Origin of the sequence: Moraxella lacunata (genome assembly GCF_900453205.1) — a bacterium.
Classification (GTDB): domain Bacteria; phylum Pseudomonadota; class Gammaproteobacteria; order Pseudomonadales; family Moraxellaceae; genus Moraxella; species Moraxella lacunata_B.
Genome location: NZ_UGQU01000001.1, coordinates 338,017 through 1,161,649, shown reverse-complemented (window position 1 = coordinate 1,161,649; position 823,633 = coordinate 338,017). Strand labels below are relative to the sequence as shown.

Here is an 823,633-nt window from a genome sequence, read left to right as displayed (position 1 = left end):
TGTGGAAGCACAGCGATGTGTGTAGCTAACCAATACTAATTGCTCGTTTGGCTTGACCATACAACACCCAAGTGGTTTAAATCACTTTAAGTGTTGTATTGTAAAGTGTAATGATAACCTTAATCTTGATTTAGTAAAAACTTTAAAAAATGAAATTAAAATAAAACAGACTCATAACAGCGTTGTTAATCCTTTTACGCTGACGACAATAGCAAGATGGAACCACCTGATCCCTTCCCGAACTCAGAAGTGAAACGTCTTAGCGCCGATGGTAGTGTGGTTCGCCCATGTGAGAGTAGGTCATCGTCAGCACCTTATTTAGCCCCCTCTGTCGGATGATGGAGGGGGTTTTGGTTTTTAAAATCCTTGAATTTGTGTATAATAGCTTGACTTAACTTTACTTATAATTATTTATGTGAGTAACTTGCTTGTGCGTAGGGTGATATTAATGGGTGGGCAAAAGGCGTTTACGTTGATTGAGTTAATGGTGGTCGTGGTTGTGATTGGTGTGATTGGTATGATTGCTTATCCTAGTGTGATGCGGGTTTTGCGGGGGATGGAAGCAAATAATGTTACATCTGTCGTTATTGATGCATTAAAAGAAGCCTGTAGTCAAAGCCATATTACTAAGCAAAACATTGTTATGTGTCCTGCTGATGAGTCAAATCGTTGCCATAAGCAGTCGGGAGTAAAAATTATTGTGTTTAGGGATTTAGATGGTAATGCCCGTCTTGATGATGTGGGGTGTTAGGTTTGTCAAAGATGGCTTGGCAATCTTGGCGGTACATTCGGATTGCCCACACTCATCACCGCCGTGCCATAGGCAAGCACTTCCACACCGCCACCGTCTATCGCTGATGTCTCAATGCGTACGCCATAGATTTGGTTATAGCCGTATTCATGCGCCTGCTGTTTCATACGCACAATCGCTTCGCGCCTGCCACGCTCCAAAAGACTCTCATACACGGTCAAATTTTTGCCAAACAAACTTAAAAAATCAGCAAATACAAGCTTAAATCTGTCTTGGGCGATAGACACACTTCCCATCACAAGCGTGCCGTCCGTCTGCACCATTGGCACAAAAAAGCGTTCGTTTGAGATGATGATATACCCAAGCAAATGCTCGTCATTATCAAGGCTTTCCAAGTGCTTACGCTCATTCATCGTACCAAAATACCACCCCACAAAAAACAAAATAATGGCGATGACAATTTGCAAATTATCAAAAATCAGCTTGATAATGTTCATATCAATTACTCAAACGAAGTCGGATTAAACGCAGGGGGCTGTTGTGTGTTTTCAAACGGGGCATTTCGTACCGCTTTTACCGCCGTGCCATAAACAAAAATCTCAGACGCACCCACCGCTACATTGGACGTAGAAAAACGCACGCCGACCACAGCATCCGCTCCCATTGCACGGGCTTTGTCTATCATGCGCTCCAACGCTTCTTGGCGGGCTTCTTCTAACAGCTCAGTATAGGCGACAAGCTCCCCGCCCACGATGTTTTTGAGTCCCGCCAAAAAATCCTTACCAACGTGCTTGGTGCGGACGGTACTGCCATAGACTACGTCTAGGCGTTCGGTGATGGTGTGGTTGGGTAGGTGTTCTAGGTTGGATAGTTGCATGGGTTTTCCTTATTTAATTCAAAAGCAAAGTATAACAAAATCAAACCAATATGACAATTATTCTTGAAAATTTGACAAATTTAGGCTAAAATGGCGTTTTTTACTTCCCATCTAACTCCCACTTAAGTTGGCTAATAAATGACGGTGTGGTGTATCATGTCAAAGTTGGTTGATGATGATATGGCTACAATCGGCAAGCTTATGCTTGAAAATGCCTTTTTATTAGTGCTTAGGTTTATTGGATTTTTATCATGCGTAAAGACATTCATCCAGAATACCGTGAGGTATTGTTCCACGACACCAATGCGGACGTCTATTTCCTAACTCGCTCTACTGTGGCAACCAAGACCACTCGTGAATACGAAGGTGCCGAATATCCATACTTCCCACTTGATATTTCAAGTGCATCTCACCCATTCTACACAGGCGAGCAACGCCAAGCTGCCAACGAAGGTCGTGTGGCAAGCTTTAACAAGCGTTTCGGTGCATTTGCCAACCGTGGCAAAAAATGATAGATTTTACAAATCCATCTATGTCGTTAAAATACCCCAAATCTCTGGTTTGGGGTATTTTCTAAATGAAAATCGCGTTAAAAAGATAGGCGTGTCCTAATTTTTTTAAATAAACCTTTGATATGAGCTGGAGCGTGCAGCACTGGCACAATATGCCTGTTATCAACCTTGCAAATAATCGGGGGTTGATGTGGTAAATGGCTTAAATCAAGAAAAAAATTTGTTATGAACAGCAAGAATGCCAAGAAAAAGCCATTGGTAATATTATGGGTATTTTGATGATTTTTATAAAAGTAGCGACACATCCAGCACGTTATCTACGCATTACGCCATCGACAACTATCAGGTTTCCATTAATGAAGATAAAATATCGATGTCGTGATGGGAGCTGACACAGGCAAATTTTTACCTTTATTAAGGCATTAAGGCGATTTTTGAGCCGAGCCAAGCATTTTGGCGACAAGGAGCCTATCATCTTAACCCCTACCACGCCCATTCGTGAAGGTAGAAAAATCAATCTTGAAGACACCAAAGATTACTTTAAAGGTCTTTACAATGATGCTTATGGCAAGGAAATTGCGTCTGTGTCTATGAAATTGGCAATATTTCTGTCATTAATGATTTCATCAAACCTGAAAATTTGTCCGCTCTGGTCATGACACTCAGCTTGTTTGACAAAGGTGGTAATGTTTTCAATCGTCCCTTGGAGGCATTCACACGCCTAATTTGTTTTTTGTTTATCAGGATGTGCCAAAATCCTACCTAGAATGCTTCAAATGACTCAATCTGATTTTTGCATGGATAAACCACACTGTTTTGAAGGCAGGGCATTAGACTTTTTTCCAAACCTGGATTTTTGTGGATTTTTAAAAAAATTAACGCTAGTATTTATAAGGGTTTATGCTTAGTCTACAAGCAGATCTATTTAAAAAATATTTCGAAGGTTTTGATAATTTTTCTTGCGTTTTGGGTTCTTGCGTTTTGGGACGACTTTTCCAAAAAAGACAGCTTATACTGCCCAATGTGGCTTATATGCTAGACAGCTTATCTGCATGTTATTAAAGTTTGGTCAAAAAGATGGTGGCCTGTACTCAAAATATCATCGAAAATAAAGATATGCTGTTCAATGCCAAATCTATCAAAAAAATCAACAAAGATGTGGTGGTTTTGGTGGATGGCACCCTAGAAAATTGGGTTATGCCATCTCTGGTGACTCCCTAAGGGCTTCATGAAAATCGCGCAGGAGAGAGTATTGAGACCAATACAGAACAACATAACGCCAAAAAAGATGTAGCTGAAAGCGACAAAAACAGTTACCTGATATTGGTCATAAGGTTCTTGATAGCATAGCACCCCATATGGATGCTACATGAAGAGAATTGTCAGATTGCCTTTCCCAAAGAGCAGACCAATGCGATAAGCCGTATTTATTACATGATATTTAAAGCGGGTATTGATGAGCCAACACAAGTGCCGATTGACATTATTGATGACTGTATGTACAAAATCACTGACGCCACAAAGTAAGTAAAGATATGCTATTGAATGTTTTAAAGATGACTGGGTTTATATCGATGGTTGGGTGGCAAGCCTTGATGTTGGTTTGCAAAATCAAAAAGATAAAGTGCTGATTGTTTTTTTTAATAAAACTGGTGGGTGAGTTTGCCTCAAAAGTGCAAGCTGTTTTGGGATAAAAACACCCCAAAAGTTGTGTGTCACTTTTGGGGTACGCTTTAGCAGTTGATAATTTGGCTTATGCCCCTGATATGCTGGCATGAGCCAAGACGTCATCAACATTGGCGTTATTGATGATGATGTACAAATCAGCGGCTCTGATGTGAACATCGTTGCCAATATGATGGGTGGCTTGACTAAGCTCATTTATGTTGGCAAAAACATTGTCAAAGATGACCTTGTCATGGTCGCCAATATAGCTATTAAAGTCACGAATGATGTTCAAGCCAGCACTTTCTTGGTTAAATGCAAAAATGTCATCGCCGATACCACCAAACAGTATGTTGTTGCCTTTGCCACCATACAGATAGTCATTACCTTCACCGCCATACAGATGGTCGTTGCCATCATTGCCAAATAGGCGGTCGTCGCCTATTCCGCCGTGTAACAGACCATTGACGCCGTTTAGTGCGTACAGAACGTCATTGCCTTCTCTGGCAAAGATGATGTCGCCTGTCAAGACATCATCTGACTGGCTGCCTTCAAGATGGTCTTGATAGTCGATGTTTGTATTGCGACTTTTGATGAGATAGCGGTTGGAGACAAGACCTTCTGAGCTGATGTCATAAGGACGAATCTGGGTATAGGATTCGTTATTAAAGCCAATTTTTTCAACATTTTCAAGGTGTTTGATGCCTGTACCGTCTTTGGCGTGCATGAATACTGTGCCATCAGACAGTCGATAGGCATGCCAATCTTGGCTTTTGCCTTGTAAGATGACAGTATCAACACCTACACCGCCATCCACACGGTCTGCACCTTGTGCCAGTACGATGCGATCATTGCCATCTTTGGCATCGATATAGTCACCCTGATTACTGCTTTGTATAAGGTTGTTGTGGTTTGAGCCAATGATGAAACTACCAACTTTGTCCGCTTGATGGCTTTTGTCCTTGACCCACATGCTAAGACGTTCGACGGCATTTAGCTGATCGATGATGACACGGCTGTCTTTGTGAGTGAGTTCATAAAAAGATGAGTTGGTGATACGCTCCAAAGTATCTTGACCCAATGCACCTGTGTGTGCCGCCCAGCCTTGGGCAATATTGATAAGTGACATGACAAAGGGGTTATTGACATCCCATAATGCCGAAGCATACGCCCCTGTCACCAATACCACGTTGTCAATACTACTGTCAAAATCCTTGTCTATGTTGGACAATGCAGGACCGCCGCCAGCGATGGCATCGGCAACATTGATGTGAGAGCCTGTGATGCGATAGACGGCATCATTTTCATAGCCCATGTTCAAAATGACATCAGGATTGTCGTAGATAACAGGACTGGCATGACCGATGTATACCGCATCGTTAAAAAACCCATCAGCCAATGATTCACGGTGTTTTGCCATGATGTTGGTGTAGCCACCACCCAAGCTATAACCTGTGACCAATACATCTTCGCCCGATAAGTCGTGGGCGGTGGCATAGTCTTTGATGGCTTGCAAAAGTGGCTGCATGTTAGGGGCAATCTTACCTTCGTTGAGATGAAAATAATCCGCCACATCAAGCAAATCATTGGTGCCAGCCCAGCTGATGCCAAGACGAGTGGGCTTGCCAGCATCATCAAATTCACCAACCAACAGAACCTGCGGCCCTGAGCCATTAATCGGGCGGTTGCCGGTGATGGTGCTGGCAAAAGTGTAGTAGCCATAGATATCCACGGCACTGTTTGGCAGGTTGAGCTCGGCTGGGGTGAGTGAACGCCAGCCATCGGGCAGGGTTAGGGCGGCATTGATGTCTTTTAGTCCTTCAGGCACGAGTTTGGCGAAACTGGCGACATTGGCATGCTGAGCCAGCTTACTGGTGGTGTGCATGAGTTCGGTGGATTGGTCACTGTCAAAATGACGAAAGTCAAACATTCCCATGATAAATTCCCTGTTTGATTGGTGGATGAAAGTTAATCGCATTCTCAATATAACCAAAAAGATACAAAATAACAAGCGAAAAAAGACGTAATTTTGGATTTTGGCGATGAAAGTGTGTATCAGCGATTTATCATGGGTAAAATGCTGTCAATTTCACTCATAATGGGCTGTGGGTTGAGTGGGGATGGGCTGATGGGCTAGTTTTAACTTTTTAAAAATAAAATGCCTGTGATATAAATGAGTCATAAAAATACAGATTAATAAAAATCCCTTATCAAGCGATAGGGGATTTTTTTGGTTTAGCGTGGTTGGTTGGTGCTTTGCTTTTTGGCGGTTTGTCGATTGGCAGGTTTTTTGGTGGTTTGCTTTTTTGTGCCTTGTTTCTTGGCTGATTGTTTTTTGGTCGCTTGCTTTTTGGCGGACGGTTTCTGTTGGGTTTGTTCGGTTTTGGGTTTTTTGGGTGATTGAGCGGGCTGTGCCATGGCAGTCATGGTAAAAGCGGATAGGGTAAGGGCGGTTAGCAGTTGTTTGATGTTCATAAAATTTCCTCAAAAAATAAAAAGTAAAGTGATAAAGTTAAGCCATGTTCGTCTTAACTGAGCATATTAAACCATGAAATTATCAATCAATAATTGCAAAATAAACTATTTTTTAGATGATTGATGAGTGCAAGACATCCGTTCTGTATCAATCATTGCTAAAAGTTTGATAATATTGCTGATAAATAACCAAATCGCATGATTGTAAGATATGAGTAATAATGACTTTCATTACTCCTTTGGTACATCCACCCACACTTGCACACTGTCAGGGTTGTAGAGTTTGCTCGCCATGCGTTGTAGGTTGGCAAGCGTGATGTGCGTATCTAGGTGCTTGACTTGGTCAAGATACGCCAAATTATTGCCTTGTTTGTCGCTTAATGCCAGACGGTTTAGCCATGTATAAGGGTCGTTTTGGCGGGATTTTTCTTGGTTTGTAAAGGTGCTTTTGGCTTTATTGATGTCGTCTGTCGTGATGAGATTGGGCAGGTTTGCCAGTACCTGTTTAGCATGGGCTATCATCTCGTCCGCCTTGTCAGGACTGGTCGTGAATTTGAGATGACTTTCAATGAGGTGGGTGTTGGGGTTTAGTGTACTGTCAAAATTGGTATTGTTAATTGAGTATACTTTTCTAGAAAGCCGTTCGTGGTGAGCTTGTCGAACCATAACGGTTTTCCTAGACTTCGACAAGCTCAGTCCGAACGGAAAACCTTAAAATCTATCTTTATTTAACAATACCTCAAAATTTAGCTGATAAATGCCTAATTTTTCATCACGCAAGGTCAGTTTGAGTTTGTCGCTGGCGATGTTTTTTAGTAGGTTTACCGTCATGGCATCCACGCCTTGCCATGTGTGGGGTGTGGTCGTCCAGAGCTGTACGTCCGCTCGTGGCTCGCTGTGGTGGGCAAATTTGACCGTGTCCGATGTGGCAAGGGGTGTGGCGGTATGGCGAAATGCCGTCAAGGGCGGATTGGGGTTGGCAAGTAGGGCGATAAACTGCCCCATGTGGGCAGGCGTGGCGTTACTCACGATATAAAAAGTCGTGGGCGTGCGTGTCATTTGCTCCCATGTCTGATTGAGTGCATTTTCGTCTAGCTTGTGCAAGTCATCAAGGCTAGGCAAGTGGTTTGGCAGTTGTCTTAACCTGCCAAGCTCATCTAATCTGTGGCGTTCGGCTTGTTTAACCCCTGTGGGGGCAAGCTCGCTCATCAGGGCAGTTTTGGTGTCATCAAGTCCGCCCTTAATGGTGGTGTGGTGCAGTTGGGCGTGGTAGAGATTGATAAGTTCGTTTAAGTTGGCATTGTCGCTACTCATCTCAATGATAAGCTCGTGGGCGGTCTGTTTGGCGGACAGATTTAGGCGGTGCGTTTTTTTAAAATTATCCCAAGCGGTTTTGTCAAAATGATAAGGTGTACTTTGAAAAATCAGCCCTGTGGCAAGCTCTGACTGCCACGCACCCAGTCCATCCGCCTGGGTGCCTGCCGTATTCACCGCCCGAATGTAGGTTTTATCTTTGGCACTGGGGTGGGTAAGCCACAGCACTCGCTCACCTGTTGATAGGATGTATTCACGCACCGCTCCTTGTGAGTGCTGATGGGTTGTTATGTTGGTGATGTGGGCGGTGGTGATGACGTGGGGCAGGTCAATGGCGGCCGGACGTGGCTTTGGGGCAGGCGGGGCGAGCGTGGCGGTGTTTGCCCGATGTTTCATCTGCTCCACGTCAGCCACACTTATGGGGGCGACCCGTGCGGTGTGTGGGGCTTGGTATTGGATGATACGGTCAGGGGAGGATAGCCATGTATTTATGCGTGTTTGTATGTCGGCAATGGTCAGATTATCTACTATTGGTTGGCTGATTTTGGCAAGTTCTTTTTGGGGAAGATAGGGTTTATCTACCAATGCTGTGCCAACGAGTGCCTGCACCCACCCTGCAAAATCACGGTCTTCGCTGTGAGTGTGGGCTTTGTCGAGCTGAATTTGAAAGTCCTTTTTGTACTCATCAAGCTCATCTTGGGTGATGGGATAATCCTGCAAGCGTTTGATTTGATAAAAAATCTCCTGTAAGCCGTCCTTGTGCTTGTCCTTATCCACGCTACTAAACAGCCCAATGGCAACGGTGTGTTTGCCGATGTCGGATTTACGAGCGACCACGCTTTTTATGCCATTGGGCAAATAGTTCATCTCATTTTGCAGGCGTTTGGTGATAAAGGTCAAGGCAAAACGGTCTATCAGGCGGTTTTTGCGGGCAGTGTCGTTGTCGCCACGACTTCCCGATTCGTCCAGCCTTAGGACATACACCACTTGGCTTACCCCGCTTTTGTCATCGTGCAGTTCGGTAATCGTTAGGCGGTCGGATAAAGTCGGTTCATAATAACCGCCTGTGCGGTCGGGGAGGGGCTTGGCAGGGATTTGCCCAAAATACTCATGGATTTTGGCTTTGGTATGGTCAATATCCACATCGCCCACGATGAGCAAATTCATATTATTAGGAGCATACCATGTTTTGTAAAAGGCTTGCAACTCATGGGCGGGCATGGTCGTGATACTGTCCAGCGTGCCAATAACAGGGCTACGCACCGAGCGACTACCTGCTCTGATGACCGCTTTTCGTTGCTCGTCCATGCGTGCCGATACGCCTTGACCGCCACGCCATTCTTGGGTGATGATGTGGCGTTCTTTGTTCAAATCATCGGGCGTGATGTGAGCATAAAACATCATCTGCGACAGGGCGGACAGACTGCCGTCCAGTCCTACTTTGGGCGGTGGGGTCATCAGATAAGTGGTGCTATCAGACGTGGTTACGGCATTATAATGTCTGGCTCTAACAAAGCCCATATCGTGTAAATGACCCATCACACCATCAGGGTGTTTATCGCTTGCCCGAAACACCAAATGCTCGACCATATGAGCCACGCCTGCCTGCGTGTCGCTCTCATCTATGCCCCCTGCGTTCACTCGCAGGCGGATTTCTAGCCGTCCTTTGTCGTCATGCAAAGGCAAAATGGCATAATCCAAACCGTTATCCAGCCTGCCGATGACAGGCGAGTTAATCTCGGCAAAGGCGGTGTGGGCGATGACAAATAGGGCAAGGGCGATGAGTTTTTTCATGATTTATTCTTGTCGGGATTGTTAAATAAAAATATATTTTAAAATTTGGACGTGTAGGGGTAATTTATTTGCCCAAAAATCAACACTTTATCAAAGGGCAAATGTAATTTGCCCCTACAAATTTATCCAAAGGTATAGTTAATTAACAATACCTTCTTTTAAAATTAGAATGGAAAAGCACCCTGTTAGGTGCTTTTTTAAAAAAGAGTGTTTTACCAGTTATAAGTTGCACCAAGCCAGATGTTTCGCCCTTGTTCATAAGTGATGATTTGGCTGTTGTTTGGCTTGTTGGTGGCAGTTTTGCGGTCAAAGACGTTGTTGATGTCCATGGTAAGCTCCAGACTTTGGTGTTTGCCCAATGCCTTTTTGTAACTCATTCGCCAGTCGTAGCTGATGTGGTTGCCAAACTTGGTTTTTTCGTACAACGTGGCTCTGCCTGTGTAGTCGCCACAAATGGCGGTATCATGGCTTGGGCAATCCACAGTGGCGGTGCTATACCCTTCATAAGGGGCGGTAAAGCCCACACGATGACCCCAAACAAAACCAATGTCAGGGAAGGTCATGTCAATGTTGGCAAAGGCTTTCCAAGGACGGTTAAAGTTAAAGGCAGGCAAGTCGGCTTTGTAGATGAGTTTGTTATCCAAAATCGCACGGTCTTGGTCGGCTTCGGTGGTGTCGTCATAGGTGTTGGCGGTGTTTTGGCGGTTGTCCGACCAGCTGGCTCCCACCGACCAATCCAAGTCCAGTCCACTAAACTTAACGGCTGATGTCGGCTTGATTGCCAAAGTTACGGTATCGGCTTTTGACCAACCGCTGTTATCCATGACACGTTCACCTGCGTCATTGAGCGTTGGCGAGCGGGCAAAGCTCTTTTTGGCATGGCGATTGACCCATTTGGCTGTCCATAGCGTGTTGCCGACCCTTTGGGCGATACCTGCACTGATTTCATCGGAATAAGGCGTGTCTAGGCTTCCAACTTCATAGTTGTATTTGCTAGAACCTCGTTCACGAATGACCCCATTGTCCGTCCAGTCGGTGAGCGTGCCGTCTGCGTTGATTTGGCGGTTTTGTTGTAGGTTGCTACTAATGCCGTTTTTGAGTTTGTAGGCAAAAAGATTGTTGGCGTGATAACGGTTCCAACCACCAAAGAGCTTGGTATCGCCATTGTCAAAGACATCAGCAGTAAAGGCAAAGCGTGGCGAGATGTTGGTGTTTTTCATAAAATCATCATAACTGACACGCACCCCTGGGGTAAGCTCAAAACGACCGATTTTCATGGTGTTTTCGGCATACAGACTGTATTTGTTCATACTGGCAGACAGACTGCGAGCAGGGTAGAGCAGACGTACAGATGTAAACTGCTCGCCGTCAATACAGCCGTCTGCCCCGTTGCATATGGTCTTGGGATTCCATGTCATCATTCCGCCAAGCGAGGTATCGGCATAACGCTCATATTCGGCTTTTTCGTGGCGATATTCAAAACCTGCGTTGATGTTGTGATTGATGTTGCCCCAGTCAAAATCATAAAAATTATAATCTTGTTTGGCGGTCAAGGTCTTTTTGTCCGTGCCAAATTTGCCATAACCCCCTTGCAAGCCTGTCTGACTCCCTGCTTTGGTGAGTGAGCCTGTTGCCCAGTTGATGACGGATGAAGTGTTATTTTGGTATTTGTGCCACCACGGATAGTAGTGGTCGGATTCGTTGGTAACGGTGTTTTCGTCATGCTGATAGCCGATGACACTATTGACACGCCCCCAATTTGCCAGATGTTTCCAGTCGATGTTCAAGCGATAACCACCGCCTTGGTTTTCAAAACCACTGTCTTTGATATTACGGCGATAAAACAGCGATGAATGCGGGGCGTACATGGCAGTAGCACTTAGTGTATCGCCATTGTCTGCTTTATAAAGCCCTTTTAGTAGATACGTTTCGCTTTTACGTTCTTGGTCTCGCCATTCGCCCAAGACATTTTGGTAATAGGGGATTTTGGAGGTTTGGCGGTCATAAGAAAACAGTAGGCTAAACTTATCATTGATAGGCTGGTTGATACTGGCAGAGTAGAACTCTTTGGTAAAACGGGGCTGATAATACAGCTGGCTTGCCGACTCAAAGTCATCCTTGATGTCGCCATGCACATGAAAACTGGTCAAAGCGTCATCTGTCATGCGATAAGAGACATAGCCCGAGGCTCGGTCGGATTTGGGGTTTTTGATTTTGGCGTCCACCACACCGCCTGTAAAGTCGCCATATTTGGCAGAGACGTTACTGTCAAAGACTTCAACATGGTCAAGCAAACGGCTATTAATCCAAAGCGACTGCTCGCCCCCTGCCGGCAAATCCCAAGCGTTATAACCTGTCGGCAGGCTACCTGCAATGGCGTTGTTACTGGCGGGGTCGATGTTGTTGTTATTAGACAGTCCGTCAATCATGAAGTTGTTGTTATAAAATTTTTCGCCATGAAACGATACTTTGGCAGGTTCAAGCTCCCCACCCATAAGGCTTGAATTTGCTTGATTGTCAAACTGTACGCTTGGGTTGTTTTTTAAAAGCTCGGTGATGTTGCCGTTGCCCGTGGGTTGGTTTTTGATTTGGCTGGCGGTTAGGGTTTGGGTGCCCATTTGTTGGCTAAATGGGGTGATGATGATGGTCTCACTGGGCATGACCGCTTGGAATGTGGCGACCCCTGTCTCATCAGTGCTAACGGTGGTTGAAATGGCGGTGTTGTCATCGGCATGAGCAAGACCGACAAAGGCATGACCCACTGCAAGGGCGATTAAAGTTTTTTTCATAAAAAATGCTCTTTGATAAAATGTAATATTATTACAATAATAATTTGTTACTTTATAACAATAATTTTTACAAAACTACAACGCCATTAATATATTTTATTTTCAAATAAAAATCAATATCACTAAATAGTTATTTACATTTAACAATAAATCAAATCCGCTTTTACGATAAATTTTTGATTGTTATAAATTTTCATTATTAATAAAAACGCCAAAATCGTGCTAAAATACGCCCATTTTGTGTTTGATATTTATCCGTTGGGGTGTGTTGGGGAATATTATGGATTGGTCAAAAGAAATCATCGATTCGCTCATCTGGCTTGCCAAAAGCATGGCGATAACAAGTGTGTGTTTTTCGTTGTTTGTGTGGGGCTTGGTTAGATTTACCGCTTGGGGTCGGCAGTTTTGGGCGATGGCACAGGGCTATTTGACACCCAGACGCAGTATTAAGCCATTGGCATTTTTTGCGTTTATTGTGTTTTTGACCTTATTAGAAGTGCGGATTAGTTTGATTCATTCTAATTGGTATAACACCATGTATTCGTCCCTACAAGACCTCAATCAGTCGGTGTTTTGGACGCAGATGGTGGTGTTTTGCTTTATTGCGGCGGCGGCGGTCGCCAATGCCTTGCTGATGTACTATGCCGAACAGCGGTTTAGGATTAATTGGATAGAATGGCTTAACCGTAATTTGCTTGATAAATGGCTAGATAATCAAGCTTATTATAAAGTACAGCAGAGTGTGGAACTTGATAATAAACTAGACAACCCCGACCAGCGTATTCAGCAGGATGTACAGCACTATGTCAAGCACTCATTAACCCTAGCGACGGGCGTGATAGCATCTGTCAGCTCCATTGTGTCATTTACCATATTGCTGTGGGGGCTGGCAGGCTCGATGAATGTCATGGGCGTTGAGATTCCCAAGATGATGGTGTTTTTGGTGTTTATTTATGTGCTTATTGCGACCGTCATTGCGGTATGGTTAGGTAAGCCACTCATTAGGCTAAATTTTGATAATGAAAAATTTAACGCCGATTATCGTTATTCGCTCATCCGTGTCAAGGAATATGCCGAATCCATTGCGTTTTATGCAGGCGAGCGAGTAGAGCAAAATGTGCTGTATCGTCAGTTTAATAAAGTCATCGGCAATATGTGGGATATTGTTTATCGCACATTGAAATTTTCGGGTTTTAACTTGGTGGTGACACAAATCTCGGTGGTGTTTCCGCTATTGATTCAGGTGGGGAGGTACTTTGCTGGTAATATCAAGCTTGGCGACCTTATGCAGACCATGCAGGTATTTGGGCGACTTCATGGCAACCTGTCTTATTTTCGCAATGTCTATGACACCTTCGCCAGTTATAAGGCAACACTTGACCGTCTGACAGGTTTTGAGCGGGTGATTAATGCCAGTGCTGACATGAAGGGTATTGATGTGACATATCATGAGACGGACGTGATATTTGAGGATGTGACCGTCAAGACCCCAAGTGATAAAGTTTTGATTGATAAATTAAATCTATCCTTGCCACAGGGTTCACGCTTGCTGATTTAAGGCAAATCAGGGCTGGGTAAAACCACGCTACTGCGGACAGTGGCAGGGCTGTGGGTGTGGGCAGATGGGCGTATCACTCGCCCTGATGATGCTCTGTTTTTATCACAAAAACCCTACTTGCCACAGGGCAGACTTATTGACATGCTCTACTATCCGCATGCCGTGCCAGAGCAGGAGGATGAGAGAGTGATTCATGAACTGCTACATACGGTACAGCTAGGACATCTGGCGGATAAAATCCACCATGAGTATGATTGGACGCAAAAACTCTCACTTGGCGAACAGCAACGTCTTGCCATGGCTCGAGTAATGCTACACCGTCCCAAAGTAGTGTTTTTGGACGAGGCAACCGCCAGTATGGATGAGGGATTAGAAGATGCCATGTATCGCACCCTACAAGGCTTGACCGATACCACACTCATCAGTGTGGGACATCGCTCAACGCTACTTAAATACCATCACACCCGACTGGAAGTGTTGGGTGATGGGGCGTGGCAAGTGACCAAAATCTAAAATTCAATAAGGGGTTTGCTAACTTGCATGCCCTAGCCTTTGGCAAATCAAAAAATCACCCCCAAGCCCTTGACATTCGAGCAAAGAGCGGTTATTATGAGTGGCTGATTTATCCTTTCATATTTTTACCGCCCCGTCAGTCCTTGACTTTTTTCTTGGCGGAGTTCATTTTATTTTCATTTCTACACATCTTATCTAAATCATCTCATGAATTTGACCGAACTAAAACGCAAGCCTGTCAGTGAGTTGCTATACATTGCTGAGCAAATGGGGCTTGAAAACATGGCTCGTAGCCGTAAACAAGACATTATTTTTGCCGTTCTAAAAACCCACGCCAAAAACGGCGAGCCGATTTATGGCGATGGTGTATTAGAGATTTTGCCAGATGGTTTTGGCTTTTTGCGTTCATCAGAAGGCTCGTATTTGGCAGGGCCTGACGACATTTATGTCAGCCCAAGCCAAATCCGCCGTTTTAACCTGCAAACAGGTGACTCCATCGCAGGGCAAATCAGACCACCCAAAGATGGCGAGCGGTATTTTGCTTTATTAAAGGTCAGTGAGATTAACTTTGACACGCCTGACCGCTCACGCCATAAGCTCATCTTTGAGAATCTAACACCGCTTTTCCCGACCGAGCAGTTACGCCTAGAAGTGGGCAACGGCACGACCGAAGATTTGACAGGGCGGGTGATTGACCTCATTGCCCCCATTGGCAAGGGTCAGCGTTCCATCATCGTCGCCCCACCCAAGGCAGGTAAGACGGTACTACTACAAAACATCGCCCAAGCCATCTCAAAAAACCACCCCGAGTGCTATCTTATCGTTCTGCTCATTGACGAACGCCCCGAAGAAGTGACCGAAATGCAACGTACCGTGCGTGGCGAAGTGGTCGCATCGACCTTTGATGAGCCGCCTGCTCGCCATATCCAAGTGGCTGAGATGGTCATCGAAAAAGCCAAACGCCTTGTTGAGCATAAACAAGACGTGGTCATCCTGCTAGATAGTATCACACGCCTAGCCCGTGCCTACAATACGGTCATTCCATCAAGTGGCAAGGTGCTGACAGGGGGCGTGGACGCCAATGCGTTGGAGCGCCCAAAACGCTTTTTTGGGGCGGCTCGTAATGTCGAAGAAGGTGGGAGCTTGACCATCATCTCCACCGCCCTAACTGACACAGGCTCGAAGATGGATAGCGTGATTTTTGAAGAATTTAAAGGTACGGGCAACCAAGAGATTACCTTGGAGCGAGAGCTTGCCGAACGTCGCATTTTCCCTGCCATCAACATCAAAAAATCATCCACCCGCCGTGAAGAACGTCTCGTCGATGAAGAAATGCTTCGTAAAGTGTGGGTGCTTCGCAAACTGTTACAGCCGATGGATGATTATCAGGCGACTGAATTTTTACTTGACCGCCTAAAAGACGCCAAAACTAACGATGAATTTTTTAATAACATGACCAAATAAAGTCACAAATTATTAAAAAGACTGATAAATCAGTCAATATTGGCAAGCTGTCATCATTAAAAAATGACTAAAATATAATCATTTTTAGAGATATTTGCTCAGTATGTTTAAAAATAGGCGTTATTAAAAGTTTTGAAAAATAATCATTTTAAGAAAATTTTACGTCATTTTAATGACAAAAATCAAAAATAGCTTTCTGTAGAAATGTTTTGTTACAGATTGATTGCATTTATTACTAAAAATCATTTGTTATTGCCGAATGATGTTTATATAATAGTACAAGAAATATAGGGGTAAATATTCTGCGATGATAATCTTTGTTAAAAACAGAGATTAAACATGGCAGTTTTTTGCCTTAATTCTATATTCATCCTAACATTTGGAGAAAATCATGAAAAAGTTAATCCTAGCTACCCTAATCGGTTCATTGGCTCTTACCGCTTGCTCAAAGCCAGCTGAAGAAGCACCTAAAGCTGCTGAAGCAGCACAAGAAGCAGCGAACGAAGCACAAGCCGCTGCAAACGCTGCTCCTGCTGATGCTGCTGCACAACAAGCTGCTGACACTGCCCAAGCCGCCGCTGACACTGCTGCAACTGCCGCCGCTGATGCTCAATCTGCTGACAAGACTGTTGCTGAGCAAGCCGAAGCGACTGCTGAAAACGCACAAGACGCTGCCGAAGAAGCTGCCGATGCTGCCAAAGATGCAGCTGACGGTGCTGCCGCTGCCGCAGGTACTGAAACTGTAACCAACGAAAACCCTGCTGTTGCTACTGTTCCTGCAACCGAAACTAAGTAATTCATTAAGTTTTCTTATTGAGTTAAAAGAGCCATGTTTGTGGCTCTTTTTTTATTTGCCTATTGCTAGAGGTGGGCTTGCAAAAGCAAAAATTTACCTTATAAAGTAGTGAAAAATATCTCATTTTTACCATGAATCAAGCCTATTCCGACCATCTTACCCAGCTCCTAAAAAACCTGCCCAATCTCCCTGGTGTCTATAAAATGCTCGGCAAATCAGGCGAGATTTTGTACGTTGGAAAAGCCAAATCCCTAAAAAGCAGGGTGAACAACTATTTTGCCAAGACCATTGACCACCCAAAAACAGTCGCCTTAGTCGCTCGCATTTGTGATATTGAGATTATCATCACACGGAGCGAGAGCGAGGCTTTGCTCCTTGAGCAAAATCTCATCAAACAGCACCGTCCGCCTTATAATATTATCCTAAGGGACGATAAATCCTATTTGTATCTGTTCATCTCAAAGGACAAATTCCCACGCCTTGCGGTGGGGCGGGGCAAGGGCAATCATGCCGAAGGTCGCTATTTTGGGCCTTATCCGTCCGCCAATAGTGCCAAAGAAGCGGTGCTACTTTTGCAAAAGCTTTTTATGTTACGAAATTGCACCAATACGGTATTTGCCAATGCCAAACGCCCCTGCCTAGAACACCAAATCAAACGCTGTACCGCTCCGTGTGTGGGGCTGATTAGTCAGATAGATTATGATGACAACGTGGGACAAGCGTTAGATTTTTTGAATGGTAAAACAGGCGAACTACAAGCCATGCTCGCCCAAAAAATGCACGAATCTGCCGAGAATATGCACTTTGAGCAAGCCGTATTTTACCGAGACCGCCTTGCCATGCTCTCTGACATTACCGCTCGCCAAGCGGTGTATCGGGTGGGCGATGACAGCAGTGCCGATGTGTTTGCCATTGCCGACAAAAACGGGCTGACGGTCGTCCATGTGCTGACCGTGCGTGGCGGTAAGGTGCTGGGCGGTAAGAATTATTTTCCTGATGATGTCGGGGTGTTTGATACGCCTGCCGAGCGGCTCGAACGGTTTTTGTTGTCGTTTTATTTGGAGGTGAGCGATGATTTGCCCAAAGAGATTATCATCAATGAGATGATGGATGACAAAGATACGGTTGCCGAGCTACTCCATGATGAATTTGGTAAAAAATGCCTGATAAAAGACAAAGTACAAAAGCACCGCCGAGAGTGGCAGGAGCTGGCGATTTTGAATGCTCATAATGCCTTGACCGCCAAGTTGTCTGATTTTAATGAATTAAATGAGCGGTTTGTTGCCATGCAACAGGTATTGGGGGCGGTGTCGGATAGGGCGATTAACCGCATTGAGTGCTTTGACATTAGTCATACCATGGGCGAGCTGGCGGTGGGTTCGTGCGTGGTGTTTGACAGTCGGGGAGCGAGAAAGCGGGATTATCGCCAGTATGCCATTCATGACGTGGTCGGGGGTGATGATTATGGAGCGATGAGACAGGTGCTGACAAGGCGGTATGCCAAGCACCCCTTGCCTGATTTGCTATTGATAGACGGTGGCAAAGGGCAGTTAAATGTCGCCAAAGAAGTCTTAACCGAGCTTGGCAAATTGGACGACACGCTACTCATCAGCGTGGCAAAGGGCGAGGGGCGAAAGGCAGGGCTTGAAGTGCTACACTTTTTGGAGCATGAGCCGATAGATTTGCCAATGGATTCTAAGGCATTGCACCTTATCATGCACATACGAGACGAAGCTCACCGCTTTGCCATTACCGCTCACCGCAAAAAACGAGACAAGGCTCGTGGGGCAAGCGTGCTAGAAGTCATTCCCAATCTGGGGGCAAAACGCAGGCGAGACCTATTGGCTCATTTTGGTGGTATTCAACAGCTTCTTGGTGCGTCCGAAAGTGAGATTGCCAGCGTCAAGGGCATTGGCAAGGTGCTGGCGGGGACGATTTATAAAAGTTTGCATGGGTGAATGGCGTGTCTTTTGGGCGGTAAAAATAAAGACAAATCCAATTTGCCCTTATTTTTGGGTGTTGTTTGGTCAAGGGTTAATCAAGTTTTATTAAGATGCTTTACATCGTCATGTTGTAAATCTTAATTCATGATGCCTATCAATAATACCCAAGCACTTTCCACCAAATGAGCCCCACGCCAATCCATGTCACAAGATTGACCACACTCATGACCACCCCGACTTTCCACCATTGTCCAAGCGAGACATAGCCTGCCCCAAAGATGACAGGGGCTGTGCCTGTGGCGTAGTGTGTGAGCGTCATCATGAGACTGCTTGACGCCGCCAAAATCAAGGCGTAGAGCATGGGCGGAGCTCCAAGAGCCAGTCCCACGCCATAAAACGCCCCAAACATTGCCGTAATGTGAGCGGTCGTACTGGCAAAAAAGTAATGGGTATATAGATACACAAGTGTCAAAATCGCCACCGCACCGACCCAGCCCAGTCCCATGCCCCCAATGGCAGTCTCAATCTGCCCTGAAAACCATGCAATCAGCCCAAGTTTGTTCAGATAAGTCGCCATCATAATCAGCACGCCAAACCACACAAGCGTATCCCAAGCCGACTTTTCTTTTAAAATATCATCCCACGTCAGCACGCCTGTCAAAATGACGACCGACAAGCCCAAAAACGCCACCGCTGTCGCATCCACCGCCAACGCATCGCCAAACAGCATGGCAGGCACGTTCGCCCACAGTAGAAGCATACCACTAAATACGCCAAGCATGATTTTTTCATCACGGCTTAATTTACCAAGCTCGGCAAGTTTTTGACGAGTAAAGTCTTTGACATCAGGCGTTTGGGTAATCTCAGGCTTGGCAAGGACGTAGATGACAAGGGGCATAAGCAGAATACACGCAAGCCCCGGTAGGAGCATGGCGATTGCCCACGTTGTCCACGACAGATGAATCTCGTTGCCTGTGGCTTTGCCGACAAGCTCCACCACCAAAGGGTTTGGAGCGGTGGCGGTGATGAACATGGCGGACGTGATTGGGTTGGATTGATAATTTACTAGTGATAAATATTCACCCATTTTTTTGGTGGTGCCGTCATCGGGCTTTGAACCAAAACTCTCGGCAATAGAGCGGGTAATGGGGTAGATAATCGCCCCGCCCCGAGCGGTATTTGATGGGGTAATGGGGGCAAGCAAGGTCTCGGCAATTGCCAATGAGTAGCCAATACCGAGCGTTTTTTTGCCAAAAAAGCCGATGACATTATAAGCAATCCTCGCCCCTAGCCCTGTTTTGACAAGCCCTCGTGAGATGATGACCGCCACAGCGATGAGCCAGATGAGCGGACTTGAAAAGCTGGACAACGCATCTTTCATCGCATCTTTGGGCGTGTCGGCGGTTACGCCTGTCAAAGCAACAAGGGTAATGGCGATGATAGAAATCGCCCCAATGGGCAATGCCTTACCAATAATCGTAACAATCGTCCCAACAAACAACGCAAGCAGGTGCCATGCGTTCGGCTCAACGCCTTGTGGTACAGGAATACCAAACCAAATGATGAGAGTAACAAGCACGGCAATGACCGCAGGAATGGGCTTAAATGGCATATGTTCACCTTTTTATTATCATAAGATGTTAAAAATAAAACCTTGCCAATTTCCCTATTGGGTAAAATATCCTTATAAATTTTAAGGATTTAAAATGAAATAAAAAATCATCATCTAATTATTGATAAAATGCAACAAATATCAAACTTTTATCAGCATGATTTCTTGATTTGATTATAACAGAATTATTGGCATGAACCCATAAAATATGTGGGGTTATTTAAGGAATGTTTTGATAAATTTATTAGATAAAATGATAAAAATAACTCAAAAGTGGTAGAATTGCTCAATTTATGGTTAATTTTTCATAAATATATCAGTAAAATTTATTATTTGGGATATTTGATGGTAAAACAGAAAAGTTGTGGCATTAGAATGCTGTGTTGTGATAAATGTTTTTTCCAAATTTAAAAACATCTTTTCCAAAAATCATTATTCTTTTATCAATTTTAAAATTTTATAATAGGGCGTGCCTGCCTTTTGTATTTGCCATGAAAAATGCCTGTTTAAAACAGCAGGGGAATCGCCCGTTTTTCATGCAAAAACGATTGGTTTATTTCTATATTGTAAATAGTGCTATAGATGTGAGCAGCTTTATTTTGGGTATTGTTAAATAAAGATAGATTTTAAGGTTTTCCGTTCGGACTGAGCTTGTCGAAGTCTAGGAAAACCGTTATGGTTCGACAAGCTCACCACGAACGGCTTTCTAGAAAAGTATACTCAATTAACAATACCTATTTTGGTGGTGGGTGTTTTGCGTTATAACACCATGAATTTTGGGCATTTGCCACGCCCAGAACCAAAAGACAGTTTTGTGGACGGTTTGGTGTCTTTGACCACACTTAACATTCCGTTTGAAGGGGCTGGTTTATCGGTGGCTGGTGACCCGTTGATGTTGAACAAATTTTCGGTGTCTTTCCCCAACGGCTTTAAAGAAGGCATCAAATATTTAAAAGACAATAACGACAAATTTGTCGCCCCTGTAATGCTGATTAGCGGTAATAAAGATGTGTTTGTTGCCCCCAAAGATGCCCTTGATTTTTATAATGAGACCAACTCGGTGGATAAAAGTTTGATTTTGTATCCAAACTTTGGGCATTTGCTCATGCTGGAAAATGGCGGACAAAAAATTAATGACAATGTGGCACAATGGATTGGCGAGCGAGTGAAGTAAATTAGATAAAAGAAAACACCGTTTGCATGTTCACTCTGGGCGGTTTTGTTTTTTGGGCAGTCTCAAAATCTCTTTTCATGCCCACTCAGACTTATCCCAAACATTTGTTTGTATTCATGGCTAAACTGGATCAGGCTTTTGCAACTGATTGCTTGGAGATGCTTTTGTATGAGTCGTTCAGTGGCTTTTGAGCATGGTCTAAATGGTATATTTTTTGGGATTGCAGGGGGCTTTGGACTGAGGTTTGGCAAAATAGCATGCTAAGGGGCGGATTGTATTCCGTTGTGTTTTGAGTTAAGCAAAATACCGCTTTAACCCACCAAGCAATAATTCCTTTTCCACACTTAGGGCATCGTCAAACTGCACATTTATCATATCCGCCCCGCCCCCTGTGAGCGTAATCTCAAAATCAGGATAATCGGCACGCACCGCACGCACCGTCCCCACCACACCAAACAGCACGCCATGATTGACCGCATCAAAGGTTGTCCGCCCAAGCTCGGTGCTGTCAAACCGTCCAGCCTTGACCGCAATCTGCTGAGTGCCTGCATACAGGGCGTGGCGTTGCATATAGACGTTGGGCAGGATATATCCGCCCAAATGCGTGCCGTGTTCTATCAAATCAATCGTCAATGCCGTGCCACAGCCGACCACGCATTGTTTTTTGGTGCTGTCCACCACGCCAAGCATTTGTAGCCACCTATCCACGCCAAGCTGATTGGGGTCATAATGGCTTGTCAAAAGGGGGTGGTTGGCGTTTACTTTGGCAAATTCAAACGGCACGTTAAAGCCTTGCAAGGTCTTGTCAATGGCGGTGTTAATCTTATCGCCAAGCACGCTAGAAATCCCCACAAATTCAGGCTCAAAGCTCGCCAGCGTGCCAAGCAGTCCAAGCAATAATTCATTGGGGGCTTTTAGGTGTTCTTTTGCGTCATGGGCGATAATCGTGTCGTTATCCACTATCCAATATTTTAGGCGGGTATTGCCCAAATCTAGCCAAAGTTTTTTCATGATTTTCCTTAATAAAATGGGTTTTGGTATTTATATAAATTAACCATGCCAAATAAAATCTAATTCACGATTTTTGCCATACCTGCAAATATTGGCTTAATATCGCCATGATCATTTAATAATAATTCGCCTTGATTGCCAATGCCGATACATCTGCCTTTTGCATAAATATCCGTCATATTATTTTGCATAAAAATATGAATAAGTTTGTTGGTCAAAAGATGATTGGCGTTAAATTTATCAATAAAATTTTGTAGATACATAGGTTCTTTACAGTGATTGCAAATTTCCACTGCTTGAAATATCGCATTTGCCATGGGGATATATAAATCTTGGGCGGTTGTTTTTATGTCTGATAATTCTTTTAAACACGTTGCTTGATAAAGACCGTCTTTGATGATAGGCGAATTATTAACATTTAGCCCCACGCCAATTACCACGCCCACAAGTGTATTTTTATCCAATTTTTTAAAAACAGGTTCAATTAAAATGCCAGCGAGTTTTTTAAAAAATCCTACTTTGTCATCATAATAACCCACGTCATTTGCCCATTTTACGCCAATGGAGGGTAGGTTATTTTCGGTGCGAGTTTGGTTAATGGTTTGAATGATTTTTAAGTGGGCAAGTTGATAGCCTACCGCCAAAGACAATAAGCCTGATAATTGATGTAACTTAAATTCGCCTTGCCCAATGGGGACATATAAAGACAAAAAAACATTGTCCGCACCGCTTACCCACGTCCGCCCATGTTGTCCACGTCCTGCCGTTTGGTGGCTTGCTGTGTATAGGTGGGGGGCGGTGTGGGGGTGCGTGCCGTCTGTAATGGCGTGGATTAGCTGGGTGTTGGTGCTGTCTGTCGTGTCAAAATGGGTGTGGGGCGTGGCGGTCAAAAAATTTGGCATGGGGCGGTTTTTGGTCGTTTCAAATGAATAAAAATAAGCTATAATACCATAAATTTGGTAAATGTGAGAGTATGTAACATGATGTATCTATGGTTTGTGGTCGCAGGAGCGTTTGCGGGCGTGTGTGCAGGGCTGTTTGGCGTGGGCGGTGGTCTTATCATCGTGCCAGCACTTGTGTGGATTTTGGGGGCGTATGGCTTTCCGAGCGAGTTTATCCCCCACGTGTCGGTGGGAACGGCGTTGGCGACTATCATCATTACGTCTATCAGCTCTTTGACCGCCCACAACAAAAAAGGCGGCGTGCGTTGGGAAGTCTTTAAAAATCTGACTTATGGCTTGGTGATTGGCTCTTTGTTTGGGGCGTGGGTGGCAACGCTTATCAAGGGGGATTATTTGCAAGTATTGATTGGCGTGTTTGCCATTGCCATGTCCATACAGATGTTTATGAAAAAGGCGGACGAGAACATCAAACCCCTGCCCAAGCCGATGAGCCAAAGCGTGGCGGGCGGTGTGATTGGTATGGCTTCGGCGATTTTTGGGATTGGCGGTGGTAGCCTAAACGTGCCGTATCTGACCCACGCAGGGCTACCCATCAAGCAAGCCGTTGGGACGAGTGCGGCGTGCGGTCTGCCCATTGCCATTGCAGGGGCGTTAGGCTTTATGATATTTGGGCGAAGCCATGTGGCAAGCATGAGCGAGCCTGTGGCAGGACTGCTTGGCTTTGTGCATTTGCCTGCCTTTGTGGCGATTAGTGTGGCGAGCTTTATCACTGCCAAACTTGGGGCAAAAATCGCCCACAAACTGCCAGCAGGTACACTCAAAAAAGCCTTTGCCTGTTTGCTGATTGTGGTGGGTTGTCAGTTGGTGTGGAGTGGGGTGGTGGGGTAGAATGCGCCTGTCGAGCTTGATATTTGGCATAAGTATGTAGGGGCGTGCTGTGCACGCCTATAAAAAACGACAATATTAAAGGAAGTACTTAGCATGTCCTCATATATCATAATTTTATAACAGCTTTAAAGTTCTTTGGTTGTATTTTAGTAGGCAGGATCTGAGTAATAGGAGTCGTAATATTCATAATCGTCAGAATAGGGTCTTATATACTCATTTAACACAGACCAAGAAAATATACATGCACCAATAACGCATATAATTATAGTTAAATCTAATTCTGGATTTGGCTTGGATGGCAATCCATAATCATTTTTATTTTCATCGCCAGATTTAAAGATTAAGTATACTATGAATAAAAAATTAAGATAAGGAACTAGTACCCATAAAGTATGCCAGCCTGTTAGGTTGATATCGTGCAACCTTTTTCTTGTTTGCCATAATATTCTCCAGCATGGGTAGATGGCTGAAAGAATTAGATATCCACTTGCAGAATCATAAATGGAGCTTTCTGATAGTATGGCAATGATGATAAAAAAAGCTGTCAAAAGAAATATTAGCTGATTAGCCAATAGGCTTCTCAAATATCTTAGACGACCAATTCTATTGTCTGTATCAACATAATCTTCTTCGTGAGAAAGCTCATTAGATTGTGTTATTTTTATTTGCTGACTTAAAGCATTTTCTATACCCATAGGGTCTTTTGGTATGGTTTTTTCATTGTTATAAGAATATGGGTTGTAATCAAACTGAGGTAAAAATTTTAAATCATTCTTGTTTATGTTTTTCATATTTTAATCCTTAGGTTTTATTTTATATACCACTTGATCATTACTAATATTGATTTTATCTAGCTTTTCCATCTTGTGGAGTTCTTCTAAAAAAAATTCAACATAAAAGTTTGTTAAAAAATCAAAATTTGATTTTTTGATTTGATCTACAGATATAATAGATTTGCTTTTTATATAGAATAAAATATCATTTTTAACTGTGTTTATTATTTTTTTATTATTATATATTTCTTGGTGCATGTCTTCATAATATAATTCAAATTTTTTTTCTGTCCCTTACTATCTTTTTGTAGATAGTAGAATCATTCTCAACTTGTCTGTAATGTATTAATTCATCATAGTCATAAAAATTATATATGGGGATGCTGATGCCTAAGGTATTTAAGCAATAATTTTGAAAATATTGGCGTCTCTCATAAATAACTTCATTTTCTTTTATGAGAGATGTTATCTCGTTGATTTGATCTTCTGTAAGATTCATTCTCAATCTCCATGCTTGATGTCAGGACTGGTTATCGGAAAATTTAAAGGTTTATTTTTTAAAGATAGGTAATCGTCTCTAGTAATGTATTCTTGCCTTACCATTTTTTTGCTACTTATTTTTGTCATTCGGTCGGATTTTTCTTGTCTGTCTTTAAAGTAAAAATCCCACTCAATAACAACATCTTTTGTGTGATTATCAATATAAATAATAATCTCTCCACCAATGGGACTTAATTCTTTTTTGCTGATGGTGTCCATAATCTCTTTGTCTATATCAGGAGAGATATTGTCCAATATATATTCTATTGAAACAGGTTCTTTTTCCTTAAAAAATATCTCTTGAATAGCACCTAGTGCGATAGGTGTGGTCATAACCGCCATAACTTTCTTAAGCATTGTAACTCCTTAAAGATGTAATTGTAACTCTTTAGCGACTTCATCGGTAATATCCACTGTATTGCCAGACTTTAATCTATTTCGGATGTGTTCAGGAACTTCGCTGTCATTAATACGCTTTGTTTCGACTGTTTCACTCCATGATTGGGTTACTTGATCGTACGAGTAATATTTAAAAGTTTTAATAATAGCTCTGTCCACGGCTTTTGCTAAAGAAACAACACCTTGCAAATTCTGTTGTACTTCTACAGGAAGTCTTTGAAAACTTTCAATGAAAAAATTTCTAATTTCTTCCCAAAAAATAACCACAGCTGCACCAACAGCCGCACCTGCAGCCATCCAAAGTAGTAGGCTTACTGGATCAATCATGTGTTATCCTTGTTTTTAAGATGATTAAATGTTTTTTCGCCAAGTTGGGTTTTTACATATTCTTCACTAACTTGCTTTGTCGTTGTTTGTGAGAATTGGTTTGCCTCTTGACTTGTCTTAATCTCATCAATTGCTTTTGTAAAATAAGAAAGAGAGACAGAATTATCGCCACTTCGTGAAGCAGACAGAGCTGACTTTAACACGCAGTTGCTAATATCACTGCCAGACAGCCCGTCTGAATGTTCTGCCAGAATCTCAAAATTGACATCAGGGGCTAGGGGTAGGGCAGTGGGGATGTATTTTTGCCACAATTTTTGACGGTTGCCTAAGTCAGGTAATTCAAAAAGAATATGCGATAGGATTCTTCGCATAAAAGCAGGGTCATAATTTTCAATAAAATTGGTGGTAAAAATAATCAAGCCTTCATGGTCATTCATGAGTGTAAGCAGTACCGAGCGGGTTTGATTGACACTCACATCGGTGGCGTGTGACATATTGGTAACACGGCGACTTAAAATAGCGTCTGCTTCATCAAAAAAGATAATTGCATTTTGCTCTTTGGCGGTATTAAAAAGGGTTGTGATGTTTTTGGAAGTTTCGCCAACGTATTTTGATTCTATCTCGGCATAATTGACGGCGATGAGTGGTTTGCCAAGTTCATGAGCAATGGCGTGTGATGCCATGGTTTTACCTGTACCGGGTAAGCCGTATAGGTTAATGGCGATTTGGCGTTGGTGGGCGTGTGTCGTGGCAAGCCCCCATGTGTTAAAGATGTGTTCAGCGTGTTTTTGGTAGGATAAAAAATCGTGAATGCTATTTAAAGTGTTGTCTGGCAGGATTAAATCCTTGACAGTAAATTTAGGGCTTGTTAAGCTAAACTGCTGACTGCTGACTGCTGACTGCTGACTGCTGACTGCTGACTGCTGACTGCTGACTGCTGACTGCTGACTGCTGACTGCTTGGGCGAACTATGGGCATAAGATGACTCTGATACAATAGGTTTGGATATTATAACAAATATACACAAATTTTCCAGGGGATTTTTGATGATTTTTATTTTTTAAAACAAGCCAAATCAATAAATTAAGTTTTTCATATCTATAAATTTTTGCTAAAATACACCCCTTTACCACACCCAATCCCAATCATCATGCGTCTAAAATCCCTAAAACTATCAGGCTTTAAATCCTTTGCCAATCCCACGACTTTTACCTTTAAGCACGACATTACCGCCATTGTTGGGCCAAACGGCTGTGGCAAGTCCAACGTGATTGATGCCATACGCTGGGTGTTGGGCGAGACGAGTGCCAAACAGCTTCGGGGCGGGGCGATGAGCGATGTCATTTTTGCAGGGGTGGAGGGACGAGCAGGCAAGAGCTTGGCGAGCGTGGAGCTGACCTTTGAGCATACCCAAGATGAGAGTACAGGCATTCGCCATGCTCTAAACCTATACCATGAGCTGACCCTACGCCGTCAAGTGACCAAGGAGGGCAAGTCTGATTATTACATCAATGGGCAAAAGGTACGTCGCCGTGATGTGGTGGACGTGTTTTTGGGAACGGGGCTTGGGGCGAGAAGTTATGCGGTGATTGAGCAGGGCATGATAGGGCGGATTGTTGAGTCTAGCCCCATGCAACTGCGTGAGTTCATCGAAGAGGCGGCTGGTGTGTCACGCTATCAGGCACGCCGAGCCGAGACCGAAAAACAGTTAAATGAAACCAAGGATAATCTGGCACGACTTAATGACTTGCAAGGCGAGCTTAAAAAACAGCACAAAACACTCATCCGTCAAGCCGAGTCCGCCAAAAAATACCAAGCCCTAAATGATGAGTTGTTTGAGCTGAACAAAAACGACTTATTAAAACGCATTTTTGAGGCGTGGCAATACCTAGAAACCAAAAAACAAGACAAAGACAAATCCGCCCAAATCCTGCACGAGCTAGAACAAGCGGTGGGTAAAGCCAAAAAAGAGCTGGACGTCCACTCAGCCAAACTTGCCGAGGCAAACTGGCTCAAAGATGACGCACGGGACAACTACCATAACGCCCGCATGAAAGAGCAGACAGCAGAGCATAACTATTATAGCCTAAACCAAGAGATTGCCAGTTGTGAAGACAAAATCGCCCGCCTAACCGAGCTCAAAGCCCAGTCAGAGGCGAGCATTGTGGAGAACCAACAAAGCATTGATGAGATTGACAAGGAGCTTGGGCAAATCAGCCCTGATGTAACCGAGGGGGCGTTAAAACTGACCGCCTTACAAGATGAGCTGACCCAAGTCCAAGGGGCGTTTAACACCGCCAAACAGCAAGTGGGCGAGCTTACCCAAAAAAAGAGCGACCTAGAAAACACGCACAAACTGGCGACAGCACAAAAAAACCGCCTACTCATGAGTCACGAGCGAGTCACCAAAAAATACCAAGAACTCATCAATAAGCACGAGAACAAAGAGCAAAACCACGACAAAGAACAAGATGAAATAAAGTCGCTGACGAGCCACATCGCCACGCTAAATCTTGCCATAGATGAGCTGTCCGATGACGACGGCAGGCAGGTGTTTGATGAAAAAAGTCGGCAGGTCAAAGCATTACAAGATGAGCTGTCTGCACTAGAAAAACGCCATGCGTCCATGATGGGCGAGTATGACACCCTACACAAACTGGTGCATAAACCCAAACATGCCCCGTTCCCCCATGATGACCATGTAAATAATGATAATGCAGGCAACAGTGGGGTTGACACCAAAAGCCGTGTGGATGGTATCGCTCTGCCCCAACTGGACTCATTAAAAGACAGCATTAAGCTGACCCGTGATGGCGAAAAATATACCGATGTGCTGGATAAATTTTTGGGCTTTTGGCTAGATGCTCGGGTGCTAGATGGTGAGCGTGATTTTTCTTTGTTACCACTCATCAATCATCTGCCCACAGCCATGGACGGTGGTAAGCACAGCCATGATGATAAAAAGGATAAGAAAAAAGACGGCAAAAAAGCCAAGCACAAAGGCGAGACTTCGGGGCTGTCTGCTCATGAACGCTTGCCGAGCATGGTGCTTTATACCGCACCTAATTTTAGGCAAAGTAGTGATAAACTCATTCCGCTCACTGCCTTGATAAAATCGCCCACACTGGCACTGTGGCAGGGCGTGTATTTGCTAGATATGGATACTCAAACGCTTGATGAAAAGGGGTTTGATAAACTGGTCACGGCATGGGCGGATGAGCTTGCCCAAGGCATGCTGATTTTGACAAAGACAGGATGGGTTATTGGTTCTTTTGGGCTCGTGCATGTCTCTGCTTTGGGGCAGAGCGGACAGGGACAGGGCGTGCTTAGCGAGCGAGCCGAACACGCCAAACGCTTAGATGAGCTAGAAGAGAGACTGGGGCAGATAGAGAGTGAGTTAGATGACAAACAGCGGTCGTTAAAGGCGATGATGAGCGAGCTGGATGTCCTAAGAGTGGCACAAGAAGAACGCCATGCCAAGCACAGCGAGCTAACCCACAGCCTACACGAGAGCAAGGCAAAACTGGTCAAACTAGAACATCAAATAAGCCAAGATAAGCTGATATGGGAGAATTTTAACAGCCAAAAGATAAGCCTTAGCGATGAACTCTCCGAGCTAGATGGCGAGCTTAGACTCATGGATGATGAGATTGGGCGTAGCATGACGGCACTAGATGAGCATTTGCCCGTATTGCAAGTTGCCCAAAACACCCTAAGTGTGCTGTCGGTAAGCGTGGATGAGCTGTCAGGCAAGCTCAGGCAGATGACCCAAGACAGACAGGAGCTGACACTCAAACAGACCACACTCACCCAAAACAAAGTCCACGCCACAAGGCTGTTGGAGTTATCGCATGAGAACGTGGCAAAGGCGGACATCGAGACCAAGGAGCTTATCGCCCAGAGCATGGCGATGAGTGAGCGACTGCCTGTGTTAGAAGATGCCTTTAAGCAAGCAAAAGCCGAGACCGCCGAGCTAAAAGTACAAAGCGAAGAGCATGAAGCGGTGGCAAAAACGCTGGTCATCATGCAGGGCAGGCTACAAGAGAATCTGACCGATGCCCATGCTAAGTTCGCTGCTGCACAGGCGAGCATTGCCAATGCTCATGCCGATGTGGCGGTGGGGGAGAGCCGTTTGGCGGATTTGGGCGAGCAGATGCTTGGCATGAATGAGCAGTTTAACCTGCCGTCCACGTTGGCGGACTTTCGGGCGAGTACGCCTGTATTTGCCGATAACAGCTCTCGCATTGAGCAGATTAAGGTGGACATTGAGAAGCTAGGGGCGGTCAATCTGGCGGCGGCAGCAGAGCTTGCCGAGTTAGAAGAGCGAGTCTCGCCCCTAGATGAGCAGGTGGCAGACATCACAGACAGCATGAAAAAACTCCAAGACGCCATTCGTGCCATTGATGACAAGACCAAACAGCTGTTTTTGGGCATGTTAAAAGCGGTCAATGATGAGATGAATGCGTTATTTGCCAAAGTGTTTGGCGGTGGGCAGGCAAGTCTAACACTCATTGATGATGAGAGCTTGCCCAAGGCGGACAAATGGCGGGCAGGACTCGTGCTAATGGCACAGCCCAAAGGCAAGAAAAATTCACGCCTTGCCGTGCTGTCAGGGGGTGAGAAAACGCTGACCGCTCTAAGTCTGATTTTTGCGATTTTCAAACAGCACCCTGCTCCGTTTTGTGTGCTTGATGAAGTCGATGCCCCCTTGGATGATGCGAACGTGGGGCGGTTTACGAGTCTGATTCATGAGTTGTCAGACAGCGTGCAGTTTATTTTTATCAGTCATAACAAACTTGCCATGCAAGCGGCACATGAGTTAAAGGGCATTACCATGCCTACGGCGGGTATTTCTAGTTTGGTGACGGTCAATTTAGAAGAAGCGGAGAAGTATCTAGAACCCCGTGAATGATAAAAAAGGGTGTTTGGATAAGTGCGGAGGTGCTTGTTATTTCGGTGTGTATTTTGGGCACTTTTAAAATAAAAATCGTTGGCATTGCTTGTCCGTGTTTTTTTATTTTCAAGGTTAATTATTTATAGCCAAGAAACTTTAAAATTACTACAAATTCAATGATGTAGGGGCGTGCTGAGCACGCCTTGTAAAAATAATGCCCTATAAACGTATTCAAAGCCAGTCCCCACAAAACTTGTGGTAAATATCAGGTGTGTTAGGTGTACCATTAAAAATATCCGCCAAATTTACAACTTTTATACAACCGCTAAATGAGTTGCAAAATTAGTTTGATAAGCTAACCCATCTTTTTACCGCCCAAATCATGGAACTCATCATGCACACCAAACACCGCTCATCTGGACGTTTTTTATCCTTATCCACCCTTGCCCTATCTGTCATGGGTATATCGCTTGTGGCATGTGCCAATGCCAAAGATTATAGCCAAGACGGCAGTATCTATCAGTTCATGGAAGTCGAACGCCAAAAGTCCAATGCCAACGCCATGTATCAGTATGAGCAGAGCATGCAAGGCTCGCTGTTTGCCATGTACCCGACCTATTGGCGACTTAACAACGACATCACCTATCACGACCCCAGCACCATCAACAGCTTTGTTCAGCAGTACCCCAATCACGTCATCAGCGAAAAACTCGTGGCGGACTATGCCGAAGAAAAGGCACGTCAAGGCGACTATCACAGCGTGCGTGCGGTTATTCCTAACATTCGTAATGCCGATGCGTCCGAAGCATGTGCCATCGCCCTAGGTTATAACGGAGCAAATGACGCCCGTGCCTTAGAGCAAAAAGAGAATGTCTGGCTAAACACCCAAATCAGGCAGTCTTTGTGTGACAAGCTCGCCCTAGAAATGGGCAATAACCGCCACATCAGTCGCACCGACCGCCATGAACAACTGATTCGCATGATGAGAATCGACGCCCGTCAGCTGTCATCACGCAACCCACCCCTTGATAAGCGTGAGAACATCATCAGCCTTGCCCGTCAGCTTAACCTGGCCATCGACCATGGCACGCTTGCGACTATCCGCTCAAATCCCAACGGCTTTTTTAGTCGGTTTCACGCCATGCCGTTTAGCGAAACCAATCAATACCTATATGTCTATGCCATCAGTCAACTGGCTCATCGTTCATATTGGGAAGCCAGTACTCAGCTTAACTATGATATTAATCAAGACAACGCCCGACCCCAAAAACTGCTCTCGGATATGGCACGTCGCTATGCGTGGCGGAGCATTGCCGTCAAGCGTATGAACATGAACACCGATGACGGCTTTAATGTGGAGGCGGTGCATTGGTTTAGAAACAGCCTAGGCGAGCCGTTTAACTTTGAAGAAGCCGAAGACTACGCCCAAGCAGGTATCTACTTTGGGCAATGGACGGACGTGATTAACGCCATCGGTGCGATGAGTAAGACCAAGGCAGGCGAGAATGTTTGGCAGTATTGGCTGGCTCGTGCCTATGAGCAGACGGGCAAGGGCGGACAGGCTCGTCAGATTTACCAAAATCTTACCAAAAATCTAGACTACTATGGTCTGCTTGCCCGTGATAGGCTAAACATGCCCCTAACTGCCAATGACATCGGCGGTATCGGCATGCCAAACATCAGTGCCAGAGATACCGCTCGTATCATGCAAAACCCTGATTTTGCTCGTGCCTTTAAACTCATGGAGAGTGGGGCGAGTATGGAGCATATTCAGCGTGAGTGGAACTGGGCGGTGCGTACCACCACAAACGCAGGCGACCATCAGCTCGTGCTTGCCGCCGCCAAAAAAGCCCACGACATGGGGATTTATAGCCGTAGCATTCACGCCATGGAGAACTCGCCCCTAAGAGCATCAGCGATTAGCCACCCCATGCCTTATCAGCACAGCTTTATGACTCATGCAGGCAGTGCAGGCATTGACCCTGCGTGGGCGTATGGCATCACTCGCCAAGAGAGCCGTTTTGCCGCCAATGCTCGCTCGGGCGTGGGGGCAGGTGGGCTGATGCAAATCATGCCAAACACCGCCAAGATGATTGCTGGTAAAATCGGCGGTAGTGGCAATTCAAGCGACCCTGATACCAACATCCGCTATGGCACATGGTATCTGTCGGATAAGACCCGTGATTTTAACGGACAAATCGCCCCTGCCACCGCCGCTTATAACGCAGGCACAACGCCCGCCCGCAAATGGCTGCCCAAGCATGGCACCATCAGTGCTGACCAATATGTGGAAGCCATTCCCTATTCAGAGACTCGTGAATACGTCAAGCGCGTCATGGAAAACGCCACCATCTATGGCGTGATACTCGGCAGGTACACCCCAATCAGCCAACGTATGGGAACAGTATCGCCGTCTTGGTAAGCCTAGGGCGTGCCTGCCTTTTGTATTTGCAATGAAAAATGCCTGTTTAAAAAAGCAGGGGAATCGCCCGTTTTTCAAGGAAAAAGTGAACTTTGTGAGTCTTCTATCAAACAAGCTTTTGACTTCGAGCCACAATCCGACCACTTAACTGGGTAAATTTTAAGAGTTTTACACCTAACCAACTTGATATTTACCACGGGTTTGTAGGGGTGTGCTGAGCACACCCTTTTGATGACATTACCGTGCAAGGCGTGCACAGCACGCCCCTACATCCACAAATCATTGTGTTTGTAGTAATTTTAAAGTTTATTGGGTATAACTTAATTTTTTAAATTAAGTGGTCGGATAGCCATTTTTCATGCAAAAACATCATTCTTATACTGGTTTAGCAAAGCCTGTGAAAATGGTTATGACTTAGCCTACCAATACCGCTAGTCCACACAAGCCCGTCAATGTACGGGTTTTTTATGGTAAATTAACAAAAGCTAATTGGCGGTAATTTGCCCCAAAAAACCTTTGCCAATACCCCAAAAAATATGCTACACTAGGGCGATTTTGCAGTTTTTGAAATGGGTTTCAAAAGGCAAAATTGAGCAAAATTTTTCCATTTTCAAATTTTATTTTAAGGATAAGTCATGAGCAAACAGCCTGTTCGTGTTGCGGTAACTGGTGCCGCAGGTCAGATTGGTTATAGCCTATTGTTCCGTATTGCCAGCGGTGAGATGCTTGGCAAAGACCAGCCTGTGATTTTGCAACTTCTAGAAATCCCTAATGAAAAAGCCCAACAAGCCCTACAAGGCGTTATCATGGAACTTGATGACTGTGCTTTCCCACTACTGCATGACGTGATTGGCACGGACGACCCAAATGTGGCGTTTAAAGACGCAGATTATGCCCTGCTTGTCGGTGCTCGTCCCCGTGGACCGGGCATGGAGCGTGCCGACCTACTCCAAGAAAACGCCAAAATCTTTACCGTACAAGGCAAAGCCCTAAATGACGTGGCAAGCCGTGATGTCAAAGTTTTGGTAGTCGGCAACCCTGCCAACACCAACGCTTACATCGCCATGAAGTCTGCCCCAGACCTGCCCGCCAAGAACTTCACCGCCATGCTACGCCTTGACCACAACCGTGCCTTGACCCAAGTCGCCAAAAAGACTGGCAAAGCCGTCAAAGATATCAAAAAGCTCACCGTATGGGGCAACCACAGCCCAACCATGTACGCTGACTACCGTTTTGCGACCATTAACGGCGAGAGCGTCAAAGACATGATTAACGACCAAGAATGGAACGCCAACACCTTCCTGCCAACAGTCGGCAAACGTGGTGCGGCAATCATCGAAGCCCGTGGTTTGTCATCAGCGGCGTCCGCTGCCAACGCTGCCATTGACCACATGAGAGATTGGGCGTTGGGCTCAAATGGCGAATGGGTAACCATGGGCATTCCATCGGACGGCTCTTATGGTATTCCAGAAGGCGTGATGTTTGGTTTCCCTGTAACCTGCGAAAATGGCGAATACAAAATCGTTCAAGGCTTAGAGATTGATGAATTTAGCCAAGAGCGTATCAATATTACGCTAAACGAGCTAACCGAAGAGCGTGATGCGATTGCACATTTGCTATAATTAGCAGTTAGACAAATGCCCCTTATCGTGCGATAGGGGGTATTTTATTATTTGAAAAGGATTTGTGGGGGCTTTACAAGTCCTAGGCATGACGTGTCATTTTTACACTCACCCCATGCACCAATACCGCCAGTAACATCACGCCCGCCCCGACGTAGCCTATCATGGTCAGCCCTAGGGCTTGATGAGCGATGACCATACCGCCAAGCAACGCCCCTCCGCCGATACCGATGTTATAAATCCCCGAAAACAGACTCATGGCGACATCCGTGGCTTGTGGCGCGAGTTTTAGGGTGCGAAGTTGTAGCACCAGACTAATAGCCGTCATGCTCACGCCCCACAGCACCGCTAATGCCGTCCACAGCATGACATGACCTGCCAACATCATCATCAGCATGAGACTGACAAGCACACCAATCATCGCCAGCCACAAAAATCCCTGCTCAAAACGCTCATAATACCGCCCAAACAGCATGCTCGCCACAATCCCTGCCAAGCCAAAGATAAGCAGTACCGCCGTGGCATAGGTTGGGCTAAATGCATTGATGTGCAACACAAACGGCTCAATGTAACTATAAGCGGTAAAATGTGCCGTGACAGCTAGGGCTATCATGAGATAGACGGCGATAAGAGGTTTGTTTTTGGCGATAAGTGTCAAGCTTGATAAGTCGCCCACGTTGCGACTGGGCAGTTTTGGCAAAATGTACCACAGCACCATCATGGCGACAAAAGCAATCGCCCCAATCGCCCCAAAAGTCGTCCGCCAGCCCAGATACTGCCCCAATATTCGCCCAAGCGGTAATCCCAACACAGTCGCCAATGCCGAGCCTGTGGCGAGCATGCCTAGGGCGGTGGTTTGTTTGCCTTTGGGGGCGACACGGACAACAAGGCTTGCCGTGATAGACCAAAACACCGCATGAGCCAGTGCCACTCCTGCCCGAGCGATGAGCAGTACGGCAAAGCTACTGGCAAGCACGGTCATGATATGACTGATGATAAAGATGATGAATAAGCCCATGAGCAGTTTTTTGCGTTCTATCTTGGCGGTTAGGAGCATGGCAGGCAAGGATAAGCAAGCCACAATCCACGCATACACGGTCATCATCACGCCCACTTCATGAGCAGGCATGCCAAAACTTGCCCCGATGTCAGAGAGTAGGGCGACAGGGATGAACTCAGTGGTATTAAAGATAAAGGCGGATAGGGCTAGGGCGACGACACGCAGGGTGCGAATGCGGTTGGCGTGGGCAGAGAAGTCGTGTTGGGGGATGTGGGTCATGGATAAAAAGGCGTATTTTAACATAAAATGCTAAAATGTTGTATCAAAAATGGCTTGGGTGTAAAATAGGCGTTTGTATTATCATCAAGGAAAAATTATGACCGACTTTCACAAAACCCCGTCCGATGTCCGCCACGCCCGAGTGCTTGCTGTGCGTGCGATACTTGCCGAGCGTGGGCTGTCCGCCCTTATCATACCGTCTGCTGACCCGCACATGTCCGAGTATTTGCCTGTGTATTGGCAAGGTCGGGCGTGGTTGTCGGGCTTTACAGGGTCGGTTGGTACGTTGGTTATCACAGAGGATTTTGCAGGGGTGTGGACGGACAGCCGTTATTGGGTGCAAGCCCCCATTGAGCTTGACGGCACAGGCATTGAGCTACAAAAAATGGAGCATTCTCGTCCCACTTATGCCCAGTTTTTGGCGGACAACCTACCCCAAGGGGCAAAAGTGGCGATAGACGGGGCGGTGTTGTCTATGGCGGAGTTTGATGGTCTAAGCCAAGCCTTTGCCGAGCGTGGTATAGAGCTTGTCATTGATGCTGACATTTTGGGGCAGATTTGGCAAGGCCGCCCAAACCTGCCCAACGCTCCGATTGATGTGCATGATGAAGCGTTCGTGGACACCAGTGCCAAACAAAAACTTGCCCAAGTGCGTGAGGTTATGAACCAAAAAGGAGCGAGCCATCACCTCATCAGTAGCCTTGACGACATTGCGTGGCTCACCAACTTGCGTGGGGCGGACGTGAATTTTAACCCTGTGTTTTTGTCGCACCTACTTATCACGCCAGACACGGCGACTTTATTTGTCCATGATGACAAACTCACCGACACCGCCAAATCTGCCCTAAGCGTGGCAGGTATTGACGTGGCTCATTATGACAGCGTGGCGGAGCGTTTGGGTGATGTAGAGAGCCTACTGTTTGACCCTGCCAAAGTGGCGGTGGGTACGCTGACCCATTTACCAAAAACCGCCAAACTCATCAAAGCGGTCAATCCTACCACCGTGTTAAAGGCCATAAAATCTGACAATGACATCAATCATATCCGTGAAGCCATGCGTCAAGATGGTGTGGCGTTGTGCGAGTTTTTTGCCGAGCTAGAAGACAAACTTGCCCAAGGCGAGCGTGTGTCCGAGCTTGACATTGATGAGATGTTGGAGCGTGCCAGAAGTCGCCAGCCCAACCACGTTTCGGCAAGTTTTGATACGATTGCAGGATTTTGTGGCAATGGGGCGATTGTACATTATCGGGCGACAGACGAGCGATTTTCGTATTTGGACGGAGACGGTTTGCTACTCATTGACTCAGGGGCTCAGTACAAAAACGGCACGACTGACATCACTCGCATGGCAGGCGTGGGGCAAATTAGCGATGATGAAAAGCGTGATGTTACCTATGTGTTAAAGGCTCATATCGCCCTAGCGACCGCCCATTTTCCCAAAGACATACCGTCCATGCAATTAGATGTATTGGCTCGCAACCAACTGTGGCAACAGGGGCTAGACTATGGGCATGGGACAGGGCATGGCGTGGGTTATTTTTTAAACGTCCATGAGGGCCCGCAGGTCATCTCACGCACCGCCCCTGTTACGCCTGAACGTATCATGAGTGAAGGCATGATAACCAGTAACGAGCCGGGGCTATACCGTGAAGGCAAATGGGGCATACGCCTTGAAAATCTGGTCATGGCGGTCAAGGCACATCAAAGCGAGTTTGGTGAGTTTTTAAAATTTGAAGATTTGACCTTATGCCCATTTGACACCCGTCTGATATTGCCACATCTTTTGACAAAGCAAGAAAAACGTTGGCTCAACGACTATCACAAACTTGTTCATGATGAGCTTATCGGGCGTGTGGACGGGCAGGCAAAAGCGTGGCTTGTTGAGCGGACGCAGGCGGTGTGAGCTTTTTATCTATTAAATACCAATTTTAAACAACCCACAAGGAAAATCCTATGTTAAACCAAAACGCCCTAAATCACAACCTATCTGTCGTCCAAGACCTTGCCCCGAGCGAGCTGTGGCGGTGGTTTGCCCAGATTTGTAGTATTCCACACCCGTCTTATCACGAAGAAGCGATAGCAAGCCACATCGTCTCATGGGCAAGTTCTCACAGGCTTACCGTGTGGCGTGATGAGATTGGTAATGTCATCATCAAAAAACCTGCCACAGTCGGCATGGAAAACCGCACCCCCATTGCCCTGCAAGCCCATTTGGACATGGTACCCCAAGCCAACGCCAGTACGAGCCACGACTTTACCAAAGACCCCATCATCATGCGATTTAGCGATGATAAGGCATGGATAAAGGCGACTGACACCACGTTGGGGGCGGATAACGGCATTGGCATGGCGAGCTGTTTGGCGGTGCTAAGCGATGAGACGGTGGCTCACCCTGACATCGAAGTGCTACTGACCATGACCGAAGAGACGGGCATGGTGGGAGCGATAGGCTTGCAGGCGGGGACGCTGACCGCCCCAATCATGGTCAATACCGACACCGAAGAGATAGGCGAGATTTATGTGGGCTGTGCAGGGGGTGTGGATGCTGATTTGGCGTTGCCTGTGCGTTATGTGGAAAATGGCTATAACAGTGCGATAAGTTTGACTGTCAAGGGCTTAAAGGGTGGGCATTCGGGCGTGGACATTCACAAAAACCGAGCAAATGCCATTAAACTGTTGGGGCGAGTGTTGGCGACTTTATCGCAGACGTGCGACTTTAAAATCGCTGACATCAAAGGCGGTTCGCTAAGAAATGCCATTGCCCGAGAAAGTGTGGCAACCCTTGTGATGAATGGGGCGGGCAAAGAGCAGTTTTTGGCGACTTTATCTAATATCATCAAAGACATAGAGAGCGAAATCGGCACGGCAGAACCCAAACTGTCTATCACGATAGAAGACTCCGAGCGACCCGATACCGTCATAGAAAACAGCCAAACCGTGATAAATCTCATCAATGTACTGCCGTCTGGCGTGGTGCGATACAGCGACAACATCGCTGACGTGGTGGAGACTTCGCTATCGTTTGGGGTGCTTGGCGTGGCAAATGGCGAGCTGGTGGCGACCTTGCTTGTCCGCTCCTTGACCCAAGTTGGCAAACAAGGCGTGATAAGCACCTTGCAAAGCGTGGCGGATTTGGTGGGGGCAAAAGCGGTATTTGACGGCGACTATGTGGGGTGGAACTATGACCCAAACTCTGCCATTACGCCCATAACCGCCCGTTTGTATGCTGACATTTTGGGGCATGAACCGACCATCAAGGTCATTCATGCAGGGCTAGAATGCGGACTGATTAAGAAAAATTATCCCAACATGGACATCGTCTCTGTGGGGCCCACGATTATCAACGCCCATTCGCCTGATGAAGCGGTGGACGTGGCGAGCGTGGCGGTGTATTGGCAACTTTTGACGGATATTTTAAAAAATTCGCCTGTGAAAGCGTGAGAAGGCGGTTGAGTTAAAAAACCGTCCGCAGTGGAATGAACCGACCCCAAATCTTAGACATAAGATAAAAGGCTAAGTTGTATCAAGGCTAGATTAACCCTGATTGGACGAAGTTTCTGTATTTCACAGGACTTAGTCCTTTTAGTTTTCTCTTTATTCTATCATGATTGTAGTGGTGTACACCCTACAAAATGAAAAAGTGCTACGGTTTTTCGTTCGTGGTGAGCTAAGCCTGCCCATGACGGAAACCGACCCGCAGGCAAGCTTGTGACAAACGGTTTTCGTAGTAAAATTCAATTTTGTTAGCTGTATCTTTAAAGAATTTTTTATAAATAGCCTATTTTGCCGTTATCGTGTTTATCAAGATGACAGCCAAATTTTAACGTTGTATAAATTTAAAAATCATCAAACTTTTAATTGGCAATATACCAAAGATGTCCGCGATCGGCCTTTGCCAATATTGACAGGATTTGGTGGCGATTGGCAAATGATCGGCAATGAATTACGGTTAATGCGTGGGGGTAATCAAATCACGGCGATGATTGATGATAATGAGATTGTTTTTGGGGATATGGAGGATAATGAACTTATTAAAAATAAGTGGTTAAAATTAAAATAATGTATTTTTAGAATATCACAAAATTTAATACCCACCTATCACAATTATCAATTAGCAAAAATATCTATAACACCTTATAATATTTGCCATTTCAAACAATAATTAGGTATCCACAATGAACACCATCAAATCCCGTGCCGCAGTGGCATTTGCCCCCAACCAGCCCTTAAAAATCGTAGAAATTGATGTGCAGCGCCCCAAAAAAGGCGAAGTCTACCCACACAGGCGTGTGCCATACAGACGCTTTTACCCTATCAGGGGCTGACCCTGAAGGGCTATTCCCTGTGGTGCTGGGACACGAAGGGGCAGGCGTGGTGGTGGAAGTGGGCGAAGGCGTAACTTCTGTGAATGTGGGCGACCATGTCATTCCGCTTTACACCGCAGAATGTGGCGAGTGCGAATTTTGTCAATCTAACAAAAGCAATCTGTGCGTATCGGTGCGAGCGACACAAGGGCAAGGCGTGATGCCAGACGGCACGAGCCGTTTTTCTTATAATGGCGAGCCGATTTATCACTATATGGGCTGTTCCACTTTTAGCGAATACACGGTGGTGGCGGAGGTGTCGCTTGCCAAAATCAACCCCAAAGCCAATCCAGAGGAAGTTTGCTTGCTTGGCTGTGGCGTAACCACAGGCATTGGGGCGGTGCATAATACCGCCAAAGTGCAGGCAGGCGACTCGGTGGCGGTGTTTGGCTTGGGCGGTATTGGTTTGGCGGTGATTCAAGGGGCAAAACAGGCGAACGCTGGGCGGATTTTTGCCATTGATACCAACCCCGAAAAATTTGCCCTTGCCAAAGAGTTTGGGGCGACCGATTGCCTAAACCCCAAAGATTTTGACAAACCAATCCAGCAAGTGTTGATTGAAATGACCAAATGGGCATAGACCATACTTTTGAATGTATCGGCAATGTGGAAGTGATGCGACAGGCTCTCGAGTCGGCTCATCGTGGCTGGGGGCAGTCGGTGATTATTGGCGTGGCAGGGGCAGGTCAAGAGATTAGCACTCGCCCATTTCAGCTTGTAACAGGGCGTACTTGGAAAGGTACGGCATTTGGTGGTGTCAAAGGTCGCTCGCAATTACCGCAAATGGTGGAAGACGCAATGGCTGGCAAAATTCGCCTGTCGCCTTTTGTTACGCACACAATGCCCCTTGATGAGATTAACAAGGCATTTGATTTGATGCACGAGGGTAAGTCCATTCGTAGCGTGATTCATTATTGATTTTTAAAATAAAATACCGTCTGAATGGGAATTTGGGCGGTGTTTTTAATATTGAATTATGACCATTTGACCCAATAAATTGATTTGGTTTTAGCTACTATCTGTGGAGATATTGATGACAAAAAATATGGATAGAAAATTTGATGAATTTTTTAATCAAATCAATCAACAAATTGAACCGATAGACTACCTGATTGAACATTCAAAACAATATGGCAATGTAGATGGCTTAAAAGAGCATATCTTTTGTCCAGAATGTCAATTGGCAAAATTAACTTTTGTACATACAGGCAAAGGCTTTCATTTAAGAACCCATCTAAATACAAAACATTTAGAAGGGTGTTATTATGATTTTGAGCATATAGATACAAAATCAGCCACAGAATTTTTTAAAAGCCTCAATAAAGAACAAATTCAAAGTAAATTGGCATCTATGATGCGTTATTTACTTAGTAATAAAAATAATATATCTGTCAGTAACAAAGCAGATGCATTACAAAACAATCCGCTTTTGATTGAACAAAAAGAAAAGACTAACACACAGATAAAAATCAGAAAATCTCTAAGAAGGCAAAAACTTACTGGTTATATTGATGAGTCTATTGCGGGGGATTTGTATGTTTTTTATGGAGATGTCAAATTATCCGTGGAGGAATACAAAGCAAAAAATAATTTTCAATATTATAAACTGATTATTAAAACCAAAAATAAGCAAGGAGAATGGCGTTATAGAACTTCTCTTTATCGTGGAAAAACCAAAGATGATATTAATGTGAATGTCATATACAAAATAGTATTTATTGGTGTTGCTAATTTTAAGGAAAATAATGAGAAAACAGGAAAATATATGAATATTGAACTTATTGATTATGATTCTGTGCTTTTTAAAAGTGTAGATAGCATCGAGTGATATTTTCGTGCAGACCGAATTTACCGTTCCTGTCATTATTATCAGAGAATAATATTTATGAATTTAATTCAAACCCACCGCATTTTCAACGGCGAACAACAAATCTGGCAACATTTTTCAGATTGCCTAAATTGTGAAATGAAATTTGCCATTTATCTACCCGATACCGCCAAAAACCAAAAATTGCCTGTACTCTACTGGCTATCAGGCTTAACCTGCACCGAGCAAAATTTCATCACCAAATCAGGCTATCAACGCTATGCCGATGAGCATAATATCATTGTCGTCGCCCCTGATACTTCACCACGAGGCGAGAGCGTGGCGGACGATACGGCTTATGATTTGGGGCAAGGGGCAGGATTTTATCTGAACGCCACACAGGGCGAATGGGCAAGGCACTATCAAATGTATGACTATATTGCGACAGAATTGCCGACTTTGATTAACCAGCATTTTCCCACCAATGGTAAACAATCCATTTTTGGGCATTCAATGGGCGGACACGGTGCTTTGACCATTGCCTTTAAAAATTTGGAACATTATCAAAGCGTTTCGGCATTTTCGCCCATTGTTGCACCCAGTTCTGTGGCTTGGGGACAAAAGGCATTTACTGCTTATTTGGGTGATGACAAACAGGCGTGGGCGGATTATGACAGCGTGGCGTTATTAGAAAAGCATCATATTGAAATTAAACAAAAAAATCTACCCATTTTAATTGAGCAAGGCGATAAAGATGAGTTTTTGCACACGCAGTTAAGACCAGAAATTTTTTGCCAAATGGCGGATAAATTGGGCGTGAATTATCAATTTGATTTACAAGCAGAGTTTGACCATTCTTATTATTTTATTGCCAGTTTTATTGGTAAGCATATTGCCTTTCACGCCAAGTATTTGAAGTAATCATTGCCTAAAAACACCGCTTTATCATAAAACGGTGTTTTTATTTTTCAGGCAGCCTGAAATATCCATATGATTTTGTTGTATTTTACGCTAAAATAAACCCATTTATATTCTCGCTACACCTAAGCGTAAGTATTTTAAGGAAACTCCCCAATGAACAAACAACAACTCGCCGCCAAACTTTGGGCATCTGCCAACGACTTGCGTGGCAAAATGGACGCCAGCGAATACAAAAACTACATTTTGGGCTTTTTGTTTTACAAATTTTTGTCCGAATACGAAGTGGGCTACCTTGCCAAAGAATACGAGATGACCCTTGACGACTTGGACGATGACAACATTGACACCCTAAAATCAGACTTGGGCTACTACATCGCCAAAGGCGACTTGTACAACACTTGGATTGCCAATATCAAGGGCGGAAATTGGCGCATCAGCAATGTAACAGACGCACTTTCCCATTTTCGTCAAAACCTAGACCCACACCAAAAAGAAGATTTTGAAGGGATTTTTGACGATGTCAATTTGACTTCTGAAAAACTTGGCTCAAACGCCAGCGAAAAAGAATCTGCCGTGCGTAAACTCTTGGTTTTGCTTGATGATATTAACATTTCAAGCAACACCGATTACGACACTTTTGGCTTTATTTATGAATACTTGATTGCCCAATTTGCGATGAGTTCGGGCAAAAAAGCAGGCGAGTTCTACACCCCGCACCAAGTTTCACAAATTATGGCAAGCATTGTCGCCAATGAAATTCGTGGCAAAACCAATCCAATGGTTTACGACCCGACCGCAGGTTCAGGCTCTTTGCTTTTGACTTTGGGTTCGGCAATTTCGCCCAAACAACGCAACCAAATCAAATATTACGGTCAAGAAAACAACTCCACCACCTACAACATCGCACGCATGAACTTATTAATGCGTGGCGTAAGCCCTGCCAATATGGTTTTGCGTAATGCCGACACGCTCAAAGAAGACTGGCCAAACGGCATCATCAGTGGCAAAGACGACCCCTTATTTGTGGACGCAGTCGTTGCCAATCCGCCTTATTCTGCCAAATGGGAAGCGTCCGAAAACCAGCTCAAAGACCCACGCTACCGTGATTATGGCGTTGCCCCTGCCACCAAAGCCGATTATGCCTTTTTGCTCCATTCCTTGTATCACTTAAAACCTGACGGGGTAATGGCGATTGTTTTGCCACACGGCGTACTGTTTCGTGGCAACGAAGAAGAAAAAATCCGCACCAAATTGTTACAACGAGGACAAATTAATGCAGTCATCGGTTTGCCAGCAGGGATTTTTACCAACACAGGCATTCCGACCATTATTGTGATTTTGCGTAAACAAAGCAAACACAACAATGTGCTGTTTATTGACGCCTCAAATGGCTATCGCAAAGAGAAAAATACCAATGTTTTGCGTGAACAAGACATCAAAAAAATCCTAGACGCCTACATCGTACGGCAAAATGTGGACGGCTATGCCCACCTTGCCAATTTGGACGAAATTCGTGCCAATGGCTTTAATCTCAACATTCCACGCTATGTTACGCCCATTGGTAATGACGATAACCATTCCATTGAAGCCCATTTAAAAGGCGGTATTCCGCTTGAAGACATGGCACGCTTTGCCCCATTTTGGCAAAAATTCCCCAACATTTCGCCCAAATTATGGCAAGAAATTCGCCCCAATTTTGTCAAATTACGCATCAAAACAGACCAAATTTTTGACATCATCAATCAAGACCACGATTATGGGCGTTATATCAATGACTTGGGGCAACAAATCACCGCTTGGTGAAGACGACTTTACCCTAGCTTTTGAAAATGCCGAAAATCGTCTGTTTGAACTTTTCAGGCTGTCTGAATTTAGCGACCCTTATCACGCCTATCAATCGCTGATTGATGTGTGGCACAGCACGATTTTGCCTGATTTGCTCATTTTGTCGGACGAGACAGGGGCGGACGATGATGAAGAATTGGCAAATTTGATTGGCGAAAATGGCTTTTATAAAGCCAGACGGCTTGTCCCCAATATGGTCATCAAAGGCAAAAACGAAGTACAAGACGGTGTCAAAGGCGAACTGTTGTCCAAACAAACGATAGGTTATGCGTTTTTTGCCGATGAAATTGGCGAGATTGACCGCCTAAAACAAAGCCTTGATGAGATTGAAGAACGCCAAGCCGAACGCCTTGCCAACATTGCCGATACCGCATTGGCGGATTATCTGAATGACAAAGAAAAATTGGACGAAAAATCTTATAAAGCCATAGAAAAAGATTTAAAAACAATGCGTAATGACGATGAAAATTTTGAGTTGTTATCCGAAAGTTTGGCGGATTTTCAGGCTGCCAAAACCTTAAAAGCCCAGCTTAAAACCAAAGAGCCTGCCTTAAACAGCAGAATTGAAGCCAAATATCAAGATCTTGATTTAGCAGAGATTAAACGCTTGCTCATTCAAAAATGGTTTAGTGAATTGGCAAACAATTTAAGCGATGTTGGGCAAAGCTATGCCAAAACGGTTGTCAGTCAGCTTAAAGTGCTGGACGAACGCTATGTCGACACGCTAGAAGACATTCGCCGTCAAAGACAGCAGGCGGAAAATGCGTTTTGGGCAATGGCAAATCAGTTGGTTGGGGGTGTGTAATGAGCGAGCGTAAAGTGCCTAAATTGCGATTTGCTGGATTTACTGATGATTGGAAACAGCGAAAGTTGGGGGAAGTTGTTTTTCAAATTAAGTCTTATTCATTATCAAGAAATGTTGAGACAAATAAAGATACAGGATTTAAATATGTCCACTATGGCGATATTCATAGGAATATTGCAAAATTATTATCATCTGAAAATAATTTACCTAGCATTCAAAAAGGTAATTATGAATTTTTACAAAAGGGAGATTTGGTTATTGCCGATGCGTCAGAAGACTATGAAGGTATCGGAAATTCTTGTCTAATTGATTGTTTTTTATCAAGAAATATTGTATCGGGTTTGCATACAATCGCTTTAAGACCAACAGAAGTTAATTCGCTGTTTTTATATTATCTTTTGCATACAGATATTTTTTCACAATACGGAAAAGTTATCGCAACAGGTACAAAAGTTTTTGGAATTACCGCAAAAAACTTATTAAATTTTGAATTTAATTTACCAAGTGAAACCGAACAACAAGCCATTGGCGAATTTTTCAGGCAGCTAGACGACACCATCGCTTTTCATCAGCGTGAGTGGGAAAAGTACAAAAATTTAAAAAATTCGTACTTAGAAAAGATGTTTCCTCAAGAAAATGAGAATAAACCGCAATTACGCTTTCCCAATTTTACTGACGCTTGGAAACAGCGAAAGTTGGGGGAGGTTGTAGAATTTTTTTCAGGGCTAACCTATTCTCCTAAAAATATTACTGATAATAGTGGTGTATTGGTTCTACGCTCATCAAATATTCAAAATGATTTTTTATATTTAGATGATAATGTTTATGTCAAACAAGAATGTGCCAATTCTGAAAATGTTCAATTGGGAGATATTATTGTTGTTGTAAGAAATGGCTCAAAAAATTTGATAGGGAAACACGCTATCATTATGAAAAATATGGAAAAAACTGTTATAGGTGCATTTATGACTGGCATTCGTTACAAACATTACTGGTTTCTCAATGCCTTATTAAATACAGAAACATTTAAATATGAGATAGAGAAAAATTTAGGTGCGACAATAAATCAAATCACTATGGGAATGTTTAAAGAAATGAAGTTTTATTTCCCAAGCGAAACCGAACAACAAGCCATTGGCGAGTTTTTCAGGCAGCTAGATGACACCATCGCTTTTCATCAGCGTGAGTTAGAAAAGTATAAAAACCTTAAAAATGGCTATCTAAAACAGATGTTTGTATAAAAACTGTTAAGAAGCGGTATATTTTATTACATAGATTAACAATAATTAACTCATTGGCAAGAATTGCTTTTTGCCAATGAGTCATTGCATTTTTATATCAAAAATAACTTATTGATAATAAAGATATTTTTATTTTTGGTATAAATTGCACATTCCCATATTTACGCTTGGAAACAGCGAAAGTTAAGAGATGTAGTAGAAATTGTGGGTGGTGGTACGCCTGATACGAGCAATCCAGAATTTTGGAATGGCGAAATTGATTGGTACTCTCCAACCGAAATTGGGGAGAAAATTTATGCAAATGGTAGTAATAAAACAATTACTTATCTCGGATTAGAAAAAAGTTCTGCAAAATTACTACCTGCACAAAAAACCATTTTGTTTACATCAAGAGCAAGTATTGGTGATATGGCAATATTGATAAAGGCTGGTGCGACCAATCAGGGCTTTCAATCTTTTATTGTTAATGATGAAATGGATATTTATTTTTTATATTCAATGGGTTATAAAATCAAAGAATTTGCGTTAAAAAATGCGTCAGGTTCAACATTTTTGGAAATTTCCAAAAACGAATTGGGGAAAATGGATATTTTTATCCCGCCCACAAAAGCCGAACAACAAGCCATTGGCGAATTTTTCAGGCAGCTAGACGACACCATCGCTTTTCATCAGCGTGAGTTGGAAAAGTACCAACAATTAAAGCAAGTTTTACTTGACCAACTTTTTGTGTAAATTTATGTAAATTTTACCAAAATATGCTATGATAATAGGTGATTTGTAGGGGCAAATTATATTTGCCCTAAATACCATGAAAATGTACAAAATTGAAATTATGGTCTTTTTTGTGTGTAAATAGGGCGAATATCATTCGCCCCTACGCAAAAATTGAAATTGTAGGGGGTAAATCATATTTTGCCCTAAACACTATGCAAATGTACAAAATTGAAATTATGGTCTTTTTTTGTGTAAATAGGGCGAATATAATTCGCCCCTACACCAAAAATCTGAAATCGTAGGATAAATCATATTCCCCAAAAATATCATTAGGCACATCAATGAATCAATACAATCCAAATATTCATAAAAGGCGTTCTATGCGTCTTAAAAATTATGATTACGCTCAAGAAGGTTTGTATTTTATTACCATTTGTTGTAAGGATAAAATGCACTTTTTTGGTGAGATTGTTGATAACAAGATGATTTTAAATGACATTGGTCAGGTTGTGGAGCAATGCTGGCATAACATACCCAGCCATTTTCCCAATGTAGTTTTACATCATTTTGTGGTAATGCCCAATCATATTCATGGTGTCATTGAAATTATATTTAATGCAAATCATCACAGTTTTATGGCAAAAAATGACAATTTACCCCAACAGTCCAAACAAAAAATTCATGGTACATCAAAAACGATTGGTTCTATTGTGCGTGGATTTAAAACAGGTGTTACCCAATGGGCAAGGCAAAATACCGATATTTACGATATTTGGCAACGCAATTATCACGACCATATTATTCGCAATGAAACATCGTATTTAAAAATTTGTGAATATATTGAAAATAATCCATTAAAATGGCAAGATGATTGTTTTTATTCATAATATTGTTGAATAAATACATTTTGCGATAAATGGTAGGGGCGAATTACATTCACCCAATAAATACGATATTCACACAGGGCGAATATGATTCGCCCCTACATCCATCAATTTAAAATTGTGTAGGGGGTAAATTACATTTGCCCAATCATATTTGCCTAGAATACATCGCCCAAACGGAGCAAAAAAATGACCAAAAAAATCACCCAAACCGAAACCGAACTTGAATTAGAAATCATTGACCGCCTATCCAAATACGGCTGGACACCCCGTCCTGATTTGTATTACAAAACCGAAAGCGAACTTTTAGCCAACTGGCGAGCCATTTTAAACACCCAAAACAAAGACCGTTTGCAGGGCGTGGAATTAACCGACAACGAATTTAGACAACTGACCGAACAAATTTTTGCCGTCAAAATGCCCATAGAAGCAGGCAAAATGCTTGCCAATGGGCAATTACAAATCGTACGAGATGCCAAAGGTTTGGAAAATACCCCCTTATTTTTGGAATTTTTTTGGCGGCATGATGTCGGTGGCGGTCGCAATAGCTATGAAATCGTCCGCCAAATCGCCCGCCCTGCTAGCAAAGAACACCGCAAAGACCGCCGTTTTGACATTACCTTATTGATTTCTGGCATTCCTGTGATTCATTTGGAACTCAAAAAAGACGGCATTAAAACCGATGAAGCCTTTAATCAAATCAAACGATACAGCGAAGAATTGAGTTTTTCAGGATTTTATTCACTCATTCAAATTTTTGTGATATTAAATCCTGATGAATGTCGTTATTTTGCCAATTTTGGACATTATGATAAATTTAATTTTAAATTTGCCTTTAATTGGAAAGATTTTGACAATCAAAATGTATTTGGCACCAGTCAATTTATTGAAAAAGTTTTGTCCGTACCTATGGGGCATAAATTGGTATCGCTTTATACCATTTTTGATAATGAACGAAACGCCTTAAAAGTTTTGCGTTCATATCAAATTTATGCGGTGGAAGCCATATTAGAGCGATTAAATGGAGCGGAGTTTGGCATTAATCACGAATCCAAATTGGGCGGTTATGTTTGGCATACCACAGGTTCAGGCAAAACAATGACTTCTTTTAAAACCGCCGAATTGGTCAGCACATTGCCCAATGTAGATAAAGTGGTGTTTTTGGCAGACAGAAATGAGCTGGTGAAACAAACCATTGATGAATATCAATCTTTTGGTGAAGAAGACAGCATTACCGCCACTCGCAATTCTTATGCTTTATTAAAAGCCATCAATCACAAAACCAAAGACAAACTCATTGTTACCAGTATTCAAAAAGCCAATAAAGTCGCAGGTTTGGAGCAAGATAAAATCAAAGACAAAAACATTGTGTTTATTGTTGATGAAGCCCATCGCTCTACCGCAGGCGAAATGCTGATTCAAATTCGGCAAATGTTTGGGCGTTCTGTTTGGTTTGGCTTTACTGGCACACCGTTGTTTAATGAAAATAAACGAGATGTTACCACGCACGAATTATTTGGCGAAGCCTTGCATATTTATTCGGTGGCAGACGGTATTTTTGATAAAAATGTTTTGCCTTTTGATGTTCGGCAAAATTTCACTTATGATGCTTATGAATTACGCCAAAAAGTCGCAGAATTTAAAGACCCTTCCAAAGGCGAAGTTTATCAAAAATGGCTGTCTGAAAAAAGCGATTTGGAAATAGAAAAAGAATTGCCAGAAGACAATTATGGCGAAAATCATATTGATATGGTGGTTAAAGATATTTTAAGAAAATGGGATAATAATTCGTCCAATCGCTTATTTTCGGCAATGCTGACCGTAAAAGACATCAAAACCGCCAATCTGTATTTTGATAAATTAAAAAACAATGACAAAAATATCAGTGTGGCAGTGATTTATGATGACAGTGATAGAAATCAAGACAATGATTTGGAAAACAGTTTAAAATTAGAACAAGCCATTATTCATTATAATCAAAGATTTAATACCAATTTTGGCATTGATAATGTGCCAGCGTATAAAACCGATTTAATGGACAGATTGGCACGCCGTTATCAATATAGAGAAATTGATGACAGCACTCGCCTTGATTTGGTGATTGTGGTGCAGCAGCTTTTGACAGGCTTTGACGCTCCGTATTTAAATACTTTGTATGTGGATAAATTATTGGATTATGCAGGTTTAATTCAAGCCTTTTCACGCACCAATCGCATTACCAATGAACAAAAACAACAAGGCAATATTGAATATTATCGACGTCCTTTGCAGATGAAATTGCAAATTGATAAGGCATTTGAGTTATACGCCAATAAAGACAATGCCAATGTGATGTATGCACCAACATTGCAGGAAAATATATCAACAATTTGTGCGATTTATCAAGATATTACCACTTTATTTCCCAAAAATGCCAATGGACAGCCTGATTTTGGTGCATTGCCTGATGATGTACCAAGCCAAAAACAATTTGTGCGTTGGGTCAATGAATTGGAAAAAAACATGATTAAAATCCGTCAGCAGGGTTTTGATATGAACAATGCGGAAGATATGGCAAAATTGCCTTTTGATATTGAAGATTATGGGCGATTACAAGCCCGTTATTTAGATGTGCAAAATGAACATTCAGGCGAAACGGGTGGCGATGACTTGGGTATTTTGCTGATTGACAATACGCTAATTAGTGGCGAACGCATTAAAATTGACAATGATTATATCAGCCAATTATTAAAAAATATTACACAATCACAAAATAATGCGGATATTGCACGCTTTAATGAATTGTCCACCCAATACCGCAAAACCGACCAAGAATTATTACAACAAATTTTGGCGGATGCTTTGGCGGGCAAATTGCCTGATGACATTTCTTTAAATTTATTGCTGGACAAATACCGCCAAAGTCGTGAAAAAAGCAATATTTTTGAACTGGTTAATTTGTTTGATTTGGATAAAGCCTTATTTGAAAAATTATTGCACCATCATGTTTTTGGCAAAGAAGATTGGCACGAATTTAATCTATTAAAAGATTTGGCAAAAACAGCAGATATGGATAAAGTCGCCCATTTATACGAGCAAGAAATGGGCAAAGTTGGCAACAAAATGACATTGAAAAAATATGTGGAAGACAAAATCAAATTTCATATTGAAAAAATATTAAGTGAGCGATAAGACTGATAGAGCAAATGTGATTCGCCCCTACGCAAAAAATATTGTAGGGGCAAATTATATTTGCCCAAAATTACATTCGCCCCAACATATCCATTAACACAATGACGCCAAATGTCGCATAACAATATCGGTATCTTTGTTTTCAAGCTCCTGAATGATGTGCAAATAGGTCTGCTGAGTGGTGGTCATGCTCGAATGCCCAAGCCGTCTTGCCACACTGGCAATAGATACTCCTGCAAATAACAACAATGAGGCATGGGTATGGCGTAAACCGTGTACGCTAATCACAGAAATGCCCGCTTTTTTGCAATGGCGAGCAATGCGATAATTTACTGTGGAATTATAAACTTTATCGCCCGTTTTCATTAAGCCCACAAAAATGGGCGTTTCTGGGTCGCTGTTTAAGTTTTTGATTAAGCCTGAAAATTGCATCACCGTTTGCCAATCTAATTGAATTTTGCGAACTGATGAGCGGTTTTTAGTAGGTAAAAATCCGCCATTGTTTTTATAATCCCAAGTTTTGCTGACGCTTAAAGTCTGATGAGCAAAATCAAAATCGCCCGTGGTAATGGCAAGGGCTTCAGAAAAACGCATACCTGTTTTGGCAATCAATAAAATAAACCAATCCCAATTTAATTGTTGATTTAAATTGAGTTGGTTTAATAATAATTGCAATTCGTTTTGATGTAAAAATTTGATTTTTTTATTGGCAGGGGTTTTGCCTTTGATAATGGCTTTGCGAGTGGGGTCGTGGTCAATCAAGCCTTCATCTACCGCGTCCAAAATTGCCCCTTTGATTTGATGATGAAAATCCATTGTGGTTTGGCGTTCATGGGTTTGGGCATAATCGTTTAATAATTTTTGATAAGCAGAACGAGACAAGTCACCGACTTGCAAATCTGGGGCAAGTTTTTTGAGCCAATACAAACTGGATTGGTATTTTTTCATCGTAACAGGACGAACCGCCCCTTCTTTGTAGGTCTTGACCCATTGTTCAAAGTAATCGGAAAATAAAGTTTGTTTCATAAAATCATCACTCATAATTAAAAAAGAGTGTGTATTTTAGTTTTTTTCAATGATTTTATTCGGTAAAATTTTTTAGGCAGCCTGAAAACCCCCAACTATCATTTTAACTGATACCCATTTATCAAAATTCTTGATTTTCAATAATAAATCATCGGCATTATAATAGTTGCCATTTCAACCATTTAGGAACACAAAATGACCCACCCTGTCAAATCCTACGCCGCTTTTTCGGCAACCACCCCACTTGCCCCTTACGCCTTTGAACGCCGTGATTTGCGTGAAGACGATGTTTTGATTGATATTTTGTATTGTGGCGTATGCCATTCGGATTTGCACACCGCTCGTAACGACTGGGGCTTTACCCACACTTACCCCATTGTGGTCGGACACGAAATCATTGGACGAGTTACCCAAGTCGGCAAAAACGCCCATAAATTCAAAGTGGGCGACTTGGTTGGCGTGGGCTGTATGGTCGATTCATGCCGTACTTGCTCGCCTTGCTTACACGGCTTGGAGCAATATTGCGAACACGGCAACACAGGCACTTATGGCAGTTTTGACCGCATTGATGGCACGCTGACACAGGGCGGATACAGCACGGGCATTGTGGTGAGCGAGGATTTTGTATTAAAAGTCTCTGAAAAATTGGACACCAAAGCGGTTGCCCCGCTACTGTGTGCAGGCATTACCACATACTCGCCCCTGCGTCATTGGAAAGTGGGTAAGGGCAGTAAAGTTGCGGTGGTCGGGCTTGGGGGACTTGGGCATATGGCGGTCAAACTTGCCAAAGCGATGGGGGCGGAAGTAACGCTATTTACCCGTTCGGCAGGCAAATCCGATGATGCTTACCGTTTGGGGGCGAGCCGTGTGGTGCTTTCTACCGATGACAATCAGATTAAAGAAGTCGCCAATACCTTTGATTTGATTATTGATACCGTGCCATACACCCACGATTTAAAACCCTATATGCCAACTTTGGCATTGGACGGCACGCTGGTGCTGGTGGGACTGGTGGGCGAACTTAAAGAAACCATCAACACCGTACCGATGATTATCGGTCGCCGTAGTATTTCGGCATCTGTGATTGGTGGTATTGCCGAAACACAAGAAATGCTGGATTTTTGTGCCGAGCATAATATTGTGCCAGATGTGGAAATGATTAATATGCAAGACATCAATACCGCTTACGAACGAATGCAAAAATCCGATGTGAAATATCGCTTTGTGATTGATATGGGGAGTTTGAAGGGGTGATTTTTGGGATAGGGGGAACACCGTTTTCAGGGTTGGAAACGGTGTTTTTTATTTTTAGAACAATATTTTATAAAATGAGAAGCAGATGATAATCAAAAAAATTTAGCTTAAATTTCACTATCAATTTTTTCCCTAATTGTATCCATATATGCTTGTAAATCAATCGCAGGTACAGTTCCGATTGCTTGTTGCAAATAACGGGTTAATTGCATAAAGAAAGTAATTAATGAGTTTTCAGGCTGGCTAAATACCAATGATTGAAAAGTGCGATTCTGATAATAATCATGAATGCGTTTTTTTAAATCCGTTTTCTCATTAATATCTTCTTCGCCATCATACTGAACAAAGAAACTACCATAATCCACAATACAACCCAAATCAATCCCTTCTAAGTCAATTAAAGACTTAATATGCTTTTCAATAGTATCATTATTATTATGTGTAAAAGAGTTGGTAGTGGTTAAAATCCCACCAATGATTTTTGTTAGCGGACGAGCAGGTAGCTTTTGCCCAGAATTAATCATGGATGTTGATGTACGGTCTAATCTTCTGACACTGGCAATTTTTTGACCTGCATACTGAATGTAATTAATATCGCCAACATTACCCTGAATATCAGGTTTTACCTCAAAAACAGCATAAACGCCTTCGGCTGGAATATACTTAAAGCCATTTTGATTAAAAATAAATGGTGTAAACCAATTATCATAAATGACAATATCAATTTGGTCGCTGGCATTTCCGTGACAATCAATCACAATCGCCTTATCTACACTATAACGATTTGGTAAATAATTTTGCAACCATTCAATCCAAGCATTTTCCAAGGCATCGCCTTTTGAACCTGGATGATGAATAAATTCACGATTGGTGCTTAATTGACTTTGCATTTGCCCTTGCATACCACGAAACAAGGCTGATAAATCAACATTATTCATAAACAACTAACCTACTTTCATCAAACATAAAGAAATTAAAATCTAATAATTTATTACTAGAAATGCTCAAAATCAGCAGTATAGGATTGTGGATCTGAACAGTATTGCAAGAAGCAATATTATTCATTGCTTGTAAATCCGTTAAACTATACCATGCTGATGCATTGGGATGACTATGCCATTCACCTATATAATATAAACCAGTTTCCTGAAATATCTTTTCAAAATTATGAATTTGCACATTTAATTCACGCCTAAACTCCATAGGAGAGTTGGTATATTTATCAACCCATAAAAAATCTTTAATATACAATTTGGTAAAATCATCAGAATAACAACCTAAAAGAAATCCACCATATTCATTTGGATAATGATGAATTGCAGTTTTTGTCATTAGCTCAATGAGTGAGTATTCAATATGCAATTGAAGATTTTTGTATTTTTTAATCATCATTAAAATCTCTCAACCTTTAAATTAAGATTATCATCATATTGAATGACAAAATGTTGATAATTACTTTCCTGAATCATTAAGTTAATTGTTTTTAACGATAACTGAACCATAATGGCAATATCATTATAAGATGCTTTAAAAGTTGGATTCCAACAGCCAATAGGATTATATAAATCCAAAGTATTATTCTCTTTATCTAAAATTTTATCAATCTGATGTCTCACAAAACGGTAGTGATTAGGTGAAACACCACACACCAATGATTTTGCGTGGTTAGTGATGGATAAATTAAATATGGTACTGGTTAAATTTAATTTATCTGTAAGATACATTAAATCATCATCGGTAGAACAATCAAAAATATAATCAAATTTTGAAAATTGCTCTGATAAAAAATTAAGATATTCTGATGATATATCAAGTTTAATACACTCTGTTGCCAAATAACGAATAGAACTTAACTCAATAAAAGGCGAAATATTCAACAAAATACCTGCCAATTCATCTGCTTTATTTGCATAAGGTGGTACAAAATTATATTCTGAACGACAAATATTATCAGGCTCTTTTACATCATAGTCAGCTATAGTGATGTCTGTGCAACCACCACGGACAAGCGTCTTGGCAACTTGACTTCCAATTGCTCCCAGTCCAATAATAAGCACTTTTTTATTAGTCAAATTTGAATGAAATGCACCCCGCCCAAAGAAATAATGATAAGACGAATTTTTTGAAATAACCCAATTTATTTTCTTATCGCAAAGTTCATATATTCCCTGATTGTTTATGAAAAGTGGTTCTTTTAAATCAATCATCGTAACTTGCCAATGAATATTCTGATTTTTTGTATAATACCCAACAAAAATAGGAATAAACTCTTGTTGAATATTAAATGCAATTTTCCAAATTTCACTTAATATTTTTTGATTAAATATGTTATTAAGTTCTTGCCAATTTGAAAATGAAAATCTATCATAAATTGACGGTTTGTCTTCAATAAAGACATAAATTCCCGATAAGTCACTTTCCTTATCTAAGTAAAACGATGACCACTGGCAATTTTTCTGGGTAATATTATGTGTAAAAGATTGCACTAAATAATTGTGCATATCCTTATCTTGATATTTTGATTTTGTTAAGTAAGTATTGGTAACAATACCAATCTCATTTTTAGAAAATGACTTATCAATATCAGTAAATTGAAATGAAAAATATGCTCCATTGCAAGTATAATTTGCTGTAATTAGATGTTCATAATGTTCATCTTTTTCTTGATCGATGACATATTTTTCAATCCATCGTTTGATTGCTTGGAAGTCTTGTTGTAATTTTTTCTCAAAAATAACACAATGCTGATTGTGAAAACAAATAGCATTATCTGACATCACATGACTAAATTTTTTATACTCATCATTTTTTAGATAAAAACGAATGGATTCACTATCACTAATTTTTAATGGGTAGGCTTGATAGATAATAACATTAAAATCAATAGGTTTATCTAATTCTTCAAAATCAAAAGTAATATCAAAGCTTACCTGCTCTTGTAAAAATGAAAGAGCAGATAAATTTTGAATATATGGAATGGATTGAATGGTTTCTTCTAATTCAATTTGAGAAAATTTCATATTAACCAAATCGTTGTGAAACTGGTGGTGTTGAAACTAACGCCGAACTTTTCAGACCATAAGACTTGTTTTCTTCTTCATTATTTTCGGCAAATTTTTCATTTAATGGAAGATAAAATTCTATTTGTTTCTCATTTAATTCTATTTGTGCTAACATTGATTTTAATCTATAAACCAGCGTGCTTTTTTCTCCACTATCTAAGGATAATGCTAAATCATTATTACTGTTGCCAGGGTCTTTGAGTGTAAAATTTTCTCTTTCAATATTATCAATGATATAATTTAAAACGGTTTTAAATTGTTCCCATAAATTACCCTGCGGAAAAGATTTTTCATAAGCCTTAATCACCAATAACTCAATAAAAAAAGACTTGTATTTATATTGATGACAAGCTTTCCAAATTTTTAACAAGCGAATGACTTTTCTTTCATTTTCTTTAGCTTTAATGTGTTCAATTTGAGCGTGGATATTGGTTTTAAGATAACCATCACCTTGTGTTTTATGTAGATTTAAGTTTTTTGTTGCTGAAAAAGAATCTTGACTGGTTTCTCTTGCAGGAACAATATCAATATTAATTTCATCTTCTTCATTAAAAGTCAAACCAATAGAAACACCTTGTTTTTTAATAGGGGTTTCATTTTGATATTTTTCTTTTAATTTTTGGTATTGTTAAATAAAGATAGATTTTAAGGTTTTCCGTTCGGACTGAGCTTGTCGAAGTCTAGGAAAACCGTTATGGTTCGACAAGCTCACCACGAACGGCTTTCTAGAAAAGTATACTCAATTAACAATACCTAATTTTTCAAAGACATCTTCAAACATTGCTTCCAATGTTGAAAAAGCATTGTGTTTGAATGGAACAACCAAATCCAAATCAAATTTAGTATTAATAGCTGTGCATTTCTTATATGACCCTGAATTAAAGGGTTCATAAATTTTACTACCATACTGTTCGTTTAAAAATTGTTTAATCTCATCTCGTTTAGAACGATAGCTATTAACCAAATCATCAATGTGTTTCATTCTGTAACTTTCTAAAACAGAATTTAAGTAATCACTTTTATAGTTAGCCATAGTCAATCTCCATAAAACTTTCAAGGTATAATAGGCTATTTTGAATTGCAATGAACTCAAAACGGTTTATTTTCATTAAATGGGTCATACCTATGAAATTTCAATCCCCAACTAGCAGAACTATAATCTTGATTGAAACATAACCCCACCTTATACCCACCCATAAAAACCCTCAATTTTCCAAAATAACCCCAAATTTGCTATAATGACAAAATTGCAATCCCAACCAAAACCATTAGGACGCCCAAATCCTAATGGTTTAATTTATTTAATCCGCAATGAAACCTGTATTGAAAAAATTCCTAAAATTCACCCTAGCCACTTTGGGCATACTCGCCCTTATTGTGGCGATTTTGGGCGTGATGTTGTACCGCAATTTGGGCGATTTGCCCGATGAAAACCGTTTTACCCATTTGCCCTATTACAAAAACGGTCAATTTGTGAACCTTTATACCGATGATTTGCCCTATTATCCTGAAAAAGCCACTGGCAAAGGCGGTTTTGTGCGGTATGACGGTTACACACCAAACGGTCGTTTACCGATGCTTTTATTGGATAAAAGCAGTTTCAGGCAGCCTGAAAACTTCGCCTATTATTGGCTTGGGCACGCAAGCTCCATTTTGGAGCTAGACGGACAACGCTTTTTAACCGACCCTGTGTTTGACAACGCCAATCCTCTCAATTTACCCCTGATTGCCCCACGCTTTCAAGAAGCCCCAATCCGCCGTGAAAACCTGCCCGACATTGATGTGGTGCTGATTAGCCACGACCATTATGACCATTTGGAAGCGACCACCATTCGACATTTGGCGGACAAAGCAAAACGCTTTATCGCACCGCTTGGCGTGGGGGCAAGATTGCAGTCGTGGGGCGTGCCGTCTGAAAAGATTACCGAATTGGGTTGGGGCGACAGCACGATGGTTGGTAACATCAAATTGACCGCCGAACCAACGCAACATTATTCCTCTCGTTGGCTCAATGACCGCAATAAAACTTTGTGGGCATCGTTTGTGTTGGAAGGCAGCAAACGGCTGTATTGGAGTGGCGACACGGGGTACGCCCCGCATTTTAGCGACATCGGCAAAAAATATGGCGGATTTGACATCGCTTTTATGGAAATTGATGCCGCCAATCAAGGCTGGCCCAAAACGCATATGTTTGCCCATCAGTCGGTGCAGGCTGCTTTGGATTTGAACGCCAAAAAAATCGTGCCTATGCACTGGGGTGTGTTCAGTTTGGGGCGAAATCCGTGGTACGAGTCCATTGATAATGCGGTACAAAGTGCCAAAGAACAGGGTCTGCCCATTGATGTGCCGAAAATGGGCGAGAAATATGCGGACGGTTTTGTGGGGGAGAATTGGTGGGAAGACAAGGCGTTAAGAAGAGAGTGATTTTGGGGGTTTTGTGATAATTGAAGATATGGTAGTAGTCCAAAAACCATGCTGTACCCACCCATGGTTAATATAATGAGACACCCAGTTTGCGTCTTCAAACCGTAAAATATTAACTTTTGTTTAAGCTGTCTTTTTGGTTTTTGTTACAGTGTGCTTTTTGGATGAGTGCTTAATTTTTTGTTGTTAATATCACAACTTTTTTGTCGTTTACACCGCACGTTTGAAAGGTTATAATGCGCCATTGTATGATATTTGTCAATACATTTCAAATTTTAATGAGACATAGAGAGCCATCATGACCCACACCACGTTTTTGGATGAAGTTCGTCATATACTTGACGACAGCCAAATCAAAACCGACTCCGACAGCCTAGACAACTGGGGCAAGGACTGGACAAAGCATTTTGCTCCTGCCCCATCTGCTGTTGTTTTTCCCAAAACGACCGAGCAAGTCGCCCACATCGTCCGCCTTGCCAACACGCACAACATCTGCCTTGTACCAAGCGGTGGACGGACAGGCTTATCGGCAGGGGCGGTGGCAAGCAATGGTGAAGTGGTGGTAAGTTTTGACAAAATGAACGCCATTGGGACATTTTATGAAGCCGACCGCATGGTGGAGGTCGAAGCTGGCGTGGTCACCAAAGCCTTGCAAGAATTTGCCGAATCCAAAAATCTATACTATGCGGTGGATTTTGCGTCATCGGGGTCAAGCCAAATCGGTGGCAATATCGGCACGAACGCAGGTGGCATTAAGGTAATCCGCTATGGCATGACCCGTAACCAAATCCTAGGTTTGACGGTGGTAACGGGCAAGGGCGACATTTTGGAGCTAAATGGCGGTATGCTAAAAAACGCCACAGGGTACGATTTTCGTCATCTGTTTATCGGAGCAGAAGGCACGCTTGGCTTTGTAACTCGTGCATTGATAAAACTTGAAAAACAGCCTGTGAATTTAACGGCAATGGTTTTGGGTGTGCCTGATTTTGGCTCGGTGGTTAAATTGCTTGATAAGTTTGGTAAAGCATTAAACTTAACTGCTTTTGAATTTTTTGACAGCGTGGCAATCGATAAGGTATTGACCGCAGGACACGCCAAAGAGCCGTTTGAGAGCCGTACGCCTTTTTATGTTTTGCTAGAATTTGAAGCCGTGTCCGATAACGTGCTAGACACCGCCATGAGTGTATTTGAAAGTTGCACCGAAGACGGTCTTATTGAAGACGGTGTGATGAGCCAAAGCGTGGGGCAACTGCACGAGCTGTGGAAATTGCGTGAGAGCATCTCCGAGACGATTTCGGTATTTACGCCTTACAAAAATGACGTGTCGGTGCTGATTACGCATTTGGGCGATTTTATCAATGACATTGAACAAATCGTCAAGGACAATTATCCTGATTTTGAGATTTGCTGGTTTGGACATATCGGCGACGGCAATTTGCACCTAAACATCCTAAAACCTGACAATCTCACCAAAGACGACTTTTTTGCCAAGTGCCAAACAGTCAATAAATACGTCTTTGAAACGGTTAAAAAATACAAAGGCTCAATCTCTGCCGAGCATGGCGTGGGCATGACCAAAAAGCCGTATCTGGATTATACCCGCTCGCCTGCCGAGATTGAATACATGAAAGCGGTCAAGGCGGTGTTTGACCCCAATGGCATTATGAACCGTGGTAAGATTTTTGATATTTAAAGATTGTTCAATTTAAAAACCTATCTTAGGGTTATAAGATAGGTTTTATTTATAAATTATGAAAAAACTTCGCAAAACCTTATTTTCCGCCTTGACTTACCTTGTGATGTTTGTCGTCATCTATACGGCGGTCAATCTGTGGCGGTCGCCTGTCATGCCTGACAGTCCCAAACTTGTCTATCAAAACAGCACAGGGCAAGTGGTCGATGTCGTCTCGCAAAGTTATGATACGCCTGTGCTTATCTACTTTTGGGGGTCGTGGTGTGGGGTGTGTCGCACGACCAGTCCCAACGTTCAAGCCCTGCACGCTGATGGTCGTGATGTGCTAAGCGTGGCGGTGTCATCGGGCGATGATAATGAATTACTTGCTTATATGAACAAACACGGCTATGATTTTTATACCATCAATGACCAACATGGGACGGTGTTTGGCGAGTGGGGCGGACAGGTAACGCCGTCCTTTGTGATACTAGATGACGGCAAAGTCGCCCAAAGTTTTACAGGCATTGCACCACTTTGGCTGTTAAAATTACGGCTGTGGTGGGTAGGACTGTATTAGCGCTTGCTCCCAATTCTTTTAGTATGAATACCAAAAACTTACCATGCCCACTTTGTCCCATCGTGCATCAGTTCTAGGCAGTTCTATGTAGCTCTACATAATCCCGTCTTTATCCTTACCAAGTCCAAGCACCCAATTTAACAAAATCGCCATAAAGGTTGCCGTGCCGATACCACCCAAATCAAACGAGCCAATCATCAAACCAAAATTCCCCGTTCCCAAAATCACGGTAATCGCACCAACCATCAGGTTTTTGTTATCACTAAAATCCACCTTATTGTCAATCCAAATTTTTGCCCCTGCAATGGTAATCAGACCAAATACGACAATGGACGCACCTGTCAGCACAGGCGTGGGAATGGTTTGGATTAACGCCCCAAATTTTGGCGACAAGCCTAGACAAATGGCAAACACCCCTGCCACCACAAACACCAGCGTAGAGTACACACGAGTAATCGCCATAACCCCAATGTTCTCGCCATAAGTCGTCATGCCAGTACCGCCCACCCCTGCCGAGAGTGCTGTTGCCACACCGTCCGCCACGAACGCTTTGCCAAGCTGTGGGGTGAGATTCTCGCCTGTCATCGCCCCCACCGCCTTGATGTGCCCCAAGTTCTCCGCCACAAGGATAAACGCCACAGGAGCGATGATGAGCATGGCATTCATGTCAAATACAGGGGCGGAGAAGTTTGGCACGCCAAACCAGCTTGCCTGCCCAATCACACCAAAATCAATCGGCTTACCAAATCCCATGCCATTGGCGACAACGGCATAAATGATATAGGCAAGCACTAGCCCCAACAGAAGCAACAATCTTTTTACAAAGCCCTTGGCAAACACCGCAATACCACTCATACAAAGCACGGTAACCAGCGTCATGGCAAGCTCAAAGGGCTTACCTGCCACGCTTGACACCGTAACGGGGGCAAGGTTTAGCCCGATAATCATAACGACCGCACCCGTTACCACAGGGGGCATGAGCTTTTCAATCCAGCGAGTGCCTGTCCCCATGACGATAAAACCAATCAAGGCATAGACCACACCGCAAGCGATGATACCGCCCAAAGCCACGCCAAGATTGGGGTTCGCCCCACTGCCCGTAGCGTGAGCGGTCGCCGCCGCCACAACGCCAATAAAGGCAAAGGACGAGCCCAAATAGCTCGGCACTCGTCCGCCTGTCATGACAAAAAACAAAATTGTACAAATCCCACTCATCATAATGGCAAGATTGGCATCAAAGCCCATTAAAATGGGGGCAAGCACCGTTGCCCCAAACATGGCAAGGACGTGCTGAATGCCAAGCATGACCGTCTGAGCAGGGGGCAAGTATTCATAGGTGGCGACAGGGCTTGTGGCAATGTCGCCTTTGTAGGGGGTGAATTTGGGAAAGAATGACATATTTTTACCTTATCGTTTTAAATTTAGATTTTCATTGTTATAAAAAAGCGACAATTAAAAATCATTGCCTTAGAGTATGCTTGTCTTTTCTGTTTCTACAAATTTTAAAATGCAATTGTATTATAAAGGGCAGGCACGCCCTAACTATTGTGACTTTATCAGTTTATTTTGGCTTAGCAACTCGGTCTCAGACAGTCGCCAACGCCCTTTTTTCTTGCTTGCCGAGCGACCTTTTAGGGCGGTGTTGCCCAAAAGTTTGTGCATGGAATGACTAGAATGAGCATGACAAATCGCACACGCCAGCCCATCCGCCGCGTCCGCCTGTGGCACGACATCAAGGGCGAGCAGACGACACACCATTGCCGTTACTTGTTCTTTGTCCGCCGCCCCATAGCCACACACCGCCTGCTTGATTTGCCGAGCGGTGTATTCTGACACCGTCAAACCCTGTGCCGTCAAAGACGCAATCGCCGCCCCCCGAGCCTGCCCGAGCTTTAAGGCACTATCAGGGTTGGTCGCCATAAATACCTGTTCAATGGCAGAATGTATCGGCTCATCGTGGTATTTTTGATAATGCCCGACAATGCGTGCAATACCATCAAAAATCTGACTGATACGCACTGGCATATCCGCACTGTCGGTGCGTATCGTCCCTGCGTCTATAAAGGTCAAGCGATCTCCCACCGCACGCACAATGCCATAACCTGTCATGCGAGAGCCAGGGTCTATGCCGATGATGAGTGTCATATTAATGAAGTCTGCCTAAATAGCTGTTAAAAGATAAATATTAAAAGATAAATGTTAAAAATTGTTACCCTTGCCTTTAAAAAGTTGGCGTTAGCACAAACATTTGGTATTATAAACTATTTTGTGTTAAATTTCTAAACTAATAAGGAAAACGTATGGGCGTTGTTGTGGGTATTGCTTTGGTGTGGTTCATCATTGAAATGCTGATTTGGTATCTGTTGGCTCAATTCATGAGCGGTTGGCTTGTGTTTTTGTGGTTTGTTGTGGCGTTTTTTATTGGCTTGGCACTCATCAAAAAAGCTGCCAGCACTCTAAACCCCATGGCTCAGCAGATGAAAAATGGCGTTATTCCCAACCCCGCCAATCAGCCCCCAGAGTCCACCATTACCAAATCAGTAGCGATGGGCATTGCAGGGATTTTGTTTGTTCTACCGGGTATCTTGACCGACATCGGGGCGTTTTTGCTACTCCTGCCTGCCATTCAAAAGGTGCTGACCACTAAAGCCAAAAACTACGCCATGAACAACCAAGAAAAAATGATGGCAATGATGGCAAAACAAATGGGCGGACAAAGCCCCTTTGGTGGCATGGGCGGTGTGAACCCCAATAACCCTTTTGGGCAAGGCAATCCCTTTGGTAATGGCAGTTTTGGCGGTAATTATGGCAATTCTCGCACCACCATTGACGGACAAGCCAAAACGGTTAAAAAATCAGCAAATGATGATTAAATTAACCTTAAATTATTATTTAAATTAACATTAATATTAGCGTTAATAAAAAATCGCTTAATATCAAATTAGGCGATTTTTAAATTTAACAATTTTTATAAATATCAATCGGCACTTTATACGGCTTACCCGCCACTTCTTGCACCAGTTTCGGCACAAGATAGCCCGATAATTTTTCCAAAAGTTGCCAATAAATCTGTATCGCTCTGTCTATCGGCAAATCAAAATGAGCCGACCCTGCCACTTTATCCAAAATATGCAAATAATACGGCAACACCCCAATATCAAATAACGCATGGCTTAATTGGCACAATATCTCTACATTATCATTAACCCCTTTTAATAACACGCTTTGATTTAATAATACCACGCCATGTTTTTTTAGGGTTTGGCATTTTTGGGCAAGGGTGTTGTCTATTTCATTGGCGTGATTGATGTGTAGCACCATGACGATATTTTTTGGGCAATTTGCCAATATGTCAATGAACTCATCATCAATACGATTTGGCAATATCGCCGGCAGTCGGGTATGAATACGAATGGTCTTGATATTATCAATATCAGACAACGCCCCAATCCATTCATTAAAACGGCGATTGTTAATATTTAATGGGTCGCCCCCACTTAATAGCACTTCATTGATGTTTTTGTCATTGGCGATATAGTGGCAGATTTGGCGAATGTCTTGGGTGTTTGGCAGATTTGCCCCATAGTCAAAATGCTGACGAAAACAATAACGACAATGCACCGCACACGCCCCCGTTACCGTGATTAAGGCTCGGCTTTGGTATTTGTGCAATAACCCCTTGATAGGGTTATGGGTATTTTCGTCCAATGGGTCGGCAGTATAGCCCGCCACAGGTAAGCTCTCGGCAATGTCGGGTAAGATTTGACGTAATAAAGGGTCGCTTGGGTCGCCCTTTTTCATCTTTTGGATAAAGGCGTGTGGCACTCTTAGGGGAAATTTAGTGGGGGCGTGAAATTCACTCGGTAAGGGTAGCTCCAACAGCTCGTAAAGGCTTGCCACGTCGCTGACAGCATTTGACAGCTCTTTTTGCCAGTTGGACTGATTAAAAAAAATGTCGTTCATTTTTGACAAAACTTAGTAATTTTCAGTATAATAGACGGTTAAAGTGCGTCATTATAACGCATTTTACTTTTTATTTTTATTTTTTAAGGTAATTTTCATGGCAAGTTTTTCTACCAACGATTTTAAAGCAGGCTTAAAAGTCATGCTTGACGGCAACCCCTGCTCTATCCTAGAGAACGAATACGTCAAACCTGGTAAAGGTCAAGCCTTTAACCGTGTCAAACTGCGTAACCTAAAAACCGGTAAAGTCCTAGAACAAACCTTCAAATCAGGCGACAGCCTAGAAGGGGCGGACGTGGTGGATACCGAAATGGAATACTTGTACAATGATGGCGAGTTTTGGCACTTCATGCACCCTGAGACCTTTGAGCAAATGCAAGCCGACAAAAACGCCATGGGCGACTCGGCACAATGGCTAAAAGAAAACTCAAACGCTCGTTGCACCATTACCCTATTTAACGGCTCGCCACTGTCCGTTACTCCGCCAAACTTCGTGGAGCTTGAAATCATTGAGACCGACCCTGGTGTGCGTGGCGACACCTCAGGCGGTGGCGGTAAACCTGCCAAACTAGAAACAGGGGCGGTGGTGCGTGTACCACTATTTGTCCAGCAAAATGAAGTGGTTAAAGTAGATACTCGTACAGGCGAATATCTGTCTCGTGTGTAATGTTTGATATTTGACACGAAAAAAAACAGTCCAAATGGGCTGTTTTTATTTTGGTTAAAGACTCATCAAAAGCTAAATGCTAAACTGGCTGATATATTTCTCTCAGGCATACTCGCTCGTTCAATTTGGGCAGTATCCGTCATCGCCATGCCAGAAACGGTGGCATAATCGTGGTATTTTTTGTCAAATAAGTTGTTTATGCCAACATTTAGGCGAGTGTTTTTGTTGATGTTCCAATAGGTCGCCAAATCCATGACATGATAACCGCCAGCACGATAAAAATTCTCGCCATTGTCCGAGCGTCTGCCCGCCACAAAGCTCGATGTCAGCCCCATGCCGTATTTGTCATTTGGATCATCATAACCAAACCCAAGCGTGGCTTTGGCAGGTTGCACGCTGTCAATGGCAACACGCTCGCCTGTGGTGTTGGTGGCGGCGTAATTGCTCGCTCCCACACCCATGACCATACTAAACCCATCTGACTGCTTGATGAACCGCCCCAAATCCACTTTTACACCCAGTTCACCGCCCCAAATATCCACATCAGCAACATTATGCACTTGATAAGCCAAATTAAACCCAGTCGGCAACTCATCGCTTGTCAAAGCACGATAATCTATATAATCTTGATATTTGTTATAAAACCCTGACAGAGCCACAGATACACCGTCTGTGATTTGACCTTTTAGCCCAAGCTCAAAGGCATCACTGGTTTCGGCTTTGAGCTTGGGATTGCCAAGCACGGCATAACGCACATAGATGTTAGAGCCGTCATACACCCCCACTTTTTCGCTTGATATCGGCAGTCTGGCACTGCGATTGTATTTGGCATAGCCGAGCATTTGCGGTGTCAGCTGATATGACAACATCAGACCTGGGGACAGATAGTCATTGGTGGATGATTGCACCGTTTGGGCGACTTGGGCTTGGGAAATGCCTGTCATGGGCAGATAATCGGTCAAATCGGTAGGCTTGTGTTTTTGATAAACAAATCTTAACTGTGGGGCAACTGTCAGCTCACGACCTTTGACATCGGTGGTTATTTTATCGGAGATATGCAAGGCAAATTTGTCCGTCTGCATGCTAGGCATGCGGTTATTTTTGGTGGTGGTTACCACACCTGCACTACTGGTCTGCATCTGTGTCCATGGGCGTTTTTCATCTGTGGTACTCACGTCCATGCCATACTGTATGGCATGAGCCCATCTGCCTGTATCTGTCCATTTGTCCGCCAACCACTTTATCCCATAAGTGTCAGTATGTAGTGCCGTATCCCACTCACGCTGGGCGGTCGTGCCACGACTGACATAGTCGGCATGCGTATTAACACCGTTTTTGGCGGTTTGATAAAACGTTTGGGTTGTCAGCCTGTCAAAAATCCCAATATCACTGGGTGTATATACCCAGTCAAGCCCATACCGCATACGCTCCACGTTGCTGTTTTGCGTACCACCATTGGGATATAGGTTAGACGCTGACTGACCATCAAAGACAAGCTCGCCCGTCTTCTTATAATAATCCACCACCACTCCAAATTCATGAGTATCATTTGGAAGATATCGCAGTTTAGCAAGCACCGCATCCGATTGCCAGTCGGCAGGCTCCAAGCTCTCATGCGTATTGGTTTGGGTTTCTTTGCCGTCTCGTCTTGAATAAATGACAAGCGATTGCCATTTTTCATCGCCCATTGCCGCATGAATGGCGTGTGAACGTGATTTGTCCGCCCCATCATAGCCGACTTTGTAGCCATAAGCCACGCTTTTGCCATCACGCAGATAGTCGCTTGGCTGTTTGGTCAAAAATGACACACGTCCTGCCAGCCCATCTGTGCGTGCGTCCGTTGAGCCTGCTTGGATACGCACTTCACGAAACATCTCAGGGTCTATGTAATCTCGCCCTATGCCATAGTCATTATTTGCTAGGGCATCAGGCTTTGAGCTGACGTCGGGCAACTCCACACCATCCACATCAAGTCCCACACGGTTGCCGTCCATACCACGAATGTTATACCCTGTCGTGCCTGTGCTGTCCCACGCATTACCACTGCCTTTGGTCGCTTTGGGGGCGGATACCAGTGGTTGATATTTGACCACGCCTGCCATGTCAGTCGCTCCGATTTGTCGCATTTCATCAGCACTGATAGACGTTATCGACCCCGCTCCACTCTCAAGTGACCGCCCCACTCCCGACACCGAAATCGTTACAGGCTCTAACACCACATGGGGTGTTACATGGGGCAACTCATCGCCTTGCTCGTTTGCCTGTGCAGTCATCGTCGTAGTCATCATGATAGACATCATGCTAAGGCTTAGAATGCTTAGTTTTGGGGTTTTCATCATCATCTCCAATGTTATCAAAGGCTTTTTATTATATCATTCTCATTTTTAAAAATAAATAATATTTATTATTATTTGTTAATTTATAATAAATGGTATATTATATCAAAATAAAACCCAAAAGCATAACACTTTTGGGTTTTTGTATGATAAGCTGATTATTTTTTCAAATCATCTGTATCAAACGTTGATGATACTTCTGTTTTGGTGGTTTCATTGGTTGGTAAGATGATTTTGTTGTCGCTTTCGGCTTCTAGCTTGTCTTGCATACGAGCCAGATAACGAGCAGCAGCCTCACGACCACCAAGACCAAAGGCAAGGGCAAGCGCCACCGCCACAGAGCCGAGCGTTAGACCAAAGGCAAGGTTCACGATACTATCAGCGATGCCCATCGCTTTTAGACCCATGGCAAGCACAAGCCCGATGATCAGCGTACGCACGATGTTGGCTAGACATTTTGAGCCTTGCTGTGAACGTTCAATCACACCAGCAACAATGCCTGCTAGCCAAAAACCAATAACAAGAATAACCGCCCCTAGGATAATCTGACCGCCAAAATGGATAAAGCTTGTGACGATGTCACTGATTTGGACAAAGCCTAGCACATCAGCCGCCGCCACTGTGGCAAACAACATGGCAAAGAAAATAATGCCACCACGTACCAAGCCCGATACTTTTTGCTCGCCTAGGGCTTCTTGTACACCAAGCTTGGCAGGTAGTGCGTCCACTTGGGTGTTTTGAAGTAGTCCCTTGATGATGTCGGCAACCATACGCACCACAAAATAGGTAACCACCAAAATCGCCGCCGCCGTAAAGACGTTTGGCAGGGCAGACATGATTTTATTAAGCATGTTGGTTGCAGGACGGCTAATGGCTTCTACTTTTAGAGCGTCAAGAGCGGCAATGGTAAACGGCACAATGATAAATAAGAAAACGAGCGAACCTGCGATGTTTGGCAAGCTGTTTTTCTCACTGATACCCACACGAGTGGCTAGGGCTTGAATGTTTAGCGAACCGACCAGATTATAGACAATACCCTTAACAATCTTGGCAACGACAAAGCCGATAAAGAAAATCACGCCTGCGGTAAAGATATTTGGCACAAAGGCAAACATCTTATCAATCATGTTGGTCAGTGGTGTGAATAGTCCGTTTAGACCCAAACGACCCAGCACCATGGTGAGCACCACAAGCAAAATCAGCCAGTATACCATATCAGCAATCGTGCCACTCATGGGTTTAACTGATGCTTCTTGAGCTAATTTCTCATCTAGCGTAGTTTTGGATAGACCTGCCAATGTGGCGTTTTTGGCAACGATGGCAACCACCCAACCAATCACACCCACGGCAGCAGCGGCAAGCAGGTTTGGCACGAATAGCAGTACTTGATTGACCATGTTGGCAAACGGTGCTGAGATGGTGGCAAGATTAAGCTGATTGAGAGCTGCCGAGATGGCTATCACAAACACAAACCAAAAGACGATTTTGCTAAGTAGACTATGCAAGTCGTAGTTTTTGCCTGTTTGAGTGTTCATTTTTTGATTAAGATTGATTTTGGTTAAGGCTTTTTTGGTCAAAGAGCCAAAAATTAAGGCGGCAAAATAGCCCACCAAGAAAATCAAAATCGCCCCAACGACCGAGCCTATCGGACTGGTCATGTAATGGTTAAATACCATAAAAGAATTTGGATGCATATACGCTCCTTAAAATTAATACGCTAAATCATAGACAATCATTAATGCAATGACATATCAATCCTGCAAAAATTATGCCTCACTCTATCTATCATATCATTGTAGTTAATCTTAGTGACACAAATTTTACAAAAAGCCATATAAAGTAACAAAACCAAAAAATTTTTATAAAAAACCCAACCTTCAAAACGTGAAAGTTGGGTGGTGGAGAAAAGGACAATATTTAGGGTAGGACTGGTAAAAGATTAATAAGTGAAGTTCACACCAACACGGTATTCACGACCGACACCGGGGAATGTTGTAGGAGCTGCACGCTGTGAATGTGGATAGTAGAACTTATCCTCCAAGTTGTTTACAGAGAAGTTCACATTCATTTTGTCATTACCATAAGGCTTCCAGTTAGCAAAGACATCCGTTACACTGTAGCCTTTACGAGAACTGATATTTGCACCTGCTACCACCGCATCCTCAGAATCTTCAACTGTGCGATTTCTTACACCAAGCTCCAAGTTTGGCTCAGCAAAGCGGTATGCCAAAGATGACGTCCAAGTGCGTCCAACTGGAACAGCAAACTCTGGATTAACCTCCGAAGTTGTACTTAGGAAATACTCTGGGTTACTTTCAGCCACGCCAAGGCGAGCGGTCAAGCCATTATAGCGATAGGAAACACCCACTTCATAACCATGGTTTTTAGAATAACCATCATTGACAGCTTCTTTTTGGTTGTTAGCCCCATGTCTATCTTGTGGATTAACAATCACATCATCAACCTTTTGCCAAAAATATGTTGCATCAAGTCCAAAATTACCGTTATTATAGTTAAAGCCAACTTCAGTATTGCGAGCTTGTTCTGCCTTAATATTAGGACTTATTGAGGTTCTGCGAAGTCCCACCATCAAGGCATCGTATAGACGTGGGCTACGAGAAGCATAGTTATGGTTAGCACTGAAACTTAAGTTTGGAGTTGCTTGATAAATCACGCCAAAGCTTGGGTTTAGATTACTGCCTGTCGCATTCACACCATCATTGGCGGTAATATCAAAATGATCATAACGCACACCGCCTGTCACAGTGAAGTCACCTGCATAACCAATGGCTTCCACATACGCACCCATGTCTGTTTTCTCTGGCGTATGAGTCATAACAGCTGTATCAACTTTGCCTGGCTCGATTTCTTGATGGCGATAATTTAGACCATATTTTACCAAGGTGTTCTCACCTACACCAACATCCAAGTTTAGGTTGGCCCCTTTGGTCTCAATCTTGGTTGTGGTAGGAACAGGATTGGGAAATGCGGATGCATTACCATAACCGCAATAGCCACAACCGCGGTCATCGGCTGAGTAACGCTCGTTTTTCATCACATAAGCATTCGCGGTCATTTTTTCTACAAACCCAAGATTATCCGCCGTCCACTCAAGATTGGTATTGCTAAGTGAAGTTTCACGATAAGCGGGTGCTTGACGTATCATTGTCAGACGAGGATTATTATTAAGTGCAGAGAACTCTTCACGTACGGTACGCACCCCTGCCTGCTCATCTTTCATATGACTAAGCACAAAACGATGATTGTCTAGGGTGGCTCCCACTTTTGCCAAATAGCTGGTTGTCTCTAACGCACTATATGGTGCATAATCACCACCATCAATGTCATTTTTATAATCTTTGCCTGGTTTGAAGTTTGATTCATCTTTGACATTATAAGAAAGCAAGCCATCAAAGACACCTGAACGAGCGAATACCGTGGCACCATAATTATGGCTGTCGTTACTTGAATAGCCCAAGTTTAGCTTAAAGCCATAATCTTTATCGCTATTTGCAAGCAAATCTTTGGCATCTACTGTCTTAGCGACAATCGCACCATTGGTCGCACCGATACCAGCAGATGCCGACCCTGCGCCTTTTTGTACAGAGACGATTTTCACCAATGACGGGTCAAGAATGAAACGTCCTTGATGATATAGGATTTGGCTGTCAGAGTAAGCATTATCCACTTTAACATCCACAGAGTTCTGACCCATACCACGAATGGTTAAAAATTGAGAAGCACCTGTACCGCCACCAATATCAATGGCAGGCTCCTCTTTAAGCAGTTCACGCATGCTTGTAGCGGTACTCTCATCTTTTTCTTGTAGGGTTACCACGTTCGTCTTAACTTTGGTGCCTTGACGGTCAATGGTAATCACTTCATGCCCCAAATCAACCATCGGCTCGCTCTCGGCAGTATTTGCCATGGCAACGGTCGCTGTCATCGTGCCAATGACCGCAAAGGTCAGATGGCGTAGTGCAAAGGTCTTTTGTTTCATAAAATCACCTAAGTAGCAAAATATAAATATCAAAACAAGGGAACAAACCCTACATCATGTAAGGATTGGTAATAAACTGGCAACAATATTAACATTTTTATTTTTAAAAGTAAATAATATTTTTTATTATTTGTAAAATTAATGTCTTTTGGGAAAAATACCTTTTTAGGATAAGATGATAAATAAAAAAGGCTTACATGTAGTAAACCTTATTATTTGATTAATTATTTTAATAACAAATCAATGTTTAATTAAAACAATAAATTCATTTTAAAAGAATGTTTGGACAGTCCGCCCCGCCAACTCACGCCCCAAAAACGGCGTGTTTTTGCCTGCTGACAGCATGGTCTCTTTGCTTACCGTCCAAGATTGATTGGGGTCAATCAGCACCGCTCCGCCAATCGTTTCATAATCTGTAATCCCTGCGATGTTGGCAGGATTGGTGCAGATTTTCTCCACCAGTTGCTCATCGGTCAAAATACCGTCCGCCACGAGCTTGCACGCCAGCGACACAAAGGTATCAAAGTTACTAATCCCTGCGGTGCTCTCAGCAAAAGGGGCTTGTTTGCTACTGCTTGATAGTGGCTCATGGTGCGAGCAAATGGCATCAATTGTGCCGTCTTGTAGCCCCTTGATAAGGGCTTGTTGGTCGGTATTGGAGCGAAGCGGGGGCAACACAAAAGCATGAGCGTTATAACCTTCAATGTCATCATCAGTCAGGTGCAACTGATGCATGGCGACATCACAGGTAATCGGCAAGCCCTTTTGTTTTGCCCAGCGGATAAGCTCCACAGACGTACGGCAGGTGATTTGACTAAAATGAGCAGACAGCCCCGTCTCTTCTACCATTAGGATTTGCTTGGATAAGGCAATGGTCTCGGCAAGCCACGGAATGCCCTGCAAACCATGAAAAGACGCAATGTAGCCATCATGAGCCACGCCCCCTGCCGACAGGCTTGGTTCGTCAGGATAAAAAAACACTTTCAAATCAAAGGTGGACGCATATTCTAGCGTACGGAGCATGACTAGGTCATTTTCAAAGCCTTTGGTGGCATTGGTTACGCCAATCGCCCCGCCTTGTTTTAGTCCTGCAAGATTGGCAGGTTGTTTGCCGTCAAGCCCTGCGGTCAATGCCCCCAAAATATGCAGATGAATGCCCCCGTCCGCCCATGCTTTTTGTTTTAAGCCCTTTAATAGTGAGCCGTTTTCTAACACAGGGTTGGTGTCAGGCGGTAAGACAACGTGCAAAATGCCGTTCATGCGAGCGGTCTTGCCCTCGCTTGATAGCGTGCCATGCGACTGATGGCCTGGTTCACGCAAACGTCCGCACAAATCCACAATGGGCGGTATCAGCCATTTACCGTCTGCTTGGGCGTTATCTAGGTTTGGCATTTGCCAAGTGGGGGGAAGTAGGTTTTTCATAAATTATCCTGTTAATAACATATCAATTTCATTTTATACGATACCTAAAAGATTATCCGTTAAAACCAACAAAAATTGCAGGTTGCCAACGAACATCAAAATGCTTATTCTGTCCAGTTCCTTTCCAATAACCGTGCCAATGACCACGCCTAATATGTGGGCGAACCGTACGAGATTTATCTGAATTAAATATATTTATACTTTCTTCTTTCTCACGAATTTCTCCACCAAGCCTTGCTCCCAATTGATAAATAAATGGTTTATTCGGAACAATAAATGAACCTGTTTTTTTATTGACTTGGTATTTTGGTGATGATAATTCACTTTTTGAAATAGGTTCGCCTGTTATTTTGCTTATATCAGGCTTTTCAACACACAATAACAACAAGCAAGATAAAACTTTTGCTAGCATTTTATAATCTGTTGTTACCATTACTCCCAATTCTATTGGATTTGAGTTGCTAAAAATTGATTTAAAAGTATCCAAGATAGAAATACCTTCATTTAAAAATAATGTAATTGGATAAAAATGATTATATCCAATACTATCACTACTTTCAAAATTAAAGACAATATTTAATGCAATACACCATTTGTTATTTTGTTCCATATAATCATAAGTTGCCCAAAATCCATTTGCAAGATGTCTATCATCAAACAAAACTTGTTTTGGAAATTCTATATAAATAGACCATTCTGGCAATCTAAGAAATATATCTGTTGGAGTATCATCTGGTATCGGTGAATTTATTACATCATCAAAAATTTCCTTATCAATACAATAAACTCCCAAAGTATTACGCCAAGAACCAAATAAATGAGCACCAAAAAGAAATTCATATATTTCTAATTGCTTGCTATCCAATTCAATAAATCTAACAGATTGTTGTAATTCTCCCTGCATCGCTTTTAATAACAGAAAATCGCTGATACCAGTTATTTCAATCGTTGGAAAAAACACTTGATTTGGCAAATTTTTATTTTGCCTTAAATCAATTCTTTTTTGTTGCATACGCTTATAAGTTTCTATTACATTATGTTTTTTATGTCTTTCATTAAAGTCTAACATTCTTTTATAAGCATTCATAATTTAAGATTTCCAATAATATAAAGTTTTTTTTAACGGTGCAAAATACACACCTTACGCCCAATTTTAAAACCAACATCAATTAACCAAAATCCCTTGATAAATCTCATCAATATTTACAATCAAATCAATACTTTTAAAATAAATCTCGCCCGTTTCAAAAATTTCGGCTTGCCAATCATTTTCACGGCGATACAAGGTAATTTGTTTAAAAGATTGTTCAACGGTGGCGTATTCTTGCACGGTTGCTAATTGAGCATATTCCCAAAGTTTTTTGGTTTTGTCCAAAAAGGTGGTGGATTTGGATAAGATTTCAATAATCAAAATCGGCTTATCGGCAATATATTCATCATCGCCACAATCCACCACTACATCAGGATAAAAATAGTTATTTTGCGTTTTTACTTTCAAATTATTAGCATAAGCTTTGCAGGGCTTATCTTTTAATTTTACGGTCATTGTTGCCATTATATTAAAGTTTATACCACAATGACATTTGCTTTCACCTTTATTAAATTCATCGACAAGATAATTATGTTTATCAAAAGTGAAAATAACACCTTTTTCTTCCTGCCCTGTCAAAATCCAATCCAAACTCAGATTGAATTTATCAGCAACCAGAATTGCCCCTTGTTTTGATATGCCACGATTTATCCAATTATTAATTGTTTGTGGACTTTGATTAATAACCTTGGCAAGTTGTGTTGGGTTTTTATTTGTCGCACGAAAAATCCGCTCCATACTTGGGTGTACGGTATTTAAATCATCGAGCGTCAAATTCTTTGACATATCAAATAAGCCCCCGAGATGATTTTTGCCCTTCCATTGCCATTGCCATGACTGCCATACGCACCGCAATGCCGTTATTGACCTGCTTTAAAATCACTGATTGACTGCCGTCCGCCACGCCAGACTCTATCTCCACACCACGATTCATGGGGCCTGGGTGCATGACCAGAGCATTTGGTTTGGCAAGGGCGACACGAGCCTCGGTAATGCCATACATCTTAAAATATTCGGACGTGGACGGCAACAGGGGCGAGCCGATACGCTCATTTTGGATACGCAAACCAATAATCACGTCAGCGTCCGTCACGCCCTTATCAATGTTATCAAATACCGAGACGTTATACCGCTCAATGCCTTTTGGTAGCAGGGTCTTGGGGGCAATCACACGAATATCACGCACCCCCAAAGTCGTCAATGCTGAGATGTCCGAGCGAGCGACACGGCTGTGCTTGATGTCGCCAACAATCGCCACAGACAGCTCATCAAAGGGCTTGTCCGCCTCACGGTAAATCGTCAGCATATCCAGCATGGCTTGGGTGGGGTGGGCGTGCCAGCCGTCCCCTGCGTTGATAATTGCTACATTGGGGGTAACTTCGGTCGCCATAAAATGTGCCGCCCCGCTTGACGAATGACGCACCACAAACATATCGGCACTCATCGCCTCCAAATTCCAAAGCGTATCACGCAACGTCTCGCCCTTGTTGGTGCTTGACCTTGCAATATCAAGGTTTAGCACGTTCGCCCCAAGGCGTTTTTGAGCCGCCTCAAAGGTCGTGCGAGTGCGGGTGGAATTTTCAAAAAACAGATTCATCACCGTCTTGCCCGACAGCTCATCGGTGTTAATGAGCCGTCCATTGTCATCAAAATAACTCATCGCCTTATCAATAATCCCTTCAAGCTGTAGACGTGTCAGCCCCTCCACGCCAATAAAATGGCGAATGGCGGTGTCGTCATTGGGCGTAAGCTGTGGACGGGCAAGGGTTTGGTTTAGGCGGGCGGTGATATCAGTCATGGGGTCTCCTTAGGTGTGCGGTTGTATTGTGGCAAATTAAAAACAAATTAAGCCATTTTAGCAAAGTTTGGAGAATTTGGGAATGGTTCTTGATGGTATTTTCAGAGCAATCGCACTATATTTAATTTTTAGCAGATAAAATTATGTTTTAAGAAATTGGTAATTTTTAGACACAAAATTAGGGCGTGCCTGCCTTTTGTATTTGCAATCAAAAATGAGCGATTTTTCTCATTTTTGATTGCAAATATGCAGAAGCTAGACCTGCACTAAGGCAATAGAAAAAATCCGCCCATTTGGACGGATTTTCTTTATTAACAATTCACGCAAGTCAGCGATTTATAGATAACCGTACGCCACCAGTGCATTGGCAACTTGGGTAAAGCCTGCCACATTCGCACCTGTCATATAGTCAATCGCACCTTCGGTCGTGCCGTATTTTTGACCAGCTTCCAACGCACTTTCATGAATGTTTTTCATGATTTTTTGAAGTTCGATGTCCAAATCTTCAAACGACTTATATTTACGAACCGAGTTTTGGCTCATTTCCAAGCCCGATACCGCAACCCCGCCAGCGTTGGCAGCTTTACCGGGGGCGTAGGCAACACCATTTGCACGCACCACGTCAATGGCTTCGGCAGTCAAAGGCATATTTGCACCCTCAGCGACATATTTAACGCCATGCTTCACTAGGGCGTGAGCATCTGCCTCGCTCACTTCGTTTTGGGTGGCACATGGCAGAGCTACTTCGGCATCAAACTGCCAAGGACGCTGACCTGCCAGCCACTCACCGCCAAACTCTGACACATAGTCGGCAAGAGCCTTTCCGTTTACTTTGTGGTTTTTGACCCAGTCGATTTTCTCTTGAGTAAAGCCCGCTTTGTCCACCAAAGTACCTTTGGAGTCAGAGAAGGTGATGACTTTTCCACCTAAATGTAGGCATTTTTCGGCGGCGTATTGTGCCACGTTACCTGCCCCTGACACTAGGACAGTTTTACCTTCTAGACTGTCGTTGTTGACTTTTAGCATATTATCAAGGAAGTACACAAGACCATAGCCAGTCGCTTCGGTACGAATGAGCGAGCCACCGTGACCCACGCCTTTGCCAGTCAAAACGCCTTCAAATTCACGGGTTAAGTTTTTATACATCGCAAACATGTAGTTCACTTCACGACCACCCACACCGATGTCGCCTGCGGGTACGTCCATGTCTTTGCCGACATTTTTGTGAAGTTCACGCATGAACGCATAGCAGAAACGGCGGATTTCAGCCTCACTTTTGCCTTTGGGGTCAAAGTCAGAACCACCCTTAGCACCGCCCATGGGCAAACCAGTCAAGGCGTTTTTGAAAATCTGCTCAAAACCTAGGAACTTCAAAGTCCCTTCGGTCACCGTTGGGTGAAAGCGGATACCGCCTTTGTATGGACCGATGGCATTGCTAAACTGGACACGCCAGCCACGGTTTACTTGGATTTCTCCCTTGTCGTTTTCCCAATTGACACGAAAAGAGATGATACGATCAGGCTCGCATAGGCGTTCGAATACTTGTAGGGCTTCATATTTTGGGTTGTCGGCATAGACCTTCTCAATCGTCATGGCGACTTCTTTGACGGCTTGGATAAATTCTGGCTGATGAGCGTAGTTTTGCTCGACTTTGGCGATGGCGGACTGGATAGTCATGGCAATATTCCTTAGGTTGGTCAAGTATGGATTGAGTGAAAGGTACATTCATTGATTTAATTAATGGCTATCGCCACAATGATTTATATCATAAAAATTAATGAATATATCAGTGAAGTTAATAATACCTACTTTTTGCCAAAAAAACAAGGATTTTATGTCATTGATTGTTGGATAATTATCATAAAAAATGAATATTTAATTAATTTTTATTATAAATTAAAATCTCTTAGAAAATAGTCTCACAGACCATAGACAATCACACAAAATAATGGTAAGTTAAGACAATTTTACCCCATAAATAAGTCGTTAAAATGAAAAACTTAGCCGTCAAATTCTGCGGATTTACTCGCACGGACGATTTACAGACCGCCATTGCCCTTGGCGTGAATGCGGTGGGACTGGTCTTTTATCCGCCCAGCCCCCGTGCCGTCAGCACTGCTAGTGCCAAGACACTTGTGTCGGCCGTGCCTGCTTTTACCACGATTGTGGCGTTGGTGGTCAATATGGAGCAGGACGAACTTGTTAAATTGGCAAAAGAAGTACCCTTTGACATTGTGCAATTTCACGGTGATGAAACACCTGCCGAGTGCCAAGCCCTTGCCTGTGCGGTCAGCAAACGCTGGATAAAAGCCATTCGGGTCAAAAATGACGACACCAGCGACACACTGTTAAATCAAATCAACGCATTAAAAGCGTGCGGGGCAAGTGGCGTGATTTTGGATGCTTTTAGTGATACGGCGTATGGCGGAACGGGGCTTGTCTTTGATTGGGATAAAATCCCTGACAATTCGCCTTTGCCGATTTATTTGGCGGGGGGACTTACGCCTGATGCGATTGGCGAGATTGTGAACAATAAAGCGTTAATGGCAAAAATTAAAGGCGTTGATGTCAGTGGCGGTATTGAAAAGGAAAGGGGGGTGAAGTGTGCGGTTAAAATGGGTGGGTTTATAAAAAATATAGGAAAATAAAATGACACAAAATACCGACAACGAAATAGGTCAAATTTCATTGGGATTGTATTTGGCATTTTTTGGATTATTATTGGGGTGTGCGTATTTTGTTGTTCGTCCATTTTTTGAATGGAATGAAGGGTATTTTGCAGTTTTTGAGACTATTATTATTTGTTTATTTTTGATTGTATTTGCTATTGTGGGAATTATTAATACAATCTATATTTGTATAAAGACAAAAGGAGCAAGTAGCAGTCTTGATATTGGTTTTTTGATACTGATATTGGTAATGGTTGGCGGTTCTATTTTTATTGGTAGTTTTGCTATTAAGCCATTGTATTATACAATTTTCGAAACAAAAACAACCACAACAACCTATGAGTATTATTTAAAATCTTTTGAGAACCAAAAACGAGCAGGTGCTTATGAGTATTATCTTTATTTTGATGATGACACTCGGGTTAAAATCAACAAAACAACTTATCAAAAGTTAAGGTTAAATAATGAGTATTCTTTAAAACTTACTTATAAGCCCAAAGCTGAAATTTTATACGATTTACAAATTTCATTAAAATAGGAAAAACTTATGAACATTCTAATCACAGGCGTAACATCAGGTTTTGGCAAACAAATTGCCATTGATTGTATTAAAAACGGCTTTACCGTTATTGGTACAGGTCGCCGTCAAAATAAACTTGATGAATTAAAAAACGAGCTTGGCGATAATTTCATTCCGCTGTGCTTTGATATTGGCGACATATCCGCCACAAAAACCGCTTTGCAAACCTTGCCGAATGATATTTTGACAAATATTGATGTACTGGTTAATAATGCAGGGTTGGCATTGGGTTTGGAGTCTGCCGATAAAGCCAGTATCAATGATTGGCAAACAATGATAAATACCAATACGCTTGGGCTTGTTAATATTACGCACGAGATTTTGCCATTTATGGTTGCCAAAAATGACGGCTATGTCATCAATATCTCATCAACGGCAGGCAATTATCCCTATTTTGGGGCGAATGTCTATGGGGCGACTAAAGCATTTGTTACGCAGTTTAGTCTCAATTTGCGAGCCGATTTGCTTGGCAAAAAAGTGCGAGTTACCAACATTGAACCGGGGTTGTGCGGTGGCACGGAGTTTAGCAACGTACGTTTTCATGGCGATGATGACCGAGCGGGCAAGGTGTATGAAAATGTGGAATTTATCCGCCCCGAAGACATCAGTAATATGGTATTATGGCTTATCAATCAGCCCAAGCATATTAACATCAATCGCTTGGAAGTCATGCCAACCGCCCAGACCTTTGCAGGATTGACGGTCGTGAAGGATTTATAGGATTTTTATGAAAACTTTGACTTTAACCGCAGAAAATCATATTGTAGATAGTATTTTGGCTGTGATTGCCAATTTTCCCAAAAAAGAGATTATCTCGGTCAAAACAAATGTGCAAGATGAATTACAATCTTTGCCAGAGATTAACTCCATTGAAGATTTGGCAGGAATTTTGTCGCCTTATGCCAATGGTTATATTTCTGATGAAGAAATGGATAATGCCATTACAGACGCCATTTGTGAAAGAGCAATGATGTCATGACCGATATTTATATTATTGACACCAATGTTTTAATGCGGTATTTGTTAAAAGATGATGATGAGCAATTTTTAATTGCAAAATCATATTTGACAAGCCCAAGCATTCAGTTATATTTGCCAATTCAAGCCATTTGTGAAATGGTTTGGATTATGAAAAAGAAGTTGAAATTTCCAAGCAGTTATATTGTACAAATTTTGGAAGGTATTTTATCACAACCCAATATTGATTTTGATAAAGAAATCATTGATTTTGCAATGCCATTTTTAAAACAGAATGGGGATTTTGCGGACGGTGTGATTGCTTATTGTACTAGTCAAATTCATCAATCCACTTTATTAACTTTTGATAAAAAATTACACAAAATTTGTCAAAAATTTAATGTTTTGCACATTCCCTTAAAAAGCAAATAAAAAGGTACTTTATTATGACAGACTTTACCCAATACCCCAACGCCACAGGTCATTTTGGCATTCATGGCGGACGTTTTGTGTCCGAAACCTTGATGAGTGCGTTAGAAGAGCTAGAACGCATTTATTTATCGGTCAAAAATAATCCTGAGTTTTGGGCGGAATTTCACGATGATTTGGTCAATTATGTCGGTCGCCCCACGCCCCTATATTTTGCCAAACGCTTAACGGACGAGACAGGCGGAGCTAAAATCTACCTAAAACGAGAAGACCTAAACCACACAGGGGCTCATAAAGTCAATAACACCATTGGGCAGGCACTTTTGGCGAAACTTGTCGGCAAAAAGCGTATCATCGCCGAGACAGGGGCAGGTCAGCACGGCGTGGCAACGGCAACAATCGCCGCCCGTCTAGGTCTAGAATGCGTGGTCTATATGGGGGCGAACGATGTGGAACGCCAAAAGATGAATGTCTATCGTATGAGGCTACTTGGGGCGACTGTCGTGCCTGTTACAAGTGGTTCTCGCACGCTCAAAGATGCAATGAACGAGGCGATGCGAGACTGGGTAACTAATGTGGACAGCACCTATTATGTCATCGGCACGGCGGCAGGCCCGCACCCTTATCCTGTGCTGGTGCGTGATTTTCAGGCGATTATCGGGCGTGAAGCCAAAATGCAACACCTTGAAAAAGAAGGTAAAAATCCTGATGCTCTGGTTGCTTGCGTGGGCGGTGGCTCTAATGCCATGGGGCTGTTTTATGAGTTTTTAAATGACGATGACGTGGCGATTTATGGCGTGGAAGCAGGCGGACACGGCATAGACACAGGCGAGCATTCTGCCCCCCTAAATGCAGGGCGTGTGGGCGTGTTGCACGGCAATCGCACCTACCTTATGGCGGACGATGACGGTCAGATTTTGCACACGCACAGCATATCGGCAGGGCTTGACTACCCTGGGGTTGGGCCTGAACACAGTTTTTTAAAGGACGCTGGGCGTGTCAATTACCCTGTCATCAATGACGATGAAGCCTTAGAAGCCTTTCGCATTTTGACCAAAACCGAAGGCATTATCCCTGCCCTAGAAAGCTCGCACGCGGTCGCCTATGGGCTAAAACTTGCCAAAACGATGAGCCAAGAGCAGTCCATTATCATCAATTTATCAGGGCGTGGCGATAAAGATTTGCATACGGTGATGAGTATTGACGGGATTGAGATTTAGGGGGTGTTATGCAATCACAGCTTGTTGTAACGGCTGAAAATCATCTGATTGAAGAGTTAAAAACGGTCATAGAAGGCTTTATCGGGCAACATCAAGATAAAGCCAATGCCATTACCATTGAAACCAAACCACAAAAGCCCATGGTTTATGATGATATTCGCCAATTAAAAGGGATTCTAAATAAGCATTACCCAAAACCTTTGACTGATGAAGATATTGAAAATGGCATTCATCAAGGCATTATGCAAAGGGCAATGATGTCATGAACCAAACTTTTGTTGTGGATACCAATGTTTTATTGCGTTATTTTCATGATGATGATAAAAATCAAACCGAGCTTGTAACGCCTTATTTTGAAAATAAGGATTATCAGCTTGTTATCACATCAGAGACTTTGTGTGAGTTATATTGGGTATTAAAAAAGACAATGAAAGTGGATAATATGATAATTTTATCTATTATGCTTACTTTATTGAATTTGCCAAATGTTCAGATTGTTAATTTATCGGCTGTAAAATTTGCTTTAAGGTTTTTAGAAAAAAATGGCGATTTTGCGGACGGTATTATTGCGTATCAAACCACGCAATTTGATAACGCAAAATTATTAAGTTTTGACAAAAAAGCCAATAAAATTGCTAAGCAATGTGGAATTGTGGTAGAAAGTCCAAGTGATTAAAAATAGCACCAAACAAATCAGGCGATAAACCGCTTTAAACTTTAAAAACTCAAATATCACAACAATGACCGAAGAAAATAAACCCGTCCCAAAGATTTTGACCGTCTTGTTTTTTGCATTCTTTGGACTTGTGATGTATGCCATGCTTGGCAGTTCATATGTGGGTGTGCAAGAAGGCTATTGGGGTGTTTTATCCAGAATGTCAACCAGTCTGATAATGCTTATTCTATTGCCAGCTGGGGTTTATTTTTCATTGACACAGCTTAAAAAAGGCAATGAGACATTATGGGAAGATTTTAAGGATTTATTGGCGGTATTGGCTTGCCCTGTGGTATTTTTGATGTTGTTTGCTGATTTGACAGATGATATTTATTATCCACTTTTTGAAAATCATCAAATCGTGGTGAGCGATAGTTATAAATTTTACTATGACCTTTATCGTGGCGAAAAGATTTATTATTTGGTATTTGATGATAAAGATAACCCTGATTCTTGTAATCCTAAATACCAAAAATGCCGTTATACTTATAAATTAAGAATTAACGGCAAGACTTATGATGATTTACAACATTTAAATTCATCAAATAAAGACAATCCATTGCAATTAACCTTTAAACCAAAGGCAAGAATATTGATGAAATTAGAAGTTGCCAAACAACTTTAATTTGTGCAAAAAGAGAGAATCCAAATGACCCGAACCTCCCAAACTTTTGCGACTTTAAAACAGCAAAACAAAAAAGCCATAATCCCAATAACTGGCAAGGCTTAAATTTATTGGGATTTGCGTTAATGGTGGTGCGTGATAGATTGTTGGTAGAATAATAAAATGAGCGAAAATAACACTGATACAACCAATCACAAAAAATGGTCACAATATAATATTTTTATGGGTGTCTGTTGTTTGACGATTGGGTATCTTGAGATTGTACATTTTTTTAGTCTTTATGAAGGAAAGATTGCGATATTATGCGATATTATCACCGCTTTCTTTGGTTATGTTGTTATACTTGTGATATTTAGTTTATTTCTGGTGATTTCAGAGACTGATGAAAATACAAAGAATAAAAGAAAATCCATAAAGACACCAATCATAATTTTTTCCTTTATTGGCTATATAATCATTTTGTATTTTTCTGGACTTTATAAGAATGCTTATTATAGCGTATTTGAACCTAGTCAAACAATAATAACCAATGAATATAAAGTTACAACCTATTATAGTAAAGGTAGGTATTATCATATTACATTTTATGATGTTCAAAATCCTGATAAATGTATTGGAGAGTATGGTAACATTTGTAGATATGACTTAAAAATCAAGAGAAAAACTTATAATAGATTAAGAAAATTAGAACCAAAAAGCAATCCCATTCGTATCACTTTTAAAGACAAAGCCGAAGTGGTGATGAATATTGAATTGACTCAAAATGGGTTATAATCAATAACCCACAATTTACCAAAGTAACTTTAAATGGAAACAAACTTATGACCCGAATTCAAGAAACTTTTGCGACTTTAAAACAGCAAAACAAAAAAGCCCTAATCCCCTACATCATGGCAGGCGACCCGACCCCGAGCGTTACGGTGGACTTAATGCACCGCCTTGTCGCTCATGGGGCGGACGTGATTGAGATTGGCTTGCCGTTTTCCGACCCCATGGCGGACGGTCAAACCATTGCCCTAGCTGGCGAGCGAGCCTTAAACGCTGGGACGAGTACCACCCAAGCGGTGCAAATGGTGGGCGAGTTTCGTAAAACCAACAGCACCACGCCTGTACTTTTGATGGGCTATCTTAACCCTGTGGAGATTATCGGTTATGATAAGTTTCTGGCGTTGTGCGAGCAAAATGGCGTGGACGGTTTACTTTTGGTGGATTTACCGCCCAATGAGACTGATGAGAGTTTGTCCGCCAAACTCGCTGATAAAGCCATTAACCAAATTTTCCTACTTGCCCCAACCACCGAAAAAGACCGCCGTCAAGCAGTGTTAAAACACGGCTCTGGCTTTATCTATTATGTCTCAGTCAAGGGCGTAACAGGTTCAAAGGCTTTGGATACTGACGAAGTCGCTCGCCAAGTGCAAGCGATTAAGGCGGATACCGACTTGCCGATTTGTGTCGGTTTTGGTATTCGTGATGGCGAGAGTGCCAAAGCGGTGGCAAAATTTGCAGACGGTGTGATTGTTGGCAGTGAATTGGTGCGTCATTTTGCCGATGTGGGCGATGACAAGGACAAGTTGGAGCTTGCCATTGATAAGGTGCTTTCAAAAATGGACGAGTTACGCCAAGCCATTGATAGCCTTTAACAAAAACCATTTGCCAAATCATCAAAACAACTGTAAACTATGTTTATTTGAATATTGGATTAGGAATACCATGACTGACACCCAAGCCCAAACGCCAACCACATGGCTCAACCGCCCTGTACCGTCTATCAAGCAAGACCGTATCGTTCAGCCGTCTGCGGTGGAGACCGAGCCGTCCACCGAATGCCCAAATTGCCACACGCTGACGACCAACACCAGCTTGATTTTTAATCAATACGTCTGCCCCGACTGCGACCACCATTTGACGATGTCGGCTCGCAAGCGGTTGGAGTGGTTTTTTGACAGTATCACAGGCGAGCTTGGGCAAAACTACCAAGCGGGCGACCCGTTAAAATTTACAGACTCCAAGCCTTATCCCTTGCGTATGAGCGAAGCCCAAAAGACCACGGGCGAGAGCGAAGCCTTGATTGTCATGAATGGCAAAATCAAGAATTTGGAGCTGATTGCTTGTGCGTTTGATTTTAAATTCATGGGCGGTTCTATGGGTTCGGTGGTGGGCGATAGGTTTGTCATGGCGGGCGAAAAAGCCCTTGCCGAACGAAAGCCCTTAGTCTGTTTTGCCGCCAGTGGTGGGGCGAGAATGCAAGAAGGCTTGTTATCACTCATGCAAATGGCTCGCACGTCTGCGGTCATCGAACGCTTGCGTTTGGCGGGCGTGCCGTATATCGTGGTGCTAACCAACCCTGTCTATGGTGGGGTTACGGCAAGCCTTGCCATGCTGGGCGATGTGCATATTGCCGAGCCAAAAGCGATGATTGGTTTTGCAGGTAAGCGAGTGATTGAGCAGACCGTGCGTGAAGTGCTTGATGAGCCGTTCCAACGTGCCGAATTTTTGCTAGATAAAGGCACGGTGGACATGGTGGTACATCGGCATGAGCTTGTGGATACGGTGTATAGACTGCTTACCAAGCTGATGAAATTGCCGAATGTGGGTTGATAAATCGTGCTATAATACCAAAACTCTGTAAAGGGGTTTTGGTATTTTTATTGGACAACATAAGGGAAATTATATGCGTCTTTTTATCATCATAATGTTATTTTTATCATCAATGGCTTATGCCAATGTCTCTGTCAATATTTCTAATATTACACCGAGTGATGAATCGGTGGAGCGTTTAATCAAAGCCAAAATGACAAAAGAGCATTATATAAATGCATTTAGTGATGTCATTCCACAATCAGTCATCGTCATTCAAATCTTTCCATTTATTATATCGGAAAATGATGACAGGCAGGCATTAGAACAAAAGCTGGCAATGATGTTAGAACTTAATAAAAAATCCCAAGAGATGTTAAAAAAAGAAATCACGACCGACCCAAATTGGATTGAGCTTATTGACAAAATGTACATACAAACAGAGATTGATAAGACAAAAAGGCTGTACAACCAAGAACAAGTAAATGCATTAATTGAATTTTATGAATCGCCCATTGGTAAAAGCATTGCTTTGACCGAATCTTATGAAGTTGAGCATGAATTAGTGGACAACCCTGATATTAATAGCATTATTGAATATGTAGAAAATCATGGTAAAGATTTTCTAGAAAAGTACAATAAAACCAAAGAAGCACAACTTAGAGAAGAAGTGGAAAAACTTTATGAAAACTCACCCACCGTACGGTATATGTATTCAGAAATGTTTAAAATAGCAGAGAATCTTGGTTATGGTAGTGAGCCCAATCCAGAATTTTTAAAAAATATTGACAGCGAATAATTACCCATGAACACCCCCCAAACCGTCTCCGAGTGGCTCAATTATATGGGCAACATTCACGTCTCCGCCATTGATATGGGGCTTGACCGTGTGCTACCTGTCGCCCAAGCGTTGGGCGTATTAAAAGACGACTTGCCACACCGCCCCTATGTCCTTACAGTCGCAGGCACCAACGGTAAAGGCTCGACCACCGCTCTCATCAGTGAGATTTGCACCCAAGCTGGCTACAAAACCGCCCTATATCAATCCCCCCATTTGATAAGTTTTAACGAACGCATTAAAATAGGTGGGGTAGATGTTGATGATGAGTTATTGATAAAAGCCTTTAATGCCTGTGAAAAAGCCCGCACGGACTGCTGTGTTTCTTTATCGTTTTTTGAAATGACGACGTTATCGGCATTTTGGATTTTTAAAGAATTAAACTGCGATGTTTGGGTATTAGAGATTGGCTTGGGTGGACGGCTTGATGTGGTCAATCTCATCGATCCTGATGTGGGCGTGATTACCAATGTCGGCATTGACCATATCGATTGGCTGGGCGATGATAGAGAAAAAATCGGTTTTGAAAAAGCAGGGATTATCCGTAATGATATGCCCGTCATCTATGGCGAGCGTGATATGCCTAATAGCGTATCCCAAATGATTCATGACAAAAACGCCAAATACTATCAATATGGTAAGGACTTTATTTATCAAGTACATGATAAATATTGGATATATGCCAATGGGGCGATGACATTAGATTTGCCAAAGCCAAATATCGCCCTGATAAATGCCAGTAATGCCATCAGTGCGATATTGGCAAGTGAATTAACCATCAGCATAGACGATATTAAAAATGGCTTAAACAATGTCAAATTATCAGGGCGATTTGACAAAAGAATGATAAATGGTAAACAATGGATTTTTGATGTTGGGCATAATACGCACGGCATACAGTTTTTAATGGATTTATTTATCCCATTTTGGCAAACTATTAAAGCCAACCGCCCCACTGCCAAATTGCATTTTGTCTTTTCTATGCTTGCCGATAAAGACATTGATGACGTGTTGGCGTTTATTAATACCTTTGATTTGCCCATTTATGCATGGCATATTGGTAAGATTGACAATGTGCGAGCAGTGGCAGCGGACGAGCTACACACCAAAATCGCCACGCATTTGCCAAACAGTACCGTTTATGCCCATGACAGCATTGCCCAAGCGGTGGAAAGTGTAGAGACGCAGGCGACTCATGATGACGTGATTTTGTGTTTTGGCTCGTTTCATACGATAGGCGAGAGTTTGATTGCATTGGGGCTAGCGGACAACCCACGTTCTGTCTAAGAAAATTGTAAAATCAAGATAAATCCGATTGGCTTTATTGTCTTTTATGGTAAAATAAAAACATTGTTAACAGACGTGATAAGACGATGATTTCAAAACAGTTATTATTAGGATTAAGTTTGGTTTTGGGTGGTGGTGTGATTTTATATGCCGTCAATCAAGGACAAAGCGACACCGCCCAAAACGTACAAACTGCTAAGACCACCCCCCTAGCAGATAGCGTGGCGACCACTGCCGATGACGGCGTGGCTCGCCCGACCGTTGAGCCTTTGACCGTGGATATGGCGACCGAGAGCAAACTTTTGACCGCCAAACAAGAAGCCCGAGAAGCTCGCACGCTTGCCCAAGAAAAAGAAGCCATGGCACTCATCGAAGCCCAAGAAAAAGCCCAGCAACTGGCGCTTGATAAGGCAACCGCTGAGCAAAAAGCCCTAGCCACAGCCACGCCTGCCGACATGTTGACGGTGGAAACACGCCCCGAAGCCATTGCTGTTGCCAAGGCACAGGCGGAGCGTGAACGCTTGGAAAAACTTGCCAAAGAAAAAGAGCTAAAAGCCAAAAAAGAGCAAGAACAGCGTGAAAAAGACGACAAAGAAAAAGCCAAAAAAGAACAGGACGAGAAAGCCAAAGCCGATAAACGGGCGAGTGAACGTGCCGAAAAAGCCAAGGCGGATAAGCTAAAAGCCCAAAAAGAACAAGCTGAGAAAGAGAAAAAAGAACAAGCCAAAAAAGCCCGTGATGAAGCCCCACAAAATGCCAATAATGGTCAGCACAAAGTGGTGCGTGGTGACGGTTTGATTAAGCTGTCTCGTCAGTATGGCGTGCCTGTCTCCGCCCTTGCCGAAGCCAACAACATGGGGCGACACGATCCCCTACCGCTTGGCAAAACCATCAAAATCCCATCAAAAGCACAAGTAGCACGCTTAGAACGTGAAGCTAAAGAGCGAGAAGCCCAAAAAGCTGCCGCCGCCAGTGCCGACAAACGCCTAAAAGAAGCCCGTCAAAAGGACAGTGACGGCGACAGTAATGTCCGCTATGGCGTGCAGGTGTCGCTGGCCGACAATCAAGCCAAAGCCGATGAGCTTGCCAAAAAATATCGAGACGCTGGCTATAAGGTCAGTACCAGTCAGACCAGTCGTGGCGTACGAGTGCTGGTCGGGTCAGAGAAAAACCAAGACGCCGCCGCCGCTTTGCGTGACAAAATCAAAAACGACAGTCGTGTGGACGGCAGTGGTGCATGGGTAAAACGTGTGCAGTAGCTCTAAGAGGGTTTGGATAAATTGATTATTGTGATTGATTAACCGTGATAAAATATAGTCGCATGACCGATGAAGTTGTGCGATTTTTTTTGGTGAGATAAATGGGCTACAAAATTTTACAAAAATAAGTGATGGGCGATAAGGATTGATGGTTTTATCACAAAATAAGTTTGGTGGGATTGATTGGTATTTTTATCAATAAATCTGTGTAGGGCGTGTTAAACTTTGGTGTTTGCACTAAAAAATGAGGAAAATCACACGTTTGTCAAGGAAAAATCGCAGGCTGTGAGTTTTTATCAGACAAGTTTTTGACGCAGAAAAACAATCCGACCGCTTAATCTAAAGAAATTAAGTTAAAATCTTCAAAATTTACACGATTGAATGGTCGAATAGCCATTTTCGTGAGAAAATTGATTAAATCATCAAATTTTAATCAAATTTCAATAAAGTCTTATCAATGGTAGGCACGCCCTAATGATTTATGTCTGGAAATTGACGATTTCTTTATGAGGATAATTTACCTTGCTAAAAATTAAATATAAGTGCAATTGCCCTGATAAATTAATAATTTTTTGATGATAATTGTGCTGGTTGTGTTATAATGTTAGGTATATGCCCAAATTTTGAAATAAATCTGTAACACTTGTAACAACCTGTTGCGATGGCTGATGGAGGTCGTTTCATGATGGGTTTGGGTGTGATGATATGATCTGGGCGGACCTTAATAAGATGCCTTGTTGCTTGGTTTGGGTATTTTTATGATGTAATAAAAATATTAAAGGAATGTATAGCGCCACAATAAGGTTGTCAGTCACTTCTCGTTAGGAGTATTTATGTCTCAAAATGCCACACCAGCCACAGGGCGTTATCAGGGTTTGATTCTCTCGATGTCGCTTTTTATGGCATTGATTTTTGTCTTACTTGTATTTACCTTTTATGCATCAAACGTGCTAGAACGCAACTCTACCTTGGCGAACGCCACACACTGGGTTGCCAACGACACGCAATCACTCATTAAAGACATTTTTGACATGCAGTTAAGTTATGGTGAGGACATCACATCCCCCCACATGAAAACGGTATTGACTCGTCTAGATGCCACCAGTAAATCTATTGATACAACTTTGACTGCCATTGAAAATGCTGGTATCTACCATGACTCGCATGGTGATGCTCATCAACTGCCAAAGGTGACAGATGAAAGTGCAATCGCCCAGTTAAAGGTGGCACGAGAACAATGGAATGTTCTAAAACCTAGGGTAGATGCGTATCTGGCGGTGGCGAGCGATATTACTGCAGATTCTAGTACGCCACTGCGTTTGGCAGGCGAGCAAGCCAAAATTTCATCTTTGGTGATGAATGACGCTTTGCATGATCTAACTTCTGACATAACGGGCATTGCCGAAATTCAGGCTCGCAATATTCGTATTATTCAGCTTGTTGGGGTGGGTGCGATTTTGGCGTATTTTGCCGTGTTTATTCTCATCGTACTAAGACGTCTGCGTGAGTCGGATGCTAAGACCGAAGCGGCACGTCAAGAAACCGCTGAGATCATGCAGACGGTAAACACCGGTTTGTTCCTGCTTGACAGAGACCTAAACATCGGTCAGCAACACTCAAAAGCCCTGAGTGACATCATCGGTACTAATCGCTTAGGTGGTGAGAACTTGACCACTGTGCTTCGTAATCGTATCTCAGATAAAGACCTTGACACCACACAAAAATTCATCGACCAGCTATACAACCCACGTGTTAAAGAAAAATTGGTGGACAGCTTAAACCCTTTAAATAAGGTAATGATTCAGCGTGAGAGTGAAGATGGTACCAGTGAGAACCGCTATCTTGACTTTAAATTCTCTCGGGTATATGAAGGCAAAGACATTGCTCGTATTTTGGTGAACGTCAATGACATCTCTGATGCGGTACGCCTAGAACAACGTCTAGAACAAGAGCGTGCCCAAAACGACATGCAGATTGAGATGCTGACCACCATTTTAAATGTAAATCCTACGGTTGTTAGTGAGTTTATTGACAATGCGCACAAGCATATTGAGAAGATGAACAATACACTCAAAAATCCAGGCAGTTCACAATTTGAACTGCAAAACAAAACCAAATCGCTATATCGTGAGATGCATAGCCTAAAAGGTGAAGCGTCAGCCCTTAAGCTACACAGTTTTACCAAGATTGCTTCTGAAGCAGAAAATAAACTGCATGCATTACAAAACCAAGCAACACTCTCAGGTAATGATTTCTTACCATTAACGGTGCATCTAGATGAGTTGTTAAGTCTGTCTAATACCATTGCTGGTTTGGGCGAACGTATCAATGCAGCAGCACGTAATATGATGAGTCATGGTTATCAAGAGGTTAGTGCCAGAGTCCAAGAAGACTACCTAAGAAGTGAAATGACTCAGGTGGCAAAAGAAGAAGCTGTGGATGCCAAAGAAGAGCTAGGTGAGTATTTAGAGCAGTTTGCCCAAGACATTGCCGAACGTCAAGGTAAACTTGTACAGCTAGACACTCAAGGGTTAGAGGGTCAACAGATTCCTTCACGCCTAAAAACCGTCACCAAAGAACTGTGTGTTCAGCTACTTCGAAATGCCATTGTTCATGGTATTGGCTCGCCCACCGCTCGTGTCCAAAATGGCAAAAACGAGATGGGTACCGTAAAAGTAATGGCGCAGTCTTACGCAGGAGATAATAAGAGCGACTTTATTTTTAGTATGGAAGATGACGGCAGGGGCATTGACTATGAAGCGATTCGTCAGCGTATTATTGCCAAAGGCACTTATACTGAAGATGAGGTGTATGCCTTTGAAAAGAGTCGCTTATTAAACACCTTGTTCTCATCAGGATTTAGCACCAAAGACCAAACCGATGAAGATGCAGGTCGTGGCGTGGGACTAGACATTGTCAAAGATCGTGTGAAGGAATTTGGTGGTAAAATTAATGTTCAAAGTGAAGATGGTCAATTCTGTCGCTTTGTAATTAAACTACCCATGTGATTAATTTTAATAGGGTGTGCTTATCTTTGATATTTGTAATGAAAAAATCAATCAAAACTTTAAGTTTCTACCGAATTTGATAAAACATCATCAATGATAGGTGCGTCCTAGATGAAAGTGTTGAATTTTAATCATATTTCATAAAAATGTATCAAGGGTAGACACACCCTACAAAAACCTGCAAGTGCTGTATTATTTAGAAGGCTTACGGGTATTATAATGGAGTTTATATGTATAAATTAATGGTTGTTGATGATTCAAACATTATCAGAAATCGCATTCAACGTGCTTACAATAACGAAAAATTCATGTTGGTTGCCACAGCATCCAATGGGGCGGACGCAGTTGAAAAATTTCAACTGCACAAACCTGATGTTGTAACCATGGATTTGACCATGCCTCAGATGGATGGTTTGGAGTGCATTGAAAAGCTGGTTGCTTTAGATGAAGAGGTGCGTATTTTGGTGGTTTCAGCACTTTCTGACAAAGCCACAGGTATTCAAGCATTATCACTAGGTGCTAGCGGTTTTCTATGCAAGCCATTTTCTGACGAAGAGTTGGTTTTGGCACTTGATGAGCTGATGCATGATTAGTCTCATTCAATAAGTGATGATGTGTCATTTATTGATAATTTGTCAGTTTTAAAGAAATTTTAAGGGTAATCCTATTGCTTTATTTGAAAATTCATTTTAAGATAGGGCATAGTAAACAAAAAGAGAATTAGCATGAAAGCAGAAAAATTAAACGTATTTATCAGCTCGGTCATGGCGTTTTTTGACCAAGTTGGTGAAAAACTAACCGAGGTGGACACGCCTTATCTAAACAGTAATGCCACGCCATTGGCTTATGATTATAGTGGTATTATTACCATTACAGGTCCTTTGACGGGCTGTGTATATGTGAGTGCAGAAACCCCATTACTGCGTGACCTGCTCATCACTTTAGGTGAGCCTGAGAATTCTTTGGCATTACTAAAAGACCTCATCGGCGAGGTTGCAAATACAGTGTCAGGTAACGCACGCACAGAGTTTGGTTCAGATTTTATCATCTCGCCACCTAAGATTGTGGATGGGGCGCCAAGTGTGAATTTCTTGCCCAAAGACAAGCGTACCTATGTCATTCCTTTTCATTGGCGTGAGCATGATGGCGTGATTGGTATTTGTGTTGGTTATACCAACTAATAACGTTGATAAAATTGCCCATGCCAGTCATGGGTGATTTTTTATTTGCTTTGATGGTATAAAAGTGTTATAATAAGTGGCTTTTTTAAGCATTTTATTTAACGAACCCTAATGACACACACGAATTAAAGTCCGGATTATCTATGTAGGACTTGCTTTTGGCTTATCGGGGTGTTTGTCTTATTTAAGAGTCTTGATGGACTTTAATAAGATGAATTCGGTAAGACCCATTCGTGGAGGCATAACCCAAACTTTAAGGACACATCATGTCAAATCCTACTCAAATCGCCATGCGTGACTTGCTAGAAGCTGGTGCTCACTTCGGTCACCAAACTCGCTACTGGAACCCTAAGATGAATCAATACATCTTTGGTGCGCGTAATGGCATTCATATCATTAACCTTGAACACACTGTTAAGCAATTCAATGAAGCCTTAACTTTTGCTAACGGGCAAGCTGCTAACCGCAACAAAATCCTATTTGTCGGCACCAAGCGTGCTGCAGGTCAGGCCATCCGTGAGCAAGCACAACGTGCAGGCATGCCATATATCGACCATCGCTGGTTGGGTGGTACATTGACCAACTGGAAAACCATCCGTCAGTCTATCGCTCGCCTAAAAGAGTTAGAAAAGCAAGCTGAAGACGGCACCTTTGCCAAGCTAACCAAGCGTGAAGCCTTAGAGCGTACCCGTGACATGGAAAAGCTAGAGCGTGCCTTGGGTGGTATCAAAGACATGAATGGTCTGCCTGATGCGATTTTTGTGATTGACGTTGACCATGAAGCCATCGCCATTAAAGAAGCCAAAAACCTAGGTATTCCTGTGATTGGTGTGGTCGATACCAACTCAAATCCTGACAACGTAGATTATGTTATCGCCGCCAATGACGACGCCATCCGTGCTGTAACTCTATATGCCACTGCCATGGCTGATGCCATCATCGCTGGTAAAGAGTATGCCAAAACTCAAGGTAAGGGTGATGAGTTAGACCCTGAAAAACAAGCCAGTCGCAATAATGCTACTGCCGATGTTGAAGATAAAATCGATCAAGCGGGTCAAGTGGTAAATAACTATTGATTTGGCAATGGGCGTGTTGTGTTATGTTATTTATCAAGCATGTCAATAGTAAGGTGATACGCTCGTTATGACAAATGCTCGATACGCTCCATTAATGACTTGCTGTGTGCAAGTCATTGCGTTTTAAATTCAATCATTAGCACATAAAAGGTAAAATCCATGTCTCAAGTATCTGCAAAAACCGTAAAAGAACTCCGTGACCGTACTGGTCTTGGCATGATGGAATGTAAAAAAGCCCTAGAAGAAGCAAATGGCGACATCGAGCTTGCCATTGACAACCTACGTAAATCAGGTCAAGCCAAAGCCGCCAAAAAAGCAGGTAACATCGCCGCTGACGGTGCCATCATCATCGCCCAAACGGCTGGCAAAGCACTCCTATTAGAAGTAAACTGCCAAACTGACTTCGTTGCCAAAGACGAAAACTTCACCGCATTTGCCAACAAAGTGGCTGAGCTTGCCCTAGCAAACAACACCACAGACGTGACTGCTATCTCTGCACTGCCTTATGAAGATGGCGTGAGCGTAGAAGAAGCTCGTGTTGCCCTAGTACAAAAAATCGGTGAGAACGTACAAGTTCGCCGCGCCGAAGTCATCGAAGGTGCTAACCTAGCCGCTTACCGTCACGGTCTGCGTATCGGTGTTGTGGTGTCTTATGAAGGTGGTTCAGAAGAGCTTGGTAAAGTTGTCGCCATGCAAGTTGCTGCCTTTAACCCATTGGCGGTAAACGAAGAGAGCGTGCCTGCTGACATCCTAGCTCGTGAAAAAGACATCATCGAAGCCAAAGCCAAAGAGTCAGGCAAGCCAGAAGCGGTTATCGAGAAGATGATTACTGGTGGTGTTCAAAAGTACCTAAACGAAGTGACTTTGGTAAATCAGCCTTATGTCATTGACAACGACAAAAAAGTTGGCGATGTCCTAAAAGCCGAAAACGCCACTGTCATCAGCTTTAAACGCCTAGAAGTTGGCGAAGGCATTGAGAAAAAGCAAGAAGACTTCGCTGCCGAAGTTGCTGCCGCCCAAGCTGCCGCCCAAGGTTAATCATTCTTGAATGATAAAAACGCACTATCTCGGTGCGTTTTTTATTGTAAAAAATTTGGGAAATTTGTCAAAACAGAGTACAATAGAGATTATTTTATGATTTATTGTAATCATTTATTTTATCGGAGATTTTTATGTTTAACAAAAACGAATTTATTGGGCTACTACTTGATTATGGCGTTTTAAAATTTGGCGAATTTACCCTAAAATCAGGACGGGTGAGTCCCTATTTTTTTAATGCAGGGCTACTGTCAAGCGGTAAGGCGTTGGATATGCTTTCAAATGGTTATGCTGATATTTTGGCAAATGAGTTAGGCGATAACCCCACGATTTTTGGGGCGGCATATAAGGGCATTCCTTTTGTGGCGACCACGGCTCAGACCCTGTGGCGTTCGCATGGCATTGACACCGCTTGGGGTTATAACCGCAAAGAAGCCAAAACCCATGGCGAAGGGGGCAACCTTGTCGGAGCGGATTTGTCAGGCAAATCGGTGTGGGTGATTGACGATGTCATGACCGCAGGGACGGCTGTGCGTGAAGTGGTTGAGATTTTAAGGAATGCAGGGGCGAGCCTAGCTGGGATTGTCATTGCCCTTGACCGCAAAGAGCGTGGGCAGGACGAGCGTTCGGCAGTAGAGCAAATCAAAGATGATTTTGGCGTGCCTGTGTTTGCCTTGGTGGATATTGATGATATTATTGCCTTTTTGCAAGATAAAGGCGAGACTGAGCATTTGGCAAAAATGCAAGCCTACCGTGAGCAATATGGTGTATAGGGGGCGTTATGGCGGTGGTTGAGAGGACGTTTGTGATTGATGAGAATATTGCCAAGCAGTTGGACGAACTTGTGCTTTTTGATGAGCAATCAGAGTTTGTCAGCGAAGTGCTTGCCAAGCAGATTTATCAAATCAACAAGGAAAAACTGCTTAAAAAAATGCAAATGCTACGCCAGTCTGCCAATGCACTTGATGGCATTTCTACCACGGATATGATTTATCAATTGCGACAAGGCGGACAGGTGTGAAATCTCATTTTGCCGATAGCGTGGTGATTGATGCCAATGTTTTTGTCAAACTACTACACGCCGAACACGACAGTCCGCTAGCTTTTGACTTGCTAGATCATTGTATTGCTCACGATATTTTAATCATTGCTCCGACGCTTTTTGATTATGAAGTTATCTCGGTTTGTGTGCGATTGCACATTGAGTTAAATGAGATATTGACGTTGCTGGCGGATTATCGGGCGACCAATTTGGTGTTGCAAGTGCCTGATTTTGACGACTGGCAACTGGCGACCAAAATCTGCCAAGACGGCAATGCCAAAAGTGGCTATCCGTCCATGTATGACAGCATTTATCAGGCAATGGCAATCAATCGCAACATCACGTTTGTCAGTGCCGATACTCGCCACATCGCCAAAACCAAAAAGCATGGCAATGTCTGTGCGTTGGCGGATTGGCGTGGTATTTTTAAACATTTCTAACCATTTTTAACTGGAAAATCTGATGAAAAAACTCAACTTTCTTATCGTCATGGACGATATTGCCACCATTAACTACAAAAAAGACACCTCCCTTGCGATGATGTGGGCGATAGCCGAGCGTGGGCATGGTTTGGCGTATTGTGGCATTCATGATTTGTGGCTTGATAAGGGCGAGCTGTGCGTGGATAAACAGGACGTGGAAGTCTTTAAAAATCCTGATGATTTTTATAAATTGGGCGAAAAATCAACCGTCAAAGCTACCGAATTTGACGTGATTTTGATGCGTAAAGACCCGCCGTTTGACATGAATTTTTTGTACGCCTTGCACCTGTTAGAATACGCCAAGCGTGCAGGCGTGTTGGTGGCAAATGATCCAAGTTCGGTGCGTGCGTGTAACGAAAAGCTCTTTGCCACGCAGTTTAGCGAGCTGATGAGTCCGACCATTGTTACCGCCAAACAGTCGCACATTCGCTCATTTATCAATGAGCATAAAGACGTGATTGTCAAACCGCTTGACGGCATGGGCGGTATGGGGATTTTCCGTTTGACGGCAGACAGCCCAAATATCGGTTCAACTTTGGAGATGCTCACTCAACTAGAAACCTTGCCTATCATGGCTCAAAAATACCTGCCCGAGATTAAAGACGGTGATAAGCGAGTGCTAATCGTTGGTGGCAGGGTCGTGCCGTACTGCTTGGCTCGTATTCCACAAGGGGGCGAGACTCGGGGCAATTTGGCGGCGGGCGGGCGTGGTGTTGCCATGCCACTGACAGACGCTGAACGAGCCGTTGCCGAAAAAATCGCCCCTGTGTTGGCAGAAAAGGGTTTGTATTTTGTGGGGCTTGACCTTATCGGGGCAAAAATTACCGAGATTAACGTAACTTCGCCAACGTGCGTGCGTGAGATTGACGAGCAATGTGGCACAACCATTGCGGTGGATTTTATTGAGTTTATTGAAAATTTGGTAAAATAAGTTGTGGTTGATTTATTATGATTGTGGGGTAAATTGCAATTTACTCTAAGGAAATGCCATGTGGGGCGTGTTCATCACGCCCTTACCAACTGCGGTAATTTTCATCAAATCATCATCAATCATTCACAAAACCGTCATAAAAAGCCCGTATCCTATGCGTACTTTGATAACCTTTGGAGTACGCCATGCCATTGTACAGCAATACCGACCCAGACCACGATGACGAAATCATCGAAGACTCAAATCCGACCGACAACCCCGAATTTGCCAATATGCTTATCAAAAGACGCTCCATTTTAAAGGGTGGGGCAGGGCTTATGACCGCAAGTTTCTTTGGCTCATTGCCCCTTATGGGCTGTGTAACAGGAGCAGGGGCAAAAATAGCAACCAATGGGGCAGGCAAACTCCCGAAACGCCCAACCGCCCTAAAATTTACCGCCGTTCCCCATTACACAGGGGGTGACATGATTGTGGCAGATGGCTACCGTGCCGAGCTGATTTTACCCATGGGAACGCCCATTGTCAGCGGACTTGGCGAGTGGACGGACGACCGTATGGTGGTGGGCGAATCTTTTAAATACCGCATGGGCGACAACCATGACGGAATGTGGTTTTTTGGCTTAAAAAACGGCAGTTACGCCCCCGATGTGTCCGAACGGGGACTGCTTGCCATGAACCACGAATACACCAACTCAAACCTAAATCCCATTGAAAACTACTCCGACCAAGACGACACCGCTCCCAAGATTTTTCAAAAAAGACGACTTGCCAATGACGTTCGCCGTGAAATCCACGCTCATGGTGTGTCGGTGGTGGAAGTCAAACGCACGCCCACAGGTTATGAGCTCATCAAGGATTCGCCCTTTAACAAACGCTACACCAGTGGCACGCCAGCCCAATTGTCAGGCGTGGCAAAGGGCAGTGAATTTGTCAAAACACGCCTTGACCCACAAGGTTTGTCGAGCGTGGGTATTAACAACCAATGCGGAGCAGGGCTTTCGCCTTGGGGGACGTATTTGACGACCGAAGAGAATTTTTTGAATGTGTTCGCTCGTGGGGCGGATAAGGACATCATCGGCGACAAAAACGACAAACGCCTTGCCCGATATGGCTTAAAAGAAGATACGATAGGCGACCCTGCGTACAGTTGGCACACGCCAAAGGACGGACAGGCAGGCGAGTTTGATCATTGGGACATCACCGCCAAGGCAGGCAAAACCGCCACGGATGATTATCGCTATACCTTTAACACCTTTGGCTATATTACCGAGATTGACCCTTTTAATCCAAAAGAAAGGGCGGTCAAACGCACAAGTTTGGGGCGGTTTGCTCATGAAAACTGTGCCTTTGCCCCGCCAAACGAAGGCGAACCGCTTGTGTTTTATATGGGCGATGACGCTCGGGGTGAGTACATTTATAAATTTGTCTCCGATGCCAAATGGACAAATGCCGATGTGGGCGGTGGGCTTGCGGTGGGCGATAAATATCTGGATAAAGGCACGCTGTATGTGGCGGTGTTCCACGATGACGGCACGGGGCAGTGGCGTGAGCTGTCTAAGAAAAATCCCATGCTTGCCGACTTTGAGAGCAATGCCGAGATTGCCGTGTTTGCCCGTATGGCAGGCGATAAGGTGGGAGCGACCAAAATGGACAGACCTGAATGGGTGTCGGTAAGCCCTTTGACTCGTGAGATTTATGTAACTTTGACCAACAATTCTAAGCGTAAAGAAGAAGACGTGAACGGAGCTAACCCTAGAAGTTATGACGGCAAGGGCAATCAGCACGGGCATATTATTCGCTTTGCCGAGACGGCAGGGGGTGTGGGTGGTACGTTTGTTTGGGATATTTATCTGTTTGCATCTCCCCATGACAAGCACGAGCAAAACCTATCGGGCTTGACCGCCGAGAATGATTTATCGTCCCCTGATGGGCTGTTTTTTGACCCCCGTGGCGTGCTGTGGATTCAGACCGATGACGGGGCGTACACCAAAACGACCAACTGTATGCTACTGGCAAGTCTGCCAAACCACATCGGAGACGGGGCGAGCCTGACCACAAGCACAGGCAAAACCACCCACATGGGGGCAAAAGCCACGCCCGACACGCTAAAACGCTTTTTTGTTGGACCAAAAGGGTGTGAAGTAACAGGCATTACCATGACCCCTGATTGTAAGGCATTGTTTATCAACATTCAGCACCCTGAGGGTACATTTGGGGCGGTGGCAGGGGGCAAAACCCCACGCTCTGGCACGGTGGTGATTACCAAAAAAGACGGTGGCGTGATTTTGGCGGAGTCGTTGGAGGGGTAGGGGGTTCCTGCCTTTTAAACGGATATTTTCATTGTACACGCTATTTCAGCCTCAACTTTTGTATTTGCAATGAAAAATAATCCGACCACTGAATTGTACACCCAACCAACTTGAGATTTACCACGCCCCTGCGTCCACACATCATTGTATTTGTAGTAATTTTAAAGTTTCTTGGGTGTATAAGTTTTTAAATTAAGTGGTTGAATGACAGTTTTTCATGCAGAAACATCGCTTTGTTTCTAAAATATTTCTATAATGGAATTATCTCTTACAATTGAACCAGAGAGAATCATTATTTAAGAAGAGTGCTAAATCCTGCCCTTAATTTTTGTAACTTTGGTGGGATGGCAAAGTTACAATAACCTTGGGTGGGATTTTTGGCAAAAAAGTTCTGATGATAATCTTCTGCTGGATAAAAGGCTGGGGCTTTTTCCACGCGTGTGACCACGTTAATGCCGTCTGCTTTTAGCGTGGCGATTTTGTCATTGATGATGGGTAAATCCGCTTCATCGGTATAAAAAATCACAGATGCATACTGCGTGCCAATGTCATTGCCCTGACGGTTTGGGGTGGTGGGGTCGTGCGTGGCAAAGAAAATATCCAAAATGTTTGATAAATCAATGACCTGCTCATCATAAACAACCTTGATAACTTCTACGTGCCCCGTTTGTCCACTGCACACCGATTCATAATCCGCCGTCTCTGCTTGTCCGCCTGCATAACCACTAGTTACAGAAATAACGCCTTTGACCGCCAAAAATACCGACTCAGTACACCAAAAACAACCTCCCCCTAGGATAATCTCTTGCATAATTACACCTTTAATTTATGAAAAAACATATTAATAGTGGTAGAATAGCACATATTTTATAAAAATCCAACGACCTATGCCACACAGCGACCATACCCCCAGTCCGACCATTAACTCAGTCATTAATACTGGTGCGGACACACTGTTTACCACGCCCCTTGACAAACACGCCCGTTTTAGCTTTGATGAGCAGGTGGTGGCGTGCTTTCCTGACATGATACGCCGAAGTGTCCCTGGTTATGGGCAGGTGCTTGCCATGTTGCCGATTTTTGCCCGTCGTCATCTGGGACATCGCCAACACAAAAACGGCAAAAAAATCAGCCGTGTCTATGACTTAGGCACATCGCTTGGGGCGGTGCTGTTTACATTGGCAGGCGAGTTTGGGGCGGATGAGGTAGAGCTTATTGGCATTGACAACTCGCACCCCATGACCGAGCGTGCCACTGCCTTGTTGGGTGAGCATTATCCCAATCATGACATCAGTATCATCTGCGATGACGTCAATGAGATGGCACTTTTAGAGTGCGACATGATTGTGCTGAATTTGACTTTGCAATTTTTACCGCCTGCCAAACGGACGGAACTTTTGCAAAAATGCCATGACGCATTGGTGGATGGGGGGATTTTGATATTGACCGAAAAAGTGCATTTAATGGATGAGCAAAATGACGCATGGCAAGTTGAACGGTATTATGACTTTAAGCGTGCCAATGGGTACAGCGAGCTTGAAATCAGTGGTAAGCGAAATGCCTTAGAAAATGTACTTATCACGGACAGCGAATATCAGCACAGCGAGCGACTGACGGCGGTGGGTTTTACCAGACAGATGACGTGGTTTCGCTTTTTAAATTTTATCTCTATCATTGCGTTTAAATAAAGCCTGTATTTATTTTATCTTACAAATCATTGATGGTTTTAAAACCCATTTATAAGATAAATTGTAATCGCCCTTATTGCTAAAAACACACCTAAATTTTAACTTTTACATGAATAACCAATGACTACCATTGCCGATTTTGAAAAAGATTTGTATCTGTTTTTATTAAACATTGCCAAAAACAACCCAGTCGCTCATGAGTGGCTTGCTCATCTACCGACATGGCTTGGTGACGTCAAGGACAAATCCCGCTACGCCCACGCCCCTTATTATGCCTCCGCCATTAATAAACTGCCAGACGTTCATCCTGTGGCGACAGATTTGACCGATAAAGTCGCCATTACGCTGGGCGGTGATTGGCAAATGGACGAGTATAAAAAAACCATGGCACTGCTAAAAACACTCATGCCGTGGCGAAAAGGCCCTTTTTTTATCGGTTCGGATGACAGGCTTATTCACATAGACACCGAATGGCGGTCGGATTGGAAGTGGCAGAGAGTTGCTCCGCATTTGGATTTGGCAGGCAAGCGAGTGCTGGATGTTGGTGGTGGTTCGGGCTATCATGGCTTTCGCATGTTCGGGGCGGGGGCAACGTCGGTGGTAGTCATTGACCCGTCGTGTTTGTTTTATCATCAGTTCATGGCAGTCAAGCACTTTGTGGGGGCGTGCGACGTGCATTATGTGCCTGTGGGGCTAGAAGCGTTGCCATCTGGGGGGTGGTTTGACGTTGTGTTTAGCATGGGGGTGCTGTATCATCGCTCATCGCCCTTTGAGCATTTGGAGCGGTTAAAGGCTCAGCTACGTCACGGTGGCACGCTTGTTCTAGAAACGCTCGTCGTTGATGGCGATGAACACACCGCGTTGGTGCCGTTTGAGCGTTATGCGATGATGAATAACGTGTATTTTTTGCCGAGCGTGCCTGCGTTGACAAAATGGCTTGGCAAGGTGGGTTTTGTTGATGTGCGTTGTGTGGATATTGATGTGACCAGCACTGATGAACAGCGTGCAACCGAGTGGATGAATTATCAGTCATTGGCGGACTTTTTGGACAAAGACGATAAGACCAAAACCGCCGAAGGTTATCCTGCCCCCAAACGGGCGGTCATGATTGCCAAAAAGCCTTAATGTAATTCCAAAAATTGGTATTGTTAAATAAAGATAGATTTTAAGGTTTTCCGTTCGGACTGAGCTTGTCGAAGTCTAGGAAAACCGTTATGGTTCGACAAGCTCACCACGAACGGCTTTCTAGAAAAGTATACTCAATTAACAATACCCAAAAATTTAATAGACTTCTTTCCAACCCCCGATTTTTATAGATTTTTAAAAACTTCAGCCCCAGTGTTTATTTTTAGTTTGGAAAGAGGTTTAATGTTTTTATAAAGATACCCTTAATTTTGAAATGGATTACAATTATTGCGCCTAGAAGTTTAAAAAAATCGTTAGACTTCCAACCAATACGAGAAAATTTGTGATATCTACAAACAGTAGAAATTTAAAAGGTCGTTAGACTAAGTACGGCAAGGTATTAATACCCTTATATCTACAAACAGTAGAAATTTAAAAGGTCGTTAGACGAATACTTAAAGAGAGTTGCAACACAAATCTACAAACAGTAGAAATTTAAAAGGTCGTTAGACTTACACTCAAATGCAGAACTTTTTACACTATCTACAAACAGTAGAAATTTAAAAGGTCGTTAGACTTGATAGGGGTGGTGCATGGCTTGATATCTACAAACAGTAGAAATTTAAAAGGTCGTTAGACCCATTTTGGGGCATTTTTAATGATTTTTTGAGAAATTAGAAGTTTTTTGTACAAAAAATCATCATTTTTACCGCCAAAACATGATAAATCACACATTAAGACTTAGATTTGCAAAGCAAACATTTTTGGGTGTAATTCAAGATTTTTTTATTATAACAAAATTCATTATTTTTTCCAAGGCTTTTTATAAAATCAACAAATCCTCATTGCGATGTTTGGCATGACCAAACCTTAATACTTCACGTTCTGTAAATCGAAAGATAATGACACTGTCCGCCCCTGTAAATAAAGGCTCAAATTCTGCTTTTATTTTTTCGGTGATGATATTTAAAATACGTTCGCTGTTTTGGATTTCATAGACCGAATATTGCAATCTGTCGCCATATTGCATTAGAAATTTGGCAAATCGCCCACGCACTTTATTATCACTGATATCATAACTGACGATTATCATACATCTTCTCCATTTGCTTGCATGTCAAAGTTTGGCAACATCAAAGCCAATTCACCAAACATCATATCTTTATCAGCATATTTCATATATGCACGATAAAAATCCCTGATATAAACAAATATTGGCACTTTATGGGCGATGATTGCCTGCATTAAAATAACATTATACGTTCGCTGATGTTCAGGTTTTAATTGATATTGCATTTTTATTTGATTAAAATGCTCTGTTTTAAATTGCCCAAGATTAAATGATGTCAATACCTGCTTATCCACAATACAGCGAAATGGTTCAACCAAATCACACACCAGAGATTTTCTTTTATACCAAAGCTGATGAAGCATGCCTTTATAAACATCAAAACCAAATAATCTCAAATTGACCTCTATATAATTAAATAACAGCGTATAGCCTATATCCAGAACAACATCAACAGGGTCTATTTTTAGGCGTGGTTTCCTGCCTTGCCAAGAGGTATGTTTTAATTGCCCAAAATGATGTTTAAAATAGCTTTTGGCAATATTGCCCTCTATGCCCATTAATTCATCCAAACGTTTGGTTTGACCAATCTGCCTTTGATAATCAGCCAATATCTCTATCATTTGGCGTAATTCATCGTCTTTTTTACGAATGCCTTTTAATAAAGTGATAGAATTATTGGCTTTTTGCTCTATAAAATGTTTGGCAAAATTCAAGGCTTGATTATCGCCAATGGCATATTGCTTTTTCCTTAATAGATAATTTGCCTCGCCAAAAGAGCTGATAAATAAAATCGGTCTTAATCTTGAATTGGTATTGTTAAATAAAGATAGATTTTAAGGTTTTCCGTTCGGACTGAGCTTGTCGAAGTCTAGGAAAACCGTTATGGTTCGACAAGCTCACCACGAACGGCTTTCTAGAAAAGTATACTCAATTAACAATACCCTTGAATTTAATAAAATCAAGGCAATGCCATATTTTTGACAAAATTCAATCAACACATTAGTCAGCGTACAATACCCAATAATCATCAGAGCCATGGCTTTATGACGGGTGATTTTGGTTAATGTCTCATCGCTGTCTTTATTTTTAATGATGATATTGCCTTGCGAGATACAAAGATGATAGCCACCCTCCAAGTTATTTAATAATATCATCTGTTTTTCTTTGATGTCCGAAATGCTAAGCATAGATTTTCCTTATTTAGTCCGTCTTATCGCACAAAGGTTGATAAATACAATGAGTGCATTTATTGATATTGACATGAATGTCATCAGTCATGGGATTGTAATGACGTATCTTATATAAATGATTTTCAAACCAATCAATAATCTCATCATCAGGCAACGCCAAAGCGTGGCTTTTATTATCCGTCATCGAATAAAAACCCAAATAATCCACTTCAAACCCCATTTCTATCAAACAAAAATACTGGGCATAAAGCTGCAATTTATAACCGTCATAAATCGTTTTAATCGTGCGTTTGCGTTCGATGAGTTTTTTGCTATCGGCAAAATATTGGTCAATTTTACCTGTCAAGCCATATTTGTCCGAATGCACCGCCATGGCAGTGATAACGGTCTTTTTGGTGCTGTATGCGCCATTATCCACGCCCTCATGAGCGATTTTCCCTTTGACTTGTGGCGTATCATGATATGTATCATCGTCCAATGCCTGATAGACGTTATGTAGATAAATAGAATAGGGACAAAAAATAAAATCATTTAATTGACTGATATTTAACGTATGATATTCCATACTATCTCCCAAATAAAAAGCCCAGCCGAAACTGAGCTTTTAGCGATTAGCGGTTTTGAGCAAAGTTTCGCCATTCGTCATCTTTAATTTCGAGATCAACTTTATCCAAATCATCGCTGTTTTTGATTTGTTCTAGTACCCACAAACCCTTTAATGCGATATGATATGCCCCATTGGCGTCCGCATTTTGTGGCTGTGTATCATCCGCCAATGCCGAATTAAAAAACACACCCTCATCATTTGCCACAGGCGATAAAATAAAATCTTCATCGCTATTGGCGTTACTATATCGTAATGCAAGCAATGCCTTTAACAGATACATTAGCGATTTATGAAATTCTTTATCGTTATTTTGGCAAATATCCATGACCAGATTTGGCTGTTTGTCATTGATGTGATGACAAGCAAATAGCGATTTTAATTCATCATTAACATTAATACCCTTGGTCGCCCCTTTATTTTGGTTGGCGGTTTTGTTATACACATAGCGTTTATCGCCATGCGAGCAAATGACCCATGTTTGGCGAGAGTTTTTGGCTTCGTCAGTGAATTTGGCATAATCAATATGAAATTCAAAATAACCCTTATCTGTGTTATAACAAATCTTATCAAATTTACCAAAAAACGCTTGCGACTGAGTGATATTTTCATAACGTGGTTTTAACAAATCCACAAAGCCCGTTTCAGGGTCTATTTTACTGGTATTCCGTGCAGGCACATAGAATAAAAATCCCGTTTGTTTGCCAATGCTTTTTAGGTCAGTAAAATTATTGGTCAATTGCAGGGCATTTTTATATGAGCCAATCTCATCATCTGTCTTATCTTTTAATACCAAATGGTTTAGCTTTTTGATTAAGGCGTTTTCAAAGTTTTGATAAACCTGATTCTCCACTTTCAGGCGACCACGCTTAAATCCAAAATTCAAATCTTCCAACACCACAATGGCATTATATTTAAGCATAAGCTGGCTGATTTGATGTACCACATGGCTTAGATAGCCTGCTTTTAGCTCTTTAATGGTTTCAATCTCACCCCAATCCTTACGAGCCTGCAAACGCCCTTCTTTCTTTTTATTTAGGATTTTATGATAAGGCGTGGTCATTTGTGTGCCGTTTGCTGATGTGGTGATGATGTCATTGAGACTACGCTGTTCTAAGATTTCACCTTTGCTGTTAATCACGGTCAGATATAGCAGATGTCGCTCGCCACGGTCTATGCCAATCACATTCACATCATCATATTGTTGTATGCTTTGATTAACTTTTTTATTAAATCCTTCAATCGTCATGCCCTGCACACCAAAATTCATGGTAATAGGCACATGTAGCATAAACTTATCTTGGGTATAACGTTTGTCTTTGATGATGTCATAGACAAATTGACGCTGTTTGGGATTATCGGGATTTTTATTTTCTAATACCTCGCCTGCACGATGAATGGTGGTTTCATTCATATCCAAAGACGCCTTGCGATAAAATATCTGTGCCTCGCCATTTAACTTATAAATCGGATTGGCAAGATTATCTTCACTAAATAATGCCTTAAAATACAAAGTATGCAAATTGGGCTTACCGTGAGCCTTGGGCGAGAAATCTTTATTATAAATCTGGAATAAATACAACTGACCCTGCTCAACCAACTCATCAATATAATCGGCGTTTATATTACAAAAACTTATTTTATAACCACAGTTATCTACATCATCCAAAAATTCTTTATAGCTCTTATATTCAGAGCTTTCTTTAAACCTAAAATCAAAATACTCAAAATATCCCGATGCTAAAATTTTGTTATAATCAATATATTTAACCAAGTCTTGATGATTAAAATTTGGCGATAAAACCTTATAGCTCTCGGATTGATAAATTTTATAAATATCGTATGGTAAATATTTCTCACGTAAATCATCCAATCCTTTTGTTTTTCTAACTACCTTACCATTAATAATCAATAAACAAGCTAAGTCCCGTCGAGCATTTGCTATTTGCTTATAAACCATTTTTTGATAAACGCTTTTACCTGTATTTGGAGCATTATCAAATACTTTTTTATGAGCTTTATCCAATAACGCCAAATAATAACAGCCGTCTTTTTGTAAGATAACCCCAAAATTATCTTTTTCTTTATTCAAATCCCAACCGTTTAATAATGTCGGATTGCCAAAGTTTAATTTATATTTTTCGGTGCTAAATGGCTTTTGCGACAGATAATCACGCACTTTGTTATAAAGTGTGGTAATCTTGGCAAGCTCAACATATAAAGGTCTAAATTCGCCATAAAATTTATCACTTCGAGTGTCTAATACGGTTTCGGTCGACACCAGCTTAGCAAAATGCACCACGTTTAAGGCGTTGTCTAGTAGCTCTTTTAGTTGTCTTAATTGTGTCATTTCAGGACTTTTATCTGACTTAATTTTGGGCAATGCTCGCTCGCCTGCTGGACGTTCACGCTCCAAAAACCCCTTAATGGTACTGTGACTGTTGTGTATTTTTTGGATTGGATTATCCACGCCTGCCAGACGGTGTTTGAAATACTGCCCAAGTTTGTCTGCTTGTACAGACTCATCATCATACCCAGCGGTATAATACTCAATCACCTGTTCAAGACTTGCCAAGGAATGTACGCCTTTAACGAATTTGTCTTTTTCTCCTGCCAGTTTTTTTTGTTCGTCGCTATCAGGCTCGGTCTTGGCGAATTTCTCATTAAACTCTGGGTCAATCACATCTGCATAATACTCCTCTAAGAATCGTTTTAAAAACCCAAAATCACCAAATGCTCGCTTAGATAGCTCATTTAGATTTTTATGTTCAACATAAATGCCGTCCTTTTGATAGTCATCAAATCTATCAAATAAGCTTTGCACCTTAGCAAAAACATCAGCATAATGGCGGTAAAACTCATTGACCGCTTGACACATCTCGCTATCATCGGCAAATTTGCTTGGCAAAAACGACACGCCCATGCCGTCGCTTAGGATTTGTTTGTGCAGGGGGCGTAATTTGGCGATACGTTCGGATTTGTGGCAAATTTGATTATGCTTATTCGTATAACTATTCACTTCACCTATTATCCTATTATAAGCCGTGATACCCTCTTGGGTTAAAAGCTTGTGATAGCCGCCCAGATGACTTGCTAGCGACACATCCAAACCACTTGCAGTCAGTTCACTTGCAATCTGATCATACAATGCCGAATGCTTTTGTTTGATGGTTGCCAATATTTGTAGATTATCGATAAAACGTGGCAAATTTTCATGAATCAGACGATAGGCAATGGCGGTATGCTTATCATCACTGCTGTACATGTTTTTGCGGTTGTCATGAAAGCCAGTAAAGTAGGTGCTAAACTTCTCAAAATGGGCAATTTGGGGAAGCTTGGGTGATGACTCGCTCTCTTGGGCGATGACAAATTTCGCCAAATCACCAAGCTCTTTGCCGTCCTTAAAGAGCTTTGCCCCAAATAAGCGGTCATAACCCACCTTGTATTTTCCGCCATTACCGATGGGCTTCACAATCTCTTTTCTTAAAACTGCTTGCAAGTCCTTTAGCTGTTTTTGCAATCCATCGTCTTTGGGATTTTTTCTAAATTTTAAATACACATCACAAAATTCTGCCAGCTTAGTTAGCTTAACTTCGCCCATCATATCAGCGATAAAATCACGATGATAATCGTCCAGTATCGCCTTCACCTTTTGGTACATGTCCGCCATGGTCTTATCTTGGCTCAAAAAGTTTTTGGCATGGATATGCTCTAATGTCTTGCCAATGGGCTTTAATTCAAAACGCACGGTTTTTGATAGGGGATATAAATGAGTAAAGTCTTGAAATAACATAAAAAATCTCCGTTTGGTGGTGGCTGGGCACTGTTTTGGTACAGTTGTATTTTATGAAAGGCAAGTTGTCTTGTCAATATTTTTTTATGAGAATATGCTATATGATAAAGATATCATTTTATGACATGTTGTGTTATAATTTTAACCGTCTAACGACACCACTAATTTCTACTGTTTGTAGATTGAGAATATGCAAAATCATGAAATATCAATATCTTATCCCATTATCTATCCTTGCTTTATCCGCTTGTACCCCCACCCCACCAGCCAGTACTTACCAAAAGATAGACGGGCAGACGATGGGGACAAGCTATCACATCACCTTTGAGTTACCAAAAGGTGCGACTGCGGACGAGATACAGGCAAGCATAGACACCCGCCTTGATGAGATAAACGACAGCATGTCCACTTATCAAGCCGACAGTACGATTAGTAAATTCAACGCCCTAAATGCAGGGCAGACGATACAAATCGACCCTGATTTTATCAAAGTGTTATCCGACAGCAGGCTCATCTATGAAAAGTCGCACCACGGCTTTGACCCAACCGTTTATCCGCTTGTGGAGCTGTGGGGCTTTGGGGCAAAGATGAGTGTAGAACGCCTACAAAATCCACCCACCGAATCTGAAATCCTAGCCGTACGTGATACCATCGGACTTGACAAAATCGTGCTAAATGGCAATGAATTATCCAAAACGGCGGATGGCGTGGGGCTTGACTTTTCGGCAATTGCCAAGGGCTATGGCGTGGATACGATAGCAGACGTTCTAAAATCCAAATATAATATCACAAACTACATGGTAGAGATTGGCGGAGAAATCGCCACAGGCGGAGTCAATGATAAAGGACTGCCGTGGACGCTTGCCATTGACAAACCTATCATGGGTAGCACCACCGCCAACCGTGAAATCATGACCACCCTTGCCTTATCAGGTCAAAGCATGGCAACCAGTGGCAACTACCGCAACTCGCTTGACTATGACGGCAAAACATACAGCCACACCATAAACCCCCACACCGCAAGCCCTGTGGAAAATGGCGTGCCAAGCGTAACCGTCATCGCCGACACCACCGCACTGGCGGACGGCTGGGCAACTGCCTTGACCGCCATACCCCAAGATGATGCGATCAAACTTGCCGATGAACATGGCATTATCGCCTTATTTATTATCAAAGATGGCGACAACTGGCAAACTCACAAAAGCCAAGGCTTTATCACCTTTGAACAGCAGGGCAAAAATTAACCATCAACTCTTTGGTAGTATTACCTTTAAAAATCCGCCAATTTACATTACAATAGGGCGTGTTGAACATTGATAACATTATTAAAAATATGATGAGATTTAACGCTTTAAATCATTTTTGCATGAAAAATGGCTAAATCTTGTTTTTCATGGCAAATACCAACGTTCAGCACGCCCTAGCATAAAACCCCACAAGGATAATCATGACCGCATTCTCGCCCAGTCCCCAGTTTACCAAGCGTTGGCACGCCACCCCCACTGCCATCAAAAACGCCTTTCATCAAGAGCTTGATGACATCATTGACATGCTCCATGGTAGCACGCCTGCCCATGAATTTGAGTTTAACCATGCAGATTTTGGGCAGACCGTTGAAGATTTGTTCTTTATCCACCGAGATGACACGCCCATCCCTGCCCGTATCATTCACAACCTAGAAACACCCCAAGCCCTATTTACCGAGACATCCACCTCAACCCAACGGCTACACCCCAAAGATTTGGACGCCCTAGAAGCACGCATTACGGACAAGCTTAGCAAGCAAATTGACGACTTTTTGGGCGAACACATGGCACAGGTCTCTGACGATCTAAAAGGCTGGCTAAAAACCGCCCTAAAAAACGAACTTGCCAACCACCAATAACCCGCCCACACCATCATAAGGCTTATCATGAACACAGCACACAGCGACATCATCATCATCGGGGCAGGGCCTGCAGGTCTTGCGTTTGCTCGGCATTTTAAGGGCGTAGATTTGACCGTAACCATCATCGAAAAATCCCCCCTAGATACCATCGCAAACCCTGCTTATGACGGGCGTGAGATTGCCTTGACTCACCGCTCACGGGAGATTATGCTAAACCTAGGGGCATGGCAACGCATACCCGATGATGAGATTTATAAACTCGCTGACGCTAAGGTATATAATGGCGATTTTAATTATGCGTTGCATTTTAAAGTGCCAAAAGATTTGAACCTGCTCACCAGCATTGACCGCTTGGGCAATCTCATCTCAAACCACAACATCAGACAAGCCTTTTATGATGAAGTCAAAGACTTGCCCAATGTACAAATCCTAACCGAACAATCCGTCCAAGACATCAAAACCGATGATAAAGGGGTAAGCGTAACCCTAGCGGACGGCAACACCTTGACCGCCAACCTGCTCATCGGAGCGGACAGCCGTTTGTCCTTTGTGCGTAAAAAGCTCGGTATCGGAGCCGAGATGAACGACTTTGGGCGGACGGTCATCGTCTTTCGGGTATCACACCCCTTATCCAACGAAGCGACCGCCAGAGAGTGCTTTTTGTACGGCAGAACGCTCGCCCTGCTGCCCCTACACGACCATCTGACCAACTGTGTCATCACGCTAGATAATGCCCAAGCCGACAGCCTGCTTGCCATGAATGCCGATGAGCTTGCCTTAGAAGTTCAGCGGATGATGAGCGACCGCTTGGGCAAGCTAACCTTAGCGGGCACCGTACACCATTATCCACTCATGGGCGTACACGCCAAAACCTTTGTCTCCACCCGCTCGGCATTGGTGGGTGACAGTGCGGTGGGCATGCACCCTGTGACCGCTCACGGCTTTAACCTAGGGCTTATGGGGGCGAACACGCTAGCCACGCTCATCCTAGATGCTCACGCCAAAGGGCAAGACATCGCAAGCCCCGCCCTACTACAAAAATACAACGTTCGCCACCAAACCCACACCCGCCCCCTATATCACGGCACCAACCTGATGGTAAAAATGTTTACCGATGACAGCACGCCCATGCAAACGGTGCGGGATTTGACCCTGCGAGTGAGTAACCATCTACCGCCTGTCAAACGGTGGATAGCAGGGCAACTGACAGGTAAATAAGCCATACCGCCATCTTATCAAGTTATGTTATAATAGACTATTGTACTCACTCATCCACAGGTGTTCTTATGATTGTTGCCATTTCCGAAGGACTGATTGTCAAGATTGGACTGTATGGGCTACTGCCTGCGTTCATTGCTTTTTTGTTTTTTATCATGTGGGACATGGCAAAAAGCACCAATGCTGGCAAGGCAGGGACGTTTTGGATTTTTGTGGCATTGGGGGCGGGGTTTGTCGGCTTTTTATTAAAAATCGTGATTGAGTTTGTGTTAAAGACGTGGTTTATTTAGGCTTGAATTATCAAACCAACTGCAACACTTCATCAAAATAAACCTCATAAGGTGTTTTCCAGTTTAAACACTTTCTGGGTCTATGATTGAGCTCATTTACTTTACTGATAATACCGCAGTCAATTTCACATCGTCCAAGACTTTGCTTTGCCAAGTAAAAAAGCCTTATGGCAAGACAACAACCTTGAAACGGCACTTATCGATGCTACAGAAATCCCCATAGAACGACCCAAAAAAGCAAAGGCGACAGCACTCATGCAAATAGCCAACTGCCAAAGAAAAAGACAAAACTTAAACCTTTAACCAAAGCAGATAAAAAAAGCAAATCGCATGTTATCATCTAAGCGAGTAACCAATGAACACATCGTTGGAAAGCTCAAGCGTTTTAACATCTTATCATGTCGCTACCGCAATCGCAGGAAAAAATTTGGATTGAGAGTGAATCTAATTTCTGCGATTTATAATTTTGAGTTGGGGTAGTTTGGAGAGAGGTTTAGTGATTAATGCCAAATTTGAAGTGTGCGTGCGTTAATTTTCCAAGCCCATTCAAAGTTTTGAATGGGTTTTATTTTATATTAGCCATTATTGTTATTAGAAACCCACTTAATTACTAAGTGGATTTTTTTAACTACAACTCTTTTTTATCGCAATAAAACAGTGCTTAAAAATTTATAAAAATCCTACTCCAATCTCCTTAAAGCTTCTTGACAATCTTCTACCAACGCTTGATAATATTTTAACTTTTGTTGTATCTCGTCTTTTTTGTCTTTGTGTTTTTCTCGCCATTTATTAAGATAATAATCTTCATTAATAAACATTTTTAACCGCCCTGTTTCTTTCATTAATTCATAATAATTCTCTACAAATAATTTAACTTGGTCATATCCATAAGAATTGGGTTCTGTCCCCGTAAAAATTTCATAAGGAATGTCCGACCATTCTTTTACCCAATCCATACTTTCTTGCCCAATCGTAGAATACAAAATACACCTAATCATTTCTCGTTCTCTTTCAAAATCTTCATAATCGTATTTGGGTTTTAAATATTTACCCTGATATTGAATATGTTCTTTAATTTTCATATATTCTTGATAAGTAAAATTGGTTTGAAAAAGTTTTTCAATTTTTTTACTTAACTTTTTATTAAAATGTAATAGGTTATTTAATTCTTCAATTACCGTCATATTATTTACCTTCTATTAACTCAATTTATTTTCAAATATTAAGAATATATTAAGAACATAAAATCCCAATTTCCCTTAATACTCTTTTGCCCATTGTTGAACACGCCCACCGACCCAACCAATTTGCAGGTTGATACACACCCTGCATTTGACTATTGAGAATTTTACTGTCCTTCATCGCCCCTGTAAAATAAAATTTTCTGTTACGATATGGTTTAAAAAACTTAGGATTATTCATTAAAAAATGACATTCTGGGTAAAACAATCTTTGCCCAAGTTTTAACCTGCCTTTTTCTTTTGTCCCCAATAAATACCCTTTGGGATTTTCACCCCCCTTGAATGACAAAAATAAATTCTTGTCCATAATAATTTGCCAATTTTACCATCGTTTCAATAAAATCAGGTTTATTAAACCGATTGACCACCAAATAAGACCCCATAAAGAAATCATTGTTCAATTTTAAAAGTTTTTGATAATCTTTAATATAAGAACTGTCAAGTTCGGTAATGGGATAATCCAGTGCAAACAATGCCGAATACAATGCTCTGTTATTGTTCAAGATAGGTTGTTTGTATTTATAAAAATCATCACGCAATGCCGTGATAATGACCGCATCATGTTTTTGAAATTTATGGATAAAACATTCAATGTCTTGCTTAAAAAGAATTGGGGTGCTGTTTTTAATAGACACACGATTTGATTTATTCATAGAATAACTCCACAATAAAGGTTGATAAATTAAGCGGGTTATTAAGGTTGAATAAGTAATTGGATTAAAAAAAAGAAAAGAGAAGGGTATTAATGTTTGTCAAACAACAAACATCGCATAATAAATTTAATTAAAGAAAAGTTGGAGAAAATTTAATAAAGATTGAAGGAGTGGGGGAAATCGGGGTGTTTTTTTGATTACTTTTAGATATTACAATACAAACTTTTATTTGTCAATATATTTTTTAAATTTTTAATATTTATTTTATTAATCAAAAAAGAGTAAAATTGGCGGTTTGTAAGTCTTGACTTTTTGTATTGAGTTGGTTATACTCATTGCGTAACTTCTCTTTTTGGACGATTTTATCGTTATCTTACCCCCCATTCTCAATCGGCAATTCGCCAACCTGACATTTAATTTATCATCTTTGCGAGCAATTTATGAGAATTGAGCGTTATCACGTCTGTGCGTCATTTGTCAAAGAACTGCATAAAAATCAAGTAGATAAAGGTGGTAGTCCTTACTATCATCATTTGTATGAAGTGGCGAACAATGCCAAACGCATTTGCGAGCAATTAGCCATTAGCGATGAAAACTTTGTTTTTGATTGTATGGAAATTGGACTTTTGCACGACAGCGTGGAAGATTGTGGGTTATCTTATGAAATCATTCAGGCAAATTATGGCGAGACGGTCGCCAATGGCATACGCTTAATGACCAAACCGCACAGTGATAATGATACAGCATTTAATAAAAATTGTTTATTTAAACAAAATTATGTGGATTATTTGGTGCGGTTGTATCAGTATTATTTAGATGGGCAAGAAGTGGCATTTAAAGCAATGATTGTTAAATTGTCTGATTTAAAAAGCAATTTAAATTATCAAAGATTGGGCGTAAACAGCATTGATGAATTAAACCAAAAACAACTTAAAAACCTTTTAAAATATCATACTGCCTATCAATTATTGGCAAGTATTATTTTTGATAAAAAGTTGATTGGTATTGATGCGTTTAAAATGAAATTATTATCGGCAGAATTTTCTGATAATATTGATATAGATTGCCTTAAACAGTCCATTCATCAAATCATCAGTTAATCCTTTTAATGGAGTTTTATGAGCAAAGAAATCGTCATTGATAAATTTAGCATTCCTGGTTGTGGTTATTATCAGGTGTATTATACGGGCAAGCGGTTTTATTTTACTTTAATTCCTGACTTTAAAATTTTAAAGGAAAAATATGGCAAATCAGCATTATTTTATGTTGATGATGAAACAATGGACGATGTTAATTATAACAAACATCCTTTTCAAACCATTGAGCGGATTATCAAGGCGATTGTAAATTATGTCAATCACTCGTCCTATCAACAGGGTGTTGATGAAATTAAACATTTTAGTTTTACATCAAGCACCGAGCGAAAAGATAATATTTATGAACGCTATGCCAAGCGTATTGTTGAAAAATTAAATGGTGATTGGGGGTATAGCAGTTATGGAGGTGGGTTTTATTTTTTTAGAAAAGAATGATGCGATTTTCTGGTGTTTATACAGAATAATTAAGTAAATTTCCATATTAAATAACAAAAATACGGGTTATGTTTAAAAACCCCTTGAAATCCCCACAATTTTTAAGTAAAATAAGGGTCTATCTTTTTATTGGAGTAAGACCCATTAAACCGTCAAACCGCCTAAACATTAACGAAGAAATTCGTGCCAAAGAAGTCCGCCTAGTCAAAGAAGACGGCGAACAGCTTGGCGTTGTCAGCCTAAAAGAAGCCTTAGAAAAGGCACGCGATGCCAATTTGGATTTGGTTGAGATTGTCCCAGACGCCAAACCGCCTGTGGCGAAGATTATGGACTACAAACGCCATTTGTACGAACAAAAACAAAAGGCAAAAGAAGCCAAAAAGAACCAAAAACAAACCCAAGTCAAAGAAATCAAGCTTCGCCCTGGTACCGAAGAAGCGGATTATCAGGTCAAATTGCGCAAAATTGTTGAATTTCTAGAAGATAAAGACAAAGTCAAGGTTTCTATTCGTTTTCGTGGACGTGAGATGAGCCACCAAGAGATTGGACGAGCCCAACTTGAACGTATCATCAAAGATACCGAAGAGATAGCCAGTGTAGAGCAAGCCCCCAAGGTGGAAGGTCGCCAAATGGGTATGCTACTAGGGCCTGCTAAGAAGAAGTGAGCAAAATCCAAAAACCCCAATCAAAATGCCGATTGGGGTTTTGTTTTACCTCATGTCCGCCTTAAAGCCACGTTTTTTATCCATTTGCCAATCACGTTCTTTGAGTGTGGCTCGTTTGTCGTGGAGCTTTTTGCCTTTGGCTAGGGCGATTTCGCATTTGACCCGACTGCCTTTCCAGTAGCAGGACAAAGGGACGACCGCATAGCCTTTTTGATTGACCATGCCAAAGAGTTTATCAATCTGCTTGCGGTGCAAAAGCAGTTTACGGGTGCGGATATTGTCAGGATTGATGTGCGTGGAGCTGGTCAGTAAGGGCTGAATGTGAGCCCCGAACAAGAACGCTTCGCCATTTTTAAAAATCACATAAGCGTCCGTGATTGCCATTTTGCCTGCTCGTATCGATTTGACTTCCCAACCTTCAAGTGATAGACCTGCTTCAAAGGTCTCTTCGATAAAGTATTCGTGGCGGGCTTTTTTGTTGGCACAGATTTGGTTTGACGGTTTTTTTGTCATGTTTGTATCTCAATATTGTCTAGGGCGTACCTGCCTTTTGGTTGCAATGAAAAATGGAGAAAATCGCCCGTTTTTCAAGGAAAGTCTGCCGTTGATATTAGAATATCAACAAGGATTTTGACGTAGAAAAACCAGATTTAGCCATTTTTCATGCAAAAATGGATGAAAGCGTTAAATTTTCATCTTATTTTATAAGAGTGTTGTCAGGGGTAGGCACGCCCTACCTATTATAAGAGATTTGGTGGATAATTACAAACAAAGCCACGCCCCTGTTACATTTGTCCAATAAAACAGCATTTGCCTTTGGGGGTGATACTTGATAAGATAAGGCAAATTTATCATCATAGGATTTGCCATGCTTGACTCAAAACCAACCCTAGAAACCCTGCTAAATCACCGCTCTGTGCGTAAATACACCGGCGAGCCAATCTCTGATGAGATGCTAAATGCTATTTTGGAAGCAGGGCGTGCCGTCTCGACATCAAGCTACCTACAAGCGGTGAGCGTGGTGCGTGTGCGTGATAAGGCAAAGCGGACGGCATTTCGCCAAATCTCCAACAACCTAAGCAAAGACAAATATAACGACCTTCTCGCCCAAGGCAAGCGGTTGGGACATGGCTATGTCGAAGACTGTGCCGAATATTTGGTGTTTTGTATGGACGCTTATCGTCATCATGCCCTTGCCGATGTCAATACCGACTGGACAGAAGTCATGCTCATCGGGGCGATTGACTCGGCTCTCATGGCTCAAAACATGCTGGCAACTGCCGAGAGTCTAGGGCTGGGTGGGGTCTATATCGGCTCACTGCGTAACGACATTCAGCGAGCAGGCGAGCTATTGGCTTTGCCAAAACACGTCGTGCCACTGTTTGGGCTGTGTCTAGGACACCCTGACTGGGATTCCAAAATCAACCAATCGCAACGACCACGCCTACCGCTTGATGTCATCGTCTCAACTGACACTTATCAAACCCCTAGCGATGATGTGTTATCCGCTTATAACGATGAAGTTAAAGCCTACTATGGCGGTCGTGGCTTGGAGCTTGACTGGAGGGCTCAAATCGCCGACACCTTTGGCGGGGACGTGCGTCCGTTTATGCTAGACTATTTGCAATCGCAAGGTTTTGCCAAACGCTAAGAAAACCAAAAAGTCGGACAAAAGCTGGACAACAGTTCGGCTTTTTCTTTTTTTTATAAAAATTTAGGCATTGTTAAACTAAAATACATAATTCAAAGTTCCATTCCACTTAGCAAACAGTAAGTTCAAAGTGTTTTCTATCATTTTCTCGGATTTAGAATAACATTTTGATTTTCTTCTAAATCTTGCTGTGAAATGCCTAATGAGACTATTATAGCCCTCTATGGTAAAAGTTTGAGCTTTGCTTGTCATATGTTTTGATTTTGGAATGACTTCAAGGTAAGATTTCCAGTAGTCACTACAAAACAGTTGAATGTTATGGATATTCAATTGATTGTAAAGCTGTTTAAAGGTGTTGGTGTCTCGTCTGCCACAAACAAAACCTAAGATTTGTTTTGTTGTTCTGTCAATGGCAACCCAAGTCCAGCAAGCGTTTTTTTATGCTTGGTGTAGCTATGAATCTCATCAAGCTCAACGATATCTATCGCTTGATTGCTATCTTGTTTAATTTGATGTTGTTCACCAAGTTTTTTAACCCATTGATAGACTGTGCCATAACTAATACCTAATATGCGACCAATTGAGCGAAAGCCCAAACCTTCTAGATACATATTGATTGCCATTTGCTTGGTTTCTTCGCTTTTATGATGCGTTGGTTTATGTACCGAAAAGTAATGATTGCAACCTTTGCACTTATAGCGTTGTCTGCCATTGTTAAAACCTGCTTTGACAAAGTGTTTGTGCTTACATTTAGGACAACTATCAAATGTTTCGTTCATTGGTTTTTACTCTATATGGTAAAGTATTGAGCTATTTTAACTTATGTATTTGTTTTTAACAATACCAAAATTTAAAATAAAATCCCCAAAACCGCCAAAAGTTTGCTACCATAAGCACTTTTTAATATCACTTTTAGTAAATCATAAGAACCATGACCCCAAAAAAAGCCCTATACCCCGGCACCTTTGACCCCATTACCAACGGACACATTGACCTTGTCAATCGTGCCTTAAAAATCTTTGATGAAGTCATCATCTCGGTGGCGTTCGCTCATCACAAAAAGCCGTTATTTAGCTTTGATGAACGAGTGGCACTGGTACAGGAGATTTTTAAGGACAATGAACGGGTGTCGGTGGTTGGCTTTGAAGGGCTACTGGTGGATTTTGTCAAAGAGCAAAATGCGGTGGCGGTCATTCGTGGACTGCGTGCGGTGAGTGATTTTGAGTATGAATTTGGGCTTGCCAACATGAACCGTAGCTTAGATGAGAGCTTTGAAGCGGTATTTTTGACCCCTGCCCAAGAGTACTCGTTCGTCTCGTCCACGCTCGTGCGAGAAGTGGCAAAACTCGGTGGTGATGTCTCAAAGTTCGTGCCGTCTTGTGTGCTTGACGGCTTTGCCAAAAAGTTCGGTGGGTAAGACGTTATGTTTTTTGCGGTCATTAGTATCTTGCCCCAGATGTTCGGGGCGACCACAGAGTACGGCATTACAGGACGTGCGGTTGGGCGGGGGCAGGTGGTGATACACACCATTAACCCCAGAGATTTTACCACGGACAACTATCGGCGGATTGATGAGCGTCCCTTTGGTGGGGGGCCTGGCATGGTCATGCTTGCCGAGCCGTTGGAGCAGGCGATATTACACGCCAAAGCCTTAGTCGATGAGCATTTTGGGAGCATGGGTAAGGATAATCCTACCTGCCCTGTCATCTATCTGTCGCCACAGGGCAAGACCCTAGATGAGAAGACGGTGGTAGAATGTAGCCAGCTTGATGGCATGATACTGCTTTGTGGGCGTTATGAAGGCATTGATGAAAGGCTACTTAGTGCCTATGTCGATGGCGAGATTTCCATTGGCGACTATGTACTGACAGGGGGCGAGCTACCAGCGATGGTGCTGATGGATAGTGTCATTCGCCGTTTGCCAAGCGTGATGAATGATGACAAATCCGCCCTAGAAGACAGCTTTGTCGATGGGCTACTAGACTGTCCCCACTATACCAAGCCTTTGATTTTTAAGGATAAAAAAGTCCCTGATGTTCTGTTATCAGGTCATCATGCCAACATTGCCAAATGGCGGTTTTTGGAGCAAGTCAAACGCACCAAAGAGCGTCGCCCTGACTTATGGGAGCGGTTTGAACCCACCAAAGAGCAGGCGAAGTGGTTGGCGGATTTGGATGAATAGTTACGCCCTATCCGTCATCATCATCACCGCTTCACTAATGTCAGAGAGCTTCTCACGCACCATAAACAGGCGGTCAAGCCCCAACGCAATGCCACTACATGGCGGTAAGTCATCGCACGCACGGATTAGGTTCATGTCAATCGGCATGGTCGGCAAGCCTAGTTTTGCCCGCTCAATATTGTCCTGCGTAAATCGCTGATACAGCTCATCACCACTGGCAAGCTCATCATAAGCGTTGGCAATCTCTATGCCGTTGATATACAGCTCAAAGCGTTTGGCAACGGCATGCCCGTCCACGTCTGTCGCCACTTTTGCCAAAGACGCAGTCGCCACAGGATAATCGGTGATGAGTGTCGGCAAATCAAACCCCAAAGTCGGCTCTATCGCATGACTAAATAACAAATCCAGCCAACCCTGTTTATCATCGCCCATATCTAGGTTAATGCCCTGCTGTAATGCCGTTTGTCGTAGTGTCTCAATATCGGCAGAAAAAGGGTGAATGCTAAGTATATCCATAAAGGCTTGGGCGTAGCGATAGGTTTTAAAGGGTAGATTTTTATGCAATGCCACGCCGATGAGAGCATTTAATTCATTTGCCAAATCGTCCAAACTAAAATTGGGGCGATACCATTCTAACATGGTAAATTCTATATTATGCTTATGTCCTTTTTCATTATCACGAAACACTTGACAAATTTGATAAATTGGTATTTGATAATCCGCCAATACTCTTTTCATGGCAAATTCTGGCGATGTGTGTAGATAACCTGTTTTTAATTGACCAGCTTGTTTAAAATTGGCACTCACGCTTTCTATAAAAATATCGGTATTGCCATGATTGGATAATATGGGCGTGGTAATCTCCAACACACCCCGACTTTTAAAAAACTGACGAATGTCGCCAATCATCTCAGCTTTACTCATTGCCAAATCTAAGGTCATGCTTGGGCGGTAATCGGTATTAGTCATAAAGCCATTCTCTTTTTAAATTATAGTCTTTTCTTAATTTATCAAAATCCGCCCCGTGTACGTTATTGGTGCAAATGTGGCGTAACTCGTTATCATCTTTTAAAATGCCATAATAGCTTTTTAAAATATCGGTATTTCCGTTTAATAATTCATTTTTTAATGTTTGCCAATGGTAATGATTGGGCGGTAATAACTTATCCATATTTTTTAAAACAGGTAAATTAAAATGCTCACAAAACGCCTGATAAATCATGTCTGTCCCACGCAGTTTACCGTCCAAGGTATAGCCTGCAATGTGGGGTGTGGCAAGGGTAAGGTTATCAAGCAGTGTCTTATCAATCGTTGGCTCAAAAGGAAAAACGTCTAATATCACGTTTAAATTTTTATTCTCTATTGCCCATAATAAATCATCTTGGCGGATAATCTCGCCCCGAGCGGTATTGATTAAAATGGCATGGTTTTTTAATTGTTCAAAAACGGAATGATTAAATAATTGATAAGTAGGATAATCACCCGTTTTGGTTAATGGCGTATGAATGGAGATAATGTCGCTATTTGCTAATAATTCATTAAAATTTGCGTTATTAATGTCTGATGTTGGTAAATAAGGGTCATATCCCAAAATATCCCAATTTAAGTCTTTGGCATATTTGGCAAGCGTTGCTCCGATATTGCCCAAGCCAATAATGCCCAGCGTGATTTTTTTATGGATTAAATTGGGAAATTTGCTTAAAAGGGCGGTAATGACATATTGGGCAACTGAATGTTTGCTTGACCCTTTAGCATTGGCAAAATGGATATGGTGTTTTTGGATAAATTCATTATCCACATGGTCTGTACCAATCGTTGCCGAGCCGATAAATTTGATATTATTAGGATTGGTCATGGTGTCAGCATTGATAGGTGTTACCGAGCGAATAAGTAGGGCGATTGGATTATGCCTGTCAATGGCAGATTGGTTAATTTCACGCCCTTTTAATTTGATAAGCGTGGTATTATCATGGCAAAAATAATCGTCCAAATGGGCGATGTTTTCATCGGCTAAAATGGTTATCATGGGGTTATGCCTTTGGCGGGATGGGTATGTTAGATGGGTGAATACTATTCACTTTGGTAAATTAAGCCGAAGATAAGAATTGTACTTCTTTTAAAAATAATAAGGTGCAGTTAAGCACCCTACTAAAATGGCTTGAATTAATCACTAGCGATTGGTATTTACCTGCTGTAAAATCTGGCTAATCTCGGCATTAGCTTTGTTTTCGGTGGCTAGGTCGCCATTGGGGGTTAGGTCGTTCATCACCTGTGGCAGAAGCTCGGCAATGCCTTGGCAGACTTCTGTCTCGCTCGCCCCTGTTTGCTGACAGGCACGGTTAATCTCATCTTTGCCGAACAGGCTCATCACGTCTTGGGCGTCTAGTCCGTCATTATCGGTGTCAATGTTTACCCATGATTGGGCTTTATTGCCCAGCCCGTTGCCTTGGAATTTGGCAAGTACGCCTGATAGACCGCCATTTTTTTGGATATAGCCCAGTACGATGGGGATGAGTGCCAGTAGCAGGGTGTTTTTGTTGAATCCGCCTTTTTGTTGGGCGGACTGACTGCCAAGCACTTGACCCAAGACACTGCCTAGGTCACTGGCAGGCACGTTTTGGCGAGTTTGACCGCCACCTAACAGCGAGCCTAGTACACCGCCTAGTCCGCCTTGGGCTTGGGATTGACCACCGCCAAGCTGACTTGCCACCACTTGCCCAAGCATGCCGCCCAGACCACTGTTTTGTTGAGATTGACCGCCAAGTACACTACCTAGCATGCCACCAAGCCCGCTGTTTTGCTGTTGGGTTTGACCACCTGTTAGGGCGTTTTGGGCGACTTGGGTGATGATGTTTTGTAATAAACTCATGGAGTATCCTATTAAATAAAGTAAATATTGGCGAAATTGCCAAATCATGCATTATCTTATCAGAATTTTGGTGAACCTGCGTTATTTTTATTAAAGGTTTTTGTAAATGGATGAATTATTAAGCGACGTAGGTTTGTTTATAGTGGTGTCTGTTTTATTTTACATCATGCCAAAAATTGACATAAGAAACATAACGATTTGGCTTTTATAAAAAATAGTATGGACATTGATTTGTCCCGTGATTATCTTGTAAAGTCATGGATTTGCCCCCATGATGGGTTATTCTAAGCTGTTTTTAAGCCATTTTTTGAGCCCATTTTGAGCCATTGCCATGACCGATTTATCTGCTGTTTTTGACCTTATTTATGACATTGTGCCCGCCGATGTGGCAGATGATGTTAATATGACGGATGCTTTGCATTTTGCGTTGACTGAGCGTCTGATAACCGCCGATGATGTAGCGTGTGTCAGTCATTTTTTTGATGCACGCCGTCTGCCCTGCCCCATGCCTTTGTTAAAGGCAAAAGTAACCTTGCGAGATGTGGGGGCAGGGCGGGGGTTGTATCTGCTTGCCACCGATAAAAATTCACAAACTGACCTTGTGGCGTATTGCCAAAAAAACGGGCTAACGGTCAAGACATGGGCGTATGGGCAAACAGATGCAATCTTTCACTTTTTGATTAGGGCGTGTTGAACGTTGGTATTTGCAATGAAAAATACCTGTTTAAAAAAGCAAGGGGACTGCCCGTTTTTAAGGAAAAAATGAAGTTTGATAGCCGCTCTATCAAACAAAATTTTGACTTCGAGCTACAAGATTTGACCATTTTTCATGCAAAAATAATTTAAAATCATAAAATTTCACCAAATGTTAATAAATGTTATCAATGTTCACACGTCCTAACAAAAAGGTGTAAAAACTGCTAGCATTTGGGCGGATTTCGGCTTAAAATGGGGCGATATTTAAACTGATGATTTGTTGGTAGAAAGAAAACATGCCCAAAAATTATGATTATGATGGTTTTGATGACTTTGACGATTATGGCGGTGATTATGCCGATGAGCGTGATTTTAAGTCGTCTGATATGTTAGATGAAGATGAGCTAGATGATGGATTAGATGAGCTTGACGGTTTTTCTGATGAGCTACTGTCTGATGAGTTGTTATCTGATGAATTAGACGAATTGGACGGCTTTCATGAGATTGATGACGCTGATGAGCTGGCATTCGATGAGTCAGAGAGTGAATTAGAAACGGACGAGCAGTCCCATGATAGGGCGAGCCTTGCCCCTGTGCTTGCCAGTCATGCCCCGAATGCCGTACCACGCTATGACGTCGCCACCAAGGATTTGGTGCCTGCCATGCCCACCAATTTGACCGCCCCAGGGGTGAATTTGGGAGCGTACATCAATACCGTACATCAGATTCCTATCTTGACCCCCGATGAAGAGCGAGAGCTTGCCGAGCGGTACTATCAAGATGGCGATGTGGAAGCGGCACGGCTACTGGTCATGAGTCATTTGCGGTTTGTGATACACATCGCACGCAGTTATTCAGGTTATGGTCTGTCGCAGGCGGATTTGATTCAAGAAGGTAATTTGGGACTTATGAAAGCGGTCAAACGCTTTGACCCCACCAAGGGCGTACGCCTTGTGAGCTTTGCGGTGCATTGGATTAAGGCGGAGATTCATGAATTTGTCATCAAAAATTGGCGGATTGTCAAAGTTGCCACCACCAAAGCACATCGCAAGCTGTTTTTTAATTTGCGTAGCCTTAAAAAATCAAGCAATCAGCTCACCTTAGAAGAAGCCGAAGCCATCGCCAAAGACCTAAACGTCACGGTCAAACAAGTCCTAGAAATGGAATCACGCTTGACCAGTTATGATGCGTCCTTTGAGTTACAAGACTCTGACGATGAAGATGGGCGTTATGCTCCCCAGCTCTTTTTGGAGGATGGGGTCAATCCTGCCGAAATGGTCGAAGATGCTGACTGGGAAGAGAATACGACCACCGCCCTAAAAGAAGCGATGGACGGCTTGGATGAGCGTTCTCGAGACATCATCACTCAGCGTTGGCTTGCCGACCAAAAATCCACCTTGCATGACTTAGCGGCGGTTTATAACATCTCAGCCGAGCGGGTGCGTCAGATTGAGAAAAACGCCATGGATAAAATCCGTGAAGCAATGACCATTGATAACATGCTCTTTGATTAGAACGAACAGATGAACAAATGATAAACTGGATAAAAGTAGCAGGCGTGAATCTTGCGACAGCGGTGGCACTTGGGGCGTTTGGGGCTCACGGCTTAAAGAAAATCGCCACGCCTTATGAGCTTGATATTTGGCAGACTGCCACACTCTATCTGTTCGTGCATGGCTTAGGGATATTGGCGTTGGGCGTATTGGGGGCGGTATCTGCCTATCGCATTCATAGGGTTGCCATGACCTTGCAAATAGGCATTGCCATTTTTAGTGGCACGCTCTACTTGATGGCACTGGGGATGCCTAGATGGCTTGGGGCGATAACCCCGATGGGTGGAACGCTACTCATCATCGGCTGGCTGATGTTGGTTTTTGTCAAGAAGTCGGATGGCTGATGGGTTGATTGATGATTAATCATGATAAAAGAGCAAATTTTTGCTCTTTTGTTTTTATCCAAACATCGCCATGCCCCACAGCACCGCCACCAAAATAAGTGCGAGCGACTGGGCGGACGAGCCGACATCTTTGGCGATTTTGGCAAGGGGATGAATTTCCATCGAAGTGTGGTCTACGGCGGCTTCTAGGGCAGTGTTAAAAAATTCCACAATGAGCGATAAAAACGAGCCGATGATTAACGCCATCTTAACCGCCAAAGCAAAATCTAGCCACAACGCCAATCCCATTAAGGGTAAATGTAACATCATTAACTGAAAAATGGCAGGCTCTTTAACAGCCACCTTAAAGCCGTCTTTGGAATACGATAAGGTTTTGATGATGCGTTTTAGCCCTTTGGTTTTGTTAAATTCGGACATGGCGATTTGGTAGGTTGATAATGGGAAATTCCCGCCATTATACCCACCCGTTATCCATTTTTCAATCCGCCCAAAACCTGCTAAAATACTAGGGTATGCCTACCATTGATAATATTCTTATAAAATAAGATGAAAACTACCCCATTTTCAAATCTATACAAGTAATTGATTTATCAAGGGAAAATTGCAATTCGCCCCTACAATCCAAAAAATAATTATCAGATGATCAATAAGTTAGCGTCTTAAGCTAAGAGAGAAGTGAAAACTTAAAATTGCAATCAATTTTTGCATGAAAAATGGCTATCCAAACGCTTAAATTTAAAAAAATTAAGCTAAAATTCTTAAAATTTACCCAGTTGAATGGTTCGGATTGTGGCTCGAATTTAAAAGCTTGTTTGATAGAATAACCATCAAGCTTCACTTTTTCCTTGAAAAACGGGCGATTTTTCTCATTTTTCATTGCAAATACAGAAGGTGGGCCCGCTTTATTTTATGTGGATTTGTGGTATTTTTTTGGGATTCGGTGGATGTATTTTCCAAAATATCATGAGATTTTTGGGGATTAAGGATGTATTTGTAACAAACAAAAACGGCAAACCAAGTTGCCGTTTTTGTTATTTTTGAACAGGATTATATCTTTTGTGCTTATTAAATGAGCGGTCAAATAAGCGAAACAGTGCCAATATCAACCATGAGATAAGCAGATAGATGATACCTGCAGCAAAATAAATCTCTAAGGTCAGGTACGTCTTGGCGATGATGACTTTGGAGGCGTACATCAAGTCCATGACCGTGATGGTGCTTGCCAGTGCCGAGCCTTTTAACATAAAAATCACCTCGTTGCTGTATGCAGGTATCATAATCCCAAAGGCACGGGGCAGGGTAATGCGGGTAAATTTTTGTACAGGCGACATACCCAAAGCATCCGCCGCTTCAAGCTCGCCACGAGGAACTGCTTGTATCGCCCCACGCACAATCTCAGCGACATAAGCGGCGGTGTTTAGCGTAAAGGCGATGATGGCACACCAGTAGGCTTGACTAAGCACAGGCTTCCACAGTACGCTCTCTTGAATGGCTTTAAACTGCCCGAGACCATAATAAATCAGAAAAACCTGCACCAATAAGGGCGTGCCACGAAAAAAGAAAATATATAAAAAAGGAAAAACCTGCACCAAAGGATTTTTGGAGAGTCTAAGCAGTGCCAAAATCACCCCAAAAATCAGCCCGATGACACTGGATAATGCCACAAGCTCCAAGGTGGTGATGGATGCTTTTAGAAGCTCGGGAAAATGCGTGATAATCGCTTGCCAGTTCCAGCTCATGCGTTTGCCCCCGTATGTTTTTGTTTAAGTAATTTTTGGGCGTAACGTTTGGCGGGATTGGCTCGCCATTCGCCAAAGCTGATACAGGCAGTGACGACTGCTGTCAGACACAGATAAATAAGAGCCGCCACAAGATAAAAGGTAAAAGGTTCTTGGGTGGACTGGGCGGCACGAGATGAATAATAAATCAAATCTTTAAGCCCGATGAGCGAGACAAGAGCAGTGTCCTTTAATAGCACCAAAAACAAATTGCCCAAACCAGGTAAGGCAACCACCCACATCTGTGGCAGGATAATGCGAAAAAAGGTCTGAGTAGGTCGCATGCCCAGTGATTGGGCGGCTTCCCACTGTCCTTTGGGGATTTCTTGGATCGCCATGCGAAACACTTCGGTGGCATACGCCCCAAACATGACCGATAGGGCGACCACACCTGGCCAAAAACTGCCAATATCAATCCGCCCGCCATAACCAAAGACTTCTTTGGCAAAAAACGACACGATGATGTCACCGCCAAAATAGATGGCAAAGACTACCAAGAGTTCAGGAATGCCACGCACCACCGTTGTGTAGATGTTGGCAAGGCTTTTAAACAGCCAAATATTAGAGAGCTTGGCAGTTGCCCCCAATAGCCCGAAAATCAGGCCGAAAATCAGGCTTGTTACGCCTAATTTGATGGTCAAAATCGTGCCTTGCCAAAGTAAATCGGTGTATCCGTGGAGTTCTAACATGGTGTGGCGGTCTTTGTGGTTATTGTGTTGATGGCTGTTCAATAAAAATAGACAAGGCTTGCTTGTCTATTTTAAGTATTGCTTTGTTAAGGGGTAACCTTATCAAAGGGGTAAAATAGAATAAAACGCTTATTTTACCAAATTTTTGTAAATTTGTGTTAAGTTTTTAAAATAACTCAAAAAGAATAGTTATTTACTAACCATACTCTTGCCAAAATGCTCAATGACGATTTTATCATAAGTGCCGTCTGCCTTGATGTCGGCTAGGGCTTGGTTGAATTTGGCAAGCAGTTCATCATTACCCTTATCAACAGCGATGGCAAAGTTGTCATTAATGTCAATCTCATCGCCTTTTACCGCAAAATCCTTACCAAGCTCGCTCCCTAGCCATGTCATCGCAGGCAATTTATCACTGATAACCACGTCCGAGCGGTTATTGCCCAAATCCATAAAGGCATTATCTAGTGTGCTATGTAGGGTCGGCTTGACATCAGGGTAAGTTTGGGTAAGCCATTGGCTAGAAATGGTGGAGCCTTGGGCGGAGATTTTGGCGGATTTGATGTTGTCGGCATTGGCAGGGTCAAAGGAGCTGTCATTTTTGGCAACAAAAACCAAAGTATTGACAAAATATGGCTCGCTAAAACTCACCTGTTCGGAGCGTTCAGGGGTAACGCTCATGGCAGAGACGATGGCGTCAAATTTACCCGTTTTTAGAGCAGGAATGATACCGTCCCAATCTTGGGCGTTAATCTCACAAGTGACTGCCATTTTGGCACATAGAACATTGGCAATGTCCACATCAAATCCTGCTAGAGAGCCGTCATTGTTGGTGTAGTTAAAGGGTGCGTACGCCCCTTCGGTGGCAATGCGCAGGGTTTGGGTGGTGTTATTGGTGCTTGTTGTGGTGGTATTATCGGCGGGTTTATCGCCCCCACAGGCAGTCAGCAGTAGGGTGCTAATGAGTGCGACTAAGGCAGTACGTTTCATTAATTGTCCTTAATAAATGTCAGTCAAGTAAGTTGATTGATAAAACAAAAACGCACAGGGCTTGCCCTATGCGTTGTGTGTTGATTATTTCTTGGTAGACTCGGCAGTCTCGCTTGCGTTTGCGTCCGCAGGTTCGCTCACAGGCTCGGTATCGCCAGCAGGGGCAGGCGTGTCAGCAGGGGCAGGAGCGTTGTCAGGAATACTGGCAGACCCAGTGATTGCAAAGTATTTTGTCACAAGCTCGTCATATTTACCACTGGCTTTTAGATTTGCCAAAGCGGTGTTAAACTCGCCTTTTAGGGCATCATCTTTACGCACGGCAATACCTACTTTATCATTAATATCAATCGGCTCGCCCTTAATCTCAAAGTTTGCCCCTGCATCGGTTTTTAGCCAATCAGACGCTGGCACGAAGTCGGCAAGCATATAATCAATACGCCCTGCACTTAGGTCAAGATGGACGTTGTCCTGCTTATCATACGCCTTGACGGTGGCGTTAGGCTGATGTTTGGCAAGATATTCGCCCGAGACGGTGGCTTGCTGTACGCCCACGGTTTTGCCCGCTAGGTCGTTAATGGTGATGTTGTCGCCTTTTTTGCCGACTAGGATAAGCGTGTTATCAAAGTAGGCATCAGAGAAATCCACCACTTCTAAGCGTTCTGGCGTGATAGACATGCCTGCCATGATGGCGTCCGATTTATTGGCTTGTAGGCTTGGAATGAGACTGTCCCAGTCCTGTGCTACGATGTCGCAGTCGGCTTTCATCTCGGTGCATAGGGCATTGGCAAGGTCAATCTCAAAACCGACCAGATTGCCTGTATTGTCCAAATAGCTAAATGGCTTAAAGCTCGATTCGGTCGCAATCAGTACTTTTTTGCCGTCATTGGTGCCAGTGGTGGCGGTGTTTGCGGTGGTATCGGCAGGTTTGTCGCCTCCGCAGGCAGTTAGGGCAAGGGCGGTTAAGGCGATGGCTAAGTATTTGATTTTCATGATAAAACCTTTTGGTTGGTGGGTGGTTTTAAATTATTCGCTTTTTGCAGGCTCGGCAGTAGCAGACTCTTCTGCTTGGGCGGTGTCAGCAGGTTCGACAACCGCTGGCTCGGCAGTCTCGCTTGGTGTTAGCTTGGCAGTATCGCCAAAGTGCTGTTTTTCTAGCTCGGCAAGTCTGCCATTGGCTTTTAGGGTGGCGAGTGCTTTATCAAAGTCCGCTTTTAGAGCGTCGCCTTTACGCACGGCAATGCCTAGATTGTCGTTGTTGTCAATCTCATCTCCGACCAGTCCAAAGCCGTCATTGCCTTGTTTTAGCCAGTCCATTGCCGAGACTTTCTCTGCCATGACCGCATGATTTCGCCCTGCTTTTAGGTCAAGATAAGAGTTGGTGTAGGTGTCATAAAGCTGAACACGGTTGCCGTCTTTGCCATCATATTTTTGGGTGATGTAGTCTGCCCCTGTGGTAGAACGCTGACTGCCTAGTACCAGATTTTTGATGTTATTGGGGTCAAATGAGCCGTCCGTTTTGGAGAGCCATACGATGGTATTGCTAAAATACGGTTCAGAGAAATCAACCTGTGCTTGGCGTTCGGGCGTGATAGACATACCAGCGATGACCGCATCGTATTTGTTGGTCAAAAGACCGGGTAATAAGCCGTCCCAATCCTGTGCCACGATGTCGCAGTTTGCTTTAATCTCGGCACAGACGGCATTGATGACGTCCACATCAAAACCGATAATTTTACCATCGGCAGTCATGTTGTTAAAGGGCGGGTAGTTGGCTTCGGTGGCGATGACCAGACTTTTGCCTTCGCCTGCTTGTGGGGCGGTGGTGTCTGCCTTTGGTGTATCGGCAGGCTTGTCACCCCCACAGGCAACCAGGGTGCTGGCTGTGAGTAGGCTTAGAGAGAATTTGGTAAATGCGTTCATAACAATCCTTATGTTCGGGGTTGATAAAAAGTCGGTAAAAGGGTTGGGTGCTTACTTTATTGATGAGACGCCATAAATTCTTTGACACGCTCGGATTTGGGATTTTCAAACACTTCGGTTGGCGTACCCATCTCTTCGATTCGTCCTTGATGTAAAAAGACGACTTTGGTTGAGACTTCTTTGGCAAATCGCATCTCATGGGTAACGATAAGCATGGTACGCCCTTCACTGGCAAGCTCACGCATGACCGCCAGCACTTCGTTTACAAGCTCTGGGTCTAGGGCGGACGTGGGTTCATCAAACAGCAGAACTTTGGGTTTCATGGCAAGCGAGCGGGCGATTGCCACACGCTGACGCTGACCGCCTGATAGGTTGTCAGGGTAGGCGCCTTTTTTGTCCAGTAGTCCCACTTTGGCAAGCAGGCGTTCGCCTTCGGCAATGGCGTCTGCCTTGCTCACGCCCAGTACATGAATGGGGGCTTCGGTGATATTCTCCAAAATGGTCTTGTGTGGCCATAGGTTAAATGATTGAAACACAAAGCCAATCTCAGAGCGAAGTTTTTCAAGTTGCTTGGGGTTTTTGGCGGTAAGCTCGCCTTTTTTGGGGGTGAGTTGTAGCTCTTCATTACCCACAAAAATCTTGCCAGCACTGGGCTTTTCTAATAAATTGATACAGCGAAGTAGGGTAGATTTGCCCGAACCTGATGACCCTAAGATACTGATGACATCGCCGTCATAAGCGGTCAAAGAGACGCCTTTTAAGACTTCAAGCGAGCCATAATTTTTGTGAATGTCTTGTAAATCAAGGGCAATGGGGCGGTCAGTCATGAATTTCTCGGTTATTTTTTAAAATCAAAAGTTAATCGTATATTTTGAACAAATCTGATAAAAAAGGCAAATCATTTTTACCAAAATCGACAAAAATTTTTAATTTTTTTCAAAATAATTAGGCAAAAAGGGCAAAATGAGAAAAATTTGTTTTATAAATGAGCGAATTTGACAGATTTTTTACCAAGTCGGTCATTGTTGGTGGTTTATCAATTACTGACAATCGCCAAAAATATGCTATAATTAGCCATTTATTGTCCTATTCTCAATTTTAATCATTACCATTTTAATGCCATTGACATTGTTACGGTGAGCCATGCCAAACGCCCAAAAAGCCAATCTCCCAACCGCCAAAAATTCAGGATTTTTTAATCGTCTGTGGCAGGGTTTTTTGACGACCGTTGGCACGGAGCGATTTTTTAAGATTTTCTCGCCGTGGGTCAAGTGGCTTGCCCTGATTGCCTTTGTACTCATGAGTATTGGCACGGTATGGGGACTCATGTTCGCTCCGCCTGATTATTTGCAGGGTAACAGTTATCGTATTATTTTTATCCATGTGCCAACCGCCAGCCTTGCCATGAGCATTTATTTTGCCATGAGCGTGCTTGGAGTCATTTTTTTGGTGTGGAAAATCAAAACTGCCAATATTGTCGCTCAAGCGGTCGCCCCGATTGGCTTTATCTGCTGTGTGCTAAGTCTCGTGACAGGCTCGATTTGGGCGAAACCGACATGGGGGACATACTGGGTGTGGGACGCACGTTTGACATCAATGCTGATTTTGGCGTTTTTGTATGCAGGGGTCATGGCACTGTTTAGTGCTTTTGAGCATAGCCAAAATCGGGGCAAGGCGGCGGCGATTTTGTCCATTGTTGGGGCGGTCAATCTGCCGATTATCAAATACTCGGTAGAATGGTGGAATACACTACATCAAGGGGCGACGTTTACCGTAACCAACGCCCCAAAAATGTCCGCCAGTATGTGGGTGCCACTGCTTATCATGATGCTCGGTATGTATTTTATGGTGGCAGCTCTTGCCATTTATCGCACCAATTCCTTGATTTTACAACGTGAACACAACAAAGCATGGGTAGCCAACTACCTAAATGCCAAAAAATAGCCAGCTCAAAAGGGGCAAGCAATGACGCCGTATTTTCAAAATTTAGCAGATTTTATCCACATGAATGGTCATGGGGCTTATGTGTGGACGTGTTATGCCTTAGTGTTTGGGGCGATAGCACTTATGATTTGGTATGCCAAAAGCGAACGTACCAAGACCATTGCCAAGCTGTCCATGCAGACCAAAAAACTCACCAACAAACAACGCCAAGCACTGGCAAAGGGTTAAGTTATGAATAACGCACGCCAAAAAAAGCTTATGTGGGTCATCGCCATGCTGGTGGGCGTGGCGGTGGCGGTCGGACTGATTTTGTACGCCATTCGTCAGCAGACTGATTATTATTTTGACCCGACTGCCATTACTGCTGGTAAAGCCCCTGAGAATAAGCGTATCCGTGCAGGGGGCATGGTGGTGGCAGGGTCGGTCAAGCGAGACCCGAACGACCCGTTAAATATCCAGTTTGAAGTAACTGATTATAAGGCGGTTGTGCCTGTTACTTATCGTGGGGTATTGCCTGATTTGTTTGCCGAAAATTCAGGGGTGGTGGCAACAGGCGAGTTGCAGGGTGGGGCGTTTGTCGCCAGTGAAGTGCTTGCCAAGCATGATGAAAACTATATGCCCCCCGAAGTCGCCAAATCGCTAAAAGCCGAACACGCCGAACGGGGAACGGACGTCAATAACGGGCAATTTATCCCTGCCACGAGTATGGCGGAGATTGACCAAAGACAAGCCGAGCAAAGTCAAAATCAAGCCCAAGCCCAAAGCGACAGCCAAACTCAAAGCCCAACCCAAAATGAGAGCCATGCACCACAGTAGCGTGTAAAAGCCATTTTATTTCATAGAATAAAAAGAGTGTCTATCATGGACACTCTTTTTTGTTAAATGATGATTATTTTAAAATGTTATAATATTTCAATTGGCTCTAGGCTGTCATAACCACTGGGGCAACCTAGACTATACCTTATCCCTACGAGCCAATAACGTGCTTGATGAAAAAGTGTATATCCATAACTCATTTTTGCCCTTTGTACCACAAATGGGGCGTAATTTTAGCCTAAGTGCCACCGTTAAGTTCTAGTATGGCATAAAAAATCCCCATAATTGGGGATTTTTAGGTTTATTCAAATGTCTGCTGACCGAACTCGGCTTGCTCGCTGTCTTTTTGTTCATCAACAGTTGGATAGCGAGTGCTGGGTTCTTGAGAAAATGAGCTTTGTTTGTTCATCGCTTTGTCGGCAGTGGCGGTCATGGCGTTACAGCCAGTTAGGGCGAATGCCAATAGGGCAAGTAGGCTAAGATGTTTCATAAACATACCTTGTTAAAATGGAAAAATAAAAACCATCAATAATCATGCAAAACCATGCAAGAATCATGCCGATTTTTCATACCGCACAAACTCAAACCCAATTCCGCTCTTATCGTCTGTCTGCCTATCTGACCGCCACACTTCACAAAAATCGTCTGTAATGGTAGGATAATGCGTGTCACCTTGCACGTCCAAATCCACTTCGGTGATTTCCAAAATGTCCGCCATGCTTAGGCTTTGGCGGTAAATCTCGCCCCCACCAATGATAAAAATCCTATCTTTGCCCAGTCGCACCGCATCTGTCTTGGCGTTATTGATAGCCGTTAGCAAGTCATGAGCGACCGCCACGCCGTCCGCCGTCCATGCCGTATCTCGTGTAATGACATGGTGCGTGCGATTGGGCAGGGGGCGACCGAGCGACTGGAAGGTTTTTCGTCCCATGACAATCACGCCCCCTGTGGTAATTTCTTTAAAATGCTTTAAATCGGCAGGGATATGCCAAGCCAAATTATTCTCCTTGCCGATACAGTTTTGGCGGTCTTTGGCGACCACATGGACGATTTGAATATTTTTTTGAAGTAACTGATTTTTTAGATTGGATAGGCTCATCTTAGTCTCTCATCTTTTGAGTTATTCATAAACATCATTGCTATTTTTGATAAAACAAATGCTTAGTAACCAAAATAACACCTGTCCAAGCACAAAAATAAGTAAGTAATTATTTTGACAATGATAAATAGATGTATACAATAAATTGGTAAAACTGTTGCTTTCTGTCCACCAGCTTATGAGGGTGCTGACAAGCAGGTAAGTCATGGCAAAAATAACATAAATAATTTTATTTTTGCAAAAGCTAAATATCACAACAAATAACAGCCCAACAAGTGCTAATAAGGTGAATACTATGTCATCATCATTTCCAGAACTGTAAATTTCACTAATTTTCATTATATGTCCTGATGAAAAATAATCAAAACATAAATTCTCAGCAGTAACAAAAAACAAACTAACTGCTGAGATTAGTAGGGCAATGATGGCAACGGGGCGATATTTGATGCGTGGTATTTTTATCATACCGCCACATCTGCCTTAATCCGTTCGTGCGATTGATAATTCACAATCTTTATATCATCAAAGTTAAATTCAAATAAATCTTTAACATCAGGATTTAATGCTAATTGACATAAAGGCAAAGGCTCACGAGTTAATTGCAATTTTGCTTGCTCAAAATGATTATGATACAAATGCGTATCGCCCCCCGTCCATATAAATTCGCCCACTTCTAAATCACACACTTGGGCAATCATATGCGTTAAAAGGGTATAGCTTGCAATATTAAACGGCACACCCAAAAATACATCGGCACTTCTTTGATAAAGCTGGCAGGAGAGTTTATTATTCACCACAAAAAATTGAAATAAAGTATGGCAAGGCGGTAAGGCAACTTGTCCTGCTTCAATCGGATTCCAGCCAGAGACAATCAAACGGCGAGAATTGGGATTGGTTTTGATTTCGTTTACAAGCCACGCAAGCTGGTCAAAGCCGTCTGTATTATACTCGCCATTCTCATTTTTGCTTGCCCCAAAATTACGCCATTGATGACCATAGACCGCCCCCAAATCGCCCTCGACTCGTCCAAATCTGGCGGTTTGCTCTGCTGTTGCCCATTCGTCCCAAATGGTTACGCCATTGTCCTGCAAGTATTTGACATTGGTATCGCCTTTAATAAACCATAAAAGCTCGTGAATGATGGATTTTAAATGCACTTTTTTGGTGGTGAGTAGGGGAAAGCCGTCCGCCAAATTAAACCGCATTTGATAACCAAATACGCTACGAGTGCCTGTGCCTGTACGGTCGCCTTTATCATCGCCATTGTTTAGGATATGGGATAGGAGTTCTAGATATTGTTTCATGGGTTTTTCTCTTTTAATAAGTGTTCAAAAAATGCCACTGTGGTTTCGGTATCAAAATAATGCTCATCTAGGCGAATATAAGTGGCATTTACTTTGGCAAATTGTTGCCAATCGCCTGTTTCATCTTGATAAATAAACGCTAATGTATATATCAATTTGCCTGAACCATGATGCTTTACTTCATGGAAGTGTAGTTTACACGCTTCATAGGATAAATATCTGGGTTTGATAAGTCCGTGTTCTACAAAAGCGATTTTGTCAGGATATAATATCAGTTTTGGTTTTTGATATAAAAATGCCATGACAGCAAACAAGATAAACATGACAATGCCAAATATCGTACCAAACATATTTTTGCCAATAAGACCAGTAATTGCAAAAAATTGTAAAGAAATCAGTGGAAAAAATACAGTAAAAATAAGACCGATACGCCCAAAATAAACATAAACCCCAATTGGAAATTCAAAAGTTTTGCCATCAAAGGTAAATGTATTCATGTCATATTTCCCAATTTAATCTTATTAAAAAATGCTAAGGTTTTTTGTTGGTCAAAATGATGTTTTTGATTGCCAAAATACGCATTTTTTGGATTAAGATAAATAAGCAGTTTTTCCTTATCTTTATCATTGTTATCAAGGGTATAAAAATACAATAAAGACTGCTTGCCGTTTTGGTTTGTTATTGTCTGTTCCAAAAAATGCAAGTCCTGCCAAGCGATATGGCGTGGCGTGGGTTTTGTTATGACCACCTTGTCGGCATGTAATATCATGGCAGGCTTTTTTGCGGATAATAGTGCCGACGTTATCAATAGTGCAAATACGGCATATATCGCCAATGTCCATGCGTTTTGAGTAATTATGGCAAACCCCACCGCCACACCAAAGCCGATAAGGTTTATGAGTATGGCGGTTAGTACTAGGACTGTGTCCGAATAGGGCGTGGTATAGACGGCAATGGGAAATTCAAAAGTTTTGCCGTCAAAATTAAATGTATCCATTTGATTTTTTCACATTGTTGTAACCGTGCTTTATTTAGGCTTTTTGCCAGTCATAAATCGGTTTTTTATAGGCAAGAGCCATCAAAATCACCCCTGCGATAATCATCGGCAGGCTATACAGTTGCCCTTTGCTCATCCAACCAAAGATGAGTTCATAGCCCACATCAGGCTGGCGGAAAAACTCGGTGGTAAAACGACTGCACCCATAACCGAGCAAAAACAGAGCAGACACGGCATAGCGTGGGCGTGGCTTGCTACTAAACCACCATAAGAGGATAAATAGCAGTACGCCCTCTGTAAAGGCTTGATAAAGCTGACTTGGGTGGCGTGGCAGTAGGTAGTATTCGCCCATTTGCACGGCAATCTCATGTAAGCTCGGGTCGGCATGGATAAGCTCGTGGTCGGCATGAACCGCTTGGGGAAAGTACATGAGATGAGCATAATCACCATGTGACACCCGCCCCCACAGCTCGCCGTTAATAAAGTTACCAATCCGCCCAAACAGCAAGCCTAACGGCACGCAAGGGGCGATAAAATCCAGCACGGTGAAGGCGTGTTTTTTATATTTGCGTCCAAAAAACCACATCGCCACCAGCACACCCATAAAGCCACCATGAAAGCTCATGCCCCCTTCCCAGACTTTAAATAGGTAGGCGGGATTGGCTAAAAATTCACCAAAATTATACAAAATCACATAGCCAATGCGACCCCCCAAAATCACGCCCATCGCCCCAAAAAATATCAAATCTGAGACCATCTCGCCTGTAAAATCGCCCCGTTTTTTGCCCCAAAAAGTCGCGAGCAAATAAGCGGACAAAAAGGCAAGTAAGTACATAAGTCCATACCAATGCACTTGGAGAAAGCCCAAATCAAGGGCGACAGGGTCAAATTGGGGGTGTGTGATTGCCATAAAAAATCGTCAGCTAAATTGGTGATATGTAAAAACTTCGCCCGTTATTTACATTTTGTTTAAAATAAAACTCTAACCACCCACAAGAAGTAAAGGTCAAAGTTTTTCCTGTAATGTCATCTTTCTTGGCTAAAGATGAATGTGGCTTAATGGTGCTATAGAAATTGACAAAACGGTTTAGCTCTTGCTTGCGGTGTTCGCTGTCAGTAAATCCTGTTTTATCAGGCAGTATCGCAACAAACAGATATTCTTGTCTGTCTATAATGCTCTGTCCTTTGATCAGGGGTAAGGGAGCAACCCTGTGTTTTTGATGTTCATTTGCAGTATTTTGCCTATCCTGTAAATAACGGTGGTTTGTCTTGCAGTTTAGGTTATTATTGTAGCATATTTTGGTTGTGGTTGATATGATTTGATGACATCGAATAACCCCACTCTTAACTTAAAACCACCAAAGCAAGAGATTTATGGTACCTGTCTAATCGTGTGATTAGAAAACCCTTGGCTCACAGTCTTTGTGTGCAAATTAACAAACAGCTTAGCAATCCACCACTTAGGTTTGAGGTGATTTTAAATTGAGAGTAGGGTATATAATACCAAAATCCCTATTGTGCTGATGTTGCGATAACTCTTATTGGGTTATCTCTTGTCATTTCTGGAATGGGACTGGTGTCAGCTGCCTTGTGCTTTGCGATAGGCGAGAACTGCTATAAGTGCTATTAAAAGAGCCTATGTTTAGACTCTTTTTTATAATCAAGGCAGGTTGTCATCTTATCACATCAAAATCTGCCGTTTACCAGCATTATCCATCGGACTGACCAATCCTGCCTCTTCCATCATATCCACGATACGGGCGGCACGGTTGTAACCAATGCCCAGTTTACGCTGAATGCTGGATATGGAGACTTTACGGCTTTCCATGACAAAGGTCACCGCCTGATGATAATATTCATCATCACCGCCCTTACCCAGTCCATCCCCTGACCCTTCGCCTTCAAAAGTGTAACTATTTGACAGGTCAATATAATCAGGACTACCACGCTCACGCCACGCATCGCAGACACGGTTAACCTCATCATCATCCACATACGCCCCATGCACACGGCGTGGGGTGTTCTCGCCCGGCCCGATGAACATCATGTCACCGTTACCAAGCATACTCTCCGCCCCACCTTCTTCGATGATGGTACGACTGTCCACCTTTGAGTTCACTCGTAGGGCGACACGAGAGGGGATATTTGCCTTAATCAGACCTGTGACGACATTCACCGTTGGACGCTGAGTGGCAAGCACCAGATGAATGCCAGCGGCACGAGCCTTTTGGGCAAGGCGAACAATCGGCTCTTCGGCAGTTTTACCTAACTGCATAATCATATCCGCAAATTCATCCGCCACGATAACGATGAGTGGCAAAGGCTTGAGTTTGGGGGCGGTCTTGATGCTGACATTTTCGTCCGCTCGCCACAGTGGGTCAAATATCGGCTCGCCTGACGTCTCAGCTTGTAGCACTTTTTTGTTAAATTCTGAAATTTTACGCACACGCAGTAAGCTCATGAGCTGATAGCGTCGCTCCATCTCGTTCACGCACCATGTCAGAGCAGCGGTCGCCTCAGTCATGTCCGTAATCACAGGCGTGAGCAAGTGTGGTATGTCGCCATAGTTGGCAAGTTCTAGCTGTTTAGGGTCAATCAGCACCAGTTTGAGCTCATCAGGGGTGTACTTAAAGAGCATGGACAGTAAGATAGAGTTCACAAAAACTGACTTACCTGAGCCTGTCGTACCTGCCACCAGCATATGCGGGGCTTTGGCAAGGTCAGCGATGACCACCTTGCCGCCAATGTCTTTACCGATGGCGACACCGATTTGCTTATCAGGGTTTTTATAATCAGGCGTATCCAGCAGTTCGATGAGTCGCACCATCTCTCGCTTTTTGTTGGGTACTTCAATACCGATATAAGGCTTGCCTGGTATGACTTCGACCACACGCAGGCTCGCCATAGAAAGCGACCGTGCCAAATCCTGTGCCGCTCCCGTTACTCGGCTCGCCTTAATCCCTGCCGCCAGCTCCACCTCAAAGCGAGTCACCACAGGCCCGACCATGGCACTGACTACAGTTGCTTTGATGTTAAACTCTTTTAGCTTAATCTCTAACAGTTCAGATAACTTTTCTATCTCTCGCTCAGTGTAGCTCGGCTGTTTGTTGGCATCAGGCTTATCTAGGATAGAGAGCTCAGGAATAGGCGATAGGCTCATGCGATGGGTGAGTGTGTCCATGGCTCGTGACCGCTGTGGGTTTGGTACATCCGCCTCTATATCTTTAAAATGTGCTTGCTTGGGCGTATCTTCTACGGGCAAGGGTCTTTTTGGGATAAAATTATCGGGATGTAAAGGTGGCTGGGTCAGCTCTTCGTCCAATATCCCTGTCATTCCATCTGTTGTCACATCGTTTTTAACATCAGCTTTACCTGATGAATTTATTTGCATGTCCTCATTTAATCTCTCTTGTGTATCAATCTGCAAATCCTGTTCTTGTATTTCTTGATTTAGTAAATCCTTTGACAGTCTCACCCACTCATCGTCAAAGACATTATCACGACTGATGTTAGTGGTTTGATTGGTTCGGTTGTTTTGGTAGACAAAATCCACCTCGTCATCAACATTTATCTCAACCCCTATCTTTGTATCAACAGTTTGATTGTCATTGATATTTGCTTGCTCATCAATATCATTCGTACTGACAATTTTTACCTTAGTTTTGGGCGTCAACTCAACGATATCATCAGAATCATGATTTAAAACCTCAATCAGCTCATCATCATTCATGAACTCTAACGGCTTGTTCTCACTCTCATGATGAATCCCATCTGCCTGCCGAGCATGCAGCTGATTGGCGTCCAGTGTCAAATTATCTACTTTTAATACCACTTCATCAGCATGAATCTCCACACGACCCGCTTGTAACTCTCCGTCTTGTTTGCCCTGCTGAGTATTTGCCAGTATCTCATCACGCAGTCCTGATGTCTGCAAAAACTCTGATAGGTCTTCACTATTGTGATGAACAGATGACACGATTGGTGTGTCATCCTTGACCACTTCAAACAGCTTGGCGTCTTCTTGATTTGGCTTGACCGATTCGGCAGGTTTGGCTTTTTTATCGCCATCAAGCCAACCCATGAACCAGCCAAAAAATGCCACTGGACGCACTTCGAATGCCAACACCGTGACAACACCCGTTATAATCAGCAAAAATATCGCTGTCGCCACATTGCCAAACTGCTGCACCAATGCCTGATATAATCCAGCCCCCATGACACCACCAGTGATAAGTCCTGTGTCATGCTCGCCTGCTGTCCCCCATCCTGCCAACAGCCCACTAAGGCACACCAACAAAAAACCATACGCAAGCACCCGAAGCTGCCACATGACCTGCGACTGTCGCCACCATAAAAGTGCCACTTCATACATCATGACCAGCACTAGCCACCATGACCCATACCCAAAAAACACGTGCAAAATGTCAGCAACCCAAGCCCCAAGGCGACCGCCGACATTGGTAATCTCCTGTCTGCCACCAACATGCGACCATGCAGGGTCTAAGGTATTATAGGATAATAATGATAAAAACAAAAACCCAAGCATCACCGTGCCAAACACGCTAAAAAACAGACGTTTGATGATGGGCATTTGACTGATGAACTCGGCGATTTTTTGATTTTGTAGTATTTTTTTCATGAGTGAATTTTAGGGCTAGGATGGCTTGGATGTTAAGCGGTCTATTATATCGAATAATGGCAGAGTTTATCAAAATTTTTTGATGGCTTGTAGCAACGTGAATTTTGAAAACCTGATGTAATTTATAGAGAATTTTACACAACTGCCGTAAGATTGGCAAACTTAGCTAAAAGAAAAACTTACACCCACTCATTTTCCCCTTGTAATTTCCCCCATTTTGTTACAAAATAGGGGGTTAAATTTTAAATTAGAGAATAACGATGAATGTATTGATTATGGCGGCAGGTACAGGCGGACACGTTTTTCCTGCGTTGGCGGTGGCGGACGAGCTGACATCTCGTGGGGCGGTCGTGCATTGGCTTGGCACGCCAAACGGCATGGAAAACGAGCTTGTCGCCAAACACGGCTACACCATGCACCATATTGATATGCAGGGCTTGCGGGGTAAGGGATTGGCTCGGGCGATTAAATTGCCCTTTATGCTGTTTAAAGCGGTTATGGCAAGCAAAAATATCATCAAAAACAACAACATAGACGTGGTTATCGGCTTTGGTGGGTATGTGACTGTACCGGGGGGATTGGCAAGCAAATTATCAGGCAAACCGCTCATCATTCATGAGCAAAACGCCATTGCAGGAATGAGCAACAAGACCCTAGCCCCCCATTCGGCAAAAGTGCTACAAGCCTTTGACGGGGCATTTAGTGGCATGGGCGACAGACTTGTTACGGTGGGTAACCCTGTACGCACTGCGATTATCAACGCTACACCGCCAAGTGAGCGTTATGACGTGGCGGATACATCGCCCCCAAAGGTGCTGGTGGTGGGCGGTTCGCTTGGGGCAAAAGCCATCAATGAAGCGGTGGTAGAGCTGTTAAAGTTGTCCGACAAGCCCCTAACCGTGCGACACCAATGCGGTAAAGACAACCATAACGCCATGTTGGTCGCCTACTCACAAGCAGGGATTGATACAAGCCGTCATGTGTTTGAAGTCATGCCGTTTATTGATGATATGGCACAGGCGTACAGTTGGGCGGACGTGATTATTTGTCGGGCAGGGGCTTTGACGGTAACCGAGATTGCCAGCGTGGGCGTTGCTCCGATTTTTATTCCGCTACCGCACGCCGTGGACGACCACCAAACCGCCAATGCCAAGAGCCTAACCGAGCATGGGGCAGGGATTTTGTTGCCCCAAAACGAGCTGTCGGGTGAAAAACTTGCACAGATTTTGGGCAATCTTGACCGTCAGCAATGTCTAGATATGGCAACTAACGCCCGAGCCTTTGCCAAAACAGATACGACTACGCAAGTGGCGGATATTGTGGAGCGTGTGGTTAAGACATGAGTGATACCTCATTAACTCCTTATCAAGTTGTTAGTACGCCTGTGTTTGACCGTTGGTTAAGCAAATTACGCAACAGACGTGTAAAAATGCAAATTGCTGAACGCCTTTTTCGCATTGAAAATGAAGGATTTTTTGGTGACATCAATTCGGTCGGTGGCGGTATTTATGAATTAAGATTTCATGACGGGGCGGGCTATCGTGTTTATTATGTTATTCGTGGCAACGTGGTAGTTGTTTTGTTGTGTGGTGGCGACAAAGATAGCCAGCAAGATGACATTAAAAAAGCCAAATTGCTATCATCGGAGATTGATAATGAAAATGAGTGAATTAAAAAAATTTGACCCAGTTGATTATATGCAAAGCCATGAGGATATCGAATTATTTCTTGAAATGGCAATGACAAATGGCGGTGGCGTAGAGCATATCAAACAAGCCTTTTTGGTGGCTGAAAAAGCCCGTGCCAAACTGGATAAAGAAAATAATGAGATAAGTTTGAATGATTTAATCGCCAGTGCCATTGCCAAAGTAATGACCAATCAAAAAAGTATTCAGTTTGGCTAATTGGGTATTAAAATGTTTTATTATAAAATCAACGACACATTAAGCCTAACCTTGATGCATTCATCATTTGCCAGTCAAATAAATGACATTGTTAATACCCAAAAAGATTATTTGGGCAAATGGCTACCGTGGGCGAATGATTTTAGTGAAAATAGCTATCGTGAATTTGTCAAATTTGCTTTACACCAATATGCCGATGACAAAGCCATTCATACCCATCTTATTTATGATAATAAAATCATCGGGGCGGTGAGTTTAAATAACATTTATCATCATCTAAAAAAGGCAGAGATTGGCTATTGGCTACACCAAGAATATCAAGGGCGTGGTATCATGACCCTTGCCGTGCGTGCGATTATGGACATTGCCAAACATACCTATGGCATGGATGTGGTGGACATTAAGGCAGGCGAGCATAATGCCCCAAGCCGAAAAGTCGCCGAGCGATTGGGATTTGAGTTTTGTGGTATTATTGCCAATAATGAAAACGTCAATGGCGATATTATTAACCATGCGGTTTATATGTATCGGTTTTGATTTTAAAATAATAGGGTAAAATATTTACCTTAATGTACCAAATTAAATTGATTGATATATTAACATTTGTATTTTAAATCGAATTGGATAGTTTAAGTTAAAAGTTATCCAGATAAAAAATCATGGTAATTATTTACCAACCCCATTTAACACCTAATAAAGAGAAAAAGTTATGCCAAATTCAACCAACGTCAAAACCCTGCCCAAACAACTCATTGAAATTCCAGAAATGAGACGGATTAACACCGTGCATTTTGTCGGTATCGGTGGGGCGGGTATGTGCGGAATTGCCGAAGTGCTTGCCAATCAAGGCTATACGGTAACAGGCTCGGACATCAAAGAAAGCGTGGTTACCAAGCGTTTAGAGAGTCTGGGCATTACGGTGTTTATCGGGCATGATTCGTCCAATATCAAAAATGCTGACGTGCTGGTGGTGTCGTCCGCCATTGATAAAACCAACCCCGAGATTCAGACCGCCTTACAAGCCCGACTGCCTGTGGTTCGCCGTGCCGATATGCTCGGAGAGCTTATGCGATACCGCCACAGCATTGCAGTGGCAGGGGCTCACGGCAAGACCACAACCACAAGCCTACTTACGATGATGCTCACCGAAGCGGGACTTGACCCAACTTATGTGATTGGCGGTAAATTGAATGCCTCTGGCAAAAATGCGTCCTTGGGTAGTAGCCGATACCTTGTGGCGGAAGCGGACGAGTCCGATGCGTCATTTTTGAGTTTGCGTCCCATGGCGAGCATTGTTACCAACATTGACGAAGACCACATGGACACTTATGGCGGTAGTTTTGATAAGCTAAAACAAGCCTACATTCAGTTTTTGCACAATATGCCGTTTTATGGGTTGGCGGTGGTGTGTGGCGATGATGATGAGCTGTATGGCATGATTGACGACATTGCTCGCCCTGTGCTGACTTTTGGCTTTAAAGAGCATAATGACGTGCAAGCGGTGGACGTGGTGGTGGACGGCACTCGCACGCATTTTACCGTATTGCGTAAAGACCGTGAACCGCTTCGCTTGACCTTAAATATCCCCGGTGAGCATAACGTGCTAAATGCCTTGGGGGCGATTACGCTGGCGACCGATGAAGGCGTGGACGATGAAGCGATTGTGCGTGCGGTGGGTAAATTTGCAGGCGTGGGCAGACGCTTTGAACAGCAAGCGGACGTAAGCCATGACGGGGGCAATATCCTGCTCGTTGATGACTATGGTCATCACCCTGCCGAAGTGCAAGCGACCATTCGTGCTGCCCGCCAAAGCTACCCCGACCGCCGTTTGGTGATGATGTTTCAGCCACACCGTTACAGCCGTACACGAGATTGTTTTAGCGAGTTTGTCAATGTGTTGTCGCAGGTGGATAAGCTGATTTTACTTGATGTGTATAGTGCTGGCGAAGAGCCGATTAAGGGGGCGAGTAGCAACGATTTGGCTCGTTCACTGCGTGAGCGTGGGCAGGTTGAGCCGATTGTGCTAAGTGTCAATGACAAAGAACAAATCGCCCAAGTGCTAAAAGTTACCCTACACGCCAATGACCTGCTTATCACGCAAGGGGCGGGTAATGTGGGGCAGATTTGTTTGGAGCTGAGAGATAATAATTTGTATTTATAGGGGATTTTATGTCGTTAGTTCATAGCGAGCGATATCAAAAAGCGATTGAGCATCTGCAATATTTGCCACAAAAACAGCAAATGGTGGTATTTGATTTGATTGAAAACTTTTTTGAAATCATTGGCAAAAATCAAACCGAGTTTGATTTAAAAAATGAGCAATGGCAAAAATGGCAACAAGAAAATAAATCCTTTTTGGAAAATTTGGGATTGGATATTCGTGAGCCGTCCGAACAACAAAAAAGTTTTTTGATGTGGCGTGTGAATTATGAAAAAGCCCTTGCCAAAAATGATGATTGGACGGACGATGAGAGCGATAGCTATTGGGCAAGCCTAAGAGATAAAAATGATACTGGGCGAGAAGTGAGCTTTGAATGAATAAACTAATTTTGCCTGATAATAATGTCTTTTCAGAAGTCATTCGCTTAGAACCCAATAAAAAAGTCGTACAAAACTATTATCAAAATTTTCATCATTTTGGTATGGCGATAACGGTTTGGCATGAGCTTTTATATGGGTTGTATGGCATGAAAGACGGCGTGCGAAAACAAAATATCGCCAAATTTATCCACGATGATTTGGCTTTATTGCCCAAATATCACTACACCCAAGAATGTGCCGACATTCACGCCAAAATCCGTGCTGAATGCCGAGCAAAAGGCAAAACTTTATCTTTTGCCGACAGTCAAATTGCGTCCATTGCCTTAGTCAATAACGCCATTTTGGTAACTCGCAATGTGGACGATTTTAAGGCGATTGACGGTTTGATGATTGAAAATTGGTTTGATAATTAACCAAAAATTAACTTTGTGCAATTTGAGTAAGGTACGTATTACGCACCCTTAATGGCATATTTTTAAATAATGGTGTGTTGTACACACCTTACAGTTTGATTTAATTTGGAAAAACTTATGAACGATGTAACAAAATTTGGCAAAGTTGCCGTGGTTTGCGGTGGATTTAGTGCCGAACGTGAAGTATCTTTAAATAGCGGTAAAGCGGTATTAAACGCCTTATTATCAAAAGGCGTGGACGCTCATCATTTTGACCCGCAAGAGACCGACATTTCAAAATTGCGTGAGTATGACCGTGTGTTCAATGTGCTACATGGTACTTTTGGCGAAGACGGCAGTTTGCAAGGCGTGCTTGACGGCTTTAAGATTCCTTATACAGGTTGTGGCGTGCTCGCAAGTGCGATTGCCATGGATAAATTTCGTTGTCGTTTGGTGTGGCAGTCCTTAGGTTTGCCCAACGTGCCTTATGTGGTTTTGCACGATGACAGCGATTTTGAAGCCGTGGAGCGTGAATTTGGCTTACCACTCTTTGTCAAACCTGCTTCTGAGGGTTCTAGCGTGGGCGTGATGATGATAGAAGAAGAGGGCGGTTTGGCAAAGGCGTACCCAAAGCTAAAACAGTATCACGGCGAGATTTTGGCAGAAAAGGCGATTACAGGGGGCGAGTACGCTTGTTCGCTACTTGGCGATGATGTCTTGCCAAGCATTCGCATTATCCCCAAGGGCAAGTTTTATGACTATGAAGCCAAGTATCTGCGTGATGACACGGTGTATCAATGTCCGTCTGATTTAACTGCCGAACAAGAGCGTGAAATGGGCGAGCTTGCCAAACGTGCTTTTTCTGCCATGGGTGGGCGTGGCTGGTCTCGTGTGGACTTTTTAAAATCTGATGACGGCAAGCTGTATGTCCTAGAAATCAATACCGTGCCGGGTATGACCGACCACAGCCTTGTGCCGATGGCAGCCAAAGAAGCAGGGATTGAATTTGCGGATTTGTGTGTGAGGATTTTAGAGCAGACGTTATAAATAATGATGTGTTTGCCGTGATAAACGAAATGTTTAGCTGAATTAATGGGTGAGTCACAATTTGCTTATCGGCATATTTAAATCGGGCAAGTCTGACTTGCCTTTATGTTTCAAACTTAAAATACTTTTAAATAATGCTGATTATTTTGTGTATTTTGATATTGTGACTGTGACAAATTAATTCTAACAATTTCATTGATGAAATGTAACGCCATGTAAAATCAGTCATTTAGTGATGATTTTTTACTTTAAATAAAAACAAGAATAGGATAAAATATATAAATTTTAGCCTTGTTTAATAAAATATGTACGCAAGCGTTCATTTTTAAGCTTGTTTTAGCGATACATTTGTAATATTTGGCTATCTAACTGGGTGCAACCGTGGCAGAGATGACAGCAGACCATATTAACCATGAGCATGAGGGGCATGATGACAAGCATTTGTCAAAATCATGGCAATCGGCTTTGGTGACGCTTGGGCTGATGTTTGCCATTGGCTTTTTTGCCATGCAAACCATCGGCAAAAGCCCTGCCAAACCCATCCATGTGGAAGCATCAAATTTGACCACACCAGAGAGCCAGTCATTGATGCAGGCAATCGCCCCCTTTGGAGAAATATCTTTTTTTGGGGGTAATTTGCACCAAATCCATGACAGTGTGACAAGCTTATCGTGGGTGGAGCATGCGACCGTACGCCGTGACTGGTATCAGGGCATTACGGTTGAGGCGGTGCCACGCAAGCCCATTGCCAATTTCGGCAGTCAAGAGATGATTGATGCTAACGGTGTGGTGTTTAGACCTGCCGATAAAGGCGATGTCATGAACCCTGATTTGGTCACATTGCATGGCTCGGCGACACAGGCAGATGCCATCATGCGTCAAATGCAGTACGTCAATCAGCAGTTTGCTCCGCTTGGGCTGACGGTGGATGATTTGATATTGACACCACGTAACACGTGGGTTATACGTTTTCATAACGGGCTCAGGGTGGTTGTTGATGATGAGAATACCACACAAAAACTTCATCAGTTGGCACAGATTTTAAATGAGCGATTTGCTGAGCGTATTAATGACATGCAGTCGGTTGACTTGCGTTATAAAAACGGTTTTTCTATTGCGTGGCGAAATAAGAAATAAAGGCTATTTTAAAATTTGATTTATTTTATTTTTGATAGATTTTTAAAACAAGTGTTTTGACAATCTTGTTTTTGGGCAGGGGGATTTCCCCTAATTGTGGTCAATTATGATACCCGATTCTGACATTCATGCGGTGATTCATCTAAGTTCCACGGCGGTTTATACTGTTGTGGGCTATTTTGACGTTCATCATAAAAAAACCCAAATCATGGGGCTTGGACTTGCCAAAACGGACGCGTTTTTTGGTGGTCAAATCGTCAATCGTGAACATCTGCTCAGTGCCATTCATAAGTCATTGCGAGAAGCCATTGATATGGCAGGCGTGCAAGTCTCTTATGTCGGGCTGTCTTTTGCCAGTCCTGCGATGATGGGCGAAAACGGCATTCAAGATAAAATCATCACAGGACAAAATCCCACGGGCGACACTCTTGGACGTAAGATAAGCCATGATGATGTTCGGGATATTTTAAATGACGCCAAAGTAGGACTGGCACAAAAAGGACATAAAGACGTGCAGTTGTGCCAACAGCGTTTTTGGCTTGATGATGACCAAAGTGGCAAAGATGTTGTGGGTATGTTGGCTCATAAACTGACCGTTGGCTATCATCTTATCAGCGTGCCTAGCATGTTTTATGCCCAAATCAAGGATTTGATGGTCTCAAATAACCTAGAAGTTCATCCCATGTTTTTTGATGGGATAACCAGCAGTGAATACGCCCTAAGCAGTGATGAAAAACAGCGTGGTGTGTGCTTTATTGACATCGGTGCAGCACTCACCAAAGTGTGCCTGTACCAAGAAGGCATGTTGCTCTACACTCGCTGTCTGCCTGTGGGTGGGCAACTGGTGGACATGGACATCGCCAGTACGCTTGGACTGACTTTATTAGAAGCTGAATCTTTAAAAAAACATCACGGCTCAGCGAACGCCAGCAAACAAAGCAAAAGTGATTTTATCACGCTTAAAAAACGTCATCATGACAGCGAATTGACGGTTCATTTATATAAACTTGCCAGTATCATTGAAGCACGTTATCTGGCACTGCTACATGAGATTTTTGATGAATTGACCGCCAAAGGACTAGACCAGTTCATGGACATGGGCGTGGTGTTGGCAGGTGGCGGGGCGGACATGAGGGATTTGCCCAGCTTGATAGAAAGACAGTTTGGTGTCAGCGTACGTCAAATGGACATCAACCCAAAGGTAGTGGTGCATACTGAACTGCTTAGCGATGATGATATCGGGCTTTTAAAAACACATCTGTCCGACCCGAAATTACATAGTATCATCGGGGCACTCATGTATTATCAAAGTGAGCAGTATGCTCGCGATGAGCGTGGGCAGTTTGGCGATTTGGATAGAGTGGGCTTTTTTGGGCGTGTTGGGCAAAAATGCCAATCATGGCTTGATAAATTAAGACAGTTACTGTGATGATATTGCTTTTTAATGGTTGGGGTAAAAGATAATGGTATTGTTAATTGAGTATACTTTTCTAGAAAGCCGTTCGTGGTGAGCTTGTCGAACCATAACGGTTTTCCTAGACTTCGACAAGCTCAGTCCGAACGGAAAACCTTAAAATCTATCTTTATTTAACAATACCAAGATAATAAACGTCTATCTTGGCTACATTTGCCCATTAACAGCTTATTTCAAGCCAATCATTCACCCTGCTATTTAATATGGGGTGAATTGGTGTTATAATATCAAAATAGTTTCTATGTCAATATGATATATGTCAATATGATAAAAGAATTCGGAGAAATAAATGTCTAAATATGGTCTTGATACAGATGACGGTCAAGTAAACTACGGTAAAGCACGCTTTATCGTTTTTGGCGTGGGTGGCGGTGGCGGTAATGCGGTCGAGCATATGGTGCAAGAAGGTCTTAATGGGGTGACATTTGTCGCTGCCAATACTGACCGTACCGCTCTTGATAATCTGACCGTGCCACACAAGATTCAGCTTGGCTCGGAAGGTTTGGGTGCAGGTGGTAATCCTGAGGAAGGTCGCCGTTATGCCGAAGAAGACGAAGATGAAATTCGCTCGATGTTAGATGGCTATAATATGGTATTTATCACCGCAGGCATGGGTGGTGGTACAGGCACGGGTGCCGCTCCTGTGGTGGCTCGTGTTGCCAAAGAGATGGGTATTTTGACCGTTGCTGTGGTGACCACGCCATTTGACTTTGAAGGCAAAAAACGCATGAAGTCTGCCAAAGATGGCGTTAGCCAACTAACAGAGCTGGTTGATGCGATTATCACCATTCCTAACCAAAAATTGTTGAAGATTTATAAGCAAATCTCTTTTACAGATGCTCTTAAAAAAGCCGATGACGTACTTCTGCACGCGGTAAGTGGCTTGGTGCAAATCGTGGATACGGCGGATAATGTGGTGATTAACACCGATTTTAGGGACGTGCGTACTGCCATGACTGCCAAAGGCTATGCGATGATGGGTATCGGTCGTGCCAGTGGCGATGACCGTGCCAGACAAGCTGCCGAAAAAGCCATTCGCTCACCACTGCTTGATGACATTCGTCTTGAAAATGCCAAGGGGCTGTTGGTGAACATTACCGCAGCTGAGCTGATGATGAGTGAGCCCGAGGAGATTGCCGAAGCGTTGTCATCGATTGCTGACCTAGAAGAAGGTAATATCTTCTATGGCTATGTCCAAGATGAGAGCATGGGTGATGAGATTCATGTCACAGTCATTGCCACGGGTTTGACCTTGGATGACCGTCCAAAGGTCGCTGTGCAACAAGCTCCGATTCAGAACCTACAAACTGCCCCCGCAGGTCATGTCAGTGCCTTGGAGAGTAGGCAGCAAGCACAGCAGACCCAACCACAGGCACAGTCAGTGCAAGCACAGGCTCAGCCGCAGACCGCTCCGCAGGTCAAGACACGTATTGATGTGAATAGCTACCTAAAATCACAACAGCATAATAAGTGATATGCTCTTTGTGTAAACCCTGCCATTGGTGGGGTTTTGTTTTATTTGATGGTAAAATAAATAGGGCGTGCCTACCATTGATAACATTTTTATAAAATAAGATGAAAAATTGACAATTTTAATCAATTTTTGCATGAAAAATGGCTAAATCTTGTGGCTCGAAGGCGAAAACTTGTCTGATAGAAAACTCACAGCCTTTGTTTTTTCCTTGAAAAACGTGCGATTTTTCTCATTTTTCATTGCAAATACCAAAGTCAGGCACGCCCTAGTAAATGAGATAAATAATCTATGATAAAAGTGGACTTGCATAGCCACAGCACCCGCTCTGATGGCACATTCTCCCCTGCTTATGTGGTAAAGTTGGCTCATGAGATGGGCATTGAAGTTTTTGCCTTGACCGACCATGACACCACCGCTGGCATTGATGAAGCACGGCAAATGGCGAATGAGCTAGGCATGCGTTTGATTGATGGGGCAGAGATTAGTTGTCATCATCAGATGAATGGTGGCTATGGCAAAAATAAATCCACAACCAAGACCATTCATGTGGTTGCCCTTAATTTTAAGGATAAAGAGCGATTAAATCAAAAACTTAACCATTTACAAAATTCTCGGGAAACTCGTGGTCATGCCATTGTGGTAAAGATGGCGAAGATATTGGCAGACATGGCGGATTTTGCTCATATTGATGAGCAGGTATTATGGCAAGCGGTATTGGGTAAGGCAAACGGCAATGCCAAAGCCGTGGGACGGGCTCATATTGGACAAGTATTATTTGAACTGGGTGTGGTGCGGACGGTGCAAGATGCTTTTGATAAATATCTGGCGGATAATAAGCCAGCTTATGTTGCCATTGATAGCTTAACCATGGGTCAGACCATAGAGCTTATCCATGAATGTGGTGGGATTTCGGTACTGGCTCACCCCACTCGCTATGATTTGTCCGCCACTCGTGTGCGTAAGCTCATCGCTGACTTTGCCATGCTGGGTGGTCAGGCGGTTGAGTTGCCCAGTCCTAGCGAGCCCATGTCTACCCGAGCGATGATAGACAGATGTGTGGCAGAGCATGGACTCATGGTGTCGGTGGGGTCAGATTTTCACGGGGCAAACATGCCATGGCGAAAACTTGGACAAGTCGCCACACCTAAGGCGGAGCAGGTGGGAGTGTGGGAGCGGTTTTAACGGTTCTCGACCAAATTCTCACACAAAGCAAACAGCACGCTGGTGGCAAAACTGCCAGTGGGCAACTCAAAGTCTAGCGTTAGACTGTCATCATGCCATTGCCAATTTAGCCCATGAATCCTTAGACGTAAGGGGCGTTGAGCCAGTTTGACCCCGACTTTTAACAGTCCATTTTTGATAAGCTCAAATTCATCTTGTGCCAATACCGCCTGATAAATGAATAGGCTCTCATCGGTGTTTTTTGGCTCGCCCACTCCAAACAGTGGGGCGGTGGGGTGAATGTCCTGCTCTGATACTCGTCGAATTATCTCATCGTCAATGTCGGCACAAAAAATAGAACCCGTCCCGTCTAGGTTGAACACATCGCCTGTCACTGCCTTATCCCAACACCCAAGCCGTACTCGATCACTAAGCAAGGCATTAAACAGCATGCTTCTGGCGGATGACACATATAGGCTGTGCTTATCCATGTCTTTTTTAAAGGGCTTATAAGGCTTGGCAGATGAGAGTATTTTTTCAAAAAAGGCTTTGGCTTGATTGATGTTATCGCCATCACGCCCAAAGCGTTGCTCACCAAAATAGTTTGGTACGCCTGCTTGTTTGATGCGAGCAAGCTGTGCATTGATGGCGGACATCTCGCCTGCCACTTGTCTTAGCGTAATGGTAAAGGCATTGGCTTTGTGCGTGCCACGGTGGAGTTTTTTGTCGTGCCAGTGATGAGCGATGAGCGTTAGGCTTTCACCCTCTTTTAGATGGTTTTTGACAAACTCATCAAACTCTAATGCAGGCATACCACGCTTGGGCAATCTTAGGCTAAACCATTGATACGTCTGGGCATGGCGGTCTTTTAGTCCCGAGTAGCCGACATCACGCATGGCGATGTCCGCCCAGCCCGCCAAAAGTTTGGCAACAAAGGCGGTGTTCATGCCGACTTTGCAGACATGCACCCACAAATGCTCGCCTTGCCCACCAAAATCAACAGTCATCAGCTCTTTGACGATAAAGTCAGCAGGATAAGTCTTAAAATCAGCCGAGATGATGGCAGGGGCAAAAGGGCGGTGTAGGGCATGATGAGTCATGATGATGTTCTTTAACAATGATAAAATTAAAAACGCCCAAGCAAAGACTCGGGCGTTTGTATTGTAGCATGTTTGGCGAGTGTTGCCAATTATTCTACCACATAGACAGTACGGTCACCTTGTGGCTGTACAGGGCGGTTGTTGCCGTTGTAGAGCTTGGCGAGGGTGTTTAGCTGTTTGCTGTCAGCAGTGATTGGCTTGGCTTGTAGTAGCCATTGTACTTGCTCTGAGCAAGGCGGGGTGGTAAGTGAGCCGTTATAGGCATAAGTTTTGCTGTCTTTGGGCATGATGGTGGAGACATCAAAGGCGGATAGTGTGCCTTTATATTTGCCGTCTTTGGGTAGGTCGGTTAGGATTTTGCCAAGGTCAGCATTGGTCGCTCCTTTTTCTACCAAGACGCCAACCACCGCCAAACCGCCATTGGCATTTTGGTGAACAAAGTGAATCTCCAACGGATAAAACGCATTCATCACGGTGTGTTCACTAGGTACGTGGTAGTGAAATTGTAGCAATTTATAGTCCACGCCATTGACATTTAGGGTGTTTTTGTCATCTTTGGCATTAAAGACAATGGTGTGACCGTTGTTTTCAACTTCAAAATCGCTGGCGGTGTAGCTTGGGGTTAGGGTGAAGTTGCCTTGTGAGTCAGGGCGTGGCTTGACTACGGTGTCGATGTTAATGGGTGACTGCTCTACGCCCGTGCCACACAGTTTGTTCACTTCTAGGTCGCCCCATTTTTCTGGATGGGCATAGTCCCAGCCGTGGTCGTGGTTGTGATGATGGTCATGACCATGAACATGAGCGTGTTCAGGCTTGACGTTTTGGGTGGTGGTGCAAGCAGATAAGGTTAGGGCAAGTACGCTAATGGCGAGAGTAGGTTTTAACATAGCAGATCCTTATTAACAATGGGCTAAAAGGCACAAATGTACATGAGAAAAAACATTATAGTCCAAATTTTGCCTATATGTTACCCGTTTATCCCATAAAAAAGACATCTCGCAACTTAATAGTAATAAATAGAGGTAAAATGTTATTATATATCAAGTAATTATTCATTAATGATACATATCCCAACCTCCATTCCACTTATTTCAGTACCTTATTTTCAACTTGACATAAATGACTGATTTGTCAAGGGCGAATGTAATTCACCCCTACAATTCAAAAAATAATTATTAAATAATCAATAAGTTACTAGGGCATGTTGAACATTGATAACATTTTATAAAATAAGATGAGAATTTGACAATATCAATCAATTTTTGCATGAAAAATGGCTATCCGACCACTTAATCATGTAGATTTTTAAGATTTTTACAACTTAATCTCTTAAAATTAAGTGGTCGGATTGTTTTTCATAATAAAAACTTGTCTGATAGAAAACTCACAGCCTTTGTTTTTTCCTTGAAAAACGTGCGATTTTTCTTATTTTTCATTGCAAATACTAATGTTCAACACGCCCTATCTTAATTTGAGATTGGAGTAAAGAGAGTGAACCTAAATCCACTCTCTTGATGGATTAATCTGCCCAATCAGCCTTTAACAGTTTTACCTTTTAATTGCATAAAGGCTTGTTCTACACGTTCGCTGTGGTCACGGATTTTTTGTTCCACTTGGGCGAACTGTTCTTTTAGGTATTCATCAGCTTCATGCAAGCGGTTGGCAAATTCGGTGCGTTTTAGCTCCATGGATTTGGCTTTTAGGGCGTGCCATTCTTCCACAGTATTGGTAAAGGCATCGTATTCGGCACTGATTTTGTCTTTAAACAGCATGAGCTTATCATCTAAGGACAAATCCCCACCTGCAATGCGAGCTTCGGCACGTTTAAACTGCATGGTAACTTCGGCGTGCTTGATGGTTAGGTCATCGACCGTTTTTAGCTCTTTGGCAAGACCGATTTTGGATAAGCCTGCGATGAGCCATTTGGTTGGGTCGTATTGCCACCATTTAACCCCATTGCGATAGTCGTATTGGAAATAATGATGGTAGTTATGATAGCCTTCGCCCCAAGTAAAAATCGCCAAAATCGGGTTATCACGGGCGGTGTTTTCATCAGTATAAGGGCGTGTGCCGAACATGTGGCACAGCGAGTTGATAAAAAAGGTAAAATGATGGGTTAGTACCATACGCAGTAGCCCCACAATGATAAATGCCCCGAGCATGTCACCAATGATAAGCCCGACAGCACTTAGGATGATGACATTGGTCAGTAGCACCCACAGTCCATAATGCTCATGTTGGTGTACCAGTACCTTGTCTTTTTTCAGGTCAGGGATGTTTTTGTAGTCGTATTGACCGCTGGGGTATTTTTTTAACATCCACTGCATATGGCTAAACCAAAAACCACGACGTGCCGAGTAGGGGTCATCATATTCATCATCGACATGGCGGTGATGGACACGGTGCCCTGAACACCAGTCAAAGGCAGAGCTTTGTACCGCCAAGGTCGCCCCGATGAGCAAAAAATATTTGACAACGGGGTGAGTTTCATAGGATTTATGGGCAAATAAGCGATGATAGCCTGCGGTGATGGACAGTCCCGTCCACGCCATAAATAGCGAAAAGGCAATCCACAGAGCAGGACTGGTGTCATGCGTCCATAGATACCACGGCACCAAAATCAAGGCGAGCAAAGGCGTGCTGATGAGAAAAACAGCAGGCACCCAGTTGATGGGGGGATTTTCAAAATCTTGGGGGTTGTGTTTGGCAGTCATGGTGTTTTCCTGTGTTGCCTGTTTTGGTGTACTATTATACATGAATTTATCAAGGATGTGAACGCCCATGCACAAAAATTTATTAAAAATGAACATTTGTTAAGCAATAAGAAGTGATTGTTTTTTAATAATTTTTTTATCAAAATTTTGGGAATGAATGGTGTGTGGCAGGATGGATGGTTTTAAAATATTTCACAATGTTTAAAATTTTGTTATAATTGAGAAGATTTTACATTTTTGCCCACTCAGGGAATAAAGACATGAGCAGTCGTAAAGAACAGTTTGAGCACCGAGAACGGCAGATTTTGGCGACTGCTGAACAGTTGTTATTAGAATCAGGCGATTATGATTTGACCTTGGATAGTTTGGCACGCCATTTGGATTTGGCAAAGGGGACGTTGTACAAGCATTTTGTGAGTAAGGATGAGCTACTGTTGCGACTGCTCATAGAGTACGAAAAACGCTTGTATGAGATGAACGCCATTGATGATGGGGCAGGGGCGGGTGTGGCTCGTATGGTGTTACAACTGCTTTTGCGTCCACAGCGAGCGATGATGTTTCACCACCTAGAAGACAAGCTGTCATCGACCGCGTCAGGGCTAAACCGCCTGTTCGGTGAGCTGTATAAGATTCGCCGTGAACGCATGAAGCGTATTTATGAGATTGCCGAGCGGTATCTGTCTGAGCAGAACAGCACCATGGCAACCCGAGATTTTTTGGCAAGCATTTGGGCGTTGGGACAAGGCGGGGCAGGGCTGTTAAATTCTAGCTTTTATCAGCGTTATCTGGGTGACAGAGACACCTTAAAATATGCCTTTGTCGTGCAAATGCTAGACTTACCAAAACTCTACGCCCAAGACACTACCAAAGATTCTGTCAAAAATACCGGCAAAGACACTAACCAAGACATTGCGGTCAAGTCGTCGCCACAGACAGATGACGAGACGGACATCGCTCCCACCAACGATGAGCAAGCCCCTGCTATCACGCCCAAGCTGATTAAGCCATTAACACCACCTTTGGTGTGATGTTATTGGATTTATTGCCTTATTATTACATTGCATTTACCCCTGATTTTCGGTACAATCATTCATCACCAATAACCACACGACAATTAAGGATTAATGCATGCTCACCATTCTCACCGCCAACCAAAAAGGGGGCTGTGGCAAGACATCAATCAGTCTGACCCTAGCTGTCGCCTTGGCTCATGAAGGCTATAAAGTTGCCATCGCAGACGCCGACCCCCAAAAATCTGCCTTGCGTTTTTTAAAATACCGCCCCGATGACGTCACGCCCATCATGGGCATTGACTGGCGAGACAGCGACGACATTGGTGATTTGCCCAAAAATATGGACAAAGCCAAGCCCGATGTTCTCATCATCGATGCCCCAGGAGCGGTGGCAGGTGAGCGTGCCGAACGGCTTATTGGCGAGTGTGATTTGATGTTTGTGCCGGTGTTGCCGTCCTTTTTTGACATAGACAGCACCAAGCGATTTTTAAAGAACATTGCCGACATCAAGCGAATCAGAAAAGGCAAAGTGGACGTTCATCTCGTCGCTAACCGCATACGCCCACAGCTCATGGATGGGGGCGTGCCAAGCGACAAACTGTTGGCGATATTTGATGAGATAGGGCAACGTCCTTTGGCTTATATCAGTGAAAAAAGTGCCTACGCTCAGCTTGCCGATGACGCCCTAACCATCTTTGACAAGACACAAAAACCCTATCAAGATGCCAAAGGGCAATGGCAACCGATATTAGCACTCATCAAAAATAAGCTGTCAGGCAACGGTAAATGTTCGGGCATGAGTACGGACGGCAGTTGGTTTTAGATTTGCCCCAAACCTGCTCAAATCATGACTGCTAGATAATACTGATAAAATTATGACAACAAAAATCCCGCCATAAGACGGGATTTTTATAAAGCAGATGATTATACATCTTCTTCTTTGTATTGTGGTACAGGTTTTTTGAAGCCACCTGTCTTGATGCCAAGCCAGATAAAGCCCAAGAACGCCCAGAACAGACCCACACCAAAGGTTGTGCTGTCCACTTCTAGCCACATCAAGAAAATACTGATAAAGCCAATCACGGGCACAACAACATAGCTGATGATTTGTTTAGGCGTTTTAACCATCTTGTCACGCACCGCATAGCGGAAAATGACCGATAGGTTTACAAAGCTAAACGCCGTCAATGCACCAAAGCTGATTAGGTTTACCACCGTCTCCAAGCTAATAAAGCCTGCGGTCAAAGCCACACCGCCAGCAATCAGAATGTTATTGACAGGGGTCAAGAATTTGGGGCTTAGCTGACCAAAGATTTTGTTGCTAATCACACCATCACGACCCATCACATACATGAGGCGAGACACGCCAGCGTGAGCCGAGATGCCAGACGCCATCACCGTTACAATGGCAAAGCCCAACACAATCGCTTGGAACGCTGAACCACCCACCAATAGCAGGATTTCGGCTTGGGTTTCGTCCACCGCTTCAAAATACAACTCAGGGTTACTTGGCAAATAAGTCTGCATAAAATAAGCACTGACAATAAACACCGCACCTGCAATTAGGGTGGTTAAAATCATCGCTTTTGGCAAGGTGTTTTTGACGTCTTTGGTCTCTTCGGCAAGGCTAGAGATTGAGTCAAAGCCTGTGAACGAGAAACACAAAATGGTCGCACCCGTAATCAAAGCTCCTACCGAAGTCATCTCACTCCAAAACGGCTTTAAGCTCCACAGCTCATAGATGTCTTCTGGGTTGGTGTTGGCGGCGTACTGTGCCATTTGTAATTTGCTATAAATCAGGTAGGTAAAGACGGCAATCACAAGTAGCTGTACTGCCACAATCCAACTGTTAAAGTAGGCAACGGTTTTTGAGCCAAAGATATTGACCAGAGTCATCAGTCCCGTCAGACCAATCACCCACACCCAGTGGTTCACCGCAGGGAATAGGGCTTCAAGATACAGCACGGCAAGGATAATGTTTACCATGGGCGAGAGCAGATAATCCAGCCAGCTTGACCAGCCGACCATAAAGCCCATAGACGGGTTAATTGCTCTTTGTGTATAAGTGTAAGCTGAACCCGATGACGGATAGGCACGAATCATATGCCCATAGCTGATTGATGTGAGCAAAATGGCAAACAGTGCAAAAAGATAAGACATCGGCACGTGTCCACCACTATCACGGGAGACCATACCAAAAGTATCAAGCAAAGTCATCGGCTGAATGTAAGCCAAACCAATGATGATGACGTGCCATAGACCAAGATTTCGCCGCAATTTTGCAGCTTGGGTAGTAACAGGTGTGCTCAACGTAGAGTCCTCCAAAAAGCGTGCGTAAACGCAAAACTTCAGAAAAGGCGTTGGGGGTGCTAATACTGTTATCAAACGTACTTTTGGCAGATAAAATCTGTTAGCGGGCGTGTTTGAGATTTGATTAAGCTATCAACTCCGAGTTAAAAAATGATTGACCGAAATGGCAATCTCTTTACAAATTTTTACAGACGTAAAAAAACGGCTAATTTTACCCCAAAAATTGACCCATGCCAATGCGTTTTTAAAAATTTCATCTATATTTAACAAGATTTTTGTAACATTGATGGGTTTTTAATCAAAAAAAATCCACATAAAAAGTAAGTCTTTATTTCTAAAATATGTCTAAGTTGTAAATAGTGTTATCAAGCACGCCCTAGGTAAGCGGTTTTGGCATGATAAATTTTTCATGATTTGACAGAATATCGTAGGGGCAAATTGCAATTTTCCCTATCTGATTTTAAAACAACAATTTACCAAACGTTTTAAGCCTTTGTCAATACATAACCAATCTTTACAATCTACCATGCTCGGTAAGCAGTGCCATAAACTCATCTTCGCCCACCACACGCACGCCAAGCTCATTTGCCTTATCTAGTTTAGAGCCTGCCCTCTCGCCTGCCAGTAGTACGCTCGTTTTGGCGGATACTGACCCTGAGACTTTCGCCCCCAGCGCCTGCAAGTGGGCTTTGGCTTCGTCTCGCCCCATCGTCCCAAGCGTGCCTGTTACCACCCAAGTTTGTCCATCAAGGGGGGCATTTGCTGTATCCTTAACCACCGCTTGCCAATGCACGCCCAACGCTACCAAATCATTAACCACCGCCATGTTATGCTCGGCACGGAAAAACTCATGGATATTTTTGGCGGTAATCTCGCCAATGTCCACCACCTTTAACAGCTCGTCCACGCTTGCCGATTGTAATTTGTCAAGCTCGCCAAAATGCTCGGCTAAGTTTAGTGCCGTACTCTCGCCCACCCCACGAATGCCTAAGGCAAAGATAAAGCGTGGCAGGGTTGTGTTTTTGGATTTATCAATGGCGGATAACATATTGGCAACCGACTTTTCGCCCAAGCCTTCTAGGTTTTGTAAAATCTCCACCTTATCCGCCAAACGATAAATGTCCGCCACCGTTTTAATGAGTCCCATGTCAAAAAACTTAATGAGCCACTGCGAACCCAAACCGTCAATGTCCATGGCTTTTCGTGAAACAAAATGTATCAGAGCTTCTTGGGCTTGGGCGGTGCAAACAAGTCCGCCTGTACAACGCGCCAAAGCTTCGCCGTCTGGTAGCACCACGGGCGAATCACAGACAGGGCAAGCGGTCGGCAAATGTATCGCACGCACGTTGTCATCACGCAAATCACTCATCACGCCTGAGACTTTGGGAATCACGTCCCCCGCCCTGTGAATGCTCACAATGTCGCCTATCATGACCCCAAGACGTCCAATCTCGCCAAAGTTGTGCAAGGTAACGTTGCTCACGGTAACACCCCCAACATTGACAGGGTCAAGTTTGCCCACAGGGGTAAGCTGTCCTGTCCGTCCCACTTGCCATTCTACGTCCAAAAGGCGTGTTGTGGCGGTGGTGGCAGGGAATTTGTAAGCGGTTGCCCAGCGTGGTTCACGACTTAAAAAACCCAAATCATTTTGCAAGAGGAGTGAATTTACTTTGACCACCATGCCGTCAATCTCAAAGGGTAACTCATCTCGCCCTGCTATGGTCGCTTGATAAAAGTCATCAATATCTTGTAAATTTGCCACAACTTTAAAGGGCGATACATCAAACCCTTGCGACTGCAAAAAACGCATCGCCCCGCTTTGGGTCGTGATGTCATCGGGCAAGCCTTGATTGACCGAATAACCATAAAACGCCAATGGACGGGCTTTGGCAATGGCAGGATTTAGCTGACGCAATGACCCTGCGGAGGCATTTCTGGGGTTGGCGAATGTTTTCTCGCCACGCTTTTGGCTTTCATTGTTTAATTTTAAAAATCCTGCTTTTGGCATTAACACTTCGCCACGCACTTCTAACAGCTCAATATCCCTACAATCATCAAGCACAAGCGGTAAGTTACGAATGGTGCGGACGTTGTGCGTGATGTCTTCGCCCACCCGTCCGTTCCCACGAGTTACCGCTTGGCTAAATACACCATGAACATACTTTAAAGACACCGCCAAACCGTCCAGTTTAAGCTCCATTTCAAATTCGGGATTTTGGTTTTTGCCATCCAAACGGTCATTGACACGGCGGACAAAATTTGCCATGTCATCGGCATTAAATACATTCCCAAGCGACAACATGGGCAAATCGTGCGTGATTTGGGTAAAAAACGGCAAGGGCGTATCGCCCACATTATCAGTCGGGCTGTCAGGTTGTTTTAGTGTGGGAAAATCATTTTCTAGCTCAATCAACTTGGCACGCAAACTGTCATATTCGCCGTCTGTAATGGTTGGGTTGTCTAGCACATAATAGGCGTGGTTATGGCGTTTTAGGGCGGTGATAAGCTTACGCATTTGGGCGATAATCGCTGTATCGTCATTGGCAGGTGTATTGGCAGATAAGTTAGCAGAAGTAAATAAATCAGTCATGGTGTATTTAGGATTTTAATTGAATAATTTAAAAATAGGTAAATTTTAACGTTTAAAAAACCGCCCTATCAAAGACGGCTTTTCAATCATGGTTGATTAACGGTAATCAGCAACTTTGGCACGCAGTTTTGCCAAATACGCCCCGTCTAAGATATAGCCTTCATCATCATGCACATCGGCATTGATGTCTTTGGCTATCATCTGAGCGACCGACACCATGCTGTCAAAACCACGCAAGGCATGGGGGTGTGGCAAAGACAAGAACAACGATAATGCACTAAAATGACTGTCGGTCAAGATGTTCAAATCAAAGCCTTCCACCGAACCATCATAACCCACGCCCAGCATACTAAACCACAGCTTGCCCGTGCCGTCTTCACGCTCATAGCGGTGATACATGTTCATCACGCCATATTTTAGCCCATAGGCTCTAACGATATCAAGCACCGCCCTGCCTGAGAGTCCATTGTATTGGTCTTTGGGGGTGATGACGACCGTGACTGTCTCTTGGGCGTTGAGCAAGGGGTCGTTGTCTTGGTCAAAGGCTTGCTGTTCTTCGAGATGACGGTCAAGCACAGGCGAGTTTTGGACAAAGTCACTTGACGGCTCGGTAAACCGCTCTTTTTTAATGGGTTCATCGGCTAGTATGTCGGCATCATCATCTTGGGGAGTGTTATGAGCATTAGGGTCTTGGCTTGCGACCATGGCAAGGCTTGACAGGGCGTCCGCTTTGGTCTCATCAGCCAGCTCTCGCCCTGATTTGACAGGCTCGGCACTGACCGTCTCATCTTGGCTCTGTGTCCCCACCGATAATGCCGACTGCCCCCTCTCATCTCGGGGCAAAATCGGCAAGCCGTCCTTGTACGCCAATGTCTTGGTATCGCCTTCAAAATCCTTGGCAAGCATACTGCGGATAATCAGCCATAGCCCCAGCAAAATGACCAATACAACGACTATCGTCAAAAAAGTACTCATAGCACCAAATCCCAAAAAATCTTTTTCAAATAAATTTTGTTAGTTTATCACGCCTGCTTGATTTAGTCATCTACTTTGGCGGCAAAATTTTGGCATTTGGGCATAAAATTGGCATAGCAAAGCACACTCACAAATACCGCCCTACCATGTTCGCCATGAGCTTGATATGTAACTCATCGGTATTTAGGGCAGGGATATATTCATACGACTTACCGCCAGCATTTATAAAGTTATCACGGTTCTCTACCGCCAGCTCTTCTAAGGTCTCCAAGCAATCAGCAGAAAAAGCAGGGCTTAGCACTTGCACTGATACACCTTGATTACCCCATTCGGTCAGAAGCTCATCGGTGTAGGGTTTTAGCCATTCCTGAGCCCCAAAACGGGATTGGAAACTTATCGCCCATTCGTGTGTGCCAAGTCCTAGCTCGCTTGCGACTAGCACTGCTGTTTTGCGACATTCATCGGCATAAGGGTCGCCTTTGTCAGCATAAGGCTTAGGAATGCCGTGAAAACTCATGAGTAGCCTGTCAGCTCGCCCATGCTGTGCCCAAAACTTACGAATACTATCCGCCAACGCCTGTATATATAACGGGTGGTCGTGATAATCTCTGGTAAACTGCACGGCGGGCATATTACGCTTTTTCATGCAATACTCTGCCACTTTATCAAACACCGCCCCTGTGGTGGTGGCAGAGTACTGCGGATACAACGAAAAGACGATAAAGTCATCATAGCCTTTATCTTGTAAATCCGCCATGACCGCCTTGATGTTAGGATTGCCATAAGTAGTCGCAGGAAAAACAGGGATGTTTTTGCCCTGCTTGGCAAGGTGGTCTTCAAGCAGGCTTGCTTGCTGTTTTAAAATCGCTAGCAGGGGTGAGCCGTCTTTTGTCCATACGCTTTGATACGCATGAGCGACACGTTTGGGACGGGTGGTTAATACAAACAGATTAAGGATAATTTGCCAAATAAAGGGTGGAATCTCAATCACCCGAGTATCGGACAAAAACTCACGCAAATAACGGCGAACGCCCTGTGGGGTGGGTTCGTCAGGCGTGCCTAGATTGACAAGGATAATGGCGGTTTTCATGAATGTGTATCATTTAAAAATTTGGCTTAGTGTAACATTTTTTGGTAAAATTGCGAGAATTATTTGATAAATTTTATCATTGGGAAATTTAATGAAATTTTAATCATCTTTGGATAATCTCATAAACCCCCAATCATTCATTTTTATCAATCACATGACCCCATTTGGCATCATAATCCGCTTTTTGCAATTTATAAATTTCAAATACACACAGCTCATCACAGCCATTATCACAGCATTCATAATCTTCGGGCGGTTCGGGTGGGGGTGGAATGTCGTTTGGGATTTTAGGTGCTGATGAATGGTCGCTCATAAGGGTCTCTGCGGTTTTGGATGGATGATTTTTGGATAAATGATTTTTGATAATTATTTTGATAAATGGTATTATACCCCCTAATTAAGCCTTTTTAAACTTTTTAAACAAATAAAAGCCACATCATGAACACCCAAACCGCCCTAACCCATGCCCTAACCGCCCTGCACCCCACGCACCTGACCTTAGATAACGAAAGTTATATGCACGCAGGGTACTTTGACGGCAAAGAGAGTCATTTTAAACTCATCATCGTCAGTGATGAATTTGTCGGCAAACGTCTGGCGTCTCGTCATCAGCTTGTCTATGGTTTGGTCAATCCCTATCTGACCACACAAGGCGGTACGGTACATGCCCTTGCCATTCACGCCTACACGCCTGATGAATGGGCAAGCCTATCATCTGCCCCAAACAGTCCCAACTGTGCCGGACAAAATAAATAACCCAACCTTTACACTTTACACACCCCTTCTAAATAGGTATTTTTATGAAAAAAGCACTCATCTCATTGGCGGTTGTCGCTGTCGCTCTCACAGGCTGTGCCACCACCAACATCGCCCCCCAATACGTCAATCCTGCCAATTATCAAGGCTATGATTGCACCGTCCTACAAAGCGAAGTGGCTCGCATTAGCCAAACCGCCAAAGCAACCGAAAACCAAAACATCGGACTGTCCGCCACAGGTATCGGCATTGGTCTTGCTGGCGGTCGTGGCGGTATCTATCCGTCCATTAGCGTGGGGGCAGGGCTTGGCAGTGGGGCAAGACAAGCCAAAACCAACACCCTAGCCAAACTCTATGGCGAGCATGATGCGATGATTGTCGCCGCCCGCCAAAAGGGCTGTGCTTTTGCTCAAAATGTCAAGATTTATGGCGAGTAATCAGAGCGTACCTGCCTTTTATATTTGCAATAAAAAACAAGATTTGGTCATGTAGTTTATTTCTACAATATTTCTAAAATTTACATTATGTGATAAAGGCTCAACACGCTCTAGTTAAAAAGGACTTGCCATGCCCCACGCAAACGCCCCCAACACCCAAAACCTATTTTCCATGATAGGCCTGGTCATCGGCTGTGTGCTGTTTGGGCTTGGCAGTCTGATTGTCGCCCATGTGGATGGCGTGGGGGCGTATGCCATGGCGTTTTGGCGACTTAGCGTGTCGGCTGTGATATTTTTATCGCTTGCCCTGATATTTCGCCAGCCGTTTCCTAGTTCACGCCGTGCGATGGTTTTGGCACTCATCTCAGGCGGTGCATTGGGGCTTGATTTGGGGCTGTGGCATGAGAGTATCTATGCTGTAGGGCCGGGCATTTCTACTTTATTAAATAGTTTGCAGATTTTCTTTTTGGCGTTCATCGCCTTTCTTTGGTTTGGCGAAAAACAGACCAAATTACAACTGTTTAGCTTAGTGCTTGCGTCCATTGGCGTGGCACTCATCGCAAGCCCTGAGTTTGCCCACAACTCGTCCGCTTTGTGGGGTTTTGTGTCGGGTATTTTGTCGGGGGCGTTTTTGGCGGTGTCCATGTCCTTTGTCAGACGCACGCACGAAGTGGCGGAAGTGGCGATTTTTCCGATGATGACGCTCGTGGGGGTGGGTGGGGCGTTGGCATTATTGCCACTCATGTTGATGTTTAATCAAGGTCAAATCCTGCCCGCCACGCTTTCCGAATGGGGCTGGATTTTGGTCTATGGGGCGGTCATGCAATGTATGGCATGGGGGCTGATTGCGTATAGCATTCCCAAAATCGCTTTGTCGCTCACAGGGCTTTTGCTCCTAACCGAGCCTGTCGCCACGCTACTCATTGATTATTTTTGGTTGCATAAGCCGATTAACGCCATGCAATGGGGTGGGGCGTTTTTGGTGATGTTTGCCATTTATTTGGGGTCGCTTAGGGTCAAATCTCATTGATTTGGCGTGGCGAGGGCTTGCAAACGTCCTTGTCTGAGTTGTAAAACCCTGTCAGCACACCCAAAAAATCTGTCATCATGGCTGATGACGATGAGTGTTTTTCCCATGCGTTTCATGATGGGGATGAGCTGTTCATAAAATACAGTGCGATAATGGGGGTCTTGGTCGGCAGCCCATTCATCTAAGAGCAAAATGGGTTTGTCATCGGTGATGGCAAGGAGCAGTGCCACTCGCTTTTTTTGACCTGTGGACAGCTCGGTGTTGGTGATGATGTGGTTGTCAATGATGAGTTTGTGCTTCATTTGCAACAAATCAAGCCACGTATCAATCAACGCCTCATCACTGCTTAAAATTTTATCAAACAAATAAAAATCCCCAAAAATCCCCGCAAATTGAGCTTGATATTGTGTACGGTTGTCATCGGTGATGACGGTATCGTCAAGTTTGATGAAGCCTAAATTGGGCTGATACAGCCCTGTGATGAGCTTGGCGAGGGTGGATTTGCCAGAGCCGTTATCGCCCACCAAAAACACCACTTCACCTTGATGGAGTGTTAAGTTGATGTCATGTAGGGCAAAGGATTGGTTGTCGTATTGATAACTGACGTTGTGCAAAGTGAGCGTTTGCCACGCACGAGGACGGAGGGTTTTGTGTTTGTCGAATGTTTGCGTGGCAAGGTGAAGTTCGTGGATTTTTTTGAGGGCGACTTTGGCGGTTTGGTAGACAGGGTAAGCCCCCACTGCTTTGAGTAGGGGTGTTTGTATAAACAGTACGGTCAGGGCAAAGGTGGTTGCCACTGATTTATCCGCCAAATCACCAATGCCAGCGAGCACCAAAATCAACCCAACCCCTGCAAACATCATGATGTTTGACCAATTGACCGCTGACAAATGGTAGGTGTCAGCTTTGATGATGGTTTGGCGATAGTCGCTTGCGTGCGTGTCAAAGGTGTTAAAAAAATCGCAGGCACGTTCGTGGTTGAAATCAAGCTCCTTTTTGCCGTGAATGGCGGTTTGGTAATTTTGGTAGAGTTTGTCGCCGATTTGTCGTAATTTATCCAAAAAATGATAAACACGATTGACCAAGACCACACTCGCCCAAACCACCGCCACGCTCCACAGCCCAATCACCACAAAGAGTGGCAAGGACAAATACGCCAAATAAACGCCAGCACCGCCCACCAAGATGATGCCGTACACAAGCTCTGGCAGACGCACAAAAGCGATGTTGAGCGTCTGAATGTCCTCAGACAGACTGGCAAGCAGGCGACTGCTACCTGTTTTTTCCAAATCAGCAAAAGGCGTGGTTAAAATTCGCCCCACCAAATCTGTTCTTAGGCGATATACAAACTGATGACCCAGATAAGTCATGAAAAATTGTGCAGTAAAAGTCATGACGAGCAATATCCCAATCAACCCCAAAAACTGCACCAAACTTCCCCAATCAAGGTGTTGCTGACTCAGTAGGTGCGTGTTGATAAACATGAGTACGCTCACATTGACCAGCATGCTCATGAGAGTCAATAGCAGGGTCAGGGCGAGTAGTTTGGGGTTGTGGCGAAAAATCAGGGCAATTGGATTGGTTGTCATGGCAAACTTTGGACTTTAGGTGATTTGAAAGTTGATAAAAAAGGGCGAACAACTCGCCCTTTTGTGGTGTTTTGATTAAAATTTAAAACTCACAGAGGCTTTGACGGTGCGTGGGTCGCCTGCCACCAAATAGCCTTGTCCAGGATAACCGCCCACCGATGCCCAGTGTTTTTTGTCGGTAACATTATCCACGCCAACACGCAGTGTAACAGGGGTTGCTCCAACTGAGGTGGCGTATCTTGCTCCAAGATTGAGCAGGGCATAATCAGGCACTTTTAGGGAGTTGTCCGCTTTGGCGTAGCGTGAGCCTGTGTAAGACAAATCACCTGTGAGCGTCAAGCCTTCTAGGGCGTTTACGTCATATTCCATGCCGATGTTTGAGCGGATTTTAGCAGTACCGATGACTTGTTTGCCATCAAAAGCATCGCCAGTGTTTTTCTGTTTGGCATCTAGCAGTGCCACGCCTGTCATCAGACGTAGGTTGTCGGTAGGACGACCAAAGACAAAAACTTCCAAACCTTGATGAACGTTATCGCCTTTGGTGGTGGCACTGCCATTGGCGAGGGAGGCACGAGGCTCTTTGATTTGGAAGGCGGTGAGGCTTGCCCCAAGATTGCCATCGTCATACTTGACACCGATTTCGCTTTGTTTGGAAACGTAGGGTTTGAGCATGAGGTGGTTTTGGTTGATGCTGACTTGTTTGCCTGCGGTGAGTTTTTCGCTGTAATTACCAAATGCCGACCAGTTGCCAAAACGGTAGTTGATACCAGCGACAGGTGAGAGCGTTTTGTCTTTGTAAAAGGTGTTCCAAGTTACGTCTTGGCTGTCAATCTCTTGGTAACGACCGCCCAACGTGAGTTGGAGGTTGTCATCAAGCACGCCCAGTGTGTTTACCAAAGCGACACTGTTTAGGGTAGTTTTGGCGGTCAAAGCAGGGTTGTCCAAAGAGCCTGTGGGTGTTGCCCATTTTGAGGCTGACCAGCTTGGCATGTCAGCAAAGGTGGGGTTGTGTAGATTGCTGTTGTTTGCCCCTGCAAAGTTGTTCCACGAAGAGGGATAATCAGCGATGAAATGGTTTTTTTCTTTGGCTTGATAAGTGTTGGCGACCATGCCCCAGCGATGAGTGATGTTGCCTGTTTCAAAAAAGCCTTTTAAACCAACCTCGCCTGTATGAATGTCGTCTTGGCGTTTGTTTTTGGTGAGGGTGTAATAACCATCGCCTGTGTTGCCATCTGTCACGTAAAAGAACCCACCGCCTAATACGTTGCTTTCTTTGCCTTGACGGACGCCATATGCTCCATAAGCGGTCAGGTTGTCGGTAATGTCATATTCGCCACGCACCGTCCCAAACATATCTTTGGATTGGGTGTTTGCCCATGTCTGAGACCAGTTGGTTTTGCCGTTGGGGGCGGTAGGGGTGGCGGTAACAGCATTGACGTCCACACTGCTACGTTTGGCGGTGTCTGTCAAATCTTGATAACCGACATCGGCAGACAAACGGAATTTGTCGCCACGATAATCCGCTCCCACCGAGATGAGGCTGACTTCTTTTTCTTCGTTTTTAATCGCACCATCGCCTTTGGTGTACGATAGGTTGGTGCGTACGCCCAGTTTGTTGTCCAAAAAGCGTTGTCCTACGTCAGCAGATACTTTGGCTCTGCCATCACCTTCATAACCAACGCTCACTTCACGCAAAGGCTGGCTGGTGGCTCGTTTGGGCAATAGGGTAATTGTGCCACCAGTGTTTGCCCCACCTGGTGAAATACCATTTAGGGCGGTGCTTGCCCCACGCTGAATTTCCACACGTTCAAACAACTCGCTTGAAGTGTATTGGCGTGGCAAAATGCCATACAAGCCGTTGTACATGGTGTCGTCAGAATAAGTGACAAAGCCACGCATGACGTAGGCTTCTTGGAAGTTACCAAATCCACGAGCAACGGTTACGGTTGGGTCTTTTTTAAGGACATCGCCTACGCCATCGGCTTGGGTGTTTTTGATGAATTGTTGGGTGTAGGCGGTAGTAGAAAATGGCGTGTCCATGTAGTGTTTGTTGCCCAAAATGCCAACACGGCTACCTGATGCCACTTGCCCACCTGCATAACTGCGTGCCAAACCTGCTTGGCTGGCGTCAGCACTGACGTCAATCACCATCGCTTCGAGCTGGACGTGAGGGGTTTGGTCGTTGGCAAATGCAGTGATACTAAACGCACTCAAACCTGCCACAGACATACATATAAAAAGGGTGGAATAACGCATGTGAATCCTTAAAAAATGGGGTGGCTAATTCTACATATAATGTGATTAAAAAGCAATATAAAGCCACGATTGTTGCAAAATAAATTTCATCAAATCAATCAAATCCATAACCATAATGTATTTGTGATTAAGTATTTGATAATGTTTTAAAAATTTGATTTTTGGCATTTGGGTTGGTGATTTATTTTGTGGCGTTTTGAATGATGATGGATATATTGGTTTTGCTTATTTTTTACGTAATGTCAAATAAACAAAATACCCTGCCCCCACAATTGCCGACAATGTGCCTGCAGGTATTTCATAAGGGAAAATCACATAACGCCCCACATAATCTGCCACCACCAGTAACATCGCCCCTAGCAGTGCTGACAGGCGTAACTGGGCGGTCAAGGTGGTAGCCCCCATTGATATGGCAAGATGTGGCACAACCAACCCCACAAAGCTCAAAGGTCCCATCGCCAATGTCGCAATCGCTGACAGTATGGCAATGATAAAAAGTAACAATCCATAAAAAAATCTCACCGACACGCCACGCCCACGAGCAACCTCATCGCCCAAACTGATGAGCTGTACGGTTTTTGACAACATGAGTGTGATGATCACAGACATCATCAGACACACGCACAGCATCATCGCTGTGCCCAGATTGAGATGATAAGTACTGCCAGACAGCCACGTTAGGATGGTTTGTAAGCGAGGGTCGCCACTCAGGCGTAACAGCGTCATGACGCCTGTGGTGAGTGCAGAGATGGCAACTCCCACAAGTAGTAAGTGTCCATGAGATAGCCGAGATGACAGCCACAAAATCACCCCAAGCACCGCCAATGCCCCAAGCACACCTCCTGCGATGATGAAGGTGTTTGAATGTGCCAAACCAAGCCATGAGCCGATGACAAAAAAGGCAACCACTCCCAACGCAGACCCACCGCTGACACCGAGCACTTCTGGGCTTGCCATCGGATTTTGGGTGAGGCGTTGCAGTAGAGTGCCTGCGATGGCGAGCATGGCACCGACAGACAACGCACCCAAAGTGCGAGATAGGCGAAATTCACCAATGAGTGCCATGTCTGCATTAAACCCAAATCCCAAAGCGTGTGGTGTGATGATCAAAGCTATGATGGTGATGACGACCAAGAGGGCTAAGTACGCCAAAACGTTAATGGGTTTTCTTTTGGGAATACTGATGGGGGCGTCATCGTTGATGTGCTGATTTTTTTGTTTTAAAATCAAGTAAATAATGATGGGAGCACCCAAAATACCACTCATCGCACCTGCAGGAATGATGAGGCTGAATTTGGCTGACAACAAGGTTGAGACGTTGCTGGTAAGCCACAAAAGCAGTCCACCTGCCACAAAGCCTACTGCCAGTCTGCGTCCCACATGATGAATGGACAGTGCGTTGGCAAGCGTTGCTCCAGCCAGCCCTGCAAAGCTAAGCACGCCCAGCTGACTGACGACCGTTGCCACCATGATGGCAACCAACATCACGCTGATGAGGCGGATTTTTTGGACGGACACGCCCAGACTTTTGGCGGTGCTATCATCCAAACCCATGAGTGTCAAAGGTTTGATGAGTGGCATCAGAGCCAGTGATGAAGCAACGGCAATGATGCCAAGATGGTATGTCGTATCCAGACTGCTTTGGGTAAGAATGCCACCACTCCACATCATTACGCCCAGACTCATTTCTGAAAAAAAGATGAGCAGTAGATTGGCAATCGCATACAAAAGAATGTTAATCATTAAGCCACTGAGCATGAGCGTGATTGGATTGAAATTTGACCGCAACGACAGCAAAAATGTCGCCCCAATGCTGAGCAGTGCCCCCATCATCGCCACCCAAAAACTGCCATATAACCCCAAATTTGGCAAAAACAACGCCACAAGCATCATGGTCATGTTCGCTCCACTACCGACAGCAAGGGTGGTGTCGGAGGCTAGGGTGTTGCCGATGATTTGTTGTAAAAGCAAACTGGCAACGGACAAAATGCCTCCTGCCAACAGAGCAACCATCATGGTGGCGATGATTTCGTATTGTTTGGCAAGTTGTATCAAGGGGGTGTCATGGGCAAACAGTTCGTGTACAGGATATGCCCACTGCGTGCTGACGAGTGCCACACTGCTGATGACAACCAATGCCCCAAGCATGCCAAGCACTGCTGATTTATGAATCATGGCGTACCCCCATAACGGTGGCTTGTGATAGGGCATGACTAAGATTCACCAAACTTGGCACGCCTCCAGAAATCCACACAGGTGGCAAAACCATCATACAGCGATTTTGACCAAACCCCATGTTTTGCCACAGAATGTTTTTGTTAAGTTCGTGTTCGAGCATTTGGCTGAATGGGCGGATGATGACCAAACAGACATCGGGTGGTAGCTGTACCAAATCTCCCAAATTTTGGTTGGCAAAACCCCATGCGTTGCCCTGCGTGGGGGCGTGCAGTGTCAAACCCATCTCTTTGACCGCCACATAAAACAGGCTATTTTTGGTGTACAATCGGTAGTTTTGGGCGTTGGCAAACTGAACGATGGCAAGGGTGTGGATGGTTGGGTTTTTTTGGCGAAACAAAGCACCGTGATGAACGATGTCAGTTTTGCTGTGTTTTAGGTATTGTGCTGCTTGTGTTTGTTTGCCAATGAGTTTGCCAATTTGATGGGTGTAGCTTTCAAAATTTTCCCAGTTTGCTGTCTCATCCAGTGTGAGTGAGACTTCTTGGTGGGGGATATTTTTGTACAAAGGGCGTAGATGTTGATAAAAAGCATTATCAATAATCAAATCACCATCAAGCTGAGCAAACAGCTCGGCATTGGGCGAAAATCTGAGCCCCACATCGACCACGTTGCGAGGAATGGTAGGCGTGCTTGCCCAATCAGCGTAGCTGTTGATGTCGCCTGTGGCGATGGGCGGATGTTCTAAGGCGATGAGAGTTTGAGCAATGCTCCAGTCAGGCGTGATGACTTTTGGGCTGACGTTTTGGGTGTTTGGGGAGCTTTGGTTGGTAGGGCTTTGTGTGCAAGATGACAGCAGGAGTACGGACAACGCACCAAGCACCAATAATATAGGGTGGATTGTTTTCATACCACCGCCATATTTCGTGCGTGGATGGGGTGCTTGACCACGTGCAGTTTGATGCCAAAAATGTCTTCCAAAACATCCGTCTGCATGATGTCATTGACCGCACCTGTATGGCAGATTTTGCCATGTTTTAGAGCAATGAACTCATCACAAAACCCTGCCGCCAGATTTAAATCATGAATGATAATCACCACACCCAAATTCATGGTGTCAGCTAGCGTGCGAATCAGTTTTAGCACTTCCACTTGATACAAAACATCGAGTGCTGCCAACGGTTCATCAAGGAGCAGATATTGACTTTGCTGAGCAAGACACATGGCAAGCCACGCTCTGGCACGTTCTCCGCCAGAGAGGGTGGCAACGCTTTGGGATTTTTTGTGGGACAGATGCGTTTGGTTTAGGCAGTCAGCCACGATTTGAGCGTCAGATTGACTGGGTTTTTGCAAAAATCCTTGATAAGGGTATCTACCAAGCATGACCAGCTCTTCGACAGTAAATGTGGGAGCTAGGGGTAGTTTTTGGGGTAAATAAGCGATGTGGCGAGCGAGTGTTTTGGCACTCATTTGGTGCAGTGGTGTGTTGCTGAGCGTGATTGAGCCTGTGCTAGGTTTTTGTTCGCCTGCCAACAGTTTGATGAGGGTGGATTTGCCAGAACCGTTGTGCCCAATCAAGCCATAGACTTTGCCCGTTTGAAGGGTAAAATTGATGTCATGGAGTAGGGTTTTGTCGCCGATACGAACGCAGACATTGGTTGCATGAATTTGAAAAGTGTTTGTCATGGAGGGTTATCAAAAAATAAGCCACCCATTATATCACAAAATTGGTTAATTTAAAATGAGAATTATTAGAATTTTGGGTTTTGGTTTAAAAGTATGCTCAAAAGGAAAATCGTTTGTAGCGAGCTTGTCGAATCACTACTATTTTCCTACCCTTCGACAAGCTCAGGACGAACGGAAAATCTCATCAGCATACTTTTTGAGTGACTACTGATTATTTTACCGTTGCCTGTATCAGCTTTTCGGCACTGGCAAGGGTATTTGCCACATCAGACGGCTGTATTTGACTGCCTTTAATCAGCTCATTGGCAGGGGTGTAAATGACTTGCACTTGACCGTTGATTTCGGTAACGAGTACTTTTAGGGGTAGGCTTAGAGCAAAAGCGGGGTCTTTTTGCATGAGTGGCGTGCCTGCTTTGGGATTGCCGTAGATAAGGACGGTGGCAGGTTGCATATCCATGCCAACTTCTTGGGCAGATTTGGCGTGGTCAATGACGGCAAATACGGTCATGCCTTTGCTTTCAATGGTGGATTTGAGACGATGAACGGTGGTATCAAAATCATAAGAGCTGATTAGGGTGGCGTGAGTCATGGCGGTGGCTTTTGTGGGTTCGTGAACAGGATTGGTGGTGGCACATGCACTAAGCGATAAGGCTAGGGCGAGCAGGGGTAGGGCGAATATTTTCATGATAATTTCCTAAAAATAAAAATATCCTAACACTAAATGAGATGAAAAGAAAGCCAAAAATTTTAGTAAAATTTTAAAAAAATACTTGCAAATGCCAAAAATATGTATATAATAGCAGTCCTTAACACCCTTAGGCGACTGGCTCAATTGGTAGAGCAGCGGACTCCAAATCCGCAGGTTGGGGGTTCGAGTCCCTCGTCGCCTGCCATCTTTTTATTTCCCCTTTTTTTAATCATCACTTCCTTATTTTAAGGAAATCTTTTGCATGAGCGACAATAAGAATAATCCCCAAAACGACACCAAAAGCGATTTAGAAACTCGCTTGGCAGACGCCAAAGCCACTGCCGAGAGTCTGCTAAATAAACGCAAAGCCGTTGTCGTCTCCGAAGAAAATGTCGTTGATGTGGCAACCACTCGCTCTGGCGTGGATATCGTGCTGTGGCTCATCGCCATTGTCGCTTTGATTAGCTCTACACTCATTTCTACCTATTTGCCACGTTATTGGGCACCTGCCACTGAGTCAATCACTCAGCTACTTATCACAGCAGGACTGGTGCTGTTAGCGGTGATTTGCCTTGCTTTTACCCATCAAGGGCGAGCCTTTAAGGTGCTGTTAAAAGACGCCGGCATTGAGCTTCGCCGTGTGACATGGCCGACCAAAAACGAGACCTTTAAATACACATGGCAGGTCATTGTGGTGATGATTATCGTGGGTTTTATCGTATGGCTACTGGATAATTTATTTAATTATCTGCTTGGGTTTATTTTGCATTAATCTTATCTCTTAATCGGCTTATATCATTAGGAAAATCATCATGCGTTGGTATATCATTCAAGCATTTTCAGGTTATGAAAAACAAGTTCAACGTGCCTTAATTGAACGTATCAAAAGAAGTGAGCTGTCTGAGTATTTCGGTGATGTGCTTGTGCCGACCGAAGAAGTGATCGAGATGCGTGATGGCAAAAAACGCACTGTTGAGCATAAACTATTCCCGGGCTATGTACTCATTGAGATGGAAATGCGTGAAGATACATGGCACGTGGTCAAAGACTGCCCGAACATCTCAGGCTTTATCGGTGGTACCAAAGACCAACCAGCCCCCATCACCAAGGTCGAAGCCGACCGCATTCTAAACCGTATCAATAAAGGTGCAGACGCTCCAAGACCCAAGACCATGTTTGAGCCAGGTGAAGAAGTGCTTATCATTGACGGGCCTTTTGCCGACTTTAAAGGCATGGTCAAAAAAGTGGATTATGAAAAATCCAAACTGTCTTTGACGGTCAGCGTGTTTAGTCGTCCAACAGACGTTGAGATTGAATTTGCAAAAGTTGAAAAAACAGTTTAATTTTTTATAAAAACCTGTTATAATAGTCTTTTAGCTCTGGACAGATGTTCGGAGCTTTTGATTGACAGACAAATCAGCACCGAGCTGATTGTCATTTAGGTGAATTTGAAAGCATTTTCAGATTTGAACATCATGGGGAGCTATTTTAGCGTTATCACCCACCATTGGAGAGTATTCTCATGGCAAAGAAGATTGATGGCTACATCAAGCTACAAGTGCCTGCCGGCAAAGCAAACCCATCACCACCTATCGGTCCTGCTTTGGGTCAAAAAGGCGTGAACATCATGGCGTTCTGTAAAGAATTTAACGCCGCTTCTGCAAACATCGAACCAGGTCTGCCAATTCCTGTGGTCATCACCGTATTTAATGACAAGTCATTTACGTTTGTGATGAAGTCACCACCTGCAGCAGTATTGCTACGTAAAGCAGCTGGCATTGCCAAAGGTTCTGCTGTTCCTAACAAAACCAAAGTTGGTACAGTAACTCGTGCTCAACTAGAAGAAATCGCTAAAACCAAAGAAGCGGATTTGACCGGTGCTGACCTAGACGCAGCGGTACGTACCATCGCTGGTACTGCTCGCTCAATGGGTCTTAATGTGGAGGGTGTGTAATGGCTAAGCTAACCAAGCGTCAAAAGCTAATTGCTGAAAAAGTAGATAGCAACAAACTATACACCATCGAAGAAGCGGTTGAGGTTCTAAACAGCCTACCTGCCTCTAAATTCAAAGAGTCTATCGACATCGCCATCAACCTAGGTGTTGACCCACGTAAATCAGACCAAGTGGTTCGTGGTGCGACCAACCTACCTGCTGGTACTGGTAAAACCAAACGTGTTGCGGTATTTGCCCAAGGTGCTGCTGCTGATGCCGCTAAAGAGGCAGGTGCGGACGTTGTTGGCTTTGAAGACCTAGCAGAGAGTATTAAAGCGGGCAACCTTGACTTTGATGTGGTCATCGCTTCTCCTGATGCAATGCGTGTTGTTGGTCAGTTGGGTACTGTATTGGGTCCACGTGGCTTAATGCCAAACCCAAAAGTTGGTACAGTCACTGCCGATGTGGCAACTGCGGTTAAAAACACCAAAGCAGGTCAGGCTCAGTATCGTGTAGACAAAGCAGGTATTATCCATGCTTCTATCGGTCAAGTGGGCTTCACTGGTGAGCAAATCGAGCAAAACGCAACTGCTCTACTAAACGACCTAAAACGTGCTAAACCAGCAACTTCTAAGGGTATTTATATCAAGAAGATTACGCTATCTAGCACCATGGGTCCTGGTCTTGCCATTGACCCAGTACCACACCGTGCCAACAAATAATCCTTGATGGATTTGGGCGAAAAATCACAAATTGCTTGCTTTTTGAGATTTTTCGCTTATAATGGTGCAATTTTATGATAAGTTACCCGCATGACTTATCATAAAAACAGATTTTTAAAAATTAGCTCAGCACAACGGGTTGTGCTGTCTAAGACCGTAGGTGTTGGTGGTTATTCTTAAACATCAGCCTAATGAATGGGTAAAATCATTCGCCTACGCAGACGGTGAAAATCTCGCCGTATATTCGGTGCAAGTCTTTATTTATATTGGCTTGTAAAATTAATTATCACTTAGTGATAAATATGGAGACAACCCATGGCACTAAATCTTCAAGACAAACAAGCAATTGTTGCTGAAGTAAATGAAGCTGCCAAAGTTGCCCTATCTGCTGTTGTTGCCGATTCTCGTGGCGTGACAGTAGGTCAGATGACCGAACTTCGTAAACAAGCTCGTGCAGCTGGCGTTGAGATGCGTATCGTACGTAACACGCTACTACGTCGTGCCTTAGAAGGTACTGACTATGCTTGCATGAATGATGTTTTCGTAGGTCCCACCTTGATTGCATTTTCAAATGAACACCCAGGTGCTGCGGCACGTCTGTTCAAAGAATTTGCCAAAGGTAATGACAAGTTCGAAATCAAAGGTGCAGCTTTTGAAGGCGAATTTATTGATGCAAAATCTATTGATAAACTCGCAACTCTACCTACTTACGACGAAGCGATTGCACGTCTGATGGGTACCATGAAAGAAGCCGCAGCGGGCAAACTGGCTCGTACACTTGCTGCTCTTCGCGACAAAATGGAAGCCGAAGCCGCTTAATCTTAGACATCGGTTATCGCTTTTATTTAATCAAACTTTTGGTATTGTTAAATAAAGATAGATTTTAAGGTTTTCCGTTCGGACTGAGCTTGTCGAAGTCTAGGAAAACCGTTATGGTTCGACAAGCTCACCACGAACGGCTTTCTAGAAAAGTATACTCAATTAACAATACCCAAACTTTTTATTCAATCTTTATTTCATAGGAATAATTGCTATGTCACTAACTAACGAACAAATCTTAGATGCTATCGCAGCTAAATCAGTTATGGAAATCGTTGAGCTTATCTCTGCGATGGAAGAAAAATTCGGTGTATCTGCTGCTGCTCTAGCTGCTGCTCCTGCTGCTGGTGGCGATGCTGGCGGTGCTGCTGAAGAAAAAGATGACTTCAACGTTGTTATCACTTCTGGTGGCGACAAGAAAGTTGCTGTTATTAAAGTAGTGCGTGAAGTTACCGGTCTAGGTCTAAAAGAAGCCAAAGACCTAGTTGAAGGTGCACCACAAACTGTTAAAGAAGGTGCTTCTAAAGCTGAAGCTGAAGAGCTTAAGAAGAAACTTGAAGAAGCTGGTGCTTCTGTTGAACTCAAATAATCTAAGTTTAACCGCTTAACTCATTTTTCTTAGATTGATAATCATCAATTTAACACAAGAAATTTGATAAAAATCCCATTTTGTTATTGCAAGATGGGGTTTTTTGCTGTATAATTGGGTATTTGACCTTTTGTGTTAGCACGGTCTTTTAAGCTGGTGTCAGCACACTTCAAAAAGGACAAACGCTCCCTATGCACAAGCCACATTTTTAAAGTTTTTGATAAGCTAAATGCGATATCGTGTTTGGCGTGTTTTTGTGTCTTTGATATTTAAAAATGTAGGGCAAAAGAGCAGTGGTTAATTTTTGAAGATTGGTAGTTTTCTGGTGCTCAATTGGAGTGCTTTTCTTAGTTTAACGTAAGGATTCTTAATGGCATATTCTTATACTGAAAAAAAACGTATTCGTAAAAGTTTTTCTCGTCTGCCTGATGTGATGGACGTGCCGTACTTGCTCGCCATTCAGGTGGATTCTTACGAGCAGTTTTTGCAAGAACACAAAAAACCTGCTGCCCGTGCCAACATCGGTTTGCAAGCAGCGTTTTCATCAATTTTTCCCATAACCAGTCATTCTGGCAATGCCGAGCTACAATACGTCGAATATTATCTGGGTGAGCCTGAGTTTGATGAGCGTGAATGTATCATGCGTGGCTCAACCTTTGCTGCTCCCCTACGTGTTAAAATTCGCCTAGTGGTCAAAGACAAAGACGCCAAAGACAAAGAAAGCAAAGCAGCAATTAAAGACATTCGTGACCAAATCGTGTACATGGGTGAGATTCCGCTCATGACCGATAATGGTACGTTCATCATTAATGGTACTGAGCGTGTGATTGTTTCACAACTTCACCGTTCACCCGGTGTGTTCTTTGACCACGACAAAGGCAAATCACATTCTAGCGGTAAGGTACTTTATAACGCCCGTATTATTCCTTATCGTGGCTCGTGGCTTGACTTTGAATTTGATGTCAAAGACTTGGTATATGCCCGTATCGACCGTCGTCGTAAATTGCTTGCGACCATCATCTTGCGTGCCATTGGCATGAATACAGCAGATATTTTGTCTACATTCTTTGAGACTGTGGATGTCTTTAAAGGCGATAACGGTTTTGAAGTTGAGCTTGTGCCTGAGCGTCTACAAGGCGAGATGGCACAGTTTGACATTGTCTCGCCTGAGGGCAAGGTCATTGTTGAGCAAGGTAAGCGTATTAACGCCCGCCGTATTAAGGAAATCCAAGCGTCTGGCATGACTAAATTGGCGGTGCCTGATGAGTATCTGTATGAGCGTATCCTTGCCGAAGACGTGATTTATCATGATGAAGTGCTTGCCCGCGCCAACAGCTTGATTGACCATGAATTGCTGGTTAAGCTGGCTGATAAGAACATCAAAGGCTTTAAAATCCTGTTCACCAATGACATCGACCACGGGGCGTATATCGCTGACACACTGCGTGCTGACACGATTACCACGCGTGAAGAGGCACTCATTGAGATTTATAAGGTCATGCGTCCAGGCGAGCCACCAACCTTGGAAACTGCCGAAAAACTGTTCGAATCGATGTTTTTTAGCCATGAGCGTTATGACTTATCAAACGTGGGTCGCATGAAGTTTAACCGTCGTTTGGGCCGTGATTTTGTAGACAGTGACAGCATTGACGTGCAACGTGAGCAGGGTGTGTTGTCCAATCAAGACATCATTGATGTCCTAAAAGAGCTGATTGAGATTCGTAACGGTCGTGGTGAGGTTGATGACATTGACCATCTAGGTAACCGTCGTATTCGTTCGGTGGGCGAGATGACCGAGAACCAGTTCCGCATTGGTTTGGCTCGTGTGGAACGTGCGGTCAAAGAGCGTCTGACCGCTGCCGAATCTGACAACCTATCACCCCAAGACTTGATTAACTCTAAGCCTGTGGCGGCGTCTATCAAAGAGTTTTTTGGTTCATCACAGCTGTCTCAGTTCATGGACCAAAACAACCCACTGTCAGAGATTACGCACAAACGTCGTGTTTCTGCCCTAGGTCCGGGTGGTTTGACTCGTGAGCGTGCAGGCTTTGAGGTGCGTGACGTACATACCACGCATTATGGTCGTGTGTGTCCGATTGAAACGCCCGAAGGCCCAAACATTGGTTTGATTAATTCATTGGCGGTATTTGCCAAGACCAATAACTTCGGCTTTTTAGAAACGCCTTACCGTCGTGTGGTGGATGGCAAAGTAACCGATGACATCGAATACATGTCCGCCATCGAAGAAGTGGGTACGGTTGTTGCCCAAGCAGACTCGCCCATGAATGAACACGGCGAGCTGACTGAAGAGATGGTGATGGTGCGTTATCATGGCGAATCGGTGCGTATGAGTCCCGATAAAGTAACGCACATGGACGTCTCGCCACGTCAGGTGGTGTCGGTGGCGGCAAGTTTGATTCCGTTTTTGGAGCATGATGACGCTAACCGTGCCTTGATGGGTTCGAACATGCAACGTCAAGCCGTACCAACTTTGCGTGCTGACAAACCACTTGTGGGTACAGGCATGGAGCGTCACGTGGCTCGTGACAGTGGCGTGTGCGTGGTTGCCAAGCGTGGTGGTGTGATTGAAGATGTTGATGCCAGTCGTATTATTGTGCGTGTCAATGAATCTGAGATGACCGCAGGTGAGGCAGGTATTGATATTTATAACCTTATCAAATACACTCGCTCCAACCAAAACACCTGTATCAACCAACGTATTATTGTCAATGCCGGCGACGTGATTGCTCGTGGCGACATCTTAGCTGATGGTCCATCTACTGACCTAGGCGAGCTTGCTTTGGGTCAAAACATGCGTGTGGCGTTCATGCCATGGAATGGTTATAACTTTGAGGACTCTATTTTGCTCTCTGAGCGAGTGGTTCAAGAAGACCGTTTCACCACGATTCATATTCAAGAGCTGACCTGTGTGGCTCGTGATACTAAGCTTGGACCAGAAGAGATTACAGGCGATATTCCAAACGTAGGCGAGGCTGCCCTATCAAATCTTGATGAAGCAGGTATCGTCTATATCGGTGCCGAGGTAGATGCAGGCGACATTTTGGTGGGTAAAGTAACACCAAAAGGCGAAAGTCAGCTGACGCCCGAAGAAAAACTGCTACGTGCCATTTTTGGTGAGAAAGCGGCGGATGTTAAAGACACGTCTTTGCGTGTGCCATCATCAACCAAGGGTACGGTCATTGACGTGCAAGTCTTTACTCGTGATGGATTAGAAAAAGACAGCCGTGCCAAGGCTATTGAAAAAGCCATGCTTGATGACTATCGCAAAGATTTAAAAGAAGAGCTGGTGATTTTTGAGGCGGCAGCACGTGGTCGTATCATCACACTGTTAGATGGCAAAAAAGTCTCAGGCGGTGCAGGCTTTAAAGCAGGCACGGTGCTGACAGGTGCTGACATGGAGAGCTTGCCCTTAGAGACTTTGCTTGACATCCAACCTGCCGAAGAAGAGATTTCTGAGCGTCTAACTCAAATTGCTGAGTATCTGACTGATAAGCAAAAAGAGATTGATGAGAAATTTGCCAAGAAAAAAGCCAAGCTAACCGCAGGCGATGACCTAGCTCATGGTGTCCAAAAAATCGTCAAGGTCTATCTGGCGGTAAAACGTCGTATCCAGCCTGGCGATAAAATGGCAGGTCGTCATGGTAACAAGGGTGTTGTTTCTCGTATCATGCCCGTTGAAGACATGCCTTATGACGAAAATGGCAATCCTGTGGACATCGTGCTAAACCCACTGGGTGTACCATCTCGTATGAACATCGGTCAGGTGTTGGAGACGCATTTGGGGATGGCGGCACGTGGTCTAGGTGATAAGATTAATGCCATGTTACGCTCGCAAGTTGCTGTTGGCGAGTTGCGTGAATTCTTGGATAAGATTTATAACCAAGTTGGTGGCGAGCAGGTGGATTTGGATAGTTTGTCCGATGAAGACATCCTAGCCATGGCTGAGAATTTGCGTGCTGGTGTGCCAATGGGTACAGCGGTCTTTGATGGTGCCAAAGAAACACAAATCAAAGAGCTGTTGGAGCTTGCAGGGCTTGATAAATCAGGTCAGCAAACGCTATATGACGGACGCACTGGCAAGAAATTTGACCGTCCTGTCACGGTTGGCTACATGTACATGCTAAAACTTAACCACTTGGTTGATGATAAGATGCATGCCCGTTCAACTGGTTCTTACTCACTGGTTACTCAGCAACCACTTGGTGGTAAAGCCCAGTTCGGTGGTCAGCGTTTCGGTGAGATGGAAGTGTGGGCGTTGGAGGCATATGGTGCAACCTACACCTTGCAAGAGATGCTGACTGTGAAGTCGGATGATGTTGAGGGTCGTACTCGCATGTATAAGAACATTGTGGACGGTGAGCAGTACATGAATCCGGGCATGCCTGAGTCGTTTAACGTACTAACCAAAGAAATTCGCTCTTTGGGTATTAACATTGACCTAAAAGAGAAAAAGTAATTGCTGTTAAGTTAGGTGCTTGTCTTTGATAAGTACCAGCTTGCGATGACATAAAACTAAGCGGAGAAGTCATTTGAAAGATTTATTAGACATCATGAAAGGCCCTGCTGATGGCGGGGTAAAAGAGTTTGACAGCATTCAAATTTCTTTGGCAAGCCCTGACACCATCAAATCATGGTCGCATGGCGAAGTCAAAAAACCCGAAACCATTAACTACCGCACCTTTAAACCTGAGCGTGACGGTCTGTTTTGTGCCAAAATCTTTGGGCCTGTCAAGGATTTTGAGTGTTTGTGTGGCAAATACAAACGTCGCAAATTTCAAGGCATCATTTGTGAAAAATGTGGCGTAGAAGTGACTGCCGCCAAAGTTCGTCGTGACCGCATGGGTCATATCGAGCTTGCTTCGCCTGTTGCCCACATTTGGTTCTTAAAATCCTTGCCAAGCCGTATCGGTCTATTGCTTGATATTACCTTGCGTGATATCGAGCGTGTGCTGTATTTTGAAAGCTACATCGTCACCGACCCTGGCATGACAGGTCTTGAAAAATACCAACTGCTGGATGATGAGCAATATTTTAATGCCTTAGAACAATACGGTGATGAGTTTATTGCCAAGATGGGTGCAGAAGCCGTTCAAGACTTGCTAAAAGATATTGATGTCGATGGCGAGATTGATGAGCTGCGTGCGACCATTCCCCAGACAGGCTCTGAGACTAAACTTAAAAAGATGTCAAAACGCTTGCAACTGTTAGAGGCGTTCCGTGATTCGGGTAACAAGCCTGAATGGATGGTGATGACAGTTTTGCCTGTATTGCCACCTGATTTGCGTCCATTGGTACCACTTGAAGGCGGACGTTTTGCCACGTCTGATTTGAACGATTTATATCGCCGTGTCATTAACCGTAATAACCGCCTAAAACGCCTGTTGGAGCTAAATGCCCCCGACATCATCGTGCGTAACGAGAAGCGTATGCTTCAAGAAGCGGTCGATGCCTTGCTTGATAACGGTCGTCGTGGACGTGCCATCACAGGTTCAAACAAGCGTCCATTAAAATCGCTTGCAGACATGATTAAAGGTAAGCAAGGTCGTTTCCGTCAAAACCTTTTGGGTAAGCGTGTGGACTATTCAGGTCGTTCGGTGATTGTGGTAGGTCCAACCCTACGTCTGCACCAATGCGGTCTGCCTAAGAAAATGGCATTGGAGCTATTTAAGCCGTTTACTTACGCCAAATTATTGCAAAACAACATTGCCCAGACCATCAAAGCTGCCAAAAAAATGGTAGAGCGTGAAGAGCCTGTGGTGTGGGATATGCTCGCCAGCGTCATTCGTGAACATCCTGTGCTACTGAACCGTGCCCCAACACTTCACCGTCTAGGCTTGCAAGCCTTTGAGCCTGTGCTTATCGAGGGTAAAGCCATTCAGCTCCACCCACTCGTATGTGCGGCATTTAACGCCGACTTTGACGGTGACCAAATGGCGGTACACGTGCCACTGACCTTGGAAGCTCAGCTTGAAGCTCGTGCCTTGATGATGTCTACCAATAACATCCTATCGCCTGCCAACGGCGAGCCGATTATTGTGCCATCACAAGACGTGGTGCTCGGTTTGTACTATATCAGCCGTAGCCATGTCAATGCCAAAGGCGAAAATATGGCGTTTAGTACGGTCAATGAAGCCTTGCGTGCCATTGGTTCTGATGACTTATCTGTCAATGCCAAAATCAAAGTGCGTGTTACTGAGACGATTTTGGATGAAAGAACTGGCGAGAAAACCACTAAGACCGAAATCAAAGACACGGTTGCAGGGCGTTTGCTGATTTGGAACATCATGCCAGAGGGCATGGCATTTGAAGAATGCAACAAAGAGATGACCAAGAAAAACATCTCTAAGCTACTAAACTCATGCTATCGCAAACTGGGTGTTAAAGAATCTGTTTTGTTTGCTGACCATTTGATGTACTTAGGTTTTGCCCAAGCGACCCTATCAGGCATCTCAATCGGCATGGAAGACATGGTGATTCCGCCAAACAAAAAAGAGATTGTCGATGCTGCCGATGCTGAGGTGCGTGAGATTGAACAGCAGTTTGAGGGTGGTTTTGTTACCGCAGGTGAACGCTACAACAAAGTGGTTGATATCTGGTCTCGTACGTCTGACAAAATCGCCAATGCAATGATGGATAACTTATCGACTGATGAAGTGGTGAACAGTCAAGGCGAGATTGAGAAAGAAAAATCCTTTAACTCCATCTATATGATGGCAGACTCGGGGGCTCGTGGTAGTGCCACGCAGATTCGTCAGCTTGCTGGTATGCGTGGCTTGATGGCAAAACCAGACGGTTCCATCATTGAGACACCGATTAAAGCAAACTTTCGTGAAGGCTTGACGGTATTGCAGTACTTTATCTCAACGCACGGTGCCCGTAAAGGTCTTGCCGATACCGCTCTAAAAACTGCTAACTCGGGTTATCTGACTCGTCGTTTGGTAGACGTAGCACAGGACTTGGTGATTACGCATGATGACTGTGGCACCGACGCAGGACAGCTCATGACCCCCGTGATTGATGGTGGTGAGATCGTTGAGCGTTTGGGTGACCGTGTATTGGGTCGTGTGACCGCCAAAGATGTCATCAATCACGATGGCGAGGTAGTTATCCCCGCAGGTACGCTGATTGATGAACGTCTGGTTGAAGTGCTGGACAATAACGCCATTGACGAGGTGTATGTACGTTCAGTTATCACCTGTGAAGCAACGCAAGGCGTATGTGCTAAGTGTTATGGTCGTGATTTGGCTCGTGGCCATCTTGTCAATATCGGCGAGTCTGTCGGTGTTATGGCAGCCCAGTCTATCGGTGAACCAGGTACACAGCTGACCATGCGTACGTTCCACGTGGGTGGTGCAGCAAGTGCAGCATCAGTAGACAACAGCGTATCAGTGGGTAATAATGGTACGGTACGTTTCCATAACATGAAAACCGTAGAACACACTGATGGTCATTTGGTGGTCGTCTCTCGTTCGGCAGAGATTGGCGTGGCAGATGCCCAAGGTCGTGAGCGTGAGCGTTATAAAGTGCCTTATGGTTCTAACATCTTGGTGCGTGACGGTGCCGAAGTGGGTGCAGGCGATGTCATTGCCAAATGGGATCCGCATACCCACCCAATCATCACCGAGTTTGCTGGTACGGCACGATTTAGCGATATTGCCGATGGCATGACCGCAACCGTTAAGGTAGATGAAACCACAGGCATGAGCTCCTTTGAGATTTTGGCAAGCAAAGACCGTCCAAGTCTCTCCAAAGACTTACGTCCTGCCATTATCCTAGATACGACAGACGGGCGTGAAGTGGTGTACTTCCTACCTGCTGAGACTGTGATTCGTGTGTCAGAGGGCGAGACGGTAACCGCAGGTTCGGTGCTAGGTCGTGTGCCACAAGCCACATCAGGCACCAAAGACATTACCGGTGGTCTGCCACGAGTGGCTGATTTGTTCGAAGCTCGTAAACCAAAAGACCATGCCATCATGGCAGAGGTGAGTGGTACGGTGTCATTTGGTAAAGAAACCAAAGGTAAAAACCGTTTTGTCATCACCGATGAAGAGGGTAACGAACACGAAGAGCTCATTCCAAAATGGCGTCAAATCAACGTCTTTGAGGGCGAGCATGTCGAGCGTGGTGAGATTGTCTCTGATGGTCCACAAAATCCACATGACATCTTACGCTTAAAAGGCGAGACGGCATTGGCGAATTACGTGGTTAATGAGGTCCAAGAGGTTTATCGCTTACAAGGTGTGAAGATTAACGATAAGCACATCGAGGTTATCGTTCGTCAAATGCTCCGTAAAGTAGAAGTGATTGATGGCGGTGATTCTAGCTATTTCAAAGGCGACCAAGTGGAATATACCAAAGTGCGTGCCTTAAACGAAGAGCTTATCGCCAATGACAAATTCCCAATCGTCTATGAGCGTCAGCTACTGGGCATCACCAAAGCATCGCTTGCCACCGAGTCGTTTATCTCGGCAGCGTCATTCCAAGAGACCACACGTGTCTTGACGGCGGCGGCAACGATGGGTAAAGTGGACGATTTGTCTGGTCTCAAAGAGAACGTGGTGGTTGGTCGCTTGATTCCTGCTGGTACTGGTTTGGCGTATCATCAAAACCGTCAACGCCTTGCTGAGCGTGGTTTGGAGCCAGTCATTACCGTAACCGAAGACCCGTACACCAAGCCTGCTGACCCACTACTGGCTGGAACAGATGCCAAAGATGACTTTGCAGCGGCATTTGCCAGTGAATTTGGTCAAAGTGAATAATCTCTAACAATAAGAAAGCTCGCTTAGGCGGGCTTTTTTTATGCCTTCTAAAATTCAAAACCAAAACTGATACAGCTAACAAATTTGAATTTTACTACGGAAACCGTAGTGCTTTTTCATGTTGTAGAGCGTGCTTTTTATCAGGATAAATTGCCATTCGCCTTAGGGATTATGGGTGATCTGTGTGTTGATTTTAATATTTTTAAAAATTTATTTAACATAATATTTTAAAAATAGTCCGTTTTCATTTGTTTCTCAACCAATCATCAAATTATCATTTATACTAATGATATATCAATAAAAACTTATAAATAAATTCTTTTTTATCAAAATAAATCGTTTTTCATTTGAGTGAAAATTTGCCATACTATGCCCAACTTATAATTTTTCATTATCTACCAATAGGATAATCTTATGAAAATGATTAGCGTGGTGTTAAAACCATTTAAGTTAGACGCAGTGCGTGAGAGCCTATCAGAGCTTGGCGTTGCAGGTATGACGGTTAGTGAAGTCAAGGGCTTTGGTCGCCAAAAAGGACATACCGAGATGTATCGTGGGGCGGAGTATGTGGTGGATTTTTTGCCAAAAATTCGTCTAGACATCGCCGTCAGTGATGACATGGTACAAAGTGTGGTGGCATCTATCATGAGCGTGGCACAGACAGGTCATATCGGTGATGGTAAGATTTTTGTTATGCCGTTAGAGCAGGTGATACGCATTCGCACTGGCGAGATGAATGAGCAGGCTCTATGACTGAGTGAATTGATGGATTGGTAAATTTAATAAGGGGTGATTATGAAAATTTTAGCAAACAAATGGCAAATCGGCTGGCTACTGCTACTTGCCACAACCGTCCAAGCTGATGACGGCATCAACCACGGCAATAGTGCGTGGGTGCTGACCGCCACGGCGTTGGTGCTGATGATGACTTTACCAGGTTTGGCACTGTTTTATGCTGGCATGGTGCGTAAGAAAAATATCTTATCAACCATGATGCACAGCTTTGGGGCGGCAGCGGTGGTGTCGGTGCTGTGGGTGGCGATAGGTTATTCGTTGGCATTTAGTGATGGTGGTGCTTTGCAAGGGTTTATCGGTGGCACAGCACACGCCATGCTCTCTGGGGTAGGCATTGCCGAGAATAGTGGTGATATTCCTTTGGCGTTGTGGGTGATGTTTCAGATGACATTTGCGGTGATTGCGGTGGCGATTTTGGCGGGGTCATTGGCAGAGCGGATGAAATTTGGCTCATTTTTGTTGTTCTCAGGCTTGTGGGTATTGTTCGTCTATGTGCCAGTATGTCATTGGGTGTGGGGCGGTGGCTGGCTAACAGGTGATGCGTTAGATTTTGCTGGTGGGACGGTTGTTCATGTCAATGCCGGTGTGGGCGGTTTGGTGTTAGCACATCTGCTTGGCAAGCGTCAAGACTATGGGCGAGCCAACCTTGCACCGCACAACCTTGTCTACGCTCTAATCGGTGCAGGGCTATTATGGGTAGGGTGGTTCGGCTTTAACGGTGGTTCGGCTCTGGCAGCAGATGGCGTGGCAGCGATGGCAATCATCGTCTCGCAGGTGGCGGCAGCGATGGGGTTATTGACGTGGCTGTTGTGTGAATATGTGGTGCGTAAACGGGCATCGGCACTGGGCGGTGCATCAGGGGCGATAGCAGGTTTGGTGGGCATCACGCCAGCGGCAGGATTTGTGGGTGTGTCAGGGGCGATGGCGATAGGCGTGCTGACGGCATTGGGCTGTTTTGCGATGATACATTATGGCAAAAAACGCCTAGGCGTTGATGATACGCTGGATGCTTTTGGGCTGCATGGCGTGGGCGGTATCATTGGGGCGGTATTAACTGGTGTGTTTGTCAGCCAAGAGTTATATCCTGATGTGGGACATGAGAGCCTACTAAAACAGCTGTGGCTACAAACCGAAGGGGTGCTGGCAACCATGGCATATTCGGCGGTGGCAACTTTTATCATTGGCATGGCAATCAAAAAGACCATGGGACTGCGTGTTGATGATGAAGCTGAGTATCAAGGGCTTGATTTGGCCATTCATGGCGAGAAAATTGGTTAAATCGATAAGCAAGGGCAGGATTTGTCCTTGCTTTTTCCAAAGGGTTTATTTAACATAATCTTTTTATTTTGACAAAACAAAACCGCCAATGTTTTGACGGTTTTGCAATCAAGTAAGTATTAAAACCTTAAAACTCGCCCGTTACCGACCAGCCATTGACTAGCGGATAACGGCGTTCACGTCCAAAGGATTTTTTGGTAATCTTAGTGCCGATTGCCCCTTGACGGCGTTTGTGTTCGGCTCTGTCTACCATGGTTAGTACACGTTCAACGACCGCAGGGTCAAAACCTGCCGCACAGATGGCTTTGTAGCCCAAATCTTCATCAATGTACATCTTTAAGATGGCATCAAGTAGGGCATAATCAGGCAAGCTGTCTTGGTCTTTTTGGTCGGGACGTAGCTCAGCCGATGGCGGACGAGTGATGACACGCTCAGGAATGACAGGGTTGTCTTCTAGGCGATTGCGATAATCGGCTAGGCGGTACACGTCGGTCTTGTAGACGTCTTTTAGCACATCAAATCCGCCAACCATGTCGCCATATAGGGTAGAGTAGCCGACTGCATTTTCTGATTTGTTGCCAGTTGAGATGACCATGTGTCCAAATTTGTTGGATAGAGCCATGAGTATCACGCCCCTTGCCCGAGCTTGTAGGTTCTCTTCGGTCACGTCAGGGGCTGCCCCTGCAAAGAGTGGGGCGAGCGTGGATTTGAGACCTGCCACCGCATCATGGATGGGGCAGATGGTGTAAGAGACGTTGAGACGGGCGGCTTGGGCGGCGGCATCGTCCAGACTCATCTGCGATGTATATTCATAAGGCATCATCACCGCATAGACTTTATCAGCACCTAATGCGTCCACAGCGATGGCAAGGGTCAAGGCACTGTCAATGCCCCCCGAGAGTCCGACAATCACACCCTTAAAGCCTGAGCGATTGACATAATCACGCAAGCCAACCACCAAGGCTTGGTAGATTTGCGACTCTTCGGATAAGTCAAGTGGTGGTTTGACTTGGGCATCAAAGCGTCCGCTTGATACATCAAAGGTTGCCATAATTAGCTGATTTAAGAATCTTGCCCCTTCGTGAGCAATCTCGCCGTCCGCTTGGCTGACGATAGAGCCACCATCAAAGACGATGTCGTCTTGGGCACCGACGGTATTGACATAGATGATGGGTAGCTTGTGCGTTGATGATTGACGGGCGATGAGTGCTTTACGTTCGGCTTGCTTGCCGACTTCAAAGGGTGACGCATTTAGCACGACCACTATTTCTGCCCCTTCATCTTTGAGTGCTTTGATGGGTGCTTCGTGCCAGATGTCTTCACAAATGAGCAGTCCGATGGTCAGCCCTTTGTAGTCAAACAAGACTTGATTGCGACCTTTTTTAAAGTAGCGTTTTTCATCAAACACGCCATAGTTTGGCAGGCATTGTTTGTGATAAAAGCCTTTTTGACTACCGCCTTGTAATATCGCCGCCGAGTTAAACGTGCCGTGATTGTCCACGTGCGGATAGCCCAAAATGGTGACAATGCCGTCTATCTTGGCAAGTTCATTCATGGCAATCTTAACACGCTCAGCCAAGGTAGGACGCAGTAGCAAATCTTCTGGCGGATAGCCAATGAGTGCCAGCTCAGGAAAGATGACGATGTCTGCCCCACGAGCTTTGGCATCTAGGGCAAGGGCTTTCATCTTGCCCACGTTGCCCTTGATGTCGCCCACCCAAAAATTTGTCTGCATGATGGCAAAAGTAATCGTACCGTTTGGGGTGCTAATTTCGCTAAAATTTTCTTGTATTGACATTTGTAATTATCCAGTAAATGTATTGGTGGTTGTCGCCTGTCGTCAATCCGTGTTTATCGGCAGGCAATGATGAGTTTGATTTGTCAAATCAGCTTGATGTTTGCATAAAACTAATTAAAACCAATCTAGACAAATCAACTTAGTATAGCACACTATCGCCTATTTTTGTGATATAGTAGGCATTATTTTGTGACTTTGACATTTGCCATGTTTGCTTTTTTAATCAATCTTATCATCATCGCCATTGTGATGAAAATCTTCTTTAAATTCATGTATCCAAAACCGCCCAAGCATTTTTTTCCAAAAGCAGGCGATGATGTCAGTATCAGGCGATGTGATTATTGTGGGCATGAGCTTGCCACCTATCGGGGTATTTTACAGATGGATGTGGCGGGCGATAGGCGTGAGTATTTCTTTTGCAATGGCGACCATCAAAGTGCTTATTTTCGTGGTGATGTCTATCAAGCCGATGATGACTATGATGGTCTGCCCACCAAAAAGCCGTTGGATGACGATTAAAGATGTTTAGAGAATAAACAGTAATTTAAAAACAAAAAGACGTCCTCAAACGTCTTTTTGTCATTGATAATCAAGCAACTCATCAAGCCACATTTGCCAACTCTTCTTGAATGGCAGATTCCATCTCTTTGGTGCTGACTGTCGGGGCGAAACGCTGGGTTACTTTACCGTCTTTATTGACCAAAAATTTGGTAAAGTTCCATTTGATGTCATTGCCTGTGCGAGCCAAACCCATCTCGGAGATAATCTCTAACAAAATTTCGTATTTACTGTTGGCTATTTCTTCACCTTTTTGCTCTTTTAGATAAGCATAAAGTGGGTGAGTGTTCTCGCCATTGATGTTAATTTTGGCAAAGATGGGAAAGCTGATTTGATATTCTTCTTTTAAAAATTTGGTAATCTCTTCATTGTCTTCGACCGCTTGCCCAAATTCGTTACTGGGAAAGTCCAAAACCACCAAGCCTTTATCTTTATACTTTTGATACAGCTCCTCTAAATCATCATACTGGGGTGTCAGACTGCATTTGGTGGCAGTATTGACAATGAGTAAGGTCTTGCCTTTAAAATCACTTAACTGAACTTCTTTACCATGAATGTCTTTAACTGAAAAATCATGGATTGACATCGCTTAACGCATCCTTAAAAGTGTGCCAAAAATTATTGCAAAAACCATCATGCAATCTACCAACATGGGACAAAATCATACAAACCCATAAGACTATTATATATAATTTTTTGGAAAGTAAAAGTGATAAAAAACGATAGATTGATTAGAAAAAATTAATAATATGAGTATGATTCTAGTGATAGCCATCAAATTTTGTAAGTTAGATTTTTTAGAAAATCTAAAAAGCCAAAAATAAAGGACGATTTACGCCCTTTATTTGTCATCATTACATATTCGGATAATTGGGCCCGCCACCGCCCTCAGGCGTTACCCATGTGATGTTTTGGGCGGGGTCTTTGATGTCGCAGGTTTTGCAATGCACGCAGTTTTGGCTATTGATGACAAACCTTGCTCCATTGGGGTCATTCTCATCTGCCACCACTTCATACACCCCCGCAGGGCAGTACAAGCGAGCAGGTTCGCCATAGAGCGGTAGGTTTTTGGTGATTGGCACGGTCGGATCGGTCAATTTTAGATGGCAAGGTTGGTCTTCGGCGTGGTTGGTGTTTGAGATAAAGACGCTGGATAATTTATCAAAGGTCAGCTTGCCGTCAGGTTTTGGATAATCGGGTTTATAGGCGTGGTCGGCTTTGTCTAATTGGGCAAAATCATAACTGTTGTCATGAATGATAAGTGGCATTTTACCGCTTAATAAGTTTTGCTCCACAAAGATAAACGCACCGCCCATCCACGTTCCCATGCGGTGCATGGCAGGGGAGAAGTTTTGGGCGGATTTGGCATCGTCAAACAGCCACGAATTTTCAAAATTGGTCTGATACTCAGCCACTTCATCGTGTTGTCGCCCGTCTTGGATTGCCTTAAAAATCGCCTCACCAGCGAGCATTCCCGACTTCATGGACGTATGCGTGCCTTTGATTTTAGCAGGGTTCAAAAATCCTGCGTCATCGCCCACCAGCACACCCCCTGCAAAGGTCAGTTTGGGCAGGCTATTTAGACCGCCTTTGACCAACGCCCTTGCCCCATAGGATAGGCGTTTGCCCCCTTCTAGGATAGGACGGATAAGAGGGTGTAGTTTTAGGCGTTGTAATTCATCAAAGGGCGATAGGTGTGGATTGGAGTAAGACAAATCCACCACCAAACCGAAGCTCACTTGATTGTTTTCGGCAAAATACAGCCACCAACCGCCAGTTGCCCCTGTGTCATTTAAGGGATAGCCCGAGCCGTGCAAAATCACGCCCTCTTCGTGCTTATCAGCGTCAATCTCCCACAGCTCTTTTAGTCCAATGCCATAATGTTGGGGGTCTTTATCCTTGTCAAGATGAAAACGACTGATCAAGCGTTTGCCCAAATGCCCACGACAGCCTTCGGCAAAGACGGTATATTTGGCGACAAGCTCATAACCTGCCTCAAAAGACGGCTTAGGTTCGCCCTTGGCATTGACCCCCATGTCGCCCGTTTGGATACCACGCACCGAGCCGTCAGCGTTGTAGAGAATTTCACTGGCGGTAAAATTAGGAAACAGCATAATCTCCATGCTTTCGGCTTGTTCGGCAAGCCAGCGTACCACGTTGCCAAGCGAGACGATGTAGTTGCCTTCGTTGTGCATACTGGTAGGGACGACCGAGCTTGGTAATTTGACCGCCTTTTTAGCGTTGGGGAGCATATACACACGGTCTTCGGTTGCCTTTACCGTGATTGGGGCGTTCATGTTTTGCCAATCGGGGAACAACTCATCCAACGCACGGGTTTCCATGACCGCTCCCGATAGGATATGGGCTCCGAACTCCGAGCCTTTTTCCACGACACAGACCATAAATTCATCAAGTCCTGCGTCTATGGCAAGCTGTTTTAGGCGAATGGCACAGGACAGACCCGATACGCCACCGCCGACCACGACCACGTCAAATTCCATTGACTCACGTTGTATCTCTTGCATGGTGTTTCCTTTTTGGCTGTTTAAGGTGAAACCTTGTAATGGCTAAAAAACAAATGATTATCAAATACAATGTTTGATAAATCAAATAATTATAAATGGTATATTTTACCAATCTTGTCAAATTAGGCAAGTTAATTATGCCCTTATTTTTGATAAAATCATGACTGGTACGGTTGTAAAAAGTTGTTGGGGGAATATGATTATCCTTTATTAAGGGTAAAAATCTTGGTAAATGTGATTTGTTGTGCTTTTTAAATCCTTAAAATTTATTTGCTTTTTTATAAAAATTTAGGCAAAATTAAACACTCTTTTAAATGATAAGGCAAGGATAATGACGGATAATACAGATAAAAATTCCAATAAAAGCAACGACTTAAACAAAATCATCTCAGCCCTTGGCAATGAGCGTAAAATTCCACCACTGGATAAATGGACACCCGAGACGATAACGCCTTTTGACATTGTCATTGATGACAATGGCGAGTGGTATCATGACGGGGTCAAAATCGCTCGGCGGTCGCTTGTGGATTTGTTTGCCAGCGTGTTGTGGGCGGACGTGGACGATGAGCAAAAACGCCACTTTTTAAAAACGGTATTGTTAAATAAAGATAGATTTTAAGGTTTTCCGTTCGGACTGAGCTTGTCGAAGTCTAGGAAAACCGTTATGGTTCGACAAGCTCACCACGAACGGCTTTCTAGAAAAGTATACTCAATTAACAATACCTAAAAACGCCCACCGATAAATACGAAATCACCGTGATAGACACGCCACTGTTTATCAACACTGTGGATAAGGTCGTCAAAAATGGCGATGAATGGATAGTGTTTGGCACAACCAATGGCGATAGCATTGTGCTTGATGATGAGCCGTTGTATTTTAAAACCGTGGTGCGTGATGACGTGGCGGACGATAGGCTGTATATAGACACCCGTTTTAACCTAACCGCTCGCATTGGGCGTAATGTGTTTTATCATTTAATAGAGCTTGGCGAGTTGTCGGACGAGCAGGGGCAGACGGTTTTGACCTTGCAAAGTGGCGGTAAAACGCACCGTGTTATCGCCCCAAATTTTAATTAGAAAATCTAAACAATTATGATAAGCCATGATAAACCAGCACCCTGATTTTAAAGACGACCCTACCGCCCCGATTGGCGTATTTGATTCGGGCGTGGGGGGCTTGTCGGTGTATCTACACCTAAAAACACTCATGCCGAACGAACGCTTTATTTACTATGCCGACACCGCCAACGTGCCGTACGGGAGCAAATCGGGCGATGAGATTTTACTTTTGACCTTACAAGCGGTGGCACGGCTGTGTAAACGGGGCTGTAAACTCATCGTTATCGCTTGTAACAGTGCGTCCGCCCATGCCCTAAAAGCGTTGCGTGAGCGGTGTAGCGTGCCGATTGTGGGGCTTGTCCCTGCGGTCAAACCTGCGTGTAGCCTAACCAAAACCTGCCAAATTGCCGTGCTTGCCACTCGGGCGACTTTAAATGGCTATCTGCTAAATGACGTCATCAATGACGTTGCCACGCCACAAGGGGTCATGGTGCATAAGCATTTTGAGCCGACATTGGTGCCGTGGGTAGAAAGTGGTATGCCCATTGACAGTCAAGTGGCAAATCTACTGATTAGACAAACCAAACAATGGGCAGACATGGGTGTGGATGTCATTGTGCTTGGGTGTACGCATTATCCGTTTTTTAAGGGGTTTTTGCAGACCTTTATACAACAAGAAAATCTGGACGTGCAGTTGATTGACTCAGGATTGGCAATCGCCCAACGGGTCAAATCCTTGCTTGATTTTTTTAATATCGCAAGCCCCACGCCAAACACCACCCCCATGCAGTTGTATGCCACGCGCTTGGATGATGACCTGCTTGCCACCGCCGAGAAGTTAAGCGGTGAGCCATTTATTGAACTGATTAATTATGATGAATGACTCTGTAAGGCAAAAGCACGGTAAATGATGTGCTAATTTTAACCATTTATATGTTATTGTGTTACTTTTGCAAATTTTGGCATTTTTGTTCATCTTGGGTATTTTTATTTTGAGAAAAATTCTTTATAATAAGGGATTATTTTGATAAAAATCGCTTGTTTTGTTGTTTGTTTTTTTAAATTGTCATACTTTTATCACTGATTTTGGGCGGACGTTTCCCAACACCAATCCACTATTAACCTTGGGGTTTTTGTGTCAAATCATCGTTATCATGTTCATATCGCTTGTGTGGCTGATGACCCACTGTTGGTTACTGCCCAAGATGATGTGGCGATATTTTTTGAGAGTCGGGCTTTTTTAACCAAAGACTTGGTGATGGCTCGTGCCGAATCTGCCAGTTATAGTTGGCGATGTGTTAATTCTGCCGATGTGGTACTCATACTCATCGGTAACAGCTACGGCAAAGCCAATGCGTCAGGGGTGAGCCAGCTTCACGTCAGCTACGCCAATGCCAAAGCTAAGAATAAGCCCATGCTGATATTTGTACACTCGGATGTATTAAACAAGCCAACGGGCAATCGGCTGATTGATTTTGTGGGGTCGCTAGAATCCCAAGATGGCGATGTCGTTCATTATTTTGATGAGAATACCAATTTCCCCAAGCTCTTAGAGACGGCGTTTAATACGCTTGATTTTGATAAAACCAAAGGGTGGCAGACAGCAGGGGCGAGTATTCGTAGTATGCTCCTTGCCCCACCCCAAGAGAGTCAAACAGCCAATATAGACAAAACAGAGAAAACAGTGGGGGTAGATAAGGCAAAACCAGCCATAAATTTTGATGAATCGCACCACGCCAAAAACCCTGATTTACATTCTGCTTTAAAACCCGCCTTGGTGCTTGATAGTGAATTTTTGGTAAGTTGCACCGCTCATGCGTTTCGCGGTGGTACGCTCATTGAAGTATCCTTTGTTATCCCACTACGCTGGCGACACATCGTTGCCATGCTTGCCAATGTCGTCATGCCATTTTCCGAGCAAGGATTGGGGCGTGCCTTAAATGAAATCGTGGATAAGAGTCTAGCAAGCCAAATCGTCTCTCGCCAACACCCTGATGTCCATGCGGTCAGTCGCATACAAGTGGTAAAGGCGGACGCTTTATGGATATTAGATGAGTTGGAGCTGGCAGGATGGATTGAACCTGTGGGGCAAGGCTCACTATGGCAAGCGACAGAAAAAGCCTCAGGTGTGACTAAATAGGCTTGGCTAACAAAATGTCATGTTCTGTCATGATGTGTACATACTTAGCAATAATACAGCAATAAAGCCTTGTTATGATGACTTCATCGTTTTTGTTTTTAAGGAAAAATTATGTCAAACCAAGCAGACAATCCAAGCATTAATACTCAAGAGCTAGACAAGCTCACCAACACCATGCATGATGCAGAAAAATCACGCACCCTAGAAGAGCAGGTGGCGTATCTTAAATCACAGGGCATTGACCCATCAAAGACCTATGCCAAATGGGATGATGAGCCAGAAGAGTAGCCTTATCTCGACTTGATTCTAAGCACAGCCGATGACGACTGTGCTTTTTTTATGATTTTTTATAATGCAACCAAAATGGGAAAAATATCCCCAAATGCTGTTTCTGGGGGATTATTGTCGTGGACAAGTGTTAATAGTTTGCTATAATATAAAACTTTATGTTATTAACCCACATCTTAACTTGCACAAATTAAACAAATTTTGTTTGATACTAAGTGACTAAGCCTTGGAGGTGTGTTGTCAAGTTGTTAGATTCTACACAGCATGGATGGCATCGTCAAGCCAGTTTGTGCAAAGAGATATGTTATGATTACCCTGCAAAAATTTGAACGCCTAATTACTGCACCATTGGCACAAAAATCCATCGCGCTGACCTATTTTGACCAGACAGGTGCCAATCTTAGCACATGGGCAACCATGCTTTCTGCTAAATCTAAGCATGAGCAGTACACTGAGCTTAGGGTGGCGCTTAGCGAGGTGTTGGTCTGCGACATCCATGATGGTCAAAAATTGACACTCATGGATGAGCTGATGGTGGTTGTTGAGCGTGTGGTTGGGCAAATGCATGCTGACTATGTCTATGAACATCAAAGCTTATCCGATGAACAGCAGTCGTCAATTCATGAAGTGCGTAGTTTGTACTTTTTGATGATTTTGGTGTATCGCAATATTGCCGTACGCCATCAGAAAGCTGTTGTTTTGGCAAGTAGCGGGAGCAAAAAATGGCTTAGTAGAATTATGTCTGCCAAAAAAGCAGGCGTGCTTACCGCCGAGCGTGACATCTTTATTTATGCTGTACATCAATTTATGGTGCTGTATGTCAAGCTTTTGATGGAGTATGCGTTAACCTATCAAAGATCCCCTAAGGTTATTTGGCGAGAAGTAAATACCTGGTATCTGACCACGCTTAATCTGGGGGTTTGCCATCAAAATATTCAAGATTTTGATAAAAATTATCCCAAAACGTCCATTCATGACAGATACATGCAGGCGTGTGGGGCAAGTTTCGGCAACTTTTTTGCCTATCGTCGTCAAGATATTTTAAATGCTTTTAAAGTTTTGCCTTTGTGGGTTAAATATTTTAAAACAACCTTTGATGCCAACCCTGAGTTTCGTGTTTTTGTCAATCTACAAGGTGTCGAGCCACCTGAGGTTATCACGCCATACGCATCGGTCAATCCTTACAGTGATGAGCATCGCTGTTTGTTTTTTGATTTAGAGAGTTTTACACGGCACATAGAGCAGGTGTCATCAGGCGAATACATAGATGGCACGGCACAGTCGTTGTTTGAGATGCGTTTCGCTAAAATGGTGCTACTTGCCTTTGAACAGCGTGCATCACACGAAAGACAAGGCGGTGGTCACGAAAGAAAAGCTGAGCTACTGGTAGGGTTTGCATCCATTTTTAATGAAATCTCTGGCGGTCAAAATCTATCTAACGTCATAAGAGAACGGGGGTTGCCTGCTGATTTTCACGTCAAAATCAGTGCATCCGCCATCGGCATGGTCGCCCCCAAAGAGATTGTTAAGGTAAGTTATAAAAATGAGGCGGTGGCTCGTTTTCGCTTTGGCGAAGAGGGTGTGGATGAAAAAGAAGAGGTGCTACCATCTCGCCCACTCATTCATCTTTACGGGCTTTTTGCCTTAAAATCAGCAGTCTCAACCAACAAACATCCTTGGCGTCTGGGCATGGCACATTGGGTGGAAAAATCGGATAACTCAGTGGCGGTGGATGGGCGTTTTTTGGGACGAGTACTGATGGCAGTCGGCATTCGCTTGCGTAAACAAGACGGCAGAAGTCAAGAGTTTGTTCATGCTTTATTGGTCGATGGTGACGGACTCAACGAACAAAGTACCCTCATTATGCCTCGTTATCATTTTAAGGTGGGGGATTATGTTGTTTTGCGTATTGATACCAAGGAGATGGAGCTAAGATTGGAACGCAACCTTTTGACCACTGACGAGATTGAGCAATACCAAATCGTGCGTTTAAATGGCTAATCGATTAAATGTCTGTTATAATATGGCATCTTTTTTGATACACCCACCATCAGTCTTTATTGTGGTTTGTAATGTTTTGTAAAAATATTTCAAAATATTACAAATTGGTACAAATATTGCAAATATTTTGGGTAAATCAACGCCAGCCTGTCCGCATCGCTTTTTTAACATACTGTATGTCTATGAAAAAAAATATCTTAAACCTGTTGTTTATTGATGAAGAGCAACTTTATGCCGAGCATCTTATCAGCCACTTATCAGAATATTTTGATGAGGTTAATTTGGGCTTTTGGGATGAAAAGGCGGAGTTTGTCAAATCCTTACGCCAAGAATGGGATGTGCTTGTTTTCCATCGTGCCTATGACATGAATTTTGCAGATGTGGTGGGCATCTTGCAAGAAGAACAGGTTAATTTGCCAGTCATTCATTTGGTGCAAAGCAATGAACAGGCGAGCCTAAATGAGCATGGTAACCCCGAGGTGGTGCATGGCGACATGATAAAGTCATTGGCAAAAGGGGACGACAGACTCATTGTCTCTGCCATTTGTTTGCAGGCGGATTATGTGCGAGCCAAACGCCAAACCGCCCACCTAAAAGCCATCTTAAAAGAAGCAGAGCAACGTGCCAATATTTTGATTAAAAACTCAAAATCTGCCGTGGCATACATTGACCAAGGGGTGCATATCTTTGCCAATGACCCCTATTTGGAGATGTTTGGCTATCAGGCGATGGAAGAGATTATTGGTGTGCCAGTGGTAGATTTGATTGCTGGTGGGGACAATGTCAAAGGCTTTAAACAATTCTTACGCAAATTTGACAAGGGTGACCGCTCACAGGTGGAGTTTTCCTTCGAGAGCAAACGTACAGATGGCTCAACCTTTGCATCCAAATTGCAACTGGCGGCGGCGACCTTAGATGGCGAGCCTGTCACGCAGATGATTATTCAGCAAAATGAAAATAACAGTGCTGAGCTTGCCAAAAAACTTGCCGAAGCAGAGCGTCAAGATACCCTAACAGGACTCTCCAATCGTCTTGCCTTTACCGAATCATTACAGGGCACCCAACAAGAAGTTGCACGTGGTGATATTAAGTCAGCTGCTTTATTATATATTCGCATGGACGGCATGGGCAAGATTCATTCAAGCACAGGCTTAACGGGAATAGATACCGCAGTCAAACAAGTGGCTTGGGTGCTTGATGAGACCGCCAAAAAAGCACATGATGCCAGCGTGAGCAGATTTAGTGATACCAGTTTTGCGTTGGTGGTCGATGAGATAAACAAAGAGCAAGCGATGGCTTTGGCAGAGCAACTTGCTGAGCGTGTGGCAAATATGCTCATCGAGGTGGGTAGTCGCACTGTTACTACCACGCTGTCTATCGGTGTGGTAATGATGGATGTCAATGCTCCTGAGGCAGGCGTGGTATTAAGTCGTGCCATGGATACTGTTCAGGACATCAATCCTGATGACGAAGGCATGAAGGTCAAAGCTTTTGATATTAGTGCCATTGCAGGCGAGGATGATGCAGTGATGGCGGAGTACATCCAAACTGCCTTAACCCAGAATAAATTTGTGTTAAAATATCAGCCGATTTATGATATTGATACCGACAGTAGTAGCTTGTTTGAGGCGTTTATAACATTGCCTCAAGCTGATGGTACAGAAATGACCTATGATAAGCTAACCCCCATTGCCAAAAAACACAATCTACTTGAAAAAATTGACCGTTGGATGCTTATCAATGCCAGCAAACATTTGGCGAGCATTCGCCAAAGTGAGCCTACCGCACGCCTGTTAGTGGGGTTGTCATCGGCATCACTGGCGGATACTAATTTGGCAGGCATCATCACTCAGCTGACCCGAGCCATTGGCGGTGGTAGTGATGTATTAACATTGCAGTTTAGTGAACAAGATTTAGTGGATTATATGGCGGTCGCCAAACGTCAGTTTATCGCCCTAGCCAACATCGATTGTCCTGTGGGCATGAATGGCTTTGGGGTAACTGCCAAATCCGCCGAGGTGCTAGATTATCTGTCGCCCAACATGGTGCGTCTTGCCCGTAGCTATACCAAGGACTTAGACAGAGAGGCGAATTTAACGGCCTTGCAAGGGCTGGTCAATACAGCAACCGAAAAAGGGGCAAGCACGCTCATGCCATACATCGAAGAGGCATCCACCATGTCTATGGCGTGGTCGGTGGGGGCAAGATACCTACAAGGCGACTATCTGCAACCTGCCAATACCGAGATTACTTTCCCGCCCCCTGCCGAAGAGTAGTGGCTCTCGTGGAGAACACCCAACATGTGGTTGGGTGTTTTTTATGTAAAAAGTTTGCCACAATAACGCTTGTCATACAAAAAAATTTTAAAAAATTGATATAATTATTAGGGCGTGCCTGCCCTTTATGGCACTATTTACAATACAGAAATATTTTAGAAAAAACCAATCGTTTTTGCATGAAAAATGGCTATCTGACCACTTAATTTTTGGACTACTATCAATTTTTAAAATTAAGTTAAAATCTTAAGATTTATCAGATTAAGTAGTCGGATGTTTTTCATAATAAAAACTTGTCCGATAGAAAACTCACAGCCTTTGTTTTTTCCTTGAAAAACGTGCGATTCCCCTGCTTTTTTAAACAGGCATTTTTCATTGCAAATACAAAAGGCAGGCACGCCCTACTATTTATCAAAATATTTTTTATTCGAGCGTTTCATGTCACACATCCAACCCAAAATCCAAACCCTACTTGACAAGCTAAACCAAATCGTCCTTGATAAAGAAGAAGCTGTGACCCTTGCCGTGTCCTGCATTTTGGCGGATGGGCATTTGCTACTGCAAGACTTACCTGGTATGGGTAAGACCACGTTGGCACATAGTCTTGCCATCCTGTTGGGGCTAGATTTTAACCGTGTGCAGTTTACCAATGACATGCTTCCTGCCGATATTTTGGGGATGATGATATACAACCAAAGTGAGCAGAGTTTTGCTTTTAGAAAAGGGGCGGTGTTCACTCAGCTACTGCTTGCCGATGAGATTAACCGTTCAAGTCCCAAAACGCAGTCAGCACTGTTAGAAGCGATGGAAGAAAAGCAAGTGACCCAAGATGGGCAAACGTATGTTCTACCCAAGCCCTTTTTTGTCATCGCTACCCAAAACCCTGCCCAACAAGCAGGTGTGTATCCACTGCCTGAGTCACAGCTTGACCGCTTTTTGATGTGCGTCTCACTCGGCTATCCATCGCCCAAAGCTGAGCGTGAACTGCTAGAAGGGCGAGACCGTAGAGCGATGATGAGTGAGCTTACCCCGATTTTGACCAGTGAAGAAGTGATACAAGCTCAGCGAGAAGTCAAAGACATCTACATCGCCCCTGTGGTGCTAGACTACCTACAAAAACTGGTCGCCAAAACCCGTTCAAGCCAAGAATATCACGGCTTATCCCCCCGTGGCGTGCTAGCGTTAAAGCGTGCTTGCCAAGCCTATGCCTATGTATCAGGGCAGGACAATGTGGCGATAGATGATGTGCAGGCGGTGTTCTCGGCGGTGGCTGACCACAGACTAGGACAGCGTTTTGTGCCGTTTCATCATCTGGGTGGTCTGACTGAGATGACCATTGCCAGACGTATTTTGGACGAAGTGGCGATTGATTGATGGCGGATTTGCCGTTTATCATTAACCCAATCAATCTATCCGTATGCCCATGAAATCATCTGCTCATCGCCTAACCCGTCCACTGACCAATCCCATAAAGAACAAGCTCAACGAGTTCTTTGCCAGACGCTCGCCACGCAAAGATGCGGTGTCGCTCGGGCTACGTAATGTCTATATCTTTTTTAGCCGTCAAGGACTGTTGTTTGCTCTACTACTCATCGCCACTTTTGTGACGGGGGTCAATTATGGCAATAACTTGGTACTGGGGCTGTGCTTTTATCTGTTCGGCATTTGGCTTGTGACGGTGTTTTATACCTTTGTGCAGGTGGCGAGCATTGATGTGCGGTTTGTCGAGTCTAGCTTGTCTGAGGCAGGGTCGATAGGTTATGTGACTTTGGAGTTATCCACCAGAAGTGGCAAGGCATCACGGCAGATAGAAGCGGTGTTTGATGATAAGCATGAGATTGTCCAAAAAATGCTCAAAGGGCAGGCACGAGAAGACTTCATGAATGCTCACACCATCATCACGCCAACGCTGGGCAAATCGGTGCTGGTCAGATTGCCTGTCTATACCCCCACTCGGGGGGTGATGACCCTGCCCCGTCTGGTCATCAGCAGTCGCTATCCGCTCGGGGTCATGCGTGCGTGGGCGTATGTGTATTTGGCAAGTCCGATGTTTGTATACCCTAAGCCTGCCCCCTTTGACTGGCAAAACGACAAGCGAGCGGTGGCAAGCGAGAGTGATGAGCGAAGTGCCATCAGTGTGGCAGGGCAAAGCGACTTTGAGATGTTGGACGAATACCAAGAAGGCGAGAGTTTGGCACGGGTGTCATGGTCGCACGTGGCACGGGGGGCGGGCATGCTCACCAAGCACTTTGGCGACTCGCTCGGGCGTGAGTGGTGCTTGCATTATGATGACATGCCGTCAGGGGTGCATGAGACCCGCCTAAGTGAGCTGACCCATGCGGTGCAAGCCATTGCCAGCCAAGGCGCGCCCTTTATGCTTGTTTTTCCCAGTGGGGCAGGACAGATAGGCGTGGGCGATGAGTTTGTCCGTCAATGTTTGCTAAGACTTGCCAAAGAGCCTTGATGGGTTTTGGCAGTTGGCAAAATTGGCGGTTTATGTTATCCGTTTTAAAGTCCTTTTAAAGTCGTCTAAAATCATTTAAAAAAGCATTTTTGAGTTATTCTATTTATAAAAAAGATTTGGTTTGATAGTTAGGGCGTGCCTGCCCTTTATAACACAATTTAAAATATAGAAATGTTTTAGAAATAAAACAATGTTTTTGCATGAAAAATGGCTATCCGACCACTTAATTTTTAAAATTAAGTTAAAATCTTAAGATTTATCAGATTAAGTGGTCGGATGTTTTTCATAATAAAAGCTCGTTTGATAGAATAGCTATCAAACTTCGCTTTTTCCTTGAAAAACGTGCGATTTTCCTCATTTTTCATTGCAAATACAAAAGGTAGGCACGCCCTAATAAATTGATGATAAATAAAAAGGTTGGTATTTGCCTAATTTCACCAAATCATTTACCCTAATTTTACCAAATCATTTATCGGGCAAAACCACACGACACAGACACCATGAACAGCACTTTTCACGATTTTGGTCAAGGTAGAAAAACCCTAACCACACACCCCCAAAAATTTTGGCACAAAATCCTTGCTCTGCCTGCCTATCACTGGCTACTGCTTGCCATGGCATCGCTTGTGTTGCCCCATGCGATGGGCATTCCTGCATGGCTATTGGTCGTACTCATCATCAGCATCATCATGCAAAAACCCAGTATCAAGGCACGCCTATACAGCCTAAGTGGTGGGCGACTACGCCGTATCTATCAAGTGGTGCAGGTGCTACTGTTTTTAGGCGGTACGGTGGCGATTTGGGTGAGTTTTGGGCAGGCGTTTGGCGTGGATGTGGCGGTCAGCTTTTTGGTGCTGTGCTTTGTGGCAAAGGCGTGGGAGCTGTATGAGAAGCGGGACGCTTATGTGGCGTTAAACCTTGCGTTATTTACGCTGGCGTCGGCGTTTTTGATACGGCAGGATTTGAGCGTGGCGGTGGTGGGACTGCCGACACTCATGATGATATTAATAGGCTTTATCGCCATTAGTGATGATGATAATGCCGATGGCTCGGGGCGACTGCGTGCGTTGGCTATGATAACCCTGCCTGCCATTCCCCTGCTTGTGGTGCTGTTTTTGTTTTTCCCTCGTCTGCCCCCGATGTGGTCACTGCCGATGGCAGGCAAATCTGCGACAACGGGTGTTTCGGATAGCATGTCACCGGGGGATTTTTCTAATCTGAGTCAATCGACTGAACTGGCGTTTCGTGCTGAATTTGACGGGCAAATGCCAAGCCGTCATGAAATGTATTGGCGTGGGCTGGTGTTTAGCGATTTTGATGGGGTGACGTGGCGACAAAGTGAGTTTTCGCCCCATTTTTGGTCGTCACGAGATGGCGATAAGCCCCCAGCATGGGCGATGAGTGCGTATCAAGGCATGGAACATCATTATCGGGTCATCTTGGAGCCAACCGAGCAAAACTGGTTGTTTGCTCTTGATTATCCACGCCTGCACCCTGAGCGTGGCATGGGCATGACGGGCGATTTTACCCTGCGTCATTATTACCCGATTAGTACCCAAAAACGCTATCGTGCCAGTTATTTTAGCCAGCCCAAGGTGGATATTGAACTGACCGATGTCCAAAAACGCATTAATCTACGTCTACCCGAAGATGGTAATGAGCAGGCTCGTGCCTTTGCCAGTGAACTCTATGCCCAGACAGGCGACCCTGTTCGCTATGTACAAGCGGTGCAAAACTTCATCACCACGGGTGGGTTTAGCTATACGCTCTCACCCCCTGTATTGCGAGATGACCGCATTGATGAGTTTTTGTTTGGCACGAAGGCGGGGTTTTGTGAGCATTATGCGTCCAGTTTTACTTTTTTAATGCGGTCGGCAGGCATTCCTGCTCGAGTGGTGGCAGGCTATCAAGGCGGTGAGCTTGGGCGTGATGGGCAAAGCTGGGAAGTGCGTCAGATGGACGCTCATGCATGGACAGAAGTGTGGTTTGATGGGCAGGGCTGGGTACGTATTGACCCGACCGCCTTTGTCTCGCCTGACCGTGTGGAGCAGGGCATGAATGCGGTAACCGAAATGGGCGGTGCGTCCATGTTTGGCGATGGTGTGGCAGGACAATGGAGTTATCAGCAGTTTAAGATGCTACAAACATTGAGACGTTACTCTGACCAGATGGGCTATTATTGGCAAAAAAACGTGGTCGGCTATGACCAAGATGAGCAAAAAAACTCGCTTTTTAAATGGTTTAATATCACAAGTTTTGCTCAGCAGTTTTGGATATTGGTTGGGGGCGTGGGGGTGCTTGCTGTCTTATTTGTGGGTGTGATGATGTACCGACGCAGACGGCAGTATCATGGGCTAGATGTGCCACTTGTGAAGCTCTCGGCAGGGCTTGCCAAGCAGGATAAAGCATGGGGTAAGGGGGCGAGCGAGCCTTATTTGACTTGGCTTGACCGTCTAAAAACGCCAAATAATTCCGAAGATATTGATGAATTAAAGGGCTTGTATCGCAAACACCGCTATGGGCGAGATGGACGGGTGGATAAAGCGGTGGTTGGTCAGATGATGAGTATCGTCAAGCGATTGGTGGGGAGGGGCTGAGATTGATTTTATCAAAGAATTAATTTGGTAAAGAAAAATCATTTTTATGCTACAATAGACTATCTTTTAAAACATTAAATCAAGGTAAAACCCATGACCAGACATTTTGATTATATTACCATCGGTGGCGGTAGTGGCGGTATTGCCAGTGCCAACCGTGCTGCCATGTATGGCAAAAAAGTTGCCGTGATTGAAGCAAAGCACGTTGGTGGAACGTGCGTCAACGTAGGCTGTGTACCCAAAAAAGTGCTGTGGTATGGAGCGAACATGGCAACCGCCATTCACAACTATGCCCTTGATTATGGTTTTGAGCTTGATGTCAAAAACTTTGATTTTGCCAAACTTGTCGAAAATCGCACCGCCTACATCAATCGCATCCATCAATCTTACAAAAACACTTTTGAAAAAAACGGCGTAACGCTCATCAACGGTTTTGCCAAATTTTTGGATAAAAATTCGGTAGAAGTCAGCTATGAAAATGGCGAGACCGAGACCATTACCGCTGACCATATTTTGATTGCCACAGGCGGTCGCCCACACCGTCCCAACATACAGGGGGCAGAATACGGCATTGATTCGGACGGCTTTTTTGATTTGACCGAACTTCCAAAATCGGTGGCGATTGTGGGCGGTGGCTACATTGGCGTTGAGATTGCAGGCGTGATGAATGCCTTGGGTGTGGATACGCATTTGTGCGTGCGTGGCGGTATTTTAAAGAGTTTTGATAAAGATATTGTAGAAGTCTTGACTGATGTCATGGTTAAAGACGGCGTTACGTTCCACACGGGCGTAAACCCTGTTAAAATTGAAAAAAATGACGGCTTGACTGTGTATTTTGACAATGGCGAAACCCTAAATGTGGACTGCCTGATTTGGGCGACAGGGCGTGTGCCAGCCACTGATGTGATTGATTTACACAAAACAGGCGTGGCAACCAACGACAAAGGGCAAATCATCGTGGATAAATTCCAAAACACCACGGTGGACGGCATTTATGCGGTGGGCGACATCATCGAAAATGGCATTGAGCTAACCCCTGTGGCGGTGGCAAGCGGTCGCAGACTCTCCGAACGCCTGTTTAACAATAAGCCCGATGAACACCTAGATTATAGCAATGTCGCCACGGTGGTGTTTAGTCATCCGCCCATTGGTACGGTCGGCATGAGCGAAAAAGATGCCATTGATGAGTTCGGAGCGGAAGCAGTCAAGGTCTATAAATCGAACTTTACGCCCATGTACTCTGCCATTACCGCTCATCGTGAGCCGTGTCGCATGAAATTGGTGTGCGTGGGCGATGATGAAAAAGTGGTCGGCCTGCATGGCGTGGGGTTTGGCGTGGATGAGATGATTCAAGGCTTTGCTGTCGCCATAAAAATGGGAGCAACCAAGCGTGATTTTGATAATACCGTTGCCATTCATCCGACAGGGTCTGAAGAGTTTGTTACGATGAGATAAATGATTGTTTTGTAGACAAAAATGGTATTTTTAAAATTTGGATATGTAGGGGTAAATCACATTCGCCCTGATAAAGCACATTCAATGTAGGTTTTTAACCACAAAAAGACAAATTGCCTAGGCGGTTTGTCTTTTTGTTGTTGGAGTTAAAGTCGCCATTGAAAGGCATATACACCCAAGAAACTTTAAAATTACTACAAATATAATGATGTGTGGACGTAGGGGCGTGCTGAGCACGCCTTGTATGGTAATATCATCAAAGGGTGTGCAGAGCCAACCCCTACAAACCCGTGGTAAATATCAAGTTGGTTGGGTGTAAAAAGCCCATTTAAAAAACAATACTAAATGGGCTTTTGTCTAAATCAGCAGTTTATCTTAGATAAAATCACATCGCATCCAAATATTTCTCCGCATCCAACGCCGCCATACACCCCGTTCCTGCCGATGTAATGGCTTGGCGGTAGATGTGGTCTGCCACGTCCCCACAAGCAAATACGCCGTCAATGTTGGTGGCGGTGGCGTTGCCGTCCAGTCCGCTTTTTACCACGATATAGCCGTCTTTCATGGTAAGCTGACCGTCAAAAATGGCGGTGTTTGGCTTATGCCCGATAGCGACAAACATACCCATGGCATCGATTTGTTTGGTTGTGCCGTCTGTGTTTTGGATAATCACGCCTGTTACGCCCATGTCATCGCCCACGACTTCTTTGACACTGCTGTTCCATTCAATCGTGATGTTGCCGTTTTTGACTTTTTCAAACAGTTGGTCTTGCATGATTTTCTCGGCTCTAAGGTTATCACGGCGGTGGATTAGGGTAACATGGCTTGCGATGTTGGATAGATACAAGGCTTCTTCGACGGCGGTGTTACCCCCACCGATGACGACTACTTTTTGGTTTTTATAAAAAAAGCCGTCGCAGGTGGCACACGCTGACACCCCACGCCCCATAAATGCCGTCTCACTGTCAAGACCCAGATATTGGGCGGTTGCTCCTGTGGCGATGATAAGAGCATCACAGGTATAAGTGCCGTTGTCGCCTGTTAGGGTAAAGGGGCGGTTTTGTAGGTCGGCGGTGTGGATATGGTCGTAGATAAGTTCGGTGCCAAAACGTTCGGCGTGCTCTTTCATGTTATCCATGAGTTCACCCCCCGTTAAGCCTTCTTTTCCGCCTGTCCAGTTGTCAATCTCGGTGGTGGTGGTGAGCTGTCCGCCCACTTGCAGCCCTGTGATGATGACGGGGTTTAGGTTGGCTCGGGCGGCGTACACCCCTGCTGAGTAGCCTGCTGGTCCTGAACCTAGAATGATGAGTTTGTGATGAGTGGTCATGATATTTCCAAAGGTAAAAAGGTAAGATGATAAGATGAATGCTTTTAACTGTAAGCCATCAGTCACTTAAAGTTAAAGCCAAGGCAAAAAACCAAAGAATAAAGCCATAATATGCGTCTGCCTGCCCAAATTGCAAGCACCATGCACGCTAAAATTTAAAATCCGATGATTGATAAAAACGATGATGGCTTGCTTGGATGAATTTTAAACAAAATCAGGCACGCCACTATGAAAGCGTAACTCCCCATCAGGGCTGTCTATCAGCTCCGCTTCCACCGCCCGAAAAAACGCCACTCGCTCATCTATCGGCTCATCAGATACCGACTGGGCAAGGGCAAGATAGTCTTCATAATGACGGCTTTCGGATTTGAGTAAGTATTTATAATACTTTGATAACTTTTCATCATCGATGACGTCCGCCAGTGCCGAAAACCGCTCACACGAACGAGCCTCAATGAACGCCCCGATAATCAGCACGTCTATCATGCCCGCAGGCTCCCACGTGCGTTTGTGCTTTAATAACCCCTTGGCATATCGCCCCGCAGGCAGGTGCGACCATGCGATGCCACGCTCTTTCATGAGTTCTAGCACTTGCTCATAGTGGAGCATCTCTTCACGCACCAGCTGGGCAAGTTTTTCTTGCAAATCCCTGTGAAACTCATAACGAAAAATCAAATTCATCGCCGTCCCTGCTGCTTTTTTCTCGCAGTTGGCGTGGTCTTGCATGAGTAGAGGGAGATTATCTTTGGCGACAGCAAGCCATTTATCGCTGGTTTTTGCCCCCAAAAATGCATGAATATGACTGATGTCAGTTTTGGCTTTGGCACGGCTAGCGATGACGTGCAAGTCATCTTCGGGCAGTATGTCGGTCATGATGATTCCAATATCGGTTATGCTAAAATGATGGCGTATTTTAGCATGATTTTGATGTCTGGCATAAACTAAAATAAATCAAATTTCTCAAAGTACGTGTTTACAAACTGATGATTTTTCAAGCAAAAACATCACAAAATACCAATTGACATTTATAGGATTTTATAAAATTCATCCTAAGTTAAGTGCGTACGATGTCAAAGAGTATTATCTAATTAAAAAATATTCTCAATGTTTACAAATTTTTTGGAAATCAGTAACATTATAAATCATTGATAAATATATAATTTTTAAAATTTATCTAAAAAAATGTGAATTTTTGTGATAAAAGGTGTTGCAAAATATGTCAAAATTGGTATTCTATACATACGGTATGGGATTTATCCTGTTTTGTTCTATTTGTTACACTTGATGTATGATTTAATGATGTTTTATTAAAGATTGCAAAGATTGTCATGAATATGTCACGAAACTATGATGAAATACCCATATTGGAAATAACTTAAAAAAGCCGTGATAAGCTGTTAAGCGATTGATGGTTTATCACACTGGGTGCAAGCGTACAGCAGCCCCATCACTAAAAATGTCAGTGGAGAAACCCATGAAAAAACTACTTTTAGCGTCAGCCGTTGCTGCTCTATCTATCACAGCTGCTCAAGCTGCCCCACAAGTTTACGGTAAAGCGTTTTTAACTCTTGATGTGCAAGATGGCAATGATAATAGCCGTTCTAAAGATTCGCGTACCCAACTAAACTCTAATGCATCACGTATCGGTTTTAAAGGTTCAGAAGCTCTAACAGCGAACACTGACCTTGTTTATCAATTGGAATATCGTATTGAAATTGATGCTAATGATAACAATGGTAACAACCGTAATTTTGAGTCTCGTGACACCTATCTAGGTCTAGCCAACAAGCAGTACGGTACTTTGGTAGCTGGTCGTCTTACTGCTATCGATGGTCAAGTGGATTATGTTACTGTTGCTCAAGGTGGTGTGATTGGTGGTAACGGTGTTTTGACAGCGTTTGATGCTGAGCGTGCTAATAACGCATTTGCTTACTTCTCACCTGAACGCAATGGTTTACAATTCATGGGTATGTATGTACTTGATGAAGATAAAACGCAACTAAGTTCGGTATTAGTAGGTTCTGATAGTTCTGCTGTAAATAGAACTGCAAATGACTCTTTGGGTCGTGATGCTTTTGGTGTTGGTGCAAAGTATGAGCCAGAGAATGCTCCATATCGTGCAGGTGTTACTTACATTCAAGCTGGTGATTTGAAGTTTACCCGTGTAAGCGGTGCTTATGACTTGAATCCTGCCACTACAGTTGGTGCATTATATCAGCATAGTGACTTGGATACCAATGACAACGAAAATGCTTTTGCATTGAGTGCTGAACACAAATTGGTTCAAACTCCATGGACTGCCTATGGTCAGCTAGATTTTGTTGATAATGCAGGTGGTAACAAAGATGCAGAGATTTTCCGTACTGTGGTTGGTGGCAAGTATGCCTTTAACCAAGCAACTACTGGTCATCTATATGGGGCATACCAACGTTCTGAAGGTGTTAACCTAAGCAATGCTGCTACTGGCAACAAAGCAAATGCTTACGGTGTCGGTGCAGGTATTGAATACAAATTCTAATTTGTATCACACTTGCAAAAACCCGCCTGATGGTGGGTTTTTGCTGTTTTAGGTTTTTTATTTTTATCCACCTCTTAACGTCAAACTTCGTCCACCGTCCACCGCCAAAATCTGCCCTGTGATATAAGGAGCATTCGCCAAAAATAGCACCGCTTGGGCGACATCATTAGGCGTGCCGATTTTTTGTAAGGGGACGGAACTCACAAGTTCGTCTTTGGTGGTGTCATTCAATTCATTATTTTTGTTATCTTCTGGAAAAATGTTCACACCGGGGGAGACGCCATTGACCCGCACGCTCGGGGCAAGCTCCAATGCCAAGGACTGCACCATGCCCAGATGTGCCGATTTTGCCATGTTATAAATGGGATAACCAATAAAGGGTTTATCTCGTGCGTGAATGTCGAGCAGACTAATGATTGCCCCATGATTTGTGATAAGCTCATCTTTAAAAGCATGACTTAAAAATAATGGAGCTTTGGCATTGGTCAAAAACAAATCGTCCCAGTCCGTTTGCCATTTATCAAAATCATCATTGACATCACTTGGATAAAAACTTGACGCATTATGCACCAAAACATCAATCCGCCCAAATAAAGCTATGGCGTGATTTTTAAAATCTGTCAATTTATTTTTATCATTAACAATACTCAAATCCGCCTTGATGATTTTGGCACTATTATCACAAATGGCATTTAATTCATCTGCCAAATATTGAGCGTCTGTTTGGCTATGATGATAATGGATAATGACGTTAAAGCCATGACTGTGAAAGGCTTGGACGATTGCCTTGCCAATGCGTTTTGCTCCGCCTGTGATTAGGGCGACTTTTTTCATGGAAGTTCCTTTTTTAAAAATTCGCTTAATTTTAATAAACGTAACCGTGTCAGCTCATCGCCAATTTGTTTGCCTTTTAATGATTTATCAATATTGTTAATCGTTACCGATTGATAAAGGCTAATGGCGTGATGAAAAAATTCACGATTGATTGTTTTATTATTTACTATTTCTACCGCATCAATCAAATCAAATAATATCGTTTTGTCTTTTTGAGCTTTGGTATTTTCTATTAACATTAATAATTTATCGGCAGAAATGTCTTGATAATGAGTTAAGTCATTAAAATGCGTGATGAATAATTGGGCAAATTGTGTGATGGCTTTGGGCGTTAATAACCGCTCGCACAGTTTTGATAAATCCGCTTTATTATCCAAAAATCCATAGGTTAATATGGCAAATTTGATATGCAATGGCTTATCGTGGGCGGTTTTTAGTTTGTCAAAAGTGGTTTGGCGAATGGTGTTATTTTGCCAAATGGTGTTTAACTCGGGTAGAATCTCTTTTAAAATACCCAAGTCAAACAACAACTCAAAAAACGCAAACGCACACGTCTCATCAAAAGCCTTCACACATTCTGTCCAAATCCGCTCACGGCTAAGGTGCAAAAGCTCCCCCCGACTGGCGATGCTTTGCATAAGATAAGCGGTGTCAGGGGCGACCGTAAAGCCCAGCTCATAAAAGCGTGCATAAAAGCGAGCCACTCGCAACACACGAAGCGGGTCTTCGCTAAATGCAGGCGATACATGGCGTAAGAGCTTGTTTTTTAAGTCATTTTGTCCGCCATAAAAATCCACCACTTGCCCCGTGCGTGGTGTGTCGTCAAACAGTCCGATGACTTCTATGGCAAGGGCGTTTATCGTCAGGTCTCGGCGTGCCAAGTCGTCTTGTAAGCTAACCCCGTCCGTCTGTACAGCAAAGCCTTGATAGCCTTTGCCATTTTTGCGTTCGGTGCGGGCAAGGGCGTACTCATTATGGGTGTGCGGGTGCAAAAACACAGGAAAATCCGCCCCCACTTGGGTAAAGCCTTGGGCGAGCAGGTCGGCAGGGCTTGCTCCGACCACCATAAAATCTTTGTCTTTGATAGGACGACCCAAGAGCGTATCACGCACCGCCCCACCGACCAAATATACTTGCATGGTAAATTTTTTCCGATAAATTTGGGTCATTGTAGCGTAAATTCACCAATAAAAAAAGCACCCTAATGAGTGCTTTTTTGGGGTTTGGTGGGCTTATTTTGCCATGTCCTGAGCGTCTGATACCGATAGGGCGGTCATGTTGACGATACGGCGAGCGGTCGCAGAAGGTGTCAAGATATGCACCGGCTTGTCCGCACCGAGCAGGATAGGCCCTAGGGCAGCCGAGCCTGTGGCGGTTTTTAGCAGGTTAAAGGCGATGTTGGCACTGTCAAGTGTTGGCATGATAAGTAGGTTTGCCGAACCTGTTAGCGTGCTAAATGGATAGCTGTGCTGACGCATACGCTCATCTAGGGCGATGTCGCCATGCATTTCGCCATCAAACTCAAAGTCCACGTTCATCTCGGTCAAGATGTCATGCACTTGACGCATTTTGAGAGCGGAAGCACGGTCAGATGCCCCAAAGTTAGAATGTGACAGTAGGGCGACTTTTGGTGTGATGCCAAAACGACGTACTGCTGCCGCTGCCAAAATGGTCATCTCGGCAAGCTCTTCGGCGGTTGGGTCTTCGTTGATGTAGGTATCAGCGATGAACAGGTTGCGGTTTTGCATGAGTACAGCACTCATGGCGTAGAAGTTGGATACGCCATCTTTTTTGCCGATGACTTGATTTAGGTATTTTAAATGCAAGTGATAAAAACCAAACGTACCACAAATCAAGCCGTCCGCGTCGCCAAGTTCGACCATGAGTGAGCCGATGAGTGTGGTTTTACGGCGAACATCACGGCGAGCCAGCTCTAAGCTGACGCCATTACGCTGATTGGTCGTGTAGTGATGTTCGGCATATCTGTCGTAGTGGGGGTTGTTGTTGGGATTGATGATGGTGATGTTTTGACCATCGACCAAACGCAGACCGAGATTGTCGATTTCTTGGTTGATAATCTCGGGGCGACCGATAAGGATAGGCTGGGCGATTTTCTCGTCCACCACCACTTGCACCGCACGCAACACGTTGATGTCTTCACCTTCGGCATAGACAATGCGTTTGGGGTTGGCTTTTGCCTTGTTGAAGATGGGCTTCATGGCAAGGGCGGTGTTATAGACGAACTCGGACAGTTTTTGGCGATAAGCATCAAAATCGGTAATCGGCAAGGTTGCCACGCCTGTGTCCATCGCAGCCTTGGCAACAGCAGGGGCGATTTCTAGGATTAGGTTTGGCTCCAAAGGACCGGGGATAAGGTACTCACGCCCAAAGCTCTTGCCAGTTTCGTCCTTTTGACTATCTACTGATGGCGTGGCTTCGGTGTGAGCCATCGCTGCGATGGCGTGTACGCAGGCAAGTTTCATCTCTTCATTGACAACTGTTGCCCCAACGTCCAATGCCCCACGGAAAATATAAGGGAAGCATAGGGCGTTGTTGACTTGGTTGGGGTAGTCTGAGCGACCCGTTGCCATAATCACATCTGAACGCACCGCATGGGCAAGCTCGGGCATAATCTCAGGGGTTGGGTTGGCAAGAGCAAAGATAATCGGGTCTTTTGCCATGCTACGCACCATGTCTTGTGTAACCACACCTGGCCCTGATAGACCTAAGAATACGTCCGCCCCATTCATGACTTCGGCAAGGGTGGTCTTGTCGGTATCACGAGCAAAGCGGGCTTTGGATTCGTCTAGGTTTTCACGGCTTGTCGTGATAACGCCTTTTGAGTCAAGCACATAGATATTTTCTTTACGCACGCCCAATGCCACCGCTAGGTCAAGACAAGAGATGGCGGCAGCCCCTGCCCCTGAGCAGACAAGCGTAATCTCGCCGATGTTTTTGCCGTTAAGTTGCAAGGCGTTTAGCAGAGCGGCGGCTGAGATAATGGCGGTGCCGTGTTGGTCGTCATGGAACACAGGAATGTTCATGCGTTCACGCAACTCACGTTCGATTTTAAAGCACTCAGGTGCTTTGATGTCTTCTAGGTTAATGCCACCAAAGGTCGGCTCTAGGCTTGCCACTGTCTCGATGAATTTGTCGGGGTCGGTCTCATTAATCTCAATGTCAAACACATCAATACCAGCGAACTTCTTAAACAGTACGCCTTTACCTTCCATCACAGGCTTGGATGCTAACGCACCGATGTTACCAAGCCCAAGCACCGCCGTACCGTTGGTAATCACGCCAACAAGGTTGGAGCGGGCGGTGTATTTGGCGGCAAGTTTGGGGTCTTTTTCGATTTCAAGACAAGGCACCGCCACACCAGGAGAGTAGGCAAGGGCTAGGTCGCGTTGGTTGGCGATTTGTTTGGTGGGGGTGACAGAGATTTTACCAGGGCGAGGGTGTTCGTGGTAATGTAGGGCGTTTTGTTCAAATTGTAAACGCTGGGCGTCCGCTTCGGATAAAAAAGCGGTGTCGTCGGTTTTGTCCTGTGCAGGAACATCTTGATGAGCCATAATGCTTTTCCAAGTTGTTGAGAATAAAAACTATGAATAAAAATCGCTTTATTTTAACATGATTTTGGGGGTCATGCTAGGATTTGTTTATGGGTGTTTTTGCGTATTTTTTGGTTTGAAAAAACACCGCCCAAAGGCGATGTATGGATTAAGACAGCGCAGTTTGTTTTTTTGCCATTTTAACATTCAATAGTAGCATGGCAATGACCACCCCAAGACCAATAATGTCCGTCATGGTCTCAGGCACGATAAGGCAAAATGCCCCAACGGCAGTAACAACTCTTGCCCATATCGGTAGCGTGGTTTTAAAGTAGCCTTCGACGGACGCTGATAGAGCAAGCACGCCAATGATGGATGTGGTGGCAACAGTAGCAATAACGTGCCATGCTGGCATGGCAAACTCTTTGGCGGTAACTGCCATGTCGGTAACGTCAATCATCATCATGTTGGGGTTATAGACAAACATAAATGGCACGATAAAGCCAGCCAATGCCAGTTTGAGTGACTGCCAGCCTGTTTTCATGGGGTCACCCCCAGAAATACCCGCTCCTGCAAAGGCAGCCAATGCCACAGGTGGTGTGATGTTGGCAAAAATCCCAAAATAAAACACAAACATATGAGCCACCAAAATCGGCACATCAAACGTTGCCAAAGCAGGGGCTGCCATGGTTGCGGTGATGATATAAGCAGGAATGGACGGCAAGCCCATGCCAAGCACCATAGATGCAAGCATGGTAAGAAGTAATGTCAAGAACAGCGAGCCTGCCCCAAGCGTTACGATGGATGATGTCATGACCGTGCCAAAGCTCGTTAGGTTCACCACACCGATGACCACGCCCACGACCGCACACGCTGCCATGACCGACAGCGACTGTTTGGCACCGTCTTCAAACGCTCCCAAAATATCCTTAAAGCCCATGCGAGTCTCGGGGCGTAGCCAGCTAATCACGATGGTTGCCCCAATGGTATAGGCAGCAGCATAGCCAATCGGCACGTTTTTGGCAAGTAGCACCACCAAAAACACGATGGGCAACAGCATATGTCCACGAGCTTTTAGAACTTCTTTGGCACGGGGCAAATCCGCCTTGGGGATGCCACGCAAGTTAAGCTTACCTGCTCTAAAATGCACCTGTGCAATCACGCCCAAGTAGTACAGCAAGGCAGGCAGTACCGCCGATAGGGCGATGGTGCTGTATTTGACCCCTGTGGTTTCTGCCATGATAAAGGCGGCCGCTCCCATAATGGGTGGTAGGATTTGTCCACCGACAGACGCACTGGCTTCCACCGCTCCTGAGAACTCTTTGCTGTACCCCACACGCTTCATAAGCGGAATGGTAAACGCCCCTGTGCCAACCACGTTAGCAACAGCAGCTCCATTAATAGAACCCATAAAGCCACTAGAAATCACCGCTACCTTGGCAGGGCCGCCTTGTTTATGACCTGCCAACGCCAACGCCAAATCGTTGAACAATTGCCCCATACCAGAGCGAGCCAAAAACGAGCCAAATAAGATAAACAAGAAAATAAAGGTAACAGACGCACCGATGGCGGTCGAGTATAGCCCTTCGGTTTTTAGGTATAATTGCCCAAAAATATCGCCAAAATCATAAGGGCGTGTCAAAAGACGGTCGGGCATAAAATCCATGTGGCTGATAAATGGATACGCCAAAAAAACGGTATTGTTAAATAAAGATAGATTTTAAGGTTTTCCGTTCGGACTGAGCTTGTCGAAGTCTAGGAAAACCGTTATGGTTCGACAAGCTCACCACGAACGGCTTTCTAGAAAAGTATACTCAATTAACAATACCAAAAAAACTAAGGCAAAAATTGGTAAAATCCACCCTGTAATCCGCCTTGCCATTTCCATAACCACCACCACCGTGATGATGGCAAAAACGATGTCCATTTGGTTGGGGATACCACCCCGTACGGTAACGATGTCTTGGTATTGCCATATCAGATAGCCAGCACTAGACAAAGCAAGGGTTGCCCAAATCCAATCATACCAAACGACCTTTTGACGGCTTGATTTTTTGGCAGGGGGATAAATTAAAAAAATAAGAGCTGCCCCCACCGCCACATGGATAGAGCGTTGCACAATCTCAGGCAAGGGGTTAAAGGTAATGTATAAATGAAACACCGAGTACAAAATGGCAATGCCGGCAATTACATAACGCACCCAGCTGTCTTTGGGACTGCGAGTTACTGACTCTCGGTCAAATTTTTCCAAAATCTCTTGGGCTTTGCTGTCCGATACGCCTGTATCGTCAGGAATGGTTGTATTTGTCATGTTATTCTCTTTGTTATTTTAAACATGAAGGGGTGTGATAAAACTGCCAAAAACTCAGCCGTTTTGGACTGATGTGGATTTGGCTATATTCGGGGACGATTTTATAAAGCGATAATGTGTGAGCATCGCTCAAAATCTCGCCTTGCATGTTGGTTGAGACTATCCAGTTGATTTGAGGTGTGGACTGATTGATAAGTTGTCCCACATAGCCTTCGGGAGCGCTGATGGTCTTGCCTGTACTAGGCACGCCCGCTCCAAACGTCTGGGTATAAGTCTTAGTCAAAATCAGCACGTCTTTATCTAACTCATACACTTCTTGCCAATACTGCTTTTCTACCGAATGTCGCCATTTTAAAATAAAGCCATCAGGCAGACGACAACGGGCAAGCGCATGATGATGGGTATCGGTAGTTATGATAACCGTATGTTTGGCAGGGATAAATACCCCCATTAGACAAAGGACAACCATAGCCATGCTGATGATGACTATGGTTTTTGGGTGCTTGATGACGATGACTTACTTCTTCTCTTCGGTAGTCGCTTCGGTAGTTTCGGTAGTCGCTTCGCCCTCTGTGGCTTGGGCGGTGTCGCCAGAGGCAGGCTCGCTTGTTGCTGCCGTTGCACCTACTTCATCATAGTAGCGTTTTGCCCCTGCATGTAACGGTGCAACCAAGCCTGTTTGAGCCTTGGCAATGTCAATGTCTTTGGCGGCTTGGTGGGCGTTTTGTAGGGCAGGCAAGTTTTCAAAGAGTGATTTGGTTAAAAGATAAACGTCATTTTCGCTCAAATCGCTACGCACCACAAGGGCGTTCAAAATCGCTGCCGTTGGTACGTCTTCGGTGTTGCTGTATGTGCCTTTGGGGATACTCATAGGCACAAAGTAAGTTTTGGTTTTGGCAATCTCGGCAAGTTTGTCAGCAGGGACGGCAACCATTTGTAATTTAAAGCCTTGTTCTAGCTCCATAAGTGATGAGTTAGGCAGACCACTGGTCAAAAATGCCGCGTCTAACTTGCCTGATTTTAGACCGTCAGCCGCTTCGGCATAGCCTAAATAATCCACTTTGACATCGTTATAAGTGATACCAAAGCCTTCAAGCAAAGCACGAGTGGCGACTTCTACGCCTGAACCTTGGGCTCCGACTGCGATACGTTTGCCACGCAAATCTTCAATGCTTTTAATGCCCGAGGCTTGCGAGGCGACAATTTGCACATAGTTGGGGTATAGGCTGGCAATTTGTGAAACGCTGGTCAGTGGGGCTTTGAAATTGCCTGTACCGCTTACCGCTTCGTTCAGAGCGTCGCTCATGACAAATGCCATTTCTAGTTTTTTCTGGTCAAGTAGGTTTAGGTTCTCAACTGATGCCCCTGTGGTTTGGGTTTTGGCATTGGCACCAAACTGACTGGCATAGCCTTCGGCAAGTGAGGTACCGATGATGTTATAAGGGCCTGACGCACCGCCTGTGCCGATGGTTACAAATTTGGTTTCTAGTTTGTCGCTTGCGGTATTGCTGGTGGTTTGGCTGCTGTCAGTTTTTTGTTCGGCAGATTTGTCGCCACCACAAGCGGTGAGCAGGGTTGCTGCACCGATGATACAGGCTAGGGCAAGTTTGTTGAATGCTTTCATGAATGACTCCTAAAAATAATGGGGGCTTATTGTCAGTATTTAGATACAATTTAACAAGATAATACAGACAAAATAAGATGTCAATAAAAAAATTATGTTTTTTGAAATCATGGAGTATTTAATTTACCGGTATTGTTAAAAACAAATACATAAGTTAAAATAGCTCAATACTTTACCATATAGAGTAAAAACCAATGAACGAAACATTTGATAGTTGTCCTAAATGTAAGCACAAACACTTTGTCAAAGCAGGTTTTAACAATGGCAGACAACGCTATAAGTGCAAAGGTTGCAATCATTACTTTTCGGTACATAAACCAACGCATCATAAAAGCGAAGAAACCAAGCAAATGGCAATCAATATGTATCTAGAAGGTTTGGGCTTTCGCTCAATTGGTCGCATATTAGGTATTAGTTATGGCACAGTCTATCAATGGGTTAAAAAACTTGGTGAACAACATCAAATTAAACAAGATAGCAATCAAGCGATAGATATCGTTGAGCTTGATGAGATTCATAGCTACACCAAGCATAAAAAAACGCTTGCTGGACTTGGGTTGCCATTGACAGAACAACAAAACAAATCTTAGGTTTTGTTTGTGGCAGACGAGACACCAACACCTTTAAACAGCTTTACAATCAATTGAATATCCATAACAGGTATTGTTAAATAAAGATAGATTTTAAGGTTTTCCGTTCGGACTGAGCTTGTCGAAGTCTAGGAAAACCGTTATGGTTCGACAAGCTCACCACGAACGGCTTTCTAGAAAAGTATACTCAATTAACAATACCCCATAACATTCAACTGTTTTGTAGTGACTACTGGAAATCTTACCTTGAAGTCATTCCAAAATCAAAACATATGACAAGCAAAGCTCAAACTTTTACCATAGAGGGCTATAATAGTCTCATTAGGCATTTCACAGCAAGATTTAGAAGAAAATCAAAATGTTATTCTAAATCCGAGAAAATGATAGAAAACACTTTGAACTTACTGTTTGCTAAGTGGAATGGAACTTTGAATTATGTATTTTAGTTTAACAATGCCAATTTACCAAAAGCACAAAAACACCACCCAAAGGCGACATTTGATTTGGAGTGATTTGTTTGGGTTTTGTGGATGGTTTTATGTGTAAGCTGTGGTTTTAGGTGGTAATGGCATGATGACTTGATTTTATTAAAACACCGCATTCACCCACCCAAATTTGACCGCATTGTCATAAATGATTTTTAGGGCGATGACGGTCAAAATATAGGGTAGGGCGGTTTTTAGCCAAGTCATTGGGATTTTGTGGCGAAGTTTGACCCCAGCCCATGAGCCTAGCGAGGCAGAGATTGCCATCAGTACAATGACCTGCCAATATGCCAAAAATTGAAACCCCAATATGACATAAATAGCCAACTTAAATACATGAACAATTGTCATCATAAGCGAGCCTGTAGTTACAATGACATCGTTATCCTCATATTTTTTCATGAGTAGTGGCATATGAAGTGGACCAGGAGCTCCGACAAATAAGCCTATGCCTGTTTGTAAAAAACCAATTAAATAAAAGTTTTCAAAACTTTTTAATAAGCGATTAATGGTTTTTGACCATTGGGTGAGTAAAATATAAATCGCAATAAATAACGGAATAAGTTCTAAATGGATAAATCGCACCACCGTACCAAATACCACCACACCTATCACCGCCCCAACCGCAAAAGGACGGACATGGGTAAAATCCATTTGATGACGACCAAACCAAATGCGACTGACATTACTAGCAAGTTGTGCTGAGCCATGCACGGGAATGATGGCACTGGCAGTAAGAAACATCGGCATGAGCCCCAGTAAAATCGTGCCACCGCCGAGCCCCGTAATGCCAGCAAGAGCAGATGTAAAAAAGTTGATAATCCCTAAAATAAACTCATTGGACATGGCAATATCATCATCATAAACGTGGTATTAATGTAGCAATATTTTATATAAAATACAATCATGTATTTTATATATCGCACCATTTTTTTATAAAATATGTAATGATATACTTTATATGTATAACAAGTCATCAACTGTATATATAAAGTATATTATTACATATTATGAATTAATGATGGTTTGCTGATTAAAAAGCCATTATTTTTTTATAAAATTTATATATTTTTTTGTTGCAAAATGTTTTTTATTTTTATATGATAAGTGAAGTTTTGTGATAAGCCGTTTAGATTAATGATAAATTATCACAAAATGAATATTGGACTTATCCCAATAAAGCCACTAAGTTTAGGTATGAAGGGTGTGGTTTTATTGGGTTTTTATACCTTAAAATATCGGAGTGGTATATGAAAGCTTTTAAATACGGAGCGATTGCCCTATCTATCTTGGCACTGACTGCATGCGGTGGCGATAAACAACAGGCTCAATCAGGCACAACAGGCGGTGATACAAGCGTAGCAGGCGAAGCCCCAAAACGCCCTGAATGTATCGCCCCTGCCAAACCAGGTGGCGGTTTTGACCTAACTTGTAAACTTGCTCAGTCAGGCTTACAAGACTTAGGTCTGCTTGATAAGCCCATGCGTGTTACCTACATGCCCGGTGGTGTGGGTGCGGTGGCATACAACAAAATCGTTGCCAACGACCGTAAAAATGGCGATGCGATTGTGGCGTTCTCCACAGGCTCTATCCTAAACCTATCACAAGGCAAATTTGGTCAATTCACCGAAAAAGATGTGAAATGGCTTGCGGCGGTGGGTACAGATTATGGCATGGTGGCGGTAAATGCCAACTCACCTTATAAAACCTTGGGCGACCTAGTCGATGCCCTTAAAAAAGACCCCAAATCTGTCTCCTTTGGGGCAGGTGGTAGTGTGGGTGGTCAAGACTGGATGCAAACAGCTCTACTTGCCAAAGCGGCTGGCATTGACCCAAATACTATGGGCTATGTGGCGATGGAAGGTGGCGGTGAGGCAGTAACGGCGGTACTGGGTAACCACATTCAAGTGGTGTCAGCAGGTATTGCTGAGGTCATGCCTCATGTGAAAGCAGGCAAATTGCGTGTGCTTGCGGTGTTTTCTGCCGAGCGTTTGGAGGGCGAGGGCTTTAAAGACATTCCTACCGCCAAAGAGCAGGGTTTTGACATTGAGTGGCCTGTGATTCGTGGTTACTACATGGCACCAGAGGCCTCTGATGCGTCCTATAACTGGTGGAAAGGTCAATTTGACAAAATGCTAGCCGACCCCAAATTTGCTGAACTTCGTACCAACCGTGAACTTCTGCCATTTGCCATGACAGGCGATGAATTAACCAAGTATGTCTATGAGCAAACCGAGGAGTTGCGTGCCTTGTCAGCCGAATTTAACTTGGTTGAGGGTGGTGCAGCCGCTCCAAAAGCCGAAGCTCCTGCCGAAGCATCCAAACCAGCTGAGGCAACAACTGAGGCAACCGCCGAAGTAAAGCCCGAGGAGACAAAAGCTGAGGATAAGCCAGCAGAGGAAAAACCTGCTGATGCACCTGCCGAAGAGAAAAAATAATCATCACCTCATGATGACAAAACCAATCCTATTTTGGGATTGGTTTTTTAAAAAGGAAATTCTATGGTAGATCGTATATTTTCAGGGCTTATGCTTGTGGTGTCGCTCATTTTGCTTGTCATGGCATGGGGTTATACCGCACCCATTTCTTATGACCCCATCGGTCCTCGTCCTTATCCTGTCATGCTGTTGGTTTTGTTGGCAGTACTAAGTGCGGTGATTGCGTTTCGTCCTGCCAAACTTGCCGAAAAAATCGAGTTGGGTCTCAATAAGCCCATCATCAAAAACCTAGCGTTCTGTACCATTGCCATGACTTTGTATGCTGTGCTGTTTGAGGTGCTTGGCTACATCGTGGCGACCACGCTCATGGCATGGGCGGTGGGTGTGTTGTTTGATGGTAAATGGCACAAGGCACTCATCGCCTCGCTTGTGATGGCGGTAGGTACTTATTATTTGTTTAATGGTCCGCTAGAAGTGAGCCTGCCTGCGGGTATTTTGAAACCAATTTTGGGGTAAATCATGGATACTTTAAATTTTTTAATGCAAGGCTTTGCCGTTGCGACCACACCCCAAAACCTCATCATCGCTTTGGTTGGGGCGTTCATTGGTACGATTGTGGGTATGCTCCCTGGTCTTGGCCCGATTAACGGCGTGGCGATTTTGCTACCGATTGCTTATGCGATGGGTCTGCCACCTGAGAGTGCGTTGATTTTGCTTGCAGCTGTTTACTTAGGCTGTGAGTATGGCGGTCGTATCTCGGCGATTTTACTAAATGTGCCGGGGGACGCGGCGGCGATTATGTCTACGCTGGACGGTTATCCGCTTGCCAAACAAGGTAAGGCAGGGATTGCGTTGTCGCTTTCTGCCCTAAGTTCGTTCATCGGTTCGATGATTGCCATCACAGGGGTGGTGTTGTTTGCACCGCTTTTGGCAAACTGGGCGATTAGCTTTGGTCCTGCTGAGTATTTTGCCCTGATGGTCTTTGCCTTGACCTGCCTTAGTGGCTTGGTGGGCGATGCTCCCCTAAAAACAGGCATTGCGGCGGTCATTGGTTTGCTGCTTGCCACTGTTGGTGTTGATGCGGTAACGGGTGTGTACCGTTTTACCTTTGGTTCGGTCAATTTGTCTGATGGCATTGCCTTTACCACCATCGTCATCGGCTTTTTTAGCGTGAGTGAAATTCTCATCATGCTAGAAAAGACCAGCGTGGGTCAAAAAGCCCTAGAACAAGGCAAGCGTGGCATGGTAAACTTCAAAGAGTTCATGTCAGCAGTAGGTGCGATTGTGCGTAGTGGCTTGACGGGCTTTGTGGTGGGTGTGCTACCGGGGGCGGGTGCGACCATCGCCTCAGCGATGACCTACTCAAACGAGCGTAAGATTGCAGGCGAGAGTGGTAAGTTTGGCGATGGCGACCTACGAGGTATCGCAGCTCCTGAGGCTGCCAACAACGCCTCTGCTTGTGGTTCATTCATTCCCATGCTGACACTCGGTGTACCGGGTTCGGGCACGACTGCCGTGATGATGGGTGCTTTGACCTTGTACAACATCACGCCCGGCCCTCAGCTTTTTGCCGAGCAACCTGACATCGTGTGGGGTTTGATTGCGTCTTTGTTCATTGGCAACATCATTTTGCTGGCGTTAAACTTGCCACTCGTGAAATTCTTTGCCAAGCTACTAGACATTCCAAATTACATCCTCATCCCAGCCATTGCAGCGGTGAGCTTTGTGGGTGTGTACTCAATCCACAGCACCACTTTTGACCTCATGTTGATGATTGGGCTTGGTATTTTTGGGTATTTTTTGCGTAAGCTCAACTTCCCACTATCTGCCCTGATTTTGGGTTATGTGCTTGGACACTTGATGGAATCTAACCTACGCCGTGCGTTGTCGATTTCACAAGGCGATTTGGGTATCCTATGGCAAAGTGGCATTTCCATGACTTTGTGGGTGCTTGCGATTATCATGGTGATTTTGCCGATTTATCGTGTGATTAAAGGTAAAAAAGTGAAAAAGATTCACTAATTGCTTTATTGCCATAAAAATCCGTCCAATAGGGCGGATTTTTTTTGTTTATTCATAAAAGTGGTAACTAGATAGAGGCTTTGTATTGGCTAAATTTACCAATCCAACCATCATCGGTATATAATTCACCACATAAACCATCTGAAATTTCGGCAAGATTTTTATCATCGCTTAAAATTAAACAATTGTCAGAATTTTCAAATATAAAAAGCAGATTATGCAATGTCTTATCAACCAAATAAGTAGATAATTCTTTTAGTAACAAAATTTCATCTGGCGATAATTGTGAAATTCTTTGATGAAATAAAGTATCTTGTTCTGATTTTATTTGTCCATCAATGAGTTTTTCTAAGTCAGATAAAACAGGGTCTCTCACATTGCAAATGAGATTTTTGCCAAATTCCGATAATGTATTCATGATTTGTCCAAATAATATGGATAAAGTTTTGATTTTGTAAGCCAATGTCAAAATGGTGCATAATACGCACCTTACGATTTATCATGAACCCATATTCCAGTATCTCCAACAAAATAAGTATGATTTCTATCAACTTCAAGATTATAGACAAAATCCTCATAAGGGTTTGGTGCAGGCATATCAAAACTTATCATGGCTTCATGTAAGCTCATCTCTGTTAAACCTGTTGCATCTCCATAGGTTTCAATATTTTTTAATGCTTTTCTATATCGTTCTTCATTTCCGATACTATTTTCTTTTACAATTTTACCCTCAAATATCAATGGCTTATTCATTGCTTCAATGAATTTTTGAGCAGTATGCGTATTTGCGTTTATATCCTGACCCAGCCTTACATTTAGGGTTTTGTATAGTTCTTTATCCACTAGAAAATTGGCTTTGGGCGTCAACCGTAACTTCGCATCTAAAGTTTTGCGATTTAAGGTTTTAATTTCTTCATCAAAGGCTTCTTCATTATCGGCTAAACTGATAAATTGGTAACCATTTGAATCAAATTTTACAAACTCAATAAGTCCACCACCATTTTCCCAAAAATCTGGGTCTTCAACAAACTGCACATATGCACAGCCTTCAGGATAATTTGGTAATGTACGGACGGGCATAAATGGCACATTATCTAGCCCAAAAGTTTCACCTGATAAATTAACTAAGAATGTCCCAGACAAGTCCTCTGCGGCTTCCCACTTTCCTGTTTTTCCACTAGGATCATAGGCAGACCAAAATGGGTGAAGTGCGTTACAGAAAATATATTCCATGCCATCATTAGTTGGATATTCGACCTTATAAATTCTTTCTTTCTGCTGAGATTTAAAGGTACTTAATACTGGTTTATATTGTAAATCACCTTGTGGATTAAACTCATCTCGTGATAACACCATATCTCCGACTTTAATGTCTTGAATAGGCACTAAACCTTTATCCGTATGAACAAGTGTACCCGCTACAAAACCAGCATTGTGTTTCGTTTCTGCTTTGGTCATATTGCAATTCCCCTAATATTCATCATCTTGATAAGGATTGCCAACCCCAAGCCCTTTTAAAATCTCAATCTCAAAGCTCTCCATTTCATCTTGCTCGGCTTGCCCGATTTCATGGTCAAAGCCCAGTAGGTGCAAAATGCCATGTACAAGGAGATGCGTTAAGTGATTTTCCACCGTTTTGCCTTGCTCGTCTGCCTCACGCACCACGACATCATGGCAAATCACAAGCTCGCCTAGTGGTATATTATTCATCATCACACAGACATCGCTCGGTATGTCGCTTGGGTAGGATAAAATATTGGTGGCGTAGTCTTTGCCCCGAGCGTCAAGGTTCAGCTCACGCCCCTCAGCCGTGCCACAGACATAAATATCCAGCGACTTAGGCAGGGCTATCCAGTCCTCGCCTGTGAAATTTTCCTCAAAGATAAAATACGGCAAAAACAGCCCGCCTTTGATTTTATCATTCATGATGGCAAGGGCGTGATTGAGCGTGGCGGTCAGTTTGTCCTCTTGGTAAATGGGCAGGCTTTCAAGCTCTGCCACCTCATCAGCAAAGCTGATGGTCACTTCATTCATTGTCATTCTCCTTACTGTCCTTGATGTTGTTTAAAAAGGCAAGGGCGTTTAGAGTGCGGTCAAGCTCTTTTTGTTCTCGTTGTTTTTTACGGATTTCGGCTCGCTCACTCTCGATTTTGCTTTCCACCGCATCATAAGCATCATAAGCATCAATGATTTTTTGCACCAGATGATGACGCACCACATCTTTACTGTTAAAGCGAGTGATGTGAATGTCCTCAATATTTGCCAAAATCTGCAACGCCACCGCAAGTCCTGACTTATGACCACGAGGCAAATCCACCTGCGAGGTATCGCCTGTGATGACCGCACGACTTCCAAAGCCCAAGCGTGTCAAAAACATTTTCATCTGCTCAGGCGTGGTGTTTTGGGCTTCGTCCAGTATCACAAATGAGTTATTGAGTGTACGCCCACGCATATAGGCAAGCGGAGCAATTTCAATGACTTGGCGTTCGATGAGTTTACCCACCTTTTCAAAGCCGAGCATTTCATAAAGGGCATCATATAGGGGGCGTAAATAGGGGTCAATTTTTTGGGTCAAATCCCCCGGCAAAAACCCAAGTTTCTCGCCAGCCTCCACCGCAGGACGCACCAAGAGTATCCGCTCTATCTCGCCCCGCTCTAACATATCGACCGCCACCGCCACCGCCAGATAAGTTTTGCCCGTCCCCGCAGGCCCTACACCAAATGAGATGTCGGACAACAAAATGTTGCGAATGTATTCGGCTTGGTTGTGTCCTTTGGGGCTGATTTTGCCTTTGCGAGTGGATAGGGTGATGGGGGTGTGGGTACTGTTCGGTTCACGCTTGGCACGGCTTGATTGGATAAGCAGGTGTAGCTCTTCGCCCGTGATGTTGTCTTTTTCTTTGGCAAGTTCAGCGAGGGTGGTTAGGACAAGCTCGCCTCGCTCAACCATCTCCAAATCGCCTGTTAAAATAAAATCATTACCACGAGCGATGATGGCAATATCAAGGCGTTCTTGGAGATATTTTAAATGGGTGTTGTACTCGCCCAAAAGGGTGCGAAGCTCAAAGGTGGTCAGGTCAAAATGTAGGGTGCGTGTGATGCTCAAATGGGTTTCCTTATTAAGTTTGGGATAAATGTGATGGGTGGATACCAATGTATTTATTAAATGACCTCATCAAAAGCCATCTTGGATTTTTTGAGATTATATGCTTGCTAATTATCAAAAATCAACCACAAAAATAAAAAGCCTTTTCAACTAAGAAAAGGCTTTTTAAATATGGCTCCCCAACCTGGGCTCGAACCAGGGACACACGGATTAACAGTCCGATGCTCTACCGACTGAGCTATTGGGGAATGGTGGGTCGTGCAGGATTCGAACCTGCGACCAATTGATTAAAAGTCAACTGCTCTACCAACTGAGCTAACGACCCGCTAAGCACACGGCTTATTCGGTCATCTAGGATAATGGTGGGTCGTGCAGGATTCGAACCTGCGACCAATTGATTAAAAGTCAACTGCTCTACCAACTGAGCTAACGACCCTTATCACTAAACGTGGTGCGTATTATACAGGGAAATTTTGATACGTCAAGCGTTTTTTATGAAATTTTTAAAAATTTAGCAAAATAAAAGGCTTTTGGGGCTTTGGCATTGCTTTTTTGGGGGCAGTTGCTTAAAATTAGCCAATCATTGATGAAATTGATTTATTTAAAAGGCAATCTTATGCAATCCGTCCAAGTCAAACTTCTAAACCCAAAAATCGGCTCTGACCCTGCCTTTCCCCTACCCACTCGTGCCACAGACGGCTCGGCAGGCATAGACCTAAGGGCGTGCATTGATGAACCCGTGGTTATCAAAGCTGGCGAGACCAAACTCATCGGTACAGGGCTTGCGATATATATCAAAGACCCCAATTTTGCAGGGATTATCTTACCACGCTCAGGGCTAGGACATAAGCATGGCATTGTGCTTGGTAATCTAGTGGGTTTGATTGACGCTGATTATCAAGGCGAGCTTATGGTATCGGTGTGGAACCGAAGTGATACCGACTTTACCCTAAATCCTGCTGAACGCATGGCTCAATATATGGTGGTGCCTGTGGTGCGTCCAAGCTTTGAGATTGTGAGTGAGTTTAGCGATGACAGCGAGCGTGGGGCAGGTGGGTTTGGTAGCTCTGGGGTGAAATAAGCAATGACGCAGCTGACGTTTAAGAAGCCAAGCATCGCCGATCAAGCAAGCATCTTAAGCTTTCGCCAAGCATTCAATGCCAAATGCCCTGCCATGCACGGCTCAAATGAGCTAAACGCCTTTATTGACGGCGGCTTTGTCGGTTGGCTAAATTATATCAACGCTCCATCTGGCACCAATTGGTTTGACTATGAAAAAGTGGCGGACAGCACTTATATTGCATTACAAGACGATGCCGTAGTGGGCATCATGCATTTGCGCCACCATCTAAACAACATTCTGGTGCAGCGTGGCGGACACATCGGATATAGCGTACACCCAGATTTTCAAGGACAAGGTATCGCCACAAAGATGCTGGCGTTTGCCATTGATGTCTTACGCCAGCTTGATGTCGCTGACATCTTGGTTACCTGTGAAACTGGTAACATCGCCTCAAAAAAGGTGATTTTAAAACAAGGCGGCGTCTTAGAGAATGTCTTAACCATACACACCCCCAACAGAACTTACGACATAGAGCGTTACTGGATCCGACCTTAAACAAGGAAAAAATATGCAACACAAATCCCTAACATTAGACGAAGCCAAACATACAAGCGAGGTCATCACCACCGCCTTGCCCTACATTCAGCGTTATAAAGACAAACTTATCGTGGTTAAATATGGCGGTAATGCCATGACTAACCCTGTGCTAGAAAGCTCCTTTGCCCGTGATATTGTCCTTTTAAAAACCGTTGGCATTCATCCTGTGGTGGTGCATGGAGGGGGTCCGCAGGTGGATAATCTCATGAATGAGCTTGGGCGTGAGTCCGACCGCATAGACGGCATGAGAGTTACTGATAAAGACACGATGAACGTGGTGGAAATGGTGCTGGGCGGTAGCGTGAACAAGTCTATCGTCAACCTTATCAACAAGCACGGCGGACAGGCGATTGGCTTGACAGGCAAAGATGCCAACCTAATACGTGCAACCAAACTTGCCATGACCGACAAAGACGGCAGCCCCATTGATTTGGGCTTTGTGGGCGAAGTGGCGAGCGTCAACACCGATGTCATCAATATGCTCATTCACAGCGATTTTATCCCCGTCATTGCTCCGCTTGGCGTGGACGAAATGGGCGAGACTTATAACATCAATGCCGACCTAGTGGCGAGCCGTGTGGCAGAGTTTTTAAATGCCGAACGCCTGCTGTTACTCACCAACATCAAAGGTGTGCTGGATAAAGAAGGCAATGTCCTAACCTCGCTTACCCCCACCGATGTCGATAATCTCATCGCTGACGGCACAATCAGCGGGGGCATGATACCCAAAATCGCAGGGGCATTGGATGCGGTCAAGGCAGGGCTTAGAAGTGCGACCATTGTGGACGGGCGAGTGCCACACGCTTGTTTGCTTGAAATCTTTACCGATGAGGGTGTGGGTACGCAGATTTTAAGGGAAGTTTGAGTTTAAATCAGGCAAATTTGCATTTGGCGTAGGGTGGGAAAAAACCTTCCATCTAAAATGTAAGTCATTCAATTTATTGGATTTTACAATTAAAATCCAACTTGTACAACAAACTTGCCAATGACAATCATAATACAAAAAGGTGGGCTTAGCCCACCCTACACCACTGTTATCTACCTAAGGAAATTCTTCGCTAGGATAAGGCATATAAATCTGATAACCGTATTTTGCTGTAATCAAACAGCCATTATCCAGCCATTCAACTTTTAAATTTTGATAATCTGAAAAGTTTTCATCAACCACCATCATCACACCTCTCGGCAAAACCTTACCATTAGCAAAAGGCGTTAAGAAAAACCGATGGTAATCATGGCTAGATAACCAAGCGTTATAGTTGGTGCCATTGGTCGCTACTGACAGCACCAAAGTATCAGATGGATTTTTCCATTGGTATAAGGTGTCAGATGAGCGGTTACTCAGGATGATAAAAACAATCCCTGCTAAAAACCCAGCCACAAAGACAAAACACTTCGTAAGATTTGTTTTCACTGTCAAGCCTTTCTAAATAACCATTAGAGTAAACCACATTCAATCAACAGGATTTAATTAAATTCCCCCGCCCACTCGCTCTCATCAAAACCAATCAGTGCCACGCCATCGCCCATTACCATCGGGCGTTTTAACACGCTTTGGTTGGCTTTGACAATCTCATACATGGCACTCGTGTCGCCACTGGTCAAGATGGCTTTGGTCTCATCGTCAAATTTGCGGTAGGTTGTGCCTTGTTTGTTGATGACTTTTTCGCCAAAGGTTGCCACAAATTTGGCGAAGTCATCTTGGCTTAATACCGACTTTTTATAATCAAAAAACTCGTGAGTTATGCCGTTTTGATTTAAAAAATCAAACGCTTTTTTCATGGTGTTACAGTTTTTTATGCTATAAATGGTCATCATGGAGGTGTCTCGCTTTACAAAATATTGGCAAATTATAACAAAAATCGGCTATAATAGCGTGTTAAATTTTTTATTTTTGAGTTAGCCCATCATGAGCCTAAACGATTACGATTTTAAAGCCATTGAACAAGCCCAGCAAGCCAAATGGCAAGCCGACAACCGCTACCACACGGACAACTTTGATAACGGCAAACCCACCCGCTATATGCTCTCCATGTTCCCCTATCCAAGCGGTAAGCTCCACATGGGACACGTTCGCAACTACGCCATTACGGACGTGTTGTCCCGCTACTACCGCCAAAAGGGTTATGATGTCATGCAACCTATGGGCTGGGACGCTTTTGGCTTGCCTGCTGAGAACGCCGCCATTGACAACGAAGTTGCCCCCCATGCGTGGACGATGTCCAATATCGAGCATATGCGTGGGCAACTAAAATCGCTAGGTCTTTCCATTGACTGGTCTCGTGAGTTCGCCACTTGCAATCCTGAGTACTATAAATGGGAGCAATGGCTATTTTTACAGCTTTACAAAAAAGGTTTGGTATATAAAAAGTTATCCACCGTAAACTGGGACCCTGTGGACAATACCGTCCTTGCCAACGAACAAGTCATAGATGGTCGTGGCTGGCGGTCGGGAGCGGTCGTTGAAAAACGTGATATTCCGATGTATTATTTTAAAATCACGGACTATGCGGACGAACTGCTTGATGATTTAAAACTCTTAGAAAACAAATGGCCAAAACAAGTCCTAACCATGCAACACAACTGGATTGGCAAAAGTCATGGCATGGAGCTGGATTTTACCTATGAGCTAGACGGTCAAGCAGACAAACTCACCGTCTTTACCACCCGTCCTGATACAATCATGGGCGTAAGCTATCTTGCGGTATCGGCAGAGCACCCGCTTGCCCAGTATGCGTCTCGCCAAAACGAAAAAATCGCCGAATTTTGCAGGTTGTGCAAACAAGGCTCGGTTGCCGAAAGTGAGCTTGCCAAAGCCGAAAAAGTGGGCATGGATACAGGGCTATTTGCCAAACACCCTGTAACGGGCGAAGATGTGGCGATTTGGGTTGCCAACTATGTCCTCATGAGCTACGGCTCGGGGGCGGTCATGGGTGTGCCTGCTCATGATGAGCGTGATTTTGAATTTGCCAAAAAGTATAATTTGCCAATCAAGCAAGTCATTGAATTTAAAGGCAAAGAATACAGTACAGACGCATGGCAAGACTGGTATGGCGACAAAAACGGCGTGTGCGTAAATTCAGGCGTACTTGACGGCATGGATAAAGACACCGCCAGTGCCAAAATTCTAGAAGTCGTGGGCGATAAGGCAAACGCCACCATTCAATACCGCCTGCGTGATTGGGGCGTGTCTCGCCAACGCTACTGGGGCTGTCCGATTCCGATGATTAACTGCGAATACTGCGGCACGGTGCCTGTGCCTGAGAGTGATTTGCCTGTGGTGCTACCTACCGATGTCGTGCCTGATGGTCGTGGCAATCCTTTAAAATCAATTCCAGAGTTTGTGAACTGCACCTGCCCAAAATGCGGACAACCTGCCGAGCGTGAGACCGATACCTTTGACACCTTTGTGGAGAGTAGTTGGTACGCCCAACGCTTTACCACGCCCCACGATGACACCCAAATGGTCGGCAGACAAGGTGCGGACAAATGGCTGTCGGTCAATCAATATGTGGGCGGTATTGAACACGCCATTTTGCACCTATTGTACGCTCGCTTTTTCCATAAAGTCATGCGTGATGAAGGCTTGGTTGGCGGTAGTGAGCCGTTTGAGTGCTTGCTCGCTCAGGGTATGGTGCTGGCAGGGACGTTTTATCGTGAAAAGGCGGACGGCTCAAAAACCTACTATTTCCCTTATGAAGTGGAAGTGCGTGGCAATGAAGCGGTGCTGATAGCGGACGGCGAGCCTGTTACCATTGGTAAAATTGAAAAAATGTCAAAGTCCAAAAACAACGGCGTGGACCCACAGACCATCATGGGCGAATACGGAGCGGACACAGTACGACTGTATACCATGTTTACCGCCCCTGCTGACCAAACGCTAGAATGGTCGGACTCCGCCCTAAAAGGTCCTTATAATTTTGTCAAAAAAGTATGGCGACTTGCCGATGAGCATTTGACTGCGATTGCAAACGTGGAGAAATCCGCCCTAGACGTGGCAAACCACAGCCTATCTAAATCCGCCAAAGCCCTACGCCGTAAGACCCATGAGACCATTGCCAAGATTGACACCGCCTTGGGCGAGCATTTGGCTCTGAACACGCCTGTATCGTCCCTTATGGAGCTTGCCAATGACATTGGGGCGTTTGATGTAGCAGACGGTGGCGATTTGGCGGTACGTCATGAAGCGATTATCACGCTTTTGACAATCCTATCGCTATACGCTCCGCACGTTGGCGAGCATTTGCTAGAAGTGTTTGGGTTTGACAGTCGTGAGCTTGCTTTCCCAACGCTTGACAAATCGGCACTGGTGAGCGACAGCATTGTCATGGCGGTGCAAGTAAATGGCAAAGTGCGTGGCGAAATCGAAGTGGCGACAGGCACGGACAACGACGCCATTAAACAAATGGCTCTATCACATGAGGGCGTTGCCAAGTTTATCACAGGCGAACCCAAAAAGGTTATCGTTGTACCCAACAAACTGGTAAGTATTGTGGTTTGATGTACCAACATAAATAGGGGGTGATAATGCTCCCTATTTTTGATGATATTTTTTGGCAGGTATTTTATGAAAAAGTTGCTTCTTACCCTAGTCTTTGCCCTATCCGCTCCCACTGCCTTTGCCTGTTCGGCAATATCGCCTGAGTTTGGGTTTGTTCATCAATTTGACAAAAACCAAGATGGTCAGTTAAGCCGTGCTGAATTCGTCAAAATAAAACAAGCTGATGATTATCAGCTGGATTTTAAACCAAACAAAAGAGCCTTCAACCGCCTTGATAAAAACAAAGACGGTCAGCTTTCACCCAATGAGTTGGCGGATAAAGTGGATTATGTGCGTCATCCTTGTGCCAACTGGGAAGAAATGATGGTAAAAATGCTAGAAGAAGAGCGAGCAAATCGCATTGAAGTGCATAAAAGCGATGGTTCTCGCCAATGTGCTGATTTTGCCATTGACCCTGAGACGATGGCAAAAGAGCTAGATGGCATTACCATTTATGACAGCCGAAAAGACCAGTTAGACCGCATGTATCCGTCTGTATGTGGTGGTGGAACGGGAAGCGTCAATGTCTTTACCATTGATAAAGCTGATTTGGAAAAGGCACAGCAGTTGGGCTTTGAGATTTTTGAAAAATAATGTGTATTTTGACAATGGACGGTAAGTTGGATACAATAAAGGCAATTTAACGTTATTTTTGTTTATTATGCCAAAAACCAAACTCTTTAGCTTATTGTCCAACATCGCCATTTTAGCCAATTTGGTCGTGGGATTTTTGCAAATTCATTGGGCGGTCATTGCCGTCTTTATCGTCATTCATGCCGTGTTGCGACTGGGCTATTTAAAGGCAGAAAGCGAAAGTGCCGTGCACGATGAAAACACCACTCAAACCAGCATTGCCCCGCCTGTCGTGCGTAATATCGCAAGCGTCATTACGGCGGTGATTTTGGCAGTGGCGATTTATTGGGTCGGTTTTGGTGTGGCGTATTTTGTGAAGTGATTTAAACAAGGACAACCATGCCAAAATTTTTAACCGCCCCAGTATTAGCCGTAGCCGTCTTATCCACCCTAACTCTATCAGGGTGCGGATTTGCCTTGCGTGGGACAGGCGAGAGCTTACAGATAGCCCCTGCTTATCAGACCGTGCAGTTAAGCCTTGACGACAGCCAAGAAAACTTGCACCTAAAACGAGCCATGACCAAGCATTTGGAGCTTATGCACCTAAACACAGGACTTAGCACCAATCAAATTCGTGTGGATAATTTACGCTTTCGCCGTTATGAATTGGTCGGCACCTTGACCGAGATTCGTCTGGTGTTAAGTGCGGACGTCAAAATCACCGTTGGCGGTAAAACCACCACCGCTCCCATGCAGGTTGAGCAAAGCTATCAATATAACGAAGCGAGCGTGGTAACACTTGACCAGCAGGGCGAAGAGAGTAGGGGCTGGCTCTATGACCAGTTGGGCGAACGCATTGCCGAGCGTTACCGAGCCATGGCACGCTAAGCGAGCAGACCGTGCAACAGCGATTTTTACCGCTTTTTCATCATCTCAAAAACGACAACACCACGCCCACACAGGGACTGTGGGTCATGCACAGTGATGAGCCACTCCTGCACCAATGGCTCATTGACGCCTGTCGCCCCCAATGGTCGGCAAACAACCAACTCATCAAACGCATGGAGCTGGCGTCTGCCAAATCGTGGCTGGACGTGGTCGCCGAGCTAAATGACTTATCGCTGTTTGGCGACAGTACTGCCTTGATAGTTACGGGTAATCATAAGCCCGATACTAAGGCAATCGCCCGCCTTGGTGCCTTTGCTGATGACGTGGCAGGCAGGCATAGTCATAATCATCTCATTTGGTGCCTGCCTAAGCAAGACAAAAAATCACTCGCCACCAAAGCCCTAAAACTCTTTGATAATCAAGGGCTTATCATTGACGGCAATGTCTATAATGAGTCAGTGCGTACTGACATTTTGACCGCCAAAGCCCAAGAGCTGGGGCTAATCCTAAGCCCTGATGCGTGGCAAATGCTCCTATCGCACACCGAACATCATCTGTTGTCGGCATATCAGACCCTGTGGCGGACGTCCTTTTTATACACGCATGGACAGATGATTGGCGTGGACGAGTTAGAACGGTCGCTTGTGGACGGGGCGGATTTTACCGTGTTTCATCTGTCGGATACCATACTTGCAGGAGATGCCCAAAAAAGCCTTGCTATTTTATATCACCTAAAACGCACCGACACCGCCCCAAGCATTGTGCTGTGGGCGATTGCCAAAGATGTAAGGCTGATTTTACAGATACAGGCAGGTAAAGCCCCAAGCGAGCTGGGCATTTGGCAGAGCAAGGCATACACCTATGAGCAGACGGCACGGCGACTGCACGGACAGGGCGGACAGTGGCTGTCCGATGTCTATGCCATTGATAAGGCAATCAAGGGCGTGAGTGATAAAGACGTGTGGCAACTGCTGACCGATTTGGTGCTGTCGGTGTGTGGGGTGGGGGCAAGGCAAGGGTAAATGGTGGGCGTGGATAATTACAAAACGTTACCAATTTACCATAAAAATTTATAAAAAATACTTAGGGTTTAATTGTTGTTTAAAACAAAAATTTTATAATGACTGTTGGGTTTTTAAAAATTGCATTGGTTGTATTTAGATTTTTAAGATGATTTTTAAGACAATTTTTAAGATAAATGTAAATTTGACAAAATTAGAAGTGAATGAATTGTTTAAAAATTAATCAAACATAGGGCAAATTGTTATTTATTCTGCAAGCCTATCATTAACCATGTCAAATTTAAAAACTTTATTTTTTTATCAATATTAATTAACCATTTACCCATTTTTAAAAATACTAATTTTTTTAAAATTAATCTCTATTCTGCTATTTTTTTTGGAAAAAACCATGTCCACCGCCAAAAAATCCAAATTCCCCCTAAAATGGCTTATCGTTGCCATTATTACCATTATACTTATTGCCCTTGCCTATTATTTTTTAAACCCAAAGAAACCCCACCGTCTTATCTGACTGCCGATGCGGTCATGGGCGATATTGAAAATACGGTCATGGCGTCAGGCAAAGTCAAGCCCATTTACAGCGTGGACGTGGGGGCTCAGGTGTCAGGGCGGATTGTCAAGCTGTATGTGGACGTGGGCGATGAAGTCAAAAAAGGCGACCTAATCGCCCAAATCAACCAAGTTGAACAAAAAAATACGGTATCGAACGCCAACGCCAATTTGCAACAAGCCGAAGCCAGCCTTGCCCAAGCCCAAGCAAACCTAGCGTCCAGTCAAGGCAATGTAGCAAGCTCAGAAGCGACCTTACAAGCACGTCTTGCTGAACTCAAAAAAGCCGAACAGTCCTTTGCTCGTTTGGAGAGCCTTTTAAAAATTGATGCAATCAGTCGCCAAGATTATGATGATGCCCAAAGTGCGGTCGAAGTCGCTCGTGCCAACGTGGACGTGGCAAGGGCAAATGTGCAAAACGCCAAAAATGACGTTGCCACCGCACAGGCAAATATCCAAAGCCAGCGAGCCAGCATTAACAAAGCCCAAAATGACCTATCCACCGCCACCGAAGATTTGAGCTATACCACCATTGTCGCTCCTATGGACGGTACGGTCGTTTCCGTTACCCAAAAAGAAGGCACAACGGTCAATGCCATGCAGTCCGCCCCGACCATTGTCACGCTTGCCGACCTTAGTCGTGTCCGCATTAACGCTCAAATCTCAGAAGCGGACGTGGTAAACGTCATGGCAGGTATGCCTGCTCGCTTCAACATCATTGGCAATACCCAGCAGCAGTTTGACACCACGCTGGCAGGGGTTGAGCCTGCTCCTGAGAACATCAGCACGACCAGTAGCACGGATTCGGCGGTGTATTATATCGGTTACTTGGACGTGGATAATGCCGAACGCAAGTTTCGCATTGACATGACCGCACAGGTCAATATCATCACCAATTCAGTCAAAAACGTACTCACCATACCGTCATCTGCCCTAAAAGGGGGTAAGGGCAAATACAGCGTGCAAGTAGTCGGAGCAGACGGCATTGCCAAGCCTGTGGACGTACAAGTGGGGCTAAACAACCGTGTCAATGCCGAAATCAAATCGGGGCTAAACGCTGGCGACAAAGTCGTGATTGGCGAAGCAAGCGGACAAGTGGGTCAAGGACAAGGTGGACAACGCCAAAACCGCCCACCGATGATGAGATGATTGGGAGAAAATCATGAAAATCCCACTCATACAAGTCAAAAATCTCGTGCGTGAGTTCCCTGCTGGCGACACCAATATTCGCATTTTGCACGGGCTTGATTTAACCCTATATCAAGGCGAAATGGTCGCTATCATCGGGCAATCAGGCTCAGGCAAATCCACGCTCATGAACATTTTGGGTTGTCTTGACAAAGCCACCAGCGGAAGCTACACCATTTTTGGTAAATCTGTGGACGACATGGATAGTGAAGAGCTTGCTAAGCTAAGACGTGAGCATTTTGGCTTTATTTTTCAGCGTTATCACTTGCTTGGCGACATCAACGCCCTTGACAATGTTACCGTCCCTGCCGTCTATGCAGGCATGAACACCACCAAAAGGCGTGAGCGAGCCACCGAGCTACTTACCCAATTAGGCTTGGGCGAAAAAACCACCAACCGCCCCAATCAGCTCTCAGGCGGACAACAGCAGCGTGTTTCTATTGCAAGGGCATTGATGAATGGGGGCGACATTATCCTAGCGGACGAGCCGACAGGGGCATTGGATAGCGGTTCTGGCAAGGAAGTGATGAACATCTTACACCGCCTAAAAGATGACGGACACACCATTATTATGGTAACGCACGACCCGAGTTTGGCAAGCCAAGCCGAGCGAGTGATTGAGCTAAAAGACGGGCATATTATTGCTGATTATTATACCGATAATACCAGAAATCAAGGGCGAGAAGAGCAAAACCTCACCCAAAACACCGCCACAAGCAAAAACACCTTCGGCTCAAAAAATGCCTTATTTGGTGTGATAGACCGCCTAAAAGAAGCCTTTAAAATGTCTATCTACGCCATGAAAGCCCACAAAATGCGAACGCTTTTAACCATGCTTGGCATCATCATTGGCATTGCCTCTGTGGTGTCCATCGTGGGGCTTGGGCAAGGCTCACAAGCCAAAATCCTAGCTGACATCAATGCCCTAGGCACCAACACCATTACCGTGATGAACGGCTATCCCTTTGGCGACCCCAGACGGCGATTTGGACGAGATAATTTGACTGTGGCGGACGCCCAAGCCGTTGCCGACCAGCCTTATGCCGTGTCGGTAAGTCCTATGGTAAACAAATCGGTCAATATCCGCTACCAAAACCAAGACACGACAGGCACAGTAACGGGCGTGGGTAAGGACTATTTGTCCGTTACGGGCGAAAAATTGGCTATGGGGCAGATGTTTGATGAAACCAGTGTCGCCACGTCCGCCCAAGATGTCATCATCGACCAAAACGCTTACAAGACCTATTTTAATAGCGAAGGCAATCCCATCGGGCAAACTTTGCTCATCGGCAACGTCCCTGCCCGTATCGTGGGCGTGTTGTCCGAAAAAACATCGTCCTTTGCCCGCACCAGTAACTCGCCCACCGTCTATCTGCCTTATACCACCGTCATGTATCGTATGCTTGGCAAAAACACCCTTGACCGCTTTGTTGTACTTATAGATGATGACACGCCGTCCGCCATTGCTGAGACTGCCATTTCTGAGCTTATCAAATCACGGCACGGCACCGACGATTTTAACATCATGAACACCGATAGCATCAAAGAAACGGTGCAATCCACCACCACCGCCATGACCATGCTCATCTCGTCCATTGCAATTATCTCGCTCATCGTGGGCGGTATTGGCGTAATGAACATCATGCTTGTGTCCGTGACCGAACGCACGAGCGAGATTGGCGTGCGTATGGCGGTTGGGGCAAGGCAGTCGGATATTTTGGGGCAGTTTTTGATAGAAGCGGTGTTGGTGTGTATCTTGGGCGGTGTCTTAGGGATTTTGCTTGCCTTTGGTGTGGGCAGTCTTGTCAATAAATTTGGGGGCGACAGCGTGGGTGTGATTTACTCGCCCCTATCTATCGTGGTCGCCTTTGTTTGCTCAACGCTCATCGGCATTGTGTTTGGCTTTTTGCCTGCTCGTAATGCGTCAAGGCTTAATCCTGTGGATGCGTTGGCTCATAACTAGCAAGACGGATAACAGAGATAAAAGAAAAGGGCGTGTGATACGCCCTTGGTAAGTCAATCACTGATACAAAGTTGAGAGTGCAGGGTGTGGGATTAAAATTATTTAACATAATCCAAATATCCTCATCATAAAATGCCACTTTAAACATCAAAAGTGGCATAAAATCACGCAATAAGCAGGATTAAATCTCGGCAAGCATTCGCCCAGCAGGTAAGGCAAAATAACTTAATACCCCATCACAGCCTGCCCGCCTAAATCCGATAAGACTCTCTAAAATGACCGCTTCGGTGAGCCAGCCATTTTGAATGGCCGCCATGTGCATGGCATACTCGCCCGAGACCTGATAGGCAAAGGTTGGTACGCCAAAGTTATCTTTGACTTCACGCACCACGTCCAGATAGGGCTGACCGGGTTTGACCATGACCATGTCCGCCCCCTCGGAGATGTCAAGGGCGACTTCATGTAAGGCTTCGGCTCGGTTGGCAGGGTTCATTTGGTATTGTTTTTTATGTCCTTTTAGGTTGCCTGATGAGCCGACCGCATCACGAAAAGGTCCATAGTAGGCGGAGGCGTATTTGGCGGAATATGCCATGATGGCAGTATTGACAAAACCCTCTGCTTCTAGGGCATCACGCATGGCACGAATGCGACCATCCATCATGTCCGATGGCGAGATGACGTCCGCCCCTGCCCGAGCGTGGGCAAGTGTTTGTTTGATGAGTGCTTCGGTAGTGATGTCGTTGACCACATAGCCTGACTCATCAATAATGCCGTCTTGACCGTGTGTGGTGTAGGGGTCTAGGGCGACATCAGTCATGACGATAAGCTCGGGGCAGGCGTCCTTGATGGCAGAGACGGCACGCACGGCAAGGGTATTGGGGTCGTAGGCATTATCGCCATTGGGGGATTTTAGGGCGGGGTCAATCACAGGAAAAATATCTACCATTCGCACGCCTGTTTCATACAGCTCTTTACAATGCTTGATAAGTAGGTCAATGGATAGCCGTTCGATATTTGGCATGCTTTTGATGGCTTGGCGTTGGTTTTGCCCTTCGATGACAAACACAGGGGCGATAAGATGGCAAGGTTGCAGATGAGTTTCGGCGACCATCTCACGAATGCCGTCCGAGACACGCAAACGACGCAAGCGAGTATGGGGAAAAGTGCGGTTAAAGGTGTAATTTGACATATTGTAGCCTTGATAAACTTGACAGAATTATTAAAAGATAGCAAGATAATTATACACCTTTTTTAGGATTATTAGGATAAATCATGAAACGTTTTAAATTTTCCCTATTGGCACTGTTATTGTCAAGTATTACAGTCCACGCCAACGACAGCACAGGCTATGTGGGCGTAGGCGGGGTGGAATACATCAAAAATCCCAATATCGCCATGAAAAGCGAGGATTTGTACATCAGTAAAGACATCATCAAAGTGGCGTATGAATTTAAAAACCTAACCAATAAAGACATTCGCCAAACGGTGCTGTTTCCCTTGCCAAAGATGAGTATTCAATATGATGGCGATTTTGCGGACACAGATGAGACACTTAACAGCTTTAAAGTGTGGGCGAATGGCAAAGCCATTACCCCAAAAATGCATGTGCGAGCCTTTTTGTATAAAGGACATGATGAGCAATCAGAGCTTGATGTAACGGATGCGTTTAGGCAATGCGGTTTTTCAGATAAAGAGATTTTGTCTGCGTATCATCATGTCAATTATGACGAAAGCTTGTCCAATATATACGCCAAAATCCGAGCGTGCAAGCACCCAACGCTATATCGTCTTATCACCGAACAAGACACGCATTGGAAGTCGCAGGCAATCTATGAATGGACGCAAACATTTAAAGCCAACGTCATTACTCGCATTGACCACAGTTATCGCCCCATGGTGGGTGGTGGGGTCTTTTTCCATGAAAGTTTAGATGGTAATTTTTGTTTGGATAAAACTACTCGGCAAAACTTGGATAAAAAATCAGGCACGCACGCTTTGTCTTATTCGGCATTGGGTTATGTGCTGACCACAGGGGCAAACTGGGCAAAACCGATTGAGCGGTTTAAACTCACTGTTGAGCGTGATAGTGATGAGATTGTGTCGTTTTGTTGGGCGGGCAAAGGCAAAGTGAAAAAGGTGGGACAGGGCAAATTTGAAGTGATTGAAACCAACTTTGTGCCAAAACAAGACATTGATGTGGCGTTTATTCGGGTTAAATAAACGGCAATCGGGTAAGTGCAGGCTTACCCGATTTTTATCAACTTGCTTTTATAAATGAATGCCAAGCAAAAACCCTTCTCTAATCGCTCGTTTGGCGTCTAGGCGCTTGGCATTTTTTGCTCCGCCAATGATGTGGTAGTGGGCTTTGGGGGTGTCGCCCAGTTTCGGCATGAGATGATTCACCGACTCTTGTCCCACGCACAGCACCACACTGTCCACACGGAGCAGTTGGGCTTGTCCGTTTACCGTTATCCATAAGCCTTCATCGGTGATTTTGTCGTACGTTGCCCCTGATATTTGGATAACGCCGGCTTGCTTGATGACTGCTTTATGTACCCAGCCGGTGGTTTTGTTAAGCCCCTTACCGAGCTTGCCTTCACTGCGTTGCAATAGATAAATCTGGCGGTGGCTTGGCGTGGGGGTAGGTTTGGCAAGTCCGCCTTTGCTGTCATAGTGTGGCTCGGGGTTTACGCCCCATTGAGCAAAAAACTCATCAGGGCTTTGGGCGGTGGGGCGATAAGTGGGGTCATGCACGTCTTTGGCAATCACGCCCCCATGTGCCAAAAATTCTGCCACGTCAAAACCGATACCGCCTGCCCCCAGTACCGCCACTCGCTCACCGGCGACCTTTTGCCCTGAGAGTAGTTCGGCATAGGTCATGACCTGTGGCAAGTCGGTGCCGTCAAATCGCACTTTGCGCGGTACAACCCCTGTGGCGATGACGATGTCGTCAAAGTTGCTATTTTTTAAAAATTCATCGCTAACATCATGATTTAATTGAACGTTTATGTTTAACTTTTCTATCATGTTGCGATAGTAGCGAATGGTCTCAAAAAATTCTTCTTTACCAGGGATAACTTTGGCAAAATTAAACTGACCGCCAAGCGTGCTGTTACGCTCAAAGATGGTTACGTCATGTCCACGCTCGCTTGCGGTAACGGCAACTGTCATGCCAGCGACACCGCCCCCGATGACAGCGATTTTTTTAGCTTTTTTGGTGGGGCGAATGTCGTATTCGCTCTCAAAACACGCTCGTGGATTGACCAAGCAAGTCGCCCTCTCGCCAGCAAAAGTGTGGTCAAGGCAGGCTTGATTACAACCGATACAGGTGTTAATCAGATGAGCATTGCCAGTTTGGGCTTTTTGCACCCACGCACTGTCCGCCAAAAAGGGGCGTGCCATTTGCACCAAATCCACTTGTCCATTTGCTAACATCGTCTCTGCTGTGTCGGGCATATTAATGCGGTTCGCCCCGATGACGGGGATATTAATGGCGTCTTTGACCGCTTGGCTAAACCGCACAAAAACCGCTCGTGGCACGCTCGTAACGATGGTCGGAATGCGGGCTTCATGCCAGCCGATACCGGTGTTAATGAGCGTTACCCCTGCCGACTCCAACCACGTGGCGAGATTAATGACGTCCGCCATGACCGCACCGTCTTCAACAAGCTCCAACATCGATAAGCGAAAACTGATGATAAAATCAGCACCAACCGCCCCACGAATCGCCTTGACGATGTCTAGGGCAAATCTGGCTCGGTTTTCTAAGCTACCGCCATAATCATCGGTGCGTTGGTTGGTGCGAGCAGATAAGAATTGGTTGATAAGATAGCCTTCGGAGCCCATGATTTCCACGCCGTCATAACCTGCTTTTTTGGCAAGTTTGGCGGTGTGGACGTAGTCGTCTATGGTTGCCTTGATGTTTTTGGCGGACATTTGGCGGGGCTTAAAGGGCGAAATGGGCGACTTGATGGGGCTTGGGGCGACCACAAAGGGCTGATAGCCATAACGTCCGCTGTGTAGGATTTGTAAGAGAATTTTGGTGTCGTGCTTATGTACCGCTCGGGTAACTCGGGCGTGATGAATGATGTCGGCGGTGCGGTTTAGCGTTCCGCCAAAGGGGGTAAGCCAGCCTTCACGGTTGGGCGAGATACCGCCTGTGATAATCAGGGCAACACCGCCCTTGGCACGCTCTTCAAAATAGCGGGCGAGCTTGCCATAATTAAAAAATCTGTCTTCAAGTCCTGTGTGCATAGACCCCATGACCATGCGGTTTTTTAGGGTGGTAAAGCCCAAATCCAGCGGACGAAAAATATGCGGATAAGGCGTGTCATCGGTGTGAGTGGCGGTGGGTTTGGCTTTAAAAAATTTGCCTTTAAAAAATGTGGTCATGGCTGTCCTTGTGCTATTGATACAAGCGATGGCTTGGTGTATTGTAGCACAAGGCGTTCTAAAGCGTGTGGTTTTGATGATAAAATGACTTAACGGTCATCTTAACATTTTGCCAATATTGAGTTATTTTACCGCTTTAAAGTATAACGCTTGACCTTGGCTGTTAGAGAGTATCAGATCGGTAGCACTGACTTTATAATGCGTGAGCGTGGGTAAGAGTTGCCCCAGTATCTGCTCTAATCTCATGTCAGGGCATGCCATGCGAGTGGACGCCACCGAGCTGATGTGTAGGGTGTCATCATGGATGTCGCTGATGCCAAACATTAGAGTGTTACACCCTGCATGACCACTGGCTTTGGCGGGGTCGGTCAAGTTAAGTGTGGCGACAGGTCTGCCTTGATAATCCACGCCTTGTACGGCGGTCAGTTGCCATTCTTGGTTAAGATGGGTTAGATGGTGTGCGGTGTCATCTGATGACCCATGAGCGACACCTGCCGTGGCTTGGGTGGTGGAATGGGTGGCTGTGCTATCAGGCAGGGCAGAGCAGGCACTTAGCAGGGTGGCGATGATAAATAGAGAAGTTAAGCGTTTCATAAAAATACCTTTGTTAGGGCGTGCCTACCATTGATAACATTTTTATAAAATAAGATGAAAACTTGACAATTTCAATCAATTTTTGCATGAAAAATGGCTATCCGACCACTTAACTGTGTGATTTTAAGATTTTTTACTTCATTTTTAAAATTAAGTGGTCGGATTGTTTTTCATCGTCAAAAACTTGTCTGATAGAATAACTATCAACCTGCGTTTTTTCCTTGAAAACGTGCGATTTTTCTCATTTTTCATTGCAAATACCAAAGGCAGGCACGCCCTAAATTTTATATTGCTAATTGATGATATTTTTGGATGGATTTGTGGGGAAAATTGCAATTTGCCCTATGTAATGTCTTGATTTTTGGGTGTTATGTTCACTCCCATACGCCCAGTTTTTAGAATTACTTGTGCGGTAATATCATTAAAGGGTGTGCTCAGCACACCCCTACAAACCCGTGGTAAATATCAAGTTGTTTGGATGTATTTTTCTTGAAAAATGCTTATTATAATCCTTTAAAAAACAAAAAACCCAAAGCAAACGTTTGGGTTTTGTAAATGATGAGCCAATCAGTGATGATGACCGCCCACACCGTGTGCATGACCGTGAGCAATCTCATCGGCAGTGGCTTCACGCACATCAATCACCTCAACGTCAAACGTCAAAGTCACGCCAGCTAGCGGATGGTTGCCGTCCACGACCACCACGTCATCATTCACGTCTTTAACAGTCACAAGCATGACATGACCGTCGTCGGTTTGTGATTGAAATTGCATGCCAACTTCGATGTTGTCAACACCTTGGAAATTTGCCCGTGGCACTTCTTGAACAGCTTCGGCAAGGTACTCACCATAAGCGTCTTCGGGGGCAACAGTGACGGTGAACTTATCGCCTGCACCTTTGCCTTCCATTTGGGCTTCAAGACCAGGGATGATGTTGTGGTGACCGTGCAAGTAGGCAAGCGGTTCGCCATTTGATTTATCAAGCACGTCGCCGTCGCTGTTGGTTAGGGTGTAGTTGAATCGTACAACGGTGTCATTTGCAATCATTGACATGAAATTTTCCTATAAAAGTGAAAAATGTTTATCAGTAAATGGGGTGTCATTACCGATAATCAAGGGCTATTATAGCAAAGTTTTGGCTAATGTTGGGCATTGGTTACAAAAATCTTTTAAAAGTCGATTAAAGCAGATTTAAATCAATTTTGTTATAATGGCGTCAGTTGATAATATGTTGTTTAACAATGTTTGTTATCTTGCATTTGCAATTTTAAAATATTTTTAAACAACAACACCAATTTTAATAACACCAATTTTGATGAGTTTAATAAGGTAAATACAATGACACACCTAAATACAACCCCTAATTTGCCAAAGACGAACAGCGAGCAGGATGTTGCCATTCATTATGTGCTTGACTTTACCCGATGTCATGAGCATTTGGTTGATGTCATCATGAGCTTTGATGTGGCGGACATTGAACGCTCTGGTGACGGGCTTAGTTTGTGGCTACCAACTTGGATAGCAGGCAGTTATTTGGTGCGTGAGTTTAGCAAGAACATCACCAAAGTCATCGCCTATGATGAGACAGGGCGGGCGTATCGGGCAAGCAAAAGTGCTAAGAACCGTTATGAATTTGCCAATATTGGGCAGGCGGGGCGGATAACGGTGCATTATGAAGTGTACTGCCATGATTTGTCGGTGCGGACGGCATTTGTCGATGACAGCCGACTGTTTGGTAATTTTACATCGCTTCTTTTGATGGTATCAAATAATGAACGGGCGTTTGCTTGTGTGCATTTGCATGTACCACAGAGCTTTTTGGTAAAAAATCAAGGCTCATCGCTCGCCTGCGGTCTGCCCCATGTCGTGCGTGAGCATGAACAGGGGGTGGGGTATTCGCTTGCCCCCAAAGAAGCCTTTGAATATTATGATTATCCCTTTGAATTTGGGGTGCAGTCGCTGTTTGACTTTACGGTGCAGGTGGCGGACAAAGGGGTGGCTCATCGCTTTTTTATCGCAGGGCGACACCGTGCTGATTTGACAAGGTTGTCGGCAGATGTACAAAAGATTTGCCAAAGCTATGCTGACCTATTGGGCGATGTGCCTTTTACTGACTATACCTTTATGACGATGGTAACGGGCAGTGATTATGGTGGGTTAGAACATATCAACTCAACCGCCCTTATCACGCCACGCACCGATTTGCCTGTGGGTGAGTCTGATGTGCCAAGCGAATCTTATCAGCGGTTTTTGGGGTTATGTAGCCATGAGTATTTTCATGCGTGGTGGGTCAAGTCGGTGCGTCCTGATGTGATGATGGACAGTGATTTACAAACAGAAGCCTACACGCCCTTGTTGTGGATATTTGAAGGTTTTACCAGTTATTTGGATGATTTGATGTTATTGGTCTCAGGCGTGATTGATAGGGCAAGTTATTTTAAGCTCATCACCGCCCAAATCAACCGCTATTACAAGACAGACGGTCGCAGACACCAAAGCGTGGCGGAGTCAAGCTTTGATACATGGATAAAGCTGTATCGCCCTGATGAGAACACCGCCAATCAGAGCGTGAGTTATTATAACAAAGGGGCGCTCGTGGCGTTGTGTTTGGATTTGAGTTTGTTAAAACATTCAGGGGGTAGATACCGCCTGTTTGATGTCGTCAAAGCCTTTTATGACAAATCCAAACAGAGCGATGATAAGCGGTTTGGCATGACCGATGATAATCTTGGTGATGTCATCGGCTCTATGATGGGGGTGGACGCATGGCAGGACTTTTATCATCGCTATGTCGTGGGCATAGATGAGTTACCCCTTGTGTCACTCACGAGTGAGTTCGGGGCGGTGCTAGACAGTCAGCAGACCCAGACGGCATGGGGCATGAGCGTGGATGAGAGTGGGGATGGTCTGAAAATCAAGCATCTACACCGTGGCAGTATCGCCAGTGGTGCAGGGCTGTCGGTGGGCGATGTCATCATCGCGATAGATGGCATTCGTGCCAGTAGCGTGGGCATAAAATCAGCACTGACCCATGCCGACAGCGTGGTGGTGCATGCCTTTCGCCGTGATGAGCTTCGTACCTTTACCGTGACCCGTGGCATACCAACACGGCATGAGAGTGTGTCGGTGCGTACGGCAGACTACCAAGAAAAAGGGTGGTTTGTTTTTGATAAATGGCTCAAATCATAGGGTGTTGGATAATAGGATTATCCAATCAGCCCCGCAGTATTCGTGTCAGCTCATCATGGCTGATATGAATACGTCTGCTTTGCCCGACAGCCAAGTCGCCAACGTGCCAGCCGAGCTTATCACTACCGATTTGTAAGCGGATGAGTCTTAGGCAAGGCAGACCGACATGGGCAGTCATGCGACGGATTTGGCGGTTTTTGCCTTCAAAGATGGTCATCACAAGCCATGCGGTGGGGATATTTTTACGCTCACGAATGGGCGGATGTCTGTCCCATACATCAATGGGTAGGTTGTCATCATCTAGGTGCAAGATATGGGCAGGCAGGGTTTTACCGTCTTTTAGGGTCACGCCTGTACGCAGGGCGTGAAGTTGGTTGTCGGTTGGGGTGTATTCTACTTGCACCAGATAAGTCTTGCCCCATGATTTGGCTTTGCCGTGCGTGGGTGGTGTGGTGATGAAATGGTTGAGCGTGCCGTTATCGGTGAGAACGAGCAGTCCTTCGCTGTCTTTGTCCAAGCGTCCTGCCACACGCAGACTTTTGTCATCAAAATAGTCGGCAAGGGTCATCATTTGGTCATGGTCTTTACGAAATTGACTGTGGACATTATAGGGTTTGTTAAACAGGACAACGGTAGGCATGAAACGGTAGGCATGATTTGGTATTCTTAAAATAAACATAAAAGCCCAGCATGACTGACATGTTGGGCTTTTATTGTACCACGGTTTTGTCAAAACCGATTATTTGTTCTTGGCAGGGGCGTCCGCTGACTCTGGTGCTGTGTCAGCAGTAGGCTCTGCTGTCTCGGCTGTCGTATCAGCAGGGGCTTCTTGTGCCTCTTGGATAGCAGTAGCAGGACTGGTCGGTGCATTACCAACAGCAGCGATTTGCTCGCCGTCTTGGATGAGTGTGAACTCAATACGACGGTTTTGGAAGCGACCTTGCTCGGTGGCGTTGGTTGCTACAGGGTGGTCAAAACTTGCTCCAAAGGTCTCCAAACGCTCATCAGGCACGCCCTTAGAAACTAGATAGTCATGAACGGCTTTGGCACGTTGCTCGGACAAAGTTTTGTTGTATTCATGTGAAGCATTGCTGTCGGTGTGACCGGTGATGGTTAGTCTGGCGTCAGGCAACTTAGCAAGTTTGGTGGCTGCTAGGCCAAGGATTTCTTTATTTTGCTCAGGAATCTCACTTGAATCATTGGCAAAGTTGATGATTTGTAGGTTCAATGCACGCACTAAGTCATCTGCGGTAGATGTGTCGGTCAGACCTGCGATGGCGTTTTTGGCGGTATTGATGCTGTCAGTCACAACGCTGTTGATGTCAAGCTGTGGCTCCGCTTCGACCACAAAGTCGGCAGGAACGAGTACTTTGGTGCCATCGATGAGTTTGGTGATGTCATCGGCGTTGGCTGCGTTAAAGCGGATGGTTTTGTCGCTGATGCTTACGCTGGCATTAGGTACGCCTTTCATGAGATTAAAGATGTCAATCAAATGCTCGCTGGCAGGGAACGTGTCTGACACACCAGAGCTGACACTCAGACGGCATGTGTCATCGGCGACACCGAACACGCCTGATAGGGCGGTGCGAATATTAGCAAAAACGCCTTCACTGCCTGCTTCGCCACGGCAAGAGTAGATGCCTTGACCTGTCTCATCGGTGGCAAAGTTAAGCGTGGCAGGAGCTAAACCTGCGACGGCACCACTGGCAGGGACGGTCTCGGCAGGGGGTGTGACAGGTGTCGCCACAGGGGCTGGCTTCTCTTGACAGCCACGCAATAAGAGCCATGCCAACCCTGCAAAAATCACCAGGCCGATGATGGGTAGTAGGGCTTTCATAAAGCTACCTTCTTCTTTTTTGATGGGCTGTACTTGACCATTTACATGGGCGGTAGCAGGGTCTGAGACTTTTTCGGTGGTTGGTGCAACTGGTGTCGTAGGTGTGCTTGTGGCATCGGCAGTAATGTCTGCCAACGACGTTGCACCCAAGGCACCAGTGCCTGTCAGTAGTCCTGCTGGCAGTAATTTTTCTGCCCAATTAGGCAAAAATCCAGCAAAATCATCTGCTTTTTCTTGCAAGAAAATGGCAAGAGAGTTTGAACCTGCTAAGGTGTTCAGTTCGTGTACGATGAGTGGTGCGGCAGCGCTGGTTAAGGCTTCTGTGGTGGTATGTGACAATCCATGCTCAGAAGCAAGCTCGTTATTTAAGGTACTCACTTGACTGGTGCCTTGCGTGTCTTGGACAACAGTATTTAGAACATGGTTGCCATCTTCGAGCTGTTCAGGAGTCAGTGCTTGCACTCGGGAGGCGATGTCGGGGTTGGCAAGATTCACGCCAAACAGCCCAAACAATTCTGTCAATGCATTTCTTTTGGCAGTGTCATCGCCACCATGCTCGCCAATCAAGGATAGGACTTTGGGGGTAACGATGGTTTGTAAATGGTCGATCAGGTTCATAAAAACTCCTTACTCATGTGTCAGTTAAAAATTGACGGATTAAATTAAAAAAGACTGATATTGATTTTAATCAAAATAATCAACATAAAAACATTCTACGTTAAAATCATCATAAATGCGATAGTGGCTTTACAAATCATTTAAAAAAGAACAATATTGCAACAATTTTATAAGAAAACCATACCATGAGTTTGTGTTAAAATTTTTAAAAATAATCTTGCTAAACGCCCAATTAAAATGAGAAATTATTAGGGTGTGCCTGTTTTTTGTATTTGCAATGGAAAATAAGATTTAGCCATTTTTCATGCAAAAATGGATTAAAGCGTTAAATTTCATCTTACTTTGTAAAAATGTTATCAATGGTGGGCACGCCCTAGTGTTATAAAGGGTAGGCACGCCCTAATTACTGGGTGTTTTTTGAGTGATAAAAGTGAATTTTTGTCTTATACGCATTAAAAATATACAGTTAAAAGATGTGCTCTACAAAATGAAAAAGTATCACGGTTTTTTGTGGTAAAATTCAATTTGGTTGACCGTAAGATGATGAAAGATAAAATTCCTTTTATAAAAACATAAAAAGTGCCACAAAAACCAAACCACCAAATCCAAGCCATAAATAAACCCAAATCACAAGATTTGGGTTTATTTTATAAAGCTGATTGAATTAGTAGCTTAGTTCGGCACGGCGGTTTTGAGCCCATGATGCTTCGTTTGAGCCTGTGGCGACAGGTTGCTCTTCACCAAAACTTAGAATCTCTACATTGGCAGTGTTCACGCCTTTGCTGGCAAGATAGCTACGAACGGCAGCGGCACGACGCTCGCCCAAGCTCATGTTGTATTCACGAGTGCCACGCTCATCGGTATGACCTGCGATTTGCACGCGTGCACCTTGATTGGCGTTCAAGAATTGGGCTTGTTGGTCTAGGATGGCAGCAGCATCGGCACGGATGGCGTCAGAGTCAAAGTCAAAATGCACCACGCCTTGCATGTTGCGAGCGGCGTTTTGGATGGCATCTGAGTTATTGACCAAAGCACCGCCAGTATAGCCACCATTAGCACCGTAACCACCTAGGGGGGCAACAATTACTTGTGATTTTGGCTTTTTGCTGGCACAGCCTGTCACCATAAGGGTGCTGGCAGTCAAAGCCAATACAAGGGCTTTTGAGATTTTAGAAGTAAGCATAAATGCTCCTTAATTGAAGAATTATAAAACTATTTTGACGATTGTACCATTTTACCACAGTTTGCTACTTAATGACAATTTGCAAAATCATGTGAGAAAATCATGCTCTATAATGACAAAATTTGATGGGCTTAGCAAGTCATTTTAGGGTTGTTTTTGGGGTATTTGGGCGGAAAAGTTGGCTGTTTTTGGGGTTTTTTGATAAGCGATGGCAAAATAAATGACCATATTGGTGATTTTGGGGGTGAGACGGTCTTTTTTTCATGGTAAAAATTTGATAGTATGGCGTGTTAATTTATCGATTTAAATTCAAACCTAAACTAGGAAAAACCATGACCAGTAGCAATAAAGAACCCCAAAAAATCCACCTAAAAGACTACACGCCACCGACTTATCGTGTGGATGATATTTGCCTAGACATTAAAGTATTTGATGACCACGCCACCGTATCTAGCGTGCTAAACATGAGCCGTGAGCATGACGGCAAACTTGTCCTGCTAGGGCGTGAGCTTGAACTTTTAAATATTAGTATCAATGACAAAGTGCTAACGGCTGATGATTATGCCTTAGATGATGAGAGCCTAACCATTCACAACGCCCCCGATGTCGCCAAAGTCGCCATTGACGTAAAAATCACCCCCCAAACCAACACCGCCCTAGAAGGCTTGTATCAGTCGGGTACGGGCGATGAGCTGATGTTTGTTACCCAATGCGAACCAGAGGGCTTTCGTAAAATCACCTTTTTCCCTGACCGCCCTGACGTTTTGACCGAATACACCACCCGAGTAGAAGCGGACAAGCGTTTTCCTGTACTGCTTGCCAATGGTAATTTGATAGAAAAAGGCGACGTGGGCGATGACAGACATTTTGCCGTCTGGCATGACCCCACCAAAAAGCCAAGCTATCTGTTTGCGTGCGTGGTGGCGGATTTGGCGGTGATAAGCGACCACTACACGACCAGTGAGGGGCGTGAAGTACTCCTAGAAATCTACGCCGTGCCTGCCGACATTGACAAATGCCACGTTGCCATGACCGCCCTAAAAGACGCCATGCACTGGGACGAAGAGCATTATGGGCGGGCGTATGACCTTGATCGTTATATGATTGTCGCCACAGGGCAATTTAACATGGGGGCAATGGAAAATAAGGGCTTAAATATCTTTAACACATCTTGCGTATTATCTAGCCCAAAAACCACGACCGATGAGCGGAGCTTTCATGTCAAAGCGGTCATCGCCCACGAATATTTTCATAACTGGACGGGCAACCGCATTACTTGCCGTGATTGGTTTCAGCTGTGCCTAAAAGAAGGCTTTACCGTATTTAGAGACCAAAGTTTTTCATCAAGTCATCGCTCGCCTGCGGTGCAACGCATTGATGACGTGGGCTTTTTAAAGGCTCATCAGTTCAAAGAAGACGCAGGCGTGCTGGCTCACCCTGTGCGTCCTGACAGTTTTGTGGAGATTAACAACTTCTACACCGTTACCGTCTATGAAAAAGGGGCGGAAATCGTGCGTATGATAGCAACCTTGCTTGGCAAAGACAAATTCCGTCAAGGCACGGACGAATATTTTACCCGCTATGACGGTCAAGCCGTTACCATTGAAGATTTTTTATCGGCGATGAGTGTGGGCGATGGTCGTGTACTTGACTTTTTGGCGTGGTATACCCAAGCAGGTACGCCTGTGCTGACGGGCGGATTTGACGTGGCAGATGATAGTGTCAAACTGACATTTAGCCAACAAACTCGCCATGTGGCAGGATTTGATGAGCCAAAAGCCCTACCCATACCGATAGACGTGGCGATTTTTCATGGGGAGAGTGGGGAGCTACTCGCCCAAGAGTTGTTACTTTTGACCAAAGACAGCGATACGTTTGGTTTTGACGGATTGGATTTGGGCGGGGTGCGTCCTGTGGTGTCGGTACTGCGTAATTTCTCCGCCCCTGTCAAGCTAGAATTTGACTATACCGATGAAGATTTGGTAAAAATCGTACAATTTGAAAACGAAGGCTTTAACCAATGGCAAGCGGTGCAGACGTTGGTGGGTAGACTGTTGTTTGGCAAATCGGACAATGTCGCCTTGCTGACCGACATCCTAAAACGTATCGTGCCAACGCTCATGCACAAAGACCCCATGCTGACCGCTCGCCTGTTTGATATGCCAAGCGAAAGCGAGCTTGCGGTGGCGTACGATAAGGACTACAACCCACAAGCGGTCAAGGCGACACGCACCGCCCTAAAAGAGCAAATCGCCCACGCCCTAGCCGACCATGTACAAGTGTGGTATGACGCCCTGCCTATCGTGCCGTATGAGGACACGCCTGACGCTCGTGGGGTGAGACTCCTTAGAAATGTGCTACTCAATCTAGCACTGACCGCCAAACTTGACATGACCGAACGCACCGAACGCCAGTACACCAACGCCACTTGCATGAGTGAACAGCTCGGGGCATTGGGGGCGATGATTGAGTTTGGCTTGCCAAATGCGGACGATTATACCGCTCAGTTTTATGAAGAATATCATGATAACGACCTTGTCATTGACTCATGGTTTAGCGTGCAAGCAGGGGCGGACAGCCGTGATGTGGCGTTTATCAAGGCTCTTATGGAACGGGCGGATTATGACTGGCAAACGCCAAACCGTGTGCGTACCACGCTTGGCGGATTGGCAAGCAAGCCCACTCAGTTATGGACAAAAGACGGCATTTCGCTGTATCTGTCGGCAGTGGCTCGCTTAGATGTGATAAATCCTGTGCTGGCTTCTCGCTCCTTGTCCGCTCTGGCTCGTTGGTACACGCTGTCGGGCGATGATAAAGAGATGGTCAAGGCGGAGCTTGTCGCCTTGCAACAAAAAGCAAGCTCCAAAAACGTGCTTGAATTTTTAAATAATATGCTCGGGGATAAAGCATGAGTGTCGCCCCATTTGTGTGGTTTGAATTTGATAAAGAAGTGCATGAGCTGTGGCAGGGCATGAGTGTGACGGGCAAACGCTTTGCCTATCATCAGCGACTGTCTACACTCATCGCTCAGCAGACGGCATTCAAGGCGGATTTGGACAGTCTTAAACTGCTAGACATCTTCTTATCAGCGGTCAAGTCGGACTTGGCAGGCAAGAGTGTGAGCGAAGCTCGTGTGCTATCTCATGATGACTTTGCTCGGCTCATCATCATCTTGGCGTATCATGTCGTGCAGGTGATAAAGCAAGAGCTTGCCCAGTCAGTGGTTAAGCCTACCGTGAATGTCTACACCGCCCAAGGGTTTAGCCGTGTCTATGCTCGCCTGTTCTCGCAGATGGGGGCAGACCCCCAAAGTCAGATGACAGCTGAACAGTTGCAGGGCTTTTATTATGGCATGGGCGTGTTGTGCCAAGGCGTGGGGCAGGCAGGGCAAGCGGTGGCGGATAGGTTTTTTATCCTGCCTGTCATCGGGGCAAGACTGTTTGGTACGATTGACCGCACCTTTGTGGCAGGTCTTGATGATAATGGGCAAGGCGTGGGCGTGGCAGAGGACAGCCTGTATTGGGCGGTGCATGATTTTATCAGTCGTTTTAAACAGTTGCAACACGACCCAACTGCCGATGACAGAGCTAAGCAGTTGTTTAGCGAGCAACCGCTATTTTTGGAGCAAGTAGATAAGTCAGTGCAAGCGGTTGATGTGCAAGTTGGGCAAGTTATTTTACAAAATGACTTGCAAAATGGCTCACAAGATGGTTTACAAGATAGTATAAAGAGCCATTTAAATAACGACGTGCAAAATCATTCAATAAACCCTTTGACAAACGATAGGCAAAATGATTTCACAAGTTTGCATAATCAAACCATGGTGGATGGACAACCAACCAACCATAGCCCAGCCCCAGTTGTGCAAGATATGCAAACCTTGCAACCTGCCAAGTCTGCCAGTCAAGCTCATGTTGCAAGCCCAAACACATCACATCAAACCAAAAGTCCGCACCAATCCAATGCCACAAACTTACCCCCGTCCGCCTATAAGCAAAGGGCGAGAGCGTCGCACACGCCCAAGCTCTTTGATGAAGCGTACCAAGATTTGCTCAACATCAATACCCCAAGCGATGCCGTGAGTGAGTACCAAAAGGCGACAGCAGTACTGACCAAATTTGATGCTTTTATCGATGCCAAAATCGCCGAAGGTAAGCAGATGGATGAGATTGTGTTCAATGACAAGCAGGTGCAGGCACGCAAACAGGCACTTGCCTTACTGGTGGGACTGGTCAAGCAGGGCAATCCATCTGCCATGCTTCGCCTAGCCCTGTACTATTTTGGTGGGCGCGGCATGGGCGTGGACATCAATAAAGCGGTCATGCTCACCAAACGTTCTGCCGAGATGGGCGATATCCGAGCCCAAAAACTGCTCAGCCGTCTGTATTATCAAGGCTTTGCCCCCAATGATGGCGGTATGGCGATGGACGTGAGCATGGGCGAGCATTGGCTTCGCAAATCAGCCGATGGCGGACATCCCGAAGCCAAAAAGGTCTGTGCTTACATGAATCAAGTGGAACTTCTAAAAAGCGACTACCGCACCGAGATGGTCTCGGACAAGCGTTATGGCATGCTGTTCATCGCTGTAGGCGTGGGGGCGGTATTGCTCTTTATCTTGCTAAGTATGATGTCCTAACATGCGTCCGCCCCTATATTATCGCCTTGCTATCACGCTTATCCGTCCTTTGTATCGGCTGTTTTTGGCACGCAAAAAAGCCAACTTACCCCATTATGAGCGTGAGATTGCCGAGCGGTTTGGGCAAGGTTATTTGCCTATTAGCCATGACAAGCCCATCATTTGGTGTCATGCCGTGTCGTTGGGCGAGCTAAACACCGCCTATCCGCTACTTCGGCGTATGCTATCTGATGGCTATCATCTGTGGATAACGAGTACCACGCAGACGGGCTTTAACCGTGCTGAGATTCTTTTTAAAGATGAACTTGGCAAATCGGTACAGCACAGCTTTGTCCCTGTCGATGATGTGGCGGTATTGGAGCGGTTTTTGGTACACGTTCGCCCTGTAATGGCGGTGTTTGTTGAGACCGAACTGTGGGCGAATACCCTATCAGTATTGGCAAGGCAGGGCATACCAAGCGTCATGGCAAATGCCCGACTTACCCAAAAATCCTTTGACAGCTATGCCAAATTTGCCCGTCTTAGCCAAAGTATGATGGCAAACTTATCACTCATCATCGCCCAAGATGAGCAAAGTTATCATAATTTCATCGCACTTGGAGCAAATCCAGATAAAGTCAAGCAGGCGTATTCTCTAAAATGGAGTGGTCAGATTGGCAAAGCGACAACCCTTGCCGATTTTACCAATTTTACCAAAAACCGTCCCATTTGGGTCATGGCAAGCACGCACGAGGGCGAGGAGCGGTTGGCACTAGATACGCACAAGCGACTGCTTGCTGTTTTCCCCAATCTACTGCTTATCCTAGTGCCACGCCACCCCGAACGCTTTGATGAGGTTGCAAGCCTTTGCACACAGTTTGTTTATCACAGACGTAGCCTAAGCGAGCCGATAGCCGATAGTACGCAGGTGTATCTGGCGGACAGCATGGGCGAGCTGATGATATGGTATGAATTGTCCGATGTGGCGGTGGTGGGCGGTTCGTTTGTGGATAAGGGCGGTCATAACCCCATTGAGCCTGTGAGCCTTGCTATGCCTGTCATCATGGGGCGGTATGTCAAAAACTGTGCCGAGATTGTGCGTGATTTTGCCGATGTGGGCGTACTCATACAAAGCGATAATGACGGACTGTATGATAATATCAAAGCATGGCTTGATAATCCTATTCTTGCCAAAGAAGCAGGCGAGAGCGGTCAAAGACTGGTACAAGAGCGGGCAGGGGCGGATAAGGTGCAGTTTGATATGATAAGGAAATTGTTATGAATGTCATTATCCTGCCCCCGTCCACCTTTGACGATACCACCGCCACGATTGACAATGCCGAACAGCTTAACCACATCAAAACGGTGTTAAAGGCAAGCGTTGGCGACACCCTAAAAATCGGCAAATTGGGCGACAAAATGGGCGGGGGGCAAATTGCTCATATAGATGACACGCATTGCCTTTTGGAAAATGTCCGCCTAGACACCGACCCACCGCCCAAACTCGGCGTAACCGTCATGCTTGCCTTGCCACGCCCTAAGGTGCTAAGACGGCTTATCATGGACATGACGGCGTTTGGGGTTCATCATATTATTCTTATCAATTCTGTTCGCACCGACAAAAGCTATTGGGGCTCGCCCCTGCTTGCTCGCCTTGATGAGTTTGTTTTAGAAGGCTTGCAACAAGGCGTGGATAGCGTGCCACCTGCCATCACCCTTGCCAAACGCTTTAAGCCCTTTGTGCAGGATACATTACCTAGCTTGATAAAACACAAATCCGCCCTTGTCTTTCACCCTTATGCTGATACCAGTTTTAAGGAGTTTATTCACAAAAACCCTTTGCCTGATATGATAATCATCGGAGCAGAAGGGGGGTTTGTGCCTTATGAGATTGAGCTTTTGGCAAGTGTGGGCGTGCGTGCGGTGTCGCTTGGCGAGCGGATTTTGCGAACTGAAAGTGCGGTCAATGCAACCCTTGGGCGGTGGGTGTAATGATGTAAAGCGTTGATTAACAAATGCTTAAATAGAAAAATCATCAGAGCCGACATTTTTTGCCTGTTCTCTGGCTTTATGTCCTTTTTGGGTGCGAAATTTGGGGGCGGTGGCGTTATAGCCTTGCCGTTTTTGCCAATCATTGGCGATACGATATTGCCAAAATATGCGAAAGGCAATGCCCAGCACGACACTGGTAATTATGCCACACACGAGCAGTCCCCACGCAAACGCCTTAAAGGAAAACACCGAGTGCATCTCAAAAGGATTGCCACCGTTGCCAGTTACCCATAGTGTCAAATCTGACACAATCAATCCCATGCCCCGAATACCAATGACAGGCTCGCCCAGTAGCATTGCCCCCACCGAATACGCCAACCAAAAAATCGGAATGGTCGTCAAAGGGTTGGTAATCCATGTCAAGGCGACACTCATCGGCACATTGGCACGAAAGATTAACGCCCCAATCAGGGCAAGGGGCATCTGACCAGGTAGGGGGAAAAAGGCACACAGCACGCCCACATACACCGCTCGGGTTAGGGCGTTGCGGTTTAACTGCCATAGACGTGGGTCAGCCAAAAACGGAGCGAACAGGCTTATTATGCGGTTTTCACGCAATTTTTCGGGAGTGGGGAGCCAGTTTTTGAGCTTTTGTTTTGGCATGAAGAGCGTTGATGAATAAACGGGAATGGCAAATTATAGCAAATTTATAAGAGACAATGTTGTTGTAATTTTGCAAATTTAAAAGGTGTTTTTAGTGAACAATGAATGGATAAAATAAAATCCCCAAGTGATGACTTGGGGATTTAAAATAGTGGCACTCCATAGGGGATTCGAACCCCTGTTACCGCCGTGAAAGGGCGGTGTCCTAGGCCTCTAGACGAATGGAGCACAAGGATGTAAAACTGATTACTTACTAATTTAGTGATAATCGCTTTACCAACTTTTGAACGCTTTCACCGTGTCTCTCAAAAGTGGGGCTATTATAGCAGATTATTTTTATCCGTCAAGCAAGATTTTTAAAAATTTTAATAAAGTTTATAACTTGATGAATTTTAATAAATTTTTAAAATTATCAATCTTTAAAATTATTAAATTGCAGTGGCACGCCAAACGATTTTTCTTTTAAAAACGCCATACACGCTTGCAAATTGTCCTTTTTCTTGTCGGACACACGGATTTTATCGCCTTGAATGCTTGCTGATACTTTCAAGTCACTCTCTTTGATTGCCTTGCTGATTTTTTTGGCGGTGTCTGAGTCTAGTCCGTCTTTTAGGTTGATGACTTGCTTGGTGTGTTTGCCTGACCCTGCTTTGTCCTGTGGGTCTAGGCTTTGCAAATCCACGCCACGCTTGATGAGCTGTTTTTCAAAAATGGCATAGACGTTGTCTGCTTGCAGTTCGTTGTCGCAAGTGATGGTTACGGTTTTGGCTTTGTCGTTAAGCTCTACCGTGATATCACTACCTTTAAAGTCAAAACGTGTGGCAATTTCTTTGTCGGTGTTGCCAATGGCGTTACGCACTTCTTGGACGTTTAGTTCTGAAACGATGTCAAATGACGGCATGGTTTTTCCTTATTTAAGTGGTGTTAAGTGGTTGGTTCTAATGACGGCAGATAGGGCGAGACGCTCAATGTTAAAATCTCAATCAACTCATCGTCCATATAGCCATAATCATCACTAATGTCAAGCACGATGACAGTTTTGGTGGACAGTAGGTTACCAAAGTATTGGGCTAGGTGTTTTTTGTGTTTATGTTCCATGACAAAAATCAAATCCGCCCACTCAATGTCGGCGTGATTGACACTGTGGCGAGCGTTTCGGCTAGTGCCTGCTGAACGGGTATGGATGCCAATGTGTGAACCAAAAATTCGTTCGGCAGTCGGACTACGCCATTGATTTTTTGAACAAATAAACAAAAAGTTCATCTTAAATTCACTCCCCCTTAACGTCAAGCATACCCATTTCATTAAAAATCTGACAAAACAGCTCGGCAGTCTTTTGGGTGTCGTACAAGGCAGAATGGGCGTGGGTGTTGTCAAATTCAATCCCTGCCATCAGGCAAGTTTTGGCAAGCACCGTATGCCCATAGGCTAGGGCGGACAGGCTTGCCGTGTCCAGCACGCTAAACGCATGAAAAGGCGACTGATTTTTTGAATTGGTGCGGGCGATGACGGCATTTAAAAAACCCAAATCAAAATGAGCATTATGCCCAACCAAAATACACTGGCGACAGCCGTGAGCGTTTTTGGTGTCTTTTAGGGATTTAAAAATTTGACGGATTGCCTTTTTTTCGTCTTGGGCGATGGCTTTGCGAAAGGGGCTATCGGGGTTAATGCCTGTAAATTCTAGGGCGGACGGCTCCAAATTCGCCCCGACAAACGGCTCAATATGGGCGTTTAACGGCTCGCCTTGATAGAGTTTGCCGTCATCATTCATCAAAATCGGAATGCAGGCGATTTCAAGCAAAGCGTCCGTTTGGGCGTTAAATCCTGCCGTCTCCACGTCCACGACCACTGGCATAAAGCCCCGAAAGCGTTTGGCAAGTGGGCTTTTGTCGTCTTTGGGTGGTTGGTTTGTTGTACTACTCATGACTGTACCGACCATGCTAGGGTTTGCCCTGCCAGTAGCGGAGTTAGGCTTTTGCCGTCAAGGTAGGGGTAATTGTCAGGAATGATTTGTTCTTTTTTGACCAAAGTAATGGTGCTTTGATTGACAGGCAAGCCGTAGAAGTTTGCCCCAAAGACACTGGCAAAATTTTCAAGTTTATCAAGAGCATTCACGCTTTCAAAGGCGGTGGCGTATAGGACTAAGGCGTGGGGGGCAGAATAGCACCCTGCACAACCGCAAGCGTTTTCTTTGGCGTGGGTGGCGTGGGGGGCGGAGTCTGTGCCTAAGAAAAATTTGGGATTGCCAGAGGTGGCGACTTCTAGCAGGCGGTGTTGGTGGTTGGCACGTTTTAGGATTGGTAAGCAATAAAAGTGCGGTTTGACTCCGCCCACAAGCATATGATTGCGGTTGAATAATAGGTGCTGTGGCGTGATGGTCGCCCCCACGTTGTCCGCTTGGGCAAGGCAAAAATCGGCAGCGTCTCTTGTAGTGATATGCTCCATGACGATGCGAAGTTCAGGGAAGTTTTTGATAATTACGGACAAAATCTCGTCCAAAAACCGCTTTTCACGGTCAAAAATATCCACGTCATGATGCGTAACTTCACCATGCACAAGAAGCGGAATGCCGTGTTTTTGCATACTCTCAAACACGTCCGCTCGCCCCAAAATGTCGGTAACGCCGTCTGACGAATTGGTCGTTGCCCCCGCAGGATAGAGCTTGACGGCTTGCACGATGCCTGAGGCTTTGGCACGGGCAATCTCATCGGCGGTGGTGTGGTCGGTTAAGTATAAGACCATGCGTGGGTCAAACTCAGCCTTACGCTGGCTTGGAACGTCCGACTTATCAAGGGCGGTCAAAATCCGCTCACGGTAGAGGGTCGCTTGTTCGGTCGTTTTGACAGGTGGCACAAGGTTTGGCATACAGATGACGCGGTTAAAGCTCTTGGCTGCGTGCGGTACGGTCGTGGCAAGAGCATCATTGTCTCTTAGATGAATGTGCCAGTCGTCTGGCTGGATAAGGGTGAGAGTTTGGGTGTTGGTCATGGCGGTTGGCTAGTTGTGGTAAAGCTACTATTTTAAGGGTTGGGGGGATTTTGTCAAGTTTTATGGGAAAAAGCTGAAAAATAAACCCAAAAAAGTGATAATGGGAAGGGGTGTTTTAAAGGGGTTGTAGAAAATTTGTATGAATAAGCATTTTTAAAAATGGCACAAAAAATAAGGGCAAACCTGAATTTGCCCTTATTGATAAATATTTTGATATAGTTTAATCAATTGAGCCCAACTGCACCACGAGTAAATCAGCGTCCACATCAGGTAAAATGCTGTCGGCGGTTGCCCCTGCCAACCATGCTGATAGCCCTGTACGCTTGTGGCGACCGATGACGACTAAGTCAATGGCGTGGGTGTTGCAGTAATCCACGATGCCTTTACGTCCTGAGATGGCGGTTTTGATTTTGGCGTTGTGGGCGTGTAGGTTGTTGCGTGCCAACACCTCGGCAAGACGAGTGCGAGCCACTTGGCAACGCTCATCATCTATCTCTTCGTGCAGGGCGGAGGCAGGGATTAGCTCATAACCGAAGCCGAGCATGGTCTCTTCGACCACGTGTAGCACAGACAGCTGAGCAGATGGCGATGAATCCAAAATCCATTTGGCTTTACTGGCGACAATGTCGGTGTCGTCATTTAAGTCGGTAACAAGTAACACGTGCTGATACATGGCAAACTCCTTAATAAAGGTGTGAAAAGGATACCGCTTAGTTGATAAATAACAGTATAGCAAAATCCCCCATGAATGCAAGGGATATTTTGGGAGAATTTTGGGAGAATTTTGCTAAAATGATGAAAAAATTTGATAAAATAGAAATAAGTCCTTTTTGATGTCTCTGTCATGAAAAATCCAACCAGTCGCACTGCCAACAGAGCGATAGATGTAATTTTTGTTCACCCCAAACACCGCAGTTATGTCATTTGGCATGATGGCGTGTTTTATCAGCTCACACGCATGAACCTGACCCAACAAGCGTGGGATAGGCGAGTGGTGTATGATGGCTTGTTGGATGAGATTTTTGTGGCAAAAGAGTCGTGCGAGCAGGGCGAGACGGATGAGTGTACATGGCAAGAGCTAGGCTTGAACGTGGTAAAACTGCCTGATGAGCTACACAGCATTACCGCCAGTAAGTTTTTGGCTTGGTGGACGGTCAATCGCTACGGCTTTTGGCATGTCAAAGATGCCAGAGATGTTAGCGACAAGGATATGCAAAATAAGCCTGAGCCAATAGTAGGGCAAAAGCCACGGCAAAAACCACAGCAGAAAATACAGCAAGAGGTGGGGGCGGAGCCACAGGGAAGTGCTAGCACCGCCCAACAATCTGCTATGGATAACAAGGCTAGTAAAAACAGCGACACGATGGACGATGCCGTGCAGACCAATCAAAGCAACCAAAATAATCAAGTCAGCCAAGCCAACCAAACATTGACAGAGCAGACACAAACGCAATCACTACCAAAATCCACTCATAAGCCCCATAAGCCATTAGAACAGCTGTCAGGCGATGATATTTTTGATGCCCTGCTTGATGACTTGGTGGATGAAGTCAGTCATTTAAGATAAGTAGTAAAAGACAGGTGCGACCAAAGAGCTTTTAAAGTTGTCATAAATTTAATAATATGTAGATGTAGGGACGTGCTGAGCTCGTCCTTTTTATTAGATGGGTATGGGCGAAAAACAAAAAGGCGAAACACAAAAAACCACCCAATAGGGTGGTTTTGAATATGGGGTGAGTAATGGGACTTGAACCCACGACAACCGGAATCACAATCCGGGGCTCTACCAACTGAGCTATACCCACCATAATGAGATGTGCCATTCATAATCAGGCAAATGGCGCGCCTGGCAGGATTCGAACCTGCGACCACCCGCTTAGAAGGCGGATGCTCTATCCAACTGAGCTACAGGCGCTCAACTTACGATACTAACAAAAAAAGCCCAAACAGGCCCTAAATGGTCGGGGCGGAGGGATTTGAACCCCCGACCCTCTGCTCCCAAAGCAGATGCGCTACCAAGCTGCGCTACGCCCCGATTTACCAACCAATTTGCGATGTGTCATCGCTGTTAGTGGTGCGTATTATAGCGTAATTTTGGGCGGTGTCAATCATTTATTTCAAAAAATTTTAAAATTTTTTTTAAGATATTGATTTTTAATATTTTTTAATAAATCAATTTTCAATGAGTGTCCAGCCTAATGCCTTGGCTCCACGAGTGCCACCTGTCAGATGGATATAGGTACGGCTCGGGTCAAGGCTCTCTAACAGCTCACACGCACGCCCTGCCTTGGTGCCACCGCCACACAACACATAAATGTCGCCTGTGGTCTGGGCGAGTGTCTCGGCATTGATATGCTCAATCGGCACATTGATGGCATGGGCGATATGCCCTGCCTGATAACTGTCAGTATCTCGCACGTCCCAAATGGTCAATTTTTCATCAGGAGTGAAATCAGCGATGGCTTGAGTTTTTATCATGATAATTTTCCAAATAAAATAAATGCAAGTTTAGCAAATTTAGGGTATGATAGCAACATCCCGTTTTTATTATCATCTCATAACACCGCTTAATTTTACTATTTGCCACAGCCATTTTATAAAAAATGTTAAGGACAAACCATGACCAAACTTTTTATGTTATATGCTTTTATGATTATTTTATTGGCGATATGGACGTGTTTGGCATTGTGGGTGCATATGCCTTTGGGTAAATTAACGTATATTATCATTGGCTTTATTTTATTATTATCTATCATTGCAATTTTACCTGATGGTTATATTGAAAAATTTGCCAATCCGCTGATTATTGATAAATTGAGTTATTATTCTATACGCATTTTTGGATTGGTTGTTGGTATTGTGTTTGCTTGGTTTTTTAGCATGAAGCCTAGCAATGACAGAATATGGCAAGATGAATTTCGTCATCAATTCACTTATACCCAAAATAATAACATCATTACCATAAATAACGTGCGTGATTTTGATTGGCATGGCGATACTTATACTGAGCGTTGGGATACTCGCACTTATAATCTCAATCACCTATCAAGCCTTGATATGATTAGCACGACATGGGGTAATGATAACATTGCTCACATCATGGTGTCGTTTGGCTTTGATGATGGGGCGGGTAATACTGATAGGCTTGTTTTTTCGGTGGAGACTCGTAAGGAGATTGGCGAGGAGTTTTCAACGATTGGCGGATTTTTTAGAATGTATGATTTGTCCATCATTGCAGGGGATGAGCGAGATTTGATTTATACTCGCACCAATATCAGAGATGAGCAGGTATCCGTTTATCCTATTTTATATGATAAAGAGAAAATAAAAAATCTGTTTTTGACTTATTTGGATCATGGTCATCGCTTAAATGACACGCCTAAATTTTATCACTCGTTATTTAGTAACTGTACCACGGTTATTTATAAAATGGCAAGTCAGATTGATGATGTGCCGATGGATTATCGCATTATCGTTTCGGGCAGACTGGCGGATTATTTGTATGATAAAGAGGTGATTGATAATAAGCATGATTTGACCGTTTGGAAAAAGAGTGCCTTTGCCAATCCCAAAGTGGCTCATCTGGGTAATCGTGGTAATATTTCATCGCAAGAATATTCGGCGTTGATTAGAAAAGAGTTGCCACATTAATTACAAAAAACGATTTGTCAAATCAAAAAGAAAATGGGCAAGTGTTTATCTTACCCATTTTTACAAAAACAGTCTTATAATTCAGGCTCGACTCGTTCGCCTTTTTTATTGATAAAATAAATCTCATCATCGGCAATGACCATGGCAGAGCCTTCGGTAAAACTGCTGGCATAATCGTATTTGATGGGTAGGGCGATTTTGCCTTTGGTGTCGATGTAGCCATATTGCCAAATGGGGTCGCCATCGCTGTCGGTTTTGCCCGTGTCTTTGGCAACCAGAGCTAATTGCTCGCTAAAATCTTCGACATAGTCATAGGTGGGGGCGATTTTGGTTTGACCGTTTTTGTCCATAAAGCCCCATTTGTCGTTGATTTTGACTGACACTAAGCCCTGCTCAAACCAGTTGCCTGTCTCATCAAAGCTGGGTTTGATGACGATGTTGCCTTTTTTGTCAATAAAGCCATATTTGCCGTTTTGGGTGATTTTGGCACGCCCTTCCCAAAAGCTCCATGCGTCTTCAAAGGCAGGACGGATGACGATGCTGCCTTTGGGATTGATGTAGCCGTATTTGCCTTGCTGTTTGACCAAGGCAAGCCCTTCATCAAAGTCGTGAGCGTCTTCAAAGGTGGGGCGAATGATGACCTTGCCATCTTTGTTGGCAAAGCCATACACCGTACCATCGGTGATGACGGTCATGTTTTCGTTATACTGACAGTCGCTGGTGTACTCTTTGTAGCTAAAACCTGTCGGCAGTTTGGTGTCATCTTCGCAGGCGTCGATGTCTTCTGATAAGTCGAAGAGAGCGTAATCGTCCGAATCGACGTTGTCTTCTGCGTTGACGGCTGTCGTGGCAAAAACGGATAGGGCAAGGCATAGGGCAAGCTTTGGGCGAGAGATGGACGGGATGAAAAAAGAAGTGTTCATGAATGATTCCAAATGAGAAAAACGGATTTATTGTACTTGACTTATTGTAAAATTTCAATCAAAGCCACTTTGAGCGACTCAATTTTATCATCATCAAGCAAACTGCCGTCTTTGTCAGACAGGTAAAAGATGTCTTCGGCACGCTCGCCTAGGGTGGTGATTCTCGCCCCATGTACTGCCACGCCAAGCTTTGAGAAGACTTGCCCGATTTTGGCAAGTAGAGCAGGGCGGTCTTTGGTGATGAGTGATAGGGCGTGATGACCTTGATGGGCAAAGGGGGTGGCACGTTCGATGTGCACCTGCGTGGGGACGTTAAAGTGTTTTAAGGTCAAGTTAAAACCAAAACTGGCACTGGCTATCTGACACTCGGGGGCGTTGCCTGTGAGTGCTTGGCTAAGCTCGCTCACAAGTTCGTCTCGTCTGTCACTGGGGGTTAGAAAATCACTCATGAGCGTGCCATGCTCATCTCGCTTGGCAAAGCGGTCAATGAGTACATAACTGTCTAGGGCAGACGGCACGCCGTCAATGGTGGCACTGACGATAGTCGCATCCAGCACCGACAAGCCAAAGCGGTCAAGCACGCACACGCTGATGGCGAACAAATCATCACGGTCGGGGGTGCAGATAAATAGCTGAATGGCGTCCAATGCCAAATCGGTGTGGGGGCGAATGGCGATGATGGGGCGAGCGTCTTGGATGGCGGATTTTTGTTCTAAGATGACACGGCTTTGCCATGCGATGTCGAGTTTTTTGTGTTTTAAAAAATACTCATCGCCCAGCTCATCCCATAGGGCATGTAAAGTGGTGGGGTCGATGTCGGTCAGTAGGGCTTGGGCTTTGCTCTTGCGACCGGTGATGTAGACGTCTTTGTCCACGATGCCCATGCCAAGGTTTAGCACTCGTCTGGTGCTGATATAAAGCTGTTTTAACAAACTGGCTCGCCATGAGTTCCACAGCTCGCTGTTGGTGGCGTTCATGTCGGCAACGGTCAGTACATACAGGTGGTTTAGCCTGCTGACACTGCCGACAAAATGGGCAAAGCGAGCGATGACATCGGGGTCGGAGATGTCCTGCTTTTGGGCGGTGAGCGACATGGTCAGATGTTCACGCACGAGCCATGACGCAAACTGGCTGTCGCTCTCAGTCATGCCATGCGATGTACAAAATTCATACACATCAACCGCCCCAAGCTCGCTGTGGTCGCCCCCACGCCCTTTGGCGATGTCATGAAACAAGGCGACGATGACCAGTATGTCTTTGCGGTGGATTTGTTTATAAATCTGACTGACTAGGTCAAATTTTTGTTGATAAATCTCGTTATCCACATCCGTCAAGCGGTGCAAAATGCGAATGAGTAGCAAAGTATGAGCGTCCACGGTGTAGCGGTGAAACAAATCATACTGCATAAGTCCCATGATTTGCCCAAAGGCAGGTAGGTATGAGCCTAGCACGCCAAAGCGTTTCATCAGGCGTAGGCGATGAAATAGATAGTTGGGTTCTTGTAAGTTTGCCAAAAACAGAGCCTGATGGGTAGGGTGCTGGCGGTAGTCATCATCGATGAGTGGCGTGGCAAGGTAGATGGCACGCAGGGTGTTGGCACTGATTTTTTTAATGCCTTGTTGTCCCATGACCAGAAAAATACGAAGCAGTAGGGCAGGATTCTTGTCAAAGGCGTGTGGGTCGTGTACGGCAATCTTGGGGTCGTGGCTTGGTAGTTTGCCTTGCTTGATGAGTACGTCCTTTGCCAATCCGTCTTGGTGTAGCGATGAGTCAATGGGGGTTGCCTGTTCGGTGATGGCATAAAAATGCTCATCAATGGGCGTGGTGACAAACTCGGGGTTTAGATAGTTTTCATTAAAATACGCACACAAAAGCTCGGAGAGACTGGCGGTGGTCATCGCATGGCGATAGTAGGTTCGCATGAGCCGCTCTAAGGCGTGCGTGATTTGGCGGTTGTCATCATCGGCATGTGCCAATCCCATGCTAACAGCGATGGCACGCTGACGGTCAAAGAGCAGGCGGTCGTCATGGCGTGCGACATGGGTGTGTAGATGATGACGCAGGCACCATAAAAAGCGTTTGGCAGACTCTAAGGTGGCGTATTTGTCAGGGCTTAAAAATCCCACTTCAACCAAATCATGAAAATCCCGCACCCCGTCAAAATAAAACTTACCAAGCCACAAAATAATGTGCAAATCTCTTAGTGTACCAGGGGCGGTCTTGATGTTCGGCTCTAAGTTGTATTCGGTGGCGTTATGGGCAAGATAGCGGGCTTTGGATTCGCTCATCTTGGCACCAAAAAAGGCTTTGGCAGTCCACGCCCCTTTGACGGCAAGGGTTGGCACGTCGGTCAGTGTGTCATTACCGACCAAGAAGCGGGCTTCTAAGAGGGCGGTCGCCACGGTATGCTCGGTGACGGCGGTCATCGTATCGCTCACTGTCCGCACCGAGATGGCAGGCTCTATGCCGATGTCCCACAGGCTTGCCACGAACGTTTCTATCTGGGTTTGATGGCTGTCCGTGTCGTCGCCTAGTATCAAAATATCCACATCTGACGCTGGGAACAGCTCGCCCCTCCCATAGCCACCAATGGCAAATAACCCAAGCTTGTTGTCTGTCCCAAATAACGCTTCAAACATACTCACAAGCATGTCATCCACCGCCTGCGTTCGCCTAGCGATGTGGCTGTCTATCGTCTGTGTGGCGTGTATGCCCTGCTCACAAATCTGCCTATCAATATCGGCATTTAGCTCATTTAGATAAGCCTTATAAGCGGTGGGGGTGTAGGGGGGTAGGGGCGGTAAAGGGGGTAAGTTGGTTTGGGTCATGGCAATCAGTGGCTAGATATTTGTCAAATTTGTCGTAAATTTATCTTTATTTTTTGTAAGCAATTTTGCCAAAACAAGCAAAAACCCCTTGAAATATAGGTATTTCAAGGGGTTTGGATATGGTAGGCGTAAACGGACTCGAACCATCGACCCCCACCATGTCAAGGTGGTGCTCTAACCAACTGAGCTATACGCCTAAAAGTGGTGCTATTATAACAGATAAATTTTAAATGGCAAGCACTTTTTACACTTTGTACATATTTAAATACCAACTCATGATGTCATTGCCCCATAATAGGGCGATGATACCTGCAATGGCGATATAAGGACCAAAGGCAAAGGCACGGCTTTCGCCACGCATTCTCATCAACACCACACCCACGATAGAGCCCAACACAGCAGATACAAGAATCAAAAAGGGTAACATGCTCACGCCAAGCCATGCTCCAATCGCCCCTAGCAGTTTAAAATCACCTGCCCCCATGCCGTCTTTTTTGGTGATGAGTGCATAGAGTTTGGCAACCAACCAAAAGGATAAAAAACCAAGTAGTCCGCCCCATACTGCAGAGCTGACCGAAGTAAAGATGTTTTGGGTATTTGCCATAAGACCCATCATGCCTAGCGGAAACACCAAACGGTCGGGCAGTAGCTGAGTATCAAAATCAATGCCAGTTAAAGCAATGAGTATCCACAGGTAGATAAGCCCCAATGCACCTGCGATATTTGCCCCAAGTGTATAAATCACCAAAACGGACAGTAAGGCGGTAATGAGTTCCACCAATGGATAACGCATACTAATGGGATTGCTACAACCTGAGCATTTGCCACGCAACAGAATGAGCCAACTCAATACAGGGATATTTTCGTAAGCACGGATTTGGTGGTTGCATTTGGGGCAACGAGATGGCGGAAAAGATAGGCTGATGGGAGTGTCGTTGGCGATGACGGTGTTTAGATGTTCTTTTGCTTTAGGGTGAATATCAGGTTCTTCACTTAAAAAACCCACGCACTCTTTACGCCATTCTTTTTTCATAATAAGGGGTGTGCGATGAATGACGACATTTAAAAAGCTACCAACACATAACCCCAGCAGTCCTGCTAGGGTTAGTGCCAACAAAAAATTTTCTTGGAGTAAATTAATAAATGATATATTAACCAACCACTTGACCCATTTGGAAGATTGGTAGATACATGGCAACGACCAAGCCACCGATAACAATACCCAAGAATGCCATAATCATTGGCTCCATAAGACTGGTTAAGCCATCGACAGCGTTATCTACTTCGTTTTCGTAGTAGGTGGCAACATTGTCAAGCATTTCTTCTAGACTACCCGCTTCTTCACCAATGCCAACCATTTGGATTACCATACTAGGAAATAGGTTGGTGGTACGAATGGCAAACTGTAACTGTTGACCGGTAGCAACGTCTTCTTTGATGCGCTGAGTGGCATTATAAAAAACCACGTTGTTGGTTGCCCCTGCAGTGGAGTCCAAAGCATCAATCAATGGCACACCAGCAGCAAAGGTCGTGGAAAGCGTACGACAAAAACGAGCAACAATGGCTTTATAGGCAATATCGCCAAAAATGGGTAATTTTAGGGTTAAGCGATCGAGAAAATCACGAAATTTTTTGCTGTGTGTTTTGGCTTGTGAAAATCCAATAATGATTGCACCCAATATCAAAAACATAGGAATGTAGTATGCTACTAAAAAGTCAGACATTTTAACTACGAGTTGAGTAAAGGCGGGTAATTCTGCACCAAAGCCTGCGAACAAGTCGGCAAAAACGGGCACGACCTTAATTAGCAAAATCGCTGTCACAATGATTGCCACCACAATAACCGCAATCGGATATTTCATTGCTTTTTTGATTTTTGCTTTTAACAGCTCGCTTTTTTCTTTGTAAGTGGCGACACGTTCAAGCATGGTCTCTAACGCACCCGACTGCTCACCAGATTCAACCAATGAACAAAACAGGTCATCAAAGTATTTGGGGTGCTTACGCAGAGCAGTGGCAAAGTTACTTCCCGCTTCGATGTCAGCCTTGATTTTTAGTACCAATTCTTTCATGCTAGGGTTTTCAAGCGAATCAGCCACAATCTCAAAGGACTGCGTCAGTGGTACACCGGCTTTCATCATGGTGGCAAGCTGACGCACAAAGATAGCAATGTCTAGTGCTTTAATGGCCTTTTTGCCGCTAAATAACGGCTTGGGCTTTTGGCGGATGTCTTGAACGATGATACCCTGTTTTCTAAGCTGAGCTCGAGCAAGCTCTATGCTCTTAGAGGTCATCTCACCCTTGACGTTTTGTCCACGTCGGTTGGTGCCCGAGTATTTAAAATCAATTAACTGTTCAGTTGCTACTTTTGCCATGTGTGTCTCTTCATGCTTTGCCAATGCTGGCAATGTTGCAAGTTATGTGCCGTATTGTATTTTTAAATGAACCCCAACATAGGGTAATGCTGATGACATTTTACACCAAAAGTCATCAAATTGTAAATAATGTATCACAAAACTTGCACAACATTCGTGGTTTTTGGTAGGGTATAAACCGCCGTTTATGCCATAAAAAAATAAACGGTTTATTTTTTTGGTTAAATGGTATAAATATTGTCTAGTGCATGGTCGTTTCTTTAAAAATCTGTCATCTCAAAAGATAAATTCTTGTCAATTTGTTTCATTACGCTTACAATGACTAAAAATAAACCCCATTCTTAACTTTACATAAGCGATTGATTTATAAAGGGCGATTTTTAATTCGCCCCTACAACCCAAGAAATAATTATGGGATAATCAATAAGTTATTATTTTAAGTTGAGATTGAAGTAAAAGTAATAACAAAAATAACCACAAATTATCCCATGACAACCCTTGCCCCCACCCAATATCCCATTACCGCCCTTGCAGGCGTGGGTCAGCCATCGGCAAAAAAACTTGCCGAGCTTGACATTCATCGCATTTTCGATTTGCTCATGCACCTGCCCCGCGATTATGAAGACCGTAGCCGTACCGTGCCGATGAATACGGTAGAAAATGGGCAAGTGTGCATGATTGCAGGGGTCATCACGGACGTGGCGAGCAATAAAGGACGGCTGTCGGTGTGCCTAGAAGACAGCACTGGCATGGTTGTGTTGCAGTTTTTTAAAACCTATCCGACTCTGTTACAAACCATGACCGTGGGGGCGAACATCACCGCATTTGGCGAGATAAAGGTCAGTCGCTATGGCATGCAAATGGCTCACCCAGAGTACCACATCACAGGGACAAAGACCTTTGAAAGTGGGCTTTTGCCCATTTATCCGACCGTCAAAGGACTTCACCAAAACAAACTGCGTCAGCTTGTCCGCATGGCTCTGAACGCTGTCCGTGAGACGCCCTTAACTTGCCTGTCTGATGATGATTTTAACAGCGTAGGCGTGCGTGTGCAGGGCGATTTGTTGTCCGCCTTGACCGCCATACACCTGCCCGACCCACAGGCGGATATTTTTAGCCAAACGGCACTTTTGACAGGGTTAAAAGACCGCACCCACCCTGCCTGCCAAAGGCTCATCATAGAAGAGCTGACCGCTCATCAGCTTGTGTTTTTGTACCGCAAACAAAACCTACACGCCCACAAAGCCCCTTTTTGCGAGCGTGTCAGTCCGCTTGCCGATAGACTTGTGGCGAGCCTGCCCTTTCGCCCGACCAACGCCCAACAGCGTGTTGTGAGCGAGATAGTTGCCGACCTTGCCACCAGTACGCCCATGCTACGCCTTGTACAAGGGGATGTGGGGGCGGGCAAAACGCTTGTGGCGGGCTTGTCAGCGTGTCATGCCATTGACAGCGGTTGGCAAGTGGCAATCATGGCACCGACCGAGATTTTGGCAGAACAGCACCTGATTAACTTTAAAAAATGGTTTGAGCCTATGGGTGTCGGTGTGGGCTGGCTTGCTGGCAAACAAACCGCCAAAGAACGCAATGCCAGTTTAGGTGCCATTATCAATAATGACGTACAAATCGTGGTTGGTACGCACGCCCTGTTCCAAGACGGCGTGGCATTTGCCAAATTGGGGCTGGTTATCATTGACGAACAGCACCGTTTTGGCGTGGAGCAACGATTAAAACTCGTCAGTAAAGGCGTGGCAAACAGCACCCCACATCAGCTTGCCATGACCGCCACCCCCATTCCACGCACGCTGGCGATGAGTATGTATGGCGACATGGACGTGTCGGTGATAGATGAGCTACCGCCCAACCGCACGCCCATTACCACCGTTACCATTAACCGAGACCGCCGTGATGAAGTGATTGAGCGGATACGCATCAACTGCAAAAACGGCAAACAAGCCTACTGGGTGTGTCCGCTCGTGGAAGAGTCCACCGCCCTAGACGCACAGTCGGCAGAGCTGTTGTATCAAGATTTGTGCGAGCGGTTGGACATACGGATAGGGCTGGTACATGGCAAAATGAAAGCCAGCGACAAGCAAGCGGTGATGAATGACTTTAAACAGGGCGACATTGACCTACTGGTCGCCACCACCGTCATCGAAGTGGGCGTGGACGTGCCAAATGCGTCTCTTATGGTAATAGAAAATGCCGAACGGCTCGGCTTATCTCAGCTTCACCAACTGCGTGGGCGTGTGGGGCGTGGCTCGGAAAAGTCCTTTTGCGTGCTACTCTACCAAATGCCCCTATCGCCCACAGGCATAGAACGGCTTAATATCCTAAGAGACAGCACGGACGGCTTTATCATCGCCCAAAAAGACCTAGAGCTACGAGGGGCAGGCGAGCTACTGGGCAAACGCCAAACGGGGGACATGGGCTACTATCTGGCGGACATCGTGCGAGATGAGAGCCTGCTCCACATCGCCCAAAACCTTGCCAATCATCTTATCAAATCGCCCAACAAAACCGCACTCGCCCAAGCGATGATAGGGCTGTGGCTTAAAGATAGTGGGGAGTTTGTGGGGGCTTAGGTTTTTGCTATCTCGAAAAAATATTGTGATAAAATAACGAATATTTAACCATTTAGGATACAGATATGCAAGCACCTAATTTATTTCAATTTGCTCCGAGCGAATTAAGCCAAGACGCTTTCTTTTTGTGGTTACTAACTTTTGCAGATAGTAAATTTATTTCTACAAAATTTGATACGCTAAATCAAGTCGCGCGGGAAATGTTGTTGGCAATGGTTCGTAAACATCGCCCAAATTTTGACATGGAATTTAAAGATATTCAGTTAAAAAAGCAATATAAATTTCAAGAAAATTACGAGGAAAAGAAAAAATCAAGATTGATTGATATTTTAATTACCGTCAATGAACAATCAAAACTTGAAAATAACACCGATGAATGTTTAAAAATAATTATTGAGAGTAAAACTAATAGTAAAGAACATGGCAATCAGCTCAATAGCTATGCCAAACACGCAATAGAGCAAGGTTGGAATTTTATTGGCATTTACTTAAAAACAGGCAATGAAGCAAAATTTTACCTAAACCAAATCAGTGATAAGACATCAGATTTGGGCATTAAATTTGAAGTGTTTAACCGCCAAGATATTCTAAATATTTTAAAGAAATACTCAAATATAAAAAATGACATCTATCAATCTTATTTGCAATATTTGCAAGAAATAGAGAATAAATCCAAAACTTATCTAAATCTACCCATTAAAGATTGGCAGGGATATTCTTGGCAGGGATTTTTCGCTGATTTAGAAAAAGAGTTTAATGATTTTGAGTGGAAATATGTAGATAATCCTAATGGAGGGTTTTGGGCGGGAGATTTAATTGTGAGACAATGGCAAGAACATCAAGTGGTTTTTGCCATACATCAGCATAAATTAGTTTTTGGTATTTTTATTGATGATGAAGATATGCGTTCTCAAAAGCGTAATGAATTTAGTAAATACCTATTAGAAAAATCTGAAACGAGTAGCATAAACCTTCAAACGCCTAAAAGATTTGGTCATGGAAAGTTTATGAAAGTTGCAGAAGTTGAACAGCAACATTGGTTGGGTAATAATGATGAAACTGTGGATATGGAGAAAGTCATTGAAAATATAGAAGTATATAAAGAATTTTTTGAAAAAATTACCGATAATTGTAAATCAAGCTGATGTGTTTAAAATCTTAGGGTGTATGCCCTAAGATTTTTTATAAACATTAAAAATACACCCAAGAAACTTTAAAATTACTACAAATACAATGATGTGTGGACGTAGGGGCGTGCTGAGCACGCCTTGTATAGTAATATCATCAAAGGGTGTGCAGAGCCAACCCTTACAAACCCGTGGTAAATATCAAGTTGGTTGGGTGTACATCTTCAATATCTAGCAGTGTAATAATATCTAAAACTCATCAAAAGTCAATTATCCCAAAAACTGGATAATCTTAAACTTATCATTGATGAGATTAAAGCAAGTCAAAGCTATCAAGCGGTCAGTAGCATTGATGATTGGCAGGAGTATTTTGATAATCAAAAAAATGGAGCTGATAAGGCAGAGAGATAGGCTAAGGGAGCTGATAAAAACACGGACGTGAAGTAGCACAAATACCCTTGACAATCCCCCCGACCTTGCTACAATGCTGTTTTTATCACTCATAAAACCACCATGAACAAGCCAACTTTTAACCCTAAAAATCCCTTATTGTGGGCGATGTGTGCCATTGTCCTTGTGGTGTTTGGTGTGCTAATAGGGCGATTGACCGCCAAGCCATCAGAGACCGCACGCCCCACATCTGCCACATCCATTGACGCGCCCGATAACACCAAAATCGCCATGACCGTACAGGCGACCACGCCAAGCCCCATGCTTGTATCAGACAGCCTGTTCGCCAGTGGCGTGATGAGTGCCAAAGAGACTGCCGAAGTTAGTGCCAAAATCACAGGGGCGACCATTGAGCAGGTACTCGTTGAAGTGGGCGACCATGTCAAGGCAGGGCAGGTGCTTGCCGTGCTAGATAAAGACACCATGAGTGAGAATGTGGTGCAGGCACAGGCGGATTATGAGCAGGCAAGGGCGAGCCGTGAGCAGGCACAGGCGGATTTGGCACGCGTTGAGCCACTGCTTGCCATTGATGCGGTCAGCCGTCAGCAAGTGGACAGTTATCGCACCGCCCTAAAACAAGCCCAAGCGACCGAAAAGGCAAGTTTGGCACGCCTTAGCACTGCCAAAAGCAACCTAAATAACACCCAAATCACTGCCCCTGTGGCAGGGATTATCAGTGCCAAAAACGCACAGGTCGGTGTATTGGTTAGTGGCACACCGCTATTTAGTATCATCAAAGGCGGACGGCTAGAATGGCAAGCGACACTCTCGCCTGCCGATGCCGAGCGTATCCATGTCGGACAGCAGGCACAGGTCGTGGTGGGCGATGAGAGCGTGGCAGGGACGGTTACTCATCTGTCGCCAACCGCCAATGCGGGGCGTGAGATAGTCGTGCATGTCGCCATGCCAGCCCACTCTGCCCTAAGAGCAGGGACGTATCAGCGTGGACAATTCGTGCTAGGCAGTCAAAGTCATCACGCCATACCCAGTTCGGCGGTCATGAGTACGGACGGCTATGACTATGTGTGGCAACTTGCCAAAACCGACCAGACAGATATTTACCAAACCCAACGCCAAAAAATCACCGTCTTGGCTCGTGAGCAGGATAAAGTGGCGACCGATTTGCCGTCTGATACACTCATTGTGGCAAATGGGGTGAGTTTTTTAAATGAAAATGACTTGGTAAATATCGTCATGATACAAGACATGGCAAGGGATAAGGCAGGGCAACCATGAATTTTTCAGCCTATTCTATTAAAAACCCCTTAGTGGCGATTTTGTTATTTACCTTATTTACGCTTGGTGGATTGCTTGCTTTTAATAACATGAAAATTCAGCAGTTTCCCGACATTGATGTGCCTGCCGTCATCGTTACGGTGGCGTATTCGGGGGCAAGCCCAGCCCAGCTAGAAACAGACGTCGCCAAAAAAATAGAAAACAAAATCACGTCCATATCAGGGGTCAAGCACATTCGCTCGACCTTGCAAACAGGCGTGGCGACGGTACACACCGAATTTGTCTTAGAAAAAGACCTATCAGAGGCGGTTGATGATGTGCGTTCGGCACTAGATGAGATTAGCAGTGATTTGCCGGCTGCTGCCGAAGAGCCGATTATCACCAAAGTTTCTACTGCAGGCTTTCCTGTGGCAGGCTATTCGGTGGCGTCTGATAACATGAGCGAGGCGGAGCTGTCGTGGTTTGTTGATGATACATTAAACAAACGCCTATCTAATGTCGCAGGCGTAGGGACGATGAGCCGTGTGGGCGGTATTGAACGTCAAATCATCGTCGCCCCTGATGTGGCAAAGCTAAATGGTTGGGGGCTACCCATTGGTAATTTGTCCAACCAAATCACCGCTTCACAGACAGATGCCACAGGTGGCACCGCCAAAATCGGTGGCGGTATGCAGACCATTCGAGTGCTAGGGGCGGCACGCAGTGTCGAGGAGCTGGCTCATATCCAAGTCGTTACCCCAGCAGGGGGCGTGCCATTAGGTCAGCTTGCCAGTATCCATGATGCTCATGCCGACCGAAGTAGCGTGGCAAAGTTGGACGGACAGACGGTGGTCGCGGTTAATTTTACTCGCTCACGTGGGGCAAGTGAAGTGGATATGGTAAAGGGCATTGATGATGAGCTTGCCAAACTCGCCCAAGAGATACCGCATATCCGTGTCCAAAAAATCTATGACAATGCCCAGCCGGCGTTTGAAGATTATAATGCCAGCATGAAAATGCTCATCGAGGGCTGTATCTTGGCGGTGGTCGTGGTGTGGCTGTTTTTGCGAAACTGGCGAGCAACTTTGGTGGCGGCAGCGGCATTGCCTTTGTCTATCATACCGACCTTTTTGGCGATGTATGTGTTTGATTTTAGTTTAAATATCATCTCACTACTTGCCTTGTCGCTCGTCATCGGTGTCTTGGTTGATGATGCCATTGTCGAGGTGGAAAACATCATGAGACACCTGCACATGGGTAAGACCCCGTATGAGGCGGCGATGGAGGCGGCAGATGAGATTGGGCTTGCGGTGGTGGCAACGACGTTTACGCTTATTGCGGTGTTTTTGCCGACTGCCTTTATGAGTGGGGTGGTGGGGCAGTTTTTTAAGCAGTTTGGGTGGACGGCGGCGATTTCGGTGTTTATCTCGTTATTGGTGGCACGTCTGGTTACACCCATGATGGCGGCATATATCCTAAAACCTGAACAGCCCAAAACCGAAACGACAAGCAAAACCATGACCGCCTATCTCAAACTGGTGTCATGGACATTAAAGCACCGTTTTATCACGCTTGGGGCGACCATTGTACTGTTCATTGGTTCGTTGGCGATGGCAGGGCTACTCTCGGGTGAGTTCGTGCCAGCCGATGACAGCGACCAGACCCAGCTTACCTTAGAGCTAACCCCTGATGCGGTGCTAAACGACACGACCATCATCGCAGACATGACCGCCGAGCGTATCCGCCACATCGATGGCGTGCAGTCAGTGTTCGTGTCGGTGGGGACGGCAGGCGGTGGGGCGGACAGTCGCAATGCGTCCGCAGGGGCGGAAAATAACGCCACACTCAATGTCGTGCTTGCCCCACGTGGAGAACGCCCCCCCAAGACAGAGATAGAACACGCCATATCGGATGTCATCAAGGGCGTGCCGTCTGCTCGCTTTACAGTGGGTATGTCAGCAGGGGGCGATACGGGCTATGGCTTCTCGCTACGTTCGGATAACCCCAGACTGTTAGAAGAGACGGTGGATAAGGTCATGGCGGAGATTCGTGGACTGCCAAGCGTCTCATCGGTGAGCAGTAACAAACCATTGCCCAAGCCCGAGCTTGCCGTTATCCCTGACCCCATGCGTATGGCGGATAAGGGCGTTACCACGCAGTCGCTTGCCGATACTTTGCGTATCGCCACACAGGGCGACTATGAGCAGGCACTCTCCAAGCTAAGCCTTGACACACGCCAAATCCCCATTGTCGTGCGACTGCCTGACAGCGTGCGTGCCGACCCTGTGGCGTTATCTAGCCTGTATGTGCCAAGCAGTACGGGCGATGCGGTCAAGCTCTCAGAGGTGGCGGATATCAACTTTACCACAGGCGAGGCGGAGATTCGCCGTCTCAACCGTGAACGCAGTATCAAAATCACGGTACAGTCCGAACAGGAACTAGGCGAGGTGGTCAGTGCCGTTAAGGGCTTACCGAGTCTAACCAATCTGCCTGATGGTGTCAGTGCGATGGACGAGGGGCAGGCCGATAGTATGGCGGAGCTGTTTACGGGCTTTATGATTGCGATGGGTGTGGGGATATTTTGTATCTTTGGTGTGCTGGTGCTACTGTTTCACAAGGTGTTACAACCCTTTACTATCTTGATGGCGTTGCCGTTGTCTATCGGTGGGGCGTTGATTGGCTTGGTGGTAACAGGGTCTAGCCTGTCCATTTCGTCCATGATTGGCTTTATTATGCTGATGGGTATCGCCACTAAGAACTCTATCTTGCTCGTGGATTATGCTATCATTGCCGAGCAACAGGGCAAATCTCGCCTAGATGCGATACTGGACGCGTGCCACAAACGGGCTCGCCCTATCATCATGACGACCATTGCGATGGGGGCAGGTGTGTTGCCATTGGTGTTTGGTTGGGGTGGGGTGGATTCGACCTTTCGCCGTCCGATGGCAGTGGCGGTGCTAGGCGGTCTTATCACGTCCACGTTTTTGAGCCTTGTGGTGATACCGGTGGTCTATACACTGATGGACGATGTGGGGCGGTGGTTTAAAAAGTCTAAGACGGCTTAATCTAAGACGGCTTAATTGGTCAAAACCACGTCAAGGGGCGTGCTTTCCACGCCCGTGATGATATAACGATTTTATCGGACGTGCTCAGCACGTCCCTACACCCATGTATCAAAATTATAGTAATTTAGGGTTCTATGGCTGTAATGGGGCTAAATAAAATGATAGATTGACCCACTTAACTTTATATAAGAAATTGATTTATCAAGGAAAAATTGCAATTTGCCCCATTGCAAAAAGTGCCTTAATTGAACAGTAAGTGAACACACCTAATCCTCTACCATCATGCCCTTATCCAACAATATCCGTCCCTTTGGGGTGCGTTGGATATAACCCTGCTGAATAAGATATGGCTCTATCACGTCCTCCAGTGTCCCTCTATCCTCCGCCATCGCCGCCGCAATCGCTTCCACGCCCGCAGGTCGCCCATCAAAACGCTCTTTTAGCATGGACAAATAACGCCTGTCTAAATGGTCAAGCCCCTGCTTATCCACCGAGAGCATATCTAGGGCAAGGCTTGCCATTTGCCCTGTAACCACGCCATCGCCCTTGACCTCGGCATAATCACGCACACGGCGTAATAGACGGTTGGCGATACGAGGTGTGCCACGAGAGCGTCTGGCGACTTCTACCGCTCCTGGCTCCTCCATGTCAATGCCCAACAGGCGTGCCGAACGTCTCACAATAGTAGTCAAGTCCGCTACATCATAAAATTCAAGGCGTTGGACGATACCAAATCTATCACGCAAGGGCGATGTCAAAAGCCCCGCCCGAGTGGTCGCCGCCACGAGCGTAAAAGGGGGTAGGTCAAGCTTGATGGAACGGGCGGCAGGGCCCTCACCTATCATGATGTCAAGCTGAAAATCCTCCATTGCAGGGTAGAGTATCTCCTCAATGACAGGTGATAGGCGATGAATCTCATCAATAAACAGCACGTCCCCTTCTTCTAGGTTGGTGAGCATGGCAGCCAAATCGCCTGCTCGCTCCAACACAGGGCCACTGGTGGAGCGTAAATTTCCGCCCATCTCACGAGCGATGATGTTAGCAAGAGTGGTTTTACCCAGACCAGGCGGGCCAAAAATCAGCGTATGGTCTAACGCCTCGCCTCGTTGTCTGGCGGCGGTGATAAACACTTCCATCTGCTCACGCACTTTGGGTTGTCCGATGTAGTCAGATAGGGTGGTGGGGCGAATGGCACGGTCAAGATTGTCGTCTTTTTTGGTATTGGGGTCAATTAGGCGGTTGTGATTCATGATGATGTTGTTAAAATTAAAAGGGCTATTATAAAGAAAAATGCAGACAATGTGATGATTTTATGAATTAATTTTTCAAAAAGTGCAGATAAAAACCTACGTCAGACCCCGCCATTTACAAGTAAAACACAACTGTTGCTGTATCGTTGCTAAACTTAATTTTAAAACACAATTATTCTACATTTTTGGTTAAATTTGAGATATTGTTTTAAAGATTTATGGGTATGATAGTGCCGTTAATTTAGTCAATAAGTCGGTTATCGCCCATGCTTATGTCAGTATCTCTCAAAAGTCTTGCCAAGTCTGCTGTTGCCACTGTCCGCCGTGAGCTGATGGTGCGTTGCCATGGCGTTGATGTGGCAGATGTCGCTAAATTATTAAAAACTTTTATCATTATTTTGGTAACTTGTGTTACCGCAAGCCTACCCATGCAGACCCATGCCAAAAGCACCAAAACCGCCAAAGCCTACACCATCAGTGCCAATGACGTGGCAGACATTCGAGTGACCAAATACGAGTTGGCATTGGTGCAAGTCATGGCAGAGATATGCCCACAGATGTTAAGCGGACGACAAAAGAGCCAGTTTTATGAAGCCTATAATAATCAGCTTCGAGCATTCATTCCCAGTGCTGACGACCCCGAAGAGATATTGGATTATTTGTCCACACAGCGAGATTACCGAGCGGTACTCCAAAGCGTGCGTTCATGGATAAAAAGTTTCCCCCAAAACGAAAACCGAGAACTATGCACCGATTTTGCCAATGTGAGCCGAGCATTTTAAAGCAGTTTGGACTGGATGACCAAAAGGAATTTTGTCAAAACGACAAAAACAATTTTATATTTTTAGTAAAGTTTGGTATAGTTAGCAATTTTTATGCATAAATTTGAGTGAATTTGCGGTATGATGACTTTTTTTAAGAAAACTTCCCTAGCCTTGGCGTTTTTGACAGTCTCTGTCACCGCCCTTGCCAATAACGGCATTAATCCCCCCAAGCAAGACAATGCTGCCTATGTACTTATGGATTATGACACAGGCACAATACTTGCCCAAAATAACGCCAACGAACCACTGCCCCCAGCGTCATTGACCAAGATGATGACCAGTTATATCTTGGAGCAAAAACTGCTCTCAGGCGAGCTGTCTGAGACCACGCCCATCAAGGTCAGCGAGAAGGCATGGTGTCGTGGGTCAAGCAGTCAGTCATGCATGTATGTGCCACTGGGCGAGAGTGCTACCGCCATTGACATGCTACGGGGTATCATCATACAGTCGGGTAATGATGCGTCAATTGCCGTGGCGGAGCATATCTCAGGGTCAGAATCTGCCTTTGCGGTGATTATGAATGATGAAGCTGCCAAGCTGGGCATGACCAATACTCACTTTGCCAATGCCACAGGCATGCCTGCCGAAGGACATCGCTCATCGGCTCAGGATTTGGCAGTATTGGCACGCACGGTCATCAAGAACTCGGCACAGTACTACCCCATTTATAGCGAAAAAGAATTTACCTATAACAACATCAAACAAGGCAACCGTAACGCCTTATTGTTCACGGACGCCACCGTCGATGGTCTAAAAACAGGACACACCGCCGAGTCGGGTTATTCATTGGCGGCGTCAAGTCACAAAGATAACATGCGTCTGATTGCCATCGTGCTTGGGGCAAAGAGCATGCAAGCCCGTGCCGACCAAGCTCGTGAACTGCTGGACTTCGGCTTTGGGCATTTTACCAATGTGATGGTTGCCCCCCAAGGCACAGACGCAGGGGCGATACCTGTGAAGTTTGGCAAGGCAGATACGGTAACTGCCAGCACGCTAAGCGACCTAAAAGTACTCACCACCAAAAACCAAACGGGCAATTTTACCACCGCCATCAAGCTCAATGACAGCATTACCGCCCCCATCAAAAAAGGGCAAGAGCTTGGTCAGATGATGGCAGTCATGGATGGCAAGACCGTTGCCAGTACACCCATTATCGCAGGTGATGACGTGGAGCAAGCGGGCTTTGTCAGTCGTCTGTGGGAGAGTTTGGTTGATTGGATAAAAGGGTTGTTTTAAAATTTTAAAACTGTTTTAAAAGGTTTGCAAAAATCATCTTAAAACATCATTTAAAAAACCATTCGTTATTATAAATCGGGGCATATCCCCGATTTTTTTGGACTTAAATTGTCAAGGTGATGGTGTTTTAAATCATTTATTAAAAATAACAGCATCAATAAATTTGACCGCCGATAAATATCTGTCGTGATAGTCTTTATCGTTAATAATATGTGGGGTAATTTGATGTTTGTCAAATAATCTCATGAGCGTCTTTGAAAAAGCACTGCGTTCATCATCCGAGCCTAATGACCGCATTCCGTCTGCAACCCATTTGACGTTATTATCGAGCATAATGGTATAATCCATTTTGACATTTTCACAAAATGCCGTTAATACAGGATGAGTGCGATTTTCATACGTTTCACAAAAGGCTTGGGTGGTAATAAAATCGGTATCAATAATGGTAATCGGGCTAATGGCATTTTTTAGGGCGTTTTGAATTGCCAAATAATGCTGATTGGCGATAACAGGATAATCGCTGTATTGCAATCCAATCTCCGTACCACCCAAATCGCTGTGGGTATAAAGTCGCCCCATTTCTAGGACAAAATTTGCCCCATAATGATTGGCAAGTTTATGCACAAGTGTGGTTTTGCCCGAGCTTTCACCGCCCACGATACAGACGGTTTTGGTGCAGTTTTGTTTGGCGGACGGGGCAATAGCGTGAAAATGAGCAATGGGATTTTGATAAATGGCGGCGTTATTATAATGATTATCGGGTAATAGGGCGGTTTGATAGGTTTGGTTATTTAAAAGATTATTTTTGGCAAATGATTTGATAAATAGGGTGGGCGTGTCATTGATTTGTAGGGCGTTAATAATTACATCAATCAGCGATGTATCAGAGTTTGGCTCATCATAAGCCCAAGTTTGCCCATTTACATCAGTTAAATTTAAACTATCAGCCGTATGTACTTTAATAAACCCAAAAAATTCACACGCCACTTGCACGGCTCGGGCTTTGTCTTGCAAAGTTGGCTTAAAGGGACTGTTACCATCTTTGGGCAATACCACGATGTGCAAGGTATCCACTTGCCCTGAGGCGTGATTGATGTCCGCCAAATGCCCTAAATGTAGGGGTTCAAAATGTCCGATGAGAATGCCTGTGTTCATTATGTCACCTTTTTGTAATGTTAAGTGAAAATCGTAAGATTGAGTAAAATTGCTTGAAAATCATGGTGTTGGCTGTTATCGTAAACATTCTTTTCAACCAAGTTTATTTATATTATACGCAAATTTGTGAAGGTAATAGTAAATAAAAGTAACAAATAAGGTTTTATCATGGCACAAGCAAAATTATATAAATTACATCGTTCACGTCATCATCGCATGATAGCAGGCGTGATGGGCGGTATCGCAGAATATCTGGGTTGGTCGCCCACGATGGTGCGACTTCTGTTTGTCATCATCTCGGTCGCCAGTGCTGCCGTGCCAGGGGTGCTTATCTACTTTATCCTGTGGATAGTCATGCCAAAGGCGACGGCAAATTCGTATGTGCCAAATGCAGAATATCGACAGGTGCGCTAAGCAGTTTTATGTGATACAAAGAGGCTACTGGTGCTTTGTTGTATGAAGGTAATATGATTTGTGGTATGATGTGTTATGTTTTAAAAAACCATCAGGTGCATCATACCTATCTACCTACGATGATTTCCTTGCATCTATGTAATTTGGGGAAAACCCATTTATAACAAGCCTATTTACAGAGAGGTTGCATGAAAAAATATCTTTTGGGCGCATGTTTGCTATTTTCAACTCAGGTGTTTGCTTATACAGGGGCGACCGCTGATTTTACCAAACTTGTATTTAATGGGGCAATGGCAGAATCTGTGGTGGAAAGCTTTAATGGCGTGGATGTCAAAAAACAGCAATGCGTGAGCGACATACTCAAACCCATTTTGGATGAGTTGGCAGTCAAGCACATTGATGGGTTTTTGACCGAAAACGAACGACAACTCATGGACAATTTTTTCGACACACCGCTCGGTCAAGAGATGTTTAAAGAGTTGCGTGCAGGCAATGGCGATTTTATCCGTTTTATAAACCTTGATGAGTATGATAAGGCAGACTACGCACAGTACATGACTGTATTTGCCAAATATAACGATGGCGGTGATATTGGCAAAACTTTGTTTGCTAACGATGAACTGCTAAGAGCAATGTTTGAGTCCGTGCCAAAATGCAACTTGCTCAATTTGAGAGAGCAAGCAAGCGAAAGAGCAGAAAAAGAAGACATGCCAAGAAAAGTCCAATAATTTCACCCTTGAAAAATTCGCCCCTATCCCTATTTTTATCCTGTTAATTTTCATTAGCAGGATATTTTTATGACTGTAAAAAACCCATACCTTTGAAACCGAAGTTAATCAGCTTCTGCACCTTGTAACGCATTCGCTCTACTCAAACCCTGACATTTTTATCCGTGAGCTGGTGTCTAATGCGTCTGACGCTTGCGACAAATTACGCTTTTTGGCAACCAGTGATGACAGCCTTTACGAAAATGACGGCGAACTTGCCATTCGTATTGAAATCGACAAAGATGCCAAGACCTTGACCATTAGTGATAATGGCATTGGCATGAACGAAGCGGACGTGATTGACAACTTAGGCACGATCGCCAAATCAGGCACCAAAGCCTTTTTGGATAAACTCTCAGATGCTGACAAAAAAGACGGCAACCTTATCGGACAGTTTGGCGTGGGCTTTTACTCGGGCTTTATCGTGGCGGACAAAATCACGGTAGAAACTCGCAAAGCTGGCGAGTCAAGCAGTGAGGGTGTACGCTGGGTATCGGACGGCACAGGCTCATTCACGACCGAAACCATTGACAAACCTGCCCGTGGCACAAGCATTACCTTACACCTAAAAGATGAGTTTGTGGAGCGTGAAGACGGCGAATACAGCTACCTTGACCGCTACAAAATCAAGTCGCTCGTAAGCAAATATTCTGACCACATTAGTCTGCCCATTCAAATGCGTAAAGAAGTGTGGCAAGAAGATGCCGAGCAGGACGAAAACGCCCCTGTGCCAAATGGCGAGATGATTTTGACGGACGAGTGGGAAACCATTAACAAAGCGTCCGCCCTATGGACACGCACGCCAAGCGAGATTGGTGATGATGAGTACAGCGAGTTTTATAAAACCGTAAGCTATGATTTTGATGAGCCACTGACTTGGACGCACAACCGAGTCGAAGGGCGTGTGCAGTACACTCAGCTCCTATATATCCCCAAAAAAGCCCCATTTGACCTGTACGCCCGTGAACAGCAACGTGGGCTAAAACTCTATGTCAAGCGTGTGTTTATCATGGACGATGCCGAACAGCTTCTCCCCATGTACCTGCGTTTTGTCAAGGGTGTGATTGACAGTGCGGACTTGCCACTTAACGTCAGCCGTGAGATTTTGCAAGAGTCTCGTGATGTCAAGTCCATTCGTGAAGGCAACGCCCGCCGTGTGCTGACCCTATTGGCAAGCCTAGCCAATAGCGAAGATGAAGCCAAACAAGCCAAATTTGCCGACTTTTACAAAGAGTTTGGCGATGTCATCAAAGAAGGCTTGGGTGAAGATAGAGCCAACCAAGAGCGTATCGCCAAACTGCTCCGCTATGCCACCAGCACAAATGACAGTGTTGAGACCAGTTTTGCCGACTACAAGGCACGTATGAAAGACGGTCAAAAGGCGATTTATTACCTAACTGCCGAAAACCTAGTCTCTGCCAAAAACAGCCCACAGCTTGAGCTATTTAACAAAAAAGGCATTGAAGTTATCCTGATGACGTCAAAAGTGGACGAATGGGCGATGAACTTTTTGACCGAATTTGACGGCACGCCCTTACAAAATGTTGCCAAAGGGGCGGTGGATTTGGGCGATTTGACCGATGACGCTGAAAAAGAAGAAGTCAAAAAACAAGAAGAAGCCTTCAAGCCTGTGGTAGAACGCCTAAAAGGCGTGCTTGGCGGACGAGCCAAAGACGTGCGAGTAACGAGCCGTCTGGTGGACTCTCCTGCCTGTCTTGTCGTGGGCGATGGCGAGCTAACCCCACAAATGGCTCAAATGCTAAAAGCAATGGGACAGCCTGTGCCTGATGTCAAGCCCACGCTTGAAATTAACCCCACGCATCCGCTGATTGCACGGCTTGAAAACAGTGGCGATTTTGACGACCTAGCCGAAGTTATCTTTGACCAAGCCCTAATCGCAGATGGCGGACAGCCTGATGACCCTGCGGGGTATTTAAAGCGGATTAACAAACTGCTGTTGAAATAATCGCTTTAATGGTTGTTTGTAAAATAAAATACCCTGTTTTTTGACGGGGTATTTTTGTAGGTACAAAGTAAATACCTTTATATGGCAAAACTATGATATAATGACTGTTCATTTTTCTAAGCAAATCATTGCTTGAATATAAATAACATTGTGAAATGTTAAACTCCCCACACAGGAATACATCATGAATGCCCTCCACACCACCGAATTACCCGTAGACACCCATACAGATACCGCCAAACCCCAAGGCGAAAAACTGCAAAAACTCCTAGCACGCATGGGCTTGGGTTCACGTCGCCAGTTAGAAGAAATCATCAAAACAGGACGAATCTCCATCAATGGCAAAACTGCAACGCTGGGCGACAGAGCCAGAGTGAGTGATGAGATTCGTATCGACGGGCGACTGGTACGTCTTAAAGCCGAACGTGAGAAACGTCGCCGTGTCATCGCCTACTATAAGCCCGAAGGCGAGATTTGCTCCATGTCCGACCCCGAGGGTCGCCCCACGGTGTTTGACCGTCTGCCCAAGCTGACAGGCGACAGATGGGTGATGGTCGGCAGGCTGGATATTAACTCATCAGGTCTGCTACTATTTACCAATGATGGCGAGCTGGCTCATCGTCTCATGCACCCATCTAGCGAAGTGGTGCGTGAATACGCCGTGCGTGTGCTTGGCGAAGTTACCCCAGAGATTGCCCAAAATCTGACCCGTGGCGTTGAGTTGGAAGACGGCATAGCACGCTTTGATGACATCAAAGAAGGCGGTGGCATGGGCGTGAATAAATGGTATCACGTCACCATCAAAGAAGGTCGCAAGCGTGAAGTTCGCCGTATGTTTGAGTCCCAAGAGCTTAAAGTCTCACGCCTGATTCGCACCCGTTATAGCACCATGATATTGCCTAAAGAGCTAAAAACAGGGCGGTTTATTGAGCTTGATGCCAAAGCCATTGATGCCCTTGTCTCATCGGTAGGTCTGCGTTCTCGCCAAGGTACGGGACTAAACACATCTGCCAAAGAAAAACAAGCCCGCATCCATAAAAAACCCTTGCCTGCTCGTGAAGTTCGCCAAAAACGCACCCAAAAAGGCAAAAGCGAGCGAAAAAGAGCCGATGACAGACAAGGCAGAAGCGAACGTAAAGGAGGGCAAGCCCCTGCGTTTGGCAAGGCGAAGTTTTATAAGGTATAAATCAGAGAAGAGTGAATTATACTCATGTTGCCAAAAACGCCCGAATACTGTTTATGGTATTCGGGCGGTTTTTATGAGCGATAATTTGCAAGGCTATCATCTGCAAGTCGCCAAAATCACGCTTGCTCCACCCAGCGTTTTTGGCTTTCTTTAATCACTTCTTTGGCAGTGGCGACATCAAAAAAGCCTTCTACTTTGGTGGTGCCAGCTTTTTTCAAATCCTTGTAGTGGTTGAAGTGAAATTCTAGCTGTTTGAGAAGCTGTGGTGGCAAATCATCAAGGCTGTTGTAGGCGTTACCGTTATTGCGGTCATCGGCAGGCACCACGATGACTTTGTCGTCCACTTCGCCATCATCAACAAACTTCATCACGCCAATCACTTTGGCTTTTAGGAAAATACCCGTGGTCAATGGCTGTTCGGTTAGGATAAGTGCGTCTAGCTCATCGCCGTCTTCGTCTAGGGTCTGGGGGATAAAGCCATAGTTGCAAGGCTTGGCAAAGGTGGTAGGCTCAACACGGTCAAGCTCAAAACACGCCAATTTGCGGTTCCATTCGATTTTGTGGTTTGAGCCAGTAGGGATTTCCACGACCACGTTAATCTCGCCTGCGTCCACGTCGCCTGCGTCTAGGATTTTGTTAAAATCTACCATAAAATTCTCCGATGGGGATTAAAAAGGGTGTGCCATTGTAATATTAAATCCGCCCAAGTGCAATCATCAATTTATGATGTTTTTGCATATTGCTTGTGGATAATGGCATATTATCAAGGCTTATCTGATGTATCAGGCAGGCAAATGGGGGTGCTGATACAGCTTGGAGTGTCCATTTTTGTTTTGTCTAAGGCGGTCATGAGTTGTAAGGTTGCCCGCTCCCAATCTTCAATTTGACTTGGGTCATCAAGGTGGCGTTTGTCAAGATTGGCAGGATTTATGGGGTATTTATCGTCTCGCTCATCTGTTGGTGTGGCGATAAATGCCAGAAAGGCTTGGGCTTTTTTGCCAAGTTCGCTGTCATGTTTGGCAAGTTTGACAAAGCTTGCTTTGTCTGTAAATATCTCATCATTTTCATTGATGTAGGTGATAAATTTGGTTTTATCATCGTTTAGCCAACGTGTATTGTCTGAACCAAAAAATAACAAATATTCATAAAATAACGACAACCGTTTGGCATCATCAATAAATACACTCTGCGGATACATCTTTTGATAATCTTGCCAAAATAACGCCCGCTCGATAAGCTCATCTAATGAAATGCTAAGACCTGCATCGCACCATAGTGGCTCTTGGTTGTCGCTGGCAAGTCGCTCAATCATGACTGCTTGGTCTTTTGGCAAATGGGGCGTAAACAGCTTGGCAAATGTTTGATAATCATTGACAAAGTCAAATTCCCCTTCGCAGTAGTCTGCTATTTTTAGCTTATTTTGTTTGACTTGCTTGATGAAATATTGGGCTTTTGGGTGTAGTGTGGCGATGTCGGATTCGTTGTACTTTTTGTTATAATGAATGTCGTACATGACCTGATTTAACTGGTCAAATTCTGTATCATCAAGCAAAAATGTATCGCCTTGCCAAAAGGATAAAAAACGCTGATAAGCAAGCTGATACTGTGTTGCCCACTTGATTTGGGTGGTGTTGTCGGCAGTCGGTAGGCAGTGATTTAATAGTTTATCTGCCTGATCAAAGTCATCTATTTGACTATTGATGTCAATGGCATTTAGTGTGTTGGTAATGGCTTGGCAATCAATCGCTTGGGGGTTGGTGCTTTGGGCGACTGGCGTGGGTGATGTAGGGGTAGCGTCCACAAAGGTCTGTTCGGCTTGGTGTGGCTTGGTGTTTGGAGCAGGTGGGCTGTTGGGTTTGTTGTCGCAAGCAGTCAAGGACAATAGAGTGATTGCGATAATTGTTAATGGGTATTTCATATTTATTTGCTTGGTATTGGCTCATTTATGGGTCTTAGGGCGATTTGTCCGCTGTGTCTTTTTTGGATATTACTGATAAATTTATGAATAAATTCGTGTGTTTGGCTCTCATCAAATTTGCCAAATTGCGATAATTTCACCATTGCCATGCCTGCATAGCCACAAGGGTTAATGGCGTTAAAGGCAGTCAAATCATTGACAAGGTTAATGGCAATGCCGTGATAACTATGCCCGTGTTTGATTTTAAAGCCTAGACTTGCGATTTTGCCAAGCATATCGCCATTTGTGTTATAAATATACACCCCAGGGGCATCACGGCGAGCCTTAGCGGTCAAATCGGGCGGTAGGTACTCGCCAACAACGTCTTCTATGGCTTGCTCGGCGTGGCTGACTAGGTCTCGCACGCCCATGCCAAGTCGGTGCAAATCCCACAGCCAGTACACCACAAGCTGTCCCACGCCATGCCACGTTACCTGTCCGCCACGGTCGGTTTTGATGATTGGGGTGTCGGTTTTATATAAAATATGCTCTTCTTTGCCCGCTTGTCCTAGCGTATAGACGTCTTGATGTTCCACAATCCACAGCTCATCAGGGCAGGCTTTGTCAGCCTTTTTGTCGTCAATGCGAGACAAAATGCGAGCAAGCATATCATCATGCGTGGCGTTATATTCGGCATGGGGGTGGGTGGTGGTGTATAAGTCGTCCCATTGTAAGGGGGTAAGGTCTAGGTGGGGTAGGTTTAGGGTCATCGCTTTTAAATGGTCAAATAAAGGGCTATTTTACGCCATTTTGTTAAAAATAAAAACCATTTTAACCACTTTTGACCGCTTGCACGCCCTTTACCCTTTTGTTATAATCTTGCTTATCAATCGGGGTGCTATTTATGGCTGAGATGATACCCGTGAACCTGATACAGTTAAAACTGGCGTAGGAAATTGATAAAAATTGACGAGCAACACACTTTTTTGGTGTGGGTTTTGACTGTGCTTTTTACTTAAAAAAGGAAAAACCCATGACCAAAGTTACCAAAAATCCACTCTCCCCAGACCAAATTCCCCTAGACTTAATCGACGAAGTCCGTAAGCAAAATCCCCTAATTCACAACATTACAAATCTGGTCTCCGCCAATTTTACCGCCAATGGATTGCTTGCCATTGGTGCGTCCCCCATGATGGCAGAGTCGCCTTTGGAGATGGCGGAGCTTGCCAAGATAAGCAGTGCCGTTGTGCTAAATATCGGTACGCCGTCCGACCCCAAAACGTCCGCCATGATGATTGCAGGGCAAACCGCCAACGCCCACGGCGTTCCTGTGGTGCTAGACCCTGTGGCGGTGTCGGCAAGCACTTTACGCCAATCTACCATTTATCAGATTAGCCAAGTCGTGCAATTTGATGCCATTCGTGGCAATGCAGGCGAGCTTGCGTTTTTGGCAGGGGCGAACTGGCAAGCCAAAGGCGTGGATGCTGGGCGTGGCGATGCGGATTTGGCGAGTATTTGCCAAGCGGTTGCGAGCAAATATCGCACCATTGCCATTTTGACAGGCGAGATTGACTACATCTCGGACGGCACGCAGGTGGTCGCCCTTGCCAATGGTACACCCCTTTTGCCCAAAGTTACTGCCACAGGGTGCTTGCTAAGTGCCGTGGTTGGGGCGTTTTTGGCGGTGGTAGGGCGTGAGCGGTATTTGGTGGGGGCGGTCAATGCCTGTGCCACGTTTGCCATTGCAGGTGAGCTTGCCTGTGAAGGCTTATTGTCAAGCCAAAGCGGTACGTTTATGTATCAATTTTTGGACAAATTGGGCGGTATTAGCCCCGATGAAATTGCAAATCGTATCAAATTTGTGGGAGAAAAGGCATGAGATATGTCCACACCCACCCACGCACCAATCGCCCCGCCCAAGCTCTTAGTATTGCAGGGTCGGACTCTGGCGGTGGGGCAGGCATTCAGGCGGATTTAAAGACCTTTACCATAAGGCGTGTATTTGGTACAAGTGTACTGACCGCCACAACTGCCCAAAACACCCAAGGCGTATGGGACATTTATCATCTGCCGACCGACCACATTAGAGTCCAGCTTGTCGCCATTCGGGACGATTTTGAGATTGGGGCGTGCAAAATCGGTATGCTTGGCACGTCCGACATCATTGATACGGTGGGGCAGTTTCTACAAAACCGTCCGTTTGGGCAAGTGGTGCTTGACCCTGTGATGATTGCCAAAGGCGGACAAGCCTTGCTTGATGACAACGCAACGGACAGCCTAAGACAGCTTATTCCCTTAACCGACATCATCACGCCCAACCTACCAGAAGCCGAAGTGCTAACAGGCATGACGATAGCGTGTGATGATGATATAAGGCAAGCCCTGTACGCCTTACAAGGCATGGGAGCAAAGACAGTCATCATCAAAGGCGGGCAGCCAAAATTCCCAAAGTGCCATGTGCATAGATTATGTGCTTGATGAGACGGGCGATATTTGGCAAGTACAAAGCGTGCGCACCAACAGCAAAAACACGCACGGTACAGGGTGTACGTTTTCGGCGTGTATCACGGCAGAGCTTGCCAAGGGGGCGAGCGTGGCAGATGCGATTCATACCGCCAAACGCTTGACTAGCCAAGCCATTGCCACCGCCCCCAACATCGGACACGGACATGGGGCGGTCAATCATTGGGCGTTTTGGGAAGGTGAGGTGTAGATAAAATGATTGGTAAATTTTAAAATCGCAAGGTGCGCACCATGCACCGATAATCATTTATTTCAATTTAAAATGATAACTTATTGATTATCTGATAATTATTTTTGGGTTGTAGGGGCGTGCTCAGCACGCCCTTGACGATACAAAGATTTTACAGGGCGTACTCAGCACACCCCTACGCCGATACATCATTGAATTTATGGTAATTTCAGTATAAAAAAGTGCATATGATGCACTTACAATCATCGCATTAACCCCCCCAAAAAAAGAACCTCCATGTTTGATAAATCAATCCTATCCGTCTATTTTGTCGCAGGCACACAAGACTGCACGCACCGAGACGAACCCACACCCCAACAGCGATTGCTTGCGGTGCTAAAATCCGCTCTTGATGCAGGAATTACTTGCTATCAATTTCGTGAAAAAGGCGACAACGCCCTAACTTGCCCTGATGAGATTAAACAGCTTGCACAAGATTGCCAAGCGTTATGCCGTCAATATGGCGTGCCGTTTGTGATTAACAATGACGTTCATCTGTGCCTTGACATTGGGGCAGACGGCGTTCATGTGGGGCAGACGGACATGGATATTTTTGACGTGGCAAGGCTCTGCCGTGGACGTGCGTTTGTGGGTTTGTCGCACAGCTCGCTTGATGAGATAAGGGTCAGCGTGGGGCATGATTTGGCGGATTATTTGGCGATTGGGGCGGTGTTTGACACACGCTCAAAGGCGGACGCTGGGCGTGCGGTGGGCGTGGATATGGTGGGGCAGGTGCGAGCGATGATTGGCAATCGTCCGCTTGTTGCCATTGGTGGAATTGACACCACAAACGCAAGCCTTGTGCGTGCCAATGGGGCGGACGGTGTGGCGTGCGTGTCGGTGATTGCCCGTGCGGACGACATGGGGGCAGTGGTGGGGGCGTTAAAGGGAACATGATAAATCGTATGGCGTTTGTCATTGCAAATTGGGGCGTATTGCTTTACAATAAAATAAATAACCACAAGGGGGCTATATGACCACAACCAATTTAAATATCCGCATTGATGACGAACTCAAAGTTCAAGCCACAAAAGTGCTGGCAAGCTATGGCTTGTCACCCACACAAGCGATTAAACTGTTTTTTCATCAGGTGGTTAGTACCAATCAAGTGCCTGTGTCTTTTGATTATCAAGCCAGAACGCCCAACGCCAAAACCTTGCAAGCGATTGCCGAGCTAGAAAATGGCGGTGGTACGCTTTATGATGATTTGGACAGTTTGCTTGCAGGGCTAGATAATGTTAAGCGTTAAGACCAGTAAGGATTTTGATAGGGATTTAAGAAAACAAAAACTCACCGCCGAGCTTTTGGAAGTATTAAGTTGTCTATATCGTGGCGAGCCATTGCCTACCAAATACAAAGACCATGCGTTACATGGCGACAAAAAGGGCTGGCGTGATTGCCATGTACAAAATGATTTGGTACTGATTTACAAAATTGAAGATGATATTTTGTATTTGGCAAGGTTAAATACCCATAGCGAAGTTTTTGGTTAATCAGGGCGTGCCTGCCCTTTATAACACTGTTTACAATATAGAAATATTTTAGAAAAAACTAATCGTTTTTGCATGAAAAAATGGCTAAATCTTGTTTTTCATCGTCAAAATCCTTGTTGATATTTTAATATCAACTGCGGACTTTTCCTTGAAAAACTTGCGATTTTTCTCATTTTTCATTGCAAATACAAAAGACAGGCACGCCCTAAATAAATATCCCCCATTCCCCCAAAAATTTGCTATCATACCCCAAACTTCTTTTTGGAAAACTCATGACCCATACGCCAATCATCACGTCATTACTGGATAATGACTTATACAAATTTACCATGCTCCAAGCAATGCTCCACCAATTCCCTCAAACGCATGGCGTGTACCGCTTTCGCTGTCGCAACAACGACAAATTGGCGTTTCCTTTGGGCGAGATTAAGGACGACTTGGAGCATCAGCTTGACCTACTTTGCACCTTAAAATTTAAGCAAGATGAGCTAGATTATCTGCGAAATTTGCGGTTTATTAAGCCTGATTTTGTGGATTATTTAGAATTATTTGCCTTAAAACGCCGATTTATCAAGGTTTGGACGGACGATGAAAACCGCCTAAACATTGAGATTGAAGGGGCGATGATTCAGGCGATGTTTTTTGAAATTTTTGTGTTATCCATTGTCAATCAGCTCTATTACGAACGCCTAAATGACCCCAACGCCTTAACAGACGGGCAAAAACGCCTTGATGAAAAGGTGCAAATTTTAAAACATTATGAAATGCTAGAACATTCAGACGTGCACAATCCTGCCTTTGCCGTGGCAGATTTTGGTACACGTCGTCGTTATAGCCGAGACTGGCATTATCATGTGGTGCGGACGCTTGCCAAGGCATCGCCCAGTATTTTTCGGGGGACGAGCAACGTCTATCTTGCCAAAGAGCTGGGTTTGACACCGATTGGCACCATGGCTCATGAGTTTATGCAAGCCTTTCAAGCCCTCGACGTGCGTTTGCGTGATAGCCAAAAGGCGGCGTTGGAGGCGTGGGTGCGTGAATATCGGGGTGATTTGGGCATTGCCTTGACGGACGTTGTGGGTATGGACGCATTTTTAAGAGATTTTGATTTGTATTTTGCCAAGCTCTTTGACGGGCTTCGCCACGACTCAGGCGACCCGTACGAGTGGGGCGATAAGGCGATTGCTCATTATGAGAAGCTACGCATTGACCCCAAAACCAAAAGCCTGACGTTTAGCGACGGCTTGACGCTCCAAAAGGCGTGGGATTTGCATGAATATTTTAAAACCCGTATCAAAACAGGCTTTGGTATTGGCACCAATCTCACCAACGACATGGGACTCACCCAACTGAATATCGTGCTAAAACTTGTGGAATGTAACGGGCAACCTGTCGCCAAACTCTCCGACAGCCCCGGCAAGACGATGATTGATGATGATACGTATTTGGCATATTTAAAGCAGGTGTTTGAGGTAAAAGAGTGATAAAAAGGGGTGTTATACCCCTTTTGTTTATCATTTTTCTAAATGGCATTAAATAAAGAGAAATCATATATGAATATATTTTATGATGATTTATTCTGTAAAGAAAATACAGAAGACATTGTCTTTTTACAAGAAAAAGGATATGCCATTCGGCATAATAATAAAATAAAAAGAATGAGTTTAAATGAAATTTACGCTAATTTATTTTCATATTTAGATGATTATAAAAATGCAGGATTTAAGTTTATTAATTTTCCAGATGAATTAATTTCTATATCAAATGATTATCATAAATTTCAATGTTTTGGTAAAAGTAATTCTGGATATTTTGTGATTAATGAAAAAGAAGAAGTTTATTTAATCGTATGTAAATATTATAGCAGTGGTATGAGCATTGAAGATTATTTTGATAAAAATAATCATATTCTGTTAAACAAATATATAAATCTTGCCGAAAATGGTATATTTATTATCTATGTGAATAAAAATTTATTGGATTTTTTGAATAGTTATAGCTATTTTTTATCAGCTATTTATGAAGTTAAAGGAAATTTTAAATCTTATAACGAATCCTTATCTAATATTTCTGAATTGATAGCAAATGATTTACAGAAAAAATTATTTAACATTGATAATCATATCATTCTTGAACATTCCTATTGGTCTGGTGTTATTTATGAGATAAGAAGTGTAAATATAATGCTAAATTTTCAATTAGCACCTTATCAATTAACGGGCAGGATTTAGCTTTTGCAGTATATGCCACATTCCTTGTCTCATAAAATTATCAAGAGCGGTTTTTATAGGATTATGCTATACTAACGCACTATCATAAATGGGCGTACGGCACGCCAATCATTTTAGCATTAAAATTAATAGGAAAATCATGACCACCTTAGACCCCAACTGGCAATCCGATGCCCTAGACCCGACTTTGGGATTTTTTGAAGAGACTTTGGCAATCCGTGGCGGTTATCATCGCACGGACGAGGGCGAGCATGGCGAGGCGATTTTTACGACCAGTAGCTATGTTTACAAATCTGCCAAAGACGCCGCCGACCATTTTGACGGTACAAAAAAAGGCAATGTCTATTCACGCCACACCAACCCCACCGTCCGAGCCTTTGAAAGACGGCTTGCCCTGCTAGAAGGGGGCGAACGCTGTGTCGCTACCGCAAGTGGTATGGGGGCGATTTTGACCATGTGTTTGGCGTATCTAAAAGCAGGCGACCACTTGCTTTGTGCTAAGCAGTTGTTCGGCTCATCAGTTGCACTGTTTGATACTTACTTCCGCTCATTTGGTGTGGAGGTGAGCTATGTGGACTGTTTTGATAATGACGCATGGCAAAACGCCATTCAGGACAACACCAAAATTCTGTACTGCGAAAGTCCGTCCAATCCGCTGGCTCAAATTGCTGATTTGCGATTTTTGGCAAAATTGGCTCATGATAATGGGGCGATGCTCATCGTGGACAACTGCTTTGCCACCCCTGCCATTCAAAAGCCGTTGGAGCTTGGGGCGGACGTGGTGATTCATTCGGCGTCCAAGTACATTGACGGGCAAGGGCGTGTGCTTGGCGGGGCGCTCGTTGGCTCAAACGAGCTTATGGAAAAAGCCTTTACCGTCATTCGCACAGGGGGTATTAGTCTGTCGCCCTTTAATGCGTGGGTGCTGTTAAAGGGGCTTGAAACCCTATCAATCCGCATGAAAGCCCATTGCGAAAACGCCAATCAGGTTGCCGAATTTTTACAAAATCACCCAAAAGTCAAAAAGGTGCATTTTTCAGGATTGCCCACGCACCCAAGCCACACGCTTGCCAAATCGCAACACACGCACTTAGACGTACAAGGCGGAGCATTCGGGGCGATTATTGGCTTTGAAGTGGCGGACAAAGACAAGGCGTGGCACGTCATTGACAGCACACGGGTCATCAGCATTACCAACAACTTAGGCGATGCCAAATCCACCATTACCCACCCTGCCAGCACCACCCATTTTAGAATGACGCCAGAACAAAGGGTGGAGGCAGGTGTCAATGATGGGCTGATTCGTCTGTCGGTGGGTTTGGAGAATGTCAATGACATCATCAATGATTTAAAGCGTGGGCTTGATGAGTTATAAAAAACATGGGTCAGCCACGCCTTTTACCAAAATTGCAACAAAATATTACAAAATAGCCATGTTTGCTTAGGGCAAAGCTGTTATCTTATGCTAAATTTATTTTATCAAACCCATTTACTATGAAAAAGACTTTAAAAACCGTTGCTTTGACTGGATTGGCGATGACATTGTGGTACAAAAAAGGGCGGGGCAGGACAAATGACAAGACTGCGAACATCAAGTCGTCCGCTGCCAAGCGTCACAAGTTTTTCCTTGTCACGAGTTCTATGCTATTGGCAGGTGCGGTCATGACTGCCCCTGCATACGCCATGAGCGAATCGGCAGTACAAAGTTTTGCCAATAGTCTAAATACCGCCGCCAATGTCCAAAATATCGGCATGGTCTCACGGCTTATCGATGATAATGCCGTCATCAGCTTGACACGCAAAGGCAATACCACTACCCTTGATAAAAATGGATATTTACAACTACTTCAACAGTCATGGGCAGGGGCGAGCGACTATCGTTACACCATCAACGTGACAGATGTGGTCGTCACAGGCAATCAAGCCCGAGCCAATGTCATCACCACAGAGAGCTGGACAAAAGATGGTCGTCGCACGACATTTAGAACGCATTCTAAGGCAACTTTGTCCTATATCGGCGGTAATGCCATGCTACTACGAGCGGTATCGCAAGTTACTGTGGAATAGATTTTGCAGTGGATTACACGGTTTTAAAAATTAAAAAGAAAATAGGTATGGCAATGCCATGCCTTTTTCATTAACATATTTGGGTTTGATTGATGGGGCTTGATATATTATAATACAGGCATATTTCACATCATTAATAGGATTTTATCATGGCGTTTTTTAACATAGGCTCTAAAGCAGGCATGGCAGGTCTTAAACCCTTGACCATCGCTGTCTCATCGACATTATTGTTTGCTTGTGCCAGTACCAATAACACCAACGTAAACACAGGTAATGCACCCATTGTCAGCACGCCAAGCACGCCAGATGCCCCTGCCGATGTCTATGCAGGTGTGCTTGACCAAGCAACCTTAGATGAGTTAGAAGACCTGCTCCAAGCCACGGACATGACCATGGTAGAAGGCGATGCCTTGACCGTACAGCGTTATGGCGATCTGTGGGACAGAGTGCGTCGTGGTTATCGCATGAGCGAGATAAATAATGGACGTATCGAAGCCCAAAAGTCATGGTTTTATAGCCGTCAAGATTACATCAATCGCCTAACTGCCCGTACATCCCGTTATCTACATCACACCGTAACCGAAGCGGAGCGTCGTGGCATTCCAACCGAACTTGCCCTACTGCCCATCATTGAAAGCTCCTACGACCCATCAGCAACATCCAATGCGGCGGCGGCAGGTTTGTGGCAGTTTATCCCCAGTACTGGGCGTATTTATGGTCTCAACCAAAGCGCCACTTATGATGGTCGTCGTGACATCATCGAATCGACCCGAGCGGCGTATGACTTTTTAACCAGTTTGTATAACCAGTTCGGTTCGTGGGAGCTTGCCTTGGCGGCTTATAATGCAGGACCAGGGCGTATTCAAAGAGCCATTGATGCTAACCGCAATGCAGGTCTGCCAACCGATTATTGGTCGCTACGCCTACCCACTGAGACGATGAACTACGTGCCACGCTTTATGGCGGTTGCTCAAATTGTCAAAAACCCCCAAAGCTATGGCGTGTACCTGCCTGCCATCGCCAACCACAGCCATTTTAGAGCTGTGCCTGCCAACTTCGGTGTCAGCCTGTATGATGTGTCAAATGTGACAGGCGTGCCAGTGGATGAGTTAAGACTGCTTAACCCATCACTCATTAATTATAGCGTGGATGCCAGCGGACCGGGGCGTGTGATTATCCCCAATAGCGTGCCAAGCAGTGCTGATACAAAGCTAAAAGCCTTGCAAGGTATGGGTTATGGTGCTTCCACCTATGTGGCAAGTAGCTACGTACAGCCGAATATGGGTGTGCAGAATCCTAGCTCACGTCAAGAGTTGGCTTCTGCCAATGCCCTACCAGCCACGGGTGCAGGCGTGACTGTGAATAACAGCATCATCCAAGAACCGCCACTTACCCAAGAAGAGCGTGACTTTATTGCCGCTCAGATTCAAGCCAATAGCGCAGAGAACATTCAGCCAATTGCCCTTGATGGTAACATCGAACTAAATGCCATCCAAACCCAGCAATCTGTATTAGAAGCTCGTGGCGAGACAAAAAGCCTAAGCTATAACGCCCCAGCAGGTGCAGGCACACCTGCGATAGCACCACCAAATAACACATATACCCCACCTGTCTCAGCAGCTCCCACCACAACCGCCAAGGCAGAGCGTTATAAAGTCGTGGCGGGTGATACATTGACAGGCATTGCGGCAGCTCACGGGCTAAGTGTCAGCCAGTTGGCAAGCTATAATGGCATTCCTGCGAACACGCAAGTGAAGACAGGACAACGCCTATGGCTTATCCCTGGTAAAGTCAGCACGGTTGCCAAAGATACTGCCAAGCCGACAGTGAAAACCAGTACGCACACCGTCCAGTCAGGTGAGAGCCTTACTTCTGTGGCAAGAAAATACAACATGAGCGTGCAGGACTTAGCAGCACTCAATGGCTTATCAGTCACCGATGGGATTTTGATTAACCAAAAGCTAAAAGTATCAGGTACGCCAGTCAAATCAAGCAGTAATACAGGCTCATCAAGTGGCAACACCAGTTCGGCAAACAGTGCTAATACCAGCACCTATAAAGTCCAGTCGGGCGATACGCTGACTGCCATTGCCAAAAAACTGGGCGTGAGCAATGCTGACATCGCTGCGTTAAACAGCTTTAATGCCAACTCGCCACTTATCGCAGGGCAGACGATAAAAGTACCTGCCACCAATGCCCAAGTGGAACGCAAACTAAACAACCAATCGGTAAAATACACTGTCCAATCAGGTGACAGTCTAACATCGGTGGCAAATAAATACGGCATTAGCGTAGATGAGCTTGCCACTGCCAATAACTTATCAAGAACAGCAGGACTCATTCGTGGCAGAACCATTACCATCCCTGCGGCAGGCACAGTAAAGGTTGCTCGTCAGACAACTAACAGTGATGATAAAGCCAGTCGCAATGACAACTCCGACAACACCGCTCGTGGCAACATCATTAAATCTACCGAAAATTATACGGTAAAAGCAGGCGAGAGTTTAAATGCCCTTGCCAGTAGATATGGCATATCAGCACGAGATTTGGCAGCGACCAATAAACTGCCTGCCAATGCCCAGCTACAACGAGGGCAGACCATTAAAGTGCCAAAATTGACTGATACTTATAAAGTCAAGTCAGGCGACAGTCTTAACTCTGTGGCGAAAAAATTTGGCATCAGTGTGGCAGAGCTTGCCAAGATGAATAATCTCAGCACTGACGCACAGCTAAAAATCAATCAAACCTTGACAGTGCCAAATAAATAATCAGTCCAAACAAAACCCCATCTTAAAATTAAGATGGGGTTTTATGTTGTCAAAGGAGTTTAAAAATAAAACCGCCATTAACTTCAATGGCGGTTTTGCAGTTATTTGGCTTTTGCCAATGCCTGATTTAAATCTGCCTTGATGTCATCAATATGCTCAATACCGATAGATAGGCGAATCATGTCTTCGCTCACACCTGCTTTGGCAAGCTCTTCTTCATTGAGCTGGCGGTGTGTGGTTGTGGCGGGGTGGCAGGCGAGCGACTTGGCATCGCCAATATTGACAAGGCGAGTAATAAGCTCTAAGGCATCGATGAATTTCGCCCCTGCTTCTCGTCCGCCTTTCACCCCAAAGGTTAAAATCGCTGACGGCTTACCCTTGTAGTACTTTTGTGCCAAATCATGCTCGGGGTGCGTGTCTAGCCCTGCATATTTAACCCAAGCGACTTGTTCATGACTTTCCAAGAATTTAGCAACCGCCAACGCATTATCGCAATGTCGCTCCATGCGTAGAGCAAGCGTTTCAAGCCCGAGCATGATTTGCCATGCGTTCATGGGCGACAGGCATGCCCCCGTGTTGCGAAGTGGGGCGACACGGGCTCGGGCGATAAACGCCATATTGCCCATGGCTTCGGCAAAGTTTACGCCATGATAGCTGACATCGGGGGTGTTTAGTAGGGGGAAATGCTCTTTTTGACTTGCCCAGTCAAAGCGACCGCCGTCAATGATGATACCGCCCACACTCGTGCCAGAACCGCTGGCGTATTTGGTCAAAGAATGCACCACGATGTCCGCCCCATGCTCAAAGGGCTTACATAAGATTGGCGTGGCGACCGTGTTGTCAATGACCACAGGCACGCCCTTACTATGAGCAAGCTCGCTGATTTTGGCAATGTCTAGGATATTGCCTAGGGGGTTGCCAATGCTCTCACCAAAGACTAGCTTGGTCTTATCATCAATCAAATCAAGCAAGCTTTCAGGGTTATTATAATCAAAAAAACGCACCTCAATGCCTTGACGAGGCAAGGTATGGGCGAACAGATTGTAAGTGCCACCATACAAGGTAGAGACCGACACGATGTTATCGCCCGCTTCACAGAGTGCCTGAATGGTGTAGGTAATGGCGGACATACCAGACGCCACGCACAGCCCTGCCACACCGCCTTCTAAGGCACTCATGCGAGCTTCTAGCACGGCATTGGTCGGGTTCATGATACGGGTGTAGATGTTGCCCGCCACTTTTAAATCAAACAAATCCGCCCCGTGTTGGGTGTTGTCAAAGGCATAAGAGCTGGTCTGATAAATCGGCACAGCAACGGCTTTGGTTGTGGGGTCAATCTCATAACCTGCATGAATGGCAAGGGTTTCGGGGTGATGAGTGTGGGTCATGGCGTTTTCCTTTTTGCAATAAAATAGCAGTTAGATTGTAACAAATTGGGCTGATGATGGCAATCAAGATTTGGCTTTTTTAAGGATAGGTTTGGGGTCAGTCAAACCCAACGCACCACCTGCAATCGCCCACAGATACAGACTTGCCACCGAGTTGTACGGGGCAAATCGTCTTTGGTACTTGGCAAACAGTTTTGGTGTGATTTCACGATGACGATACAGCATTCTAAGCCCACGTACAATCGCCAAATCATGCTGACTTAACACGTCCATACGATTTAGACTAAAAATCATTAGCATTTGTGCCGTCCATTCGCCCACACCTTTAAAGGCAACAAGCACCTGTTTTATCTCATCATCGCTCATCGTGTGCAGGCTATCCAAATCCAAATGATTGTCCAAAATATCGCACGCAATGCCCTGAATATAACCCACCTTACGATACGATATACCAATGCCTTGCAAGTCATCAGCGGATAAGTTGGCAATGGCGGTCGGTGTGATGTTGGTCAAATTTGTTAAGCGTTGCCACACGGTGTGGGCAGCGGAGCTAGAAATCTGCTGACCGATGATAGCCCGTATCAGCTCGCTAAAAATATCGGGATTGACAGGGCGGTTAATGTGTCCAATTTTGTCAATCGCCATTGCCATTTTGGGGCAACGACTGGCTAAATAATCGGTATGGGAATTGTCGTATTGGAAAGTTTGCATGGAGTTTCTTTTTAAATCATTTAAAAGTCATATTGGCACAAATCTTTATTTATCAGACATTTATCAATGGCAAGTTCAACCGTCTCTTTGGTAAAGGCTTGAATGGTTGGTACAACCGAGCCACGAGAACCACCAAAATTTAGCGTTTTGATGTCATATTTTTTAATAAAATCAATGAGATAATCAGACGCCACGTCCACCGAAAACGCCTTCATATCAATGAGTAAATATGGTTTATGCTGGCTGATACACGTTTTTAGGGTTAATTCTGTGCCACTTTTTGGGGTGATTTGGGCGTGGTAAATCATCACAGTCGCATCGCTGTCTATCACGTTTTGGCGAGTGCGTTTGCGATAGCCCGCACCCATTAGGGGAGTGAGTGGATATTTATCATCAATGATACCGTCTTCGGCTCGCCTGTCTTCGGGGCAATGTCCACCGCACGGCATACCACGAGATAACGCACCGTCCAACGCACCCCTATCCACGCCTGTTTGTCCGCCTGAGATGATTTTTGGAAAAGTCATGATGTTCCTTAAAAAATTAACCGCCATTATCTCTAACAGCGGTTAATTTTGATATTTTTATGGGTAAATTACAAATCTTGCAATTTATACACATTAAACGGCAATGTCGTTTCATAAGCCTCACACACCGCACGCCCTGCGTTCAGCGTGGTTGCGATAAGCACCTTGTTTTGCAAGGCTTCACGGCGGATTGGGAAAGAGTCTTCTAACGCCTGTTTACCTTCGGTGGTGTTAATGGCAAGATGAATCTGACCATTTTTCATCATATCCACGATGTGCGGACGACCTTCGCTGACCTTATTGACACGCTCGCACGCCACGCCAGCGTCCGCCAGCACGTCATGCGTACCGCCTGTGGCAACGATGTTAAAGCCAAAGCCTGCCAGACGTTTTGCCACGTCCACCACGCCTGCTTTATCGCTATCACGCACCGAGATAAAGACAGTTTTGGTCTCGCCGTCCTGTGGCAAGCCTGTCAATCTGTCGCCTGCCCCAAGCGTTGCCTTATAATACGCCTCGCCAAAGGTCTGACCCACGCCCATGACCTCGCCTGTGGATTTCATCTCAGGGCCCAAAATGGGGTCTACACCTTGGAATTTGGCAAAGGGGAACACCGCTTCTTTGACCGAGAAATGTTTTGGCACAATCTCACTGACAAAGTTCTGCTCTGCCAACGTCTGCCCTGCCATACAGCGAGCGGCAACTTTTGCCAAAGACGTGCCGATACATTTTGAGACAAATGGCACGGTACGGCTCGCTCTCGGGTTTACTTCTAAGATATAAATCTCATCGCCTTTTACAGCAAATTGTACGTTCATGAGCCCCACCACGCCAAGCTCTTTTGCCATGGCGATGGTTTGTCGTCTCATCTCGTCTTGAATGTCTTGCCCTAGCGAATAAGGCGGAATAGAACACGCCGAGTCGCCTGAGTGAACACCTGCTTGCTCAATGTGTTGCATGATACCGCCAATCACCACGTCTTTGCTGTCCGACACACAGTCCACGTCCACTTCAATGGCATCGTCCAAGAAACGGTCAAGCAGGACAGGGGCTTCATTAGACGCTTGCACCGCCTCACGCAGGTAGCGTTTTAGCTCGTCTTCATTATAGACAATCTCCATGGCACGACCGCCAAGCACATAGGACGGACGCACCACGAGCGGATAGCCGACTTTTATCGCCTCACGAATGCCTTCTTCTGATGATTTGACAATGCTGTTATTGGGCTGTCTTAGGTTTAGCTTGTTAATCATCTGCTGGAAACGCTCACGGTCTTCGGCACGGTCAATCGCATCAGGGCTTGTCCCGATGATAGGTACGCCTGCTTCTTCTAAGCTACGGGCTAGTTTCAAGGGCGTTTGACCGCCATATTGCACAATCACGCCCTTGGGGTTTTCGGTGCGGACGATTTCTAGCACGTCTTCTAGGGTAATCGGCTCAAAATACAAACGGTCTGACGTGTCGTAGTCGGTTGAGACGGTCTCGGGGTTACAGTTTACCATAATGGTTTCATAGCCATCTTCACGCATGGCAAGGGCGGCATGAACACAGCAGTAGTCAAACTCAATGCCTTGTCCGATACGGTTTGGGCCCCCGCCGATGACCATGATTTTGTCTTTGTCGGTTGGGCGTGCCTCGCACTCGTCATCATAGCTTGAATACATATAGGCGGTATTGGACGCAAATTCTCCAGCACAAGTGTCCACTCGTTTATAAATCGGATATACACCCAAATTCCAACGCTGTTTACGGAACTGCTTTTGGCTAATGCCCATAAGATTGGCAATGCGTAAATCACTCATGCCTTTACGCTTAAAGGTGCGGATATTCTCGGCGGTCAAATCGCCAAAGCCTAAGGTTTTGATTTCATTTTCGGTTTTGACAATGTCTTCAATTTGCACCAAGAACCAACGGTCAATCTTGGTTAATTCAAACACTTCATCAAGGCTAAATCCATGACGAAACGCTTCGGCAAGATAAAAAATGCGTTCAGGCGTGGGAATGCTTAGGCGGTTTTTGATTTCAGAGACAATGGCATTTGCCGATTTGTTTTCTAAATTCATCACTTCATCAAAGCCTGTCACCCCTGTTTCAAGCCCACGCAGTGCCTTTTGCATGGATTCTTGGAAATTACGACCGATTGCCATAACTTCACCGACCGACTTCATTTGTGTGGTCAGCACAGGCTCGGCTTGGGGGAATTTTTCAAAGTTAAAGCGTGGAATTTTGGTAACCACATAGTCAATGGACGGCTCAAAAGACGCAGGGGTAACACCGCCTGTAATGTCATTTTTTAGCTCGTCAAGCGTGTAGCCGACCGCCAATTTGGCAGCGATTTTGGCAATCGGAAAGCCTGTCGCCTTAGAAGCTAATGCTGACGAACGACTCACACGGGGGTTCATCTCAATGACGATCATGCGACCGTCTTTGGGATTGATACCAAACTGCACGTTTGAACCACCTGTCTCCACGCCAATCTCACGCAAAACCGCGATAGACGCGTTACGCATTAGCTGATATTCTTTATCGGTCAAGGTTTGAGCAGGGGCAACGGTGATTGAGTCGCCTGTATGCACGCCCATGGGGTCAAAGTTCTCAATAGAGCAGACGATGATACAGTTGTCGTTTTTGTCTCGCACGACTTCCATTTCATACTCTTTCCAGCCGATAAGGCTCTCATCAATCAGTAGCTGATGAGTGGGCGACAAGTCAAAACCACGCTGACAAATTTCCAAAAACTCTTCTTTATTATAGGCAATACCGCCCCCACTTCCGCCCATGGTAAAAGACGGACGGATAATGACAGGAAAGCCAAAACGAGATTGGATTTCTAGGGCCTCATCCATGGTCTCGGCAATGTCCGCTTTGGGGCATTCAAGACCGATTTTTTTCATCGCCTTGTCAAATAAGTTGCGGTCTTCGGCTTTTTCAATGGCTTCTTTGGTTGCTCCAATCAGCTCACAGCCGTACTGTTTTAGCACGCCGTTTGCGTCTAGTGCCAACGCACAGTTCAATGCCGTCTGTCCACCCATGGTAGGTAGCACCGCATCAGGGCGTTCTTTTTCAATGATTTTGGCAACCGTCTGCCAAGTAATCGGCTCAATGTAAGTAGCATCCGCCATAGATGGGTCGGTCATAATGGTCGCAGGGTTGGAATTGACCAAAATCACACGAAAGCCTTCTTCACGCAAGGCTTTGCACGCTTGGGCACCAGAATAGTCAAATTCACAGGCTTGTCCGATGACAATGGGGCCAGCCCCAATGATTAAAATGGATTGTATGTCGGTACGTTTTGGCATAGGGGTCTCTCTTTTTGCTTTGTTTGTGTTTATTGGTTAAAGGGCTTGATATTTGCCTTGTTTGATGTCTTGCCAAATGGGCTTGTGGCAGTTATCAATGAGTTGTTGCTGATAAATGGACATGGGATTGACAGGCGTGGACTTATCAGCAGGCTCATAAGGGTTATTGGCCAATGATAGCCCCATAAGCTCCGCAAGCGGTTCGGTATCGCCATCATCACTGATGAGCCTGTCAAAGTCTCGCTCCATAAAGGGATAAATGCTAGCTGACTCTTCGGCAGATTGTTCTAATATCGCCAGTGCTGATTTGATTTTATCGGTCTCTTCGCCTGTTTTAAAATACGCTTCTAATTCATCGGCGTGTTTACCCAATAACGCCATGTGTTTTTTGGTATAATGAAAATATTGCACGCGTTTGGGGTCGGTTAAATAAGCCAAATCACGCTCAAATTCATCAAGGCTGACTTGCTCAAAATAATGAGTTAAGCCTTTTTGTAGGGATTGATGATAACTTTTTTTATTTAATTCATTGATAATACATTGATTGACTTTTGGCGAAAAAATATCATAAACTTTGATTGCTTCTAAGGGCAGTTCGCTTAGGCTATCAACATCATGATAAGCATAGCCTTGCAATATATATAGAACATTCATTCGTGCAATGGCACTGGCAGGCAGGGTTGTTTCTATGGCTTGATATAATTGGGCTGTTTGCTCTTTATTGGGTGTCATGGCGTGGCTAGTCACACTAAGACATGACAATAAACATGATAATGATAAGATGAGTGATTTTTTAAGCATAACATTTCCTTTTTTTTATCATGATAAGCCATGAATAACTTCCACGATATTTTTACGAGCCAAAAAACGATTTTGTTCAAGGGTTGGGTTAAATTTATCTTGCATCATCAGCTATTTCATCTCTCTAATATCTATTATCAAGACTATCGATAATATTTAAATATTTGGTATTGTTAATTAATTATACCTTTGGATAAATTTGTAGGGGCAAATTACATTTGCCCTGTGATAAAGTGTTGATTTTTGGGCGAATGTGATTCGCCCCTACACGTCCAAATTTTAAAATATATTTTTATTTAACAATGCCAAATATTTTATAGACTATCATACATCATACCCAATCTTTCATATTGATCTTCTAAGCATTTGTCTATTTGTTTTACCATAGATTGAGTAAATGCAGAATTAAAAAACTTAATAAAATTTTGTGTATACTCATGGCTAAATATTATGCCATCGCCTATCAATGCCTGTTCTTGATTTTTGATACTTTTATAACTAACCATTTTTGCATCTGCTCGTTCATCACTTGCGTATAATTTAAAAATATCTTTATATAGCTCATTTACTTTTAAGAGAATTTCACTGTCCAATATCTTTTTGTCGTAAGCAATTGTTTGCTCGTCTGCTTGCGATAAATAATGAGTCACTGCTTGTGATAATGGTTTTTCATAAAATTTATTATCAATGGCATTTTGCATACAGATTGCATATTGTTTTTCCGTAACATCAATTTTAGGGTAATCTTGACCACTAGAATCCTGTATCATCGCATTTTGAAAATAAGCTACATTAAAACCAATTTGATTTAATAATGCTGGCATTGTATTTTCAATGCTATGATAAAATTTCTGATGTTGGGTAGGTTCTTGTGGTGCATTAGGGGTTGCACACGCCATCACTGGCAGACATAACAAAATTGCAATCAGTTTATTCATCTTTAAACCCCTGATTTAAACCCCCTGATTTGAACCTAAAATTCGGTGCGTTTATACGCAACAAACGCACCTTAATGGTTAGGCTTTCGCCTTTTCTATCTCCGCCACAAACCGATCAAAAAGCACTGAGCAATCATGCGGGCCGGGGCTGGCTTCTGGGTGTCCTTGAAAGCTAAATGCCACACGGTCGGTGCGTTCAATGCCCTGATTTGAGCCGTCAAACAAAGAACGATGTGTCGCACGCAAAGTGCTTGGTAAAGTCGCTTCATCTACCGCAAAGCCGTGATTTTGTGAAGTAATCATCACTGTGCCATCATCAAGATTTTGTACAGGGTGGTTGGCTCCGTGATGACCGTGATTCATTTTAATGGTTTTTGCCCCGCTTGCCAGAGCCAACAATTGATGACCCAAACAAATACCGAATACAGGAATTTTGGTGGTGTCGCAAATTTGTCTAATAGCTTCAATGGCATAATCACACACAGATGGGTCGCCCGGTCCGTTGGATAAGAAAATACCGTCAGGATTTAAGGCTAAAACTTGTTCGGCAGGGGTCTCGGCAGGCACAACAGTGAGTTTACACCCTCTATCAGCAAGCATTCTTAAAATATTGGTTTTTACGCCATAATCATAAGCGACAACATTGTATTTAAGTTCTGGTGTCTTAAAGCCTCTACCAAGCTCCCAAGAGCCTTCACTCCATTCAAAACCGTCTTTATCACAGCACACTTTTGCCAAATCAAGTCCGTTCATGTCAGGGGCGTTTTTGACAAGTTCCAATGCTCTTTCTAAGGCGCGCTCCACGTCATCGCCCACAACGATTGCCCCATTTTGAGCCCCTTTTTCACGCAAGATACGGGTGAGTTTACGAGTGTCAATATCGCCAATCGCCACGACATTGTACTTGATAAGGTACTCAGACAGCGACATCTGGCTTCTAAAATTACTATAAAGCAGTGGCAAATCACGGATAATCAGACCGCTCGCCCATACCTTATGAATGCGTCCAGACTCAGTGTCTTCTTCGTTACAGCCTGTATTGCCGATGTGCGGATAGGTCAGCGTAACCATTTGTTTGGCGTAGCTTGGGTCGGTGAGAATCTCTTGGTAGCCTGTCATGGCGGTGTTAAAGACGACTTCGCCGACCGTCTCACCGTCCGCCCCAATGCTAACACCATGAAAAATTGTACCGTCTTGTAGGGCTAAAATGGCTTTTTTGGTCATGACACGCTCCGATTGGAAAAAATAAGTTATAGAGTTATAAAAATGTAAAAATTTTTGTTTTTGGCAAATTTTAGACAAAATTTTTTGGCAAAATGCCGCAGTCTAAAATTTAGGGTGTGCCTGCCTTTTGTATTTGCAATGAAAAATGAGGAAAATCGCACGTTTTTCAAGGAAAAAGTGAAGTTTGATAGTCGTTCTATCAAACGAGCTTTTATTATGAAAAACCAGATTTAGCCATTCTTCATGCAAAAACATCATTTTATTTCTACGAAATTTGTAAATTTTAAATTGTGTTATAAAGGGCAGGCACGCCCTAGACACAAAAAAGCGAATGATTAAAAATAAACTCAACTTTGCTCAAATAAGGGGCAAAAGTAAAGTTGTATTTTCATAATCACTCGCTTGTCGTAGATTTTGGTTATTATATACAAAAAAACAACTTTTTTCTACTAATTTTTATAAAATTTTGCCATGCCAGATTTAACCATATTGATTTAACAACTCATCAAAATTTTGGCTTGTGATACGTCCTATCTCATCAGGGGTTTTGCCAAAAATATCCGCCAGAGCCTTTGCCACATATGGCACAAAAGACGGCTCATTATCCCGCCCACGTTTTGGCACAGGGGCAAGATAGGGGCTGTCGGTCTCTATTAAAATTCGGTCAAGGGGCAATTTTTTGGCAACGTCTTGGAGTTCCACCGACTTTTTAAAACTGACAATGCCAGAAAATGAGATATACAGCCCCATATCAAGGCAGGTTTTGGCAAAGGCATAATCTTCGGTAAAACAGTGGATAATGCCGTGTTCGCACTTTTCAGCCTTTAGTAGGTCAAGCGTGTCGTGATAGGCACTGCGGGTGTGGACGATGATTGGCTTTTTTAGGGTTTGGCTTGCGTGAATGTGCGTGGCAAAGCTATGTTTTTGTTCAGCTTTCTTGGTGTCGTCCCAATGATAATCCAGCCCTGTTTCGCCAAATGCCCACACCTTTTCGTTATTTAACTGCACAAAATCGTCCACGCTCACCGCCTTTAAAATCGCCTTGTCTTGGCAAGGATGCAAGCCGATACTCATGCCGATGTTGATGTCGTCATTGGATAAATCTACCCATTGTCTAATGCTATCAATCTCGCCAAATTCACAGCAAATTGCCATGATACGGCTTACGTTCATCTCTTTTAGATTGGCAAGTAGGGCAGGTTTGTTGTGTTGGTAAGTGTCTAAATAGGTTAAATGGGCGTGGGTGTCGGTGTACATATTGCTGTTCTTGTTTATTGATGACTGTTTGATTGCCTAAAATGGTGAGTGGTTAAAATTGGTTTGTGATAAAAGGGTCGGGTTTGTGCTAGGTGTATGACGAGCTGTTTGCTAAAATCGACCTTATTGTTGGGAGTGCAAATGTGGCATGGTAGGTCAAAAACCCAACGAGAAAAACCAATGGCTCAGTCGGGTCTTTGTTTTGATATTAAGTTGGGTATCTAGCTTTTCACCCAGCTCAAATCCTCATCAGGTCGCCCTGTGGTGATGATACAGCCGTTATCGGTAACGATGAGCGTATGCTCCCATTGGGCGGAGAGTTTCCTATCTTTGGTGATAGCCGTCCAGCCGTCTTTCATAATTTTGGTTTGCCATACGCCTTGGTTAATCATCGGCTCAATGGTCAGTGCCATGCCGGTTTTTAGCTCCACGCCTGTCCCTGCTTTGCCATAGTGTAGTACTTGGGGTTCGCAGTGAAATTCTGTGCCAATGCCATGACCACAAAACTCACGCACGATAGAAAACCGCTCGGGTAGGACAATCTTTTCAATCTCTGCCCCGATGTCGCCAAGCCTTGCTCCGTTTTTGACCACGCTGATACCAGCATACAGAGCGTCTTGGGCGACTTTACATAGGCGGTTTGCCATGACTGAGCCTTCACCGATAATCCACATGGCGGACGTGTCGCCATAATAGCCGTCTTTGATGACCGTTACGTCAATGTTGATGATGTCGCCGTCTTTTAAGATACGCTCGTGGTCGGGCATACCATGACACACCACATGGTTGATAGACGTGCATAGGGTGTAGGGGTAGCCGTGGTAGTTTAGGCAAGCAGGAATGGCGTTTTGGATTTCGGTGATGTGCTTATACGCCAAATCGTCCAAAAAGCCCGTGCTTACCCCTGCCTTGACGTGGGGATCTAGTATTTGTAGGACTTCACTGGCAAGTTGTCCTGCCACTTTCATCTTTTCAATGCCGTCTTTGTTTAATAGGGGGATAACTTTACTCATGGGATTCTCTTTTTTATTTATCAAAATTTATAAAGTCAATAATCATTGGAATCGGTGCTAACAGGCATATCCACAGACTCGCCTTGCGTTGGGGTGGAGTGGGGTGGGGTGGAGGATTTTTCGGGCAGATATAACGCCCCTTTTTGTCCGCATGCGGTTAGGGTAAGTGCCAATGCTAGGCTAAATAATAAGGTTTTCATCATAAAATTACAAAATAACAAAAGGCTATTTTAACATAATTTTGCCAAAATCGCTTGATTTGTACAAACTCAGCATGACAAACTTTTTGCTTTTTAAAGGATAATAATTTGTCATGATAAGTTGTTGTCTTTTCAAGTAAAATATTTCTCTTTTTATAACCTGCCCACACCATGACCACCGATTATTGTTTTAAAACCACCGCCAAATACGCCTTTACCCAGAGCTTGCCCATTTTGTCGGGCTTTTTGTTTTTGGGCATGGCGTATGGGGTGTATATGCACTCGCTCGGCTTTTCGCCATGGTATCCCATCATCATGGCGGTACTGATTTTTGCAGGGTCGGTGGAATTTATCGTGGCAGGGCTACTTATCATGGCGTTTAACCCGTCATCGGTGTTTTTGCTTGTGGCGATGATTAGTGCCAGACAGATTTTTTATGCCATATCCATGCTGGATAAATTTCGAAGTATCACAGGGTGGAAACGCTGGTATCTCATTGCAGGCATGGTGGACGAAAGTTTTGCCATTAACTACACCGCCGACACGGACAAGGCAGGTGTGGATAAGGCGTGGTTTATGGTGCTCGTTACGCTGTTTTTGCATATTTATTGGGTAACAGGGTCGGCGCTGGGGGCGGTCATGGGGGCGGTGTTGCCCTTTGATTTGAAGGGGGCGGAATTTGCGATGACGGCACTGTTTTTGGTGATTTTTGTGGAGCAATGGGGTAGGGAGGCCACGCACGAAAGCTCGCTTCTTGGCATTGGCATGACGGCGTTGGCGTTGGTGGTGTTTGGCAAGAGTAATTTTTTAATCCCTGCCATGCTTGGCATTTTGGTGTACTTGACCGTTAGACGCTCGGCACTACATGACAAATTGACCAACAAGGTGGCAAAATGACCCTAAACGAACAACTTTTGACCATTGCTACTGCCATTGTTGCTGTTCAGCTGTGCCGTTGGGTGGCGTTTTGGGCGTTTCCTGCTCACAAAAAAGTCCCTGATTTTGTGCAATATCTGGGCAAGGCGTTGCCGTCTGCGGTGTTTGGACTGCTTGTGGTGTATTGCTACAAAAATGTGGATATTTTGGGGCAATATCACGGCATGGCGGAGTTTATCGCAGGGGCGGTGGTCGTGGGGCTACACCTGTGGCGAAAAAATATGTTTATCTCCATTGGTGTGGGGACGATTTTGTATATGATATTGGTGCAAAGGGTGTTTGTGTGAAAAAGTATGTGAAAAACGTTTGTGAAAAAATTGTGATAATTGTATTTTTAAATGGCAAATGGCTGGGGTGTTTAGTTACCCTTAGCCAATAAACATTAACAAATATCGCTACCCATAAAACATCGGTCGTGACAAGATGGTATTAAGCACATTGAATGCCATCATATATCACAACATGGGCTTAGTCACTGCCAATACCAAAATCCCCACATAGGCGATACCTGCAATCACCATGCCTGCCTTTTTTTGGCTCAGTAGCGGAGCCCGCAGAGCCTTGATATTGGCAGAGACCGCCACAGCCAACAGCATAATCTTGACAACCACCCAATACTGAGCCCCCGCCACTTGCCACAACTGCCACATCAAATACAGCCCACTGCCAACCAGTAGCAGATAGATGACATGGCTTACTATCTTAAAGGTGCGTGACTGGGTCACCTGACCGCCTGCGAAAATCAGCCCTGTTTGATATAAAAACAGCCCAATGGTAATCACAACCATGAGTAAATGCAAGTGTTTCATAAGACGACCTTAGTAAGTTGTGTTGTTTGTGTTATCTGCGGCGACTGGCAAAGCTCATTATTCGTATAGAACTTCAACAATCTCATACTCTGCCAAACCACTTGGGGTCTGGATTTTGGCTTCATCGCCTTCTGACTTGCCAATCAAGCCTTTGGCGATGGGACTGCCGACCGAGATTTTGCCGACTTTGACATCCGCTTCATCTTCGCCCACGATTTTGTAGCGTTTTTGGTCGCCCGAATCCACGTCTTCGATGACCACGGTCACACCAAACACCACACGTCCGTCTTGGGGTAGGGTGGTTGGGTCAATGACCTGAGCCCCGCCAAGTTTTGCTTCGATGTCACGAATGCGTGCTTCGGACAGCCCTTGCTGTTCCCGAGCGGCATGGTATTCGGCATTTTCTTTTAGGTCGCCATGCTCACGAGCTTCGGCAATGGCAGCGGTAATGCGTGGACGCTCCACGGTTTTGAGCTGTTTTAATTCTGCTTCTAGGGCGGCGTGTCCTTGTGGGGTCATGGGATAGCGTTGCATGGTCTCTCCTGATAATTATCAATACATAGCTAAAAACACCACGCCGATTGGGGTGGTGTTCTGTCATCTGTGATTGGCTTTTTGCCAAATTGTTAGCTTGGCATTATACCAAAAACAGCCAGTGATTGCAACTGTTTTAACGCCAATATCTAAGTTTTGCCATCATAAATAACAGTCCCACAAACATGCCCAAATAATACGCCATCCGCACATCAAAGCTGTCATCTCGGTATTTGATGGGCATGCTGACAAGGGCGGTACAGCTTGGGATTAACACAAGGTATAGCACCCAATTTTCTAGGACATGGAGCATGCCTTGTATACTGTTGCCATTGCCGTAACGATAAGCGGACAGACTTGTGAGCATGATGACGATGATAAGGGTCAAAATCAAGCCTTTGGGAATGTCCTTTGGCACAAAACGGTCAGGTAAAATGTTGCTTATTTTAAAATTTGCCATCAGCTATACCGCCCCATAATCGTCAAAATCGCCACAACAGATGTAAGATACCCAAGCGTGATGGCGTTCTGGGTTTGGATATTTGCCCCTTTAAATTTATTTAAAATTTTTGCCCCACCAACAAACAACGCAGGCACAACTATCATAAAAAACGACACCACCACAGACGCATGACGCACCACCGCCCCCACATCATGCCCTGCCAACAGGCGAAAGCCATACCCTGCCAAGGCAAGTACAAGGGCAAAAAGAGCAAGCCCAATGGTTACACCAATGGGGACAAGGCTTGGGGGTTTGGGGGTGGGGTTAGTCTCTTGCATAATTATTTCATTAGGGTATTATTAAATAAAAATATATTTTAAAATTTGGACGTGTAGGGGCGAATTGCAATTCGCCCAAAAATCAACACGTTATCAAAGGGCAAATGTAATTTGCCCCTACAACTTTATCCAAAGGTACAGTTAATTACAATTACTTCATTGGTTTGGTTTATGGTATTAGGGCAAATGTGGCTCGCCCCTACATTCATATTTTCAAATAGAAAAACATTTATTTGGCAAAATCGGACTTGGCAAGCTCATCACGCATTTTGTCAATGACCGTCTGATAATCATCTTTACCAAAAATCGCCGACCCTGCCACGAACATGTCCACGCCAGCATCCGCTATCGCACGGATATTATCAGGATTGACACCGCCGTCAATCTCCAAGCGAATGTCAAGCCCACGCTCATCTATCATACGGCGAACCGCTCGCACTTTATCAAGCGTGCCGTCAATGAACTTTTGTCCGCCAAAGCCGGGGTTTACGCTCATAATCAAAATCTGGTCAAGTTTGTCAATGGTATAATCTAGGTAGTATAGGGGCGTGGCAGGGTTAAAGACAAGCCCACATTTAACACCACTGCCCTTGATAAGCTGTAAGCTACGGTCAATATGCTCAGATGCCTCTGGGTGGAACGTGATAATATCCGCCCCTGCCTTGATAAATTCCTCAATCATTCTATCGACAGGCTTTACCATAAGATGCACATCAATCGGAGCGGTAATGCCATAATCTTTTAAGGCACGGCAGACCATCGCTCCGAAGGTCAAATTTGGTACATAGTGGTTGTCCATGACATCAAAATGCACCACGTCCGCCCCTGCGTCTAACACGGCTTTTGTGTCATCGCCCAAACGGGCAAAATCGGCTGATAAAATGGACGGAGCGATGAGAAATTGTTTTTCGGGTAGGATTTTCATATTAGATAATAAAGTTAAAATTTGGCTTATGATAGCAGATTTTATGCCAAAATGCGATTTTTAGCATATATTTTGACATGAAAAATCACAAAAACCACTTGCTAGAAACAAGTGGTTTGTTAGTAATTTTAACACCAAAGGATTTAGCGCCATTTTTGTTCTATTTGGGCAAGTTCACCGCTTTTTTTGATATTAGCAAGTCCTTGATTGATTTTGTTTAATAGTTCACTATCTTCTCTGCGTACCATAAACACTAAGTTGGACTGCTCAGGCAAATCCGAATCGGGCACGATCATTTTTTCAAACTGGTATGCCTTAAACTCTTCTCGTTTACCAAAATAATCTAATGCCACGCAATCGCTTACTACCACGTCCGCTCTATCATGAATCAAGCTTTGTAAACTGCCAAATTCTAATTTGTCAATCACAAACTGCGACTCACTGATATTAAAGTTCTTAGCAAGCTCTGCACTCATGTCCGCCACATCAGGCGTGGCAATGATGCCTTTTTGCCAGTTCGCCAATTTTTCCTTATCCTTTGCCCAAATACAGTCAGCAGACTGCATGTAGCTGTTAGTGGCAACAATGGTGTCTTGGGAATAATCATCGCCCGCCAAACCATTGGCAATGATATCAACTTCATTGCTGTTTAACGCTTCTGGCATGATGTCCCATGGTACGCTGTGAGTGGTAATGACAAATCCTTGGTCTTTGGCAACCGCTTGCAAGATGTCTATGTCCAACCCACCAATCTGTCCTTTTTCATCGCTTACACCATAAGGGACATAGTCTGGCATTGTCCCAACACGATATACGGGCAAGTTGTTATCGGTGACTTGAACATGGGTTGTGGCAGGCTCATTGCTGGCGGCTGTATTTGTTGTCTCGCTGGGTTTGTCGCCACAGGCAACAAGCGGGATAGATAGCATAAGCGCAAAAAGTGATTTGAATGGACGCAAGGTGTATTCTCCCGAAGTTGGTAAGCTAATGTTGATAAATCTCATAATAATAAATTATGAAATAATCCCGATATCGTTAATTTGGTTATTATAATAAAAATTGATTGTTTATGCAAGTTAAAAGGCTTGTAAATGTAAACTAAAAAACGGTTTGAATACTCAAACCGTTTTTTGGGAATTTGGGGTTTTGGTTATTTTTGCTGATAGGCTAGCTTCACACCTGCGATAAAGCCATCATTATCATCAAATTCACCCACTTTTACACCATTAGGCAACTGAGCGGTAGCATCACCAAATTTCAGGTATTTGCCACCCACCGATACCGACCATTCTGGAGTAACGTTATATTTGGCTCCAAGTCCTAGGCTATAATAACCTTTGATGGGTCCAAGCGTACTAACAGGATTGCCTGCTCCACTGTCATAGCCGACACTGCCCGATACAGCCAGCTTGTCACTAACCTTTTTACCCAAACCAACTTCCGCCGACCATTGGTCTTTGTCATAACTGATGATTGGTAATCCACTTAACTGTGTATATCTCGTTGGGCGAATGTCAAAATCCGACCATGGTACATAACGCACTTTGGCAGTCAAGAGTGTGGTTGGGTTAACACCAGTTTGAAAGTCTAGATTCCAAGACTCAGGCAAAGTTACACTAAACGGCAAAGAACTATTGGCATTTTGCCCTAAAAGAGTCGCAGTTGGAAACACCTCAGCAATATTACTCTCATGTTCAGTCTCAGAGCGATAGGTAAGAGCTGCTTTTAGAGCAATTTCGGGCTTGTGGTAAGCAACCCCTGCCACCCAACCTGTCGTGGTATCGGTACTAATTTTAGCATCATATCCTGTAGCTCTTTGATAAGCATTGCCACGTAAATGAACCTCACCAGTTAGGCGTTGCAAAGCAGGACCACCGTAAACTTGAAAGTTTTTATTTCGACCTAATTTTGCCCCCATCAACAAGGTGGCATTTTGGGTGCGAATCTCTACATTGGTACCCTGATCTCGTTGACCTGCCAAAGCTGGGGACATTACCTGAGAGGCACCCACCAATTGACCTAAACTTGCAGCTTGTGCCTGTGCTTGCGTCAATTGCGTTTGTAAGGCGGTTGCATCTCCACCTGCTGCCTGCACATTAGCAATGGCTGTCTGCAGTTGCGTAATGCCTTGCTGAGCCTGAGCCAAACCCACTTGTGCCTCAGTAACAGACCCAACTCTACCTTCTGATAAAACAGCAACAATATCATCTACACCTTTGGAGACAAAATTGTTATCACCACCATACTGTACCGCTGCACCCCATGGCTCATCATAGAGAACGCCCACGCTAAACGTGTCATTAATGTCCGCTTTCACACCAAAGCGAGCAAAGTCATAGGTTTCGGCGATGTCAGAGATTGAGTTGCCAGATGTATCCTTACCCGAGATGTCCGCATCAATATAGGTGTAGACCACCTCACCATAAGTGCCATCTTGTAAAAATGCCGTGATGTCCTGCCCTGAACGGTCAAGACCTGCCGCGTTTGCCACGCCAACTGCACTGATGGATGCAATCGCTACTGCTAAATGTTTGTAGTTAAACATAGAACCACTCCAATGATTACCATAAAATTTCCGTATGTCGCACATACCGCCTAGAAATTTGGTTAAAACTTCATACAACTGTTTTTACAATCGTATAACAAACGTTTTAACAAATGTTTCATCGCTACATATTAAAACAAAATAAACACGAACGCAATAGCAAAAATCGCACAAAATCACTATTTTTTGCCGTTTTATCAGAAATTTTTGTAATTATGGATAAAATATTACAAATAAGAATAATTATTATAAATTAAATACCGTTTTTTATTTTACCTACTCAATAATGCGGTGGCCTGTCTGCGAGTAAATCAAACGGAGCAATGCCGTCATCATCACGACTTTCTAAGAATTTATAGATGAGCTTTAATTGGTCTTGTAAGTCCTTTAAGGTCTTATCTTGCTGGGCGATGACATTATTTAGGGTATCTACCGTATTTTCAAGATAGGCGATTTTGATTTGTAAATCGGTAATATCAGCGTAGGTGTCGGTCATTTTATTTCCCCCTTTAAGGTGTAAAATTTGCTATAATTGCCCCATTTTATCATTGAAAATAAATTATGGCACTCATTCATCTAAAAAATATCTCCCTTGCCTTTGGCGTTGCCCCCATTTTAGACCACGTTAATTTTAGCCTTGATGCAGGCGAGCGGGTGTGTCTCATCGGACGAAATGGCGAAGGCAAATCCACGCTCTTTAAGCTCATTGACGGCACGCAATCCCCTGATGACGGCGAGATTATCATCGCAGACGGTATTAAGATTGCCATGCTTGCCCAAGACGTACCAAGCGATGACGGCACCTTGCTTGACATTGTCATGAATGGCGATGAAAAAGTGGCAACCCTGCTTCGCCAATACCACGACCTATCGGACAAATGTGGGATGGGCGACATGACCGCCTGCGAGCGTATGACGGACGTGCAACATGAGATTGACGCTTTGCACGGTTGGGAGCTAGAACGCAACGCTCGCACCTTGCTTGACAACATGGGGCTAAATCCTACAGACCGCCTTGCCGACCTGTCAGGCGGACGAAAAAGACGGGTTTTGCTTGCTCGGGCGTTGGTGGTTAAGCCTGATGTGTTGCTACTTGATGAGCCGACCAACCATTTGGACGTGGAGAGCATTGATTGGCTAGAAAATTACCTGCTCGGGCAAAATTTGACCGTGCTATTTATCACGCACGACCGCAAATTTGTGGACAATCTTGCCACTCGCATTGTGGAATTGGATAGGGGAAAACTCTCCACTTATGACGTAACACAAGGGGTCAAGGGCTATGCTCGCTATCAAGAATTAAAGGAGTTGGAGCTTGCCAGTGAACAAAAATCCTTTGAAGAATTTGACAAAAAACTTGCCCAAGAAGAGATTTGGATTCGCCAAGGCATTAAGGCAAGGCGTACTCGTAATGAAGGGCGTGTGCGTGCACTAAAGGCACTTCGTGAAGAGCGAAAGCAACGCCGTGATGTGGTGGGGAACGTCTCACTCACCCAAAACGTATCCGAAAAATCAGGAAAAATCGTCTGTGAAGTCAAGGATTTAACCCTACAATATGACGGCAAAATACTGGTCAAAAATTTTAGCACCCTGCTCATGCGTGGCGATAAAGTCGGCATCATCGGCAATAATGGCGTGGGCAAAACGACCCTAATCCGCACCGTGCTTGGGCTTGATGACTCTGCCAAAGTAGGCGGTACGGTCAAGCTCGGTACGAACCTAAACATCGCCTTTTTTGACCAATTAAAAGACCAATTAGACTTTGATAAATCGGTTGCCGAAAACGTCTCCGAAGGCTCGGACTATGTGGACGTGGGCGGAAGACGCACGCACATTTTGGGGTATTTGCAGGACTTTTTGTTCACGCCAAACCGTGCCAGAACGCCCGTCAAAGCCCTGTCAGGGGGCGAAAAGGCACGGGTCTTGCTTGCCAAAAATCTATTAAAACCCGCCAATGTCTTGGTGCTGGACGAGCCGACCAACGACCTTGATATGGCGACTTTGGAACTTCTGGAAGAATATGTCGCAGGTTTTGATGGGACGATTTTGCTGATTAGCCACGACCGTGCCTTTATGGACAATGTCGTTACCCAAACTTGGGTTTTTGGTACGGACAAAGATGGCAATGGCACGATAACCGAATATGTGGGCGGTTATCAAGATTATTTGGTGCAAAAACAACGAGCCGAAAAAGATGCTCCCAAACCAAAAACCGAAAAAATAGAAAAAGCAAAAAGCGAAACCCCAAAAACGGATAATGCCGTCAATTCGTCAAACACCCAAAAACGCAAATTGTCCTATAAAGAACAGCGAGAACTTGAAAGTTTGCCTAATGAAATCGCCGAACTTGAAAAAGAACAAAGCGAATTGAATGAAAAGTTGGCGGATGGCTCATTATTTGTCTCTGATTTGGCACTTGCCACAAAGTATAGTGAGCGACTTGGGGAGATTGATGAGTTGTTATTGGAAAAATTGGAGCGATGGGACGAATTGGAGAGTTTGGGTTGAATTTTAAACAAAAATTGATTGTGGGGATATAATTTATCTCCACAATCAGCCAATGCATTCTCTTGGGTATAAATGTAACAATGTCCAACGATTTAACCAACCTTGCTTTTAAGCAATTTACCGATGAAATTTATCAATTTTTACACCATTTTGGATTTAAGAAAAATGGGTTAAATTTTTATCGTGAGCAAAATTACTTTCGTCAAATTATCACAATTAGAAAGTTAAACACCACCAATCACTCAATAACCTTTACCATTTATTTTGGTACGGATTATTGTAATGACAAAAGAGCAACATTCTGCCAATTAACTGATTTTCGCCACCAAGAACAGATTTCCAATAATGGACAAGAGCTTATTTATGAATTTAACAATGATGATTTAAAAAAACACACAAAAAATAATTCTTATTTTTTAAATCTAAAACAACAGGTATTAAATGACATGCAATCACTTATTCTACCTTTATTTAACTAATTTTAAAAATAAGGGAAATCCACAATGAACAGTAAAGAGATTTATCGTTTATTTAATAAACTCCATACATTTAGTCGGGTACAGAATATTTTTAATGATAAAAAATATACCGATACTCACACTCATAATGAATATGATTATCTGGGCGAAGGTGATTCATTTCAAAAAGACAATTTTGAAGAAATGCTGAGTGAATTTTTTGGTAATGTGCCTTTATATGTTGGCATCAATATTAACAAAAGTTATTTGGCAATGCCCACAGAATTAACACCCCTTATTTTACCTTATGTGGGCAAAAAAGACATACAAATAATGAACCAAGAAATGACTAAAATTGTCATTTTTAATAACCTTGGTTCGTTTACCAAAGGTCATCTTATTCATTACTCAAAAAGCCGAGAAAGAGAACAAGGTACGCCTTTGCAAGTTAAATTTTATGACAATATTTCTGAAAATAAATATAAGAAAGTAAGTTATGCCTTAAATGACATTTTACCAAAAATAGAACAAGTCTTAAACCAAGATTATGGCGGAACAATGGAGCATCTTTGGATAGATTTATTATTGGTAGAACATTATAAGCCCTTTAATTTTCGCTTTCAAAAAAGGGTGAATGATGGCGATTTTTATTATAATGTTGGGCATTATACAGCTGTGCCTGATTTTACAATATTAGACACCTTAAATGATGACAATGAAATTCGTCAGTATGCTTTGAGTGTTTTTTATCACTCCATGCAAATTTTGGAGAAAAAATACAAACAATTAGGCGGATTTAATGCCAAAAAATTTCGTCAAGATTTTAAAGATACTTGCCAAGAATTTGGGATTTATTTTGAATGATACTTATAAAATAATTGTTATTAAATTAAAAATTCATTGGCTTTTTGTTTTTAAAAGTTTATAATACATCAATATTATCAAAAGAAAATATTGTAAATATCACAAAACCGCGAATACAATGAACAAAAAATCCTGCTGTGGTGAGCAATGTAGCGACCACCCCAACCTTAACCCTAGCATTCGCCTAAACCAAATGCCCGATTTGACCGCCACGCACAAACAAACGAGCATGGCGGACAAAGCCTCTTTTCAATGGGAATTTTTATTGCCAAAATATTGGGGGATTTGGTTTGCCTTGATGATATTTTTACCGCTTATTTATTTACCCCTTCGTATCCAGTTTTGGCTTGGTAGAAAAATTGGCGAATTGGCATATATGTTAATAAAAAGACGGGTAAAAGATACGCTCACCAATCTAACTTTGGCATTCTCTGATAAAAGCGATGATGAAAAAGTGCTAATCGCCAAACAAGTTTTTGTCAATCAAGGCATTGGTATTTTTGAGACGCTAAATGCATGGTTTCGCCCCAATGTTTTTAAACGCACGTTTAGCATTTCAGGTTTACAGCATTTAATCACCGCCCAAAAAGAAAATAAAGCGGTGATATTATTGGGCGGGCATTTTACGACATTAGATTTGGGTGGTCGGCTATGTACGCAATTTTTCCCTGCTGATTGTATGTACCGCAAACAAAACAATCCGCTTTTGGAATGGTTTATTTATAATGGTCGCCGTCATATTTTTGATGAGCAGATTAATAGCCGTGATATGAAAAAACTCATCAGTCGGATTAAAGACGGTAAAGTCATTTGGTATAGCCCTGACCAAGATTTTGGCTTGGAGCATGGGGTTATGGCGACATTTTTTGGTGTGCCGTCTGCAACTATTACCGCCCAAAGACGATTTGCCAGCATGAATAAAAAAAATCCGCCTGTTTTTATCGCTTTTGATATGATAAGACAAACGCCTGACAATATCCCCAAAGGCAAACGCCCGCATTATCATATTAGCCTATCGCCTGTTATTGACAATTACCCAAGCGATGATGAAGTGGCGGACGCCCAGCGTATCAACGACATCATGGAACATAGTATCAAAAAGGATATTACCCAATGGATGTGGTTTCATCGGCGGTTTAAAACGCAGGCGGACGGGACGGATTATTATGGTTAAACTTATTTTTAAAGAAAATTATTAGAAAATTTGCTATAATTTACATTCATTTTGATAAGGATAAAACCATGCAACTTACCACAAGAGAATTGGTTGAAAAATTTGGCTCTCATCGCTTGATTGTGCTTGATGATGATGTTTTGGCAAATTTTGATGATGATACCGTGCTTTTATTATCCGCCCAAAAACCAACCAAAAAACCCATTTTGCCAGAAATTGCCAAATACGCCAATTTTTTAAAAAATGATGTTGCCGATGATAATGAAAATATTGACGAGCAAAGCAAACGCATCATGGCAATGCTAAATGCTGATGATAAACGCATTAAGGCGGGTTTATAAAAACCATTGTAAAACATATAATCTTTTTTACTTCAAAATATAAATATAGAATTGATGTGAATTGAGCTAATTTTTTATATTTTGGATTGAATTGAGTATAAAATTTAACACTAAACATTAAGAGAAAATCATGACCGAACCAACCACCAAACGCATTTTAACAGGCATTACCACCACAGGCATTCCCCATTTGGGCAACTATGTCGGGGCGATTCGTCCTGCCATTCAAGCGGTACAAAATTCCGATGATGACGCTTTTTTCTTTTTGGCGGATTATCACGGGATTATCAAATGTTTTGACCCCGATGAGATTCATCGCTCCACCAAAGCCATTGCCGCCACTTGGATTGCGTGCGGTCTTGACCCCGAGAAAGTTACCTTTTATCGCCAATCGGACATTCCTGAGATTCCTGAGCTTGCGTGGATTTTAAACTGCTCTTGTGCCAAGGGTCTGATGAACCGAGCCCACGCCTACAAAGCGAGCGTGGATATCAACCTTGCCAAAGAAGACACAGACGCTGATTTTGGTATCAGCATGGGGCTGTTTAGCTATCCTGTGCTGATGAGTGCGGATATTTTGATGTTTAACGCCACGCACGTCCCTGTTGGTAAAGACCAGATTCAGCACATTGAAATGGCACGAGACATTGCAGGGACGTTTAATTTCAAATACAAAGAGCTGTTCACGCTACCGACTGCCGTAACGGACGAAAACACGCCCCTACTGACAGGGCTTGACGGTCGCAAAATGAGCAAATCCTATGGCAACACCATTCCGCTCTTTGGGGACGGCAACCCCACCATTGACCCACAAAAGGCGTTAAAAAAAGCCATTGGGCAAATCGTAACCAACTCCCAAGCCCCCGAAGAACCCAAAAATCCTGATGAGTGTAATATTTTTGAGATTTATAAAGCCTTTGCCATGCCTGATGAGATAAATGCCCTTGCCGAGCATTATAGACGTGGTATCGGTTGGGGCGAAGCTAAGGAGATTTTGTTTAATAAGATTGACGGTGAGATTGCTCCCATGCGTGAAAAATACGCTCATCTTATGGCAAATCCTAAGGAGCTTGAAGAGATTTTGCAAATGGGGGCGGTTAAGGCTCGCCGTGTTGCCCAAAAACAACTGGATAAAACCAGACGAGCGATTGGGATTAAACCGCTTGCGAAGTTGAAATAAGGAAAAGCCATGCGAATTTCTTTTGAAGAATTTTTAAAATCTGATATTCAAAAACAGGAAATTGAGCCGATTATCCTTATGGATTTGGACAGTCAAAATCCTGCGGTGCATAGATTGATTAAAAATTCTGCCAGACGGGTTATTAAACAGCACCAAAAAGAAATAGAAGCATTAAAATACAAAGAATTAAATATTAATTGATTTGGTTTTATTGATTTAAAATAACTTCAAAAATGTGGACGTGTAGGGGCGAATTGCAATTCGCCCAATTCACATAATAACCATAGGGCAAATATGATTTACCCCTACAAATTTACCATTGTTAAATTAAAAACACCTCAATTTATGATTTAATTTTTCAATTTTAAATAAACCATTTTATTTAAAATAAATATACCATGATTATCCCAACGCCAACCCCATGACTGACACCCCTATCCGTATTTTTGATACGCCTGTTTCATCATTGCCCGATGATTTATATATTCCGCCCCAAGCATTTGCGATATGGCTTGAACAATTTGCAGGCCCGCTTGATTTTTTGTTGTATTTGGTCAAAAAGAATAATTTTGATTTGACCGAGACCGCCATTTTGCCGATTACCGAGCAGTATTTGACTTATATCAAAGAGCTTGATGATACTTATTTTGAGTTGGCGGGCGATTATTTGCTTATGGCAAGTACGCTCATCGCCATAAAAAGCGAACTTTTGCTCCCCCAGCCACAAATCACAGGCGAGGAGCTAAGCCCCAAAGCACGACTCATCAGACGGCTAGAAGAATATGCCCAAATCAAAGAAGCCAGTCGTCGATTAGATAGCCTAATCCGCCTAGAACGTGATGTGTTTTTGGCATTTACGAGCCTGCCTAGTAGCGAAGCCATGAAAGCCGAACTGCCAAGCTACTCGCCCCAGATACTCATCAACAGCTTGATTAATATGCAAATCAAGCCTGATTATCAAATGCACCACATCAAGACCGACCCTGTGCCACTACCTGAGCGTATCGCCAAGATTAGCCTGATGTTAAGCCAACAAGGTTCTGGCACGTTTGCTGAATTGCTCGATGAAACGCAGGGGCGTGTGGGCGTGGTCGTGAGTTTTGTGGCGGTGCTTGAACTTCTAAAACGGGGGCTGATTGGCTTTGCTGACGGTGATGACGCCCTACTCAAAAGCGAGATAAACGTGGACATCGCCCAAAGTTTTCAGCTTGAAGTCATGGACGCGCCCACGTCCAAAAAAGGCAAGCAAAAAGACCCTTTATTTAACATCAATAACACCGGCTTTGACTTGTCCGAGCAGACTTTATATTGGCTTCATTAATCATTAGGCAATCGTATGCAAAACAACCAACCTTTATCCACGCTTACACCCAACAGCGATAGCGACAATATCGCTGATGACATCAAAAACACCCACGCCACTGCCACAGCGTTAAGTCGCTATATTGAAGTACTACTGCACGCCAGCGAGTCGCCTTTGACGGCAGATGATTTAAAAAAGCATTTAATGATAAGCCAAGATGAATTTGACGTGGCACTGGCGGTGCTAGAAGAGCGTTTGTCGCACAGCGTGCTGACCCTTGCCAAGACCGCCAGTGGCTATCGCTTGCAAATCAAGGACTCGTACAGTCGCATTATTCATCAGGTGTTCCCCGAACGCCAAGAGACCCTAAGCCAAGCCCTGTTAGAGACCTTAAGTGTCATTGCCTATAAACAGCCTGTAACTCGCTCGGATATCGAGCATATTCGTGGCGTGAGCGTGTCTAGCCATATCTTACGCCAACTGTTTGATAAGGGTTGGATTATGGAAAAGGGACATAAAGACGTGTTGGGTCGCCCTGCCTTATTGCACACCACAAAAGCGTTTTTGGACGCATTTGGTTTGACTGATTTAAAAGAATTGCCCGAATTGCCTGATTTGGAAAATTTTAAAGTGGACGGGTAGGGCTCATATTAAAATGACTGATTTCATAATATTGAGTTGTCTATAAAGTATTATCTTAATTTCTTTTAAATCATTTGATTTTAATTTATTTTAATTTATTTTAATTTATTTTGATATTATTAAATTGGGATATGTAGGGGCGAATTATATTCGCCCAAATATTCATTAAAAAATACATTTTTAAAATTACAAGTATTTAATTAATCATATTTTAATGATCAATTTACAATTAATATTAAAATTTCCCCTATTAATTTTTAAACCCCACCCTATCTTTTTCTTTTGCGTTTTATTATCATGAATTTAATCATACGCTCGGAGCGGTGAAACCATTTTTCCATATGAATATAACTGATTGCTGACAGAAAAATAATGGTAATGGGCAGGAGCATTGACCAATAGCCATATTTGGCGTACAGCCACACCGCCACAAAGCCACCGCCAAAAAATCCCCACCATAACGCACTTTGTAGCACCACCTTGGCAAGGCTGACCTTTCGCCCCACAAGCCAATGCCCCACAGTTGCCCCTAAATCGGACGTTACCCCTGTCAGATGCGTGGTACGCACCACCGCCCCGTGATAGGTTGCCACCATGGAGTTTTGTAGTCCACACGCCATGGCGATGAGCATTTGCCCGTAGTCGTTGCCCGACAGATACAGCCACAGACTGCCACAGAGCAGGACAAATTCTAGGTACATGGCATAGCCATAATGACGTTTGATGTGGAGCTCACTGCCCCCGATAATCATGCCACTTAGCACCGAGCCAAGCCAAAACGAGCCCACCGACACGAGCAGTAGCCACAGGTTTTCCCAGTCATGATGAAAGGACGTTACCGCCAGCAGGCTGATGTTGCCCGTAACGTGTGATGCCGAAACGTGGGTAAACCCCATGAGTGCGGTTGTGTTCAAAATGCCAGCACTAAATGCCAGCACCACCGCCCCACACAGTACCCAAGTGGGAAGTTGGTTTTGCATGACCGATAAATGAGTGATAACAAACCAATTAGTTTACAAAACTTTGGACAAAAATAAAAGCACACAACACAAGACGTGCTTGATTGTGTGCTGTTAAAATGTTACAAAATTTTACAAACCTTGGGTGTGCCTTACTCGGTATCGTCCGCCACCAGCTCCATAAGCTCACTGCTTAGTCCGACAGTGTTAAACCCTGCGTCCACAAACAAAATCTCGCCTGTAATACCACTCGCCCAAGGCGATAGCAGGAATAAGGCGGCGTTACCCACTTCCATTTGATTGATGTTACGCCCAAGGGGTGTTACTTTTTCGGTAACGTCCAGCATTTTGCGAAACGACTTGATGCCACTAGCAGCAAGTGTGCGAATCGGGCCTGCACTAATGGCATTGACACGAATACCCTCTTTGCCAAGCGAGCTTGCCAAATAACGCACGGACGATTCTAGACTGGCTTTGGCAAGTCCCATGACGTTGTAATTTGGCAATACAGAAATACTGCCTTCATAAGTCAAAGTAAGTAGTGAACCTTGACGTTTGGCAAGCAGTTCACGACTGGCTTTGGCAAGTGCCACAAAGCTATAACTAGACACATCATGAGCAATGGCAAAGCCTTCACGGGTCGTGGCGTCCGTAAAATCACCGTCCAACTGCTCGGCAGGGGCAAAACCAATGGCGTGTACCACACCGTTCACCCCATCGCTCCAAATGCGAGCCACTTCATCAAAGCATTTGGCAATCTCATCGTCCGAGCTGACATCGCAAGGCAACACCGCCACCGCCCCAAAGGTCTCGGCCGCCATATCCACCCGTTTTTTGATTTTGTCATTGGGATAAGTCAAAATCAGCTCTGCCCCTTCACGGTGCAAGCATTCGGCAATCGCCCACGCAATCGACAGCTTACTGGCAATGCCCGTTACCACAAATCGTTGACCTTTTAATAACATCAGTCGCTCCACGCATTTAGTTAAAATTGTTAGCATTATACCACAGATTTTGGCAAATGGGGAAAATTTAGGAACGATTGTAAACTTTTTAATAAAATCGCCATTTGTTTTAATCTGGTTGTTTTATAAAGGGTAAATTTAAAAAGCAAAAATTATAACCCATTGACACCGCAAAGCACATAAACCATTTGGCAAATCTTGTCTTTTTCGCTATAATATCACGTTTATTTTTATTTGATAATACCATGTGCCAACATTGCAACAGCCACGCCACGCCCGCCTTTTCTTTTGATGTCGAAGCCACCGCCCAGAACTACGCCAATATCATCTCTGCCAGTGGCGAAAACCTAAGCCGTGAAGGACTGCTTGATACGCCCATGCGTGCCGCCAAAGCCTTTCGGGACTTGACGGCAGGCTATCATCAAGACCTGCATACGGTTGCCAATAATGCCATTTTTGCCAGTGATAATGCTGATTTGGTACTTGTGCAAAACATTGAATTTTATTCATTGTGCGAGCATCATATTTTGCCGTTTTTTGGTGTGGCACACATCGGCTACCTACCAAATGGTAAGGTGCTTGGCTTATCCAAACTGGCTCGCATTGTTGATATGTACGCCAAACGCCTACAAATCCAAGAAAACCTAACCAAACAAGTCGCCCAAGCCATCCATGAACTCACAGACTGTCGTGGTGTGGCGGTCGTCATGGACGCAAGCCATATGTGCATGATGATGCGTGGTGTGGGCAAACAGCAGTCCACCACCCGCACCACCTGTATGCTTGGGGTGTATGAGACGGACAATCAAGCCCGAAATGAATTTTTGAGCGCCATTCCTAAGCGTGTGCCTGCGTTTGGCTGATGTTGTTATTCCTTTTATAAACAGGCATGGCAAAAAGCCCTTAATCAAAGTTAAGGGCTTTTTATTTATTTGGGTCAAATGATGGGGTAAATGATTGGATTAACCCAAAAAGGCGTTATACATCCAAATTTCTTTTTCTTGGGCTTGGACGTAGCCTGTTACGATGTCGGACGTGCCTTGGTCAGATGCTCCTTCGGCAAGCTCAGCAACGGCTCGTTGCTCTTCGATAAGTGTTTGCAAGCCCTTAACCACGCCTTCTACGCAGCCACGACCATCAAACACGCCTTTGTTTTCTTTGATGCTAGAACGCTCAGCAAAATCGCTATATGCGTGTAATGGCGTGCCACCTAGGGTTAGAATGCGTTCAGCGATTTCGTCAATTTGTAGTTGTAGCTCGGTGTACAGCTCTTCAAATTTTGGGTGCAGGGTAAAAAAATGCTCGCCTTTGACATTCCAGTGATAGCCACGTACGTTGATATAAAACAGATGGTAGCTAGACAGTAGGGCGTTTAGGGCTTTGATGACGGGGGTAAGTTCTGCTTTTTCAAGACCGATTTGATTGGTACTCATAAATTTTCTCTCCTGGTGGGTTGTAAAAATGATAGCCTGTGCTAACAAATACCATAATAACAAAAAGGGCTTAAAATGTTAAGCAAATAATCATTATTTTTATAATTTGAATTTTAAATGAAAAATAAATTTTTTAAATAAAATTAATTATTAATTGTAATTGCATGATGTAAGTATTAAAGTATGACTGGTCATCTGCAATGATGGGATTTTGCAACCATGCTTGTTTGGCGGTGTGTTTTGAAGGTTGGAGCATTGTGTTAAAAAATTTGGGGAGTGCATTTGCATTCCCCAAATTTACCTTTATCGGATTAAATAATCTGATATTGGATTTGATTTTCATTAAGTCCCGCGCCAAGGTTGGCAAAGACAATGGCATTGACCACACCTGCACCGTCCGCATCATAGCTCAAATTGCCTGTCGTGCTGTCGTATTTGATAAAGTCGCCCACGCTGGTTTGTCCTGCCAATGCGGTGAAAATGGCATCATCAAGAACGATTTTGTCATTGACAATATCAAAGTCGGTGATGATATCCACCGAGCCATCAAGCAGGGTGCTAAATCTAAAATAATCCGCTCCATCACCACCCGTCAAGGTGTCACTGCCACGCCCACCATCTAGGGTATCATCGCCCGCTCCACCAATCAGCGTGTTGTTACCACTATTACCAATCAAGGTGTTATTTTCGCGATTACCTGTGGCATTAAGATTGGCATAGCCAAGCAAGGTGATATTTTCCAAATGCTCACCCAGCGTATAATCAATGTAACTATACACCGTATCCGTGCCTTCTCCTGCAAGCTCGGTAATGGTGTCGCCTGTGTTGTCAATGACATAGCTGTCATTGCCTTGACCGCCAATCAGCGTATCCGCCCCTTGACCGCCATCCAGATAATCATCGCCAAGTCCGCCATAAATGATATCATCGCCGTCATTACCAAAGATGTTGTTATTTGCATTGTTGCCTGTTAAGACATCGGCAAAGTTTGAGCCTTTTAAGTTTTCAATTTGTGTGCCATAGCCAATAAAGCCTTGTCCTTTGACATAGTCGGTGTGCGTGTACTTGCCTACGTTGCCTGACAAGGTATAGCCTGACAGGTCTTGGTTGGCAAAGTAGACGTTGTTGCCTTCTATGGTGGTTTTTTCTTTGATGACAAAGGTGTCTGATTTTTGGCTGGTGCGATAAATCCACGAACCTGGGGTTAGATTCACTGTTACGCCTTCTTGTTCATAAGAGGCATCAAAAGTATCCACACCGCTTGCATCCGCGATATAAATCGTACCGTCTTGGATAAGCGAAGCATAATTGCCAAAGCCATAAACATCATCGCCTACATTAACCGTCTTGGCGACACCAAAACGATAGTGCATATACATGACATCGTATAGGCTTAGGTCTTGAAATCCTAAGTTCCAATGATAATTTGGACTGTATGACATCACCGAAAATTCAGAGGTATAATCTTCAGGTGTGGCAAAACCATACTTGCTATAAACGCCATCGGTATGCTTGCCTGAAAAAGTGTGAAACAACTCGTGCATGGTCAAATAATGATGATAGTTGCCAGGATTTGGATTGTCGGAGAAGTTACCAGTATCAAAGACGACATTCCCTCCACCATAGGCAAACGCTCCGCTGGACGCAAATGCACCTATGGCATCGCCATAGATAAAGTTAATGCCAGCACCACCAACTTCTTGATAACTGCCAACTTCCACAAATTCAACGTTGGCAATGGCTGCATATTTGGCAAGGCTATTTTTGACAAAGGTTTTTAAGTTCTCTGAAAAATCTCGTGTAGAACCTTCTGCAACATAGCCACGCCCTTGATATTGCCAATCTGGGCTTGTGGTCTCTGCCTGTGTGGCAAAGTAGTATTTGATTTTAGCAGGTGTGCCATTTTCGCTAAATCCACCAAAAGGCGTGTGCGTATAACTTAAAAATCCGCCCCGAGTGTCAGATGCCACCGAGTCAATCATATAGGCAAAATTATAATCATCATCAGTATGCTTTATTTTGCGGTCAGCAGGGCTTGTGTGCGTATGTTTGCTGACAAAGTCGCCTGTGGATTGTATGGCGTTATTATAGATGACAACATCATTGACACGAATCGCTTTGCCTTCTAAGTCTTTGGTGGCAAGTGTGGCGGTAATGTTGCCTGTGTGTTTGGCAAGCGTTTCGCTGTCCACATTAACCACAAAGACATTGCCGTCTTGGACTTTGGTGGTGTAGTTTTGACCGCCAATGGTAACCGTAATGTCATCGCCTACTTGTGCCGAGCCTGATGCTATGCCTGTAATAGCGGTGGTTTTGGTAGGGGTGCTTAGGGTGGTTGTGCCATCTTGGGCTTTGGTATTGTCCTGCCATTCTACGCTGATTTTGCCAAGTTCGCTTTGGGCAACGCCGTCTCTTGCTCCGACTTGGCGAACGGTTTTGGCATTGCCTGCACCTGCCAAATAATACAATGTGCCAGAAGTAATAAATTCATAGCTGATGGCTTGACCGTTTAGGCTATCTGCTTCGCTTTTTGATAGGTCAATGTGGAATGACATGTCATCGCGGTTAAAGCCTGCGTTAAACGACTTATCGCCAATTTTTACCACAATCGCTTCTAGGCTGTCGCTGTTGTAGCCTTGGGCAAAAATGCTGTCATTTAGGGCAAGTTTGCCACTTAGGCGTACCGAGCCAAAGCCGTCCGCCACGCCATTATCGCTGGTATTATCGCCAATGTGGGTGATTTTAATGCTGGCCGACACATCATTTTGCACATCATAATTATGGGTATTGGATGCCAAAAATTCGCCATTATCAAGCACTTGGGCGGATAAAGTATAGCCTTGGTGTTTGGCAAGCAGTTGTCCATTGATTTGTGTTTTAAAAGTCAAATCCATGCCCACAGTAGTGGTAAAGGTTTGCTCGCCTACTTTAATTTGTACTGTTTGCCCTGCCTTAGCGTCCGCTCCCGTTACCTTGCCTGATACTTCAAGGAGGGTGGATTGTTCGCTGACATTAATCAGGTTGTCGCTGGTAATGGGGTCAAACTCTAGCTTAATGTCTTTGGCAGTAACATTATAAATTAGGCTGTCGTCATCAAAGCCTGTATTGCCAAGCTCATCTTGTGTGGTTAAAGTGGCGTTGATAGCTGTATTTGCCAAAATAACCGCTTTTGGCACGGCTTGGCTAAATTCACCATTTACCACATCAACATGATAAGTTTCGTTGCCAATGGTTAAGCTTACTTTATCGCTTGTCTGATATTCGCCTGTTACCGTGCCTGTAATGGTAAAGCTGTCGGCAATTTCATTAGGTGCAATGGCATTGTCGCCTGTGATGGCGTTTAGTTTGATTTCCACGCTTGGGGCATTGACATCTACTTTGTAAGTAGCAGGCGTGTTTGCTTGGGCTTGGTTATTGGTGTAGTCGGTGGCAAAAAGTTTGGCGGTTAGGTTGCCATTTGCGTCAATCAAAGCTTGGGTTGGCACATCAAGTGTCCAAGTACCGATGGTTTTTTGACCATTACCAGAGCTGGTTACCGTTTTTTGAGCAATAAAGGTTTGTTCACCAATGTCAATGGTTAACGGAGCATTGGCAAGGGCAACATCGCCATCAATCTCAAACAAGCCTGTCAAAGTGGTGGTTGGATTGGTATTTTGATAGGCAATGTTAATATTGTCAATTGGATTGACGGTCAAAACAGGTGTGCTAATGTCGGTGTCATTGATGCTGTATTTTAAAGTGGTGGTTTTTGTGCCTGCGTTATTGCCTGCGTTGTCATACAAATAGGCGGAAATATCAGCAACTTTATCGGTGTCGGCAAGTAGGTCAGCGGTTTTAATATTGATACTAAATGTGCCTGTTTGCCCTGTAACTGTAGTTGCATAAGCCTTGCCATTCACCGTTACGGTAATATCCATCGCATTTTCAATACCCTCTGCGGTCAGCGTATTTCTAATGGAATTAAAAGTACCTGTCATGGTTGTAAATTCTTGCCAAGTGTCGTTTTGGTCAATGACATTGTCATCAGAAACAAAAGTCGGCACAACATCGCCCCAGCGTGGCGAATAAGCGGCCGCTTTGTAGCTTTGGCTATCGCTGTACTCTTGCCCATTTGTCATCAAAATTGCCTTGACGGTATCATAAGAGCGGTGCAATTCTGCACCACTAATGCGATAAGTATAAATGCCATCAGCACCAAGGTTAGCATCGACCGTTTTGGCAAGCACGCCCGCCTTATAAAATTCCAATTTAACCGTAGAAGTTGCCACATCTGCCCGTTCAATCTTGCCTGTGATAGCAATGTTGGGATTGCTACTGCCATAATTAAACTCAGCTGCATTGACAATGTTGTCCCCTGCAATTGGATTTAGGGTAATGCTTGGGGCGGTAGGCAATGGCGGTATAACAGGTTGTTCAACCGTATAAGTTTGGGTATTGGTGTCTTGTCCTGTATTGCCTGCGGTATCAGTGCTTTTGATGGTGGCACTAATGCTATCGTATTTGGTCAGCTCATCGGTGGCAATATCAGCACTGAATGTGCCATCGTCATTGAGACGAGCTTCTACGGTTTTTTGGTTGTTGTTTGTGCAGGTGGAGCATAGGCAAATCAGCACAAACTTGTTGGTATCGGTTTTGACAAAATTGCCAATGCTACCTGTGATTGTGGTTGTGGGCTGATTTTGTTCGCTTAAATCAATGCGGTTGTCGCCTGTAATTGGATTGAGAGTGATTTTGGGTGTGGGGGCAACGGTATCCACTTCATAACTGTGGTCTTTTTCGCCTTTGGCGGTATTACCTGCGGTGTCAGTGGTAATGACGGTTGCCAAAATGCTGGTATGATTTTTTAGGGTAGAACCTGCCACCGTTAGGCTAAATTTGCCCCCTTGTACTGGCACATCTTGCGACACTCCGCCAATAATGACTTTGACAATATCGCCGTCTTTGGCATGTTCTACCGTGCCTGAAACCACTAGGTTTTCGTTACTTTCGGCAAGGTTGATGATGTTGTCATTGGTAAGATTGTCAAAGGTAATCACAGGTGTGTCAATTTGGGTATCGACATTATAACTGCCTGTGGCGTTGGTGCTGACGCTTGCCCCTGTGTGGTCTTTGGCGGTCAAAATGGCGGTCAAGGTCTGGCTACCTTCGGCAAAGGCTAAGGTTTCGCCCGAGACATCAAGCGTCCAAGTGTTGCCTGTCAAAGTCGCAGGGTGGTCTTGTCTGCCTATTTTGACAATGACTTGTTGCTCGCTGGTGGTCGGGTCAAAATTTACCGTCCCTGTCAAAGTAAAGCTCAACGCCTTATCGGCAATGTTAATCACCCCATCGTCAATGGCGTTGATGGTAATTGCAAGCGGAATGGTGGGCTCAGGCGTTGGCTCAGGCGTTGGCTCAGGCGTTGGCTCAGGCGTTGGCTCAGGCGTTGGCTCAGGCGTTGGCTCAGGCGTTGGCTCAGGCGTTGGCTCAGGCGTTGGCTCAGGCGTTGGCTCAGGCGTTGGCTCAGGCGTTGGCTCAGGCGTTGGCTCAGGCGTTGGCTCAGGCGTTGGCTCAGGCGTTGGCTCAGGCGTTGGCTCAGGCGTTGGCTCAGGCGTTGGCTCAGGCGTTGGCTCAGGCGTTGGCTCAGGCGTTGGAACGAAATGATTATCATTTATATTTTTAATAGGGTGGTCATTTGTGCTTTTGTCGTGGTGTAAAATGGTTGCTCCAAGTCCTGTGGCAAGAAGCCCAGCCAGCCAAGAAGAGTGCAAAACACCGCCTGCTGTCGTATTTGCTGTGGCAAGACTGGCATTTAAATCACTTAAGGCGGTGGGGTCAGTGATGGGCAAAGCATCTTGAAAATTTTCAAGATGCAAAGATGCATTAACATCCTCGGGCAAGTACACATAAATGTCATCGCCTACCACTTCCATCACAGGATTGTGTAAAACCTCTCCTTCTTCATTGATGATTTGATAAACAGTATTTTTCTTGGCTTTAAGTTTTAGGGGTTTTTTGCTATTTAAAGCATGAGTTTCGGTTGTTTGGTTTTGGATGACAATAAGCTGGTATTTGCTTGTTTTCATGGCGGTTGCTCTATTAATTTGAAATACTTTATTATAGCATGATTTTTAAATAATATAGATTAACCGTTTGCTGCAAACCTTCAAACCAATCGAACTGCGTTGGTTTGAAAATACGTAAATTTTGCTTAATTTATCGCCTAAACTTTGCTATAATAAAAGATTTAAATTTAACAGAGAGATAACTCATGGGCTTTAATTGTGGTATTGTTGGACTGCCAAATGTGGGCAAATCCACCCTTTTTAACGCACTGACCAAAGCAGGCATCGCTGCCGAAAACTTCCCCTTTTGTACCAAAGACCCCAACACAGGCATTGTGCCTGTGCCTGACCCACGCCTAAAACAACTTGCCGACATCGTAAAGCCTGAACGAGTGATTCCCACCAGTATGGAATTTGTGGACATTGCAGGGCTTGTGGCAGGGGCAAGCAAAGGCGAGGGTATGGGCAACCAATTTCTTGCCAATATCCGTGAGACGGACGCCATCGCCCATGTCGTGCGGTGCTTTGATGATGACAATGTCATTCATGTGGACGGTCGGGTCAATCCTTTGTCGGACATTGAAACAATTAACACCGAGCTTGCATTGGCGGACTTAGAAGCCGTCACCCGTGCCATCACCAATGTCGGCAAAAAAGCCAAAGGGGGCGACAAAGAAGCCAAAGCAATGCTAGATGTCTTTACCAAGATTGAGCCATTTTTGGCGGATGGCAAACCTGCTAGAATGGCAAATTTAGACGATGATGAGAAAAAACTCATCAAATCCTATGGACTTATCACCCTAAAACCTGTGATGTACATCGCCAATGTGAGTGAAGACGGCTTTGACAATAACCCCCATTTGGATGCGGTGCGTGAATTTGCCAAAAATGATAATGCCATTGTTGTGCCACTTTGCAACCAACTAGAATCGGAAATCGCCCAGCTTGACGAAGACGAAAAGGCAGAGTTTTTAGAAAGTTTGGGAATGGCAGAGGCAGGCTTGGATAGAGTTATCCGTGCAGGTTATGAGCTGTTAAAAATGCAAACCTACTTTACCGCAGGGGTCAAAGAAGTACGAGCGTGGACGGTGCCTGTTGGGGCGACCGCACCACAGGCGGCGGGCGTGATTCATACCGACTTTGAGCGTGGCTTTATCCGTGCCGAAGTGATTGCCTTTGATGATTTTATTGAATATCAAGGCGAAAAAGGGGCAAGCTCGGCAGGCAAATCTCGCCTAGAAGGCAAAACCTATGTGGTGCAGGACGGTGATGTGATGCATTTTAGGTTTAATGTATAAGTGTATAAGTGGGTTTAATGTCCAAATAGGTTAAAGTCATTAAAATGCCAAGCTTTGCCAACCTTGATGTCAGCTTAATTGTTTTGTTTATTTTGCTGGGCTTGGGCGTGTTTAGCCAAAATAATACGATTGTTTTGGCGACCGCTCTCTTAATCATCATCAAAGTCAGCCCTTTTGGTGCTGTACTTTTGCCCTATGTGGACAAATATGGGCTAAGTTTGGGCATTTTGATTTTGACCATTGGCGTGCTGACCCCGATTGCCAGTGGCAAATTGAGCAGTGAGACGATTTTGCAATCCTTTGTCAGTCCAAAATCGCTCATTGCCATTTTGGTGGGGCTGTTGGTTGCCTATCTGGGCGGTCGTGGCGTTAAGTTAATGACTGCTGAACCAAGCGTTATTGCAGGGCTACTCATTGGCACGGTACTGGGCGTGGCGTTTTTAAGAGGTGTGCCTGTCGGTCCGCTGATTGCGGCAGGGATTTTATCGCTGTTTTATTGGCAGAAATGAAGGTTTGTGTTTTTAATCAGGCGAGTTTATGAAAGCTCTCATTATTATTGCATTCTTTATGTTATTACCCAACACAAGTTTTGCCTATGAAAATCCCGACCAAAAAGCTACTTGTTATTTATTTAAAAACAATAAATTACAAAAGAAATCCGCCTGCCTTATGCAAACTGGTGGTGGTGCAGGTGGTATGTATGCTATTTTGACATTCAATAACAAAAAATATCATTTTGAAACCGAAACAATGACAGGAAATTATGAGATTACTTATTATCCCAATAATAATTTAAACAAGCCTACGTCAGTTGCACCTTACTACCGAGACCAAAAAACTCTCAAAATCTTAACTCAAAAAGAAAGCGAAAGTCGTGAAAATTTATTGGCTTGTCGTAAAACCAAAGATAGCACATTAGATTTTTGTTATCGTTCATATTAAAAGGGATTTTTATGAAAATTTTATTCCCCCTAATCGCCCTATTATTGCTTACTGCTTGCCCCAATAATCAAGGGCAGGCAAACTCTATTCAATCTGATAATACACAGCCCAAACAAGAAAGTACTGCCCCTTTAATAGAAGTTACACCCCAAGAAAATCAAACCAATCAAGAAACCAACCCATTAGAAGAAACAATCACAAGCGATATTTTTAATAATGGGTTTACGATTGATGATTATCCCTTATCCATTCAAAAAATATCCAAACAAGAATTTACCAAAGTATTGGACAAATCCCTAACAATAGAAAATTCAACCATTACCACAGGATTTGATGACATCAATCATGCCAAAGTAGCATTAAAAGGCGTGATAGAAGTTGATGAAAATGACTTAATTACTCAAATTAATGCAAAAAATGGCAATACTGTCAAACTTTTAGCGGATTTTGAATTTTACAATGCAGATGAAAATACTTTATCCATTATCATGGACGATGGTTATTCTGGTATTAGTCTAAATACAGGTAAATTTATTGGCACTTACAAGCTCAATTCTTTTACCTCCCCCAATAAACGATACCGTTTTTCTGGCACAGCGTATGAAGGTTGTGCCTATCCTTTTGTTGAAAAATATATTAACAATGAATGGACAGCCATTATTCGTTTAGATGATATTTTTAACCAAACCATTAGCAAACAGGATAATCAACTGGAGATTTGTGGTTATCAATTTGGGTTTTTTGAAAATAATCAAACCGCCTATATTAAAGTTACAAAAAATAAAGAAAACGATGACAGTGATTATTATAAAATTTATTTTAAATTTGATGAATTCACAAATTCATTCGATTTAACCACCATTCCCCAAAAGCCCTTACCCTTAGAAGTGGCGATTGACTTTGACAATTATGAACAATTCACTCATTTAAATAAAAACCAAGCCAAATTCTTTGCTGGACTTTATCCTACCGCCAAAGAGCTTGTGATTCTTGGTAAAGTGTCTTATAATCCCAACATCACAAGTTTAATAATGACATTTTCTAATACAGAAAATGAACACGAACTTATCACTCATCTTATCAATATTGATAAAAACGGCAATATCATTGATACACTTAATATTGCTTATGATGAAATTGCTGAAAGCTGGTCAAAAACTACTTCTGCATTACAAAAAGAACAAATCACAGTAACCGATTTTCACGATGGCGATCCCACCCAAGAAAATAGTTACAAAATAGATGATAAAGGTTATTTTTATTTGGTGGACAGTAAAGACTTTACCCAAACAAATCATGGTAATGATAATTAAACCAATTTCAATCATCAACCCAACCACTCAATAGGTGCTTTATGAAACTTCTATTCCCCTTAATCGCCCTATTATTGCTTACTGCTTGCCCCAATCATCAAGAGCCAGCAAATCCCATTCAATCTAACAATACACAACCCAAACAAAATACCGCCCCTTTAATAGAAGTTACACCCCAAGAAAATAAAGAAATCCAACAAGAAACCAATAAGCCAAAAGAAACAATGACAAGTGATATTTTTGATAATGGATTTACCATTGATGATTATCCTTTATTGATTGAAAAAATCAGCAAACAACAATACCAATCCGCCTTTGATAAACTTACCCAAAAACAAAAGCCAATACCCACCGCAATTAAAGATTTGGAACAAGCCAAAACTTTATTACAAGGCATTGTGGAATTTGACGAAAACACAGAAGCTGATGGCATTATAAAAAGCATTCATTTTAAAAATGGCGGCAGCATTCATCATCCCTACGCGTCTTTTATCGCCTATTACCCTGATGATAATATCTTGCTTGCCGAAGGCGGGCATTCTAGCGATATGAGTTTTAATCTTAATACGGGAAAAACAACAGAAGTCGTTGGCAATCCCAATTATGATGGATTATCATCGCCAAGTGGCAATTATAAAATGACCGCTTATTATGGTGGACAAGAATGCCACACCCATTTTATCCAAAAGAAAGTCAATGGCGAATGGATTAAAATCATAGAACTTAATGACATTTTTAATTATGTTTTAAAATTGGATTACCAAAATTCGTTATGTTTTTTGGACGATACATTTTTTGCTGACGATAATACCTTATATGCCATTCAATCTCAAGGTTATCCAACAAAAGTGATGGGTTATTATAAAATTACTTTAAAATCCGATACATCCTATCATCAAATGGACTTTTCTAATATTCCCAATCAATCCTTACCCTTAGAAGTGAATATCAGCTTTAATGATAACTTAAATAAAATAGATAGAAAAACTGCCAAATATTTTTCAGGCATCTACCCCAATGCAGAAGAAATTTATTTATTGGGTGTGGTAGATTATCAGCCTACCATAAAAAGTTTGATTATTGCCATTAAAGAAAATAGAGACATTCTCTCCACCAAACTCATCAATATAGACAACAAAGGTCATATCATTGATGTATTAGAAATTGCTTTAGATAGTGTGAGAGAGCATAATTGGACAGTAACTTCCCTATTAACAAAAGAACAAATCACAGTAACCGATTTTCACGATGGCGACCCCACCCAAGAAAATAGTTATAAAATAGATGATAAAGGCTATTTTTATTTGGTGGACAGTAAAGACTTTACCCAAACAAATCATAGCAATGACAATTAACCCAACCACTCAATAGGTGCTTTATGAAACTTTTATTTCCCTTCATCGCCCTTTTAACCTTAACCGCTTGTTCTATCAGCGTCATTCCCACCGATGTTAAAGTGGTTGGTATTTCTACCCCTGCCACCGAATTTTGTTTAAAACAAAAAGGTTTTGTCAATCCCACCACTGTAAATGGCAAACAAGTCAATATTTGTGAATTGCCAAACGGTCAAAAAGTGGAAGTGGGTGAGTTTTATAAAATAAGCGGTGGTTCAGAGCAATCGCACTACACCCCCTGACCAAACAACAACCAATCAAAATAAGACTTATTCTGCACACTCTTATTTTACGGCGTTTAACAGAAAGTTTGTTATTCTTAACCCCAATCAAGTTTAATGTAGTCAGGGTTAGTAATACTTTATGGTTTATTGGGGTATTTTAGTGTGTCAAAGGGTTTTGAAGGGGTCTTTTGATGGAATGACCATCAACCTTAAGTTTTTCCTTAAAAAACGTGTCATTTTTAGTGTAAACACCAAAGGCAGGCTCGTCCTAAGCCATACTTTCCATCTTTAACCCTTTTGGCGTAACCTCGCCCAAATGCTTAATAATGGTATCAATCGGTAAGTGATTGTTTTTTAAGCGTTTTGGGATAATTTGTGAGCCTTTTTGCCCTTGATGTTCAAACATGGCAAAAATAAACTCATCGGTCTCGTCCCATGAAGTTACCGCCGTCCAAGGGATAATCGCCTGTTGCATAGGCATGGCTTTCATGGTAAAGCCTTGTGCCGTATGTCCACGTTTTTTGCTTGCCGATTGGATTTGTTCTAGTTGCTCATTTGCCATTGGGACGCTCATCACCAAGCCTTGTGGTTGTACGCCCAATTTCATTTGGTTAAGCTCAGGCGGTAATTTAGTCTCATTGAGCTGTTTGTCAAATTCTCGTTTGGCATACCATTGCAATCCTTTTGTGCGGGCAATTAAATAGCCAATGCACAGTCCCAAAGTTAGCCAAAACAAAATCGTAGAATAGCCCGACACAAAAATAATGCCCAAAATGCTCGCCACCGCCAGCACGCCAAGCACAATCCATTCTTTGGTACGAATGGATTTTAGCCCAAAGGATTGACTGGATTTATTAAATAGGGCGAGCTGGGCGGATTTAAATTCGCTCTCTGTCATATTTAGAGCGACAGGCTGTATGGTGTAGGGATAAAGGGCTTTTTGCTTGCTCATTGTTTGTTCCTTGGAATAAAATGAGGTATTGTAGCACTATTATGGCAAATTTTCATTAAAAATCCTAATGGGAATTTGCCAAAAAATTTGTTATAATTGCTTTATTTTTAAAATCTCAAATTTTGGCAATTGGCGTATGCCTTTGCTCATGTTAGGACAAAAACAATGCTAGACCCAAAACTGCTCCGCTCTGACCTTGAAACCCTAAAAGCCCGTCTTGCCACTCGGGGTTATGAACTTGACATTGCTTTTTGGCAAGACCTTGAAAATAAAAGAAAATCTTTGCAGGTAGAAACCGAAAATCTGCAAGCCCAAAAAAATGACATTTCCAAGCAAATTGGTCAGATTGCAAGGGAATTAAAGAAGCTTAATGCCAATATAGATATTAAGCAGTTGATAGAATTTTTGGCGTACAAACATGGTGAACCACAAGCTAATGGCTACTTGATTAGTGATGACAAATGGATGAGTGATCGCATTCAGGAGACATTGGATGTGGGTGTGGAAGTTTGTGAGCTTATTCAGGAGAAAAAACTTAAAGAGCTTGCAAAAGAAGATTTGAATATTACAAATTTTTTGAGAAATAGAGAAGAAAAACTGCGTGAACTTCTTGCAATCATTGAAAGTGAGAGCCTAAAAATCCCCAACCTGCCAGACGACAGCGTCCCTGTGGGCGAAGACGAAAACGACAATGTGGAAATCCGCCGCTTTGGCGTGCCACGAGCGTTTGATTTTGAGATTAAAGACCATACCGATTTGGGCGAGGGTTTGGGACTCTTAGATTTTGAAATGGCAAGTAAACTCACAGGTTCACGGTTTAGTGTGTTAAAAGGACAGCTTGCCAAATTAAACCGTGCCTTGGTGCAATTTATGCTGGACACCCATACCAATAAAGGCTACACCGAAATGTATGTGCCTTATATGGTAAATGCCGAGAGCCTAAAAGGCACAGGACAACTCCCTAAATTTGAAGAAGATTTATTTCACGCTGACAATTATTATCTCATTCCAACATCAGAAGTTCCGCTAACCAACACCGTGCGTGATGTGATTGTTGAGCCAAGCGATTTGCCGATTAAATTGACCGCCCATACCCCGTGTTTTAGAAGCGAAGCGGGGAGTGCAGGGCGTGATACTCGGGGGCTTATTCGCCAACACCAATTTGAAAAAGTGGAAATGGTGCAAATTGTAAAAGCTGAAACTTCTATGCAAGCCTTAGAAGAAATGACCGCCCAAGCCGAAAGCATTTTACAAGCGTTAGAACTTCCCTACCGTGTGCTGACCCTTTGTACAGGCGATATGGGATTTAGTGCGACTAAGACTTATGACATTGAAGTCTGGCTACCGTCCCAAAATACTTATCGTGAGATTTCTAGCTGTTCTAACTGTGGCGACTTTCAAGCCCGCCGTATGCTTGCCCGCACCAAAGTGGACAAAAAGACCGAGCTTGTGCATACCCTAAACGGCTCTGGCTTGGCGGTGGGGCGGACTTTGCTTGCCATTATGGAAAATTACCAAAATGCCGATGGCACCATTACTGTACCAAAAGTGTTGGTGGGTTATATGGGTGGCTTGGAAGTGATTGGGTAGGATAAAATGTCAGATAGTGATGTTGATGATTTTGAACCTGAACCAGAACACTCATTGGCGTTTAGAATTTTTCGGGCGATTTTATTGGTGTTTTGCGTGCCTTTTGGATTTTTAATGGGCATTATGACTATTAAATATGTATTTTTTCAAACGCACGCCGTAGTAGCAAGCATATTTCTATTTTTGTGCGTGCTTAGTTGGTTTATCGCCAAAAAAGTTTATTAATAAGTATTATATAGCCGTAGGTGTGCAATATGCACCTACATTAATCTCTTAATACATAAGGAGATAATATGCAAACTTATCAAGCCATTTATCGTACGCCTGTTAATCAAATTGCCGTGCCAGAGCAATTTAGAATGGGCAATTTTGAAGTGGTATTTAAAGAAATTCCTGCGGATAATCCAGCAAAAAAAGCCAAAAATATGCCCAATCCTTTGTTAAAGGGAATTGGGATAAGGCACGATGATTTAATTGCTCCAACTACAGATAGCCAAGATTGGGAATTGGATTGAATGGTATTATTAGATACACATATTTGGTATCGTTGGCAATATGACGATTTACCAAAAAGAATATTAGACCCAATTCAAAATGCTGATAGGATTTTTGTGAGTGCAACTTCGTGTTGGGAAATTGCTCAACTTGTTAAACGAAAACGCTTAGAATTACCAATGTCTGCTGAGCAATGGGTATCTTTGGCAAGCGTTGGTATTGAGATTTTACCCATTAATAAAGAAATTGCAATGCTTACCGAAAGGCTGGGCAATCACCACAAAGACCCAGCCGACCGTTTTATTATTGCTACCAGCGTGTTTTATCAAATACCGATGATTAGCTTGGATATGATATTTCCAAAATATGATGAACTAAAATCCCTATTAATTCATTAAAGGATAATGATTTGCAAACAGATGAAAAAATCGCCAAAAAAATCAGTAAGTTTTTAAGCCTTATTTTACGGCATAAACCCGAGATTGTAAAAGTTACTTTGGATAAGCAAGGTTTTACCAACATTGATGTTTTATTAAATCACATTAACAAATTTGGCAATTTACCTTTTTTAATTACTCGTGAAGCCATTGATGAAGTGGTGGCAAATAACGATAAAAAACGCTTTGAATTCTCAGCTGATGGCACACAAATCAGAGCAGTGCAGGGGCATTCTACACCAATGGTGGATAGGGATTATCCCATCAAAACGCCACCAAACCCTTTATATCACGGTACGGCTCGGCAATTTTTGCCAAACATTGCCAAAGAGGGCTTGATTGGCAAAACTCGCCATTTGGTGCATTTGTCTGAAAGCCTAGAAACCGCCAAAAAAGTTGGTGCAAGGCACGGCAAAGTTCGCTTATTAAAGATTGATACTGAGAAAATGTTAAAAGATGGTTTTGTTTTTTATCAAGCCGAGAATGGCGTATGGCTGACCAAAACCGTGCCAAGTCAGTATTTAACCACTTTTGATGGACAAACGCTTGATGCTTTGCTTGATGATAAATTCAAAAACTGACTGTATTAACTTTTTATTTTATTTCAACCTTTTTATTCACTTTGAGACCTTTTTATGACCAGTTTACCCACCTTTAACCCACCATTAAATGAACGCTATACCGCCAATGCCATTCGTGTTTTGGCGATGGATGCTGTACAAAAAGCCAACTCTGGACACCCTGGTGCACCAAGCTGGCACTGACATTACAAATGAGTGCACGTACTGGCAAATCGGCACTAAATGCGATGACTTGTCCGACATTTCGCTGATGATACGCATTGCCGATGTACATTTGTGTTTGACCTTGTAGCACAATGGAGATGCCACAACCTTTAATGGAGCCGTCATATTCAACATAAGGGCGGTCGCTGTGAAATAAATACAGATTGTCAATGTGGGTAACACGCCGTTCGTTGGGGGTGATGATGGTTAAAAGATTGTCAATCAGCGAGCGTGGAAAATAAGCATTGGCATCAAGCATCACAAAATCAATTCAAGGTTATTAAGATAATCAAAGTTATTGGGGCAAGCAAAAAGGCTTTATCATAAAGAATTCTTATTTTTTTGCAAGATAAAGGAAGGCGGATTGACCCAAAAACTTAAAAGTTTGTAGAATTGGGCAATAAATTTGGATAATTGACAAGGGATATTTGTCCCAAAAAGTTATTTGTTTGTGTTATAATAAGATTTGTATTTTTTAAATTTGCCTGATTTGTTTTAGTTGTTAATAAAATAGGATTGTTTATGAAACACAAAGCCCTTGCCTTAGCGGTGGCGACCACCAGCGTGGTGTTACTGTCAGCGTGCCAAGCCCTTGCCAAAGACGCCAAAGATAGCCCAAAAACCATCCAACTGCCCAATGACCCAAACGCCTTGCCAGATGGGGCAAATTCTGACCCCATTAAACTTGGCATTATGCAGGGCTTCCCACCGCCAAATGATAAAATCGTTACCCTTGCCAACGCCCAATCCTTTCCTTACATTCGCTGGGCGTTTAGTAATGTGCGGTCTTTGACCACCACCAAAGTTGTGCCAGCATCACAAGGCGAGCGTTATCAGTTTGAGTATGACCTTGATAATGCCATCGCCAACATCAAATTTGTTCCCAAGTTTGTCCCCAAAAGTGAGCAAGTGCCGATGAGCGTTGAAGATGCCTTTGTGCGTAAAGTCTATGGCGATGGCATCATCGTGCTACACAAGGGCAAAATCGTCTTTGAAAAGTATTATAACAGTGCCTTAAAGCCAACAGGCACGCACCTTTTGATGTCAGTTACCAAAAGCTACACTGGCACGCTTGCCGCCCAGCTCATCTATGAAGGCGTGATTGACGACAAAAAACCAGTGACCGACTATGTGCCAGAGCTTAAAAATTCGGCGTGGGGCGATGCCACCGTCCGCCAAGTCCTAGATATGACCGCATCGCTACAATACAGCGAGGACTATGCCGACCCCAACGCACACATTGTCGCCTTTGGTAAGGCGGTAACGCCCAGTATGCAGGGCAAAGACTACACAGGTCCCAAAAATACCTATGAGTTTTTGCAAACCGTCAAAAAAGACAATCACCCCCACGACACCAAGCACGAATATAAAACCGTCAATACCGATGTGATGGCGTGGATTATCGCCCGTGCCACAGGCAAAGGTGTGGACGAGCTGTTTTCGGAGCGTTTTTTGGTGCCGATGGGTGCAAGCGTGGACGGCTATATGCAGACCGATGGGGCGGGCATTCCTTTTGCAGGGGGTGGTATGAGCCTAAACTTAAAAGATATGGCGATGTTTGGCGAGATGATGCGTAACAACGGACGCTTTAACGGCAAACAAATCATCGCCCCACAAGTGGTGGCAGATACGATGCGTGGGGGCGACCGTGAGAAGTTTGCCAAAAGTGGCGACTACCCCAACCTAGATGGGTGGAGCTATCGCAATATGTGGTGGGTGTCGCATAATGCCAATGGTGCGTATATGGCACGGGGCATTCACGGGCAGGCGATTTATATTGACCCTACCGCTCAGATGGTCATCGTTCGTTTTGCGTCCAACCCTGTGGCAAGTAATGCCCATAATGACCCGTGGTCGCTCCCTGCTTATCAAGCGGTGGCGGATTATTTGATGAAAAAATAATCAATGACATCTTTGGCGTGTTTGCTAAGTGATGTTTGAATTTTAAACCGCAAAGAGTTTGGTATTAAACAACTCTTTGCACCCTTTTTAAATTGGAGAAATGTGATGTCTATTGATGGCGTTATCGGTAAAACCAAAGAAGTTGCTGGCAAAGTCTTAGATGATAAAGAATTGCAAGCCGAAGGCATTGTACAGTAAGGCGTGGATAAGGTTAAACAAGAAACCAGCGAGATGGCAGATACTCTCAAAGACGGTGCCCAAAGTTTGCTTGGTGGTGCTATGGATAAAGCCAAAGGGTTTTATGAAGACGCCAAAGAAAAAGTCGCCGATGTGGTGATTGATGCCAAGCAAAAACTTGATGATAAGCACTAAGACTAAAATACTTTTTTTAAAGCTGAATTAAAGCCTAAACAAACTTAGATGGGTATTGTCAAAGTGTGTGTTTGATAATAGTGGCTTGATTATTTGAGGAGTTAATATGAGTTCTTGGATAGGGTGGCTCATTGCAGGCGTGATTTCACTGATTGGTGGGGTGTTTACCCTGTTTAATCCCATTTTTGCATCACAGCTTTTGATGATTGCCACCGGTGTGATGTTTGTGATAAGCGGTCTTTTGACTTTACTGTCCGCCCTAAAAAACCCCAAAGATGGTACTCAGCTAATGGGACTGATTGTCGGACTGGTGGTGGCGATTTTGGGTTTGTTTTTGATGTACAATCCTTTGGCAAGTGTGGTTTCGCTCGCTGTCATCATTGCGATATTGCTGATTGCCACAGGCATTGGGCGTATCGTGTGGGGCATTAAAAGTCAAGGGCAGACTCGCTTTGTACTCATCATCGCAGGCGTGCTGTCTTTGCTTTTAAGCGTGATGATTTTTGCAGATTTTCCTGTATCGGCAGTGTCGGTACTGGGGATTTTTGTGGGGGTGGAGTTTATTGTCAATGGGGTGAGTTTGATTGTCATTGCATTATTAAGCAAAAAAATTGGCAACGCTCTAAATCCAAGCAAAAGATAATCCATCGCTTATCATAAAAACAGGTCAGATGACCTGTTTTTTTATTTAAGGTTATTTGTCTTTAAGGGTTTAATATTAAAATGGGTAGGTTTGTTATGGGTGATATATCAAAAAAATTTAAAATGACTACAAATTTATTTTAGGTGGTAAGGGAGAATTGTAATTTTCCTTAAAATCCATAGTGTATTTTAATTTTATTGGGCATAAGATAGGATTGGATAGATATTTTGTTATTTATAAATTAAAAAAAATATCTGCTTATTGATACTCTAAATAGCCTTAAAATAAGTATAGATTTGTAGGGCTTATAATGATAATTTTGTCATAAGATTTTTAAAATTTATGTGAGTTTTTTAGTCAAAAAAGTATTTTATGATTATTTATCAAAAAATATAATGACGATTAAAAATGGCATTTTTATGATTTATCAGTGGGTGTTCAGTCAAAATGTTTATTTAATCGGTCGTAAGCTACCGCCAAAAGATAACTTGTGCCATAAACATTAGCCCGTATCACAGCTTTAAAATAAACCCACTTGTGTCATCATCAAATCGCCAATGGCTTTGATTGATACCGCCAAATATAAAATGATGTCAAGGCGTGCAGAGTGTGATAAAATAATGCTTTTTTAAATCGCTTGTTAGAGCCACGAGTAAGACTTATGACCACTTTACCCACCTTTAATCCCCCCCTAAATGAGCGACACAACGCCAACGCCATTCGTATCCTTGCCATGGATGCTGTCCAAAAAGCCAACTCAGGACACCCTGGGGCTCCCATGGGCATGGCAGACATTGCCGAAGTTGTGTGGCGTGAATTTTTAAATCACAACCCCAAAAACGCCAAATGGGCAAACCGAGACCGCTTTGTATTGTCAAACGGACATGGCTCTATGCTATTGTACGCCTTGCTACATTTGTCGGGTTATGATTTGACCATTGACGACATCAAAAATTTTCGCCAACTCCACGCCAAAACCGCAGGACACCCCGAACACGGCTATGCCGACGGCATTGAGACGACCACAGGACCTTTGGGGCAGGGCATTGCCAATGCGGTGGGCTTTGCCTTGGCCGAAAAAACCTTGGCAGGACAATTTAACAAGCCTGACAACGCCATCATCGACCACTATACCTACTGCTTTTTGGGGGACGGTTGTCTTATGGAAGGCGTGTCGCACGAAGCCTGTTCGCTCGCTGGCACGTTAGGACTGGGCAAGCTCATCGCCTATTATGATGACAACGGCATTTCTATTGATGGTGAGGTGGAGGGTTGGTTCTCTGACGACACCGCCAAACGCTTTGAAAGCTATAACTGGCAGGTACTGCGTGTGGACGGACACGATGCCGATGCTATTCGTGAAGCAACCCTGCAAGCCAAAGCCGAAACCAACAAACCCACGCTTATCATTTGCAAAACCATCATCGGTCTGGGTAGTCCCAACAAACAAGGCAAAGAAGACTGCCACGGAGCTCCATTGGGCAATGATGAAATCGCTTTGACTCGTGCCGAATTGGGTTGGGCAAATAGCAATCCATTTGAAATTGCCGATGACATTTATCAGGCGTGGAATGCGTGCGACAAGGGCGAGAAGTTAGAAAACGACTGGAATACCCAATTTGCCGAGTATCAAGCCAAATATCCAAGTGAGGCGAGCGAGCTACAACGCAGACTATCAGGTGAATTGCCAAGCAATTTTAATGCCAAAGCGGACGAGTTTATCAAAGCCTGCCAAGCCAAAGGCGACACCATCGCCACTCGCAAGGCAAGCCAAAATACCATCGGTGCGTTTGCCCCATTATTGCCCGAGATTTTGGGTGGTTCGGCAGACTTGGCAGGGTCAAACTTGACCTTGTGGAGCGGTGCCAAGGGAGTGCAAGACCACGCTGACGGCAACTATGTCCACTATGGCGTGCGTGAATTTGGCATGACCGCCATCGCCAACGGGGTGGCGTTACATGGCGGATTTATCCCTTATACTGCCACGTTTTTGATGTTTATGGAGTACGCTCGTAATGCGGTGCGTATGTCGGCACTCATGAAACAGCGTGTCATCAATGTCTATACCCATGACAGCATTGGGCTTGGCGAAGACGGCCCGACTCATCAGCCTGTGGAGCAGATTGCAAGCCTACGCCAAACGCCAAACCATTTCACTTGGAGACCGTGCGACACGGTGGAGGCGGCGGTTGCATGGAAAGTTGCCCTACAAACCGCCAATGCCCCAACGTCCCTTATCCTATCTCGCCAAAACCTTACTCATCAAGACCGCACGGACGAGCAGGTTGCCTTGATTGAAAAAGGGGCGTATGTCCTTGCCAAAGAACAAGGCGACTTACAAGCCATCATCATCGCCACAGGGTCGGAAGTGGACTTGGCAATGCAAGCTCATAAAGCATTAACCGAGCAGGGCGTGGGCGTGCGTGTGGTGTCTATGCCATGTGCCGAAATCTTTGTCAAGCAAGACCGTGAATACATCGAGAGCGTGCTACCTAGTGATATTCGCAGTCGTGTGGCGGTGGAAGCAGGCATTACCGATTATTGGTATAAATTTGTCGGGCTTGACGGCAAAGTCATCGGCATGACAACCTTTGGTGAATCCGCCCCTGCCAAAGATTTATTTAAACATTTTGGCATTACCACTGATAAAGTCGTGGAAGCGGTGAAATCGTTGATTTGATTTGACTGTTTGATGTTTTACGATAAAACCAATTGGCATTGTGCTGATTGGTTTTTAATTTTTTTGGCGGTGGTTTAACTGCCATGCTTTTTAGACTACCGCCAAAACATGATTAAAAGCAAACCGAAGTCCGCTTGTGATTATTTAAGGTATTTAACGATTCTGGGTGCTTTATCATAATATACACCCAATCCCACGCCTAATGGTCCATGATTGGCGAGAGAAACGGTGGAAACAGGTATGACAGGAATGTTGAATCTATAATTATTAGCCAATAATTCATGAAGCTCTTCGGTGAAAAATCCCATGGTTGTGTCTGCAATATAGATGAATGACTCTTTATTGTTTATATGACGAATGGCGGTTTCTGCAATGTAATTGATACTGCGTTCAATTTTGCGTATTTTTTCACGAGGGATAACACGCCCCGATTCATCTACCCACATGACAGGTTTGATGTCAAATAGATTGGCGATAAAGCCAGCAGGAGCGGAGAGTTTTTTGTTACGGATGATAAAGTTTAGGTCAGATAAGGTAAACATAAACAGGCTGTTTTTGCGTAATTCATCTAAGCGATTGACAATGTCAAGCATGGATTTGCCTTCTTGCATCATCAAGTCCGCCTCAAATGCCAATGCCCCCTCGTCAATATTTAGGGTTTTGGTGTCGTACACATAGATGTTCATTTTGCCAACAAATTTAGTTTTTAGTGTATTAAAAATTTCATGGCTTTTACTAATGGCGGATGAGATGGTGCAAACCAATACCTCTTCATAGCCTTCAGCGTACAATTCGTTAAATAAGGCATTAATCTCATCGGCGGTGGGTGGACTGGTTTTGACGGACAGATTGGGGTTGTCGTAGAGCATTTGACTTAGGCGTGCGGTGTCAATGTCTCTGATATCAAGATGGTCTGTGCCATCAATAATAACGTGAAAAGGCACTAAACGCACGGTATGAGGCGTGTTGATGTAGTTTAAGCTAGAAGAAGATGTGCTAAGAACAATGCGTTTCATGAAAACCTGCTAAATAAAAATCACACAGGGTGTGATGGCAAAATAAGATGAGCAAAGATTTTATATTAAATAGGTGGGCAAATTTATGATGTTTAAATGATTGGAGTAAAATTCGAACAAAGAACTAAAAAAGCAACGATGCTATTTAATATAAACAATTTGGGTCATTTTAAATAAAATCCATCCAAAAGTAAATGTTTTTATCAAGTGTTTTTTGGTAATAATTGTTTTGGTAAAGGTTAATTTATTTAATCTCTCAATGGGGGTATGCCTTGCTATTTTCTAATGAATGGGTAGGGTAAACACCCCTGCATAAACCTGCCCAACTTTGACGGATTTGTATAGATTGGCAGAAAAAGGGGTGAGGATGTCATCTAGGGCGGTATCACTCTCAATGTAGCACAACGTGTCAGCGTGGTAGAGTCCATGCTCTATAATACTACTGATGATGTCATGCCAAATATCAAGGGCATAAGGCGGGTCAATAAAGATGATATCAAAAGGCGTGCCGAGCGTGGGTAGGGCGGTTTGGGCGGTGCCATTGATGATGGATAACTGGCTGTGGGTGAGTTTTAGGATGTCGGCATTGTGTTTGATGGTGCGTGCTTGGGTGGGGTTTGGTTCTATCATGACGACATGAGATGCCCCCCGTGATAATGCTTCAAAGCCTAGCACGCCCGAGCCTGCACAGACGTCTAGCACTTTGGCGTCATGAATGTCTGCCATGAGCCAGTTAAAGAGTGTCTCACGCAAACGGTCAGGGGTGGGTCTTAATCCATCAGCGTCTACAAAGCTGATACTACGGCGTTTAAACTGTCCGCCGATGATACGAACTTGATTGGTGGTTTTGTAATGAGACTTGGTTGGTTTTTTCATGGCTGATGAGCTTGTCTGTTTTTTTCTGTCTTTTTGTGTTCTTCTTCGGCTTTTACTCTGGCTTTTTCGGCTTCCGCCTTGGCGATTTTGGCTTTGATGGCCTCACGCTTGGCGGCACGGATTTTTACCAGTTCTTCATCACTGGGCGGTGTGATGGGATTGGTCTCACGTTGGAGAATCCAGTAATCAAACAAGGCTCGCCCGATGGGGGCTGCCACTTTACCACCGCCACCACCGTTCTCGACGATGACTGCGATGGCGATTTGGGGGTCATCCACGGGGGCAAAACCTGAGAACCATGCATGGTCCCAGTGACGGGAGCTGATGGCGGCTTTGTTATAGCTTTTGCCTTGGGCGATGGATTTGACCTGTGCTGTACCTGTTTTGCCCGCCATGCGATAACGGGTGGTGTAGATGCTCTTTGCTGTACCCCGTTTGACAGTGTCTTCCATGGCGGCATGCATTCTGTCCCAGTCGGCTTCGGTGCCATTAAAGGGGATGACCCCGTCAGGTTTGTCAATGATGGTCACGGGAGCCTGCCCTTCGGAGCGTTTGAGCAGGTGGGGTGTGAGGTGTTTGCCCTTGATGGCGGTCATGGCGGTGGCATTGGCGACTTGTAGGGGGCTTGCCAAAAATGCTCCTTGTCCGATAGAGACAGAGATGGTCTCGCCTGGTAGCCATTCTTTGCCGTAGGTGTCCATTTTCCATTTGGGCGATGGCATGATGCCCCCTTTTTCGTTGGGTAGGTCAATGCCTGTTTTTTTGCCAAAACCAAAACTACTCATCCAATCATGAAGCTTGTCAATGCCCATGCGGTGAGCGTTTTTATAATAATAGGTATCCACGCTCATGATGATGGATTTGCTCATATTGACCGTGCCGTGCCCACCTTTTTTCCAGTCACGAAAACGGTGACTGTCCCCCGGTAAGCTAAAATAACCAGGGTCAAAAATGGTGTCATTCCAACCCATGATGCCATAATGCAAAAAACCCATGCTTTCAAAGGGTTTGATGGTGGAAGCAGGCGGGTAGAGTCCTTGTAAGGCACGGTTATATAAAGGCTGGTCAATGTCATCTCGAAGCATGCCATACTCTTTGCTGGATATGCCAGAGACAAAGGGGTTGGGGTCGTAGCTGGGGTTTGAGACAAAGGCAAGGACGTCGCCATTTTTGGGGTCAAGTGCCACAATCGCCCCACGTCGTCCTGCCAGTTGTTTTTGGGCAGCCATTTGCAGTCCATAATCTAGGCTTAGATACAAATCGTTGCCCGCCACAGGGGGTTTGGTGTCTAGCTGTCGTAGAATCTCGCCGTGAGCATTGGTCTCTACCGACTGAGAGCCTGGTTTGCCAAGCAGGACTTCTTCGTACTGGGCCTCGATGCCGATTTTGCCAATCAGGTCGGTGCCAGCGTACAGGGCTTTTTTGTGATCGTCTTCGGCGATTTTTTTGGCTTCTTTGTCGTTGATACGCCCGACATAACCGATGACATGGGCGAATAGCTCGTCATGAGGATAGACACGGGTGAGCTTGGTCTGAATGCTCACCCCTCGAAAAAAGGGCTTTCGCTCGCTAAACTGAGCAATCTGTTCTTCGGTCAAATCCATCTTGATGGTAATGGGGTTGTTTTTGGATTTGTCTATCCTTGCCAAGATGTCCGTAATCTCTTCATCGGTCAGACCAAAGATGGGGGTAAGTAGTTTTAGGGTGTAAGCAGGGTCTTCAATCTCATCGGGACTGATGACCGCAGAAAAAACCGGTACGTTATCGGCAAGCAACACACCGTTGCGGTCATAGATGTAGCCTCGTGATGGCGGGTCGGAGATGAGTTTGATGCGGTTGTTCTCAGCGTTGGTTTGGTATTTATCGTACTGATGAACCTGTAAAAATCCATAACGAGCAAACAGCCCAATCATGCCAATAAGCACAAATAACGACGCCACAATCACTCGGCGTACAAAGACACGAGTGCTGATGTCAGAATCGTTAGGACGTGATGAGGTCATGACTGTTATAAAAGAATAGCAAAAAACCCCTAATTATAACATATTTTCAAAGGTGTATTCAATTTTATGATTTATCATTAGGGTAATCGCACCATATTTAATTTTTTGGCAACTAAAATGATGGTTTAAACAAATTGGTAATTTTTAGATGCAAAATTATTTAAAAGCTCGCCAAGCCAATTAAAATTTGAATAATTTATTAAAAATATATTTAGATAAAATTAACTATAAATACTAAATTTGCTTGATTTTTAATCAATTTATGTAAAAATTTTTTTTAGTGTGATTGCTCTGCATGATGCTAGATAAGCCATTGCAATTTTTGATAAATTGGTTATAATATACCAATTTTATTGGGAGATACATGATGACTAGAAAATTACTTGTTGTCAGTCTTATTGCCACGCTTACTCTGACCGCTTGCCAAAAAGCCGAAGAAACCCCTGCCGAACCAAAAGCAGAAACCACTACCCAGCAAACCGCCACACATGACCATGCTCATGGTGAGCATGACCACGAACACAAAGATGGCGAACACGCTCACGACCACAGCCACGACCATGCTCATGGCGAGCATGGACATCATCACCATCACCATGCCGATGGCGACAAATACCAATGTGGCGACAAAACCGCCCACATCGCCGTCCACAACCACGAAGGTGAAATCGAAGCTCACCTAACCACCGATGACATCACTTATGACCTAGCCCAAGACGTGCAAACCAAAGGACGCTTTACTTCTGATGACAGTATTGTTGGCGACGACAAGGGCATGGCATTGACCATTGACGGCGATAAAGCCAAAATCACCACGCTAGATGATACCGTCATTGTCGAATGCACCAAGGCAAGCTAAAACCGTTAAGGTGTTTAAAACAAAAGACCTGAGTTACATCAGGTCTTTTTTGTGGCTATTTATCAGACATATAAATCAGACATCAATCCATGACAGACGAGAACAAACACGCTTAAACCTACAACTGATAATACCGCTCCAAGGCAGGGACGATTTGCTTTTTACGGCTGACCACGCCTGCCAAGGTAAAGACCTTATCATCACAGTTCACCCCGAATGCCTTGGAGATAATCACATTTTGGGCAGGGTCATGGGCGAGTGCATAGCCCATTTGCTCCTTGATGTCCACCACCGCAATCATCAGATAATCCACGCCTTTTTCTGCCTGAATGAGTTTGGCGGTGGCTGTTAGCTCATCGATTCTGGCAAATATCTGACTGGGGGCAACCGTCTCAATCCCTGCAATGCCCCACCTCGTCGCCCCAAACTCATAGCTTTTATAATCCATCAGCAAAATATCACGGGCGGACAGATGATTGACCTCACTTTTGGCAGAAAACATCTCATCTGCCAGCCCGCCCTTATCCGCCACGCTCATCTGACACAGCTCACAGAGCTTTTGCACCACGAGACGGTCATCATCGGTCGTCGTGGGACTGCTAAGATTTAGCGTATCCGAGATGATGGCACAGAGCATGAGCCACGCCATGCTTTCCGTGATGTCCACGCCCTTTTGGGTAAACATCTCATACAAAATGGTGCAAGTACAGCCCACAGGATGGATACGCACATAAGCAGGGGTGGGCGTGGTCAGTCCGAGCTTATGATGGTCGATGACGTAGCGGATATCAAACTCCGTCAAGCCCTTGATGGACTGGGCAGGTTCGTTATGGTCGGTCAATGCCACTTTATCGCCCTGTCCCACAATGTCGGTCGGGCGATTCGGGTCTAGATACGGCAGGAGCTTGGCGGGCAACTCATCATTAGGATAATGCTCAAACCAACGGGCAAGCACAAATGCCGTTTCAAGGTTCGGCTCGCCCAGACGGTATGCCTGTGCTGATACGCCTTGGGTATTTAGCCAATGGGCAAACGCAAATGCCGAGACAAAAGCGTCCGTGTCGGGGGATGTATGTCCAAAAACGTGGTGCATGGGGTTTCTTAATGGTGCTTGATAAAGATGTTTAAAAAGACGCTCAAAGAATACATCTAACAAATTTGATACTTATCACAGGTTTGTAGAGACTGGCTCTGCACGTCTTTTAATGCTATCAGTTTTATAAGCGTGTACAGCACGCCCCTACACCCAAACATCATTGCATTTGTAGCAGTTTTAAAGTTTCTTGGGTATATTAAAAACCAACAAAACCTTCTTTTTTTAATCATCTTATTTCTGTGGCGTTTTGGTAAACTTACTAAGCTCATAGCCGTTTTGCTTGGCAATGCCCAGATACCGCTCATAAGTGGCATCGTCCAGCGTGGGCGTGCGAGACAGTACCCACAGATATTTATGGTTGGGCGTACCGACTAGGGCGGATGTGTAGCGTCCGCTTGTGTCTTGGTCGCTTGCCAGCACCCAATAATTGGCTTTGCCGATGGGTAATTTTTTTAGAAAACTGGGCAAAAAGCTCACTCGCAGTTTGGCATTAGTCTCATCAGTGGCGTACGCTTCGCCATTGACCGATGTCATGCCGTCTTTGGTGGCACAGGCGTTTAGGACGTTGATTTTGCCGTTGTCTTTTAGGCTGTATGTGGCGGTGACGTTATGGGTGCATTTGTCCTGAAATGACATGGGCAAGCGTCCGATTTCATACCATTTACCCAGATAGTCATCAAGGCGAATTTGGCTGACGGTTGTCGGTGCCGTGCCGTTTGTGGACGTGGGCGTGGCAGTACAAGCACTCAGGGCGGACAAGGCGATGACACCAACAAGCAAGGATTTGGCAGGTTTGACGTAAGACATAATTTTTCCTTTAATGGTTTAGTAGATGATGTTTATCAAATTATTGTAGCACACTCCTGCTTTTTATTTGTTGTTTGTTTTGTTGTGATTTGTTCGCTACTTTTCACCCATCATCATTTTAACCCATCGTAAAGCCGTGAAACATCGCCAAGAACAAATCTCATTTAAAATCAAAACAATTGTTTTGCATCCAAAAACATCATCACAACCTTCTGATTTTTATTATATTTTTAAAAATTTCCTACCATCTCTCCATCTTTTCCCTACTTTTCCCCAAAATCTGTGGATAAGCCTGTGGATAACTTTAAAATTTAGGGCGTTACGCCATGATTAATCGGCAACGGCAGTTGATTGGATAAAATTTATACAGTTTTTTATCAAATTTTTTCTATTTAAAATCAATAACTTACATCATAAATTTTTGCCAAATCTTTCAATATGACAATCATGTTTCACGCTCATGACATGATGACCACCCTGTGGATAAAATAAGAACGGCAAACATGATATTTACCGTTTTTAAATATTTATCCAAGGCAACGGCTAGGCAAATATTTAAAGGATTGATTTTGGCAAAATAGACAAAACTGTGGTAGAATTAGCCGTTTTATTTTTATCCTTTTGTTTTTTTGTTAAATTTTGATTTTGTCAATTAGCCAATCGCCTAGCCCATTGCCAAACCCCCAACAAGTGATGATTTATGTTCAATTCCATCTGGCAAGCCCTAGCTGAACACCCCGAATTTATCGCCATGCTTACCATTCCGCCCGTTACGGCTTTTGTAACGTGGGCTCATGTGTGGATGGCGTTAGAGATGTTATTTCACCCCATTAAGTTTTGGGGTATTCGTGTGCGTGGTATGCCGTGGGGCTTGCAGGGTTTAGGCTGGCAAGGCATTGTCCCTGCCAAAGCAGGCAAAATCTCAGGGGTCATCGTTGACCAAACGTTATCCAAACTTGGTAACATCGATGAGTTTTTGCAGGCGATGGAGCCTGAGGAGATGGCACAGTTCATCACCGAGACGGTGGATAAGAATTTAGAGAGTCTCATTGATGAGATTATGCTCGAACGCTACTACGCTCTGTGGACGCACACGCCCTATGCCATCAGACGGCGGATTTATGCTCATGCTCACAGTGAGATGCCAGCGGTGATGAAGTCCTTAGTCATTGACCTGACCGCCAATGTCGAGGAGCTGGTGGACATGCGGGCGATGATTGTTAAACGCATGGAGAGCGACCGTAAACTCATGGTAGACATGTTTTTGCGAGTGGGTAAAAAAGAGATTAACTTCATCTGGAAAATCAGTGCCGTGATTGGCTTTGGTTTTGGGATTATTCAGATGGGGATTTTTTATTTTGTGCCACAGCATTGGACAGTGCCGTTTTTTGCGGCGATTTGGGGAGCATTAACCAACTGGATTGCCATTTGGATGGTATTTAACCCTGTCGAGCCCAAAAAAGTCCCCTTTATCCGTCTGTTCCGCTATGACAATGGTCGGGTTAAGCCCATGTTGCCCCATTTTCATGTTTATGACTGGCAGGGCGGTTTTATGAAACGCCAAGATGAAGTGTCCAGCGTGTTTGCTGAGATTGTCGTAAATGAGCTGGTTACCTTAGAGAACATCATGAGCGAGATGATGTACGGCACTCGCTCGGCAAAAACCCGTGAACTCATGAAATCGCACTTGTATGAGCTGTTAGAGTCGCCTGTGGTCAAATCGATTTTAAAAGTGGGTATGGACAACAAAGAGCTAAGTGCCTTTAAAGACACCATTATTGACAAATCCATTGATGCAACGATGATACCCATTAGAGACCCCAAACTTAACACATCTCGGGCAAGCAAAATCTTTGGGCTGTTTGAATCTCGCATTCGAGAACTCTCGCCCCATGAATTTCAAAACCTGCTAAGACCTGCCTTTAAAGAAGATGAGATGACACTTGTGATTTTGGGGGCGATAACGGGGCTGTTGGCAGGGTGGCTACATTTGATTGCGGTGTTTTTTTGAGTGGCTTGAATACTTATTTTAAATTTAAAATAAATTATTGCCACACTTGATGGTTATGGCATTAATGGTGCAGGTATTGTTAATTGAGTATACTTTTCTAGAAAGCCGTTCGTGGTGAGCTTGTCGAACCATAACGGTTTTCCTAGACTTCGACAAGCTCAGTCCGAACGGAAAACCTTAAAATCTATCTTTATTTAACAATACCATGGTGCATGGCATGCACTCTGCCAGTTATCTATTTATAAAATTCAAATGTTTGAATTTATTTTTTAAAAAATTATCTTATAAATTTTAAACATCATTAATATGATGATTTATTTTAAAATTCATTTTTAAACAAATTTTTATCAATTTTATTTTTAAAAATTAATAAAAACAAAACCCAAATAGCCGTCGCTAACTTGATGAGAATGTCTTTATGCTAATCACCGAACTGGGGTATTTTGCCTTACTGCTTGCGTTGGTGCTTGCGATACTACAAACCGTCCTGCCTGCACTGGGCGTGATAAAACGTCAGACCGCTTGGCAACGCCTTGCCCCAAGCCTTGCCGTGGCAGGGTTTTTGGCGATGCTGGTGTCCTTTGTGGCACTCATGGCAGGGTTTTTGTACAACGATTTTAGTTTGGTGTATGTGGCAGGTCATTCTAACAGCCTACTCCCGTGGTACTATAAGTTATCAGCGACATGGGGCGGACATGAAGGCTCGCTACTGCTGTGGCTGACGATACTATCAACGTGGTGTATGCTCGTGGCGGTGTGTAGCCGTGGGCTACCGCTGGACATGCGAGCCAGAGTGCTGTCGGTGCTTGGTGGGGTGCAAGTGATGATGCTTGCCATGCTGACCTTTACCTCAAATCCCTTTGTGCGGACACTGCCAAATCTACCTGTGGACGGGGCGGATTTGAACCCACTACTCCAAGACCCCGGACTTATTTTTCATCCGCCCATGCTATACATGGGTTATGTGGGGCTTGCCGTGCCGTTTGCCTTTTGTATGGCGAGCCTGTGGGCGGGTCGGCTTGATGCGGTGTGGACACGGTGGTCTCGTCCGTGGACGGTGGCGGCGTGGGTGTTTTTGACCTTAGGGATTGCCATTGGGTCGTGGTGGGCGTATTATGAGCTCGGTTGGGGTGGTTGGTGGTTTTGGGACCCTGTGGAGAATGCGTCCTTGATGCCGTGGCTTGCCAGTACTGCTCTCATACACTCGCTTGCCGTTACCGAAAAACGTGGCGTATTTAAGGCGTGGACGATTATGCTTGCCATTTTTGGTTTTGCTCTGTCGCTCTTGGGGACGTTTTTGGTGCGTTCGGGCGTGATTACGTCTGTGCATTCGTTCGCTGCTGACCCGACCCGTGGCATGGCGATTTTGGCGATTTTGGGGGTGGTCATTGGCGGGGGCTTATTGATGTTCGCTCTGCGTGGTTGGCGTTTGACCGTGGAGAGTTTTTATCAGTTAAAATCTCGTGAGACCATACTGGTTATTAATAACATCATTCTGCTAGTGGCGACACTGGTAGTACTGCTAGGCACGCTATATCCGATTATCGCTGATGCCTTTAAACTCGGTCAAGTCTCGGTGGGCCCGCCGTATTTTAATGCGTTGTTTGTACCATTATCATGGGTGTTACTTGCCTTTATGGGGGTGGGGGCGACCATGCGGTATAAATACGACAGCCGTCCGATGTTAAAAGTACTTATGATGACAGGAGTGTGTAGCTTGCTACTGAGTGTGGTGGGTTGGTATATGATAAACCTACTGGGTGAGAATACGCCCTTTGACCATACCATTTATATCACGGCAAGCCTGTCGGCGTGGGTGCTACTGTTTATCGGGCTTGATATTAAGGATAAGACTCGCCATGCTAAGGGGTTTACCAATGGACTGCGTAAACTTAGCCCAAGCTATTATGGCATGCAAATCGCCCATATCGGTGTGCTGGTTACGGCACTGGGCGTGGCAGGCGTGAGTGCGTTAAGCCTAGAAAAAGACGTGGCGATGACGGTGGGTGATAGCACGCATGTGCAGGGTTATGATTTTTATCTACAAGATTTTGACCTAGTGCAAGGCTCCAACTACGATGCCACACGGGCGACCATACAAGTCAAAGCAGACGGCAGGCTCATCACCACGCTCTATCCTGAAAAGCGAAACTATGTCGTCTCGATGATGCCGATGACCGAAGTGGGACTGCGAGCGAGCCTGTTTAATGAGCTGTATGTCGCCCTAGGCGAGCCGATTGTCAAAGACGGTAAGGTGGATAACAACACTTGGGCGGTGCGTGTGCACGTCAAGCCCATGGTGCGTTGGCTGTGGCTTGGCTCTATCATCATGGCGTTGGGTGGGTTTATTGCCATGCTTGATAAACGCTATCGCATGAAAAAAGTCAAGGCGGATTTGGCAAAGAGCAAGCCAAGCCCAACAACGGTTAATCAAGACAATGGCAAAAATAACAGCAAAGATAATGGCAAGGTTATCAAAAAGGTTATCAAAGATGGTGAAAAAGTTGTCAAAGATGATGAAAGCATTAGCAAAGATAACAACAAAGACAGCCAAACCACAAAAGCCAATGACAATGCAGGGGAGATAACACCATGAACCGCACTCAAAAACGCATGATGATTTTTTTGATTCCCTTTATCATCTTTGCCTTGCTCATGGTGATGTTTTTTAACCGTTTGGGTAAGCCAACAGACATCGTGGTTACTACAAGCATGAATAAGCCCTTGCCAGCGTTTAGCCTGCCCTTATTGTCAGACCCTAATCGGATAATGACCAATGACAATTTGCCAAAAACGCCATTTTTAATGAACGTGTGGGGGTCATGGTGTCCGACTTGTAAGGTGGAACACCCCTTTTTAATGGAGCTACACGCCCAAGGCGTGCCAATGGTGGGCATGAACTACAAAGATGAGCTTGCCGATGCGTTGGGGTATTTGAACCAATACAAAGACCCATTTTTGTACTCGGTGCAGGATTTGGACGGTAGATATGGGCTAAGTCTAGGACTGACAGGAGCCCCCGAGACGTTCGTGGTGGACGGCAATGGCGTGGTCTATAAGCACATCACAGGCGAGATACACGAAGGCAACTGGACGGCAAGTATCAAGCCATGTATGGACGCCCTAGCCAATCCCCAAGCGGATGAAACCCAAAGAACACAGGCGTGCCAATGATGAAATTTTGTTTAAAACACACCTTATCCGTATTGGCGTTGGTCGGAACTTTGATGATAAGTACGGCAAGTTTTGGGGCGATTGAGATTTATGAATTTAAAAGTGCCGAAGACGAAGCTCGTTATAAGGCACTCATCGAAGAGTTACGTTGCCCCAAATGCCAAAACCAAAACCTAGCAGGGTCGGACGCTCCGATTGCGGTGGATTTAAAAAACCAAACCTATCAGATGATACAGGACGGCAGGAGTGATGCCGAGATTCGTCAGTTTATGTTTGATAGCTATGGTGATTTTATCAGTTATAAACCGCCTGTACGTCCGTCCACGTGGATTTTGTGGTTTTTTCCGCCCATTTTGTTGGTGGTGTTTATCTTAGGCTGGGTTTATAAAGCCAAAAAAGGGCGGACGGTGGCGGTCGATGAAGTCAATGCCTTATCCAAAGCCGAAGAAGAGCGAGTTGCTCAGATTTTAGCCAAACATCAAAGCCCCAAATCAGAGCAAGCCCAACATTCTAATGCTCAAAATTCCCAAAATTCCCACACCCAAACCGATAAGGATGCGCCATGACCCCCACGCTGTTCTTGTTTTTTAGTTTAGCCGTACTGCTGTGCGTGGTATTGGCGTTGGTGGTGATTTATCCGTGGCTTAAAGGACACAAGGCGGTGGATAATCAGCTTATGGCGGTCAATGTGGCGGTGTTTGGCGAGCGGATTGCCGAGCTACAAGCGGACAAAGAAGCAGGGCGGATAGACGAAGCAACCTTTCAAGCAGGCGAGATTGAGCTCAAACGCCAACTGCTAGATGCCCAAACCCATGCCGAGACCTATGCTCCTGTGGGTATCAAAAGCCGTGCCATTGTCATGGTGTGGATACCTGTGCTGGCAGGGCTTGCTTATCTGACGACTGCCGACCGCACGTCTGTGTTTAAGCTGTGGCAAGCCCAAGACAGCGTGGGACAAGTGGCGGACGATTTGCTAACGGGCAAGATAGACACGCCCCCCGAGTGGGCGACCGCCGATAGCACCGCACTCATCAGTGCCATGCAGACCAACGTTCATCATCACGCCCATGACCCCAACCGCTGGATGCGACTGTCCGAGCTGTTCATGGCACTAGAAGCCACGCCCCAAGCCCTAGAAGCCTTGGCTCGTGCTTATCGTCTTGACCAGAGCAATGATGAGATTGCCATTACTTATGCTCAGACCAGCTTTTTTGCCAATAATGGCGTGCTAGATGCGACCGCTCGTGATGTCCTGCGTGGCATACTCTCAAACACCCCAGAGCATGAAGGGGCGATGATGATGATGGCGATGGGCGAGATGCGTGCCAATAACTTTACGATGGCAAAGGCATGGGTTGCCAAACTGCGTGAAAGCATCACCAGCAAGGGTGGTGCGGACAGGCAGTCGGCATTGGCAAGCCTAGATGAGCTGATGGCGACCATTCACGCCCAAGAAGCCAAAGCGATGGCAGGGGTCAATGTCCATGTGAGTGTGGCAAGCAGTCTGCTCCCCCAAATCGATGAGAATGCCGTGCTGTTCGTCTCTATCTCGGACGTGGCAGGCGGTGCTCCTTATGCGGTCAAACGCTTATCGGTGCGTGAGTTGGTGCAGGGGGTAACGGTGTCGCTTAGTGATTTGGACGCGATGATGCCCGAGCGTACCTTGACGGCAGGGCGTGAAGCAGGGGTTAGCCTTGCGGTCAATGCTCGTATCAGCCACAGTGGCGGGGCGGTCAGCGAATCAGGCGACTTGATGGCAAACCCTGTGATATTACAAAAAGGACAAAATACGGTCAATTTGGAAATCTCACAAGTCGTGCCGTAAGTTTGGCAAATGCCATTATTTTCATAATAAATAATGGTTAAATACCACTTGAACAATAGGGCAATGTGGTTTATAGTGTTATTTTATTTCGTGGTTCATTGGAGCGTACTCATGCGTATTATTTTATTAGGCCCCCCAGGGGCAGGCAAAGGCACACAAGCTCAGTTCATCTCAAAGGAATTTAACATTCCCCAAATCTCCACAGGCGACATGCTTCGCTCTGCCATTAAAAACGGCACAGAGCTTGGCAAACTTGCCAAAAGCGTGATGGATGCAGGTCAGTTGGTCTCTGATGAGCTTATCATTAATCTGGTCAAAGACCGCTTAGCCGAACCTGACTGTGCTAATGGCTGTATTTTTGACGGTTTTCCACGCACCATTCCCCAAGCCGAAGCGTTGGCAAATGCAGGCGTGGACATTGATTATGTGATTGAGATTAGCGTGCCTGATGATGAGATTGTCAGCCGTATGTCAGGTCGTAGAGCCCACTTGCCATCAGGTCGCACTTATCACATCGTTCACAATCCGCCAAAAGTGGACGGCAAAGATGATGTAACGGGCGAAGAGCTGGTACAGCGTGATGACGACAAAGAAGAAGTCGTCAGAGACCGCCTGTCAGTCTATCACACCCAAACTGCCACGCTCGTGGGTCATTATCAAGCGGTGGCTCAGTCGGGCGAGAATGCTCCGTCTTATCATCAGTTTGACGGCACCCAAGCCATTGATATGGTCAAAGAGCAGATTTTTGCGGTGTTAAAAGGTTAATGTGGCATTAGCCGATAAAGCACGTCCAATGGGGCGTGTTTTTTTATGGTTCATTTATTTAACATAATCCTAATATTGTTTTTAAAGGTAATTTTTATATCATCATTTAACATCAAAACACACCAAATGGCGGTAGGGTGCGTAATACGCACCATTTAATCAGCTAAATAGAATGTATTTTAAAGCCCCAAAAAATCCACCACAAATTCACTATTAGGACGGGCAAATAGCTCATCAGGCTTGCCCAGTTGCTCCACCACGCCATGATTCATGATGACAATGGTGTCCGACACGGCAACCGCCTCCTCTTGGTCGTGCGTTACCATGATGGACGTGATGCCGATGTCCTTTTGGATTTGGCGTAGGGACGTGCGTAACTCTTTACGAACTTTGGCGTCCAACGCCCCAAACGGCTCATCAAGGAGCAATAATTTGGGGTTTGTGGCAATCGCCCGAGCCAATGCCACACGCTGACGCTGACCGCCTGATAGCTCATGCGGATAGCGGTCTTTGGTGTGGGGAAGTTGAATCAAATCAAGCAGTTCTGTTACTCGCTTATCAATTTCATTCCCTGTTGGACGCTCACTTTTGGGGAGTAGCTCTAAGCCAAAAGCGATATTTTGGGCGACGGTTTTATGACGAAATAGGGCATAGTTTTGAAAGACAAAGCCAATACCTCGTTTTTGGACAGGGGTGTCAGTTACATCTGTGTCATCAAAAAATATCCGCCCTGTATCTGCCGTCTCCAATCCTGCAATAATCCTAAGTAGCGTGGTTTTGCCACAGCCTGATGGCCCAAGTAGCGTGGCAAGTTCGCCAGAATTGACCGAAAAACTCACGTCATTTAAGGCGGTAAATTCGCCAAAGCGTTTATGAATGTTTTTAATGTCTATGCTCATGGTGGTATCCGTGTTAATGATGAATTGATTTTGCAAGTTAAAAATGATTTGATAAATGGTAATTGGTTTACCTAAATTTTAATTAAAAATCCAATTTAACCAAATTAAAAAACTCAACTTCGCCCAACCTTTTTACGACTCATCACATTTTGCACCGCAAGGGTAACAAGGGCAAGCAGGGCAAGCAGACTTGACAGGGCAAAAGCGGTGGTAAAGGCATATTCGTTATAGGCAATCTCAATGAGCAGGGGCATGGTGTTGGTCTCGCCCCGAATATGCCCCGACACGACCGACACCGCCCCAAACTCGCCCATTGCCTGAGCGTTGGTTAGGATAATGCCGTAGAGCAACGCCCATTTGATATTGGGTAGGGTAACGTGCCAAAACATCTGCCAGCCGTTCGCCCCAAGCGTGAGACTCGCCTCTTCTTCGCTATCGCCAATGGACTGCATGAGCGGAATAATTTCTCGGGCGATAAAGGGAAAGGTTACAAACAGCGTGGCAAGCACAATGCCTGTGGTGGCAAAGATGATTTTTATGCCTAGGCTTTCAAAAAACGAGCCGATGAGCGTATTTGCCCCAAACAGTAGCACAAACATCAAGCCTGCCACGACAGGCGACACCGCAAAGGGCAAGTCTAGCAAGGTGGTGATGATAAATTTGCCCTGAAATTTGTGCCGAGTAATCAGGTATGCCAGCGCCACGCCAATCACGGTATTGATAGGCAGGACAATGGCGGTGGTGATTAAGGTGAGCTTAATGGCGTGCAGAGCGTCAGGGTCGGTAAGGGCGGACAGATAGGCACTCACGCCGTCTTTTAGGGCTTCATAAAACACGGCAATAAGTGGTACAACGAGCATGACCGCCATAAACGACACCGCCAAAGCGATGAGCGTGTATTTGACCCATGTAGGGTCTTTGGTGGCGGGGTGGTGTTGGTAGTCGTAGGTCGATTGGGTTGCCATGTTTTTTCCGTGTTGGGTTTGGGTTTAAATGGGTTTTAAAAATTGGGCAAATATAAAATGATAATTTACTTTTTGCAATTTTCAATTATGATTAAATAAATACATATTTTAAATTGGACGTGTAGGGGCGATTTATTCGCCCTTGTGAAATAATTGCAATTTTATCATTTTTAAATCTATTTTATAATCAATTAACTTCAAAATACACCAATGACAGTAAGGTGCATATTACGCACCAATCAGATTTTTCATTTAAAAGGTGCGTGGTACGCACCTTACCATGCGACAAATGAATTTTTTTTTAAAATTTAGTATTGGTGCAAATTGGGGTTAATCGACCATATATATCAAATTTATCATTAAAAATTTGCCCTTATTTTAAAAATAAATTTATTTTTCATTTGGCTTTTGTTTAATTCGTTTTTGCCCCAAGTCGTGATGATAATTTCCATTGAGCAAAGTTAATCAAAAATAACACGACAAGTGATACAAGGAGCATAAACAACACCACGCAAGACGCTCCCGCCACGTCAAATTGCTCCAATTTTGAGACGATGATAAGCGGTAGGATTTCTGACTGCATGGGAATGTTGCCTGCGATAAAAATCACCGACCCATACTCGCCTGTGGCACGGGCAAACATCATGCCTGAACCGATGAGCATGGCAGGGGCAATCTCGGGCAGGATGACCTTGATAAAAGTCGTCAAACGGCTCGCCCCCATGACGGCAGACGCTTCTTCAAACTCTACCGACAACTCCGCCAGCACAGGTTGCACCGCTCGCACGATAAAAGGAAACGACACCACCACCAAAGCCAGCCAAATACCAATGGGCGTAAAGGCAATGCGAATCGGCTCGCCTGTGGTAGCCATACCAAGTTTGGCGAACACTTGTCCGAACAACCCTGTGGGGGCGTAGAGCGTGGCAAGTGAAATGCCTGTAACCGCAGTCGGCAGGGCAAAGGGCAAATCCACAAGGGCGTTGATGAACGACTTGCCCCAAAAGTCATACCGCACCAGCACCCAAGCGATGAGCGTGCCAAAGACTAGGTTGGTCAAGGTCGCCAAAATCGCCATGGATAGGGATAATTTAATGGCATAAAAAACCTGTGGCTCTTTTATGGTGCTGACAATCTCGCCAAACCCCATGCCAAGCGTGGTCAAAATCATCATGACAAACGGCAAAACAACCAGTAGCGACAACGCAAACACGCTCACGCCCAGACTTAGCCCAAAAAACGGCATGATGCGTCTTTGCTTGTTGCGGACGGGGGTGACTTGTGTGGTCGGTGTGGTGTTGATTGTCATGGTATCTTGTGTGTAAAAATGGTAGGCTTATTTTAAAAGATTGGCAAAATTATGATACTGACAAAAAGGAATATGAATTTTCGGTTTTGGGATTTTGCATATTGATTGGTTGTTAAAAGCTGTTGCATGAGTTAAACTTTCTTGCTATAATTTACTAAATTTAATTTTTAATTTACTAAATTAAGGTAATGGTATGTCTAGTTCATCATTGATTCAATTGGCGTTAAAAGAGCTAAATTGCTCACAAAAAGACCTAGCAAGCAAACTGTCTGTATCTCCCACACAAATTTCCAAATGGAAAAAAGGCGAATACATGGCAATGGACATGGAACAAAAAATCTCTGATTTGCTCAATATCGGCAAAATGTCCGCCAGTTTTATTTTGCAAATCGGCACAGTCAAGCAAGCACAGGCATGGTATGCCTTTTTAACAGAATGGATACCTTATCTTGCCGAAGAAGAGACAGGTTATGTTAATTTTTCATTACGAGACGAATTAGATATTGTGATTTTTGGGTTATTTGATAATTTAAATAAAATTGGGTATATTCTACCAAAAGAAATACCCACAACTTTAACAGTTGATGAAGCTGATGACGAAGAATCTGAAGAGATATTTTACAATCCCTTTGTTGAATTTTTAACAGAAATCATTACAGCTTTTAATGATGTACATGGGTTTTATTGTGCTTATGTGGCATATTTGAGTGATTGTTTTGAATTTGATTATGATATGCAAGATATTTTATGCCAATTTGAATCTGAACTTTTATCATTAGCCATGGCAAAATTGGATATTTGTGATGAAATTGCCCCAAATTTTAAGAATTTTAGATATGAGATTATTGAGTTGTATAAAGAGTGGATAAATATCATTAAATTAAAAGCATTTCAAGCAAATATACCTTTAAAGGCGGAGCTTATGGATTTTATTTCTTGTACATCGGGTGAATTGAGTTATAAGGCAGAAGCGGAAAGTTTTGGAGCTAGCGAACATAACCTACACCCTGATATTTATATGAATGAATTATTGGTTGGTATGCGTATGATTCATCAAATATTGCCTGTTATTATGGAGAAATTGGGGATTGATGATTTTTATTTAGATGAAAGCAATTTGAGAAATTAACCCAAGTAAATATAAAAAGACCGGTTTGACATCAAACCAGTCTTTTTGTTAATTCGCCACCGTAAATCGCTTATGCAGATGGGCTTTTTGCTCAATATCATCGGCAATCGCCACCGCCAAATCCGCCACGCTAATGTCGGCAGGCGTGCCGTCCGCATTAAACAGCACATCATCGCCACCGATACGGTAAGTGCCTGTTTTTTCAAAAGAAACAGGGTTGATGGCAAACATCATCGCAGGCGACAAAAACGCCCAATTCACATCGGTGCGAGTGCGAAGTTCATTTAAAAGTTCACGCACCACATTTGCCGCAGGATAGACATCAGCAGGAAAATCAGGCGTGTCCACCAGTTGCAGGTTTGGGGCGACATTTAGACTACCTGCACCGCCCACCACCAGCATATAAGGTACATCGGCACGCTTGACGGCGGATAGGATATTGGCATGACCTGTTTGTAAGTCATTGACAATATTGGGATTTTCCCAACCTGCATTAAAGGCATTGACCACCGCATCAAAGCCTGTCAATTTATCAGCAAACTCAGGACTGTTCACGTCCACCGCCACCGCTTGCACGTTGTGGGCTTGATAGACTTTATCCACATTACGAGCGAACGCAGTAACATTATGCCCACGCTCGGCAAGCTCTTTGACCACCGCAGAACCCACCAAACCTGTGGCACCAATAACAGCAAATTTTTTCATAAAAACTCCAAAAAGTTAAACATTGATTTTTAAGTTGATGTGGTGTATTATACGTCTCTAATTTAAGATTGGAAGTACTTACAAAAAAGTAAGTATAAAACTAATTTTTAACTATTTGATTTTTAAGGTAAAAATAAAATGATGACCTTTGACAAAGGGCGAGTATTGTCCAAAGACTGCCCAAGCCGAGCGATTTTAAACCACCTAACGAGCCGTTGGGGGATTTTGGTACTGGTTGTGTTACAATCAGGCACTAAACGATTTAGCGAGATACGCCGTGAGATAGAAGGTGTATCCGAGCGTATGTTGTCCGAAACCCTAAAACAGCTAGAATTAGACGGTATGCTCATTCGCAAATCCTTTGATACCGTTCCGCCCCATGTGGAATATACCTTGACCGACTGGGGTAAACAAGCAAGCGACAAAGTGGCGGATTTGGTGGAGTGGCTTGAAGTGAATTTGAATGATATTTTGGCAAGTCAAATACCGCCAAAAACAGCATGACAAAAACCAAGATAAATAAAAAAGGGGGAGTATACCCCCCTTTTTTTATAATTGATACCAATTCATGCCAAATACTTTACTGCGCCACTTGCCCTGTCGCCCCGACCGCCAATGTGTCATAAACACTGCCTTCTTTGAAGTAGGTTTCCATGATGGATTTCCAGTCGCCAAACACATCATTTGGGAAGAAGGTTTGCATGGCTGGGAATTTGTCTTGGTATTTGGCTAGGATTTCAGGGTTGCTTGGACGTAAGAAATACTTGACTGCAAGCTCTTGCCCTTCATCGCTGTATAAGTGTTCTAGGTAGGCTTTTGCCACGTCTGTCGTGCCTTTTTTGGCAGTAACTGTGTCCACCACCGCCACAGGGTTTTCGGCACTCACGGTGTAGCTTGGGTAGATGATTTGGATATTACCAAATTTTTCTTTGATGACGTTGGCTTCATTTTCAAAAGTAATCAGCACGTCGCCAATCTGACGTTGGGCGAATGTCGTGGTCGCCGCCCGTCCGCCATTTTCAAAGACTTTAACGTTACCCAGTAAGCCCTTGACAAATTCATGCGTTTTGGCTTCGTCCTTATTAAAGGTGTGTAGCCCGTAGCCGTACGCCCCCAAAAATGCATAGCGACCGTTGCCCGATGTTTTTGGGTTGGCGATGATAATCTCTTTGCCGTCTGTTGCCAAATCCGCCCAGTCTTTTATACCTTTAGGGTTGCCGTCTCGCACGATAAAGACAATCGTGCTGGTAAAAGGAATGGCGTTATTAGGCAGATTTTGTCGCCATTTGCTGTCCACAAGCTGACCCTCGGCAAGTAGTTCCACGTCCGAGCCTTGGTTCATTGTAACCACGTCCGCTTCTAGTCCATTTTTGACCGATAGGGCTTGCTTGCTTGACCCGCCATGCGACTGCTTGATATTGACCTTAATATCAGGATTAACGCCTTGATAATGCTTGATAAAAATGGGATTATAATCCTTATAAAAATCCCGTGCCACGTCATAGGACACGTTTAACAGCTCCACTTGACCGCTTGCGTTGTTTGTTGTGGCTTTGTTGTCGGTTTGGGTGTTGGCATTATTGCTGGTTTGGTTGTTGCCACAAGCGGTTAAGACAAGAGCAGATAAGGTAAGGCTTAGGGGTAATAGGGCAGTTTTCATGAGATAGTCCAATGTTAGTCCAAGTTAAAAAGATGAGTTATTGTAAAATACAATGCTTAAAATGATTAGGGTAAAAATGGGAAATCGTTATTCAGTTTGGGAATTTATGGCGGGGAAAATGGGGGTTAAATTTTGGAAAATTGTCAATGTTAATTTTAGCAAAAAAGGGGCAAATAAATTGCCCCCTGCAGTTTAAAAATAAAAATCACACCCCTTGATAATACCGTTTTAACACCGCCAGTACCTCAGGTCGGCTAAATGTTTCAGGCACGTCATCGCCATTTGATAGGGCGGTTCTTAATGCCGTGCCTGAGATTTTGACGTGCTGAGACGAGTCGTGCGGACAGGTTTTGGTGCTTGCCATACCGCCACAGCCATGACAATAAAACGTCCAGTCAATTTTTAAGGGTTTGGTAATAAGTGCGTCTTTGTCAATGGTGTCAAAAATCTTTTGAGCATCAAACGCCCCATAATAATCGCCCACGCCTGCATGGTCTCGCCCTATGATGAGATGACTGCACCCATAATTTTGGCGAAATAGGGCATGAAGCAGGGCTTCTTTGGGGCCGGCATATCGCATATCTAGGGGGTAGCCTGCCTGAATGACGGTGTCTTTTTTAAAATAGTTGTCAATCAGTACGCCAATGGCTTCTTGGCGGACATCGGCAGGAATGTCGCCTGCTTTTAGCTTGCCTAAGAGCGAATGCACGAGTACGCCGTCGCAGATTTCTATGGCGATTTTGGCAAGGTATTCATGCGAGCGGTGCATGGGGTTGCGAGTTTGAAAGGCAGAGACGGTTTTCCAGCCTTTTTGCTTAAACATTGCCCGAGTCTGGGCAGGGGTTTTGTAAATCTCAGGATACTCGGTGGGAAATTCGCCTTGGCTAAATACCGCCACTTTGCCCCCTAAATACACATCGCCACTACCCAGCACCTGTGCCACGCCCACATGGTCTGGGTCGGTTGTGCCAAAGGTGGACTGGCATTCGGCAGTTTTGTTGGGGGTGTAAATGTCGCTGATGGTAAGCACGCCCATGAGTGCATTCGTGTCGTCCACAAGAGCCACGCTGTCGCCTACGCTTAGGGTGTTTGCGGTGGCGGTGTCGGTTGATAAGGTAATGGGAATGGGGAAAAATACGCCCCGATAAGTGCCGTCCACTCCGCCTTGGGCGAGCGTCATGCTCGCTATCACGCCTTCATAATCGGCTTGCCCCATAAAGCCGTCAAGGGGTGTAAATCCGCCAATACCCAGCATGATAAGGTCGCCACGCTCACGGCTAGATAGCGTGATTTTGGGTAAATTTTCGGCAGTTTGTAGGGCATTGGCAAGCTCATCGCCTGTCAATACAAGGGGTTTTAGGGTGGGACTGCCGTGCGGTGGCACAAGGTCGGTATAAATGTCGTCCGTGCTAAACGCTTGCTCGTTTTGGGCAGATAGGGTGGATAGGTCGGTCATGGCTAAGTTCCTGTTGGCTACGTTGATAAAAGTAGCCATATCTTATAGAATTTTGCCACAATTTAACTATGCCAAATGATGATAAAGATAGGCGGATTTTTCATGTGGCAAGTTTAGGGCGTGCCTGTATAAGAACATGTTGGCAAATGTCGCTCAATGTCTTTAATATCAGGTGTGGTGCATTGCCAATCAATGTAGCTGTCTTGATGAATGGTGGGCGTATAAATCAGCGTGCCTTTACTGATGGCATTGTCAATTTTAATGGTAACGACTGAGTGATTATCCAATGTAACCGACTTGATTTTACTGCTGGGTGTCCAGTTGGATGGCAAATTAAGCTCGGCAAGCGATGTGGGTAGTTGCCCCCTGTCTATTAGATGAACTTGCATTTCCATTTTTAAATGGCTGATGGCGGACTGGGCAAGCTGTATGCTCTCATTATCAAAGGCGATTTGTTTAAGCTGTGCCATTTTTTCATCATTTTTAATACTCAGCTCTTGTTCGATGTGGTTAATGGCTCGTTTTTCGGCTTGACCGCTAAACATATAAAATAATAAACCAATTAAAATCATTAAAAGCACAATGATAATGGCAAGCAATGTATTGGTTTTCATGTTTTTCCTTGTTTTTTGGGGTTTAAAAAATCCACCCAAAAGAGTGGATTGATAATAATCGGATTTGCAATATTCTGATGACCAGCACCTTAGTAGGCAGCAGCAGGTGCTTATGAAGTTAGAATAGCTACATAAGCGATAATCAAGATGGTATAAGCACCCATTGCCATGAAGTATTTTTTCATGGTGCCAATGTCGCTATCGTCCATCTCATCACGTTTGGTAAAGAAATAGATGATTTGTGGAATGGGCGAGAAAAAGATGCCCAACGCCAAAAATAGCGTATTATCTTTCATGATGATAAGGGATTTTACCCAGAACCAAAGAACTGCAATGGCAACAATTATCAGTAAGATTAACAAAATCATGGCCATAATAATCTCCTAAGATATACAAACTTTCTCATAATAGCAAAAATTTTATAACAAATCAATACAATTGAAAAATATTGTCAATACTTTATAGGAAGTCTTTAATTTTTTGACACTCGTCCAAAAAGTATGCTGTAACAAAAACTAAAAAGACAACTTGAACAAAAGTTGGTAATTTACGGTTATGAAGACACAAATTACCATTACTTGCCCAAGTTGCCTATCGGTTAGTATAAAGAAAAATGGCATAAAAAGCTATGGCAAGCAGAACTATTTTTGTAAACACTGCCACAGACAGTTTGTTCATCATTATATCAACTATGGGTGGGTGTAGCATACTTTTTGGGCCAGAGCCAAATAATAAACCAATTAAAATGGTTAATAACACAATGATAATGGCAAGTAGCGTGTTGGTTTTCATTAATACCTCTTAATTAAAAAACCTTAAAAATTATAAACTCAATTACCCCAAAACTCAATACAAAGCCGTCAAACTTTTGATTTTATCAATAAATTCAATTTTATCATTGTGATAGACAAGTTTATGGTTTTCTAATTCGGGCGGTAAGCCAATTTCAATCATTCTTTTTTGAATAATTTCTTCCATATTTTCATTGATTGTATTAAAAATCTCTTTTTCCCAATCGTCAATATCTATTGAAAACTTATCCAAATGCATATTGGCTTTCATTTTTTCAATATGGGAAAAATAATACTCACCACAGCCAAGATAACTGCTGACGGTTAAAATATCAAAGTAGGTATGTGATACTAGATTTTTTCTATATGGTTGCTTTTCATTATTGAATGTGTGAATAATATGAGCCATATAATCATCAAAGGTAAATCGTTCATTGATGTGTGTTAATACGAGTGTATTATCTGATAAATATTGATTGGCGGTGGTAATATCAGCACAATATTTGTAATCATTGGGTACATTGCTAACTTTAATAGAATATGTGCAATGTGCAAAAGTTAAACAATCAAAATTAGTAAAAAGATTATGAATAAAAAAAGTGGGACAATATTCTGTTTTATCCCTTGTTTTATCTATGCAAATACCTACAATCAAACAATCATATCGCTTTATCAAAAATTGTCCCCATTGTGTCAAAGTAGGATAATATTCTAGCCAAAGTTTGGCGGTTTGATTGATTTCTTTTTTGGTTGCCATTAAAAATTATCCTTATTTATTAACGCACTTATATTTAAAAAACACCGCCAATCTCAAAGACTGACGGTATTTTATTGCAAACTTATTTTAAACTACAAACAACCCAAAAGATTATTCATAATTATCAATACTAGGACAAGAACAAATCAAATTCTTATCGCCGTAGACATCGTCCACTCGTCCTACCGAAGGCCAGAACTTATGAGCCTTGACATAGGGTAGGGGGAACGCCCCCACTTCACGGTTATACGGTCTGTCCCACTCGCCCACGATGACGGCTTGGGTGTGTGGAGCATTAACCAGTGGGTTATTGTCCGCTGTCCAACCGTCCGCCCCTGCTTGCACCTTTAACGCTTCTTGCTTGATTTGTTTTAGGGCAGAGATAAAGCGGTCCAGCTCGTCTTTGCTCTCGCTTTCTGTTGGCTCAATCATCAGCGTACCAGCGACAGGGAAACTCATTGTCGGAGCGTGGAAACCATAGTCCATCAAGCGTTTGGCAATGTCGGTCTCGGTAATGCCCGTCTCGGCTTTTAGTGGGCGAATGTCAATGATACACTCGTGAGCCACCCGTCCGTTTTTGCCTGTATAAAGCACAGGATAGTCGTCTTTTAGCATTGTGGCGACATAGTTGGCGTTCAATAATGCTCGTTTGGTTGCCGACAACAAGCCATCACGCCCCATCATCGTGATGTACATCCACGAAATTGGCAAAATGCTTGCCGAGCCATACGGAGCAGCAGACACCGCCGTTTGACCGTCTTGGGCGTTAAACACAGGATTGACGCTATGGCTTGGGATAAACGGAGCAAGGTGCGATTTTAGACCAATTGGGCCCATACCCGGCCCGCCACCGCCGTGTGGAATACAGAAAGTCTTGTGCAGGTTCATATGCAGAACATCGGCACCGACTTCGGCAGGTTGCATAATGGCGACTTGGGCGTTCATATTCGCACCATCCATATACACTTGTCCACCGTGTTTGTGGATAAGCTCGCAAATGTCACGGATACCTTCTTCAAACACCCCGTGCGTAGAAGGATAAGTAATCATCAATGCCCCAAGATTGGCAGAATGCTCTTCACATTTGGCGGTCAAATCATTAAAGTCCACATTACCATTGTCATCGGTTGCCACAACCACCACTTGCATTCCCATCATTTGAGCGGTGGCAGGGTTGGTGCCGTGTGCTGAACGAGGGATTAGGCAGACCGTGCGGTCATTATCATTTCGGCTTTCGTGATAACGGCGAATGGCAAGAAGTCCTGCGTATTCACCGCTTGCCCCAGAGTTTGGTTGCATAGAGATTTCATCAAAGCCTGTGATTGCCTTTAACTGCTCTTGTAGGCTCTCAATCATCTGGATATAGCCTTTAGTGTCTTCACTTGGGGCGAAGGGGTGTACATTTGCAAACTCATTCCAAGTAATGGGGAGCATCTCACTGGTGGCGTTGAGCTTCATTGTGCAAGAACCGAGCGAAATCATTGAGCGGTTCATCGCCAAATCTTTGTCTTCTAGCGATTTTAGATAACGGAGCATTTGATGTTCGGTGTGGTAGCTGTTAAAGGTTGGGTGCGTCAAAATGTCGTCCGTACGGTTTAGCTCGCCCAAGACATTTTCCACTTTGTCAAGGTTGCCACTGACACCAAAAATTTCGCACAGCTCATTAAATTCTTTCTCATCGGTTAATTCGTGGAAGGATACGCCCACCAAATCGCCTTTGTGGAACAGATTATAACCTTTTGATTTTGCAAGTTTGACAAGTTCGCTTGCCTTGTCGGTTTTGACGGTTACGGTGTCAAAAAACACATCGGAAGCCGTAGTAAATTCGCCTTTAACGGCATTATAAAAAGCCACCGCCAAAGCGTGAATACGGCTGGCAATGCGTTTTAAGCCTGTCGCCCCGTGATAGACGGCATACATACCTGCTAGGTTGGCAAGTAGGACTTGGCTTGTGCAAATGTTGGAATTGGCTTTTTCACGGCGAATGTGCTGTTCACGGGTTTGCAATGCCATTCTAAGAGCCGTGCCACCTTGTGCGTCTTTGGATACGCCAATGATGCGTCCGGGGGCACTTCGTTTGTCTTTGTCTTTAAAGGCAAAATAAGCCGCGTGCGGACCCCCAAAGCCCATTGGAATGCCGAATCTTTGCGTGCTACCTAAGGCAATGTCCGCTCCCATTTCGGCAGGGGATTTTAATAGCACAAGGCTCATAATGTCGCTTGCGACAATGGCGTAAGTGTTTTTGGCTTTGACCGCACCAATGACATCGGTCAAATCCACGACATCACCGTCTTTGCCGACATATTGAAAATACGCCCCAAAAAACTCGCCATTTTTGGCGGTCTCAAAATCGCCCACCACCACCTCAAAGCCAAAATATTTGGCACGAGTGTTGATGACATCTAGGGTCTGCGGATAAGTACGGCTATCCACAAAAAAGGCGTTGGATTTGGATTTGCTACATCTTTGTGCCATTGCCATTGCCTCAGCCGCCGCCGTGCCTTCATCAAGTAGGCTTGCCCCTGCTAAGTCCATTCCTGTTAAGTCAATGCACACTTGTTGGAAGTTTAACAAAGCTTCCAAACGCCCTTGGGCAATCTCGGCTTGATAAGGCGTGTAGGCGGTGTACCAGCCGGGATTTTCTAGGACATTTCTTTGGATAACGGCAGGCAGACGAGCAGGCGAGTAGCCTTGACCGATATAGCTTTTGGCAACGGTGATTTTGTCCGCCATTGATTTGAGTTTGGCTAGGGCGTTATGCTCGCTCATTGCAAGGGGCAAATCAAGAGCTTTATTTAGACGCACCGACTGTGGCACGACAGAGTCCACAAACTCATCAAGGCTATTTGCCCCAACGGTTTTTAACATTTTGTCTTGGGCGGATTTGTCATTGCCCAAATGACGGTGTACGAAAGCATTTTCGTAAAATAGGTCGGAGAAGGTATTAAAACTCATATTTTATCCTTAATAGGTTGAGATTAAAAAAATTTAATTAAAAATAGTACAGTTAAAATACGATTTTGAATTAAATTTATTTTTGGGGTGTAGGGGCGAATTGTAATTCACCCTGTTAAAAATCAATCATTTTTAATTTTAAAAATTATCTTCAAATTCTTCTCTTTTTTCCAAAAACCATTCATCATTTGGATAAAGTTCTATGGCTTTATCTAGGATTTCTTTGTATTCTTGATGTAGAATAGTAAATGTGTGTTTGGCATTTTCGTACTTTTCTTTTTCTGTCGTCATCATCAAAGCGTTGGAAAATGCTGAATAACCGTGAACCAAATAATTTAACACAATAATTTTTTGAGCTAAAACTGCGGGAGTGTCAGGGTTATGTTTTAAAAGTTCGGTTAAAATACCATTCGCAACAAATAAACGACCATTATATCTAATGTCTAATTGTTGATTGTCTGGCAATTCGGACAACGTTTCGGCACATTGATACCAAAATATTCCCTTGTTATCTGTTTTTGCTGATTGAATGTATTCTTGGTAATCAATTTCTTGGTTGTCTGCTTTGACTAATTGGGATAATTTTTCCAAAAATTCATTTTCATCTTGGCTTAATTCATTCATTCTTTGATAACTCGTGGTATTGTTGGATTGATGATTGCTGGCTTGAACGGGTAATGCACCAAACAAACCAATCAACAAAAATATGGGTAAAATTTTTAATATTTTCATAGAATTTGTATCAAATAACCAAAACAAGCGTAAATTATTAAAACTTACGCTTGTTTTTATCAGATTACAGACTTTCTTCGTATTCGTCTGCACTCATTAGGCTGTCATAGTCAGCAGGATTAGCGGGCTTGACTTTAAAGAACCACGCTTTGCCATAAGGGTCTTCATTGGCAAGCTCTGGACTATCCACCAGCTCTTCGTTGATTTCAACGATTTCGCCTGCGATTGGGGCATAGACATCGCTTGCGGCTTTGACAGACTCAACCACGGCGATTTCTTGGTCGGCTTCTACAACAGCACCCACTTCTGGCAATTCCACAAATACCACATCGCCAAGCAAATCTTGGGCGTGGTCGGTAATGCCAACGGTGATGATACCGTCATCTTCTAGCTTTAGCCATTCGTGGCTAGCAACGTATTTTAAATCGCTTGGGATATTACTCATGGGTCTCTCCTAGTGAGTGGGTTAAAATTACTTTTCGCATTGTTTGGTGGTCTCATTATAAGAACCGCCATAGTCCAAACAGTGGTCTTTGGCATCACAGCCACTTAGGGCAAATACACATACGATGACAAATGATAAATAACGCATTTTTTCTCTCACGTAATAAGGTGTATCTACACCCTTTTGTTACTCAAACTGCTTTTTACCATTTCTCACAAATGGCAATTTTAGCACTCGTACTTCCACTTCTTTGCCACGCATAATCACTTTGGCTCGCTCGCCTGTAAAGTCCGCTGGTACACGAGCAATCGCGATGGATTGATTAAGGCTTGGGGAGAATACGCCACTGGTGGTAATGCCGTTACCATTTTCGGTAACGACTTCCATTCCTGCACGCATTACGCCTTTTTCTTCCAGTAAAAGACCGACTTGTTTGGCTTTGACTCCTGCGGATTTTAATGCCACCAGAGCTGATTTACCGATAAAATCACGGTTTTCGTCTTTTAAATCCACTGTCCAGCCCATACCTGCTTCTAGTGGACTGACATCGTCCGTCATATCGTTGCCGTAGAGGTTCATACCCGCTTCCATTCTTAGGGTGTCTCTTGCCCCAAGTCCGCAAGGCTTTACACCTGCTTTTGCCAAATCATTGAAAAATTCTACCGCTTCGCCTGCTGGCATTACCACTTCTACGCCATCTTCGCCTGTGTAGCCTGTACGAGCGACAAACCAATCATCGCCTAAATCCGCCCCAACAAAGGGTTTTAGGGCATTGACCTTATCCGCCCAGTCAGGTTTGACGGTCAGTATTTTTTCAATGGCTTTTGGACCTTGCACGGCAAGCATTGCAAGCTCATAACGGGGGGTTAAGGTTACGCCAAATTCTGCTCCGACTTTGGCAAAATGAGCCGTGTCTTTTTCACGGGTTGCTCCGTTTGATACGATACGATAAGCGGTTTCAGCTTCGTTCATACGATAGACGATAAGGTCATCAATCACACCGCCGTTGTCGTTTAGCATACCAGAATACAAGGCTTTGCCGACAAAACCAAGTTTGGCAACATCGTTGGCGAGCAGTTTTTGTAAAAAGGCTTTTGCATTATCGCCCACCACATCGGTAACGAGCATATGTGAGACATCAAACATACCTGCGTCCGTGCGGACGGCTTCGTGTTCGGCGATTTGTGAGCCATAATTGACGGGGAGCTGCCAGCCACCAAAATCCACAAGTTTGCCACCTGTGGCGGTGTGGGCATCAAATAGGGGGGTGCGTTGTAGGTCAGACATGGATTTTCCTTAAAAGTGCATAAAAATAAATCATACACAAAATCAAGCAACTGGCTTAATTTTGTTTGATGAAAAATGGTTTACCAACTCATTGGCAATTTTGGTATTGTTCAATAAAGATATATTTTAAAATTGAACGTGTAGGGGCGAATTATATTCGCCCAAAAATCAATACGTTATCACAGGGCAAATGTGATTTGCCCCTACAAATCCACCCAAAGGTATAGTTAATTAACAATACCGCAATTTTTAAGCACCCTATCTGTCCTGTTACCTGAGATTTTCAATGGCTAAGATATTGACATTTAACCATTTTCTTCCCTTCGGTAGGCATGACCTGCCTTCTCCAGATTTTGTGATAACTCTACAACCTTTTGAATTATCTAAATTTTTCAGTCCTTTTACCTGAGCGATTGTAGGGGTAATTTACGCCTTCGGTGTTTTCTCGCTTGCTATTTTGAATGTTTAATAGCGTGATTTGGCTATCCAAAACCAACCTTGCAAAAAAAATCTCTCCTGAAAATTTACGTCCCTTATTATGAAAAAAAATGCTACAATTTACAAGCAAAATTTGCAAATTTTATAAAATAATTTGTAAAATTGAGTTTTTTCAATAGACTTCTTGCGAAACCCTAAATTAAAGAAAACCGTTCGTGGTGAGCTAAGTCGAACCATAACGGTTTTCCGCCACCCGCAGGCATAGCTCAGGGATAACGGAAAACCTAGTATCGCAAGAAGTCTAATTGAGTTTTTCAATTAACTAGTAATGTTAAGGCACAAAAATGCACTGCGATGTTTATAAATTCCCCAAAAGTCCTGATTGGTATGTCTATATTGCCCGCCCGAATTATCCTGACGACACCGATGAGATTCGTGATTGGTTAGGTGTGCTACCGTCCGATGTGCGAGCCAAATTGGGACTTAGCCAATTTGTCATGCACTTGGATTTGGCAGAACGCACCAAACTTGCCCAAGCGGACATTGAGACCGTCAAAGCCCGCCTTGCCGAGCAGGGCTATTATGTACAAGCTCCGCCAGCAGACGTGCTAGCACAGCAAGCCCTAGCCCGTGCCAAAGCCTTGCAAGATAAAAAATATGACTGATGACGATAATGACGGCATTTGAGTGAAAATTTGTGAAGTTTGGCAAAAAATATGCTAAAATAGGGCGATTATTTTTGTGATTGATAAATTATGGATTGGCTAAAAAATCTTGTCAAAAGTCTGCCACTGGATACCATTAGCGAGTACATTGCCGAGCTTGTGATTTGGTGGTCACATCTCGTCAAGGACGTGCCAGATAATGATTTGCCGTTTTTGGCGTATGTCGGTGCGTCTATTTTAGTACTACTTTTGCTTATCTTTGTGGTGCGTATTATTCCACGCCCCATTGGTGGTATGTTGTGGGCATTGGCGGTGGCGGTGCTTTTGACGCCTGGGGATACGCTAACAGGTTCGGGGCAAATTGCCCCTGCAATTGCAGGCGTGGCTCATAGTGTCCTGATGGGCAATACAGCAGGGGCAATCAGTGCCTTTTTGCCAATTTTGGTGGTGTTTGTTGTTCTGCTCTTTGTGGGGGCGATTTGGCAGATTTTGCGTGGTGTGATAGAAGTGAACATCGCCAAAGCCAAAGAAAAAGCACGCATTCAAGAACAAAAGCGACTGCTTGAAGAAGCCGAGAAAAACGCCCAAAAATCTTAAATTTCCCTTTTATTTATAAAAAAGTTCGTGTATAATAGCGGACTTTGTTAAATGATTGGTTTATACCAATCAATTTTCAATCTCCTTGCTGTTATCTGTGATAATGGCTGTTTTAATCCGTAGGGAGTCCTTATGAGACATTATGAAGTGGTGCTACTGGTACACCCAGACCAAAGCAACCAAGTTGCCGACATGGTAACTAAATACCGTTCTATCGTCGAAGAAAATGGCGGTAACAACCACCGTCTAGAAGACTGGGGTCGTCGTCAATTGGCATACCCAATCAACAAAATTCACAAAGCTCATTATGTTCTTTTAAACATCGAATGTAACGATGAGACTTTGGCTCAACTAGAAGAATTGTTCCGTTACAATGACGCTATTTTGCGTAGCCTAGTTATTCGCCGTGATGAAGCGATTACCGAGCAATCGCCTTTGGTAAAAGAAGCCGAAGACAAGCGTACTCGCAAAGCCAACCGCCGTAATGATGTCCGCACTCAGGAGACTGAGAGCGAAGACAATGCAAGCGAATAATTAAGGAGATAACTCATGGCACGTTTCTATCGTCGTCGTAAATTCTGCCGTTTCACCGCAGAAGGCATTACCCACATCGATTATAAAGATGTAGAACTTCTAAAACAATACATCAGCGAAAATGGTAAAATCACCCCAAGCCGTATCACTGGTACTTCTACTAAGTATCAACGTCAGCTTGCTGTTGCCATCAAACAAGCTCGTTATTTGGCTCTATTGCCATATACCGACAACCACAAGTAATTAGGAGACCATCATGCAAGTTATTCTATTACAGCGTGTCGTTAATCTTGGTAAACTTGGCGAGACTGTTGATGTAAAAGCAGGTTACGGTCGTAACTTCTTAATCCCACAAGGCAAAGCACTACCTGCCAACGAAGCAAACATTGCTAAGTTTGAAGCACGCCGTGCCGAGCTAGAAGCACAAGAAGCCAAAGAACTACAAGAAGCCCAAAAACGTGCTGATGCTCTATCAGACGTGAATGTCATCATGCGTGCCAAAGCAGGCGATGAAGGCAAACTATTTGGTTCTATCGGTACTCGTGACATCGCTGACGCACTGACCGCTTCTGGCTTGCCAGTTGACCGTGCAGAAGTGAAGTTGCCAGAAGGTACACTACGTCAAGTGGGCGAATACAAAGTTACCATTCAGCTACACCATGACATCACTGCTGACATTTTGGTGACCATTTTGTCAGAAGACGGTGAAAACAAAACTGATGAAGATGATGAGTAATTAATCATTAATCATCATTTAGAAGATAACCCCCGAACTGCCTAGTTTGGGGGTTTTATTTTGACTTAATGAATTATCCGTCAAACAAATCAAGCTGTTCTACCATGTTATCAAGATGAGTTAGATTTGAGAACGTAACTCCGACCAAGCGAATGGGAAGCTCTCTGGGGATGTGGTGAAATAAGTCAATCAGATAAGGCTTGACGCTGTCGCTGTGCTTAAAAGGGGACTTGACAGAGACCGAGCGTGTAATTTGGCTAAAATCGCTGTATTTGATTTTTAGGTATTGTTAATTGAGTATACTTTTCTAGAAAGCCGTTCGTGGTGAGCTTGTCGAACCATAACGGTTTTCCTAGACTTCGACAAGCTCAGTCCGAACGGAAAACCTTAAAATCTATCTTTATTTAACAATACCGATTTTTAAGGTAACAGTATGGGCGGTCAATTCTCGCTTACCAAGGTCGGCAAAGGCACTCTCATTTTCTCCGAAAATCTGAGCTAGGATAAAATCATCATCATTAGAGTTATGCAAAAAGGTAATCTCTGTGCCGATGGATTTACGCACACGTTCGGGTTTGACCGCTCGCTCGTCCTTGCCGTGGGCGATGTCGTGATAAAACTGCCCTCGCTCGCTGCCAAACAGTTGAACCAGCTCATCAAGGGGGAGTTTACGAAGCTCGCCCCCTGTACTGACTCCCATCTCATGTAGGCGTTTAGCACTTGCTTTACCGATACCAAAAAACCGCTCAATGGGCAACTCTGACAAAAATTCATCCGCCATGTCAGGCGTGATGACGGCAATGCCATTGGGTTTGTTGATGTCGCTTGCGATTTTGGCAAGCATTTTGTTAAAAGACACCCCTGCCGAGGCTGTCAGCCCCGTTTCATCAAAAATCGCTTGGCGGAGCCAGTTTGCCATGAGTGTGGCTGACCCACCACAATGGGGCTGACCTGTAACGTCCAGATAGGCTTCATCGAGCGATAATGGCTCGACAAGGTCGGTTAGCCGTCCCATGATGTCTCGAATCTGAGTGCTGATATCACGATAGACATCAAAACGGGGACGGACAAAAATGGCGTGGGGACAGCGTTTTTTGGCTTCATAACAGCTCATCGCCGAATGTACGCCAAAGGAGCGAATCTCATAACTTGCCGCCGCGACCACACCACGTCCATTGGGGTCACCGCCCACCACAAGGGGCTTGCCACGATAGGTGGGGTTGTCCCTTTGCTCAACGCTGGCAAAAAAAGCGTCCATGTCTAGGTGGATGATTTTTCTGATCATGTCATGACGTCAATCGGTATTTGGTGAGAGCAGACAAATCAAAAAACCATGTTCTTGTTTTATTAAATCTAGTTCGTGCAATTCACGACGGACAAAAATGACAAAGCAGTCATGATTTTGATGAGTTTCATCGATGAGTTCATCAGGTAGATTTTTGCTTAATAGTTGCTAAAAATTAAGTGTATTAAGTTGGGCATATTTTAATAATAATTCTTTGATTTTGTTGTTAATTTTGTCTTTATTTTTAAGTAATAGCTGATATAGCCTGGTATCGATTAAGTGGTCATTATCGGACGATTTGGGATTGTTGTGTGTTATGGATTTTATTTGTGATTTATCACTTAAAGAAAAGTAATCGCCGTGATTGATTTTTTTATATATCACGCCATCAGCATTTAGCAAGAATTGTCCAAAAGTTTTAACACCAAAATCTTTTGGGTTATAGCCTTTATTTTTTAATTGACTGCCCAAATAACCAATATGTACCCACTCATCAGCTCTAAGGTTGTTTTCATTGATGATGACTAGTATATCATTGAGTAATTGTTGGTTATTTATTTTGTCAGAATTGCTGGTCTTGACTTTTGATTTCTTTGAACCGCTTGGCTTTTCACGGATAATTAGCGTGGTTTTATTGGCTTGTTTGGTTTCAAATAAACTTATTTTTTTAATCAGCGTACTCCATTTTTTAAAACCATAAGTGCTTGGCTTTAATTTTGGATAGTGATTGTTTAAATGTTGAATGACCGTGCCAAAATTTGACCAACCATTTTCTTGGTTTTTGGTAATACCGTCTTTAATGGCATTGATTAGAGTCAAATCTTTACCGAGTTTTTCACCAGACCATTGTGTATTGGTTGAGCTTGTAGAGTTTGTGGTGGATTTAATTCGGATATAAATGGTAGAATTTTCTTTTTTGACATCAAAGATATCTATGACGTCAATCAGCTCATAAAGTTTGCCATAACCATAACCATCAGAGTTAATGGTTGGATAATTTTTTTGAAAATAAGATGCAAATACAGCATAATTTACCCAGCCGTTATTATCCGTTTTGTTATTTATAATGCTATCTTTTAAGGCATTTAATAGCTTGGTATCACATTTTAATTGATTGGCAGGAATTTTTGTTGTCGGTGTGGCAGTATTTGAATTTTTTGGCAAGATATGAATGGGTGATGTATTTGGAATTTCAAAAAATTCTGAACATACTTGGCGAAATTCTTTAATGGTTTTGTTTTCTCCAAAACCAAATACCTGAATATTGTTTTGCCTTAGACGTAATGCCAAACCAATAAAATCACTGTCCGATGAGACGATACAAAAGCCATCATGTCTGCCTGTGTGCCATAAATCAATCGCATCAATGGCAAGAGCAAGGTCACTAGAATTTTTGCCTGCGCTATAACTGGTTTGATGTTTTTTCTCAATGGCGTATTTTAAAATGGCACTTTCCCAAGATGACAGATTTGGCTTGGTAAAATCACCGTAAATTCGTTTGACGGTAATTGTGCCAAGCGTACTGATTTTATCAAAAACCCAATCAATCTTTTGATGACTGACATTATCCGCATCAATAAGAATGGCGATATTTTTTAACATGTTTATTCTGCCTTTGTCATTAGGGCGTGTTGAATATTGGTATTTGCAATGAAAAAATGAGAAAAATCGCACGTTTTTGACGATAAAAAACAAGATTTAGCCATTTTTCATGCAAAAATTAATGAAAGCATTAAATTCTCATCATATTTTGTAAATAATGTTATCAATGTTCGACACGCCCCAAATTGCCACTACAAAAATAGTGGCAATTTTTAAATGCCTTCATTTACGCCAAAACCGCCCCCGCCACCATGCTATCAGGCAATAATACAACAGTTAATTGTCCGTCTTTTTCTGCCGATAAAATCATGCCTTCTGATACGCCAAATTTCATCTTACGGGGGGCAAGGTTGGTAACGCAAATCACTGTTTTGCCTTGTAACTCTTCTGGTTTGTAAAACTTAGCAATACCGCTAAATACGTTGCGAGTTTGCTTTTCGCCTTGTTCATCAGTATCGCCCACATCAAGGGTAAATTGCAATAATTTATCCGCTCCTTCAACGTGATTGCATTCAAGCACTTTGGCGACTTTCATTTCAACTTTGGCAAAATCATCAATGCCGATAAAGGCGTTTTGGTCGGCGGTTCCCATAGGCTTACTCTCTTTCTTGGTTTTTTGGGTTTTTTTGGTGTCGGTGGGTTGCAGGTTTTCTTTTGAGTCATCAACCATGGCTTGCACTTTTTCGGGGTCAATGCGTTGCAAAAGTGGCTTAAACTCATTGATAGAATGCGTTAGGACATGAAAGCGTTCATCAAAATTCATGCTATCCACATTCAAAAATTCTTTGGACTGTTCGGCAAGTGTTGGTAGTACAGGCGACAGATAAACCATGATTTTGTGAAATAGGTTTAGCCCCACAGAGCAGATGTCTTGCACATCCTTACTGTTCGGGTTTTCTTTGGCAACCGCCCACGGCTTTTTGTCGTCAATGTACTGATTGGCAAGGTCGGCAAGTGCCATAATTTCACGAATGGCGGTGTTAAATTCACGGCTTTCGTAGTGCTTGATGATACTGTCGCCAGCTTGGATAAATTTATTGACAAGTTCAGGCTCGGCACAAGTGGCGGAGAGTTTATTGTCAAATTGGGTATTGATAAATTTAGCACAGCGACTGGCTATGTTCACGACTTTACCGACAAGATCTGAGTTTACTTTGGCGATGAAATCATCAAGATTTAAATCACTGTCTTCTACTTTATCAGACAATTTGGAGGCAAAATAATAACGCAAATATTCAGGATTTAGGTGGTTCAGATACGTTTCGGCTTTGATGAATGTGCCACGAGATTTGCTCATTTTTTCGCCATTGACGGTCAAAAAGCCATTGACAAATAGGCTTGTGGGCGTGCGATAATTCGCCCCTGTGAGCATGGCAGGCCAAAACAGGGCGTGAAAATAGACAATGTCTTTGCCAATAAAATGATACACTTCGGCGGTGCTGTCGGGACTCCAATAATCATCAAATGACACATCAGGGCGGTGGGCGGTCAAGTAGTTTTCAAAACTTGCCATATAGCCAATCGGTGCGTCTACCCACACATAAAAATATTTGTCGTCCGTGTCAGGGATTTTAAAGCCAAAATACGGAGCGTCTCGGCTGATGTCCCAGTCGGCAAGACCTGCGTCAAACCATTCGTCTAGTTTGTTGGCGATAGAAACGGGCAGTCGTCCGTCATCTCGTGTCCATTTTTGCAAAAATTCGGTGAAGTTTGGCAATTTAAAAAAGTAATGGTCGGACGTTTTTTCCACAGGGGTTGCACCGCTTAGGGTGGAGCGTGGATTGATGAGTTCGGTGGCGTTGTAGGTTGTGCCACACACTTCGCATGAGTCGCCATATTGCTCGTCCGCTTTGCATTTTGGGCAGGTGCCTTTAATGAAGCGGTCGGATAGGAACATCTGTTTTTCGGAGTCAAATAGCTGAGTTACGGGTTTGACAGCGATGTTGCCTGCCTTGTGGTTAGCAAGGTAAATGGCTTTGCTGTGCTTGCGGTTCGTCTCGCTGTGCGTGCTGTCATAATGGTCAAAGGACACGCCAAAACGGTCAAAATCTCGTTTATGCTCAATCTGTACGCTTTGGATTAGCTCTTCGGGCGTGATACCGTTCGCTTCGGCACGGAGCATAATCGCCGTTCCATGAGCGTCATCGGCACAGACATAGATCACGTCATGCCCCATAGACCGCATGGCACGCACCCAAATATCGGCTTGGATATAGCCCAAAAGGTGTCCCATGTGAATAGAGCCGTTGGCGTAGGGCAGGGCGTTGGTAACAAGAATTTGGCGTTTGGCTGTCATGATGTACCTGTTTTAAAAATGATAAAATGGCGATTATTATAGCGTAAAAGCCGTGATAAAACCATGACAAAATGGGGTATAATAGGGCAAATTTCTGGGACAGTCCTATGCAAAAGATTATTTCACTAAAACAAGAATTACTGGATATTATCGATAGTATCACGCCAATCATGTTCTTTTGGTTAAATGCAGTGGTGTGGTCGCTACTGCTGATTTGTGGGTATTTGCTATTGGGTTTTTGGCAGATATTCATCATAATCATCATGGTGGTGTTGATTTTATCTTCGGTATATCATTACAGAAATCCGCCCATTAGAAATAATCAATTTATCTTTACCACGCCCATTTTTGCTTTGGCGTATGGTTTTGTTATTAATTCAGGCATATTATTCCAAGATGACTTTATCACGGATAAATCACAATTATCCAGCGTTACTGCCACCGTACCTGCCGAATATGAATATGTACGAATAGGTGGTGGTAAATACTCTCGCACGCATCATTATTTTGTCATTGGCGATGTTAAATTACACTGCTCTAATGATAATTATGATGAATGTGAAAAAGCGTATGCCTACAAAGACCAAACAGCAACGGTATTATATGCTGATGGGCTATTATATGATATGGAAGTGGACGGAAAAAAGATATATGAATTTAATGAACAACTTGCCAAATTCCAACATGACAGACAAAAGAAAATCTATGAATTTATCACGTCATTGGTATTATTTGGTATTCCGTCTTTGGTGTTTTTCTTTTTAAATAAACAGGTCATTCGAGATATTGAAATCATCGAAGATGATAAAAAAGAAAAAACCAAAAAACCTTTAAATATTAAATTTAAAAATGCCAATAATGTCGACAAATCAGCAGATGAAAAAAGACAACACGATTTGGGTCATAATAGATTTAATAAAAAGAATGCTGATTATAAACAGCGATTACATGACAAATTATCCGCTCAAAGATTAAAACAACAGCAAATCAAGGCACGTATTGGTGGGGGTGGTATTGCTTGGTCGATGTTATGTATTTTATTGGCGGTGGTAACATTTTTATTGGCTTTTGTGATGCTTGTTATGGACTCTTATGTGGGGATGGTTATCTATCTATTATTGATGGTGGGTTTTGCTTATTTAACAAAGTTACCCAGCAGGCACGCCAAAGCAGAAGTGGACGATTATTATGAGATGAGTGAATATGAAGAATTGGCAGATTTGGAAGAATATGATTTAACAGGTATTTATCATTATATTAGTGTGATTGGCTGGTTTGGGCTGTATATATTTTCTCCGATTGCGTTATTCTTGCTGGTTTTTGTTTTTGAATATATCAAGGACGGTAATATTAATGTGGCAATTGTTGTGGGAGTTTTTGTGTTATTATTGGTGGGTATGCTTTATGCGATTATCAAAAGGGCAAAAAATATGAGAGATTGGGCGCTCGAATAAATTAAAATAAATTAATTTAGAATAAAACAAGGGCGGTAATTATATCGCCCTTGTTTTTAAATTGCCTTTATTTGTTAAATGAATTTATACAAATTTTAAATGTCCGCCTTTTTTGGGTGGTTCGTCATCGCCGTCATCGTCAGTGTCGTCTATATCATCAGGGTCATCGGGTGAGGTGTAGCCGTCATATTCGCTAGGGTCAAAGAAAAAGCCTTCACTGGGGTCTTCTTTGGCATAAATGCCAACCACTGCCTGCATGGGTATCCAGATGTCTTTGGAGACACCGCCAAACCGCCCTTGAAATGATAAGCCATCATTGTCAATCAAGAGATTATTGGTGGCTTGGTAAGATATGGCAAGCACCAATTTGCCGTCTTGGGCGTATTCGGTGGGGGCGAGTAGCTGGGGGTGGGTGGCATCCGTCATGAGATATGGCGTAAAGCCGTTGTCTATTAGCCATTCATGCATGGCACGAACGAAGTAGGGGCGTTTTGGGGTAAGCATGGTTATGTCCTTGTTGTTGGTTAAAGTAAATTGATGAATGTTAAATTATTAAAAATCATCATCGCTATAAACAGCAGGAGTGATGAGTGTCTTTTGAAAACTTGACCTTGCTGATAGGCGTGCTTGATATGCCAGTAGTGGTTTACACGGTTTGGCAGGTAAATGAATGCCTAGCATTGGCAAACGGTGCAAAAGTGGCAATAATAACACATCACACAGCCCAAACTCATCTTGCATAAAATAGTCATGACGGGCAAATAGGGGCGAGAGCGTGATGAGCGAATCGGTCAAGGTTTTTTGGGCATGGGTTGCTTCTGCTGGGTTAAAGCTGTCGGGGTGGGTCATCAAAATCCGCCCAAGCGAGAGCCAGTCTTGACGCAGTCGCCAAGCCAACTGACGCACTTTTGCCCGCTCTTTGGGGGTGGGTGGCAGTAGCTTATTGGCACCGTGCCGTTCTTCTAGATATTCAAAAATCACCATCAGCTCATACAATGCCAAATCCCGTCCCACAAGTACAGGCAGGGTGTTGTAAGGGTTTAGCTCGGCGAGATATTCGGGTCGCTCATCAGGCAGGTAGGCGAATTGATGATTCACGCCTTTTTCTTCTAGCAAAAACCGCACCACATGACTGTCATAGCCATCGTCACCATAGAGTAGGAACTGGGTGGGTAAAAGATGAGAAAAATCTGCCATGATATGAATGAGTCTGTTTTTGGGTGTTAAGTGTAACAAAAATTTTGGTAAAAGTGTGTAAATTTTGTCAATAAAAAAAGACCGATGTGTATCGGTCTTTTGGGTTAGTGTTGGCTTATTTGACGTCTTTCCAGAATTCTTTGTTAAGTAGATATACTGGAATGAGTAGCACAAGTAAGAACAATAGTACGAATGCACCATAGACTTTACGTTCATGACGGACAGGCTCTGCCATCCATGCCATGAAGTTCACTAGGTCGCCCACACGAGCTTCATACTCTTCTTTACCAAGCTCTTTTTGCATGTTGTGTAGCACATGGGGCATGGCAGCATTGGCAAGCACTAGGTTGTTAGAACCCCAAGGACGGCTCGGGTCTTCGTAGAATGACAGTAGGTAAGTATATACCCAGTCATCACCACGCAGACGAGTTTCTAGCGATAAATCTGGCGGTGCAGCACCAAACCATAGAGCCTGAGTATCAAGGTCAATCTCAGCAGTAATATGGTCACCGATTTGGTCGGTGGTTACCATGAGATATTTTTCCATAAGCTCTGGTGGGATTTCCAAGTCCTTGGCAATGCGTGAATGACGCACATACTGGGCTGAGTGACAGCCCACACAGTAGTTCATGAACGTCTGAGCACCGCGTTGTAGCGAGCCTTTATTGGTTAGGTCAATGGGGGCTTTGCTACATTCTAGGGTAACTTTGGTGCCATCGGCTTCGGTGAACTCACCACAGCCGTGACCGCCTGCCGCTAGAGCAGAAGATGTTGCCATCATGCCACCTGCAAGCAGGAGACCAGCACCAAGCGATTTTAGAGTAAATGCTTTCATTAGTGACCTCCTCCTGTAACACGTTCTGGTGGTTGCTTGCACGTTTCCATGGACGTGTAGAACGGCATAAGAATGAAGTACAAGAAGTATAAAATAGTACAAATACGAGCAACTAGCGTACCTGTTGGTGTGGAAGAAACTCCGCCAAGATAACCTAAGATTAGGAAGCTAACCACAAAGACAGCTAGGGCAATCTTAGATAAAATGCCTTTATAGCGGATAGATTTCACAGGCGATTTGTCAAGCCATGGCATGACAAACAAGATGGCAATCGCACCAAACATCACAATTACACCTGGTAGAGCAGAGCCGAACATGGATGGCGTGGCACGAAGCATGGCATAAAATGGCATGTAGTACCAAACAGGAGCGATGTGAGCAGGTGTTTTTAGAGCGTTGGCAACTTCAAAGTTGGGTTTTTCTAGGAAATAACCACCACCTTCTGGGGCAAAGAATACCACGGCAAAGAAGCAGATGAAGAATACCACGATACCTACCATGTCATGTACAGTATAGTAAGGATGGAAAGGTACGCCATCTAGTGGTACGCCATTTTTATCTTTAAGCTTCTTAATTTCGATACCGTCTGGGTTATTAGAGCCGACATGGTGCAGAGCAACCAAGTGCATGAAAACTAGACCAACCAATACCAAAGGAATTGCCACAACATGCAGGGCAAAGAAACGGTTTAGAGTAATGCCTGAGATGATGTAGTCGCCTTTGACCCATTCAGCCAGACCATCACCGATAAAAGGAATGGCAGCAGGTAGGTTTAGAATAACCTGAGCACCCCAGAACGACATGTTGCCCCAAGGCAGTAGATAACCAAAGAAACCTTCTGCCATGAGACACAGATAAATCGCCATACCGATAATCCAAACAAGCTCACGGGGCTTCTTGTATGAACCATACATCAGACCACGGAACATGTGTAGATAGACAACCACGAAGAAAGCGGATGCCCCTGTGGAGTGCATGTAGCGAATGAGCCAACCGCCTTTGACATCACGCATGATGTATTCAAGTGAAGCAAATGCTCCTTCGGCACTGGGGTTGAACATCATGGTTAGCCAAATACCTGTCACCAATTGGTTAACAAGTACGACCATGGACAACACGCCAAAGAAATACCAAAAGTTAAAGTTCTTTGGTGCGTAGTATTTGGACATATGGTATTCATAAGTCTCTGTCGCAGGAAAGCGAGCATCGACCCAACCCATAAATTTCTTAGCAATACTCATGATTATGCCTCCCCAACGGTCAAGATGGTGTCTTCAATCTTGTAGATAGGTACAGGTAGGTTCAAAGGTGCAGGCATGCTACTATAAACACGACCGGCTAAGTCGTACATAGAACCATGACAGGGGCAGAAGAAACCACCCATCCAGTCAGCACCACCTAAGTCCGCCGCACCAACTTCGGGTCGGAACATGGGAGCACAACCTAAATGTGTACACACGCCCTCAACAACCAATATCTCAGGCTGAATGGAGCGTGTTTCGTTTTTGCAGTTGTCAGGTTGTACAGACCCGTTGGACTCAGGGTCGGCAAGCTTGGGAGCTACCTTGCTTAGGTTGGCAAGCATGTCTTCGGTACGTTTGACGACAAAGATAGGTTTGCCACGGTATTTTAACGTAATCATCTGCCCATTTTCGATGCTGGCGATGTCAGTGACAACGGCAGCACCAGCAGCTTCCGCTTTGGCACTTGGGTACCAAGAACGCACAAATGGGGTGGCTATTGCACCGACACCAACCGCACCAACGGCGGCAGTGGACGCAATCAGGACTCTACGGCGTTTAACATTCACGCCTTCGGCATGGCTCATTAAAACTTCCTCCAGAAAATGAATGGGGGTTATCCCATACTGGGTGTGTGGTTATGATAAAACAGTTTTATCAAAAAACCACATTTGCTGTGCCTATTTTTCTAAACATGACTATTTTAAGCTATTTTTGTAATAAAATAAATCGTTCTTTTACAAAGTTGTGAAAAAAATCCATAAAAATTGTCATGAATTTACAAAAAAGTTTAAAATTGTATAAAAATTAGACAAGACCCACTAAAATACTCAGCTTTATTTGCAACTTTATGTAAATTTTTGTTACTATTGATTAAAATAAAGAATCTCTATCATACATTAATAACAAGATTTTTTATCAACTGTGAATTTATCTAACAATGAAAAATCTATGTCAAGTTAAGTTATTTTAATCAAGAATAACGCATATAAAAAAACTCTCGAAGTTCGAGAGTTTTTTTGAAAACGCAAAAATTAACGTTTTGAGAATTGTGGGCGTTTACGAGCTTTGCGTAGACCCAATTTCTTACGTTCAACTTCACGAGCGTCACGAGTTACAAAGCCAGCTGCTTTTAGGGCAGGTTTTAGCGTTTCGTCTGACTCAATCAAAGCACGAGTAATGCCGTGACGGATAGCACCTGCTTGACCGCTTGCACCACCACCAGTAACGGTGATGTATAGGTCATATTTGTCAGCAGATTCTAGAAGTTCTAGGGGCTGACGTACGACCATGCGAGAAGTCTCACGACCAAAGTATTCGTCTAGGCTCTTGCCATTGATGACGATGTTACCAGTGCCTTTTGATAAGAAGACACGAGCGGTAGAAGTCTTACGACGACCTGTTCCGTAATTCTTTTCCATGTGTATCTCCTTAGATGTCTAGTACTTTTGGGGCTTGGGCGGTATGTGGGTGTTCACTCCCTGCATACAGTTTTAGCTTTTTAATCATCGCATAGCCCAAAGGACCTTTTGGTAGCATGCCTTTAACGGCTTTGTGTAGCACGTCTTCTGGCTTGTGAGCAAGAAGTTTGGTAAAGTTGGTCTCTTTGATACCGCCAGGATAGCCTGTGTGGCGATAGTATTTTTTGTCCTGAGCTTTTTTGCCAGTAACAGCGATTTTGTCAGCATTGATGACGATGATGTAATCACCAGTATCAACATGGGGGGTGTACGATGGCTTATGTTTGCCACGTAGACGAGAAGCAATCTCAGAGGCTAGGCGACCTAGTGTTTTGCCTTCTGCGTCCACGACATACCAGTCATGTACAACCTCAGCGGGTTTGGCGCTAATAGTAGTAGTCATATAAAACCTATTTAGTTACGTTTGAGAGTTGAACAAATAAAAAAGCCCAAAGGCTTGATTTTACTTGCTTTGTGAGTTGGGAAACGAAGGGCTCTCAAAAAACAGCGGTCATTATAACCAATCAAACACAAAAAAGCAATGAAAATTTGAGATGAATTTACAAAATAAACCAAAATAAACAATGATAAATACGCCACGATAAAAGCCATTTAAATTGGGGAAAAATGGCAGAATGGGACTTTAAAATTTTATCAAATTTTCATAAAATGATGATAAGATAGATGATGTTGTTTTATTATTTTAAAAAGTTAAAAGGAGATGCCATGACCGCACCACACGCCCCAAAGACCGCCAAGCAAATCAGCAAGCCCAACGCCATCACGCACCAAAATGCCGACACCGCTCCTAGTATTGAAAACCAAGCCATGCAAAGTGTACTCGGGCAGACCCCTGCACCGACCGATTTGCACTATATTGAACAAATTATCGATGAATCAGGCAATTTTACCCCTGACTGCTTTATCAATCGTGATTTGTCCACGCTACGTTTTCAGCTTCGAGTGCTGGCTCAGGCGACCAATCCACGCCATCCGCTGTTGGAGCGTATGTTCTTTTTGACTATTTTTTCATCAAATATGGATGAGTTTTTTGAAATTCGGGTGGCAGGGCTTATCCAAAAAATGAAAAATGGCGATAAGTCAAGCAGTCTGGACGGGCGAAAACCATCCGAGCTACTGGCGGAGATTAGTCAAGTGGCACACCGTGCGGTCGAAGAGCAGTACCGCATCTTAAATGAAGACATCTTGCCTGAGCTTGCCAAATCGGACATCCGCTATCTTAAACGTCATGAGCTGACCGATGCCCAAAAGGCGTGGATGCGGGAGTACTTTTTTAATCAAGTGTTGCCTGTCTTGACCCCTATTAGCATTGACCCTGCTCATCCATTTCCCCGAGTGGTCAATAAGTCCTTGAATTTTATCGTCAGTCTAGAAGGTAAAGATGCCTTTGGGCGGGATTTGTCGCTTGCCATCGTGCCTGCCCCACGTTCACTGCCTCGTGTGATACGTCTGCCCGATGAGCTGACAGGGGGCAAAGACCACCATATCATGCTCTCAGCGGTGATTCATGAGCATGTGGGTGAGCTGTTTTTGGGCATGAAAGTCACGGGTTGTCATCAATTTAGACTGACTCGTAATGCCGACCTTGATGTGTCCGATGATGTCGAAGACCTAGCCAAGGCGTTAGAAGGTGAGCTGGATAACCGCCGTTTTGGGCATAAGGTGCGTCTAGAAGTAAGTACTAACTGTCCCAAAGAGCTGTATGAGTTACTATTAAAAGAATTTGAGCTTGATGAAAGCCAGCTTTATCGGGTTAATGGTCCTGTGAACCTGACTCGCATGCTGACAAGTTTTGATAAGCCTGAGTTAAAATTTACCCCGTTTACGCACGCTATCCCCAAGCCATTTAAGGGCATGGAGACGGTCAAGGTCGCCAAAGACAACACGTCTATGTTTAATGTTATGAAAAACAAAGACGTGTTGGTACACCATCCCTTTGATGCGTTCACACCTGTGGTCAATCTCTTGTGGCAGGCGGCGAACGACCCTGATGTACTTGCCATCAAACAGACCATTTATCGTTCTGGCACCAACTCAGAGATTGTCCAAGCCCTAGCTGTCGCTGCTCGTAACGGCAAAGAAGTGACCGCCGTCATTGAGCTGCGTGCCAGATTTGATGAAGCCAGTAACATCGCTGTCGCCAATATGCTCACCGATGCCGGAGCCATTGTGGTGTATGGCGTGGTTGGTTACAAGACACACGCCAAGCTCATGCTCATCGTGCGTCGAGAAGACGGCAAAATCCGCCGTTATGCTCATCTAGGCACGGGCAACTATCACGCTGGCAACGCCAAAGCCTATACCGATTATGGGCTGTTTACCGCTCATGAAGAGATTTGTGCCGATGTGGCAGGCGTGTTCGGACAGCTGACAGGCATGGGCAGACCATTGCCGTCCCATCACATCATGCACGCACCTTTTACCCTGCATGATGGGCTAATACGCCTCATCGATGATGAGATTAATCACGTCAAAAACGGCAAAAAAGGGCGTATCATCCTAAAATGTAACGCCATCACCGAGCGTGGTATCATCAACAAGCTCTATGAAGCAAGTCGTGCAGGGGTAGAGATTGACCTGATTATTCGTTCCATCTGCTGTCTGCGTCCACAGGTCAAGGACTTGTCCGAGCATATCCGTGTACGCTCTATCGTGGGGCGGTTCTTGGAGCATACTCGTGTCTATTATTTTCATAATGATGGCGATGAAAAGCTCTACTGTTCGAGTGCTGACTTGATGGACAGAAACCTGCTACACCGTGTGGAAGTGGCGTTTCCGATTTTGGATGAGAGGCTCTTTAAACGTATTTATGAAGATGGACTGATAAACTACCTTGGCGATAACGTGCAGGCGTGGGAGCTTGATGGGCGTGGCGAGTGGAACCAAGTCCATCATGATAAAGACGGCACGGACATTCACGACGCTCAGCAGTGCCTATTAGAAAAAATCTGCGAGCGTGCCTGATGGGTTGTTATTGTGGCTCGGGCAACCCTTATGCAGTGTGCTGTCAGCCTTATCATGACGGCACACCCGCCCCCACCGCAGAATGTCTTATGCGGTCAAGGTTTGGCTCTTTTTATCTAAAAAACGTGGACTATATCATCGCCACCACCGCCCCAAGCCAGCAAGATGGGCTTGACAAATCCGCCTTACAAGCATGGGCGGACGGCATGAACTGGACACGCCTTGACGTGATAAGCCATAACAAAGTTGGCAAACGCCACGCCCAAGTGCATTTTAAAGCCTATTTTGACAACGGCGATGGCGAGCAGGTGCATGATGAATTGTCCGCTTTTGTCAAGATAGGCGAGCGGTGGTATTTTCTTGACCCAACCGTGCCTGTTATGCTGACCAACAAACAGCCGTGCCTGTGTGGGAGTGGCGAGAAGTTTAAGGCGTGTTGTGGGAAGTTTTTGCTTTAACTACCAAAATGGAGTGTGTAGGGGCAATTTATTCGCCCAAAAATCAAAGCTTTATCATAGGGCAAATTGCCATTTGCCCCTAAAAATTTTGCCAAGAGTATTGAACTTATTACATTGCATCAAAAATTATGAAAGATGAAATTTATGAAACCCATAAAGATTGGGACATAAGCCACCAAAACGCAATCACGCCAATCCCAAAATGAGCCATTTTTACAGGCAAAACAGGATTATGACAGCGACATTACCGCTTTACTTGATAATGATGTGTTGGAGCTTATCAAACAGCACGCCCACAATCAAAAAGACCGAGAACGTCTAAATGCCGTAATACGTTTATTGTTTGCATGATTTTTGGTGCGTTATGGAAAGTTTTTTAAACCAACAAAAAGGTGTATAATACGCCTTTTTCTTTTGCCTAATTTTTATGAAATATATTGTTAAACTCCACCCTGAAATCATGATGAAAAGCGACACCGTACGTAAACGCTTTGTTAAGATTTTGGCAGGAAATTTGCGTAATGTCCTAAAACCCCTTGATGAGACAGCGGTTGTGGTTCAGCATTGGGACTATATTGAAGTGCGTCATCGCAATGAGTCGGCACGTCCCATATTGCTTGACAAATTGCAATGCACCTCAGGCATTCATCATATCCTAGAAGTCGAAGAGTCGCCTTTTGCCGATTTGCATGACATTTTTGAGCAGACCTTGCCCAAAGTGAGAGAAAGCCTTGAAAACAAGAGCTTTTGCGTGCGAGTCAAAAGACGTGGCACGCACCCATTTACGTCCATGGACATCGCCAAATATGTGGGCGGTGGGCTAAATCAGGCGATAGCCAGTGCTAAGGTGCAACTTAAAAACCCTGATATTACCGTCAAAATTGAGATTGAACACGACAAAATGCTCTTTATTAAGGCACGCCATGACGGCATGGGCGGATTTCCCATGAGTACCCAAGAAGACGTGTTGTCGCTTATCTCGGGTGGGTTTGATTCGGGCGTGGCAAGCTATGAGTTTATCAGACGTGGCAGTCGGGTGCATTATTTGTTTTTTAATATGGGCGGTCGCACGCATGAGATTGGCACCAAACAAATGGCGTACGAGCTGTGGGAGCGGTACAGCTCATCGCATAAGGTACGCTTTACTACGGTGGATTTTGAGCCTGTGGTGGGCGAGATTTTGACTAAGATTGATGACGGTCAAATGGGCGTGGTCTTAAAGCGAATGATGATGCGTGTGGCAAGCGTGATTGCCCAAAAAAACCGCATTGAAGCGGTGGTAACGGGCGAAGCCTTGGGGCAAGTGGCAAGCCAAACGCTCACGAACCTTGCCATGATAGACAAGGCAAGCGACGTGCTGGTGTTACGCCCGCTCATCACCAAAGACAAAGCCGACATCATCGCCACGGCTGAAAAAATCGGCACGGCAGACATCGCCAAATCCATGCCTGAGTTTTGTGGAGTTATCTCAAAAAGCCCCACGGTCAAAGCAGTGGAGCATAAACTTATCGCTACCGAGAGTGAGTTTGATTTTGGCGTATTGCAAAATGCCATTGACACCGCCATGACCATTGACATTCGCACGATAAAAGACCAAGTAAGCGATATCCATGCCATTGATACGGCACACGCCATTGGCAAAAATGATATAGTGATTGACATTCGGGCGACAGACGAGACGGACGATGACCCACTTGGCATACCGCATATTTGCATTCCGTTTTATAAACTTGCCACAGAATTTGATAAATTGGATAAAACCAAAACTTATCTTTTGTACTGCAAAAAAGGCGTAATGAGCGGTTTGCAAGCGGTGTATTTAAAGGATAAGGGACATCAAAATGTTAAGGTGTTAAATTGTCAAACCAACCTCAATACTTTATCAAAATAAACCTCATGAGGTTTAAACACTTTTTGGGTCTATGATTAAGTTCATGCACTAAGATGGCTGATTGATGGGTTTGTGAGCATAACGGTTGTCCTGATTAATTGCATTTAATGGTTTGTTGTAGATTTGTCGATGGCTGTCGTACGATTGGTCTACAACGCCTTTTAAATCATACCAAAACGTTTTTATCTTGTGTATTTTTGTAAAAATGGGGTATAATCAGATTTTTGATTAACGATAGAAGGTGGCAAATGAACGCTGTACTATTGGCAGTCATTATGATGGTAGGGCTGTCGCTCGCTCGTGTCCATGTGGTGTTAAGTTTGATTGTGGGGGCGGTCGTGGGCGGTTTGCTTGCAGGACTGCCCTTGACGGACGTAGAAAATGGGGCGACAGGCGTACTGACGCATTTTCAAAACGGCATTAAAGGCGGGGCGGGCATTGCCTTATCCTATGCCATGCTTGGGGCGTTTGCCATGGCGATTGCTCATTCGGGTGTGCCAAAGGCTCTGTCTGATAAGGTCATCTTGGCGGTCAAAAATGCCAAAAATGGCGGTATCAAATGGGCGGTGTTTGGCGTGATTGTGCTGTTTGCCTGCCTAAGCCAAAACCTTATCCCCATTCATATTGCCTTTATTTTGCTACTCATTCCGCCACTTTTGACGGTGTTTAATGAATTAAAATTAGACAGACGACTCATTACTTGCTTGATTACTTTTGGGCTTGTCAATACTTATATGTTTATCCCATATGGTTTTGGCGATATATTTTTAAATGAAATTATCATGGCAAACCTTGCCAAATCAGGGCTTGATACGTCTGGCATTTCGGTCATGAAAGCGATGGCAATTCCTGCACTCGGTATGCTGACGGGCTTGCTTGTGGCGATTTTTGTAAGTTATCGTAAACACAGAGTATATGACAATGCCAAAACCCTAGCGGTAAAAGGCGATGATGTGCCTGTGGTCAATGATACCAAAATGGGCTTTAAAATCATCGTAACGCTCATCGCTATCATTGTGGCGTTTGTCATTCAGCTAAAAACCGATTCGCTTGTGCTTGGCTCGTTGTCAGGTTTTGCCATTTTTATGGCGACAGGCGTGGTCGGCTGGAACAAGGCGGACGATGTCTTTAATGACGGCATTAAGATGATGGCGATGATTGGGTTTATCATGATTACCGCCCAAGGCTTTGCTGAGGTGATGACCGCCACAGGGCATATCCAGCCACTCGTGCAATCGGCGGTGGACGTGTTTGGGGCGAATAAGGCTCTGGCAAGTCTTGCCATGCTCATTGTGGGACTTGTCGTTACCATGGGGATTGGTTCGTCATTTTCTACCGTGCCGATTATTGCGACCATTTATGTCCCGCTTTGTATGGCGATGGGGTTTAGTCCGATGGCGACTTTGGCACTCGTGGCAACCGCAGGCGTGCTTGGGGACGCAGGTTCGCCTGCTTCTGACTCAACGCTTGGCCCAACCATGGGGCTAAATGTGGACGGACAACACGACCACATCAAGGACAGCGTGATACCGACCTTTATCCATTATAATATTCCGCTTATTGTGTTTGGCTGGGTGGCTTCGCTTGTTTTATGATGGCTGTAAAAATAGACCGCTCCGTCATGAGGCGGTTTTTATCCAATCCCATTTACATCAATAATAAGCCGATGACCAAGCTCGGTCGGACGAAAACCAAATTTTTGATAATAATGTGCCAACGTGTCATTTTTGGCATCTATCACAGCAAAGGCAATGCCAGCATCTTGACTTAGGCGTTTGATTTTGGATAGGGCGTTGGCAAGCAGTAGTTTGGACAAACCTTGACCCTGATAGTGATTATCCACGCCAAGTCTGCCAATCATCATGGCAGGGATTTTGGCAGGATAGCCTTTTATGGCGACATCAAGCTCCACCGCCGATAACGTATAAAATCCCATGATAATATTAGGGTTATCCAAATTTGTCAAAACATGAGTTTTGGCGATGTTTTTCTTATTATGCTGATTTGCCATTGTCCGCAGGTAGCGGTTGATGTCGTCATTCCCACAGTCAAAGCCTTGTCGGTCGTGGTATGTGGCAAGTGGGCTGATGTCAAAGTTCATGATTACCCCAATGTCTTGTCGTGCATTGCCATGAGTGCTTTCATCTCGTCATTGGGCGTGGTGGGGGTGTCTAGTAGGGATTTGATGAGTGCGTTGTCCTTGTTGGTCAGCTCCCACAGCTCGGCATGACTCATCAAATCCAAAGCGTCCACAAGGTTGGGGTCGTGGGCAATGGCATTATTGACAAGGTATAATGACTTTTCGTACATGGTCGTGGCGATGTAATGGCTCATGCTTACGCCCATAAGACGGCTTGCCTTTTCAATCATGGCTTTCATGTGGGGCGTGGTTCTAAGGTTAATGCGTTCGGTGGCTTGCATGGCATTTCCTAAATGTAAGTATAATAGACGTACATTTATTATAGCATAATTAACATCTTATTACACCCCTATCCGTCATCACCATATCCACGTCCTTATCCCATTTATTAACCGTTAAATTTTCAACCACTTGAAAATGATAACACCAACCTACCTTAACCCCACGAAAATTGGCAAAGGTGCGGTCATAAAATCCGCCCCCCATGCCAAGTCGATTGCCCTGCCTATCCATCGCCACAAGCGGGCAAATAATCATGTCCATGTTATCTGCACTTATGCCATATCTGGCAAAGGGTTCTTGCATGCCAAGTTTGTGGCGTTTTAGGGGTGTTTTGGCTAATGGCAAAACAACAGGGGTAAAGCGTAAAGGCTTATTCTTAATGGTAATCGGTAAAAACGGCGTAAAACCATGCTTTTGACAAAATGCCAAAATCGGTGCGGTGGGCAATTCGCCAAAATCGTCCAGATACAGCCCAATTTTGGCATTTTTGGGTAAATGGGGCAAGAGTTTGGGTAGGTGCAGACTTGCCATAAATGCAAAATTGGCACGCTGTTTGGCGGTCAAGGCTTTACGCTCTTTACGGATACGAGTACGAAGTAGGGTGTTTGGCATGAGTTTTTCCAATAAGTATTATTAAAAATGATAATGATTGATGATTGAAAATTGTTTTTGATGGTGTTATAGTAATATCAACATTTTAGCAGTTTTTATCCACCAAACAAGGAAAATTTATGACCGACTTTCGTATTGAAAAAGACACCATGGGCGAAGTACAAGTCCCTGCCGATGCCTATTTTGGGGCTCAAACTCAGCGTAGCCGTGATAATTTTAAAATCGGGGGCGAGACGTTGCCACGCCCGCTCATTGTCGCCATGGCAACCGTCAAAAAAGCTGCTGCCATTACCAATGCCGAGCTTGGACGGATTGAAAATAGCCAAAAAGACTTAATTGTACAAGCCACCGATGAAGTGATTGCAGGCGGGCTTGCTGACCAGTTTCCGCTCGTGGTATGGCAGACAGGCTCTGGCACGCAGTCCAATATGAACATGAATGAAGTCATCGCCAACCGAGCCAACGAGATTGCAGGCAATCCAAAAGGCACTTATAAGCCCGTCCACCCCAACGACCATGTAAACCACGCCCAATCCACCAACGACAGCTTCCCAACCGCCATTCGTGTGGCGGCAGCGGTAGAGATTAACCGCTCGCTTATCCCTGCCGTCAAGGCGTTGCGTGATACGCTTGCCAAAAAATCTGCCGACTTTGCCGGCATCGTCAAAATCGGACGCACCCATTTACAAGATGCCACACCGCTCACCTTGGGGCAAGAATTTAGCGGTTATGTGGCACAGCTTGACTTGGCACTCGTGAGAATTGACAACGCCTTGCAGGGCTTGTATCAGTTGCCACTTGGTGGGACGGCCGTGGGGACAGGGCTAAATAGCCACCCCGATTATGCCGTCAAATCCGCCCAAAAAATTAGTGAATTGACAGGCTTGCCCTTTGTAACCGCTCCTAATAAATTTGAAGCCTTAGCAAGCCGTGATGCCGAAGTGTTTGCCTCAGGGGCATTAAAAACTTTGGCAGGTAGTCTAAACAAAATCGCCAATGACATTCGCTGGCTATCTAGTGGCCCTCGCTGTGGTCTGGGCGAGATTACCATTCCCGAGAACGAACCGGGGTCGTCTATCATGCCGGGCAAGGTAAACCCCACGCAGTCGGAGGCGATGACCATGGTGGTCGCTCAGGTCATGGGCAATGACACCACGATAAACATGGCAGGGGCGAGCGGTAATTTTGAATTGAACGTCTTTATGCCTGTCATCGGTTATAATCTTTTGCAATCCATTCGCCTGCTTGCGGACGCTTGTAATAGCTTTAATGACAACTGTGCGGTAGGCATTGAACCAAATCGTGAAAAGATTGATTACTTTTTGCACAATTCGCTCATGCTGGTAACTGCCCTAAACCGTAAAATCGGCTATGAAAATTCGGCAAAAGTCGCCAAAACCGCTTATAAAGAAAATAAAACCTTAAAACAAGTGGCGGTAGAGCTTGGGCTATTGACTGAGCAAGAATTTGATGAGTGGGTACGACCAGAAGAGATGGTTGCACCGAAGTAATCAAAGCAAAAGTCAAAGGCATGGTAAATAAGGGCAAGAGATTGCCCTTATTTTTTTATGCAAGGTTGTTGTTTGACAAGAATAAATTTGAACTTTAATATAATTGGCATTGTTCAATAAGATACTTTTTGCAAGACGGAGCGTGTCTGAGAAATACATTTACCTAGATATTTATAGTCAATCCGCTCAAAATACAACAAAGGTTTTTCATCCGTGGTGAGCTATACCTACCCATAACAAAAAACCGCTTTATCCACAGACATAGCTTAGGGCGAACGGTTTTTTGTGTAATTTTAGAGTAAGATGATGTAGTCAAGTCCTGCACGTATAAGTAAAAAACAGCAAAAACTTGGGGCTGGAGAGCCTTATAGGGTTGTCGTAGCAACGTGCAATAATACCTATTATCGAGTAAGTACCGCATAGCCAAACCCCAAAAACCATACAACCCTAAGGAGTTATCATGTCCAAAAATGATGAAAAGGTTAGTATCAAAACCGTCAATAAGATGTTTGAATATCAACTAACCATTCCTGATTACCAACGCCCCTATAAATGGCAAACCAAGCACATCAAACAGCTTATTGATGATATTTATTCTTATTTTATAAAGGACAAAACCCAAGAATGCCGTTTAGGTGTAATTGTCTTGCATAAAGATGAAGGTAAAGATGAATATAACATCGTAGACGGACAACAGCGACTGACCAGTTTGTTTTTATTGTTGTATGTATTAAATGGCAACAAAAATCCATTTGACGAACCTAATTTTCTTGGCAATGAATTCAACCACAGTCAAAGTGTTGAGCATATCAAGCAAAATTATGAATATCTAAAAAGCTATGTGGTGGATTTGGGGCTTGGTGATGATTTTAAGAACTTTATCCTTGACAAATGCACCTTTGCTACCGTTATTTTAACCGACATTGATGAAGCCTTTCAGTATTTTGATTCGCAAAACTCTCGTGGCAAAAGTTTGGAAGCCTATGATTTGTTAAAGGCGTATCATCTGCGAGAATTAAGGGGGCTTGCCAGTCCTGCCATTCATCGCTTGGTGGAGCGTTGGGAGTATCAAGCTAATGAGACAATTTCGGCACCCAGAGACAGGGTTTGGTTAAAGCTGATTATCAATGATGTCTTATATCGTCATCGGCGATGGCAATCTCATAAAGAAGCCGAGTTTTTTAACAAACAAAACGTGGATGTCTTTAAGGGCTTAAATCAACAAGAGCAGATAAAACACCCAAAATTACAAGCCAGATATGCTCATGACGTGCAGATGAATGGGGTGGTTCTAGATGGTGAATGGTTTTTTGATTATGTGGAGCATTACAAGAATATGTATGCCGATTTATTTGCTAAAGATGGCTTGTTGGATAATGGCATTTCAATTAATATACCAAATAAAGACATCAATTTATTTAACCACCTAAAAGAAAATGCCAAAGTAAATAAAGGCGATTATTTTTTATTTACCACCTTTACCATTATGGTAATGATGTATTATGATAAATTTGGTGATTATGAATTAAAAAATGCCGTGATTAAAATTGCCAGATGGGTTTATTTTTTAAGGTTTTATAACGAGCGTATTTACTTTTCATCACTTGAAAACTATCTTTTTAAATCAGGCAGTTTATACCTTGCTTTGGGGCAATCTGTTAAGCCAGAAGAGATATTAATGTTTGACATTGGCAGAACAAAGAAGCGGACTAATAGTAAGAAAGTTACTTATTTAAATGACCTGCTATCGGGTTTTTATGATGACACAACAGCCCAATAACAACTTAAGGAGAAAATCATGAATAGCAATGATAACATCAAAGAATTTACAATCCAAGAACTTTTTGCAGAAATGGATAATTATGTTATTCCTATCTATCAACGCAATTATGCTTGGTCGGATGATGAAGTTAGACAAATGATTAAGGACATACAAGAATATTGCAAAACAAATAATAATAAGAGATATTATCTTGGGGCTTTAACGGTTAAAAAACGTGCAGATAATGCTTTTGAGGTTATTGATGGGCAACAAAGATTGACCACGCTGTTTTTGATTTTATCAGTTCTTAATTATTCTTTTAAATTAAATTTGTCTTTTGAACATCGTCAAAATTCAAGTGATGAACTTAATATTATTAAGAAACAAGGCGAATTAAATGGCGACAGTCAAATTTCTGTTATATATAACTACTTGCAAAAACAGTCATTTTCCGATAATTTCTTATCTGTTTTATTGAATAACGTACAAATCATACGCACGGAGATTCCAGAAAATACCGATTTAAACCAATATTTTGAACGCATGAATAACCGTGGCGAGCAATTAGAACAGCACGAAGTCATCAAGGCAAAATTAATGAGTGAATTAAAAGATGATGATAGAGCGGTATTTTCTGCCATTTGGAATGCTTGTTCGGATATGAGTCGCTATGCGGTGTCGTCTTTTTCTGCTGATGAGCGTCATGAGCTTTTTCAAGATAACGGTGAGTATTTTTGGTTGTATGAAAATTTTGATAATTTAAAAGAAAATTTTCAAAAATCAAAAAAGAAGGCAAAAAAAGACAAAGTTCAAAATGAAAATTCATACCCAAGTGAATTGGGGAAAATTCTTAGCACGAACTTTGTATTGATAAAAAATGATAAATCAAACCAAGACAATCAATATGAGCGTTTTACTTCTATCATTGATTTCCCTAACTTTTTGGCACAGGTTTTGTATTTATTCTTAAAAGATAAAAATTGCATTAACGCTGATATACATCGCTTAGACGCAGGTAATTTAAATAAACAATTTGATGAAGCGGGCTTATATGGCAATAAAGATGAAATCAGAAAATTTACCGTACATTTGCTAAACATTCGTTTATTATTTGACCGTTATGTGATTAAGCATGATGGGCTTGATAATAAAGATGATTGGTATATCTATCAATTTAGAAAATCCGACAAACAAAATTCTAGTAATTACTATGCCAACGTCTTTAAAGCAGAGATAGAGGATAGAAAAATCAAGCTTTTGCAGACCATGTTTCATTATTCTTTCACGGCAAAGAATTATAAATATTGGCTATTTGCTTATCTAAAATGGCTTAATGACGAAAGTCATTTACAATTAAAAGATTGTCCAAAAACTGGTAAAGCAGTTATTTTATCGGCAGATGAAAATATTAAGTTTTTAGAAATTTTATGCGATAAATTTTATTTTAATCGTTTTTATCAGAATGGTATTTCAAAAGAATATTTTGATATTATTTATAATCAAAAAGTTTTGGATTTAAATTTAAGTCATGATGATAAAAGATGTGCTTTTTTAAATACAGGCACGGCGGTAGAGAATTTTATTTTTAACCGTTTGGATTATATTTTGTGGCATAAAGATACAACACAAGAGTTTAGGTTTACCGCTAGAAATTCGGTGGAGCATTATTATCCACAAAATCCACCAAATAACAATCCTAGACTTGATAGCATTGATAATTTTGGTAATTTATGCCTAATTAACCACAGCCAAAATTCATCTTTGAGTAATAAAATGCCGTCCGAGAAAAAGGCTGGATATGACGTTAAGCGATATCCTTTGCTTAGCCTTAAACAGCGAAAAATGTTTGAATGCGGAGAATGGCTAACCGATGAAATTATTCAAAAGCACGGCAAAGAAATGATTGAGCTATTAAATAAAATAATTTCAGAGTAATTTAACGTATAGCCCTATTAAAATAGCCCATTTTGGGCTATTGGGAGAGATTACGACTTACCAAATCCAGGCCCCAACTTGGCGTGGTAGTTAAGTCAAAATCGGACAGAACCACGCACAATGCTTCATCTTATTTAATTTTCATACATAAACCAAAGGGGTAATAGAGCAGATTTAATTTACTATTTAAAATCTATAATCATTAAAACTTCACAACTATTCCACCCGCTCCCCACAATACGGACAAAAGCATTTTTTATTTAAGGACTTTTCTTTTTCATCAAGCTCTTTTTCTTTTGCCAAAAGGCGTTTTTCTCGCAAAACTTGGGTGAGAATTTCTTGGCGGTTTTTGCGGTCTATTTTTAATTCATCGGATAGGCTATTTATTTTATCATTGTCATGCAATTCAGTTAATGATAACGCCATAAATTCATCATAAAGATGATATAGGCTTGCCTGTTTTTGGCTTTCTAATTCACGGGTGAGTCCCGTTGCCAAAATACCTGCTGGCAAGGCGGCAAGCCCCACGCCCAATATCGTGATAAACGCCCCCAAAAGTTTGCCCAAAGGCGTAACGGGCGTAATGTCGCCATAGCCCACCGTTGTCAGGGTTACTACCGCCCACCACATCGCATGGGGGATGGAAGTAAATTCATCGGGCTGGGTTTCGTATTCCACCAAATAAATGCCACTTGCTGATAATATAATAAGAAGCATTAAAATAAATATCACTGCCCCAAATGAGCCACGCTCTTTTTGTAATACGGTGAGCAGTATTCGCAAAGAATCAAAATAACGGGTAAGTTTAAATAATCTTAATAACCTAAATACCCGTAAAAAACGCAAATCAATCCCACTGATGCTTTGCAAAAATATTGGCACTATGGCAAGTAGGTCAATAATCGCCCCAAAGCTTAGCGTCCATTTAAAACGAGCATGCCAAATACGAGCGGTATTCTTTTCAGCAATTACCCAAAATCGTGCGATATATTCTATCCCAAATACAATCACAGAAAACCACTCAAACGCCCTAAAATAATCTTGATAAGGATAATAAATGTCATCCACCGATTCTAATATTACCGCTAGAGTATTTAATAAAATAAGCGTAATTAAAAATAAATCCAATATCTTGGCAGGCAAGGATAAAGGCGATGAATCATCGTGGTTTTCTAATAGGACATATAAGGTGTGGCGAATTGACATGAGATAAAGCAAAAATGAGCAAGTGGCGATATTGTAACACAAAGGACGATGTTAAGAGTTATCTTTACCTTGAAATTATCCCCAAATTTAGCGATAATGTAACGCTAAATTTTAACAATAATAACACCATGACCGAGCCAATCACCCCAACCGTATCGCCCACAGTACCGCCCCATATAGAGCAATCCACACCGCCAAAACCACCAAAATCCAAACGCAAAAAACCCAGACGCTCCCAAGAAGACATCATGGCAAATGTCTTTTTAAAGGCGACTTTTAAGCCAGTTAAAAAAGCCATGATGATGGCGTATTTGCTGGACATCGCCAGCGTGTTGGTGCTGGTGGGGCAGGCGTGTGTGCTGGTGTGGCTCTTTGATGGGTGGCTGACGAGCTTTGTGCAGGACGTACCGCTCCCTGATAGGGTAACAGGTAGTGGCTTGCTGTTTAATTTGGGACTGCTGTTTGGGTGTTTGGCGGTACGCATTGCCATCGGCTATGGGCGTGATGTTTTGCTGAGTCAAGCAGGGCTGACCGTTGCCAAATCGGTGAGACAACGCCTATTTGTCAAATTGGGTGAGCTTGGGCAGGCAAGGCGTGATTTTGGGGCGGACGGGGCATTGGCAAGTAAAATCATTGATGAGCCTGACCATTTGGTTGGTTATGCTCGCTTTCACGTCCAAAAGATGACTGCCGTTACCACGCCCTTGATTTTGGCGGGGTGTGTGGCGTTTTATAGTGCAACCTCAGCATTGGTATTACTACTTACCGCACCGCTTGTGCCGATTTTTATGGCATTTATCGGTATCGCTACCGCTCGTAAAAGCCGTGAGCAGATGGACGCCTTGGCACAGCTTGGGGGGCGATTTTTGGATTGGATTCGTGGGGTCAATACCTTATCACGGCTTGGGGCGGTGGACATTGCCGTATCAGACATCGCTAACAGCTCCGAGCATTATCGCAAACGCACGATGGACGTGTTAAAAATCGCCTTTTTAAACAGTGCGGTGTTGGAATTCTTATCCGCCTTATCCATTGCCTTAGTGGCGGTGTATCTGGGCTTTGGCTTGATGGGGATTTTGCCGTGGGGCAGGGGGCAGGTGCTGACAGGCTATGGCACAGCGTTATTTATCCTACTGCTTGTGCCAGAGTTTTATGCTCCGCTACGCCGACTGGGGGCAGAGTATCATGTCAAAGGGCAAGCGGTGGCGTGTGCCAAGGCAATCGCTCCCATGCTAAATTTTAAAGCCAAAACAGGGGGCGATGTGGCGGTCAATCTTACCAGTCCGCCTGCCTTTCATCTTAATAACATTACGGCATTTGGCGATGATGGGCGAGTGCGATTATCGCCCATCAGTCTAACCTTTGACGCAGGCAAACGCACCGCCTTGATGGGGGCAAGTGGTGTGGGTAAATCCACGATATTACAAATCCTGCTTGGTTTTGGCGACTTTGCTGGTGATGTGGTCATTCACGCTGATGGCAGGGCGGTACGGTATGATGAGCTTGATATGAATATACTTAGAACACAGCTTGGCTATCTGTCGCAGACCACGCCATTATTGCCAATCTCTATCGCGGATAATTTACGCCTTGCCAAACCGTCCGCCACCGATGATGAGCTGGTGCAGGTGCTAAACGATGTCGCCCTGTGGGACATCATCAGTCAGTTACCAGATGGCATAAATACCGTGCTTGCCGAGCGTGGCGGTGGACTGTCAGGCGGTCAAGGCAGGCGGCTTGCCATAGCCCAGTTATTATTGCAAAATGCCAAAGTGTGGCTACTTGATGAGCCGACCGAGCATTTAGACAGCGAGACGGCAGAGAAAATTAAGGCGTTATTATCTCGTGTGAGTGTCGGCAAGACCGTGATTTGGGTAACGCACGATGGGGCAGGGATAGACTTTGATGTCGTTCATGACTTGACGACACTACATGAGCAAAAACAACAAAAGGCGGTGCAACATGGCTAATCAACCAAGCAGACGCCCATTTCGCCTAAGAGAGTTATTACTTAGCCAAAAGCTTCTGTGGCTCATCGCATGGCTGTTAGGCATAGCGATGGTGTTGTCGGTACTGGGACTGGTCATGCTCTCAGGGTGGTTTATCACGATGGCAGGCGTGGCAGGGGTGCTGGCGGTGGGATCGCACGCCTTTAATTATCTTATGCCGTCTGCTATCATTCGTGGTTTTGCTATCGTGCGAACCTTTGCCCGTTATGGCGATTTGATGGTGTCGCACCATGCGGTGTTTGGGCTACTTCGTGATTTGCGAGTGAAGTTCTTTTCGCATTGGGCGAGACTGCCGTTATCGGTGCGACTGCAAAAGGGTGGTAGTAGCGAGACCATGCAAAGGCTTGTCAAAGACATTGACACGCTGGACGAATTTCCACTGCGAGTGGTGTCGCCCTTTGTGGTGGCGGTCGTGGCGGTGGCGGTGTTGTCGCTTATGGTGTCTGTGATGATGCCTACAGCGTGGATTGCTGTGCTACATATGGGGCTGGCACTCATCATTGCGGTCATGACCTTATATAAAGGTGTGCAACTGGCACGGCGTGAGAGTGAGCTTGTGGTGCTACGCAAAAGCAAACTCATCAACACCTTGCCCACCCTAACCGCTCTCATCACATGGGGTAGATGGCAGGACAGCGTGCGTGAGCTTAGTGAGTATGATGAGCGCCATCATCAGCTGACGATGGCGACCCTGCGAGCCAGACGTAACGCCCAAGCGCTTATTCAGCTTATCATTGCGTTGGCGGTGGTGCTACTGCTACTGACGGCAGGGCGGATTTTTGAGCAGGGTATTACCCCCTTTGTAGTGGCAACATTAAACAGCCATACCGCCCTAAATCCTGCCATCGTTCTTGCCTTGACGCTTGGGGTGTTTGGGCTGATGGAGATAATCTCGGCACTGGTGGGTGAGCCGCTTGCATACGGTAGAAGTGTCAATGCCAAAGCACGTATCAATGAGCTGATGAGTGCAGACAGCACGCCCCAAAAACAGCCGATAGATGACAATCCAACCCTTATCCTAAAAGACTTATCCATAAAAATGCCGTCTGCCATCATGAGCGTGGACGGTATCTGTGCCACACTCACCCCAACCACGCCTACGCTCATCATGGGAACGTCAGGGGCGGGCAAATCGACACTGCTTGCCACGCTGGCAGGGGAAGTGCCACGCATGAGTGGCGAGATGGTGGTGCGGACATCGGCTCTTTGTGATGTGGACATGGATAACGTGGATTTTGGTCGCTCGTTTGGCTTTTTGGGGCAAAACGTGGACATCTTTGACCAAAGTCTTGCCGATAATCTACGACTGGGTAAGCCGTCAGCGACTGATGATGAGCTGTGGGCGGTGCTTGATAAAGTGGGTCTGTCCGACTGGGCAAAGCACCAGCCCAAAGGGTTAGACACGCCACTTGGCGAATACGGCATGGCGATATCGGGCGGTCAAGGTCGGCGTGTGGCACTGGCTCGTCTGCTCCTATCGCCCAAAAAGGTGCTGTTATTAGATGAGCCATTTGCAGGGCTAGATAGCACCACTCGCCATCAGGCATGGCAGAGCTTGACGGGTATGCAACAAGCAGGCGAGATTGGTGTACTTGCCATTGCCACGCACCAAATATGGGACGAGATGGGCGATGTGAATGTGGTGCGTGTGGGGTGATTAAACAGGGTGGTTTTGAATGGGATTTAACCATCAAAAAAGGTAAGTCATCTTGCCCTTTTTGATTGTCTGATATACACCTAATCAACTTGATATTTACCACAGGCTTTGTAGGGACTGGCTCTGCACGTCCTTTGATAACATACCAATTTTTATAGGCATGCACAGCACGCCCCTACACCCAAACATCATTGTGTTTGTGGTAATTTTAAAGTTTTCTGGGTGTAATATTCAATTTCAAAATACACCAATTGGCAGTAAAGTGCGTATTACGTACTCCGCCATAATAAAAAACTCTACTTCATTCTTGACTTTTTATAAGTGATTGATTTACCAAGGGAAAATTGCAATTCGTCCCTGCAACTTAAAAAATAATCATTGAAAAATCAATAAGTTGTAACTTTAAGTTGAGATTGAGGTAAACCATTAAAAAATGAAAAATTGATGTGATTGCGGTTAATTCACGATACAAACATTTGCCCCTATTTTAGCAAAAAAATAAAACCCTTCCATTGACAGGGTTTTATTTTTTTGGTTACTTCTTGGTTTAGGGTTTATAGACAAACACGTCTTGTCTGCTGGCACTGTACTTACCATCTTCGGTGTAGACAGTGATGGTGACAGGCATGGTGCCACTGATTTTGGCAGGGTCGCCAAAGATACTCACGGGCAAATCATACGGCTCGTTGGCTTTGAGTGGTAACTCTTTAAAGCGAGATTTTAAGGTCAAGCCATCAACGGGTTCTAGTTTGACTTTATAGACTTGTCGCTCATCGGTCTTATTGACGATTTTTAGGACATAGCTGTTCTCAACCATGCCGTCACGTCCGACACTGCTGATTTGCTTACGGTTGTGGCGAATCTCAAGCTCCAAGGGGTCACGCCCTGTTGCTACCATTGTTGCCACCACCACCAGTACGCTAAGGATAAAGATGTAGGCAAAGATACGCAAGCTTACGATTTTGGTTTTTTCTTTGTGGACAAGCTGACGTTCGGTGGTGTAGCGAATCAGACCACGAGGGTAGCCCACCTTGTCCATGATGTCATTACACGCATCGATACACGCCGCACACTGGATACACTCTACTTGCAAGCCGTCACGAATGTCGATACCCGTAGGACATACCTGTACACACATGGTGCAGTCCACACAGTCGCCATAACCTTCGGGGTGGTCGCCTTTTTTGCGAGCCCCACGAGGTTCGCCACGGTCATAGTCATAGGAGACAAGTAAGGTGTCCTTGTCAAACATCACTGATTGGAAACGACCATAAGGGCAAAAATGCACACACATATGTTCACGCATGTAACCTGCATTCATATGTGTGACAAAGGTAATGATGCCAAAGAATACCCAAGTCAGATGGCTCCAACCCATAAAGAACGGTGTCGCCCCATTAAAGAATAGGTACTCCGTCCCGACCACAAGCGACATGAATGTCACAGCGGTAATCATACTCATCACACCCCATATCAGATGAATGAGTAGTTTTTTGCCAATCTTAGAAGCACTATTAGGTTCTTTGTCGAACTTGATGCGTTTATTACGCTCGCCCAGTACCCATTTTTCTACGTGCTGATACAAGTGTACATAGATGGTCTGTGGGCAGGCATAGCCACAGAACACACGCCCTGCATAGACCGTTACCATAAACAATGTAAAGGCAGCAATCATAAATATAAAGGCAAAGAAATAAAAATCCTGTGGCATAAAAGTCGCCCCAAAGATATAAAACTTTGGTTCAGCGACATCAAACTGTATCGCCTGACGACCGCCCCATTTTATCCATGGCAGTATCAAAAATCCCGCCAAAATGGTGTACATGCTCACTAGGCGGATGTTCTGATATTTGCCCGAGACAAAGCGTGGATGCACCCGTTTCTTGGTAGCGTCCATGTCCTTAGAATGTGGTATCATTTTCTCGGGCGGTGGCTTGGGCTTTTTGGTTTTTTTAGGTGGCGGGGTAGTGCTGGTATCAGGCTTGTGAGCGGGGAGTGGCTCAGCGGACGAGTTTTTTGCTGTATCGCTTGATTTAGGGTCAAAAACTTCGGGTTCGGCAGTTTCTGTGTTTTTTACAGAATTATCGGATGACTCTGACATGATATAACCTTAGCTGTTGTGGCGAGTATTCGCTCTTGGCTGGGCTCATTGATACTGATTTTATCAATTTGGAATAAATATATTCTACACCTTTTCCATAATTTTTTAAAGGATTAAATGGCGGTTTTGGCATTGATATAAAAGCATGGCGTGATGATGACGGACAAAAACCATGATAATAAAAGGGTTGGATTGTGAAAATACAGTCATGATTTTGGCATGATAATTGCACGCTTTTGTTAATCCAAGTGATGATTTATCGATTGTCAAATAGTCATTTTAAAAGGGTAGACATGCCCTAATTTTTATCATGTTTTATAACAATATTATCAATAACTAGCATGCCCTAATTAAGGGTGTGGGCTTTGTCGAGCATTGTTAGAACATGATATTTGTTATAAAGTTTCATGTATTTTTGATTGTGATTTATTTTTTATGATTTTTTAAAAATCTTGACATCAATTTGACAAGATATTGATAGACATTGACAAATATTGACAAAATATTAATTAGGACTGACATTTTTTTGGCAATACTCCCGAAATATTTGTATTGGTTTTGTTAATGTGTTAATATTTTTTGCTAAATTAGGACAAATCATCATCCATCACCTACTCATCATTTTAAGAGGGTAAATATGAACAACATCTATCGTGTGATTTATAACAAATCCACTAAAGCCTTCCAAGCGGTCTGTGAATACGCCCGCGCCCAAGGCAAAGGCAGCAATACCACCGTCGGCAGCACTGAGCAGGCAGACACAGGCAGTGTCTCAAAGCTGATCCGCTTCACCCTCGTCGCGTCAGGTATGATTCTGGCAGCCCAAGCACACGCTGCTACAGGTGCAGACTTACCAAATGCACAGCAGACACCGGATGGATCGAATGCTAGCTACTGCTTTGGTATTGTTAATTGAGTATACTTTTCTAGAAAGCCGTTCGTGGTGAGCTTGTCGAACCATAACGGTTTTCCTAGACTTCGACAAGCTCAGTCCGAACGGAAAACCTTAAAATCTATCTTTATTTAACAATACCACTGCTTTTATCATGTCGACAGTGACACCGTCATCTGTGGTGATGGTACAACCACCAACGGCACTGGTAATAATGCCGTGGTACTGGGTAAGACAGCCAAAATCACAGGCTCAAGTGCGGTTGCCATCGGTAATGGTACCTCGTCTGCCTTGAATGCTGTCAGTATCGGCCGTGATGCCCAAGCCACCAATACCCGTGACATCGCCATCGGTCAAGATGCAGGCAAAGGACTGAATGACAAAGGGGCGGACTATAAAGCGACCAATCTAGGCACTGGTGCGGTGTCTTATGTGGCGGGTTCGACCTTTACCAAAGGCAAGGCAGATGATGTCCCCAGTATCGCCACCAACACTAACATCTCAATCGGTCAGCAGGCAGGACAAAATGCCACAGGTGTACGCAATATCAATCTAGGTAAATCTGCCGGTACTCAGCACTTTGGTGAAGACTCGGTCACCATCGGTACCAATGCCAATAACTTTAGCTCAGCCAAAAATGTCGATGGTACTGCATTGGCGACGGGCGATACTTTCCGCGCCCGCAGTACCGTTGCCATCGGTAGTGCGGCGATGACTTATGGCGAGCAGTCAATCGCCATCGGTAACGGTGCCAGCACCAAGCAGGTGTCTTATAACAGTGGTGCCAACTACACCACTGCCGAAAACGCCATCGCATTGGGTAATAACTCTCGTGCTGCTGGTAACCATTCTATCGCCCAAGGCACCAACGCGACCGCCCAAGGTGTTAACGATATCGTAATTGGTGTGGGTGCTATAGCGGAGATTAACCCTACCAGCGGTGCCCGTAACAGCGGTATCGCTATCGGTAGTGGTGCTAAAATTGGTCCAGTAGCGAGCGGTAATACGATCGCCATCGGTACTGGTGCTAAAGTATTGGCCGGTAATAACTCAACGGCATTGGGTTCATCTTCCCAAACCATCGGTAATAACCTGAATGTCGCTTTGGGTAACAGTAACCGTACTTGGGGCGACCGTGCCAATGCCATCGGTAACTCATCGACCGCTGGTGGGTTTGATGCTGTCGCCGTCGGTGCACAGTCTCATGTCATGATGCAGTATAACTCTAATGCCAATCCTTCAAACAATGGATTGGCGGTAGGTGCAGCTTCTTTGGTTGGTAACTCCTATTCGGTAGCAGTAGGTAATGCGGTGGCGGTATTTGGTCAGAATTCCGGTGCATTCTCGGCATCAAGCCGTACTGCCAATGCGGATACTATTTTTACTCAAGGCAATACTGCCACAAACAATGTTGGCGGTCAGGCCAGCATCATCGGCGGTGATAATAACTTCGCCATCGGTAATGCCAATGTCATCGGCACCACCTCTCATAACAACATGGTGATGGGTAACCGTATCGCCGTCGGCGCGACCAATGCCACCATGAGCAATCCACTTACGCTGTATCGTCTGGCTATCCGCGATAACACTACAGGTCAACCTACTGTTACTGCTACCGCCTACATCAAAGATGGTAGCAGCTATTATGCGTACAACAAAGATGCAGCGGCTAATGGCTATAAAGGCGCACAGCTGGATCTGACTGGCAAGACTGTCACAGATGAAGTGACCTTTACGCATATTATTCCTACCTTTAATAACACCAAAGATATCGATCGTTCAGTAGCTATCGGCCAAGGTGCTTCAGTACAGGCTGATGATAGTATTGCTATCGGTACTGGAGCGACAGCTGGCGATGCAGCTAAGGCAACAACACGCCGCGTTGTCAATGGTGTATGGGTGGTGGAAGATCCAGCGGCAAATGCGATTGCGATTGGTAATGGTGCTAAGGCTCTGGCAAAAAACTCAATCTCTGTCGGTACGGGTAATCTTGTAACTGCGACGAATGCCGGTGCTATCGGTGACCCATCGATCGTTAGCGGTGCTGGTTCGTATACCCTAGGTAATGACAATGCCGTCGGCAGCACCTCAACCAATGTCGGTGCATTCGGTAACAACAACCAAATCGGTGCGACAGCGACTTATGACGCAGCAGGTAAATTGGTATTGGCAAATGGCTTGACGGATACGGCTGCTGTAGAAAATTCTCGTGCTGTCGGTAACAAAAACTATATCAACACCTCTAACACTTATGTATTAGGTAGTGGCGTCGGCACCACAGATAACGGTACTGTACTAGGCACAGTGAAAAACTCTGTTTACCTAGGTAATGACAGCACAATCGCTGCAGGTAGTGCGGTAGGCACAGCCAACCTTACTAAAGAAGGTGCTGAAGGTACAACAACAACCGCGGGTGATACTGGTACGGTGGATACAGCGACTGTGGCTGGCGTAACTTATGGTGGCTTTGCTGGTAAAACAGCAGCGGGTGCGGTATCTGTGGGTTCTGCAGACCTTGAGCGTCGTGTGATGAATGTGGCAGCAGGCGAAATCTCTGCGACTTCAACTGATGCGATTAATGGCTCGCAGTTATTTACAACGATAGAAAAAGGTCAGTGGGGTTTATTTGCCAACGGCACAGCAGATAGCAATAAAGTTGGTGATGTGAATTGGAGTGATAAAGTGAATTTTACCTCACAGGACGGCTCTGTAACCATCACGCCTACCCCAGAAACAACAGGTGGCGTAAGCACGCTTGACTTTAAAGTTAATGTGCCATCAGTGGAAACCACTACTCTAAGCCATACTGATGGTGCGGTGCAAGCTCCTGCTGATACGGATAAAAACAAATTCGTTACCGCTGAAAACATTGCCAACGCTATCAATAACTCAGGTTGGAACCTAGCAGCTGAAGGCACTGATGGTACTGAGCTGATCAACCCATCAGACACCGTAACCTTTGATGTGGGTAGCGAGAACCTAACGGTTACTCGTGATGGCTCAACCATCACTTATGATCTGGCTGATGACATCAATGTAAGCAGCGTACAGTTCAACGATGGTCCTAAGATCACGAGCGATGGCGACAACATCAAAGTTGAAGGTCCTAACGGCGAACCTACTAAGATTACCAATGTAGCAGAAGGTACTGATGACAACGATGCAGTAAATGTAAGTCAGTTGAAAAGCTCTCGCACAACAGTTGCCTCAAGTGATAACTCAATCAGCGTGATTGATACTAATAATGACATAGGAGATAATTTTGCTTATGACATTAAAATCAATAACCAATCTGTGGTAGAGAACGCCCAAATACCTGTGGTCTATACCAACAAAGATGGTGACAAAGTTTATAAGCAAGTCGATCCTGTGACAGGTGAAGTAACTTACAACACCAGTCCAGATGGCACAGGCACTAAAGTGCAACCAGCAGATGTCATTGCTTCGATGAATAATCCAGCAAACAGCACAACCGCCCCAACGACTTTAGCTAATGTCGCAAGCAACTTGCCAAATACCTACAACAACGATGTGTATAACACGACTAATCAGCCTGCAACCACTGCACAAGCGTTGCCAGCTGACCTAAATGTCAACAACGCAGCAACCGTAGGCGATGTGTTGAACGCAGGCTTTAACCTGCAAGGTAATGGCGAAGCGAAAGACTTTGTTAAGCCTTATGATACGGTGAACTTTGTGAATGGTGCAGGTACTACAGCTGTGGTAACAACTGCGGCTGATGGCAAGTCTAGTGAAGTTAAATACGATGTTAATGTAGATAATGCAAGTATTGTTATTGAAAATGGTGTGCTAAAAGCCACTGCTCAAGCCCCACAAACCACAACATTAACAGATGCCAATAATGATGGCAAGATTGATGCTCCAATAACAGCTGATGCAGATAAGTTTGTTAAAGCAGGCGATATCGTCAATGCCATCAATAACTCAGGCTTTACTCTAAAAACTTCTGCCAATGGCGGTACAAAAGCTTCGGGCAATGACGAAGTTATTAACCCAGGTGATGTTATTGATATGGCTGCAGGCAAAAACCTGACTGTCAAACAAGATGTCAATGGTAAGGTAACTTATGCCTTGGCAGATGACATTGCTGTGAATCAGATAACATCAAATAATGTTGCCATTAATCCAAAAGGCACTCTCACTGTGGGTGCGAATTCTACCGTGGACATGGGTGGCAATAAAATCACCAATGTCGCTGTGGGTACAGCACCGACCGACGCGGTAAACGTCAGTCAGCTAACACAAGCAGTCGCAGGGTCAAAAGAAAACGTGGTTTCTACAAATAAGACAGTATCTGTAAAACCGACTGTTGCTCAAGATGGCTCAACAACCTTTGACTTGGCGGTAAATGTCGGTAGTGGCTTGACGGTAAATAGTAATACAGGTGCGATTGACGTTAAAACCGACGGCACTACGATAAATACCACGCCGACAGGCGAGCTTAAAGTGAACACCACACCATTAACCAGTAATGCAAATGGCACGGTAAACACGCCAGCCAACCCGAATGCGATTGCAACGGCAGGCGATGTGGCGAATGCCATTAATAATTCTGGTTGGAACTTGCAAAACAATGGTGAGGAGCGTGATCTGATTAAACCAAGTGATAAAGTAGACTTTATTAATGGCACAGGTACTACAGCTGTGGTAACAACTGCGGCTGATGGTAAGTCCAGCACGGTGACTTATAATGTGAATGCGGACAACAAGACCACAAAAATCACCTATGTGGATGCCAGCGGCAACCCAGTCTATGCCATCACTGATGCACAGGGTAATGTCAGCTATAACACAGCACAAGACGGCTCTGGCACGGCTGTGGCACCAAGTGTGGTTACAAGCCAGATTTCTGCCATCATTCCGACCACGAACATCAATCACATCGTGGGCGGTACGGACATCAATGGCAATGTGGTGGACGGCAATGGCAATGCAGTAACGACTGTGATTGACCCAAAGAAAGATCCAAATGATCCAAGCAATCAACAACCCACAACTTTAACGGCAGATGAGGCATTAAGAACCTATGATGCTGCAGGTGTTGGCACGGTTGAAACCAATTCGGTATTGACTGCGATTAAAAACATCAACGAGCAAGGCACCAAGTACATTCACTTTAACGGCGGTGAGCGTAGCGTGGGCGGTGTGCGTGGTGATGATGATGATCAATCCCAAGCCAACGGTGCAAAATCCACAGCGATTGGCTTTAGAACCACCGCTGATGGTAATGCCTCTGTTGCCATTGGTAACGAAGCTCACGCTCTGGGAGCTCAGTCCATCGCCATTGGTGATAAAGCCCAAGCGTCGGGTGCGCAGTCCATCGCCATCGGTACAGGTAACGTGGTCACGGGCAGTCATTCAGGTGCCATTGGTGATCCGAATACTGTAAGTGGTAGTGCTTCTTATGCCTTGGGTAATAACAACAATGTCGCCACTAACAACACGTTTGTTGTGGGTAACAACGTGGTAGCAACCGCAGAGAACTCGGTCGCCTTGGGTAATAACACCGCCATCACTCAAGCGACTGGCAAAACCTTGAACACCGACGGCAGTCAAGGCGTATCAGCGACCACCGCAGGTGCGACAGGAACGGTGGAGACAGCGACAGTCGGTCATATGACTTATGGTGGCTTTGAGGGTGCGACAGCTAACGGGGCGGTATCAGTCGGTGCTTCAGGCTCAGAACGCCGTATCCAAAATGTTGCCGCAGGTGAGATCTCAAGAACATCAACCGATGCGATTAATGGCAGTCAGCTACACGCTGTGGCAGAAGGTCTTGGTAACCGCATCAATCATATTGATGCCCGCATTGATGATGTAGAAGACGATGCCAATGCAGGTGTCTCATCAGCGATGGCGATGGCCACCTTGCCACAAGCGTACCTACCAGGTAAATCCATGCTAACTGGTGGTATTGCCAGCTACAATGGTGAAGGTGCGGTAGCTGTTGGTTTCTCCAAGCTGTCCGATAACGGTCGTTGGGTATTGAAGATGAGCGGTTCGGCAGACACCCAAGGCAACGTCGGCGGTGCGGTGGGTGCAGGCTTCCACTTCTGATTTTACAAAAAAAATTGCACATCAATCGGTGTGCAATTTTTAACCTGTTTACTTTTACAATAGCTAGGAACATTATTATGAACAAATTAGCACTTTTATCCTTGTCTGTGTTGGCACTGACAGGTTGCATGGGTACCAAGCAGTTAAGCTCAAACATCACAGAGCATGGCACCATCGATAACAAAGATGACATCGTATTCCCACAGCTTGATAAGGCATGGCAAAAAGACGGTCAATTCCCCAACAGCGAAAATCTCTCCAAAATTCGTCCAGGGGTTGCCAAAGATGAGTTATATCAGCTTATCGGTCGTCCACATTTTAACGAAGCAAATCGTGCTCGTGAGTGGGACTATATCATGAAGTTTTACCAAGCGGACAACTCGGTTAAGATTTGTCAGTATAAAGTGATTTTTGATGATAAGTTTAAAGGTCAAGAATTTTACTGGATGCCTGCTGATTGTGCCAATTATGCCAAACCTGCCCCAAATACGACTGCTGTGGCAACGCCTGTCATCACCCAAGCACCGATTATCAAAGAAAAAATCACCCTTGAGGCTGACGCACTATTTAAGTTTGATAAGTGGAAATTAGAAGACATGCTCCCAGAAGGGCGTGCTAAGCTAGATGAACTTGCCACCAAGCTCATCGCATGGGAAGCACGTGGCGACAGCCGTGTAAACCTAACAGGTCATACCGACCGCTATGGCGATGACATGTATAACATGAACTTATCCATGCTTCGTGCCCAAACGGTTCGCCAATACTTGATTAGCAAAGGCGTGACATCAAGCACGCTGACTGCCTCAGGGGCGGGCAGAACTCAGCCATTACCGCATGTCATCTGTGATGTCAATGCCCCAAGAGCTGAGCAAATTAAATGCTTGCAACCAAACCGCCGTGTGGAAGCTGATGTTACTGTTTATGCATTTGCTAATGATGGTTCGCGTCATGAGATCCGCCAAGATGAGACGTATCAAAATTTCAATGATGGTCAGTAATCATCCCTAAAAACAAAACCCTGTCTGATGGCAGGGTTTTGTTTTGGAGTTTATAAAAAACTGATGGTTAAAAGCTTAAAACTCTGTCACACCTAAAATCTCTTTATAAAGTGCTTTTTGCTCGCTACTGGGCTTGGCAGATTGTAGTGCCATGACCGCTGACATGTCGCCATCAATGCGGATTTTACCCATCATAAAGGCTTCTAGGGCAACATTAACATCTTTGCCCGAGATGACTTGGGCGAGCGTGTCGCTGTCGATATTGATGGTACTAACGGCGTCACTGGTGTGGTGCTGACCAAGTTTACCTGCTTTTAGGTGTAGCTCTTTGGGGTCGTCACCTGTGATACTGACATTGACAATAAGGTTGGCAAGGCTGGGCGGTAGATGTAAATCGCCTGCTTTAGCATTGAGAGTTTGAACTTCGTCAAACCATGCTTGACTTAAAAATTTCGCCATAAAAACAACTCGATGATAAACAAGATGGCTCATTATAAAACAAAAATGATTTGAAAAGCAGGCTTTTTATAAAAATATCACAAAATTCATCAAATTTTCATCAATTTTACTTTTAAAAATCAAATTAATAAGTAAAAAATGATTAAATTTTTATTTTATAAAAACCAAATGATTTTGGTGAAAGTTTTTAAACTTAATAAAAAGCTGTCTTTTTTGATTAAAAAAATTGATTAAAATCGTCAAAAATTGGCAAAAGTTACAAAAAATTTTAAAAAAATGTGAAAATTTTCATTTATTTTTTACAAAACATACCCGAAAACTTACAATTGTGTTGTATAATACACGGTGAGAAACCCGCCACAATACCCTATTGTGAGTGTGGATTTAACGCAAGCCAAACTCATCGTGAGTAAGCCAGTCATGGGAAAGATTGTGGTCATTGTTTGATTGCTATTTTTTCCTTAATTTTTTTAAGGTTTTTTTTCCTAAAAGCGGATTTGGATGATGATATTTGGCAAATTTTGCGTTACAATAGATAAATATAGTTAAAAAACGTAAATTTGATGATTTAATCTCATCAAACAACGAAACAAATCGGGCTGCACAGGAAACCTATCCCATGAGTCTATCTAAAACAGCAGTAGCCCCATCAGTTGACCATGAATACGAAATTACGATTGTTCGTCTTTTTACCATCATGGCAGTATTTTGGGGTATCGTTGGTATGACGGTTGGTGTGTTCATCGCATCACAGCTTGCATGGCCAGCACTTAACTTTGATACATCTTGGCTGTCCTTTGGGCGTTTAAGACCGCTACACACTAATGCGGTGATTTTTGCGTTTGGGGGTTCGGCACTTTTTGCGACATCTTATTATATTGTTCAGCGTACTTGTAAGACAAGATTGTTTGCCCCTTATCTTGCGTGGTTTACCTTTTGGGGATGGCAAGCGGTCATTGTGGCAGCGGTGATTACCCTGCCATTAGGTTTGACATCCGCCAAAGAGTATGCAGAGCTTGAATGGCCGATTGATATTGCCATTGCTTTGGTATGGGTAGCTTATGCCATTGTATTCTTTGGTACGCTCATCAAGCGTCAAACATCGCATATCTATGTTGCCAACTGGTTCTTTGCGGCATTTATCATTACCATTGCTCTGCTACATATTGTCAATAACTTGGCAATCCCTGTGGGTCTGTGGAAGTCATATTCACTTTATGGCGGTGCAACAGATGCCATGGTGCAGTGGTGGTATGGGCATAATGCAGTAGGTTTCTACTTAACAGCAGCATTCTTGGGCATGATGTATTACTTCATTCCTGTGCAAGTTGGTCGTCCTGTGTATTCATATCGTTTATCCATTGTTCACTTTTGGGCTTTGATTGCGTCATATATGTGGGCGGGCGGACACCACCTGCATTACTCAGCACTGCCTGACTGGACTCAGTCTTTGGGTATGGTATTCTCGCTGATTTTATTCGCTCCTTCTTGGGGTGGTATGATTAACGGTGTGCTTACCTTGTCTGGTAGCTGGGATAAACTGCGTACTGACCCAATCATTCGCTTCCTTATCGTGGCATTGTCATTCTATGCGATGAGTACTTTTGAAGGTCCAATGCTGTCAATTAAATATGTTAATGCTCTGAGTCATAACACCGACTGGACGGTCGGACATGTACACTCTGGTGCGCTCGGTTGGGTGGGTATGGTAACCATTGGTTCTATCTATGTCCTACTACCACGTATCTATAACAAAGCAAAAATGTACTCAACCAACCTTATCACAGTGCATTTTTGGCTTGCGACCACAGGTACGGTTCTGTACATTGTTGCTCTATGGATTTCGGGCATTACCCAAGGCATGATGTGGCGTGCGACCAACGATGATGGTACATTGTCTTATGATTTTATCCAAACTGTCGTGGTTTCACATTGGCCTTATGTGGTGCGTGCATTGGGCGGTCTGCTTTATGTTGGCGGTATGCTTGTGATGGCTTATAACTGCTATAAGACCATTAAGATGCCTAGTATTCCTGAGCGTCTTGCCGAGCCTGATGAAGTCAATACAGGTCGTGATGAAGTCTTTGACAATGACACCGTCAAAGCATAAGGGGAGCAGCCATGTCTAACATTACACATGAAATTGTTGAGAAAAACACCGGCTTACTCGTTGTCTTTATTGTGATTGCGATTAGCTTTGCGACATTGGTTGAGATTTATCCATTGATTTTTGACCAAAATTCACCAGAGCAAGGCGGTGTGAATAAGCCACTTCCTAACATGCGTCCTTGGACAGCGTTAGAGTTAGAAGGTCGTGATATTTATATCCGTGAAGGTTGTCACGTCTGTCACACGCAGATGATTCGTCCACTTCGTGCTGAAGTTGAGCGTTATGGACCTTATAGCCGTGCCGCTGAATCTACATGGGATCATCCGTTCCTGTGGGGTTCTAAGCGTACTGGTCCTGACCTTGCCCGTGTCGGTGGTCGTTATTCTGACCAGTGGCACATTGACCATTTGATTGACCCACGTTCGGTGGTGCCAGAATCAGTCATGCCCGCCTATCCTTGGCTTGCCAAGAATGAGGTCGATGGCAGTAAGGTTCAAGCAAAAATGCGTATCTTTAAAGACCGTTTTGGCTTGCCTTATACCGAATCTGACATTGAAGCGGCGCCTGACCAAGTACAGGGGGCAACCGAGCTTGATGCATTGGTGGCTTACCTGCAACAGCTTGGTATTGCCATGCAAGGTCAACGCTAATGAATTGGGGCGTTTTACATAGTATCGCAACGGTGGTGGCATTTATTGCTTTCATCGGTGTGGCGTGGTGGGCATACTCACCAAAAAACAAAAAACGCTTTGAAGAAGATGCACAACTTGCGTTAGATGACAATCAATTAGAAAAATTGTCATCACAACGCACTAAGGATATACAATGAGCTTTTTTTGGAGTTCTTGGATTACCATCTTTTCGCTGGCTTGTTGGGTTTTTATTTTTGGGGTACTTGTTTGGACTCTAAAAACCAAGCCTGTGCTAGAAGAAGATGAGACAACAGGACATTCATACGACGGCATTCGTGAATATGACAAACCCCTGCCAAAATGGTGGCTTGTGGTGTTCTTTGGTACTTTGGTGTGGGGTTTAGGTTACTTCGTACTATACCCTTCAATCCAGCCAAATAGTTGGAAAGGCATCACAACCGTAGAAGTTGATGGTCAGCAGGTGCCTTGGACATCAGAGAACGAGCTAAATAGCCAACTGCAAGCCAACAATAAAGTTTTTACTGAAAACTTTGAACAAAACATCTTGGCGGCAGCTGGTGCAACTGATGCTGTACCTGTATTGGCAAAACTCTCTGAGCTACAAGCTGAGCAACGCAAAAATGCTGAGCCTGATTCAGACTTGCAAGCCAAAATCGATGAGCAGGTTAAATTGCTTGCTCCTTATGTAGATAAGCTGGCAGGTGACCCAGAAGCACAAAAAGTAGGTAACCGCCTATTTTTACAAAACTGTGCTTTGTGCCACGGCTCTAACGCTAAAGGTGCAACAGGCTATCCTGATTTGACTGATAATGATTGGTTGTATGGCGGTAATGCAGATGAGATTTTGCTTACCATTCATAACGGTCGTGTTGGTGCGATGGCAGCATGGCAAAAACAACTGGGCGAGTCTGGGGTTCGTGCCGCTGCTGAATATGTTCTATCTATTTCTAGTGGGCATGGTGCGGGCGTGGACAATGGCGAGCTTAATCAGTCGCTAGTAGCACAAGGTAAAGCCATCTTTGAGGCAAACTGTGTGCTATGCCATGGTGCTGACGCTAAAGGTCTAACTGCATTTGGTGCGCCTAACTTAACAGATGATATTTGGCTGTTTGGCGGTGACCGTGAAACTGTACAGACCACCATCCGTCATGGTCGTGCTGGTGTGATGCCTGAGTGGCAAACCAAGCTAGGTAATGAGCGTATCATGCTACTTGCTGCCTATGTTCGTTCACTATCACAAAACCCTGTTGAATGATGGATTGTCAATCGCATAAAAAAAGACCTTCATGTAAGGTCTTTTTTATGCAAACTAATAAAGTAAAAGTAATTTACACCTAAGAAACTTTAAAATTACCACAAACTTAATGATGTGTGGTAGGGGGCTTATCTCAAATAACGCCAATAAAGGGTGTGCACAGTCAGCTCCGATAGAGCCTGTGATAAGCATCAAATTTGTTAGGGGTGGATTAGATATCAAAATCATCTGTATAAAAAATTTTTAATCTCAATTTAACATGGTGGCTTATTGATTACTGGTTGGTTGTTTTCTGGTTGTAGGCGTGGGTTGTAATTCACCCTTGATAAATCAGGGACTTGTATGATTGAGAATAGCTCATAAAAAAAGCTGTCATTGCGACAGCTCTTTGTTTTTATTGCCAATCAAAACTTCATCTCAAAGCCTAGTACGGCTCCTTGATTGTCATAGTTCTTACGCCATTGACCTTGATAGCCAAGCGATAAGGTGGTGTTGGTTGTGGGCTTGTAGGTCATGCCAAGACCGACATTACCCGCCGTGCGTCCAAGCTCCTGACCGTTTAGGGTGAAGGCACTGTCATCGGCATTGACAAAACTTGCTGTAATGGGCGTACGTTCGCCACCATAAACCGACCCTGACAGCTCGCCCGTAATGGTCGTACGTGGGCTGATTGCTTGTTGTAAGCGAATACCGAAGTTTTGGCTGATTTCATTAAAACTTGCCTTTTGTACTGCCAGATTGTACACGCCTGCTCCTGTTTCGGTGTAGCCGTCTGATGAGACATGTGTGTATTTCATGCCAATAAATGGCGTGATGTGGCGTGTGTCTGTACCAAAGCGATGACGAATCTCAAAACCTGCTTGGGCGGTGTCTGCGGTGTAGTCGGCAGTGGCAGTGGTGGTATTACCTGCGGTGAGCGTACTGATGTGGCGTTTGCCATTAATGTCTGCTCGTCCCACGCCCACGGTGGCATGAACAGAAACCTTGTCATTGATGTCGTAGTCACCATAGCCTAGTACTTGAGCGGATTTGACAGTGGCATCATGACGGGCATTGCCACGGCTGTCCACATCACTATGAATGTAGGACAGTGCTAAGCCGATGTTACCACGACCTACCGCTGTGTCTGCCCCCACAATCGCCCCAATGTCTGTACTGTCATAACCCAAAAGCTCATTTTCTTGTAATTTGCCCTGCGTACCAATCGCTTTTGCCCAGACCGAACGTGAGCGGTCTAGGTGGCGGGCATGTATTGCTCCAAAAGCGTAGTCTTGGGCGTTGGCGATGACATGAGCGGTAGAGCCATGCATGAGCGGAGCAAGCTCAGATGCTCCTTGGGTGAGCTTGGCATTATCAAGACCGCTTGCACCCAGTGCCAATGCCAGTCCTAATGGTTTGGTATTGGCGTCTTTATGCGTGTCCAATACCTGTGCCAAATTTAATAAAGAATTTTTATTTTGGCTATTGACTGCATCTACAAAGGTGCTAGACTTTTGCGGTTGCGGTTGCGGTTGCGGTTGCGGTTGCGGTTGCGGTTGCGGTTGCGGTTGCGGTTGCGGTTGCGGTTGCGGTTGCGGTTGCGGTTGCGGTTGCGGTTGCGGTTGCGGTTGCGGTTGCGGTTGCGGTTGCGGTTGCGGTTGCGGTTGCGGTTGCGGTTGCGGTTGCGGTTGCGGTTGCGGTTGCGGTTGCGGTTGCGGTTGCGGTTGCGGTTGCGGTTGCGGTTGCGGTTGCGGTTGCGGTTGCGGTTGCGGTTGCGGTTGCGGTTGCGGTTGCGGTTGCGGTTGCGGTTGCGGTTGCGGTTGCGGTTGCGGTTGCGGTACTACGGGCGTGGTGTTTTCAGGTTGGATTTTTAGATGTACTTTATTGGCATCGGAATAATCCGCCCCCAGTCTAGTGTCAATCTTATCACCATTAACGTCAAGTATGTCCACGCCTTTAAATTCACCAGTCAGTGCCCCTGCTGTTACCACGTTTTTAAATTCAGCGGTAGGACTATTGCCTGTAATTAAGGGTTTGATAATGTCTTTGGCAAATACTTTTAGATGACCATTGGTAATGTCAGCAGTGCCTGATACAGACATTTTACCATAATCTGTTGCATTATTTAAACGAATGGCAAGTATCTCATCATCAGTCATGACATAGTCGCCGTTTAGTTGTAGTGTGCCTTGGTTGATGTGGGTTTCGCCTGTCCATTGTTTTGTTTGGACATCCATGTTTAGAGTGCCTAAACCGTCTTTGATAAAATGACCTGTGCCTGTGATACGGGCAGTGTCAGCAATAGTGGTGATATCTGTGGTGTTGAAAATGGCTTGATTATCAATTGCTATGGTGTCAGTAGCAGTAAAGTTTGCAAACAAAGGTTTGGTGGGTGTATTAACATTAATGGTTGCACGATTAAGATTGATGATGGCGGATTGATCTGTGTCAGCTTTATCAATATCATTGGTATTTAGCGCGCTGTCGGTAATGGTCAGCTTGCCCTTGCCTTTACCATGAAATGATACAGTAGGTGAGATTACTGTGCTATTACCACTTAGGGTTAATTCGCCAAGGGTGTCTGTGGTGCTTTCTTTGCTGGTAATGGCTAATTCTTTGACGGCATTCAGGGTACTGTTATGAACGATGGCATTGCCGATACCTTGAACCCCAACTGCAAAAATCTCACTATTAATCCTACTATTGTTAACAGTAGCCTTGCCATGAGTGTCAGTATCTGTTGCAATAAAGAAATTTTTGGCATTAATAGTACTGCCATTACTGGTAAAATTACCCGTACCGCCCGTTGCGTCTCCGATATGTAACTTTGATGAGCTGTTTAGGTTTAGAATGGCATTGTTTAGTGAAAGTTCGCCATCTCCCTTGCTACCGACAATAACCGTTTGAGCATTAAGGGTGCTATTCTCAACTTCTACATGACCGTTGGAGTTGGTATCCTGTGCGATGACTAGCCACGCTCCGATGGTGTTATCTCCTTGGGTGTCTTTGATAATTAACTTGCCATTGGTATCCCCTTCATCGGCAACAACGACATGATTTTTAGTATTTAGCTGACTACCCTCACCAAGAATTTGTACTGTTCCATGACTGCCTTTTTGATTTGCAATAAAGAGAATATCCGAAATGGTTGCTTTTGCACCATCTTTAATATTTAGCTCGCCTGTGCCTTCTTTTCCAATGATTGTTGTTTTGTTGGAAATAAATTCACTTCCAGTATCTTGAACGTTAACAACTCCCATGCCTGTACTATTAACACCAAAAAAATATATTCGTTGGTTGATTTTGCCCCATTTTTGATTGTTAATATACCCTTGCCTTTATCGGCAATGTGTGACAGCCGTGTGCTGTTAATGCTACTGCCGGCATCTGAGACAGTAATCTCCCCTGAGCCATTTTCAAAGTTGCCAAGTTGTAGGTAGGTGGTGTTAGCAGTTGCCTGATTGTTGATATTAAGGTTGCCGTGATATAGACCTGTTGCAGAGTCGTAATTTCCCCCACCAATTCGGATGACATTGGCAGTTACTTTGGTGTTAGGGTCTTTTAAGGTAATGGCAGACGAGTATCCAACGGTAGTTAATCCATTAGAATTAAGGTAGTTGGTGGTGGCGGTAGAACCACCTTGTAGGGTTAACTTACCATTACTTACACTCATGGAGTAATTATCTCCTACAATCAATGAAGAAGCATTGTCAAAAAGTGCCTCCCCATAGCCTCCATAATGTACCAAATTACCATTATTGACATTAAACATACTAGCCCCAACACCAAATCCATAGCGAGCCACATTAATGACCGCTCCATCGGCAATCAGTTTGCCAGTATGATCAATTTCGCCAACGTTTAAACCACCTGTTGTGGTTAAAGTGGCATTTTTTACGCCCAATGTTGCATCGTTAATGATTTGGGTGTCAAAAGCGTCATAAGTTGTGTCTTCTGTTAATGTGCCACTTTGAGTGATTTTGATGGTGGAATCATTTATACTTATATTGGGTGTGGTATTTGGAGGCATGGTAGGCTCTGCCAAAGCTTGCCCACCCATCACTAATCCAATCGCAAACACAAGGCTTTTAATGGATTTGGTCTTGCCTTTTGAACGAGCGAGTTCCGATACTGATTGCCACACGCCTGTGGCATGGTTAAAAACAACACGATAAATGTGATTCATAACTTCTCCATATCAAATAACAATGTACAAGACTTGGGCTAAAAATAGAAAACCAATCAAGGAATTTATGACCAAGCCATGCAATTTATAACACAAAAAATTAGTCAAATCGTTCAAATTTTCGACGGTTTGATGAGTGGTTATTTTTTGCAGATGATTCAACTTCTAAGCGAAAGTCTTTATTTGGGTTAAGTTGTGAAGTAAAGACATTATCATGATTGTTATTTGGTATTGTCAATTAACTATACCAAACAACATATTTCAATATCAACTGTGCGATTTTCCTTATTTTCATGGCAATACCAAAGGTGGATATGCCCTAATTTTATGATAGATTATTGATAAACGGTGTTGTTTATGTGATTGATGGGTGGTTTTTGGTGGGAATCGAGTTGTTTGGAAAAGCAGAATGCTAAAAGTGGATGATAAAAAAAGACGACCATTAAGCCGTCTTTTGTTATTAGTAAAACTCATTCAAAAATCTTGATATAAGCCCCAGCTTTTAGTTCATCCACCCAGTCTTCTTCGGCTTGGGGGGCTTGACGACTAAATAGTATCTCACGAGCTTTGTCTTTGCGTGCTTCATTACTCATGTCTCGTTGGCGGGTGTTTTCCACTTTTAGGATGTGCCAGCCAAACTGCGTGCGAAATGGAGTGGAAAAATCACCAGCGACGGTATTTTTCATCATGGCTTCGAACTCTGCCACCATCTGCCCGTCAGTAACCCAGCCCAAGCGACCGTTTTGGGTGGCAGAGCCTGTGTCATCAGAATAAGTGGCTGCCATCGCCCCAAAGTCCGCTCCTTTTTGTAGTTCGCTGTATAGGGCGTTGATTTTTTGTTGTGCCATGGCATCACTTTGAGTATCATCGACTTTGACCAAAATATGACTGGTCTGCCATTCAGGGATAAGCACTTGTTCGACAGGGATTTTTTGTCCTTCAGGCGAGTTTAAAAAAGCATTGACTTCCTGCTCACTGATGTTAATGCGTGGGCGGACTTGGGCTTGCCATAGTGCCACTAGGCTGGCATCTTCGATGATTTGACGGCGAAGTTCGGCATAACTGCCTGCCTGTTTGTCATCAAGCGAACGTTGAAAATCTGCTAGATTGTCAAAGCCTTCTTTGCTAGCGATGGCGAGCAGTTCACGATTGACCGCATTTTCATTGGGGCTAAACCCTGCACGATTCACCAGTCCAAGCTGTAATTTGCGTGTGATGAGTGCATCCATGGTAAGATTTTGGATTTCGGCGTTAGATAAGGCAATGCCTCTGTCACGATATTCACGAGCCATGGCTTGACTGGCGGTGATGAACTCGCTTTTTAGGATAATCTCGTCATTAACCTGTGCCAAAATACCATCGGCACTGCTTGTTACGCTAGGGGTATTGGCGGTGGCGGTCGTTGCCATGCCTAGGCTTAGACTGATTGCAAGTAGCGATTGGATGAGGGGGTGTTTCATTGTTGTTCCTATAAAATTGTTAATAAATAAACCAAATCAGTTTAGCATTTCATCATCATCTCGTCAAATGCTATGATTTAAATCAATCAATAATCCTGCTGCCATGCTCGATTGACAGTGTCATAACCCAAGACTTTATCCGACATCAGACGGTTTAGCTTACCGCCACTGGTGATGCCATTTAGGCGAATCTCTGCCATGATGGCGTTATCCGCTCCTGCTTCGGGATTTAGGTCGTTGCGATAACGACGAGCGTAGACCGACAGTCCATAACAGCAATCTTCATAATTGACCCCAACCAAGGCATCGAGCAAGCGGTCGTTTTTGTAGTCGTATTGGGCTTGGGTCATGACACGCCAGCGGTTGTTGATGGGAAAGACGGCAGATGCGGTATAAGCCGATAGGGCAAGCTGACCTGTGGCGGGGTTGTCTTTGCGTTCGATGACACCAAAGTTGTACAGCTGATTATCACTGGGTTGATAGCGTAGCTGAGCGACGATGGCACTTAGGTCATAGTTGGGGGTGAATGCTCCGCCAGCTTCCACCCAAAAGTTATTTGTCGGCTGAGCAGAAGCTCGCCACGCCATCCCTGATGTGCTGCCTGTAAAGGTTTGGCTGTCATCTAAGCCCACACGAATGTCATCTAAATAAATCTGCTCGGCAATGCCCCCATCAAAGCGTGTCAGACCCGACCCATCCACATAGCGATAATGCAGGGCGGGGGTGATGGCGTGTAAATCCTGAATACGGTCATAGCCCAAGAACCACGAATCAGACAGCAGACGGTCGTAGCTAATCTGCCCGATGGCAGTTTCAAAGTTGGGGATGTTGCTTTGGTCTTTGTAGGGGGTGTAGGTGTATTTTAGGCGTGGCATGATGACTTGATGACCGCCCAAGCTGTCGTCATACAGCCCAAAGGGTGAACCTGCCTTTTCAAAAAATAGCCCTGTATCTAGTCCAATCCTAGGGGCGAACACCGAATAAGTACCTTCGTCTTCGGTAAGATTCTGTCCGATAAGACTGTCTTCATCATAAGACGCATACAGATGTGTCAAGGCAAGCGATGGCGTGGCATAGCCCCATGAGCGAGTCATCGGATAACTTGCCAAGAGCTGGTTGTACATGCGAAAGCCTGATTTTTCCGTCTCGGAGTTGTCTTTGATGGATTTTTTAAAATAAGCAGAGTTGTGAATCCCTTCTACTTTTAGGCGGTTGAGCACGTCAAATTCATTGACAAGTTTTGGCAAGCGATAATGAACCGACAACTGGGGCAGGCGTGAGTAGGGCTTGTCTTTGTCTAAGATGGTCGTGCCGTCGTTATTTGTGCCATGCAATGTCTGAAATGTCTCAGCTCGCAAGTCGGCACTGATGTAGTCATTATAGTAGCTGGCTCCGATGTTGCGTGGTAGGTTAAGTGGATTACCTTCGATGCCGAGCGTGTCAAAGTCATTAAGATAACTGCTGTCCGAGACATAGCGATAATGAGCGTAGGCGGACAGATGGGGGTGGCGTTTGGACTGCCAGTAGTGGTCATAAAACAGGCTTTTGCGGTCTTCGCCATTATATTTGCGGTCATTGGGCAAATAAGAGCCACGCAACACGCCTGCCCCGACATGCTGTGTCAGGTAGCGAAATTCGCCCGTGAGTATGGGATTTTTGTTACTAAACACCGTGGGCGTGATGGTGGCGTCATAGTTAGGGGCAAGGTTTAAATAGTAGGGCGTGCTAATCTCAAAACTGTCCGAGCCAAACCCTGCCGTTGGCAACAAAAAGCCACTGGCACGTCTGTCATCAATGGGAAAGTTAAAATACGGCAAATAAAAGACAGGCACGTTACCGATTCTTAGTGTGCTGTTTTTTGCCACGCCACGCCCTGTGTCGTTATCAATGTCAATGCTACTGGCGTCCAAATGCCATTTGCGTTCGGTTGGCGGGCAGGTGGAGAACATGACGTCCTGCATGTGGTATTGGTTATCGCCGACTTTGTTTAGGGTGTGGGCATGTCCGTGGGCGTTCATGGTGGTACTGGCAAAAGCGACATCATGAGCGGTGGCGGTCCTGCCGTCATCGGCGTAGTATAAGTTATCGGCAACCCCGATAATCCCTGCACCGCTTACTTTGCTACCGCCAGTGCTGGGTGGTCTGTCATCACTAAACAGCACTTGCCCTGTGGCACGCATTTGCCCTGTGCTGGGCTGATAGATGAGCTTGTCAGCGACGATTTGCTGACCGTTTTGTTCAATGATGACATTACCAGCAAGCTCGGCGTAGTCTTTATTATCATAGTAGCCGTAGTCAGCTTGGGCGTAGAAAGTCTCGTTATCATCACCATGACCCCGATAGCCCAGAGTTTGGCTTAGGCTCTCTCGCTTGGGCTGTACCCACACCCCTTCACAGCGTGCCACGTGTCCGCCTGTGCTTGGCTTGGCGTGATAATATTGGGCAAGTTTGGCAAGACTTTGGCTTTTTTGTGTATTAGCATGATGGTCTTGGCTGATGTTCTCACTGCTGATAAACGTGGTGTTTTGCTTGCCCTGACCGCCTTGGCTATCATGAATGTCCGATGTGACAAATGATGTGGGGTTTGAGCTACGATTTGATGTGTTACCTTGTTTGTTACTACCTGTCAGTTTATCATTAAGATATGGATTATCATCAAGCTGTGGGTTGTCCTGCGTACGGTATTGGGGGCTTTGCGAAGTGATGGCATGATGGGACAGATGAGCAGGTTTGGGCTGAGTGATGGTGGGGACAGAATTGGCGGTTTGGGTGTCATTGTTGGTAATAAATCCCAAACTATCATCGGTCTTAGTTTCTACTTTTGCCCCTGCGACCGCTTGAACGGTGGCAGGCGTGGGCGTATGGCTCATCGTGCTGTTGGAACTTGGGCGTGTGATGTCATCAGATGTCACAAAACTTTGGGCGTGACTTAGGGTGGGCAATACGCCAAACAACGCCATGCCGACACAGATGGTCAATTCGTGCTTTTTACCAAAAAAATCCTGTTTTTGTCTGTCCTGTTTGTTCTGCGTTGCCTGTCCACGTGTCATGATGTTACCTGAATTGACTTAGGGTGATTTTTAAATGTGGTTAAAGTTGGTTATTTTACCCTATTTTTGATTGAAAATTAATAGGGCGTACCTACCCTTGATAACATTTTTTAAAAATATGATGAAAATTTAGGGATTTCAATCCATTTTCATATGAAAATTGGCTAAATCTTGTGGCTCGAAGTCAAAATCCTTGTTGATATTTCAATATCAACTGCGGACTTTTCCTTGAAAAACGGGCGATCCCCCTGTTTTTTAAATAGGTGTTTTTCATGGCAAATACCAAAGGCAGGCACGCCCTAGTTTTTGTCATGTCTTAAAAATTTGCCAGTAAAAAATAATACACCGAAAATGACTGGTGTAACGCTCAAAAATCCGCTAAACTATGGCACTTACTTAACCATTTAACCAAATCGTTTAACTAAGTTATTTAAATTAACGATTTTAACCATAAGGGCATACCATGACTCGCCATGATGAGATGATGAATTTTTTAAACAATCACCTAACCGCTGGTTTTACGGTAGAGAGCTTGGCAGGAGACGCCAGTTTTCGCCGTTATCATCGCATTCATTTTAAGGTGGCAAGCGAACACGATAAAGATGAAATGACGTATCTTTTGATGGATGCTCCACCTGACAAAGAGAGCGTGACCGAATTTGTGTCGGTGGCAGGTATCATGAGTGAAGCGGTGAATGTGCCTGACATCATTGCCCAAGACATTGCCAAGGGCTTTTTATTATTACAAGACTTTGGCACGACCGAATTTGCCCATTTAATCAAAGACGATAAATTAAATATGTCTCGCTATTATCAAAAAGCCTATGAGACATTAATCAAATTACAGGATTTGGACATTGATGTTGATTTGCCGGCATATAGCGATGAGAAATTAAATGATGAGATGGATTTATTTAGCCAGTGGTTCTTGCCATATATTAATGCAGTATTTACCGCTGATGATGAGCTATTATGGGAGCGACTAAAAAAACAAGTCATTACTGATGTCCAAAGTCAGCCCAAAGTTATTGTTCATCGCGATTATCACAGTCGCAATCTCATGCAAGATAAAGCGTCTGATGAGCTGGGCGTGATTGATTTTCAAGATGCGGTGATTGGGGCAGATACTTATGACTTGGTGAGTTTGGTGCGAGATGCATACATTGATGTGGATGAGACGTGGGTGAATGAGCAGATTGGGGTCTTTTATGAATTAAAAAACCCGAACATGACATTGCATGACTTTACCAAAAATGTCAATATCATGGGCGTACAGCGACATCTAAAAGTCTTGGGGATTTTTATTCGTCTGTATCAGCGAGATGGCAAAGAGCGTTATTTGCAAAACATCCCTAAGGTCATGAATGATTTGTGCCATGAGCTAAAATGGTTAAGTGAGCAGGGCGATGATGTTTATACCGCTTTTAATGAATTCATTCAGCAAAAAATCCTACCTGCTTATAATCAGGTATTTATATCGGCATAAATAAATGAAAATAGGATGATGATATGATAAATTGTCCTATTTTTATTTTGATGTTTGATGTGTTTAATTTTACAATTGATATGATTTATTTATTTTAAAAACACAATCATTTATAAAAACTTATTTATAAAAGGCAAACCATGATAACCCAAGCCATGATTTTATCAGCAGGTAAAGGCACCAGAATGCGTCCTTTGACCCTGACCACGCCCAAGCCCCTTGTGATGGTGGCACAAAAGCCCTTGATAGTGTGGCACATTGAACGTCTAAAACAGGCAGGCATTACCGACATTACCCTAAATGTCGGCTATTTGGGCGGTGTGATTATTGACTTTTTTAAAGGTCGTGATTTTGGCGTGAATATCCACATATCCGATGAGAGCGTCCTGCCCGAGCCTTTGGAGACGGCAGGGGGTATTCGCTATGCGCTGGCTCATGGGAAGCTAAGAGATGAGCCGTTTTTGCTCATTAATGGCGATGTATGGAGTGAGTTTGCGTTTGACGGACTGGCTCATCACAGCCTTGGCAATCATCTGGCACATCTGATGCTGACTGCCAATCCTGAGCATAACTCCACGGGCGATTTTGCTTTGGCACAGATGTCGGCAGGGGGGTCGGGTGTGGTCGGACTAAAAAGCGATGACGGCAACAACCACACCTTTGCTGGCATTAGTGTGATGTCGCCACAGATGGTGGCAGGCGTGGGCGTGGGCGAGATAGCACCACTGGCACCACTGCTACGTTCGGCGATGGCAGGGGGGCGTGTCAGTGGCGAGATACTGAGTGATAAATGGGTTGATGTCGGCACGATGGAGCGACTGCATGAAGTGGAGCAGTATGTTCGGGGCGTTTGGTAAAAACGGGTGGGAGAATTTTATAAAATAGTTTTTAAAAAATAATTTTATAAATTTCAATAGTTTATAAATTTTATGTAAAATTTCTCAAAAAACCATTTGACACCCACCAAAAAATCTATATAATACGCACCACAACGAACGACATACATAACAAATAAACATGGTTTAAATTGTTTATTAAAACAGTTAAGTAAGTTAAGTTCGGGCGGTTAGCTCAGTTGGTAGAGCGTCTGCCTTACAAGCAGAGGGTCAGCGGTTCGAATCCGTTACCGCCCACCATTTTAAATCTTTTATAGTAAAAAAGATTAGCGACCTTAGCAGCGGTAGTTCAGTTGGTTAGAATACCGGCCTGTCACGCCGGGGGTCGCGGGTTCGAGTCCCGTCCGCTGCGCCATTTTTAACTGGTTTTTCCAGTTTATCCCCTAAGTCTCCCCTGACTTAGGGATTTTTTTATGTCTTTATTTTATACACTAGGGTATACCTGCTTTCATATTTACCATAAAATGAGAAAAATTGCCCGTTTTCAAGGAGGTATCAAAGGCGGCGTACCCTAATTTCTAAAATTCTAAAATAATACAACAGCTTCAAAGGTTGTTTTATTGACGCAGTTTGGCGTCTTCTTCTGTCATGATTTGCCGTGCCACATGAATGATAAGCTGTCTTAGCCATTTATGAGCAGGGTGGTGTTGTAGTAGGGGCGACCACGCCATTTTAAGTTCAAATTCTGGAATGAAAAATGGCGGTTCTTTGACCACGATTTGTGGATTATTTTGGGCTTGTAGGTTTGCCACACGAGTGGGTAGCGTGGCAATCAAATCTTTGTTGGCGGTGAGCATGGCAGGCATTTGATAATGACGGGTAAACACGCTGATTTGGCGTTTTTGTCCCAGTCGCTGTAAGGCTTGGTCGATGGAACCCAGACCGCCTGATTTTTCAGGATTAACCCCAAAACCTACGCCCATGCCCGTTTTGGATACCCAGACGTGCTGAGCTTTTAAGTAATTTTTTAGGTTAAAACGGTGCAAGTAGGGCGACTCTGCCGACAGCAGGCAGCTAAACGTATCACGCCACACCAGCACCTGATGAAAACTCTGCGGTATCTCATTAAAGCGGTTAATCGCCAAATCCACTCGCCCCTGCTCCATGTCTCGATACGACACATCGGATGGGGTCAAAAAGTCCAAAATCACGTTCGGGGCTTCGCTTCTAAGGGCTTTGACAAGGCGTGGCACAAGCGTGGCTTCGGCATAGTCCGATGTCATAATCCGAAACACCCGAGACGTGCTATACGGACGAAACTCGGTGCGTGGCTCCAACAGCGTCCCCACGTCCGAGAGTATCTCACGAATACGTGGCTGTAACTCACAGGCTCGCTCGGTCGGGGTCATGCCCTCAGACGACCGCACGAGCAAGGGGTCATTAAACAGCGAACGCAACCTACGCAAAATATTACTCATCGCAGGCTGAGTAATGCCAAGCTGTTCGGCGGCACGGGTTACGTTTTTCTCACGCAGTAGCACGTCCAAATAAACAATCAGGTTTAAATCAACTTTTTGTAAATTCATAATTGCCCTTTTTATGTTTTGTATTTAATGTAATTGCACCATTTCATTTTTGGTGATTTGTAAAACACCATCAATCGCTTGATAAGATTGTATTTGTTTATCTAAATCAGTTGCCGTGATTTTTACCGCCACGGCATTTATGTTGTCATATAAATAAACAACCTCATCGTGATGATGATTGATGTGTGTTAATAAATTGTCTTTTTTATTTTTGTCAAAATAAATGATAAAAATATCCGACTGGGCGGTTTGTATGATTTGTGGTTTTTCATTATCGGATTTGTGGGGAATATTCACACAAGCAGTTAATAGGGTAATAGGAATTAGTAATAAATATTTCATAAGTTGCCTTTTTAAAAGATGAAAATATTTTTGATAAATAGGTTAAATGATTAAAACTTGTGTCCCCACATCTACCACATCATATAGCCACACCACGTCATCATTTCTCATACGGATACAGCCATGCGACATCGGCACGCCCACAGGCTCGGTATCGGGCGTGCCGTGAATGTAGATATATCGAGCGTGGGTATCGCACACTGCACCGTCTGGGGTTTTGCCAAGATTATAGCCGTTTTCCACACCTTTTAACCACAAAATCCGACTCAAAATCCAGTCCCTGTCAGGATTGGCTTGCCCCAACTTGTCATCATAAATCTCGCCTGTAAACACTCGCCCGACAAAGACGGCATTTTTGGGGTATTCGCCCCCGATTTTGTCATTGATGATATGTTTGCCAAGCGGGGTACACCCTGTATTTTCAAGCTGTCCCGTACCATTTTTGGCGGTGGAGACAGGCAGAGTTTTGATGAGCTTATCATCATCAAATACGGTCAAGGTTTGGGCGGCGGTGTCTATTTTTAGGGTTATCATAGGGTTGGGGCAGTCATGGCTTTATGATGACTGGGTTATCAATTTTAAAAATGTTCACTATTTTAAATTTTACTAGTTTAGCAAATTTTTAAAAATTTTTCGCCTATTTTTGTGAAAATTTGCCAAATTTTTAAAATTTTCACCCTAAGATTTGCCAAAAGTGTTATAATTTTTGGATTGCATTCTTTTATTTTATGAAAATTGGAGTTGGTATGAGTAGCACCATTTTAGAATCTTTGCCTGTGGGCGAAAAGGTAGGTATCGCATTTTCGGGCGGTTTGGATACGTCTGCCGCCATTTTGTGGATTAAACAAAAAGGGGCAATGCCTTATGCTTATACTGCCAATCTAGGGCAACCCGACGAGTCTGACTACGACTCAATCCCTGCCAAAGCCATGCAATACGGAGCAGAAAAGGCTCGCCTGATTGACTGCCGTACCCAGCTTGCCCGTGAAGGCATTTGTGCCATTCAGTGCGGGGCGTTTCATATCACGACAGGTGGTATGCCGTATTTTAATACCACACCGCTAGGACGTGCGGTAACGGGCACCATGCTTGTAACCGCCATGAGCGATGACGGCGTGGACATTTGGGGCGATGGTAGCACCTACAAGGGCAACGACATTGAGCGGTTTTATCGCTATGGACTACTCACCAATCCTAAGCTTAGAATTTATAAGCCTTGGCTGGACGAGACCTTTATTGATGAGCTTGGCGGACGAGCGGAGATGAGCCAGTTCTTGATTGATAACGGTTTTGACTACAAAATGAGCAAAGAAAAAGCGTATTCTACCGACTCAAATATGCTTGGGGCGACGCACGAAGCCAAAGATTTGGAATTTTTGAACGCCAGCCACAAAATCGTTGAGCCTATCATGGGTGTACGCTATTGGGACGAAAGCGTGGAGATTAAGCCTGAGACCGTTACGGTGGAATTTTTTGAAGGCAATCCTGTGGCGTTAAATGGCGAAAAATTTGATGACCCTGTGGCTCTTATGCTAAAAGCCAACGAAATCGGCGGGCGACACGGCTTGGGCATGACTGACCAGATTGAGAATCGTATCATCGAAGCCAAATCTCGTGGTATCTATGAAGCCCCTGGTATGGCTCTCTTGCACATCGCTTATGAACGTTTGGTTACGGGCATTCATAACGAAGACACCATTGAACAGTATCGCATTAACGGACTGCGTTTGGGTCGTCTACTCTATCAAGGTCGCTGGTTTGACAGTCAAGCCCTAATGCTCCGTGAGACCGCACAGCGTTGGGTTGCCAAAGCCATTACCGGCGAAGTGGTGCTAGAACTCCGCCGTGGCAACGACTACTCTATCCTAGACACCAAGTCGCCCAATCTCACCTACGAGCCTGAACGCCTGTCTATGGAAAAGGTAGAAGACGCAAGCTTTACCGCCACCGACCGTATCGGACAGCTGACCATGCGTAATCTTGACATCGCTGATACCCGTGCCAAACTCGGTATTTATAGTAATGCAGGGCTTTTGGGACTGTCGGGTGGTAATGCCGTGCCACAGCTTGACAGCAAGTAAGTTTATTGATAAAAAAGAGCGAGCTGAATGTTTCGCTCTTTTTTATTAGAGCGTGCCTACCATTGATAACATTCTTATAAATTAAGTTAAAACTCTTAAAATTTACCCAGTTAAGTGGTCGGATTGTGGCTCGAAGTCAAAAACTTGTCTGATAGAAGACTTACAGCCTCAAGTTTTTTCCTTGAAAAACGTGCGATTTTTCGTGATTTTCATTGCAAATACCAATATTCAACACGTCCTAAAAAATTTTTAAAAATAGTCATGGATTGATAAAATTTTTTACAAAAATTTGTTATACTAATCATACTTTTACTCATGTCATTAAACTGTCATTCTAACCCATTTATAAATAATTTTATCAATTAAGGATAACACGTGCGTGCTTTAAATGCCATTGACCATGTATTTTTGATGCTTGAAACTCGCAAGGAGCCGATGCACGTTTCAGGTTTGTGTATTTTTGAGGTGCCTGACGGGGCGGGCAATGATTTTTTGGCAAAGTTGGTGTCAGACATTGAAGTGACACGCACCAAGCCGAGCTTTCCTTTTAATCAAGTGCTAAGCAAGGGACTGTTTTGGGAGCCAGATGGGGATTTTGATGTTAATCATCATTTCCGCCATGTCGCCCTACCCAAACCCGGTGGTACACGAGAGCTGACGAACTATATCTCACGTGAGCATGGGCTGATGCTGGACAGAGCCAAGCCGTTGTGGGAATTTCATCTCATCGATGGGCTTGCCCCTGCTTACGATGGTGGTAACGCTCGCTTTGCCCTGTTTTTAAAGATTCATCACGCCATGGCAGATGGCATTGCTGGTATGCGACTGCTTCAAATGTCGCTCTCAGCGTCCAAAACAGACAAGATGACTGCCCCGTTTTGGTCGTTATCCACCAAATACCGCAGTCAAATCAACGCCATCTTACCCATTCACAAACCGCCTCTAAAAATCATCAAAGAACAACTTGCTACCATCTATCCTGTGGGGCGAGAGCTGGTTAATAGTGTCAAAAATCACTTTGGGGAAAAGAATCCGCATTTTACCAGTACCTTTGATGCCCCCAAGTCTATCTTAAATCAAAAAATCAGCAGTTCACGTCAGCTGTCGTTTGTCTCGTTTAAAAAGGGGCGGTTTGCAAAGATTGCCGAGCATTTTGGGGCGACGACCAATGATGTCCTGCTTGCCATCTGTGCAGGGGCGTTGCGTGAATATCTACTTGCCCAAGATGCCCTGCCTGCCAAGCCACTCATCGCCTTTGTGCCGATATCGCTTCGCCGTGATAAAAGTGCCATGGGCAATCAGCTCTCTTTCATTCTCACCAACCTTGCCACGCACAAATCCGACCCTGCCGAGCGTCTATTGACCATCAAGGCGAGTGTGGATGATGGCAAACAGCGATTTTCTCGCATGAATCAGGCACAAGTCATTAATTATAGCCTGCTTACTTATGGCATGGCATTTGCTAACCTAAGCACGGGCGTGATGCCGACCCGCCAAGCCTTTAATCTCATCATCTCAAATGTACCAGGGGATAATACACCATTGTACCTTAATGGGGCAAGACTGACGGGGATTTTCCCTGCGTCGGTGCTATTAGATGGGCAGGCTTTGAACATCACGCTAACCAATTATCAAGACAAGATAGATTTTGGCATTACCGCTTGCCAAAGTGCTTTGCCACACATTGAACAGCTGATTGAGTTTTTGGAGCAGGAATTGTTGGTGTTTGAAAGACTGTTGCCAAAAGAATAAGATGACAAAACCCTTATGCCACACATCGTCTGGGCGTTGCTTGCTTGATGGACGTGGTTAATTTGGATAGGGTTTGGACAATCATGTCGTTACTGATGGTGCGTGTCTTGTTGCCATGAATGACGGTCATGATGGCAGGGCGAGTGCAATGAGTGGCTTGATGATGAGCGGTTTGGCGGGTCATGGCTGTACCTGTCTTAATTAAAATTGATGGTGGGTTACAGGTTTAGTGTAGCCCAATTAAGAAGTGGGGACAACCATTTTTCGCCATTTTGCTTGATAAATTGTAAACAGATGTTTCGTTTATGACTGGTTAATGACAAGCCCGAATGATTATCGCAAACTCTTGGGTAGAGAAAAAGTAACATTCTCTTCAATGCCCGACAGCTCGGTCGGAGCATCCGCTCCCCAGTCTTGCAAGGTGTCTAGCACTTCTTTTATCAGCACTTCGGGGGCGGACGCACCTGCGGTAACTCCGACTTTGTCCACGCCATCAAACCACGCTTTATCCATCTGAGAAGCGTTATCAATGAGGTACGCCTTTGCCCCCAGTCGTTCGGCAAGCTCACGCAAGCGGTTGGAGTTGGAGGAATTGGGCGAACCGACCACCAGCACAATCTCACATTCTTTTGCCAAAGATTTTACCGCATCTTGACGGTTTTGGGTGGCATAACAAATGTCGTCTTTTCTTGGGGCGTTGATTTGGGGGAATTTGTCTTTTAGGGCGTCTATCACTTGGGCGGTGTCGTCCATGGATAGGGTGGTTTGAGTGACAAAAGCAAGCTCTTTATCCGCCCCAAAGTCTAAGTTTGCCACGTCATCCACATCTTCGACCAGATGAATGCGACCGCCAAAACTCGTGTCAAACCGTCCCATCGTCCCCTCCACCTCAGGATGTCCTGCATGCCCAATAAGAATGGCGTCCATACCGCCTTTGGCAAATTTACCCACTTCAATATGCACCTTGGTAACCAAAGGGCAGGTGGCATCAAATACGGTCAAATCACGGCGTGTCGCTTCGTCTTCGACTGCTTTGGATACACCATGAGCCGAGAAAATCACAATCGCCCCATCAGGCACTTCGTCCAGCTCTTCGACAAACACCGCCCCACGACGAGCCAAATCTTCGACCACAAATTTGTTGTGGACGACTTCATGGCGGACATAAATGGGCGGATTAAAACGGCGTAAGGCTTCATTGACAATGGCGATGGCACGGTCAACACCAGCACAAAAGCCACGGGGATTGGCAAGTAGAATTTGCATGAAAAATTTCCAAATAACTTCACATCAAATGGCTTACTTTACCATAATTTGTCGTTTTAGGATATGACAATTTGTGCTATAATTTGTCAATCATCATCATTTGGCGAAATCATCATGACAAACACAAACCCCACCCAAGGCACGCTTTTTATCATCACCGCCGCCTCAGGCACAGGCAAGACTTCACTGGTCAAGGAGCTACTCGCCACTACCAAAAATCTCGTGGTCAGTGTCTCGCACACCACCCGTGAACCCAGACGTGGTGAGATTGATGGCGAGCATTATTATTTTACTGATAGAGATGAGTTCATCCGCTTGGTGGGGGAGAGTGAGTTTTTGGAGCATGCCGAAGTGTTTGGCAATTATTATGGCACCAGTAAGACGGCGGTCAATGATTTGCTCAGTGCGGGTATGGACGTGATTTTGGAGGTTGATTGGCAGGGGGCGTTGCAAGTCAAAAAACTCATTCCCCAAGCGGTGATGATTTTTATCCTACCGCCAAGTCGTGATGCCCTACGTAGCCGTCTGATGAACCGCAACCAAGATGCCACAAAGGTCATCGAGACCAGACTGGCAGGGGCGGTGCGTGAGATGCAAGAGTATGTGAACTTTGACTATGTGGTGATTAATGATGATTTTGATGTGGCATTATCCGAGATAAAATCCATCATTACTGCTTATCGCCTTGCCATCGACAAGCAAACGGCACGCCATGAAAAATTAATCAGTCAGTTATTGGCGAGTTAGGGTGTGTCAAACCTTAATTTTCCACTTTTAAAATAGTAAAAATCTGTTATAATAATAAATTGTTATCAATGTAAAGAGTGTGATTTATGGCACGAGTGACGATTGAAGATTGTTTGGATACGGTGGATAACCGTTTTGATTTGATTTTGGTGGCGTCAAGACGAGCACGTCAGCTTGCCACAGGGCGTGCCGACCCATTGGTGACTCCCGAAGGCGACAAGCCAACCGTGCTTGCCCTGCGTGAGATTGCCGATGGTCATGTGACCCGTGCGATTTTAGATAAGCCCGAAGAAGTGTATGTGAAAAAAGAACCGCCACCGTTTGATCCAACGGCTAATGGTTTTTAAAATCATATACAGTCCTAAAAACCATGCTTTTGGCGTGGTTTTTTGTTTTGTTATTCATTAAACTTTCTGATTTTATCATAAAAATAACCCCATAAAAACGGATAATTTTTCCTTGACAATTTAACGAAAAACTGATTAATTATAAGGTTCGGATTGGGGATTTTTTAGATAAAATCATGCCCCATTTCAAGAGCTTTTTGTTGGGGCGTGCCTGCCTTTTGTATTTGCAATGAAAATCACGAAAAATCGCACGTTTTTCAAGGAAAAAACTTGAGGCTGTGAGTCTTCTATCAGACAAGTTTTTGACTTCGAGCCACAAGATTTAGCCATTTTTCATGCAAAAACGATTGATTTATTTTCACAATATTTCTATATTGTAAATAGTGTTATAAAGGGTAGGCACGCCCTAATTAAACAACCAACCAACACACTACCGAGCCAAACCAATCATGTTAGCCAACTACCACGCCGATAATATCCCCACACGTTTTAGTCATCCTTTGGTGGATGAAGCCAAAGACAGCCTGATGAATGCGGTCAGTTACTTAGATGCCAAAGAGCGGGCGGACGTGCTACGGGCGTGCCATTTTGGTGACATGGCACACATCAAGGACAAACGCAAATCGGGCGAGCCGTACATCACGCATCCCATTGCGGTGGCGGAGATTTTGGCGGGGTTCTCACTTGATAAAGATTCTATCATTGCTGCGATTTTGCATGACACGGTAGAAGACACCGAAGTCACCGATGAGCTCGTGGCAAGTGAGTTTGGCGAGACGGTGGCACGGCTGGTGGATGGCGTAACCAAGCTAAAATCGGGCAACATGAGTAAACAGCAGTCACAGGCAGCGACTTTTCATAAGATTTTAAATGCCACGCTCATAGACCCCCGTGTCCTTATCATCAAGCTGTCTGACCGCTTGCATAACATGAGTACCATGGATGCAGTGCGAGAAGAAAAACAAAAATCAACCGCTCGTGAGACGTTGGATTTTTATGTGCCGTTCGCGCGCATTATGGGGCTAAACGACATCGCTGACTACATCGAGCTTTTGTGTTATCGCAACCTTAACCCTGTCATGTACAACAAATTTAATGATAAGCTGTTACAACATGGTTTGGGGCGTAATTTTCAAAAGATTGAGATTAGCACTTATCTACAAAACTTGCTAGGACATCTAAACCTAAAAGGACATGTGCAGGTGCTGGACAACCGCACAAGTATGTATCGGCAGTTCTTTAAAAACCGTGGGCAAGCCAACCGCTTGATTCGCCAATATGATTTTGAAGTGGTGCTAGAAGACATCGGGGCGTGCGACAAACTGGCGTATCATCTCATTCAAAAGTTTGAAATCGCTGACCGTAACATTCAGGACAATATCCGTAAACCCTTAGCAGGGGGCAATCAGTCGCTGTCGCTGATTTATCAAAAAGATTATAACTTCATCAAAGTCACGCTCATGACCGCACGCATGAAAGAAGCGTCTCGCTTGGGCGTGCTTGGCAACAGCAAAAATGACATCAGTCAGTCGGTGATACAGGCAAGTTTGCGTAACATGAAGGATTTGGCGGCGGTCGAAGGCGAAGATGCTGAGACGTCGCTTAAAGTCATTAATGAGCTTATGAGCTATCTGCATGAGCGTAAAATCGTCTGTTATAGCCCCCAAGGGCGTGCCTATGAGCTACCCCGTGGGGCGACGGCACTCGATTTTGCCTATGCGGTCGGGCCTGCTGTGGGTAACATTGCCACAGGGGCGGACATCAATGGTGAGCATGGTAAGCTTGGGTTGGTATTGGCAGATGGTGACACCGTGAGCATTGATATTGATAAAAATGCCACGCCCAAGGCAGATTGGCTTGGCTTTGTGGCGACCAACAAAGCCCGCAATGAGATTTTAAAATTCCTAAAACATCTGCCCCATGACCAAAAAGAGCATTATGGCAAAGAAGCCTTGATGCGTGCCTTAAAGCCTTATGATAAAACACTAGATGACTTATCCGAGCGGGATTGGGCGGATATTTTGGCGTGGCGTGGCGTGTCAAGCCAAAGTGATATCTTCCTACAAATCGCCACAGGCACACTACTGCCACAGTTGGTCGTCTCTCGTCTGTTTAGCGAAGAAGTGGATGTGGCAGACGGGGCAGAGATTACCCAAACTAAGCATTTATTGGCAGGCATTAAGGGTGTGGAGATTACCTTTGCCAGATGTTGTAATCCCATGTATGGCGATAACATCGTCGGACATCTGTCAGCACGTCAAGGGCTGACCGTCCATCGTCATAAATGCTATTCACTAGAAAACATCCGTGCTGAGAATCCTTATCAGGTCATACAGCTCAACTGGAAGTCGGATATCAAGCTTGACCATGCCAACTCGATTGGACAGCTGCATTTTCCTGCCACACTCAAAATCCACGCCATGCTAAATGAAGAGCAGATGAGTCAGGCGATTTATGAGCTGCGTGATTTGAACATTGGTATTGAGCAGACATCTGTCAAGGCAGATGAGAAATCAGGCGGTGGGGTCGGGGCGACCTTTATACAGGTGGTGGTGCGTTCCCGAGCTCATTTAGAAGAAGGTATCATGAAGCTACGCCAAGTGCTGGGCTATCCTAGTATCATGCGACTGTATCAGATGCCGACCTAATGCTCTGTGCTTTTGCACAAAACAAGCCCTGCCAATGTGCAGGGTTTGTTTTCGACCATGCCATGATAATTTAGATTAATGTTTGATGGCACGCTCATAGATGGCACGGTTCTCAGGCAGGAGCTTTTCCATCGCTTGAATACGACTGTCGTTATTGGGGTGGGTAGAGAGAATGCTACCGACCTTGCTACCACCACCTTTTTTGGCGTTCATCTTTTTCCAAACGTTGATGGCATCAGCAGGGTTGTAGCCTGCCATCGCCATCAGTCGCATGCCTAGGGCATCCGCTTCGTATTCGTGATGGCGAGAGTAGGGTTTATCAAGTCCGTATTCGTGTAACACACTTGCCCCGAGATTGACCATGTCGGCATTATAGCCTGTATTGGCTTGGACAGCGGCGGCACCAAGTTGTACTGCCAAACCAGATAGCACGCCTGCCCCCATTTGTTTTTTGCCGTGTTCTAATAGGGCGTGAGCCATCTCATGTCCGACAATGGCGGCAATCTCGCTCTCGGTCAAGTTATAATTCTCAGCCAGTCCTGTGTAAAATGCCATCTTGCCCCCTGGCATCGCCCAAGCATTCTCGGTTTTATCCCTAACCACGGTCATTTGCCAGTCAAAACGTACGCCTGTGTTATTTAGGGAGTCGGCATGTGGTCTTAGGCGGTTAAAAGCACGTTGGACGGTCTTGGCGGTGTTTGAGGTGGTGTCAATCTTGGCTTTGCTAAGCATTTGCTGATAGTGGGAGCCTGCTTGGGCGTTTAGGGTTTTGGTGTCCATGCCTACCATGTCAGCAACGGTTGTGCAACCTGATAGGGTTAGGGTAGCACTAAGTAGGGCGATGCTTAATTTTTTCATAATAAAAAGTCCTAATCGAGTAAAAACCATAAAATTATCATAGCATTTTCAAAGTTTAAAAACAATATGGTGAACGGGTGCTTTAACAATAAAAAACACTTGAATATTCATGGTAATTTGTTTAATATAATCTTACCATTTTTTAGGGAGTAAGCCATGTGTTGTCAAATTGACCTAAATTCTAAATCTGACGTGGTGCATTTTTTGGGCAAAACCGAACCCAATCTTTTGCCAAAGACATCCGATAATGTCGCAGGTAACATCGTCTATACGGGCGAGCCTGCCATGAGTCTGTGGGATAAAATCGTGGCTCGTTGGCAAGCCAACAGGATGAGTAAGTAATAAGTGGTTAAATAGAAAATAAATGTTGTTAAAATAAATAGTATTTTAACAACATTTAAGCACAGAACTATCTTAGGAGTAACCATGTCAAAACAAATTATCCATACTGATAACGCTCCAAAAGCGGTGGGAACATACTCACAAGCCGTTAAAGTGGGCAATACCGTCTATGTCTCAGGTCAAATCGGACTTGACCCTGTAAGCATGACCTTGCGTGATGGGTTTACCGCCCAAGCTGAGCAAGTGTTTGATAACATTGAAGCCATTGCCAAGGCAGCGGGCGGTAGTTTGGCGGATGTGGTGAAGTTTAACGTATCATTAGATGATTTGAATGATTTTAATGAATTAAATCAAATCTTTGAAGCCCGTCTCACCGCTCCTTATCCTGCCCGTGCCGCCTTAGAAGTCTCTGCCTTACCAAAAGGGGCGTTGGTGGAGATTGAAGCGATTTTATATATTGAATAAAAATTTTAATAAATGTCAATGTAAGGGCGAATACCGCCCTTATTTTTATGTTAAAGACCGCACCATGCTAATCCAAGTCGCCTTACCCGTACCGCTTTATCGCCTGTTTGATTATCGTGTGGCGGACGTATTGCCACCAACAGGCGTGCGTGTCAAAGTGCCGTTCGGTCGCCAAGAGCTTATCGGTATCGTGGTGGGGCATGTCCACCCCGATGACAGCGATGTGTCACAGGATAAATTAAAATCACTCATTTGTGTGATTGATGATGAGCCGATTTTTGATGAATATTTTTTTAAACTTGCCCGATGGCTGTCGTCTTATTATCATTATCCGCTGGGCGATACGATGGCGGTCATGTTGCCCACGCTTATCAAGGCAGGAGCGGATGTCGGCGATGACGTGTGGCGATATCGGGCGGTCGCTCACGCTGATGATGAGTTTGTCAAAGGCGTGCTAAGCAAAACCGCCAAAAAACAGCACGCTGATTTTGCCGTTATCCGTGATAACCCGAACGCCACCAAACACACCTTGCGGATGCTTGGGGTAACAGAGCGAAATTTGACACTATTTGTCCAAAAAGAGCTGATAGAATGTCACACCGCCCCAAACACACCGCCCCTGCCTGCCCAAGTGGTGCAAAAGCCACTGATCCTAAATGACGAACAGCGCTTGGCACTGACGCAGATAAGCCAAAGCATACATGACGGGCGTTATCAAGGTATATTGCTCAATGGCGTGACAGGCTCGGGTAAGACCGAAGTGTATCTACAAGCGATGGAGCAGGTGCTGGCACAGGGTCGGCAGGTGCTGATTATGGTACCTGAGATAGGACTGACCCCACAGAGTCGGGAGCGGTTCTCGGCACGCTTTGGGGCGAATGTCGTGGTGTTGCACTCATCATTAAATGACAAAGAACGGCTGTCAGGGTGGCAGGCGTGTCGGCAGGGGCAAGCCCAGATTATCATCGCCACACGTTCGGCACTGTTTTATCCCTTTGCCAATTTGGGGTTGATTATCATCGATGAAGCTCATGACACAAGCTTTAAACAGCAAGACCATCTGCGATATCACGCCTGTGATGTGGCGTTATATGTGGGGGTGTTAAAACAAATTCCTGTGGTGCTAGGCACGGCAACGCCCAGCCTTGAACAGATCAAACTTGTCCGTGATGGCAAACTGTATGAATGCAAACTTACCAAACGGGCAGGGGGTGCGATACCGCCCACGTTTCGCCTTGTGGACATGCGAGTAGGCACGCTGTGGCAGACGGACATGACAGGCGAGAGCCGTGATACTGAACTGGCTCATCAGACGGTGCAGGCGGTGCGTGAGACCTTAGGGCGGGGCGAGCAGGTGCTAATGTTTTTAAATCGCCGTGGCTATGCCCCGATTCTCTTATGTGGGGCGTGTGGCTGGCAAGCGGACTGCGTGCGGTGTAGCAGTCATCTGACCTTGCACAAAAACCCCTTTAAAAAAGCACGTCATGCCAATGAGCAGTATCTGTATGATTATCTAAAATGCCATCATTGTGGCTATCAGGTGGTGACGCCCAAGGTTTGCCCGAGCTGTCATAGCCCAAATCTTGTACATTTGGGGCAGGGGACAGGGCAGTTGTACGAAAGGTTGCACGGCATTTTTGCCAATCCCCAAACCGTCCAGACCCCTTATCCCATCGTGCAGATAGACCGTGATACGGTGCGTGGCAAGGGGGCGTGGGATAGACTGTATGAACGTGTTAGTACGGGCGAGCCGATGATATTGGTAGGCACACAAATGCTGGCAAAAGGTCATCATTTTCCTAATGTCACGCTGGTGGTGATTGTCAATGCTGATAGCGGATTTTTGTCGCCTGATTTTCGTTCGCCTGAGCACACCGCCCAGATGATTATGCAGGTGGCAGGACGGGCAGGGCGTGCAGGACGAGCAGGGGAGGTGCTGATACAGACCCTAAACCCTGATAACCCATTACTGCTTGATTTGATACGCTACGGTTATGAGAAATTCGCCCATGACTTATTGGCAGAACGGTATGGGTTGGGACTACCTCCGTATAGTCATGCGGTACTGGTGCGGGCGGATGCTCATCGGCTTGATGTCGCCAAAAATGCCATCATCGGAGCAAAAAACCATCTGCCCCAAGCTCATCCCTTTGCCGTGCTTGCCCCCATTGATGCCCCGATGGTCAAGAAAAACAACCGCTTTCATGTGCAGATGCTCATCCTTGCCAAAGAACGCAAAGTGTTACATGACGTGTTGGCATGGTGGTGGCAGGACGTGCTTGCCCTGCCCAGCTCTCGGGGGGTCAAGATGGCGATAGACATTGACCCTGTGGGATGGTAGATGATCAAAGTGGTTTTTCTTGATAAAATCATCAAAGGTCATGGTATTTTTTTGGGTTAAATTGGGATTGTCTTTTTGGACAAAGACAAAAAAGACAAATTCGCCTTGATTGAGTTTTCATTCACATATCACGCCATTTTTAAATAATCTTAATTTTACCAATAATCATCATAAATACGCACCGTATATTTATTATCGCCTACCGTATAAAGAATAAAAGCAATTATTCGCCCAATAGTTACCATTTACCGAGATAAGCTCCAAATTTTTCGGCACATCAATCAATTCAAATTCAAATTCAAATTCATAATAAGACTTAGGATTTAAATTGGCGATGGGGTGGTTATTTGCACCAATTTATCATGGCTTTTGATATGTTCGGGTAAATGATGAATTTTGGTAAAAGTTTGGGCAACGGTAATATTAGAACATAAAACCGTTCCAATTAAAGCGAATAACATTAACTTTTTCATAACGATTTCTCTCTTTTGATATCAAGAATTGATTAATAAATACAAAGAATTTAAAATTGGCAATTCTTGATTGCATTGACGAATTTCCTTGATGTCGCCAAATTCATCATTCATTGTAATTTCTAAATATATATCTTCTTTACCATTAGCAAATTTGCGATGAGCAAAATAATAATGTACATTATCACCAAAAAATTCAGCATATTGTTCTTGAATATTGTCAAAATAATCTGTTTTGGCAGTAATGCTATTTTTTGTTATATCAAAATAAGTTTCGGCATTGTTATTTTTAAATTGATAACGAATTAAATCACCATTATCTTTTAGACTAATGTGGTTATTGTCTGTATCGGTGCATTCAAAATAAGTTTCTGCATTAACAATATTAGAAAACAAAGCCGTTCCAATTAAAGCGAATAACATTAACTTTTTCATCACGGTTTCCTTTTAAATCAATTAAGGTGTGGTTTTATTGCCATTTTCATCATAGCAAATTTTTTGATAGCCTGCATCGCCAATACTGCCAAATGCCCCACAAACAGCAAAGCCATTAGCATAATCATAACTGATAAAACCTGTATAATTATCCAATGGCAAAATCATTTTTCCGTCCAAATTCATCACACCCATTTGCTTATTTTGTTTGACAATAAAATAAAACTGCTCTTTATGACGAGTTGAAAAAGTTATATTATCATAATAAGCACTCATTTCGCCTTCTGGTTTGATAAGCGTGTATTGCCCCATAGCTTTTTTGGCGATGGCGTAATGGGTATTGGGGCAATAAGTTAAATGATGCCCTTTAATTTTTGGGAATTTATCACAGTCAGCAACGGCTTTTTCTCGCTCATTTTTAATTTCAGAGACGATGGACATACAGCCTGTTACACTGGTAAAAGCGATTAAGGCTAGGGCAGATAAAGTGAGTTTTTTCATTAAAATTTCTCTTAAATGAATCGGCACACACCATTTAAAGATTTATTTTAAATGGTGTGTTTGGCATTTATTAGGATTTTTTGCTTGTATGAATTTTACAGGCATTGGGGCTTTTATCTTCGGCTTGGCATAATTGCATCGCTTTTTGTTTGGCTTCATCGCAGCTTGCACCGCCGTGGCTATACATCACCTCACCAACTTTGGCGATGGCGATACAGCCATTTATCATGGAATAAGCCATTCTACAAGGGCTACGGCGACTGCTTTGCTCGCATTGACCAAGCGTAAGCTTGTCTTGTATTGTCCAATCATTTTCGGTGGGTGTATCAGACAGTGTAATCATGATGCTATTATCAAAAAATGGCTTGTTGTCTTTTGTCCAAGCAAGTCCAATATATTTATGTTGTACGCCACCATAACTGTAACCGCTAGAGCTCATATTACCATAACCGCCAGAATTGCCACAATTTGGATTATAACCATAAGAGCATAATGATTGTTGATTATGCAAATCGCCTGCGTTTGTATGGGAAATAGCCGATTGGCTAAATAAACTTGCCCCTCCTATAATTAGGGCGGTGGCAGAAAGTTTTAAAATTTTCATACATTTTTCCTTTTAAAGTTAAGATTAAATCCTAAGGTGTGTACAACGCACCATTTTTGTCTTAGGTTTTTAATGGTGCGTATTACGCACCTTACTTTTTTGGGCGAATAAAAATAAACACTTTCGCCCAATTTTTTTAATAAATTAGACTTAAAAAATTAAGACTTTCTGGTTTTGTAAATTTTACAAGCATTAGGATTGCTATCGTAGGCTTGGCATAATTGCATTGCTTTTTGTTTGGCTTCATCGCAGCTTGCACCGCCGTGGCTATACATCACCTCACCAACTTTGGCGATGGCGATACAGCCATTTATCCACGAGGTGGCAAATTTGCAAGGGCTACGGCGACTGCTTTGCTCGCATTGACCAAGCGTAAGCTTGTCTTGTATTGTCCAATCATTTTCGGTGGGTGTATCAGACAGTGTAATCATGATGCTATTATCAAAAAAGGGTTTGCCGTCTTTTGTCCAAGCAAGCCCAATGTATTTATGATGTGTACCACTATAACCACCAGAATTAACATTACCATAACCGCCAGAATTGCCATAACTACCATAATATGCGGCATTATCACGATTGCCCGTCCAGCCAACATTGCCACAACGCCCAGAACCACCGTCTTGACACGCCAATGCCGATTGGCTAAATAAACTTGCCCCTCCTATGATTAGGGCGGTGGCAGAAAGTTTTAAAAGTTTCATAAAAGTTGGTATTGTTAAATAAAGATAGATTTTAAGGTTTTCCGTTCGGACTGAGCTTGTCGAAGTCTAGGAAAACCGTTATGGTTCGACAAGCTCACCACGAACGGCTTTCTAGAAAAGTATACTCAATTAACAATACCTAAAAGTTTTCCTTTTAAAGTTAAGCCGTGAGGTGCGTACAACGCACCGTTTGGCGTTTAGTGTTTAATGGTGCATATTACGCACCTTACTTTTTGAGGAAATAAGGTTTAATAATCAACTTGGTGTGACATAATTTTCAATTTTATCTACTTTGATTTGTTTGGGATTACACAAAATGGTTTTTGAATTGGGTTTATCTTGATTGACAGTGACCCCTGCTTCTTTTCTAGGTGTGTCTAATTCTTCACGGTTTTCGTCCACATTAATCGTACTAGAAAATACGGTGTAGGTATTGCCTTTATAAGGCATTGTCCAATGATAACCGCTTGTTAACTTCCAATGATCTTCGGTATAATCAATCTTATGTTTGGCAATGGAAAATTTAAGCTCGGTCTTTTTGCCTTTGCCAAACTCATAAGTAAAAGTATCGCCATTGTCCACCAATTTGATTTGTTTGCCATTGGTGGTATTGCACAAAAACACCGTTTCAGCAAAGGCAGGGCTTGCAATTAGGGCAAGGATTAGCGGTAAAGCAAATTTTTTCATAAGATTTCCTTTTAAAGTTAAGGTTAATTGAATTGGAAAAAAGAATATCATTCCCCAATTCATTTTATTAAATCATTATTGATAGCGTTTGTCTATGGTTTCAATCGCCTGATTTAAGTCTTGATAAAATTGATAGGTTTGGCATATTTGCTGTTTTGATTCTAAGTCTGTTTCGGTGTCGCAAGACCCTTTTAAGAACTGCATTCTTTCGCTGTCTTTATATTCATCATAAATTGCCAACGATTCACAACCGTCTTTATTACCATTATTACACGCCCGTTTTGCCCAGCCATAAGCATCAATGGCGTTTTGTGTGTGTTTGGTTAATTGCTGGATTTTGTCATCATCTTGCACAATCCAAAAGAACAAACCAGAAAATCCCCCCAAATAGGCTTGGGCAGGGCTATATCCCATTTCGGCAGATTTTTTGATGTGATTAAAAAAGTCATTTTCATTTTGATAAAGTTTCTCGGAAATATCTTTGGGTAATATTTCGGCAACTTGCGATAATACAAAATACGCAGGAGCAAAACCATTTTCGCCAAGCTCTAATAATAAATCCACGCCTTTTTGAATATCGGCTTTATTTTCTTGATTGAGATAATAATATGCCAAATTCATTTTTGCGTGTGGTTGATTTAATTCACTGGCTTTTTTAAACCATATTAAGGCTTCATCAACTTTGGCATTATCCAATAACATCGTGGCATAATTATTCATCGCATTGGCATTGCCATTTTCGGCAGATTTTTTATACCATTCTATCGCTTTTTTCTCATCTTTTTGGGTATGAACGCCAAGTTCATACATTTTGGCAAGATGATATTGAGCGTCTTTGTCGCCTTTATTGGCTTTTTTCTGAACGGTTTTAAAATTCATTGCTTTTAAAGCCGTTTCATTGGCGGATAATAATTGCCCCTGTGCATCAAAATCACCATAAGTGGTGCGGATAATGTCAGGGGCTATCTTTGCTATGGCAGGGGCAGAAAATAGGGTGGTGGCAAGCAGGGCGGATAATAGAAGTTTTTTCATAAGTTTTCCTTTAAGATAAAAATTAAATAAAATAAATCATTAGTCATCTACTTTATTCATTGTTTCAACCAAGCGTTTATTTAATTCATAACTTTCGCAGGCAAGCTCATCGCCTTTGGTGCATTTGTCTTGATGGTCGCTCAAATCTTGGGTTTTATAAGGGGCGTATAATTGCTCCACTTGACAGGCACGCTCCACGCCATTGATACACGCTCGTTTTGACCATTTATACGCCAAGGCAATGGGCAAAATGCGGTCTTCTTTGTCAGGACTCATGACGCCCCATTGATAATAATTTGCCAATGCCATTTGAGCGGGGGCAAATCCCATTTCGGCAGATTGTTTAAGATAATTTAAGGCACTTGTTTCGTCTATATAGATGGTTTTGGCAATGTCATCAGGCAATTCTGTATCAATTTGCGATAGAATAAAATAGGCAGGGGCAAAGCCATTTTTGCCAAGTTCTAATAATATGTCCACGCTTTTTTGAATATCCATTTCTTTTTTAATATTCTCAATCGCCAAATTCATTTTGGCGTGCGGTAAATTTAATTCACTTGCCTTTTTAAGCCAAGATAGAGCAATATCGCTATTTGATTCATTGTTCATTAAATAATTGGCATAATTATTCATCGCAAAGGCATTGCCATTTTCGGCAGATTTTTTATACCATTCTATCGCTTTTTTCTCATCTTTTTGGGTATGAATGCCAAGCTCATACATTTTGGCAAGATGATATTGAGCGGTATTGTCGCCTTGATTAGCTTTCTTTTCTACTGTTTTAAAATCCATCGCTTGTAGGGCGGTTTCATTGGCGGATAATAATCGCCCTTGTGCGTCAAAGTCGCCATAAGTGGTGCGGATAATGTCAGGCTGTACCTTTGCTATGGCAGGGCTAGAAAATACAGCGGTGGCAAACATGGCGGATAGTAAAAGTTTTTTCATAAAACAATCCTAACATTTAGGGAAATTGGGCGAATAAAAATAAACATTTTCACCCAATTTTTTTAATGGGTTAAAATTTAAGGGTAAAATAAAAGTTTCATAAATTTCCGCTTTTAAAATTAGAAAATGCTAGCCTTTTATTTATTATAAGCACAAATTTTGACCTCGGCAAAAGGGTAGGCTTCATCGTCCAACTCAAAAGCAATGCGATATTTGCCTGTTTGCTTGATGTCGTAAATAACGCCCCATTCATCAGCATCATTATCTTTTAGGGTTTTGCCTTTTGGGTCTTTGACGATTTCTGTAATGGGTTTACTACTTTCAATACCAATGCGAATCCATTGATTTTTCTTTAAATTTAAAGTAAATTCACGATTTGCCAAACTGCCATCAAAATAACCGCATTCACTGCCTTTGGCAAAGGCAATAGGAGTAACGACAGGTTTTGCCAATGCAGGGCTTGCAATTAGAGCAAGGATTAGGGGGAGAATAAATTTTTTCATAAAAGTTTTCCTTTTAATTAAATTAAAACCAAATTAAAATATGATTACATCATCATTCATAGCATTTGTATATATTGTCTAGCTCGTTTTTGATGTCATTATTAAATTCATAGGCTCGGCAAAAGTCTTGTTTTAATTTTTGGTCTGTTTGGCTTTCGCATTCTTTTTTAAACTCGCTTAAATCCCGAGTTCTTAACTCATCATAATATTCTGCGGATTGACAGCCCGTCTCATTGCCATTATTACAGGCTCGTTTTGCCCACCCATAAGAATTGACGATATTTTGTTTTGATTTTGATAATATCGCATTTTCATCTTTGGCTTTTTCGCCACTTTCGTCAATATCCGCCCCAAAGAAAAATAACATACCAGAAAACTGTGCCAAATACACTTGGGCGTGGCTATATCCCATTTCGGCAGATTTGATGATATGATGGGTCAAATCTTTTTTATTGGGATAGAGTTTTTGATAAATGTCCGTAGGTAATTCGTCAGACAATTGCGATAATAAAAGGGTATTGTTAATTGAGTATACTTTTCTAGAAAGCCGTTCGTGGTGAGCTTGTCGAACCATAACGGTTTTCCTAGACTTCGACAAGCTCAGTCCGAACGGAAAACCTTAAAATCTATCTTTATTTAACAATACCAATAAAAGATAAGCAGGAGCAAAGCCATTTTCACCAAGCTCTAATAACAAATCCACGCCTTTTTGAATATCGCTTTTGCTGTTAATATAATACATTGCCAAAGCCATTGTGGCGTGTGGCTGGTTTAATTCACTTGCCTTTTTAAACCAAGATAGGGCAACTTCACTGTTTGGCTCGTCCTGCATTAAATAAATGGCATAATTATTCATCGCATTGACATTGCCATTTTCGGCAGATTTTTTATACCATTCTAGGGCTTTTGTTTTATCTTTTTGGGTGTGAATGCCAAGTTCATACATTTTGGCAAGATGATATTGAGCGTCTTTGTCGCCTTTATTAGCTTTCTTTTCTACTTTTTTAAAATTCATCGCTTGTAGGGCGGTTTCATTGGCGGATAATAATTGCCCCTGTGCATCAAAATCACCATAAGTGGTGCGGATAATGTCAGGGGCTACCTTTGCTATGGCAGGGCTAGAAAATACAGCGGCGGCAAAAATGGCGGATAGTAGAAGTTTTTTCATAACTACTCCTTAAAAATTATGGGTTTAAATTTTTTGATTTTTCAATCAAACTTACTGCATTTGGCTTGATTTGCTCCATTGATTATCATCAAATTGGTCAAAACTTTGATGAATGTATTTATCTTTAATCAAGCCTTTTAATTGTACTTTACTTATGTTTAATGCGGTAAAGCCCATCGCATAAGGGGTGATTTCATAAGGAATATAGACAAAAGTCATGCCTTTTGGCGAAAAGTAAAAATTATCCGTGATGACAAATTCCCAAAAGTCAAAATGGCTTTGCACTTCATCGTCCGTCAGCCCCATTTTGATTTTTAACTCTTTTGTGAATTCTTGCTTTAATAAATTTTCCAGTTCAGATTTTTTGACAGGATTTATAAGCACATCATCGAGTTTTAGACGTTTTTTATCTGCCAAATCCATCACATAAAATTGCACAGACGGCATACCGTGTGCCCCAAAGTCAAACAAATAATCTTCACGGACAATCTGCACGGTTTTGTCAGATACGCTGATTAATTCGGCATCGCTTAACAAATAATAAGATAGGGTGCTATCAGAATTTTCGCTAAAATATTCGCTCGTCCATTCACCAGAATCATCAAAAAGATGTTTGCAATATCCTTTTGTGGCATGAACTTTATTCTTTACGTGGCACGCTATCCACATCAATGGCGTCTTTCATGAGTTCATCGCTGATGGTTACGCCTTGATTTTGGGCGTGTTTGGGGCTGACGTAGAGCGTGAGTTTGTTCATAACTTCGGGGGCGATGTCGGTAGGCTTAGTGCCGTCTAGGGTCTGGGCGACCAGTTTGGCGGTGGTTACGCCAAAATCAAAATCATTGACCCCAAGCCCTGCACTCGCCCCACGTCTGACACTAAACTCATCAGATGCGATGACAGGGATTTTTAACTCATTGGCAACCCCAACCATCGCCTCCATTGCCGATGCCACGCCATTGTCAAGTGATGTATAAATCAAATCGGCACGTCCGTCCAAAGCACGAGTGGCGGCAGCGACATCGGCCGAGCGGTTGGCAGGCACGTCCACAAGGGTCATCCCACGCTTGGGAAGTTCGACAGCCAGCTGTTCTTTGATGGCTACAGAGTTTGCCTCACCGGGGCTATATACAAAGCCGATACGCTTGGCACCAGGCTTGATTTGGGTGAATAAATCAAGCTGTGGTTCAAGCGGTAGCTGGCTAGACAGTCCAGTGATGTTCGCTTGTAGGGCTTGGTTGTTATTGTCGATAAGTTTAGCCGCCACAGGGTCGGAGACAGCGGTGTAAATCAGGGGAATGCTCTGGGTTGCTGCCGCCAGACTCTGGGCGGTGGGGGTGGTGATGGCAACGATGGCATCAGGGGTGTCGGCGGCGAACTGCTTGGAGATTTGCCCCATGGTCGCCATGTTACCCTGTGCTGATTGGAAATTTACCGTCAGATTTTGTCCTTCTTGGTAGCCATGTTGTCCCAAGCCATAAATCACCCCTTTTCTGATGTCGTCAAGCGATGGGTGTTCCACAATGGCACTGATGGCAATGGTTTTGGGGGCTTTTTGGGCGGTGGTGTCTTGGGTGGTCTCTTCGGCAGGCGTGGCAGTAGGTTTGTCATTACCACAGCCAGTCAGTAGGGCGATGGCAAGCGTTAAGGCGGGTAAGGCGTACGTTTTCATAAAAATCCTTAATAGATAAGTATACTAAAAATTTGGATAATTTAACACATTTACCCCAAAAAAACAGCGGTTTTTGTAAAAATATTGTCATTTTGTCATCGCTAAATTTAATTATGCCCAAAAATATGCTATTATTAATCGCAGATTTAATAAGATGAGCAAGTAGACATGAGCGAGAATAAAAGCGGATTTTTTGCCCGTATGAAAGCAGGATTATCCAAATCCAGTAAGAATTTATCAGAAGGTCTGATGAATGTCCTAGTCGGTGGCAAAGAGATTGATGATGAGTTGTTAGAAGAAGTCGAAGATCAGCTTCTGGTGGCGGACATTGGCGTGGATGCGACCAATCGGATTATCACGAGCCTAACCGAGCAGACGGCACGGGGCGATTTGATTTATTCGCACTCGTTATATAAAGCCCTAAAAAAGGAGTTGGTGGACATTTTAGAACCCAAAGTTGCCCCACTGGTCATTGACTCGACCAAAAAGCCATTTGTAATTCTTATGGTTGGCGTTAATGGCGTGGGTAAGACCACGACCATTGGCAAACTTGCCAAACGCTTACAGGGCGAAGGCAAATCGGTCATGCTCGCAGCAGGCGACACGTTTCGGGCGGCAGCGACCGAACAGCTTCAAGTGTGGGGCGAGCGTAACGGTATTCCTGTGGTGGCACAGGGGCAGGGTTCGGACAGTGCGTCGGTGATTTTTGATGCCATGCAGTCAGCGAAAGCAAAGGGCATTGACGTGCTCATTGCCGATACCGCAGGGCGACTACAAAACAAAACGTATCTCATGAACGAGCTTGAAAAAGTCATTCGTGTCATGAAAAAAGCAGATGAGACCGCCCCACATGAGTGCATGATTGTACTAGATGCTGGTACGGGTCAAAATGCCATTAGTCAGGTCAATCTATTTAGCGAAGTCGCCCCATTATCAGGCGTTACCATTACCAAACTGGACGGCACGGCAAAAGGCGGTGTGGTCTTTAATGTCGCCCAGACGACCGATGTCCCCATTCGCTTTATCGGCGTGGGCGAGCAGATTGATGATTTACAGCCCTTTGACCCCAAAGAATTTGTGGACGCACTCATCAGCGAAGAAAAATGACAAAAAGGCGAATGTATTTCGCCTTTATTATTTAGGATAAATTAAAAGAAACTCATGATAACCACGCATTATTATCCGCCCATAGATTTGCCGATGATTACTTTAACGGTCAAAGACGGTAGGTTATTGGCGTTAGATTGGTATAACGACAAAACCGCCCAAATCTTTGATAAATTAAATCAGCATGCGGTTTTTATAAAACAGGCGGAGTTAAAAGATACTGATAAAAACCAATTGATTGCCTTACAGGTTATAAACCAATTAGATGAGTATTTTAAAGGCGAACGCACAGCATTTGAATTACCGCTTGATTTATCACATGGCACCGATTTTCAAATAAAAGTTTGGCAAACGCTTTGTAAAATCCCTTATGGACACACCATAAGTTATAAAGAATTGGCAAGTATGATAAATAAACCTACCGCACATCGGGCGTGTGCCAACGCCAATGGCAAAAACTTAATCTCGCTTATCGTGCCATGTCATCGTGTGATAGCCTCCGATGGTTCATTGGGTGGATATACAGGTGGGGTGGATATTAAAGAAAAATTATTGGCATTGGAGCAGGGTTATTTGACATAAAACACCAATGCCAAAAATCCGATGATGTTTAATGCAATCGTGATATAAAACACTACCCTAAAATCAGCTTTGGTGGCTTTGTGGTTTAATAATTTATGAGCAAAAGTCGCCCCAATCCAACCGCCCAAAACGTCAATGGTGTGTAAGGTGTTTTCGGGGATTCGCCACTGGCTATTTTGGGCTTTTGTCTTATCTTGATAATACATAAAAAAGCTGATAATGCCCATAATAAAATATACGCCTAATAATTTTAAAGATAATCTGCTCATTAATAAAATAATCGCTAAAATCAGCAAATACCCCACGCCAACACCACATAATAAATTTAATTGACCGTGTTTTTGTTCTTGGCGTTCTTGATAGGCTTTATAGGCTTGTTGTTTTTGTTTTCTTTGTTCTTTCTCTTGCTGTTTTTGGGCGACAAATTGGGCTTCTTGGATATTAATCGCCACAGGTCTGCCTTGTTTGTCTTGTCCGATATCAAATAAAACCTGCTCGCCAATATTGGGGTTTCTACCTGCTTTAAATCGGCTAATGTGAAAAAAGATTTGTCTGTTTTCGTTATCTGGTTGGATAAATCCAAATTTGCGTTCGGTGTCAAATTTGGCAATCTTACCACGATGTTTTTGCATATCAATCCTTGAAAGTTGTTAAAATACTTAAAACTTCTTAAATTAATGGGTTAACGACCGTCAAAAAAGAATTGCCATTTTTTATGTCATTACTTTGCCCAATCGTTATTTAAATGTCTATCGCATGCTTCATCATAGAGACTTTCACGACTTGGCATATTAAAATTACCCATATGAAACACGGGAAAATAAAAATCATCTTGATGATTAACCCTTTGTTCAAGTGTTTATTTGCCGAGAATGACATCGCTTGCCCATTGTTTTTATTCGGCATTGGCATTTTGCATAATATAAATTATTGTTTGTTTAATTGTCATTTTCTTTATCCTTATTGTCGATGTCAATAGGCAGTCGCTCTTTGGCGGTGTCATAAATGGTTTGGCGTTTCGCTACTGCGATGACGACAATAATTAAAATGTCATCTTTTACTTCATAAACCAAGCGATACCCTGCTGACCGTAATTTAATTTTATAGCAATTTGATAAATCACCATGTAATTTGGCGGATGGGATATGTGGGTTGGATTGCAAGGTTTTTAATTTTTTCTTAAATTGGGCTTGAATGGTTGCCCCTAATTTTTTGAATTCTTTTAATGAAGTTTCGGTAAAGTGGATTTTATAAAAAATAGGCTCGCTCATAGGGTGTCCAAATCCACTTCAAAACTAGGTTCTGGATTGGCGAGTCGTTGTTTGGTAAGTTCTATTAAATCGCTATCTTCATCAACCACCGCAAGTTTAATCGGCATTTTTTTGTGTTGAGCAATGTACTCAAAAAGCATTCGTACCGCATCGCTTTGATTGATGTTGAGACTGTCAAGCACCGCACAAGCATTGGCTTTTACTGTATCGTCAATTCGGATGTTTAAAGTTGCAGTTACCATTGATTTAACCTAAAAAATGATTTTTTATATTGTAACGCATATTTGCATTACAATCAATCTTTTTAAATCAGTTTTAGCTCAATCCACTTTTAAAAATGCCTTTAAAAATGATAAAAGTGGCATAACACCACTTTTATCACTTAGCCTAATTTGACAAATCAGTATTTATACTCATCTGCCTTAAAAGGACCTTCCACATTGACGCCAAGATAATCCGCTTGTTCTTGGGTAAGTTTGGTAATGACACCATTAAAGCCTGCGACCATGGCGGCGGCGACTTCTTCGTCCAGCTTTTTGGGTAGGACTTTGACATAAACCTTGCCTTGCTTTTCATCGTTTGGCAAGTCGGCAAATTTTTCTTGATACAGATGAATTTGGGCAAGCACTTGGTTGGCAAATGAGCCGTCCATGATACGAGACGGATGACCTGTGGCGTTGCCTAGGTTCACAAGGCGACCTTCGGACAGGATGATAAGATAATCCGACTCATCATTTGAGCGGTACACTTGATGAACCTGTGGCTTGACTTCCACCCATTTCCAATTTTTACGCATAAAGTCGGTGTCAATCTCGGTATCAAAATGCCCAATGTTACACACCACGGCGGTGGATTTTAGAGCCTTTAACATCTCGGCGTTGCACACATGATAGTTGCCTGTAGTGGTAACGACAAGGTCAGTGTCCGCCATAAGAGCGGTATTAACCCCTTGATTTTGCTCGCCACCCACAAATGGAGAAACAAGCTCATAGCCGTCCATACACGCTTGCATGGCACAAATGGGGTCAATCTCGCTCACACGTACAATCATGCCTTCTTGGCGTAGGCTCTGAGCCGACCCCTTGCCCACATCGCCATAACCAATCACCAACGCACGGCGACCAGAAAGGAGCATATCCGTACCACGCTTGATGGCGTCATTGAGAGAATGGCGACAGCCGTATTTATTGTCATTTTTGGATTTGGTAACAGCGTCATTGACGTTGATTGCGGGGACTTTCAGCTCGCCTTTGCCAAGCATTTCAATAAGTCGGTGTACGCCTGTTGTGGTTTCTTCGGAAATGCCGTGAATGGCGTCTAGCATTTGTGGGTATTTGTTGTGAATGAGTGCAGTCAAATCGCCACCGTCATCTAGGATAAGGTTGGCATCCCATAGTTTGCCGTCTTTGTGGATTTGTTGCTCCAAGCACCATTCGTACTCTTCTTCGGTCTCGCCTTTCCATGCAAAGACAGGAATGCCAGCAGCGGCAATGGCGGCGGCGGCATGGTCTTGGGTGCTAAAAATGTTGCATGAAGTCCAACGAACCTCTGCCCCGAGTGCCACCAGCGTTTCAATCAAGACAGCCGTTTGAATGGTCATGTGGATACAGCCCACAATCTTCGCCCCTGCTAGGGGCTTTTGGCTAGCATAACGCTTGCGAATGCCTATCAGAGCAGGCATTTCGGTTTCGGCAAGTTTAATCTCTTTGCGACCAAACTCGGCAAGGCTAATATCGGCGACTTTGTAGTCGGTAAAATTTGACACTGCGTTCATACAGTTTTCCTTAAAAAATAAATTGATGAATAAAAAACGCAGATGTCGTTGTTTTATAATGATTAAAATATTTTTAAAATATAGTTAAGAAGTTTAGGGCAAATTGCAATTTGCCCCTACAATCTTATACAAATATAACCAAAGGGCTTGAAAATTACCACAATTTATGATATGTGGATGTAGGGACGTGCTGAGCATGTCCTTTGACAATGCCAGTTTTATAGGCGTACACAGCACGCTCCTACAAGCTGTGGCAAATATCAAGTTCGTTAGTATATTATTTAATTTGCAATATTAAAATCATTAAACCAAGCCTGACTTAAAAAAGTTGCAACATCTCTTGGTATGCTTATTATACCAAAACAAGAATAAATTTCAAAATAACAAAATTTAGACCAAGCGGATAATATTACATGATAAAATAACCGATTTTAAAAATAAACTCATTATCAATTCAGTTCATAAAACCACATTTATTATGCCTACCGTGCCAACATCTGTGTTTCGTCCGATAGTTTTTATCAAATCCTTTATCAAGTCCTGCCTTGTCATCGTCCTAGCGGTGTTGTCCCTTGCCGTGCCTGTGGCAGGCTTTGCCAATACCGCCTTGACCGACACCACCCCAAAGAGCGAAACGCCCACACCCCAGGATAGTTTTGGACGAGACACGCCACGCAGTACCATGCAAAACTTTGTCAAAGCCTTGTCGGATAAGGATGTGGAGCTGACAGCAAAGTATTTGGATTCTGACTTTTTAAAAAAGCAAAAAACGCCTGATACAGTTATCCACGACCTAAAACTTGCCCTTGATAAAGGCGGACGATTGCAACCTGATTTGTCAATCAGCGACAAAAGCGAAGGCGATTTGGCGGACAGATTGCCAAGCAACCTAGAAAAAGTCGGGACGATTGATGTTGATGATGACAAAATAGATTTATTGCTTATCAGAAAAACCGACAAAGACAACGTGGTTTATTGGCAAATTTATAAGGAAACGCTGGATAACCTGCCCAAAGATTTGACCGAAAACCGCACCACGCTTGCCGATGCCTTTGGGCTGGATTTTTTTGGTGACAGACAGCTTTTGGGGCATAAAATCTCGGACGTGGTGTCGCTCATCATCTTGATTGCCATTGGCTTATCGCTCCTATGGGGTGGTCTGTGGGCAGGGTGGGGCGTGTTTGCCTTTTTGTACCCTAAGGTGCGTGGCAAGCCGTTTGGCATACCGTCCAAAGCCTTGTTGCCTTTGGCGGTGGTGATTTTGGCGTCCATGCTCTCTGAGATGATGGTGCAAATGGCGGTGCCTGTAACGCTTCGCTCGGCGGTAACTCGGGGTATTGAAGTGGTGGCGTGGCTCGCTACCGCTTGGCTTGCTTTGCGTGTCATTGATGCGGTGTTTATGCGTGCCGAAGACAACAGCCGAAAGCACAGACGGCTTGAACAGGTGTCTATTTTAAATCTGTTTCGGAAGGTTGCCAAAGCCTTTATGCTCATTTTGGCGGTTATCATCATTTTTGGCAATTTGGGCTTTGATTTGACGACAGGGATTGCCGCTTTGGGGGTGGGCGGTCTTGCCCTTGCGTTCGGGGCTCAAAAAACCATTGAAAATCTCATCGGCTCGGTCATGGTGGTGGCGGACAGACCTGTGCGTGTGGGCGATTATTGTCGATTTGGGACGATGGAAGGGACGGTGATTGATATTGGCATTCGTTCAAGCCGTATCCGTACGCTGTCTCGGACGATTGTAACCGTGCCAAATGGCGAGTTTAGTGCCATGCAGATTGAGAACTATGATGCTAGGGATATGTTTTATTTTTATCATTTTTTGTACCTAAAACGCACGGCAAATCCTGATGAAATTGGCAGACTTATCAATGACTTGCAGTTATTTTTGGAAAATCATGTTTATGTCAATAATGAGTGGACGCTGGTAAGGTTAAGCGAGCTACGCCAAGATGCCTTTGTCATTGAAATGCGGTGCTATCTTGATGCGTCTGATGTTACGGTATTTTGGAAAAAACAAAGCGAGCTTTTGATTGATGTGTTAAATGAAGTGGCACGATATGACGTAGAACACGCCTTGCCCAGTCAAGAGATTAAGATTAAAAAGGACAGTGAATTTGATGAGTTTGATGAATTGACTAACCCATGAAAATTTATTATCAATGGAGCAAAAAACGTTTGATTTTTAAAAATATTGTTACAATGCACATTTTTATAAAATGTATCAGTAAATCATGAATAAGAATACGCTTGTAGTCGGCTTTATGCTCTTTGCCTTTTTCTTTGGCTCGGGCAATTTGATTTTTCCACCCAAATTGGGCTTTGAAAGTGGGCAATTTTTTATCTCTGCCATTTTGGGTTTTATTTTGACGGGCGTGGGCTTGCCGTTGGTGGGCTTGATGATTGGCTCAAAATATGACGGCGGTTATCAGTCCGCCCTTGCCAAGATTCATCCTTGGTTTTCGATAGCGTTGCTGTCGGCGATTTATTTGACCATTGCTCCGTTTTTTGTCATTCCACGCACAGGGGCGGTGGCGTATGAGATGGCAGTTGTGCCATTTTTGGATACGCCAAATTGGGCAAGTTTGCTCATTTTTACCGTGATTTATTATGCCATATCGCTGTGGCTGTCTATCAATCCAAGTAAGCTTGTCGACCGTATCGGCTCGGTGCTAACGCCTGTTTTGCTTGTTACGGTACTATCTCTGATTGTCATGTCTTTTGCCAAACTGGGCGGTAATCCTGCTAGCATTGCCACAGACGGCTATCAGAGTAAGGCGTTTTTTGTAGGCTTTTTGGAGGGGTATAACACCATGGACATGATTGCGTCCGTGGCGTTTTCGGTGATTGTGATGAGTGCCATTAGTCAAAAACTTGGCGAGCGTGCCAATTTGTTTGTCGAGACCACCAAGGCAGGACTCATTGCCACGTCTGCATTGGCACTCATTTATCTGTCGCTTGGCTGGATTGGCAACCATTTGCCCCTATCGGCAGATGAGCTAACACAAGTGGCGGACAAAGGGCAAAACATCGGCACGTTTATTTTGAATAAATCGGCGGTGCTAGGCTTTGGCTCGGCAGGCGGGGTGGTGCTTGGGCTGATTGCGTCTTTGGCGTGCCTGACCACCACCGTGGGGCTGACCGTGTCGGCATCTGAATATTTTCATGAGACTTTCCCCAAAATTGGCGGAGTAAATTTATCCTATAAAGCCTACGTCATCATCTTTACGCTCATCGGCTTTGTGCTTGCCAATCAGGGACTTAGTGTGGTGATTAGTAAGTCGATTCCTGTGCTACTTGTGCTGTATCCGATTACCATGACGGCGATGATTTTGCTTGGGCTAAATATCATAAGACCCTTACCTGTCTTTGCCAAGCGAGTCAGCCTTGGTTTGGTAACGGTTGTGTCGGTGCTATCGGTGGCGGGCATGAACATTCCCTTAAAAGAATATTCGATGGAGTGGCTACCTTTTGCCATTATCGGGCTGATTGCAGGACTTATTTTTGATAAGGTGATGAAAAAATAAGTCAAAAAATCCCAAACCTGCCATGTGAACCGCACCCCAAAGCTCGCCACTCAAACACTAACCTTTGGGGTGCTTTTTATTAAAGGCATTTCTATTGCCAAGCATGTGCTTGCAAAGCTTTTCTCGCCCACATCCTTTTGCCAATGCGATGAATTATCAAGGTCATCAGTAGCCCCCAAAAATAACTCATCACAAGATACATCATGCCCCCATATCGCCATGCAATCGGCTCTACCTTATCATCAATGAGTTTATAATGATATTCTACGGGGTCGCCAAGACTGTCCGTCCATGTTGTTAATAAATAAGTTTGGTCGGGATTTTGATGAAGTTTAAGAGAATAACCATTTTGACTGCGGTAAGTGGTTGGGCTTTTACATAATTGGTAATCGTTGGGTGCTTGCTCATACTCTTTTAGGATAACAAGTGGTAAAAGCTTGTCGTCTTTTGTGGTTGTTGTGGCACAAATATTAAAATAGTCGCTTGGCTGTCTAAATGCAGGCTTATTAAAAAGCGAGATAAGCTGGCTTAATGTTATCCATATTAAGACAAATAAGAAAAAGCGGGCAATTTTGTATTGAAGTAATTTTTTCATAAAAGGTTAAACGTTTAATTTATCTAAACTTGGCAAATAAAATGGTGGGTGTGTGCCAATATCCACAAGAATAATGACATCGTCATAATAACAATAATGCAAAATATATTCACTGGTCAAATCGCCATTGGTTTGCTCTATATAATACGGTACGCCCAAATGATAATGCCAAAGACAATATTTTTGGGCGATTTTGGCATATTCTCGTTCTTTATTTGGTATGGGGATTTTGTGGTATTGATGATTTATTACGTCCTTTTAATCCTTGTATGCCGTGCGTATTAACATGGAACATAAAAGCAAAAATTGCTTGCTGAATGGATTTGTCAAAACTGGATAAATTTGCTTCTAGCCAATCAGATAATTGCACTTTCATACCGAAGTCCTTAACGCATCTCTTTCGGCTAACCATTTTTCAAAACTATCAAAATCCGCCAACGCCCATGTTGGCACAGGCACACTATTTTTTAACGCTTCTTCTTTATTTTCAAGTCCCTTTAACCGCTCTTTCATCACATCAATATTAAACAGCATTGTCGGTTCGCTTGCCAATCTATTTTGAATGGCTTGTACAATATAATCATGCACGCTTACGCCTTGTTCATTGGCATATGCTTGAACGCTATGCTGTATTTGTGGGGGTAGGTCTAGGGTAATAATGGGTTGTCCTTTTAAATGGATATGCCAAATTATAGCATTTTGTTGGGGCTAATGCACCCTATGCAAATTCCCCCTATCTATATGCCATTTTTGCATTACCCTTTTTGACGACTTTTTCTTACCATATCGCCATTAACAGCCAAACGGAATCAGCCATGTATCAATATTCCTATGCCGACCAAGCCCTTGTCAATGAACGTGTCGCCCAGTACCGCCGTCAGACCGAGCGGTATTTGGCAGGCGAGCTACCTGAAGATGAGTTTTTGCCCATTCGCCTACAAAACGGACTTTATATCCAACGCCATGCCCCCATGCTTCGTATCGCCATTCCCTACGGACTTTTGGCAAGCTACCAACTTCGCACCCTTGCCAAGATTGCCGATGAGTACGATAGGGGTTATGGGCATTTTACCACTCGCACCAACATTCAGTTTAACTGGGTCAAATTGCCCGAAGTCCCCGACATCTTACAGCTACTGGCGGACAGCCAAATGCACGCCATTCAGACATCGGGCAACTGCATTCGCAACACCACGACCGACCCTTATGCGGGCATTCATGGCGATGAGATTGCCGACCCACGCCCCTACTGCGAGATTATCCGCCAATGGAGTACCTTTCACCCTGAGTTTGCTTATTTGCCACGCAAATTTAAAATTGCCGTCATCGGCACAACTGCCGACCGTGCCGCCACGCAGGTACATGACATTGGGCTTCATGTGGTACAAAAAAATGGCGAGATTGGTTTTGAAGTTATCGTTGGGGGTGGACTTGGGCGGACACCGATGATTGGTAAAGTCATTAACGAATTTTTGCCACGCCGTCATTTATTAAGTTATTTGGACGCTATTTTAAGGGTGTATAATTTAGAAGGACGGCGTGATAATAAATACAAAGCCCGTATTAAGATATTGGTTGAGAGTATGGGTAAAGATGAATTTACCAAAAAAGTGGATACAGAATGGCAATATTCCAAAGACGGCGATTTGACATTGACCGATGAACATTTTAAAAAGGCAGAAAGTTATTTTAGCGAGCCTGATTATGAAACGATTGACCCATTAACGGCAAATGATATTTTACAAAAACAATTAAATGCCGATAAAGATTTTAAAAATTGGTATGAGCATAATACCGTCATTCATAAAATAAACGGCTATAAAGCGGTTGTGATTTCGCTAAAAGCAGGCGTGATAAATGACAAATATATTCCAGCAGGCGATTTGACAAGTTACCAGATGAATAAACTTGCCGATTTGGCGGATAACTATTCCTTAGGCGAGATTCGTGCCACGCATCAGCAAAATTTGGTATTGGGCGATGTTAAAATCACCGACCTATATGACTTATATCACGCTCTAAGAGAGCTTAATTTGGCACGAGCCAATATTGGCACGCTTACTGATATGATAGTTTGCCCAGGGTTTGATTATTGTTCGCTTGCCAATGCCACCACGCACAATATCGCTCATAACATTGAAAATGCCTTTCATGATTTGGATTATTTATATGATTTGGGGCAAATTCGCCTAAATATATCGGGCTGTATGAATGCCTGTGCTCATCATCATGTGGGCGATATTGGTATTTTGGGTGTGGATAAAAAAGGCGAGCATTGGTATCAAATTAGTCTGGGCGGAAGTTCTGGGGCGGACGCACGACTTGGGCAGATATTGGGGCGAGCAGTATCGGCTGATGATGTGGCGGATACGATTTTGACGATTGCCAATGTCTATAAAAACAATCGCCAAGAGACGGCGGACGATATAGAGACTTTTGCCGATTATGTGCAACGAGCAGGTATTGCCCCGTTTAAAGAAGCGGTATATGGTTAAAAAGGATAAAAAGATGAAATTGATTGTATTAAAAAATGACGTAACAAGCCAAGATTTATCAGATATAGTTTTATATACCCCCAATATGTCCGATGATGAAAAAATGGCATTATCACAAAGTATTGATTTGACAATAAGCGATACATTGGCAAATACAGAAAATGTTATAAATGCCATATTGCCAAAGGATTATCAAGACAGCCATTTGGATTATCATTTGTTTTTAACAGCCGATGATAATGACAATGAATTGGCACAAAGCTTGGATATTAACACGTTAAAAAATATCCTAATTTATGTCAAAGATTTTAAAGACGGACGAGTATTTAGTCTAATCCGCCAACTCCGAAAAATCAATGATCACACCATGATAATCGTGGGCGGTGCATTTGGGCTTGACCAGTCCAGTTATTTTGTCAAATCAGGGGCAAGTGGCTTTATCGTGAGTGATGATAAAGTAGATACACTGATACTAACCTTAAATGATTTAAAAACCGCCCAAAGCCGACAATCGGTCAATGCGTTGCCGATGTTTCGCTAGATTTTAAACTTAAAATAAATAGGGTGTATTTTTTACGCCCTATTTTTATTTTAAAAAAGTTAAATGGTAAGGTGCGTACCACGCACCAATACGGTTTTTTATGTAAAAGGTGCGTATTACGCACCCTACTTTTATAATTAAAATTATTTTTTAAAATAAATACAAAATTTAATATGCCAAAACCGATTAACGATAGTAATTTTTATAAGATTACAAATAAAAAATTTAGTTTTATGATATACCTGTTTCAATTAATCGGAGTCTATCATGTCAAAAACCCTTGTGAATGAACAAAACCTTGATGAATATAATTCATCACTCACTGGCAAAACACCCCAAGAGATTGTTAAATGGGCGTTATCCATTGCCAAAAATCCCATTATTACCACCAATTTTCGCCCTTATGAAGCGTCTATTTTGCATTTGGTGTCAAGCATTCGCCCTGATATTACCGTGCTATTTGTGGATGGTGGATATAATACCGTGCAAACTTATAAACACGCCCAAAAACTTATTAAAGAATTAAATCTAAATGTGGTTACTTATATCCCTGCCCAAACTCGTGCCTTTCGTGATGTGGCATTGGCGGACGTTACCATAAACGGTATTCCTGATGTGGATAGCGACTATCATGCCGAATTTACCGAACAGGTCAAATTAGAACCGTTTCGCCGTGCATTGGCGGAGTTAAATCCTGATGTATGGTTTAATGCCATTCGTAAAGACCAAACCGAATTTCGTACAGCATTGGACGTATTAAGCCTATCCAAAGACGGTGTATTAAAAGTTGCTCCACTATTTTATAAATCAGCTGATGAATTAAATCAATATCAAGCAGATAATGGACTACCGACCATTGATGAATATGGTGAAGATGATTATTTTGACCCAACAAAAGCGTTGGCACACCGTGAATGCGGATTACATACGCAATTATAAAAAAATGTGGTATTGTTCAATAAAAATATATTTTAAAATTCGGGTGTGTAGGGGCGAATCACATTCGCCCTGTTAATTAAAGTCAAATCAGCCAAAAAGCCACTATGAATACCTTGCCTTTATTTTTTAATCTAAATCAAAAAACCGTACTCATCATTGGGGGCGGAGATGTCGCCCAAAGAAAAGCCATGTTATTAACCAATGCAGGGGCAAGATTGGTTGTGCTTGCCAAAAATTTTGATAAAGAGTTTAAAGAATTTTTGATTCATCATAATCATATCATCATTCAAAAATCCTATGAAAAACAGGATTTAACCGATATAAAAAATGAGCATGAGATTATATTGGTCATTTGTGCGACCGATGATAATGGCTTAAATAAAATCCTTCATCAAAATGCCAAAGAAATTGGGCTGTTTATCAATGTCGTGGATACGCCAGAGTTATGCGATTTTATCTTTCCTGCGATTGTGGATAGAGATCCGATTACCATTGGCATTTCATCAAATGGTAAAGCCCCTGTGCTAGCTCGCCTTATCCGTGCCAAAATAGAAAGCAGTTTGCCAAGTAATATCGGCGACATTGCCAAAAGAGCAGGCGAATTTAGAAATGCAGTAAAATCATCATTAGACACAATTAATCAAAGACGGCATTTTTGGGAAAAGATTTTTACCAATGCCTTAAATGATAAACCCATAAAAAATTTGTCTGATGAATTAAATGATTTTATCAAAAATGACAATAAAACCACAGGCGAAGTGTATATCGTGGGAGCAGGGGCAGGCGACCCTGATTTATTGACCTTTAAGGCGTTGCGACTTATGCAACAGGCGGACGTGGTGCTGTATGATGCCCTTGTTTCGCCTGCCATTGTGGAGTTGTGTCGGCGCGATAGTGACAAGATTTTTGTTGGCAAAAAACGCAGTCATCACACCAAAACCCAAGATGAGATTAACACCCTTATCGTGCAGTACGCCAAGCAGGGCAAGCGTGTGCTACGCCTAAAAGGGGGCGACCCGTTCGTGTTTGGGCGTGGGGGCGAGGAGATGTTGGCGTGCCGTACTGCCGGCGTGCCGTATCAGGTTGTGGCAGGGATTACGGCAAGCCTTGCAGGGGCGAGCGGTGCGGGCATACCGCTCACGCACAGGGGGCTTGCGACCAGCGTGCGGTTTTTGACGGCGTGCTATCAGGACAGCGAGTTTGATGGTCTAAAAAGTGTGTATCACAAGGACGAGACGCTTGTGTTTTATATGGGTTTGCATGCCCTTGACAAAGTCGTGGCGAACCTTGCCAAAAGCGGACTTAGCACGGATACGCCCATTGCGATCATCTCAAATGCCAGTTTGCCAAATCAAGCGGTATTAACAGGATTGCTTTCAAACATTGTGCAAAAACAAGCAGTTGCCAACCTACCTGCCCCTGCGATTATTGTGGTGGGGAATGTGGTGGGGGTGTGTGAGGGTGGGAGTGAATCGTAATTTGCTTTTTATCAAAATCTGGCATTGTTAAATCAAAATACACACCTCAAACTACCACTCCACTTAACAAACAGTAAGCTCAGTGTATTTTCTATCATCTTTTGGCATTTAGAATAGCATTTGGTTTTACGTTTAAACCTTGCGGTAAAATGCCTAATCAGACTGTTATAGCCCTCTATGGTAAACGCTTGAGCTTTACTGGTTAGGTGTTTGTGTATGGGTATGATTTCTTGATAAGACTTCCAGTAGTCAGAGCAAAACAGTTTTATGTTGTTTGGGTTTAGGTTGTTGTACAGTCTTTCAAAGGTTTTACTATCTCGCTTACCACACACAAAGCCTAAGACTTGTTTGGTGTTTCTGTCAATGACAATCCACGTCCAACAGTAGTTTTTTTAAACTTGGTGTAACTGTGAATCTCATCAAGTTCGACAGTGTCTATCACTTGATCGGCATCTGCCTTGATTTCATGTTGTTCACCTAATTGCTTAACCCATTGATAGACTGTACCATAACTAATACTTAGCACTCTACCAATGGAGCGAAAGCCTAAGCCTTCAAGATACATATCTATTGCCATTTTTTTAATGTCATCGCTCTTATGTGAGGCATGTTTGTGTACAGAGAAATAATAACAGCAGTCTTTGCACTTATAGCGTTGCTTACCATTATTAAAACCTGCTTTAACGAAAGAGGGTGATTGACACTTAGGGCAATGGGTGAATATTTGACTCATTGGGTGTTTGCTTTGCTTATGATAGACTATGTGGGTATTTTAGCTTATGTATTGCTGTTTAACAATACCCAAAATTTTAATTTAAATTGATAATTGGGCGAATGTAATTTATCCCTACGTTTATGTTGTAAAAACTATCTTAATTAAAAATCTTACAATCAATCAATCCTAACTGACGTCATGAGCGGTCTTACCTTACAAGGCGTGATTTGGCGGATACTGTCATCAAGGCTTGGGCGAGCGGTCAGCCCTGCAAAATACAGCATCGCAAGTACAGTCAAATCAAGCCCACCATGCACCGTATAGCCAATGCCCCCTGACGGACGGGGGTTAATCTCAAGGACTTTATGATTGCCATGTTCATCGGCACGGGTCTGCACGCTCACAATACCGTCCGCCCCAAACGATTGAATGAGCGGGACGACCACGTCCATGATAGACTGCTCATAACTGACATATTGCACCGAGCCGACCTTGAGGCGAGTTACCGCCCCTAGCACCTCGCCATGCTCACACACCACATCGATGGAATACTCCACCCCTGACAGATAAGGCATGAGGAGCATGGGCGTGCTTTGGGCGAGGGGGCTATTTGCATAGGCGTGCAAAAATTCGTCGGTGTGGATTTTTTTGTGTTCGGTGCGATACAGATGATAAAAGGGGTCGGTTTGACCATGATGATTATCCAAAATCCAAAACCCTTCGGCAAAAATCCCCTGCGCGGGCTTTATGCACAGTCTTTGGTTGCCATGTTTGGCAATGAGTGCGGTCAGCTCATCAAAGCTGTCAAACCGCCACGCTGTTGCCACAGGTATGTTGTGGGCATAGCAGTGCTGGGTGAAGGTAAATTTATCATCAATGGTGTGTAAGGTATCAACGCAAGTCGCCCCTGTCAAAAGACGCACGCCATGACGGGCAAGCTGTGAGCGATACGGTTCATAATCCACACCATTTCGTCCTATCAGTAGCACCGACACACCTTTATTTATGGCACTGTCCACCACAAATGGCACACGGCTTTCATCATTAGGTTCGGTAATGGTTTCATCGGCAAGCGATAGGATTTCAGGGCGGTCATGGCGGTGGCTTGCGATGATATGTAAATCGTGCGTTTGCTTAATGCGTTGTAGGGATATCAGCATATCACGCTGGCTGGATTGGGCTTCGGCAAGCCAAAGGGCAGTTGTCATGGCGTTTTTGGTAAAAATAAATAAGCTATTTTGGCATAAGACGATGAGTTTAGGTGTGAAAATTTGATGATAAAAGACCTGCATTGACAAATGATACCCCACTCTCAACTTTCCCTTGAAATAAAAAAAGACATAGCCCAATCCAAGTTTCACCACAAAACAAAGGGAGTAAGTTATGTCTTATGATGATTTTATCATTAGTGTCTATCTTATGGTAGATGCTTTTTATAAAAATATTGTAACTAAGCCTATCAGAACCAAAGGCTATCCTCCTGCCTTATCCGATGCCGAAGTCATCACTATGGAACTTGTTGGTGAGTGTTTGGGTTTTGATACAGACAAAGGTATTTGGGCTTATTTTACCAATCATTACACTCACTACTTTCCCAAATTAGGCTCATACCCTAATTTTGCCAAACATTGTGCCAATTTGCTTTGGGTAAAAGATAAGATGATGAATGCAATCAGCATACACAGCCAGAATGAATACAACCCTTATCTGATTGACAGTTTTCCCTTGCCTGTGTGTCGTTATGGTAGAGCAAGACGAAACAAAAGCTTTAAATCCGTGGCAAGTTTTGGGTTTTGTGCAAGTCAACATGAGCATTATTTTGGCTTTAAAGGTCATCTACTGACCAGTGTACAAGGTCAAGTGATTGGCTTTGGTTTAACACCTGCCAACATTGATGATAGACAAATGGTATTTGAACTAACAGACATCCTACAAAACCAATCAAAGCAACACATCTGTCAGTTATTTGGCGACAAAGGGTATTTATCCAAAGATCTGCAAAGCGAACTTGCCAAAGCTGACATTGACTTACAAACACCGCTTAGGGACAATATGACCGATGACAGGGATAAAGGGTTTTTAAGCCATCTTAAAAAAAGCAGAAAAACCATAGAGACCGTCATCTCGCAACTGTCACAAAGATTTAACATTCAACAAACAAAAGCAAGAGATTTATGGCATCTGTCTAACCGACTTACTAGAAAGCTACTTGCCCACAGTTTTTGCATAGAGATTAACAAACAACTTGGCAACCCACCGCTTAAGTTTGAGATGATTTTTAGTTGAGAGTGGGGTAAATGATAATTGTGCTATAATACCCAAAAAAGGACATTTTCCCATGACTTTAACCTTACAAAAAATAGAAAACATCGCCCCCGACCAAGCCTCTCTCTCCTCCGCCAAAAAACTCCTCTCCCCAAGCAAATGGAGCGGACAAGGTTCTTGTGCGACCACGCACACCGTGTGGGGCGAGTGTCAAGGTTCAGGCTCAAAGCCCTATTATGTCGTGGTAGATGTGTCGGACATCGGCTACAAATGCACCTGCCCGTCTCGCAAATTCCCCTGCAAACACGCCCTAGCCCTGATGTGGCGATATGTGGACGACCCATCGCCCTTTGTCCCAAGCCCCACGCCCGACTGGGTGTCGGACTGGCTAGGCAGACGGCGTAAAACGACCAAAGCCGACACCGCAGACGACACAAAAAAAGACAGCACCTTTAAACCCAAAAAATCCATTGCCCTTGCCGACAACACGGACGAAGCCCCACCCATTGACCCCGAAAAGGCTCAAAAACAAGCCGAATCCGCCAAAAAACGAGCCGAAAAAGTCAAAGCCACCACTGATGCTCAAATTACAGCAGGGCTTAGTGAATTTGTCGGTTGGCTTGATGACCAAGTACGGCTTGGTATGGGGGCGTTTTTGGACAAGGCAAGCGAACGCAGTCGCCAAATTTCAGCCCGTCTTGTTGATGCCAAAGCAGGCGGGCTATCGTCTATGGTGGACGAATTGCCGTCTATACTGCACAATACCCCAAAGGCGGATAGGGTAAGCGTTGCCTTTGCCAATTTTGGGCGGTGGTATTTGTTGTGCCAAGCGTGGCAAAAAAATCCTGACGACCCCGATGTCCGCCGTATCATTACCAAAGCTGAGGACAAAGAAACCGTGCTTTTGGGCTTGCCCCTGTCAGTGATTGGGGCGTGGTTGGTGGTGGGCGAGAAGGTGGAGACACGCCGAGATGGGCTGATTAGCCATGCCACTTATTTGGTGCGACTTTCGGACGAAAATTTGGCGGACGAAAATAGCGACATTGCCACGCCAACCACTGCCGTGCTTTTAGATTTTCAGCACCCAAGCGGTGGGGTTAAACGCACCACAGGCAAGGTTGGCTCGGTGATGGCGGGACGGCTTGTTTATTATCCCAGTCGTGTGCCGTTTCGGGCGTTTTTTGAGACGGTGGAGACCAAATTTATCAACGCCAGCACTTCTTATTATGACCCTGCGGTCAAAGTGGCGGACAGCGATACGCCACCGCCCACCCCCATGCTTTGTTCACAAAAATTAGCCACCGCCTACGCCACCCAATTAACCCACCTTGCTTGGGTCAATGAGTTTTTGTATGCTGGGGGCAAGGGACGACTTGCCAAAGATGAGCGAGGGCGGTTTTGGTATATCAATGATGGCGAAACCATTTTGCTAAAAAACAATGAATTATCCGAGCTTGTGTTGTCATCAGACATTGAGTCTGCCTTTATTTTGTGGGACGGACGGGCAGGCGAGCTACTTAGTGTGCAGACAAAATGGGGGCTATTGGCGTGCTGAGTTTATGCCACCAATGACACCACAAAAGCCATTATAATTCAAAGCCAAAACGGTGCGTCATACGCACCTTACGCCCAATATTGGTTTTGTTGTATTTTTCATATTTTGGTGTTCAATAATGGATTATAATCCTATGATAAATAAAGAAAAAATAGACCAATTTTATGCCAAATTGATGATTGCCAATGACGGCATTAGCGAGCCTTTGCCCTTTGGGGATGAGTTGTCCACGCTTGGAAAAATCACGCTCATTAGCCAGTATGAGACGATGATGTACGACCACGCCCCAAGTGGCGAGCTGACGCGTGCCAAGCCTTTGCCAGAGCTTGATTTGCCTGTGTTGCCAAAACATCTTTGGCGACTTTTGGGGCAGGTGTTTGAACAATGTCGTGATAATTATCTTACGATGGTGCGACTTTTGATGTTTATTTACAAGCGAGGCTATGGCGTGCCACCGACCGTCTGGCTACCACCCAAACAGATGAAAACCAACTTTAACGACCCAGACGGTATGAATTTTGAGGGCGAATTACCAAGCCCTTATTTGGCGTGGCTGGCGTGGGTCAATGGCGAACAAACCACTACCCCTGATGAGTCATTGACGGCGGATAATTGGGACGAGTTTTATCCTGCTGAGCGTATTCAATTATTAAAAAACCTACGCCAAAGCGACCCCAAAACCGCCCTTGATTTGATTGCCAATTTTGCCCCAAGCGAAGTGGCAGAAAAACGACTGGATTTGGTGGAAGTATTGTCCATCAATTTATCGGACGATGACAAAGCATTTTTACAAAGTTTACATAAAGACCGCTCACAAAAAGTCAAAGAACTTGCCAAAACTTTATTGGCAAGATTGGGCGAATTTGATAATGAAGATAAACTTGCCGATGACTTATTTGATGAATTGGAAATGACGGGAGATGGCATTTCTTTTAAAGCCACCAAAAACAACAAAAAACGCCAAAATAATTTTGAAAATTTAAAAAAGGTCAATTTATTTGCCCTTGCCAAAAAATTTGAGTTGTCGTTTTTAGATTTTGTGCTGGCGTGGGATTTTAAACATGGCAACAATTACCATCATTATTATGATGTTAATGCTGTGCTGTTGGAGCGAGCCGTGCCATTATTGGGCGATGAGGAGGTGCAAAAAGTCGCCACCATGCTCATGCCTATCATGCTCAAAAACAGCTCTTTGTATTGGCAAAAGATGCGTGCCAGATTGCCTGTGTCATTTCGTCAAGAATTTGCCGACAAATTATTTACTAGGGGCGAGGGTTTTTTAGACTTATTGAGTGTGATGCCTAATCAATTACAAATTAGTGCCAAAGCATTGCAAATCAGTAGCAGTTATAAAAAAATGATTGCCAATATTCAAAAATGGCAAGAAAAAAATTCAGGCTATATTGATGATTATCATATTTGCCAAGAAGTCCGTGCCTTAGGATTACTTGTGGGTCAAGACACCGCCAAAGAATGCCTTGCTCATTTAGAAACATTAGGCATTATGAAAACCGACCCTGTTTTATCTGTATTGCATTTAAATGCGTTATTGGATAATAAAGATTAATGTTTGGTAGGGGCAAATTGCAATTTGCCCTTACAAAAAAATATCACTCATTTTATTTAAAGGAAATTCCTATGACTGAAATTTTAAGACAACCCGCCGAAGTCATTTACGCCCACGAACTCTCCGCCCTAAAAGCAGACGACACCAGTCCAAAGCCCACAGGTTGGGAACTCTCCCCCCAAGCCGTTGTCAAATATTTGATGGGTGGCACGACCTCAGATGGTACTGTCATTAGCGAAAAATATGTCGGCAACCGTAAGCTCATTGAGACGGCGGTGGCAACTTTGGCAACCGACCGAGCCTTACTTCTGCTTGGCGTTCCAGGGACGGCAAAATCATGGGTTTCTGAGCATTTGTCGGCAGGGATTTGTGGCGACAGTACAAGGGTTATCCAATGCACCGCAGGCACAGACGAAAACCAAGTCCGCTACGGCTGGAATTACGCCCAGCTCCTTGCCAAAGGTCCAAGCCGTGAGGCTCTTGTGCCAACGCCCCTATTTCGTGCGATGCAGGACGGCACGCTATGTCGTTTGGAGGAGCTGACCCGTATGGGTTCTGATGTGCAAGATACGCTCATTACCGTGCTTTCTGAAAAAATGATGCCAATCGCTGAACTAAACGATGCCGTCTATGCCAAACGAGGCTTTAATGTCATTGCCACCGCCAACAACCGAGATAAGGGCGTCAATGAGCTGTCCTCCGCCCTAAAACGCCGTTTTAATGTCGTGGTATTGCCCCTGCCTGATGATATGAATGAGGAGATTGCCATTGTTGCCAAGCGAGTGGCGGAAATGGGTCATAGCCTAGAATTGCCCGTCCCTGCCAACACCAGCGAGGAGATTGGCAAGGTCATCACGATGTTCCGTGAACTGCGTGGGGGCGAGACCTTAGATGGTAAAATCGCTCTAAAAACCCCCACAGGCAACCTCTCCACCGCCGAAGCCATTGCGGTGATGGTTAGCAGTCTGTCCCAGTCGCATTGGTTTGAAAATGGCAGATTGTCGCCCGAGATTGTCAGCCAAAATATGCTGGGGGCGATTATCAAAGACCCTGTGCAGGATAAGGCGGTTTTGGAGGAATATTTGGAGACCGTCCTTAAAAAACGCAAAGACTATGCTGAGCTTTATCATAGTATGAATGAACTGCTATAATCAAAACCCTTATGGGAAATTGTGATGGAAAAAGTTTCGCTCTTGTGGCTTTTGTGTACGCTTGTTACTTGTCCTGCTGACGATGTCAAAAAAGACAAGGGCAATGCGTCCGCTCCAAAGCCCACGCCCATACCCACTTTGCCTGTTCCGCCTTTGACATACACCCACCAAAAATGGGAGCAGGATAGGCAGTGGACTGGCGAGACAACTTTGTCTAAGGAAAAAGGGCAATCTTGGGCGAACTTGCCTTTTGACAAAAGCACGCTCCTTGAAGTGAGATTGGCAAAAGGCTTGCACAACCCTTGGGGTTATGGCAATCAAGGCGGACGCTTGCACGCTGTTTATACACACGACCACACCTTTCCTGTGGTATTGCCCCCACGCTACCTAGAAAACGGTTACGAATGGCGAGCCTATGAGTCATTTAATCTGGGTAGTAACTCGCTGTTTTGGGTGGGCGTGCCAAGCAACAAACACGCAGATTATGTTTATGAAGTGGCTGATGATGGCAAATATCACATCAAAATCAACATTTTTCCCAAATCTGACCCCCAACGCATGATGTATCAGCAAAGGCTGGTAATAGAGCCGATAAATACCAGTGCGGTAAGTGTCGCCCCAAACGACTATGGCGATGAATTAAATGGCGTTTTTGCCAATATGGCGGACGAAAAAGCGACCGAATGGGGCGGTGGCAGATACCATTTTAAATCGCCGTCATTATCAAGTTTGCACCCCCATATTCGCCCTGATGACTTGGTGCTGGGCGAGGGTTGTCAATGGCAAAAAACCGACAGACAAGACATTTACCAATGGGGTAAGGCTCGGATTAACTGGCAGGGGCGTGAACTCAAACACGCCAAAACCTTTTGTTCGGACAAACTCGTGGCGGTGGCGTATTTGTTGGAGCGAGATGAAGTTGGCAGTGATAAACAACTAAGAAGGGTCATTGATGAAAGATTGCTTGTCAATGTCTTTGACAAAGAAACGCTCACGCCCTTTGATGGTGGTTATCTTGAAACCTACATCGAGCATGACCTAAAAGATGGCTTGGTGGCAGGCACCATTGACATCAAAGAAATCAAAGTGGCAAAGAGTGATGATGAGTATCGGGTCATTGCCAAACTAAGTAACGGCAAAACGGTTCAATATCAATAAATAAGGATAATTTGGTTTCAACCAATAAAAAGAGACAACGATGAAAAACATTCATTATTTTGGCATTCGTCATCATGGGGTGGGTTCGGCAAAACGCCTATTGTCCGCCCTTGACCGCCTACAACCCAAAAAGGTCTTGATTGAGGGGGCGAGCGACTGCACCGACTTGCTCCCACTGCTCGCTCACGCTGACATGCGTCCGCCTGTGGCACTTCTTGCCTATGCTTCTGATATGCCCGAATGTCATTTTTATTATCCTTTTGCCAAGTTTTCGCCTGAGTACCAAGCGGTGCTATGGGCGGTCAAGCATGGGGCAGAGGTGGCGTTTATTGATTTGCCTGTGGCGGTCAATTTGGCAATTGAAATTGAAAAATTAGAACAATTAAAAGCACAAGCAAATGCTGATGAGTTGGCAGAGACCGATGATGGTGTGGTTGGCGATAAGGCGGACGAGCCAAACAAGCCAAGTGAAAAAAGCGATGAGCCAGATGATGAATTTCATAATCAGTCAAACAATGAAACAAGCGATGAGACATTGAGCCAATTACGCTTTGACCCTATTGGTGTGGTAGGCAGATTGGCAGGCTATCATGATGGCGAGAGTTTTTGGAATGATGTCATTGAGCAATCGGTTGATGACGATGTGGCGGTGTTTGGGGCGGTTCATCAGATGATGAGAGCCTTACGCCAAAAGGTGCTGGACGAAAAGGCATTGGACGAAAAGACAGGTGTGCCTAATGATGAACACGAAAACTGGCGTGAGGCGTTTATGCGTCAAGAAATCAGACGGCATAGCAAAGACTTGGGCGATGGCGACTGTGTGGCGGTAGTGTGTGGGGCGTGGCATGTGCCTGCACTTGATGATGAAGTTGGGCTTGTGGTGGACGGCAAAAAACAAGTTCACACCGCCAAATCCGACACCGCCCTTTTAAAAAATTTACCCAAAAAACTTGCCCCCTCAAAACTCAAAACCACTTGGATTCCCTACACCATGCCACGCCTTGCCAGTTTTGGTTATGGGGCAGGCGTAGATGCTCCGATGTGGTATCAGCATTTGTGGGAAAACAGTACAAATGTACACGAAAACTGGCTAACCCACATCGCCAATGCCCTGCGAGAGCGAGGGCAGGTCATCTCCACCGCCTCTGTGATAGAGGCGACACGGCTTGCGATGAGCCTTGCGGTGGTGCGTGGCAGGCGAGTGGTGGGTTTTGAGGAGCTGACCGAGTCGGTGGTGGCGTGTTTGTGCTTTGGCGAGCGACTGTTGTGGGAGCAGATTGCCAGCGAGGTACTGCTTGGCAAGGCGGTGGGGAGTGTGCCGAGTGAGTTGCCCTTAGCCCCACTTTTGGAGGACTTGGAGCGACTACAAAAACAAACCAAACTCAAACCTGAGGCAATCCCCAAAGAGATTGATGTGGATTTGCGAAGTGAGATTGGACTTAAAAAATCACACCTACTCCACCGCCTTGCCATTTTGGGCGTGAACTGGGGCGAGCAACGCCACACGGGGAGTAGTCGGGGAACTTTTCGGGAGCGGTGGGAGATTTGCTGGGAGCCTGAATTTGCGGTAACTTTGGTGGAAAATTTGGTCTATGGTAACACCATTTTTGAGGCAAGTGCCAACCGTTTGATGGAAAAAATCAGCCAAGCCACCGAATTGTCCGACTTGGTCAATCATATCCAAACCGCCCTAGAATCGGGACTTGATAAGTCGGCGATGACGGGCATTCAACACTTATCCGAGCAAGCAACCCATACCGACAATGTGCTAAGTTTGTTAAAAAGCCTGTCGCCACTTATCCACCTAGAACGCTACGGCACAGCCAGAAAAGTATCGCTGGATAAGGTGGGCGAGCTGGTTTATGAGCTGACGGTCAAGGCGAGTGTGGGTTTGCCCTATGCCATCAAAAACATCAACGATGACGAGGCGAGCGACTATCATCGCCATGTACTTGAAGTGCATACCGCCCTTAAACTGACCCAAAATGATGATTTGGGCGAGGTGTGGTGGCAATCGCTTGGCGAGGTGGTGTCAGGCATTCAAAATGGAAGCGTGGATAATGGACATTTTCAGGTGGTGGGGCTTGCCTGCCGTTTGCTTTATGAAAATGACGAATTGTCCGATGAAGTACTTGGGCTGATTTTACAAAAAACTTTGTCGCCTTCGCTGGGGGCAAACCAGTCCGCTCGTTTTTTTGAAGGGTTTTTTCTGGGGGCGACCGAGCAACTTTTGTACAACAAGCCTTTGCTAAATGCCCTAGAAAACTGGATTTTGTCCTTAGATGAGGAGGATTTTACTCAGTATTTGCCCCTGTTTCGCCGTGTGTTTAGTGGGCTTGACAGCACCGAGAAAAAACGCCTGCTTGATGTGATTTTTGGGGCAGGCGGGGCGGATGATGTCTTTGTTTATCACGATGAGATTGGTGGGCTTTGGGAGACGCAGTTGGCGAATTTGGTGGGGATTTTGGGGTGAATAAAAAATCTAAGTTTGTATAACTGGTGTATGGAAAGTTGTATTTGCTAATGATTAATACAATTCTATTTTATCTATCAAAAATTTAAAATATACTCCTTGTAAAGAAAAATATTTTGATATTTGATGGATTTGTTTTCTGCAATCTTTTAAAGTGAGGTTTTTATGGGTAGCAACAATACCAAAAAAATGTTAAATACTCTTAATAGACACAGAGAGTTCTACAACCAACAAGAAGGTGTGGTTTTAATTACAGACTTTATGCAATTTAGCCAGATTTTAGAACAATTAAGAGAAAAAGGTGATTTAAAATCCTTTAATGCTTTATTTGCTTTAATGGAAAAATCATTAAATGCTGATATTATGATTAAAGAGCGTGGAAAACGCATTCATAAATTGCAAAAAGGACAAACGCAACCAAAGGGTACGGGTCATAAAAATTTACATGGCTTAAAAAGGGAGTTGGAAATTAAAAATAAAGATAAGGACAAATAAACTTTATGGATAATATTATGCAACAACAAAAATCCCGCCGTTGGCATTTGATTTTGGGCGGTGATGATGGCTCGCTTAGTGAGAAAGACAGACGACTTTCGCAAGCCCTAACTGCTCTATATGGTGGGGCGGGCGATGATGACGCAGGCAAAAAAGCAGGGCTTGGGCGTTCTGCTCCCAAAGTCGCCAAGTGGCTGGGCGACATTCGTGAATTTTTCCCAAGCTCGGTGGTGCAGGTGGTGCAAAAGGACGCTTTTGAACGGCTGGGCTTAAAGCAAATGCTCCTTGAACCTGAATTTTTGTCAGCAATGGAAGCTGATGTGCATTTGGTGGCGGATTTGGTGAGTTTGCGGGGGGCAATGCCTGAAAAAACCATCGACACCGCCCGTCAAGTGATTAAAAAGGTGGTAGACGAACTTCTCAAAAAATTAGAAAGCAAAACCACCGAAGCCATTCGTGGGGCGGTCAATAAATCCAAACGCACGCACCGTCCCCGTTTTAATGACATTGATTGGGGGCGAACAATCCAAGCCAACCTGCGTCATTATCAAGCCGAACACCACACGGTGATTCCTGAAACTTTGGTGGGCTTTATGCGTCAAAACCGCAAAATGACCGACCTTGATGAAGTGATTTTGTGCGTGGACCAGTCGGGGTCTATGGCGACTTCGGTGGTGTATAGTGCCATTTTTGCGGCGGTGATGGCAAGTATTCCTGCGGTCAAAACTCGTCTTGCGTGCTTTGATACGGTGATTTTGGATTTGACGGACGACCTTGCCGACCCTGTGCAGGTGCTGTTTGGCGTGCAACTGGGTGGCGGTACGGACATCAATCAGGCGGTGGCGTATTGTGCCGACAAGATTGAACGCCCTGCCCAAACACACCTAATTCTCATCACTGACCTATACGAAGGGGGCAACGAAAAAGAGCTGATTTCACGGGTTGCTAACCTCAAACGACAAGGCGTCAATGTCATCACCTTGCTTGCTCTGTCGGACGATGGCAGACCGTCTTATGATGAAAACCTTGCCAAGATTTTTGCAAGTCTTGACTGTCCTGTCTTTGCCTGTACGCCTGATGCCTTTCCCGATATGATGGCAACCGCCCTAAAACGAGAAGATGTGCTGGCGTGGGCGGGCGATAATGGCATTAAGGCGGTGCGAGTGGAGCGTGAAATGGGGGTGTAAAGATGGCAAATGCGTATCATACCAATTTATCCAATCCATTGATATTTCCCTAAAAACAAAACCGCCCAAAATCAGTTGAGCGGTTTTTTGAGCAATCAATCTTGGGCGTTTTGGAGTTTGGGATCAGCAAAGACCACCACTTCTTCTTCAAACTCAGGTTTGACACGTACCACAAAATCTTCACGAGACAGTCCCATACGTAAAGGAATGGAGCTGGCAACATAGATAGATGAATACGTTCCTGCAATGGTGCCGATAAACTGAGCCAAAGCAAACCAAAATAACCCTTCGCCACCCAAAAACAGCAAGGCAATGATGACCACAAAGACTGTACCAGAAGTCATACAAGTACGGCGCAGGGTTTCGGTTAAGGATAGGTCAATGACTTGACGGGGTAGTAGTCCACGCACACGGCGAAAATTCTCACGGATACGGTCATAGACCACGATGGTGTCGTTTACCGAATAACCAATCAATGCCAATACAGAGGCAAGCACGGTCAAGTCAAACGGCCAACCAAAGATGGCAAAGAGTCCACACACCACAATCACGTCATGAAACAGAGCGAGCGTTGCCCCCACTGCCAATTTAAACTGAAAGCGAATGGAGATGTACACCATCATTAGGATAAGTGCCAACCCTAACGCCATGAGCGACTGTGTATAGACTTCTTTGCCCACTTGACTGCCGATGATATTGACGTTGTCCACTTTGGCAGGGTTGGCAGGCAGGTTTAGAGCATCACTAAGGGCGTTGCTTAGACCTTCGGGGTTTTTATTCTCTTGGGGTGGCAGGCGAATGAGTAGCTCTTGACGGGTGCCGAGATATTGTACGACCGCATCATTAAAGCCTTTATCAGCTAGGGCAGAAGCAACCTGTGCTTGCTCGACAGGCTGACTGTATGCCACATCGGCAGAGATACCGCCTGTGAAGTCTAGTCCTAGATTTAGTCCTTTGGTGGTGATGGCAACCAGACTGGCAATCACCAAGATGGCAGAGAGTACCACCATGGGGATTTCTAATTTCATAAACGGGATAATGCGTTTACTGCCCAGCAGTTTGACCCCGCCTTCTTTTTCGGCAAACTCATCGGCTGGGGCGATGATGGCTTGATTGTTAAGACTGGCATTGGCAGAGGCATTACTGCCCTTACCATCACGGCGTGGGGCACGACGACGGCGAGTCTCACTGGCGGTGTTAAGATTGTCGTTATTGTCTGTCATCTTTTACTCCTAGCCGATACTGATTTTGGTGAGATTTTTGCGATTGCCATACCATAACTGCATCAGGGCACGAGTGACGATGATGGCGGTAAATAGCGAGGTAATGATGCCAATCGCAAGCGTGATGGCAAAGCCCTTGACAGGACCTGTACCGATGGCAAACAAGATAAAGGCAACAAGCAATGTTGTGATGTTACCATCAAAGATAGAGCTAAATGCACGGTCAAAGCCTGCAACAATGGCGGATTTGGGTCTGGCTCCATTGGCAAGTTCTTCACGAATCCGCTCAAAAATCAGCACGTTGGCATCGACCGCCATACCCATGGTTAGCACGACCCCAGCGATACCAGGCAGGGTCAGTGATGAGCCGATGATGGACATTACCGCCGCTAGCATGATGATATTAAAGGCAAGGGCAATGTTGGCAATCACGCCACAAGCACGATAGAACACAATCATCCATAAGAACACAAGCAGATAGCCAATTTTAGATGCATTAAGACCTTTATCAATGTTATCTTGACCCAGTGATGGACCAATGGTACGCTCTTCGACAAAGTACATCGGTGCCGCTAACGCCCCAGAGCGAAGCAGTAGGGCAAGCTCGCCAGCTTCGGCAGGGCTATCTAGTCCTGTGATGACAAAGGATGAGCCTAATACTGCCTGAATGGTGGCTTGGTTGATGACCCGAGTCTCACTATATGGCTGACGCACTTCTTTGGTCTCGCCTGTGGTGGGGTCAGTCTCATAGCCGACACGTTGTTTATTTTCGATAAATAGCACCGCCATCTGTTTGCCCACACTGGTGCGAGTGGCGTTTTGCATGAGGCGACCACCTGCTGTGTCTAGGGTGATGGATACCTGTGGGCGACCATTTTCATCAACACCAGCTTGGGCGTTTTGGACTTTGTCGCCTGTCACGATGGCTTGGCGGTCAAGTAAGACGGGTGGACCATCAAGCGTGCCAAAAGGGAAGGCTTCGGTACCAGCAGGGGCGATACCACCTGTGAAGTTATGAGCGTCTCCACTGACCATGCGAAACTCTAAGTTTGCCGTACGACCCAGTACACGCTTGGCTTCGGCGGTGTCCTGCACACCAGGTAGTTCCACAACGATACGGTTGGTGCCTTGCGACTGCACCAGTGCTTCTGCCACACCAAGCTCATTGATACGGTTACGCAGGGTGGTCAAGTTCTGACCGACAGCGTACTCGTTGATTTGGTTTAGGGCTTGTTCGGTATAAGTGAGTTCTAGCACCGCCCCGTCATTACTGGCAAGGGGTCTTAGCGTGAAGTCCATCATGCTCCCTTGCAGGGCACTTTGGGCTTGGTTGCGTTCATTGTCGCTGTTAAAGGTCAGTACCATGCCATCTTTGGTGGTTCTTAGGCTTTTGACGGCGATTTTGGCGGTACGCAGATTGCGACGCACGTCTTGGCTGGCAACCGTTAGGCGTTGTTCTAACGCTTTATCCATGTCCACTTCTAGGACGAATCGCACGCCCCCACGTAAGTCCAGACCCAGCTTCATTGGTTTTGCTCCGATATTTTTTAGCCATTCGGGCGTAGTCTGGGCAAGGTTTAGTGCCACAACGTAGTTTTCACCTAGGTTTTGGCGGAGGGTCTCTTGGGCTTTGAGCTGGTCTTCGGCGGTATTTAGGCGAATCAAGGCACTGTTATTGGCAAAGCTACCATCATGATGTGCCAAACCTGCCTTATCGAGCAGAGTCTGTGACTGTACCAACACGTCAGATGTCAGTTCAGTACCAGCACTGGCACCTGTGATTTGTACCGCAGGTTCGTCAGGATAGAGATTGGGCAGGGCGTACAAGCCAGCAACGACCAGCACCACAGCGATGAGTATGTATTTCCAAGCAGGGTAATGCATAAGGACTTCTTTACAAAGGTTGATGATGTGGGTTTAATTTATTTTAAAAAATAATTATCATTAAACCCTTTAATAATTGACAATAATTTAAGTGTTAAATCATTGTTTGGTCTTGTTAAAATAGGGCTTATCCTTTTGCCTAATGCATTTATTTAAAATGCGTCTTTAACATTACCGAATTTAGATATTTTCAATCGTGCCTTTGGGCAATACGCTAATCACGGACGCACGTTGGATTTTGACATCAGTGTTGTTGTTTAGGGCGATGACCGCATAGTCGCCATCAACTTTTTTGACACGACCGACCAGACCGCCAGCAAAAACCACTTCATTATCCACCGCCAACGCATTGACCATGGCACGGTGTTCTTTGGCACGCTTGGACTGGGGGCGAATGATGAGAAAATAAAAAATGGCAAAAATGGCAATCATCGGTAATAATTGCAAAAAGGCATTGGGCTGAGCAGGGGCAGTGGTTGCCAAAATAGAAAGTAGCATGAGTGTTCCTAAATTTCCAAAACGAAAAATACGCATATCATACCATAAAACAAACACATTTTATAAAATTTTACATAAGTCTTTGAAAAATTTTATAAATTTCCCAAAAAATACCGTTCTACTCCCAACCCTAACCACGTTCATCATCATAAAATTGTCCACTTTATCCTAAAATACTTGCAGTTGTCATCATTTTGGCTTAATATTAGCGGTTAATTTAAGTCACTCACTCTTTATATGCCCCGACCGCGATTTTTCCTTATTGTTATCTCTTTATTAGCCATCACACCCATCACTGTCCTTGCTGCCGCAGGCGAGAGTGTGGGACAGGCGGGTAGTGTTAATGTTGCCTTGCTTATTTTTTATGTCTCTTTATCCTTGGTGGCGTCATTTATTTGCTCCATCTCTGAGGCGACTTTGCTTAGCATGACCCCAAGCTATATTGACAGCATCAAAGAACACGACCCAAAGACCGCTAACCTACTCGAAGATGTCAAGGTGCATAATGTTGAAAAATCCATTTCTTCAATTCTTACCCTAAATACCATTGCCCACACTTTGGGGTCTCTTGGGGCGGGGGCACAAGCAACCGTTGTGTTCGGTAGTGCATGGTTTGGTGTGTTTTCTGCGGTCATGACGGTATTGATTTTAATTGGTACAGAAATCATTCCTAAGACACTCGGCACAACCTATTGGCGACGTTTTGCTGTGCCTGTGGCGTATTATGTTAAGGGAATTAATATCATTCTATTTCCGATTGTTTGGCTTGCTGAGAAAATCTCTCGCCTACTTACTCGGGGCAACAACGAGAGCGGGTTTAACCGTCATGAATTCATCGCCCTTGCCAATCAAGGTGAGGTATCAGGACAGATGAGCGAGCTTGAGACACGCATCATCAAAAATTCGTTGGCTCTGAGCATGATTCATGTGGAGAGTATCGTTACGCCACGCTCGGTGATGATTGCCTTTGATGAGAATATGACGGTGGGCGATGTATTTGCTGTTCATGCCAAATTGCCATTTTCACGTTTTCCCATTTTTGATGAAGACCTAGATAATGCCACAGGTTTTGTGCTAAAAAGTGACCTGCTCATCGCCAAAGCCAACCAAGAGATTCACACACCCATCAAAGCCTTTAAGCGAGATATTACTTTTGTTTTTGCCAAGATGAAGTTGTTTGATGTGCTTGATTTGATGTTAAAAGAGCGACTGCACATCGCCCTTGTCGTGGGGGAGTTTGGCGAAGTTAAGGGTATTGTGAGCTTAGAAGATGTCCTTGAAACCTTGCTCGGGCTTGAGATTGTTGATGAGATTGACCGTGTTGATGACATGCAAGCCCTTGCCCGTCAGCTCATGGACAGACGCATGAGCAGGCTAGGCACGACCGTTGCTGATGATAAAAACGTGGATAATGTGTCAAATGGATGATAATTTGCAAATCAAAGACTAGGCGTGGCTGATGGCTGACGCCTTTTTCTTTTTTTGGATTAATTAACATAAAGATATATAAATTCTTCATCACTGCCTGTCAATTCAATAATTACACCATAATAGTTAAAATAAACAGAATAACCATACCATCCTTTTTCTATGGTTTCTTTCTTGGCGACTTTTGCGTGATAATCTTGAACCAACTTGTCAATGATGATCTCTGACATTTGTGGGTCATCAGTTGCCATGTTTAGGACATTAATGAGTTCATCTTTCTCATCTTTGGATAAGGTGGTAGATGTTGATTGGATAGAGGAAAACCTTGGATTGAAGTCATAATGGACTTTGGTGAAAACATTATCTTTCATGGTAAAATAATAGGGATGTATAACTCTACAACCAAAAACATCATCATCCATATAGCACTCGTACTTAAAGCCATATTTTTCCAATCTCTCTAAGACGACTTTTTTGGAGTCGATAAATAAGCGATGTATATTTCTGCTTCTGATACGGGCGGGGCAATGGTTAGTGCAAATGCAGGCAGAGAGCTAAGCAAAACAGCAGATAATACACAGCGGGTGAGCTTTTTCATAAAAGCTCCTTGGGGTGATGATGTGCATATATTACCCTAATTTTAAGTTAAAATGGTGGTTTATTGGTTATTGGATGGCTTGATTGTGGGGGCAAATTACAATCGTCCTTGGTGAATTAATGACTTGTATAGGGCGTGCCTGCCTTTGGTATTTGCAATGAAAATCACGAAAAATCGCACGTTTTTCAAGGAAAAAACTTGAGGCTGTGAGTCTTCTATACCCAACCAACTTGATATTTACCACACCCCTACGTCCACACATCATTGTATTTGTAGTAATTTTAAAGTTTCTTGGGTGTATCAACAGGGATTTTGACTTCGAGCCACAAGATTTGGCCATTTTTCATGCAAAAATTAATTTAAAATGTTAGGTTTTTAACTTATTGTATAAAAATGTTATCAATGGTAGGCACGCCCTAAAAGAGTAGAGTAATTTTTATTCTTTTAAATGTTATAAATTAAAAGCATAATCTTTGAGTTGTGTTTTTTGACATTGATAATTTATTTAACATAATCCAAAAGCAAATATTCCACCATAGCAATGACTAATAAATGCACAGGATAGAACCAATAAAACAGATAGCGACCGCCAAAGTCAGAGCCTTTTTGTCCATTAAAACCATGGATGATAAGGGCGGTCAATATCATGCCAAAATGCATATAGCCAAGCCCCACGGTGGTGTTAAAGCCATAGATGAGCATATAGATGATAGGCAAGGATAAGAGATAAGCGATGATAAGATGGTTGGGTTTATTTTTATAAAAATAATCAAACAATAACGTCATATAAATCATGGCAAAACCATAATCACACAGACTGATGATGGGATAGAGCAGGACGATAAGGATTGCCTTTTGCCAAAGGTGAAAAGATTTATGGTGTCGAATCATCAAAGCAATGAGCGATAATAAGAGCGAAAACAGCACGTTACCGCCTATGAAAGGGGTCAGTACCACCCAGTCATCAAAAGAAACCCCTTGCCAAAGCAGGGCAGTATGAGCAATGCCAATATTAAACAACCAAAAGGGCAATTGTGAGATAAGGGCAAACAGCCCCAACCGTTTGGCATAGCCCTTGATGTCATGCGTATGATAAAAGCCGACCACGAGCAAATAACACATGAGTGGAGCCACCGCCCGCCCCACAAAGTGTAACATCTCTGATGAATGCGTATCATAATCCAAAAACCGCCATGCCACATGGTCGGCGGTCATGAATAGCATGGCAAGCCATTTGACATGAAAAGCGGTCAATGGCTCATAGGTTTGACCGCTGATGTTTGTCATCTTGGTTTCTTATGGATTTTGCCAATGACTATTGGGCGGATGGTGGCACGGTATCGGGAGCGTGCTGTTGGTGACGTTTGTCTCGTTGGTCGGGCAGGACTTGACGCTCATCATCAAAGGCAGTCAAAGGCAAAAACGCCACGTTTTGGGCAGGCAGTTTTTGGCTGTGGGTCAGTCGCCATGAACCAGCTTCTATCTTGGCAGTACTGTGGTCATCATTGCTGATGTCAAGATAGTATTTGGCAGGCAGGGGGTCAAGGGTGAATTTGCCGGTATATAGATTGTCGCTTTGGTAGGTCAGCACAAAATCACGGTCTTTGGCTTTGTCGGTGGCGTGTGAGACTTTGACATTGAGCGTGGCAGGATAGCTCATGGCTTGGGCGGATTTTAATTCAAATCGCACGGCATAATCATCGGGCGTGCCGTCTAATCGCATAACCCCTGATAAGCCCAAATCATGGGCGAGCTTATCTTTGGAGGCATCTTGGTAGAGGCTTTTGCCGTCCATGTACCAATCATCACGCACCGGCGAGTCTTTGATTTTAAAGGCGTGAATGATAAAGAAAATACAGCCAATCACCACGATAAGCGGTAGTCCGATGACGAACACGATGACCATGTAGTTTTTGTACCAAACATTAGTTTGGGCGGACTTGGTGGGGGTGGGCGTTGTGGTCATAGTTTTAATGGGTTACAATTTAGGCTATTTTAGCATTTTTATGGCAAAAAAATCAAAGTTTTTGGGCAAGGGCTAGGTGGGGAAGTATCATTTGTCATGATGTCAATGCGAAATTTGCCAAAATGCCTAAATGTTAGGCATTATCAATGTCCCAAATTTTTCAAGAAAATTTTGCCAAAATGATGGCTAAATAAGGAAATTTAAGTGAAAATCTGTTAAAATAAGGGTTTATTTTTTTGCCCAATCCAACCAATCCAAATCAAAAATGGGGAATTATCACCATGATGACCATCGCTGGCAAGCCGTTTTTAACCCAGTTTCAAACAGACGCACTCATCAAAGAGCTAAATACCAAAGCTCGCTTGAATATCAGTGCCATCAAATCACAGCAGATTTATGTATTCCCAAGTTATTTGACGGCTGATGAACGCCAAAAAGCGTTGAGCTTATTAAATGACGGCTTAGAGTTTGAGGAAGATGTCGCCCAAGCAGGCGAGCGACAAGTGGTGGTATCGCCACGTTTTGGCACGATTAGTCCGTGGGCGTCTAAGGCAACGGATATTTTTAATAATTGTGGGATTGCCACTGGGCGTGTGGAGCGAGTGATATTATTTACCTTAGCGGGTAAGGATTTGCCATCTAAATTGCCAAGTGTTGCCGAGCAAGTATTACATGACCGCATGACCCAAAGCCTAAGCTATGATTTGTCGGCGGTGAAGGTGCTATTTCGTGATGAGACCCCAGCAAGCCTAAACCGCATTGATGTCATGGGTAAGGGGCGTTCGGCATTGGTGCAGGCAAATCGTGAATTTGGCTTTGCCCTGTCTGATGAGGACATGGATTATTTGGTCAAGCATTTTAACATCTTAGCTCGTAACCCCACTGATGTGGAGCTGATGATGTTCGCCCAAGCCAACAGTGAGCATTGCCGTCATAAGATTTTTAATGCCGAATGGACAATTGATGGTAAAAAACAAGACAAATCATTATTTAAAATGATTAAAAACACCCATGAATCATCGCCTGAGGGGATTTTGTCTGCTTATAAAGACAATGCGGCGGTCATGGAGGGTTTTACTGCTGAGCGGTTTTATGTCAATAAAAATAGCGATGGCGTGCATGAATACGGCTTTCATGAAGAGCCTGTTGATATCTTGATGAAAGTAGAAACGCACAATCACCCAACCGCCATTGCTCCCTATGCAGGGGCGGCGACAGGCTCGGGTGGTGAGATACGAGACGAAGGGGCGACAGGGCGTGGCGGTAAGCCAAAAGCAGGTTTGGCGGGATTTAGCGTGTCGCATTTGCACTTGCCAGAGATGCCCGAAAAATGGGAGACTCAGACCAAAGCATACGGCAAGCCAGAACGCATGGCATCTGCCCTAGAAATCATGACTCACGCTCCGCTAGGCAGTGCGGCGTTTAGTAATGAGTTTGGTCGCCCTAACTTGACGGGGTATTTTAGAAGTTTTCAGCTTGATACCAGTGCCATGCAGGACGGCAGTCAAATGCGTGGTTATCATAAGCCGATCATGATTGCCGGTGGTTATGGAAACATCAAACGTGATTTGGTGCAAAAAAATGCCATCAAGCAAGGTGATTTGCTCATTGTGCTTGGGGGCCCTGCCATGCAAATCGGTCTGGGCGGTGGGGCGGCAAGCTCAGTGGACAGTGGTAGCCTAGATGAAGGGCTAGACTTTGCCAGTGTACAGCGTGATAATGCCGAGATGGAACGCCGTTGCCAAGAGGTGATTGATACCTGCTGGGCGATGGGGGCGGAGCATAACCCCATTGTCTCCATTCATGATGTGGGGGCAGGCGGGTTGTCTAACGCCATGCCAGAGCTGGTGGATGACCATGAGCTTGGGGCGGTGTTAGAGCTTAGAAAAGTGCCATCGTTAGAGCGTGGCATGTCGCCTATGGCAATTTGGTCAAATGAAGCCCAAGAACGCTATGTGCTTGCCATTGACCCTAAGGACGAGGAGTTATTTACTCAAATTTGTGAGCGTGAGCGCTGTCCTTTTGCCATACTGGGCGTGGCAACCGATGTACGTCAGCTTAAAGTCAATGACGAGCTACTGCCAGAGCAACCCGTGGACATGCCCATGCAAGTGCTACTGGGTGGTACGCCCAAGATGAAGCGTTCGGTACGTCGCCAAAATGTTCAGCTAACAACCCTAAATGTCGATGAGCTAGACATTGCCAGTGCTGTTCGAGATGTGCTAAGACATCCGACCGTGGCAAGCAAATCATTTTTGATTAGTATCGGCGACCGTTCTATCACGGGCATGGTGGTGCGTGAGCAGTATGTGGGGCGTTATCAAGTGCCTGTGGCGGACTGTGCGGTGACGATGACAGGACTGCTTGCCGATACGGGCGAAGCGATGGCGATGGGCGAGCGTACGCCTGTGGCACTCATCAGCCCCAAAGCGTCAGCACGCCTAGCGGTGGGCGAGGCGGTTACCAACTTAGCCAGTGCCAATATCGCCAAGATATCAGACATTACACTATCTGCCAACTGGATGGCGGCGTGTGGTGAGGACAGAGAAGATGTGGCGTTGTATGATGCCGTTCATGCGGTGGGTGAAGAGTTATGTCCTGCCTTAGGCATTGCCATTCCTGTGGGTAAGGATAGCTTATCCATGCGTGCCGGTTGGCAAGATAATGGTGTGGACAAGGCGGTGGTGTCGCCCATGAGTCTCGTCATCACAGGCTTTGCCCCTGTTCAAGACGTCAATAAGACATTAACGCCTGAGCTTATCAATATTGATAGTCGTCTGTATCGCCTTGACTTGTCAAAAGGTAAATTCCGTCTAGGTGGCTCTATCCTTGCCCAAACACTGGGTCAGCTTGGCGATGATTGTCCTGATGTGGATAATGCTGATGATTTAAGACGCTTTTTTGATTTTATCCAAAGTGCCAATCATCAAGGGCTTATCAATGCTTATCATGATATCTCTGATGGTGGTTTGATTGCAACAGTGGCGGAGATGCAGTTTACCGCTCGTGTGGCAATTAACTTATCATTAGAAAGTGCTAATACCTTAGGTGAATTATTTGCCGAAGAATTGGGGGCGGTGGTACAAGTCTTGCCCGAACATACACTAGAATTTGAAGATTTAGCCGAAAAAATGGGCGTGGCAGATATGCTCACAGACATCGGTCAAGTCTTTGAAACCCCAGCAGGTGGTGCTGACCAAGATATTTTAAGTATCCAGATGCCAACAGATGACTTGGAATTCATGCGAAGTGAACTGCAGGCAACATGGACAAAAGTGAGTCATGCCATCGCTCGCTTGCGTGATAACCCTATTTGTGCTGACCAAGAGTTTGCACTTATCAATGACATTGACCATCAAGGCTTAATTGCACAGGCAAATTACGACCTAAATCAAGCCGTAGAAGCTCCGTATGTCAATGCTCGCACCAGCCAACCTAAAGTTGCCATCTTGCGTGAACAGGGCGTAAATGGGCATTTGGAGATGGCGGCAGGCTTTAAACTGGCAGGCTTTGACGCACTTGATGTGCACATGAGCGACCTTATGAGTGGACGTGTCAATCTGCGTGATGTTGATGGGCTAGTAGCCTGTGGCGGATTTAGTTATGGCGACGTGTTAGGGGCAGGCTCGGGTTGGGCAAATAGTGTGTTACACCACGAAGAGTTGTCCATGATGTTCGCCAGATTTTTCCATCGTCCTGAAACCTTTGCTTTGGGCGTGTGCAACGGCTGTCAGATGATGAGTCAGCTCAAAGGCTTGATGGTTGGGGCGGAGCATTTCCCACGATTTAGCACCAACGTATCAGCACGTTTTGAGGCTCGCACCGTCAATGTGCGTGTAGAGCGTACCAAATCAGTGCTGTTAAAGGGTATGCAAGACAGTATTTTGCCGATTGCAGTGGCACATGGCGAAGGCTTTGCCAACCTTGATGACAAGGCGATTTTTGAGTTAGAAAATAGCGGTCAGATTGCCTTACGCTATGTAGACAGTCAAGGGCGACCCACCGAGCATTATCCCCTAAACCCTAACGGCTCACCCCAAGGCATTACAGGCATTTGTAGTAATGATGGGCGAGTAACACTCATGATGCCACATCCAGAGCGGACACTACGTGCGGTCAATCACTCATGGAAACCGAACGAGTGGGACAAAGACGGGGCATGGATGCGACTGTTCCGTAATGCCCGTGCGTTTTTGCGATAACAACCCAAGCCAAAAAACATCGTCATGTTGGCGGTGTTTTTTGTGAAAATGCCAAATTTATCCAATGACTGACGTGGTTATTTTTTATTTAAATAATTTTACAAAATATGCTATAATTGTAAGGCTAATCTGTTAGGATTAGCGGATACTTTATTATAATCTACTTTCATAAAATCACATGGGGTGATTTATGCCAGCCGAATGGTCAGCCATTGTCTATCTACTTGCCAGTCTAGGGCTTGTCGTCTTTATGCTTGTCGTGCCACGTTTGCTTGGTGGGCACTCAAGCAGTTCTCAAAAACAAGAAAACTTTGAAGCAGGCGTGCTACCAGCAGGTTCTGCTCGCATTCGCTTGTCTGCCAAATTCTACCTTGTGGCGATTTTCTTTGTGATTTTTGACTTAGAAGCCTTGTATTTGTACGCCTATTCGGTGAGCGTGCGAGAAGTGGGTTGGGTGGGGTTTGCGACCGCCTTTGTCTTTATCGCCATTTTGTTTGTTGGGCTTGTCTATGAGATGAAACTTGGGGCGATGAACTGGTCGCCTGCCGACAAACGAGGCAAAAAACCCCGTATTCTGTCTCGTCCTGCCGATTTTGATTTGGCGAGTATTACCGCCTTTACTAGCATTGATGACCTGCATACCGACCCCACAGGCAAAGTGCCAGCTCAGTCGTCTGGGCGGATTTTTGCAGGGCGTAAAGACTTGCAAGCAGTACTTGAAAAGGACAAACAAGATATGGCAAATATTGACCATATCAATGACACAGGACGAGTTACCACGCAGAAGTTTGATTGATGTATCATCCATAAACTATGATAAAACTGATTGGTATTTTATTGGTGGTTTTTGGCATTGTTTTGGTTGTCATAATGTCCATTTTGGCACAACAATCCAACAATCCAACAGTTCATTGGTCTAAAAAGTTATTGTATCGCAGTCCAATTTTGCTTGTGGTTTTTGGTATGGCAACTTGTACGGTTGGGCATCAACAATTAAAAAATGAACAAATGGATAACCTTAAAATCAGTGTGGTATGTGGACAAGTATTGCATTATCACAATTATAATCCCAAAAATGTAACTCCAACAAGAGTTGGTGGTGGAGGCGAGGGGACAAATATTACGCTTGATATTGCAGGTGAGAAAAAGATATATGATTTTCCTAAAGGCATTCCACAAATTCAAGTAGGTGAGCGAGCGTGTTTTAAAATTCAAGACGGCTCAAAAACCAAAGGGGTTTACCAAAACAAAATCATTGCTTTGGCAAAAAATCAATGACTGAAAATAAATATGAGAAGTTTGATTAACCATTAAACTTCCTTCTTTTAAGGAAATTTAAAATGACAACCCATTCCTATTTTGGCGAATTGAATTTTGATGATTTGTGTGTTTGGGAAAATGCAATCAACATTCCCCAAATCAATGAAAATCCGATTGAAATTTTATTGTGGGTAGATGATGAAAATACCAAACCCACAGCAGAATTTTTGGACAAATCCGCCAAGCATTTTCAAAATATTGAAAAACTTCATCAAAAAGCCGTCATTGAACTTGTTAATTATTTAAATGGCGATGATTATTTTGTTAATTATCATATTGATGAGATTGATGAATATGATTTGCCAGCATTAACAGCATTGATTGACAATGATAATTTAACCAATGAAAATTTTGTTCAATTATTAAAATTACAATCTGTGAGCAGTTGGTATGGCGAACATTGTCAAATTGTAATGGATTATATGATTGACCCAGAACAATCCGACCAAATTTTAGCGGTTAAATTTTATTTGGACGGCAATTTTAATGAAGTAAGTTGGGAAAGTTAATTTAAAATTTGAATTTGTAAAATCCAATCCCCTAAACCGCCAGTTTAAAAAACCAGCAAATTAAGATTGATTATGAAATACACCCTAACCCGCCCAAACGACACGGCAAACCAATATCCCCACACCACTCGTCAAGTGGTGGACGACATCACCCAAGCCGAGATTGATAAAAACGTCTTTATGGGCAAATTGTCGGATTTGACGCACAACCTTGCCAACTGGGGGCGAAAAAATTCGCTGTGGCCGTTTAACTTCGGCACAAGCTGTTGCTATGTGGAATACGCCACGACCTTGACAGGCGTACATGATTTATCACGCTTTGGGGCGGAGGTTATCCGAGCTTCCCCCCGTCAAGCGGACGTGATGATTGTGGCGGGGACGTGTTTTGTCAAAATGGCACCTGTCATACTCAGACTGTACGAGCAAATGCTAGAACCCAAATGGGTCATCTCTATGGGGGCGTGTGCCAACTCGGGCGGTATGTATGATATTTATTCGGTGGTGCAGGGCGTGGACAAAATCCTGCCTGTGGACGTGTATATCCCTGGTTGTCCGCCACGCCCCGAGGCACTCATTCAGGCGTTAATGCTCCTACAAAACTCAATCCAAGAGGAACGCCGTCCGCTTGGCATTCATCTTGACCAAAACATTTATCAGCCGATTATGACCCCAGAACGGGATAGAAAAAATGCGGAAAGGATTGCGGTGAAAAATTTAAGAAGTCCTGATAATGTGGAGTGATTGGGTCTTGTATTTGTTTAAAATTAGTTTTGCGAATATTTGTGTTGTATATTTGAGAGATAGTCTATGCCCTTAACTCGCTATTATATATTGGAAAATGATACAACCACAGCAGGTGGTATCGTCCAAACAACCACCAATCCCATTGTCTTTGATGTAGATGGCAAAAAGCAAAGCTGTATCGGCGATGATGTCTGGTGTCCTGCTTGTCAATCAATGGGCAAAATTGTACCAACAGGTCCAAGATTATCTTTTTCTTTGGGTGGGGCAATGCCTGCCTTAAATGATGATTTGTGTCTATGCAAATGTAATCCACCACCAAAACTTGTGCATTCACAGACAAGTTTTAAAGAGATTATTGATGATAACAAGATAGTGGAATATGTTGAATATGTATCAAAATTAAAGAAACAAATAAGTACTCCAATTCAAAATGATTTTGTGCCAAAGGGTGCATATAGTGCAAGTGGTTTGCAAGAGGATTCGGATTGTTATTGTAATAAGGAGATTAGTTTGGATAACTTGAAAAAAATTTCTGTTATCCCAAGAAAACATTTGGAGCAATTTGTTCCTTTGCTTAATAAAGTTTTTCGGGACTACAATATTAATACTTGCTTAAGAAAATCGCACTTTTTGGCACAAATATTTTTGGAGAGTGGCGAATTGGCTCTGCTAGAGGAGCAGGGAATTTCTGACGAAAAAGAAAAAAGTAGTTACAGAGGTTATAAGGGTCGTGGTCTTATACAGATAACATTTCCAGAACCATATATGGAGTATGGAAAATACAAGGGATTAGATTTTACTAATGAAAACAGAAAAAAAATAGCAACCCCAATGTACGCAACGGATTCAGCGGGTTGGTTTTGGACTCAATTCAAGGCGTATGACTTAAATATGTTGGCTGATAAAAATGATTTAATTGCTATTACTGCTATAATTAATGGTGGGTTTAATCACTATAATAATGACAAGCATGGAGGTAATCAAAATAGACTTTCTTATCTAATGAGAGCGTTTGATTCATTGCGTGTAGATAATTGCAAAAACATTAATGATGAGATAAGAGATAAATTGAGAACATTTGATTTTGTAAATAGCGTGGTATATGATGATATGGTTGCCGAGTGTTTTGGTTGGGGGCTTTGGCATGACCCAAATCTAAATAAGTTGGGTTGTAAAAAATCTATTTCGGATATGAGAAGTGGTTATTCTAGGTTTTTGGAATTATCCAAAAATAAAAGTTTTAACAAAAAAAGATATGGATATACTTTTTCTCAGGCAGTTGCTTTTGCTAAAACAAGGGTTTAAAATGAAATTTATTAAATGTTTTGTTTTATGTTTAATATTGTTTAATCACTCTGTAGTTGCTAATGTGCAAGAGAATATTTTCTTTTGTTTCTCCAATAATGATGGTATTGATATAGCATTGGATTTAAATGCAAATAAAATGTATTACAGCCCATTTGGTCTAAATAACTATTATTTGATGGAAAATATGAAGTGGCAACAGATTGATGACTACTATCCGTTGTTTGAAATTGAGTATAGGGTTGGTGGGTTTTGGCATAGGAGAGAAAGGATAAAGTTTAAAAAGCAAGGAAATGATATTAGTGATTTTTTTTACTTAAAGAAACGAAAATGGCTTGAATTGATTGAGGCTAATTTTGATTTGAGAGATTTGAATGCGAAATGTATTCTTGAAATTAGATAGTATGACTTACATAAACAAATATTGTTGTTTAACATTACTATTTCTGACCATCAACGCTTTCGCTTGCAACCCAAACAGTGTTGTTTGGAATGATATTTTGGAATGTTATATGAATGATGAAAAAGAGCAAAAGACAAATTTAAACCAAGTGTATCAACAAACACTCAGAAAATTGCCTATTGCAAAGAAAATGGCTTTAAGAAAATCTCAAAGAGTATGGCTTCGCAAAATGGAAGCTGAGTGTGCAGAATTTCATAACCAAAGCCTTTATGGTAGAGAAGGGATTTTTGAGACTATTCAGTGTAGAATGGATGCAATGGAAGAAAGAACCATATTTTTAATCAATTATCATTAGAGGTTTTTCTTATTGGTGAGTTGTTATGAAATTTTTAGTAGCTTTTGGATTGTTTATATTGCCAGTATTTGCTTATGCAAGCAAAGATATTGAGTTGCATACAATAGAATATTCTAACAAAAAGTTATGTTCAGTAAAAAATCTGACAAAATTAAGTAATAATGGTGCAGAATTGTTAAATAATGGAGTTCTTATGACTGATAACCCAATTATAAGAGTGAACTTATTAAACGATAAGGGTACTGTTTGTTATTATTTTTATTATGAGCCTGTGGCGACATTTTATATTAATACCAAACTAAATAATGGCATGGTTAAGATAACAGAAATTCCTGGTTCAGCAATGAATACAAATTGGTATGAAGTTAATTATAAGTTAGATGTCAGAAACAAAAGATTGATTTATAAACAATCTTATGTAATAGATTTTTCTTTGGATAAACCTGGAAATTGGATAGAAAATAAAATAATTCAATCCAATAAATAATTGCAATATGTGTAATTATATATATTTTATATTTAAAAATTAACAGTTGTAGGTTGGGTGGAACGATAGTGAAACTCAACATTTAAGCCTTGATTTTGTTGGGTTTCGTAAACTCAACCCAACCTACAACTATAACTCAAAATTAAAAATAAATACGGTTTTTATTTTTAATTTAAAATTTATTAAATGAAAATTATATTTTAAACGGTGCGTAACAAGCACCTTAAATGTTAACCGAAGCTGAATTTATTGCGATGGCAACAGGGTAATAATTGAATTATTAAAAAGTATGTTGGGTTAAGTGATAACGCAAACCTAACATGCAAAATACACCCAAATGAGAATGCAACAGTTATGAAAACACATCATTATACAACGACAATCACTTGGCAAGGTAATCTTGGCATAGGTACAAAAGATTATAGCAGTTATGGGCGTGATTTTATTATTCAGGCGGATAATAAGACGGATATTTTGGCATCGTCTGATCCTACATTCCGTGGCGATAAAAATAAATGGAATCCAGAAGAATTATTGCTTGCCAGCATCTCATCATGTCATAAGCTTTGGTATTTACATTTGTGTGCGGTTAATCAAATTGTTGTGGAAGAATATCAAGATAATGCTACGGCAATCATGAATGAAGGTGATGATAGAACAGCAGGGCATTTTATTTCTGCAGCCTTAAATCCTGTGGTAAAAATTAGTCGTGGTGATAAACAATTAGCACTTAGTTTGCATGAAAAAGCTCATGAATTATGTTTTATTGCCAATTCTTTGAATTTTCCTGTGCAGTGTCAAGCGACAATTTTAGAATTGTAATAAATAAGATGATGAATGGCATGATAATGACGACTAGTCTTATCCTATGATAAAGTCAGTAAGGTTTTTAATAAAAGTACTTTGCCATTTTGTGAAAATAAACTTGCCGTGAAACTGGATTTCCGTTCACCCCTGAGTTTATCGAAGAGTAACGAAAATCATTGTGATTCGACAAGCTCACCACAAACGATTTTCTTTGTTTTGGTTTTATCGGAAGTTTAATAATGAAAATTTTTAAAAATGTATTTTTTTGTAAGAATAAATTTTTGAACATTTTATCACGCAATTATTACAAGACTGCAATCATCTGATAAGTTGGAAACTATGAGCATTAACCACATTCACGATTTTGAGATTTTAAACGAACTAAACGCCCAGTTTGCAGGGCTGACCGTCCAAGAAACGGCAGACGGCATTCCTACCGTTTGGGTGGACAAAGCCCAAGTGCTTGATGTTTTGCTGTATTTACGCAAATTGCCCAAGCCCTTTGTGATGCTTGTGGATTTATCCGCCATTGACGAGCGACTTCGCAAACACCGCTACGGACAACCTGCTAGCGACTTTACGGTGTTTTATCATCTGATGAGTATTGAGCGAAATTCAGACATTCGTATCAAAGTCGCCCTAGCCGAGGGCGAGCATATCCCAAGTGCCACCCAAATCTATCCCAATGCCAACTGGTACGAAAGAGAAGTGTGGGATATGTTTGGCGTGGTGTTTGACGGACATCCGCACTTGACACGGATTTTGCTCCCCAAATACTGGGAAGGGCACCCCCTGCGTAAAGAATATCACGCACGAGCGACCGAGTTTACGCCGTATTTTCTAAACTCTGCTAAGCAACAATTTGAACAAGAAAATTTGCGTTTTATCCCAGAAGAATGGGGAATGAAACGCTCTGGGCGAGATGAGGACTTTATGTTTTTGAACATTGGTCCAAACCACCCGTCTGCTCACGGGGCGTTTCGCTTGGTGTTACAGCTTGATGGCGAGGAGATTGTCGATTGTATCCCTGACATCGGCTATCATCACAGGGGGGCGGAGAAAATGGCGGAACGCCAAACTTGGCATTCGTACATTCCCTACACCGACCGTATTGACTATCTGGGTGGGGTGATGAATGAGCTTCCCTACATTATGGCGGTGGAGAAACTGGCTGGCATTACCGTGCCAGATAGGGCGAACACCATTCGCATTATGATGAGTGAGCTGTTTCGGATTACCAATAACCTTTTGTATTGGGGAACATTTATCCAAGATGCTGGCGGTATGACCCCTGTGTTTTATATGTTTGCCGACCGTCAAAAGGCGTATGACATCATCGAGGCGGTAACAGGCTATCGTATGCACCCTGCGTGGTTTCGGATTGGTGGAACGGCGATGGATTTGCCAAACGGCTGGGATAGGCTTGTGCGTGAGTTTTTGGACTGGATGCCAAAACGCATTGATGAGTACTTTAAGGCGACAATGACCAACTCGGTGTTAAAGGGGCGTACGCAAGCGGTTGCCCAGTATGACGCCAAGCACGCCCTAGCGTGGGGCGTAACGGGGGCTGGCTTGCGGGCGACTGGCGTGGAGTTTGATTTGCGTAAAGCTCGTCCGTATTTGGGCTATGAAAACTTTGACTTTGAAATCCCTGTCTTTTATAACGGCGATGCGTATGACAGATGTCTTGTCAAGATTGAAGAGATTCGCCAGTCTCTGCGGATTATTGAGCAGTGCTTAAATAATATGCCGTCAGGGGCATATAAAGCCGAGCATCCGCTAGCCGTGCCACCGCCAAAAGATAGAACCTTAAAGGATATTGAGACACTCATTAACCACTTTGTCTCGGTGTCGTGGGGGCCTGTAATGCCAGCGGGCGAGAGTGCCTGTATGGTAGAGGGGGTCAAAGGGCTAAACAGCTATTTCGTGGTGTCGGATAACTCTACAATGAGCTATCGCACGCGTATTCGTACGCCGACTTTTGCTCATTTACAGCAGATGCCAAGTGTGATTAACGGCTCTTTGGTGTCTGATGCGATTATTTATTTGGCGAGTATTGATATTGTAATGGCGGATTGTGATAGATGATTTTGAATTAAGTTGTTAATTGCTTTATTCAATCATATAAAGCTTGTTTTTGTTAATCAAAAGGAGTTCGTTATGAACAAATTTCTTTCAGTATTGGTAATGTCTTTTGCTCTATCTGCTTGCGGTAATAGCGGGGGGGTACGATGATTACAAGGGTTTTTGGAAGCAAGAAGGTAAAATAAAGCCTACTGTTTTTGAAATCAAACAAGATGGCGATACTTATTTGATGGTTGATGTATTTTCAGCCGAAAATAAAAGTATTGTATTGTCTCCAAAAGATGGTAAATTATATGCTGATGGACAAAAAGAAGTTGGTTTGTCGGAAGATAAAAAACTATGTATGGTGCTGGCCAGACATTTACCAAATTAGACGATAGTACATTTAAATACAAAGAATGTATGGAAGTTGTGAATGGGTATAGACAAGCAAGTCAAGGATTAAGTACTTGGAAAGATGGTGATAAGTTAAATGAATTGCGTGAGCAATATAAACCGCAATTTGAAGCATTGCCGAATTGCCGACACCCATTTTAAAGGTTTTTAAATTGATGGATAGCAAGTAGTAAGTAAGGTGCGTACTACGCACCTTACGGTTTAATGATGATGAAAATGAAAAGACTTAAATCAAATGATAGCCATAAAAAACCCTATCATTATAATCCCAATGCAACAATGAAAGAAGTTTTTAAAAATATTCAAATTCATTTGCCAAAGGATTATAGATTTGATAGAGAATTTGCCAATAGTCGCTAATTAAAAATTGGCAAGAAGTAAGGTGTGTATCACGCACCCTTAAAAACCCAAAGTTAAAAATCAATTTAATTTTATGGTATTGTTAACCAACCATACCTTTGGGTAGGTTTGTAGGGGCAAATCACATTTGCCCTGTGATAAAGTGTTGATTTTTGGGCGAATGTAATTCGCCCCTACACGTCCAAATTTTAAAATATATCTTTATTGAACAATACCAATTTTATTTTTAATTTAATATTTACCAAAAAATGGTGCATAATATGCACCTATGATTGGGTGTAAAATGACCGATATTAATCTAAATTGCCCAGAAGTATTTAATGCAGTTGGTAGTCATTTAATTGACCGCATTCGCAGTTATTGCCAAAGATATGGTAATAAAAAAGTTGTGGCGTGGCTATTTGTACACGGTATGGAAGAAGGTAATGCTTTTGAATTGGCTATTTTTCCCAAAATTGAAAATCCCAAAAAATTTATGCAAGAAGTGGCTGAATATAAATATAATTTTGGGCAATTTATTGATAAAAATGAACCTGATGATATAAATTTTTGTGGTAGTAATGAAATCAAAGGTATTTATGAATGGAATAGGCAATGGTATGATGCGTTGGATAAGAATGACGAAAAAGCCATTGAGCAATTGCCTAATTTGATTTATAAAGATTGGCAATTAGTGCCTTTAATAAATTGTGAAGTTGATACCATTGGTTTTGAAGCGGAAGAAGTAGAAAATGTTTTTGTACAGCGAATTTATACTGACATTTTAATGACAACCGCACAAACATACCAAAATGAAATTCAAGGTTTTATATTGGAAATGCACGATAGTGCTTTGCCAATACAATGGATTTCAATAAATTAGTAATTAACCCCTATCATTTAAAATCCCATTAACCAACTTAAAAGAAACCCACTATGACCGAACAAACTCAAATCCCATTTAGCGAAAGCGAATTAACCGAAGCCAAAGGCATAATGTACAATATGCTAACCAAAGTCGTTGAGATTGGGGCATCGGATTTATTTATCACGGCTGAATTTCCGCCCAGCGTCAAACATCAAGGTTTGATGAAACCGCTTGGCAAACAAACTTTGACCGCTGACAAAACCAAACTTTTTGCTTATGGGATTATGAACGATTACCAAAGAGAAGAGTTTGAACGAGAAATGGAATGTAACTTTGCCATCAATGTGCCAAATGTGAGTCGTTTTCGTGTGAATGTCTTTATCCAACAGCAACAGGTTGGTATGGTGATTCGTACCATTGCGGCTGAGATTCCAAACTTTGACAAATTAAGACTACCACCACAGCTTCGTGATGTCATCATGGAAAAACGGGGTCTCGTGCTGGTCGTGGGCGGTACGGGTTCTGGTAAGTCCACAAGTTTGGCGGCAATGATTGATTATCGTAACGAAAACTCAGCAGGGCATATCATCACGGTGGAAGACCCTGTGGAATATGTCCATAAACACAAAAAATCAATGATTACCCACCGTGAAGTCGGTGTGGATACCCACTCTTGGCACCACGCTTTAAAAAATACGCTTCGTCAAGCCCCTGATGTGATTTTGATTGGTGAAATTCGTGATACCGAGACGATGGAGCACGCCATTGCCTTTGCTGAGACGGGGCATTTGTGCCTTGGCACACTGCACGCCAACAATGCCAACCAAACGCTTGACCGTATTATTAACTTTTTCCCAGAAGAAAGACGAAATCAGCTGTTGATGGATTTGTCCAGCAATATGAAAGCGATTATTTCCCAACGCCTAATCCGTACCGAAGACGGCAAGGGGCGGCGGGCAGCGGTGGAGATCATGCTTAACACCCGCCTTGTGGCAGATTTGATTTTAAAGGGTGAAATGCACGAGTTAAAAGCGATTATGACCAAAAGCCGTGAAGTGGGTATGCAGACCTTTGACCAAGCGTTGTTTGACTTATATGATGAAGGGGCTATCTCGTATGATGAAGCGATTCGTAATGCCGACTCGCCCAACGAGCTACGCTTACAAATCAAACTCAAAGGTACTCGCCGTGATGGACAAAATGAAGTGGCAAGCTCGTTATCACTTCACGCTGATGTCGAAGAGGCTGATGATAAAAAAGAGTGATTAAGGAAGAAGCATGGATATCTTGCCCTATTTTGAAAATATAAACGAACTTAACGAATATCTTACGCTATTTCCTGATAGCGATAAACTATTTGTAGAACACCAATCTTGGCTAAAAGAGCATTTTTTACCACTTATCAGCATTGATTTGGGTATGCTAAATGATGATTGGCGTGGGCAAGTGGTGCATATGTTAAACCCATTTGAGCCTGATGACGGGTACATTGGCGAATGCACGCATGAATATCATAATGAATTTACAGGCGAAAATTGGTTTGCTTTTAAATTAACCAATGATAATCGTTATGAATTTTTGGGCGATGAAAAGTATTTTTTGAGAGCGCATGATTGCAAAAATCCTGACGGCAGTTATGATGACAATTTAGAGCAAATTGCCGATTATCAAAAACAAAAAGCATTATTTAAAGAACATGGCTTTATCGTCAATGCCAATTTTCCAAAACATCTTGATAAAGATTGGAACAAAGAGTCATTTTTAGATGAATTGGGTGGTGGTTTTTCTTATGGAAATTGGGCGAATTATGACACACCAAGTGCATTTCATAAAACACGGCTTAAACAAGTAGATGATGATACGCCCAATGACGGCATAAGCATTACTTATGAAGGCAATCCGTTTTATTTTATTGGTGGCGTGCCAAGTTATCATTATTGTACTGGATTTGGCGGTGCTTATATTATGATGATGTATGAACCTGTAAGCCGTATTGTATTGTTTACGTTTGATTATAGCTAAATGGGAGCTATTATGAATACCGTATTATCCCATTTTGAAAACATCAATGAACTAAATGGGTTTTTAACGCCATTTCCTGATAGTGATAAGTTATTTGTAGAAAATCAATCTTGGCTAAAAGAGCATTTTTTACCGCTTATTAGCATTGATTTGGGTATGCTCAACGATGATTGGCGTGGGCAAATCGTTCATATGTTAAACCCCTTTGAGCCTCTTGAAGGTTATATTGGTATGAATACCCATGAATATCATAATGAATTTACAGGCGAAAATTGGCTTGCTTTTAAATTAACCAATGATAATCGTTATGAGTTTTTGGGCAATGAAGGGTATTTTGAGAGAAGTGCCATTCATGACCATAAACAGATGTTTGGCGATTGGTGGTTTGATGAAGAGCGTAAACACGTCCAAGAGCGTAAAGATGATTATCAAAAAGCCCAAGAATTATTTGCCAAAACCAATAAACTTGCCAATATTCATTCATCAGATGATGAAGAAATAGTGCAAAATGATTGGCTTGATGAAATGGGTGGAGATTTATCAGAGCAAGGCGGTAATTGGGCAAGTCCTACTTATGCACCCAAAGCCATTGATTTAAAATGGCAACAAGATAAATTAAACATTACTTGTCAAGGCAAGCCACTTTATTTTATCGCAGGTGTCCCTGCTTATAATTATGGGTGCAGTGGGGCGGATTGGATAATATTGTTATATGAACCGATTAGTAAAATTGTATTGTTTACGTTTGATTGGTCATAAAACCAATTGATAAAAAGCAGGGTGCGTACCACGCACCAAAAATATTGCCGATGTAGTTATTAGGTGTTATGGGGTGTAAAAACACACCATAACTGCCAAAAATTTTAAATCAACCATTTGTTAAACTGATAAAATTAAGTTAGTTTTATCAATTTAATAAATAAAACCAAAACCGCAAGCTGACGCTAGCACAGGTAACTTTATGAAAATAGTAACCGACAAAACCCCCAAAGTGGACATTCATGCCATTTTAACGCCCCAAGAAATTGACGGCATTCATCATCATATTCATCACTACCCACAACCAAGGGCAGCGGTGCTTGATGCTCTAAAACTCGTCCAAAAACGTAACGGTTGGGTGGACGATGCCCAAGTCCACGCCATAGCCCATATGCTGTCTATGCCTGTGGCGGACGTGGAGGGCGTGGCGACATTTTTTAACCGCATTTATCGTATGCCAGTCGGTCGCCATGTGATTTTGATTTGTGATTCTATCGCTTGCTATCTGAACGGCTATGAGGCATTGGCGGACGCTTTTAAGCGTGAGCTTGGCATTGATTATGGGCAAACCACAAAAGACGGTCGCTTTACCCTACTTCCCATTTGCTGTCTTGGCAACTGCGACAAGGGGGCGAGCGTGCTGATTGATGAGGATACTTATGGGCCTGTGTTGCCGTCTGAGGTCGGTCTATTGTTGGAGCAATACGCATGAATAAACCAAATGTCGCCGAGCAAATCAACGCTCGTAAAAATGGGCTTGCCCCAAGCCAACTAAATCGCCAAAAAACCCCAATCTGGGGCGTGGGCTTGGCAGAAGGTGAAGCCCCCACTTCCTTAACACACCCTTTGACTTGGCGACTGTATCATCACGATGCGGTTTTGACTTTGTCCGAGTATGAAGCCCTAGACGGCTTTAAAGGTTTAAAAAACGCCTTAGCAAAAACCCCCAAAGAAGTCGGCGAGATGATAAAAACCGCCAACGTGCGTGGGCGTGGCGGTGCAGGCTTTAACGCAGGGCTAAAATGGACGTTTATGACTCCGCCTGACGGTGGCGTGCGGTATTTGATTTGTAATGCCGATGAGATGGAACCAGGGACGTTCAAAGATCGCTTGCTTATGGAGCGGATTCCGTTTCAGCTTATTGAGGGTATGCTCATTACCGCTTATGCCATTGGGGCGAGCGTGGGCTATATCTTTATCCGTGGCGAATATGTCCTAGCCGCCGAACGCTTACAAAACGCCATTAACGAATGTATCGCCAATAATTTGCTTGGCGAGGGTATTTTGGGGACGGAGTTTAACTTTGAATTGCACGTCCACACAGGGGCAGGGCGATATATCTGTGGGGAGGAGACGGCTCTCATCAACTGTTTGGAGGGTCGCCGTGCCAACCCACGCACCAAACCGCCATTTCCCCAAGTATCAGGGGCGTGGGGTCGTCCAACGGTGGTTAATAACGTTGAGACCTTAAACAATATGCCTGCCATTTTGTTAAATGGTGTGGATTGGTATTTATCCTTGCCAAACGCCAAAGGCAAATCACAAACCCCCGGCACTAAGATTATGGGGTGTAGCGGTCGTGTCAAGGACGCAGGGCTGTGGGAAGTGCCGTTTGGTTATACCGCTCGTGAACTGATTGAGCTTGCTGGCGGTATGCAGGACGGCTTGACCTTAAAGGCGTGGCTACCAGGGGGAGCGAGTACCGACTTTTTGACGGCAAGCGATGAACACCTTGACCTTGTCATGGATTTTGACCCGATTATGAAAGCAGGCTCACGCCTTGGGACGTGTCTGATGATGGTGGTGGACGAAACGCAAGACATGGTAAGCTTATCAAGAAACTTACAACAGTTTTTTCAAAGAGAATCGTGCGGTTGGTGTACCCCTTGCCGTGATGGCTTGCCGTGGGGCGTAAAAATCCTTGATGCGATGGAAAACGGACAAGGGCAAGCGGACGACATTGACAAACTGTCCGAGCTGACACGAGATTTGTGGCTTGGCAAGACCTTTTGTGCCCATGCCCCAGGGGCGATGGAGCCACTCATGAGTGCATTACGCTATTTCCGTCATGAATTTGAGGCAAAAGTGGGCAAATCAGAGCCACAAGACAACAAGGTGGAGGCATAACATGGCAATCCTTCATATAGACGGCAAAACCTATGACGTGGACGGCTCGGACAACCTATTGCAGGCGTGTCTGTCGCTTGGCATTGACGTGCCGTATTTTTGTTATCACCCTGCCTTGGGTTCGGTGGGGTCGTGCCGTCAATGTGCGGTCAAGCAGTACATGAGCGAGGAGGATTATCAGGCGGGACGTGGCAGGCTTGTCATGAGCTGTATGATTGCCCCCACGCCAAAAAGCGATACTTGGATTTCGGTGGACGATGCCGAGGCAAAGGCATTTCGCAAAAGCATTGTGGAATACTTGATGACCAATCATCCCCACGATTGCCCAACTTGTGAGGAGGGCGGACATTGTCATTTGCAAGACATGACGTATATGAGCGGACATAGAAAACGCCGTTACCGCTTTACCAAACGCACGCACCACAACCAAGACTTAGGGGCGTTTATCAATCATGAGATGAACCGCTGTATCGCTTGCTATCGCTGTGTACGCTTTTATAAGGATTATGCAGGTGGCACGGATTTTGGGGTGTATGCGTCAAATAACCGTGTCTATTTTGGGCGTGAAGAGAGCGGACAGTTACAGAGTGAATTTAGTGGTAACTTAACCGAAGTTTGCCCAACGGGTGTCTTTACCGACAAAACGCACTCAGACCGCTACAACCGTAAATGGGACATGCAGTACGCCCCAAGCATTTGCCACGGCTGTTCAAGCGGGTGTAACATCTCGGCAGGCGAGCGTTATGGCGAACTTAGACGTATTGAAAACCGCTATAATCATGACGTAAACGGCTATTTCTTGTGCGACCGTGGGCGTTTTGGCTATGGCTATGTCAATCGTGCCGACCGCCCAACCCAGCCCTTAGAAAATGTGAATGGACAATTTGTCAAAACCAGTGCAAGCCTTGCCGTCGATAGCGTGGCGGAGTTGTTAAAAGGCAAAAACGTCATCGGCATTGGTTCGGCTCGGGCAAGTTTGGAGAGTAATTTTGCCCTAAAAAAACTGGTCGGAAGCGATTATTACAGCACAGGCGAGCGAGCGGTTGTCAAAGACGTGGTGGACTTGGGCGTGGAGCTATTACGCCACAAAGACGTGCATAATGTGTCTTTGGCGGAGATTGAGACGGCGGATAGTGTGTTTGTTTTGGGTGAGGATTTGACTCAAACGGCAAGCCGTGTCGCCTTGTCGGTGCGTCAAGCGTCCAAAAACAAAGCCCGTCAAATGGCAACCGCCCTAAAAACCGAGCATTGGCTTGCCGAGCCTGTCAAGCGTATCGGGCAAGAGGCGTACAGTCCCATTTATGTGGCGAGCGTGGTGGATACCAAATTATCCGACATCGCCAAAGTGTCTGCCGTTGCCACGCCAAACGACATCGCCAAATTGGGCTTTATGGTGGGCGACATCATCAAGGGCTATGCTGATACGTTAGATGAGATTGGCAAAAGCGAGAACGCCATTTTTGCCAAAGAACAAGAGCCAAATCTTGTCATCGATGAGAACATGGCAATGGAGTTTTTGGCTCATCATATCGCTTATGATTTGATTATGGCGAACCGTCCGCTTGTCATCACAGGCACCAGCTTGTCATCAAAAGCGATTGTACAGGCAACAGGCTACATCGCCCAAACCTTGACCGCCAAACGTGCCAAAATCGCTCATGTGGAACGTGAATTTGTGGAAGTGCAAAACGCCAAAATCCGTGATGAAGTGGCTCGTCAATTCATTGACCCTGACCAAGATGCCAAAACGGACGGCACACACACCACAGAGCGAGACCCCAATGAGTTTGAAAAAGAACTCTCATCTCGCCTATTAAAAATAAATGCTCTATATGCCGACAAAACAGGCGTGTACGTTGCCATGCCAGAGGCGAACAGCGTGGGCGTAAACTTGCTTGGTGGGCAAGCGATAGAGGAGATTTTGGCAAAAGAATTTGAGGCGGTGGTGGTGCTAGAACATGACCTAGCCAACCTTGCCCCAAGCCAATTTGACAAATTGACCGAAAAAACGCTCATCGTGCTAGACCACCAGTCTTATGACTGGCACACCAAGGCCGACATGGTGCTATCTGGTGCGTCATTTGCAGAAAGCGACGGTACGCTGGTGTCTGCCGAAGGGCGTGCAGGGCGGTTTTTTGCCAGTTTTGACAAAAAATACTATGAGCTAAACAGCGAGCTAAAAGACAGTTGGCGTTGGCTACACGCTGTGAATAATGCCTTGACTGGCACCAATTTGACAAATGGCAATGATGAGCCAACGTGGTATCATCTTGATGATGTCATTGATGAGCTTATCATGGATTATCCACACCTTGCCCAAATCAAAGACGTTGCCCCCGAGTCGGACTATCGTATTACAGGGCTAAAAGTCGCCCGTGAGCCACGCCGTTATTCGGGGCGGACGGTGTTACGCTCGCCCATTTCTATCCACGAACCCATGCAACCTAAGGACTTAGATAGCGGTTTGACGTTCTCCATGGAAGGTTATGTGGGCGACAAAACCGCCCCAAGCCTTATCCCATTTGCGTGGAGTGCAGGCTGGAACTCGCCCCAAGCGTGGAATAAGCTCCAAGACAAAGTGGGCGGACGGCTAAAAGGCGGAGATGTCGGCATTCGTCTGTTTGATGAGTTGCCAAAAGTTGAGACGGTATTTGACAAAGCCGAGCTTGACAGCATGATAAGCACGAGCATTTTTGACGGTCGTGCGGTCGTTGTGCCTGTACACAATCTATTTGCAAGCTCACGCATGGCAAGCCGTAGCCCTGTGGTGGCAAGCCAAATCAAGCCTGCCACATGGACTATCAGCGATGATGATGCCAAGCGTTGGATTATCAAGGCAGGCGATAAGCTGACCCTTGCCCAGCATGGGGTGGAGATTACCTTGCCTGTGGACGTGGTGGACTATGTGGCGGACGGCTGTATCGGCTATCCTGACGGGCTTGTGCCGTTTATGGTGGGTGTGCCGACAACCGTCAAAAAGGCGGAAGCCGACACGCCTGTCTATGTGCCTGAATATCAAAAAAGTGTGGCAAATCTCGCTAATATCAAGCGTGAAAATATCTTTACGCCAAAAGCTGGGTTTAATAACGCACCGTTAGCAATGCAAGTGGGGGCATAAATGAGTATTCGTGTGATTCCTGATGTGCCGTCATGGCTTGGCGGTTTGTCGTTTGAGTGGTGGTCGCTCATCTTTATGACCGCTCAGACCTTGATTATCTTTTTGGGGCTTGTCATCACGGCAGCACTCATGATTGTCTATGAACGGCGTATGCTTGCCCTGTGGCAAGACCGCTATGGTCCAAATAGGGTCGGTTGGCAAGGGTCGCTACAACTGGTGGCGGATATGCTAAAAATCTTTTTTAAAGAAGACTGGACACCCAATTTTGCCGACAAACGCCTATTTACACTCGCCCCTGCCATTGCCATGTTTACCGCTTTGGCAAGTTTTGCCATTATTCCGCTATCGCCCACGCTTGGGGCAGCAGATTGGAACATTGGCATTTTGTTCTTTTTTGCCATGGCAGGGCTTGCAGTCTATGCCGTCATGTTTGGCGGTTGGGCAAGTGCCAATAAGTTCTCGCTGTTAGGTGGACTGCGTTCGGCGGCTCAAACGATTAGCTATGAAGTGTTTTTGGGCTTGTCGCTCATGGGCGTGGTGGCGATGGCAGGCTCGTTTAATTTGCGTGAGATTGTTGAAGCTCAAACAACCGTCTGGAATGTCATTCCGCAGTTTTTGGGCTTTTTGACCTTTGTGGTGGCAGGGGTTGCCGTTACGCACCGACACCCTTTTGACCAACCAGAGGCCGAGCAAGAGCTTGCCGAGGGTTATCATGTGGAGTACTCGGGCATGAAATTTGGGATGTTTTTTATTGGCGAATATGTCAATGTCGTGGTGATTAGTGCCTTGATGACCTGCTTGTTTTTTGGGGGTTGGCTTGCCCCGTTTAACCTAGACTTGCCCTTTGTTCCGCCTGTGTTTTGGTTTTTGATTAAGACCTTGTTTTTTATGACCTTATTTGTGTTGGCTCGTGGCTCGCTCATGCGTCCACGTTATGACCAAGTGATGAATTTTGGTTGGAAAGTGTGTTTGCCTGTAACCTTGCTAAACCTTTTGGCGACTGCTTTTGTGATTTTGATGGTGAATTAAATGTTTGCAACTTTAAAAAATACGGCGGTGGGCATTTTTACCATTGTACGCTCTATGTGGATGGTAAATTCTCATGCCTTGCGTCCACGAGACACGATTTTGTACCCCGAACAGCCTGTGCCTGTACCGCCCCGTTTTCGTGGGCGAATTGTACTGACAAGAGACCCTGACGGCGATGAACGCTGTGTGGCGTGCAACCTATGTGCGGTGGCGTGTCCTGTGGGCTGTATTAGCCTACAAAAGGCGGAGCGTGAAGACGGTCGTTGGTATCCTGAATTTTTTCGTATCAATTTTAGCCGTTGTGTGTTTTGTGGTATGTGCGAAGAAGCCTGTCCGACTACCGCCATTCAGCTAACCCCTGATTTTGAATTGGGCGAATACAATCGCCAAAATCTCGTCTATGAAAAAGAGCATTTGCTGATTAGTGGCGTGGGCAAATACCCAGAGTATAACTATTATCGAGTAACAGGCATGGCAACGGATAATAAGCCCAAAGGGTCGCACGAGCGTGAAGCAGAGCCTGTCAATGTACGGAGTTTGTTGCCATGATTGATGTGTTAAAGGCGTTTTTGGCAAATGGCGATGCGGTGGGCTTTTATGCCTTGTCGCTGGTGGCGATTTGGGCAAGCCTAAGGGTAGTTACGCACGCCAATCCCGTCCATGCCATTTTATCCATGATAGTGAGCCTACTTGCGGTGGCAGGGATTTTCTTTATCATTGGAGCTCCGTTTGCAGGCGTGCTTGAAATGATTGTCTATGCTGGGGCGATTTTGGTCTTATTTGTGTTTGTCATTATGATGTTAAATCTCGGTACAGACACGCGTGAGGAGAAGACGTGGCTGACTGCCAATGCGTGGGCGATGCCTGTGTGTCTTATGATGATTGTTGGGGCGGTGCTGATTGGCTTTATTAGCAGTCAATACGGCACGGACAAGCCCATGCAATTACAAAGCACCACCATTTCTGCCAAAGAAGTGGGCGTACGCTTGTTTACAGGATATGTGCTACTTGTGGAAGTGGCGGCATTTTTGCTTTTGGGGGCATTGGTTGCTGCCTATCATTTGGGTAAACGTGCCTTAGATGACGAAAATACAAGCCACAGTCAAGAACACCCCGATGAAGTGGTCGCCCCCAATGCGTGGGCAAATCAAGACGCAGGGCGACAGGAGACCACCGATGCAAAATTATAATGTAGATACCCTAACCACCCCCTTTGCTCATGAAGTCGTCAAAGTGGCATCCGATATGGGCGTGCCTGCTCATCATGGGCTGATATTGGCGGCGATTTTGTTTGTTATTGGCTTGGTTGGGGTCATGGCAAGACGAAATGTGCTGTTTATGCTTATGAGCTTAGAGATTATGATGAACGCCGCCGCCCTTGCCTTTGTGGTGGGGGGTAATATGTGGGGCAAGCCAGACGGGCAGATTATGTTTATTTTTGTCTTGACGCTGGCGGCAGCCGAAGCGGCGATAGGGCTTGCCATACTGTTGCAGTTTTATCATCGGTTTAGAAGCCTTGATGTCAATCATGCCAGTGAATTAAAGGGGTAGGGCGGTATGAATTTGTTAGCATTGACCTTTATTTTCCCCTTGATTGGCTTTTTGATATTAGCCACAGGGCGAGATAGAATTTCAGAAAAACTTGCCACGATGATTGGCGTGGGGGTAATGGGACTGTCAGCGATATGTGCCTTTGCCAGTATTTTTGGCTTTTTGGCACAGGGGCAACAGGCGGTGTCCGTGCCACTTTGGACATGGCTGTCGGTGGGCGACTTTGCCCCCAAGTTTGGGTTGTATCTTGACGGTTTGTCCGTTACCATGCTTGGCGTGATTACAGGTGTGGGCTTTTTGATTCATCTGTTTGCCAGTTGGTACATGAAAGGCGAGACAGGATTTGCCCGTTTTTTTAGTTATCTAAATCTATTTGTGGCAAGTATGTTACTGCTTGTACTTGCTGACAACCTATTGCTGATGTATCTGGGTTGGGAAGGCGTGGGTATCTGCTCATACCTGCTTATCGGTTTTTATTATCACAACCGAGCCAATGGACGGGCGGCTATCAAGGCATTTACCGTAACCCGTGTGGGCGATGTGTTTTTGGCGATTGGGCTGTTTTTGTTGTTTGTGGTGTTTGGTACGCTTGACATGACCGCCATCAATGCCAAAGCCGACACCATGTTCGCTGTCAATGACCCCATGCTTATGCTTATCGTGGCAATGCTTATCGGTGGGGCGTTTGGTAAATCGGCTCAAATCCCTTTGCATACTTGGCTTGCCGATGCCATGGCGGGTCCTACGCCTGTTTCGGCTCTGATTCATGCTGCCACCATGGTAACGGCAGGGGTGTATCTGATTGCCCGTATGCACCCGCTGTTTGTGCTGACCCCTGAAATGCTTTTGTATTGGGTGGGGGGTATCGGTGCGTTGTCCATGCTTGTGGCGAGCTTTTGTGCGTTGGCACAGACCGACATCAAGCGTGTGCTTGCTTACTCTACCATGAGCCAGCTTGGTTATATGTTCATTGCTTTGGGTGTTGGGGCGTGGCAAGTGGCGATTTTTCATTTGATGACGCACGCATTTTTTAAAGCGTTGTTATTCCTAGCCAGTGGGTCGGTGATTATCTCAACTCATCATGAGCAAAACATCTTTAAGATGGGCGGTCTGCGTAAAAAAATCCCCCTTGTGTTTTGGTCGTTTGTCGTTGGTGGTGGGGCGTTGGTTGCCTTGCCTTTTGTTACGGTCGGCTTTTATTCAAAAGAAGCGATTTTGTGGGAAACTTATGCCACAGGACACATGAGCCTGTTTTGGGCAGGCGTGTTTGGGGCGTTTTTGACGGCTGTTTATACTTTCCGTTTGATTTATCTTGTGTTCTTTGGGCAAGAAAAAACACATGGCGAGCCTTTAAAAGGAATAAGTTATGCCTTGCCTTTGGTGGTGCTACTGGTTCTATCCACAGGGCTTGGGGCGTTAATTCATCCACCTTTGGCAAATGTCCTGCCAGCGAGCGTGGGTAGCACCCTAACAGACGGCAAGCACACTGCCGAGATTATCGCTGTGGGTGTAACCGCACTCGGCTTGGCGGTGGCGTACTTTTTGTATGTGCTTGACAAGGGTAAGATTTTGACAAAATGGACAAATTCTGCCTTTGGTGGGGCGTGTACTTATTGGTGCTATCACGGGCTGGGCTTTGACGCTCTTTATGATATTGTGTTTGTCAAGCCGTTTTTGACAATTTGCAAATTCTTAAAGGGCGACCCTGTGGACAAACTTTGGAATATCTTGCCTTTTGGGGTCAAACTTGGCAACAAGCTGTTGGTAAAAACCCAAACAGGGCGATTGGGCTCTCATGCGGTGAGCTTTGGCGTGGGGCTTGCTGTGGTACTAATCTTGGCAATGATGATGGTGGTATAAGATGATAGAGCAAACATGGCTTTTGCCAAGTCTAATTGCAATCCCGTTGATTGCAGGATTTTTGTGTTGGTTATTTGAAAAAAAGGACGCAAGACTGCCCAGATGGGTGGCACTTATTGGCATGACATTGACTTTTGTGCTGTCGCTCGTGTTGTATGCCAAAGGCGACTTTGGGGTGTTAAATGCCAGCACCGACAGCAGTCTGCCTTGGGCGGCAACCTTTGAAGTGCCTTGGATACCTGCCTTTGGTATCAAATTTGCCTTGGCGATGGACGGCTTGTCTTTGCTTATGATTGTCTTGACGGCATTTTTGGGTATTATGGCGGTGGGCTGTTCGTGGGGCGAGATTAAGCACCGTGTGGGATTTTTTCATCTAAACCTGTTGTGGTCGTTGGGCGGTGTCATCGGTGTCTTTTTGGCGATTGATTTGTTTTTGTTTTTCTTTTTTTGGGAAATGATGCTTCTGCCTATCTACTTTTTGATTGCCCTATGGGGGCATGATGTGCGTGATAAAGATGGCAATATCAGCAAGCCAAAATCGGCTGCCGCCACGAAGTTTTTTATTTATACCCAAGCGTCTGGGCTTATCATGTTCATTGGTATCAGTATGCTTGTGCTTATCAATTTTGCCCAAAAAAGCGTGCTAAGTTTTCATTATGAAGACCTGCTTGGCACGTATCTTGGCAAATATGAATACCTGATTATGCTGTGCTTTTTTGTGGGCTTTGCGGTCAAATTGCCTGTTTTCCCATTACACGGCTGGCTACCTGATGCCCACGCCCAAGCCCCAACGGCAGGTTCGGTGGATTTGGCAGGGATTTTGATTAAGACGGCGGCGTTTGGTTTGCTTCGCTTTGTGATTCCGCTTTTTCCAAATGCGTCTGCCGAGTTTGCTCCCATTGCCATCACGCTTGGCATGATTGGGGTGTTTTATGGGGCGTTTTTGGCGTTTGCCCAGACCGACATCAAGCGACTGCTTGCCTATACGTCTGTGTCGCACATGGGCTTTGTCGTGCTTGCCATCTATGCTGGCACGCTGGTGTCGTTGCAGGGCTTGATGGTGCAAATGCTCGCTCACGGCTTGTCTAGTGCGGCACTGTTTATCATGGCAGGGCAAGTGTACGAACGTTTGCACACTCGTGATATGACGGTCATGGGCGGTATGTGGGGTCAGTTTCGCTATCTTGCTCCGTTTATGATGTTCTTTTGTGCTGCCCTTTTGGGCATCCCTGGTACGGGCAACTTCATTGGCGAGATTTTGATTTTGATGGGGTCGTTCAAGGCGTATCCTGTCATCAGCGTGCTATTGACCGTGAGTTTTGTGTGGGCGGGGCTTTATGCACTTATTTTGATTCATAAGGCGTTGTTTGGCGACAACACCACGCCCCATTTGCATGCCTTATATAAGGCAAAAGACGACACTGCCAAGCCTTTGTGTGATTTGGGTGGGCGAGAGTTGTCTTTGCTTGGTGTGTTGGCGGTGGGGCTTGTTTGGCTTGGGCTGTATCCACAACCTGTCCTAAACAAATCCGAGCAAGCGATGAGCTATATCAGCACCAAAATGCCTGATAGGTATTCAGATGTGGATACCGCCATTACAGGGCTAAAAGGCAATCAAAAGCCCATCTCGCCAGAAATCGTGCCACAAGTCATTGAAATTAACCAAGGGGGCAACTAATGAACGTGTCTATTGAGTTTTCGTCTTTGCTCCCGTTGCTTCCTGCCATGATATTGGGCGTGGCGGTGCTTGTGGTGATGCTTGCCATCGCCATCAAACGCTCGCACAGTCTGATTGTTGGCTTAACTGCCCTTGGGCTAAATGGGGCGTTGGCGGTGCTATTGTTACAGTTTTTTGAAAAATTGCCCACTCATGTCAATCGTGGCGATGTCATGGGACTGTTTTTGGTGGACGGCTTTGCCTTGTTCAATAGCCTTGTTGTTGTCGTGTCGGCGTTGGCGTGCGTTACGTTGGCGTATCGCTATTTTCAAAGTTTTAATAACAACAAAGAAGAGCTGTATCTGCTACTTTTGACAAGTACGCTTGGGGCGGTACTGATGACATCGGCTCATCATTTTGCTTCTTTCTTTGTGTCATTGGAGCTTTTGTCTGTGCCTATGTATGGCATGCTAAGCTTTGCTTATCTAAAACAAAAGTCCTTAGAATCAGGGCTAAAATACCTTATCCTATCGGCAACCGCTTCGGCAACGCTTTTGATGGGTATGGCGTTTATTTTTGGGGCGACAGGCGAGCTTGGCTTTGTCCGTCTTGGGCAGAGTCTCATGACAGGGTTTGGGCTGTCGCCTTTGTTTATGGTGGGGGCGGTGATGATGGTGGCAGCAGTTGCTTTTAAGCTGTCCTTGGCACCGTTTCATTCGTGGGCGGGCGATGTTTATCAAGGCTCTCCTGCTCCTGTTACGGCATTTTTGGCGAGCGTAGGCAAGGTGGCGGTTGTCGCCCTTGTCGTGCGTTTTTTGCTGACAAGTGCCACTCCTGCCATCTCGTCTGTTGATACGGTACTGGTTGCCCTTGTGGTGATGTCTATTGTGGCAGGGAACTTGCTTGCCCTAACCCAAACTAATCTAAAACGCCTGCTTGCGTTTTCGTCTGTGGCACACATGGGCTATGTGCTGATTCCGCTTATCGCCACAGGGACAACGGCAGACGCTGATAGCGTGATTAGTATGTATATGCTTATCTATGCCTTGTCGTCTGTCGGGGCGTTTGGGGTGATTGTGCTGATGACGGGGGCGTATGGCGAGACCGACCGCAACACGGCAACCCAAGAAGTAGAAGACGAAGCGGACAGCATGGCAGTCTATCAAGGACTGTTTTGGCGAAGACCTGTCTTGACGGCAGTTTTGACGGTGATGATTTTGTCCATGGCGGGCATTCCGTTTACCGCAGGATTTATTACCAAAATGCAGGTGTTGTTCGCTGCCACCCAAGGCGGACGCTTTGGGCTTGCCTTTATGGTGATTGTGGGCAGTGCCATTGGACTTTATTATTATCTAAAAGTCTTGCTTATTATGTTCAAACGCCCAATGACCATCGTGCCTTTTGATGTGCCAAGTAATTGGCGGGTCAAAGCAGGCGGGCTTGTGCTGATTCTTATCACGGTGTTTATTTTTGTGATGGGGATTTTGCCAAATACGCTGTTTAAGTGGGCGAGTATGGCAATTTTAAGTCTATGAGATAAAAAACAAGCACTCAATTTGGGTGCTTGTTTTTTGTCTATCAAGACCATTTCAAAAACACTAAAAAACCCATTTCAAGTGTCAAGTGCGTAATATGCATCATAAAAGAGTTTGACTTAAAATAGGTGTTTACAGTTTATGATAATTTTGGGATTTATGATAAATGCTGTTTTTGGAGTTGATGACAGACTTTAAGGTTAAGATTAATAAAAGTTTCCCAGTCTATTTTATCTTTAAAATAAATGCGATAATAATGCTCTACCTGACAAATCAAAGGTCTATCATCATAAATTTGACATAGATTGGTGCTGATGTCTAAAAATTGACAAACGCCATCGCCCCTGTCCAAAAAAGCGGTTTGCTCACTTTTATGGACATTGCGACAGCATAGACCGCAAGCGGTGCAGGGGAATGGGGTCATAGATTATCAATCTGCCCTTGATAGTTATTGTCAATGATTTGTTTAGCTTTAAAGATGCTGCTTTGAGCGTCGCCTAGCACATTACCACCTTTATCCAAAATGGCGATGTCAAGCATGGCTTTGATAAGTTGCATGATTTTGACATTTTTCATGACACATAATTTGGCTGTCTCACTATATTTGCTATAATCTGTGCCTTGACTGGCAATCACCCTCTCCAATTCGCCTAATGTTTTTTTGGTCTCTACGCGTACCTGATGAAATAAATCTTTAAGCTGTATGGCGAGCTTTGCGATGCCATCTACTGCCGTAATGGTGGTATCAATATCTGCTTTAAATGCCTTCGCTTGGGCAATATTAGATTTGGCATCATCTAGGTTTTTACTTGCTTTTGCTCCCATATACCAACCAGCAATGAGCATGGCAGGTCCTGCCGCCACCGCTCCTAGCACCATTGTGCCACCAGCGATACCGTAACCACCCGCCGCCAGCGATCCTCCACCAAGCCAAGCCAGTGTCGCATTGGTGGCTGCTGCCCCACTGAGTGTACTGATGGCTGTGCCTGTGCTAGCAGCTCCAAGTGCCATCACTCCATTATAAGCACCAAAAGCTGCTAAAGCACCGCCAGTTGCACCACCAGCCACGCCAAGCCCAGAACTGACCACAAATGCCACTTCTTGTCTTAGCATGGTAAAATCCGCCACATCAAAATCTGTCAATTCTAGATTGCCTAAGTTGCCATCATGTTCAAAATCAACATTTTTGATTTGCCTAAAAAGCTCTAAAAACTTTTTGACCGACATGTTTAATATGGTAACTTTGGCGGTGCCAAGCAGTTCAAGTGATGCTTGGGAGTGTTTTTTGGCTTGTTCAAGATTAAACTCAGCTTCCTCAACAATGCTTTGAGCAAGCTCATTTAGCTCTTTGGCTTCGTTGTTGTCCATGACGCCTTTTACGCCTTTGGCAACACCTGTAACGGCTGCGGCAGCAGCAAGACCACCTAAAATAATTGGGATTGGCATGATATTTCTCCATTTGTGAGGGTTGAGGATTAAATGATTAAGGGCTCATCAGATAACATAATGTCATCTAATTCTTTCAGATTTTTAATGGGTAAATCTTTGCCTAAAAATTTGGCAAATTCATTGATGTTTTGACAAAATTCATCGGCGGTCAAATCAGCATTGAAAGTGGCGAGCAGTTTTTTGGTCTGTGTATCAAGTTCAATGCTTTTTTGCTCAAAAGTCTCTTGTAAGACGGTACGGTATCGCTGTGCCAAAATTTTGGCGGTATTGCACTGCATCTCAATCAACATTCGGCGTTCACGAGCAATGTTTTTGTCTTTTAAAACATCAAAAAAACTTTGATAAAAGGTATTGGTAAGTGCATAGCCAACCATACCGCCAATCAGTCCGCCCAGCACGGGAATAGGAATGGCAATCTGTCCGATGGTAGTAAACATGGCTGATGAGAGCATGCCTGTAACACTAATACCCATCTCTTGCATGAGCGTGCCTTCATCAATTTCGCCTTTGGCATAACTGGCAATTGATTTGCTTGTGGCAAGACAAGCGGAGACTATCATGGCAGGTAGGGCGGTTTTTGAGAGATTTCGGACAACTTCGCTGGTAGATTGTGTCATATAGCTTTTGATGGCTGTACCAGTAAAGGCGGTGCTATAACCCATACCTGCTGATTTTAGCGTATCAGCTCCTGTATCTAAGACGGCTTGCCCCAGTTCTTTATTGCCACTTTTATAGGCGATGATGTTGGTAACAAGGGAGATACTACCCCCAATTGCCACTCCAAATTTTGCTCCTTGTACGCCTGCTTGATGACTGACTCTGCCAATGTCTTTGATGGTTTCCCATTCTGGATTTAGACGATAGGCGATAGCCTGCTCAGTTGTCATGCCAGAGTCACTGATTTTGCTTTCTAGGCGTTCGAAATTTTGGGCTTGTTGGCTTAATGTATCTGCTTTGGTAAAGTCACCTTGTTGCCTAGCTTTGTCGGCTTGTTGTTTTAGACTTTTAGCTTGTTCACGACAGTATGCTTTGGCTTGTTCTACTTGTTCGCTTGGCATTTCTAATCTATCTACATCTAGATAGCGAGACAAATCATTTTTGTCGCCACTATTGCGTTTGGCGATTTTTTTGAGTAAATTCTCATAATTACTCACAAATTTCATCTGTGAGGTGGAGACTTCTTGTCCGTCCATAAGCTCTACAATATCCACAATATTATGATTTTTGCCATAGCCAGCCATGTCCTCGCTACGCAAAAAACGACTATAATCGCCATTGATAATTGCTTGGGCATTTTTTTGACTGACACTGGCAATCTCGGCAGAAAATCCTGCCTGTTGTTTTAGGTTTTGTTCGTAGTAATTGGGATTTAGTTTGCCTTGTGCGACACTGCGTAAACTTCTGTCAAAAATCTGTCCAGTCTCATAATCTACCCCACGAAGTCCCTTTAAAAACTCAGCACCTGCTAACCCATGACGAGAAACCGTTTCGGACAATGCCCCTGCGATGGCGGTATCAGTTAAGTTGTTGCGGTTTTGTGGGTGTGATGTGGTGTTTTGGTTCATGATTGTTTCCTATTAGTATTTGTGTGTATTTTACCCCCCCCCTTTTTTTTCAATTTAGCAAGCTCAAATTTTACTTTTTTTTTAAATTCCTTTAAAATAATGCTAATTTCAAAACCCAATAAAAAACCATGTCCGACCAAAACGCCACCCCCTTAACCGTACTTACCAAAACCCCCATTACTCCCACGCTATTTAGTTTTACTACCACTCGCCCTGACGGCTTTCGCTTTCTTGCAGGGCAGTTTGTACGGCTCGGGGTCAATCCCAGCGAATTAAAAAACACTCAAAACGCCCCTGATGAACGCATTTTCCGTGCCTATTCGGTCGCATCTAGCCCTTATGATGAGCAGTTGGAGTTTTTCTCGGTGGTCGTGCCTGACGGGGCGTTTACCAGTCAATTACAGCATTTGACGGTGGGCGATACGCTCTATCTTAACCCCGAACCCTTTGGCTTTTTGACCCTTGCCCGCTATCAAGAACCTGCCCCAAAGGATTTGTGGTTACTTGCCACAGGCACAGGGCTTGCTCCGTTTTTGTCCATGCTTGGCGATTTGACGACTTGGCAAAATTATGATGACATCGTACTGGTGTACAGCTCTCGCACCCATGCCGAGCTGGCTTATGTGAATACAATCAAAGAGTTAAGCCAAACTTTTGGTGAGCTTGTAGAAAATCCTGCCAAACTACACTTTGTGCCGATTGTTACCCGTGAGACGGTGGACGGCTGTCTAAACAGACGCATTCCTGCCTTGATAGACACGGGCGAACTTGAAAACTTTGTCGGTTTAAACTTAAATCCTGCCACTTCCCATGTCATGCTCTGTGGCAATCCTGACATGGTGGACGACACCAAAAACGCCCTAAAAAACAAAGGCTTGACCATGAACCGCCGTGGCGTGGGCAATATTGCGGTGGAGAATTATTGGTAATATTTAACAGATAAAATAAAACAGGGCAGGTGGTATCCATGCCCTGTTTTTGGTTTGTCTAGAAAATTATCAATCCTTCCACGCTGTTCTGTCCGCTTCATTTTTGAGTTTGGGGAACAGGTCGGGGTCGAAACTGATGTCTTTTAGGGCAACACCTGCTTTGATTTGACGCTCATAGTCCTTTAGGACACGCAGTGCCACAGGCGACAGCCACACAATGGCGATAAGGTTGATGACCGCCATGATACCCATCGTCAAGTCAGCAAAGTTCCAAACCGCTTTTAGGTCAGCAATAGACCCCACAAAGACCATGACAAGTAGGGCAATGCGTAGCCCCATCATGGCAAGCTTGGCGTTTTTTTGGCCAGACAAAAACTCAATGTTGCTCTCGCCATAGCTATAATTGGCAATGATAGACGTAAACGAAAAAAAGAAAATCGCCACTGCCACAAACACCACACCAAATTGCCCCACATATTGCGACAGAGCAAGTTGGGTAAGCTGAATGCCTGTCTGCTCAGAGTTTGGGTCTACCACACCCGACAAAATCACAATGGCAGCCGTTGCCGTACAGATGACAATGGTGTCTATAAACACCCCAAGCATTTGCATAAAGCCTTGTACAGCAGGGTGATTGGGGTAAGATTGGGCAGTTGCGGCAGCGTTGGGAGCAGAACCCATGCCCGCTTCGTTTGAGAACAGACCACGCTTGATACCGTTAATCATCGCTGTCGCAACGGTGTAACCAAGCACCCCGCCTGCGGCTTGTTCAAGTCCAAAGGCGGACTTAAAGATAGTGGCAATGGCGGCAGGGAACTGCGTGATGTTGGTAAGGATAATAAACACTGCAAGCAAAATGTACAAAATCGCCATAATTGGCACAATCTTACCTGCCACTTTGGCAACCGAACGCATACCACCAAAAACCACAGGGGCAACCAAAATTACCAAAAACACCCCCGTTGCCCAAGGCGGAATGTTGAAGGCTTGTAGGCTTGCTTGGGCAATGGTATTGGCTTGCACGCCATTAAAGGCAAGCCCAAAGGCAATCAGTAGACACACCGAAAAGATAATGGCAAGCCAGCGTTGTCCAAGACCCGCTTGGATATAATACGCAGGGCCACCACGAAAGACGTTGTCAGTGTGGGGGACTTTGTAAGCTTGGGCAAGAGCGGACTCAATAAAGCTTGTCGCCATACCCAAAATTGCCGTAACCCACATCCAAAACACCGCTCCAGCACCGCCCAAATAAATGGCGATAGCAACCCCAGCAAGGTTGCCCGTGCCGACCCGTGCCGCCAGCGATGTCATCAAGGCTTCGTACGAGCTGATACCGCCCGAGCGACCGCCCTGCCCCGACACCCTAAGCAGTTTCCACAGGTGTCCAAAATAGCGAAGCTGAGCAAAGCGAGTGGCTATGGTAAAATAAATACCCCCACCCACCAACAAAAACACAATAAGACCATACCAAGGATTGCCCGCTATCAGCCAATCGCCATTGCCCCAAATCAGGCTTACGCCCCAATTGATGAGACTATTAAACCACTCAATCATAACCGCTCCATTTTAGTTCACAAAAAAAGCAAGGCTTGACCTTGCTTTGGTAAATGCGGTATTATAAAAAAATTTGTCCATTATTACAAGTTTTTATGATGGCATTTTAGTTTCTTCTTATCAAAGCATTCATGTTAAAAATTAGACTTGCTTTATGATGTAATGTGATGCAAACCATTAAACAAATTAAAGAATAAGGAGTGTTTATGAAAGCCCTATTGGTTGTGGACGTACAAAACGGTTTTGTCGGTGGCAATCTGGCGGTGGCAAACAGCCATACGATTATCCCCACGATTAACCGCTTGATTGCTCATTTTGATACCGTGATTTTGACCCAAGATTATCACCCTGCCGACCACATTTCATTTTACCAAAATCATGACGGCAAAGCCCCATTTGACACCATAGAGCTACCCTATGGCACACAGGTGCTTTGGAATGCTCACTGTGTACAAGGCACATCGGACGCTCTTTTTCATGCTGATTTGCAGGCGGATAAAGCCCAGCTTATCATTCGCAAAGGCTATCATCGCCACATAGACAGCTATTCGGCATTTATGGAAGCCGACAGGGCGACCAAAACAGGGCTGGCGGGCTATCTTCATGAGCGGGGCATAGACAGCGTGTATGTGGTGGGGATTGCGACCGATTTTTGTGTGGCGTGGACGGCGATAGATGCCGTAGCGTTTGGGTTTGATTGTACGGTCATCATGGACGCCACCGCCCCCATTGACATCGATGGCTCGCTGGATAAGGCGATGGCGGACATGACAGAAGTTGGGGTGAAATTTGTCAATTCAAAAGATATTTTAAATCAATGACTTATAAACTTTTTAAAATTCTTAGCAAAAAATACTTGCCAAATTTTAAAAGTCGTATATAATACGCCACATCAAGACAACTTGATACAAATCTGGGGTCGTGGCGAAATTGGTAGACGCACTGGATTTAGGTTCCAGCGGGGCGACCCGTGAGAGTTCGAGTCTCTCCGACCCCACCATATATAAAAACCTGCTGTTAAGGCGGGTTTTTTGCTATGTAAATTTTGATATTTAAAAAATAGGGTAAATGGCAATTTATCCCTATATGACAGATTTTATATTATATTTTATAAAGAATTTTAAAATTGCCACAAATTTATGATATGTAGGTGTAGGGACGTGCTGAGCACGTCCAATAAGTATCACATCATCAAGGGCGTGTTCAACACGCCCCTACAAGCCTGTGGTAAATATTAAGCCTATTAGGTGTATATGATAAAGGTAAAATCATTTACCCAAAATTCATCTCTGCCTAAAACCCATTCCCAATCAGCCAAGTTTATCCTTAGCCAAAATACCATGACTGTTCAAACCTTTAATCCCAAAAATCCAAATCCTAATCCTAGCGAAGTCGGTTATCATCATAAAGCCAACCATAACCAAAACCGCACCCTAGAAGAGTCGGCAAGCCTGATGCAAATTGCTGAACCCGGTGGCGGTTTATCTAGTGAAATCGTCAAAACACCCAAAGTGGGGTTTGTCTCACTGGGTTGCCCCAAAGCACTGGTGGATAGTGAACGCATTATCACCGAGCTGACAAAAGAAGGTTACCAAGTCGCCAAAGACTATGATGGGGCGGATCTGGTGGTGGTAAACACCTGTGGATTTATCGAGTCTGCCGTCCAAGAAAGCCTTGATGCCATCGGTGAAGCCATCACCAAAAATGGCAAAGTCATCGTTACAGGCTGTCTGGGTAAAGATGCCGAAAAGATTCGCACCATGCACCCTGCGGTACTGGCGGTAACAGGGGCTCATGCGTATGAGGAGGTGGTCAAGGCGGTAACGCACCATGTGCCAAAACCTGCCAAATCCAAGACTTACGACCCCAAAATCGACCTCATCAATGACGCAGGCATTAAGCTCACTCCTGCTCATTATGCCTATGTCAAAATCAGCGAGGGCTGCAATCACCGCTGTACTTTTTGTATCATTCCGTCCTTGCGTGGGGATTTGGTCTCTCGTACCATCGACAGCGTGATGAATGAAGCGGTCGCCCTTAGAAAAGCAGGGGTCAAAGAACTACTCATCATCAGCCAAGACACCTCTGCTTATGGCGTGGATTTAAGGTATAAAATGGCGTTTTGGCAGGGCGAGCCGATAAAGACGAAGTTTTTTGATATGTGTCAGGCACTGGCACGGCTTGGCATTTGGGTGCGACTGCATTATGTCTATCCTTATCCGCATGTGGACGATGTGGTGCAAATCATGGCGGACAGCATGAAAGATAGTGGCGGTAAGGGTGGGCTTTTGCCGTATCTTGACATTCCCTTTCAGCACGCAAGCCCCTCTGTCTTAAAGGCGATGAAACGCCCTGCCATGAGCGAAAACACGCTTGAACGCATTGCCAGATGGCGGGAAATTTGCCCCCAGATTGTCATTCGTTCTACTTTTGTGGTGGGCTTTCCAGGGGAGACCGAAGAAGATTTTGAATACTTGCTTGACTGGCTAAAACAAGCACGCCTTGACCGTGTGGGCTGTTTTACTTATTCAGAGATTGACGGGGCGGTGGCAAATGGTTTGCCAAACCCTGTGCCAGAGTCTGTGAAGCAAGAGCGTTACGAGCGGTTTATGGCGGTCGCCCAGCAAATCAGCGAAGAAAAACTGCAAGAAAAAGTCGGGCAAACGTTGGTGGTATTGGTAGATGAAATTGATACCGAAGAAAATATCGCCATTTGCCGTAGCTATGCCGATGCCCCTGAGATTGACGGTCATGTCTATGTGGATAATATTGATGAGACGGTCAAGGTTGGCGAATTTTTAACCGTTACCATTGATGAAGCCAGCGAATATGATTTATTTGCCAGTTTTGGGGCGGTTTGATAAAAGGAGGTTATTGATAAGCCGGTCATACATTAGTGAAAGCCTTGATTGCATTGGGTGATTGTTTGGTAAAACATTAATCACTTTGTTAAGCGAACTGTGATCTTTGTGAAGTTGAGTAATAAAGTGGACGTAAAGTGTAGCCTGCCCTTGCGAGCGGAGGATTTTATGATAAAATGGCGCCGATTTATGAGCTGATAAAAATCGGCTTTACCATTAATATTCACCCATAATATTTATTATCCCATTTGGAGGCAATCATGAAAAAAATATTAGCAACTGTATTGGCGTTATCTCTGCTAACCCCTGCTGTGGCTTTTGCAGATAATGACGACCACATTGAGCGTGAGATTCGCACAGATGTCAATTACCAAGCTAATGTCAAAAAAGCCACCCAGCTTTTGCAAAGCAAGGGTTATCAGGTAGTGGATATCGACCCTGATGCACATCGTGGTCAAAAGACCTTAGAGGTTGAAGCTTATAAAAATGGTCAAGAGTACGACATTCGCCTAAGCTATCCCAACCTAGAAATTTTAAGCGAACGCCTTGATGATTAATTAGGCAACTGATTGATAAACGATCCAAAAAGACTTGAACCTATCAAGTCTTTTTTTGTTTTGGGTGTAGGTTTTGACAAAAATTTTTGGGATTTTACCATTGCCCCCTATATTTTTTTGGCAATTTTTAGTAAAATTCTCTTTTACCAATAAGCGATGATTGACATGACTAAATTTATTTTTGTAACAGGTGGCGTGGTTTCCTCACTCGGTAAGGGCATTGCCGCCGCTTCTTTGGCTTCTGTGTTAGAAGCCCGTGGTCTTAAAGTTACCATGACCAAAATGGACCCTTATATCAATGTGGACCCTGGCACGATGAGTCCGTTTGAGCATGGCGAGGTGTTTGTTACCGAAGACGGGGCGGAGACCGACCTTGATTTGGGCTATTATGAGCGTTTTTTAAGACATTCTAAAATGTCTCGTGCAAATAACTTCACATCGGGGCGTATTTACCAAACGGTGCTTGCCAAAGAACGCCGTGGCGATTATCTTGGCAAAACCGTGCAAGTCGTTCCGCATATCACGGACGAGATTCAAAGCCGTATTCTAGCGTCAGGCGAGGGTTATGACGTTGCCATGATTGAGATTGGTGGGACGGTGGGCGACATTGAGAGTCTGCCCTTTATGGAGGCGGTCAGACAGCTCATGGTAAAACTTGGGCGTGAAAACACCATGCTCATGCACTTGACCCTACTGCCTTATATCTCGTCCGCCAGCGAACTCAAAACCAAGCCCACTCAGCATTCTGTCAAAGAACTATTGTCCATTGGCATTCAGCCTGATATTTTGGTGTGCCGTACCGAGCATGACGTGGACGATGACACCAAGCGTAAGATTGCGATGTTTACCAACGTCCCTGAGCGTGCGGTGGCGGTGTGTAAGGACGCTCGCAGTATTTATGAGATTCCACGCACTTTTTATGAGCAAAATTTGGACGATTTGGTCTGTGAGCGTTTTGGCTTTAATCAGCCCGAAGCTGATTTGTCCGATTGGGATAAAGTGATAGATGGTCTGTTTGGGGCGACAGGCGAGATTGTCGTGGCAATGGTGGGCAAATATGTAGAATTGCCCGATGCTTATAAATCAGTCAATGAAGCCTTGCTTCACGCAGGCATTCACAACAAAACCAAAGTTAAAATCCACTACATCGATGCCGAAAAACTAGAAACCCAAGATACCCTTATGGGCGAGCTAAAAGCCTGCCATGCAATTTTGGTACCAGGGGGATTTGGCGAGCGTGGCACCCAAGGCAAGATGAAAGCAATCCGCTATGCCCGTGAAAATGGTGTGCCGTTTTTGGGCATTTGCTTGGGTATGCAACTTGCGGTGATTGAATTTGCTCGCAATGTTTTGGGTTTGGAGGCCAATTCCACCGAATTTGACCGCAAAACCGCTAATCCAATTATCGGTCTCATTACCGAATGGTTTGATGAAAAGGGTGATTTGCAAGTGCGTTCACTGGATAGTGATTTGGGTGGGACAATGCGACTTGGCAAACAAGAGGCAAATCTGGTGGCAGGCTCTCGCATTGCCAAAATCTATGGGGCGAGCACCATTTTTGAACGCCACCGCCACCGCTATGAGATGAACTCTCGCTACATCGAGCCGTTGGAGACAAAAGGGCTAAAAATCTCAGGCTACTCTGCAAAACAAAATCTTGTGGAGACGGTGGAGCTTGACAACCATCCGTTCTTTGTGGCGGTGCAATATCACCCTGAGTTCACAAGCTCGCCCCGTGGCGGACACCCACTCTTTAATGCCTTTATTCATTCGGCAGTTGCATTGCAAAATGGCAAATAAAGCATTACAATAAAATAAATGGGGCGGTTTTCGCCCTGTTTATTCATTGGGAAGACAAAAGGGGATAAGATGATTGAAATTATGGTTACAGACATCGCCAAATATGACATGGTGCAAATTTTACAAAAGGCAGTGCAAGGCGAGCAGGTGATATTAAAGCATGATAATGTGGCGGTTAGTTTAACACCAAATAAGCCACAAGCTGATGAAAGGCAATTGGCATTTGATGAATTTTTTGCCAAAATGAAAGGCAAATTGCCAGCCAATTATGAGTTTAATAGAGATGAATTATATGACCGCCCATAATCGCTATTTTATGGATAGTAATATTTTATTATATTCTATTGGTAATGATGACAAACAGCCCATTGCAGAAAAATTATCACGCAATCCTAATGCCGTGATTAGCACCCAAGTATTAAATGAATTTTGCAATGTGGTTTTTCGTAAAAAACTCATGACAGATGATGAATTATTATCATCAATACGATTTTTTAAAAAGTATTTTATCATTATTGACTTAAATAGCGATTTTGTGGTTGATGCTTTGCACATCAAAAAGCGTTATCAATATTCTTATTGGGACAGTTTGATTATTGCAACTGCTCTATACGTAAACACACCCATTTTATATTCCGAAGATATGCACCACAATCATATCATTGAAAACAAACTTACCATTATCAATCCATTTTATAAGGAAAACCCATGACATTAACCGCCAAAACTACCATTGAATTATCATCACAATCAGGCGATATAAAGATTGCCAATGAGTTGCCATTTGTGTTATTCGGTGGCATGAATGTGTTAGAAAGCCGAGAACTCGCCTTTGAGATTGCTGAGAGCTATATTGAGATTTGCAAAAAGCTAGATATTGGCTATGTATTTAAGGCAAGTTTTGATAAAGCCAATCGGTCAAGCCTACATTCATTTCGGGGGCCTAGCCTAGATACGGGGCTAACGTGGCTAAACGACATCAAAGAAAAATACGGCGTGCCAATCATTACTGATGTGCATGAACCCTACCAAGCCTCCCCTGTGGCAAAGGTGGCGGACATTTTGCAAATTCCTGCATTTTTAAGCCGTCAGACCGACCTTGTGAGTGCCATTGCTCGCACGGGGGCGGTGATTAACATCAAAAAAGCCCAGTTTCTCGCTCCCCACGAGATGAAACATATCATCAATAAATGTTTGGAGGCTGGCAATGACAATGTGATTTTGTGTGAGCGTGGCACTTCCTTTGGTTATAATAATTTAGTGGTGGATATGCTCGGCTTTGACACCATGAAAGCGATGAATGTCCCTGTGTTCTTTGATGTAACGCACGCCTTGCAAACCCCCGGTGGACGAGCGGACAGTGCAGGTGGTCGCCGTCATCAGATTACCACCCTTGCCAAAGCAGGCATGGCGACAGGACTGGCAGGTCTGTTTTTGGAGGCTCACCCAGACCCTGATAAAGCCAAATGCGACGGTCCTTGTGCGTTAAGATTGTCGCAATTAGAACCGTTTTTACGCCAAATCAAAGAATTGGATAATTTGGTTAAGGGTTTTGAAGTGCTTGATACGCATTGATATTTTTTAACAGTAATTAAGGAAATTTTGTTATGAATTTAATCAAAAAGTCTGTTTTGATGAGTGTTTGTGCGTTTTTGGTGGCGTGCAATACAATGCCAACAACATATAAAATACAAGCCCCAACGCCCGAACCTACGCTACAAACTTTTGTGGTGGCGGTTGATGATGATTATCCGCCTTATGATTTTTTTGATGACAAAGGGCAGGCAACAGGTTTTGATGTGGATATTTTAAGAGCGATTGGGGCAAAACAAAATATCCCATTCACTTTTAAACCTGTCAAATGGGATAATATGGTGGAGGGTTTGGAAAATAAAAAATTCCAAGTCGCATTATCGGGTTTTGCTTATAGTGATGAGCGTGCTAAGCAATATCAGGTTTCTAATACCTATGCTTATGGGCAAGATATTATTGTTACTCTAAAAGCCAATGAACAAACCAATATTCCGCAAACGCGTGAAGAATTAAAAGGTAAAAAAGTCATTACCTTAGGCAACAGTCCTTATATTGAAGAATTGGAAAGTGTTTTGGGTAAAGGCAATCCCAATATTATTGGTGTGCCAAACAGTCTTTTGATGTTGCAAGGATTGGTAGATGGGACAGCAGATGTGGCATTAACCGATAAAATTGTCGCACAATATTATGCCCAATCTTTTCCCAATGCCAAATTTAATTTAACAGGCACGGGCGATTATTTTGAGCCTTATCCTTTGGTAATTGTTGCCAATAAAGATGAAGCGGAATTGATGAAAAAAATCAATGCAGGCTTGGTAGAAATTGTTAAAGATGGCACTTATAGCAAAATTTATCAAAATTGGTTTGGCGAAACACCAAAACAATTGCCAGAAGTAAAATAATTTTTTTATAAAGTTTTTAAAAAGGAGATTTAAAATGAAAGTCCCTTTTCATTCAATCGCAATCATATTAACAAGTGCCATATTAACAGCGTGTGCCACCACTTCCAATCCTTATGAGCATTTAAGTCCGCTTGACTATGATGTCAATACTTATCAACCGCCTTGTCAGACAGTTACGCAAACAAGGGGTGGGGCGATTGTGGGGCAATATACCCAGTGTCCGCAAGTGCAGTATTATTGTACTTTAAAAAGTACAGGTCAGCGTATTCAATGTCCAAAATTTAATATGGAAAAGTATAATCAGGCAATGAGTCAATTGGATTATATGCATTGGCAAGAGCTGTGCGACCACGCCTATCGTGCCAATCTTAATTGGCGAGAAGGCATGGTAAAAATCAAATCATCATTGGCGGGTCAAAAAAATCCTTTATGTGATGAATATGGCAATCCTAACCCAAGATAATTTGGTTAAGGGTTTGAAGTGCTTGATACGCATTAAATAAAAGTTACAAAGATAATCTTTGGGGATTAAAATATCGCTCTATGGTGTTTTTTTATTCATTTGGATAATTGTTTTGCCGTTATACCATATTTTAACACCCAAAGATTGTCGTGGATTATTAGATATTTATCGTATAATTAAAGAAAAACCGACTTTAAAAATGGTATCAGCTTTTATAGTTGGAATTATTGTATGTATTTGTTATATTTTAATGATATTTTTATTTTTTAAAAATTATCAAAATGCAATTATTGAAGGGTTTTGAGGATAAGCGTAATATGTAAGGTGCGTATAAATAACGCACCGTTTAAAATCCCAAATCTAAATGGTGCGTATTACGCACCTTACTTCCAAAGCCGATTTTGTGGTAATTTTGCAGTTCTTTGACTGTACACGCAATTAAAGTCTAGGGTTTTTAAAATGAAAAAATTTCTCTTATTTCCTTTAATGGCGATATTGGCAACCAATGCTTATGCCAATAACAAGATTGATACTGTCAAAAATATTGTCGCATTGGCAGAAAATGGCGATATTTTTAATTTAACCAAAACGGCTGAAAGTCTAAATCTTAAAGATGAGATTGATAGGGCAAAACATCAACCTGTGGCGTATGATAATCGCATTGAATATACTTATCCAATCCACACCCATCAAGCAATCCAGTCCATTTCTTATAGCGTGTCGTTTGGTGGGCGTGATTTAAGTGAAGTGCATAAAAATGTGAGTATTGCTTTTAAGTCAAAACATTGCCCAAGTATTGATGACTTACAGATAGCCTTTGGCGAAAAGTTAATGGTAAGCGAATGGGGGAGTCCGCCAAGTTTGCAAATAGGGCAAAATGGTTCTAGGCAGGGTGTGCGTTATGAAAGTTATTATATTAGCACATCAAATCAGCTGATTTTTGTGGAAAATAATGGCTGTGAATTTTCGGTGTTGGGGCGGACGGACGAGTTTAAATAACAGTTTATGCCAGCCAAAATTTGTGTTATAATCTAGCTAAATTTTTACCCAACTATTGAAGGATTTTGTTATGTACGCTGAAAACACCGATAATGCCACCCAAATCAAAGACATCGTGGCTCGTGAGATTCTCGATTCTCGTGGTAACCCAACCATTGAGGCAGACGTGATTTTGGCGAATGGCGTGTGTGGTCGTGCCGCCGCTCCGTCTGGTGCGTCCACAGGTTCTCGTGAGGCGTTGGAGCTAAGAGACGGCGACAAATCTCGCTATTTGGGTAAGGGTGTCAAAAAAGCGGTGGCAAATGTGAACAGCCAAATCCGCTCAGCTTTGCTTGACAAGGACGTAACCGCCCAAAGTGAACTTGATAAGATTTTGATTGACCTAGACGGCACAGAGAATAAAGCCAACCTAGGGGCAAACGCCACGCTTGCGGTGTCGCTTGCCATTGCCAAAGCAGGGGCAATTGCCAAAAATTTGCCACTTCATCAGTACATCGCCAATTTGCGTGGGCAAACCAGCTTAACCATGCCTGTGCCGATGATGAACATTCTAAACGGTGGGGCTCACGCCGATAATACCGTGGACATTCAAGAATTTATGATTGAGCCTGTGGGCTTTACGTCTTTTTCAGAGGGGCTTCGTGCAGGGACAGAGATTTTCCATAGCCTAAAATCCGTGCTAAAAGCCCAAGGGTTAAATACTGCCGTGGGCGATGAAGGTGGTTTTGCCCCGAACCTGCGTTCTAACGAAGAGGCGATTACTGTCATCATGAAAGCCATTGAACAAGCGGGCTACAAGGCAGGGCAAGATATTTTCCTAGCTCTTGACTGTGCGTCTAGCGAATTTTATAAAAACGGTCAATATGTGCTAGAAGGTGAGGGCAAATCTTACGACAGCCAAGGCTTTTCGGATTATCTGGCAGGGCTTGTGCGTCAATATCCGATTATCTCCATTGAAGATGGTCTTGATGAGAGCGACTGGGATGGCTGGGCGTATTTGACTCGTCAGCTTGGTGATAAAGTGCAACTGGTGGGCGATGACCTATTTGTAACCAATCCAAAAATCCTGCGTGAAGGCATTGATAAAAACATCGCCAACGCCATTTTGATTAAATTTAACCAAATCGGTACGCTCTCTGAGACGCTAGACGCCATTTATCTTGCCAAAGAAAACGGCTATGCGACCGTCATCAGTCATCGTTCAGGCGAGACCGAAGATAGCACCATCGCTGATTTGGCGGTGGGTACGGCAGCAGGACAAATCAAGACAGGCTCGCTATGTCGCTCCGACCGTGTTGCCAAATACAACCAACTGCTACGCATTGAGCAAATGGTAACAGCAAGCTATCGTGGGCGTGCTGAGTTTATCGGACTGCGTGGCTAATATGGCAACCCAAAAAACTGATGATGCTTTTTCATCAGACCATCAAACACCCAACCAAAAAGTAGGCGTTAGCTTTTCGCCTACTTTTTTGGGTTATCTGCTACTCATTATTTTCGGAGCGGTGGTGCTGGCAGGTCTACAACACCAATACTGGTATGGCGAGTTCGGTCATCATGCGTTTGATGAGTTAAATAATGAACTTGCCAAACAACAAAAAATCAATGCTACTCAGCAAGCGGTCAATGACACGTTACGAGCTGATGTCCGTGATTTAAAATCGGGGCTGGGTGCTATTGAAGAGCATGCCCGCCTTGATTTGGGTTTGATTAAGTCAGGCGAGACATTTGTGGAGTTGTCCGTTGCCCCCATGGTGAGTGATAGGGAGATTCCCTATGGCGTGGATGGGGTGAGTGCGACCGAGCCTGTTGATGGACTCATCGATGATGACATGGGTGAGAATGCCTTTACGGGCGTTAGCGGTGATACGGGCGAGTGATGAAGCAGACAAGTCCCAACCTACCCATTCACGCACTCATCGTCTCGGCAGGGCGTGGCAGTCGTTTTGGGGCGGATGTGCCAAAGCAGTATTTGACGGTGGCAGGGCGAACGGTGTTAGAGCATGGCGTGGCGTGTTTAAATGTCCCTGCCGTCACTGATTTGACGCTTGTGGTCGCCAAAGATGATACGCTGGTGCCGTCTTTGGATTTTGAGTTTAACCGCCCTATTTATCTGACCGAAGGTGGGGCAGAGCGTTTTTTGTCGGTCAAGGCAGGCGTGGATGACATCGCTCGGCGAGCGGTTGGTGATGTATGGGTGCTTATCCATGATGGTGCCAGACCATGCTTGCCTGCCGATGATTTGACCCGCCTGATTGGTGCGGTGCGTGAACTAGAACGGCTTGAACAGACGGATGGTAAGTATAACCCAGTAGGAGCGACACTTGCCACGCCTGTGGTTGATACCTTAAAACTTGCTCATGATACCAACAGCTCTGCCTTGATAGGTTGCCAATATATCAATGGTCAGATACATCGCACCATAGACCGTCATCAGCTTTGGCAAGCCCAAACCCCCCAAGTATTTAGACTGCACGCCTTGCAAGCCATGCTTGATAAGGTCATCGCTGATGGGCTGATGATTACCGATGAAGCCAGTGGGTTTGAGCAGTTCGGTCAGTCGGTGGCTTTGGTGCAAGGTTCACGCATGAACATGAAGCTGACTTATCCTGATGATTTGGCGATGATTGAGCTGATGTTGCGACATGGCATGGGTCAAGCCTAAGATGTGGGTGTGATGTTGATTTGGCTTGTGTTTATTGGCGTGGCGTTGATGGTGCTTGCCACGCTGGATGTCTTGCCCAGCCATGACATGACAGCCGTGAGCAGTCAGCTGTTTGGCATGGATGCGACTCATGGGGTGGGTTTTATGATGATGAGCATGCTCTTATTGGGGTGTGCTTTTTTATGTTTTAAATTTAATCAGTTTCATCCCAAATCCGCTTTTGCCCGAGTGGGGCAGGTTGCCGTGCAGGTGCTACTGGTCGGCTTTGTGGTGCTATTATTCATACTTCGCACCATCAGTACCGAACAGGCGTTTACAAATACTGCTCATGCCATCCCTGAGCATGGCTATACCATCACCGCCAAAGTGACGGTGCATGAGATTAGCGACAGCGTGTATGACACAGGGAGCTATTATCGCCAAAAAGCAGTGCTGTCTGATTTGACATTTGGCGGTGACCGCTTGTTGGATGGCTTTAATGATGTTGGTAAGAATAATAAAGATAGCAAAGATGAGGGCGAGCACACAAGGACAGAGACCCATAACCCATTTGCTGTTACCGCAGACACACCCGAATCCCATCCGCCCCTGCCCAGTCAGATGACGGTACTACTCCAAGTGGCAGATGTCAAGGATAATAAGGACGGCTCGAACCGCCATCAGCTCGCCAAGCTACACCCTGCCACGACCGCTTACATGACGCTACGTATCACACCCATCACTGCCGACCCTAGTGCGTCAGGCTTTGACAGTCAGCGGTGGCTTCGTACACGCCACATCCATGCCAATGCCCGAGTATTGGCGGTGCATGATGAGCCGATACCCCTGCTACAGGTCGGCTTGGTGGGGCATTTAGAGCGATTTCGCCATGCGTTACGCACGCATTTTTATAAAGATTGGCATGCTCTTAGTGATGATAAACAGCAAGCCCGAGCGGTCACGCTTGCCCTATTGACGGGCGATAGGGCATTAATCAGTCGTGCGACCAAAGACCTATACCAGTTTGGCGGTATCAGTCATCTGCTTGCCATCTCGGGCATGCATGTGGTGCTATTGGCGACGATGTTGAGCTTTGGGGTGTGTTATCTGACCGATAGATTTTTGCCATATTATCAGCGACTGCCCCGCCATTGCCTGCGACTGTTTGTCATGGTGGGGGCGAGCATGATTTATGCGTTGTTTACAGGCTTTGATGTGCCTGCGGTGCGGACGGTTTACATGCTGTTGGCGGTGGCGGTGGCAGGCTATTTGGCATTGCCTTTGTCGTCGTTGGCGGTGCTGATGTGGGTAGGGCTGGGCATGATATGGCTTGACCCTGTCATGGTGTGGCAAGCGGGGTTTTGGCTGTCCTTTGTGGCGGTGGCACTGCTCATGAGTTATGGCGAGCGAGAGTTTGATGTGCCGGTCATATCCATAAAAGACCGTCTGGTCGGTTTATTAAAATTACAAAGCTATCTCTTTATTGCCATGCTTCCTGTGTCGCTGTTGTTTTTGGCAAAGTCTCGCTGTGGGGGTTGTTTGTCAATCTGTTTGCGGTGGGACTGTTTGGGGCGGTCATCGTGCCGATAAATTTGGTGGCAGGGGTGATTTTTGTGGTGTTGCCGAGCCTTGCTGATGTGCTTTGGGGTGTCTCATCGCTGATATTGGCATGGCTTCATCAGCTCCTGACGTGGTTACAGAGCCTAAGTGATGTGTGGCTGTATCAGACCACGAGCGTGATAGGCATGGCACTGTTTGCCCTTGGGGTGGCGGTGTGGGTTGCCCCTGTGATAGAGCGGAAGTTTGCATTGGTGCCACTCATGGCGGTGGCGATGATGGTGTTATTTGTAGATAGACAAACGCCATTTAGCGTGATGGTGTTAGACGGTGATGATAAGGTTAGCCAAGTACTCATCCGTCAGCAAGGGGCGGATAATGGCGATGATGCGGTGTGGCTCGTGTTGTCGGATTTGCAAGATGATAAGGCGGTAGGACATGATAAAGTGGCGAGTGTTCTGCACGACAAACTGCGTCAGCACGGTGTCCACCATCTGACAGGGGTCATCGTGCAGACCCCAAGCCATCGCATGAGTGATGTGGTGGCAACGCTGGCACAGGATGTGCTTATCCATCGCTATTGGCAGGCGGGGCAACCTACAAACACCGTGCAGGGCTTGCCTATGCAGGCGTGTGGGGCAGGGCGGTCATGGTCGGGGCAGGGGCTTGCCGTATCGGCAATGACAGGCTGGCAGATGATAGATGATGAGCGGGTGTGGAGCTGTACCATCATCGTTGAGAGCGAGCTGATGCCTGCCATCATGGGTGGTATCCATCATGATTATGGCGATGATGATGGTCGTGATGACCAAAAAAGCAAGCAGACAGGGTCACGACTCATCATTAACGGAGCGACCCATGAGTATGCATGGCACATGTATGAGAGTATGTGCCATGATGAACAGGTGCATGCCGATGTGTGGTTTGGACACAGTCGCCATGCTGTAAGTGGGACGGTGTTGGCACAAACTTTGCCATCACGGTTTGTTTTTACTGACAAAGATACAGCGGACAACCGTGAGCGAGCCGAGCTGATGATGATAGAGCTTGGTGGTCAGTAGACACGCCCTTAACAAATTGATAAAATTTAAGGCGAGCATTTGGCGGTATTTGTGTTAAAATAACCCTTTTAAAATTTAAAATCATCTAAAACCGACCACACGGTTTTAATTTGGATTTTTAAAAGGGCGTGCCTGCCTTTTGTATTTGCAATGAAAAATGAGAAAAATCGCACGTTTTTCAAGGAAAAAACGCAGGTTGATAGTCGCTCTATCAAGCAAGTTTTTGACTTCGAGCCACAAGATTTAGCCATTTTTCATGCAAAAACAATTAGTTTTTTCTAAAATATTTCTATATTGTAAATAGTGTCATAAAGGTTCAACACGTCCAAGTTAAGTCAGGAAAATACATCATGGCATGGCCACCAAACCCCAATAAAGACAACTCAAACGAACGCCCAAACCCAGCGCCACAAACACCGCCCAACCAATACAGCGGTCAAGAGTGGCGACTGCTAGAGAAAACACTCATGGCAAGTCTTGATGAGCAAAGAAAAGCCCGCCGTTGGGGGATATTTTTTAAATTGCTCACGTTCGGCTATATCGTTTTTATCATCGCCGTCATGGGGCGTGGGTGTAGCACTGCCAGTAGCACCATGCCACTAGAAGCGAACTCGCCCCATTTGGCGGTGGTGGAAGTCAATGGCGTGATTGCCAGTGACAGCGACGCCAATGCTTATGACATCAGCTCAGCATTGACCGAAGCCTTTGAAAATCCTAATGCCAAAGCCGTTGCCCTTGCCATCAACTCCCCTGGGGGTTCGCCCGTGCAGTCGGACGAGATTTGGCAGACCGCCATGGAACTACGTAAAGACAACCCCGACAAAAAACTCTATGCTGTTATTGGCGACATTGGAGCAAGTGGGGCGTATTATATCGCCAGCTCTGCCGATGAGATTTGGGTGAATCCATCAAGTCTGGTCGGCTCTATCGGGGTCATCATGTCAAGCTATAACACCGAAGAGCTGATGAAAAAAATCGGTGTCCAAGACCGCACCATGACATCGGGGCAGTACAAAGACATCCTATCCATGTCTCGCCCCATGACCGAAGACGAGCGGGTACACGTCCAACAACTGCTTGACACCACACACCAAAACTTTATCGACGCGGTCAAAGAAGGGCGTGGCGATAAGCTCAAAAATGCCGAACAAAACAACGTGTTTAGCGGTCTGTTTTGGACGGGTAAAGAGTCGCTTGAACTGGGACTTGCTGACAAAGCAGGTGGTATTAGCAAGCTAGAAAAAGAGCTGGGCGTTGAGCATTCGGTGAATTACACTTATGTAGACCCTATGCGTAAGGTCTTTGACCGTCTTGGCGTGCAAATCGGTAAAGGTCTAGGACAGGGCGTGCAAATGAGCATTGCAGAAAACAGCCAAAGCAAATTGCAGTAATAAAGGCTAAAACTAAAAAAGGGCGTGATTGCCCTTTTTTATTGCCCTAAATTTAATCTTGCCAATCATACTCAAACGTCTGGTTTGCCATGCGGTCTAAATGGTCGCTAATGACAAAGCGTAGGCGAGTTTCATCATAAGGGCGTTCGGGGCTGTCGGTAGTTTCGTTACGAGTGTACTCAATGTACAGCTCATCATCGTGGGGTGTAAACACAACGTCCGCCCCTGCCATTTTGACCAAATAACCCGTGTCGGTCTCGGTAACTTCTACTTTATGGCGAAAGTGGTTGGTTAGGCGTTTGGCAAGTCTTGCCCCTTCGGTGGTGCGAACACGAACGTATGGCATATCATCTCCTGTGGTGATTTGGAAAAATAGAGATTATTAAATAAGACCTATTTTCATCAAATCAAGCCTTTTTATCAAATTTAACAAAATAAAATAACAATTTCAATTAAGCGGTGCAAATTGCCATAAAGTTTTGTACAATACGTCATCTTGGGTATCTTTGGGTCGGATAAAACCGTCATGATTTTAAAAGCATTTTTGATTATTTTTGGGTGTGTGTTTTTGGGCGAGATTTTTATCGCCCTGACAGGATTGCCCCTGCCCCCGAGCGTGATTGGGCTGATTATCCTATTTGGGGCGTTGCAGACAGGCGTGGTTAAGTTAGAGACGGTGCAGAGCCTTGCCAAGACCTTACTGGACTACTTGGTGCTAATGGTCGTGCCTGCCTGTATCTCCATCATGCAGTATCTGGACATCATTCGGGCGGATTTGGGGGTGCTTATCGGGGCGACTGCCATCAGTACATTGATGGTACTGATTGTGACGGGTAAATCCTATGAGTGGCTACGGCACGCCCAAAAAGCCAGACATCAAGGACGAACAAATCAAGGGGGTAGCTCATGAATACCGAGCTGTCAGAGCTATTAAACAGCCCCTTTTTTCTGCTATTTATGCTCATCGCTGTCTTTCACGGCTGTATGCACATCAAAGCCCGTTTCAAAAATCAGCTCATCAACCCCACACTCATCACAACCATCGTGGTTATCATCTTACTAAAAGCGCTAAATATAGAGTGGGTGAGCTTTGAGCAGGCGAGTCACCAACTGACCTTTTGGTTGCAGCCTGCGGTTGTGGCACTTGCCATTCCGCTTTATGTTCAGTGGCAAAAAATCCGCTCGCAGTGGTTTCCTATTATCATCTCACAACTGCTAGGCTCGCTCACGGGTATTATCTCAGGGGTGTGGCTTGTGCGTCTGATGGGGGGCAGTGAGCAAAGTGCCATCGCCATCGCCCCCAAATCTGTCACCATGCCGATTGCCATCGAGGTCACCGATAAATTGGATGGGGTGATGGGTATTACCGCCAGTACCGTACTCATCGCAGGTGTGGTGGGGCAGATGATGGGCATAGGCGTGCTGTTATTTGTCAAATCCACTCATCCTATGGCGTGGGGGTTATCCATGGGGACAGCGTCGCACGCCCTTGGTACGGTGCGTGTCATGCAGATGGGGTCAAGGTTTGTGGCGTATGCGACAGTGGGGCTGATTTTAAATGGTATTTTAACGGCATTTTTAGCCCCTGTGATTGTGCCGTGGTTGCTTTAATAAAAAATCCCCAATCAAGGGGATTTTTATGACATGATGACATGATGTTAATTGGCAGGTAGTTTTTGCAGTGCCGAGATACGCTCATCCAATGTCGGGTGTGTGCGGAACAGATTGGCAATGCTAAATCCTTGGGATTGACCGCTAGAAATGGCAAAGGCTTTCATGCTCTCTGGCATTTGATCGGGGCGAGCTTCGGCGGGACGTAGGGCGTTTAGGGCACTAATCATCTTGTCACGGCTGGCAAGTTTTGCCCCCATCTCGTCGGCACGGTATTCACGCAAGCGAGAGAACCACATGACGATGGCACTTGCCAAAAAGCCAAGCAAGATGTCCATAACCATACTGGTTACAAAGTAGCCGATACCAGGGGAGTCGCTTTCGTTTTTAAAGACCACTTGGTCAACAAATGAGCCGATGATACGGGCAAAGAACATGACAAAGGCGTTCACCACACCTTGAATTAAGGCAAGCGTTACCATGTCGCCATTGGCAACGTGTCCGATTTCGTGAGCCAATACCGCTTCGACTTCATCGGCGGTCATGGTGTGTAGCAGTCCTGATGAAACAGCGACTAGGGCAGAGTTTTTGTTCCACCCTGTGGCAAAGGCGTTGGGTTGGGCATTGTCAAAAATACCCACTTCGGGCATGCCAATACCGACAGCTTTGGCTTGTTTGGCGACGGTATCCACAAGCCACTGCTCGGTGGCGTTACTGGGACGTTCAATGATGACCGTACCTGTGGATTTTTTTGCCATCCATTTTGACAAAAATAAAGAAATCATTGAGCCAATCATGCCATAGCACAGGCATAATACGGCAAGCGAACCATATTGAAGTCCGCCCGGTCCATGCACACCGCCCAATCCAAAGACTCTACTTAGGATAAAAAAGGCGATACCTGCCACGACCATGACGGCGACGTTGGTGAGTAAAAATAAACCAATGCGTAACACGGTAAATTTTCCTTAAAATAAAAGTTGCAAAATAAAAATGCCCCCATTGGCATTACTGCTATTATGGGGCATGACGTTAAAAATTTAAATGGTAGTTGTGTAACTGATTGATTATTTTTACAAAAATTAGATATTTTTTTAAAATCAACCAGTTACAAGCACATTATTTATGGATGTAAATACGTCCTGAGCCACTACCAACACTGGGGTTTTGGGGAGTGGCGTAGTTATTATTTGGGGTGGTGTAAGTAATGCTGACATTTTGAACGCCTGACGAGCTGGGTACTTGCAAGGTGGTCGGGGCGGGCGTGGTAAAGTTTTGGTTCATTGCCAAGTGCGTGCCACCCCCGATAATACCCGTATCATGGCGATAGAGACTGGCATAACGGCTGTTTACCGAGCGGACGTAATTTTGGGTTTCCCGAAATGGAGGAATGCCACCATGTTTGCGGACATTGCCCAATCCTGCATTGTAGGCGGCGACGACGTGGTCACGGTTGCGAAATTGGCGTTGTAGCCATGCAAGATATTTTACCCCGCCTTCAATGTTTTGGACGGGGTCCCAAGCGTTACTTACGCCCATGTCTCGGGCAGTACCGGGCATGAGCTGCATAAGTCCCATTGCCCCCACAGGTGAGCGAGCATTTGGGTTGAAGGCAGATTCGGTGTGAATGATGGCTTTGACAAGGGCAGGGTCTACGCCATGACGAGCAGCGGCGGCACGGATTAAATGGTCGTAGGCGTTACGGTTGGCACTGCGACTGGGTGTGGCGGCGGTCGTTGGGTTGTAGGTGCTAGGGATGTTGCCGTTAGAGTGTAATTTGGTGTCAGGGTAATAGGTAACACTGATTTGGGTGAATTTTTTGGTGCCACTGGCGTTTTGTTGGACATTGGTCAAAAATTTTTGTCCGTTATCGCCATCTTCATAGACATAGATGGTATTGGCTGTGGCATGTGTGACAACAGCAGAGAATAGGGCGACGGGCAGTAGGCGACTTAAAAGAATGTTGGTCATGGTCTTTTGGTTGTTAAAATGGTAAATACCTTAATTATAACACAAAAATTTATTTTTAAAAAATAAAACCAAGATTTTTTATCTTGGTTTTATCTCTGTTTTCATGCCAACTTGTCTGTTTGATGATTAACCAAAGACTTTTAGGCGTTCTGCCACAGGGGCAAACGTTTTCTCGCCAGCAGGGGCGACAATACCGCCAAAGACCATTTGGGCGACCAGTTGCCAGTTGCTAGGCACGCCCCATTCGCTTGCCACGAAGTCATTAATGAGTGGGTTGTAGTGCTGTAAGTTGGCACCGACATTGGCGGAAGCTAGGGTTGTCCAGATGGCATACTGCACCATGGCATTGGCGTGACCTGCCCAGATGGGGAAGTTGTCGGCATAAGCAGGGAATTGTTTTTGCAAGCCTTTGACCACGTCAGTATCTTCAAAAAACAGCACCGTGCCTGCCCCTGCTTTAAATGCGTTTAATTTGTCTTGGGTGGGGGCAAAATTCTCGGCAGGTACGATAGCATGCAAAATTTCGGTGGTGGCGTCCCACAGTTTTTCGTGTTCAGCCCCGTGTAGCACCACAAGGCGAGTGGACTGTGAGTTAAAGGATGATGGTGTATGTAGTAGGGCGTGTTCGACGATTTGGTCGATTTGTACGCTGGTTAGGGGGCTATTCTTGTCTAGGGCATAGATAGAACGGCGAAGTTCAGCGGTGGCTTGTAGGGTTTGAACAGACATGGGCATTCCTTATGTTAAGAATGAGTAGAATGGGATTTATTATAAATTAAAATAATAAGAAAACAATAGCCATTTTGTTAAAGGTTTGTTTCTTATTAAGAAAAGGTTTATAATGGCAAAATGGTTTTGTTAAGCATACACAATAAACTTTAAAATTACTACAAACACAATGATGTTTGGATGTAGGGGCGTGCTGAGCACGCCTTGCATGGTAATGTCATCAAAGGGTGTACTCAACACACACCCCGCAAAACCTATGGCAAAATATCAAGCAATCAATAACAAAGAACCTCCAACATGGACACACTTACCAGCATCAAAGTCTTTCATCAAGTGGTTTTGACAGGCAGTTTTACCAAATCTGCCGACAGCTTAGATATGTCGGTGGCGATGACCAGTAAGCACGTCGCTCACTTAGAACGCACGCTTGGCACCAAGCTGTTACACAGAAACAGTCGCAATATTCATCTGACCGATGCAGGCGAGCAGTATTATCGTGAGTCGCTGTATGCCTTGGAACTGTTAGACAGTGCCAAAGAGACTGCCCAAGGGGCAACCGCTGGCGTGCGTGGCATGTTAAAAATCACCATGCCCAGATGGTTTGCCAATCCTAAGATGGCAGGCTATTTGAGTGAATTTCAGGCACGTTATCCTGACGTGATTTTGAATGTCTCGCTGTCCAACCAGTTCGTGGATTTGGTGGCGGATGGTTTTGATTTGGCACTGCGAATCACCCACGACCCCAAGCCATCTTTGATAGCTCGCCCTTTGACACGCATGGATTTTTATCTGGTGGCAAGCCCTGATTATCTGTCACGCCATGGCACGCCGACCACGCCCGATGAACTAAACGACCCTGCTTGTCATCGGGTGATATTGCCAACGTATGTCAAAATGGACAGTGTGTCCATTTATCATCACGCCACGCAATCGGAATTTGTACTAAACCCCAAGCCGTCCATGTACAGTAATGACACACCCATGATTAGTGAGCTGGTACGGGCAGGGGCAGGGATTGGCTATGCCCCAAGCTGGCTTGTTGAGCATGATTTGGCAGATGGGCGACTGGTGCGACTGCTTGCTGATTATGAGCTGTTGTCGGTCACGCTCTATGCGGTGTATGTGGATAGGGCGTTTTTGAGTGCCAGAGTACGGGCGTTTATTGATTTTATGGTGGAAAAGTTGGATGGTTAGGATTGAGCCATTTTTGATGTAAAAATAGAGTGAAATTTTTAAAATTTGTTTTCTTTTTATAAAAATGTTATCAATGGTAGGCACGCCCTAATTATATCCTGTCAGCCATCTGTAACATTTGGGCGGTTCTCCATGTTTTTTTCACTTGCCAAACGCCTGATTTTAACGTTATGATATGACACTTTTAATATTTTAACAATGATTATCATGCTAAATCATAAAAAAATCCCCAACCGCTCGCCAAAATCAGAGCAGGGGCTGATGCTTGTTGGGTTTTTGCTGTTGGCTATCATCATCGCAGGGCTGGTGTTTTTGGCGATGTATGCCTATAAGTTAAACAGCGAGATTGTCAGTAAATTTGAAAATCGCCGTTGGGACATTCCTGCCACGGTCTACTCTCGTCCGCTAGATTTGGAGCAGGGCGTGGCGGTCTCTGATGCCAATTTTAAGGCGTGGCTTGACATGCTAGGATATAGCCAAGGCGATGTCAATCAGACGGGGCGTTATGAGAAATCGGGCAATACCTACACGGTGCATATACGGGGGTTTGATTATGGCGATGGCGAGATAGACCCAGCACAGGTGCTAAAAATCACCTTTAACGCTGGCAAAGTCGCCAAAATCCAAAGCACCAATCCTAATACAGATGGGGTGGTGCGTTTAGAGCCGATTAACATTGGCGGTATCTATCCTGAGAATAACGAAGACCGCATTTTGCTGACCAAAGATACCATGCCGAGGCAGTTGGTGGATGCACTCATTGCGACCGAAGACCGTGGTTTTTATGAACATTATGGCATCTCACTGCGTGGCACGAGCCGAGCGTTGCTCTCCAACATCACAGGGGGCGAACGTCAAGGCGGTTCAACCATTACCCAACAGCTCATCAAAAACTTCTACCTAAACTCCGAACGCACCCTAAAACGCAAGGCAAATGAAGCCTTGATGGCTCTGCTGTTAGAGCGTCATTATAGCAAAGATGCGATTTTGCTGGCGTATTTAAATGAGATTAATCTGGGACAAAATGGCAATCGTTCGGTCAATGGCTTTGGCATTGCATCGCATTTTTATTTTGACAAGCCCATATCAGAGCTAAGTCTTGACCAATATGCCTTGCTTGTCGGGGTTGCCAAGGGGTCAAGCTATTATAATCCCAGAAAGCACCCCGAGCGGGCAACCGAACGCCGTAATACCGTGCTACATAACATGCTAATCATGGGTAAAATCAGCCAAGATGAGTATAATGAAGCAACCGAGCGACCACTGGGCGTGGTCAAAACCCCTGCCATCGCCAAGCCCAAATTCCCTGTTTTTTTTGATGCGGTCAGCCGTGAGCTAAGACAGTATTATAAAGACAGCGATTTGCGTGGGGCGGGGCTAAAAATCATCTCAACGCTAGACCCGATTGCCCAAATGTCGGCAGATAAAGCCATTAGTGAACATTTAAATAAAAAAGTTAATAAAAACAAGAAGCTACAAGGGGCATTGGTCAGTGCTGACCCTGCCACGGGCGAGCTCGTTGCCATCGTGGGCAGTGCCAGCGACTTTACGGGGTTTAACCGTGCCATTGATTCAAAACGACAGGTCGGCTCATTGTTAAAGCCTGTCATCTACATGACCGCCATCCAGTCGGGTAAATACCACTGGGCAACCCCTGTCAAAGATGAACCCATCGCCTATCCTGCTGGTGGCAAATCATGGACACCCAAAAACTATTCTGGCAGAAGCTATGGCGATGTCCCTATGCTCACCGCCCTTGCCAATTCTTATAACCAGTCAGCGGTCAATGTTGGCATGGATTTTGGGGTAGATGTGTTCGCCAAACAGCTACGTCAGTTGGGAGTGGTGAGTGAAGTCCCTCACTACCCATCGGTCATGCTTGGGGCGATTGATTTGTCGCCCATGGACATGCTCGGGGTCTATCAAGTCTTTGCCAGTGGCGGTTATCACACCCCCATTCATAGCATTCGTCGGGTCATCAGCGAGACGGGCAAAGTGATTCAGCGAACAGACGATAACATCAAATCGACGGCACGCATACCGCCTGAGGTCATGACGGTAACAAACTTCGGTCTACAACAAGTGGTCAAAGACGGCACCGCCAAAGGCATGGGTAACATTGGCAATACTTATAAACTCGCTGGCAAAACAGGCACGACCAATGATGCTCGTGATGCGTGGTTTGCAGGGTTTAGTGGTAACTACGTCTCGGTGGTGTGGGTTGGACGTGATGACAATAAGCCTATTGGGCTGACAGGGGGGTTGGGAGCGTTGCCAATTTGGGCGGATTATATGAGACGGCTTAACCTAGCCCCTGTGCGTCTTAATGAGAGTGATAAAGTGGCGTGGCTGTGGCTCGATGGCGAGACAGGACTGCTCTCCGATGAAGCCTGCGAGCATGCCATGTATGTGCCAGTATTGGCAGAACATGCCCCCAAACAAAGCACGTCTTGTCTGAGTGAAGAGTATTATCATGATGAACCAAGCGAGACAGCTGATGAAGTCATTGACGATGGCGAAGTGGTCTATGGCGAGGTGGCTGATGATGTCGTGGAAGAAGAGGTGGTCTATGGCGAAGTAGAAGAGAGCTTTTGATGTATAGCCATTAAAAACCATTTGCAAAATCAAATCAATACTGCTATCATTGATTTATGACAAAATAGTGACAAAACCGTAACAAAGCCATGACAAAACTGTAAAATAGGATTGTCGTGGTTTTTGTTCATGCCACATACCAATCATGAAGTGTCCATCATGAAACGCAAAAACTGCCTACACCATCTCATGCTTGTCGTCTTTGCCGTGGGGCTTGGCTTGTCCTTTTGGTACAGCTCAGCTTGGCTACATCTGTGCTATGGGCTTGCGTTGTTTTTGTTTGGTATGCAGTGCATAGAGGAGGGCTTACACAGCACGGCAGGCGGGACACTTGAAAAACTCATGACCAAAAGCACCGCCACACCTGCCAAGGGCTTTTTGTTTGGGGTGGGTTCGACCTTTATTTTGCAGTCCAGTACGCTTGTATCGCTTTTGACCATCGCCTTTTTGGGGACGGGCATGATTACGCTTGCTGGCGGTATTGCCATCATTTTTGGTACCAACCTTGGGGCAACCACAGGCATTTGGCTACTTGCCTTGGCAGGGCAAAGCGTGAGCTTATCGCCTGTTGCCATTCCTATGCTTGTCTTTGGGATTTTGCTTGGGTTTTTCGGCGGTCAGCCCAAGGCGGTAGGGCGGATATTGGTGGGGGTGGCACTTATTTTTATGGGCATTGATGCCATTAAATCAGGCTTTGGGGCGTTTGGCGGACAGCTTGATTTTGCGTCTTTGAATTTTAGCCCGACCTTAGAAGTGCTGACCTTTGCAGGGATTGGATTTTTATTGACTTGCGTGTTGCAGTCGTCCCATGCTACGCTGATTTTGACCTTGACCGCCCTTGCCAGTATGCAAATCACCATTCCCCAAGCCTTTGCTATTGCGGTCGGTTCAAACTTAGGCTCATCCGCCACGACCGCCATTATGGGCATGATAAGTAGCGAGCGAGCAGGGCAACGCCTTGCGTTGGCACACCTGATTTTTAATGGGGTAACAGCCATTTTGACTTTTGTGCTGTGGATGCCGATGACCACGATAGTGGATGCCATTGCCGAGCTTGCCAATTTTCCGCCTTTGATACAGCTTGCTCTATTTCATACGCTTTTTAATGTGTTTGGTATTGCGGTGTTTTGGCGGTGGCAGGGCAATCTTGCCAATGTTTTAACCAAAATCCTGCCCGACAAAACCAACACCAAACTTCTGCCCGACGGCTCACAGGCGGTCATGCCACGCCATCTTGACCCCAATGCTTTGATGTCGGCAGACATTGCCCTGCGAGCGGTGTCCCAAGAGATTCGCCATTTGGCAAGCCTTAGCATGGAAGTGATGTCGCACGCTGTCTTTGTGCCAAGCGATGACATTTATAAAAAAGACGAGTCGCCAACCGCTCCCACACCGCCTTTTGAGCCAAATGTACAGACTTTGTATGAATGGCAGATTAAGCCTTTGTATGGTGAGATTTTGGACTTTGTCAGCAAAATGGACGTGGATGAGACCGACACTCGCCAAGATGAGCTGACCGCCATTCATCTGGTGGCGTTTACCTTGCTGGGCATGGTAAAAGATGCCAAGCATTTGCAAAAGAACATGGCAAAGTTTTTGGCGATGGATGTAAAGAATGACAAAAAAGATGGCGGCATCAATGATATTGGCAAAGAATACCGCTATCTTAGAGAGCATTTGTTTGTCTCGCTACAAGCCCTTGCCAAAGCCGAAGAAATGAAGCTAGGTTCACAAAAGTGGGTCATGCACATAGATACGCTCATTCGCCATGCTGATGGGCTTGATGACATGCGGGGGCAGGTATTTACCCGCCTTAGAGATGGCGTGCTTGATGGCGAACAAGCATCGTCTTTGATGAATGATATTAGCTATGTCAAACGCATTGAGGAGGGCGTGCTTGAACTTCTGATGGGGGCAGGCGAGATGTTTTGCCATCAGGCACGCTAATGCTGTTAAAAAGCAAAACAATCATAACATTTTGATACATTTTCCCAAAACTTATGAAATGTGTTAAAATTGTCATATAATTGTCATATTTGACTTTTATAATGCAACAATTTTTGGATAAACTTATGTTATCCGTGATGATTAATACGAATTTGTAGTGGCGTTGCCCATTTAAGGAGTTAAAATGGGTGGGGCTTTTTTATTGTGATATTCTTTTAATTTAACCAACCCTTGGCGGATTTTATGGTAAATTCAGCGAAGCAGTCTACGCCCATGGCGGCGAATGTCTTTTTTGCCTTGTTGATGTTAGGTATCAGCGTTTATTTTGTGATATGGGGGCTTGACTACACCAATCATCAGCAAGTCGTGCTGTTCTTAGTAGCGTCATTTTTTGGGATTTTTATGGCGTTTAACATCGGTGGTAATGATGTCGCCAACTCCTTTGGTACGTCAGTCGGAGCGGGGACGCTCAGTGTCACCCAAGCTCTGGCAGTGGCGGCAATTTTTGAAGTCTCTGGGGCGGTGCTTGCTGGAGCTGCCGTTACCGATACAATCCGTAGTGGTATTGTGGATATCTCGGATTTGGGGGTGTCGCCTAACCAGTTTATTTATCTTATGCTCTCGGCACTTATCGCAGCAGCGTTTTGGCTACTGTTTGCCACAAAAAGGGGGTTGCCTGTATCAACCACGCACGCCATCATCGGTGGTATTGTGGGGTCAAGCATTGTGCTTGGCGTAAATTTGGGTGGGTCTGAGCTTGCCTTATCTACTGTCAAATGGTCAAAAATTGGCGAGATTGCCATCTCGTGGGTGCTGTCGCCTGTCCTTGGTGGGGCGTTGTCTTATGTGATTTATGGGCTTATCAAAAAGAACATTTTGGCATACAACGACCAAATGGAAGTTAAAGTCAAAGAATTAAAAGCTGAGAAAAAAGCCCTAAAAGCACGCCAAAAAGAGCATTTTGAAAAATTAAGCGAAAGCGAAAAACTGCCTTACACAACAGCCCTTTTGCGAGACCAAGAAGTTTATAAAGAAATTGACAATGCCGATGAGCTTGAAACGGGCTATTACAAAGAATTATACGCCCTAGAAAACAAGCGTGAAAATCTTGACACCTTAAAAGCATTAAAAACATGGGTGCCACTCATCGCTGCTTTGGGTGCGGTGGTGATGACAGCGATGGTGGTGTTTAAGGGGCTAAAAAACACAGGGCTAAACCTATCCACCTTGCATTCTGCCCTTGTCATGGGTATGATTGGGGCGATGGTGTGGCTTACTGCCTTTATCTATACCAAGACCATTCGTGGTAAGCACAAAGAGGACTTGGGCAAGGCGACCTTTATCATGTTTAGCTGGATGCAGGTATTTACCGCTTGTGCGTTTGCGTTTAGCCACGGCTCAAACGACATCGCCAACGCTGTCGGGCCTTTTGTGGCGATTATGGAAGTGATAAAAGAGAACGCCATTGCCGCCAAAGCCACCGTACCTGCTCCTGTGATGGTAACCTTTGGTGTGTCGCTTATCGTGGGGCTTTGGTTTATTGGTAAAGAAGTTATCCAAACTGTTGGCACAAATTTGACCGAAATGCACCCAGCATCGGGCTTTTCTGCCGAGCTTGCGGCGGCGGCTGTTGTTATGGGAGCGTCAAGCCTTGGCATTCCTGTGTCTAGTACGCATATTCTTGTCGGAGCGGTGCTGGGTATTGGACTTGTGAACAAAAGCACCAACTGGAAACTCATGAAACCCATCGGGCTTGCGTGGGTCATCACACTTCCTGCAGCGGCGGCGATTAGTGCCATGGCGTTTTTGGCATTGTCGGCGATATTTGGTTGATGATTAGAATTCTTGAGAAATTCAAAAATTTTAGCTTGCAAACCTTGATTTTATTGGATTTGGAATTTTGACAAGCTCAATAAAATTGTAATTTCGCAAGAGGTCAAAAACATAAAGAAGGGCGTGTTTATCGCTCTTTTTTGTGGGTAAAATTCAAAACCCATGACTATTGTCTTAGATGATTGTAAATACGGTCTAAAACTTTAAAAGTTGGTTCTAGTTAAAAAATTATGCTACAAAGAAAACTGTTCGTGATGAGCTATATCCACCCACGACGGTTTTCCGACTCGCAGACAAGCTTAGGGTGAACGGAAAAATTAGTTCAGCATACTTTTTAGGCCACTACCAAAACGTTAAGTTTTTATCTTATTTCATAAAACTATTACACCCAACCAACTTGATATTTACCACGGGTTTGTAGGGGTGTGCTGAGCACACCCTTTGATGATATTACTATACAAGGCGTGCTCAGCACGCCCCCATATCCACATATCATTGTATTTGTAGTAATTTTAAAGTTTCTTGGGTGTATCAGTGTTCAACATGCCCTACAAAACCAACAATTCCAACATGACTAACAGCCATGGTTGGAGATAATCTTTGATAAAGTGGGGGTTGTTAGGTTTGAATTTACCAACAAAAAAGGCGTACCTAACGATACGCCTTTTTATTTATAGGGTTTATTTCATAAATGGCAACATCAAGAAACCTTGTAGCACCACAAGATTCATCAAATCCACAAAGAACGCCCCCACCATTGGGATAATCAAAAACGCCTTGTGGGATGCACCATAACGGTCAGTAACCGCTTGCATGTTTGCCACGGCGGTCGGGGTTGCACCCATACCAAAACCACAATGACCTGCCGCCAGTACTGCCGAATCGTAGTTTTTGCCCATGACTCTAAACGTCACAAAGTAGGCAAACAAAATCATCACAATGGTCTGTACAACTAGGATGATAACCAAAGGACCTGCTAAGTCGGCAAGTTCCCACAGTTTTAATGACATGAGTGCCATTGCCAAAAATAGGCTCAAAGACGCATTGCCAAACACATCAATGGCACGGTCAAACATATCAAAATTAAAAAGACTGGTCAAAACGTTACGCAAAATCACGCCTGTAGCCAACGCCCACACAAAGGTCGGAACTTTAAGCTGAGCTAACCACTCGATGTCTTTGGCAACACCGCTCATATAGTCGGCAGCCACCAAACACACAGCAAACAAAGCCAAAGTTTCTACTGCAGACACGGCAGTAATCAAGCGAACGCTGTCGGCTTTTTCAAACACGGTGTTGTTGGCGTCATTGCTACCGTCTGTTTTGTCAAGGTTTGCGTTGTTTGGTGCGGTATTGACGGCTTGCATGCCCATGTTTTTGATAAGGCGTTTTGCCACAGGACCACCGATAAGACCGCCTGCCACCAAGCCATAAGTTGCTGCCGCAATGCCCATGGTAATAGCCCCTGTTACGCCATAGTCGTTTTCAAGGGTTGCCCCCCACGCACCTGCCGTGCCATGACCGCCAATCAAACTGATAGAGCCTGCCACAAGCCCCATGATAGGGTCAAGTCCAAGCATAGATGCCAGTGCCACGCCCACCCCGTTTTGTACAAGCAGGAAAAAACCGACCACGACCGTCAAAATAACCAGTGGTAGCCCACCTGCTTTTAGACGGCGAAAATCTGCCGACAAGCCGATGGATGAGAAAAACATCAGCATACAGGCGGTTTGTAATTCTTTATGAATGTTAAAGACGTAACCGTATTGGAAGTTTAAAAAATAAATGATGGCAGCTGCAAGTAAGCCACCTGCCACAGGCTCAGGGATGTTAAAATCTTCTAAAAATTTAATCTTTTTAACCAAAAATTGCCCCACAAGTAGGACAATGGTCGCCAAAATCAGCGTATAGTAGCCGTTTAGTGTGATTTCCACGTGACACTCCTTTATAAAATATAGACTCAAACCTAAAAGAGTTTAGGGCATGCCTACCATTGATAACATTTTTATAAAATAAGATAAAAATTTAATGTTTTAAATTGGTTTTTGCATGAAAAATGGCTATCCGACCACTTAATCGTGTAAATTTTCAAGATTTTAACTTAATTTTCAAAATTAAGTGGTCGGATTGTGGCTCGAAGTCAAAAACTCGTTTGATAGAACGACCATCAAACTTCACTTTTTCCTTGAAAAACATGTGACTTTTCTCATTTTTCATGGCAAATACCAAAAGCAAGCACGCCCTAGTTGGTTGTTAATTTTCTTAAAAGTTATGATTTTCAATGACTTACAAAAATCAGTTGAAAATGGTTTATTATAAACAAAAAGTTACAATAAAGCAAATCATGTGTTTTGGTTCGTGTTTGTTTTTTCACATTTGTAGAGAAAATTTGTTATAATACGCTTATTTTTAAATCCATTGCAAGGTAATCATCATGGAAATCGCCCCATATCAAGAACAAATCAAAGACCTACACGCTCGTGGCAAAGAGCTTTGGGGGTATCTTTGACGTCGAAAGCAAAAAAGAACGCCTAGAAGAAGTCAATCTAGAACTAGAAAACCCTGACATCTGGAACGACCCTGAGCTTGCCACCAAAATCAGCAAAGAAAAATCCGTCCTAAATGGTATCGTGGGTGTGGTGGACGGCTTGACCGCCAAGCTAGATGACGCTGCCGCCATGTTGGAGCTTGCCGTAGAAGCGGACGATGAGAGCCTACTGGCAGACGTGCAAGCCGAGCTTGATGAGGCTTTAAAGAGCGTGGAAGACTTAGAATTTAAACGGATGTTTAGCGGCGAGATGGACGCTAACAACTGCTACCTAGACATACAGGCAGGCTCTGGCGGGACAGAAGCCCAAGACTGGTCGGAGATGCTTTTGCGTATGTATCTGCGTTGGTGCGAGTCGCATGGCTTTAAGGCGGAAGTTTTAGAAGTGTCCGAAGGCGGTGTGGCAGGCATTAAGTCGGCAACCATTGCGGTCAAGGGTGATTATGCTTTTGGTTGGCTTCGCACCGAGATTGGCGTTCATCGTTTGGTGCGTAAATCGCCATTTGACAGCAACAACGGTCGCCATACGTCATTTTCGGCGGTGTTTGTCTCCCCTGAGATTGATGATAATGTACAGATTGACATCAACCCTGCCGATTTGCGAATTGATACTTATCGTTCAAGCGGGGCGGGCGGTCAGCACGTTAATACCACCGACTCTGCCGTGCGTATCACGCACGGGCCCACAGGCGTGGTCGTGGCGTGCCAAAACGAGCGTTCACAGCATGCCAACAAAGACACCGCCATGAAAATGCTCCGTGCCAAACTCTACGAGCTTGAAATGCAAAAACGCATGGAAAAACAGCAAGCCCTAGAAGACAGCAAATCTGACATCGGTTGGGGCAGTCAAATCCGCTCCTATGTGCTCGATGATTCACGCATTAAGGATTTACGTACGGGCGTTGAGACGTCCAACACGCAAGCGGTGTTAAATGGTGATTTGGATAAATTTATCGTGGCAAGTTTAAAGGCGGGATTGTGATTTTTAAAATCAATTATGATAAATGGTAATGATTGATTTTGCCTATCAAAAAATCCTGCTAAATATTGTAACAAACTATTTATTTTATTGTTTGCAGGTGTTAAAATCTTAACACCTGTTTAAAGGGTATTTTTAATTTCCATGATTTCAATAAGGAATGATTATGTCAATTGACCGTGTTCGCCACGCTGCTTTGCGTGAAAAAGTAATGAGTGCTGATGAAGCCGCCCAATTTATCCAAAATGGCATGATGCTTGCTGTTACAGGCTTTACAGGGGCAGGTTATCCAAAAGCGATGCCAACCGCCATCGCCAACAAAGCCAAAGACGCTCACGCCAAAGGCGAGAAATTTAGCGTAGGCATGGTAACAGGTGCGTCCACCGCCCCTGAGTGTGATGGCGTGCTTGCCGAAGCCAAAGCCTTGCATTTTCGCTCACCCTTTCAGTCTGACCCTACACTTCGTAACGGCATTAACGCAGGCGAGATTGCTTATCAAGACATGCACCTATCGCACGTTGAACAGCAAATGCGTCAAGGCTTTTATGGTAAATTTGACGTAGCTATCGTTGAAGCGACTGCCATTACTGAAAATGGCGAGCTGATTTTTGCGATGGGTATCGGTCATGGCGTAGAAGCGGTCAAAAATGCCGACAAAGTCATCGTTGAGATTAACGCCGCCCTAAGTGCAGGCTTAGAAGGTATGCACGACATTTATGGCGATGTGGGTCTGCCACCGCACCGTAAACCGATTCCTGTGGTAGGGGCGTTTGACCGTATCGGCACGGCAGGGTTAGCCATTGACCCTGACAAAATCGTAGCGATTGTATTTACCAACGCAGGCGACCGTAACTCTAAGTTTGCTGAGCCCGATGACATCTCTAAGCGTATCGCCGCCCAAGTCATTGATTTTCTTGACCATGAAGTCAAAGCAGGTCGCTTGCCTAAGAGCCTACTACCGCTCCAATCAGGCGTGGGTAACGTAGCGAATGCGGTTATGGCAGGATTGCTTGACGCTCCATTTGATGATTTGACAGGTTATACCGAAGTATTGCAAGACGGCATGCTTGATTTGATTCTTGCCAAAAAAATGAAAACAGCGTCCGCCACCGCCTTGTCATTTAGCCCAGATGCTCTGGCTCGCTTTAACGAAAACATTGAGTTCTTAAAAGACAAAATCATCCTTCGTCCTATGGAAATCAGCAACAACCCAGAAGTCATTCGCCGTTTGGGTGTGATTGGCATGAACTCCATGATTGAAGCGGATATTTATGGCAACGTAAACTCAACGCACGTCATGGGTACTCGCATGATGAACGGCATTGGCGGTTCTGGCGACTTTACTCGTAACGGCTTTTTTAGTATTTATGTCAGCCCGTCTACCGCAAAAGGCGGGGCAATCTCGGCAATCGTGCCAATGGTAAGCCACCACGACCACACCGAGCATGACGTGATGTTTATCGTAACAGAGCAAGGCATGGCAGATTTGCGTGGTAAGTCGCCAAAAGAGCGTGCCAAACTTATCATCGATAACTGCTCGCACCCTGATTACCGTGATATGCTCCGTGATTATTATGACCGTGCATTCGTGGCAAGCCAAAAATCAGGCGGTGTACACACCCCACACCTATTGCTAGAAGCCCTATCATGGCACCAACGTTTTGTTGAAACGGGCGATATGCGCATCAAGTAATCATCACTTTGGTAAAACACCCAAGTTGTCGCTTGGGTGTTTTTTTGGGCGGATTTATAACGGCAAATTGCATTTGCCCTTGATATGGTTTTTTTGTAAGGTGCGTACCACGCACCTTTTAGGTGAAATGATAAATTGGTGCGTATTACGCCAGTTGGTGTATTTTGATGATATTTTTTATTGAGCAACATCATATTTTAAAGGTTAAATTTAACCGAGCATACCCCCAATCATTTCACGATACTCATCATAAATGGGTAGATTATCATCAATAGCCAAGGTTCTGCGTAAGGTGGTTGTCTGCTCGCCTGTTTTGGGGTTAAAGCCGTCTTTTTGAACGTCTTGCCAATATATCCCCACGCCACGCTTTTGCCAATTTGGTACGTCATTAAAATTAATGCCGTTTTGAAATAGCAGTTCATGCTTTTCGCCTACTGATTTGTATAATAAAAAATCGGCACTTGCTTTTGGTGATTGTCCTTGTTTTCTAAGTAGCCAATAACAATGCGTGTTTAAGCCGTTTCTATGAGCGTCTTCTTGTCGCCAGCTAAAATAATCCTGCACGAGCTTTTGAGTTGGCAATTCACAAATGCGAGCGTCAAAACTCGCTGGGGCGTTCATGATAAGACTAAATACCCCACTTGCTTCGCCTGCCAATAGTGAGATGATTTTGCGAGTTTTGCGGTTAAAACTGTCGTCATTGATGTGCAACAGCAGAGAAATCTCATCGCTTTGGGTGTAGCCATAGACCACACGAAAGCCAGTATTCATCAGGTGTTCGGTGGTTTTGGTCATGGCGTGATGAAAAGTGTCATCAAAAGGGCGGTTGAGTTGCCAAACATCGTCTGCCTTTTTGGTAAAGCCCCGTCCGTCTAGTCGCACGACCATGTGAACATCTGGCAAGACAAAGCTGTCATGTAAGGTTTCGTATTGACGTAATCTTGTGTCTAATTCGTCAAATCGCATGCATACTCCTGTACTTCAAAGTCGCCACCAGTGTTTTTTACCACAAAAATCTTATCAAAGCCTTCATCAAAATCAGGTCGGCTAAGCACTTTGGCAACTGATTTTAGTCCTACTTCAGGGATTTTGGCTTTGCCGTGTCGTCTGTTATTATTGGCAAGTGCCACATCAAACGGCACATCAAAATAATAGGCGATGACCTTAAAATGATGAGCCTTTGCCAAACGGATATAATCCGCTCGGACATCTCTGGTCGGATTGGTTTTGTCTATCACGGTGGGGGTTTTGCTGTCTAGGCACGCCCCAAACAGCCGTTTTTCACGGTGAGCAGTTTTTAGCATATCGCCATTTAGCCGAATGTGCGTATCAACAAACCGCTCTTTATAAAACGTGGATTTGCCCGCCCCTTGCAAGCCGATAAAAATGATAAGCTCCATTAGGCTTCTTTGTCACCCGCCTTGTTAGGATTGTCTTTTTCGGTGATGATGGGGCTGTTTGGGTCGCCAAAGCTCAATATATCACCAAAGTTGGGCTGTACTTTTAAGATAAGCTGTTCTTTTTTGACCACGCCGTGATTGACCTGAGCTTTTTTTAGGTAATTTTTGATGTTCTCGGGGAGCCAACGTCCGATTTCTAAGTAGATGACGTTGCCTTTATACTCGATAAAGGGCTTGCCTTTGAGTTTGGGCGACAGCGACAACAAAAAGGGCAGGGGGTCTTTTCTAAGTAGGGTGCGATAGGCAGGCACGGCAAACTTGATGGCAGGGGTCTTCCACCATGATTTGCTGTGCAGGGTGATGATGTCGGTGTTGGAGATTTGTTCAAAGGCGAACCGCTGAACATGACGGTCAAGACGGGCTTCGGTGAGCTTAAAATTACACGCTACCGACAGGTGCATGTCTAGCACATCTGCTGTGCAGTAGAGCCTTAAAAAGTCATCAAAAAGTTCAAGGTGTAAATCTAGCACCATGCCGACATTTTGTACCACAAATTGATTTAGGGCGTCATTGATCTGCTCCTGACTGCCTGTTACATAAATCTCATCAACCAAATCGCTTGCGGTATTAGTGTAGCTGTGTTTGATGTTGGTTAGGATATTTTGAATACTGGTAGTGATGTTGTCAAATAAATTTTCGTTTTCAAAGGCGAATCCTGTTTGCTCAAATCCTGCTTGTTCGTCAGAAAAATCCGCCTGCGTGCGACTGTCGTAAATGTTATTCATAAATGCTAAAAAATAAAAGGGAAATAAAAAGCTGTACTATTGTAGCAAAAATTCGGTAAAAATGGGTAGATTTATGTGCAAATCGGGTAAATAACAATCCATCTGGTGCTGTAGGTTAATTTTTGATTAAATGTAATTTTTTATATGTCATTTTAAAAGGTTTATTCATTGAAAATACCTTTTATCATCACGCCTTTTTCATAAGACCCATTACCACGCCCAACGCCAACAGTTGCACGCCAAAGATGGTCAGCACGGCATAGAGCCACCCACCATGAGCATAGGCGATGGCACAGACCCATGCCCCGACACTGCCCCCGCCATAGTAGCCCATGTAGTACAGTCCTGACGCCAGAGAACGCCCTTCTTTGACATGGCTTGCGATGTAGCTGATGGTCGCCGACTGCGTGATGAATACCCCTGATGACATGATGGTCAAGCCGATGATGATGAGCGGTAGGGGAGTGGATAAAGTGATGAATAGCCCTGTAATGGAACAGATGACGGCAAAGATGATGGTGCCTGTCATGCCAAAGCGAGCGATGATTTTGGCGGACAAGGGGGTGATGACCATGCCGATAAGATACAGAGCAAAGATGTTCGCCAGATGAGACGCTGATAGCTGATAAGGGGCATCGGCTAGGTGTAAGTTGATAAAGGTAAAACAGCCCACCAAGCTAAACAGCACACAGCCACCGAGCAGGCAGGAACTCATGACATGGCGGTTTTTGGTGTGGGACAGGAGCAGGCGTAGGGCGTCTTGGAAGTTTTGGCTTTTTTTAAAGTGTTGCGATTTGGGTAGGCTTTTTAGTACCCACACCGCCCCCACCAAGGTCAGCACCGCCATGACCCCATAGCCCCACCGCCAGCCTATCCATTCGTGTAAATGCCCTGCAAAGAACCGTCCGCTAAAACCGCCCAGCACCGTGCCTGCCACATACAGACTCATCATGCCAGCGATGTTGTCACCGTACTCTTCGCCAATGTAGGCAATGAGTACCACCGTGATACCAGGGACGGCAAGCCCCTGCAAGAACCGCCAAAACGTCAGCCCATCCACCGACCCCGCCATACCGACCATAAAAGTGGGAATGGCAAGCATGAGTAGCGAGCCGATGATAAACCGCCGTCGCCCAAAGGCATCCGAGAGCATGCCCATAAAAGGCGACATCAGGGCAATCGCCATGACTGTTGCCCCGACCGCCAACCCCACTTGAACTTCGCTTGCCTGCAAGTCCTGCATGAGTACCGGCAAAATCGCCTGCACTGAATAGACCTGTAAAAAGGCAAAAAAGCCAATCATGGCAATGGTGAATTTCTGGGTAAAAGTGGGATTGTGGGCGGTCATGACATTATCAAAGATAGCAGGTAACATGGTATTGTATCACAATTTAGCAAAGCTAAGACAGATGTGAGATATTTATTAGAAAACCACTTAAAATTAATACTTTCATCATTTTGTCTTATTTATTTTTTAAAAAACATAACCAAAAGTAAATAAAGTTATTACCAATCCCCAAAAATTTGATATAATATTGCACTGACAACTTTGTCATAATACGATAATCATTTACGCAGGAGTGCGACATGAATACCACCAATTTATCCACGTTCATTACCGTCATGCAAACTGGCAGTATCTCAGGTGCTGCCGAGAAACTGTTCATTACCCAACCTGCCGTTTCCAAGCGGATTAAGAGCTTAGAAGATGAGTTTGGCACGGCACTGTTTGACACCATCGGGCGTGGCATTATCCCCACGGCATCGGCTCATGAGCTACTGCCCTACGCCAAAAAATGGCTTGAAGACTATGAGAGCTGTAAAGCCAGTCTGCTTTACTCAAAGGAAGTGGCGACTGGGCGACTGGTCATCGGCACCAGTCATCATATCGGACTGCACCACTTGCCCCCTGTCTTAAAGCAGTTTATCCAAACTTATCCGTCTGTTCAGCTAGAAGTACAGTTCATGGACAGCGAAACGGCACACAAGGCGGTGTTAGAAGGCGATGTGGCATTGGCATTTTTGACCTTACCCCCGACTTTTGACAGACGACTGGCGTATCATACGCTGTGGTCTGACCCACTGTATTTTGTCACGGGGGTACTAAGCCCATTGGCACAGCAGTCGTCTGTGAGTCTCTTGCAACTGGCACGTCATCCTGCGATTTTGCCTGCGGCGAATACTTTTACCAGTCAGATTACCTTGGCTGAGTTTAATAAGCACAACCTACGCCCCTTTGCCACCATGAGTACCAATCCGTTAGAATCTATTCGTATGCTTGTGTCTGTGGGACTGGGCTGGTCGGTGCTACCTGAGACACTCATTAATCAAGATTTGGTAAAGATTGACCTAAAAGAGCATGTGGAGTTGCAACGTCATCTCGGACTGGTTATCAATCCTAATCTAACCCGTTCATCAGGGACAGACGCCTTACTTGATATGTTGGGCATTAAAGATGTACAGAGTGAAGAGAATCGGGCGTAATAATAAAAACCTTGGTGAGAGCCAAGGTTTTTTATTGATTTGCTAAAAAGTGATGAGTTAGTTGCCCTTTAACAAATGATTTTCCAAATAATGAATGTTTTGGGCTTCTTCGGTAAAGGCTTCATCTTGCAATATCACATCACGGTGCAAGGCAGTGTTGGTCTTAATACCTTCGATGATGAGTTCATCTAGGGCGTGGAGCATTTTTTGTACGACCTGCTTGCGAGTTTGGGCGTGGCAGATAAGCTTGCCAATCATCGAGTCATAGTAGCTAGGAATGCTGTACCCTTGATACAAATGACTGTCAAACCGCACGCCAGAACCGCTTGGGGCGAATAGATTGTCAATGCGACCAGGGCAGGGCATAAAGGTCTTGGGGTCTTCGGCATTGATACGACATTCCATGGCATGACCGTGAATGGTAATCTCATCTTGATGATAGGACAGACCATAACCTGCGGCGATTTTAAGCTGTTCAACAATGATATCAATACCCGTAATCATCTCGGTCACAGGGTGCTCAACTTGCACACGAGTATTCATCTCGATAAAGAAAAACTGCTCATTTTCATACAAAAACTCAAACGTCCCCGCCCCACGATAGCCGATTTGTTCGCACGCACGCACGCACGCATCTAAAATCGGCTGTTTGATGTCGTCAGGGATACCAGGGGCAGGGGCTTCTTCTAGCACCTTTTGGTGGCGACGTTGGAGTGAGCAGTCACGGTCAAACAGATGTAGGGCGTTGCCATTGCCATCGCCTAGGACTTGAACTTCTACGTGGCGTGGGTTTTTCAAAAACCGCTCCATATAGACCGTATCATCACCAAAGGCGTTTTTGGCTTCGGTTTTGGCGGCTTGGACTTGATTGATAAGCTCTTCAAAACGTTCGACCACACGCATGCCACGACCGCCCCCGCCAGCTGCCGCTTTGACGATGAGCGGAAAGCCGATGGCACGAGCTTGCTCTTCGGCATTGTGTAGGGTGATGGCACCGACTGAGCCAGGGACAGTGGGTACGCCTGCTTGTTTCATGGCATTGATGGCAGAGACCTTGTTACCCATCAGGCGGATGTGGTCAGGGTGGGGGCCCACAAAAGTCAGCCCTGCTTCTTCGACCTGCTCGGCAAAGTCGGCATTCTCGGACAAAAAGCCATAACCAGGGTGAATGGCATCCGCCCCCGTTATCTCGGCAGCGGTCAAGATGGCAGGGATGGACAGATAGCTTTGGGTGGATGGGGCGTCGCCAATGCAGACCGCTTCATCACAAAACCGCAGGTGCATCAAATCCTTGTCCGCCGATGAATACACGCCCACCGTCTGTATGCCAAGCTGTTTGCACGCACGTACGATACGCAAGGCAATCTCGCCACGGTTGGCAATCAATAACTTCTTAATCATAACTCACCCGTTAGGCTTTGTAGCGAATGACAGGTTGCCCAAACTGCACCACGTCAGCGTTAGACACCAAAATCTCTTCAATGATACCGCTTTGGGTGGCTTCTAGGGGGTTCATGATTTTCATGGCTTCGATGATGCCAAGCTGGTCGCCTGCTTCTACTTTTTGCCCGACTTTGACAAAAGGTGGGTCGTTCGGACTAGGGGCGGAGTAAAATACCCCGACCATGGGCGATGTCTCAACCTTACCGCTTGGGGCTTTTGGCGTGGGGGCGGTTGGTGCGGTACTGGCAGGAGCGGACATTTGGGGCATGGCAACGGTTTGTACCGCCACGTTACGGGTCAGATGAACATAGCTGTCATCGTTGCCCAATTCTAGGCTTGCCAAATCCTTTTCTTCCATGAGTTCAATCAACTCACGAATCTGAGCGATGTCAATGGTGGCATTCGTTGCCGTTTGTGTTTTTGTGGATTGGGAAGTTGGTTTTTGGGTGTTTTTTAGAATGCCCATGCCGTCACCTTATAAAATGTAAAAGTTTATTGTAACAAATTTTTTCAAAATCGCCTAGTGGCAATCATCGGCGTTATTGTTAAAATCGGTAACGCAAAAATTTGTATTATCATCAGGTGCATAGTGTACATGCGTACGGATATTTTGCAAGTATTTTTTACGATTTTGGGCAAATTTTTTACAAAAATAGGGTAAATTGGGCAAAATAAAGATAAGATATGATTAATTTTTAATCATTTTTAATGGTTGGATTGTTAATGAATGCCCTTTAAAATTTTTCTTTATAAATTGGGATTGGGCTTGTAGGGGATGCTGGTTTTGTGTTCATACATCATTGAACATGCTTTTGGACAGGTTTTGTAGGGGCAAATTGCAATTTTCCCTATGTAACGTCTTGATTTTTGGGTAAATATGATTTGTTCTTACACGTTTAAATTTAGAATATACACCCAAGAAACTTTAAAATTACTACAAATACAATGATGTGTGGACGTAGGGGAGTGCTGAGCACGCCTTGTATGGTAATATCATCAAAGGGTGTGCAGAGCCAACCCCTACAAACCCGTGGTAAATATCAAGTTGGTTGGGTGTATCTTTAATTGTAAATAACAGTTTTAAATCAACAACCTACATTAAGTCGGTAACACACAACATCAAGAGACAATCTCATCAAGCCATGCTGGTCTGACCCATTTGGGGGCATCGATGAATTTAAAATTTGACATTTTATGCAGTAGCTCTTCGCTGTTGTCGGCGATGCACAAAAGCTGTAAATTCTCTTTGGGCATAAATCCGCTCTTAGCAGTCTTGGCGAGCATGTCAAGTAGCGGGTCAAAGAAATGAGCGACATTTAACAAACCGATGGGTTTGCGGATGAGATTAAGCTGAGTGATGGACAGCACTTCAAACAGCTCTTCATACGTCCCCAAACCGCCTGCCATGGCGATAAAGCCGTCCGCCAGTTCGATGAGCTTGGTTTTGCGAGTGACCATGTCGGGGGTTTCGATGAGTTCGGTCAGTCCTAGATGGGCGACTTCCTTTTGTTTTAAAAAAGTGGGAATCACGCCAATGACTTCCCCGCCATGCGATAACGTACTGTCGGCAAGCGTTCCCATGAGTCCGACATTGCCCCCGCCATAGATAAGGCGGATATTATGATGGGCAAGGCGTTCGCCTAGGATTTGGGCGTGATGATAATAATCGGGAATCTCACCAAAGTTAGAACCGCAATAGACGGTGATGTTATTTAGCTTGATGGCAGACATAAAAACTCGCTATATTTTTACTTATTTATCAAGGTAATTTGTGGGCGTTGTTACAAAAAATTCAAATGACATTTATAAAACATTTTGTCAAAACAATAAACACCCTAATTTAACAAAACTTTGATAAAAAATCAATGATGGCTTGGGTGGTATGGTTTATCTAGATGATTTGAACAAACGATTTTTTAGCACACCCACATAACGCCATGGCTGTATCGTACCAAGCCCCATGCCGATGAGTCCTAGCACCATGACACTGTTTAGGGGTTCGCCCAAGAGTGGCACGGCAAGTAAGGCTGAGAGAAACGGGGCAAGACTGGCAAGTCCGCCAGCGAAAAACGCCCCAAGTCGCTCCACCGCCAGTGAATACGTCATCGTGGCAAATATCATCACCATGACGCTATGAAACGCCCCTTGGATGATGGCATGCGACAAAGATACGCCACCAAAGCCCAAACCGCCCACGCCTAGATACAGTAGCACGCCATAGATGGGCAGGTAGAGTATCGCTGACCAGATGGCGGTGCTACACATGACTTGCCATGGGCTAAATCCCCATTCTTTTAGCATGATACCATAACCTGCCCAACAGCAGGCACAGATGACAAACAGTACATCGCCCACGCCAAAGGATAAGCCCTTGATGAGCATGAGAGCGGTCATGAGTGTGAGTGTGATGATGATAAGGATGAGTGCGATTTTGGTGTCGTGGTCGGGGCGTTTTTTGAGCAGTAGGAGCATGAGTAGGGCGGTGGCGACAGGTATCATGCCATTTAAAAACACCGCCCCATGCACCACAGGGGCAAGCAAAAAAGCACTGTACACAAGCGAGCTATAACCAACCCCGCCAAACAGTGCTAAGATGACGGCTTTGGGTTGCCACAAAAATGCCGTATTTTGCCGATAGATGAGTACGGGCAAAAGTAGCCCCGCCGACACGCCAAAACGCACGGCGATGATGTCCCACGCTGATATGCCCCAACTGGCGTTTAGGCGAGCAAGTAAGCTAAAACTGCCCCACACGAGCATGGTCAGTACGATACAAACGTAGCCTTGGGCGGTGGGCGATAGCTGACAAAACAGCTGGCGTAAATGGGTCATGAACATTACCAAGCGATGGACAGATGGGTGGAAAAACGGGCGATACAAAAACTGCCTATTTTACCACAGCCTTGACACGCCCGTCATGAAATTCGATGTCAATCTCGCCTTGTCTGATGGCGTTTGATGAGCCAATGACATGCCCGTCTTGATGGATGAGTGCGTAGCCTTTGGTTAGGGTGCGGGCAGGGTGTTGTACCAAAATCATGCTTTGTAAGTAGCGAGTTTCATCACGCAAGGCGGATAAGCGGGGCAGTAGTGCCTTGTGCTGAGATAGGGTGTGAGCGGCATCTTGGCGAGCGTGCTTGATGCGTTCGTGAGCGGTTTTGTGCTGACGGGCGAGCAGGTCGCTGATGGTCGATGAGAGTGTGTGGGTGCGGTATTTGGCATGACTGCTTAGCGTGCTTAACAAAAAGTCGCTGTCTTTTTTGGCAAGTTTTAGAGTTTGGCTTGCCCCATGATGGACGCTTTTCATGGCAAGATGGCTTTGCTCTTTGGCATGGTGCAGGCGAGTGCGACTGATGTCGCTGATGGTGGTCATGGCACCTTTGGCAAGGGCGACCATGGCGACCAGATGGTTTTCGATGGCTAAGATGACCTTAGATGGCGTGTCAAAGCGAGTGTGTGCCACTTCATCAAGTAGCACTTTATCACGCTCATGTCCGATACCGACCCACACAGGCATGGGCGATTCGGCAACCAGTGCCGACAACTCATAGTCATTAAGATACGCCAAATCGCCCACCGCTCCGCCCCCACGGATGATGACGAGCAGGTCGGCATGATGGGCATGGCTGGCATAAAACTCACCGATGGCGTGCGTGATGGCTGTTCTGATCTCGCTTGGGGCGTGATTGCCCTGAAACGTGGCGTGATGATAATAAAACTGGCACGCCCCCGTCTGTGCCAATCTGTCGGCTTCGGCACGAAAATCGCCCAGCCCTGCCGCCTGCTCGGGGGCGATGACGATGACGTGACGGATGTCAAAGGGGGTAGGCAGGGCTTTATTTAGGGTGGTCAGTCCTTCGTCATGTAAGCGTTTTAGCATGGCGTTATAAGCCTGAGCCAACGCCCCGAGGGTGTAGGTGGGGTCGATGTCGCTTATGTTAATGCTAAACCCATACTGCGGATGAAAACTTGCCGAACCTTTTATCAGCACCGCCAGTCCTGCCGAGAGCGGTTTGCCTGTCTCACGGGTAAATTTGCCGACAACCGCATTTGCCCGATATCGCCACAACGTCGCCCGAGCACTGGCGATGATGTTGCCGTTGTCGTCCTTTTCGGCAAGCTCAAAATAATAATGCCCGCCCTTGGTATTGACCGCTCGCAGTTCTGCTTGTATCCACACTTCATGGTCAAAGGTATCGCTGATGACCAATTTCACCGCTTCTAGGTAGCTACTGAGCGATAACTGCACCCCTGCCAATGTCGGCTCATTGGATACGCCATTCATCTCATCGGCGATGGCTTGGTGTAGGGCATTGATGTCGGTACTGTTTTGGGTCTGTGCTAGTCTGTCTAGGTTTTGGTCTAGGGTGGTCAAAATGGCTTTGTGGTTCATGGTGGTTGTTTTAAAGTAAAAAGGTAAAAAATAAAAAGGCATTTAAAAGGGCAAAATAACACTGGAGCGTGTTGAATGTTGGTATTTGCCATGAAAAATGAGAAAAATCGCCCATTTTTCAAGGAAAAAGTGAAGTTTGATGGTTATTCTATCAAACAAGCTTTTATTATGAAAAACATCCGACCACTTAATCTGATAAATCTTAAGATTTTAACTTAATTTTAAAAATTAAGTGGTCGGATAGCCATTTTTCATGCAAAAACATCATTTTATTACTGCAATATTTCTAAATGTTAAATTGTGTTATAAAGGTTCAACATGCCCTAATTAAAACGTTAAATTTATCGTATTTATAAAAATGCCATCAATGTTTGGCACGCCCTAAGATTGTAACAGATTTTTGATGATTTATGAATGCTGATGATGGTAAAGAGGCAGGTTTTAATTTAAAATTGCCAAAATGCCATAAATAACGTAACATAGCAAAAACTTTGAATGATTTTAAATGAGTAACGCACAAAGGCACACCATGAGCAAAAACGCCCCAATTACCCCCACCAACTTAGCAAAATTTTGCGATGAATACCTACAAGCAAGCGAATTTAACGACTATTGCCCCAACGGTCTGCAAGTCGATGCCGATACGCCCATTAGTAAAGTCATCACCGGCGTTACCGCTTGCCAAGCTTTGATAGATAAGGCGATAGAGCTAAACGCCCAAGCGATATTGGTACATCATGGCTATTTTTGGAAAGGCGAGCCTGCCCCACTGGTCGGCATGAAAGGCAAACGCATTCGCACTCTGCTCCAACACAACATCTCACTCATCGCCTATCATCTGCCCCTTGATGCTCACCCTGTCATCGGCAATAATGCAGTGCTTGCCGATGAGCTTGGCTTGACCATCACAGGGGCGTTATACCCCCATGAAAAACACCCTGTGGGCAATGTTGCCATTTGTCCGCCCACGACATCTGCCGATTTTGCCAAAAAAATTGAGCAAGTGTTGGGACGCATGCCCCTGCACATCAGCGATGACCCTAACCGCACCCTAACCAAAATCGCCCTATGCACAGGCGGTGCCCAAGACATGATAACCCAAGCTCATGCCATGGGCTGTCAGGCGTTTATCTCGGGGGAAGCGTCCGAGCGTACCACGCATTTGGCACGAGAGCTGGGCGTGGATTATTTTGGGGCGGGTCATCACGCAACCGAGCGGGGCGGTGTCAAGGCGTTGGGCGAGCATTTGGCGGACGTGCTTGGGCTTGATGTGGTTTTTGTGGATATTGATAATCCTGTTTAAATGGATATTTGCCAATAATGTTTTTTTAAAAAATGCCCCATTTGCAACACCATATAACAGATTGATTCATGGTATTGTTAATTAACTATACCTTTGGGTGGATTTGTAGGGGCAAATCACATTTGCCCTGTGATAACGTATTGATTTTTGGGCGAATATAATTCGCCCCTACACGTTCAATTTTAAAATATATCTTTATTGAACAATACCTGATTCATCAAGGGCAAATGGGATTTGTCCCTGCAACCCAAAAATGACATAATCATCAATCATCTGCCATTTTAAGTTGGAATTAAAGTAAAAACAACATTTGCAAAAGTATCTCATTTGGCTTGTCTTTTTTGGTATTATTTTTTAAAAAATAATGGTAAAATTAGCCGATTTTTGTTTGTATTGTAAAAATTTTTAAAATTTATTAGGGCGTGTTGAATATTGGTATTTGCCATGAAAAATGCCTGTTTAGAAAAGCAGGGGAATCGCCCGTTTTTCAAGGGAAAAACTTGAGGCTGTGAGTCTTCTATCAGACAAGTTTTTGACTTTGAGCCACAAGATTTAGCCATTTTTCATGCAAAAATTGATAAAAGCGTTAAATTTTCATCATTTTAATAAATAATGTTATCAATGTTCAACACGCCCTAAACAATATTTTAAATTATCCTTTATCTTATAAGGAAATCTATGTTAAACCTCACCGCCACTGACGTGCGTATGAATGCACAGGCTACCAATAAAGACGAAGCCTTATCCCTACTTGCCAAGATATTGAGCGAAGACGGACTGGCGACTGCCGATTATCTTGCAGGACTGCAAGCCCGTGAAGCACAGACCAGTACCTATCTGGGGCAGGGGATTGCCATTCCGCATGGCACGCCAGAATCACGTGCTTGTGTGCAACAAACAGGGGTGCGACTTGTGCATTTTGCCGATGGCGTGGTGTGGAATGATGACGGCGAACGGGCGTATTTGTTGGTGGGGATTTGTGCCAAATCCGATGAGCATTTGTCCATTTTAAGACAGCTAACCAAAGCCTTGGGCGATGACATCGAAGGGCGTATCAAGCATGCCACCAGTGCCGATGAGCTATTGGCTATCTTGGATGGCACGGGCAATCGCTCGCTTAGCATCCATGAAAATCTCATCAAAACCGACATCAACGCCAAAGATGCTGATGAGCTGTATGAGGTGGCGGTGTCGCTACTGAAACAGCAAGGTAAATTGGTGAGTGCCACAGGCATTCGCCCTAGTTTTACCAAGCTCTCAGAAGCCATCTACTGTGCGACCTTAGAGCATGATGAACTGGTTGCCGAACCTGCCTTTGCCTTAGCGGTTGCCAAAGGGGTGGTTAAGCTGGGTCATGATGACATGAGAGCATTGGCGGTCATCGCCAGTAACCAAACGGTAAATCAAGATAAGCTGTTGGCGTTGTATGATGTGCTGTTGTCGGCAGAGTTTGGCGGTAAATTACAACATGCCAGTCTGCCCGAGTTGGTGACATTTTTGGGGGCGGACAAGGCGGAGCATTGGCAATCGGCAAGTGTGGTACTGCCCAACGCTCATGGGTTGCACGCACGCCCTGCCACTGCCTTATCTGAGCTTGCCAAAGGAGCGACAGGCGAGCTAAAAGTGGCGGTGGATAATGGGGCGTATGTCTCCGCCAAGAGCCTAACCAAACTGCTCTCATTGGGGGCGACACGGGGGCAGAGCCTAACGTTCATCGCCGAGCCGAATACCGATGCGACTGAGTATCTACCCAAACTTATCCAAGCGGTGCAAGACGGACTGGGCGAAGAAGTAACACCGATAGGTAACAGTCAAGCAAACAGCCAAGAAAGTGGTAAAGCAAATCATGAACCTGCCGTGCTTGACTTGACCGATAACACCGCCATCATCAAAGGCGAACGCACACACGCCACGTCAGCGTCAGCGGGACTGGCTCATGGCGAAGCATTCGTGGTACGTCAAGTCCGGTTTGATTATCCTGTCCAAGGGGGTGATAAGGCGAGTGAGTGGGCGAGTTTGCAACAGGCGATTGGGTCGGTCAAAGATGAGCTAAAAGCCATTGTTCAGACTGCCAAGAAAGCGTCCATTGCTCAGATTTTTACTGCTCATGTGGCTCTGCTTGATGATGAAGAAGTCACACACGGGGCAAAAGACGGTATTGATGATGGGCTATCGGCAGCGGCGGCATGGCATGCTCATATTGAGCAGTTGGCAAAAGTGCAGGCGAGCGTTGCCAATCATCTGCTTGCTGAGCGAGCAGCGGATTTGCGAGATGTGGGGCAAAAAGTGCTTGCTAAGCTAACAGGTCAAGCGGTTGCAACCGAGCCTGCCGAGCCTTATGTACTTATCAAAGAAGACCTGCTACCGTCTGATGTGGCACGCCTAGACCCTGCACGAGTGGCAGGCATTCTCACGGCGGTGGGTGGTGCCAGTTCGCACAGTGCCATCGTCGCCCGAGCGTTGGGTATTCCTGCGATTGTGGGGGCAGGCAAGGGCGTGCTTGACGTTAACGATGGCGAGCGGGTGCTGATAGATGGCGGTCAAGGTTGGTTTGTGGTTGCACCGACCGATGAGATGGTGGCGGTTGCCAAAGCCGAGCAAGCCAGTTGGGCGGAGCGTAAACGCCTAGCCAGTGAAACCGCCCTAAACCCTGCCATCACCCAAGATGGTCATCAAGTGGAGATTGCGGTCAATCTAGGTAATGTCCACGATACCAAGATGGCGGTAGAGAGTGGGGCAGAAGCGGTGGGACTACTGCGTACCGAGCTTGTGTTTATGAGTCATCAGAGCGTGCCTGACATTGATACGCAGGTGATGGATTACACGCAGGTGTTTGATGCCTTAGATGGTCGTCCGCTCGTGGTGCGTACCTTAGATGTCGGTGGCGATAAACCTTTGCCATATCTACCCATGCCGTTTGAAGACAACCCATTTTTGGGGGTGCGTGGCATTCGCTTGACCCTCAGACAACCTGCTTTATTGGAAAATCAGCTCATCGCCTTGATTAAAGCGTCCAAGGGGCGTGATTTGCGTATCATGTTCCCCATGGTGGGTAGATTAGAAGAGTGGCATGATGCCAAAGCGATACTAGATAAAGTGCTGAGTGATTATCCCCATGATAAGCTCCAAGTGGGTATGATGATAGAAGTACCAAGTGCGGCGGTCATGGCGGATATTTTTGCCAGTGAAGTGGACTTTTTTAGCATTGGCACCAACGACTTGACTCAGTATGCCCTTGCCATTGACCGTGGCCATGCTACGCTCTCAAAGGATGCTGACGGTCTGCACCCAAGCGTACTTCGGCTTATCCAAAACACCGTTGCCAACGCCCATGCTCACGGCAAGTGGGTGGGCGTGTGTGGCGAGCTGGCAGGCGATGAGCGAGCCATACCGATATTGGTAGGGCTGGGTGTGGACGAGCTGTCCATGTCGGCAGGTAATATCGCCCTTGCCAAGGCGGTGGTACGTGAGCTTAACTTTGCCGATTGCGGGTACCTTGCCAAAAAAGCCCTGTCCTGTCGCACCGCTGGCGAAGTGCGTGCTTTGGTGATGGGGGTGTAATATGCAAGTGCTTTGTATTACCCTAAACCCTGCCATTGACATGACGGTCAGTCTTGATATGCTAACACTGGGGGCGGTGAATCGTGCCTTATCCAGTCAGATGGATGCTGCGGGCAAAGGTCTAAACGCTGCTCAAATTTTGGCGGATTTGGGCGTGAATGCCGTTGCCACAGGGTTTTTGGGTGGTGACAATGACGGTATTTTTAACCGACTCTTTGATGAGCGTGATGCTCTAAACCACAGCGAGAATCTAGGTTGGGTTACTGACAGCTTTGTGCGAGTGGCAGGCATTACTCGCACCAACATTAAACTTGCCGATGTGGTCGATGGTATCGGTCGTACCACAGATGTCAATGGTCAGGGCTTTGTGGTGACCGAGACGGACAAACTGCACTTTTTTGAGCAGGTGGCAGAGCTTGCCCCTGCCTGTGATGCGGTGCTGATTGCTGGCAGTTTGGCGACGGGTTTTGGTTTGCCTGACTTTGACCATTTGCTTGCTCTGCTGACAAATATCCACGGCAAAGTGGCGGTTGATGTCAGTGGCGAGGCTCTAAAAATCGCCATGCGGTATCCGTTATGGCTCATCAAGCCCAACACCGATGAGCTGACCGAAGTCTTTGGCGTGCCTGTTGAGAGTCTAGATGAGCAGGTGGCACTTTTTGATGAGATTCACAGTGATATTGAACATATTTTTGTGTCTATGGGCGAGCGGGGCGTACATTGGCTAAGACGTCATGGCGAGACTCGTGAGCTGTATCGTGCCGTTCCGCCAACCATGAAAATCAAAAGCACAGTCGGAGCAGGCGATACCTTTGTGGCAGGCATGATTTTTGGGTTATTAGCCAATGACGAGCCACAGACGGCGTTAGTGCGTGCCACTGCATTATCGGCTCATGCGGTCTCTATCATTGGCTTTAAAGTGCCAGAACAGGACGTGCTAAATGACCTAATTGGACAAGTGTCTGTGGAAAAATTGGCTTAATCTAAGTTGAAGGCAGTTTAAAAACGCATTTTAAAAAATTAGGTATAAGGCAGATTGATTTGCCTTGATAAAACTGTCTTAATCATACTCATGTTAAGCATTAAAATTTAAAAATTTAAAAATAAAAATAGGCAAACCCTATGACAAACAAAACTTATGCCATTAGCGTGGCGGATAATTCTGCTTATGGCTTGCTCATTGCCAAGCAGTTGGTTGCCAGTTTGCAAAAAAATGGCATTGACGCACAATTTACTACAGACAAAAACACCGCTCATGGTGTGAGCGTTGTCATCACTGATGATGAGCGAGCCAGTACCAAGCAGGTCATTTATCTAAATCAGCACGAGCTTGACTCAGCCAAATTTGGCAATGTGGATTATTTAAATGCACTGCTTACGCCTACCCAAACCGACCAAGCGGTTTTAAAGTCGGCAACTTCGTCGGTGCGTAACATCGTGGCGGTAACTGCTTGCCCGACAGGGGTGGCTCACACCTTTATGTCGGCAGAAGCCATTGAGAACTATGCCAAAGCACAGGGTTGGAACATCAAGGTGGAGACCCGTGGGCAGGTTGGCGTGGGTAATGCCATTACGGCAGACGAAGTGGCACAGGCGGATTTGGTGTTTGTGGCGGCGGATATTGACGTGGATTTGTCCAAATTTAGTGGCAAAAAAATGTACCGCACGTCCACAGGGTTGGCACTCAAAAAAACCGAGCAAGAATTTGCCAAAGCCTTTCATCAAGCAAGTGTCTATGGTGGCACCCAAAGTGCAAGTACGGCAGGCGAGAGCGATGAGAAAAAGGGGCTGTATAAGCACCTAATGACAGGCGTGTCGCATATGTTGCCACTCGTGGTGGCAGGTGGGTTGCTCATTGCCATGTCCTTTATGTTTGGCGTGGAAGCCTTTAAAGATGAGAGCATTGCCTTTGGCTTACCCAAAGCACTTATGGACATCGGTGGCGGTGGTGCGTTCGCCTTGATGATAGCGGTGTTTGCCGGCTATGTGGCTTACTCTATCGCTGACCGCCCCGGTTTGGCGGTGGGTCTGATTGGTGGTATGCTTGCCAATACCGCAGGGGCAGGGATTTTAGGCGGTATCATTGCTGGTTTTTTGACAGGTTATACGGTCAAGTTTTTAAATGATGTCATCAAACTACCTGCCAGTTTGACGTCCTTAAAGCCGATTTTGATATTGCCGTTATTGGGTTCGCTCATCGTTGGTCTGCTCATGGTCTATGCCATTAATCCGCCTGTGGCGGCACTCATGACCGCCCTAACCGAGTGGCTAAAAACCATGAATGACACCAATGCCATTATCTTAGGGCTGATTTTGGGGGCGATGATGTGTACCGACATGGGTGGCCCTGTGAATAAGGCAGCTTATACGTTCTCGGTGGGTATGATTGCCTCAGGGGTGTTTACACCGATTGCGGCGGCAATGGCAGGGGGCATGGTGCCACCCATTGGCATGGCGATAGCGACGTGGATTGCCAAAAATAAGTTCAATGACAATCAGCGTAACGCCGGCAAAGCGTCCTTTGTGTTGGGTCTGTGCTTTATCTCAGAAGGGGCATTGCCTTTTGTGGCGGCTGACCCTGCTCGTGTGATTATCGCGTCCGTGGTTGGTGGGGCATTGGCAGGGGCGATTTCTATGGGGCTTGGTATCGGGCTGCAAGCACCGCATGGCGGACTGTTTGTGATACCGTTCGTCTCACAACCACTCATGTATCTGGTGGCTATTACGGTCGGTAGTCTGGTAACTGGTATACTGTATGCCTTTATTCGCCAAAAAGAACCACAAAAAGCGGTGGCATAATGATAAAAACCCTGTCTGTTGGCAGGGTTTGTTATTGGGATTGTGAAAAATCGGACAATATTTTGTCCGATGTTTGATTTTATGGCTGTATTATATAAGTAATTGATTTATCAAGGGAAAATCATATTTGCCCAGACAGTTTAAAAAATGGTATTGCTCAATAAAGATATATGTTAAAATTTGGGCGTGTAGGGGCAATTTGTTCGCCTAAAAATCAAGACTTTATCACAGGGCAAATGTGATTTGCCCCTACAAATCCACAACCAATCACCCAATAATCAATATATGTTAAGTTAAGGTTGAAGTTAACGTAAAAAACGCATCTAATCATCACGCTCCTTATCCTTACCATAAAACGCCTCTTCTCGGCTGTCTTCAAACTCCACCCACACGGCACTGATAATCGCCAACAGCACAGCAAAGCCCAAGCCCAATATCCACGCAAAATACCACATGAGTTGTCTCCTAATATAGTGTATGTTCGTTCTCTTTGATGTAGGCTTTGGTAACTTTGCCTCGCATGATGGCGTACGCCCAGCTTGTGTAGCTGACCACCACAGGTAGGATAAAGACCACCACATAGACCATCACCATGAGCGTGAGCTGACTGGACGTGCTGTCCCATACGGTCAGGCTTGAACGGGGGTCGGACGATGACGGCATATAAAAGGGGAATAAGGCGACCCCTGCGGTCATAATTACCCCAAGCACGCCCACGCTAGACAACACAAAGGCAGTCAAGGTGCGTTCTGCTTTCATGACAAGCACCGCCACGATAGGCATGATGACGCCTAAGGCAGGAAATAACCACAACGCTCCATGAGCCTTAAAGTTGGCAAGCCACGCCCCCTGCTCGGTGATGACGGTCTTACTTGTGGGGTCAATCAAGGAGTTTTTGTCCACCGAACTGGTGATGACATAGCCGTCAAGATTTGCCACCCAAAAGCCTGCCAGTACAAATAACACCGACATGATGACGGCGGAGACGGTGGTTAATTTTTTGGTGCGAGTTTGGATGTCATCGACCGTGCGATGAGCCAGATACACCCCGCCTTGGGTTATCATCATAAAGGCGCTCACCAGACCGCAGAGCAGGGCAAAGGGCGACAATAAACCCCAAAACGAGCCGGTATAAGTAGAAACAAGCTGATTGTCAAAGCCAAATGGCACGCCCAAAAATAAGTTGCCAAACGCCACCCCAAAAATCAGAGCAGGGACGAACGAGCCGATAAACAGCCCCCAATCCCATGCCGTTCGCCAGCGTTCATCTTTGACCATGCTGCGGTATTTAAACCCCACAGGTCGAAAAAACAACGCCCACAATGCCGCCATTAACGCCCAATAAAAGCCACTAAATGCCGTGGCGTACAACAGGGGCAGGGCAGCAAAAATCGCCCCGCCTGCGGTAATAAACCACACCTGATTGCCTTCCCAATGAGCGCCAATGGTGTTGATGACCACACGCCGTTCTTTGTCCGTTTTACTGATAAAGGGCAATAGGCTACACACGCCCATGTCATGACCGTCCATGATGGCAAAGCCAATGAGCAGGACACCGATGATGAGCCACCAGATGAATTTTAGGGTTTCATAATCAAATAACATGGTTATACTCCTTTAAATTCATTGGGGTTGATGATGTTTTTGTCGCTTTTTTCGCCAAAATACCGCCCTGTGCCGAGACTGGCAGGGCCCAGACGGACGTATTTTTGCATGAGATAAATCTCAATGATAAACAAAATGGTATAAAACACCACAAAGCCAATCAGCGACCATATCACGTTACTAATGGCGATGTTAGATACCGACAAATGCGTGGGCAACACGCCATATACCGTCCACGGCTGACGACCATATTCGGCAACAAACCAACCTGCTTCGGCGGCTATCCATGGGGCAGGGAGCATGATGACGGCAAATTTTAACAGCCATTTTTTGTCCATAAAATTGCCCTTAATGGTGAAAAACAGCGATAAGGAAAATAATACGAGCATCAAAAAGCCCAAACCGACCATGATACGAAACGTCCAGAACATGGGCGTTACCCTAGGAATGGTGTCATTGGTGGCAGATTTGACCATGTTAGGGGTGGCTTGGGTAACATCATGGGTGTATTTTTTGAGTAGTAGCCCAAAGCCCAAATCGTTTTTGTGATGTTCAAACTGTGCCAGTGTCTCAGGATTGACCGCCTTACCGTCTGCCATGCTCGCACGCATCTCATCTAAGGCACTCACCGCAAAGATACCGCTGACGATTCGCTCTTCGTTAATCTCCTTAATGTCATGAATGCCTAGTATCTCCTTATCTAGCGAGCGTGTGCCAATGATGCCCATGGCATAGGGGATATGTATCGCCCAGTCGTTTTTCTCTTCTTTTTCGTTGATGAGTGCCACCAGATTAAAACTGGCAGGGGCAGGCTCGGTCTCCCACATCGCTTCCATGGTGGCAAGTTTGGTCTGCTGAGCCAGTCCGATAGAGTAACCCGACTCATCACCCAGCACAATGGTACTACAAATGGACGCAAAACCAAAGGCGGCTGCCACATGAAAACTGCGTTTGGCAAAGGCGACATCACGCCCTTTGAGCAGATACCAAGCCGACACCGACAGCACAAACATCGCTCCGACCACATAGCCTGCCGAGACGGTATGAACAAATTTATTTTGAGCATCAGGGTTTAGCAAAATCTCGGTAAAGCTTGTCATTTCCATACGCATGGTAAGGTAGTTGAACTCTGCTCCCACGGGGTTTTGCATCCAGCCATTGGCAATCAAAATCCACAGAGCCGACAGGTTGGTTCCCAGTGCCATGAGTATGGTGGTGATGAGATGTTGCACACGGCTCATTCGCTCCCAGCCAAAGAAAAACAGCCCCACCATCGTGGATTCTAAGAAAAACGCCATCAAGCCTTCAATGGCAAGGGGGGCTCCAAACACATCGCCGACATAGTGCGAATAATACGCCCAGTTCGTCCCAAACTGAAACTCCATCGTAATGCCTGTGGTAACGCCTAAGGCAAAGTTGATGCCAAAGAGCTTGCCCCAAAATCGGGTCATGTCCTTCCAAATCTCTTTGCCTGTGATGACATATACCGACTCCATGATGACAAGTAGCCATGTCATGCCAAGCGTTAGAGGGATAAACAAAAAGTGAAATAATGCTGTAACGGCAAATTGTAGCCGTGAGACATCCACCAAAGACTCGGTAATCATACCGCTCTCCTGCCATTTTGTGTGCGTTGCAAAAGCGTAATTTTGTGATTAAAACTCATTTTTGTCAAGGCGAAAACTGTTGATAAATGGTTAAATTCCATTCATTTTAAATGCATCAATTAAACCCTAAATAAAAACCCAAACAAAAAACAGACAAGCCAAACTTGTCTGTTTTAAGGTCAATAAAAAGGGCAAAATACGCCACACCAAACCTACGACCTCGGCAAATCAAACAACAAAAATTCTGCAAATTCATCACTTTGGGCGATGATTTGGTTCTCATCAATCATCGCTGCCGCATCGCCTGCTTGATACTGCTCGCCATTTATCACAACAGACCCTTTGGCGATTTGTAGCCAGTAGGCTCTGCCTTTATCAAGGCTTACGCTCTGCTCGCCGTCCAACTGATACCGCCACAGTTTTGTGTCTTGATACACCACAAACGACCCGCTCTCCCCTGTGGGCGATAGGATTAGCGTACCGCCCATGTACTCATCAAACCTTGCCTGCTCATAGCGTGGGGTTACGCCCATGCGGTTGGGCATTATCCAGATTTGGTACAAATGTAGCTCGTCCGTGTCGCTCGGGTTGAACTCCGAATGACGCACACCCGTCCCTGCCGACATAAGCTGAAACTCGCCTGCTGGCACGGTCTCGCTGTTACCCATGCTGTCCTTGTGGGCGACTGCCCCTGACAGTACATAGGTCAAAATCTCCATGTCCTTGTGTGGGTGCATACCAAAACCCATGCTCGGGGCTATCCAGTCTTCGTTAATGACTCTGAGGGCAGAAAAGCCCATAAAATTGGGGTCATAATAATCGGCAAACGAAAAGCTATGGCGACTTTTTAGCCAACCATGCTCGGCAAAACCACGCTCGTGCGACAGTCTAGGGATAATCATAAAAATACCTGATGTTTTTAAAATTTATCCTATTATAAATCTTTAAAAGTGGTAAATAAATAGCGGTTTGGTTGATGTATCTTTTCTTAATAGGAAAAGAAAAACATGCTTGTCAATGTCGCCCAAATTGATTATGATAACCCCATGCCTTTTAGGAGATTATCATGAATATCAAGCCCCTTATTGTTGCCCTATCCCTTTTGCCCTTATCTGCTTTAGCGTGCGAAAAACCGCAGGTAATGGGATATGATTTGGTTGATTGTTTAATAGATGATTTGGCGATTGTACAGAAAAACAAAAAATACGGTTTTGTTGATAAAACAGGCAAGATAGTCATTCCCGTTCAGTATGATTTGACTTGGGGTTTTGAAGAGGGCTTGGCGAGTGTTAAACAAAACGACAAATGGGGATTTATTGATAAAACAGGCGAAGTAATTATTCCCATTCAATACGATTTTGCTTGGAGCTTTTCAGACGGCCTGGCAAGTGTTGAACAAAATAATAAGTGGGGATATATTAACAAGACGGGCAAAGTGATTATCCCTACCCAATATGATTATATTGGCAAATTTTTAGGAAGTTTGGCAAAGGTTAAGCAAAATGAAAAATGGGGATTTATGGATAAAACGGGTAAGATAGTTATTCCTATTAAATATGATTATGCTGGTAATTTTGAAAATAATAAAGTCCCAGTAATGCTAAACGGCGAAGAATTTTATATAGACAAAACAGGCAAGCGTATTGACTAAAATAAAAGTACCCAAATAGACATTTTGTTTGGTATTATTGAATCAAGATGATTTAAAATTTGGACGTGTATGGGTAATTTATTTGCCCTTGATAAATCATCATTTTAATAACCACAATATTGCCATCGGCAACCATACCGCCGTTACCAAGCCATTAATGGCAAGCCCAAAGGCAGCGTATCGCCCTGCGGTGGGGCTGATTGTCCATGCTTCGACCGTACCAATGGCGTGAGCAACCAGACCCAGTGCCAAGCCTTTTGCTCGGTCGTCTGTGATGTTTTTGAACAAAATACGGCACACCCCCGCTCCCAAAATCCCCGACACGATAATGATAAGATTGGCGAGCACAAGCGGTGCGTCAATGATTTGGGCAACCGACAAGCCCACAGGCGTGGTAACTGACCGTGTGGCAAAGCCCAAAATCGTCTGTATATTTAGGCTAAACACATACGCCAAACTCATCGGCACAATCGCCCCAACAAGACTTGCCATGACAACAATGATAGACAGCTTTTTGACAGGCAAGCCCTTAAAATCCATGCCCGCTAAGGGGACAGCAAGCAGGACGGTGCTATACCCAAGCAAGCGGTCAAAGACAGGTTTGGCATGGGCGTAATACGTATTATAAGGCAGTTGAATTATGGCAATGATGATAAGCGTCAGCACAATGGCGATGATAATCATCGGTATGCCACGAAAGTATTTGTTGATATAGCGTAACACATATTTTGCCCCGATATGAGCGATGAGCGTAACGACAAAGGCGATAAAAATCGTGGTGCTGTCAAGGGTTGGCATGATTTTCTCCTTTATCGTCCGTGCCTTTTAGCCAGTTTTGGGACAATTTGGCAAACGCCCAAAGCGGTATCACGGTGCTGAGCACGATGACCGCCGACACGGCAAGTAAATCCGACCCAAGCCCAAACAGCAAAATCCCTGCCCCTGCCGACACAGGCAAAAACGCAAATCCACTATCTACAAGTAGCACGCTTGCCGATGACGATAGCCAATTTGGCAAACCGCCCTTAACGAGACGCACGCCCATAAGTATGGCAAAGAGTGACACCAAGCCGACAATGTTGGTGGCGGTCGGCATTCCCAAAGCGGTGCAAACAACTAAGGCAAGCTCACGCACACCGATGACGATACAGACGGTGGCGAGCATACCGAGCCAAAAAGTGGGGGATTTGGTGAGATAGGGGGATTTCATTGTTATTATGTCCTTATATTGGGGTGTTGCTTGATATACTTAGCTAGAATGATTATTTAATCATCATCATACGATTGGGTCAAGGCATGGAGCAGGTTTTATAAAAAATGTTCATTATTTTATAAAAAAATAGAGCCAAACACGACTGCATTTGACTCTATATCAAGATAAAAACTAACGCCCAATCGCACGCCAGCCAATATCACGGCGGTACTGTATACCGTCAAAGGCAATCGTACCACAGCTTGCCAACGCACGAGCTTGGGCATCCGCCACGCTTGCTCCAAGTGCGGTAACGCACAGCACTCGTCCACCATTGGTTAGGATTTGTCCGTTCTCTGCCTTTGTGCCTGCGTGGAATACTTTTAGGTCGTCCTGCACATCTGGCAAACCTGTAATCACATCGCCTGATGATGAACTCTCTGGATAGCCACGACTGGCAAGGACAATGCCTAACGCCACTTCGTCCGTCCATTCTGCACTGACGGGCAATTTGCCGTCTAGTCCTGCCAAAATCAGCTCAACCAAAGACGACTTTAATCGCATCATAATCGGCTGAGTCTCAGGGTCGCCAAATCGGCAATTAAACTCAATCACATAAGGGTCGCCTGCGTCATTTATCATTAAGCCTGCGTACAAAAAGCCTTTATAAGGCGTGCCATTTGCCCTCATCTCGTCCACGACAGGGCGGATCACACGCTCAATAACCTTATCATGTACGTCCGCTGTTACCACAGGGGCAGGGCTGTACGCTCCCATACCGCCTGTATTTGCCCCTTTATCGCCTTCAAAAATGCGTTTGTGGTCTTGACTGGTTGCCATCGGCAAGATGTTATCGCCATCAATCATGCAAATAAAGGACGCTTCTTCGCCTGCCAAAAACTCTTCGATGACAACACGGCTCCCTGCTTGACCAAATTTATTGCCTGATAGCATATCATCAATGGCACCAAAGGCTTCGCTCTCGTCCATTGCCACAATCACGCCCTTACCTGCCGCCAAGCCGTCTGCCTTGATGACAATGGGCGTACCCTTAGAGCGGACAAAGTCTTTTGCTGTCTCCACATCGGTAAAGACTTCATAAAAGGCGGTGGGAATGCCGACTTTTTTCATAAAATCTTTGGCAAACGCCTTGGAGCCTTCTAGCTGTGAGCAGTATTGTGAACAGCCCCACGCACGCACGCCAGCACGCTCTAAATCGTCCACAATGCCCGCCACAAGCGGAGCTTCCGCCCCCACAAGCACAAAGGTGATGTCATGAGTCTGACAAAACTCAATCACGGCAGGGTGGTCGGTAATGTCCAAATCCACGTTTTGGAGTTTGGGTTCGCTTGCCGTGCCTGCATTGCCACGAGCGACATAGACCGTCTGTACTCTGTCATCTTTGGCACATGCCCACGCTAAGGCGTGCTCACGTCCGCCTGTACCTGTAACTAAAATTTTCATAGCAGTCCTTATGGGTTGGGGTAAATGCCCCCTATTGTAGCAAATTTTACCCAAAAAATCTTGGGGGTTTTTGGCTGTTTTATGAATTTTCTTTTGACTTGCGATCAAGAAAACATGCCATAAGCTTTCAAATTACTACAAATTTATCATACATAAATACAGGGATGTATGCTTTATAAACTCTAAAATTGCCACAAGTGGAAAATATCCCATCTAAAATCTAACTCTTGTCTTGATGGGCAAGTTGACTAATCTCCACCGCTTGCAATAACCCCAACTCATCAAATTCTTGGCGTAATTGTTTTATCGCTTGGGTTTGGTCTTTGGTTTGGGCAATGATTTCACGATAGCGATTGACGTATTTGGTTTTATCTACCGCTTGCCAAAGTTTTTGATATTTGCGTTTTTGAAAAATATCATTCACAAAGCTAAGTAATAATAACCCAAGTAGAATATATTCTATTTTCATAAATCACCTAATATCTATCAAACCGTATTGCATCATTTGCCACGCTTTGCAATGGCGTTTTATTTGCCAAATGGGGGGCGGATAAGGGGCGTTTGATGATGATTTTGCCATTGTCTTTTAATTGAGCATGGGCACTATCCAAAAATCGTTTTTCATCATCATCGCTTGGCGGATTTGCCAAATCATGTAATACTTGCATGGTTTTGCCCACTTTGGCAGAATAACTGTCAGACGGAAACATGGGGTCAAGATAAATCATATCCGCCTTTGGTAAGGTCGCCATAAAATCAGTATTCAAAAAATTACCATGATAAATCGTAATTCGGCTTAATAATTTTTGCCAATTTGGATTGGCATTCATCATTTGATGTTCAAATAATAGTAGCATTGCCACGATAGGATGTTGTTCTATCATGATTACATTTGCCCCTGTGCTTGCCAATATCAATCCGTCCTGCCCAAAGCCTGCCGTACCGTCTATCACGCTCATGTCGGACGTTAATTTACTTGCTTGCAATATCAGCTCGGACTTTCGCCCTGCGGTTACGATACGTTTGGTTAGGGCTTGCCAATTTAATGATGATTTTATAATGGCATTGTTGTCAATTTTAATTAAGGTTGGGGTATTTTTTATAATAGCAATTAAAGGCGTATTGATATTATCATTGGCAAATGATGAGATAAATTTATCACTTAATTTTGATAAAGCATGAAAAGATAACTTTAAAGACAAATTGTGGGTTTTATTAATAACGTCCAATGTATCAAATAATGCTTTGTCTTGTTCGGTGCCAATGATGTTAATATTCAAAATGTTGCCTTTTAATTTGTCATTTAAATATAGGGCGAATTGCAATTCGCCCCTACAAAATCACCTAAATAATTACCCTTGAATTTGATAACCAAACACAAAATACGCCAATAACACAATCACGCCTGTGATAATCCGCAAATAGGCAAAAATCATAAAGTCTTTTTTGGATACCCATGCTACCAAAAGGCGAATACATAGCAGGGCAACAACAAAAGACACCGCTGTTCCCACGCCCAAAATCGCCCAATCTTCTCCTGTTTGTAGCACGTCTTTTTTCTCAATAAGCTCCAAAAGTCCTGCCCCGACAATGACAGGAATGCCCAAAAAGAACGAAAATTCGGTGGCGGATTTGCGAGATGCCCCAAACCACAACGCCCCGATAATGGTCGCCCCAGAGCGACTGGTACCAGGGATTAGGGCAAGGCATTGAGCCAGTCCGATTTTTAACGCCATTTTAAAGTCAATATGTTCGGCTTCTTGTGCCTTAATGGGGCGTGGGTGTTTTTCTACATAGATGATGAGGAGTGCCCCAATAATAAGCATGGTCGCCACGACAAGCGGATGAAAAAGCGTGCCTGTGATAAAGTCTTTTAGGGTAAAGCCGACAACCATGACAGGAATGGTGGCGATAATGAGCGAGATACCCAGTCCACGGGGGTTGGTCATGCCGTCCGCCTTGCCTGTCAGTAGCCCCATAAATGCCGTCCACAACCTGCCCCAATAGTCATAAATGACCGCCAAAATCGCCCCAAGCTGAACAAAAATAATGAACAAATCTCGCTTGTCTTTGTCCCAAAAATTCATGATGTCTGCCGACAAAATCATATAGCCTGTGCTAGAAATCGGCAAAAACTCGGTAATGCCTTCGACAATGCCCATGATAACGGCTTTGATAAATAATAAAATATCCAAAATATGACTCTTTATTTAAATTTACCAATATTTATTGGCGGTATGGATTGGGGGTTAAATAATTTTTTGGCATTAAATGATTGGGTGAATGTAATTTGCCCTTGCACATCCAAATTTTAAAATATACAGCCAACAAAATTTAATTTTACTACGGAAACCGTTCGCCACAAGCCTGCCTGAGGGTCGGTTTCCGTCATGGTTCGACAGGCTCGCCACGAACAGAAAACCGTGGTACTTTTTCATTTTGTAGAGTGTATCTTTATTGAACAATGCCATTTTAAAAATATAAAATTATTGGCATATAAATGATTGGGTGAATAAACTGCCCCATATTTCATTTTAAAATTGGTTAATTATTTTTTGCCTTGCTCTGCCAATGTTTTCCAAGCGTTATTTCTAAGATAAACGGGTAAGGCGTTTTCTGCCGTTACCGTCTCGCCCTTTAAAAATAGCGGATAGGCAAGCCGTGCGATGTGGCAGGCAGTTGGATTTAGGCGTAATTGTTTGGCATCTGTCGCCACCAAATCCACCCCGTCCCCCACGACAATGTCGGTCTCTACACGCTTGTCATAATCTAATAGACATTCGCTTTGGGCAATGGGCAGAGCGTTTTGCACCACAAAATCCCCTGCATAGACTTGGTTTTGGCGAGCGTCTATCACGGCGGTTATCGTTGTGCCGTTTGCCATGCTCTCTTGTTCACACGCCATAAACGCCAAGGCGTGCAGGCTAGATATGCCGATACACGGTGCGTCATTGGCGACAGATAGGGCTTGGACTAGGGCGGTGTTAATACGAATGCCACTAAACGCCCCCGGCCCACGGTTAAACGCCCATGCCTTGACGTCTTTTATATCCACGCCTGCCGTATGTAATGCCTTGTTAAGCATGGGCAATATAATCTCCGTTTGCCCACGCCCGCCCGCCACGGTCTCGGTGTAGATGATGGTGTCATTTTGCAAAATGGCGATAGAGCATTGCTCAAAAATGGTATCAAAAGCGATGAGAATGTCAGATGGGCTAGGCGATAAGGCGGTCATAGAATATGTGCAGGCAAAATAAAAAACGCTTATCATACCACAAAATACTTGTAAATTTTAGGGTTTTAAAAGCGGTTTGGGTTGTTGATAACATTATTTACAATGGAGTAATAATTAAGAAAATTTATTTTGTTGGATTAAGTGGTTTTTATGACAAATAAATTTAATAAAAACTTTTGGTAATTTTAATCAAATCAGCGTATAATGCTCAAAACCCATAAAAATTTTATGGTGTTCATTTTGACTTGTGTAGGGCGTGCCTGCCGTTGGTATTTGCAATGAAAAACAAGATTTAACCATTTTTCATGCAAAAATTGATTTAAAATGTTAAATTTTTACCTTAATTTTATAAAAATGTTATCAATGGTGGGTACGCCCTAGTATTTAGGAAATTATTATGAAATCTTATGTTCTGTATGATGACGGTCATCACAAATGTATCGCATTTAGCATGCCCGAAGAAGATGAAAGCGTACCATCTAACCAGTTTTTAATCATTGATGGTGAAGAAGCGGCAATCATTGACCCAGGTGGGGATTTGACCTTTACGCCACTGACCTTGCAAATCACCAAACACACCAGCATGGAGAGTATTAAGTATGTCATTGGTTCGCACCAAGACCCTGACATTTTGGCATCCATGCCCCGTTGGCTCATCCATTTGCAAAATACCAAACTGCTTATCCCGATGTTATGGGAGCGGTTTTTGCCCCATTATAATTCTGCCTTTACCAAAGGGCGATTGCACCACGGTCTGTCGGAGCGACTCGAAGGCATTCCTGATGCAGGTGGCGTGTATGCACTGGGCAATACTAAAATCATGGCAATCCCTGCTCACTTTTTGCATTCGGTGGGCAACATTCAGTTTTATGACCCTGTCAGTCAGATTCTGTTCTCGGGCGACATGGGGGCATCATTGGTGGGGCATTCTGGCATCAAGGTGGAGAATTTTCAAGCTCACATCAACAGCATGTCAGGTTTTCATAAACGCTATATGGCAAGTAATAAAGCCTGCCGTCTGTGGGCGGACAGCGTACGCCAGCTGCCCGTGGACATGATGGTGCCACAGCATGGCAAAAGACTAGAAGGGCGTACCATCTTTGATGAGTTCTTAGATTGGATTAGTGGGTTATCTTGCGGTGTTGATTTGATTGATGAGAGTACTTATGACATCAATGAGTTAATGGCGTTGGCTAAGGTTGTTCGGATATGATGAGTTAAAAAGGCGTGATGATACGCCTTTTTATTTTGGTTTTTTTGGCAGGCATTATAATTTACCCCATTTTTAACATCCACCCAAGATATTATTTATGGGTAACACCATCCACAGAGCCACGCTCTAACAGCCTTGACCCTATCCAGTGCCGACTAAACTGATATGCCACCCGTCCTGAGCGACCGCCTCGAGTGCTTGCCCATTTTAGGGCTTCGCTGCGCACTATCTCATCAAATGCCATGTCCGCCCGTGCCAAATAATACGCCACGATGTCCAAATACGTCTCTTGATTCATGGGCGAGAACGATATCCACAGCCCAAAGCGGTCTGAGAGCGAGACGGTCTCATCAATGGTCTCATAGGGATTGACTTCATCGGTTTGACCATTATAAATGCTGACGTTGTCCTTCATGAGCTGTGGCAACAGATGACGGCGGTTACTGGTGGCATAGATGAGCAGACGGTCTTGTTCGCTGTCTAACGCCCCATCCAGCACGCTTTTTAGGGTGCGGTAATTTTCATCATACCCATTAAATGCCAAATCATCACAGTAGATGATATAACGGCAGTAGCTGTCGCTTGCCTTGATGGCGTGGCGGATTTTATCAAGCATTTGCAAATCATCTCGGGCAACTTCTATCACTCGCAGACCGTCTTGATGATGGGCGTGAAGTAAGGCACGTACAAGGCTTGATTTGCCTGCCCCACGAGTACCAGTCATGAGAACGTGGTTGGCAGGCAAGTTTGCCAAAAATTGGCGGGTATTTTGAATGATTTTGTCTTTTTGGGTGTCAATGCCGTGCAAATCATCCAAAGTGATGCCAAGGTGGACATCAATAGGAGCGAGTGTGCCACGCTGACCGCCAACCCAGCGATAGGCGAGAATATCAGGGTCTAGATGGATGGATTGGGTGGTGCGTTCGCTTAAAAATTGATTGGCTTTTTGCAAAAAACTTGTGCCAAGGGTCAGTAGTTCATTAGGTAGATTCATGTCAGATGTGTGATAAAAGTCTTAATTTAACATAAAACACCCAAAAATAAAACCACCTTGCTTGGTGGTTTTGGTGATAATAATCTTATGTAAGCTACCCTGTGATTACAAACCGCCCACGCTCATCAAAAAACCGCCGAACCACCAGCACCGCCGACAGCGTACACGCCAGCGTACTGCCCGCACAGATAAAAAACATGGTAACAATCTGATAGCGTACCGCCTGTGTGGGGTCAGCCCCTGCCAGTATTTGCCCTGTCATCATGCCTGGTAGGCTCACCAGTCCGACCACGAGCATGGAGTTTACGGTTGGGGTTAGGCCATTTAGCACCGCCGATTTGACAAGCTCATGCACCGCTTCAAAGGGGGTAGCCGACAGCGATAGGCGAGATTTGATAAGGGCTTGCTTGTCGTGCATGGCGTTTACAAGTTCGTTGGTCGTCAAGGATATGGCGGTCAGAGAATTGCCCAAAATCAGCCCCAAAATCGGTATGATGTACTGGGGGCGATACCAAGGCGACACCTTTAAAATGAGCGTCATGGCAATCAGCGTAACCACACCCGTGGCAATCGACAGCGAGATGATACTATCAGACAGTAAGCCCTTGTAGGGGCGTTTGACCCGACCTTTTGCCGAGACACTGGCGATGAGTGTCATTATGGTTAAAATCGCAAGCACCTGCCATGCACTCTCACGAGCAAACACCCACGCCAAAATCAGCCCAATCATGGACAACTGCACGACCGTCCGCACCCCTGCCATGATGAGTGTGCTTGTCAAGCCAAGTCGCAGGTATGTCGACACGCCTATCGTGATAAGTAGTAAGGTGCTGGCTAAGGCGATGTCGGTTAGGGTGAGTGTGATTGCCATAATGAACAAGTTATTGATTTAAATTGATATTTTATGGTGTTTAGGTGTAGGGGTGAATTGCAATTCGCCCTATGTGGGTTTAAAAATCTTTTTATTGTTAATATCATATCGTCAAAACACCATTATCCATACGCCACAAATCCGCCTCCAACGCCTGTTGTTCGCTTGGCGTGTGCGTAACCCAAATCAAGGCTTTGGTATCATCATGCCAATCTAGCACGAGCCTCATGAGCAAATGTGCCGTTTCATCATCAAGGGCGGACGTGGTTTCATCAAATAGGGCAATCGTTGGGTTAAATTGCAACGTCCGCAAAAAACTCACGATTTGGCGTTCGCCCCCTGATAGCTCGTGGATTGATTGGTTGATAAAATTGTCATGTTTGCCAAGTGTGGCAAGTTTTTGTAAATGCCAACTTTTATCAATTTTTTTGTTTTGGTGGTATTTAAAACCAAAGGGGGCGGTTAGATTGTCAAGCACCGTGCCGTCCGATAGGCTAGGCGTTTGATGAAATAGGGCAACGGCAGAGCGGTAATAGAGTGGAGGGATTTGGCTAAGGGGTGTTAGTTTCCCATTTTTATTTAACATAATCCTATTAGTAATAGCACTATCCAAAGCCAACAAATCGGCTAGGGCTTGTAATAACACCGATTTACCAGAGCCAGAGCGACCGACCAGAGCGACTTTTTGCCCATGATGTAAGGCAAAAGACACGTTGTCAAGCAAGGTACGGTCTGGGGTGTGGTAGGATAGAGCGGTGGCGGTGAGTAGGGGCATGGTGCAGTGTGTTTGGGGTAGGATTTTATGATATTAGATTTGCCGATGGCATCACCCAAAAACCGCCTGCCCCTGATGGATGGATTGATAAGTCTGATAAGTGGGGCAGATGGCTTGGTGTGGAGCTTATTTTTTGGTGGGTCGCTTGCTTACATCCTTATGCTCGTCAGTCTCGTACAACGCCCCTGCACGCCCCACGATGAGCGGGTCAATGTTGCCAATCTGTGAGTCGTCCTTGTCGGCATAGTCCAGCTTGTTTAGGACATAACGCATGGCGTTGAGTCTGGCACGCTTTTTACAGTCGGATTTGATGACAATCCATGGCGATTCGCTCGTGTCGGTCTCAAAGAACATCGCTTCTTTGGCGATGGTGTAGTCGTCCCATTTGTCAAGGGACGCTTTGTCCACAGGCGAGAGTTTCCACTGTTTTAGCGGGTCATGCTCACGGCGAGAGAAACGCACTTTTTGCTCTTCACGGCTGACCGAGAACCAAAACTTGATGAGCGTAATGCCCGACTGGGTCAGGTGTTTTTCAAAGGCAGGCACTTGCTCCATAAAGGTGTGATATTCATCATCACTGCAAAAGCCCATGACACGCTCGACCACAGCACGGTTGTACCACGAACGGTCATACAGCACTATCTCGCCTGCGGTGGGTAGGGTCTGCACATAACGCTGAAAATACCATTGCCCACGTTCGGTCTCGGTCGGCTTTTCTAGGGCGACAACCCTAGCACCACGGGGGTTTAGGTGTTCCATAAAGCGTTTGATGGTACCGCCTTTACCAGCGGCGTCACGCCCTTCAAAAAGGATGACAATTTTTTGTCCTGTTTCTTTAACGTGGCGTTGTAGTTTTAGAAGTTCAATTTGTAATTTGTACTTTTGGGCTTCGTAGTTTTTACGGCTCATGCGGTGTTTATAAGGATAACCGCCTTCACGCCAGTTGGGCGCAAGCTCGGTGTCTTTGGATTTGCTGGTGGCAATCTCATTGCCAAGCTGATAGGCGACGTTGGTGGTAGGCAAGTACTCTGCCAAGCGAACCCCAATTTGGGTCAAATCATCAGCACTGGCGTGTTCAACCAACTCTTCTAGGCGAGAGAGAGTGTCAGAGAATTCGTCACGAAATTTGGTAGCGGACTGCTTTTTTGGGGCGGTTGCCATGCGGACTCCTTGATAAAAATGTGGATTTGTTTTATATTAACATAGCGGTAATATTTTGGCAATATAATACGCCCATTTGTTTTTGACTTTTTATGATGGGTTTATTTTAAAAATGGTGATTATCAATTAATCATAATTTTAAAATAGTTCGTTAAGACAAAGGATGAATTTCTTTGAATTAAAATTTTTATCAAAGAAATTTACCTTTACCGATTAATTTTTAAAATAATTAAAATCATTTATCAAATCATACCAAATCTAACTCACGCCCGAACCTAATAACCTGCTTTCGCCATTAGCGATTTTTTTGACGTGGATTTGGGTGGGAATGCGTTCTTTTAATGATTGGACGTGTGAGATAATGCCTATCATCTTGCCTGTGTCTTTTAATGATGATAATACCGATAACGCAATGTCCAATATCTCATCATCTAATGTGCCAAAGCCTTCATCCAAAAACAATGAGTTAATACTGACATTCTCACTGCTCATTTGTGATAAGCCCATTGCCAGTGCCAATGACACAATAAAGCTCTCGCCCCCCGAGAGGTTTTTGGTGCTACGAATCTCACTGCCTTGGGCGGTGTCGATGACATTTATCTCTAATAGGCTTTTGTTGATCTTATCATCGCCATGAGTTAGGACATAGCGACTGTCCATTTTGCTAAGGACATCATTGGCGTGATGGAGCATAAGCTCCAAGGTCAGCCCTTGGACGAAGTTGCGGTATTTAATGCCCTCTTTGGAACCAATGAGCTCATCGAGCTTTGCCCATACGACCAAATCCTGCTGTTTTTGACTGATTAAATTCATCAAAGAGCCGTGCTTTTCTCTGTTGTCCTTGGCATTTATAAATAGCTGTTTTTGCTCACCAAAGGCGGTCAGCTGTTCATAATGACGGCTTTGTAATTGCTCTTTATATTGTTTTAATCCATCCAATGTCATATTTTTCGATTTGTCATTTGTTGTATTGGATTCATGTTGTTTCTCCATGTCTTTTAAAATATCCGCCAAAACTTTATCATCAGGTTTGGCAGTCATGATGTCATCTAGCTTATGCTCCCAATAATTAAGATTATCACGGGCTTGTTTTAAGGCATAATGCAAGTTTTGCTCGGTTTTCTCTAATGCTAAGCGTTCATCATTATCCATGCATGCCGATAAAAATTCATCGGCATCTTTAAAACCTTTGTCTGTTAGCGACTCATTAAACTTATGCTGTAAGTCATCAATGTGCTTATCAAGCGTGGCAATGTGGCTTTGATGATGGCTGATTTTTTCATTTAGGCTTAATAAGGCTTGCTGGGACTTTTGATGGCTCTCTTGGCTGTCATGAAACGCCCGCTCGCTCTTATCTATCGCTTGGCGTAGCATGGCTTCTTTGTCATCGACATTATCTGTGCCAAACAGTGCTTCACGCTCTGATGTGTGGCTGTCGTGGTGCTGGGTTAGGGATATTTTTTCTTGCTCTAATTCATGCAGTTTTTCTTGATGGTCATTTAATTGTTTGGTTTGATTGGTCAGATGAATTTGAATGTGGCTTAGCTCGGATTCTAATTGCTGTTTTTGGGCGTGGTAATTGTCATGGTCTTGGCTGATTTGGGTTAGCTCGCCAATATGCTGATGAATATTTGCTAATAATGATGTGTGGCTGTCATTATTATCGGTTGAAATATCATTAATAACATTATCCATGTTTATATACATGCTTTTTTGATATCGCCCTAATTTGGCAGTGATGGCATGGATAAGCTCATGAATGCTTTGTTCATAATCAGCGATGGCGGATTTGGTGTCTTGTGTTTGTTCTGTGATGATTTCGATGTGATTTTTTAGGGCTTTACCGTCTTGGGTGATGACGTCAAGATTTTGGCGTAAGTTATTTAGCTCTTGGTTTTTTTGGGTAAAAGCGTGCTGTAATGTATGATAGTTATCATAACTGCCAGTTAAATGGGCTAATGCCTGCTGAATGACGTCATTTAATGTATTAATGACTTCTTTTATCTTGGGCGAATTGTCATCTAATGCCATGGGTAATTCATGGTGGACGTTTTTTATTATCTCTTGTGCGATGATGGTTTGATAATCACGGTTTATATTTGTGATGATTTCATTTTTTTGTGCCGTTAATGTTTGTCGTTGCTCGCCATAATACACTTTTGCACTGGTGATATTGGCAAGTGTTTCTTTGTGAGCTTGCAGATTTTCTTTATGTGTTTCTATTTTTTGGGTGGTGTGGGTGATGGCGGTTTTGGTGCCATCATCAATATCATGGATAAAGGGGTTGTTAAGGGCGTACGGGTGCGTTAATGAACCACACAGCGGACAGGGTTCATTATCGGTCAGTTTGGCGTGATGTTCTTTTAGGGCGATGAGCTGTTGTTGGGTGTCATAATGCTGTTGTAGGGCAGTTAGGGTGTTTTGCTCTTGGATGATTTGCTCGTTTAGGGCAGAAATGGCAGACAGGGCGGTTTGCTCTTGCTCGGCATTGTCATGCAGGCGAGTGCTTAGTTCATGAAGTTGTCCATTGAACTGTCTGTGGCTCTCTGCATGTTGGCTAAGGGCATAAGTCAAATGCGACAGCTCTTTGATGTGATGAATCTTATCTTGAAAATGCGTGCCATAATACGCCAATTTGTCATTATCAATATCAGATAACATGAGCGATGTTTGTAACAGCTCGCTGATTTGTCCGATAAGGGCTTGATGGTTATGTTCGATTTGGGCTAACCGCTCTTTTTGGGTTCGCAGTTCATCTCGTTTATCATTGATTTGTTGGGTTTTTTGGTTTAGCTCAGCGGTTTGGGCGTGCAGTTTTTGGGTGTGCTGACGAAGCTGTGCCAAAGCAGTGCTAAGCTCACGTTCATGACCCGACAGCATGCCCACATCTTGCTTGATGTCGGGATAATGTGCCATGTGCTCATGGCGGTCATTGATGGCGTGTAGTGCGGCTTGGTGCTCATCCTGCTGACTGTTTAGTTCTGATATCGCCTGCTTGGCATTAGCTATCATCGTCTGCTCGTTCGTGATGGCGTGGCTGATTTTGTCGATTGCCGATTTGTCCTGAGCGATGATGTTATCTAGCGTTCGCACTTGTTTGAACAGGGGCAGGGCTTGTTCATACTGGGCTTTGTGGGCGGTTAGGGCTCCATGATGGCTGTCCTTTTGTGCTTGTCGGGTTTGCTGTTCTTGTACCAGCTCGGGCAGGGCGTTTTGGAGTTCGGTAAGGGCGGTGTGGGTGTGAGTTAGCGTGTGGTACTCACGCGTGAGTTCTTGGTAGATGGGCGATAGCTCATGAGCCAGATTAGCAAGGCGTAAGCGAATCGCCGACTTGTCAAAGGCTTGGATGTCTGTCTGGGCGGTCACAATGTCCGCTTGGTGCTTGGCGATGTGGGCTTGGGCTTGGGTTTGGTCTTGGTGCCAGCCGATGATAGTATCTAGGTGTTGCAGGCTTGTTTGGGTGTCACGAAGACGGGCGTCATCATCGCTGATACGCCGCTCCAAGGCAGAAAAATGTTCATCATCCATGACATCGATGTCGCCTACTTTTTGCTCTAATTGGTGTAGATCTTCCTTTTTTTGCTTATGCACGTCAAAGGCTTTTTGGCTGATTTTGGCGTAGATGTGCGTGCCAGTGATTTGTTCTAGGATTTCGCCCTTTTCGTTGGCTTCGGCTTTTAAAAAGGCGGAAAAATTGCCTTGGGCAAGCATGACCGAACGGGTAAACTGCTCAAAGTTCATGTGCATGATTTCTATGGCTTTTTTGTCGCACACGCTCGGCTTGGTCTCGATGATAACTCCTTCATCAGATGGGTCGGTCAGTAGGCTGATTTGGCGTTTGATGGGTTGTAATTTGCCGTCGGGCTTTTTGTTTGCTCGCCGTTGTTCAAAGCTGAACCGATAGAGCTTATCGCCTGTACTCTCATTCATGAGTAGCACCACTTCGCTGTGGCAGTCGCCCCTATCCACGCTCATGAGTTCGTTTTGGGTGTTGCTGATGGTGCTAATCCTTGGCGTCTGTCCATAGATGGCAAGGCAGATGGCGTCTAGTATCGTAGTCTTGCCTGCCCCTGTCTGCCCTGTGATGGCAAACAGTCCGTCATTGACAAAGGCGTCATCGGTAAAATCAATGTACCAGTTGCCTTTTAAAGAGTTAAGATTGCTAAATGATAAAGAAAGTATTTTCATGATGTTTTGGATAAATAAATGGCAAAATAAATTGGTAAAATGGCTTTAAAATAAATTGAGTAAAAAATCAGTCGGATAAAAATAAGTAAGATAACAGCCAAGCCATACGCCGTCACTCCGCCTGCACGTCCTGCTCATGAATGGCTTGGATGATGTGCTGATAGGCGACTTTTAGCTCATCTTTTTCATCATCGCTCACCGCTCGCCTGTCCAAAAGTCGCTCAAACACGTCCATGGTTGTGAGCTGTTTTAGGTTCTCGCCATGATGGGTGCTTTGTAGGACGTGCCTGCGTTGGGTGTTGTTTTGGATGTTTAGGGGTAGGACTTTGGTGTCTGTCAAAAAGGCTTTGATGTCTTTGGCAAAATTTGGCTCTAACGCCTGCCCATCATAGATAATCTCAGCATAGATGGTTTGGTTTTCGGCGATTAGGGGGCGTAAGGCGTGCTTAATGCTGTCGGTGTCGCCTTGTAGTCTCACTAGTTTGGTAAAGACGGGTACGGTCAAGGCATGAATGTGGGGTGTGTTCGCTGTGATGGGGTCAAAATCAACAATCAAGACCTGTTTGTCCTTACCAATCTCGCCAAAGCCCATGGCAATGGGCGAACCACAATAGCGAATGCGGTCTTGTCCTGCGACCTTTTGCGGGGCGTGGATGTGTCCTAGGGCGACATAGTTGATGTCATCAGCAAAAATACTGGCAGGCAGTTGCCCGAGTGTGCCGACAAAGGTCTCTTTTCGCATGCCGTCATCATCCGATGACACGCTCGCCCCTGCACTAAACAGATGACCGGTGGCGATGATGGGAATGGGGGGCTGGTTTGGGTTTGCTTGGTATTCATCTTGCAGGGCGATGGCGTGGTCGGCAAGGCTTTGATAATGCTTGGCAATGCCTTGGGCGGTCTCGCTGTCTCGCTGTCCTGTCAGCTCAAAACTACCGCCTGTCCTGACATCTTTGTCACGCAGATAAGGCACGGCAAGGACGATGGCACGCACGATGTCTGAATTGATTTTTGAGTCGTCTTTTGGGTTGTCTTGTGATTTGTCTTTTAAGTCATCTTGTGGTTTGTCTTTTAATAATAGTATTTCATCATGGATGTCGGCGGTGGCTTGTCCGACGACTTGGACGTTCAGTGTTTTTAAAATGGCTTTGGGGGCGTCCAAAAAGGTGGGGCTGTCGTGGTTGCCTGCGGTGATGATGACGTGCTGGCAGGGGCTTTTGGCGACTTTGCCCAAAAATTCATAATAGAGCTCTTGGGCTTTGTTACTGGGGGTGGCGGTGTCAAAGATGTCGCCCGCCACGATGAGTGCGTCCACGTCATGGGTGCTGATGGCGTTGTGTAACCAGTTTAAAAAGGCTTCAAATTCATCATATCGAGTGTGGTTAAACAGGCGTTTGCCGATGTGCCAGTCGGATGTGTGTAAAATGCGTAGGGAGGTTGGGGACTTGAGGGGTATGGTGTGCATGGTGGTTATTTAAATAAGTAAGATAAATAAGTAAACAAGATAAATGGGCTGTGCTGTTTTAAAGTTTATAAAAAAAGACCAACTCTTGCAAGCGGTCTTTGGTAAACGTATGTAAAGCGTCAGACGGCGGTTTTGACCGTTTTGGCTTTGTCAAGAGCGGTGTATAGGCGATTAACTTCATCGGCAGATGTTAGGTGCAGATTGACCCGCAGGGCGTGAAATCGTCCTGTCTTGGATGGGCGGACGACCATGCTGGCGGTGTCAAAATCAGGGAAAATCTCTGCCAAAATAAGCGTGACTTCATGGCGTAGGCTGTCATGCTCGCCTTCATGTCCGATGATACTCATGGGGTAGTCCATGGGGAACTGCCACAGCTCGGGGTTCTGGATTTCGGTGCGTTTGGCGTTCACGGTGGGGGCGATGTTTAGACTCGTAAGTTTGGTGGTCATGATAATATTATGTAGATGAATTTAGGGATAAATGGGGGTGGCGGTCGCTTTTTCAAGCGTAAAAATAACCACACTGTGGTGGTTATTTTGGGTATTTTAAAAAATCAATCACTTTCCAAGAACGAACGCAAATGCTCAGAGCGAGATGGGTGGCGAAGTTTGCGTAGGGCTTTGGCTTCTATCTGACGGATACGCTCACGAGTAACATCGAACTGCTTGCCCACTTCTTCTAAGGTGTGGTCGGACGCCATGTCAATGCCAAACCGCATTTTTAACACTTTGGCTTCACGTTCGGTTAGGTTGTCCAGCACTTCTCGGGTGGCTTCACGCAAGCCTTCGGCAGTGGCACTCTCAACAGGACTTGAAATGGTGCTGTCTTCAATGAAGTCGCCTAGGTGGCTGTCTTCATCATCACCGATGGGGGTTTCCATGGAAATCGGCTCTTTGGCGATTTTTAGGACTTTACGCACTTTGGCTTCATCCATATCTAAGCGTTCGCCCAGCTCTTCTGGCGTCGGCTCTCGCCCCATTTCTTGGAGTAGCTGACGGCTGACACGGTTGATTTTATTAATCGTCTCAATCATGTGTACAGGGATGCGAATGGTGCGTGCTTGGTCAGCGATGGAGCGAGTGATGGCCTGACGAATCCACCATGTGGCATAGGTTGAGAACTTATAACCACGGCGGTATTCAAATTTGTCTACCGCTTTCATAAGACCGATGTTACCTTCTTGGATAAGGTCAAGGAACTGTAAACCACGGTTGGTGTATTTTTTGGCGATGGAGATAACCAGACGTAAGTTGGCCTCGACCATGTCTTTTTTGGCACGACGGGCTTTGGCTTCCCCGATTGCCATTTGGCGTGCCACGGCTTTCATGTCTTTGGTGTTCATTTGTAGGTTTTCTTCGTGTGCCAAGATTTTCTTTTGCAAGGCAACAACATCTGGCATGACCGCTTCTAAGGTGCCAGCAAAGGCAGGTTTGCCATCAATACGGTGAGCCAGCCAGTCGATGTTGGTCTCGTTACTGGGGAAGGTTTTTTTGAACTCATCAAGGGGCATTTTGCCTTTACGAATAACCAAACGCATGATTTGGCGTTCGGTGGTACGCACATCTTCATAGACTTCACGCATGAGTGCCATGATTTGGTCAGATAGGCGGTTGTTAAGTTTTAAGAGCATAAAGCGAGTGGCAAGCTCATCATAGGCGGCTTTGGCTTTTTCGCTGTTACGCCCATGTTTTTCAAGCATTTTTTTGGCATTGTCAAACAGGCTTTGAATTTCATCAAAACGGACTTTGACTTCTTCGGGGTCAAGACTGCTGTCATCGCTGTCAGCGTCCATGCTCATGCCGTTGTCATCATCGTCTTCGTCTTCGGTGTCGCTGTCATCATCGGCTTCACTGATTTTTAGGTCAATCTCTGTGTCGTTCTCTTGGATCTCAAAATCGCTGTCATCTAGGGATAAAAAGCCTGTGACCACATCAGAGATTTTTTTCTCGCCCGTTTGTACTTGTGCGTATTCATCAAGCACAAACTTGACCGTGCCAGGCCAGTATGCCATGATGTACTGCACTTCTCGGGTGCCTTCTTCGATGCGTTTGGCAATGCTAATCTCGCCATCCCGAGAGAGTAAATCCACTGTTCCCATCTCACGCATGTACATACGCACAGGGTCGGTGGTACGCCCCGGTTCGGTCTCAACGCTGGCTAATACCGCTGCCGCTTCATCGGCTGCCATGTCGTCATCACTGCCCGAGTTTGCCAAAATGATGTCGTCTTCATCAGGGGCGACTTCATAAATGGCAATGCCTACGTCTGTCAGCATGGCGATGATGTCTTCTACTTGGTCGCTTTCGGTGACGGATTCGGGCAGTTGGTCGTTAATCTCGGCATAGGTCAGATAGCTTTGCTCTTTGCCAAGCTGAATAAGGGCGGCTAATTGGGAAGTAGAATGTTCGCTCATGGGTTCTCGCTCATGCCTAAAAGTGATTGAAACGGTCAATTATAACACAGTTGGGTGCTAAATGGGGGTTGGGCTTGATTTTTTAAAGGGGGTGCAAAAGGCGTGTGATAAATTTTAAAAATCATGCTTCAATCCTAATTTTAAAATGCATCGTTTTATAAAAGCAGGCACGCCAAACCATCAAGATTTTAACCCCATCGCATAGGTAGCAACCATCGGTTTGATAAAGGGGATTTTGTCAAAGGTAATCAGTCCGACATTGCGAGCGACTTTCATGACAGGGTTGGTGCTGGTAAAACTGCCAACAATGGTGTCGCAGAATTTAATCACTCGCTTTTGGTCGGTTTGGCGGGACTGCTCATAACCCAGCAGGCGGGTCTGGTTGCCAAAGTCGGGGGTGGTCATGCCAAATTTACCGCTTTTGGCGTTTTGTAGATTCTCGCCCAAAAGTTTGGCAAGAGCGTAGGCGTCTCTTAGGCATAGATTAAAGCCTTGACCTGCCACAGGGTGTAGTGTGTGAGCGGCATTGCCCATGAGTACACAGCGACCGACGACCTGCCGATGAGCTAATACTTTGGTCAAAGGGTATGCCCCACGTCTGCCTGCTTGTACAAACTGCCCTGCATCTGTGCCAAAGACTTGTTGCAATGTCGCCAAAAAGTGAGCGTCATCATGCAAGTAGGCGTGTTCATCGCCTTTTGGGCAGATAAAGACGACTGAACGGCGATATTTGCCATCTGCACTGTCGGGTAGGGGTAGCACCGCCAACGGTCCAGCAGGGCTGAATTTTTCAATGGCGACATGCTTGTGTGGCGTGTCTGTCTCAACCACACCAACGATACCCACTTGCCCATAATCATGACTGTCCGCCCCTATGCCGAGCATGTGGCGAGCAGGCGAGTGCTGACCATCGCACGCCACAACCAGTGGGGCGGATAGCTGAATGTTGCCGTTGCCTGTTTTGTCATCTTGGCTGATGGCGGTAACATGAGCCATGTCGTCATCTTGGTTGATGGCGGTCACTTGGGTGTTATCATGCAGGCGGATATAGGGGCTTGCCTTGACCGCTTGGAGCAGTACCCGTCCTAGCCATGCGTTTTCCATGACAAAGCCAAAGCTCTCAACGTTCTCCGCTTGTTTATCAAGTGTCGCCCGCCCAAAGCTACCAAGCTCGCTAATCAGCACCTTGTCAATACGGCAGGCGTGGCTGTCCAACTCATCCCACAGCCCAATCTCATGATAAATCTGTACGCTACGCCTAGACAAAGCGGTGTTGCGACTGTCTAGGTAGGACTGGCGTTCATGGTCTTGGTCGGGGGCGATGGTCGGGTATTTGACCGTCTCCAACAGCGTGCTATAAATGCCTTGATGAGCCAAAAGCAGGGCAAAGGACAGTCCGACATGACCGCCACCGATGACGATGACGTGGTTATGCTCGGGTGGGGTATCGGGGTGTGGGGCTGTCATGACTGTCTCGCTAGATAAATGGATGGTGTATTATATAACAATTTCCCATTAAGTTAAAATTTTGTTATAATGGCTAACCATATTACCCACAATTATTATCCTTTGGAGTTTATGATGAACATTCAAGCACTCATGCAACAAGCCCAAGCCATGCAAAAGCAGGTTGAGCAAAACGTCGAATCCGCCAAAAAAACCCTTGCCCAAAAAGAAGTTCAAGGCGAGGCAGGCAACGGACTGGTAAAAGTGACCATGACAGGTCGCCATGTGGTCAAACGCCTATCTATCGACCCAAGTTTGATGGATGATGAGCCTGACATGATTGAAGATTTGGTGGCTGCCGCCATTAATGATGCGGTACGTCAAGCAGATGAGCTACATGAAGAGATTATGGCGGGGGCGACCACGGGCATGGGTCTGCCTAAGGGCATGCAGGGACTGTTCGGTTAATGCTCACCCCCAAATTTGACCAACTGGTCAAAGCCTTGCAAATCCTACCATCTGTCGGGCAAAAGTCTGCCCAACGCATGGCGATAGAATTACTGTCCAAAAAACGCTCCCAAGGCTTGGCACTTGCCTATGCCTTGGAGATTGCCATGAATGAGATTAAAGAATGTCAAATCTGCCATTCATTTAGCGATGATGACATCTGTCCCATCTGTGCCGATGTCCGCCGTGATGACAGTCAGCTGTGCGTGGTGGAGCGTGCATCCGATGTGGTGGCGATTGAACAAAGTGGGGCGTATCGTGGGCGGTATTTTGTGTTGGGCGGTCATCTGTCGCCCTTGGACGGTATCGGGGCGGATGATTTGCACATGGATGAGCTGGTGGCGTTGGTCAAAAAGTCTGCCATTAGCGAGCTGATTCTTGCCACGGGGGCGACGGTCGAAGGTCAGACCACCGCCTTTTTTATCCATGATGCTCTAAAAGCCCACGTGGATAACATCACTCGCTTAGCCCAAGGCATTCCCATGGGCGGGGAGTTGGGTTATGTCGATAGCCTAACCTTGCACCAAGCCTTACAGAATCGGGCGTTTTTATAGTTGATTTTTTACTATATTGCAAGCAAAACGGTTGGGATTGTCCAACCGTTTTTTAATGCGTGGGTTACTTGAAATAAAAAATATACCCAAAAAATTTAAAAATTACTACAAACGCAATGATGTTTGGATGTAGGGGCGTGCTGAGCGCGCCTTATATGCGATAGGTAAAACACCCAAAACCCTAAAACCGCTCTTGTGCATGCTCCATGATTTTATCATGTAGGGCATGGCTTAGATATGCCATGGCTTGGGGGGTGGTGTGTCTGATGTGGTTTAGGATTTGGGTGGTGGCAAGAGCGTGACTGTTGGGCAGGCGAGTGTAATTATCGCTGGGCGTAATGACAAATTCATCATCAGACAAGTCAATGCTCACCAGCTCCTTGGTGGTGTTTTTGTGCAGGACATTGACGTTGCCTGACAGTAGGATATTGCCAATCTCATCAGCGACTGCTTGGGTGAGGTCGCACTCATCGGTGGTCTGGCTGTCTTTGGCGGTGTTGGTAAATTGCAAATGCAGGGCAAGGGGAAACTCATCCCACACGATGACACTCGTGCCTGTGATTTTGATGTGGGTGGCAGGGCGTAGGCTGTCGGGACTGACCCCAAAAATCGCACACGCCTGTGCCGTGGTTACTTTGTCATTCATCTGCCCAAAAAAGTCGGTCAAAGGCTTTTGAATCTTTAGCTCATCGCTTAGGCGGTCATAATGAGCCAACAGCATGAGTGGCAAATCCTGCTCACAGATGAATTTGTCTATCTTGACATTATGTACCCGAAACGGCACATCATCGGTCAATACTTCTTGTAAAATAAAACGGTCAGTCATGTTAATACGATTGGTAAAAATGCATAATATAACACACTATCGGCATGGTTGCATGGATGTTATGTAACTCTTTGTTTTTTTAGATTGTTTTTAGATATGGGTACTAGGATTGTTTTGCTTTGCTTAACGCCACACACATATCAAGCAAGCGATTGGCATAGCCGACTTCGTTATCATACCATGCTAGGATTTTAAATTGGCAGCCCGCTTGCATAAGCTGAGAGCCGTCTATGATGAGCGAATGGGTGTCGCCGATAAAGTCAGATGAAACAAGTGGTTCATCGGTGTAATCCATAATCCCACGCAGACGGTTTTGGCTTGTGTGTTTTAAGAGTTCTCTGATGTCATCAAGGGTAGGGTCTTTTTCAAAGATGACCGTGATGTCAATACAGGCGACATTGACCGTTGGCACTCGGATAGAATGCCCGCTTAGCCTGCCTTGTAAAAATGGTAACACCCGCACACTGGCGTTAATGCTACTTGACGTGGTGGGAATGATGTTTTGCCCTGATGCTCTTGCTCGCCTTAGGTCTCGGTGGGCTTGGTCTAGCACCGTTTGGTCGGCGGTTACGGCATGAATCTCGGTCATCATCACGCTGTCTATGCCATAGACTTGCAAGGTGTGCAGTAGGGGGGCTAGGGCTTGGGTGGTGCAGGACACGCCTGAGATGATGGGCAAATCAGTATGCAGTATCTCATCATTGACCCCCATGACCACGCTGGCATCCACCGTATCAAAGGGGGCAGAGCCGATGATGACTTGTTTTGCCCCTGATAAGCGGTGCAGGCTTGCATCATCATAGGAGCGAAAATGCCCTGTGCATTCTAACACTACGTCAATGTCAAGCTCGCCCCATGCGATGTCAGTGGGGCTTTTTTGGCTAAGTAGTAAAATCTGACATAGGGTTTGCCCGTTTTTTTGTAGAATCAAATACTCATCTTGTAGATGTGCATCCACACCCAGTCTGCCGTGCGTGCTGTCAAATTTTAATAAATGCAGGAGCGTGTGAGCGTCTGCGATGTCATTGATGGCGATGATGTCAAGGCGGTCAAATCTTGTGATGTCGGACAAATACGCACGCAGTAGCATTCGCCCAATGCGTCCAAAACCGTTGATGGCAAGGCGAAGGGTCATGGCTTATCCTTGTTGGTGCTAGCTATTTTGCTGTCATCTGCCGTGTCTGTTGTGTCGGCTTTATCGGCTTTGGAGATGTCCAAAAATGCCAACGCCAGCCTTGCGATGTTGTAATAGCCATTGCCCCTACCACTCATCTCTACGATGGGTTTGAGTTTGATACCGCCTTCAAATTCGCCTTGGGCGTCGAGCTTATCATAGATGGCTTTGATGGCGTGTAGCTCATCATCACTGGGGGCAAAACGCAGGTAGTCGTCTTTGCCATCACGTTCGATAAGCTCGGTGATGTGGCTGATGATGGTAGATTTGGCAAGCTCACGTTTCTGTGCTATCTCATCAAGGCTAAGACCTTCTTTGATGAGTGCTAGGGTCTCATCTAGGGTTTTGCCGACTTGGGTGGGCGATTTGCCTTGGGTGTGGTTGGCGTTGATGTGCTGTTTGCGAGCTTGCTCATCTTTGACTTTTTGCAAAAGTTTTTCTTGGCGAGCGATGATGGCATCATCAGTAATGCCATCACAGGCGATGATGAACTGTTTGTGAATCTCGCTTAGGGTGTCATCATCTAAGGCGTAGAACTTTTCGGCTTGTTCGTCTGCAATCTCTAATAGACGGTTATTGACGTGAAACACCCATTCATCTAACAGTAGGCTGTTTTTGTTCATGCCAAGGAGCTTTAAGCCGTCCAGTGACCGCAGGCGAGAGAGAGCGACATAGCCCTGCCCCATCTCAAAGGTGCGAGATAAATCAATCTCGGCAGCATCTAGGGTCATGCCTTGGCTTTTGTGAATAGTGATTGCCCATGCTAAGGCAAGGGGGATTTGGCTGTAACTGGCTAATATCTCGCCTTGGTTGTCTTCTATCGTCCATTCATCAGGCTCGGCATAGACCATGCGACCATTGTTGAGTCGTACCATGGGGTATTTGATGGTGCTGGCGGACTCGTTACTACCATCAATGTTTGCCTGTGGTAGGGCGACAAAATCAACCACTTCGCCCATCGTGCCATTAGAGACGCTAAGGTTTTGGTTGTTTTTGACAAACATGACCCGAGCCCCGACTTTTAGGGTCAAAGATGGGGTGGCCTTGACGTTTTTGGCAAGCATTTCTATCAGGGCTTTATCGCCATAGGTGGTGCAGTCAAAGGTGTGAGCATCGCCATCTAGTAGGGTAAGTTGTTCTTGGTTGATACTGTCCACATTGCCATTATGAGTGTACAGACGTGTACAATTGTCGCTGATGTCGTTATGGCGAGTGCCAAGCAAGATGTCTTGGGCGAGAGCGTCCACGTCCTGATGGCGGATTTGGTTTAAGATGTCGTTTAGACTCATGCCAAACCGTTCACGCTCATCATGCCCTGCTTGACGGTGTTGTTCTGATAGGTAGCAGATTTGAAAATTGGCACTTTTCCATGCCTTTGCCATAAAGGCAAACTTTTCTTTGTTGCTCTCACCTTTGTTGCCAACAGGGGGTAGTTGGAAAAAATCGCCCGAGAAAATCACCTGCACTCCGCCAAAAGGGACGTCATTTTCACGAATGGTACGTAAAATCTCGTCCAGTAAATCCACTTGTTTGGCATGGAGCATGGAAATCTCATCGATGATGAGTACCTTAGCGTCTCTTAGGCGGTCGGTCACGGCTTGGCGATATCTTAGGCGTTTAAAATCTTCATCGGTAAAGCTGTCCTTAATGCCCATGCCAGACCATGCATGTATCGTCATGCCGTTCATGTGCGTGGCGGCAATGCCTGTACTGGCGGTGATGGCAGCTGAGATGCCACGCACTCGCAGATAGTGAATGTACTGGTTTAGGACGTAGGTTTTGCCTGCTCCTGCCTGCCCTGTCAAAAAGACGTTTTGTCCTGTTTTTAAAATATCAAGTGCAATACTTTGTTTCATGGTATTTACTTTGGTAGCTGTGGCGGTTTGTCGGGTTTGGGTAGTGGGTTTTTGGCATTGGTCTCGCTATTCATGTCAAGCCCCATCTCGCCTGCTTCGATAGGCTTATCATCTTGCTTGACTTTATTGAGCGTGCCTTGGCTTAGGTCGGTTTTGGCGACATTGACCGCATTTTGGATGTCTTTTAGGGGGTCGGCTTTTTTATTGCCCAGACGACGGACGACCGAACCGCTAGGAATGGCAGTTTCTTTGACATTGTCATCATAAATAATTCGCCCTTCGCTGTCAATGCGTGCGTATTTAACGCTTTCATTTCTAGGAATGAAAAAGTCTCGTGGGCGTGAGATGAAATGTTTGAACATCAACTCGCCCAAATCTTTCCATTGGCTAAAATGCACTTCTTTGGAACGTAGGGCAATCATGAGTGACAGTGAAAAACTAACAATCAGGTTCACCATGCCGATGAGCAATACCCCAACAAAGGCATACAGGGCAAGTTGCCATGTCAAATCATCAGGGGATAAGAAAAACAGCCCATGCACAAGGTTGGCAGAGGCAAAGGCGATGTGGCGAATGTCAAGTGGCAGTCCGAGCATGTAGCCGATGGTGGCGGTACTGCCCAAAAAACAGCCAAAGATAAAGTTCCCCATAATCGCCCCAAGGTTGGCTTCTACAAAACTACCAAGGCGGTTTTGCCAGCTTTGGGGCATGAGACGAGCAAGCAGGCGATGACGTTTGACCCGCTCGCCGATTTTGTTAAAGGCGGCAAGGTTGTCATAATACCCCGAGATAAGCCCCGATAGGAACAAAAACACCCCAGCGATGGCAGCGTGTGGCAAGGAGAGTGAACGCAAGGGGTCAAGCTCGTGGAGCAGGTAGGCGGCCTTTTCGGTGCTAATCATCGGCTCACCATAGAACTGCATCCAGCCAAAGGCGATGAGTAGGGCGATGGGCATGGCGATGGAGATGTTACCCATGATGGCGATAAACTGCGTTCGCATGATGTCCACGACCAACTCAGCAAGTTTGGTTAGCTGTTTTTTCTTACTAGATCCTTCTGAGATGGTGGAGGCGATGGCGGCGGCGGTCATGGCGGGCTGTTTGGTGGCGACCGTCCCCCCTGCGATGTGAATGCCGACAAAGCCAAGCCCATAAATCATGCTGTTCATGAATGCCTTGCCGATGGGGGCGAGCACCAGCGATGAACCTAGGATTTTTAAGGTTGCCATAAAGGCGATGAGAAAACCACCAATGGCCGCCTTTTTGTACATTTTTTTGTAGCCAAGCTTGTCGGTACTGATGTAATGCTCGCCCACTTGACCTGAGTTTTCGGTGATTTTACGAGACAGCAGGCGGGTGTTATTTTTGATGAGGTAGCCAAAGCTGTATCGGGTTTTGGCGGTGCGGACAATCTCTTGGGTTAGCTCCACGATGGCTTTGTCGCGGTTTTTGTTTTTGTCAGAGACGAGTTCAAGCAAGATGTGCATGCGGTGAATGCTTTGCTCTAAGCGAACGAGCATGTTGGTCATACGAATGGAAATGCCCGTTTTGTACACCCGTTTTCGAATATTATCAACAATGTCTTGGCACTGCTCTAGCATGACAAGCAAAGGAGCAGGGTCGATGTCCACATCAGGCATGATGTCGGTCATGGCGTCCAAGTTATGGGACTGGCGATACTGATTGACAAACAGGACGGTCTCTTGGTTTTGGGCGACAAAGGCGGCGGTGTAGTTTAATATTTGTGGATAGGTATCCATCATCTCAGTGTGTAGTCCGATGCCACTGATGCGATAGGATAAGATGACCAAAGCGTTTAGGATACTGTTTTTGGCACTGGCGACCAGCTCTAGGTTCTGCTCATCAACCTTGATAAGCTCCACCAGCTCATCCCAATGCTCAGGCGTGATGAGTGACAGCCATTTCTCATCGGTCGCCCCGTCAAACAGATAGTGAGCAAGCTCCACCACGGAGTCTTCTTTGGGCAGTAGGGGCAAAAAACGATGTCCTATCAAACGGTTAATGCTGTGTGAAAAACTGTCATCAGAGATGATGCCCGTATCTGCATAGAGCGTGATACGCTGATAGTTGTCTGTTAGACGCAGGATAAACGCTGCCAGTCCTGCACCGTATTCAGGATTTTCTTTTAAAATATCAATGAGTTCACGGATTTTGGCATTGACCGCTTCTTCGTCATCGCCCGTCACTCTTAGTGCGTCAATGAAACGTTTCAAAGACGAAGGCTCGGGCAACTCTTGGAGTAGGCTGATGTATTGTAAAATATGGCGTAAGTCGGAGCTGTGATCTAGCAATGGTTGTCCTTAATGTGTATTTAGATAAACCGACTATTTTAGCACAGTTTTTGGGGATATTAATAAGTTTTGCTGAGAATTTAATGGTTTTAGAGACTGATTTATCTATTAAAAATATATTTTGTCTGTTGTATTATTGTAAATAAATTTGCTGTTTTTATCGCATTATTACATATTGTCTACAAAAAATTACCGTTCATCAAAGCGTCGGGATTTTGAACGATCTTTCATGATTTTTTGTGTTATAAATATAGCAGTTGTATCTATATTTGGGTGGTATTGCCCGCACCTGTTAGGAGTTTCTATGAATCACATCTACCGTGTTGTATTTAACAAACAAACTGGCACATTCCAAGCCGTAAGCGAGACCGCCAAATCTCACACCAAACAATCCACCAAAGGCTCCACCAAAAATCTCATCCGCAAAATCGCCCAAGCCGTTGCCCTGGCACTAGGACTGTCGGGCGTAAGTACACTCGCCTTAGCCGCCCCCACAGGTGGTCAAGTGGTGGCAGGTCAAGCCAACATCGCCCAAGTTGGCAACATTACCGACATCAACCAAGCCAGCCAAAAAGCGGTCATCAACTGGCAAGATTTTGGCGTAAAATCCCACGAAACGGTCAATTTCAAACAGCCCAATGCCGAATCTCTGACCCTAAACCGTGTAATTGGTAATAACAAATCCGTGATTGACGGAGCGATTAACGCCAACGGTAAAGTCTTTATTCAAAATGAACAAGGCGTACTCATCGGCAAAAACGCCCAAATCAATGTCGGAGGACTCGTTGCCACCACCGCACAGATTAGCAATGACGACTTTATGAACAGTCGCTATCAGTTCGCCAATGCCAAAGGCGAGATAGAAAATCTCGGTAACATCACTGTCCCACAAGGCGGTGTGGTCGCCCTAGTCGCCCCAATTGTCAAAAATGGCGGAACCATCAAAGCTCACGAGGGCAATGTGCTACTGGCAAGTGCTGAGAGCTTTTCTATCACACTGCCTGATAATGCAGGCTTTGCCTACACCCTAGACAAAGGCACGCTACAAGGACTTATTGACAATGGCGGAGCAATCCTAGCAGACGCAGGGCGAGTGGTGCTGACTGCCAAAGGTGTGGACACCGTCAAAAATCCCTCATCAAACATAGCGGTAACATTGAGGCAAATACTGTACAAAATAAAAATGGCGTGATTGAGCTGTTGGGGGATTTGGATAATTCAGCTCTTAATGTGAGTGGTTCCCTTAAAGCAGAAGCCAAAGCAAGTGGTGATGGTGGGTTTATTGAGACGAGTGCAAGTAAAGTAACGATTGATAAAAATGCCACGATTACCACCAATGCACAAGACGGCAAAACAGGTACTTGGGTGCTAGATCCAACTGATTTTGTGGTGGCAAAAACTGGTGGCGATTTGACTGGCGATGAGGTGGGACAACGCCTAAACAGTACCAACATTCAGCTACACACCATCAACAGCAATGATGGTAAAAATACCAATGGTAAGGGCGACATTATCATCAATGATGAAATTTCTTGGGACAAAAACACCTTAACACTGAAAGCTCATCACGACATTCATATCAATGCCAATCTAAATGGTACAGGAACAGCAAAGCTTGCTTTGGAATATGGACAAGGGTCTAGTGATGGTAGGTATAAGGCAATGGTAGATGGCAAAGAGACCACGCTAGATAATGATTATTATCTAGATAAAAACACGCCATTAAAAGACCGCACTGTCAAGGTCAATCTACCAGAGGGTAAAAATTTCTCTGTCAAAAAGGGTAGCGATGGCGAAACGCTGGTGTTTGATGTCATTCATAAAATGCCTGATATTGTCAAAAATGCGGATGGCGACTGGGAGAGTAAATTTACTACTCACAATATCGCTTTTGGTAAAGATATGGATGTTGGGTTTACCAAAAATTATGATGGGTTTGCAGGGTGGCAGCTGCCAGAAGAGTACAATACAAAATCTGGCAATAATTATATTAGCGTATGGCAACCACCTGAGAGTTATGAATGGGGACGTGTGGCAGGACTTGGACATACTGTGAATAACTTAACCTTAAGGAGTAAAGGTGAGCAAACAAATACAGGGTTATTTCAACAATTGTATCTAGGTTATATTAGAGATATTGGTGCTACCAATATTAATGTTGTTGCCTACAACCTTAAAAGAGTTAATTATAAAATAGGTGGGTTGGTTGGAGAAGCGGATAACATATTAAATAGTTATGCTACAGGCAAAGTATTTAATGTGTGGAATAATTATGGTTTTACAGGTGGATTATCTGGGGTTGGATATAATATTTCAAATAGCTATGCTGCAGTTAGCGTGGATAGTACAGGGTATAGTAGCAGTGTGGGCGGTTTGTCTGGGTATGCAATCAATATCTCAAACAGCTATGCCACAGGTGATGTATCACATCAAGGAAATTTGACTCAGGCAGGCGGATTAATGGGGCGTGGACAGAGCATCTCAAACAGTTATGCCACAGGCGATGTGTCAAGTGCAGGAGAGGAAAATAGCACAGGCGGATTGGCAGGGAGTGGACAGAGCATCTCAAACAGTTATGCCACAGGCGATGTGTCAAGTGCAGGAGCTAATGCCAACACAGGGGGACTGGTGGGGAGTGGGTACAACATCTCAAACAGCTATGCCAATAACACCAGTATCAAGGCGACAGGCAAGGATAGTGCTATGGGTGGGCTGATTGGCAATTATCCTTATAATTCTGGTACAGGCTCAAACGACAGCTTTTTTAATCAAGACAAACACCCCACTCTACCTGCTATCGGCAAATATGCATATGGTGCAGATAAGTCTAAAATCGTAAATGTAACAGGCAAAACCGACTCCGAGCTTAAACAAAAATCCACCTTTACAGACGCAGGGTGGGACTTTGATAAAGTGTGGTATATGAACGATGGCAGTATGCCCAAACTGCGTGCCTTTGCTCAGACTTTGACGGTTAACCCTACCCCCACCCCACCCACCGCTCAAACAACGGCAGGTGTCAAAGCCCCTGACTTATCAAAAACTTATGATGGCAAGGCAATCACAAGCGTTGATGACCTTAAAAAGCTAGACGGCTGGAAAGATAATTTTGACGCTGATGGTTTGACGACTGGCGATAGCGTGGAGAGTATCTTTAAAGCTGGTACGCTGACCATTGACGAAACAAAAGGCGACTGGAAAGGTGCAAAAGATGTCAAAGAAGGTGGCTATGAACTCTATCCCACAGGCACACTCAAAGATGAATATCAACAAAAATATATCATTGAGTGGAATAAGGGGACTTTGACAATCAACCCTGCCAAACTCACCATCACCGCAATGAATAACATCAAACCAGAGGGTGATAGCAACCCTGATGTATCTCGTATTGGTGTTGTGGTTCAAGGACTAGTAGAGGGTGAAAGTATTAGTGATGTCAATCTGTCTTATTCCGATGATAAAAAATGGCAAGGCGATATTAGCATTATCCGAGTGGGAGAGCCTGTATTTTCAAATGGTAAGGCAAGCAATTATGAAATTACCAAAAATCACGGTAAGTTATTGACGGTGCAAAGAGAGTATGATTTAAAACATCTTGAAAATAAATCAGAAAAAGAAGTTGATGAAATTCGCAATCTGTTAAATTCGGTTGAGAATGAAATGTTGCTTGCTCACGCTGTTTATGGGAGCGATTCCGCCAAAAAAGGCGATGCTGACCGTTTTTATGAAGTGTGGGAAGTTAAGGACAATCAAACAGGTATTATTACAAAAGAATTACACAAACTTGGATTTGAAAATGAGCCGAAAGATGGTACAAAAACTTATACTAAAAAGTATGAGTTGCTAGGGCGTGGACTGGATTATTCTGATGGGGAAGTACGTAAGGGAGATGACGTATATAGAGATGGATTTTTTAGTGCAGAATACCCAAATGGTTTAGCAATGGGGGTTTATAAAGATACTCACCAAGACAAATACTTTATTGTTTTTAGGGGTACTGATACAGGCAAGGCACTTTCACCTCATGATTCTGATGGTGGCACTAATCTTACCCAAGGAGCAGGAAAGCTGCCATTACAGTACCAACGCGCTCGTGAAGTTGTACAAGAGCTGATAGAAAAATATCCAAACAGAGATTACACCATCATCGGTCATTCTTTGGGTGGTGGATTGGCTTCTTTTTCCTCCATACAACAAAATAAGCAAATACCAACAGTAGTATTCAATCAAGCTCAACTTCATGAAAACAATATACCCGGAGCTGTGGATTATATGAAGCCATACAAATTTACATTGCAATACGGTCATGAGCTATCTAGGTATGCAAGAGAGACTTTTGGACAAGTAAACTCATATATTTTTGATTATGATATCTTGCAATTTGGAGATGCCGCTAATAATGCTTATATTGGCAATGTTCATAAAACAGAGTGGCTACCACATATTGGGAATGTTGGGGAATCATTATTCGGAGACACCCGAACAAATGATCACCTTATGCCCCATGTTATTAAAACTCAACGTCTAGCCAATATTGTTGCTCAAAATAATGAAATCACAGCCAACTGTCAAAAAGATTGTGTTAAATTACAAGAACACCAATGGACGCCACCTGCTCAGCTCAAAGAGATTGATACAAACCGCCCTACCAAATATCAAAAAGAGCGAGACAATATTCAAAGAGATATTGCTGAGCGTGAGCGAAAAGGTAAAGATACCGAAAAACAACACAATAATTTAGCCAAAGTTACCCAAAAGCTAGAACAAGCCGAAGTTACTTCGGGCAAAATTACAGTTGTGAGAGGTAATGACAGTTGGGAAGTGGGTAAAAATGGCTTTTTGGATTTCAAATTTGGTGATGTCATTAGCACGGAAAATAAGAAGGCAACAATTTATTTTCCCGATGGTAGTTGGATTGAATTGGACAAAAATAGTTCTATTAGAATAGAAATAGATACAACATCCAAGAGACCAATGGCTGACCAAATTAGTCTAATCAAAGGAAAAATATTAAGAAAAGGCAATAAAAAGCCAGAGTAATTGGCAGTCCATAAACCACACACCATTACTAATCCAAACTTGGTAATGGTGTACTATCCATAATAGAAATCAATTTTTAGGAAAATTAACAAAATGCAAAAATCCCTACTTACCCTAAGCATTCTACTGGCAACCACCGCCAGTTATGCCCAAGACGCAGGCACCATTCTCCGAGAGGTTGCCACACAGCCGACCATCACCCCTGCGACCATCACCCCATTAACGACAGAAACAGGCGACATCAGCACCGACACCACGCCCATCAGCGTGAGTGATGTGGTGTTGGTGGGTAACACCCTATTATCCGCCCATAAAGTTGAGCCACACCTTGCCAGCATTCGTGGGACGAGTACGACTTTTGGTGGATTGCAGTCGCTTGCTCGTGCGATTAGTGATGAATACCACAAGGCAGGTTATCCGCTTGCCACCGTCATTATTCCACCCCAACGCTTAGAGGGTGGCGTGGTTCGCTTACAAGTGATTGAAGGTAGTATTGGCGATGTGGTGGTGAATAATACCTCTCGTGTCTCTGATAAGGCAGTCAAAGGCTATCTTGATAAGTCCATCAAAACAGGTCAGCCCCTACGCCAAACCGACAGCGAACGAGCATTGCTCCTTATCAAAGATTTGGCAGGGACGGACAATGTCAATTACCGTTTGCAAGGCGGTAATAACGGCACGGATTTGGCGGTAGAGCTGGATAAATCCCGTCTTGTAGATGGCTTTGTGCAGGTGGATAATTATGGCTCAAAATCCACAGGCGAAGTGCGTACCCGTGCAGGGGTGAATCTAAACAGTCCTTTTGGGCGAGGCGAAAGGTTCTCTATACAGGCGATGAGCAGTTTTAAGGGCGTGGATTATGCCCGTGCCTCGCTCGATGTACCAGTAGGGTATGATGGCTTGATGGTGTCAGCAGGGGTGGGACATACCACTTATGAGCTGGGCGGTGCGTTTAAGGATTTGCAGGCGACAGGTACGGCAGACACCATAGATGTTGGCATTAGAAAGCCATTGGTAAGAAGTAATCGCCACAATGTCTGGGCATCATCAAGTCTAGAGCATCGTGATTTGCAAGATAAGGTTAATAGCACAAGCACCGTCACAGACAAATCCATCAAGGCGGTGCGTTTTGGGTTTAATGGTTATCATCAAGACAGTCTATTGGCAGGTGGCTATACCCAATGGGGCGTAGATAGTACGATTGGTAAGTTGGACATTGACAGTGCTGATGCCAAAGCGATAGACAGCATATCCGCCAGAACCGATGGCAATTACCACAAACTCTCCGCCAATGTTGCCCGCACCCAATATCTAAGCCCAAAATTATCGCTCAATCTATCCGCCAACGGACAATGGGCAAATAAAAACCTAGATTCGGCAGAGCAGATGAGTTTGGGTGGGGCGGATGGTATTTCGGCTTATCATTCCAATGATGTATCAGCAGACATCGGTGTGATTGGACAAGCCGAAGTGCGTTATGCCCTATTGCCAAATCTGACTGTATCGGGCTTTTATGATGTGGGGCGTGCCAAACTGCGTGCCAAGCCATATACCACACAAGAAAACTTCATCAACTTGCATGGCGGTGGTGTGGGCTTATACACTCATTACAAAAACTTGTCATTACAAGGTAAAGTGGCGTGGCAGGGCGGTCATGAAACCTTTAATCCCAATAAAGACCCAAGGGTATGGGTAAGAGCTGGTTATAATTTTTAAGGACAAAAACACCACGATAAATTGTGGTGTTTTTAGTTTGGTGTGGTATTGTTAAGCCTTAGTTTTGATTTAAAAGGGCAACGGATTGATTGTTGGTAAGTTTTTGAAGTTGTCGGGGCGAATTGCAATTCGCCCTTTTGTAAATCAATCGCTTATACAATTTTGAAAATGGATATTGTCAAGACAAAAGGTTTTAAAATTTACCCAAAAAACCCTTCATCAAACGCCATGATGCTATCCGCCCCATTTTTTGCCATGACCGCATGGGCGTGCAGGCGTGGCAGGATACGAGCGGTAAAGTAGTCAGCGAGACGGACTTTATCAGCATAAAAATCCCCATCCTTATCCGCACACGCCTTGACGGTCAGCACATACATATAAGCATAGCACAGATAGCCCACCGTGTGTAGATAATCCACCGCCGAGCCGTTAATGGCGTTGGGGTCATCGCTTGCACTTGTGATAAGCTCGGCAGTCAAGTCCGCCACCGTATCGCACGCCCTTAGTGTATCAACCTTTAATGGGCTGTCGGACAGGGCATTGGCGGAATTTCTAATTTCATCAATAAACGCACTCATCGCCCGTCCGTTGTCCTTGACGACTTTTCGCCCGAGTAGGTCAAGGGCTTGAATGCCGTTGGTGCCTTCATAGATTTGACTGATACGGGTATCACGCACGATTTGTTCCATGCCCCATTCACGGATATAACCATGTCCGCCAAACACCTGCTGGCAGTCAATGCTTGCATTAAATGCCATGTCGGTCAAAAACGCCTTGGCAATCGGGGTCAGTAGGGCAACCTTGGCGGAGGCTAATTTTTTGGCATTGTCATCATCACTAAATTTAGCGGTATCAAGTTCACGAGCCACATACATGGCAAAGGTGCGAGAAGCCACGCTATTTGCCTTGGCGTTTAGAAGCATACGGCGTACGTCCGCATGATGAATGATGGAGTCGGCAGGTTTATCGGCATTTTTAACCCCGTCATCGGCTCGCCCTTGTAAGCGGTCGTGGGCATAATTGCAAGCATTTTGATAAGCTAGCACGCTCGCCCCAAGCCCTTGGAGTCCCATGGTAACTCGCTCATAGTTCATCATAACAAACATACTTGCCAAGCCTGTATTCTCCGCTCCCACCATATAGCCTGTGGCGTTGTCAAAGTTCATCACACACGTGGCGGACGCTTTTATGCCCATTTTATGCTCAATGGAGCCTGCCGATACGCCATTACGCTCGCCCAAACTGCCGTCTGCATTGACCAAAAATTTTGGCACGATAAACAGCGATATGCCTTTTGAGCCAGCTGGGGCGTTGGGCGTTTTGGCAAGCACCAGATGAACGATATTTTCCGTCAAATCATGCTCGCCTGCGGTAATAAAAATCTTGGTGCCTGTAATGGCATACGAGCCGTCAGCGTTGGGTGTGGCTTTTGTCTTGATAATCCCCAAATCCGTCCCTGCGTGCGGTTCGGTCAAGCACATCGTCCCCGACCACTCGCCACTGTATAGCTTGGGCAGGTACAGAGCCTTTTGTTCATCACTGCCGCTAGCAAGTAGGCACAATGTCGCCCCCACGGTCAGGTTGGGATATAGGGCGAATGATTGGTTGGTGGCAAACAGCATCTCTTCGGTGAGCATACTGACCATTTTTGGCATGCCCTGTCCGCCATACTCAGGGTCGCCCCCAAGCCCTATCCAGCCAGCATCGGCATAGGCTCTAAATGCGTCCTTAAAGCCCTTTGGCGTGGCGACTTGTCCGTTCCCAAGATAACTTGCCCCTTCTTCATCGCCCAATTGGTTTAGGGGTAGTAGGGTGGACGTGGCGAATTTTGCCATTTCATCCAAAATCATGTCCACCGTGTCGCTATCTACATGGGATAGGGCAGGCGTGTTTTGCCAAAAGGTTGGGGCGTCAAAAATGTCGTTTAACACAAAACGCATTTCATCAAGGGGGGCGGTATAAGATAGGGTCATGGCGATGTCCTTGTGTCCTTTAAAAATAGAAAGTGAAAAATCATGATAAAATTTAACCAAAAAACCGCCATTTGGCAAGGGCTGATTTGAACTGATGAGTCATTTATAAAGATGCTGATAAACACTTGAAAAAAATAACAATAATCAAAAATCATTATCATTTAATAAATATGAACAATTGTTTTATAATTTTTAATTAAAATTCTAAAAAGCAAAACATGAATTTTTTGACTGTTTTATGATATAATCTGATGAAAAGCATTGATTTTTATTGAAATTTTAAAAATGACTTATTAGTTTATACATTAGTATTGCAATTTTCATTTTTAAAAAATTATCAAGAAACGATTTTACAATAATGATGGTTTTTGTGAATATTTGCTACTTTATGCTATTTATCTATAAATTAATACCGTCTATCGTCAGTTTACAATGTAATGATTGAACATTTTTCCAAATCGCCTATATTAAAGCTAAGTTTTTATTCTAACCTTAATTTACTTTTTTGCTTACTCATAACCCATATGTCATTTATATCATTTATTGGCATGGTTGATGGTTAAGCCACTGCGAAGAAACTGCCAAATTTTAGTTAAACCGTTTGGTTGTTGCGTGATGATGTCCCCTGTGATGATTGGCTAAACTTGTCATTATGGGTAAATCCAAGCCACAGGCTTGATGGCGATATCATCATGATTTATCTGTCTTGTCTATTGATGTCAAGTAACCCTAAGCGTAATGGCTTAGAAGTGCTTGAAAACCCATCATGGATGGCACGGATATCTAACACGGCAATCGCACCACATATTTTTACATTGTGTTATTCATGGTGTAAATCGTGCGGTGTTTACGGTAAGATAGGAGAATATTATGCAAATCATTCGCACCAATAATCACCGATTTTATTATTCATTTTATGCCAATAACCCAGCAGTATTAGACAATAACACCAATCCAAATTTTAAAGCAACAACATTTAAGCCATTTATCATCCAAAAATCTGCCCTGTGCCTATCAGAACTTAATAAACAAACCCATCAAGGTCTTTTGGGTAAATTCGCCCAAAGGCTAAGCACCACCAATAAGACAGCAACCACACTTGCCAAATGGGCATTGTGTTTGGGGACGATGTCATTATTTGCTTTGCCTGTCAAGGGTTTTTTGACTCCGAGTGTACCCACCCCGTCACTGACTGCCTTGGAGAGCGTGATACAAAAAGGCGAGATTGTCGTGGCGACCACCAAAAGCGACAGCACTATTTTTAATCACGGTAACATCCAGCATGGCTTTGGCCATGACATCGCCCATCGCTATGCCGATAGACTTGGCGTTAGCCTAAATCTTAAAGTCTATGACACTGAGCAAGAAGCTCTAAACGCCTTTAAAGCAGGCGATGTCGATGGACTGCTTGGTGAGAATCACGAAGGCACGGCAAGCGTGCCATTGGCGTGTAATGATGACACAGCAAAAAAAGTCTCAGGGTATGGTCTTAATGCCAATATGTCGCTCATGTTTCATACCAAGGATAACAGCCTGGTACAGCATGCCAAAAACTTTTTATGCAGTCCTGATGAGCTGGCAATCACAGGTTCTACGGCACGTTTTTATGATCAAACGTTGTTGGCAAATGAGTACAGTGATAAGCATTTTAAAAGAGCGTTAAAACAGCGTTTACCGTTGTATGAAAACGCCTTTAAACGTGGGGCAAAAGCTCATAACCACGACTGGCAAGTTCTGGCGGTCATCAGCTATCAAGAATCGCACCTTGACCCTAATGCCATCTCACGCACGGGCGTTGAGGGGCTCATGATGCTAACCCAAGACACCGCCAAAGCAATGGGCGTGAAAAACCGTACCGATGCTGTCCAAAGTATCCAAGGCGGTGCCAAATACCTAGAAGTGCTAGAAAAGCTCTATACAGATGTACCAGATTCGGAGCGTTTGTGGTTCGTACTGGCGTCTTATAACATGGGGCCTAATGCCGTCAAACGCATTCAAAGCGAGCTAAACGCCAAAGGGCGAGATGGCAACAGTTGGGCGGAAGTTTATGGTTATTTGGCTCGCAATGCCAGTAAAAATGGGCGATATGTGCAGTGCATGCACTATGTATCAAACATTCGTGCGTATCTTGAAAGCATCAAAACCATGCAAGTTTGATTGATGGTAAAGATGCCATTTGGTGATATTAGGGTATCCCTACCATTTACGCCCTAATTATTAGAAAATTATTTTTTTAGATTGTAGGAGTGAATTGCAATTTGTCCTTGATAAATCAATCGCTTGTATAAGTTGAAAATAGGGTTAAAAAGCCTGATAAAAGTTGTTTTGAGTGTGTCTAACACGATCAGCATACGCCCTAGACAGTCCAAGTGGCTGTCATTTTTATGCCCATGTCCCAACCTACCCCCAAAGTAGCATTTGCCCCCTGTCTTATTCATCATTAGGATAAGCGAAAAGTTACCCGATTCCCCTTAAAATAATCCCAAATCTTAAAATTTCCCTAAGGGGGCAACATGAGTGCAAAAAATGAACTAAAAGGCGGGGGCGTGATTCACGACTGGCGACCCGAAGATGATGAGTTTTGGGAAAATGGCGGTAAGCAAACCGCCAATCGCAATTTGTGGATTTCTATTCCTGCATTATTGCTTGGCTTTGCGGTGTGGGTGATTTGGTCGGTGGTGGTCGTGCGTATGCCTGACGCTGGCTTTAATTTTACCAAAGACCAGCTGTTTTGGCTCACTGCCTTACCTGCCTTATCAGGAGCGACTTTGCGGATTTTTTATTCGTTCATGGTGCCTGTATTTGGTGGTCGGCGGTGGACGGCATTATCAACAGCAAGTCTGCTGATTCCCATGCTGTGGATGGGCTTTGCCCTACAAAACCCCAATACGCCATTTAGTGTCTTTGTCATCATTGCTCTGCTTTGCGGATTGGGTGGGGGTAACTTTTCGTCTAGTATGTCCAACATCTCGTTTTTTTATCCCAAATCCAAGCAAGGCACGGCTTTGGGGCTAAATGCAGGACTTGGTAACCTAGGCGTATCTACCGTGCAGTTTGTTGTGCCTGCGGTCATCGGCTTGTCAATCATCGGCACAGGCGTTACGCTTGACAACGGCAAGAGCCTATATCTGCACAACGCCGCCTTTGTGTGGGTGCCGTTTATCGCACTTATGGCGATACTGGCGTGGTTTTTTATGAATGATTTATCGTCCGCCAAAACCTCTTTTAAAGACCAGTCTATCATTTTCAAACGCTATCACAATTGGGTCATGTGTATCCTATATCTTGGCACGTTTGGCTCGTTCATCGGCTTTTCGGCGGCGTTCCCCATGCTTATCAAGCAGTCTTTTGCCGATGTTGACCCACTAAAAGTCGCTTTTCTTGGCCCTTTGGTGGGGGCGATATTTCGTCCTGTTGGTGGCTGGCTGGCTGATAAGATGGGCGGAGCAAGGGTTACCTTTTTTAACTTTATTATTATGACAGCAGCGACCGTTGGCGTGATTGTCTTTTTGCCAAAAGACGGGGTGGGCGGTAGTTTTGCTGGCTATTTTGCCTGCTTTATGGTGCTGTTTATTACCACAGGGATTGGCAATGGCTCAACCTTTCGTATGATTCCTGTTATTTTTCGCACCCTGCACGAACGCTTAAATTCAGCCGACCTTGTCAATGTTGCTCGTAAAGAATCGGCGGCGGTGGTTGGCTTTACAGGGGCGTTTGCCGCTTATGGGGGATTTTTTATTCCTAAGATGTTTGGCTGGTTTGGGGCAAATCATACGCTTTGGGCATTGATTGGTTTTTATGTGCTTTGCCTTGTAATTACTTGGTGGTATTATAGTCGTAAGGGGGCAGAATATCCGTGCTAAGGCTGACCAAAAAAACGCTACTTTTTTAAGTGGCGTTTTTTGTTATTTTTTGTTGTAATGGGTGGGGGTTTGATAATCTTGCTAACTTTGATAATAAAAGGTGCGTATTACGCACCTTACGTCCTTTCTTTCGGTATTGTTAAATAAAGATAGATTTTAAGGTTTTCCGTTCGGACTGAGCTTGTCGAAGTCTAGGAAAACCGTTATGGTTCGACAAGCTCACCACGAACGGCTTTCTAGAAAAGTATACTCAATTAACAATACCGTCCTTTCTAACAACAAACAGAACATAACAACCCCGCACCCGCCTAAAATTGACATTTATCATCAAAAAACCCAACCCCATCTCACACCTACCCCCTTAGTATTATCCCCCTAGCCGTCAAGTTAATACCTTAATTTGGCGGTTTTCTTTATAGTAAGCTCATCAATTTAGCCAAAAACTTTTTAAGTTTAGCCAACCCACAAGGGGGATTTATGAGCCATTTATTAGACCAATTCCGTTTTTTTAAGAAAAAAACGGGCGAATACGCTGACGGACACGGCGAGATTCGTGATGAAAATCGTGATTGGGAGAACAGCTACCGCAGTCGTTGGCAGTTTGACAAAATCGTCCGCTCAACTCATGGCGTGAACTGTACAGGCTCATGCTCATGGAAAATCTACGTCAAAAACGGACTGGTAACTTGGGAGACTCAGCAAACCGACTACCCACGCACACGCCCAGACTTGCCCAATCACGAACCCCGTGGCTGTCCCCGTGGTGCGTCTTATAGTTGGTATATGTATTCTGCCAACCGTGTCAAATACCCCAAAGTGCGTAAACCTCTTCTTAAACTTTGGCGTGAAGCCAAGGCAGCCCACAAAAACCCTGTGGACGCATGGGCAAGTATCGTAACTGACCCAGCCAAGACCGAGCAGTACAAATCCAAGCGTGGCATGGGGGGTTTTGTCCGCTCATCATGGAATGAAGTGGTAGAAATCATCGCCGCCGCCAACATCTACACCGCCAAGACCTTTGGCCCTGACCGTATCATTGGCTTCTCGCCCATTCCTGCGATGAGTATGATTAGCTATGCCGCTGGCTCTCGCTATTTGTCGCTTATCGGTGGGGTGTGTTTGTCGTTTTATGACTGGTATTGCGACTTACCGCCTGCGTCTCCGATGACGTGGGGTGAGCAGACAGACGTGCCAGAAGCTGCCGACTGGTACAACTCTGACTATATCATCGCATGGGGGTCAAACGTACCGCAGACCCGTACCCCTGACGCTCACTTTTTTACCGAAGTGCGTTATAAAGGCACAAAAACTGTCGCCATCACGCCTGACTATGCCGAGATTGCCAAGCTGTGCGACCTATGGCTAAACCCAAAACAAGGCACAGATGCAGCGTTGGCTCAGGCGTTTTGTCATGTGATTATCAAAGAATTTTATCTAAAAAACCCAAGTGCTTATTTCCTAGATTACGCCAAACGCTACACCGATTTGCCAATGCTTGTAATGATTGAAGGCGAAGGCGATAAGGCAAGGGCAGGGCGATTCCTTCGTGCGTCTGACTTGGTGGACAACCTAGGTCAAGACAACAACCCCGAATGGAAAACCATCGCCCTCAATAATAATGGCGAGCTGGTGTCGCCTTATGGGGCGATTGGCTACCGTTGGGGCGAGAGCGGTCGTTGGAACTTGGAGAGTAAAGAAGGTACAAACAACACAGATGTTGATTTGGCTTTGACCCTAAAAGGCTCAGGCGAGACGGCAACGGTTGGCATGGACTACTTTGGCGGTGATGAACACCCTTATTTTACCGCCGCCGAAGGGGACAATATCCAGTACAAAAATGTGCCTTGCAAAACGCTTACACTAGCCAATGGTGAAACGGTCAAAGTGGTAACGGTCTTTGATTTAATGCTTGCCAATCTTGGCGTGGACAATGGCGTGGGCGGTCAGCACGTAACCGATGATTATAATGATGAAACCGTGGCAGGCACGCCTGCTTGGCAAGAGAAAATCACAGGCGTAAGTCGTGAAAAAGTCATTCAAATCGCCCGTGAATTTGCCGATAATGCCGACAAGACTCATGGCAAATCGATGGTCATCATCGGGGCAGGCATGAACCACTGGTATCACATGGACATGAACTACCGTGGCGTTATCAATATGCTCATGCTGTGTGGCTGTATCGGTCAGACAGGCGGCGGCTGGGCTCATTATGTTGGTCAAGAAAAACTAAGACCGCAGACAGGTTGGGCGCCTGTTGCCTTTGCCTTAGACTGGCACAGACCGCCACGCCATATGAATGGCACGAGCTTCTTTTATAATCATTCAAGCCAATGGCGACACGAGAAAGTCTCGGCTCATGAGATTCTATCGCCACACGCTGATAAATCGCAGTTCCCTGAGCATATGCTCGACTATAATGTTCGTGCCGAGCGAGCAGGCTGGCTACCGTCCGCCCCACAGCTTAACATGAACCCCTTGGAGCTTGGTCGTCTTGCCAAGTCATCAGGGCAGGATATTGAAAGTTATGTTGTGGACAATCTGGCAAGTGGCAAAGTGCGTTTTGCTGCCGAAAGTCCAGATAATCCTGCCAACTTCCCCCGCAACCTATTCATCTGGCGGTCAAACCTGCTTGGCTCATCGGGCAAGGGGCATGAATATATGCTTCACTACCTACTAGGTACTAAGCACGGTATCCTAGGCGAGGAGACCATTCACGATGGCATTCGTCCTACCGAGATTGACTTTGAACCCAATGGAGCAACGGGCAAATTAGACCTTGTTACCACGCTTGATTTTAGAATGTCGTCCACTTGCTTGTATTCAGACATTGTGTTGCCAACAGCAACTTGGTACGAAAAAGATGATTTAAATACTTCTGATATGCACCCCTTTATCCACCCCTTAACGGCTGCTACCGACCCTGCGTGGGAGTCCAAGACGGATTGGGAAATTTATAAGCTCATTGCCAAAAAGTTCTCTGAGTTATCTGTTGGGCATTTGGGGGTTGAAACTGATATTGTAACCTTGCCAATGCAGCACGATTCAGAAGGTGAGCTTGCCCAGCCCTTTGGCGGTACAGACTGGAAAACCCAAGGCGTACGCCCAATCCCTGGCAAAAACTGCCCACATATCAAGGTGGTAGAGCGAGATTATCCATCCACTTATGCCAAATTTACTTCGCTTGGCGTGCTAATGGATAAACTTGGCAATGGCTCAAAGGGCATTACTTGGGATACTAAGGAAGAAGTTAAGCTACTTGGTGAGCTTAATTATACTGTTACCGAAGATAATGTTGCCTATGGTCGTCCACGCATTGATACAGCCATTGACGCTGCCGAAACGGTACTAATGCTTGCCCCTGAAACCAACGGACACGTGGCGGTCAAGGCGTGGGCGGATTTGTCAAGCAATACAGGGCGAGACCACACCCATTTGGCAAAATCATCTGAACACGAAAAAATCCGTTTTCGTGATATTGTTGCCCAGCCGAGAAAGATTATTTCATCGCCAACTTGGTCAGGGCTAGAATCCGAAAAGGTGAGCTACAATGCAGGCTATACCAATGTACACGAGCTGATTCCTTGGCGTACCATTACAGGTCGTCAGCAGTTTTACCAAGACCACCCTTGGATGCAGGCCTTTGGCGAGCAGTTGCAACAGTATCGTCCGCCAATTGACACAAGAACGACAGATGAGCTCAAACGCTACAAACCCAATGGCAATAAAGAAATAGTATTAAACTTCTTAACACCACACCAAAAATGGGGCATTCACAGCACTTATTCTGAAAACTTGCTAATGCTTACCTTGTCTCGTGGTGGCCCGATTGTGTGGATGAGTGAGATTGATGCCAAAAAAGCAGGCATTGTGGACAACGACTGGATTGAAGTCTTTAACCACAACGGCACAATCACCGCCCGTGCGGTCGTCTCTCAGCGTGTCAAAGAAGGCATGACGATGATGTACCACGCCCAAGAAAAGCTTGTGAACATTCCTGGTTCTGAAAACTCAGGCACTCGTGGCGGTATTCACAACTCAGTAACTCGGGCAATCCTAAAACCCACGCACATGATTGGCGGTTATGCTCAGCAAGCGTACGGCTTTAACTACTATGGTACGGTCGGCTGTAACCGTGATGAGTTTGTGGTGGTGCGTAAAATGGCAAACATTGACTGGCTAGAAGGTAAGCCTGATGACAGTCTGCCACGTCCATTGCCTACTACTTTGGACTGATAAACCGCCAAGTTTATCCCTTTTGGTAGGATAGTAAGTCTTTGACAAAAGGGATAAACTAAACCAAATTTTGACCTACCGATGTTCTTTTAAATTTACAAAATAAAAAGAACTAGGCATAAGGGGAATCCTATGAAAATTCGCTCACAAGTTGGCATGGTGCTAAACCTTGATAAATGTATCGGTTGCCACACCTGCTCTGTAACCTGCAAAAACGTCTGGACAAGCCGTGAAGGCATGGAATACGCATGGTTTAACAACGTAGAGTCTAAGCCTGGTATCGGCTACCCCAAAGAGTGGGAAAACCAAGAAAAATGGAAAGGGGGCTGGATTCGTAACGCCAATGGCTCCATCAACCCACGCATTGGCGGTAAATTCCGTGTACTTGCCAACATCTTTGCCAACCCTGATTTGCCAACGCTTGACGACTATTATGAGCCGTTTGACTTTGACTATCAGCACCTGCACACTGCCCCACTAGGCGACCATCAGCCGATTGCACGCCCCCGTTCGCTCATCACAGGTAAGCGTATGCAAAAAATCGAATGGGGGCCAAACTGGGAAGAAATCCTAGGCTCTGAATTTGCCAAACGCCGTGCCGATAAGAACTTTGACCAAGTCCAAGCCGACATCTATGGTGAGTACGAAAACACCTTTATGATGTACCTACCACGCTTGTGCGAGCATTGCTTAAACCCAACGTGTGTGGCGTCTTGCCCATCGGGAGCGATTTATAAGCGTGAAGAAGATGGCATTGTGCTTATCGACCAAGACAAATGCCGTGGCTGGCGTATGTGTATCTCGGGTTGTCCTTATAAGAAGATTTATTATAACTGGAAATCAGGCAAATCCGAAAAATGTATCTTCTGCTATCCACGCATTGAGTCAGGTCAGCCAACCATCTGTTCTGAGACCTGTGTGGGGCGTATTCGTTATCTAGGCGTGCTTTTGTATGATGCCGACAAAATCAAAGAAGCTGCCAGCACGCCAAACGAGAAAGATTTGTACAAAGCCCAGCTTGATGTGTTCTTAGACCCCAATGACCCTGCCGTCATTGAGCAAGCTCTAAAAGATGGCGTGCCGATGAGTGTCATCGAAGCTGCCCAAAAATCGCCTGTGTACAAACTGGCGATGGATTGGCAACTTGCCCTGCCTTTGCACCCAGAATATCGCACCTTGCCAATGGTGTGGTATGTGCCACCGCTATCGCCAATCCAAAACGCCGCCGAAGCAGGCAAAGTGGGCATGGACGGACTTATTCCTGATGTCGATAGCCTGCGTATCCCTGTCAAATACCTTGCCAATATGCTGACCGCTGGCGATGAAGCACCTGTCAAGTTGGCGCTCAAACGCCTGCTTGCCATGCGTTCTTATAAGCGTATGCAACTTGTCGATAAGGTTGAAAGCCAAGCGGTGCTTGATGACGTGGGCTTGACCAAACACCAAGTCGAAGAGATGTACCGCTATTTGGCAATCGCCAACTATGAAGACCGCTTTGTCATTCCGACCGCTCACCGTGAAGAAGCGTTGTCTGATGCCTTTGCCGACAAAAACGGCTGTGGCTTTACCTTTGGTAATGGCTGTACAGGCGGTAATGACGTCAGTATGTTCGGTCAGCGTAAGTCCAATCGCCGTGAGATGATTGAGACCGTGCAGACATGGGATAACTGATGGGGGCTAGCATGAATCATCTTGATTTTAAATTATTAAAAGTGATAAGCCTGCTCATGGATTATCCGTCTGATGAGCTGTTTGCTGATGATACGTTGGGTGCGTGCAAAGACATCGTAGCAACATCAAAGCTCATCAGCCCCGAGGTTCGCCAAGAGATTAACGCCTTTGTTGATGAGTTATCAAGCAAAGGCTCGATTGAAGCTCAATCGGTGTATGACAGTCTGTTTGAGCGTGGGCGTTCGTTGTCGCTTTGGCTGTTTGAACACGTGCATGGCGAGAGCCGAGACCGTGGGCAAGCGATGGTGGATTTGATGGGGCAATACGAAGAAGCAGGCTTTGCCATTGATGTCAAGGAATTGCCCGACTATTTGCCCATGTATCTTGAATTTTTGTCTTATAAGGCAGGCTTTGCAGACGATGTTGAGATTCGCATGGACATTGCTGATGTCAGCCACATCATCGCTCTACTGGGGGCGAGACTGGTGGATAAGGGCAGTAGTTATGCTGGGCTGTTTAAGGCGTTATTGCAAATTGCAGGTAAGCCTTTGACCGTCATTGATGATGAGCTTGCCAAGATGGGCAAAGACAAGGTAGATGATACAACCTTTGATGCCATTGACAAAGAATGGGAAGAAGAAGCCGTGGACTTTTTGGCGGCAAAGCAAGAAGAACGCTGTCCGTCAAGTCAAACCGACATTCGCATTGCCGAGACCTTGGCAAGACAAGCCCAAAAGACAAGCGAAATCCCTGTGCATTGGGTGGATTTTAAAACCAATAAAACTGTTAGCGAAGGAGTGTCGTCATGATAGCAACAGCAACAGCAATCACAGCAGTAACCCCCGAAAACTGGATACATATATTTTTGTACGGCATTTACCCTTACATCGCTTTGACAGTATGTATTTTGGGTTGTTGGGCGAGATTTGACCTATCGCAGTATACATGGCGTGCAGGGTCAAGCCAAATGCTAAACGATAAAGGCATGAGAATCGGCAGTAACCTATTTCACATCGGCATCATTGTGGTGCTGCTTGGGCATTTCTTTGGGATGCTAACCCCACACTTTGTCTATGAACGCTTTATCTCGGCGGCGGACAAACAGCTTGTAGCGGTCATTGTCGGTGGTATTGCAGGCGTGATGTGCCTTGTGGGGCTACTGATTCTGATATGGAGACGTTTTACCGACCCACGTGTGAGCCATACATCCACGTTTAGCGATAAGATGCTACTTGTCATCATCTTGGTGCAGCTCATCATGGGTCTTGCGACCATTTGGCACTATCCTGACCATAAAGACGGTGCGTTGATGCTGTCATTGGCAGGTTGGGCACAGGACTTGGCGATATTACGTCCGATGAGTGCTGCTGCCCGTGTGGTGGATGCAGGGCTGATTTATAAGCTACATATGTTCTTAGGAACCACGCTTATCCTGCTTGTGCCGTTTACTCGTCTGATTCACATCATCTCAGCACCGATTTGGTATTTGGGCAGACGTTATCAGATTGTCCGTCAAAAGACATCGCAATAAGAGACTGATTTAAAAAACCATTTTTTCGGTTTTTGCCACAAACATCGCCCTAGTGTTTGTGGTTTTTTTATTTTATAATTTATTGATTTTTATAATAATTTAAAAAATTAATTCTAAAACTGTGCGATATTCATAAGTCTAATATAGAGTGTTTAGACCGAATTTGGAGAGACTTAACGGTGAAATTAACATGAAATTTGATAAAATATATTGACAATAATTATTATTATTAATATAATAATAATTATCAATTATAGTACGAGGAGCTTTGTTTTATGTCTAACAAACAAAGAGATATTGAGCGATTATCAATACAAAATCTTATAAACGCCTACTGTATTGAAACCAGTCGCTTTAAAATTTTACAATCAAGCGAACAAAGCGACATTTGTCGAGGATGTTGTGAGGGGCACTCTGTCCTGTCTTTGTTTTTAGAACCCTTAAAAGTCCGTATAGTTGTTCCATTGCTATTTGTCAGTGTGCTAGGACATCATCAAATTTTTGATAAAATATATATTGAACAAGCTGATGATTTTGTAGAGACTAACTCTTTAATGCTGGCAAATTTATTGTTACAAGATATGCTATATTGGCATTCAGATAAAGAAAGTATAAACATCAACAGTGTGTTGTCAAGATGGATGGATAGTTCAGAAAAATTGCAGATAATTCTTGATAGTCGACAACAAAAAATTGACAGCATATTTAAAAGAAAAAAACTTAATTTTGTTGATACGGAGCAAGCTCTATTCTGTGGGCATGCCATGCACCCTGCTCCGAAAAACAGAATTGGTTTTGATGATGTGCAATGGAAAAATTTTTCACCAGAAACTAATGGTTGCTTTAAGTTGCATTATTGGTTGGTTGAATCAAGTATTTACGTTGAAGAGTCAGAGAGTGGTCTGATATTAGAAAGGATAAAAAGTGATATTTTAAATAAAATTAAAATTCAAAAAGAATATGAATCAAAAGATTATAATAACTTTAGGTTGATTATATTACATCCTTGGCAGGCGAAATATTTACAACAAAAAGATATTTATAAAAAATTATTAACAGAAGAAAAATTAATAGATTTAGGTCAAATGGGAGATGATTATTATGCCACCACATCAGTTCGTACGGTTGTAAACTTAAATAGGGAGTGGATGTTTAAATTATCTTTATCTGTTGCAATCACAAATTCAGTACGCATAAATTTACCGAAAGAAGGTCGTAGGGGTTTGTTGGCTAATAAAATTTGGCACAGTCAGTTTGGAGAAAATATAAAAAATTCATACCCAATGTTTGATGTTGTTAATGATCCTGCTTGGAATGGGGTAATTGTAGATGGAAAAATTATAAATGAAACCATTTGCATTATTAGAAATAATCCTTTTAATGAAGAAGGTAACATTACAAATTTGGCAACGTTATGTCAAGATCATCCATTCCAAAAGAAAAATCGCCTATATCACATTATCAAAAATATTAGAGGTAGTCAAAAAGAATTTGGTGTCTGTTTAAGAGAAATTAGTCAAAAATGGTTTGAAGAATTTTTGAAAATTTCACTAATTCCCATGATTGATATGTATCATAATTATGGCATGGTTTTTGAGGCTCATCAACAGAATTGTCTCATAGAAATAAGAGATAATTTCCCTTATAAATTTTGGGTAAGAGATAATCAAAGCTTTGGATATGTTACTGATTATGCAGATGAATTGATAGATGAGTATACAGATCTTATTGCCAGAGCAAAGTGTGTTGTTTCTATTGATTTTGCTAATAGTCGATTTATATATTATTTTATTGGAAATACGGTTTTTTCGCTAATTAGCAGTATTGCAAAAACTGGATTTTCAACAGAAGAAAATCTTCTCAATATACTACGGGAGTATATTGAGAATCTGTTGAAAAAGTATCCAAATAGTAAGCTACTAAATACTTTGTTGTTTAGTAATCAATTACCCTACAAAGGAAATTTGTTGACTCGCTTACACGATTTGGATGAACTGGTTGCACCAGTAGAGACCCAATCTATTTATGTAAAGATAAAGAATCCTATAAAGCACAAAGAGGTAAACCATGTTTGATATCATAGGTATTGGTATAGGGCCATTTAACTTAAGCTTGGCAAGTTTGCTAAACCATAAAGATTGTCATTTAAAAACAGTATTTTTCGATAAAAAAGAAAAATTCATATGGCATCAAGGAATGTTAATGCCTGATACCACACTACAAGTTCCGTTTTTAGCTGATTTGGTAACAATGGTAGACCCAACAAACAAGTACAGTTTTCTTAATTACTTGCAAGAAAAACAAAGGTTGTTTCAATTTTACTTTAAAGAGTCTTTTTTCCTACCAAGAATTGAGTATAATAGTTATTGCCAATGGGTATGCAGTCAATTAGAAAATTTAAATTTTGGCTGTTTAGTAAAACAGATTCTTCCTATTAATAAAGGATTTAATGTTATTGTTGAATGTGATGGGAAAATTAAAAATTATGAGTGTAAAAATTTAGTTATTGGCATAGGAACTTCTCCAAATATTCCCGATTGTACAAAAAATATTGTGAAAAATTTAGAAAATCAGTGCTTCCATTCATCGGATTTTATGAAAAATTTTGATGAACTTTTAAAGAAGAAAAAATCCGATATTATTTTGGTTGGTTCTGGACAATCAGCTGGCGAGATTTTTTATAAATTAATTCAAAATGATTTTAATAATATTCATTGGGTTACTGATGATGAGGGATTTTTTCCCATGGAGTATACGCCATTAGCTTTAGAGCATTTTAGCCCAGACTATATGGATTTTTTTTACAGCCTATCAGAAGAAGCAAGAAAAAATTTATTGAAAAAGCAAGATTTTTTATATAAAGGAATTAATTCAAACTTACTAAAAAATATTTACAGCATGCTTTATCAAAAAATAATTTTGAATAATGAAAAATCAATAAAATTAAATTCAAATTTAAAACTAATACAAACTTGTCAGAATCAAGGCAAGATTTGTTGTGATTTTGTACATAATTATACAAATACTTCGTCAAAAATAAGTGCTGATTATGTTATTTTGGCTACTGGATATCAGCAAGCGTCACTGGATTTTATGTCAGAATTAGATCCTTGTATCAAAAAACAACCTTGTGGTAGTTATGATATTGATCGAAATTATGAGGTAAATTACCAACACCCTAATGGTATGGGGAGAATTTTTGTGCAGAATATGGGACTTTGTACTCATGGAGTTGGGACGCCAGATTTAGGATTGAGCGCTCATCGCTCAGCAACCATAATCAATCGGATTTTGGATAAAGAGTTTTATAAGCTAAGTAGAAACAATATTTTATCAAATTTTTCATAGATGAGGTTTTGCAATGAATACATCCAATGCTTATCATTTAAATATAGAGTTGTCGCAATTAAAAAGCGCTGGCCAGTCTTTGATGAAGATTGCTATATCTGAGCTGCTTTACGAAGAAATTATTAGACCAACAAAAGTGGAATATTTGCCAGAAAACAAGCAAAGAATGTTATTTGTTTTTGATAAAATTAATTTGGAAGTAATTATCAAACCAAAGAAATTTGGTGGCTTTATCGTCTACTCTATTAATGACAAAAAAACAGGTGATTCTTTTTATAATCTAACTGATTTTTTTGTTGAGTTGTGTGAAAGTCTGAATATGGATAATGGCACAAAAGCTTATATGGTAAAGGAGATTAATCATACTTGGTTGGCGGAGGCTCATTTATACACAAAGCATAGCTTAACAAGTGAAGCGTTATCAAATCTTAGTGGGTCAGTTGTTGACTCGGCTTTACGTGGACATCCTTGGATTGTTATGGGGAAAGGTCGCCTCGGTTTTGGCTATGAAGATTATAAACAGTATGTTCCAGAGGTTGCTATTGCAAGAAAACTTCCTTGGTTTGCTGTTCACAAAAGTCTTGCGGTACTCTCATTAATTCAAGGGCTGACTTGTGATTGCATTTATAAAAAGACGTTGGGGGAAGGTCAGTATAAATCTTTTAAAAACATTTTGATGAATAAAGGATTGGACAGTCAAGAATATTTATTTTTACCAATACATCCTTGGCAATGGTCAAATTGGATTAGCTTAAATTATGCACTTGAAATCTCTGAACAAAAATTACTGTTTTTAGAAATGTCTACGCATGAGTATTTACCTTTACAGTCTATTCGAACTTTTTCAGATATGACTGATAAAACAGCATATCACATTAAACTACCACTTAGTATTTTAAATACAGCAGTATATCGTGGCTTGCCAAACAAGCGTAATTTTTTTGCTCCGCAAATCAGCGAATGGCTGTTGAGAATACTTAAAAACGACCAACAATTGCAAGAAACCGGTGTTGTTCTATTGGGAGAGTTAGCAACAGTTACTGTAAAACAGCCCGCCTTTGATAAATTAAGCTCTCCACCTTATCAATTTACAGAATTACTGGGTTGTTTGTGGCGAGATAGTGTTGAAAATTACATTACTGATAATCAAAAAGTTATCTCTCAAGCTGCACTTATTCATAAAGATAGACATGGTGATTTTTTGTTGCCACATTTAATCCATCGGTCGGGTCTTACGGTTGTTGAGTGGCTAAAAAAATTCTTTAAAGTTTGTGTAACACCATTATTGTATTGGTTGTATCGTTATGGAATTGTATTTTCGCCACATGGAGAAAATAGTCTATTGATACATGAGAATGGCATACCGATAAAAATGGTTTTAAAGGATTTTGTGGATGATATTAATTTAGTTGATGACACTTTTTTTGAACAAGAGCCTAAACCAAAAGAGGTGGGTATTTTATTAAAACACTCCCCAAAAGATTTGAGTCATTTTATTTTCACTGGGCTTTTTGTTGTGCATTATCGCTATATTTTTGATGTATTACATCAATATTATAATATATCTGAATTTGAATTTTGGAATGAGTTATCAAAGATTGTTGATGAATTTCACCATCAACATCCAGAGCTAAATGAGAGGATTGCTTTATTTGATTTAAAAAGACCAAAATTTGAAAAGGTGTGCCTAAATCGTGTTCGCTTTTTTACAAGAGGTTATCAAGATAACGCCAACCGTCCAGAACCCGTGGTTTGCGAACCAATTTGCAATCCAATTTCACCACAGTTTCTAAGGTGTGTTGAACATTGATAACATTATTTGTAAAAACGATGAAAATTTTAACGCTTTTATTAGTTTTTGCATGAAAAACGTGCGATTTTTCTCATTTTTCATTGCAAATACCAATATTCAACACACCCTAATGAGAGAATAGAAATGCTAGAAATCTATACCGATTCTTTTAATCAAGATCAATGCAGTAAAATCAATCGATTGCCAACTTTATCTCAGGGGCTGCCAAACAACTATATTTACAGAGAAAATGGGGTTGAATTTGGGTTGGTGCAAATACGCTACCCTGAACATATTGAGTTGTTACATCGTTGGATGAATATGCCCCATGTTATCCCTCAATGGCAACTCAATAAATCATTGTCTGAGCTGTCTGTTTATTTTGAAAAAATGTTGGCTGATGATCACCAGCGTTTGTATTTGGTTAGTATTAATGGCGAATGGGTTGGTTACGCCGAAGTTTATGAAGGGGCAAGGGATAGACTATCAGGGTATTATACGGCTGACAAAAATGATTTGGGTTGGCATTTGTTACTAGCAGAGGCACAGGCTGTTGGCAAAGGGTACTTGCGTGCCATCATGCGTCTACTAAGCTTTTTTATTTTTGAACATTCACCTGCTAAAAAAATTGTGGGTGAACCTGATGCAAGTGTAAAACCCTATGAGGTAGTCGCTCAAGAATTAAACTATATGCCCCAATATCAAATTGTAATGCCTGAAAAAACTGCAATGTTATATTTTTGTGACAAAGAAGGGTTTTATTGTAAGTTTGCCCATTATTTAAATGCCAGCATTAAAGAGTGATGTTATGCCTATTTTTCTAAATGCTATTCAGAACCCAAATAGCTCCTTACCTGTATTTTTACTCGATTTTTCAGGCGAGATTAGTCAAGATGCATTTGATGATTGGTTGATTGCTATGAGTGATTTGTTAGCCAGTGAGCAGAGTTTTGCCTTGATTTACCATAGTCGGACAGGGCTGACACTCCCTGATAACTACCGCCAGATTGAGGCGGTTTGGTACAAGACGCACAAAGAATCGTTCTTTAAATATTGCAAGGGATTAGTCAGAATTGTTGATGATGAGACTCAAAGACAAGCCTTAGACAGTCCTGCTTTTCATAAAGCATGGCGAGTGCCTTATGCGGTGGTGTTATCACTGACTGAAGCCAAAGCATGGATAAATACTAAAATAGGGGTGGTCTGATGATTGTTTCACAACAAAAAAATCGCCATCTTTTGACGATGGTGGCACTGTTATATGTTGCCCATGCCTTGCCTTTGTATTTTTTTAATGTGGCATTGCCTGCCATTTTAAGACATCAAGGCGTTGACATTAGGGTGATTGGCATGCTTTCACTTTTATATTTGCCGTGGGCGTTTAAATTTCTGTGGGCAAGTTATGTGGACAATTATTATTGTGCCAAAATCGGCAAACGCAAGACTTGGTTATTTTTTACTCAAATTATCGTGGTAGTCGGGCTGTTTGGGCTTGGCTTTTTACAGTTTTCTGAGACTGTATTATTTCTGAGCATAAGTTTTTTGGTGTCTTTGGCAGGTGCTACCCAAGATATCGCTATTGATGGCTATACAGTGGAACAATTTGATAAGTCATCCTTTGGACTGGCAAGTGCCATGCAAAGTTTTGGAGTGGCGTTTGGTAGTATGGTAGGCGGTGCTGGCACACTGTGGCTATATCAGAGATTTGATTGGCAAATGGCGACAATCAGTTTGGCAACAACTGTTGTGCTTATTTCGTGTTCACTATGGTTCTTAAAAGATCAAGACAATCCCAAACATGCTACCAATCTTTCCAGAGCAAGTCTTATTAGGCTTATCAAACGCCCGCAAACCAAATGGTTACTAGCTTTGATTGTGGTGTTTCGCTTTGTGGAAGCTCCGATGATGGCAATGCTAAATCCAATGCTTGTGGATTTTGGTTTTTCACTGTCTCAGATTGGGCTTTTGTTTTCGGTATTTGGAGCGATTGTTGGGATTGGTTCAGCACTTTTGGCAGGGGTATTAATCAAATATATCGACATTGTACGTTGTCTTATATTATTCGGATGGCTAAGAACGGCAGTTTATGCTTTGTTGTGTCTAGGATTGCTATATCCTTTATTGGGTGATTTTTTACCTGCGGTAGGTTTATTAAAAACAGGGTTTATGAGCTTGATGGCAATTAGTGTTTTGCTAATTTTATCTGTTCGCTATTTAACAATGACTGCCTTATATGCTCTGTTTATGAATGCTGCCAATCCCGACCAAGCTGGCACGGACTTTACTTTGTTTGTGTGCGTGGAGTTGCTTGTGTATTTTATCGGCGGGGCGATGAGTGGATTTTTAGTACATCAGTTTGGCTATGACAAGCTATTTTTATGGCTTGCGATTGGTTCTGGGGTGTCAATACTTATTTTGCCGACATTGATAAAAAAATTGTCCGTAACAGACTGTTAAAATTTTAGGTATTGTTCAATAAAGATATATTTTAAAATTGAACGTGTAGGGGCGAATTATATTCGCCCAAAAATCAATACGTTATCACAGGGCAAATGTGATTTGCCCCTACAAATCCACCCAAAGGTATAGTTAATTAACAATACCAAATTTTACTTTTCCATAAGGAGTAATTTATGCGTCATTCCCACTATGCTCAATGGTTATCTTTGCCTTTACTAAGTGTGGCAGCAACTCAGCAGTTGTACGCTCAACCCAATGAGTCATTACCAACGGTTGAATTAGAGCCTGTGGTTATTACCATTGATAAGAGTGGTATGGCACTTGCCAATCGTATCACACAAATGCCCCATACCACCAAAGTTATTTATGAAGAGCAAATTCAAGAGCAAGCAACAGGCTCTCGACAGCTTGCCGATGTGATGGCACAGCTCATTCCAAGTTTGGGGGTAAGTAGTGGCACCACTAGTAACTTTGGGCAAACCATGCACGGTCGTCAAGTGCAATTTTTGTTAAATGGCGTGCCTTTGACAGGTTCGCGAGACATCTCTCGACAGCTTAATAGTATCAACCCCAGTCAAGTGGCTAGAATTGAAGTTTTATCAGGAGCAACCAGTATTTATGGGTCTGGGGCAACAGGCGGTTTGATTAATATCGTTACTAAGTCGGATTTGGAAGAGGAGCAATTTGAGACCCGCATCGGTGTACATGGTAGTAAATTATCCAGTGAAGGTATCGGTTATCAGGTAGGTCAGAGTGTGGCAGGTGTCAGCGAAAATGGCAATGTCCTTGCACGGCTTGATGTCGACTATCGCACCACAGGAGGGGCATTTGATGCTAACGGTAAACGCATCGCTCCTGAGCCTGCCCAAACCGATAAACAAGACAGCAAAAGCCTAAGTGTCAATACAAATGTTGATTGGCAACTTGACGACAAGCAAAATATCAATCTGGCATTGACGCATTATAACGACAAACAAGATACCGATTATGCACCTGATTATGGTAATCGCCTTGCGGTGTTGTTTGGAGAAAAGCCTTCATTAAATGCCATCAAAGGCTTATCATTATCAGAACAGCCAAAAACCACCAAAAGCACCTTTAATATCAACTACCATCATGATGAATTATGGGGTAACACCATCAATGCTAATGCTTATTATCGTAAAGAAGAAGGGCGATTTTACCCCTTTGTTGCCCCGTTTTCGACCGCCAAAGCCCTGCCTATTTTACAAAGCATGAATTTGCCACCCGCCACTTTTGATGCTTATACCAAGGCTCTACAAGCTCGCGCCTATGGGGTATTACAATCCGAATCCAAGGCAGATGTATTGGGAGCAAGACTGGCTTTGCAAAGAAAATTTGACTTTGCTCAAAAACCTGTACTACTTAGTTATGGTATCGATTATGAACAAGAAAAAAACCGCCAAGGGGCGACAGGCTATGATTTGACTACCTTTATGCAAAGCAACGGCTTAGTATTTAAAGATGCTGGCAACCGTTACACTTATGGGCCTGACACCACCTTAAAAACCTATGGCATATTTACCAATGCCAATATTGCTTTGACAGATGATTTAAAAATATCAGCAGGTGTGCGACATCAACGTATAGACAGCAAAACAGACGATTTTGTGCCACCCAGTGAGTCGCTATTGGCTGATTTATTAATCCAAAACAAAGTGCCGTATCAAGCAGGGGTTGTCAATTCTGGCAAAGTAAAGCATCACAAAACTTTGTTTAATCTTGGGGCAAATTATCAATTAACGCCAAATCACAGTATTTTTGCCAACTTTGGGCAGGGATATAGTTTGCCTGACCTGCAAAGGGTGCTACGAGATGTTGGGGCAGGTTTTGTGGTTAATTCTGATAATGTCGAGCCAATCACGGTCAATAGTTATGATGCAGGGTGGGTAGGAGTATTTGGCGATAGCCGTGCCAAGTTGACAGGTTTTTATAATACATCAGACAAAGTAACCCAGTTTTTAAAAGATTATAGCGTGGTGGTTGCTGATACTGATGAGCGTATTTATGGGGCGGAGTTTGAATTAAATCACAAGATTAATGATAACTGGGCTGTCGGTGGTAGCATTGCCTATACACGAGGTCAATACAAAGATGCAAGTGGTCAGTACAGAGAGCTTGGGGCGTTTCGTATCAGTCCTACCAAAGCCACCACTTTTGCTCAATACACCACACCAAGTGAACATAAATTACGCTTACAACTGCTTGCTATTGGAGGTACAGACAATGCCTATCAAGACAGCTTGGTTGCTACAACCAATCAAAACGTCCGCAAAACCCCAGAGACTAGAATTTCAGGCTATGTTGTGGCGGATTTATTGGGTGAGATAAAACTGCCCAAGGGTCAGCTAAATTTTGGGGTTTATAATTTGATGGATACCGATTATAAGAGCGTATTTAGTCAAGCTGCCAAAGCAACTTATGGTGAATTATCCAGCTTGTCTGCACAGGGGAGAAGTTACGGGATAAGTTATACCTTAAATTATTGATTAGCATTATGTGCCACAATACCACAAACATCGCCCTAGTGTTTGTGGTTTTATAAAATTTAATTGATAAATAGGAACTCCTATGAAACGACATCCTGCCTTACAGCCCCTATCTCGTCAGCACCATTTGGGTTTGGTCATCGCCAACAAAGCCAAATCCGCCACCGATGATGACAAACTGACCCATCATCAAGCCTTAGTGGAGTATCTGACCACTGCCATTCCCACGCATTTTGAGATTGAACGAGCATATCTTGCTGATGTTATTTTGACAAAATTATCCGATGACAAAGCGGTTAAATTGGCAAAGCAAATGCTTGATGAGCATAAGCATATTAAGACCTTACTTGCCAATACCGACCCAAGCGTGAATGATGTCAAGGCACTGGCAAATGCTCTGTATGACCATATCCGCTTTGAAGAGCGAGAGCTTTTTCCCATTGCTGAGACGGTGCTAAGCGATGATGAGCTTTTTGCCATTTATGAGGCGAGCGATGAGGATGTAAAATGAACGAGTTAAAAGTTGGGCAATGGAATTAAAAAGCCAAACATCACGTTTGGCTTTTTGCTTAACTTTAAAATTGCTAAAAGTTACTTAAACCCGTCTTTTAATCCCACAATCTGATTAAACACAGGCTTATCGGTGCGATGCTCCACGCTGTCCGCCACAAAGTAGCTTTCACGCTCAAATTGGAATTTATCATCGCCCTTTGCTTGTGCCAATGACGGCTCAACAATGGCATTGACAACCTTGATAGAATTTGGATTGACATGAGTTAGCACCCACAACGTATCATCATCAGCATTTGGGTTGTCCGCTTTGATGTTGGCGATGTGTTCGTCCGAGATTTCATCATCTTCAAATAATAAATGCTCATACAGTCGCACGGTGGCAGGCACGCCATGACTTGCCGACACCCAATGAATCACGCCTTTAACTTTACGCCCCTCAGGGTTATTGCCCAGTGTTTTTGGGTCAATGGTAGCAATAAGCTCTACCACATCGCCATTAGCGTCCGTGATATGCTCTTCTACTTTTAGCACATAGCTGTTACGCAGACGAATCTCAGGGTTCTCTGGCGATAAGCGTTTGTAGCCGTCTGGGGGCGTGATTTCAAAGTCGGCTTTATCAATATAAATGGTTTTGGTAAAGGGAATCTCACGCTCGCCATTGTCCGCTTGTGGGTGCTTGGGCTGGGTGAGCCAAAGCACGCCATTATCCAAGCGAGCCTTGACCGTGTCTTTTTTTAGATTTTCAAAATCAGCAACCGCTTCATCAAAGTTGGCAATCGTAACTTTTAAGGGATTTAGCACCGCCATACCACGACTGGCGGTATTTTCTAGCACGTTTCTAATGCTAAATTCCAACTGGCGAAAATCTACCACGCCGTCTGCCTTGGATACGCCAATGCGTTCACAAAAATCCCGCAAGCCTTCGGCAGGGTAGCCACGTCTTCTCATGCCTGCAATGGTTGGCATGCGTGGGTCGTCCCAGCCCGATACCACGCCCATGTCCACAAGGCGTTTGAGTTTACGCTTGGACGTTAGCGTGTGGTCAATATTTAGACGGCTAAATTCGTATTGGCGGGGCGGCACCTCAAAGCCCACTTTTTCAACAACCCAATCATAAAAGGGGCGGTGATCTTCAAATTCGAGCGTACAAATCGAGTGCGTGATACCCTCATAAGCGTCCGACAAGGGGTGGGCGTAGTCGTACATCGGGTAAATACACCATGTGTCGCCCGTTTGGTGGTGGCTTGCGTGCATGACGCGGTAGATGACAGGGTCTCTCATGTTCATGTTGGCGTGGTTCATGTCAATCTTGGCACGCAGTACCGCCTCACCTTCTTTATATTTGCCGTTTTTCATGTCGTCAAAACGAGCCAAATTCTCATCAACAGTAGCGTTGCGTTGTGGTGACTCAACGGACGGCTTACCAAAACCGCCACGATGTTCACGAATCTCATCAGGCGTTTGAAAATCCACATAGGCATCGCCTTGTTTGATAAGCTGTACTGCCCACTCATAGAGTTTGTCAAAGTAGTGCGATGCATAACGCACGTCCCCTGCCCAGTCAAAACCAAGCCACTCCACGTCCGCCTTAATGCTATCCACATAATCCTGCTTTTCGGCGGTGGGGTTGGTGTCGTCAAAGCGTAGGTTGCACGCTCCACCGAACTCTTGTGCCACGCCAAAATTTAGGCAAATGGATTTGACGTGTCCGATGTGCAAATAGCCGTTTGGCTCGGGCGGAAAACGGGTCAAAATGCTGTCGTGCTTACCGCTTGCTAGGTCATCACGGATAATTTGTCGGATAAAGTCGTTTTTTTCGGGTAGGTCGGTCATGGGTTTTTCCATTATTTAAAGGCGTAAATTTTGTTATTTTAGCATAATTTTTACAGGGCGTGTTAAACTTTGATGTTTGCAACAGGGCAATCGTACTACAAAATTTTACATAAAATTGATTAAAAATAAAACAAATTTAGTGCTTATAATTAGGGCGTGCCTACCTTTGGTATTTACAATGAAAAATCCCTGTTTAAAAAAGCAGGGGAATTGCACGTTTTTCAAGCTTGAATTGTCAAACCAACTACAACATCTTTATAAGTAATGCCAAACATCTTTTTACTGGTTGTGGTTGGACTGTTTGTTTAAGATCAGATGAGTCCAATCACGCCAGCACCCGCCACACCACAAACCCCAACGCCAATACATGAAACACCACACCCACCCACCAAATCGGTACGGTCAGCCCAATGGCGATAAAGGTAAAAAATCCGCCCAACGCCATCCAGTCATGGCGTTTTTGGTTTAAAAAATCGGCTCGTAGGGCTTGGATTTCTCTTAGTTGTTTTTCCTGTCGTCCGCCAAGCGTGGCAAGTGATTGGATGCTTTGGGTGGTAAGTTTGGGCAGGTCAGTGGCGGACAGTAGATGTTCGGGCAATTTGTCATAAAAATCATTCAATAGACGTGTGGGGTCAAGCTGTGATTTTACCCAATCGGTCAAAATCGGCTTGGCAAGCGACCAAATATCAAGGTCAGGATATAGTTCACGCCCAAGCCCTTCCACATGGACGAGTGTTTTTAGCAGTAGCATAAGCTGTGGCGGTATACTCATCTGATGACGGCGTGCGATGTTTAAAATCTCAAACAATATCCCTGCAAAATCAAGCTCACTCATGGGCTTAGACACCATGGGGGACACCGTACGAGCCATGTCGGCGATGAGTGCGTGCTTGTCGGCGGACGGCGGTATCCACCCTGCGTGGCTGATGATGTCCACCAGCGTGGTGTAGTTGCCATTCATGACTGATAGGAGCATGCGAGCGACAACGAGCTGGTCATCGGGGGCAAGTTGTCCCATAATCGCACAATCTAGCCCCAAATAGCGTGGATTTGCCACCGCTTGACCGTTTGGCAGGGTTTCCACAAAGATGTTACCAGGGTGCATGTCGGCATGAAAAAAGTTATCCCGAAACACTTGGGTAAAAAATATCGTCAAGCCATTTTTGGCAAGGACAGCACGGTCATAGCCCAAGGCGTCAAATTTATCCGTCTGGCTAATCGGCACACCAAAAATCCGCTCCGAGACCATGACCGACTTGTTTGCCATATAGACTTCGGGGACGTAGATGAGTGGCGAGTTTGTGAAGTTGCCTCTCATGCGAGTGGCGTTGGCGGACTCCAAGGTCAAATCAAGCTCATTTAGCATGATTTGGCGGTAGTCTTCCACGATACTCACGATATGCACCGCCCGAGCCGACTCCATACGAGCTGATAGGTAGCCTGCCAACTCCCGAAGCAGTTCAAAATCCTTGATGATGACAGGGCGAATGTCAGGACGGACGACCTTAACGACCACTTCTCGTCCGTCAGGCAAGCAAGCGGTATGCACTTGGGCGATACTGGCGGCGGCGAGTGGCTTGTCATCAAATCGGCTAAACATCTCACCGATTGGCTTGCCCAGCCCTGTTTTGGGGTGTTCTATTTCACGTTTTAAAATCTCAACATCAAAGGGGGCGACTTTATCTTGTAGTAGCGATAATTGGGCGATGATGTCAGGGGGCAGTAGGTCAGAGCGGGTGGAGAGCAGTTGCCCGAGCTTTAAAAACAGCGTTCCCATCTCCTCTAAGGCGAGCTTGACCCCCAATGGGTTGTGCGATTTGCCGATACTGGCAGGGTGCATTTTGATGAGCCGTACCAAGGGGGTAAACTCTGGTACGTCCGCAAAATGCGTGTCAAGGCGGTATTTGGCACAAATGCGATATAGGTCAAACAGGCGGTTTTTATAAGAGATGAGCATGGTTTTGGTAAAAATGGGTTTGATAAAAGGGGTTTTAAAAAGACAAAAGGCAAATAGGTAAAATCTACCTTTCGTGGTGGGTATTTAAAATCTTTATTTTAAATGGATTGTAGGGGTAAATGACATTTACCCACAATTTTAAATGCTTTTGTAGGGGCGTGCTGAGCACGCCCAAGTATATTAAGAATAAATAGTCAACGAGCCTTAAAGCCACGATGTACCGCCACGATACCGCCTGTTAGGTTGTGATAATCACAATTGACAAACCCTGCTTGTTCCATCATGGCTTTTAGCGTGGCTTGGTCGGGGTGCATGCGGATACTCTCCGCCAGATATTGATAGCTTTCGCTGTCATTGGCAACAATCTTCCCCATGAGCGGCAGGGCGGTAAATGAATACAGGTCATACGCTTTTGATAACGGCTCAAACACGGGTTTGCTAAATTCTAACACGAGCAGTCGTCCGCCCGGTTTTAGCACACGCCACATGGCTTCTAGGGCTTTTTGTTTGTCGGTAACGTTACGCAGTCCAAAGCTAATGGTAACTAAGTCAAACGAGTTATCAGCGAAGGGTTCTAAGGTTTCGGCATTGGCAAGCACAAAATCCACGTTGTTGCACCCTGCATTGATAAGGCGTGTGCGACCCACTTCCAGCATGGCTTCATTGATGTCGGACAAGACCACACGACCTGAGCGACCGACTTCTTTACTAAATACTTTTGCCAAATCGCCCGTACCGCCTGCGATGTCAAGGACGCTTTGCCCTGCACGCACGCCACTCATCTTAATGGCAAAACGCTTCCAAAGCCTATGAATGCCAAAGCTCATCAAATCGTTCATGATGTCGTATTTGGTGGCGACCGATGTAAATACTTGTCCGACTTTTGCCTGTTTGTCGTGAGCATTGACGGTTTGGTAACCAAAATGGGTGGTTTCGCCAATGTTTTCAGAATAGCGGTTGTCAGTTTGGGTGTTGGTGTGGGCGGTTTCGCCATTGGCAGGGGTTTGCATGGCGGATTGTCCTTGGGGTTTGCCTGTGGGTAGGATGTTAGGATTGGTAAAGTCGTTGTCGGTCATGGCTATTTTTCCAAATTTAAAAACACGCCCTTATTATACGCTAATTTGAGCAAGAATGGGCGTGTTTTGGGAAAATTAAAAATTCATTCATGAATTTCGTGAATAACGACAAGCTCATTTGCCACAAACGGCACGGTAAAATCATCAATGCGTTTTAGCGGTTTCATGGCGACCAAGCCGTCCCCGATAAAGTCGTATAGGGGCTGATAACCGTTGTCGTATGCCATGCCTTTGGCAAGTTTAAAGGCGTTTTGTAGGATGAAAGAATTAAAATATTTATAAGACTGCTCGCACACGTCTTTGATGGTGTGGATTTGGGCGATGCGTTCGTCTTTGGCATTGACGTGCCGATACACGTCATGCATGAGCGTGTCATCAATGCCCCTATTGGCGTAACGCTCGCCAAAGTCAGCCAGTAAGGACGTTGCCAATGCCAAATCAAGACGGATGGCATGAACTGCCGACTGCACGCCAAGCACGCCTGCCCCTAAGGTGTTGGTGGGGATGAGCTTTTCAAGTTTGCCCGAGCCGTTTAGGGCGTTCGTCCCTGCGGTCAGAAGCTGGTCGGCAAGCACGTCAAAATCATCATCGCCATAAATCCGCTCAATGAGATAATTGGCAAGTGGGGCGGTTTTGTCATCAGTAAATAGGGCGTGATTGGTGCGTTTGATACGAGCCTTTTGCCATGCTTGCACGTCGCCAAGTGCCTGTTTTAGGGCAGGGTTGGTGTGGTGGGGTAGGGCTTGATAGGCTTTTAGCATATCGACTAGGGTTTGGATTTGGGACATGGTGTTAATTTTGTTGGTGGGTTAAAGTGGGGTTAAATGGGTTAAGGCTGAGTTAAAAGGTCGGGTTTGTGAGCTTGATGGTATTGTTTTTCACAAGGCGCGCAGAGCCAGTCCCTGCACGCCCATTTTATTTAAAATCATGGTGATTTAAATGGTTGTGTTACCATAAAACATACCAACTGGTCGGTTTGCATTAAACGCTCTCGCCACGCCACAAATCGTCCAAGCTCTCACGCTCACGCACAACCCGATGAGAACCATCATCACACATAATCTCGGCAGGTCTGGGGCGGGTGTTGTAGTTACTTGCCATGACAAAGCCATACGCCCCTGCTCCTGTGATGGCAAGGGTGTCGCCCATATTTAGGGCAAGGGTGCGATTTTTTGCCAAAAAGTCGGACGACTCACACACCGAGCCAACAATGTCCCACACTTGGGGGTCGGTCGCGGTGGTCAAATCAGTTGGGATAACCGCCATGATAGAGCCATATAGGGCAGGTCGCATGAGTTCGCACATGGATGCATCCACAATGGCAAAGTTTTTGTGTTCGGTGGGTTTTAGTACGTCCACATTTGTGAGCAGTACCCCTGCATTGGCAGAGATGTTTCGCCCTGGTTCTAGATGTAGCCCTAGACCGTATTTTTCTTGTAAATTAAGCAGTTTGGGCAGTAGGGCGTTGGCGTATTCGCTCACGCTGGCAGGGGTCTCATCGGTATAACGCACGCCCAAGCCCCCACCCAAATCCACATGACGTAAGCTAATGCCCTGTGCGAACAGCTCGTCAATGAGCTCAATGACTTTATCCAAAGCGTCCACAAAAGGCTGGGTGTCGGTCAGCTGTGAGCCGATATGGCAGTCTATGCCGATGATGTCAAGGTTTGGCAGGGAGCTAGCAAAACGATAAGCGTCTAGGGCGTTATCATGGCTGATGCCAAATTTGTTGTCTTTTAGCCCTGTGGAGATGTAGGGGTGAGTTTTTGCGTCCACGTCTGGGTTGATACGCAGGGCAATGGGGGCGGTTTTGCCAAGCTCGCTTGCCACTTGGCTGATGAGTTCAATCTCACTCACCGCTTCGACATTAAAGCACCCAACCCCTGCATTTAGGGCGGTGGCGATGTCGCTTTTGGTTTTGCCCACGCCCGAATAGACGACTTTGTCCGCCTGTCCGCCTGCTTTTAATACACGGGCAAGCTCGCCTGATGACACGATGTCAAAACCTGCCCCTGCATGGGCAAGTGTGGCAAGGACGGCAAGGTTTGAGTTGGATTTGACGGCATAGCAAATTTTTACGTCTGACAAGGGGGCGAAACTCTCCACATAGGCACGGTAATTGGCAAGTAGGGCGTTTTTGCTGTACACATAAAGCGGTGTGCCATAGGTCTGGGCTAGGGTTTTGGTGCTGACATTGTCAATAAACAGTGTGTCGTCTTGGTAATGGATAAAAGGCAAATCCGCTACGTGCGTGCGTGGGTCTATCGTGAGTGCTGGGTGTTCGGTGCTGTCTGCCATGGTTTTTCCGTTAAAAAGTATTTGGGGTTTATTTTAACAAAAAATTTTGATTTGTCATTTTTTATTTTAAAAATAATTGGGGTTTGGGTAGAATGTATAACGATTTTTTAAATATAAACCATTTTTCATTGTTATATAAAAAAGGCTTTATGATAAAATACCCCAAAAATTCACCATTTAACATCATGACCGCAACCACTTACACCTTTAAAGACAAATTCATCGCATGGTTACAACTCACCCGTTTTGATAAACCTGTGGGGACGGAGCTTTTGCTGTACCCGACCTTGTGGGCATTGTTTTTGGCAAATGTAGGCGTGGGGCGACTGCCGAGCGTGGCTCACATCGTCATTTTTACGCTGGGGGCGGTGCTGATGCGAGCGTCAGGCTGTGCCATCAATGACTTTGCTGACCGCAAGGTGGACGGGCAAGTCAAACGCACCAAAAACCGCCCACTGGCAGATGGGCGACTGTCCGCACGCACGGCTGTTTTTACCTTTGTGGGATTGTCGGGCTTGTCGGCGTGTTTGCTGTTTTTTTTGCCGATACAGGTGTTTTATTGGTCGCTGGTGGCGGTATTTCTTGCCTTTATTTATCCGTTTATGAAGCGTTACACGCATTTGCCACAGGTTGTTTTGGCAATGGCGTTTGGCTGGGCGGTGCCAATGGCGTATGTGGCGAGCATTGGCACGGTGGATAAATGGGGCTGGCTTGTCTTTGTTGCCTATATGTGCTGGACGGTGGCGTATGATACGATGTACGCCATGTGCGATAAGGACGATGATGTCAAAATCGGGGTCAAATCCACCGCCATTTTGTTTGGTAAATATGACGTAGCAATCATCATGGCACTGCAGGCGTGCTTTGTGGGTTTGATGGAGCTGATTTGGTGGCATTATTTTTATGAAAGCATGGGGCTTTGGGCACTGGTGGGCGTATTGCCTGTGGTGGCGATGGTGGTGTATCAGTATGGGCTGATTAAGGATAGGGAGCGACTTGCTTGCTTTAAGGCGTTTCGCCATAATGCGTGGGTAGGGCGATGGGTGTTTTTGTGGACGCTGATTTGTGTATGGGTTGCGGTGTAGTTTGATCGGGATAGTTGATTTAGATTGTGTTATTAAGCGGTTTGCAAAAAGCGTTCGGGATAGATTGAGGCTTTAAAGTTAAAAAGCCGATTTTAATCCCAACTGCTCACAAAATGGCAAAAAATCCCTATCCAAAAATAATAAAATTAAATACAAGATAAATATAACAACCTATAAATTATCAATCATTAAAAAGATGGCATAGCACCAAACCGATTTTCGCCTTTACTTCCCTTTCTAAACATTAACCCCAAAAATATCAATGAACCAATGATGGGAATAAAATTTAAGATAAACCAATAACTAGATAAGTTACTGTCGTGCAATCTGCGACTGCTGACCGATAATTTGGCTAAGGTTAAAAGTGTAAATACGGCAAGCAATATGACATTGTTTAACACAACATCTAATTTTAAGCTTTCTAAAATAAAAGCAAGAACAATTAAAAATAGCCAATAAAAAATAAAAAAACTAAAAAATTCCAATCGGCTTGCCCTGTCTTCATAATTGTAAAAATTATCAAATAAAGCAGATTTTAAGCCAAGCGTCATTTTTTGTGGAAGTGATGTCATTTTATTTTTCCTTAGCCCACTTTCGCATCACACCAATCAATCACTCCACCGCCCAAACACACATCACCGTCATAAAAGACCACAGATTGTCCTGCCGTTACCGCTCGTTGGGGATTGTCAAAAACCACCCGTACGGTGTCATTTTCAAGATAAACGGTGCATTCTTGGTCGGGCTGGCGGTAGCGGGTTTTGGCGGTGAGTTTTGTGCCGTTGGAAGGTGCATTGACGACCCAATCAAGTTTATAAGCAGTCAAGGTGGTGGACATGAGATAAGGGTGTTCGTGTCCTTGCCCGACAATCAAGCGGTTATTTGCCAAATCTTTATGCAAGACAAACCACGGCGCATCGGGACGATTTGCCACCCCACCAATGCCAATGCCACCCCGTTGCCCAATGGTATAATACATCAAGCCGTCATGTTTACCTAGCTTGACACCGTCATCGGTGTAGATGTCGCCTTGTTTGGCAGGTAGGTAGGTTTGTAAAAAGTCTTTAAACTTTCGCTCGCCAATAAAACAAATGCCTGTTGAGTCCTTTTTTTTGGCGGTGGCAAGCTCATACCGCTCCGCAATCGCTCGTACTTCTGACTTTTCTAGTTCGCCCACAGGAAATAGCGTTTTGGCGATTTTGTCGCCCCCCACAGCGTGCAAAAAATAACTTTGGTCTTTGTTGGTGTCTAGTCCACGCAGTAAGCACGCCTTGCCATCCACTTCAAAACTTCGGCGAGTATAATGCCCTGTGGCGATATAGTCCGCCCCAAGTGTTAGGGCATAATCCAAAAAGGCTTTGAATTTGACTTCTTTGTTGCACAAAATGTCAGGATTGGGCGTGCGACCTGCTTTGTATTCTTCTAAAAAATGCTCAAAGACATTGTCCCAATACTCTGCTGAAAAGTTGGCGGTGTGGAGCGGTATGCCGATTTTGTCCGCCACCGCCTGAGCGTCAGCTAGGTCGGTCATGGCGGTGCAGTATTCGGTGCCGTCATCTTCTTCCCAATTTTTCATGAACAAGCCTTCCACACAAAAGCCCGCTTCTTTTAACAAAACAGCCGACACCGAGCTGTCCACACCGCCAGACATACCAACGATGACTTTGATTTGATTGGGATTTTTGCCGTGAAATTGGGCGACATCGGATAGGCGGTAGGGGGTCATGATTGTCTCTTGTTATAAAATTGTGGTAAACTTGCCATTATATAAGGCTTGCTAATTATTTTACAAGCCTTGTCTGCTCTAAACTAAGATAAACTAAGACAAACCAAAAAAGGCTCAATCATGATAAAAATCGGTCAAGGTATAGATGTTCATGCTTTTACGACAGGCGATTTTGTAACGCTTGGCGGTGTTAAAATTCCCCACACGCACGGTATTAAGGCTCATTCAGACGGCGATGTGCTACTTCACGCTTTGGCGGACGCACTTTTGGGGGCGTTGGCACTTGGCGACATCGGACAGCATTTTCCTGATACCGACCCTGCATTTAAGGGGGCAGATAGCAAAGTGTTATTAAAGCACGTCTATAAGCTTGTCCAATCACACGGCTACACGCTTGGTAATGCTGACATGACGGTTATTTGTGAGTGTCCAAAAATCGCCCCGCATAACACCGCCATGCGTGAGACCATTGCAGGCGTGCTTGATGTGGGTGTGGACTGTGTGAGTATCAAAGCAACCACCAATGAGAAAATGGGCTGGATAGGGCGTGGCGAAGGCATTTGGGCGAGTGCGGTGGTATTATTGGTTAAAACGTGATTGATGATAGAGAAACATAAACGCAAATGGTTGATTGCGGTGCTAATGGCGATAACGGTCGTTTGGGCGGTCTTTGGTATTTATAAAAAATCAGTTACCGATAAAATCAACAATACCTTATTAGCAGGCAAAAGTTATTCTATCAAAGTATATTTTCCCAATACCAAAATCGCTTGTGTTACCGCCCCATATTTTACCAATACCCAAAATATTAAAGAAATTCGGGATAATTTATCACCCAAACAAGTCTTAAAATTAAATCGCAAAATCCATGCATTTGTTGAAGATGACCATTGGGATTTGATATTACTGGATAATCAAGGATATGGCTATGCCAATTATCAAGTGTATCATGTGCCATTAAAATCTGCCCCAAGTTTTAAAGATTATCAATGCGTATCGGTAGACAAAGACAGTATGGAAATTTATCCTGCTTATCATGATAAGTTGGTGTATTTTGAATTAAGGTGATATATGAGTCTAACGCAAAGTATTTTTAGGAATTTACCCAAAAACGCACAAGTGGGAATTATTGCGATAGTGGCGATTTTATGGGTTGGTATTTGGGTTGTTAATACTCATCAAGAAAATAGCATGCAAAAACAGGTCAATAGGGCGTTATTATCCAACCAATCTATTGATGTGAGCGGTTTATTGCCAAATGCCAAAATGATTTGTGTGGTGCCAAAAGACACGTATATTTATAATGACACCACAGGGATTTATGAATATTTATCCGTTCATCGTTTGCAATCATTAAATAAAATTATCAACGGCAAAAGTCAAATTATTTATGATGATTGGCACTTGGTGGGTGTGGATAATGGCAAATATGACATTTATCGTATGGGTGATAGGGTGGAGCCGAATTTTTATGGGGCAAGATGCCATAAAAAATCCGCCAATCAGCCATTACTATTGACCCCTGACAAGACAAGTCATGGCAAAAAATTTGATTTTTAAAGGTAAAACGCTTGTAAAAATCCCCATTTGCCCCCATAATAACTCAAATTTCCCAAATCGGAGTAAACCATGACCGACATCAATCCTGAAATCAAGACCTTGATTGAAAACCAAATCAAAGACCATGCTGTGCTACTATACATGAAAGGCACGCCACAATTTCCCCAATGCGGTTTTTCTGCCCGTGCGGTGGAAGTTTTGACGCAGATTGGTCGTCCGTTTGCCTTTGTTAATATTCTTGAAAATCCGGACATTCGTAGCACTTTGCCACTCATCGCCAACTGGCCAACCTTTCCGCAACTGTGGGTAAATGGCGAGCTGATTGGCGGTAGCGACATTATCCTACAAATGTACCAATCGGGCGAATTAAAGCCACTCATTGAAGAGCATAGCCCAGAAGTGTAAGGCTAATCAAAAGGGCGTACTGTGTTACGCCTTTTTCTTTTTTGTTTTAAGGATTGCTATGTCAAACATTTCTGAGCAGGTTATCAGCCTTTGCCAAAAACCAAATACTTCTTTGCAAGCCATTCATCTTTTGATTGCCAATAATGGGGCAAGTGAAACTGCCTTTCGTGCCATTTATGATAGGGTCATGGCGGATAATGATGTGGACGGAGCGTATTATTTGGCAAATTTTGCTCAAAAGGTAGATGATTTACCGTTTGACGGCACACCGCTTATTGATATGGTAATGAATAGCGATGATAAAAACATGAAATTGGCGTTGATTGAAAAATTACCAAAAGAAATCCAGTCGGAATATTTGGGTAAAATATAAGTTGATTTATTATTGTTTTAAAACTTCATTGTTTTTTTAGATGTTTTTATAAAAAACAGTAAAAAATTGTTATCTTATAAATATTGCAGGAAAAACTGATAACGTGTAAAATGATAAATATTATCAGTTTTTAATATCTTGTAATGGTGTATTTATAACCATTTATTGGCAAAAGGACATTCAATGAAAAAATCCGCTATTTTGCTTGGTGTTATCATAAGTTTAACCGCTTGCGATACGCCCACACCGAACCCACCGCAAAGTCAAGATACAGCCAATCAAACCGACCCCAATGCCGTTGCTAATCCTGATATTCCCATAAAGATAGACCTACCCATTGATTTATATGGGGCGGACAGTCTATTGCACCCCGTGGTGGTGTCTGCTATAGATGAATATGTGGACAAAAGCGGGTCATATTCAAAAACAGAAATATATAGCCATGTATCGGTATCCGATGATAAAATCAGCGGTCAAATGTTTAATCTTATTTTTGAAAATAAACAAACGGGAAAAACCATACCTTTATTTAAAAATAATACCCAAATCATTCATGAAGCCTATTATCCTGTTTAGGTATTGTTAAATAAAGATAGATTTTAAGGTTTTCCGTTCGGACTGAGCTTGTCGAAGTCTAGGAAAACCGTTATGGTTCGACAAGCTCACCACGAACGGCTTTCTAGAAAAGTATACTCAATTAACAATACCGAGCGATGATAAAGGGGGTAATCTGACAAAATTACACCCTGATGATGAATATTTTATCCAAGATAGCTGGGTGATGGATATGGAGCGATATTATTTTACCACCAAAAAAGACAGTAATAATGACGGTAAAATAGACTTATATGATGACAGTAAAAATTATTATATAGATTTTAAAGAAAGCAATCCTATGGTAAAGGCGTATGATTTTATGCCGAGATAGGTTTTAAAATATTTATAATAATGATGGGCTTGTGTGATTTTTAAGGGTAAATAATATTTGCCCTTTTTTATTTTTAATGTTGGACAATAAATTGACCTTATATACAAGTTTTAAAATTTATGGTATTGTTAATTGAGTATACTTTTCTAGAAAGCCGTTCGTGGTGAGCTTGTCGAACCATAACGGTTTTCCTAGACTTCGACAAGCTCAGTCCGAACGGAAAACCTTAAAATCTATCTTTATTTAACAATACCAAATTTATAATTAAACAACGATACCATAACATTCACATATCCCAAATTTTACCCACAAAACCCATACCCACACCCCCAAAATTATGCTAAAATAGCCAGTTTTTCATTTATCTATCTATAAAAATATGAGCTTTTTAACCAAAACATTTGATGTCATCGTCATCGGTGGCGGACACGCAGGCACAGAGGCCGCTCTTGCGTCCGCTCGCATGGGGGTTGATACCCTGCTTATCACGCACAACATTGAGACGCTAGGGCAGATGAGCTGCAACCCTGCCATTGGTGGCATTGGCAAATCGCATCTGGTGCGTGAAGTGGACGCACTGGGCGGGGCAATGGCACTGGCGACCGACAAGGCAGGCATTCAGTTTCGGGTGTTAAACAGCCGTAAAGGGGCAGCCGTGCGAGCGACCCGAGCCCAAGCTGACCGTATTTTATATAAGGCAGCCATTCGCCATACGCTTGAAAATCAGCCAAATTTGACGATTTTTCAGCAACCTGTGGACGACATTATTGTGGAGAATGGACGTGCGGTGGCGGTGGTTACAGCCACAGGCATTCGCCTAAATACCCGTGCCGTGGTGCTGACATCGGGGACATTTTTGGGTGGGGTGATTCATGTCGGGCTAGACCACCAAAGCGGTGGACGGGCAGGCGATATGCCTTCCATTCGTCTTGCCGACCGTTTGCGTGAATTAAAGCTCCCTGTTGGGCGATTAAAAACAGGTACGCCTGCTCGTATTGACGCTCGTACGGTGGATTTCTCCGTGATGACCCCACAACCAGGGGATATGCCCTTACCTGTGATGAGTTATATGGGCGATGTTGCCATGCACCCACGCCAAATCATGTGTTATATTACACACACCAACGAACGCACGCATGATATTATCCGTGCTAACCTTGACCGTTCACCCATGTTTAGCGGTAAGATTGAAGGGGTGGGGCCTCGTTATTGCCCAAGCATTGAAGATAAGATTCATCGCTTTGCCGACAAAACAAGCCATCAGATTTTTATTGAGCCTGAGGGTTTGACCACGCATGAGCTGTATCCTAATGGCATTTCAACTTCTTTGCCTTTTGATGTGCAAATTGAGTTTATTCATTCTATGCGTGGGCTTGAAAATGCTCACATCACACGTCCTGGCTATGCCATTGAATACGATTATTTTGACCCACAAAACCTAAAACCCACGCTAGAAACCAAATCCATTGACCGCCTATATTTTGCAGGGCAAATCAACGGCACGACAGGCTATGAAGAGGCGGCGGCACAGGGGCTACTGGCAGGACTAAATGCAGGACGCATGGCACTTGGTAAGTCATCATGGACACCACAAAGACACGAGGCGTATCTGGGTGTGTTGGTGGACGATTTGATAACGCATGGCACCAAAGAGCCGTACCGTATGTTTACAAGCCGTGCCGAACATCGCTTGCTACTGCGTGAAGACAATGCGGACGCTCGTTTGACGGCGATTGGGCGAGAGCTTGGTTTGGTGGATGACGCTCGTTGGGAGCGGTTTTGCCAAAAACAAGAGCAGATTGAGAGCGAAACCGCTCGCCTAAAAGACCTATGGGCAACGCCAAACAATGAGCTTGGTAAGGCGTTTATGGCAAATACGGGCGAAGTTTTGACCAAAGAAAACAGTCTGATTGACCTATTAAAACGCCCAAATGTAACTTTTGCTGACATTGCCAAAGTGGCGGATAGTCAGGTGAGTAGCGAAGCAGGCGAGCAGATTGAAATTAGTGTGAAATATCAAGGCTATATTGACCGCCAAAACGATGAAATCGAGCAAATGCGAAAGCTAGAAAACACGGCTTTACCGCTTGATTTTGATTATGCGAGCGTATCAGGCTTATCCAATGAAATCGTACAAAAACTTACCCAAGTCCGCCCTGCAACATTGGGGCAGGCAAGTCGGATTAGTGGCGTTACCCCTGCGGCGGTGAGTTTACTTGCGATGACGGTGAAAAAGATGAAGAAGGCGGAGACAATGGAGAAGTTGGAAAGTTGATTTTTTTTAAAAGGGTATTTTTAAAAATGCTCAATTTTCCTTGTAATTTTTCCCCAATTCGTAAGGTGCGTATCACGCATCAAAAATTAAATACTGCACCTAAAATGGTGCATATTACGCACCTTTACGCCCCATTCTGTATTTTTGATGACTGCAAACACACTCAAAATAAGGAAATCGCAATGAAAAAATATGCATTTTTAATGGCAATTTTAATGGTTGGCTGTGTGAATCCAATACAAAACACAACCAAACCAATGACCGCACAGAAACAAACAACTTTGGCAGATTTTGATGTTTGCGTTGATGTGTATGATGAGGCTCGTTTGGAAGATTTGTATTTTGAAAAAACCAAGCAAGCCTTGCAATTTTTTCCAAAATTACTGGACAAAGATAATGCTCCTGTACCAAAATACAATGACGCTAATTTTAATATGATGTGTGGCGGCACCGCTTTAACAGGTAATATCAGCACCAGCCCAAAACAAGGTAAAACTTGGGTGGAAATTCAAACTTGTGGCGATTTGACTTTGCAAAGCGAAAAAGACGCTTGTAGTGTTGATGAAGGATTTTATCACAATGGGTTAAAGGGTCAAAATGGCGAAACCATTATTTTGAAATATGGCTATATTTTCTACATTGGAAAAGATGGTGCGGTAAATGCCTATAAAATTTCATCATTTTAATAACGAGCAGATTTTTACTTTATTTTTGAGTAATTTTTGGTTATGATAAGTCATTTTATCATAATCAGAATTTACCATGAATCCCCAAGAAATCCTCCAAGCCATCAACTTCGCCTTTATGATTGTCTTTCCAAACCTAGCCTTAATGGGGCTAGGTTTTTATATGCAAAAAACAGGCAAAATCAACGGTAATTTTATTGATACTGCCTCCAAAATTGTTTTTAATTTTGGTTTGCCGTGCCTGCTGTTTTTTAGCGTGATAAAAAGCGAAGTGAACTATGCCGAGCAGTTGCCACTCATCATGGCAGGGTTTGTAACGACTTTTGTGCTGTTTTTTGGGGCGGAAATTTATGCCAAAATGCTCATCAAGGACGTGCGTGATAAGGGCGTGTTTGTGCAAGGGGTGTTTCGCTCCAATATGGCGATTATCTCGCTGTCGGTGGCAACCAACGCTTATGGGGCGGTGGGGACGAGTGTGGGGGCGGTGTATATGGGGATTTTGACGATTTTGTATAATATCTTGTCGGTCATCACGCTATCACGCACGAGCCAGAGTAAGGGTTTATCTGCCCAAAGCCGAGATATTGTGATTAAAATTTTTGGTATTGTTAAATAAAGATAGATTTTAAGGTTTTCCGTTCGGACTGAGCTTGTCGAAGTCTAGGAAAACCGTTATGGTTCGACAAGCTCACCACGAACGGCTTTCTAGAAAAGTATACTCAATTAACAATACCAAATTTTTCAAAATCCACTCATCATCGCCTTGGTGTCTGCTTTTATGTATAAGGGGGTGGGCTTGCCTTTACCGCCCACACCGATTGCCAAAACAGGCGAACTGCTTTCAAACATTGCCTTACCGCTTGCCTTGATATGTGCAGGGGCAACGCTTGACATCAAATCCATGCTGGGCTTGTCGGGCGTATCCATGCAGGCGAGCATTGGACGGATTATTGTCGCTCCACTGCTTGCGGTGGGTGTGGGCGTGGCGTTTGCCCTACCGCCTGTACAGTTTGGCGTGCTGTTTGTCATGGTGGCAACCCTGCCGCCGCCGCAAGCTATGTCATGGCAAAGGCAATGGGTGGTAATGATGTGCTGGCTGCCAATATTTTGGCGTTTACCACCGTGGTTAGTATGATTGGGCTTGCGGTGGGTATGGCGTGGCTAAGGGTACTAGGGTGGGTTTAGAAGCCTTTTTCTATCAGTATTGCCACGTCTGCCTTGGTGTGCTGACTGTCCCATGTGATGAGTGCTTGTAAGCGACGTTTATAAATCTCGGATAGGACGATGTTTTTGACGTTTTCGCCTTGTTTTTTTAATACATCTTGGAGACGTTGGCATAGAAGTTCGTTAAATAATAGTGCCATTTGTTCCAAATAATGATGTTGGTTCAGATAGAAAAACTCACGCCACAGCCTGCTAAGATGATGTTGTAGCTCCACATTGGGCAGGCTTGCCATGATAAGATGAGCCTTGCCGTCGATGGCGGGTGCCGATTTGTCATGTAGGTCAAACTGAGCGATAGCCCCTGTGTCCGCCATGCCCAAAATCATGTCAATGGCACCAACCAACTCTGCCAAATCAGTATCAATGTCCTGCCAGTCGGGCAGGGCAGGCACGGACAGTCCTTGGCGTTCTAAGTGAGTCAGATACGGCTTGTGGGCATCTGCCACGCCAGAGTTGGTCAGTAGGGTGGTTAGGGGGTTGTCTTTGATGATGTGGGGGGCGTAGAGTAGGCACAGATACAGCTGAGTGCTACTGTCCGTCTCTTGGTGGTAGTTGGCGGTATCCCGAGTGGTTGGTTTGTGGTTTTTACCACTGAGTCTTGCCCAAAAGTCGTTATTGAGCCACCAGCGAAAACTTGACCCTTTGGGCAGTTTGGCGGTCAGCTCTTTTAATTCAGCGACCGCTCGGGCTTTATTTTCGGGCAGGGATAAATCATAACGGTTTTGTAGCACGCCATGGATATAATCCGCCATGCTCTGAGCGTGCGTGATTTGGGCACGCATGGCATCTGCCCCATGAGCCTTGATGTAGGTGTCGGGGTCATGTCCATCAGGCAGGGTGAGAAATTTTAAGGTCTTACCATCGGGCAGTACTGGCATGGCAACTTCTAGGGTTCGCCATGCCGCTCGCTGTCCTGCGGTGTCGCCATCAAAGCACAGTGTTAGGGTGTCGTTATATTTTAACAGCCCTGCGATTTGCTTGTCATTGGCTGCCGTACCCATCGGAGCGACCGCCCCATAAATCCCTGCTTGGTGCAAGGCGATGACGTCCATGTAGCCTTCTACCATGAGATAGTTTACTGCTTTGGCTTGGCGGGCTTCGTACAGTCCATATAGGATGTGCTGTTTGCTAAATACGGGCGACTCCGATGAGTTGATGTATTTGGGCATCTCATCGCCCAGCGACCGCCCTGCAAAACCGACCACTCGCCCTTGTCTGTCCTTGATGGGGAAAATCACACGGTCTCGTAGCAGGTCAAAATCCCGCCCCTTTTGCGATGTTCTGACCAGTCCTAGAATACACAAGCCTTCGATGTCATGGGGAAAAGCCTGCTCCAAATGTTGCCAACCGCTCGGAGCATAGCCCAAGCCAAACGTGGCTATCGTCTCATCGCTTAGCCCCCGTGAGACAAAATATGCCTTTGCCGTGGGGTTTTGATGAAGCATGTTTTGATAAAACTGGGCGATGGCGGACAGCAGGGTGTACAAATCCCCTTCGCCATTTTGGGGGGATTGATATGGCGGATTGGTGCTATTAAAAGTGTTATCCGCTTGATAAGGGAGATTGTTGTAGCTGTCGTTATAACCGCCATTAAAACTGCTGTTAAAGTCGGTGTTAAAGTCGGCATCAAAATCATTGCCATAACTGCCATTAAAATTATCAGCAAAATCAGGATAATCATCATTGGCTGATGGAGCGGTATTGTTATGATGGGTTGGTTGGTTGGTTGTGTGGGTGTTTGAGTTGTCTGTATCGCCTTGATTTGTCTTTGTCGGTGTTTGGCTGTTGGGGTTTGGGGTTTTGTTTTTGGCGTAGCGGATTTTTTGGGCGAAGTTGTCGTCTTTGGGCAGTTCTATGCCCGTTTGTTCGGACAGATAATCGACCGCTTCTTTGAAAGTCATGCGTTCAAATTCACGCAAAAAGGTGATGGGATTGCCTTTAACGCCACAGCCAAAACAGTAGTATAGGTTGGTTTGGGGATTGACATAAAATGACGGGGTTTTTTCGCCATGAAACGGACAGCATCCCTTAAACTCACGCCCAGCAGGTTTTAAGGTGGTGTGTTTTTTGATGATGGCGACCAAATCGGCAGATGAGTTTAGTCGTTCGAGCGTGGTGTCAGGGATTCTCATGCGTGTATCAAATAAAGGGACGGGTATTTTCCAATTTCAATTTTCCAATTTCAATTTTCCAATTTCAATTTTCCAATTTCAATTTTCCAATTTCAATTTTCCAATTTCAATTTTCCAATTTCAATTTTCCAATTTCAATTTTCCAATTTCAATTTTCCAATTTCAATTTTCCAATTTCAATTTTCCAATTTCAATTTTCCAATTTCAATTTTCCAATTTCAATTTTCCAATTTCAATTTTCCAATTTCAATTTTCCAATTTCAATTTTCCAATTTCAATTTTCCAATTTCAATTTTCCAATTTCAATTTTCCAATTTCAATTTTCCAATTTCAATTTTCCAATTTCAATTTTCCAATTTCAATTTTCCAATTTCAATTTTCCAATTTCAATTTTCCAATTTCAATTTTCCAATTTCAATTTTCCAATTTCAATTTTCCAATTTCAATTTTCCAATTTCAATTTTCCAATTTCAATTTTCCAATTTCAATTTTCCAATTTCAATTTTCCAATTTCAATTTTCCAATTTCAATTTTCCAATTTCAATTTTCCAATTTCAATTTTCCAAGCGGTAAATAATTATCATTATTATAACCAACCTGCTTTTCTAAATTTATGATAGAGATATAGGCAGACCGTCAAGACTGTGCCGATGACCATAAAATAGCCGTATTTCCAATGAAGTTCGGGCATGAAATCAAAGTTCATGCCGTACACCCCTGCCACGGCAGTCGGCACGGCGGCGATACCTGCCCAAGCGGCGAGTTTTCGTACCACGTCGTTCTGTCCCATGGTGACCATTGCCATGTAGGTGTCCATGGCGACTGAGAGCATCTCGTTAAGACCGTTCACCGCATCAATGGAGCGGAGCAGGTGGTCGTTCACGTCGCGAAAATAGGGCTTGGCGGCGGCAGGAAAGGCGGAGACCAGCTCGTTTTTTTTGTGGTTGATAAAAAAGTTACACACGTCTTGGACGGGCAGAATCACCGCGCGCATGTGTACCAGTTGCGATTTTAGCTCGTACAGGCTTTTTAGGGTAGATTTGCTAAACTCATACGAGAAAATATTACGCTCTTGCTCACGCAAATAGTTGCCCAAACGGTCGGTAATCGGCAGGTAGTTATCGACAATGAAGTCCAAAATGGCGTGCAGAACAAAAATCGGGCCTAGGCGAAGTTTCTCGGGTCGTCTGTGGCAATGCTCACGCACGGGGGTGTAGGAGTTGGACGCCCCACGCCGTACGCTGATGATGAAGTTTTTGCCCATAAAAATGGCGGTCGTGCCATAGCGGATGTAGTTGTCTTCGAGCTTGGCGGTACGCACGACCACAAAAATGGTGTCGTTGCCATAGCTTTCGACTTTGGGGCGTTGGTGGTCGGCAAAGGCGTCTTCTAGGGCAAGTTCGTGCAAATCAAAGGCATCTTGGACTTCCTTGACTGTCTCAAAACTGGGGTCGTGTAGCCCAAGCCAGATGAATTGGCTGTTGTTAGTCAGTTGGCGACTGACTTCATCGATGGCGAGTGTGGCAACAGGCTCACCCGTCTTACGAGAGTAGGCGTAGCAGACGACAGTTTCGTTATCGCCTGAGTTCTCTTCTAGGTCTTCAAAACGGTCGGCATCGGGGTCATAGACCGTCATGGTCTCGATGGTGTCTTCATCGGTGGCGTCAGCGTCGCCGTAGATGTAGCTGTCTTCTTCGTCGTGGAGATTTAGGTCGTCATCAGGCTCGCTGGGCAAATCGGCAGGCTCAAACAGCTCTTCTTGTAGGGGTGTGGTAGATGTTTTTGTTGTAGGCGTGGTGTGTGGCATGCCGTCCCCTAAAAATCAAAATGAATAAGCAAATGCGATATTATAGCAAGATTTGCTTTATTGTGGCAAAAATTTGTTGGTCGGTATAAACAAAATTTCATGGTTTTTTGTGGCTAATGGGGGGCTAAAAGTGGTAAAATAAGCCAAATTTTAACCTTGATATGGCAATATGAAAATCTACCTAGCACGAAACAACGTCCAAGCAGGGCCTTACAGCTTAGATGAACTAAACCGCATGCTCCTATCGGGCGAAGTTGCCTTGACTGACCTCATGTGGCACACGGGCATGAGTGACTGGCAGACGGTCGGGCAAATGACAGGCGGGGTCTATACTTATCAGCCGCCTGTGCAAACACCGCCCAGCCCAACACCCCCCACTGCCAAGCCCGAACAGCGGGGCTTTGGTGATAATGTCGATTTTGTCAAAGACAAGCCCGAGCAAAAGCGGGTATCGGTTGCCGAACTCTATGGGCGTAAACCCATACAAGACCCCAACGCCAGTCAGAATAACGAGCCAAAACGAACTGAGTCAAACGCCCGTCCGAAAGAGCGTGTGGCAAGCGTGCCAAAAGATGATGGCACGATAGAGTATGCCAGTATTTTGGCTCGCTTTTCGGCATTTGCTATTAATGTGGCACTGTATATCTTGGCACTGTTGCCACTCATCATGGCGTTCATGCAGGTGGTGGATGTCAATGAGATAGCACGCCACGCCCAAGATTATCAAGCCTTGCAAGCGTATAGTCAAAGTTTGGTGGATAAAGTGTCAAAGACCACGGTCATGATAAGTAATCTTATGTTTTTGGCGTTGCTTGGCATTCAGCTACTGCTTGTCATCATGCGTGGGCAATCGTTTGGCAAACTGGTGATGGGTATTCGTGTCGTGGACGAAAAAACAGGCAAATTACCCAGTTTTGGCACGCTTGTATTTATGCGGACGTTGTTTTTGATTGTGGTGTATGCAATTGGGGCGAGTATTATGTCAGGACTACCTGCGATGATAATGCTTGGGGCGAATTATATCATGGCAAAAGGCAATGATAAAAAACAAGGCTGGCATGATAAAATGACCAAGACATTAACGGTAAAAGCCAAGCCTTCGCAATTGGATAAAACCAAAAAATAATTCTTGATATTTTATTAAAGTGTAGGGGCGAATCATATTCGCCTTTAATTAAAAATTTAATCAAACCAATACAGTTTTTTAAATTTTTATTTTCAAAAAATAAATGGTATTGTTAAAAACAAATACATAAGTTAAAATAGCTCAATACTTTACCATATAGAGTAAAAACCAATGAACGAAACATTTGATAGTTGTCCTAAATGTAAGCACAAACACTTTGTCAAAGCAGGTTTTAACAATGGCAGACAACGCTATAAGTGCAAAGGTTGCAATCATTACTTTTCGGTACATAAACCAACGCATCATAAAAGCGAAGAAACCAAGCAAATGGCAATCAATATGTATCTAGAAGGTTTGGGCTTTCGCTCAATTGGTCGCATATTAGGTATTAGTTATGGCACAGTCTATCAATGGGTTAAAAAACTTGGTGAACAACATCAAATTAAACAAGATAGCAATCAAGCGATAGATATCGTTGAGCTTGATGAGATTCATAGCTACACCAAGCATAAAAAAACGCTTGCTGGACTTGGGTTGCCATTGACAGAACAACAAAACAAATCTTAGGTTTTGTTTGTGGCAGACGAGACACCAACACCTTTAAACAGCTTTACAATCAATTGAATATCCATAACATTCAACTGTTTTGTAGTGACTACTGGAAATCTTACCTTGAAGTCATTCCAAAATCAAAACATATGACAAGCAAAGCTCAAACTTTTACCATAGAGGGCTATAATAGTCTCATTAGGCATTTCACAGCAAGATTTAGAAGAAAATCAAAATGTTATTCTAAATCCGAGAAAATGATAGAAAACACTTTGAACTTACTGTTTGCTAAGTGGAATGGAACTTTGAATTATGTATTTTAGTTTAACAATGCCAAATAAATTATCAATACCCATTTTAATTTATCAACATAAAAAACATGAATACCAATCTTACCCAAGACCAATTAACCGCCTTAAACAAAGTACAATTACCCGATGATTGGAAATTTGCCTTAGCGGACATATTATTATCGCCCGTTATGGATAATTTGCGTGCTTTTTTGCAAAACGAATACGCCCAAGGCAAAACCATTTATCCACCAAAATCACAAATTTTTAACGCCCTAAATACCACGCCCTTATCAGCCGTCAAAGTTGTGATACTCGGGCAAGACCCCTATCATGGGGCAGGGCAAGCCATGGGACTGTCGTTTAGTGTGCCAAAAATCATTCCCAAGCCACCAAGTTTGCAAAATATATTAAAAGAATTGAGTACCGATTTGGGTGTGCCTGTTTGTCCACATGGCGATTTGACGCATTGGGCGAGTCAAGGCGTGCTACTGCTGAATGCGACTTTGACCGTAGAAAATGGGCAGGCAGGCAGTCATCAAAATCGGGGTTGGGAGGAGTTTACTGACGCAGTGATTGATGTCATCAACAAACAAACCGACCAGACGGTTTTTATTTTGTGGGGCAGTTATGCCAAGAAAAAAGGGCGGTTCATTGATACCAGTCGCCATCTGATTTTGACTGCCAACCATCCATCGCCATTGTCGGCAAACCGTGGCGGATTTTTTGGTAGTCGTCCGTTTTCGCAGACGAATGCTTATTTGATGAAATTTGGCAAAACGCCGATTGATTGGGCATTGCCGATTTAATCATTTGGTATTGTTAAATAAAGATAGATTTTAAGGTTTTCCGTTCGGACTGAGCTTGTCGAAGTCTAGGAAAACCGTTATGGTTCGACAAGCTCACCACGAACGGCTTTCTAGAAAAGTATACTCAATTAACAATACCAATCATTTTAAAGAACTTAAAAATCAACATAAGGTTTATTTTTTGGCATTATGGTATTTTTGGTGGCGTGATATGGGAGGTTTTGTGGTAAAATGGGCGAAGTGATGGTTTTTGAATGGGTAAATCATGGATATTGGATATGATGCCAGAAAGTTGTTAAATGCTTTAAGTCAAACTGCTAACGCCCAAGCAATGCTACTGACTTTTTGTGTGCCAATAGATACTAATGATGTGAGTGAAATATTGTTAAGAAATTTACAGGCAGGGACTTTTCAGCATGAATTTATTTTACAAGATTTGGAAAATCAATTTCCCAATTATTCTAATATTGCAATAAATGGAGATTGTGCTGTATTTGTACCAATGGTGTCAAAATTGTGGAATGGCAAACAATCTTTGGAATATCAAGAAATTAGCAAAAACACTTTTAAAGAACATTTGATGGATTTGTTATGTGGTGGTCAAATTTATAAAATCAAAAGACCATTAGCACAATCAACCGCCAATAAAATCGTCAATGAATGGTTTGGCAGACTTAATGAACAAGAATGGCAAGTATTTTGGATAAAGCCTGATTTTTTATATACAACAAAGCAAGCCAAAGATTCTGGGCATATTTTTATGGGGTATTTTGAAAATTTTGGGCGTGATGTGTCAATAGCAATTAAAACAAAAGAAGCAATTTATTTGTTATTGGTTAATGGTTATTGCTGATTTTTAGTTATCGGCATATTAAAAGATGTTTAAATAATCTCTTATATTTCATTTAAATAACAAAGTATTAAAATAATGATGTCTAATTTACAAAAAAACAACTTCCTAAAATCCGCCAGTCAAATTTTATTAAAATCCGATGATGATTTTGATAATGACGACAAGCATTTTATGCAAATCGCCTTAGAGTTGGCAAAACAAGGGGCGGAACTTGGTGAAGTTCCTGTCGGAGCGGTCATTGTCTTTGACAATCAAATCATCGGGCAAGGCTTTAATTGCCCCATCAGCCAAAAAAACGCTACCGCCCACGCCGAAATGGTCGCCATTCGTCAGGCGTGTGAAAGTTTGGATAATTATCGTTTGATGGGGGCGACTTTGTATGTAACGCTTGAACCTTGTACCATGTGTTTGGGGGCGATTGTGCATTCACGCCTTAATCGTGTCGTATTTGGAGCAAATGAGCCAAAGTCTGGGGTTATTATCAGCCAAGAAAACTTTGCCGAAAAACGCTATTTTAACCATTATCTAACCATGGAAGGCGGATTATTTGCCGAGCAGTCCAAAGTGATATTGCAGGGGTTTTTTAAAGAAAGGCGACTGGTTAACAAAAATAAAGGCTAATTTACTATTTTTATTGCAATTTTAATAAATGATGACAAAACATAAAACACCGACACGCTATCAAGACTTATGGGATTGGCAAAAAGCAACCCATATCAGCGTTCTTTGCCCAAAATGCCAAAAAGAAGCGATGGTTAATTATGGTCGTTATTATTGGAGGTATGATGATGATTTAATAGAAGTGTGTTGTCATCATTGTGATTTTTGCAAACAATTAGAAGATATTACTTATTATCAAATAGAAGTTTCTTTAAATTGCCCAAATTGTGCCAATAAAATTTATCATTGCCAAGATGAATCAAGGCAAGTGCCAAACTTGGTCAAAATAAAATGCAAACAATGTCATCATTCCTTAAAAACCAAGCCAAAATATCAACGCTATTTAAAAAAATGGTATTGTTAAATAAAGATAGATTTTAAGGTTTTCCGTTCGGACTGAGCTTGTCGAAGTCTAGGAAAACCGTTATGGTTCGACAAGCTCACCACGAACGGCTTTCTAGAAAAGTATACTCAATTAACAATACCAAAAAAATTAAACAAAGCAAATGGATTGAAATGTGATTATGTTTTTGGTTTGCCATTATATTATCAAACCAATGTCAAAGGTCATTTATTTTGGGCATACAATCAAGCCCACGCCCAAGAAATGTTGGCGTTTGTCTCGGCAGAGTTGCGTGAACGGGCAGGGGGTGGTGTAAAAATGACCATGGCAGCAAAATTACCCACCTTTATCAAATCCGCCAAAAACAAAGAAATCATCATCAAAATTTTGCAACAATGGCTTAACGATAAGTCCAAAATTTCATCATAACACAAACCACTTTTATCCCCATTTTATGTTAAAATACGCCAAAATTGAACGAGTACACACATGACACACCCCATTATTACCATTGACGGGCCTTCGGGTGCAGGTAAAGGCACGGTGGCATATCGTCTTGCCGAGCATTTTGGTTTTGAGCTGTTAGATAGCGGTGCGTTGTATCGCATTGTTGGGCTAATGGCATTTAAAAACGGCTTGCTTAATGGTGCCGACATTGATGAGCAAAAAGTTGCCAAATTAACCCAATCTTTAAACCTATCTTTTCGTCCCAATACCGCCACAAAAACAGTGGAAATCCTAGTGGATAATACCCCCTTAACGGACGATATTCGCAATGAAATCGTGGGCGGATATGCGTCCCGTGTCGCTGTGTTGCCAAGCGTGCGGACGGCTTTGTTTGACCTGCAAAAAAACATGGCAAAAGACAGAGTGGGGCTTGTGGCGGACGGGCGAGACATGGGAACGGTGATTTTCCCTGACGCCCCTGTTAAGGTATTTTTGACCGCAAGTGCCAAGGCTCGTGCCGACAGACGGGTGCTACAACTACAAACGGCAGGCAAAGTGGCGGATTATGAAGCGATTTTGGCGGACATCATCGCCCGAGACGAGCGAGACGAGAACCGTGCCGTTGCCCCAAGTCGCCCTGCTGTGGATGCTCTTGTGATTGACAGTTCGGACAAATCGGCAGATGTGGTGTTTGATGAGATTTTGACGTTTGCACAGGGCAAATTATAAATCATCAAAAAAGATGTGCATTTATCCAAAAACTTTGCTATAATATTGCCGTTTTATTTTTTATTTGCCTATCATTTGCCAAAACCAGTATCGCAAACGACTGGCAATCATCTGAACCGTACTGACTGGACAGGCTACGGCTATTTTTAAGGTATACATAATGGTATCATTTGCTGAACTGTTTGAACAAAGCAATGCAAACGAAGTAAAAGTTGAAATTGGTGCAGTTATCCAAGGTCAAGTTGTTGCGATTGACGACGACTGGATTACCGTGGACACAGGTCTAAAATCAGAAGGCATCATCGAGCGTGGCGAGTTTCTAAACGAAGCGGGCGAGCTTGAAGTTGCTGTTGGCGACACTGTGGACGTGGTTATCGAAAAAGTTGATAACGGCATGGGTCAAACAGTGCTTTCTCGTGAAAAAGCAAAACGTGAAGAAAGCTGGCGTGCACTTGAACAACTTCATGAGAATGACGAAATTGTTACTGGTCTTATTTCATCTAAGGTCAAAGGTGGCTTTACGGTTGAGATTGGTTCTGTGCGTGCGTTCCTACCAGGTTCTTTGGTTGATGTACGTCCTATCCGTGAGACCACTCATCTTGAAGGCAAAGAACTAGAATTTAAAGTCATCAAGATTGACAAAGTTCGTAACAACATCGTGGTATCTCGCCGTGCCGTTATGGAAGCTGAAAATAGTGCTGAGCGTGACGAACTGCTTGCCAAACTAGAAGAAGGCATGGAAGTTCAAGGTATTGTTAAGAACCTAACTGATTATGGTGCGTTCGTTGACCTAGGTGGTATTGACGGTCTGCTACACATCACTGACATGGCGTGGAAGCGTATCAAGCACCCATCAGAAGCGGTAGAAGTGGGTCAAGAGCTTAAAGTTAAAGTATTGAAGTTTGACCGTGAGCGTAACCGTGTTAGCCTAGGTCTAAAACAGCTTGGGTCTGACCCATGGGGCGAAGTTGAACAAACTTACCCAGTTGGCACCATCACCAAAGCTCGTGTAACCAACCTAACTGATTATGGCTGTTTTGCTGAGATTGCCGAAGGTATTGAAGGTTTGGTACACGTTTCTGAAATGGACCACACCAACAAAAACATTCACCCATCAAAAGTTGTCCAAGTGGGCGATGAGGTGAATGTGATGGTTCTTGAAATCGATGGTGAGCGTCGTCGCATCAGCCTAGGTATCAAGCAAACCATGCCAAACCCATGGGAAGAGTTTGATAAGAAATACTCAAAAGGCGACAAAATCACTGGTACCATCAAATCAATCACTGACTTCGGTCTGTTCATTGGTTTGGAAGGTGGTATTGATGGTTTGGTTCACTTGTCTGACATTTCTTGGAATGAGTCTGGTGAAGAAGCCATCCGTAGCTACACCAAAGGCGACACCGTAGAAGCTCAAGTGCTACAAGTAGATGCCGAAGGTAACCGTATCAGCCTAGGTATCAAACAGCTTAACTCTGACACATTTAACGAATACCTATCTGCCAATGAGCGTGGTGCCATCGTTAAAGGTACAGTCAAAGAAGTAGATGCTAAAGGTGCAGTTATTACTCTAGCGGATGACGTAGAAGGCTACCTAGCCGCTGCCGACATCGCACGTGAGCGTACCGAAGATGCATCAAAAGTGCTAAACGTGGGCGATGAAGTGGAAGCTAAAATCGTTCGTGCCGACCGCAAAGCTCGCAACATCACTTTGTCTATTAAAGCCAAAGACGAAGCTGATGAGCGTCAAGCACTAAAAGAGCTGTCAAATGCAGCCACTGAAAATCAGCCAAAAACTTTGGGCGACATCTTTGCCGACCAACTAAAAGGTTAATCGCTGATTTATCAGAAGACCTTGAAGTAATTCAAGGTCTTTTTTTTGGATTAAATATTTGAAATTAACAAAAAATTGATTTTATTTTTGGCAAAATTGCGGTATGATGACACTTTAACTTGAACCTTACTCATTGGTAATTTTGTTGTGAATTTGAGTAAGGTGTGGTTCAAAAGGTGAAAAAATGCAAGAAATCAAGCAAGAGAACAAGTCTAGCCATAACAGCGAAGATGTGATGAAAAAGTCAGATTTGATTGCAAATGTGGCATCTAAATGTGATAACTTAGAAGAGATGGCAGTTGATGAAGCGGTGCGTGAGATTTTGGATATGATGACATATAGCATTGCCAAAGACGAGCGAGTAGAAGTTCGAGGTTTTGGCAGTTTTTGTTTACATCATCGCGATGCCCGCAGAGCTCGCAACCCCAGAACGGGCGAATATGTGGATGTCGAAGCCAAAGCTGTGCCACACTTCAAACCAGGCAAAGCGTTGCGTGAGCTTGTAGATATTCATAACAGATAAGGTATCTTATGTCTTTATTTATCATTATTTTATTGGTGTTGTTTTTTGGCTATGCCATTGCCTTGGTACTTGCCAATAACAGCGAGATTGCGGTCAATCTGCTGTTCTCACAGGTGCCAACCACGAATTTGGGGTTATTGCTTGTCCTAACCATTGCTTTGGGTGTATTCATTGGTATCTTGTTGTCGGTGCTACTATTTAGGGTGCTACAAAACAAATTAGAAATCCGCCGTTTGCGTAAAGAAAAGGCAGATTTGCAAGCCAAATTAGACGAAGCAAATGTCGTGATTGAGCATTCTCGTCAGTCGCATATCTTGGCGGACGAAACCAAAGTTACCGTCCCTGAGCAGACCGTCACAACCATAGAATCCGACACTCGCCCCTTGTCCGATACTCGTCCTTTATAATCCTTGCTTTTAAGACGAATAACCATGCAAATAAATACACATACCCCAATCACATCTCCCATCATCGTTGCGGTGGACAAGCATGATTTACCATCAGCTTTGGCACTTGCGGACAGCTTAGATCCGAGTCTATGTCGTTTAAAGGTGGGCAAAGAGCTGTTTACTGCTTGTGGTAGAGAGGTGGTGGATGCGTTTCATGAGCGTGGATTTCAAGTTTTTTTGGATTTAAAATTCCATGATATTCCCAATACCACAGCTCAGGCGGTCTTGGCGGCGGCTGACATGGGTGTGTGGATGGTGAATGTGCATGCATCCATCGGCTCCGATGCGATGGCACTGTGTAAGGCACGCCTAAATGACGGTGGTTATGATACCCTGCTCATCGCAGTGACGGTACTAACATCAATGACACAAGATGTACTCGGTGAGCTTGGGGTGCAAGGCACGCTAGATGAGCATGTCATGCGACTGGCGGGTTTGACTCATCGTGCGGGGCTTGATGGGGTGGTCTGCTCTGCCAAAGAAGCGTCGCTTTTAAAATCTACGTTCGGGCAGGCGTTCAAACTCATTACCCCCGGTATTCGCCTGCCTGATGATGATAAGGACGACCAAAAACGCATTTGCACGCCCAAAGAAGCCTTGGATAATGGTTCGGATTATTTGGTGATTGGGCGTTCTATTACCCAAGCTGATGAACCAAGACAGAAATTGGCTAAGATTTTACAGATGATTTAGGGCTGTTTATCAATATTTTAGCGTTGTTGGGACGTGCCTGCCTTTTGTATTTGCAATGAAAAATGAGAAAAATCGTTCGTCTTTCATGCAAAAATTGATTGAAACTCTCAAGTTTTCATCTTATTATTTTATAAGAATGTTATCAATGGTAAGCACGCCCCAATTAAAACAAACTATTTTCAATGCTCTGGTTTGTGTTAGATGTAATTCGTCGGGTCCCTCTCATCTTGTCTGCTAACATCATTAAAAAATTCCCCAAGCACATTATCTCTTGCGGTATTATAATGGGCAAATGCTTGACAAGTCGTAGATAAATCGCCTTGCCAGTTTGGAATGGTGCTTTTCATCTTGCCAAAGCGGTTTGGCACGTCAGGCATGGTTTTGGCAAACTCCACCGCACGCACAGCATCATCACGGCTATTGCAAACGAGTGCCATGTCGCACCCTGCGTCTATGGCGGATTTGACCCGAGCGGTGACGTCCCCTGCGACATGGGCGGCTTTCATGGACAAATCGTCCGAGAACAACACGCCATCATAACCCATTTTATCCCGTAAAATCTCCTGTAACCACACTTTTGAAAAACCTGCTGGCTTGTCATCAATTTGACTAAAAATGACATGGGCAGGCATCAGGGCAGATAATTTGGTTAAGTTATTTTTAAAGCTGATTAAATCACACCCCCAAATCTCATCAAGCGAGCGGTTATCCACCGCATCGGATACGTGCGAGTCAGGGGCGATAGAGCCATGACCCGGAAAATGCTTGCCTGTGGCTTTCATGCCTGCATCATTCATGCCATCTATAAAGCGTGATGATAGGGCGGTAACGACTTGTGGGTTGGCATGAAAGGCACGGTCGCCAATGACAAGGCTACACCCATTGATGTCCAGTACAGGGGCAAAGCTAATGTCCACACCCACGGCAAGCACTTCACACGCCATCAGATACCCTGTATCATAGGCAAGCGATAGGGCAAGCTCGGGGTTATCATCATAAATCTCCCCCAATCGCCCCATCGCAGGCAAAGGCGTAAAACCGTCCCTAAATCGTGCCACCCGTCCGCCTTCTTGGTCAGCACTGATGATAAGGCGTGGATTGACCGCTCGCATGCTGTCGGTCAAGGCTCGCACTTGGGCGGGGTCTTGTACATTGCGTTTAAATAAAATCACCCCGCCTAAGGCATCATTTGCCAAAAACGCCTTGTCATCATCGGTCAAAACCAAACCGTCCACGTCCGCCATGATGATACCAGTTGCCATAAATTATCCCATAAGAATTTAAAAGGCTTATTATGCCATAAACTGCACAAATTTTACTAAAATTCATCACAAATTTAGGTGGATGAAAGAAAGATATGTTATGATAAGTCATTTTTAATTTGTCAGTTGTGACAACCGAGTTTGGAAGTACTATGATGTCAAAAAAACAACTTTTTTTATCAGGGGTAGCAACAGTCATCGCAGGCGGTTTGTTTGCCCAAAGTTATGTGGGCGTGGCGATGGCACAGGACAAAGTCGGGTTTGAGCCGACTGCCGAACAAAAAGTCACCGCCCGTCAAGTGTCATTATTGTTGGACAAAGCCCATTATCTAGACCAGCCCCTAAATCAGGAAATGGGGGCAAAAATCTTGACCATGTACTATGACCAGCTTGACCCATCACGCACGCTGTTTTTACAGTCGGACATCAATGAGTTAAATGCCAAATATGCCGATAATTTTGCCGAACGCCTAAAACGTGGCGACTTGTCGGCAGGGATTGAAGTGTTTGAGCGTTATCGCACACGCTCCAATGAGTATTATGATTTTGCCAAAGAGTTTTTAAAAACCGATGTCAATCTAAACACCGACAAAACCATCGTGCTAGACCGTGAAGAAGCCCCACGCTTTAAGAGTGCTGATGAGCAGCGAGAGTTTTGGCAAACGCAGACCACCTATGCACTCATCGGGCTGACGCTTGGCCAAGAAGATGACAAGGCAAAGGATAAGGCATTTTTGGATAATCCTGAGCTGGCTCGGGGACAGGATTTGGTGCGTGGCGATGAGCGTACGCCCACCGAGATTTTACTAAACCGCTTAAATCGTCAGCAAGAACAGCTTGCCCGCTTAAAAAATGATGAAATCATGGAAACGATTTTAAATGCGGCGACCTTGACTTATGACCCGCACAGCAACTATTTTGCTCCTGTCCAAGCCAATGAAATGCAAATCCAGTCAAATTTGCAATTAGAAGGCATTGGCGTATCCATTCGTCCTGACCGCAAGAACCCTGATTATATCCGTATCGTGAGCCTAGTGGACGGTGGTCCTGCCCAAAAAACAGGGCAAATCCAAGCCAATGACCTGATTTTGGGGGTTGCCCAAGATGGCGAGAGCATGGTGGATACGGTCGGATTTAGCACCCGCGAGATAGTGGCACTCATTCGGGGGGCAAAAGGCACGTCTGTTACCATTCGTGTCAAACAGCCCAACACGCCCGACAGTTCGGCTCGTACGGTCACCATCGTGCGTGACGTCATCAAACAAGAAGAGTCAGGGGTGCATCATCGTGTGATTGAAGTGCCTTATGATGGTGGCATCAAGCGTGTGGGCGTGTTAGAAATTCCTAGTTTTTACCTTAACTTTGCCGCACGTCGTAGTGGAGCAGGGGCGGATGAGTACCGTTCGGTCAGCCTTGACACCGAAAAAGCCATCAAGGCGTTAAATGAGCAGAACATTGATGGTATGGTGGTGGATTTACGCAATAACCCTGGTGGTTCGTTAGATGAAGTTGCCAAAATGCTGGGGCTATTTATCAAAGAAGGTCCTTTGGTGCAAATCCGTGACAATAAAGGCAACGTGCAGGTATTTGCTGATAAAGATGGCGGTAAACAGCTCTATGCAGGCGAGATGGCGGTGCTTATCAATCTAGGCTCGGCATCCGCGTCAGAGATTTTCTCGGCGGCGATTCAAGACTATGGGCGTGGACTGGTGGTGGGCAGTACAACCACAGGCAAAGGCTCGGCACAGGTACAGCGTGATGATTTGGCACTTGGGTCAATGACGCTCACACAGCGTAAATTTTATCGTATCACAGGCGGTAGCACTCAAAACAAGGGCGTGGTGCCTGATGTGCCACTGGTGAACATCTATGAAGGGGTTGAGTTTGGTGAGCGTGAGTATAAAAACCCCTTAGCGTGGGACACCATCAAAACCACGCCATTCATGGCACATGGCAAATACGCCAAGGATTTGATGGCATCACTCATCGCATCATCAAAGGCACGCCAAGAGAGCAATCCACAGTTTAAATATTTGACAGCACTCAATGACATTCGTGCCATGGATGATGACAAAAAACCTGCCGATGTGGACATTGACAAACGCCGTGCCAAGCGTGACCTTATTGAGCAAAAAACCTTGGCTGCCGAAAACGCCCGTCGTCAAGCCACAGGCGAGACCCCATTTACCGACTGGTCAATGTATCAGGCAAGTATGGACGCCCTAGCCGAAGAGCGTAGCTTGATGAAAGAAAACGAACGCCCCCCACTGCCTGAGAGTGAAGCGTTTGTCATTGAAGCGGCGACCTTGATGTTTGAAGCCAAAGACAAAAAGACAGTGGTGGAATAATGCAGGGATAAAAGCAAGCAAAGATAAAATAAAGCATGGCGGGTTTGTCATGCTTTATTTTTTGCTAAAATTTATCGTTATCCCCTAGGATTTTTATCAAAACTTGGTTATAATAAAAAAGATTTTGACCGACAAAACGGCAAAATTATGAACTTATTTATCCATTTATTTTAAGGAAATATCATGGCTATTGAACGCACACTTTCTATTGTAAAACCAGACGCAGTGGGTGCCAACCACATCGGTGAGATTTTCTCTCGCTTTGAAAAAAATGGTCTAAAAATCATCGCCACCAAGATGAAACATCTATCAAAAGAAGAAGCCGAAGGTTTTTATGCTGAGCATAAAGAGCGTGGTTTTTTTGCTGACCTAGTGGCATTCATGACCTCAGGTCCTGTTGTTGTGTCTGTACTAGAAGGCGAAAATGCGGTACTTGCTCACCGTGACATTCTAGGTGCGACCAACCCAAAAGAAGCAGCAGCTGGCACCATCCGTGCTGACTTTGCTACCAGTATTGATGAGAACGCCGCTCACGGTTCTGATAGCACCACATCTGCTGAGCGTGAGATTGCTTATTTCTTTGCTGATAACGAAGTTTGCCCACGCACTCGTTAATCTTTGCTCAAAAAATGCTAAGCAAAACTGCTAAGCAAACAAAAACCGAGCCATGATAAATGGTTCGGTTTTTTGTTAAAACAAAAATCAATCAAAATCAGTCGAAGACCACGGTTTTATTACCATCTAAGATAATACGGTCTTCTAAGTGCCATTTGACCGCACGAGCCAGCACTTCACGTTCAATGTCTCGCCCAAGCTCTCGCAGTTCTGCCACATCAAAGGCATGACTGACACGCTCCACGCCCTGCTCGATGATAGGGCCTTCATCAAGCTCGCTTGTCACATAGTGAGCGGTTGCCCCGATGAGTTTGACCCCTTTATCAAAGGCTTGTTTGTAGGGATTGGCTCCCACAAAGGCAGGCAAAAATGAGTGATGAATGTTAATGACTTTGCTCTCCCACTTATCAACAAAACTTGGCGTAAGAATCTGCATATAACGAGCCAGTACCAGTAAATCATTGCCCTGCATGACTTCATCAATTTTATCGTAGGCTTCGTCTTTGTTGTCTTTGCTAACAGGAATATGCACAAAAGGAATGCCAAAGCTCTCAACATCAGCACGCAAATCTTCGTGGTTGGAGACGACTTTGGTAATCTGGCAGGGTAATGTCCCACGACTATAACGCCACAGTAATTCTAACAAGGCATGGTCTTCTTTGGATACTAAAATCCCCACTTTTTTGACATCAAAACTACAAGACAACCGCCAGCTCATTTGGTATTTGTCAGCAACATTTTTGGCAAAGGTATCAAGCAGAGTTTGTTTTTTGTCTGCCAAATTTTCTACATGAAATTCTACTCGCATGAAGTATTTGCCGCCATAGGCTTCGGTCGTGTGTTGGTCAAGCGAGATGATGTTTGCCCCGTGATGATATAAGAAGCCTGATACCGCTTGGACAATGCCTGCTTGGTCGGCACAAGTTACCAAAAGTCGTGCAATGTTTTGATTCATGGTCTTACTCTGTTTTCATTAAAAAATTGTTAATTTTACCACCATCTGAGTCCGATGGGGGAATTTTTTTGATAAAAGATGTTGTTTTGGATTTTAAAATGGGGTGTGTTGATTTTTCTAAAAATAACAAAGGATTTAAAAGCCGTTTAACCTTTAAATCCTTTGTTATAACAAAAACCCTTAGCCTAATATCAAACTGTCATCCGCCACTTTCTCGCCACGAGTTTTTTCAAACATATCTAGCAGGTCTTGAACATTCATACCACGGCGTTCATCGCCTGAGACGTCAAGCACCACTTGCCCTTGATGAAGCATGACGGTGCGTGTGCCGTGGGCTAATGCCTGAGCCATTGAGTGCGTGACCATGAGTGTGGTTAGCCGACCTTCATTCACGATTTTGTCGGTGAGTTCTAGGACAAAACTGGCGGTCTTGGGGTCAAGGGCGGCGGTGTGTTCGTCTAGTAGTAGGATTTTTGATGGTTGTAGGCTTGCCATTAAAAGGCTGACCGCTTGGCGTTGTCCGCCTGAGAGCAGTCCCATGCGGTCGGTCAGACGGTTTTCAAGTCCCAAGTTTAAGATGGCAAGTTTGTCACGAAACAGCTCACGATTTTTGCTGTTTAGGGCAGGAAGTAGTCCACGGACACCCCCACGCTTAAAGGCGAGAGCCATATTCTCTTCGATGGTCAAAGCCTCGCAAGTGCCTGCCATCGGGTCTTGGAAGACACGGGCGACCCAGTGACTGCGTTTGTGCGTAGGCTTTTTGGTAACATCCGTGCCATTGATGATGATGGAGCCAGTATCAGGGCGTAGGGCACCACTGATGGTGTTTAAAAATGTGGATTTGCCTGCTCCATTAGTACCGATGACGGTCACAAATTCGCCATCGTTGATGTGTAAAGACAGCCCACGCAAGGCAGGGTTTTCGATGGGTGTACCAGCATTAAAGGTTAAGCGTAAGTCAGTTGCAGTCATCATGACGCACCCCCTGTTTTTTTGCCAAATGAGGCAAGGGCTTTTGAGCGAAATTTCGGTAAAATCAGAGCAATCGCCACGAGCAGGGCGGTTACCAAATTTAAGTCCTGCGGTCCAAAACCAATGCTACGTAAGGTTTGGCTAGATAGGGCGATTTGGATAAAGAGTTTATACAGCACCGCACCGATAATGACCGAGAGTGTGATAAAAAAGATTTTTTTGGCACTTAGCACGGTCTCACCGATGATGACTGCCGCCAAACCCACCACAATGGTGCCAATGCCCACTGATATGTCTGCCCCACCTTGGGTCTGCACAAATAATGCCCCAGATAGAGCAATCAAGCCGTTGCTAATCGCCATGCCAAGCATGATGGTAAAAGAGGTGTTAATGCCTTGGGCTTGTGCCATTTTTAGGTTGGAGCCTGTAGCACGCATGGCAAGTCCCGTCTCGGTGCTAAAAAACCAGTCAAGCAGTAGTTTTACCACAAGTACAACAGCCCCTGCGATCAACACACGCACCCACATGCCATTATCGCCACTAATAAACGGTGCAAAAACCGTTGGCTCTCCGAGTAGGGAGAGGTTGGGGGCGTTCATGATACGTAAGTTTACCGAATACAAAGCGGTCATAACCAAGATGCCTGCCAGTAGGTGCAGTATGCCAATCTTGACGTTAAGCCATGCGGTTATGACTCCTGCCATCATGCCTGCCATCATACCAAAAAGGCAAGCCACCCAAGGGCTAAACCCTGCGACAATGGATACTGCTGCGACCGCACCGCCTAGAGGAAAGCTCCCATCAGCAGTCAAATCAGGAAAATCTAAAATGCGAAATGAAATGAGTACGCCCAATGCCATGATGGCATAAATCAGTCCACTTTCTAACGCCCCTAAAAAGGCAATCAACGACATATTTTTTTACTCTTGATGATAGATGGCTAATATAGACTTAAGCCATGTAGTATAAAACAACAAAACCCCCACCCAATAGTGGGGGAGTGGTCATAACAAATCATTCAACGACTTTTTTGGCTTTGTCCAGTATGCTTTGAGGTAGGTTAACACCTTGCTCACTGGCATTTTTTGGGCTGACATGAAGGTCAAGCTCACTGGCACGATAAATGGCAATATTGCCTGCTTTTTCGCCCTGTAGAATGCGAGCGGTGATTTTACCTGTTTGGACACCTAAGTCATGATAATTGACACCCAATGCAGCGATTGCACCCCGTTCGACAGTGTCGGTATTTGAGCCGATGAGAGGGGTTTTGGATTCTTTGGCGACCTTGGCGAGTGCTTCATAAGCACTAAGGACGTTATTGTCGGTGGGGGTGTAGATAACCTCTACCTTGCCCACGAGGCTCTGGGCTGCCATGGCGATGTCTGATGTTTTTTGGGCAGGAGCCTCAATGATGGTGAGACCTTGTGCTTGGGCGATGGTCTTTAGGTTACGCAAAGTTACGGTTGAGTTTACCTCTCCTGGACTGTACACAAAACCGATGTTTTTGACATTGGGGATGAGCTCTTTGATAAGCTCAATCTGTGGTTCAAGTGGCAACATGTCTGACGCCCCTGTTACGTTTGTACCAGAGCCATCGAGCTTGGGTACCAGTTTGGCTTCGACAGGGTCTGTTACGGCAGAGAATACCACAGGAATGCTGTTTGTGGCAGAGACGACTGCTTGGGCGGAAGGGGTGGCGATGGCGATGATGACATCAGGGTTGTCCGCCACGAACTGTTTGGCGATTTGTCCTGCGGTTGCAGGATTGCCTTGGGCGGATTGGAAGTTGATTTTGAGGTTTTCGCCTTCTTTAAAGCCTGCATTACCAAGCTCCTCAATCGCCCCTTGACGCACCTCATCTAAGGCAGGGTGTTCTACAATGGCGGTGATGGCGATGGATTTGCTGGCGGTGGTGTTGGTTGCTGGTTTGTTCTCTTGGCTTTGGTTTTGGGCTGGCTTATCGCCACCGCAAGCAAACAATAAAGCACTTAGCATACTTATGCCGATGAGTTTGGGAAATTTGGCATTGATGGCTGTCATGGCGAATTCCTTGTGTAACAATATGATGACTTTTATTATAGAGGAGTTACACAGTGATGACAATAGTCTTTGGAATGAAAGTATAAAAATTTTTAAAAAATGGTTGGGTATTGGTTTAATTTTGTGATGGGTTTATGAATGTTTAAATATGGTCAAAATAAAATCCAAAGCATTTTATTTAAAAAACAAAATTAATAAATTAAAAAAATAAATCATTTTTGCAATAGTATTACACAGCCATTTAAAAATATAATACATAATATAACTCATTATCATTTTTATTGGGTATTTTATATCATGCGTAAATTCCCCTTGTCTTTATTAAGCGTTGCCGTGCTTGTGGCGACTGACACTTGGGCAAATGATGGCGAACCGACTGTCATGCTAGGGCATGAGGTCATCACCATCTCCAAAGAAGCAGGCAAATATGTCGCCATCACGCCCAATTCCTTAAAAGACGACAGTCCCCTGTATGAGACCGCCCAGTCAGTGAGCGTGCTAACCCCACAGCAGGTAGAGCAAAAACAAGCCAGCACCGTTGCCGAGCTTTTGGAAAATGTGGCAGGCGTGTCATCAGGCGTGCAGGGTCGGCGTGGGTGGGACGACTTTATTATTCGTGGGCAGGTATCATCTAACCAAATGTATGTGGACGGTATGCGGGTGCAGATGTCATCTAATAACCTACGAGCGTGGGACATAGCGGGGGCAGACAGCATAGAAGTGGTCAAAGGCACAACCACCACAGGCTACGGCATGGCATTGCCAAGTGGGATTGTTAATATCACCTCAAAACGCCCTGACAGCGAGACCTTTGCCAAAGGTAAAGTTACGGTTGGCAGTTTTAACAACAAAGAATTTGCCTATGACCTAAACTACGCCCCAAACGACAGTAAAAAAGGAGCGTTTCGCCTAAATGGGCGGTTTTCTGACCGTGATGATGCAACCGACCACGTCTTTTTTAAAGATAACTACATTGCCCCAAGTTATACGTTTGATTTGGGTGATAAGACCGATTTGACCCTTTTGGGCAGTTATCAATGGCGTGAATATCTCCGCCAGCAAGGCTTGCCACATAACAATACCATAAACGCCAAAGGCGAAAAAACCGTGCGTAATGCCCACGAAAAATATGCGTCCAGTACGTTTTTTGGTTTGCCACAAAATATTGACAAACAAAATACCTTACGCTTAGGCTACGATTTTGCTCATGTTTTAAATGACAACATCAAGCTAAAATCAATTTTTGCCTATACCAAAACCGACACGGACGGTAACCCCACGCTCGCCACAGGCTACAACAAATTTTATGAAAATGGGCAAATTACCCGTCAAGTCAATACCCAAGACAAAAACGACACCATGATTACCATGGATAACCGCTTGGAGGCGTATTTTGACACAGGCTCATTCAATCATGAATTGACGGTGGGGCTTGACCTGCTCCGTGAAAAAAGCAGTTATGTGATTACCCGTGCCAATGCCAACGAAAAATTTGATGCCAATGCCCCCGATTATACCTACACAGGCACAGGCAAAGTGAGTAAAACCCGTGATTGGCTAACACGCACTCAATACGCAGGACTGTACGCCAAAGACAATATCCGCTACAACGACTGGATTTTTGGGGCAGGTGTTCGCCATGACTGGGCAAGCACCGAGCAAGCGGACGGCTTGACTGCCAAAACTACCAAAGCCTCCGACACCGCTTGGACGGGCAATGTCTCCGCCATGTATGATTATCAAGGCAAATTTGCCCCTTATGTGAGCGTTGGCACGTCATTTTTGCAAAATACCGACATCGGTGCAGACGGCAAGACCCTTGACCCAGAAACAGGACAAAACCGTGAAATTGGCGTAAAATTCCAAGGCTTTGACAAACGCTTGCAAGGCTATGTGTCCGCTTATGACATCACCCGCAAAAACGTTGCCGAGACGGTCTATGATGACAAAGGCGAAGCCCAAAACTACTCAGCCTTGGTGGGCGAGCAACGCACCAAAGGCATTGAGCTTGAAACCGCCCTTGTTCTAAACAACCAATGGAACATCTCAGGTTCATACACCCACACCCCAACCGCCAAAATCACAAAAAGCACCACCACAGCCGACATTGGCAAGCGTATCAGTCAAATTCCCAAGCACTCTGCGTCCGTCTCCACGCAGTACCATTTTAGCCCTGACCGTTTGGGCTGGTATGTGGGCGGTGGTATCCGCTACCAAGGCGAGCGGACGGCATGGCGTGGCACGAGCTTTATGGATTTGCCAGCCTATACCGTGCTTGATGTTAAGGCAGGTTATGAAGCCAAAAATTGGGGCTTAGGTCTGGCGGTCAAAAACTTGACCGATAAAGACTATCTTATCGGTACAACGCCAAACGCACAGCTCATCTCTTATGGCGAGCCACGCAACATTCGTGCGACTTTGACTTTTGAATATTGATAACACGCACCCTCTGCCCTTTTTCGTGATGAAAAAGGGTTTTTATTTTTAAAAAACAAGGCAATTTATGGATTGGCAACACGAGCTTATCACGGCGGTATTTTGGTTATTTAAGGCGTTTTTTTGGGTGGCGTTGGTGCTTGGCGTGTCGGTGTGGGCGTTACAATTTACCCCTTTTGGCAAAAAATTTTGGCACATCGCCAAGCCTTGCCTAAACCGTGCCAACACCGCCAAAGCTCTTTTGATGATTGGTGTGTTGATTTTCTTTGTGCTTTTGGAAGTTAAAATCAGCGTGCTAAACACCCAATTTTATAATAAATTGTACAGCTCATTACAAGACATGGACACGCAGGCGTTTCGGTTTTTTGCCTTGTTAAATGCCAGTTTGATGATGTTTAAGGTGGGGCAGGAGGTGGTGGATAGGTTTGTGGGTGAAGCCTTTGAAATCAAGTGGTTGGAGCGACTCAATGCCGTGCTACTTGACCGCTATCTGTCGCACAAAAACTACTACCGCCTAAAACACACCCACGACCTACGCACCCCTGATAACATCGACCAGCGTATTGAGCAGGACGCTAGGGAATTTATCACAACCACCGTAGAGATGGTGCGTGGGGTCATCAATGCTGTGATGTCTATTATTGAGTTTACGATTATTTTGTGGGGGCTGTCGGGGATTTTGAGTGTGCTTGGCGTGAGTGTACCAAAAGGTGTGGTATTTTTTATTTATGCCTTTATCATTGTGGCGACTGCTTTGTCGGTGTGGATTGGGCGACCGCTTATTCGGCTTAATTTTGATAAAGAGCGTTTGCATGGCGATTATCGTTATTCGCTCATTCGAGTGGCGGACAATGCCGAGAGTATTGCTTTTTATGATGGCGAACGCCAAGAAAAACGCCATTTGGCAGGGCGGTTCGGGGCGATTATTGATAACCGTTGGGCGATAGTTCGGCGTATGCTTGGGCTTGACGGCTTTAATACGGGTGTAACGCAGTTTGCCATGCTACTGCCACTCATGCTCCAAGCCCCACGCTTTTTTGCAGGCGAGATAAAATTGGGCGATATGCACCAAACGGTGCAGTCGTTTAACCGACTCATGCGGGCGTTGTCGTTTTTTCGGCTGTTTTATGAAACATTTACGCTGTATCAAGCACGGCTAAACCGTCTGTATGGCTTTTTGACTCGCCTTGATGTGCTAGATGATACGCCACTTGGCAAATCAACGGTAAAACATGATGATAAGATATTGATTTTAAACGACTTTGGCATAAAAACATCTGATGACAAGGTGTTGATTGACGGCATTAACATCACGCTACACGCAGGAGAGGCTCTACTCATACAAGGCACGTCAGGCACAGGCAAAACCACGCTGTTAAAGGCGATGGCAGGGATTTATCCTTTTGGCACAACAGGGCAAGTAGCTATGCCAGATGCCAAAACGCTATTTTTGCCCCAACGCCCCTATATGCCACAAGGCACACTACGAGATGCCATTTGCTATCCTGACATACAGGCAAACGATGATGAGATAAAGGCGGTTATGACTCGTTGTCATCTGGGTAAGCACATTCACGCCCTAGATGTGGACAGCGATTGGCAGGTTAATCTATCCCCAGGGGAGTTACAGCGAGTGGCGTTTGTGCGGGCGTTACTTGTTAAGCCGTCTGTGGTGTTTCTTGATGAGACGACATCTGCCCTAGATGAGCCGACCGAGACCGCCCTTTATACCACGCTAAGGGGCGAGCTACCCCAAGCGATTATTGTGAGTGTGGGGCATAGAAGTACCCTGCTACCGTTTCATGATAAAAGGGTGGTGCTTGGGTAGGGCTATTTATGTATGGCTTATGAGTTGTCATCACCCTTACTAAACCGTAGCCCCGATGTCTTAATCGCCCAAACCAGCTCCACCAAAGCTCGGTTATTGGTCAAAGGCTCACCATCTAGTATCAGCACATAGCCTGTACCATCAATCCACAAAAACATAAAACTGGTGGTAGGCATCAGTAGGGCGACATCATCAAAGAGCGACACGGCTTGTTCGGCGATGGCAAGCCCACGCTCACGTTGCCGTACAAAAAAGTCAAAAAAGTCTGCCCCTGCCACTGCCAGTCTGTCGGCTTCATCAGTGGTATAGCCAATGCGAGCCAGGCAAAAGCCTTCGTTAGAGCCGATGGCGGCTTTGCGTGTGCCAGATAGGCTTGCCACAACATAAGGCAAAAATTTATCCAGTGGCATATTAGGGGCGGGCAAATCTTGCGATAGGCGTTGTACCCAGCCTTTTTCATTAAACTCGTCAAGCCATTCGTGCGAGTATTTGCCCAACCACTCTTCGGTAGGCATGGAGTGGCTTTGTGAGACGAGTGCTTGCAGGGCTTGCTGTTTTTCGTTGGGACTGGCATCAGTAAAGGCATGCATGACACCAGATGGCGTAAGAGCAAGGTAGGGATTTTGGCGGTCGTTTGGCATGTTCGGTTACCGAATAGAAAAGTTAAGATGAAATCATGTAGATGAGTGAACGCACCATGCGACGCATCTGTTCACGGTCACGAGCATCGACCACCATCACGTTAGCGGCAACGCCACGCTCGACCAGTCGCTCTGAGAGTGCGTCATGCAAATCCCAAGGCATGTTCTCAGCATGGGTCACACCAACTACTAAGGCACTGCCTTTGATGAGCGGTGAGAAAGCATCCAGATAATAATCTAGGTCGCCCACAGGGTCTTGCTCTTCGGCATTAAGTAGTAGGATAAGCCCCAAGGCGTTCTCGCTTAGAATCTCCCACATAAAATCAAAACGTCTCTGACCGGGGGTGCCGTACAGTCGCACCTGCTCGCCACTGTCTAGTATCATGACCCCATAGTCCATGGCGACTGTGGTGGTTTTTTTCATGAGTTTGACATCATCGGACGCCACTTCATCGGTGGTTACTACGCCTTTGTCGGACAGCACTTGAATGGCAGCTGTCTTGCCTGCCCCCACAGGACCTGCGATGATGAGTTTGTAAGTTTGTTCACGGGCTTCGTCAATAATGCTCATTATACTCTCCGTCTCATGATTGGTGTTGTGATTAAAATGACAGTTTGCTAAGCAGTCGTTTAAAAAATCCAGTTTTGGCAGCTTGGGCAACACCCTTGTTGGGGGTAAGCTCAGGCATAGGTTCAGGCTCGCTAACGAGCTTTATCTCTTCTTCACTTAGGATTTTATCTAAGGGGGGGGGTTTGCGGCATAGAACGAGCGTTTTAGTACATCAATGTCTGCTGACCCTGACAGAATGGATAGCAAGAATATGCGATGCAGAATGGACGGGTTTTTTTGGGTTAACTCGCCAAACACCATGTCAAGTTGGTCAAGGTTTTTGGGGACAACCAAACATGATGACACGACCGCATGCACGTACTCAGGGATGTCTTTCATGCCTGAGAAGTTGGGCATGTAGCGGATTTTTAATTTTAGGGTATTTCTGGGCACGTTGATACGGGCAGGCAAGATGACCGAATAGATTTGCCATAAAAAACTGTTTAGCGAATAACGGCGATAGCCTTCGCTTTTGATATTTTCAAGCACACGATCAAATTCACCTTCGACCAAAGGAATGTTGGTGATTTTGGTTTTTAGGACTTGACAGTTGCCTGCCACTGAGAAATAGTCAAGCAAGCGTTCAAGGCTTTGTACCAAGGCGATGGATTTTTTGGGATAAACATAGACCGTTTGGTTACCGACTGCTACTTTAAAGGGATGTTCTTGGGAGAAAATTTCAATGAGTTCATACATGACATTATTGGGGCAAACACCACTAAAACAGGTACTAATCACGCTTTGGATGAACTCACCATCTTCACTGCGACTTTGAATGGCACTGCTTGGGGTGGCATCGTTATCGTCCAGATGCCCCACGGCTTTGGTGCGGATTAAGGCACGGTTTTTGGCGGCATCGGCGGGGTTTTCTTGTAGACGAGTAGCGGTACTGACAAGCTGGGAGAGTGCCGCTTCCATGTCTTGTTTGGTATAAGGCGTGCTTAAAAAGAAACTGGTGGCATGGGGCAGAAAGTCAGCATTTTGCCACTGTCTGATATTACTGCGTGTCAATAATAAAGACGCCCGAAAATCCAAAAAATCCACCAAGTTTTTGATGTGTTGGTCGTTAAAAAGTGACATGCCCACACCATCAAGATTGACGATGGCAGCAAAGGCATCATCAGCACTTCTACCAAGCGTGGGCAGGGTTAGGCGTAAATCATCACTAAAACAGCGTTCTAACACCAAATACTCCACATCGGGATAATTGCGTTGCAATAATAAGGTCAATGCCCCAGCACTCGGGCCTGAAAAACCTGCCAATAATATTTTTAATGCCATATTGTCTCCAACAACCAGACCCTAGCGGTCACAGGTAAAAACAAAAATAAAACAATAGTCTAAAATGAAAATTTAAAAAATCTTAGGTATTGTTAAATAAAGATAGATTTTAAGGTTTTCCGTTCGGACTGAGCTTGTCGAAGTCTAGGAAAACCGTTATGGTTCGACAAGCTCACCACGAACGGCTTTCTAGAAAAGTATACTCAATTAACAATACCAAATCTTAAAATAAAAATCACTGCGTTAGTCGTTCAAGTTCGGTACGGCAAGCGACCCACCGCATGTCAAAATCCCAGTCATGTTTGCCTAATTTGAACCATGCTTTCATAAACGCCACTAGGTCATGACAGGCAAGACAGTGGTCAAAAAACTCATCTTCTAAGCGAGTGACTTCATCAAAATTTTGGGCTTTGTGAGCGGTTAAAATAGACTCTAAAAGACTTTGGGCGAGATGAGCGGCATCATCACTGCTGGCACGCAGTTTATGGCTAGGCACATCAAGAGTGGGCGTGGTAATCACACTCCAACGTGTCGCCAAGAGATTATTTTTTTGTAGATAATATTGCCGTGACATGCAGTCATTGATGATTTGCCATGCTTGGGTGCTAAGGCGAGATTCAAACTCTTGGATGAACTCGGGGCGAATCATGGGGATGTCATACCAACAGCCAAAAAAATAGTCTGATAACGCCCCTTGCAAGGGTTCGCTTTCGTCTAATTTTTTGGCGATATTAATCCGCTCTTTGTGATATTCTGCCATCGAAGGACTGCTTAGTACCGCCCGAGAATAATGACGAAAGCGGTGATAAGCATCGGCATGTTTGGTTCTGTTCATAAGCTCATCTGTGATGGTAAATAAAAACAAATGGGCTTGGCACAGCCAAACCCACCTGCAACCCTACTAGTCAAGCAAAGTTTCCATAAGGTCAATCATGAACTCAGCATCTTCTTCATCCATGGGTTCAAAACCATCAGGCATGCCAAGCTCGCTTAGCACCGCTTGACCATCGGCATCGTCTTTTAGTGACAAAATCACTTTGGCGACATCGTCCGCCTCGGCAAAGCCGTCTTTGACCAAAATAACATGCGAAATGGTGGCGATGTTACTCTCGATGAGTACATTAAGTTGTGATTTGGTCAGTTTGGACAGTGAATGATAAATCTCAGCGATAAAAAATGCCGCATCCGCTTCGCCTTTGACCACTTGTTTGGCGGCAGCTTGATAGGTCTCAGTGATGACAAATTCAACATCATCTTCGGTCAAATCCACCGCTTCAAGCAGACGCAGACCGATAAGTTTGACGTCGCGGTTGTCTGCCATGGCGATTTTGGCACCTGCTTTTAAATCATCCAAGGTCTTGATGTTACCACCTGCTGATGAGATGATTGCCATTTCGTCAGACTTACCAACAGGGCGCGCAACAGCACGGTAGCCATCTTCACGAATGAGTTTGGCAGCATCAAAAGGGTTGGCGTAGATGATTTTGACATCATCTTTTGCTACACTATTTTCTTGCTCAGCGTGTGAGGCGGGCGTGATAAGGTGCAACGCTTGACCCGAACGTTTTTGTAGCAAGGTGTTAAACATGTGCCAACCAGCAAAACGCTCTGGCGAGAAATCAGGGGCAATCAGAAAATTATGAGCCATTATTCTGCTCCTTTCATGGTAACGTATTGAGCCGCTGCCGCTTCAATCTTGCTACGGCTAGGCTTACGGCGTACAGACGTATAACCCACGGTTTCGCCACGACGCACGTTTGGCACGACAGTGGCATATACCCAGTAGTGCGAGCCATCTTTGCATAGGTTTTTGACATAGCCGTGCCATTTGTTGCCCGCTTTGACGGTCGCCCATAGGTCGGCATAGGCGGCTTTTGGCATGTCGGGGTGGCGTAGGATGTGCTGGGGCTTGCCGATAAGCTCGTCCTCGGTGTAGCCACTAATCTCAACAAAGGCATCGTTTACGTGAGTAAGTACACCGTCTAGGTTAGTACGAGAGACGATAAGTCTGCCGTCAGGAAAGGGACGTTCTACGCCAGTGTCATAAACGGTGCGTGTTGTGCCATCAAAGAAAGTTAGGGTGTGTTCGGTGGCATCGTCGGCAGGTTTTGCCATGTCTTCTAATTGAATACTCAAAACAAGTCTCCTTAATCTAACTTGTTAATAAAATAAGGCAAAGAATTTAGATAAGTTTTGCCAAGGCTTCTGAGGCACGTTTGATGTCTAGGAAAATCAAGCCTAGTTTGGCATTTGGTTTGGCAAGAATGGTCAGTACTGCTTCTCCGCCTGCTGAGGTCATGATGACATAGCCTTTCTCGCCTTGTACGAGTAGGCGGTCGATTTTACCACGAGCCAGCTCAGTACCTGCACGGTCGCCTAGTGACAGTAGGGCGGCACTCATCGCACCCACACGGTCTTCGTCAATGCCAGAGGGTAGGGCAGAGGCAATCATCAAGCCGTCTGTTGAGATAAGGGCAGAGGCTTCGACATCCGCAGATGAGCTGTTTAGGTCGTCTAGAATTTGTTGGAACATGTCTGTACGCATGGTGTATTCCTTAAAATGAGTGGTTGTGAATGAATTAATGTCAAGGCATTAGCCGTTGTCCAAAAAAATTGACATCAATCAATATTATTATACAATCGCCATTGATAAATACAAGCATAAAAACGGTTGTTGCTAAAAGATTTGTTTTATAGTCTGCCAACTTTGAAATAATACTGCGTCAAACTCGCTCGTAGTACTACTTGTACAACTTCGCTCGTTTTCCTTGTCTTATTTCAAATTTGTTTGACTATAACAAAAAAACTTGTCGATAGATGGCGAATAAAAATAAAACCCTTATTATTATAAGGGTTTTATGGGTGCTTGACAATGATTATTTATCTATTTTGTGATAATATTTATATTTTAAATATATGTTTAACAAAGATTTTAATCATTATTTAAAATGGTCAAGCATTAACGGTTTGGACCAAAGGCGGCCAGCTCTGGGTTGATGTCAGTCTTGGCAACGGTGTTGGCGTAGTTGCACAGGGTAGACAGCGCCACGCCCATGATGACATCTAGCACGTTTTGGTCGTTATAGCCGGCTGATTTAAAGGCTTCTAGCTCTTCGTCAGAGACTTGACCACGCTTGTCGATGAGTTGCATGGTGAACTGGGCTAGGGCTTGGTATTTGGCGTTTTCGTCAATATTGGTGCGAGTACGCAACGCTTCTACGACCGCAGGCGACATTTTTAGGCGAACTTCGGCAATCTTGGTGTGTCCTGCCACACAAAAATCACAGCCATTATGCACGGCAGCGGTGATTTGAATGACTTCAATCTCTTCGGCAGTCAGCGAGTTTTTGCTGTTTAGTTTGCTCACTTCTTGATACATTTCAAGGGCTTGCGGTGAGTTGGCAAGTACGCCGATAAGATTTGGAATAAAGCCATTGGCTTTTTGTACTGCTTCAACATGCTCTTTGGCTTTTTCTGGGGCGGTGTCTAGGGTATGTAGAGTTAGACGTGTCATGATGACTCCTGATAGATAAAAACAAAAGTAAATTCTATATGGGAATAAGTCAAAAAATTACAAGGGTTTCGTAAAAATTTATAAATTATATTTAAAATCAATAATTTACAAAATTTTAATGGCTGACCAAAAAATTTGTTATTGAAAATTTGTCGGTTGTCAAGCATATATTTGACAAGCGGGAGAAGTCCCTAACCTAAAAAGCGAGAACGTGATGAATTTTGACAAATACACCCAAAAACTGCAAAAAACTCTCCAATCCGCCCAAAGTCTGGCGGTCAGCCGTGATAATACCGCCATTTTTGCGGTACATACGTTGTCTGTATTATTAGATGATAATGCCTATACATCCATGCTTGCCCAAGCGGGGGCGGATTTGATGAGTTTACAAAGTGAGCTTAACAAAAAACTAGGTTCGCTTGCCACATTGACCAGCCCCACAGGTCAGGCAAATCTTGCTCCTGATTTGGTGCAAGTGCTTAATTTGGCAGAAAAATTTGCCGATAAAGCAGGCGATGAGTTTGTGGCAACTGAATGGCTACTCTTTGCTTTGACCCAAACGGGCGAAACCACAACCCTGCTCGAAAAAGCAGGCGTGAACGCCCAAAAATTACAAACGATTATTAACCATATCCGAGGGGGAGACACCGTGAAAAACCAACATGCCGAAGACACCCGAAAAGCCCTAGAAAAATACACCATCAATCTTACCGACCGAGCCAGAGAGGGTAAACTTGACCCTGTGATTGGGCGAGATGATGAGATTCGCCGTACCGTACAAGTACTATCCAGACGCACCAAAAATAACCCTGTACTCATCGGTGAACCAGGAGTGGGTAAAACCGCCATTGTCGAGGGACTTGCCCAGCGTATCGTCAATGGCGAAGTGCCTGAGAGCCTAAAAAATAAAGAAGTTTTATCGCTTGACATGGGTTCGCTCATCGCAGGGGCGAAATATCATGGCGAGTTTGAAGAGCGTCTAAAAGACGTGCTAAACGACCTTGCCAAACAAGACGGCAACATTATCCTATTTATTGATGAATTGCACACCATGGTAGGAGCAGGCAAGACAAGCGGAGCCATGGACGCAGGCAACATGCTAAAACCTGCCCTAGCCCGTGGCGAGTTACGCTGTGTGGGGGCAACCACGCTCGATGAATACCGCCAGTACATCGAAAAAGACCCTGCCTTAGAACGCCGTTTTCAAAAAGTGCTGGTAGATGAGCCGAGCGTGGAGGATACCATTGCCATTTTGCGGGGGTTAAAAGAACGTTATGAAGTACATCATGGGGTCAAAATCCTAGACAGTGCGATTATCTCAGCCGCCAAAATGTCGCACCGCTACATCACCGACCGCCAGCTCCCTGATAAGGCGATTGATTTGATTGATGAGGCAGCATCTCGCATTAAAATGGAGCTTGATAGTAAGCCTGAGAGTTTGGACAAACTTGACCGCCGTATCATTCAGCTTAAAATGCAACTTGAAACCGTCAAAAAAGAGGAGGACGCAGGCAGTATCGCCCAAGCCAAACAGCTCCAAGCTCAGATTGATGAGTTGTCCAAAGAATATCATGATTTGGAGGAAATTTGGAAAAGTGAAAAGGCGTTGGTTGAGGGGACAAAAGAAGCACAAATCAAACTTGATAAAGCACGCATTGCCCTAGAAAAAGCCCAACGAGAGGGGGATTTGGCGGAGGCAAGTCGCTTGCAATATGGCGTGATTCCTGAGCTGACCAAACAGCTTGAACATGACGACACAGGCGAAGTGAGCGAGCCTAAGCTCCTTAGAAATAAGGTAACGGACAATGAGATTGCCGAAGTTGTGTCATTGGCAACGGGCATTCCTGTCGCCAAAATGCTCCAAGGCGAACGTGAAAAAATGCTTGGCATGGAAACCAAGCTCCACGAGCGTGTGGTCGGTCAAGACGAGGCGGTCAAGGCGGTGGCAGATGCGGTTCGCCGTAGCCGTGCAGGACTGTCTGACCCCAACCGCCCAAGTGGTTCGTTCCTATTTTTAGGGCCGACAGGTGTGGGTAAAACGGAGCTGACCAAATCGCTGGCGAACTTTTTGTTTGATGACGAGACTGCCATGGTACGCATTGACATGAGCGAGTTTATGGAAAAACACAGCGTGAGCCGTCTGGTGGGAGCTCCCCCTGGTTATGTGGGTTATGAGGAGGGAGGCGTGCTGACCGAAGCCGTTCGCCGTAAGCCTTATAGCGTGGTGCTATTTGACGAAGTGGAAAAAGCTCACCCCGATGTGTTTAATATCCTACTACAAGTCTTAGATGACGGGCGTTTGACTGATTCGCAGGGGCGTGTGGTGGACTTTAAAAATACGGTGATTATCATGACTTCTAACCTAGGCAGTCAAAAAATCTTTGACATGGCAGGTGATGAATACGAGGAAATCAAACTGGCGGTGATGGAATCGGTGAATGCTCATTTTCGCCCAGAGTTCATCAACCGCATCGATGAAATCGTGGTCTTTCACCCGCTTGGGCAGTCGCACATGGCAGGCATTGCGTCCATTCAGCTTGACCGCCTAAGAGCCAGACTCAAAGAGCGTGAACTAGGGCTTGTCTTATCAGACGAAGCGATGAATGAGCTGGTGTCGGTGGGCTATGACCCTGTGTTTGGGGCAAGACCGCTCAAACGTGCCATTGTCCAAGAGATTGAAAATCCCCTTGCTCAAAAGCTCCTAGCAGGCGAGTTTGTCACAGGCGACACCATTTCGGTGGGGGTAGAAAATGGGGCATTGACGTTTGATAAGTTAAAGTTTAATTAATTTTGGTTAAATATAAAAAAAAGGGTGGGTTCAGTTGTTCCGCCCTTTTTTGTTTGGGTATTTTTCTTATCTTTGTCTTGTGTTATGATATCAAAACCACAAATTAGGAGTATCTTATGAAAAAATACCTATTAGGCGTATGCCTTGCATTATCTATGCAGGCGACCGCCTATGACGGGGCGACCATGAATTTTACCAAATCCATCTTTGATAAAATAGTGACACATGTATTAATGGATGGTTTGCAAGAGCGTGATACCGTCAAGCAGGCGTGTGCCATAAATATCGCCACATCACAAACCAAGAGTCTGGCAGAAAACTATGTGAATATCACCTTGACCAAAGATGAACTACCGCTCATGGATGAGTTTTTTGACACATCATTGGGTCAGGACATGATTGTGTGGGCGGAGTTTGGCGATATGAATGATATAGACGATATGGATAAAATGTTTGATTTTGAACAATATCCCACAGGGGGGTATGAGAAATATCGAGCAGTGATGGATAAGTATTTTGATTCAGACATGATAGAGCAGGTGTTTTCAGATGATGTTACGCTGTTGGGGGCGTTTTTGGCGTCTGCTGTCAAATGCAATATTTTTGATTCGGAGTAGTGAGGGTGGATTGCAAGGATTGGAGTGATTTAAGTAACAATCTTATTTTATAAGGTTGTTATAAGTAGGCAATAAAAAGGGTTTGTTTGTTAACAAACCCTTAATTCTTTAAATCATAAAATTTAATATGGTAGGCCCAGCAGGACTTGAACCTGCGACCAAAGGATTATGAGTCCTCTGCTCTAACCAACTGAGCTATAGGCCCGAAAAAACAGCGATAATTATACTTGATAAAGTGCGTTTAGTAAAGTGCTTTTTTGCATTTTTATAAAAATCACAAATATCGCCCGAAAGGCTATCATCTGCCCCAATTTTTGTTATAATAAGATAATTTATTTTGACCCAATAGGAACCCTCATGACTTCTCATTCTCTTAGCTACAAAGATGCAGGCGTTGATATTGACGCAGGCGAAGCCCTTGTCCAACGCATCAAATCTGTCGCCCGTGCCACGACACGCCCCGAAGTGGTGGGCGGACTTGGCGGGTTTGGGGCGTTGTGCCGTATCCCACAAGGTTACAAATCGCCCCTTTTGGTCTCTGGCACGGACGGCGTTGGCACCAAATTAAAGCTCGCCCTAGACCTAAACCGCCACGAAACCATCGGTCAAGACTTGGTGGCAATGTGCGTAAATGACCTTTTGGTGTGCGGTGCTGAGCCACTCTTTTTCCTAGATTACTACGCCACAGGCAAACTTGATGTGGACGTTGCCGAGACGGTCATCAAGGGGATTGGGGACGGCTGTCAGCTGTCAAATTGTGCCTTAATCGGTGGCGAAACGGCTGAAATGCCCGGAATGTATCACGGAAGCGACTATGATTTGGCGGGCTTCTGTGTGGGTGTGGTAGAAGAATCCGAGGTCATCACAGGGGCAAACGTCCAAAAAGGTGATGTGCTGATTGCCTTGGCAAGCTCTGGCGTGCATTCCAACGGCTACTCGCTTGTGCGAAAAGTGATTGACGTGTCGGGCGTGGACGTCAATGCTCATACGCTAGGCAATGGCGAGAGCTTAGCGGACGCACTCATGAAGCCCACTCGCATTTATGTCAAATCGGTAAACGCCCTACAAAAACAGCTTGGCAACAAGAACATTCACGCCATGGCACATATTACAGGTGGCGGTCTAACCGAAAACTTGCCCCGAGTGTTGCCCGAGAGTCTATCTGCCGAGATTGACCTTACCACTTGGGAATTTCCTGCCGTCTTTGACTGGCTACAACAGGCAGGTAACATCGCCCAGAGTGAGATGGTGCGTACCTTTAACTGTGGCGTGGGCTTTGTGATTGTCGTCCCTGCCGATAAAAAAGACGAAACGTTGGCATTTTTGACCGCACAAGGCGAAACCGCTTGGCAAATCGGACAGATTGTAGAGCGTGCTGATAAAGCAGTGGTTTATGTTTAAAAGCTGAATGGCTTTTAAATAATTGGTAAATTGGGTTTGATGTTATCCAAATATTAAACCTAATTTAAAAAGGACTGCAATGCGACTAATTATTTTAATCTGTGCAGGGTTATTGGTAGCTTGTACAGGCACACAGCAAAGACAAATTTGTGAAAATTCGGGTGGTAAATGGGGTAGCGTGGAATCAAAATGTTATCGCCCAAGCTGTGTAAAAAATGGCACTTGCAAGGATTGGGATTGGTCAGATTCGGCGGAGTATTGCCCCAAAGTAACATTGGGTATGGACAAATCAACCGTTGTTTTTTGGCTTGGCAATCCCAATGAACAAAATTACCAACGCCAAAATACACTTAGTTGGTATGTGAATAAAGTGGACAGTGACCAAATTAGTGCAACCTTTGTCAATGAAAAATTGACAACACTTGAATGCCCAAATTATGCTAGTCATATTTCTTTAGAGCAATAAAATAAATTGGATTTAGTAGAAATTAAGCCCAATTTATAAAAAAATAAAAGGATAAAATTATGGAAACCACAACTTATCATTACGATATTGGCAAATTCAAACCAAGTATTCAAGACATTTTGCCAGTATTAAATGAATTGTCTGAAAAAGACAGAAATTCTTTGATAGATTATATTCAAAAAATTCCCCATTTTGGTAAGAAAAAATTAGCCCCTTTGGATATTCCTTTGTTTACGGTAAATTATATTGCCGATGATTTTGATGATTATCTTGGTGATGATTTTTGGTTTCCCGAAGATGATATTTTGTATAAGTGATTAAAATGGCGAAATATTTATTAGATACCCATATTCTTATTTGGGCAAACCAAGACAGAGGTAAACTTAGCCAAAATTTAATAAACATTCTTAGCGATAATCGCCACGAATTTTTCATCAGTATGGCAAGTATTTGGGAAATGCAACTCAAAATCCAAAATAAGAAATTGGACATTGTGCCGAGTTTGGGCTGTGTTTTGTACGAGATAGAATTGAAAAATTTGTACACTATTTTACCAATTAAAAAAGAGTATATTCAAAATTTGGAATTTTTACCCTTTTATCATAAAGACCCTTTTGATAGAATGTTGGTTAGTCAAGCAATGCTTGAAGGTTTAACAATTTTAACCGTTGATGAACATATAATGAAATATCGTATTAAGGTTGAAAACTAAGGAAATCAAAATGACCAACGATGAAAAATACCAACAGTTCTCACAAATTGCAACTGAGTATTTGGGCAAAGAAAACGAATTAACGAGTGATAAACGAGAAATTGCCTTAATCGCCTTTACGGAAATAGAAATCAATAGTGGCGGATTTTTATCATTTTTTGAGCATTCTACAACAGAAGTTCGCCAAGAAATTTATCAAATTTATAAAAAGATTGGTGCAATTCAATGCTTAGACATATTACAAAAATTTCAATCCATTTTAGATGGATTTCCTAAAAATATAGAATTTCAAGATATTGATTTTGACAATCCCAATTTTAATAAAGCAGGTTTTGATGATATTGGTGAGCTTGATGAGCAATATTGGGAAATATCTGAAGAAGTTTTTATATTAGCTTACAATTACTATATTCAACCAAAAGATGAAAAGTTATGAACAAAAATCCCCTAAAACTCGCCGTCCTTGTTTCTGGTAGTGGTAGCAATCTACAAGTATTAATTGACAAACAATTAAACAACAGCTTAAATATAGAAATCATAGGCGTGATTTCCAATAAAGAAACCGCCTATGCTCTTACTCGTGCCAATAATGCCAATATTCCCACCCTTATTATTGATAAAGACGACAATGGCAAAACTTATAAATGCGTAGAATTTGAAAAAAGAGCATTGGCTATTTTAAAAGAGTTAAAGCCTGATTTGGTGGTATTGGCAGGGTTTATGAAAATCCTAACCCCATTATTTATCAATGGTGTAAAAGACGAGCTAAACGCCCCCATGATAAATCTGCATCCGTCCCTGCTCCCTGCCTATAAGGGGCTGGACACGCACGAGCGAGTATTAAAGTCAGGCGAGCGGTATCACGGCTGCAGCGTGCATTTGGTAACGGCAGAGCTGGATGCAGGGCAACTGCTTAGCCAAGCAGTGCTAGAAGTCCACCCCAATGACACGCCTGCCACGCTACAAAACAGGGTTCATGCCCTAGAACATATGCTCCTACCACGTACGATAGATTTTATCGCCCGTGGTGTGATAGATGTGGGCAATGTGAGTGATGTGTATCGGTTTTGGGGAAATTAGACCGATAAAGATGGACTGATGAATTAAAAGGCGATCATGTTTTGACCGCCTTTTTATTTCAAATTTTCAGATTACTTCAAATAATCCTTCAACGCCTTCGCCTGTTTATCGGCATTGCCGATATAGGTGGCGGGGGTCAGCTCGGCTAAGCGTGTACGCTCATCGACAGGAACGGCGGACAGCTCATCACCATTGACAAAACCTACCATCATCTCACGGGTCATCGCTTGCCCACGAGTGAGAGCCTTTAATTTTTCGTAAGGTTTTTCTACGTTGTAGCGTCTCATCACGGTTTGGATAGGCTCGGCAAGCACTTCTTGGGCGTTGTCCAAATCTTCGGCTAGGCGGTCGGTATTGATTTCTAATTTGCCAATGCCTTTTAGGCACGCTTCAAAGGCGATGAGACTTTGGGCAAAACCCACGCCCATGTTTCTTAAAACCGTTGAGTCGGTCAAATCACGTTGCCAACGGCTAATCGGCAATTTTTCGCCAAGATGAGCCAATACCGCATTTGCCAAGCCAAGGTTGCCTTCGGAATTTTCAAAATCAATGGGGTTTACCTTGTGGGGCATGGTGGAGCTACCCACTTCGCCGTCTTTTAGTTTTTGCTTAAAGTAGCCAAGCGAGATATAGCCCCACACATCACGGTTAAAATCAATCAAAATTGTGTTAAAACGGCGTAATGCGTCAAACAGCTCCGCCATATAATCGTGCGGTTCAATCTGCGTGGTATAAGGGTTAAAGGTCAAATCCAAACTTTCAACAAAGCCTTGGGAGTGCTTTACCCAGTCAATGTTTGGATAAGCGGACAGGTGGGCGTTGTAGTTGCCGACCGCTCCGTTGATTTTACCAAGCAGTTCTACATTTTTGAACTGCTTTAATTGGCGGTGCAAGCGGTAGGCGACATTTGCCATTTCCTTGCCAAGCGTGGTGGGGCTTGCGGTCTGTCCGTGTGTGCGAGAGAGCATGGGGGTGGTGGCATAATTGTCAGCCAGTTTGGCAATCTCATCAATGATGGTTTGCATAGACTGGGCTAGCACATCACGACCTGATTTTAACATGAGAGCGTGCGATAGGTTGTTAATATCCTCGGACGTACAGGCAAAATGGATAAACTCGCCAGCATTGGCTAGCTCGTCAATATCGGCAATTTGCTCTTTTAAGAAATATTCTACTGCTTTGACATCGTGGTTGGTGGTGCGTTCTATCTCTTTGATTCGTAGGGCGTTTTGTTCGCTAAAATTGGCAACAATGGCATTTAGCTTGTCATTGGTGGCTTGGCTAAATGGCGTGATTTCGCTGATTTCGGGGTGGTTTACCAAGGCTTGCAACCAACGAATCTCAACGGTTACACGGGCGTGAATGAGTCCAAACTCGGACAAATAAGGACGCAAGGCATCACATTTGGACGCATAACGACCGTCAAGGGGCGATAGGGCACTCAAGGCAGAAAAAGACAGCTCGGACATGGGATTTTCCTTTACGATAAACGGGTTTAAATGGATTTGGATTTGACAACAAAAGCCCACAAATCACTTGTGGGCAAATACGGGTATTACTTAATCTCAACAGTCACGCCTTCTTGGACGTTGGCATACAACTCTAACACGTCCCAGTTGGACAGACCGATAGAGCCAATCGGGGCAGGTTGTCCGATAATCTCAGGGTTGCTCACGCCATGAATGCCATAACCTGCCTTGTCTAGGCTCATCCATACCACGCCAACAGGGCTGTTAGCACCGGGGGGTAGGATAAAGGTTTGTTTGCTGTCGCCTTTGGTGACGGTGGCACGATAGTGGGGCATTTTAACTTTGCTGTTTAGGCTGTAAGTGCCTTTTTCGGCAGGTTTTTTGCTGTTGCCGATGGTGGCAGGGTAGCTTGCCATGAGCGTGTCGCCTTGGTAGGCGGTGACGGTGTTGGTTGCGGTGTTGGCGATGATTTTGTCAAAACCGCCTTCAAAGGCATCTTTGGTATTGACCACGGTAATGCTCTCGCCTGCCACGAATTTTTTGTTGGGGTTGATTTTGGTGAGATAGTCGATACGCATGTGAAAGCGTTCGGCAAGTTTTTCTTGAATGCTCTCATAGCCTAGGTCGCTAAGTTTTGAGCGGGCTTCGACACTGCTTGGTAATTTACCAAACTTGGTGATGTCATCTTTGGTGATGGTGTAGCTGACCAGTACGTCATCCGCCCCCACGCTTAGAGCGTCCCATGTTTCTTGGTTCATCTTGCCAGTGGCGGGCAGGTTTTTCATGCGTTGGAAGTTGGCAAGGGCGTTTTTGCTGTTATTGCCCCAACCGCCGTCAATCGCCCCGACAGACGCATGGTGTTGGTCTAGCAGTGCCTGAATCTTGACCGTCATGGCACTATTGACTTTCATGTTGGGCGACCATGTGGACTCGTTTACGGTCTTGGCGTATTCGGACAAATCCACTTTGGTGTAGCGTTTGCCTGATTTTTCAAGGCTTTTGATGGTGGCGGTGTCGCTACTGGTTTTTTTGGTGTCAATCTGACTGGCGGTGTCGCTGTCATCGGTGGTCAGCAACGTAGGGTCAAAGGTGTTTTTTTTGCCTGAGTTTTTTACGCTTGATTGGGATGCTTGAACATCAAGCTGGGCAAAGGCGGTTGTACCAATAATGGCAAGCATGGACAGTGCTAATGTGGTGAGTTTTTTAGAACAGGACTTTTTAAAATAAAACATGGCAAATCTCATTTTATAAACAAAAAACACCGCTTATTATGCGTGAAAATGGCACAAATGACAAGGGTGTGCAAGTAGGATTGTTGTAAATTTTGTATCGCCAATCCGCCTAAAACACCATTTCTAAGCGATTAAACACCCCCAAATGATGGTCTCGTTCTTGGTTTTTGTCATTATAATAACTGATGTCTGTCTGCACAAACAGCCATTTTCGCCATACAGGTTGGCGATAGCTGACATAAGGACCATAAATGTCGAGTTCAAACTTCTTGTCTGCGACATCGCCCCCTGTATAAATGCCATAGCTAAACGCCCGTGTGCCGTGCTTGCCGTCTAGGTAGTGCTGTTGGTACAAGCTGTTACTCCATGCGGTCTCTTCGGTGTCTTTGTGGGCATAGGATAGGTGCGTGCGATTGACGAGCGTGCGGTGCTTGGACTGGGGCTGGCTAAATTCAAGCGTGGATAGGGCATAATGCTCGCTCTTGGTGCCGTAGCGATACATCTGTTCAAAGCGAGCGTTAATGCGGTGGTCAAGCTCCCATTTTTTCTCACCTCGCAGTTTAAGATATAAATCACTAGACCGCAGACCGATGTCAGCATCCGTCTCTATGCCGATGTCGTCTTGGAGTTTTGACCAACGCAGAGCGAGCGATGTGTTGTCTTCACGACTTTGACGGCGGTCAAAGGTGCTGTCGCCATAAGTCACGGCACGTCCATCATTATAGATGCCACCTCCTTGTTCTAAGTCCAAATCGTCATCACCAATCATCACGCTTAGGCGGTTTTCAAGTGTTGGCAGTTTGATACGTCCACGGATACGGGGCTTGACGGTCGTGCCATCATATTCATTATAATGCGTGTCAAGCATTAGGCGGATGGACGCACGAGCAGGTTCATTAGGGTCGGTCTCGCCAAACCAGCTGTCCATGTGTCGTGCGGTGCGATTGAGCCAGCCTTTGGTGTCGTCTCGGGTGTCATCAAGCCATGTGTTGTTCTCAGGTTCTAGGTTGGGGCTGTCCATGTCTGATGTCATGGTGTCATTGGCATGAGCAAAGGCAGGCAGGGCAAGACAGGTCAGCAAATACAAAGCGGAGCGAGAGATGATGGGTAACATAAAAACACCAAGTTGTCAAAATTTATCCAAATCATATCATATTATTGCTAGGACGTGTTAAACATTGATAACATTTTAAATCAATTTTTGCATGAAAAATGGCTATCCGACCACTTAATTTAAAAAGTTAAGTTAAAATTCTTAAAATTTATACAATTAAGTGGTCGGATTGTTTTTTATAATAAAAACTTGCTTGATAGAAAACTCACAACCTTTGTTTTTTCTTGAAAAACGTGCGTTCCCCCTGCTTTTTTAAACAGATATTTTTCATTGCAAATACCAACGGCAGGCACGCCCTAGAATTTAGCCTATTTTCTTTTTCTTAATCAGCACCAACACCGCTCCATTACCGCCATCACCCGCAGGGGCAGAGACGAACGCTAAGACATCAGGGATTTGGCGTAACCAACCATTGACACAGGTTTTGATGATGGCATCTGTGCCTTTGCCGTGGACGATTTTGACCACGGTTTCGCCATGTTTGACCGCATTGGCGATGATGGTTTGGACGGCATCTCGGGCTTCATCAATGCTTGACCCGTGCAAATCTACCGCATCATACCAACGCAGTTTGCCTTGTCTTAGCTGTTCAAAGACTTTGTTTTGCAGGGTGGGGTGTTTGTAACTCAAAAATGCTTCGCCCGCCACGGGGTTTAGTAGGGCTTGCATGTCAGATAAACTGGCTTGGGTCAGCTCATCAGTCCCTTCGGCATTGGCACGGCGAAATAGGGCGGTGGGGTCTTTGGGGTTGGTTTTTTGGGTGTGATTGACCGACTTTTCGTGTTTTAGGGGGCGGACACCGCTCATCGCTTGCATGAACAGGACTTTGTCGTCATCGATGAGTTCGCTACCAAAGCGTTTGACCTGTTGGGCGACTTCTTTTTTGCCCATGACATTGGCACTGGTGGGTTTGCCGTTGCTGTCGGTCTCGGGCTTGGTGGATGATTTACCGCCCATTTCTTTGAGCTGGGTTTGGGCGTCTTTGGAGAGTAGGTCTTTAAATGTAGTCATGATGATACCTGTCGTTACATAGATAAGTGATTAAAAATAGATGAGTGATTAAGCCATGGGTTTGATTTTTTGCTTGATAAAACTAATGATAATCGGCAACACGCTAAATCCGATAATCCCAAAAATCACATAAGTAAAGTTATCCTTGATGACGGGCTGATTGCCAAAAAAATAGCCAAGTAGTACAAAGGACGCAATCCATAAAAATCCACCAATGACGTTATAACTGATAAACCGCTTATAATTCATAGTTCCTGCCCCTGCCACAAAGGGGGCAAAGGTGCGAGCAAAAGGCAAAAAGCGGGCGAAAATGACCGTTTTGCCACCGTGTTTTTCAAAAAATGCTTGGGTTTTAAATAGGTATTCTTTGTTAATAAAACGGTAGTTTTTTTCAAACACCTTTGGACCGATGTATTTGCCAATGTGGTAGTTTAGGGTATCGCCAAGCACCGCCGCCACAAACAATAGAGCGATCAGCAGGGCAGGGTTTAGCTCGCCTGTAAATGCCGCCAATGCCCCCACTGCAAAGAGTAAACTGTCCCCCGGCAGAAAAGGCATGACCACCAAGCCCGTCTCCACAAAAATAATCAAAAACAAAATGCCATAAATCCACAAGCCATAATCCGCCAAAAATACGGCTAAATGCTCATCAATATGTAAAATAAAATCAAAAAGTTGTAAAATGATGTCCATGTGGGCAGACCATGAAAAGGGAATAAAAGCGGATAATTATAACATATTTTGGTGTAGCATTGGTATTTTGTACTGAATAAATGTAAAAAGCTGGATTAAAGTCATTATGACAACATAGAGTGTATAACAATTGTTTTGATGAGTTGTGTCAAATTTTAGGGTTGATGGGTGCATTTATACCAAAGGAGCTTTAAAAGTGATTTAAACAAATCATTACACTATATAGATAAAATTGTGATTTGCCCCTACAAAATCGTATTAATTTTTTGGTTTAGTTGGTTTATGGAGATATGGCTTTTAAATTTGTGCGGTGTGGCTAAACCAAAATTCCCCAATCTAAACAATGTGTCATATCATTGATGGATGGGGAAATTTTGAGTTTTGTTGGTTTTAATGTCATTGAGATGACAATATCGCAAGTGGCACTTAAAATGAATATTGCAATTTAAAACCGACCTCGTTAGTTTGGTTTTTGGGCTCGCTATAGGTTGCTACACCTGAATCGCCGTTTTCATCAGTTTCAACACGTTCAAAAGTACTAGAAGTGGGGACACGCCAACCACGATAATAAGGAGTATAACTGATTTTGGTTTGATTAGAAAATTGTTTGCTGATGGGTAATTCTATTTCAAAGCCACGAGCATTGTGTTGTTTTAAGGTGATGGTGCCATCACTCAAATAAGAGTATTGGCGACCGTAAATGCCTTGATTGTAAGCGATTTTTGGTGCAAATTCAAATCCATGAGCAAGCCTCACTTTTGCACCCAAGCCTATTTGTGTGTAGGCGGTTTTGTTTTTTCTATTGTAATCCTCTGAATCTATGCGAGCACTTAAATCTTGTAAAACACGGTATCCCAAGCCAGACTCACCAATAATGCTGACATTGGGGCGAATCGATTTTTCATAAACATATAATGAACGAATATCATAAGAGCGACGAGGTGCACCTTTTTGATGAACTGAACCGTAGGGGGTGCCTTCAGGGTTTTCTGAACTGGGATTCTCTCCGCCTGTATAATCAACTTTACCTTTGGCGTATCTACCTTCTATTTTGATGGCATCTTTTTCATTAAAATGGTATTTGATAGAGCCGTTAAATGCGTTTAAGTTTCCTTGTTGTTGCATGAAACGTTCGCCGTTTTCATATTCTCGGTAGGTTTCCTGATAACGCTCAACACCCAAACTGACCTCGACTGGGTTTTTTGCTTGTGTCAAGGATGTGTATAATGCCCCACTTGCAATGAGGGCGATGGTTGTAATTTTTTGCATGGTTTACCCCACAATTGGATGAATAAAAAGAGTTGTTGGGGCGTGTTTAACGAGGTTATTTGATGAATTTAAAATAAATTATTGATAATAAAATCATTTTTTTATTGTAAATGTCAAAATAATAATACATGCCCCGATGTGGCTGTGTTTTTGGAATGAATAAAACATAACCTTATTATTAGTGTGGAATATTATAGCATAATAAATCAATAAGTGTAAACATGTGAACGACTAAAATAAAATGTCAATATGGTAATCGTTTGCCAATGATGTGATTGATGTGTCCTACTTCTTTGCCCCCAAAATCCCACTTGCCACAATCACACCAATACCAACAAGGCTTAATGCGTCCAACCGCTCGCCAAACAGCCACGCCCCAAAGACAATGGCAAATACCACGCCAAGATAGGACAGTGTCGCCACGACAAATTTTTGCCCAACTTGATAAGCATAAGTCATTAAAAGTTGCCCTGCTAGGGCGGTAACGCCAATGCCAACAATATAAGGCAGACTTGCTAGGCTCACAGGCGTAAAGCCAAAATACCACGCCAAAACGCCTGATGTCAGCGTGGATAATAACGAAAAATAAAACACAATCCGCCACGCAGGTTCGCCAAGTAGGGATAATTCTCGCACTTGCAGATACGCATAACCGCTAATCGCCCCACTGCCTAGCCCCATGAGCATGGCAAAGGTGTCGCCCCCACCGCTTGGTCTTAGTAAAATAAGTACGCCAACAAAGCCCAAGGTAAGCGATAGCCAATTTATGAGCGTGGGTTTTTGCTTTAAAATAATAATGGATAACAGCCCCAAAAATAGGGCAGATGTGTTTTGTAGGCTACTTGCGGTGGCAAGGGGCAAATGCAAGATGACATAAAAATTCATAAGCAAGGCAACCGAACCTGCCAGCGACCGCCAAAAATGCTCCTTTGGATAAGCTGTGCGAAAATCTCGCCCTTTCATCACCGAAAACCCACCAAGCACAATCAGCGAAAACAGCACTCGCCAAAAGGTCAGCTCATAGGCGTGCATGGCAAATTTTTGCCCTGCAAATTTGATACAAATCAGCATAATGGCAAATGACAGGCATGCCAGCACCATATAAAATGAGCCAAAAAACGAGCCTTGATTGGGATTGGTGGGATTAGACATGGTTTTTAATTTTAAGTTGTGATTTAAAAGCATTATAAAGGACGGGCATGTCCTAGCGTGATTCATTTGGCAATCCACCCACCGCTTGATATACCGCTATCCAATTAAGCACTTGATTGATGGCATTATCAGTTAGGGCGGTCTGGCTTTGGCGGTGGGTTTCTTGGTGTTCTGCCCATTCTTTGGTGGAAATAAGCCCCAATTCATGGCGTTTTTGTTGGTGAATCAATTGCTCTTTTGCCAATTTTTGAGCGGTTAATAAAACATCGTGATTGTCTTTGCCATTTTGCCAAGCATTCAATTTTTGTTGTACGTCATTTAGGGCTTTATGAGTCGTGTCTTGATAATTTAAGGTGGCGATATACTCATCAATCTCGGCGATGTTGATGTTGTGCTGGTATTCTTTATAATTAAGTTGAGGGATATTTAACGAAACACCCCAATTTAAGACAGGTACTTTTAATAAATCAAATAAATTGGGGGATTGGGCAGTTGTCCCTGCACTAAATACAAGGGTGGGATATTGATTTTTTTGTAGTAGATTTTTTTGTTCGAGGCTGATTGCCAATCGCCAAAGCAAGGCTTGCAAATCGGGACGATTTAATACCGCATTGGCATTGATGTGATAAAAATCATGGGGTATTTTTGGGGTTTGGTGCTGATTTTTTAGGGTGGTGGGTAATTTATCCATATCAACGTGAGCCAATAATGCCAGATTTGCCAAACTGTCATTTTTTTGATGCTCCAGATTTAGGGTGGTTTGTTGTAGGGTGTTTAAAGTTTGTTCGATGGTTAGTAAATCGGCTTTGGCAATCAGTCCTAAATCAAATTGCCTTTTTAGATATTGGCGTTGTTTTTGTTGAAAGACGTGGGATTTTTGTGCGTCCATGAGTTTTTGGTTAATGCCAATCAAGCTTACATATTCTCGCACGGCATTGGCACTTAGGCTCAAAAACAACGCTTGGCGGTCGGCTTGGACGGCATGGGTCTCCCATTCGGTTAGATTTTGTTGTAATTGCAATTTGCCCCACAAATCCACCTCCCAACTGGCACCCAGATTAACGTCAAAGCCTCGTGAATGCGTGGTTTCGCCCATTGATAGCGTTTTTTGGCTTTGGCGGTTGGCACCAGCTTGGCTATTTATCAAAAATCGCTCTTGAGATTTTTGTTGGTTAAGCAAGGATTTTTGTAGGGTTAATGTCGCCACTGACAATTCGTGATTGTGCTTGACGACCTTTTTCATATAATCATTTAACACCTCATCGCCAAACACCGTCCACCAATCGTGATGACAAATGGGGTCATCAATCGTCAAACAATGGGCGGTATTGTCCACCATGATGGGCGTGGGGGCGGTGGGTTTGGGTGGTGAGGTACTTTGACAAGCGGTTAGGGTAATGATGCTTGTGATGATGATTAACTGTTTGATATTATTCATTATTTATCCTTTGTTTAATGCTTCGATGGGATTTAGTTTTGCCCCTTTATGAGCAGGCATGAGCCCAAAAACAAGCCCAATCAGGCTAGCACAACCCACCGCAAGGGCGATGGAAGTTGCTGAGAAAATGACTTTGATGTCAAAGAGTTGTAACAGTCCGCCAAGCCCAAACGCCAAAAGCACCCCAAGCACACCGCCCAACGCACACACCACCATCGCCTCAATGAGAAATTGCCAAACGATGTCGCCATAAGTTGCCCCCACCGCCATACGCACGCCAATCTCGCCTGTGCGTTCGGTAACGGAGACGAGCATGATGTTCATCACGCCAATCCCACCAACCAGTAGCGAGATGACCGCAATCGCCCCGATGAGCAGGGTCAAGGATTGGGCGGTTTTTTCGACCGTTTTGGCAAGGCTGTCGCTGTTAAATAGGCTAAAGTCTTTTTTGCCGTGCCGTTGGGTCAAAAGCTGGCTGATGCTTTCGCTGGCAAGGGCGGACGACTCGTTTGGTTTTAGTAGTACCGTAATGCTGTTTAGGCGTGGCGACTCGCCTGCAAAGCGGGCTTGGTAGGTACGATAGGGAAGCCATACTTTGAGATTGCGGTCAAAATTACCCTCAATGCCATTGTATTTAAATACGCCCACCACTTTGGTCGGCACACCATTTAAGATGAGAATTTGCCCCAAAGCGTTGTTTTGTTTGAAAAAAGCTTGTTTGGTTTTTTCGCTGATGATGACGTTTTGGCTAAAATTATCCAAATCGCTTTGGCGAAACATGCCCCCTGCGACAAACTGCACATTTTGCAAACGATGATGGTTTAGCCCCACGCCGTCCACCTGCACGCCTTTGCTGTGATTGCCAACTTGGGCGGTCATGCTCATGCTCAAATCTGGCGAGGTACTGGCGACAAAGGGCAATGTTTCGAGTGCATACATGTCATCAAAGGTCAAATCATTGGGCGGTGTGGTGTCGTCCTCGTCATCACTGCCCATAAAAACACTGATGGTGGATGAGCCCATGCTGTTGATTTGGCTTAAAATTTGTTGTTTTGAGCCGTTGCCGAGTGCCACGATAAGTACCACAGAGGCGATGCCGATGATGATGCCAAGCATGGTCAAAAGCGTTCTCATTTTGCTGGCAAGCATGGTCAAAATCGCCATGTGAAAAGCCTCTTTGATGCGACCGATGGCTTGAAAATTTAGCGTACGATGGGTGTTTTGTTGAAAATCTTGGGCGGTATTTGGGGTATTATCGCTGTTGTTATCGCTTAGGATTTGACCGTCAAAAATTTCAATCACACGTTTGGCACTTTGGGCGATTTTGGGGTCGTGGGTTACTAGGATAATCGTGTGTCCCTCACGGTTTAGCTCAGTCAAAATTGCCATGACATCACGGCTACTTTGGCTGTCCAACGCCCCTGTGGGTTCATCCGCAAAGATGATTTGTCCGCCATTTATCAAGGCACGAGCGATAGATACTCGCTGTTGTTGTCCGCCTGAGAGCTGGTTGGGATAATGGTCGAGGCGTTGTTCTAGCCCCAGTTTGGCAAGTAGGGCTTGGGCTTTTTGCTCACGAGTTTTTTGACTCACCCCTGCATAGATGGCAGGCATGGCGACATTGGCGGTGGCATTGAGACTGCTAAGTAATTGATAACGCTGGAAAATAAAGCCAAACTTATCTCGTCTTAGGCTTGCCAACTGCTCGCCGTTCATCTCTTGGGTGCAAAGACCGTCAATCCGATACTCGCCTGATGTTGGCGTGTCCAGACACGCCATGATGTTCATGAGCGTGGATTTGCCAGAGCCTGATTGCCCCACGATGGCGACCATTTCCCCTCTATAAATATCAAGGTTAATGCCTTTTAACACTTCTAGGGAGTTATCACCAAAAGCAAAGCTTTTTTTGATGTTTTTTAGCGATAAAATGGGTGTTGCCATGTCATAACCCCATGCTGACACTTTCGACCGTGCCGTCTGAGGTGGCGACCACCACTTTTTCACCCTGTGTTAGTCCTGATAGCACTTCGGTAGAGAACTTGTCGTTGATGCCTGTTTTGATGGTGCGAGTCTCGATGGTGGGGGTGGAGCTGTGTTCATCATCAATGACTTGTACCTCAAAGGTATCATCAGAGAGCTGTTTGCCAAGTGCGGTCATGGGAATGGTGAGTGCTTGCTCTTTTTTGTCAATGATGACAGTAACGTTTGCGGTCATACCGATAAAGAGTTCATGGTCGGGGTTTGGGACGCTCAGTAGCCCATAATAATACACCGCCCCTGATTGAGCAGTGGTATCAATGGGGAATAATTCCAAATCTTGGAGCGTTGCCTCAAACTGTCGATTTGGCAAGCCCAAAATAGTAAAGTGAGCCGTCATGCCTGTTTTTAGCTTGGGAATGTCCGCTTCGGAGAATTTGGCTTTGATTTGCACCGTATCAATCTGAGCCAGCCTGATGATGGTTGGCGATGACTGCATGGCGTTGATGTTTTGACCCTCTTTGGTAACGACCGCCACCACCACACCATCCATGGGGGCGGTAATGCGAGTGTAGGCAAGGTTAGTTTTGGCGGTGGCGATTTTGAGTTTGGCTTGTTCTAGCTGAGCCATGCTTGCACTTAGCTCTTTTTGGGCGGTGGATAGGGCAGTTTTTGCTTTGGTGTAGTCTATTTTTGCTACCACGCCTGCTTGATAGCCGAGCTTTTGTTGGTTAAATTCATGCTCGATTTGAGCAAGCTGGATTTTTTTGATGTCGTGCTGAGCAAGCAAGGATTTGTAGCTTGCCTCATCATCTTTTAGGGCATTTTTTTGCTGAGTGGCATCGATATCGGCGATGGGTTCGCCTTTTTTGACCCGTTGTCCTAGCTTGACGTGCAGTCTGTCCACACGCCCCGTTGCCTGAGCTCCCACGTCAATCAGCTCCTCAGCATAGACTTGACCGCCTGCGATGACAGTACTCTCGATGTTGGCAAGCCCAGTAGTGTGCGTGAGGTATTGCTGTTTTGGTGGTTGTTTTTGATAAAAAAAGAAAGTGGCACATGCCACGCCAACCATCAAAATGATGATAAAAATCAAGGGTTTTTTGAATTTTTTGTTGGTCATAATGTATGATGTTAAATGAATATCATTGCTATTATACAAAAAAATTCACCACAATAAAAGTATGGGATTGTTATGTTTTGACTGTGAGTAATGGCTTAAAGATAGGTTGAGCTGGGTTTGATTTTTCAAGCAAAACAGGTGGTGTATTTTACAGATTAGATGGTTGTAAAAGGTCGGGTATTTCTTGATGTATTTGGTCTAATAAAGCCAAAGAATACCCAACACAATCAAGAAGTTAGTGGGATTATTTAGTGTATGCTCTGATTTGAGTATTTTGGTATTAGATTGCCGTCAGTCCACATCATTCATCACGGCATAAGTATCCATGCCGATATCGCCGTGCAACTTTGGCAAATCAAGCAGTACCAATGCCCCAAGCACGTTATGCCCCGCTTGCTCGCACAGAAGCTTGCTTGCTTTTAACGTCCCGCCAGTGGCAAGCACGTCATCAACCAGTAGTACTTTGGATTTGGGGGCGTCTGCTTTGATTTCTAGGGTGTCGGTGCCGTATTCTAGGTCATAGCTTTGGCGATGGACAGGGGGTGGTAGTTTGCCAGCTTTACGAATGAGCAGGAGCGGTTTGCCAGTACGTCCTGATAGCAGACTGCCGATGATAAAGCCCCGTGCTTCGGTGGTGGCAAAGCATTCTACTTCATCAATCATGCCATCGGGCAGGGCGTTTAAAAGCTCGTTAATGAGTTCATCAACATGCCACAGCAGGGGCGTGATGTCATAAAAATCAATGTCCGCTTTGGGAAAATTGGGAACGGTACGAATAATTTGCCAAAAAGGATGTGAGTGTTTCATAAGTTGTCTTTAAAAATTTATCTTAAAAAATTGCCATAAAAAAGCACGAATAAAATCCGTGCTTATCTTTTATAATTATAACAAATAATCGTGTAATTAACAATATTGCCCGCAACACTTACATGGTGTAAGTGGGTTTGGTGGATTCTACTTCACCGGCAAGGAGTCGCTCAATTTCGTTTTTGAGTTTTAGGCTGTTAGGGTCGGTACCAAACTGCATGCCAAAACCAGCAGGCTTACTGGGCGTGCCTTTTTCATTAAGCCACACGATTTTGCCGTTAAGCGGATAGCGTTCGGTAGAGCCGGGCAGGGTAAATGCCACGAACACGTCTTCGCCAAGGCTGTGCTTTCTGGCACTCGGCACAAAAATACCACCATGAGTGACAAAAGAGAGATAACTGTTGTATAGGGTTTGGGTATCAGCGATATTGCAGGTTAGAATACCGCCACGAACAGGCATTGCCATAGCTTTTCCTAAAAATCAAAAATAAAACCAATTTTATCATCAACACCATGATTTGGCAAAACTGACCGCCAAAAGGTAGATTTTTGGCGGTCAAATGTGATGATGTTAGGGGGTTTGGTTGGTGTTACCTGCCTCGGCTTCATCGGCAGGCAGACCTAGACCGATACGACGTGTGTTGCGTGTGTCGGCAGGTTTTGGTGTGGCGATGTCGGCACTTTCAGGGCTTGCTTGGGGCAGGGCAAGGGCTTGGGCGGAAGTGATGATTTGTGTGCGTGTCGCACCGTCATACTGACCGCCTTGATAGGTGGGGGTGTCTTTGACACGCCCAAATTTACCAAAACTTATCGATGACAAGGCTTTTTTGGTGAAAGATTGGCTGTTGCCGATATTGACCTGCCCATTTGCCCCAAGGTATTGGGGGTAGTTGATTTGGAGTAGGGTTTTGTATTGGTTGGCGGTGTCGGTCAGTCCCAACTGCTCATTGCTGTGAGCCAAGATGGCGATGGCTTCTGGCACACCGTCCGATTGGGGGAAGTACTGAAACACCCATTTGGCACGGTTGGCGGCGGCGACATAAGCATCACGCTTGACATACCAACGAGCGGCGACCAGTTCATGCTCGGCAAAGTCGTTATAAATCGCCCTCATGCGCTGGGCGGCATCAGGAGCGTAGGCACTGTTTGGGAAGTGCTTGATGAGATTGGAGAAATCTTGGAATGCCAACCGCAGGTAGGATACATCACGTTGGGACTGGTCAAGGTTAAATAAGCGGGAGGCTTTGGGAGCCCCGCCCATGTTGGTTACGCCTTGGACGTATAGAGCATAATCGACATGGCGACTGGTTGGATAGGAGCGGATAAACTCGGCAGTGCTTTTGGTTACCGCTTCAAAGTCGTTGGCACGATATTGGGCATAAATCAAATCCAGCAATGCCTGCTCGGCATATTGCCCTGTCGGATAAAACGTGCGTAAGCTATTTAACGCACTCATGGCTTCGTTATAGCGGTTTCTGTCTAGGGCGTTTTGGGCGGTTTGATAATAGCCTAGCTCGGACTGTTCGGCACTTTGTACAACTTCACTGTCTTTTTTGCCAATGCCTTTTAGGGTGGAGCAACCAGAAAGTAGCACGGCAGATGTCATGATGGCGGTTAGGGTAAGTTTGGCAGTTTTGTTCATTTTTTGTCCAAATTACAATAAAAATTTGAAATAGTTTACCACAAAATTTTAAGAATGAACAACACCAAAATAAAATCGGCTATTTTTCACAAAAAATGCTAAAATGGCTTATTTTTTTTCCAAGTATTTAAACATAATCATGAGAGAGCATGCTTTTAATCAGACCGCCAATGATGATTTAGCTGATTTACCCAATTTATCCAGTTTAAATGATAATGATGATGAATTTGCTGAGACAGACTCGCCAAGTCCACTGATAAAAAGCCACACGGTTGGCGAATCTGACATCGGCACACGCCTAGATAAAATCGCCACCGATGTGTTTGACGGCTTTTCCCGAGTGCAGATACAGGGCTTTATTGATGATGAAAGTCTGCTTGTCAATGATGCGCCCCAAAAAAGCAAATACCGTGTCAAATTGGGCGATATTTTGACCTTGTCCGCCACGCTTGACAATCACAGCGAAGATTTGCCCGAAAATATCCCCCTTGACGTGGTCTATGCTGATGATGACGTGATTGTGATCAATAAGCCTGTCGGTTTGGTTGTCCACCCTGGGGCGGGCAATCGCACAGGCACGCTGGTCAATGCTCTATTGTATCATTATCCTGATAATGCCCACCTGCCACGGGCGGGACTCGTGCACCGCATTGATAAGGACACATCGGGGCTACTTATTGTCGCACGCACCAAAACCGCCCAGCTTGATTTGACCGAGCAACTAAAAGACAAATCAGTCTATCGGGAGTATCAATGTATCGCCACAGGCGTGCCAAGCGACATCTTACGCCATGCCACGATAGACGCACCGATAGGGCGACACCGCATTCATCGCACCAAGATGACGGTAACGGACGGCGGTAAACCTGCCACCACGCACATCATCTCTGCCACGCCACTGGGTACGCATTATAGCTTGCTCCATGTTCGCTTGGAGACGGGGCGTACCCACCAAATCCGTGTACATCTGTCGCATGTCAGTCATGCCCTGCTTGGCGATAAGGTCTATGGCGGACTGCCCAAATCGGGTCTTACCCCCACCACTCGCCAAGCGGCGATAGACTTCCCCCGTCAAGCCCTGCACGCCCATAAACTTGGCTTTATCCACCCGACCACGGGCAAGGCGTTGGTATTTAGCCGTGATATGCCGTATGATATGGTTAAGATGATTGGGATTTTGCAAGAATAATTTTATAAAATTAACAGGATTATCATGTTTGATATATTATACCAAAATGACCATGTACTTATCGTTCAAACCCATGCAGGCGAGTTTGACAAATGGGACGATGATTTATACGGTTCATTTAACACAGGATTGCACGTTGGCGATGACAGCGAGCAAGTTTTGGCAAACCGCATGACTTTACTGGATAAGTTAAATAAACTGACAAATGATAAAATAAGCCAAATCCACTGGCTAAACCAAATCCACAGCGACATTGTGGCACACGCTAGCTGTGCCATATCCCCCCAAGACGCAGACGCATTCATCACCGACAAGGCAGGTGTGGGACTGTCTATCATGACCGCCGACTGTGTGCCGATTGCTCTTTTTAATGATGATTGTGTGGATAATGAGAATAGCCAAATCGCCTGTATTCATGCAGGTTGGCAAGGGCTAACCAAAGGCATTATTAAAAATACTTATGAAAAGTTTACCAATAAAACCAACATCAAAGCCGTCATCGGAGCGTGTATCAGCCATGATAATTATGAAATTAACAAAACCCTAGCCCATGACATCATCAGCCAAGTGAGTGACAAAAAGCTCGTGGCATTGAGATTTGATGAGTTATATCAACAGATTATCACGGATAAAGATGATGATAAATGCTTGATTGATATTGTAAAATTAACCAAATTACAACTGTCCCATTTAAATATTACGGTCATAAACGATACCGTTCCGTGTAGTTATGCTAACCCCAAATACTATTCATACCGCCAGCAAACCCACGCCAAAAAGTCCGCCACAGGACGTATGGCGACTGTGATTGTTAAGTTATGATAGTCCGTGATAAACACAACAGCCTAAAACTGCTGTTCATGTGGCATGGCACGATACTGCCCAAAGTGCTACCGATGATCATCCTGCTTATGGCGGTGTCTATGATAGCGTGGGGCTTGTCGCATTATCAGCTCTACACCGTCAAAAACGTCCCTGCGGTCGGCTTTACGGTGTTTGGCGTGGTGCTGTCCATCTTTTTGGGATTTAGAAATAACGCTTGTTATGATAGGTGGTGGGAAGGGCGAAAATTGTGGGGTGCTTTGATTGCCAACACCCGTCATCTGAGTCGGGACAGTCATTTTTTACATGATGATGACAGGCGAGCGATACTCGTGGATATGCTGATTTTTGTCAATTTATTTAGAGACCGCCTACGTCATCAAAAACTGCCCGTGGAGAGATTTGCCGATTATCTGGATATTGATGATAAAGATAAAGATGAGTTAAATATGCTCATTCGTCAGCACATCAATGTCCCACAGGTGGTGTTAGAGCGAATGCAACACCGTCTTATCCATGCTGTCAAATCAGGACAAATCAGCGACATCATCTACACCAGTATCCAACGCCACATCATCGAAATAGGTAATATCCAAGCAGGGTGCGACCGTATCAGTAGTACGCCCTTGCCACTCGTTTATTCGGTGCTACTTCATCGGGCGGTGTTTTGTTTTTGCTGGATGTTGCCGTTTGGTATTGAGTCGGTACTGGGGATTTGGACGCCGTTTTTGGTGGGACTGCTCGCCTATATGTTTTTGGGGCTAGACGAGCTAAGCAGTCAGCTAGAAGAGCCGTTTGGCATGGCACAAAATGATTTGCCCTTAGATATGATTACACGGCTGATAGAGCGTGAGACTTTGGCTCTTATGGGCGTGGCGACGGATGATTTGCCACAGGCGATGGGCGATGATGGGCGGTTTAATTTTTTGTGATACAGTCAGATGGGCATTTACTTGGGATAAAATTTACTTTATTTTAAAAGATAAGTATAATGGCTGTTTGCATAACTCACCAAAATTCATCCATACTTTTACACTTACCAAAGGGCACATTATGACCACATTTCTCATTGCTCGCACGATTGACACCGCCAGCCAAATGAATCTCTTAGGCAACATGGCAAACCGCCATGGACTCATCGCAGGGGCGACAGGCACGGGTAAGACCGTCACGCTTAGAACCATGGCAGAGGGTTTTAGCCGTGCAGGCGTGCCAGTTTTTTTGGTGGATGTCAAAGGCGACTTATCAGGGCTTAGCCGTGCAGGCGTGGCAAGCGGTAAGATTGGCGAGCGTATGCAAGAATTTGGCATGACCGATGACTATCTAACAGGATTTCCTGTGCGGTTTTGGGATGTGTACGGCAAAGACGGCATTCCCGTGCGTGTTACCATTAGTGAGATGGGGTCAATGCTACTGACTCGCTTGTTAAACCTAAACGACACCCAAGAGGGGCTACTAAATCTCGTCTTTAAGGTGGCAGATGACAACGGGTGGCATTTGCTAGATTTAAAAGATCTAAAAGCCATGCTCACTCACGTTGCTGATAACGCCAAAACCTATCGCACGCAGTATGGCAACGTTTCGCCAGCGAGTGTCGGGGCGATACAGCGTCAGCTTTTACAGTTAGAGAGTGAAGGGGGCAATGACTTTTTTGGCGAGCCTGAGCTGAACCTAGAAGACTGGGTGCAGACCGAGGGCGGTCGGGGCGTGATTAATATCCTAAATGCCCAAAAGCTCATGCTCTCGCCCCGTCTGTACAGTGCGTTTTTGTTGTGGTTTTTGGCAGAGATTTTTGAGAGGTTTCCCGAAGTGGGCGACCTTGACAAGCCCAAATTTGTCTTATTCTTTGATGAGGCTCATCTGATGTTTGACAATGCGTCATCGGCTCTGACAGAGCAGGTGGAGCAGGTGGTCAGACTGATTCGCTCTAAGGGGGTGGGGGTGTATTTTGTGACCCAAAACCCGCTTGACTTGCCCGATGCGATATTAGGACAGCTTGGTAATCGTGTTCAGCATGCCCTAAGAGCCTTTACCCCACGAGACCAAAAAGCAGTCAAAGCGGCCGCTGATACGTTTCGTACCAACCCAAATTTGCACGTCGCCAGTGCCATTACCGAGCTTGGTGTGGGCGAGGCACTTGTCTCATTTTTGGATGAAAAAGGCATGCCAAACGTGGTCGAACGTGCCTACATCCTACCGCCTGCGTCTGCCTTGTCGCCTTTGACAGTCGAAGAGTGCCGAGCCAGCTTTGAGTCGGATGTGCTGTATCGCTATTATAAAGATAGCGTGGACAACCATTCGGCATTTGAGGCTTTGGCACAGCTAGAAGCCGAACAGCTTGCCCAAAAAGAAGAAGCAGAACAAGACAAGGCAAAAAGCCAATCAGTCCAATCATCAGACAAAAAAGAGCTGGGGGTGTTAGATGGTTTTATTGGTGGTCTGTCAGGTGGGCGTAAAAGTCGCAATCAAGGCATGGCGTATGACGTGGCGGACGCACTGGGCAGTCAGTTGAACAAGCAAGCAACCCGAGCAATCAGCCGTGGACTGATGGGTGTGATAAAAAACTTACTTAAATAATCCAAAATCAAAAAGGTTAAACATGAACAAACAAGACATCCTAAACAGCCTAACCCCCGAAATCGTCGCCAAATTCCGCACTGCCATTGAGATTGGCAAATGGGATAATGGCGTTCGCCTAACGGACGAACAACGCCAAACCTGCATGCAAGCGGTCATGGTGTGGGAGCATGAGTACCTGCCCGTAGAAGAACGCACAGGCTATATTGAAAAGCCTAAGGATGATAAGGGGGCAACGGTGGGTGAAGAGTGCGATGTTGAGCATGAACATCATTATCCCAATGCCGAGCGACCTGTGAAGTTTAAGTGAGACGGGTTTAAACGAGTATCGTCACGTTCTTTTGTATTTGGTTTAGGAGTGTGTTCATGGCTGTTTTTGAATCAACAATGTTTCATGGGTCAAACCCTTTTGGCTCATGCAGTATAAAAGAAATTGAAAGTAAAACCTATTAATAAAATATGCCGTTTAAACAATGATGAAACATCTATTCATCATATGTATGGATTGCATAACATTCAACATTGTTTGATAAATGCCAAAGATGGAAAATTGTTCTTTGCTGACGACAGTTTTGGCAGTGAATTTTTTTTATTGATGTACACCCAACCAACTTGATATTTACCATGCCCCTACGCCACATCATAGTATTTGTAGTAATTTTAAAGTTTCTTGGGTATAAATAGCTCTAAACAATATGGAAGCGTTTATTTTATTGATGGCGAAACAGAAGTGGCGACTTTAATAAAAAAATGCTTTCATGAGTTTATTACATCATTGGTTGCTAAGAATGTGTATATTGAAAATTTGATAGTAGTCCAAAAAGTATGCTAACTAGGTTTTCCGTTCGCCACAAGCTTGCCTGCGGGTCGGTTTCCGTCATGGGCAGGCATACTCACCACGAACGAAAAACCGTGGTGCTTTTTCATTTTGTAGAGTGTAATAGTGTAATAGTGTAATATAGGAGACTATCATGCAAGTGATGAATTATAGCGAATTTCGCCAAAACCTAGCCTCTGCCCTTGATTATGTTCAAGACAGCCATGCCCCTGTGATTGTCAAACGTGACATTCTGCGGTGGTGATTAGTCTTGATGAATATAATGCTTTTAAAGAAACAGATTATCTATTGTCAAACCCTGCTAATGCTGAACACCTTATGCGTGGCGTGCAAGCGGTAAAAAATCATCAACTTACCCAAAGGGATTTGATTGAGGATTAGCTGGTTTGATGAGGTATGGGATGATTATTTGTACTGGCAAAACCAAGATAAAAAGACCCTAAAACGCATAAATGCACCAATTAAAGATTGTCAGTGTAGCCCGTTTGAAGGCATTGGCAAACCCGAACCATTAAAATACAACCTAACAGGCTATTGGTCAAGACGCATTGATGATGTCAACCGCTTGGTTTATTGTTATGAAAATGAAACGCTCATTATCATTTCATGCCGTCATCATTATGAGGCTTAACAATTTATCAAATTTTTGCTATAATACTCGCCAATTTTCACTTTTTATAAGGAATCCCCATGGATATGCCTGTTGTACAGTTTGACACCACGCACGGTGCGATTGTTATTGAACTAAACGCCGAAAAAGCCCCTGTTACGGTGGCAAACTTCCTTGACTATGTCGAAAGCGGTCATTATGACGGCACGATTTTTCATCGTGTGATTGACGGCTTTATGATTCAAGGCGGCGGTATGGACAGCGACATGAACGAAAAACGCACCGGCACGCCAATCAAAAACGAAGCCGACAACGGTCTAAAAAATGACATCGGCACCATCGCCATGGCTCGTATATCAGACCCACATTCAGCGACTGCTCAATTTTTTATCAACGTTAAAAATAATGACTTTTTGAATTACAGCAGTCCAACGCCACAAGGTTGGGGTTATGCGGTGTTTGGTAAAGTAACGGACGGCATGGGCGTGGTCAATCAAATCAAAGGCGTACCCACAGGGCGTTATGGTTATCATTCAGACGTACCGACCACACCGATCGTCATTAACTCTGCCAAAGTGATTTCTAAGTAATTAGCCGTTATTTTTGGTTGTAAGGGCGAATCATTTTCGCCCTTTTTATCATTTTAAGCCTTGCCATGCAACAATTTGACCATTTATTAACCACCCGCCCCCATGATATTAGTACGGTATTTGTCAGCGACTTGCATTTATCAAGCGACACGCCTGCCCTAAATCAAGCGTTTTTGGCACTCATCAAGGATTTGTGCGTTTTGCCAAATTTGCAAAGCCTTTATATTTTGGGCGACTGGCTGGACGGTTGGATTGGCGATGATGATTATTTGACATTGTCCGATGACAAAAAAGCACGGCATTTTTTAACGCCCATTTTACACGCCCTAAAAACCCTATCTACAAAAACCGCCATTTATGTCATGCATGGCAACAGAGATTTTGCCATTCGTCAAAGTCTGTGCGATACCTTTAACGGCAAACTTATCAAAGAACCGCACTTTTTGACACTTTCAAATGGCACGCATATCCGCCTAGAACATGGCGACCGCCTGTGTACCGATGATAAGGCGTATCAGCGTTACCGCAAAATTATCCAAAATCCTGTTATCTCGTGGCTTATTTTAAAACAACCACTCGCCTACCGCCAACGCCTCGCCCAAAAAATCAAAGCCAAATCCCAACATGACAAACACCAAAAATCCACCACCATTATGGACGTAAACACGCAAGCGGTCAATCACGCCATGCAAACGTGCGATATCCTACTACACGGACACACGCACCGCCCTGCCGTGCATACATTGGGCGATAAAAAACGCATGGTGCTTGGCGATTGGCGATATAATAATGACAAAGTGCAAGCAGTGATTGGGGCGGTGGATGATGAAGGCGTGGGGCTTTGGGTGTTTGATTGGTTTGTAAAATAAACGTCATTGTCAAATTTATATAAGTCATGGATTTATCAAGGGCGAATGTGATTCGCCCCTGCGTCTCAAAAAACTCCCAATCATCAAAAAATTACCATATTAGGGCGTGCCTGCCCTTTATAACACTATTTACAATATAGAAATATTTTACAAATAAATCAATCGTTTTTGCATGAAAAATGGCTAAATCTTGTTTTTCATCGTCAAAAACTGGTCTGATAGAACGACTATCAGCCTGCGTTTTTTCCTTGAAAAACGTGCGATTTCCCCTATTTTTCATTGCAAATACAAAAGGCAGGCACACCCTAATTGAGATTGGCGTTTGTCTCTTCTTCTTTAACGATTTTTTCGTCAATGTCATCTGTTGTGGATTTCCCACTTTCTTTATCTTGCTCATCTTTCCTGTCTTGCTCGTCTTTTTCGGCATTTACCACATCTGTTGTCGCATGGTCGCCATGACGTGCCAAATGCTCGTGTAGGATTTTGCGTAATTGCAAAATGGTTTTGGGGTTTTCGTGAATGTTGTGTCCGCCCGTGACGACTGTTTCGCTGATTGCCCCGTCTAGGTGGGAGCTGTCATAGGGGACGATGCCGTCAGAGAGATTTTGCCCGACCAGATTACCCTGCAAGTTCTCGGCATTGCCAACACGGTCGCCCATGATGGTGTGATAGGCGACATTGTCATTAATGGTTAGCTCTTTGGTAAGTTTTATAAAGGCGGATTGGTCGGAGAGCTGGCTTGGTCCATTTTGTAGGTAGAGTGAGCCGATGGCACTGTTTTGGAGTTGGGTGTTGTCCACTTGTCCGCTGTTTATGATGGTGCCAGTCACAGTTTTGGTGATGTCTAGGGGTAGGCGGACGACACGGCGGGCAAAGCGGGTAAACCAGCGGTCGGCATAGTCCGTGCCTGCAAAGGGGGCGGAGATAAACACTGCTGTATCAACCTGTGGCAGGGCATGCAGGGCAAAGCGGTTGTTAAAATCTTCTTGGTAAGTATCTGCAAGTAGCTGTCTGATTAGGGTATTGTCATGGGGGCGGGTTTGGTTGTTGGTGATTTTATTTAGGTCGCCATCATCCATGCCGTCTATATGCGTGGCATCAACCAATTTGTCCAAATCATCCAATTTACCCAAATCATCCAATCGGGGTAACAAATCATCATCGGAGACAAGCATTCTTGCCATGATACCACCCATGCTATGCCCGATAATCACGCTATGCTGGCTGGCAGGATGGGTGCCGTCAGGGTCGGTGAGTGCGTAGGCGGTGTCGATGACTTCACGGATTTGGTAGCGGTTTTCGAGCATGGGCAGGTTGGTGGCGTAGAACACTTGCCATACTTGGTAGTTGTCACGCAGGACGGGGTCGGCAAAGAGATTGTTGGTGAGATTGACCCATGTGGCAGGGCTAGACGCCAAGCCATGTATCATGATGATGACTTTTTGGTTGGGGTCGTAGGGCTTTAACATGAACAGTTGGGGCAGGGCGGCGGTGTTTTTGTTTAGCATGTTTAAAATACCCACACCTTGTAGTTGGTTCTCGGCAAGCCATAGGGCGTACCCTGCTGAGAAGTTTGCCGATAGGGGGTAATTTTTGCCCAAAATCTCAATGTCTTTGGTTTTATAAGGGTTAAAAAAATGCACGTCTAGCACGTTTGCTGACAGCACGTCAGGCAAGTGCGTGCCTTGGGGCTTGACCACGCCTGTCAGGAGCATGTGTCCTGTGGGATGAATGCGACTGGCGATGCTGTCAAGGTCTTGGCTAAGCAGGGGGTTATTTGCTTTGATGTTTTTGGTGGGGTTGTCGGTTGGGTTATCGGCAGGGTCAGCGGTAGGGCTGTCGGTGGCGTGACTGATGCGTGGTTCGGTGGACTGGTTTTGACCTACCAGTTCTCGCAGAGTAATCATTGGGCGGTTGGACAGCACGCCCACATAAGGCACACCCAGACCTGCTCGGCTACTGGTGGTATTTAAGTCTGCCAAACGTGAGTCATAAGCTGAGACTAGGTCAGCAAGTAGGTGCTGATTTTGTGAGCTTACATCTAGATTTGCCATGTAGTCAGGGTCATGGGCAAGGTAGAGATTGACGGTGATGTCATCACTGTGGTAGCTGTTGGCAAGAATATGACCGTAGTCACTGGTGGGGGTGAGATGAAAGCCCTGCTGATGAGCGTCGGCAAAAGCCCCGTTTTGGGCTTGGTAGAGCTCGCCAATCAAGGCGTTGCTCGCCACATGGTACAAGTCCTGAGCCTTGATGTCGCTCTCGGTGACTAGGGGTGATGTGGTCTTTTTTCCTGTTAAGCTGTCATAAAACAGATAGGCATAGCTGTGGTTAATGCTTGCCTTAATGGCGTCTCGCTTGGCAGATAGGCAGGCGTGACGTTCCTTTTGCTCATCGGCTTGCTCGCTGGCGGATAGGGGGGCATTGGCATAATAAGGGTCTAGCGGTGGACGGGTTGGGCTTTGACAAGCGTCCTGCTCGCCAAGGCTTAGGGCTTTGGTGTAGTATAACTCAGAGAGTAGGGCAAGGGTGGGTCTGGCGATGTGCTGGCGGTCATTGACGGCAACTTGTGGATTACCAAAGGCAAGCACTTCTTTGACCTTGTCCAAACAGTCATCAAAGGCATTCATGCACTCATCTTGGGTCAGACCTGATGACAGTAAGATGCTGCTTGCCACGGCACTGATTTGTGGGCGGGTGGTGATGTTGGCACGGTGAGTTTCGATGATTTTGGATTGGATTTGTTTGGGCTTGTGCAGCGTGCTACACCCTGTGATGATAAGGGTTAGGGTAAGGCTTAGGGTGCTTAGCGTAAGTTTGGTGGTCATATAGGTCTTGTTGTATTAATATTTTCCCGATAATTTTACATAAAAAATCCATCAAAAGGAATCTTTGATGGATTTATTTTTAAAAATCTAAGCGGATATTTTAAGCAAGTATTTATTGATTACTGGCTAATTGTAATGGCTTAACATTGATGTTGTCGTTTTTGATGTTCCAAATATAATAACCGCCATTTTCAACGATACGAACCTGCTCGGCAATCTGAGCATTGGTCGGGTGCTGACTTTGCAAGGCTTTTAGGCGAGATAATGCCCCTGCGTGGTTGTCCGCCAGTAGCTCGGCTTGGGCGAGACTCTGTTCGGCTTCTAGATAGCCAAGACTGGCAGCTTTTTGTAGGTATTTTTGCCCTTCAATAAAGCCACCACCTTCACTAATCATCATACCGTATAGGAAGTTGGCTTCGGCGTTATCAGGAGCCAAAGCGATGGCTTTTGCCATGTATTTATTGGCACGTTGGGTGTAGTCAGTGCCGATGTTTAGGTTGCGAGCCATGCCGTTGATTTTGGCAGCACGCAAAATGACATCAAGGCTTGCGTCATTGGCATTGGCATAAGGTTCTAGCCAGTCGGAGAGATATTTGACGTTCTCGCTGGTGACAAACTCGGCGGTACGATTGGGAAAATTTGGTGGATAGTGGCGAGCGTTAGGGGCGACATCATCAATAAAATCATCAATCAAGCTCACATCAAGGCGAGTGCTACCGCTTTGGTTGGCATTGATGACAACGGTGGCAATGCGATTGACGTTAGAGATATTGGCACTGATGGATGGCACGCCTGCCACAGACTGACTAAGTAGGTTGGCGGTGTTGGCATGGGAGATGGGTGTGGTTAGCTCACCACGCATGGCAGGGGCGATTCCTGCTGTGTTTGGCTGAGCCATGGCAGGCAGGACGGTCAAGGCGATGGCACCAAGTGCTACTTTGTAAAGGCATAGGGTTTTCATGGGGTTCTCTTTTTAAAATCTTAAAATAAAGGTAAATTTTAAAAATTATAAGAAATTTACCTTAATCATCTATATGTATTGGACGCTGTTTTGGTGGTAAATTGTTACAGGATTGTCAGTTGTGTTACACTGTGTAGTTAAGTATGTTTGACTGGGGCAGGCATGCCTACATCTCACCCAAAAATCCGCCCGACTGTCTTGCCCATAGCTTGGCATAAATCCCGCCTTGGGCGATGAGTTCGTCATGACTGCCCATCTCAATAATCTCGCCTTTGTCCATCACCACAAGCTTATCAAGACTGGCGATGGTGGATAGGCGGTGAGCGATGGCGATGACGGTTTTGCCTTTCATCATCTCATCTAGGCTTTGGGTGATGGCATGTTCCACTTCGCTGTCTAGGGCAGATGTCGCTTCATCAAGCAGTAAGATGGGGGCGTTTTTGAGCATAACCCGAGCGATGGCGATACGCTGACGCTGACCGCCTGAGAGTTTCACGCCACGTTCGCCCACTTCGGTGTCAAGCCCTGTGTTGCCGTGTTTGTCTTCTAAGGTCTGGATAAAGTCCCATGCGTGGGCAAGGCGTGCCGCTGCGATGATTTCATCATCGGTCGCATCAGGTCTGCCATAGGCGATGTTCTCACGCACGGTGCGGTGTAGTAGGGCGGTGTCTTGGGTGACCATGCCGATGTTTTGGCGGAGTGATGTTTGAGTAACGGCACTGATGTCCTGCCCATCGATGCTGATACTGCCCCCGTCCACGTCATAAAAACGCAGTAGTAGATTGACAAGACTAGACTTGCCCGCCCCCGAGCGACCGACCAGACCGATTTTCTCGCCTGCTTGAATGGCTAGGTTGAACTTATCAAATAGGGCAGTTCTGTCTTCGCCACGCCCGTAGTTAAAGGTCACGTCATTAAACGCAATCTCTCCCCTTGCCACCACAAGCTCACCAGCATCAGCCCTATCCGTGATGGCGTGGGGCGTGGTTAGTGTTCTCATGCCATCCTGCACCGTGCCGATATGCTCAAACAGGCTTGCCATCTCCCACATAATCCACTGAATCATGCCTTTTAGACGCAGGGCGATACCACTTGCCACCGCAATCGCCCCAACGCTTACTTCGCCCATCATCCACAGATACACACCGATGGCGGTACTGCCGACTATCATGATAAGCGAGAGCGTCTCGGTTGTCGTCCCTAGGATGGACACCCACCGCATTTGGGCATGGACGGTAGTCATGAACTCGCTCATGGCGGATTTGGCATAGGACAGCTCACGGTTGGAGTGGCTAAACAGCTTGACCGCACTGATGTTGGCATAAGCATCGGTCACACGTCCTGTCATCAAGGCACGAGCGTCGGCTTGGTTACTGGCGGTCTCACGCAGGCGAGGCAGGAAAAATTTCATCATACACGCCACACAAATCAGCCACGCCACAAACGGCAAAAACAGCCAAATATCTAGCCCTAATAAAATCACACCACTGGTGACCAAATACGCCACGACAAACGACACCATCTCTGCCATGGTCATAATCGTATCACGCACCGATAGGGCGGTTTGCATGACTTTGGCGGAGACACGCCCTGAGAACTCATCATGATAAAACTGCATGGACTGTCCAAGCATGTGCTTATGAAACCACCACCGCAGTCGCATCGGCATGACCCCTTGCAATACTTGAAAGCGGATTAAGTTGCCGATAAATTCGCCAAAAATGGACAGCACGCACAGCCCCAAAATCAGCGTAATGGTTGCCCCTTTTTCTTGCCATAGAGTCTCGGGGGTATAGACGGTCAACCAGTCCACGACATCGCCCGCCCATGCAAATAACAGCGAGCTAAATATGCCAAGCAATATTGATAAAACAATACGCACCCCAATCCAAAATCTCGCCCCTTCGGTACACGCCCACAAAAACCCAAAAAACCCACGCTGACTGGGGTCGGGAGTAGGCATCGGACTGTCGGGGTAGGGGTTTAGGCGGTTTTCAAAGTAGCGAAATAAAGACATGGTTATTATTTATAAATTATGAAAGGGAAAAGTGGCAAATTGCCAAAGGTGTAATGTGGGGTTTATGGGGGTATTATTCAATATCAAAATTTTAAAAATACGTTTTTAAAAATGGAAAGCGAGAATAGAATTTAATTTGGTGTGGCTTTGGTGTTATTGGGGTATTTAAATCCATGCAACCACTTAACCCTGTATCGCCCCAAGTACGTTTTGTTTTAGATTTAAGTATTCTACACTTTGCAAAAAATGTGGCGATTTATCAATGACAAAATGATGAGCCAGCGTGGCAGGAAATCCCTTTAATACATACAATTCATCTGCCAAATAAATCGCCTCATCAATGTCATGTGTGATAATTAGGCAAGTCAGTCCTTTATCTTTTTGAAACGCCCCAAACCATTCATACATCTGATTTTTGGTAACAAAATCCAATGCCGAAAATGGCTCATCTAAGAGCATAAGACTGTCATTACTCAGATAAGTGCGAAGCAGTGCCACTCGCTGACGTTGTCCGCCTGAGAGCTGGGCGGGGTATTTGTGGTATAGCTCATCAAGCCCAAAGGCAGGTAGTAGAGGCATGATTTTGTCATGAATAGCGGATTTTGGCAGGTTTTGTAAGGTCAAAGGCAGGGCAATGTTGTCATAGACACTTTTAAAGGGCAACAGCAAATCCTTTTGGAGCATATAACCCACGCTCCCTGCCTGCCCCGTGCTGTCCTTGCTGTCTATCAAGACCTTACCTGCTTTTGGCATGATAAGCCCTGAGGCGATATTAAACAAAGTTGTCTTACCCACGCCACTTGCCCCAACGATGGCAACGATTTTGCCTTGATAAATGGTCAAATTCAACTTGGCAAATAATGGTTTGTCATCAAATTCATGATGAATATCAACAAGTTTTAATTTGGCGGTTGGGGCGGTCATAAGCGTCCTTTTTATGGTGAGTATCTGAAATCGTATTAGGGTTAAGATAGAACGTACAAAGGGCGTGTGCAACACGCCCCTACACAAATATTGCTTAGATTAATTAATCGCAAAATCCATATCATCATTTTGCATCATTGGGCAAATAATCGTTGCTGACCCCTGCTTGTGGGGCGAACGGTTTATCAATGAGTTTATTATCGTATACCCATTTAAAGAAATTATCCCAACGATTATAATCAAACCGCCCCCAACTACCGTCTTCTGCCAGATATTGCCCTGACATATATTGCTGACTGGCTTTGGCAAGCTCGGGGTTAATCTCTGGGGCGTGCTTGATAAGAATCTTAGCACTTTCATCGGCGTGCTGACTGGCATAGGTGTAGCCTTGACTGATGGCGGTCATGGCTTTTTTGTAGCGTTCGGGGTCTTTTTGTAGTTCGTTGCTGTTGGCGATGATAACGGGCGAATAGTAGTCAAACACAGGGTTTGAGTCTTTTAGATAAAAGAAATTAGTCTCCACGCCTTTGAGTCCTGCGTGAATGCCGTCCCAACTATAATACGCCAAAATATAGTCAAATTGGTTCATACGCAAGGCGGTTGTTGCGTCCGTACTCTCCCCAGGGATTGGGTTTAGTGGCTCACCGACAAGGCTTGCCACCGTCTTGTCGTCCACAGGGTCTTCCCACGTTGAGTAGCGTTTGCCGTGCAAGTCTTTTGGCGTGGTCGCCCCCAATGATTTGAGCGACAACAGTCCTGCGTTGTTGTGCTGAACGATGGCTCCGATGGCGGTAATCGGCTCGCCTTTGTTTAGGCGTTTGACCATGTTCGGCTGAAAATACACGCCCAAATCGGCACGTTCATTCGCCACCAGTGTGGACGTACTGTCTTCGGACGGTTGAACGATTTTGGCATCAAAACCCTGCTCGGCAAAATAGCCCTTATCTAGTGCCACATACAGCCCTGTGTGGTTGGTGTTGGGTACCCAGTCTAGGGCGATGATAAGCTCTTGCTTTTCGGTTTTGGCAGGTTCTTGGGCAGGCTTGGCGGACGTGTCGGCAGGTTTGTTACACCCTGCCACACATAGGCTTGCTCCAAGGGCGATGACGGATAATAATTTTGGGCTTAACTGATTTAACATAACAACTCCATTCAATGTCAATAAAAAACCCTTGGGGCAACCCAAAGGCAAATACAGTCAAGCCGACAAAAACATCAAATAAATTAAGCATTTAGTTTCCTACGCCAGTATTAACTGTATCAGGTTCACGGGTATCATCTCAGCTTTTTAACTTACATAAAAAGCACCCCGACTAAGGTTTTTATTATAAATGAAATGGGTAGATTTGGCAATGGTTTTTAAAGAGATTAATTGGGTTTTTATTTTGATTTGATATTACGGTATTGTAGGTGCGTACCACGCACCTTTTAAATAAAACAATATATTGATGCATAATACGCACCCTGCTTTTTATTTTTACAATTTAATTTAAACAATCATTTTAAATACTGATATTTTAATACCTGCCTTTCAATTAATTTAACACTTGCCAATAATACAAGCGTCAAAAAACTGATAAAAAATATCACCGCAAACATATTATCCAGCTCATACGATTTTCGCACACGGGTCATATAGACCCCAAGCCCATGATAACCGCCAAGCCATTCTGCCACGACTGCCGATATTAAGGCATAAGATAAAGAAACTTTAAGTCCTGTAAAAAAATACCCCATTGCCGATGGAATTTTTAGATGAACATAAGTTTGATAAGTGGTGGCTTTCATTGATTTAAATAAATTTAAGGCTTGTTTGTCAATGGAATTATAACCATCTAATAAGGCAATCGTCATCGGAAAAAACACCGACAACACCACAAGCACCACTTTTGGCAATATGCCATAACCAAGCCAAATCACCAATAAAGGAGCAATGGCAATGGTGGGAATGGTTTGATTTAATAATAATATCGGATAGACCATTTGACGAAAGTTTTTGGACAAATCCATTAAAATGGACAACACAAAACTTAATAACAGCCCAATCACTGTTCCCAAAAATGCCGTCATTAGCGTATATTTAGAATGCCCCATTAACAAAGCAAAATCATCAATAAAGGCTTTGATGATTTGCATTGGACTTGGCAATAAATAATCAGGCAATAACCCAAATCCAATGACCGCCTGCCAAGCAACCAATAAGACAATAACAAGGCTATATTGTGTGCCAAATAACATCAATCGTGAGAGCCAAGAGGGTTGCATAATGATTTGCCAAAAGTTATAATATAAAAAATTATACGATAAAGACAGCCAAACCGTCAAGTTGATTTTATGGTTTGGGTTGTATTTATTTAAAAAACCATTACACCATAGTCCAATATTAAAACCATATAAGACCATCTATGACAAAGATTTAACAAATAATTATGTTAAGAAAAATCATATTTAATACATTAAATCTTGCCGTAAAAAATTTGACTTTATGGCAATTTATTATTGCCAATCTTTTATTGATTGGTATGTTATTTTTAATAAGTCAATTTAAATTTTTATACTGGCAAGTGATATTTTTTGCATTTTTATTTCTGCCTTTATTGAGTTTTATTTTGGCAATTAACAACCAAAAATATTCTCATAAATGGCTAAAACATTTATCCGCAAGTTTATGGACAATTGGCCTTTTTATTTTTATCAATATCAAAAATCAAGGATATATTGACTTATCATCTGTTTTATTTACATTGGCATTTTGTGCGTTCTTTTTCTTTATTCAGCATTTTTTAATTTTATACACCCAAAATAGCAAGCCAACCAATACACTATTATTTGTTATTTTAATGGCAGTTGCAACTCTAATGGATTTTTTTAGCAACAGCGGCTTGCTTGGAGCAATACTGACACCTATCATTACCATTGGGCTTGTTATTTGGACGGCTCGGCTTATTTTAACCAAGCAATTTATCCTACGCCACTTTATCAATATAATAGTGGGAATATTGTTTGTCATTGGCTCTGAGTTTAATGCCAATTATCAAAACACTAAATCACAAACTGACGGTCAAGCCCTTGCCAAAGAAATTACAGAATACCACAAAATTCACCAAACTTACCCAAATAAAGAAAGCCTAATCATCAATAACCCAAAAGTCCGTTATCATCATTGGCATTCTGAACCAGACAAAAAATCCCACGCAATGCTTTATTATTCAGATTTTAAAATGCCTTATTGTCGTTATTTTTATGATTTTGAAAAACAGGCGTGGAGTGAAGATTGCAAGGATTAATTTTATATCTACGCAATTTCAAATGCCCGCCAAATCGCCGTATCCAGCCTATCCACCGCAATAATGGTTATCTTTGCAAAATTTTTATCCCCTGCTTTGGGTGCATTGGCGGTTGGGATAATGGCGTGGGTAAAGCCGTGTTTCATCGCCTCTTTTAGGCGTTCTTGACCGTTTGGCACAGGACGAATCTCGCCTGATAACCCCACTTCGCCAAACACACAAAGCCTTGATGGGAGCGGTTTTTCTTTGATACTAGACGCACACGCCAAAAGCACCGCCAAATCAGAGCCTGTCTCCATCACCTTGACCCCGCCCACGACATTGACATACACGTCCTGACCGCTTGTGTAGATACCGCCATGACGGTGCATGACCGCAAGGAGCATGGATAGGCGTTGATAATCAAGCCCCAAAGCCATTCGCCTTGGCTGACCTTGCGAGTCGTCCACAAGGGCTTGCACCTCCACCAAAAGCGGACGAGTCCCCTCACGGCTGACCATCACCACCGAGCCTGCAATCGGCTTATCATAACGGCTTAAAAAAATGGCGGACGGATTGGCAACTTCCTTTAAGCCTGTATCAGTCATGCCAAAAATACCCAATTCATTGACCGCCCCAAAACGGTTTTTGACCGCACGAATCATTCTAAATCGACTGTCCGATTCGCCTTCAAAATACAGCACTGTATCTACCATGTGTTCTAGCACACGAGGCCCTGCCAACGCCCCTTCTTTGGTAACGTGTCCCACCAAAAACAGAGCCGTGCCTGTTTGCTTGGCATAGCGTGTCAAGACGGCGGCGGATTCACGGATTTGGGCGACACCCCCAGGGGCGGACTGTATGGCTTCGGTAAAAAGCGTTTGGATTGAGTCAATGACGGCAATGGCAGGCTGTTCGGCGGTCAGAGCCATGCAAATGGTCTCAACGTTGGTCTCGGCAAGCACCCTTAGGCGGTCGGTCGGTAGCCCTAGTCGCACCGCACGCATGGCAACCTGCGACAGGCTCTCTTCGCCTGTGATATATAGAGCCGAGCCAGCGAGCGAATCGCTACTTGCCATGTTGATGGCGGTTTGCAAAAGGATTGTGGATTTGCCGATACCTGGGTCGCCCCCAATCAGCACCACCGAACCTGCCACAAGTCCACCGCCAAGCACTCGGTCAAACTCGCCCAAGCCTGTGGGCATACGGGTTTCTAGCGAAAAGCCGACATTGGCAAGGGTCATGACCCCTGAGCTGTCGCCTGCATAGTTGGCGGTTTTTGGGGCGGATTTGGCAGTGTTTTTTTTGTGGTGGGGCATGGCGACATTGGGGGCTTCGGTGAGCGTGTTCCATTCGCCACAGTCGGCACATTGCCCTGACCATTTGCCGTAATTGGCTCCGCAGGATTGGCAGACGTAAGAGGATTTTTTTGCCATGATGAGAGTGTGTTAGGGTTTGGGATATTGTAGCATTTTTTATTTGGAGCGTGGCAAAAATTGTGCAAAAAGGCGGTTTTGTTTTTATAGATTGGCTGGCTTTATAAAAGTGGGTTAATAAATACACCCAAGAAGCTTTAAAATTACTACAAATACAATGATGTATGGACGTAGAGGTGTGCTGAGCACGCCTTGTATGGTAATATCATCAAAGGGTGTGCAGAGCCAACCCCTACAAACCCGTGGTAAATATCAAGTTGGTTGGGTGTAAATATAAAGTTGAGAAATAAGGTATGCTCTGATAGGTTTATTTTATCAAATCTCTTTCCAAAATAAGAATAAATCCTTATAAATACTAAGGTTAAATTTTTTAAAAATGCACAAAAATCTGGTTTGGATAGAAGGCTGTTTTTAAAATGCCATTTGCTTTTTTTTGCTTTGTGGTGGGTAAGATAAGTATTGACTATATATTAAATAATGATAATCATTTAATAGATTGGTTTTTTGTAAACTCATAAAATAGCACTTGAAATTTGCCAATTTTGCCTTTATATTGATGGGACAAATCAACGATTTGTACAAACATTAACCCTAATTTTATTAAGGAATTATCATGTCTTTTACCCTGCCTGAGCTAGGTTACAGCTATGACGCATTAGAGCCACATTTTGATAAAGAAACCATGGAAATCCACCATTCTCGCCATCATCAAGCGTATGTCAATAACGCCAACGCCGCCCTAGAAGGTACCGAATGGGCGGACAAATCTGCCGAGGAAGTCATCGCCAATCTATCTGCACTGCCTGCCGACAAACAAACTGCCGTCCGCAACAACGCAGGCGGGCACGCCAACCACAGCCTATTTTGGACAATCCTAAAAACTGGCACCACGCTTCAAGGCTCACTAAAAGATACCATCGTGCGTGATTTTGGTTCGGTAGAAGCTTTCCAGGAGCAATTTGAAAAAGCCGCTGCCACTCGCTTTGGTTCGGGCTGGGCATGGCTGGTTAAGCAAGGCGACAAACTTGCCGTTGTCTCAACCGCCAACCAAGACAGCCCACTGATGGGCAAAGACGTGGCAGGCTGTGAAGGTACGCCAATCATCGGTCTTGACGTGTGGGAGCATGCTTATTACCTAAAATACCAAAACAAACGTCCAGACTACATCAAGGCATTTTGGAATGTGGTAAACTGGGACAAAGCTCAAGAAAACTTTGATAAAGCATAATTTACAAAACGATTGTTTAAAATAATTATTGCTTTAAAAACAAAAACAAGCTCAAATTGGGCTTGTTTTTGTTTGTATAAAATATGGGTATTAATATTATTGATTAATAATGTCTTTGAGTGAAGTTGTGGGGGTGTGCTGTGCATGCCCTAAATATCAACGTATCATCAAGGGCGTGTGCAACACGCCCCTACAAGTCCCGTGGCAAAATAAACACTTGGGTGAATCTCGCCCTCTCTTTTTTATATGTCAATTTACCAAAATTATCTTAATTGAATAACGACAAAATAAATAAGGGCAAACCTAATTTATCCTTAAAATCATGCAAATGTTCAGCAATCAACAATCACTTTTTATAAACTTTATGGCAACTGCCACAACCTTCTGCCATGGCTCCAAAAGCAGTATTGACATCATCAGCACTTTGAGCGGTGGCGGCAACTGCCACAAGGTTTTGGGCGGCGGCATCAAACTCGTCTTTTTTGGCTTGAAAGCCTGTCGCATCTGACCATACAGCGTCCTGAGAGTCGCCTTTGGCATTGGCATCATTAAAGTGCGTCCACATTTGGGCGGTGCTACCACTGATGAACTCAGCTTGCTCTTTAAAGGTGGCGGCATCAAAATTGGCAGGATTTTCCATCATGCCTTTTAAAATATCATTGGCACCACGCCAATCTTGCATTAGGTCTTGGCGAGCTTTGACATCGGTTGATGTTGCTGAACCGGCACCAGCAGGGGCTTTTTCGCCACAAGCAGTCAGGACAAGGGCGGTTAGGGTGATGAGAGTGAAAGATTTTACCGATTGCATTTTTACAAATTTCATGGGGCTTCCTATCAAGGTGGCTTGGTGTTTGACAAAAAAGAATTGGCAAAAGCCAATTCTTTTTTATTATTCATGAGTTTATACAAACTTTTGATATAAACTTGACCCAAATATATCACAAGTCTTTGATGATTTCAAACGCCATTGCATAAAAGCACACAAAGTTACATTTGATAACAAAGCGGGCGTTTATGATTTGTCCATCAAACCGAGCCAATCTCTGGGCTTTAAATAAAAGTCGGTCAGTTCAAACTCTGGCGTGCCTGCCACAGGTTCGTAGCGATATGCCCAGCTTGCCAAAGGGGGCATGGACACTAAAATGGACTCGGTGCGACCATTGGACTGCAAGCCAAACAGCGTGCCACGGTCATAGACAAGGTTGTACTCAACATACCGCCCACGGCGATACAGCTGAAAGGCACGTTCATTGGCGGTGTAAGGTCGGTGTTTGTTGTTTTCAAAAATAGGAATGATACCATCGATATAGCCTTGCCCTACCGCCTGCATAAAAGCAAAGCATTTTTCAAAATCCCAACCCTGTGTAGCAGTATTTAGGTCGTCATAAAACAGTCCGCCCACGCCACGGCATTCGCCACGATGTTTTAGGTAAAAATAGTCATCGCACCACGCCTTAAAGGTTGGATAAATATCATCGCCAAAAGGCTGGCACAGCTTGTGAGCGACGGTGTGCCAATGCACGACATCATTCATCACGGGATAAAAGGGAGTTAAATCAAATCCGCCCCCAAACCACCAAATCGGCTCACCACCATCAGCAGGCGTGGCGACAAACAGGCGAACGTTGGCATGACTGGTCGGGACGTGGGGGTTTTTGGGATGGACGACCAAAGACACGCCCATCGCTTGTGCGGTTGCCCCTGCCAGTTGGGGATGGCGTTCACTGGCAGATGGGGGTAGGTTGTGGATGTGAATGTGACTAAACATCACGCCCGCCTTTTCGATGACTATGCCATCAGAGAGTGCGTTCGAGCGACCGCCACCGCCATCGGGGCGTTCCCAGATGTCGCTGATGAATCTGGCAGAGCTTGCCCCATCGATACCGCCTGCATGTTCTTGGGCTTCTAGGGCTTGGCAGATGTTGTCTTGCAAGGTTAATAAAAATCGGCGGACGGCTAGGATTTTATCGTCATCGATGTGTTCACTCATGATGTTCTCGTGGTTTGTAAATGATTGATAAATAGTAAGGCTTTATTTTAAAAATTCAACAAAAAACCCAATGCAAAGATTGGGTTTGGTTTGCCATTAGCGTCCGTGCATGCGGTTTAACTGATTAAACAGCTCATTAAGATAAGCACGCTCTTCGGGGCTTAGAGAGCGACTGTCTTGCTCGCTGTTTTGGCGGTTGTTGCCACGACTGGGGCGTTCGCCGACGATAATGGTAAGTTCATGCTCATCGTCGCCACGTTTGACCACGGCATCAAGTGTGCTGTCGGGGGCTTTGGCAGAAACGATACCGATGAGTGTGTTGGCGTTGTCAATGGTTTTGCCGTCTAGTGACAGCACCACATCGCCTGCCCGTAGACCTGCCTTACCTGCTGGACCATCCGCCATGACACTGGCGATGACCACGCCTTCGTGAGCGGTGAGATTGGTGGGGTTTTCCCGAACAGGGGCAATCTCCACGCCAAGCCAGCCACGGCTGACCCTGCCAGTGCTAATCAGTCCGTTCATGACCTGCTCAACAATGGTAGTAGGAATGGCAAAGCCAATCCCCATCGAACCGCCAGAGCGAGAGTAGATGACGGTGTTAATGCCAACCAATGCCCCATTGGCGTCCACCAAAGCACCGCCTGAGTTACCAGGGTTGATGGCGGCGTCAGTCTGAATGAAGTCTTCAAAGGTAGTCAGACCCAGTCCAGAACGACCTGTGGCAGAGATAATACCTTGGGTGACGGTCTGACCCACGCCAAAGGGATTGCCAATGGCAAGAGCGACATCACCCACACGAATGGGTTCACGGCGAAACGCGAGTGGAACAAGGTTATCCATCTCAACCTTAATTACCGCCAAATCACTCTCCACGTCCGCCCCGACGATGGTCGCCCGTGCCTTACGCCCGTCATTGAGAGCGACGGTAATCTCATCGGCTTTTTCGATGACATGGGCGTTGGTGACGATATAGCCGTCTTTGGAGACAATCACGCCCGAACCTAGACTGCTCGCCCCCCTGTCAATCTCTTGCCCCTGTCCATAGTATTCAAAAAACTGCTCCAACACAGGGTCGCCCATATAAGGGTTTTGCACCTTTTGGGTGGTGTAGATATTAACCACAGACAGACTGGCTTGGGTGACTGCGTCGTGATAAGAGTCTACTGTGGGGGCGGTGTCAGGGTTGTTGTGGGCTTTGGGCGTGGCAAGGGTGGGTTGCCATGCCTGTTCGCTTGACTGCGTATTTGGGGCAATCTGCTCGGCTTTGGGGGTGCTTTGGGCGGTTACGGGTGTGGCGTTGTGCTTGGCGACCAATAGCACCAAAGCCGTGGCTAAGGCTAGGGCAATGAGCCACGGCAGAATGACCCAAATGCTTGCTCCTGTTTGACGGTGAGTGTTGTTCATGATTTTCCTAAAATTGTTTTGATAAAATAAATTGTATGTCAATCTCAACTTAAAATGATAACTTATTGATTGCCCTATAATTATTGTTGGGTTGTAGGGGCGAATTGCAATTCGCCCTTGATAAATCAATCACTTATAAAAAGTTGAGAATGAAGTAAAGTATGATAATTTTACCAAAATAAACTTCAACAAGTTTTACAAAATCGGATGAATTTTAGGCATTTTTTTTAACAATGGTTGCTAGAATATGGCAAATCTTACACCAAGTTTATCCCAAGGTCTTTTTTAACAAACCAATCAGCCTATCGGTCAAAATCACCGTATCATCATGACTGATATTTAAGGCAGGGAGCAGACGAATGACATTACCGCCTGTTACATTTAAAATCAGATGAAACTCATCACGAGCCATATCCACAATGTGCGTACAATCCACGTCATCAGGCAAGCCAAAACCTATCATCATGCCACGCCCACGCACGTCTATTTGTGGGAAATGCTCACGCACGCTTTGGCGGATAAAATCACTCTCACGCACCGCATTTGCCATGACTTCATCGGTCAGCTCATCATAGACAGCACAGACCACCCGACAGCCAAAGGGCGTACCACCAAAGGTAGAGCCGTGTGAACCAGCTCCGAACAAGTCTTTGGCTCGCCCAGATACCATACACGCCCCCACAGGAAAGCCGTTGCCCAGACCTTTGGCGGTGGTTAGTACGTCTGGCTTGACGTTGCTATATTGATAAGCAAAATATTTGCCCGTGCGACCGTTGCCCGTTTGAACTTCGTCAAGCATAAATAACCAGTCGTTAGCGTGGCAGATATTTTGTAGCTTTTCTAGATAATCATCGCTTGGGGTATGTAGTCCACCTTCGCCTTGAATGGGTTCTACAAATACCGCACAAATGTCCTTGTCGTCTATCAAGGCTTCTACGGCAGAGATGTCATTAAATGGCACACGGATAAAATCATCATCTAGGGTAAAAAAGCCTGAGCGAGCCTTAGGATTGGCGGTGGCAGTTACGGTGAGTAGGGTGCGACCGTGAAAGGCGTGTTCCATGACGATGACTTTGGGGCGAGATTTGCCTTGATTGTGGGCGTATAGGCGAGCCAGTTTTAATGCACATTCGTTGGCTTCGGCTCCTGAGTTGGCAAAAAACACCTTATCCATGCCTGCCTTTTGGCACAGCATTTCACCTGCTTTTTCTTGCCAGTCAATGCCATACAGATTACTGGTGTGAATGAGTGTGTCGGCTTGCTCTTTCATGGCGTGGCTGACAGCAGGGTGGCAATGCCCAAGCCCACACACGGCAATGCCTGTCAGAGCGTCCAGATACGCCGTGCCGTCTGCGGTATACAGATATGAGCCTTGTCCACGCACAAACGAGATGGGCTGGCGGGCGTAGGTTGGCATAAGATATGACATAACAAATCCTTAAATTTTTCTAAATAATAAAATCAAAAATTGTCAAATTCATAGGGTGTAAAATTTGATAAAACTCTCAAAATTTGGGTGTAAATCACACTTTTGGCAATTCATCACTAAATGGCGTATCATCGGTTGCCACACGATACGACTCATCTGCCCACGCCCCTAAATCAATAAGCTTACAGCGTTCACTACAAAACGGGCGGTTGGGGTTATCAGACCAACTGGTCGGTTTTTGACATTGGGGGCAGGGGTAAGTGGTGGGTGTGGTCATGTGATGGTCTTTGTGATTGTTTTGTAATGGGGATTTATTTTAACAAATTTTTATCATTTACACAAAATGAGTTTAAATGTCATTAAAAATTAGTAACTTAGCAAATATTTCATAATTTTTTACAAATAAAACATGACAGTCACAAAAAAGAAAGTTATAATCAGCACCGCACTCTTGCTAGTACGATTGATTTATTAAATTATTGTTATAAAATAACCCAAAAAATATTTGTGTTATCTTGTAGAAATAATTAATGAATTGGTGGAATGGCCAGATTGCTTAGTGTTTTAAAAAGTGTTTTTTGGCATTGTTTGAGCGTGCAGATGAATGCAAGACTTGAACAAATGAAAAAACAAGGATTTTAAAACGCATTTTTCTCACAGTGATAGGAGATATTTGTGAGTGATGTTCAATCTGATTTAACCGAAGAGCAAATCCGAGAATACGCAACCAAAAGCTATGAAGAGCTTCATAAGCCATCATCAGCCTTTGAGTCTCGTGATGCTTATCTAAGACACGAACTGCAAATCATGAAACCCAAAAGATGGGGCGTGAACTTGCCATTTCGTGATTATCGTTTTGAGTTTGAAGATACCATTCCTGCGATGGCGGGGATGATTGGTAAAATCGTCATGGTAGGAGCGATGGCAGCCGCCTTTGCTGCACCACTTGGTTTGGGCGAAGATTTTGTTTTGCAAAACGTCCGCTATGAGATGATTATCGCTTCAATCTTTGTGCTTATTTTCTCAGCATTTTTCCTGCCAACATCCAACTTACCTGGCACACACGGACCGCTCATTCCGCTCATTCCCATTGTGGTGGCGGCAGGTGGGCATCCACTTGCTTTTGGTGTGCTCATCGGGGTATTTGGACTGATTATGGCGGTCTTAAAAGGCGGCAGCCTGATGTCCAAGCTCACCAGTAACGGGGTGGCAGGCGGGCTACTACTCTATCTGGGTTTTGTAGGGCTGATGGCTCAGGTCAAAAACATGATAGCCTGGGCGGATAAAATTGGTCTGCCACACATCGCCTTTATCATTATTTTATCAACCATTGTCATGTATGCCTTGCTAGAACATTGGCAAAAACGTTGGCTTGCGGTGCCTATCGGCTGTGCGTTGGCAGGATTTTTGGCGTTTATCTTGGGAGCTCCCTTTGAGTTTAAGACCGAGCCGGGACTGCCACCGCTTAGCCCGACCTACTGGTGGGGTGAGAATACAGGTTGGACACTGGGTTTGCCCGACGCCAAAGCCTTTATCGTGGTGTTTCCTTTTGCGGTGTTGGCGGTTGCCATGTGGCCACCAGATTTCTTAGGACATAAAGTATTCCAGCAAATCAGCTATCCTAAGCACTCTGAACGTACACACATGAATATTGATGACACGACCATTGCGTGCTCTATCCGTCAAATGGTGGGCTCGGCACTGGGCGGGGCGAACTTCACATCATCATGGGGTACCTACATCGTGCCTGCGTCCATCGCCAAACGTCCAATTCCTGCTGGTGCTGTCTTGACTGCGGTATTTTGTATCGTCGCAGCCATTTGGGGTTATCCCATGGACTTGGCGGTATGGCAACCTGTACTCTCCACAGCTCTTATCGTGGCGGTATTTGTACCCCTACTAGAAGCAGGCATGGAGATGACTCGTGCAGGTAAGACAACTCAGTCAGCTGCCATCGTGGTGTTCTCATCAGCACTGGTGAATCCCGTGTTTGGTTGGTCGCTAACCATGATGCTAGACAACTTAGGTCTCATTGGTGACAAGAAACGTAGTGTTGAGCTTGGTCTGATGGGACGTGTGATTATCCCTGTGGCAGGTTTTGTGATTCTGTGCATTGCCATGGGCTTGGTGGGTATGTTCCCCGGTGTGCCTGCATTGCTCCCACAGTTTAGAGTCTAATGGTTTTATAAAACAAAAATCGCTCAATGGATATTGGGCGTTTTTTTGTTGGGGTGTGTTGGTTTTTGTGTTTTTCATAACAACAGAGTCACTGTGAAATAATGGTTTTGCAGCATTTTTCAATTTTAAACTCAAAATATCAGGTTATTTTGCAGTATGTCTAGGGCGTGCCTGCCATTGATAACATTTTTATACAATAAGATGCAAATTTATACTTTATCAATTTTTACATCAAACATGGCTATCCGACCATTAACTGTTTTACTTAATTTTCAAAATTAAGTGGGTCGGATTGTGGCTCAAAGCCAAAAACTTGTCTGATAGAAAACTCACAGCCTGCATTTTTTCCTTGAAAAACGTGCGATTCCCTACTTTTTTAAACAGACATTTTTCATTGCAAATACAAAAGGCGGGTACGTCCTAACATCACACCTTTTTTATCTCCCCCACCTTATTCCCCACCAAAAATGCAACAAGCCCAATCACCAACGCAGGTACGACAGCGTGCAAATCCCATAAGGCGATTTTAAAATAGGCGATGACGACATAGCTCATCAGACCTGCCACCATAGACCATATCGCCCCTGTGGCATTGGCTTTTTTATAATACAATCCAAAGACCAGCACCCATAAAAAAGTCGCCTCTAACCCACCAAAGGACAATAAGTTTAGCCAAATGAGCATATCAGGCGGATTTAGCATGGCAACAACCGCCAAAATCACGGTAAAGCCAAGCGTTAGCGTAGTGGAGTAGCGTTTGATTTTAGCTTCATTGTGGATAGCGTCAGGCTTGATAGATAAATACAAATCCTTAATCAGCGTGCTTGACGACTGAATGAGCATGGAGTCAATAGATGACATAATCGCCGCCATGGGAGCTGCCAAAAATATCCCTGCCACAAAGGGCGGTAGCACCGTCATCATGAGCGTGGGAATGACTTTATCAGGCACATCAAGCTCAGGCACGACCGCCCGAGCCAACACCCCTGCCAAGTGCATACCCAGCACCAGCACCGTCATCACCACCGTCCCGACAAGTATCCCCCGATGTAGCGAGCGACTGTCCTTATACGCCATCGCCCGCACCGCCGTATGGGGTAAGCCAATGAGACCAAAGCACACCAACACCCAAAACGACAGCATAAACGTCGCCGACAGTTTATCATCAACGCCTGTGGGGGTCAGTAGACGTGGGTCAATGGTATGCAGGGTTGTCATGGCGTTGTCCATGCCCCCTGTGGCGACAAGCGTTGCCCCAAGTAGGAGCATGGTGCCGATGAGCATGACAAGCCCCTGCACCGTATCGGTCAAGACCACCGCACGAAAGCCCCCAATAAAGGTATAAAGCCCAATCACAAGGGCAAACACGCCAATGGATAATTCATAAGGCAAACCTAATGTCGTTTCAAGCAGGCGACCTGCCCCAATAAACTGCACCACCATCATGCCAAAAAACGCAAGTAGGAGTGAGACACATGCAAGCCACACCACGACTTTGTTTTGATAACGGGCAAACAGCAAATCGTTAATGGTAATGCTACCTGTTTGGCGGGCGAGCATGGCAAATTTTTTGCCAAGCGTGCCAAGCGTGAGCCAGATTGCAGGCACTTGTATCATGGATAACAGCACCCAGCCCAAGCCAAATTTGTACGCCGCCCCCGGGCCTCCGATGAATGAGCTTGCCGAGACATAGGTCGCCACAGTCGTCATGGCAAGTACAAATCCGCCCATGGAGCGAGAGCCGACATAGTATTCATTTAAAAATCCGCCTGCTTTGCGTTTTTGATAAGCGTACCATGCTACCCCAAACACAAAAAATAAATACAGAACAAGGGGAATTAAAATTTGGATATTTAAAGTCATGCGTTTTCCCCGTTATCTGATGTCAAATCAGTATCCAAATCCATTTCTTTATAAACCACCTTTAACACCGCCATGCTGATTAAAATAAAAATCAACGGCAAAAACACACAGCTTAGCTCAAACCACAACGGCAAGCCCAAAACCCCCGTCCCCGTTGGCATAAAATAGGCAAAAATCACCCAACCTGCCATATACAGCAAGGTCAGGTATATCGACCATTTGGCTTCACGATTTAGCTGATGGGTAAGTGGGGTGGGTGTAGGAGATTGATTAGGGGTGGGGTGGTTGGCTTGGGGCGGGGTGTCTGACATGGTGTGTCCTTACAGATTCTTACAAAAGCCTTTATAAAAAGGGTAAATCAAAAGCAAAATAAAGGCGAAAAAACGCACAAATTTTAACATAAAATCTGCCACTTTAAAATAAAAAGACCTTAATCAATATTAAGGTCTTTTTAAGTCTATTACCAAAACTGGCATGAGTGCCGATTAAGCTTTTAGGGCTTTGATGGCTTTGTTGAGACGGCTCTTATGGCGAGCAGCTTTGTTTTTGTGAATGATGCCTTTGTCAGCCATGCGGTCAATCACAGGAACAGCTTTGGCATAGGCTTCGGTTGCTAGGTCATAAGACTTAGATTCGATGGCAGATACCACACGTTTGATGTAGGTGCGAACCATAGAACGTTGAGAAGCGTTTTGGGCACGGCGTTTGACGTTTTGGCGTGCACGTTTACGAGCTTGGGCTGAGTTTGCCATGATAATTTTCCTTACAAAAAGTAAAAATGGATAAAAGATAACTTAGTGTAGGCGATAATTCAGGCAGCCACCGAATTACCCAATAAAATAAAGGAGACACGTTGCCTAACACAATAAAGCCGATATATTAGCAAATTTTTGCGATTTATTCAAGTGCCTTGTTGGGGCATGTTGAATATTGATAACATTTTTATAAAAAAGATGAAAATTTAGCACCTTTATCAATTTTCCTTGAAAAACAGGCGATTTTTCTCATTTTTTATTGCAAATACCAAAGGCAGGTACGCCTAAGTTTTAAAAATTCCAAAAACCGCCAAACCATAAAGTTTTAACATATTGATTTTTAATAATTTTTTAAAATAAAAAGCTCACATTTTATGGTGTAAAATTCGCCATTTTTGCCATTTTGTGCTATAATGTCGTCTTTATGTGTGTTACTTGGAAAAATTATGACCGATAGCGTAACCCCCGTTGGGATTGTTGATGAATTAAAGCAGTCCTACCTTGACTATGCGATGAGCGTCATCGTCTCTCGTGCCTTGCCTGATGTGCGAGACGGCTTAAAGCCTGTTCACCGCCGTGTGATGTACGCCATGCACGAGCTGTCCAACGATTATAACAAACCCTACAAAAAATCTGCCCGTGTCGTGGGCGATGTTATCGGTAAATATCACCCCCACGGCGATACTGCCGTGTATGATGCCATTGTGCGTCTTGCTCAGCCGTTTTCTATGCGGTATATGATGGTGGACGGACAAGGTAACTTCGGTTCGGTGGACGGCGACCCGCCTGCTGCCATGCGTTATACCGAAGTGCGTATGCAAAAACTCACGCACCAAATGCTTGCCGACCTTGACAAAGACACGGTGGATTGGGAGGACAACTATGACGGCTCCGAAAAAATGCCGTCTGTGCTACCTGCCCGTGTGCCAAACCTGCTTGTCAATGGAGCAACGGGGATTGCGGTGGGTATGGCGACCAACATGGCACCGCATAACCTAACCGAAGTGGTGAACGCTTGTCTTGCCTATGCCGACAATCCGCAGATTGATGGCGATGAGCTGGCAAGCCACATCAGCGGACCTGATTTCCCCACAGGTGGTATCATCTATGGGCGAAGCGGCATTTTTGACGCTTATCGCACAGGCAAAGGGCGACTGCACATTCGTGGGCGTTATGTCATTGAAAATATGGAAGGGGCAAGCAAAGACCGTGAACGCATTGTCTTTACCGAGATTCCTTATCAAGTTAATAAAGCCAAACTCATTGAGCAAATCGCCCAACTTGTCAATGACAAAAAATTAGACGGTATCACAGGTGTGCGTGATGAGTCCGACAAAGAGGGTATGCGGATTGCCATTGACCTAAGACGTGGCGAAAATGCCGAAGTTGTGGTAAATAATCTATTTTTGCAAACGCCCTTAGAGTCCAGTTTTAGCATTAACATGGTTGCTCTTGACAACGGACAGCCACGCCTTATGACTTTGCATGATTTGATTGCCAGCTTTATCCGTCATCGCCAAGAAGTCGTTACACGCCGTACCATTTTTGAACTGAATAAAGCCAAAGCTCGTGGACATTTGTTAGAGGGCTTGACCATTGCCCTTGCCAATATTGATGACATCATTGAGACCATTAAAAAGTCCGCCAACCGCTCTGAGGCTCGTGAAAACTTGCTTGGGCGTATCTGGCAGGCGGGCAATGTGGTTGCCATGCTAAAAAATGCAGGGGCAACGTCTATCCGCCCCGACATTATCGAGGGCGAGGACTTAAACGCACCGTTTGGGCTTATCAATGATGACAAAGAATACCGCCTATCGCCCGACCAAGTGAACGCCATTTTGGATATGCAACTGCACCGCTTGACAGGCTTGGAGCAGGACAAATTGTCCAAAGAATACCAAGAGATTTTGGGCGAGATTGCACGCTTACAGATGATTTTGGCGGATTTTGATAAGCTCATGGGCGTGATTAAGGCGGAGCTTATCCAAATTCGTGATGATTTTGGCGATGAGCGTAAGACCGACATCGTGGACGCACGAGCCGATTTTAGTCGTGAAGACTTAATCCCAGAGCAGACAGTGGTCATGACCGTGTCGCATACAGGCTATGCCAAAACCCAAGCCGTGAGCGACTACCAAGCCCAAAAACGTGGCGGAAAAGGCAAATCAGCAACCGCCATGAAAGAAGATGACGTGATTGAGCATTTATTAGTTACCAGTACACACGCCCATATTTTGTGCTTTACCAATACAGGGCGAGTGTTTGGCTTGCGTGGCTTTGAAGTGCCGATTGCCTCTCGTGGCTCAAAGGGTAGACCGCTTGTCAATCTTATCAACATTGACCCAAGCGAGAGCGTAACCGCCATTTTGCCTGTGGAGAGCCTAGCCGATGACGGTAAATTTGTGTTTTTTGCCACGGCAAGCGGTACGGTCAAGCGTGTGGCGTTGTCGCAATTTGCCAATTTGCGTGCCAACGGGCTAAGAGCCATTGACCTTGTGGATGGCGATACCTTGATTGGCGTGGCGATTACGGACGGTGAGCAACAGATTATGCTGTTCTCCAACGAAGGCAAAGCCATTCGCTTTAAAGAATCCGCCATTCGTGCCATGGGACGTACTGCCAAGGGCGTGCGTGGTATCCGTGTCAATCTGCTCGCCAGTCTCGGCTTGGACGATGATGAGCTGACCGATGACGATACCGATGATAGTGATAATGACAGCGTGGTGTCGGTCAGCCGTGTGGTGTCGCTCGTGGTTGCCCCACAGGCAGGCGAGATTTTGACAGCGTGCGAAAACGGCTACGGCAAACGCACTCCGATTGACGACTATCCGACCAAAGGGCGTGGCGGTCAAGGCGTGATTGCCATTAAGACATCAGAGCGTAACGGCCAGCTTGTCAAAGCGGTGGCGGTAATAGGCGATGAGGACGTGATTTTAATCTCCGACAAAGGCACGCTTGTCCGCACACCGGTCGCCCAAATCGCAATCGCAGGACGTAACGCCCAAGGGGTCAAGCTCATTCGCATTGGCGAGAGCGAAACGCTGGTGGGGCTTGCCTGTGTGGAGCATGAAGAGCCAAGCGATGATGATAGCGACAGCGAACATGGCGAGATGATAGAAACAAGCCAAGATGGCGAATGATAAAAAAGGCGGATTGGTGTCCGCCTTTTAATTGTTTATAATAATATTTTTCAACAGATGAGAGAAAGATTTTATGAATTATGCTAAAGCTGAAATCATCAATCTAAAAAATCACCCCATTTATAATGAAAAATGGTTGCAAAGCCGTATTGAAGAAGACCCAAGTATTTTAGGGCTTGGAGATTTGGATTTTAAATATACCGAAAAAATACAAATCAATGGCGGACGTTTAGATACGATTTTATATGACAGAGACGCAAATAAACGCTATGAAGTGGAAATACAGCTTGGGGCAACTGATGAAAGACACATCATTCGCACCATTGAGTATTGGGATATTGAGCGTAAACGCAATCCGCAGTATGACCATTGTGCAGTGATTGTCGCAGAAGAGATTACCAGTCGTTTTTTTAATGTGATTTCTTTGTTTAATGGAGCAATTCCACTCATCGCCATACAAGTCAAAGCGATAAAAGTGGGGGAAAATGTATCCTTATTTTTTACCACCGTTTTGGGCGAAAATACGTTTGAGCTGAACGATGATGATATCATATCAGAACCAAAAGATAGAAATTATTGGGAAAATCGTGCCACACCGCAAATGCTAAAATTGGTAGATGATATTAAAGACAAATTGGGCGATGTCGTGGCGGATTATGAATTAAAATACAACAAGCATTATATTGGCATTGCCACCAAACAGGGAAATATCGCCAACAATTTTATCAATTTTAGGGCAAGAAAAGATTCGGTGATTTTGCATATTAAATTATCTCGTTCGGATACGGCAGATGACATGGTGGGTAATGTTGATAATTTACCTTATGACCGTTGGGGTTGTTACCGCATTCGCTTAAAACCTGCTGATTTACAAAATGCTGATATGGTAAATACATTGCAACGATTAGCACTGCTTGCCAAGAATGAATATTTGGGTCAGTAATACTGAAATCAAAGGATTGTTAGGAGTAGGTTTTATTTTACAAAAAAGCGGATTGGTGTCCGCTTTTTTATTTGGTGTATAAATGTGTTTTGGTTCTTCCAATTCCCCAACATGAATTTTTTTCAACTTTTTTTAAAAATATATCAGTTTTTTTCATCAAGAAAATGTGGTTTAATATACCCATTCCAAAAACAACCCCCGCAAGGTGAAAAAATGACCGCACAATTTCAATGCCGAGTGCATACCCAGCGTTTTGATGAAAACTATGAGCCAGCCAGTAGCACTCGTTTGACCACCAACTTTGCTAACCTAGCTCGTGGCGAAAACCGCAAACAAAACCTACAAAACGCCATTAGAATGATTAACAACCGCTTTAACGATTTGGCGAGCTGGGACAACCCAACAAGCGACCGCTATTCGGTGCTGATTGATATTGTGTCTATTGACATTGACGTGGCAGGCAAGGGCGAATTTTTCTCAGGATTAGAATGGCTAAAAACGTCCGTACTTGACCATAAAACAGGCAAAACCATTGACGGTATCATCGGCAACAGCTTTTCATCGTTTGTCCGTGATTATGATTTTAGCGTGCTACTTCGTGAGTACAACAAAGACAAGCCTGAATTTACCGTACCAGAAGGCTATGGCGATTTGCATGGCAAATTGTTCAAATTCATGGTTGCGTCCGAAGAGTACAAAGCCCAATCCAAAAAACCGCCCGTACTGTGCCTAAGCGTTGCGACCACTCGCACCTACCACAGAACGACCAATATGCACCCGATTTTGGGCGTGGAATATGTGCAAAACGACTATTCATTGACCGATGAATATTTTGCCAAAATGGGCTTAAAAGTGCGTTACTTTATGCCACCAAAATCGGTTGCTCCGTATGCGTTTTATTTTGATGAAAATGCTGATTTGTTGAACGATTACACCAACTTAGAGCTCATCAGCACGATTGCGACCATGGAAGCGTTCCAGCGTATCTATCGCCCAGAGATTTATAGTGCCAACTCGGTTGCAGGGCAAGTGTACAAAGGCAGTCTAACTTATGAAGATTATGCCGTGCCAAAAGTGGATTATGACCGTGTGGAGCGTAATGATTTGGCGGTAAAACAAGGCAAACTTGCCGAAGAGCAGTTTATCAAGCCGTACAAAGACATTTTGGACGCTTGGCTTGCTGAAAAATAATAAATAAGGTTCAATCAACCGATTTAATTATCGGTTGATTTGAATTTTTTGGTATAATGGAGTTTGGTAATAAATGGTTTTCCGTTCGCCCTGAGCTTGTCGAAGGGTGAAAGAAAACCTTTTCATGGTTCGACAAGCTCACCACGAACGGTTTTCTATACCACATCTTTTTAAATAGAAATCATTTTTTAATTTAGGAAAATACAATGAGCAAACTTTTACTTCCCACTTCCACCGCAGGCAGTTTGCCAAAACCGTCTTGGCTTGCCGAACCCGAAAAACTGTGGTCAGCATGGAAATTTGAAGGCGATGAGCTACGCCAAGCCAAGCAAGACGCACTACTCGTGTCGCTTGCCGAGCAGACCAGAGCGGGCATTGACATTGTCAGCGACGGCGAGCAGACTCGTCAGCATTTTGTAACCACGTTTATTGAGCATTTGGACGGCGTGGATTTTAACAAGCGTGAAACCGTCCGCATTCGTAACCGCTATGATGCTTCTGTGCCAAGCGTGGTAGGCGACGTGTCTCGCCCAAAATCGGTGTTTGTGGACGATGCCAAATTTTTGCGTCAGCATACCGACAAGCTCATCAAATGGGCGTTGCCTGGCCCGATGACGATGATTGATACTTTGTATGATGCTCATTATAAGAGTCGTGAAAAATTGGCGTGGGAATTTGCCAAAATCCTAAACGAAGAAGCAAAAGAGTTAGAAGCGGCAGGCGTGGATATTATTCAGTTTGATGAGCCTGCGTTTAATGTATTTTTTGATGAACTCAACGACTGGGGTATTGCCGCATTAGAGCGAGCGGTTGAGGGTTTAAAATGCCAGACAGCAGTGCATATCTGCTACGGCTATGGCATTAAAGCAAACACCGACTGGAAACAGACTTTGGGGTCTGAATGGCGACAGTACGAGGAGAGTTTCCCACTGCTTCAAAAGTCAAATATTGACATCATTTCATTAGAATCTCAAAACTCCAAAGTACCGATGGAGTTGATTGAGCTACTTCGTGGCAAAAAAGTGATGCTTGGGGCGATTGATGTGGCAACCAATGTCATTGAAACGCCAGAACAGGTGGCAGATACTCTGCGTAAGGCACTACAATTTGTGGATAAAGAGAATCTCTATCCTTGCACCAACTGCGGTATGGCTCCACTATCTCGCACAGTGGCTCGTGGTAAACTGCACGCTCTTAGCGAAGGGGCGAAGATTATCCGTAATGAGTTGTCAGGTAAATAATCAGCCAAATCGAATGAATGTTGGGTTTTCTGTATGAAAATCCAACATTTATATTTATAAAATAATTTAAGAAAATAACAATGGTATCAGTAACAGATTTTAAAGACGCAATGGCAAAACTCACCACCGCCGTTCATGTGGTAACGACAGACGGCGTGGCAGGGCGACATGGCTTTACGGCATCGGCAGTATGTAGCGTTACCGACACGCCCCCGACTTTGCTTGTGTGTATGAATACAAATATCGGTTTTTATGACAATTTTGTCAAAAATGGCGTGCTTATGGTCAATACCTTGACCGCCGAGCAATCGCATTTGTCTAATACGTTCGCATCACGGCTAAATTCTGATGAGCGTTTCACGCATGGCACTTGGGAGACACTAACCACAGGTTCGCCAATGCTAACTGATGCGTTGATTAGCTTTGATTGTAAGATTAGCGAGATTAAAGAAGTTGGTACGCATGGGGTATTTATCTGTGAGATTATTGCCATTCGTCAAGGCGACAGCGACAAGGCATTGACTTATTTTAACCGTAATTATCATAAAACTGATGACGGTACGGCATTATACAGCCAACAAAATTGAATTTTACGACAAAAAACTTTCGCCACAAGCTTGCCTGCGGGTCGTTTTCCGTCATGGGCAGGCATGGTTTACCACGAACGAAAACCGTAATACTTTTTCATTTTGTATGGCGTAAAAGCTAGGGCATGCCTGCCTTTGGTATCTGTAATGAAAATGCTTTTTTTAAAAAAGCAGGGGAATCGCACGTTTTTCAACAGAAAAACGCAGGTTGTAAGTTTTTTATCAAACAAGCTTTGGCTTTCGAGCCATAAGATTTGACTATTTTTCATGCAAAAATTGATTGACATTGTCAAATTTTCATCTTGTTTTATAAAAATGTTATCAATGGTAGGCACGTCCTAGTATTTAAAAGCAACAAGCGGGGTTCTATGGCGCGCCATGCTTGCCAAATACTTAACCAAAAGGAGTATTTTATCCTTGACAAATATCATGAATAATACACCAAAACCAATATCCCAAAGGTGTCTTATGACCGTCCAAGCCTATAACCCCAAAGCCCCAAATAACCCCGCCCCCACTTCAAACCCCCAAACCAGTACCGAGCTATTACACATCAGCGAGCCAAACCAAGCCCACGCCAAACCGTCAGATGGTTCGTGCGGTTGTGGCGGTTCTCATAACCACAGCCACGACCATAACCACCACCATCACACTCACGCCCATAGTTATAGCCACGAGCCTGAATTTTTTGATGACGGCATTCGGGTCATGCCCACATCAGACGACCTAAAACGCTTATCATCGGACGCCGAACTCATACAGCGAGCCATCAGCGAAGAGAATGCCAATCACAGCAATCTTATCGCTTCATCTCGCCAAAGCGTGCCGACCATCACGGTCAATGGCGTACTTATCAGCGAGCAAGCCATTGGCGAAGAAGTGCAGTATCACCCTGCCGACAGCCAAGACGAGGCGTTGTTTTTGTCCGCCCAAGCGTTGGTCATTCGTGAACTATTACGCCAAGCGGTCATGGCGGACGATGAATTAAAAGACGAATGGCAAGTCGATGATGAGAACGCCATCTCAAAACTCATCGCCAAAAACGTCCGCCCTAATACGCCAACCGACAGCATTTGTGAGCAGTATTACACCGCCAATCAAGGCGAGTTTACCGCACCGCCTGTCATGAAAGTTCGCCATATTCTCTTTGCTTGTCCGCCCGAAGAAGGCGAAGAACGCATTGAGCTAAAAAAACGTGCCTATGAGCTGATTGACACCATCAACAACAGCCCCAATCCGTCAGGCGAATTTATTACCCAAGCCATGAAGCACTCTGCCTGTCCGTCCAAGACAGATGGGGGAGAGCTTGGCATTTTGCAAAAGGGAGCAACCGTACCCGAATTTGAAAAAGCGGTCTTTGCCCTGCCCAAAGGACTTGCCCCAAGCCCCATTGAGAGCCGTTATGGGGTGCATATTGTGGATGTCATGGAGCGTATGGACGGCAAGGCGTTGAGCTTTGATGAAGCTCTGCCCATGATTAGAAATAGACTGTCTCAGCAGGCGTTTCATCATGCCCTGATTGATTATTTGTACACTCTAAAACAAAATGCCGACATCGTGGGCATTGATATTAGTGTCAGTCAAGAGAATATTTATCGAGGATAAGGAGGGATTATGATTAGTGTAGAAGACCTACAACACGCCATCAACGCCACGGCACGCACGCACGCCAAGGCTCATCAGGATACGCTAGCTTTGCCCCTATTGTCCGCCATCGGTCATGTGCTGGCACAGGACATTACGGCAGGTTTTGACATTCCCCGCCAGAACTTGTCCGCCATGGATGGTTTTGCCTTGGGGACAGGGTCGGATTTGGCAATCGGTAGTCAGTTTGTCGTCATTGGCGAGGCGTGTGCAGGCAAGCCTTATCAAGGCGTGGTGGGCGTTGGGCAAGCGGTGCGAATCTTTACAGGGGCGGTCGTGCCAGACGGGTGCGACAATGTGGTCATGCAAGAGAACACCGATTGGGAAAATATCAAAAATAACATTGACAAATCAACCACTTACACCATCACCCTTGCCAAAGACTCATACACAGGCAACAACATAAGACACCAAGGCGAAGAAGTCGCCACAGGCGAGTGTGTGCTAAATGTGGGCAAACGCCTAAACCCTGCCGACATCAGCCTGCTTGCCAATCTTGGCATGGCAGATGTGGTGGTGTATCGTCCGCTTGTGGTGGGGATTTTGGCGACAGGCGATGAGCTTGTGAACGTGGGCGAGAGCTTGCCAAGCCTTGCCAATATCTACAACTCAAACACACCCACCCTAAAAGCACTTTTAAAAGACTTGCCCATCATCATCAAAGATTACGGCATTATCCCTGACGACTTAGCTAAGACCTGCCACGCCATAGAGCAAGCGGTGCATGAATGCGATGTGGTGGTGTCCAGTGCAGGGGTGTCGGTGGGCGATTATGACTTTTTGACCCACGCCATTGACAAACTGGGCAAAATCACCCATTACAAAGTTGCTATGAAACCAGGCAAGCCCTTTGTCTTTGGCGAGCTTTATGACAATGCCGACAGCCCCAAAACGGTGCTGTATTTTGGGCTACCGGGTAATCCTTTGTCCTGCGTGGTGGGCTGTTTGCAGTTTATCATTCCTGCCTTGTGGCGACTGTCTGGGGTGCGTGATGATGACCCACCCAAGCGATTGACCCTAAGAGCGACCCTAAGCCACGACATCAAAAAAAGGGCAGGGCGTAAAGAATTTATGCGTGGCATATGCCATCAAGATGAGCTTGGCAGATTTGTGGTACAAGCGGTGGGCGTGCAAGACTCGCACCGTATCAAGCAGCTATCACTTGCCAACTGCCTTATCGTGGCGGACAAAGACAGCGAAGGCTATTTAGCAGGCGATGAGATAACAATAGAGCCATTTGGGTGGGGGTTTTATTGATTGGGGTTTGTTTTTTAAAAGAGTAAATTAGACTTCTTGCGAAACCCTGAATTAAAGAAAACCGTTCGTGGTGAGCTATGCCTGCCCATAACGGTTTTCGTTACCCTTCGACAGGCTCAGGGCGAACGGAAAACCTAGTATCGCAAGAAGTCTATTGATTTTACCCTTTTTTAATGGGTTGATTTTGTCATTAAGGTTATTTATAATTGTTTTACATTGTAATCACAATAGGCACAACAATGACAACCAATTTTAATCTAAGACTTGATGAAAAGTTAAAGGACGACTCATTTAGCGTTATCCAAAGTTTTGGCATGACCCCAAGCCAATTTATGCGACTTATCCTAAAACAAGTGGCGGATACAGGCAGTTTGCCATTATCTTTTGAAAAGCGGACACAGGCGGTTGTCCCTAATGACACCACCGCACAGGCTATCCGTGAGGGGCGTAGCGATTATAAGGCAGGTAAGCTCGATAGATTTTCTGCCGATGATGCTGTAACTGCCATGCAGGATATTGCTCGTGGCTAGGTCGGTATCCTTGACAAATCAGTTCAAACGAGACATCAAAAAACAAGCGGTACAGTTGGCAACACCCCAATGGATTGAAGTGATGAATTGCCTAATCAATGCCTTGCCCATGCCTGCCAAATACCACAATCACCCCCTAAAAGGCGAATGGGTAGGGTGTATGGATTGTCATATCAAGCCTGATTTGGTGCTTATTTATGAATTTGACGGTGATGATGAGCTGATTTTGCATCGTTTGGGCAGTCATAGTGAGTTAAGCATTGCTTAATTGAGTGTGTTATCAAAAATCTTTTAAATCCATTTTAAAAAATCCCATCATCTCATTCCTACCCCCAAAGTAGTATGCCGTTTACCTTTTGGGCGATTGGGGCGGATGCAAGGTTTTGCTAAACTTAGCCCATACCCACAACCGAGGCAACGCCTTACGAAGCCATGAAAACGTCCGTCCCCATCTACCACGCCAAAGCCCCCTTTGCCGACATGGGCGGGCAAGGCTCACACACCCAACTTGCCCCCACCCCACTTGTGGACGGATTTAACAGACAGCTGACCTACCTACGCCTATCCGTTACCGACTTTTGTAACTTTCGCTGTGATTATTGCCTGCCAAACGGTTATCAAGGCAAACGCCCCGATGATGAGCTGACACTTGCCGAGATTGACACGCTTTTTGACGGCTTTGTCAGCCTTGGCACAAAAAAAGTGCGTCTGACAGGCGGAGAGCCGTCCGTTCGCCGTGATTTGGCGGACATCATCGCTCTTGCCAAACAGCATGGCATTGCCAAAGTTGCCATCTCATCAAACGGCTACAAACTTGCCAAACACCTATCATCTTGGCAAAATGCAGGGCTTAATCAATTAAATCTTAGCATTGATAGTTTTGATAAAGACATATTCAAAAAAATCACAGGCTTTGATATATTGCCCACGTTATTAAATGACGTGGATAGATTATTAGAAACGACTGATATCAAATTAAAAATGAACGGTATTTTAATGCACGATACCGCTTATGATAATTTATTGTCCGCCCTTGATTTTGTCAAAGAGCGTCCTGTTACTTATCGCTTTATTGAATTTATGCAAACCAGTGATAATGCTGATTTGTTTTTTGCTCAAAATCAAACCGCTCATTTTATCAAAGACCACCTTATCACACACGGCTGGCAACCAAAAACCAAAGCCCAAGACGATGGGCCCGCCATTGAATATATCCACCCTGATTATGCAGGCAGTATTGGTATTATTGAGCCGTATGCCAAAAACTTTTGTGATAGTTGTAATCGGTTAAGAGTGAGTAGTCTTGGCAAAGTGCATTTGTGCTTATTTGATTCTCAAAATTATGACATTCGTCCTTATCTTGCCACACAAGACAAAAAAGGGCTGATGACGGCATTAAAAAACTTAATGCCAATCAAACCTGAACATCATTATTTGGACAGTCATAGCGGTATGATGAATAATTTATCGCTGGTGGGCGGTTAGTTATATTTTATGATATGATATGGCTTTTAATGTAAAGGTGTTCAATCATGACCGCAGAGACAATCACACAAGAAGATGAGTTGCCAAGACTCATCGGCACATTAACCGATGTACGAGCAGGCAAGGTAGAGCCGTTCGTGCGTGGCGTGAGTGCCATTAACAAAATATCTATTGAAGGTAGTATGTCGGTGAATCTATTGGGTCTGTCCGAGGATGAGCAGGCGGAGCATAAATTTCACGGCGGACACCTAAAAGCCCTGCACCAAATGCCCATCACGACCTATGACGCCATCAATCAAGAGTTTAATTTGAACGCATCCATCGGCTCATTGGGTGAGAACCTAACCGTGATGACAGCAGGCGAGCCGATGTGCGAGGATAATGTCTGCATTGGCGACATTTATCAGTTTGGCGAGGGCGATGACAGCGTACAGGTGCGTCTGGTACAGCCACGTCGCCCCTGCTATAAGATTAATGATAAGCTTGGCAACGCAGGCGTGTCCTATTTCGTGGCACGGGAGGGCATTGCAGGGTGGTATTATCAGGTGGTACGAACAGGGGTGCTTCATGCGGACATGCCTGTTTATCTCATTGACCGCCCTTATTCTTTTGCCAATTTGACAGCGTTATGGTCATTGATTAACCAAAAATCTGGCATTGAGACAGAAATGGCGGATAAATGGCTTGGTATTGACTGCCTAGAAATCAGCTGGAAAAAGAAAATTCACGACAAACGTAAAGCTCATTGATATTTCATTTATTTTACTTTAAAAGGGCAATCCTATGTGCAAGCTTTGCAATAACCCCAATCACATCGCTCCGCCAAAAGCGGACAAGCCATTTATTCCGCTCAACATCGCCGTACTGACTGTCTCTGACACCCGCACGCTGGACGAAGACACGTCAGGGCAATATCTGGCGGACAGTATCAAAAAGGCAGGGCATACGCTCATTGACCGCAAGCTCATAACAGACGACATCTACCAAATCCGTGCCGTGATGAGTGCGTGGATTGCCGACCCTAATGTTCATGCCGTCATCAGCACGGGCGGTACGGGCTTTTATCATCGGGACAATATGCCAGAGGCGGTGTCAGTGCTGTTTGACAAAGAAGTAGCAGGCTTTGGCGAGATGTTTCGTCTGCTCTCCAAAGATGACATCGGTATGTCCACCTTGCAATCTCGGGCGGTGGCAGGCATGGCGAACAGCACAGCGATTTTTTGTTTGCCGGGTTCGACAGGGGCGTGCCGTACAGGCTGGGAAGGCATTTTGTTAGAACAGCTTGACAACCGCACACGCCCATGCAACTTTGTGCCACATCTTATGCGTCAAAATCCCACGCACGGCTAAACCATAAAGACAAAAGGCAAAGCCATGAGCGTGATTGGTCTATTGATTTTGGCAGGGGGTAATTCTCGCCGTATGGGGTCGCCCAAGGCATTATTACCTTTGCCAAATTATCAGACATTGCTTGATTTTCATATCAATAATGCTAAGACATTAAATCTGCCGATATTACTTGGCGATAATGATAAGAACTTTTTGGATAAAGGTTTTTTAAAAAACACCAATTTGGTAAATTCATCTGTTGTTATCATTGATGACTATATCAAAAATGCAGGGGCGTTATCTTGTATATTATCCGCTTTTTATTATTGCCAAAATCATTTTATTAATCATCAAGATAAATCAACAGACAATAATTTATCCGATAACTTTTTAATGGTGATTAGCTGTGATAATTTGATTGATGTTGGTCAAATTTTTAATTTATTAAAAAAGGCTGATTTAAAAAATCATCATGGGGCGTATCTAAAAGACACATCAAGCGATAAAGATTATCCGCTATTGGGCTGTTATTCATTATCCCTTTATGATGAATTAAAACTATATTTGGATAGGGGCGAGCGGTCTGTGATGAAATTTTTAAAGGATAAAACCATTTGCCAAATATCCATGCCACTATCCACGCCAACAGATTGGCGAAATCTTGCCAATTTTAATACGCCTGATGAATTTAGATTGGCATTGTCGTATTTTAAAAACAACCCACAAAAAGAGCAATCATGAATCTTACCCATTTAGACAAAGACGGCAACATCACGATGGTGGACGTGGGCGACAAAATTGCCACCGCACGCACCGCGAGTGCACAGGGCAAAGTGGTGTTCACCCCTGACGTGTACCGCCACATCAAAGACACAGACGGCATGACCAAAAAGGGCAGTATCATTCAGACCGCCCACATCGCAGGGATTATGGCAGGCAAAAAAACGCACGAGCTGATACCCTTATGTCACGCCTTGCCCCTTGACACCATCAAGATGAGCTTTCGTTATGCCGATGATGAGTGTGCCATCGTGGTGGGGGCGACCGCCAAAGTTACCCACAAGACAGGCGTTGAAATGGAAGCCCTGACCGCCGTGTCGGTGGCGTGCCTTACCATCTATGACATGACCAAGGCAATCAGCCATGACATCATGATAACTGATATTCATCTTATCCAAAAAACAGGGGGAAAATCCGATTATGACAAATAACAACCAAACGCTTGATGCGATAAGCCTTACCGTGCTGTACTTTGCCAGCCTTGCCGAGCAGGCAGGTAAAGACAGTGAGAGCGTAGAGACGGACAGCGATGATTTGGCGATGATTTATGCCAAATTGTCCGCCAAATACGGCTTTGATTTGCCCCAAGACAAAGTGGCGGTTGCCATCAATCACGAGTTTGGTAGTTGGGGCGATAAGGTCTCATCAGGCGATACGATTGCCTTTATTCCACCTGTGGCAGGGGGCTGATATGAAAACGGTTCATGATAATGCGTTAATCACAAGCCTGCCCCAGGATGAAGCCTATGAGCTTGCCCGAGTGGACGGTTTTGCTTTGTCGGATTGCCTCATTGATGATGGATTATTAAAATCGTATCTACTAAATGACACCGCAGGGGCGCTCGTCACGTTTGAAGGGTGGGTGCGTAACCACAACAACAAGCGAGCGGTAAGCCGTCTGACTTATTATGGCTATGAACAGCTTGCCATCAATCATGGGGCGAAGCTCATCCGTGAAGCCAAAGCCAAATTTGACATCACGCACGCTGTCGCCATTCATCGTATTGGTGAGCTTGACATTGGCGATATGGCGGTGTGGATTGGGGTGTGTGCGTCTCATCGCACGCCTGCATTTGATGCCTGTGAGTGGCTACTAAACGCCATCAAAGCCGACATTCCTGTATGGAAGCAGGAATTTTATGATGACGACAGCAGTTTGTGGTTGTCTAATAATGGCTAGGGACGATGGATGGTGACACATTGGGACGGTAAAATCACCCTGATTTATTTTGATAAATCCCAACCCATTTTGATAAATATGGTACAATGTGCCACCATATTTATCAATTAACTCCATGTTCAAACTCACCTTTCTAGGCACATCAAGCGGTGTGCCAACTCGTGAACGCAACGTCTCCGCCCTTGCCCTAGAATGCGTTGCCAATGCCCACGCCAAACGCCATGATTGGCTACTCATCGACTGCGGAGAAGGCACTCAGCATCAGCTCATAAAAAGCCATCTGTCGCCCAATGACTTATCCGCCATACTCATCACGCACACGCACGGCGACCACTGCTATGGGTTGGGCGGACTTTTGGCGAGCCTTGGCATGAACAGACGTACCAAGCCTTTGACGCTCATCGCCCCAAAAGCGATTGCCAAACTGCTTGATACGCTGACCATCGTGAGCGAGCTACAGTTTAATTATCCCATTGATTTTATTGCCATTGAGGATAATTTGGAGCGTGAATTGCCCCTTGATTTGGGCGACAATCATCGCATTTTTATACGCCTGCACACGCTATCGCACCGCATTGCATCGTTTGGCTTTGAGATTGTCCAGACGCTTGACAAAGACAAACTTTTGACGGGCAAATTAAAAACCGATAACATCGCCAATAAATATTGGCATGAGATTTTGAAAGCGGATACGCCCCTAAGCCTTGATGATAATACCATCAATCCGCATGATTATAAAATCCACACCCAAAGCACCACCAAAATCGTCATCGCGGGCGACAACGACACGCCAAGCCTACTGACCCAAGCCGTCAAAGACTGCCACGCTCTCGTCCACGAGGCGACCTATACCGATGATGTCATGCAAAAAATAGTCAGCAAACCTGCCGAGCTAGGCGGATTTGACCCCAAGCATTCTAGTGCCAAAATGGTTGCTCGATTTGCCCACGCCTGCCACATTCCCATGCTGATATTGACCCATTTTAGTGCCAGATACGCCCCTTTTGATGATAAAACCGCCAAACAACCCAACATGGGGCATATTCGTAAGGAGGTGGAGAGTTATTATGACGGCAAACTGGTGCTGGCAAAGGATTTTTTGCAAGTGGTGGTGGGTTTGGATGCTATAAATTAACCTAATAAAATCAAAAATTTATGAATAAACACATACTCTTGACCCCCCCTAGCCATCGGCAATCAAACCATTACCAATCGCCTTATCGTTGCTCCAATGGCAGGAGTAACTGACAATCCCTTTCGCCGTCTTGCCAAGTCCTTTGGGGCAGGTCATGCCGTCAGTGAGATGATTATTGCCGATACCGCCCTATACGCTCGCCAAAAGTCGCTGTACCGTGCCAACTTCTCGGGTGAGATTGCCCCTATATCCGCCCAAGTGGCAGGAGCAGAGCCTGATAAACTTGCCCAAGCCGTGCGATTTCAGGTGGAAAATGGGGCGTGTATCGTGGATATTAACATGGGCTGTCCTGCCAAAAAGGTGTGTCGCAAATTGTCGGGGTCAGCTCTTTTGCAAGACTTGGATTTGGTAAAAAGACTCCTTGACAGTGCGGTAGAGTCGGTTGCCGATTTGGGCGTGCCAATCACCCTAAAAACACGGCTCGGCTTTGCCAATGGGCAAGAAAATATCCTAACGGTTGCCAAAATTGCCGAAAACGCAGGCATATCCGCCCTTGCCATACACGGACGCACCCGAGAGGATTTTTATACAGGCAATGCTCGTTATGAGCTTATCAGGCAAGTCAAGGCAGACGCCAAAATCCCCATTATCGTCAATGGCGACATTGACAGCCCCCAAAAAGCCAAATGGGTACAAGAGTACACGGGGGCGGATGCGGTCATGATAGGGCGAGCAGGGCAGGGGCGACCATGGATTTTTCGGGACATTGCCCATTATCTAGCCACAGGCGAGCTTTTGCCATCGCCTAGCGTGAGTGAACTGCGTGAGATTGTACTGGCTCACTTGGACGAGCTGTATCAATTTTATGGCGAATACTCAGGCTGTCGCATTGCCCGAAAACACATCGCTTGGTACACAGGCGGACTTGCCAATTCCAATGCCTTTCGTGAGGCGATGTACCGTGAGGAGACGACAAGTGGGCAATATAAAGTGGTAGACGAGTTTTTAAAAGTCACACAGGCGAATAAATAATCCCATAATCCATCATTTTTTTTGCAAAACAATCATGGTTTTTTGTGGCATTATCCCCATATTGTTATAAAAGCATTCACCAAGTAGGACTTTTATGTTTAATAAAACCTTTGAAAACACTCGCCAAGCGGTAGAAGATTTCGCCCGCAAAGAACAGCACGAATACATCACGGTTGAGCATTTGCTGCTGGGGCTTATCAGTGACCCCGAAGCACGAGAGATTTTGACGGCGTGCGGGGTGGATTTGGACTTTTTGGCAAATGAGTTAAAGCGGTATTTGCAAGTTTATATCCCACGTATTACAGGCACGCACGCCACGCCCATGATGACCAAAGCCTATCAGCGAGTGTTACAACGGGCGATTTGGCATGTGCAGACCAGTGGACAGGGGCGAGCGGTGTCAGGCATTGATGTATTGGTGGCGATATTTAAAGAGCGGGACTCACAGGCGGTGGCACTACTCAAATCGCAGGGCATATCGGGCTTGTCAGTCATGCGGTATCTGTCGCACGGCATGAATGAGCCTAATGATGAGCAGGGCGATAGCGAAGAAGATGACAGCCCCAAAGCCCAAAAGTCCGCCCCCAAAAAAGACCCATTAAAAGAGTTCGCCCAAAATCTTAACGAGCGAGCCAAGCACGGTTTGACCGACCCGCTCATCGGACGCATGGCAGAGATAGAACGCACTGCCCAAATCCTATGCCGTCGCCGTAAAAATAATCCCCTACTGGTGGGCGACCCTGGGGTGGGTAAGACCGCCATTGCCGAAGGGTTGGCATGGCTCATCACCAGTGGTAAAGCCCCCAAAGCCCTAGCCGATACCATCATTTATAGCCTTGACATCGGTTCATTGGTGGCAGGGACGAAGTTTCGTGGCGACTTTGAAAACCGTATCAAAGACTTATTAAAAGCCATTAAAAAACAGCCCAATGCCGTGCTATTTATCGATGAGATTCACACCATCATCGGGGCAGGTTCATCGATGAACAGCACCATGGACGTATCTAACCTTATCAAGCCTGCCTTAGCCAATGGCGAGTTACGCTGTATCGGCTCAACGACCTTTGCCGAATACCGCCAAGTCTTTGAAAAAGACCATGCCCTATCCAGACGTTTTCAAAAAATCGACATCAAAGAACCAAGCATAGAAGACAGTATTGATATCTTGCAAGGCTTAAAAGCCCAATACGAAGCCTTTCATCGGGTCAGCTATACCGATGACGCCATCAAATCGGCGGTGGAGCTGTCTGTCAAGCACATCCATGACCGCTTTTTGCCCGACAAAGCCATCGATGTCATCGATGAAGCAGGGGCGAGAATGCGACTGCAACATGGCGAGAAGTTGGACAATGTTAATCATGACACACAAACAGCCATCATCGGCACGGTGGACGTGGCACAAGTCGAAGAAATCGTCGCTAAAATCGCCCGCATACCGCCCAAATCGGTGAGTCGTGATGATGTGGAAGTGTTGAAAAACTTAGAGCGAGATTTAAAACACGTCGTCTTTGGGCAAGATGAAGCGATTGGTAAATTAGCCGACAGTATCAAGCTGGCTCGGGCAGGGCTCAAATCTGCCGAAAAACCCATCGGGGCGTTCATGTTCGCAGGCCCGACAGGAGTCGGCAAAACCGAAATCGCCCGTCAGCTTGCCTTTGCCTTGGGCGTGGAGCTTATCCGTTTTGACATGAGTGAATACATGGAAGCCCATACCGCATCACGGCTCATCGGGGCTCCCCCTGGCTATGTCGGCTATGACCAAGGCGGACTTTTGACCGAAAAAGTCCATCAGCACCCCCACTGTGTGCTACTGCTCGATGAAATCGAAAAAGCCCATCATGACGTCTTTAACCTACTGCTACAAGTCATGGATCACGGCACGCTGACCGACAATAACGGCAGAAGCGTGTCCTTTAAACAAGTCATTCTCATCATGACGACCAATGTCGGGGCAGAGAGTATTAGCCGTACATCGATGGGTTTTACCGAGCAAGACCACAGCAGTGACAACTCTGAGGCAATGAAACGCACCTTCACCCCAGAGTTTCGCAACCGTCTGGACGCGGTGGTGCAGTTCGCTCCGTTATCTAGTGAGACCATCGGTTCGGTGGTGGATAAATTCATCATCGAGCTACAAAGCACCCTAGATGACAAAAACGTGGTGCTAGAAGTCAGCGATGACGTGCGTACATATCTGGGCGAGAAGGGTTATGATAAACTCATGGGAGCAAGACCGATGGCACGACTGGTGACTGATGAGCTTAAAAAACCCCTTGCCGAGATGATACTCTTTGGCGAGCTGGCACAGGGTGGGGTGGTGCAAGTGTCGCTTGATGATGAAAAATTGGCAAATGATGATAAAAAGTCATCAAAATTACGCTTTGATGTGGTAAAATCAGCACAAGCAGTAGATATGGTGTAGGATTATCCTAAGTCATATCATTAGATGATTACGTTAATATAAAAGGTGGATTTATGGCACAGATTTTAGATGGTAAAGCCCTTGCTGGTCAAATTGAAAAAGAACTTAGTGAGCGAGTGCAAACTCTCAAAGACAAAACAGGACGTACGCCCATTTTGGCGACTATCCTAGTCGGCGATGACCCAGCGTCAGCGACTTATGTGCGTATGAAAGGCAATGCCTGTAAGCGTGTGGGCATGGAGTCTATCCGTGTGGAAATGCCCAGCGAGACGACCACCGATGAGCTACTCGCCAAAATCCGTGAATTAAACGCCAACCCCGATGTGCATGGTATTTTACTGCAACACCCTGTACCAGCTCAGATTGATGAGCGTGCCTGCTTTGATGAGATTGCCTTGTCTAAGGACGTGGATGGTGTGACTTGTCTGGGTTTTGGGCGTATGGCGATGGGTGAGCGTGCTTATGGCTCTGCCACACCACAAGGTATTATGCACCTGCTAAATCACTATAACGTACCACTGGCGGGTAAGCACGCTGTGGTGGTGGGGCGTAGTGCGATTTTGGGCAAACCGATGGCGATGATGCTTCTAAATGCCAACTGCACCGTAACCATTTGCCACTCTAAGACCGCCAATCTTGCCGACCATGTCCGCCAAGCGGATATTGTGGTGGGGGCGGTGGGCGTGCCAGAGCTTATCAAAAAAGACTGGATAAAACAAGGGGCGGTGGTCGTGGACGCAGGCTTTCACCCGACTAAGACAGGCGGTGTGGGCGATATTGAGCTTGATGGTATTGAAGAGATTGCCAGTTTCTACACACCCGTACCAGGGGGTGTGGGGCCGATGACCATTAACACCCTAATCCGCCAAAGTGTGGAGGCAGGCGAGTTAGAAGCAGGTTTGTAAATACTGCCCCATTCTCAATTTCGCTTCGGGCAAAAGATAAGATGAATGTGATAACACACCCAGTCAAAATGCACACAAACCTTCCTTGATTGGTAGTGTTCCCTTGTCTGTGTGTCGTCATGATGGTGCAGGATGACTCAAGAACTTTAAATTTGTGGTAAGTTTGGTTTTTGTGCAAATCAACATGTGTATTAATTTGGCTTTAAAACTTATCTACTGATGGGTATACAAGGTCAAGTGATTGACTTTGGTTTAACACCTGCTAATATTGATGATGGATAAGGGGATTATGACATCTGTCCAACCGACTTACCAGAAATCTATTTGCTTATGGTTTTTACACAGAGATTGGGGATACCTGTCTTTTGTGACACAATTTACATTGTGGGGCATGCCTGTCCTTTTGTATTTTCAATGAAAATCACGAAAAGTCGCACGTTTTTAAGGAGAAACGTAGGCTGATGGTCATTCTATCAAGCAAGTTTTTTGTTTGAAAAACGTACGATTTCCCTGTTTTTTAAACAGGCTTTGTATGGTGGATATCAAAGGCGGGTACGCCCTAGCGTCTGTCAAATTGAGCTTGACACAGTTTGATAAACTCACCGCCGAATTTGCGAATGTCGCTGTCATCACGCACCGCAATCCAACTGGTAAACCGCCCAAAGTGGCTCACAGGGATGGCAACAAGGTCAGGATAGTTGGTAGGTTCATACGCCATCTCAGCGATGATGCCTATGCCTAGACCTGCCGATACATAGGTGCTAATCACGTCCGAGTCTAGGGCGGCAAGTACGATTTTGGGTTGTAATCCTGCCTGCTCAAACGTCCTATCAATGGCACTTCGCCCTGTAAAACCACCATGATAAGTAATGATGGGAAAACTTGCCAGCTCGGGCAAATCCACGCCATCCATCACGCCTGCTACTCCTGCCAGCTCATGGTCTTTGGGGACGATGACCACGTGCGACCAGTCATAATAGCGATGACAGCGTAACACGGCGTTATTGAGCAGGCTCTCGGTGGCAATGCCGATGTCGGCTTGACCACGAATGACCATTTGGGCGATGGTCTCGGGGTCGGCTTGTTGTAGTACCAGATTGACCTTGGGGAATTTTTGCAAAAATTCCTTGACAATGGTGGGTAAGACATAGCGGGCTTGGGTGTAGGTGGTGGCAACGGTCAGCGTGCCTTCTTGGGCGTTATTAAAATCAAGGCTTAGATTTTCGATGGTGCGTATCTCGGCAAAAATCGCTTCGATGTGGGGCAGTAGCGATTTGCCGATGGGGGTAAGCCCTGTTAGGCGTTTGCCTTGACGGGTAAACACGTCCGCTTTGAGTTGATTTTCTAGGGCGGCGATTTGTTTGGATAGGCTGGACTGACTGGTGTGGAGCAGTTCGGCGGCTTGGGATAGGTTATAGCCATTGACGACGGTATGCCAGACGGTTTCTAGCTGTTTGAGCTGAATTTGTAAATGCTTTTGGTTGATGACCACATCTATCGCCATGATACGCCCCTTAATCTGAGTTATAAAGTGCTGTCATTATAAAAGCCACCACCAAAAAAGAAAATACCCAAAAAGAAAAAACAAATGCCGATTAGGAATATCGGCATTTGTGCGGTGTTAAGACGATGATTGCTTGTTAAGCATTGGTAAGTTCATGCTCTATGGCTTTTAAAATAAAGGCTTCAATGTCGTGTTCGTCATAGCCGATTTGTGTTTGGATTTGGGTGAGTAAGGCACGGGGCAGGTGCAGGTTAAAGGATTTTTGCTTGCTGTTAAAGAGCATGGAGTTTAAGCTAATCATTGCCCATGTTTGCCCTGCAAATTTGGGGTTGGTTAGATGATTGGTAATGTTCTCAGGTTGGGGCAGGTCACTACCATCATCTGCCAGTTTTTGTAAATGCCCGATCAAGGTAGAACGTACTTTATCAATCGTATCGGCGATGCTGTCGCCAATTACGTGCATGTCTGGCAAATCAGGTACTTGGGCATGAAAAGTATCATCTTCTTGTTTAATGGCAACGCTAAAAATTTTCATGATGGATGGATGTGCTAAAAGGGATTTTTATTTTGTCATAATTATAATAAATTGGCAATATGTTAAGACTGGCGGTAACTTTAAAAGGTTAGATGGTTGATTTGTTTACCAAACGTATCTTATGTGGATATTGCAATTTAGGTGGCATAGTTTTTATCGGTGGGTGTATTTGACTTGATGTGTGGGGTGGACATGTGAGCATGGACATGTCTGATTTTAAAAATATCACAATAACTTTTTGTAAAATAACCAAAAATAGTCTAAAATGGCAAATGATTTTTGCACTCATATAATACAATGATACAACAATTTGATTTTTCGGCATTTAAGACGGCTTATTTTAATCGTCAAGCTTTATCCATGCTATTTTTGGGTTTTGCCGCAGGCGTGCCGATTTTGCTGATTTTTTCTAGTTTGGGCTTGTGGCTAAGAGAGGCAGGCATTGACCGCAGTACGGTGACGATGTTTAGCTGGGCGGCGTTGGGTTATTCGTTTAAGTTTATTTGGTCGCCATTGGTGGACGCTTTGCCCTTGCCTGTGCTTGGTAAAATGCTCGGTCATCGCCGTTCATGGCTACTACTATGTCAGGTGTTGATCATTACTGCCATTATTATGATGGCGATGACTGACCCCGCTCAGGTTGCCCCGTCCGTGATGGCGGTGGGGGCGGTGTTGCTTGGCTTTTCGGCAGCGACCCAAGACATTGTGATAGATGCCTATCGTATCGAGTCCGCCCCTAGCGAGATGCAAACGGCACTCTCGGCAAGTTATGTGGCAGGTTATCGCATTGGTATGATTATCTCGGGGGCGGGGGCGTTGTATTTGGCGGAGCTGTTTGGCTCCAAAGAAGGCATGTATCAGTATGTAGCATGGCAAAAAACCTATCTCATCATGGCGTGCGTCATGCTCATCGGTGTGGCGACCACGCTACTGATTCGTGAGCCTATCCGTCAGGTCAAACCTGTGATTACCCAGACCGCAGACTACGCAAGACTGTGTGTGGTATTCGCACTCTCGGTGGTGGCTTTTATCATGACGTATCGGACGATGGGTGGGGTATTGCCAGAGTCAGAGAGTGTGGGTATTGCCTTTTTGCTGGGCTGTGTGCAGTTCATCAGTAGTGCAATCGCCATGGGGGTAGTCGGCTATGGCTTGGTGCAGGCAGGCGTGGTCAGACGAGAAGTGGCGCAGGCGACATGGGTTGCCCCTATTACCGATTTTTTTGCCCGTTATGGCAAAAAGGCGATGCTGCTACTGGCACTCATTGGCTTGTATCGTATCTCGGACATCGTGGCAGGGAACATCTCCAACCTATTTTATCAAGATTTGGGCTTTACCAAAATCCAAATTGCCAATGCGGTCAAAGTGGTGGGCGTGATTGCCAGTATTGGCGGTGGCTTTGTTGGGGGCTGGGTGGCTCAGCAGATGGGGGTCATGCGAGCGATGATGGTGGGGGCGATACTGGCGTGTGCCACGAACCTGTTATTTATCATCCTTGCCAATATACCAACCATTCTGGTCATGTATTTTGCGGTGATTACCGATAACCTAGCGGCAGGCTTGGCAAGTGCGGTATTCATCGCCTTTTTGTCGGCACTGACATCCATTCGCTTCACGGCGGTGCAGTATGCCCTGTTTTCATCACTCATGACCCTATCGCCAAAAATCTTGGGTGGTTATTCGGGGGCGATTGTGGATGCGACCGATTATCCCACGTTTTTTGCCATTACATTTGTGATTGGACTGCCGATTTTATATTTGATTCATTTGGTAAATAAACACATCTCGCTGGACGAGTCCGTACTTGATAAAGAATGACATGCACACCATCAATGCCCTAAAAGCCCAATTTCGCAAGCTATCGCACGCACACCTGCCTTATCATTGGTTTGAGTCGTTGCTGTTATTTGTGCTAAATAAAGACAAAGCCTTTTTAATCACCCACGATGATTATCTGCTGACCGCTGATGAATATGATAGACTGGAAGGTGGCATGACAAAACTATGCTCGGGCGTGCCACTTGCATATGTCATCGGCAGGCAGGGCTTTTTTGGGCATGAGTTTGCGGTCAATGAACACACGCTTATCCCACGTCCTGATACAGAGATGTTGGTGGAGGCGGTGCTTGATGTGGTGGCGGATAAGGGTTTGGGACAGGCTCGGATATTAGATTTGGGGACAGGCTCGGGGTGTATTGCCCTAAGCATCGCAAAGGCGTTGCCATCTAGTACAGTGCTGGCGGTGGATTATTCTTATCATGCCTTAGACGTTGCTCGGCGAAATGCACGAGATTTGCAAGTGGCAAATTGCCAATTTATCCAATCCAATTGGTATGAAAATATTCCCATGCAGAGCTTTGATGTCATTGTCTCTAATCCGCCCTATATCGCACGCACCGATGAGCATTTGGCACAGTTGGGGGCGGAGCCTATCACGGCATTGGTGGCAGACAATCACGGCTTATCCGATATTGAAAAAATCATTAAGGGCAGTGCAGTGTATCTCATGCCTAGTGGCGTATTAGCCTTAGAACATGGTTACGACCAAGGGGCAGGCGTGCGGACGCTTTTTGCCAAGGCAGGCTTTAAAGACGTTTGCACCGTCAAAGATTATGGCTATAATGACAGAATTACGATGGGGGTTTGTGATGAGTGATAATGATAAAAAAATGACTACCAGTGAGCTTAGCGATAATGAACTCATGCGGTATGCTCGGCAGATTCTGCTAAATGACTGGGATGTGGATGCACAGCTACGGTTAAAAAGTAGCCGTGTGCTGATTGTGGGTGTGGGTGGTCTGGGCTGTCCTGTCTTGCAGATTCTGGCACGGGCAGGCGTGGGGAGCATGCATTTGATTGACTTTGATGTGGTAAGCCGTAGTAATTTGCAACGCCAAATACTGTTTAGAGAGTCGGACATCGGTCAGCCGAAGGTGGTAGTGGCAAGCCGTGCATTGGCGATGCATAATGAGTTTATTAACATCAGTCATCAGGACGTGGAGCTAAATGCAGATAATGTCACAGCGATAATTGGGGGTAGTGGTGCTGATTTGGTGATTGATTGCACGGATAATTTTACCAGTCGTTATTTGATTAACCAAACCTGCCGAACGCTCGGTTTGCCCCTGTTGTCCAACTCTGCCATTGGTGAAGTGGGGCAGATTGCGTTATTTGATAAGCAGACGGGCTGTTATGAGTGTTTGTTTGGGCAGGACAAAGATGATAACAGCAGTATTACCCAAAACTGTGCCACATCAGGGGTGTTGTCTAGCACCGTGAGTATCATCGGCTCGATGTCAGCACAGATTGCCCTAGATTATCTCGGACGGGGGCATAACCCCATCGCTCACGAGCTGTTATTATGGCAGGGCAGAACCATGACTTTACAAAAAATGCGATTTGCCACCAATAAACACTGCCCGCTGTGCAACGCTTAGCCGTACCATTTTAGATGATAAAACCATGAAAACATCGCCATTACAATTTGCCAAAAAATCCCTAAATACAGGGGCAAACGTCCTAGGTCGCCTACATAAAAGTGCCAGCGTGGCAGGGCTATCTGCCTTGCGTGTTGCCAAGGGCGAGCAGATGGATGCTTATCTATTAAAAGATGCCTTTATGCAGATGGGCGTGACTTATATCAAACTTGGGCAGTTCATCGCCAGCACGCCATCGCTATTTCCCTGTGAGTATGTGCTTGCCTTTGCTGACTGCTTGGATGCCACACCGCCCGTGCCATTTGCCAAAATGCAAGCCGTGCTGACTGAGGAGCTGACCGATGATGGGCGTGGGCTTGATGATATTTTTGCGTTCATCGACCCTGTACCACTGGCGTCAGCGAGTATCGCACAGGTGCATAAGGCGGTGTTAAAAGATGGGCGAAAAGTCGCCCTAAAAATCCAAAAGCCCGATGTTGGGGCGATTATGCAGACTGACCTAGGTGTACTACATGGGGCGTTTTGGGCGATGGAGCGACTCTTGCCGATGATGAAAACTGCCAATCTTGCCCCCATTATTGATGAGATTCGCACTCGCATGACTGCTGAGACGGATTTTTTGGCGGAGGCTCGCCACATTGATAAATTTCGTGAGTTTTTGGCAAAGACAGGCACGCACCACGTTACCGCCCCTGTGGTTCATCATGACCTATCGACCAAGCGTGTGTTGGTCATGGATTTGTTGGTTGGTAAGTCGCTCGTTGATGAGAGCTTGCTTAGCGACATCGCCCAAAGCAATCACACCACACCCCAAAAAGTGATGGCGGATGTGTTAGATACGTGGTTTTTGTCGCTGATGATGACGGGCGAGTTCCATGCGGATTTGCACGCGGGCAATCTCATGTATCTGACCGATGGGCGGATTGCCTTTTTGGATTTTGGGTTGATGGGGCAGATTAAGCCGAGCAGTTTGCAGGCGTGTTTTTCATTGGTGCAGTCTCTGCAGCTTAACGACTATCACGGCATGGCACAGGCGATGGTCGATATTGGCATGACCCACAGCCATGATAAAATCAAAGTGGGGCAACTGGCAGACGATCTAAAAGCGATGATGGACAAGGTGCATGGTTCACCCCAAGAGACGGACAACCTTAACCTACTCATGCTAGAGCTTGTGGAGATTGGCAAGCGTTATGGCGTGCATTTTCCTAGGGATTTTGCGTTATTAACCAAGCAGCTACTGTACTTTGATAGATTCATGGTGACGCTTGCCCCTGAGATGGAGCTTTTTGAAGGCGAGCGGTTAAAGGTGGTGATGGAAGAAAGGGTATCAAATTAAAGCGTTCCCATCTTTTGTAACACAAATTGAATTTTAAATTTGTTAAAAAACCACGCTCTAGGACGTGGTTTTTTGCATGTTATAATTGCATTTTCACACTTTTATTGCCGTGGAAGTGATTTTTTCTTCAACCACCACCGCATCGGGGTCGCCTGCCACGCTTTCACGTTTGACAAACATAAAGAATGCCCCTGTGGTTAGCGCTGTCAGCCCAATGCCAATCCACACCGACAGCGTATAATCAAGCCCAAAGCCGATTTTATTGTACGCCAAAAACGTATAACATGCTGCACTCATAAAGATGGCAGGCAATGTGCAAACCCAGTGGAGCTTACGATAACGATACAGATAGCCTGCCGCTGTCCACAGCATGACCACCGCCACAGTTTGGTTTGCCCAGCTAAAATACCGCCATAGGATTTGAAAGTCCACTTTTGAGACGATAAAGCCAATGACAAATAGCGGAATGGCAATCCACAAACGTTTGACGAGCGTGCGTTGCTCCATGGTTAGAAACTCAGCAATGATAAGCCGTGCCGCCCGAAACGCTGTATCGCCCGAGGTGATGGGCAGGATGACCACGCCAAGCACCGCAAAGATACCGCCAATGGTGCCAAGATAGGCAATCGAGCTGTCATAGACCACCTTGGAGGGTGAACCGTCAGCAATAGCACCTTGTAGGCTTGCCAAATCAGGATAGAACGACATGCCGACCGCACACCAAATCAGTGCAATAATCCCTTCGGTAATCATCGCTCCATAAAAGATAAAGCGACCTTCAGATTCATTCTCAGCACAGCGAGCCATGAGCGGGGTTTGCGTGGCATGAAAGCCCGACAACGCACCACAGGTAATGGTCAAAAACAAGAGAGGCCAAATGGGCAAGTCACCTTTGGGTTGTAAGTTTATAAAGAAGCTCTCAACCGTCAAACCACCCATACTATTAAAGAAATAATCGCCTTGTCCGCCAAATTCATTTTTAAGCAGACCATAAGTCATGCCAAGCGACATGAATAGTAATAATCCGCCAAAAAATGGATAAACCCGACCGATGATTTTGTCAATGGGCAGTAATGTAGCGATGATGTAATAAATAAAAATCAGGGCTGTCCACAACACCACGATGGTGTCTTTTCCCATGCCAAACACGGTATTTTTGACGCTCTCGGCGGCAACAGTAACGCTCTCGGCATTATTGACATTAATCACCCCTGTGGCGTTACTGCCAAAAGTATCCATGGTGATGGAGCTAAGTAGGGCGGCAGGACTTGCGACAAAGACCACGCCAACAAGCACAAGCAGGACAACAGCAAGCAAGTTAATAAAATGCTTAACAGGTTGCCCCAGATATTTGCCCGTCAGATACGGCATGCTTGCCCCGCCATTTCGCACCGAGAGCATGCCACACATATAGTCGTGCACCGCCCCTGCAAAGATACAGCCAAACACAATCCAAAGCATCGCCACAGGACCGTACAACGCCCCCAAGATTGGACCAAAAATTGGACCTGTGCCTGCAATGTTTAAAAGTTGAATGAGCCAAATGCGTTTTTTGGACATTGGCACATAGTCCACGCCGTCTGTCATGGTGTAGGCAGGCGTGTTTTTGTTGGGGTTGATGACAAAGATTTTTTCAATCACTTTGCCATACACAAAATAGCCTGCCACCAATACAGCGACACAAAAGAAAAACCACAACATAAACAATCTCCTAGATTGCTTTATCAGAATAGTTTATTGCATAATAAATAAAGTTAATAAATAATGGTCTTTTAAAAAACTAACCAAAATTTACCATCGCTTACAATACCGCAAACCGATAAAAACGTCAATGCACATTTGTGGGTAGCTGATAACAATTTATGATTAATTTTATAAATAAATGATTTTTGTATTTTAAAGGGTAAATTGGTAAAAATTAGGGCGTAACGTTTGTTAATTTTTTGGTATAATAATGCACTTTTACGTGTAAATATACATGTCTACTTTATTGTTCACTTTGTGTGGTTTGATTTTGTCATGAATTCTTTAAATCGTAAGTTTCGCCAGCAAGGCATTTCTCATCAGCGTGGTTCGGCACAGCAGATTTTGGTGCTGTTTGTCATTGCTTTGGCGTTGGTGGCGATGGTCATGGCAGTTTTTGGCTATAAAATTGGACACAAGCAAGGACTGAGAAAAGGGGTAAGCTTGCAAACCGTTCAAGCCCAAGACGGTAGTGAAGACCCATTACAAGGCATGACGGTCAATGAAGCCAAGTTAAAACAACAGCTTGACTCAGCGGTCAAAGAGCGTGACATTAGCTTGTCAAACCTAGAAACATTGCGTGAACAAAATGAAGAGCTAACCACAAAAAACCTGCAACTGACTCAGGTCAATGAGCTGTTTAAGAAAAAACTTGCCAAAGATGGCGGTATTCCCCTTGAAATATTGGGCAGTGAGATTCTGGCGTTGCCTGATAACACCTATGAGTATCGTTTTGATGTGGCGATGATAGCGCCATCAGGTTCGACCATGAACATGGCACCCAAGATGACCCTGCTAAACGCCACCAGCATGGTGCAAATCCCCTTAAAGCCTGCCATTTATGAGATTAAAGACGTGGAGCGGATTCGTGGGCGGTTTGTCATGCCCAAAGATTTTGTGCCTAAGCAAATCAAACTAGAAATCAATGCAGGTGGTGAGCGTGTCGAACAGCTCTATAATTGGCAAGTGGGCGAAGTCGTTGCCCAAAAAGAAGACAAGGGTGTGAGTGAGCGTCCTGTCGGTGCAGGCGAATAACAGTAAAAGCAAAGGTGTGATATGAGCCAACATGAATCTGATGTCGACAGCCAAAACGATGTGATAACTAAGCCAGAACAGGCAGAAGTACCATTGTTTCATGTGGTCATGCATAATGATAACTTTACCACGATGGACTTTGTGGTGTTTGTGCTTGTTGAAGTGTTCGCTCACGGCATGGATAAAGCCGTATCTTTGATGATGGACATTCATCAAACAGGGCAGGCGATTGTGGCGACCCTACCCAAAGAGATTGGCGAGATGAAAATCGCCATCGTGCAAGAGTATGCCGAAGAAGCTGAGTTTCCGCTGCTGGTTACTTTAAAGAGAGCATAACAGAATAAAATATATTCTTGTGTAAAATCAATATCTTATCTTTAAAACAGTATTGTATATAAAAACTGTCATTTTCTATCATTTTCTAATCATTTTTAGACTCATCATTTTTATGCCATCCAATCCGTTATCTCATCATTTCCCCCGAATATTTCATTTAGCCAGTTTGCATCCGCCTAGGGATTTTTATCCCATTGCTGATACACCCATTTGCCTTGAAATCGGAGCGGGCAAGGGCAAGCATGCTTTGTTATTTGCTAGCCAAAATCCTGATAAGCACCTGTATGCCATAGAACGCACCGCCATAAAGTTTGGGGCGTTTGACAAACAGGCAGGTATGGCAAATCCGCCCAATCTGACCGCCATTCACGCTGACGCCATTGCGTGGACAGCCTTTGCGGTGTATCCCAAGCAACTCCAAACCTGCTTTATCTTATACCCCAATCCCGAACCCAAAAACAAAAACCAGCGTTTTTTGAATATGCCATTCTTTGAGTTGTTACTGTCCAAGATGGCAGATGGTGGGCAGATTATTTTGGCAAGTAACATTAGCGACTATATCGACGAAGCTGAGCGACTGCTTACTGAGATATGGCAGCTGCCTTATGTCAAAAGGCAGATAGAGCCGACGTCGGCACGCACGCATTTTGAGATTAAATATTTGGCACGGGGCGAGCGTTGCCAAGAACTTATCATTACCAAGCCTGGCGGTTATCGCACTCGCTTTGATGAAACATTGCCCTTGCATTTATCATGGTCGCCAAGCGATGAAGCCTAAGGTTGCCATCATTGGGGCAGGGGCGAGTGGTCTTATGGTCGCAGAGCATTTATCCGCTTATAATGTGGACATTTGTGTCTATGAGCAAATGCCAAGTGCAGGTCGCAAAATCCTATGGGCAGGCAAGACAGGGCTAAATGTCAGCCATGCCGAGCCGATGACGGCTTTTGTGGGGCGTTACACCCCGTCCGACTGGCTGACACCTTTTTTGCAAGTCTGTGATAATGCGTGGGTCGTAGATTGGCTTACTAGGCTGGGCATTGAGACCTATGTCGGGTCAAGTGGGCGGATTTTCCCTGTGCAGATGAAAGCATCGGCATTTCTAAGGGCGTGGTTACGTCGCTTGATGGCAAGGGGCGTGCAGATTTTTTATCGTCATGAGTGCTTGGGCGTGGATGGCAATGCTGTGCGATTTGCCCATAATGGGGCGGAGTTTGAGCAGACGTTTGATGTCATCGTGCTAGCATGTGGTGGCGGTTCGTATCGGCGATTGGGGGCGACAGGCACATGGCAGGCATGGCTGTCCGATGATGAGCTAACTCCGTTGTATGCCAGTAATGTCGGGGTGGTGCGGTCATGGTCGCCCTATATGGACAAGTTTTTTGGCAAACCGTTAAAAAGGGTGGGTCTGTGGACAGAGGGCGAGCCTGTCTCCCAAGGCGACATCATCATTACTCATTATGGCATGGAGAGCGGACTGATTTATAAATACAACAAAGCCATGCGTGCGTGTCATGATAGGATAAGGGTGTATTTGGATTTATTGCCTGACAAATCGCCAGATGACATCGCCAAGATATTTGCCAAAAATAAAAAGCAGTCTTTGAATAACATTTTACGAAAAATCGGCTTGGATGACGTGAAAATTGCCCTAATTCGTGAATGTACCCATAGGGCGGACTGGGCAAATCACGAACGCATGACAAGTTTTGTTAAATGCTTGCCGATGATGTTTGATGGTTTTCGCCCGATGGATGAAGCCATTAGCACAGGTGGCGGTGTCAAGCGGTCGGCATTAACTGATGAATTGCAACTAAAATCCAATCCTGCTGTCTTTGTCTGTGGTGAGATGTTGGATTTTGATGCCCCAACGGGTGGTTATCTTTTGACGGCATGTTTTGCCACAGGGCAGGCGGTGGGGCGTGGCGTGGCTCAGCTTTTAAAATTGCAACCGATAAAGGCAAGCTAAAAAGCCAAAAGCACACCCTAGATAGGCTAAGCCCGTCTAAATTTACCGTATTCCAAAAAATGTACCACTTGGTTGGCAACAGCAGAGCTGGTTAGCATGCCTGTATGAGTGACAGGTAAAATCAGGCTGTCGGTGGCAGATGGTAGTTCGGTCTCATGGACAAATACCGTGCCGTCATGGGCATGTCGGGTGCGGTAGTGGCGGTTGTGATAATTTAAAAACAGCAGACCCAAGCCTTGGGACTTATCCCCTGCAATCACACCAAATTCCACGTCATTAGGTACACTCGGGCAAGTGCCGTCCAACGCTCCGATATAGGACTGTCCGACTAAGGGTGACAGCGTGCGTTTAACATAAGTGGCACAAACACTGCCTTGATGGGGCGTGCCAAGGGAGACACAGCGATGAACTTGCCATGCGGGATAGTCGTGTAAAAACTGCCGAATCACCAATCCGCCCAGACTGTGAGCCACGAGATTGATGGGTTTGTCGGGACTATGATGAGTGAGCAGATAGTCATTTAGGCGTTTGGCGTGTGCCGAGACATCTTGGCGTAGACTGTGATAGGTGGGTGTATGCACGACAAAACCCGCTCGCCGAATGTATCTGGCAAGCGGATAAACAATCAAACTGGTTTGGTGCAAACCATGCAAGACGAGCGTGGTAGGTTTATTTGCCACGATAAGTAATGCGACCTTTGGATAAATCGTAAGGGGTCATCTCAACCTTGACTTTATCGCCTGTCAGAATGCGGATATAGTGTTTACGCATCTTGCCTGAGATGTGAGCGATGATTTCGTGTCCGTTGTCAAGGCGAACTTTAAATAGGGTGTTTGGTAGCGTGTCAATGACTTCGCCTTCAAACTCGATGATGTCGTCTTTTTTTGCCATAAGTCAGATAAGTTAAAAATGAAAGCGGTATTATAGTGGAAATTACATAAAATAGCAATGGATTACTCTAATAAACCAAGCCATAGTGGGGTCAAGGGCTGTTTTGGCAGTAGTTGTTGGAATTTGTCAGGATAATAAGCATTGATAAAATACAATCCGTCCGCATCTGCCGTGGGTGGTAGTAGTGAGCGGTCTTTGGCATCGATGAGTGTAGGCAAAGCGTCAATGTGGAGTCTACCTGTGCCAATGGCAAACAGCATGCCCATGATATTACGCACCATGTGGTGCAAAAAGCCGTCTGCTTGAATGTCTAACACAAGATACGCCCCATGTTTAAATAGGCGAATGTGATGAACGTCTCGGACGGGCTTGTTAGATTGGCACATGGATGAGCGAAAACTGCTAAAATCATGCGTGCCAAGCAGAAGTTGGCTGGCTTGCACCATAACATCGACATCAAGGGGTTCATAAAAATGAGTGACTTGATGACGTAAGATGGCAGGGCGATAGGGTTGATTTAGGGTGACATAACGATAACGGCGAGCGATGGCACCAAAGCGTGCGTGAAAGTCATCAGGCATGGGCGTAACCCACGTTAAGGCGATGTCGTCGGGCAGTAGGGTGTTCACGCCACGAAGCCACTGGTGGGGCGTGCGATGAGCGGTAGTGGCAAAATGAGCTACCATATTACCTGCATGCACCCCTGCATCAGTGCGACCTGCGGCGATGACTTCCACAGGTTCGTTGGCGACTTTGGAGATGGCGTATTCAAGGCGGGCTTGAATGCTGTCCACTTCTTGCTGACGTTGCCAGCCTTTATAATGCGTGCCAATGAACTCAATGCCAATGGCGTGGATTGTCATGCTCATCACTAATCACCAGTTATCAGAACATAAGGCGTTATTTATCGCCAGCCATAAAAGTTGCCCATAGATGGCAGAAATGCTCAATTTACCCCCTGACCACACATGATGAGCATATTGCCAAGACCCTGCGGCATAAGCGGTGCTCACCCCATGAAAAGGACACATGGTGGTGCATACCACAGGGATGTTTTGCTTATGTAGTCGGTCAAGCTCGGCGATGATGGCATCACTTTTGGGTAAATTGCCTGCCCCATAGGCGACAAGGATGACAGCGGTGGTGTTGTCACTGATGTTGGCTAACTCTTGGGCGATGTGCTTTGTGTCATTGGGCAGTAAAAAAATGCTTTTGATGTTGGCGGTATTGGCGTGATGTTTGATGATGTCAAAAGACTCGGGGCGGATTGTGGGTAATGTCAGGCTTGGATGGCTGACGTGTGTGCCATAAAAGGCATTGGGATTGAGACTGTCTATTTTTTGAGTGTTGTCCGCCCAAAAGGTTTGGTGGTAAAACTGCACAAACACACCTTGACGGGTTTGGCTGACATTGATGGCATCTGATAGATTATGCCAAGCATCGCTGGTATCATCTATGTGATAAGTAGGATTATCTGCCACAAGTAGTGGATTCATACTCCCTGTGATAACCAAGGATAAGTCGCGGTTGGTAAAGGCGTGAAATAAAAAACTTGCCAAAAAACTTAGGGTGTCCGTGCCTGTAATCAGCACAAATCGTCTGGCACCTTGCTGATGGGCGGTACTGATGAGTTCATAAAAGTGGGCAAAGTCAGTCGGAGTTAAGGTGCTACTGTCTTTGATGCAGTCATTATCCAAAATGACTTGCCTGCTGTCCAATCGGCTGTTTAATAAATTTTGTAAAACAGGTAAAAACTCATGGGCGGGTAAGGGCGATAAAGGCGTGCCATGACTGCCAAAAGTACCGCCAGCATAAATAAGATGGATGTCGTCTGATTGATAGAGCATGATAAGCTAAGTGTAAAATAATTGGGCGAATCATAGCATGGTTTTTATAAAAAAGCAAAAAGGCACATCGTAAGACATGCCTTTATTGTGTTGTCAAGTCGTGATTTATGCTAACTGAGCCAGTAATTCACGAGCGTTTTGTTGCTGAGTGGCATTACCTGTTTGTATCACTTCATCAAGCAGACGTTTGGCACTGTCGTACTCGCCAAGGTCAAGATATTGTTTGGCAAGATTTAAAGTGATACCGGTATTGTCCAGTTCATCAACAAAACCAAGCTCTGATGGAATGCCTGCTGTTTGCGTTGGTATGGCTGTGACGGGTGTAACAAAAGTAACTGGCTCAGAAACAGAAGCAGGAGTTGGCTCTGGCGTGGTTGTGGCAGGTGTTTCGGTAAAATCAAAACCGTTAATATCAAGACTGTCATTTGGTATGTTAGTGACAGGCGTGGTGTCAAACGCCAAATCGGTAGGGTCAAATGCCAGGCCATCATCTTGTACAGATTCGCTCACTGCTGGCGTGGACTCTACCTCCAAATCCAAATCGCCAAACCCTAAATCATCATCGGCACTGCTAGTAGGGGTAACAGTTGATGTAACCACAGGTGCTGATGTAGTCTCATTAAACCCTAAGTCAAAATCAGCAAATTCATCACTAGGGTCAATGGCTGGTGTTGGTGCTGGCTTAGTAGCAGGTTCAGTAGTAAGCTTGGTATCAAAATCACCAAAATCCAAATCAGCAGTTGAGGTAGTGTCTACCACAGGAGCAGATGGGGTTTCGGTACTAAATGTCAAATCAAAGTCGCCAAACTCACTCAGTTCGGTTTCTGGCTTGATTTCTGCTTGTGGTGTACTAACAGGCTTTGGTGTGGCGATTGATACATCAGTATCAAAGTCAAAGCCATCAAGAGCTAAGTCATCACTTGGTGCTGTATCAGGTGTAGCAGAAGTTGGGATAGGTTCGGGAGTGGCTTCAAAATTAAAGTCTAGGTCACCGCCCAAGTCATTGCCCATACCGCTCAAGGTGTCTTCGATGGCAGGTTCATTAACTTTATTTGATGAAATCGTACCAAAATCTAAGTTATCTAAGTTGGGTTGTTCGCTGACAGCAGGGGTAGGCTCTGGCGTTTCAAATTCAAAATCAAAACCATCTAGTGCATCATTGGCTTGGTTGTCTACCGCTGTTGGAGTGGGGGCAGGGTCAAGACTAAATTGTACATCTAAATCACTCTCTAAACTGCCATCTGGGCTCATCAAATCATTTGATGTGGTGTCAAAGTCAAGCGTAGGCTCATTGCTAAGTGCAGGTGCTACCACCTCTTTTGCTGGTTCATCAAAGGAGAAATCGTCAAAATCTAATGTCGGCTCAGCAGTAGGCTGTGGTGGCTGAACAGGAGTGTCAAAGTCTAAATCAAAGTCACTACCACTCAGCGTAGGCTCAGCGGTAGGTGCTGGTGTATCTAAGGTTTCTAAGTCAAAATCAAGTGAGGTGTCAGCATTGGTGGCAACACTTGGTGTGGGCTTGGATGCTGGTGTTTCAAAGTCAAAATCTAAGCCATTATCAAAGGCATCAGATGTCTGATTTTGCGTAGCAACTGCCACAGCAGCAACAGGAGCGACCACGGCGGCTGTTTGAGCGGGAGTGGGCTGTGGTGTGGGTGCTTGTCCTGCGCTACTGTTTATCTCATCTTCTAATAGCGATTTGCAAAAATCAGCTTCACGAATGGTCTCGCCATCGGCAATCTCATGGATTTTTTGGTGTAGTTGGTTAAAGGCAGCAAACTGTTTGGTAACGCCATAAGTTTGTAGTAGTTTTAGCATCGCACCGTTATGACGGGGATTGGTCATTAGCACCCGTTTTAACTCGGCAATCGCTTCATTGTAGTTCTGATTGCGGATATGAGCCTCAGCGGTGGCAAGGTCATTGCTAGTTGCTGTCGGTGTGGGTGCTACTGGGGTTTGCTGAGTAGGGATATGAGCCTGTGGACTGGCAGGCAGTTCTGTTTTTTGAGCTTGTAGTTTTTTTAATACAAAAAACGCCGCAATACCAATTACAAAAACAGCACCAATGGCGATAATAATGGTTTCCATGATAACTCCGATTTATTAAGCTTGATATACAGGCTTAATGGGCAGTGCCCTTTGTTAATTATTTTTTCTCTTTGAGGCTTTTTAAGCGGCTTTCAAGTTCAGCAAGTTTTTGATTTTGTAGTTGAACTTTTCTAGCAGCTGATGAGAGTTCTTCGTTTAGACTGTTAACACGTTTGGCATTACTGGCAGTTTGCTGACGTGTATTTTTCAAAGTACCTGCTAAATTACCGCCACCTGCCGCTGTGTTGGATGAATGTTTGTTGTTGGTGCCTGTAGCACTACCTTGTTGCGTGGGTGTTACCAAGGTCATCTGAGCCTTTGGCAGGGCTTTTTGAGCAGGCTTGGCGGTCACTTGACTGCTACGTTTTGGTGTCTCTTTTCTGGTTTGTCTTGCTGTGTTACTTCTACTTGTGGGTTGTCTTGCAGTAACAGCTCGCTCTTTGCTGGCTCGTCTAGCTTCAATAGCTTCGGCAATCGCTTTTTGTGATGGTATGACCTGATAGTTGGGTAAGTTTAAGTTAGCATTTGTTTTGAGCTGGTTGATGTTGCCTTTATTGAAAGCATCGGGGTTGGTTTCATGAATCGCAGCCATTACTTCATTGACATTCATGTTATTTGCCTGTGCAATAACATTAGCAATGTTCCATAAACTATCGCCTTGTTGCACGACATAAATGGCTTGACTTGACTGTGACTCGGTAGGTGTTGCCACCTGGCCTTGCTTGGGCTGTGACACCTGCTCTGGTGTGGTGTCTTGGGCAATGAATGGTTCGTCAAAGGTTGGGTTGGTAGGTGTGGGCGGTACTTGCCCGGCAGGATATACACGACGGACGATTTCTTCGGTCAGGATGTCAACCTGTCTGTTAGTGCCTTCAGGGGTAATTTGAGATAATACCGTTTCTTCTTTAGAGATGATATTACCTTCGCTGGTACCAACAGCGGTAGGAACGGGTTCAAGCACAGGTGTGTCTTGGGTAATGACCTGCGTTACTGGTTCATCTAATGACATGGTGTCATCAGGTGTTTTGGTGGTGGGGCTAGTCTCGGGTAAGTTGGGTCGAGTCTCAGCGGTAACCACTTGTGTTACTTTGTCTTCGGGTAGGGTGAAAGCATTGGCGGCGGGCAAGGGCATAAGTAGCGTCTGCGGCTCAATGATTTGCTCGCCGTTGTTATTTAGATTTAATACCACATCAGCAAAAGGCGTGCTAATGGGTTGATTAGAAGTTAGGGTAATTTGACCTGCATTGTTTGACGTGGGTGTAAAACTTACTGAAATCTGAGCATCAGGACTAAGCCCCATTTGGCGGTATATGTCGTTACTGGCGACAGATGCGTGGAAGTTGGCAGCGTCAATATTAGTAACATTTATCGTGGCAGATAAAGGCTCGTGTTGTGCCGATGTGATGTTGGCTTGACCTAGATTCATGGCGGAAGCATTTAGGCTTACCATACCAAACAACGAAGCAAGCACTGCTTGATAAATAAAAGTAGTGCGGTGAGTTTTATGCCAAGACATAGTTATCCTTTCAAAAGGTTGTCAATAATGAATAAAAATAGACTGTTCAATAAACAGTTTTATGGTGTATTTATAACAAAATATGGCAAAAAATGCTAGCTTATTTTGATAATTTGCAAATATATGGTATTAAAACGTGGGCAAGTGGTAAGATTTTTGCAAAAGTTTACAATATTTGCAAAGATTAAAACCACTTGACCGCCAACGAGGTGATTTGATTTAGTCAATTAGGCTCGTGTATTAAATTCTACCTTGAATAATGGCAAGCATGCGGCGAAGTGGCTCGGCAGCTCCCCACAATAGCTGGTCGCCTACAGTAAAGGCGGTCAGATACTCGCCCCCCATGTTCATCTTACGCAGACGACCGACCGCCACACCCAATGTACCTGTTACCGCCACAGGGGTAAGGCGTGCCATGCTGTCGGGTTTGTTGTTAGGGACGACATCAAGCCACGGATTTTTGCTATCGATTAGGGCTTTTTCGATTTCGTGCAAAGGAATGTCTTTTTTGAGCTTGATGGTTAAGGCTTGGCTATGGCAACGCATTGCCCCAATACGCACACAAATACCATCAATGCTGATGATGTCTTCTTCTTTGCCTAGGATTTTGTTGGTTTCGGCTTGACCTTTCCACTCTTCACGGGATTGACCGTTATCAAGTTGACTATCAATATAAGGGATTAGGCTACCTGCAAGCACCGCCCCAAAATGCTGTTTGGGGAAATCGTCTGCACGCTGAGTGGTGGCGATGGTGCGGTCAATCTCCAAAATGGCAGATGCAGGGTCGGCAAGTTTGTCCGCCACGCTATCACGCAGTACACCCATACCAGAGATAAGCTCACGCATGTTGTTGGCTCCTGCACCGCTTGCTGCTTGATAAGTCATGGCAGACACCCACTCCACCCAATCACGACGGAACAGCTCGCCGATTGCCATGAGCATAAGGCTTACGGTGCAGTTACCACCAATAAAGTCTTTTTTGCCATTGGCTAGAGCATCATCGATGACGTTGCGGTTAACTGGGTCTAAGATGATGATGGCGTTGTCGTCCATACGCAGTGAGCTTGCCGCATCAATCCAGTAACCATTCCAACCGCTTTCACGCAAGGCAGGGTGTACTGCTTTGGTGTAGTCGCCCCCTTGACAGGTGATGATGGCATCACATTTGGCAAGTTCGTTAATGTCGCTTGCATCTTTTAAGGTGCCAGCACTCTCAATTTTGCCATCAAAATCAGGAGCATTGCCACCTGCGTTACTGGTCGAAAAAAACACAGGATTGATGTGGTCAAAGTCGCCTTCTTCAAGCATACGGTTCATGAGTACCGAACCTACCATGCCACGCCAGCCCACCAAGCCAACAGTTAACTTATCTGTCATAATTAACACCTTAGATTTATTAAAAAGTTGTAACTCATAACTATGCCTTTTTTGGACAAAAAAAGCAAGTGTTTTTGTCAAATTTCATAAATTTTCTAGTAAACATCAGTAAAACTGATAAAAACTGATAATTTTTCACACAAATGTCGGCAATCGCTTACAAAATTTTAGGCATTTTACCAATGGTCAGCGATGGGAAGAGTTTTTATAATACGCAAAAATTAAATGGTAAAACCAAGATAAAACTAGGATGACAGGAACTAAATCGCCGTTAGGAATGGCAGGGAAAACTTATTGCAATCTTACCCATACCCAGTTTAGTGATAAGCTGGGTTTATTTTTATATTGTTGGGAGTTTGCTTGTCTTTGGGTGTGGGTAAGTAAGATAAGATTTAACCGTTTTTTATGAAAGAATACTTTAGATTTCTCTCCAGAAACACTAAAGTCAAACCCTTATAAATATCGCAACTGCATTTTTAGAAAAATATGTAGAAAGCCACTGTGAAAATGATCTTATAGAATTTTTTAAATTTTTAAAGTCTAGAAAATATCAGGGTTTGGATGTATCAACATTTTATTTTGCAGTATGTTTAAAAGTTAAGGTTTGTATAGAAGTCTATTAAAGTTCATGCAAAACCAAGGCTCGCTTTTCTTTTGCACTTGCAATGAAAAATGAGATAAAGTCGCACGTTTTTTTAAGGAAAAAACGCAAGTTGTGAGTTTTCTATGAAGTAAGTTTTTGACGAACAAAAGCAAACCGACCACTTAATTTAAAAAATTAAGTTAAAAATCCTAAAAATCTAACGAATTATACTCATCCAAGGGCTGTGGGGTCAATATTTGGCTAAAACTCTTTTTAACACCATAGGCTTTATGTTATAATTCACAAACCTTATTCATTCTACCACATCTTTGTTGATGTGGTTTATTTATCGGTTGCTATCGCCCACTTTATCATTGCCCATTCATCAGCTCATGAACCTACCCCATTTTTTTGAAAAAATCCTAAATGATTTGTACCAAAGCGTGTATGTGTCGCTTGGCGGTTCGCTTGAAGATGAGACCCTAAACTGGACAGAGCGGGGTATGGCTGTTGCCAGTATTAGCATTAAGATATTGATTTTATTGGTAATTATTGGATTTTTTTATTGGCTGTTGGTCTATTTATTAAAGCATTGTCGCCGTCCGCTACACCTATCACAGCGTCATGTTTGGATTGCTCGGGCGGTGCTACGTTATACATGGTTTGTGGCGAGCCTGCTTGCGGTGATGACACAGATTGGCACGCAGGCAGAGACCATTAAGGCAACGGCAAAAGCGGCGACTTGGGCAGGGTTTTATTATGTGCTGTGGGCGACCAGTGGACAAATGGTTGCCAGAGTGTTACGTTACTATGAACTCAATGCGTCCATTGAACAACTGCTCAAAAACTTAATTTTGGTGCTGATTATCGTTTTTGCTTTGGCAAGCGTACTCGCCCAGTTCGGTTTTGACATTGTCTCACTGGTGGCAGGTCTGGGTATTGTGGGTTTGGCAGTGGGTTTTGCCGCCCAAAGCACGCTTGCCAACTTCATCGCGGGCATTACCATTTTGATAGAGCAGTCGTTTCAAGTGGGCGACTGGATTCGGTTGGGCGACAAAGAAGGGCGAGTGGTCAAAATCTCCCTACGAGCCACGCAAATCCTTGACCGTGATAACATCATTATCATCATTCCCAATTCGACCATGTCATCATCAGAAGTGATTAACCTAACGTCCAAAAAGATGATAAGATTTGATGTTAAAGCAAGAATTGGCTTATATGACGATGTCGCCCACGCCAAAGAAATCATCATCAAAACATTAAGCAAAGATGAAGTGATTTTAAAACACCCAGCCCCTATGGCGACCGTCAGTGAAGTGGGCGAATATGCCATTTATTTTATTGTGCGTTTTTGGGTTGCTCCATTATCGGTTGCCCGTATCCCGATCATCAAAGAAAACATCAATGAGCGTATTAAACGAGCCTTAGATGAAGCAGGATTTGAAACCCCTTATCCTTATCAAGAGATATTGTTTAACCGCTCAGATGATAAAGAAAAACGCTTGGCAGTAATTCATCAAGCATTGGATAAAAATATCAATGACAAAGAAGAAGATGTGGAGAGTGCCATAAAAAAGCAGTAACAATTAATTAAATAAATTGGTGTTATTTATACAATTATCTGTGATTTAAATTGATAATAACAAGCAATCATCTTGACAATGGCACTAACATCATTTTGCCCCGCCCATTTACCCTGCTAAACATCACCCCAAAAACAACAATTGCCACTACCATACCCGTCCCAAATTATGCTATAATATTTGGTTTACCCAAACCCCTTACCAAAATTCTTATCAAATAAGCCCACACCATGCCAAAACTACCCTTTGCCGATTTTACTCCCACCGCCTTTGATGTTGTCATCACTTGTGCGGACGGTCTTGAAAATGCCTTGTTGATAGAGCTTGACTTGTTTGGGCTAGTCGGGCAGATTGTGCGGACGGGGCGGGTGCGTGTGGGCGTGTCGCTTGCCGACTTTTACAAAATTTGCCTATATAGCCGAGTGGCAAGCCGTGTGTTACTGCCCATTGGCGAGTATTATTTTCGCCAAAAAACCCAAACCGTAAACCAAGTGCGTGAAAGTGGCGGTAAAAAAACCACCCGCACGGTTGAGACCAAAGTCATTGACGAAGACGTTCCTACCGCCTTGTATGAATTCGCCAGTCGCTATGATTGGACAAGCGTGTTTGGCGTGGATAACACCTTTGCCATACGCCTATCCACCGACAAACGCCTATCGGTAAACCAACAATTTGCCACCTTGCGTATCAAAGACGCCATCGCCGACTGCTTTAACAAAAAATTAGGCGAGCGACCAAATGTGGACAAATCCCCCGATTTTCACATTTACGCCCACGCCACAGGTGAGCTTGCTGAGCTATATCTAGACTTATCAGGCACAAGCCTGCACCGCCGTGGCTATCGTGTGGCGAACACGGACGCTCCTTTAAAAGAGAATTTGGCAAGTGCGTTGCTTTATGAATGCAACTGGCACAAGGGCGAGCATACCGCCATTATTGACCCCATGTGTGGCTCTGGCACGCTCATCACCGAAGCCTTGCTTATGAAAACCGCCTACCCTGTGGGCATTGACAAAAAAGCAAGCGATTTTGGCTTTTATCATTGGCAACACCACGATGATGAGCTGTGGCAAACCCTTGCTGGTAAAGTCTTAGACGACTTTCATGCCAACCTTGCAAGCCTAGAACAAGCCCTTATCAAAGGCGACTTTACCGCCCTTGCCCTAGATGTTGACGCCCATGCCGTGCGTGCCTGCCACAAAAACCTGATAGCGTCCGCCCTTGCTCCCATTGCCGAGTACGTCCGCCTAGAACAGCGACCGCTTGCCACTGCCAAAGCCGTGCTGAGCGAGCTTGCCACCGCCTATCCACTTGTCATCACCAACCCCCCTTATGGCGAACGACTGGGCGAGAGCGATTTTATCAAGCCCTTGTATCACGGCTTGGGGCTTATCGTGGCGGACGGCTTACGCCATGTGGGGCGTGCGGACATGGCAGTGCTGGCAAGCCACATTGAGCACGCCGACACCTTGCCGATTAGCGAACCAAACACCCTAAAATGCCACAACGGGGCATTGACTGTCTATTTTCGTCATGGGGCGGTAGAATTTGCCAAAACCGACCGTTTGGCACATGACTTGATTGTCAATTTTAATAAAAAAGACATTGATAATCCTGACAGTCAAGAATTTATCAACCGCTTACAAAAAAATATCATCAATCTAAAAAAACACGCCCAAAAAAACAATATCAGCAATATGCGAATTTATGACGCTGATTTGCCCAATTATAATGTGGCGATTGATATTTATGGCGATAAAATTCACGTCCAAGAATACGCCCCACCAAAACAAATTCCCACCGATGTCGCCAAAGCCCGTTTTAATTTGGTATTATCCGCCATTCGGGATATTTTTAATGTCCACCGTGAAAGCATTTTTATAAAAACCCGCATGCGACAATCGGGCAATGACCAATATACCAAAAACACCAAAGACGACAATCAAAAACCCAAAAAAATGTATGTCGCTCATGAACACGGGGCGTATTTATATGTGAATTTTACCGATTATTTGGATACGGGGTTATTTATTGACCACCGTAATATTCGTGAAATGATAAAAAATGCCAGTCGCGGCAAAAATGTCTTAAATCTATTTGCCTATACTTGCACCGCCAGCGTACATTCGGCAATGGGCGGAGCAAAATCAGTAACGAGCGTGGATTTATCTGCCAATTATTTAAATTGGGGCAAACAAAACTTTGCCCTAAATGGACTTGATTTGACCGCCACAACCTTAGACGATACGCCAAAATATCAATTCATCGCCACCGATGTCTTTGATTGGCTAAAAAATAATACCGAACAATTTGACGTGATATTTATTGACCCACCCACCTTTTCTAATTCTAAAAAGTTTAAGGGAACCTTTGATGTACAGCGAGACCATGTCGCCCTGATAAGCCGTGCCATGAACCGCCTTGCTCCAAATGGCGTGCTGTATTTTAGCAATAACTTTACCAAATTTGTGCTGGACGATGAAGTCAAGGCTCGCTATGACGTAACGCCAATCACCGATAAAACCATTGGCGTAGATTTTAATCTAAAAAAACCCATTCATCAAAGTTTTAAAATCACGCACAAAAATCAAATGATGAAAGTGTATGAATTTGAAAGCGCGTTTGATACCGTCAATGATGATTGGCAAGATAAAATAACCGCTTATAATAAAAAAGACGATATAAAACATTCAAAAGACAGAGCATTTAAAAAGTCTTTTGATAAATCTTTTGACAAATCGTTTGATAAAAAATCCAAAGACAAATCAAACAACCCACGATTTAAAAAAGATAATAAAAAAGAAAGTTTTAAAAAAGACGGTTTTAAAGACAATGGCAAAAAGTCATTTGATAAAGATAAATCTTTTAATAAAAAATTTGATAAATCTGATAAGCCATTTGATAAAATACAAACAGGCAAAGACAGATTTTATGATAATGAACCTGTTAAATCAGATAAGCCAAAAGTACGCTATGAAAAGATTGACGGAAAATTGGTTGCCATACCCATTGACAACACCCAAACCAATGAATCCAACAAACCCAAAAAATATACGGTAAAACCAAAATCATGAGTTAAAAAATAGATTTAAAAATGGTAGGGTGCGTACCACACACCAAACAACCGTTTTTTATTGGAATGTAGGGGCGAATTGCATTTGCCCAATATTAAACCAAATATAAATTTGAGAAACAGCCATGACCGATAGCCAAAATTTAACCGATGAAATCCTAAACGATGTAGAAAGCCATTCTGAAATCATCCACGCCCTATCTGCCGACAGTGAGCGAGAGACGGACACGGAAGGCGATGATGAGCATGACTTTGATGACGGCATCAAATCCGCCCGCTTCAAAAAACTACAAAAGAAACTGCGTAAAGAAGTGTCGTGGGCGATTCGTGATTTTAACATGATTGAAGACGGCGATGTCGTCATGGTGTGTATCTCAGGCGGTAAGGACAGCTTTACGTTGCTTGATATTTTACTGTTTTTAAAACGCATTGCTCCGATTAACTTTGAAGTGGTTGCCGTTAATCTTGACCAAAAACAGCCCAATTTCCCCGAACACGTCCTGCCTGAATACCTATCTAAACAAGGCATTCCGCATTATATCCTAGAAAAGGACACGTATAGTATCGTAAAATCAGTCGTGCCAGAGGGCAAAACCTACTGCTCGGCTTGCTCTCGCCTAAGACGTGGCTCGCTGTACGGCTTTGCCAAGCAGATTGGGGCAACCAAGATTGCTCTGGGTCATCATCGTGATGACATTTTGGCGACTTTCTTTTTGAATTTGTTTCATGGCGGAAGTCTAAAAGCCATGCCCCCCAAGCTGTTATCCGATGACAAGCAAAACGTGCTTATCCGTCCGCTTGCCTATGTTGCCGAAAAGGATATTATCAAGTACGCAAATTACAAGCAGTTCCCCATTATCCCGTGTGGGCTGTGTGGCTCACAAGAAAACCTGCAACGGGCGATGATAAATGACATGCTTCGTGAATGGGACAACGCCCACCCAAAACGCCTAGCGAGTATGTTTAAAGCCTTGCAAAATGTCGCCCCAAGCCAGCTTGCCGACCGTGAGTTGTTTGATTTTGAAAGTCTAAAAACCGAGCGGACGGACGATGAGAGATTATTTGAAGGCGATAATATCCAAGTGGGCGTAAGCGAAAAACTTGCCGATATTGGTTTGCCGACCGCCCCGCAAGTGCAGACCTTTAACCCTAAATTTAGCAACAAAATCCCAACGATAAATCCTGTTATTGATTGATTTTACGGGTATTAAAGTTGGGGTGTAGGGGCGAATCACATTCGCCTAACATCAATACATCATTGATTTACCTGTCAAATTTAAATCAATTTTAACAAAACCAAAAGGTAGTTTTATGACCATACCAAATCTAAACATCATGATTAGTAGCGAAGAAATCGCCCAAAAAGTAAGCGAGCTTGGCAAACAAATCACCGCCCATTATGCCAATAGCGATAAAGAGCTGATTTTAATCGGACTGCTTCGTGGTTCGGTGATTTTTATGGCGGATTTGTGCCGAGCGATTGACAAACCGCATGAGTTTGATTTTATGACCGCATCTAGCTACGCCAAAGGCACGGTATCTAGTGGCGATGTCAAGATTTTAAAAGATTTGGACGGCGACATTCGTGGTAAAGATGTGTTGATTGTGGAAGATATTATTGACTCTGGGCGTACGTTGTCCAAAGTCGTGGAGATTTTAAAAACCCGTGAGCCAAACTCCATTGAGCTCTGTACGCTTGTCAGTAAACCGTCTCGCCGTGAGATAGACATGGACGTAAAATTCTTAGGTTTTGAAGTCGAAGACCGCTTTATCGTGGGTTATGGCTTGGATTATGAACAAAAATACCGCCATTTGCCATTTATCGGCGAAATTGGCTTATAATGATAACTCATTGACTTTTAGGCTATTTTAAAATTATAAATAAAAATCGGGTATCATGCCCGATTTTTTGATGATAGAATGATTATGATGATAGAGTTAGCCCAACCAATTAATACGGCAAGTTTGATTTATGTGCTTGATTTTATTGGGGTTATTGCCTGTGCAGTGGCAGGCACCATGCTTGCCATTAGTAAGGGTTTTGATTTGTTTGGTTGTATTTTGGTATCTATGGTTAATGCCATTGGCGGCGGGACGATTCGTGATGTTATGCTTGACCGACACCCACTCTTTTGGACGATAGATTTAAATTATGTGTTCGCCATTACGATAACATCAATCCTATGTCAGATGTTTTTTCGTCCAACGGCACGCATGAATGGCGTGTTAAAGTTGTTTGACGCCATTGGATTGTCGGCATTTAGTGTGATTGGGCTGACGGTGGCGTTATCGATGGGGGCGACACCGCTGATTGCCGTGATGATGGCGGTGATGACGAGTATCGCAGGCGGTATCATGCGAGACATGATTTGTCAAGAGTTGCCGATGGTACTGCAAAAGGAGATTTATATTACCGCCAGTATCTTGGGGTCGCTGACCTATCTGGGGCTGGGGCGACTGGGTGTGGTGGCGTGGCTGTGTGAGCTTGCCATGCTGATGGTGGTGTTTGGCGTGCGAATGCTGGCGGTGCGATATGATTGGCATTTGCCGAGCATTCGCATGGTGTAAGATACAACAAATTAACCCCAATTTGCACCGATGTTAAATCTTGAAAAATGCCTTTGTAGAGGCGTGCTTTCCACACCCTTTGGTGGTGTATTTTGAGGTTTGATGATTATACAAGCAAAAAATAAACCCCAAGATAGGGGTTTATTGTTGGTTGGGATATGTCCTAATTTTAGTGTCTAAAATGCCTCATGCCGGTAAATACCATGGCAATGCCATGCTCATCAGCGGCTTTGATGACTTCTTCATCACGCATAGAGCCACCGGGCTGGATAATGCACTTAATGCCAGCGTTGGCGGCGTTGTCAATGCCGTCTCTAAATGGGAAAAAGGCGTCCGATGCCATAACTGCCCCTTCAACAGGCAGTCCTGCGTGTTCGGCTTTGATGACGGCAATGCGAGCAGAGTTCACACGGCTCATCTGCCCTGCACCGATACCGATGGTTTGGCGGTTTTTGGCATAGACGATGGCGTTGGATTTGACGTATTTGGCAACTTTCCATGCAAAAATCAAATCATCAAGTTCCTGCTCGGTGGGCTGTGCTTTGGTAACGACTTTTAGGTCGGATTTGTCAATCACGCCCAAATCCTGCTCTTGAACAAGCAGTCCGCCATTCACACGCTTATAGTCAAGCTGTGGGGTACGTTCGTTGATGTTTGGCAATTCGCCACAGGTCAGTACACGCACGTTTTTCTTGGTGGACGTGATGTCAAGCACACCGTCTGCCACGCTTGGGGCGATGATGACTTCGACAAATTGACGGTCAATGATAGCCTTGGCGGTCTCCACGTCTAGCTCACGGTTAAAGGCGATAATCCCGCCAAAGGCAGACTCAGGGTCGGTGGCATAGGCTAGATTATAAGCGTCCAAAATACCGTCAAGCGACACCGCCACACCGCAAGGGTTGGCGTGTTTGACAATAACACAAGCAGGCTTGGCAAAGGATTTGACACATTCCAATGCTGCATCGGTATCGGCGATGTTGTTGTAGGATAGCTCTTTGCCTTGCAACTGTTTGGCGGTGGCGATAGATGCTTCTGTTGTATCGCTTTCTACATAAAAACTGGCGGTTTGATGGGGGTTTTCACCATAGCGGAGTTCTTGGGCTTTGTTAAGCTGAATGTTAAAGGTGCGTGGAAATTGGGTTTTGGCGGTGGCATCTTCGCTTAATGTCTCGCCTTTGTCTAGCAGTCTTGCCCCCAAAAAGCTCGCTATCATGCCGTCATAACTGGCAGTATGTTCAAAGGCTTTAACCGCCAAATCAAAGCGAGTGCTGTCTGATAACCCGCCATCTGCTTTTAGTTCGTTGATGACCGTGGCGTAGTCGGCAGGGCTTGTGATGATACCCACATATTTGTGGTTTTTGGCAGATGAGCGCACCATGGCAGGGCCGCCAATGTCAATATTTTCAATGGCATCGCTCATGGTAACGCCATCTTTGGCAACTGTTTGGGCAAAGGGGTATAGGTTCACCGCCACGATATCAATGGCATCGATGCCATGCTCTGCCATGATGTCAGCATCTAGCTCACGGCGACCCAAGATACCGCCATGAATCTTGGGGTGTAAGGTTTTGACTCGTCCGTCCATCATTTCGGCAAAGCCGGTGTGGGCGGAGACTTCTGTGGCATTGACACCGTTGTCGGTCAAAAGTTTAAAGGTGCCACCAGTGGATAAGATACCAAAGCCTAAGGCAGATAATTCTTGGGCGAATTCTACAATGCCTGCCTTGTCAGAGACGGAGAGTAGGGCGAATTTTTTCATAAAAATACCTTTTTGGGTTACAAGGGTGGATAAAACAGGATTAAAAAGTGGGATTAAAACAAAACGAAAACCCGCCAAAAAATGACGGGTGCAAAAAATTAGAAATTATAATAAGCCATGCGTTTTTAGCTTAGTGCGGAGCGTGCCACGATTTAGCCCAAGCATTTGAGCGGCTTTGGATTGGTTGTTGCGTGTGTGTCTCATGACCGTTACCAACAAGGGTCTTTCAAATTCATGCAAAAAAATCTCATACATGCTTGTAGTATCCTCACCATTTAGGTGCATCAAGTAACTTTCCACTGCTTTTTTGACTTCGTCGTATAGAGGGGTAGTTTCTTGAATGGGGGGCGTGGGGGTCATCATAACAGCTCCTGTGTCTCACTTAACCTTGTTCTTGCGAGTGGTAGGCTAGGGCGTGCCTGCCCTTTATAACACAATTTAAAATATAGAAATATTTTAGAAATAAAGTTGCATTTTTGCATGAAAAATGGCTAAAATCTGGTTTTTCATCGTCAAAAACTTGCTTGATAGAATGGCTATCAGTCTCAAGTTTTTTCGGTATTGTTAAATAAAGATAGATTTTAAGGTTTTCCGTTCGGACTGAGCTTGTCGAAGTCTAGGAAAACCGTTATGGTTCGACAAGCTCACCACGAACGGCTTTCTAGAAAAGTATACTCAATTAACAATACCGTTTTTTCCTTGAAAAACGGGCGATTTCCCCTATTTTTCATTGCAAATACAAAAGTTTAACACGTCCTAGTCAATATCTATCAATCACCTGTTGGTAGAAGGCGTATTTCCTAGAATTATTGTAAAACAATTGCCGTAATTTGGCAAGTCATGAGATGTTTGTAATGTTAAGCTGTATTATCCTGTTGTTAATTTGTGTTAATAAATAATTACAAAGTGGTCATTTATCCGTCAAAATGATGGGATGAATCTTTATCTAACAGAGCAAGTTAGCTTGGTGCTAGGTGACTTAGGGTTGTTGATAAAATGGCGTAACTGTTACCGAGCTTGCTTTGGGGGTAGGGTTCACTGAAAGCATGATCCGCTTGTGCTGATTGGCAAGTAAGGTGGTCTGAGATTCGCCAAGGTAGTCTTTGGTGTCCGCCACAAAGTCCCCCACGACCACACCGCTACTGTCTTTAAACTGCACCAGTAAGTAAGGAAACAGTTGTTCGAAATTGGTTTTGTTGGTGATGTTAATGATGACATCTTTTTGATTTTCTAGGGATGATGTGATTTCCAAGCCATTTAAATCTGCCGATGGAATATTGCAGGGAATAACTCCGCAGATGGTATGAGCAAGGCTGGCAGTCTCAGGGTTTTTGGCAAGTTTATCTATATTAAATAGGGCGTATTGTGCCACCAATAGCCCAACGAGCAATAAACACCCAATGAGCCACAAAAACTGTGACCCTAAGGATTTTTTGGTAGCAAGTTGTTGAGCGGTGGGCTTGTTTGATTGGATTTCTTTGATGTTGGTTGGTTTTTTGGGTTTGGGTGTGGCGACAGGGATGATGGCATCCAAATCGACGTTGTTTATGGCAGAGCTTGTATTAGTGGTTTGGGTGATGTTGACAGGCTTGGTGTCTTTGAGTAAATCATCAGCCCAAGATTCTTCCCCTTCGTTATCCGCCATCTCATCCTTGGTGCTTTTGGCGACTGTCGGAGCAAAGCTGATGTTGTCTTTTAAAAAGCTGTCCAACTCATCATCAGAAAAGCTCACGCCCGCGACAGCTTTGGTTTTGTTCTCTTCAATGCCATCCATCTCGTCATGAATCATGCCTTCGGTGGGTGCAGGTTTGACACGCTTGGTACGTTTGGGGGTGGGTGGCTCTTGTGGGGTGGTTGGGGCAGAGCGTGTCACTGCTTGGGCTGTCTGAGCTTGGGGTTGTGGGGCGGGATTTGTCAGTCTTTGAGCTTGGGCGGCAGGCGAGCTACCGACCAGATTGGCATTTAGAAAAAACACTTGCTGACACTTACCGCATTTGGCACGAGCATTGGGGTCACCAAGTTTGGCGGTCGGCATGGGGTAGGTCGTTTGGCAATGGGGGCACTTAGTTTGGTTGCTCATGTTTTTGTTAAATCCAATTTAGACAAAGGTTGGATGATGATTTTTATATCATCAACATCGTATACACTATTTTGCTTTATGCTACTAAATTGTTACGCACTTGACAATTTTAATCCGCTCAGCTGTGCTTAATAGCGGATAAACGATACCAATGATGGTCTTCGCTGTTGTCATAATGATAAGGTGTATCAAGGTCAAAATAGGGCTGGTATGCCATCATGACATCATCGACTTGGTTTTCAATAAGTCCTGCCAAGACAATATTGCCTTTATCCTTTAATAAGGTGGCAAACAATGGGGCAAAGTGAATGAGTGGCTTGGCTAGGATATTGGCGGTAATCGTGTCCGCTTTTATATCATGCGTTTGTTGATAAGCCTTAAATTCATCGGGCAAAAATACCAACATCTTATCCTCAACGCCATTTAGTTTGGCGTTTTGGTGGGTAGCAAGCACCGCTTGGGGGTCAATATCCACCGCCAATACTTGCTTAGCCCCAAGCAGTAACGCTCCTACGCCCAAAATCCCCGAGCCACAGCCATAGTCAATGACGACTTTATCGGTCAAATCCTGCGTGGTCAGCCAGTCAAGGCACAGCCGAGTGGTGGCATGATAGCCCGTACCAAAGGCAAGTCCAGGGTCTAGGATAAGGTTGGTGGCGCCTGGGTCGGGAGCGTCTAGCCATTCGGGGACTATCCACAGATTGCCAGCACACTGAATGGGCTTATAATGGGTCATCCACTCACGTGTCCAGTCCTTATCATCAAGCACTGATAGCCACACACGGCTCGCCCCCACTTCGGCGGCGATGTCATGGGCAAGGCTCTCAAAGTTGGTACCATCAAATCGCCCATCGGTGTTGGTGTCAAAAATGGCGGTCAGCACCACCTCGCCCCATAATGGCTCTTCGCCGGGCATGGGCTCAAACAGCGGTTCATCGCCTGCGTCTTCTAGTAGGATGGAGACCGCTTCGGCTTCATAAAACAGTGCTTCGGCAAGTTCAACTTGCTCTTTGGTCAGTTGTAGGTGAATTTGTTGCCATGCCATGAGAGTTTCCTGTGATGTTGGTGTGTCAAATTAGACTGGATTGGTAAATAATAAGTGGATAAAAGTAGGGTTTGGGTTTGATGGTTATTTGCCGTCATCATCGGTTAAGATTGCCAAATCGTCTTTGCAAAGGTTGTCAATATTGGATTTGCAGAACTCAGGGTCAAGACGACAGATGGCATTTTGCAATGCTTCAATGTGCTTATCTTGGGCTTGGATGTGAGCGAGTAGTTTGGCGATACTCGTTGCCACAGGGTCGGCACTGTTTGGGCTTAGCCCATAGGCGTTGAAACTGGCGTCATTGGTAGATTCTAGGCGGATACCCTTATCGGGGGTGCTAGGGTTGGGTGTGTCGCTTTTGATGTCATCGCTTGTTTCGGTGTTTTTGATGTTTTTGTCAATCATGCGAGCTGCCGAACCGACCATGGTCGCCCCTGTGGGGACAGGTTTGACAACCACGGCATTTGAGCCGATTTTGGCGTTGTCGCCCACGCTAAAACCACCCAAGATTTTCGCCCCTGCGCCGACCACGACATTATCGCCAAGCGTGGGGTGGCGTTTTGTGCCTTTCTCCCATGACACCCCGCCAAGCGTGACACCATGATATAAAGTCACATCATCGCCAATCTCTGCCGTCTCACCGATGACAACCCCCATGCCATGGTCGATGAACAGACGTTTGCCAATCTTGGCGGCAGGATGAATCTCAATGCCTGTTGCCATGCGTGTCAAGTGCGACAAACCCCTTGCCAAAAATTTGTGGTCAGCCTGCCATAGGGTGTGAGATGCACGGTGCAAGGTGCGAGCATGAATGCCCGGATAAGTCAGGGCAATCTCAATCTTGGTGCGAGCGGCAGGGTCACGTTCTAGCACCGCACTCAAATCATCATCGATGGCACAGGCTAGGCTTTTGAGTTTGGAATTTTTTAGCTTGGAAAAGATACTCATGGCAGATAACGCATTTTAAAATGGCTTATTCTACCATCAAAAGCTCGCTGAGTATAGGGCTTGTTTGATTTTTGAGATGTTTAAGTTGAGAAATTTTTAAAGGAAATTTTTAAAGGAAATTTTTAAAGGAAATTTTTAAAGGAAATTTTTAAAGGAAATTTTTAAAGGAAATTTTTAAAGGAAATTTTTAAAGGAAATTTTTAAAGGAAATTTTTAAAGGAAATTTTTAAAGGAAATTTTTAAAGGAAATTTTTAAAGGAAATTTTTAAAGGAAATTTTTAAAGGAAATTTTTAAAGGAAATTTTTAAAGGAAATTTTTAAAGGAAATTTTTAAAGGAAATTTTTAAAGGAAATTTTTAAAGGAAATTTTTAAAGGAAATTTTTAAAGGAAATTTTTAAAGGAAATTTTTAAAGGAAATTTTTAAAGGAAATTTTTAAAGGAAATTTTTAAAGGAAATTTTTAAAGGAAATTTTATTTAACATAATCCAAATTACTTATGTCCGATTTATTCATAATGGGTTTTAAAAAGGGCGTGGGATAGGGATTATACCCACAAAACTTTAAAATTACGACAACTTCAATGATGTGTGCAGGGGTGTGCTAGGTACACCCCTTGATGGCGGACAATCAGTATTAAGCCAATTTAATCTTGTCTTTTAACAAAAACTCCATGAGTGCCTTTTGGGCGTGCAAACGATTCTCCGCTTCGTCCCACACCACCGAACGGGGGTCGTCCAGTAGGTCATGGCTTATCTCTTCGCCACGATGGGCAGGCAGGCAGTGCATAAACAGCACGTCTTTGTCGGCGGTGTCTAGTAGCTCGGGCGTGATTTGAAAGCCTGCAAAGTCGGCTTCACGTTTTTTCTGCTCGGCTTCTTGTCCCATGCTCGCCCACACATCTGTAACCACAAGGTGCGAATCTTTGACCGCATCGGCAACGCTATTGGTCAAGGTCAAGCGGTGAGCGTATCGGGTGGCAAGTTCACTGTTTGGCTCATAGCCTTTTGGCGTGGCGATGTTGAGATGAAAATCAAACTGCTCGGACGCTAAGATGTATGAGTTGCACATATTGTTGCCGTCGCCGACCCACGTTACCGTTTTGCCTTTGATGTCGCCTTTGTGTTCAAAAAAGGTCTGCATGTCGGCAAGCAGTTGGCATGGGTGGTAATCGTCGGTCAAGGCGTTGATGACTGGTACGGACGAGTGTTTGGCAAAGGTCTCTACACGCTCATGGGCGAATGTACGAATCATCACGATGTCGGTCATCGAGCTAATCACACGAGCCGAATCCTCTATCGGTTCGCCACGCCCAAGCTGGGTGTCGTTGGGCGACAAAAACAAAGCCTGACCGCCAAACTGCCCCATGCCTGTCTCAAAGGACACACGGGTGCGAGTGCTGGATTTTTCAAAAATCATGGCAAGCGTGCGACCGACAAAAGGGCGATAAATCTCGCCTTTGTGTTGCATTTGGCGAAGTTCACTGGCACGACTGATAACGGTGCGAAGTTCGTCTTTGGATAAGTCAAGTAATGTCAAAAAATGGCGAACGCTCATGCCAACTCCTTGTTTTAATCATGGAAAAATAAAGGCATGAGTATAACAAATCTTTTTATAAAAATGCAATGCCTTAACCGATTTTATTGGTAAATACGCCCAATGCCCCATTCTCAACTTTATATAAGTGATTGGTTTATCAAGGGCGAATGTGATTCGCCCCTACAATTCAAAAAATAATTTCCTAATAATCAATAAGTTACTATTTTAAATTGAGATTAAAGTATCTATGCTACAACAACACCCCGATGTGGGCGGTTGGTGGTTTTACAAAACAGCTCATAACTAATGGTATTCGCCCAATGTGCCACGTTATCGGCAGGCAAATCATCGCCCCATAGCACGACCGTATCGCCCACGCCCACAGGCAAATCGGTGATGTCTATCATCATCATGTCCATGGCGACCCGTCCGACAATGGGGGCAAAATAGGTTTGGGAGTCTTTGGTGATAGACACCTTAGCATCAGTAACCACACGGGGATAACCGTCGCCATAGCCGACACTTAGCACGCCAATGCGGGTAGGCTTGTCCGCTGTCCATAGTCCGCCATAACCGACCTGCTCGCCTATAGGTAGCTCATGCGTGGCAAAGATTTGGGCGGTGAAATTCATCACAGGGGACAAGCCTAAGTCATCGGCAGAGCTGTCCGCCACAGGACTTGCTCCATATAAGGCAATGCCTGCACGCACCCAGTCATGATGAGCGTGGGGAAAGTTGATGATACCTGCCGAGTTGCACAGTGAGCCTTGTACATCGCCGTACAAGGATTTTAGGGTGGTTAGCACGTCATCAAACTGCTTGATTTGCAAGGCATTGACAGGATGGTCTTTGTCATCAGCACAGGCAAAATGACTGGTAAGAATCAGCCGATAACCCTTATCATGTAAAAGTTTGGCAGAAGTGAGTACATCATCATGCCCAAGACCTAAGCGGTTCATGCCCGTGTTGTATTTGAGCCAAATGGTGCGTGTGGGGCTATCCATGGGCGGAACGTGCGATAATGCCCAGTCCAGTTGGGCTTGACAATGCACCACGCATTCAAAGCCGTGGGTTTGGGCGACAAGCCATTCATCTTGGCTAAACACGCCTTCGATGAGAATAATGCGTTTGGATAACTGCCCACAAATCTCATGTACCGCCAAGGCTTCATCAAAACTTGCCACGCCAAACGCGTCCGCTTGCATGAGAGCAGGTAGGCAGTGGGCGACCCCATGCCCATAAGCATTTGCCTTGACCATTGCCATGACATGTGCATGGGGGGCGTGGCGTTTGATGATGTCTAGATTATGGGCTAGGGCGGTTTGGCTTATGGTGATGTGGGTGTGTCGCATGGGTTGTCCTGTTTATTTGTCATTTTATTTGTCATTCTTCTTCATAATCATCGGGTCTGTCGCCAACGATGAGATTATCAAAGCGGGTGTATTCGCCCACAAACCTAAGGGGCAGTTTGCCGATAGGGCCGTTACGCTGTTTGCCAATGATAATCTCAGCAAAACCTTTGTTGTCCGCCTTGTCCTTATAATACACTTCATCACGATAGATGAACATAATCAAGTCAGCGTCCTGCTCAATCGCCCCTGACTCACGCAAATCCGCCATCATCGGGCGTTTGTCGGTACGCTGTTCTAGGCTACGGTTAAGCTGAGATAGGGCGATGACAGGGCAGTTCATCTCACGGGCTAGGGCTTTTAGGCTTCGGCTAATCTCGCCAATCTCTTGGACACGGTTGTTCTCCATACCTGGTACTTTCATGAGCTGTAAATAATCCACGACAATCATGCCCAAGCCTTCGGGGTGGTTTTTGGCGATACGTCGGCAGGTAGAGCGGACTTCGGATGGCGGTAGGTTGTTACGGTCGTCAATATACAGATGAGTGTTTTGAAAAAAAGTCATCGCCTGCGACAGACGCACCCACTCATCTTCGCTCATCTGTGCTGAGCGTAGGTTGCTTTGGTTAATGCTACTAAAACCCGACATCATCCGCATGAGAATGGATTCGGCAGGCATCTCCATGGAGAACATGACCACGGGTAGCTCTTGCACCAGTACTTCTTGGGCGAGATTCATGGCAAAGGTGGTCTTCCCCATGGACGGACGTGCCGCCAAGATAATGAGATCGCCCCGTTGCAAACCTTGGGTTTTGTTATTTAGCTCTTCAAAGGGCGTACGCAATCCGATGAGTCCGCCTTGACGGCTTTTAATCTCAACGAGCTGGTCGGTCACGCTTTGTAAGATGTCTTCGACTCGCCGAACCCCCTGTTTGCCCGTGCCACGAGAGTAGTCTTCATTGATACGAAAAATATCCGCTTCGACCACGTCCAAAATCTCGCTCACGGTCTGTTTTTTGGGGTGATACGCCAGATTGAGCATGGTATTGGCGGATTTGATGAGCTGACGATAGACCGAGAACTCACGCACCCGCTCGGCATAGGGGATTAGGTTAAAGAGCGTGGCAGGGCTTTGGTTGATTTGCATGAGATACTCTTCCCCGCCTGCCATGGCAAGTAGGTTTTGCTGACTCAAAAAGTCATGCACCATCAGTGTATCATAAGGCTGATTGACCCGTGATAAATGATTGATGGCATTAAAAATCTGCCGATGACGCTCGCCATAAAAATCTTCTGCCTTGACAATACCATCGATTTTCTCAAAGGAATCATCAATACTCATGAGTGACGCCAGTAACGCCCGCTCGATGTCCATGTTGTGTGGCGGTTGCAGGGTCAGTAGGTCATCATTGGTGGTGTTGGTATCTTTTAGGGTGCTAGCTTCGGTCATGGCGATGATGTTTATTTTTTAAAAAGTAGGCGGTAAATTTTACCATAAAGCCCAAAAATGTGCTTTTTAAAATATTGATTAATCGGTAAAATAGACGACTCATTTATCCACAGATGACATCAATATGCAGACCACACCCCCCAAACCCCTACTTATCACCACAGGCGAACCTGCTGGCATTGGCATGGACATCGTCATTGATACGCTGACCCATCACGCCCACACCTTACCCACGCCCCTTATCATCTGTGCGGACAAACACGCCTTTGCCGAGCGAGTGGCACAGCTACAAAAGCAAGGCAAGGCACAAACGGACATACTGGCGGACATGGCAGTGATAGATGACATCGGTGAGATTGACCCATCTGCCCCACGCCCTATCTATCTGCTCCATGTGCCTTGTTTTGCCCCTGTGGTCGCAGGCGTGCTAAATGCTGATAACGCCCGTATGGTCAAGGCTCAACTTGACATCGCCCACACGCTTGCCATCACTCGCCAAATTCGTGCCATCATCACCGCTCCCTTGCAAAAATCCGTGATGATAGACGGTGGGGCATGCCTAGATAATGGCGATAAATTTAGCGGTCATACCGAGTATTTTATGCACAAGGCAGGCGTGGACAAGGTCGTGATGATGCTCGCCAATGCCAAGATGAAAGTTGCCCTAGTAACCACGCATATCCCCCTAAAAGACGTATCTGGTGCCATCACACCCCAAGAGATTCGCCAAACGGTGCAAATCACTCACGATGAAATGGTGCATAAATTTGGCATAACCCGCCCCAAAATCCTAGTATGCGGACTAAACCCCCACGCAGGCGAAGATGGGCATCTGGGCGATGAAGAGCTGACGGTCATTAACCCTGTTTTGCACGATTTTCGCAAAAACGGCATGGATATCAGTCTTGCCATGCCTGCCGATACCTTATTTACCGAGCGACATCTGGCGGTGGCGGATGCGGTGATTGCCATGTATCACGACCAAGGACTTGCCCCCCTAAAATCGCACGGCTTTGGCGATACGGTCAATATCACGCTAGGCTTGCCCTATGTGCGAACGTCCGTTGACCACGGTACGGCATTGGACTTGGCAGGGACGGGGCAGGCGAGCAGCAGTAGTCTAAGGCGTGCCATTGACATGGCGGTGATGATGAGTGGGGGCGTGTGATGGGAGTTGTTGGGAAGCTCTTTTGCTCTATACTTTCAACATTGACATCACTCTACATCCTTAAACGTGATAATCCGCTTTTTCTTAGACGCAAGCTCATACACAGGATTGAGTTTGTCCGCTAGATTATCATCATCTAGCAGAGTTTGATAAGCCGATAGGCGAGCGGTTTTTAGGCGTGGGCGTTCTAGGCTGATGAGCGGTTCATAACGGCTTCGGTCGTCCTTGCGATACATTAGGCAAAACACCACTTTATCATCATCTTGATGAAAGGACTCTTTGATTTGGCAGGGGGTGTGCGTGATTTTACGCAGTTTGTTGGTGAGTTTGTGGCGAAGTTGGTCGGTGGTGGTGTGCCGTTCGGTGGTCGTTTGGCTTGGGAATTGCTGTTTGTACAGATGTATAAATAGCTCATCACACGCCACACTTATCATCGCAGGCGAGCGTTCTGAGATGGCTGCCAGCAGAATACAGTAGAGCTGTTTGGCTTGGTGCTTGGTGATGTTGGGTAGTGATGTATCGCCACTTACAATCGTAAGCCACTCGGTGCGACTGATGAAGTCCAACAAAAATCCGCCATGCTCTACTGCCTGTTCATAAAATGCCAAATACGCCCTATGCTCCATATCCATGCCCAGACGTTCACGCAACACACCAAAAAAGCGTTGCAGAAGTATCGCTTCGCCTTGATATGCCATGACTTGATACAAAGGCGGTAGGGCGGTGGTCTCGCCAAATTTATGGCGTTTTGGGCGGGTCTCACTGCCCCATGCCATGATGACGGTATTGACCCGTTCTATCAGTCGTTTTAGTCGGCGTTTGCTGTTGGTTTTCATGGATGTCCTTGATATGATGTGGGCGATGTGATAGGATAATGCCATGCGGATGTAGTGTAAAGGTAGCACGCAGGTTTTCAGTGCCTGACATAGGATTTCCCTCCTTGGTGCGGGTTCGATTCCCGTCATCCGCTCCATTTATTGTTACATAGATTTAGCCCAAATTCAATAAAAACAGCCCCATTTTTAACTTTATATCAGTGATTGATTTATTGAAAAAATTTTTAATTTTAATAAAAATCAACACCGTATCATGGGGCGAATGTGATTTGCCTTTAAAATATGCCAATTGATGCCCCATTCTCAGCTTTACACAAGTGATTGACTTATCAAGGGCAAATTGCAATTTGCCCCTACAATCTAAAAAGTAATTATCAGACAATCAATAAGTTACCATTTTAAGTCGAGAGTGAAGTACACCCAACCAACTTGATATTTGCCACGGGTTTGTAGGGGTTGGCTCTGCACACCCTTTGATGATATTACTATACAAGGCGTGCTCGGCACGCCCCTACGTCCACACATCATTGTATTTGTAGTAATTTTAAAGTTTCTTGGGTGTAATTGATAGTAAGGTGCGTATTACGCACCGATAAGATTTTTTACTCAAACCACCATAAAATGCAGAATTGGCGTTAATTTGCCATACGCCTTATTAGGCAATGCCAAATTAACATAAAACCCCCACCCTTATTTACAAAAAAATCCCCAACACCCCCTTGACAACATACAAAACATTCGCTAACATACAACAAATTTTCACTTTTTATGGGGAAAATTGCATAAACCTGACTCACGCATGATACCCTTTTGTCCGTTTTAGCAGTTAGTTTGTTACTAATGAGCTAAGACGGGGAGAGCAGACAAGCCGAAGCGGTGGATAGCATATTTCATGGGGTTAAGGGTGTTTGGGCGACTATGACGAAATTCGGACGTGGAACTCCGTCATACAAGCGTAGATTGAACAAACAAGACCGTAACACTTAATTCCATTAGCACATCATCTTCATCTTGGCGACGATAAAGGCTCTGTCCTAGCAGGTGTCAGGCATAAAGCAATTCTCTTAATACTATGATTTTTAGACATACTGTGCTATCTTGAACCATTCATCGCTTGATGATTGTTGTGCCGTTATCTATGGTGGGGCTATCTGTCCATGCCAGTGAGTCGGTGCGTTATCCATTTAGTGAGCCAAACTCATCTGTGCAGTTTGGGGTGGTCAATCACGGCGACAAAACAGGCATATCCGCCCAACTGCTCGTACCACATGGCACCGTAACCTATGGCATATCCGCCGACAGAACCACAGACGACACACACGCCATTATCGGTGTGGGCAAATCGCTCGCACACGGCTATGTCTATGGCACAGCGTCCTATGCCAACGAAAATCATCACAATACCGACCTATCCGCCTACGGTGCGTCAGTCGGTGGGGCGTATCTGTCCGAGCGTGCAAACATAGACGCTAACGTCATCGTTCATCGTGGCGATGATAAACACTTAGGCAGTAGCACCACTCATCAGACTCACACGTCAGAGACGACCGCAGGCAACATCAAAACCATCACCACAACGCACACAACCACAACAACCACACGCACCTTTGACGGTGATGTACGTGGCTATGCGAACGTGGGAGCGACTTTTGATGTGGGGCAACATGGCGAGATTCGCACAGGGCTTCGTTATGAGTTCGGCATGGACAGCGACACACACGCCAACGTCCGCTATCAGCATTACTATGACAACGACCGCTCTATGGCGTATGTATATGCCGACACCGACTCACGCTATGAGACAGGCATACAGCACAGCATCATAGGCACGCCTGTCTCTGTGAATGCTCATCTGTTTCATCATCGTCAAGACGGCAAGAGCGATAACGGCGGTGGCATAGGGCTAACCTATCATTTCGGTGGTGGCTCATCACTGCGTGGCAAGCGTGGCACGGACTCATCGGCACGTATGAACGCCCATGTCCGTCAAGTCATCAGCACCGCCAGCCCCCACAGTGTCAAAGAGGTGGATAGACTCGGAACAGTAGTCACCAACATAAAAACAGAAACATCTTCAAGCGAACAACAAGAAATCCTTGATACAATTACAGCATTTACAACACCAAAAGTAGTAGTGGAAGGAGACACGATTCGCGTGACACATCATGGGATCTTTGATTCAGACGGGCTAGAAAATATTCAATACACGCTCACAACAGCAACTGGAACCACTATTGTAAGTAAAAATGGTGTTTTCTCAGGACTGATTGATGGCGACTATACCATCACAACAACTGCCGAAGCGAAAAATGGAAATACAGGAGAATTCACACCTGCTATTAATCCAAATGAAGCAAAAGTAAGTATTAAAACCGCACCAGTAACACCAATCATGACACCAGACGAGTTCAATAATATAATATCAAAACTGCCAACGAATCTACATGATGGAAATGCATACAAGCAAATACATATAGATTTGAAAAAATATTTACCAGATGATATAGAAATAACTGGATATGATTTGAATCTACTTGCATGAGTAGAAATTCCAGACAATCTTAGAATTATCAATCTTAAAGAAAAAACAATTAAGTTATCTTACAATCCATATGAAGGTGAAAATTCAGTTTATTCAATTACCTTGTTTTTACAAAACAAAAGCAATCCATCAATTAAGGCACAACACATAATGCGATTACCCTCAGTTGATCCATTAGGAATTTAAAAAATAATATACCAATTGGTATATTATTTTTTAAATTTTATTAAATTAAACTCATTTACCCGAATATTAATAGTTAGTGGTTCGTTCCTATTTCAAAGAGAGTCAGGCTCGTATTTTCAATTAAGGATGTAATAACGATTTTTTCAAAATATAATCGTCGGTAAATTATTTGTATTGGATATTTCTAAATAATCTTTGTGATTTGCATAATGTTTTGCAAAAGAATTTTCAAAATTATTTTTAAAAAATTCGTCAGCTTCAAATTGAAAAAAGCTTCATGTATGTTTTTTTCCTGGTTCAATGACAATTTCATTATTTTTATTTAAATAATATAAAACCGGATTTTCTCAGACTTGATTTATAATGAAGGCATATACCTCTCCCTCCTGACACATTTGACTCGCATCCAGTACATTTGGCCAGAATTCAATTTTATTTCATTCTTGACAGAAATCACGATTTTTTTCTATTTTTTGCGGTCAGGCGATATTTCTTTCTTTTTCTATATGATTATTTGCTTTATTCTCAGCGATGAGCGTATTGAGATAGGCAATGTCTTTTTTGGTATTTTCACGGACAATATCGTCTCTTCCTGCGTATGAGATTTTCGCCCCCATACAACGCTCGCCACCATTATTGATGGCATTAGCTTTATCAGGATTTGCGATAGAAATCTGTGAACATTCTCACATATTGAGCGTATTATTTCCAGATTTTTGAATCGTTACGGCACTATCATTATTTTGCGATTGCAAAGCATAGATACTATCAGAAGTCATCGCAATACTCGTTCCACGCACTCAGGCGATGATTTCACCATGTCGCAATGACGGCCCATCAGGCGAGACAACACGCCCCCAGAGTAGCCCACGGTCATAACTCGCTTCGGCAAGTGTGCGGATTCCGTCGTGATCTTTGATTCCAGAAAGTGAAATCTTGGTATCCGTTTCCAGACGAATGATAGAATCATCGGCAAATGCAATTTCCAGAGATTTATCCGTCGTGCTAAGCATGACCTTATCCGTTACGGTGAAGGTGTCATTTTTTTGAAGATTTTTCTTTTCTTTGGTTTTTGTATTTTCAATAATTCCTGTTCCGTCGGTTACACGGACATTCACCAGAATATTAGAAAGTCTTGCACCGCAGATGATTTCTCCATTCTTGTTCACGCCTTTTGCAACTTGATTTTCGCCACAATTTTTCGGAAAATGAATGAAACTATTTTTTGTAAAAATTTTTCAAATTTTATTCGTATTAAGAACACTATAATCCGTTATCGTTCCCGCATTGATTTTGTCATAACCTGCTTCTCAAAAAAGAGCAATAAAAGTTTGTCTGAATTTCTGCGGAACCGTGTATTCATGAAAAATTGGCTTTGCCTTTTCAAGCCCGTAGGTTGGGTTGAGCCTGCGAAAACCCAACAAAATCAAAAACAAAACCCAACCACCCAAAAATAAATAAAAAATCCCCCACCATTCCATTGTCCCAATGCCAAAAACCAACAAATTTTTTTAAACATTTAATATTTTTTTATTGAATGTTTTTTTATTTTTAAAATTTTTGGTATTGTTAATTGAGTATACTTTTCTAGAAAGCCGTTCGTGGTGAGCTTGTCGAACCATAACGGTTTTCCTAGACTTCGACAAGCTCAGTCCGAACGGAAAACCTTAAAATCTATCTTTATTTAACAATACCAAATTTTTTTTGAATAAATGTTGGGTTTTCGCTTCGCTCAACCCAACCTACGCCTACTGTTTCTAACATTTAACGTTTTAAATCAATTAGGTTGTAGGGGCGAATCACATTCGCCCTTGATAAACCAATCATTTATATAAATTTAAGAATGGGTAAACCATATAAAAAGCCATGTTAATAAATAACATGGCTTTTGTGTTTTTAAAATAATTAAATCATGCCACCATCTTCTGCCATTGCCATGCTGTCTTTATAACGGGTCAATTTGATGTATAAAAATATGCCAAAAACAGCATTAATCACACCCGTGATTAAAAATAATTGGGGGATGGATAATGTTAATACCGTTAAAATGATAATAGAGAAAATGGCAGAGCCAACCATAAATATCGCATTAAAGATATTATTCGCCCCAACAATGCGTGAGCGATGGCTGATGGGAGCATAAGCCTGCATAAAAGTATATAATGGCACGATATAAATACCGCCTGACAACCCCAATAAAAACAAATCGGCAAATACCCGAGTTGTGCCATTCATATTTAACAGCTCGTAGGTTGGGTTGAGCGAAGCGAAAACCCAACAAAATAAAAAACAAAACAAATACCCCAAATCACAATGGGTAAGGTGCGTATCACGCACCAATATATCATCACTTAACTTCAAAATACACCCATTGGCAGTAAGGTGCGTATCACGCACCTTTTGACTGGAAATGGTAAATTCAAAACAAATCCGAATGCGTGCCTGTCAATTCCAATTTTAACACTTCTACTGGCTCGCCGTTATCCTGTATGAGTGTTTGCTTTTTGTAAATTAACAGCCAATCGGGTTCTATGTGGCATTCCCTAAACTCTGCAAAATTTCCAATTAAATTATGGTCTTTATGATGTTCGGGCAAAACTTCATCTCGTTGGAGTTTTTCTACAATATCAACCAATTTTTGCAAATCTTTGCCACGCTTTTTGGCAAGTTTTAATTGGCGTTTGAATTGACTGGTTCTGATAATCTCACGCATATATCAGTCATCTAAATCCAACAACAAATCACTGGCTTTGCCAACTTTTTCATAACCTTTTTGCTCATCTGATAACAACAAAAATTCGGCTGTTTCTTTGTTGGGTAAGGTAGGTGCAAACGGCATTTGCCCTGTTCTTTTGACTTCATTGACAAACATTCTAAACGCTTGGGAGGGTTTGATACCCATTGCCCCAAATAGGGCAAACATTTCTTGTTTTTCTTGGGGGTTCATGCGGATTTGAAACACGGTGCTTTGCTGTGCCATGGTTTATTACCTATTAATGTCATGATTTTGTATAGATATTATATAGACTTTTTTTAAGAAATCAAATGGATAATGGGTAAGGTGCGTATGACGCACCAATAAGATTTTCTACTGAAAAGGTGCGTGGGACGCACCTTACCATACAGCCAACGAATTTTTTAAAATTTAGCATTGGTGCAAATTGGGGTTGATTGACTATAACCACACCTTTGGGTAAATTTGTAGGGGCAAATCACATTTGCCCTATGTAAGGCATTGATTTTTGGGCGAATAAATTGCCCGACACGTCCAAATTTTAAAATATATCTTTGATTGAACAATGCCTGTTTTATTTAAAGGTGCGTGGTATGTACCTTACGGCTGATTATATGGCAGCCCGTAGGTTGGGTTGAGCCTGCGAAAACCCAACAAAATCAAAAACAAAACCCAACCACCCAAAAATAAATAAAAAATCCCCCACCATTCCATTGTCCCAATGCCAAAAACCAACAAATTTTTTTAAACATTTAATATTTTTTTATTGAATGTTTTTTTATTTTTAAAATTTTTTTGAATAAATGTTGGGTTTTCGCTTCGCTCAACCCAACCTACGCCTACTGTTTCTAACATTTAACGTTTTAAATCAATTAGGTTGTAGGGGCGAATCACATTCGCCCTTGATAAACCAATCATTTATATAAATTTAAGAATGGGTAAACCATATAAAAAGCCATGTTAATAAATAACATGGCTTTTGTGTTTTTAAAATAATTAAATCATGCCACCATCTTCTGCCATTGCCATGCTGTCTTTATAACGGGTCAATTTGATGTATAAAAATATGCCAAAAACAGCATTAATCACACCCGTGATTAAAAATAATTGGGGGATGGATAATGTTAATACCGTTAAAATGATAATAGAGAAAATGGCAGAGCCAACCATAAATATCGCATTAAAGATATTATTCGCCCCAACAATGCGTGAGCGATGGCTGATGGGAGCATAAGCCTGCATAAAAGTATATAATGGCACGATATAAATACCGCCTGACAACCCCAATAAAAACAAATCGGCAAATACCCGAGTTGTGCCATTCATATTTAACAGCTCGCTGATGGTATAAGTGCCATGGGTAGGGGCATTAATATGAATACTGCTTAGTGATAGATATAAATCCACGGCAAACACGCTAAGCCCGATGATGCCGATGGGCAAAAGTTTTAGGCTGATTTGGTTTTTGGTGAGTGTTTTGCATAATAATGAGCCGATGGCAGTACCAACAGAAAATAAGGTTAATAATAAAATTACCACAGATTCATTACCATGCAAAATCACTTTGCTAAATTCAGGGGTTTGGGTTAAAAAAGTCGCCCCATAAAACCAAAACCAGCTATTGCCCAAAATGATAAAAAACAATAACGGTAAACCATACAAATATTTGATGATATTAAAACTGGTGCGAAAAATATTATAATCTACGTTTAAATTCGGCTCGTGGGGTGGGACGACAGGGATAAAGCGAGATGCGATAAAGCCCAAGATGGCGATGAGTAGGGTTATGCCCGATATCCATACCAGCGAGTTGTTGAACTGAGTTAAGACCCCCGCCAACATCATGCCTGTCAAGATGGCAAGACTGGTGCCAGTTTGGAACAGTCCATTTGCCCCGACCAGCTCATCTTTGTGCATGACTTCGGGCAGGTAGGCATATTTGACAGGACCAAAAAAGGTAGAATGCGTACCCATTAAAAATAACGCCACAAACAGCAGAGGGTATAGCTCAAAGACAAATCCGACCGCCGCCAAAGCCATGATGATGATTTCTAATAGTTTGAGTTTTTGGGTGAGTTGTGATTTTTCGTATTTATCGGCGATTTGCCCTGCCAATGCCGAAAACAAAAAGTAAGGCAAGATAAATAGTAAGGCGGCAAGGTTGTTAAGCAAGCTGACCGCAACCCCTATTTTGGCGGCGGCGGTGTAGGTAAGCACCAAGATGAGTGCCTGCTTGAACACGTTGTCATTAAATGCCCCCAAAAACTGAGTGGCAAACATCGAGCTAAAACGACGGGTTCTAAATAGGGAGAATTGGGATGCCATGATGTTTTGTGTGTTGATAATGATAATTTAGTTGCTTATAATAGCAGATATTTTTAAAATTTTTAAAATTTATCATGAAAAAAGTTGTATATGTACACAAAAAAACACGCTTGCTCTTGTGCTTGCATGCCTTGATGGGGGTTGGGGTATTGCCTGCGACAGCGAGCCAACTGTCAGCACCACCGCCCACGGTCAGCCTTGATGCGTCCATGTCTGTGGGGGCGGGCGAGACCAATAACAGCGAGCCAAGCAAGACAGATAATGGCGTGATGGATGATGGCAAGCCAAGCGGTACAGAGATGTTGGCAGATGGTCTGCCTGACGATGTGTTTTTTGGGGACATGTCCGCCAGTCAAATGCTGACCACGGCAGAGATTGAGAGAAAATTACAAGATGCCAGTGCGGACAACCGCTTTTATGAGACGGCAGATGTCAGTCATGCCGACACCCGCCATGAAGATGGTTTTGCTAAGATTGAAGATGGCGACATTGCCACGCTGGGCACGGATAAGACGCCCATCGGGCTAGACGAGAGTGCCATTACCAAACTGCCCACTTATGAGAGTGTGACCGCAGGGCAGGATGAGACGGAGGGCGAGCTTGACCCGACCGCTTATTTGCCCGAGTACGAATACGAAGCGAACACACCGCCCCCACGCCCTGATGCCATCGTCGATGAGATTAAACCGCCAAATCTGGTCAAACGCCTATACAGTCGCCTGTTCAATGATGGCGTAGAAGCGGTCACTCGCCTAAAAGTGAATGTCTATCACGGGGGCGAGCGTGTGGGTTGGGATACGGCGGTGGAGAGCTTGGATGATTTTGAAGCCCTGCGAGCCAAGATGATGGCAAGACGCATGAACAACGCCAAAGCAACCGACAATGCCGACAAAGTCGCCCGTAAAACCCTAAAATCCGAGCCATTTGCCAACATCGTGACCGCCTTAGAAGAGATTAGTGCTGAGAGTGTGGCAGACTTTGGGGCGTCCGTGGCACGCCTTAGGCAGACGGTCATTACCGCAGGTCAAGC

730 protein-coding genes, 13 tRNA genes, 1 rRNA gene, 17 pseudogenes, 1 CRISPR repeat array and 4 riboswitches (1 of these 766 cut by a window edge) are annotated in these 823,633 nt (G+C 44.5%); of the genes and pseudogenes, 418 read left to right on the top strand and 343 right to left on the bottom strand.

What is annotated here, in order from left to right:
• The first annotated feature begins 198 nt into the window (after positions 1 to 198).
• Positions 199 to 312 (top strand): 5S ribosomal RNA (gene rrf / locus DX073_RS05510).
• Between the two features lie 136 nt (positions 313 to 448).
• Positions 449 to 751 (top strand): prepilin-type N-terminal cleavage/methylation domain-containing protein, encoded by a 303-nt coding sequence (locus tag DX073_RS05505; RefSeq protein ID WP_115006281.1) that lies wholly within the window; start codon positions 449 to 451, stop codon positions 749 to 751.
• 5 nt (positions 752 to 756) lie between these two features.
• Here DX073_RS05505 and DX073_RS05500 read toward each other — a convergent pair whose 3' ends face one another.
• Together DX073_RS05500 and DX073_RS05495 are read right to left on the bottom strand one after the other, a co-directional pair.
• Positions 757 to 1,248: a YbjQ family protein gene (locus DX073_RS05500; protein ID WP_115006279.1), complete on the bottom strand. Its 492-nt coding sequence runs from the start codon at positions 1,246 to 1,248 to the stop codon at positions 757 to 759.
• A 5-nt stretch (positions 1,249 to 1,253) separates the two neighbouring features.
• On the bottom strand, positions 1,254 to 1,628 hold the full coding sequence (locus DX073_RS05495) for a YbjQ family protein (RefSeq protein ID WP_115006277.1): 375 nt from the start codon (positions 1,626 to 1,628) through the stop codon (positions 1,254 to 1,256).
• Positions 1,629 to 1,879: 251 nt separating this feature from the next.
• Between DX073_RS05495 and DX073_RS05490 the strand changes: the two genes are divergently transcribed.
• The 3 genes from DX073_RS05490 to DX073_RS14270 all read left to right on the top strand — a co-directional run bounded on the left by DX073_RS05490 (position 1,880) and on the right by DX073_RS14270 (position 3,667).
• Positions 1,880 to 2,140 carry a type B 50S ribosomal protein L31 gene (locus DX073_RS05490; RefSeq protein ID WP_115006275.1) on the top strand — a complete coding sequence of 87 codons (261 nt, stop codon included), beginning with the start codon at positions 1,880 to 1,882 and terminating at the stop codon, positions 2,138 to 2,140.
• A gap of 434 nt (positions 2,141 to 2,574) precedes the next feature.
• The gene (locus tag DX073_RS05485) at positions 2,575 to 2,799 is read left to right on the top strand and encodes a hypothetical protein (protein WP_115006273.1); all 225 of its coding nucleotides are present in this window, start codon (positions 2,575 to 2,577) and stop codon (positions 2,797 to 2,799) included.
• A 703-nt stretch (positions 2,800 to 3,502) separates the two neighbouring features.
• A complete protein-coding gene (locus tag DX073_RS14270; RefSeq protein WP_181814377.1) occupies positions 3,503 to 3,667 on the top strand; it encodes a hypothetical protein in 165 nt (54 codons plus the stop codon).
• A 226-nt stretch (positions 3,668 to 3,893) separates the two neighbouring features.
• On the opposite strand, the gene DX073_RS05480 is transcribed toward DX073_RS14270, so the two are convergent.
• From DX073_RS05480 to DX073_RS05460, 5 genes are all read right to left on the bottom strand, one after another.
• Positions 3,894 to 5,741 (bottom strand): calcium-binding protein, encoded by a 1,848-nt coding sequence (locus DX073_RS05480; RefSeq protein WP_181814376.1) that lies wholly within the window; start codon positions 5,739 to 5,741, stop codon positions 3,894 to 3,896.
• 299 nt (positions 5,742 to 6,040) lie between these two features.
• A complete protein-coding gene (locus tag DX073_RS05475; protein ID WP_115006269.1) occupies positions 6,041 to 6,280 on the bottom strand; it encodes a hypothetical protein in 240 nt (79 codons plus the stop codon).
• 231 nt (positions 6,281 to 6,511) lie between these two features.
• Entirely contained in the window at positions 6,512 to 6,946 is a 435-nt protein-coding gene (locus tag DX073_RS05470; protein WP_115006267.1) for a peptidase M16 family protein, read from the bottom strand.
• A gap of 45 nt (positions 6,947 to 6,991) precedes the next feature.
• Positions 6,992 to 9,388, bottom strand: coding sequence for a M16 family metallopeptidase (locus tag DX073_RS05465; RefSeq protein ID WP_115006265.1), 2,397 nt, complete (start codon positions 9,386 to 9,388; stop codon positions 6,992 to 6,994).
• A 212-nt stretch (positions 9,389 to 9,600) separates the two neighbouring features.
• Positions 9,601 to 12,177: a TonB-dependent receptor plug domain-containing protein gene (locus tag DX073_RS05460; protein WP_115006263.1), complete on the bottom strand. Its 2,577-nt coding sequence runs from the start codon at positions 12,175 to 12,177 to the stop codon at positions 9,601 to 9,603.
• A 280-nt stretch (positions 12,178 to 12,457) separates the two neighbouring features.
• On the opposite strand from DX073_RS05460, the gene DX073_RS05455 reads away from it, so the two are divergent.
• The 6 genes from DX073_RS05455 (at position 12,458) to uvrC (ending at position 18,466) form a co-directional block, all read left to right on the top strand.
• Positions 12,458 to 13,735 carry an ABC transporter ATP-binding protein/permease gene (locus tag DX073_RS05455; RefSeq protein WP_220186715.1) on the top strand — a complete coding sequence of 426 codons (1,278 nt, stop codon included), beginning with the start codon at positions 12,458 to 12,460 and terminating at the stop codon, positions 13,733 to 13,735.
• A 12-nt stretch (positions 13,736 to 13,747) separates the two neighbouring features.
• Positions 13,748 to 14,248, top strand: a complete 501-nt coding sequence (locus DX073_RS14480; RefSeq protein ID WP_258556886.1) for an ATP-binding cassette domain-containing protein — start codon at positions 13,748 to 13,750, stop codon at positions 14,246 to 14,248.
• Positions 14,227 to 14,493: a hypothetical protein gene (locus DX073_RS14065; protein ID WP_147279683.1), complete on the top strand. Its 267-nt coding sequence runs from the start codon at positions 14,227 to 14,229 to the stop codon at positions 14,491 to 14,493. The genes DX073_RS14480 and DX073_RS14065 overlap by 22 nt, the downstream gene beginning before the upstream one ends.
• Positions 14,456 to 15,712 (top strand): transcription termination factor Rho, encoded by a 1,257-nt coding sequence (gene rho / locus DX073_RS05450; RefSeq protein WP_115006261.1) that lies wholly within the window; start codon positions 14,456 to 14,458, stop codon positions 15,710 to 15,712. Before DX073_RS14065 ends, rho begins: the two co-directional genes overlap by 38 nt.
• A gap of 391 nt (positions 15,713 to 16,103) precedes the next feature.
• Entirely contained in the window at positions 16,104 to 16,508 is a 405-nt protein-coding gene (locus DX073_RS05445; RefSeq protein WP_181814375.1) for a hypothetical protein, read from the top strand.
• A 131-nt stretch (positions 16,509 to 16,639) separates the two neighbouring features.
• Positions 16,640 to 18,466, top strand: coding sequence for an excinuclease ABC subunit UvrC (gene uvrC, locus DX073_RS05440; RefSeq protein WP_115006258.1), 1,827 nt, complete (start codon positions 16,640 to 16,642; stop codon positions 18,464 to 18,466).
• A gap of 139 nt (positions 18,467 to 18,605) precedes the next feature.
• On the opposite strand, the gene DX073_RS05435 is transcribed toward uvrC, so the two are convergent.
• Entirely contained in the window at positions 18,606 to 20,063 is a 1,458-nt protein-coding gene (locus tag DX073_RS05435) for an anion permease (RefSeq protein ID WP_115006256.1), read from the bottom strand.
• 754 nt (positions 20,064 to 20,817) lie between these two features.
• Between DX073_RS05435 and DX073_RS05430 the strand changes: the two genes are divergently transcribed.
• On the top strand, positions 20,818 to 21,237 hold the full coding sequence (locus DX073_RS05430; protein WP_220186713.1) for a serine aminopeptidase domain-containing protein: 420 nt from the start codon (positions 20,818 to 20,820) through the stop codon (positions 21,235 to 21,237).
• A 294-nt stretch (positions 21,238 to 21,531) separates the two neighbouring features.
• On the opposite strand, the gene DX073_RS05425 is transcribed toward DX073_RS05430, so the two are convergent.
• On the bottom strand, positions 21,532 to 22,248 hold the full coding sequence (locus DX073_RS05425; RefSeq protein WP_115006254.1) for a pantothenate kinase: 717 nt from the start codon (positions 22,246 to 22,248) through the stop codon (positions 21,532 to 21,534).
• Between the two features lie 59 nt (positions 22,249 to 22,307).
• Positions 22,308 to 23,150: a biotin--[acetyl-CoA-carboxylase] ligase gene (locus DX073_RS05420; RefSeq protein ID WP_115006252.1), complete on the bottom strand. Its 843-nt coding sequence runs from the start codon at positions 23,148 to 23,150 to the stop codon at positions 22,308 to 22,310.
• A 78-nt stretch (positions 23,151 to 23,228) separates the two neighbouring features.
• Between DX073_RS05420 and DX073_RS05415 the strand changes: the two genes are divergently transcribed.
• Positions 23,229 to 24,038, top strand: coding sequence for a sulfite exporter TauE/SafE family protein (locus tag DX073_RS05415; protein ID WP_115006250.1), 810 nt, complete (start codon positions 23,229 to 23,231; stop codon positions 24,036 to 24,038).
• Between the two features lie 146 nt (positions 24,039 to 24,184).
• On the opposite strand, the gene DX073_RS05410 is transcribed toward DX073_RS05415, so the two are convergent.
• The 4 genes from DX073_RS05410 to DX073_RS05385 form a co-directional block, all read right to left on the bottom strand.
• Entirely contained in the window at positions 24,185 to 24,829 is a 645-nt protein-coding gene (locus tag DX073_RS05410) for a DUF805 domain-containing protein (RefSeq protein ID WP_115006242.1), read from the bottom strand.
• Positions 24,830 to 25,312: 483 nt separating this feature from the next.
• The gene (locus DX073_RS05395; protein ID WP_115006236.1) at positions 25,313 to 25,708 is read right to left on the bottom strand and encodes a hypothetical protein; all 396 of its coding nucleotides are present in this window, start codon (positions 25,706 to 25,708) and stop codon (positions 25,313 to 25,315) included.
• 9 nt (positions 25,709 to 25,717) lie between these two features.
• Positions 25,718 to 26,077, bottom strand: coding sequence for a hypothetical protein (locus DX073_RS05390; protein WP_065256391.1), 360 nt, complete (start codon positions 26,075 to 26,077; stop codon positions 25,718 to 25,720).
• A complete protein-coding gene (locus tag DX073_RS05385) occupies positions 26,074 to 26,796 on the bottom strand; it encodes an ATP-binding protein (protein WP_258556885.1) in 723 nt (240 codons plus the stop codon). The genes DX073_RS05390 and DX073_RS05385 overlap by 4 nt, the downstream gene beginning before the upstream one ends.
• A 431-nt stretch (positions 26,797 to 27,227) precedes the next feature.
• On the opposite strand from DX073_RS05385, the gene DX073_RS05380 reads away from it, so the two are divergent.
• The 3 genes from DX073_RS05380 (at position 27,228) to DX073_RS05370 (ending at position 35,015) form a co-directional block, all read left to right on the top strand.
• The gene (locus DX073_RS05380) at positions 27,228 to 30,989 is read left to right on the top strand and encodes an AAA family ATPase (RefSeq protein WP_115006232.1); all 3,762 of its coding nucleotides are present in this window, start codon (positions 27,228 to 27,230) and stop codon (positions 30,987 to 30,989) included.
• 376 nt (positions 30,990 to 31,365) lie between these two features.
• A complete protein-coding gene (locus DX073_RS05375; protein ID WP_258556874.1) occupies positions 31,366 to 33,393 on the top strand; it encodes a lytic transglycosylase domain-containing protein in 2,028 nt (675 codons plus the stop codon).
• 635 nt (positions 33,394 to 34,028) lie between these two features.
• The gene (locus tag DX073_RS05370; RefSeq protein WP_115006230.1) at positions 34,029 to 35,015 is read left to right on the top strand and encodes a malate dehydrogenase; all 987 of its coding nucleotides are present in this window, start codon (positions 34,029 to 34,031) and stop codon (positions 35,013 to 35,015) included.
• 82 nt (positions 35,016 to 35,097) lie between these two features.
• On the opposite strand, the gene DX073_RS05365 is transcribed toward DX073_RS05370, so the two are convergent.
• Entirely contained in the window at positions 35,098 to 36,294 is a 1,197-nt protein-coding gene (locus tag DX073_RS05365) for a sugar transporter (protein WP_115006405.1), read from the bottom strand.
• Between the two features lie 97 nt (positions 36,295 to 36,391).
• Between DX073_RS05365 and DX073_RS05360 the strand changes: the two genes are divergently transcribed.
• Together DX073_RS05360 and DX073_RS05355 are read left to right on the top strand one after the other, a co-directional pair.
• Entirely contained in the window at positions 36,392 to 38,197 is a 1,806-nt protein-coding gene (locus DX073_RS05360) for an aminopeptidase P family protein (protein WP_115006228.1), read from the top strand.
• 50 nt (positions 38,198 to 38,247) lie between these two features.
• The gene (locus tag DX073_RS05355) at positions 38,248 to 39,735 is read left to right on the top strand and encodes an aminoacyl-histidine dipeptidase (protein WP_115006226.1); all 1,488 of its coding nucleotides are present in this window, start codon (positions 38,248 to 38,250) and stop codon (positions 39,733 to 39,735) included.
• Between the two features lie 88 nt (positions 39,736 to 39,823).
• Here the strand turns inward: DX073_RS05355 and DX073_RS15030 are convergent, their stop codons facing one another.
• Positions 39,824 to 39,892, bottom strand: a complete 69-nt coding sequence (locus DX073_RS15030) for a hypothetical protein (protein ID WP_404932922.1) — start codon at positions 39,890 to 39,892, stop codon at positions 39,824 to 39,826.
• Positions 39,893 to 40,120: 228 nt separating this feature from the next.
• On the opposite strand from DX073_RS15030, the gene DX073_RS05345 reads away from it, so the two are divergent.
• The 10 genes and pseudogenes from DX073_RS05345 to DX073_RS05305 all read left to right on the top strand — a co-directional run bounded on the left by DX073_RS05345 (position 40,121) and on the right by DX073_RS05305 (position 52,046).
• Positions 40,121 to 40,354 (top strand): hypothetical protein, encoded by a 234-nt coding sequence (locus DX073_RS05345; RefSeq protein WP_115006224.1) that lies wholly within the window; start codon positions 40,121 to 40,123, stop codon positions 40,352 to 40,354.
• A 124-nt stretch (positions 40,355 to 40,478) separates the two neighbouring features.
• Positions 40,479 to 41,576 (top strand): annotated as a pseudogene (locus DX073_RS05340) (S-(hydroxymethyl)glutathione dehydrogenase/class III alcohol dehydrogenase).
• Between the two features lie 115 nt (positions 41,577 to 41,691).
• Positions 41,692 to 42,486 carry a hypothetical protein gene (locus DX073_RS05335; RefSeq protein WP_115006222.1) on the top strand — a complete coding sequence of 265 codons (795 nt, stop codon included), beginning with the start codon at positions 41,692 to 41,694 and terminating at the stop codon, positions 42,484 to 42,486.
• 57 nt (positions 42,487 to 42,543) lie between these two features.
• A complete protein-coding gene (fghA, locus tag DX073_RS05330; RefSeq protein WP_115006220.1) occupies positions 42,544 to 43,386 on the top strand; it encodes an S-formylglutathione hydrolase in 843 nt (280 codons plus the stop codon).
• 153 nt (positions 43,387 to 43,539) lie between these two features.
• Positions 43,540 to 45,189 carry a type I restriction-modification system subunit M gene (locus tag DX073_RS05325; protein WP_220186712.1) on the top strand — a complete coding sequence of 550 codons (1,650 nt, stop codon included), beginning with the start codon at positions 43,540 to 43,542 and terminating at the stop codon, positions 45,187 to 45,189.
• Entirely contained in the window at positions 45,158 to 46,036 is an 879-nt protein-coding gene (locus DX073_RS14475; protein ID WP_220186711.1) for a hypothetical protein, read from the top strand. Before DX073_RS05325 ends, DX073_RS14475 begins: the two co-directional genes overlap by 32 nt.
• Complete coding sequence (locus tag DX073_RS05320; RefSeq protein ID WP_115006218.1) at positions 46,036 to 47,277, top strand: restriction endonuclease subunit S; 1,242 nt, start codon at positions 46,036 to 46,038, stop codon at positions 47,275 to 47,277. The genes DX073_RS14475 and DX073_RS05320 overlap by 1 nt, the downstream gene beginning before the upstream one ends.
• A 144-nt stretch (positions 47,278 to 47,421) precedes the next feature.
• Complete coding sequence (locus DX073_RS05315) at positions 47,422 to 48,009, top strand: restriction endonuclease subunit S (protein ID WP_115006216.1); 588 nt, start codon at positions 47,422 to 47,424, stop codon at positions 48,007 to 48,009.
• A gap of 323 nt (positions 48,010 to 48,332) precedes the next feature.
• On the top strand, positions 48,333 to 48,878 hold the full coding sequence (locus tag DX073_RS05310) for a transposase (RefSeq protein ID WP_115006214.1): 546 nt from the start codon (positions 48,333 to 48,335) through the stop codon (positions 48,876 to 48,878).
• Between the two features lie 186 nt (positions 48,879 to 49,064).
• The gene (locus DX073_RS05305) at positions 49,065 to 52,046 is read left to right on the top strand and encodes a type I restriction endonuclease subunit R (RefSeq protein ID WP_115006212.1); all 2,982 of its coding nucleotides are present in this window, start codon (positions 49,065 to 49,067) and stop codon (positions 52,044 to 52,046) included.
• Positions 52,047 to 52,139: 93 nt separating this feature from the next.
• On the opposite strand, the gene DX073_RS05300 is transcribed toward DX073_RS05305, so the two are convergent.
• The gene (locus DX073_RS05300) at positions 52,140 to 53,072 is read right to left on the bottom strand and encodes a site-specific integrase (protein ID WP_220186709.1); all 933 of its coding nucleotides are present in this window, start codon (positions 53,070 to 53,072) and stop codon (positions 52,140 to 52,142) included.
• A 195-nt stretch (positions 53,073 to 53,267) separates the two neighbouring features.
• On the opposite strand from DX073_RS05300, the gene DX073_RS05295 reads away from it, so the two are divergent.
• Positions 53,268 to 54,326, top strand: coding sequence for an NAD(P)-dependent alcohol dehydrogenase (locus DX073_RS05295; protein ID WP_115006208.1), 1,059 nt, complete (start codon positions 53,268 to 53,270; stop codon positions 54,324 to 54,326).
• Between the two features lie 107 nt (positions 54,327 to 54,433).
• Here the strand turns inward: DX073_RS05295 and DX073_RS05290 are convergent, their stop codons facing one another.
• The 5 genes from DX073_RS05290 to DX073_RS05270 form a co-directional block, all read right to left on the bottom strand.
• Positions 54,434 to 55,264, bottom strand: coding sequence for a DUF6602 domain-containing protein (locus DX073_RS05290; RefSeq protein ID WP_115006206.1), 831 nt, complete (start codon positions 55,262 to 55,264; stop codon positions 54,434 to 54,436).
• Complete coding sequence (locus DX073_RS05285) at positions 55,257 to 55,718, bottom strand: Mov34/MPN/PAD-1 family protein (RefSeq protein ID WP_115006204.1); 462 nt, start codon at positions 55,716 to 55,718, stop codon at positions 55,257 to 55,259. Before DX073_RS05285 ends, DX073_RS05290 begins: the two co-directional genes overlap by 8 nt.
• A complete protein-coding gene (locus tag DX073_RS05280; RefSeq protein ID WP_115006202.1) occupies positions 55,718 to 57,346 on the bottom strand; it encodes a ThiF family adenylyltransferase in 1,629 nt (542 codons plus the stop codon). The genes DX073_RS05285 and DX073_RS05280 overlap by 1 nt, the downstream gene beginning before the upstream one ends.
• Position 57,347: 1 nt before the next feature.
• The gene (locus DX073_RS05275; protein ID WP_181814374.1) at positions 57,348 to 57,947 is read right to left on the bottom strand and encodes a hypothetical protein; all 600 of its coding nucleotides are present in this window, start codon (positions 57,945 to 57,947) and stop codon (positions 57,348 to 57,350) included.
• 180 nt (positions 57,948 to 58,127) lie between these two features.
• The gene (locus DX073_RS05270; RefSeq protein ID WP_220186708.1) at positions 58,128 to 58,421 is read right to left on the bottom strand and encodes a nucleotidyltransferase family protein; all 294 of its coding nucleotides are present in this window, start codon (positions 58,419 to 58,421) and stop codon (positions 58,128 to 58,130) included.
• Positions 58,422 to 58,711: 290 nt separating this feature from the next.
• Between DX073_RS05270 and DX073_RS05265 the strand changes: the two genes are divergently transcribed.
• The 3 genes from DX073_RS05265 (at position 58,712) to DX073_RS05255 (ending at position 62,064) form a co-directional block, all read left to right on the top strand.
• The gene (locus DX073_RS05265) at positions 58,712 to 59,812 is read left to right on the top strand and encodes an MBL fold metallo-hydrolase (protein WP_220186707.1); all 1,101 of its coding nucleotides are present in this window, start codon (positions 58,712 to 58,714) and stop codon (positions 59,810 to 59,812) included.
• A 298-nt stretch (positions 59,813 to 60,110) separates the two neighbouring features.
• The gene (locus tag DX073_RS05260) at positions 60,111 to 61,505 is read left to right on the top strand and encodes an FAD-binding oxidoreductase (protein WP_115006198.1); all 1,395 of its coding nucleotides are present in this window, start codon (positions 60,111 to 60,113) and stop codon (positions 61,503 to 61,505) included.
• Between the two features lie 58 nt (positions 61,506 to 61,563).
• The gene (locus DX073_RS05255; protein WP_115006196.1) at positions 61,564 to 62,064 is read left to right on the top strand and encodes a redoxin domain-containing protein; all 501 of its coding nucleotides are present in this window, start codon (positions 61,564 to 61,566) and stop codon (positions 62,062 to 62,064) included.
• A 93-nt stretch (positions 62,065 to 62,157) separates the two neighbouring features.
• On the opposite strand, the gene DX073_RS05250 is transcribed toward DX073_RS05255, so the two are convergent.
• Positions 62,158 to 63,462 carry a solute carrier family 23 protein gene (locus DX073_RS05250; RefSeq protein WP_115006194.1) on the bottom strand — a complete coding sequence of 435 codons (1,305 nt, stop codon included), beginning with the start codon at positions 63,460 to 63,462 and terminating at the stop codon, positions 62,158 to 62,160.
• Positions 63,463 to 63,606: 144 nt separating this feature from the next.
• Positions 63,607 to 64,209, bottom strand: a complete 603-nt coding sequence (gene ruvC, locus DX073_RS05245; RefSeq protein ID WP_115006192.1) for a crossover junction endodeoxyribonuclease RuvC — start codon at positions 64,207 to 64,209, stop codon at positions 63,607 to 63,609.
• 155 nt (positions 64,210 to 64,364) lie between these two features.
• Between ruvC and DX073_RS05240 the strand changes: the two genes are divergently transcribed.
• On the top strand, positions 64,365 to 64,937 hold the full coding sequence (locus DX073_RS05240) for an FxsA family protein (protein WP_115006190.1): 573 nt from the start codon (positions 64,365 to 64,367) through the stop codon (positions 64,935 to 64,937).
• Positions 64,938 to 65,022: 85 nt separating this feature from the next.
• Here DX073_RS05240 and epmB read toward each other — a convergent pair whose 3' ends face one another.
• Positions 65,023 to 66,027: an EF-P beta-lysylation protein EpmB gene (gene epmB, locus DX073_RS05235; protein WP_115006188.1), complete on the bottom strand. Its 1,005-nt coding sequence runs from the start codon at positions 66,025 to 66,027 to the stop codon at positions 65,023 to 65,025.
• Between the two features lie 97 nt (positions 66,028 to 66,124).
• On the opposite strand from epmB, the gene efp reads away from it, so the two are divergent.
• Positions 66,125 to 66,694 carry an elongation factor P gene (efp, locus tag DX073_RS05230; protein ID WP_115006186.1) on the top strand — a complete coding sequence of 190 codons (570 nt, stop codon included), beginning with the start codon at positions 66,125 to 66,127 and terminating at the stop codon, positions 66,692 to 66,694.
• Between the two features lie 65 nt (positions 66,695 to 66,759).
• Here efp and DX073_RS05225 read toward each other — a convergent pair whose 3' ends face one another.
• From DX073_RS05225 to gdhA, 8 genes are all read right to left on the bottom strand, one after another.
• Positions 66,760 to 69,030, bottom strand: coding sequence for a TonB-dependent receptor domain-containing protein (locus DX073_RS05225; RefSeq protein WP_181814373.1), 2,271 nt, complete (start codon positions 69,028 to 69,030; stop codon positions 66,760 to 66,762).
• Positions 69,031 to 69,188: 158 nt separating this feature from the next.
• On the bottom strand, positions 69,189 to 70,724 hold the full coding sequence (locus DX073_RS05220; RefSeq protein WP_115006182.1) for a mechanosensitive ion channel: 1,536 nt from the start codon (positions 70,722 to 70,724) through the stop codon (positions 69,189 to 69,191).
• A 245-nt stretch (positions 70,725 to 70,969) separates the two neighbouring features.
• On the bottom strand, positions 70,970 to 73,030 hold the full coding sequence (locus DX073_RS05215) for a TonB-dependent siderophore receptor (protein ID WP_115006180.1): 2,061 nt from the start codon (positions 73,028 to 73,030) through the stop codon (positions 70,970 to 70,972).
• Between the two features lie 270 nt (positions 73,031 to 73,300).
• Positions 73,301 to 74,452 (bottom strand): dihydroorotase, encoded by a 1,152-nt coding sequence (locus DX073_RS05210; protein ID WP_115006178.1) that lies wholly within the window; start codon positions 74,450 to 74,452, stop codon positions 73,301 to 73,303.
• A gap of 52 nt (positions 74,453 to 74,504) precedes the next feature.
• Positions 74,505 to 75,539 (bottom strand): AcrVA2 family anti-CRISPR protein, encoded by a 1,035-nt coding sequence (locus DX073_RS05205; RefSeq protein ID WP_115006176.1) that lies wholly within the window; start codon positions 75,537 to 75,539, stop codon positions 74,505 to 74,507.
• 78 nt (positions 75,540 to 75,617) lie between these two features.
• A complete protein-coding gene (locus tag DX073_RS05200) occupies positions 75,618 to 76,328 on the bottom strand; it encodes a Uma2 family endonuclease (protein WP_115006174.1) in 711 nt (236 codons plus the stop codon).
• 1 nt (position 76,329) lies between these two features.
• Positions 76,330 to 77,340 (bottom strand): aspartate carbamoyltransferase catalytic subunit, encoded by a 1,011-nt coding sequence (locus tag DX073_RS05195; RefSeq protein WP_115006172.1) that lies wholly within the window; start codon positions 77,338 to 77,340, stop codon positions 76,330 to 76,332.
• A 336-nt stretch (positions 77,341 to 77,676) separates the two neighbouring features.
• Positions 77,677 to 79,017 (bottom strand): NADP-specific glutamate dehydrogenase, encoded by a 1,341-nt coding sequence (gene gdhA, locus DX073_RS05190; protein ID WP_115006171.1) that lies wholly within the window; start codon positions 79,015 to 79,017, stop codon positions 77,677 to 77,679.
• 314 nt (positions 79,018 to 79,331) lie between these two features.
• Between gdhA and DX073_RS05185 the strand changes: the two genes are divergently transcribed.
• The 25 genes from DX073_RS05185 (at position 79,332) to DX073_RS05060 (ending at position 101,563) form a co-directional block, all read left to right on the top strand.
• The gene (locus DX073_RS05185) at positions 79,332 to 79,988 is read left to right on the top strand and encodes a phosphoribosylanthranilate isomerase (protein WP_115006169.1); all 657 of its coding nucleotides are present in this window, start codon (positions 79,332 to 79,334) and stop codon (positions 79,986 to 79,988) included.
• Between the two features lies 1 nt (position 79,989).
• Positions 79,990 to 80,547: a hypothetical protein gene (locus tag DX073_RS05180; protein WP_115006167.1), complete on the top strand. Its 558-nt coding sequence runs from the start codon at positions 79,990 to 79,992 to the stop codon at positions 80,545 to 80,547.
• Positions 80,548 to 80,556: 9 nt separating this feature from the next.
• On the top strand, positions 80,557 to 81,309 hold the full coding sequence (locus DX073_RS05175) for an SDR family NAD(P)-dependent oxidoreductase (protein ID WP_115006165.1): 753 nt from the start codon (positions 80,557 to 80,559) through the stop codon (positions 81,307 to 81,309).
• Positions 81,310 to 81,316: 7 nt separating this feature from the next.
• The gene (locus DX073_RS05170; RefSeq protein ID WP_115006163.1) at positions 81,317 to 81,568 is read left to right on the top strand and encodes a hypothetical protein; all 252 of its coding nucleotides are present in this window, start codon (positions 81,317 to 81,319) and stop codon (positions 81,566 to 81,568) included.
• A complete protein-coding gene (locus DX073_RS05165; protein ID WP_115006161.1) occupies positions 81,565 to 81,978 on the top strand; it encodes a type II toxin-antitoxin system VapC family toxin in 414 nt (137 codons plus the stop codon). The genes DX073_RS05170 and DX073_RS05165 overlap by 4 nt, the downstream gene beginning before the upstream one ends.
• Before the next feature lie 14 nt (positions 81,979 to 81,992).
• Entirely contained in the window at positions 81,993 to 83,195 is a 1,203-nt protein-coding gene (gene trpB, locus DX073_RS05160; RefSeq protein ID WP_115006159.1) for a tryptophan synthase subunit beta, read from the top strand.
• Between the two features lie 8 nt (positions 83,196 to 83,203).
• A complete protein-coding gene (locus DX073_RS05155; RefSeq protein ID WP_115006157.1) occupies positions 83,204 to 83,461 on the top strand; it encodes a hypothetical protein in 258 nt (85 codons plus the stop codon).
• Complete coding sequence (locus tag DX073_RS05150; protein ID WP_115006155.1) at positions 83,458 to 83,871, top strand: type II toxin-antitoxin system VapC family toxin; 414 nt, start codon at positions 83,458 to 83,460, stop codon at positions 83,869 to 83,871. The genes DX073_RS05155 and DX073_RS05150 overlap by 4 nt, the downstream gene beginning before the upstream one ends.
• A 64-nt stretch (positions 83,872 to 83,935) precedes the next feature.
• Positions 83,936 to 84,535 (top strand): hypothetical protein, encoded by a 600-nt coding sequence (locus DX073_RS05145; protein WP_115006153.1) that lies wholly within the window; start codon positions 83,936 to 83,938, stop codon positions 84,533 to 84,535.
• Positions 84,536 to 84,697: 162 nt separating this feature from the next.
• Positions 84,698 to 85,309, top strand: coding sequence for a hypothetical protein (locus tag DX073_RS05135; RefSeq protein ID WP_115006151.1), 612 nt, complete (start codon positions 84,698 to 84,700; stop codon positions 85,307 to 85,309).
• Positions 85,310 to 85,356: 47 nt separating this feature from the next.
• Positions 85,357 to 86,175 (top strand): tryptophan synthase subunit alpha, encoded by an 819-nt coding sequence (trpA, locus tag DX073_RS05130; protein ID WP_115006149.1) that lies wholly within the window; start codon positions 85,357 to 85,359, stop codon positions 86,173 to 86,175.
• A gap of 70 nt (positions 86,176 to 86,245) precedes the next feature.
• On the top strand, positions 86,246 to 87,133 hold the full coding sequence (gene accD / locus DX073_RS05125; protein WP_115006147.1) for an acetyl-CoA carboxylase, carboxyltransferase subunit beta: 888 nt from the start codon (positions 86,246 to 86,248) through the stop codon (positions 87,131 to 87,133).
• Between the two features lie 73 nt (positions 87,134 to 87,206).
• On the top strand, positions 87,207 to 87,911 hold the full coding sequence (locus DX073_RS05120) for a DUF2059 domain-containing protein (RefSeq protein ID WP_115006123.1): 705 nt from the start codon (positions 87,207 to 87,209) through the stop codon (positions 87,909 to 87,911).
• A gap of 6 nt (positions 87,912 to 87,917) precedes the next feature.
• On the top strand, positions 87,918 to 89,237 hold the full coding sequence (gene folC / locus DX073_RS05115; RefSeq protein WP_115006121.1) for a bifunctional tetrahydrofolate synthase/dihydrofolate synthase: 1,320 nt from the start codon (positions 87,918 to 87,920) through the stop codon (positions 89,235 to 89,237).
• 137 nt (positions 89,238 to 89,374) lie between these two features.
• Complete coding sequence (locus DX073_RS05110; RefSeq protein WP_181814372.1) at positions 89,375 to 90,496, top strand: SPOR domain-containing protein; 1,122 nt, start codon at positions 89,375 to 89,377, stop codon at positions 90,494 to 90,496.
• Positions 90,497 to 91,329: 833 nt separating this feature from the next.
• Positions 91,330 to 93,504 (top strand): ATP-binding protein, encoded by a 2,175-nt coding sequence (locus DX073_RS05105; RefSeq protein WP_115006117.1) that lies wholly within the window; start codon positions 91,330 to 91,332, stop codon positions 93,502 to 93,504.
• 230 nt (positions 93,505 to 93,734) lie between these two features.
• Complete coding sequence (locus tag DX073_RS05100) at positions 93,735 to 94,097, top strand: response regulator (RefSeq protein ID WP_115006115.1); 363 nt, start codon at positions 93,735 to 93,737, stop codon at positions 94,095 to 94,097.
• A 132-nt stretch (positions 94,098 to 94,229) separates the two neighbouring features.
• Positions 94,230 to 94,685, top strand: coding sequence for a chemotaxis protein CheX (locus DX073_RS05095; RefSeq protein ID WP_115006113.1), 456 nt, complete (start codon positions 94,230 to 94,232; stop codon positions 94,683 to 94,685).
• A gap of 266 nt (positions 94,686 to 94,951) precedes the next feature.
• Positions 94,952 to 95,761: a 30S ribosomal protein S2 gene (rpsB, locus tag DX073_RS05090; protein ID WP_115006111.1), complete on the top strand. Its 810-nt coding sequence runs from the start codon at positions 94,952 to 94,954 to the stop codon at positions 95,759 to 95,761.
• A gap of 159 nt (positions 95,762 to 95,920) precedes the next feature.
• Entirely contained in the window at positions 95,921 to 96,799 is an 879-nt protein-coding gene (gene tsf / locus DX073_RS05085) for a translation elongation factor Ts (protein ID WP_115006108.1), read from the top strand.
• Positions 96,800 to 96,933: 134 nt separating this feature from the next.
• Positions 96,934 to 97,572, top strand: a complete 639-nt coding sequence (pyrE, locus tag DX073_RS05080) for an orotate phosphoribosyltransferase (protein WP_115006106.1) — start codon at positions 96,934 to 96,936, stop codon at positions 97,570 to 97,572.
• An 8-nt stretch (positions 97,573 to 97,580) separates the two neighbouring features.
• Positions 97,581 to 97,820 carry a hypothetical protein gene (locus DX073_RS05075; RefSeq protein WP_115006105.1) on the top strand — a complete coding sequence of 80 codons (240 nt, stop codon included), beginning with the start codon at positions 97,581 to 97,583 and terminating at the stop codon, positions 97,818 to 97,820.
• Positions 97,817 to 98,281 (top strand): type II toxin-antitoxin system VapC family toxin, encoded by a 465-nt coding sequence (locus DX073_RS05070; protein WP_181814371.1) that lies wholly within the window; start codon positions 97,817 to 97,819, stop codon positions 98,279 to 98,281. The genes DX073_RS05075 and DX073_RS05070 overlap by 4 nt, the downstream gene beginning before the upstream one ends.
• A gap of 22 nt (positions 98,282 to 98,303) precedes the next feature.
• On the top strand, positions 98,304 to 99,254 hold the full coding sequence (gene gshB / locus DX073_RS05065) for a glutathione synthase (RefSeq protein WP_115006101.1): 951 nt from the start codon (positions 98,304 to 98,306) through the stop codon (positions 99,252 to 99,254).
• A 185-nt stretch (positions 99,255 to 99,439) separates the two neighbouring features.
• Complete coding sequence (locus tag DX073_RS05060) at positions 99,440 to 101,563, top strand: PhoX family protein (RefSeq protein ID WP_115006099.1); 2,124 nt, start codon at positions 99,440 to 99,442, stop codon at positions 101,561 to 101,563.
• Positions 101,564 to 101,855: 292 nt separating this feature from the next.
• On the opposite strand, the gene msrA is transcribed toward DX073_RS05060, so the two are convergent.
• A complete protein-coding gene (gene msrA / locus DX073_RS05055; RefSeq protein WP_115006097.1) occupies positions 101,856 to 102,374 on the bottom strand; it encodes a peptide-methionine (S)-S-oxide reductase MsrA in 519 nt (172 codons plus the stop codon).
• Positions 102,375 to 102,450: 76 nt separating this feature from the next.
• Between msrA and cmoA the strand changes: the two genes are divergently transcribed.
• On the top strand, positions 102,451 to 103,251 hold the full coding sequence (cmoA, locus tag DX073_RS05050) for a carboxy-S-adenosyl-L-methionine synthase CmoA (RefSeq protein WP_115006095.1): 801 nt from the start codon (positions 102,451 to 102,453) through the stop codon (positions 103,249 to 103,251).
• A gap of 120 nt (positions 103,252 to 103,371) precedes the next feature.
• The gene (gene cmoB, locus DX073_RS05045; RefSeq protein WP_115006093.1) at positions 103,372 to 104,376 is read left to right on the top strand and encodes a tRNA 5-methoxyuridine(34)/uridine 5-oxyacetic acid(34) synthase CmoB; all 1,005 of its coding nucleotides are present in this window, start codon (positions 103,372 to 103,374) and stop codon (positions 104,374 to 104,376) included.
• Between the two features lie 348 nt (positions 104,377 to 104,724).
• Positions 104,725 to 105,015: direct repeats of the CRISPR family, unit length 36 nt; unit sequence ATCTACAAACAGTAGAAATTTAAAAGGTCGTTAGAC.
• Positions 105,016 to 105,199: 184 nt separating this feature from the next.
• Here the strand turns inward: cmoB and cas2 are convergent.
• The 5 genes from cas2 to cas12a form a co-directional block, all read right to left on the bottom strand.
• A complete protein-coding gene (cas2, locus tag DX073_RS05040; protein WP_029104087.1) occupies positions 105,200 to 105,469 on the bottom strand; it encodes a CRISPR-associated endonuclease Cas2 in 270 nt (89 codons plus the stop codon).
• Positions 105,466 to 106,230 carry a CRISPR-associated endonuclease Cas1 gene (cas1, locus tag DX073_RS05035; protein WP_258556883.1) on the bottom strand — a complete coding sequence of 255 codons (765 nt, stop codon included), beginning with the start codon at positions 106,228 to 106,230 and terminating at the stop codon, positions 105,466 to 105,468. The genes cas2 and cas1 overlap by 4 nt, the downstream gene beginning before the upstream one ends.
• Before the next feature lie 114 nt (positions 106,231 to 106,344).
• On the bottom strand, positions 106,345 to 106,635 hold the full coding sequence (locus DX073_RS05030) for a CRISPR-associated endonuclease Cas1 (RefSeq protein ID WP_115006089.1): 291 nt from the start codon (positions 106,633 to 106,635) through the stop codon (positions 106,345 to 106,347).
• Positions 106,636 to 106,648: 13 nt separating this feature from the next.
• Positions 106,649 to 107,203, bottom strand: a complete 555-nt coding sequence (cas4, locus tag DX073_RS05025; protein WP_115006087.1) for a type V CRISPR-associated protein Cas4 — start codon at positions 107,201 to 107,203, stop codon at positions 106,649 to 106,651.
• Between the two features lie 46 nt (positions 107,204 to 107,249).
• On the bottom strand, positions 107,250 to 111,035 hold the full coding sequence (cas12a, locus tag DX073_RS05020) for a type V CRISPR-associated protein Cas12a/Cpf1 (protein ID WP_115006085.1): 3,786 nt from the start codon (positions 111,033 to 111,035) through the stop codon (positions 107,250 to 107,252).
• Positions 111,036 to 111,235: 200 nt separating this feature from the next.
• On the opposite strand from cas12a, the gene DX073_RS05015 reads away from it, so the two are divergent.
• The 6 genes and pseudogenes from DX073_RS05015 to DX073_RS14660 all read left to right on the top strand — a co-directional run.
• Entirely contained in the window at positions 111,236 to 112,279 is a 1,044-nt protein-coding gene (locus DX073_RS05015) for an FAD:protein FMN transferase (RefSeq protein WP_115006083.1), read from the top strand.
• Between the two features lie 203 nt (positions 112,280 to 112,482).
• Complete coding sequence (locus tag DX073_RS05010; RefSeq protein ID WP_115006081.1) at positions 112,483 to 112,920, top strand: hypothetical protein; 438 nt, start codon at positions 112,483 to 112,485, stop codon at positions 112,918 to 112,920.
• Between the two features lie 27 nt (positions 112,921 to 112,947).
• Positions 112,948 to 114,141 carry a 5-demethoxyubiquinol-8 5-hydroxylase UbiM gene (ubiM, locus tag DX073_RS05005; protein ID WP_115006079.1) on the top strand — a complete coding sequence of 398 codons (1,194 nt, stop codon included), beginning with the start codon at positions 112,948 to 112,950 and terminating at the stop codon, positions 114,139 to 114,141.
• Between the two features lie 68 nt (positions 114,142 to 114,209).
• Entirely contained in the window at positions 114,210 to 114,431 is a 222-nt protein-coding gene (locus DX073_RS05000; protein WP_062501070.1) for a DUF2788 domain-containing protein, read from the top strand.
• Between the two features lie 147 nt (positions 114,432 to 114,578).
• On the top strand, positions 114,579 to 114,734 hold the full coding sequence (locus tag DX073_RS14265) for a hypothetical protein (RefSeq protein ID WP_181814370.1): 156 nt from the start codon (positions 114,579 to 114,581) through the stop codon (positions 114,732 to 114,734).
• Positions 114,686 to 114,911, top strand: a pseudogene (locus DX073_RS14660) (transposase); the annotation flags it as partial. The gene DX073_RS14265 and the pseudogene DX073_RS14660, both read left to right, overlap by 49 nt.
• A gap of 200 nt (positions 114,912 to 115,111) precedes the next feature.
• On the opposite strand, the gene DX073_RS04995 reads toward DX073_RS14660, so the two are convergent.
• Both DX073_RS04995 and DX073_RS04985 read right to left on the bottom strand, forming a co-directional pair.
• Positions 115,112 to 115,615, bottom strand: coding sequence for a hypothetical protein (locus DX073_RS04995; protein WP_115006076.1), 504 nt, complete (start codon positions 115,613 to 115,615; stop codon positions 115,112 to 115,114).
• A gap of 326 nt (positions 115,616 to 115,941) precedes the next feature.
• A complete protein-coding gene (locus tag DX073_RS04985) occupies positions 115,942 to 116,325 on the bottom strand; it encodes a hypothetical protein (RefSeq protein WP_115006073.1) in 384 nt (127 codons plus the stop codon).
• Between the two features lie 440 nt (positions 116,326 to 116,765).
• On the opposite strand from DX073_RS04985, the gene DX073_RS04980 reads away from it, so the two are divergent.
• The 3 genes from DX073_RS04980 (at position 116,766) to infC (ending at position 118,522) form a co-directional block, all read left to right on the top strand.
• Positions 116,766 to 117,425, top strand: coding sequence for an HD domain-containing protein (locus DX073_RS04980; RefSeq protein WP_115006071.1), 660 nt, complete (start codon positions 116,766 to 116,768; stop codon positions 117,423 to 117,425).
• A gap of 18 nt (positions 117,426 to 117,443) precedes the next feature.
• Complete coding sequence (locus tag DX073_RS04975) at positions 117,444 to 117,857, top strand: hypothetical protein (protein WP_115006070.1); 414 nt, start codon at positions 117,444 to 117,446, stop codon at positions 117,855 to 117,857.
• Positions 117,858 to 118,024: 167 nt separating this feature from the next.
• A complete protein-coding gene (gene infC, locus DX073_RS04970) occupies positions 118,025 to 118,522 on the top strand; it encodes a translation initiation factor IF-3 (RefSeq protein ID WP_079324888.1) in 498 nt (165 codons plus the stop codon).
• Between the two features lie 45 nt (positions 118,523 to 118,567).
• Here the strand turns inward: infC and smpB are convergent, their stop codons facing one another.
• Complete coding sequence (smpB, locus tag DX073_RS04965; protein ID WP_115006066.1) at positions 118,568 to 119,035, bottom strand: SsrA-binding protein SmpB; 468 nt, start codon at positions 119,033 to 119,035, stop codon at positions 118,568 to 118,570.
• Positions 119,036 to 119,390: 355 nt separating this feature from the next.
• Between smpB and nfsA the strand changes: the two genes are divergently transcribed.
• Positions 119,391 to 120,173, top strand: coding sequence for an oxygen-insensitive NADPH nitroreductase (gene nfsA / locus DX073_RS04960; RefSeq protein ID WP_115006065.1), 783 nt, complete (start codon positions 119,391 to 119,393; stop codon positions 120,171 to 120,173).
• A gap of 78 nt (positions 120,174 to 120,251) precedes the next feature.
• Here the strand turns inward: nfsA and DX073_RS04955 are convergent.
• Positions 120,252 to 120,952, bottom strand: a protein-coding gene (locus DX073_RS04955; RefSeq protein ID WP_228707437.1) for an IS1 family transposase whose coding sequence is annotated in 2 segments (ribosomal slippage) — positions 120,252 to 120,604 and positions 120,604 to 120,952 — 702 coding nt in all. Because the reading frame shifts where the segments join, the coding sequence is not laid out codon by codon here.
• 152 nt (positions 120,953 to 121,104) lie between these two features.
• Here DX073_RS04955 and coaD point away from each other — a divergent pair.
• Together coaD and trmD are read left to right on the top strand one after the other, a co-directional pair.
• Positions 121,105 to 121,590, top strand: coding sequence for a pantetheine-phosphate adenylyltransferase (gene coaD, locus DX073_RS04950; protein WP_062498941.1), 486 nt, complete (start codon positions 121,105 to 121,107; stop codon positions 121,588 to 121,590).
• 6 nt (positions 121,591 to 121,596) lie between these two features.
• Positions 121,597 to 122,355: a tRNA (guanosine(37)-N1)-methyltransferase TrmD gene (trmD, locus tag DX073_RS04945; RefSeq protein ID WP_115006063.1), complete on the top strand. Its 759-nt coding sequence runs from the start codon at positions 121,597 to 121,599 to the stop codon at positions 122,353 to 122,355.
• Here the strand turns inward: trmD and epmA are convergent, their stop codons facing one another.
• From epmA to DX073_RS04930, 3 genes are all read right to left on the bottom strand, one after another.
• A complete protein-coding gene (gene epmA, locus DX073_RS04940) occupies positions 122,356 to 123,324 on the bottom strand; it encodes an EF-P lysine aminoacylase EpmA (protein ID WP_115006061.1) in 969 nt (322 codons plus the stop codon).
• A complete protein-coding gene (locus DX073_RS04935; RefSeq protein WP_115006058.1) occupies positions 123,317 to 124,381 on the bottom strand; it encodes a 4-phosphoerythronate dehydrogenase in 1,065 nt (354 codons plus the stop codon). The genes epmA and DX073_RS04935 overlap by 8 nt, the downstream gene beginning before the upstream one ends.
• A gap of 144 nt (positions 124,382 to 124,525) precedes the next feature.
• Complete coding sequence (locus DX073_RS04930) at positions 124,526 to 125,224, bottom strand: YidB family protein (protein ID WP_115006056.1); 699 nt, start codon at positions 125,222 to 125,224, stop codon at positions 124,526 to 124,528.
• Between the two features lie 331 nt (positions 125,225 to 125,555).
• Here DX073_RS04930 and DX073_RS04925 point away from each other — a divergent pair, with 331 nt between their 5' ends.
• The 3 genes from DX073_RS04925 to DX073_RS04915 all read left to right on the top strand — a co-directional run bounded on the left by DX073_RS04925 (position 125,556) and on the right by DX073_RS04915 (position 127,817).
• Positions 125,556 to 125,918, top strand: a complete 363-nt coding sequence (locus tag DX073_RS04925) for a sulfurtransferase TusA family protein (RefSeq protein WP_115006054.1) — start codon at positions 125,556 to 125,558, stop codon at positions 125,916 to 125,918.
• A gap of 664 nt (positions 125,919 to 126,582) precedes the next feature.
• A complete protein-coding gene (gene rpoH, locus DX073_RS04920) occupies positions 126,583 to 127,434 on the top strand; it encodes an RNA polymerase sigma factor RpoH (RefSeq protein WP_208854347.1) in 852 nt (283 codons plus the stop codon).
• Positions 127,435 to 127,451: 17 nt separating this feature from the next.
• Positions 127,452 to 127,817 carry a DUF423 domain-containing protein gene (locus tag DX073_RS04915; RefSeq protein WP_029102349.1) on the top strand — a complete coding sequence of 122 codons (366 nt, stop codon included), beginning with the start codon at positions 127,452 to 127,454 and terminating at the stop codon, positions 127,815 to 127,817.
• A gap of 54 nt (positions 127,818 to 127,871) precedes the next feature.
• Here the strand turns inward: DX073_RS04915 and DX073_RS04910 are convergent, their stop codons facing one another.
• The 7 genes from DX073_RS04910 to DX073_RS04875 form a co-directional block, all read right to left on the bottom strand.
• The gene (locus DX073_RS04910) at positions 127,872 to 128,234 is read right to left on the bottom strand and encodes a diacylglycerol kinase (protein ID WP_115006052.1); all 363 of its coding nucleotides are present in this window, start codon (positions 128,232 to 128,234) and stop codon (positions 127,872 to 127,874) included.
• 614 nt (positions 128,235 to 128,848) lie between these two features.
• A complete protein-coding gene (locus DX073_RS04900) occupies positions 128,849 to 129,556 on the bottom strand; it encodes an ABC transporter permease (protein WP_115006048.1) in 708 nt (235 codons plus the stop codon).
• Positions 129,553 to 130,284 carry an ABC transporter permease gene (locus DX073_RS04895; protein ID WP_115006046.1) on the bottom strand — a complete coding sequence of 244 codons (732 nt, stop codon included), beginning with the start codon at positions 130,282 to 130,284 and terminating at the stop codon, positions 129,553 to 129,555. The genes DX073_RS04900 and DX073_RS04895 overlap by 4 nt, the downstream gene beginning before the upstream one ends.
• Positions 130,285 to 130,473: 189 nt before the next feature.
• On the bottom strand, positions 130,474 to 131,271 hold the full coding sequence (locus DX073_RS04890; protein ID WP_115006044.1) for a transporter substrate-binding domain-containing protein: 798 nt from the start codon (positions 131,269 to 131,271) through the stop codon (positions 130,474 to 130,476).
• 84 nt (positions 131,272 to 131,355) lie between these two features.
• The gene (locus tag DX073_RS04885; protein WP_115006042.1) at positions 131,356 to 132,261 is read right to left on the bottom strand and encodes a transporter substrate-binding domain-containing protein; all 906 of its coding nucleotides are present in this window, start codon (positions 132,259 to 132,261) and stop codon (positions 131,356 to 131,358) included.
• Positions 132,262 to 132,294: 33 nt separating this feature from the next.
• Complete coding sequence (locus DX073_RS04880) at positions 132,295 to 133,191, bottom strand: transporter substrate-binding domain-containing protein (RefSeq protein ID WP_115006040.1); 897 nt, start codon at positions 133,189 to 133,191, stop codon at positions 132,295 to 132,297.
• Between the two features lie 56 nt (positions 133,192 to 133,247).
• Positions 133,248 to 134,018, bottom strand: a complete 771-nt coding sequence (locus DX073_RS04875) for an ABC transporter ATP-binding protein (RefSeq protein ID WP_115006037.1) — start codon at positions 134,016 to 134,018, stop codon at positions 133,248 to 133,250.
• A gap of 316 nt (positions 134,019 to 134,334) precedes the next feature.
• Between DX073_RS04875 and DX073_RS04870 the strand changes: the two genes are divergently transcribed.
• The 4 genes from DX073_RS04870 (at position 134,335) to DX073_RS04855 (ending at position 136,213) form a co-directional block, all read left to right on the top strand.
• Complete coding sequence (locus DX073_RS04870; RefSeq protein ID WP_115006035.1) at positions 134,335 to 135,135, top strand: heme ABC transporter permease; 801 nt, start codon at positions 134,335 to 134,337, stop codon at positions 135,133 to 135,135.
• A 21-nt stretch (positions 135,136 to 135,156) separates the two neighbouring features.
• Positions 135,157 to 135,363, top strand: coding sequence for a heme exporter protein CcmD (gene ccmD, locus DX073_RS04865; protein WP_115006033.1), 207 nt, complete (start codon positions 135,157 to 135,159; stop codon positions 135,361 to 135,363).
• Between the two features lie 3 nt (positions 135,364 to 135,366).
• Complete coding sequence (gene ccmE / locus DX073_RS04860) at positions 135,367 to 135,951, top strand: cytochrome c maturation protein CcmE (RefSeq protein ID WP_115006031.1); 585 nt, start codon at positions 135,367 to 135,369, stop codon at positions 135,949 to 135,951.
• A gap of 100 nt (positions 135,952 to 136,051) precedes the next feature.
• The gene (locus DX073_RS04855; RefSeq protein ID WP_309473751.1) at positions 136,052 to 136,213 is read left to right on the top strand and encodes a hypothetical protein; all 162 of its coding nucleotides are present in this window, start codon (positions 136,052 to 136,054) and stop codon (positions 136,211 to 136,213) included.
• Positions 136,214 to 136,252: 39 nt separating this feature from the next.
• Here the strand turns inward: DX073_RS04855 and DX073_RS04850 are convergent, their stop codons facing one another.
• From DX073_RS04850 to lgt, 7 genes are all read right to left on the bottom strand, one after another.
• On the bottom strand, positions 136,253 to 136,441 hold the full coding sequence (locus DX073_RS04850) for a hypothetical protein (RefSeq protein WP_029102342.1): 189 nt from the start codon (positions 136,439 to 136,441) through the stop codon (positions 136,253 to 136,255).
• A 63-nt stretch (positions 136,442 to 136,504) separates the two neighbouring features.
• Positions 136,505 to 137,050 carry a dihydrofolate reductase gene (locus DX073_RS04845; RefSeq protein ID WP_115006029.1) on the bottom strand — a complete coding sequence of 182 codons (546 nt, stop codon included), beginning with the start codon at positions 137,048 to 137,050 and terminating at the stop codon, positions 136,505 to 136,507.
• A gap of 21 nt (positions 137,051 to 137,071) precedes the next feature.
• Entirely contained in the window at positions 137,072 to 137,515 is a 444-nt protein-coding gene (locus DX073_RS04840) for a hypothetical protein (RefSeq protein ID WP_115006026.1), read from the bottom strand.
• A complete protein-coding gene (locus tag DX073_RS04835) occupies positions 137,512 to 138,354 on the bottom strand; it encodes a thymidylate synthase (RefSeq protein WP_115006024.1) in 843 nt (280 codons plus the stop codon). Before DX073_RS04835 ends, DX073_RS04840 begins: the two co-directional genes overlap by 4 nt.
• On the bottom strand, positions 138,351 to 138,851 hold the full coding sequence (locus DX073_RS04830; RefSeq protein WP_115006022.1) for a hypothetical protein: 501 nt from the start codon (positions 138,849 to 138,851) through the stop codon (positions 138,351 to 138,353). Before DX073_RS04830 ends, DX073_RS04835 begins: the two co-directional genes overlap by 4 nt.
• Positions 138,848 to 139,351, bottom strand: a complete 504-nt coding sequence (locus DX073_RS04825) for a hypothetical protein (RefSeq protein WP_115006020.1) — start codon at positions 139,349 to 139,351, stop codon at positions 138,848 to 138,850. Before DX073_RS04825 ends, DX073_RS04830 begins: the two co-directional genes overlap by 4 nt.
• Positions 139,352 to 139,385: 34 nt before the next feature.
• A complete protein-coding gene (gene lgt / locus DX073_RS04820; RefSeq protein ID WP_115006018.1) occupies positions 139,386 to 140,261 on the bottom strand; it encodes a prolipoprotein diacylglyceryl transferase in 876 nt (291 codons plus the stop codon).
• A gap of 441 nt (positions 140,262 to 140,702) precedes the next feature.
• Between lgt and DX073_RS15140 the strand changes: the two are divergent.
• A pseudogene (locus DX073_RS15140) lies at positions 140,703 to 140,837 on the top strand (IS982 family transposase); the annotation flags it as partial.
• A gap of 195 nt (positions 140,838 to 141,032) precedes the next feature.
• On the opposite strand, the pseudogene DX073_RS04810 reads toward DX073_RS15140, so the two are convergent.
• Positions 141,033 to 143,906, bottom strand: a pseudogene (locus DX073_RS04810) (DNA translocase FtsK); the annotation flags it as partial.
• A gap of 344 nt (positions 143,907 to 144,250) precedes the next feature.
• Here DX073_RS04810 and murG point away from each other — a divergent pair.
• The 12 genes from murG to DX073_RS04750 all read left to right on the top strand — a co-directional run bounded on the left by murG (position 144,251) and on the right by DX073_RS04750 (position 155,141).
• A complete protein-coding gene (gene murG / locus DX073_RS04805; protein ID WP_115006016.1) occupies positions 144,251 to 145,333 on the top strand; it encodes an undecaprenyldiphospho-muramoylpentapeptide beta-N-acetylglucosaminyltransferase in 1,083 nt (360 codons plus the stop codon).
• Positions 145,330 to 145,659, top strand: a complete 330-nt coding sequence (locus tag DX073_RS04800) for a type II toxin-antitoxin system RelE/ParE family toxin (RefSeq protein ID WP_115006014.1) — start codon at positions 145,330 to 145,332, stop codon at positions 145,657 to 145,659. The genes murG and DX073_RS04800 overlap by 4 nt, the downstream gene beginning before the upstream one ends.
• Positions 145,652 to 145,894 carry a hypothetical protein gene (locus DX073_RS04795; protein WP_147279682.1) on the top strand — a complete coding sequence of 81 codons (243 nt, stop codon included), beginning with the start codon at positions 145,652 to 145,654 and terminating at the stop codon, positions 145,892 to 145,894. Before DX073_RS04800 ends, DX073_RS04795 begins: the two co-directional genes overlap by 8 nt.
• Positions 145,895 to 145,906: 12 nt before the next feature.
• Entirely contained in the window at positions 145,907 to 146,431 is a 525-nt protein-coding gene (locus DX073_RS04790) for a GNAT family N-acetyltransferase (protein ID WP_115006010.1), read from the top strand.
• Positions 146,432 to 146,603: 172 nt separating this feature from the next.
• The gene (gene murC, locus DX073_RS04785; RefSeq protein ID WP_115006008.1) at positions 146,604 to 148,055 is read left to right on the top strand and encodes a UDP-N-acetylmuramate--L-alanine ligase; all 1,452 of its coding nucleotides are present in this window, start codon (positions 146,604 to 146,606) and stop codon (positions 148,053 to 148,055) included.
• Between the two features lie 8 nt (positions 148,056 to 148,063).
• Positions 148,064 to 148,432, top strand: coding sequence for a hypothetical protein (locus DX073_RS04780; RefSeq protein ID WP_115006006.1), 369 nt, complete (start codon positions 148,064 to 148,066; stop codon positions 148,430 to 148,432).
• Positions 148,429 to 148,848, top strand: a complete 420-nt coding sequence (locus DX073_RS04775) for a type II toxin-antitoxin system VapC family toxin (RefSeq protein ID WP_115006004.1) — start codon at positions 148,429 to 148,431, stop codon at positions 148,846 to 148,848. Before DX073_RS04780 ends, DX073_RS04775 begins: the two co-directional genes overlap by 4 nt.
• A 117-nt stretch (positions 148,849 to 148,965) precedes the next feature.
• Positions 148,966 to 149,874: a D-alanine--D-alanine ligase gene (locus DX073_RS04770; protein WP_115006002.1), complete on the top strand. Its 909-nt coding sequence runs from the start codon at positions 148,966 to 148,968 to the stop codon at positions 149,872 to 149,874.
• Between the two features lie 390 nt (positions 149,875 to 150,264).
• A complete protein-coding gene (locus DX073_RS04765; RefSeq protein ID WP_115006000.1) occupies positions 150,265 to 151,011 on the top strand; it encodes a cell division protein FtsQ/DivIB in 747 nt (248 codons plus the stop codon).
• Positions 151,012 to 151,117: 106 nt separating this feature from the next.
• Positions 151,118 to 152,440 (top strand): cell division protein FtsA, encoded by a 1,323-nt coding sequence (ftsA, locus tag DX073_RS04760; RefSeq protein WP_115005998.1) that lies wholly within the window; start codon positions 151,118 to 151,120, stop codon positions 152,438 to 152,440.
• A 334-nt stretch (positions 152,441 to 152,774) separates the two neighbouring features.
• Positions 152,775 to 153,959 carry a cell division protein FtsZ gene (gene ftsZ / locus DX073_RS04755; RefSeq protein WP_115005996.1) on the top strand — a complete coding sequence of 395 codons (1,185 nt, stop codon included), beginning with the start codon at positions 152,775 to 152,777 and terminating at the stop codon, positions 153,957 to 153,959.
• 288 nt (positions 153,960 to 154,247) lie between these two features.
• The gene (locus DX073_RS04750; RefSeq protein WP_115005994.1) at positions 154,248 to 155,141 is read left to right on the top strand and encodes a PHP domain-containing protein; all 894 of its coding nucleotides are present in this window, start codon (positions 154,248 to 154,250) and stop codon (positions 155,139 to 155,141) included.
• On the opposite strand, the gene truD is transcribed toward DX073_RS04750, so the two are convergent.
• The 3 genes from truD to DX073_RS04735 form a co-directional block, all read right to left on the bottom strand.
• On the bottom strand, positions 155,138 to 156,220 hold the full coding sequence (gene truD, locus DX073_RS04745; RefSeq protein WP_115005992.1) for a tRNA pseudouridine(13) synthase TruD: 1,083 nt from the start codon (positions 156,218 to 156,220) through the stop codon (positions 155,138 to 155,140). The genes DX073_RS04750 and truD overlap by 4 nt on opposite strands.
• 89 nt (positions 156,221 to 156,309) lie before the next feature.
• Complete coding sequence (locus DX073_RS04740; protein WP_115005990.1) at positions 156,310 to 157,107, bottom strand: carbonic anhydrase; 798 nt, start codon at positions 157,105 to 157,107, stop codon at positions 156,310 to 156,312.
• Between the two features lie 645 nt (positions 157,108 to 157,752).
• Positions 157,753 to 158,934, bottom strand: coding sequence for an acyl-CoA desaturase (locus tag DX073_RS04735; protein WP_079324824.1), 1,182 nt, complete (start codon positions 158,932 to 158,934; stop codon positions 157,753 to 157,755).
• Positions 158,935 to 159,194: 260 nt separating this feature from the next.
• Between DX073_RS04735 and DX073_RS04730 the strand changes: the two are divergent.
• A pseudogene (locus DX073_RS04730) lies at positions 159,195 to 159,791 on the top strand (TetR/AcrR family transcriptional regulator); the annotation flags it as partial.
• A 271-nt stretch (positions 159,792 to 160,062) separates the two neighbouring features.
• Complete coding sequence (locus tag DX073_RS04725) at positions 160,063 to 160,770, top strand: ParA family protein (RefSeq protein WP_115005986.1); 708 nt, start codon at positions 160,063 to 160,065, stop codon at positions 160,768 to 160,770.
• A gap of 101 nt (positions 160,771 to 160,871) precedes the next feature.
• Here the strand turns inward: DX073_RS04725 and DX073_RS04720 are convergent, their stop codons facing one another.
• From DX073_RS04720 to DX073_RS04700, 5 genes are all read right to left on the bottom strand, one after another.
• Positions 160,872 to 162,257, bottom strand: a complete 1,386-nt coding sequence (locus DX073_RS04720; protein ID WP_079324818.1) for an APC family permease — start codon at positions 162,255 to 162,257, stop codon at positions 160,872 to 160,874.
• Positions 162,258 to 162,771: 514 nt separating this feature from the next.
• Positions 162,772 to 164,847 (bottom strand): NAD-dependent DNA ligase LigA, encoded by a 2,076-nt coding sequence (gene ligA / locus DX073_RS04715; RefSeq protein WP_115005983.1) that lies wholly within the window; start codon positions 164,845 to 164,847, stop codon positions 162,772 to 162,774.
• 96 nt (positions 164,848 to 164,943) lie between these two features.
• Positions 164,944 to 165,822: a cell division protein ZipA C-terminal FtsZ-binding domain-containing protein gene (locus DX073_RS04710; protein WP_115005981.1), complete on the bottom strand. Its 879-nt coding sequence runs from the start codon at positions 165,820 to 165,822 to the stop codon at positions 164,944 to 164,946.
• Positions 165,823 to 165,949: 127 nt separating this feature from the next.
• On the bottom strand, positions 165,950 to 166,912 hold the full coding sequence (gene hemH / locus DX073_RS04705) for a ferrochelatase (RefSeq protein WP_115005979.1): 963 nt from the start codon (positions 166,910 to 166,912) through the stop codon (positions 165,950 to 165,952).
• A gap of 133 nt (positions 166,913 to 167,045) precedes the next feature.
• Positions 167,046 to 167,225, bottom strand: coding sequence for an oxidoreductase-like domain-containing protein (locus tag DX073_RS04700; protein WP_115005977.1), 180 nt, complete (start codon positions 167,223 to 167,225; stop codon positions 167,046 to 167,048).
• Positions 167,226 to 167,350: 125 nt separating this feature from the next.
• Here DX073_RS04700 and DX073_RS04695 point away from each other — a divergent pair, with 125 nt between their 5' ends.
• The 3 genes from DX073_RS04695 to DX073_RS04685 all read left to right on the top strand — a co-directional run bounded on the left by DX073_RS04695 (position 167,351) and on the right by DX073_RS04685 (position 169,135).
• Positions 167,351 to 167,668: a BolA family protein gene (locus tag DX073_RS04695; protein WP_115005975.1), complete on the top strand. Its 318-nt coding sequence runs from the start codon at positions 167,351 to 167,353 to the stop codon at positions 167,666 to 167,668.
• 44 nt (positions 167,669 to 167,712) lie between these two features.
• Positions 167,713 to 168,105 (top strand): hypothetical protein, encoded by a 393-nt coding sequence (locus DX073_RS04690; RefSeq protein ID WP_115005973.1) that lies wholly within the window; start codon positions 167,713 to 167,715, stop codon positions 168,103 to 168,105.
• A 130-nt stretch (positions 168,106 to 168,235) separates the two neighbouring features.
• A complete protein-coding gene (locus DX073_RS04685) occupies positions 168,236 to 169,135 on the top strand; it encodes a DMT family transporter (protein ID WP_181814369.1) in 900 nt (299 codons plus the stop codon).
• Here the strand turns inward: DX073_RS04685 and DX073_RS04680 are convergent.
• The 6 genes from DX073_RS04680 to DX073_RS04655 form a co-directional block, all read right to left on the bottom strand.
• On the bottom strand, positions 169,129 to 170,724 hold the full coding sequence (locus tag DX073_RS04680) for a multidrug ABC transporter permease/ATP-binding protein (protein WP_115005971.1): 1,596 nt from the start codon (positions 170,722 to 170,724) through the stop codon (positions 169,129 to 169,131). The genes DX073_RS04685 and DX073_RS04680 overlap by 7 nt on opposite strands.
• 75 nt (positions 170,725 to 170,799) lie before the next feature.
• Positions 170,800 to 172,980: a TonB-dependent receptor gene (locus DX073_RS04675; RefSeq protein WP_258556872.1), complete on the bottom strand. Its 2,181-nt coding sequence runs from the start codon at positions 172,978 to 172,980 to the stop codon at positions 170,800 to 170,802.
• Positions 172,981 to 173,205: 225 nt separating this feature from the next.
• On the bottom strand, positions 173,206 to 175,155 hold the full coding sequence (gene fhuB, locus DX073_RS04670; RefSeq protein ID WP_181814368.1) for a Fe(3+)-hydroxamate ABC transporter permease FhuB: 1,950 nt from the start codon (positions 175,153 to 175,155) through the stop codon (positions 173,206 to 173,208).
• Complete coding sequence (locus DX073_RS04665; protein ID WP_115005967.1) at positions 175,145 to 176,065, bottom strand: ABC transporter substrate-binding protein; 921 nt, start codon at positions 176,063 to 176,065, stop codon at positions 175,145 to 175,147. The genes fhuB and DX073_RS04665 overlap by 11 nt, the downstream gene beginning before the upstream one ends.
• Positions 176,062 to 176,841, bottom strand: coding sequence for an ABC transporter ATP-binding protein (locus DX073_RS04660; RefSeq protein WP_115005965.1), 780 nt, complete (start codon positions 176,839 to 176,841; stop codon positions 176,062 to 176,064). Before DX073_RS04660 ends, DX073_RS04665 begins: the two co-directional genes overlap by 4 nt.
• A gap of 211 nt (positions 176,842 to 177,052) precedes the next feature.
• Positions 177,053 to 177,526 carry a DUF302 domain-containing protein gene (locus DX073_RS04655; RefSeq protein WP_115005964.1) on the bottom strand — a complete coding sequence of 158 codons (474 nt, stop codon included), beginning with the start codon at positions 177,524 to 177,526 and terminating at the stop codon, positions 177,053 to 177,055.
• Positions 177,527 to 177,658: 132 nt separating this feature from the next.
• Between DX073_RS04655 and DX073_RS04650 the strand changes: the two genes are divergently transcribed.
• The 11 genes from DX073_RS04650 to DX073_RS04600 all read left to right on the top strand — a co-directional run bounded on the left by DX073_RS04650 (position 177,659) and on the right by DX073_RS04600 (position 192,445).
• A tRNA-Trp gene (locus DX073_RS04650) sits at positions 177,659 to 177,734 on the top strand.
• A 57-nt stretch (positions 177,735 to 177,791) separates the two neighbouring features.
• Positions 177,792 to 178,301, top strand: coding sequence for a preprotein translocase subunit SecE (secE, locus tag DX073_RS04645; protein ID WP_079325763.1), 510 nt, complete (start codon positions 177,792 to 177,794; stop codon positions 178,299 to 178,301).
• 37 nt (positions 178,302 to 178,338) lie between these two features.
• Complete coding sequence (gene nusG / locus DX073_RS04640; RefSeq protein ID WP_062498950.1) at positions 178,339 to 178,872, top strand: transcription termination/antitermination protein NusG; 534 nt, start codon at positions 178,339 to 178,341, stop codon at positions 178,870 to 178,872.
• A gap of 179 nt (positions 178,873 to 179,051) precedes the next feature.
• On the top strand, positions 179,052 to 179,483 hold the full coding sequence (rplK, locus tag DX073_RS04635; RefSeq protein WP_062498951.1) for a 50S ribosomal protein L11: 432 nt from the start codon (positions 179,052 to 179,054) through the stop codon (positions 179,481 to 179,483).
• The gene (gene rplA / locus DX073_RS04630; RefSeq protein WP_029102312.1) at positions 179,483 to 180,184 is read left to right on the top strand and encodes a 50S ribosomal protein L1; all 702 of its coding nucleotides are present in this window, start codon (positions 179,483 to 179,485) and stop codon (positions 180,182 to 180,184) included. Before rplK ends, rplA begins: the two co-directional genes overlap by 1 nt.
• A gap of 315 nt (positions 180,185 to 180,499) precedes the next feature.
• Positions 180,500 to 181,003: a 50S ribosomal protein L10 gene (gene rplJ / locus DX073_RS04625; RefSeq protein WP_029102311.1), complete on the top strand. Its 504-nt coding sequence runs from the start codon at positions 180,500 to 180,502 to the stop codon at positions 181,001 to 181,003.
• A gap of 214 nt (positions 181,004 to 181,217) precedes the next feature.
• Positions 181,218 to 181,592: a 50S ribosomal protein L7/L12 gene (rplL, locus tag DX073_RS04620; RefSeq protein WP_079325765.1), complete on the top strand. Its 375-nt coding sequence runs from the start codon at positions 181,218 to 181,220 to the stop codon at positions 181,590 to 181,592.
• Positions 181,593 to 181,962: 370 nt separating this feature from the next.
• On the top strand, positions 181,963 to 186,069 hold the full coding sequence (gene rpoB / locus DX073_RS04615; protein ID WP_115005962.1) for a DNA-directed RNA polymerase subunit beta: 4,107 nt from the start codon (positions 181,963 to 181,965) through the stop codon (positions 186,067 to 186,069).
• Positions 186,070 to 186,142: 73 nt separating this feature from the next.
• Positions 186,143 to 190,372, top strand: coding sequence for a DNA-directed RNA polymerase subunit beta' (gene rpoC, locus DX073_RS04610; protein ID WP_258556871.1), 4,230 nt, complete (start codon positions 186,143 to 186,145; stop codon positions 190,370 to 190,372).
• 414 nt (positions 190,373 to 190,786) lie between these two features.
• Positions 190,787 to 191,125 carry a P-II family nitrogen regulator gene (locus DX073_RS04605; RefSeq protein ID WP_115005960.1) on the top strand — a complete coding sequence of 113 codons (339 nt, stop codon included), beginning with the start codon at positions 190,787 to 190,789 and terminating at the stop codon, positions 191,123 to 191,125.
• A gap of 42 nt (positions 191,126 to 191,167) precedes the next feature.
• The gene (locus DX073_RS04600) at positions 191,168 to 192,445 is read left to right on the top strand and encodes an ammonium transporter (protein WP_115005958.1); all 1,278 of its coding nucleotides are present in this window, start codon (positions 191,168 to 191,170) and stop codon (positions 192,443 to 192,445) included.
• A gap of 127 nt (positions 192,446 to 192,572) precedes the next feature.
• On the opposite strand, the gene DX073_RS04595 is transcribed toward DX073_RS04600, so the two are convergent.
• Positions 192,573 to 194,243 (bottom strand): NAD+ synthase, encoded by a 1,671-nt coding sequence (locus DX073_RS04595; RefSeq protein ID WP_115005956.1) that lies wholly within the window; start codon positions 194,241 to 194,243, stop codon positions 192,573 to 192,575.
• 189 nt (positions 194,244 to 194,432) lie between these two features.
• On the opposite strand from DX073_RS04595, the gene DX073_RS04590 reads away from it, so the two are divergent.
• Positions 194,433 to 194,762: a hypothetical protein gene (locus DX073_RS04590; protein ID WP_258556870.1), complete on the top strand. Its 330-nt coding sequence runs from the start codon at positions 194,433 to 194,435 to the stop codon at positions 194,760 to 194,762.
• An 82-nt stretch (positions 194,763 to 194,844) separates the two neighbouring features.
• Here DX073_RS04590 and DX073_RS04585 read toward each other — a convergent pair whose 3' ends face one another.
• Both DX073_RS04585 and DX073_RS04580 read right to left on the bottom strand, forming a co-directional pair.
• A complete protein-coding gene (locus DX073_RS04585) occupies positions 194,845 to 195,387 on the bottom strand; it encodes a glutathione peroxidase (RefSeq protein WP_115005954.1) in 543 nt (180 codons plus the stop codon).
• A 268-nt stretch (positions 195,388 to 195,655) separates the two neighbouring features.
• Positions 195,656 to 197,326, bottom strand: coding sequence for an electron transfer flavoprotein-ubiquinone oxidoreductase (locus DX073_RS04580; protein WP_115005952.1), 1,671 nt, complete (start codon positions 197,324 to 197,326; stop codon positions 195,656 to 195,658).
• A 331-nt stretch (positions 197,327 to 197,657) separates the two neighbouring features.
• On the opposite strand from DX073_RS04580, the gene DX073_RS04575 reads away from it, so the two are divergent.
• From DX073_RS04575 to gorA, 11 genes are all read left to right on the top strand, one after another.
• Positions 197,658 to 197,945, top strand: a complete 288-nt coding sequence (locus DX073_RS04575; protein ID WP_115005950.1) for a DUF1285 domain-containing protein — start codon at positions 197,658 to 197,660, stop codon at positions 197,943 to 197,945.
• Positions 197,946 to 198,082: 137 nt separating this feature from the next.
• Positions 198,083 to 198,403 carry a DUF1285 family C-terminal domain-containing protein gene (locus tag DX073_RS04570; RefSeq protein WP_404932914.1) on the top strand — a complete coding sequence of 107 codons (321 nt, stop codon included), beginning with the start codon at positions 198,083 to 198,085 and terminating at the stop codon, positions 198,401 to 198,403.
• A 25-nt stretch (positions 198,404 to 198,428) separates the two neighbouring features.
• Entirely contained in the window at positions 198,429 to 199,268 is an 840-nt protein-coding gene (murI, locus tag DX073_RS04565; protein WP_115005946.1) for a glutamate racemase, read from the top strand.
• Positions 199,269 to 199,520: 252 nt separating this feature from the next.
• On the top strand, positions 199,521 to 200,525 hold the full coding sequence (locus DX073_RS04560; RefSeq protein WP_115005944.1) for a hypothetical protein: 1,005 nt from the start codon (positions 199,521 to 199,523) through the stop codon (positions 200,523 to 200,525).
• 111 nt (positions 200,526 to 200,636) lie between these two features.
• A complete protein-coding gene (locus DX073_RS14260; RefSeq protein WP_181814367.1) occupies positions 200,637 to 200,813 on the top strand; it encodes a hypothetical protein in 177 nt (58 codons plus the stop codon).
• A 306-nt stretch (positions 200,814 to 201,119) separates the two neighbouring features.
• Positions 201,120 to 202,814, top strand: coding sequence for a hypothetical protein (locus DX073_RS04555; RefSeq protein ID WP_115005942.1), 1,695 nt, complete (start codon positions 201,120 to 201,122; stop codon positions 202,812 to 202,814).
• Positions 202,815 to 202,996: 182 nt separating this feature from the next.
• Positions 202,997 to 205,090 (top strand): EAL domain-containing protein, encoded by a 2,094-nt coding sequence (locus DX073_RS04550; protein ID WP_115005940.1) that lies wholly within the window; start codon positions 202,997 to 202,999, stop codon positions 205,088 to 205,090.
• A gap of 438 nt (positions 205,091 to 205,528) precedes the next feature.
• Complete coding sequence (locus DX073_RS04545; RefSeq protein WP_115005937.1) at positions 205,529 to 206,464, top strand: AAA family ATPase; 936 nt, start codon at positions 205,529 to 205,531, stop codon at positions 206,462 to 206,464.
• 49 nt (positions 206,465 to 206,513) lie between these two features.
• The gene (locus DX073_RS04540) at positions 206,514 to 207,554 is read left to right on the top strand and encodes a DUF58 domain-containing protein (protein ID WP_115005935.1); all 1,041 of its coding nucleotides are present in this window, start codon (positions 206,514 to 206,516) and stop codon (positions 207,552 to 207,554) included.
• A gap of 500 nt (positions 207,555 to 208,054) precedes the next feature.
• Positions 208,055 to 210,151, top strand: a complete 2,097-nt coding sequence (locus DX073_RS04535) for a transglutaminaseTgpA domain-containing protein (RefSeq protein ID WP_115005933.1) — start codon at positions 208,055 to 208,057, stop codon at positions 210,149 to 210,151.
• 93 nt (positions 210,152 to 210,244) lie between these two features.
• Entirely contained in the window at positions 210,245 to 211,606 is a 1,362-nt protein-coding gene (gorA, locus tag DX073_RS04530) for a glutathione-disulfide reductase (protein WP_115005931.1), read from the top strand.
• Between the two features lie 385 nt (positions 211,607 to 211,991).
• Here gorA and trxB read toward each other — a convergent pair whose 3' ends face one another.
• Both trxB and DX073_RS04520 read right to left on the bottom strand, forming a co-directional pair.
• Positions 211,992 to 212,933 carry a thioredoxin-disulfide reductase gene (gene trxB, locus DX073_RS04525; RefSeq protein ID WP_115005929.1) on the bottom strand — a complete coding sequence of 314 codons (942 nt, stop codon included), beginning with the start codon at positions 212,931 to 212,933 and terminating at the stop codon, positions 211,992 to 211,994.
• Positions 212,934 to 213,137: 204 nt separating this feature from the next.
• Positions 213,138 to 213,806, bottom strand: a complete 669-nt coding sequence (locus tag DX073_RS04520; RefSeq protein WP_029102294.1) for a MiaE family protein — start codon at positions 213,804 to 213,806, stop codon at positions 213,138 to 213,140.
• A gap of 601 nt (positions 213,807 to 214,407) precedes the next feature.
• On the opposite strand from DX073_RS04520, the gene DX073_RS04515 reads away from it, so the two are divergent.
• A complete protein-coding gene (locus tag DX073_RS04515; protein WP_115006394.1) occupies positions 214,408 to 215,451 on the top strand; it encodes a porin in 1,044 nt (347 codons plus the stop codon).
• A gap of 63 nt (positions 215,452 to 215,514) precedes the next feature.
• Here the strand turns inward: DX073_RS04515 and DX073_RS04510 are convergent, their stop codons facing one another.
• From DX073_RS04510 to DX073_RS04480, 7 genes and pseudogenes are all read right to left on the bottom strand, one after another.
• Positions 215,515 to 216,285 carry a pteridine reductase gene (locus DX073_RS04510; protein ID WP_115005927.1) on the bottom strand — a complete coding sequence of 257 codons (771 nt, stop codon included), beginning with the start codon at positions 216,283 to 216,285 and terminating at the stop codon, positions 215,515 to 215,517.
• The gene (locus DX073_RS04505) at positions 216,282 to 217,424 is read right to left on the bottom strand and encodes a tRNA nucleotidyltransferase/poly(A) polymerase-related protein (protein WP_115006393.1); all 1,143 of its coding nucleotides are present in this window, start codon (positions 217,422 to 217,424) and stop codon (positions 216,282 to 216,284) included. The genes DX073_RS04510 and DX073_RS04505 overlap by 4 nt, the downstream gene beginning before the upstream one ends.
• A gap of 93 nt (positions 217,425 to 217,517) precedes the next feature.
• Entirely contained in the window at positions 217,518 to 219,857 is a 2,340-nt protein-coding gene (locus tag DX073_RS04500; protein ID WP_115005925.1) for an NADP-dependent malic enzyme, read from the bottom strand.
• A 148-nt stretch (positions 219,858 to 220,005) separates the two neighbouring features.
• Positions 220,006 to 221,526 (bottom strand): TRAP transporter permease, encoded by a 1,521-nt coding sequence (locus DX073_RS04495; RefSeq protein WP_258556869.1) that lies wholly within the window; start codon positions 221,524 to 221,526, stop codon positions 220,006 to 220,008.
• A gap of 147 nt (positions 221,527 to 221,673) precedes the next feature.
• Positions 221,674 to 222,147: pseudogene (locus DX073_RS04490) on the bottom strand (C4-dicarboxylate ABC transporter permease); the annotation flags it as partial.
• A 13-nt stretch (positions 222,148 to 222,160) separates the two neighbouring features.
• Complete coding sequence (locus tag DX073_RS04485) at positions 222,161 to 222,616, bottom strand: DUF1850 domain-containing protein (protein ID WP_181814365.1); 456 nt, start codon at positions 222,614 to 222,616, stop codon at positions 222,161 to 222,163.
• Between the two features lie 48 nt (positions 222,617 to 222,664).
• On the bottom strand, positions 222,665 to 223,771 hold the full coding sequence (locus DX073_RS04480) for a TAXI family TRAP transporter solute-binding subunit (protein WP_115005920.1): 1,107 nt from the start codon (positions 223,769 to 223,771) through the stop codon (positions 222,665 to 222,667).
• A gap of 194 nt (positions 223,772 to 223,965) precedes the next feature.
• Between DX073_RS04480 and DX073_RS15025 the strand changes: the two are divergent.
• Positions 223,966 to 224,807, top strand: a pseudogene (locus tag DX073_RS15025) (IS1 family transposase).
• Positions 224,808 to 224,948: 141 nt separating this feature from the next.
• Here DX073_RS15025 and DX073_RS04465 read toward each other — a convergent pair.
• Complete coding sequence (locus DX073_RS04465) at positions 224,949 to 225,692, bottom strand: sulfite exporter TauE/SafE family protein (protein ID WP_115005912.1); 744 nt, start codon at positions 225,690 to 225,692, stop codon at positions 224,949 to 224,951.
• 404 nt (positions 225,693 to 226,096) lie between these two features.
• Here DX073_RS04465 and DX073_RS04460 point away from each other — a divergent pair, with 404 nt between their 5' ends.
• The 3 genes from DX073_RS04460 (at position 226,097) to DX073_RS04450 (ending at position 229,306) form a co-directional block, all read left to right on the top strand.
• Positions 226,097 to 227,284, top strand: a complete 1,188-nt coding sequence (locus tag DX073_RS04460) for a Bug family tripartite tricarboxylate transporter substrate binding protein (protein ID WP_115005910.1) — start codon at positions 226,097 to 226,099, stop codon at positions 227,282 to 227,284.
• A gap of 63 nt (positions 227,285 to 227,347) precedes the next feature.
• On the top strand, positions 227,348 to 227,800 hold the full coding sequence (locus tag DX073_RS04455) for a tripartite tricarboxylate transporter TctB family protein (protein ID WP_115005908.1): 453 nt from the start codon (positions 227,348 to 227,350) through the stop codon (positions 227,798 to 227,800).
• Between the two features lie 3 nt (positions 227,801 to 227,803).
• Positions 227,804 to 229,306: a tripartite tricarboxylate transporter permease gene (locus tag DX073_RS04450; RefSeq protein ID WP_115005906.1), complete on the top strand. Its 1,503-nt coding sequence runs from the start codon at positions 227,804 to 227,806 to the stop codon at positions 229,304 to 229,306.
• Positions 229,307 to 229,373: 67 nt separating this feature from the next.
• Here the strand turns inward: DX073_RS04450 and DX073_RS04445 are convergent, their stop codons facing one another.
• The 7 genes from DX073_RS04445 to DX073_RS04415 form a co-directional block, all read right to left on the bottom strand.
• Complete coding sequence (locus tag DX073_RS04445; RefSeq protein ID WP_115005903.1) at positions 229,374 to 229,724, bottom strand: hypothetical protein; 351 nt, start codon at positions 229,722 to 229,724, stop codon at positions 229,374 to 229,376.
• 71 nt (positions 229,725 to 229,795) lie between these two features.
• Entirely contained in the window at positions 229,796 to 230,764 is a 969-nt protein-coding gene (locus tag DX073_RS04440; protein WP_115005901.1) for a Hint domain-containing protein, read from the bottom strand.
• Between the two features lie 12 nt (positions 230,765 to 230,776).
• Positions 230,777 to 231,340, bottom strand: coding sequence for an rRNA maturation RNase YbeY (gene ybeY / locus DX073_RS04435; protein WP_115005899.1), 564 nt, complete (start codon positions 231,338 to 231,340; stop codon positions 230,777 to 230,779).
• On the bottom strand, positions 231,333 to 232,412 hold the full coding sequence (locus DX073_RS04430; protein WP_115005897.1) for a PhoH family protein: 1,080 nt from the start codon (positions 232,410 to 232,412) through the stop codon (positions 231,333 to 231,335). Before DX073_RS04430 ends, ybeY begins: the two co-directional genes overlap by 8 nt.
• A 172-nt stretch (positions 232,413 to 232,584) precedes the next feature.
• Positions 232,585 to 232,660 (bottom strand) — tRNA-Asn (locus tag DX073_RS04425).
• A gap of 1 nt (position 232,661) precedes the next feature.
• A tRNA-Lys gene (locus tag DX073_RS04420) sits at positions 232,662 to 232,737 on the bottom strand.
• A gap of 35 nt (positions 232,738 to 232,772) precedes the next feature.
• Positions 232,773 to 232,848, bottom strand: a tRNA-Lys gene (locus DX073_RS04415).
• Between the two features lie 180 nt (positions 232,849 to 233,028).
• Here DX073_RS04415 and dut point away from each other — a divergent pair.
• The 3 genes from dut to argB are packed head-to-tail and all read left to right on the top strand — an operon-like array spanning position 233,029 to position 234,937.
• Positions 233,029 to 233,493, top strand: coding sequence for a dUTP diphosphatase (dut, locus tag DX073_RS04410; protein WP_115006391.1), 465 nt, complete (start codon positions 233,029 to 233,031; stop codon positions 233,491 to 233,493).
• A 3-nt stretch (positions 233,494 to 233,496) separates the two neighbouring features.
• Entirely contained in the window at positions 233,497 to 234,030 is a 534-nt protein-coding gene (locus tag DX073_RS04405) for a GNAT family N-acetyltransferase (protein WP_115005895.1), read from the top strand.
• A 13-nt stretch (positions 234,031 to 234,043) separates the two neighbouring features.
• Positions 234,044 to 234,937: an acetylglutamate kinase gene (argB, locus tag DX073_RS04400; protein ID WP_115005894.1), complete on the top strand. Its 894-nt coding sequence runs from the start codon at positions 234,044 to 234,046 to the stop codon at positions 234,935 to 234,937.
• Positions 234,938 to 235,114: 177 nt separating this feature from the next.
• Here the strand turns inward: argB and DX073_RS04395 are convergent, their stop codons facing one another.
• Together DX073_RS04395 and DX073_RS04390 are read right to left on the bottom strand one after the other, a co-directional pair.
• Positions 235,115 to 235,486, bottom strand: coding sequence for a hypothetical protein (locus DX073_RS04395; protein WP_029103344.1), 372 nt, complete (start codon positions 235,484 to 235,486; stop codon positions 235,115 to 235,117).
• Between the two features lie 53 nt (positions 235,487 to 235,539).
• Positions 235,540 to 235,890, bottom strand: coding sequence for an ArsC/Spx/MgsR family protein (locus tag DX073_RS04390; protein WP_115005892.1), 351 nt, complete (start codon positions 235,888 to 235,890; stop codon positions 235,540 to 235,542).
• 91 nt (positions 235,891 to 235,981) lie between these two features.
• Between DX073_RS04390 and leuS the strand changes: the two genes are divergently transcribed.
• From leuS to DX073_RS04355, 7 genes are all read left to right on the top strand, one after another.
• Complete coding sequence (gene leuS, locus DX073_RS04385; protein WP_115005890.1) at positions 235,982 to 238,573, top strand: leucine--tRNA ligase; 2,592 nt, start codon at positions 235,982 to 235,984, stop codon at positions 238,571 to 238,573.
• 66 nt (positions 238,574 to 238,639) lie between these two features.
• A complete protein-coding gene (locus tag DX073_RS04380) occupies positions 238,640 to 239,206 on the top strand; it encodes an EF-hand domain-containing protein (RefSeq protein ID WP_181814364.1) in 567 nt (188 codons plus the stop codon).
• 67 nt (positions 239,207 to 239,273) lie between these two features.
• On the top strand, positions 239,274 to 239,567 hold the full coding sequence (locus DX073_RS04375; RefSeq protein WP_115005886.1) for a hypothetical protein: 294 nt from the start codon (positions 239,274 to 239,276) through the stop codon (positions 239,565 to 239,567).
• 17 nt (positions 239,568 to 239,584) lie between these two features.
• Positions 239,585 to 240,073: an LPS-assembly lipoprotein LptE gene (locus DX073_RS04370; RefSeq protein ID WP_115005883.1), complete on the top strand. Its 489-nt coding sequence runs from the start codon at positions 239,585 to 239,587 to the stop codon at positions 240,071 to 240,073.
• An 11-nt stretch (positions 240,074 to 240,084) separates the two neighbouring features.
• Positions 240,085 to 241,095: a DNA polymerase III subunit delta gene (gene holA / locus DX073_RS04365; protein WP_115005881.1), complete on the top strand. Its 1,011-nt coding sequence runs from the start codon at positions 240,085 to 240,087 to the stop codon at positions 241,093 to 241,095.
• A 423-nt stretch (positions 241,096 to 241,518) separates the two neighbouring features.
• A complete protein-coding gene (locus tag DX073_RS04360; protein ID WP_258556868.1) occupies positions 241,519 to 242,793 on the top strand; it encodes an efflux RND transporter periplasmic adaptor subunit in 1,275 nt (424 codons plus the stop codon).
• Positions 242,794 to 242,806: 13 nt separating this feature from the next.
• Positions 242,807 to 244,795 carry a MacB family efflux pump subunit gene (locus tag DX073_RS04355; protein ID WP_115005879.1) on the top strand — a complete coding sequence of 663 codons (1,989 nt, stop codon included), beginning with the start codon at positions 242,807 to 242,809 and terminating at the stop codon, positions 244,793 to 244,795.
• Between the two features lie 181 nt (positions 244,796 to 244,976).
• Here the strand turns inward: DX073_RS04355 and hemB are convergent, their stop codons facing one another.
• On the bottom strand, positions 244,977 to 245,984 hold the full coding sequence (gene hemB / locus DX073_RS04350; RefSeq protein WP_115005877.1) for a porphobilinogen synthase: 1,008 nt from the start codon (positions 245,982 to 245,984) through the stop codon (positions 244,977 to 244,979).
• An 83-nt stretch (positions 245,985 to 246,067) separates the two neighbouring features.
• Between hemB and DX073_RS04345 the strand changes: the two genes are divergently transcribed.
• Positions 246,068 to 247,015: a DUF4424 family protein gene (locus DX073_RS04345; protein ID WP_115005875.1), complete on the top strand. Its 948-nt coding sequence runs from the start codon at positions 246,068 to 246,070 to the stop codon at positions 247,013 to 247,015.
• Between the two features lie 48 nt (positions 247,016 to 247,063).
• Here the strand turns inward: DX073_RS04345 and DX073_RS04340 are convergent, their stop codons facing one another.
• From DX073_RS04340 to DX073_RS04330, 3 genes are all read right to left on the bottom strand, one after another.
• Positions 247,064 to 249,187 (bottom strand): NADPH-dependent 2,4-dienoyl-CoA reductase, encoded by a 2,124-nt coding sequence (locus DX073_RS04340; RefSeq protein WP_115005873.1) that lies wholly within the window; start codon positions 249,185 to 249,187, stop codon positions 247,064 to 247,066.
• 123 nt (positions 249,188 to 249,310) lie between these two features.
• Positions 249,311 to 249,781 (bottom strand): META domain-containing protein, encoded by a 471-nt coding sequence (locus tag DX073_RS04335; protein ID WP_115005871.1) that lies wholly within the window; start codon positions 249,779 to 249,781, stop codon positions 249,311 to 249,313.
• Between the two features lie 567 nt (positions 249,782 to 250,348).
• On the bottom strand, positions 250,349 to 250,834 hold the full coding sequence (locus DX073_RS04330; RefSeq protein WP_115005869.1) for an FKBP-type peptidyl-prolyl cis-trans isomerase: 486 nt from the start codon (positions 250,832 to 250,834) through the stop codon (positions 250,349 to 250,351).
• A gap of 285 nt (positions 250,835 to 251,119) precedes the next feature.
• Between DX073_RS04330 and DX073_RS04325 the strand changes: the two genes are divergently transcribed.
• On the top strand, positions 251,120 to 252,970 hold the full coding sequence (locus tag DX073_RS04325) for a M61 family metallopeptidase (protein WP_115005867.1): 1,851 nt from the start codon (positions 251,120 to 251,122) through the stop codon (positions 252,968 to 252,970).
• Positions 252,971 to 252,995: 25 nt separating this feature from the next.
• Here the strand turns inward: DX073_RS04325 and DX073_RS04320 are convergent, their stop codons facing one another.
• The 3 genes from DX073_RS04320 to pal all read right to left on the bottom strand — a co-directional run bounded on the left by DX073_RS04320 (position 252,996) and on the right by pal (position 256,608).
• Entirely contained in the window at positions 252,996 to 253,610 is a 615-nt protein-coding gene (locus DX073_RS04320) for a pseudouridine synthase (RefSeq protein WP_115005865.1), read from the bottom strand.
• 99 nt (positions 253,611 to 253,709) lie between these two features.
• Positions 253,710 to 255,425, bottom strand: coding sequence for an OmpA family protein (locus tag DX073_RS04315; RefSeq protein WP_115005862.1), 1,716 nt, complete (start codon positions 255,423 to 255,425; stop codon positions 253,710 to 253,712).
• A 664-nt stretch (positions 255,426 to 256,089) separates the two neighbouring features.
• Positions 256,090 to 256,608, bottom strand: a complete 519-nt coding sequence (gene pal / locus DX073_RS04310; protein ID WP_115005860.1) for a peptidoglycan-associated lipoprotein Pal — start codon at positions 256,606 to 256,608, stop codon at positions 256,090 to 256,092.
• A gap of 332 nt (positions 256,609 to 256,940) precedes the next feature.
• Here pal and pepN point away from each other — a divergent pair, with 332 nt between their 5' ends.
• From pepN to DX073_RS04290, 4 genes are read left to right on the top strand one after another with little or no spacing between them, the layout of a single operon-like run.
• Positions 256,941 to 259,520 (top strand): aminopeptidase N, encoded by a 2,580-nt coding sequence (gene pepN / locus DX073_RS04305; RefSeq protein ID WP_115005858.1) that lies wholly within the window; start codon positions 256,941 to 256,943, stop codon positions 259,518 to 259,520.
• Positions 259,517 to 261,244, top strand: a complete 1,728-nt coding sequence (locus DX073_RS04300; RefSeq protein WP_115005855.1) for a tetratricopeptide repeat protein — start codon at positions 259,517 to 259,519, stop codon at positions 261,242 to 261,244. Before pepN ends, DX073_RS04300 begins: the two co-directional genes overlap by 4 nt.
• A gap of 1 nt (position 261,245) precedes the next feature.
• A complete protein-coding gene (locus tag DX073_RS04295) occupies positions 261,246 to 262,505 on the top strand; it encodes a 3-deoxy-D-manno-octulosonic acid transferase (protein WP_115005853.1) in 1,260 nt (419 codons plus the stop codon).
• Positions 262,502 to 263,215, top strand: coding sequence for a 16S rRNA (uracil(1498)-N(3))-methyltransferase (locus DX073_RS04290; RefSeq protein ID WP_115005851.1), 714 nt, complete (start codon positions 262,502 to 262,504; stop codon positions 263,213 to 263,215). Before DX073_RS04295 ends, DX073_RS04290 begins: the two co-directional genes overlap by 4 nt.
• A 27-nt stretch (positions 263,216 to 263,242) precedes the next feature.
• On the opposite strand, the gene DX073_RS04285 is transcribed toward DX073_RS04290, so the two are convergent.
• The 7 genes from DX073_RS04285 to DX073_RS04255 all read right to left on the bottom strand — a co-directional run bounded on the left by DX073_RS04285 (position 263,243) and on the right by DX073_RS04255 (position 267,542).
• Entirely contained in the window at positions 263,243 to 263,878 is a 636-nt protein-coding gene (locus DX073_RS04285; RefSeq protein WP_115005849.1) for a DUF2062 domain-containing protein, read from the bottom strand.
• A 152-nt stretch (positions 263,879 to 264,030) separates the two neighbouring features.
• Positions 264,031 to 264,106, bottom strand: a tRNA-Glu gene (locus DX073_RS04280).
• A 184-nt stretch (positions 264,107 to 264,290) separates the two neighbouring features.
• Positions 264,291 to 264,779 carry a YajQ family cyclic di-GMP-binding protein gene (locus DX073_RS04275; RefSeq protein WP_065256080.1) on the bottom strand — a complete coding sequence of 163 codons (489 nt, stop codon included), beginning with the start codon at positions 264,777 to 264,779 and terminating at the stop codon, positions 264,291 to 264,293.
• A 23-nt stretch (positions 264,780 to 264,802) separates the two neighbouring features.
• Positions 264,803 to 265,141 carry a low molecular weight protein tyrosine phosphatase family protein gene (locus tag DX073_RS04270; protein WP_115005847.1) on the bottom strand — a complete coding sequence of 113 codons (339 nt, stop codon included), beginning with the start codon at positions 265,139 to 265,141 and terminating at the stop codon, positions 264,803 to 264,805.
• Positions 265,142 to 265,148: 7 nt separating this feature from the next.
• Positions 265,149 to 265,805 (bottom strand): ribonuclease T, encoded by a 657-nt coding sequence (gene rnt / locus DX073_RS04265; RefSeq protein ID WP_115005845.1) that lies wholly within the window; start codon positions 265,803 to 265,805, stop codon positions 265,149 to 265,151.
• On the bottom strand, positions 265,802 to 266,869 hold the full coding sequence (pyrC, locus tag DX073_RS04260) for a dihydroorotase (protein WP_115005843.1): 1,068 nt from the start codon (positions 266,867 to 266,869) through the stop codon (positions 265,802 to 265,804). The genes rnt and pyrC overlap by 4 nt, the downstream gene beginning before the upstream one ends.
• A gap of 220 nt (positions 266,870 to 267,089) precedes the next feature.
• On the bottom strand, positions 267,090 to 267,542 hold the full coding sequence (locus tag DX073_RS04255; RefSeq protein WP_029103381.1) for a universal stress protein: 453 nt from the start codon (positions 267,540 to 267,542) through the stop codon (positions 267,090 to 267,092).
• 171 nt (positions 267,543 to 267,713) lie between these two features.
• Between DX073_RS04255 and DX073_RS04250 the strand changes: the two genes are divergently transcribed.
• Entirely contained in the window at positions 267,714 to 268,436 is a 723-nt protein-coding gene (locus tag DX073_RS04250; RefSeq protein WP_115005841.1) for a hypothetical protein, read from the top strand.
• 162 nt (positions 268,437 to 268,598) lie between these two features.
• Here the strand turns inward: DX073_RS04250 and DX073_RS04245 are convergent.
• From DX073_RS04245 to DX073_RS04230, 4 genes are all read right to left on the bottom strand, one after another.
• Positions 268,599 to 268,674, bottom strand: a tRNA-His gene (locus DX073_RS04245).
• 33 nt (positions 268,675 to 268,707) lie between these two features.
• Positions 268,708 to 268,784: transfer RNA gene (locus tag DX073_RS04240), tRNA-Arg, on the bottom strand.
• A 43-nt stretch (positions 268,785 to 268,827) separates the two neighbouring features.
• Positions 268,828 to 268,904, bottom strand: a tRNA-Pro gene (locus DX073_RS04235).
• A gap of 137 nt (positions 268,905 to 269,041) precedes the next feature.
• Entirely contained in the window at positions 269,042 to 269,347 is a 306-nt protein-coding gene (locus tag DX073_RS04230; protein ID WP_115005839.1) for a rhodanese-like domain-containing protein, read from the bottom strand.
• A gap of 141 nt (positions 269,348 to 269,488) precedes the next feature.
• Between DX073_RS04230 and DX073_RS04225 the strand changes: the two genes are divergently transcribed.
• Complete coding sequence (locus DX073_RS04225; protein ID WP_115005837.1) at positions 269,489 to 270,520, top strand: Lnb N-terminal periplasmic domain-containing protein; 1,032 nt, start codon at positions 269,489 to 269,491, stop codon at positions 270,518 to 270,520.
• Between the two features lie 74 nt (positions 270,521 to 270,594).
• Here DX073_RS04225 and DX073_RS04220 read toward each other — a convergent pair whose 3' ends face one another.
• The 5 genes from DX073_RS04220 to DX073_RS04200 form a co-directional block, all read right to left on the bottom strand.
• On the bottom strand, positions 270,595 to 271,443 hold the full coding sequence (locus DX073_RS04220; protein WP_115005835.1) for a WG repeat-containing protein: 849 nt from the start codon (positions 271,441 to 271,443) through the stop codon (positions 270,595 to 270,597).
• Between the two features lie 41 nt (positions 271,444 to 271,484).
• Complete coding sequence (gene glnD, locus DX073_RS04215) at positions 271,485 to 274,271, bottom strand: [protein-PII] uridylyltransferase (RefSeq protein ID WP_115005833.1); 2,787 nt, start codon at positions 274,269 to 274,271, stop codon at positions 271,485 to 271,487.
• 120 nt (positions 274,272 to 274,391) lie between these two features.
• Positions 274,392 to 274,468 (bottom strand) — tRNA-Val (locus DX073_RS04210).
• Between the two features lie 47 nt (positions 274,469 to 274,515).
• A complete protein-coding gene (locus DX073_RS04205; protein ID WP_115006389.1) occupies positions 274,516 to 275,421 on the bottom strand; it encodes a prepilin peptidase in 906 nt (301 codons plus the stop codon).
• 1 nt (position 275,422) lies between these two features.
• On the bottom strand, positions 275,423 to 276,646 hold the full coding sequence (locus DX073_RS04200) for a type II secretion system F family protein (protein WP_115005831.1): 1,224 nt from the start codon (positions 276,644 to 276,646) through the stop codon (positions 275,423 to 275,425).
• A 488-nt stretch (positions 276,647 to 277,134) separates the two neighbouring features.
• On the opposite strand from DX073_RS04200, the gene recG reads away from it, so the two are divergent.
• Both recG and DX073_RS04190 read left to right on the top strand, forming a co-directional pair.
• Positions 277,135 to 279,228, top strand: coding sequence for an ATP-dependent DNA helicase RecG (recG, locus tag DX073_RS04195; protein WP_115005829.1), 2,094 nt, complete (start codon positions 277,135 to 277,137; stop codon positions 279,226 to 279,228).
• 65 nt (positions 279,229 to 279,293) lie between these two features.
• A complete protein-coding gene (locus DX073_RS04190; protein WP_115005827.1) occupies positions 279,294 to 280,373 on the top strand; it encodes a PD-(D/E)XK nuclease family protein in 1,080 nt (359 codons plus the stop codon).
• A gap of 252 nt (positions 280,374 to 280,625) precedes the next feature.
• On the opposite strand, the gene DX073_RS14060 is transcribed toward DX073_RS04190, so the two are convergent.
• Positions 280,626 to 280,859 carry a hypothetical protein gene (locus DX073_RS14060; RefSeq protein WP_147279679.1) on the bottom strand — a complete coding sequence of 78 codons (234 nt, stop codon included), beginning with the start codon at positions 280,857 to 280,859 and terminating at the stop codon, positions 280,626 to 280,628.
• Positions 280,860 to 280,868: 9 nt separating this feature from the next.
• Between DX073_RS14060 and DX073_RS04185 the strand changes: the two genes are divergently transcribed.
• Both DX073_RS04185 and DX073_RS04180 read left to right on the top strand, forming a co-directional pair.
• Positions 280,869 to 282,041 carry an efflux RND transporter periplasmic adaptor subunit gene (locus DX073_RS04185; RefSeq protein ID WP_115005825.1) on the top strand — a complete coding sequence of 391 codons (1,173 nt, stop codon included), beginning with the start codon at positions 280,869 to 280,871 and terminating at the stop codon, positions 282,039 to 282,041.
• Positions 282,038 to 285,085, top strand: a complete 3,048-nt coding sequence (locus DX073_RS04180; protein WP_115005815.1) for an efflux RND transporter permease subunit — start codon at positions 282,038 to 282,040, stop codon at positions 285,083 to 285,085. Before DX073_RS04185 ends, DX073_RS04180 begins: the two co-directional genes overlap by 4 nt.
• A 266-nt stretch (positions 285,086 to 285,351) precedes the next feature.
• Here DX073_RS04180 and ruvB read toward each other — a convergent pair whose 3' ends face one another.
• Positions 285,352 to 286,335 (bottom strand): Holliday junction branch migration DNA helicase RuvB, encoded by a 984-nt coding sequence (gene ruvB, locus DX073_RS04175; protein WP_115005813.1) that lies wholly within the window; start codon positions 286,333 to 286,335, stop codon positions 285,352 to 285,354.
• A 272-nt stretch (positions 286,336 to 286,607) separates the two neighbouring features.
• On the opposite strand from ruvB, the gene DX073_RS04170 reads away from it, so the two are divergent.
• Both DX073_RS04170 and DX073_RS04165 read left to right on the top strand, forming a co-directional pair.
• Complete coding sequence (locus DX073_RS04170) at positions 286,608 to 287,117, top strand: MCR_0457 family protein (protein WP_147279678.1); 510 nt, start codon at positions 286,608 to 286,610, stop codon at positions 287,115 to 287,117.
• A gap of 120 nt (positions 287,118 to 287,237) precedes the next feature.
• Entirely contained in the window at positions 287,238 to 288,395 is a 1,158-nt protein-coding gene (locus tag DX073_RS04165) for a D-alanyl-D-alanine carboxypeptidase family protein (protein WP_115005809.1), read from the top strand.
• A 132-nt stretch (positions 288,396 to 288,527) separates the two neighbouring features.
• Here DX073_RS04165 and nadR read toward each other — a convergent pair whose 3' ends face one another.
• Complete coding sequence (gene nadR / locus DX073_RS04160) at positions 288,528 to 289,550, bottom strand: multifunctional transcriptional regulator/nicotinamide-nucleotide adenylyltransferase/ribosylnicotinamide kinase NadR (RefSeq protein ID WP_115005807.1); 1,023 nt, start codon at positions 289,548 to 289,550, stop codon at positions 288,528 to 288,530.
• A gap of 168 nt (positions 289,551 to 289,718) precedes the next feature.
• Between nadR and DX073_RS04155 the strand changes: the two genes are divergently transcribed.
• The 4 genes and pseudogenes from DX073_RS04155 (at position 289,719) to rluB (ending at position 293,883) form a co-directional block, all read left to right on the top strand.
• Positions 289,719 to 289,964: a PspC domain-containing protein gene (locus tag DX073_RS04155; protein WP_115005805.1), complete on the top strand. Its 246-nt coding sequence runs from the start codon at positions 289,719 to 289,721 to the stop codon at positions 289,962 to 289,964.
• A 215-nt stretch (positions 289,965 to 290,179) separates the two neighbouring features.
• Positions 290,180 to 290,692 carry a hypothetical protein gene (locus DX073_RS04150; RefSeq protein ID WP_147279677.1) on the top strand — a complete coding sequence of 171 codons (513 nt, stop codon included), beginning with the start codon at positions 290,180 to 290,182 and terminating at the stop codon, positions 290,690 to 290,692.
• An 85-nt stretch (positions 290,693 to 290,777) separates the two neighbouring features.
• Positions 290,778 to 292,697 (top strand): annotated as a pseudogene (gene htpG, locus DX073_RS04145) (molecular chaperone HtpG); the annotation flags it as partial.
• A 277-nt stretch (positions 292,698 to 292,974) separates the two neighbouring features.
• Positions 292,975 to 293,883: a 23S rRNA pseudouridine(2605) synthase RluB gene (rluB, locus tag DX073_RS04140; protein WP_404932920.1), complete on the top strand. Its 909-nt coding sequence runs from the start codon at positions 292,975 to 292,977 to the stop codon at positions 293,881 to 293,883.
• A 116-nt stretch (positions 293,884 to 293,999) separates the two neighbouring features.
• Here the strand turns inward: rluB and DX073_RS04135 are convergent, their stop codons facing one another.
• The 3 genes from DX073_RS04135 to lipB all read right to left on the bottom strand — a co-directional run bounded on the left by DX073_RS04135 (position 294,000) and on the right by lipB (position 296,550).
• Positions 294,000 to 294,533, bottom strand: coding sequence for an inorganic diphosphatase (locus DX073_RS04135; RefSeq protein WP_079324580.1), 534 nt, complete (start codon positions 294,531 to 294,533; stop codon positions 294,000 to 294,002).
• A 113-nt stretch (positions 294,534 to 294,646) separates the two neighbouring features.
• On the bottom strand, positions 294,647 to 295,801 hold the full coding sequence (locus DX073_RS04130) for a hypothetical protein (protein WP_115005797.1): 1,155 nt from the start codon (positions 295,799 to 295,801) through the stop codon (positions 294,647 to 294,649).
• 2 nt (positions 295,802 to 295,803) lie between these two features.
• The gene (gene lipB, locus DX073_RS04125; protein ID WP_115005794.1) at positions 295,804 to 296,550 is read right to left on the bottom strand and encodes a lipoyl(octanoyl) transferase LipB; all 747 of its coding nucleotides are present in this window, start codon (positions 296,548 to 296,550) and stop codon (positions 295,804 to 295,806) included.
• A 111-nt stretch (positions 296,551 to 296,661) separates the two neighbouring features.
• Positions 296,662 to 296,752, top strand: a riboswitch (TPP riboswitch).
• A 61-nt stretch (positions 296,753 to 296,813) separates the two neighbouring features.
• On the opposite strand from lipB, the gene thiM reads away from it, so the two are divergent.
• From thiM to DX073_RS04075, 11 genes are all read left to right on the top strand, one after another.
• Complete coding sequence (gene thiM / locus DX073_RS04120) at positions 296,814 to 297,659, top strand: hydroxyethylthiazole kinase (RefSeq protein WP_115005792.1); 846 nt, start codon at positions 296,814 to 296,816, stop codon at positions 297,657 to 297,659.
• Positions 297,656 to 298,258, top strand: coding sequence for a bifunctional hydroxymethylpyrimidine kinase/phosphomethylpyrimidine kinase (thiD, locus tag DX073_RS04115; protein ID WP_220186706.1), 603 nt, complete (start codon positions 297,656 to 297,658; stop codon positions 298,256 to 298,258). The genes thiM and thiD overlap by 4 nt, the downstream gene beginning before the upstream one ends.
• Positions 298,236 to 298,493: a bifunctional hydroxymethylpyrimidine kinase/phosphomethylpyrimidine kinase gene (locus tag DX073_RS14470; RefSeq protein WP_220186705.1), complete on the top strand. Its 258-nt coding sequence runs from the start codon at positions 298,236 to 298,238 to the stop codon at positions 298,491 to 298,493. Before thiD ends, DX073_RS14470 begins: the two co-directional genes overlap by 23 nt.
• A 276-nt stretch (positions 298,494 to 298,769) precedes the next feature.
• Complete coding sequence (gene thiE, locus DX073_RS04110; protein WP_115005790.1) at positions 298,770 to 299,429, top strand: thiamine phosphate synthase; 660 nt, start codon at positions 298,770 to 298,772, stop codon at positions 299,427 to 299,429.
• A gap of 76 nt (positions 299,430 to 299,505) precedes the next feature.
• Complete coding sequence (locus DX073_RS04105; RefSeq protein ID WP_115005789.1) at positions 299,506 to 299,781, top strand: type II toxin-antitoxin system RelB/DinJ family antitoxin; 276 nt, start codon at positions 299,506 to 299,508, stop codon at positions 299,779 to 299,781.
• Entirely contained in the window at positions 299,768 to 300,025 is a 258-nt protein-coding gene (locus tag DX073_RS04100) for a type II toxin-antitoxin system YafQ family toxin (protein ID WP_115005788.1), read from the top strand. The genes DX073_RS04105 and DX073_RS04100 overlap by 14 nt, the downstream gene beginning before the upstream one ends.
• Before the next feature lie 272 nt (positions 300,026 to 300,297).
• Complete coding sequence (pncB, locus tag DX073_RS04095; RefSeq protein ID WP_115005787.1) at positions 300,298 to 301,509, top strand: nicotinate phosphoribosyltransferase; 1,212 nt, start codon at positions 300,298 to 300,300, stop codon at positions 301,507 to 301,509.
• Positions 301,510 to 301,578: 69 nt separating this feature from the next.
• Positions 301,579 to 302,256 carry a hypothetical protein gene (locus DX073_RS04090; protein ID WP_115005786.1) on the top strand — a complete coding sequence of 226 codons (678 nt, stop codon included), beginning with the start codon at positions 301,579 to 301,581 and terminating at the stop codon, positions 302,254 to 302,256.
• A 139-nt stretch (positions 302,257 to 302,395) separates the two neighbouring features.
• Positions 302,396 to 303,631, top strand: coding sequence for an O-succinylhomoserine sulfhydrylase (locus tag DX073_RS04085; protein WP_115005785.1), 1,236 nt, complete (start codon positions 302,396 to 302,398; stop codon positions 303,629 to 303,631).
• A gap of 119 nt (positions 303,632 to 303,750) precedes the next feature.
• Positions 303,751 to 304,323, top strand: a complete 573-nt coding sequence (locus DX073_RS04080; protein WP_258556867.1) for a nuclear transport factor 2 family protein — start codon at positions 303,751 to 303,753, stop codon at positions 304,321 to 304,323.
• A gap of 149 nt (positions 304,324 to 304,472) precedes the next feature.
• The gene (locus tag DX073_RS04075; RefSeq protein ID WP_115005784.1) at positions 304,473 to 307,091 is read left to right on the top strand and encodes a LysM peptidoglycan-binding domain-containing protein; all 2,619 of its coding nucleotides are present in this window, start codon (positions 304,473 to 304,475) and stop codon (positions 307,089 to 307,091) included.
• A gap of 101 nt (positions 307,092 to 307,192) precedes the next feature.
• On the opposite strand, the gene DX073_RS04070 is transcribed toward DX073_RS04075, so the two are convergent.
• From DX073_RS04070 to lptM, 10 genes are all read right to left on the bottom strand, one after another.
• Positions 307,193 to 308,479: an O-acetylhomoserine aminocarboxypropyltransferase/cysteine synthase family protein gene (locus DX073_RS04070; protein WP_115005783.1), complete on the bottom strand. Its 1,287-nt coding sequence runs from the start codon at positions 308,477 to 308,479 to the stop codon at positions 307,193 to 307,195.
• A 63-nt stretch (positions 308,480 to 308,542) separates the two neighbouring features.
• Positions 308,543 to 309,190 carry a DNA-3-methyladenine glycosylase family protein gene (locus DX073_RS04065; protein ID WP_115005782.1) on the bottom strand — a complete coding sequence of 216 codons (648 nt, stop codon included), beginning with the start codon at positions 309,188 to 309,190 and terminating at the stop codon, positions 308,543 to 308,545.
• A 20-nt stretch (positions 309,191 to 309,210) separates the two neighbouring features.
• Positions 309,211 to 309,717: a putative molybdenum carrier protein gene (locus tag DX073_RS04060; RefSeq protein WP_115005780.1), complete on the bottom strand. Its 507-nt coding sequence runs from the start codon at positions 309,715 to 309,717 to the stop codon at positions 309,211 to 309,213.
• A gap of 68 nt (positions 309,718 to 309,785) precedes the next feature.
• Positions 309,786 to 313,016 (bottom strand): carbamoyl-phosphate synthase large subunit, encoded by a 3,231-nt coding sequence (gene carB, locus DX073_RS04055; RefSeq protein ID WP_115005777.1) that lies wholly within the window; start codon positions 313,014 to 313,016, stop codon positions 309,786 to 309,788.
• Between the two features lie 36 nt (positions 313,017 to 313,052).
• Positions 313,053 to 313,817 carry a hypothetical protein gene (locus tag DX073_RS04050; RefSeq protein WP_115005775.1) on the bottom strand — a complete coding sequence of 255 codons (765 nt, stop codon included), beginning with the start codon at positions 313,815 to 313,817 and terminating at the stop codon, positions 313,053 to 313,055.
• A 314-nt stretch (positions 313,818 to 314,131) separates the two neighbouring features.
• On the bottom strand, positions 314,132 to 314,755 hold the full coding sequence (locus DX073_RS04045) for a hypothetical protein (protein WP_115005773.1): 624 nt from the start codon (positions 314,753 to 314,755) through the stop codon (positions 314,132 to 314,134).
• A gap of 78 nt (positions 314,756 to 314,833) precedes the next feature.
• A complete protein-coding gene (gene carA, locus DX073_RS04040; RefSeq protein WP_115005771.1) occupies positions 314,834 to 315,979 on the bottom strand; it encodes a glutamine-hydrolyzing carbamoyl-phosphate synthase small subunit in 1,146 nt (381 codons plus the stop codon).
• A 480-nt stretch (positions 315,980 to 316,459) separates the two neighbouring features.
• On the bottom strand, positions 316,460 to 317,236 hold the full coding sequence (locus DX073_RS04035; protein WP_115005769.1) for a TatD family hydrolase: 777 nt from the start codon (positions 317,234 to 317,236) through the stop codon (positions 316,460 to 316,462).
• 221 nt (positions 317,237 to 317,457) lie between these two features.
• Positions 317,458 to 318,249 carry a type I methionyl aminopeptidase gene (map, locus tag DX073_RS04030; protein WP_115005768.1) on the bottom strand — a complete coding sequence of 264 codons (792 nt, stop codon included), beginning with the start codon at positions 318,247 to 318,249 and terminating at the stop codon, positions 317,458 to 317,460.
• A gap of 35 nt (positions 318,250 to 318,284) precedes the next feature.
• On the bottom strand, positions 318,285 to 318,452 hold the full coding sequence (gene lptM, locus DX073_RS04025) for an LPS translocon maturation chaperone LptM (RefSeq protein WP_258556866.1): 168 nt from the start codon (positions 318,450 to 318,452) through the stop codon (positions 318,285 to 318,287).
• 168 nt (positions 318,453 to 318,620) lie between these two features.
• On the opposite strand from lptM, the gene DX073_RS04020 reads away from it, so the two are divergent.
• Together DX073_RS04020 and DX073_RS04015 are read left to right on the top strand one after the other, a co-directional pair.
• Positions 318,621 to 319,346, top strand: a complete 726-nt coding sequence (locus DX073_RS04020; protein ID WP_115005767.1) for an AzlC family ABC transporter permease — start codon at positions 318,621 to 318,623, stop codon at positions 319,344 to 319,346.
• On the top strand, positions 319,343 to 319,672 hold the full coding sequence (locus DX073_RS04015; RefSeq protein WP_115005766.1) for a branched-chain amino acid transporter permease: 330 nt from the start codon (positions 319,343 to 319,345) through the stop codon (positions 319,670 to 319,672). Before DX073_RS04020 ends, DX073_RS04015 begins: the two co-directional genes overlap by 4 nt.
• Positions 319,673 to 319,840: 168 nt before the next feature.
• On the opposite strand, the gene DX073_RS04010 is transcribed toward DX073_RS04015, so the two are convergent.
• The 8 genes from DX073_RS04010 to DX073_RS03975 all read right to left on the bottom strand — a co-directional run bounded on the left by DX073_RS04010 (position 319,841) and on the right by DX073_RS03975 (position 325,474).
• Positions 319,841 to 320,194: a SirB2 family protein gene (locus tag DX073_RS04010; RefSeq protein ID WP_115005765.1), complete on the bottom strand. Its 354-nt coding sequence runs from the start codon at positions 320,192 to 320,194 to the stop codon at positions 319,841 to 319,843.
• Positions 320,195 to 320,251: 57 nt separating this feature from the next.
• Positions 320,252 to 320,728: a transcription elongation factor GreA gene (gene greA, locus DX073_RS04005; protein WP_065256375.1), complete on the bottom strand. Its 477-nt coding sequence runs from the start codon at positions 320,726 to 320,728 to the stop codon at positions 320,252 to 320,254.
• Between the two features lie 136 nt (positions 320,729 to 320,864).
• Positions 320,865 to 321,188 (bottom strand): hypothetical protein, encoded by a 324-nt coding sequence (locus DX073_RS04000; RefSeq protein WP_115005764.1) that lies wholly within the window; start codon positions 321,186 to 321,188, stop codon positions 320,865 to 320,867.
• Positions 321,188 to 321,508 carry a hypothetical protein gene (locus DX073_RS03995; RefSeq protein ID WP_115005762.1) on the bottom strand — a complete coding sequence of 107 codons (321 nt, stop codon included), beginning with the start codon at positions 321,506 to 321,508 and terminating at the stop codon, positions 321,188 to 321,190. The genes DX073_RS04000 and DX073_RS03995 overlap by 1 nt, the downstream gene beginning before the upstream one ends.
• A 229-nt stretch (positions 321,509 to 321,737) precedes the next feature.
• On the bottom strand, positions 321,738 to 322,433 hold the full coding sequence (gene rpe / locus DX073_RS03990; RefSeq protein ID WP_115005760.1) for a ribulose-phosphate 3-epimerase: 696 nt from the start codon (positions 322,431 to 322,433) through the stop codon (positions 321,738 to 321,740).
• A 143-nt stretch (positions 322,434 to 322,576) separates the two neighbouring features.
• Positions 322,577 to 323,437, bottom strand: coding sequence for a substrate-binding periplasmic protein (locus DX073_RS03985; protein ID WP_115005758.1), 861 nt, complete (start codon positions 323,435 to 323,437; stop codon positions 322,577 to 322,579).
• Between the two features lie 146 nt (positions 323,438 to 323,583).
• Positions 323,584 to 324,978 carry an OmpP1/FadL family transporter gene (locus DX073_RS03980; RefSeq protein ID WP_115005756.1) on the bottom strand — a complete coding sequence of 465 codons (1,395 nt, stop codon included), beginning with the start codon at positions 324,976 to 324,978 and terminating at the stop codon, positions 323,584 to 323,586.
• Between the two features lie 280 nt (positions 324,979 to 325,258).
• The gene (locus DX073_RS03975) at positions 325,259 to 325,474 is read right to left on the bottom strand and encodes a SlyX family protein (protein WP_115005754.1); all 216 of its coding nucleotides are present in this window, start codon (positions 325,472 to 325,474) and stop codon (positions 325,259 to 325,261) included.
• 65 nt (positions 325,475 to 325,539) lie between these two features.
• Between DX073_RS03975 and DX073_RS03970 the strand changes: the two genes are divergently transcribed.
• The 9 genes from DX073_RS03970 (at position 325,540) to scpB (ending at position 333,448) form a co-directional block, all read left to right on the top strand.
• On the top strand, positions 325,540 to 327,486 hold the full coding sequence (locus DX073_RS03970; RefSeq protein ID WP_115005752.1) for an ATP-binding cassette domain-containing protein: 1,947 nt from the start codon (positions 325,540 to 325,542) through the stop codon (positions 327,484 to 327,486).
• 80 nt (positions 327,487 to 327,566) lie between these two features.
• Entirely contained in the window at positions 327,567 to 327,965 is a 399-nt protein-coding gene (locus DX073_RS03965; RefSeq protein WP_115005750.1) for a hypothetical protein, read from the top strand.
• A gap of 24 nt (positions 327,966 to 327,989) precedes the next feature.
• Entirely contained in the window at positions 327,990 to 328,808 is an 819-nt protein-coding gene (locus DX073_RS03960) for a hypothetical protein (RefSeq protein ID WP_115005747.1), read from the top strand.
• A 193-nt stretch (positions 328,809 to 329,001) separates the two neighbouring features.
• A complete protein-coding gene (locus tag DX073_RS03955; protein ID WP_258556882.1) occupies positions 329,002 to 329,982 on the top strand; it encodes an LpxL/LpxP family acyltransferase in 981 nt (326 codons plus the stop codon).
• 68 nt (positions 329,983 to 330,050) lie between these two features.
• A complete protein-coding gene (locus tag DX073_RS03950) occupies positions 330,051 to 330,323 on the top strand; it encodes a hypothetical protein (protein ID WP_115005743.1) in 273 nt (90 codons plus the stop codon).
• Positions 330,324 to 330,453: 130 nt separating this feature from the next.
• Positions 330,454 to 331,503 (top strand): tryptophan--tRNA ligase, encoded by a 1,050-nt coding sequence (trpS, locus tag DX073_RS03945; protein ID WP_115005741.1) that lies wholly within the window; start codon positions 330,454 to 330,456, stop codon positions 331,501 to 331,503.
• 9 nt (positions 331,504 to 331,512) lie between these two features.
• Positions 331,513 to 331,704, top strand: a complete 192-nt coding sequence (locus DX073_RS03940; protein WP_115005739.1) for a hypothetical protein — start codon at positions 331,513 to 331,515, stop codon at positions 331,702 to 331,704.
• 220 nt (positions 331,705 to 331,924) lie between these two features.
• Positions 331,925 to 332,824 (top strand): segregation and condensation protein A, encoded by a 900-nt coding sequence (locus DX073_RS03935; protein WP_115005737.1) that lies wholly within the window; start codon positions 331,925 to 331,927, stop codon positions 332,822 to 332,824.
• Between the two features lie 15 nt (positions 332,825 to 332,839).
• Positions 332,840 to 333,448 carry an SMC-Scp complex subunit ScpB gene (gene scpB / locus DX073_RS03930; RefSeq protein ID WP_078273592.1) on the top strand — a complete coding sequence of 203 codons (609 nt, stop codon included), beginning with the start codon at positions 332,840 to 332,842 and terminating at the stop codon, positions 333,446 to 333,448.
• Positions 333,449 to 333,717: 269 nt separating this feature from the next.
• On the opposite strand, the gene DX073_RS03925 is transcribed toward scpB, so the two are convergent.
• Positions 333,718 to 334,428, bottom strand: a complete 711-nt coding sequence (locus DX073_RS03925) for a YoaK family protein (RefSeq protein ID WP_115005735.1) — start codon at positions 334,426 to 334,428, stop codon at positions 333,718 to 333,720.
• A 131-nt stretch (positions 334,429 to 334,559) separates the two neighbouring features.
• Positions 334,560 to 335,372 (bottom strand): enoyl-ACP reductase FabI, encoded by an 813-nt coding sequence (locus DX073_RS03920; protein WP_115005734.1) that lies wholly within the window; start codon positions 335,370 to 335,372, stop codon positions 334,560 to 334,562.
• Positions 335,373 to 335,617: 245 nt separating this feature from the next.
• On the opposite strand from DX073_RS03920, the gene folE reads away from it, so the two are divergent.
• Positions 335,618 to 336,235 (top strand): GTP cyclohydrolase I FolE, encoded by a 618-nt coding sequence (folE, locus tag DX073_RS03915; RefSeq protein ID WP_115005732.1) that lies wholly within the window; start codon positions 335,618 to 335,620, stop codon positions 336,233 to 336,235.
• A gap of 99 nt (positions 336,236 to 336,334) precedes the next feature.
• Here folE and DX073_RS03910 read toward each other — a convergent pair whose 3' ends face one another.
• Entirely contained in the window at positions 336,335 to 336,805 is a 471-nt protein-coding gene (locus DX073_RS03910) for a Dps family protein (RefSeq protein ID WP_115005730.1), read from the bottom strand.
• A 311-nt stretch (positions 336,806 to 337,116) separates the two neighbouring features.
• A complete protein-coding gene (locus DX073_RS03900; protein ID WP_115005726.1) occupies positions 337,117 to 342,867 on the bottom strand; it encodes an Ig-like domain-containing protein in 5,751 nt (1,916 codons plus the stop codon).
• Positions 342,868 to 343,052: 185 nt separating this feature from the next.
• Here DX073_RS03900 and ychF point away from each other — a divergent pair, with 185 nt between their 5' ends.
• Genes ychF through DX073_RS03870 form a run of 6 tightly spaced genes read left to right on the top strand, consistent with a single transcriptional unit; the run spans position 343,053 to position 348,035 of the window.
• Positions 343,053 to 344,144 (top strand): redox-regulated ATPase YchF, encoded by a 1,092-nt coding sequence (gene ychF / locus DX073_RS03895; RefSeq protein ID WP_115005724.1) that lies wholly within the window; start codon positions 343,053 to 343,055, stop codon positions 344,142 to 344,144.
• A gap of 44 nt (positions 344,145 to 344,188) precedes the next feature.
• Complete coding sequence (locus tag DX073_RS03890; protein WP_115005722.1) at positions 344,189 to 344,653, top strand: DUF441 domain-containing protein; 465 nt, start codon at positions 344,189 to 344,191, stop codon at positions 344,651 to 344,653.
• Between the two features lie 28 nt (positions 344,654 to 344,681).
• Positions 344,682 to 345,086 (top strand): hypothetical protein, encoded by a 405-nt coding sequence (locus DX073_RS03885; protein WP_115005720.1) that lies wholly within the window; start codon positions 344,682 to 344,684, stop codon positions 345,084 to 345,086.
• Between the two features lie 11 nt (positions 345,087 to 345,097).
• On the top strand, positions 345,098 to 346,399 hold the full coding sequence (locus tag DX073_RS03880; RefSeq protein WP_115005718.1) for a hypothetical protein: 1,302 nt from the start codon (positions 345,098 to 345,100) through the stop codon (positions 346,397 to 346,399).
• Positions 346,400 to 346,440: 41 nt separating this feature from the next.
• A complete protein-coding gene (locus DX073_RS03875; protein WP_115005716.1) occupies positions 346,441 to 347,754 on the top strand; it encodes a hypothetical protein in 1,314 nt (437 codons plus the stop codon).
• A gap of 23 nt (positions 347,755 to 347,777) precedes the next feature.
• Complete coding sequence (locus DX073_RS03870; protein ID WP_115005714.1) at positions 347,778 to 348,035, top strand: DUF333 domain-containing protein; 258 nt, start codon at positions 347,778 to 347,780, stop codon at positions 348,033 to 348,035.
• Positions 348,036 to 348,285: 250 nt separating this feature from the next.
• On the opposite strand, the gene DX073_RS03865 is transcribed toward DX073_RS03870, so the two are convergent.
• Positions 348,286 to 348,969 (bottom strand): YcxB family protein, encoded by a 684-nt coding sequence (locus DX073_RS03865; protein WP_115005712.1) that lies wholly within the window; start codon positions 348,967 to 348,969, stop codon positions 348,286 to 348,288.
• 165 nt (positions 348,970 to 349,134) lie between these two features.
• Between DX073_RS03865 and serS the strand changes: the two genes are divergently transcribed.
• From serS to DX073_RS15020, 6 genes and pseudogenes are all read left to right on the top strand, one after another.
• Entirely contained in the window at positions 349,135 to 350,559 is a 1,425-nt protein-coding gene (serS, locus tag DX073_RS03855) for a serine--tRNA ligase (protein WP_258556865.1), read from the top strand.
• A gap of 6 nt (positions 350,560 to 350,565) precedes the next feature.
• On the top strand, positions 350,566 to 350,784 hold the full coding sequence (locus tag DX073_RS03850) for a hypothetical protein (protein ID WP_115005709.1): 219 nt from the start codon (positions 350,566 to 350,568) through the stop codon (positions 350,782 to 350,784).
• Positions 350,785 to 350,852: 68 nt separating this feature from the next.
• A complete protein-coding gene (locus DX073_RS03845; RefSeq protein ID WP_115005708.1) occupies positions 350,853 to 351,074 on the top strand; it encodes a hypothetical protein in 222 nt (73 codons plus the stop codon).
• The gene (locus tag DX073_RS03840) at positions 351,075 to 351,452 is read left to right on the top strand and encodes a type II toxin-antitoxin system VapC family toxin (RefSeq protein WP_115005705.1); all 378 of its coding nucleotides are present in this window, start codon (positions 351,075 to 351,077) and stop codon (positions 351,450 to 351,452) included.
• Between the two features lie 11 nt (positions 351,453 to 351,463).
• The gene (locus tag DX073_RS03835) at positions 351,464 to 352,072 is read left to right on the top strand and encodes an RNA 2'-phosphotransferase (RefSeq protein ID WP_115005703.1); all 609 of its coding nucleotides are present in this window, start codon (positions 351,464 to 351,466) and stop codon (positions 352,070 to 352,072) included.
• Positions 352,073 to 352,126: 54 nt separating this feature from the next.
• A pseudogene (locus DX073_RS15020) lies at positions 352,127 to 352,243 on the top strand (hypothetical protein); the annotation flags it as partial.
• Positions 352,244 to 352,262: 19 nt separating this feature from the next.
• Here DX073_RS15020 and DX073_RS14655 read toward each other — a convergent pair.
• Positions 352,263 to 352,535: pseudogene (locus DX073_RS14655) on the bottom strand (hypothetical protein); the annotation flags it as partial.
• 263 nt (positions 352,536 to 352,798) lie between these two features.
• On the opposite strand from DX073_RS14655, the gene DX073_RS03825 reads away from it, so the two are divergent.
• From DX073_RS03825 to tkt, 4 genes are all read left to right on the top strand, one after another.
• Positions 352,799 to 354,178, top strand: a complete 1,380-nt coding sequence (locus tag DX073_RS03825) for a serine hydrolase domain-containing protein (RefSeq protein WP_220186704.1) — start codon at positions 352,799 to 352,801, stop codon at positions 354,176 to 354,178.
• A 201-nt stretch (positions 354,179 to 354,379) separates the two neighbouring features.
• The gene (locus DX073_RS14465; protein WP_115005699.1) at positions 354,380 to 354,550 is read left to right on the top strand and encodes a CsbD family protein; all 171 of its coding nucleotides are present in this window, start codon (positions 354,380 to 354,382) and stop codon (positions 354,548 to 354,550) included.
• 106 nt (positions 354,551 to 354,656) lie between these two features.
• On the top strand, positions 354,657 to 355,193 hold the full coding sequence (locus tag DX073_RS03815) for an HdeD family acid-resistance protein (RefSeq protein ID WP_115005697.1): 537 nt from the start codon (positions 354,657 to 354,659) through the stop codon (positions 355,191 to 355,193).
• A 661-nt stretch (positions 355,194 to 355,854) separates the two neighbouring features.
• Positions 355,855 to 357,873 carry a transketolase gene (tkt, locus tag DX073_RS03810; RefSeq protein ID WP_115005695.1) on the top strand — a complete coding sequence of 673 codons (2,019 nt, stop codon included), beginning with the start codon at positions 355,855 to 355,857 and terminating at the stop codon, positions 357,871 to 357,873.
• 140 nt (positions 357,874 to 358,013) lie between these two features.
• Here the strand turns inward: tkt and DX073_RS03805 are convergent, their stop codons facing one another.
• The 3 genes from DX073_RS03805 to mrdA all read right to left on the bottom strand — a co-directional run bounded on the left by DX073_RS03805 (position 358,014) and on the right by mrdA (position 361,768).
• A complete protein-coding gene (locus DX073_RS03805) occupies positions 358,014 to 358,889 on the bottom strand; it encodes a DegV family protein (protein WP_115005693.1) in 876 nt (291 codons plus the stop codon).
• A 282-nt stretch (positions 358,890 to 359,171) separates the two neighbouring features.
• A complete protein-coding gene (gene rsmD / locus DX073_RS03800; protein WP_115005691.1) occupies positions 359,172 to 359,765 on the bottom strand; it encodes a 16S rRNA (guanine(966)-N(2))-methyltransferase RsmD in 594 nt (197 codons plus the stop codon).
• A complete protein-coding gene (gene mrdA, locus DX073_RS03795; RefSeq protein WP_115005689.1) occupies positions 359,762 to 361,768 on the bottom strand; it encodes a penicillin-binding protein 2 in 2,007 nt (668 codons plus the stop codon). The genes rsmD and mrdA overlap by 4 nt, the downstream gene beginning before the upstream one ends.
• Positions 361,769 to 362,132: 364 nt before the next feature.
• On the opposite strand from mrdA, the gene DX073_RS03790 reads away from it, so the two are divergent.
• The gene (locus tag DX073_RS03790) at positions 362,133 to 362,627 is read left to right on the top strand and encodes a hypothetical protein (RefSeq protein WP_258556863.1); all 495 of its coding nucleotides are present in this window, start codon (positions 362,133 to 362,135) and stop codon (positions 362,625 to 362,627) included.
• Positions 362,628 to 362,745: 118 nt separating this feature from the next.
• Here DX073_RS03790 and DX073_RS03785 read toward each other — a convergent pair whose 3' ends face one another.
• A complete protein-coding gene (locus tag DX073_RS03785; protein ID WP_115005686.1) occupies positions 362,746 to 363,720 on the bottom strand; it encodes a manganese-dependent inorganic pyrophosphatase in 975 nt (324 codons plus the stop codon).
• 234 nt (positions 363,721 to 363,954) lie between these two features.
• A complete protein-coding gene (locus DX073_RS03780; RefSeq protein ID WP_115005684.1) occupies positions 363,955 to 364,530 on the bottom strand; it encodes a lipocalin family protein in 576 nt (191 codons plus the stop codon).
• 700 nt (positions 364,531 to 365,230) lie between these two features.
• Between DX073_RS03780 and DX073_RS03775 the strand changes: the two genes are divergently transcribed.
• The 6 genes and pseudogenes from DX073_RS03775 (at position 365,231) to adk (ending at position 372,305) form a co-directional block, all read left to right on the top strand.
• Positions 365,231 to 366,541, top strand: coding sequence for a DUF445 domain-containing protein (locus DX073_RS03775; RefSeq protein ID WP_078273569.1), 1,311 nt, complete (start codon positions 365,231 to 365,233; stop codon positions 366,539 to 366,541).
• A gap of 418 nt (positions 366,542 to 366,959) precedes the next feature.
• Positions 366,960 to 368,915, top strand: a pseudogene (locus DX073_RS03770) (heme lyase CcmF/NrfE family subunit); the annotation flags it as partial.
• A gap of 218 nt (positions 368,916 to 369,133) precedes the next feature.
• The gene (locus DX073_RS03765; protein WP_078273566.1) at positions 369,134 to 369,715 is read left to right on the top strand and encodes a DsbE family thiol:disulfide interchange protein; all 582 of its coding nucleotides are present in this window, start codon (positions 369,134 to 369,136) and stop codon (positions 369,713 to 369,715) included.
• Positions 369,712 to 370,281, top strand: a complete 570-nt coding sequence (locus DX073_RS03760) for a cytochrome c-type biogenesis protein (protein ID WP_258556862.1) — start codon at positions 369,712 to 369,714, stop codon at positions 370,279 to 370,281. The genes DX073_RS03765 and DX073_RS03760 overlap by 4 nt, the downstream gene beginning before the upstream one ends.
• A complete protein-coding gene (ccmI, locus tag DX073_RS03755; RefSeq protein ID WP_115005680.1) occupies positions 370,278 to 371,540 on the top strand; it encodes a c-type cytochrome biogenesis protein CcmI in 1,263 nt (420 codons plus the stop codon). Before DX073_RS03760 ends, ccmI begins: the two co-directional genes overlap by 4 nt.
• Positions 371,541 to 371,651: 111 nt before the next feature.
• A complete protein-coding gene (adk, locus tag DX073_RS03750; RefSeq protein WP_115005678.1) occupies positions 371,652 to 372,305 on the top strand; it encodes an adenylate kinase in 654 nt (217 codons plus the stop codon).
• A 185-nt stretch (positions 372,306 to 372,490) separates the two neighbouring features.
• On the opposite strand, the pseudogene DX073_RS03745 reads toward adk, so the two are convergent.
• The 3 genes and pseudogenes from DX073_RS03745 to cysT form a co-directional block, all read right to left on the bottom strand.
• Positions 372,491 to 373,204 (bottom strand): annotated as a pseudogene (locus DX073_RS03745) (sulfate/molybdate ABC transporter ATP-binding protein); the annotation flags it as partial.
• Positions 373,205 to 373,317: 113 nt separating this feature from the next.
• Positions 373,318 to 374,169 carry a sulfate ABC transporter permease subunit CysW gene (gene cysW / locus DX073_RS03740; protein WP_115005676.1) on the bottom strand — a complete coding sequence of 284 codons (852 nt, stop codon included), beginning with the start codon at positions 374,167 to 374,169 and terminating at the stop codon, positions 373,318 to 373,320.
• 412 nt (positions 374,170 to 374,581) lie between these two features.
• Positions 374,582 to 375,478, bottom strand: a complete 897-nt coding sequence (gene cysT, locus DX073_RS03735) for a sulfate ABC transporter permease subunit CysT (protein WP_115005674.1) — start codon at positions 375,476 to 375,478, stop codon at positions 374,582 to 374,584.
• A 193-nt stretch (positions 375,479 to 375,671) separates the two neighbouring features.
• On the opposite strand from cysT, the pseudogene DX073_RS15015 reads away from it, so the two are divergent.
• Both DX073_RS15015 and DX073_RS03730 read left to right on the top strand, forming a co-directional pair.
• Positions 375,672 to 375,782: pseudogene (locus DX073_RS15015) on the top strand (helix-turn-helix domain-containing protein); the annotation flags it as partial.
• Positions 375,783 to 375,791: 9 nt separating this feature from the next.
• Positions 375,792 to 376,607, top strand: coding sequence for a hypothetical protein (locus DX073_RS03730; RefSeq protein WP_258556861.1), 816 nt, complete (start codon positions 375,792 to 375,794; stop codon positions 376,605 to 376,607).
• 48 nt (positions 376,608 to 376,655) lie between these two features.
• Here DX073_RS03730 and DX073_RS03725 read toward each other — a convergent pair whose 3' ends face one another.
• Positions 376,656 to 377,312, bottom strand: coding sequence for an NAD(P)-dependent oxidoreductase (locus tag DX073_RS03725; protein WP_115005670.1), 657 nt, complete (start codon positions 377,310 to 377,312; stop codon positions 376,656 to 376,658).
• A 138-nt stretch (positions 377,313 to 377,450) separates the two neighbouring features.
• Here DX073_RS03725 and DX073_RS03720 point away from each other — a divergent pair, with 138 nt between their 5' ends.
• Complete coding sequence (locus DX073_RS03720; protein ID WP_115005668.1) at positions 377,451 to 377,816, top strand: winged helix-turn-helix transcriptional regulator; 366 nt, start codon at positions 377,451 to 377,453, stop codon at positions 377,814 to 377,816.
• Positions 377,817 to 377,892: 76 nt separating this feature from the next.
• Here DX073_RS03720 and DX073_RS03715 read toward each other — a convergent pair whose 3' ends face one another.
• The 4 genes from DX073_RS03715 to DX073_RS03700 all read right to left on the bottom strand — a co-directional run bounded on the left by DX073_RS03715 (position 377,893) and on the right by DX073_RS03700 (position 381,410).
• On the bottom strand, positions 377,893 to 378,972 hold the full coding sequence (locus tag DX073_RS03715) for a sulfate ABC transporter substrate-binding protein (RefSeq protein WP_115005666.1): 1,080 nt from the start codon (positions 378,970 to 378,972) through the stop codon (positions 377,893 to 377,895).
• A gap of 205 nt (positions 378,973 to 379,177) precedes the next feature.
• Positions 379,178 to 380,428, bottom strand: a complete 1,251-nt coding sequence (gene sat, locus DX073_RS03710) for a sulfate adenylyltransferase (protein WP_115005665.1) — start codon at positions 380,426 to 380,428, stop codon at positions 379,178 to 379,180.
• A gap of 113 nt (positions 380,429 to 380,541) precedes the next feature.
• On the bottom strand, positions 380,542 to 381,042 hold the full coding sequence (locus DX073_RS03705) for a pilin (RefSeq protein ID WP_115005662.1): 501 nt from the start codon (positions 381,040 to 381,042) through the stop codon (positions 380,542 to 380,544).
• Positions 381,043 to 381,152: 110 nt separating this feature from the next.
• Positions 381,153 to 381,410 carry a hypothetical protein gene (locus DX073_RS03700; RefSeq protein ID WP_147279676.1) on the bottom strand — a complete coding sequence of 86 codons (258 nt, stop codon included), beginning with the start codon at positions 381,408 to 381,410 and terminating at the stop codon, positions 381,153 to 381,155.
• A 187-nt stretch (positions 381,411 to 381,597) separates the two neighbouring features.
• Here DX073_RS03700 and DX073_RS03695 point away from each other — a divergent pair.
• A pseudogene (locus DX073_RS03695) lies at positions 381,598 to 381,735 on the top strand (transposase-like zinc-binding domain-containing protein); the annotation flags it as partial.
• A gap of 153 nt (positions 381,736 to 381,888) precedes the next feature.
• On the opposite strand, the gene DX073_RS03690 reads toward DX073_RS03695, so the two are convergent.
• The 5 genes from DX073_RS03690 to gcvT all read right to left on the bottom strand — a co-directional run bounded on the left by DX073_RS03690 (position 381,889) and on the right by gcvT (position 388,009).
• Positions 381,889 to 382,590 (bottom strand): hypothetical protein, encoded by a 702-nt coding sequence (locus DX073_RS03690; RefSeq protein ID WP_115005655.1) that lies wholly within the window; start codon positions 382,588 to 382,590, stop codon positions 381,889 to 381,891.
• A gap of 111 nt (positions 382,591 to 382,701) precedes the next feature.
• Complete coding sequence (gene gcvP / locus DX073_RS03685) at positions 382,702 to 385,545, bottom strand: aminomethyl-transferring glycine dehydrogenase (RefSeq protein WP_115005653.1); 2,844 nt, start codon at positions 385,543 to 385,545, stop codon at positions 382,702 to 382,704.
• 138 nt (positions 385,546 to 385,683) lie between these two features.
• The gene (locus tag DX073_RS03680; protein WP_115005652.1) at positions 385,684 to 386,277 is read right to left on the bottom strand and encodes a hypothetical protein; all 594 of its coding nucleotides are present in this window, start codon (positions 386,275 to 386,277) and stop codon (positions 385,684 to 385,686) included.
• 64 nt (positions 386,278 to 386,341) lie between these two features.
• On the bottom strand, positions 386,342 to 386,722 hold the full coding sequence (gene gcvH, locus DX073_RS03675) for a glycine cleavage system protein GcvH (protein ID WP_115005650.1): 381 nt from the start codon (positions 386,720 to 386,722) through the stop codon (positions 386,342 to 386,344).
• A 186-nt stretch (positions 386,723 to 386,908) separates the two neighbouring features.
• The gene (gene gcvT, locus DX073_RS03670; protein ID WP_115005648.1) at positions 386,909 to 388,009 is read right to left on the bottom strand and encodes a glycine cleavage system aminomethyltransferase GcvT; all 1,101 of its coding nucleotides are present in this window, start codon (positions 388,007 to 388,009) and stop codon (positions 386,909 to 386,911) included.
• Between the two features lie 252 nt (positions 388,010 to 388,261).
• Positions 388,262 to 388,369, bottom strand: a riboswitch (glycine riboswitch).
• A 23-nt stretch (positions 388,370 to 388,392) separates the two neighbouring features.
• Positions 388,393 to 388,538: riboswitch (glycine riboswitch) on the bottom strand.
• A 253-nt stretch (positions 388,539 to 388,791) separates the two neighbouring features.
• On the opposite strand from gcvT, the gene DX073_RS03665 reads away from it, so the two are divergent.
• The 5 genes from DX073_RS03665 (at position 388,792) to rplI (ending at position 390,979) form a co-directional block, all read left to right on the top strand.
• A complete protein-coding gene (locus tag DX073_RS03665; protein WP_115005646.1) occupies positions 388,792 to 389,112 on the top strand; it encodes a YcgL domain-containing protein in 321 nt (106 codons plus the stop codon).
• Positions 389,113 to 389,202: 90 nt separating this feature from the next.
• Positions 389,203 to 389,709, top strand: a complete 507-nt coding sequence (locus DX073_RS03660; RefSeq protein WP_115005644.1) for a hypothetical protein — start codon at positions 389,203 to 389,205, stop codon at positions 389,707 to 389,709.
• A gap of 132 nt (positions 389,710 to 389,841) precedes the next feature.
• On the top strand, positions 389,842 to 390,243 hold the full coding sequence (rpsF, locus tag DX073_RS03655) for a 30S ribosomal protein S6 (protein WP_115005643.1): 402 nt from the start codon (positions 389,842 to 389,844) through the stop codon (positions 390,241 to 390,243).
• A 15-nt stretch (positions 390,244 to 390,258) separates the two neighbouring features.
• Entirely contained in the window at positions 390,259 to 390,486 is a 228-nt protein-coding gene (gene rpsR / locus DX073_RS03650) for a 30S ribosomal protein S18 (RefSeq protein WP_003657491.1), read from the top strand.
• A 13-nt stretch (positions 390,487 to 390,499) separates the two neighbouring features.
• Positions 390,500 to 390,979, top strand: a complete 480-nt coding sequence (rplI, locus tag DX073_RS03645) for a 50S ribosomal protein L9 (RefSeq protein ID WP_062498874.1) — start codon at positions 390,500 to 390,502, stop codon at positions 390,977 to 390,979.
• Between the two features lie 73 nt (positions 390,980 to 391,052).
• Here the strand turns inward: rplI and DX073_RS15010 are convergent, their stop codons facing one another.
• From DX073_RS15010 to metG, 4 genes are all read right to left on the bottom strand, one after another.
• A complete protein-coding gene (locus DX073_RS15010) occupies positions 391,053 to 391,256 on the bottom strand; it encodes a DinB/UmuC family translesion DNA polymerase (protein ID WP_115006380.1) in 204 nt (67 codons plus the stop codon).
• A gap of 123 nt (positions 391,257 to 391,379) precedes the next feature.
• The gene (gene dinB / locus DX073_RS03635; protein ID WP_115005641.1) at positions 391,380 to 392,264 is read right to left on the bottom strand and encodes a DNA polymerase IV; all 885 of its coding nucleotides are present in this window, start codon (positions 392,262 to 392,264) and stop codon (positions 391,380 to 391,382) included.
• Between the two features lie 168 nt (positions 392,265 to 392,432).
• The gene (locus DX073_RS03630; protein WP_115005639.1) at positions 392,433 to 393,866 is read right to left on the bottom strand and encodes an NYN domain-containing protein; all 1,434 of its coding nucleotides are present in this window, start codon (positions 393,864 to 393,866) and stop codon (positions 392,433 to 392,435) included.
• A gap of 226 nt (positions 393,867 to 394,092) precedes the next feature.
• On the bottom strand, positions 394,093 to 396,162 hold the full coding sequence (gene metG, locus DX073_RS03625; RefSeq protein WP_115005637.1) for a methionine--tRNA ligase: 2,070 nt from the start codon (positions 396,160 to 396,162) through the stop codon (positions 394,093 to 394,095).
• Positions 396,163 to 396,269: 107 nt separating this feature from the next.
• On the opposite strand from metG, the gene DX073_RS03620 reads away from it, so the two are divergent.
• The gene (locus DX073_RS03620) at positions 396,270 to 397,616 is read left to right on the top strand and encodes a hypothetical protein (protein ID WP_115005635.1); all 1,347 of its coding nucleotides are present in this window, start codon (positions 396,270 to 396,272) and stop codon (positions 397,614 to 397,616) included.
• Positions 397,617 to 397,700: 84 nt separating this feature from the next.
• On the opposite strand, the gene DX073_RS03615 is transcribed toward DX073_RS03620, so the two are convergent.
• From DX073_RS03615 to rplM, 7 genes are all read right to left on the bottom strand, one after another.
• Positions 397,701 to 398,120 carry a ClpXP protease specificity-enhancing factor gene (locus tag DX073_RS03615; RefSeq protein ID WP_115005633.1) on the bottom strand — a complete coding sequence of 140 codons (420 nt, stop codon included), beginning with the start codon at positions 398,118 to 398,120 and terminating at the stop codon, positions 397,701 to 397,703.
• A 48-nt stretch (positions 398,121 to 398,168) separates the two neighbouring features.
• Positions 398,169 to 398,813 carry a glutathione S-transferase N-terminal domain-containing protein gene (locus DX073_RS03610; protein WP_115005631.1) on the bottom strand — a complete coding sequence of 215 codons (645 nt, stop codon included), beginning with the start codon at positions 398,811 to 398,813 and terminating at the stop codon, positions 398,169 to 398,171.
• A 115-nt stretch (positions 398,814 to 398,928) separates the two neighbouring features.
• Entirely contained in the window at positions 398,929 to 399,648 is a 720-nt protein-coding gene (locus DX073_RS03605) for a cytochrome c1 (protein WP_029102507.1), read from the bottom strand.
• Positions 399,648 to 400,868 (bottom strand): cytochrome b, encoded by a 1,221-nt coding sequence (locus tag DX073_RS03600; RefSeq protein WP_181814381.1) that lies wholly within the window; start codon positions 400,866 to 400,868, stop codon positions 399,648 to 399,650. The genes DX073_RS03605 and DX073_RS03600 overlap by 1 nt, the downstream gene beginning before the upstream one ends.
• 23 nt (positions 400,869 to 400,891) lie before the next feature.
• Positions 400,892 to 401,476 carry a ubiquinol-cytochrome c reductase iron-sulfur subunit gene (gene petA, locus DX073_RS03595; protein WP_115005627.1) on the bottom strand — a complete coding sequence of 195 codons (585 nt, stop codon included), beginning with the start codon at positions 401,474 to 401,476 and terminating at the stop codon, positions 400,892 to 400,894.
• A 447-nt stretch (positions 401,477 to 401,923) separates the two neighbouring features.
• On the bottom strand, positions 401,924 to 402,310 hold the full coding sequence (gene rpsI / locus DX073_RS03590; RefSeq protein WP_062500901.1) for a 30S ribosomal protein S9: 387 nt from the start codon (positions 402,308 to 402,310) through the stop codon (positions 401,924 to 401,926).
• A gap of 10 nt (positions 402,311 to 402,320) precedes the next feature.
• Entirely contained in the window at positions 402,321 to 402,752 is a 432-nt protein-coding gene (gene rplM, locus DX073_RS03585) for a 50S ribosomal protein L13 (protein WP_079326016.1), read from the bottom strand.
• 425 nt (positions 402,753 to 403,177) lie between these two features.
• On the opposite strand from rplM, the gene ppk1 reads away from it, so the two are divergent.
• From ppk1 to DX073_RS03560, 4 genes are all read left to right on the top strand, one after another.
• A complete protein-coding gene (gene ppk1 / locus DX073_RS03575; protein ID WP_115006378.1) occupies positions 403,178 to 405,334 on the top strand; it encodes a polyphosphate kinase 1 in 2,157 nt (718 codons plus the stop codon).
• Positions 405,334 to 405,792 (top strand): YchJ family protein, encoded by a 459-nt coding sequence (locus DX073_RS03570; RefSeq protein WP_115005625.1) that lies wholly within the window; start codon positions 405,334 to 405,336, stop codon positions 405,790 to 405,792. Before ppk1 ends, DX073_RS03570 begins: the two co-directional genes overlap by 1 nt.
• Positions 405,793 to 406,219: 427 nt before the next feature.
• On the top strand, positions 406,220 to 407,683 hold the full coding sequence (gene thiI, locus DX073_RS03565; RefSeq protein WP_115005622.1) for a tRNA uracil 4-sulfurtransferase ThiI: 1,464 nt from the start codon (positions 406,220 to 406,222) through the stop codon (positions 407,681 to 407,683).
• 248 nt (positions 407,684 to 407,931) lie between these two features.
• Positions 407,932 to 409,278 carry a Na+/H+ antiporter family protein gene (locus DX073_RS03560; RefSeq protein WP_115005620.1) on the top strand — a complete coding sequence of 449 codons (1,347 nt, stop codon included), beginning with the start codon at positions 407,932 to 407,934 and terminating at the stop codon, positions 409,276 to 409,278.
• Between the two features lie 38 nt (positions 409,279 to 409,316).
• On the opposite strand, the gene DX073_RS03555 is transcribed toward DX073_RS03560, so the two are convergent.
• The 3 genes from DX073_RS03555 to DX073_RS03545 are packed head-to-tail and all read right to left on the bottom strand — an operon-like array spanning position 409,317 to position 410,717.
• Positions 409,317 to 409,784: a GNAT family N-acetyltransferase gene (locus DX073_RS03555; protein WP_051225839.1), complete on the bottom strand. Its 468-nt coding sequence runs from the start codon at positions 409,782 to 409,784 to the stop codon at positions 409,317 to 409,319.
• Positions 409,785 to 409,786: 2 nt separating this feature from the next.
• Positions 409,787 to 410,104: a type II toxin-antitoxin system TacA family antitoxin gene (locus tag DX073_RS03550; RefSeq protein WP_115005618.1), complete on the bottom strand. Its 318-nt coding sequence runs from the start codon at positions 410,102 to 410,104 to the stop codon at positions 409,787 to 409,789.
• A gap of 49 nt (positions 410,105 to 410,153) precedes the next feature.
• Positions 410,154 to 410,717: a 5-formyltetrahydrofolate cyclo-ligase gene (locus DX073_RS03545; RefSeq protein WP_115005616.1), complete on the bottom strand. Its 564-nt coding sequence runs from the start codon at positions 410,715 to 410,717 to the stop codon at positions 410,154 to 410,156.
• A gap of 119 nt (positions 410,718 to 410,836) precedes the next feature.
• On the opposite strand from DX073_RS03545, the gene fumC reads away from it, so the two are divergent.
• The 3 genes from fumC (at position 410,837) to DX073_RS03530 (ending at position 415,925) form a co-directional block, all read left to right on the top strand.
• Entirely contained in the window at positions 410,837 to 412,228 is a 1,392-nt protein-coding gene (fumC, locus tag DX073_RS03540) for a class II fumarate hydratase (protein ID WP_115005614.1), read from the top strand.
• Between the two features lie 460 nt (positions 412,229 to 412,688).
• A complete protein-coding gene (locus DX073_RS03535) occupies positions 412,689 to 414,008 on the top strand; it encodes a DUF262 domain-containing protein (protein WP_115005612.1) in 1,320 nt (439 codons plus the stop codon).
• 18 nt (positions 414,009 to 414,026) lie between these two features.
• Entirely contained in the window at positions 414,027 to 415,925 is a 1,899-nt protein-coding gene (locus tag DX073_RS03530) for a GmrSD restriction endonuclease domain-containing protein (protein WP_115005610.1), read from the top strand.
• 216 nt (positions 415,926 to 416,141) lie between these two features.
• Here DX073_RS03530 and DX073_RS03525 read toward each other — a convergent pair whose 3' ends face one another.
• Positions 416,142 to 417,131 (bottom strand): ion transporter, encoded by a 990-nt coding sequence (locus DX073_RS03525; protein ID WP_115005607.1) that lies wholly within the window; start codon positions 417,129 to 417,131, stop codon positions 416,142 to 416,144.
• 128 nt (positions 417,132 to 417,259) lie between these two features.
• On the opposite strand from DX073_RS03525, the gene cydD reads away from it, so the two are divergent.
• A complete protein-coding gene (cydD, locus tag DX073_RS03520; RefSeq protein WP_115006376.1) occupies positions 417,260 to 419,101 on the top strand; it encodes a thiol reductant ABC exporter subunit CydD in 1,842 nt (613 codons plus the stop codon).
• The gene (locus DX073_RS03515) at positions 419,094 to 420,797 is read left to right on the top strand and encodes an amino acid ABC transporter ATP-binding/permease protein (RefSeq protein WP_115005605.1); all 1,704 of its coding nucleotides are present in this window, start codon (positions 419,094 to 419,096) and stop codon (positions 420,795 to 420,797) included. The genes cydD and DX073_RS03515 overlap by 8 nt, the downstream gene beginning before the upstream one ends.
• 547 nt (positions 420,798 to 421,344) lie before the next feature.
• Here DX073_RS03515 and ccoG read toward each other — a convergent pair.
• Complete coding sequence (ccoG, locus tag DX073_RS03510; RefSeq protein ID WP_115006374.1) at positions 421,345 to 422,694, bottom strand: cytochrome c oxidase accessory protein CcoG; 1,350 nt, start codon at positions 422,692 to 422,694, stop codon at positions 421,345 to 421,347.
• An 841-nt stretch (positions 422,695 to 423,535) separates the two neighbouring features.
• Here ccoG and DX073_RS03505 point away from each other — a divergent pair.
• The 3 genes from DX073_RS03505 (at position 423,536) to DX073_RS03495 (ending at position 430,866) form a co-directional block, all read left to right on the top strand.
• Positions 423,536 to 423,814 (top strand): ESPR domain-containing protein, encoded by a 279-nt coding sequence (locus tag DX073_RS03505; protein ID WP_115005603.1) that lies wholly within the window; start codon positions 423,536 to 423,538, stop codon positions 423,812 to 423,814.
• Between the two features lie 195 nt (positions 423,815 to 424,009).
• Positions 424,010 to 429,868 (top strand): YadA-like family protein, encoded by a 5,859-nt coding sequence (locus tag DX073_RS03500; RefSeq protein WP_115005601.1) that lies wholly within the window; start codon positions 424,010 to 424,012, stop codon positions 429,866 to 429,868.
• Between the two features lie 77 nt (positions 429,869 to 429,945).
• Positions 429,946 to 430,866, top strand: coding sequence for an OmpA family protein (locus DX073_RS03495; RefSeq protein ID WP_115005599.1), 921 nt, complete (start codon positions 429,946 to 429,948; stop codon positions 430,864 to 430,866).
• Between the two features lie 75 nt (positions 430,867 to 430,941).
• Here DX073_RS03495 and DX073_RS03490 read toward each other — a convergent pair whose 3' ends face one another.
• Positions 430,942 to 431,325 carry an SCP2 sterol-binding domain-containing protein gene (locus tag DX073_RS03490; protein ID WP_115005597.1) on the bottom strand — a complete coding sequence of 128 codons (384 nt, stop codon included), beginning with the start codon at positions 431,323 to 431,325 and terminating at the stop codon, positions 430,942 to 430,944.
• Positions 431,326 to 431,944: 619 nt separating this feature from the next.
• Between DX073_RS03490 and ccoN the strand changes: the two genes are divergently transcribed.
• From ccoN to ccoP, 4 genes are read left to right on the top strand one after another with little or no spacing between them, the layout of a single operon-like run.
• Positions 431,945 to 433,435, top strand: coding sequence for a cytochrome-c oxidase, cbb3-type subunit I (gene ccoN / locus DX073_RS03485; RefSeq protein ID WP_115005596.1), 1,491 nt, complete (start codon positions 431,945 to 431,947; stop codon positions 433,433 to 433,435).
• Positions 433,436 to 433,446: 11 nt separating this feature from the next.
• The gene (gene ccoO, locus DX073_RS03480; protein ID WP_029103454.1) at positions 433,447 to 434,085 is read left to right on the top strand and encodes a cytochrome-c oxidase, cbb3-type subunit II; all 639 of its coding nucleotides are present in this window, start codon (positions 433,447 to 433,449) and stop codon (positions 434,083 to 434,085) included.
• The gene (locus DX073_RS03475) at positions 434,085 to 434,264 is read left to right on the top strand and encodes a cbb3-type cytochrome oxidase subunit 3 (protein ID WP_115005594.1); all 180 of its coding nucleotides are present in this window, start codon (positions 434,085 to 434,087) and stop codon (positions 434,262 to 434,264) included. Before ccoO ends, DX073_RS03475 begins: the two co-directional genes overlap by 1 nt.
• Complete coding sequence (ccoP, locus tag DX073_RS03470) at positions 434,261 to 435,343, top strand: cytochrome-c oxidase, cbb3-type subunit III (protein WP_115005592.1); 1,083 nt, start codon at positions 434,261 to 434,263, stop codon at positions 435,341 to 435,343. The genes DX073_RS03475 and ccoP overlap by 4 nt, the downstream gene beginning before the upstream one ends.
• 404 nt (positions 435,344 to 435,747) lie before the next feature.
• Here the strand turns inward: ccoP and DX073_RS03465 are convergent, their stop codons facing one another.
• The 4 genes from DX073_RS03465 to DX073_RS03450 all read right to left on the bottom strand — a co-directional run bounded on the left by DX073_RS03465 (position 435,748) and on the right by DX073_RS03450 (position 444,018).
• Positions 435,748 to 438,582 (bottom strand): autotransporter family protein, encoded by a 2,835-nt coding sequence (locus DX073_RS03465; protein ID WP_115005590.1) that lies wholly within the window; start codon positions 438,580 to 438,582, stop codon positions 435,748 to 435,750.
• Positions 438,495 to 439,508, bottom strand: coding sequence for an ESPR-type extended signal peptide-containing protein (locus tag DX073_RS03460; protein ID WP_115006372.1), 1,014 nt, complete (start codon positions 439,506 to 439,508; stop codon positions 438,495 to 438,497). The genes DX073_RS03465 and DX073_RS03460 overlap by 88 nt, the downstream gene beginning before the upstream one ends.
• A gap of 470 nt (positions 439,509 to 439,978) precedes the next feature.
• On the bottom strand, positions 439,979 to 440,968 hold the full coding sequence (locus DX073_RS03455; RefSeq protein ID WP_115005588.1) for a peptidylprolyl isomerase: 990 nt from the start codon (positions 440,966 to 440,968) through the stop codon (positions 439,979 to 439,981).
• A gap of 86 nt (positions 440,969 to 441,054) precedes the next feature.
• Positions 441,055 to 444,018 (bottom strand): LPS-assembly protein LptD, encoded by a 2,964-nt coding sequence (locus DX073_RS03450; protein ID WP_258556860.1) that lies wholly within the window; start codon positions 444,016 to 444,018, stop codon positions 441,055 to 441,057.
• A gap of 463 nt (positions 444,019 to 444,481) precedes the next feature.
• Between DX073_RS03450 and DX073_RS03445 the strand changes: the two genes are divergently transcribed.
• From DX073_RS03445 to DX073_RS03430, 4 genes are all read left to right on the top strand, one after another.
• Entirely contained in the window at positions 444,482 to 445,504 is a 1,023-nt protein-coding gene (locus DX073_RS03445) for an aminoglycoside phosphotransferase family protein (protein WP_115005586.1), read from the top strand.
• Positions 445,505 to 445,644: 140 nt separating this feature from the next.
• Complete coding sequence (locus DX073_RS03440; protein ID WP_115005583.1) at positions 445,645 to 446,361, top strand: nucleotidyltransferase family protein; 717 nt, start codon at positions 445,645 to 445,647, stop codon at positions 446,359 to 446,361.
• A gap of 203 nt (positions 446,362 to 446,564) precedes the next feature.
• A tRNA-Val gene (locus DX073_RS03435) sits at positions 446,565 to 446,640 on the top strand.
• Positions 446,641 to 446,678: 38 nt separating this feature from the next.
• Positions 446,679 to 446,755: transfer RNA gene (locus DX073_RS03430), tRNA-Asp, on the top strand.
• Between the two features lie 202 nt (positions 446,756 to 446,957).
• Here DX073_RS03430 and DX073_RS03425 read toward each other — a convergent pair.
• The 3 genes from DX073_RS03425 to DX073_RS03415 are packed head-to-tail and all read right to left on the bottom strand — an operon-like array spanning position 446,958 to position 448,802.
• Positions 446,958 to 447,926, bottom strand: a complete 969-nt coding sequence (locus DX073_RS03425; RefSeq protein ID WP_115005581.1) for a LysR family transcriptional regulator — start codon at positions 447,924 to 447,926, stop codon at positions 446,958 to 446,960.
• A gap of 24 nt (positions 447,927 to 447,950) precedes the next feature.
• Positions 447,951 to 448,268: a hypothetical protein gene (locus DX073_RS03420; RefSeq protein WP_115005579.1), complete on the bottom strand. Its 318-nt coding sequence runs from the start codon at positions 448,266 to 448,268 to the stop codon at positions 447,951 to 447,953.
• Between the two features lie 42 nt (positions 448,269 to 448,310).
• On the bottom strand, positions 448,311 to 448,802 hold the full coding sequence (locus DX073_RS03415) for a L,D-transpeptidase (protein ID WP_115005577.1): 492 nt from the start codon (positions 448,800 to 448,802) through the stop codon (positions 448,311 to 448,313).
• A gap of 212 nt (positions 448,803 to 449,014) precedes the next feature.
• Here DX073_RS03415 and argG point away from each other — a divergent pair, with 212 nt between their 5' ends.
• Positions 449,015 to 450,349 carry an argininosuccinate synthase gene (gene argG, locus DX073_RS03410; RefSeq protein WP_115005575.1) on the top strand — a complete coding sequence of 445 codons (1,335 nt, stop codon included), beginning with the start codon at positions 449,015 to 449,017 and terminating at the stop codon, positions 450,347 to 450,349.
• Positions 450,350 to 450,724: 375 nt separating this feature from the next.
• Positions 450,725 to 452,101 (top strand): WS/DGAT/MGAT family O-acyltransferase, encoded by a 1,377-nt coding sequence (locus tag DX073_RS03405; protein ID WP_115005573.1) that lies wholly within the window; start codon positions 450,725 to 450,727, stop codon positions 452,099 to 452,101.
• A gap of 13 nt (positions 452,102 to 452,114) precedes the next feature.
• On the opposite strand, the gene DX073_RS14250 is transcribed toward DX073_RS03405, so the two are convergent.
• Together DX073_RS14250 and ispH are read right to left on the bottom strand one after the other, a co-directional pair.
• The gene (locus DX073_RS14250; RefSeq protein WP_181814361.1) at positions 452,115 to 452,285 is read right to left on the bottom strand and encodes a hypothetical protein; all 171 of its coding nucleotides are present in this window, start codon (positions 452,283 to 452,285) and stop codon (positions 452,115 to 452,117) included.
• A 149-nt stretch (positions 452,286 to 452,434) separates the two neighbouring features.
• The gene (gene ispH, locus DX073_RS03400) at positions 452,435 to 453,367 is read right to left on the bottom strand and encodes a 4-hydroxy-3-methylbut-2-enyl diphosphate reductase (protein WP_115005571.1); all 933 of its coding nucleotides are present in this window, start codon (positions 453,365 to 453,367) and stop codon (positions 452,435 to 452,437) included.
• 114 nt (positions 453,368 to 453,481) lie between these two features.
• Between ispH and gmk the strand changes: the two genes are divergently transcribed.
• The 3 genes from gmk to DX073_RS03385 all read left to right on the top strand — a co-directional run bounded on the left by gmk (position 453,482) and on the right by DX073_RS03385 (position 457,109).
• The gene (gene gmk, locus DX073_RS03395) at positions 453,482 to 454,114 is read left to right on the top strand and encodes a guanylate kinase (protein ID WP_115005569.1); all 633 of its coding nucleotides are present in this window, start codon (positions 453,482 to 453,484) and stop codon (positions 454,112 to 454,114) included.
• Between the two features lie 86 nt (positions 454,115 to 454,200).
• A complete protein-coding gene (gene rpoZ, locus DX073_RS03390) occupies positions 454,201 to 454,461 on the top strand; it encodes a DNA-directed RNA polymerase subunit omega (RefSeq protein ID WP_051225765.1) in 261 nt (86 codons plus the stop codon).
• A gap of 449 nt (positions 454,462 to 454,910) precedes the next feature.
• The gene (locus tag DX073_RS03385; protein WP_115005567.1) at positions 454,911 to 457,109 is read left to right on the top strand and encodes a RelA/SpoT family protein; all 2,199 of its coding nucleotides are present in this window, start codon (positions 454,911 to 454,913) and stop codon (positions 457,107 to 457,109) included.
• Between the two features lie 75 nt (positions 457,110 to 457,184).
• On the opposite strand, the gene DX073_RS03380 is transcribed toward DX073_RS03385, so the two are convergent.
• Positions 457,185 to 457,967, bottom strand: a complete 783-nt coding sequence (locus DX073_RS03380; RefSeq protein ID WP_115005565.1) for a M48 family metallopeptidase — start codon at positions 457,965 to 457,967, stop codon at positions 457,185 to 457,187.
• A 156-nt stretch (positions 457,968 to 458,123) separates the two neighbouring features.
• Between DX073_RS03380 and DX073_RS03375 the strand changes: the two genes are divergently transcribed.
• The 3 genes from DX073_RS03375 (at position 458,124) to DX073_RS03365 (ending at position 461,115) form a co-directional block, all read left to right on the top strand.
• Complete coding sequence (locus DX073_RS03375) at positions 458,124 to 458,309, top strand: hypothetical protein (RefSeq protein ID WP_115005563.1); 186 nt, start codon at positions 458,124 to 458,126, stop codon at positions 458,307 to 458,309.
• Between the two features lie 84 nt (positions 458,310 to 458,393).
• The gene (locus DX073_RS03370; RefSeq protein WP_115005561.1) at positions 458,394 to 458,774 is read left to right on the top strand and encodes a Rid family detoxifying hydrolase; all 381 of its coding nucleotides are present in this window, start codon (positions 458,394 to 458,396) and stop codon (positions 458,772 to 458,774) included.
• Between the two features lie 64 nt (positions 458,775 to 458,838).
• A complete protein-coding gene (locus tag DX073_RS03365) occupies positions 458,839 to 461,115 on the top strand; it encodes a primosomal protein N' (protein ID WP_115006368.1) in 2,277 nt (758 codons plus the stop codon).
• A gap of 494 nt (positions 461,116 to 461,609) precedes the next feature.
• On the opposite strand, the gene DX073_RS03360 is transcribed toward DX073_RS03365, so the two are convergent.
• The 12 genes from DX073_RS03360 to DX073_RS03305 form a co-directional block, all read right to left on the bottom strand.
• The gene (locus tag DX073_RS03360) at positions 461,610 to 462,023 is read right to left on the bottom strand and encodes a hypothetical protein (RefSeq protein ID WP_115005559.1); all 414 of its coding nucleotides are present in this window, start codon (positions 462,021 to 462,023) and stop codon (positions 461,610 to 461,612) included.
• A gap of 21 nt (positions 462,024 to 462,044) precedes the next feature.
• On the bottom strand, positions 462,045 to 462,524 hold the full coding sequence (locus DX073_RS03355; RefSeq protein ID WP_115005557.1) for a hypothetical protein: 480 nt from the start codon (positions 462,522 to 462,524) through the stop codon (positions 462,045 to 462,047).
• A 70-nt stretch (positions 462,525 to 462,594) separates the two neighbouring features.
• Positions 462,595 to 463,128: a DUF4189 domain-containing protein gene (locus DX073_RS03350; protein ID WP_115005556.1), complete on the bottom strand. Its 534-nt coding sequence runs from the start codon at positions 463,126 to 463,128 to the stop codon at positions 462,595 to 462,597.
• 158 nt (positions 463,129 to 463,286) lie between these two features.
• Positions 463,287 to 463,829, bottom strand: coding sequence for a DUF4189 domain-containing protein (locus DX073_RS03345; protein ID WP_115005553.1), 543 nt, complete (start codon positions 463,827 to 463,829; stop codon positions 463,287 to 463,289).
• Between the two features lie 255 nt (positions 463,830 to 464,084).
• Positions 464,085 to 464,516, bottom strand: a complete 432-nt coding sequence (locus DX073_RS03340; RefSeq protein WP_115005551.1) for a hypothetical protein — start codon at positions 464,514 to 464,516, stop codon at positions 464,085 to 464,087.
• Positions 464,517 to 464,591: 75 nt separating this feature from the next.
• Positions 464,592 to 465,548 (bottom strand): tetratricopeptide repeat protein, encoded by a 957-nt coding sequence (locus DX073_RS03335; protein ID WP_115005549.1) that lies wholly within the window; start codon positions 465,546 to 465,548, stop codon positions 464,592 to 464,594.
• Between the two features lie 39 nt (positions 465,549 to 465,587).
• The gene (locus tag DX073_RS03330; RefSeq protein ID WP_115005547.1) at positions 465,588 to 466,493 is read right to left on the bottom strand and encodes a tetratricopeptide repeat protein; all 906 of its coding nucleotides are present in this window, start codon (positions 466,491 to 466,493) and stop codon (positions 465,588 to 465,590) included.
• A gap of 137 nt (positions 466,494 to 466,630) precedes the next feature.
• Entirely contained in the window at positions 466,631 to 466,996 is a 366-nt protein-coding gene (locus tag DX073_RS03325; protein ID WP_115005545.1) for a hypothetical protein, read from the bottom strand.
• A 52-nt stretch (positions 466,997 to 467,048) separates the two neighbouring features.
• Positions 467,049 to 467,570: a hypothetical protein gene (locus DX073_RS03320; protein ID WP_115005544.1), complete on the bottom strand. Its 522-nt coding sequence runs from the start codon at positions 467,568 to 467,570 to the stop codon at positions 467,049 to 467,051.
• Between the two features lie 45 nt (positions 467,571 to 467,615).
• A complete protein-coding gene (locus DX073_RS03315) occupies positions 467,616 to 468,164 on the bottom strand; it encodes a tetratricopeptide repeat protein (protein ID WP_115005542.1) in 549 nt (182 codons plus the stop codon).
• A gap of 51 nt (positions 468,165 to 468,215) precedes the next feature.
• On the bottom strand, positions 468,216 to 468,833 hold the full coding sequence (locus tag DX073_RS03310; protein ID WP_115005540.1) for an RsiV family protein: 618 nt from the start codon (positions 468,831 to 468,833) through the stop codon (positions 468,216 to 468,218).
• The gene (locus tag DX073_RS03305; protein WP_115005538.1) at positions 468,805 to 469,836 is read right to left on the bottom strand and encodes an ABC transporter substrate-binding protein; all 1,032 of its coding nucleotides are present in this window, start codon (positions 469,834 to 469,836) and stop codon (positions 468,805 to 468,807) included. Before DX073_RS03305 ends, DX073_RS03310 begins: the two co-directional genes overlap by 29 nt.
• A 168-nt stretch (positions 469,837 to 470,004) precedes the next feature.
• Here DX073_RS03305 and ftsY point away from each other — a divergent pair, with 168 nt between their 5' ends.
• Both ftsY and DX073_RS03295 read left to right on the top strand, forming a co-directional pair.
• Positions 470,005 to 470,943, top strand: a complete 939-nt coding sequence (gene ftsY, locus DX073_RS03300; RefSeq protein WP_115005536.1) for a signal recognition particle-docking protein FtsY — start codon at positions 470,005 to 470,007, stop codon at positions 470,941 to 470,943.
• Positions 470,944 to 470,997: 54 nt separating this feature from the next.
• Positions 470,998 to 471,525 (top strand): methylated-DNA--[protein]-cysteine S-methyltransferase, encoded by a 528-nt coding sequence (locus tag DX073_RS03295; protein ID WP_115005534.1) that lies wholly within the window; start codon positions 470,998 to 471,000, stop codon positions 471,523 to 471,525.
• On the opposite strand, the gene DX073_RS03290 is transcribed toward DX073_RS03295, so the two are convergent.
• The 4 genes from DX073_RS03290 to ahcY form a co-directional block, all read right to left on the bottom strand.
• Positions 471,513 to 472,157: a DUF1294 domain-containing protein gene (locus DX073_RS03290; protein WP_115005532.1), complete on the bottom strand. Its 645-nt coding sequence runs from the start codon at positions 472,155 to 472,157 to the stop codon at positions 471,513 to 471,515. The two genes, DX073_RS03295 and DX073_RS03290, sit on opposite strands and share 13 nt — an antisense overlap.
• Before the next feature lie 306 nt (positions 472,158 to 472,463).
• Positions 472,464 to 472,796, bottom strand: a complete 333-nt coding sequence (locus tag DX073_RS03285; RefSeq protein ID WP_404932912.1) for a type II toxin-antitoxin system RelE family toxin — start codon at positions 472,794 to 472,796, stop codon at positions 472,464 to 472,466.
• On the bottom strand, positions 472,793 to 473,038 hold the full coding sequence (locus tag DX073_RS03280) for a type II toxin-antitoxin system RelB/DinJ family antitoxin (protein WP_115005530.1): 246 nt from the start codon (positions 473,036 to 473,038) through the stop codon (positions 472,793 to 472,795). Before DX073_RS03280 ends, DX073_RS03285 begins: the two co-directional genes overlap by 4 nt.
• A 158-nt stretch (positions 473,039 to 473,196) precedes the next feature.
• Positions 473,197 to 474,570 (bottom strand): adenosylhomocysteinase, encoded by a 1,374-nt coding sequence (gene ahcY, locus DX073_RS03275; protein ID WP_115005528.1) that lies wholly within the window; start codon positions 474,568 to 474,570, stop codon positions 473,197 to 473,199.
• A 478-nt stretch (positions 474,571 to 475,048) separates the two neighbouring features.
• Here ahcY and DX073_RS03270 point away from each other — a divergent pair, with 478 nt between their 5' ends.
• Both DX073_RS03270 and brnQ read left to right on the top strand, forming a co-directional pair.
• Positions 475,049 to 476,722, top strand: a complete 1,674-nt coding sequence (locus DX073_RS03270) for a mechanosensitive ion channel family protein (protein WP_115005526.1) — start codon at positions 475,049 to 475,051, stop codon at positions 476,720 to 476,722.
• An 85-nt stretch (positions 476,723 to 476,807) separates the two neighbouring features.
• Positions 476,808 to 478,100 (top strand): branched-chain amino acid transport system II carrier protein, encoded by a 1,293-nt coding sequence (gene brnQ, locus DX073_RS03265; RefSeq protein WP_115005524.1) that lies wholly within the window; start codon positions 476,808 to 476,810, stop codon positions 478,098 to 478,100.
• A 91-nt stretch (positions 478,101 to 478,191) separates the two neighbouring features.
• On the opposite strand, the gene DX073_RS03260 is transcribed toward brnQ, so the two are convergent.
• The 3 genes from DX073_RS03260 to DX073_RS03255 form a co-directional block, all read right to left on the bottom strand.
• A complete protein-coding gene (locus DX073_RS03260; protein ID WP_115005522.1) occupies positions 478,192 to 478,695 on the bottom strand; it encodes a hypothetical protein in 504 nt (167 codons plus the stop codon).
• A 211-nt stretch (positions 478,696 to 478,906) separates the two neighbouring features.
• Entirely contained in the window at positions 478,907 to 479,071 is a 165-nt protein-coding gene (locus tag DX073_RS14245; RefSeq protein ID WP_181814360.1) for a hypothetical protein, read from the bottom strand.
• Positions 479,068 to 479,283, bottom strand: coding sequence for a hypothetical protein (locus DX073_RS03255; protein WP_115005520.1), 216 nt, complete (start codon positions 479,281 to 479,283; stop codon positions 479,068 to 479,070). Before DX073_RS03255 ends, DX073_RS14245 begins: the two co-directional genes overlap by 4 nt.
• A 227-nt stretch (positions 479,284 to 479,510) precedes the next feature.
• Between DX073_RS03255 and DX073_RS03250 the strand changes: the two genes are divergently transcribed.
• From DX073_RS03250 to cysG, 4 genes are all read left to right on the top strand, one after another.
• Complete coding sequence (locus DX073_RS03250; protein ID WP_115005518.1) at positions 479,511 to 481,190, top strand: nitrite/sulfite reductase; 1,680 nt, start codon at positions 479,511 to 479,513, stop codon at positions 481,188 to 481,190.
• 13 nt (positions 481,191 to 481,203) lie between these two features.
• Positions 481,204 to 481,731: a DUF934 domain-containing protein gene (locus tag DX073_RS03245; protein ID WP_181814359.1), complete on the top strand. Its 528-nt coding sequence runs from the start codon at positions 481,204 to 481,206 to the stop codon at positions 481,729 to 481,731.
• 267 nt (positions 481,732 to 481,998) lie between these two features.
• Positions 481,999 to 482,670 (top strand): phosphoadenosine phosphosulfate reductase domain-containing protein, encoded by a 672-nt coding sequence (locus DX073_RS03240; RefSeq protein WP_115005514.1) that lies wholly within the window; start codon positions 481,999 to 482,001, stop codon positions 482,668 to 482,670.
• Between the two features lie 104 nt (positions 482,671 to 482,774).
• Complete coding sequence (gene cysG, locus DX073_RS03235) at positions 482,775 to 484,148, top strand: siroheme synthase CysG (protein ID WP_115005466.1); 1,374 nt, start codon at positions 482,775 to 482,777, stop codon at positions 484,146 to 484,148.
• Positions 484,149 to 484,180: 32 nt separating this feature from the next.
• On the opposite strand, the gene DX073_RS03230 is transcribed toward cysG, so the two are convergent.
• Both DX073_RS03230 and DX073_RS03225 read right to left on the bottom strand, forming a co-directional pair.
• Positions 484,181 to 484,881 (bottom strand): IS1 family transposase gene (locus DX073_RS03230; RefSeq protein WP_404932911.1). Its coding sequence is split into 2 segments (ribosomal slippage): positions 484,181 to 484,536 and positions 484,536 to 484,881, totalling 702 coding nucleotides; the frame shifts between segments, so codons are not numbered across the junction.
• A 158-nt stretch (positions 484,882 to 485,039) separates the two neighbouring features.
• Positions 485,040 to 486,071 carry an ATP-grasp domain-containing protein gene (locus DX073_RS03225; protein ID WP_115006363.1) on the bottom strand — a complete coding sequence of 344 codons (1,032 nt, stop codon included), beginning with the start codon at positions 486,069 to 486,071 and terminating at the stop codon, positions 485,040 to 485,042.
• Between the two features lie 175 nt (positions 486,072 to 486,246).
• Here DX073_RS03225 and DX073_RS03220 point away from each other — a divergent pair, with 175 nt between their 5' ends.
• The 8 genes from DX073_RS03220 to DX073_RS03185 all read left to right on the top strand — a co-directional run bounded on the left by DX073_RS03220 (position 486,247) and on the right by DX073_RS03185 (position 496,714).
• A complete protein-coding gene (locus DX073_RS03220) occupies positions 486,247 to 487,149 on the top strand; it encodes an IS982 family transposase (RefSeq protein ID WP_115005464.1) in 903 nt (300 codons plus the stop codon).
• 52 nt (positions 487,150 to 487,201) lie between these two features.
• Complete coding sequence (locus tag DX073_RS03215) at positions 487,202 to 488,683, top strand: SWIM zinc finger family protein (RefSeq protein WP_115005461.1); 1,482 nt, start codon at positions 487,202 to 487,204, stop codon at positions 488,681 to 488,683.
• Between the two features lie 133 nt (positions 488,684 to 488,816).
• Positions 488,817 to 490,250: a DUF5691 domain-containing protein gene (locus DX073_RS03210; protein ID WP_147279674.1), complete on the top strand. Its 1,434-nt coding sequence runs from the start codon at positions 488,817 to 488,819 to the stop codon at positions 490,248 to 490,250.
• A 71-nt stretch (positions 490,251 to 490,321) separates the two neighbouring features.
• A complete protein-coding gene (locus DX073_RS03205) occupies positions 490,322 to 491,401 on the top strand; it encodes an ATP-binding protein (RefSeq protein ID WP_115005458.1) in 1,080 nt (359 codons plus the stop codon).
• Positions 491,402 to 491,425: 24 nt separating this feature from the next.
• Positions 491,426 to 492,559, top strand: a complete 1,134-nt coding sequence (locus tag DX073_RS03200; RefSeq protein WP_115005456.1) for a hypothetical protein — start codon at positions 491,426 to 491,428, stop codon at positions 492,557 to 492,559.
• Positions 492,560 to 492,599: 40 nt separating this feature from the next.
• A complete protein-coding gene (locus DX073_RS03195; protein ID WP_115005454.1) occupies positions 492,600 to 495,032 on the top strand; it encodes a DUF5682 family protein in 2,433 nt (810 codons plus the stop codon).
• A 165-nt stretch (positions 495,033 to 495,197) separates the two neighbouring features.
• On the top strand, positions 495,198 to 495,527 hold the full coding sequence (locus DX073_RS03190; RefSeq protein WP_115005452.1) for a hypothetical protein: 330 nt from the start codon (positions 495,198 to 495,200) through the stop codon (positions 495,525 to 495,527).
• Positions 495,528 to 495,544: 17 nt separating this feature from the next.
• Positions 495,545 to 496,714 (top strand): vWA domain-containing protein, encoded by a 1,170-nt coding sequence (locus DX073_RS03185; protein ID WP_115006361.1) that lies wholly within the window; start codon positions 495,545 to 495,547, stop codon positions 496,712 to 496,714.
• A gap of 95 nt (positions 496,715 to 496,809) precedes the next feature.
• Here DX073_RS03185 and secF read toward each other — a convergent pair whose 3' ends face one another.
• The 3 genes from secF to yajC form a co-directional block, all read right to left on the bottom strand.
• Complete coding sequence (gene secF / locus DX073_RS03180; RefSeq protein WP_115005450.1) at positions 496,810 to 497,937, bottom strand: protein translocase subunit SecF; 1,128 nt, start codon at positions 497,935 to 497,937, stop codon at positions 496,810 to 496,812.
• Positions 497,938 to 497,946: 9 nt separating this feature from the next.
• Positions 497,947 to 499,821, bottom strand: coding sequence for a protein translocase subunit SecD (gene secD, locus DX073_RS03175; RefSeq protein WP_115005448.1), 1,875 nt, complete (start codon positions 499,819 to 499,821; stop codon positions 497,947 to 497,949).
• 180 nt (positions 499,822 to 500,001) lie between these two features.
• Positions 500,002 to 500,319 carry a preprotein translocase subunit YajC gene (gene yajC, locus DX073_RS03170; protein WP_065256559.1) on the bottom strand — a complete coding sequence of 106 codons (318 nt, stop codon included), beginning with the start codon at positions 500,317 to 500,319 and terminating at the stop codon, positions 500,002 to 500,004.
• A 237-nt stretch (positions 500,320 to 500,556) separates the two neighbouring features.
• On the opposite strand from yajC, the gene DX073_RS03165 reads away from it, so the two are divergent.
• Positions 500,557 to 501,747 (top strand): CNNM domain-containing protein, encoded by a 1,191-nt coding sequence (locus DX073_RS03165; RefSeq protein WP_115005445.1) that lies wholly within the window; start codon positions 500,557 to 500,559, stop codon positions 501,745 to 501,747.
• A gap of 59 nt (positions 501,748 to 501,806) precedes the next feature.
• Here DX073_RS03165 and DX073_RS03160 read toward each other — a convergent pair whose 3' ends face one another.
• The 4 genes from DX073_RS03160 to DX073_RS03150 all read right to left on the bottom strand — a co-directional run bounded on the left by DX073_RS03160 (position 501,807) and on the right by DX073_RS03150 (position 504,311).
• Positions 501,807 to 502,169 (bottom strand): hypothetical protein, encoded by a 363-nt coding sequence (locus DX073_RS03160; RefSeq protein WP_115005443.1) that lies wholly within the window; start codon positions 502,167 to 502,169, stop codon positions 501,807 to 501,809.
• Positions 502,170 to 502,207: 38 nt separating this feature from the next.
• Positions 502,208 to 502,345, bottom strand: a complete 138-nt coding sequence (locus tag DX073_RS14240; protein ID WP_181814358.1) for a hypothetical protein — start codon at positions 502,343 to 502,345, stop codon at positions 502,208 to 502,210.
• A 501-nt stretch (positions 502,346 to 502,846) separates the two neighbouring features.
• Positions 502,847 to 503,632, bottom strand: coding sequence for a TraX family protein (locus DX073_RS03155; RefSeq protein ID WP_115005441.1), 786 nt, complete (start codon positions 503,630 to 503,632; stop codon positions 502,847 to 502,849).
• A 28-nt stretch (positions 503,633 to 503,660) separates the two neighbouring features.
• Entirely contained in the window at positions 503,661 to 504,311 is a 651-nt protein-coding gene (locus DX073_RS03150; protein WP_115005439.1) for a FixH family protein, read from the bottom strand.
• Between the two features lie 281 nt (positions 504,312 to 504,592).
• Between DX073_RS03150 and purL the strand changes: the two genes are divergently transcribed.
• The 27 genes from purL (at position 504,593) to DX073_RS03020 (ending at position 533,789) form a co-directional block, all read left to right on the top strand.
• Positions 504,593 to 508,513 carry a phosphoribosylformylglycinamidine synthase gene (purL, locus tag DX073_RS03145; RefSeq protein ID WP_115005437.1) on the top strand — a complete coding sequence of 1,307 codons (3,921 nt, stop codon included), beginning with the start codon at positions 504,593 to 504,595 and terminating at the stop codon, positions 508,511 to 508,513.
• A 190-nt stretch (positions 508,514 to 508,703) separates the two neighbouring features.
• Positions 508,704 to 509,309, top strand: coding sequence for an NADH-quinone oxidoreductase subunit A (gene ndhC, locus DX073_RS03140; RefSeq protein ID WP_115005435.1), 606 nt, complete (start codon positions 508,704 to 508,706; stop codon positions 509,307 to 509,309).
• Positions 509,310 to 509,326: 17 nt separating this feature from the next.
• Positions 509,327 to 509,791 (top strand): hypothetical protein, encoded by a 465-nt coding sequence (locus DX073_RS03135; RefSeq protein WP_115005433.1) that lies wholly within the window; start codon positions 509,327 to 509,329, stop codon positions 509,789 to 509,791.
• A 62-nt stretch (positions 509,792 to 509,853) separates the two neighbouring features.
• Positions 509,854 to 510,342: a DUF2004 domain-containing protein gene (locus DX073_RS03130; RefSeq protein WP_115005431.1), complete on the top strand. Its 489-nt coding sequence runs from the start codon at positions 509,854 to 509,856 to the stop codon at positions 510,340 to 510,342.
• Between the two features lie 72 nt (positions 510,343 to 510,414).
• Positions 510,415 to 511,083, top strand: a complete 669-nt coding sequence (locus DX073_RS03125) for an NADH-quinone oxidoreductase subunit B (protein ID WP_115005429.1) — start codon at positions 510,415 to 510,417, stop codon at positions 511,081 to 511,083.
• A 66-nt stretch (positions 511,084 to 511,149) separates the two neighbouring features.
• Positions 511,150 to 512,391, top strand: a complete 1,242-nt coding sequence (locus DX073_RS14235) for a PAAR domain-containing protein (protein WP_181814357.1) — start codon at positions 511,150 to 511,152, stop codon at positions 512,389 to 512,391.
• Position 512,392: 1 nt separating this feature from the next.
• Entirely contained in the window at positions 512,393 to 512,794 is a 402-nt protein-coding gene (locus tag DX073_RS03115; RefSeq protein ID WP_115005427.1) for a hypothetical protein, read from the top strand.
• Positions 512,766 to 513,149 (top strand): lysozyme inhibitor LprI family protein, encoded by a 384-nt coding sequence (locus DX073_RS15005; protein WP_115005425.1) that lies wholly within the window; start codon positions 512,766 to 512,768, stop codon positions 513,147 to 513,149. The genes DX073_RS03115 and DX073_RS15005 overlap by 29 nt, the downstream gene beginning before the upstream one ends.
• Before the next feature lie 25 nt (positions 513,150 to 513,174).
• Positions 513,175 to 513,636: a hypothetical protein gene (locus DX073_RS03105; RefSeq protein ID WP_115005419.1), complete on the top strand. Its 462-nt coding sequence runs from the start codon at positions 513,175 to 513,177 to the stop codon at positions 513,634 to 513,636.
• 354 nt (positions 513,637 to 513,990) lie between these two features.
• On the top strand, positions 513,991 to 514,458 hold the full coding sequence (locus tag DX073_RS03100) for an OsmC family protein (protein WP_115005417.1): 468 nt from the start codon (positions 513,991 to 513,993) through the stop codon (positions 514,456 to 514,458).
• Between the two features lie 324 nt (positions 514,459 to 514,782).
• Entirely contained in the window at positions 514,783 to 516,531 is a 1,749-nt protein-coding gene (gene nuoC / locus DX073_RS03095; RefSeq protein ID WP_115005415.1) for an NADH-quinone oxidoreductase subunit C/D, read from the top strand.
• A 106-nt stretch (positions 516,532 to 516,637) separates the two neighbouring features.
• Positions 516,638 to 516,901, top strand: coding sequence for a hypothetical protein (locus DX073_RS03090; RefSeq protein WP_115005413.1), 264 nt, complete (start codon positions 516,638 to 516,640; stop codon positions 516,899 to 516,901).
• A gap of 239 nt (positions 516,902 to 517,140) precedes the next feature.
• On the top strand, positions 517,141 to 517,284 hold the full coding sequence (locus tag DX073_RS14225; protein ID WP_181814355.1) for a hypothetical protein: 144 nt from the start codon (positions 517,141 to 517,143) through the stop codon (positions 517,282 to 517,284).
• A gap of 283 nt (positions 517,285 to 517,567) precedes the next feature.
• Complete coding sequence (locus tag DX073_RS03085) at positions 517,568 to 518,146, top strand: hypothetical protein (protein WP_115005411.1); 579 nt, start codon at positions 517,568 to 517,570, stop codon at positions 518,144 to 518,146.
• A 53-nt stretch (positions 518,147 to 518,199) separates the two neighbouring features.
• Positions 518,200 to 519,396 (top strand): PilT/PilU family type 4a pilus ATPase, encoded by a 1,197-nt coding sequence (locus DX073_RS03080; protein WP_115005409.1) that lies wholly within the window; start codon positions 518,200 to 518,202, stop codon positions 519,394 to 519,396.
• Positions 519,397 to 519,409: 13 nt separating this feature from the next.
• The gene (locus DX073_RS03075; RefSeq protein ID WP_220186702.1) at positions 519,410 to 520,153 is read left to right on the top strand and encodes a hypothetical protein; all 744 of its coding nucleotides are present in this window, start codon (positions 519,410 to 519,412) and stop codon (positions 520,151 to 520,153) included.
• A gap of 12 nt (positions 520,154 to 520,165) precedes the next feature.
• Entirely contained in the window at positions 520,166 to 520,912 is a 747-nt protein-coding gene (locus tag DX073_RS03070) for a hypothetical protein (RefSeq protein ID WP_115005407.1), read from the top strand.
• A gap of 202 nt (positions 520,913 to 521,114) precedes the next feature.
• Positions 521,115 to 521,624 carry an NADH-quinone oxidoreductase subunit NuoE gene (gene nuoE, locus DX073_RS03065; protein WP_115005405.1) on the top strand — a complete coding sequence of 170 codons (510 nt, stop codon included), beginning with the start codon at positions 521,115 to 521,117 and terminating at the stop codon, positions 521,622 to 521,624.
• Positions 521,621 to 523,039: an NADH-quinone oxidoreductase subunit NuoF gene (nuoF, locus tag DX073_RS03060; RefSeq protein WP_115005402.1), complete on the top strand. Its 1,419-nt coding sequence runs from the start codon at positions 521,621 to 521,623 to the stop codon at positions 523,037 to 523,039. The genes nuoE and nuoF overlap by 4 nt, the downstream gene beginning before the upstream one ends.
• A gap of 1 nt (position 523,040) precedes the next feature.
• A complete protein-coding gene (gene nuoG / locus DX073_RS03055) occupies positions 523,041 to 526,157 on the top strand; it encodes an NADH-quinone oxidoreductase subunit NuoG (protein ID WP_115005400.1) in 3,117 nt (1,038 codons plus the stop codon).
• Entirely contained in the window at positions 526,158 to 527,186 is a 1,029-nt protein-coding gene (nuoH, locus tag DX073_RS03050; RefSeq protein WP_062499127.1) for an NADH-quinone oxidoreductase subunit NuoH, read from the top strand. It abuts the gene before it with no gap.
• A complete protein-coding gene (nuoI, locus tag DX073_RS03045) occupies positions 527,187 to 527,735 on the top strand; it encodes an NADH-quinone oxidoreductase subunit NuoI (protein WP_115005398.1) in 549 nt (182 codons plus the stop codon).
• Positions 527,732 to 528,376, top strand: a complete 645-nt coding sequence (gene nuoJ / locus DX073_RS03040) for an NADH-quinone oxidoreductase subunit J (RefSeq protein WP_115005396.1) — start codon at positions 527,732 to 527,734, stop codon at positions 528,374 to 528,376. Before nuoI ends, nuoJ begins: the two co-directional genes overlap by 4 nt.
• 55 nt (positions 528,377 to 528,431) lie before the next feature.
• Positions 528,432 to 528,737 carry an NADH-quinone oxidoreductase subunit NuoK gene (nuoK, locus tag DX073_RS03035; protein ID WP_258556881.1) on the top strand — a complete coding sequence of 102 codons (306 nt, stop codon included), beginning with the start codon at positions 528,432 to 528,434 and terminating at the stop codon, positions 528,735 to 528,737.
• A 6-nt stretch (positions 528,738 to 528,743) separates the two neighbouring features.
• Entirely contained in the window at positions 528,744 to 530,597 is a 1,854-nt protein-coding gene (gene nuoL / locus DX073_RS03030; RefSeq protein ID WP_115005392.1) for an NADH-quinone oxidoreductase subunit L, read from the top strand.
• Between the two features lies 1 nt (position 530,598).
• The gene (gene nuoM, locus DX073_RS03025; protein WP_115005390.1) at positions 530,599 to 532,275 is read left to right on the top strand and encodes an NADH-quinone oxidoreductase subunit M; all 1,677 of its coding nucleotides are present in this window, start codon (positions 530,599 to 530,601) and stop codon (positions 532,273 to 532,275) included.
• Positions 532,275 to 533,789 (top strand): NADH-quinone oxidoreductase subunit N, encoded by a 1,515-nt coding sequence (locus tag DX073_RS03020; protein WP_115005388.1) that lies wholly within the window; start codon positions 532,275 to 532,277, stop codon positions 533,787 to 533,789. Before nuoM ends, DX073_RS03020 begins: the two co-directional genes overlap by 1 nt.
• Positions 533,790 to 533,946: 157 nt before the next feature.
• On the opposite strand, the gene DX073_RS03015 is transcribed toward DX073_RS03020, so the two are convergent.
• Genes DX073_RS03015 through DX073_RS03005 form a run of 3 tightly spaced genes read right to left on the bottom strand, consistent with a single transcriptional unit; the run spans position 533,947 to position 536,803 of the window.
• Complete coding sequence (locus DX073_RS03015) at positions 533,947 to 534,213, bottom strand: YkgJ family cysteine cluster protein (RefSeq protein WP_115005386.1); 267 nt, start codon at positions 534,211 to 534,213, stop codon at positions 533,947 to 533,949.
• Complete coding sequence (locus tag DX073_RS03010) at positions 534,210 to 535,235, bottom strand: hypothetical protein (protein ID WP_115005384.1); 1,026 nt, start codon at positions 535,233 to 535,235, stop codon at positions 534,210 to 534,212. The genes DX073_RS03015 and DX073_RS03010 overlap by 4 nt, the downstream gene beginning before the upstream one ends.
• Positions 535,236 to 535,264: 29 nt before the next feature.
• Positions 535,265 to 536,803, bottom strand: a complete 1,539-nt coding sequence (locus DX073_RS03005) for a hypothetical protein (RefSeq protein ID WP_115005382.1) — start codon at positions 536,801 to 536,803, stop codon at positions 535,265 to 535,267.
• Between the two features lie 128 nt (positions 536,804 to 536,931).
• Between DX073_RS03005 and DX073_RS03000 the strand changes: the two genes are divergently transcribed.
• The gene (locus DX073_RS03000; RefSeq protein WP_115005380.1) at positions 536,932 to 537,732 is read left to right on the top strand and encodes a ferredoxin--NADP reductase; all 801 of its coding nucleotides are present in this window, start codon (positions 536,932 to 536,934) and stop codon (positions 537,730 to 537,732) included.
• 69 nt (positions 537,733 to 537,801) lie between these two features.
• Here DX073_RS03000 and DX073_RS02995 read toward each other — a convergent pair whose 3' ends face one another.
• Positions 537,802 to 539,286, bottom strand: coding sequence for an alanine/glycine:cation symporter family protein (locus DX073_RS02995; protein WP_115005378.1), 1,485 nt, complete (start codon positions 539,284 to 539,286; stop codon positions 537,802 to 537,804).
• A 206-nt stretch (positions 539,287 to 539,492) separates the two neighbouring features.
• Here DX073_RS02995 and DX073_RS02990 point away from each other — a divergent pair, with 206 nt between their 5' ends.
• The 16 genes and pseudogenes from DX073_RS02990 (at position 539,493) to sppA (ending at position 555,054) form a co-directional block, all read left to right on the top strand.
• The gene (locus DX073_RS02990) at positions 539,493 to 540,107 is read left to right on the top strand and encodes a nicotinamidase (RefSeq protein ID WP_115005376.1); all 615 of its coding nucleotides are present in this window, start codon (positions 539,493 to 539,495) and stop codon (positions 540,105 to 540,107) included.
• A 94-nt stretch (positions 540,108 to 540,201) separates the two neighbouring features.
• Positions 540,202 to 540,286 (top strand) — tRNA-Leu (locus tag DX073_RS02985).
• A gap of 454 nt (positions 540,287 to 540,740) precedes the next feature.
• Positions 540,741 to 542,147 carry a 30S ribosomal protein S12 methylthiotransferase RimO gene (rimO, locus tag DX073_RS02980; RefSeq protein WP_258556880.1) on the top strand — a complete coding sequence of 469 codons (1,407 nt, stop codon included), beginning with the start codon at positions 540,741 to 540,743 and terminating at the stop codon, positions 542,145 to 542,147.
• 260 nt (positions 542,148 to 542,407) lie between these two features.
• Positions 542,408 to 542,704, top strand: coding sequence for a PepSY domain-containing protein (locus DX073_RS02975; RefSeq protein ID WP_115005374.1), 297 nt, complete (start codon positions 542,408 to 542,410; stop codon positions 542,702 to 542,704).
• A 165-nt stretch (positions 542,705 to 542,869) separates the two neighbouring features.
• Positions 542,870 to 544,504, top strand: coding sequence for a CTP synthase (locus tag DX073_RS02970; RefSeq protein ID WP_115006355.1), 1,635 nt, complete (start codon positions 542,870 to 542,872; stop codon positions 544,502 to 544,504).
• A gap of 69 nt (positions 544,505 to 544,573) precedes the next feature.
• On the top strand, positions 544,574 to 544,810 hold the full coding sequence (locus DX073_RS02965; RefSeq protein ID WP_079326063.1) for a hypothetical protein: 237 nt from the start codon (positions 544,574 to 544,576) through the stop codon (positions 544,808 to 544,810).
• The gene (locus DX073_RS02960) at positions 544,797 to 545,216 is read left to right on the top strand and encodes a PIN domain-containing protein (RefSeq protein ID WP_181814354.1); all 420 of its coding nucleotides are present in this window, start codon (positions 544,797 to 544,799) and stop codon (positions 545,214 to 545,216) included. Before DX073_RS02965 ends, DX073_RS02960 begins: the two co-directional genes overlap by 14 nt.
• Positions 545,213 to 546,079, top strand: a complete 867-nt coding sequence (gene kdsA, locus DX073_RS02955; RefSeq protein WP_115005370.1) for a 3-deoxy-8-phosphooctulonate synthase — start codon at positions 545,213 to 545,215, stop codon at positions 546,077 to 546,079. Before DX073_RS02960 ends, kdsA begins: the two co-directional genes overlap by 4 nt.
• A 32-nt stretch (positions 546,080 to 546,111) precedes the next feature.
• Positions 546,112 to 546,939 (top strand): substrate-binding periplasmic protein, encoded by an 828-nt coding sequence (locus DX073_RS02950; RefSeq protein ID WP_115005368.1) that lies wholly within the window; start codon positions 546,112 to 546,114, stop codon positions 546,937 to 546,939.
• A 34-nt stretch (positions 546,940 to 546,973) separates the two neighbouring features.
• On the top strand, positions 546,974 to 547,402 hold the full coding sequence (locus DX073_RS02945) for a hypothetical protein (protein ID WP_115005366.1): 429 nt from the start codon (positions 546,974 to 546,976) through the stop codon (positions 547,400 to 547,402).
• A gap of 459 nt (positions 547,403 to 547,861) precedes the next feature.
• The gene (locus DX073_RS02940) at positions 547,862 to 548,401 is read left to right on the top strand and encodes a hypothetical protein (RefSeq protein WP_115005364.1); all 540 of its coding nucleotides are present in this window, start codon (positions 547,862 to 547,864) and stop codon (positions 548,399 to 548,401) included.
• A gap of 70 nt (positions 548,402 to 548,471) precedes the next feature.
• Positions 548,472 to 549,785 carry a phosphopyruvate hydratase gene (eno, locus tag DX073_RS02935; protein WP_115005362.1) on the top strand — a complete coding sequence of 438 codons (1,314 nt, stop codon included), beginning with the start codon at positions 548,472 to 548,474 and terminating at the stop codon, positions 549,783 to 549,785.
• 1 nt (position 549,786) lies between these two features.
• On the top strand, positions 549,787 to 550,281 hold the full coding sequence (locus tag DX073_RS02930) for an FtsB family cell division protein (RefSeq protein WP_115005360.1): 495 nt from the start codon (positions 549,787 to 549,789) through the stop codon (positions 550,279 to 550,281).
• Entirely contained in the window at positions 550,281 to 551,066 is a 786-nt protein-coding gene (gene ispD, locus DX073_RS02925) for a 2-C-methyl-D-erythritol 4-phosphate cytidylyltransferase (protein ID WP_115005357.1), read from the top strand. The genes DX073_RS02930 and ispD overlap by 1 nt, the downstream gene beginning before the upstream one ends.
• A 12-nt stretch (positions 551,067 to 551,078) precedes the next feature.
• Positions 551,079 to 553,663: pseudogene (locus tag DX073_RS15000) on the top strand (ComEC/Rec2 family competence protein).
• Between the two features lie 350 nt (positions 553,664 to 554,013).
• Positions 554,014 to 555,054, top strand: coding sequence for a signal peptide peptidase SppA (sppA, locus tag DX073_RS02910; RefSeq protein ID WP_115005351.1), 1,041 nt, complete (start codon positions 554,014 to 554,016; stop codon positions 555,052 to 555,054).
• 52 nt (positions 555,055 to 555,106) lie between these two features.
• On the opposite strand, the gene DX073_RS02905 is transcribed toward sppA, so the two are convergent.
• Complete coding sequence (locus tag DX073_RS02905) at positions 555,107 to 555,400, bottom strand: DUF2218 domain-containing protein (protein WP_115005350.1); 294 nt, start codon at positions 555,398 to 555,400, stop codon at positions 555,107 to 555,109.
• A 180-nt stretch (positions 555,401 to 555,580) separates the two neighbouring features.
• Between DX073_RS02905 and DX073_RS02900 the strand changes: the two genes are divergently transcribed.
• Both DX073_RS02900 and DX073_RS02895 read left to right on the top strand, forming a co-directional pair.
• On the top strand, positions 555,581 to 555,964 hold the full coding sequence (locus tag DX073_RS02900; protein ID WP_115005348.1) for a CidA/LrgA family protein: 384 nt from the start codon (positions 555,581 to 555,583) through the stop codon (positions 555,962 to 555,964).
• Positions 555,961 to 556,665: an LrgB family protein gene (locus DX073_RS02895; RefSeq protein WP_115005346.1), complete on the top strand. Its 705-nt coding sequence runs from the start codon at positions 555,961 to 555,963 to the stop codon at positions 556,663 to 556,665. Before DX073_RS02900 ends, DX073_RS02895 begins: the two co-directional genes overlap by 4 nt.
• Before the next feature lie 47 nt (positions 556,666 to 556,712).
• Here the strand turns inward: DX073_RS02895 and htpX are convergent, their stop codons facing one another.
• From htpX to DX073_RS02880, 3 genes are all read right to left on the bottom strand, one after another.
• On the bottom strand, positions 556,713 to 557,621 hold the full coding sequence (gene htpX / locus DX073_RS02890; protein ID WP_029102027.1) for a protease HtpX: 909 nt from the start codon (positions 557,619 to 557,621) through the stop codon (positions 556,713 to 556,715).
• A 163-nt stretch (positions 557,622 to 557,784) separates the two neighbouring features.
• On the bottom strand, positions 557,785 to 558,636 hold the full coding sequence (locus tag DX073_RS02885) for a lytic transglycosylase domain-containing protein (RefSeq protein WP_079326337.1): 852 nt from the start codon (positions 558,634 to 558,636) through the stop codon (positions 557,785 to 557,787).
• Positions 558,637 to 558,762: 126 nt separating this feature from the next.
• Entirely contained in the window at positions 558,763 to 559,365 is a 603-nt protein-coding gene (locus DX073_RS02880) for a nitroreductase family protein (protein ID WP_115005344.1), read from the bottom strand.
• Between the two features lie 297 nt (positions 559,366 to 559,662).
• Here DX073_RS02880 and DX073_RS02875 point away from each other — a divergent pair, with 297 nt between their 5' ends.
• The 4 genes from DX073_RS02875 to DX073_RS02860 all read left to right on the top strand — a co-directional run bounded on the left by DX073_RS02875 (position 559,663) and on the right by DX073_RS02860 (position 566,934).
• Complete coding sequence (locus tag DX073_RS02875; protein ID WP_115005342.1) at positions 559,663 to 560,559, top strand: LysR family transcriptional regulator; 897 nt, start codon at positions 559,663 to 559,665, stop codon at positions 560,557 to 560,559.
• A gap of 207 nt (positions 560,560 to 560,766) precedes the next feature.
• The gene (gene mrcB, locus DX073_RS02870) at positions 560,767 to 563,154 is read left to right on the top strand and encodes a penicillin-binding protein 1B (RefSeq protein ID WP_258556858.1); all 2,388 of its coding nucleotides are present in this window, start codon (positions 560,767 to 560,769) and stop codon (positions 563,152 to 563,154) included.
• A gap of 129 nt (positions 563,155 to 563,283) precedes the next feature.
• Entirely contained in the window at positions 563,284 to 565,101 is a 1,818-nt protein-coding gene (locus tag DX073_RS02865; protein ID WP_220186701.1) for a Na/Pi cotransporter family protein, read from the top strand.
• A gap of 243 nt (positions 565,102 to 565,344) precedes the next feature.
• Positions 565,345 to 566,934 carry an inorganic phosphate transporter gene (locus DX073_RS02860; RefSeq protein ID WP_115005337.1) on the top strand — a complete coding sequence of 530 codons (1,590 nt, stop codon included), beginning with the start codon at positions 565,345 to 565,347 and terminating at the stop codon, positions 566,932 to 566,934.
• Between the two features lie 680 nt (positions 566,935 to 567,614).
• On the opposite strand, the gene gltS is transcribed toward DX073_RS02860, so the two are convergent.
• A complete protein-coding gene (gene gltS / locus DX073_RS02855) occupies positions 567,615 to 568,868 on the bottom strand; it encodes a sodium/glutamate symporter (RefSeq protein ID WP_115005335.1) in 1,254 nt (417 codons plus the stop codon).
• A gap of 500 nt (positions 568,869 to 569,368) precedes the next feature.
• Between gltS and prfB the strand changes: the two genes are divergently transcribed.
• Positions 569,369 to 570,464 (top strand): peptide chain release factor 2 gene (gene prfB, locus DX073_RS02850; RefSeq protein WP_115005333.1). Its coding sequence is split into 2 segments (ribosomal slippage): positions 569,369 to 569,440 and positions 569,442 to 570,464, totalling 1,095 coding nucleotides; the frame shifts between segments, so codons are not numbered across the junction.
• A 163-nt stretch (positions 570,465 to 570,627) separates the two neighbouring features.
• Complete coding sequence (locus DX073_RS02845) at positions 570,628 to 572,154, top strand: acetyl-CoA hydrolase/transferase family protein (protein ID WP_115005331.1); 1,527 nt, start codon at positions 570,628 to 570,630, stop codon at positions 572,152 to 572,154.
• 210 nt (positions 572,155 to 572,364) lie between these two features.
• Here the strand turns inward: DX073_RS02845 and DX073_RS02840 are convergent, their stop codons facing one another.
• From DX073_RS02840 to DX073_RS02825, 4 genes are all read right to left on the bottom strand, one after another.
• Entirely contained in the window at positions 572,365 to 573,120 is a 756-nt protein-coding gene (locus DX073_RS02840; protein WP_115005329.1) for a tRNA(His) guanylyltransferase Thg1 family protein, read from the bottom strand.
• Positions 573,102 to 573,554 (bottom strand): ATP-binding protein, encoded by a 453-nt coding sequence (locus DX073_RS02835; RefSeq protein ID WP_115005327.1) that lies wholly within the window; start codon positions 573,552 to 573,554, stop codon positions 573,102 to 573,104. The genes DX073_RS02840 and DX073_RS02835 overlap by 19 nt, the downstream gene beginning before the upstream one ends.
• Positions 573,554 to 574,339, bottom strand: coding sequence for a hypothetical protein (locus tag DX073_RS02830; protein WP_115005325.1), 786 nt, complete (start codon positions 574,337 to 574,339; stop codon positions 573,554 to 573,556). Before DX073_RS02830 ends, DX073_RS02835 begins: the two co-directional genes overlap by 1 nt.
• 187 nt (positions 574,340 to 574,526) lie before the next feature.
• A complete protein-coding gene (locus tag DX073_RS02825) occupies positions 574,527 to 575,687 on the bottom strand; it encodes an MFS transporter (protein ID WP_115006350.1) in 1,161 nt (386 codons plus the stop codon).
• Positions 575,688 to 575,926: 239 nt separating this feature from the next.
• Here DX073_RS02825 and DX073_RS02820 point away from each other — a divergent pair, with 239 nt between their 5' ends.
• Positions 575,927 to 576,823 carry a LysR family transcriptional regulator gene (locus DX073_RS02820; protein ID WP_115005323.1) on the top strand — a complete coding sequence of 299 codons (897 nt, stop codon included), beginning with the start codon at positions 575,927 to 575,929 and terminating at the stop codon, positions 576,821 to 576,823.
• Between the two features lie 57 nt (positions 576,824 to 576,880).
• On the opposite strand, the gene accC is transcribed toward DX073_RS02820, so the two are convergent.
• The 5 genes from accC to xseA all read right to left on the bottom strand — a co-directional run bounded on the left by accC (position 576,881) and on the right by xseA (position 582,659).
• Entirely contained in the window at positions 576,881 to 578,224 is a 1,344-nt protein-coding gene (gene accC, locus DX073_RS02815) for an acetyl-CoA carboxylase biotin carboxylase subunit (RefSeq protein ID WP_115005321.1), read from the bottom strand.
• A 10-nt stretch (positions 578,225 to 578,234) separates the two neighbouring features.
• Positions 578,235 to 578,660: an acetyl-CoA carboxylase biotin carboxyl carrier protein gene (accB, locus tag DX073_RS02810; RefSeq protein WP_115006348.1), complete on the bottom strand. Its 426-nt coding sequence runs from the start codon at positions 578,658 to 578,660 to the stop codon at positions 578,235 to 578,237.
• 725 nt (positions 578,661 to 579,385) lie between these two features.
• On the bottom strand, positions 579,386 to 579,997 hold the full coding sequence (locus tag DX073_RS02805) for an LOG family protein (RefSeq protein WP_115005319.1): 612 nt from the start codon (positions 579,995 to 579,997) through the stop codon (positions 579,386 to 579,388).
• A 156-nt stretch (positions 579,998 to 580,153) separates the two neighbouring features.
• Positions 580,154 to 581,098 carry a DMT family transporter gene (locus DX073_RS02800; protein WP_115005317.1) on the bottom strand — a complete coding sequence of 315 codons (945 nt, stop codon included), beginning with the start codon at positions 581,096 to 581,098 and terminating at the stop codon, positions 580,154 to 580,156.
• Between the two features lie 55 nt (positions 581,099 to 581,153).
• Positions 581,154 to 582,659, bottom strand: a complete 1,506-nt coding sequence (gene xseA / locus DX073_RS02795; RefSeq protein WP_258556857.1) for an exodeoxyribonuclease VII large subunit — start codon at positions 582,657 to 582,659, stop codon at positions 581,154 to 581,156.
• A gap of 529 nt (positions 582,660 to 583,188) precedes the next feature.
• Here xseA and DX073_RS02790 point away from each other — a divergent pair.
• The 4 genes from DX073_RS02790 (at position 583,189) to DX073_RS02775 (ending at position 590,322) form a co-directional block, all read left to right on the top strand.
• Positions 583,189 to 583,962, top strand: a complete 774-nt coding sequence (locus tag DX073_RS02790) for a Nif3-like dinuclear metal center hexameric protein (RefSeq protein ID WP_115005312.1) — start codon at positions 583,189 to 583,191, stop codon at positions 583,960 to 583,962.
• A 678-nt stretch (positions 583,963 to 584,640) separates the two neighbouring features.
• Positions 584,641 to 587,523, top strand: a complete 2,883-nt coding sequence (ptsP, locus tag DX073_RS02785; protein WP_115005310.1) for a phosphoenolpyruvate--protein phosphotransferase — start codon at positions 584,641 to 584,643, stop codon at positions 587,521 to 587,523.
• A gap of 1 nt (position 587,524) precedes the next feature.
• A complete protein-coding gene (locus DX073_RS02780) occupies positions 587,525 to 588,505 on the top strand; it encodes a 1-phosphofructokinase family hexose kinase (protein WP_115005308.1) in 981 nt (326 codons plus the stop codon).
• A 140-nt stretch (positions 588,506 to 588,645) separates the two neighbouring features.
• The gene (locus tag DX073_RS02775) at positions 588,646 to 590,322 is read left to right on the top strand and encodes a fructose-specific PTS transporter subunit EIIC (RefSeq protein ID WP_115005306.1); all 1,677 of its coding nucleotides are present in this window, start codon (positions 588,646 to 588,648) and stop codon (positions 590,320 to 590,322) included.
• A 323-nt stretch (positions 590,323 to 590,645) separates the two neighbouring features.
• Here DX073_RS02775 and cydX read toward each other — a convergent pair whose 3' ends face one another.
• From cydX to DX073_RS02755, 4 genes are all read right to left on the bottom strand, one after another.
• Positions 590,646 to 590,777 carry a cytochrome bd-I oxidase subunit CydX gene (cydX, locus tag DX073_RS02770; protein WP_078273038.1) on the bottom strand — a complete coding sequence of 44 codons (132 nt, stop codon included), beginning with the start codon at positions 590,775 to 590,777 and terminating at the stop codon, positions 590,646 to 590,648.
• A 10-nt stretch (positions 590,778 to 590,787) separates the two neighbouring features.
• Positions 590,788 to 591,927, bottom strand: a complete 1,140-nt coding sequence (cydB, locus tag DX073_RS02765) for a cytochrome d ubiquinol oxidase subunit II (RefSeq protein ID WP_115005304.1) — start codon at positions 591,925 to 591,927, stop codon at positions 590,788 to 590,790.
• Between the two features lie 2 nt (positions 591,928 to 591,929).
• Positions 591,930 to 593,534: a cytochrome ubiquinol oxidase subunit I gene (locus DX073_RS02760; protein WP_115005302.1), complete on the bottom strand. Its 1,605-nt coding sequence runs from the start codon at positions 593,532 to 593,534 to the stop codon at positions 591,930 to 591,932.
• A 212-nt stretch (positions 593,535 to 593,746) separates the two neighbouring features.
• Positions 593,747 to 594,436 (bottom strand): pirin family protein, encoded by a 690-nt coding sequence (locus DX073_RS02755; protein WP_115005300.1) that lies wholly within the window; start codon positions 594,434 to 594,436, stop codon positions 593,747 to 593,749.
• Positions 594,437 to 594,600: 164 nt separating this feature from the next.
• Here DX073_RS02755 and DX073_RS02750 point away from each other — a divergent pair, with 164 nt between their 5' ends.
• Positions 594,601 to 595,185 (top strand): WG repeat-containing protein, encoded by a 585-nt coding sequence (locus tag DX073_RS02750; protein WP_115005298.1) that lies wholly within the window; start codon positions 594,601 to 594,603, stop codon positions 595,183 to 595,185.
• A 99-nt stretch (positions 595,186 to 595,284) separates the two neighbouring features.
• On the opposite strand, the gene DX073_RS02745 is transcribed toward DX073_RS02750, so the two are convergent.
• The 7 genes from DX073_RS02745 to tsaB form a co-directional block, all read right to left on the bottom strand.
• Positions 595,285 to 595,983 (bottom strand): LrgB family protein, encoded by a 699-nt coding sequence (locus tag DX073_RS02745; RefSeq protein ID WP_115005296.1) that lies wholly within the window; start codon positions 595,981 to 595,983, stop codon positions 595,285 to 595,287.
• On the bottom strand, positions 595,970 to 596,395 hold the full coding sequence (locus DX073_RS02740; protein ID WP_115005294.1) for a CidA/LrgA family protein: 426 nt from the start codon (positions 596,393 to 596,395) through the stop codon (positions 595,970 to 595,972). The genes DX073_RS02745 and DX073_RS02740 overlap by 14 nt, the downstream gene beginning before the upstream one ends.
• A gap of 174 nt (positions 596,396 to 596,569) precedes the next feature.
• Entirely contained in the window at positions 596,570 to 597,841 is a 1,272-nt protein-coding gene (gene purD, locus DX073_RS02735) for a phosphoribosylamine--glycine ligase (protein ID WP_115005291.1), read from the bottom strand.
• A gap of 220 nt (positions 597,842 to 598,061) precedes the next feature.
• Entirely contained in the window at positions 598,062 to 598,310 is a 249-nt protein-coding gene (locus DX073_RS02730; protein WP_115005289.1) for a hypothetical protein, read from the bottom strand.
• A 7-nt stretch (positions 598,311 to 598,317) separates the two neighbouring features.
• Positions 598,318 to 599,121, bottom strand: coding sequence for a class I SAM-dependent methyltransferase (locus tag DX073_RS02725; RefSeq protein ID WP_181814353.1), 804 nt, complete (start codon positions 599,119 to 599,121; stop codon positions 598,318 to 598,320).
• Between the two features lie 72 nt (positions 599,122 to 599,193).
• Entirely contained in the window at positions 599,194 to 600,036 is an 843-nt protein-coding gene (locus tag DX073_RS02720; RefSeq protein ID WP_115005284.1) for an undecaprenyl-diphosphate phosphatase, read from the bottom strand.
• Between the two features lie 353 nt (positions 600,037 to 600,389).
• Positions 600,390 to 601,076, bottom strand: a complete 687-nt coding sequence (gene tsaB, locus DX073_RS02715; RefSeq protein ID WP_115005281.1) for a tRNA (adenosine(37)-N6)-threonylcarbamoyltransferase complex dimerization subunit type 1 TsaB — start codon at positions 601,074 to 601,076, stop codon at positions 600,390 to 600,392.
• A 397-nt stretch (positions 601,077 to 601,473) separates the two neighbouring features.
• Between tsaB and DX073_RS02710 the strand changes: the two genes are divergently transcribed.
• Complete coding sequence (locus DX073_RS02710; RefSeq protein WP_115005279.1) at positions 601,474 to 602,289, top strand: oxygen-binding di-iron domain-containing protein; 816 nt, start codon at positions 601,474 to 601,476, stop codon at positions 602,287 to 602,289.
• Positions 602,290 to 602,380: 91 nt separating this feature from the next.
• Here DX073_RS02710 and DX073_RS02705 read toward each other — a convergent pair whose 3' ends face one another.
• The 9 genes from DX073_RS02705 to DX073_RS02665 all read right to left on the bottom strand — a co-directional run bounded on the left by DX073_RS02705 (position 602,381) and on the right by DX073_RS02665 (position 615,623).
• Positions 602,381 to 603,283 (bottom strand): ATP-binding protein, encoded by a 903-nt coding sequence (locus DX073_RS02705; RefSeq protein ID WP_115005277.1) that lies wholly within the window; start codon positions 603,281 to 603,283, stop codon positions 602,381 to 602,383.
• A 94-nt stretch (positions 603,284 to 603,377) separates the two neighbouring features.
• The gene (locus tag DX073_RS02700; protein WP_115005275.1) at positions 603,378 to 604,154 is read right to left on the bottom strand and encodes an ABC transporter permease; all 777 of its coding nucleotides are present in this window, start codon (positions 604,152 to 604,154) and stop codon (positions 603,378 to 603,380) included.
• 103 nt (positions 604,155 to 604,257) lie between these two features.
• A complete protein-coding gene (locus DX073_RS02695; protein ID WP_115005273.1) occupies positions 604,258 to 604,929 on the bottom strand; it encodes an ABC transporter ATP-binding protein in 672 nt (223 codons plus the stop codon).
• A gap of 126 nt (positions 604,930 to 605,055) precedes the next feature.
• Positions 605,056 to 606,090, bottom strand: a complete 1,035-nt coding sequence (gene ppk2 / locus DX073_RS02690) for a polyphosphate kinase 2 (RefSeq protein WP_115005271.1) — start codon at positions 606,088 to 606,090, stop codon at positions 605,056 to 605,058.
• Positions 606,091 to 606,348: 258 nt separating this feature from the next.
• Positions 606,349 to 610,278, bottom strand: a complete 3,930-nt coding sequence (locus DX073_RS02685; protein ID WP_115005269.1) for an AAA family ATPase — start codon at positions 610,276 to 610,278, stop codon at positions 606,349 to 606,351.
• A 112-nt stretch (positions 610,279 to 610,390) separates the two neighbouring features.
• The gene (locus tag DX073_RS02680; RefSeq protein WP_115005267.1) at positions 610,391 to 611,743 is read right to left on the bottom strand and encodes an exonuclease SbcCD subunit D C-terminal domain-containing protein; all 1,353 of its coding nucleotides are present in this window, start codon (positions 611,741 to 611,743) and stop codon (positions 610,391 to 610,393) included.
• Between the two features lie 119 nt (positions 611,744 to 611,862).
• Complete coding sequence (locus tag DX073_RS02675; RefSeq protein WP_051226110.1) at positions 611,863 to 612,192, bottom strand: YbeD family protein; 330 nt, start codon at positions 612,190 to 612,192, stop codon at positions 611,863 to 611,865.
• A 104-nt stretch (positions 612,193 to 612,296) separates the two neighbouring features.
• Positions 612,297 to 614,156, bottom strand: a complete 1,860-nt coding sequence (gene rpoD / locus DX073_RS02670) for an RNA polymerase sigma factor RpoD (protein WP_115005265.1) — start codon at positions 614,154 to 614,156, stop codon at positions 612,297 to 612,299.
• 180 nt (positions 614,157 to 614,336) lie between these two features.
• Complete coding sequence (locus tag DX073_RS02665; RefSeq protein ID WP_115005263.1) at positions 614,337 to 615,623, bottom strand: FAD-dependent monooxygenase; 1,287 nt, start codon at positions 615,621 to 615,623, stop codon at positions 614,337 to 614,339.
• Positions 615,624 to 615,737: 114 nt separating this feature from the next.
• Here DX073_RS02665 and DX073_RS02660 point away from each other — a divergent pair, with 114 nt between their 5' ends.
• The gene (locus tag DX073_RS02660) at positions 615,738 to 616,070 is read left to right on the top strand and encodes a YbaB/EbfC family nucleoid-associated protein (RefSeq protein WP_115005261.1); all 333 of its coding nucleotides are present in this window, start codon (positions 615,738 to 615,740) and stop codon (positions 616,068 to 616,070) included.
• Positions 616,070 to 616,663, top strand: a complete 594-nt coding sequence (gene recR, locus DX073_RS02655; RefSeq protein ID WP_115005259.1) for a recombination mediator RecR — start codon at positions 616,070 to 616,072, stop codon at positions 616,661 to 616,663. Before DX073_RS02660 ends, recR begins: the two co-directional genes overlap by 1 nt.
• 181 nt (positions 616,664 to 616,844) lie before the next feature.
• Here recR and DX073_RS02650 read toward each other — a convergent pair whose 3' ends face one another.
• From DX073_RS02650 to DX073_RS02635, 4 genes are all read right to left on the bottom strand, one after another.
• Positions 616,845 to 617,489: a hypothetical protein gene (locus tag DX073_RS02650; RefSeq protein WP_115005257.1), complete on the bottom strand. Its 645-nt coding sequence runs from the start codon at positions 617,487 to 617,489 to the stop codon at positions 616,845 to 616,847.
• 103 nt (positions 617,490 to 617,592) lie between these two features.
• Positions 617,593 to 618,624 (bottom strand): type I glyceraldehyde-3-phosphate dehydrogenase, encoded by a 1,032-nt coding sequence (locus tag DX073_RS02645; protein WP_115005255.1) that lies wholly within the window; start codon positions 618,622 to 618,624, stop codon positions 617,593 to 617,595.
• Entirely contained in the window at positions 618,621 to 620,519 is a 1,899-nt protein-coding gene (locus tag DX073_RS02640) for an AAA family ATPase (RefSeq protein ID WP_115005253.1), read from the bottom strand. The genes DX073_RS02645 and DX073_RS02640 overlap by 4 nt, the downstream gene beginning before the upstream one ends.
• A gap of 5 nt (positions 620,520 to 620,524) precedes the next feature.
• Positions 620,525 to 622,831 (bottom strand): site-specific recombinase, encoded by a 2,307-nt coding sequence (locus DX073_RS02635; RefSeq protein ID WP_115005251.1) that lies wholly within the window; start codon positions 622,829 to 622,831, stop codon positions 620,525 to 620,527.
• Between the two features lie 304 nt (positions 622,832 to 623,135).
• On the opposite strand from DX073_RS02635, the gene DX073_RS02630 reads away from it, so the two are divergent.
• The 3 genes from DX073_RS02630 to DX073_RS02620 all read left to right on the top strand — a co-directional run bounded on the left by DX073_RS02630 (position 623,136) and on the right by DX073_RS02620 (position 629,587).
• On the top strand, positions 623,136 to 624,023 hold the full coding sequence (locus tag DX073_RS02630; protein ID WP_181814379.1) for a two-partner secretion domain-containing protein: 888 nt from the start codon (positions 623,136 to 623,138) through the stop codon (positions 624,021 to 624,023).
• A gap of 38 nt (positions 624,024 to 624,061) precedes the next feature.
• Positions 624,062 to 627,871: a Tle-like phospholipase domain-containing protein gene (locus DX073_RS02625; protein ID WP_147279672.1), complete on the top strand. Its 3,810-nt coding sequence runs from the start codon at positions 624,062 to 624,064 to the stop codon at positions 627,869 to 627,871.
• Between the two features lie 93 nt (positions 627,872 to 627,964).
• Positions 627,965 to 629,587 (top strand): ShlB/FhaC/HecB family hemolysin secretion/activation protein, encoded by a 1,623-nt coding sequence (locus tag DX073_RS02620; RefSeq protein WP_115005245.1) that lies wholly within the window; start codon positions 627,965 to 627,967, stop codon positions 629,585 to 629,587.
• A 200-nt stretch (positions 629,588 to 629,787) separates the two neighbouring features.
• On the opposite strand, the gene DX073_RS02615 is transcribed toward DX073_RS02620, so the two are convergent.
• A complete protein-coding gene (locus DX073_RS02615; protein ID WP_115005243.1) occupies positions 629,788 to 631,560 on the bottom strand; it encodes an acyl-CoA dehydrogenase C-terminal domain-containing protein in 1,773 nt (590 codons plus the stop codon).
• An 870-nt stretch (positions 631,561 to 632,430) separates the two neighbouring features.
• Here DX073_RS02615 and DX073_RS02610 point away from each other — a divergent pair.
• From DX073_RS02610 to DX073_RS02545, 14 genes are all read left to right on the top strand, one after another.
• Positions 632,431 to 633,717: a transglycosylase SLT domain-containing protein gene (locus DX073_RS02610; RefSeq protein WP_115005241.1), complete on the top strand. Its 1,287-nt coding sequence runs from the start codon at positions 632,431 to 632,433 to the stop codon at positions 633,715 to 633,717.
• Positions 633,718 to 634,073: 356 nt separating this feature from the next.
• Positions 634,074 to 635,423 (top strand): NarK family nitrate/nitrite MFS transporter, encoded by a 1,350-nt coding sequence (locus DX073_RS02605; protein ID WP_115005239.1) that lies wholly within the window; start codon positions 634,074 to 634,076, stop codon positions 635,421 to 635,423.
• A 477-nt stretch (positions 635,424 to 635,900) separates the two neighbouring features.
• The gene (locus DX073_RS02600) at positions 635,901 to 639,656 is read left to right on the top strand and encodes a nitrate reductase subunit alpha (protein WP_115005238.1); all 3,756 of its coding nucleotides are present in this window, start codon (positions 635,901 to 635,903) and stop codon (positions 639,654 to 639,656) included.
• A 132-nt stretch (positions 639,657 to 639,788) separates the two neighbouring features.
• Entirely contained in the window at positions 639,789 to 641,327 is a 1,539-nt protein-coding gene (narH, locus tag DX073_RS02595; protein WP_115005236.1) for a nitrate reductase subunit beta, read from the top strand.
• An 11-nt stretch (positions 641,328 to 641,338) separates the two neighbouring features.
• Positions 641,339 to 642,136 (top strand): nitrate reductase molybdenum cofactor assembly chaperone, encoded by a 798-nt coding sequence (gene narJ / locus DX073_RS02590; RefSeq protein ID WP_115006346.1) that lies wholly within the window; start codon positions 641,339 to 641,341, stop codon positions 642,134 to 642,136.
• Positions 642,133 to 642,858, top strand: a complete 726-nt coding sequence (gene narI, locus DX073_RS02585; protein WP_115005234.1) for a respiratory nitrate reductase subunit gamma — start codon at positions 642,133 to 642,135, stop codon at positions 642,856 to 642,858. Before narJ ends, narI begins: the two co-directional genes overlap by 4 nt.
• Positions 642,859 to 643,133: 275 nt before the next feature.
• The gene (locus DX073_RS02580) at positions 643,134 to 644,933 is read left to right on the top strand and encodes an IucA/IucC family protein (protein ID WP_115005232.1); all 1,800 of its coding nucleotides are present in this window, start codon (positions 643,134 to 643,136) and stop codon (positions 644,931 to 644,933) included.
• Positions 644,926 to 646,206, top strand: a complete 1,281-nt coding sequence (locus tag DX073_RS02575) for a lysine N(6)-hydroxylase/L-ornithine N(5)-oxygenase family protein (protein WP_115005229.1) — start codon at positions 644,926 to 644,928, stop codon at positions 646,204 to 646,206. Before DX073_RS02580 ends, DX073_RS02575 begins: the two co-directional genes overlap by 8 nt.
• Positions 646,207 to 646,219: 13 nt before the next feature.
• On the top strand, positions 646,220 to 648,016 hold the full coding sequence (locus DX073_RS02570) for an IucA/IucC family protein (RefSeq protein WP_115005227.1): 1,797 nt from the start codon (positions 646,220 to 646,222) through the stop codon (positions 648,014 to 648,016).
• A 183-nt stretch (positions 648,017 to 648,199) separates the two neighbouring features.
• Complete coding sequence (locus tag DX073_RS02565; RefSeq protein ID WP_002233959.1) at positions 648,200 to 648,802, top strand: GNAT family N-acetyltransferase; 603 nt, start codon at positions 648,200 to 648,202, stop codon at positions 648,800 to 648,802.
• A gap of 4 nt (positions 648,803 to 648,806) precedes the next feature.
• On the top strand, positions 648,807 to 649,205 hold the full coding sequence (locus DX073_RS02560; RefSeq protein ID WP_115005225.1) for a hypothetical protein: 399 nt from the start codon (positions 648,807 to 648,809) through the stop codon (positions 649,203 to 649,205).
• The gene (locus tag DX073_RS02555) at positions 649,205 to 650,455 is read left to right on the top strand and encodes an MFS transporter (RefSeq protein WP_115005223.1); all 1,251 of its coding nucleotides are present in this window, start codon (positions 649,205 to 649,207) and stop codon (positions 650,453 to 650,455) included. Before DX073_RS02560 ends, DX073_RS02555 begins: the two co-directional genes overlap by 1 nt.
• Before the next feature lie 176 nt (positions 650,456 to 650,631).
• Positions 650,632 to 652,968: a TonB-dependent receptor gene (locus tag DX073_RS02550; RefSeq protein ID WP_115005221.1), complete on the top strand. Its 2,337-nt coding sequence runs from the start codon at positions 650,632 to 650,634 to the stop codon at positions 652,966 to 652,968.
• An 82-nt stretch (positions 652,969 to 653,050) separates the two neighbouring features.
• Positions 653,051 to 653,479: a hemerythrin domain-containing protein gene (locus DX073_RS02545; RefSeq protein WP_115005219.1), complete on the top strand. Its 429-nt coding sequence runs from the start codon at positions 653,051 to 653,053 to the stop codon at positions 653,477 to 653,479.
• 80 nt (positions 653,480 to 653,559) lie between these two features.
• Here the strand turns inward: DX073_RS02545 and DX073_RS02540 are convergent, their stop codons facing one another.
• The 5 genes from DX073_RS02540 to lysA all read right to left on the bottom strand — a co-directional run bounded on the left by DX073_RS02540 (position 653,560) and on the right by lysA (position 660,645).
• The gene (locus tag DX073_RS02540; RefSeq protein ID WP_115005217.1) at positions 653,560 to 655,314 is read right to left on the bottom strand and encodes a glutamine--tRNA ligase/YqeY domain fusion protein; all 1,755 of its coding nucleotides are present in this window, start codon (positions 655,312 to 655,314) and stop codon (positions 653,560 to 653,562) included.
• A gap of 325 nt (positions 655,315 to 655,639) precedes the next feature.
• Positions 655,640 to 657,271, bottom strand: a complete 1,632-nt coding sequence (locus tag DX073_RS02535) for an ABC1 kinase family protein (RefSeq protein ID WP_115005215.1) — start codon at positions 657,269 to 657,271, stop codon at positions 655,640 to 655,642.
• Between the two features lie 194 nt (positions 657,272 to 657,465).
• A complete protein-coding gene (ubiE, locus tag DX073_RS02530; protein ID WP_115005213.1) occupies positions 657,466 to 658,347 on the bottom strand; it encodes a bifunctional demethylmenaquinone methyltransferase/2-methoxy-6-polyprenyl-1,4-benzoquinol methylase UbiE in 882 nt (293 codons plus the stop codon).
• A gap of 83 nt (positions 658,348 to 658,430) precedes the next feature.
• Positions 658,431 to 659,135: an FFLEELY motif protein gene (locus DX073_RS02525; RefSeq protein ID WP_115005211.1), complete on the bottom strand. Its 705-nt coding sequence runs from the start codon at positions 659,133 to 659,135 to the stop codon at positions 658,431 to 658,433.
• Positions 659,136 to 659,328: 193 nt separating this feature from the next.
• Positions 659,329 to 660,645: a diaminopimelate decarboxylase gene (gene lysA, locus DX073_RS02520; RefSeq protein ID WP_115005209.1), complete on the bottom strand. Its 1,317-nt coding sequence runs from the start codon at positions 660,643 to 660,645 to the stop codon at positions 659,329 to 659,331.
• Between the two features lie 149 nt (positions 660,646 to 660,794).
• Here lysA and ubiA point away from each other — a divergent pair, with 149 nt between their 5' ends.
• Complete coding sequence (ubiA, locus tag DX073_RS02515) at positions 660,795 to 661,730, top strand: 4-hydroxybenzoate octaprenyltransferase (protein ID WP_404932910.1); 936 nt, start codon at positions 660,795 to 660,797, stop codon at positions 661,728 to 661,730.
• A gap of 188 nt (positions 661,731 to 661,918) precedes the next feature.
• Here the strand turns inward: ubiA and DX073_RS02510 are convergent, their stop codons facing one another.
• Complete coding sequence (locus tag DX073_RS02510) at positions 661,919 to 662,302, bottom strand: DUF805 domain-containing protein (protein WP_115005207.1); 384 nt, start codon at positions 662,300 to 662,302, stop codon at positions 661,919 to 661,921.
• An 11-nt stretch (positions 662,303 to 662,313) separates the two neighbouring features.
• On the bottom strand, positions 662,314 to 663,456 hold the full coding sequence (gene mnmA, locus DX073_RS02505; protein WP_115005205.1) for a tRNA 2-thiouridine(34) synthase MnmA: 1,143 nt from the start codon (positions 663,454 to 663,456) through the stop codon (positions 662,314 to 662,316).
• Positions 663,457 to 663,576: 120 nt separating this feature from the next.
• Here mnmA and ispF point away from each other — a divergent pair, with 120 nt between their 5' ends.
• From ispF to DX073_RS14995, 10 genes and pseudogenes are all read left to right on the top strand, one after another.
• Positions 663,577 to 664,053 (top strand): 2-C-methyl-D-erythritol 2,4-cyclodiphosphate synthase, encoded by a 477-nt coding sequence (ispF, locus tag DX073_RS02500; RefSeq protein ID WP_115005203.1) that lies wholly within the window; start codon positions 663,577 to 663,579, stop codon positions 664,051 to 664,053.
• A gap of 3 nt (positions 664,054 to 664,056) precedes the next feature.
• Positions 664,057 to 664,524, top strand: coding sequence for a hypothetical protein (locus DX073_RS02495; protein ID WP_115005201.1), 468 nt, complete (start codon positions 664,057 to 664,059; stop codon positions 664,522 to 664,524).
• A 3-nt stretch (positions 664,525 to 664,527) separates the two neighbouring features.
• On the top strand, positions 664,528 to 665,016 hold the full coding sequence (locus DX073_RS02490) for a hypothetical protein (protein ID WP_115005199.1): 489 nt from the start codon (positions 664,528 to 664,530) through the stop codon (positions 665,014 to 665,016).
• A 69-nt stretch (positions 665,017 to 665,085) separates the two neighbouring features.
• A complete protein-coding gene (grxD, locus tag DX073_RS02485; RefSeq protein ID WP_115005197.1) occupies positions 665,086 to 665,421 on the top strand; it encodes a Grx4 family monothiol glutaredoxin in 336 nt (111 codons plus the stop codon).
• A 58-nt stretch (positions 665,422 to 665,479) separates the two neighbouring features.
• Positions 665,480 to 665,794 (top strand): hypothetical protein, encoded by a 315-nt coding sequence (locus DX073_RS02480; protein WP_115005195.1) that lies wholly within the window; start codon positions 665,480 to 665,482, stop codon positions 665,792 to 665,794.
• Between the two features lie 183 nt (positions 665,795 to 665,977).
• Positions 665,978 to 666,370 carry a hypothetical protein gene (locus tag DX073_RS02475; protein ID WP_115005193.1) on the top strand — a complete coding sequence of 131 codons (393 nt, stop codon included), beginning with the start codon at positions 665,978 to 665,980 and terminating at the stop codon, positions 666,368 to 666,370.
• Positions 666,371 to 666,581: 211 nt separating this feature from the next.
• Complete coding sequence (locus DX073_RS14220; protein WP_181814352.1) at positions 666,582 to 666,722, top strand: hypothetical protein; 141 nt, start codon at positions 666,582 to 666,584, stop codon at positions 666,720 to 666,722.
• A 379-nt stretch (positions 666,723 to 667,101) separates the two neighbouring features.
• On the top strand, positions 667,102 to 668,997 hold the full coding sequence (gene mnmG, locus DX073_RS02470) for a tRNA uridine-5-carboxymethylaminomethyl(34) synthesis enzyme MnmG (RefSeq protein WP_115005192.1): 1,896 nt from the start codon (positions 667,102 to 667,104) through the stop codon (positions 668,995 to 668,997).
• Between the two features lie 182 nt (positions 668,998 to 669,179).
• Positions 669,180 to 669,683: a hypothetical protein gene (locus DX073_RS02465; protein WP_115005190.1), complete on the top strand. Its 504-nt coding sequence runs from the start codon at positions 669,180 to 669,182 to the stop codon at positions 669,681 to 669,683.
• Positions 669,684 to 669,774: 91 nt separating this feature from the next.
• A pseudogene (locus DX073_RS14995) lies at positions 669,775 to 670,868 on the top strand (AEC family transporter).
• On the opposite strand, the gene DX073_RS02450 reads toward DX073_RS14995, so the two are convergent.
• Both DX073_RS02450 and corA read right to left on the bottom strand, forming a co-directional pair.
• A complete protein-coding gene (locus DX073_RS02450; protein WP_115005188.1) occupies positions 670,865 to 673,039 on the bottom strand; it encodes a DNA primase in 2,175 nt (724 codons plus the stop codon). The pseudogene DX073_RS14995 and the gene DX073_RS02450 overlap by 4 nt on opposite strands.
• A gap of 586 nt (positions 673,040 to 673,625) precedes the next feature.
• Entirely contained in the window at positions 673,626 to 674,846 is a 1,221-nt protein-coding gene (gene corA, locus DX073_RS02435; protein WP_115005186.1) for a magnesium/cobalt transporter CorA, read from the bottom strand.
• Between the two features lie 169 nt (positions 674,847 to 675,015).
• On the opposite strand from corA, the gene DX073_RS02430 reads away from it, so the two are divergent.
• The 13 genes from DX073_RS02430 (at position 675,016) to pyrF (ending at position 684,148) form a co-directional block, all read left to right on the top strand.
• Positions 675,016 to 675,972, top strand: coding sequence for an RDD family protein (locus DX073_RS02430; RefSeq protein ID WP_115005184.1), 957 nt, complete (start codon positions 675,016 to 675,018; stop codon positions 675,970 to 675,972).
• Positions 675,973 to 676,143: 171 nt separating this feature from the next.
• Positions 676,144 to 676,844 (top strand): IS1 family transposase gene (locus DX073_RS02425; RefSeq protein WP_228707437.1). Its coding sequence is split into 2 segments (ribosomal slippage): positions 676,144 to 676,492 and positions 676,492 to 676,844, totalling 702 coding nucleotides; the frame shifts between segments, so codons are not numbered across the junction.
• 56 nt (positions 676,845 to 676,900) lie between these two features.
• Complete coding sequence (gene ung, locus DX073_RS02420) at positions 676,901 to 677,620, top strand: uracil-DNA glycosylase (protein WP_115005182.1); 720 nt, start codon at positions 676,901 to 676,903, stop codon at positions 677,618 to 677,620.
• Positions 677,621 to 677,699: 79 nt separating this feature from the next.
• Positions 677,700 to 677,864, top strand: a complete 165-nt coding sequence (locus tag DX073_RS14215) for a hypothetical protein (RefSeq protein ID WP_181814350.1) — start codon at positions 677,700 to 677,702, stop codon at positions 677,862 to 677,864.
• A gap of 21 nt (positions 677,865 to 677,885) precedes the next feature.
• Complete coding sequence (locus tag DX073_RS02415) at positions 677,886 to 678,473, top strand: hypothetical protein (protein WP_115005180.1); 588 nt, start codon at positions 677,886 to 677,888, stop codon at positions 678,471 to 678,473.
• Between the two features lie 78 nt (positions 678,474 to 678,551).
• Positions 678,552 to 679,094 carry a tRNA adenosine(34) deaminase TadA gene (tadA, locus tag DX073_RS02410; RefSeq protein WP_115006339.1) on the top strand — a complete coding sequence of 181 codons (543 nt, stop codon included), beginning with the start codon at positions 678,552 to 678,554 and terminating at the stop codon, positions 679,092 to 679,094.
• Between the two features lie 28 nt (positions 679,095 to 679,122).
• Entirely contained in the window at positions 679,123 to 679,497 is a 375-nt protein-coding gene (locus tag DX073_RS14210) for a hypothetical protein (protein WP_115005178.1), read from the top strand.
• A 147-nt stretch (positions 679,498 to 679,644) separates the two neighbouring features.
• Positions 679,645 to 679,905, top strand: coding sequence for a hypothetical protein (locus tag DX073_RS02400; RefSeq protein ID WP_115005176.1), 261 nt, complete (start codon positions 679,645 to 679,647; stop codon positions 679,903 to 679,905).
• A gap of 60 nt (positions 679,906 to 679,965) precedes the next feature.
• Entirely contained in the window at positions 679,966 to 680,652 is a 687-nt protein-coding gene (gene cmk / locus DX073_RS02395; RefSeq protein WP_115005174.1) for a (d)CMP kinase, read from the top strand.
• Positions 680,653 to 680,809: 157 nt separating this feature from the next.
• Positions 680,810 to 682,483: a 30S ribosomal protein S1 gene (rpsA, locus tag DX073_RS02390; RefSeq protein ID WP_115005172.1), complete on the top strand. Its 1,674-nt coding sequence runs from the start codon at positions 680,810 to 680,812 to the stop codon at positions 682,481 to 682,483.
• A gap of 184 nt (positions 682,484 to 682,667) precedes the next feature.
• Positions 682,668 to 683,006, top strand: a complete 339-nt coding sequence (locus DX073_RS02385) for an integration host factor subunit beta (RefSeq protein WP_167346510.1) — start codon at positions 682,668 to 682,670, stop codon at positions 683,004 to 683,006.
• 8 nt (positions 683,007 to 683,014) lie between these two features.
• The gene (locus DX073_RS02380; RefSeq protein ID WP_115005170.1) at positions 683,015 to 683,413 is read left to right on the top strand and encodes a lipopolysaccharide assembly protein LapA domain-containing protein; all 399 of its coding nucleotides are present in this window, start codon (positions 683,015 to 683,017) and stop codon (positions 683,411 to 683,413) included.
• Positions 683,414 to 683,437: 24 nt separating this feature from the next.
• Positions 683,438 to 684,148 (top strand): orotidine-5'-phosphate decarboxylase, encoded by a 711-nt coding sequence (gene pyrF, locus DX073_RS02375; protein ID WP_115005168.1) that lies wholly within the window; start codon positions 683,438 to 683,440, stop codon positions 684,146 to 684,148.
• A gap of 197 nt (positions 684,149 to 684,345) precedes the next feature.
• Here the strand turns inward: pyrF and nagZ are convergent, their stop codons facing one another.
• Entirely contained in the window at positions 684,346 to 685,410 is a 1,065-nt protein-coding gene (gene nagZ, locus DX073_RS02370; RefSeq protein WP_115005166.1) for a beta-N-acetylhexosaminidase, read from the bottom strand.
• Between the two features lie 155 nt (positions 685,411 to 685,565).
• Between nagZ and DX073_RS02365 the strand changes: the two genes are divergently transcribed.
• On the top strand, positions 685,566 to 687,758 hold the full coding sequence (locus DX073_RS02365) for a carboxy terminal-processing peptidase (RefSeq protein ID WP_115006337.1): 2,193 nt from the start codon (positions 685,566 to 685,568) through the stop codon (positions 687,756 to 687,758).
• A gap of 183 nt (positions 687,759 to 687,941) precedes the next feature.
• Positions 687,942 to 688,373: a nucleoside-diphosphate kinase gene (gene ndk / locus DX073_RS02360; protein WP_079326667.1), complete on the top strand. Its 432-nt coding sequence runs from the start codon at positions 687,942 to 687,944 to the stop codon at positions 688,371 to 688,373.
• Positions 688,374 to 688,470: 97 nt separating this feature from the next.
• Here ndk and purU read toward each other — a convergent pair whose 3' ends face one another.
• From purU to DX073_RS02340, 4 genes are all read right to left on the bottom strand, one after another.
• Positions 688,471 to 689,328: a formyltetrahydrofolate deformylase gene (gene purU, locus DX073_RS02355; RefSeq protein WP_115005164.1), complete on the bottom strand. Its 858-nt coding sequence runs from the start codon at positions 689,326 to 689,328 to the stop codon at positions 688,471 to 688,473.
• Between the two features lie 180 nt (positions 689,329 to 689,508).
• Positions 689,509 to 690,303: an ABC transporter ATP-binding protein gene (locus DX073_RS02350; protein WP_115005162.1), complete on the bottom strand. Its 795-nt coding sequence runs from the start codon at positions 690,301 to 690,303 to the stop codon at positions 689,509 to 689,511.
• Complete coding sequence (locus DX073_RS02345) at positions 690,300 to 691,214, bottom strand: ABC transporter permease (protein WP_115005160.1); 915 nt, start codon at positions 691,212 to 691,214, stop codon at positions 690,300 to 690,302. Before DX073_RS02345 ends, DX073_RS02350 begins: the two co-directional genes overlap by 4 nt.
• 100 nt (positions 691,215 to 691,314) lie before the next feature.
• Complete coding sequence (locus DX073_RS02340) at positions 691,315 to 692,340, bottom strand: ABC transporter substrate-binding protein (RefSeq protein WP_115005158.1); 1,026 nt, start codon at positions 692,338 to 692,340, stop codon at positions 691,315 to 691,317.
• 297 nt (positions 692,341 to 692,637) lie between these two features.
• Here DX073_RS02340 and DX073_RS02335 point away from each other — a divergent pair, with 297 nt between their 5' ends.
• Both DX073_RS02335 and DX073_RS02330 read left to right on the top strand, forming a co-directional pair.
• A complete protein-coding gene (locus DX073_RS02335; RefSeq protein ID WP_115005156.1) occupies positions 692,638 to 694,776 on the top strand; it encodes a TonB-dependent siderophore receptor in 2,139 nt (712 codons plus the stop codon).
• A 67-nt stretch (positions 694,777 to 694,843) separates the two neighbouring features.
• Positions 694,844 to 696,604, top strand: a complete 1,761-nt coding sequence (locus DX073_RS02330; protein ID WP_115005154.1) for an ABC transporter ATP-binding protein/permease — start codon at positions 694,844 to 694,846, stop codon at positions 696,602 to 696,604.
• A 17-nt stretch (positions 696,605 to 696,621) separates the two neighbouring features.
• Here DX073_RS02330 and DX073_RS02325 read toward each other — a convergent pair whose 3' ends face one another.
• The 8 genes from DX073_RS02325 to DX073_RS02290 all read right to left on the bottom strand — a co-directional run bounded on the left by DX073_RS02325 (position 696,622) and on the right by DX073_RS02290 (position 702,650).
• The gene (locus DX073_RS02325) at positions 696,622 to 697,245 is read right to left on the bottom strand and encodes a hypothetical protein (protein WP_115005152.1); all 624 of its coding nucleotides are present in this window, start codon (positions 697,243 to 697,245) and stop codon (positions 696,622 to 696,624) included.
• A gap of 22 nt (positions 697,246 to 697,267) precedes the next feature.
• Complete coding sequence (locus DX073_RS02320) at positions 697,268 to 697,816, bottom strand: GTP-binding protein (RefSeq protein WP_115005150.1); 549 nt, start codon at positions 697,814 to 697,816, stop codon at positions 697,268 to 697,270.
• 168 nt (positions 697,817 to 697,984) lie between these two features.
• Entirely contained in the window at positions 697,985 to 699,136 is a 1,152-nt protein-coding gene (locus DX073_RS02315) for a hypothetical protein (RefSeq protein WP_115005148.1), read from the bottom strand.
• 235 nt (positions 699,137 to 699,371) lie between these two features.
• Positions 699,372 to 699,971: a hypothetical protein gene (locus tag DX073_RS02310; protein WP_147279671.1), complete on the bottom strand. Its 600-nt coding sequence runs from the start codon at positions 699,969 to 699,971 to the stop codon at positions 699,372 to 699,374.
• 66 nt (positions 699,972 to 700,037) lie between these two features.
• Positions 700,038 to 700,784 carry a phosphate/phosphite/phosphonate ABC transporter substrate-binding protein gene (locus tag DX073_RS02305; RefSeq protein WP_115005144.1) on the bottom strand — a complete coding sequence of 249 codons (747 nt, stop codon included), beginning with the start codon at positions 700,782 to 700,784 and terminating at the stop codon, positions 700,038 to 700,040.
• Positions 700,784 to 701,272, bottom strand: a complete 489-nt coding sequence (locus DX073_RS02300; RefSeq protein WP_258556856.1) for a PAS domain-containing protein — start codon at positions 701,270 to 701,272, stop codon at positions 700,784 to 700,786. Before DX073_RS02300 ends, DX073_RS02305 begins: the two co-directional genes overlap by 1 nt.
• 46 nt (positions 701,273 to 701,318) lie before the next feature.
• Entirely contained in the window at positions 701,319 to 701,681 is a 363-nt protein-coding gene (locus DX073_RS02295; RefSeq protein WP_029103970.1) for a roadblock/LC7 domain-containing protein, read from the bottom strand.
• Between the two features lie 414 nt (positions 701,682 to 702,095).
• Complete coding sequence (locus DX073_RS02290; protein ID WP_115005141.1) at positions 702,096 to 702,650, bottom strand: carboxymuconolactone decarboxylase family protein; 555 nt, start codon at positions 702,648 to 702,650, stop codon at positions 702,096 to 702,098.
• A gap of 214 nt (positions 702,651 to 702,864) precedes the next feature.
• Between DX073_RS02290 and clpB the strand changes: the two genes are divergently transcribed.
• Both clpB and DX073_RS02280 read left to right on the top strand, forming a co-directional pair.
• Complete coding sequence (gene clpB / locus DX073_RS02285; RefSeq protein WP_115005139.1) at positions 702,865 to 705,438, top strand: ATP-dependent chaperone ClpB; 2,574 nt, start codon at positions 702,865 to 702,867, stop codon at positions 705,436 to 705,438.
• 116 nt (positions 705,439 to 705,554) lie between these two features.
• On the top strand, positions 705,555 to 706,055 hold the full coding sequence (locus DX073_RS02280; protein WP_115005137.1) for a hypothetical protein: 501 nt from the start codon (positions 705,555 to 705,557) through the stop codon (positions 706,053 to 706,055).
• Between the two features lie 128 nt (positions 706,056 to 706,183).
• Here DX073_RS02280 and DX073_RS02275 read toward each other — a convergent pair.
• Positions 706,184 to 706,260: transfer RNA gene (locus tag DX073_RS02275), tRNA-Ile, on the bottom strand.
• A gap of 152 nt (positions 706,261 to 706,412) precedes the next feature.
• On the opposite strand from DX073_RS02275, the gene purM reads away from it, so the two are divergent.
• The 6 genes from purM (at position 706,413) to purN (ending at position 709,714) form a co-directional block, all read left to right on the top strand.
• Positions 706,413 to 707,456: a phosphoribosylformylglycinamidine cyclo-ligase gene (gene purM, locus DX073_RS02270; protein ID WP_115005135.1), complete on the top strand. Its 1,044-nt coding sequence runs from the start codon at positions 706,413 to 706,415 to the stop codon at positions 707,454 to 707,456.
• Positions 707,457 to 707,535: 79 nt separating this feature from the next.
• Positions 707,536 to 707,922: a hypothetical protein gene (locus DX073_RS02265; RefSeq protein ID WP_115005133.1), complete on the top strand. Its 387-nt coding sequence runs from the start codon at positions 707,536 to 707,538 to the stop codon at positions 707,920 to 707,922.
• Positions 707,923 to 707,981: 59 nt separating this feature from the next.
• A complete protein-coding gene (locus DX073_RS02260; protein ID WP_115005131.1) occupies positions 707,982 to 708,239 on the top strand; it encodes a hypothetical protein in 258 nt (85 codons plus the stop codon).
• A gap of 5 nt (positions 708,240 to 708,244) precedes the next feature.
• Entirely contained in the window at positions 708,245 to 708,634 is a 390-nt protein-coding gene (locus tag DX073_RS02255; protein ID WP_115005128.1) for a type II toxin-antitoxin system VapC family toxin, read from the top strand.
• 10 nt (positions 708,635 to 708,644) lie between these two features.
• On the top strand, positions 708,645 to 709,070 hold the full coding sequence (locus tag DX073_RS02250; protein ID WP_115005126.1) for a DMP19 family protein: 426 nt from the start codon (positions 708,645 to 708,647) through the stop codon (positions 709,068 to 709,070).
• Complete coding sequence (gene purN, locus DX073_RS02245) at positions 709,067 to 709,714, top strand: phosphoribosylglycinamide formyltransferase (protein ID WP_115005124.1); 648 nt, start codon at positions 709,067 to 709,069, stop codon at positions 709,712 to 709,714. The genes DX073_RS02250 and purN overlap by 4 nt, the downstream gene beginning before the upstream one ends.
• A 71-nt stretch (positions 709,715 to 709,785) precedes the next feature.
• Here purN and purB read toward each other — a convergent pair whose 3' ends face one another.
• The 13 genes from purB to DX073_RS02180 all read right to left on the bottom strand — a co-directional run bounded on the left by purB (position 709,786) and on the right by DX073_RS02180 (position 724,641).
• A complete protein-coding gene (gene purB / locus DX073_RS02240) occupies positions 709,786 to 711,183 on the bottom strand; it encodes an adenylosuccinate lyase (RefSeq protein ID WP_115005122.1) in 1,398 nt (465 codons plus the stop codon).
• A gap of 86 nt (positions 711,184 to 711,269) precedes the next feature.
• The gene (locus tag DX073_RS02235; protein WP_181814349.1) at positions 711,270 to 712,415 is read right to left on the bottom strand and encodes a L,D-transpeptidase family protein; all 1,146 of its coding nucleotides are present in this window, start codon (positions 712,413 to 712,415) and stop codon (positions 711,270 to 711,272) included.
• Between the two features lie 109 nt (positions 712,416 to 712,524).
• On the bottom strand, positions 712,525 to 713,529 hold the full coding sequence (locus DX073_RS02230; RefSeq protein WP_115005118.1) for a hypothetical protein: 1,005 nt from the start codon (positions 713,527 to 713,529) through the stop codon (positions 712,525 to 712,527).
• Between the two features lie 303 nt (positions 713,530 to 713,832).
• Positions 713,833 to 714,540, bottom strand: coding sequence for a Smr/MutS family protein (locus DX073_RS02225; protein WP_404932909.1), 708 nt, complete (start codon positions 714,538 to 714,540; stop codon positions 713,833 to 713,835).
• A gap of 48 nt (positions 714,541 to 714,588) precedes the next feature.
• Positions 714,589 to 715,233, bottom strand: coding sequence for a DedA family protein (locus tag DX073_RS02220; protein WP_115005114.1), 645 nt, complete (start codon positions 715,231 to 715,233; stop codon positions 714,589 to 714,591).
• A 426-nt stretch (positions 715,234 to 715,659) separates the two neighbouring features.
• Entirely contained in the window at positions 715,660 to 716,502 is an 843-nt protein-coding gene (locus DX073_RS02215) for a porin family protein (RefSeq protein WP_115005112.1), read from the bottom strand.
• 285 nt (positions 716,503 to 716,787) lie between these two features.
• Positions 716,788 to 717,654 (bottom strand): DMT family transporter, encoded by an 867-nt coding sequence (locus tag DX073_RS02210; RefSeq protein ID WP_115006335.1) that lies wholly within the window; start codon positions 717,652 to 717,654, stop codon positions 716,788 to 716,790.
• A gap of 52 nt (positions 717,655 to 717,706) precedes the next feature.
• Positions 717,707 to 719,092, bottom strand: a complete 1,386-nt coding sequence (locus DX073_RS02205) for a TolC family protein (RefSeq protein ID WP_115005110.1) — start codon at positions 719,090 to 719,092, stop codon at positions 717,707 to 717,709.
• 3 nt (positions 719,093 to 719,095) lie between these two features.
• The gene (locus tag DX073_RS02200; RefSeq protein ID WP_115005108.1) at positions 719,096 to 721,033 is read right to left on the bottom strand and encodes a MacB family efflux pump subunit; all 1,938 of its coding nucleotides are present in this window, start codon (positions 721,031 to 721,033) and stop codon (positions 719,096 to 719,098) included.
• A gap of 1 nt (position 721,034) precedes the next feature.
• A complete protein-coding gene (locus DX073_RS02195) occupies positions 721,035 to 722,192 on the bottom strand; it encodes an efflux RND transporter periplasmic adaptor subunit (RefSeq protein WP_258556855.1) in 1,158 nt (385 codons plus the stop codon).
• Positions 722,193 to 722,483: 291 nt separating this feature from the next.
• Positions 722,484 to 722,999 (bottom strand): adenine phosphoribosyltransferase, encoded by a 516-nt coding sequence (locus DX073_RS02190; RefSeq protein ID WP_115005106.1) that lies wholly within the window; start codon positions 722,997 to 722,999, stop codon positions 722,484 to 722,486.
• 118 nt (positions 723,000 to 723,117) lie between these two features.
• Positions 723,118 to 723,465: a PilZ domain-containing protein gene (locus DX073_RS02185; RefSeq protein WP_115005104.1), complete on the bottom strand. Its 348-nt coding sequence runs from the start codon at positions 723,463 to 723,465 to the stop codon at positions 723,118 to 723,120.
• 105 nt (positions 723,466 to 723,570) lie between these two features.
• Positions 723,571 to 724,641, bottom strand: coding sequence for an outer membrane protein assembly factor BamD (locus DX073_RS02180; protein ID WP_115005102.1), 1,071 nt, complete (start codon positions 724,639 to 724,641; stop codon positions 723,571 to 723,573).
• Positions 724,642 to 724,780: 139 nt separating this feature from the next.
• Here DX073_RS02180 and DX073_RS02175 point away from each other — a divergent pair, with 139 nt between their 5' ends.
• From DX073_RS02175 to DX073_RS02135, 10 genes are all read left to right on the top strand, one after another.
• A complete protein-coding gene (locus tag DX073_RS02175; RefSeq protein WP_115006330.1) occupies positions 724,781 to 725,830 on the top strand; it encodes an RluA family pseudouridine synthase in 1,050 nt (349 codons plus the stop codon).
• A gap of 24 nt (positions 725,831 to 725,854) precedes the next feature.
• Positions 725,855 to 726,652 carry a purine nucleoside phosphorylase YfiH/LACC1 family protein gene (locus tag DX073_RS02170; protein ID WP_115005100.1) on the top strand — a complete coding sequence of 266 codons (798 nt, stop codon included), beginning with the start codon at positions 725,855 to 725,857 and terminating at the stop codon, positions 726,650 to 726,652.
• Positions 726,649 to 727,584 carry a bestrophin family protein gene (locus DX073_RS02165; protein WP_115005098.1) on the top strand — a complete coding sequence of 312 codons (936 nt, stop codon included), beginning with the start codon at positions 726,649 to 726,651 and terminating at the stop codon, positions 727,582 to 727,584. Before DX073_RS02170 ends, DX073_RS02165 begins: the two co-directional genes overlap by 4 nt.
• 118 nt (positions 727,585 to 727,702) lie before the next feature.
• Positions 727,703 to 729,229 (top strand): helicase HerA-like domain-containing protein, encoded by a 1,527-nt coding sequence (locus tag DX073_RS02160; RefSeq protein WP_404932918.1) that lies wholly within the window; start codon positions 727,703 to 727,705, stop codon positions 729,227 to 729,229.
• Between the two features lie 22 nt (positions 729,230 to 729,251).
• The gene (locus DX073_RS02155) at positions 729,252 to 729,539 is read left to right on the top strand and encodes a YeaC family protein (protein WP_115005096.1); all 288 of its coding nucleotides are present in this window, start codon (positions 729,252 to 729,254) and stop codon (positions 729,537 to 729,539) included.
• A 661-nt stretch (positions 729,540 to 730,200) separates the two neighbouring features.
• Entirely contained in the window at positions 730,201 to 730,311 is a 111-nt protein-coding gene (locus DX073_RS14460) for a type II toxin-antitoxin system Phd/YefM family antitoxin (protein ID WP_220186700.1), read from the top strand.
• A complete protein-coding gene (locus DX073_RS14990) occupies positions 730,305 to 730,448 on the top strand; it encodes a type II toxin-antitoxin system Phd/YefM family antitoxin (protein ID WP_404932908.1) in 144 nt (47 codons plus the stop codon). Before DX073_RS14460 ends, DX073_RS14990 begins: the two co-directional genes overlap by 7 nt.
• On the top strand, positions 730,438 to 730,698 hold the full coding sequence (locus tag DX073_RS02145; protein ID WP_115005094.1) for a Txe/YoeB family addiction module toxin: 261 nt from the start codon (positions 730,438 to 730,440) through the stop codon (positions 730,696 to 730,698). Before DX073_RS14990 ends, DX073_RS02145 begins: the two co-directional genes overlap by 11 nt.
• Before the next feature lie 59 nt (positions 730,699 to 730,757).
• The gene (locus DX073_RS02140; protein ID WP_115005092.1) at positions 730,758 to 731,267 is read left to right on the top strand and encodes a peptidylprolyl isomerase; all 510 of its coding nucleotides are present in this window, start codon (positions 730,758 to 730,760) and stop codon (positions 731,265 to 731,267) included.
• A 65-nt stretch (positions 731,268 to 731,332) separates the two neighbouring features.
• On the top strand, positions 731,333 to 732,136 hold the full coding sequence (locus tag DX073_RS02135) for a UDP-2,3-diacylglucosamine diphosphatase (RefSeq protein ID WP_115005090.1): 804 nt from the start codon (positions 731,333 to 731,335) through the stop codon (positions 732,134 to 732,136).
• A 305-nt stretch (positions 732,137 to 732,441) separates the two neighbouring features.
• Here the strand turns inward: DX073_RS02135 and DX073_RS02125 are convergent, their stop codons facing one another.
• From DX073_RS02125 to DX073_RS02100, 6 genes are all read right to left on the bottom strand, one after another.
• Positions 732,442 to 734,964 carry a lipase family alpha/beta hydrolase gene (locus DX073_RS02125; protein ID WP_115005086.1) on the bottom strand — a complete coding sequence of 841 codons (2,523 nt, stop codon included), beginning with the start codon at positions 734,962 to 734,964 and terminating at the stop codon, positions 732,442 to 732,444.
• 112 nt (positions 734,965 to 735,076) lie between these two features.
• A complete protein-coding gene (locus tag DX073_RS02120; protein WP_115005084.1) occupies positions 735,077 to 735,925 on the bottom strand; it encodes a tetratricopeptide repeat protein in 849 nt (282 codons plus the stop codon).
• Between the two features lie 166 nt (positions 735,926 to 736,091).
• Positions 736,092 to 737,942 carry an ABC transporter ATP-binding protein gene (locus DX073_RS02115; protein ID WP_115005082.1) on the bottom strand — a complete coding sequence of 617 codons (1,851 nt, stop codon included), beginning with the start codon at positions 737,940 to 737,942 and terminating at the stop codon, positions 736,092 to 736,094.
• A 183-nt stretch (positions 737,943 to 738,125) separates the two neighbouring features.
• On the bottom strand, positions 738,126 to 738,866 hold the full coding sequence (locus DX073_RS02110; protein ID WP_115005080.1) for an ABC transporter ATP-binding protein: 741 nt from the start codon (positions 738,864 to 738,866) through the stop codon (positions 738,126 to 738,128).
• Between the two features lie 124 nt (positions 738,867 to 738,990).
• Positions 738,991 to 740,007 carry an ABC transporter substrate-binding protein gene (locus DX073_RS02105; protein ID WP_115005078.1) on the bottom strand — a complete coding sequence of 339 codons (1,017 nt, stop codon included), beginning with the start codon at positions 740,005 to 740,007 and terminating at the stop codon, positions 738,991 to 738,993.
• A gap of 79 nt (positions 740,008 to 740,086) precedes the next feature.
• A riboswitch (TPP riboswitch) is annotated at positions 740,087 to 740,188 on the bottom strand.
• Between the two features lie 175 nt (positions 740,189 to 740,363).
• Positions 740,364 to 741,131 carry an ABC transporter permease gene (locus tag DX073_RS02100; RefSeq protein ID WP_258556854.1) on the bottom strand — a complete coding sequence of 256 codons (768 nt, stop codon included), beginning with the start codon at positions 741,129 to 741,131 and terminating at the stop codon, positions 740,364 to 740,366.
• A gap of 593 nt (positions 741,132 to 741,724) precedes the next feature.
• Here DX073_RS02100 and DX073_RS14055 point away from each other — a divergent pair.
• Positions 741,725 to 742,153 carry a hypothetical protein gene (locus DX073_RS14055; RefSeq protein WP_147279670.1) on the top strand — a complete coding sequence of 143 codons (429 nt, stop codon included), beginning with the start codon at positions 741,725 to 741,727 and terminating at the stop codon, positions 742,151 to 742,153.
• 8 nt (positions 742,154 to 742,161) lie between these two features.
• On the opposite strand, the gene radA is transcribed toward DX073_RS14055, so the two are convergent.
• Positions 742,162 to 743,568 (bottom strand): DNA repair protein RadA, encoded by a 1,407-nt coding sequence (radA, locus tag DX073_RS02090; RefSeq protein ID WP_115005074.1) that lies wholly within the window; start codon positions 743,566 to 743,568, stop codon positions 742,162 to 742,164.
• A gap of 613 nt (positions 743,569 to 744,181) precedes the next feature.
• Between radA and sodA the strand changes: the two genes are divergently transcribed.
• On the top strand, positions 744,182 to 744,796 hold the full coding sequence (gene sodA / locus DX073_RS02085) for a superoxide dismutase [Mn] (protein WP_115005072.1): 615 nt from the start codon (positions 744,182 to 744,184) through the stop codon (positions 744,794 to 744,796).
• A gap of 346 nt (positions 744,797 to 745,142) precedes the next feature.
• Here the strand turns inward: sodA and DX073_RS02080 are convergent, their stop codons facing one another.
• The 5 genes from DX073_RS02080 to DX073_RS02060 form a co-directional block, all read right to left on the bottom strand.
• Positions 745,143 to 745,619 carry a c-type cytochrome gene (locus tag DX073_RS02080; protein WP_115005070.1) on the bottom strand — a complete coding sequence of 159 codons (477 nt, stop codon included), beginning with the start codon at positions 745,617 to 745,619 and terminating at the stop codon, positions 745,143 to 745,145.
• Positions 745,620 to 745,808: 189 nt separating this feature from the next.
• The gene (gene hemF, locus DX073_RS02075; RefSeq protein WP_115005068.1) at positions 745,809 to 746,786 is read right to left on the bottom strand and encodes an oxygen-dependent coproporphyrinogen oxidase; all 978 of its coding nucleotides are present in this window, start codon (positions 746,784 to 746,786) and stop codon (positions 745,809 to 745,811) included.
• Between the two features lie 96 nt (positions 746,787 to 746,882).
• A complete protein-coding gene (locus tag DX073_RS02070) occupies positions 746,883 to 748,193 on the bottom strand; it encodes a S1C family serine protease (protein WP_115005066.1) in 1,311 nt (436 codons plus the stop codon).
• Positions 748,194 to 748,461: 268 nt separating this feature from the next.
• Complete coding sequence (locus tag DX073_RS02065) at positions 748,462 to 749,622, bottom strand: aspartate aminotransferase family protein (protein ID WP_115005064.1); 1,161 nt, start codon at positions 749,620 to 749,622, stop codon at positions 748,462 to 748,464.
• A 94-nt stretch (positions 749,623 to 749,716) separates the two neighbouring features.
• Positions 749,717 to 749,899, bottom strand: coding sequence for a DNA gyrase inhibitor YacG (locus tag DX073_RS02060; RefSeq protein ID WP_115005062.1), 183 nt, complete (start codon positions 749,897 to 749,899; stop codon positions 749,717 to 749,719).
• 398 nt (positions 749,900 to 750,297) lie between these two features.
• On the opposite strand from DX073_RS02060, the gene DX073_RS02055 reads away from it, so the two are divergent.
• The gene (locus DX073_RS02055; protein ID WP_258556853.1) at positions 750,298 to 751,800 is read left to right on the top strand and encodes a DUF3360 family protein; all 1,503 of its coding nucleotides are present in this window, start codon (positions 750,298 to 750,300) and stop codon (positions 751,798 to 751,800) included.
• 426 nt (positions 751,801 to 752,226) lie between these two features.
• Here DX073_RS02055 and panF read toward each other — a convergent pair whose 3' ends face one another.
• The 3 genes from panF to rpsT form a co-directional block, all read right to left on the bottom strand.
• Complete coding sequence (gene panF / locus DX073_RS02050; RefSeq protein WP_115005060.1) at positions 752,227 to 753,663, bottom strand: sodium/pantothenate symporter; 1,437 nt, start codon at positions 753,661 to 753,663, stop codon at positions 752,227 to 752,229.
• Entirely contained in the window at positions 753,660 to 753,974 is a 315-nt protein-coding gene (locus tag DX073_RS02045; protein WP_115005058.1) for a YhdT family protein, read from the bottom strand. The genes panF and DX073_RS02045 overlap by 4 nt, the downstream gene beginning before the upstream one ends.
• A gap of 174 nt (positions 753,975 to 754,148) precedes the next feature.
• Complete coding sequence (rpsT, locus tag DX073_RS02040; RefSeq protein WP_062500380.1) at positions 754,149 to 754,415, bottom strand: 30S ribosomal protein S20; 267 nt, start codon at positions 754,413 to 754,415, stop codon at positions 754,149 to 754,151.
• A 449-nt stretch (positions 754,416 to 754,864) separates the two neighbouring features.
• Between rpsT and gyrA the strand changes: the two genes are divergently transcribed.
• The 20 genes and pseudogenes from gyrA (at position 754,865) to folD (ending at position 775,219) form a co-directional block, all read left to right on the top strand.
• Entirely contained in the window at positions 754,865 to 757,558 is a 2,694-nt protein-coding gene (gyrA, locus tag DX073_RS02035) for a DNA gyrase subunit A (protein WP_115005056.1), read from the top strand.
• A gap of 73 nt (positions 757,559 to 757,631) precedes the next feature.
• Positions 757,632 to 758,501: a hypothetical protein gene (locus DX073_RS02030; protein WP_115005054.1), complete on the top strand. Its 870-nt coding sequence runs from the start codon at positions 757,632 to 757,634 to the stop codon at positions 758,499 to 758,501.
• 213 nt (positions 758,502 to 758,714) lie between these two features.
• Positions 758,715 to 759,692, top strand: coding sequence for a DUF1852 domain-containing protein (locus tag DX073_RS02025; RefSeq protein WP_115005052.1), 978 nt, complete (start codon positions 758,715 to 758,717; stop codon positions 759,690 to 759,692).
• 206 nt (positions 759,693 to 759,898) lie between these two features.
• Positions 759,899 to 760,933: a methionine synthase gene (locus DX073_RS02020; protein ID WP_115005050.1), complete on the top strand. Its 1,035-nt coding sequence runs from the start codon at positions 759,899 to 759,901 to the stop codon at positions 760,931 to 760,933.
• 80 nt (positions 760,934 to 761,013) lie between these two features.
• Positions 761,014 to 761,520, top strand: coding sequence for a flavin reductase (locus DX073_RS02015; protein WP_115005048.1), 507 nt, complete (start codon positions 761,014 to 761,016; stop codon positions 761,518 to 761,520).
• A gap of 468 nt (positions 761,521 to 761,988) precedes the next feature.
• The gene (locus DX073_RS02010) at positions 761,989 to 763,125 is read left to right on the top strand and encodes a peptidylprolyl isomerase (protein WP_258556852.1); all 1,137 of its coding nucleotides are present in this window, start codon (positions 761,989 to 761,991) and stop codon (positions 763,123 to 763,125) included.
• A 9-nt stretch (positions 763,126 to 763,134) separates the two neighbouring features.
• Positions 763,135 to 764,421 (top strand): molybdopterin molybdotransferase MoeA, encoded by a 1,287-nt coding sequence (locus DX073_RS02005; protein ID WP_115005046.1) that lies wholly within the window; start codon positions 763,135 to 763,137, stop codon positions 764,419 to 764,421.
• A 239-nt stretch (positions 764,422 to 764,660) separates the two neighbouring features.
• A complete protein-coding gene (locus tag DX073_RS02000; protein WP_062499367.1) occupies positions 764,661 to 764,951 on the top strand; it encodes a type II toxin-antitoxin system RelB/DinJ family antitoxin in 291 nt (96 codons plus the stop codon).
• A 10-nt stretch (positions 764,952 to 764,961) separates the two neighbouring features.
• The gene (locus DX073_RS01995) at positions 764,962 to 765,219 is read left to right on the top strand and encodes a type II toxin-antitoxin system YafQ family toxin (RefSeq protein WP_258556851.1); all 258 of its coding nucleotides are present in this window, start codon (positions 764,962 to 764,964) and stop codon (positions 765,217 to 765,219) included.
• A gap of 212 nt (positions 765,220 to 765,431) precedes the next feature.
• On the top strand, positions 765,432 to 766,436 hold the full coding sequence (gene moaA, locus DX073_RS01990; protein ID WP_258556878.1) for a GTP 3',8-cyclase MoaA: 1,005 nt from the start codon (positions 765,432 to 765,434) through the stop codon (positions 766,434 to 766,436).
• Positions 766,437 to 766,483: 47 nt separating this feature from the next.
• On the top strand, positions 766,484 to 767,185 hold the full coding sequence (locus tag DX073_RS01985; RefSeq protein ID WP_115005040.1) for an MOSC domain-containing protein: 702 nt from the start codon (positions 766,484 to 766,486) through the stop codon (positions 767,183 to 767,185).
• Positions 767,186 to 767,219: 34 nt separating this feature from the next.
• Positions 767,220 to 767,786, top strand: a complete 567-nt coding sequence (gene moaB / locus DX073_RS01980; RefSeq protein ID WP_115005038.1) for a molybdenum cofactor biosynthesis protein B — start codon at positions 767,220 to 767,222, stop codon at positions 767,784 to 767,786.
• 24 nt (positions 767,787 to 767,810) lie between these two features.
• Complete coding sequence (mobA, locus tag DX073_RS01975) at positions 767,811 to 768,506, top strand: molybdenum cofactor guanylyltransferase (RefSeq protein WP_115005036.1); 696 nt, start codon at positions 767,811 to 767,813, stop codon at positions 768,504 to 768,506.
• Positions 768,503 to 768,976, top strand: coding sequence for a cyclic pyranopterin monophosphate synthase MoaC (gene moaC, locus DX073_RS01970; protein ID WP_115005034.1), 474 nt, complete (start codon positions 768,503 to 768,505; stop codon positions 768,974 to 768,976). The genes mobA and moaC overlap by 4 nt, the downstream gene beginning before the upstream one ends.
• On the top strand, positions 768,966 to 769,235 hold the full coding sequence (locus tag DX073_RS01965; RefSeq protein ID WP_115005032.1) for a MoaD/ThiS family protein: 270 nt from the start codon (positions 768,966 to 768,968) through the stop codon (positions 769,233 to 769,235). Before moaC ends, DX073_RS01965 begins: the two co-directional genes overlap by 11 nt.
• A 1-nt stretch (position 769,236) precedes the next feature.
• Entirely contained in the window at positions 769,237 to 769,725 is a 489-nt protein-coding gene (locus tag DX073_RS01960) for a molybdenum cofactor biosynthesis protein MoaE (RefSeq protein WP_115005030.1), read from the top strand.
• A gap of 115 nt (positions 769,726 to 769,840) precedes the next feature.
• The gene (locus tag DX073_RS01955) at positions 769,841 to 770,860 is read left to right on the top strand and encodes a ribonuclease Z (RefSeq protein WP_115005028.1); all 1,020 of its coding nucleotides are present in this window, start codon (positions 769,841 to 769,843) and stop codon (positions 770,858 to 770,860) included.
• Between the two features lie 45 nt (positions 770,861 to 770,905).
• Positions 770,906 to 771,892, top strand: a pseudogene (gene dusB / locus DX073_RS01950) (tRNA dihydrouridine synthase DusB); the annotation flags it as partial.
• Positions 771,893 to 771,986: 94 nt separating this feature from the next.
• Positions 771,987 to 774,314, top strand: a complete 2,328-nt coding sequence (clpA, locus tag DX073_RS01945; protein ID WP_115005024.1) for an ATP-dependent Clp protease ATP-binding subunit ClpA — start codon at positions 771,987 to 771,989, stop codon at positions 774,312 to 774,314.
• Positions 774,315 to 774,367: 53 nt separating this feature from the next.
• Positions 774,368 to 775,219: a bifunctional methylenetetrahydrofolate dehydrogenase/methenyltetrahydrofolate cyclohydrolase FolD gene (folD, locus tag DX073_RS01940; protein ID WP_115005022.1), complete on the top strand. Its 852-nt coding sequence runs from the start codon at positions 774,368 to 774,370 to the stop codon at positions 775,217 to 775,219.
• 559 nt (positions 775,220 to 775,778) lie between these two features.
• Here folD and DX073_RS01935 read toward each other — a convergent pair.
• Together DX073_RS01935 and DX073_RS01930 are read right to left on the bottom strand one after the other, a co-directional pair.
• Positions 775,779 to 776,723, bottom strand: coding sequence for a LysR substrate-binding domain-containing protein (locus tag DX073_RS01935; RefSeq protein WP_115005020.1), 945 nt, complete (start codon positions 776,721 to 776,723; stop codon positions 775,779 to 775,781).
• 136 nt (positions 776,724 to 776,859) lie between these two features.
• The gene (locus tag DX073_RS01930; protein WP_115005018.1) at positions 776,860 to 777,258 is read right to left on the bottom strand and encodes a type II toxin-antitoxin system HicB family antitoxin; all 399 of its coding nucleotides are present in this window, start codon (positions 777,256 to 777,258) and stop codon (positions 776,860 to 776,862) included.
• A gap of 297 nt (positions 777,259 to 777,555) precedes the next feature.
• Between DX073_RS01930 and DX073_RS01925 the strand changes: the two genes are divergently transcribed.
• The 4 genes from DX073_RS01925 to DX073_RS01910 are packed head-to-tail and all read left to right on the top strand — an operon-like array spanning position 777,556 to position 782,034.
• Positions 777,556 to 779,076: an AmpG family muropeptide MFS transporter gene (locus tag DX073_RS01925; RefSeq protein ID WP_181814348.1), complete on the top strand. Its 1,521-nt coding sequence runs from the start codon at positions 777,556 to 777,558 to the stop codon at positions 779,074 to 779,076.
• Between the two features lies 1 nt (position 779,077).
• Complete coding sequence (gene prmC, locus DX073_RS01920) at positions 779,078 to 779,914, top strand: peptide chain release factor N(5)-glutamine methyltransferase (RefSeq protein WP_115005016.1); 837 nt, start codon at positions 779,078 to 779,080, stop codon at positions 779,912 to 779,914.
• Complete coding sequence (locus DX073_RS01915) at positions 779,907 to 780,695, top strand: HesA/MoeB/ThiF family protein (protein WP_115005014.1); 789 nt, start codon at positions 779,907 to 779,909, stop codon at positions 780,693 to 780,695. The genes prmC and DX073_RS01915 overlap by 8 nt, the downstream gene beginning before the upstream one ends.
• 25 nt (positions 780,696 to 780,720) lie before the next feature.
• Entirely contained in the window at positions 780,721 to 782,034 is a 1,314-nt protein-coding gene (locus DX073_RS01910) for an ABC1 kinase family protein (RefSeq protein ID WP_115005012.1), read from the top strand.
• 93 nt (positions 782,035 to 782,127) lie between these two features.
• Here DX073_RS01910 and DX073_RS01905 read toward each other — a convergent pair whose 3' ends face one another.
• Positions 782,128 to 783,735: a carbon starvation CstA family protein gene (locus DX073_RS01905; RefSeq protein ID WP_115005010.1), complete on the bottom strand. Its 1,608-nt coding sequence runs from the start codon at positions 783,733 to 783,735 to the stop codon at positions 782,128 to 782,130.
• 318 nt (positions 783,736 to 784,053) lie between these two features.
• Here DX073_RS01905 and DX073_RS01900 point away from each other — a divergent pair, with 318 nt between their 5' ends.
• The 4 genes from DX073_RS01900 to DX073_RS01885 all read left to right on the top strand — a co-directional run bounded on the left by DX073_RS01900 (position 784,054) and on the right by DX073_RS01885 (position 787,115).
• Entirely contained in the window at positions 784,054 to 784,812 is a 759-nt protein-coding gene (locus DX073_RS01900; protein ID WP_147279669.1) for a coiled-coil domain-containing protein, read from the top strand.
• Between the two features lie 21 nt (positions 784,813 to 784,833).
• Entirely contained in the window at positions 784,834 to 785,148 is a 315-nt protein-coding gene (locus DX073_RS01895; protein ID WP_115005007.1) for an ATP-dependent Clp protease adaptor ClpS, read from the top strand.
• A 112-nt stretch (positions 785,149 to 785,260) separates the two neighbouring features.
• On the top strand, positions 785,261 to 785,926 hold the full coding sequence (locus DX073_RS01890) for a class I SAM-dependent methyltransferase (RefSeq protein ID WP_115005005.1): 666 nt from the start codon (positions 785,261 to 785,263) through the stop codon (positions 785,924 to 785,926).
• Complete coding sequence (locus DX073_RS01885; RefSeq protein ID WP_115005003.1) at positions 785,916 to 787,115, top strand: TIGR03862 family flavoprotein; 1,200 nt, start codon at positions 785,916 to 785,918, stop codon at positions 787,113 to 787,115. The genes DX073_RS01890 and DX073_RS01885 overlap by 11 nt, the downstream gene beginning before the upstream one ends.
• 26 nt (positions 787,116 to 787,141) lie before the next feature.
• Here the strand turns inward: DX073_RS01885 and DX073_RS01880 are convergent, their stop codons facing one another.
• The 7 genes from DX073_RS01880 to asd all read right to left on the bottom strand — a co-directional run bounded on the left by DX073_RS01880 (position 787,142) and on the right by asd (position 794,834).
• The gene (locus DX073_RS01880) at positions 787,142 to 787,795 is read right to left on the bottom strand and encodes an alpha/beta fold hydrolase (protein ID WP_115005001.1); all 654 of its coding nucleotides are present in this window, start codon (positions 787,793 to 787,795) and stop codon (positions 787,142 to 787,144) included.
• Positions 787,785 to 788,006: a translation initiation factor IF-1 gene (infA, locus tag DX073_RS01875; RefSeq protein ID WP_029102801.1), complete on the bottom strand. Its 222-nt coding sequence runs from the start codon at positions 788,004 to 788,006 to the stop codon at positions 787,785 to 787,787. Before infA ends, DX073_RS01880 begins: the two co-directional genes overlap by 11 nt.
• A 62-nt stretch (positions 788,007 to 788,068) precedes the next feature.
• Positions 788,069 to 788,875 carry a tRNA pseudouridine(38-40) synthase TruA gene (gene truA, locus DX073_RS01870; RefSeq protein ID WP_404932907.1) on the bottom strand — a complete coding sequence of 269 codons (807 nt, stop codon included), beginning with the start codon at positions 788,873 to 788,875 and terminating at the stop codon, positions 788,069 to 788,071.
• A gap of 6 nt (positions 788,876 to 788,881) precedes the next feature.
• Entirely contained in the window at positions 788,882 to 789,853 is a 972-nt protein-coding gene (locus tag DX073_RS01865) for an asparaginase domain-containing protein (protein ID WP_115005000.1), read from the bottom strand.
• 105 nt (positions 789,854 to 789,958) lie between these two features.
• Entirely contained in the window at positions 789,959 to 791,941 is a 1,983-nt protein-coding gene (locus tag DX073_RS01860) for a FimV/HubP family polar landmark protein (RefSeq protein WP_115004998.1), read from the bottom strand.
• A gap of 58 nt (positions 791,942 to 791,999) precedes the next feature.
• Positions 792,000 to 793,457, bottom strand: coding sequence for a type IV pilus assembly protein FimV (locus tag DX073_RS01855; RefSeq protein ID WP_115004995.1), 1,458 nt, complete (start codon positions 793,455 to 793,457; stop codon positions 792,000 to 792,002).
• A 240-nt stretch (positions 793,458 to 793,697) separates the two neighbouring features.
• The gene (gene asd, locus DX073_RS01850) at positions 793,698 to 794,834 is read right to left on the bottom strand and encodes an aspartate-semialdehyde dehydrogenase (protein ID WP_115004993.1); all 1,137 of its coding nucleotides are present in this window, start codon (positions 794,832 to 794,834) and stop codon (positions 793,698 to 793,700) included.
• A gap of 975 nt (positions 794,835 to 795,809) precedes the next feature.
• Between asd and DX073_RS01845 the strand changes: the two genes are divergently transcribed.
• The 5 genes from DX073_RS01845 to DX073_RS01825 all read left to right on the top strand — a co-directional run bounded on the left by DX073_RS01845 (position 795,810) and on the right by DX073_RS01825 (position 802,641).
• A complete protein-coding gene (locus DX073_RS01845) occupies positions 795,810 to 797,000 on the top strand; it encodes a mechanosensitive ion channel family protein (protein WP_115004992.1) in 1,191 nt (396 codons plus the stop codon).
• A gap of 230 nt (positions 797,001 to 797,230) precedes the next feature.
• Positions 797,231 to 800,074 carry a bifunctional 23S rRNA (guanine(2069)-N(7))-methyltransferase RlmK/23S rRNA (guanine(2445)-N(2))-methyltransferase RlmL gene (gene rlmKL, locus DX073_RS01840; protein WP_115004990.1) on the top strand — a complete coding sequence of 948 codons (2,844 nt, stop codon included), beginning with the start codon at positions 797,231 to 797,233 and terminating at the stop codon, positions 800,072 to 800,074.
• Between the two features lie 124 nt (positions 800,075 to 800,198).
• Positions 800,199 to 801,269: a tRNA 2-thiocytidine(32) synthetase TtcA gene (gene ttcA / locus DX073_RS01835; protein WP_115004988.1), complete on the top strand. Its 1,071-nt coding sequence runs from the start codon at positions 800,199 to 800,201 to the stop codon at positions 801,267 to 801,269.
• Between the two features lie 115 nt (positions 801,270 to 801,384).
• Positions 801,385 to 801,915: a hypoxanthine phosphoribosyltransferase gene (gene hpt / locus DX073_RS01830; RefSeq protein ID WP_029102808.1), complete on the top strand. Its 531-nt coding sequence runs from the start codon at positions 801,385 to 801,387 to the stop codon at positions 801,913 to 801,915.
• A 90-nt stretch (positions 801,916 to 802,005) separates the two neighbouring features.
• Entirely contained in the window at positions 802,006 to 802,641 is a 636-nt protein-coding gene (locus DX073_RS01825; RefSeq protein ID WP_404932917.1) for a trimeric intracellular cation channel family protein, read from the top strand.
• Positions 802,642 to 802,810: 169 nt separating this feature from the next.
• Here DX073_RS01825 and purH read toward each other — a convergent pair whose 3' ends face one another.
• The 8 genes from purH to dnaB form a co-directional block, all read right to left on the bottom strand.
• On the bottom strand, positions 802,811 to 804,403 hold the full coding sequence (gene purH, locus DX073_RS01820; protein WP_115004986.1) for a bifunctional phosphoribosylaminoimidazolecarboxamide formyltransferase/IMP cyclohydrolase: 1,593 nt from the start codon (positions 804,401 to 804,403) through the stop codon (positions 802,811 to 802,813).
• Between the two features lie 105 nt (positions 804,404 to 804,508).
• Positions 804,509 to 804,766 carry a DNA-binding transcriptional regulator Fis gene (gene fis, locus DX073_RS01815; protein ID WP_115004984.1) on the bottom strand — a complete coding sequence of 86 codons (258 nt, stop codon included), beginning with the start codon at positions 804,764 to 804,766 and terminating at the stop codon, positions 804,509 to 804,511.
• Positions 804,767 to 805,382: 616 nt separating this feature from the next.
• Positions 805,383 to 806,483, bottom strand: coding sequence for a DUF3426 domain-containing protein (locus DX073_RS01810; protein ID WP_115006313.1), 1,101 nt, complete (start codon positions 806,481 to 806,483; stop codon positions 805,383 to 805,385).
• A 118-nt stretch (positions 806,484 to 806,601) separates the two neighbouring features.
• Entirely contained in the window at positions 806,602 to 807,528 is a 927-nt protein-coding gene (gene prmA / locus DX073_RS01805; RefSeq protein WP_115004982.1) for a 50S ribosomal protein L11 methyltransferase, read from the bottom strand.
• Positions 807,529 to 807,612: 84 nt separating this feature from the next.
• A complete protein-coding gene (gene cysE, locus DX073_RS01800; protein ID WP_115004980.1) occupies positions 807,613 to 808,476 on the bottom strand; it encodes a serine O-acetyltransferase in 864 nt (287 codons plus the stop codon).
• A gap of 634 nt (positions 808,477 to 809,110) precedes the next feature.
• Entirely contained in the window at positions 809,111 to 810,031 is a 921-nt protein-coding gene (gene argF / locus DX073_RS01795; RefSeq protein WP_115004979.1) for an ornithine carbamoyltransferase, read from the bottom strand.
• A gap of 227 nt (positions 810,032 to 810,258) precedes the next feature.
• Positions 810,259 to 811,365 carry an alanine racemase gene (gene alr, locus DX073_RS01790; protein ID WP_115004977.1) on the bottom strand — a complete coding sequence of 369 codons (1,107 nt, stop codon included), beginning with the start codon at positions 811,363 to 811,365 and terminating at the stop codon, positions 810,259 to 810,261.
• A 31-nt stretch (positions 811,366 to 811,396) separates the two neighbouring features.
• A complete protein-coding gene (gene dnaB, locus DX073_RS01785) occupies positions 811,397 to 812,812 on the bottom strand; it encodes a replicative DNA helicase (RefSeq protein WP_115004974.1) in 1,416 nt (471 codons plus the stop codon).
• Between the two features lie 124 nt (positions 812,813 to 812,936).
• On the opposite strand from dnaB, the gene pdxA reads away from it, so the two are divergent.
• Positions 812,937 to 813,980 (top strand): 4-hydroxythreonine-4-phosphate dehydrogenase PdxA, encoded by a 1,044-nt coding sequence (gene pdxA, locus DX073_RS01780; RefSeq protein ID WP_115004972.1) that lies wholly within the window; start codon positions 812,937 to 812,939, stop codon positions 813,978 to 813,980.
• A 47-nt stretch (positions 813,981 to 814,027) separates the two neighbouring features.
• Here pdxA and DX073_RS01775 read toward each other — a convergent pair whose 3' ends face one another.
• Positions 814,028 to 814,816, bottom strand: a complete 789-nt coding sequence (locus DX073_RS01775) for a hypothetical protein (protein WP_115004970.1) — start codon at positions 814,814 to 814,816, stop codon at positions 814,028 to 814,030.
• A complete protein-coding gene (locus DX073_RS14205; RefSeq protein ID WP_181814347.1) occupies positions 814,740 to 814,907 on the bottom strand; it encodes a hypothetical protein in 168 nt (55 codons plus the stop codon). Before DX073_RS14205 ends, DX073_RS01775 begins: the two co-directional genes overlap by 77 nt.
• Before the next feature lie 1,026 nt (positions 814,908 to 815,933).
• Here DX073_RS14205 and DX073_RS01765 point away from each other — a divergent pair.
• Positions 815,934 to 817,358 (top strand): hypothetical protein, encoded by a 1,425-nt coding sequence (locus tag DX073_RS01765; RefSeq protein ID WP_115004968.1) that lies wholly within the window; start codon positions 815,934 to 815,936, stop codon positions 817,356 to 817,358.
• 665 nt (positions 817,359 to 818,023) lie between these two features.
• On the opposite strand, the gene DX073_RS14200 is transcribed toward DX073_RS01765, so the two are convergent.
• From DX073_RS14200 to DX073_RS01740, 6 genes are all read right to left on the bottom strand, one after another.
• A complete protein-coding gene (locus DX073_RS14200) occupies positions 818,024 to 818,161 on the bottom strand; it encodes a hypothetical protein (protein ID WP_181814346.1) in 138 nt (45 codons plus the stop codon).
• Positions 818,162 to 818,344: 183 nt separating this feature from the next.
• Complete coding sequence (locus tag DX073_RS01760; RefSeq protein WP_115004966.1) at positions 818,345 to 818,713, bottom strand: hypothetical protein; 369 nt, start codon at positions 818,711 to 818,713, stop codon at positions 818,345 to 818,347.
• Positions 818,714 to 819,449: 736 nt separating this feature from the next.
• Entirely contained in the window at positions 819,450 to 819,941 is a 492-nt protein-coding gene (locus tag DX073_RS14985; protein WP_404932906.1) for a hypothetical protein, read from the bottom strand.
• 22 nt (positions 819,942 to 819,963) lie between these two features.
• Positions 819,964 to 820,257, bottom strand: coding sequence for a type II toxin-antitoxin system YafQ family toxin (locus DX073_RS01750; RefSeq protein WP_115004965.1), 294 nt, complete (start codon positions 820,255 to 820,257; stop codon positions 819,964 to 819,966).
• Between the two features lie 3 nt (positions 820,258 to 820,260).
• The gene (locus tag DX073_RS01745; RefSeq protein WP_115004963.1) at positions 820,261 to 820,524 is read right to left on the bottom strand and encodes a type II toxin-antitoxin system RelB/DinJ family antitoxin; all 264 of its coding nucleotides are present in this window, start codon (positions 820,522 to 820,524) and stop codon (positions 820,261 to 820,263) included.
• A gap of 750 nt (positions 820,525 to 821,274) precedes the next feature.
• Positions 821,275 to 822,603, bottom strand: a complete 1,329-nt coding sequence (locus DX073_RS01740) for an MFS transporter (protein ID WP_115004961.1) — start codon at positions 822,601 to 822,603, stop codon at positions 821,275 to 821,277.
• Between the two features lie 74 nt (positions 822,604 to 822,677).
• Here DX073_RS01740 and DX073_RS01735 point away from each other — a divergent pair, with 74 nt between their 5' ends.
• Positions 822,678 to 823,633, top strand: the 5' portion of a protein-coding gene (locus tag DX073_RS01735; RefSeq protein WP_258556849.1) for an autotransporter assembly complex protein TamA. It continues 2,002 nt past the right edge of the window; 956 of the gene's 2,958 nt are visible here — the first part of the coding sequence; the start codon lies at positions 822,678 to 822,680; its stop codon lies beyond the right edge, outside the window.

Coding starts and splice junctions, on each gene's coding strand:
- DX073_RS05505 (WP_115006281.1), top strand. CDS start 449: ATGGGTGGGCAAAAGGCGTTTACGTTGATTGAGTTAATGGTGGTCGTG.
- DX073_RS05500 (WP_115006279.1), bottom strand. CDS start 1,248: ATGAACATTATCAAGCTGATTTTTGATAATTTGCAAATTGTCATCGCC.
- DX073_RS05495 (WP_115006277.1), bottom strand. CDS start 1,628: ATGCAACTATCCAACCTAGAACACCTACCCAACCACACCATCACCGAA.
- DX073_RS05490 (WP_115006275.1), top strand. CDS start 1,880: ATGCGTAAAGACATTCATCCAGAATACCGTGAGGTATTGTTCCACGAC.
- DX073_RS14270 (WP_181814377.1), top strand. CDS start 3,503: ATGCTACATGAAGAGAATTGTCAGATTGCCTTTCCCAAAGAGCAGACC.
- DX073_RS05480 (WP_181814376.1), bottom strand. CDS start 5,741: ATGGGAATGTTTGACTTTCGTCATTTTGACAGTGACCAATCCACCGAA.
- DX073_RS05475 (WP_115006269.1), bottom strand. CDS start 6,280: ATGAACATCAAACAACTGCTAACCGCCCTTACCCTATCCGCTTTTACC.
- DX073_RS05470 (WP_115006267.1), bottom strand. CDS start 6,946: ATGGTTCGACAAGCTCACCACGAACGGCTTTCTAGAAAAGTATACTCA.
- DX073_RS05465 (WP_115006265.1), bottom strand. CDS start 9,388: ATGAAAAAACTCATCGCCCTTGCCCTATTTGTCATCGCCCACACCGCC.
- DX073_RS05460 (WP_115006263.1), bottom strand. CDS start 12,177: ATGAAAAAAACTTTAATCGCCCTTGCAGTGGGTCATGCCTTTGTCGGT.
- DX073_RS05455 (WP_220186715.1), top strand. CDS start 12,458: ATGGATTGGTCAAAAGAAATCATCGATTCGCTCATCTGGCTTGCCAAA.
- rho (WP_115006261.1), top strand. CDS start 14,456: ATGAATTTGACCGAACTAAAACGCAAGCCTGTCAGTGAGTTGCTATAC.
- DX073_RS05445 (WP_181814375.1), top strand. CDS start 16,104: ATGAAAAAGTTAATCCTAGCTACCCTAATCGGTTCATTGGCTCTTACC.
- uvrC (WP_115006258.1), top strand. CDS start 16,640: ATGAATCAAGCCTATTCCGACCATCTTACCCAGCTCCTAAAAAACCTG.
- DX073_RS05435 (WP_115006256.1), bottom strand. CDS start 20,063: ATGCCATTTAAGCCCATTCCTGCGGTCATTGCCGTGCTTGTTACTCTC.
- DX073_RS05425 (WP_115006254.1), bottom strand. CDS start 22,248: ATGAAAAAACTTTGGCTAGATTTGGGCAATACCCGCCTAAAATATTGG.
- DX073_RS05420 (WP_115006252.1), bottom strand. CDS start 23,150: ATGCCAAATTTTTTGACCGCCACGCCCCACACCCATTTTGACACGACA.
- DX073_RS05415 (WP_115006250.1), top strand. CDS start 23,229: ATGATGTATCTATGGTTTGTGGTCGCAGGAGCGTTTGCGGGCGTGTGT.
- DX073_RS05410 (WP_115006242.1), bottom strand. CDS start 24,829: ATGAAAAACATAAACAAGAATGATTTAAAATTTTTACCTCAGTTTGAT.
- DX073_RS05395 (WP_115006236.1), bottom strand. CDS start 25,708: ATGCTTAAGAAAGTTATGGCGGTTATGACCACACCTATCGCACTAGGT.
- DX073_RS05390 (WP_065256391.1), bottom strand. CDS start 26,077: ATGATTGATCCAGTAAGCCTACTACTTTGGATGGCTGCAGGTGCGGCT.
- DX073_RS05380 (WP_115006232.1), top strand. CDS start 27,228: ATGCGTCTAAAATCCCTAAAACTATCAGGCTTTAAATCCTTTGCCAAT.
- DX073_RS05375 (WP_258556874.1), top strand. CDS start 31,366: ATGCACACCAAACACCGCTCATCTGGACGTTTTTTATCCTTATCCACC.
- DX073_RS05370 (WP_115006230.1), top strand. CDS start 34,029: ATGAGCAAACAGCCTGTTCGTGTTGCGGTAACTGGTGCCGCAGGTCAG.
- DX073_RS05365 (WP_115006405.1), bottom strand. CDS start 36,294: ATGACCCACATCCCCCAACACGACTTCTCTGCCCACGCCAACCGCATT.
- DX073_RS05360 (WP_115006228.1), top strand. CDS start 36,392: ATGACCGACTTTCACAAAACCCCGTCCGATGTCCGCCACGCCCGAGTG.
- DX073_RS05355 (WP_115006226.1), top strand. CDS start 38,248: ATGTTAAACCAAAACGCCCTAAATCACAACCTATCTGTCGTCCAAGAC.
- DX073_RS05335 (WP_115006222.1), top strand. CDS start 41,692: ATGACAAAAAATATGGATAGAAAATTTGATGAATTTTTTAATCAAATC.
- fghA (WP_115006220.1), top strand. CDS start 42,544: ATGAATTTAATTCAAACCCACCGCATTTTCAACGGCGAACAACAAATC.
- DX073_RS05325 (WP_220186712.1), top strand. CDS start 43,540: ATGAACAAACAACAACTCGCCGCCAAACTTTGGGCATCTGCCAACGAC.
- DX073_RS14475 (WP_220186711.1), top strand. CDS start 45,158: ATGACTTGGGGCAACAAATCACCGCTTGGTGAAGACGACTTTACCCTA.
- DX073_RS05320 (WP_115006218.1), top strand. CDS start 46,036: ATGAGCGAGCGTAAAGTGCCTAAATTGCGATTTGCTGGATTTACTGAT.
- DX073_RS05310 (WP_115006214.1), top strand. CDS start 48,333: ATGAATCAATACAATCCAAATATTCATAAAAGGCGTTCTATGCGTCTT.
- DX073_RS05305 (WP_115006212.1), top strand. CDS start 49,065: ATGACCAAAAAAATCACCCAAACCGAAACCGAACTTGAATTAGAAATC.
- DX073_RS05300 (WP_220186709.1), bottom strand. CDS start 53,072: ATGAAACAAACTTTATTTTCCGATTACTTTGAACAATGGGTCAAGACC.
- DX073_RS05295 (WP_115006208.1), top strand. CDS start 53,268: ATGACCCACCCTGTCAAATCCTACGCCGCTTTTTCGGCAACCACCCCA.
- DX073_RS05290 (WP_115006206.1), bottom strand. CDS start 55,264: ATGAATAATGTTGATTTATCAGCCTTGTTTCGTGGTATGCAAGGGCAA.
- DX073_RS05285 (WP_115006204.1), bottom strand. CDS start 55,718: ATGATGATTAAAAAATACAAAAATCTTCAATTGCATATTGAATACTCA.
- DX073_RS05280 (WP_115006202.1), bottom strand. CDS start 57,346: ATGAAATTTTCTCAAATTGAATTAGAAGAAACCATTCAATCCATTCCA.
- DX073_RS05270 (WP_220186708.1), bottom strand. CDS start 58,421: ATGGCTAACTATAAAAGTGATTACTTAAATTCTGTTTTAGAAAGTTAC.
- DX073_RS05260 (WP_115006198.1), top strand. CDS start 60,111: ATGACCCACACCACGTTTTTGGATGAAGTTCGTCATATACTTGACGAC.
- DX073_RS05255 (WP_115006196.1), top strand. CDS start 61,564: ATGAAAAAACTTCGCAAAACCTTATTTTCCGCCTTGACTTACCTTGTG.
- DX073_RS05250 (WP_115006194.1), bottom strand. CDS start 63,462: ATGTCATTCTTTCCCAAATTCACCCCCTACAAAGGCGACATTGCCACA.
- ruvC (WP_115006192.1), bottom strand. CDS start 64,209: ATGACACTCATCATCGGCATAGACCCTGGCTCTCGCATGACAGGTTAT.
- DX073_RS05240 (WP_115006190.1), top strand. CDS start 64,365: ATGGGCGTTGTTGTGGGTATTGCTTTGGTGTGGTTCATCATTGAAATG.
- epmB (WP_115006188.1), bottom strand. CDS start 66,027: ATGAACGACATTTTTTTTAATCAGTCCAACTGGCAAAAAGAGCTGTCA.
- efp (WP_115006186.1), top strand. CDS start 66,125: ATGGCAAGTTTTTCTACCAACGATTTTAAAGCAGGCTTAAAAGTCATG.
- DX073_RS05225 (WP_181814373.1), bottom strand. CDS start 69,030: ATGAAAACCCCAAAACTAAGCATTCTAAGCCTTAGCATGATGTCTATC.
- DX073_RS05220 (WP_115006182.1), bottom strand. CDS start 70,724: ATGCATCCAAATTCTTTTATGGTATTTAACCATTACATGACCAGTCCG.
- DX073_RS05215 (WP_115006180.1), bottom strand. CDS start 73,030: ATGAAACAAAAGACCTTTGCACTACGCCATCTGACCTTTGCGGTCATT.
- DX073_RS05210 (WP_115006178.1), bottom strand. CDS start 74,452: ATGAAAAACCTACTTCCCCCCACTTGGCAAATGCCAAACCTAGATAAC.
- DX073_RS05205 (WP_115006176.1), bottom strand. CDS start 75,539: ATGAATGCTTATAAAAGAATGTTAGACTTTAATGAAAGACATAAAAAA.
- DX073_RS05200 (WP_115006174.1), bottom strand. CDS start 76,328: ATGTCAAAGAATTTGACGCTCGATGATTTAAATACCGTACACCCAAGT.
- DX073_RS05195 (WP_115006172.1), bottom strand. CDS start 77,340: ATGACTGATATCACCGCCCGCCTAAACCAAACCCTTGCCCGTCCACAG.
- gdhA (WP_115006171.1), bottom strand. CDS start 79,017: ATGACTATCCAGTCCGCCATCGCCAAAGTCGAGCAAAACTACGCTCAT.
- DX073_RS05185 (WP_115006169.1), top strand. CDS start 79,332: ATGAAAAACTTAGCCGTCAAATTCTGCGGATTTACTCGCACGGACGAT.
- DX073_RS05180 (WP_115006167.1), top strand. CDS start 79,990: ATGACACAAAATACCGACAACGAAATAGGTCAAATTTCATTGGGATTG.
- DX073_RS05175 (WP_115006165.1), top strand. CDS start 80,557: ATGAACATTCTAATCACAGGCGTAACATCAGGTTTTGGCAAACAAATT.
- DX073_RS05170 (WP_115006163.1), top strand. CDS start 81,317: ATGAAAACTTTGACTTTAACCGCAGAAAATCATATTGTAGATAGTATT.
- DX073_RS05165 (WP_115006161.1), top strand. CDS start 81,565: ATGACCGATATTTATATTATTGACACCAATGTTTTAATGCGGTATTTG.
- trpB (WP_115006159.1), top strand. CDS start 81,993: ATGACAGACTTTACCCAATACCCCAACGCCACAGGTCATTTTGGCATT.
- DX073_RS05155 (WP_115006157.1), top strand. CDS start 83,204: ATGCAATCACAGCTTGTTGTAACGGCTGAAAATCATCTGATTGAAGAG.
- DX073_RS05150 (WP_115006155.1), top strand. CDS start 83,458: ATGAACCAAACTTTTGTTGTGGATACCAATGTTTTATTGCGTTATTTT.
- DX073_RS05145 (WP_115006153.1), top strand. CDS start 83,936: ATGACCGAAGAAAATAAACCCGTCCCAAAGATTTTGACCGTCTTGTTT.
- DX073_RS05135 (WP_115006151.1), top strand. CDS start 84,698: ATGAGCGAAAATAACACTGATACAACCAATCACAAAAAATGGTCACAA.
- trpA (WP_115006149.1), top strand. CDS start 85,357: ATGACCCGAATTCAAGAAACTTTTGCGACTTTAAAACAGCAAAACAAA.
- accD (WP_115006147.1), top strand. CDS start 86,246: ATGACTGACACCCAAGCCCAAACGCCAACCACATGGCTCAACCGCCCT.
- DX073_RS05120 (WP_115006123.1), top strand. CDS start 87,207: ATGCGTCTTTTTATCATCATAATGTTATTTTTATCATCAATGGCTTAT.
- folC (WP_115006121.1), top strand. CDS start 87,918: ATGAACACCCCCCAAACCGTCTCCGAGTGGCTCAATTATATGGGCAAC.
- DX073_RS05105 (WP_115006117.1), top strand. CDS start 91,330: ATGTCTCAAAATGCCACACCAGCCACAGGGCGTTATCAGGGTTTGATT.
- DX073_RS05100 (WP_115006115.1), top strand. CDS start 93,735: ATGTATAAATTAATGGTTGTTGATGATTCAAACATTATCAGAAATCGC.
- DX073_RS05095 (WP_115006113.1), top strand. CDS start 94,230: ATGAAAGCAGAAAAATTAAACGTATTTATCAGCTCGGTCATGGCGTTT.
- rpsB (WP_115006111.1), top strand. CDS start 94,952: ATGTCAAATCCTACTCAAATCGCCATGCGTGACTTGCTAGAAGCTGGT.
- tsf (WP_115006108.1), top strand. CDS start 95,921: ATGTCTCAAGTATCTGCAAAAACCGTAAAAGAACTCCGTGACCGTACT.
- pyrE (WP_115006106.1), top strand. CDS start 96,934: ATGTTTAACAAAAACGAATTTATTGGGCTACTACTTGATTATGGCGTT.
- DX073_RS05075 (WP_115006105.1), top strand. CDS start 97,581: ATGGCGGTGGTTGAGAGGACGTTTGTGATTGATGAGAATATTGCCAAG.
- gshB (WP_115006101.1), top strand. CDS start 98,304: ATGAAAAAACTCAACTTTCTTATCGTCATGGACGATATTGCCACCATT.
- DX073_RS05060 (WP_115006099.1), top strand. CDS start 99,440: ATGCCATTGTACAGCAATACCGACCCAGACCACGATGACGAAATCATC.
- msrA (WP_115006097.1), bottom strand. CDS start 102,374: ATGCAAGAGATTATCCTAGGGGGAGGTTGTTTTTGGTGTACTGAGTCG.
- cmoA (WP_115006095.1), top strand. CDS start 102,451: ATGCCACACAGCGACCATACCCCCAGTCCGACCATTAACTCAGTCATT.
- cmoB (WP_115006093.1), top strand. CDS start 103,372: ATGACTACCATTGCCGATTTTGAAAAAGATTTGTATCTGTTTTTATTA.
- cas2 (WP_029104087.1), bottom strand. CDS start 105,469: ATGATAATCGTCAGTTATGATATCAGTGATAATAAAGTGCGTGGGCGA.
- DX073_RS05030 (WP_115006089.1), bottom strand. CDS start 106,635: ATGCTTAGCATTTCGGACATCAAAGAAAAACAGATGATATTATTAAAT.
- cas4 (WP_115006087.1), bottom strand. CDS start 107,203: ATGGAATATCATACGTTAAATATCAGTCAATTAAATGATTTTATTTTT.
- cas12a (WP_115006085.1), bottom strand. CDS start 111,035: ATGTTATTTCAAGACTTTACTCATTTATATCCCCTATCAAAAACCGTG.
- DX073_RS05015 (WP_115006083.1), top strand. CDS start 111,236: ATGAAATATCAATATCTTATCCCATTATCTATCCTTGCTTTATCCGCT.
- DX073_RS05010 (WP_115006081.1), top strand. CDS start 112,483: ATGACCGCATTCTCGCCCAGTCCCCAGTTTACCAAGCGTTGGCACGCC.
- ubiM (WP_115006079.1), top strand. CDS start 112,948: ATGAACACAGCACACAGCGACATCATCATCATCGGGGCAGGGCCTGCA.
- DX073_RS05000 (WP_062501070.1), top strand. CDS start 114,210: ATGATTGTTGCCATTTCCGAAGGACTGATTGTCAAGATTGGACTGTAT.
- DX073_RS04995 (WP_115006076.1), bottom strand. CDS start 115,615: ATGACGGTAATTGAAGAATTAAATAACCTATTACATTTTAATAAAAAG.
- DX073_RS04985 (WP_115006073.1), bottom strand. CDS start 116,325: ATGAATAAATCAAATCGTGTGTCTATTAAAAACAGCACCCCAATTCTT.
- DX073_RS04980 (WP_115006071.1), top strand. CDS start 116,766: ATGAGAATTGAGCGTTATCACGTCTGTGCGTCATTTGTCAAAGAACTG.
- DX073_RS04975 (WP_115006070.1), top strand. CDS start 117,444: ATGAGCAAAGAAATCGTCATTGATAAATTTAGCATTCCTGGTTGTGGT.
- smpB (WP_115006066.1), bottom strand. CDS start 119,035: ATGACAAAAAAACCGTCAAACCAAATCTGTGCCAACAAAAAAGCCCGC.
- nfsA (WP_115006065.1), top strand. CDS start 119,391: ATGCTTGACTCAAAACCAACCCTAGAAACCCTGCTAAATCACCGCTCT.
- coaD (WP_062498941.1), top strand. CDS start 121,105: ATGACCCCAAAAAAAGCCCTATACCCCGGCACCTTTGACCCCATTACC.
- trmD (WP_115006063.1), top strand. CDS start 121,597: ATGTTTTTTGCGGTCATTAGTATCTTGCCCCAGATGTTCGGGGCGACC.
- epmA (WP_115006061.1), bottom strand. CDS start 123,324: ATGACTAATACCGATTACCGCCCAAGCATGACCTTAGATTTGGCAATG.
- DX073_RS04935 (WP_115006058.1), bottom strand. CDS start 124,381: ATGATAACCATTTTAGCCGATGAAAACATCGCCCATTTGGACGATTAT.
- DX073_RS04930 (WP_115006056.1), bottom strand. CDS start 125,224: ATGAGTTTATTACAAAACATCATCACCCAAGTCGCCCAAAACGCCCTA.
- DX073_RS04925 (WP_115006054.1), top strand. CDS start 125,556: ATGACCGATTTATCTGCTGTTTTTGACCTTATTTATGACATTGTGCCC.
- rpoH (WP_208854347.1), top strand. CDS start 126,583: ATGCCCACCAATTTGACCGCCCCAGGGGTGAATTTGGGAGCGTACATC.
- DX073_RS04915 (WP_029102349.1), top strand. CDS start 127,452: ATGATAAACTGGATAAAAGTAGCAGGCGTGAATCTTGCGACAGCGGTG.
- DX073_RS04910 (WP_115006052.1), bottom strand. CDS start 128,234: ATGTCCGAATTTAACAAAACCAAAGGGCTAAAACGCATCATCAAAACC.
- DX073_RS04900 (WP_115006048.1), bottom strand. CDS start 129,556: ATGAGCTGGAACTGGCAAGCGATTATCACGCATTTTCCCGAGCTTCTA.
- DX073_RS04895 (WP_115006046.1), bottom strand. CDS start 130,284: ATGTTAGAACTCCACGGATACACCGATTTACTTTGGCAAGGCACGATT.
- DX073_RS04890 (WP_115006044.1), bottom strand. CDS start 131,271: ATGAAACGTACTGCCTTAGTCGCACTCATTAGCACCCTACTGCTGACT.
- DX073_RS04885 (WP_115006042.1), bottom strand. CDS start 132,261: ATGAAAATCAAATACTTAGCCATCGCCTTAACCGCCCTTGCCCTAACT.
- DX073_RS04880 (WP_115006040.1), bottom strand. CDS start 133,191: ATGAACGCATTTACCAAATTCTCTCTAAGCCTACTCACAGCCAGCACC.
- DX073_RS04875 (WP_115006037.1), bottom strand. CDS start 134,018: ATGACTGACCGCCCCATTGCCCTTGATTTACAAGACATTCACAAAAAT.
- DX073_RS04870 (WP_115006035.1), top strand. CDS start 134,335: ATGCCAAACGCCCAAAAAGCCAATCTCCCAACCGCCAAAAATTCAGGA.
- ccmD (WP_115006033.1), top strand. CDS start 135,157: ATGACGCCGTATTTTCAAAATTTAGCAGATTTTATCCACATGAATGGT.
- ccmE (WP_115006031.1), top strand. CDS start 135,367: ATGAATAACGCACGCCAAAAAAAGCTTATGTGGGTCATCGCCATGCTG.
- DX073_RS04850 (WP_029102342.1), bottom strand. CDS start 136,441: ATGAAACATCTTAGCCTACTTGCCCTATTGGCATTCGCCCTAACTGGC.
- DX073_RS04845 (WP_115006029.1), bottom strand. CDS start 137,050: ATGAGCCTATCCAATCTAAAAAATCAGTTACTTCAAAAAAATATTCAA.
- DX073_RS04840 (WP_115006026.1), bottom strand. CDS start 137,515: ATGATAAAAATACCACGCATCAAATATCGCCCCGTTGCCATCATTGCC.
- DX073_RS04835 (WP_115006024.1), bottom strand. CDS start 138,354: ATGAAACAATATCTAGAACTCCTATCCCATATCCTAAACAATGGCGAT.
- DX073_RS04830 (WP_115006022.1), bottom strand. CDS start 138,851: ATGAATACATTTACCTTTGATGGCAAAACTTTTGAATTTCCAATTGGG.
- DX073_RS04825 (WP_115006020.1), bottom strand. CDS start 139,351: ATGGATACATTTAATTTTGACGGCAAAACTTTTGAATTTCCCATTGCC.
- lgt (WP_115006018.1), bottom strand. CDS start 140,261: ATGGCAATCACACACCCCCAATTTGACCCTGTCGCCCTTGATTTGGGC.
- murG (WP_115006016.1), top strand. CDS start 144,251: ATGAATGTATTGATTATGGCGGCAGGTACAGGCGGACACGTTTTTCCT.
- DX073_RS04800 (WP_115006014.1), top strand. CDS start 145,330: ATGAGTGATACCTCATTAACTCCTTATCAAGTTGTTAGTACGCCTGTG.
- DX073_RS04795 (WP_147279682.1), top strand. CDS start 145,652: ATGAGTGAATTAAAAAAATTTGACCCAGTTGATTATATGCAAAGCCAT.
- DX073_RS04790 (WP_115006010.1), top strand. CDS start 145,907: ATGTTTTATTATAAAATCAACGACACATTAAGCCTAACCTTGATGCAT.
- murC (WP_115006008.1), top strand. CDS start 146,604: ATGCCAAATTCAACCAACGTCAAAACCCTGCCCAAACAACTCATTGAA.
- DX073_RS04780 (WP_115006006.1), top strand. CDS start 148,064: ATGTCGTTAGTTCATAGCGAGCGATATCAAAAAGCGATTGAGCATCTG.
- DX073_RS04775 (WP_115006004.1), top strand. CDS start 148,429: ATGAATAAACTAATTTTGCCTGATAATAATGTCTTTTCAGAAGTCATT.
- DX073_RS04770 (WP_115006002.1), top strand. CDS start 148,966: ATGAACGATGTAACAAAATTTGGCAAAGTTGCCGTGGTTTGCGGTGGA.
- DX073_RS04765 (WP_115006000.1), top strand. CDS start 150,265: ATGACAGCAGACCATATTAACCATGAGCATGAGGGGCATGATGACAAG.
- ftsA (WP_115005998.1), top strand. CDS start 151,118: ATGATACCCGATTCTGACATTCATGCGGTGATTCATCTAAGTTCCACG.
- ftsZ (WP_115005996.1), top strand. CDS start 152,775: ATGTCTAAATATGGTCTTGATACAGATGACGGTCAAGTAAACTACGGT.
- DX073_RS04750 (WP_115005994.1), top strand. CDS start 154,248: ATGATAAAAGTGGACTTGCATAGCCACAGCACCCGCTCTGATGGCACA.
- truD (WP_115005992.1), bottom strand. CDS start 156,220: ATGACTCATCATGCCCTACACCGCCCTTTTGCCCCTGCCATCATCTCG.
- DX073_RS04740 (WP_115005990.1), bottom strand. CDS start 157,107: ATGTTAAAACCTACTCTCGCCATTAGCGTACTTGCCCTAACCTTATCT.
- DX073_RS04735 (WP_079324824.1), bottom strand. CDS start 158,934: ATGACTGCCAAACACAACCCCCAAGATTTTGAAAATCCCCCCATCAAC.
- DX073_RS04725 (WP_115005986.1), top strand. CDS start 160,063: ATGCTCACCATTCTCACCGCCAACCAAAAAGGGGGCTGTGGCAAGACA.
- ligA (WP_115005983.1), bottom strand. CDS start 164,847: ATGACTGATTTATTTACTTCTGCTAACTTATCTGCCAATACACCTGCC.
- DX073_RS04710 (WP_115005981.1), bottom strand. CDS start 165,822: ATGAGTACTTTTTTGACGATAGTCGTTGTATTGGTCATTTTGCTGGGG.
- hemH (WP_115005979.1), bottom strand. CDS start 166,912: ATGAAAACCGCCATTATCCTTGTCAATCTAGGCACGCCTGACGAACCC.
- DX073_RS04700 (WP_115005977.1), bottom strand. CDS start 167,225: ATGAGCGACCATTCATCAGCACCTAAAATCCCAAACGACATTCCACCC.
- DX073_RS04695 (WP_115005975.1), top strand. CDS start 167,351: ATGAACACCCAAACCGCCCTAACCCATGCCCTAACCGCCCTGCACCCC.
- DX073_RS04690 (WP_115005973.1), top strand. CDS start 167,713: ATGAAAAAAGCACTCATCTCATTGGCGGTTGTCGCTGTCGCTCTCACA.
- DX073_RS04685 (WP_181814369.1), top strand. CDS start 168,236: ATGCCCCACGCAAACGCCCCCAACACCCAAAACCTATTTTCCATGATA.
- DX073_RS04680 (WP_115005971.1), bottom strand. CDS start 170,724: ATGACAACCAATCCAATTGCCCTGATTTTTCGCCACAACCCCAAACTA.
- DX073_RS04675 (WP_258556872.1), bottom strand. CDS start 172,980: ATGCGTTATTCCACCCTTTTTATATGTATGTCTGTGGCAGGTTTGAGT.
- fhuB (WP_181814368.1), bottom strand. CDS start 175,155: ATGATTCATAAATCAGCAGTGCTTGGCATGCTTGGGGCATTGGTTGTC.
- DX073_RS04665 (WP_115005967.1), bottom strand. CDS start 176,065: ATGAAAACAATCCACCCTATATTATTGGTGCTTGGTGCGTTGTCCGTA.
- DX073_RS04660 (WP_115005965.1), bottom strand. CDS start 176,841: ATGACAAACACTTTTCAAATTCATGCAACCAATGTCTGCGTTCGTATC.
- DX073_RS04655 (WP_115005964.1), bottom strand. CDS start 177,526: ATGAAAATATTCGCCCTACCCCTGCTCGCCCTAGCCTTATCGCTTAGT.
- secE (WP_079325763.1), top strand. CDS start 177,792: ATGAGCGACAATAAGAATAATCCCCAAAACGACACCAAAAGCGATTTA.
- rplK (WP_062498951.1), top strand. CDS start 179,052: ATGGCAAAGAAGATTGATGGCTACATCAAGCTACAAGTGCCTGCCGGC.
- rplA (WP_029102312.1), top strand. CDS start 179,483: ATGGCTAAGCTAACCAAGCGTCAAAAGCTAATTGCTGAAAAAGTAGAT.
- rplJ (WP_029102311.1), top strand. CDS start 180,500: ATGGCACTAAATCTTCAAGACAAACAAGCAATTGTTGCTGAAGTAAAT.
- rplL (WP_079325765.1), top strand. CDS start 181,218: ATGTCACTAACTAACGAACAAATCTTAGATGCTATCGCAGCTAAATCA.
- rpoB (WP_115005962.1), top strand. CDS start 181,963: ATGGCATATTCTTATACTGAAAAAAAACGTATTCGTAAAAGTTTTTCT.
- DX073_RS04605 (WP_115005960.1), top strand. CDS start 190,787: ATGAAAATGATTAGCGTGGTGTTAAAACCATTTAAGTTAGACGCAGTG.
- DX073_RS04600 (WP_115005958.1), top strand. CDS start 191,168: ATGAAAATTTTAGCAAACAAATGGCAAATCGGCTGGCTACTGCTACTT.
- DX073_RS04595 (WP_115005956.1), bottom strand. CDS start 194,243: ATGTCAATACAAGAAAATTTTAGCGAAATTAGCACCCCAAACGGTACG.
- DX073_RS04585 (WP_115005954.1), bottom strand. CDS start 195,387: ATGTCAATCCATGATTTTTCAGTTAAAGACATTCATGGTAAAGAAGTT.
- DX073_RS04580 (WP_115005952.1), bottom strand. CDS start 197,326: ATGCAAGAGATACAACGTGAGTCAATGGAATTTGACGTGGTCGTGGTC.
- DX073_RS04575 (WP_115005950.1), top strand. CDS start 197,658: ATGACGGATAATACAGATAAAAATTCCAATAAAAGCAACGACTTAAAC.
- murI (WP_115005946.1), top strand. CDS start 198,429: ATGATAAACCAGCACCCTGATTTTAAAGACGACCCTACCGCCCCGATT.
- DX073_RS14260 (WP_181814367.1), top strand. CDS start 200,637: ATGTCAAACCAAGCAGACAATCCAAGCATTAATACTCAAGAGCTAGAC.
- DX073_RS04555 (WP_115005942.1), top strand. CDS start 201,120: ATGATTACCCTGCAAAAATTTGAACGCCTAATTACTGCACCATTGGCA.
- DX073_RS04550 (WP_115005940.1), top strand. CDS start 202,997: ATGAAAAAAAATATCTTAAACCTGTTGTTTATTGATGAAGAGCAACTT.
- DX073_RS04545 (WP_115005937.1), top strand. CDS start 205,529: ATGTCACACATCCAACCCAAAATCCAAACCCTACTTGACAAGCTAAAC.
- DX073_RS04540 (WP_115005935.1), top strand. CDS start 206,514: ATGAAATCATCTGCTCATCGCCTAACCCGTCCACTGACCAATCCCATA.
- DX073_RS04535 (WP_115005933.1), top strand. CDS start 208,055: ATGAACAGCACTTTTCACGATTTTGGTCAAGGTAGAAAAACCCTAACC.
- gorA (WP_115005931.1), top strand. CDS start 210,245: ATGACCAGACATTTTGATTATATTACCATCGGTGGCGGTAGTGGCGGT.
- trxB (WP_115005929.1), bottom strand. CDS start 212,933: ATGACCACTCATCACAAACTCATCATTCTAGGTTCAGGACCAGCAGGC.
- DX073_RS04520 (WP_029102294.1), bottom strand. CDS start 213,806: ATGACCGACATACTGCCCGAAGATGACTTGCACGTCATCGCTAGCCGT.
- DX073_RS04515 (WP_115006394.1), top strand. CDS start 214,408: ATGAAAAAACTACTTTTAGCGTCAGCCGTTGCTGCTCTATCTATCACA.
- DX073_RS04510 (WP_115005927.1), bottom strand. CDS start 216,285: ATGAAAAAAGTCGCCCTAATCACAGGCGGAGCAAAACGCATTGGCAAG.
- DX073_RS04505 (WP_115006393.1), bottom strand. CDS start 217,424: ATGCAAGTATATTTGGTCGGTGGGGCGGTGCGTGATACGCTCTTGGGT.
- DX073_RS04500 (WP_115005925.1), bottom strand. CDS start 219,857: ATGGCTCATCAAGATGTTCCTGCACAGGACAAAACCGACGACACCGCT.
- DX073_RS04485 (WP_181814365.1), bottom strand. CDS start 222,616: ATGGTTGTCCTTTGTCTAATGGGGGTATTTATCCCTGCCAAACATACG.
- DX073_RS04480 (WP_115005920.1), bottom strand. CDS start 223,771: ATGAAAGCATTCAACAAACTTGCCCTAGCCTGTATCATCGGTGCAGCA.
- DX073_RS04465 (WP_115005912.1), bottom strand. CDS start 225,692: ATGTCCAATGAGTTTATTTTAGGGATTATCAACTTTTTTACATCTGCT.
- DX073_RS04460 (WP_115005910.1), top strand. CDS start 226,097: ATGAAAGCTTTTAAATACGGAGCGATTGCCCTATCTATCTTGGCACTG.
- DX073_RS04455 (WP_115005908.1), top strand. CDS start 227,348: ATGGTAGATCGTATATTTTCAGGGCTTATGCTTGTGGTGTCGCTCATT.
- DX073_RS04450 (WP_115005906.1), top strand. CDS start 227,804: ATGGATACTTTAAATTTTTTAATGCAAGGCTTTGCCGTTGCGACCACA.
- DX073_RS04445 (WP_115005903.1), bottom strand. CDS start 229,724: ATGAATACATTATCGGAATTTGGCAAAAATCTCATTTGCAATGTGAGA.
- DX073_RS04440 (WP_115005901.1), bottom strand. CDS start 230,764: ATGACCAAAGCAGAAACGAAACACAATGCTGGTTTTGTAGCGGGTACA.
- ybeY (WP_115005899.1), bottom strand. CDS start 231,340: ATGAATGAAGTGACCATCAGCTTTGCTGATGAGGTGGCAGAGCTTGAA.
- dut (WP_115006391.1), top strand. CDS start 233,029: ATGCAATCCGTCCAAGTCAAACTTCTAAACCCAAAAATCGGCTCTGAC.
- DX073_RS04405 (WP_115005895.1), top strand. CDS start 233,497: ATGACGCAGCTGACGTTTAAGAAGCCAAGCATCGCCGATCAAGCAAGC.
- argB (WP_115005894.1), top strand. CDS start 234,044: ATGCAACACAAATCCCTAACATTAGACGAAGCCAAACATACAAGCGAG.
- DX073_RS04390 (WP_115005892.1), bottom strand. CDS start 235,890: ATGATGACCATTTATAGCATAAAAAACTGTAACACCATGAAAAAAGCG.
- leuS (WP_115005890.1), top strand. CDS start 235,982: ATGAGCCTAAACGATTACGATTTTAAAGCCATTGAACAAGCCCAGCAA.
- DX073_RS04380 (WP_181814364.1), top strand. CDS start 238,640: ATGAAAAAGTTGCTTCTTACCCTAGTCTTTGCCCTATCCGCTCCCACT.
- DX073_RS04375 (WP_115005886.1), top strand. CDS start 239,274: ATGCCAAAAACCAAACTCTTTAGCTTATTGTCCAACATCGCCATTTTA.
- DX073_RS04370 (WP_115005883.1), top strand. CDS start 239,585: ATGCCAAAATTTTTAACCGCCCCAGTATTAGCCGTAGCCGTCTTATCC.
- DX073_RS04360 (WP_258556868.1), top strand. CDS start 241,519: ATGGCTTATCGTTGCCATTATTACCATTATACTTATTGCCCTTGCCTA.
- DX073_RS04355 (WP_115005879.1), top strand. CDS start 242,807: ATGAAAATCCCACTCATACAAGTCAAAAATCTCGTGCGTGAGTTCCCT.
- hemB (WP_115005877.1), bottom strand. CDS start 245,984: ATGTCAAATTACACCTTTAACCGCACTTTTCCCCATACTCGCTTGCGT.
- DX073_RS04345 (WP_115005875.1), top strand. CDS start 246,068: ATGAAACGTTTTAAATTTTCCCTATTGGCACTGTTATTGTCAAGTATT.
- DX073_RS04340 (WP_115005873.1), bottom strand. CDS start 249,187: ATGACCACATTTTTTAAAGGCAAATTTTTTAAAGCCAAACCCACCGCC.
- DX073_RS04335 (WP_115005871.1), bottom strand. CDS start 249,781: ATGAAACGCTTAACTTCTCTATTTATCATCGCCACCCTGCTAAGTGCC.
- DX073_RS04330 (WP_115005869.1), bottom strand. CDS start 250,834: ATGTCAATGATTGCAAATGACACCGTTGTACGATTCAACTACACCCTA.
- DX073_RS04325 (WP_115005867.1), top strand. CDS start 251,120: ATGACACACCTAAATACAACCCCTAATTTGCCAAAGACGAACAGCGAG.
- DX073_RS04320 (WP_115005865.1), bottom strand. CDS start 253,610: ATGCCTACCGTTGTCCTGTTTAACAAACCCTATAATGTCCACAGTCAA.
- DX073_RS04315 (WP_115005862.1), bottom strand. CDS start 255,425: ATGAACCTGATCGACCATTTACAAACCATCGTTACCCCCAAAGTCCTA.
- pal (WP_115005860.1), bottom strand. CDS start 256,608: ATGCTTACTTCTAAAATCTCAAAAGCCCTTGTATTGGCTTTGACTGCC.
- pepN (WP_115005858.1), top strand. CDS start 256,941: ATGACCAGTAGCAATAAAGAACCCCAAAAAATCCACCTAAAAGACTAC.
- DX073_RS04300 (WP_115005855.1), top strand. CDS start 259,517: ATGAGTGTCGCCCCATTTGTGTGGTTTGAATTTGATAAAGAAGTGCAT.
- DX073_RS04295 (WP_115005853.1), top strand. CDS start 261,246: ATGCGTCCGCCCCTATATTATCGCCTTGCTATCACGCTTATCCGTCCT.
- DX073_RS04290 (WP_115005851.1), top strand. CDS start 262,502: ATGAATGTCATTATCCTGCCCCCGTCCACCTTTGACGATACCACCGCC.
- DX073_RS04285 (WP_115005849.1), bottom strand. CDS start 263,878: ATGCCAAAACAAAAGCTCAAAAACTGGCTCCCCACTCCCGAAAAATTG.
- DX073_RS04275 (WP_065256080.1), bottom strand. CDS start 264,779: ATGCCGTCATTTGACATCGTTTCAGAACTAAACGTCCAAGAAGTGCGT.
- DX073_RS04270 (WP_115005847.1), bottom strand. CDS start 265,141: ATGAACTTTTTGTTTATTTGTTCAAAAAATCAATGGCGTAGTCCGACT.
- rnt (WP_115005845.1), bottom strand. CDS start 265,805: ATGAGTAGTACAACAAACCAACCACCCAAAGACGACAAAAGCCCACTT.
- pyrC (WP_115005843.1), bottom strand. CDS start 266,869: ATGACCAACACCCAAACTCTCACCCTTATCCAGCCAGACGACTGGCAC.
- DX073_RS04255 (WP_029103381.1), bottom strand. CDS start 267,542: ATGTATCAGCACGTGTTACTTGTTACCGACTTAAATGACGACACCGAC.
- DX073_RS04250 (WP_115005841.1), top strand. CDS start 267,714: ATGAAAAATCCAACCAGTCGCACTGCCAACAGAGCGATAGATGTAATT.
- DX073_RS04230 (WP_115005839.1), bottom strand. CDS start 269,347: ATGATAAAAACTCAAGCCATCGCTGATTTCACTCCTGATGAAAAATTG.
- DX073_RS04225 (WP_115005837.1), top strand. CDS start 269,489: ATGACCAAACTTTTTATGTTATATGCTTTTATGATTATTTTATTGGCG.
- DX073_RS04220 (WP_115005835.1), bottom strand. CDS start 271,443: ATGAACACTTCTTTTTTCATCCCGTCCATCTCTCGCCCAAAGCTTGCC.
- glnD (WP_115005833.1), bottom strand. CDS start 274,271: ATGACCCAAACCAACTTACCCCCTTTACCGCCCCTACCCCCCTACACC.
- DX073_RS04200 (WP_115005831.1), bottom strand. CDS start 276,646: ATGGCAAAAGTAGCAACTGAACAGTTAATTGATTTTAAATACTCGGGC.
- recG (WP_115005829.1), top strand. CDS start 277,135: ATGACAACCCTTGCCCCCACCCAATATCCCATTACCGCCCTTGCAGGC.
- DX073_RS04190 (WP_115005827.1), top strand. CDS start 279,294: ATGCAAGCACCTAATTTATTTCAATTTGCTCCGAGCGAATTAAGCCAA.
- DX073_RS14060 (WP_147279679.1), bottom strand. CDS start 280,859: ATGAGTGATAAAAACAGCATTGTAGCAAGGTCGGGGGGATTGTCAAGG.
- DX073_RS04185 (WP_115005825.1), top strand. CDS start 280,869: ATGAACAAGCCAACTTTTAACCCTAAAAATCCCTTATTGTGGGCGATG.
- DX073_RS04180 (WP_115005815.1), top strand. CDS start 282,038: ATGAATTTTTCAGCCTATTCTATTAAAAACCCCTTAGTGGCGATTTTG.
- ruvB (WP_115005813.1), bottom strand. CDS start 286,335: ATGAATCACAACCGCCTAATTGACCCCAATACCAAAAAAGACGACAAT.
- DX073_RS04170 (WP_147279678.1), top strand. CDS start 286,608: ATGTCAGTATCTCTCAAAAGTCTTGCCAAGTCTGCTGTTGCCACTGTC.
- DX073_RS04165 (WP_115005809.1), top strand. CDS start 287,238: ATGATGACTTTTTTTAAGAAAACTTCCCTAGCCTTGGCGTTTTTGACA.
- nadR (WP_115005807.1), bottom strand. CDS start 289,550: ATGAACACAGGCATTCTCATCGGACATTTTGAACCCCTACATTTAGGG.
- DX073_RS04155 (WP_115005805.1), top strand. CDS start 289,719: ATGGCACAAGCAAAATTATATAAATTACATCGTTCACGTCATCATCGC.
- rluB (WP_404932920.1), top strand. CDS start 292,975: ATGGGCTTGGGTTCACGTCGCCAGTTAGAAGAAATCATCAAAACAGGA.
- DX073_RS04135 (WP_079324580.1), bottom strand. CDS start 294,533: ATGGTAGATTTTAACAAAATCCTAGACGCAGGCGACGTGGACGCAGGC.
- DX073_RS04130 (WP_115005797.1), bottom strand. CDS start 295,801: ATGAAATACCCATTAACAATTATCGCAATCACTCTATTGTCCTTGACT.
- lipB (WP_115005794.1), bottom strand. CDS start 296,550: ATGACCCTAAACCTACCCCACCTAGACCTTACCCCCTTACAATGGGAC.
- thiM (WP_115005792.1), top strand. CDS start 296,814: ATGACCAAAGTTACCAAAAATCCACTCTCCCCAGACCAAATTCCCCTA.
- thiD (WP_220186706.1), top strand. CDS start 297,656: ATGAGATATGTCCACACCCACCCACGCACCAATCGCCCCGCCCAAGCT.
- DX073_RS14470 (WP_220186705.1), top strand. CDS start 298,236: ATGTGCATAGATTATGTGCTTGATGAGACGGGCGATATTTGGCAAGTA.
- thiE (WP_115005790.1), top strand. CDS start 298,770: ATGTTTGATAAATCAATCCTATCCGTCTATTTTGTCGCAGGCACACAA.
- DX073_RS04105 (WP_115005789.1), top strand. CDS start 299,506: ATGACCACAACCAATTTAAATATCCGCATTGATGACGAACTCAAAGTT.
- DX073_RS04100 (WP_115005788.1), top strand. CDS start 299,768: ATGTTAAGCGTTAAGACCAGTAAGGATTTTGATAGGGATTTAAGAAAA.
- pncB (WP_115005787.1), top strand. CDS start 300,298: ATGACCCATACGCCAATCATCACGTCATTACTGGATAATGACTTATAC.
- DX073_RS04090 (WP_115005786.1), top strand. CDS start 301,579: ATGAATATATTTTATGATGATTTATTCTGTAAAGAAAATACAGAAGAC.
- DX073_RS04085 (WP_115005785.1), top strand. CDS start 302,396: ATGACCACCTTAGACCCCAACTGGCAATCCGATGCCCTAGACCCGACT.
- DX073_RS04080 (WP_258556867.1), top strand. CDS start 303,751: ATGAAAAAGACTTTAAAAACCGTTGCTTTGACTGGATTGGCGATGACA.
- DX073_RS04075 (WP_115005784.1), top strand. CDS start 304,473: ATGGCGTTTTTTAACATAGGCTCTAAAGCAGGCATGGCAGGTCTTAAA.
- DX073_RS04070 (WP_115005783.1), bottom strand. CDS start 308,479: ATGACCCACACTCATCACCCCGAAACCCTTGCCATTCATGCAGGTTAT.
- DX073_RS04065 (WP_115005782.1), bottom strand. CDS start 309,190: ATGCAAACTTTCCAATACGACAATTCCCATACCGATTATTTAGCCAGT.
- DX073_RS04060 (WP_115005780.1), bottom strand. CDS start 309,717: ATGACTTTTCCAAAAATCATCTCAGGCGGACAAACAGGCGTGGATAGG.
- carB (WP_115005777.1), bottom strand. CDS start 313,016: ATGCCAAAACGTACCGACATACAATCCATTTTAATCATTGGGGCTGGC.
- DX073_RS04050 (WP_115005775.1), bottom strand. CDS start 313,817: ATGCTTAAAAAATCACTCATCTTATCATTATCATGTTTATTGTCATGT.
- DX073_RS04045 (WP_115005773.1), bottom strand. CDS start 314,755: ATGAATAAACTGATTGCAATTTTGTTATGTCTGCCAGTGATGGCGTGT.
- carA (WP_115005771.1), bottom strand. CDS start 315,979: ATGACCAAAAAAGCCATTTTAGCCCTACAAGACGGTACAATTTTTCAT.
- DX073_RS04035 (WP_115005769.1), bottom strand. CDS start 317,236: ATGTACACCGACACCCACGCCCATTTAACCTATTTAGACACTTACCAA.
- map (WP_115005768.1), bottom strand. CDS start 318,249: ATGAGTAAAGTTATCCCCCTATTAAACAAAGACGGCATTGAAAAGATG.
- lptM (WP_258556866.1), bottom strand. CDS start 318,452: ATGATGAAAACCTTATTATTTAGCCTAGCATTGGCACTTACCCTAACC.
- DX073_RS04020 (WP_115005767.1), top strand. CDS start 318,621: ATGACCACCGATTATTGTTTTAAAACCACCGCCAAATACGCCTTTACC.
- DX073_RS04015 (WP_115005766.1), top strand. CDS start 319,343: ATGACCCTAAACGAACAACTTTTGACCATTGCTACTGCCATTGTTGCT.
- DX073_RS04010 (WP_115005765.1), bottom strand. CDS start 320,194: ATGAAACACTTGCATTTACTCATGGTTGTGATTACCATTGGGCTGTTT.
- greA (WP_065256375.1), bottom strand. CDS start 320,728: ATGCAACGCTATCCCATGACCCCACAAGGACACGCCGCCCTAGAAGCA.
- DX073_RS04000 (WP_115005764.1), bottom strand. CDS start 321,188: ATGGCAAATTTTAAAATAAGCAACATTTTACCTGACCGTTTTGTGCCA.
- DX073_RS03995 (WP_115005762.1), bottom strand. CDS start 321,508: ATGCAAGAGACTAACCCCACCCCCAAACCCCCAAGCCTTGTCCCCATT.
- rpe (WP_115005760.1), bottom strand. CDS start 322,433: ATGAAAATCCTACCCGAAAAACAATTTCTCATCGCTCCGTCCATTTTA.
- DX073_RS03985 (WP_115005758.1), bottom strand. CDS start 323,437: ATGAGATTTATCAACATTAGCTTACCAACTTCGGGAGAATACACCTTG.
- DX073_RS03980 (WP_115005756.1), bottom strand. CDS start 324,978: ATGTTTAACTACAAACATTTAGCAGTAGCGATTGCATCCATCAGTGCA.
- DX073_RS03975 (WP_115005754.1), bottom strand. CDS start 325,474: ATGACCGACACCTACGCTGATATTACCGATTTACAAATCAAAATCGCC.
- DX073_RS03970 (WP_115005752.1), top strand. CDS start 325,540: ATGGCACTCATTCATCTAAAAAATATCTCCCTTGCCTTTGGCGTTGCC.
- DX073_RS03965 (WP_115005750.1), top strand. CDS start 327,567: ATGTCCAACGATTTAACCAACCTTGCTTTTAAGCAATTTACCGATGAA.
- DX073_RS03960 (WP_115005747.1), top strand. CDS start 327,990: ATGAACAGTAAAGAGATTTATCGTTTATTTAATAAACTCCATACATTT.
- DX073_RS03955 (WP_258556882.1), top strand. CDS start 329,002: ATGCCCGATTTGACCGCCACGCACAAACAAACGAGCATGGCGGACAAA.
- DX073_RS03950 (WP_115005743.1), top strand. CDS start 330,051: ATGCAACTTACCACAAGAGAATTGGTTGAAAAATTTGGCTCTCATCGC.
- trpS (WP_115005741.1), top strand. CDS start 330,454: ATGACCGAACCAACCACCAAACGCATTTTAACAGGCATTACCACCACA.
- DX073_RS03940 (WP_115005739.1), top strand. CDS start 331,513: ATGCGAATTTCTTTTGAAGAATTTTTAAAATCTGATATTCAAAAACAG.
- DX073_RS03935 (WP_115005737.1), top strand. CDS start 331,925: ATGACTGACACCCCTATCCGTATTTTTGATACGCCTGTTTCATCATTG.
- scpB (WP_078273592.1), top strand. CDS start 332,840: ATGCAAAACAACCAACCTTTATCCACGCTTACACCCAACAGCGATAGC.
- DX073_RS03925 (WP_115005735.1), bottom strand. CDS start 334,428: ATGCAAAACCAACTTCCCACTTGGGTACTGTGTGGGGCGGTGGTGCTG.
- DX073_RS03920 (WP_115005734.1), bottom strand. CDS start 335,372: ATGTTATTAAAAGGTCAACGATTTGTGGTAACGGGCATTGCCAGTAAG.
- folE (WP_115005732.1), top strand. CDS start 335,618: ATGTGCCAACATTGCAACAGCCACGCCACGCCCGCCTTTTCTTTTGAT.
- DX073_RS03910 (WP_115005730.1), bottom strand. CDS start 336,805: ATGAGTACCAATCAAATCGGTCTTGAAAAAGCAGAACTTACCCCCGTC.
- DX073_RS03900 (WP_115005726.1), bottom strand. CDS start 342,867: ATGAAAACAAGCAAATACCAGCTTATTGTCATCCAAAACCAAACAACC.
- ychF (WP_115005724.1), top strand. CDS start 343,053: ATGGGCTTTAATTGTGGTATTGTTGGACTGCCAAATGTGGGCAAATCC.
- DX073_RS03890 (WP_115005722.1), top strand. CDS start 344,189: ATGCCAAGCTTTGCCAACCTTGATGTCAGCTTAATTGTTTTGTTTATT.
- DX073_RS03885 (WP_115005720.1), top strand. CDS start 344,682: ATGAAAGCTCTCATTATTATTGCATTCTTTATGTTATTACCCAACACA.
- DX073_RS03880 (WP_115005718.1), top strand. CDS start 345,098: ATGAAAATTTTATTCCCCCTAATCGCCCTATTATTGCTTACTGCTTGC.
- DX073_RS03875 (WP_115005716.1), top strand. CDS start 346,441: ATGAAACTTCTATTCCCCTTAATCGCCCTATTATTGCTTACTGCTTGC.
- DX073_RS03870 (WP_115005714.1), top strand. CDS start 347,778: ATGAAACTTTTATTTCCCTTCATCGCCCTTTTAACCTTAACCGCTTGT.
- DX073_RS03865 (WP_115005712.1), bottom strand. CDS start 348,969: ATGAGCAAGCAAAAAGCCCTTTATCCCTACACCATACAGCCTGTCGCT.
- serS (WP_258556865.1), top strand. CDS start 349,135: ATGCTAGACCCAAAACTGCTCCGCTCTGACCTTGAAACCCTAAAAGCC.
- DX073_RS03850 (WP_115005709.1), top strand. CDS start 350,566: ATGTCAGATAGTGATGTTGATGATTTTGAACCTGAACCAGAACACTCA.
- DX073_RS03845 (WP_115005708.1), top strand. CDS start 350,853: ATGCAAACTTATCAAGCCATTTATCGTACGCCTGTTAATCAAATTGCC.
- DX073_RS03840 (WP_115005705.1), top strand. CDS start 351,075: ATGGTATTATTAGATACACATATTTGGTATCGTTGGCAATATGACGAT.
- DX073_RS03825 (WP_220186704.1), top strand. CDS start 352,799: ATGAAACACAAAGCCCTTGCCTTAGCGGTGGCGACCACCAGCGTGGTG.
- DX073_RS03815 (WP_115005697.1), top strand. CDS start 354,657: ATGAGTTCTTGGATAGGGTGGCTCATTGCAGGCGTGATTTCACTGATT.
- tkt (WP_115005695.1), top strand. CDS start 355,855: ATGACCACTTTACCCACCTTTAATCCCCCCCTAAATGAGCGACACAAC.
- DX073_RS03805 (WP_115005693.1), bottom strand. CDS start 358,889: ATGAAACGCATTGTTCTTAGCACATCTTCTTCTAGCTTAAACTACATC.
- rsmD (WP_115005691.1), bottom strand. CDS start 359,765: ATGAAAAAACCAACCAAGTCTCATTACAAAACCACCAATCAAGTTCGT.
- mrdA (WP_115005689.1), bottom strand. CDS start 361,768: ATGACCTCATCACGTCCTAACGATTCTGACATCAGCACTCGTGTCTTT.
- DX073_RS03790 (WP_258556863.1), top strand. CDS start 362,133: ATGATGACTAGAAAATTACTTGTTGTCAGTCTTATTGCCACGCTTACT.
- DX073_RS03785 (WP_115005686.1), bottom strand. CDS start 363,720: ATGCACCACGTTTTTGGACATACATCCCCCGACACGGACGCTTTTGTC.
- DX073_RS03780 (WP_115005684.1), bottom strand. CDS start 364,530: ATGTCTTACGTCAAACCTGCCAAATCCTTGCTTGTTGGTGTCATCGCC.
- DX073_RS03775 (WP_078273569.1), top strand. CDS start 365,231: ATGTTCAATTCCATCTGGCAAGCCCTAGCTGAACACCCCGAATTTATC.
- DX073_RS03765 (WP_078273566.1), top strand. CDS start 369,134: ATGAACCGCACTCAAAAACGCATGATGATTTTTTTGATTCCCTTTATC.
- DX073_RS03760 (WP_258556862.1), top strand. CDS start 369,712: ATGATGAAATTTTGTTTAAAACACACCTTATCCGTATTGGCGTTGGTC.
- ccmI (WP_115005680.1), top strand. CDS start 370,278: ATGACCCCCACGCTGTTCTTGTTTTTTAGTTTAGCCGTACTGCTGTGC.
- adk (WP_115005678.1), top strand. CDS start 371,652: ATGCGTATTATTTTATTAGGCCCCCCAGGGGCAGGCAAAGGCACACAA.
- cysW (WP_115005676.1), bottom strand. CDS start 374,169: ATGGCAACCCAATCGACCTACGACTACCAACACCACCCCGCCACCAAA.
- cysT (WP_115005674.1), bottom strand. CDS start 375,478: ATGACAATCAACACCACACCGACCACACAAGTCACCCCCGTCCGCAAC.
- DX073_RS03730 (WP_258556861.1), top strand. CDS start 375,792: ATGGCAATGGACATGGAACAAAAAATCTCTGATTTGCTCAATATCGGC.
- DX073_RS03725 (WP_115005670.1), bottom strand. CDS start 377,312: ATGAAAAAATTTGCTGTTATTGGTGCCACAGGTTTGGTGGGTTCTGCG.
- DX073_RS03720 (WP_115005668.1), top strand. CDS start 377,451: ATGATGACCTTTGACAAAGGGCGAGTATTGTCCAAAGACTGCCCAAGC.
- DX073_RS03715 (WP_115005666.1), bottom strand. CDS start 378,972: ATGAAAACTGCCCTATTACCCCTAAGCCTTACCTTATCTGCTCTTGTC.
- sat (WP_115005665.1), bottom strand. CDS start 380,428: ATGACCGACCTATCCACCCTATCTGCCCAAAACGAGCAAGCGTTTAGC.
- DX073_RS03705 (WP_115005662.1), bottom strand. CDS start 381,042: ATGAAAACCAATACATTGCTTGCCATTATCATTGTGCTTTTAATGATT.
- DX073_RS03700 (WP_147279676.1), bottom strand. CDS start 381,410: ATGATTTTGTTAATCTTACTGATAATTGTTGCCATTGCAGTTCTTTGG.
- DX073_RS03690 (WP_115005655.1), bottom strand. CDS start 382,590: ATGGCAACCAAAAAAGAAATCAATCAAACCGCCAAACTTTGGCTAGAA.
- gcvP (WP_115005653.1), bottom strand. CDS start 385,545: ATGAGTTTTAATACCTTCTCCGACCTATTTTACGAAAATGCTTTCGTA.
- DX073_RS03680 (WP_115005652.1), bottom strand. CDS start 386,277: ATGAAAATATTAAAAATTTTACCCATATTTTTGTTGATTGGTTTGTTT.
- gcvH (WP_115005650.1), bottom strand. CDS start 386,722: ATGAGTAATATCCCAAGCGATTTAAAATACGTTGCTAGCCACGAATGG.
- gcvT (WP_115005648.1), bottom strand. CDS start 388,009: ATGTCTGACCTACAACGCACCCCCCTATTTGATGCCCACACCGCCACA.
- DX073_RS03665 (WP_115005646.1), top strand. CDS start 388,792: ATGCACTGCGATGTTTATAAATTCCCCAAAAGTCCTGATTGGTATGTC.
- DX073_RS03660 (WP_115005644.1), top strand. CDS start 389,203: ATGGATTGGCTAAAAAATCTTGTCAAAAGTCTGCCACTGGATACCATT.
- rpsF (WP_115005643.1), top strand. CDS start 389,842: ATGAGACATTATGAAGTGGTGCTACTGGTACACCCAGACCAAAGCAAC.
- rpsR (WP_003657491.1), top strand. CDS start 390,259: ATGGCACGTTTCTATCGTCGTCGTAAATTCTGCCGTTTCACCGCAGAA.
- rplI (WP_062498874.1), top strand. CDS start 390,500: ATGCAAGTTATTCTATTACAGCGTGTCGTTAATCTTGGTAAACTTGGC.
- dinB (WP_115005641.1), bottom strand. CDS start 392,264: ATGATCAGAAAAATCATCCACCTAGACATGGACGCTTTTTTTGCCAGC.
- DX073_RS03630 (WP_115005639.1), bottom strand. CDS start 393,866: ATGTTAAAAAATATCGCCATTCTTATTGATGCGGATAATGTCAGTCAT.
- metG (WP_115005637.1), bottom strand. CDS start 396,162: ATGACAGCCAAACGCCAAATTCTTGTTACCAACGCCCTGCCCTACGCC.
- DX073_RS03620 (WP_115005635.1), top strand. CDS start 396,270: ATGCAAAAGATTATTTCACTAAAACAAGAATTACTGGATATTATCGAT.
- DX073_RS03615 (WP_115005633.1), bottom strand. CDS start 398,120: ATGCTTACCCCAAAACGCCCCTACTTCGTTCGTGCCATGCATGAATGG.
- DX073_RS03610 (WP_115005631.1), bottom strand. CDS start 398,813: ATGGCAGATTTTTCTCATCTTTTACCCACCCAGTTCCTACTCTATGGT.
- DX073_RS03605 (WP_029102507.1), bottom strand. CDS start 399,648: ATGAAAGCATTTACTCTAAAATCGCTTGGTGCTGGTCTCCTGCTTGCA.
- DX073_RS03600 (WP_181814381.1), bottom strand. CDS start 400,868: ATGGGTTGGGTCGATGCTCGCTTTCCTGCGACAGAGACTTATGAATAC.
- petA (WP_115005627.1), bottom strand. CDS start 401,476: ATGAGCCATGCCGAAGGCGTGAATGTTAAACGCCGTAGAGTCCTGATT.
- rpsI (WP_062500901.1), bottom strand. CDS start 402,310: ATGGAAAAGAATTACGGAACAGGTCGTCGTAAGACTTCTACCGCTCGT.
- rplM (WP_079326016.1), bottom strand. CDS start 402,752: ATGACTACTACTATTAGCGCCAAACCCGCTGAGGTTGTACATGACTGG.
- ppk1 (WP_115006378.1), top strand. CDS start 403,178: ATGCAAAGTGTACTCGGGCAGACCCCTGCACCGACCGATTTGCACTAT.
- DX073_RS03570 (WP_115005625.1), top strand. CDS start 405,334: ATGGGTTGTTATTGTGGCTCGGGCAACCCTTATGCAGTGTGCTGTCAG.
- thiI (WP_115005622.1), top strand. CDS start 406,220: ATGAAATATATTGTTAAACTCCACCCTGAAATCATGATGAAAAGCGAC.
- DX073_RS03560 (WP_115005620.1), top strand. CDS start 407,932: ATGAACGCTGTACTATTGGCAGTCATTATGATGGTAGGGCTGTCGCTC.
- DX073_RS03555 (WP_051225839.1), bottom strand. CDS start 409,784: ATGAACTTTGACATCAGCCCACTTGCCACATACCACGACCGACAAGGC.
- DX073_RS03550 (WP_115005618.1), bottom strand. CDS start 410,104: ATGCAAGCCACCGAACGCATTAACCTTAGAACCACGCCCCACATGAAA.
- DX073_RS03545 (WP_115005616.1), bottom strand. CDS start 410,717: ATGCCAAACACCCTACTTCGTACTCGTATCCGTAAAGAGCGTAAAGCC.
- fumC (WP_115005614.1), top strand. CDS start 410,837: ATGACCGACTTTCGTATTGAAAAAGACACCATGGGCGAAGTACAAGTC.
- DX073_RS03535 (WP_115005612.1), top strand. CDS start 412,689: ATGTCCAAAAATGATGAAAAGGTTAGTATCAAAACCGTCAATAAGATG.
- DX073_RS03530 (WP_115005610.1), top strand. CDS start 414,027: ATGAATAGCAATGATAACATCAAAGAATTTACAATCCAAGAACTTTTT.
- DX073_RS03525 (WP_115005607.1), bottom strand. CDS start 417,131: ATGTCAATTCGCCACACCTTATATGTCCTATTAGAAAACCACGATGAT.
- cydD (WP_115006376.1), top strand. CDS start 417,260: ATGACCGAGCCAATCACCCCAACCGTATCGCCCACAGTACCGCCCCAT.
- DX073_RS03515 (WP_115005605.1), top strand. CDS start 419,094: ATGGCTAATCAACCAAGCAGACGCCCATTTCGCCTAAGAGAGTTATTA.
- ccoG (WP_115006374.1), bottom strand. CDS start 422,694: ATGGACGCTACCAAGAAACGGGTGCATCCACGCTTTGTCTCGGGCAAA.
- DX073_RS03505 (WP_115005603.1), top strand. CDS start 423,536: ATGAACAACATCTATCGTGTGATTTATAACAAATCCACTAAAGCCTTC.
- DX073_RS03495 (WP_115005599.1), top strand. CDS start 429,946: ATGAACAAATTAGCACTTTTATCCTTGTCTGTGTTGGCACTGACAGGT.
- DX073_RS03490 (WP_115005597.1), bottom strand. CDS start 431,325: ATGGCGAAATTTTTAAGTCAAGCATGGTTTGACGAAGTTCAAACTCTC.
- ccoN (WP_115005596.1), top strand. CDS start 431,945: ATGAGTCTATCTAAAACAGCAGTAGCCCCATCAGTTGACCATGAATAC.
- ccoO (WP_029103454.1), top strand. CDS start 433,447: ATGTCTAACATTACACATGAAATTGTTGAGAAAAACACCGGCTTACTC.
- DX073_RS03475 (WP_115005594.1), top strand. CDS start 434,085: ATGAATTGGGGCGTTTTACATAGTATCGCAACGGTGGTGGCATTTATT.
- ccoP (WP_115005592.1), top strand. CDS start 434,261: ATGAGCTTTTTTTGGAGTTCTTGGATTACCATCTTTTCGCTGGCTTGT.
- DX073_RS03465 (WP_115005590.1), bottom strand. CDS start 438,582: ATGGGAGTTGTTAACGTTCAAGATACTGGAAGTGAATTTATTTCCAAC.
- DX073_RS03460 (WP_115006372.1), bottom strand. CDS start 439,508: ATGAATCACATTTATCGTGTTGTTTTTAACCATGCCACAGGCGTGTGG.
- DX073_RS03455 (WP_115005588.1), bottom strand. CDS start 440,968: ATGAAACACCCCCTCATCCAATCGCTACTTGCAATCAGTCTAAGCCTA.
- DX073_RS03450 (WP_258556860.1), bottom strand. CDS start 444,018: ATGACACGTGGACAGGCAACGCAGAACAAACAGGACAGACAAAAACAG.
- DX073_RS03445 (WP_115005586.1), top strand. CDS start 444,482: ATGACTCGCCATGATGAGATGATGAATTTTTTAAACAATCACCTAACC.
- DX073_RS03440 (WP_115005583.1), top strand. CDS start 445,645: ATGATAACCCAAGCCATGATTTTATCAGCAGGTAAAGGCACCAGAATG.
- DX073_RS03425 (WP_115005581.1), bottom strand. CDS start 447,926: ATGAATTTACAAAAAGTTGATTTAAACCTGATTGTTTATTTGGACGTG.
- DX073_RS03420 (WP_115005579.1), bottom strand. CDS start 448,268: ATGAAATATTTATTACTAATTCCTATTACCCTATTAACTGCTTGTGTG.
- DX073_RS03415 (WP_115005577.1), bottom strand. CDS start 448,802: ATGATAACCCTAAAAATAGACACCGCCGCCCAAACCTTGACCGTATTT.
- argG (WP_115005575.1), top strand. CDS start 449,015: ATGAGTAGCACCATTTTAGAATCTTTGCCTGTGGGCGAAAAGGTAGGT.
- DX073_RS14250 (WP_181814361.1), bottom strand. CDS start 452,285: ATGACCCGCCAAACCGCTCATCATCAAGCCACTCATTGCACTCGCCCT.
- ispH (WP_115005571.1), bottom strand. CDS start 453,367: ATGCAAATTCTACTTGCCAATCCCCGTGGCTTTTGTGCTGGTGTTGAC.
- gmk (WP_115005569.1), top strand. CDS start 453,482: ATGACAAACACAAACCCCACCCAAGGCACGCTTTTTATCATCACCGCC.
- rpoZ (WP_051225765.1), top strand. CDS start 454,201: ATGGCACGAGTGACGATTGAAGATTGTTTGGATACGGTGGATAACCGT.
- DX073_RS03385 (WP_115005567.1), top strand. CDS start 454,911: ATGTTAGCCAACTACCACGCCGATAATATCCCCACACGTTTTAGTCAT.
- DX073_RS03380 (WP_115005565.1), bottom strand. CDS start 457,967: ATGAAAAAATTAAGCATCGCCCTACTTAGTGCTACCCTAACCCTATCA.
- DX073_RS03375 (WP_115005563.1), top strand. CDS start 458,124: ATGTGTTGTCAAATTGACCTAAATTCTAAATCTGACGTGGTGCATTTT.
- DX073_RS03370 (WP_115005561.1), top strand. CDS start 458,394: ATGTCAAAACAAATTATCCATACTGATAACGCTCCAAAAGCGGTGGGA.
- DX073_RS03365 (WP_115006368.1), top strand. CDS start 458,839: ATGCTAATCCAAGTCGCCTTACCCGTACCGCTTTATCGCCTGTTTGAT.
- DX073_RS03360 (WP_115005559.1), bottom strand. CDS start 462,023: ATGAAAAAGTTAATGTTATTCGCTTTAATTGGAACGGCTTTGTTTTCT.
- DX073_RS03355 (WP_115005557.1), bottom strand. CDS start 462,524: ATGAAAAAACTCACTTTATCTGCCCTAGCCTTAATCGCTTTTACCAGT.
- DX073_RS03350 (WP_115005556.1), bottom strand. CDS start 463,128: ATGAAAATTTTAAAACTTTCTGCCACCGCCCTAATTATAGGAGGGGCA.
- DX073_RS03345 (WP_115005553.1), bottom strand. CDS start 463,829: ATGAAACTTTTAAAACTTTCTGCCACCGCCCTAATCATAGGAGGGGCA.
- DX073_RS03340 (WP_115005551.1), bottom strand. CDS start 464,516: ATGAAAAAATTTGCTTTACCGCTAATCCTTGCCCTAATTGCAAGCCCT.
- DX073_RS03335 (WP_115005549.1), bottom strand. CDS start 465,548: ATGAAAAAACTTCTATTATCCGCCCTGCTTGCCACCACCCTATTTTCT.
- DX073_RS03330 (WP_115005547.1), bottom strand. CDS start 466,493: ATGAAAAAACTTTTACTATCCGCCATGTTTGCCACCGCTGTATTTTCT.
- DX073_RS03325 (WP_115005545.1), bottom strand. CDS start 466,996: ATGAAAAAATTTATTCTCCCCCTAATCCTTGCTCTAATTGCAAGCCCT.
- DX073_RS03320 (WP_115005544.1), bottom strand. CDS start 467,570: ATGGTTCGACAAGCTCACCACGAACGGCTTTCTAGAAAAGTATACTCA.
- DX073_RS03315 (WP_115005542.1), bottom strand. CDS start 468,164: ATGAAAAAACTTCTACTATCCGCCATTTTTGCCGCCGCTGTATTTTCT.
- DX073_RS03310 (WP_115005540.1), bottom strand. CDS start 468,833: ATGTGGATAGCGTGCCACGTAAAGAATAAAGTTCATGCCACAAAAGGA.
- DX073_RS03305 (WP_115005538.1), bottom strand. CDS start 469,836: ATGAAAACGTACGCCTTACCCGCCTTAACGCTTGCCATCGCCCTACTG.
- ftsY (WP_115005536.1), top strand. CDS start 470,005: ATGAGCGAGAATAAAAGCGGATTTTTTGCCCGTATGAAAGCAGGATTA.
- DX073_RS03295 (WP_115005534.1), top strand. CDS start 470,998: ATGATAACCACGCATTATTATCCGCCCATAGATTTGCCGATGATTACT.
- DX073_RS03290 (WP_115005532.1), bottom strand. CDS start 472,157: ATGCAAAAACATCGTGGTAAGATTGCCAAATTTGACACCGAACGCAAA.
- DX073_RS03285 (WP_404932912.1), bottom strand. CDS start 472,796: ATGAGCGAGCCTATTTTTTATAAAATCCACTTTACCGAAACTTCATTA.
- DX073_RS03280 (WP_115005530.1), bottom strand. CDS start 473,038: ATGGTAACTGCAACTTTAAACATCCGAATTGACGATACAGTAAAAGCC.
- ahcY (WP_115005528.1), bottom strand. CDS start 474,570: ATGAACGCAGTGTCAAATTTTACCGACTACAAAGTCGCCGATATTAGC.
- DX073_RS03270 (WP_115005526.1), top strand. CDS start 475,049: ATGCCTACCGTGCCAACATCTGTGTTTCGTCCGATAGTTTTTATCAAA.
- brnQ (WP_115005524.1), top strand. CDS start 476,808: ATGAATAAGAATACGCTTGTAGTCGGCTTTATGCTCTTTGCCTTTTTC.
- DX073_RS03260 (WP_115005522.1), bottom strand. CDS start 478,695: ATGAAAAAATTACTTCAATACAAAATTGCCCGCTTTTTCTTATTTGTC.
- DX073_RS14245 (WP_181814360.1), bottom strand. CDS start 479,071: ATGAAAGTGCAATTATCTGATTGGCTAGAAGCAAATTTATCCAGTTTT.
- DX073_RS03250 (WP_115005518.1), top strand. CDS start 479,511: ATGTATCAATATTCCTATGCCGACCAAGCCCTTGTCAATGAACGTGTC.
- DX073_RS03245 (WP_181814359.1), top strand. CDS start 481,204: ATGAAATTGATTGTATTAAAAAATGACGTAACAAGCCAAGATTTATCA.
- DX073_RS03240 (WP_115005514.1), top strand. CDS start 481,999: ATGTCAAAAACCCTTGTGAATGAACAAAACCTTGATGAATATAATTCA.
- cysG (WP_115005466.1), top strand. CDS start 482,775: ATGAATACCTTGCCTTTATTTTTTAATCTAAATCAAAAAACCGTACTC.
- DX073_RS03225 (WP_115006363.1), bottom strand. CDS start 486,071: ATGACAACTGCCCTTTGGCTTGCCGAAGCCCAATCCAGCCAGCGTGAT.
- DX073_RS03220 (WP_115005464.1), top strand. CDS start 486,247: ATGTCTTATGATGATTTTATCATTAGTGTCTATCTTATGGTAGATGCT.
- DX073_RS03215 (WP_115005461.1), top strand. CDS start 487,202: ATGACTTTAACCTTACAAAAAATAGAAAACATCGCCCCCGACCAAGCC.
- DX073_RS03210 (WP_147279674.1), top strand. CDS start 488,817: ATGATAAATAAAGAAAAAATAGACCAATTTTATGCCAAATTGATGATT.
- DX073_RS03205 (WP_115005458.1), top strand. CDS start 490,322: ATGACTGAAATTTTAAGACAACCCGCCGAAGTCATTTACGCCCACGAA.
- DX073_RS03200 (WP_115005456.1), top strand. CDS start 491,426: ATGGAAAAAGTTTCGCTCTTGTGGCTTTTGTGTACGCTTGTTACTTGT.
- DX073_RS03195 (WP_115005454.1), top strand. CDS start 492,600: ATGAAAAACATTCATTATTTTGGCATTCGTCATCATGGGGTGGGTTCG.
- DX073_RS03190 (WP_115005452.1), top strand. CDS start 495,198: ATGGGTAGCAACAATACCAAAAAAATGTTAAATACTCTTAATAGACAC.
- DX073_RS03185 (WP_115006361.1), top strand. CDS start 495,545: ATGCAACAACAAAAATCCCGCCGTTGGCATTTGATTTTGGGCGGTGAT.
- secF (WP_115005450.1), bottom strand. CDS start 497,937: ATGACAGACAATAACGACAATCTTAACACCGCCAGTGAGACTCGCCGT.
- secD (WP_115005448.1), bottom strand. CDS start 499,821: ATGCATTACCCTGCTTGGAAATACATACTCATCGCTGTGGTGCTGGTC.
- yajC (WP_065256559.1), bottom strand. CDS start 500,319: ATGCTACTTTCTATTTTGGCAACCACTGCCCCTGCTCAGCCCAATGCC.
- DX073_RS03165 (WP_115005445.1), top strand. CDS start 500,557: ATGCCCCGACCGCGATTTTTCCTTATTGTTATCTCTTTATTAGCCATC.
- DX073_RS03160 (WP_115005443.1), bottom strand. CDS start 502,169: ATGGATGATGATGTTTTTGGTTGTAGAGTTATACATCCCTATTATTTT.
- DX073_RS14240 (WP_181814358.1), bottom strand. CDS start 502,345: ATGAAAAAGCTCACCCGCTGTGTATTATCTGCTGTTTTGCTTAGCTCT.
- DX073_RS03155 (WP_115005441.1), bottom strand. CDS start 503,632: ATGACAAACATCAGCGGTCAAACCTATGAGCCATTGACCGCTTTTCAT.
- DX073_RS03150 (WP_115005439.1), bottom strand. CDS start 504,311: ATGACCACAACGCCCACCCCCACCAAGTCCGCCCAAACTAATGTTTGG.
- purL (WP_115005437.1), top strand. CDS start 504,593: ATGATGACCATCGCTGGCAAGCCGTTTTTAACCCAGTTTCAAACAGAC.
- ndhC (WP_115005435.1), top strand. CDS start 508,704: ATGCCAGCCGAATGGTCAGCCATTGTCTATCTACTTGCCAGTCTAGGG.
- DX073_RS03135 (WP_115005433.1), top strand. CDS start 509,327: ATGATAAAACTGATTGGTATTTTATTGGTGGTTTTTGGCATTGTTTTG.
- DX073_RS03130 (WP_115005431.1), top strand. CDS start 509,854: ATGACAACCCATTCCTATTTTGGCGAATTGAATTTTGATGATTTGTGT.
- DX073_RS03125 (WP_115005429.1), top strand. CDS start 510,415: ATGAAATACACCCTAACCCGCCCAAACGACACGGCAAACCAATATCCC.
- DX073_RS14235 (WP_181814357.1), top strand. CDS start 511,150: ATGCCCTTAACTCGCTATTATATATTGGAAAATGATACAACCACAGCA.
- DX073_RS03115 (WP_115005427.1), top strand. CDS start 512,393: ATGAAATTTATTAAATGTTTTGTTTTATGTTTAATATTGTTTAATCAC.
- DX073_RS15005 (WP_115005425.1), top strand. CDS start 512,766: ATGCGAAATGTATTCTTGAAATTAGATAGTATGACTTACATAAACAAA.
- DX073_RS03105 (WP_115005419.1), top strand. CDS start 513,175: ATGAAATTTTTAGTAGCTTTTGGATTGTTTATATTGCCAGTATTTGCT.
- DX073_RS03100 (WP_115005417.1), top strand. CDS start 513,991: ATGAAAACACATCATTATACAACGACAATCACTTGGCAAGGTAATCTT.
- nuoC (WP_115005415.1), top strand. CDS start 514,783: ATGAGCATTAACCACATTCACGATTTTGAGATTTTAAACGAACTAAAC.
- DX073_RS14225 (WP_181814355.1), top strand. CDS start 517,141: ATGAAAAGACTTAAATCAAATGATAGCCATAAAAAACCCTATCATTAT.
- DX073_RS03085 (WP_115005411.1), top strand. CDS start 517,568: ATGACCGATATTAATCTAAATTGCCCAGAAGTATTTAATGCAGTTGGT.
- DX073_RS03080 (WP_115005409.1), top strand. CDS start 518,200: ATGACCGAACAAACTCAAATCCCATTTAGCGAAAGCGAATTAACCGAA.
- DX073_RS03075 (WP_220186702.1), top strand. CDS start 519,410: ATGGATATCTTGCCCTATTTTGAAAATATAAACGAACTTAACGAATAT.
- DX073_RS03070 (WP_115005407.1), top strand. CDS start 520,166: ATGAATACCGTATTATCCCATTTTGAAAACATCAATGAACTAAATGGG.
- nuoE (WP_115005405.1), top strand. CDS start 521,115: ATGAAAATAGTAACCGACAAAACCCCCAAAGTGGACATTCATGCCATT.
- nuoF (WP_115005402.1), top strand. CDS start 521,621: ATGAATAAACCAAATGTCGCCGAGCAAATCAACGCTCGTAAAAATGGG.
- nuoG (WP_115005400.1), top strand. CDS start 523,041: ATGGCAATCCTTCATATAGACGGCAAAACCTATGACGTGGACGGCTCG.
- nuoH (WP_062499127.1), top strand. CDS start 526,158: ATGAGTATTCGTGTGATTCCTGATGTGCCGTCATGGCTTGGCGGTTTG.
- nuoI (WP_115005398.1), top strand. CDS start 527,187: ATGTTTGCAACTTTAAAAAATACGGCGGTGGGCATTTTTACCATTGTA.
- nuoJ (WP_115005396.1), top strand. CDS start 527,732: ATGATTGATGTGTTAAAGGCGTTTTTGGCAAATGGCGATGCGGTGGGC.
- nuoK (WP_258556881.1), top strand. CDS start 528,432: ATGGGCGTGCCTGCTCATCATGGGCTGATATTGGCGGCGATTTTGTTT.
- nuoL (WP_115005392.1), top strand. CDS start 528,744: ATGAATTTGTTAGCATTGACCTTTATTTTCCCCTTGATTGGCTTTTTG.
- nuoM (WP_115005390.1), top strand. CDS start 530,599: ATGATAGAGCAAACATGGCTTTTGCCAAGTCTAATTGCAATCCCGTTG.
- DX073_RS03020 (WP_115005388.1), top strand. CDS start 532,275: ATGAACGTGTCTATTGAGTTTTCGTCTTTGCTCCCGTTGCTTCCTGCC.
- DX073_RS03015 (WP_115005386.1), bottom strand. CDS start 534,213: ATGACCCCATTCCCCTGCACCGCTTGCGGTCTATGCTGTCGCAATGTC.
- DX073_RS03010 (WP_115005384.1), bottom strand. CDS start 535,235: ATGCCAATCCCAATTATTTTAGGTGGTCTTGCTGCTGCCGCAGCCGTT.
- DX073_RS03005 (WP_115005382.1), bottom strand. CDS start 536,803: ATGAACCAAAACACCACATCACACCCACAAAACCGCAACAACTTAACT.
- DX073_RS03000 (WP_115005380.1), top strand. CDS start 536,932: ATGTCCGACCAAAACGCCACCCCCTTAACCGTACTTACCAAAACCCCC.
- DX073_RS02995 (WP_115005378.1), bottom strand. CDS start 539,286: ATGATTGAGTGGTTTAATAGTCTCATCAATTGGGGCGTAAGCCTGATT.
- DX073_RS02990 (WP_115005376.1), top strand. CDS start 539,493: ATGAAAGCCCTATTGGTTGTGGACGTACAAAACGGTTTTGTCGGTGGC.
- rimO (WP_258556880.1), top strand. CDS start 540,741: ATGCAAATTGCTGAACCCGGTGGCGGTTTATCTAGTGAAATCGTCAAA.
- DX073_RS02975 (WP_115005374.1), top strand. CDS start 542,408: ATGAAAAAAATATTAGCAACTGTATTGGCGTTATCTCTGCTAACCCCT.
- DX073_RS02970 (WP_115006355.1), top strand. CDS start 542,870: ATGACTAAATTTATTTTTGTAACAGGTGGCGTGGTTTCCTCACTCGGT.
- DX073_RS02965 (WP_079326063.1), top strand. CDS start 544,574: ATGATTGAAATTATGGTTACAGACATCGCCAAATATGACATGGTGCAA.
- DX073_RS02960 (WP_181814354.1), top strand. CDS start 544,797: ATGACCGCCCATAATCGCTATTTTATGGATAGTAATATTTTATTATAT.
- kdsA (WP_115005370.1), top strand. CDS start 545,213: ATGACATTAACCGCCAAAACTACCATTGAATTATCATCACAATCAGGC.
- DX073_RS02950 (WP_115005368.1), top strand. CDS start 546,112: ATGAATTTAATCAAAAAGTCTGTTTTGATGAGTGTTTGTGCGTTTTTG.
- DX073_RS02945 (WP_115005366.1), top strand. CDS start 546,974: ATGAAAGTCCCTTTTCATTCAATCGCAATCATATTAACAAGTGCCATA.
- DX073_RS02940 (WP_115005364.1), top strand. CDS start 547,862: ATGAAAAAATTTCTCTTATTTCCTTTAATGGCGATATTGGCAACCAAT.
- eno (WP_115005362.1), top strand. CDS start 548,472: ATGTACGCTGAAAACACCGATAATGCCACCCAAATCAAAGACATCGTG.
- DX073_RS02930 (WP_115005360.1), top strand. CDS start 549,787: ATGGCAACCCAAAAAACTGATGATGCTTTTTCATCAGACCATCAAACA.
- ispD (WP_115005357.1), top strand. CDS start 550,281: ATGAAGCAGACAAGTCCCAACCTACCCATTCACGCACTCATCGTCTCG.
- sppA (WP_115005351.1), top strand. CDS start 554,014: ATGGCATGGCCACCAAACCCCAATAAAGACAACTCAAACGAACGCCCA.
- DX073_RS02905 (WP_115005350.1), bottom strand. CDS start 555,400: ATGCCATACGTTCGTGTTCGCACCACCGAAGGGGCAAGACTTGCCAAA.
- DX073_RS02900 (WP_115005348.1), top strand. CDS start 555,581: ATGATTTTAAAAGCATTTTTGATTATTTTTGGGTGTGTGTTTTTGGGC.
- DX073_RS02895 (WP_115005346.1), top strand. CDS start 555,961: ATGAATACCGAGCTGTCAGAGCTATTAAACAGCCCCTTTTTTCTGCTA.
- DX073_RS02885 (WP_079326337.1), bottom strand. CDS start 558,636: ATGACCAACATTCTTTTAAGTCGCCTACTGCCCGTCGCCCTATTCTCT.
- DX073_RS02880 (WP_115005344.1), bottom strand. CDS start 559,365: ATGTCTGTTCAAACCCTACAAGCCACCGCTGAACTTCGCCGTTCTATC.
- DX073_RS02875 (WP_115005342.1), top strand. CDS start 559,663: ATGGACACACTTACCAGCATCAAAGTCTTTCATCAAGTGGTTTTGACA.
- mrcB (WP_258556858.1), top strand. CDS start 560,767: ATGCTAAATCATAAAAAAATCCCCAACCGCTCGCCAAAATCAGAGCAG.
- DX073_RS02865 (WP_220186701.1), top strand. CDS start 563,284: ATGCCACATACCAATCATGAAGTGTCCATCATGAAACGCAAAAACTGC.
- DX073_RS02860 (WP_115005337.1), top strand. CDS start 565,345: ATGGTAAATTCAGCGAAGCAGTCTACGCCCATGGCGGCGAATGTCTTT.
- DX073_RS02845 (WP_115005331.1), top strand. CDS start 570,628: ATGTCAATTGACCGTGTTCGCCACGCTGCTTTGCGTGAAAAAGTAATG.
- DX073_RS02840 (WP_115005329.1), bottom strand. CDS start 573,120: ATGCGATTTGACGAATTAGACACAAGATTACGTCAATACGAAACCTTA.
- DX073_RS02835 (WP_115005327.1), bottom strand. CDS start 573,554: ATGGAGCTTATCATTTTTATCGGCTTGCAAGGGGCGGGCAAATCCACG.
- DX073_RS02830 (WP_115005325.1), bottom strand. CDS start 574,339: ATGAATAACATTTACGACAGTCGCACGCAGGCGGATTTTTCTGACGAA.
- DX073_RS02825 (WP_115006350.1), bottom strand. CDS start 575,687: ATGACCGCCCACAATCCCACTTTTACCCAGAAATTCACCATTGCCATG.
- DX073_RS02820 (WP_115005323.1), top strand. CDS start 575,927: ATGAATACCACCAATTTATCCACGTTCATTACCGTCATGCAAACTGGC.
- accC (WP_115005321.1), bottom strand. CDS start 578,224: ATGATTAAGAAGTTATTGATTGCCAACCGTGGCGAGATTGCCTTGCGT.
- DX073_RS02805 (WP_115005319.1), bottom strand. CDS start 579,997: ATGTCTGCCATCAAGCTAAATAACATCACCGTCTATTGCGGTTCTAAC.
- DX073_RS02800 (WP_115005317.1), bottom strand. CDS start 581,098: ATGACCCATTTACGCCAGCTGTTTTGTCAGCTATCGCCCACCGCCCAA.
- xseA (WP_258556857.1), bottom strand. CDS start 582,659: ATGAACCACAAAGCCATTTTGACCACCCTAGACCAAAACCTAGACAGA.
- DX073_RS02790 (WP_115005312.1), top strand. CDS start 583,189: ATGAGCAAAAACGCCCCAATTACCCCCACCAACTTAGCAAAATTTTGC.
- ptsP (WP_115005310.1), top strand. CDS start 584,641: ATGTTAAACCTCACCGCCACTGACGTGCGTATGAATGCACAGGCTACC.
- DX073_RS02780 (WP_115005308.1), top strand. CDS start 587,525: ATGCAAGTGCTTTGTATTACCCTAAACCCTGCCATTGACATGACGGTC.
- DX073_RS02775 (WP_115005306.1), top strand. CDS start 588,646: ATGACAAACAAAACTTATGCCATTAGCGTGGCGGATAATTCTGCTTAT.
- cydX (WP_078273038.1), bottom strand. CDS start 590,777: ATGTGGTATTTTGCGTGGATATTGGGCTTGGGCTTTGCTGTGCTGTTG.
- cydB (WP_115005304.1), bottom strand. CDS start 591,927: ATGTTATTTGATTATGAAACCCTAAAATTCATCTGGTGGCTCATCATC.
- DX073_RS02760 (WP_115005302.1), bottom strand. CDS start 593,534: ATGATTACCGAGTCTTTGGTGGATGTCTCACGGCTACAATTTGCCGTT.
- DX073_RS02755 (WP_115005300.1), bottom strand. CDS start 594,436: ATGATTATCCCTAGACTGTCGCACGAGCGTGGTTTTGCCGAGCATGGT.
- DX073_RS02750 (WP_115005298.1), top strand. CDS start 594,601: ATGAATATCAAGCCCCTTATTGTTGCCCTATCCCTTTTGCCCTTATCT.
- DX073_RS02745 (WP_115005296.1), bottom strand. CDS start 595,983: ATGCCAACCCTTGACAGCACCACGATTTTTATCGCCTTTGTCGTTACG.
- DX073_RS02740 (WP_115005294.1), bottom strand. CDS start 596,395: ATGAAATCCCCCTATCTCACCAAATCCCCCACTTTTTGGCTCGGTATG.
- purD (WP_115005291.1), bottom strand. CDS start 597,841: ATGAAAATTTTAGTTACAGGTACAGGCGGACGTGAGCACGCCTTAGCG.
- DX073_RS02730 (WP_115005289.1), bottom strand. CDS start 598,310: ATGAAAATAGAATATATTCTACTTGGGTTATTATTACTTAGCTTTGTG.
- tsaB (WP_115005281.1), bottom strand. CDS start 601,076: ATGACCGCCTTATCGCCTAGCCCATCTGACATTCTCATCGCTTTTGAT.
- DX073_RS02710 (WP_115005279.1), top strand. CDS start 601,474: ATGAAATCTTATGTTCTGTATGATGACGGTCATCACAAATGTATCGCA.
- DX073_RS02705 (WP_115005277.1), bottom strand. CDS start 603,283: ATGAATCTACCTAATGAACTACTGACCCTTGGCACAAGTTTTTTGCAA.
- DX073_RS02700 (WP_115005275.1), bottom strand. CDS start 604,154: ATGGCAATCACACTCACCCTAACCGACATCGCCTTAGCCAGCACCTTA.
- DX073_RS02695 (WP_115005273.1), bottom strand. CDS start 604,929: ATGCCCCTACTCACCGCCACCGCTCTATCCTACCACACCCCAGACCGT.
- ppk2 (WP_115005271.1), bottom strand. CDS start 606,090: ATGGCAACCGCCCCAAAAAAGCAGTCCGCTACCAAATTTCGTGACGAA.
- DX073_RS02685 (WP_115005269.1), bottom strand. CDS start 610,278: ATGAAAATACTTTCTTTATCATTTAGCAATCTTAACTCTTTAAAAGGC.
- DX073_RS02680 (WP_115005267.1), bottom strand. CDS start 611,743: ATGCACACCATACCCCTCAAGTCCCCAACCTCCCTACGCATTTTACAC.
- DX073_RS02675 (WP_051226110.1), bottom strand. CDS start 612,192: ATGACCACCAAACTTACGAGTCTAAACATCGCCCCCACCGTGAACGCC.
- rpoD (WP_115005265.1), bottom strand. CDS start 614,156: ATGAGCGAACATTCTACTTCCCAATTAGCCGCCCTTATTCAGCTTGGC.
- DX073_RS02665 (WP_115005263.1), bottom strand. CDS start 615,623: ATGACAGCCCCACACCCCGATACCCCACCCGAGCATAACCACGTCATC.
- DX073_RS02660 (WP_115005261.1), top strand. CDS start 615,738: ATGAACATTCAAGCACTCATGCAACAAGCCCAAGCCATGCAAAAGCAG.
- recR (WP_115005259.1), top strand. CDS start 616,070: ATGCTCACCCCCAAATTTGACCAACTGGTCAAAGCCTTGCAAATCCTA.
- DX073_RS02650 (WP_115005257.1), bottom strand. CDS start 617,489: ATGACTGACCGTTTTATTTTACAAGAAGTATTGACCGATGATGTGCCG.
- DX073_RS02645 (WP_115005255.1), bottom strand. CDS start 618,624: ATGACCCTTCGCCTTGCCATCAACGGTTTTGGACGCATTGGGCGAATG.
- DX073_RS02640 (WP_115005253.1), bottom strand. CDS start 620,519: ATGAAACAAAGTATTGCACTTGATATTTTAAAAACAGGACAAAACGTC.
- DX073_RS02630 (WP_181814379.1), top strand. CDS start 623,136: ATGAATCACATCTACCGTGTTGTATTTAACAAACAAACTGGCACATTC.
- DX073_RS02620 (WP_115005245.1), top strand. CDS start 627,965: ATGCAAAAATCCCTACTTACCCTAAGCATTCTACTGGCAACCACCGCC.
- DX073_RS02615 (WP_115005243.1), bottom strand. CDS start 631,560: ATGACCCTATCTTATACCGCCCCCCTTGATGAAATGCGTTTTGTGTTA.
- DX073_RS02610 (WP_115005241.1), top strand. CDS start 632,431: ATGCAAATCATTCGCACCAATAATCACCGATTTTATTATTCATTTTAT.
- DX073_RS02605 (WP_115005239.1), top strand. CDS start 634,074: ATGAGTGCAAAAAATGAACTAAAAGGCGGGGGCGTGATTCACGACTGG.
- DX073_RS02600 (WP_115005238.1), top strand. CDS start 635,901: ATGAGCCATTTATTAGACCAATTCCGTTTTTTTAAGAAAAAAACGGGC.
- narH (WP_115005236.1), top strand. CDS start 639,789: ATGAAAATTCGCTCACAAGTTGGCATGGTGCTAAACCTTGATAAATGT.
- narJ (WP_115006346.1), top strand. CDS start 641,339: ATGAATCATCTTGATTTTAAATTATTAAAAGTGATAAGCCTGCTCATG.
- narI (WP_115005234.1), top strand. CDS start 642,133: ATGATAGCAACAGCAACAGCAATCACAGCAGTAACCCCCGAAAACTGG.
- DX073_RS02580 (WP_115005232.1), top strand. CDS start 643,134: ATGTCTAACAAACAAAGAGATATTGAGCGATTATCAATACAAAATCTT.
- DX073_RS02575 (WP_115005229.1), top strand. CDS start 644,926: ATGTTTGATATCATAGGTATTGGTATAGGGCCATTTAACTTAAGCTTG.
- DX073_RS02570 (WP_115005227.1), top strand. CDS start 646,220: ATGAATACATCCAATGCTTATCATTTAAATATAGAGTTGTCGCAATTA.
- DX073_RS02560 (WP_115005225.1), top strand. CDS start 648,807: ATGCCTATTTTTCTAAATGCTATTCAGAACCCAAATAGCTCCTTACCT.
- DX073_RS02555 (WP_115005223.1), top strand. CDS start 649,205: ATGATTGTTTCACAACAAAAAAATCGCCATCTTTTGACGATGGTGGCA.
- DX073_RS02550 (WP_115005221.1), top strand. CDS start 650,632: ATGCGTCATTCCCACTATGCTCAATGGTTATCTTTGCCTTTACTAAGT.
- DX073_RS02545 (WP_115005219.1), top strand. CDS start 653,051: ATGAAACGACATCCTGCCTTACAGCCCCTATCTCGTCAGCACCATTTG.
- DX073_RS02540 (WP_115005217.1), bottom strand. CDS start 655,314: ATGACCGACCTACCCGAAAAAAACGACTTTATCCGACAAATTATCCGT.
- DX073_RS02535 (WP_115005215.1), bottom strand. CDS start 657,271: ATGCTCATCTCTTATAAAAACCGCCTGTTTGACCTATATCGCATTTGT.
- ubiE (WP_115005213.1), bottom strand. CDS start 658,347: ATGACCGACAACGACTTTACCAATCCTAACATCCTACCCACAGGCAAA.
- DX073_RS02525 (WP_115005211.1), bottom strand. CDS start 659,135: ATGTCCCAAATCCAAACCCTAGTCGATATGCTAAAAGCCTATCAAGCC.
- lysA (WP_115005209.1), bottom strand. CDS start 660,645: ATGGCAGACAGCACCGAACACCCAGCACTCACGATAGACCCACGCACG.
- ubiA (WP_404932910.1), top strand. CDS start 660,795: ATGATAAAATACCCCAAAAATTCACCATTTAACATCATGACCGCAACC.
- DX073_RS02510 (WP_115005207.1), bottom strand. CDS start 662,302: ATGACATCACTTCCACAAAAAATGACGCTTGGCTTAAAATCTGCTTTA.
- mnmA (WP_115005205.1), bottom strand. CDS start 663,456: ATGACCCCCTACCGCCTATCCGATGTCGCCCAATTTCACGGCAAAAAT.
- ispF (WP_115005203.1), top strand. CDS start 663,577: ATGATAAAAATCGGTCAAGGTATAGATGTTCATGCTTTTACGACAGGC.
- DX073_RS02495 (WP_115005201.1), top strand. CDS start 664,057: ATGATAGAGAAACATAAACGCAAATGGTTGATTGCGGTGCTAATGGCG.
- DX073_RS02490 (WP_115005199.1), top strand. CDS start 664,528: ATGAGTCTAACGCAAAGTATTTTTAGGAATTTACCCAAAAACGCACAA.
- grxD (WP_115005197.1), top strand. CDS start 665,086: ATGACCGACATCAATCCTGAAATCAAGACCTTGATTGAAAACCAAATC.
- DX073_RS02480 (WP_115005195.1), top strand. CDS start 665,480: ATGTCAAACATTTCTGAGCAGGTTATCAGCCTTTGCCAAAAACCAAAT.
- DX073_RS02475 (WP_115005193.1), top strand. CDS start 665,978: ATGAAAAAATCCGCTATTTTGCTTGGTGTTATCATAAGTTTAACCGCT.
- DX073_RS14220 (WP_181814352.1), top strand. CDS start 666,582: ATGGAGCGATATTATTTTACCACCAAAAAAGACAGTAATAATGACGGT.
- mnmG (WP_115005192.1), top strand. CDS start 667,102: ATGAGCTTTTTAACCAAAACATTTGATGTCATCGTCATCGGTGGCGGA.
- DX073_RS02465 (WP_115005190.1), top strand. CDS start 669,180: ATGAAAAAATATGCATTTTTAATGGCAATTTTAATGGTTGGCTGTGTG.
- DX073_RS02450 (WP_115005188.1), bottom strand. CDS start 673,039: ATGAGAATCCCTGACACCACGCTCGAACGACTAAACTCATCTGCCGAT.
- corA (WP_115005186.1), bottom strand. CDS start 674,846: ATGCCACACACCACGCCTACAACAAAAACATCTACCACACCCCTACAA.
- DX073_RS02430 (WP_115005184.1), top strand. CDS start 675,016: ATGAAAATCTACCTAGCACGAAACAACGTCCAAGCAGGGCCTTACAGC.
- ung (WP_115005182.1), top strand. CDS start 676,901: ATGAATACCAATCTTACCCAAGACCAATTAACCGCCTTAAACAAAGTA.
- DX073_RS14215 (WP_181814350.1), top strand. CDS start 677,700: ATGGTTCGACAAGCTCACCACGAACGGCTTTCTAGAAAAGTATACTCA.
- DX073_RS02415 (WP_115005180.1), top strand. CDS start 677,886: ATGGATATTGGATATGATGCCAGAAAGTTGTTAAATGCTTTAAGTCAA.
- tadA (WP_115006339.1), top strand. CDS start 678,552: ATGTCTAATTTACAAAAAAACAACTTCCTAAAATCCGCCAGTCAAATT.
- DX073_RS14210 (WP_115005178.1), top strand. CDS start 679,123: ATGATGACAAAACATAAAACACCGACACGCTATCAAGACTTATGGGAT.
- cmk (WP_115005174.1), top strand. CDS start 679,966: ATGACACACCCCATTATTACCATTGACGGGCCTTCGGGTGCAGGTAAA.
- DX073_RS02385 (WP_167346510.1), top strand. CDS start 682,668: ATGCAAGAAATCAAGCAAGAGAACAAGTCTAGCCATAACAGCGAAGAT.
- DX073_RS02380 (WP_115005170.1), top strand. CDS start 683,015: ATGTCTTTATTTATCATTATTTTATTGGTGTTGTTTTTTGGCTATGCC.
- pyrF (WP_115005168.1), top strand. CDS start 683,438: ATGCAAATAAATACACATACCCCAATCACATCTCCCATCATCGTTGCG.
- nagZ (WP_115005166.1), bottom strand. CDS start 685,410: ATGGCAACTGGTATCATCATGGCGGACGTGGACGGTTTGGTTTTGACC.
- DX073_RS02365 (WP_115006337.1), top strand. CDS start 685,566: ATGTCAAAAAAACAACTTTTTTTATCAGGGGTAGCAACAGTCATCGCA.
- ndk (WP_079326667.1), top strand. CDS start 687,942: ATGGCTATTGAACGCACACTTTCTATTGTAAAACCAGACGCAGTGGGT.
- purU (WP_115005164.1), bottom strand. CDS start 689,328: ATGAATCAAAACATTGCACGACTTTTGGTAACTTGTGCCGACCAAGCA.
- DX073_RS02350 (WP_115005162.1), bottom strand. CDS start 690,303: ATGATGACTGCAACTGACTTACGCTTAACCTTTAATGCTGGTACACCC.
- DX073_RS02345 (WP_115005160.1), bottom strand. CDS start 691,214: ATGTCGTTGATTGCCTTTTTAGGGGCGTTAGAAAGTGGACTGATTTAT.
- DX073_RS02340 (WP_115005158.1), bottom strand. CDS start 692,340: ATGACAGCCATCAATGCCAAATTTCCCAAACTCATCGGCATAAGTATG.
- DX073_RS02335 (WP_115005156.1), top strand. CDS start 692,638: ATGCGTAAATTCCCCTTGTCTTTATTAAGCGTTGCCGTGCTTGTGGCG.
- DX073_RS02330 (WP_115005154.1), top strand. CDS start 694,844: ATGGATTGGCAACACGAGCTTATCACGGCGGTATTTTGGTTATTTAAG.
- DX073_RS02325 (WP_115005152.1), bottom strand. CDS start 697,245: ATGCCAAACGACCGCCAAAATCCCTACCTTGCTCTTACGCCATCTGGT.
- DX073_RS02320 (WP_115005150.1), bottom strand. CDS start 697,816: ATGAGCATTATTGACGAAGCCCGTGAACAAACTTACAAACTCATCATC.
- DX073_RS02315 (WP_115005148.1), bottom strand. CDS start 699,136: ATGGCATTAAAAATATTATTGGCAGGTTTTTCAGGCCCGAGTGCTGGG.
- DX073_RS02310 (WP_147279671.1), bottom strand. CDS start 699,971: ATGAACAGAACCAAACATGCCGATGCTTATCACCGCTTTCGTCATTAT.
- DX073_RS02305 (WP_115005144.1), bottom strand. CDS start 700,784: ATGGCTCATAATTTTCTGATTGCCCCTGATTTCTCGCCAGAGCGTTTT.
- DX073_RS02295 (WP_029103970.1), bottom strand. CDS start 701,681: ATGCGTACAGACATGTTCCAACAAATTCTAGACGACCTAAACAGCTCA.
- DX073_RS02290 (WP_115005141.1), bottom strand. CDS start 702,650: ATGACACGTCTAACTCTACATACCCTAGACACCGCCCCAGAAAAAGCC.
- clpB (WP_115005139.1), top strand. CDS start 702,865: ATGAATTTTGACAAATACACCCAAAAACTGCAAAAAACTCTCCAATCC.
- DX073_RS02280 (WP_115005137.1), top strand. CDS start 705,555: ATGAAAAAATACCTATTAGGCGTATGCCTTGCATTATCTATGCAGGCG.
- purM (WP_115005135.1), top strand. CDS start 706,413: ATGACTTCTCATTCTCTTAGCTACAAAGATGCAGGCGTTGATATTGAC.
- DX073_RS02265 (WP_115005133.1), top strand. CDS start 707,536: ATGCGACTAATTATTTTAATCTGTGCAGGGTTATTGGTAGCTTGTACA.
- DX073_RS02260 (WP_115005131.1), top strand. CDS start 707,982: ATGGAAACCACAACTTATCATTACGATATTGGCAAATTCAAACCAAGT.
- DX073_RS02255 (WP_115005128.1), top strand. CDS start 708,245: ATGGCGAAATATTTATTAGATACCCATATTCTTATTTGGGCAAACCAA.
- DX073_RS02250 (WP_115005126.1), top strand. CDS start 708,645: ATGACCAACGATGAAAAATACCAACAGTTCTCACAAATTGCAACTGAG.
- purN (WP_115005124.1), top strand. CDS start 709,067: ATGAACAAAAATCCCCTAAAACTCGCCGTCCTTGTTTCTGGTAGTGGT.
- purB (WP_115005122.1), bottom strand. CDS start 711,183: ATGTCCGAGCTGTCTTTTTCTGCCTTGAGTGCCCTATCGCCCCTTGAC.
- DX073_RS02235 (WP_181814349.1), bottom strand. CDS start 712,415: ATGTTTTATTTTAAAAAGTCCTGTTCTAAAAAACTCACCACATTAGCA.
- DX073_RS02230 (WP_115005118.1), bottom strand. CDS start 713,529: ATGTTACCCATCATCTCTCGCTCCGCTTTGTATTTGCTGACCTGTCTT.
- DX073_RS02225 (WP_404932909.1), bottom strand. CDS start 714,540: ATGACTACATTTAAAGACCTACTCTCCAAAGACGCCCAAACCCAGCTC.
- DX073_RS02220 (WP_115005114.1), bottom strand. CDS start 715,233: ATGGACATCATTTTACAACTTTTTGATTTTATTTTACATATTGATGAG.
- DX073_RS02215 (WP_115005112.1), bottom strand. CDS start 716,502: ATGCAAAAAATTACAACCATCGCCCTCATTGCAAGTGGGGCATTATAC.
- DX073_RS02210 (WP_115006335.1), bottom strand. CDS start 717,654: ATGTCTAATCCCACCAATCCCAATCAAGGCTCGTTTTTTGGCTCATTT.
- DX073_RS02205 (WP_115005110.1), bottom strand. CDS start 719,092: ATGAATAATATCAAACAGTTAATCATCATCACAAGCATCATTACCCTA.
- DX073_RS02200 (WP_115005108.1), bottom strand. CDS start 721,033: ATGGCAACACCCATTTTATCGCTAAAAAACATCAAAAAAAGCTTTGCT.
- DX073_RS02195 (WP_258556855.1), bottom strand. CDS start 722,192: ATGACCAACAAAAAATTCAAAAAACCCTTGATTTTTATCATCATTTTG.
- DX073_RS02190 (WP_115005106.1), bottom strand. CDS start 722,999: ATGAAACACTCACATCCTTTTTGGCAAATTATTCGTACCGTTCCCAAT.
- DX073_RS02185 (WP_115005104.1), bottom strand. CDS start 723,465: ATGGCAATGCCTGTTCGTGGCGGTATTCTAACCTGCAATATCGCTGAT.
- DX073_RS02180 (WP_115005102.1), bottom strand. CDS start 724,641: ATGAACAAAACTGCCAAACTTACCCTAACCGCCATCATGACATCTGCC.
- DX073_RS02175 (WP_115006330.1), top strand. CDS start 724,781: ATGAGAGAGCATGCTTTTAATCAGACCGCCAATGATGATTTAGCTGAT.
- DX073_RS02170 (WP_115005100.1), top strand. CDS start 725,855: ATGTTTGATATATTATACCAAAATGACCATGTACTTATCGTTCAAACC.
- DX073_RS02165 (WP_115005098.1), top strand. CDS start 726,649: ATGATAGTCCGTGATAAACACAACAGCCTAAAACTGCTGTTCATGTGG.
- DX073_RS02155 (WP_115005096.1), top strand. CDS start 729,252: ATGAACAAACAAGACATCCTAAACAGCCTAACCCCCGAAATCGTCGCC.
- DX073_RS14460 (WP_220186700.1), top strand. CDS start 730,201: ATGCAAGTGATGAATTATAGCGAATTTCGCCAAAACCTAGCCTCTGCC.
- DX073_RS02140 (WP_115005092.1), top strand. CDS start 730,758: ATGGATATGCCTGTTGTACAGTTTGACACCACGCACGGTGCGATTGTT.
- DX073_RS02135 (WP_115005090.1), top strand. CDS start 731,333: ATGCAACAATTTGACCATTTATTAACCACCCGCCCCCATGATATTAGT.
- DX073_RS02125 (WP_115005086.1), bottom strand. CDS start 734,964: ATGACCACCAAACTTACGCTAAGCACCCTAAGCCTTACCCTAACCCTT.
- DX073_RS02120 (WP_115005084.1), bottom strand. CDS start 735,925: ATGAAAACCCTATGCCTTTACAAAGTAGCACTTGGTGCCATCGCCTTG.
- DX073_RS02115 (WP_115005082.1), bottom strand. CDS start 737,942: ATGTCTTTATTTCGCTACTTTGAAAACCGCCTAAACCCCTACCCCGAC.
- DX073_RS02110 (WP_115005080.1), bottom strand. CDS start 738,866: ATGACCGCCCCAACCGCCAAATTAAAACTTGTTGATATTCATCATGAA.
- DX073_RS02105 (WP_115005078.1), bottom strand. CDS start 740,007: ATGTTAAATCAGTTAAGCCCAAAATTATTATCCGTCATCGCCCTTGGA.
- DX073_RS02100 (WP_258556854.1), bottom strand. CDS start 741,131: ATGCAACCCTCTTGGCTCTCACGATTGATGTTATTTGGCACACAATAT.
- DX073_RS14055 (WP_147279670.1), top strand. CDS start 741,725: ATGGATTTTTTTAGCAACAGCGGCTTGCTTGGAGCAATACTGACACCT.
- radA (WP_115005074.1), bottom strand. CDS start 743,568: ATGGCAAAAAAATCCTCTTACGTCTGCCAATCCTGCGGAGCCAATTAC.
- sodA (WP_115005072.1), top strand. CDS start 744,182: ATGTCTTTTACCCTGCCTGAGCTAGGTTACAGCTATGACGCATTAGAG.
- DX073_RS02080 (WP_115005070.1), bottom strand. CDS start 745,619: ATGAAATTTGTAAAAATGCAATCGGTAAAATCTTTCACTCTCATCACC.
- hemF (WP_115005068.1), bottom strand. CDS start 746,786: ATGAGTGAACACATCGATGACGATAAAATCCTAGCCGTCCGCCGATTT.
- DX073_RS02070 (WP_115005066.1), bottom strand. CDS start 748,193: ATGAACAACACTCACCGTCAAACAGGAGCAAGCATTTGGGTCATTCTG.
- DX073_RS02065 (WP_115005064.1), bottom strand. CDS start 749,622: ATGTCATATCTTATGCCAACCTACGCCCGCCAGCCCATCTCGTTTGTG.
- DX073_RS02060 (WP_115005062.1), bottom strand. CDS start 749,899: ATGACCACACCCACCACTTACCCCTGCCCCCAATGTCAAAAACCGACC.
- panF (WP_115005060.1), bottom strand. CDS start 753,663: ATGACTTTAAATATCCAAATTTTAATTCCCCTTGTTCTGTATTTATTT.
- DX073_RS02045 (WP_115005058.1), bottom strand. CDS start 753,974: ATGTCAGACACCCCGCCCCAAGCCAACCACCCCACCCCTAATCAATCT.
- rpsT (WP_062500380.1), bottom strand. CDS start 754,415: ATGGCAAACTCAGCCCAAGCTCGTAAACGTGCACGCCAAAACGTCAAA.
- gyrA (WP_115005056.1), top strand. CDS start 754,865: ATGACCGATAGCGTAACCCCCGTTGGGATTGTTGATGAATTAAAGCAG.
- DX073_RS02030 (WP_115005054.1), top strand. CDS start 757,632: ATGAATTATGCTAAAGCTGAAATCATCAATCTAAAAAATCACCCCATT.
- DX073_RS02025 (WP_115005052.1), top strand. CDS start 758,715: ATGACCGCACAATTTCAATGCCGAGTGCATACCCAGCGTTTTGATGAA.
- DX073_RS02020 (WP_115005050.1), top strand. CDS start 759,899: ATGAGCAAACTTTTACTTCCCACTTCCACCGCAGGCAGTTTGCCAAAA.
- DX073_RS02015 (WP_115005048.1), top strand. CDS start 761,014: ATGGTATCAGTAACAGATTTTAAAGACGCAATGGCAAAACTCACCACC.
- DX073_RS02010 (WP_258556852.1), top strand. CDS start 761,989: ATGACCGTCCAAGCCTATAACCCCAAAGCCCCAAATAACCCCGCCCCC.
- DX073_RS02005 (WP_115005046.1), top strand. CDS start 763,135: ATGATTAGTGTAGAAGACCTACAACACGCCATCAACGCCACGGCACGC.
- DX073_RS02000 (WP_062499367.1), top strand. CDS start 764,661: ATGACAACCAATTTTAATCTAAGACTTGATGAAAAGTTAAAGGACGAC.
- moaA (WP_258556878.1), top strand. CDS start 765,432: ATGGGCGGGCAAGGCTCACACACCCAACTTGCCCCCACCCCACTTGTG.
- DX073_RS01985 (WP_115005040.1), top strand. CDS start 766,484: ATGACCGCAGAGACAATCACACAAGAAGATGAGTTGCCAAGACTCATC.
- moaB (WP_115005038.1), top strand. CDS start 767,220: ATGTGCAAGCTTTGCAATAACCCCAATCACATCGCTCCGCCAAAAGCG.
- mobA (WP_115005036.1), top strand. CDS start 767,811: ATGAGCGTGATTGGTCTATTGATTTTGGCAGGGGGTAATTCTCGCCGT.
- moaC (WP_115005034.1), top strand. CDS start 768,503: ATGAATCTTACCCATTTAGACAAAGACGGCAACATCACGATGGTGGAC.
- DX073_RS01965 (WP_115005032.1), top strand. CDS start 768,966: ATGACAAATAACAACCAAACGCTTGATGCGATAAGCCTTACCGTGCTG.
- DX073_RS01960 (WP_115005030.1), top strand. CDS start 769,237: ATGAAAACGGTTCATGATAATGCGTTAATCACAAGCCTGCCCCAGGAT.
- DX073_RS01955 (WP_115005028.1), top strand. CDS start 769,841: ATGTTCAAACTCACCTTTCTAGGCACATCAAGCGGTGTGCCAACTCGT.
- clpA (WP_115005024.1), top strand. CDS start 771,987: ATGTTTAATAAAACCTTTGAAAACACTCGCCAAGCGGTAGAAGATTTC.
- folD (WP_115005022.1), top strand. CDS start 774,368: ATGGCACAGATTTTAGATGGTAAAGCCCTTGCTGGTCAAATTGAAAAA.
- DX073_RS01935 (WP_115005020.1), bottom strand. CDS start 776,723: ATGGCGATAGATGTGGTCATCAACCAAAAGCATTTACAAATTCAGCTC.
- DX073_RS01930 (WP_115005018.1), bottom strand. CDS start 777,258: ATGAAAATTTTTAGCGTTGCCATTAAACAAGAAGATGATACTTTTCAT.
- DX073_RS01925 (WP_181814348.1), top strand. CDS start 777,556: ATGATACAACAATTTGATTTTTCGGCATTTAAGACGGCTTATTTTAAT.
- prmC (WP_115005016.1), top strand. CDS start 779,078: ATGCACACCATCAATGCCCTAAAAGCCCAATTTCGCAAGCTATCGCAC.
- DX073_RS01915 (WP_115005014.1), top strand. CDS start 779,907: ATGAGTGATAATGATAAAAAAATGACTACCAGTGAGCTTAGCGATAAT.
- DX073_RS01910 (WP_115005012.1), top strand. CDS start 780,721: ATGAAAACATCGCCATTACAATTTGCCAAAAAATCCCTAAATACAGGG.
- DX073_RS01905 (WP_115005010.1), bottom strand. CDS start 783,735: ATGTTGTGGTTTTTCTTTTGTGTCGCTGTATTGGTGGCAGGCTATTTT.
- DX073_RS01900 (WP_147279669.1), top strand. CDS start 784,054: ATGAATTCTTTAAATCGTAAGTTTCGCCAGCAAGGCATTTCTCATCAG.
- DX073_RS01895 (WP_115005007.1), top strand. CDS start 784,834: ATGAGCCAACATGAATCTGATGTCGACAGCCAAAACGATGTGATAACT.
- DX073_RS01890 (WP_115005005.1), top strand. CDS start 785,261: ATGCCATCCAATCCGTTATCTCATCATTTCCCCCGAATATTTCATTTA.
- DX073_RS01885 (WP_115005003.1), top strand. CDS start 785,916: ATGAAGCCTAAGGTTGCCATCATTGGGGCAGGGGCGAGTGGTCTTATG.
- infA (WP_029102801.1), bottom strand. CDS start 788,006: ATGGCAAAAAAAGACGACATCATCGAGTTTGAAGGCGAAGTCATTGAC.
- truA (WP_404932907.1), bottom strand. CDS start 788,875: ATGAGCATGACAATCCACGCCATTGGCATTGAGTTCATTGGCACGCAT.
- DX073_RS01865 (WP_115005000.1), bottom strand. CDS start 789,853: ATGCTCTATCAATCAGACGACATCCATCTTATTTATGCTGGCGGTACT.
- DX073_RS01860 (WP_115004998.1), bottom strand. CDS start 791,941: ATGGAAACCATTATTATCGCCATTGGTGCTGTTTTTGTAATTGGTATT.
- DX073_RS01855 (WP_115004995.1), bottom strand. CDS start 793,457: ATGTCTTGGCATAAAACTCACCGCACTACTTTTATTTATCAAGCAGTG.
- asd (WP_115004993.1), bottom strand. CDS start 794,834: ATGACAGATAAGTTAACTGTTGGCTTGGTGGGCTGGCGTGGCATGGTA.
- DX073_RS01845 (WP_115004992.1), top strand. CDS start 795,810: ATGAACCTACCCCATTTTTTTGAAAAAATCCTAAATGATTTGTACCAA.
- rlmKL (WP_115004990.1), top strand. CDS start 797,231: ATGCCAAAACTACCCTTTGCCGATTTTACTCCCACCGCCTTTGATGTT.
- ttcA (WP_115004988.1), top strand. CDS start 800,199: ATGACCGATAGCCAAAATTTAACCGATGAAATCCTAAACGATGTAGAA.
- hpt (WP_029102808.1), top strand. CDS start 801,385: ATGACCATACCAAATCTAAACATCATGATTAGTAGCGAAGAAATCGCC.
- purH (WP_115004986.1), bottom strand. CDS start 804,403: ATGAAAAAATTCGCCCTACTCTCCGTCTCTGACAAGGCAGGCATTGTA.
- fis (WP_115004984.1), bottom strand. CDS start 804,766: ATGATGACCCCCACGCCCCCCATTCAAGAAACTACCCCTCTATACGAC.
- DX073_RS01810 (WP_115006313.1), bottom strand. CDS start 806,483: ATGAGCAACCAAACTAAGTGCCCCCATTGCCAAACGACCTACCCCATG.
- prmA (WP_115004982.1), bottom strand. CDS start 807,528: ATGGCATGGCAACAAATTCACCTACAACTGACCAAAGAGCAAGTTGAA.
- cysE (WP_115004980.1), bottom strand. CDS start 808,476: ATGAGTATCTTTTCCAAGCTAAAAAATTCCAAACTCAAAAGCCTAGCC.
- argF (WP_115004979.1), bottom strand. CDS start 810,031: ATGAGCGTTCGCCATTTTTTGACATTACTTGACTTATCCAAAGACGAA.
- alr (WP_115004977.1), bottom strand. CDS start 811,365: ATGCGACACACCCACATCACCATAAGCCAAACCGCCCTAGCCCATAAT.
- dnaB (WP_115004974.1), bottom strand. CDS start 812,812: ATGACCGAAGCTAGCACCCTAAAAGATACCAACACCACCAATGATGAC.
- pdxA (WP_115004972.1), top strand. CDS start 812,937: ATGCAGACCACACCCCCCAAACCCCTACTTATCACCACAGGCGAACCT.
- DX073_RS01775 (WP_115004970.1), bottom strand. CDS start 814,816: ATGAAAACCAACAGCAAACGCCGACTAAAACGACTGATAGAACGGGTC.
- DX073_RS14205 (WP_181814347.1), bottom strand. CDS start 814,907: ATGTCAGGCACTGAAAACCTGCGTGCTACCTTTACACTACATCCGCAT.
- DX073_RS01765 (WP_115004968.1), top strand. CDS start 815,934: ATGATTGTTGTGCCGTTATCTATGGTGGGGCTATCTGTCCATGCCAGT.
- DX073_RS14200 (WP_181814346.1), bottom strand. CDS start 818,161: ATGGGGGCGAAAATCTCATACGCAGGAAGAGACGATATTGTCCGTGAA.
- DX073_RS01750 (WP_115004965.1), bottom strand. CDS start 820,257: ATGCGTGAGATTATCAGAACCAGTCAATTCAAACGCCAATTAAAACTT.
- DX073_RS01745 (WP_115004963.1), bottom strand. CDS start 820,524: ATGGCACAGCAAAGCACCGTGTTTCAAATCCGCATGAACCCCCAAGAA.
- DX073_RS01740 (WP_115004961.1), bottom strand. CDS start 822,603: ATGGCATCCCAATTCTCCCTATTTAGAACCCGTCGTTTTAGCTCGATG.